Raw genomic sequence first — 891,517 nt, forward strand, 5'->3', positions numbered from 1 at the left:
TTGGCCACCACAGGATCAGACCGCTCACGCACATGATAAAGAAGATCAGCACGTTCGCCTTGATGATCGCATTCCCGAAATCGCCCATCAGCAGATGCGTATGCAGATCGAGCACGACACTGTAAAAGTCCCGGGTCTGCCGCTGTACGCCGATGATCCCCGACGTATAGGGATCGATCGAGACCGTGATATTCTTCCGGCTGATGAACAGCACCGCTGCATCCGCCTTTTCCTTCCAGCGGATATTCGTGATCTTGTCCTTGGGGAAATGAACCTTGAACGTATCCACCAGCTGTTTCACCGGCAGCCGCCGCGCACCGACCGTAGCGACATGGTAAAAATCGTGCTGAAAATAGTCCCGCCCCTCGTCCTCGAAGACCAGTATGGCTGCACAGACTGCTATCGTAAAAACGACCAGCCCGGACGTAAGTCCAAGCCAGAGGTGTAAGGTTCTGATAAGCTTTTTGAAACTCCCTTTCTTTGCCATTACCTTAGAATCTAAATGTTATATTAGCCGTTACCCTGGTTGGATTCTGCGGCGCCAGCCGGTATGACCAGTATTGTGCATTGGTCAGATTGTCCACCTTCACCCCTATACGATAAGACGGCTGGTCGTAAAAGACCGTCGCATCCAGCACCGTATAAGACGGAATCGTGAACGCAAAACTGGCGGTATTCGTCTGGAAAGACGCACTGCCATAATTGCCGCCAAAACCAAAGCCTAACCCCTTCGCTTTCCCACCGACGATCCGGTAACTCATCCAGAGATTGGCCAGACTGGCAGGCCCCGCCGTCGCCGGCCGCAACCCCTGTACCGACTTGTTGGCCTGGGTATATTTGCTGTCATTGTACGTGTACCCCGCAACGATATTAAAACCCGCAAAAGGATTCGCGATCACCTCACCTTCGAAACCACGGCTCAGCTGCGTGCCATCCTGTATCGAATAACCCGGATGGGCAAGGTCGTCCCTGGCGACATTTTTCACCCGGATATCGTAGTAGCTGAACGTAGCGCTTACCTTATGCCTTAAAACGTCGAACTTGACGCCACCCTCCCACTGATTGGCCTGCTGCGGCCTGAAGGTCCCGCCATTGAAGTCTGTACCGTTCACATTGGCGAACCCATTCATATAGTTCCCGAACAACGATACCTTGTCTTTTACCAGCTGATACACCGCCCCTAACTTCGGCGACAACGCATTCTGCGTATAGGAACCCGCCGTCGAATCCGCTCCGGGATAATAGGTCCCCTTGTTGTCGAACCGGTCGGCGCGAAGACTCACCATCACATTCAATTTTTCGGTAAGGTTCAGCACGTCCGAAAAATAGGCGCCGAATGTCGATTGATTTGTTCTATAGTTAACCCACGCACTACGCGCCGCCGCAGAGTCGACCTTCGTGGAATTAAAATTATTGTAGCCCGCTCCGGGATGCCGGAAATTGATCGCGGGCATATTGACAGTCGTATTCGTCCACTCACTCTTCTGGTTGTAGATGTCGACACCTGCCACCAGCCGGTTACGCAGGCGGCCCACAAAGAAATCACCCACGATATTCTGCTGGATATTCGTCCCGTAATAGGGAAAGTCCTCTTTCTGCGACTGCTGCGACAGCGTGCTGTCCGTCTTGCCGATCAGCTGGTTGACATAGCCCCTCGTCGTGGAGAAGGTTCGGGTATACAGCGTCTGCAGCTTCCACTGCGATGACAGCTGGTAGTTGATCTGCCCGAAAATATTGACCTGCCGCGTCGTATAGTCGAGCGTGTTATTGCCGAACGAACGCTTGTAGCCGATCCCCAGATTGCGGACATCATGGATCTTCCCGGTCGTGGACGGTGCAAAACGGACAGGAGAAGTGGCATTGAATGAAGTAGCCTCCACGTCCAGCAAAAAGCTCAGCTTGTCATTCGCCTTGTATACGAAACTCGGAGCGATCATATAGCTGCGCGTAAACCCTGCGTCCTGGAAGGACTGCTCCGTATGCAGCGCCCCGTTGACACGCATCAGCGCCGTCTTGTCGTTGTTCAGCGGCTGGTTGATATCCACCGTCAGCCTGTTCAGGTCATTACTGCCGCCGGAATAGCCGATCTCGCCGCGCCAACTGTCGAATGGGTGTTTGGTCACCCGGTTGAAAAGCCCGCCAAACGATATCATGCTGCTGTTGAACAGCGTACCTGAGGGGCCCTTTATCGCTTCCAGCCTTTCGAGATTGGCGGGATCGATATTCGTATATACAAATCCGCTGACGCTGTTCCGCACCAGATTCTCCGTAACAAAGCCCCTCGAATACAGAGCGCTCCGCCCCTGATTGTAGACTATTGGTACGCCCGCACCGGGGATCGACCGGAATACACTATTGTAGTCCGTGATCAGCTGCTCTTTCATGATCTCCTTTGTCACCACCGAATAGACCTGCGGATTTTCCATATTCTTCAACGGCAGCCTGGCAATATCATCGGTCTCCTTCTTGTTGAACTTATTGTATCCGTTGGTGACGGTCACCTGATCCAACTGCTGCTCGCTCACTTTCAACTGCAGACTCAGACGCACCGGCTTACCGCTCTCCACGGAGACGGTTTGATCGATCGGTTCATAGCCTACATAACTTATCTCTACGTCATAATTGCCGGGCGCCAGTCGCCGAAAACTGAACCGCCCGTCGTCATCCGTCAGTGTCGTCTTGTTTACCCCCTTAAGAGTCACCGTCACACCTCCGGCGGGCTTCCCGTCCGCGGTGGTCAACAGTCCGCTGAGAGTCCCCGTTCCATCCCCCACCCCACTCAGACGACTCTGCGCACCGACCTGAAATACAGCTACTAATAAAAATATCCCTGCTAATAGAACGCCTTTCATTAAATTCAGAATTTCCGCAAAATTCCCCATGGATATCCAGATATGTCCGCCGCATCGGGAAAACGGTTTACGCAACCCGGAATTTCCTCTAATTTTAAGCCATGATCAGGACCATAACTATCTATCTGATTTTTAGCCTCATTTTAGCCGCGCCCGCCTTCGCACAGTCCCCCGCTTTTACGGTTGTCCCTCTCGGTGTAAGAGGCGGGCTCGACGAGAGCAACCTGTCCGCTTATATGGTGGCCGCCCACGGGACCAGCGACTATATCTGCCTTGACGCCGGAACACTATTCTCGGGAATACAAATAGCGGTGGACAACGGCACATTACCACCGCCTGCCGGCAACATCCTGCGCAGCAGCATAAAAGCGTACTTCATTTCACACCCCCATTTGGACCACGTCGCAGGACTGATCATCAACTCCCCGACGACAGCGCCAAATCTATCTACGGACTCCCGTCCTGCCTCAATGTAATCAGAGATAAATACTTCTCCTGGCAGAGCTGGGCCAATTTCGGAGACGACGGAGAGAAACCCATGCTCAATAAATACCACTATTCCCCGATGCGACCCGGACTCGGGACCGCCATCCAGCGGACTTCGCTCACCGTCCAGGCCTGGCCCCTCAGCCACGGCGAACCCTATGAAAGCGCCGCGTTCCTGGTACGCAACGGCGACAACTATCTTCTCTATCTTGGAGATACCGGCGCCGACAGTCTGGAACACAGCGACCGCCTCCACACCCTGTGGCTGGTGGCCGGCCCCCTCCTGCGCGCGGGCCGACTAAAAGCGATTTTTATTGAAACCTCCTTCCCCAACGAGCAACCCGACCGCCTGCTGTTCGGCCATCTCACCCCCGCCTGCTGATGCAGGAAATGCAGGCGCTGGCAAACATCGCCGGGCTGCCTTCGCTGGACCGGCTAAACCTCGTCATCACTCACCGCAAACCCACCGGCAACAACGAAGAGACCATCCGCCGCCAATTGGAGTCCGGCAATCCGCTAAACGCAAGGCTCGTCTTCCCTGAACAGGGAAAAAGGCTTGATTTCTAATATATATCGTCCCGGCGGTACTCACGCTCCTCGTCTTCCCTGTCGACAGAGATTCCTTCCGCATCCCCAAAGGCGTTCGCACTGCCATTGTGTATGGGCTCGTCAGCCTCTCTATCCGCCTCTTTCTTCCCAACGGCGGGCTTCGTCCTCCCTGCGGTCTCTTTCGTTCGTTCAACCCGCTGAGCTCTCTTTTTTCACAATTAGACCCCCTATTCTCATCCCCGCAATTTCCGAACCCCTCCCTGCCCGGGTTAAAATACGGAGACACTTGGCTAAAATCCAGCCAACCGACGCCAAAAAACCCCGTTCTTTGAGGAAAGGGTCACTAACTTTAATCTTATCATCAGGCTTAGGAATTAATTAGTATGACCGGTCATTTAAGACGATCACTGGGCTAAAATTCGATGGCTAAACACGTAAGTTTGCAGATACATTCAACCACGACCCGATTCCGAGATCTACTACAAAAACACTGAGGATATGACAGAGAGAAAAACAAGCTCGACCAACTATCGCAACCAGTCCTTTCTGGAAGAAAAATGCAGCCTGAATGAACTACTCGATCTCGTAAGTAAAAGATGGTTCAGCGACGTCCTGTTCTGCATTCAGGAAGGCAACAACCGGTTCAAACTCATCAAGGATGACCTCAAGTACATCAGTGATACCATCCTCTCGGATCGTCTCAAGCTCCTTGAAAGATATGGTCTGATTACCCGCATAGACTATGACGAGATTCCGCCAAAGGTAGAGTACTCACTCACCGAAAAGGGAGACGAACTGGCCGCACTGCTGGAAAAAATGTGCGAGTTCAGCGACACCCTGATGGCCGAAGTGCTCACCCGCCGCGTCGGTTAGACACGAAGGAATATCTTCTTTTTATACAGGACATAAAGAAAGACCCACTTCACTGCGAGGAAACAAAACACCATCGCCAGCGCATTCCACGGTGCGGCGATGATTTGCCCTACCCAGAAGAAGAAGCCGTCCGTCATATACTTCCAGTTGATAAAATGGGGAGACAGATAGATGAGAATGGAATTCATGCCGATCACGGTGAAGAAGAACGCCCATTTCTTATACCCTCTCACGTCAATGATATAATAAAAGAGCGCCAGCAGCAGCAGGCTGATCCCACCCACGTTCAGGACAAAACTGCTGGTCCATAGATTTTTGTTGATGGGGAATACGGTGTTCCACAACAGCGCCAGCGCCAGCGATATAACTCCCGCCAAAGCCAGCCTCCCCGCCTTCGCCCCAGGCGACAACGGACTGTTCTTTAACAATTGCCCGGCCAGAATGCCAAGCAGCCCCGTCGAAATGGCCGGTATAGTGGACATAAGCCCCTCGGGATCGTGGATCCCCAGATAGAGCTTGCCCGGGATCACCGACCGATCGATATAGGAAGCGAAATTTCCCTGCATCGTAAGATCGCCCATATGATACCCCGGAGCCGAGGTAAAGCATAACAGCAGCCAGTAGCCGATCAAAAGTCCCGCAAACCAGATCCACTGTCCCAGCTGCTTCGTATAGAGATAGATGATATTCGCAAACATATAGGCCAGACCGATACGCCCGAGCACGCTGCAGAACCGGACCTCGGACAACGGATGTATCTTCAGACCATTGTTGTAGATGATGCCCAAAAGGACAAGCGTAAGCCCCCGTCTTATGACACGCAACAGCAGCCGTTGTTTCGGCGTGCCTTTCTCCAGCTCCCGCCCCACGGAATACGGCGTGGCGACCCCCGCAATGAAAAGGAACAACGGGAAGATCAGGTCATAAAAATGGAACCCGTTCCAATCCGGGTGCTCGAACTGGTCGGACAAGACCCTCCAGAATGGTGAATTGGTAGCTTTGGCCATCACATGAAAGATCTCTTCCCCACCCGCGATCCAGAACATGTCAAAACCCCTGAGAGCATCCAGCGAATAAAGTCGTTGAGAAGGCGTGGTTTGCGTCATAAGACTATGAATATAGCAAATTTGCAGCTTCCCTTTATTTTTTGTATATTTCGTAGTACCCAATCCCTGCCACTATGACGGAATCGCCGCTAACCAATGAAGAAGAATCCCTTCTCGAAAACCGGCTGGCCGACGCCGGTAAGAAGGCAAAGATCACCTGCCTGCTGGGCTGCATCATTTATTTCATCTTACTGGCCATCCCCCAAAATTCTACTCCGGCCCCGCCACGGATACAGGCGCCTACGGCTTCCCTGCAATCCACGACCCACGCGCCGCATACGTATTCCTCACCGTGACCACCTTCGGCGCCATCTTCCTGCTGGCGTATCTCTCGGACCTGCGCTATTTCGGCCTGAAAAAAGACGTCCGGGAAAAAATAAAGATCGCCGCCAGGGCCCGGATCACCCATATCATCCGCGCCGCCATCGACAACGACTACGAAGAGAAACGAACGGTCTTCCATGCCTCCATGAACGAAAAGACCTCTCAGAAACTATACTGGATGGAAGGCAGCATCCACGATTTCCACGAAGGTGATGTTGTAGATTTTGAATGTGGTAAGTTTTCCGGTATATTGTTGCGGATTTCTAAATCCTGATATTTTCACCCCTAACTAAACATTATGCAAATCAAAGGCATTGAAGACCTTAGTACCCAGGAGATCAACGACGAACTGAAGGCTGGCGCCCGCTTTGTCGTCTTTCGCTATTGCATCTCGCTCGTCGTCATTACATTCCGGCGCAACTCAGACGTCTATTTCATCCGCGCCGGCGAAAGCGCCGCCAAAAAAGGATGGCGCTACACGGGGCTGAGCATCTTATTAGGCTGGTGGGGCATCCCATGGGGCCCTATCTACACGATCGGCAGCCTTTCTACCAATTTCGGCGGCGGAAAAGACGTCACACAACAAATATTGTCTACGATAAATGCAAAGTGATTCTACGGAATCACTTACTTTTATTGGTATGGATAGAAAAGAATTTTTGTCAAAATCCTTTTTGGCAGGTGGCTCCATGCTAACGGGAACGACAAGGACATTTGGGGGCCCCCGGCCGGGGCCCCTTTTCATCTCAACTACGGCATCCACGACGGCATGTTCCGCAACCACGCGGGCCCCGAATTTACCGACCAGATCCGCTGGGCCCACGAACAGGGATTCAGGGCCATAGAGGACAACGGCATGATGGACCGGCCTGCGGAACAGCAGGCACTCATCGGCGATACCCTCCGGCAGCTCGGATGGTCCATGGGCGTATTCGTGCTCAACTTCGACCACTGGCCCGTCAGCACCTCCCTCTGCTCCGGCGACGCCGCATGGCGCGAGAAATTCCTCAAAGCCTGCCGCGAAGCCGTCGACACCGCCCGCCGCTGCAATGGGAAATACATTACCGTTGTCCCCGGCAACTACGACCACAAATTATCGATGGGCTACCAGACATCCAACGTCATAGAAACACTCCGGAGAGGATGCGATATCCTCGAACCGCACGGCCTCGTCATGGTCCTCGAGGCGCTCAGCGACACACCCGAACTGTTCCTCCGCCACCCCGACCAGACCTATATGGTCTGCGAAGCCGTCAACAGCCCCTCCTGCAAATACCTCTTCGACATGTACCACATGCAGCGCAACGACGGAGACCTGATCCCCAACATCGACCGGGCCTATAAACACATCGCCTATTTTCAGATCGGCGACAACCCCGGCCGCAAAGAGCCAGGCACCGGTGAGATGAACTATCGCAATATTTTTAAACATATCTACGAAAAAGGCTACAAAGGCGTCCTCGGAATGGAACACGGCATGGCCGGCACCGGTACCGAAGGAGAACTGGCCCTGATAAAAGCCTACCGCGAAGCCGATAATTTCCTATAACCATGAATAGCCCATCCCGCCTGGTCCTCATCACACTGTCCACCATTCTTTCGCTCACCCTCCACGCCCAGCAGTCCCTGTCCGACTCGATCAACGCCATCGGCGCCGCCGCCCAGGGCCATGTCGGCGTATTTATGCAGGACCTTGAATCCGGCGACAGCACGACCTTCAATGACCTGGACCACTATCCCATGCAGAGCGTATTCAAATTCCCCTCGCGCTCTGCGTCCTGGACCCAGGTCGACAAGGGCAGGCTTTCCCTCACAACGCCCATCGATATTCGAAAAAGCGAATGGGCCAGAATGTTCAGCCCCCTCCTCAACAAATACAAAAAGGAACACTTCACCCTGACGCTCGAAGAAGTGCTTGCCCCAACCGTCGGCTCCAGCGACAACGTCGGCTGCGACCTGCTGTTCCACCTCGTGGGCGGCCCCGAAGTCGTCAATACATATATCCACCAGCTGGGCGTCACAGACATCAGCATCGTTTACACCGAGATGGGCATGGCCGCCGACTGGAACAACCAGTACTCCAACTGGTGCCGCCCCTCCGCCATGGGCCGAGCTGCTCCGGCGCTTTTATAAAGGAGAATTGCTCAGCCCCGTCAGCACCCGCCTGCTGATGAAATGGATGACCGAATCCAATTCGCCCCACCGCATCGGTGGCATGCTCCCCAAAGGGACCGTCGTTGCCCACAAGACCGGCACTTCCAACACCAACGCAGCCGGCATCACCGCCGCTACCAACGACGCCGGGCATTATCACCCTCCCCAACGGACACCACCTCATCACCGTCGTCTGTATCACCGACGCCAAATCCAGCGACGATATCCGCCTCACAACCATTTCCCGGATCGGCCTCGCCGGCTATAACCACTACGACCGGCCATAACCCTCCTCTTCCAGGCGTCCCCCCGCCCCGGGTCCCCGCCCACGAATTATGATCATCCACCCGTCCACCCGTGACCACTTACACCTCACCCCGGCCCTCCACCCGCCGACCCTCACCGTCCACGACCTCCCTCCTCTTACTGACAGATTCCGCTGCCGTCGAGGGCTACTGCCATGCCGACACCATCCGCCTGCAGTCCGACCTGGGCTCGACGATCTTTCTCTCCGGTTCCCCCGTAAAAATGGTCAGGACCAAACTTAAGACACCCAGCCTATAGGGGAAGTCTGAAAAAAATATTGGTGAAAATTTGCGCAACTAAAAAGTTGCACATATATTTGCAACCGATGTGTTGCGCAAAAATACCTTAAAATAAAAAAACATGAAAGCAATTAATCCATGGATCAACTTTAATGGCAATGCCGAAGAAGCATTTACCTTTTACAAATCAGTTTTTGGCGGTGAGTTTGGAAAGATCGTCCGCTTCAGGGACCTTTCAAGCGCCGAATTCCCGGTACCGGAAAATGAAGCAAACAAGATCATGCGCATTGCTTTACCTATTGGCAAAAACAATCTGCTAGTGGCCAATGACGTTCCGGAATTTATGGGACGGGTAAGCGAAAACGAGAACAGGTCCAAAATATACGTTGTTACTGAAAGCCGTGCAGAGGCAGACAAAGTATTTAACGGATTATCGGCGGGCGGAGACGTAGAAGGGCCTATTGGTGACAGTCCCTGGGGCACATATGCCGGAATGTTCAGAGACAAATACGGCATCGAATGGATCGTGGAGTTCAACCCAAACAATAACTAGCCACCAGGACAAGGTTCTACGGCATACCCGGCCACTTAATGTTCGCGCCACGCATATCCGCCAGTATCTGCGCCTGCAGGGCCAGCCGCCGTTCGTAGAAACCATCGGGATCCGTCCACGCACAGGCAACGATATGATAGCCGTCCCCGTCAAATCCCCCAACACCGACATAAGGGGGCGGCTCCTTTTGCATATCGGTAGCACTTTCCAGCGTTTTCATAATACTTGCGATCGCCGTTTTCATCTCGATCGTATATGGCAGTTTAATATCCAGGTCCATCCTCCTGCGACCTTCGTTACTGATATTGATGATAAGATCGTTCGACAGCTTGCTGTTCGGTATGATGACGTCACGGTTATCATACGTGACGACAATGGTGTAAAAGATCTGGATACTCCTCACCACACCTTCCTGACCCTGCGCGACGATGATATCCCCCGCCTTGAATGGCTTCAGGAGCAGGATCAGGATCCCGCTCGTAAAATTCTGCAGCGTCCCCGAAAGAGCCAGCCCGGCGGCCACACCGATGCCACCTACCAGCGCGGCAAAAATGGTCATCTCAATACCCAGCACCTGCATCGTCGCGAGTATCGCCAGCACCTGTAAAATCGCAAACAGCAGACTGATCAGAAACGGCTGCAGCGATGTGTCGAACTCCCTTCGGTGCATAAACCCCCTCACCCAGCTTCTTCAATAGCCTGATCAGGACCTGCGCGACAGCAAAAACCACGATCGCCAGCAGTACCTTCGGCCCCACCCTCAATATCCAGTCATATAACTTGTCATAAAATTTTGAAGTGTCCATATCTTCCCCTCCTAAATTCCTGTACCACCATATTTTACCCGACCTCGTCCGGCCGGTGGCAAAAGTCCCCGCTACGTCCGGCTTTCCCCAAAATCCTCCGTTATCCGCCTCACTCCGGGCCCGAAAAAAAACCCCTCCCACCCCATTTTCCAAAAATATTTGGTAATTCACGAAAAGGGTGTAATTTTGCCTAACACTGTTACAAAATGTAACGGAGGTAGAAAATGGGAATTACAGATCGCAAACTAAGGCAAAAAGAAGAGGTCCGGGCCAGTATCCTCGGACACGGCCTGGGAAATGGTCGTCACCGAAGGGTGGCACTCTTTCTCAATCCGCAAGATTGCCGACGCCATCGAATACAGTGTCCCCGTCATCTACAGTCATTTTGAAAATAAAGACGCTATCCTGCTGGAATTCAATAAAAAAGGATTCCAACTGCTGGCCGAAGCACTCGCGGAAGCCCAAAAGGCCAGACCGATCCGGCCGAACAGATCCGCGCCATGGGCCGGGCCTACTGGGACTTCGCCTTCGCCAATAAAGAATACTACCAGCTGATGTTCGGCCTCGGTATCCCGACCTGTGAAACGGTCAGTAAAATACCCGCGATCGGTACCTTCAGCGAAGTCATCATCAGCAGCATCACCGCCATGGTCGAACCCGGCAAAAAACCGTCGTTCAACCCCTGGCTGAAATACCAGTCTTTCTGGTCGATGCTGCACGGTCTGGTGTCCATCAATAATGAACCGCCTGGGCGGCGACCCCGAAAAGGCCGACAGCCACGGTGGAGAACATCCCGACCTCCCCCTTCAGGTACTTGGAGACGTGATGTGCAGTTTCATCCGCGGCATCCAGGCCCAGGAGAACGAAAACGACCCCGCGGCGTGAACCGCGGAAACACAGGGATCACTCCCTTTTTTTAAACCTTACCCCTAACACCGTTATAATAAATACTAACCTTAGAATCCATAACACCATTGAACACAAACAAAATTAAATAGACAAGACAATGAATCTTTTAGAATCACTCAACTGGCGTTACGCCGTCAAAAGAATGACCGGCGACAAGCTTCCCCAACAGAAAGTAGACATCATTCTGGAAGCCGCCCGCACTGGCCCCTACGTCCAGCGGTATCCAACCATTCAGCATCATCCAGGTTAACCGACAGGAAGCTCATGGAAAAGATCCAGCCCATCGCCTACAACCAACCCCAGATAACCGAAGCCTCTCACCTCCTGATCTTCGCCGCCTGGGACGATATCACCGCAGCAGCCATCGACAAAGTATACGACCAGATCACGATCGAACGAAACCTGCCGGCCGACGCCCTGAAAAGCTACACCGACAACCTCAAAGCCTCCTACTCAGCGCTGACCAAAGAACAACGCTTCGAAAGAGCAGCCCGTCAGGCCTATATCGCCTTCGGAGTCGCCATCGCCGCAGCCGCCACCGAACAGGTCGATGCCACCCCGATGGAAGGCTTCAAGAACGCCGAACTCGACCAACTGCTCGGACTCCACGAAAAAGGCCTCCGCAGCACCACCATCCTCACCCTCGGCGTCCGCGATACTCGCCAACGACTGGCTCGCTAACCTCAAAAAGGTCCGCCGCCCCATCGAAGAACTCGTCATCGAATTGAATTAAATTTTTTGTCCATATTAATGTTCAAACAACAAATAATTTCTCAAAAACAAAACAAATGAAAAAGATCACCATCATCGCCGCAGCATCCATGCTCTTCGCCACCGCCTCTTTTGCACAGGACTGGAACTGGGATAAGGCCCACTCACAGCTGAACTTCTCCATCGTCCACATGGGGCATCAACGATATCGGCGGATCTTTCGGCTCCGTTACTGCAAAGCTGACTTCCACTAAAGAAGACTTCTCCGACGCAACAGTCGAACTGAGCGCCGACGTCAACACGATCAATACCGGCAACGAACAGCGCAATAACCACCTGAAAAGCGCCGACTTCTTCGACGCCGCACAGTTCGGTACGCTTTCCTTCAAGAGCACCTCTTTCAAAAAGTCAGCGGCAGCAACTACAAACTGACCGGCGACCTGACCCTGCACGGCGTGACCAAAACGGTCACACTCGACGTAGTCTACAACGGCACGATCACCAACCCCCAGAGCAAAAAGCCCACGGCTGGCTTCAAGGTAACTGGTAGCATCAAACGCACCGACTTCGGCATCGCTCCCTCCTTCCCCTCCGCCGCGGTCAGCGACGACGTGAAGCTGGTTGCCAACGCAGAAGTAGTGAAAGGCTAAAATATAGTATATGAACAAACTAATATATCCCATCGCTGCCGTGCTGATCCTGGCCGGCAGCGCTTTCACCTTCGTCACGGTCCCTAACTGGCAGATCGCCGAAGGTTATTCGATCGCCTTCTCAAGTGACGACGCGTCCGGCATCTTCAAAGGATTCAAAGGGAATATCGCTTTTGACGAACAGAATCCCGCAGCCTCGAAATTTGACGTGACCATCGACGTTGCGACGATCAACACCGGCAACGGCCTGCAGAACAAGCACGCCAAAAGTGACGAATGGTTCGATGTGGCAAAATATCCACAAATCCATTTCACTTCTCAAAAGGTCGTTAAAACGGGCGCCACCTTTCAGGTAACGGGCGACCTCGATATCCACGGCGTTAAAAAATCAACCACGATCCCCTTCACCTTCAAAGAGGCCGCCGGCGGTGGCACATTCACCGCCACCTTTACGGTCAACAGAAGCGATTTCAAAGTTGGCAAACCCGGAGGCGACGTAGGCGAACAAATAAAACTGGACGTCTCTGTACCCGTGACCAAATAATAGAACCGTTATGTTTAAAAAAGCACTACTACTCGGGATTATCTCCGGTCTGCTGGCAGGAATAGCCGGCGTCGTATACGCCCGGGTCTACCATTCATCGCTGGGCGCCGACTTTTCGAAAGTGGCCCCCACCGTCCGGATCATCGCATCCAGCCTGTTCGGCGGAGTACTTGCAGCCATCGGCTTCTTCCTGCTGGACCGGCTCCTGAGGGAAAAAGGAGAGATCGTTTTCAACCTCCTCTTCTCCATCATCAGCTTCGCAACCCTGCTGGCGCCCTTCGCTGTCAAGCTTCCGCTGGACCTCGAGGCTCCCGAACTCTTCCGGGCATGGTAATCCCCATGCACTTCTTCCCGGCACTGGCATGGTTTACACTGAAACCATTATTTATAAAGAAATAGCAAGGCATTTGTCCCCAACTGGCAATCACCAACACACGGCTCCGGACCCAAACTCCGGGCCGTGATCATATTTCGTCATCCGTTGCCCGCCTTTTCCTCATCCTTTGCCCGTATTTTAATTTGTGGCATAGAATTTTAAGAGGATATTTGTAATAACCCATCACAATGAATAAAAGAGTTTTGATACTCGACGATGACCCGGATATTCTTCAGATCTGCTCGATAGTCCTGAAGAAAAAAGGCTTTGACGTTTCAACCCTCAACACGTCCAGCCAGGTGATCGAACAGGTCAGATCCTACCACCCCGACGTTATCCTCATGGACAACTGGATCCCCGGTCCCGGCGGCATCGAAGCTACCCGTATGCTCAAACTCGCGCCCGAAACCCACGACATACCCGTCATCTTCTTCAGCGCGAACAGCAACGTCACCCAACTCGCCCGCGAAGCCCAGGCAGACTTCTTCCTCCAGAAACCATTCGACATCACCGAACTCGAGGCAATCGTTCAAATGGCTATCAATCAAAAAGTTAGCGCATAATCATCCCAAAAATCAACGCCCCGCGTACCGATCCCCGCGCAGGCCCCGTTCGGCAACTCTGGCGCACCGAACGGAAAAAACCACCACCGAACTGAATAAAATTCAGTCGATCGACGATTTTTTCGAATAAAATTCCCAACTTTACGGACGTAAACACCTAAAACTCGTCCGCCATGGCCAGCACTGCCACCTATACTGCACCATTGACCGCAACCAAAGTCAAAACCCGCCGGATCGAATCCATCGACCTGCTCCGCGGCACCGTCATGATCATCATGGCCCTCGACCACGCCCGAGACTATTTTCACGGCAACGCCTATATCAACGACCCCCTCGACCTCACAAAGACCACCGGCATCATCTTCTTCACCCGCTGGATCACCCACTACTGCGCCCCCATCTTCATGCTCCTCTCGGGTATATCCGCCCACCTCTACGGCCTCAGGGAAGGTAAGAAGCCCCTCGCCTTCTTTCTCCTCACCCGCGGCCTCTGGCTCATATTCGCCGAACTCTTCATCGTCAGCGTCGGCTGGACCTTCAACCTGCACGGCACTACCTATATACTCCAGGTCATCTGGGCCTTCGGCGTCAGCATGATCGTCCTCTCCGCCCTTATCGGACTCAACCGCAAACTGCTCCTCGCCATCGCCCTGATCCTGATAGCAGGACACAACGCACTCGACAAGATCCACGTCGCCGGCGACGGCGGCGCCGCCTTCTTCTGGGCCTTCCTCCACGAACAACGCCCCTTCTTCTTCGGCCCCGTCCTCATCTTCGTCGGCTACCCCATCCTGCCATGGATCGGCCTCATCACCCTCGGCTACTATCTCGGTGATCTATACGCCCCCAGCCAGGACCCCGCACGCCGCCACAGATCGCTACGCAATCTCGGCTGGCTGACCATCGGATTCTTCATCCTCCTCCGCGCCACCAACCTCTACGGCGACCCCCAGCCCTGGTCCGCGCAGCACAACGGATTCTTTACCTTCCTGTCCTTCCTCAACACCACCAAATACCCGCCCTCCCTGCTCTATATCTGCATGACCATCGGGCCCGCCTTCCTGTTTCTGGCCTACACGGAAAAGCCGCTGAACAAGCTCACCGGCAAACTCGCGGTGTTCGGACGGGTACCCATGTTCTATTATCTCATCCATATCTTTTTACTGCATGGTATCGCCGTCATCGCCGCCGTCCTGTCCGGACATCCCGCCTCCGATATGGTCAACCTTACCACCTGGGTAACAGCCAATGCAAAACTAAAGGGCTATGGCTTCGGCCTGCCCGTCGTATATCTCGTGTGGATGGGCACGATCATCTTCCTGTACCCGCTCTGCAAATGGTTCGACGGATACAAACGCAGCCATATAGCCCAACAAAAATGGCTCAGCTACCTGTAGGAAGCCAGGCCTCGTATAAAAATGGAGATCTCGTCAGCCGGAAGAATATGGTCCGGCTGCGTGGTTGAAATTGCGTGCTGCGGCATATAAGGTACATCGGCCGTCCTGGGATCCTGTACCACGGTCACTCCTCCCCGTTCTTTTACATAGGCCAGCCCCTCGGCCCCATCGGCATTCCCGCCCGATAGCAGCACTGCGATCGTCCCCGCCCCATAAACATCGGCCGCGGACTTCAGGCTAACATCGATACTCGGCCTGCTGAAATGTACCCGCTCGGAATAGTCGAGAGAAAAGCTATGGTCTTCCTCTATCAGGACATGATAGTCGGGCGGACAGAGATACACCGTCCCCGCCACGGGCCTCTCTTTCTCTTCCACTTCCTTCGTCACCATCGCCGTTTTCGAAAAGAAAAGCTCCTCCAGCGCCGAGTCGAAAGAGCTGTTACGATGCAGGATCACCAGCACCGGTATGGGAAAATCATTCCCTACCGCAGTCAGCACCGCGAGCATTACCTGGAGACTCCCCGCCGACCCTCCGATGAGCAATAGCTTATCCTGCTTCATGCGTCTTCCTCCATATTTTTTCTTTGCCGACCTGCTTGTACCGGCCGGCAATCGGTGAGAACCGCAACGATTCTTTCGATCCCAGCGCCAGAAAACCAAATTTCTCCAGACTGTAGTCGAACAGCTGAAAAACTTTTGACTGCAGATCCCGTTCGAAATAGATCAGCACGTTCCTGCAAAGGATCAATTGAAACTCATTGAAGGAAAAATCCGATACCAGATTGTGCGTCGAAAAGATCATCCTCCCCCTAGCGAACTGTCGAACTTGGCCAAATGATAGTTGGCCGTATAATAGGCCGAAAAATCCTTTACCCCTCCCGACTGAATATAGTTCTCGGAATATTTTTGCATCTGGCTCACCGGGAATATCCCCTTCCGCGCCTTCTCGATGACCAGTGGATTGATATCCGTCCCGTACAACAAAGACTTGTGCAGTAACCCGGCCTCCTTCAGCAGGATCGCCATCGAATACACCTCCTCCCCCGTTGCACACCCCGCATGCCAGATCCGGATAAAAGGATAGGTCGCCAGCACCGGCAGGATGCTCGTACGCAGGGTACGGTAAAAAGACGGATCGCGCAGCATTTCTGTTACATTCACCGTTATCTCCTCTACAAACCGCCGGAAATACTGCGGATCAGCCTGCAGCCGATACCGAAATTCTGCAAAACTCGGGAATTTGTCCAGCGTGAATAGCCGCTGTATCCGCCGCTGGAGACTGGCTTTGGAATACTCGCTGAAATCATAGCCATACTGCTTGTAGATGTCAGCCAGCAACAACTCAAGCTCCTCATATTGTATGGGGTTGAACTCCATTCCGCAAATTTACTTCTCGTAAAGCCATATCCGTAACAAAGATAGCAGCTGATCTATGTCCACCGGCTTCGAAATATAGTCCGAAGCCCCAGCCTGTATGCACTTTTCCCGGTCCCCCGTCATCGCCTTGGCCGTAACCGCAATAATGGGAAGGTGCTTCAGCTTCGGATTCCTCCGCATCCTGCTGATCGCCTCGAACCCATCCATCTCCGGCATCATCATGTCCATCAGGACGATATCCGGCAGCCCCTTCTCCGCCGTGTCCAGCGCCTCCTTCCCGTCCATCGCGGATAACACCTTCATCTTGTGCTGCTCCAGCGCCTTTGTCAGCGAAAAGATATTCCTTACGTCGTCGTCGGCCACCAGCACGATCTTGTCCTTCAGCACCTCTTCCAGCCCGCCGAGCCTGCCATAGCCGTTGCCCTCCCCTTTCCCCCCGGTTCTCGCTCACCACATGCAGGAACAACGACACTTCATCGAGCACCCGCTGGTAAGAATGCGCCGTCTTCACGACGATACTGTCCGCAAACTTCCGCAGCCTCGCCTCTTCCCCCTTCGATATATTCATTCCGGTAAAAACGATGATCGGCACGTTCTCCAGCGACTGATCCTTCCTGATCACCTCCAGCCCGTCCAGCTCTTCCTTCCCTAACGCCCTGCTAAGAATCACCCCATGCACAGACTCCTTCCCCAGCATGCCGATGCTCTCCTGGATGGTCGCCGCAATCTCCATATTCAGATGATGACTGCTCAGGAACCAGGCCAGCGCCTGCGCATGCCGGATATTGTCCTCCACGATCAGGACCTTTCTTGCATTGCGATTCAGCCAGTAGTCGATCTTTCCGAATGCTTCTTCCATATTCCCGAACAACGCCTGTTTGGACATAAAATCCACAGCCCCCTTCATCAGGCTCTCATTCCTCACTTCATAGGACGACATGATATGGACAGGGATTCCCCTCGTCTGCGGGTTCCGCTTCAGTTCGTCCATTACCTCCCAGCCATTTTTCACCGGTAACTGAATATCGAGCAGAATGCCCATCGGCCGGTAACGGCGCGCCATCTGGATGCCCGCATCCCCGCTGACCGCCACGATCCCCTTGTACCCTTTCTTCCGGGTGAAATCCAGCAAAGACTGCGCGAACAGTGTATCGTCTTCGACGATCAGGAGCACCTTGTCGTCGGGCTGCAGATAATTTCGGTCGTCGGGAATTTCCTCCGGCACATCCGATAGCGTGAACAGCGAACCCGGTTCCATCGGGAAAGCAGCCGACGGGAGAGACGGTTCGGCGACAGCCTTTCCCTGCGCCGGTTCCATCGGGAACAAAGGCAGGCTGACGGTAAACTCGGCCCCTTCCCCCGGATCGCTTTCCACACCGATCTCGCCACCCAGCAGCTTGCACAGCTCGCGGCAGATCGAAAGACCCAGTGCCCGTCCCCCCATACTTGCGGCGGGTAGACCCGTCCGCCTGCTGGAAAGCCTCGAATATCAACTTGTGTTTTTCCTCCGGAATACCGATGCCGGAATCCCGCACGGAGAATTTGATAAAGTTGGGCTGGTCGGGAGAAGGCGCGACCCGCAGCGTCACAAACCCGCGCTGGGTGAACTTGAAGGCATTGGCCATCAGGTTCTTTATTATCTGCTCCAGGCGAAGCCTGTCCGTCTCCAGCTGCGCCGGCGTCCCTTCTTCGGTGACGATATGCAGCTCCAAACCCCTTGTCCTTCGCGATTGGCCCGAACAGCTGCCGCATCTCTTCCAGTACGACGGCGACCGGCACGATGGCGTGCTCCAGCGGCAGCTTACCCGATTCTATCCTTGACAGGTCGAGTATCTCATCGATCAGCTGCAACAACCCCTGCCCGGAGTTCTGGATGACCCGGGCATATTCGATCTGGTCGCCGGAAAGATTCTGCGGGCCATTCTCCACCAGCAACCTCGACAGCAACAGAATGGAGTTTAATGGCGTCCGCAGCTCGTGCGACATATTGGCCAGAAAATCGGACTTGTACTTCGTGCTGAGCGCCAGCTCTTCGGCCTTTTTCTGAATATCGAGATTCCGCATCAGCACCAGCTGATTCTTCTCTTCCAGCGACCGGCTGCGCTCTTCCAGCTCCTGATTGGTCTGCATCAACTCTTCCTGCTGTACCTTCAGCTCCTCTTCCGAGACCTGCAGCTTTTCCGACTGCACTTCCAGCTCGAGATTGACGCTCTCCAGCTCGCTGTGCTGCGACTGCAGCTCCTCCGCCTGCGCCTGCGTTTCCTCCAGCAGCTCCTGCAGCCGCAGCCTCGACTCTATGCTATGAATGGCCGCACCGATATTATCGGCGACAGCCCTGAAGAATTCCCTGGTCCCGCTCCGTATAATATTCCAGCGAACCCAGCTCGATAACTCCCCGGAGCTTGCGCTCGTAAAAAAAGGAAAGGCAATGATCGTCCTGGGCCGGATATCCCCGCTGGTCAGATTAAGCACCCAGTCCCCGGACGAAACATCCTTCAGCAGCGTGGACTTTCCACTGGCCGCTACCTGCCCCACCAGCCCTTCCCCTGGTTTCACTTCCTTCCGGATCCCGCTGCCCAGCGCATAGCGCCCCTGCATGGTCAGTACGCGCGTCACCGGATCCTGCACATAGAACGCTCCCGTACTGCTCCGGCTATACTCCGTTATAAACGCGATGACGTTCGACACGAGACTGTGCATATCGGTTTCGCCGACCATCTCCTCATTGAGCCGGGCAATACCCGTCTGCAGCCACTCCTTATCCGACAAAAGCCCAAAGGAATATTCCAGCGTCGAAGCCATCTTGTTCAGCGAGCCGGCAAGCGTCCCCAGCGCACCCCTCTGATCCTCGGCTACCCTCGTCTGGTATTTCCCTTCCGATATAGCCTCCGCGATGCCGCCGATGATTTCGATACGCCGCGAAATATCCTCGTCCTTTTTCTGCAGCTTCCGAATACAGCTCACTCCGCTCATAATAGTCTCTGTGTATACGGGAATAAAAAAAGATGGTGATCAGTATTGCCAGCAGCGCCGCGACAACGATCATCATCGGGGTAAATACGGAGAACCGCCGCACCTTTTCGAGCCTCGTCTCCAGCAGCCGGTGCTCCTCCCCTGCATGCGCAGAATGACCGCTCTGGCCTGGTCCATATAACCGCGCCCCTTCCGGACATCCTCCAGACTGAAAATATTGTCGTTCTGCTTTTGCGTGATGATCTCCTGCAGCAGATTCAGCCGGTGCGCCACCACATCCCTGAGCTCCCTGAGATTCGACTGCTGCACCGGGTTGTCCATCGTCATCGTCTGTATCTTGTCGATTATGGCCACAGCCCGGTCATTCGCCCCGACATAAGGACGAAGAAAAGCCGTATCCGCCGTCAGCAAATACCCCCGCTGACCCGTTTCCGCATCCGTCAGCGTCGCAAGGGTCACGTTCAGCTCGTTGATCACGGAGTCGGTGTGATCCACCAGCCTGCTGCTGTCCATCAGGTTTCGGATACTGCTCCAGGAAGCAATGGAGGTAACGATGAGAATAAGAAGCGAAAGTCCAAACCCGATCTGCAGATTGCGCAATAATGCGGGCCGAGCTACTCTGATCATGGCGGGGTCCTGTATTTTTAATTGGTGTGATAAAGTACCGGCACCGAGAAGAAGAAGGTCGACCCTTCGCCCGGCTCGCTCTCGACGCCGTATTCTCCCTCGTGACGCCGGATGATCTCGGCGCAGATATAAAGCCCGATACCCAGGCCCTGGAATCGGTTGGCCGATTCTTCCACCCGGTAGAACTTGCTGAAAATATTGGACTGGTGGTCCTTCCGGATACCGATGCCGAAATCCCTCACCCTGACGTACAACCGATCGTCGTCATCGATATAGGCGTCGACGTGTATCTCCTTGTTGTCGGGCGAATACTTTACCGCGTTCGTGAGATAGTTGATGACGACCTGCTCGATCCGCATCTCGTCCCCGTAAAGTTCGATTCCGGCCTCTCCGTGCCGGACGATCTGGTAGTCGGGATAGGTCTGACGGATCATATCGATCGCATTGGACAACATCGCGTCCACCCGAAACAGCTTCTTGTTGAACTTCAGCTTCCCGCTCTCGATCTTCGAAAGGTCCAGCAGGTCCACGATCAGGTCGTCCAGTTTCTTCACCTGCAGCAGCGCCCTCGTGACATACAGTTTGTTCGGGTCCGGGTCTTCGATCTCCCGGTCGAGCAGCTGCACATAGGCCTTTATCGTCGTCAGCGGCGTCTTCAGCTCGTGACTGGCAATGCTGATGAACTCGTCCTTCTTGCGAACCGCCTGCTTCTGGTCCTCGATATCCGTAAACGTCCCTACCCATTTGGTGATCAGCCCCCTTCCCTGACAGGGATCACCCGCAACAAATGATAACGGTATTCCTCCGCGTCTATCCTTCGCACGCGAATCTCCATCTCGAGCGCTTTTCCTGAACTCACCGTTTTCTCCCCATTGCCGCGAAAGATCGGGATCGTCCGGATGCGTCAACGGAAATTCAGCCTTCGAAGGCGCGTATTTCAGCCACTTGCTCGTTGACAAATTCGATCCTGCCGTCGGCCCGCGTAGTAAACGCGATCTGGGGTATGGACTCCAGTATGGAATGCAGTTCGCCTGCCCTCTCCTGCAGTTCACCCTCTACCTTCTTCCGGAACTCGATCTCCGACCGCAGGCTGGCCTGTATACGGACCAGCTCCCTGTTCTGCTCGTACAGCCGGTAAAAGGTCTTCACCTTCAGCAAAAGAATATCCGGATCGATCGGCTTGGTGATATAATCCATCGCCCCCGAACTATACCCCTTCGTGATAAACTTCTTGTCGGTGCTGGCCGCCGAAAGGAATATGATAGGAATATCCCGCGCCTTGCTGTAGCCGCTGATTGCTTCCGCCACCTCGAAACCATCCATGCCCGGCATCTGCACGTCCAGAATGATCAGCGCATAGGAATTCCGGAGGATCTTTTTCAGAGCCTCCTCGCCGCTCAATGCCGTGTCAGTGGGAAACGAATGTAATTCCAGTATGGTTTTGAGCGAAAAGATATTCTCGGGCTTGTCATCCACGATCAGTATCATACAATGGTCAAATGTAAGCGATAAACAATTCAGAATTTAGATAGTACTGTGGATATATTTCTACGATTTTTAACAGCCCCAGGGCCATGCCAGATTCCCGCGCCAACTACGCGATCAGGCAAATTCCGCAGCCATAGCGGCTTTCCGGCCCTCAGCCGACCGGCCAACCGGCTACAAATGATCGAAAATAACACGCGGCGATGATCTGGATTGATAATTGAACTTGTCCCGTTATGCAGTCTTCTCTCAATAAAACCTTCTTCTACAACGCCGGCGATATGGTGGCGTTCATGGCGCGCTTCTTCAGGGAAGTGTTCAGGCCACCCTATGAGTTCCGCGAGATCCTTTATCAGTGCTATCTCGTAGGCTATAAATCTACCTTCCTCATCGGACTGACGGGCTTTATCATGGGCGCGGTCCTGGCCATCCAGACCAGACCATCGATGGCGGAGTTCGGCGCCATCTCGCTGATCCCCGGCATGGTTTCGGTCTCCGTCATCCGCGAGATAGGGCCCGTCATAACAGCCATCATATGCGCCGGCAAGATCGGCTCCAGGATGGGCGCCGAACTCGGCTCCATGCGCGTTACCGAACAGATCGACGCCATGGAGGTCTCCGCCATCAACCCCTACCGCTATCTCGTGGTCACCCGTACCCTCGCCACAACGCTGATGGTGCCCCTGCTCGCCATCTACGCAGACATCATCGCACTCTACGGCGGATATATCGCGATGAACATACACGACAAGACGTCCCTGCGGCATTTCTTCGTGGCAGCCATGCACCACCTTGAATTTATCGACGTCGTCCCCGCCATCGTAAAGACATTCTTCTTTGGCTGGGTCATCGGCATCATCGGCTGCTATAAAGGCTACAACGCCCGGCGGGGCACAGAGAGCGTCGGCATAGCCGCCAACTCCGCCGTAGTCGCCTCCTCCCTGGCCGTCTTCATCATCGACCTGATCGCGGCACAGATCACAGACCTTATCAGTTAAATATGAAAGAAGAGAACAACGATATCGATCCGAAAGAAACAGCTCCTGAGAAACCTACCCCGGAGGAGACCCCTCCCGCGACCACGCCGGACCCCAACCTCCAGCCCACCGAGCCGGAGCCGGTCGCCAGCGGAAAAGGCGAACCCGTCATTATCATAAAAGGGCTGCACAAATCCTTCAAAGACCACGACGTCCTGCGCGGCGTGGACTTGTACGTATACAAAGGAGAGAACCTCGTCATCCTCGGCAAATCCGGTTCGGGTAAATCCGTCCTGATCAAATGCATGGTCGCCCTCGAAACACCCGACGCCGGCACGATCGAGATCTTCGGCCAGGATATATCCCGGCTCAACTACGACGAACTCAACGCCCTGCGCCTCCGCATCGGCTTCCTTTTTCAGAACTCCGCCCTCTATGATTCCATGACGGTCCGCGAGAACCTCGCCTTCCCCCTGCGCCAGCACAAAAAAACGATGACCCGGGAAAAGACCGATTCCACGATCATGGAAATGCTCGACAACGTAGGCCTCGCGGATTCCATCGACCAGATGCCGTCCAAACTTTCCGGCGGGCAGAACAAACGCATCGGTCTCGCCCGCACGCTGATCCTCCGCCCGCAGATCATGCTCTACGACGAACCCACCACCGGCCTCGACACCGGCACCGCCCGCGAGATCAGCGACCTCATCTGCAAGATGAAGCACAAATACAAGATCTCATCGGTCACGATCACGCACGACATGCCCTGCGCAAAAGCCACAGCAGACCGCATCGTCATGATGCGCGACGGCGCGGTATACGCCGAGGGCAGCTATGACGAACTCGAACGATCGGAAGACGAATGGATCAAATCATTCTTTTACTAACCGGCCCCTGGCCACAAACGATAAGACATGCCAAAAGAAAAGAACTATAAATGGAAGCTGGGCGCCTTCTCCGTCGGAGCGCTGATCATCATCGTCGCCGCCATCTACTATATCGGACAGCAAAAGAACAAGTTCGGCTCCGTCCTCCACGTCTACGCCCTGTTCAACTCCGTCAGCGGCCTGAAGAATGGCGCGAACGTTCGCCTCGGAGGCATCGACGTCGGGACGGTCGACGCCATCAGCCTCGTCACAGACACCACGGTACAGGTAGACATGATCATTCAAAAGAAAGTACAGAAGTTCATCAAAAAGGACGCCCGCGCCAGCATCGGCTCGGAAGGGCTGATGGGCGACAAGGTCGTTACCATCACGGCGGGCACGCCGGGCCAGTCGGTCGTACAGAACGGCGACTCCCTGCGCTCGAGTGTCCCCATCGAAACGGACGCCATCATGGCCAGCCTCAAGACTTCCGCCGACAACGCCGCCATCATCACCGGCAACCTCGCGGACATCTCTACCCGTATCAACAGCGGCAAGGGCGCCCTGGGCAAGCTGCTCCACGACACCACACTCTCCTCGAATATCAGCAGCACGATGAAGAACCTGAAGAGCAGCAGCCACAAGCTGGACGAAAATATGGAAGCCGCCCAGCACAATTTCCTGCTGAGAGGCTTCTTCAGAAAGAAGGAAAAAAAGAGAAAAGAGGACTCGATCAGAAAGGCTAATCAACCTTGAGGCTCTCCACCGGATTGGCCAGCCCCGCCCTGACCGCCTGCCAGCTGACCGTAAACAAGGTGATGGCCAGCGTAGACAGGATAGTTATGAAAAACACCATCCAGCTGATCTCCGTCCGGTAGGCAAAATCCTGCAGCCATTTGTGCATGACCAGCCAGGCTACCGGACACGCGATCAGCATCGCCACACCCACCAGCTTGAGAAAATCTTTTGACAGCAGCAGCACAATCCCCGAGACACTCGCCCCCAGCACCTTCCGGATGCCGATCTCGCGGATCCGCTGCTCGGCGCTGAAGCTCGCCAGCCCAAACAACCCCAGACAGGATATGAGAATAGCCATCACCGTAAAATAACGGATCATCGTGGAAAGCCTTTCCTCCGACTCGTAGTTTCGCTGAAAATCCTCGCTAAGGAAGGAGTATTCGAACGGCTCGTTCGGATCGAGACGATGCCAGGCCGCTCCCATTGCCTTCAGCAGGGCACCCGGCTCACCCGCACGGGCGTGTACCACGATATAGCTGCTCGGGAATCTGGTCGTCATTATCGCGTAAGGCGTTATCGGCAGGTGCAGGTCCTCGAAATGAAAATCCTTTACCACTCCCACCAGCTTCCACCGTATAGGCATTCGCCTTGAAATCGTTGTGTACCTTCTTGCCGACAGCATCGGCCGGCGAGGCGAATCCCATCGCCTTCACCGCGCTTTCGTTCAGAATGATGCGGGTCGTATCGAGCGGGAAATCCTTGCTGAACAACCGCCCCGCCACCGCCTGCATACCCAGCGTCGGCAGATAGTCGAAATCGACATAGTTCATCCTCGTACGCCGGGCGTCCTGCGCCATCTGACCGTCCCTGTAGAGCAGATTATCCGACGGATTGACGATCCCCGGATAATAGGCCCCGGCCCCGGCGTTGATCACCTGCGGATTTCTCCGGAACTCGTTCTCCAGCGCACTGCACAGCTTTTTGGCCTCCGCGCTACGCAGCGGCACGACGATCTGCGCCTCCTTGTTAAAGCCCAGGTCCTTGTTCCGCATATACTGCATCTGGTCGTTGATCACCACCGTACTGACGATAAGGGTCACAGATATGATGAACTGGAACACGACCAGTCCCTTTCGCAGCGAAATAGCCGCCAGAGAATTGGTGAACTTCCCTTTCAGGACCTTTGCGGGCTGAAAAGAGGAAAGATAAAAAGCCGGATAGATCCCCGCCAGCAATCCGGAAAGGACAGCCAGCGCAAAAAATCCAACCAGCAGCGGAAGATGCTCCGGCAAGGACAGCGTCAGCGACCGGTTCGTGATCTCACTGAACATCGGCAGCAGCAGCACCGTAAGCCCCAGGCAAGAAAAAGGCGACACTGCTCATCAGTACGGACTCGCCCAGGAACTGCCCGATCAGCAATCCCTTCACCGCCCCCAGCACCTTACGCACGCCGACCTCCGCCGACCGCCTGGCGCTCCGCGCCGTAGCCAGATTCATAAAATTGATACACGCGATCAACAGCGTAAAGACCGCGATCGAAGCAAGTATATACAAATAGGATTTGCTGACAGGAGCCGTGACATTACCGGGCACGTCCGATCGCAGATGGATATCCCGCACCGGTATCAGGAACTGTCGCTTTTCGAATCCCATCTCCTTCATCGTCTTCCCGGCATACTTGTCGAGGAATGCAGGGAACTTTGCTTCTACAGCAGCAGGTTTGGTACCCGGCGCCAGCCGGAGATAGACGGTGAACATATTGTTGGTCGCAAAATCGTTCTCCTGCCTGCGCGTAAAATCTTCCATCCCCCGCCTCCAAAACTCAAAAAGAAGTTACCGTCCATATGCGACGGTTCACCCGTCGGACGGAAAACACCCTTTACTACAAGATCACGGTCGCCGTCCGTCCCACTGCTGATATGGACGATCTTACCAAGCGCCGGGGCAGCCCCAAACAATTTATGTGCGATCGTCTCGCTCACGACCATCGTATTGGGCGCGTCCAGCGAACTGGCCGCGTCTCCCTCTATAAAATGAAAGTTGAACATCCGGAAGAAAGACGAATCGGCCAGAAATCCCTTGCTTTCATAGAACGATACCGCTCGACCGCCCGTCGCCCTGTACTGCAGCATCGTCTTGTCCTCGAACGTAGCCAGCTGCATCAGCCGCGTATACTGCCGCACCTCCGGAAACTCCTTCTTCACCGTCGCGCCCATTGGAGCAGGCACATTCGCCAGCCTGAATTCCTTATGATTCATGATAAAAGTCGTCGCCATCTGGTAGAGGTTCTTCACGTCCGGCTGATTGCGGTCATAGCTGAACTCATGCAGAAGATATATCGAGATCAGCATACAACAGGTAAGCCCCGCAGCAAGACCGAAGATATTGATGAAAGAAAAGGTCTTGCTCTTTATCATATTGCGCCAGGCAATCTTGAAGTAGTTGAAAAGCATGTGGTTGAATTTTTAGCCGGTCACCACAAATCTCTAAAAAAATGCCAGCCGACTATCCGGCTGGCATTCAAACATTTAGAAAAACACTATAAAAATAGTGTTCAATTTCGATACACTTTCTGTCCGGCTTTTGCCTCCCCGCGGAGAAAAACCTGCCGTCAGCCGTGAACCCATCCCGCTGCCGGGCAGCCCCTTCGACTTAAGCGTTGACCAGATAGGAAACGGCACAAAGAGTGGCAAAAGCCAACACAGTGTACACAAAATTGCGACCGAAGCTTTTTGTCCTTTCGTCCAGCAATGGGGAGGAAAACTGATCCCCATTCGGAGCTAAGCAATTGTTGTTCAAGTTCATAATACTGTCTTTTTGAATTAATCCATTTAAATCTTTCAATATATCCTACCTATAAAAGGGCTTCGGAGCCCTAATGGAACACAAAGATACAAAACATTTAAATATTTCAATGCATAAATCTTCTTTTTTTCCTCCCTCCGCATTAACCCTTATCCGCGGTTCGCACTTCTGGGGCCTCTTCATTCCGCGGTTTACACTCCTGAGCCCCCTCCATCCCGCGGATTACACTCCTGGGCCCCCTCCATCCCGCCGTTCACACCCCCCGTCGTCCCCCCAGCGGGTCCCACTCCCAGACCCCATCCCGTGGTTCACACCGGGCAACCTACAATTTCTTCAACCCCTGCAAAAAACAGATATACTCATCGATCACCTCATTGTTCATCGTATACTTGATATTGCGGCCTTCCTTTTCGGGGAGAATGATCGAGGTCTCCGTCAGTTGCTTGAGATGATGACAGATCGAAGGCTGCGCAAGATTGATATTGTCATAAAGATCGACACAGTAAAGCCAGTCGTTCTTTTTTGATCTCGCTGAGGATTTTTAGCCTTGTTGGGTCGGAAAGAGCCTTGGAGATCTTTTCCGCCTGTTTAGCGTCCATCTGCGCCATATGACAATTTTTTTCTAAGTTACAATAATTTCCCCTCCCCTTCCTATCTTGCAAACATGAATTTCCATCTTTCCCAGATACCCGAGCGAACAGCAAGACCCCGCACCTTTGGCCTGACAATGGTCAACGACAAAGGCCTCAGCGTCGCTGAAGCCCGCCATCTGGTGTCCGGCGCGGGTCCGCACGTCGACCTCGTGAAACTGGCCTTTGGAACCCCCCTCGTCACCACCGGCCTCGACGAGAAAATTCGGATCTTCCAGGACGCTGGTATCCCCGTCTACTTCGGCGGCCTGCTCTTCGAAGCATTCGTCATACGCAACCAGTTTGACGACTTTCTCGCCCTCCTGAAAGAATACAATATCACCTATACAGAAGTCTCCGACGGGAGCATCGACATCACCCATTCCGAGAAATGCGGCTATATCGAAAAACTCGCGAAATACGGAACCGTCCTCAGCGAGATCGGCTCAAGGGACAAAGACCGCGAACATATCACCCCACCCTATCAGTGGATACAGCTAATGCAGGCCGAACTGACCGCCGGCTCTTCCTATATCGTCGCTGAAGCCCGGGAGACCGGTACCGTCGGCATCTACCGCGACTCCGGAGAAGTGCGCGAAGGCCTGGTACAGGAGATCCTGACAAAAGTACCCGCTGAAAAAATACTCTGGGAAGCTCCCCGCAAAGACCAGCAACTCTACTTCCTGCAGCTGGTTGGAGCAAACGCCAACCTCGGAAATATCACCCCTTCGGAAGTCATCGCACTGGAAGCCATGCGCATAGGCCTCCGCGGCGACACCTTTGACCTCTTCCTGAAGGACAGCTAAACTGCCCCGCGTCCTATCTAATAGCTTTTATTATAATATTATAACGACCCCGGCGTTATAGTTGGGAATTTCCTACCCTACACTTGACTGTCTGGATTTTATTAACTATTTTCAGCGCCGCTACTGACCATAGCGCCGTACGAAAAGACTTAGAACCCAATGAAATTCCTATCGCAAAAAACGCTGTGGCTACCCGGCCGTCTGAAAGCATTTGGCCTGGACGAAGAATGGCAGGACAAACTAAAAGCTCCTGCCTTCAATGCACAGCAATTTTTCGAGAGACTCAAGACCATCGGGTCGGAGTACACCTTGGACGAATACGATAAACGCAAGCTGGGTATCTTCAACCAGCTTAATTTTTTCAGCTGGTCACGGGCATCATCATCCCCATCGCGGGCAGCCTCAGCAACAAACACTTTCCCCTCATCGCATGGGTCATCGCCTGCCTCCCCGCTACCATCAGCATCCTCGTACTCACACTCACCCATCGCGGCCGCTATGACCTGGCGCAGATCGCCTACTTCGTACTATATCCCCTCGTCACCGGCATCGTCTATCTCTGGGGGATCAATATGGGCATCGAACTGTCATTCATCCTCTACGGTATCCTCTCCGTTTTCTTTATACAGGACATCAGCCAGATGCTCTTCGCCCTGGGCCTGACCATGGTAAGCTATTTCGTGCTCGCAGTCCTCTGCAAAGACTATCGCTACCAGCTGGCCACCGCCAACGTCTGGTTCTATTTTTTCAACCAGGCCCTCGCCATCGTCTTCATCTTCTACGGCCTGTTCCTGATAAAAAAGAGAACGCCGGCTACCAGCAAAGCATCCTGCAGCAGAAAGAGGAGATCGCCGCCAACGGCATCCTGCTCCAGCAGCAGACAGACCAGCTCGACCCGGCTCAACGGCTTCAAGAACCGGCTCTTCTCCATCATCGCTCACGACCTGAAATCGCCCATCTATGCCCTCCGCAACCTCTTCCGCAACATGCAGCAGTACGACCTGCCCGCCGAAGAGATCAAAGGCATGGTCCCCGAAGTGGTCAACGAACTCACGTATACGACAAGCCTCATGGAGAACCTCCTCACATGGGCCCGCAGCCAGATGCAGACCGACGCCGTCAAGCCGCAGATGATCGACGTCTTCGGCCTGATGGAAGACGTAAGCCGCCTCCTCCGCCTCCAGGCCGACGCAAAAAAGATAACCATGAAGCTCGAAGCCGGCGACGAGATCATCGCCTTCGCCGACAAAGACATGGTCCACCTCATCCTGCGCAACCTCCTCTCCAACGCTATCAAATACACGCCCGACGAAGGCTCCATCGACATCGGCGCCCGCATATCAGGCTCCTGGATCCACCTCCACGTAAAGGATACCGGCATGGGAATTCCCCCCGACGCCCTCGAAAAGATCCAGCTCAGCAATTTCTATACTACAAAAGGCACCGCCGGCGAATCCGGCACCGGCCTCGGACTCATGCTCTGCAAGGAGTTCATCAACCGCAACCACGGCACCCTGCAGATCGACAGTACACCCGGTAAAGGCAGCACTTTCACCGTCACCCTGCCCGCCGCTGAATAGTTGACGCAGACACCGTAAATTTGCGGGATGAAAATACAGCTCCTGTCTATCGGCAAGGACCACGAACCATACGTCAAACCCGGCGTTGAAGACTTTACACGCCGCATCTCCAGGTACTACCCCGTCGAATGGAGCCTCATCCCCACCGCCAAAAACGCGGCTACCCTCACCCAACCCGACCTCAAAAAAAGGAAGCAGAGATCATCCTCGGGATTCTCGCAAAAGACGACTTCCTCGTCGCCCTGGACGAACAGGGGAAAACAAATGACCTCAGAAGGCCTCGCCGCTTTCATCCAGAACCGCGCCAACGACAGCACAAAAAACTCGTTTTCCTCATCGGCGGCGTCTACGGCCTCGACGAATCCATCCTTAAACGCGCCGACTACCGATGGTCGCTCTCCCAGCTGACCCTTCCCCACCAGCTCGTACGCCTGCTGCTGGCAGAACAGCTGTACCGGGCATGCACCATCCTCCGCAATGAGAAATATCATCACGCTTAACGATCTATAGATTGGAGATTACCCCAGAAAAGGCTTATTTTGGGAAAAAATTCCAATGTTCTCAGTCACGCCGGTTATCGTAGTCCTTACCTGCCTCGTTTCCTTCGCCGCCTTTTCCAATTACCGTCTGAGAGAAATGCTCATTTTCTGGCCGCCGGCCGTAAGCATGCGCCACCAGTATTATCGTTTTATTACCTGCGGACTCATCCACTACGACTTTCTCCACCTCTTTATGAATATGTTCACCCTCTATTTCTTCGGCCGGGGCGCCGAACTGCTGTACAGGGGCGAGCTGGGTCTGAAACCCTTTTACTATCCGATACTCTATATCTCCGCACTCATCGTCTCCAATATCCCCTCCTACCTCCGCCACAGGGACGACTACAACTATCGCAGCCTCGGCGCGTCAGGGGCTGTATGCGCCGTTATGTTCGCCGTCATCCTCATCCGTCCCTGGGTAACACTGCAGGTATTCGCCTTCATCCCCATGTATTCCATCGTCTTCGCGCTGATCTTCTTAGGCTATTCCATCTATATGTCGCGCCGCGGCGGCGACAACGTCAACCACGACGCACACCTCTGGGGCTCCCTCTATGGCATCGTCTTCACCATCGCCGCACACCCCGACATCGTCAACACCTTTATCAACGAGATCAAACACCCGCCATTCATTTAGTCCCGGGCCGGCGGCTGCCACCCGATCCTCACCACTTCACTTGTCCCGGCGCCAATCCGGCAGCGGTCGTCGATCCGCATGCCCACCACCCACAATATTTTTTTGTTGGACTCGACTACCCATACCTTCTCCTTCTCAGTAAGCGGGAGCCTGGCGTCGATGAATAGCCGCGACAGCTTCTTCTTCTTGCGCATACCCAGCGGATAGAAATAGTCTCCCGTCCGCCATTTACGCAACAACAGCGGATAGACCACCTCGCGGGCATCCAGCCACGCAACGCTCGCGTCACTGATATCCGCCGGCAGATCTGCCACAGACATCCGCCGCTGCACCAGCCTGCCCCCCTCATAATCAATGGCTTCATCCTTCGCCTCCACCAGTATGTTCGACGCACCGGTGCCGGTATCCAGCGGCGAAATGATCAGCCAGGCACGATCCCGCAATACCCTATGCGTAGCCGAGCAAACATATTTCCCCGACCCACTGTCCAGCAACCCAACGACCGCGCCCACCTGCTGCGCGGAAAAGCCAAAAGGAACGATCATCTCATACACGATGGTCGCCAAAGGCCTGACCCCTTTCAGCTTCAGCACCGGCACCCATACCTCATTCCCACGCGATTCCTGCAACCACTTCAACTGCTGATCGATACCCTTCCTGTAAACTTCCTCTATCTCCCTGAACCGGCCGACATTCGCCCCCAGATTGTGTACCGCACCCGGATAGACTTCTTCGATCAGCGGGATCACGCGATGCCTGAGATAATTTCGGGTATATTTATCCGATTCATTCGAGCTGTCTTCCACCCACTCCAGACCTTCCGCCACCGCAAACGCACGTATCGCCTCCCGGCCCGCTGACAACAACGGCCTCACGACCCTCCCCTGCCGCGGCAACATCCCGCGGAGACCGGCAATGCCCGTTCCCTTAAAGAAATTCATCAGCACCGTCTCGATATTGTCGTCCTGGTGATGCGCCGTCACCACCGGACCAGGCGCCACCTCCGCAAACCAGGCATATCTCAGTTCACGCGCAGCCACCTGCACGGATACCCGCTGATTGCCGGCATAGGCCAGCGTATCAAAACGCTTCACCAGGACCTCACGACCATAACGCACTCCCAGCCCGCGGACGAAGCGTTCGTCCCGCTCGCTCTCCTCACCCCGCAACCCAAAATTGCAGTGCGCTATAATATAGTCAAACCCCGCCCGCTGCAACAGCTCGCACAGCACGACGGAATCAAGTCCCCCGCTGACAGCCGCAAGCAGCCGGTCACGCGGGGAAAATAGTTTTTCCCTTCTTATAAACTCCGTGAATTCGAAAAGCAGATCCATTCGTCAAAGTTTTCTAGTCCGCCAACTCGTCATAAGCCGACCGCAGCTCGTTGTACGCCCTCTTCTCCTCCGCCGCCCTCGCCGCCGCCATCCCCTTTTCATACCAGGAAAGCGCCAGCGCCGTCTCGCCCGTCCGTTCGAGCAATTTCCCCAGCTGATAGTAAGAACCCACCGCCGCCGGGTCGTGCGCAAGCACTTCCTCCAGCAGCCGCCTGGCCTCCACATCGTCTCCCTGTTTGCTGTATTCCAATGCCAAAGCATGCTTCGAAAAGGAATCATCGGGATCCGCCTTCAGGAACTCCTTCAATTTCTCGATCCGGTCCATTACCGTTAAATTTTTTAATAATTTATTCCCGAATTAACCGCTCAAACCTTATCTTTGTTTAGTTGCATAAACAACTTTCGTCACCCCCAGGGCGGCGATAAAACATTCCTTCACTTCAAAACGCGAGTGCCAATGAAGATCTTAGTTTGCATCAGCAAAACGCCGGATACAACGGCGAAGATAGCCTTCACCCAGAACAATACAAAGTTTGCCAGCGAGGGAGTCCAGTGGATCCTCAACCCCTATGATGAATGGTACGCCCTCGTACGGGCCATCGAACTCAAGGAAAAAGATCCTTCCTCAGTCGTTCACCTCGTTACGGTCGGCGCCGCCGATATGGAACCCATCATCCGCAAGGCGCTCGCCATCGGCGGAGACGAGGCGATCCGCGTCAATGCCGACAGCCACGACCCATTTTATATCGCTTCCCAGATCGCGGAAATCGCCCGCCAGGGAGCCTACGACCTCATATTTACAGGAAAAGAAACGATCGACTACAACGGCTCCGCCATCGGCGGCATGGTCGCCGAACTGCTCGACCTTCCCTATATTTCACTCGCGACAAAATTTGACCTGAGCGGCACCACGGCCACCGTTATCCGCGAGACAGAAGGCGGGGAAGAGACCGATGAGGTCAGCCTGCCCCTCGTGGTCAGCTGCCAGAAAGGAGTCGCCGAACAACGCATCCCCAACATGAAGGGCATCATGGGCGCCCGCACCAAGCCGCTGAAGGTCGTCGAACCCGCCGCGGCCGAGACGCTCACCACCATCGTCTCCTTCGAGCTGCCGCCGGCCAAAGCCGGTGTCAAACTCATTCCGGCCGATAACCCTGCCGAACTGATCCGCCTCCTCCACGAAGAAGCCCGGGTATTCTAGAACCCTTTAAAAAATTTGACTATGTCAGTCTTAATATTTATCGACCACTCGGAAGGACAGATAAAAAAGCATCCCTGGAGGCCCTCAGCTACGGCGCCGCCCTGGCCGCCTGGCTGGGCACGACCGCAGAAGGCATTCTCCTGGGGACCGTTGACTCAGACCTCAAAACCCTGGGCAAATACGGTATCAAAAAAGTCCACCAGGCCGCCGACAAAAACCTCGACGCCCTGGACGCTCAGGTATACGCAAAGATCATAGCCGATGCCGCCGCACAAACCGGCGCCACCGTCCTCGTCTTCTCCAACAACTTCAACGGCAAGGCCGTCGCCCCCGTGTAGCTGTCCGCCTGAAGGCGGGTCTGGTGACAGGCGCGGTAGCCCTCCCCGATACCTCCAACGGATTCGTCGTCAAAAAGAACGTTTTCTCGGGCAAGGCCTTCGCCCATATCGGTCTCAGCAGCCCTGTAAAAGTAATCGCCCTTAACCCCAATAGTTATCCCGTTAAGGAAGGGGAAGGCAGCGCAGAGATCGCCCCCTGTCCGCGACCGCCGGCACTCCGAAAATTAAAGTGACCGCCGCCACACAGGCTACCGGTGAGGTACCCCTGACAGAAGCCGAACTCGTCGTCAGCGGCGGCAGAGGCCTGAAAGGACCAGAGAACTGGGGCATGGTCGAAGAACTCGCAAAGGTCCTAGGCGCCGCCACCGCCTGCAGCCGCCCTGTCGCAGACGCCCACTGGCGCCCGCATCACGAACACGTCGGCCAGACCGGCATCGCCATCGCGCCCAATCTCTACATCGCCATCGGAATATCCGGCGCCATCCAGCACCTGGCCGGAGTGAACCGAAGCAAGGTCATCGTTGTTGTCAACAAAGACCCGGAAGCGCCCTTCTTCAAAGCTGCCGACTATGGCATTGTAGGCGACGCCTTCGAGGTAGTACCCAAAATGATCGAAGCCGTAAAGAAACTGAAAGGAATGGCATAAAAGATAGGTCCTCTGGGGGTAGACAACCCGTCTAAAGACGCCAGCCTCCGTAAAGACACTTATCCCGTCCTCTTAGAAGCAATTGACCCATAGGTTATTAAAATAGACCCCGCTCGATTTTTTTCATTCGAAGCGGGGTCTGTTTATTTAAAAAAATGCCTTAGTTTCGTGTATTATTTTATGAAGAAGATAGAACTGGAAATAGTCGCTTTGTCACATAGTATAACGCAAACTCATTCCTACGCGGTTGTACTGGGAGAAGTGAATGGCTTAAGACGCCTGCCCATCGTGATTGGGGGATTTGAGGCTCAGGCAATTGCCGTCGCCCTCGAAAAAATGCACCCAAGCCGTCCCCTGACGCACGATCTCATGAAGAATTTCATGAGCGCCTTCACCATCGACCTGCAGGAAATTATCATCTGCGACCTCCAGGAAGGTATCTTCTATTCGAAACTGGTATGCGTCAGCGAGCACGATACCGTCGAGATCGACTCCCGTACCTCCGACGCCCCGGCCCTCGCCGTCCGTTTTGGCTGCCCCATCTATACCTACGAACATATTCTCGATAGCGCCGGAATCCTCATGGAAGACAGCTCTTCCAAAAGAAGAAATCCACCGCAACGGCAACGGTTAGCACCACCGAAAGCAGCTCCCGGGAAGACCTGAAAGCCCTTTCGATGGACGACCTCACGTCCCTGCTCAACGAAGTGCTCGAACAGGAGGACTATATCCGTGCCATCGCCATCCGCGACGAGATCAACAGCCGGCGTAAAACCCGGTAAGATGATCCTCTTCCCCAATTGCAAAATAAACCTCGGGCTCCGCATCCTTCGCAAACGTGACGACGGTTATCACGACCTGGAGACGGTCTTCTATCCCCTCGCGATAAAGGACGTCCTCGGAGATCAACCGCAGTCCCGAACCGGGCTTCACGGCCTACGGCACCCCGATACCCGGCGATCCCCGGAACAATCTGTGCGGAAAGGCCTGGCAAATCCTGAAAAAGGACTTCCCTACCCTCCCCTTCGTCCACATCCATCTCTTTAAACAGATCCCCATCGGCGCCGGCCTCGGCGGCGGCTCCTCCGACGGCGCTTTCACCCTGCTGCTCCTCAATAAACAATTCAACCTCGGCCTGACCGATCCGCAGCTGCTCGACTACGCCGCCCAACTGGGCAGCGACTGCCCCTTTTTCATTTTGAACACGCCGAGCCTCGGGGGGGACGCGGCGAACAGCTGCAGCCCATCCCGGTCGACCTCAAAGGACACGAGATCCTCCTCGTCGATCCCAAAGTCCACGTCAGCACCGCTCAGGCCTTCTCCCTCTGCACACCCGGCGACAAAGGCCCCTCCATAAAAGATACCATTCGACAACCAGTGGAGACCTGGCGCGACCGCCTGACCAACGACTTCGAAGAACCCGTCTTCCGCCTGCACCCCCAACTCAGGGACATAAAGACCCTGCTCTACGACCGCAAAGCCGTTTACGCCTCCCTCACCGGCAGCGGCTCCGGCCTCTTCGGCATCTTCAAAATAGGCACGATGCCCACCCTCACCGCGGGCAGCCTCCCTTTCCATTTTGAAAAATTTGAACTATCTTGCTGAAAATTTTCAACCATCTTCCTGCATCCCTCCATATGCTTCCTGGGTCAAAACCTTGACTTCCTCGACCATCACTCATAACGATATCGCCCCCTGTCGTTCCCATTTTCGATCACCATTCACTTCCTCTATTATGCATACCGTTATGTCAACACCATTGACCGACTCGTCCCGTAACTACCTCGAGCTCGAAGAAAAATATGGCGCCCACAACTACCACCCCCTACCCGTCGTCCTCGACAGGGGAGCCGGCCCCTTCCTATGGGACGTAGACGGCAAAAGATACTATGATTGTCTCAGCGGCTATTCCGCGGTCAACCGGGGACACTGCCATCCCCGCATTGTCTCCGCCCTGACCAACCAGGCCAGCCGTCTCACCCTGACATCGCGCGCCTTTCACAGCGACCTGCTGGGAGAATATGCCCGCTATATCACGTCCTATTTCGGCTATGAAAAAGTATTGCCCATGAATACCGGCGTGGAGGCCGTCGAGACAGCCATCAAGCTCTGCCGCCGCTGGGGCTATCAGGTAAAGGGCATCCCGGAGAACAAGGCAAAAATTATCGTCTGCGCCGACAATTTCCACGGCCGCACGACCACGGTCATTTCCTTCAGCACCGACCCCGACAGCAACCGCCAGTTCGGTCCCTATACCCCCGGCTTCATCGTGATACCCTACAACGATATCCCCGCCCTTATCAAAGCCCTCGATGACAAAGACGTCGCAGGCTTCCTCGTCGAGCCCATCCAGGGCGAAGCAGGCGTCGTCGTCCCGGACGAAGGCTACCTGCAGAAAGCCAGACAAGCCTGCACAGCAGCCGGCGCCCTGTTCATCGCCGACGAGATCCAGACCGGCCTCGCCAGAACAGGAAAAATGCTCGCCTGCGACCACGAAGACGTGCGACCGGATATCCTTATACTCGGCAAGGCGCTCAGCGGCGGCATGCTCCCCGTCTCAGCAGTGCTGGCCGACGACGAGATCATGCTGACGATACGCCCGGGCGAACACGGCTCGACCTACGGCGGCAACCCGCTGGCATGCGCCGTAGCCATGGAAGCCCTCCAGGTGCTGAAAGACGAACGCCTCGCAGACAACGCCCGCGACCTCGGCGAACTCTTCCGAAAAGAAGTGGAAAACTTTGGTTCGCCCCAAATCCGCCTCGTACGCGGAAAAGGACTGCTGAACGCCATCGTCATCGACCACCCGCGCCCCGACGCCGCGTGGGACCTCTGCCTCGCACTCAAAGACAACGGCCTGCTCGCCAAACCCACACACGGCGACAAGATCCGCCTCGCACCACCTCTGGTCATCACCCGCGAACAGCTGCTCGAATGCATATCGATCGTAAAAGAAAGTTTAAAAGTGCTAGCTTTATAAAATGAGTACTCCTGACATAGCCGGACTTCAGCACGACCACCACCACGTCGAACACCATATGAGGAGCTCCGCCATCCTCACCGATATCGTCATCGGCATGTCCGACGGCCTGACCGTCCCCTTCGCCCTCGCTGCCGGCCTAAGCGGCGCCGTACCCCAGAGCCAGCACAGCCTCATCTGGATAGCGGGCCTCGCCGAGATCGCGGCCGGATCCATCGCCATGGGCCTCGGCGGCTACCTCGCGGGTAAGACCGAAGTAGACCACTATAACTCCGAACTAAGACGGGAATACGAAGAAGTCGATAATGTTCCCGAAAAGGAAAGAGACGAAGTCCGCGAGTTCTTCTCCGGACTGGGCCTCAGCAAAGACCTGCAGGAACAGGCTGTAGACGAAATGACCAAAGACAAAGACCGCTGGGTAGACTTCATGATGAAATACGAACTCGGTCTCGACAAACCCGACCCCCAACGGGCCCGCAAAAGCGCATTCAATATCGGATTCTCCTACGTCGTAGGGGACTCATCCCACTCAGTCCCTATTTCTTCATCAGCGACGGACTCGCCGGCCTGAAGATCTCCGCCATCATCACCCTTTGCTGCCTGTTCGTCTTCGGCTATTTTAAAAGCAAGCTCACCGGCGTTCATCCGCTGGGCGGCGCAATCCGCGTCATGGTCATCGGCGCGCTCGCCGCAGGCTGCGCCTTCGCCGTAGCAAAACTCATACAACAGTAAAAGACTATCCCTCCCCCTGATCCTGCTTCACCGGAAGATCGGGCAGGAACGTCATGACCAGCACAATAACCGACGCCCCCAGCATGATCCAGATGCCCGCCAGCTTCTCCGGGCAGATCCCGCCATAACACCCCGAATAAGAAATAAAAGACTTGATCGCCCACGCAATCGCAATCCCGGCGACCAATATATTCGCCCGCTTGGCCCAGACCTTCGGGATCAAAAAAGAAGAATGGATACAACACTAAAAAAAACGATTACCTTCCCCGGCTTGCCATAACGATTCAGCTCCGAGAAAAATCCGGTAAAGGACTTGTTCAGGTCGGGATAATACGCCCAGGGCATCCAACAGGCGCCGATCAGCACAAGCGCGGCCACTACACCGATCAATTGCGAATACTTCATAGCGCGAATATATCCAATAAAATTATACCCGCGACCGTCACCAGCGTCACCGCATGATTGATATACCGGACAAATGCAAATTCCCGGTGCCCGATCTCCCTCTCCCGCACGCCGATATGCGGCTTGACCACCGGCACCCCGCTATAACTGTTCGGCCCGCCGAACCGGCAGTGCATGATCCCCGCAAGCGCCGACTCGGGATAGCCCGAATTGGGACTGGAATGCGCGTGCCCATACCGGAAAATATATATTAGGCCACGCCAACTGCCCGTCACCAGCACCATCAGCAAACCCGTTACCCTGGCCGGAATAAAGTTGGCAACATCATCGAGCCGGGCCGCAAAACACCCAAACAGCCGGAAAGGCTCCCGCTTATATCCGATCATCGAATCCAGCGTATTCACCATCTTGTAGGCCAGCATCGCAGGCACACCCCCTATCGCATAGAACAGCAGCGGCGCAACCACGCCATCGCTCAGATTCTCCGACATCGACTCCAGCACCGCCAGCCTTATCTGCGCCGCCGACAACTTTCCCGTGTCCCTCCCTACGATCCAGGATAGACGACGCCGCCCCGACTCCAGCCCCTCCCCATTCAAAGCGTCGAATACCGCCTGCCCCTCGCTCAACAGCGTCCTGTTCGCCAGCGCAAAAAATACAGACACACTGTCAAATACATAAGCTCCCGGCATCCATACGCGACCCAAAAAACCGTCGACAAATAACCCCACCCCATAAACACTTCCGACAAGCACCACCGTCAGCAATATCCCCTTCATCAGCCGAAATCTTCCCCTGTTCAAAAATCGCTCCCCCTTCGCTATACACCATCCGAAAAATCTCACCGGATGCGGCCAGCCTCGCGGATCGCCCAGCAGAAGATCGGCCGCATACCCAACCAGCAGAGGGATTATCATAGACCAGTCCGGCTGCATTGTTGCAAGGCTTCGGTTAAGAGTTGATTGTCGCAAGGCGACTGACAGGCCACCCGGAAATGACGCGGGCTCAGCCCCTGAAATTCGACGCATCCCGGATCAGCAGCCCCCATCCCTCCACCAGTCGCTGCTTCAGCTGCGCCGCAGTAAATTCCTCCGGAGTCCTGATCAAAAAATAGTGCGTATCGCTGTCATATACCTCCCACTCCGTCGCCGCGCGCAGCTGCTCACGCCACAAGGCCGCCTCCTCCAACAGCCGGGACTTGGGCAGTACAAACCGGTCGGCATGTCGAAAAATATACCCCGCCGCCTCCAGCGCCAGCTGATTCACGGACCAGGGCATCTTCAGCCGCCGTAGCTGCCTCACCCTCCCAACCTGCCCCACCACAAACCCAACCCTCAAACCCGGTATCCGGCAGCTCTTGGTCAATGACCGCAAAAGCAGAACATTCACCGGCAGTCCCTGCACCAAACTTACCGCCCCCGCCAACAAACTCACCGCTCCCGCGGTAAATTCGATATAAGATTCATCTACCACAAACAACACACCCGGGTTCTCCTCCACCATCCGATGCAGCTCATCCAACGGCAACGCACAACCGGTCGGATTATTCGGATTACAAAGGAATACAATATCCGTCCCAAATCCCTCCTCCGCCGTCCCGGGCCAGGATGCGATCCTCACCTGCAACCCATGCATCCTGCACGCATCCTCATACTCCGCAAAGGCCGGCGCCAATATCGTCGCCGACCGGCCAGCAAAAAGCTGCGCCACCAGATAGATCGCCTCCGTCGCCCCATTCGTCACAAGCACCTGCTCCGGGTCAACCCCGAACGCGTAAGCCGCCAGCCCACGCACAGTCCGGCCGTCCGCCTCCGGATAGTGCGTCACCGAACCCAGCCGCAGACACAACTGCTCCCTCAACCCCTCGTCAAGCTCCCCATAAAATACATTCGAGCTGAAATTGGCTCTTACCGGCACTCCATATTTCCAGGCGTCATCGCCATGTCCATCAAGCATAGTCAACGTTTTTGCAGTCGCAAGTTCCGGTATATTCCTTCCATATTCACGTGAGACCGGATATGGTCGGCCAGCCGGTCATACTGTTCTTCCCTGAATTTTTTGTAGTCGAACCATTTTATCTCCAGCCCCGGCGCACCCGCGGCCGCCAGCAGCTCTTCCACAACCGCGCGGTTATCGAGTATCCCATGCATATAGGTCCCCCAGCACCCCGCGCCCGCCCGGTACCCGTCAAATCCTTCCCCCACATAATTCAAAGGCCGCTCGCCACCCACAGCCTCCGTCCTCCCCATATGGATCTCATAACCGGCGCACGCAGGCCCATCAGTAGCCCCGAAACGAAACCGCCGGACAACCGTCGTCTTCTCCTTCTCCAGCACCGTATGCACCGGCAAAATACCCAGCCCATCTACCGTCCTGACGGCGCCTTCTACTCCATACGGATCCGCGACAGTCAGCCCCATCATCTGATACCCCCCGCAGATCCCCACCACCGGTATACCGGCACGAGCCGCATCCACTACCACCCTGTCCAGACTACGCCCGCGGATATACAAAAGGTCATCGATCGTATTTTTGCTCCCCGGCAGAATGATCAGCTGCGCACCCGCCAGCTGCGCCGGATCATCGGTATAATAGACGTGCAGCGACCCCATCCGCTCGATCCACGAAAAATCGGTAAAATTCGACAGATGCGGCAGCGCCAGAACGGCAATATTAAAAGCCCCAGGCCGTGGGAAAACCACCCGCTGCGCCAGCGCCACCGAGTCCTCTTCCTCGATATGGATGTCTTTGAAATAAGGCAGCACGCCGATGACCGGCACCCCCGTCGAGCTTCCGCCAGCTGGCTCCTCCCCCTTCAAAAAGCCGCCCGTCGCCACGAAACTTATTCACCAGCACCCCGCGTATCAGCTCTTTCTCCTCCGGCGGCAACAGTGCCAGCGTCCCGTAAACGCTTCCAAAAACCCCACCCCTGTCGATATCCGCTATCAGATAAACATCCGCACGGGCGTGCAGCGCCATCCGCATATTGACGATATCCCGCTTCCACAGGTTCATCTCGGAGATCGAACCCGCCCCCTCCAGCACGACCGGGTCATGAGCCGAAGCCAGCCGGTCATACGCACCCCTCACCTCCCCCCACAACGCCTCCCGGTCACTGCCCATAAAATAGTCCCACGCCGACTGATTCCCCGCCGGCTTCCCGTGCAGCACCAGCTGCGACTGGGTGTCACCGGTAGGCTTCAGCAGCACGGGATTCATATCGCTATGACACGGAATCCCCGCAGCCTCGGCCTGGACGGCCTGCGCCCTCCCGATCTCCAGCCCGTCGGGAGTGACGTAACTATTAAGCGACATATTCTGCGCCTTGAAGGGCGCGGGACGATAGCCGTCCTGCAGGAGTATACGGCACATACCGGCAGCGATGACACTCTTGCCAACATCCGAAGCCGTACCAACAAACATAATGGAACCCATAGATCAGGAATGTCTATATTCTTCGAAATATACAGGGGTTTCAACAGCGGCCTCCAGCCTCGACCTCAGATCCGCGGCCCGCTCAGGCCTGGTCAGCAGACCCGCGATCGTTCCGCTGTGCGCGACCATCAGTCCCGACTCCGTCTCCTTCGCCAGCCCGAGCCACTCGCCAAATCGGGGTATCGCAATCTCCCGTTGATTATATTCCGCGCTATAGCTGACACAGTCGAACAGCCGTACATAGTCTCCCGCCTCCGTCGCCCCAAGGAACCGTTTGAGCAGCCAGCCAAAGAACGTCCCCACCCCATTTGAAAACTGCCGCCTCACATACATGGTCTCGATCTCCCGCGAAGGGTCCGTATCAAAATACAATACCGACATCGGCGGCAACGAAAGATAACGGTCAACGACCCCTAACCGTTGCCTGAAAAGCACGATATCCTCCGACAGACAGGGGTCGGTCGGCTCGATCGCCGCCGCGATCCGGTACATATCCTCCGGCCGGGCATGGGTCTGCAGATAGTCGTTAACGACATGCAACACGCTGAGGATATCCGCTGAGCTCGAAGAAAGCCCTTTCCCCGCCGGGATATTCGAAGTCAGCCGTATCGACAGCCCCGGCGTGATGACCGGGGCGAACTCCTGCAGGAACAGCGCAAGCGCCTTCCGCGCCTTCGGCGGTAAAGCCCCCTGACAGGTCTTCCCCTTCGGCACGACATTGGGCACGCCCCTCGGGTCAAGCACCGCCTCCGAAAAAAAGATCCGCGACGGCAGCCCGCTGACCAGAAAAGTAGAGGCATCGGGCAAAAAGCCCTGCATCAGCTCACCGATCCTCGAATATATTTTGACCGAGTATTCCATGTTTGTGGGTCCAAAAATAATAGTTATTACGTATTCCGTACCTTCCCGTCATGAATTCCCGGTTTCTTTTATCCGCCCCTCACAGCGGATCCGGCAAAACCACCGTAACCCTCGGACTACTGAGAGCCCTAAGCGACAGGGGTTGCAGGGTACAACCCTTCAAATGCGGGCCGGACTATATCGATCCCATCCACCACCGCACCGCCTCGGGAAAGGACAGCTACAACCTCGACCGGTTCATGATGAGCGACGAACACATCAGCCACCTTTTCAGACAGTACGGCGGCGACGCCGATATCAGCATCACCGAAGGCGTCATGGGACTGTTCGACGGAGCGGCAAAAGACCAGGGCAGCAGCGCCGACATAGCCCGCCTCCTCGACCTCCCCGTCATAATCGTCCTCGACGCAAAGGCCATGGCCTACACCGCCGCCGCCATCCTGTATGGACTAAAGAATTTCGATGCCCGCCTGAAGATAGCGGGGGTCATCTTCAATTTTGTGAACCACGGCGGACACTACCGCCTGCTCGTCGAAGCCTGCGAGGCCATCGGCATAAAACCGCTCGGCTATCTGCCCGCCAACCCCAGCCTGCACATCCCCGAACGCCACCTCGGACTGGATACCACCTCCAACGAACCCGTCATCGCCGCGGCCGCCGAACACGTCAGGAAATACATCGACCTCGATACCCTCTTAACCATCACACAGACTACACCATTCCTCCTCCCCCCAACAACAACTTCCCCCACTCCCCAAAAAGGATCCTCATCGCCCGCGACGAAGCCTTCCATTTCCTGTATGCCGAAAATATCCGCCGACTTGGCCAATGGGGACAGATCACCTGGTTCAGCCCCACAAACGACCGGACCCTGCCCTTCCGCCCCGACCTGCTCTACCTCCCAGGCGGCTATCCCGAACTATACCTGCAACAGCTATCCGAAAACAAAAATATGCTCCGGCAGATAGGCGACTATGCCGGCACCGGCGGAAGGATCATCGCCGAATGCGGAGGCATGATGTACCTCGGCCGGAGCATCGTGGACAACAAAGGAAGGGAATGGCCCATGGCCGGCGTTCTCGATATCGGCACCAGCATGGAGCACCCGCGGCTGACCATCGGCTACCGGACCTTCCGGCCCGGCAACGCAGAACTGAAAGGACACGAATTTCATTTTTCCCAGCCCCTCGGCGACTGGCCCCAAACCCCATTCTTCCACAACCCCAACCTCCTCGCCAGCTACGCACACTTCTACTGGGGCGAAGACACTACAGCCCTCAGTTCAGGTGTATTCCGGCAATAGCCTTTTCCAGCGCACCGTCCTTCAAGCCCGGAATGGCCAGCCCTTCCACGCGAATAGTCGTGATATCGGTCAGTCCGATAAATCCCAGGATATACCGCAGATACGGCTCGACAAAATCATGCTCCTTCATCGGTCCCTCCGAAAAGACACCCCCCGAAGCGATCACGAGATAAACCTTCTTCCCGTTGACCAGCGCCGCAACCCCCTTCTCCGAATAGCTGAAGGTCTTGCCCGCCCTCACGATATGGTCGATCCACGCCTTCAGCGCCGATGGCAAAGAGAAATTGTACATCGGCGCCCCGATGACCAGGATATCCGAATCAAAAACGTCCCGTATCGCTTCATCGGAGTGACGCACAGCCGCACGATGCTGTTCCGAATGCTGGTCGGGCGGCGTAAAAATCCGGCCAGCTGCGCCTCCTCCAGATGCGGGAACTGCTCCCGCACAAGGTCGACGGTCTTTACTGTACTGCCGGGATGCTCTGTCTTCAGTTTGCCGATCAGGGTCTCCGCCAGCTGTATACTGTACGACCCGGCGCCCCTGGGGCTCGAAATAATGTTTAATATCTTTTTCATATCGGCAAAGCTACCTACCTTCGCTATCCAAAGGATACTAGTATCCAAATGGATACCGGTATCATAAATGATACTGACAATGGCCAAAGCACCCGAAAAAGCGGAATGTCTCCAGTCGATCGCCGCCATCCGCGACACCCTATACGTCGTCGGCGGCAAATGGAAACTCCCCATACTCGTTGCCCTCTTCGACGGACCACTCCGGTTCAAAGAGCTCCAAAAAGCCTCGAAGGCATCACCCCAAAGATCCTTTCCAAAGAGCTGAAAGAACTCGAGCTGAACGAATTTGTTACCCGTACCGTCTATGCAACGTCTCCGGTATCCGTCGAATATGCGCTCACAGGTTACAGCTTCACACTGGACAAGGTCCTCACCGAACTAAGGAACTGGGGATTTCAGCACCGCAAACGCATAAAGGAATGCAGCAAGGCCCGCCGGGCCGCCGCCGAAAAAGAAAAAATTAATTTTACCCGGCCTGTCCTGATTTGGAAACCTTATTTGAAATACCTACCCGAAATACCCGACTACGGCACACCGATCCTCATGCGGCACCTCCACCACACCGGCGGACTCCGCGACTGGGGCGCAATAGCGCAGTCACCGGATTTACCATATCGGTATCCCGCGCCACCTGAGTAGTTTTTGTAAAAAGGAATCCTACACCCCAAAAATGACCCTGTCCAGATACTCATTCCTGAACTTTCCGGTCGGGTCATAGTGTCTCATCAGCTGCTGCAGCCGGTGCATATTCGGATATAGCGCAGCCAGCCGCTGGTGCGGCATCGTAAACAGCTTACCCCAGTGCGGTCGGGCATTATAAGGCGCCAGCTGCTGTTCGATCAGCGGCAGCAACCGTCTGACCTCCGGCCACTCCGGCTTCCAGGTAAAATGTATGGCCGTGGAAGGCTGATGATAACAGGGACTCATCGGCAGCTGGTCCGCCTCGATACAACGGATCTCGGAGATCAGCAAATGCGGAGTTATCTTCTCGTGCAGCTGCTCCACCGCCTTTATCGCAGCATAGGAGTGTTCGCGAGGGACAAAATATTCCGACTGCAACTCCTTTCCGCTGCTGGGCGTAAACCCCATCCGGAAATGCGGCAGCCGCTCGTGCCACGGGCCGGGGACACCCATCTGCTCGGTACAATTCTCCGCCCCCAGGTCCCTTATCGGGTGCAGGTTCTTCGTCGCTGCTTTCGCGCCGTAAAATGTCGGATGACTGCCGAAACCCGCATCCTTACTCTTGATCCAGACCTCGTTGACATTTTTATTTCGCCAGTCGGTGAAAAGGCTGACGCTGTAACCCGACCCCATGACCTCGTCAAAATGCGTTTCCAGCGCGGACATCGGCAGATTCTCGTATACATATTGCCGTATCTGGTAAGTCGGCTGTATCGCGAGCGTGACTTTGGTGACGGCGCCAAGCCCCCCAAGGTGAATGACCGCCAGGCCAAACCCCTCGCTGTGCTTCGACAGACTCACCGTCTCGCCCGCCGCAGTGATCAGCTCCATACCCGTCACCGCACCCGATAAATTTCCATTGTGTACTCCCGAACCATGCGTAGCGGTCGCACAGCCGCCTGCCACAGAGATATGCGGCAGCGAGGCCAGGTTGTGCAGCGCATACCCCTTGTCGTTCAACATGACCGCCAACTCCCCGTACTTCACCCCCGACTCGACCGTAACGGTGTGCCCGTCCATCGCCACCACCCTGTTCAGCCTCGCCAGCGAAAGGAAATGATCGTGGGAATCCGCAATATCGTTAAAGCAATGCCTCGTACCCAGCACTTTCAGCCGCCGATTTTTGACGATCAGTCCCCTGGCTTCTTCAACGCTGCCTGCATTAAATACCGAACTGGTGCCATAGGTGAAATTCCCAGCCCAGTTGGTTATCTTTTCGTTTTGAGCAAGCCCCGCCAGGGGCGACAATGCTGAACCAGCCATCATAAAGGAAGAAAGTTTTAGGAAAGTCCTCTTATCCATAAGGAAGCAATTCGTTTCCTAAATATACGTCATTTACCCTCTGCCGGCCTCACTGTCTTTAAATCGACCAAACTGTTCAGCCATATTTCGATATTGCTGTACCCTCCTCCATTGGCAGGTATCAAAACCGCATCCGCCGAACTATTGGGATTCAGCCCGTGTGCCTTCTCCCAGCTATCGGGTATACCATCCTTATCGGAATCCTTATACGGCGTCCCCTTGTACTCGGGATAACCGCCCACCTGGCTGATATCCGAGATGATCCCCTGCTTATAGGAGTCCACCGGCAACCTGCGCCTGATGAACTTCCCGCCCGTCGGAGCCTGCGCCTTTTCGCTATAACTGATCCTGCCGGTCCGTACATCCTCCACGATCCGCCGGTCCACCGGGTCACGCTTCGGCAGGATAGCGCCAACATTATCCAGTACGTAGTTATAGGCCTCTGACGCCGTCATCAGGGTGATCTTAGCCATCGGGAAAGGCGTGTTGCTCCGCACACTATCCGTGTATTTTCCGGCGTCCGGCATCTCCTGTATCTGCACGCCTCCGTTCCAGTTGTCTTTCGTAACGGCCTCATTGCCCTCCATGATATTGCCGTTCACATAGGCCTTGCCGTACTGATCCTTCGTACCCGGCGAACGGCCCGCCTCCGGCTTCAGGATGCGGTGCCCGATGGGCTTGTCCAGCGGTGTGATCGGTCCCGGCTTGTAGTAGTTGTTGATGAACTGAAAGAACGATTTATTGTCTCCTCCATCCGCCGAACGGTTCCACCAGTTGAAGATCACATTGTTGGCGAAGCCGAAATCGCCATCCATTCCAACCGACGGGTTGCGCGCGATATTATTGGCCCAGAGATTACGCATAAAAGTGCTGTTTCGCCCGCCGATGGTGCTGCCAAACGCGTGGTTATAGGTATCCAGCGCTTCCGAGAAAATAGAATTCTGAATCGTGATATTCACCGAAGGCAGCTTCTCCTGCTTCGAAGTCCCCCGATCGTAAACGTGCCGGTAGATAGACATGTTCTCGTCCAGACCCCAGCTCGCCGATACATGGTCGATGATGATATTGCCAACGGGATTACCACCCAGCGCGTCATCCCTTCGAAGAACGTCGGTCTCGCCGCGACGGAAACGCATATACCTGACCACGACGTCGTGCGTATCGATCCACACCGATTCTCCGGCAATACAGATGCCGTCACCCGGCGCCGACTGCCCTTCGATCGTAATATAAGGCGCACGGATACTGACCGGCGATTTCAGCCGGATGATCCCGGACACATTAAAAACTACCACCCGCGCTCCACCCTGCTCACATGCCTCGCGGAAACTGCCGGGGCCGCTGTCCGCCAGCGTAGTCACCACATATACCTTCCCCCACGCCCGCCAAAAGAATAAGCGCCGCCGCCTTCCGCGCCGGGAAAAGCGGGAATCGAAGCCTGCGGCAGATCACTCGCCTTCGACGCCCCGGGCACATAAGGCTTGCCGTTCTTTTGGTCCCTTTCGATCGCAGGAAGCGCCTTCTCCCAGGCCCGATCAGAGAGCTCTTTATATCCTTTCATGACGGAATCCCCTTTGGCCTCGAGATCGTGTGGAATATTGGGATACTGTGCGCGGGCCGACAGGGCAAGAGAAAGACTGCATATAGCAAATACCAATCGCTGATTCATATGTTTGAATTAGAATTGGATAAAGGTAAGCGCGCCCCCACGACAGGCAATGTCTGATTTTATTATTCGGATGGACTATCTTATCAACCCCTCCCCACGAATCATCCATTCTGCACCCGGTCTTTCTCATCACCGGCCCCATCCTGATGACGCGTGACCTTGAAGGATTTGCCAAAACGACAGGTAAAAGAAAGGGACAACACCCTGCTGTCTCTCTTCAATTTAAAATACTCCGTTGCATCCGGAAAAGAGGTCAGCCCCTCCATCGCCCCGGTATAAAAAATATCGCGATAGCTGAGCTTTACCGTTCCCTTCTTCTTCAGCACGGATTTTGAAAGCCCCACGTGCACCTGCCCCGCCGGATACAACAGCTCCTGCACGTCATTGCGTGCACGCGTAGTATAGAACCCCGACAGCTCGCCGACATACCCCTTCCCGAAGCTCAGCTGGTTGCTGAGATTGATATTCAGCTGGCTGATTGACGTCGTATAGCTATTTCCGTTGAATCCCCTCAGCTGCTTGTGATTGAATACAGCCGTCAGCTCGGACGACCACCATTTTAGCGGCGACAAACTCAGACTGACCGAAGCCCCGAAATTATTGACCCGGCCGACATTGCCCTGCGTATAATACAGGATCGTCTTCGACGTATCGGAAAGAAAGATCTGCGAAAAATAGTCCGTGATACGACTATAGGACAGACCCGTCGTCAGCAGGCTCCCGTACTGGTGACTGATCTCGAAGTTCCAGCTGTACTGCGGGAGAAGATAGGGATTCCCGGTCTGATAGGTATACTTGTTTATGATATACAGGAAAGGATTCAGGGTCTGGAATGGTGGCCGGTCCGTTCGCCGGCCAAACGTAAGCGTCAGACTATTCACCGAATCCACCCGATACGTCAGATAGCCGCTCGGAAACAGACTGCCGTATTTTCGCGACACGCTCGAGTCTTTCTGCTGGATATTCCCGAACTGGTGCGCCGTATAGCCGGTATACTCATATCGCATCCCGCCCTGATAGCTGAAGAACCGGAACTTCCCTTCCACCGACCCGTAAGCCGCCTGGATATTCTCCTGGTAGACAAAATGATTGCTCCGGGTCAGGTCTTCGACCCACTGCCGGTTCTCGAGGTTCTGATACGTGGCGGCATTCTCCGTGTGGCTGGACGACGATTTCAGACCGACGGCAACAACTGCTCCGGGCCCCGCCCTCAGCGTATAATCCAGCTTGCCCGATACGATGTCGATGGTGGTCGGGATATCGCTGCGGAATACTTCGTCATACCCTCCGGACGCCAGCAGCTGATTATTGAAATCCTGCTTCCCCTCCATTTGATAGTGTAAATAGTCGAAGTCGGCGCTCAGATCGGCATTCTTCGACAGCGCCTTCCTTCCGTTGACGTTGACAGCCCCATTCCTGAACCGGTTGACCGGCTTGCTCCTGGTCAATACCGACGAGTCGACCGACCCGTCCGGCTGCAGCCAGCTGGCGGTTGCCTCGTTATTGCCGTTGCGGTGGATATCCATCCCCGTTACAGCCACCCCCACGACCGTCGCTGGCGCGATCGAATAGTCCAGCCCCGCCTTGACCGTATTGTTTACCACGGTTCCGGTAAAATAGGCAGGCTGCTCCAAAATAGCCGTAACGTTCTTGTTGTCGTCGTAATATTTCCGGTAGGCATAGAGACTCGTCAGATATTTCGAGGCATTCACGCTGTAGTTGAGGAAGGCATTGACCCTACCGGCGCGATAGTTCAGCACCACACTGTTGTTGTTCTTCGGATACACCCCCTGACCGTAGGAGGTGGTCAGACTTCCGTTGAAGCCGTCGTTCCTGTTCTTCTTCGTCCGGATATTGATGATACCCGCATTGCCCGCCGCGTCATACTTCGCCGTCGGATTGGCGATCAGTTCGATCTGCGCCACCTGCGAGGAATTCATGCTGCTCAGCAGATTGTTGAGGTCGTCGCCGGAAAGATAGGTGGGCTTGTCGTCGATCATCACGAGCACCCCGGCCTTCCCGTTCAGCGCTATCCCCCGTTCCTGTCGACCGTCACTCCCGGCGACTTCTCCAGCACCTCCAGAACCGTCGACCCGGTATTGGTCACTGAGGCCTCCACATTGATGATCGTTTTTCCCTGCTTCCGCTCGACCGGCAGCTTCCGCCCCGCCACCGTCACGGCCGCAAGCGAATCGACCTTCGCCAGCGCCGAATCCACCTCTTTCCCTCTGGGCTGGCAGAATGCCCACACCGGGGCCAACAGGATCAATATAAGCGCAGAGTTTCTCATGGTCATCTACAAAGATCGACCACCACCCCCAATTTTCGCAGCCGCTGAACCCGCCCCGCCGCCGCTCAGCCCTTCCCCAGCCTCAGCTTTTGATCTGTACTACCTGATTTTTCCGATCTGTAGTACAACTCATCTTCCAACCAGTTATAATTTTGTGCACAACACCAAAAAACCATGAATTCCACCCATCAGATCCACAACAAAGGCCAGGCCCGCCTCTTCCAAAACCCCGTCCTCGAGGCACTCACAAAAACTCACCCCTCGTCATCTGGGGAATGTATATCCCCATCATGGGCGTCATGCTGTACTACGCGGCTACCGCTTTCGGCCACCCCGGATGGACCATCGTGGCACTGTTCTTCGCAGGCATGTTCTTCTGGACCTTTTTCGAATACATCATGCACCGATTCGTCTACCATTTCGTTTCGGAGAACAAATACGTCAAACGCTTCGTCTACATTTTTCACGCCAACCACCACGAATACCCCAGAGACACCGAACGCCTGTTCTTACCTCCGGTACCAAGCATCCTCATCGCCTCCATCCTCTTCACGGCAATGTACTACACGCTTCGACTCCTGCCACTGCCTGGCATAGTCTTCGCGTTCTATCCCGGCTTCCTGCTCGGCTACCTGTTCTACGCCAGCACGCACTACGCAATACACGCATGGAAACCGCCGTTTAAATGGATGAAACCGCTGTGGCGAAATCACCACCTGCACCACTACAAAGAACACGAAAAAGGATTTGGAGTAAGCTCTACTATGTGGGACCACGTCTTCGGCACCATGTTCGACACAACCGAAAAAGAAGAAACAAAATGAAAACCCGCATCGCTCTCGGACAGATCGTCCTCCGCATCGGTCTCGGCACAGGATTTCTCCTTCCCGTCATGGACCGCCTGGGCTGGCTGGGACCGCCAGGCTCCGGCGTTGCCTGGGGCAACTGGGCCAACTTCGTCACCTATACCAACAAGCTGATGCCCTTTCTTCCGGAAGCCGGGGCCAGCGGCATGGGCGCCATCGCCTCCATCGCCGAAGCGGTCTTCGGCATCTGCCTGATCATCGGGTATAAGACCTGGCAGGCAGCCCTGGGCTCGGCCATCCTTACTTTTGTCTTCGGCGTTTGCATGGCCATATTCCTGAACATCGCAGCCCCCTTTAAATACCCGGTATTCGTATTCACCGGCGGCGGCCTGCTGTTGTCCTGCCTCAACGAATATAAGTGGAGCATCGACGGACTAATCAAGCCCCATAGCCCTTCTTAGTATCCGGAAAACGCCGGCCATCTCCTGCGCATCCATCGAAGCGAAACCCATTCTCAGTCCATTCAGATTTTGGTCAGACGGGTTGTACGACAACCCGTCTGACATCCACAATCCGCCGGCAGCCGCCTTCGCCGCTATCTTCGGCAACTCATAGGGCCTGTTGAACGTCGTCCACACGGCCATCCCGCCATCCGGGATACGGTAACTAACAGCGCCGCCCAGCTGGCTCTTCAACAGGTCACAGAACAGGTCCCGCCGTTCCTCGTACAGCTTCAGCGACCGGCGGATATGCCGCTGCATCGTGCCGTTGTTGTACAGAACAGCAATCCCATTTTCCAGTAACAGATCGCCCCGCAGGTCGAAAAGCCGCTTGTAAGCCGCGCCGTCCCTGACGGTTTTAGCGGGCGCAATGAGATATCCCAGCCGCACCGAAGGCAGCAGGTTCTTGGTGATCGAACCCACATACCATACGTTACCGCCATGATCCGCGCTCGCCAGCGGAAGGATCGGCGCATGCTGATAGTGAAACTCATAGTCGTAGTCGTCTTCGATCACCGTGAGACGGTATTCCCGTATCAGCGATAACAGCTTCATTCTCCTCGCCGCACTCAGCGTGACCGTCGTCGGATGGTGATGATGCGGGATCACATATAATAATTTCGGCGGCTTTCGTCTGCAAACCCGCTCCACCAGGTCTACGTCGATGCCTTCCTCGTCTACGGGTATCCTGACCAGCCTGGCCCCCAGTTGCTCGAACACGTTGTTCATATGAAAATACCCCGGGTCTCCCACCATCACCTGGTCTCCCGGCCTGATCGACAGCGCCGCGGCAATATACATCGCCATCTGAGCGCCCCGCGTCAGCAGAATATTGTCATAGCCGGCGGGGATCCCCCTCGTCTCCCCCACGTATTTCGCCAGCGCAGTCCTCAGCGCCGGACTCCCGGCGCCGTCAATCACCATCGAGGCCTCCTCGGTATATCCGTCATAGAACCCGTCCCTGTACAGACGCAGCAACTGCGCCACCGGCGCCAGCCGGTAATCCGGGAATCCGTCGTTGATCACATACTTATACCGCGTCTCCTTCGCCGGAACCGCTTCTCCCCCATACCCCCTTCTTCATCTGCTGAAACGTCTTTGGCTTCAGCTCGGGCAATTCCTCCGATACGATCATCCCGGACCTCGGCTTACTGTATATCCAGTCCTGCGAAACCATCTCCTCAAAGGCCGCCACCACCGTCTTTGGATGAATTTCAAGCAACCCCGCCATCTCACGAACGGACGGCAGCTTCGTACCGGGCCTGAGCACACCGCTCCGGATCAACCGGATAAGACCATTCGCCAGCTGCACATAGACGGCCTGCGCAGACCCGGCGTCCAGTGACAGCAAACTTTTGAAAGGGATCATCGGCGTAATTTTTTTGTCTCCGAACGGCTCAATATCTGTTTTATCTTCTTCTCATAAGCGTCGGCATAAGCCATCATCCCGATATCGGTCGGATGGGTCCCCTCCACCGTACAGTTCTCGTCGAAATTGATCTCGTCTTCCGTCAGCAGGTAAAGCCCCTTATACCCCTGTCGACCAGCCCACGATAGACCGACCGCATGAGCAGACTCGCCATATGATACCTGTTCACCGCAGCCGTATCGGCATTGAAGGGCATATGCCCGTCAGCGTGCTCCACCAGCAGGATAGGAACTCCGGGATGCGCCGCCCTCAGCACCGACACGCCAGTATCGATACGCGCCCCGATCGTGTCGTCCTGCAGATGATTCCCGTAAGCCAGATTCGGCATACAGTCCAGAATATAGAGCGCCGCGTCCGCCTTTGCCATGACCTCGAAAATGGGCCGCTCAAATCTGCCGTTACCCGAGAAGCCCAGGTTGATCACCTCCCTGTTCAGACGCCGTTCCAATATATTCGTCCACGCCAAACCCGGCCGCGTTGCAACCGCGCCCTGCAGTATGGATGTCCCATAAGCCACTATCGGCGCACCCCGCAGCGGAGGCCCAAACGCAAAATCATCGGAAGACGCACAGCCTATCTCCAGTCTCTCGACCGTGTTGTACAACGGCAGATACAGATAAAAATCCGCCATACCATCCGGTTCGGCGTCCACACCCAGATGACTATACGTATAGGTGCAGGTGTCTCCAATCTTATACTTCGCCGCCGCCCAGTTCCACCTCCCATTACGATCAACCGCATAGAGATCCAACCCGCTGACCCCCATCTCGGGCATATGCGGAAAAGATCTCGGCCCGGGAGCCAACCAATACCGCACCATTAGGCTTCGAGCCGTCGTCCGGAAATGTATATATTCTCCCGCCGTGTTCAGCGAAAGATCCCAGACGTCACGACGCACCCGCCCCTGCATATCCGCGGGAAGACGACGATAGATATGCCCGCTGTCCCTGACACAAATTCCCTCCGCACGCGCAGGCGCCCACCAGCGGAGCTCCGGCTGAGCAAAGGCACTAAACCCGGCGACCAGCGCCGCAACGACGATAAATTTCTTGTCCATTGACCGCAAGATACAAGATAGACGCTGGCTACCCGCCCCGCATCGCTTATAGAAAATTTTCTATGGGTTTATAAATAATATTCTATATCTTTTACATATACAACACTGATAATGAATCGCTCTGATCGGTAGCTGCCTAAAGTCTGTTCAACTTTTTAAATGACTGATAAACAGCAACTAACGATCCTGATTACCGCTATCATCGCGACCGCGCTCCTGGGCCTGGCCTGGTTCATCATTTGGGCCCGCAAACGCCAAAACACTACAACGGCCAGGGACATCCTGGCCGGCGAAGACCGCATCGGACTCCTCGTTGACAGCATACAGGACTACGCCATTTTCCTGCTCGACGCCGGCGGAAGAGTCATGACCTGGAACAAAGGCGCAGAGTTCATCAAAGGCTACCGCGCCGAAGAAGTCATCGGCCAGCCGATCTCCATTTTCTATACCAGCGAAGACAACAAAAAAGGCGAACCTTCACTCAACCTCGAACAGGCAAGTGTCCACGGCCGCCATAGCACCGAAGGCTGGCGGGTGAGAAAGGACGGCGCGCTATTCTGGTCGGAGAGCCTGCTGACCGCCATTTATGACTCCCACCACCGCGTAAAAGGCTTCGTAAAAGTCACGCGTGATATTACCGAGCGCCGCAGGATCGAGGAACAGCTGTCCAGCGACATCACCCGCACCAACGAAGAGCTCCGCCAGCTGGCTTCACATTTGCAGAACGTACGGGAGGAAGAAAGGGCCTCCATCGCCCGGGAGATCCACGACGAACTGGGACAACAGCTAACCGGTATAAAAATGGACCTCTCCTGGATCTCGAGAAAATGGAACCAGCCGCCCGAAGACCCCCTCCAGCAAAAGATCACCGGCACGCTCGCGATGCTGGACAATACGATCCGGACAGTACGGCGCATAGCCACGCAGCTTCGCCCAAGCATTCTCGACGACCTCGGCCTCGTCGCCGCCATCGAATGGCAGAGCCAGGAATTTGCCGCGCGATCGGGTATCAGGACACAATTTCAGTCGACACTTCCCGAGCTCGACTTCGACCCTCGAGCCTCGATCGGCCTCTTCCGCATCTGCCAGGAATCCCTGACCAACGTAGCCCGGCACTCCGGAGCGAAAAATGTATGGATCAGCCTGGACTGTATCGGCGAAGACCTCCACCTTTCCGTCATGGATGACGGCAGAGGATTCAACAGGACCATCCGCACCAACACCCTCGGCCTGCTGGGAATGGAGGAAAGAGCTACCATGATGGGCGGCTCGCTGGAAATAAAGAACAGCCCCTACGGCGGAGTCGCCGTCGAAGCAACCATTCCTCTAACCAAAACGATCCACTGATCAAGTCACATGTTAAAGATCCTCATAGCCGACGACCACACCGTAGTTCGCAAAGGACTCAGACAGATACTGCTCGAAGAATTCCTTTCCGCCGAGATCGACGAAGCCGCCGACGCCGAAGAGCTCATGAAAAAAGTGATGAAGAAGGAATGGGACATCGTCGTATCCGATATCTCCATGCCAGGCAGAAGCGGCCTCGAAGTATTGCAGCAGATCAAACAGCACTATCCAAGGCTGCCCGTACTGATCCTCAGCATCCATCCAGAAGACCAGTACGCCGTCCGGGTGCTCAAAGCCGGCGCCTCCGGCTATTTGAATAAAGACTCCGCCCCGGACGAACTGGTAAAAGCCGTCCGCCAGGTCCTGCTGGGCAAAAAATACATCACCTCGTCTACCGCCGAACGCCTGGCTTCCCTCCTCGACCACGACCCCGGCAAACTGCCGCACGAACACCTTTCCGACCGCGAGTTCGAGGTCCTCAGACTCCTTTCCGCCGGCAGCCCCGTTTCCGAGATCGCCGAAAAACTCTCCCTCAGCGTCACCACGGTCAGCACCTACCGGGCCCGCATCCTCGCAAAAATGAACCTGAAGAGCAACGCCGACCTGACCCTCTACGCGATCAAGAACAACCTGCTGTAGTACTCCTACTACACCAAACAGGCTTTACCCTCTACCGCCGGCGGCGCAAAAGAATTTAATTTTGCGTCCTATGTCAGACAAGGGCAAAACACTGTTGATCATCGACGATTCCCCATTTATCATTACAGGACTTTTACACCAGCCGGAGGGCCTTCCCTCCCTCCAAAAGGTCTATACCGCAGAGAACTATGCCGACGCCCAGCCCATCCTGCAGTCATCGCGCCCTGACGTCCTCCTGCTCGACATACACCTCCCAGACGTCAACGGCATCGAGGTGCTCCGCCGCGTCAAACAGCTCTATCCATCAGTTGTCGTCATCATGATCAGCAACCAGGAAGGAGACGTCTACCGCACCCGCTGCAAGGCGCTCGGAGCCGCCCACTACATCGACAAATCCACCGAATTCCACCTGGTTTCCCAGATAGTCTCCTCCTTCCTCTAAAAAAACCCGCTAAGTACTGTAGAGCATCTACTACAAGTTTGCCTGCATTTCGAGGACGCGTTTTCTCTATGAAGCTCTATTGGCCCCCACCCGGCCGGGTCGTTACTTTGTAGCATAAACCCGAATCGGCTGCTCCATGCCTCATCGAAACCACCAATATCACATGAAACCGTCTCACGTCCTCTACGATGAGGCGTCCCCATTCCTCGACCCGTCTACCTCCGTCAAAACCTTCGCACAGCTGATAAAGAACCTCAACAACGGCATCCTCGTCGAAGACGCCAACCGCCGGATCGTCCTTGTCAACCACCTATTCTGTCAGATGATGAACCTCTCCCTCGACCCCGATCGTATGATCGGGATGGACTGCGGAGAAGCCGCGGACACACTCAAGGGACTATTCAGAGATTCCGATGCCATCCTGCAGCGCGTCGACGAGCTGATCGCAAAAAGAGAACTGGTCACGGGCGACGAGCTCTACATGCTCGACGGGAAAGTGCTGATCCGGGACTACATACCCATCTACGTCGAAAACGAATTCAAAGGCAACCTGTGGAAATTTCAGGACATCACCCTGATCAAACAGGAAGAACTCGCCCTGCACGAAGCCAAAGAACAGGCCGAAGAGTCCTCCCGCGCAAAGGAAATGTTCCTGGCGAATATGAGCCACGAGATCCGCACCCCCATGAACGCCATCATGGGAATGTGCCAGCAGCTCAAAAAACCCTGCTCGACAACCAGCAGCGCTCCTGGCTGGATACGATCGACTCCGCGGCGGAGAACCTACTCGTAGTCATCAACGATATTCTGGATATCACAAAGATCGAAGCAGGCAAGCTCGACATCGAAACCATCGGCTTTCGGATGAAAGACATTCTCAGCCGGGCGACAAAGGTCATGCAGCACAAGGCCGAAGAAAAAGGGATCAACCTCTCCTGGTCGCTGGACGCCAATATATCACCCGTGCTGATCGGTGATCCTTACCGGCTCAACCAGGTCCTTCTCAACCTTATCGGCAACGCGATCAAGTTTACGCCTAAAGGCTCCGTATCCATCAACTGCAGCGCCGGAGGCCCACTGAATATCGGCGAGATCCAGTGCGTCCGGATTACCGTCAAAGACACAGGCATCGGCATGGACGAGCCGTTCCTGAACAGGCTTTTCGACAAGTTCAGCCAGGAAGACCGAACGGTAACACGCAAATACGGCGGCACCGGCCTCGGCATGAGCATCAGCAAGCAGCTGGTCGGATTGATGAGCGGACATATCCACGTAAAAAGCCAAAAAGACAAAGGCACCGAAGTGATCCTCAACATCCCCTTCCTCCGCGGCCGCGAATGCGACCTTCGCCAGGAAGAGACGATAGCCAGAGACCCCGTAATATTCAAGGGAAAAAAATTTTGCTGGTCGAGGACAACGAGATGAACCGCCTTGTCGCCCGCACCGTCCTCAACAACTACGGCGCCGACATCCGCGAAGCCGTCAACGGGCTGGAAGGCGTGGAGACGCTTCGCAGAGAACACTTCGACCTGGTCCTGATGGACGTCCAGATGCCCGAAATGGACGGCCTGGAAGCTACGCGCAAGATCCGCCTGGAGATAGACGCCGCCATTCCCATTATCGCCTTCACCGCCAACGCGATCAAGGGCGACACGGACAAATGCCTCGCCGCCGGAATGAACGACTACGTATCCAAACCCTTCGAAGAAGCCAGACTGATCCGCACCATCGCCTGCTGGCTCGACACGCCCCCTTCATCCACCCCCTCTTCGACCTCTCCCGCCTCAACACGATCAGCAAAGGCAACCAGACCTTCGTCAACAAAATGATCAACCTCTTCCTCGAGGAAGTCCCCCACTATGCCGAAGAAATGCTCACCGCCTACACCAGCGGCAATTTCGAATTCATCAGGAAAACAGCCCACCGCATAAAACCCACCCTCGGCAACCTCGGCATCGTCACCCTCAAAGACGATATCCAGACCATCGAAGACCTCGCAGCCGGCCAAAACCCTTCCGACCGCCTCCTCGAACTGCTCCGGCGGACCAACGGCGTCGTCATCAACGTCGCTGGCGAACTAAAGACCTATCTGGCAAGCGCGGTGTGATCCCTGCTTCTACCTGAATTGTAAGTGCAGCGAAATGACATCGGAAACAAGATCGGTCGTTTGAGTATAATGACCATACCTTAGTTCAAGACTGCTCAGGTGCGTTCCAAACACGCCCTTAGGCGGAGCAACCCGAAACCCGCCGCCAAAAAAACTACTGTTGAAACGAGCCAGCGCATAATTGCTCGTATAGTAGTTGTCTGAATGGACATGGTCGCCATATGCCGCAAAATAGTTGGCCGCAGTTTGCGTATAATACCGGTACACCGGAGTGACAGAAAAGAATGGCGTTATCTTCACCGGTATTTCCAGACTCGCAGTATGCGCGCGAACACCCCAATTGTCCCAGTAATACCGGTAGTATCCCCGCAGGATCACCCTGTCACCCAAAAAATAATTCAACCGTAGGCCGATAGGCAGCTTGAACCGGCTTGAAGGCAGCCGCTCGACCGAATCGACGCCATCGGCAAAGAACACCCGGTGAAACGGTAGACCGAGATATCCGTGCTGCTCCACCAGATCCAGCAAAAGACTGGCCTGCATCCTGCTATTGATGACCTGTGAGAACGACAACGACGCCGTGTAGGTCTGACGCGGACTACTGCCATAGTCGGGATGCTCCCGTCCTCTGACACTGCCAAATCCCGCGGGCTCGAATTCCGAAGGATAGATCAGCTTCACCTGGTCGAAATATCCGCTCAGCTTTAACCCGAACTCACCATTCTTCCCTGGTCTTCTGGCTTATACCTGCACTCATCCCAACAGACTGATAGTTGAACTCGTTCGAGTAGTACCCTCCAAGACTTACCGAACTGCCTTTCTTTTCATTTTCACGGGTCCAGTCCAGTGAAGGATAGATACGAAGCCCGTCCGTGTGCCTCGACGCGCCCGTCTTGGAGATCCATGCCTGCGAGGCCGCAGTGTGGTGGTCGATGCCCAGCCCGGCAGTCAGCGTATTTTTCCTTCCCTTCGCGTCCCAGCCGATCCATTTCAGCTCGAGTCCGTTAGCCAGATCGGTCACCTTCTCCAGAACCGATCCCTCCCTGAATGGCCGAATGATCGCCATTCTGCGTATAATAACTGCTAACCAGATTGACTTCGTCCAGCTTCAGCTTCCGCGACCGGAACGACGTATCGGAAGCAACTTGTGAGAATGCATGCAGTAGCATAAAATACATGCCTACCACAGTCAGACAGATCCTTTTCATGAATAAGTTGAATTTTAGTTACAGCCGCACCCGCCGCCCGTCTTACCGCCATTTGCGCCGGAAGCGCCTTCCCGGTAAGACTGAAAATTAAGTTCATTCTTTTCCACCTTCCGGCTCGATAGACCCATCTCCGAATCGTTGAGTCTGTTCTTCTGGTATTCCTTTACAGGCGTACAGCCCGCCGCAAGGCCGGCCAGTCCAAAAGCCATCCCCGTACATAGTACGATCGTTCTTATCATTTGCAATTGTTTATTTGATATGGATCTTATCGGAAGTAAAAACCCTGTTCCCCTCGTCGATAAGTATCGCCTCGACGTCCCGCACCTTGATTGACCATATCCAGACCAGCCCCGACTCCCATGACCATCACCGGCGTGGCCATCGCATCAGCGATCTCGGCATTCGGACAAAAAATGGTCACGCTCCTGATTCCCGTAACAGGAAGCCCCGTCTTTGGGTTGATCGTATGCGAATACCTCTTTCCGTCGATGGTAATATACTTTTCGTAATTGCCGGAAGTAGCCAGCGCCATGTCGGTCACGCTTAACCAGGAGAATATTTGCCCCGCGGCACCGGGGTTGACAATTCCTACCGTCCAGGGTTTTCCGTCCGGCTGATAACCCCAGGCAGCAAGATCACCCGAAGCATTGACCACGCCGCTAGCTACACCCATACTCTTCATCACAGCTTTGGCCCGCTCAGCCGCGTACCCCTTCCCTATTCCGCCAAAACCGATACGCATCCCCTTCTCCTTTAAGAAAACCGTCATTCGGTCACCATCAAGAATTATGTTCTGATAATTGATAAGCCGGACCATTTTTCGGGCCGTCGCCCGGTCGGGGAGAGAAGTCATCGTCGTGTCGAAATTCCATAGACGCCGGTCTATCGAGCCATAGCTGATATCAAAGGCGCCCTGCGTGATCGCGGAGATGCGGTTCGCACGCCCGATCAGCTCAAAGACCTCCCGACTCACGGTGACAGGGCGAACACCGGCGTTCTCATTGATCCTGCTGGTCTCACTGTCGCCGGCATAGGTGGTCAGGAGCCGCTCGATCCTGCGTATCTCCTCCACTCCGGCTACAATTCTCTCATGCGCCCAGACGGGATCCTCAGCCACTACGCTCAGCTCAAAATGGTTCCCCATCAGCTTCATCGCCTCTTTATAAACCTGCATTACCATACACTCAGCGTACGCGGCTGCCTTCTATCGCACTCCTCACCTGCGCATCGAAAACCTCAGCCCTGATCGAAGGATTTCCCTCCCACTCCCTCACCACTTTTCCATTCGCATCCAACAGCAGGGTCAGCGGGAACTTTCCCTGCGAATTATATTGATCGGCCAACTGGTCGTTCAGCCGTTGCTGCTCCTTCGCGAGCTGGTTTTTCTTAATCCGCGGAAAATCCGCATTGACCAGCACCAGCGCAGAATCCGCATAGCCGGCAAACACCGGGTCATCGAATATTTCCTTGCGAAGCAGAATACAGGGTCCGCACCAGTCGCTCCCCGAGAAATTCAAAAGGATATACCGATGCTCCTTTTGCGCCATCTCCCCGGCTTCCTGCATATTGAGATGCCAGACGGGCGAAGGCCCACCACCAAAAATTAAAAAGAAACAGAGGTAAGCGACCATATTTCGTCAATGTTTAAACACAAAGTTCACTAATAACACGTCCCGTCCTGCTTTTGTTCTGTTAATTCCTGCGCTTCCCATGGATCATCCCCGACACCAGGCCCGGATACTCCCCGGCGTCCGCCACAATCACTCCTACAAGATGGAATAACACAAAAGCGTAAATGCCGTACTGCGTAAGACTGTGTATCTGCTTCAGCACCTTCCGCATATCCCTGAACAACGGAACATCCTCGAATGCCAGTCCAAGTCCCGTAATGGCCATTATCAGGATCAGCGCATAAAAGACCAGATACACCCTCTTGACCATCACATAGTGCCGCATCTCCTGCTGCCGCCGGGAATCCGCCATCCGGGCCTGCTTTAGTCTGTTGCGCAGCTTCTCCTCCTGCGGCTGGACCAACTCGAGGATCAGCCTGGCCAGCAAAAAAGCCGCAATAAAATACCCGATATAGGTATGCAGCTCCCATAGCTTGTCGCTGAACGCATGCGCCACAGCCCTCGACTGGTCCTTGTCCGCGACCAGCTGCTTTTTCTCCAGCTGCTGCCGAACCATCTCCGTATTATTCCCTGTCCTAAACGTCGTCGACGCCAGCAGCACAGTCACCATCGCGGCGGTGATCAGCAAAAAGAACAGCCAGTGCCAGATCCGTATCCCGGCGCTGTGCTTCTCATTAAAATCAGGCGTAGCAGGAGTGTTCAAGAGATTGTTTTTAAAAATTAATGAAATCTGTATCCAAGTATCACTTTAAAGATCGCATTGTCCGTACTCTGCGTAAACCCCCACCCATACCCAAAATTCAGCTCCCAGTCCGGCGACCAGTCCAGATCGACCGCGGCAAACAGCTGATGCTCCTGACTCTGATAAGGATAAAAATGATCCAGCGGCCCCAGCGCCCCATAGTATTCGAATCCTCCCGCAATGACCTTCGTCACATTATACGCCGCCTTGAAATTCGGCGAGAAAACATAACCCCCGTTCTTGTTGAGTCCGTGAAACGACTTGTCAAACGTGGGGTTCAGCGAGAGATACAGCTTCCCCAACTGCTTGTCCACGATCGGCCTGATCTCCAGACTCCAGTCGTCCTCGCTGTATTCCCGTTTCTGATAACCCGCTTCCAGTGAAAGGCTGACACCCACCGGCCAGTGCCATGACGAAGGGACCATCACCCGCGGACGGATATGACTACCTACGTAAGAGGTGCGGTGGTCGTTGCCAAGCTCGTTGAAAAAATAAAAGCCGGTCTCGAACCACGGCGTCCAGCCATGCGTGATCTCGATAGTCTCATGTAATACATGGCGCGTCGGCAAAACGCCGTTCTCGCCGTAGCGCTGCCCGTCGAACGTGTAGTTGCTATGCAGCTCCACCATCGTATTACCCTTTGCCACCGTTTGAGAACCGTATACCTGTATTTCGTAATTTTCCTGCGCCTGAACCCGGATTGATAAAAAACAGACCAAAACCAGGTAGTAAAAGAACATCCTTGTCATGGCCGCAAAATTAGACAGACCCCGCCCCCGCCCCCGTTAGAGGCCGATTATAAATTCCTTAGAAAAAAATTAGAACATTCTGTGCAAAAACTGGCTTAACCCTGCGGCAACTCCACAGTAAAGGTCGTTCCCTCACCAGCCCGCGACTCCACAACGATCTTCCCCTGATGCAGGGCCACGATCTTCTGCGTCAGCGACAGTCCAATCCCATTCCCCGGTGCATGCCTCTTATTCTGCCCCCTAAAGAACGGTGTAAAGACATAGTCGACGTCCGCCTCCGGGATCCCGATGCCATCATCCGCAAACCGCAGCACAGTCTTTCGGTCGCCGCTACGGATCGTGACCATACACCGGTGATCATCGGAGAACTTGCAGGCGTTCTCCATCAGATTCATAAACGCGACCTTCAGCAGGTATTCATTTCCCCGGACAACGATGCCCTCCCCATCCTCCGCCTCTGCCTCAAATCGGATGTCTACTCCATATACCGCATTCATTCTTAGTATACTCTGCCGTGCGTCCAGCAATACCTCATCGGGGCGAACAGGTCTGAAATGGATGCTTGACTGGTCGTAACTCGCCTTTGCAAGGTCGAGCAGGTCGTTCGATAGCCTGGACAACCGCTGCGCATCCTGCAGGATCAGCCGGATGGTCTCCCGGTACTCATCGACCGTCCGCCCCTTAAAGGCCGATATCTCCAGCTCGGCAATGATCGCGGCCAGCGGCGTCCGAAGCTCGTGGGATATATTTGAAACGAATTGTTTCTGCGCCTCGAAGGAACTCTCCAGCCGGCCAAGCATTTGGTTGAAGGTCGCCGCCAGCTCGGCTATCTCGTCCCTGCTCTTACCCGTATCGATCCGCAGGTCGAGCCGGTTCGCCGAGATTGCCCCTACCTTTTCCACCATCTTTGAGACAGGAGCCGAGGGCCTTTCTCGAAAACAGGATCCCCGCCAGCAGCGTCAGCAGGATAGCCGCCGCAAACCCGATGACGAGGTTATTGCGGAGGTGACGCAGCTTACTGAGACCGGCATCGTCCTTAGCCGCCGCCGTGATCGCATAGATCTTCCCCCCAAAAGGGTATACAAAACCGATAGCCTGCAGATCGTCTACATAGAAATGGATTTCCTTCAGCGCGATGATACTGTCGATCATCCCCCGAGTCTCCTTTACCTTATCGATCTTCCCCGCGTCGTGGTACAGCAGGTTAAAGGCCGTGTCAAAGACAGCCACTTCTTCCGGGGCAGCGTATTCAGGGAGTTCTCATAGATCACCTGCAGCACGGCAGGCTGAACTTTTGCTTCCAGTAATAAATTCGTCTTGGTAATAGCCAGCTGCCGCAGCCGCTTGAAATATTCCTCTTCCCGCTGGCTAGCATTAGAGAAATAGATCACCAGCGAAAAAACAAGCAGCAGCGCGGCGAACAGTCCGGCAAACAGCAGGGTGAGCTTGAGTCTTATCTTCACGGCTGTTCTTTAAAGATGAACCCTATTCCCGGCCTGGTCTGGATCAGCTTAATTTCCTGATCCTTGTCGATCTTCTTCCGGAGGTAATTGATGTATACATCGATGAAATTCGTACCGGTGTCGAATGACGTCTCCCAAACTTTTTCCGCTATCTCCGCCCTCGACAATACCCGCCCCTGATTGGTCATCATATATTCGAGCAACCTGAACTCCTTGCGAGTAAGATTGATCTCCTTATTATTGCGGAGAACGATTCCCGTCTTCAAATTCATCTCCAGATCCCCCGCCCTCAATATCATCTTCCTCGCGGCCCCGCCCGGCGGCACCCGCTTCAGCAACTCCCGGATCCGCACATACAGCTCCCTGATATCGAAGGGCTTCACAAGATAATCGTTCGCCCCCGCGTCAAACCCCTCAACCTTGTCATCCGTCGTGCCCAGCGCCGTCAGCATAATGACAGGCAGGTCGGGCAACCCCTGCCGGATCTGCTTACAAACATCGATGCCGCTCATGTCCGGCAACAAAATATCCGTAATTATCAGATCGAAGGCCTCACTCACCGCCAGCAGCAGCCCCATCCTTCCCTCCCCCGCAACCGTCGCCGAAAAACCCATCTCCTCCAGCCCCTTCCGGATCAGGGAACCCACGCGTTCTTCGTCTTCGATGATCAATATCTTTGCCGCCATGCCTCAAATTTACAGAATCTCCGTCCCCGATCACCACCAGAATTCGATATCTTTAATCACATGAAAGACAACTTCTCCAACCGGTCGGACCAGTACGCGAAATTCCGCCCAACCTATCCCGGAGAACTTTATGACTATCTCCTGTCGCTAGTCCCCTCCACCGGCAGCGCCTGGGACTGCGGTACCGCCAACGGCCAGGTCGCCACCCAGTTGGCCCGCGCATTCACCACCGCCCACGCGACAGATATCAGCCGGCAACAAATCGACAAAGCCGAGCCCCAAAAACGAGCAAAAAATTTCGACCAACTCCATAAAATCTTCGCCCGAAAGCAAAAATCTTTGCCGAACCCGGCTACGGCGCCTCGATCGAAAAACGCGTATACTTCTCTTTCCGGTGGTACTCCGCCACGACGATATGGCCTTCTTTTCCGGGATAAACATCGGTCTTGACACTGCCGTCTTTATGCGGGATCGTCCTCATGACCTTTTTGCTGTTTACGTTATAGACATAGATATTGTCCGCATCGTCGATGATCATATAGTTGCTCCTGGTATCCTGGTTGACGACTTTATAAAAGTCTTTCTTGTCCAGATCGTTCAGCACCCCCGTCGGACCAAAACTCTTTGAATCGTCACAGGGCACATTGTTGTCAAGCACGATCCTGCCCGAAGCCTCCTGCCGCACAAAAACGCCGTCCGACAGTTTGAATTTGGCGCTTCCCACCAGCGACAGCGCCGTTCCGGCAAAGATCGTATTGCCGTTAAAATCTTTTGCCGCAGTGGCGTATTTGACATAGAACTCCTTGTCTGTAAAAAGCCCATCCGCCGAAAGTCCGGGAAATTTCCCGTCATCCCAATAGCTGCAGTTTGCTTTCATATCCCTGCCCGGCCCGCCAAGATCGATCGTGAACAGGCCGATATAAGGACCGTTGGAATAGTCGAATGCGGTACCAGACTGCTTCTCCATGGCCGGACTGATAATGCAGCCCGCCACAAACGCATCCCCCGTCACGGGGTCATTGTCGAAATTCAATACTTTTAGCCAGTTGTCTTTTGAATCCCTGAGATCGAAATCGATCACCGAACCGAGATCCTGGGGAGAATAGACACACAGCTTGTACCCGCCTTCCGGAACGCGCACGTCCTTTTTCTCCATAAGATAAACATAGGTAGCCGAAGCGTGCAGGTAATACCGGTCGGCGAGCTCGGGCACCGGGAGCTTGCGGATCACGGCGCCCTTCATATCGAACAGGATCAGGTCCTGCTTGAATCCATCCCCGAAGAACAGACAGAAGCCGACCTTAGGGACATTCCTTATCTGCATCCCGTATCTAAGGAGATTCACCACCTTAACCGCGGTCGCATAAGGGTTCCTGTTGGGGATCGCCGCGGTCGACAAGGCCGCTTCCTGGTAGAAGCTGTTGATGACCTTTCCGTTAAGGCTGATGAACTGTATCAGCAAATGGCTGGCCGCCGCCGCGTCCTCTACCTTTTTGTAACCCCGCATCGTCCTTATCTTTTGGGTACCCGACAAAGCGGTCTGGATATATCCCAGACAAAGCACATTCTGTTCGAATGCTACAGTCTCGAGCTCGAGGTTCTCCTCCCGGAAATTGACGGTCCCTATATCATTGAGATTCTCATCCATGATCGTCACCCGATAGTTGAACGAGTCCGCATCGGCCTTTTCCAGCCGCGTAAACGCCAGATATCCGACGAGCTCATTGTCCTGGGTAATGGGTTTGAACTGGGTCGCAATATCTTCGCCGACCTCTCTGAAAACTTTTGACTGAGCCTGCAGTGTGGTGGTAAATAGCACAAACAGCAGAGGAAAAACAAGTTTCTTCATGTAGACCATTTAGGGGTGCCGCAAGATACTCTTTTTCCCTCTTATCCATCCTTCCAGCCCCTTAGCCACCTTACTGCCCACAAACTCCACAATATCCACGCTCGCCAGTTTACCCTTCACAAATGGGTCCTGCTTCATCATCCGTTCCACCGCACCCCTGTCCTTCCCCCGCGCGATGATAATACCCCCTGTCCTGGGTACCTGCCTGCCCGATACCAAAAACTCCCCCGCGGCAAAATGTTTATCCAAAAAAGCTACATGCTTCTTCATCGAAGCGTCGATCTTCTCTAACGGCGCCAGATAGCGCAACGAAACCACAAACAACGACAACTGCGCCGCAGTCTCCTTCGGAACCGGACCCACCACTTCCTTCTTCTTCACCAGCTCCTTCTTCGGAATCAACACCTTCTTCGGAGTCAACCCCTTCTTCGGAGTCAACCCCTTCTTCGGAACCGGAGCCGCCTTCTTCTCCGCAACCACTACCTTTTTCGGAACCGGAACAACTACCTTTTTCGGAACCGGAACAACTACCTTCTTCACTCCCCGAACCTTCTTCCCCGTCTTCTTTTCCAATACCATCATCCTCTTCAACAATTTCTCCACCAGCGGGTCGTTCCCATACGCCGTCATACTCTCCCCTCCCAACGTCTTCAACACTTTCTTCCCCAGCTTCGCCGCACCCGGATGCGCCTTCAACCACTTCTCCCGGGCCGCTTTATCCCTCTCCTCCACAGCCCCCAGCGCCGCCTGGATCACCTTCAGCTCTCTTCGATAATCCTTCAGCCGGCGATATACCAGCAACAACCGCCCAACTGCCTCCTGGTCCCCCGGATCGGCATCCACCAGCCGCTGATAAGCCGTCGCCGCATCTTCCAGCTTCCCGGCCTTCTCTAACCTAAACCCCTCCTCAAACAATTTCTTATTCATAGTAGTCATCGATTTCGAAGCCAAAAACGCCGTGCCACCCAAATCCCGCAATACGCCCGGCACGAATATTGAACCGCGTTTGCAATGCTCGCCATAAAAACATCCCTCCTCGAAATATCTTTTCTGGACGAAGGCCCCCGCAACGGGCCGCCCGTCTTCCTTTTACACGGCTGGCCCGACGACATCCGGGCTTGGGGCCAGATCGCCCCCGCCCTCAACGCGGCAGGCTTCCGGACCATCATACCGTATCTGCGCGGCTTCGGCCCCACCCGATTTCTGGCAAAAGAGACCATACGCGACGGCCGCGGGGTCGCACTCGCCCAGGACACCATCGACCTCGCCGACGCCCTAAATATAAAAACCTTTTCGGTAGCAGGCCACGACTGGGGCGCCCGCGCCGCCTACCAGCTTCGCCGCGCTATTTCCCTCGAGGATCGCCAGGATCGCGACCATGGCCCTGGCCTTCCAGCCACGAGCCGAATTCCCCATACCCTCCTTCCCCCAGGCAAGGCTGTTCTGGTACCAGTGGTTCATGTGTACCGACGGCGGCGCCGCCGCTATAAAAAGAGACCCGGTCGGTTTTGCGAAGATACAATGGGATACCTGGAGCCCCGAAGGCTGGTATCAGGAAGAAGAATTCGAAAAGACCGCCGCCAGCTTTGCCAACCCCGACTGGGCGGCTATTACACTACACGGCTACCGCAGCCGCTTTCTGCCCGAACCCTTAGACCACCGCTACGACGAATTGCAGCACCGCCTCGGCGCCATCGCCCAGCTAAGGACACCCATCCTCGTTATCAGCGGCGAATCCGACACCTGCGATCCCCCCTCCTCCTTCGAAGAAATGGACCACAGCTTCACCGGCAGCTTCGAACTGCTAACCCTTAAAGACATTGGACATTTCCCCCACGCGAAGCCCCGCAGGAAGTGGCAAAGGCGCTCATCCGCCATTTTAAGATTTAAGTACCCTGTTCAGACTTCTCACCGTAACACCCAGATAGTCGGCCAGCTCCTGCTTGGTACAGGGCAGCTGCTCGTGCTCCAGCGCCTCCGTCAGCTGCGCCAGACTACGCTCCAGCGGATTCAACTGCTGTCTCGCCGACCGCTGCGCCGTGTCCGCCAGCCGTATGGCCATCAGCTCGAGGACAGCCTGGTTCAAACCCTCATCGCGACGCAGCAAATGCAAAAAACTCAGCTTGTCTAACATATACACCGACAGTTCGGTGATCGCCATCACGCCCGAAATAGCCGCGCCCCCCGATATCGCCTCGATCTCTCCGAGGATCTGCCCCTCACCCAAAAACTCGAGGATATATTCCTTGTCACCCTCCTCCGCAAACGAACACTTGACAATCCCCGACCGGATAAAGTAAACGCTGGCCACGTCACTCCCCTGACCGATCAGCAAATGCCCCTTCGGAAATTTCCGCATCAATATACCGGCCTGCCCGGCCGCCGCCAGTCCGTCGATTATCCCCAGAATAGTCAAATTCTTCCTGATCATACCGGGACAAATGTCCCAAATAAACCCAATCGGCAAATTAATTTTACGCATGACACCAAAAATCATCCTCCACCTTCTCCTCCTCACCCTGGCAGCAAAAACCCAGGCCCAAACCTCCACCGGCCAAAAGTCGAACTCCACCTCCACCTCGACTGCTCCCTCAGCTACACCGTCGTCCACCAACTCGACCCGAAGATCACACCCGAAGAATACAACCACCAGTTCATCGCTCCCCCGGTCTGCACCAACCTCGCTGACTACATCACCCGCGCGGACCGCTCCGTCGACCTCATGCAAACCCAAAAAGCCCTCCGCCTCGTCACCCTGGACCTCTTCAACCAGCTGAAAAAAGACCACGTCATCTACGCCGAAATGCGCTTCGCCCCGCTAAAACACCTCAATAAAGGCCTCACCGCCGAACAGGTCGTCGCCGCCGTCGACAGCGCCGTAGCCGAGGGCACAAGAAGAACGGGCATCCAGGCCGGCGTGATCCTCTGCACCCTCCGCCAGCTTTTACCAGCGAACAAAGCATGACAACCGTAAAACTCGTCGAAAAATTCCGCGGCAAAAACAGTCATATCGTCGGCTTCGACATCGCCGGCGACGAAGCGGGATATCCCATAACCAATCACGTCGCCGCATTCCAATACGCTCAAACCCACAACATCCCCTGCACCGCACACGCCGGCGAAGCCGCCGGGCCAAACAGCGTCTGGGAAACGCTGAACAATTTCCACCCTACCCGCATAGGCCATGGCGTCAGAAGCAGCGAGGACAGCACCCTTCTCCGCCATCTTCGCGAACAAAATATCCTGCTCGAAGTCTGCCCTACCAGCAACCTGCAAACAAATATGTACCCCGACCTAACGCACCACCCCGTCGATCGCCTCCACAAGGCTAAAGTCCCGCTGAACATCAATACGGACTGCCGCACGATATCCAACACAACGCTCAGCCACGAATACACAAGGCTGATTACCCAATTCCACTGGAAAAAAGAGGATTTCCTGAACGCCAACCTCGCAGCCGTCGACCACGCCTTCACCACCCCGACTATAAAACGGCGCCTAAAGAGCAGCCTCCGGTTCGCCTACACCGGCATGGTCGAACAGCGATTTGCACCGGGAGAAAGGCCCGGCGAAAAATAATAAAATGATCATTCCTATCAACACCGATCCGCCAAAACCCAAAAACAATACATTGTACGCAACGGCATAACCCGACACGGCCGATACCTTCTTCAAAACCACACCCGACAAGGACTGGAAAATGGCGCCCCCGATACCATTGCCGATACAGGCCAGTCCCCAAGCGGACGCGCAGGAAGAGGGAGGAACCACATCAGCCGTCAACGCCAGCGAATTGGCTGTATACGACGTATAGCCAAACCCCGCCAGCCCAAAAACGATCAGCGCAGACATTGGACTGCCGATCACCCACGGCCCAAGCACCAGCGGCATCACCATCAGCGCGCCGGCAATTACCAGCGAGATCCTCCTCGCCCTTGAAACAACAACTCCCCTTTTGATCATCACCTGGGTAAAATACCCCCGGCGATATTTCCGATGTCGGCCATGATGAACGGTATCATCGCATACCAGCCGATCTCCTTCAACTTCCAGTGGTGTACGTCAGCCAAATAACGGGCGATCCAAAACGTAACAAAATACCAGACCGGCTCGATAAAAACTTTAGCGAACAGCAATCCCGAAACATACTTATTCTTCAACAACGCGCCGGCAGACAAAACCCTCCCCTTGTCACCACCCGTCTGACGAGGTGTATAATAAATGAACCAAAATACAACCACCCACAAATATCCCAGTGCAGCAAGTATGATAAAGGAAGACCGCCACCCGTAACTGGCGGCGAGAAGAGCGATCATCGGCGGAACAACGACTGCCCCCAGCGCCGCGCCGCTATTAAATATCCCCGACGCAGTCGAGCGCTCATGCGGCCTGAACCATTCGCTCGTCAGCTTTAGCGCCGCCGGCCAGTTACCGGCTTCTCCGATACCCAGAAAGAACCGGCAAATACCAAACTGAAACGGCGTAGCCTAAACGCATGAAAAAGACCCGCTGTCGTCCAAAAGAACATACACAGACCATACCCCAGTCGCGTCCCCAGCCGGTCGATCACCAATCCGGACAACGAATTGGACAACATATAGGCTATAAAAAACGCCGCTCCGATATACCCGAACGCATCATCAGGGATCAGCTTCCTCAATTCCCCGTCCGCACTCAGATAATTGAAGGACAGGCGGTGAACATAGTTCAGCGTCGTCGCCAAAAAGCAAGGGTGATCATCACCCATTTCATAGTACCGCTTTCACTTTTATCAATATTTCCTCACCCTTCTCCGCAACGATCGGATTGACCAGCGCCCGCCCCATCCCCTTCCATTCAACCTTCATCTCATCACCATCCGACAACGAGACGCCCGCTCCGTAACTAAAAGCGTCCGCCCCAAAAAAATGAACATGCGCCTGTAAAGGCAGACGGTGCTCCCTATACTTAAAATGATGATGCTCGAGATTGGCAAGCGAATGCGCCATATTGTTCTCACCCGTATGTACCGGCGAGGACCAAAGCTCTTTCCCGCGGCGAAGAACACTAACCGTTCCCTCTATATCCGTAAAATCAATATCGATCAACAGCTCGGGACCGATCGAACAATTGCGCAATTTGGACGGAGCCAGATAGAGATAATTCTTCTTTTCCATCACGTGATCCGAGAATTCATTCGCTGGAGTAAAACCGATCCGAAAAGGCTGCCCGGAAGCATCGACGATATATACACCCGCCACCTCCGGCTCTTCCCCCCGTCGTCGCCATGGACAGGGACGGACAATGCCTCGCCGTGCGCCCTCAGCACATTCCCATTGCCCTTATAAAACCATTCCGGCTGCACGCCAACCGCTCCTTCCGCAGGTCGCCCCCCCTCGATCCCCCACTTGATAGATTCGCATGCTATCCGTAAGCGTTTCCTTCCCCGCCTGATGCATCACCCTGCCTGTTGAGCGCGCTGTTCTTATGCGTCAGCCCCGTTCCTGATACCAGACAATTGGATGGATTATCCGGGCAATCGAACGACGGAAGCATCCTCCATTCGGTTCGGCCATTATACACCAGATCATAATCGAGCTCGTCCTTACCCAAATGCATTTCAATGACCTCCCGAATACTTCTTTTCATATTCAACGCCTTTACCGCAAGCTCATATACAGAACTCAACCCCTCCAGAAAGACCAATGCCGGCTCTTTTACCAGCGCGACTTTCCTTCCGGCCGTCGAATGACTAATTTGTACCAATCGTATCATATGGATGTCAATTTAATTTATACAGCTACCCAGCCGCCATCAATCGATATACAGCTCCCCGTCATATAACTCGATGCCGGACTCGCCAGATACAACGCGATCCCCGCAATCTCGTGCAGATCGCCCCAGCGACCCATTGGCACCTTCGAGATAAATGCCTTGTATTTTTCAGGATCGTTCAACAATGGCAAATTGAGTTCGGTCGCAAATGGACCGGGCATCAGCGCATTTACGGTAATTCCGCTCTTCGCCAGCTCCATCGCCAGAGACCTCGTCAGCTGCAGAATAGCCCCCTTACTGGTCGCATACGGCGTTCTTTCGGGAATGGCCGTAACAGAAAGCATCGACCCGATATTGATGATCCTCCCATAACCATTTTTCTTCATGACAGGAACGACTTCGCGGCAAGCCAGCCAGCTACCGGTAACATTTACCTGCTGTACTTTATTGAAATCATCCAGGGAAAGTCCTTCGATGGCGCCCCGGATATTGATACCGGCAGAATTGATCAGTATATCGATCTTTCCAAACCGGTCAACGGTCGCCCGAACGGCATCTTTTACACTCTGTTCATCGGTAACGTCACAGTATAAGGGGATACAGTCCACGCCGGATTCCTCAGCGAGCTCACTGCAAGCCCGCGAACTCACCTCCGGATCGCGCGCGGCGATAGAAATAGACGCCCCTGCCTCGGCAAGCGCTTTAGCCATCGTCAGGCCCAGTCCGCGGTTTCCCCCAATGACCAGGGCCGCCTGACCATTCAGCCTGAACAGATCCAGTATTTTAGTGCTCATGCGTCACAATATTGAATTGGTCAAGATAGTCCTGCTTCAGCGTCAGCCCCATGCCCGGTAATTTGTCATCCAGTTGCAGCTGGCCCTCCACGGCAATTGCCTCCCCGTTGAAGATGTACCAGAACATTTCGTTCCCCACCTCTATTTCGGTCTGCGGGAAATATTCAGCCATCGGACAGGCGAATGAACTCATGACCACGTGGAGGTTATGCATCTGGCCGCCATGGGGGATCACTTCGACACCGTGTACCAGCGCCATATTGCAGATCTTCTGGGCTTCGGTAAAGCCGCCCACTCTGTTCGTATCGAATTGAAAAATATCCAGCGCCTTTGCCTGCAGCAGATCGTGAAAACCATACCGGGTATATTCATGTTCCCCGCCCGACAGCGGGATCGACGTGCCCTGTTTCAGTCTGGCGAAGTTGTGGATCTCATCGGGCAGCAGCAACTCCTCCGCCCACCGGAGATTATAAGGCTCCATCGCCTTCAGCAGCTGCCTGGCATAGGAAAAATTGAACCCCATATAGGCCTCGAGCATGATATCGACGTCGTCGCCCACCGTCTCCCGTACAACCCGTACCATTTCGACGTTCTTCTTCAAACCCTTCATCCCTTCCGTCATCGGGTAGCCGCACCTCATTTTCATTCCCGTAAAACCCTCTTTCTTGAATTGCGCCGCTTCCTGCTGCAGGGAGTCCAGGTCCCTCGTATACAACCGGCTGTAATAGGTGGGGATGCAGGGTTTGGTCCTTCCACCAAGCAGCACGAACACGGGCTGGTTCATCACCAACCCCTTGATATCCCATAAGGCAATATCGATGGCGCTGATAGCGGCCAGTACGGCACCCTTCCTTCCATAGGCAACGGTGGACCTGTACATTTTTTCGAAGAGATACTCGGTATTCAGGGGATTTTCGCCCAATAGCAGCGAAGCGAGCTTGGTGTCGACAATTTGCTGCGTAACGTCAGGACAAAGGCCGGCATTGCCATATCCAACATGACCTCCGTCCGTCTCTACTTCTACAACCAACCAGCTAAAAAATCGGAAGGGGGCCTGCGCGTCACTCTGAAATGGCAAAGCGCTCAGTGGCGTCGCGAAAATAGTGTCACTTGTCTTCACGGGCCCCTGCCACTGGTACAATTTGGTTCTGACCGATCGAATTTTCATGTCTAAATATATCCAAACGGTCCGAATAAGGCTAGCAATTTTTTACCCCTCCCTGGCCCTTTTTTAATCCCTCTACGGATAGGTCTTATATTTCGTATCAAACGTTCCATTGGTAACGGCAATACTGTCACCAGCCGTCAACGAAGCTATCTTACCCGAAAAACTGCCAGCTATCTTTCCCGCGGTCTTGTCCCAGGAGGTGATCGTTATGGAGGTGGACGGGACCTTACTATAATAAGAGGTGTAGTTGTCAGCCGTGTTCGTCCCAAATACTCCTTCCGAATCTAAAGGTTAACAATACCCTAATTATTTTTACCCTTAGCTTTGTACATGCCTAAACCCAACTCCCTGCTCCTGCTATACTTTACCTTTTTCCCTAATATAGTCTTTGCCCGAGGAGCCGGCGGTCGACCTTTTATCTGTAGACAGTTTTGTAACGACGGTTAAATACCGGAATGACCTCACCGCCCTGACCAAAGATCTGACCGACCCCTACCCCCAACAGCTATTGAAAGCAAGAGCGATCTTTAAGTGGATCACGGACAATATCGTATACGACCGCAGGGACTACAATAGACACGAACTGAAAGGAAAAGAGCGCAAATCCCTAAAGTGCCGCAACGACGAAGATTGCACTGCCAAAATGCAGGCATGGGAGACAAGATATATCGACAGGGTCCTAAGAAAGAAGAAAGCGATCTGCCAGGGCTATGCTATGCTGTTCAAAAGAATGTGCGATATTGCCGGACTGAGGGCCGAATTCGTGCCCGGGTATACAAGAACGGAATACTATCAGGTCGGCACCCCGGGTTCCCTCAACCATGCATGGAATGCCCTCTGGATCGACAGTACATATCATTTGCTCGACGCCACCTGGGCCGCAGGCGGCTGCGCCAAAGAGGAGGATGGGCGACTGGAAAAGTTTGCAAGGCATTTTAACAATTATTACTGGCTGACAACCCCGGAAGATTTTGCCAGAGACCATTTCCCCAAAGACAGCATATGGGTATTGATACCCCACTACTCGAAAGAAGACTTTTCTTCCAACCCTTATTACAAACCGGAAGTATTAAATGACACCAAACTCATTTCCCCCGCATCCGGCGTTATCAATGCAAAAAAAGGCGATACTCTTCATTTTAAAATAGAATGCGGCCTCATCTCCGACACGCTGCAGATCAACTCCAATTTCTTTCGAAATCCGGACATCTGGGTAGAGGACGAAAGCCTTCCGAAAAGGCGACGCACGAAAAAACTCGATACCCTGGCCCTAAAAAAACAACAATACATAAAATTCAACCGCTCCGGCGCCCTCTATACATTCGAATACGTCCTGCCGGACGACTCTATCTATTATTTAGACGTCCTTTTTGACAGATCCCGCATATTGCGGTTCAAAGTAAACCCAACTCACCCAACTCCTACCTCTTCTCAATAGGCTCCACCCCCACCACCTCGATCCCAAACCCGCTCAACCCCACCCGCTTCTTCGGATTATCCGTCAGCAGCCGCATCTGCGTGATCCCCAGCATCCGCAGGATCTGCGCCCCGATACCGTAATCTCTTTGATCCATCAGCTGCTTGCTGCACCCATACATCAACCTCGGTTCGGCGGCAAACATATACACCACCACGCCGCGACCTTCTTTCTCGATGATCTCCATCGACCGGTGCAGCAATTCGTGACAATTGCACAGCGACGAACCAAAAATATCCCCGGCGCCGCAGGCCCGATGCACCCGCACCAATACCGGCTCGCCCTCCGCCCACTCACCCTTGATCAGCGCCACATGCTGCGCCCCGTTGTCCGGCTGCGTGAACGTCGTCAGCTTAAACCCACCCCATTTAGTGGGCATATTCACCGTCACATCCTTTGTCACCAGCGATTCATTGCGGATCCTGTATTCGATGAGTTCCTTGATGGAAATGACCTTCAGCCCCAGGTCGGACGCAATCCGCAGTAAATCCGGCAACCGCGCCATCTCCCCGTCCTCCTTCATGATCTCCACGATCACGCCCGCAGGCTCCAGCCCGGCCATGACAGCCATATCTGTCGCCGCCTCGGTATGCCCGGCCCGCCGCAACACCCCTCCCGCCTTCGACCGCAGCGGAAAAATATGCCCCGGCCTCCCCAGGTCGGCGGCCGTCGTCGCTGGATCGATCAGCGCCTGCACCGTCTTCGACCGGTCTGCCGCCGAAATACCCGTCGTACAGCCCTTCCCGATCAAATCGACACTAACGGTAAAATTCGTCTCGTGCGTTGCCGTATTCGTCCCCACCATCAGCTCCAGCTGAAGCTCGTCGCACCGGGCCTCGGTCAACGGCACACAGATCAGCCCCCGCCCATGCGTCGCCATGAAATTGATCACCTCCGGGGTCGCAAACCTCGCCGCCACCATAAAATCCCCCTCATTTTCCCGGTCGTCATCGTCCACGATGATCAGCAGCTTACCCTGACGAACGTCTTCCAGAGCTTCGGATATACTATTTAATACGGTTGCCATGGCCGCGAAATTAATCCATTTAATGGAGACCATTAGGATTGGTCGCAGCCACACAACTCCACCGTATATCCCTTCTGATGCAGCCAACTCCCGATCGCCGTAATATTCGCATTCACCAACCGCCCCGTCGCCGGCTCCTCCCCGGGAATATGCTCCTGCTCGCTTCACGCCACAGACAAACACCCCTTCCCAACGGCCCTCTTTCACTCCCAGTGGTCTGAAAATTGCAGCCATTTTTATATGACGGACACCTTTCACCACCGGCAGATCGCATTGAACAACACGGACATCCACCTCGTCGAAGGCGGCCAGCCCGGCACCCCTCCAATCCTCTTCCTCCACGGCTATCCGGAATCGTGGATCGCATTTACAGACACCATGCTTCGCCTTAAAGAAAAATACCACGTCATGGCCATCGACCTGCCCGGGATCGGACTATCCCGGGGAGACGTTCCCGGTGACAAAACATCACTCGCCGCATTGATCGATTCCCTGCTGGAACAGCTGCAACTGGCGCCGGTTACCATCGTGGGCCACGACGTCGGAGGAATGATCGCCTACTCCGTCCTGCGTCATTTCCCACGTCACATTACCAGGGCAGTAGTGATCGGCACCGCGATTCCCGGCGTCGATCCATGGGAGGAAGTAAAAAGGAATCCCTATATCTGGCATTTTGCCTTCTATTCCATTCCCCATCTTCCCGAAACACTGGCTACCGGCCGGACAAGACCGCTCTTCGACTATTTCTTCGACACGCTCTGCTACAATAAGAACGCCATCGTAGAGTCCAGCCGTGATCACTACGTGAAGGCCTACAACCAACCCGGATCCCTGACCGTCGCCTTCAACTGGTACAGGGCCTTCCCTCAGGACGAACGGGACAACAACGGCCTCCCGCCTGCAACGATTCCTCTATTATATATTCGGGGAGAAAAAGATACCGGAAGGATCGAAGACTACGCAGCCGGTCTCAGGAAGAACGGCGTGTGCAACCTGTCCACAGCCCTGATATCGCGCAGCGGCCATTTTGTTCCCGAAGAAAATCCCGTCGAACTCGCCCAGGCGATCGACCAATTTATGGGATGACCTGGTTCGGAACCACCTGCGAAGCGTTATAGCCAAACTCCCGCTTAAACGCAACCGAAAAATGCGCCAGGTTCTCGAAACCGGCGTCGATATACACGTCGACAGGCTTTTGCTTTTGAACGGCAATCTGATAGTAAGCCCTCTCCAGCCGCTTTTTTGTCAGCCAGCGACCCGGCGTCGTATGAAACACAGCCTTAAAATCCTTCTTGAACGTAGTCAGACTCCTTCCAGTCAGATAACTAAATTTTTCCAGCGGCAGGTTGAACATAAAATTGCGTTCCATAAATCCCGCGAGATCGGCCTTTCCCGGCTCGTCCAGCGCCGCCAGTATTCGTCTGATGCGCGGATCGAACCGATCCAGCACAGTAAGACACTCGCTGATCTTGATCTCTGCAAGGTCTGGCGGCAGTTCGTCCTGCAGACTAAAATAGGGCGTCAGCGACCGAAAGAAACCTTCCACCAGCGGATGTCTGTTCACTTCCAGTACACCGTCCCACCTGGTCTCCGCGGGGTTCAACGGTCTCGATCCATAAAACCGCTGCAACAGGTCAGCCGGGAACAACAGCGAAACAGAACGGAAAGCCTCCCCGTCGGCAGGCAATTTCACCAACCTCCCCAGCTGATTGCGCGGAATGATCACCGCGGCGCCCGGCCCGAAAACAGCAGACTGATCCCCGTAGGCGATCCCTAGCGTCCCCGCGAATACATAGACCAGCGCATGCTGATCCAGCACCAGCTCGCGGCTATAGTGCTTCTCGCGCTTGCAGCTGACGAAGACCCTCCCCTTAGTCGTACCGCCTGATGGCATACTGTCCATGAATATCGCTTGATCTACAAAATTAAGCCAATCCAAGATCAACCAGACTCCGACCGCTGGCCAAAACGGCTTCTTTACCACTCCGGGGCTGCCAGCCGAGCATCCGGATCGCCTTTTCGGGGCTGGCTTCCTTCTCCATGCCGAGATGCGGCACAACAAGCCTGACCCTCGGATTGAAAAGGGCAATGACCCGGATCAGCCAGCTGGGCATTTCCTTTTGGGCACCTTCGCCGCCCTAGCGCCGAGACCGTCGCGCAGTATGTTCGCAATGTCCAGCATCGACAGAGCCCCGTCGGTCGTCGCCAGGAACCGCTCCCCATTGGCGGCCGGCAGCTCCATCGCCCTGAGGTGCAAGTCGGCGACGTCCCGCACATCCACATACGCAAACCGTATCTTTGGTACCGCTTTCATCGTTCCATCCAGCGACCGGTGGATCATCTGTATGGAATGCGAGTAGTCCGCACCCAATACCGGTCCCAGCACCGCCACCGGGTTGACCACGGCAAGTTCGAGCCCCTTCCCTTCTCCCCCGACATACTCCCAGGCCGCCTTTTCCGACAGCGTCTTCGATTTCTGATAGGCAGGCAGATCCTGCGACAGGTCAGACCAGTCCTCCTCCGTGTAGGGCCCTTTTTTATTCGTCCCCATCCCCACCGCGCCAAAAGCTGATGTTAGCACCACCCGTTTCACCCCCGCCGCCTTCGCCGCGCGCAACACAAACAATACCCCGTTGACCGCCGGCACAACGAACTCGTCCTCGTGTCTGGCCGCAGGATTCGGCGTCGGCGAGGCAGGATGGATAATATAGTCGCAACCGCTTACGGCCGCCGCCCATCCCCTCTCTTTCGAAAGGTCCGCCTCGACAAAACTCAGACCGTCAAAATTTCGGATACCCCCGACGGTCAGCATTTGTTTTACTTCAGCGACCCGGCCGAGCGACCTCAAACTTGCGCGGACAGCATATCCCTTGTTCAACAACGCAATCATGCAATAACTCGCGATAAAACCCGATCCACCGGTAACCAGCACAGTTGGCTTCATATCTTTTTTATGCAAATTTACCCCGAGGCTGACCGGCCAACTTTGCTGTAAAGTCGTTTCTACTTTGCTCAAAAGTCGCGCTTAATTTTTCTTCCCGTCCCAAATACCGTTAAAACACTAATGTCATTGACTTAAGGGTTTCACACGTCTTTGTAATTCATATGATACAGTCTTGGCGGTCGTCGCTTTCGGTTTTCATGCCTGCCAGGTCGAACGATTTCTGTGTTAGCGGCCACCTGTTTGTCGAAGACAGCAAGTGCTAATCTGATGGTCCTTTTAATGAACATGCCGATGAGGATACATTTGGTCGACCAATAAGCAAAGGTGCGGTTGATCTTTTTACGGTGCCTGATCTTGCCTTTCTGTTTATCTGCAGTGCTTTCTGCAATGACTTTTTCCTCTATAGGGAACGCCAGTGCTGCACATAAGGTCATCATCATCACCTTGGCATAAATATCCTGCTTAACGGCGGTAGCGGTCTTGCCGCTGAAGGCTTCCACCTGCACCCGGGCCTTGTACATCTTGTAACCTTCCTCCGCACCCCAGCGGATCTGATACAGTTCACCGAGTTCCGGCAGCTTGTATTTTACGGTATCTAATAACGAGGTGCCCAATATTTCCTCCTCTCCATTCTCCAGTGCTATCTTAACCAGCCTGCATTTGACTTCCCTTTTCATCGAGGGGAACTGTTCGGCAAAGCTATCATAGTATTTATCCGGCACGGTCAACGTTACTATCGTATCCCGCTTGCGGCTGGCTCTAAACTCCCTGACCGGCAACCAGTGCTCCCTCATCCGGACGATGAAGTGAATGCCCCTGGATTGCAAGCCGGCAAACAGCGCTGCGCCAGGATATCCGCGATCCAGCAGCAATATATCTCCCCGCTCCACCTTTGGCAGATGCTTCAATAACAGGTCTTGTTCGTTGCCATCCGTCGGACCGGTCTGCACATCCAACGTCAGATAGTTCACCGGATCATACAGCGCGGACAGCAGGCACATGCTCTTGGGCAGGTCTTTGTTCTTTCCCCTACCCATGCCTCTTCTGTCAAACTCCTCGTGGATGCTCGGATGGTTCGGCAGGTTCAGATAAGTGCCATCGACCGCCAACAGCTTCTGTCCATGATAACCGTAGTAATCGACTTCCTTATAGAAGTCCTTCCAGATAATATCGTTGAGCTCAAGGAACGCTTCGGGCGCCAACTTCCGTCTCGACCGGCTGAACCCACTCTTGGTGATCCTGCGGATGTTGAACTGCTCGTTCTCCGTCTCGCTTAAGAAGCGGTCCATCTCCCGTTGTAGTCCCGTCTTTCCCATTCTTAATATACTGATTATCAAATGACCAAACGGAAGCAGACGATTCCTGGTGAAGGCCCCTTCACGGCCGTGCGTGTGACGGCCTTTGAATGCTTCGCTGTCATTGATATGGTAGTTTAGTTTGTTGGTTACTTTGATCCGGTAATCTTTTTTTGGTTTTCGGCGATCACACCGCCCCTTCTTATATACTCATTACAAATTACTTCATTATCAATACCCACCCCACCGTGAAAACACCTTTTCTTGCTTAAGTCAACGACATTAGTTAAAACACCTTAAACCCGCAATCCCCGATTTCATAATTTAGAAGAAAACTTAGACTATGAGACCTTGGCAAGGCATTGTGGGTCAACACTTCACCCCTGCCCAATTCGACCAGTACGTCCAAACCCTCCACTGGATCACCCGGCGTCCTTCCTTTATAGTACTGCACAACACAGCGATACCCAAACTCGGAGACCTGCCCAACGGCTTTTCCAACGCGAGCATGCAGGGATTCGTCAACTATTACCGCGACGAGCAACACTGGAGCGCCGGTCCCCACCTCTTTGTCGACGACCACTTCATCTGGGCCTTTACCCCCATGACTACCCCCGGCGTACACTCCCCTTCCTGGAACAACCAGTCCATCGGTATCGAGATGCTCGGCAACTACCAGACCGACGACTTCAACACCGGCCGCGGCCTCGCCGTGCGAAAGAACGCGATGGCGGCCATCACCTCCATCTGCTCTGTCTTCGGCTGGACCTCCCAAAACATCCGGCTCCACCACGAAGACCCACTTACAGACCACAAAGACTGCCCCGGCAAATTCGTCATCAAAACCGCGGTACAGACCGACGTCGACGGCCTCCTCGCCATCGATCACCCAGGCGAGCACGACCCGACTACCGAAAGGCTTGCTTAAACCTATAAAATACAAAAAATGCAGGAATCAAAAATCCGTGTTTTTCTCCTTTTTTCGGCGGGCTTGACCTAATACCTTAGAGGTCGATGAGAACCGCACAGCTTGAATCCAGCCTGAATCCCAGATTCTATTCTGCCATCGCAGCAGGGGCACTAGGTTATTTCGTCGACGTCTACGACCTATCGGTCTTCAGCATAAGCCGGCAGCAAAGCCTCCTGGACCTCGGCGTGGCTAAGGATCTCTCCGCATCTGTCGGGACAAATCTATATTACTGGCAATTGATTGGTCTGGCCATCGGCGGGGTGTTATGGGGAGTTATGGGTGACAAAAAAGGCAGGATCCGAATCCTATATTACTCAATCATCTTCTATTCGGTCGCAACCCTGCTGAATGCATATATTCATACGATCGCACAATATCAATTATTACGATTCATCGCAGGGCTCGGGTTGGCCGGAGAGTTAGGCGCAGGAATAACGCTGATCAGCGAGGTGATGAGAAGAAACAGCAGAGGATATGGTGCAATGATCGTCGCGTCGTCAGGATGCCTGGGGGTCATACTTGCAGCAACCATCGAAGATAACTTTGGATGGCGCGCCTGTTACCAGATCGGTGGATACATGGGCTTATTCATCCTGCTTTTCAGAATACTGACCAGTGAAAGCGATATATACAGACAGATCCTGACGCATCCATCCAGACAAAAGGGCAATATTTTGTACCTAATTAAAAATCGACGCCTGCTATTCACCTGGTTGAGGTCAATCCTGATCGGAACGCCCATTTATTTTGTGCTTGGAGTATTGATCTTACTGGCGCCGGAATTTGGAAAAGTTCAAAACCTTACCATTAAAACTGCGACAGCCACAACATTCTTTTACATAGCCAATACCATTTCCGATCTGATTTGCCCCATTCTTAGTCAGTTTCTGGGCAGCAGGAAAAAAGCGATTGCCATTTTTCTCGGAATCGTTCTGGTCTCGTTTATTTTCTTTTTCTGGGGCCCCGCCGGCAGCAGCCTTGCTTTTTATTGGAAATATTCCGTGCTGGGCATCGGAATCGGCTACTGGGCGACCCTGCTTTCTTACGTATCTGAACAATTTGGCACCAACCTCAGAGCGACCGCGACTACCAGTGCCCCCAACTTTATCCGGGCTCTCGCAATCCCTCTTCTGATGACGTTTCAATTTCTAAAATCAACTTTTGCCATCCGGACTGCGGGTTTTCTTTTGGGCGCATTTACCGTCGGGATTGCCATAGTCGCCGTCCTACTTAGCAAAGAAACCTTTAACAACGACCTGAACTATCAGGAAACCATACCATAATCAAAGCCCCTGCATACATGCCCATTGAAGGAAAAGACAAATTTTGCGGCTTTATCATGCCAATATCGGGTAAAGGGAAATACCCCGTGGACCACTGGACCAAAATAAAGAATATCCTCACCGACATCGCACAGGCCGCAACGAAAAAGTTAAAACTGGCCGGCGAAGAACCGGAAGTCGTCAGCATAGATTTTGCAAATCCGGACATTAAAAGCGTCATTTTTAATAATCTCTTTTCTATTCCCATAGTAATCTGCGATGTCAGCGGCAACAACCCGAATGTCATTTACGAACTGGGCCTGCGCGTCGCATTCGATATGCCGGTGATCATAATAAAGGACAAGGATACAGAATTCAGTTTCGACATCAATTCATTACTTACCATAGAATATCCCAATAACCTCACCCAACTTGGCCCCACGGACCCGACCTATAAGGAATTCAGTTCAAAACTATATTCCCGGATCATTTATACCTACTACGAATTTGCGGCCGGATCCGTGAGCGTATCCCCCTTGGCCAAATACCTGCACCACGAACACTATCTACAGATCAAACGGGGTGTCCCGTTTGACCTCGCAGGACACTATGAATACATATGCTACCGCGAAGAGATCGGCTACTCCCACGGCGGCAAATGCGAGATTACCCTGAAACATTTCCGCGGAAGTATTATCGAATGGCAACTAAAAGGAGCAAGACACTGGAAGAAAGACGGTACCGAATACCCGGTCCAGGAGTTCATGGACCCCTATCGCTGGGAGACCAAAAAGCAATCTTGTTCGAAGACAAACAATATTTGGTCAGTTATGAGATCCGCACCCCCGCCGACCTGATAATAGGCATAATTCAAGGCTACATCGAGCTCGAACAAAGCGCCAGCAGAGTAAAAAAATTCGACGGCTACTACTATCAGGAAGGCAAAGAAGGACTGGTAAAAGGAAGATTTAAAATGCTGAGGCGGGCACAGAGCGGTGACGAGATGCCTTTTCAGTTCAAGCCCGGCAAATGACCGCGAATTCTTCGGCAAATTCACCAAACTCACGGCCTCCCGGTAACTTATCACCCTTGTACCCATCGAACAATCCTTGCCGGATCGCCCTGCCCGCATTGACGATCAGAGTCTCGGCACTATCGCGAGAGAATCCGTTTTGCAATAAACCCGCCAGCAAAGCATCATCAGGAAACTCCACCCAGTGAAGAGCCTTGCCGATCCCGCGACCCAGCTCCCCTGCTATTTCATTACCTGTCTTAACATCACTGACGACCGACCTGAAACTATGCCCTGAAAAAGAAAGCGAGTTTAGATAATCATACGCCATCTCTGCGATATCGCTCGGGTGGGTCATAAGTATCCCCGCCGTCCCGGGAATATTATGTCCGATGATCCCCTGGTCTTTCACCATACCCAGACTGCCATAAAAATTGGTGTAGAACATGCCCGGGCGTAAGTGAACAATATTCAGTCCTGACACTTCATTCAGACGCTTCTCCAGATCATAATATCTGGTCAGTGGTGATACACCCGCAAACGCAACGCCGATGCTGCTCAGATTGACGGCATACCGGACATTGTTTTGGACGATAGCGGCCGCATAATTTTGGTGTATCTTATCCGCAAATTCATAGTAATCCACGGCCGAAAACTCAGGCGGCACCATTGTATATACGCGATCGGCGTCGCTGAAAACCCGGGCCACAAATTCACCATCTGTTAAAGACCCGATACAGGGGACCGCACCAAGCGCTTCAATATCTCCCGCCCTTGCGGCGTTTGAGCTTACGACTTTCACCTGATGACCAGCAGCCGTCAGTTTTCCGACAAGAACCCGGCTTACATTTCCCAAAGAACCCGTTACTGTAATTTTCATCTTCTTTTGTTTTAATTTCCTGCCAAAACTAATTTTATACATACTTTCGAACAATAGCTTACCCTAAAGTATGTGTAGCCATGACATCGGTTAAGAAAACATCGACCATCCAGGAGAATAAGCAGACCTCATTTGCCGCGTGCCCCGTAACTTTCGTTATGGACAGGATCGGCGGTTACTGGAAGCCCATCATTTTATTCAGCCTGCTGACAGGAACCAAGCGGTACAGCGAGATCAAAAGATCCATTCCCCCGATCACCGAAAAAGTCCTCACAGAACAACTCAAACAGCTCGAGGCCGACGGACTCATCACAAGAAAGTCCAAACCCGTTGTTCCCCCTTACGTCACCTACCAACTCTCCAGACAGGGGAAAGCCCTGAGACCCGTCCTCTATGCAATGGCGGAATGGGCCGTAGCTCACGGCGGCCCCCAATCCAAACAATTTTCACGACAAATGGCCGAGTTCCCGGTCTAACCCGCCTAATCAGGCCGCCGACCTCAAGTCTTAGCAACTATTTCCGGACGGGCTGAAGGCCATAAAGGCCGCCATGGTCAATCCCTTGAAAAATTTAAGGTGTGAATGACCGACGCCTCCGATCCGAGAATCACAAAAAATTAATTACCAATTAATTAGGTCAACAATAAACCTCCCTTACAAAACAGAAAATAAACTACCTTTTTGTAGTTACAAAACTACACTCCGGACTTACTAATATATATAACACGATTTTTCAGGCTGTCTCAATCATAGGTTACAAATCTTGCACAGGTTTTTCTAAGGGTCAGGGCCATTCCCATCAGGAGTGGCCTTGTTTTTTTACCAACTTCCTCAAATTTCTGCTTTGAATGTCGTCCTCAACTCCTTATCCAGCCCCTGCTAGTGAACTCTCCCCGGCCGAACCTGCTGGTGTCGTATTTTACCTCAAAATTGTCGCACGGACGGCTTCCCCCGCTGACAGCGATCTCTTAATTTCGGGGAAGAAAATGAATTGCCAAATGCGAAAACTTATCTATGTGATCAACCTTAGCATCGATGGATGCCTCGACCATACCATCGGGGTCCCGGATGAGGAATTATTTGACTTTTATATCAACCTCGTCCGAAATGCCGGCCTGTTTGTTTATGGTCGCACCACTTACGAACTCATGGTTCCGTATTGGCCCGACATCGCGAAGAACCCAGCTCGGTTCAACAAAGGCAGACGTCGAATTTGCGGAGGCATTCGACGCCGTCGAAAAAGTCGTCTTTTCAAAATCGCTGGAGAAGGCCGAAGGTAAAAATTCGAGGATTGTTCGGACTCCCGCGGAGGACGAAATACAAAAACTGAAACAGCAGGAAGGCCCAAATATGTATGTGGGCGGCGTGGCGCTCCCCTCCTATCTCATCGGGCTTGGCCTGGTCGATGAATATATCTTTACCATTATACCGGTGATTGCAGGAAAAGGTCGACGGTTGATGGAGGACATTATCATGCAGGAAAAATTGGGGTTAAAACTCATTGACACAAAAATATCGGCATCGGGCAGCGTCATTCTCCACTACGTCAAAGCCTGACGGGTTATATTGCGGGAATTTGCTAATTTTCCGCGCCATATAGCATTTTAATAATGAATACAAAGGAATTTATTGAAGCTGCATTACTGGAAGATGTGGGAGCGGGCGACTATTCCACACTGGCCAGCATACCGGCAAGCGCCAGGGAAAAGCGACGTTGAAAATAAAGGAAGACGGTATTATTGCTGGTATTAGCCTCTCTAAAGAAATATTTTATCACATAGAGCCCAACGCGGTTTTTACCCCTCGCAAAAATGACGGCGATAAAGTCATCAATGGCGAAATAGCCTTTGAAGTAGCTGCCACCGTGCATACTATACTGAAGGCCGAACGATTGGTGCTTAACTGTATGCAGCGCATGAGCGGCATTGCTACGCTTACCCGGCAATATGTCAACGCGATAAAAGAATACCCGGCAAAAATATTGGACACCCGCAAGACCACGCCTTTGTTCAGGGCTTATGAAAAAGAGGCGGTGCGTACAGGCGGCGGAATGAACCTCCGCATGGGGCTGTATGACATGGTGATGCTGAAAGATAACCATATAGATTTTTGCGGCGGCATAGTGAAGGCGATAGAGCAAACCAATAGTTACCTGCGCACCAACAGACTTGACCTGAAAATAGAAGTGGAAACACGCAACATCGAAGATGTAAAGAAAGTGTTGGCTACCGGCAATATACATCGGATAATGCTGGACAACTATACTCCCGCACAGATTGAAGAAGCGGTAGCGTTAATAGGCGGCAGGTACGAAACAGAAGCTTCTGGCGGCATTACGCTTGATAACATCGTGAGTTATGCACGCACCGGAGTGGATTATATATCTGTTGGCGCCATCACTAACCGTGCTGTGAGCATGGATCTGAGCCTCAAGGCCAACATACTATGAGCAAGAAACACCTTGTCAACTTCAACGAATCCGAACCGCGTTATCATCCACAGAAATACCCGAGATTCAAGATTGTCTAAAAAGAAAAAACCGCCGTTCGGCGGTTTTTCGCAATGAGCTAAACGTCAAAATATAACCGCTATTTCACAAGCCCGGCATACCTGTCCTCGGATGGCAGATAACCTTTTTTCTGGAGAATAGCACCCAGCCGAACATAGAACTCCGGATCTTCGGGAGTAACACTTGCGAGACCGTCTACATAACGATTGTAGAGGCTAAAGAGCGCTGCAATGAGCACCGTATCGTGCAACTCCCGGTCAGTAGCGCCTTGTTGCCGCGCGGCGTCCACCATCTCAGGAGTTACCAGCCGCCCACTTCTCCCTACCGCTTTGGCGATGGTCAACAATGCCTTCATTTTTTCACTTACAGCGGCAAGTGGATATATCAGCTTTCACTTGTTCCGCTACCGATGGATCATGTAAGTAGGCATTAGCCGCCGCGGTATGGGCCGCCGTACAAAATCTACATTCATTACCATCGCTGACAACCGTGGCGATAAGTTCCCGTTCTCCCTCGGTGAGCGTCGATTCGCCGCGAAGCAGAATTTGGGTAAGATGGCGGATAGGCAGCGCAGTATCCAGGCGATAATCCAGCAGGCCGGTAACCCCCGGGAGATTCGGATTTAATGGAATGTGTGGCATTCGGGGTGGCTAAGATTGTTGGGTGATCTTGAACGGTTTGGTGAGGTAGCCTTCGCTGGCTCTTTGTTTGCCGATGGCATCATAAACTGCCGGATTATCCGGCGCCCAGGTCCCCAAACCATCAACATACCGGTTGAAAAGGCAGAAAGTGGCGGCAATCAGCACCGTGTCGTGAATCTCCTTGTCGGTAGCGCCTTCTTTTCGGGCTGCATCGATATCATCCGGCGTAACGCTCCTGCCGCTCTGTTGGACTTTGGCCGCGATAGTCATCAACGTTTTGAGTTTGGGGCTGATATCTGCGGTTGTGGGATCCTTCATCACGTCCCTTACCAACTCTCCATCCCCACCTAATTGATACTTCGCGATAGCGCCGTGTGTAGTGGCGCAGTATTTACATTCGTTGAGACTGGAAACATAGGCAGCGATCAATTCGCGTTCCCCAGGAGTAAGGGTTGACGTCGCAGGATCGTGCAGGATTGTTTGAACAAGGTCATTCAATGGTTTCGCAGTATCGGGACTGTACATGAACAAACTGCGTACACCCGGGAAACCTTCAGGCAAGGCAATATAAGGCATAGAACATTATTTGACCTTAAGATAAAGAAAACTCCTGACTCTCCTGCCCGCCCATTCGATAAACTTCGAATCCAGAATTCCACCTGAATATTGTTAATAGATGATTATTTGATCAGGCCAGTTGACTCAAGGGTTTTACGCGACGCAGGAAATTATGCAGCACTTTATTGAATTCCTCCGGCTTTTCCATATTCGGCAGATGGCCCGCGCCTGGTATAACGGCCAGTTGTGCGCCGGGGATGGCGTCGCTCATGAGTCGGGCGATGGGTTCGGGAGTGAAAAAATCTTCTTCGCCCACTACGACCAGAGTGGGGGTCTGTATACGGGGAAGGAAAGAGAGGTGATCCCTCCTTTCACCCCGCCCTTTGTGTGCCGCGGCGGCTCCTTCCGCCGAAGTGGCGCTCATCATTTCATATAAATGAGCATATACGGGCTCATTTCCCATGGATGCCGGGGCGATATATTGGTGAATGGTGTCGTCGGTATATTGCTTCATTCCTATCTCTTCGATCAGGGCCGCCTTTTGCATCCGCTGCCGGTAGCTTTCGGGCGTCTCTCCTCTTGCATCCGAATCCACTATGATCAGGGCCTCTACCATTTGCGGGAACAGCCGGTAGAAATCCAATACGATCTGCCCGCCCATGGAAAGGCCGCAGAAAACGGCCTCCTCGATCTGCAACGACTCCAGCAGATGGAGGATATCCAGCGCCATCTCATCGAGCAGCACTCTGCCGGGGGTTACTTCCGTCCGGCCATAGCCGCGCAGGTCAGGCATGATCAGCCGATATTCTTTTGCAAAATGCGACACCTGATACTGCCACATGGTATGATTGAAGGGATGTCCATGGACAAAAACAATTGGCTGACCGGAACCTTTGTCGTCGTAATAGAGACGGATGCCCCGTATGTTGAGCTGTGGCATTTTTTGAAGGCAAAGCTAATAAGAGGCATGGTAGTAAAACAGGGGCAGAATTGGGATTTTGGGATAGATCAGATAACCCGCCCGGGCAGTGCAAAACAGTCTCCAACCTTCACCGGCTGTACCACGAGGACGACGTCATCTACAGACCCCAGATCATTGGCGCCATCTATTATAGTTCCATTTTTACATCATAAATTATATGCAATCGGATAAAAAATAGGCTTTTTTCATATTTTATATGCAAATACATATAATAATTGTATATTTCCAATGATTATATCCCAAAGCATATAATGAAGACTATTGACCAGTTTCTAAAAGAAAAGCGAAAACAGACACGGCTGACTCAGCAAGAGCTTGCCCAAAAGTCCGGCGTGGCTTTAACCGTCATCCGGAAAATTGAACAGCGAAAAGGCAACCTGAACCTGGAGAAAGTAAACCAGGTCTTGAGAATGTTTGGCCATGTACTCGCCCCGGTCAGCATCAAAGCTCTGAAGGAGTTGGAGCACTAACACATCCGATGCCAGGCAAGCATTACATAAATTAAAAAACCGCCGTATGGCGGTTTTTTGGCAATGTGCCAAATCCTGAGGTTTCGAGCGGATTACCTACGCCGCTATCGCGGCTCCGGTGATCCGCCGTTGGGGGTGGTTCAAATGAATTGGGCACAAGCCGATCGGGCTTCGCCCGATCATTTTATTTGTCACTACGCGTCCGCGACCAAGCTCGCTTCCGCTTCTTTCCAAATAAAAAGCCGCCCGTTGGGCGGCTTGTGCCAGATTCATTTGGAGGTTTCGAGCGGATTCGAACCGCTGTAGAAGCTTTTGCAGAGCTCTGCCTAGCCACTCGGCCACGAAACCCTTTATTTCAGCGCCATCAAGTCTCCCCGACGAAGCCCGCCCCTTCAAAACTCACCCCGAAAAGGGCCGTATTTTTTGGGCAGGTGCAAATTTACGGTAATTTTGAAGAACTCGAAAAAAATTAGCGCAATTTATGCAAAGAATCGCTGAAAGTGAACTTATTATCAACAGCCGCGGAGCCATCTACCACCTCGACCTCCGCCCGGAAGAGCTAGCAAACACCGTCCTGACCGTAGGCGACCCCGATCGGGTCTCCATGGTATCTAAATATTTCGATAAGATCGAATACCAGGCACAACACCGCGAATTTGTTTCCCACACGGGCCATATCGGCAAAAAACGCCTTACCGTCGTCTCCACCGGCATCGGCACCGATAATATTGATATCGTCCTCAATGAACTCGACGCCCTCGTCAATATAGATTTCACAACCCGCACCATCAAGCCCCAGCTGACGCAGCTAACCATCATCCGCATGGGCACATCGGGGGCCTTACAGGCAGATATACCCGTGGACAGCTGGGTCGCCTCCACCCACGGCCTCGGCATCGACAACCTGCTGAATTTCTACCGCCACGAACACAACGACGAAGAAAATCAGCTGCTCCACGCCTTCTCCACCCAAACCCAACTGCACCAGCGCCTCGCCCAGCCCTATATCAGCGGCGCCAGCGCGGCGCTTCTCAAACGGTTCACCGAAGGTTTTCATCACGGGATCACCGTCACCTGCCCCGGATTTTACGGACCTCAGGGTCGCGTCCTGCGCCTGGGCCTCAGCCAGCCAGAACTCATCGACCGGCTCACCGGCTTTAGCTACGGCCCCCATCGCATCACCAATTTCGAGATGGAAACAGCAGGAATCTACGGACTCGGAAAGATGCTCGGCCATTCCTGCCTCAGCCTGAGCGCCATCGTCGCCAACCGGATGCAGAAACAGTTCTCCAAAGACGGCAACAAGGCAGTCGAAGGCCTCATCCAGGAAACCCTCCGCATCGTCGGTCAGACCACCTGACCATCTTTCGCGTGAACCACCACAGCCAACCCATCCGCGAGGACTACCCCCGATCAACCCGCAGGCCCAACACCCGCTGGACCGACTCACTTGCGCCAAACCATCCCCCCTCCGCGTGAACCGACCCGACAACCGCAGGCCCAACTCTCGCGCCAAACCATCACCCCCTTCCGCGTGAACCGTCCAAACACCCGCGGGACCCCCTGCACCCGGTCCCCACACCCGCGACCAACTCACCCGGGCCCCCGGCCCATTCCGCCCACCCCAATATCCCCAAACATTCGTAAATTCATAACCGTGAAAAAACATCTCGAGCTCCTCGATTCAGTCGAAAACCTCATCACCGGTGACCGCTTCCGCACCGAAGTCACCCGGCTTAGAGCCGAGGACCTCAAAACCATAACAAAGAAATCCGGCTGGACCTTCGACTGGAAAAAGAAACCAAAAACCCCGAACGCGAAGTCTTCAAACTAACGATCGAAAACAATTCCGCCATCATCCAGGGCCTCGTCAGCCTCTCCGTCGAACCCGACAACGTCACCCTCCACCAGGTCGAAAGCGCCCCCTTCAACCAGGGCAACAAAAAGGTATACGCCGGCGTCCCCGGCAACCTCGCCGCCTTCGCCACAAAACTATCCTACCAGCAGGGCAATAAGGGCTCCATCACCGTCACAGCAAAAAACATCTCCCCCGAAGACAAACGGACGATTAAAGCCTTCCTCCATTCCGACAACCCAAAAACTAAACGCTTCCAACCCGCCGCAGCCACCACCCGCCCCAAAAAGAAACTCCCCGCCAAACATCCCTTCTCCGAGGCCAAACTCTCCCCCGAACGCTGACAACGGTTCACGTCTCAACTTCGCCCCTCCCTCAAGAGCGGTTTACGTCCAAACATCCGTCGGTTCTCGCCGCTACACCCCCGCCCCTCCCAAAAAGAGGTTCACATCCCCCATATCTAACCGGTCCCCGCCCCCTAGGCCGTCTCCCCCGAATCATTTACTTTTGTCATTCATATGATCAAAATGAACTTCTTCAAATACCAGGGTACCGGCAACGACTTCATTATCCTGGATAATCGCAACTGGTCCTACACCTCCCTAACGACCGAGACGGTTCATAAGCTCTGCGACCGCCGCTTTGGCATCGGCGCCGACGGCCTCATGCTCCTCAACCCCAACCCCGCCTATGACTTCGAAATGAAATACTACAACTCCGACGGCCGCGAAAGCTCTATGTGCGGCAACGGAGGCCGCTGCCCGGTCAAATTCGCCTACGACCTCGGCATCCGCAAAAACGAATACAACTTCCTCGCCGTCGACGGCCCCCACCTCGCCGAAATCGACGTCGACGGAACCGTCAGCCTCAAAATGAAAGACGTATTAACGATAGACGACTACCACGGCGACTTCATCCTCGATACCGGCTCACCCCACTATATCAAAATGGTCACCGACGTCATGGACCTCGACGTCTTTCACAAAGGCATGGACATCCGCTACAGCAGCAACTTTGCCAAAGAAGGCATCAACGTCAACTTCGTCGAACAAAAACGACCGGACGAAATTATCGTCCGCACCTACGAGCGCGGCGTCGAAGACGAAACCCTCTCCTGCGGCACCGGCGTCACCGCCAGCGCCCTGGCCAGCTACCACAACGAAGTCGGCTACAACCACGTCAAGGTCATTACAAAAGGCGGCCAACTCGTCGTCCGCTTCGACCGCGTCGGCAATAACGCTTACAAGAACATCTGGCTCTGCGGACCCGCCATCCGGGTCTTCGAAGGAACCATCGACATATAGTCACTCCCCCACAACCCATGATCCAATTTTTTAAAAACATCAACCACCAGACCGTAGAGGTCGACCATCCCGATGACAGCGTCTGGGTGAACATCCTGCCCCCGTTGAAACAACTGGAGTTCACCAACCTCTCCGACCAGCTTCGCCATCCCTCTGGACTACCTTACCGACTCCCTCGACATCGACGAAAGAGCCCGGTTCGAAGAATACGACAACGTCAAGCTCATCGTCATCAAAACCCCGACGGAGAACAACTCCTTCAACGAAAGCGACGCGTACTACATCACCATCCCGATCTGTATCATCCTTACTCACAACCAGATCGTCACGGTCAACTCCTTCGAGAACGGCGCCATAAAAAAATTCCTCAACACCTTCCAGAACCGCCACCACGACAAAAAGAACATGATGGTCCTAAAGGTCTTCGAAAAGATCACCCAGACCTATATGGAGTACCTGAAGGAGATCAACCAGCGCCGCAATCTGATGGAGCAAAAGCTCTACGCCTCCAACCGCAACGAAGAACTCCTCGAGCTCATGCGCATCCAAAAAAGCATGGTCTATTTCGTCACAGCACTCCGATCCAACGAAATGCTGCTCCTCAAACTGGCGCGCACCAACTTTCTCGGACTAACAGACGAAGAAAAAGAATTCCTCGACGACCTCGCCGTAGACATGTCCCAGGCCCTCGAAATGGCGAATATCTATACGAACATCCTCAGCAGCACCCTCGACGCCTTCGCCAGCATCATCAACAACAACATGAACCTCGTTCTCAAACGGCTGACATCCATCACCATCATCCTTTCCCTCCCCGCCCTGGTCACTGGCATCTACGGCATGAACGTCCCCATCCCCTACGCGGACTCCCACTATGCGTTTTACATCCCGATCCTCCTGTCCATAGGGATCTCGATCATCATTGGCTGGTATTTCATGAAAAAGAAATGGTTCTAATGAGTTACCTGAAAAAATACGTCTAACTATGTTCAACCTCCGAGTCTACGGCCTCCTGATCAACGACAACAAACAGGTCCTCGTCTCCGACGAATTCATCCGCGGCGGCTACTACAGCAAATTCCCCGGCGGCGGCCTCGAGTTCGGCGAAGGCACCCGCGACTGCCTCAAACGCGAGTTCAAGGAGGAAATGGACCTCAACGTCGAAGTCACCGACCACCTCTACACGACCGACTTCTTCCAGATGTCCGCCTTCAACCCCGAACACCAGATCATCTCCATCTACTATTACGTCCGCGCACTCGAACCCATCAAAGTCCCCTCCGGTCCAAACCCTTCGATTTCGACGAACAACAACTAGCCATATACGCGGAGAAAAAAGAGATCGAAACATTCCGTTTCATCGACTGGACCGACTTCACCGCCGAGTCCGTCACCCTACCCATCGACAAAGTCGTGGCAAGCCTGGTAAAGAATAATTATTAAACCAACAGGAATACTACTATTAAACATCCGTTGCGACGCTCCGTTCAGCGGCATCAGGCCTATCCATCGATCACCCGAGGAGCCGAATTTACATCCTCCGCAGGTCATTCCACTCGTTTCGGCACAGGAACTCTCTCCGCCTCAGGGACCCTCCGCGCAGCCCGCGCAGAGATCAAACTCTGCAACACCACAGACGCCGCCACAAACACCAACCCGACGTAAAACGATAAATTGACCTCCTTCCCTTCCCCAAAGAACAAAAACGCCATCACGATCGCATATATCGGCTCCAGATTAAAACTCAAATTCACCGTAAACGCCGGAATCCGCTTCAACGACTCCGCAAACAAAATGTATAACCCCACGGTACAAAACAACGACAACAGCAGTAACCAAAGGATATCCCGAACACCCGGGATCAGCCGCGCGACCGGAAAGAACCAGAGATAGACCGGCATCAGCACCCCCAACCCCACCGTTCCTCCGACCATCTGGTAATAATTGATTGTCCTGCTGTCATACCTCCGCACCAACCGCTCGTTATAGACCGTATAAAGCGCCGCAAAAGCCGACGACACCACCCCCAGCACAATCCCCAACTGATACGAAGCATCAAAATGAAAGATCAGCGCAATCCCCAGCAAAGTCAACATACTCAAAAGGAACTGTCTGAGCACAAACCTTCGCTTATTGATCAATGGCTCAAAGATCGCCGTGTAAAAACTAGTCAGGCTATAACAAACTACCCCGACACTTACATTCGAATACTTAATGCTGCCATAAAAGAACACCCAGTGTATCGTGATCAGCATCCCCACCCTCGCAATCCTAAATTTCTCCCGAAATGCACCCGCACCCCTAACCCCCATCAACCGCACGATCAAAAACAACCACACCGCGGAAAAGAACACCCTATACCAAACCAGCAGCCCCTCGTTGAGCGAGATCAGCTTCCCGAATACCCCGGTAAACCCCGCAAGGATCACCGCAATATGTAATAACAGATATGATTTTTTCATAAAGATCGCCCACTAATTCACCGCTAAATTGCCCGCCCCACCATCCCGACTCGTTCGCCGTCACATTGATACAAAAATTTATTGCGCTGGGAAATCTTAGCGAGGAACTATCCAACAAATTCAGGGCCGCAGGCTATGAAGTATACGCAACCGTAAATAGAATCGAGCGTTAGGACCAACCACGCCGCACGGCCCTAACCATCCACCGGTCGCTCCGGCCCATCCAGCACCAACTCCAGAAACTTCCAGATCCAGCCAGCGGCCAAACTTAAATCCGACCTCCTTGAAATGCGCCACCTCTTTAAACCCGAACTGCTCGTGCAGCCGCACGCTCGCATCATTACTCGCATCGATGCCCGACACGATCGCATGCAACCCGCGCGACCGCGCCGAATCGATCACCGGCTGCATCAGCATCCGGCCAATCCCCTTCCCTCGCTGACCATCCGCCACATAAACGGAATTCTCGACCGTATATTTATACGCCGCCCAGGCCCTGAACGGCCCGTACGAACTGAACCCGACTACCTTCCCGTCTTCCTCCGCGACAAAAACAGGGTAACCGTCCTTCATCTTCGACTCATACCAGGCCCTCCGCATCTCCAGCGTCTGCGCCTCGTACTGATAGACCGCCGTAGTGTTTAAAATAACGTGATTGTAAATTTCCGAGAACGCAGGAATATCGCTCTCCCGTGCAGGACGAATAATAACCATTCTTAGTGTTTAACCTTTAGCTTTTCAATCATTTCCTCGCCAAGGCCCTCCGCCGATATACCAAAGCCGGTAACCAGCAGCCCCTTGTCGCCCTTCCCCGACTCGATCGCGTATACGATGGCCTCATCGGCCGGATCACTGTTCCCCTCGAAACGATAGAACTCCGTGATCTCAAAATCCGACGGCGACAGCTCCAGCGGCGTCTCCGTACAGCAAAGCCGATCCGCTTCCAGATTAAAATCGATGGTGTATCCTCTCTGTTTAAGGCCATTCACGGCCTCGGCTACAGTATCGTATGTATACATATCGCTAAGTTACGAATTACTCAGGATATCAGCTGGTGCGTCTGCTTCACAACACCCATCACGAACGTACTCTGCACATGCCCAATATTCTCCACCTGACCCAGCTTGTTGACATGAAAATCGTAGTACGCATCCATATTCTCCACCGCCACCTTCAGTAAAAAATCAAACTCCCCCGAAATAATAAAACACTCGGTGATCTCAGGGATCTCGTGTACCGTGCGGATGAACCTCGCCCCCGACTTTTTATTGTGCTCCTTCAGCGATACATAACAGATCGCCAGCAACCCCCTTTTTACCTTGGAATGATCCAACAGGGTCGCATACTGTCGGATAACACCCGTCTCTTCCAGCCTCCTGATCCGCTCGTGTACCGGCGTAGTGCTCAGATGGACCTGCGCCGCGATCTCCCGGACCGTGATCTTGGCATTCTCCTGCAAAAGACGCAGGATCGCCTTGTCCTTCTCGTCCAGCTCGACCGGCTCATTAGCCGGTTTTTCTTTTAGAGGGTCTTTTTCCATGACATACTTGCATTTTGTTCCATAAAAGTACGTTAAACTATACTTTTATTCCAAATTTACCGGAAGAACCTATAATTTTGTTCTACAGAATTACCTTTGCAAAAACCAATAAAAGAATTCCCAAATGGCAACAAAAACTCAGAGCATCGACCTGAAGCTCCCTTATAAAGTGAAAGACATGAGCCTGGCTGAGTGGGGCCGGAAAGAGATCCGTCTCGCAGAAGCCGAAATGCCCGGCCTCATGGCAATCCGTGAAGAATATGGCAAACAGCAGCCCCTGAAAGGCGCCCGCATCGCCGGCTGCCTGCACATGACCATCCAGACGGCCGTGCTGATCGAAACCCTCGTTGCCCTGGGCGCCGAAGTCCGCTGGAGCAGCTGTAACATCTTCTCCACCCAGGACCAGGCCGCTGCCGCAATCGCCGCAGCCGGCATCGGCGTATTTGCATGGAAAGGACAGACCCTCGAAGAGCCGACTGGTGTATCGAACAGACCCTGTTCTTCGGCAGCACCGACCGCCCCCTCAATATGATCCTCGACGACGGCGGCGACCTGACCAATATGGTCTTTGACAAGTATCCCGAGCTGGTACAGCATATCCGCGGCCTCAGCGAAGAGACCACCACCGGTGTTCACCGCCTGTACGAGAGAATGGAAAAAGGCACCCTGCCCATGCCCGCGATCAACGTCAACGACTCCGTTACTAAATCCAAATTCGACAACAAATACGGCTGTAAGGAATCTCTCGTAGACGCCATCCGCCGCGCCACCGACGTCATGATGGCCGGTAAGGTCGCCGTCGTAGGCAGCTACGGCGACGTAGGCAAAGGCTCCGCCGCCTCCCTCAAAGGCTCCGGCGCCCGCGTCATCGTCACCGAGATCGACCCCATCTGCGCTCTCCAGGCCGCAATGGACGGATACGAAGTAAAGAAAATGGTCGACGCCGTAAAAGAAGCCGACATCATCGTCACCGCTTCCGGCTGCCGCGACCTCATCACGGAAAAACACTTCCGCGCCATGAAGGACAAGGCCATCGTTTGTAACATCGGCCAGCTCGACATCGAGATCGACATGGCATGGCTGAACAAGAACTACGGCCACACCAAGGATACCATCAAGCCCCAGGTCGACGTCTACAACATCGACGGCAAGGAAGTGATCATCCTCGCCGAAGGCCGCACGGTCAACCTCGGCTGCGCAACCGGTCACCCCTCTTTTGTAATGAGCAACTCGTTCTCCAACCAGACCCTCGCTCAGATCGAACTGTGGACCAACTCCAGCAAATACGAGAACAAAGTATACGTCCTGCCCAAACACCTCGACGAGAAGGTAGCCCGCCTCCACCTCGCCAAGATCGGTGTCGAGCTCGACGAACTGACCCAGGAACAAGCCGAATACCTCGGCATACCCAAGGCCGGTCCGTTCAAACCCGAACACTACCGCTACTAGTAGTACATATAACGAAGAACCCCGGCCATGGCCGGGGTTCTTTATTTAGCCGAGGCTGATCACCGCCCACAACGCCGCCCCCGAGATCAACACCCACAACAACACCCCCTGCATCAGCGGCATCACCCCCGTATTTTTGAGCACCTGCCTCGACAACCCCGACCCGATCAGGAACAACGTCAGCGTCAACCCCGCATGCGCCGCCCCCACGATCGCGTGACTCACCACCGGCACCGGCATCCACGTATTCACCAGAATAGCCACCACAAATAACCCGATAAACCACGGTATCTTAACCTTACCCCCTTTCCCCCCAAAAACCAGCGCCGCCACCAGCGAGACCGGAATGATCCACAGCGCCCTTGCCAGCTTCACCGTCGTAGCGATCTGCAACGCCTCCGGGCCATACCTGCCCGCAGCCCCGACAACCGAAGACGTATCGTGTATGGCTATCGCACTCCACAGCCCAAACTGCATCTGCGACAACCCCAGCAAATGCCCCACCACCGGGAAAAGGAACAGCGCGACCGAATTCAGGATAAAAACCACCCCCAGCGCCACCGATACCTGCCTCTCCTCTGCCCTGATCACCGGCGACAGTGCCGCAATGGCACTCCCCGCAAATAGCCGTCCCACCCGAGATCAGCAGCGAAGTCTTCTTGTCGATGCGAAAAAAACGTCCCATCAGCAAACCCACCGCCAGCGTTCCCAAAATAGAAACCACCGTAAACAGAACCCCCTCCCGTCCCGCCTTCAGCGCCGTCGCCGCATTCATCCCAAACCCAAGCCCCACTACAGATACCTGCAGCAAAATATGCGTCGCCTTGTGATTCAGGTGCAAAAAAGGATGCCCGATAAAAAGAGCCACCACCAACCCCAGTACCAACGCCACCGGCGGCGTCACCAGAGGGTCAGACAAACCAAAACAGCAACCGCAAATAGCAACTGCCGCGTGCCCCCGTGCCGATCAAAAACTTTCGTTGTGTCCATAGTTCATCAATTTTTTCTATGACACAAAGTTCGATCACCCTCCGCTCCCGGAGAAATGGCCATTGGTAATGGCCTATAACCATATGTTATCAGAGAGTCTTCTTCCGATGCCGCTGCGAGGCGGACCTTCCCAGGGCAAATTTCATAAACAACTCCGGCAACGCCTGCGTATCCCCCTGCAGGCGCGCAAAATAAAAGCTCCGCCCGATATCCAACCCCTTCACATCCAGTATGACACACTCATTATTCTGCAGTTCCTTGGCAACCGCATGCACCGAAAGGAACGCCATTACCGGCGCGTGCAGCAGATACGACTTGATCACCTCCGTACTGTTCAGCTGCATCTCCTTCTGCAGCTGCGACAGCCTGATCCCCACCCCCTTCAGCGCGTGCGCCAGCACCTCCAGCGTCCCCGACCCCGGTTCCCGCAGCAGCAACGGTATACGCGTCAATTCATCCGGCCGGATTACAGACTTCCGGGCTAGCGGGTGCGCTGGATTGCTCACCAGCACGATCTCGTCCTTCATGAACTCGGTGTATTTTATAGCCGGATTGCGGGAATGCCCCTCCACGATCCCCAGATCGATCTGCTGCTCCTCGAGCGCCTGCTCTATTTGCTGGGTATTCCCCGTAGTGAGACTGACCTGTACGTCGGTATAACGGCTATGGAAATCCGCCAGTATGGGCGGGATGATATAGGGCGCCGTCGTCATGCTGCCGCCCAGAAACAGCCTGCCCTTATGCCCCTCCGTCAGGCTGCTCATATCGAATTCGAGGTTGCGGTAGACGGCAAAAAGCTCCTCCGTGTGCTGCAGCAGCCGCTGTCCTGCCGGCGTCAGCCGGATACGCGTGCCGTTCCGCTCAAAAAGCTTCACTTTGAAATGCTGCTCCAGCTCCTGGATATGCCGCGTCACCGCCGGCTGCGTGATAAACAGCTCCTCTGCGGCCCTCGTAAAGTTTAGCCGCTGAGCTACCGTATGGAACACCTGCAGACGAAAGTCAAAATTCATGGGCGATATATTCAGGGCAGCACCGCCGCCTTCAGACCCACAATATACCTTTCCCGTTCGAGTCCTGAATTATTTTTTATTTCCGCCCCTGCTCCGTCATACGCCGAATATACATCCGACGCCCCACCATATTTTATGACCTCCACGCTTCGCACCGCCGCAGGTATCCTCCCCCGAACCAGTGCGGATCATCCCGCTGCTCCCATGTCACCAGCGTCACCACCGCCCCGGCAGAATAGGGCTTACCGGCCCTTGCATCCTTTACGGCCACATCATTCCCGTACAAAGTGGACATGCTGCCTTCCCCTGGATGAGCCACCGTCGTGATCACCTTCCCCATCATCGGCCGCAGGCTATCGGCCGCGGCGACCACCAGCGTATCGGCGTTCGGAATAGTAAACGTCTGGTCGTTAGACGCCATCGGCTTATGACAGTTGATACACTCCATCGTAAAAGAAGCGTCATGACCATAAGGCTTCATTCCCAGCCCTCCGACCCAGCGGGCCCAGCCCCAGCCACCGGTAGTCGAATATTTCTGACCATCCCGGATCATGAACTCCACCTGTTTGAATGCGCCGGTACGTATCTCCCCGGCAGAATCCGGCAGCGTGGTCCCAGGCCACCTTGGCAAAAACGGCGCCCTTCGGCCAGGGATTCGTATGCCCCTCCCGGATAGCCCGTTCGACGACGGAATTTCCGAGGATCAGCCGCATCGTCCCATTGTCAAAACGCTCCGTCGTGCTCACCGCCGTCCAGTCCCTAAACCCGGCAAGATCCGCATAACCAACCCCATTATATTCATCTAAAATATCTCCGCGCTTACCTATCGCATCCACTATCCACTTCTCATACTGCTCCACGGAAGCCCGCTGCTTTACGGTGTCGGGTACAGCCCTGGGAGTAAGGCTCAGCAGATACTGCCTGAACAGGGCAACCTCCTCCGGCGACACCTTCCCTCCATGATGAAATGCTGTATACTGGGACAACGGCATTACGTTGTACTCTATCTGGTTCAGCGACTCATACAGCTTGCCCAGCTGCTGTCCCTTCGAAAGACTATCCCAGTTGGAAAAATTCAATACCATCCTCCCTTTTTCACGTGGTCGGCTACCAGCCAGTACGCAGGCGCCGGCAGGTCGAACCACGCCAGATGCGTCTCATTGGAATGACAGGCATAGCAGGCCCGCTGAATAACGGCCTTTACCTCCGCGGGAGCTTTAAAATCCCCGGTAACCGGCGGATTGTCCAACCGCGGACGAACGAACTGGATACACAAAAAAAGGATCAGAAGCACGACGACAACGGGACGAAATTTCTTCCATAAAGACCGGGCTGAAATCATATATGAGCTTTTAGATACCGCAAAATACCGGATGATCCCCTCAGGGCCAGGAAGTAAACGCCGGAACGGACAAAATAGTCGTTGAGCCCGGCAAAGCAGCCGGTGAACTCATCGCCGCAACACCTCAGGATTAATGACTGACGGCGGGTGTCCCGCCTGCGGACCCAACCCCAGCGCAGCGATCAGATTATCCGCCGCCAGAGCCGCGAGCCCGTGCTGTGCCTCCGCCGTACCCCCGGCGATGTGCGGGGTAAGGACCACGTTCGGCAGTCCCATCAGTCCGGGATGAATCGCCGGCTCCCCCTCGAACACGTCCAGTCCTGCCGCCGCAATCCGCCGCTCCCGCAGCGCCGCAGCCAGCGCCTCCTCGTCGATAAGCCCGCCGCGCGCAATATTGAAAAGCATCGCAGAAGGCTTCATCAGCCCCAGCTCATCCGCACCGATAAGATGATAGTTGTCCGGACTCATCGGCATCGCCAGCACGATAAAATCCGCCTCCCTCAAAAGCTCCTCCTTCGTCCGGTAACTCGCCCGGCACTCCTGCTCCAGCGCGGCGTCGAGCCTCCGCCTGTTGTGATACAGGACGGTCATCCTGAACCCGACGGCCCGGCGCGCAATGGCCTGGCCGATCCGCCCCATCCCGATAATCCCGATCGTCTTGTCGCAGACATTGGCGCCAAAGAACAGTCTGTTCGCCGTTCCCTTCCACTGCCCCTGCTCCACCCAGTGAGCCGCCTCGACCAGCCTGCGGGCCGTCGCGATCATCAACCCCAGGTAAAGTCTGCAACCGTCTCATCGGCAGGTCCCGGCGAATTGGTTCCGATGATACCCGCACGCGTTAGGGAAGCTACGTCCACATTATTATACCCCGCCGCGGAAACACAGATCGCTTTCAGTCCCGGCAACCCCGCCACCACACCGTCATTGATCTTCTCCCCGCCGGCCACGATCGCCCCCGCCTTGTCGCGCAACGCCTCCCGCAGCTGCTCTGAATTATAGCGGGGCCCCTCATTAACGGTAACGTCAAAATACTCCCGCAGTCTGTCGACTACATCGGGGAACAATGGCCGGGTGATCAGGATCTTTTGTTTCATGGTCTGTTAAAGGTATGCTAAAGGCCCCTTACCTGGCCGCTAATAAATCAAAAAGTAGCTTTATGATTTCTTTAATAAACCCACACAACCTTTCACGGTCTACTATACAAACACCAGAAACAAAAACATTAACCTTAAAATTTACAGTTATGAAATTGTTGATAATCCTTCTGATGCTGACCTCGATAGTAGTCAACGGTATGACCAGCTATCATTTGTTCAGGGCTTCTTCTTATGACCTTTCAAGCCTCCTGATCATCGCTTCGTATCTCTCTATCGTACTCGCCATCTTTGTGGTGACTATGCGCAAACCCAAAGCAGCGATCAATAAATAACCCCATTCAATATAATCCCCAAAGGCCGGCCCCAAAGCCGGCCTTTTATTTTTGATATCCTTTTCTTACCTTTCCACCGACCCGACCTGCCTCGCCCAAAACCTTCCATATGACGAGATCCATTTTCCGATGGTTCAGAGATATTTCCATTGCCAAAAAATTATACTTCACGGTCGGGATAATGGCCCTGCTCATTGCCGTTGAACTGGCTGTCCTGTTCTTCTCGATCAATACCCTATCCTCCGTCCGCGCCTACGTCGGCGGTGAAGGACTATGGTCCAAAGCCCAGAAGGACGCCCTCTACCAGCTGCTCAAATACGCCCGCACCCACGACGAAGCCGACTATACCAAATTTACCGGCTTTATGCTGGTCAACCAGGGCGACCACAAGACGCGGATGGAGCTGAGCAAACCCAACCCCAATCTCGACACCGCCCGCCAGGGCTTCATCGAAGGCCGCAACCATCCCGAAGACGTTGACAGAATGATCAACCTCTTCATGCGATTCCACAGCAATAAATACATTCACCGCGCTATAGTTGCATGGACGCAGGCAGACGAGGTCATCACCGGCTTCATGGCCATCGGCGATAGGCTCCACTCGGCCATCAACGCCAAACCCTATTCACAGGAGGAGGTCAACCGGCTGCTGGCAGCCATCGACCCGCTGAACGACCAGCTCACCCCGCTGGAAGACGAATTCTCCTACGCCCTCGGAGAAGGCTCCCGCTGGCTCGAAAGCGTCGTCCTGAAACTACTCCTCATCGTCGCCTTCTCCGTCGAATGCACCGGCCTTCTGCTGGCCATCACCGTTAGCCGGAGCATCCAGAAAGGACTGCGGGAGATACTGCTCTCCGCGAACGCCGTGGCCAAAGGCGACTTCAGCCGGAAGGCCAAATCCTTCGGGCGCGACGAGATCGGCACCCTGGCCAATAATTTCAACTCTATGGCCGACGACCTCAACCGCCTCGAACAGGAGAACAAAGAAGTCAACAATTTCCTCGAGAAAAAGGTACGGCAGCGCACCGCAGAAATAGAGAGTAAGAATAAAGAGCTCGAACAATTCGCCTACGTCGCCTCCCACGACTTGCAGGAACCGCTGCGAACCATCTCCGGATTCGTCGACCTGTTGCAAAAAGAATATCGGCCGGCGCTGACAAATGGCAACGGAGAAAAATACCTCGCCTACCTTTCACAGGCCTCCGACCGGATGAAGGTCCTCATAAAAGACCTGCTCGACTACTCCCGCATCGGCCGCGAAAAACAGGCAAAACCCATCGACTGCAACATGCTCATGGAAGAGGTCCTCGCCGACCTGGGCAAAAGCATCCGCGACAGCGGCGCCCGCATCCATACGGGCGACCTGCCCTCCCTCTATGCCTACCCTACCGAACTAAAACTGCTCTTCCAAAACCTCATCGCCAACGCCATCAAATTCCGGCACCCCGACCGCACACCCGAGATCACGATCACTGCGGGCCGGGACAACGGCTACTGGAAATTCGTCGTCAGCGACAATGGCATCGGCATCGAACGCCGCTTCCTCGACAGGATCTTCATCATCTTCCAGCGCCTGCACACCGGGGACCAGTACGAAGGCTCCGGCATCGGCCTGGCCCACTGCAAAAAGATCGTCGAACTGCACGAAGGGAATATATGGGCCGAATCCGACCCGGGAAAGGAAGCCGCTTCTATTTTACGATCAATGCCGATCTGTAGATCGCCTCTTTTTGACCGTATCCGGAATAGTCTTGTTCTTCGGCATGGTGTCGGTGATAGGCCGCGTCCTGTCCTTCTCATAGGCCGTGTCCGCCAACGAAGGATTATTGGCGCTGTTATTATCCGGCGCCGGACCGATCGGAATAGACGTGGTATCCGAAGCCGTTTTGACCTTATGACCCGAACCGCCGCATCTGGAAAGGGCAACGCCGCCCAGCACCAGAAGGGCGATAATGATAAGATAGATGCCGGAGCTTTTCATACGATCCGTTTCCCCAGCAGATAAAAAAACTATGCCATACCGGCCCTCCACACTTAACTTTGTAAAAAAAGGCCACCAAATGGATTTTATCGACTACTATAAAATACTGGGGGTAAATAAAACAGCCACCCAGGACGAGATCAAGTCGGCCTACAGGAAACTGGCCCGGAAACACCATCCAGACCTTAATCCCGACGACAAGGACGCGCACAAAAGGTTTCAGCAGATCAACGAGGCCAACGAGGTCCTCTCCGACCCGGACAAACGAAAAAAGTACGACCAGTACGGCAAGGACTGGCAGCACGCCGAAGCCTTCGAAAAAGCCCAGCAGGAAGCAGGCCGCAGCGGACAGCGCAGGGGCGGTAACTACCAGGACGGCGACTTCCAGGGCTTCGGCGGGGGCGGCTACGGCAGCGAAGACAGCGGCGAATTCTCCGACTTCTTCGAATCCCTGTTCGGCAACGCCGGGGCGCGCAGCGGTCGACGCACCAGCTTCCGCGGCCAGGACTACCAGGCCGAACTCCAGATCAGCCTCGCAGACGCAGCGACCACACACCAGCGCGTACTCACGGTGGACGGCAAAAATATCCGCATCACGATCCCGGCAGGAGTAGAGAACGGCCAGGTGATCAAACTCAAGGGATACGGTGCTCCGGGATCGAACAACGGCCCCGCGGGCGATCTCTATATCACGTTCACGGTCGCCGAAGACCCACGCTGGAATCGGGACGGCAATGACCTCCACGCCAAAGTACAGCTCGACCTCTACACGGCGATCCTCGGCGGTGAAACGACTGTCGACACACTCACCGGAAAAGTCAAGCTCAAGGTAAAACCAGAGACTAATCCCGGGACCACAACCCGTCTCAAAGGCAAGGGATTCCCCGTGTACAAGAAAGAAGGCAGCTTCGGCGACCTATACGTCACCTTCGGAATACAGCTGCCCAAAAACCTTTCCGACAAGGAAAAAGAACTGTTTAAGGAACTTCAGAAATTGAATCAGGCCAAACAATAACCTAATAAAACTATCATATGCAGCCGGAAGATCTCATCCCCGCGGGCGATTTCTGCACCTACCACCACGTCGAGCTGTCCTTCGTTCAGCACCTCCACGAATCAGGACTTATCGCCATGACCATCCGCGACGGCTCAGCCTACCTCCCGGCGGGCGAGCTCCCCAACCTGGAAAAATTTGCCCGCTGGTTCTACGATATGGATATCAATCCCCGGGGATCGAAGCCCTATCCCACGTCCTCGACAGGATGCACCAGATCCTGGAAGAGAACAGAACCCTCCGCAACCGGCTGCTCCGCTACGAGGACAACAACTCGCCCGAGCCCGAGGATATCTTCTAGCCCATCCGCTGGCCGCACCACCCCACGTGCCAACCGCCGGACGGAGGAAAACCCACTCTGGCACAGGACTTGCCCCTTCCCTGGAAAAACTTCCATGTACAACACGATTGTCACCAGCCAGGACCAGGCCCTCTGCCACCTCTTCTTTCACTGCTGCCTCGAAGACAACCAATTCAGCGAGCAGGAAATGAACGACCTCTCCGGCAAATTGGTAGCCCCGGGACTGCGCGACAAAGTCCACATAAAGGACGAACTCCTGTCCTACCGCAGCTATAAACCAGAAATAACGGACGAACAGGTCTATATCCACTGGCTACTCGGGCTGATCAAGCCTGTCAACGAACTCGCCCTGTATTCCTACTGCGTCGAACTCTGCATCGACGACCCAGTCATGGACGCCAAAGAAGAAGCCCTGCTCGTAAAGATCGCTTCCGAACTGGACATACCGATCCAGGATTCACTACTCATCAACCGCCTCGTGGCCCAGCGCAGAGCCGTCGAACTCCAGAAGATCTTCTAAGACGACGAGAAATACTCACTGAGGAATATTTTACCCGCACGCCGCCGCCGAACCTGGCATGATTTTACCATAAGATGATATAAAAGATTGAATATGCAAACTACAACCGATACCATCGAGGTGCTGAACGACCTCATCCAGATCAATAACGACCGTATCGCCGGCTACGAAAAGGCCATCAGGGAAACAAAGCCGGAAGACGACGATCTCAAGGTGCTGTTTGCTACCATGATAGCAGAGAGCCACAGGATCCGGATAGCACTCGCGACCGAGGTTCAGGCGCTCGGCGCCAACACCGAACAGGGTACCCACTGCGACAGGAAGGATCTATCGGGCATGGATGGACGTAAAAAGAGCGTTTGGCGGCAACGGCCGGCATTCGCTGCTGGCGAGTTGCGAATCGATCGAGGATTCGGCCCAAAAAGCCTACAAATCCGCCCTCAGCCACGACCTGCCCTCATTTATCCGCGACCTTCTGCTCCAGCAACAGGAAGCGCTCCACACTTCTCACGACGAAGTAAAAGCGCTGAGAACATACGCTTAACAACGCTTCCTCTGGCCACAAAACTTCCTCTGGACACAAAAATTACCCTCTGGACACCAGGTTAATTGCGGTAAAAAATTGAACTAAAAATAATTTTTTACCGCATTTCCTTTTGATGGTACACTTCGTGTACAAACTGGACCGTGTCCAGTTTAGGGCGCGACTATGACCGCGCTATTATTATTTCACCCCCTGCCACAATTACCTGAGAGCAATTATTTTCTCCGCCACCTCCTGCCCGCTCGTGAGCGCGGCCTCGATCGTCCCCGGCGCGATTCCCTCATACAACGCCTCCCCCGCAAACCAGATCGTTCCCTCCACCGACGCCGACAGCCGCGTCCGGGCATCCGCCGCCCCCACCGTGTCATAACTGTATCCGCCCCGGACAAATGGATGCTCCGCCCAGTCGATGATCCGCAAAGCGACCACCTCCTTCCTCAATTCGTCGGTGTCTGTCGAAAATATTCCCGCCAGCGATCGCAGACAGGCTTCGACCCGCTGTTCTTCTCCAAGTTGTAAAAACGCCTTCATCTTCCCCTCCCGCCAGCCATCCCGTCAGCAACCGCCCCCCATCCTCCGGCTGCGTCCACCACGTAGGTACTTCCTCCTCGCTGATGACAAATAGCGTCTGGTCCGAAGTCTCCCGCAGGGGCCTCTTCAACTCAACCAGTATCTTCACGACCGACCCGTAACCCAACTGAAGAGCCGCCTCCCGGTGCCCGGCGATATCCGGCGAAAAACGCAGCGAACCCGCCTGCAGAACTCCAAGAGACGCCGTCACTACCATCCCCCCGGCGACATAACGCTCACCGCCAGCCGTAACAGCCTCCGCCCGACCGGAACGCCACAAAACACTCTCCACCCGCGACGAAAAATAAAACCGGCAGCCCATCTTCTCACATTCGAGAACCAAAAAATCCACCAGCCCCTGATACCCTCCAACAAGCCGATACTCCTCATCCTCTCCTTCCCTCGCCCACTCGTTATACAGCGCCTTCGTACTCACCCTGCCGATATCCGCCAGATCATAGCCCTCGGCAAAACGGAACACTGACTCCCTCAGCGCCTGATACCGCTCCCCCACAAAATATTGGCCCATGAATTGGTCCACGGGCATATCCTGCTCCAACTCCTCCATCTTCTCCATTAGTTCACCCCAGTCACCTCCCAAAAACGTATTATCGCCACTATCGTTCAAATTCTTACCCTTCGGAAGACGAACCATATGCCCGTTGACAGGCCGCAGCGTGATACCCGCCTCTTTCGCCAGCCGCAGGCTGACGGGCAGCTCGCCGTGGATAAATTCTGCTCCCCTTCCACAGCGGAGGAGAAACCATCCGAAAATGTCATAACCCTCCCTCCCGGCCGGGCAGCCGCTTCGAGTACCGTCACGGTAAATCCGGCCTCGCTAAGTCTTCTGGCGGCCAGCAACCCGCTGACCCCAGCTCCGATGATGATGATCGATGATGCCATGCACCAAAATTAGCTCATGATGACTTATTTTTGCAGAGTATATGCCCCAACCGAAACGCAACTCCTTTTTCGTTATACTGATACTTGGACTACTCTCCGCTATCGGTCCATTTTCGATTGACATGTACCTGCCCGGCTTCCCGGACATCGCCCGGTCAATGTCGACGACCATCGCAAACGTGACCCTTTCCCTTTCCAGTTTCTTCATCGGGATCTCGGCAGGACAGTTCATCTACGGACCGCTGCTCGATCGTTTCGGGAGAAAGAATCCGCTCTATGCTGGCCTCTCGCTCTACCTGATCGCATCCGCCTGCTGCATATTCGCCGGCAACGTGCAAATGCTGATCGCGCTGCGCTTCCTCCAGAGCCGTCGGCGGCTGCGCCGGTATGGTAGCATCAAGAGCACTCGTCCGCGACCTGTTCGACGTCAGCGAGAACGCAAAGATCTTTTCCCTGCTCATGCTCGTCGTCGGCGTATCCCCCATTATCGCCCCGACACTTGGCGGAACGATCGCTTCGACACTCGGATGGAGATATATTTTCGCGGTGCTCACCGCGATCGCCGCCATCATCCTTATTGCAGTACACTTCGCACTGCCCGAAGGCCGTCAGCCGGTGAAAGACCTTTCCCTTAAACCCGGACCCATCATCTCCGGCTTCTGGGCCGTCGCGCGCGAACCCCAGTTCTATACCTACGCCCTGACAGGCGCCATCGCCTCCTCAGGGCTCTATGCATATATCGCCGGATCACCCTATGTATTCATGGAATTGTTTCACGTCACCGAACGACAGTATGGCTGGATCTTCGCCATCATCGCCATGGGACTCATCGGCAGCAGCCAGCTGAACAGCGTGCTCCTGCGAACGTACAAAAGCGAACAGATCATACGTATAGCGCTCTTCCTGCAGGTGGCCACCGGACTCGCCCTGCTCGCCGGCAATCTGCTCGGAGGACTGGGACTGTTCAGCACGATCTTCCTGATATTTTTATTCCTCTGCTGCCAGGGTTGCGTATTTCCCAATTCCTCGGCCCTCTCCCTCGCCCCCTTCTCCGCCAACGCAGGTACAGCCTCGGCCCTAATGGGCGGCATCCAGATGTGTATCGGCGCGCTTACTTCCGCGTCAGTAGGGTGGCTGAGCAACCAGACCGCCTTGCCGATGTCCGCGGTCATGGCCGCCTGTGCGGTAACCGCCCTATCCCTCCTCCTTCTGGGCAGAAAGATCATCCGCTATCAGACACAACAGGCTGTAGTCGAGCAGGAAAGCGTCGATGATGTCATGATGTCATGAGGCCCCCGGCCGGTTTGCCTTTAAAGGGCATTTTGGGGATCTTTTTTATCCAAAATGGGGACAAAAAAATTATTATTTTGTCTTCCCTTCGCGGCCTTTTTTATTATTTTTGTAGTCACCTGTCTATTCCCTGCGTAAAAAAATTCACTATTCTTTAGGAAGCCTGACCCAACCTGTAGCACAAGAATTGATCACTTAATTTCAAAGGCATCCTTATGCAAATACAATTTATCCGGAATATTCAATTCACCAAGCTGGTGAAAGCCGACGGCCGTCTGAGGGAATTCAATTTCCGTAAATCCAACGGGCTCCAGGAAGGCCTGTTCACCGTTGACGTCAGCGACGACCGCGGCAACCGGATCGTACTCAGAATGCAGCGCGAAGACGGCGTTTGGAAGATCGTGAAACAACAGCTGCCCGCATGGATATGGGAGAACGAAGCAACGTTTCACACGCTGATCGAAGAAGAACTGGGCGCCACAGGAATGGTGAAATAACAGCACGTTCCTTTTCCCCACTCGCTTTCAACCCGAAACCGGCCGTTATTCGCGGCCGTAAATTCCCGGCAAAGCAACATCCCCAGACCCGTGCCCTTTTCTTTTGCAGTACCATAACTGGTAAAACTTTCCCTGCGGCGGATCCGCTCAAGCGCTTCTTCCTTCATCCCGATACCATTGTCGGCAACGCGGATCTCGATCTCATCTCTCACATGACTGGAATAGATCGTAACACAATCTCCCGGACGGCAAAACTTGATAGCATTACTCACCAGATTGCGGATCACCACCTGCACCATATCCTTGTCCGCAAAGGCGTCGGGCGCTGAATCCATAACTTCCCTGAGCTCCACTTTCTTCTGAGCCGCCTGATGCGCAAACAGCGCCAGCGTATCATGCACCAGCGGCTGCAGCGGCATTACCACCGGCTTGACCACAATACCATCCAGCTGACTACTGGCCCAGAAGAGCAGATTGCCCACCAGTTCCGACGAAGAATCCACATTCCGCCTCAGCTCGGCCAGCATGCCGCTGATCTCCTGCTCCGACAACTGCTTCTCCTTGAGGAAATCCAGCAGCCCCTTCAGCGAATTCAATGGCCCCCGCAGATCGTGGGCGACGATCGAGAACAACTTGTCCTTTTGCTGATTGTTCAGCAGCAGCTGCACCGCCTGGTGTTCCAGCGCCTCCTTCTGCTCCTCGATCTTCTCGTTCTTCTCCCGCAGCAGCTGATTGTTCCGACGATTGACCATCCGGCTTCGCATGAGGATAAAGGCCAGCAGGCTAAGGAATACGATGACCCCAACGGTAATGGATATCTGCTGGGAATCCTTTCTCAGCGTACGCTGATACAGCGCCTCTTTTTTCGCGGCATCCTCCCTCAGATTGGATTCCTTTTTCTCGAAGTCATACCGGGCTGCCATCGCCACCACCTGCTTCCGGGACTGGTCATTGATCAGACTGTCGGAATAGTCCTTGTAGAGCTTATAATAGGTCAACGCACGGCGATCGTCGCCCTTGGCCTCATAGATGTCCGCCAGCACCTTCGCGGCCTCATGGATCTCCTGCTTGCGGTGCAGCTGCCGGGAAAGGTCCAGCGACTGTCCGGCATACCGCAGCGCCTCGGGATAGTCTTTTTGGGCCAGGTAGACCTGCGCGAGCAGATTGGTGGTGGAGGTCAGACCCAGTTTTTCGTCCGATTCCAGGTAAAAGGCAAGGGACCGCTGATAGTGCGAAAGCGCCGCGGAATAATTCCCCTGCGCAGCCAGTATTTTTCCGATCGCGTTGTTATAGGTGGCGATGGCCTGCTCGTCCTTTATCCGGGTGGCGGCTTCCAGCGCCTCCTCCCCCAGCCGCAGCGCCGGAACATACTGCCGGCGGCGATAGGCCAGGTCGGAAAGATCGGCAAGTACAAGATAAGACTGCGCGCTGTCCCCGCCTTTTTAAAGTTCTCCCGCACTTTCTCCATTATCTGCTGCGCCTCTTCATAGTCCCCTCCTGCTTGTAAAAAAGGGCTATATTGTAGTTGGCCTTGGCAATGAGACGGTTATCGCCGATACTGTCGGCAACCTTCAGCGACCGGTAATAACTATCCAGCATCCGGGCATAATCACCCCGCATCTCATAGGTGTTCCCCAGCATCCGGAACCCCTCCGACTCACCCCGGCCATAGCCCGTTTTTCCCGCAAAATTGATGGCATTCCGCGCATAAAAAAGGCGCTGTCTGCGTTAATGCCATAGTAGGCATGAGCCAGACTGTTGAGCGTATCGGCATAGGCCGTATCCGATATAAAATTGGAGTCATCCCCGGAAGACCTTAGCTGGGTGCGGAGCCGGGATATTGCACCGGCCTGAGCAAGCATTCTTCGGGGTAATGCGAGGCAGAGCAGCATTAACCAGGCTACAATACAGAAAAATTTCATTCTCAACTCACTGTTTAGATCAGCTTTGTGGTTCAGCCTTCAGCAGCGGCGGATTTACGAACAAAATCGTAAAGATGATTGTTATCAAGGTAGTAGAGCAAACATAGGAAAAAAATCGAAGGGATCAATATTCACACGCTGTTAATAAGAATTGTCTGGAAATCAGGTGGGTCTGGGTTATATTTGGTTAACAACACCAAGAATCCCTTTTCACCGCACAGTAACCCGGCTGTACGGCGTCAATTGCGAAGTGTAAACTTTTTTGTGCAACTCTAAAAGACTTGAATTTGACAGAAACTATCATCAACCTGGAAACCGTTAACCCCATTGAATTTTTCGGCGTAAATAACGGAAAGCTGGACATTTTAAAGAAAAAGTTTCCCCTGTTAAAAATATTATCAAGAGGTACCCAGATCAAGCTAAGCGGTTCGCCCGAACAGGTGGAGACAGCAAAAGAAAAAATCGATCTTCTGGTGCAATACCTTGAACGAAATGGACACGTAAGCGAGAATTACTTCGAGCAGATACTCGGCGGCGACGACGCCGAGACCGTGGACCATTTTGTCGACCGGCACCCCAACGACATACTCGTTTTTGGCCCCAACGGCAAACCGTACGGGCCCGGACGATCAACCAGAAAAAATGGTTGGAGCGGCCGAAAAGAACGACATCGTGTTCGCCATCGGACCGGCCGGTACAGGTAAAACATACACCGCGGTAGCGCTCGCAGTACGGGCGCTCAAAAACAAAATGGTCAAAAAGATCATCCTTACCAGACCCGCGGTAGAAGCCGGCGAAAGCCTCGGCTTCCTTCCGGTGACCTCAAGGAAAAGATCGACCCCTACCTGCGGCCGCTCTACGACGCACTGGACGATATGATACCCGCCGACAAACTGGGCTATTATATGAGCACCAGGACCATCGAGATCGCTCCGCTGGCCTACATGCGCGGCCGTACGCTCGACAACGCCTTCATCATCCTCGACGAGGCGCAGAACGCGACCGACCTGCAACTGAAAATGTTCCTCACCCGTATCGGCGCCAACGCCAAGGCCATCATCACCGGCGACCTCACCCAGGTCGACCTTCCCAAGAACCAGAAAAGCGGCCTGGCCAAAGCCCTCTACATCCTCAAGAACATCGATGGCATCGCCCATATCGAACTCGACGAAGAAGACGTCGTCCGCCACCGCCTCGTCAAAGCCATCATCAGAGCCTACGACAAGGACAAACAGGAACAGGACGAACGACTGGAAAACAACAACTTTCCAAGAAAATAACTTCCCAAAAAACTGGCCCATCAGGGCCGGTTTTTTTATGCCACTTTTGGAGCATGAAAAGATTCACTATCCCGGCCATCTCCTTCCTCCTGCTGTCATCCTGCTCACAATCCTTCAAACCAGCCGAAGACGCCCAGGACGCCGGCCGCGAATTCATCCGCGCCTCACTCGACGGCAACTACGAAAAAGCCAGCTTCTACCTCTACCCCGACTCCACCAACAACATGCTCTTCGATAAATGGAAGAAAGACCACGAACGCCTCGACCACGAAGAACAAAAAATACCGCGACGCCGACATCCTCCCCGTCGATATCAGAACCGTCAACGACTCCACCACCTCCTATACCTACGCCAACTCCTACAAAAAGGACACCACCACCATCCGTATCGTCCGCATCGAAGGCAAATGGCTGGTCGACCTCAAGGAAATACTCAACGGTAAGCAATAGCAGGCATGCGACTCAACCGAACGCCCGAACAAATCTTTGTCTTCAACCACCTAATTCGCTGGACAGCCCTCGTCATCCCGATATCCCTGTCCGTCGGCTCCCTCATAGCCCTCTTCCTCTGGCTGCTCGACAAATCCATCCATTTCCGCTGGGACCACCCCCTCGCTCCTCTTCCTGCTACCCCTCGCCGGCATCGGCATCTACTTCCTCTTTAAATACCTCGGCAAGAATTCCGACGCAGGCAACAACCTCATCATGGACGAGATCCATACCCCCGGCGGCGGAGTCCCCGCCCGTATGGCCCCATTGGTACTCGTCTCTACCATAGTCACACACCTCTTTGGCGGCTCGGCCGGACGCGAAGGCACCGCCGTCCAGATCGGCGGCTCCCCGGCACAGTGGTTCTCCCGCCGGATGCGGCTATCCCCGGCAGATACCCGCCTCCTCCTGATGACAGGCGTAGCTGCCGGCTTCGGCGCCGTATTTGGCACCCCGGTGACAGGAACCATCTTCGCCCTCGAAGTCCTCGCCATCGGACGCATCCAGTACGACGCCCTCCTGCCCTGCCTGATGGCAAGCGTCCTCGCCGACCTCACCTGCAGCGCCTGGGGCATCCATCATACACCTTATCACATCCAGCCCGTCGAATTCAGCTTCCTCCTGCTCGGCGAAGTGATCCTCGCCGGTCTGGCCTTCGGCCTCGCCAGCAACCTCTTCTCCACCCTGTCCCACGCCATAAAAACCTATAGCAAAAAATGGATCCGTCACGCATGGCTCATCCCCGTCGCCGGCGGCCTGCTCATCATCGGACTGACTTACCTCATCGGAAACCAGGACTACCTCAGCCTCGGCGTAACCGGGCAATACCCCAATTCCGTCTCCATCGTCAGCAGCTTTCACGCGGGCGGAGCGGGCGGACTCAGCTGGTGGTGGAAGCTCCTTTTCACGGCAGTGACACTGGGCACAGGCTTTAAAGGCGGAGAGGTCACTCCCCTCTTCTTCATCGGAGCCGCTCTCGGCAATACCCTCGCCACCCTCAGCGGCGCACCCATCGACCTGCTGGCCGGTCTCGGCTTCATCGCTGTATTCGCGGGCGCAACCAATACCCCCATTGCCTGCACCCTTATGGGCGTAGAACTGTTCGGCCCCACACCAGCCATTTACTATGCCGTCGCCTGCTTCACAGCCTACTATTTCAGCGGACGCTCAGGCATCTACTCCGCACAACGCACCGCAGTACCTAAATTCGTTCCTGTCAACGCGGAGTCTCAACCCACACCAAAAACCTCGCCCGCAGGCAACGATCCCACCCCTCCCGAGCAGGTCAAATGAAATTTTCGTTCCTCCCCCTGATGCAGTAGCTTTGCGCTACTTAATACCATTTCATAATTATGATGACAGTTTCACATCCCTGGCACGGAGTACCGGTGGGAAGCAATGTCCCAAGAGTCGTCAATGCGATCATCGAGATCCCACAGGGGTCCCGCTGTAAGTATGAGATCGACAAGGAAAGCGGCCTGCTCAAACTCGACAGGGTCATTTACTCCTCTTTCTACTACCCCGTGAACTATGGTTTCATCCTCTCAGACCTACGGAGACGACAAGGACCCACTCGGACATCCTGCGTGATCACCTCGCTCCCCGTACAGGCACTGACACTGATGGAAGCCAAGGTCATGGGCGTCATGCAAATGGTCGACAGCGGCGACGCAGACGACAAGATCATCGCCGTAGCCGCAAATGATCCGGGCGTCAACCACTACAACAACCTCGAAGAATTGCCCAAACACTTCTTTGAAGAACTCCGCCATTTCTTCGAAGAGTACAAAAAACTCGAGAACAAGACCGTAGTCGTGGAAGAATTCGGGGACAAGACCACCGCCCTGAAAGTCATTGAAGACGCTGTCCAGCTCTACAACGAGACCTTCCGCAAAAAAGCCTAAACGCGGCTTCCTCACAACATCGATGGTCCGTACCATCCGTTGCTAGAATCTCCACTTTCCTTTCAAACGATTGCTATACTGTTGCTGTAAGGCCTACTGGCCGGCATCTTGCGGGCTGGTAGGCCTCAGCGGCGGTGTGAATTTCTATTGCCCTGCCGGCAGCATCCTCCTGATCACTCTTAAATGATGAGTGCGCTGAAACGTCTCGGACTGCACGATCCCCTCATTGTCTATTTTGTCAACCCTCACCTTCCCCGATGCGTGAATAATTTCGTGCGGGTTCAGCAGGATACCGACATGCGTTATCTTCCCCTCGGCATTGTCGAAGAACGCGACGTCTCCCGTCTTAGTCTCTTCCAGAAAACCGACGGCCTCACCCTGCGAAGCCTGCTGGTACGCATCCCTCAGTAATGGCACATTCAGGAATTTATAGACTGTCTGCGTGAACCCGCTGCAGTCAAATCCAAAAACACTCTTCCCTCCCCAGAGATAGGGAATGTTCAGGAATTTATAGGTCAGCTGCCGGATAGACCTGGCATCCGTAAGCGCATCACCCGGCGCCACAGGCTTCCCCTTGTAGTGAACCTGATTCTTCCGCCAGTGCGCCCGTCCATTCTTCATCGCCGTCAGATGGCTTCCCATCGGGACCATCATCGGATGACCATTGTACTCGAGTGCAGTCACCCAGTCCGGCGTCAGCGCACACCCCTCCGATTCATATTCCTCTTCGTCAATCTCCACCAGATGGGACGTCGTACACCATCCCTCATAACCGTCATACTTAATCCGGATCCGCTGCCATTCTTTGGTCTGTTCCAGTATCTCACAACACTCGCCAAAGATCAGCTGACTTACCATTTCCGTCCGGTGAGAGGGCTCCGCCCGCAAAGGGCCTACAGGGACGCAACATATTGCTCTGATCATGTCGGAAAATTAAAGAATGCCGCGACCCTGGCAAAATTTTATGGAATATTTACCGTTTTGAGTCTCACTATTAATAAATAGTTATCTTAACCCCAGTGAAGAAATCACCTTATCAACATATCACCGACCAGGAACTGCTCGAACGCTGGTACTCCGACCACAACAACGAATGGCTGGGCGCCCTCCTCCAACGATATACCCTGCTCCTCCTCGGTGTGTGCATGAAATACATGAAGAGCGAAGAAGCCAGGGGACTGCGTCCAGCAGATCTTCGTCAAGGTCATCACTGAACTCGGAAAATACCGGGTCGAATTTTTCAAATCCTGGATCTATACCATCGCCCGCAACCACTTGCCTGATGCGCCTCAGAGACCAGCACGGCCATAGCACCGAACTTTCTGATTCCATGCTGGCGGCCTGGGACGAAGAACCCGGAATCAGCACCCACCAGAAAAAGGAACAGCTGCTCCAGTGGATGGGAGACAGCCTCGAAGAATTAGGAAAAGAGCAAAAACTCTGTGTAACTTTGTTCTACCTGGATAAAAGATCCTATCAGGAAATAGCTTCTACCACCGGCTTTACCCTGATGCAGGTCAAGAGTCATATACAGAACGGCAAGAGAAACCTGAAATTACTCATTCAAAAACGGGCCGGTGGAGAAAACGCTAAGTCATGAACAAAGACCTGTTGAAAATATTATCCGATAGCAACAAGGACATCGACAACCAGCAGTTGATGGACTACCCTCAGCGGCAAACTCTCCGGTGAACAGCTGCACGAGATCGAACGCTCCATGGCCGACAACGAATTCCTCAACGACGCCGTGGAAGGCCTCCAGCGCATCCGCGACAAAAAGGACATGCAGTCCTACGTCGACGACCTCAACGCGGCCATGCAGAAAAGCCTGGCAAAAAAGAAACAGCGCCGCCTGAAACGCCGACTTAAGGAAGAACCTGGAGCCTGCTGGCAGTCGTACTCATCATCCTGCTCTGTATCCTCGCCTGGTTCGTCATCCATAGGACCCTCGGGAAATAAAAACGCCGCTGCACTGGCAGCGGCGCAGATCATCTTAACAATAATGTTAAGCAGCGGAGAGCAGAATGATCACGAGCAGTACGCCACAACCGATCCAGGACCATTTTACACGGTTCGAATGCTTATCGTCATTGATCAGGTAAGCGATCAGCACCCCGATCAGACCCAGCAACAGACCGAGAGCAAAGCCGCCGATATGAAAACCGGTCTCTCCGCTCATATCCCCGCCCGCCATCGTCGCCAGCCTTTTATTGTTAAGCGTGCCGTCGGCGTTGATAGAATGGCGAAGCTTTCGCTGCGCAAGCTTGAATTCCATCCGGCGCATCCAGCCCATCTTCTTTCCGGTCATCTGTTCCAGGTCCGTCGTTCTCATCGTAGCGAGCTCCTGCAGGTTGACCGTCTTACCCGTATTGCCCAGCGGGATATTGACGTCGGCAGCTTTCAGCACCCTTGACTGTCCGACAGGCAGCGGAGCCACCGCATCGGGCGCAGGTGCTACTATTTCTTCCCTTGAGGTCGCTGTGGCAGGTACGACAGCAGAAGCGGCAAAACTTAGATTAACGGCCATAACAGCGGCCAGAGAGAGGGTAAAAACTCTTTTCATGCTGGAGGTTTAGATTTGGATATTAATTTATCTAACGGGCCCAATATATTCATTTTTTCCAGAGCTTCCTATTAAATTTGTCTATATTCGATTAATTATTAGACGCTTATATGGACTGCAAAAAGACCCTCCTCCTGTTAGTCTCCCTTGGCCTGACAACCACCTTTGCTCAACGGGTCAGCTATATCGTTTTCCTTTCCCAACCTCGCCCACCACGAGGCCAGGATCGAACTGGTCGTCAGCGACATCACTGCCCGGACGGCCACATTCCGGATGAGCCGCTCCTCGCCCGGCCGCTACGCCACCCACGAATTCGGCAAGAACGTGTATGACGTAAAGGCGTATGACCAGAATAGCAAGCCCCTCAACATCGTCCGCACCGACGGCGACGTGTACGAAGTTTCCCGCCACAGCGGCTATATCCGGGTTCAGTATACGCTATACGGCAACTACGCCGACGGCACCTATGTGGGACTCGACGCCGACGGCGCCCACCTCAATATGCCCGGCGCCTTTATGTGGCTGAAAGGAGTCGACAATACCCCCATTACCATCCAGCTTCAACGTCCCGCAAGAATGGCACTGGACAATAGCCACCCAGCTACAGACCACCGGCGACCCACTCGACCTTCCAGGCCCGCAACCTGCAATACTTTATGGACTGCCCGACCAAGATCGGACCGCTGCGCTACCGCAAATGGGAGGTCAAAAACCCCGACGGAAAGAGCTACGCCTTTAGCATCGCCCTCGACGGAGCCGGCGACGACACGACCTTCTCCGTCTTCAGCGAAAAAGTCCAGCGCATCGTCCGCCAGTGCGCAGGCCGTCTTTGGCGAAACACCCGCCTACGACTACGGTTCCTATACCTTTCTGGCCAGCATCAATCCGTATGTCCACGGCGACGGGATGGAACACCGCAACTCCACCATGATCTCCAACGCGGGCAATTTCAATGGCAACGAACGGATCCTGAATACCTTCGCGCACGAGTTCTTCCACTTGCTGGAATGTCAAACGGATCCGCCCCCGAACGCTCGAGCCGTTCAATTTCGAAAAAGAGCGATATGAGCCACGAACTATGGTTTGCCGAAGGCTTCACACAATACTACGGCGGACTCCTCGTACTGCGTTCCGGTATCGGCAAAGACACCGACTTCGTCAAGCAGTCACTGGCAGGCCTTATGAACCTTAAGATGAACACCCCCGGCGCCCGCCTCTACTCCCCCGTCGAAGCCAGCGAAGAGGCCGTATTCACCGACGCCGGCGTAGCGGTAGACAAAACTAATTTTCCGAATATCTTCAGCAGCTACTACCCCTATGGCGCCGCCATCGCGCTGGCGCTGGAACTCGAACTACGCACGCGTTATCACAAGACCCTCGACGACCTTATGCAGGCCGCCTGGAAGAAATTCGGCAAGCCCGAGATCCCCTACACCGTCGCCGGCCTTCAGGACGTACTCGCCGGCCTCACCGACAAGAAATTCGCAGAGAATTTCTTTAACAAGTATGTCACCGGACACGATCCCATCGACTATAACACCCTGCTCGAACCCGCCGGTTTCCTGCTGAAAAAGGCGGAAGAAGGCAAAGCCTGGATCGGCCCCACCCGCGGCATCGACGAAAAAGAAGGACTGATCTTCCAAACCAATACTCTCCGCGGCACCCCCATCTATGACGCCGGCCTTGACGTCGACGACAAACTCCTCGCGATAGACAATCAGGACACCCGCAGCCTCGCCGACCTCAGCGCTGTGCTGGCCAAACACAGACCCGGCGCCACAGTCGCCATCCGCTGGCTGCACCGCGGCGAAGAGAAAAAAGGCACGATCACGCTGGGCGAAAACCCCGCCGTTGCCGTCGAAACATTTGAACAGGCAGGACGACCGGTAACACCCGCGATCATTCGATTCAGAACCAGCTGGCTCGGACCAAAATGATCCGCCCCGCACGACATACCGACTGGCCAGCCATCAGCCGCCTCCTCGACCAGCTGGAATACCCGGACACCGCCGCCTTCCTGTCCGGCAGACTCCAGCGCATGCTCAGAGACCCGGCAGAAACAATTCTGGTTTGGGAATCCGGCGAGACGACGGGTTGCCAGTTCCCCGAGTCGATCCTCGGGCTTCCTCTCCCTACATTTCATCCCCCAGATCGCCCTTCCCGGCGACTTCGCCCGAATCAGCTACTTTGCCGTCGATTCGTCCACCCGTGGCAATGGCATCGGCAGGCAGATGGAAGAATACGCCACCCAACTGGCCCGCGAAAAAGGCTGCGAACTCATCGAGGTCCACTTGCCACTCCCGCCGCGTCCGCGCCCACGAATTCTACGCCCGTCAGGGCTACCGTGAGTCGCCTAAGTATTTGATTAAGAGGCTGAAATAAGGGAATAAAAAACCTAAAATGAAGGCACGGCAATTGCGGCGTTTCAGGTATTAAATTGACACTGTTATGCATACTTTACAACAAATCAGAACCTGGAGTGCGACGCACCATCCCCGGTGGCTGGTCATCGTACGTATCGCACTTGGCCTATTCCTCTTTTCCAAAGGCATTAATTTCATGAGAGATTCGCAATTGGTGGAAAGGCTGATCTATGGCGGGCAAAGCCTCAGCGAGAACAACACCCACTGGCTGCCCATCTTCATCACCTGGCTCAACCTGCTGGGAGGATTCTTTATCATGATCGGCCTGATGACGAGATTCATGGCCCTGATCCAGATACCCATACTTATCGGCGCGATCGTCTTTATCAACGGGCAAAAAGGAGGATTTGCCCCGGAATCCGAACTCGGGCTGGCCATCTTAACCCTCCTGCTGTTGGTCTTCTTTCTCATCGAGGGCAGCGGCCCTCTCTCCCTCGACGCCTATTTCCAGAGTAACCGTAACCGCGGCTCCAGGGCAGAAACCTGCCTTAACCGAGCTCCGGAGGCAAAACCCATTCTAAAAACTCACCCAAAAAAATCCCGCTGCCTGTTCAGACAGCGGGATTAAATTTTTTCATCCTCGGCTACGCCCCTCCGGGAGCTATACCCAGGCCATCGTTTCCTACTGATACTGTATATATATCGGACTCGGCTTCTGCGACAACACCTCCTTAGGCGTAAGCATGCGGCTCTTGGGTTTGCGGATATCGTTCTTGTAGAAGAGCTTGAAACCCGTAAACTGCACCGGCTCGTTCGAGATATACGCCTTATAGCTGTCGTATTTCAGCGTCGGCTCACCCCATCCATCCATATCCATCACGATCTGAACCTCGGGACGCGTCTTGATGCTCTTGTAGTTGGTGATCATCGGCCTTGTAAAACGATGTACGACCAGTATTTTCGGCGGCAGACCATTCGTCTTCGCCAGATTCGCCAGATAATTGGACACGAAGTTTACGTCCGAAGCGTCCATGGTTCCGATAACCGTTCCCGGGCGCTTACCCGTCTTCATCGAAAACTCAGGATCGATGCCCAAATGAACATTCGGCATCTTCAGGTATTTTTCCAGCAGGGGTATCTCGGCCTCTACATTGCTGAAACCTACCTGTACGTCGAGAAATACCAGCGCATTGATGCGCGCCGCGATATGCAGGATGGAATCGATCTGCTTGAAAGGCATCCTGAGGCGGTACTTTCCGTCTTTCCCGGGAGCACCCTGTGCCGTTACGGCGATATAATGGAGAGCGGGGATCACCGGCGTGGCGGTATCCGCCTCCTGCCAGCTTCTTCAACTCGACCTTCAGCCTGCGCAGCATTTCGTCGGGCGGAAACTCACCCAACACCCCCATATTCTTGGAATAAAGATTACCATAGTAGGCAACGATCCGGTTGAAAGGAAGAACAGCTCCCCCGTTCGGAAGGGCCGCCTTTGCCGGCCACCTGCCCGAAGAGTCGCCATTGGCCAGGAACGCCAGCTTCTTGTTGTAAGCAGCTGTGTCCAGCGGACCGCTGCTGATCACCGGCGCGGGAACAGAATCCTTCGGCGCCGCAGCCGGCCTGGCTGCCGCGGCAGAATCTCCTTTTTTGAATCCTGCGAGCTGCCGTTGTTACACGCGCTGATAACGACCAGACCACAGACACCCGCTACGCAGGCGCCCCTGAAGGCCTTGTAAGAACTACGAATACCAGATTTGATTAGGGAACTATCTTTCTGCACCATGTTAGATTTGCCGTGAGTTTTTTTAGGTTGGGCAAAGTTAACGGAAAACGAACCCATGCATTTTTTATTTTATAACAAAAACATAAAAAATGTGGATATCGCGCAGTCCTCCACTACATATAAACCCCCAAAAATAAAACTGCCTCTCGCACCAAACCTGCTCCCTGCCCGCTTTCCCCATCCTCACCACTTTTCCATCGAATATCTTACCACTTTCCTGCCGAATATCCCACCACTTTTCCGTCACATCTCCGGGCCTAAAGTTGTTCTCAAAAAATATTAGTCTACAAATTTGGTAGACTAATTAAACAGGCCTATTTTGCATCAGAATTCAACGCTAACCAATGATAATATTCCTACTGATCAAACTGATCCATACACTAAAAACCCGTCAACACGAGTTACGTGGCCGAGAGGACAGGCGGAGGTCCGCAAGACCTTTTACGAGGGTTCGACTCCTTCCGTAACTACTTTTCACTTAGTCACCCTTCCGCACTGCCATCCTATCCCCATTGTACATCCGCCTCACCGGCATCCGTTCTACCCTGCCCATTCCCGGAACCAGACACCCCATCCTGTCCGGCTTCATCACCCGAATCGAATCAAAACCAACCCTTTGCACCAAAACACCAACTCCCGGCCGCATCCCCACTCCTTCGATCCGCTCCCCTTCACCGGCCCTCCGGCCATCCAACCCCTGACCCTCACAAACGACAAACCCCGCCATCAGCAGGAAAAAACACAATACTTTCATACGCGTAGTTTCCCTGAAGATGCGGGGTCCGCCCGGATTACATAGAATCCTATCTCCAGTGCTTAAAAGCGTTGATCAACCCGTTCGTGGACGAATCATGCGATTTGATCTCATCATTATTCTGCAGCTCCGGCAATATCTTTCCCGCCAGCTGCTTGCCCAGCTCAACTCCCCACTGGTCGAACGTAAAGATATCCCAGATCACCCCCTGGACAAAGATCTTGTGCTCGTACAGCGCGATTAGCTGGCCAAGCGTAAAAGGCGTGATCTCCTGATCAGGAACGAATTCGTCGGCCTGTTCCCGCTGAACAGCTTATACGGGATCAGCGAGGTCGGAACATTCTCCGCCTCCAGCTCCTGCGCCGTCTTCCCATTCATCAGCGCCTCGGGTCTGGGCGAAGAAATTGGACAACAGCTTGACGTGATGGTCCCCTATCGGGTTATGGCTGATAGCCGGAGCGATAAAATCGCAGGGGATCAGCACGGTTCCCTGGTGGATCAGCTGATAGAAAGCATGCTGCCCGTTAGTACCCGGCTCACCCCAGACCACCGGACCCGTAGACCAGCTGACGGGATTGCCGCTGCGGTCCACGCTTTTCCCGTTGCTCTCCATATTCCCCTGCTGGAAATACGCGGCAAACCGGTGCATGTACTGGTCATAAGGCAAAATGGCTTCCGTCTGCGTACCGAAGAAATTGGTATACCAAAGCCCGACCAGCGCCATCGTGACGGGGATATTCCTGTCAAAAGGCGTCGTCCGGAAATGGACGTCCGTGCTGTGAGCGCCTTTCAGCAGCAGCTCAAAATTTTCATACCCGATGGTAAGCACGATCGAAAGACCGATTGCGCTCCACAGGGAATAACGGCCGCCGACCCAGTCCCAGAACTCGAACATATTCGCCTTGTCGATACCGAATTTGACCACTTCCTTCTCGTTGGTGGACAACGCCACGAAATGCTTCGCAACCTGGCTCTCATCCTTCGCGGATTCAAGGAACCAGCTGCGCGCCGTATGGGCGTTGGTCATCGTTTCCTGCGTGGTAAAGGTCTTGGAAGCCACCAGGAAAAGGGTTTCTTCAGGCGTCACCTTCTTTAGCGTCTCGGCGATATGCGTTCCGTCCACATTGCTCACAAAATACGCCTGCATTCCGGCTACCCAGTAGGGCCGCAGGGCCTCCGTCACCATCACCGGACCGAGATCGCTGCCGCCAATGCCGATATTGACGATATATTTTATCTTCTTTCCCGTATATCCCTTCCATTCTCCGCTGTGGACCCGGCCGGCGAACGCCTTCATCTGCGCGAGAACCCGGAGCACCTCCGGCATTACATCCTTTCCATCGGTATACACCGGAGTCCCCGACAGATTTCTCAGCGCCGTATGCAGCACGCTGCGGTTTTCCGTCTGGTTGATCTTCTCGCCGGTGAACATGGCCTCGATCGCCTCCTTTACCTTGCTCTCCTCCGCCAGTTGGCGCAGCAGACCCAGTGTCTTGTCGGATACCAGATTCTTGGAATAGTCGAAGAGGATCTCATCCAGTTGCAGCGAATACCGCGAGAACCGCTGCGCATCAGCCGCGAAAAGGGAGCGCATATGAGTTCCCTTTATCTCGGTATTATAGTGGTCTTGTAGTTGTTGCCAGGCTTTCGTTTCTTTTGGAGCTACTTTCGGGAACATAAAAGGAATGATTTTGGTTATTGAATTGCGGCAAAAAATTAAACAAAAAAATCAATTTTTTGCCGCAACACCGTTAATAATTGTCCACTCGGCCAGGCCTCGTGGACGGGCTGGACCGTGTCCAGCCAAAGTTAACTAAAGACTTTTGACTATTGTTGAGACCGACGATTACTTCGACCACTTGTCGATGATATCGACAACTTTATCCGCCATTTCTGAGGATATATCCAAATGGGTTACGAACCGGATCTGATTGGCCGAGATCGGGATAGCCAGAACGCCCTGATCCTTCAGATACCCGACCATCTCCTTAGTACACATATCCGCCTCCGTCCGGAAGATGATAATATTCGTTTCCACCGGCATTACACTATGCACAAAATCTTTCTTCTCCAGCGCCTCCGCGATCCTCCGGGCATGCCGGTGATCCTCCGCCAGCCTGTCGATATTGTTCTCCAGCGCATAGATCCCGGCCGCAGCCATAAAACCCGCCTGCCGCATCCCGCCCCCGAATACCTTTCTCACCCTCCCGGCCTTACGGATAAATGCAGCAGGCCCGATCAGGATACTCCCGATCGGGCAACCCATCCCTTTGTTTAAGCACACCGAAATACTGTCAAAGACCGACCCGAATTCAGCCGCCGTCCTTCCCGTAGCGACCAGCGCATTGAATAGCCGCGCCCCATCCAGATGAAGCTTCAGCTGGTTGTCGGAACATACCTGCCGGATCTTCTTTATCTCCTCCATATCGTAACAGCTGCCCCCGCCCCTGTTGCAGGTGTTTTCCAGCGCTACCAGAGAAGTACGCGCCCGGTGTACGTCGTCTGGATTGATCGCCATAGAGACCTGTTCCGCCGTGATACGGCCATGATCACCCTCCAGCGCCCTCACCTGGGCCCCCGAATTAAAGGCGATCCCGCCGCCTTCATAAATATAGACATGGGCATTCTTTTCACAGATCACCTCATCCCCGGGTTGCGTATGGCATTTTATAGCGATTTGATTGGACATGGTGCCGCTGGGACAATAAAGCGCGGCCTCCATCCCAAATAGCCGGGCCGCCAGGGCCTCGAGACGGTTGACGGAAGGATCTTCCCCGAAGACATCGTCCCCCACCGGCGCCTTCATCATGGCGTCCAGCATGGCGGGAGTGGGGCGGGTAACAGTATCGGAACGAAGGTCTATCAACATAATCGGAAATTGAGCTCGCAATTTAAGCATAAGCCCCCTATTCCCCCTCACACATAAAAAAAGAGGCGCCCTGACAAGGGTGCCTCCATCGGCTACGGCAGGCAAATTTCCATCAAGCCGAAACTCCGGCCTAGGACATCGCCTCTTCCCTAACGTGGTTGCCTTTCTGCTTGGCGGCTTTGATCAGGTCGAGGACGCGCTCGCGAACGTCGCCCCTCATCCCTTCAGCCTCCTTCTCGAAAATCTCTTTCAGCTCATCCAGCTCGTCCAGCGTCATTCCCCTCAGCCTCCTGAGTTTTCGTTTAAAGGAATCTGCCGTATCGGCAATGCGCTGACGGGTTTCCGCTCCCTCGGCAGGAGCAACGAGAACACCAAGTGCTACCCCGGCTGCCAGTCCGGCCAGCGTACCGATGAGAATATTCTTTACACTCATGACAATAAATTTTAAGTGAAAAAATCGTTGATGTAATCTAACCAATTTCAAGAACAATGCCGGAAAACGTTAAAGGAATCCTCTCGCCCAAAAGCTCCACCCAACCGCCATCCTGGGAAAATTCCTCTACAAAAGACCGTTCCCTCCGTCCTTAAATTCTCCACCGGGTTCACCTTCGCAGCCCGACAGGGAACAGATCCAGACAGACAATCACCACCGTTATGACCATAGATACATTAAACAATGCCGTCCGCCGGTCATATCTCAAACAACGATATGGTCATATAAAAAACAATCCCAATTGCCGGACAGGAGATATTCACAAGACTGTACAGCCGTTAATATAACTCCTTATGAATCAAACACTAGCCCCGTTATTTGCTCCTATAAACCGCGCGCTTACGATACAGCCGATGTCCGGTCGCGGCACACCAAAATGTCAAAACAAAGCCAAACACAGTGAATATCTGGCAGTTGCGACTCACCATTTTTTCGTAAATTTGCGCCCTATGACACAAGAACAGATTAAGTCTATGAGGGATCGCGTAGTCGTCCTGAGGAGGTTTCTTTGACGTCGACAACCGTCAATATAAGATCAATGAAGAAAAACAGCTGTCGCTGAGTCCCGGTTTCTGGGACGACAACAAAAGGGCGACAGAAATTCTCAAAAACATCAAGCTCAATGAGTACTGGGTCAAACTCTACGAATCTGTAGAGTCCGCCGTCGAGGACTTTGCCGTACTCTTCGACTTCTGGAAGGCCGGCGAAGCCTCCGAAGAGGAGACCCGCGAAGCCTACGAAAAAGCCCTCGGCCAGATCGAAGAAACGGAGTTCAAGAGTACCCTCAACCAGCCCGAAGACGAACTGCCCGCCGTTATGCAGATCAACTCCGGCGCCGGCGGTACCGAAAGCCAGGACTGGGCCGAAATGCTCCTCCGCATGTACCGCATGTACGGGGAAAAACAGGGCTGGTCCGTTACCGAACTCGACCTTCAGGACGGGGAAGGCGCCGGTATCAAAAGCGCCACGATCCAGTTCGACGGTCCGTTCTCCTACGGATTCCTGAAAGCAGAGAGCGGCGTTCACCGGCTGGTGCGCATCTCTCCCTTCGATTCCAACGCCCGCCGGCATACCTCCTTTGCCTCGGTATTCGTCTACCCCTGGTCGACGACAGCATCGAGATCGAAGTGAGCCCCGCCGATCTGGAATGGGAATTCTACCGCAGCGGTGGCAAGGGAGGACAGAACGTCAATAAGGTCGAGACCGCAGTCCGCCTCAAGCACATCCCCAGCGGCATCATCGTCGAATGCCAGCAGGCACGTACGCAGGGGGAGAATCGGGAAAAAGCCCTGAAAATGCTGAAAAGCCGGCTCTACGAAGAAGAGCTGAGAAAACGCGAAGAACTCAAGAACGCTACCAACTCGACCAAAAAGAAGATCGAATGGGGCTCCCAGATCCGGTCCTATGTCTTCCATCCGTATAAAATGATCAAGGACCACCGGACCGACTATGAAGTAGGCAACGTACAGCCCGTCATGGACGGCGAACTGGACGGCTTTATCAAGGCATATTTAATGAGCGAAAAAGAAACAACATAAACAATGAGTCTAGGATACTTCAACTACCCGGCGCCCGCCAACGAGCCGGTACTGAACTACGGCCCCGGCAGCAAAGAAAAAACGACGCTCAAGGCCGCGCTGAAAGAACTGAAAAGCGTTACCCACGATATCCCCATGTTCATCGGGGATAAAGAGGTCCGCACAGGCAAAAAGATAGCGCTCCGCCCGCCCCATGAAATAGCCCACACGCTTGGCCATTTCCACGAAGGCGACGAGACGCACGTACAACAGGCCATCGAAGCCGCACTAAAGGCCAAAGCGTCATGGGCCTCCCTTAGCTGGGAGAACCGCGCCGCCATCTTCCTGAAAGCAGCCGATCTCATCGCCACGAAATACCGGGCGTACATGAATGGCACCACGATGCTTGGCCAGAGCAAGAACGCCTACCAGGCCGAGATCGACAGCGCCTGCGAGATCATAGATTTTCTGCGCTGGAACGTCCATTTTCTCTCAGAGATCTACCGCCAGCAGCCCGTCAGCAGCCCAGGCGTCCACAACCGCCTCGAATACCGCCCGCTGGAGGGCTTTGTACTGGCCATCACGCCCTTCAACTTCACGGCCATCGGCGGCAACCTCCCGCTTCCGCGGCGCTCTGCGGCAATACGGTGATTTGGAAACCCGCCTATACCCAGGTCTTCTCCGCACAGATGTTTATGCGGATCCTGAAAGAAGCCGGCCTGCCCGACGGCGTCATCAACCTCATCTACGTCGACGGCCCCGTACTGGGAAAAATTTGTTTCAGTCACAAAGACTTCGCCGGGATACACTTCACCGGTAGCACCGCCGCCTTCAATCATATCTATAAGACCATCGGCGAGAACATCAGCAACTATCGCACGTACCCCCGCATCGTCGGTGAAACGGGGAGTAAGGATTTTGTCCTCGCCCACGAAAGCGCCGACCCCGACGTCGTCGCTACCGCCCTGCTCCGCGGCGCCTTTGAATACCAGGGACAAAAATGCTCAGCCGCCTCAAGGGCTTATATCCCCGCGAATCTGGCGGATACGGTCAAAACAAAACTCAGGGAAGGCGTAAAGAGCTTTAAAATGGGCTCCGTCGAAGACTTCTCCAATTTCATCAACGCCGTCATCGACGAAAGAAGCTTTACCAAGATCCAGTCCTATATCGACAAGGCTAAGCAGGACCCCAAAGCAGAGATCATCGCCGGAGGCAACTGCGACAAGACAAAGGGGTATTTTATCGAACCCACCATCATCGAAGCGAAGGATCCCAAATTCGTCACCATGTGCGAAGAGATCTTCGGGCCCGTGCTGACCATCTACGTATACCAGCCCGCCGAATTCGAAAAGACACTCGAACTGATCGACACGACCTCGCCCTACGCCCTCACCGGGTCTATCATCTCCCGGGACAGACAGGCCGTTGAACTGGCGACCGACAAACTCCGCAACGCGGCAGGCAATTTCTATATCAACGACAAACCCACAGGAGCCGTAGTTGGCCAGCAACCCTTCGGCGGTGCCCGGGCGTCCGGCACCAACGACAAGGCAGGCTCCATCCTGAACCTCTACCGATGGCTCAGCGCCCGGACAATAAAAGAAACATACGTTCCGCCAACAGACTACAGATATCCCTTCCTCGCGGAAGAATAAGAGAGTCCCGGCAAAGGCCGGGATTTTTTTATCCCCGGTTTTGTGTCGTTTGTCCATCCCGGTTAGCACACGAAACGCTTAACGTATTAAACAATTAACTTTGACCCAACTATTTGAAAATCACATATTGAATACCTCATTTGCGTACTTTTTTGGCACCCGCACAATAAAAATCCTGCACTTTCGTAGGGTACGATGTTTGCATATGCCTATTATATTTGCGGGCGAATTGTAACATTCAATCTACACAGTATGAAAAAGTTAGCACTGGTATTCCTGGCCGGCATTTCCTTCGCATCGGCAAAAGCACAATTTCAGTTTGGCGCCAAAGGCGGCCTCAACTTCGCTACGGTCTCCGGCTCTGACGCCGGCGATGTAAGCACCCGCGTCAATATCAACCTGGGCGTATACGCAAGACTCCCGCTGGCAGAAAAGGTCAGCCTCCAGCCCGAACTCGTCTACTCGAATCAGGGCGCCGGTTTCGACAAAGGCTCTATCGCCCTTAACTACCTGAACATTCCCATCCTCCTGCGATACTACGCAGGCTCCGGCTTCGCCATCTTCACGGGTCCGCAGGTTGGCTTCCTCCTCGGAGCACACTACAAATACAATGGTAACAGCCTAAACGCAAAAGATTCTTACAACTCCGGTGACTTCGCGTGGGCCGTCGGTCTCGCATATAAGATCCCGTCTACCAAACTCGGCATCGACGCACGCTACAACTTCGGCATCGCGAACGTCGAAGACAGAGCCCATACAGGTATGACTGGCTCGGTCCGCAACGACGTGTTCCAGCTCGGTGTAACATATACACTATTCAGCACCGGTAGATAATTTTTTCAGCGCAATCACGTTCTAGCAAAAATTACCACTCCGTGGTATTGTATAAACCCTAACAGGCGCATAGTTTTGCGCGCATTATCTCACAAAATCTCTTTTATGAAAAAACTTGCTATCGTCCTCACTGTTTTCGGCGCTTCAGTATTCACGACACAGGTTAAAGCTCAATCGAAAACCTCTTCCGGCGATTTCCATTTTGCCGCTGGCCTCGACCTTGGTCTGCCCGTTGGTGATGCTCACAACATCAGCAGCTTCGTTCTGGGAGGCCGGATCCAGGGCGAGTATAACTTCAACGAGAACGTCACCGGCGTTGGTTCTATCGCCTATGACCACTATTTCGGCAAAGACCTCGGCGGCATCAAATTCAACTACGGCGCCGTTCCCATTATGGTCGGCCCCCGCTTCTATCCCAGCGAGAATTTTTTCGTCGGCGCACAGGTCGGCGTTGGCTTCCTCACCGGCGACGCCAGCGGTAGCGGCTTTGCTTACGCTCCCCAGGTAGGCTACAACGCAGACAACTTCCAGGCTATCCTCGCTTATAACGCGATCAGCAAGAGCGGTACGATCGCCAACATCGGCCTGACCTTCCTCTACAAATTCGGCGGCGGTAAATAACCACCACCCCAACAATAAAAAAAATACGGCCTAACCGCCGTATTTTTTTTATCTATTTTTAGCACATGAAGACGATCCTGAACGAACAGCAGCTCGAGATCACGATACAGCGCCTCACCCACCAGTTGCTGGAGAACCACCTCAACCTGGAAAATACGGTCATCATCGGCATCCAGCCTCGGGGCATCTATTTTTCAGACCGCATCATCCAACAACTCAAGACCCAGGTAAACCCTTCCAGTATCCGCTACGGCAAGCTCGACATCACCTTCTACCGCGACGACGTACGCACCGGCCTGCACGAACTCAACCAGACGGATATACCCTTTTCCATCGAAAACAGCGAGGTCATCCTCGTTGACGACGTCCTCTGGACCGGCAGGACCATCCGCGCCGCCCTCGACGCCCTCCTCGACTTCGGCCGTCCCGCCAAGGTAGAGCTCTGCGTCCTCATCGACCGCCGGTTTAGCCGCCAACTGCCCATCCAGGCCGACTACATCGGCAAATCCATCGACTCCATCATTACCCAGAAGGTAAAAGTATACTGGAAAGAAAAAGACGGTAAGGACGAAGTCACTTTATTATAAAAAATACCCTAATTTCGCGTTCTAATGCAACTGAGTACCAAACATCTTCTAGGCATTAGAGATCTCCAACCGGGTGATATCCAACTCATTTTAGATACAGCCACACAGTTTAAGGAAGTTTTGCAGCGCCCCATCAAAAAGGTGCCTACGCTAAGGGACGTAACCATCGTCAACCTCTTCTACGAGAACTCCACAAGGACCCGCATCTCCTTCGAACTGGCCGAAAAAAGGCTTTCCGCAGACACGATCAACTTCACCGCCTCCGGCTCTTCCGCCGCAAAAGGAGAAACCCTGCTGGACACGGTCAATAATATCCTTTCAATGAAAGCTGGACATGGTGGTCATGCGGCACAGCGCCAGCGGAGCCCCCAGCTTCCTGTCCAAACACATCCCCGCCGCCATCGTCAACGCCGGCGACGGGATCAACGAACACCCGACCCAGGCCCTGCTCGACGCTTTCTCCATCCGCGAGAAGCTCGGCGGACTCACAGGGAAAAAGGTCGCCATCATCGGCGACATCATGCACAGCCGCGTAGCCCTGAGCAATATCTATCTCCTGAAGAAAATGGGCGCAGAAGTGACCGCTGGCAGGCCCCCTACCCTGATCCCCGTGCACATCCGAGAAGCATTCGACGTACGGGTGGAATACAACCTGCGAAAGGCCCTCGAATGGTGTGACGTCGCCAACGTACTCCGCATCCAGCTCGAAAGGCAGAACCAGCCCCTCTTCTCCTCGCTGAGAGAATACAGCCCTGGCCTACGGCATCAACAGACGCCTCCTCGACAGCCTCGGCAAAGAGATCGTCATCATGCACCCCGGCCCGATCAACCGCGGTGTTGAACTGGACAGCGACGCCGCAGACAGCAAACAATCCATCATCCTGCATCAGGTGGAGAACGGGGTCGCCGTGCGGATGGCCGTGCTCTACCTCCTCGCCGGAGGCGCCAGCAGATCCGCGCAATAACCCAGAAGGCGCCCTCCGGGGCAAGGTCCTATAACCACTTTTATCAATAAAACAGGTTCTTGTCTTATGCAACGTATCGGCCTATTTCCCGGCACCTTCGACCCGATAACCATCGGCCACCAGGACATCATCGACCGCTCGCTACCCCTCTTTGACAAGCTGATCATCGGCATCGGACGCAACATGAACAAAGAACCCATGTTCTCCGAGGAACAGCGCATCCAATGGATCAGGGAGATCTACAAGGACAACCCCAAGGTCGACGCCGTCCTCTATGAAGGTCTTACGGTACGCTGCTGCCAGCAGGTCGGCGCCAACTTCATCCTACGCGGGATCCGCTACGTCAACGACTTCGAATACGAAAAGGCGATAGCCGACATGAACAGGAGCCTCGACCCAAACATAGAAACGATATTTCTGACCTGTCTCCCCCAGTATACCTCGGTAGCATCCACCCTCGTCCGGGACGTACTGAAGAACGGCGGCGACGTACTGCAATTCCTCCCCGACGTCGTAGCCCGTGCACTCAACCAGCACGGCCACACCAAAAAACAACGCTAATATGCCCATCTGGTTCAAACCCGACAACAACCCGCAGGACCTCAACCGCCTGGGAAAAAATACCATGGGGGAATACATCGGCATCGAGGTCACCGAGATCGGCGACAACTACCTGAAAGCAAAAATGCCCGTCGACGACCGCACCCGCCAGCCCTACGGCATCCTGCACGGCGGCGCTTCGGCGGCCCTTGCCGAAACACTCGGCAGCGTCGCATCGGCCCTGGTCATCGACCAGTCCCAGTTTCGACTGCGTCGGCCTCGAGATCAACGCCAATCACATTCGCGCCGTAAGAGAAGGAACTGTTTATGGAACCGTGATCCCCCTCCATATCGGCAGGACGACACACGTGTGGGATATAAAGATCTACGACGACCGCGAGAAACTCGTCTGCGTCAGCAGGCTCACCGTGGCCATCATCAGAAAGCAGCGGTAATGACATCCACGATCGACGGGAATGTATTCTTCAGCAGCTCTCCCATTCCATCATGCGTCACCCATCGCAGCTCGGTGATCTGCTCTTCCTGCTGCGGAACGGCCTTTTGCCCGTCCGCCGCCTTCATGCGATACCAGTACGATTCTTTCAGGATATGATGACCGCTTTCGTCATAGGTGTGATACGTAGTTAACAACGGCGACTCCAGCCGCACCTGATGCAGGCCCGTCTCTTCCTTCACCTCCCGGACCGCACACTGCTCCAGCGTCTCGCCCGGGTCCAGCTTCCCCTTCGGCAGGTCCCATTTCCCCCGCCGGAATATGAACAGATACTCCTCCCTGTCGTTGGCGACAAGCCCCCGCCCGCCTGTATGATCAGGAACTTCTTCCAGAAAGCCTTCTTCAGCGCCGCAACATCGCTATGTATAAAGATCCCCGCATGCACCTTCGCCTGACGCATCTCGTGGACCATGGCATTCACCGCATGAGGCGAAAACTCGTCGATCAGCACGGCATCGTCGTGATGGGCATATACGCTGATCTCATCCGTCATCCGGTCACAGAGAAAAAGGGGTTTATCGTTGAAGTAGATCTTGATATACATACCTCAAAAATACCTACTTTCGCACCATGGCTGAGAAAATTATTACTACGAATGAGGCCGCAGTGGCCGAAAAGCTCCTGCAGGTGCAGGCCATCCGTCTTAACGCAAAAGAACCCTTTACCTGGTCATCCGGCTGGAAAAGCCCCATCTACTGCGACAACCGCAAAGTCCTCTCCTTCCCCTATATACGGGACTTCATCAAGTCCGAACTGTGCAACGTCATCTTCGCCCAGTACCCCGAGGCAGGCCTGCTCGCAGGCGTAGCCACCGCCGGTATCGCCTGGGGCGCCATGGCAGCCGACCAGCTCAAGCTGCCCTATGTCTACGTCCGCAGCAAACCCAAAGAACACGGCCTCGGCCAGCAGATCGAAGGATACTACCAGCAGGGCCAGCCCGTAGTCGTCATAGAGGACCTCATCTCCACCGGCAAGAGCTCCCTGCAGGTCGTCGACGTACTCCGCAGCGAAGGACTGGAAGTCATCGGCCTCGTGTCCATCTTCAACTACGGATTCGACGCCGCCCGCGAAGCTTTTGAAAAAGCCAAAGTCCCTTACGTGTCCCTCTCCAGCTACCCCACCCTTATCAGCCTGGCGGTTGAGAAAGGTCTGGTAAGCCCCGAAGAACAGCACGTCCTCCTGCAATGGAGCAGGGACCCGGCCAACTGGAAAGGCGTCTAACGTCCCGGCAAACCCGACAGCCTCCCGCGGCGGCCATCACCACCAGATCCTCCACCCGCGGCGCCCGGCTATCACCACCAGACCCGCCACGCCCGGCGGCCGGCCACACCCCCAACGGCCACCCACCGTTGGGAAACTCCCGCCCCGGATTTCCGATTTTTTTAATTAAATTGCCAAGGACAAAAATCATTTTCATATGAAAAAATTCAAATCCTTTTTTCCTGCTGATCGGCTTCGCAGGAGGCGCATTTGCCCAGACCAAACCCCAGCTGACAGCCGTCATCAAAACACCTACCGTTCAGTGTGAAGAATGCAAGGGCCGTATCGAAAAGTACATGTCCCACGAAGACGGCATCGTAAAGATCAACGTCGACTACAAGAAAAAGACCACTACCGTCACCTACCTGACCGACCGCACCAATATCGAGAATATCAAGGCGATGATCGCCAACGTAGGCTATGACGCCGACGACGTGACCGCCGAACCCGACGCTTACAAAAGGCTCCCCATCTGCTGCAAAAAGCCCGAAGACGGCGGCGGCAAAAAGAACTAAACAACTAAAGACAGCATAAAAAAACCGGCGCACTGCCGGTTTTTTTGTCCTCCTTCATGGGCATCCCATCACCTAAAGGCTGAAATCCAACGGAAAATCCACCTTCAGCGCCAGATTCCTTCCCATATTATGGATCCCATGCGCGGGATTCGTATCGTCCGCGCTATACAGGAAATACTTCAACCGGCTCATATGATCGAAATACGCCACGTCGAACAGATTATTCCCCATCACATAGATATTGCAGATCGTCCTCCCTTTTCCATTCGTGATCCCCGCGCCGACTCCCGCATTGAATAAAGCATACCCCGAAGTAGCCGACTCCGTATTATCCGCCAGATAGGCCCTGTTCTGACTCGCATACCAGGCCAGCTGCACCCTGACAAACCCATTCACAAGATGATGCGACCGGGAAGCCCAGTCCAGCCGCAGCTCGGACAATCCATGCACCGGCGGAATAAATGGAAGATACTTGTTGCTGTCCGTCCTCAGCTTGGGATCGATCCCCTTGTTCAACCCAAGTACCGCCGAAACGGTATTCTCAAAATGCAAACTCCGCAAAAAATGAATATCCAGACTGGCTTCCCCGCCATAAAGCTCCGCCTTACCCTGCTGGAATTTATAGACGGGCACACCGCCGATGGTGGAATCCCCGCCCGCAAGACCGGTCAGCCGCTGATTGAAGATATAGTTGGACAGCTGGTTGTTAAACACGCTCAACGATGCCCCGACAAACGGCGACGTATATTCGAGCCCCAGATCCTGCTGAAAACTGAACTCCGGCTTGAAATCCCCGCTGCCTATCTGGTAGATGCCCGTCCCCGGATGAACCCCATTGGCCCCGATCTCCGCTATATTCGGCGCCCTGAAACCACGCGCGACATTGGCCTTCACCGCCAGCCGCTCCGTAAAATTATACGTGGCGCCGATACTCCCCGTAAAACCAGAAAAGGTATGATTGTATGCAGCAAAATGAAAATCCGCCCCCGCAGTATCCGCCCCCGTCACCGGCCTATCAAAGCCCGTCACCGGATCAGGCCGGGAATAAAGCCCGAAATTCTTAAAACTACGACTGTCATACCTCGCGCCCCCCGCAATATCCAGCTTGCCAAAACTCTTCTTCAGCAGAGCAAAAGGCCCCACGTCGAACTGATGATAGGAAGGGATCACGAACTCCGTCCCGCTGGTGACATTGTTGCCCTGGTACATCCCATTCACACCCAGCGCCAGACTCCAGCCGTCCAATTCGGGCAGATAGTACTTGACATCGTAGGACCAGGTATTCAGCTTCAGATACAGCCCCGCCACTTCCTGATAAGGTATCTCCGGATGACTGTACTCCCGCCTGACGCTGCGCTGATAACCGATATTGACCGCCAGCCGGCTGTCTCCCAGCACAAAATTATTCGTCAGATAGGCGCGGTAGTGCTGTACGTGCTGGTGCAGCGGAGTCATGCTATAGGACTTCAGCGCCGCATCGGACGCTACCACATAGTCGCCGGCCTCCGTCACCTGCTGCATGAACTTCCCAGTCGCCGAATCCCTCGTACCATCCGGTATCTCCTGCAGATCGTCGAACAACGACAGGCTCAGGTGAGAATAACCCCACCCACGGTGCAGCCCCAGCGCCAGGTTGGCGTCGGTCTCGTTATATGCCGTGTTGAATACCCTGCCGTCGACTTTGTTCTGATAATTGGTCGCCTGCTTGTGCGAGAGCCGGGCCATCCACTCGAATCCGTTCTTTGTCGAAGCGATCATCTCCGATCCGCCATAAAGACCGTTATTGGTCTGATACTCCGCCTGCACATCCCCGATGATCTTTCCTTCCGGGGCCGCCGGAGTAGGTATCAGATTGACCACGCCCGCAAGCGCATCCGAACCATAGGTCAAGCTCGCCGGTCCCTTGATCACTTCTATTCTGTCGACCCCGTACTGGTCAACCTCGATGCCATGCTCATCGCCCCACTGCTGCCCCTCCTGCCGTACGCCGTCGTACAGCGTGAGGATTCGGTTATAACCCAGCCCGCGGATAAAAGGCTTCGAAACATTGGGCCCCGTAGTCAGCGCGCTTACCCCCGGTACCTTTGCAATGGCATCGATGATATTGGAGCTGAGATTGGTGGCGATGTATTCGTGATCGACGGCAACTATCGGCACCGGACTCCTCTTGATCTGCGTCGCCTTGGACAGCCCCGTCACCACCACCGGACTTTCCTCCACGAACTGGTCCGAAAGAACAAAATCCTGACTCACCGGACCACTGATCGTCAGCGTCCTCGTCAATAACTTATACCCGACAGAACGCACCTCGACCAGAAAACTGCCCGAAGGCAGATTACTGAACTTGTAATAACCCGAACTATCCGTTACCACACCCAGTCTAAGGTCAGGTATGTAGACGGTAACCCCCGGAAGACCGGCTCCTTTATCCTTATCAGTAACCCTGCCGGACAAAACACCACCAGCCGGCTCGGCAATAGCAGAAAAATAACTGCCTGCAAAAAGCAATAGACAATAGAAAGAATTCATGATTAATTTAATTCCTTTGATAAAATAGAAGACTAAGCGACGTATCTATCAAAGGAAGGCGGCCCACGAAGCCCGAAAATAAAAGGAGGGAAAAAATAATACTGGTCGTCCGCGCGCCTGTCATACTCTTCCCGATAAACACGCGGAGCCGGTAGAGCAAAACCGACCGGAATGACCAAATAGGAAAGCTCAACTACCAGATTGTCCACCCGACAAAAAAACCGGCCCGCGTAAGCAGGTCGGTCTTAAAAGTGCTCAGCGCCAGATGCCTGTCCGAGTGACGGGCAACCACGGCGTGGATCGCAATCCTGGGCGTCATACCCAGCGCAAACAGCGCGAGCATCACCACCGTCAGCAAATGTCGTATCGTGCGAAGTCGAATCAGGCAGTCATTTTTGAAACAATGTTGCAGACGCAACAGGGTTGCAAAATAAGGATTATTTCCGAAACCGGAAATATAAGATCAGCCCGATCCCCACCATTAACACCTGAATAACAGCCCAAAACATCGTACTGGCGTCCCGGACGGTCTTCCCGCCCCAGTCCATAAAATGGTGCTTGTGGAAGACCGAAAAGCTCCATCCCTCCGCATAGGCTCCGTCATCCATCCGCGCCGCCAGCTGCCCGCTGCAGGTCTCGACATACCAGCGTGGATGACCAGCGCCAGGATAGCTCGCCCGCCACACCGGTAGCCGCTTGTCCGTGAAGTTATACTCATCGTTGAATGCCACCACCTTCTTCATATCAGGAGGCGTCGGCTTCCCGCTAAGAACACCCGCCAAAAATGCACCATACCGCCGGTCTCCGTCGGGCAACACAGAATAATCGGCTGTACCCACATACACAACCTTCGGTCCGCTGGCCTTCCCGTCCTTCATCAGGTCCTTCACACCCACGGCCCGTTCCGGCATCAGACTCACCCGCCAGTAATTCCTCCCCTCCATCTTCACAAGCCTCAGATCACCCACCTGCCCCCCGACGGCCGAACCCAACCTGGAAAAATCAACCACCCCCTCATCCGCGCCAAACCGCTGCTCGACTCCTACCACCTTCTCCTCCGGCCCCGTCGCTTCCGATAACGCCTGCCACGCGCCGCTGAACGACCAGAACAATGTAAACAAAGCCGCCACAACCGCCGTATACCGGTGCAGCCTGCGAACACCCGCACGCGGCGTCCTCAGCCAAAAGAACAAGAACACCCCCAGCAGCACCGTACAAAACGCCAGCCCGGCCACCAGAAATATCACCACATCCTTCCACCTTCCCATCACATCGAGCCAGCCCCAGGTATGCAGCAGCCTGAATACTTCATCGAACACCGCCCGCCTGTTGTCCATCGCAAACGAGAACCGGTCCTGCGTCGTTTCCACATAGATCCTTATCCCATCCGCGCGCGCAAACGATACCCGATATACAGGCAACAGCCGGTTGATAGACTTATATTCCTTATCGTACGCCTTCACCGATGAAACATTAGCCACCTTCGCCCCACGACCTGGATTCAGCACACACTCGGTTGCGTCGCCACAACAATCCGGCGCCGAAGCATCCACCGCAGCTGCCGTCCTCACACCGGACCTCGAAACATCCCCCTCTAAAAAATACCGCGCTAAATACTGCGCATACAACCAGTCTCCTGCCGTCAAAACATTCCCGTTCGTACAGCTGAGATACACCGGCTCGCCGGCACGAACCTGCACCTGATAAAACCAGTTCGTATCGATATGTATCAGCCGCGCCGACAAAAAGCTATCCAGGCGATGCCGCCGCAACGCCTCCGGCAACGACACCCGCAACCGCAAAGGATCCACCGGCAATAAAGGCCAGCCCTGCGTCGCAACAGCCGGCCGGATATTGGTCATCAACGGATGCATAAATCCGCTGGAAGCCCACAACAGGACCGGAAATGCAATAATTATCGAAAGGCTGCGATGCAGCTTATATATTTTCTTCATTAGGATGCTACTTTAAGAAATGCCATAACAAACCCACAGTCACCTCCCGCGGGTCACCCAGATTGTAACTGTAGCCATACACAGACTTTGTCGCCAGCGCCGCATAGTATTTGTTGAAGGCATTCAGCGCATTCACCCATATTTCGAAAGCTCCCATCTGATACCCCGTGCGGAAATTGACGATATCAAAACCGCCGTACTGCCTCGTATTCGCGTCATCCATCCAGTACTTCCCCAAATGCTGCCACTCCACCCCCAACCGGAAACCCTTCAAAAAAGAAGGCCGCCAGGTCAGTTCGGAATTTCCGATAAAATGCGGAGCCGCTGCCATCTGCCTACCACTATAGTCCTGACCATTCTCATACTGCACGACAAACACGTGGTCCGCATTCGTCCCGCTGACCCGAAACGTCCACTCCTCCGAAGGCCTCAGCGTAAGTCCATACTCGACACCGGTATGTTTGGTCTTGCCGGAATTCTGGTTGATAAAGGTTCCGTCATTCTGCCGCACCGAAATGATCTGGTTCGTCCCGTCGAGGCGATAAACGCTCCAGTCGGCATAGACCAGGCCCTGCCACAACGAAAGCCACCCACCGGCCTCATAGTTGAAAAAGGTTTGCGGCTTCAGATAGGGCACCTTTACCCCGTTGTACAGGTCCGTCACCTGCGGCGGAACATAGCCCTGGCTGTAGTTGGTATAAAAGCCCACACCCCTGATATTATAGGTCGCACCTACCTTCGGCGTCACCCTGTTGAAATCATTTCGGGTATTGGACGAACCCGTCGACGCTGACGGCGGCAGAAAATTGCGGAAATTATAATGGAAGAAATCATACCTGACCGCAGCCACCAGCTTCAGCCCCTTCAAAGGACTCATCTCATAATTCAGATAGGATGCCGCATTGGTGATCCCCGTGGAATAGTTGCTCAGCAGCGAGTCGGTCGGCGTATAGCTGCCATAGTTACCCTTGTCGTCGCGCTGTATCCGGATATAGCGGGCGTAATAGCTGCTCGGGCTGATATCGGTGCTGAGCCCCGCGATCAGACGACTCCCCAGCCAGCGCCAGCGCTGCTGGTGCTGCAGTACCGCCAGCCAGCTGTGAAAACTGTTGTCGTTGATCTGTCCGTTCGCCAGCAGCGGATTGCTCCTGCTGTTGCTGATAAAGTACGACGGATTCTGTCCAACAGAATTACTTCGGTATGCGAACGCCAGCTGCGTCTCGGCCGCCTGTGCCCACCGGTAGACCAACTGCGACTTCGCCCGCCAGGCCTCCACCTTCCGGTAGGTAAAGGAATACGGCGTGTTGTAGTTGTGCCGGGCAAAATGCGCACTGTCCAGCGAACCATACATATCGCTGTAGTAGTTGATATAGGTAAGCGTATTGGTCCAGGTCAGTTTGTCATTTGCATGAAGATCGGACCGCAGGGTTATCGCCGTCTTGTGAAAGTCACTATACTGAATGGGGCCGTTGGTCCGGTTGGCATAGTACCCGCTGGCAATAAATCCCCATTTGCCCGCCGTTGTCCCCACCTGCGCGTCGGCCCGCCGGTAGCCGTTGTTATTCCCCTGGACGCTCACATACCCCTTCCAGTCCGCGGGCGGCGCCTGCGTAATGACATTGACCGCTCCCCCGATCGCTTCCGCGCCATACAGCGACGAGGCCGGGCCGCGGATCACCTCGATCTGCCGCGTGGCAGCCGAGTTCATCTCCAGCAATGCATTGTGATTGTATACCCCCGTAGTCCGAATGGGGATGCCGTCTTCCAGATACAAAAAAACACTGGCCGTACTCATCGGCTGACGAATACTCATCTCGTGCTGCTCATTGCCCAGATCGACCATAAAAACCCCGCTCACCTTATTGAGCAGCTGATCCAGCTGATTCGCCTTCGTATCGGCAATAGTCTTTGAATTAATGATCCCAATGGCGATAGGAGCCTCGGTTCGCTTTTGCGCCGTTCGGCTCGCCGTAACCACCATAAGGTCAAGCTGCGTGGTATCCTGCGCCAGGCAACACATCACGTGTGAAACCAGCACAGCCACCAGCCCATACTTATATGATCTAAACATGGTTGTTGGTTGAAGTTGGAAATAGGATCTGAAAAGAAACTAAGCCAACAACCAGTCAGGGGGATGGAAAATAGAAAGGGGGCGGTCCACCGGCCGGGAGCCGGCAATAATGGGATAATCCCGTTCGACAAATACTACACCGGGAATCACGAGACTCGGATAGAACGATTTCGAAGACAACACCTCGTTCCTGCCGTCCTGCCGCACCTCCTTATCTCCGTTGCTTCTTTCTTCCTGGAGGATACGCTTGTCCAACTGGCACCGGCCCTCGCAATGGACAGCCGTATTGAACCGGTTGATACAAAGGTTGCGCGCGATATAATCCCTGTTGGCGTAGAACTCCGCGACGACGATCATCTTGCTGAAGCACTGCAGCATCATCGCAAACAGCACAACGCTGATGACCAGTTGCCCAAAACGCAATATGGTTACAGGATATCTGAACACGCAGCGCAAAGCTACCTCTCCACCGTCCATCTACCAAATCCTATTTTTTCCCCTTCGCCCGGGTCCTTGCCGCCTTCTTCGCCGATTCACTGCGGGATGCCGCAGTCCTGTTCATAGCCGCCGAATGCGCCTGCCGCGAAATGGCCTTCGGCGAGGCCGCCTCCGTCCCCTCCTTCTTCATCGCCTTCGTACTCGCCCTCGACCTGGTCGGAGAAACCGGCTCATGCCGCTGCCCCTTCTTGTACGCACTCTTCTCACTCCTCCTCGTCTTTTCCGAAGTAGTCCCCTTCGCCTGCGGCTTCAGATCCACACCCGCGCGACGCGCCTCCGACGAGGCCGATCGCTACGGCCTGCTTAGCCGACACTGGCCCCGGTATCCCCTCTTCGGATCCTGTCCATCTCCGCCTTTACAAACTCCCCGGCCTGCGTGCCCGCAGACTTACCACTGGGCTTTATCCTGTTTCGCTTTTTCGATAGTCTTCTTATCTGGCATAACCGTAGTTTTTAAAAAGGGCAGCAATCCCTGTGCCCGCACCCAAACCATCCCTGTGCCCGCACCCAAACAATCCATGTTCCTTCACCGAACAACCCTTGTATCGAATCCGAACAACCCAACCTACCCAAAGAACCCCAACCACCTGAACCACAATTCCCAGTAAACTTGGTATCTCTTTTGTCACACCAACACCATGCTCAACAACTTCACCAGACTCGCCTGGCGCCGCCTGACCAGAAACAAGGCCTTCTCCCTGATAAATATCCTCGGCCTCTCAGTAGGGCTTAGCTGCTGTATGCTGATCACACTGTACATCTGGCACGAGAACAGCTACGACACCTACCATCCCAACATCGACCGGCTCTACCAGGTAGGGACGATCGACATCGCCCACGGAAAAGAGACCCGCTTTTATGGCTGTCCCGCACCGCTGGCCGGCCTGGTCCGCCAGACCTTTCCCCAGGTCGAAGCCACAGCCCGCATCTGTCGGCTCGTCGGTGAAGACGAGAACCTCATCCAGTATAGTAACCCCAAAGGCGAAACCCGTTCCTTCTACGAAGACAACGGCATGATGGCCGACTCCGGCTTCTTCCACCTCTTTCACTACGATTTTACCGAAGGCAACGCCTCCACGGCCGTCAGCGGCCCATATTCGATCGTCCTGTCCAAAGATATCGCCGACAAGCTGTTCAGCGGCCAGCCCGCAGTTGGCAAGACCGTCCACATCGTCAGCCAGCAGAACGGCGATCACGACTATACGGTGACCGCAGTCTTCCGGCCAATGGACAAACCCTCGCATATCAACGGCCGCTTCTTCGTATCCATGTATGGCGGGCGTATCGGCGACTACATCCGCCGCACCAACCTCAGCATGGCGATCAACTATTTCTTCGTTACCTATATCCGGCTCAAACCCGGCGCCGACCCCACACAGATCGACAAGGCCTTCCCCGCCTTCGTCGATACCTATGAAGGCGAAGACCTTAGACAAGGCGGCTTCGGCCGCCGGCAATTCCTGCTAAAGGTCCGCGACATCCACCTACACGCCAACATGCCCTACGGCGACGTCACCCCTGGCGGCAGCCTGACCTATCTCTACATCCTCTCCTCCATAGCCGTCTTTATCCTGCTGATCGCCTGTATCAACTTCATGAACCTCGCCACGGCCCGGTCGACCAGACAGTCTCTGGAAGTAGGCGTCAGAAAAACACTCGGCGCAGGACGTATCACCATAGTCAGACAATTCCTGGGCGAATCCCTCCTGATGGCCTTCCTCGCACTGGGCGCCGCTGTCCTGCTCGCTATCGGCCTGTTTCCAGCTTTCCAGGGGCTCGCCGACCGCACCATCCATATCCGCCCCGAAACGGTCGTTCTCCTCGGCGCCTGCTTCATCGCGCTGACCATACTCACCGGCCTTATCGCCGGCAGCTACCCCGCCCTGTACCTGTCCTCCTTTCAACCCGTCAAGGTCCTAAAAAGCCGCACGTCCACCTCCCTCGCCGTCAGATCCCTGCGCAAAGTCCTCGTCGTATTCCAGTTCAGCATCTCGATCATCCTCATCGTCGCTGCCATCATCATCGGCAAACAGATGCACTACCTCCGCACCACCGACATGGGGTTCAATAAGGACCAGCAACTGATCCTATCCCTTCGCGGCGACCTGCGCCAAAAATATACAACGGTAAAAAAGAAATAGACCGCATCCCGGGCGTGATCGCCAGCGCGGGCTGTACACAATTCCCCGGCATCTATTCGCCGGGCGACGACCTGCTCTACGCCGAAGGCCACTCAAAAACCGACAACCACCACGTATACATCAATTATGTCGACTTCGACTATATGAAGATGATGGGCTTCCGGATGATCTCGGGACACGCCTTCTCCTCCAACTTCCCCCGCGACAGCGTCGACGGTATCATTCTCAACGAAACCTCCGTCCGCGAACTGGGCTACGACCCCGCCACCTGCGTCGGCAAAAAAGCGTATTCCGCCCTGCCTTTTTCATCCGGCGTCCCCGTCCGCATCGTCGGCGTGATGAAAGACTTTCACTTCGAAGACCTCCACAACCCCATCACCGGCATCGGCCTCGAAATCTTCAGCGACCCCAAATACACCTATATTACGGCGCAGATAGACAAGAATCGCATCCGGCCGACTATCGCCGCTATACAGCAGGTCTGGCAGCAGATATTCCCCGACACACCATTCGACTATACCTTCCTCGACGAACGCTTTCAAAAGAACTACCAGGCAGACCAGCGGATGGCCGACCTCGTTGCCTGGGCCACCGGCATCGCAATATTCGTATCCTGCCTCGGCCTCTTCGGCCTGGCCGCATTCAGCGCAGAACAACGTACAAAGGAAATAGGCATCCGTAAAGTACTCGGCGCCAGCGAGGGCAGCATCGTCGCCCTACTCTCCCGCGACTTCCTCAGGCTCGTAGCCCTCGCGGTACTCATCGGCTCACCGGCAGGCTGGTACGTGATGCAAAAATGGTTACAGAGCTTCGCCTATCGCACCGGCATCGGATGGACGGTCTTCGCGCTCACCGCAGGGACAGCCCTCGTGATCGCCGTCATTACGATCAGCTCGCAGGCCATACGCGCCGCCCTGGCCAACCCGGTAAAAAGCCTGCGAACCGAATAATATCACCCCACCCGCCGCAATGAGCCCAAAACACTAAGATTCCGGGGGCCCTCCCCCGGGATCCTTTTTCTCTTTCACCCGCCCAGCCTCTTTCAGCGCATTATGCAGGATCCACTCTATCTGTCCATTGACACTGCGGAACTCATCGGCCGCCCATTTCTCGATGGCCTTCATCATCGCCGCATCTACCCGCAGCGCAAAAGACTTTTTCTCCGCCGCCATGCATTAATGATTTAGTGTCCCCGTATTCACCACCGGCTGCGACTCCCTGTCACCACAGAGAACCACCATCAGATTGCTGACCATCGCCGCCTTCTTTTCCTCGTCCAGCTCGATGATCTGCTTGGATGACAGAAGATTCAGCGCGCTCTCCACCATCCCTACCGCACCCTCCACGATCTTATGCCGCGCAGCCACCACCGCAGAAGCCTGCTGCCGCTTCAGCATAGAATGCGCGATCTCCGGCGCATAGGCCAGGTGCGTGATCCTCGCCTCCACTACCTCGATACCGGCAATCCCCAGCCGCTCGTCGATCTCCCTCTCCAGCGTATTGTTGACCTCGTCAAAATCAGTGCTCAGCGTGACGGTCGCCTTCTCATCCTCGAAATGGTCATAGGCATAGGTCGCCGCCAGCTTGCGGACGGCCGAATCGGTCTGCACCCGGATAAAATTGACGTAGTCGTCCACCTGAAAACAGGCCTTATAGGTGTCCTTGATCCGCCAGACCAGAATTACACTGATCATGACAGGATTACCCAGCCGGTCATTCACCTTCTCCTTCTCGCTCTCGAAATTGCGCGCCCGCACCGATACCGTCACCCGCTTGTAAAAAGGATTCACCCAGAAAAGACCGCTCTGCCGAACGCTGCCCTGATAGTCGCCAAACAACAGCATCAGCGCCGCCGAGTTGGGATTGATAACTATCAGCCCCTTGCCCAGATAGGCGATGACAGCCACTATCGCGATAAATATGCCCACGACCGGAGCCGTAGTGACCGACAGGAAAATGAGTAAAGCAAATAAGCCTATCATGACAACAACTACACTATACCCACTTGATAGGTTTGAGGATTACCTCCGATTTAGAAGTGTCCATAATTTTATGATATTAAAATGATATCATAAAGATATACCGCGCCGGAGCAAAATCCAAGCGGTTTGGGACGAACGGCAAAAAACATTTTACCGACCCCGCGTGTTACTTATCAACTATGCAAAAGAACCTTCGCCTCAGCGTACTCGACCAAACCCCCATCCGCAAAAACAGCGACGCTCCCGCTGCCCTTCAGGAATCGATCCGCCTGGCAAGACTGACCGACCGCCTCGGATATACCCGCTACTGGCTTTCCGAACACCATAATACCACCACCCGGCAGGGGCCGCCCCGAAATACTCATCGCCCGCCTGGCGGCAGAGACAAAAGGCATCCGCGTCGGCTCCGGCGGCATCATGCTGCCCAACCATTCGACACTAAAGGTGGCCGAGAACTTCCGCCTGCTCGAAGCCCTCTACCCCGGCCGTATCGACCTTGGCATCGGCCGCGCCCCCGGCGGAGACAGACTGACCGCCCAGCTGCTCAACCCCACCAATACATTCGACCCGCAGGAATATATCAAACAGATCAGGGATCTCCACGCCTTCCTCACCGATACCCCCACACCCGGCACCTTCGAAGGAAAGATCCGCGCCATACCAAAGATCGACACGGTCCCTTCACTCTGGATGCTGACCTCCAGCGGAGAAAGCGCATTTCTCGCCGCCCACTACGGCATGGCCCTTTGCTACGCCCAGTTCATCAACCCCTCCGGCGGCCCCTCGGCCGTACAGGCCTACCGCCACCGTTTCAAAGCCTCGGACGAACTCTCCGAACCCCAGGCCAGCGTAGGCATTTTTGCCTTCTGCTCCGACGACGAAGAAAAGGTACAGCAGACCCAGGCCCTCGTAGACTACCGCCTCCTCGGCTTCGAAAAAGGAAACTTCGACGAAATACCGACCTATGCCGCCGCCAGCGCCTATAACTATACGCCCGCCGAATGGCAGCGCGTGCTCTACAACCGCCAGCGCACCGCCATCGGCACCCCTGACAATATCCGCCAACAGCTGGAAAACCTCGCCGAAGAATTTGACGTCGATGAGATCGTCATCTCCACCTTCACAGAAAAGGCCGAAGACCGGCTCCGCTCGTACGAGCTGCTTGCCGAAATCTTCGACCTCCAGCCAAGGGCATATACCGCCGCGCCCGCAGTCGGACGATCCGGGCTGTAAAATATCCGTATTTTTAGGAAAATTTGCCGCATTGAAAATTACGACCTCCGCCTTCGTACTCGTGCTCCTTTCCGGGGCCACCATCAAAGCCCAAATCAAACCGACCCAAAACCAACCCAACATTATATTCATCCTCGCCGACGACCTCGGCTACGGCGACGTTGGCTATCAGGGTCAAACAAAGATCCAAACCCCCAACATCGACAACCTCGCCCGCCAGGGCATGCGCTTCACCCAGTTCTACGCCGGCTCCACCGTATGCGCCCCCTCGAGGGCCAGCCTGATGACCGGCAATCACACCGGCCACACCCCTATCCGCGGCAACCGCGGCTTCAAACCAGAAGGACAGTTCCCCCTGCCCGACTCCGCCACAACCATCGCCGCTATTCTCCAACAGCACGGCTACACTACCGGCATCTTCGGCAAATGGGGACTCGGCTACCCCGCTTCGGGCAGCACACCGACAACAAAAGGCTTTACAAATTTCTTTGGATACAATTGCCAGACCGAGGCCCACAACTACTACCCCGATCACCTCTGGGATAACGATAAACGACTCGACCTGCCGGACCACCCCTACTCCGCCGATCTTATCCACCAGCACGCGATGCAATTTCTAAAAGCGCAAAAAAACAACCCCTTCTTCCTCTTTCTCACCTATACCATTCCACACGCTAACCTCCAGGGCCCCCACGACAGCATCTATGACCACTACGCCGCGCAGTTCCACGAATCAGGCCCGGCGCCCCACACCAATTTTGCCAGCATGGTCTCCAGACTCGACCACTACGTCGGCGAGATCGTAGCCCAACTCAAAGCACAGGGCCTCGACAGGAATACCCTCATCCTCTTCTCCAGCGACAACGGCCCCCACCACGAAGGCGGCGGCGATCCCGATTTTTTAATAGCAGCGGCAACCTCCGCGGTATCAAACGCGACCTATACGAAGGCGGCATCCGCGTCCCCTTCATCGCAGTGTGGAAAGACAGGATCAAACCCGGCTCGGTCAACAACAACCCCACGCCCTTCTGGGACCTCTTCCCCACCTTTGAAGAACTCGCGGGCTCCGCCCCTACCCACAATATCGACGGGCTCTCCATCCTCCCCGCACTGGAAGGAAAGGACGCACAACGGCAACACCAATATTTATACTGGGAATTTCACGAATCAGGAGGTAGACAGGCCGTCCGCTGGGGCAAATGGAAGGGCGTCAGGCTCAACGTCAACACTGCCGACTACCCGACGCTGGAACTTTACGATCTGACTAACGATCCAAAAGAACAACACGACGTAGCCGCACAAAACCCCGCCGCGGTAAAACAAATAGAAAACTTCATGCGGGAAGCGCACAGATACAATAAAGACTGGCCACTATTAAAATCCGAAGGGCCACTCCCCACAAAGGAGTGATCACCCCTAACCCATCGTCGAATTCCTCACCTCCAGCCTCGCCGGCAACATCACCTGATCGTCCGGCACGACAATATACTTCTTCTCAAGCCGGCGAAATAACATCGTCGCCGCCTCCTTCCCCATATCATAAGCGGGTTGCGCTATCGTCGTCAACGACGGATTCAGCAGCGACGCCGTCACCAAATTCGAAAAACTGATCACCTTGACATCCTCCGGAATCCTCAGCCCCAGCTCGCGGCAGACATGATACGTCATCACCGCCAGCTTTCTCCACCGAAGCAAATACCCCGTCCGGACGCCGGTCGGATAAAAACAACTCCTTTATGCTCCGGTACGTCTCCTCCTCACTACCGTCACAGCGCACGACCATCCCCGGATCCTCCGGCAACTCCCACTGCCGCAGGGCATTAATATACCCCTCCTGACGCCTGTGCGAAATGCTCAGACTCATCGAGATCGTCAGATGCGCGATCCGGCGGCACCCAGCCTTCACCAGGTGCTCCGTCGCGACATAACCGCTCTCGCAGTCATTGGTCGTCACCTTCGGCGCGATAAAATTGTCGGCGACCCTGTCGAAGAATACCAGCGGAATATTGCGCTGCTGCAGGTCCAGCAAATGACGCGTATCCTTCGTCGACCCGCAAAGACTGACGATGACCCCGTCCACCCGCCCGTTCTGCAAACTGGACGCTACCGCCATTTCCTCGGCTACTTCCTCGTTGGTCAGGTAGATAAGGACATGATAGCCCTTCTCCCGGGCAACCGTCTCGATACCCTTTATGGCCAGGGCAAAGAAATTATTGGCTACCTCAGGGATAACGACAGCAATGGTTCGGCTGCGATGTTTACGAAGACTGCTGGCGTAAGGATTCGGCTGAAAATTCATTTTTCTGGCCAGATCGAAGACGCGCTGTTTGGTTGGAGTGCTGATTTCCCAGCTATCGCGCAACGCCCGGCTGACGGTGGAGACAGACAAATTGAGTTCCTGGGCTAATTGTTTTAAGTTAACCGCGTTCATAATGGCAAGCAGTATGTTTGATGCGTATACAAATTACACAATCAAAAAACTACAAATCATTTTATTTACGAAAACGTTGTAGTAACCACCCCGTTAACAACCTCCTGACCATCCATTCCTTCCCGCAACCGTTTCCGTAAATAAATCACCCCTCCACCGTCTCATTTGACTATAATTTTCACCAACTTGTCGATACCGATTGCCATTATGTAACCATAAACACACACTATGAGACCTCAATTGCTTAAAGTCTCCAGGGAACCCGGACATTCTTTTAGCGTGAGACGGGATCTAGTACCGTACATCAACAACCGCTGGCACTTTCACGCCGAAGTGGAATTGATACACTTCGAAAAAGGACGAGGAAGCCAGTTCGTCGGCGATAGCATGAAAAGATTCATGGCCGGCGACGTCGTCCTGGTCGGCGCCAACCTCCCCCACTACTGGCGCTTCGACGACCACCAGCTTCGACGACGAACCCGACACGCCAACGGACGTACGCGTCGCCCATTTCGGAGAGAACTTCTGGGGCGGATCATTCCTCGACCTCCCCGAGAACATCCAGCTCAAATCCCTTCTCGACAAGGCCAAAAGAGGCCTCCAGATAGAAGGAGAGGCAAAAATGAAGATCGCCTGCCTGCTCGAGCGCCTGCTCGAATCCGAAGGCATGCCCCGCCTCCTCCTGCTAATGGAAGCCCTCCACGTCCTCGCCAGCGCCGACGAAGCTGAACTCCTACCCCTCGCCTCCATCGGATTCAAACACCGCCTGCCCGAAGCCGAACACGAACGCGTCAACCTCATCTACGAGTACAGCATCCAGCACTTCAAACGCGCCATTCAGCTCGAAGAGATCGCAGCCGTTGCCAACATCAGCCCCAATTCCTTCTGCCGGTTCTTCAAGTCACGAACACGCAAGACCTACTCCCGTTTCCTCCTCGAGCTGCGCGTAGGACACGCCTGCCGCCTGCTGATCGAAAACAACCTCAGCATCAAACAACTCTGCTACGAAAGCGGATTTAATAATTTCACCAGTTTCTACAAATACTTTAAATTGATCACCGGTAAAAGCCCCCTGGAATACCAGAGGGAGTTCATGTCCAGTCCCGCGGAACGACGCAGAAAAAAATGCCGGGCCTGAGAACCAAAATCAACACAATGAAATACCTTGCCAGCCTCCTGCTCCTGTCCACTCCATTCTGCCTGAAAGCCCAACATTCCCTCCAAAAACTCTGGGAGACCGATACCATCGTAGCCGTGCCCGAATCCGTTCACCCCGTTCCCGGCCAGCCACAGCTGTACCTCTCCCTTATCGACGGCGGCGGATGGGACGACGACGCCAAAGGCGGCATAGGCCTCCTCGACACCGACGGTACACACTACAACGGCGCCTGGATCACCGGCCTCAGCGCCCCGAAGGGAATGGGCGTGTACGGCGACCGCCTCTACGTTGCAGACATCAACCGCGTCGTCGTCATCGACCGGACAAAAGGCCTGATCCTGAAAAAGATCCCCATCGAAGGCAGCGTCAACCTCAATGACATCAGTGTCGATCCCGCTAACGGTGACGTATATGTTTCCGACTCAAAGACCGGCAAACTCCACCGCATCAAGGGCGATATCCCATCCCTGTATATGCAGGACCTCCCCGGCATCAACGGGCTGAAAGTCTCGCAGAAAGGGTTGTATATCCTCGCCAGGAGGCAGGTGCTGCTCGCCGACGCCGCAAAGAACACCACAAAGATCACCGACCTGCCCAACGGCGGTGACGGCGTGGAAGAAGTGGGCAACGGTGACCTCATTGTCAGCGAGTGGCTCGGCAACGTATTCTACGTTCACGCCGACGGAGAAAAAGAACAACTGCTCGACAGAAAGGCCGAACACAAGAACACGGCCGATATCTGGTATACACAATCCACCCGAACACTCTACGTACCCGGATTCAACGGAAAGACAGTGACGGCCTACAGGCTGGTCACCGAAAAAAAAACTGAATCCAGCCCTCACCAGCTCCGTTCTAAAGTCCAATAACCCCACCCCCTCCGTATTGTCCTGGGACGGCCCCCGCCTCTACTCCTGGCGGGAAAAAGCCCTCGCAGGTGACACACTCGCCCGTAGACTCGTACAAGGGTTGCGCGTTCAGGCAGACAAGCTGCTCGAAATGCAGCCCTTATCCGTTATGGACAAGACCATCACCCCCATCAGCGGCAATAAACACGACTACATGAGCCAGGCCCCCTATTTCTGGTACGACAGCTCAAAACCCAACGGCCTGCCCTATCTCCGCCGCGACGGCGAACGCAACCCCGAGATCTATAAGATCCCCGACCACAGCAACCTCGCCGACCTCGGCGGCGCCCTCCAGCAGCTTCTCACTCTGCTGGTACCTGACCAGCGACACCAAATACTCCGACAAAGCCGCCCTCCTTCTACGCCACTTGGTTCATCGACACCGCCACAAAAATGAACCCACACCTCGACTACGGCCAGGCCATCCCCGGCGTCAACAACGGCCGCGGTATCGGCATCATCGAAACGATCCCCCTGATCGGCATCGCCGACGCCGCCCTCCTGCTCGAAAGCTCACCATCATGGCCAGCCGCCGACGCAAAAGCCCTGCACGACTGGTACGCCCAATACCTCCCACTGGATGCTCACCAGCAAGAACGGCAGCCAAGAACACGCCGCTGCCAACAACCACGGCACCTGGTACCTCGCACAGGCCACCGACTTCGCCCTCTTCACCGGCGACATCGTCACCGCCAGACAACTCGCTGAAGAAGGCAAGGGCAAGCTGGAACACCAGATCGCGGGCGACGGCAGAATGCAGGAAGAACTCGCACGCACCAACGGCCTCCACTACAGTACGTATAACCTCCAGGCCTTTTTCACCCTCGCCCGGCTCGCCGGTCGCGCCGGCGTTGATCTCTGGGGCTACACCAACAAGCAGAACGGCAGTATCCGCACAGCACTCGACTGGCTCCTGCCCTATGCCCTCGGCGAAAAGAAATGGACCTACGAACAGATCAGCGGCTACAACAAGGACGAGATCTACGGACTGGTCCTCCAGGCATCATCGGAATACAAAAACAAATCCTATCTCACAACAGCAAAACAGATCCACCCCGATCGCGGAAATGCAATGACCGAGCTGGCATGGGGAAATTGATACACACAAATTCCACAGGGCATTTGGGTATTAACTTGCAGGGCCGGAAATAAAATTCTGGCCCGCTTTTTTTGTAGTAAGTTGTAATCGCGACAAAACAACTATTTATGGAAATACTTCTACAGCGCTTTTCAGCAGTACTACTGCTGATTACCCTCTTTTGTGCCCACCCGTCAAACGCCCAGGTAAAAGGAGATCCCCATTCACCGGCACCCCCGGAACACAATCACCAAAAACGCCATCGAACCTCAGTCAGGACCTAAAAGACCTCTTCGCCAACCAGCAAAAGCCCCGCACCAAAATCGCACAGCCTTTTGCAAAGCCAACAAAGTCTACGGAGTACTTCAGCAAATTCATGCAGATAAAAGGCGACAAGGTCGTCGTCGACGTGACGGCTAAAGACGATATCGCCACTGCCAAAAAGAACTTCTGCAAGCCGGCGCCACCATCACCGCCGTCTACGGTCGTATGATCTCCGCTGTCGTCCCTATCGCCTCCCTCCCACAACTGGAAGGCAGCACCTCGATCAGATATACCCGACCGGCCTATCGCCCCCTCCATGAGATTAAGCCGGTACCCATGGTCATCAGCCAGGGTGACACCGCCCAACTCTCCTACCTGGCCCGCAAAAAGGCCATATCGAAGGAAAAGGCGTAAAAGTCGGCGTCCTCTCCGATAGCTATAACAACCTCGGCGGAGCCGCTGCCGGCGTAGCACACGGCGAACTCCCCGGCCCCGGCAATCCCCAGAACTACAAAACACCCGTCCAGGTCCTGTCTGACCTCGACTCCGGCGGCACCGACGAAGGCCGCGCCATGATGGAGATCGTCCACGACGTGGCACCCGCAGCCACTCTCGCTTTTCATACCGCCAACAACGGCCAGGCAGACTTTGCCAACGGTATCCTGAAACTCGCCAACTCAGGCTGTCAGGTCATCGCCGACGACGTTTTCTATTACGCCGAACCCTTCTTCCAGGACGGCATCATCGCCCAGGCCGTCGACCAGGCCAAACAACAGGGAGTAGCCTACTTCTCCGCCGCGGGCAACAATAGCATCCGCAGCTATACCGGCGACTACCGGCCGACAAATATATCCCCCTTCGGACCGACCGCCGGAACCGCGCATAACTTCGCCGCCCCCTCCGACCCTGTCCGAATCCTCCAGCCCATCTATATCCCGCCCGGAGGCACCATGATCTCCTCCTTCCAGTGGGACCAGTCCTCCTTCTCCGCCAGCGGCGTAGGCGCCCAGACCGATTTCGATATCTACCTGCTGAATTCTTCCGGCGAAATAATGGCCGTCGGCGGCTCGGACAATATCGCCAGCGGAGACCCCATCGAGGTTTTCGGCTTTACCAACAATACCGCCGACCCCACCTTCTATCTGGCGATCGTGAAATATAAAGGTCCCGACGTCTCGGTGCTGAAATACATCCTCTACGGCGACGCCCTCTTCTACCTCACCAATCCCGCGATACCCGGCATCCTCTCGCCAACCATCGTCGGACACACCAAGGCAGACGGCGCCATCTCGACCGGAGCAGCCTTCTGGCTGCAAACACCGGCCTACGGCGCCGATACACCCGTTGTGGAAAGCTTTTCTTCGGTTGGCGGCGTCCCCAACTACTTCGATACGCATGGCAATCGGATAGCACCCCTCGTCCGTAAAAAGCCCGAGATCGTAGCACCGGACGGCGGCAACACCTCCTTCTTCGACCCCTTCGGCAATGGCGACATCACGGAAGACAAGGACACCTTCCCCAATTTCTTCGGCACTTCCGCGGCAGCCCCCACGCGGCGGGCGTAGCAGCACTGATGATCGACGCGCAGAAAAAGAACACCCTCACGCCCTCTCAGATAAAAGGCATCCTGTCCATGAATACCGGGATATGGATGACCCCAATACACCCGGTTTCGACAAGGGCTTCGACTTCGCCACCGGCTACGGACTCATCAAGGCAACCGACGCCGTAGAACAGGTCAGATTCCCCAACTCATACGTAAAGGACCTTGACCTCAAACCGCTCTGCTCGCCCAACCCGCAGCTCGTCCGTAACTGGCAGATCAACAACCCCAATCCCTTCGAGGTCCCCGTCACCTGGCAGGTCAGCGGTACCAACCAGCAAAGCGCCCTCACCGCGCCTCCGGGCAAGAGTACCTTCTCTACCAGCCCTTCCTATGTCTATGGCATACCGCTACCGCAACTGGTACTGCTCACCTGGCAGGATAATTTCCTCTTCGACCATCTGGACCTCGCCTTCAGTACCACGGCGGTATGCGGCAAAGACGTCCCCTCCGCCGCCAACAGCGATCAGAACCTGACCGCCTCCGGCAAAACACTGCAGAACGGCAAGCCTGCCCTCACCGAAGTATATCCCAACCCGTCTGACGGCATGTTCAAATTATACCTGAGCTCCGACCAGCAGCAGGACGCGACCATGACCCTGTACAGCGCGGACGGCCGCCAGCTGATGACAAGACAGATTGCAGGCGCAACCAACGTCGTCGACATCGACGCCACCAGCTACAAACCCGGCATCTACTTCCTGAAACTCGTCCAGGGCAACCAGGTCAAAACAATAAAACTCGTAAGAAGATAATCAGACACGCAGAACCACCAAAGAAGGGACGTACGTTCAGTACGTCCCTTTTAATATATAGAAGTCGTTGAACCGGACATTCTCGTCCCGCAGATAGCTGGTATTGTTGAGACTCCGGTAGATCCCCCACTTCGGCCGGATAAAGGTCGTACCGTTCCTCCACATATCAATATTCGTATTGCTGTAGGATAGTAGCACCGAATCGTCCCGAAGCCTCGAGATCTTTATCGAATAGGACCCCGCCGTCTTATAGATGATATGTTCCTCTACCTTCACCCACGTTCCCCTGAACGGCGCCAGCGCCACCTGCAGCACCGTCCCCAGACTCGTACTGCTGCTCGATCCTGTATGGATGATCTGCATCTTGTCGGGACTACCGAACCGCGGCGTCAGCGTGATCAGCGGCGCCCCGTCGTCCCCGTCACCGGCCTTTATCTGGTGAATATGGCAGAAACTCGGAGAAGGCTGGAACCCGCTGTCCAGCTTGAACTTCCACATATGCGTGACCGTATCGTTCAGAAAGCCCTTCAGACTATCCGGCGAAGGCCCATAGGTCTTGATCTCGTTCCGCTGCCGGTCGAAAGCCACACAACGGTCGTTGTCGGGCGTCACGTGAATGGTAAAGACAAAAACATATCGGCGCAGGGTACTATCCCAGATCTCGCTGATATGCCGCCCAAAGTCTGGATGCGAACAATCCGGCACCTCTTCGGCATTGCCGCCAAGCACGCTGTCGATCAGTTCATAGGTGTTGCCAGGTCCATTGGCCGAGAGCAGGGCTCCGCGGGCCGGCTTGATGCCATGGTCGATGTCCCAGAAAAGTTTTTGACAGGAGAACAGGATGACGGCCAGCACGACCGGCGTCCCGAATAGGAAGGTCTTCTTCATATGCAAGGTTTAAATTGGTGACACTCTGTTGATCGTCTTGTCTTCAACATCTTTAAAAATAAACGCCGGCCGCGCATCGGGCATGAGCGTACTCACTTTCACATCATGCATGTCCAACCCCTTTATATGCCGCAGGAAAAATCCCCATGCCGGCATTTTTCCCCAGCGATAAGGCTCCGGATAGTCCTTTTCAAATTCCGGAACATCCCTCTTCGCCAGGTCCGCCGTCCCCCCACCTTTGAAATAGATCCGGATATTGCTCATCTGCAGGTCTTCGATCGGATGCCCCGGCAGACCGCTGATGATACAGCCATGACGCCAGTCCGCATTGTAGATGACGATATCGCTCAGGATGATCCTGCGGCATACGCCCACCGGGATACTGTCCGGTCCGCGCATACGCGCGCCAAGCCGGATAAATATAGGAGAGTTGACGATATCCCGCATCGTGATATTGGAGATCGTCACGTCCTCCAGAATGGCCCCGTCCACCGTCTCGAGCGCCAGCCCCCTCGAATAGTCGAATACACAGTTGCTGATCGTGACGTTCTTAAACCCGCCATTAGACTCCGTCCCCATCTTGATCCGTCCCGTCGTCGTGCTGTCGGAGTACTTGCGCCAGCTCCTCCTGAACGTCCCGTCCAGAAGACTCCCCTCATCATACCCGCTGACCTGGCAATTCGTGACGGTGACATTCTCGGTCGCCTTCGAATAACCCAGCCCAAACGAACTCTTCAGACAGATGCCGTCGTCGAAAGGAGAATTGACAGTACAGTTCGAGACCCGCACATTCTTACAGCAGTCGATATCGAATCCGTCCCGGTCGGTGTCCACCCGCATATTGTCGATGGTCAGATTGTCCACCCCCGTGGCCAAAATAGCAAAATGCCCCCCATGCAGCACCGATACGTCCCGGATGGTCACGTTATGGCACAGCTTCAGCGCGATGGTCTTGTTCCCCCCACCCTCGGGTACATTGGTGCTCCTCGTCAGCCCCTTGCCCCAGATGAGCCCCGGACCCATGATCGAAATATCATGAAGCCCCTCCCCATAGATCAGGCTGTTCTTCCAGTGGCTATGCCCAAAGTCCTGGTACTGATCGTACGGATTGGGCTCCGGCTTGTCATATCCGACCTTGTCGACCGGCGCCGCGGCCACCAGCGTCGCGCCCTGGTCGATATACAGCGAAATATTGCTCTTCAGCCTCACCGTATAGCTGGGATAGTTGCCGGCCGGAAAATAGACCGTACCCCCACCCGCGGCAGCCGCCGCGTCGATAGCCTTATTGATCGCATCGCCGTCGATGGTCGCGCCATCCCCCTTCGCGCCATAATCCCGTACACTGTACCACCCGGCATGGGAAGGGGGCTGGCGATGTGCCATTCTCATCACCAACCCGGCTTTCTTCCCATCATTCTGCAAAAACATACCGCTATGGCCTTGCAGATTTGTCCCGGTAATTGCCATATATGAACTCAAAAGGACAAACAAATTTTTCATACCCGCAAGCAACTACTATTTCCGCCCTCCCGAATTTGTAGTATTGGCAATCTATTCAACTATATTACCCCGGCCTTTCCTATGTATGAAAATTTTCGGAATATTAGGCCAAAAAACGATCTATTATGAATTGGCCATCCCGATTGCTCTTACTCGCGCTGCTCCTCGGAGGCGCAACTACCTTCGCCCAGGACAACAGCCCGGAAACCCTGGTCCGCAAAGTCGCCGACCATATCATCCAAACAACCAGCTTCCGCTTCACCAACACAAAGACGGGAGAGAAATACGAAAGCACCAAAGGCCTCGCCTCCTCACCTGACGTAAAAGCGGAAAGCAAATTCAACAAATGGATGTACGTCAACGGTGTCCTGGCCGTAGGCATGACACAGACCGCTGCCGTCCTCAAAGACGCCAGATATTCCGACTACGCCCGGAAGAACTATGACTTCATCTTCAGCAACCTCGACTATTTCAAAAAGATCTACGACGGCGGAACAACCTCCGTCGAATACCGCCCGGTCATGAAGATCGGCTCCCTCGACGACTGCGGCTCCATGGCCGCCGGCCTTCTCGACGTATACAGCTTTGACAAAAAGCCGGAATACCTCGACTACCTCCGCCGCGTAGGCGACTATATCATCAGCAAACAGGTGAAATTCCCCGACGGAACGCTCGCCCGCAACGGCCCCCGCAAAATGACCCTCTGGGCCGACGACCTCTACATGAGCGTCCCCTTCCTCGCCCGCATGGGAAAAATGACCGGCGATAACTCCTACCTCGACTTCGCCGTCCGCCAGGTCCTCAGCTTCAATCACTATATCTACGACAGCGCATCGGGCCTCTATTTCCACGTGTTCTACAACGACGAGAACACCAACGGCGTCGCGCACTGGGGCCGCTGCAACGGCTGGATAGCCCTCGCACAGTCGGCCCTCCTGGACCAACTGCCCGCCAATCACCCCCAGCGCGAACAACTAAGGAAAATGCTGCTCCGCCAGATCATCGGCTTCTCCCGCTATCAGGACACCTCCGGAATGTGGCACCAGCCTGCTCGACAAACCCGACTCCTATCTCGAGTCTTCCGTAACCGCCATGTTCATTTATACGGTAGCCCACGCCGTCAACAAAGGCTGGATCAGCCCCCACTACCTGTCCATCGCCCTCAATGGCTGGGAAGGCCTGGCGAAGAAGGTAACGGCGGACGGCGAACTCACCGACATCTGCATCGGCACCAACGTCGAAGAGAATATCCGATTCTATTACAACCGCCCCCGCGAAACCAACGATACCCACGGCCTCGGAGCCTTCCTCCTCGCCGGCACCGAACTGGTCCTCGCCAAAGACAAGACCTCGTCCAAATAAGACCAGACCAGCCTCATCCGCCGGCCTGACCGAAGTCATATTTTTTTGGAGGCTCACTGTATAGTATTGCAGTCCACGGGTCCACAACCCGCGGGATCGCTCCGGCCCGCACTATATAACCCTCCTTAAAAAAAATGACATGAAAAACAATTTACCCGCCCTCGTCGCCGGGCTCATCTTATTGGCCGCACCGGCCTGCAAAAAGAACGAAACCGTAAAGGACATCGCAGGGGCAAAATTCTGCCCCATCCTGCAATTGACATCGCTGGACACGGCAATGGGCGGCGGCCCGGCGGCCACCGTCGTCATTCACTATAATGCCGCAGGCAATCCGGTAGAAATGCTGGATTTGTCTCCGGTAAGCCCCAGCAGGGTAAAGGTCGACTGGCACTTCCGCTACGACCGGCACAACCGGTTGACAGACTACCTGATGAATCCGACCCCTTTACCCTCACCTTCGAATGGCACACCTATACCTACCCCTCGGCAAATATCATCGTGGATTCCATGTATGGCGAAAACAACGGCGCGCTGATCACCGACCCAAAACCCAATCCCGAAAGCTTTATGCGGGTAATCACCCACTTCCTGGACTATCAGGGCCGTATCGTAAGGGACGTAACCGATGAGTTCGAGACCGGCAGCATATATACTACCTACTATCAGTACGACGGCAGGGGCAACCTGTTCCGGAGCATCCCCGGATACGACAACGGGCTCAATCCATATCTGACGAATCCGGTCTGGAGATTCGTTTATAAAGACTACAGCATCAACAATCCGCTCAACGAATCAAATTTTCAGCCCCCGTCGTCATCACAAAATACAACGCCATCGGCCTTCCGCAGATCATCCAGAACGTGCACGCAGAAGCCGACCTGTTCACCTATACCTTTCCGGGCGGCGTGAACATCGTCTATGGATGCGACGCGCCGGTGCCGGGAAAACAGGCCTACTAATTCCATAGCGGATCACCCATCGGCCCATAAGCCGGCCCACTGGTCACCGACTGCATCTGCGCCTGCGGTATCGGCCTCAGCGTATCCCTCGGCACGATATTCGCCCGCCCGTCCGAATTGTGCGCCTTCACCCTGACCAGCAGCTGGTGCGTCCTCACCAGATCCCACCACCTCGTCATCTGCCCGCAGAGCTCACGGCTGCGCTCATCCAGTATGAAATCCTGTGAAAGGTTCGAAGCCTGTATATCCATCGCCGCTGCATTCCCCGTCGGATAGGCTGCCCTTTCCCGTACTACATTGATGTATTTCACCGCATCCGGGGCATCCCCCAGATAATACGCGGCCTCGGCAGCGATCAGATAGGTCTCCCCCAACGTCCAGACGATGACGGGGCGAACAGACGGTGCATTCATATCCGGACGACGCGTGTCGATATACTTCTTCATATACGGCCCCATCTGGATATTGTACTTCCTCGGCGGCATCAGCAGATAGCGCGTAGCCGCGATCTTCGCATCGGTAACATCCACCCCGGGCATATAACAGGCCGTATCCCCCAGCGTAAACTTCGGCTTGCCCGCCAGTGACGGATCGACCCCCGCCGGAACGGTCGCCGGCCATTTCGGGATCCCCCGCATTATTACAATACCATACGGTCTGAAAGGTCTTGCTATACCGCGTATCATTCGTCTTGTCGGCAAACACCGTATCCGTCAGCCACCTCGTCGGGATCGCCCGGATATAAGGCCTGCCGTCCAAAATATCCCGCTGCATGCCGGGCACATAGGTCTCGTACTTGGGCACCCACATATGCACCAGCACATTGTCCTGCCCGCTGCTGTTCTGGGTCGGCGAGCCATTGTAGGCAAGGCTGGTCGTATGCTGCACCGTCCAGAGCACTTCCTTATTCGATTCATTCCCCTCCTGGTTGACTGACGCAAAATCCGGCAGCAGCCCCAGTCCCAGCGTGGCGCTGTTATTGATCAGCCCCGTCGCCAGCGTATACGCATTCTGGTAGTCGTCAGACGCGGCGGCAGAAGACCCGCCGCGGGTCAGATAGACCTTCGCCAGCAAATGCGTCGCCGCGGCCGCGGTAGCCTTCCCTGGCAATATCCCGCCCTGCACCGGACTCGCCGGCAATCCCGCGATCGCATCCTTCAGGTCCTGTATGATGAAATTATAGACGTCGGCCTTCGGATCACGCTTGGCCGCCGTCGTCGCCACAGCCTGAAAATGCAGGTTCAGCGTAACATTTCCCCAGAATTGCACCAATACGAAATAATAGTTCGCACGAAGGAACTTCGCCTCCGCCACCATCTCCGCCTTCTGCGTGGCGCTGATACCCGTTATCGACGGGGCATTATCCACCAGCCCGTTGCAGGTGTTGATATATGTATAACAGGAGGTCCAGATCGCAGACACCTTGCCGTCCGCCGGCGTATAGCCGCTGCTGTAATAGTTGACCGCATTCCCCGTACCGTCATTCCCCGTCTGGAACTCGTCGGTCCCGATACAGGCCAGCGTAAATAGATTCTCCGTTCCCCAAAGACTCCGCATCCCGCCATAGGCCGCATCCAGCCCCGACTGAAAACCCTGCGACGTCGTAAAGAACTGCGGGGTCACCTGCGACTGCGGATTTTCGTTCAGCTGCTTACTGCAGGCAGCCAGAACAAGTAACAAAAAACAAAACCTGTATTTCATAAATAGTTTTTTTAAAATCCAATAGTAAGACCAAACAACATCGACCACGACGCCGGCGTATCCAGATTCAGCGTCCCCGCAGTCTCCGGATCGATCCCATGATATTTGTTGCGATAAGGCGAGAAGAAGATAAAGGGATCTTTGGCCGTAGCATAGAACCGTACGGACCGCAGCCCCATCGCCTTTACAAAGGACGCAGGCACCGTATACCCCAGCGTCATACTCCTGATCTTCAGGAAACTCCCGTCGAAATAGCCAAAGGTCGAGTGGTTGGGCGGATTGGTCTGGGCCGATGTCGCAGCCGACCACGCATTCGTAGGATTCTGCGTCGTCCAGTAGGCCACATTCACGTTGTTGTAGTTCCCCTGCATCGTGCTGGCAAACCCACCGCCGTACAAGGTCGAGGAGATCATCCCGCCGATCCTCGCAAAGGCCACCAGCGTAAAGTCGAAATTGCGGTACGCGATACGCTGCGTGGTACCGCCTTCCCACCTCGCCTGCGGAGTACCGACCACCATCATGTCGCCCGCGTCGATCACACCATTGTGGTTGCGGTCCGCGATCTTGGCCTGACCGATCACCGACTTCGTCCCCGTAATGGTCTGCCCCAGCGCCTTCGCGGCAGCCGAGTCCGCGGAAGTAGCCTGCCAGATCCCGGTACGCTGATAGTCATAGTAGGAGCCGATCGTTTTGCCTACAAACCATTTATCCGCAATATCCGCAGGCTTCCCGTCAAGCGTCGTCGTCAGCGTAGGCAGCAGCTGCGTGATCTGTCCCCTGTTGATAAAGAAATTGACGTCGGCCGACCACGACACCTCGTGACTGCTCTTCGCCTGAATGATATCGGCCGCTATATGGATCTCGAAACCCTTGTTCTCGCTCTTTCCCACATTGGTCAGTATCTGGTTCGGGATACCCGCCGTCGGCGGCAGCGTCACGGGCATGATCATGTCCTTGGTATAGGAATGATAAAATTCGACCGATCCCGTTAGCCTGTTTGCAAACAGTCCGAAGTCGACACCCGCATTCGCCGTAGCCGTATACTCCCAGCCCAGCCCCGGATTGGGCGCCGCATTGGGATAAAGTCCGGTTGTATTCGTCGACCCGTAGTTGTAGGTCTGCGTAGTCAGGCTCCCCAGCGTCTGATAGGGACTTATCGACGGATTGCCCACCTGTCCATAGCTCGCGCGAACCCGCAGACTGGACAGCTTGCCGGCGTTCTCCATAAACCGCTCCCGCGAGATATTCCACGCGGCCGCGGCGGAAGGAAAAAGATGATACTTGTTACCCGGAGCCAGCACAGACGATCCGTCCGAACGCACCGTCAGCGTCAGCAGGTATTTATCATTGAACGTATAGTTCAGCCGGCCCATATAGGAGATCAGCGCCCAGGGCCTGAGGCTGTTGTTGTCACTGCTGTTCGTCGCCTGGAAATTGAAACCCAGCGCCGGATTATAATACTGCGCCTGGTCCGACAGCACGCCGGAATAGCTGAAGGTAGTGTTCTGTGTACTATATTTCTGGTAGCTGTACAACCCCGTAAAATTGATCTTATGCTTCTCCGCAATGGTTTTGTCATAGATCAGCAGGTTCTCCAGCGTATAGCTCGTCGTCTCCGTAGTCGCATTCGTCGCAGTCGACTGAACACCCAGATTATTCGTCGTATTCTTCCCGTAGAAATTTCCATAGATATCCGACCTGATCTCCGCACCGCCGTTAAATCTGTATTTCAGACCCTTCCAAAGATTCGCCTCGATATAGATGCTATTGAAGGTACCCAGCCGGTGCCTCTTCTCCACGGACGCCCCCGGCAGAAAATCCGCCAGCGGATTCCACACCTGGTTGGCGCTTCCCGGCAAAAATCCGTTGATCAGCTTGCCCGTGGTGTCATAGGGCGATACCAGCGGACTAGCCCTCAGCGCCTGCCCCATCGGGTTCACGTTCTCCCCCTTCGTATTGGTAAACGTATTCAGCGAGCTCAGCCCCAGCCTGACAAAATTGCCCAGCTTCTGGTCAACACTCAGCTTTACGGTATACCGGTCAAAACCCTGCCCGGGATAAACACCCAGCTCGTGATAATAACCCGCGCCGATAGCATACTGGGTATTGTCCGTTCCACCCTGCAGCCCCACCTGATGATCGGTCATAATACCGGTGCGGTACACCAGCTTCTGCCAGTCGGTGCTGCGCCCCATCGCAATGCCCTGCCGCTCTTCCGGCGCCAGCGCGATAAAGGACCCGTTGATCAGGTTCGGATCGTCCGGCCCCGTGTAGACGCCAGGGTTGCCCATATAGGTCGCCCATTTCTTCAGCTCAAGATACTGCGGCCCGTTCATCATCGGGTATTCACCCAGCCACTCGTAAAGCCGGCATAGCCGCTATAGCTGACGGTCGGCTTCTGCCCCGTACGACCGCGTTTGGTGGTGACAAGGATGACGCCATTGGCGCCCCTCGACCCGTAGATCGCCGTGGACGAAGCGTCTTTCAGCACTTCGACCGAAGCCACATCGTCCTGGTTGATATCGTCGATGCTGCCCTGAAAAGGAATTCCGTCGACGACGATCAGCGGACCATTACCCGCCTTCACGCTACGGCTGCCCCGGATCAGGATGGACGGCGACTGGCCCGGATGGCTCCCGCCACCAGACTTCTGAATATCGATACCCGCCGCCTGCCCCTGCAGCGCACTGGGTCAAATTGGCGGAAGGCACATCCTGGATAGCCTTCGCACTCACCGAGACGATCGCACCCGTGACCTCCGACTTACGCCGGGTGCCATAACCGACGACGACGATCTCGTCGAGACTGCTCCGGCTCTCCGTTAACGAGAGGTTAACCGTCCTGTCCGAATTGCCGACTTTTATCTCCTGGACCTGATACCCTGTATGTGAAATAACAAGTACGCTGTTCCTGGCAACAGAAAGCCGGAAGCTACCATCCTCAGCAGTTGTCGTACCCTGTGTAGTCCCCTTGACTACGATCGACACCCCTGAAAGAGGCGAGCCCCCGGCCGTTATAATTCCATGAACAATGGCTCCCGGCGGAGCTGGGCGAGACAAGGCCTGCCCGATAAGCAGATAGACGGTCAGTATGCAGACATACCGCAGACTTTTCATACGTTCATTTTTAATTGAATAATAGCAATCCTTTAATCCTGCAACATCGCGAAATTTACGCACCTCGGATTTTGCAGAAATTGCATTTTATTCAACTTAATTGGCGTATGATAGTCTTCAAAACTACTTCACTTCAACTTTGATAACAGTAGCCAGCGCATCGGGCATCGTCGGCGGAACATGGATCACCAGCCCATCCGCGCCATTCTCGGTATCCAGCTTCTTGCCCCAGGTGATCAGCGTCGCGCGACGCACTTTGCCTTTGATACCCGGCACAGTCAGCTTGCCATCGACAGGCCATTCGAACACCGACAGATACAGTATCGTATTGCCGCCTTCCATCTTCTGTGTACAACGCCCCCACGCCAGCGGCAGCGGCGGACTCGCTTTCGTACCATAGATGGCCTCGCCATTCGTCTTCATCCAGCCCCCGATCGCCTTCAGCGCGTCAATGCTCGGCTGCGGGATCTCTCCTTCGGCCGTCGGCCCGACATTCAAAAGATAGTTGCCTCCCTTGGAAGCAATATCCACCAGATTGTGGATCAGCGTAGTGGGCGTCTTCCAGTTGTGATCGGATGCCTTGAAACCCCGGTGCCGTTCATCGTCATACAGGTCTCCCAGTCCTTGCCATCCAGCTCGCTGAGATTGGGGATCTTCTGCTCGGGCGTCTTGTAGTCCCCCGGAAAATTGGGACGCTTCAGCCGGTCATTGGTGATGATATTCGGCTGCAGCGCCAGCAACGCATTCAGTTTCGAAGCATACTCGTCGGTCATATCGGTCGGCGTATCCCACCAGAGCACGGCCACATCGCCATAGTTCGTCAGCAGTTCCTTCACCTGCGGCACCGCTACCTTGTCGATGTATTCACCCATCGTCTGCGTGGTCTGGGCAGGATCCCAGTGCCCCTTGTGTTCGGTCGTATAGGCGTCGATCCGCGCACTGTCGGGATTGGCCCATCCCTCCGACGTCACCTTCCGCGAAGCCGCGCCGCCCGGGTTATTCCAGTCCTGCGCCTGCGAATAATAAAAGCCCAGCTTCATCCCGTACTTGCGGCAGGCCTCGGCCAAAGGCTTCAGCAGATCGCGGCCATAAGGCGTCGCATCGACCACATTCCACCGGCTCGCCCTGCTGCCGAACAACGCAAAGCCATCGTGGTGCTTCGCCGTGATCACGATATACTTCATCCCCGCATCCTTCGCCATCTTCACCCACGCATCCGGATCATACTTAGTCGGATTAAATCTGTTGGCGACCTGGTGGTACTCCGCCACCGGTATCTTCCCCCTGTTCATGATCCACTCCGCCGCCTTCCCGATAGTGTGCCCGTCATACTCCCCGCAAGCTGGGCGTAAACGCCCCAGTGGATGAACATACCGAACCTTGCATCCCGCCACCACGCCATCCTCGAATCAGAATTTGCTTGTTGTGCCATCGCTCCACCCGAAGCCAGCAGCACGCATAAAAATAAGATCGTTAGTTTTTTCATATAATAACACCGTTATTTACTTGTTTTGTGAACGCTTCAGCGCTTCCAGATAATAATAGTCCGCATAGTTCAGCGGCACATCCACCTCCGAATTGCTCGGCTTGCCACCCGTACTGTGCAGCAATATAAACCCTTTATTGCTCCCGGCCGGCGCCCGGTAATGGTCCGTCAGGCTGACCAGCATGGCATCCGCCGCCGAACGATATTCCACTCCACGAACACTATACCCGCTCAGCTCATACAAGCCCGACGCCGCCACCGCAGCGGCCGATGCATCCCTGGGCTCGCCTGCCCGCGCCGCGCTATAGTCCCAGTACGGCACCCTGTCCTCCGGCAGGTGGGACAGAATAAAAGAAGCAATATGCTCCGCCTGAGCCAGATACCGCGGATCACGAGTATATCGGTAGCACATGGTATAGGCGTACAGACCCCAGGCCTGGCCGCGCGCCCACGCCGAAGAGTCATTCGCCCCCTGCCAGGTCATCCTTCGCCTGATCTGCCCCGTCACCGTGTCATAATCGACCACATGGAACGAACTGTAATCCGCCCGGAAATGATTCTTCATCGTCGTATTCGCGTGCGTCACCGCAATCTTATAGAACGAAGAATCCCCCGTCAGCCTCGTCGCCTCGAACAACAGCTCCAGATTCATCATATTGTCGATGATCACCGGATACATCCACAACTCCTTGTGATGATCCCAGCTCCGGATACAGCCGATCTTCGGATTGAACCGCGTCGACAAGGTCTTCGCCGATTCGATGATTATGTCGCGGTAGGCCGCATCCCGCGTCAGCCGCCAGCCCGTTCCATAGCTGCAGAAGATCTTGAAACCCATATCGTGCGTCCCGCCGTTGGTCTTCTCCACCTCCATCGGCGCCGTATAGCTCTTCGCCAGATCCTCCCACTCCTTCTTCCCCGTAAACCCATACAACATCCACAGCTCGCCCGGGAAAAACCCGCTCGTCCAGTCCTTCGATCCAACCGCTTTCAGCTGACCGTTCTCGATCGTACGCGGCGAGAAAGCCCCGCCATTACTGCCTTTACGCGCAGCCAGACTATCCAGCAGCACCCTGGTCTGCCCTTCCGCATCCGCCACCACCTTGCCGACGTCGACCGGCGACTTCCCAAACCAGACCAGCGGATGACGCACCGGCAGATTGCGGATCACCTCCGCGCCCGAAGGCTGATGATTCAGCCGCGCCCATAAATCCAGCCAGTCCTCACGCCCCAGCGCCACTCCGCCAAAGGCCAGCGCAGGCTGCGCCACCGGCCACTCGTCCCAGTGCATGACGTCCTGCTTAAAAGGCCATTTGTTCTTATCGGATATGTACGGATATAACCAGGCGATCCCCTTCCCGATATTTCTGCCATCCGGCGTCTGATAGTGCCACAGATCATTGCCGGGCCCCGACAACAACTGGCAAATGGTCGCCATCGCATCCAAATTGAACAGCGAATACCCGTAGGGCTTGGTCCGCCGCAGCTCCTGCGGGAAACTCCCGTCTGCCGCCATCTGGTTGGGCAGCAAAACATTCTTATACCGCTCGCGGCAAAACTCCATCAACTGCACATCCCCCGTGAATTTTGCAAACGCAGACACCTGCATCACCCAGCAGGTGCCATGGTTGTTTGCCGCATTCATCTCATCCCTTCCATACGGATGCGTCGTCAGCCAGATCAGATAGCGCGAAAACCAGGCCTTCACCTCCGCAATCAACCCGGCATCGACCGCCCCGCCCATCGTTTCCAGTCCCTCCACCACCTCCATCAACTGTATCGTATCGATGATGCCGATACCCCTTCCCGTCGCCCTGCCCTTAATGGCCTGAGCATACTCAAGACTCGGATTCATCATCGTCGCCGTATCGACGAACCAGGCCCGCACATGCTTCATCGCCTGCCTGGCGTACCGCGCATCGCCAGTTAGCCGGTAGGCGGACGCCAGCGCACCCACCACACGGCTCAGCCGGATCATCGCCTCGCGGTGAGCGGTAAAATTAGCCGGATTGGTCTCGCCGTCCCGCTGGATATAGGGGCTGTCGGCGGACACCGGATTTGGCCACCAGTAGTCCCCCTCCGAAAAGAAATCGTGCCGCGTCCCAGCGCTTCGCGGAGAATAGCTCGCCGTAACCGTGACGGGCGACTGCTTCATCGCCCAGCCGGCCTCGGCCATCACCGGCTTCTTCAGCGCGGCCAGTAATAAGATCGGTGTTATCGGGTCCATATTAAGAGTTCTGTTTTAATTCCTTCGCTTGCTGCACTGACGACAAAATGCTGCCCTTCCACATGGATGATCGCCACACCATTGAATGCCTGGACCTTCCGGCTGCCCGTCGAAGTTCCCAGATCATCGATCAGCCTTCCGTCCCCCGCCAGTCCCCAATGGATCCAGTTCGCCGCATCCAGACAACGCACACCCTTCCCGTCAAGCACCTCCACCCTCACCGTGCTGTCATCCATTTTCTCCAGCCGAAGCCTCGAAGGCTTACCCCATACCGCCGTTTGATAAACGAATCGGACAGTATCCTCTACCCGCGCATCTCCCTTCCGCGCCACCACCCGAACCCAATTCTCCCCCGGCTGAAACACCAGCTTCCACCGGAGACCGGCCGCAGGGAAGTCCTGTGAATTGCGATGCCTCACTCCGTAGCTCTTCCCATTCAGGAACAACTCGGCCTCGGGAGCATTCGAATAGACCTTCACCATTTTCTCCTCCCCTTCCTTACCCCACCGCACCGGCCAGCTATGTCCGTAAATATGCGCCATCAGCCTGGTCGTCCAGTAAGACTGAAATACAAAATACGCTTCCTTCTTCGTTCCATCCCTTTCGACTACCCCCTTCTGATTGACATACGGTACCGGATTTTCCGGCCGCAGCGGCGTCGAAAAATCCTTATACACCCACTGCGCCGCCCCCGTCAGCCAGGGCATCGTCTCCTGCTCCTTCAAATGCCAGTCGATCAGATTACAGATATAGGTCTCGCTCCAGTCCCCATCCTTCGACACCCGCGCAGCCCCGCCATACAATGACGCGTCTCCGGTGCGCTCATCCGTCCCCTGCCCCGTCCGCACACTCAGCAACGCCTTGTCGGGATTTTCTGAGTGCCGTCCCGCATGACTGTCCCCGCCCCACTCCATATGCAGAAAATGCGGCACCTTCTTAAATTCTTCTTCGGTCGAAGACTTGTACTCCGTATAGACTCCGCGGTACCACCCTGCCCATATTGACGGCGAATACACATCGGGAATATCGGCGCAGAAATCACAGCGCCGAATCGCCGTCTTACGCAAAGGGTCCAGCGCATGCGCCAGACTGTTCAGCCGCTTCATAAAATATCTGATCGAATCCTTACTGAACTCCGGAAAATCCCCCGGCCAGTCGTTCTCATTTCCCAATCCCCAGATGATCACCGCCGGATGATTATAGTGCTGATTGATCATATTGCTCATCATCCGCAACGCCTGCTGCTGATAGACCGGCCCGCCGAGACCTCCCCTGCACCAGGGTATCTCCTCCCACACCAGTATCCCCAGACTGTCACAAAGATTTAGAATGATACGCGACTGCTGATAGTGCGCAAGACGAATAAAATTTACCCCCATCTCCTTCATCTGTATCATCTCCGCCCGCATCAGCTCTTCCGTCATCGCGGCGCCCAGACCCGCATGGTCCTCGTGCCGGTGCGTGCCGCGGATCAGCAGACGCTGACCGTTGAGAAAGAACGGACCGTGGTCCTTAAATTCATAGTTCCGGAAACCAAAGGAAACCTTCTTCGTAAAATCTTTTAAACTTAGCTCCAAAGTATACAACACGGGATGATCCACCGACCATACCCGCGGTTCCCGTACGAGAAAACCAGCGTCCCCGTCAGCCACCTTCACCACCTTCCCCGACGGATCGATCAGCCTCACCTTCACCTGCTCAGCCACAGCCTGACTCAACAAACTCCTCACCCTCACCCTGCCCTCCCTGAGCGACGGCTCCAGCACGGCATTCACCAACACATTATCGATCCACACGGCAGGCACATACTCCAGATCCAAATACCGGTAGAGCCCCCCATACACCGTAAAATCTGACATCGAAGACGGTATGCGCTGAACATCCCTCGAATTATCACAACGAACCGACACCGGTACCCGCCCCCCGAACCGCCGAAACGCAGCAGTGTCTTTTTCGAAGGCAGCCACGGCATCCGTAATGTCCACCGTCCACTCATCGTACCCCCGACATGCGAACCCACCTTCGTAGTATAAACATAGACGTCCGTGCTCTGTCCCGCCCCCTCAAAATGCAACAGTGTATGTCCCCCCGCATAGGGATTCCTCAGCTCCAGCCGCGTCCGGTACCACGCCGGCCCCTGATAATAATTGACGTCCGGATCGACCCCGTCCCGCGCATTCATACAGTGCGGCAGACGCACCGGTTTCCAGACCGGCACCCCCCGGATCACCCGGCGCCGACGGCCGGACGGCCTCCCACACGCCGCCCAGATCGCTGCGAAGGAATTCCCATCCATCGTTCAGCCGAACAGACTGCTGGGCGCCGGCCCCCATAAAAAGAGTGGAAATCAGGACTAGACAGACAAGCTTTCGGAAACAGATCACCATGCGGAATATTAACCCGCAATAAAAGGAATATTCCCGAGATCGTACTATATCCTTTTGGCAATTCCCTCAGCTATTTTGGCATCTCCTTCCACCCGTTGGAATTTTTATTTATCTTACAACGCAGAACCAAAGCAACTGTCTTTGTCGCAGCAGGATACGACGCATAACGAACTTGCCCTGATTTCCTCCATCGCCGCAGGAGACCCCATGGCATTCGAACAGCTGTACCGCCTCTACAGCGGAAAAGTCTACAATTCGATAATGGTCTATATCAAAGACGAATCCGAAGCCGAAGAGCTCGTCCAGCAGGTCTTCGTCCGGCTCTGGGACCGCCGCTCCAACCTCACAGCAGTCCGGCAGTTCGACGACTATTTCTTCATCCTCATCCGCAATACCGTTTTCAACTACTTCGACCGCCACTCCAGACAGGCCCGGCAGGTCCACAGCCTTGAGACACAGTCCGACGAACTGGCCGACGACGACGCACCCGACCACCCGATCCAGGAAAAACAATACGAACAGCTGGTCCAAAAAGCCATCCACCTCCTGCCCGACCGCCAGCGACAGGTCTATCAGATGGTCAACGGCGAGGCGCTCGGCTACGACGACATCGCCCAACGCATGCAGATCTCCCGCCTTACCGCCAAGAAACATATGGAGCTGGCCCGAAAGGCGATCAGGGAATATATCAGCCGCCATTTAATTTTTTTATCCTCGCTTACGCCGCTGCGCTTTTATTGGGGTCTTTATAGGGTAACCCCCTTTTGAATGACGGAAAAATTCCAGGAACTACTAAGAAAAATGCGGGCGGCCTTCGACAGCGCCGACAAACATCCCTCGTGGAATACCGAAAAGGAAGACGCCGTATGGGAAAAGATCAGGGCGCAGACCGCCGGACCCGGACGTTCGCTCCGCTGGCTGCGCTGGACCGCAGCAGCAGCCATATTGATAATAGCCACCACAGTTTATTATAGGGCACAACATAACGATGCCCCGGCCGTTGCAAAAGCCAATCAACGCATTTCGCCCGGCGCCAACCGGGCCTACCTCGTACTCGCCACCGGCCAGCACATCGTGCTGGACGACGTAAAAAAGGCGCCGTCACCACACAGGGAGGCACCGACGTGGTCAAGCTGGACAGCGGCGTGCTCGCCTATCACCCAACCTCGCCCGACCCCGCCACCATGTATAACACCGTCGTCACGCCGCGCGGCGGCCAGTACCAGCTGATCCTCCCCGATGGCACAAAAGTCTGGCTCAACGCTTCCACCAGCCTTCGGTTCCCCACGGCATTCAGCGCCGGCAGACGGGAGGTCGAACTCACCGGAGAAGCATATTTCGAAGTACGACACCTTCCCGGCCGGCCCTTCACGGTACGAACGGCTCATCACACCATCGAAGACATCGGCACCGCCTTCAACATCAACGCCTACGACGACGAACCAGTCGCAAAGGTCACGCTGACGGAGGGCGAAGCCAGGGTCAACGGCCAGCGGTCGCTCACCCCTCCACCCCGGCCAGCAGGTACGCTGGCAGGCGGATGACCCCGAGACACTCGCGAAGGACGTGGACACAGAAGACGTGCTGGCCTGGAAGAACGGCCAGATCTCCTTTATGAATCCCGATTTCTCCTGCGTCATGCGACAGATCTCCCGATGGTACGACGTCGACATCCGCTATACAGGGGCCGTTCCAAAAGCCCGTTTCTTCGGCATAATCAGCCGCGGTGTTTATCTCTCGACCTTATTGGAATTCTTTGAGCACAACAATATCCATATCCGGCAGGACGGCCGGACATTGATCGTCGCTCCACAGTAAAAAACGATTGCTTAATCCAAAACCAGCCATTATGAAGTACGCTCTATCTCCACCATAACCTTTCCTACACAGGCGGACACAAAAAACCGGAAATGTCTTGTACACACTTCCGGCCATAAATTGGGTTCACCCTGCAAAACCGACATTCCTTTCAAAACGTGATCTCACACTAAAACCCAACTACACAAAAGTATGGAACTCCCTGTTCTGTGCCAAGGCCAATTGGAAAAAGGGACCTTGTGCCATTTGAAAAAAACGATGCTGATTATGAGGCTGACGGCTATTCTATTACTGGCCACTACATTACAAATATCCGCGCACGGCTACTCGCAGCAGCGCGTCACCCTGGTGTCAAAAGACATCAGCCTGGAAAAAGCCCTGCGATCGCTGCGCCAGCAAACCGGCTATTCCTTCCTCTGCAACCAGCAAATACTCGACCGGGTCGGACATATCCGCATCTCGATGAAGAACTCCACCCTGCAGGAAGCACTAACGGCCTGCCTCGACCACCTGCCCTTCGACTACTCCATCCGCGACGAAGAAAAAATCGTCTTCATCGAAGAGAAAAAAACGCCCGCCCCTCCCCGTGAGAGCCCCGGCCCCGGCGGCCCGCCCAAAGACGTTTTCGGTCGCGTCGTCAATGAGAAAGGCGACGGCATTGTCAATGCCTCCGTCATGCTGGCCAGCAGCAGCCGCGGCATCATCACCGACGAAAAAGGCTATTTCCGCATAAAGGCTACCGACAACGACACACTCGTATTCTCCTTCGTAGGCTACGAACCACAACGCCTCCGCGTCCCCCAAAAAAGCGACGTGATCGAGATCAACCTCAAACCCGTACAGGTGGCGATCTCAGAAGTCGTTGTCGTAGGCTATGGCAAACAAAAGAAAGCCAGCGTGGTCGGCGCCATCAGCACAGTAAAGGCCGAAGACCTGCAGATTCCCGGCAGTCAGCTGTCACAGGGCTTCGCCGGCCAGGTCGCAGGCATGGTCGCCGTACAGACCACCGGCGAACCGGGAAAGAACGCCGCCTCCTTCTGGATCCGCGGCGTGGCGACACCCGGAAATACCAACCCCCTCGTCTTCCTAGACGGCGTCGAAGATATCCATCGGCGACCTCAACAATATCGACCCTGTCAATATCGAGAATTTTTCGGTCCTTAAAGACGCCTCCGCCACCGCCCTCTACGGCGCACGCGGCGCCAACGGCGTCATACTCATCGCTACCAAAAGAGGCCGCAACCTCGCCAAACCCGTCATCACCACGATGGTAGAGAATTCCTTTGTCCAGCCGACCCAGCTGCCAAAATTCGCCGACGCCGTCACCTTTATGACCGACTACAACGAAGCCAAGTTCAACGACAATCCCAACCAGGCGCCGCAGTACACCCAGGACAAGATCAACGGTACCGCCAAACACCTTGACCCCATCGCCTATCCCGACGTCGACTGGTACAAGACGCTGTTCCGCAACTTCTCGCTCCGTCAGCACGCCAATGTCAACATCCGCGGAGGCAGCCGCAACGCGCGCTACTACATGGGCGTGTCCTACTACCGCGACGAAGGCATTTTGAAGAACCAGCCCAACAACGGTTTCAACAACAACATCAACGACCAGCGCTTCAATTTCATCAACAACCTGACCGTCGACGTGACAAAGACCACCGAAGCAGAACTAAGCATCAGCGCCGACTTCAACCCCTACACAGGTCCGTACACTTCCGCTTCCAGCGTCTTCGTGGAAGTGATGAACAGCAACCCGGTTCACTTCCCGGTGCTTTTCCCCGCACCCGACACGGCCGGCCACCTGTACTTTGGCAACGCCACCGGCGGTTTCTCCCAGGGCTTCCCCAACCCCTACGCCGACCTCGTAAAAGGCTACACCCAGACCTTCACCTCAACCGCACTTTCAACACTTAAGGTCAATCAAAAGCTGGACTTTTTCACAAAAGGTCTTTCCGCCAACCTGCTGGCTTCCTTTAAGAATTATACGTCAAGCACAATTCAGCGATATTATACACCCTACACCTATGTCCTCAATTCCTACAGCCTCGATCCCACCACCGGGAAATACAACTACAACATACAGCCCCACGACGCCAACGGACAAATGGCGCTCACACAAAAAGATGCCAATGACGGCAACCGGACCATCTATCTCCAGGGATTGATCAACTATGATCGCAACTTTGGTCCGCACGCGGTGACAGGCCTTGTCGTCTACCAGCAAAAAGAATATTCCCTCAATCAGGTGGGTACCGACATCGTCACCAATCTCCCGCACCGCAACCAGGGGTCAGCGGCCGCGTCACCTATGCCTACGATAGCCGCTATTTTGTCGAAGGTAACTTTGGATATACCGGCTCGGAGAATTTTGCTCCCGGCCATAAATACGGCTTCTTCCCGTCCGTCGGCATCGGCTATCTTATCTCCAACGAAGCATTCTTCGACCGCTTTCACAGCGTGATCACCAACCTCAAGTTCCGGGCTTCCAAAGGTCTGGCGGGTAACGACCAGATCTCCACCACCCGATTCCCCTATACCAGCGTGGTCAACATCAACAACGGGGGCAACTCCGGCAACGGATACACTTTCGGACAGAGCTTCAACAATACCCGCGGAGGCGTCCTCATCAGCCGCTACCCCAACCCCGCCATCACCTGGGAAAGATCCGACAAGACCAATATCGGCATGGACATCGAGCTCTGGCACCAGCTGACCCTGACCGTCGACGCCTTCAGGGAAGTACGGTCCAATATCTTCCAGCAACGCGTGGTCCCCTCCACCCTGGGCATCGGGTCTGCCGTCCCCTTCGCCAATATCGAAAAGGTAGAGAACAAAGGCATCGACCTGGCCATGGCCTATTCGTATCGCGTCAACAAGGACCTGCTCGTCACTGCCCGCGGGACCTTCACCTATGCCCGCAACAAGGTGCTATTCCTCGACGAACCCAAATACGCCTATCCCTACCTTTCAGCCATCGGACGACCACTCAACCGGCTGAAAGGCCTGATCGCCGAACACCTGTTCGCCGACTCGGCGGAAATCGCCAAGAGCCCCTCCCAGTACGGCACCGTCTTCCCGGGCGACATCAAATACAAAGACGTCTCCTCCGCCTACGACAAGAACTCGCTCATCGACGACAACGACAAGGTCCCGATGGGTCACCCAACCGTCCCCGAGATCACCTACGGCTTTGGCTTCAACATGGTCTACAAACACTGGGACCTCAAAACCTTCTTCCAGGGCATCGCCAACGTCTCCTTCTTTATGAACGGCTCCGTAGGCACCTCCTTTACCAGTACCAACAGCATCACCCCGTTCGGCACGCTGCAAAGCAACCTGCTGAAAGCCATCGCCGACAACCACGTGGTCTCAGAGCAACCGGAACCCCCACGCCTTTTTCCCGCGCCTGTCCGATCTGGCCGGCCCCAACGACTACCAGGGCTCGACCTCGGTGGCTGCGCAGCGGCGCCTTTCTGCGCCTGAAAAGCGCCGAGATCGGCTTTTCACCCAACGCCTTCACCCGCGTCTACCTCAACGGGTTCAACCTGCTGACCTTTACAAAATTCAAGCTGTGGGACCCCGAACTGTCTGCCAATGGCTCCAGCAATAACGGCCTTGACTACCCGCCACAACGGATCGTCAACATCGGTGTCCAGCTCACTTTAAAATAACGAAAGACATGAAAACAAAATATTTATCGCTCATATTCCTCCTCGCTACGGCCCTTGCTCCCTGCTGTAAAAAATACCTCAACGTGGTGCCGCCGGCAACGGCCACCCTCGAGAGCGCATTTACACAACTCCGGCGCGGCGCTGAACTTTTTCTATTCGCTGTACGACTATATTCCCCGCCTCGACAACGTAGGCGCCACTCCCGAATTAGAGACGACAGACGAGGTCTGCATCCCCAACTGGAACAACCACACCGCCAAAGGCTACGACCGCGGCCAGTTGAACTCCTCCTCCCCCTACTGGAACTACTGGGGCACCGCGGGCGGCAACCCCGGAGCCGGCATGTACGACGGCATCCGCCAGTGCTATACCTTTCTCGACAACATCGACAAAACACCCGATATAGCTCCCGCCGACCTGCAGCGCATGAAAGGCGAGGCCAGCTTTCCTGATCAGCTATTTCCATTTTGTGCTGCTCCGCGAATACGGCCCCGTCGTCACCATCCCCGACGCTGTCAACCTCGACGCCACAGGCAGCGCTTACTACCCCTCCCGCCAGCCCTATGACAGCTGCGTCCGCTTCATCGCGAACCTGATGGACAAAGCAGCAGCGATGCTGCCCGCCACCGTCTCCCCGACCGAACTGGGACGCGTCACCTCGGTCACCTGCAAGGCCATGAAAGCCCGGATGCTCCTGTACGCCGCCAGCCCGCTGTTCAACGGCAACACGGAATTCTACAGCAATTTCAAGAACAAGGACGGAAAGGCGCTGATAAACCTCACCTACGACGCCAACAAATGGAAACAGGCCGCGGACGCCAGCCTCGACGCCCTCAACTCGGCAGTGGCAGCCGGGGCCAAACTGTATACCAGCACCATCAACACGTCCGATCCCTTCCAGGCCGGCGTCAACAACTACCGGTATACGATGGTCGATCCATGGAACAGCGAGCTCCTCTGGGGATTTACCGACCCACAGACCAACTCCATCGACCTTTTCCACCTGACCACGCCAAGGATCCAGGGCAAGACCTACAACGGCGAGTGCCCGACCCTCTCCATGGTAGAGATCCTACTATACCAAAAACGGCCTGCCCATCGACGTCGACCCCTCCTTCGACTACACCAACCGCTATACCCTCAACGGCACGACCATCAAGCTGCACCAGAACAGGGAACCCCGATTCTACGCGTCCATCGGCTATGACCGCGGCAACTACGCAGTCAACAGCACCAATATCATGCTCCTGATGCGCAGTGGCGAGACCCACGGCTGGTCCCCTCACAGAGCGACTTCAGCCCGGGCGGATACCTCCAGCAGAAAGGCGTGCACCCCGCTTCGGTCCTCACCACATCCGCACAGACACCCGTGAAATACCCCGGCCCATCTTCCGCCTGGGCGAACTCTATCTCGACTACGCGGAAGCGCTCACACGAATACGCCCCCGACCAGCAGTCCACCGTCATCCAGTACCTCGACGCCATCCGCACCCGCTCGGGCATACCCGGCGTCCTCGGCCTCCTGGGCCCTGGTCGGCAAAAGCAGTTTTACGCAGGATGAAATGCGCACCCTCATCCGCCGTGAAAGGATGATCGAGCTGGCATTCGAAGGCCATCGCTTCTGGGACGTCCGTCGCTGGAAACTGGGAGCCCAGCTGTTCAACCAGCCGATCTATGGCATGAACATCAAGGGGACGACAGCCACCGACTTTTATCAGCCGACCCTCATCGAAAACCGCATCTTTAATACCCCATCCTATTACCTGATGCCCATCAGCGTCTCTGACTCTGGGCATCAATGCCAACCTGGTGCAAAACCCGGGGTGGTAGATATTCTTTCTATTCAACAATTTTGGCATTTTAAATAACCCTCTCTGAATTCTATTATTTTTAGACACAAAATCGATTGTCATGCTGATAAGACGACTACTACCAGTACTCTTCCTTGCACTAACCTTCCAATCCTACGCCCAGACCGACACCACCGCCGTTATCCTGACCCCGGATCCCGGCCCCGCGCCGCGCATCAACGGACCAAAGGTCTTCGGCGTAAGACCGGGGCACCCCATCATCTTTACCATCCCCGTCACCGGGACAAGACCCCTGCAGTTCTCGGCCGACCGGCTGCCAAAAGGCGTTGAGCTCGACAAGACCACCGGCCGCCTCACCGGCTCCGTCACCAAAGCAGGAGAATATACCATCCAGCTCCACGTCACCAATTCCGCGGGACGGGCCGACCGCGCCTTCCGCCTCGTCGTAGGCGAAAAGATCGCACTCACCCCCCCAATGGGCTGGAACAGCTGGAACATCTACGCCACAAAGATCTCCCGGGCGCTGGTCCAGGCGAATGCGCGAGCCATGGTCTCCAGCGGCCTCATCGACCACGGCTGGTCCTATATGAATATCGACGACTGCTGGCAGGGTGCCCGCGGCGGAGCCAACCACGCCATCCTCCCCGACTCCGCCATCTTTCCCGACATGCAGGCCCTCTGCAACGAAGTACACGGGATGGGCCTGAAGATCGGCATCTACTCCACGCCATGGGTGGAATCCTATGGACACCATATCGGCGGCTCGGCCATGAACGCCGACGGACAATTCGAAAAGACAAAGGAAAATATCCCCCGCAACAAAAAACAGCTGCCCTACGCCATCGGCACCTACTCTTTCCTGAGCAATGACGTGAAACAATTTACCACCTGGGGATTCGACTATTTGAAATACGACTGGAACCCGATAGAAGTGCCGGAAACAAAAGCGATGTATGAAGCGCTCCGCAACAGCGGCCGCGACGTGATCCTGAGCCTCTCCAACAGCGCCCCCTTCGCCGGAGCGGCCGACTGGGCCGTCTGGTCCAACGCATGGCGTACCGGAGGCGATATCCGTGACAACTGGAACAGTCTCAAAAGCCGGCTCTTTACACAAGATAAATGGGCGCCCTTCGGCGGCCCCGGCCACTGGAACGACCCCGATATGATGATCGTCGGCTACGTAGGCTGGGGCAAAGGCCCTAGACCCACCATGCTGACTCCCGATGAACAATATACGCATGTCAGCGCCTGGTGCCTGATGTCCGTCCCCCTTTTGCTGGGCAACGACCTGACCCGGCTGGACAAGTTCACGACCAGCCTGCTGTCCAACGACGAGGTACTCGCGCTCAACCAGGACCCGCTCGGCCGCCAGGCTACCGTTATCTCGCGCCAGGGGAAGCCGGCGTCATGGCGAAAGACCTCGAAGACGGGACAAAGGCCGCAGGCCTCTTTAACCCCGGCGACAGCCTCGCCACCCAAAAAGTGACGCTACGCTGGTCCGACCTCGGCATCAAAGGGAAATACATCGTCCGCGACCTCTGGCGCCAGAAAGACCTCGGCACCTTCGAAGGCGAATTCTCCGCCGACGTCCGCCGTCACGGCGTAGTGCTGATCACGCTCCGCACCGCTGGCAGTCCTTCCGCGGCAACCGAAAGAACTAAGTCCCCCGAAGTGGGCAAAGACTGAACGATCACCTGGCAGCGGCCGTTGAACAAATGCCGCTGCCATCCCCCACCCTCGAATTTGTCGGGCTCGTGGCTGCTGGGATCGCCATTGCCGACTCCAATGATCCTGCCTCCGCTCGCAGAAAAGTGTAACAATCCATTCGCATCCGGAACTTCCCGTCCCTGCTTGTCCACCACCGAGATATTAAACACGGCGGCATCCTTGCCATCCCCATTCACTGAAGTCCGCGAAGGACTGATCACCACCCGCGCCGGCTCACCCGTCGTCTCTACCGCCGCCGTCAGCTTCTTCCCTTTCTTATAAGCGACTGCTTCCAATTTACCGGGAGCATACGCCACCATCCACTCCAGATGACCATTGCGCGGCATATCCTTCCTGCCGAGAGAGCGACCATTCAGGAACAGCTCCACATTGTCGCCGTTCGTATTGACCCACACCGGAATTTGCTTCCCCTCTTTGCCCTTCCAGTTCCAGTGCGGCGCAATATGCAGCACGTCCTTATCCGTCCACCACGACTGATAATAGTAATAGACCGTCTTCGGGAACCCGCACATATCCATGATGCCGAAATGCGAATTGATATCGGGCCAGCGATACGGCGTCGGCTCACCCCGGTAGTCGAAACCCGTCCACGCAAAGCCCCCCATCATCCACTCCCTGCTGGCAGCGATCGTCCACCACTGCTCCGCCGTACTGGCCCATGGAGGATATACGCTGTCATAATCCGGCACATAGGCATTGACGGTATCCGTTTCATAGATCCCCCGCGTGCTGACCGTACTGGCGACCTCCGTCCCGATGATCGGCTGGTCCGGATGTTCTTTGCGGTATGGATCGAGTCCCTTCAGATTGTAATTGAATCCCCGCACCGGGATCACCTCGTTGACGCCGCGAAAGACATTCCCCACATTGGCGGCATAGGTAGAGGTCCTGGTCGGGTCCAGCTGCTGCTGCCGCTGTATCTGGTGCTGCGCGATCTGCTTGCCCGTAATGGATTGCTGGATCACCCACTCCTCATTACCGATGCTCCACATAAACACGCTGGCATGGTTCCGGTCCCGCAGGATCTGCCACTCGAGATCCGCCCCATACTCGGCGCCGCTGTTCAGCAGCCTCGTCTCATCGAGGACCAACATCCCCAGACTGTCGCAGGCATCCAGCAGCTCTGGCGTCGGCGGATTATGACTCGTACGATAGGCATTCACGCCCATCTCTTTTAACAGCCCTATCCGATAGTACTGAAGATAGTCCGGCAGCGCACTCCCCACACCCGCATGATCCTGATGACAGCAGACGCCCTGCACCTTGACAGGCTTCCCATTCAGAAAAAGCCCCCGGTCCTTGTCGATCGTGATCGTTCTGATGCCAAATCGGACCGTCTGACTGTCTACCACCTGCCCGCCAGACCGCACAACCACAACGGCACGGTACAGATACGGCGACTCGGGCGACCACAATTTCGGCTGCTGGATCACAAGCGAAGCCCCCGAGGCCACCCGCTTCCCCTCCCTGTCGGTAATATAGCTCTCGACACTCGCATCGGGCGCGCCCGGATGATAGTTGTCGACCTTCGTTTCCACGCTAACCGCAGCCTGATCCCCCTTCACCTCACTGTGCACAAACACCCCACCCAGCAGCGCCAGGTGCGTATTGTTCACGATATTCATCCACGCATGCCGGTAGATCCCGGCCCCCTCATAAAACCATCCCTCGTACTGGCTCGCATCGACCCTCACCACGACGGTGTTCCTCCCACCCCAGTGCAGGAAGTCGGTAATATCATAGGACGAACCGCTATAGCCGCTGAAATGTGCGCCGATATAACAGTTGTTGACCCATACCTTGCTGTCCCGGAATACGCCGTCGAACTGTAGGACGACCCGCTTTCCAGAATCGGCACGAGCGACCGCAAACGATTTGCGATACCATCCAATGGAATTCTCGGGGAACAGTGCGCCCACGGCATGGTACCCGTGCGCGTCGACATCATTGTTGGCCACCTGCTGAAAAGGAAGCCCCACCACCCAGTCATGCGGCAACTGTACAGCCTCCCAGGACCGGTCGTCGAAATCTGCCCGAATACAGGTATTGGCGGCGTCCCCTGTCTTGGCGAAAATATTCCCGATGCCGTAGTTGAAATCCCGGTGCGGGTCGGCCGCATTGCCGAGGTGGAATTTCCAGTCACTGTCAAAATTGAGACGCTGATGCACAGGCTGGCCCATGGCTGCTGCATACCAGCAACCGATAACGAATACTAAAAAGCTTTCTTCATGTATTGGAGATTTTCACGACGTATTGTAGGTAAAGAAACACTCCTTCACCGCATAACCCGGGTCGGGGTCGACGGTTAGCTTCGGCAGCAGGAATTCCCGCCCCGGCTGACTTTCTCAACCAGCTGCAGGATCAGCGACTCCCAGGCAGGCCCATACGACTGCGCCCGCAGTGCAAGACAACAGAGCACCGCGGCAGTCACAGCAAAACTCTTCTTCATCTCCTAGAACTTGATCGTAGCAGGCAGATACTTCGCCACCAGGCTCTCATAATAAGGCCTCAGCTCAGTCCAGTTGGGAGGCGTCGGGTTTTTGGAATAAAGATCGTAAGGATTGAACAGGTTCACCCACTTGAACATTTCACGATCGTGATCATCCATCAGATGGTCATACGCGTGCTCCCGGTGCGCCGCATAAAAGGAGTGATAACGCAGCATGTGCCAACGCCGGTTCCGGCAGATAGTCCTTCAGCATATGGTAGACATACTCGTCATGCCCCCACGACATATGTACATTGCGAAGACCGCAGCCGGCCGAATAGACACCGTTCGGCGTCTGATAACGGGCGTCACTGTAGTCGGGGTTATTTTTGAAGAATTCGGGATAAACGATCTTGTCGGAATATGCACAACCTACCGGGAAAGTATCGCCGACGACGGCCCACTGCGGCTCCCCGAAAAGACAAAGCGTCTTGCCCATATCGTGGAACAGACCGGCCAGCACCATCCAGTCCGGGTGACCATCGGCGCGAATCGCCTCCGAAGTCTGCAGCAGATGCTGAAACTGATCCAGATCGGTATCCGGGTCGGAATCGTCCACCAGCTCGTTCAGAAAATTGAACGCATCCCATACCGACATTTCCTTCTTGTCGAACTTCAGGTATTCAGCCCTCTTCTCCATTACAAAGTCATAGGTCTGATAGGTATGATTGAGGCGATAGAACTCGCGGACGGTGTCCCTGCCCGGAGTCTCATAATTGCGATATTCTTCGGTTGATTTTTCCTTTGCAATAGTCTCGGGGTCCGGATAACGTTCCAGAAGATCGTCCTCCCAAACATCCAGTGAAGACAAGGGATTCATCTCTGACGGCGACAGCGGCTGTGTAGGTTTTTCTTGCATCGTTAGTATATTAAAGATTTAAATTACATAAAAGCTTCCAGCTAAAAAACAGCCGGGTTTAGCACCGGCAACTCCGTCTGCGGGTCTCATCCCCAGCCACTTGCGGACCTTACCACTACCGGCCCGGCCGCCCCTAATTCTCCGCCCCATGATGCCTTAGCAGATCCCCGATCATGGCCTTCTTCGCGACGGGCAAATTCTGCCTGTCCAGCCAGCCGAGCGTCCCCGGCTCGATCCTGGCTCCCGCGCTCACCAGTGTCTCGATTACCATCACGTCGTCCGTGTCCTCCGGCCACCGGTTCACCTCATTCCCGTTGACCATCGCCCAGAAAGCCGAACCCAGAGCAGTTCCTCCAAATCGGTTGACCGTCTCCAGCGAGACATTCCGGCCGATCAGCAGCCTGATCGTATCCAGATGCCCCCCGATCGCGGCCCAGTGAACCCCATTCATGCCGTCCACCGGCTTCCCCGGATCGCCGCCCCTGTCGATCAGGAACTCGGCGACGGCCGTCTGCCCGTACGCACAGGCCCAGATGAGCCCCAGCTCCATCTCCTGCAGATTATCCGGATCTTTCAGACTCCCGTTGTCGCTAAAATAGCCTCTCACGATGTCCAGCCGCCCGACCCCCGCCGCCTCTTCCAGCCCCAGCTTCGCGCCGCGACGGGCAAGATAGTCCGCCGCCTCCGGCCGACCGTTGTACAGACAGCCCTTGACCACGCTATGGCCGTTACCCGCCGTTCCCTGCGCGTCCAGAGTAGCACCAGCGTCGAGCAGTGCACTCAACAAAGGTACCATCACGCCCGCCCGCACCGGATGTATGCTGGTCGCCACCAGTCCCAGCGTCGTCGAGCCGCCGCCATACATATCCGCACAGGCATCGACAACGGCCCCCGCATCCAGGAGTAACCTTAGCAGATCGGCCATATTCGGCGGGTACTGCCCACGATAATATTCTACGCCGTTCGCGCCGATATAGTGTAACAACGTCGCGTGATGCCTCCGCATCGAACGCATCTTCGTCAAACCCGGATTCTCCCGAAGTAAGGACTCCAGCCGCGCCGCATCACCCGTGAAGATCGCCTCCACCGCCGACTCGAACTGAAAGACCGGCGACTCTTTCTGCGTCACTTCCATTACCCACTCCACCATATGCATCCAGGTCTCGAAATAATACCAGTCCGCCATCGCCAGCTGGATATCGGCCGGCGTCACCGTCATATACGGACAATCTTCCTCCACCCATTTTCGAAGACGCGGATGATGCTCGCGGACAAACTCCACGACTGCTGCATCTTTCATTAAATAGGCTTCATAAAATCGGGCGGCCTGCCGCCTGTATAGTTCAACTCCGGCGCTGATGGGTAATAGGCTGATCTCCATAATGCCAAGTTACGAAATGTAGGGCGCAAATGCCGAACATAAAAAGCAGGATCACCGGCAGCACCTGATAGCGCAGCACCGTCGGTGACGCAAAAATGCAGAAGGCGGCATTGGCCAGCAGATAGGCTGCCGCGAGTCGATAACAAAGTACGAATTCCGGGAACTGCCGCCTCATCCCCCGCACCGGCAGCAACAGCAGCGCCGACAAAAGAAATCCGATGTTAAGAAAGATATACAGCACCGGTATCCACGCCAGCAGCCGCCCCTGCAGCTTCGAACTAACGACCTTCAGTCTGGTGTTCTTATAGCCGAACCATTTCACGGCCACGGAGTCCACATCCGTCCTGCCCTCGTTGTAGACGGCATAGACGTCCAGCGGCGTATTGAAATAGGTCTTCGCGCTCGGCCACAGATAATACCGCCCGAACGCCAGCGGATGCTCCCGCACGAGATGATAGCCGTACTCGGTAAATACGATCGCCACCCTGTTCCACACGATAAAATACGGCGCCGGATGCTGACGCCGATAGCCATCCATATACCGGTGCAACGGCAATCCCCTTTCCCACATATACGCAGTCGTCGCCCGCGACCCGCCTGCTAACACCGACGGACCAGCGCTGTCGAAATATCTCCCCACATAACCCGCAAGCACCCGGCTCTCCTCCGACGGAAGCCCCTCCGAATCGACCGGTATATGCGGATATAAATGCAGGGCGTTGCTGGCGATCTGCCAGCCGCTGAAGGCCGAAAAGATCGCAGCCCCCGTCTCGCGCTTCGTAATGGATTTGATCCAGCTGATGAAAACCACCACCACCGCGACGCTCGTCGCCACACCTACCAGCCTGAAGACGACGCCCCTCCTCATCAGAAAGAACGCAATGGCCGCCACCGCCGGATAGTATAGCGCGACATAACGGATATTGAATATCATCACCAGCAATACCAGTTGCACAAAAAGCCCGCTCCACTCCGGCCGGAGGATCAGCCCCATCAGCACATTCAGCCACAAAAAGACTCAGGGCAATGAACAGCGCATCACTGCTGACATAGTTGCACGTATAGGGCATCACCGGGTTCAATACAAGAAATAACAGGATGACCGATTGCGCCCACAACGAAAGCCGCGCGACCCTCCTTAACCGCATATACAAAACCAGACTCGCCGCCTGCACCATCCCGTATTGCAGCGTCACCAGAAGCGTATCGCTGGCCGACACCGCATGCACCAGCCGGAGAAAGATCGAATACCCGATAGGCCGGTACCCGATCGCGTCCCGGGACGCCGCGGCGTCGATATAGCTGTATGAATCGGTAAAATAGTCGGCGTAGGGATAAAATAGTTTGAAGACGACCCAGACGACAACCATTGCGACGCCTGTCATCCACAGCTGACGGGAAGTGTTGGCCGGAAACCACCAGGATAGGTTCATGTCTCAAAATTACTCCCTTTAACGAAGTTTTGGCTTTTCATTCATATTATCCCTACCGGCGCTGGCGTTTGATATACTCTCACTCTCCCAATCTCCCATGACGAGCCTTCTATAAAACAACTTTTATATGTCTACCACCACCGGCCGGAAAGGTTCTTTTCTGCTCGTGACCTTTCTGTTGCTGATCGCAATTTTATTGGAGCAATTTTGGCTTTCGCACTTTATCCCGGCATGGCTGGGCGAGTCCGGCCGCGTCCAACCCATGATCGTTTTTCTGGACATCCCCCTGCGCCCCCCGTGATCGACTGGATCCCCGTAGGCGCCCTCTTTATTATCCTGTATCTGGTGGCCGTCAGCCACGAAATTCCCCGCCCTCACCGCGGAACCATCCTCTGGAACAAGGGCTGGGCCCTCTTTGCAGGCTGGTGGATCCTGCTCCTCTGCATAGCGGCGGCCGGCGGACTATACTATATTATCGAAGACCAGCTGCCCCGTCAGGTTCGCAGCGGCATAGACTCTTTCGGCTTCCGGGCTGATATCGCCATCCCCTTCCGCGAAGACCAGATACACCTCCACGGCGGGATGATCATGCTGGTCGCCCTGCTCATCGGAGGAAGAGCCTTTCTCCTCTGCGCGCGTCTGCCAAAACCCGCACAGATCCCCGTCGACACATCCATACCAGAGACCATATCCTCAAAACAGCCGGCCGAATCCTTAAAACAAACAGTAAGGAGGACCGCGCAGGAGCCTGCACCCGCGCCTGCACCCGCAACGGTGCGGCCCTGCGTAGTCACTGGTATCGTCGAACCCCGGTCATCCTAATTCTCTATCTCTACCACTTCGTATGCCGCCTGTCCGTTGCTATCCTGTATCGGCTGATAGTAGTCACTATTGTATTGCAGATACGTTACCCCATCCGCATTCACCGTAGTCGCGCCATCCGGCAAATTATAGACGATAGCGCCAGGCGGCGCCTTCACCGCCTGATAACCGTTATCCGCCTGCACAAAGAACTGGCCTCCATAGTAGTAATAAGTGTCCTCCCCCACCTGCAGCGACACCGCATCCTGCGGCAGCGAAGGCACCACAGCCCCCGATGGCGGGGCCACCACCTTATACCCTCCATCCACCGGTTCATAGAACACACCCGCGTCATACCGGTAGTCGACATCGTTCAACGCCACCACCACCGCGCCCGCAGACACAGCCGCGATAAAAAAGCCTAACGGATGCCAGGGCCGGCCCGTAAACATACGGCCGGTAAGGATGATAATAGTACCCGTGATAGGTATAGTAGTTTCGACCATCCCAACGATGCGGCGGCCTCGTATACGGCGCACGCCCCGAAGACCACCCCTGCGGCCGGTGACTCGCTCGCGGATTTCCTCCCGCGGGCGGCCCCCCCACCAGGAGGCCGCGTATTCCCCACAGGCGGATTCCCGCCCGGAGGCCGCGTAACAGGCGGTGTCCCATTCCCCGGCGGCCGGTTATCCGGAGCTCTTACCTCTCCCGGAGGCCGCGTGACCGGCGGTCTCCCATTCCCCGGCGGCCGGCTATCCGGAGGTTTCACCTCTCCCGGTGGCCGCCCATTCTCCGGTGGCCTCGTCATAGGCCTCGCGGGCTGAACCGGCCTGTTTGGCTGCGCTGTCCTCGGCGGCGGAGCCGGGCGCCGCGGCATCGGATGCTGCGCAGGAGTCGTCCGCGGAGGCGGGGGAGGCGGGGGCGGATTCCTCCTCTCCTGCGCCACCACCCCCATACAACCAAACAACACCAAAAATGCGGCGATCTTATACATAGGTCGTTTATAGTTGTCCACACCAATACCATACCACCCCAAACGAGCACCCCCCGGGCCGGTTTTTTCACTACTTTTGCCTACCCATGTCACTCTACATCGCGTCTCTCAATTCCGGCAGCAACGGCAACTCCTATTACATCGGCAACGACCGGGAAGCCGTACTCATCGACGCAGGACTATCCTGCCGCGAGACCGAACGGCGCATGAGCAGGCTAGGTCTGCAAATCAGCCTCGTAAAGGCCATTTTTATCTCTCACGAACACGACGACCACATCCGCGGACTGGAAGTCCTGTCCAAACGCTATCAGATACCCGTCTATATCACCGGCGAGACGCTCGGCAACAGCCGCATTCAACTCGACGATCACCTCGTCCGGCCGCTGAGCCCCGCCGAAAATATACCCATCGGAGAACTAACCATACTGGCTTTTTCAAAGACCCACGACGCCATCGACCCACACAGCTTCGTCGTCTCCACAGAACGCGAAGACGGTTGCTCCATCCGCATCGGCGTCTTCACCGACATCGGGCACGTCTGTGACAACCTCACCCTGCACTTCCAGTCCTGCCACGCCGCATTCCCGGAATCCAACTACGACGAACTCCTGCTCGAGAACGGCCGCTACCCCTGGCCGTTGAAGAACCGTATCCGCGGCGGCAAAGGACACCTCTCCAACCATCAGGCGCTCGAACTATTCGTCCGCCACCGCCCCGCCTACATGAGCCACCTCCTGCTCGCCCACCTCTCGCAGGACAACAACCGCCCCGAACTGGTCCAGCGCCTCTTCGAAGACGCCTCCCACGGCACCTTCGTCGTCGTAGCCTCCCGCCACGGCGAATCAGAGGTCTATGCCATCGACGGGAAATACATCGGCCGGCCGGGCATCGGACCCGCCGCAGATTGGATCGGCAACCCCGCCAAACCCAGCAACCCCGGCAAATCAGCCAATCCCCCGAACCCCGGCATTCCCGGCAAACCAACCAATCCCCCGAACCCCGGCATCCCAACCACCCCCACACCGCAACCCTCCGGCATCGGTCACTCGAAGATCCGCCGCCGCAAGACAGCAATCCTCGACCGCCCCGGCCAACCCATTCAAACAAGCCTGTTTTAAAATGCTGACTACTAAGCTCGTCACGATAAAAGAAGAGCTCGAACAGATCGCCCGGCTCTCCGCAGCCAACCAGATCGCCAACATCTCCGCCGAGACCAAACAAAAGAAGGCTTCGTCTCCTGGATCTATTCAACGGAGATCCTTACCCGCCTCCACGCCATCGTCCCCTCCGTCATCACCATGGACGGGGACAAACTCGCGGGCTACGCCATCAGCCTCACAAAAGACTGCGCCGACGTCTACCCTTCCCTAAAGACAATGCTGGAATATACCCAATCGGTCATCTACAAAGGCCAACCCCTAGCCGAACAACGCTTCTATATCATGGGACAGATCTGCGTCGACATCTTCTACCGCGGCCAGGGCGTCGTACAACTGCTCTACGAATTTCATAAGAAACATTTCTCCTCCCAATACCCCCTCCTCGTCACCGAGATCTCCGTCAACAACCCCGCTCGCTCAAGGCCCATAAAAAAGTTGGATTCAGGATCATCGATACCCACACGGACCACGAAGGCCAATGGGACCTCGTAGCCCGGGACTGGTTCACGCCATTATTGCATTGACCAAATTCCCCCTTCAGCGCCACCGCACCCCTACCTCTCCCCGGCGGAAGCCCCAGCTACCTCCGGCAACGGACTCAACACCTTCCTCAAAATAGCCTGCGGAATCACCAACCTCCGCGGATCCTCCTTCATATACCGATTAAAAACTACCATCGCCCGCTGCACGATATAATACTGCAGCATCGTCTCGAAGTCCGCATCAACCGAAGGCATGATCGGCGACCCCAACATCTTCGATTTATACCCCTCTATAAAAAACCCACTGTTATAATATGCCCAAACCCCAGCCATCGGAATCAGCCTCCGTACATTCTCTTCATGCAGCTGCGTACTATGCCAAAATCCGTCGTAAGCCACCTCATAAAAAGATAGCACCATCGACGCAATATCCACAAAAGGCGACCGCCTCGGCCTCCGCTCGGAATAACTATACGAAGGATCGCCGCTAAAATCGTTGATCGCAAGGTCCTTCCCCGTCAGCAATACCTGCCCCAGATGATAGTTGCCATGAATACGGATCTTCAGCGCGTCCATCTTCTTCACATAGATCTTCTTCAGCGTAGCCAGCAGCTCCGGCCGATACGCCATGATCCTGTCGATCCGCTCCTGCATATCCGCGGGCAACACCTGCTTGTTCCTCGAAAGATTCTGATAGGTCTCCCGCACCAACGAGGTCATCGAAGAGAACAACGACCGCTGATAGTGCAGCGAAAAAGGCTCCGGTCTGAAATCCTTCAGTCCCACACCCTCCGCCAGCGCCAGATGCATCTCCGCCGTCCGGATCCCGATCAGCCTCGCCATCTCCGCCGAATGCGCACCAAGCAGCCCCTGCAATTCCGCCGGCAACCGGTCAAAAGCCATCGGGTCAGCCAGCGAACCCAAAGTCTCCGGCGCCACCAACCCCGGACCAGCCGCGGAAGCGCCCTTCTCCCCGCTAATATCCTTTCTATATAGTTGTTGATTCTCTCAAGGAAGTACCCGAATCCATCCCCATGATTCTCCACCATCTCCTGCATTACCCCCAGCACCAGTTCTCCCTGCTTGTCCTTCCATTCAACCGATCCGATATAAGCCGGCAAATACGGATAACCCAGATTCGACAGATACTTCGTAACCTCCAGGTCCGGTTGAACGCTCCTGTCCACCTTTCTGTACATCTTCAGGAACAACGCGGCATTGTACGCAATGGAAGTATTGTACAGGTCCGAGGCATGTATCTTAGCCACGACCTCTCTCCCCTCCGACAAAAATTTCTTCAGCCTCCCATTCCCCTCGAATTCGATATGCGCTGCCGCCCCATGCCCGTTCTTATGAACCGCCATCTTCTCCAGCAGCAGGTTCTGCCACTCAGGAGCAAAAAACGCATCCACCAGCACTCCCTCGCCTTCCTCAGACTTTATATTGGCGATTGCCGACTCCGGATACAGCTGCACCAGCTGTTTGGCCGCATCTGTCGGGATCAGCCACAGCGGCAGCTGATAGAGACCGGTTATCCCATCATCGCCAACGATCTCCAGCAGCAACCAATAGACCGACCGCTCACCCACCGGCACCCGGACAACCTCCTGGATCACCACCTGGTAAAGATTCCGCTCTTTCGAAATGAACCATTTCGCCTTCTGTAAATACCGGGGCAGGATATTGTTCTCCAGCTGCTTCTTCGAACCGCCGTCCAGCAGCCCCTCCCAGTTGCGTATCAGCAGCAGCGGCAGAGGGCTGGACTCATCCGTATCCGGATGCGCTTTCTCGAGTACAAACCACTGAAAGGAATGCGGAGCCAGCGTAAAGAAATACTGCCCGTCATCCCTTATCACCGGGAATCGGTTCTTGCTGAATACATCCACCGGCACAAAACCCTTATATGCCACCAGATCCACCTCCGCCGCCTGCGAGAACTTCGACAAATTAACGACGATGAGCAGGGTCTCTTCCTCATAAGTACGGGTAAAGGCCAACACCTTGTGATTCTCCACGCTCAGGAATTTAAGGTTGCCGCGGCCAAAAGTCCTGAACTTCTTCCGCACCGCGATGATCCGCTTCATGAACCAGAATAGCGAAGAGGTATTGCTCCGCTGCGTCTCCACATTGACCGACTCGTAGTGATATTCCGGATCGAGTATCAGCGGCAGATACAGCCGCTGCGGATTGGTAGCCGAAAAACCCGCATTCCTGTCCGGCGACCACTGCATCGGCGTCCTCACCCCGTCCCGATCACCCAGATAAAAATTATCCCCCATGCCGATCTCGTCGCCATAATAGATGACAGGCGTCCCCGGCAAGGAGAACAACAGCGAATTAAGCAGCTCTATCTTCGGCCTGCTGTTGTCCAGCAGCGGCGCCAGCCGGTGCCGGATACCCAGATTGATACGCGCCTTCGGATCACGCGCATATACCTTGTACATATAGTCCCGCTCCTCATCCGTCACCATCTCCAGCGTCAGCTCGTCGTGATTGCGCAAAAAGATCGCCCACTGGCAGTTGCCGGGTATCTCCGGCGTCTGATCGAATATATCGGTGATGGGATAGTGATCCTCCATCTGCAGCGCCATGAACATCCTCGGCATCACAGGGAAATGATAGTTCATATGACACTCGTCCCCCGCGCCGAAATAGGACGCCGAGTCCTCCGGCCACATATTGGCTTCCGCCAAAAACCCTCCCGGGGAAGTTCGAATCGATATGACTTCGCAGCTTCTTCAAAAATGCGTGCGTTTCGGGCAGGTTCTCGCCATTGGTACCCTCCCGCTCGAAAAGATACAGGGACTGCGTCCAGCCGAAACCCGTCCACCCCCATCTTGCACCAGAAATCGATGATCCGGAACACTTCCTCCTGTACCTTCGGATTGTCGTAGTTGAGGTCAGGCTGATGGAAAAAGAAGCGGTGCCAGTAGTATTGTTCCGCCACCGGATCCCAGGTCCAGTTGGACGCTTCGAAGTCCTGAAAAATGATCCGCACGTCCTTATACTGATCGGGATTGTCCGTCCACACATAAAAATTCCGCTCGTCCGACCCCTTTGGCGAACGACGCGCCCGCTGAAACCAGGCATGCTGGTCCGACGTATGATTGAGGACCAGCTCGGTGATCACCTTCAGATTGCGCCGGTGCGCCTCTTTTAACAAATGCTTGAACTGGGAGATATCTCCGTAAGATGAATTGATATTATAGTAGTCCGCGATATCATATCCGTCATCCTTCAGCGGCGAGGGATAAAAGGGCAATAGCCATATCGCCGTCACCCCAAGGTCCTGCAGATAGTCCAACTTCTGCAACAGCCCCTGAAAATCCCCTACCCCATCCCCGTCGCCATCGCAAAAGGCCTTGATATGCAGCTCATAAATAATCGCATCCTTGTACCAATGAAGATCGTCGTCCAATAGAGGTGGTGTATCCATAATAACGACCGGGTGCAATTCCTGTGCCCCTACTTCATGCTCCACTGCGCCCCCAGATAATACACCGCCCTGTCCACCTGTCTCATCACAGTGATCCGCTGACCCTGCAACAGGTCCACCGTCGTATTGGTACTAAAGAGATTGCCAACCTTCGCGAAAACCTTCACCCGATGCCCAATGCTCTTCTCCACCGAAGCATCCAGCACCGTATGCCCCCTCTGCCAGTACTCCAGCCCATACCAGCCCGACACCGAGTAGATCCGCCGCCCGGTATAGGTCGCGGATACCCTGCCGCTCCACCCGGACTGCTGATACAGCAGACTCAGACTCGCGAGATGCGGCGACTGCCCCTGCAACGGCCGAGACTCGCTGCGCGATACCGTGATAATATCACTCGACGGGTCGTTCGCGTCCTGCCGGGTCTTGAACTTTGCCGTCTGAATGATCCTCGAATAAGTATAGGTATAATTCGCCTGCACCCCCAGCCGCCCGAAATAGTGCGCAAGGGCGACCTCTGCCCCATAGGCACTGGCAGGACCCGCATTCCGCATCTGCGCGGTCAGCTCACCCGCCGGCGTGTAGGACAAACCCTGGCTGGGCAAAGGATACAGCTCGTCATTGGCATTCAGCAACGTTCTTTCATACGGGTCGGTGATATACTTGCAGAACACCCCGCCCTGCAACAGATCCAGGCCCCCCGGATACCACTCGTAGCGCAGGTCGAAATTGTCGGCGTGCGACCGCCGCAGAAAAGGGTTCCCCGCCTCCCGGTAGTCCTCATACTCGATGGAATAAAAGGTCACGTCGTACAACGCCGGCCTCGAAATACTGCGATACCACGAAGCCCGCAACAGCTGCTTCGGATCGACCCGATACTTCAACGATACCGAAGGCAAATAGTCATGATAGTGTATTCTTCCTTCCTTCCCGTAAGTCACCGTTGGGTCGACAGAAGAAACAAACCCCTGCCGCGTGTCTTCAAACCGGACACCCGCCATATACTCGGCCCGCCGCCCCTTCCAGGACGCCGATACGTAACCCGCACCAATATATTCGTGAGCCACATACGTATTCGGATTCGCCACTGAACCCAGCGGATTCAGCGGACCATCGCCGTTGGTCCACTCGGCGTGATCGATATCCGTAAACGGCTGCCCCTGATTGGTCGTGACCGCCGGCTGAAAATCATAGCTGTTATAAAAATTGTCCCTCCGCTTGTCCCTGTACAATCCGCCGAATGAGATAGACAACCGATGTCCCGACACCATCTGGTGATAGTCCCAGTCCCCATACACCGACCAGTCCCGCTCTCTGTTCGACAGCCAGGACCGCTCCATCCCATCCAGCAGCAACGGCGTCTGCGTGATCGCCCCGCCGGGGCCCTCCAGACGGGCCGTCCCTACCGACAACTCCGACCAGTCGGGATATGCCCCCTTCGCCACCGCCCAGGAACCTATCCAGCGAAAGGAAAACGCCGGCCCCACCTGATGCTCGCCCCGAAGGCTCGGTGCCATAGATATGCTGCAGATGTTCCCGCGATCGGTCCGACAGCGTTATCCTCCCGGTGCCCGGCACCGTTCGGCCCAGACTAAGACTGGTGTCGACCCGGCTGCGCGTCTCGATCTCCTGCTGGCTGACATAGAACGAATACCACCCGATGCTGTTCCTGGGATTGAACACATAATCGACCTTCCCATGCATTCCTTCCCTGATCAGCGTGCCGGAATAATTGTTCTGGTAAAGATCCGTCAGCCCAGGAGTATTATTCAACCCAGGCTCGTTATTCTGCGGAATAAAAAAGTTCGGCGTCCCCCTCTTGATATTCTGGTATTCATCCGCTACCAGCATCCCCAGCCGCTGCCCGAAAAATCGCCTCCCCCACACAACACTCCCCACCGCATCCGGCAGCGGCTTCGTCGAATGAAATGAAAGATTCGATCTCGGGAAATCGGCGCCCGAAGCATAATAACCCGCCCCGTGCAGCATCATAGGGACTCTTGCTGCGAACTCCGCCGCGGTCGAACGCCAGATAGGACTGATCGAAAAAAGTCTGATTGTATCCCCCGCTAAACCGTACTTTCAGAAGAGGCGACGAAGGAGCATTCCGCAATACCAGGTTCACCGCTCCACCGATAGCATCCCCCTCCATGGCCGGCGACAGGCTCTTATATACTTCCACCCGCTGCACCATATCGGCGGGAAAGATCGAAAGAGGTATATAACGGCTTCGGTCACTCGGACTCGGCAGCTTGATCCCGTCGATCAGCGTATAGTTGTACTTGGGGTCCATACCCCGTATGATCGTGCGACCGGACTGACCAAAATTATCCGTAGTAACGGAAAGCCCATTTATCCGTCGCGTGACATCTCCGATGCTCAGGTCAGTGCTGCGCTGAATCGACTCTTCGGGTACGATATCCACGATTAGTCCGGTGGCCTTCTGAAGACTGATGGCCCCCGACAGAGTACCCCCATCCCTGTAGCCCCTCACCGTCACCTCGGGCAACGAATCCCTCCGCACCGTATCCACCCGATGCAATAAAAGACCCGCAACGAACAACACCCCTATCATCGCTTAGTGTTTATTCCCGCTCCCATCCGTCTGGAACGCCCCCATATCCTTCCCCGGAGCCGTTACCTCCGTAACCCCATACACCGCGTCCTTCTTCACCACCGACGCAGCAGAAAAACCCGCATACCCCTTTCCGATAGCCGGTGAACCGCTTGACAAATGAAAGTCGAATGCACCCGCATAGTCAGCAGCGCTGAAATTAATCCCGGCCGCGGCAGGCAGCGGATAGTTCACGAATTTAGGATTGTTCGCACCCGGCACAGTCCCGTTTCCGCCGTTGATATCCGAAGCCTGCGCCACCGTAATAAACCCTACCGGCAGGAACTGCGTCGTAAAGTCCGTCAGGTCGCCGTAGTTGTAGGTATTGCCATACCGGATATTCGCCGTATCCGCGATAGGCACGCTCCCGCCGCCACCCCGGATCCCCAGCCCATAGGCGCAGTTGACGAGAATATTATTGTAAGCCAGCCCGCGCCCGGCCTGCTCGAAATCGATCGAACCGCCCTCGCCCGCCTTCGCCTGACGATAACCAGTCGTAATGACCGTATTGTTATAGCAGACCATGCTCGCCTGCGGACTGAGCCCCCCCGCATTGGCCGCCTTAAAGGCATTCCCCGTTCCACCCACCACAAGATTATAGCCGATGTCACCCACACTGCCGCTCTTCACATTCACACATTCTCCCGCCGTCAGGCCGATCTTCTCGAACGTATTGCGGAAGATCTCATGAGTTGCCGCCCGCGGGACGAACCACGTCATTCGCACAGCCATACAGCCAGGAGTCCTCCAGCACGAAATTCGAACCCGGCGACGTGACGAGGACGCCGTACCGGTTGCCCGACTTCGGAGCACCCGTGGGATATAAGCCTCCCGTATATTCAATATGCGTCCACTTGATGATGACGTCTCCCGCGCCATTGCCGCCCTGCAGACCACCCCAGTAACCCTTGAATGCGGGATCCGTCTTCGGGTCCTGCGGGTCCTTCGCAGGATCCGACTTCAGCGACTGATCGGCAACAGTGAACCAGTTGGGCTTGTCCTTCGTGCCAAGACAGTAAAAACTTCCATTGATAACGATACCAGGCGCGTGATCCTGCGTCCCGATCGCACCCGGTCCGCTTTTCGGCCCGACCACCAGCACCTTCACGTCATTCTGTATCGCGAGCGTATCGCCTTTGTTGATCGTAGCATCCGCATAAAGACTACACAGATAATAGGTCTGACCGGACTTCAGCGTCCCCTTGATAGCCCTCCCGTTCGAGCCGTTCTTGGAATTCAGCGTGTCCCCGTTCTGGATAAAGTCGCCAACCCGCAGTTGCTGATCGGAAATACTCACCTGCTGATCGGAATTCTTGGAGCAACCGGCTAAAAAAAGGGCTACTAACAACATACTAATGATCGCCTTCATGATGTTCCTGATTTTTTAAGAAGCCGTAAATTAGTCAAACCATCGGCTGGGAGTATTAAGTCCTGATTAATAAATTCAGAATTCATCCAGAAAGCGGGAAGAAACCCGCAACTATAAGATTCTTAATAATTTTATCCACATATCGAATTGCATATTTATATAATATTTTTATTATTGTCTACTAGGCCTCCATCATACTAAAGGAACACAGACCCTGGGGTCCAAATTCCTAATCTTGCGTATTTCTACCCTTTTAGGAGCAGTATTTTGTCGTATTTTGGACGGGATGTCTCCTGGATCACGATTAAGGCCTGCACGCTTGATAATTCTCGCATTTCTGGTTATTAGCACCTGCAGAGCCGAAACACTGCCACCCCCTACACCCTTATTATCCGGTCAGCAAGTATTGCTTAAACCGCATTTTCTTGCACTCGAGGACCGGACAGGCACGCTGTCGGCCACAGATGTATTAAGCCACCCGAACGCACTCGTTCCCCCTGGACAGGCTCCCGAAAGGGTCCCCCACCAGCTATTATTGGATGAAAACAACGCTGCAAACCAGCAAAATGGCCACCGATCCAGGCCAGGTCCTCTCCTTCAACAACCTTACCTACGTAGACGTCTACCTTTACCAGGGCGACACACTGATAGCCCACCAGCAAACCGGCGCTTTCCGTGCACGCAATTATATCGGCGAGTCCGACGGCCGCCTCTTCGCAACCCCTCCCGCTCGAACCGGGAAAGACCTATACGCTTCTCCTGCAGGTGCACCATACAAAACACTACCAACCCGTTTTTGACTTCACTCTGCAGACAAGACGCAGCTACTATCAAACCGTCCGGCTCAAAGAATCACTGAACTCCGCCCTCCAGGGCGCGGTCGGCATCTTTTTCGTCTATACCCTGCTCTCCTGGCTCGTCACCCGCTACAGACTATACCTGTGGCTGCTGGTCTTCGTCACCGGCGTTGGCCTCTACGCGATCAAGCTCTGCCGGCTATTTCATTGAATGGTTCTTCCCCGACGACCCCGCCACAGGCTGGCTGTTCAACAAACATTTCCTCGACCTCGGCATGCTGGGTCTGTTCTTCCTCGTCAGGGACTTCTGGCAGATAAGAAGCAACTACCCCCGATTTTATACCTGGATGAAATGGATGCCAGTCCTCATCATCGCCTCATCCGTAACATATATTACGATCGACTACTTCACCGGCAACTACAACCTGACCAATACGATCCAGCTATGGGAACACCCCTCTTTCTCGGGCTGGCCATCAGCGCGCTGTACACCTGCTGGAATGCCCTTAATCCGGCCCAGCGCTACCTCGCCTACGGGATCATCCTTATCGGCTGCACCGGGCTCTCCATTACGATCACCTCCATCTTCCTGCACGAACGCTCGCTGGCCATCGCCCCCATCTTCGGCGACATCGCCATCCTCTGCGTATTCCTTTTGTTCTCTACAGGACTCAAAGAGGAAATGCGCCAGCACGAAGTCGCCAAACAGGCCGTGCTGAAAGAGTTCAACGATCTTCAACAGCACCAGAATATCATCCTCGAAAAGAAAGTGGAAGAAAGGACCGAAGAACTAAAGGTCTCCAACAGGCGCCTGCAAAAGCAGAAATTCATGCTGGCCGAACGCAATACCAAGATCGAGACCCTGATCAACGAACTCAACCATCGCGTTAAAAACAATCTGCAGCTGCTCTACAGCCTACTCAGCCTCCAGCTGCCCATCGTCAAAGACGGCACATCCCGCGACATCCTGAAAGGGAACATCGGAAAAATACGGGCGATGATGCTCGTCAACCAAAAACTGTTCAACTACGAGAACGGGCACAACGTAAGCCTCTGCGAATTCGTCACCGAACTGGCGGTACACCTCCAGAAGATATACGACACAAAAGGTCAGACCCGTATCCAGCAAGTCATACCCGCCGGCATTCAACTAAGCGATAAACATACTTTGTCCTTTGGCCTGATCCTGTCAGAATTGTTCACGAATACGTTTAAGCACGCATTCCGCGACCACCCCGACCCTTGCATACGGGTGGAAGCAAACAATCTCAGCGACCACCTGCTGCAGTTCGTCTACACGGACAACGGCAACTGCCTGAACGAAATCGAAGACCCGGAGAAGTTTACCATGGGGATCCCCCTCATCAAAGACCTTACCCGGCAAATGAATGGACAGATGACCGTCTCCAAAGACATAGGATTATCCTATTCATTCACCATTCCCGTTTGATCCCATGATAAGAATCCTCATTGTAGAAGACGAAATTATCATAGCCCGTTTCATCGAACGGCAGCTCCAGTCCAACTTCGCCTGCACCACCCGTATCGCCGTGTCCTCCGCCGAGGCCCGAACGGCCATGGCCGAAATGCTGCCCCACCTCCTGCTCTGCGATATCCACCTGGAGGAAGAACTTACAGGCATTCATCTTGTCAGCGAACTCCGCCGCCGCTACGCTTTTGAGGTCATCTTCATCACCTCCTACCAGACCCGTACCATCATCGAACAGGCCGCCGCCGCCAACCCAGCCAACTACCTCATCAAACCCATCGACGAAATGCAGCTGTTCGCCGGCGTACAGCTCGTGATCAGCCGCATCCAGTCCAATAGCCAGACCGGCAAAGCCTTCCTGCAGCCCAATACCCTGTTCAGCGATACGGAACTCCGGATCCTCCAGCTCATAAGGGAAAAGAAAACGACTCAGGAGATCGCCGAGACCCTGCACCTTAGCCGCTACACCATCAAGAACCACCGCCACGCCATCTGCCGGAAGCTCGACCTGCGCGACGAGAACAACGCCCTGCTGAAATGGGTCGCAGAGAACGGCGCTTTCATCAAGTAGCACACTATTTTATTTAAACAACTTCGAAAAGAAATCTTCCATGGCCAGCCAGGAGGCCGTATCCGCCTTCGCATTATAAGCGATCGGCATCTTGAACTTCTTCCCGTTCTCCGTCGAAGCGGGATTCGTAAACGCATGCGTGGCCCCGTCATACCCGATAAATTGATAGTCGGCGCCGATAGAATCCATCTGCTTCTTAAATTTAGCGACGTCCTGCGCCGTCACGAACTTATCGTCATTCCCATGACAGACCAACATCTTCGTCCGCATCAGGTCCTTCCGCGCCGGCGTCCCCAACAGACTGCCATGAAAACTAACGATGCCCTTCAGGTCATCCCCCAGCCTCGCCGTATTGATCAGAATGCCCCCGCCAAAACAATAGCCGATCGCCCCGATCTTCGAACTATCCACGATATCATAGGTCCTGATCTTCGCAATGGCCGAATCGATCCGCCGCTTCGCCTTCTCCGGATGCATATAGAAAGGTCCGGCATACTTACTCGCACTGTCCGGATTATCCGCCACCTTCCCGTCGCCATATACGTCCAGCGCCATCGCAACATAACCCAACTTTGCCAGCTCACGCGCCCGCATCCTGGGATAGTCGTTCAATCCCCACCATTCCGGAATGACCAGCACCGCAGGGCGCCTGCCCTTGACCGAGTCATTATAGACTACGAATGCCCTGAGGTTCGCCGAATCCGAAGCGAAACTGATCGTCTCCTCCTTCATCGCCGCCATCGAATCCGCCACCGGCGCCGAAGATTCCTGTTGGGGAGCACTGTTGTTACACGCAGTCAGCAGGCCGGCCACTAAAAGGACGCCCGTTAGAGTTTTTAAGATTTTCATACACTAAATGTACCCATCTTTCACCAAATCCAAACAGGCATTCCACCCACCGGTCCGCCGCCCCAGGCTCCGTCAACCACCCACCGGTCCTCCGTCCGATACTCCGGCGGTCATCTAGCGCGGGTCCCTGATCACCGTGTGATTCTCCACGATCTCCACATGGTATACCCCGCCCTGCGTCGTCAACAGACTCCCGATCTCCTCCAGCTTTCTGAGGTGAATTGTCGGCCAGATAATACGAGGCCCTGATCTGCATAACATAGCCGACCAGATCCTCCCGCACATCCTTGGCCCTTCCCCGCCGCAGCATGTTCATAACCATCGCCCGGGTACCCGCATCATTCCGGCACTCGACCTCGATATTGACGCTGGTCTCCAGAGAACCCGAGCTCGTCGTGGGCTCCAAAGTCCCGCACGAACAAAATAAAAGAAGGAAAACAACGGTAAAAATAGGGGTGTGTTTCATGTCGCAGTGTTTTAACAGGCACCCTACAAGGCATGCCAATTTATCCCCAACTGAAAATCACACCGTTACATCAGACAAAAAATAACCACTGTCCGCTTATAGTACGAAAACGTTCGTATATGAACACTATTTTGGTGTCCGCTGCGCCACCCGGCAACGCAAACGCCACATACGAGTCCCCCGATTTCTTATGAAGTTTCCCCCCTCCACAGGCAATCACTACATACTCCCTTCCCCCGACCGAATAGACCGAAGGCGTCGCAAAACCCGCCGCCGGCAGATCGGACTCCCACAACAACTGCCCCGTCAGCTTGTTAAACGCCCTGATCTTCGCATCACTCGTAGCCGCAATAAACAATAGCCCCCCCCGCCGTCACCACCGGCCCTCCATAATTCTCCGTCCCCGTATGTATCCCCTTCGCGCTGAACTCCGGATTGTCCCCCAGCGTATCCCTCCAGACGATCACCCCACGGCCAAGATCGATTGCCGTCAGTGTCCCCCACGGCGGAGCGACAGCAGGGTAACCCTCCTTCGTCAGGAACTTATTATACCCCGTAGCCCCATACGGCAGCCGGTAATACGGGTCCACAGGCTTCTTCCCGACATTGACGAACGGCTTCTTCGCCGCCGCACTACGTTCCAGCACAAACGCCGCCAGCGCCTCCTTCTCTCCCTGACTCAGCTGTTTGAACGCCGGCATCATTCTCCTGCCCGAGGAGACCAGCGACACGAACTGCGAATCCGAATACTTCCTCCCCACCCCGATCAGCGAAGGAAAATTTCCCCCGCCCATCCGGCCCGCCCCGTGACAGACCATACAATTCGAAGCATACAGCACCTTCCCGGCCTCGCCGACCGTTGACGAAGCCGTCGGCGGAGCCTTGGCATCCACCATCGTCAGTATCCACGGCATTTCATTCGCATTGACATACAACAAACCCGTCTCCGGATCGAACGCAGGCCCGCCCCATTCGGCCGCCCCGTCAAAACCCGGAAAGATCACCGTCCCCTCCTTCGACGGAGGCGTAAACAAACTTCCCGTCCGATACCCCGCCAGCCGACCCTCTATATCCCTGAACGAACTGTCCGGCACCAGCCTGTTCAACCCCGCCTCTGCCAACGACTGCCGCGCAAACACAGGCAGGCCCACGGAATAAGGCTGTGTAGGCGACAGCTTCTCCCCGGGAGCGCACCCGTGTCCGGAACCTTCCGCTCCTCCACCGGATACAACGGTTGCCCCGTCTTCCGGTCCAGCAAAAAGATAAAACCCGTCTTAGTCGTCTGCACCACCGCCTCCACAGACACGCCATCCTTGCGAATAGTCACGGGTATCGGCGGCGTCGGCGGATCACGGTCCCAGATATCGTGGTGTACCGTCTGAAAATTCCAGATCCGCCTGCCCGTATTGGCATCCAGCGCCAGCATACAGTTGGCAAAAAGCCCGTTGCCCAGACGCTTACCGCCATAAAAATCAAAGCTCGCCGATCCCACCGGCGCAAACAATACCCCCCGGCCTTCGTCGAGACTAAAGCCGGACCAGCTGTTGGCCCCACCGATATGCTTATACGCTTCCTTGTCCTCCCAGCTCTCATAGCCCTCCTCACCCGGATAAGGAATGGTGTGAAATATCCAACGGAGCTTACCCGTATGCACGTCGTACGCACGGATATGACCCGGCGCCGCAGCCGCCTCCTCCGCAACCCGGCACCCCACGATGATCATGTCTTTATAAACTATCCCCGGAGTAGTGCCGGTGATATAGAGCTCCTTCACATCCCTGCCCAGATCGTCGTGCAGATCGATCCTTCCCCCGGCCCCAAATCCGCCGACCGGTCCGCCGGTCAACGCATCGATACAATAGAGGAACGAACCCGCCGAATAAAAAAGCCGCTGGTCTTCCGGCCCGCCACGGTAATATGCCACACCCCTGCACGCATTGATCGCGATCTTCGGCGTAACACCGTTGACAGGACGCGCCGGATCGAATACCCAGCGCTGCTTGCCCGTCTCCGCATTCAGCGCAAATAACCTGAGCCGCGGCGTCACCCCATACAACACCGAATCGATGATAATACTATTTACCTGTATCTGCGAAACACTGTCCCCATCCCCGGTATGATATTCCCAGACAGGCTTCAGATGAACCGCATTGGTCGTATCGATCTGCGTCAGCGAAGAGTAATGAATATTGTCCTTGCTGCCCCCATACACCGCCCAGGAACCATAAGGCCCCGAACGCTCAGAGTGACACGCAAACAAAAACAACACAATAGAAAGAAGGAAATACCGCGGGGATAACATATGGGCTTAGCTTTTACCCATGAATATACGATATCCTCCCATTCCCCGCGCGTGAACCACCACCACAGGAAACATCAAACCCCCGGCGGTACCAGCATCTGAAAATCGTATTCCTCACTCAGGAGCAAAATAGGCCCGATCTGCTCCGGCGACGGATACACAGGGCCCACATCATTCGGTCCCTTGATACGGATACCCGCCATCCGGACAAAAGGATCCAGCGTCCCCGGCGTATACCAGTGCATCACCCTCGCAGGCTTGCCCTTCCTGCTCCGCAGACGATGCGGCACATTCCGGGAAATAAAATGAGACACCCCCGCCCGCAGCACCAGCTCGCAGTCGCCGGCAAGCAGCTCCACCTCACCGTGCAGCACATATACACACTCGTCCTCATTGGCGTGCGAATGCAACCCGCTATCGCCATCTACTCCCATAAAACTTTCCATCAGGGAAAATTCATTACCAGTCTCGATGCCCGCCAGATGAAGCACCGTCGGAACGCCAAAGAACATATAGGTATCCTGTTCCCGCTTGTGTACCGGCCGCTTGTAAATGGGCGGCTTTCCCGTGAACACGGCCTCTCCTTCCCGATAAGGCGGCACAAGCACCAGCGACCCATACTGCTCCGCAAAAGCACATAGCTCCGCTATCTCCTCTTCGGTCATCCGCGCGGGTTGCTGCAACACGCCTTCCATTGGAACGCCCGCATCGCGCACCAGCCCGCTGAATACCCCCGGCAGATCCACCAGCATCGCCCTGGCCTCTACCATCCCGACATTACGCACCCGGTGCGGCACACTCCTCGGAATAAAATAACTCTCGCCCGGAAGCATGATCGTCTTCTGACTGCCTACCGTCACCTCAAGCTCGCCCGTTATCAGATAAATAGCCTCATCCTCGCTGATACGCACATGCAATCCACTGTCCCCGCCGGGCGGCATATAAGCCTCGATCAGACTCAGCTGGTCTTCCGCCTGCTCGCCCGCGATATGAACGACCATACGTACACCCCCGAATAAATAGCTCTTCGGGTTACCTGCCATTTTGACCTTCTTTACTGCATTCATACGCTGATGATTAATATTGCGAAACAAGAGTACAAACAAACTGCCAACCCGGTTCAGCATATCCAATGAAATGCAGAATTATTTGACAAACTGTACATTTCAGCGATGAATGGTAATCACCGATCAGGACAACCCTCCGTCACAACCGATGATCTTCCCTGTCATATAGCCATTGCCCGCCAGAAATGCAACCACGTCCGCAACTTCTTCCGGCCTCGACACCCTACCTGCCGGGATGCCCGAAGTCCATTGCTCAAACACCGCCGGCCGCTGCTCCTCCGGAATAAAATCCCACCACGCCGTATCCACAAGACCAGGACTAACGGCATTGACCCTTATCGTCTTCAGCTCCTGCGCCAGTACAGGCACCATCAGCTCTAACGCTCCGTTTATCGCCGCAAGCCCGGATATGCCCGGCTTCTTCAATACCGAAGCGCTGCCCGTGATCAGCGTGACACTCCCCCGCCGCCATCGACGGCAACGCCGCCTGCAGCGTCTCCAGCTGCGGCCAGAACTTCTCGGCGAACCCTTCACCCAACACTTCCAGCGACAGCCCCGCAAACTCTCCCATCCCCTTCGAACCACCGGCAGCAATTACGAGATGATCGACGCGGCCAAGTTCGGAAAAGAACGCGTCCAGCGCAACCCGATCCTTGCTGTCCACGTATACTGCCCTGATTCCTTCCTTCTCCGCTGCCCTGATCTTTTCCGGATTCCTGCCCGTCACAGTCACAACCGCCCCTTCTGCGGCCAGACGCTTCGCCGTAGCCAGTCCAATACCCGACGTCCCGCCGGCAACAACTACCTTTTGATTTTGAAAATGCATAACCATAGAATTTGATTGATGCCGCAAAGTTGGCTCAATCACCCCCGCGGAAATTGACCGCACCCTGCATTCTATTGTCTTACTTATATCTCTTCCGCCAGATCAGCGGTGTCGCATCCGCAGCCGCCCGGAAGAATCGGTTGAAGGAGGCAGGGTCACTAAAATCCATCTGATAAGCGATCTCCGAAACGGAACTATCCGTGTATCGCAGCAAAGACTTCGCCTCCTGCACCAGCATCTCCCGGATACACTCGGAAGCCGTCCTCCCCGTCACTTCCTTTACCATCCTGTTCAGATGATTCGCACTCACACCAAGCAGCCCCGCATATTCCGAAACATTCCTCTTCTTCAAATAATGAACGCCCACCAGTCTTAAATATCGGCTCACCAGCGAAGCCCCCGCCTGACCCGAACGCTGCCCGTCCAGGCCCTGCCGCTCATAACTCCGCCTGGCCTCCAGCAACAACAAATAGAGATACAGCTTCACCGCCTTCACCCGCCCCGTCCGGGACTGCTGAACCTCCTCGTCGATCTTCATCACCAGCCCGACTATACGCTGCAGCTCCTCCTCCGACACCTGGAATACCGGCATCCCCGGCAGACCAAAAAAGGAAACTCCCTCGCCAGCGCCACCGCCGGAAGCACGTCCTCCAGAAAACCGGTCTCAAACAACATGTAATAGCCAAATGCATCACTGCTGATATTGTTCTTCTGAAATATCTGGTGCGGAACCGTAAAGCTCATCGTGCGCGGCCGATGCTTATATTCTTCCAGCCCTATCTCCATATCCAGCGTCCCCGACACCGTAATACTGATGCGGTAAAAAGCCGAACGCAAAGGTCCCACCGACCCGATCAGCCCCACACTCGAATAGATCTCGAATCCTGGAATGACCTTCGAAGGATCCATATCGTTATAACCAAACGATGAGCCGGCCTGTTTCATCCGGTGAACCGACCTAAATCGGTCCAGGCTATAGGTAGGTATTTCGCTCTTCCTCTCGGGCATTACCAAAATTACCAATTCCTCCACTCATAAAATAAAAGACAATCTTGTCTTTTATTCAAAACCTCCGTATCTTTGCACCATGTCAACACATTCCGATATAGCAGGGCTCCAGGACATAAAGACGCTGGTCGACCGGTTCTACGACAAGGTCCGCAATGACGACCTCCTCGGCCCCGTTTTCGACGCCCGCATAAAAGACTGGCAGCCCCACCTCGATACCATGTACAATTTCTGGAACATGGCCCTTTTCGCAGAGACCGGCTACAAAGGACAGCCGTTTTCGAAACACGCAGACCTCCCCGTTGACTCAGCCCATTTCAATCGCTGGCTGCACCTCTTCATGACCACCCTCAACGAAAACTTCGAAGGACCCGTAGCCGGCGAAGCCATGCAGAAAGCCGGCGCCGTAGCCCGCACCTTCCTCAGCCGGATCACCCAAATTCGGGAAACAAAAGGCTGATCCTTCCCATCCGGGGACCGCCGGGGCCCGCCCGCGACACTACAACCCCCTACTAGCCACCCCATTGCATTTTTGGCAAACCCTTTGCCACTCCTCCCGCAACTCTCTCTTTTCATCCGCTATCCCCCCGAAAGATCATGCAATTCCTATGGGCCGTCCAAACCCTAAATCTGGAAACATGAACTCTTTCTACGCCCTATTGACTTTTGCCCTTTCCCTCCATAACCCCAACCCCAACTGGGAAAAACAACAGGACCACATCAACGGCCGCATAGCCCGCGCCACCCTCGATAAAATGAGATCCACGACAGAAAGCCTCGCCGGCTTCCTCCAGGACTCCGCCCTCTCGTTCGAACAATACAGCCCCGTATGGCACGGCGAATACTTCCCCGAAAAGTCAGGCGTCGCCTCCACCACCCGCTTTGGCCTCTCCTGCAGCTTCTATGGCACCGACGGCCGCAACAAGGCCGACCTCCTCATCATGGCCAACGACATCAGCCCAATGCTCGGCACCACCGTCGTCAACAACAAAAAATTCTCCAACATCAGGCTTTCCACCAACGAACCCACCCGCTTCTGGCTCGTGACCGCCGACAACGACCACCTCCCCTACACACCCATCAGCCGCAAGGAATATCTGCAGGAGGCGATCGCGGAACTGACAGCAACCAAAGAAGACCTCGTCAGCCGGCTGAAAACACAGATCCCCATCCGCAGCGCCGCCATACAGGAAGCCGAAAAGGCAAACGCCATCAACGAGATCAACAACACCTGGACCGGCACCGACCGCGAAGTACGCACGCGCATCTTCCTTAAGAACTACCGCAGCGACGAAGACTTCCTGAAGAACTCGATCCAAAAACATACCGCCGGCCTCGACAGCACCCTCCTCCTCATGCAGAGCCTCCTCCGCCGCCCCGCCGCTGAACTCACAAAGGCAGCCATCATCACCGGAGAAGCCGCCGGCTTCCGTGGATTCGAAGACGGCACCGCCGACGCCGCCATGCTGGTACGCCCCAACCCCGACTTTATCGACCACTCCCTCAGCTCCGAAAAGCCCCAGTTCTTCCTCGTCTGCTGGCGCTATAACCCCGAAGAGACCGGCGCACCCCAGCTGGACCAGCAGTTCACGCAGCAGCTGGACGTCAACAAACTCCGGGATTTCCTGGGGCGGTAAAAGCCGCGAATAAATACCACTATTTGGGGATTGTATATGTTTGGAATTACTTCTATATTTAAGTAATTCCTTTTTTTATGTCACACCCCCGCAGACTACCCGCTGGCTGCTACTGCTTGCACCGGCACTTTTGCTTTTTGCCAGTTGTTACAGCTACCGTATCGCCACCCACGCACAGCCCGGCACAGAATTCAATTCTGTCACCGCGCACTCCTTTTTCTGGGGCCTCGTACAAAACCCCAAAGAGATCGCCACCCCCCATCTGCGATTCGCTCAACACAAATGGCGTAGCCCTCGTCCAGGTAAAGACCAACCTCGGCTACTCGCTCATCACCGTGCTGACCCTGGGCATCTGGTGCCCGATGCAGCTCGAGTGGAAATGCAGCAAACCCTGTCAGGTCACCGGTCACCTCTAACCGATAAACCGCCCGTCATGAAGATCATCAAAACAGGTTTTACCAACTGGGAGAACAAGCACGAGACGTTTACACAGCCGATAAAAGACCTCTACGAGCTCGGCAACGACCCCATGCTCGGCCCGCTGGCCGCCTTTATGGATACCACAAAAGGGCTTCAGCAGATCATCGCCGACGCCATCGCCTCCAAAACCCCCATCCGCGCACTCGGCTCGGGCTGGTCATGGACAAAGATCGCCACCGCGGAGGCGGGCATCATGCTGGATACCAAACCGCTGAATATGATGTTCGAGATCTCCTCTCAAAGCATCGGCCCTGCATACAAAGGCGACCCTAAAAAACTCTTCCTCGCCCAGTGCGGCAACGGCGTATGGGAGCTCAGCCGCTTCCTCCAGCCCCGCTACCTCTCGCTAAAGACCTCCGGCGCCAGCAACGGCCAGACCATCGCAGGCGTGACAGCCACAGGCGCCCACGGCTCGGCCTTCGACACCGGCGCCGTCCAGGACTTCGTCACAGGTATGCACATCATCGTCAGCCCGACACGTCATATCTGGCTCGAACGGGCATCCAATCCCGTAGTGTCCCCCTCCTTCATCAAAAACCTCCAGACCGAACTGGTCCGCGACGACGCCATGTTCAACGCCGCCCTCGTCAGCTTTGGCAGCTTTGGCATCGTCCACGGGGTAATGATCGAAACAGAAGACATCTTCCTCCTCGAAGCCTATATGTCCCGCATGCCCTGGGACGACAACCTTCGCCAGCTCATGCAGACCCTCGACTTCAGCAAGATCACGTGGCTGCCCTGCGGCAACGAACGCCCCTACCAGCTTCGCCGTCCAGATCAACCCCTACGACATCGACAAGGGAGCCTATGTGACGACGATGTATAAACGACCCTACCACGCGGGCTACAAACCACCGGTGCGCAATTCCGGCGGCCTCGGACCCGGCGATGACGCCCCCTGCTTCATCGGCAGGATCACCGCAGCCCTGCCCGCACTGGTGCCCACCCTCGTCAACAAACTGCTCGCCGGCGCACTCATTCCCTACAGCAAACAGTTCGGCATCCTCAGCGAGATCTTCGACAACACTACGCTGCATGGCAAGCTGCTCAGCGCCGCCATCGGCATCCCCATCCAGCACATCGAAAAGACCACCCGGCTGCTGCTCGATCTCAACAAGACCGCCGGTCCCTTCGCCGGCCTCTTCGCGTATCGCTTCATAAAGAGATCAAACGCGACCCTCGCCTTCACCCGCTTCGAATACACCTGCGTCCTCGAACTCGACGGCGCCTTCTCCGACGCCACCTACGCCTTCTATACGGCCGCATGGAAAACGCTCGAAGACAACGGCATCCCCTTCACCTTCCACGTGGGGAAAGGTCAACGAACTCGACTTCGGACGAATAAAAAATATGTATGGCGCCGACGCGGACGCCTGGATAGCCGCCCGCAACCAGCTGCTCGACACCGATACCCGCAAGGTCTTTACCAACGCCACGCTTCAGAAATGGGGGCTGGACAAGTCACTATGAAAGTCATAGGCATATCCCTCCTTCTCCCCATCCTTGCTACGGCCCAGTCCCCCGACAGCCTCATACGGCAGCTAACCGCCATCCATACCGCCACGACAAAAAGCTCCTTCCCCATCTCGGAAAGAGCCATGAATATCTATCTCTCCAACAGGATCGGCTACTACCTCTCCGACCCCAACGACCTCACCCTCTATAAGAATTCCGTACTCACTGACGCAACCACCGGCCAGGTCGCCGTCAACCACAGCCTCTATCAACCAAAAGACGCCGACCAGCGGATCAGGAACTTCGCCACCATCGGCGTAAAGGCATACGCAAAAGACCCGTCTTATACCCGCCTGGGTTTCCTTTTCAAACAAACATGGATCACAGATGGGCGCATACGCTATAAAGACGCCGGACAAAAATCCACCATGGACGCGCTGACAGGCGGCATCCTCCAAACCCTGACCAATGAGATCAGGGACAAGATCCGCCGCCTTCGAAACCACCGATACCATCGTCCGGCAGCAATTCAACTCCGACCTCCACGACGAATACAGCTACGCCTTCGCGCTGCAGCAATCCGAAATGCTCGCCAAACGCGCCGCCTATTCCCTCATTACCCTCGACTGGACCAGCCTCGATCTCTATCTCCCCCTGATCACCGCAAACACAAAAGTCGCACCCACACCGGCATCACCGTTTACTACCAGGCACGGCTACCCCGCCCGCCTCGACCTCAGCCATACCCGGCTCTGGGAAAGCACCCCCTCCGGACGCTTTTATCTCACTGGGACAGGCAGCCTGCTCCTCGACAATTCCCGCGACGGGTACCAGCTGGACACCACCTCTTCCAAAAATTATTGGCTCGGCGACTACAGCAACTTCCTGACCCCGATAATAACAGCCGTCATCGCCTGGTTCCCGCCCACTTCCACGTCGGCTTCAGCCTCCACGCCGAACAGGACTTCGGCCCCTATCACGCCCTCAACGCCGGCATCGGCGTCCCCATCGTCCTGATCAACAAAAGGGCTGAACCCGCCTGCAACTTCGAGTTCCTCGTCCGCTTCTCCGACCTCGCCAATACACTGCCTCCAGGACGCGGCCTCCCCGGAAAAACATCCATCGGCCTGACGGCCGGTATCCCGTTCAGCAAGATTGCCTTCTAAATCGCTTATATTTACCGGAATAAACTTTCTGCATGCGAAAACTCCTCCTTTTCCTCGGCCTGTCCTTTACCCTGACATCTTTCGCCCAGGAACCCGTCAAAGTCACCGACCTTTTAAAAATACGATCCATCGGAGACATCCGGCTGAACAAGGACGGCTCGCAAGCAGTCTACACCGTTACCTCCATCGAACAGGAATCAGACACCAAAGCTTCGAAATGGGACTATAAATATTCGACCCAGATCTGGCTGACTCCCACCGACGGTTAGCACGAATCCCCCATCACCTATGCCGACAGGATCACGACCCCGCTGATCATCTTCCACGGAGAGAACGACCGCCGGACCGGCTTCGTGCAGGGCGAAATGCTCTTCCGCAGCCTCAAGGTACTCGGCAGACCGGTCGAATACGTCCGCCACCCCGGAGCCACGCACGAGATCACCCGAAGCGGCGATCCCCGCCAGCGCATAGACCAGATGCTCCGCACCTGGGAGTTCTTCCAGCGCTGGGTCGCCCAAAAACCGTAGCTTTGGATACAAATCCCCGTTAATGAAACGCGGCCTTTATTACCTGCTTACCTTTATCCTGCTTTCGGGTTGCTCAAAGAATGACACCCTGGCACCCAATCTGCCCCTCCCGTCACGATAAAGGATACCACCGGCACACTTTGGTTCAAAACGATCCCGCAGTCCGCAACCCAGGTGAGGCTATCCATCCTCTATGACGGCAATACCACCCCTGACAGCACATGGCTCCGCAAAGACGGCACAACCATCGGCGCATGGGCGTTCGCGAGAGACGTGCCCACCAACGCCTGGTCCGCGGTCATCAGCTATAATTTCGAAAAAGACGCTCATTACGACTTCATCGTAAGGAACAAAGCCGTCGGCAACACCGCCCTACGCTACACCCTGCCCGGCTACCGGCATATCTATACCGCTCCCTTCACCTACCAGCGCCTGCTGGCGTTCAACCAGAGCCTCGGGATGCAGTCCATCGACATCACCCCGTCACACAATTACATTTACTTCACCGACGATTCCGTCAATATCCTCACTACCAAAAACTCTCCCTGAAAGACGGCTCGGTGCAGGTCATACGACTCCCTGATACCCTCTCCCAGTTGAGAATAAGGGCCATCTCCGACGACGAACTCATCCTCATGGGCTTCACCAACAGCCAGCGCGGAAGGTATACGAACGACACGTCGATGCTGTTTCGCTACAATACCGCCACCGGAAAGAATGTCTTCCTCGACTACGTATCCTCCGACTATGGCCGGATCTCCCGCGTCGTCGCCAACCATCTCATCGCCACCAAACCCTATTTCTCTTCGGCCCATTCCACCCTGATCGATCTCGGCGACAATTCGACGCGCGACCTCGGACTTATCGACTTCCGCTACGTGGACGAGATCAGCTACGACCACCTCTACTACTACAACCAGCTCGTCGACCCCGCCACAGGCAATATTCAGCCCGTCGTCCCCGCCGCCGACAGCACCGCCGTTGAGTACCTCGACAACAGCACCAACTACACGATTGCCTCGCGCTACATTTTCCACCCCGACTCGGGCTTCTTCAGCAGACTGGTCGTTTATTCGGGCGGCGCTCCCTCTATCAGGGCGAATACGCCTATAATCGTACCGCATTCATGCCCCGGCTGACCCATATCACCGGCAACCGCCTGCTCTATTACCAGCACTATGGATACGACACCAAATTCAATACCGACGGATACTACACGCTGGACTTGAATACCCGTCAGGAACAACTGATCCACTGCGACAGCAACCCCTACAACGTCTGGGACTTCCAGCTCGACGCCCATACCACCATTTCGGTCCGGGCGGACGGCATTTACAGGATAACCACCCCCTAAACTCCGGAAATATAAATAATTAATTATCAATCATTTAAAAAATTATCCCGCAAAAGGACTGCACGGGTATTCAGGTATAAATCCATGGTATACAATTCAATCGTATATTTTTGCGTTTTGAGTAGATATTTACCATTAATGAACCTTAAAATGTAAATTTTTACCCGGATCGGTTACATTTCTTTTTGGAGGACCCACTAATACATGAAAGTCGCGGAAAAATATACCGATGCTGAGCTGATAGCAGCAATTACTAGTGGAAAGCACCTTGATCCGGCAATTCACTCCCTTTATCGGCAATTTTCCGAGGCGATCCGCTCTTTCATTATGAGTTATGGCGGCAACGAGCAGGACGCGGACGACGTCTTCCAGGAAACGGTGATAGCCTTTATCGACAGCGTCAAAAAAGGAAAATACCGGCAGGAATCAAGCGTCAAAACCTTCCTCGCATCCGTCGCCCGTCACATCTGGTTCAATGACCTTAAGAAAAAAGAACGCGCCGGCATCCGGGAAAAAAATACGAATCCACCCGGGACCAGCACGAGTCTGACATCAGCCACCAGATCGGAGATATCGAACAGAGGCGACAGCTGCGCGACCTGCTGACACAACTCGGCGAACCCTGCAACAAGCTGCTGCACCTGTTCTACTACGAAAACCTCCCGATGAAAGAGATAGTCGAACACCTGCCCTACGAGAATGAGCAGGTCGTCCGAAACAAAAAATACAAATGCCTCCAGCAGTTGACCGGTTTGTTAAAAGCTAATCCGGCACTCGCCGGACAGCTTAACGAACTAATTAAATAGTATCCCATGTCACTCCAAAAGACCAACGCGCTGATCGACCACCTGGACAAGGATTTTGAAGGTCGCAACGATCAGGTTTCGCCGTCAACTGCCGCCGCCACTGCACGCATGATCACCGAAAACGAAGAGGCTGCCAAAGAGTGGGCATATCTCAACCTGGCCGTGGACGCGGTACAGGAAGCCGGTCTCTACCAGCAGGTCGCGGCGGTAAGACAGACATGGGAAAGCCAGACCCTCTCCGAAGACCGTCGGGTCGATACCACCACCGAAGGACAAACTCAGGACCACCCTCCTGCCGAAAACACCTCCGGCGGCGTAGTACGCAACTTATACCGCAACATGATGCGGGCCGCGGCGGTCATCCTCGTGGTCATCGCAGGCGGGGCGATCTTCAAATACGTCAGACTCAGTTCGTCCAGCTTATATAGCGAGTACTATGCGTCATACGAGCTCAACACCAGCCGCGGCGCCGCAGGCCAGGATGCCATCGACCAGGCCTTTACAGCCCGCAACTGGACCGAAGTGCTTACCCTCTCGGCCGACGCGAAAACCAGCAGCAATAAATCGGAATTTCTGGCCGGTATGGCCGACCTGGAACTAAAAAAGTTCGACGATGCTATTGCCCATTTCGAGCAGGTCATCGCCTCCAACACCCACAGCGGGCAGGACTATTTTGAGGACGAGGCCGAATACTATCTCGCCATCAGCTGGCTGGCCAAACGCAAGGTCCAACGAAGCCATGCCCATCCTCGAAAAGATCCGGGCCAACAAAAGCCATCTCTACCACGACAAAGTCGAAAAAATGTCCTTTACAGACCTCCGCCTTGTGCAGTACAAGGAAAATAAATAAAAAACCGGTCCTCTGCGGTTACGTTTTCCTCAGCTTCCTTTACTAATATATATACGAGTTTAGTCCGTATCCTTTGAAAACACACCCGTTGATCTTGCCCCGTTTAATGAATCCAGACCTATCCTGAAGAATCCAGACCAGTCCTGAAAAAACCATCCGTGAAAAACCAGCCAACCCCTTGAAAAGCCAGCCACAAAAAAGTCGGCACACCCTGAAAAAACCTAAAAAGATTGTCTAAGCGAAGATCTCGCCGACTTTTTTCTTCTTACCACCACGACCACTCCCAATAATACCAGCACACCCGCTCCCCCCGGATCCACCAGTTCCCCCTCCTGTACAAAGGAGTTTCGTCCCCCATCAGCACCAGATGCGCCCAGTATGCAGGACTCTTATTGATCGCATCCCCCGAAAGATAGTCCAGCTTCGCCTCCTGCAACGCCTTCGCCTTGCTCATCCCGCTTTTCAGATGAACATAAAATTGCTTAAGTATAAACGCCGTCGCCCGGTCATCTGCCTTCCACAGGCTGTTGACCGTACTGGCGCACCCCGCATAGGCAAAGGCCCGCGAAAGACTGATCACCCCTCTTTACCAGCCAGCCTGCCCTGACCCGTTTCACAGGCGCTGATGATGACCAGCCTCGTGGCGCCGAGATTCAACCCGTACAATTCTTCCAGATAAAGATTGTTATCATCCGCCCTCGCATCCCCTGGGTAGAACGCAATAAAGGAACCCGAGGTCTTCGTCAGCGACGACACAGCATGCGTCGCCAGGTGGATGATCGGCCATTGATTGACGGTATGGAGGAAATTGCTCTTGGTGGCGCCGCTGTCGACGTACTGAGCACCCGGTAGCCCTGCCACGCTCGTCCCCACTCGGCAGGGAGCCTCGCAAATCCCGCCCCGCCCGCGCTATGCACGAAGGGGGCAAAAGACAATATCCCCGCGACCTTGCCGTCGCCTCCCGCTCCAGGCACGGACAACATCCGGCTCGACCAGCGGTAACTGACCGTCATCGTCCGCAATACATAGTCGTTATCTCCGCCGCCCGGCAGCGATTCGAACGGTAAATAATACAGAAATCCGTCCGGAACCACGATCCATTCATTCATTCCCGGCGCCGCATCCTGCACCGGCTTCACCAGCCGCCGGTAAAGCCTCGCACCGACCTCTCCAGGCCTGAAACGCCTTCCATTCTCCGTCACCTTCAGCATATCCAGCCAGGCCTCCACGTCGCCCTGGAGACTCGCGATGGAATCGTCGATGTTATGATGGATACTGTTATGCGTCAGCACAAAACTATGCAGAGAACCCTCTGCCGCATAATAGCTAACCAGCGCCTGATCCCCGCCCAGCTGCCGCTGCAAATCCTTAAGCCCCGGCCCCTCGTCCTTGTATTTCAATTTGTAATAGGCGTTGTTCTGCTCCAGCTGCTTCTGCAGCCTCGACAGCCGGATCTCGTATTCTCCCCGCTGCCGGTCGATACCCGCCATGCGCGCGCTGTCAGCGCCCTCTTCAGACTGGACGTTCAATCGGGCAATATTGTACTTGATGTTTCGCACTTCTTTCATCGCCTGTTCATCTGCCCCGGAGAGACCGGTCATAAAGGCATTCTCCTGCAGATTGGCGAAGATGATGGTGGCCTTACTCTTCTCGCTGATCAGAAAAGCCTGTTCCAGCCAGTCGCCGTCGGGATGCAGCCGGTGCAGCCGCAGACATACCGCCAGCGCGCCATCGTATACACCGGCACTCTTCATCTTCAGGAACAGCTTGGCCTCGTCAGAGTCATAGCTCTTCTCGATATAACGGAGTAGCGACAGGGCCGCGGTATACGCCTGCCAGGAAGCCTGCAGCCAGCTCTCTTTGGGATCGCTCTTATACAACAGTTGCAGCACCTGGGCCTTCTGCAGGAGAGCGTCGAAGAGGCGGAAATAGGCAAAGGCCCCGGTGAAATTGGAGGGGTTTGAAAGGACATCCGGATTGCCGAATCCCCGCGAGAAATGGATGATGGCCTGCTGCAGCTCGTTCAGAGCGGCAGGATAGCGCTGCTGGCCGGTAAGAATATCCGCCCGGTACTGATGGTTGATCCCGACGTCGAGAGGATTGACCTTCCCCTTCTCCTCCATCGCCCTAAATCTGTCCAGGTACCATACACCCGAATCCGTCCTGTGCAGCCGCCACTGCGCATAAGCCATTTCATTCAGCGCCGCGGGCACCTTGCTCACGTCTACCCGCCGGAAGGCGTTCAGCGCGTCAGGATATTGCTGCAGAGCGGTATAGGTCCTGCCCATATTCTGGTAGATGAAATTGGTGGAAAGACGGTAGCCGAGTATCTTTTTGTACAGCGCCAGCGCATCTCCGTACGATCCCAGCCGGTAAAAAGACGTGGCGATATTCGTTTGAAGATTGACGGCAGAGATCGTATCCAGCGGCTTTTTGCTTTCCAGCACGCGCAGCGCCCGGTTGAAATAGTTAACCCCCAGCTGGTAGTTACCGTTGTCGTGGTAAAGAACGCCTAATGTATTGTATAGCCGGACCTGGCTGTCGTCGTTGCGGTAGGCCGCGGGTATCCCGTCCGCTATCCGGAGGAAATAGACCGCCGAGTCGAAATTATTCAGGTTGTAATAGGCTCCCCCGGCAAAGACCATCGCTACAAAGGCCACCGAATCCTTCTGCGGGTGCAGGTCCATCATAGTTCTGTAGGCCGCGACCGCGCGGGAATAGTCTCCGTCTCCGTCGAGCAGGATCCCCTTATTCAGCCAGGAATGGATCAGAAGGGTGTCCTTCTCTTTGAAATCGGGCAGGGTGGGCAACAGTCGGATGACCGCATCATAATCTGCGATCGCCGCGCTGTCGGTGGCGGGAGTGTTGGTGGGGAGGCGGAAGCTCTGATCGGCGCGGCGATAAAGAGCGAGGACCCCGGCTACGGGCTCATCGGGATCGGCGAATGGAGTATATCCGCAGATCAGGGCGGCCAGCAGAAGTAGGATTTTAGGCATCATTATACCTAAAATTAGGCCATCGGCCCTTTCCACCCACCCAACCCCCAAAAAAATTTCGGGGAGGGTCTGCCCGGCACCCTACCAATAAAAAAAGCGGCGGAAGAATCCGCCGCTAACATTGCCTATATCCTTATTCTAAACGTCGAACAATAACGATGAGAGGTGGCCGCGGGTTGGCCTGATAGCTGATCATATGACCCGCGAGCAAATTATTCAGTTTGTTCACGACTCCCGAAAGCAAGCCGGGATTGCTGTTCTGTAACGCAGCCTTGGTATCGTAATATACCAGCTGCACGTCGATATGCTGTACCGCCAGATTACTGGGGTCGTTAACCTTATAATAGATGGTAGTCGTAACGCTCGATCCGTTGGTCGGCAGCAGACCGAAGGCGCCGCCCAGGCCGAGAAGAGTTCCGTTCAGCGTCTTCTGGAGGTCGATCACACCCGTTGTTTTGTTCACGATGACCTTGCTGCTGGCCGCCGTATTGTTGATGTCGAAGGCGCAACCATTACCGCTGGCGCAGGTATTGGTCAGGTATGGATCGGCCTCGAAATAGGGGATCGCCGTATTGGCGCCGTCGGCCAGTACATAAATACTATCCGCATATGAGGCGCCGCCGACGATCAGGGTCGAAAGACAGGTATCGGTACTTCCGTTCTTTACAAACCCGATCATATATTTCAGACCGGTCTCCGATTTCGAGAGATTGATGGCACCCGTATTCTGATCGATGGTCATCCCCACCGGCCAGGAGAAATATTTACCCTGACCCGATGCATTCACAGGGAAGACAATATAGTCGGAACCATTCGTAGGCTCAACATAAATGATGGAATCCCCATAGAGAGGTGAGAGCGCACAACTCGGAGCGGGAGCCTGTGCTGCGGCAGTTTGCTTCGGGAAGGGCACTAACGTCGTATCTGCCGGATTGGGCGAAGACACACGGCTAGTATCATGTGGCGGAGGGACAACGGGCGGGTTGGTCGACGTCTGCGTCTGCGTGTCGGGGTCGGACAAATTCTTGCGGCACGCGCAAAACAAGAATACAAGGATCAAACCAGCCAGCGATAGCTTTTTCATGGATCAGGAGGTTAAGTGTTAATGCTTACAAAATACTATATCTTTTTAAGTGCTCCAAGCCCCACCTGCACTGTTCACGATAATTAGTAAACCCCGGACCTTCCATTGTAACCACTTTGTTCAGGAAAAAGCTGACATTGATAATCAATAAATTGTGGAATTTTAACCTTCTGCGGTTACATTTTGACCCTAAGGATTTACCATTATCAGAGCTTTCCCATCCAATTTCCGATAAAAGACCTTCATCTTCCGGTATCCGACCTTTATCATCCTAAAAGACAATTTATGCCCATCGCAGACGCTATCCACGAAATGGAGGGCAAGATCTCCCTCCTGGACAACAAGAAATTTCTCTATTGCGCCGGCTTCGTCGCCGCCTACAACATCACCTTCCTGGCTTTTCTCACTCACCTGGTCCTCCACCTACGATAGTCTTTCAAATCTCCTGACTTTGCCGAACCTGTGTCAAATCCACCGGCGGCCGTCCCTGCCTCGCGGACAACCTCCTGGAGAAACTCGCCGGTATTCCCGTATGGTGCGGGGGAACTCTAACCCGCGGAGACGCCCCGCACTCCCTTCACTTTCGCCCTCTCTTCCGCCCAATGCAGAGCCCCGCGGTCCGTCATCCGCGTCATCACCTCATTTTCCCCTCTCCCCCGCAATATGGGCCGCGATCTTCACCGCGTCCATTCCAATTTCCCGTATCTGTCCCGTCGGGCTAACCCAATAACCACAAAAATATAGTCCATCCTTCCCAAAAATTCCTGTCGGTCCACCGGCCGCCGCAGGTCTTCAAACCTTTCCTTTCCCACATCCACGATCTCCGCATAGTCGCGCCAGTACCCGATACCCGCTACAATCACGTCAAAGCCTTCAGTCTTTCCGTCTGCGAAATGAACATTCTCCCCTTCTACCCGATCGATGCCTCCATAAATTTTTATCTGCCCCTTCCGGATCAGTCGGATAGTCCCGATGTCCAGCACCGGCGCCGCCGCTTCCCGCTGAATTTGCTCCAGCGGGCCATAGGGTTTCTTCATCAACCCAAGTGTCGTGATATCTCCCACGAGCAGATCTACCAGCGGCTTGCTGATCTTGTCGGCCAGCGCCGGCTTCAACCTTCGCAGCAAAAGACTGATCTCCAGAACGGGGATCCCCAGAATATCTCTCGGTATAACGTTGACAGGCGAACGAACTGACATCGCCGGATACAATCCTTTTTCGCAAAGATCGATCGCGATCTCGCAAGCCGAGTTGCCAAACCCGACTACCAGTACGCGCTTGCCGGGATAGTCGCCAGCCGATCGATAGTCCTGGCTGTGCAGCGCCACGCCGGTGAACGTCTCTATGCCGTTTACATCGATGGGTCTGGGCCGGCCGTAGGCCCCGGTGGCCATTACCAGATAGCGCGAGGAGAATAGTCCGTTGTTGGTCTCCGTCATCCATACATTTCCCTCTTTTCGGATCGACGTCGCGCGTGTATTCAGCAAAGGCTGTATGTTAAAGGCCTGCCGGTAGTCTTCCAGGTAGTCGATCACCTGCTGGCGGCTGGGATAGCGCGGTATTCCGTTTCCAAACTTCTTATAGGGGAGGTTCGAGTATTTCTTGCTGGTATGAAGGTGTAATCGTTCGTAGTGGTTGCGCCAGGGTTGCGCGATGGCGTTCTCTTTTTCGATGATCGTGAATTCGATCTCCTGCTTTTGTAAAGAGGCGGCCATGGCCAGTCCTGAGATGCTGGCCCCTACGACAAGCGTTTCTGTATGCGTTGCTGGCATGCGGCTAATATAGGCATAACTTGGACGACATATCCGTTCGCAGTATAAGCCGTTGATAGACAATCCTCCTCCACCGGTTCGCGCTTCTTTGGGATGATGAAAGCCGGGTATATCTGTCTATGTCCCGCCTTCGGCGCGTCGTATTTTTGTGGTGTTAAAACATTCAGACTATGAAACAGCTAATTAAACAGTTATTTTTCGACCGCGAACTGGTAGAATCGATCAAGGTTTCCAATCAGGAATTTCTCTATGTCCAGTTGATCAGCGGAAAGATCACGATGAAGGAATATATCGCCGCTACTAAGCACTAATCCGGTAGTGGGCGGTACCTCCCGGCCGTCACACCTCTCTGACTCGCCGATCATGGGCTTTCCCGATTCTGACGGGTCACTTATCCAGGAATTCCTTGACCAGGGCTACCGTTATCTCCGCCATCCGGCTCCCATTTACTCCATCTCCGAGCATCGAATCTCCCAGGTAGGACCCATGGGTTCCCGGCACAATCACCAGGTCCGCGTTACGTATCACTTTCGACATCCTCACGGCGTGTTCCGTGGTATTGACGTCGTGGTCGGCGGAGAAAACCAGTGTCTTTGCTTTGATCGAGGCCATCTCTTCGTCAGTCCAATCCGTAAAGGCGATCATCCTTTCGACGTCCCGGTTAAACATAACCAGCAGGCGTTCCGGGTCAGGGTCAGTTTTAAGATAGGCGGCCTTCAGTTCAGGCGGCATCATATCGACCGTCGCACCTGCAAACCCGTCCCAAAATCCGGCAAATGCTCCGTCCCTGCGATAGAACGCCGACGCGATCACCAGTCTATTCACGGCTTCCGGATGTCTTATCCCAATCTCTATCGTCGTGTGTCCCCGTTGCTGAATCCAAACACATCCGCCTTTCCGATCCCAAGATATTTCAAAAGTGCCGCCACATAATCGGCATCCTGCTTGAACGTAATCGGCTCACCCGTGTCCCTCGTCCTTCCGTGCGCCGGCATCTCCACCGCAATCACCATCCGGTCGCTGGCAAACATTTCCAGCGTAAACCCAAAACTCACCGGGATCGTCGACCCGCCCCCATGTATCAGCACCAGCGGCGTCCCCCCTTCTCCATGGATCTCATAATACATCTTCAATTTTCCCAGCTGCGCGTACCCACTCTTTCCCCCTTCTCTCATGTCCCCGCTTACCCCCGCCCCGCTCCGGCTCCGGCTGTCTCCCGCTCCACTCCGGGCCTGCCCGCTTTCAAAAGATAAATTTCCCATTGCTTAATGTTTTATACCCCAAATCTACCATCCATTTCCCCTCCAAAAACACCCGGTTCAGACAATTAAGGGGTTATTTGCGACACCCCTATTTTCATTGTCTCACTTCTTCATCCCACTGCGCCCGCGCTTCCCTTTCCCCGGCGCTCCATCCGGCGGCCCCGCTTCTCACATGGCAGCCTGGCTGCTCCCCCGAGCTCCAATGACTTCGGAAAGCGTAAGCTGTTTCAAACAATATCTGGACAGTCGGTGATACGCCATTACCCTGGCCGCAATATCGTCGTGCCCATAGGTGAACTGCGGCGCCCCGGCGTACACAGCATCTGTCTCCACGCCCGAGCCACCGCGAGCCGCGAACATTCCATTGCTTTCGGGCGCAAACAACCCTGCCTGCAATTTCTGCAAATCACTTTCCCAGTCTACTAACACGTGCCTGTACTTATCGCAATAGGCATGCAACATCAATATCTTATCTGTCCAGTAAACTTTGTGAGCAACCCCGTCCCGTTCTTCTGGCCGCCCCTTCCACCAGTTGAACACCTCCATATAGTAGATGCGACGCGAAGTCAGGTCCGGTTTTATTATTTTGAAGAAAAACAATTCCTCCGCCCTTGTCTCAAATCCATTCAGTCGAAAATATTCCCGAAAATCCACATAAAACTTCTTGATTATCCGCAGCGCCCTTATCGTCAGTTCATCGACCTCTACAACCTCCCTCTGAATTTCAACCAGATCATTTTGCAATTTTATAAAGCGATGAAACACATATGCAGTAGCCATAAAATAATTTTTTGTTGGTAAAAAATAAAGACAAAAATCTCCCACCCCGGTCCCTTCCCGGTTAAAAAACTCCCCTCCGGAGCACTCCAATTTAAAAATCCTGAAACCCCGACTTGTTCGTTATCGGCCCCCGCCTCGCCTCAATCTCCGTCCATGGCTTGTACGGCAGTCGGTATTTTTTAGAAAATAAATACTGCCCATAATCCCAGAAGTGAAATATGCTTTTTGGACATAGGCGGTATAGTGTGGTATCACCGAGATTGCGTTTTTTAAATTCTACAAACTTTGCATAACACTTCTTAAATCTGCGCTCTTTGAAAGTCAACTCCGAAAATGTAAACGAACCATCTCCGTTTGAAAAGTCACAATCATTTGCACCAAAAACGAATCGTATCGGGGCGATATTACAAATCGCAACCACAAGCAGAACACCTACAAATAATTTTAAAATCTTTTTCATGAAATCAATTGCACTCGCCATGACTAAATGGAGAATTTAAATTATGGGATAAATCCAATTGAATGTTTGAAGCCTCCGTGCCTCCACTCATTTTCAGATTTGCCAATTTATCATACAGCTTTTGAGGCGAATTAGCAATTGTCACTGTTATTGGTTCCGACGACAAACCGTTTGTCAGCACAATACCTGCTTGTCTTAAAACATAAGGATCCATGGTTAGCGGAGTAGTTCTAGCAACATTGAATACGCTCAAAGCGTAATCCGTGCAATTCGACTTATCTAATAAATAAGGCTTGGCGCTAAAATTAACCGCTGCTGACCGAACGGCGTTAAATTGATCGTTATTAATAGTCATTATTAAACTAGCATTAATTTCATCATTACCGTTGTCTCTAATAGCCGATGGAATCGGAGAAAAAGGATCCCAAGCCGAAGGGGCAGTCTGAGGATAATAACCGAATGACTGGCTAACATTCATACCGTTTCCAGATTTGGTCACTACCAAGAATGTATGGCCCGAACTAATTCCTCCAGAAAAATTCATTGACATATCTGGAGAACTATTCACTGGAATATCAACACACAACTCAATTGTATAGGAGGCTCCTTCCGATGGAATCTGATCAAAACAATTAAAATACTTTTGGACATCAACAACAGGTTTATTGTAAATATACTCCCCCTCCAACTCAATCTCCCCTCCCCCCAACACCCCGGGCCTCACAATCCCCGCACCCGTCGGCACGACCGGACTATACACCGTAGTCCCCCCGGAACCAGACCCACTACCAGACCCGCCCGAAGAACCCGAACCTCCCGACTCACCCACCACATCAGAGACACCCGACGATCCCCCCGAACCCGGTCCACCCGGTCCACCCGGTCCACCACCGGTCCCCCCGGCACCACCACCAGATGAACCCGACGCCCCCGGCGACCCCCCGGCCAGAATCCCCCCCACCGGGACTCCCCACCACCCCATCAAAAGCCATATACGGCGTCCCCGCCGCCCCTCCTCCATATCCCACCACCACAACTTCCGGCAACCAGTCCGCATCCGGCGCCGGCAACGTCGTCACCGTCTTTCCCTCCACAATCGTCCTCGATACCCCCTGCCGCGGTTGCAAAGCGCCAATCACCCCACTCTCGATCCCCGAACTCATCACCACCGCGCCCGAGAACGAACGCGTCTCGATACTCCCCGATAAAACGTCAAGACTCAAACGAACCATCCTCCCTCCCAACACATTCCCCGACGAATCCGTCCTCACCAACAAAAACTCAGAAGCAATCGCCTTCCCCCGATACCCGATCCTCAAAACATTCGGCCCGCCCGAATACACCAGCGACGTATCCAACAAATTAAACCCCGCCACACCGACACTGTCCCTCAGATGCCCCATCACCGACCGCAAATAGCCGTCAGGCGAACCCGCCGCCCCCGGTCCCGGCGTGACACGAACATCTTTCCGGCATGAACAAACGAAAAACAAAATTGCTGCAATAATTACTCTCTTCATACTATAAGGTTTTATTACAGCCAAATTAAATCCCTTCTGCAATAGGACAAACAATTCAACGAACAACCTAAAAACTAAATGACCTGGATCATTTAGTATACTTTTTCTCTCCCTCGAAAACGTCTCCGGCTCCATATTCAGATAAGAAGCCACGAATTTCTGCTGTACATGCACCAGCATATCCTGATTGTCTTTATACCAGTGCTCAAATCGTTCACTGACGCTTCGCATCCGCAAATTAAAAGCTGCATATTCCAGAAGATCAGGTACTCGATCGTCAGCAATCTCCCTACCCGCTCGAACTGCGGAAATCTTTCATAGATCCGCTCCAACTCGTCATGGGAGATATAATAGACTTCCGTATCCACCAACGCCTGAATGATCTCAAAGCTCGGCTCCTGCCTGTAAAAACTATTGACGGCAACAACCACATTCGGCTCCCGCAATATCCACGTAGTCACTTCCGTATCATCCTCCTGCCTGTAATAACACCGCAGGATCCCCCGCCGGATGAAATAGATATGCCGCGACAATTTGCCTTCCTCCAGCAGGTATCCAAGCTTTTTAACAGACTCTACGCGGATCGCCGAAAAGAGATGCGACCTCAGCTCCTCGGAAAACCCGGAAGAAGACAAAGAATCCAAATAGTTGATGAGATCAACGACAGACCCGATCGGTCCTCCGTTAAAAGGTAAAATAGGCGTGGCCATTGGTAAGTTTTTTCGATAAAAAATACAACTACCGGAGCCTTACCCTGACCCAACGAAGTAACCATTTTCCCGAATTTAAAAATTGAAATATTTGGATCACTAAAAGTAACCACTTATCCACAGCACACGTCAGCCCGCGGTAATTTGAAAATTTATCAATAAATTTATTTAGCGCTAGACTAACTATTGGCCATTAACCAAAACACCATCTGCAATGAGAAACTCTGCCTTATCGATCGGACGTGTACTGCTATTCTTTCTTTTTCTTCTCTCTTTCAATCAATTGTATAGCCAGGTTACAACCGCCACACTCAGCGGCCTCGTCAAGAACGCCAAAGGAGAACCCCTTGGCGGAGCAACGGTAACCGTCAGCTTCTCCGAAGCAGGGATCAGGCTTACCGTGGTGGCACGGCCGGACGGGCATTTTACAGTTCCCAACCTCCGCGTCGGCGGTCCCTACAGCGTCATCGCCTCCCACGTAAACCTCGAACCCGCCGGACCCAATAATATCTTCCTCGAGCTGGGTCAGAACAACTCCGTAGAGATCACGCTCGTCGAAAAGGCACAGGAACTCTCCGGCGTCACGGTCACCGCCAACGCCCGCGGTTTCGACAACAAGAAAACGGGCGCCTCCACCAATATCAGCGGCCGCCTTATCCGGGACCTCCCGACCATCGCGCGAAGCGCCGACGACTACCTGCGCCTCACCCCCTCCGCCTCACCTACGTATAATGGTATTTCATTCGCCGGCCGCAACGGTCAGTATAATAATTTCTCGCTCGACGGCGCCGTCTTCAACAACCCGTTTGGTCTCGACGCCCCCACTCCCGGCGGCCAGACCAACGCCCAGCCCATCTCCCTCGACGCCATCGACCAGATCCAGGTCAATATCGCCCCCTATGACGTGACGCAGGCTGGCTTCACCGGCGCTGGTGTCAACACCGTTACAAAATCGGGGACCAATAAATTTTATGGGACGATATTCGGATTTTACCGCAACCAGGACCTCACCGGCAGCAGCGTTTCGCATAGCAAGCTGGTTGTGCCATCCCTCAATCACCTGCAGACAGGCTTCGCCTTCGGCGGACCGCTCATCAAGGACAAACTCTTCTACTTCGTCAACTTCGAGACCGAACAGCGCAAGGACCAGGCCACCAGCTATGTTGCCCAGAACGCCAGCAATATCGGCCAATCCAACACCTCCCGCGTCCTCCAGTCCGATCTCGACGCGGTCAGCTCCATCCTCAAAAGCAAATTCAACTACGACCCAGGCCCCTATCAGGGATTTACGTTTAACCAGAAGAACTATAAGTGGCTGGCCAAGCTGGACTGGAACATCAACAACGTCCACAAGCTGACCTTTATATACAATGGCCTCGACGCAAGCCTCGACAAACCCGCCCACCCCAGCGCCATCGGTCGCCGCGGCCCCGATTATTATACGCTGCAGTTCCGCAACTCCGGCTATAAAATGGTCAACAAACTAGAGTCCTTCAACCTCGAACTCAAATCGAATTTCAACAGCAAATTCGCCAACAAGCTCCGCCTGGTCTACACCTCTTTCCGCGACCACCGCGAACCCTTCTCCGCCCCCTTCCCCGTCGTCAACATCGACAAGAACGGTCTTCGCTATATCATAGCCGGCGAAGAGCCCTTCTCCATCAACAACGTCCTCAACCAGGACGCCTTCCAGGCGACAGATAACTTCAACATATTCCTCAACAAACATACCCTGACCACTGGGAGCCTCCTTCGAATCGTTCAAATTCGCCAACTCCTTCAACCTGACCGGCTATGGACCGGCCATTTTCTCCGACGCCGATATCCAGACCTTTAAGGACAGCGTACCCGTGAGCGGCGCCTACGTGTTCGGAGCCTACCCCCTCGACGTCGACGTCAATTTTGCCCGCAACGTCGCAAAAGCGGGACAGTACACATGGTACTACCTCACTGTGGGGCAGATCGGCACGTATATACAGGACGAATGGCAGATCTCCAACCGTTTCCGCCTGACCTATGGACTGAGGATGGATATTCCGCAATACTACAACGCCAGTTACAAGACCCCCAACCAAAATCCCGACGGGACATACAAAGGATCCTATCTCACCGGCAGCCCCACCGTCGCCAACAACGATCCGCTGCAACTATACGACGAGAATGGCAAGTCGGTTACCAACGGCGTCGGCAAGGATCTCGACAATACCCGTTTTCCCAAGGCAACACCGCTGTTCTCGCCAAGGGTCGGCTTCAACTATGACGTCAATGGAGACAAAACGCTGATCATCCGCGGCGGATCGGGTCTCTTCACGGGCCGCTTCCCATTTGTCTGGGTCGGCAACCAGATCGGCAACCCGCTGTCAAGCTTCTATTGTGTCACAGCACGGGACTTCAAATGGCCGCAGGTCTGGCGCAGCAATATCGGCACGGACCTACGCTCTCCCTGGGGAACGCTTTTCACCGTCGACCTGGCCTATACAAAAGACGTCCATGCAATGATGGTTAGAAACTATCAGCTCGGGACGCCCTCGGGCACCCTCAGTTCGGGCACCGGCGACAATCGCGCCGTTTACAATACAAATGACAAGGGCGCCGCCTCGGCCTATGTCTTCACCAACACCAACCTCGGCCACAGCTTCAATGCCACCTTCCAGGCGCAGCATACCTTCCCCAAAGGATTTTACGCCATGTTCGGATACAACTACCTGGTGTCCAAAGAGGCAAGTTCGGTATCCGCCGAGATCTCCAGCGACGCCTTCGACCGCAACCAGGTCGTAGGCAACGCCAACAAGGCCGTCGTCTCCAACAGCCTCTACGGCAACACCCATCGTTTCCTCGTAGCCGGCACCAAACGCTTCGTCTACGGAGAACACAAAGAATGGGGAACGACCATCTCCCTCTTCGGCTCCTGGACCTCGGGCAACCGCTTCTCGTATACCTATAACGGTGACCTCAACAACGACGGCTCCACGCTCAACGACCTGCTCTACGTTCCTACGGACGCGGAAATAAATGCCATGACCTTCACGGGCTTTACCGACGCCAACGGCGTTTTCCAGTCCGGTGCCGCACAACAGGCCGCATTCAGGGCCTTCATCCAGCAGGACAAATACCTCAGCAGCCACCGGGGACAGTATACGGAAAAGAACGGCGGCGTGACCCCTCGGTTCAGCCAGATCGACATGCGTATCCTGCAGGACTATAAGATCAGGATCAGCAAGACAACCTACCATACGATCCAGTTGAGCTTCGATATCGTCAATCTCGGCAACCTCATCAACAGCAACTGGGGCGTCCGTAAGTACGCGTCCACGGCCAGCTATTTTCAGCCGCTGACCGTCGACTACCACAATAATAGTCCGCGGTATACATTCGACCCGGCCCAAAAAAGCACATTTATCAGCAGTCCGGAGCTGCCCAGCCGCTGGCAGATGCAATTCGGTTTGAGGTATATTTTCTAAGGCTGGATCCTTTGCTTGTCGCGAAACAGCCCGTAAGAATAGACGATGGGCACGATCGCGAGGAAAAGGCCACCCACAGGCAGAACAAGGCTTGCACTGACTTCAGGGAGGAACAAGGTCAGTGCAAGCATTATGATCCCACCGTAGAACCACAGCCTTGACCCCAAACGATGGGTCTTGCGCCAGTTGTCGTCATCCGACAGCGTCCAAGGCGTGCGAATGCCAAAAAAGAAATTAGGTTTGACATTGTTCATATAATTGCCAAGCACCGCAAATAACAGGCAGACCAGCGCCAGCACAATCTTCGAAAAATGATCGTTGTGCCCTTCGCGATAGTTCGCGATGGTATAAACCGTAAATATCCCCGCCCCCGTCATAACTACGTTAGCCGCCCACGACACCACCACCATTACTTTACCCAGCGGCTTGCCCCGTCGTTTCGGATCGATCTTATCAGTGTTCAGTACCAGCAGGGAGATCCCCACAGCCAATACCGCAAAAAGAACAACATAGCCGCAACGCTCCACTTGCTGCCATAGTCATTAGCCACCATTTGTGCATTAAAATGTATCGGCACCCGGTCGGGCAGGCTGTTCCAGATGATCCCCAGATAGATCAGCGGCGCGAGAGCCAGGACCGACTGAAGAAGAATAGTTCTCTGTTTCATATACTAAAAATTGAAATTCATTTTTTCCCCGAAGACGCCCCCAGCTGCATGGCCCATTTTATCATATCGTCCAGAACAGTCGTGTTCAGGCTATAGATGATATACTGTCCCTGCTTCTCCGCTTCGATCAGCCCCGCCCGCTTCAATAGCTCGAGATGATGCGATATGCTCGGCCCGCTGATGCTGAATCGTTCAGCGATCTCCCCCGCCGTCATCTCCTTCTTTCGAAGCAACTCCAGTATTTCCCTCCGCGTTTGATCGTTCAGCGCCTTGAAGACCAGGTTCAACGTCATTATTTAGATATTTAGACAAATGTCTAAATACTTTTTCAAAAAAACAACTCCTTTCCATGATCGGCGTCCCTCGCCCCACCACCGGTGCAAATAACCAATTAAAAATCAGAGAAATTATCCGGGCAGCTAGCTCAAATATGCGCCCATACGACGTAGCGCAGATCGTTCAAAGAAAGTATCTGACATGGTAATTAGTGCGTCTTAACGCGTCGGTTTTGCTCGACAGACTTGATCCCCTTGATCTTCAGCTCAGCCAGAGACAACGACCCGCTCGACCCGGAGATCGTCCCCGTGATCCGCATGATCCTTTTAACCCGAATACCCATCTTCACCAGAGACTGCGCAATCTCCTGGATATTCGGCTTCTGGTTATCCTCTACTCTGGCTATAAAATCCATGCAACAAATATACAAATTCCCCTGCTCTCCCGCCAGACCCAGTGCCGCTCACCTCACAAACACCAATCCCGCCCCAACATCCACCTTCGGCTGCCCGATCGGCTCCACTCCTTTGATCAGTTTTTCCCATATCTCACCTGCGCCGGCCTTCGGAAACTGTTCCCACAACAACGCAACGACCCCGGCAACGAATGGTGTTGCCATCGAAGTTCCCGACTCCTCATCATGCCCTCCACCCATGCTGGCGCTCATAATATTATCCCCCGGCGCCGCTATATTCACCTCCCCCAAACCACCACTAGCTCCACGCCCTCCCACACTCTTACCCGACAGCTTCTTCACCCCAGCACAGGAATAATTAGCCACCTTCAGGGACTCCGTCAGCGCCGCCACAGCCAGCACGGAAGGACAGTTCGCCGGATGGTTGATCAGGCCTACAATGCCTTCCTCACGGTCGCTCTCATTCCCCGTGGCCGCTATCAGCAGACAGTTATTGGCCATAGCCGTCCTGGCCACGTCTTCAAATATCTCGGAATACCCCTCCCCCGGCGTCACAGCCGCGCCAAAAGACATGGAAATCACCTGACACCCCTTCTCCAATGCCCATTCGATACCCGCCAGCGCCGTCGCATCCGAGCCCTCGCCGGCATCATCCAGGATCTTGCCCACAAACAACCGCGCCCCCGAAGCCACACCGTAACGGGGACCCGCCTTACCCTTCCTTCCCCCACCCGCGATCCCAACACAAAAAGTACCATGCCCCTCCCGGTCCTTGGCCTGTCTGCCTACAAAAGACTTGCGATGGATCACCCTTCCCGCGAAATCCGGATGCGTAAAATCAAAACCCGTATCGAGCACCGCCATCTTCACACCCTTTCCCGTATAGCGGCTGTTCCGCACATTGATCGCCTGGATCCCCAGGTCGCAGCCGCACTGTTCTTCAAAGACCGGGCCTGCTTATATAAATATCGCTCGGGCTCAGCAGAAACAAAAGGACTATCCCGCAGCGTCAGCAACCTCTTCACCTTCTCCGCCGCCCCCTCGTTGATAACCACAACCCCCAGTCTTTCGAATACCACCCCATCGGCTTTTTCCAGCCCCTTCAACACACCGGTCCCAATCTCCTGCGAAGAGACCAGTTTCAATGACCTTGTCTTAGCTTTCTCCCCGACAACCGCCATACTCACCCCCTGCTTCAGCCGGACCAATAGCCTTCCCGTGAACCGCCTCCGATTCCCGGCCGCCAGAAGCCACAGCATCCGCACCCCCGGCCAAACCCGGCTTTGCCCCGGCCCCGCGGGACTTCCCCACTTCGACTTTCACTTTGGAAAAATGACCAGCTACCGGCTTAACCGCGGAGCCCGCCACAGCAATCCTTGCGGTAACCGCCTTGCTCGTGGACTTTCTAGAAGACTTTTTGATGGCATTCGGCAAATATAGGCACACCGGCTAATCGATCAAAGCACCTTCACCCCCGCAACAAAACCCAACGCCCTATTCCTGATCCCCGGAGAGCCCGCCATACGGATAGACCGCCAGCTTACGGAGACGAATGACCGAATATCCGACAATCGCCTGCGACTGGCTTCCGGTTAAGGCCGGAATAGCTGGTGAAACATAGCCATAGTAATTGGTAACGCCGCAATACCTGGCACTCAGCCGCTGCTCCCGCACCGAGTCCGCCGCCCGGGCGGTGGCACTGCACCTGGCCGCCACGTGAGGGCAGGCAGGCCGACGAAAAGCATAGGCAATAAGGACCCCGATCCCATTGTTAATTTTAATTAACAACTCGCCTCAAAAAGAAAAAATCCCTTCGATTTTGTATCTTCAGGGGTATGAAATTTTCACCCGGTCAGCAGGTCATCGTACTGGATACTACCCACAAACCCGCGGGCTCCGCAACAATCGTAGTCTACCATCCGGAAACGCACCAGTACACCGTCCTCTACCAGTACCCGGGCAGCCCCGAACCCGAACCTATACCCCTCCCCGAATACCGCCTGGTCTCCATGCCAACGGCTACCCCCACTAAAATGATCGAACCATCACAGTATTTACTACCTTCACAAAAGCAAAAGCGTAATAAAATGAAACATTGTCTCACAGGCCTGTTACTGCTGTTCTCGGCATCCGTATTCGCACAACAGACGGTTTACGAAAAATTTCAGAAGATTACAACCATGGATCAGGCGCAACAATATATCGCCGCCAATCCCGCCCTCAAACCCATTATCTTCAACGTATCCTCCGGCAAAGACACGACAGTCATCGGCAAACGCCTCCTCCGCCAGAACAAGGGCGACGTCTTCTCCGTCGGATACGTCACCTATAAGGTCCTCGACGCAACAGAGACCCTGGCCTACCGCGCAAGCTATATCTTCCTCGACGGCTCTACCCTGTCCAACACCCAGATCGACAGCCTGAAGAAACTGATCGTACAAAAAGCCAACTCCGGTACCCCCCGGGACCAGCTCTCCGATCAGTATACCATGGACGGTAACACCACCCACGGCGATACCGGCTGGTTCTTCGGCGAAGAAATGATGCCCAAAGAATTTCAGGATAACGTAAAAAATAGAAAGACCGGAGAGATCTTCTTCGTAGACGTATCGGACAAACAGTGGCACTACATCGTCAAAAAGACCTATGACGACTCGGACAAAAAAGAAATGACCATCCTTCGCTCCAACGGAAGATAACCCCAAAGGACACCCGATATAAGAGCCCCACGAGGGCTCTTTTTTCACTGTAGCATCGCTGCGGTGAATTTCTGTATTTTTTTGGCATGAAACGACTCAAACTTATCCTCTCCTCTGTCGCCATCATCATCGCCGTCACAGGAGCCTTCGCACTCCGCGAACAGCAGCAATCCTGTCCGTGTCAACCGCAACTCACCGGTACCCCGCCGCCTGCAGCTCGAACAGCTCCGCATATCGATTCCCCGCCTCCAGCAGCTCTTCATGACTCCCAATCTCGGAGACCTGCCCATCGTTGATCACCGCTATCCTATCCGCTATCCGAACGGTCGAGAACCGGTGCGAGATCACGATCCCGATCCGCCCCTTGAGATTCTCTTTTAACTCCGCAAATATCGCAGCCTCGGCCTCGGGATCGAGAGCCGACGTAGGCTCGTCGAGGATCCAGATATCGGCATCCCGGTACATGATACGCGCCAGCGCCAGCCGCTGCCACTCCCCTCCCGACAGATCATGACCACCTTCAAACAGCCTGCCTACTTTTGAATCCAGGCCTTTCGGCATCTTCCGGATCAGCCACTCGCTGCGCGAATCCTTCAGCGCCTTGGCGATCCGCCCCTCTTCCACATCCCCATACGGCCAGCCCATCACAATATTTTCCTTTACAGATAATTCATAGGTCGCATAGTCCTGGAAAAGCACCCCGATACGACTACGCAGTTCCTCCGGGTCCATATCTTTCACATCCACTCCACCGACCCGGATAGCCCCCGCCTGTGCGTCATAAAATCGGAGTAACAGCTTAACCAGCGTACTCTTGCCCGCCCCATTCTCCCCCACCAGCGCGATCAGCTCGCCCTTCCGAATAGTAAGACTAAGGTCCCGAACTGCCGACCCGGTTCCCCCCGGATAGGAAAAACCGACATGGTCGAACACGATGCTGTCGATCGTTCCCGGAGGAACGACCTTCGGCTTCTCCGGAACAGGCAGCAACGGCCCTATCGCAAGAAAGGAAAAATAGTCATCTAAAAATGTAGTATGCTGGTCCACCGCCACAAAAGTGCTCGTGATCTGCCCCAGCGTCCCCGACACCGCGGTGAACGCCCCGATCACCAGCACTACCCCGCCCGGATCGATCAGTCCTGCTGCTCCCCGGTAGGCAACGAATACATAGGCCAGCCCCAGCACCGTCCCCGCTACGATCCCGCTCAGTACGGAAATACGCGTTCCGCTGCGATACATCAGCTCCCGCTGCCGGAAAAGATCCTCCGACAGTTTGCGATGCCGCCCCAGCAGATAGTCTCCGAGTACAAACGCCCGGATCTCCTTGATCGTCCGCGACTGCGTGAACATATCGCCGATATACTGCCGCTCCCGCTCCTCAGGCGTCTCCTTATAAAAGTATTTGTAGAGTTTGGACGTGACCCGGCTCTCGATGATCAGAGAGAACAGGCTGGCCGATAGCGCAAAAACAACCAGCAGATAGTGAAGACTCGCCAGCAGACCCGCCATCAGGACGATCGTCACGATATTACCCGACAGCCCCAGGACCGACCAGGTAAGGTCTCCCGGCCGCCACGAAACATCCCTCTTCGCACGCGCAAGCCGGTCATACCAGTCCGAGTTGTCAAAATGCCCCATATCGACCTTCGCCGCCTTGGCCAGCAGCTCGACGCTCCGCCTCCAGCTCGACCCGTCGCACATACAAGTTGCGACCGTAACCTATATACGCACCTGCCGACCGCTGCACGACGATCGTGACCCATAGTCCTATAATAATTGGAAGTATATCCTGGAAAGAAGTGGCGTGCAGCCGCGCGTCCGCTATCTTGTTGACAAGCTGAGCGCTCAAATACACGCTTATCGGCGGCATAACGGCATTGAACATCCCAAGCAACGTATACCTGATCAGCAGCCTCGGCGAAGCGTGCCAGGCCAGGGCCATCCCGAGCTTCAGATTTTTTACAACTCTGTTGATCCGGCCTCCCGGCTTAATTCCGCTGGTTTGCATCCCTACAAGTTAAGCGAAAAATACCGGATATCACACCCACCCATGACGCCGACATCATTTGCCATCCCCTGAACATTGACCAGCGCCCGCCGCTTCCATAGCTTTGCTATATCAAAAAAAACAACATTATGAGCACCATTCTTTCTCCAACAACTGCGGCCACTTCCGGCCTCACCGAAGAGAACTTCCGCAACGGCGTAATGCCGCGCGCCCAGCTCTCCATTCAGGCCAGCCAACTGGCCGTCGAAAAAGCGACCCAAAACAACGCAAAGGAATTCGCCGGCTTCGAACTGGAAGAGGCCATCGCCGTAGTCAACGTCCTGACTGACGCAGGCACCATAGCTCCCCCATCTCTGAAGAAGGCAAGGCCCTGATCGATCGGCTGAGAGCCGCATCCGGCAACGAATTCGACCAGCTCTATATGCACGCCCAGCTGACCAATCACGAATTCCTCCGCGACCTCGCCAAAACCTACCTGAAGGATGCAAGGGGCAAAACATCTCCGGAAGAAAGAGAAACACAACATCTCGCAACAATCGCCTTGTTCGCCTTCAACGAACACGTCGCGCTCAGTAAACGCATCTACGGCGAAGTCAGCAACTGACACGGTCATCACCAATTCCTTACCGGCCAACAGCTAACAAGGCCCGCATTTCCGCGGGCCTCACTTACTCCAGCACCAACTCCACATCGGTCTCTGCATACCCCACACAAGTCAGCACCAACCCCTCCGCCAGATCCTTTTCGGACAAAACCTCGTTAATCGTCATCCTAACCCTCCCGCTGACACAGCGCGCCGCACAAGTCCCGCACCTTCCCCCTTACAGCTATACGGAAGCGCGATACCCTTATCAAGCGCCGACTGCAGAATGGTCGACGGCCAGTGCGTGGCAAACTGGACATCGGCCCCCTCCACACGCAACACCACCGCCCTCGGACTCGTATCAGCCAGCACCGGCGGCGGCGGAACATACTCCACCACAAAATTCTCCCGCTTTATATCCCGATCCGCAACCCCCAGCAATCGCAGCGTAAAAACGGCCATCCGCATGAACCCCGGCGGCCCGCACAGATAAAAGAACGGCCTCCGCCTTCCACGATCCTCACCCCAGATCTTCATCGAATCCAGCAACTCCGTCAGCAACGCATTATTGAGCCGCGCAACCCTTCCCTCCAAACCCGAAGCCCCCGACCCCGAACCCGACCCACTCAACAAACTCATCCACCTGAACCGCCCCGGCAACTCCCCCGCCATATCCCGCAGCCTATCCCTAAAAAGTATACTATCCCAATCCCGGTTCTGCGTGATCAGCACCACGTTCTCCTCCGAACGCTTATACAACGCCTCCTGGATCAGACTAAACACCGGCGTCATCCCGCTGCCCGCCGCCACAAACACTTGCGTCCGCTCCTTCCCATCTTCCAGAACAAACTTCCCCGACGGAGGCAGACATTCAACCACATCCCCCACTTTCAAATGATCGATCAGATAACGCGACACCTCCCCGTTCGGCACCCGCTGGACAGTCACCGACGGCAGCCGGTCGATACCCGGCGTCGAAGAAAAGGAATAAGACCGCCGAACCTCACGGCCATTAAACACAAACAAAAAGGTAAGAAACTGTCCCGGCCGATATGCAAGAACAGTTCCATCAGCCGGCTCCACAACAATAGTCACCGCATCCGTCGCGGCAAAAAAGACGCTACTACCCGTAGCCGAATTACATTCATACCCGCTAAAATACGCCAATTTCCTCCGTCAACCAGGCCGGCCAAAAACTCAACTCATAAAAGATTTATCTCCACCTCCACATTCCCCTTTATCGCCTTCGAATAAGGACAGGTCTCCTCGCCCGCCTTTACCAGCGCCATCGCAGTCTCCCGGTCAACCCCCGGTATACTGATGTTGAGCCGCGCCGCAAGCGAATAACCGGAAGGACCAAAACGCAGGTCCACCTCTGCATCGATCGCCGTATCAGGCGAAAGCGTGACCCGTCTCTTCCGGGCCTCGATCTGCATCGCTCCCTCGAAACAGGCGGACCAGCCGGCCGCAAACAGCTGCTCGGGATTGGTTCCCGTACCATCCGTCCCCGGCGTCGAAAGCCTGAGATCCAGATGACCGTCCGAGCTGCGGGCTACGCCATGCTCCCGGCCACCAGTCGTGTGCGTCTTTGCTGTGTACAGCAATTTGTCTGTCATCGTTTCCATTTTTTTATAGATTGTTAGGATGAAAAATCTGCAAGAGACCCCAACGGGGCGTCAAGATCTGCACCGATCGTCAACTCCTTCCATTTCTCCAGCTCGGCCGACATCTCAGCCAGCTTCTTCGAAGCACGGCTATACGCATCGGCACCCAGGAACAAATGCAGAGGCGGATCAGCCCTCTGCGCAAGAGCGACGAAAATTTCAGCGGCCTTCTCCGGATCACCGGTCTGCCGCCCGTTCATAGCCAGATAGGTAACACGGATACCAGACTCCGCCACATCCAGCGCAAGTACCTCCGAAAAGGCAGCCAGCGCCGCCTTCGTGGCCGAATAAACAGGCCACCCCGGCGCACCCACAAATCCGGCCACACCACCGATATTGATAATGTATCCCTCTCCCTGCTTTCGCAGAACAGGCAAAACGGCCTTGACCACAGCAATGGCCGCGACCAGATTGACGTCGATAATATCCCTGATCTTCTGGTCTTCGGTCTCCTCCAGCTTACCCGCCATTCCATGCCCTGCATTGTTCACGACCACGTCTATCCGCCCAAACGCCTCGACGGTCTGCCGGACCGACTCTTCGATACAGTCGCCGTTGCCAGGGTCAACGCTGAGCGGCAACCACCGCTCGCTGTCTACCAGACCGACCGCATTCTTCAGCATCTGCGCATTCCGGGAAGTGGCTGCCACGCGATAACCCGCGGCGAGCAATTTCTTTACCAGCGTCAAGCCCAGTCCCTGGGAGGGCCCGGTAATATACCATACCTTTGAGGTGTTCATAACGACAGTTTTATTCGCTGACATCGCTGATCATCTTGTTCACGATCAGCCATTTTCCGTCGATCTTGTGGAAGGAAAGGAACTCCTCATAGTTGAAATCATACATCTTCACCCTGAGCGCCACCACCGCAATCGAATTGACTACACGGATATCCAGTATTTCCCCCTTAAAGGGCTTTCCGGAATCTTTGACGCTCTGACGATGCTCCACCCCATCCAGATACTGGTCCAGCGTCTTGGCATAGGGCTGCCCCTTCACGTCTCCGAACAGCAGCGTGCCGGGATGATAGATCTTGCGAAGCTTCACCACATCACCCACATAGATCCCTGGAAGATATTCGTTCTCCAATACCTGTGAAATAGCCAGCGAATCCTGTTGTTGCGTTTCCATAACTGTTTTGTTTTGGGCCCTGATGCCCATCCACAGGGAGGACATCAGGGTAATTAATAATAGAGCCTTCATTTTAATTGAGGTTATGACCGGCGCCCATGCCCCCATCTACGTTGACAATAGCACCGTTGATGAATTTACTTTTTGCGATCGTATAAACCATCTCAGCGATGTCTTCGACCTCGCCCACCCTTCTTTGCAGGTGCAGCCCCGCCATCTTATCACTATGATCCCCATGCATCGGCGTTCGGATCACACCCGGCGCCACCGTATTCACCCGAATATTTTGTTCCCCAAACTCCGCAGCCAGCTGCAGGGTCAGCGCATGGACCGCCCCCTTGCTCGAGATCGGCGCGCTCGACGGCGCACCGCCCAGCGCATGATAGACATTGGGCGTCCCAATATTGATCACCACGCCTCCCTGCTGCTTTAGCATTTGCGGTATCACCGCCTGGGTCGTAAAGAACGTCCCTTTCAAATTCGTATTCAGGAACCGGTCGAGATACGCCTCATCGACTTCCAAAAATGGCCTCGTCTCAAAAATACCGGCATTGTTCACCAGCACATCGGCGGAACCGAACCGGTCCAACGCCACTGCAACCAGTTTCTCCCCCGTCTCACGACGACTCACATCACCGGCCACCATCGCCAGTTGCGGCCCGCCGCCCAGTTCGGCATAGGCCTGTTCCAACTTCCCAACAGTAGTTGAGTTGATCACCACATTGTCACCCCTGTCCAGAAAATACTTCGCTACCGCCTTTCCAATACCGGACGAAGCCCCGGTCACTATAATAGTTTGCTTTTTCATATACTTATTTTTTATCTGCCGTGATCCCTTTTTCCCGCAATACGGACACTTGTTCTCCGGCTACTCCCCAGTTGTCCAGATCGACCTCGTCGATGATCACATGCGTAAGGTTAGGCTCCTTGTTCAATACACTGCTGATAAGATCGGTCGCCCCTTTTATCAACTGCTGCTTCTGTTCCCGCGTGACCCCCTCGCGGGTCAGCTCGATCGTGACGATTGGCATAAAATTGTCTTTTAAGCAAAGGCTATGCGACAGCCTTTGCAGTTACAGTGACATCCAGATTAAAATCATTGTAGATCAGCGTGTCTCCAAGATCCTTAAAGAAATTCCCGCTGCGGAACTTCATCTCATAGTCCGTACGGTCGATCACGATCTTCCCGGTTGCCTTCAGCACATCTCCTTCGACGCTCACGCTGGCATCAAAACCAACCGGTTTCGCGATCCCCTTGATCGTCAGTACTCCCTCTACATGGTTCTTAAGTACTTCTTTGATCTCAAAAATGGCCTCCGGATACTTTTCAGACGAAAAGAAATCATCCGAAGCCAGGTGCCCGGCAAACTGCGCATTGGTCGCAGGGTCGGTAACGTCGAGTATCCTGATGGAAGTCGTGTCGATCGTAAACTTCCCGGCCGTCAGCATCGACCATCCGTCAAAGTAAGCTCACCATCTTTAAGTGCGATCGTTCCGTTATGTGCACCTGTTACTTTCCGGCCCACCCAATCGATATTGCTCTGAGCAACTACGATATCAAATTTCTGCTGTTTCATATTTGTGTTTTTTGATACCACAAAGTAACAGCGGAATCCCGGGGTGATTGCGTGACCTATATCACATTCCAAAAACCACCCCAAAACCTACCAAAGACAGCACTCCAATTAATTATCGACAGCATCACCATCCGACAGCTGCTGAGCCAAGGAGAGATCATCACCATCCCGCCCCGGGGGAAACCACTTACCGCCACTACGTTTAAACTACTCGTAAACGTTTGCGTAAATAAATTCGCCCGTCTGGCACACCCGTGCAGTGGCAAATCCATTACCTTGATCAGGTAAACCTTTTTTAAATCCTCAATTGCTTTCACATGAAAAAACTTCGCACCTCTGTACTACTGCTCACCGGCCTCATCCTTTCCACCCTACTGCTGCTCCGTTGCACCCGGACCGGTCTTTCGTCTTCCAATCCCACCGCACCCGGCGCCAACGCGACAGCAGGTTCACTCGCCGCACAGATCACCTCCTTTGTCCACCCCGCCATCCTGAATACCCAGGCCAGCCTCGACCTCGTAGGCAGCCAGGTCAACGGCGGTGACCCCACCCGTTCAGCCTCCTATCAGAAAGTCCTCGACTGGATCAACGACCCCAACCACCCCATTCCCACCAGTTTCTATTCCACCGTCGTAGTAGGCTCCAATGGCGCCACCTCTCCGTCCAAAAGCCAGATTCGCAAGGACGCCGAGCTGGTCTATGCCCTCGCCCTCCGCTGGACCAAGACAGGCAACCAGACATACGCCAGCCAGGCCATCGGCATACTCAACGGCTGGTCATACACCTTTCAGAACTATGCCCTTCTCGACGCTTCGACCAACCCCAACCAGCCCGACCTCGAAGCCTCCTGGACCACACCCAGCTTCGTAGCCGCAGCAGAGATCATCCGCTACTACCAGGTCAACGGCGTCGGATCCGGATGGTCGTCCGCCGATATCAACCAGTTCAGCAACTTCCTCAATACCGTCAAGAACAATTACATCAACAACACCCCAGTCTATAACAACAACTGGAACGCCTCCGCCGGATACGCAAAAATGGCCATCGGCATCTTCCTCAACAGCACCACCGTCTACCAGAACGGCTACAATATGATCATGCAGTACCTGCCTGTCATCATCAATCAGTCCAACGGAACCATCCCGGAATACTGCGACCGCCAGGACTGCGTACATTTCCAGTACTCCCTCACCGCCTTCTCCTACGCAGCAGAGCTCGCCCGTCTCCAGGGCGACAACAGCATCTGGACCGCCCTCAGCAACCGCCTCAGCGCCGGCTACGACTACCAGTGGAAAGCCTTCAGCGGCGGAGTCACCTGCACCAGTTGCTCCTGCCAGCCCTGTTCCCTATCCAGCAACGTCTTCCCCGGCGTCGAGGTCGCATACAACTACTACAAGTCCGCGAATCTGGCCAACCTGCGCCAGCTGCAGGACCCGCTCGGCGTACCCAACGACAACACCTTCCTTGGTTTTACCACCTACACCCATTTCAACGTGTCGGGACTTTGACCTTTATTCAGCCGGACGGTACACAAAACCGGCCGGCATAGCAGGCCCCGGTATACCGGGGGTTTTTTGCTATCTTCGGACCTCTCCGGATGGAAAACTACCCAAAAGAAAACCCCAAACCATGACAGCACCCGAAACCAAAAAGCTCGGTCTCTGGACCGCCACCTCGCTCGTCGTAGGAAATATGATCGGCGCAGGCGTTTTCCTGATGCCCGCGGCCCTGGCCGCCTTCGGTAGCGTCAGCCTCCTCGGCTGGCTCTTCTCCGCCATCGGCTCATTCCTGCTGGCAAAGGTCTTCAGCAACCTCAGCAAACTACTGCCAAACGCCACCGGCGGCCCCTATGCCTATACCCGCCACGGCCTCGGAGAATTCCCCGCCTTCCTCGCGGGCTGGGGATACTATCTGGCCACATCCTGCGCCAATGCCGCGATTACTATTTCATTCGTCAGCGCTATGAGCACCTTCATTCCCGCCCTGTCAGCCAATCCCACCGCAGCCGCGGCTACAGGTCTGGGTACCGTGTGGCTGCTGACCGCCATCAATACCCGCGGCGTCGCGCTCTCCGGAAAGCTGCAACTGATCACGACGATCCTCAAACTACTTCCTCTTGCCATCATCTCGGTCGCCGGGTTATTTTTCATCCACGCAAATAACTTTCACCCCTTCAACGGCACCCACGATACGACCCTCGGCGCCATCACCACCACCGCAGCGATGACGATGTTCTCCTTTGTCGGTATCGAATCCGCCACCGTCCCCTCCGGCAGCGTCGCCGACCCCGCCCGCACCATCCCCCGCGCCACCCTGCTGGGACTGCTGATCGCAACCGCCGTATACATCCTGAGCAGTATCACCGTGATGGGCCTTATCCCCTCCGCCCAATTACAACATTCTCCTACCCCATTCGCCGACGCCGCCTCCACCATCTTCGGCCGCGGCTCCCGCTACTGGGTTAGCGCCGGCATCGCCATCGCCGCTTTCGGCGCACTCAACGGCTGGACCCTGGTCCAGAGCCAGATGCCCTACGCCATCGCCCGCGACGGCCTCTTCCCCCGTCTGTTCACCCGCACCAATAGCCGCGGCGTCCCCTACATCGGACTCCTCGTCAACAGCACCATCGTCTCCATCCTCATCGGCATGAACTACACCAGCGCCCTCGTCGAACAGTTCCGCTTCCTTCTCCTCCTCTCCGTCTTCGCCATGCTCGTCCCCTACCTCTTCACCACCGCAGCCTACGTGATCCTCCAAACCTCCCTGCCAAAAAAGGCCAAACCCACCGTCGCCATCCTCGGCCTCCTCGCCTTCTCCTACACCCTCTGGGAGATCATCGGCGCCGGCCCAACCGCCGTCTTCCACGGGTTCATCCTTCTCATGGCCGCCGTCCCCCTCTACGTCTGGACCCGCCGCGAATCTACAAAACCGTAACACCCCACCCAACCTCACCAGCCGCAAGCGCATGCGGCACAACACCAAGCCCCACCCGCGGATCGACATTCTCATATCCTCCCGACGGCATATCCCCGGCGCCACCGGTAGCAAAAATTATATTCCCCGACCAAACCCCTCCCGTAAAAGGCCCCGCGATACGAGCCGCCGGCCCCCCGCCCTCGATGATATTGTTAGCGATCTTGACAGAGGTCGCACCAAGGCCATTCACACGCCCCATCTGCACGATATTCGAAACATTATTCACCAGCGTATTACAGGCTATCACCACCCGATCCGGCCTGTCATGCGCCGTCAGCTGCGCGCCATCCGCCACTTCCCCATCCCCGTTCCCAACCATGATCGCGGGATCACAGTTCTCGAAATAATTGCTGAAAATAATATGGTCATCCCCGAAGATCCGCAGCCCCGGCGTATGGGTAAAATAATTGCCGTAGACGCTGCTCCTGTTCCCATGCCGCAAAGTCAGCTGTGCCGGACAATTCCTGATCGTATTATACCGTATCGTCAGCTGCGACGCCTTCACCGAGATCAGCTCGTTCTCCCCCGCACACTCCTCGAACACATTATACTCCACGATACTGTTGCTATTTGAGAGACTGAAGCCGCTAAGACCGAACTGCAGCGTCTCCGCCCCATTGCCCTTCTGCGGCTTCTGGTCAAAAAAGTAGTTATGGTGGATATGCAGGCGCTGCGCGATCTGCCTCCCCTCGCCGCGAACCGCAATAAATCGACCCATCGCATCCTTGTGCTCAAAACTATTATAGTCCACCTCGTGATCGCTACCGTTCAAAAGCAGGTCCTCACCATTCCCCGGCGTCTGAAAAAGATTATGCGTCCACCGGCAATGACTCGTTCCCGCCGCCATGACAGCCCGCGACGCACGATGCGTGAATTTGAATCCCTGGATGACAATATAAGACGCTGGGCTAAGAATGCTGAACCCCGCCTCACCTTTCATCTCCACCCCACCGATAGTCTGGGCCCGGATCACAATGGGCTGGGCCGCCGTCCCCTGCCGGCTTACCGTGATAGCGGCACCAGCCGTATACACGCCATCGGCCAGAATAACAACCGCTCCAGGCGCGGCCTTGTCGATGGCGGCCTGCAACGCAGAAAGCGACGACACCGTCTGCGCCCGGCCCGCCAAAACTCCAAAAAACAAAAAGAATAAAAGATTTTTCATCCCCTAAAATAAAACCATCACCCCAAAGTCCGATCACTCCAATTATCCGGATCATCAACTATTTTAGCGAAAAATCGATAGTTTTAGCATAAGAATCAGGCAAATGCGTTCCGCCATACAACTAACCGCCGTCATAGTCCTCCTGGCAATATCCGGGACAGCCCAGGATATTACTCAAAAAGACGCAGACTCACTGCTCCATGAAATAACCAGGGCAATCCCGGTAAAAGACCGCATCAGTGCACTACTCCAGTTGGCGGCATTCAACACCCACCAGCGAACTGCCACGGCAGAAACACTCGCCGGGGCGAGCGACTACCTGCGAGAAGCCGCACAGCTCAACAGGAAATCCCCATTTCCTTTCTTCAACGAACAGCGCCTGATCGTTCAGTCCAGCCTGTACAAGGCCCAACACAACGCTCCGGACGGAAAGAACGCGCTCGCCACGGCCATTGAGTTGCTCAAAAACTCCCCCAACAAGACGCTGCTCGGAAAAGCCTACTACGAGATGTCCGAATTCTATAGCGGGGACTTCCACCACGAGACAATGCTCACGCGAATCAAATACCTGCAGCTGGCAATCGCGGCATACGAAAAAACTGACCGCCTCGTCGACCTCGCCCGCTGCTACAGATTCCTTGCGGACCTCCACCAACTGCTCAACGACAACCGAAGCGCGTTTTCCGAGGTCAGGACCGCCCTGAAATACTACGACCAGGCCGAATATGCCGACAAGCAGGGAGCCGTAGCGCTGCTCGGACGAATCTACTACGAGGAAGGTGACTACCAGCACGCGCTCCAGAACGAGCTGCACGCACTAAGGATCGCGACCAACAGCAGCCAGGACAACGTCAGCCTGATATGCCAGATCAACAACAACATCGGATACACCTACCTGAAGCTCAACGACGCCGACAAAGCCCTGCAATACTTCCAGGATGCCCTGAAGATCGCCCAGCAGGAAAAAGACACTTCGACAGTCTACCTGCTCGCGGCCAACGTCGTCGACGCATATCTCGGCATGAACGATCCCGAAAAAGCCGCCCGATTTTTTCGGGATATCTCCCGCCAAATCCCACAACCCGCCTATATGAGATACGAAGGCGGAGACTACGGCATCAGCCACACCTGGCTAAAGATCTATATGGCCATGGGGCAGTACGACAAGGCCCGCGTCTACTGCGACTACCTGATCAGACAGGCCAGCAATCCCAATATCAATCTCTATACCCTGACGCTATACTACCAGCTCGATCGCCAAATTCTACATCGAGACCGCCGACCACGAAAAAGCCCTCTACTACCTTAACAAAGACAAAGACCTCGTCACCTCGCTAAAGAGCTTCTCGGGCATAGCCCATAACTACAGGTTAAGATTTTCCCTCGACTCGTCAGATAAGAAATACGAGGAAGCCATGGCCGACCTCATGAACGAGAACATAGCGAAGGACTCCATCCTCGACGAAGCCAAGACCAGACAGATCGCCCAGCTGGAGATAGAGTTCGAGACAGAAAAGAAGGAGAACGAGATCAGCCTCCTCAACCAGAAAGCCATGCTCGAGGAATCCAGACTGAAACAGGCCAACCTCGCCGGGAACGTGACGATCGGCGGCATCCTGCTGCTGCTGATCATAGCCACCCTCCTCTACAGACAGAGCAACCTGAGGAAAAAATACAATATCCTGACCACGCAAAAGAACGAACTCCTGCAAAACCTACTGAAAGAAAAAGAATGGCTGCTTAAAGAAGTCCACCACCGCGTCAAGAACAACCTCCACACCGTCATGGGTCTCCTGCGGTCCCGGGCCAGATTCCTCGAAAAAGACGCACTGGCAGCCATAGAAGCCAGTGAACACCGTATATACGCCATGTCCCTGATCCACCAGCGGCTCTATCAGACAGACAACATCGGAGACATCGATTCACCCGTCTACCTCAGGGAGCTCACATCTTATCTTTCGGAAAGCTTCGGCTCTCCCGCGAATATCCGCCTCCAGCTGTCGATAGACGACATCCGGCTCAAGCTGTCACAGGCCATCCCCCTCAGCCTCATCATCAACGAAGCCATCACCAACGCCTTCAAATACGCCTTCCCCAACAAACGCACCGGAAAGATCATGCTCGAACTCCGGCGCGCAGGCGAATCCATATCCGCCATCATCTCCGACGACGGCATCGGAATGCCCGCCGTCGACATCGCCCGCCCCTCAAAATCTCTCGGCCTCAGCCTGATGCGCGGCCTCACCGGCGACCTCGAAGGCGATATCCGTTTCGAGAACGACGCCGGCACGCGAATAACCGTCGTGTTCCCTGCCGCATAATGACGCCCATCCATTGAACCAACCCGACAATCCGTTGAAATCCCGCGGCCACGCCCATCCGTTTCCCGTATTTTGGCAAAAAACCACAATACCACCCCCATGCGCATCCTAATATTCCTCCTTGTCCTCACGCTCCCCCTAACAACCCTCGCCCAATCCCCCGTCGACACCTCCTCCAAACCCCAGATCTTCGCCCCCGGCGTAGTCTCCTCCCCTTCGAAGAGGTCGCCGCCACCTTCTCACCCGACGGCAACACCGTCTACTTCGCCCAGTGGCACCATCTCCATGGAGATCTGCTATTCCAAAAGGTCCGGCAACACCTGGTCAAAACCCCATATCATCTCCTTCTCCGGCCACTGGGGAGACTGGGATCCCTTCCTTTCCCCCGATGGTAACAGGATCTTTTTCGTCTCCAACCGGCCCCTCGACACAACAGGCAACAACAAATTCCAACGCCAACCCCATATCTGGTATAGCAACCATGGGATCAACGACCAATGGTCCGAACCTCAGTACATAAAAGATTCCTTCAACCTCGACGGCATCGGCAACTTTGCCCCCACCGTCAGCCGTTCGGGCGACCTGTTCTTCTATTCCCCCGCAGAGACCAGCAAGGCAAAGCCAGAAGCTTCTACGTCAGACCCCTGGGCGATCACTACGGCCAGCCACAACCGCTGCTGCTCAACGGCGACGAAGAGGTCAGCGACCCCTATATTTCCCCGGACGAAAGCTATATCATCTTCGTCGGCGGCAACGACCTCTTCATCAGCTACAGACACGACAACACCTGGACAAAAGGCCAGCCGCTCCACCTCCACAACAACGACGGCAGCTCGATCTACGACCCCACCGTCGCCCCCGACGGCAAAACGCTCTACTTCACCTCCAACCGGATCGCAGGCTACTACAAAAGGGACCCCAAATCTCTTCCTCTCGACTACGATGGCCTACTGAAAGAGATGAACGGCATCTTCAACGGCAAAGGCAACATCTTCATGGTTCCACTCCACATCCCTAACCCCGCTTCCTGACAGGCACCGGTCGCCATCGCCTGACCCTTGTCATAAACGGAATTGACCAACCTCATACAGGGAGTTCCGACGACCCGATACCTTGCCGGGAAATCAGAACTCCCATGGACCAATATATCAAGTCGTTCAGGGACATCCGCATAACAGATATCCCCGTGGTCGGCGGAAAGAACGCCTCCTTGGGTGAAATGTTTACTCAGCTGTCGGAAAAAGGCATTCGCGTGCCCGACGGCTTCGCCACCACGGCAGGCGCCTTCCGCCAATTCCTGAAAACAAACGACATTGCCGGCCGGCTCGAATCGATCATGGCAACCCTTGATCGCAAGGATTTTTCCAACCTGTCAGACGTCGGCCTCCAGTGCCCGAACCCTGATCCTGCAATCCTCCCTGCCCGAAGACCTGAAAGCAGGCATCCTCATAGCCTACCGGCAACTCGCCGCAACCACAAATCCCACTACCTACACAACCAGCGTCGCCGTGCGCAGCAGCGCCACAGCCGAAGACCTGCCCGACGCCAGCTTCGCCGGCCAGCACGAGTCTTATCTCAACATATCCGGCGAAAAAGAAGTCCTGAACGCCGTACACCGCTGCTTCGCTTCACTATACACAGACAGGGCCATAAAATACCGGGAAGACAACGGTTTCCCGCACAAAAACGTAGCCCTTTCAGCCGGCATCCAGATCATGGTGCGCGCCGACCTCGCCTGCTCCGGCGTCGGCTTTACGCTCGAACCGGAATCCGGCTTCCGCAACGTCATCCACCTCTCCGGTGTATGGGGACTTGGCGAGAATATCGTCCAGGGGACAATCCACTCCCGACGAGTTTCTCGTCTTTAAACCCACTTTAAAACAAGGCAAATACCCCATTCTCCAAAAACGACTCGGCGAAAAAGAAAAGACCATGGTTTACACCGCCGGCGGCACGATCAACCAGGACACACCCGCCGATAAACGCAGGGCCTTTATCCTCACCGACAATGAACTCATCCTCCTCGCTCAGTGGGCACTTGCGATAGAAGAACACTACAACCGGCCAATGGATATCGAATGGGCCAAAGACGGACCGACAGAAAAGCTATATATCGTTCAGGCCCGGCCAGAAACCGTCCAGTCGCGAAAAAACCCCTCGTCGCCAAAGAATACTCAATCGTAACCAAAGGCGAATGCCTCGCTACCGGTCAGGCCGTAGGCGAACGGATCGTTTCCGGCAGGGCAAGGGTCTTCGACAGCCCGCAGAACGCCGGCGATCTCCAGGAAACTGACATCATCGTCACCGATATAACCAGCCCGGACTGGGACCCGCTGCTGAAAAAGTGGCCGCCATCGTCACCAACAAGGGAGGACGCACCAGTCACGCCTCCATCGTCGCAAGAGAACTCGGCGTCCCAGCCATCGTCGGCGCAGGCTCAGCTACCACCAATATCAAAGACGGCCAACCCATCACCGTCTCCTGCTGCGAAGGGAAGACAGGATTTGTATACAGGGGTAAAGCCGAATGGAAAGAAAAGAACATCGACCTCGGCCAGATCCAGCTGCCCGGCCACACCCGGCCAATGCTCATCACGGCGGACCCCGCCAAAGCCTTCGAACTGTCCTTCTACCCCAACGCCGGCGTCGGCCTGCTGCGCATGGAGTTCATCATCACCCACCACGTCCGGATCCACCCAATGGCGCTCGTCATGTTCGACACACTGAAAGACGAAAGCACCCGAAATGAAATTCGACAACTTACGGACTGTTATACAGACAAGACCCGCTTCTTCGTAGACCGGCTCGCAGAAGGCATCGCAACTATCGCCGCCGCGTTTTACCCCAAAGACGTCATCCTCCGGACCAGCGACTTCAAGACCAACGAATACGCACACCTCATCGGCGGCAAGGCCTTCGAACCGAAAGAGGAAAACCCGATGCTGGGCTTCCGCGGAGCATCCCGCTACTACCATGAGCTCTATAAAGACGGATTCCGGCTGGAATGCGAAGCCATCCGAAAAGTCAGAAACGATATGGGCCTCACCAACGTCAAGGTCATGATCCCTTTCTGCAGAACCGTCGAAGAAGGCCAAAAAGTGCTCGACGAAATGAAAACCAACGGACTCTCCCAGCACGTCAACGGCCTGGAAGTATATGTTATGGCCGAAATACCCAGCAACGTCCTGCTGGCCGACGAGTTCGCTGCACTCTTCGACGGCTTTTCCATAGGCTCCAACGACCTGACCCAGCTGACCCTGGGCATCGACCGCGACTCCTCTCTCGTCGCCCCGCTCTTCAGCGAACAAAATAAAGCGGCAAAAAAATGATCGCATACATGATCGCCGCTGCAAAAGCCTCCGGCATTCATATCGGCCTCTGCGGCCAGGCGCCCAGCGACTATCCGGAATTCGCCTGCTTCCTGGTCGAACAAGGTATCGACAGCATCTCCTTCAACGAAGACGCCCTCCTGAAAGGCATCGACAACATCAATAAGGCAGAAAGGAGGCCGGCGATCCAGTCATCATGAACCAGCAGTCGATAAAAATGCGGCAATTCCTGACAGAAACAGGAGACCTCGCCCGTTTTACCTCCCGGTATTTCATACAGGGAGGAAGGCCAAGATTTGAAGTAAAAGAACTCATCCGCCAGTGCTACTACATCGGCGTTAACTCCTTTCCCCTCGTCGGCCTCACCGGCTTTATCATGGGCCTCGTCCTGACCATGCAGCTCCGCCCCTCCCTCGTCCAGTACGGCGTCGAATCCCAGCTGCCCGTCATGGTAGGCATCGCCATCGTCCGCGAGGTCGGTCCGGTGATCACCGCCCTGATCTTCGCAGGAAAGATCGCCAGCAGCATGGGCGCCGAACTCGGTTCCATGAAGGTTACCGAACAGATCGACGCCATGGAGGTCAGCGGCACCAACCCCTTTAAATACCTGGTCGTAACCCGGGTCACCGCCTCGACCCTCATGCTGCCGGTCCTCGTCATCCTCGGAGACGGTATCTCCCTGTTTGGTGCATTTATTGGCGTCAACATCCGTTCCACAACCAGCATCGACCTCTTCTTTCGCCAGATTATCGACAACTTCAGTTTCGGCGACGTCATCCCGGCGTTCATCAAAACATTTTTCTTCGGGTTCGCAGTCGGCGTCATCGGCAGCTACAAAGGCTACAATTCCAGCAAGGGCACCGAAGGCGTCGGCAGAGCGGCTAATTCGGCCGTAGTAATGGCCTCCATCCTCATCTTCATCATCGACCTGATCGTCGTTCAGATCACCGACCTGCTCGGCCTCAACTAACACCATGCTGCACAACCAACTATACGAGACCCTCACACAACACCCGCCGGCACCGGAAACCCCGCCCCCTCCTCCGATCCCGTCATCAGGATCGAACACGTCTCCAAACGATTCGGCGACAATATCGTACTCAATGATTTCAACCTTACCGTCGCCAGGGAAGAGAACGTAGTCATCCTCGGAAAATCCGGAGTAGGCAAATCCGTACTGATCAAATGCATCATAGGACTCCTCAGACCGGACAGCGGAAAAATAATAGTGCTTGGAAAGAACATCCCCGACCTGGACCACGACGAGCTGGACAGGATTCGCGCCAAAGTCGGATTTCTCTTTCAAAGCAACGCCCTTTATGACTCCATGACGGTCCGCGCCAACCTGGAATTCCCACTGCGCAGACACTGGATCGAAATGTCCCAGACGGAAATGGACGATCTCGTTATGGAAGTGCTCAACAACGTGGGTCTCGCCCACGCCGTCGACATGATGCCGGAAGAGCTCTCCGGCGGTATGCGCAAACGCATCGCCCTCGCCAGAACACTCATCCTGAAACCTGGCATCATCCTGTATGACGAACCCACCACCGGCCTCGACCCCGTTACAGGACGCGAGATCAGCGCCCTGATCGTCGATATCCAGCGCAAATACCACTCCGCCTCCATCATCATCTCGCACGACATGCACTGCGTAAAAAGAACTTCCGACAGAGTCGCCGTTCTAATCAACGGCAAATGCTACGCAGTAGATACCTATGAAACGCTAAGAAACTCCTCCGACCCTCAGATAAAACAATTTTTCGAATAAATGACCAGTTATGGCAACCCAAACCAACAGCAATACAAAACTCGGCCTCCTGGTACTGTCAGGTCTCTTCCTTTTTATACTAACCCTCTACATTATCGGAAAGAACCAGAACATGTTCGGCTCCAGTTACCGCCTGAAAGCCCGGTTTAGCGAAGTGAACGGCCTCATGAAAGGCAACAATATACGGTTCTCGGGCATCCAGGCAGGCACGGTAAAATCGATCCGGATCATCGACGACACCACTATCGAGGTCCTCATGCTGATCAACAACGACCTGCAGCCATTCATCCGCACAAATGCGTCGGCCGCTATCGGCACGGAAGGCCTCATCGGCAACAAGATCATCAATATCACCCCCGGCAAAGGCAACGCCCCCGTCGCCGAAGACGGCACCATGCTGAATACCCACCGCGTCGTCAATACCGACGACATGCTCCAAACACTGTCGAAAACCAACGAGAACATCGCAACCATCTCCGAAGGACTCAAACAGACCATCCGGAGGATCAATAGCAGCTCCGCCTTATGGCGCCTGCTCGACGACAGCAGCCTGCCCGCCAATACCCGCTCCGCACTCTCCCACATACGTCAGGCCAGCGCCAACGCCGACCGCCTCACCGGCGACCTGCAGGACCTCATCAGCGACGTGAAAAAGGAAAAGGCGCCGCTGGAATGCTGCTCGCCGACACCGCCTTCTCCAACAAACTCAACATCACCCTCGAAAACCTCCGGAAAGCCGGCGCACAGGCCGGCACGGCCGCCGAAGGCCTCAACGCAACCATAAAAGACGTTCACGAAACGGTAACCAACGGCAGCGGCACCGTAACCGCCCTGCTCAAAGACACAGCCCTGCTCAACCGCGTCAACACCAGCCTCGGCAATATCCAAAAAGGTACCGACGCCTTCAGCCAGGACATGGAAGCCCTGAAACACAATTTCCTCTTCCGGGGATATTTCCGAAAGCTCGAGAAGCAGCAAAAGAAAAAAATGGCCTATTGATCCGCCCCTTTTTATTGTCTAACCCAAAAACAACTCGTTATGCGTCAGTTACTCGTGCTGCTATGCTGGTCATGCCTGGCGACCACGGCGACAGCCCAGCACAAGATCATCGTCGCCATCGGCTCCTCCACTACCGCCGGACAAGGCGCTACGCCCAACCCCAATCCAATCAACCCCAATGACCCACCAGACAGTTGCTGGACCAGCATCCTCAAACGATACTACAAAGATCTGGGCCTTATCGATACCCTGATCAACCTCGGCCGCAGCGGCACAACCACCTACGACGGAATGCCCACCGGGACAGTAAGACCCGACGGGACCACCGTTGCCACGCAATTCAATGTAACCGCCGCTTTACAGGTCTACCACGCGGATATCGTTACGGTCAACTATCCTACCAATGACGTAGGTTCCGGCTATTCCCCTGCGCAAACGCTTTCCAATCTCCAAACCATCTACAACACCGTTGTCAATGCAGGCAAGATCTGCTTCATAACGACAACCCAACCCAGAACCTCCTTCACCACCGACCAAAAACAGCTGCTCAAAAGCGAGAGAAATATGATCCTCGACCGGTTCGGCCATCAGGCACTGAACTTCTACAACGGTATCGTCGCCGCCGATTCGCTGAACATCAATCCCGTCTATAACTACGATGGCACCCACGTCAACAACGCGGGTCATCGCGTGCTTTTCGGGGTCGCAAGAGACTCTAATGTTGTACTCACAATCCCCCTCCCCATCACCCTTATCGGGTTTACAGCCGTCAGGCAGCAGCAAAAAATCGTGCTGAACTGGACGGGAATGGACCAGACAGGCGACCCCGAATTTGTCATCCAGCGCAGCGCAGACGGAACGTCTTTTGAAGACCAGGTGCAGATACCGGCGACCGGCAGCGGAGTGGCTCAGAACTATTCCTGGACCGACCAGACACCCCTTGCAGGAAAGAGCTATTACCGGATCAAAGTCTCGGAAAATGGCCTCGCGGATCAATACTCGGCGATCGTCGCGGTCACCAATAGCCCCGGCAACTGGACGATCGGACGACTTTACCAGGCCACGGCATCGACCCGGAATATCGAGATCATGTCGGAGAAGACTACCCGCTTACAACTGCGTATAATCGATGCCGGGGGCAGGCATTTCATACAGCAATCCCTCACCGTCACTTCGTCCCCGCAGCTCGATCCCCCTGAACCTGGCCGGACTGTCCGGCGGTCAGTATTTTGTACAACTCGTTTCCGACCAGGGAGAGACACAGGTCCGGGCAATCCAAAAACAATAAAATCACCTCACGCCCTGATAATAGTCATATTTCGGCTATTCATCCCGGTCTACTTTTACATGGTCAATAAGATTTTAGCTTCTCAATAAAATTTTTCACCATGAAAGCCAGACTCAATCTGGCAGCAGGGAAAACATTTCTCCTCCTGCTGTCATACCAACTATTGTCCTTAATTTCATCAGCTCAGGTACACTATACCGGTAGCTCGGTCGACCTCGTCGTCAGCGGCACATCCACCCTTCACGACTGGACAATGAAGTCCGTCAAGGCAGACTGTAATGCCTTGTTCCTGCTCAACCCATCAGGTAGCGTCACCGGAGTCCAGACGATGACCTTCTCCACACCCGCCATCGGCCTGAAAAGCGATCACACCGGCATGGACAACAACGCCTATAAGGCGCTCAAGACGGACAAGAACCCGACGATCAGTTATACCCTGACGTCAGCAACCGTCGCCCCTGCTAACAACGGCCAAACCACGGTTAAATGCACCGGCAACCTCAGCATCGCCGGCACGACAAAAGAAGAAGAGATCGTAGCCACCTGCAAACCCAATTCAGACAATACGATCACCGTCACAGGAACCAGAAAGATCAGCATGCCCGAATTCAGCATCGTGCCGCCAACCTTCATGCTCGGCACGATCAAGACCGGCAGCGACGTCGTCATCACTTTCACCATGCTATTGAAAAGATCCTAAACTAAATAACACTAACAACCTTTCAATTTACATTTTATGAAACGTATCATCCAAAACATCGCTTATTCATTGCTTCTGACGGGTTTCGCGCCTATCGCCGTGCACGCCCAGACTTTGCAGGGCAGAATCCCGAATCTCCGGCCATACGACCAGTCCGGCATTAACTCCTTCGAAACAAAGAAAGACACGGCCGCCTTCGACGGTGCTAAGATCCGCATCGGCGCCGGGTTCACGCAGGAATTCCAGGGCCTCAAAGACCAGAACTATATGGGCAAATCCGGGTCCAATAACGGCCTTTATAAATTATCTCCAGGCTTCAACCAGGGCCATGGCCAACCTCTATACCGACTTCCTCCTGGCCGACGGTATACACCTTAACCTGAGCCTTTACCTGTCTACCCGCCACCACAACGAGACCTCGGGTGAGAGGCGGCTACCTCCAATTCGACAAGCTGCCATTCAAAGGACAGATCTGGCAGGACATTATGAAATACACTACGATCAGGGTCGGCCAGATGGAGATCAACTACGGTGACCAGCACTTCCGCAGAACCGACGGCGGACACGCCTTCTACAACCCCTTTATCGAGAACTATATCGTCGACGCCTTCGCGACCGAGATCGGCGGAGAAGTATACGTCCAGAACAAAGGCGTATTTGGAATGGTCGGCGTCACCAATGGGATGCTTAAAGCCAGCATCGACTCCGTCGCCCAGACTACCCAGAACGGGAATATTCGCAAGAACCCAGCCCTGTACGGAAAGATCGGCATCGACCGACAGGTCTCCCAACTGGTACGCCTCCGCGCATCGGCTTCGGTCTACCACATCAACAGTTCACCCAGCAACGACCTGTTCTTCGGGGACCGCGCCGGTTCCAGCTACTGGATGGTCATGGAAAAACCGTACGTAGTACCCGCCAGCGGAACAAGCGCATACGAAGGAGATGGATTCTCGGGCCGCCTCAACCCCGGCTTCGGGTATAAGGTCGACGCCCTTATGCTCAACGGCTTCGCCAAAATAGCCGGATTCGAACTGTTCGGAACCTTCGAACACGCCCAGGGCCGCAGCAGCACCGAAACAGCCGACCGACAGTTCAACCAGTATGCCGTCGACGGCGTATACCGCTTCGGACACAATGAAAATCTATTCCTGGGAGCCCGCTACAACGGCGTTACAGCCGAATTGAAAGGCATCAGCCAACCCGTTACCATCAACCGCTTCGCTGCGGCCGCAGGCTGGTTCCTCACCCGCAACGTGCTGCTGAAAGGCGAATGGGTCACCCAAAGCTATCTCGACTTCCCCACCGCAGACTATCGCAACTCCGGTAAATTCTACGGCTACGTGATCGCTGCGACAGTGGGCTTCTGATCAAATTAAATACCCGTGCTATGTCCAGCATAAACGCGCTGATATTAATGCTATCCTCCGGCTTTCTGCTCTCCGCCCACCCGGCAACCGCGCCGGCCAGGATCACCTGGATAGTCCAAAAAGCCAGCACCCTCAGCATCAACGGACATACCAATGTCAGCCGGTTCTCCTGCGGCATAGCACAGTACAGCGAACCGGATACCATTACTTTTCTCAACGAGGGATGCCGCAACAAGACAACCGGCGTCCCTCTTTTTGGAGTCCTGCGCATCAATATCCAGGACTTCGACTGCCGCAACCGCATTATGACCGGCGAGTTCAAAAAGACACTGCAATACAGACAATATCCTCAGCTGAAGATCACCTTCCTCAACCTCGAAAAAATGCCCGCCTTCGGCCAAAAACCCGAAACCCTTACCGGACAGGTGACCATTGAGCTGGCCGGCATCAGCCGCCAATTCGAAATGGAGTATACTTCGGCCCGCGAAGACGCCGAAACCATACAACTCCACCGGCAGCCGACGCCTCTGTTTTTCGGACTTCGGCCTCCAGCCCCCTCAGAAAATGGGCGGACTCATCCGCGTCGACCAATCCCTCGACGTCCAGTTCATCCTATGCCTGCGCCAGATCTGAGATGACGAAGATCATAACCTTGCCTGTCGGGCGTCATGCCCCCCGTATCAACACACAATAATTTTGCCATGGGAGCATACATTATGAAAGTTAACCATGAGATCCACCAGCAGCTGATCCAAAAGGTGCAGGAAGAATTTAGCCGTATCTACCCCTTTTTAAGAATAGAATTTGCAAAGACCAGCCGCAGGCCGGCAACTATTATCGATAGCCTGACCCTGGACACCGACGAACATACCCGCGACAGCGCAAAAACCCTTTTGGAAAAAGACATCGGCCTCTCCGACCAGCTTCACGGTCACCGACCTGGAATTAGCGCTCACCAGGATCTTCGGAACCTCCGCCCAGGTCTACCGGAAAAGCGGTAACTCATGGCTCGGCACCACCATGAGCAGAGACTGGACACTCAAACAACAAAATGACCACGCCAATGACATCGCATCCGAACTTCTCTAAATAAATCCCCATGCCTGCCATCCTTACCGTCACATTCAATCCCTGCATCGATATCTATACCTCGGTGCCCGCCCTCGAGACCTCATTGCAAGCTCAGGTGTTCCGATCCCCGGTTCGACCCCGGCGGAGGCGGCATCAACGTAGCCAGAGCCATCACCAGACTGGGAGGCGATACCATCGCCCTCTTTCCAGCCGGCGGCGCCACCGGTATACAGCTAAAAAAAATGCTTGCGTCCGAAGGCGTCAGGTCGGTAACAATACCCATCTCCGGCGAAACCCGCCGGAATACCATCGTCACCGACAACGCGACCGGCCTCCAGTACCAGCTGAATATGCCGGGGCCAACACTCGAAAAAAATGATATAGCAAACATACTCTCCATCATCGAAGACCAACCGAACCTCGAATACCTCATCGTCAGCGGCAGTCTCGCCCCAGGCTTAACAACCGACATCTTCGCAAAACTATCCGCCATCGCAGAAAAAAACACAGCAGACTTGTCGTCGACGTTCCCGGCGAAACACTGAAAGACGCCATTAAAAGCCCGGTATACCTTATCAAACCCAGCATTCACGAACTATTGACGATCGCCAAAAAGAGTGAAGACGAACGACTGATAAAAGACCTCGCCAAAGACCTGATCGCCAAAGGACGCTGCGAAGTAGTCGTCGTCTCTATGGGTCCCGCAGGCGCCCTCCTGGTGACAAAAGACAGCATCCGGCAACTGACCGCGCCGCCCGTCAACGTCCAGGGTACCGTCGGCGCTGGCGATAGTATGGTGGCTGGCATCGTGCTGGCGTTACACGATGGTAAAACCCTCGAACAAGCAGTAGACTTTGGCTGCATCTGCGGCGCCGCCGCAACCCTGCATCCCGGCACCTCCCTCTGCAGCAAAGAAGACGTCGAACTGCTCATGAAGCTCCGGCCGTCCCATCCATCGACATCGCTGACAAATCTCATCGCAGCCAATGACAAAGGTTAGTGTTCTCACGACCAGCCGGTCCTAGTTTTACACAAAACACCAGCAACCATGCGAACACCAACCGACACCGACATATCTATCGCCGCTGCAAGGATGCTTGCCCAGATCGCCGATACCGAAAGCCACCGGATAAAGATCAGGGTCGACCACGGTATCGTGACGATCGAAGGTACCGTCGGCACGAACCCCGAGCGGAAAAACATCGAAAACAACGTCAGGAATCTTACCGGCGTCCAGGGCATCGTCAATTGCCTATGTATCCACCAGACGCCGAAATGATCTTTACACACCAATTCAAACCCAATTAGCATGAAACAAATACTCGTGGTCTGTTCCGGCAATAGCTTCCCGCAAGGCGCGTTCAATTTCCTGAAAACACTTCAGCACGAAGAGCCCGTCAGCGCAACGGGACTGTTCTTCAGCCACGACAACGAAGATACCGCGGAAGGCAGGACCAGATTCTCCGAACAGTGCACCCACCACCATATTCTCCACAACATTCTTGACCACGAAGGCCCATGGAATAAAAATATCTTTGCAAAAGAAAGCCGCTTCTCCGACCTCGTCCTGCTCAGCAGCCAGTTATTTTACGCCGGCCTCCTGCAGCAGCAGCCAAATACCTTTCTCAGCGAAGCCATGCACTATACGGAATCCCCGGTACTGGTTATCCCTGAAGACTTCTCCCCTTCCAACCACCTCTTCATCGCCTACGACGGCACAAAGGAAAGCCTCTTCGCGATGAAGCAGTTTAGCTACCTTTTCCCCCACCTGACCGACCTTCCTACTGAAGTAGTCTACGTCAATGAAGAAACGACAAACGGCATCCCCGAACTGGATCACCTCCGGCGCTATTCAAGACTTCATTTCAGTTGTATGGGATTCAGCAAACTGCATTTCAAAGCAGCGGAATACTTCGCCACATGGATCGGCGAGCGGCAACACGTCATGCTGATATCCGGCTCCTACGGCAGATCCCCCTTCTCCTATGCAACAACCCCCAGCTTCGCCGAAGAGGTCATTCACGACCACAGGCTTCCCGTATTTATTGCTCATCCTTAATAGCCCTATCATGAGATCGATAGTCGTTCCCGTCAACTTCACCTCCAGCGCCGCAAATGCGGCCCGCTACGCCACCGACATGGCGCTGGCGCTGGGAATGGATGTCCACCTGGTCAACGTCCTCGAAATGTCCCCTGCCTCGTGTAATGAGCTGTCCGCGGGCATCCACGAAGAACTTATCAATAGCTGCCTCGAATCCCTGCAACAACTTTCCGAAGAACTCAACCGCCGCTGCCACGGGCTCGTCCGCATCGCCACCGACCTCGAAACCGGAGACATACAAAGACGGCTATCGGATTTCTGCAAGCCTATTGCACCTTTTGTCATCGTCTGCGGCTCGTCCGAAATCCTGGCCGGCAAAGTCCTCGAAGGCTCCCCCACGATCAACAGGATCCGCCACCTCCACTGGCCGTTGCTGATAGTCCCGAAAAATGCCAGCTTCCACAGCATCCGCAATATCCTCATCGCCTGCGACAATGAAGACATCCACAATGGCATCGTAAACGCAAAACCCTTACTGGAAACGATCAACCAGGCATTCTCACCCCGGTACGTGGCACTACACGTACTCGTCAATGACGAGGCCCTAACCGACCGGCTTTCGGCAGAATTTCAGTCCTGGAAGAACTTTCCCGGAACACTCAATCCCGCCATCACATTCATAAAACAACCCAACGTCGCAATGGGGATCGCCGAATACCTCGAGTCACACAATGCGGACCTGCTCCTCATCCTGCCCAAAAAACACGGCTGGTTCGACACCCGCAAATCCCATTCTAAGAATATCCTCTCAAAGATCGTCCCCATACTCAGCCTTAACAGAAAGAAATAAACCACTGCAGAACATCATTTGGGTCCCAATACCATCTCCAGGTCCTCCTTGAATACCACCTCCTTCTTCAGCAACAACTCCGCAAGCGCATCCAGCTGCACCCGGTGCGCCGCCAGGATCCCCGTCGCAATCGCATAAGCCTCACCAACCACCTGCCTCACCTCCTCATCGATCATTCGCCCGGTCTCCTCACTGTAAGGCTTCTGAAAAGGATTGTCCCGGCCCCCGGACGAATCGAAAAAACTCACATTTCCGATCTTCTTGTCGAAACCATAAAAAGCTACCATCCGGTAAGCCTCCTTCGTCACCTTTTCCAGATCGTCCAGCGCACCCGAAGATATCTCTTTGAACACGACATCCTCCGCAGCCCGCCCACCCAGCGCCGCGGAAAGGCCGTCCCTGAATGCAGCCGCCGTACGCAGCTGATGCTCCTCCGGAAGATACCAGGCCGCCCCCAGCGATTTACCCCTCGGAATGATCGATACCTTGATCAGGGGATCGACATTCTTCAGCATCCACCCAACCAGCGCATGCCCGGCCTCATGATAGGCGATCACCTTTTTCTCCTGCGGCGAAATGATCTTGCTCTTCTTTTCCAGCCCCGCCACGATCCTGTCGATCGCATCCAAAAATCCCGCTTCTCCACCGTATCGCTTTTCCGACGCGCAGCGAACAAAGCCGCTTCATTACATATATTCGCAATATCTGCCCCCGAAAAACCCGGAGTCTGAGCCGCAAGGAACGCCGGGTCCACAGCCCCCGACCCCAGCCGCAAAGGACGAAGATGTACCTTGAATATAGCCTCCCGTTCCTTCAATTCCGGCAATTCCAGATAGATATGCCTGTCGAACCTGCCCGGTCGCAGCAACGCCGGATCCAGCATATCGCCCCGGTTGGTCGCCGCCAGAACAATAACGCCGCTGTTCGTACCAAAACCGTCCATCTCGGTCAACAGCTGGTTCAGCGTACTCTCCCGTTCGTCATTGCTCCCCGAATAAAAAGCATTCCGCCCCCGCGACCTTCCGATCGCGTCGATCTCATCGATAAAGATTATAGACGGCGACTGCTCCTTCGCCTTCCTGAACAAGTCGCGCACCCTCGATGCGCCTACACCGACAAACATTTCGACAAACTCGGACCCCGACAAAGAAAAAAATGGAACACCGGCTTCACCCGCAACCGCCCTCGCAAGCAGCGTCTTACCCGTCCCCGGAGGCCCGACCAGGATCACACCCCGCGGTATCTTCGCCCCCAGACGCGTATAGGTTCCCGGACTCTTCAGAAAATCGACGATCTCGCCGACCTCCTGCCTCGCCTCCTCCAAACCGGCCACGTCCTTGGAAACTGACCGAACTCACCCCATCGTTCTTCTGCAGCACCGCCGTGGTCCGGCCGAAATTGAACGCTGCCCCCCGCCCCCATCGCCACCCCTCGTCATCAGTCGCATCGCCACCAAAAACACCACCACCGGAATGATCCATCCCCAAATGCCCGACAACGGCCCGGTCTTCTTCGTGAAATTCAAGCGGACACGCTGATCGGCAGCCACCCCCTGCTCCGTCTCGTCCAGTTTCTTCTGCAACTGTTCCACACTCCCGATATGAACCCTGAATTGCGCAACAGGAAAAGTTATCTTCTCTATATCCTTCATATCTCCCGCAAAATAAGGGTCCTTCGAAAAGCTCCTCTTTATATAGATATCCGCATCCTCATTATTGATCACGTCAATGCTGTCCACCGCGTGACGTAGGAGCATCCTGTTCTCGAATTCGCTCCAGCTGACAGACTTCGGACGCGGCCTGTCCAACCCGCCAAAAAGATAAAACAACACGAGAAGAACTACCGGCGTGGCAGTCCATACCAACGCCGGCGCCCACCCCTTCCTTCCTTCGGGATTATTCCCTTTTTTTTCGGTGACAAAGACTTACTCATAGATTTTTAAGATTTCTCATCCGCAACTCCACCCTTCTCCGGCATTCTTCCAGCCGGCTCAACGACGCCTGCATACGACCATCACCGGATCGTACAGCCCTCCATGCATTCCCTTCCCGGACAGACCACGATCCCCCGCCCTCATCACGGTATACATTCCCCAGACGGTCGGTGAAAATGGCTTCCGCAGTCGGCGGCGCATATACGTCCGGACGCAGGAGATAAATATTGTTATTGAAATCCCCACGCGCCGATTGCCGCGAATCGTGACGAAAAAGACCACCTCCGGCAAACCGGTGGCCGAAGAACGGTGGTCTGTAACCCAGCGCCCACCACCACCCACTCTTCCAGAACCCCTCGCCCCACGCGGCTCCCGGATTCAACCAGTCGGGACTATAGTCATAACCCCTCATCCAGCCCAGCCAGGGATTCAACCACATATTGAACCCCAGGTCAACGGACGCGGTAAAGAAACAGATCCCGTCCAGGACGGATAGTTATACCCTGTCCCATAGACTACCGTGCTGCCCTGAACATACGAACCCAGATAGCCAGGTGTATAACCGGTCATGATAAAATCCGGCGTGTCCCCATAGATGTAAACGAATTTGCAGTTATAGACCGGACAGTCCGGTGGGATCAATTCCATTTCCGCCGGTCGGGCCACAGCCGCCGTCCAGGGCCCCGCCGGCGTCGGCGCAACGAACCACACCGCCTTATCGATACAGTAGTACCGGCCATTCGATACGACTACCGGCACACTGCTGTTCACCGCATACTGAAGATGCGTCCCCCTTATCGCGGCATACTGGGGGACCCCGTCATAGCTCACATCCGCCTTCGCAGCCCGGCTCACCCTTGCCGTCTGTGGTATGCCGGCATCCAGCACTGCATCCCCGGCAGCCTCCGTTCCGGCCACGCAGGCAAGAACTCTGTCTTTGGGCGAACCCTCCTGAATTTCGGCAAACCCTTCCGGCAACGAGTCGGATGCGACAAAACCCCAATTCCCGTCAAGCCGGTCGCTACGGAACCAGCGACCCGACAGAAGGAGATAATATTTCCGTTCCAGCGTGTCCAAAAAGATATCGTTATCCGTATTCACAACATACTGAAGACCCGTGCCGGCTATCGGCCGGAATACAGGCGCCCCTGGGTCTGAATAAGCTCCGCGGCTGTCGTGCTGACGACTATATCCCTTATACCGGCATTTTCCTCCCGCATCGTATCGGCAAAAACCTCGTTTTCTCCGTTAAGATCATCGATATCCGCCTTCATCCACATCAGATCCCTCGGATAATAGCCGCTGTGCAGATACGGACCCGCCGGCATAGGAGCGACATACCACCGGTGCCTGCCATAAAGATAGTACCACCCGTCCGTCGACTCCGCAATGGCATAGGGACTATTGGCGACCACACGGATCCCCCAGTCTTTATTCAATCTTAACCTGGGAACACCATCTATCATGACCAGCATTGAAGGCCGCTGCGAAAAGATGATCCGCGGCGGAGTATTTTCCAGGCGCACCTGACCCGCCTTCACCACCGCCTTCCCCATACCGCCGGCCGGCCTGTCCATAAATGCGATCAGCCGGTCCAGCGAAATATCATATCCTATTCCCGGCAGACCGCATTCGATAGTCTCCTTAAGTGTTGCCAGACTATCCGCAGCCATCCACTCGGAAAAACGCAACGAAAGAACATTGCTGCTCAGCAACGACAGCGTTCGCTCATTCCTGTCGGTCTCCACTCCATTTAAAGCCACAAAAGAACCATAGCGCGGCTCAGTTTCCCCTCTCCGGACCACCGAAAATGCCGCCCTCAGCTTCAAAACATTTCCCGCTAACGAATCCGGCTGGGGATGATACACCCGGATGACCGCCCCATCAGCGCCGGCGATCTCCCGGGGCCAGTCGGTCTGTGCCGCAACCGCGAAAGGCAGTAATACGCACAAAAAAACAAGCTTTTCATAGTACCAAATATCAACCCCCACTACACCAAATGCCATGAGCCTTGTCATTATTCTCCCTGAGTATGGTCATTTTCTACGACCCGTCTCATGGGTACTTTTGTTCATGATCCTCATATATATCCTGGCGGGTATTTTTGGCCTGATATTCTGGCTACTTTTATCGACCATCGTCGTTAGACTGGACACGGACATTCCGCAGCTCGACTCTCGAATGGAAGACGATCGCAAAAATAAAGGCGACCTGGGAAGAACACACGATCGCACTGGAGTTAAGAACCGGCTTCCTTCACCGGAAATGGCGGCCCTTAAAGACCCAAAAGTCCAATCCCCGGCCTACTCCCAGGAGAACCACATCCGGCAAAAGACCGGACGCCTCACGGATCATCCGTACCCTGAAGAAATGCCATCTGGACAATTTCGACCTTGCCCTCGACGCCGGCAGCCCCATGATCAATGCCTGGCTCTACCCGCTGAACTTCATATCCCTGCCTGCACACCGAACGATCCGTATCAATTTTGAGAACAGCAATCGCCTGCGGATTCAGATCAGCGCCAAACCATGGCGCCTCCTCGCCGCATGGATAAAATGATTCTTCACTACTTAACACAACAAGTATGGCACTCAATTTTGACGAGACGGTCCAAAAGTTGACCGAATTTCTGCGTACCGAAGCAAAGACCGACACCGTCATCGGTCAGTCCTTTCAGCTTGGAGAATTTACCTGCATCCCCGTGATCAGATTTGGCATCGGCCTCGGCTACGGCGCCGGTGAAGGCAAAGGCGACCAGAACGGCAAGGCAAAAGGCGAAGGCACAGGCGGCGGCGCCGGCGGCGGACTTGGCATCGAACCCATCGGCTTCCTTGCCGCACGGCAGGACCAACTGAGCTTTATCCCGACAAGAAACACCAAAGGAATCTCCGCGATGTTCGAAAAACTCCCGGATCTCCTCGGAAAATTCATGGAACAAAAATCAAAAGAAAAGACAGCCGGTTAGGCTGTCTTTTCCCAGACCCCGCGCGCAATGCTTTCACAACCTCCACCCAACCCACCGAAACCACCGCTGCACCTAAAAAAATTAACACATCCCGGTAACCCAGCACCGTAAGGCCAAACAGTCCCCGGACCAACGGCAAAAAATTTATGACGACTATAAATCCGGCGGAAAGCAGCAGTACCGGCCATACCAGCGGATTCCGGACCCGCATCGCCGAAATGATCCCCGTAGTAGCCGATCTTCCCGAGAAAGTGAGCAGGATATTGTCGACGACCAGCGCGTTGAATACCACCGTCCTGGTGTATTCCAGCGAATAGCCCCGCCGCATAAAATAATAATAAAGAACCAGCAGGCCGATCGCGGCTATGCTGCCCTGTAAGATCGCCATCCCCGACTCTCTACGCGTAAGCAGACCCTGTGCCGCACCGCCGGCGGCCGGTCCATGATCCCGCTGTCCACGGGCTCCCGTTCATAAAAGACGGAACAGGTCGGTCCCATGATCAGCTCCAGAAAGATCAGGTGGATAGGCGAGAACACCGTAGAGAATTTCCACCCCAGCAATACCGGCAACGACGCAGTCGTCAGTATCGGTATATGTATCGTGATCAGATACCGGATAGCTTTTTAAGTTGGCATAGATCGTCCGGCCATGACGGATCGCCTCCGTGATCTTTTCCAGGTTGTCATCGGAAATGACCAGGTCCGCCGCCTGACGCGCAGTCTCCGTGCCCCTGGCGCCCATCGCGATCCCGATATTCGCGGCCTTCAGCGCCGGTCCGTCATTTACCCCGTCCCCGGTCATGCCTACGGTCTCGCCTGCAGACTTCAACGCCTCGACAACCCTCAGCTTCGCTTCCGGGAACATCCGGGCGAATACCACCGTATCCGCAACCCTTTTTCCCAGCTCTTCGGCCGAAAATGCCATCACCTGGTCGCCGGTAAGACACGCCCCCACTGACGCTACGCCCGCCGCCGCGGCAATATTTACTACCGTCTCCACATGATCTCCGGAAAGGATCCTTATCCGGATCCCCGCCCTCGTCCAGTCGGCCAGCACCGGCGCCAGATTCGCCTTCGGCGGATCATTGAAGGCAATCAGCCCCTCGAACCTCCAGTCGAATTCATCCTGCCGGAGCGGAAACCCATCCTGCACACAGACCGCAGAGGCAACACCGAGAACCCGGTAACCCCTGCCGGCCATATCCGCGGCCTTCCGCTCGATACTCAACCTTTCACCCATCGACAAACGCGAAATTTCCACCATCCGCTCCACCCCTCCCTTTGCAGCTGCCACACATCCCTGCCCGTTGCGGTAGACGTGGGTCATCATCGGCGGCTTGCCCTCAAGCGGATATTCATGTATAAATTCCAATTTCCCATACGCCTCACCAAACCCCATTTTCCCGAATACCGGCACGATCGCCAGTTCCATCGCGTCGAATGGCTCCGGCTCGCTCGCCAGTCTCGCAAACCAGACGACCATCGGCCGCCCGTCTCCAACACCGTCACCCTCCGTCCGCTTGTCATAGATATCTGCGACCGCCATCCTGTTTTCGGTCAGCGTGCCCGTCTTGTCCAGACAAATGACACTCACCGCGCCAAGGCTCTCGACGGTCAGCGGCTGACGAACCACGATACCCAAACGCGCCATCCGCCAGGCCCCCAACGCCATAAAGGACGAGAACGCAACCGGTATCTCCTCCGGGATCGCTGACATCGCCAGAGTCAGACTAAGCAGCAGACTCTGCGCCCAGTCCTCCGTCCGCAAATAGCCGAACACCAGAACGACGGCAAACGCAGCCGCCCCGAATACGGTCATCGACCTTACAAAACGCCCGATCTGCACCTGCAGCGGAGTCGGCGCCGGGACGATAGCCTCCGTCTGACGCCCTATCCGCCCCAGCAACGTATTTGCACCGGTCTGCGTGATCCTTATATAACACTTCCCGGAATTGATCATGGTTCCCTGATACAGCAAATTATTCCCTTCGGTACCATCCTTCACCACCGGAAAAGATTCACCTGTAACGATGGCCTCATTGACGGTAAGATCATTGGCGCGAAGCACAACCCCGTCGGCAGGAACAGAGCTACCCTCTTCCACAAGAACGATATCTCCGGGCACGAGGTCTTCTGACGGCAGCAAAACCAATTGCCCGTCCCGGACACACCCCAGCTTTCGGCTCCACATATTTTCTCAGCGCGGCCAGCGCCCTCGAACTCTTCCTCTCCTGATACACCGAGATAGCAGATACAAATACGGTTGCGGCCAGCATCAGCATCCCCTGCCGGGGCTCGTGCAGCAAGAAATAGATAAGACCGGCTACCAGCAGCAGCGCCGTCATTGGCTCCATGACCACGTCACGCGCAAGACGCAAAAACCCTTTGCTTCCCCTTCCTCCCATCCGGTTAGGCCCCGTAACCCGCCGCAATTCGTTCGCCTCGTTCGTCGTCAACCCGCCCGGAACCAGCACCCCCGTTTCTTCAATAGCCATGGCTTATCATTTGAACAGGTAAATTATCCCTATTCCACTATCGTCCCTCTGAGCTTTGTCATGACCGCGATTGAGACAGATCATTTCGGCTAAACCGCCGGGGCAATAGCTTTATGCAATAAATTTCCAGCCATGACAGCCTCTAAGAAAAAATCGGAAAGAATACGTATCCTGGTCCCCACCGACCTCTCCCCGGCATCCAGAGCAGGTGTCCGGTACGCCATCCAGTGGTCGCTGCACCAGCCTGCCGACCTCGTATTCTGCTACGTCGTCAATATCCTGAAACCGCCTTCCTGGAGCGACAACCGCTACAACGCCTACGCCAAAAGCATGCGCGCAAGGTATATGAGAGAGCTGCGGCGGTTCGTAACGCTTACCTCCAACAGAATGGGAGTGCACCCGCGAAACGCCTCCCACGTCCTGCTGGAATCTATCTCCGTCGACATCGCACTGGTCGACTATTGCCCGTCGTGACGGGCACTACGACTACATCTGCATGAGCACCAGCGGAGCAGGCCGGATGCGCCGCATATTCGGCACCCATACGGGGAACCTCATCACTCATTCCGAAGTGCCTGTACTGGCCGTTCCCGCCGGGTACCGCACCCGCCCTGTCAAACGACTCCTCTACGCCGGCGATATGGTCAACTACGAATACGAAATGAAAAAAGTAGTCGCCCGTCTCAAAACCCCTCAACGCTGCCGTACACCTCCTCCACTTACCGAAGGCGGAGAAATAACGACCGACGAATCGACTACCGAAAAGGTCTTTCGGCAACAGTTCGGCTACCCCGTCCGGGTGCACTTCCGCCCATTGGACCAGCTGCTCTCCTTCCAAAAGAACCTCGACAAACAGATCAACTCGTTAAGACCGTCCATCGTCGTCCTCTTTACCGATCAGCACCGCTCCCTGCTGGACTATTTCATCAGCCCAAGCCGGGCCGAGCGCGTCTCTTTCGCCCTTCGTACCCCTCTGCTCGTATTTCCTAAAAAATAAAAACCATTGGAAAATAAAACCCGGCAAAAGCCGGGTTTTCCTGTCAGGGAGATTCTCACCTCCGCTTGTATCGGGCCATCAACTGTCCAAAACCAATAATATGACCGCTCATCGCCTCCTCCAGATCCGCAGCCGTATGCCGCGACATGGCCAATAGCGAATCAAGAGCATATACTTTGAAAATATATCGATGCGTACCATAAGGCGGGCAGGGGCCCTTGTATTCACTCACGTGAAAATCGTTAAACCCCGGCGCCTCCATCTTCCGCGCTTCACAGATATGCCTCACCACGGGAATATTCCAGGCCACCCAGTGGACAAATACGTCCCCGGTTGCATCGAGGTCCTCCATAATGATGGCCAGACTCTTCGTGCCCGGCGGCACCGCCTCGATATCCAGCGCCGGATTAATATTGACCCCGTCACAGGTGTACTGCAGCGGGATCATCCCATTCTCCCGTATGACCGGACTAGTCACCCTCAACTGGGCGCAGAAAGTGGGAAAAAGACTGCTCATCAAGAACAGATCGGTTATTTGTGCTCATGACAAAAAGTTTATTGCAAGAAATAGATTTTGTTCTTACTGCGAAATTCCGCAACGCCCAACTCGGAAAAAATGAGGCCCGTCAACACCCGGGCTGAGTCTCCTCATGCGGAGACACCCCCTTCGCCTCCATTCAAGCTTCCGAGGATCGCTCCAAAGGCAATACACACCAGAATACCGTACAATAACCAGCCAAACAACGGAGTAGCCGCGATCAGTCGCAACAGTATCCAAATCCCCAGCGCCACAAGCACTGTTCGTACAGCCTTCCAGTCGCCCGCCGTCCTGTCCCTGAGCCAGAAGGCGGCAACCAACGCCGCCAGAACACCGCCCGATACTAACACGACAGCATATCCCAACAACAGCAACACACCCAGCGGAACACCCACGAATGTCACAAAACAAACGGCAGCTGCAACCGGCACTGCTACAATAAAAAGCATACCCCGCAATAACGACCGCCCTGGCCGATCGCCCGCCAGACGCCCCGCCGACCGCAGCACCACCGCAAACAAATAATGCAGCGCCACTATCATCACCAACGCCATCCCCAGATACCACAACATCCCCGCCACTCCTCCGGCCCCCCCATAGTACCAATGGCCTCCATTGATCGCAAGAGCCGGATCAAAAACCGGCTGCACCTTCTCAAGCCTGCCGCGCCCATTCAGCTTCCGGCCGGGGTTCCAATACCGCAGCTCATTGTAAAGAACCGCTCCATCGCCGATCGTTATATCACCCCTCGACGCCAGCCGGACCGGACCATCAGCCCTTCCTCCGAATTCGATCTCCCCCGCCTGGCAGTCCAGCGTCCCCCGGGTCGTTCCGTACTGGCTGAAAAAACCCACCCTCACCGTCGCATCACCCCTTACCTCCCCTCCCATCCTCAGCGTCCCTCCCGTTGCCAGCAGATCCCCCCGATCCTCCCCTTCGAACCAATATCGACCGTCCCTCCCGCAATCACCAGATCATGACCGATATCGGCATTCACCGTCAATTTCCCGCCCGCGCATCGGATGGTCCCACCCACATACCCGTCAAAACGAAGCTCTCCGCCTACCATCAGAATATCATTCATTACACTATCCCCAACGATCGCAGTCCCTCCCGCGACGATCAGACTTCCGTGGACAGGAGCCCCGATAATTATCGTTCCCCCCGTAATATAGATATCCCCCGATACGGCATGGTCGATCACCACCCTTTCTCCGGAAGTCACCACCAGTGCCGATGCCCGGCCTGCCGCCAGTATGCCCAGCAGCAATAACAAATACATTTTCATGGCCCTGTTTTTGAGTTGAATAAAATTATCGACGATCCCGCCAACTGGCTATGATCACGCTCAGAGACCTGCCTGAGAGGCGTCACGAACCCTAAATGGAACTACCTACTTTTGTAACCCATATTTTTCGCATTGCACGCATATTTCATAACTTTACAAGCGTCCAAGACAATAAAGTAATGTCCAATGCCTCATTTCAAGCGCACATTCATAGTATTGTTTTGCCTTGTTTTCAGCCTCATCATCCTGATGGCCGCCTTTCTGTGGCGCTTCAATGAGAGATATATCGCGAGCTTCTCCCTCGTCAGACACACCCTCCTGGTCATCAATGAAACCGAAGAGACCTCAGTCCTGCTCAAAGACCCGTCATGGCAGGCAAATTCAAAAGAGATACAGGCCCACCTCGAAAACCTCAGCTCCCTCACACGCGACAACCCCGTCCAGCAGAAAAAGATCGCCGTCCTCAATGATCTCTACGCAACTTCCGAACCCAACCATTCCCGACTGCTCGATCAGCTGTCCGCGATTCGCCAGGAAGAAAACCGCCTGCTGACATCGAGGGACAGCACCAACCTGATAGCCCAGCGGCAACTACGCAAGGTCACCCCATTCATACTTACGGGGATCGTCCTTATCCTCGCCATCTTCTTCTGGGTCATCCTCATCAATTTCAACCGCCGGAAAGTCGCCGAGGACGAACTCCAGAGCGCAGAGCAACGGTTCATCACTATCATAGAAAAGATCAAGGACTACTCGATCTTCATGACCGATGCGGACGGCAGGATCATGAGCTGGAACCAGGGCGCAGCCCAGCTAAAAGGCTATTCCGCCCGGGAAGCGATCGGCCAGCCCATCTCCATATTTTATACCCACGAAGATATCGCCGCCGGCGAACCCGCTAATAACCTCGCCACGGCCCTCCAGCGGGGACACTTCGAAACCCTCGGATGGCGCAGACGAAAAGACGACTCCCTTTTTTGGGCGGACGTCGTTATCACCCCTATTCGACGCGAAAGGACTGCTTGCCGGATTCATCAAAATAACAAAGGATATCACCCTCCAGCGGGAGACGGAAGAAGAAATGCGAAACAACCTCGCCCGGGAAAAAGAACTCAACGAAATGAAATCCCGCTTCGTCTCCTTTGCCTCCCACGAATTCAAAACACCCCTGAGCGTCATCCTCTCTTCCGTCAGCCTCATCGAAAGATACAGCGGCGCCGAAGAAGGCGAAAAAGAATAAAACATATCAACCGCATCAAGTCCAATGTCGACAGCCTCCGGCATATCCTGGACGACTTCCTTTCACTGGAAAAACTCGAGGAGGGCCTCACCAGAAACAATCCTGTCCCCACCGAGCTCGTCACCCTCACCCGCGATACGATCGTCGACCTCCAGCCCGGCTGCAAAGAATGCCAGACCATCGAAATCCTGCACACCGGCGCCCGCCGACTAGTAACGGTGGACCCCGAACTCCTCCGCAACGTACTCGTCAACCTCGTCTCCAACGCGATCAAATATTCCCCACCCTCATCTGCTATCCAAGTCCACCTTTCCTACATGGAGGATCTGGTGACCCTCGCCGTAAAAGACAACGGCATCGGCATCCCCCCGAAGAACAGCCCCGCCTCTTCCAACGATTCTTTCGCGGCGGCAACACCACCGGCATCTCAGGGACAGGCCTCGGCCTCAGCATCGTCCGCCGATACATCGATATCATGGGCGCAGCCATCAGCTTTCGCAGCGAACCCGGCGCCGGCACCGAGTTTACGATTACGCTCGAAACGATCCCCCAACATGCACCCGAACACCGCCTGCAACACACTTCCTAACCGAAATACAATAGCCGGTAATATTCTCCCGCCAGCCTGTTGCTGTCAAAGGCAGGCAGAATATCCGACATCCCGTTCTTCACGATCGACAACCACCGGGACGGATAGTCATAATACATCGGAATTATCTCATTTTCAAGGAGATCATACAGCGACGCAGCGTCTTTCCCGTCCAGTTCGTGCTCCGGAAGTTTCGGATCACCCGACGGGATGACAAAACTATTGACCCTGTCCCGCGCGAACTCTGGAAACCACCCGTCTGCCGTACTCGCATTGACCGCACCATTCATCGCCGCACTCATACCACTGGTGCCGGAAGCCTCATGCGTTAATCGTGGAGTATTCAGCCAAACATCAGCCCCTCCCTTCATCTGCTTCGAAAGACGTAACTCATAACCCACCAGCACCGAACAGTTGGAATACTCCCGGCATACATGAACCAACCTGTCAAATACACCAACGGCGGCATAGTCCATCGGATACGGCTTGCCCGCCCACACCAGTTGGACCGGCCTGTCCTTATTCGTTACCAACCGGTGATACCGCTCCATATCCGTCAACAATAGTTCGGCTCGCTTAAAACCCGTAAACCGCTTCGCAAACACGATCGTCAGCACACGGGGATCATAGATCTCCCCATTCTGGTCGGCGATCACTTCGAACAGACGCTGCTTGCAAACCGCCTTTCGAGCCAGCAACGCCCCATCATCCTTCTCCTCCAGCGCCCGATACATCGCCTTATCGGCCCAGTACCGGTAGCTCTGCGCATTCGTGATCGATATGACCGGACAGGCCTCCGGCTCCAACGCCCACAATCTTTTCATGGTGCCCACGTGCAGCCTGCTCACACCATTCGCCCTGCCGGCCATCCGAAGCGCCGTCTTCGTATGATCCAGCTGTTCCCCGGCTACCGCCGCAACCGACCGTACCTCCGTTATCGGAACGCCGCAGAAAAAACCCATTCTTTCCAGCAGCGACATCCCGGTTCTCGGGTTGCCCCCCTCCTCCGGGGTATGATTCGTAAATACCAGCCTCTTCTTCAACTCCCCCAAATCCCTGCAGCGCTGATACATATAGAAAGCCAACGGCAAAGCATGCGACTCATTAAGATGATAAACTTCCGGTTCCCAGCCAAGACATTCCAGCAGCCGGGCCCCTCCGGCGCCAAGTAGGATATCGCCGGCAATCCTCGTCTCCGGATTGAAATCGTACAATTTATGCGAAATGGTTCGCGACAGGTAGTCATTCTCCGGAAGATCCGTACTCAACAGGAACAATGGCGCCGTGCAAAACAACTCCGGCGGCAGATACCAGGCCCTGACCCAAACATCATGACCCGACACCTGGATCGTGAACCTGATCCCCGTGTCCTCCAAAAAACCGTAAACCTTCTCTTCAAAGAGGATGTCCATCGTCTGGTCGGCCTTCCGCACCTGCTCATAATAGCCATACTTCCACAACACCCCGATCCCCACCATGTTCTGCCTCAGATCGAACGCACTCATCAGATGCGAACCCGCCAGATACCCCAGACCGCCGGCATAGGTCTTCAGCGGCTGCGCCACCGCATATTCCATGCAGAAATAGGCCACCGGCCGCGCAAACCCCGGCGCAAACTCATATGGATGCCTGAACGAGAAAGCCATACCGCCAAATTACCGACAACGCCGGCCCACAACAATGACCGCGGACCCGCACGCCCCTGACCATACTCATCCGCCCCGCTGACGACCGTTCTTGACTCGCCAACCCTCCACCTGCTAATTTTGTAGAACAATTATTTTTATCATTTCAAACCAAAAGGAGGATTTATGTCCACAAAAGATCTGGTACGCAAAGGGGAATCGCTTCCCTCCATCTTCAACGACTTCTTCAGGCCACTGGGACTCACTCTTCGACATCAACGGCGGCGGCCTGATGAACAACTTCAACCTCAGACCGATCAGCATGCCCGCCGTCAACATCGTCGAACAAAAGGATAGCTACGAAGTCAGTCTGGCCGCCCCCGGGATGAAGAAAGACGACTTCAATATCGACGTGGAAGGAAATACCCTATACATCAGCGCCGAGAAAAAAGAAGAGAAGGAAGAAAAAGACGAAAAATACACGCGCAAAGAGTTCAATTACTCCTCCTTCTCCCGCAGCTTTACCCTCCCGGACTCCGTCATCAAAGACAAGATCGACGCCTCTTACGAGAATGGCCTCCTCCGCCTGGTACTGCCAAAGACCGACGAAGCCAGAAAAACGTCATCCAAGCATATTTCCGTTAAGTAAAGCTCAGGTTTAATGGTGTGACTGCCCCCCGTTTCGTCCGGGGGGGCTATTTTTCCTCCGGTCAGTTGATCATATCCCTCAATCCCTTTTCATCCAGCAGCACGATCCGACCATCTTCCACACTTATCAGCTTCTCTTTCCTGAAATCACCAAGCGTGCGCGTCAGCGACTCGGGCGCAGCGCCGACTATACCCGCCAGATTCTCTCGCGAGATCACGATCTCCGCTTTCCCTCCCGCCTCCCGATAGATACCCGCCAAATCGAGCAGCCCGTTCGCTACCCTCTTCCTGAGGGAATTATAAGAAAGATTCACCAACCCCTGATCCCTCTGCGCGGACCGGTGCGCCATCACCTGCAACAGCCACTGCGTCATTTGCGAATTCATCTGCAATGCTCCAAGAAATTCCTGACGCGGTATCGCAACAAGACCGGCATCCTCCAAAACCCGCGCGTTGTCCCTGTAGCATATGGATTCCACAACCTCGGGACACCCGATCAGATCGCCCGCACCATATATGCTGGTGATAAGCTCCTTCCCCTCCTCGTCTATCCGGTAGGTTTTTACCTTTCCACTTACGATCAGCCATACACACAACGCCCGCTGCCCCTCGACATAGATCAGTTGCTTTTTCCTGAATGCAACGATCTCCCTTTCACCATAAGTCTGCAATAATTCGCGGCGATCGAAAATCACCTCACCAGGCTTCTCCATTCTGTGACATATCCGTTCCTTCCTGCCAAGGCACGCCTCCACCGACCGCAGCAGGTCGATGGTCTCGAACGGCTCCGGCAGACAATCATCCGCGCCCGCCGTCATCACTTTCCTTACATCCCCTTTCCCGGAAAGATCACCGAAGACGATAACCGGCACGAAACTTGTCCTTCGCCGAAGCTCCTGAAGAAAGACAAGTACGCCCGGATCAGGCATAGCCGCATCACAGACGACCAGATCAGGAAGTTTTCCCTCCATCAGCCTAAGCGCCTGATCGCCTTCCGCCACGACCGATACTTCATAACCCGACAGCCGCAGCAGATCGGGAACGCTCCTTTGCAAATCTTCTTTTTTGCTCACCAGCAGGATCATTTCTTTCTAAATTTATTCACCGTTAAAATAGACCGCCCGCCCCGATGCATTTATGAAGTTTATCAGCCACAGGATTGATCCATATCATCCCTCCCACATCCGGCCACAACTATCTTTGAGATTATAAATACACCTGCTATGATTGGAAACCTGACAATGGCGGAAACTGACAAACTGCTGAAAAAAGAAGTGGTCGGTCGCCTAGCATGCGGAGAAGGGAGCAACATCTATGTAGTCCCCATCAGCTATGTATACGACGGAGAATACATCTATTGCCATACACACGAAGGCCTGAAAGTAGAGATCATGCGCAGACAGCCAAAAGTCTGCTTCGAGGTCGATCACCTCCGCGATATGGCCAACTGGCAAAGCGCAGTCGTCTTCGGTACGTTCGAAGAACTCGCCGACCCCGCCCCGCGAAGCCACGCCCTAAAAAGCTCCACGAACGCATCCTCCCGATGCCTTCCAGCGAAACGACCCACCTCTCGCCCGACTGGCCATTTCCTCCCGAAGAATTCAACAGGATAACAGGGGTCACTTTCCGCATCCGCGTAGAGAAAAAACCGGCCGCTTCGAAAAGACCTCGTCCGCACCCGTCACGTTCTTCAGCATCTAACCTACAGTCATGAAAAAGGTACTGCTGTTCACAATCGTACTGCTCACCGGAACAACCCAGGCCGCCGACTCAACCGCACAGCCCGGCAACACCCGGACCGGCATCACCGCCCTGATCAGCCGCACCCATACCACAGATCCCGCCCGTCCCCCCGACTCCATCCGGCTTTCCCTCTGGGACGCCCGGCAACTGGCCGTCAAACACTACCCCTCTTTCAGACAGTCGGCACTGATCCTCCAAACCATGGACTATACGCTCGACAACGTCTCGAAAGCCAGACTCCCACAGCTGTCCGTCGCCGGCCAGGCAACCATCCAGTCGGACGTAACCAGCTTCCCCATGAAACTCCCCGTATCGGGCCTCACCCTTCCCGCCTATAGCAAAGACCAGTACAAGGTCTATGCACAGGTCGACCAGCTTGTCTACGACGGAGGCTCGGTCCGCAACCAGATGGAAGCCGCCCGCGTCGAAGCCCAGATCCGGGAACAAGCGCTGGCCGTGGAACTCCATACCGTATTCGACAGGGTAAACCAGCTCTATTTCAGCATACTCCTGCTTCAGCAGCAACTGACCCTGAACGACCTGCTCAGACACAACGTTCAGAATGGCATCGACAAACTTCAGGCCATGCTCGACAATGGTCTGGCCTACAAGGCCGGCATCGACGAACTCTCCGCTCAACTGCTCCAGACCGGCCAGAGCAGGTCCGAACTAAGGGCTAACCTCCTGGCCTGTACCTCAATGCTGGGCCTGCTGACAGCGCTCGACCTCAACGAACAGACCATCCTCGAAGTACCCCCGGAGCCTTCCCTCCCCGCAGCCATCAGCCGGCCCGAGCTGCTCTGGTACGACTACCAAAAAGAAATTTCGACCTGCAGGACAAGATCGCCGACGCCCAACTGCGCCCAAGACTCAACCTCTTCCTCCAGGGCGGTTACGGCCGCCCGGGCCTCAATATGCTCAGCAATGATTTTGCTTTCTACTCCCTTGCCGGTATCCGCCTGACCTGGAATTTGAGCGCGCTATACACGATCCGACGGCAACGGCAGTTGTCCGACCTCGGCCGGAGAATTCTGGATTCCCAAAAAGAAACTTTTTACTCAACACCCGGATGCAACAACGGCAGAACCTGATGGAAGTCGCTAAATTCATGGCACTGACGCAGACGGACGCCGGCATCATCGTCCTGAGGACCTCCGTCACGAAAACGGCCCTCACCCAGCTGGAGAATGGCGTACTCAGCGCACACGACTATCTCACCCAGGTGATCGCCGAAGACCTGGCCCGGCAAAACTCACTGCTCCACCGCCTCCAGTTCCTTCAGGCAGAATACAACTATTCGACCGTTGTAGGTCACTAACACAATAACCCGCAAATATGACTACCAGATACCTTTATCCTGCCCTCGCCACCCTCCTCCTCGCCTCCTGCTCACCCGGAGACCGGAAATTCGACGCCGAAGGAGTCTTCGAAGCCGACGAAGTCATCGTCTCTTCGGAGGTGACAGGCAGACTCATCCAACTCACGCCCGAAGAAGGAGCACACCTCGCCAAAGACAGCATCGTCGCAGTCATCGACAGCGTCCCCCTTAAACTCCAAAAACAACAGATCGAAGCGACAATGGGAGCCCTGCGGGACAAGACTATGGACCCCCGGCCCACGGTCGAGTGGCTGCAGACCCAGATCGCCGCGCAAAAGATTCAACTCGATGACCTCCTCCGCGAAAAGGCGCGCACCGAAAGACTTATCGCCGCAGATGCAGCCACCACCAAACAACTCGATGACTACAATACCCAGATCGCCGTCCTCACCAGACAGATCGAAGCCAACCACCGCCAGATACGCGTGCAGCAGACCGCCATCGGAACACAGAACAGTTCGATCCTCAGCGAACTCAAACCGCTGCGTCGCTCCGTCGCCGCCATCGACGACCAACTGAGCCGCACACTCGTACACAACCCCGTCAGCGGGACGGTCCTCACCAAATATGCCATGGCCGGAGAAATTACCACCCCCGGCAAAGCACTCTACAAGATCGCCGACCTCTCCCTGATAACCCTCCGCATTTACCTTTCCAATACCCAGCTGTCCACGCTGAAACTCGGCCAGGAATTAACCGTATTTATCGACGACGGGCCGGTCAAATACAGAGAATATCCCGGCGTCGTCACCATGATCTCCGACAAGGCGGAGTTCACACCCAAAACGATCCAGACCAAAGAAGAAAGGGCCAACCTCGTCTACTCGGTAAAGGTCCACGTCAAAAATGACGGCTATCTCCGGATCGGCATGTATGCACAGGTAAAATTCAGGTCATGAATAGCCAGCCGGCCATCCTCGCCGAAAATATCACCAAACGGTATCCCGTCCGAAAAGGATTTACTACAGCCCTCGACCGACTCTCTCTTTCAGTCAGTAAGGGAGAAATATTCGGCCTCATCGGCTCCGACGGCGCCGGCAAAACCTCCCTCTTCCGTATCCTCACCACCGTACTTCTCTCTGACGAGGGGCAGGCCTCCGTCAACGGATGGGACGTCGTCAGGGACTATCGCCGCATCAGACAATGCGTCGGCTATATGCCCGGCCGCTTCTCCCTATACCAGGACCTATCCGTCGAAGAGAACCTAAAGTTCTTCGCCGCTATCTTCGATACAGACATCCACGCGAACCTTGACCTCATAAAAGACATCTATGCGCCACTCGAACCCTTCCGCACACGCCGCGCGGGCCAGCTGTCCGGAGGCATGAAACAAAAACTCGCCCTCAGCTGCGCCCTTGTCCACCGGCCGGAGATCCTCTTCCTCGACGAACCCACTACCGGCGTCGACGCTGTCTCCCGAAAAGAATTCTGGGAAATGCTCGGCAGACTTAAACGACAGGGCATCACGATCATGGTCTCGACCGCCTATATGGACGAGGCCGGCCTCTGCGACAGGGTTGCCCTTCTGCAGAACGGCAAACTCCTTTCTATCGACACCCCGGACCATATCACCCGAAAATTCGACAGACAGCTGTGGGCTATCAGAGCCGACGAAATGTACCGCCTCCTCACAATACTGAGAACCGACCCGGCCGTGGAATCCTGCTATCCATTCGGGCAGTATCACCACGTCATCCTCAACCACGGGGACCGCGAGCTGCTCGAAAACCTCATTACCAAATATGGCCTCACCGGCGCCACGGTCACTGCTATCCCCCCCAAATTCGAAGACTGTTTCATACGCCTAATGCAACCATGAACCACGAAACCGCCATAACAGCTGTTGCCCTCACAAAGCGATTCGGGAATTTCACCGCCGTCGACGCCATTTCGCTCGAAGTATACAAAGGAGAGATTTTTGGCTTCCTCGGCGCCAACGGCGCCGGCAAAACGACGGCCATGCGCATGTTCTGCGGCCTGTCGCTGCCGACCTCCGGACAGGCAACCGTCGCAGGCTACGACGTGTACACACAGACCGAAAAGATCAAACGCAGCATCGGATACATGAGCCAGCGCTTCTCTCTCTATGAGGACCTCTCCGTCGGCGAGAATATCGAATTCTACGCAGGGATCTATGGCCTCAGCAACGCCCGCATCAGAGAGAAGTCCGCACAACTGCTCAACAGCCTCAGAATGCAGGACCACGCAGCCAGCCTCGTCCGGACCCTGCCACTCGGCTGGCGGCAAAAACTGGCCTTTTCCATTGCCATCATCCACGACCCCGCCATCGTCTTCCTCGACGAACCGACCGGAGGCGTGGACCCCCTGATGCGCAAAGAATTCTGGAGCCTCATCTATGCCGCCGCAGACCGCGGCATCACCATTTTCGTGACCACCCACTATATGGACGAGGCCGAATACTGCGACCGTGTTTCTATCCTCGTCGACGGACGTATAAAAGCCCTCGACACCCCGGAAAGCCTCATGGAAACATGGAAGGCCGCCTCTATGGACGAAGTATTTCTTCACCTGGCCCGAATGGCCAAAAGAACAGAATGAGATGCGACAACTATTCATCTTTATCCGGAAAGAATTCTATCATATCTGGCGCGACAGCCGCACCCTCGCCATACTGATCGGCATGCCCATCATCCAAATCGTGCTCTACGGATTTGCCCTCACCAACGAAGTAAAGAACAGCAATATAGCAGTGCTCGACGCCGCAAGGGACGCCTCTTCCATCCAGCTCACCCGGAAGATTGCCGCAAGCAGATATTTTCACGTATATCAATTCCTCAGCTCTCCCCAGGAGATCGAACCTGCCTTCCGTAAAGGCAGAATCAGACTGGTGATCTTCATACCCCAAAACTTCAGGTCTGACCTCCTCCATACCAACCACGCACAAATACAGCTGCTTGCCGACGCCTCCGACCCCAATACCGCCAACACCCTTACCAACTACGCACTGGCGATCATACGCGACTACCAGTCCGCCCTTGGTAACGACCACCCTGTCCCCTATACCATTACACCCCGGCTGCGTATGCTCTACAACCCCGAACTCAAGGGAGCCTACAACTTCGTACCCGGCGTCATGGCAATGGTCCTTATGCTCGTATGTGCAATGATGACCTCTATTTCCATCGTCCGGGAAAAAGAAATGGGTAACATGGAAGTCATTCTGGTCTCCCCCTCAAACCCTTTCGCATCGTTATCGCCAAGACCGTCCCCTATCTGATCATCTCATTCATCAATATCGTCAGTATCCTCCTGCTCAGCGTTTACGCACTCGACGTCCCCATCGCAGGCAGCCTCGGCCTCCTCATCCTCGAAAGTATGCTCTTCACAGCCCTGTCCCTGTCTATCGGACTGCTGATATCCAATTCCACCCGCACCCAGCAGACCGCCATGTTCACCAGCATGATGAGCCTGTTCCTGCCTACACTTATCTTCAGCGGCTTCCTCTTTCCCGTGGAAAACATGCCCGTACCGCTGCAGGTCATCGCCAACCTCGTCCCCGCTAAATGGTATTTCATCATCGTAAAGAACGTCATGATCAAAGGCCTCGGCTTCTGGTCCGTCTGGCGACAAACCCTCGTACTGGTTGCAATGACCTCCATTCTCATTGGCATCTGCATCCGCAACTTTAAAATACGGCTGACATGAGAACGCTCCGATTCCTCCTGCAAAAAGAATTCCGGCAAATGCGCCGCGACCCCGCAATCTGGCGGATCCTCTTCCTTATGCCCGTCGTCCGAGCTGCTCATACTACCACTTGCCGCTGACTACGAAATAAAGAACATCAACCTCGCCGTCACCGACCACGACCAATCCAGGTATTCCCAATTGCTGATCAGAAAAGTTACCGCCTCGGGATATTTCCGCCTCACCGACTATGGCACCGCTTTCCATCAGGCTCAACGGGCGATCGAAAAAGACAGAGCCGACCTCATCCTTGAGATACCCTCCCGTTTCGACCACGACCTGGTCCATGACAACCAAACCACCGTATTCATCGCCGTCAACGCCATCAACGGCGTCAAAGCCGGCCTCGGCGCCGCTTACCTCCAAACTATTCTGCAGGACTATAACAACGAAATAAGGGCCGGATGGATAAACCCTTCATCTATACCCCCGCTTCCGGCCATCGACGTCCGGTACAGCGACTGGTACAACCCCCATATGAACTACCAGTTCTTCATGGTCCCCGGCATCCTCGTCATGCTCCTGACCATGATCGGCTCCTCCTTCGCGTCCAATAATATCGTCCGTGAGACGGAACTCGGCACGATCGAGCAGATCAACGTCAGCCCCATCCGTAAAACTCATTTCATCTTTGGTAAACTGATCCCCTTCTGGCTGCTCTCGATGATCATCCTCACCCTCGGCCTCGCCATCGCAAGATTCGTCTACGGTATCATCCCACTGGGACACTACCTCACTATATATGTTTTCGCCTCCGCCTACCTGCTCAGCGTACTCGGCACTGGGCCTCCTCATGTCAACCTACGCAAAGACACAGCAGCAGTCTATGCTGGTGTCCTTTTTCATAACCATGATATTCAATCTCATGAGTGGACTCTATACACCCGTCGAAAGCATGCCCGCATGGGGCCGGTGGATATCCAGCCTGACACCCGTCAGCTACTTTATCCAGGTCATCCGCATGGTCGTCCTCAAAGGCTCCGGCCTGAAGGACATCCTGCCCCAGACCATTTCCGTACTCGGCTTCGCCATCTTCTTCAACACCTGGGCAATCCTCAACTATAAAAAACGAAGCGCCTGAACGGAACAACAGTAAAGCCACCCATATCCGTCCCCCGGCCGCCAACTATTTCGTAACCACCCGCCCACTCAGCCGATAAATATCCCTGTACCACGCCAGCCTGCCTCCCCCGTCGACACCCGCCGTAAGATATACCACGAACACGGGCACGGGCCTCTCAAGCTGCACGGTCACCGGCAACTGCCCCCGCAGACACTGACGCAAATACCCGGTATCGAGTTTATTGTCCAGCAACAACATCCCCAACTCGAGCGGACGCTCCAGCCTGATGCAACCATGACTGAGAAAACGCCACGACGACGCAAACGCCCCCTTCAGATTAGTATCATGCATATATACATTGAAAGGATCGTCCAGGTCGAACTTGATCACCCCCAGCGCATTTTCGCAGCCCGGCGCCTGACGCAGCTTATAAGGAAAATTCGCCGCAGTGTACGACGACCACCTGATCGTTTCCAGATCAACCTTTCTCCCCTGGCGTCGGTCGCCTCGATATCCATCAGCGCAGCCGCCCACGGTGACTTTCTGAACAACGGCAGCATTTCCTTCGCCGTTATACTGCCCGGAATATTCCAGTACGGATACAACACGATCTGCGCACACGTCGCCGCGAACCGCGGCGTGCGCTTCGATACCTGCCCGACTACGACCCTCATCGACAAAGCCAGCGTATCTGCCGAAAAATAGGACAGCCTGGCCGAAGGGATATTGACAACTATGAACCGGTCGAAATGATAGTGATGTATCCGTCGAAAAACATTCAGCGTCACCGACAACTGACGGCGCTTTTTATTATCCGCCATTAATTCCCGCAAAGAGTCACTGAACATCCGATACACGGCCACCGAAGGCTCCAGCCCCCTCCCCCATTCCTTTAACCCCCTTGCATCCTCCACACCCGCCAGCCCGTCCACGAGCGCCTTTTCATCCTCCGCGAAGCGTTTCGCGGAAATAGCATCGTAACTCAGAAATGAATCCATCCCCCACCCCGCAACACGTCCCCGAAATAGTCGAACGCTGCAGCGGTGAACCGACGGTCCGCCGCCGCCATCCGGATACTGTCCCTCAACGCTTCCCCCTTCCTCAATCCCGGCATCCGCCCCCTGTCCTCCAATTCTTCCATCTTCCTCAGTTCCCCGGGACGATACCGCCCACTGTCCAGCCCAAGCCACGCCGCACTGTCGAGACATTCCAGCAACGCGCCGCGCAACGCCGCCGATCCTTCCCCATGACCAAACCAGAACAGAGCCTGATTTCGCTGCCGGTAGAATCTTTCCGTCAGCGAGCCATGCTGAATACCGGGATTACCCCCAGGGCAGTCCCCGACAACAGCGCCATTATCGGTATCCATATTATTCTTATCATAATATGGCTTCAAGTTATCAGCATTGCCACTCCTCCCGCCTGACCCGCCTCAGCCTGCCGACTGATCTTTGCCCGCTGACCGCAATCACCCGCAGACCTGATCCCACTCACCCATTACTCTACCCATCTCCCCTACCTTCATTCTCAAATCAACCAGTATGAGCATTTACGAGCCCCACGTTGTCGTGGTCCTGCCGCTGGACGGCAAAGACCCCCGCTCCGATATAAAGAACGCCATCGCAAAGGCGGAAAGCGTCCTGCTGAGCACCCATCGCATCGAAGACGCCACACCCGTGATCCGGCGCCTCCACCATCTCGCCCGCAATATCAATTTCCCGCCGCAAAGGTCGTCAGCCGCCCTCTTCGTCTCGGGAAAAGTGGAAAAGATCTGCTATATGGCCATGAAGGTCGAGCCACAGGTGATCATCGACGAACCATTCAGGGTCAGGGATCTGGCCCGCTGCAAAAGAAGGGACGCCGAATTCATCGCGCTCGTACTCAACGGCAAACAAGCTCAGATCTATCACGGATACAAACACCCGCTGAGACTTGCCCCCTCCACCGTCCGGAAAAACTCTACGCCTGGCTCAACGAGGTTCCCGAAAAAACCGGCAACTTTTCCGACCCTGACGACAGGCACGAGGTCATGCTCGACAAATTCCTGCGCCACACCGACGCAGACCTCCAGGATATACTCAACGCCTGGCCCCTCCCCGTATTTGTCATCGGCGCGGAACGCATTATCGGCCACTTTGCATCCCTCACCCACCACACCCGGAATATCGCAGCATATATCGCAAAAGACTTCGCCCCGGAAGCGCACCAGCAACTCCTGGACGCCCTGACCGACAGCCTGGGAGAACTCGAAACCACCATACAACGGATCACCCTCCGGCAAATAGAGTCGGCCGTCGACGCAGGCAGGCTGGAAGACGGCATCGATCAGGTAAGCGACGCCGCTGACAACAGGAACAGCCGCCTCCTCGTCTTCGAAAAAGACCAGCCCCGCAAGTTCTACAAGGAAGACAGCATCGACGATATCGTCGAAAAAGTCCTCAGCAACGGAGGAGATATAAAAGAAGTGGACAAGGGAGCACTCGATAAATTCCATCATATCGCCCTGGTCAGGTACTACTGACCACCGGTCAAATTAATTCCCCATGCGCACAGATTCCGACATCCAGAATGACGTGATCGCCGAGTTGGCTTTCGACCCGGCGATCAACAAGGCAGAACATAGGCGTATCGGTCAGGGATGGCGTCGTGACCCTGACCGGCCTGGTAGACAGCTACTACAAAAAGGTACAGGCGGAAATGACGGCGAAAAAAATTGCCGGAGTACGCGCCGTCGCCGAAGACATACAGGTCGGCTATTCCCCGGAGGGCAGAAAGACCGATACCGAGATTGCCATGGCCGTCGCGGGAACGCTGACCCACAACAGCGCCCTCGAAGGACTCCACATCGATATCAGGGTAGAACACGGCGATATCACCCTCCAGGGCAACGTCGAATGGTACTACCAGCGTAAGGCCGCCGCCGACGCCATCGCAGGCCTCACCGGCATCCACCGGATTTACAACTTCATTACCGTGACCCCAAAAACCTGGCCCACCGACCTGCGCCAGGATATCATCTCCGCCCTCCAAAGGAATTCCAGACTCGACCCCGCCAATATCTTCGTCGCGGCGCACAAAGGCAAAGTCACCCTCTGGGGTATGGTCCGGTCCGTTGCAGAACGCGATGAAGCCGAAGACGTATGCTGGCAGCACAACGGCGTAACCGAAGTCCAGAACGAACTTACCGTCAAAAGCGTCGAATTTGCCGACTGACATCCCGCCAGCCAAATCCTCCATATTTCCGGCCGGCGATCAACGGTGTGCAATAAATATAGGCAACCTCTGCTTCCTGATCAGACCGGATATAAAGCTCCCCGAGAAGAACCGCGACATATCCGACCGGCCAAATGACCCGCAGACCAGCCAGGGCCTGTCCTGCGCAGGTATCCACGTGTCGAAAAAGGCCTCCGGCCGCATATCCTGATCCATCACGCGGAGATTCGAAAAATACTGGGACGTCAGCTCTTCCATCAATTGCCGGTCCGGGAACGGATCGTCTTTCCGGTGAAGGAGATGTACCAATGTGGCCCTCGTCGACGCGAGCTTCGGAAAAAGGTAGGCGAACTGCTTGATCGCATAGACGGAAGCATCACTCCCGTCGTACATCAGAATGATATCTCCCGGCAAATACGACTGCTCGGGCACCAACATGACAGGACACTCGGCGCCATGCAGTATCTCTTTCATATACGCATTGGGCTGGCGCGCATTGATGACGTCAAAAAAATGAACGCCGCTGATTACCAGCATGTCCGCAAAACGCGCCTCCTTCCGGATAGCCGGCAACGCAAAATCGAACCGGTCCGAATGTATCCGAAGCCTGATCCCGTTAGCCGCGCAATATTTCTTCAATTTCTCGCTGTGTACCTCGATCACAGCATCTTCATCCTCCGCCGGCTCGACATATACCGACATGGCTACCCCACCCGACCCTGTCCACAACTGCGCATAATCTACTTCAGGAACGAAGGCGGCCGTCACCAGCACCGGGGACAAAATATTGAGGTCACGGGCAAAACTCAGCAACTCCCTGGAAAGCTGGCGCCCTCGAACGGTATCAGGATCTTTTTCATTGTCAGTAATTTTAGACCAAACTTCCTATTTCGACAACAGCCGCCGGCCCGCAGACCTCAGATAAGACCATAGCGTTTCCCGCGCCAGCAATACAGGGTCCAGCGTATACCGGATCTTGTCCAGATCACCCGTGATGATCTGCTCCAGCGCCCGCCTCCGGTCGCGAAGCTTCCTTCGCTGCCTGCGCAGCTGCGACATCGTTTCAATCTTCTTCATCTTCTTCGTTGTTTTCGTATAATTGAAAAATGATCTCATCCATTACCGGCTCGCAGATAAGCCGGCGTTTCGCCAGCGCTACCACGATTCCAGCCACCAGAAAAAACCCGGCGGCAACAAAGAACCCTCCCGCCTGGCTACCCATCCATCTGCCCAAAACAAACGCCCCGGCAGTGGCGGCAAACACGGCGCATACCACAAATAGCAATACGACGAACATCCTCGCCACCAACCCCGCCAGGACACCTGCCGCCTTATCTACGACATCCAGCCTGACCTCATCAATCCTGACCTGGGCGTACTCCCTGATATGCCCGGCCATATCCTCGACCTTTTTGATCTCTTCCATAAAAAATTGATTTTATTGATGCGCAATGAAAATGGGTAAATTGACACTTTTCATCACCAGACGCGCCTGACTCGGCTTGAAGAACCTCGAAAAGACCGTCCGACCATACGCACCCATGACTACGATCGCATTCTTCTTCCCGATCAGATAACCAAACAACTCGTCCGAAGGGCTCCCCCTGAGAACGACAAACCCCACATCGGGATAATGCGCCTTTAGCCATTCCTTTATCTTGAACTGCTGCTCGAGCGCCCCGCCCATATCACTGACACTGACGACGACGGCCCTCTTGTCCGAAAGCCCCGGGAACAAATGCGCGAACTGCTTGATCGCAAACACCGAAGACTCGGTCCCATCATAAGTAAGAATGACCTCGTCGATAGCATCGCAACTGTACGGCGCCACTAGAACGGGACACTCCGCCCCTTCGAGTACCTCCTTCACGAACCGGGAAGGAATATCGTGATCCGCCTTGCTGAAAGAGGTCGCAGGATCCAGAATGATCAGATCCGCAAACCGGCTCTCCTCCAAAACCTCATTCAAGGGCATTCCCCGGTCCCGATGGACCAGGTTGGATGTCTCCCTGCAGATACACGACTCCCTGAACTGTTCGATCGTCTTCATCACCTGCTGCTCGGTAAGGTCCTTTCCACCATCCTCATACGACGCGTCTCCCGAACCGGGAATATAGCCGTAGTCCTCGGGTGACACGCCCTCCAAAAATACTCCCGTCAGCTTCGACCGCGTAAGACGCGCTATATAACAGGCAAAGTCTACCGTACTCATATTCAATTGATGCGCATCCTGCGCAAGAATGATCTTTTCCATAGTACCATTTTTGTAAAATTACCCGCCGCACCATCCCGGTCCCATGAGGCCGGTCAGCACCATCCTTGATTATCATCAGCAGCGTGGGCCCGTTCCTACACCTGACCACGATCAACGCCACAGCTGATAATTCTCATGCTTAAACCCCAGCTAACCCGGTACTTTTGACTCAAACTCAGACAACTATGAGCCTCCTGCCAATCAGCGCCCAAAAGTCCCCTCTTGCTTCCGACTCCGGTGATCAGCACACCCTCCGCGGTCCTCGTCGCACCCTTTAATCCCAAAATGACTCCCCGTCAGGACCTGGAATCGACCGTAAAAAGCCTCCTCATCAAAGCCGAACGCCAGTTAATGGCAACCCACAGCGCCGAAGACGCCCTGCCCGTCGTCTCCAAACTCCGTCAACTGGTCCGGGGACTCGACTACTCCACCCACCGGAAAAGCATCGCCATATTTGCATCCCGGCAAACAGGAAATACCTGTTATATGGATACGGAGGTCGAACAGCAACTGGTGATCGACCAGCCCTTCCGGGTCCGTGACCTCGCAGAAACCGCGAAAAAAGTAAAAGAATACCTCGTCATGGTGCTTGACAGCCACCAGTCCCGCACCTGGCTCGGCCGCGACCAACACCTGAGACTGATCAAGAGCAATACGCCCCAATCCACTACATCGAACATTTTTATACACCAGATGGATCAGGGACTCGGCTCCGTGCTGAAAGTATATCCGCTCCCGGTGTTTATCGTCGGGCCAGCCCAGACAACGGATTTCTTCGCGCGCATAACGAACCACCACGAACATATCGCCGCCTACCTGCACAAGGCCCCTTCCGAAATAACAGAATCCCGCCTGCAGGATTGGCTGAGCCCCGAACTCGACGCATGGGATAGCCTCCAACAACGAATGATCCTCCAGCAGATCGGAAAAGCCCGAACCTCCGGAAAACTCGTCTGCGGAATGGACAACGTACGAAAGGCCGCCGGTAGTAAGAATAACCGCCTCCTCGTCATCCCCCGGGACAGCGAGCCGGGCTCCTTCTGCAAGGCAGGACCCATCGACGAAATTGCAGAAAAAGTATTGGCTAACGGCGGCGCTGTCGGCACCGTCGACCGAGCCCTCCTCGAAGAATTTGAAAATATCGTGCTTATACGCTATTGCTGAAAAATTGTAAATTGAGGGCCAACCCATAACACGGATCGGATGTACAAGGAAAATTCAATGCCCGTATTGCTGTTCTGCACCGTCGTCACCATCGCCTCGGCGGTGCTCCAATACCTCAACCCCTCATTCAGTTTCTTCGACGGCGGACTGATCACCGCCATACTCCTGACCATATTCCTGAAAAAGAATCACTATACCATCCTTTTCGGCACCATCAGCGCGACCCTCATCATTATCGCATCATTCTACGAGACCGACGGCGTCCCGCACGGACAGCTGATCCTGCAACACCTCTTTTCCCTGATCATCGTCATGATGGCCATCGTCTTTGTTCTCTACTTGAAGAAACTATACAGAAATATTGACGCCGACCAGCAACAACTCGCCGCCCTTTTCGCCCACGCCACCGAAGGCATCATCCTAACCAACGACAAAGGACAGATCGTCCTGCTCAACCCGGCCGCCTACCGCCTGTTCGAATACGAAAAAGACGAGCTACCCGGCCAGCCGATTGACATCCTGATCCCTCAACGCATCCGGCACAGCCACACCGAATACCGGGAAGGCTTCTATCGTCACCCAGGCAACCGCACCATGGGCCACGGCAGGGACCTGTTCGCCCGTAAAAAGAACGGCGAGGAATTTCCCGTCGAAGTAAGCCTCAGCTATTACCGGCAAAAAAATATCCTCTTTGTCATCGCCTTCGTAGTCGATATCACCCAGCGCAAAAAGGCGGAACAGGAACTCGTCACCCGCCAGCAGCAGCTGGAAAAGATCACCGAAGAGATCAGAAAAATGAATACCGGCCTCGAGACAAAAGTCGAACAACGCACACTGATCCTCCGGGAAGCGCTGCAGGAACTGGAAAAATCCCAGAAAGAACTCCACGAGGCCCTCGACAAGGAAAGAGAACTCAACGAGATAAAATCCCGCTTCGTCTCCATGGCATCCCACGAATTCCGGACGCCGCTGAGCACGGTCCTCAGCTCCGCGGCCCTGCTCGGCAGATACACGCAAACAGACGACCAGGAAAAAGGGACAAACACATCCGCCGCATCAAGGACTCCGTCAAACACCTCAACACCCTGCTCGACGACTTCCTCTCCCTCGGCAAACTCGAAGAAGGAAAGATAAAAGCCGAACCCGCCGAATTCGTCATAAGAGAGTTCCTCGACGAGGTAGTGGAAGAAATACGTCCCCTCGCCAAAGAGGGACAACACTTCACAGGCGACTTTTCCACCGACGGGAAAACATTCGTCAGTGACAAACGCCTCCTTAAGAATATTCTGATCAACCTCCTGAGTAACGCAGTAAAATTCTCGCCCGAAGGCGCCACCATCCGCGTCGACGCCACCCTCGCCGACAATAACACGCTCCACCTGGCAGTCCAGGACAGAGGCATAGGCATTTCTCAGGAAGACCAGCAGCATCTCTTCAGCAGCTTCTTCCGCGGCGCCAACGCTCTCAACATCGAAGGCACGGGCCTCGGTCTTCATATAGTCCGGCGCTACCTGGATCTTTTGCACGGTTCCATCCGCCTGCAAAGCGCCCTCAACGAAGGAACAACCGTCACCATCGAAGTCCCTGAAAGACCACCCTCCATCAATGACACAAAATAACGTCCCGGGGGCCTGCCGGAAGTACCGGACTCACAAAAGGGATCCCGATACCCAGTCCCCGCAGGATCAGCAGCACCCCCACGGAAGCCACCACCAGCGGAAAGACCTTTCTCATCCGTCCCCTCACCGAAACCCCGATATACCGCCCAAAATAACTTACCCCCAGCAACAACGGCAAAGTCCCCAACCCGTAAAATACCATAAACGCCACGGCATCCCAAACATCCGATAAACTCACAGCCGCCGCCAACGCCAGATAAACCATTCCGCAGGGCAGCAACCCATTGGCCATCCCCAAAACCAAAAATTTCACCGCCGACTCCCATCTCCAAAGCCTTGCGGCCAGTGAGAACAACCCAGGCATCCGCACGCCCTTCCTGCCAGCCGCCACGAACAATATTCCCACTCCGGCGAAGATCGACAACGCCTGCTGGAACCCCGCCAGCCTCACACTCCTACCCAGCAAACCCGCTGCCACTCCCATAACCCCATAAACGCCTATCCTTCCAAGATGATAACCAAACACAGCAGCACGCCGACGAATTCCGGAAAACCCCTGCAAAGGCAACGACAACACCAGCGGCCCGCACATACCCACACAGTGCATACTGCTTACCAAACCCAGCAAAAAAGCCGAAAGGACCCACATAACTACTGAATATTAATAGACTGTTCATTAAAATAGAGGACTCCCGCGCTCGTCCACCTCACCCTCACCGCATAACGCCCAGGCGAAATGCCACGCGCGTCTATATCCTGACGCCCCCCGTCAGCGCGATCCTCCTGTCCCTCGACACATCCGATGGGCAATAAAAAGACACGGTCCCCTGAACAGGTACACCCTGCATTTCCGCAGGCAACTCCAGACTGATCATCCCGCGCCCTTCCCGTACAACAACACCTCCCGACAATGAGTTCGCCCGCTTGATCGCGTCGATCACCTGCTGATAGATCAGCTCGTCCTTATAATAGTCGCTGGATACCAGATCGACAGGCGTCTTCATGCAACGGTACACCAAAAAGAAATACCGGCGGCAAACACCGCGAACACCAGCAATAATTTGTTTCCCCAATTCATATGCAAAGTTTTTAATTGTTTTCCGGCACCGGACCGAGAAAATTGGTGCTGACCTCATCGATCTTCTTATCCCCTTCGTAAAGGCCCAGACGCAGCCTGGTCTTCCTTGCAACGATCTCCCGCCGGGGCAGGATGATAAAGAAATTACCGGCGCTCTCCTCCTCCCTCTTGATGGCGATCGTCTCGCCTCCAACCGCCTGCACAGCCCCCGTCTGCCCCTCCAGCCGCAGCAGCAGCGGTATATTACGGAGCGTCTTATTCGCAACCTTTATCGTATATAGATTGGATACGCTGTCCTTACCCCGTTCCTGATAAAGCATCCCCGGAGTACGCATGACCGTCGCATCCACATCCTTTCTGCTGAGTAGCAGGAAACTCAATATCACAAGAAGTACCGCCGACAGACTGGTATACAGCTTCATCCGGAGAGTGTATCGCAGCGGCTCCTTATTGGCAATGCCATTCTCGGACGCATAACGGACAAGGTCCCTGGCACGACCAGTCTTCTCCATCATATGGTTGCACGCGTCGATACATGCCGTACAGCCGACACACTCCATCTGGGTTCCATTACGAATGTCTATTCCCGTGGGGCAAACCTTAACGCACTGCAAACAGTCGATACAGTCCCCGAGCGAGCTATCCCCCTTCTTGGTGAACTTCCCCGCGGCTCGCCCCGCTTGTAGTCATAAGCCACGATCATCGAATTGCGATCCAGCAGCACGCTCTGCAAACGCCCATACGGACATACCACCGTACAGGCCTGCTCCCGGAAAAAAGCATACACCGCATAAAATACGCCCGCGAAACCCAGTATCGACAATAACCCCGGAATATGCTCCGTCACAGGCCCGGTGACGATAGCGCGCAGCTGCCGGACACCGATGATATAGGCCAGAAATGTATTGGCGATGATAAAGGACACCAGATAGAATACGAAATGCTTGCCCCCCTCCTGACGATCTTCTGCGCCGTCCACGGAGCCTTTTTCAACAATCGCTGCTGCGCGGCATCCCCGTCGATAGCATACTCTATCTTCCGGAAAACCATCTCCATAAAGATCGTCTGGGGACAAACCCACCCGCAGAACAAACGCCCGAATGCCGCCGTGAACAGGATCACAAACACCACAAAAGTCACCATCGTCAGCCCGAAGATGAAAAATCCTGCGGCCAGAACACCTTCCCAAAAATGATAAAACGCGCCGCCGGAATGTTGAACAGGAACAATGGACGTCCGCCCACCGAGATAAAGGGCAGCGCAAAGAACAACACGAAAAAACCCCAGCTGATGACGGTCCGCCGGCGATACCACTTTCCTGAGGGCCGCTGGGCAAATACCCATTTCCGGCGCCCCGCCTCGTCCACAGTGGCCAGATGATCCCTGAAAGAAGACTCCATAACAAATTATTTATCCAGGCTGCCCTGCGGCGCCTTGGCATTATCAGGATGAGTGCCGCCAAGCGACTTGACATAACTCGCGAGCTGGGCGATCTGCGAAGGAGAATAGTCGTCCTTCCAGCTTTTCATTCCCTTTTCCGGCCAGCCATACTTGATGGTCTTGAAAACACTCTGAATAGAGCCCCCGTGCAGCCAGTAGTCATCGGTAAGATTGGGACCCACGCCCCCTCTCCGCGCTTACCATGACAGGCAAAACAGGTCGTCTCAAAGACCGTCTTACCCGCCGCCAGATCCCCTTCCCCGGTCAGTAGTTTCACAGTATTCTCGTCAACATTATTGGCCGATCTCTTCAAATACTCCTGCTTCTCCGCATCGGCCTTTCTCACCTCGATTGCATATTCCTCCAGACTCGACGGAGCCACATGCCCGATATGATACCGCCACAGATATACGCCCGCAAAAATGATAGTGCAGTAAAAACCATACAGCCACCAGGGCGGAAGACGGTTGTCCAGCTCCCGGATACCGTCATAGTCATGCCCCAGATCCAGATCCGCCTCCTCTCCGATAGGCCGGAGACGATTGACCCGGTCCCACCAGTGCGCCCGCGGCGCGGCCGAACCGGCCCTTGAAATACGCTCCTTACGCACAAATAACAATATCCGCACATTGTAAATAAGGGTTAGTATGATCAGCACCTCGAGGATAATGACGCTGAGCAAAATATAAAAGGCGGTATCCGATATCCCGTTGACAGCCGTAGCAGCAAACAAAAGCCCCGCGGCGTGCGTCCCGTCTGATTCCTTTTTCTCAGAGTCCTCTGCCTTCACCTGCGCTGCCCCCAGCAGCAGGTTGGCCAGCATAAGGATCGCCAAAGCAAGGATCAGAATGACGACGATCATAAACACCACGAACGGGTTATCGGTGGAAGAAGAAATTGGTGGCATATACAAGTAAATTTTAGTTGGTTTGATCGTCCAGCGGTATCTGACTGATCTCCTCGATCATGTTCCGGTCGGCCCTGAGAGCCCACACCAGCATGACTCCGAATATCAACCCGAACAACGCCAGGGAAAATATCCCATACACGCTGACACCGCTGACTCTTTCGATATAATGAATGAATTTCATAAAAAATAAGTTATTAGTTTCCCATCAACGCCCCTCCGTCCTTCATCGCCGTCTGTTCTTTTGGAGCCGCCTTGATGTCCTTACCCAAGCGCTGCAGATACGCGATGAGCGCAACGATCTCCTTGTTGCTACCCGTACTGATCTTGTCCCCCTTCAGCGAAGCCCTTATCGCAGCCTCCTGCGCCGACAGATCGTTGTTCGCCTCCGAAGCATACCCCGCGGGATATGGCACCCCCAGCCGTTGCATCGCACGGATCATGGAAGGAGTACGCAACGTATCCAGCTCGTTATCGAACAGCCACCCGTAGTTCGGCATGATCGAGCCCGGCGACATCGACGTCGGGTCCAGCAGGTGGTTATAATGCCAGCTGTCCGGATATTTCCCCCGACCCTCGCCAGATCGGGCCCCGTACGTTTGGACCCCCACTGGAACGGATGATCGTAGACGAACTCTCCCGCCTTCGAATACTCCCCATACCGGGCAACCTCGTCCCGGAAAGGACGTACCATCTGCGAATGACAGAGATAACAGCCCTCCCGCACATAGATATCCCGCCCGTGCAGCTCGAGCGGCGTATAAGGTTTCACGCTGCTGATGGTGGGTATATTCGACTTCACCAAAAATGTCGGGATCATCTCGATCATCCCGCCAATAGCCACAGCGACAAGACTGAATACCAGCATCTGCAACGGACGCCGCTCGATCCACCGGTGCCAGTAGGTGCGGCCATGCGTTTCCGCGACCGCAGGCAGCGCCGGAGCCTCGGCCAGCTCGTTCGCCGAAAAATGTCCCTGTTTGATCGTCTTCCGCAGATTGTATACCATGATCAGCGCGCCTATAATATAGAGCGTGCCCCCGATACTCCTCGTAATATACATGGGAAGGATATGCGTCACCGTCTCCAGGAACTGGAAGCGCAGCTGCCCCTCTTCGGTAAAATTCTTCCACATCATACTCTGCGTAAACCCGGCCCAGTACAGCGGGACAGCATACAAGACTATACCGATCGTCCCGATCCAGAAATGGGTCCCCGCCAGCTTCTTCGAATACAACGGTGTGTTCCACATCCGCGGGATCAGCCAGTACAATATCCCGAAGGTCAGAAACCCATTCCAGCCCAGCGCCCCGATATGCACGTGCGCAATCGTCCAGTCCGTGAAATGCGAGATCGCATTGACATTCTTCAGACTCAGCATCGGCCCCTCGAAAGTGGCCATTCCATAGCAGGTGATCGCGACCACCAGGAATTTCAGTACCGGATCTTCCCTGACCCTGTCCCAGGCCCCGCGCAGCGTGAAAAGACCGTTCAGCATACCACCCCGCGCGGGGGCTATCAGCATGATCGAAAAAACGACCCCCAGCGACTGCGCCCAGTCCGGCAACGCCGTATACAACAGATGGTGCGGACCGGCCCATATATAGATAAAGATCAACGCCCAGAAATGGATGATCGAAAGCCGGTACGAGTAAATAGGACGGTTGGCGGCCTTCGGCAGGAAATAATACATCAGCCCCAGATACGGCGTGGTCAGAAAAAGCCACGGCATTGTGACCATACCACCACTGCACCAGCGCATCCTGAACCCCCGCATACCAGCTATAACTCTTCCACATCGAGACCGGCAGCTCCACGGAATTGACGATATGGAGCATCGCAACGGTTACCCAGGTCGCGATGTAGAACCAGATGGCGACATAAATATGCTTCTCCCTCCTCTTCAGGATCGTACCGAACATATTGACGCCAAAAATGATCCAGACCACGGCAATGGCAATATCCAGCGGCCATTCCAGCTCCGCATACTCTTTGCCGCTCGTCTTGCCCGCCCACAGCGTGATGGCGCCGGCCACAATGATCAGTTGCCAGCCCCAGAAATGCAGACTGCTCAGCAGATTACTGTACATACGCGTTTTGCACAGACGCTGCAGCGAATAGTACACCCCCATAAATATACCGTTCCCCACAAAAGCAAAGATCACGGCATTGGTGTGCACCGGGCGCATCCGGCCAAAGCTGGTGGCCGGCAGGCCCAGATTGATAGAAGGATAAAAAGAGAGATCGAAGCCCAGAGACCTGCCAGCATGCCGACAATGCTCCAGAAAAGTACGGCGTAGGCGAACCGCTTGACGGTCTTGTTGTCATAATAGAATTGTTCAATTGGCATATGGGGTATTTCAGTTTTTTTCGTCGTCGAAAAGAATGCGGCGCGGCGGAGAGAACTCGTCGTCGTACTGTTTGTTCTTCACACTCCAGAGAAACAACCCCAGAAAGATCAGGGCTACAAAAAGGCTCGCGGCCAGCAGAAGAATTATAACACTCATAATATCACAAATGTATCCAGGGACTTACCCCCGCAACATGACAGCTGTCATCGACCGGCCTGATCTTTCTCAGCCGTCCGCCCCAACAAGAGCCGGGCCGCCAGGCCGCTGCTGCCATACGTAATTAGTACAATGCTCAGCGAACTGGCAGGCATCAGAACAGCCGCTACCAACGGTGACAAGACCCCGCGAACGGCAAAATATAGCCCGGCAACATTATAGACGACCGACAGCGCAAAGCTGCCAACGATGATCTTCTTTCCCGCCCGGCACAGCCGGATAAACCCCGGCACGCGCACAAGCCCATCCGCCCTCAGGATCGCATCGCTCGCCGGAGTAAAACCGCCACAGTCCGCCGAGACGGCGATCCCAACATCGCTCTGCGCCAGGGCGCCCGCGTCATTAAGACCGTCTCCGATCATCATTGTTTTCTTACCCTCCTCCTGCAGTCTACGGATACTTCGAACCTTACCCTCCGGCGACTGACCAAACCTGAATTCCGTCTCCGGTCCAAAAATTGCCTGAAGCCGAGCCCTTTCCCTGGCAGTATCACCCGAAACAACGGAAACCGATATCCCCGCGGGAAGCCGCCGCACCAGATCGAAGAGTCCTTCCCGATAGTGACCCGACAGCCGGAAAGACCCGATCCGCCTGCCGTCGATCATAACCCCCATCGAATCGATGACTACCCACCGCCCTTCCACATACCCTTCGATCCCTCGTCCTGGCGTCTCCTTGAAATCACTGATATAACAGGGCGCCTCTCCAAGATACCCAACGATCGCCCTGCTCACCGGATGCATGGACTGCGCCGCCAGCGTCGCAATAGCGCGGCGATCCTCAACACCTAACTCCTCCCCCTCGTAAAGAACGTCGTGATGCGATACATCCGTAAGCGTCCCCGTCTTGTCAAAAACGATATGCCCAATACCAGCTATCCGCTCAAGCACACCCGCATCGCGCAGATATAGCTGACGTCCCGCCAGTATTCGGATAAGATTCCCGTTGGTAAAACTGGCCGACAACAACAACGCGCATGGACAAGCTACGATCAGTACCGCCGTGACGGCATTCCAACACCTCCCCGGATCGGTAAGCCCCCAGTAAACGGCCGAAACACCGGCGATACCAAATACGATAAAGGCAAAATAACGGCTCAGCCGGTGTACGAACGACACACCCTCCTCCTTCTCTCCGCTTCGTTCCCACAACTTCGTCAGATAACTCTGCACAACCTCCTTCACCACCAATACCTCGACGGCCCCTCCCGTCTGACGCCCTCCGGCATACACGACCTCTCCGACTTTCTTCTCCACCGGTTCCGATTCGCCGGTGACATAGCTATAGTCGATCAACCCCAGCCCCTTCGTCAATATCCCATCCGCGGGAAGGATCTCCCCGCTGTGTATAAGCAAAGGTATCCCCCTTTCGCAGGTCGGGCAGCGGCTTCACCGACGCCGGAGTCCCCACAACCGTCACCGCCATCGGAAAATAAGAAGTATAGTCCCTGTCAAATGACAACCGCCGGTAGGTCCTGTCCTGCAACACCCGCCCCGCCAGCATAAAGAATACGATCCCCGTCAGCGAATCGAAATACCCAGAACCCATCCCGGACCACAACTCCCATACACTCCGGCCAAACGTGACAAAGATGGCCAGCACGATCGGCGCATCGATGTTCAGAAAATGGACCCGCAAACTCTTCCACGCAGAAATATAGAAAGGCCGGGCACTGTATAGCACCACCGGCAGCGAAAGCAAAAATTCAACACCCTGAATACCCTCCGGATCACAACCTCCGAAGCGTCAAGGCCCAGATATTCGGGAAAACTGAGAAGCATGATATTGGCAAAACAAAAACCCGCCACACCCAGCTGATATACCAGCGCCTTATCGGCCCGGGGCGAAGCCGCCCCCAACTCACGCAGGCTGATATGAGGCTCATACCCCAGCGACGTCAGCAATTCCGCCACCCCACGCAAAGACAGCCGGCGGTGGTCAAAGACAACCATGACCTCCCTCGCCGCAAAATCGATCCGCGACGAAACCACCCCCTCCTCCAGCCGGTGCAGGTTTTCGAGAAGATAAAGACACGAACTGCAATGGATTTGTGGCAGATACAGCCGGACGTGCGTCTCGGCCGCATTGGAGAAGCTGACTAGTCGGGCCGCCATGGCTTCGTCATCCAAAAAAACGAACTTGTCCTTCCGGACCGGCATCCGCTGGCTGACCCCGGGATGCTCGTTCATCCTGTAATAACCGCAAAGCCCATTGGTATCCAGCAGCCGATAGACCACCCTGCAGCCCTCGCAGCAAAAACGCTTGTCTTCGATTCTGATCCTGTCCGTCGGACAGACCTCCCCGCAATGACTGCAGACGGCGGGCGCGGACATCATTGTACCCATAATCCGCGCAAACTAATCCTGCCCCGCCGACCCGGTAATGACGCTTATCAACCCAAAAACTGACTTTAATCAGTTGCCGGACTGCCGCCAATTGCGTACTATTGTACACATATATAATCAAATTCCATGCGCCGACTCCTTGTTATTGACGACCACGATGACATTCGCGAAAATATCGCCGAGATCCTCACCCTCGCCGGATATGAGGTTACCACGGCCGGTGACGGCAAAAAGGCGTCGAGACCGCCCTCCGGGAAAAACCCGAACTGGTGATCTGCGACATCATGATGCCCGAACTGGACGGGTACGGCGTCCTCCACCTGCTCCGGAAGAACACGGCAACGGAAAACATCCCCTTTATCTTTCTTACCGCCAAAACAGAACGCACCGACTTCCGGAAAGGCATGGAAATGGGCGCCGACGACTATATTACAAAACCTTTCGACGACATCGAACTCCTCAACGCCATCGAGATCCGCCTGAAGAAATACGACGTCCTCCAGGGCAAATACTCACCGGACGAAAAAGGCGTCAGCGGCCTTATCACCGACCTCAACGCCTCCGGCATGATGCGCCTCGACCCGGACAACTACGAAACGACCGATCTTGCCAGGAAACTGACCGTCTACATGGAAGGCCGCCGGCCCAAATACCTCTACTACGTCAAAAAAGGCAAGGTCAAAGCATTCCGCGTCCACGAGGACGGAAAAGAATACATCACCAACCTCTTCTCCGCCGGCGACTATATCGGCTACCTTCCGCTGCTGGAGAACAAGGTATACGAAGACTCCGCCGTCGTTCTGGAAGACGCCGAACTGTCCCAGATCCCAAAAGACGAATTTCTGGATATGCTCTACAAGGACATCCATATCGCTACAAAATTCATCCGCCTGATCGCACAAAACGTCCAGGACAAGGAAGAACGGCTGCTCAGTCTGGCATACGGTTCACTTCGAAAACGCATCGCAAAGGCCCTGATAGATATCCATTCGAAATTTGGCGGCAACTCCACGGCCGGCGACCAACCATCCACCTCTCCCCCACTCGATATCTCCCGGGAAGACATCGCCCAATACGTAGGCACCGCCACCGAATCCCTCATCCGGACCCTCAGCGACTTCAAATCCGAAAAACTCGTGGACATCAAAGACGGCAAGATCAGGATCGCCGACCTGAAAAAGCTGCAAACGATGCTCTACTAAAGTACACCAGCCACCAGCGGGTCGGTTTCGGGAACGACAACAGTCAGCCTGTTATCCACGGAATCCACACCAGGGGCGGACCACGCAGCATGCTCCGCATCGTCCCTTTCTGCAAGCGAACGAACGGCTCCGCTAAGGATCACCCGGTTTCCCGACACCTCGACCCGGATCCTGTCCGCATCGATTACGGCATGACGCGTCAGCGACGCCGATATCTTCTCTTTCACATCGTCCGGCGCTATGACCGACCTTATGGTCATAAAATTATTGACCGACCGGACACCCGCCAGATTCTTTACCGCATTTACAGCCGCCTCCCGCTGAAAATTCCATTTTACCTCGCCCTCCAGCGAAACGACGCCCTTCTCGACCTTGATCTTCAACAGCTCCTCCGGCACCGCCGTATGCCATTTCAACACATTCAGGATCGCCTCCGCGATCTCCGTGTCCGTCCGGTCGAACAACGGCGAACTTCCCACCTGGATCTCTTCCGCCACGACCCGGACCCCGATGACCTTCCTCGCCGCCAGCTTCCGCGCCGATCTTCTTACTATAGCTGTCCACTATACCCGACAGCGTAACGATACCGTTCTTTACCGCAACCCCGATCTGCTCGGCGTTCAGGAACGGCTCCCATTTCAACTGGGCCATAACATCCTTCTGAATATCTGCATCTGTACGCATAACATATGGTTTAACTGTGAAACAATAGTCGCTACTTCTCATCCCTCCCGCCGGGCAACAGCAGCAGAGGCACCTTTGTCCTGAATATCATCGGCCAGGCGTGCCCCTTGATAAACCACCTCTCCGGCGCAAAATGCGCATGCGGGATCATGACGATCATCTGCACGGCATTCTTATCCGCAAACTCACCCAGCGCATGAACGACGTCCGGATCCACCGGATATTCGTATTTTACCCGAAGAGTCTCCCCGAGGCTTACCACCGCGTCCGGACGCTGCATGATCGCAAGAAATTCCTGAAGCTGTCTTTTTATCACCCTCGCCACATAAACCTTTGAATTAAACACGGACGCGATCTCCAGCAGCGTATCCAGCATATGTGCATCAGCGTCGGCCGCGATATCATCCCCCAGCAATATCCCCTGCGGAGGGCTATAGACCCAACTTTCCGGCACCACCATCACCGGAATACGCGACCTCCTGGTCAGCGCCGTCAGCGTATCCCCGAATAGCCGCCGGATTCCCTTTCCGCTCTCCTTTACGCCCGCAACGATCATATCCGCCCCCACCTCCTTCGCAGCTGCAAGAATGGAGTCGGTCACCCCCCTCTATCGCCATCGTATGAACAGGCACCCTCAGCCGGCCCAGGAACAGCGCAGCCTGTATCGCCAGCTGCTGCTCCGTGAACTGCTTTACTTCGGTCGTATACACCACCGGCACACCCTCCGCCACCGGCATCGGTATTTCCCTATATACGCTGACCAGCTCGACAGACGCGTCAAAAGCATCAGCCAGCTTTATTCCGTATTCCAACGCTCTCTCCGACGCCGGAGAGAAGTCCGTTGCCACGAGTATCCGTTTCATATCTGCTGCTTTTATTGTAACGTTGATAGAAGGCCCTGTCCAGCCACTCCCGATGGTCCGGATGCGCAATATTGACCAGCGACTGCGCCCTCTGTTTCATGTTCTTTCCAAAAAGGTCCACCTTCCCGTATTCCGTCACCACCCAGTGCACATGCCCCCGCGTCGTGACCACCCCCGCCCCTTCCTTCAGGAACGGAACGATCCGCGATACCCCCTTCGACGTCACCGAAGGCATCGCGATAATTGGGAGCCCATGCTCCGACAAGGCCGCCCCCTCATAAAATCCATCTGCCCTCCGATACCCGAATACTGATAGGTCCCCATCGAATCCGCACAGACCTGTCCCGTGAGATCGATCTCGATCGCGCTGTTGATAGCGGCCACCGCGGGATTTTGACGAATGATCTGCGTATCGTTGACATACCCGATATCCATCACCCTTATCTCCGGGTTGTCATCCACAAAATCGAACAGCCGCCTCGTTCCATTGATAAATGACGTCACGCTCTTTCCGCGGTTCAGCTTCTTCATCCGGTTGTTGATCACCCCCGTTTCAATCAGGTCGATCACCCCGTCGGACAGCATCTCCGTATGAAGCCCCAGGTTCTTGTGTCCAGCCAGATTCTTCAGCACCTGGTCCGGGATCGTCCCGATACCCAACTGCAGCGTCGCTCCATTCTCGATCAACGAAGCCACATTCCGTCCAATCTTTTCCACGACAGGACCCGCTTCGCCCGAATAGTTCACCTCCGGCAGCTCTGCTTCCCGGAATACGAACGCCCCGATCTCGCTGACGTGTATAAAACCGTCCCCATGCGTCCGCGGCATTCGGGGATTCACCTGAGCAATGATATGATGCGCCGTATCGACCACACTCCTCGCGATATCCACAGAGGTGCCCAGCGTACAATAGCCATGCTTGTCCGGAGGCGATACCTGGATCATAGCTACGTCGATCGGCAAAATATTCCTCCGGAACAACTGCGGTATCTCACTCAAAAATATCGGAACATAGTCCCCATTCACACTATTGGCAACCTCCCGCGTAGCCGCCGAGACAAATAACGAATTGACAAAGAATGACTCCCTCCATACCGGATTGTTGAGGTCCAGATCGCCCATCGTAGTGATACTGACCAGCTCCACATGATGAATTTCGCTATGCCGGGCCTGTAACGCCCTGACCAGATGCAGCGGCGTCGCCGCGCTGCCGTGGATGAACACCCTGTCACCCGACCGGACCACCCGGACCGCTTCCTCTGCGGTGATAAATTGGATCATAAATAAGGATTGCTTGTTTGATTCCCGTAAAATTAGCCGACACCCGACCGCCATCGGATGACGGATATCAGGCCACTGGCAGACATTGATCATACAGCCGTCCATGCCACCCAACTAGCTTAGCCTAAAACAATCAATTATGCGATCAATTGTGGTACCGGTCAATTTCACCGAAAACTCCAGCAACGCCGCCCGCTACGCCGCCGATATGGCGCTCGCCATCGACGGAGATATCCACCTTATTCATGTATTTCAGCTGCCGCTGACTACCGCGGAATTTCCGATCCCCGACATTACCATCGAAGAAATGCAGCGCAATGGCCTTAACCAACTCAACACGCTCATGGAAGAACTCAGGCAAAGAACACGCAATCAGATAACCATTACAAGCGAAATGACCTCAGGCAGTATCGAACACAACATCGAAGAATACTGCAAACGCCAAAAGCCATTCGTCGTCGTCATGGGCGCCTCCGGCCACTCCATCGAAAACGCACTCGCCGGCAGCAGCACCGTAAAAGCCATGCGCCACCTCCCCTGGCCCCTGCTCGTCATACCCGAAAACACCCCCTTTCACGCCATAAAGAAGATCGTCCTCGCCTGCGACCTCGACGATATCGGCGACGGCATCCCGGCCTCCTTCTCCTTTCTCAACGAACTTACCAGCCTCTTCAGCGCAAAACTCGATATCATCAACGTCGCAACCAACGCCGAACGCAGCGAAGGCCAGGCCGTCTTCCAGTTCGATTCATGGAAAGACAGACTGAAAGAGATTTACCCCGACCTCCAGCTTCATCTACACCAACGACATCGCCGCCGGGATCACCCAATATATCGGCGATCACAGCGCGGACTGGCTGATGGTATTCCCCAAAAAACACCGATTCTTCGAATTTCATTCGAGTAAAGCAAAACAATTCGTGAGCGACTGCCCCGTTCCCGTCATGAGCCTCCACGAATAACATCCGAACATTCACACACCCTCCCTAACCGGCAATGGTCGTGGAGCAACTCATCTTCATATGGGATGCGAACCAGGACCACGTCATTGCCATTACCTGCTCCATCCGCCCATCCCCGAAGGAAGAAAATGTTCCCTCAAGAACCGCCAACTGGCGCTCGGATCTTATTATCTTCATGGCTTCTTTATTCAATTGTAATCCCTGGTTGTCGAGACTGCCGACGATCAACAGTACCGGAGCTTCCACACACGCCAATACATCCCTTTGCGGAACAGGCCTGCCGCCACGGCATACGACTGTGTCGACCGCCTCCGGGAGGTACGCTGCCGCCTCCAGAGCAAATGCCGCACCGCTGCCACAGGCATAATACCCTATCCGGTAACGATGAAACCAATCCCTCTCCATTAACCATTCCGTGACGGACATCAGTCTGGCGGCCAGCAGATCGATACCCGGCACCCCGTCCTCGTCCGATTCTTCAGACGTTAGCAGCTCCGGCAATAACGTCCCAAACCCTCTCTTATTCAGATAACGGGCAGCCATACGGCAATTTGGACTATACCTGCTGTTGCCCTCTGCCTGACAGAAAATAATAATACCCTTTGCCCCTACCGGTATGGTCAGTTCGCAACTTATCTTCACGTTCCCCATGGGGACCTCCATTTCGTGCCTGTAATAGGTATACATAACTCTTTTTTTGTAAAACTATCGCCCGGATCGCTGCGGGAAAATGAGCACGATCACCGGCATTCCTGATTGGTATCATTCCAACTGGCTATCACGAAAGATACCTTTGTCAAAAAGAATGCTATGGAACCGAAAGATATACTGAGATCGTCCTATCTGGACATTATCTTCGACGGACGCAATAAGCAATATGGAGCATACGCGCTGCGCAAAAACCACAACGCACACCTCATCGAAGCGCTCGCCAGTGTGATCCTCCTGACAGGCTCTCTCGTCGGAATAAATGCTTTGTTCCACCACAAGTCCAGCGCCCCCGCACAAATCCTGTACGTCAGGGACGTCCAGCTTGAAGAGGTTAAGAATGACCAGCGGAATGAGCCGCCGCCTCCTCCGCCACCTCCTCCAAGAGCCGCGCCGCAAACGCTCGAAATGACAAAATTCACCCCTCCACGAATAGTAAAAGACAACGAAGTAAAAGCCCAGGATATGCCCCCCGAACAGGAAAAGCTGCAGGATACGCGGATCGGCACGATCAATCAGGAAGGCGCGAAGGACGAAGGCATCGTAGCTCCACCCGTCTCCGACGCAGGGAAGGGCGTGATCGAAGCACCCGCCGCAACAGCTACTGAAGACTATGACAAGACCTTTGTGAAAGTGGAAATTGAATCGGAATACCCCGGCGGCGCAGCAGCCGGCTCCGTTATCTGAACAAGAACTTCCGATACCCGGAAGACGGTCTCAACAACGAGATACAAGGTACTGTCACCGTCCAGTTTATCGTCGACAAAGACGGTAAGGTCAGCGAGGTCCGGGCACTCTCCGGTCCGGAGACCGGCGGCCTGCGGGATGAAGCCGTCAGGGTCATCCGCAACAGCGGCGACTGGATACCCGCCATACAGAACGGCCGCAAGGTAAAATCCTACAAAAGACAGCCGGTCATCTTCAGGATGATGCAGCAATAGACAATCCGCCCATGAATAAAAAAGCCTGCCAAACGGCAGGCTTAACTTTTTAACTTAAAGTACGTTGCAGTCCGTAATCGACCTGACGACGGGCCTCGCACGACGACGGCGAACCTCTGGCCGCTCCCCGCCCAATACCAGCAATCCATCGATGGCTGCTCTCAATTTCTGTTTCTCCTGTAGCCATTCCTGCAGTACTGCCTGCAAAAAGGGCTTCGCCTCCTGACCGGTCGCAAAAAGAAAATTAGGGTCCTGCAGCATATCCAGCTTCGACACCGCTTCCCGATAACTGCTTAACAGCCTCATTTGTGCAAATATCACCTGCCGATCTGCAAGACTAGCCGGGCGGATGAGACCCACCGCCTTCCTGTCGAGGAAAAGCCAGATATAAAATAGGTACTTCATCGCCTCCTCCCTTTCACGAAGTTGGCCATCCGTGAGGTCGCCGGCAGCGCCCCTGAAAAAGACAGCTTTCATTCTTTCCCTTACAAAGGCCTTCGACAGGCCCGAAAGGTCGGCCCGGTGCAGCGCAGGCCAGATCCCCGGCTCTCTAAGGTCGGGAGGGGCGTGTTCGAAGTCGATGGCAACAAGCCGGGAAGCGATCGACAATAGCCCGTCCATCACCGCCAAACAAGTCTCGGGAACCCTGACCTTTTTCTCCTTCGCATAGGTGATCACCCCCTTCTCAGCAACTGAAGATCACGGATGACACCCATCTTGCGATAGAACGCAAGCAATTCGACCGGGAACCCGAAATCATCCTTTTCTCCGATCAAACAAACAAGCGCTTTGAGCCGTTCGACCTCCTGCACGAATCCCTCGACACTCCCTTCATCGAAGCCGTCCAAAAAGATTTCCGAAAAACTATTGATATTGCTGTATCGCTGCCGGATAGATAATATTATTTCCTCCTGTTTCATACGGAATGTTTAAGAGATTTTCTGGTTAATTTGACGACAAGTTCATCTATCGATGCGCGAAAATAGGCCAGATCATCCTCCGAAATCCTCAATGACGCGCCCTTTCCCGAACCGGCCTTCCTTTCTTCCGGCAGCCAATCCCGCAAAGCCAGCTGCTTCACGAACAACGGTGGCTTTCCGGCAATCCGGGTTAGCTGCCGCTCTATTTTCTCCTGCTGCCCGTCCCGCCCACCACAGAGCGTTACACAGGCGTAAGCCGGGAATTTCCCTTTCATCCACGCGACAAAAGAGGCAACCGGAGCCGCGATCCTCGCATTCCATACAGGTCCGATCAATACAACCTGGTCATACCTGGTAGTCGAGATCTCCGGTGGGTTGATCCTGGGCTTTCTGCCCAGTAAAATATCCAGCAGAATAGTCACCTCATTTCTTCGGCCGGGTTCTGTGATCTCGAAAAAGATCAGCATCGAGCCTGCTTTTTAGAAAAGCAGCGAGAATGGCATTATTGCCGCTGAACGAATAATATGCGATTAAAGTCTTCATAAATGTTTTCTAATATTTGGTATAAATGTCGCCGGAGCCCCATTCAATCACTATGACCCCGCTCAGCAGATTCGCTGATTGCTATCACGAAATTTCTACCCGGCAATTTCTGATCGGCTTCCTTCACAACCTCGCCCCCCTCACACACCCGATCTCTCCCGCCCGCTCGCCCCGCAGCAAATGCAGGTCGAACGCCCTGCACACATGCCGCAGATAAGGAAACCCCTCCGCAGTAAGCCGCACACACGAGCCGTCCATCTCAACGATCCCATCCTCCTCAAGCTGCTGCAGGACAGGCCGGCTCCACTCGAGATAAACCTCCATCCAGCTCGGGTCCAGGAACGTATACCCCTTACACGCGATATCCAGTATATGACGCCGGAATACAACGTCCTCCCTGTTCAGAAAATAGCCCTTCCTCACAGGCAGCTGCCCTGAACGAATCCCCTTGTAATAGCCCCCAGGGTCTTGTCATTCTGCGCAAAAGCCGTCCCCGTATCACTGATGGCCGACATGCCCAGCCCGATCAGCATCCCGCTGTTCTGCGTCGTATAACCCATAAAATTGCGGTGCAGCGAATTGCCGCGCCAGGCCCTGTATAATTCGTCCATAGGCAGCGCGAAATGATCCATCCCGATATTGAAATAGCCGGCCGACGCCAGAAACTCCCTTCCAGGGAATACAATGCCAGCTTCTCGTCGGGATTCGGCAATAGCCGTTCGTCGATCAGCCGCTGCGAACAGCTGACCCACGGCGTATGGAGCATAGCTGTAAAAAGCCAGCCTGTCCGGCCTCAGACTCACGGACTGCAGCAGCGTCAGCCGCAAATGCTCCCGCGACTGCGCCGGCAGGCCATAGATGATATCGAAATTTACACCCGTAAATCCCGCCTCCCTCGCAGCCAGCGTTGCCTCCTGAAGTCGTTCGAAAGGCTGTATACGATGAATGATCCGCTGCACCTCCGGATTCAGATCCTGTACCCCATAGCTGATCCGGCGAAAACCCAGCCCAAACAGCGTTTCAAGATGTTCATACGTCGTGTTGTTTGGATGACCTTCAATGCTGAACGCATAATCTTCGTGTACCACCGCCCGCTCCAGCAGTCCCTTAACCAGCCGCTCCAGATTCGCCGGGCTAAAAAGTAGGCGTTCCCCCTCCAAGATGCAACTCACGGATCAGCGGGGGCTTTTCCATCAGATCCAGATACATATCCCACTCCTGAGCAGGGCTTCCAAATATTCCTCTTCCACCTTGTGGTTCGTCGTGATCTTCTTGTTACAACCGCAATAGATACAAAGCGACTCGCAAAAAGGCAGGTGCACATAGAGACTGATACCCTGAGCGTCATTACACTCGCGCATCCGCCCCGCAATGACACGCTCCCACTTTCGCAGGTCTCCTCCCTCTCTCCAGAATGGCGCCGTGGGATAGCTCGTGTACCGGGGCACCGGTACATTGTACCTCCCGGCCAGTGATGTAGTCGTCATGGAATAATTTTCGCCAAATCTATCTCCGCCCGCACAGTTCCACCGCTGACCACGGTCACCCCCTTCTCTGATTTATATCATCCGCCAGACCGGACAGACCCGCTATGTTAGCGAACAGAAATATGCCGGGAACCGCCACCATAAAAACACATGCTCAAAACCCCAATACGGAAATTCCGCTCAAAGAGCTGCAGGCCAGTCTCGGATTCCGCGACACCGGCCTGACTTCCGAAGAGGCGGAAGCAAGACTGAAAAAATACGGCTTCAACGAGATCGCAAGGCAAAAGCCACTTTCCGGCATCCGGCGACTCCTCAACCACCTCAAAAATCCACTCGTCATACTCCTCTCCAGTCCTGGCTGGAGTATCATGGCTCACTTCCGACAGCACCAGTGCCATCGTCATCCTTTCGATGGTCATCCTTGGCATCGTGCTCCGATATTTTCAGGAGACCCGCGCCGACCACGCGGCCGAAAAACTCAGGGCCATGGTCAGCACCCACGCCACCGTACTCAGGGACGGCCAGCCAGCCGAGCTGCCATTACAACTTATCGTACCCGGCGACATGGTTATCCTCAGCGCAGGCGACATGATACCCGCAGACATCCGCCTGCTATCCGCCAAAGACCTCTTCGTCAACCAGTCCGCACTCACCGGGGAAGCCCTCCCCGTCGAAAAAAAACCCTGCCCATAACCTCCGCCGATCCCCTCCTGCAACCCCATACCTGCTTCCTCGGGACCAACGTCGTCAGCGGTACAGCCACCGCCATGGTGGTCAGCACAGGCGAGCATACCAGTTCGGCGCCCTGGCGCATAGCATCACCGGCGACCGCGAACCCACCAGCTTTCGATAACGGAATCAACCGGTTCACATGGCTGATGATCCGCTTCATCTTCATCATGGTCCCCGCCGTCTTCCTCATCAACGGCCTCGCCCGCCACGACTGGCTCGAAGCTTTCCTGTTCGCAATGGCCGTAGCCGTCGGCCTCACCCCCGAAATGCTTCCCATGATCGTCGCCGTCAACCTGTCCCGGGGCGCCCTCGACATGTCCCGGAAAAAAGTCATCGTAAAACGCATCAACGCCATCCAGAATTTCGGTGCGATGGACGTGCTCTGCACCGACAAGACCGGTACGATCACCCGGGGAAAGATTGTCCTCGAACAACACATGGACATAAAAGGAAAGAACAGCCAGCGCGTACTCGACTACGGCTACCTCAACAGCTACTACCATACCGGCCTGAAGAACATGCTGGACGACGCCGTCCTCGAACACGAAGACCTCGAAAGTACACTGAAAATAAAAGAATCCTTTAAAAAAATAGACGAGATCCCATTCGACTTCGAACGGAAAAAAATGTCTGTCGTCATGGAAGACAACGAGGGCCGCCACATCCTGATCTGCAAAGGCGCAGTCGAAGGAATGCTGGACAGTTGCTCGCGGATGGACCTCGACGGCAACATCACCCCCTCCTGACCGACGCCAGAACAGCAGCTCTCAGCCTCGTCCACACACTCAACGATCAGGGCTTTCGCGTCGTTGCCCTGGCCTACCGGTTCCTCGAAGACCCGCCCGACCATGCCGCCTATACCGCCGCCGACGAATGCGGGCTCGTGCTGCTCGGATTCCTCTCGTTTTTCGATCCGCCGAAAGAGTCTGCAGCCCTGGCCCTGCAAAAACTCCGGCGACTGAACGTAAACGTCAAGATCCTGACCGGCGACAATGAAGCAGTGACCAGCTATATCTGCAAACAGGTCGGCATGCCGGCGGAAAGAATAATACTCGGACCGGATATCGAAAAAATGAACGACGACCAGCTGGCAGCGATCGCCAATGACAACGATATCTTCGCCAGACTCGCACCCGCCCACAAAAAAAGGATCATCCAGGCACTCCAGCATAACGGTCACGTCACAGGCTTCATGGGAGACGGCATTAACGACGCGCCCGCGCTCAAAACCGCCGACATCGGCATTTCCGTCGACAGCGCTGTCGACGTCGCGAAAGAATCCTCAGATATCATCCTCCTCGAGAACAGCCTCCTCGTCCTCGAACAAGGGGTTGCCGAAGGCCGCAGCGTCTTCGGGAATATAGTCAAATACGTCAAAATGGCCGCCAGCTCGAATTTTGGCAACATGTTCAGCGTGGTCGGCGCAAGCGCCTTCCTTCCCTTTCTACCCATGCTCCCCATACAGGTCATCACCAACAATCTCCTTTATGACTTCTCCCAAACCACCATCCCAACCGACAAAGTCGACGAAGACTGGCTCGTAAAACCCCGGAAATGGACGATCACCGAACTAATGCGGTTCATCCTGTTCGTCGGCCCCATCAGTTCACTCTTCGATTATATCACCTTTTTCATCCTTTGGTATGCCTTCCACGCCGGCAACAACCCGGCCCTGTTTCATACCGGATGGTTCATCGAATCGCTCTTCACACAAACCCTCATCATCCACGTCATCCGCACCAACAGGATCCCTTTCATACAAAGTCGACCCTCCCGGCAGTTGATGGCCAGTTCCACGACGATCGTATTCCTCGGCGCATGGCTTACCGTCTCTCCGCTGGCCCCAACACTGGGCTTTACACCTCTTCCCCTCCTGTTCTGGGGTTTCCTGGCGATCATTCTTCTCTCCTATGTCCTCCTCACCCAACTGGTAAAACGCTGGCTAATAAGAAATTAAATCAAAGTCTGCCCACGACCTGATTTTCATCAGCGCCACGGTTAACAAAAGATCATGCTCCTCTTTGACGAAAGTCCTTACACATGGCCTGTGGCTCACACTATCTTCATAAAAATTACACACCATGCAAACCGCCAGCATAGAATTTCTTCAACAATTCAGGGAAGAAACGATCAGGCTCCCCAGGAGTCAGCGCAGCCTGTTCTTCCGGCCGTTTCCCGGTATCAAAAAAGAAAAAATCCTCCTCGACAGACTGGTCGAAGAACGACTCACCCGAACCAGCCTGCTTCGGGAACTCATCGTAAAACTCATACAGCAGGACCAGGCAGTCGGCCGGCGGACATCGGAACATGCCAAAAAAATACTGGCAACCTTCTCTGCCATTGTTCGGATGGACCCGTCGTCCGCACAATATCTTATCCGACTCTCCAAAGAGATCCGCCAGCTCCTGGACTGGATAGTTTCCTACCAGGGCCAAACGGAAACAACCCTGCTGAACAGACTAAAATGCATCGCGTCCAAAAAAACTGCCACCATGAGATCCGGTTTTTCTGCCTGAAGGACATTGACAACACCGAAATGGCTATTCAATTATTCTCGGACGGGCTCTGCCGCTACTATGAGATCCTTTGCCACTATTTCGAGTTCGAAGCCGAATCCGGCGGCAGGACGATGGTCGTCTCGGACACCGGTCGGCGCCTCTACTGCCTCCTCGTACTCATGGGAAAACACATCGACGCCATCGCAACAACAGCCGCCCTGCTGAAAGAATGGAAAGTCCAGATCCGCAATATCGAAATTCAGGAGATCTATAACTGACCAGCACATGGCACCTTATCACTTCGGGAAAACTACTGCTCTGGCAATGATCTTCTGCTGCGGATGCCAGCAGAATCCCGTCATCCATGCCACGCGAAAACAAATGATCGAAACCGTATACGCCTCCGGTAAGATTACCCCGGTCCACGAATACAGCCAGTCTGCACTCTGTACCGGAACAATCGTCCGCAAACTTGTGAAAGACGGTGACACTATAAAAAAAGGGCAGCTCCTGTATCTCGTCAGCAATGACGGCGCCCTGGAAAAAGCAAACGCTACTTCAAAGAATTACGCCATCGCTGAAGAAGACCTATCCGCCCAAAGCCCACGCCTCGCAGACCTTTCCCTGGCCCTTCAAAACGCGCAGATCAAACTTACCGGTGATTCTCTCACCTATCACCGGTGGAAGACACTATGGGAAGAGAACATCGGCACCCGTAGCAACCTTGACAACTGCTACAACAACCTGCAGGTTTCACGAAACGAAAAGGAAATAGCCGAACAGCGCTATCTCTCCGCCAAAAAAGACCTGCAGATTTCCCGCAACAACGCAAGATCCCTGGCGGCCGAAGCGCAGAAATCCTTGAACGACTATTCTATCCGCAGCGACCGGGACGGCGTCGTCTATCAGACTTTTAAGGAATCGGGCGAGTCAGTTCGAAACAACGAAGTAGTAGCCCTCCTCGGCGAACAAGGCGCTCCCCTGATCCGCCTCGCAGTGGACCAGCAGGACATCGGAAAGATCAAACCCGGACAGTCCGTGCTCATTCAGGCCGACGCCACCGGCAATACCATCTACGAAGCCGCAGTCATTCGAATTTACCCGGTCATGAACGATCTGGACCAGACCTTTCGCGTCGACGCCCATTTTACTGCCTCAGCCATCCCCTCCTTTATCCACGGCTCCGCGGAAGCCAATATCGTCGTACAACAAAAACAGAACGTCCTCGTACTCCCCCATTCCGCACTCCTCAAAGGCGACAGCGTCACCATACTCGAAAAAAGAAAAAGAAGACAGGTTCAGGTAACGACCGGCATCAGAACTCCAGACGAGATTGAGATTATTTCCGGGATCACGGAGATGACAAACATCCTCCCCCAACCAAAGACCAACAGCCATGACCCTGCCTGTAAACTTCCGCATCGCGTACGTCCAGCTGATGTCCCGAAGACGCCAGTCCCTGGTGGCCATGCTCGGCGTCACCTTCGGTATCGCCATGTTTATCTTCATGGTCAGCTTTATGACCGGCGTGAACCGGATTCTCGAAGACATATTGCTTTCCGTAACACCGGATATCCACCTCTATAACGACCCGAATACCAACTATGCTTCTTCCATCGCCGGGCGCTATTACGGAAACGCACCGGACAAATGGATTATCGTCCGCCACCCCCGGCCCAAACAGACCAGGGTCGATCTTAAGAACTCGCCCGGCATTATTGCAGGCCTGCGCCGGTCGCAGGACGTCGCCTCCGTCTCCCCCTCGTCTCCATCCAGATAATTTTCAACTATGGTTCGGCCCAGCTCGGCGTCACAGCCGACGGAGTCGACATCACCGAAGAAGACCGCCTTTTTGGCCTCTCCGGCAAAATGACGACAGGCAGCCCCATGAACCTCCTGTCTACGCACAACGGTATCCTCCTCGGCAGCAAACTGGCCGGCAAACTTCACATGACCATTGGCGATATGGTTACCGCCACCGCCTCGTCCGGAGCACAGATGCGGTTTAGGGTGGCAGGGATCTATGAATTCGGACTGGCGCCGGTCGACGAGGGAAAAGTCTACATGAGCCTGTCGGCCATACAACAGCTGCTCGGCCGGGACAGAGACTATATCACAGATATTCGCATCAGACTGAAAGACCGCAACAAAGCCAGATCCCTCGCCGCGGCCCTCGGCAGGCAATACGGCTACCGCGCCGACGACTGGGCAACCGTAAACGCCCCGATCAAGGCCGGCAATCGCATACGCGATACCCTGACCTACGTGGTCAGCTTCACCATGCTGCTCGTCGCAGGCTTCGGCATTTACAATATCATGAACATGGTGATCCTGAACAAAATGAAAGACATCGCCATCCTGAAAGCACAGGGATTCGCCAGGAAGGACATCACGCAGATATTCCTTTCGCAGTCCCTCGCCATCGGAATATCGGGAGGCCTCCTCGGTTTGTTGATCGGTTTCATCCTTTCCTACGGACTGGCGCGGCTGCCTTTTCCCCATGACGACTACATGGTCATCAAATTCTATCCCGTGAGCTTCGAGATCAGACACTATCTTATTGGAGCCGTTTTCGGCCTGGCGACAACATTTCTGGCAGGCTGGTCCCCGGCAAGAAAAGCCGCCCGACAGGACCCTGTCACTATCCTGCGCGCCTAAACGACACCCATGCCAACCGAAATACTAAAAGCAGAACGACTGTCCAAATTCTTCTATGAACCCGGCAAATTCCAGGTGCTGCACGACGTCTCCCTGTCCGTGACAAAAGGCGAATTCCTCGCCATCATGGGCAAATCGGGCTGTGGCAAATCCACCCTGCTCTACCTGCTGTCCACACTGGACACCGACTACGAAGGAGATCTGTTCATCATGGGCAAAAAGATCAGCGGCATGGAAGAGGACAACCTGGCAAAATTCCGGAACGAGAACATCGGCTTCGTATTCCAGTTCCACTACCTGCTGCCCGAATTCAGCGCCCGGGAGAACGTCATGCTGCCGGCCCTCAAACTGGCCAGATGGGACAAAAAGACGATCGAAAAAAGGCTATGGAACGCCTCAGACAGATGGGAATGGAGGAATTCGCCGCAAAACCATCCGGAAAACTCTCAGGTGGCCAGCAGCAACGCGTCGCTATCGCGCGGGCGATGATCAACGACCCCGCCATCATACTCGCCGACGAACCGACGGGCAACCTCGATTCGGCCAACACCGCCAACGTACTGGCGATCTTCCGGCTGCTGGCTCAACAGGGAAATACGATAATCGTCGTTACCCACGACAAGGACCTCGCCGCCGGCTCAGACCGCATCGTCGAACTTTCCGACGGACGAATCGTCCACCCCTGACTATAGTCACCCTCCCCCTTATCCAGGTCATGATCATCCACCCCCCAAACGACTAGCTTCGTAGAAAATACCATCTATGCGATCGCTAATCGTTCCCGTCAACTTCTCCGAATGCGCCTCCTGCGCGGCCCGCTATGCATCCGACCTCGCCATGGCCATCGAAGGCGAACTCCACCTGATCAACGTGGTCGAATACCCCTTCACCTCCCCCGACCTCGTAATGTCGGAAGACGTCTACGGCGTAATGCTCGACTCGGCCAATATCTATCTGAAAGAAATGCAGACCGAACTGCAAAAACGCACCGCCAACAAAGTACCCGTCCACATATCGGTCGGCGTCGGCGACGTCTTCGCGCAGGTGGAACAGCTCTGTCAAACCGTGAAGCCCTATGCCATCGTCATCGGCTCCTCCGGACCCACATTCGAAAAATTCATTGCCGGCAGCCGCATAGGCGCTCTCCTCCGCCTTCCCTGGCCCGTACTGGTCATTCCCGAACGGGAAACATTCCACTACTTTAAAAATATAACACTCGCCTGCGACCCGACCGACCTCGATTCCGGCCTCCCCCACTCCCTTCCCCTTATCGAAGAACTGCACCAACGATTCAACGCAACCATTGACGTCGTGACCGTCGGCGCTAATGGAAACGCCACCGCCGGCCAATTCCACCTGCAATCCAAAGCCTGGCAGGACCGCCTCAGCCAGGTCCAACCCCGCCTGCACATGATCCACGGGAAAAACATCGAAGAAGGCCTCTTCCACTTTCTGGCGGACAACCCCGCCGACCTGGTCGTCGTCTTTCCCAAAAAACACAATTTCCTCGAATTTCATACCAGACAATCCAAAAAGATCGCCAAACACAGCTCCATCCCCGTGATGAGCCTGCACGAATAATCCATCACCAACAAAAGTATTTGCCATGAAAACCTCCCATATCGATCGCTCTCCTCCTGATAGCAGGATCCGTCTGGCTCCTCCCGGGCTCAACCGCCCTGATAAGCCCCTCCCTCACCTGGCTCGTCATCATCCGTTATTCCGGCCTCGCCCTCCTGCTCGACGGCCTCATATTGCTGATCCTTTCCATCCTCGACCGCAATACCCGGGAAAGGAACTGGCGCATCGCAGAGAGCATTACGGACCTCTGTTTCTGCAGCCTCCTGCTCCTCGACCCCGTCTTCACCCTTTTCGTTTTCCCTTTTATAATCATCCCCTGGATGGCCGTCAAAGGGATCATAAAGATCGTCGGCTCCCTAATACTCTCCCGCCACGCACGCCGCTGGCGCGGAGACCTCATCGGCGGAATACTCCTGCTTGCCTTCAGCATCTTCATTCCCCACGACCCGACCAACGCTGTCTACAGCGTCGAACGCCTCATCGGCATCCTCGGTCTCACCCTCGGTTTCCTGTATTGCTATGATTTTTTCCGCCTGGAGTCGGTTACATCACGCGCGGGCCGCACCGCTGACCGGAAACTCGCTAAGCCACGCGATTCGGTAACCCCTCCGCCTCACCAGGGCGACAAACGCCGCGAACGCTTCGCAAAACTCCGCACTCCCGAATTCCGCGTCATGAAAAAGGACCACGACATGCCCCCGCGCAAAACAAAGCCCCGCCGCCGCCAATCGCTCGATCCTTCCAAGCATCTCTTCTGCGCAAACAGCCGGCGCTCCCGTCACCGGATCGTTGCGCCACTCTATATCCCACCCAAAAACGCGGTAGCCGTCCGCCGAAACGCTGTCGCCCGCCGCGCCGCCTCCCGCAGGGTCATTCGCCATCCGTCTTCCGACACGCCAGCAATTACGGCCCGGCAGACGACCAATACCACTGGTTAGTCCCAGCAGATCTCTATTTTTCCTGAAATCTTCGCGCACGACTCCCGGCAGAATCATAATATTTCCTGTAATGCCCCGACGCATGCGTCCAGCTATGATTGCCCGTCAGGAACAGACTGTCATGGATTAACCGCATGAAAACCCCGACTGCGTTCGAATCCCGAAAGACGCGGCTTCCGACGACAAACACATTACACCGGATTTTCAGACTATCCACCACCCGGACCAATTGCTCACTCCCCGCCTCAGGACCATCATCGCTTGTAAGATAAATCATCAACGACGGGCCAGCCACACCCTGAGCGACAACCCCGTTGCCGGCCAGAATGCCGGCCAACCCCCATATCAGGAACCCGCAAACCCCGCATTTCCCAGCCATAATCTTTTTATACAAGGTCAAAAAACCGCCATCCCGGTTAACTGACCTTATTCAATTGCCGGGGTGATCTCCATCATAGAAAACACCCCACCCCCTTCGTAGCTTAGACAAAAATCGATAATCATGAGAACGCTCGTCGTCCCCGTAGATGGGTCGGAAAACTCCATCACCGCAGCACACTATGCAGCTGACCTGGCCCTCGCCATCGACGCCGATATTCATTTACTACACGTCGTCCAGATAGTCACCACTCCATCGATCATGCCCGCAGGCTATATGATCGAAGACATGGAAAAAGCCGGCGCGACATTGCTCGAACGGATCTCGGCCGACCTTAAAGAACGCACCCATGGTCAGGCGGACGTCAAAATCCTCCTCGAGGTTGGAAACATTGAATCCAAAATAACTGACACTTGCAGGCGCATCCGCCCATTTGCCGTAGTTATGGGCGCACCCGGCAACTCCTTCTCCGGAGTCCTGTCCGGAAGCCCCGCTGTCAACGCAGCACGCCGCCTCCCTCGGCCGGTACTGGTAATCCCCGGCGGAGCGGCATTCCGCCGCATCCGCACGGTTGTCCTCGCCTGCCAGGTGAAAGACATCGCCGGCGAAATACCGCTGACCGCAGCCTTTCTACTGCAACTAAAGGAACTCTTCGACTCCCGTTTTGACATCCTCCACGTCGAAACGGACACCGATACAAAAGAAGGACTACAGTCATTCGGCCTTTACCGCTGGCAACGGGCGCTCGAAGCGGCAAATCCCGCCCTGCATTTTGTACACAGCGCGAGCGTTTCCGAAGGAGTCGACAAATACCTCGCTGAAAATAATGCAGACTGGCTGATGCTCTTCCCGAAGAAACACAGCCTCCTCGAATTTCATAAAAGCCGGTCCAAACAGCTCATCCTCCACTTGTCCGATTCCCGTGATCAGCCTCTCCGAAGAAGCCCTCACCGGACTCGCGGAAGAAACACAGCCGGCCGCGCCCAATACCTCAACCATTTAAACGTCCCATATGGTCGTCATCGTTTTCGGTCTTCCCGGCAGCGGCAAGACCTGGTTCGCCAAAGCACTCGCCGCCCGCATAAAGGCCCTATACATCGGCTCCGATATGCTGCGCACATCGATGATCCGCGATATCGGATACACACCGGAAGAAAAACCGTCGTTTACTCGGAAATGCTCCGGAAGACCCTGGACGCGATCCACCGGGAAAATGCCGACGTCGTCCTCGACGGCACGTTCTATCAGACAGCGATCCGCCGGCGGTTCAAGGCAGGGCTGGAAGACGAAACACCCTTGTATTTCATCGAGATCACCGCCGACCAGGAACTCATCCGTCAGCGCCTCCAGCGCCCGCGCGAAGACAGCAGAGCGGATGCACGGGTGTATGAACAGCTCGCGGCAGGCTGGCAGCCGGAAGAAGAAGAGCACCTCATCCTCGAGTCCCGTCAGAATAACCTCGGGGACATGCTCCGCCAGGCCATGCACCATTTGAATATCGTTTTTGACCAAAAACAGAACCCATGCGAAAAATAATAGTGCCCGTCAGCTTCGGCGTCAACTCCGCCAATGCCGCAAGATACGCAGCAGCCATCGGCCCGGTTACAGGCTCTGAGATTCGGCTTGTTTACGTCTTACAGTCTCCCTCCGTTTTCTCCCACCACCCGATGCCCGGCTTTCTCTTCAACGAAATGCGCGACAGCGGATTCCGGCTCCTCGATACCCTACGGAACGATCTATCCGGACGCAGCGGAGGCAAAGTCAGAGTGACCACCGACATGGAGATCGGCGACATCGACCAACGGCTAAAGGCCTATTGCTCAAAACACCGGCCTTTCCTCATAGTGATGGGCACGTCAGAGTCGGCGCCCGAACGGGACTTCGGGGCAATCCATGCACTCGAAGCAATGAAGCGGCTCTCCTACCCCTTACTGATCATTCCACCCGGCGCCTCCTTCCACGGAGCCCCGAAAGTCGTTATCGCCTGCGACCGCGAAGACATCTTTACCGGGCTCACACCCATTATCCCCTTCCTGAAAGAGCTGCACGAACTACTCGGCACCCGATTCGAAATAGTCCATGTCCTCGCCGAAGGTGAAGGCCTCGAAGAGACTCAGCTCGAATACCAGGGTGGAAAAAAGAACTGGAAGCTTTTCAACCCGGGCTACAGCTGGTGCGCCGAACGCACGTCGACGAAGGAATAAACGACTACCTCGAACACCACGCCGCCGACTGGCTCCTCGTCCTTCCCAAACAACACTCATTACTCGAGTTCCACAAGAGCCGCGCTAAAGACATCATATTGCATTGCCCCGTCCCAGTCCTCTCCGTCCATGAATAACCTGCGCCTTTTCCTCAGCCTGATCCTGGCCTGCCTTACTCAGGCCAATGCTTCAGCCCGGATATCGCCACGCAACTGCATCATTCCGGGCAACCTCATCCGCATGTCCCCCGATACATCCCCCTTCCTCCGGTCCTCAGGCGAACTCCTTCTTGCAGGCCTCGCCCCTTTCCTCCTCGACCGCTATATAACACGGGAAGACTACGCCCGCATCTCATGGCAAACTGTCGGATACAACCTCAACCCGCGCCACTGGGAATGGGACTACGATGGATTCCAGACCAATCAGATCGGCCACCCCTTCCACGGCAGTCTCTTCTTCAATGCCTTCCGCTCCAACGGCTACAGCTTCTGGCAGTCCGTCCCGGCTGCCTTCGCCGGAAGCTACCTCTGGGAGACGTTTTCAGAGAACCAGCCACCCGCGCCAAACGACTTCGTCAATACCGGATTTGGAGGGATCATACTCGGCGAAACAGCCCACCGTCTCTCAGCCAGACTTCTCCGCAACGGAAGCCGTGGCTTGAAAAAACAAGCCGCTGAACTGCTGGCCCTCTTTATCGATCCGATGAACGGCTTTAACCGCATCCTCAATGGGCAATGGGGCAGGCCCACACTCTCCTCCCCTGCGGACAAGACCCCGCTGAAACTCGAATTCGACGCCGGACTGCGGCATTACGACGGCGTCAGCTCCAAATTGCTCCGCAACGGCCGTTTCGGCGTATACGGCCGGATCCGGCTTTTCTACGGCGACCCCGCCCTGGACCCCAAAACTCCCTTCAGCAACATATCCATGATCGTGGAAGGAGGACAGGACGACAGTTCTATGATCAACGTCGTCACCGTATACGGTTCCCTTACCGGCTGGATCCTGCATTCCGGCACAAACAGCCACGTCGCAGCCCTGTCGGCCAACTACGACTATATACACAACGTCGCGTTCCTCTACAGCGGTCAGAGCCTCCGGATGACCCTCTTCTCCCATTTTTCACTTGGAGGAAAAAATAGCCTTGCAACCTCCCTTGGCGCCGGCCCCGTCATCCTCGCGGCTGTCCCTAACAGCTACCTCTTCCATACAAGGAATTACGACTATGGCCCCGGATTTTCATTCAATGGCGCGGCAACCCTTCTCCTCGCAAACCGCCTGACCGGAACGATCAACTACCGCGGGGGATGGATGCGAACAGTCAACGGCAATGCGACCGCCTATTTCCTCCACGTCATCACCGCCGACGTGTCCATCCGCGTTGCGCCCCGGTTCGGGCTGGGCGGCGAAATAGGCTATTTCACACTCCACGGCACCTACCCCCATTTCGCGGCTATCGACCGCACCTACCCCTACCTCCGCATCTCCGTCCGCTACACGCTATGACACCACGTAATTCCACGGACGCGAGCCCGGCAGAACTATAAAAAAGCCCGGGCCGGCAACGGCGCCAATCGCCCGCTCCGAAACCCGGGCCCTACCCGCCGGTAACAGCCTAAGAGATCTCACCGTCTTCATTCACCTGTACCCGCACCTGCTTCGTACCATTCTGAAGTACCAGTTTGTACTTTTTCACCTTCGCTCCCCCGTCGTCAAAATAATTCACCAGATAAACATCTTTTGTAATACTCCAGTTCGGGAACTTCGTGATCACCGCTTTGCTAACCGCTGCCGGCAGCTTCACATTCTTGTACTTTTCAGCCGTTCGCAGCAGCTTGCCGTCTTTATCGTACGCCGCCAGGATCTCTCCTTCCGGAAGATAGAACGAAATAAAGTAAGTATCATAATCCTCTTCATAGATGTCCGAATTTCTGATATCATACGATGCCGCCATCCGCTGCAGACGCTTAACGGGCACGGCTACATCCTGCCCGTTTACGCTTTTAAGGTATTTGTAATTTGCGGCCGTAACGGTTACCTCCGGCAGCGTTTCCTGGCTAAATGCCGGCACAGCATGACATATGGCGAAGACTCCCGCCAGAACCATGAATTTACTTGGTCTCATACGTTTAAAATTTAAATTTGAAATAAATAGTCCCTTAAAGTTATATCGCCTAACCCTTGCCGCTGCTGACTCCTGTCACCGCTACCGCTGATTGCCGTCACGGATGACCCGACATTTTTAATTGGAAGTCGCCAGGACACCTTTGCCGATCATATCGTCCACTATGTTCTTCGCATACCGTCCAGCCATGGCCGGCGTTGGATCCCTGTAAAAAGCCCTCGACTGCCCCGTCCACAACAGCTCGCCTGTAGACGTACGGTAAAAATTGCTTTCCAGCAGAACTTCCACATCCGTCACGACATAACCGGGTTCATAATAATACCCGCCAAACCGGTAATAGTACCCATAAAAACCGTGATAATAGCCGCTCGGTCCATAGATCCCTGCGGTCGGGATCCACCGGTCACGCTCGTTGATACCCAATACCCTTATCGTCACGACACCGTCGAACTGCCTGTCGAGCAATACCTGCCTCATTACGCCGCTATCCGTTCTCGAAAAATCAGGCCCGAATTCGTCCAGGCTCGTAACGGCAACAATTCCACGACGCAGCAGCTCCGCCCGGATATGATCCTCTCCCAACCTTCGCTTCGAAAGGTCCTTCCCCAGCGACATAACGAAAACTTTGGAATACCGGGTCGGCAGAACATCCCGCTGAACCCACGACCCGCTCAGCCTCACCGCCGGCTCACACGATGAATAGACCAGCCCGAAACACAATAGCGTCGGCAGCAGCTGCCTCACGCCGGTGACATGCTTTATCATAAAAGATGAGTTTTAAACCAATCCTTCGCCAGCGCACATACCTGATCCAGCGCCCCAGGCTCTTCAAACAGATGCGTCGCGCCCTCCACAACCACAAGCCGCTTTTGACACGTCATTCGTCCATAGGCATCTCTGTTAAGTCCAAGCACGTCCGTATCCAGGCTGCCCACTATTAACAGAGTAGCTGCCTTAACTTCGTCCAGCACGTCCATTGCCAGATCCGGCCTCCCGCCACGGGATACGACAGCGCCGGTCCCCGGCAGCTCGCGCCGCCGCCTTCAGAGCAGCCGCGGCGCCCGTGCTCGCTCCAAAATATCCGATAGGACAACCCCTCGCCTCCGGCAGCGACTCCAGCCACCCCGTCGCCGCTATCAGTCTGTCGGACAGCAGGTCGATTGCGAACCGGTTGCTGAAAAGGGCATCCTCTGCAGGCGTCAGCAGATCGAACAGCAGCGTTCCAAAGCCGGCCCGCTGCAGCACCTGCGCCACCTTCCTGTTGCGCGGGCTCCTGTGACTACTCCCGCTACCATGCGAAAACACTACTATCGCAGTTGCGATGGCCGGAATGATCAGCTCACCCTGCAAAGCATTCCCTTCCAGCTTCTATCGTCACCACTCTTTCCGATCGTGTAGCGCCGATATCATTACTGTCTGTAAACATCGCTTCAAATTTTGTTCTGCTATGTTACACCTAAACAGCAACGACCATACTAATCAGGATCACAATGCGCCTTGATACTCGTCAGCCGCGACCCGAACAGCAACCCTATCTCCCGTGCCGCTGATAATAATCACCCGATCCGCTGAGCCCGGTCATTGGCTGCCCGCCGCCCCCATACTACCTTTCCCATAGACAAGCACTCAACCAGCTTTATGAAACATATTCTTATCGCCACCGATTTCTCACCGGCTTCCGAACAGGCCGTCGACTACGGAATACATATGGCTGCCGCGCTTGGCGCCGCCGTCACGATATTTTCGGCTTATCAGGAAATACCCGTCCCAGTCGCCGATACCATGTCGATGACCTTTATCGACACAGCCGCCGCAAGAGACAGCGTCGAACAGGGGCTTCGGCGCCTGCACCGGCAATTCCGGACCAGCGACGTCGCGATCGGCACCCTCGCCGTTAAAGGAGCGATAGTTCCCTCCATCCTCCACGCTGCGGACCGGCTGAAGGCGGACCTCATCGTCACCGGCATGAAAGGCAAAGGCAGACCGATACGCAGACTGCTCGGCAGCACAGCAACCACCCTCGCCCGTAAAACACCCGTCACCTCTTCTGGTGGTGCCAGAATCGGCAGATTTTCAGCCGCCGGCAAGCATCCTCTTTGCCAGCGATATCAGCGCGGATACGGATATCCACATCCTTGACCCGCTCAGACAAATGGTCCACGCCTTTCATTCGAAACTCTTTGTATTGCGTGTCATTCAAAAAGGCGCCGAAGAATTCGTGCAGGTTATCCAAAACCAAACCAACCTAAGACTTCTCGACAACACATGGGACGTCAAATACGAATACAAAATGGGTGACTACGTAGTCGACAGCATCAACGAATTCGCGCAAACCCAGGGCGTCCGGATGATCGCCATGGTCCCGCATCGGCATTCTCTTCCCGAAAGATGGTTCATGGGCAGCAATACCCGGGAAATGCTCTTCGAAGCAAACCTGCCCCTCCTCCTTTTGCCGGAACATACATAGGTCATCAAAAAAATAAATAGTTATGGGAACAACCCTCTATTGCCAGAGCTGCGGGATGCCGATCGACCACCCCGAAATGCGCGGCACGGAACAAAACGGCTCCAAAAGCCTGGAATACTGCGTCTATTGCTATGCCGACGGACACCTCATCAACCCCGACATGACACTCGGACAAATGACCGACCTCGTCCGGACCAAACTGAAAGAAATGAACATGCCACCCTCGTTCATCGATGGTGCAGTCACGAACCTGCCCCAACTCCGCCGCTGGACCCGCAAACCGACGCCCTGACGGCATTTTCCGGCGACTTTCTTTCAGCAACTCGGTCAGCAACCAACACCGCCCTATCTTACTACCCGATTTTCTCACACTTAAATTGCAATATATGAGATCCACAATGAAAGCACTCGTTTACGAAGGTCCGGGAAAGATCGAACTCAAAGAGGTCCCGGTCCCCAAAATAACCAAACCCACAGACGCACTCATCAGAGTGAGCCAAACGACCATCTGCGGCACCGACCTCGGAATCATCAAAGGGAAAGTACCCGACGTCAAACCCGGAACAACTCTCGGACACGAAGGCGTGGGAGTCGTCGAGGAAGTCGGCGCATCGGTTCGCAATTTTAAGAAAGGCGACCACGTACTGATATCCTGCATTACCTCGGACGGCACTTGCGAATACTGCAAAAAAGGCATCTACGCACACTGCGAGGACGGCGGATGGATACTGGGACACCTGATCAATGGCACCCAGGCAGAATATGTTTGCATCCCCCACGCCGACAACAGCCTCCACCATATTCCGGCCAACGCCGACGAAGAAGCCCTCGTTATGCTCAGCGATATCCTCCCCACCGGCTATGAGATCGGCGTGCTCAACGGACAGGTGAAACCCGGAGATACAGTTGCCATCGTAGGCTCGGGCCCCATCGGCATGTCCGCGCTGCTGACCGCACAATTCTATTCCCCCGCCCGCATCTACATGATCGACCTCGACGATAACCGCCTCGCTACCGCAAAAAAATTCGGCGCCACGGATATCATCAATTCACAAAAAGAAGACCCGGTCAAAAAAATAATGGCCGGGACAAAGGATGGTGTCGACGTCGCTATCGAAGCCGTCGGCGTACCCGCCAGCTTTCACGTCTGCCAGAATATCGTACGCCCCACCGGACATATTGCCGTCGTGGGCGTCCACGGCCACAGCGTGGACCTGCAGCTGGAAAAACTATGGAGCCAAAACATTACCCTGACTACCGGTCTCGTCAGTACCTTCACGACACCCATGCTGCTGAAAAATGTCATCAGCGGCAAACTGGAACCCAAACGACTGATCACCCACCGATTCGGTCTCGGCGATATTCTCGAAGCCTATAAAGTATTCGGAAACGCACAGGAAGAAAAGGCCATAAAAGTGATCATCACGGCAGAAAGCACCCCGGCACTGCTCGCCGCCACCAGCGAAAAAAGAAAGAAACTTCCGGCATAACACATCAGCCATACATCGGCCCACCCGCGCCCCCGGCCGCGGGTGGGTTTTACCTAAAAAGATCCGCCGTCATCAACCGATCCGGTGAATAATTGCCCATTTCCGGTATCGTCAACTCCGCGGGAAAATCAGGCATTTGCGATTAATAGCAGATCACCGACCTTAGCCCGCATGAATAACAATTTTCACATAACAACAGAGAGCAACCACCAGACGATCATCCAATTCCTCGAAGACAGACTCTATGAGTTCAACGGACCCCTGCTCAACAAATTCGATGGCCGCCTGTTTGCCTTCACGGCACGGGACGAAAATAACACCATCGTCGGCGGCATCGCCGGCTGGACCTGGGCAGGAATAGGCGAGATAACCCAACTCTGGGTAAACACACCGGTCAGAACGACCGGAATCGGAAAACTTTTACTGGAGAAAGCAATAGCGGAAGCCAACAACAGCAACTGCCAAAAAATAATGGTCAGAACCTTCAGTTTTCCAGGCCCCTAAATTTTACAGAAAATACGGTTTCGAAATAGTACATACGATCAACGATTTCCCCGCGGGATCTCAATACCACATCCTCACAAAACAGCTCTCCGGCTAAGCCACATATTTATCGGTAATAGTGAACAGATCCTCCGCCTGAAAGGGCTTTTGAAAATAACCATCCGCCCCTGCCTCTTTCGCGATCTTCGCCAGATCGCCGTGAACACTGAAATAGATCACAGGTATCGACCGATACACAGGGTGCGCTTTCAGCATCTTAATGGCATCGTAACCCGTCACCCCCGGCATGAAATGATCCATAAAGATCAACGCCGGTTTAAAACTATCGATGGCATCCGTCAAAGTCTTCAACGGACTACAACCCATCAGAGGCATAACATTATACCCCCGCCTTCTGAAAAGAATATTGCAAATCAATAAATGGTCCGGATCATCGTCCACAAGCAGAATATTTTTTTGGCTTTCCATTATCTTATGCTGTTGATAGAGGCTGTTTAAGGTTTCAAAAATGTACAAAACGCTGATTTGTCGCTCATTTATTTTTCACCGGCGCTTCTTTCTGCCAGACTCAGATGCCGGCTGATCGCCTCGCCGATAGTCCTGCTGATATTGCTTTCACTCCCGTTGTCACGATGGATCCACCTGCCATTACTTTTCACAAGCGCCATCTCCGGCAGTAGCGGCGACTCCTGCGAACCAACACGGCGAATCCCGCGGACCAGACAGCAATCATAAGCCATCATCTCTATTTCCGCGCTCAGATCGACCTGTAAAGAATCCGGCAGTATCTCGTAAACGAACAATATCGTGAAAACCAATTGAGCCATACTATATAACTATACAAACTTGCGTGCCAAACGATAAAATCCTCAAAATAACATCCACTTGCCCAGAATAATCCACAGCATCCCTCGCTGATATATACGCGCTGAAATTAATCTAAATTACTGATTCTTAAACCAAAAATTCGTCGGCAATCCGGATCAGGCTCTCCGCTTTCAGTGGCTTGGCAGGTGGCCATCCGCCTTTGCCAGTTTCGCAAGCTCGGCAATATCATCCCTGCCGGAAAAATACACAACAGGGATTGTCCTGTAAATTGGGTGAGATTTGAGCATTCGGGTAAGATCGGTACCACAGATTCCCCGCATATCGTGGTCCATGAATACCAGGTCAGGTTCGAACTCCTCCATGGCTTCCGCCAGGTCCTCCATCCGTTCGCATCCCGCCATGGTCAACACGTCGTATCCGCCTTTCCGCAATATTAAATTGCAGACAAGCAGATGATCGTGATCATCGTCAATCAGCAAAATTCGCTTTGGCCGCGATCGCATACCCATACGTTCAGCTATGCAAAAAGCCTTCCAGTCTTCGGGGAAATTTTTCCCCTGCCCCGGCCATCCCCTCGAACTAGCGGGTATAACTAGACCTTTCCGGGCTTACAAGTACTGATATGTAACAGACTGTATAACGGACAAATACCCGCCAGACTTGTAACAGTAAATATCCCCGCTACCGCCAGGAGCACGATTCCCCACATCCCGCCTATCACCCGCGCAAGGAACAGCGCACCCAGCACCGCCGCCGCCAGTATCCTCACCACGCGATCGGTTGTACCCATATTCTTTTTCATAATGCATATTTTTAATCATTAGTTAATGCTACTTCACCCGGATCTCCGGCCGGAATACGATCCTCGACCTGATCGAATTGGAGATAAGACAGGCCGCCTCCGATTTCTCCAGCACCTTCAACGCCTTTTCCCGCTCACTTTCGCTGCTGATCCGCAACCTGGGGGTCAAGCTCGATCTCAGTGATCATGTACTTTCCACCCACCTTCTCCAGTTTGCCCAAAGCCTTGCTTTCAAAGCTTACAAATTCGAGCCCCGAATTCTCGGCAATGGCAAGAAATGTCGTCATCAGACAACTATCCACAGCCGCTACCAGCAGATGCTCCGGAGACCATATACCCGCAATCCCCTTAGCAAATTCCGGCGGCGTGGCCACCTCGATCTGCTCATTCAGTACTGGAGAACTCACCCTCCCCCTGCGGCCCTCCGCCCATTCCAGAGATACTTCATAAAATGACATATTGTCCATGCTGTTCCTGTTTGATACACAAAGATCTCAACTGACGCGGGTCAAAACCGTGACATCCGTCACGACTCCGACTGAGAATGCTCATTCCCACCCGCCTTATCACCCTAATTGAACTTATAGGCGCTAACGACGAAAATTAACAGGAACAAAACTAACTGCAACAAATAAAATAGCATCAATCCCCGCTTCGTCGCCGCCATCGCCATAACATCCACCGGCCCCTGATCATCATACAACATCCGCCTCAGCCTCTGCCCCGCCGGCCTTTCCACCAGGACCATGTTCACGATCAGCAAAACCAATATTCCCATCTTGACCCTGAACCATACCTGATGCATAAAGGCCCCATGTACCGCTACCATCATCAGTATCCCGCCCAGCACGATAAATATCCCTCCCAAACCTCCCGCGATGCGGTAGCGCGCCGTCGCCCGCACGATCGTCAGCGCCCTGTCCCGATCATACGGCAAACACTTCCATAACTGCTGATTCGTCAGAAATCCGGCAAATATGGTCCCGACCATCATCGCGATACCCGATATATGAAGGACCAGCCCCAGCGGCAAAAAAGAGAATGTTGTCATAATTTAGTTTTTAGAACAATAGTTCATTATCGAACAAATGTTTACTTTTACAAAATAACACACACCGCCCCTTTCCCGCAAGGCACAAAAAGCCGCGAAAGTCCAATTCGGAACAAACCGGCAAAAAAGTTCAGTAAAATGAAATCAATCACCCCCGACCGCCGGACAAAAAGAACAAAAACGGCCCTCGCAGAAGCCCTCAAACACCTGATCCTCGAAAAAGGCTACGACGCCATCACCATCCAGGACATCATCGACAAAGCCAACACCGGCCGAAGCACCTTCTACGCCCACTATGAAGGAAAAGACCAGCTCCTCGTCGGGAACATCAACTTCCAGGAAGCCCTCGTCAACCCGCCCTCCAGCAAAGACGAACACCCCATGGGCATTAACATTGCTTATCTTTTTAACCATACACAGGAAAACCTTCCCCTCGTCCGCGCCCTCCACGGCTCCCGCGGCATGGACATTATCACCGGCCAGCTTCACCGAGCTCTGCGCCTCCCGGATCATCGAATACCATAAAGGAAAATTCCCCCGGTCAAAATCCGCCCAACACGTCTTCCGCTACAAGGCCGAAGCAGCCGCCGGCGGCGTTATTCGCATGCTCTTCAAATGGCTCGAAGACGGCACACCCATACCCGCAACAGAAATGATCACCCACGCTGCCGCCATCCTGACGGCCGTGGTCTCCCTCGAAACAACCGGGTAAAATCCAGCCATCAAAGGCTAATTTTTTGCTCCACCCGCAACCCAAAACGCAGTACCTTATCCGCCAAATGAAAAGACTACTCTCCATCTGCCTCGCCATGACCCTCCTCCATGCAGGCTTCGCTCAATCCAACTCCAAAAAATTCACCCTCGTCATCACCAACGCCAGCATCATTGATCCCGCAACAGGAAAGCTCGCCAAAAACCAACTGTTGGCCATTTCCGGCGATACCGTCAAGGTGGTAGACGATACAAAAGCGGCATCTAAATATAAAGCCGACCAATATTTCGACGCCAAAGGCAAATACGTCATGCCCGGCCTCTGGGACATGCACGTCCACTTCCGCGGCGGAGATTCCACCATCGAAGCCAACAAAGCCCTCCTCCCTCTTTTCCTCGCCTACGGCGTCACCACCGTGCGCGAATGCGGCGGCGATATTACCCCTTCCGTCATGGCCTGGAAAAAGCAAACAGCCAGCGGCCGGTTACCCGGCCCCAGAATATTCACCTCCGGCCCGAAACTCGACGGGCCAGGCGCAGTATGGGCGGGTTCCCTCCCCGTAGTAACTCCCGCCGACATAACCGCCGCCCTCGACTCCCTGCAACGGATTCCCTCCGACTTCGTAAAGATTTATGACAGTAAAATATCAGGAAACGCCTACCTCGGGATCATCCGCCAGGCAAAAAAACGCGGCATGAAAGTCACCGGCCACATGCCCTTCACCGTCGAACTGAAGGAAGCCGCCAGTCTCGGCATGGACGGATCGGAACACCTCTACTACGTCTTCAAAGCCTGCTCCTCCAAAGAAGACAGTATCACCACCGAGATCCGCAACAGCGAACACACCGATCACCCCATCGGCCTCTTCGGTGCGCTGCCCGCCCTCTTCAATACCTACGACAGCACAAAAGCCGAAAGCCTGTTCAAATACCTCGCGGCGAAACACTTCTCCATAACACCAACCCTTTTTATTTCAAAAACACTCTCCAGCATAAAAGAGACCGACCATACCAACGACAGCCTGCTCGCCTACATCGACCCAAAGATCCAGGCGACCTATAAGGGGAGGGTCAACGGCGCCAGAAGACAGTCCGAAGCCGCTACCAACTTCACCAAAAGATTCCAGGCCCTCTGCGCCTCCCTCGTCCCGAAGATGTATGCCGCGGGCGTCAACATCGTCGCCGGCTCCGACTGCGGATCATCCAATTCCTACATCTATCCGGGATCATCCATCCACGAGGAGATCAAGCTACTGGCCGCCTCCGGTCTCACCCCCGCCCAGGCCCTCAAAACAGCCACGGTAAATGGTTCTAAATTCTTCGGCGTGGAAGCCTTTTTCGGCAGCCTGCAGAAAGGAAAATGCTCGGACCTGATCGTCCTCGACAGCAACCCGCTCGAAGACATCGGCGCCATCGATCAGATCAACACAGTATTATCTCACGGAAAATTATACTCGAAGACCGACCTCAACGCCCTGCTGGCCTCGATCCGGCATTAATGCGTACCTTGCACCCATGCTACACCGCTTTCCACCACCTCCGGAAAAGGCGGACGCCTCCTTCATCACCGGCCGGTCGGAGACATTCGCCAAACTCAAAACCGAATCCGCACCCGGCCAGCGAACCGTGCTCATGACCGAACACACCCTGATCTTCGTACTCAAAGGCCAAAAACTCCTACACCTACCCGACACCACAATCACAGCCTCACCCGGCGAGGTCATCCTCCTCCGAAAAGGCATCTACGTCATGGCCGAATATATCCAGGACGGACTGGACTTCGAAGCCGTCATGCTCTTCCTGCCGGGCAAGCTCCTCCGGTCCGTGGCCATTTACCAGACCAGGGTCGGCGGCCGTATGACCGACCCCGGAATAACAAACAAGAAGACCACTTGCCTCGTCTTTCCCGCAACGCCCCTGATCAACAGCTTCAAGTCCCACTTCCGCCACTATTTCAACTCCCCCATCCCCCACGCCGAATCCCTTCTGCCCCTCAAACAGCAGGAGATCCTCTACCTCCTCCAATCCGGCATACACAGCGATCGGATTCAATCCTTCATCCTCTCCGCCGTCAGCGCCGAACCCACCGACATCGACTTCATCGTCAACAGCTACCTCCTCCAACCCGTCACCATCGAAGAACTCGCGGGCCTCGCCAACTGCAGCCTCGCAAAATTCAAACGCGATTTCCAAACCCGCTACCAGTGCTCCCCCGCGTATACATCAACAAACAACGCCTGGCCCACGCACGCATGCTCCTAAACAACACCGCAAAACAAATTGCAGAAATATCCCTCGAGTGCGGCTACGAAAACACCTCGTACTTCATCAGCCTCTTTAAAAAGAATACGGCCACACACCGGCAGCCGCAAGAGCCAAAATTACTATTTAAAGACCCAAATCAGCTACTACCAACCCCAGCCCCTGCCCGATCTTTGCTGAAAAAAATGAAAATTTTAATCATCGGAGCCACCGGCACCATTGGAAAGAAACTCACCACAACCTTCTCCTCCCGCGGCCACGAAATCATCACCGCCGGCCGCACCGCCGGCGCCATACAGGTAGACATCTCCTCCCCGGAATCCATAAATAAAATGTACACCGCCACTGGCAATATCGACGCCTGCATCTGCACCGCCGGCACCGGCTACTACGGCCCCTTCGATACGATGACATCCGAACAAATGGAACCCGGCCTGAAAGGCAAACTCCTCGGCCAGGTCAACCTCGTCCTCCTCGGCAAACAATACCTCAACGCCGGCGGCTCATTCACCCTTACCTCCGGGATCGCCGCGGAGCATCCCGCCCGCAATGGCACCTGCGTCGCCATGATCAACGGAGCCATCAACAGCTTTGTCCTCGGCGCCGCCCAGGAAATGAAGCAGGAACGACGCATCAACGCCGTAAGCCCCGGCCTCGTCGAAGACAGCAAAGACCGCTACGGGGCCTTCTTCCCCGGCTACAACCTCGTTCCTATGGACAAACTAGCCAACGCCTACATCCTCAGCGTCGAAGGCGCCGTCAACGGAAAGATCCTGAAAGTCTACTCCTGATGCCAACACCATGATCCCATCAGAAAAACCCGGGCACCCAACCCCATCCCAAACCCCACCCTACTCCAATAACCCCTCCGGCACCTTGCCTTCAATACCCGGCATATCCAACCTGAGCAACCGGCTGATTATCGCCGCCTGGTCCCGCTGATTCATCTCTCTGATAACCGCCCCCTTCCTCACCCCCGGACCATGAATGATATAACCCGTCTGTATATCCCCGAAATCCGGATAATACCCATGCGTCCCCCCATGACCCGGCTTCACCGCTTCCCCTTCATACTGCCGTTAAAAGAACCTCCGTTCTCCCCCGACAGCGCCATTACTGCCACCGGATTCGCACCCACGGCATCCATCTTCGCCCTGTCGATGACACGGAAATATTTCTTCTGATCCGCCGGCAAGCCGGCCAGCAACGCCCTCACCTTTTCCAGCGTCTCTTTATCATTAGGGTCCTTCAGATACAACCACGCACTCCCCCGACACAACAAAACTGCGCCTTCCAGTCGTCCGTCTTCACATCCTTTATCAACCCCGCATTGGACAGCCACACATTGGGACTCACGCTCGTAGTCACGTTCCCAAAACCATGATCTCCTGTAACAATAAGGTCCGTATTCTCCCAGATACCCGCCTTCTTCAGCGCATCGATGACAATCCCCACGCTGCTGTCCGCATCCCTCACCGCCGCCCTCACACTGTCGCCATCCCGGCCCTGCATATGCGAATAATGATCCACCGAAAAGAAATGGATCGTCATCAGATTGGGCCGGTCCTTCGCGATGACATACGCGGCGATCCGGGCAATATTATGATCCTTTCCCCACTCGATATGCGCTGCGGGCCCACCAAATACCTCCTTCCTGAGCTCGTCCACAAAACCAGCCGGCCTCGAATACTGCTCACGCACCGCCTCCCCCATGCTCCCGATGTCCGGGATATTATACTGCACCGGCGCATCCGCCGACACCGGCCACAGCAGGGCCGCCACCTTCATTCCCTTTTTCTCCGCCGCCGCCCAGACCGTAGTAGCATGGATCGAGCTGTCGTTCCAGTACATCTTTCCCGTCGGCCCGTTCGGCTCGAACAGATTATTGAAATAAACACCATGCCTGGCAGGCTGTACACCCGTGACGATAGTACTGTGCGACGGGTAAGTCATCGACGGAAACACGCTGTTCACCCCTTTGGCATAAGCCCCCTCCTTCATCAGCATTTGCAGATTCTTTGTCCCCCATGACGCATCCAGATACAGATTCGGGCGAAAACCGTCGATCGTGATCAGCACCACATGCCTCGAAGACTGGGCAAACCCCTGCCCCACCAGCACAACAGCCGCCGCAATTACCGCAATAATTTTCTTCATGACTTATTTTATATTTTCATACTATTGATCGGTCCACCCCGGATTTTGCGGTTTAAGATTCGGATTCAGCTGCATGTCATTATAAGGTATCGGATACAGGGCTCTCCATTCATCCCACACCCTGCCAGGATCGCCGTTGACCAGCCACAGGATATTGCCGTACGTGCCATGTTCCAGCGTCTGCGGATTGACCGTACTGCCGATCGACGGAGCCACATTCACATAGGTTACGCCCGACACATTACCCGGAGGCGTCCCCTGATAAAAACATACGTCCGGCTTCCCGTTCTGGTCCAGGTCCATCAACTGATTCAGCGCAGGCACATAAATGCCGTTCCAGGGCCGGAGAAGCAGCTTGCCCATCCCCCAGCGGAGCAGGTCGGCATAACGGAACCCCTCCAGGACCAGCTCGATCGTCCTTTCCCGGTAGATCTCCAGCAGGGTCGCATCGGAAACACCACCGCTCCAGCGCTGAAAATAATCCGCCAGATAAGGGTCCGCAACCGCAGGAGGCGCCGAGATCCCGCCCGTGATACCCGCCCGCGCACGCAGAGCGCCGATGGTCTTCGCCCAGTCCGCCGTCGTCAGCTGCCCCAGCTCCTGACGCGCCTCCGCATAGTTCAGCAATATCTCCGCATAACGCATCTGACAGACGGAATTGGTATTGAGCGTCCCGTTGTCATAGTACGTATCATCGAGACACCACTTGATCGGCTGATATCCCGTATACGAGTAGTTGAAGGCAGGAGGCCCCGCGACCACCGATCCGCTGCTGACCCGCGTATAACCCGGCGTTCGGATGGTCTGCGCCAGCCGCTTGTCCCTACCCTGCGTTTCATGCCAGAAAACCATCGTATCGTGACCAGGAATATCCGTAAACCGGCTTCCGTCCAGCATAAGATACATATTGATATAATCCCTCGTAAAATTCAGCCGCACACCATACGTGCTGCTCGTATAGTACCAGTTCGCGTCGTTCAGAACAGCCAGTGAACTGCTGGTCACACTCGACAACATTACCTCGTTGGCGACAGGCGCCGTACTGATGAACAGATTACGGTACGACAGATCGAGACCGTTCCCGGTGTTGAGACTAAAACCCGCACTGTCCATCACCGCCTTTGCCGCATTCACCGATTCCTGCAGCCACTGTCCCGCAGAGGACGCCGACGCAGTCGCACTGACCGCCTTGTCGTACTTCCGGTAAGTCCCTTCGAAGATACAGATCCGCGACTTCATGCCGTACGCTACCCACTTCGTGATCCTGCTCCGGGTCGGGTCCGTCCCCAGCGTTATATGGCCGATCGCATAGTTCAGGTCCGCCAGCACCGAATCCATCACCAAAGCACGCGGATCACGCTTTCCATACAGTATCGCCGTGTCGCTGACGGCCAATGGCTTGCCGACCCACGGTACATCCCCGAACTTCATCACCATATTGTAGTAGAATACGGCGCGAAAGAACCTCGCCAACCCGGTATAATTATCCCGTACACTCTGCGGCACAGCCGGATTAACATTGTAAGCGATAAAATAGTTCAGCGCCCTGAGATTCGTCCAGGTCCAGCCCGTACTCTGCCGCGAATTGTAGAACCCCTTCCGGATATAGTCCGGCACGGCATTCCTCGCTCCGTAATCGCTCATATTGGCGTCCGTCCGGAAGATATCGTTGATGCCCGGCAGTACGTCGTAGAACGAATTGGCGTACAGCGAGAGCCCGTCCTCACTGCTGAATACCACATTTCTGTCCGGACTCGACTGCGGCGTCTGATCCAGGTTCTTCGTGCATCCCGCGAATAGCCCCAGGATAGCACAACCCAGTATACATTTTCCGTATAATTTCTTTATAGATAGCATACTACTAAATTTAATCAGTCAATAATCAGTTAAAGAGTAACGCTCACCCCCACCGTCAGACTCTTGAGAATAGGATAGTTGTTTCCGTTACCGTTATTCTGTGGTAGCACCCGTCAGAATAATATCGGACTTACCGATATTCTCCGGGTCCAGATTCTTCGTCAATTTGAAGATCGGCGAATACGTCCAGAGATTTTCCCCGGAGACATATACCCGCACACCCGTCGAGCTTCAGGCGCTGCACCATCGCAGAAGGCAGATTATACCCCAGCTGCACGTTCTTCAGCCTTATATAGGCCACGTTCTGCAGATACTTCGTCTGCGGATTGTACAGTTCACCCTGACTGTTCTGCGCCGTATAGCCCCGATACCTCGGGAAATACGTATTGGGGTTTTCCGGGCTCCATATCTTGCCCTCCTGGTATTTGAACAGGAAATTATAGGGGCGGTTCAACTGTCCCCAGAAGGCATCCGCCTCACTACCCGGCCACCAGTCCTGCTTCCCTACCCCCTGGAAAAATGCGCCGAAAAAGAATCCCGCATAGTCCGCGCCCAGATTGACCCCATAACTATACCTCGGAGTGCTGTTGCCGATGATGCGCATATCCCCCGGATCATTCGCCGTATTGGCGCCGTTGTTGACCACATTGTCCTTGTTCAGGTCCTTGAACTTCAGATCGCCGGGCAGCCACTTGCCCGTATTCGACGCCTTAAATATTGGCTGCGTCTTCGGACCTTCGGTCTCCGGATGCTGATCCGCCGTCCAGAAGCCGTCATTCGCATATCCCCATATCTCACCCAGCCGCTCCCCCGAATAGTGGTCCGTCAGCAATTTGGTGGCATTATTATACCGGGTAATGGTCGAATGATTGTCCGACATCCAGACACCCACATTGTAATGGAAAGGCCTGCCCGCAACAGCGAACTGGTCCCTCCACGTGATGGACGCCTCCCAGCCTACCGTGCGCAGATCCGCATAGTTGCCCTTCGGCACCGTAGTCCCGAATATCGCAGGAAGGGTCTTTCCCACCGTGAACATATTCGTGGTGATCCTCGAATAGATATCCCCCGTAAAACTTAACCGGTTGTTGAGGGTCACAAGGTCCAGACCAAGGTCCTTCGTCGTAGCCTTTTCCCAGGTCAGTCCGTCAGGGATCACATTCGGCTGCGTGGTCGTCGGCGGACGGACCCCGTTGATCACACGGCCCGACTGCTGTATCTTGAACAGCTCCTCGGAAAGAATAGGACGCAATATTTCCATTCCCAAGCGAACCATAGGACCCCCTGATCTTCAGGTCGGATATCGCCATGGGATCCACATGCCAGAATGCTTCCTTCGCCAGCCGCCATCCCGCAGACACAGAAGGGAAGAATCCGTAGTGCTGATCGGCAGGAAACTTCGACGACCCGTCATACCGCGCATCCAGCTTCCAGCAGATAACGGTCCTTGAACGCATAGTTCAACCGGCCGAAACCTCCCAGTATCGCCCACTTGTCATAACCCCCGGCCGTGGTAATATTCTGCCCCACCGCCAGGTTGAGATCTGTCGCATTGCTGTACACAAGACCGTTACGCTGCGTGCTGAAATTATTGTACACCGACTGTTCATAGTTATACCCTACCAGCGCCTTGAAATAGTGGTTCTCGCCAAACATATTTTCATACTCGCCGTAGATATTGGTCGCGAGATACTGCGTTTTGGCCGAAGCCATCTGCAGATCGTTGGTCGTCGTTCCCACATACGCGATCACACCCGGCGTAACACTATACGGCACCTGTACCCTTATCTGTCTGGCCCCTGAATCGGTATTCTGATAAGTGAGATCGCCCTTGATACGAAGATGATTGTCCATGAACTTCGCGGCGAAACCCGTCGTATTGCGGAATACCTGGTTCTTCAGATTGATCCCGTTCTTTCCGTAGAAAAGATCGCCCACCGTATACGCCGCCGAAAAGGTCAGCGTTCCATCCGGATTCTGAAGCATCGACGACGGATGCGCCTCGTCCGCCATATTTCTCCAGATACCGCCACCCTCGCCCACGTTGAGAGGGTTATGATAATCCCTCGACGTATACTGCGTATAGTTGTATACCTGCAGCCACGGCAGCACCTCGATCGTCCCCTTGGCAGTCAGGTTGTACATATGATAGTCGTCCGAGTTATACCGGAAAATGCCGTCCTGCCCATAGTACCGGCCCGTTATATAAAAACTGGCCTTGCCGCTGCTCCCCGAGAGCGACAGGTTCTGGTCGATGGCCGCATTCCGCTTCTTATAAAGGAGAGCATACCAGTCCGTATTACCATAATACACATACTGACCGTTGGAACCTACATCCACCTTCGGCAGACTGGGATCCGCATTACGCTTCGCATACTCCGTCAGATAGGCCTGACTGAACGGCTGCGTCTTATTCACCCCCGCGGGTATCTGCGAATAGTCGTTCCACCCCGTCCACGCCGAGTCGAACATCTGCATATACTTATAGCCATTGGACTCGATCTTCGGAATATAGGTAGGCGCCTTGACAGAATAATTCGAAGAATAGTTGATCGACGTCTTGCCCTTGGCCGGAACCTTAGTCGTGATAAGCACCACCCCAAAAGCGGCCCTCGCTCCGTATATCGCCGCGGAAGCCGCATCCTTAAGCACCGTGACGCTCGCCACGTCGTTCGGATTCAGCAGACTCGGATCACCCTGTACCCCGTCGATCAGCACCAGCGCTTGCCCCACCCTGCCCGATCGATGTCGCCCCCCGAATATTATAGGTAGCGGACGATATAGGCTTGCCGTCCGCCGGCGTCAGATTCAGGTTGGGGATCAATCCCTGAAGCCCCTGCGTCATATTGGGCATACTCCGCCTGTCCAGCACATCGCCGCTGACCTGCGCAACAGCACCGGTCAGATTCGCCCTCTTCTGCGTACCATAGCCAACCACGACAACCTCACTTAGCGAGCCCGCCTGACTCTTCATCTTTACAATGATCGAAGTGGAAGCATCCGCTTTCAGCACATAACCCGACAATGTCTGCGGTTGAAAACTTACACCGCTGAAGGTAAAACTATACTTGCCTTTTACAGGAAGCCTTGCAAAATTGAACAGCCCCCGAATCAGTCTGTGTACCGGAAGAAAGTCCGGTCTCGTGATTGGTCGCCAGCACCGTGACACCGGCGATCGGGTCCCCCTGCTCATTTCGGACAATGCCGGTGACACTGCCCGTGCGATCCTGCGCCTGAACAGACCACCCAAGGCATAACAACAATAGCCATGTTAGTAGCTTTTTTCCCATAACGTAGTTTTTTCAGTGTTTAAGAAAAAGAATCCCTTCACCGCCCCGCGGTGCATTTTTTATCCCGTATGCAAAAGATTAAGGCTTCGGCCTTCCTGACAATATATTTGCCGTTCAGGCTGATCACGGATAAGTGGTTTAACAGCGCAATATCATGCAGGGTCTCACCCAGAGAATCCCTTCTTTCCAGTTTCCCAATGAAATATTTATGCCGTAACTCCTCAGGAGAATAATCGATATCTGTATTGTAGATCGCCGACAGCTGATCGAATACCTCCGCCAGCGTCTGATTATTGAACATATACCAGTTGGAGATCGAATCGGGATGCACCTGCCGCGCAGCCGCCACCCCATTCTCCGCCCGATGCCGGACAGGGCCGTTGATCGCCACACTGCGACTTTTCCTGCTAAAGACCAGCTCCTCACCCGGAGAGAGGGTGTACTCTCTCCCGCCTTCCCCGGCCGGCTCATCCGCCAGCGAAACAAGTACCTTCCCGGTAAATAACCGGACCTTTATCTTGTCACTGTGAGGACTGGCGCTGAGATCGAACGTCGTGCCGAGCACCTTCGTATCGAGACCATCGCTGTGAAGAATAAAAGGCCGCCGGTCGTTCTTCGCCACGTCAAAAAATGCCTTTCCGACCAGCCGCACATCCCGGTCCGCCGTAGAACCAAATCCCCTGAGATAGCTAAGCCGGGCCCCGGGCGAAAGCCGCACATTTGAACCGTCCGGCAGAGCCACCAGTTCATCCCGCTGCCCCTGGTTATCCCGGTCTATCCACGCCGTCTCCGCAACGACGCTAACACCCGGCGTCACAGGCACAGCCTCTTTCACCCCCTTTTCAACCACCCACAACCTGACGAGAAAGAAAACGACCGCCGCCGCAACGGCATATTTCAGCATCGGCAGAACCCTATGCCCTACCCCCACGCCATTACCTCCACTTGTCTTTTTTGTAATAAATGCCAGCATCTCTTCCCGGTAGCCCGGGGGAAGCTCTGATACACCATCGGCCTCCTCAAATTCCCGTTGCAGGAGAGGTTCATCCGGGTGATCCCGCAGATAGCCCCATACCAACGCGGCTTCCTCTTCGGTGCAGTTCCCACTTAAAAACTTCTCGATGAGCTCGTTCGATAGCTTCTGCATATAGATATGTACAGCTGAAGGGAAGGTTTACCCCTGCCCTGAAAAAAATTTTAGTGAAGATTTCCCAGCCAGAGCACCAGCACCGTTATACCGAGCTGCCGGATACGGCGAAAAGCTTTGCTTACATGATCTTCCACCGTCTTGACAGAAATCCGCATTTCAGAGGCGATCTCTTTATTGGAACAGCCATATATCGCTTTTAGCATAATGACCTTCCTTCGTACCGGAGGAAGACTCTCCAGCGCCGCACTCACTTCGTCCGTGACTTCCAGCCTGGCCGCAGGAGACTCGACCATGCCCGCCGCCAGCGCCTCCTCGGACGGCACTAGCAATTTCCGGCGCGTGGCCTCTTTCTTTAGATGATTGATTAGCAGAGTTCGGGCAATTATAAAGACCTGTTTATCGAGGGCATGTTCATCAGAGAGAGTCTGCCGGAATTGCCAGAGGCGGATAAAACACTGCTGAGTCAGATCTTTCGCAGTATCCAACAGATAAACCCGTCTCAAATAAAAGTGAAATACCCTGTTGTGCAGCAGATTGTAGGCCTCAAGGAAAGCGCTATGATCGCCACCCCTGATAACAGCCGGTTTTGGTAGGTCAGCAGTTGGAGAGAAATTCTTCATATCGGCAGCAAATTGCATAAAACAGCAGATCCGCAGCCTGAAGTTAATGAACTTAATCGAAAGATAACCCAGACAAATAGGACCCCCTGAACCGGTGACGTCATGGCACAACCATTGCAACACTATCTAAAATGAACAATTAACAATCTAACTATATGCCAGACAAGAACAAACCAAAAGAACCATCGGAGATCCCAACACCGGGCCAGACACCCGAGATTCGCCCTGACCCAATGCCGGAACCCCCAACCTATCCCGAGCCCACAACTCCCCCAGGTCAACCAAATCCCGGTCCAGGGGACCGTCCCACCCAGCCATCCCGACTATCCCCGGCCGGAGACAGAACCATCCACCGAACCGCGGAGCTAACCCCTTTCCGTCTGACTAAGAAAAGTACTCTCGAAGATCTTATCCGCATTCCCCGCCTCGAATCCTTCCCTCCGCTGCTCCCTCCCGATAGAACCCGCCGGCAAGCCCGCATATTGCGGCAACACCCGCCTTTCCGCAAACTCCACATACGACCCGGGTATCATCTTCTTCACCCCACCGGCAAATTCCGCCTCCACCAGGCCCGCCACCGTCGAACTCTGCAGCAGCAATCCGTCCGGACTCGTCTTGATCTTCCCGCCCGAATCATTCAGCCGGAACCCATGCCGCTCTAAAAATCATTGAACGACGCGACAGTATTATATCCCGCCGGCAGATTATGCACACTCACAGTAAAATGATTCAGATAATACCGGTTGTAGATCACCCACGCCGCATACTCACTCTCCACCTGCAACGCCTCATAGTCCCCAAGACCCGGCAACTCCCAGCTGCTGCTGTGTAAGAAACGATCGATCGCGGAAACATCATCCAAATCGACCGCATCCACCGGATCGGCAGTCAATCCACCCGTATACCGCCGGATCACCTCCTGCGTAGCCGATGAAAGATCACCAACCCGCAGCTCACTCAAAAATATCCTCGGATACTTCGGCTCCGGCGGAGCATACCAGTACGCATCCAGCTTCTTGGCCGGAAAATGATAAGCGTCCCGGCGAACCCAGCCCAGACGCAAAAACACCTTCTCCAGCGAAGCGATACCCAAAAACGGCACCCCAAGACTGCGGAAAGCGATATGGTCATTCTCGATGTCGCCTTCGCCAGCAATCAGTTTCTCTTCAATCATCGCGCGGACCACACCCGCGACTTCAGGCACCCGTTCCCGGTATCTCAGCATCAGTCCGTCCAATACTCCTTCCAATACGTTCTTCATATGCATTAATTTGCTTTTGATTCAGAATGCGTATATAGACTCCCGCTGGTAGTCCCCAGCAACGCCTCCAGCGGAATATCTTCCTGTTTTAGGAACCCCCGACCGATCAACCGGCCGGATGCCACCAGTTCAACCACAGCCGCCACCGAAGCCGCCGTCGTCCAGCTGATCGCCCTCCAGCGCTGCCCGCCGATCAGCAACGGATGATAGGCCTGATAGAACTCCTCCCTTTCGAGGCGTTCCTCCTTCCAGCCCTCCACCACCGCGTATACATAGACCACGTCCTCCGCCACCGGCGGTTTGGCCTCCGTCAGGATCTGCTCCACCAGCTCCCGCTTGTCCTTCAGCAACAACTCATACAGCAGGAACCGCATCAGCTTCGCATGACCCGGATAACGGATCGTCTTATAATTCAGCGTATCCACCCTCCCTTCCAGCGTCTCACACAACGTGCCAAGACCTCCGCTGGTAGTGAATGCCTCGAACTCCTGCCCTTCGATATTGATCTGCTCGATCCCGTCCAGCGAAGGTACCATCTTCCTCACCCCGTTGTGGATCATCTCCGCGTCATTTACATATTCGTTGATCACCCCCGCCGGACTCCAGGTGAAACTATACCCCATCTGCCCGTTCGGATGACTCGGCAATGCCCCTACCCGCAGCTCCACGTCCCGCAGCCGCGTAAACCGCCTGCATAGATCGGCGCCCACGATGCCGATAAAACCAGGCGCGAGACCACACTGCGGCGCCATCACACCCTTCGAAGTCTCGGCCATCTTCCGGATCGCCGCCGTCGTCGGCACGTCCTCCGTCAGATCGAAATAGTGTATACCCGCCCGGTGCGCTGCTTCCGCCACCGGCAGATTTGCATGATAAGGCAGACAGGACACCACAGCATCCTGCCCCGCAAGCAGCGAATCTAAAAATTGTCTGTCCTGCACACTACCCTTCACCACAGGAAAAGAAAAACCACTGGCCGGCGCATTGGCGTCCACACCAGTAACGGAAAATTGCCGGCCGAGCAACGTAGCCACTAAAGAGCCTACCTTACCCAGGCCAATCACCGCAACTTTTTGCATGATCGGAAAATTTTAAGAATAAAAAAAGAGGAAAACTTACCAGACCCGACCACGGGCCTTAGCCCTCCACTAGGGCACATTGGCGCACGCGCTCCTGAGAAAAGCGAGATATGCGCAAAAAATATTTAGCGAGACGTTCACGCTGTAAATATAGATAAAAAACCAAACAGCTCCTTCACCAGGACGATCGCCCCGATCCCTATCATAAACCACCCAAAAACGACCCTCAACCGCCCGCCTTCAACCCGCGACGAAATGGCGATCCCCAGTACTATTCCCGCAAGCGCGACCAACGTAACCCATCCCAAAAATGCCAGTCCACCGGCATATGCCGCAGATCCATCCCAAATCCAAGCAACGAATTGATCGCAATGATCAGCAGGGAAGTACCAATAGCTTCCTTCACGCGAAATTTCAACAGCAACACCAGCGACGGTATCAGAATAAAACCACCACCCGCCCCCAGCAAACCCGTCACTCCGCCAACTACGATCCCACTCCCAACCAGATGAAAAATATTCCCGTCCCCTCCAGCAGCCGCAACATCCTCACGCCGGCGGATCATTACCGCGGCCGACACAAAAAGCAGTATGGCGAATAACAACATACTCGCCAGCGACCAGGTCACAGGGACGCCCCTAACAACAAACAACCGGCTCGGTATCAGAGGCAGCAGCCACGACCGGATGACCAGCACGATCCCGGCCGAAACAAGACAAAAAAGTCCCGCTACTTTAATATTGGTATTGGACTGCCGGTAATTGGAAGCCGCACCGAGCAGGCTCGTCAGTCCCACGATAAAAAGAGAATAGGAAGTCGCCAGCACCACCGGCACATGGAACAGATACACCATCACCGGCACAGTCAGAATACCGCCTCCCGCACCGATGCTTCCAAGGGAAACACCGATCAGCAGACAGGCGATATATCCGAAGAGCTGCAATTATACGCCGACCCCAGCCTTTTCCGGGGAGAGTACAGACTGTAGGAAATTGACCGCGTATTCGATCTCTTTCGGCAGTATTGTATTTGCAGAAGGAAAAACGTACCGTCGTACAACCCTCTCTGTTAGCCAGAGCCCTGATCACATGCGAGCCGCCCGCCTCTCCGCTCGTGCAGGCGCTGCCGCCCGAGACACAGATCCCCGCCTGGTCCAGATCCATCAGCAAAGATTCCGACCGGGAAGATTTTGGAAAACAAACGCTCAGCACCGTATACAAACCCTGCTCCGGACCGTTGAACCGCACCCCCGGTAAATGCCGAACCAACAGCTCCCGCATCATCCCCCGCAGGCCGCCGATATGCGCGCGGTCCTGTTCATAAGCCGCCATCGCCAGCTCCAGCGCTTTGGCAAAGCCCACAATACCATATACGTTCTCCGTACCGGCGCGCATATTCCTCTCCTGGCTTCCGCCGTGTATCAGGGGGCTATCTCGAGAGAAGGATTCACATACAAAACACCCACACCCTTAGGTCCATGAAATTTATGGCCGGACGCGGAAATAAAATGGACAAAACTCTCCGACAGATTGATAGGATAGTGCGCGACCGCCTGAACACAGTCGGAATGGAAGATGGCCCCATACTCCCGGCACAGCAGCCCGACACGCTGGATGTCCAGCAGCGACCCGATCTCGTTGTTGGCATACATCAGGGACACCAGCGGCTTTTTGCCGCTTTCCTGATGCTGCTTTAATTTCTGCTCCAGATCGGCATAGTCCACAACCCCTTCCTCGTCCAGCGCGACCAGGTCCAGCGGCAGCCCATACTGCCGGCTATAGTGTTCGGCCGTATGAAGGACGGCGTGGTGTTCTATCGGAGAGGTGATAATGCTGGTGCATCCCAGATCCCTGATCGCCGAAAGGATCGCAGTGTTATTACTTTCCGTGCCGCCGCTCGTAAAGAACAGACTCATCGGCTTTACCCCGAGAATACGGGCTACCGTCTTCCTCGGCCATTTCGACCGCTACACGCGTCGACCGTCCAATGGAATAAATAGAGGAAGGATTACCAAAAGATTCCGTCAGAAAAGGCATCATGGCCTCAAGAGCCTCGGGGCTAAGCGCGGTCGTCGCCGCATTGTCCAGATAAATGGGATGTTTCATATGCATCGATGGATAATAGAGCCCAAAACTACCCTTACCCGTTGATTCGATCCAGACATCGCATTTTTTCCGGAAATTTTCCGGCTTTTTGCCTTTTTCCAGTGATATTTTCCGGCAGGCCATACCCAAACCTACCGCATATTTCCTTTTTTCCGGCGCTCCTCCACCCTTCGGCCCACTCCGTCATCCCTTCGGCTTCCCCCGCAACCTCCATCATCCTCCCTTACTCCCCGCTCCCCCTCCGCAATCCTTTATTTTCACACGATTATCAATTCCCATACCTTTGTCTCCATGCATGGACTTGACCCGACAGATCTCCAGATTTTACGCCTGCTGCAACAGGATGCTTCCCTGACCAACAAAGAAATAGCGTTCAAGCTACACAAGTCTGTAGCAACGATACACGAACGGATCAGACGTCTGAAGGAACAGGGCTATATCAAAAAGTAGTGGCGATCCTGGACGGAAGAAAACTCGAAAGAGGACTCATCGCTTTCAGCCACGTCCTGCTGACCGACCACACAAAAGAAACCCTCGACCAGTTCGAAAAGACCGTCACCTGCTTCCCCGAAGTAATGGAATGTTTTCAAATGACCGGCACCGTCGATTTTATCCTCCGCATCGCCACCGTAGACATGGAAGCCTACCGCGACTTCTACCGCAACAAACTCGCGACCCTCCCCAATATCTCCACCGTCCAGTCCTACTTCGTCCTGTCCGACGTCAAAGCGAAACCGCCTTCCCTATCTAACACCGGGCACGGAAATTCCACCGCGCAGCCATATCCATTCCTCCCTCCCGCGGCACGGCTTTTGCAACATGGCACAATAAAGTATAACCATGCATATTTCCTCCGACTCTGCAATCAGGGATGCCATCTCCAATACCCCCCGCCTTCAACACCGTCATCAACCAATTCCCCATCCGCATCCTGGTAAAAACGGCATCGTCACGCTGCAGGGCACCGCCCCCTCCAACTCCCACCGCCGCGCCGCCTTCGACGCCATCCGCCCCCTCACGGGCATCCAGGGGAATCAAAAACTGTATTTCCGTTTTTCCCGCCGAGTCCTGACAAGCGACTAACCGCCCTCCACCGCATCCGCTCCCGCCTGCGCCACCGCGTGGTCGTTTTCCACCGTACTCCCCGACGCCCCGATCGCCCCAACGACCTCTCCATTCTTATTCCGCAAAGGTATCCCGCCCGGAAAACTTACCAAGGCCACCATTCGATTGCTCGATCTGCCACGCCGGTCCCCCCGGCTGCGACAACTTCCCAATCTCCCCAGCTTTCCATATTGAAGTACCTCGCCGTCCTCGCCTTCTTCATCGCCAGATCGATCGCCCCAAGCCACGCATCATCCATCCTGACAAACGCCACCAGATTTACACCTGAATCAAAAACCGCAATATTCATCAGCAGATTCAACTGCTTCGCCTTTCTCCATTGCAGCGGCAATAGCCGCCTCGCCTGTCCCAGTGTCAACATTCATGATTTATGCTTTTATTTTATTTTCCCAACTGTCCGACACGATAGCCCAACCTCGTTTCCACGTCTCCCGCCTTGTGAAGGCCCCGCTCCAGCAGCAGTGCGATCCGCCGCTGCGCCTCCGGCCGCCCGATAGACGCATAACACACGATCATCTCCGCCCCGGCCTCATGGTCCAGTCGGTAGACTCGCCACATCCACAAAGCGCTTCGTCTCGCTCAGCGCCCGCTTGTCGAACCCCGCGATCCGGTAAGCAAGCCCGTCGACAAAAGCGTCCAGCTCCGCGTCCGGCAACGCCCTGTTCACATACCCATACCGCTCGCAAACATCCGCCGGGATATCATCCGCGCCCATAAATACTTCCATCGCGCGGCCCCGCCCGATCAGCCGCGGCAGCCTCGCCATCGGCCCACCCCCGGCACGATCCCAGCCCCCACTTCAAAATGGCCCATAACCGTCTTCTCCCGGCTGCAAAATCGCATGTCGCAGGCCAGCGCCAGTTCGCTCCCCACACCCGTCGCACGCCCTCTGATCTTCGCGATCGACACCACAGAGCGCGCGGCTCAGCCGAACCAGCATATCCGGTAAAGGCAGCAGACCCGTAGGCCCCGGCGGCAAACTGTTCGTCTCCTCCGCCGGAGATAAAAAATCATAATGTGTCAAAAAGAATCCCTCGACGGCGCTCTCGATGATCACCACCTTCAACTGCTCGTCCGATTCAATAGCAGTAATCACCTCATTCAGCTGCGGGATCGTCTTCGGACCAAAGATGTTGACGGGCGGATTATTCAGCGCCACCCGCCACAACGCAGGCGTCTCCTTCTTTAAAAGAATAAGTCTGTTACTCATAGCTTCATTTTTGACTCAATCGATGGGTAATTTTCATGCCATTTTTCAATAGGATAAAGATCAGCGACTTGATATATTCCATCCTGATCATGGCCACGAACCAGCGCAGTCCCCGTCGCAAATTTGCGACCCATCGCAACGCCCATATACCCATTTTCCTTTTTGGTGGTTCTCACCGTTTTAAGTACATTCGTCTGAACATAGATGACAACTACCCCGGACGTTCTTAGCGACTACGAACTGCTGGCCCAATTCAAAGAGGGTCAAAAAAGCGCCTATGAGGAAATTTACGATCGCTACTGGGCCCTGCTGTTCAACCACGCCAGGAAAATGGTCCAGAATGACGAAGACGCCAAAGACCTTGTACAGGATGTCTTCTCGGTCTTTTGGCTCGACGGTCCCACCCTTGAATTAAAGACTACACTCTCCGCTTATCTCTATGCTCTGGTCCGGTACAAGGTGTTTAATCTTATCGACCGGCAAAAGGTCAGAAGCGACTACCTGTCCTCTTTGGAAGACTTCATTAAGAAACATGACTACAGCGGCGAATACCGGATCAGGGAAAAACAAATGCAGGCGCTCATCGAGAAGGAGATCGCGGCTTTACCCCCAAAGATGCGCGAGGTCTTCGAACTGAGCCGAAAAGCTAACCTTAATTACCGCGAGATTGCTGACCGGCTGAATATCTCCGACAACACCGTAAAAAGCAAATGTCCAACGCTTTGAAAATTCTCCGTTCCCGCCTCGGTGTCGTATTCGACCTTTTTTTCTATTAGCAATCAACCCCTACAATTTTTTTTTAAATTTTTTTCCATCGGGCATTACACAACGTCCCGGGAAAACTTACTTATTACCATAACCAGGATAATTACGATTAATGGGAAACGAAAGAGCCGAACAATTGATAAAAAAGTATCTGGAAGGAAATGCTACACCGGAAGAAGAAGCATTGCTTGAAGCCTCGGTATATCGAGGCGGCAAAAGACCAACCGGACATGCCGGGCCAGCCGGACTATGACAAGATCAGGGAGGAAATTTTAAGGCCGCTACGGGAAGAACAGGAAGACCTCCCCGTGATCAAGTCCCCCGTCAGACTCTGGCCTCGTATAGCCGCGGCCGCCTCGATCTTAATTATTCTATCCATCGGAGCGTTCCTGGTCTTCCGCAAACGACCGACCCAAAAGCCGACGGAAAACCTTCCGCTGGCCGGCGATATTCTTCCGGCGGGCACAAAAGCAACCCTTACCCTGATCGACGGAAAAACGGTCCCACTCGACAGTACCGGCACCGACCAGCTGGTCAGACAGGACAACACCATCATCAGCGCACACAACGGCCTGCTCATCTACAGCAGCCATGACCAGCCACAAAGAACAAACCTCTTCAATACCCTGACGACAAGACCCGGCGAGCACTATGCGGTACAACTGCCCGACGGTACAAAGGCACTGGCTCAACGCAGCCTCTTCGATCACCTACCCCGTAGCATTCAACGCAACGGAAAGAAAGGTCACGGTGACCGGCGAGGTCTACCTCGAGATCGCCCACAACGCCAAACAACCCTTCCGCCTCACCGTCCGAAACCAGACTATCGAAGACATCGGCACCCAGTTCAACGTCAACGCCTATGAAGACGAACCCGCGATCAACACCACCCTCGTAGAAGGCAGCATACGCGTATCAAAGGGAAATACCTCAACCGTCCTTACCCCCGGCCAGCAGGCTTCCAGCAAACCCGATGACAGCACATTCAAAATTTCCCCGGTCAACACCGAAGAAGCCACGGCCTGGAAGAACGGATACTTTTATTTCGACCACGCGGACATAAAGACCGTCATGCGTGAACTCGCAAGATGGTACGACGTACAGATCATATATAAAGGAGAGATCACAAAAAGGACATTCAAAGGAAAAGTGTACCGGAATATCAATGCTTCAGAGGCATTGAACATACTTTCCTTTTTTGGCGCGCATTTTAGTATCGAAGGGAGGACGATAACCGTTAGCTCCTGACATAAAAACCTGGCTTATGAAATGGAGAACCCTGGTGCTATTCCTGGCTCTACTGCAAATAAGCGCCGACGGGTACGGACAGATCACCCTGAAGGAAAAGAATTCGCCGCCGGAAAAAGTGCTGGCTGCTATTGAAAAACAAACCAAATACGTATTCCTGTACGATCCCGACGCCCTGCGAAACATCACGATCACCATCGACGTCAGGAACGTCACGATACAGGAGACAATGAAAAAATGTTTCAAGGGAACATCGATAGAATTCAGCATCATCGGCAATAACGTAATGCTCAAAAAAACATCCGAAAAACGAAAATCTTACGACCATGCCCGATCACCAACAGCCTTCTGAGATTATCGGCAACAGTCCCGGAATGCAGGAGACCCTGCGACTGATCTCGATCGTAGCGCCGACCTATAGTACTGTACTGATACTGGGAGAGACGGGTACCGGAAAAGAACTCGTCGCCCGCGCCATCCACGACGGTTCCACACGCAAGGACAAACCAGCTGGTCAAAGTCAACTGCGCCGCAATTCCCGCCAACCTCGTCGAGTCCGAACTCTTCGGCCACGAACGCGGCGAGCTTCACCGGCGCCATGGACCGCCGCATCGGCAAATTCGAAATGGCCCACCACGGCACGCTCTTCCTCGACGAGATAGGCGAACTGCCGCTCGAACTGCAGGGCAAGCTGCTGCGTGCGCTCCAGGAAAAAGAGATCGAACGCATCGGCGGCCGCGGCACCATAAAAGTCGACGTACGCGTCATCGCCGCCACCAACCGCGACCTCGAAAAAGAGGTCGAAGAAGGAAAATTCAGACCCGACCTCTACTACCGGCTGAATATTTTCCCGATCAATCTCCCCGCGCTGCGCGAAAGACCCGAAGACATCCCCCTGCTCGCCAAACATTTTGTCCGGAAGATCGCCCAAAAAACAGGCAAGAAAATAGCATCCATCAGCAAATTCGTCCTCGACCAGATCATCAACTACGACTGGCCTGGCAATATCCGCGAACTGGAACACGCCATCGAACGCAGCATCATCATGACCGACGGCGAAACGCTCCAGCAGATCCTGCTCCCGACCAAACGCCTCATCACCACCAGCGGGCGTTCCGAAAACCAGTTCGTCATAAAGACCATCGAAGAGAACGAACGCGACCATATCCTCAATATGCTCCGGTACTGCAACGGCCGTGTCTCCGGCTACAAAGGCGCGGCCCAGTTCCTGGGCATACCTCCAAGTACCCTCGCGTCGAAGCTCAAACGACTGGGCATACAAAAACACGACTATGAATGCCGGAGATACGAAGGCCCCGCTGTCTAGAACTATTTCTTCGACCGCGGCGGCTGGTCCCACATTTATAGGAACGAAACAACCATAAAAAAGGGCCCCGCCTGCCGGGGCCCTACAATCCAAAACAACCTGCCAGAACTTATTTCATTCTTTCAAACACATCCGTTACCGTCTGCGCCGCCAGTACCGAACTCGCCGGATTCTGCCCAGTAATTAATTTGCCATCCCTCACCACAAAAGGCAGCCAGTTCTCCCCCTTCATGTAATTCGCTCCCCGCCCACGCAGCATGTCCTCCAACAGGAAGGGAACGACCCACGTCAACTCCGCTTCCGACTCTTCCCCATTCGTAAACGCCGTCACCCGCTTGCCCCGAATCAACCAGTCACCATCCACCCCCTTCACATTCTTCAGCGCCACAGGCGAATGACACATCAACGTCATGATCTTCCCCGCACGGTTAAAGGATTCCAGTATCCGGATCGACTCCTTGTCATCCGGCAGATCCCACATCGGCCCGTGACCGCCGGGATAAAAAACAGTGTCGAAATCCTTTTGATCCACGCTGCTCAGCTTCACCGTATTCGCCAGTCGTTTGATCGTGTCGGGATCCTTGTAGTAACGGACAGTCGCAGGCGTCTGGTTCTCCGGCTCATTGCTCTTGGGGTCTATGGGCGCCGGCCCTCCCTTCGGCGAGGCGATCGTGATCTCCTTGCCGGCATCCTTGAAAAAAAATACGGCGCCGCAAACTCCTCGATCCAAATGCCCGTCTTCCTCCCAGTGTTACCCATCGTGTCATGGCTCGTCACCACGAATAAAATTTTCTTGAATTCCATAGTTTTTTTTCTTTCTCCAAACCAATCACATGCCATCTCCTAAATCAATATCTACCAGTCAATTACCTCACAACACAAACAAAAAAAATTTCTCCCGTTCGAGGAATCACGAAATTTTTGCGAACCACGGCAAACCCCGAAAGCGTAAATGCCCCACCGCGACGCGCGCCCACACCCGCCGCCAACCTCACCACAGACACCAAACGACAAAACCCCGCCAAACGGCGGGGCAGTCTTATTCTTAGCTATAAGTATTAACAGAATTGCAGTTCCTCGATCAATACCTTGTCGATCTGCGCAACCATATCCTCCAGCTCGAACCGGCCGACAGGTCGCTGCACAACCCGCACACAGTCGGGATACACGACGGGCTCACTATCTGACCCCTGCATTACAACTATCTTAAGGTCTGAAAAACAAGGCTTTGATATAATGCGATCAACCACTGCCCGGGCCGAAAACCCATCGTCGGTATTGCTCAGAATAACCATGGCCGGGTACTCCGACCAACTGCAGTCCTCCAGGACATTCAACAATTCACTCTTGCTTTCGACCGGTTCAATCGCTGCATAGACAATATGTCTTTCAAGCTCCTGAACCAATGAGTTACGATCATTTTCGCTTTCTTCCGCGATCAGAATGTAAGGTAATTTCGATTTCAATTTGGTTAGGCTTTGGGTTAATAACGCTTTTTCGTCGATAAATGTATTATTTTATTATTAATTTTTTGTTACGCACTTATCCACTCTTGTTAACCAAAAGTCCAACAAATTGGTTTTTAAACAATTAACCTCCCTCGCTACCCTCCCTGGCATAGTTTTTTCTCCGCTAATTACCATGGAAAACGCACCAATCGAATCCCTCCACTCCATCCTCCTCACCTGCTGGAACCATGCAGATGCCCATGGCATGGCCTCCCTCTTCCTGCCCGACGGCAACACGATCGGCTTCGACGGCAGCCAGATGAACGGCGCCGCAGCAATCGAATCCGAACTCTCGCACGTCTTCGCCAACCATCAAACCGCAGCATATGTATGGAAAGTCGAGGAAGTACGCTTCCTCAGCAACGACTGCGCCCTCCTGCGGGCCATCGCCGGAATGATCCCCCCGGGAAAAGATACCATCAATCCCTCAGTGAATGCAATTCAGTCACTCATCGCCGTTAGAGAAAAAGGAGAATGGAAGATTGCGCTGTTTCAGAACACGCCCGCGCAATTCCACGGCAGGCCGCAACTAGTGGAGAATATAACCAGACAACTATCCCAGGTTATTGCCGAACGATCCGGTAAATATCCCCATCATCCGTGATCGCATAAAGTATATCATTGGCGTAGGCCACGTCCCTGAACCGCTGCTTCTTGTCAGTGAGAAGTCTCTCTTCCCCTACCACCCGGTCATTCCGGATGATCAATCGGTCCACATGCTGGCCGCTGAGACAGGCGACGAACAGATTGTTCTTCCACTCTGGAATAGCCGTCCCGTTATAGAAACAGATGCCACTCGGCGAGACGACCGGGTCCCAGTAATACACCGGCTGCTCCATACCCGCCTTCTGCTGAATACCATTCCCTACTTTGTCGTTGGAATACTCCAGACCATAGCTGATCACCGGCCAGCCATAGTTCTTCCCCTGCCGGATCAGATTGATTTCATCCCCACCGTGCGGTCCGAACTCGGATTCCCATAGCTCGCCGGTCGCCGGATTGATATCCAGGCCCTCAGGATTCCGATGCCCGTACGATACGATCTCCGGTTTCCCATCTTTCTTTATTTTGATGATCTTCCCAAGATACGAACTCAACGACTGCGCCTGTACACGGATCTCCGGCGCAAACTTCTCTCCCACGCTGACATAAAGCTCTCCCTTCTTGTCGAAGACCAGCCTCGAACCGAATTGCAGGTTGCCCTTCGTCGCCGGCGTCGCGCGGAAGATCACGCTGACATTGTCGACCTTACCCGCGATCTCGTTCAACTTCCCTTTCGCCACCGCGGTAACGACTCCACCTTCGTATTTCTCGGAATAACTCCAGTACATCAGCCGGTTGCTCGTAAAATTAGGATCGAACACGACGTCCAGCAATCCACCCTGTCCCGCATATACCACCTCCGGCAGATCGGTGATCTTCTTCACCAATCCCCCGTCCTTGTCACGGATTTCCATCGTACCCGATTTCAGGGTCACCATCAGCCTGCTATCGGGCATTACCACGATAGCAAAAGGATTCCCAAGCCCACTGGCAATTTTCTCCACCTTATAGGGCGTGACCGTTTTCGCTCCGGCAACCCTCGTCTGCCCCGCAAACGCAGGCTTATACCCGGCAAACCCCGGCTTCGTCTCTACCGGCGGCAGGCTATCCTTACCACCCCCGTTCTGATAGTTCGCCCACAGGGCCTCGTGCCCGCACAACAGCATCCCCGCCAGCAAAAGCAATCGCTGCATAAAATAGATTTTTATTCACCCGTAAAACTACTATTATACGCATCCCCCGTCAGAGCCCCTCCAATACCTCCCTCCGAAACATATTTCTTCAAAAACTCCTTCTTCGAATCCTTATACCACGCAACCATCCTCAGCCGACGCAACGAATAAATATACACCCACGCCAGGTCCAGCTGCCCGGGAAGAAACCCGCACCGTGCACTGCCCGGGAACAAATGGTGATTGTTATGCCACTCCCCCGCCAACAACCCGGGTCGGGACTGATTGATAGAAAGATTACTCCGGTCGAAATCGATCCCCTCCCGGTGCTTCTCCTTCCCTCCGCCATGCCCGGCATAGTTAAAGGCCCTGATGAACGTAAACCACAACATGGCCGCCGAGAACAAGGCGCAGGCCAGCGCGGGACCGCCGATCCAAGAAAAGATAAAATACCAGAAGCTCCAGTTTAAGATCCAGATCAGGATCGTATAACCTGGAGACGCGATAGAACCCCATTTTTTATACTGCTCGTAAGAATTCAGCTGAACACCCGTATGATCCATAAAACGCACCGCCTTTTTATAGGCGTCTTCGCTCAGATCGGGCGATATCCGCTGGTGATTGTATTCCGCCAGCATGCAGTACCAGAACCCCGCCTTCGCGTTATAGGGGTCACCGGGCTCATCCGATTTGCAGTGATGAACATGGTGCGAAACGACATAAATCTCTTCCGGTACCGTTTTTATCACAAGGTTTTGCGTGATGATACGCCACACCGGATGGCTGAAAGCATACGACTTATGCGTGCAGTACCGGTGAAACCAAATAGTACCGTGAGTACCCATGATCACCATGCTGTACACAACGATAGCAATGATCAGATACCAGGAAAAATACTTGGAAATGAACAGGACAAAGAAAGGAACCAGCCCCGCGAGCATCATCAGACTGACAAAAGATATCCAGTTCTTCTGCGTCCTGAAGATATTGATCCGGGAGAAGGCCTCAGCCCACAGCTGCTTTTTAGTAGGAATGACCAGGGCGTTATCCTGGTCTTTCCATCCGTAGGAGGGCTTGTAAAGAAGGTCGTCAATGAAATTGCCTTTAACCATATGGCTTGATTGATATTGGATTATTTTGATCAGATAAGGCCTCTTAACACCGGCTACTATGCTTTCTTCGCAACACCGACAGCATTGTACCCCTTCGGTCCCCGCTCTACAGTATAATTCACGACATCACCTTCCCTTACCGGATAGGTGGTTTGATTAATATGGAAAAAGATCTTTTCACCATCATTCTGGATGATGAACCCGAAACCTTTCGAACCATTAAAATAATCGATCTTACCCTCCTTCATGGGATCTTCATCGACCTCCCTGTGTTTGGGCACTCCTATTTCAATGTCTTCCGCATTGAAAACTTTCTTCTTTTCAGGGTCCGGCGGGGTGGACGTGATATTTCCATTCTCGTCGATATAAGCCATCATATCGTCTAAGGATTTTCCCTTAGTCTGACTGGCCCTGCGCTCTTCCATCTTTTCACGCTTCTCCTGCTTTTCTTTCTGACGCTGCTTTTCTTTCTCCCGCTTGTTGGACATCCCGTTAGATCTCGCCATAGATTATTATTTGTTTCAACGATGCCCGGAGTAGATGACTACCACCGGTTGTTTTTCTTGTATCCGCCGCCACCGCCGCTGTTACCGCCGCGGGAAGGCCTTTCTTCCTTTGGTCTGGCTTCAGTCACCCGAATATTACGGCCTTCAACAGTCGCATTATTCAGCTCTTCGATCGCCTTCCTGGCCGCGGCGTCATCATTCATCTCCACAAAACCAAATCCCCTCGACTGACCCGTCGCCTTGTCCATGATGATCCTGGCGGAAGTTACTTCCCCGTAAGGCGTGAAGAATTCCCTAAGATCTTCATCCTGAACATTAAAGGCTAAATTAGAAACATAAATATTCATACTACAATTATTTAATATATAACAAAGACACCTGAGAGAAGCAAAAAGTAAGAATGCCGTGCTGAAATTATTTCCGTACTATGTGCGAGGCTCAAATAGGCCCGGTGAAGATAGGCTTTAATAGAGAAAAAACAGCCAAGATTCCCTTAAAAACCCAAATTTTCCCCCTCCCGGGACTATCTCCTGTCTCTCCCTTTGGCCTCTCTGACATCGAGCCGCCACTCAATAAAATAATCAAGATTCAGACCACCCCATAAAAGGAGCACCAACAATGACTTCCACTCGATATCCGGCGTCGACCGTCCAAAAATTCGCATCGCCACGGTATTCGTCTCGGCATAAAGCTCGACCAGGTCAAAGGTCGCTGCAAAAAGAATCAATCCCGTCGTCAGCACAGCGACCCGGCGGTTGAAGCAGTAAAGAACCCCGTTTACCACCACCAGGGCAATCGCAACGTAATGCTTCCAGTTCGCGAGGTACTCGCCCTTCATGAACAAAATCGACGTGTAAACACAGACCGCCGCAACGATCAAAAAAGGAACCAGATAGACGAACTTCTTCATACAACAAAATTTTAACCCCTACAACGATTCCAACACCCCAATGATGGCATTAACCACTTCCTTATCAGGCGACTTCCCCACAAACCCTTCCGGCAGTATCGCCCTAAATTCCCCCGCATCATCCCGCTCAAGCACCACCTCCGTCCCGTCAATATCCACCAGTATCCTCAACCCATATCGCCAGGCCTGCACCCTGCCCGCAAAAGTCCGTTCTACACCCCGGACGGTCACCGGAATTTCAACAGTTTCTTCCATAACTTGCAATATACCCCCTATCCGGTTGCTATACACAAAATAAACTCCGCGCCGCTCGGCGCCGTTTCATCATACAAAGCCCGCAGTTGCTCATCGCTCGCGCCAGGCCCACTATCCGCTATCGAGCAAGAACCCTCGGCCATATCACCGCCCTACACACCGGCAGCAACTAGATCAGCACAGACATGACACCGCTGCCCACTGGAACATACTTTCTAAACCTCCAATGGAACAACGGTCAACAGACAAAAACGATAAAAATGGAAAACTCTTCCCCTAACCCTTCAACTCCGGACAATATCGATAAATCAACTCCTTTTCCTCATCCTTCAATTCCCTTAACTCCACCGGACTATCCTCCACCCTCAACCCCTTTTGATTGATCCGGTTGATCAAACTCCAGTCCTTGATCGGCTTATCCGGATACGCATCCCCCGGCTCACGCACCGCCAGATCATAACGGGTAAAGTCGATCACCCGCGGCACCGTCTTCCGATGCCAGTCATGCAACAACGCCAGCCGGAACGCCTTATTCATAAACCACCGGATCTCGAGATTATTATACGAATCCCCCAACCCACAGCCCCTCTCTACAAACCGGTAGTTCAACGAATCATTGCTCTTGTAATGCCTCCTCCAGATCTCTCCAAACTCCCCAAACGTTACAAACCGCGTGTCCGGCCACCGTTTCAGCGTATCCCCCACCCACATCTTCAAAGCACTGCATATAAACTCTCTCCCGAACTCAGCGACCAACTGCGCCTCCCAGATATTCGTGACCCACCCGAACCGATTCAGCTCAAACCCCTTATCAAAATGAATGGAAGTCGTATGCATCACCTCCCTGTTGCCAAGGTCCAGGCCCCAACCCGTATACGTCTCTATCGGCCCCACACCCCGGCGGCTATTGTACCCCGTGATCTCGTGCCCGTTCGACCCGCTCTGCCTCGCACAGATAAAGTCCACCGTCCAGCCGTCCAGATTCACGCAGTCGACAAGATCGGCGGCCCCCTGCCCCGGCTTCAAAAAATGCTCCTTCGACGGATAATAAGGATACGAAGGCGAACCATCCGCCCCACCCCCGTCGATATTGTGCTGACTCCAGATCACCGCCTGCGCCACATGGATCCCCTCCTTCTCCGCCAGATACCGGAGACTATCCGCGGGCAAAAATCCGCCGATCACCGACTGAGGCCGATACCCACCCCCGCAAAATGAGAGATGGTCTGGATCGCCTCCGTCATCTCTTTATTGATCCGCTCCCGCGGCAGATACATCGCCGGGAAATAACCGGGAAAATACGTCACCTCATCGCCATACTTCGCCTGACAGGACGCCGCATATTCCCTGATCTCTACATAATTCTTTCGCTTATCCTCCAGCGCATTCATCGTAAACCCCCAGGTCAGCCTCCCGCCCGGATTATTCAGCGCAAACGCGTCCCGCATCGCCGTCACGCCTTCCAGCGTATGCCAGTTGGCCTCATCCCTCGGATGCAGCTTCACATCCCTCGATACCTCCCACGGCGTTACCCGGATCATAATGCAGAACGTAACAAACCGTCGTCCCATCAATTCCACCGGCGCCGGCCCGAAATCCGGAACCCCTGTCACCAACCCTCCCAGCAACCCCGCCCCCGATAACTTTAAAAACGATCTTCTTTCCATAATTACTTCAGCTCATGATAATGTTTCAAAATGATCGCCCGATCCCCCGCAGGCAACTCACTCAACTCAACCGGCTTATCCTGCGGCCTGATCCCCTTCTGATTGATCTCTCCCAGCAAACTCCAGTTCCTCGTACTCCCCGACACCGGCTCCTTCGCCGGCAGATCATAGCGCGTAAGATCGATCACCTTCACGCTGTCCCCGTTGACAGAACCCAACAACGCCAGCCGGAAATCCTTATTCATAAACCACCGGATCCGCTTATCCTTATCCGACCCTCCGATCCCCGATCCCACCTCATCAAATCGGTAGTCCCAACTATTCGAAGAAAAATGCTTCCTCCAGACCATCCCAAACTCCCCCTGCGTAATACATTTCACCCCCGGCCAGCGCTTACGCACAGCCTCCAGCCACAGCGTGATATCCGAAGCATCATAAGGCAACGAAAGCTCCCAGCAGTTCGTCACCCACGCAAAACCATTCAGCTCATACCCCCTGTCGAAATGGATCGCCGTCGTATGCATCATCTCCTCCAACCCAACCTTCACCCCATACTTCCCCAGCGTCTCGATCGGCCCAACCCCCATCCGCGAATTGAACCCACCCGCAAAACCCGCACGCCGCCCCGCCAGAAAATCCACCGTCCACCCGTCCAGGTTTACACAGTCCACAAAGTCGGCAGCCCCCTGCGCCGGCTTGCAAAAATGCTCCAGCGACGGATAGAAAGGATAACTCACACTCCCATCCCCATCCTGGTTGTCTATCGAATACTGACTCCAGATATTCGCCTGACACACATGTATTCCCTCCACTTTCGCCAGATACTCCTGATTCTTCGCCGACAAAAATCCGGCAACGATACTCAGCGGCCGGTATCCATGCCCCACCATCTTCTCCACCGCGGCCAAACCCTCATGCAGATCCCTATTCACCTGCTCCGCGGAATTATACGCATTCGCGAAATAAGCCCCGGGAATAAAAGTCACCTCATCCCCATACTGATCATGATAACCCGCCACCAACCTTCTTATACCCACATAGTTCGCAGTACTATCGTGCAATGCCAGCCAGCTAAGGGCCCAGGTCATCTTCGCACCTGGGAACCCCTTCGCAACGGCCCGACGAAAATTTTCCACCCGCTGGGGCGTATGCAGACTCCGCTCATCCTCCCCCACATTCCTGTCCCTCGACACCTCTATCTGATTCACGCGAATGACACAATTGAACGTCAAAAACCGGTTCCCCATCAATCCACCCTCCGGACGCGTGTGAACCGCCGGACCCGCCTGCGCCGAAACAAACTCCACCGGGAAAAACACCAACAATAAATAAACACCAATCTTTATCATATTACCAGTTTGGATTCTGTTTCAAATTCGGATTCAGAGCCACCTGCTTCGTCGGTATCGGCAACAGATAGTTCTTGTTTACATTGAACGACCGCTGACTGCTCGGCTGCAACACCTTGTACCCGTTCTCCAGCTGACCCGCCGACAAGTTATAAAAAATGCTGTTGTAACTGCTGCCGTCCAGCGTTATCACCTTATCCGCCCACTGCGTCCCCGTCACCTTCACACTCAGTATGGAGCGAGGCAATACCGTCTCCGCCGTCTTCCACCTCCGCAGATCGTCCCAACGGAAACCCTCAAATGCCAGCTCGACCGTCCTTTCCCTCCGGATCTCGGTCTCCATATCCAGCCCGTTGCCCGCCACCAGGCCATTCGTCAGATGCGGCATCTTCACCCGGTCCCGTAAAACATTCACAGACAGATCCAGATCCGCATCGGAAATTGACCCATTCCTTTCAAAGACAGCCTCCGCATAGACCAGCAACACCTCCGCATAACGGATAACATTCCAGTCGAACGCACCGCCGCCGTCCCCAGGGGTCGGCTGCTCCGAAACAAATTTATAAAGCATATACCCCGAATTCGAGCTCCGGTTATTATCCATCCCAGGCCACTTGTGGCCGGTAGCTATCATACTGCGGCCTGATCACCTTCGTCGCCGGTATCAGCAGCGACTGCGCCATCCGCAGGTCCCGGTTATAGAACTCCGACCGGCACGAATCATAGCCCTTAAATAACGGCGACTTGTCAATCGGCAGTCCGTCATTGCACAGATACATATCCGCCGCCGCCTTCGTCGGATTCAGATTGCCCCAGGACACCCCATAGGCCCATCCGTTGACGTTGATATTCGTGCGGTATTTTTTCGAGATAATAGTCTCCGGATCATTCATGCTCGTATTATCGATGAACATATACCGGTAGCTCGCGTCCCCCTTACCCTGATACAACACATAGGACTTGCTGTCGATAACAGCCTTCGCCGCGGCTACAGCCTGATCCAATAAAACATTCGCATCCCCCGACGCATGGAATTTCCTCCACGTACCCTCGAACAGACAAACCCGCGCCTTAAAAGCCTGAGCCGCCTCCTTACAGATCCGACCCGTCTCCGCAACAGGCTTCGCCGGCAGGTCGGCGATCGCATTGTCCAGATCGCTCAATATGGAATCCATCACCACATCCCGCGAAGCCCTGGCAGTAAAGACCGCCGAATCCGTCGGCAACAACACCTTGTTGATGATGGGCACGCCCCCGTACAATTTCAACAAATTAAAATAGTCAAAGGCCCGGAAAAAATATCCCTCACCCAAAAAAGGCTGAACATCGGTCTTCAACGCAGAAGAAACCCCCTCGGCGATCAGTTTGTTCGCATTCCGGATCGAACTATACGCGCTATCCCAGTTGTCATCCTGCTCCGCCGGAACATAGGTCCCCGAACTCACCGGATCGATAGAACTCTGCCCAAAAGCTATATCCGACATATTGTCGTTATTATTCGTCCCATAATACCGGGGATCAGGCAGCGTCTGGTTGTAGAACCAGTTGGCCGCCAGTCGGAAATCATTTGCCGTCTGCCAGTAGGCCGGATCGGTAATTTCGGACTGAGGCGTCAGATCGAGATCCTTCTTACAACCCACCACCGAGATAAAAACCACTAGTATAAAAAAAGAAAATTTGATCATTTTCATCGCAATCTGTTTTAGAAGTTAACATTCACCCCAAACGAAAACGCACGGTACATAGGATAGTTTTGCTCGTAATACGCGGGATTGTTCGCATCCTCAGTAACGGTCGGAACATAGGTCTCTTCCGGATCATACATATGATCCCAGGTTCCCTTCGCAAACTCGAACAGGTCCTGTCCGCTCACATACACCCTCAGGCCATGAATTTTAAAATCCCTGATCTGCAGATTCGTGAACGTATACCCTACACTGATATTCTTCATTCTCAGATATCTCGTATTTTCCAGCCACTTCGAGGAGAACGCATAGTTATTCCCCTTGACGGTTCCATTATTGGAAAGACGGGGATACATAGCGTTGGGATTCGCCGAAGAAAACGTCTTGCCATAGAAATAATCCAGAGGCTGGAACCAGGACTGCCCCAGAGGAACACCAAAATTGCCATTACCCCTCCACACATATTTATTTCCCGTACCCTGCAGAATAAAGGAAAAGTCAAACCCCTTATAGCTCAACCCACCAGTCATGCTGTAAGTCAGCTTCGGGATCTGCGATCCGAGAAACACCGCATCTCCGTTATGCCCCTTCGTCTTATCCCCATAGGTAGTTATCTGACCGTCGCCGTCGATATCCTGATACATCATATCCCCGATTCCAAGACCGCCGTATCCATTGGGCTGCGTCGCGGGCACAATGCCCTTGCCTGCATATTTGGAAGCATACGCGTCCAGCTCAGCCTGATTCCGGATCACCGAAGCCTTGTATCCAAAATAGGAATTCAGCGGATACCCCTGCCTGGCCTGCGTCAGACCGAGGTTATAGTTATCCTGTCCCTGCAGATTGGTGATAGTATTCGTATTGTAGTTCAGGATCACACCGAGATTGTAACGAACCTGCCCGACCTTGTCGTTCCACTGACCATTGAATTCCCAGCCTTTATTCAACAGGGCTCCGGCATTGGCCGTCGGAGCAGCAGCGCCCAGGGTCGATGGATAGGTTATGCTGACCAGCATGTTGTTGTTATTCTTTCTATAGATATCGAAAGAAAGGTTCAGCCTCGAATGGGCCAGCGCGAGATCGAAACCCAGATTCTTCGTTTCGATCGTTTCCCACGTGCGATCCGGCGAAGCGATCCCCTTCAGCGAAGCCAGCTTGGATACCGTCGACCCGTCGATAGGATACTGTCCCCCTATATTGATCTGCTGGATATAGTCGAACAGACCCAGTGAAGGCAGGTCCTGGTTTCCGGTCTTGCCCCACGACGCCCGTATTTTAAACAAATTGACCACATCATTACTAAATATATTCCGGAAAAACTCTTCTCCGGAGACCTTCCACGCCGCCGAAATGCTCGGATAGATTTCGCTCCATCGTTTCTCCGGCGAGAATTTCGAACTCCCATCCTTCCGCAATGTCCCCTCCAGATAGTACTTGCCGTCATAGGAATAGGCCGCACGACCGAAAAAGGACTGCAGCGCCCACGGGTTATTGTCCCAGTAGTCCCCGGCCCGGAGGTTCGAAGGATCGGACAAGGGCAGCGTGAATACGGTATTGCTCGAGAAATCCGACCCCTGCATATATTCCGACTGCCGCGTGAACTTCTCGCTCGAAGCCCCCGCCATCAGCTTCACATCATGCCTGCCGAACTCCCTGCTGTAGTTGACGTACGTCGTATAATTCTTGTAGACAGAATTGAAATTGCTGTAGCTCGCCCTGTTCGGGTTGTTCCGGATCAGCGAGTTGGGCGTATTGTCCCAGTTGTGCTCGATATTGGTAGGGTAATTGGCATTGTCGTCATGCCGCTGAATATTGATCCCGACCTGACCCGTCCATACCAAACCCCTGACCGGCTCGAAGTCCAGCTTCACGTTGTTGCTCCAGCGGGAATCAGTCTTTGTCTCATTACCACCCATGGTCAGCTCCTGAAAAGGATTCTCATATCCCTGATAACCGTAATAATTCCCGGCAGGATTTCTCACGGGCAGATACGAGAACATCTTCAGTCCGTTGTCGATCGCATCGTTCAGCTCTGACGGCTGCTGCGTATTCATATAGTCATACGCCGTATTGAGATCCAGCTTGAGATTCTTCAGCAGATTGGTCTGCAGATCGATCCGCAGATTATCGCGTACCGCCCTGTTCGTTCCCGCGGAAATATTGCCATTGTCCCTCGTATCCCCAAACGATATGACGTAAGAGGAATTTTCGCCGCCACCCGAGATGCTCAGGTTGTGCGTAGGCCGGAAGGACGTTTTGAAAAGACTCCGGTACCAGTCCCTCGACTGATAGAACATCGGAAAGGACGTCACGCCCCAGTTTTCCCCCGGTCCTACACCAGGATCATTGGCCGCGATCTTCGCCAGCGTGCTATCGGAGAAGGTCTGCGGATCGCCGTCGTTCTTGTTCGCCTCATTGAACATCTTTACAAAATGATCCGTCGAAACCATCCTCCTCATCATACCCGGCTTCTTGACAGCCCCGTTGAAACTATACGCAATATTCGGTTTACTCGACTTCCTACCCCTCTTCGTAGTCACCAGCAGAACCCCATCCGCCGCACGCGCGCCATAAATAGCCGCCGTAGCATCCTTCAGAATGGTGATGTCCTGGATATCCTGCGGGTTGATCAGGCTAAGATCACTCGGGATCCCGTCGATCAGCACCAGCGGTACATTGCCGTTGATGGAGGACGCTCCCCTTATCGAAAGCTGATAACCCTGCCCTCCCGGCTGCCCGCTGTTACGCGTGACTGACGCGCCCGGGACAAGGCCCTGCAGGGCGTCGAGAGCGCCCGTCACAGGACGGGATTCCAGCTTCTCCCCTCCTATTCTCGCAACGGAACCCGTCAGATCGGTCTGCTTCAGTTTCGTACCATAACCCACGACAACCACCTCATTGAGGCCGTTCGGCGCGCCTTTCAGAACAATACGGACGGGCTGCGCGCTGGCACGCACCTGCTCGGGCTGATAGCCGATGCCGCTGATCTCCAGCACAGCATTCTCCGGCACTTCCAGCTCGAAATGACCATTGGCGTCCGTCGTCGTCCCGCCTCTTTTGCCCTGGATGCTAACGGAGATTCCCTGCAATGGCTTGCCCGTACTATCTGTCACATCCCCTTTTACCGGGACCGTCTGCATCATTTCACCGGCGGAGGTTACGGCAATCACCTTGTCATTGATGATCTTATAGATCAATCCATTGCCGCGGACCAGCCTGTCCAGCGCGTCCGTAATGGTTATCTTTTTCTCGTGCAGATCGACCCGCAGATTGTCGGGTACCGTATTGGAGTTGTACAGAAACCTGTACCGCGAATTTTTTTCGATGATCTCAAACGCCTTTTTCAGCTTGACATTCTTGAGATCGAGGCTAATCGTCAGATCGTTTTGGCCATATGCTTTAGCTGATACCTGGAGGCAGCCAGCCAATAATAAAACTACGGTTAGTTTCATAATAAGAAGCATTTTTTGGAGCCTTATAGGGCTGGCAACAAATGGAAATAATTTATTTTCCATACATTTACAACAAGTTTAATTGTTAGAAAAGACCCTCCCGTTTCAACGCTGGGTGAAGGTTTTTACAATTGAATCCGGGCGGGGAATGTAGGGCATTTCCCGCCTTTTTTTATGAGATGGTATGTGGGACTGTTGGGTTATGTCATAGCTGTAGTTTTGGTTGAATATAGATTAGTCAATATAGATCTCATTGCTGGTTCGTCTGTAAGTAAAAGGCGCGATCGCCTGCAGCTCCTTCAACGCCTCCTCGATATTCTCCTCTTCGAACCGCCCGGTAAACTTGAAATTCCTGGCCCTCTCGCTCCTGAAAATTATTTCCACATTATAGCGCCGCTGCATCTGCTCCGCAAGCTCATAAAAACTCTCTTCCGTAAAAAATAACTTGTTCACCATCCACGCCGTATCGGGCGCCAGGCTTATTTGGGGAGTGAGGAGAACAGCCTTGATGGGCTTGATGGTCGATTCGGCGACCAGCCTGTCCGGTTTGGAACTCACTACACTGCTTTTATTATCGTTCCGGACAATGATCCGCTGATTGGGTACCAGCGTGATTTTTTTCCCATTGTTTCCCTTCGTGGTCACTTCGATAGAACCACTGATCAGCGAAGCCTGCCCGCTCTTGTCCTCCGGATAGGCCGAGACATTGAACACCGTCCCCAGATCGGTCACGTCGAAGTTCCTCGTATGGACCAGGAACAAATGCAGCGAATCGTGCTTTACTTTGAATAGGGCTTCACCTACAAGGGAGACTTCCCTCCTCCCGCTATTAAAATCTGCTGTTGAATAGGTAAGAGTAGAAAAAGAATTGAGCCAGACCTCAGTGCCGTCCGGCAGCACAACGCTCGTCCGCGACCCCGCCGGGGTATATATCTTACTGATCGTCCTGGGATCTTCCGCTTTATTGACAGGGTGCCCGACTAAGAAGAATTTCCAGGCCAGGGCAATCACGGCGACCGCGCACAACGCCAGGGCCGCCCTTTTTATCCTCCTCACCACCGGCCGACGGGCCACCACAGGCCCCTCGTTTTGGAACATACCTCCCTGCTCGTCGATATGAACATCCGATACCACCTGCGAATCCAGCGAATTGTAGAACTTCCGCATATCGCTTCGGACAGCGTCATCGTTCTCATTTGCCTTCAACAGCTGCATAAGCTCCTCGAACTCACCCTCGGTACAGGTCCCCGCAGCAAACTTTTCCAGCAAATCGTAAATACGCGACATGCCCATAAGACGGCCGCCGGCCAAAAATGTACTACTGCTAAATAAAAAAATTAGTCCACGTTACTCCTTAGGTAGGAAACGATATTCTCGATCGCCTTCGCCAGCTGATTCCGCACGGTATTGGGAGAGATCTGCAGCAGGGAAGCTATTTCTTTACGCGGCCTGTCCTCCGCCCGGGACAGAAGATAGACAGCCCTGCGCTGGGGCGGCAGCTGTTCGATGGCCTGTTGTATAATGGCATGATACTCTTTCGATTCCACCCCGATACCCACGTGCTCTTCGCTGCTGAGACGAAGACGATGCCAGAGGTCCTGCTTTTTCTTCTGGTCGGCGGCGGAAGCCCGTAAAGAGTCGATTACCTTATTCTCGGTGAGCTTGTAAAGAAAAGAAGAGATGCTCTTGATCTCCGATATCTGATCGCGTATCAGCCACAACTTTAAAAAAACGTCCTGGATGATATCCTTCGCCGCCACATCGGATTTTAGCAACTTTAAAGCAAACAAATAAAGTGGCTGCTCGTACTCGCGGAACAGCTCGTTGAACAGGTGCTCCAGCATGTCTTTCTGACTATCGGGCGTAACACTATCGCAATCGTCGTGCAACATCTGGTTCGTCTTTGGCATCGCAAAATAATAATATTTCGGCATATTGCACTAAGTTTACCACCTCTCCGAATTATTACCATGGACAATTTTCAACGCAACACAACACTCATTTTACTGTTTCTTATATTCAACTGTTCCGGCCTGTTCGCACAAAAAGCCACCCTCCCCACACAGTGGACAAAGACAGCCCTCGCAGCCGAAACTCCCTTTCCCGAATACCCTCGCCCCCAACTACAGCGCTCCGCGTGGATGCCATTAAATGGTAAATGGGACTATCAGGGCGGCGCCGCCATCGCCGACGCACTCGATCCGGAAAAACCGATTGCATTCGATAAAACCGAACAGATCCTCGTCCCCTACTGCCCCGAGTCGGTCCTTTCCGGCATCCGGCGCAAACAGGAGATCAACATGTGGTACCGGCGCAAGCTGACAATTCCGGATACCTGGAAGAACAAACAGATCATCATCCAGCTCGAAGCCGTGGCCCACCATACCACCCTGTTCGTCAACGGCCGCAAGATCGGCTCCCACGCCGGCAGCTACGACGCATTCAGCTTCGACATCACAAAATATCTCACCAACGGAGACAACACCCTCATAGCCGCCGTCAAAGACGCCAACGACGGCCGTGTCCCTTCCGGCAAAAGCGGACCCCGCGGCGACTATACCTTCTGCTCCGGCATCTGGCAGTCGGTATGGCTCGAACCCGTCAGCAAAAACTACGTCGAAAACATCCGGCTATTACCCGACCTGACAAACAGTCGCCTGAAAGTATGGGTCAGCACGCCGGCCCCCGCAAAGCTTACAGCAACCGCTTTCGACGGAGACAAACCAGTGGCCACTACCGAATCAACGACCGGCACCTACTTTTATCTCCCCATTAAATCACCGAAGACCTGGTCACCCGACACGCCCTTCTTATATGACCTGAAGATCCGCCTCGAAGAAGGCGGAAAGACCATCGACGAGATCACCAGCTACTTCGGAATGCGCGACATCCGCCTCGGCAAACTCAACGGCACCATCCGTCCCATCATCAACGGAAAATTCACCATGCAGCTCGGCCTGCTCGACCAGGGCTACTGGCCCGACGGCATCCTGACCGCCCCCACCGAAGAGGCCATGAAATTCGACATGCAGTTCACGAAAAACGCCGGCTTCAATCTTATCCGAAAACACATGAAGACCGAGCCCCGGCGCTTCTATTACTGGGCCGACAAACTCGGACTATTCGTCTGGCAGGACATGCCCGCCATCTGGTACCAGAATGAAGACACCGCCCGCACCCGCACCGAATTCCGCAAAGAGCTGAAAGCCCTCATCGACCAGCACTACAATTCCCCCTCCATCATCACCTGGGTACCCTTCAACGAGAACTGGGGCGCCTTCGACGCAAAAGAAATTGCCGACTGGGTCAAACAATACGACCCCTCCCGTCTCGTCAACGGCAACTCTGGATTTAATAACAATCCCTCTTATCAAAAGGCATACGGTGACCCCGGCAACGGCGACTACGTCGACACCCATATCTACGTCGGTCCATACGGCGCTTCAAAACCCGACGACCACCGCGCCGCCTCCCTCGGCGAGTTCGGCGGAGTCGGCCTCTTCGTACGCGACCACATGTGGCCCGTCCACAACAACGCTTACGACTACGAACCCACGAGGTCAAGACTGACCGACCGATACGTCTTCCTCCTCGACGAGGTCGAACAGTTGATGAAGTACAAGGGCCTCAGCGTCGCCATCTATACCCAGACCACCGACGTCGAACACGAGATCAACGGCATCCTCACCTATGACCGCGCCGTCGAAAAAATGGAGACCGACCGCGTCCGGGCCGTCAACGAAGCCGTCATTCGGTCAGGCTATGCACTATCGCAACAGACAAACTTAACCTATTAATAATATTTCGTATATTTGCTAAAATACGCAAAGTACATGTGTAGAGCTTCTGTGAGGAATCTGGTCCTGATGATATCCCTGGTCCCGCTCCTTTCCTGTCATACCCTCAAATTTTACGGCGACGCCGGCAAACCCATCTTTACCTCCGTCCCCGGATCGACCGTCGCCACAGGACCGGCAGACTCCCTGAACGTAGTGACATTCAATATCAAAAAAGCCCGAAAGATACAATTGGCGATCACCGAAATGCAACGACTGCAATCGACAACGCCAGTCGATATCTATTTGTTACAGGAAATGAATGAAGAAGGAGTACAGGAAATTGCAGGCGGGTTAGGCCTGAATTACCTCTACATCCCATTTTCATATGACAAGGCGGACAAAAAGGATATTGGCAATGCAATCCTGACAAAGGGCGCGATACAACATTTCGGCAAGCTAATTCTGCCTCACGCCAAATGGCAGAACCGGCAACGGCGGGGTGTTACGGTTGGCGAAGTGACCATCCATGAAAAAGATCCTGGTGCTCAGCGTTCACACTGAGACAGTCGCCATGAGCCGGAAAATGAGAATGGACCAGGTCGATTCCGTCGCCCGTTATGGTTTTCAGGAGTCCTCCCATTATAAATATGTTTTGATCGGCGGCGACTTTAACACCGCCTTTCCAAAATATTCGCGATCGGTCGTGAAAGAGTTCAGCACAACCGGGTTCGACTGGCCGACTTCTAACGTCGGCAGCACCGCAAAGGCAATGATGGGACTGGTAACACCGACCAACGACTACTTATTTTCCAGAGGCTTTGCACCCGGGAATGCCTACGCCGTCCGCAGCTCGAAGTCGAGCGACCACTACCCCGTTTTTGCGACACTGCGGTTCTGAGACGACCCGGATCTTCCGCTCAACGCTCCGATCCTGAGCGCAGCTATTCCTTCCCTGCAACAATAGTTCCCGACCGAACCCCCTGAGCGCTAAAATACCCCAGACACCCCCGCTGATATTGCTGACAGGATTCGCAGGCGAAGCAGTCCCGCCGGACCCGTCGGCATCCTGCTGAAGGGCATACCAGTACTGGTAGACGGTGGAGTCCAGATTGATCATATCGACACGGATCGAATCTCCCGTCCTGACATCCCTGGTCGCGTCGTTCGTATCGTTGTTGAAATCCAGCTGCGTCCTGATCTTCAGCCCGTCCGTGAATTCATCATTGCCGAGAAAATTCGTCTTCTCTTTCCGGCCGTTGACATACTGCTCCCATCGATAATAATTGGGAGTGCCCGCAGGATCGGAATAGACAACCGTCGCATACCGCTTGTCCGTGAGCGTCCCGTTACTGACATAAATACTGTCGATGCCAACCACCGAATTGGGCATGGTCGAAATGGCCGTATAGACCGCTCCACTGAGCACGACCCTAAGACCATACGTGTTTCCCGGCACACCCGTGAGCGCGCTACTCGTATACACTCCCACGCTCGTTTCCGTCAGCGGGTAGACGGACCCGTTGTTCTCGATCGTGACGACAGCCCCGCTGACACCCGCAAACACGTTATTAGAACTAAAATCCTTCGTCTGACTGATAGAGACGCGGGAACCGCCCGGCCGGTCATTGACCACCCCTTCGATCACATATTTGGTGGCGCCGGAATTCAGGTGTACGCTGATCACCCGCTGACAGGCACACAACTGCAACGAGAAAACAAACACTAAAATGATGTTTTTTACGGGTCCCATAAAACCTAGAATTTAAAATTATAAGATATCGACGGTACGAAACTGAACAGCGAACTCTCCACAGCCTCCGTGATATTGGGATCGTTCTTCCCCTCCCGGAAATCGATCTGGTAAGCATTCTTCCGGCCATAGGCATTGTATACCCCAAACACCAGCTCGCTGGAAAACCGTTTTGTCTTCTTCAGCTGGTGGGTGAAGCTAAAGTCGAGCCGGTGGTAATTCGGCATCCGGTAGGCATTCCGGTTGGTGTAGTAGAAGTATACATCCCCGTTGACCTGATATTTACCATTTGGGAAGGTGACAGCATCACCCGTATAGAAAACCCAGTCCGCGGAGAAACTCCACTTCTTGTCGATCTCATACACGCCAACAACAGCGATATCATGGGTCCTGTCCTGCCGGGCATTATACCAGCGGTTATCATTGATACCATCGATCTTTAGCTCCGTCTTCGAGAGGGTATAGCTGACCCATCCCGTGAGCCGGCCGACCTTCTTCCTCAGCAACAGTTCCACCCCATACGCCCTGCCCCGGCCAAAAAGCAGTTCGGATTCGATGGGATGGTTGGTAAAGATATTCGCGCCGTTACGATAGTCTATCTGATTCTGCATGTTCTTATAGTAGGTCTCCACCGTCAGCTCGTATTTGTTTCCGGCCAGATTTTTATAGTACCCGACGGCCCACTGGTCGGCGATCCCGAAGCTTGATCACATTCGTATTCGCCACCCATTTATCCGTCGGCGAACTGGTAGTGCTATTGGAAATAAGGTGGAGGTTCTGGGTATTCCGGACATAGGACGCCTTGACAGATGTAGTGGGATTTAGCTGATAACTGGCCGCGATCCTGGGTTCGGGATTGACATAGGTCTTTACCACCTGGCCGCTCCGGTAATGCAGCGTATCGATGACCCGTCCGCCGGCATCGAAGTTATAGTAGTCCCCCTTGCCGAGCACCGAAAAGGCCGAGACCCTCAGGCCGTAGGTAAGACCAAACCGGTCGCTCGCCTTCCAGGTGTCGGTGACATACACGGCGTTTTCCAGTGAATACCGGCGCTGGAGCATAATAGAATTGATCCCCGGATCATTGCCCTGCGCCGTGATCTCCCCGGGCCGGATGGTGTGAAAAATGGCGTCGAGACCGACACTGACGGTATTCTTCTGACTCGCGTACCACTGCAGCGCCTCCTTCAGATTCCAGTCCCGTATCTGGGAAAAAATATCGAAATCGTTCCCGTCCTGGTTGATATGGATCTTGTAGTCATAATTGCTGTAGACAAGTGAGGTATTGGAGAACAGCCGCGTATTGAACAGGTGGTTCCACCGCAGCGTGGCCGTGGTATTGCCCCAGTTGATGCCAACCGTATTGGACTGGGCAAGAACATCCCTCCCAAAATAGCCCGAAAGATACAGCCGGTCCTTGTCCCCGAAAATGTAATTGGCCTTTGCGTTCAGGTCATAAAAATAGAGCCGGCTCTTGTTGACATTGGAGTCCGAAGAGAGCTTCAGGAAAAGATCGGCATAGGTCCGCCGGCCCGAGATGAGAAAGGAGGACTTGTCCTGCTGGATGGGGCCCTCCGCCGTCAGCCGCGAGGAAATGATCCCGATCCCCCCGTTGACGCTATAGTCTCTGTTGTTCCCGTCATTCATCTTTACGTCGACCACCGAAGAAAGCCTGCCGCCATACTGTGCCGGCATCCCGCCCTTATAGACATCGATATTCTTTATGGCGTCCGAATTGAAGGTGGAGAAGAAACCCAGCAGATGGGAAGGGTTGTATACAACGGCTTCGTCCAGAAGGATCAGGTTTTGATCGGCGGCCCCGCCCCGGACATAAAAACCGCTGTTGCCATCGCCGGCCGACTTGATCCCCGGTAACAGCTGGATGGTCTTGAGGATATCCTTTTCACCGAAAATTACCGGGATCTTGTTCGCCTCGCGGATGTTCAGCTTCTCAAGACCCATCTGGGGACTCTGCAGACTCCTGCCGCCGGAACTGGCCGTAACCGTCACCTGCTGAAGGTCCTTTACTTCTTCATCCATCCCGATATTCTCCACCCGATCGCCCGTCAGCTCAAACTCCACGCTTCGGGTCCTGAACCCCACGGCGCTTATCGTAATCCGGTAGGTTCCGCCGGATGGAAGGGTCAGCGAATAGAACCCATACTCGTTGGTCACCGTGCCGGTGGAAGGCTCTTCGATACGGACCGTCGCACTCAGGATAGTCTCGCCGGTCCCGGCCGCCCGGATAGTACCGCTGACAGTAAATTTCGCCGCCGCCTTATATTTCACTGGCACTAGTTCGCCGGCCAATAAATTATCAGCCGCACCCTTCTTCAGAATAATATTTACCCCCACCTGCCTGTACTGCAAATTCCTGCCTTTGAAAAGCAGCTGCAGGACCCTTGCGACGAGACTGATCTTTCACGGCAAGCGTGATGTCCCGCTGCTGTTCCACGTCTTCCGCCCGGGCCAGAAATTTAAAAGGGGTCCTCGACTCGATCTCATGCAGTGCGTCTTTCATAGGCACATGATTCAGTTGCAGAGAGACCTTTACATCCTCCAGTCGCTGGGCAAAAAGAGATACCGCCTGCGCTAGCGAGGCAAAATAGAACGATCGATACGCGCATAAAAATGGATTAATTGCAGCCCTTGCCGGAAATTGTAATTGTATGATGAATAGTGTCTTCCTGAAAGTTCAGCTCTGTCGCCTCTTTCAGCGCCGCCAGCAATTGCTGCAGAGAGATAGTATTGTCAAAATTGAGATAATACCGGCAACGGCCGATCGCCGGATCTGAAAGAACAAAGGGAACACTGTACCACCTGCCCAGACTGGCGGCGACCTCTTCCATCGTCTGACCAGAGTACTGCAGTTTGCCCTGCCGCCATCCGAGCACCTGACCGGTGTCTATCGTCACCGTCTTGAAACTTCCCGTCACGGCATCCACCTGCACCTGCACTGGCCGCCGTCAGCACATCGAGCACGCGCGCGCTGTCCCCCACCCTGACCTTGCCGCTGATGACGGCAACGGAGGCCAGCCGCTCTCCCGCAAAGACTTGACGTCGAAACGGGTACCCAGTACCGTTGTCTTCAGCGATCCGGCATTCACCACAAAAGAGTGGGCAGGGTCCCCGGCTACGTCGAAATAGCCTTCTCCCTCCAGCCATACTTCCCGGGCGTCCCTCCGCTTTACCAAACTCCGGCGAATACCGGATGGTGCTCGCCGCATTCAGCCACACTTCACTACCGTCCGGAAGACGAACATGCTGAACCTTACCCGAAGGATTCCGCACGGCAACCAGTGCCGGCCTCCCTTCATGACCCATATACTGCCGTACGATCCAGACAGACGCAACCACGATCGCCAGACAGGCCGCCGCCGCCTGCCACCCTCCGATCCGGAACAGCCGCTTCCGGGGCGCCGAACCAGCACCATCTGCCACCGCCGCCCTTATCTGCGTTTGCAGTCTCGATAACATCCTCTCCTGTAAATGATCCTTCTCCTCCACCTCCAGCGTCGGCCATTCAACCGTCAGCACCTCCGCGGAATGATACCAATCCATCAGCTCCCGCAATTCCTCCGGGCTGATCGTTCCAAAAGCATATTTATCGATGAGCTCGTCCAATCGCTCCTGGTTCATAGATAAGTCGTTTAGACATATAGTACACTTTGGAGCCGGTCGTCCCTAAATCAAAAAGGAAATATTTTTTCAGGAAAGAAAAGATTGGAAGAAAATACCCATTTTCCGGATGGATTCCCGGATGGCCTTTAACGCTTTGGTCATATGATATTCAACGGATTTGGGAGACAGATCCATTTTCCCGGCGATCTCTTTTATCGAAAGCTGTTCGTCCCTGCTGTAGACAAATACCAGGCGGGCCTTTTCGGGCAGTTCCTCCACGACGCCCCGCAGCCATTCATCCATAAAAAGCGCGTCCAGCCGCTGTTCGGTCTCATTATGCGCTACGTCATCATCCAACAACTCCCCTCCCATCATCTCCTTCCTTTTCTTACTCCGCGCCATCCCCTTAAAAACCGCAAACTTGACGGCCGTCCCCAGATAGGCAGGCAGCGAACTGATCTCCACAGTCCCGCGCCTTAACCACAACCCCCATCAGCACGTCATTGACAACCTCCTCCGCGGCCTCCTTCGACCGGGTATAATAATAACCAGTCGCAACCAGCCGTTCCCAGTATCTTTTATAAATTTCCGTAAACGCGTCTTCCCTGCCATCCCCGAGCAATTGGAGCAGATCGCTGTCATGTAAATTCGAAAGGATGGCCATTTTGCGGAATTATGCCGCAAAAGTACAAATTCCGGCCTTTCGTCTGCCAACCCCCGCCCACCGATCATCCATCTCCACCATCTTTACAGGACCCTCATTCCGAACGAAGACTCCTCACCGGGTTCTCCAGCGCGGCCTTTATACACTGAAAACTCACCGTGACCACTGTGATCACCAACGCCCCGGCGCCCGATGCAATAAACACCCACGCCGACAGCCCGGTCTTATAGTCGAACTGCTTTAGCCAGTCATTGGAATAATACCAGGCCAGCGGTATGGCTATGAAGCAGGAGATCACCACCAGCCACGTAAACTCCTTCGAGAGCATTTGCCATAGTCGGTATGTCGACGCACCCATTACCTTGCGCACCCCGATTTCCTTTCTGCGCTGTTCCGCAACAAAAGACGCAAGCCCAAACAATCCAAGACAGGAAATAATAACAGCTAACGCAGTGAAGAAAGCCGCCAGACGGCCAATACGCTCTTCATCAGCGAATTTCTGAGCATAATCTTCATCGTTGAACGTATAAACAAAAGGCAACGCGGGGTTGTATTTTTTGAACACCGCTTCGACCCTGGCCAGTGCATCTTTTACGGGCACACCGGTTTTCAAAGCCACGCACACGACACCGATATAGTCATGACTGAGCAGATATACCATCGGCGTAACCGGCTTGTAGGGCGATTCCTGCAAGATATTTTTCACGACACCGATGACACGATATTTCTTGCCATCGTACTGAATATTCTCTCCCACGATATCCTTATTCATGCCGATCTGCTGCACAGCCGCCTCATTCATGACCATGGCAACGCTATCCGTCGAAAATTCCCTCGAAAAATCCCTCCCCTTCCTTCAACTGCCAGCCGATCGATTGACCAAAATCTTCCGACATATACATAAACCCAAAAACTGGATTTGTATTTGGGTTTTTGCCCGCCCAGTTAAAACCGCTCCGCCAGGCGCCCAGATAGGTGGTAGCATCCGACGCCCCAGCCATATTAGCGACCGCACCGGTTGCCAGCAGGTCGTTTCTCATAGCATTGTAGTAGCCGGACAAACCCGGAGGTCCGGGATTGACGGTGATCAGCCCTTCCTTTCGGTAATTGATAGGCCTGTTTTTGGCAAATTGAATTTGCTTGTAGACAATTACCGTTCCAATGATCAATGCGATCGAAAACGTAAACTGCCCTACCACCAATACTTTGCGCGGCAGCGACGCGTACCGGCCCGCGCGGAAAGTCCCTTTCAATACTTTTATGGGATCGAACTTCGACAGATACAGGGCGGGGTAACTGCCGGAGATCAGCCCGGTAACAACCGTAAATGCCAGCGTGCAAAGCCAGAACACGGGACTACCCCACGGCAGAAGTATATGTTTGCCCGCTAGCGAATTAAAAAATGGCAGCAATACAATCACCAGGAAAACAGAAAAGATAAAGGACACGACGGCCACGATTACACTCTCGCTCAGGAACTGGCGTATCAGCTGGCTGCGCAACGAACCAACCGTTTTTCTTATGCCCACTTCTTTTGCACGCTTTTCGCTGCGCGCGGTACTCAGGTTCATGAAATTGATGCAGGCCAGCAGCAGCACAAATACGCCAATAATGAAAAACAGCCTTACCGACTCTATTGGCCCGCCCACGGGTCTGCCGTCTTTAAAATCACTGTACAAATGCCATTTATCCATGGGGTACAGATAAGTGCTCAGCAGGCCGTCCGCCTTCGTTCTATGCGCCATCACGACGTTCCGGACCTTCGTTGCTTCTTTATCCATATCGATATGATCGGCGAGCTGCGCGTAGCATACCCAGGAGCGGTTGTTCCAATCCATGGCGGCATCTTTCACCCGCTGGTCCATGGTGACATACCTGGTCCAGGGCAAAAAGTATTTTGTTTCATAATATCTTGAATCGCTAAAGGTGCTGTTAGCCGGAAAATCATGGAATACTCCGGCCACATGAAAATTGTCCTTGTTGTCCAGTCGGATGATCTTGCCGATGGGTTCAGCATCACCAAACAAGGTTTTCGCAAGGGAGGCAGTGATCAGAATGGAAGAGGGGTCGCTCAGGGCATTGATATTTCCCTTTACCATGTCAAGGGAGAACATCACCGGGAACTGCGGTTCCACCCATGGGCCGCGGGCGGTAAACGTTTTGTCCCCCACCGTTAACACATGGCTCCAGCACCATGTCGCCATGGAAAGATATTTAAAATCGTTTCCATATTTGCTCCGCAATTCCCCGGCAATTGGCCGGCATACGTTCGGTTCGGTGCCTGCCGTTCCATCGTCGCTAAAAGTGGTGGTCATTACCTGGGCCAGCTGAGCGTGGTTCGCAAACGAATGGTCGTAAGTCAGCTCATCCCATATCCATAATCCGATAAGCATGGCGACGGCCATACCCGCCGAAAGCCCCAGCACATTGATGGCCGAATAAAGTTTGGTCCTGACAAGGTTTCTCCACGCGATCTTTACGTAATTTCTAAACATATAACTGCGGTTTATTTTTTCAGGAACCCCTAATGGGGGGCCTCCTGACCGCAATATTACCGGTCGCATTCGGGACCAGGGTGCCAACTTATCAATTGGCACCTCATTTTTCAGGCTGTTTTTGTACTCCGCCGGAGTCTTGCCGGTCATTTCTTTGAAAACCCGGTTGAAAGTCGTTTTGGAATTGAAGCCCGACTCGTAGGCAATACCGATTATCGTGATCTGGCTAAAAGCCGGATCCAGCATCTTCCGGGCAATATCACGCACCCGGAATTCATTGATAAAATCGCTAAAATTCTTCCCCAGCCCTATATTCAATATCCGCGACAGTTCATGCGGATGGATCGCCAGTTTCTCCGCCAGCCCGGCCAGGGTCAGTTCGGCATCCTCATAAAGGCGCTTTGCCGCCACCGCCTCCTTTAACCTCCCGCCTTTCTCCCTGGCATCCCACGCCTCCGGTCTGTCCCTGATCGTCGGGGTCGCCTGATCCAACCCCAACACCCCCTCCACGGCCACTGGCCATAACGACAATTGCCAACCCAAAAAGAAACCATCATTAAATACCGCCAACCCGCAAAACAAAGCTACCAACCTTAGCACCCACTCCAGCCGCCGGAACGCAAACCGCGGCCTGTCCATCAATATCACCCTCTGTCGGGCATAATAATCCCCGATCAGCCGCTGCGACAGCCACAAATAAACGATGATAAATGTCGCAACGAGCCACTCCGGCCCCCAAACCCCCAGCAACAGCGGGCCCGCAAAATGCAGCCCATCCTTCTGGCCGGGCCGCCGCTCCGGGTAGATCAACTGTCGAACATATAAATAAAGTAGCGGCCCCAGCGCCGGCAAAAACAACGAAGATAAGCCCCCTGCCCTGAGCACAACAACGGTCAACGCAGCACTCAAAAGCAGGCTCGCCGTCTGCCCAGCTCTTTTCACAAACCCTAATAACAACGCAAGCGTCACCCCGGAGAACAAGGTCCCCAGACTGACGAGCTCATACAGGCTTATATGATTAAGATACAAGCGCAAATTTGACTATCATAAATTTATGGAAAATTCAGCCCTGACGCAGAGTTTTGAATGCCGCCCCGCTTTTGCCCAAAACGTTAGCTACCCCGACTTTTCATCTATTTGGACGGTCATTGTACCGAAACCGGGCATAGTTCAACAGGCAATTTAAAATACAAATTATTGTTGCCCAATAGCATGCAAAACAGGCACCGTTACTGCGGATCTAATAGCAAACCCCTTCTTCATGATCCTGACTTTCTTCAGAACTGCCTGCCGGAAGGCATTACCACTTTTAGTAATGGTTTGCATAGGTGGCTGTCATAACAGGCAACACTCGCAGTGGGATCTTGCTACCATTGACACGACTATCGCGGAAAATGTCGCCTACAGACAGTTGGACAGGGAAAAAGAGATCTTTTCGGTAGCGGAGGACGAAGACAGTTCGATAAAAAGGACTAGCGGGGTAGCCTACTTTACCAAAGGACATATAAATCTTACTGACAGCAATTCCGCCAGACTCAACAATTGCCGGGCCTGGTTTTTTCGCCATGACACGCTAACGATAAACATTGGGATTGGAAATGGCTTCGGTGGCTGGGGATTTGTTATCAGCTTCAAAAACAAAAGATTTCACACAGAACCCTACTTTGTCACCGATATTGGCATCCCCGACAAACCAGTTTATGACATCGTATACCAAAGTCTGACCCTGGATAAGCCGGTATATAAGCCAGGTGACAGTCTCTACGGAAAAATTGATTTCAAATGCTTTGAAGCCAATGGTTTCAGGCGCAGGATCGGGCATTCGGGCAAAGGATACTTTCGAACCAAAGTCAAATGAGCTTTTTCAACCTCACCACACGATCCGCAGCGTCTGCCGGTTGCCGGTTATCAGTATCTCCGCCGACACAAAACGCAGCTCACACACCCGCGTATGGTCGGAAAACACAACCTCCAGGATCGGCACCTTGTCAGCGTATTTTCCCCGCACGGGTACCTCCTCCAGCACGAACGGGCCGTTCCCCCGCGTCCTGTCCTGAACACCCATCCGCTGCGCATGCGCACGCGGACCGTAGTACAACGGCACCACAGCTCCCTTCTCCGTAACCGCGATCTGGTAAACCGCCGATCTCGTGACCAGATTCCAGCCAGTCGTCCGGCCATTCTGAACGATACTGTCTATCTGCGAAAAACAACTGCCAGGCCCCAGCCCCGCAATAACGGCTAAAAACCAGCCAACCCTGACGGATCTCACTATTTGATAAACTCCCAATTCCCGATATTGTATTTTTTACCTTTGTAATTTCCCTTCCTTGAAACGACGCCTCTCCCTTTGACAACGCTGAGTACTACGCTATTGTATACGCCCTTACGATAGTCATAGGTCAGTCCGTCGTCCTCGAACAGCGCGGCATCCGAGGCCCCGTCACCGAAGACGACACAGCGCACACTAAAAACGGTGTTCGCATCCACATGCTCCACCGGCTCCGCCACAGGGATAATGGAACCTGACCTCACCCACAACGGCAGCCTGTCAAGGGATATCTCCAGCAAATATGACTTTCCGCCCTCATACCTCTGGTGCGAATAATAGTCATACCATATACCCTCCGGAAAATAGACAGTTCTTGCCGCACTGTCCATCGTGGCCGGCGCCGCCATGATACTCGGGCCGATCATATACTGATTGGCGATCGGGCGCACCTTCCTGTCAGCAGGAAAATCCATCACCAGAGGCCGGAAAGGCGGTATTCCCTTATTGTAATAATCGGCAAAGGCCGAATATAGATAAGGTATCAGCGACATCCTCTCCCTGAACATCGACCCCACCAGCTTTCTCCAGCTCGTCAGCCCGTTCGTGCTTCACGTCCTGATTGTTGAGCGACCTGTTCAGCTGAAACCACGGAGCATTCTTCAGGAACCATGCATCCACCACGGACTGAGGCGCCAGCAGCATCGTCTGCAGCCTCCGGATAAAATCCGTTTCATTCTTCGAGTCACGCAGCTCCGGCGACCACAGCAGCCCTCCAAAACTCGCCGTAGAGATCATGCTGATATAATCGTCATGCCCGTAAATATCGCTGTAGAGCACCGCTGGCAATGAAGAATTGAAAAGATTCGAAGCCCGGTAGTCGAAATAAGTCCGCTGGTTCTTTCGCCGGTAGACATCGGCCAGCGTATTTGCGTATAAAGACCCGAACAACTGGTGCATCTGCTCCCCGTCTATCCCGGAAGGGAACCGCGTCATATCCGGGAACCCCCAGGTAGCTTTCCCGTCGACGATGTTGGAGTTATCGCACTCGTCCAGCTTGAAAGACGCAATTCCTTTATCGACAAGGTTTTTCCGATGATAATCCGCGAACACCGCCGCAGCCCTGGGATCGGCAAAATCAGGTACCAACCCGCGCCACACCAGAAAATCGCCGGACATTCGCTCCAGGTCTTTATAGAACGGCGCGGCGGGATTGACATAAGCATGCTCCCATAGGTTCAGCCGCAAATGCATCTTCCAAAGACTATCGATCATCTCCTGCGGCCTGGGAAACTTCTCCGACCACACATAGCTGCAGGAATACGAACGCGAATGCCAGCCTGGCTCCAGCCCCAGCACATCACACGGGATATGGCTGTTCCGGAAATAGTTCGCCATCCTCAGCACACCCGCCTCGTCGAAGTCTCCCTTCACCCGGTACTTTATCCCCAGGCCCCAGTACGGCGGAAGCACGCCACCCCCGGAGAACAAATTGTACCGCTGCACACTCTCCCGCAGCGTCGCCCCTGGAAGAGGAAGATCTCCACCCCTTCCGCCCCCGGAATATCGATCCACACCGCGGCCTTGCTCTGCGCCCGGTTGGCGTACAGCTCCTCCGTCGTGAACTTCATCCCTTCCCCCCTGCCCGCGGCCGTGTCCCGCAGATTCAGCTCCTGATTGGAGCCGCAGAGGAAGCTGATATAGCGCGAAGAATTGACCAGCACGCCATATCCAGCCGTCGAGACATAGAACGGCTCAGGCGCATGCGTATAACCGATATCCGAAACAGGCCGGTCATTCACGATAGGCCGCTTCCGCAACCCACGCTGCTCAAAACTGCCCACCTGCATCCCGAATCCATACAACTGCTCGTCGTCCCCCAGCGGAACGCGAACCTGCACGCCACGGCTGTTACGCACGAAACGGATAGACCTGACATCAAAAGGCAGCGGCGCATTGCTCAGCGCCCGCATCTCCTCCAACCGTGGCTTCTCCCTGCAAAACGAGTATGGCGAATACCTGTCCGGCGTCCCCACGGTAAGCCGGACCACCCCGAGCGCAATAATATCCACCTTTACATCCTGCTGCGCCATCACCGATATACCCCACAGCAAACAGACAAACAGACTGACAATTTTAATTCTCATCATAATTTTACTTATAGCGGATAAGGGTCATATGGAAAAATAGCCGACTCCGGAAATGCAGCGAACGACTCATTCAGCACCACCGTCGTAGCCGCCGTCGGCGACGCGTGATACCCCCACCCCACCAGCAATCCCTTGTCGACCGCGGCTTCGGTATACACGTCGCTCACCCGCCGGTCGGCATTCATGCTATTGTAATTGGCGGCCTTTGGCGAGATCACGGAGTCGTAGATGAAGTTCGCAAGTTCCGTCTCTTTGGTAACCGCATATCCAGCTCTATATAGGTAGCGGGCAGGGTTTCGTGTGATAGCTGCATTTCCGCCTGGCTAACAAAGGACATCCGCGAAAGGCTTTTCGACAACTTGTTTCGCAATGCCCTGAACAAATAAAATTTAGGCTGAACGATATCGGCAAGGGTCTGCCGGCTTTTACAAAGCTCTATAAAAAGATCCTGTATGCTGTCCTTGATGAGTTCGACGTCGGAAGTGATCTTCTGACCATAGCTGATCATCGATTGCACGTGCGCCCTGTAAAGATTTTCCAGCGCCTTTTTGTCGCCTCGCTTTAGGCTGCTCCAATCGTTATCATAATTGCATATGGCCATTCGTTTGCTGCTAATCGGCTGGAAGTTAGGAAAAATTTATTTACGGGTGATCAACATCATACAAATTCCTGTCGCTCGTCACCCTGCCCTCATCAAATTCCTGGTACCTTCATCAAGGTTTTTCACAGGATATTGGATTTTACCGGGGCGGGATTTCTATCCATGCCCCCTTTTAATTTACCACCAATTAAAATATCTTTTAATATCCATCGAATTACGCTAGATTCGTCATCATTTTGAATGCCTATGGACAAAACAGTCGATTTTACCTCTCAGGACTATTACCATGCCTTCTTTGAATATGCAAAGAAGAACTCCGTCCTCATCATTGATCCCAACGGTATCATCCTCGAAGCAAACCGCGCATTCCTGGCTTCTTTCGGTTATGACGAGTCGGATATTGTCGGCGAAAATTTCTCCATCCTTTTTACGGAATCCGATCAGAAAAAAGACCTTCCGCTCCGGGAATTGAGGACCGTCATCGACGAAGGCCAGTCTTTCGACAATAACTATCTGGTCAATAAAAATAAAACGCTGACCTGGGTCTCCGGCGAGTCCATTTTGTTGACTAACGACAGGCAGGAACGGCGTATCCTGAAAGTTATACAAAATATCCACGCCCAAAAAGAATCCGAATTCTCGATCATCCGGCTCAACAACTTCAATGAAAATATTCTGGGTACTATCGAAGACGGCGTCATTGTCCTGGATGAAAACCTAAAGATCCTGAAAGCCAATCATTCATTCACACAAATTTTCAATTTCGACAAAGACGTCTCCAAAATCGATTTCAAAGCCTTTATCGGATCTTTTGACATCAATTCCGAGCTATCCAATGCTATTCTGAATGTATTTCAATCCAAATCCAATATCGGCAGGATACAACTCGAAATGGATGCAGGGAGTTCGGAAAAGAAAACATTTGATATCAGCTGCACCCGGCTCGCGGAAGAAGGAGAACAAACCAAAATACTCCTCATATTCCATGATGTTACCGCGCAGAAACAATTTGAAAAACAACGCGAGGACATACTGAATTTTGTCGCCCACGAATTCAGGAACCCGCTTACGAATGTGATCCTGAACGTTGAGATGATCGATGAAATGCTCAAAGAAAAGAACCTGGGAGAATTTCGGGAATTCATGGATCGGGTGCGTACCAATTCTCAACGGCTAAAAAAGTTGATCAATGAATTATATAAAACTACCAGACTGATATCCGGCAACTTCGACCCGGATCGCTCGGTCTTTACGCTGGAAGAGGTCATCGACGAAGCCATCGAGTCCATTCGCCAGGTCAGCAAAGAAACATACGATCTCAAAGAAAGGCAATTCGCAGGTCTCCTTATTTGCCGACAGAGAAAAATTAATGCAGGTAATTACCAACTACCTCAGTAACGCCGTTAAATATTCCGAAGACAACTATGACATCGAGGTCTCCACAGTGGTGGAAGGAGATTCTGTCGTCGTCTCTGTCAAAGACTACGGAAAAGGAATTCCGGCAAGAGATATTCCTTATATCTTCAACAGGTTTTACCGCGCACAAAAAACAAAAAATCTCGAGGGCCTGGGCCTCGGGCTGTTTCTTTCAAAACAGATCGTTACGGCCCACGGCGGAAACGCATGGGTAGAAAGCGAAGAAGGAAAAGGCTCAACCTTCTATTTCTCCATTCTGTTACCCGTTGCCGAATAGGGCCGCTACTTTAAACCGCAATAATTTTCTAATGAGGGAAGCCGTTTTGCGCCGTATTGTAAGCTTTTCCGATAGTCAATAAGATCAGCCGGGTAAATTTGCCGGAAAGCAGGTAGACGATGCCGCCGGAGGATGCGATTTTGGCAAAATTCCACAAACAATCGCCGGTCATTCGCTGCGGAGGGATTTTATGGGATTAGCCAGGGCCGCGCGGATGGTCTGAATACTGACCGTCAACAGGGCAATGACGAGTGCGGCAGCGCCAGCCACGACGAAGACCCACCACCTGATCTCCGTACGATAGGCAAACGTTTCCAGCCATTTGGACATGGCCCACCACGCGGCGGGGAAGGCGATAAGCGCAGCGACCCCGACAAGCATCGTGAATTCCCTGCTGAGAAGGCCGACGATGCCGCCGACGCTGGCGCCGAGAACCTTTCGGATCCCGATCTCTTTGGTGCGTTGTTCGGCAGCATAGGTTACAAGGCCGAAGAGACCGAGACAGGCGATGAGGATGGCGAAGACAGCAAAGGTAATGAAGATCCGGCCGGTCTGCTGCTCGGTGTGATACAATTGATCAAAGTCGTTATCCATGAAGCTATAGCTGAAAGGCAGGCCTTGCTTTGCGGCATGGAACTTAGTTTCCACCTGCCGGACGAGAGAGAGGACATCATTCGTGCGGAAGCGGACCGCCATGCTGCTCCAGTTAGGCCTGTCGGCCACCATGATAAGGGGATGGATCTTGTCATGCAGGGAGTTATAGTTGAAATCCTTTACGACGCCGATGACATGATAAGTGATAGTCTTCATCAGATCATCGTGATTGTAGAGGATCAGACGGAGCGGGTCCTTCACGCCGAGCGTCGCTACGGCGGCTTCATTGAGGATGATGGCGGTGGAGTCGGTAGGAAATTGCGCTAGGTCCAGGTTGCGGCCTTTGATTATCTGCATGCCGAGGGTAGGAATATAATGGTCGTCGATCCTGAGCGTGGTCATAAGGATCGCCTTTCTGGCGTCGAGCGAGGCATCCGGCCACCAGCCTTCCTGCCAGTATTGGCCATCGATAGTGGGGACGTCCGTGGTGACGGTTGCGTCGGTGACCCCGGCAAGGGTGAGCAGGTTCTTGCGCAGATTGGTCATACCATCCTGGCCGAGCGACCAGGTGTCATGGATGACAAGCACCTGATCCCGGTTAAAGCCGACTTCCTTGTTTCGGATAAAGTGCAGCTCGGCGATAGATGATGAGGGTGCTGATGATGAGGCCAATGGAAATAAAAAATTGAAAGACCACCAGGCTGCTGCGGAGCCAGCTGCTCCTGAAGCCTGCGGCCATCTTCCCCTTTAATACATGGATCGGCTTAAAGGAAGAAAGGTAGAAGGCCGGATAGCTGCCCGCCAGACACCCGACCAGCAGCGCCAGGGCGATGAGGAATAGCAGGAACCGGCCGCTGAAGAGCACGTCGGGATGGAGCGATTTACCGGCGAGCTGATTGAACATAGGTAATAGCAGGACAGCAATGCCAAGGGCGAGGACCAGTGCAAAGAGACTGAGCAGGATGGACTCGGTGAGGAACTGGAGGATGAGGTGTCCTTTTGTTGAACCGGCAACCTTGCGGATGCCCAGCTTCCCTGGCGCGGTTGGCGCTGCGGGCGGTGCTGAGATTCATGAAATTGACGCAGGCGATCAGCAGGATGAGCACGGCGATGACGGAGAAGATGTATACATACTGGATATTGCCGTTGGCTTCGAGCTCACCGGACTTATTGGAATGGAGGTGCACGTCGGTGAGGGGGAAGATATGGCACCGGAAATGATTACCCGCTTTCTCGAGATCGGCGGCCGAAGTATGGAACATTCCCTGGAGGGCCGGGCTGATATGGAGGTTGACGACTTCGTCTACATCCTTCTGGACCTCGGCTCGCGTGGTGCCGGGTTGGGCAAGGATATAGGTATGATAAGGATTACTTACCCAGTTGTTGTCGCTGGGGTCATTAAAGCTCCAGGCTTCACGGATGGGGCGGATATAGCTGAAATGGAACTGGGACTGCTCCGGCATGTCCCGGATGACACCGGTGATCTTGAGAGGCGTATTGTCATTACCGACCTCCAGCGTGCGGCCGATGACATCGGTGCTGTTGAAATGGCGACGCGCAGCGCTTTCATCGATCACGATGGAATGAGGGTTATTCAGGGCGGTATTGGGGTCGCCGGCGATCATGGGCAGGGTGAAGACCTTGAAGATCGTCGAGTCGGCAAAGACGAAATGATGCTCAAGGATGAGGTCGTTGCCTTTCCTTACAAACTGGTCGCCCGGGTTGCGGAATCGGACCATCTGCTGGATCTTCGGATAGGAAGCGACGAGGGTGGGGCCGAAGAATTTGGAGGTGGTGACAGCGTCGTACCGGGTGTTATTGAAGTAGAGATCCTCGTCGATCCGATAGATGCGGTCGGCGTTGACGTTATAGCGGTCGTAACTGAGTTCATCGGTGACGTACAAAACGATCAGCAGGCAGACGCCAAGACCGGCAGCGAGGCCGATGATGTTGAGGGCGGTAAAGCCCTTGCTTTTCCTGAGCCTGCGGAAGGCAATCCTGAGATAGTTGCGGAACATGGAATGGACGGTTTTATGACGAGTAAGGCGGCCAAGTCGTTAGCAGGTCCCAAAAGAGTGCCGGGTTTCTAAAGCCATGAAGACCATTCTACTGTCAAAGCCTGCGAAAGACAAGATGTTCGGTTTCGATACAGTGATCGTGCAGGAACGAGCACCCCCTGACCGGCAGGCAGCTGTACCGAACCGAAAAACCCGCGCAGGGCGCGGGACTGCCGTACAAATTATTCGTCCAATCGTGACATCGTTTGTATCATTCGGGATCACCCTCGGTTAAGAGCGATGGTGGCTTTAACCACTGGTTTAGTCGGCAGCCGCTAACTGTCTTGCAAGATATTTTGCAATAGTATCATATGTTATGGCTCTTGGATGCCCATCATTCGGAAAATAAAATTTGGGGTTATTGACCTCCAGGATATCCGAAACCCTAATCACTTTGACGCCGTTTTTTCTGAGCTTTTCCACCATTTGCTACATGATTGGCCGATGGTAAGTATTGGGATCACTGGTGTTCGAATTATAAATATCCCAGAACAGCAATAGAAAGCTACCTCCGGATGTAATAGCATCATGGTTCATTTGCCTGATCATTAAATACACATTTCGATATTCCTCCGCTGGCATGTTCCGGTTTCTGTTGTTCATATCGATATTGATAAGCATATCATTTATGAAACTGTAACAGCCGAATAGCGATGAATAATGGGCGAAACGATAGTTTGGAATTGTTTGCACGCCGGAATATACAACCGAATCGCCTTTGATCTGAAAAGCAGGACCGGCAATATAGTCGTAAATGCCGCCGGACCTCGGGACATGATCGGGGATCATGGTATAAATGAAAAATTTTTTACCATTACTCTTGCCGGCAAACCTTTTTTGAAATAGCTGGTATACATTATTTGTGCCATAGCCCATTTGGCCTAAATTGACCGTAGAGACGTTTCGGAGAGCTCCTACCCGCCAGGCAAGTGTTTCGGAATCATTCACACCCTGACCAAACGTAAAGCTACACCCCCAAAAAAAGATCTTTGGGTCCGGTGCGCCAGGGGCAAGGTACCCAACGCGATGGTTCATGGGCAAAGGGTTCGGTGTGGAATCCGCAATAACTGTATATAGGGCATGATAGACCGTGTCGCCAGACCGCATTAGCCTCGTGCTGCCGTACTGCCCTGCCTGGGTCGGCTGAGCACCCAAAATGCTGTCTGGGCGAAAACCCAGGACTCGGTCATTTTTTGAGAAATAATCCCCTTTTTCTTTAACCACATCCCGATAGAAGGTTTCGATGATGGACAGTATAAGAAATGTTGAGGTACAAAATAAAACTATATTGTTGAGTCTTTTTCTTTTCCTGCTCCAATATGCGAAAGCGATGAGACATATGTTCCCGATGATAAAAAATAGCAGGTTTTTGCTCATTATCTAAAAAAACACTTTTTATCTTCAAAATATCTTCGGGCGTATATCGGTTTAATAACTTTGAAATAAGCCCATGTGGATTCTATCGAAGTATTCTTTCGAACATTATTCCAATAGCGGCACTTGATTCTGTAGGTACCGATTCCAAACGTATACTTACCATCGATATGAAAAAACAAACCGATGGAATCCTGTGGCTTAAGGGCCGTCCTGGCAATTTGTATTTGCCCATCGTGACCCGGATTGGATACTTTTCAAACCAATTAATAGGTGAATTTAGGGAAGTCCCGGGACTAAGTGCCTGATTTTCCGTAATTTGACAACATAGTACGGAAAGCGTTGTTTTACAATTTGTTAATGACCATAGGTTCTTCCTTTGAACTAGCAAATTTGGAATTTGAGCCAAAATTCTTAAATTTGTACTTAATTAAGTACCTAATATGCAAGTCGTCAATTATACTGAATTCCGAAACAACCTCGCCGAGAACCTTAATATGGTGAATGACAATGATGAGATCGTAGTTGTATCCAGAAGCAAGGGTAAGAATGTAGTGGTGATGTCACTCGAAGAATACAACTCTATCCAGGAGACACTCCAGCTTGGTGAGCAGCAGGACCAATCAGGAAAGACTGGATGAAGCCATCAAGGAAATGCGCTCAGGCAAATCGTCGAAGCACAAACTAATTGAAGACTAATGGAATTGGTTTGGCAAACCCATTCCTGGGAAGATTATCTATATTGGCAGGCAACGGACAAGAAGGTGCTTTTAAAGATCAACGAGCTGATAAAGGATTGCCTAAGAAATCCCTTTAAAGGCATTGGAAAGCCGGAACCTTTGAAAGGCCAGTACAAGGGACTTTGGAGCCGTCGAATTACGGATGAACACAGGTTGGTTTATGCAGTTAAAGACAAACAGCTCTATATCTTGCAGTGTCGATTCCATTATGATGCATAGCCGAAAATTCATTCCACTCTCAGCGTTCGGGCGATATAAGTGCTTATTATCCACCTATTTAATTGCAAGAAAAATTCCCCCTTTTTCGATAATTTGTTAAAAGACGTATCAATAGGTAATTGCCTTGGGGGCACAGTTTATATATCAGGCGGGCTGTCGCACCGCAGTTCCTTGGTTGTTGTCAATAATGTACCTCCAGAAGCCGTCTGCGCCACGGCGGACGATATCGCATGCCGAGCCTGCAAGGTGCACCTGGTTGCCATGCGGATCCATACCATCAATGGACCAGTCCACCACTATCTGGGCGATATCCTCCGCGATGAACACGTGACGCACGGTAGCTGCCAGCGGCAGGCCGAGCTTGACATCACGCTCGAGCCGGGCGGCGATCGCCGCTCGGTCAGTTAGGAGTTGGCCATTGTTTTCGACGAACACCGAATGCGGTTCGTGCAATTCCATCAGCGCGCTCGCGTCGCCGGAGTTAAATCGCTCAACAAGCGAGGAGATAACACCTTCGGGTTTAGTAGGCAGCGGAAAGGATTCAATCTCTGATTTCATCTGTTTGACTTTTATCATTATTTAATGTTAATTTAAGCATACCATTTATTCGATTGGTTTTCCTAAAGCTGTAGAGCCTGGATTCTTCTTTTCAAATTCACAGTAAGTTGTTTCGATCAACTTCACGAGTTTTTCGGTAGTAAGAGGTTTGGGGCAAAATCCGGCGCAGCAAGTCATTTTAGACAATCTCGCAACGTCTTGTTTGTCAGTTGTGGAAGACAGGATGAATGAACTGTACCGGTTCTGGACAGCGCAGCTGAGTTTAGCGAATTTGGCCAGAAACATGAATCCGTCAATGCCGGGCATATGTAGATCGCATAGGATCATACCAGGACCGTAAATGCCCCCTGTCGGGAATCCGTTTTCCTTCCGCAGGTATTTTAGGGCATCTGCTGCTGAGGAGAAGCTGATTGTCTGTCCCTCGGTAAAGATCCTTTTGACTATTTCCTCAGTTATTGCCATTGCAAAGGAATCATCGTCAATTATAATAATTTTAATGCTCTCCGTTTTCATAAGGGTCTTAATTAGAAACAACGTAGCCGATCACTTTTGGGCGGCCCGTAACCAGAGTTGCACATCACGCAACTATTGAGTTGAAGAAGGTTCATTCGGCAGACCAGCAAGATTAGTCTTGAATTTAAAATCAATTTCTTCCATTTCAATAGATTTTATGCGTGAAATCATGCATGAGAAGGTCAAAACCGATCAACCTCAACGAGCCCTTACGGACGAAGGCGGATGATCGTCTTCCCCTTGCGTCGCTCGGTCGAGTTGAGGGTGGCGACGGCTTCGTCAAAGAAGGCGGTAGTGCCAATATTTGTGCGTAATCGTCCGTCCCGCACGCGCTGCACAATCTCACTCAACTGGGCGCGATCGGCCTCGACAACGAAATCAACCGCCAGGGCCTGGGTGACCTGCACCTCGACCGGTCCAACCACAGACACCAGCGTTCCTCCGTGTTTGAGCAGGCGTGCGGAACGCTTCTGGACTTCGCCACCGATGACATCAAATACCAGATCGACTCTCTCTACGTTTTCCAGCGCCTCGTTCTCCAGGTCGACGAACTCGTGTGCACCGAAATGGAGCACTTTCTGGCGATCACTAGCTCGTCCAGTGCCGATAACGTAGGCGCCGGCCTCACGTGCAAGCTGCGTCACCATCGTCCCGACCGCACCGGCTGCACCATGGGCTAGAACTCTCTGTCCCGCCTGAAGGTGGCCGTGCTGGAAGAGTCCCTGCCAGGCGGTCAGACCTGAGATTGGCAAGGACGCGCCTATGGCAAATTCGACGTTGTCCGGCAAGGGTGCAAGGTTGCGCGCCTCGATCGCCACGTACTCCGCCAGACTACCGTCGCGATACCAGTCTGCTAGCCCAAATACCCGCTGTCCCACCGAGAGCCCCGTCGTTCCATAGCCGAGTGCAGCGACCACACCAGCCAGCTTCGTGGCCGGGGATTGACGGCGTCCGATTGCAGCCGGCGCGATCGGTCCATGTCGAGGGCCACTCCAGCTCCGTCGAGACCCATCCTGCCGCATGAATCTCGACGACGACGTCGTTGATTGCGGCCAGCGGTTCGGCCATTTCCACTCGCTTCAACCCGGATGCACCAGCAGCCTGATCCACTGCAACTATCGCTTTCATAATACACCTCCACTTTTGTCCATAAGTAAAACCTTCTACCATTTATCAAATACTGTGACAGGATAATACTGTCCTGAACGGAACAATTACCCCTTCGGACCTCTGAACTGCTAATTAACCTAGAAAATACTGTTCATCCACGATCTTTCCGTCTTTCCACACACGGCGCAAGATCTCATGCCATAAGACGTGGCTTCCGTCTTTCATGGCAAAGTCAAAAGTAAATTCGCTCATGCTTACATCATCTCCAACTCCTGAATGATGAAATTTGATGCTATTTACGTTGGCAATACCACCGAGAAAAGCTTCAATCTTGGCAAAGTGTCCCTTCTTAGAGCTGACCACCGTTCCATCGTGATCGGTAGTAACCACGCTGTCGGCAAAGAACTTGCTTATTGCAGCAAGTATTTCTCCTTTGGAAACAAGCGCATCTACCTCTGCGTTCAGTTTTTTGATGTCCATTTTCTTAATTTTTAAGTTGATAACACAAAGTTACTAACGCGACAGGCCCTTGTGCTTACAAAAAACGGACACAAAACTGTAAAAATAAAAATGGATAGTTTATTAACTAGCGCAGAGTGACCTACCGGTCATTTCCGTAAAAGTTGCGAGGGCGAAGTACCAGTGTGTTTTTTATAGAACATAGAGAAATGACTGGTTTCTCTAAAGCCCAGTTCAAAAGCAGTATCAGCAAGAGAAACGCCACTGCTTATTAATAGCCTTGCTTCTTTCAATTTTCTTTTATGCAGCAAGTCAATCAAAGAAGTACCAAGCCTTTCATGTAGCTTACGGGAAAGAGTTCTCTCTGACATCGCTAACTCACTTGCATAAAAAGCCACTTTAAGGGGCTCTCGAAAATTTCTTTCAATTAACCCCGAAATATCCTCTATAAAACTGTCATTGCTGTTAAAACTGAACCGTTCTTTAAATGACGAAGGTGTTTGATTGGTATGCTGTTTAAAAAATTTAAAGAAATAATCCGAATCCCTGAAACCAAGGCCATAGGCCACTTCTTTTACTGATAAATCAGTGAAAGCAATTTTCTTTTCCGCTTCAAGAAGTTTCTTTTTACGCGCCATCGTTGCTATTGTAAGGCGCAGTTTTTCTCTTAATACGTTTTGTACCCTCCAAGGCCTTTCTTGTACCTGTCTTGAAACATCCGCTAATGCGCACGGTTCAGCAAGGTGTTTGCCAATAATCTCTTCCACGTCAAAAAGCAAGTCGATCTCTTCTTGTGTTGCCCGAAAAGGATTGAGGGTAATCCAGTCTTCAATAGCGTGATGGAGTAGATTAATACTACCTTCTTCATCAAGGTTGAGCCGGGCGAATTGCTCCAGACGAAAAGGCCTTTTGAGATCAAGGTTAATATGACTAAGGCTTATCAGGTGTCTAAAAAGAAAACGTGATTTCCTCGCATCAGAGACAGTTTCGTTTGTAAATTCAAATTGTACAATAGAAAACTCTCCCGACAATAACCTGAAGTATTGCCCGGGAGATAAAAAGATCATTTTATTGTCATCAAAATCGTATTGCCTAAAGTCAACCTCGAAAATACCACTGCCTGATTTTATGAACAGAAGGCTATTCCGATCAAAAACATAGATTTTGTTTATTTGAGGTGTAAACTCTTTTCTCATTTCATAGTCACATTAAGTTAACCTTATCAATCACCACATGCAGGATGCTACATTATACTGTCTTGTGCAAAATTACTTAATACCAGCAATATCTGCCTGGGTGCTTTGTTTTAAATTGACATTTAAAGCATATCCATTCTTCTTTTCAGTTTCGTGTCTGTTTTTTGTAAGCACCAGGTCGCCAATCCCTCCATTTTGGACAGTTGGCCCGGGTTTTTGTTGGTATAAATGTCAAATGTCTCAATTTATTTTATAGGGTCGATAGCGAACTCGATTGTTACCCTACATCCCTTGCCGATACTGCTGTCAATTTGGACCTTCCCATTGTAAGTCTCGGACCTGCGTATGATGTTGGAGAGGCCGATACCTTTTGATTTTTGCGTGAGGTCGAATCCCTGGCCATCGTCACAAATGTCCAGCATCACCCGGTTGTCCACCTGGGTCAGTGAAATTTTGATCGTCTCCGCATGCGCGTATTTGATAATGTTATGGAACTGCTCCTGGATGATCCGGTATATATTGATCTTCAATCCCTCCGACAAAAGCCGTTCAGCAATGTCAATATTGAATTGCACCTTTGTATGGTTAAAAGCCATGTTGGGTACAATTTGCACAATGTTCTCCTTTAAACTGAGATCATTCAGCCTGGGGGGAACCAACGACCAGGATAACCTTCTCACTTCTTCAATGGCCTGGTTGATAATAGAGATACTCTTATTTAATAATTGCCTGCTTTCTTTGGACTCCGGTTCGATATGCTTAAGGTACAGGTTTGAGGCCGCAAGTAATTGGTTGACATTGTCGTGCAGTTCGGAGCCAATTTCTGCTCGATCCTTTTCCTGTGCTTCCATGGTCGCCTGGCTGATCTCCTTTTGACGGCTGACTCTTTCTTGCGTCAATGCTTCCTGCATCTGGATCTTTTCAGTCACATCGTTGAGGGTGATCAGGAGCGCATCTCTTCCTTTATAGTCGATTGGTACGATAGAAGGTTCGACCTGGATAAGGTCGCCATTCTTCTTTCTGTGATATCGAATACGTTTGTCCGATTCATAATTATTGCTATCCAATTGTTGTTTCACCATATCTTTTTCTCCGGGAAGCCTAAAGTCATAGATCGTAAGGTTCATGAATTCCTCCCTCGAATAGCCATAAAGCCGGATGGCAGCCTCATTCACTTCCAGGAACTTCAATGTTTTTTTGTCGATAATGCTGATAGGGAAAGGGCTGCTATTGAAAAGGCTTTTATACCGGCTTTCCGAGTCCTTCAGTATATTTTCCGTCTTTTTTCTCTCGGAGATGTCCTGGACGGTACCCACGGCGCTCACGAATGAATGGGATGGTCCTCTATCCAAAATGGCGTTTTCGCGGACCCATTTTTCCCCGCTTGAAGTAAATATCCTGTGCTCTATATCGTATTTTGCACCCGTCAGGGCGTCCGCCCAGGATCTATTGACAAATTCTCTGTCGTCGGGATGCACTCTTTCGAGAAAGGACTCGTAGGTCATCGGTCTTCCAAACGGGATGTCAAAGATCCGGTATGCCTCTTCAGTCCACTCCAGCGAATTGGCGGGGATGTCCAGGAACCAGCTCCCGGTCATGGCTACCCGTTGGGCTTCATTCATCTGCTGGTCCCTTTTCATCAGGTCTATCTGGCTCTTCCTTAATTGCGCCTCTGCCGATTTTTGAACGGTGATAAGATTGCGGATGGAGAGAAACTGGACAATGTTCCTATCCTCGTCGAACACCGGTGTAATAACCGTATCCACCCAATAAAAACTGCCATCCTTCGCCCGGTTCCTGATCTCTCCGCGCCAGGGCTTTCCGGCGGTGATCGTAGCCCACATAGTTTGAAAGAATTCCGGTGAATGGTATTCGCTGTTGACAATACGGTGGGTGTTGCCGAGAAGATCGCTGCGCTTGTATTGAGAAACTTTCACGAACCGGTCATTCACATACAGTATCTTGCCGGCAAGGTCGGTAATGGATACAATCGCCGCATGGTCTATCGCCGTCTGATAGGCTTGGAGCATTTTCGCCGGGTTATTGTTGTTGCTTGTTTCAAATCGTTTCATTTACAAGTATTTATTAGTCCAGCAAACATGGAATTCGATACTTTCGAGAAGATACTACCCGACATCTATAGTATATATGATAATTATCATATCAAAGCCAGACTTTTGTTTGATGAGACGAATATGGCAGCGAACTTGCCCTGTAAGACGACGGTAAACCGAGCGACTGTTTAAGACTGCCCGGTGAATCTTCCTGATAGCGAAGGAATTGTAAAGAAAATGAAACGCCACGGGCTAAGGTGATCAGGACGTTTTCATCCCAGCTTTAACTAACCATTTCTACTATTTGTTCTTTTTTGAGGGTCAGCCGTCTGTGTAGGTTGTCCCAGTATCTTATCGAATGCCACCCGCATAATCCAGGCTTTTTCAGTATCAGAATAATCGCCATGAGATTTATCAATAGCAGTCTTTAGCATCTTAGTAATTTCTAAACAGTCCTTTCCGTATTCATAAAGTATCTTATAAGAGGCCCATTCGTAAATCCGGTAGCAGGCCATATGCATCCCGGCATTGTAGGCCGGAGCACCGAGCGAAATAGCTTCACCGATGATCTTCTCGATTTCGTCATTCATGGGACATTTGCCGGGGATCGTATCAGATGGTGCACTGTTAAAAGATAGGCTGGCAGCCGGGGTTAGTTCGCCTCCAAGAGCTACTTTTTGAGAAAATATCAGAATGCAGGCAAGTATAATGAAAAAGCTAAAAGATGATTTGTATTTTGACATAGGCTTTTTGGTGGTTTAGATAGTTAATCGATAATTTTAATCATTTATTGTGTCGTATGGTTTTTGTATTTAACGACTGGTGTACCTCAGAGGATTATAGGCATATGATTTGAAGTAAATCTGTTATGACGCAGAGAATCAGCCATCCCGATGCGGGTTTCGTTACTGTAAAGGGCGGCCGTGAGCGCAATCTTAAGAACATCAGTCCTCGGATACCGAGGGATGCGATCGTCACTCGCGCGCGGGCGACTACCCGAAGGGGTAGCCCATCGTATATGCCGAATCTTTCTCTCCAATACACCTGAAGGCGCCTGCACTGCCTGTCACGGGTTGGGAAAAGTATATTCCGTGACCGAGGCGTCGATGGTGCCGGACGACTCTCTGACCATCCGGGAAAAGGCAATAGCAGCCTGGCCCGGGGCCCGGCAGGGACAAAACCTGCGGGACATTCTTACGACCTTGGGATACGACGTCGACATTCCATGGAAGGATATATCCCGAGGCCGGTTCGCCTACTGAGTCGCGGCTTATTCTTGGGCGGAAATTTGTTGTCTTGGAAATTCAGCGTAGGATGGGCTGACGGGAAGGCGGATCAATATCACCCGAGACCGCAATCAGGCCGCGGTAAGTCATCTTTTCTGCCCCCCGTGGAAACATTTAGTTCAAAGAAAAAAATCACTCATATGAAATAATTCATATCTTGGCTTTCATAGGATAAGGTTTAATGGTTAATGGTATTTGATTAGTGCAGCCCCGTTATTGCGGGGCTTTTTGCATAGTAAGTTCAGTTAGTAGCGTGACGGCTATTTCTTGGACTTCTTTCCACGACTTTTGTGTTGTCTTTCGAGGTGTATTATATAGTCTTGAATATCAGCATCGGTCACCTTATCGTAGTCGCTTTCATCACATTATTCGAATTCTCAATTTCATTTTGTGCCTGGAGATCTAATTCCCGTGGTCGCCCCCGTGCAGACGTATGTTGACATACTTTATCTGCAGAAGGCGGATCAACGGATAGTAACGGTTTATGCAGTAAAAGACAAACAGCTTCATATTTTGCAATGCCGATTCCATTATGATGCATAGACTAATATTATTGAGCCTAACTTCGTTGCTTGCAACAACGCAATGTCAATCCCAGTCTTACTCAATAACGACGACCATCTTCATCTTCTAAAAGCGCTTTACTTAAATCAAAATTAAGTATTCGGGTGTCTTTCGACTCTGTGCTGTTGGCGTATGCCTCCGGCAAAGTACCGTTATGGGATTGTTACTTTATTCTTTTGTGATCGAATTGCTTACGGTATCAGAAAGCATGGTGTGAATGGATATGTCGAACCACGGCTGGAACAATGGGTATGTCAATTAGGGAACATTTTGGGGTCGGTGTACCAGGCTGTAAAGTTCATTGAGGAAGATGCCTTCAAAGTTACTTTTCAGATATTTATCTATAGCTTTTTCGATGTCTGGAGCTTCTTCAAAGTCTGGGACCAGATAGGCGGGGCTGTCTTTGCTGATCTCTTCAAGTGTTGGATTATGTGAAGGATCGACTGAGCGTAGCGAATTTATGCACTATTCCGAAGGCGTTAACCTGACGCATTCAGCGCCGCTTTGGTGTCCGCAATAATATAGCCTTATTGTAAGCTTCCCTTAAAACTACGCCACCGTCACTTAGAGTTTTCGGTTTGTTTTTCAACCATTTTATCCACTAACCGGCTCTCTTCAATTGTGAAAGGATTTCCGTTCGCCGTTTGTGGATAAAGCTTCACCTGTAATACCTGGCGTTGGTAATACTGTTCAGCATATTTGACTGGTGATAAATACCCCAGTGATTTATGCGGGCGCTCAGTGTTATAATCCAGCTGCCATTCTTCAGCCATCATCCGGACTTCCGGCAGACTGTAAAACAAGTAGGCGTTCAACAGTCCACGGCGCATGGTTCCGTTTTTACGCTCTATGTAAGCGTTCTGGGTTGGCTTTCCCGGCTGGATATAGACTAGCCTGATTCCATTAGCCTCGCACCATTCCTGGAGCAAATGACTGATAAATTCTGGCCCGTTATCTGTCCGCAAGCAGGCCGGTTTGCCGCGGCGTGCGATGATCCTTTCCAACACCCGGATAACTCGTCGGCTTGGCAGGGAGGTATCTACCTCAATAGCCAATGATTCCCGGTTAAAATCGTCTATGATGTTCAATACCCGGAACTTTCGACCGTCTACCAGGGCATCGCTCATGAAGTCGATGCTCCAGACCTCGTTAGGCCCTTCCGGAAGGAATAACGCTTCCCGGATTCGGGCTGGTAGCCGCCTTTTAGCCCTTCTGCGGATATTCAGCCTCATCTCTGTATAAACCCTGTATATCCGCTTATGATTCCACATAAACCCTTTATTCCTTAATCGATGATAGGATTGCCAAAACCCAATGTCAACATGCTTTTCTGTCAACGCCGTTAGCGCCTCCTGGACCGGTACATCATCTTTGGGCATGGATTTATATTCGTAGGTGCTTCTGGGGATGGCTACGATCTTGCACGCCTTGCGAACACTCAGTTGCTCCTGTTCAACCAGGTAACCAACCGCGTCCCGTTTCTCCGCAGGCGTTATAGCTTTTTTTCGATTAGGTTTTTCATGGCCCGGTTCTCGATGCTAAGCTCGGCATACATCTTCTTCAACTCGGCATGCTCGGCCTCCAGTGTCCTTCAGCCGTTTAACATCAGAGACTTCCATGCCGCCGTACTTCGACTTCCAATTGTAAAAGGTAGCTTCGCTAATCCCCAGATCCCGGGCGATATCCTTCACGGAAATGCCCCCTTCCTGCTGCTTCAGGGCTGACACAATCTGACTTTCTGTAAATTGTTTGCGTTTCATAATTCAAGTTTAAAGTTAACAATTCATTCAATTGGTAACTCTAATTCTTGTGGCCGGAGTTCGGGGGAGCCGACATTATCTCTCTGTCCCGGATCTATTGCTAAGTTTTGTAAAATATTTTCTGCTTTTCCGTCTCCCAATGCCTTTGCCTGGTTTATAAGTTTAAAAGCAACTTCGTACTCGGTGGTTTCTGTTAAAAGTTTAACGCCATAGTCAAATATACTTTCTCTCGTTACCGGATGATAGGTGACGATTTCCGTTCCTATGTTGATGGAGAAGTAGTCTAGCGCCACTTTTTTCCTCCTATACGACTGGATGGCATTAATATGATAAACGTTAAGTGTCCGGTTATCCATCCATTGAATCCTATCAAATATTCCGAACTGAAATTCTCCAACAGCGATTGATTTTACAATTGTGCCGCCTCTGTCAAATACTGTAACTGAAAGCTGTCCCTCCTCCTCGGACAGATGAACTTTCATTTGAGCTATATGCATTTTGTCCGGACTAATTTTTCTTTCCTTGTAATAATCGCTGAATTCTACTTTGTCTGCAAGTAATTTGTGCGAGATGCTTTCAAATGGTTCAAATGGAGAGCAATGTACAGCGCAACATGATTGTATACCTTTTGATAACACCTCCGTTAGCATTCTCTTTTGGTCAATTCGTGCCAGATGCAACAAATGGTCAAAGTCATAAAAAATATAACTGGCCTGAACCAAGCCAACCTCCTCCGTTTTTCCATCCAAATTCTTATCTGATGTTAAATAGACTGTGAGGCGCCAAATATTATTGCCAATTTCAATTTTCTTCGGCAAGTAAAAATTGAACAGTGTCTCCACTAACTTGATTGACTTTATCAATTTTATCTGTCGTTCAAAAAGGGAGAGGTTCCTGTCAGCTACATGCAAACGATACATCACATCTTGTAAGTATTTTCCCATACGTTTATTCCCGCTTATATTGCAGCTTATAAATTTACATTAAATCCCCACTAGAACGCAAAGGGATTTGGGAGGAGACAGATATTCTCCAGCAAAAGTTTCACCGGAGCGATACAAACAGCTTTCACGTTGGTTGGGGGCCGCTTTCCTTGTGGCCGGATCAATCCTAATATTGCTGGCACAGAAAAATTAGCCCTCGCACGTTGAAAGGTTTTCCAACAATTCGGCCTAAACCTATAGACCAGCAAGACAGTACAGCAGACGCCGGTTCAGCTTTCCCTAAATTGCCGAGAAGCGTAAATATCCCCATAACAGTTATGGGCCAGCCTACCACATCCACAAAATTCACAGTAAAACGCCTCATCCAGCATCGGAACACGCACAAGAACAAATGCGGACGGGTCCCATTGCGAAACGGCGTTCACGTACAGAGATGACCGGCAGTAACCGGCGTCCCCGAATCTTTGAGGACTAATTGGAAGGATTTTCCTACCTGGCCTTACGTCGGCGGACTCAATTCAGCGGGTTTTGCTTCTTCATGCGTTGGGCATAAGTCGCCCAGAAGAATGCCACGGTCAGCTTCTGGCAGAGGAGGACTTCGTTCTCCCGGAGCAGGTGGTGGCCTACGGGTATGGAATGAATCCAGGTACCGATGGTGGGACGCTTCGCTACCCCGAGGGAGTGGAGATCATACTGACCCTGCACCACGTTCAATAGTCTGGGCGCATCGGTACCATCAAGGCAGAAGATGTTGATGTAAACGGGCAGGTCGCGCTTTTTGATTTCAAGGGTAGTCCCGTCCCCCATGACGTTCAGTTTTAGCCAAAGTGCGGTGCCGGGCACATGAGCCCCCTGACGGTCTACGCCTTTGAGGGAACCACCCAGGCGCATCATCGCTTCGTCAAAACTACCATTGGCCCTGGGAAAACCATCGGGTACATGGTATTGCAGCTCACGTATTTCAATTGCCTTATGCGCTTGAGGATATTGTACTGAATATGCTTTAAGGGAAATGAATCAAATTCACTATTTTCAAAAACGATGTACAGTTGATCTAACATAAGTTCCGTATATCAAAATGGCAATTTTTGCTCAGTTGGAGATTGACCACCATTTCGCAATTTATACAATCCAACCATTCCAGTTTCAAACGCTTGTGCTGAAGGTTTATATGTGAAATACGTCAGGGTAAGCCGTCTTACCATAATCATGGGGTATCTTGCCCTCATATACTCCAATTGGCTATCGGGTCTTCTATCACCCTCCCCCAAATGTATCATATGTCATACTCGCTACGCCGTATTTTAAGGTCTGCCAGCTTCATTTTAGTTAAATCCCAGCCCCCATTTTCATACACATTATGCGTAAGGGTAGGCAATGTTTTGGTTGGAGTTTGAGATTTGGTGCCGCCAGAAGTCAACGGTGCTGCAATTGCAATCGGAGCCTTCAAACCAATTGTGATATCTCCTGCCGAGTTATAAACAGGGGTAATCGTGGCGCATCAATATCGACGGACTTTTTATCCGATTTTTCTGGAAAATGAACTCAGGGCATATTATCTGCGAAGGCTACAGAGCTGACGCGTTATTTTAAGCACTAAAGCTGCGGGGCGTCTATTATTTCCAAAAAATACTCCTTAAGTAGCAATCCATAACTATAAAACTGCTCATACCGAAGCTCAATATCTGTTCTCAAACTAACAATATCGAGCTCTCCCAATTTCAATTCTTTTCGAACCGCCCACTAAACAAGCTGTTCCCGAGGATCACGTCTATAAGCCTCCAGTAGCAATCCAGTTCCATCTTGCTCGTTTAACAAAGGATCCAAATACCAGGATGCAATGTTTGTCATCCACCCAATGATAAAGCTAAAATCCGCATCCTCGCTAAAAGAGCCTTGATAAATTCCAACATTCCTCGTCAGTAAGTTCTGCAAATCTATCTCGTTAAATTCGTTGCAAGGCATGTCTTCGACCAACGCATACCACAATATAAAGCTTTCTTCTATCAATAAACCCTTGTCGGATTTATTCTTGCCAAGCTTTGCTTCAAGATCAATGATTAAATCGTCAAAATCAAGTTTCAATTTCTATTCTCTTTTAGGGTATGCAGGCCGTGACCCCTTGAAATATAGCCCCTGGAGAATATCGATGCCTCCCGAGCACCAGCCTTCCTGTTCGGTGAGCCTTCTGAAAACGGCTCGTCACTGGGAGATCACCAATATTCCCAAATTGCTATGTTGGCCGGACAATACCGTTGTTCGTCAAAAAAGTGATAAAATTCGATGTTCCACCACCACTTAAAAACTATGCGCATTCTCCCATTTTATAGTCGCAAATTTGCATGAGTCATCGGCGACCGAGGACTGATTAGCCTGCTACGGCAGCCTTTTACCTGAAAGATACAACCATTATTTATTCTCTCCTGCAGATTTAGTTTCGTCATTAATTCTCGTAAATTTCCCAGAAAGAATATCCGATATTTCATTATTAAGAACACTAAATAATTCGCCCATGTCCTTCTGATAAAAATTTGCTATTTCAACAGTTTTGGATTTACCCTTAACAGTAAACACCACCCTTTTTCGATCTCCGTCATCAACCATCGGATTGCTATATTTAACCTTAAAGCGCTCGACATTGTGTGATGAAAGAAAATTCAAAACCATTTTGCACTCACTCTCCTTTAGGAGTCTTTGCATTAAAACACTATCTTTCTCATTCTCAATCCCACTAATATACTTGACAGTTACACTGTTAGCATCAATTTTGTAAAAAGTGGTGTACGCCATAGGATATTCGTAGCCCCATACTTTTGATGGAATACTGCTCTTTGCAATTATCATTTCTAAAGGAGGCGAATAGAGTGCCTATAGTCGGATGCCTGGCAACAAATTCCTGCAGCGCTGCGTCAAAGCACTATCATCCTTCGCCACCTTCCTGCACCGGTAGACCGACCTGTAACGGACATCGTAGAACCCCTGGGAAACATTTCACAATTTATGAATTACGCGATGCATTCGCAGTTCGTCTAATTTTATAACTTCATCGAGAAAAAATTACTCTTATCTCTTATATACCAGTTCCCATTGATAAAATAGTATTTTTCTTTTTCGATTTCAACAACGGGAATTTTGCTTTTTATATACTTCTTCAATTTTATTTTTTCCTTCAAGTCACAAAACGTATAATCGCCTGTCAGTTGTTCATACCCACTATAAAAGGCCTTAGATTGTTTATCAAACAACAGGAACTTAGTTCGGTCGTACTTGTAATTTGCCTTGGATTTCAAGTGACCAGAGTATTCATTATGAATATTCAATTTAAGCTTATACGAATCAGAATTATTGCCCGACAACGTCACCCCCAATTTGAAGAGCAAATACTCGCTAGCGTTTTTTAGTTGATACGCATTTCTATTGTCCCAATTCGTATACGAATCCACATGTAGCGCCGGACAAAGCTTACCTTCGGATACACATAGCAATAACTGTTTGCTAAATCCCTCATTAGAACCACCCCTTCTTGCGTATTCAATATCTAGAAAGGCCTCATTCAGTAACTTCACAGTGTCGATAGCAAGGTAATCGTATAGATAAAGTGTGTCCTTCAAAAAATTAATGAAGAACGATCCGTCACTTGAATCCGTTGCCGGAATATAGTGAAAATTTATTGTCGCTGGCCGCCCCTCAAGAGACTTAATATTATAGGATTGTCCTTTTACCAAAGTACTCGCCGCAAAAATGTTAATTATCACCAGTAATATTCCGCGATAACGCATATCATGAAAATTTAATACTTTTTGTACATAAAAAAGGTGGTATTTCCTGCCTACAGGCGGGCGCCGGCGATCACCGGTAGAACATAAACCAACTGCAACAACGCCGTTGCCAGAGCCGGCAGAAGGTATAAAAGCACGGCAGTCCCCAGGATCACCGTTCAACTGTAGAACAGGCTTTTTATACCTTCCGCCCGCTTGCTGTTTGTCCTCCTTGCCCGCTAATAAAAAAATCCCCTACGCAGGGGATTCAGCAAAGAACAGACAGAGCTTATTAGCGCCGTTTTACGGCCTTATGGCAACAGGAGGGACAATCACTCCGGCTGCTGCTATAAAAGCCCCATAGAGACCTTATAATCGTCAGACTGCAGCCCGGCTTTTATGGCGGGCGGACGGAGTAGCGAACGGCGTTACTATGGCTCGGATTTATCCCGCTGCCCATCGCCGGCGGCCGCTTGTTCCTGGGCCTTCCCGCCACCGCCCGCCATGCGGCCGGACGTGGGACACGGAGGAAGTCCGACGGAAGGAGGACGCCGGGTCCCTACCCGCGGTAGACCTTGGTGTTAGGCCGGAGTGGTAACGGAGGCCGGGTTATTAGTTAAGCGGCCGGCCGCCGGCAGGTGGCGGACAAAAATGGAGGAGCGGCGCTGACGGACCTAGCCGGCAGAGGAAGCCGCGGAGGGCGATCTTCGCAGCAGCAGGGGTAAAACCATGACAGGTACGGTAGCGTGGGGTTCGGGGATGGCGCCTCGGCGGGGTTTTAGAGGACAGGGGCGAAGACTGCCCACCTCTTTTCCTGCTTACCAGTATGGGCTTTCCTGGTGGTTATTCTCCGGTCTGGATCGCTTCAATAAAATGTAGTAATCGTTCTTCCAGCTCTTTGGGAGAAGGCAGGTATTTCTTCATATCCCTCGGGCAGAGATTTGTCACTTCATAAGAGGCTACCCCTATCGGACTGTTTACTGTTCGTAGCGTATACTCCACCAGCATTCTGTCTTTTGTCCTGTAAATGATGATCCCGATAGAAGGGTTCTCATCTTCATGTTTTACCTTATCGTCCAGCACCGACAAGTAAAACTGCATTTTACCGGCATACTCCGGCTTGAACCTTCCGGCTTTTAATTCCAGAGCCACCAACGATTTTAATTTCCGGTGATAAAGCAGTATGTCAATAAAAACTCTTCTCCATTCACCTCTACCCGATATTGATTGGCTATAAATGTAAAGTCTCCGCCCATTTCCAGTAAAAAGCGGCGGATATTTTTTACCAGCGCCAACTCCAGCTCCCGCTCTTTATATTCTTCTCCTAATTCCAAAAAATCGAACTGATATTCATCCTTCACAGACAACAACGCCCTTTTTTGCTTCTCTTCCGGTAACAACGCCTTAAAATTGGTCTGATTCATGGCATACTTTTTATGCAGCTCTGTATCGATGTGATGAACTAGTAGGTCTCTTGTCCATCCGTAATGCCTGCACATGGCTACGTAAAAATGCCGTACTATTTCCTGCTTTACTTTCTCAAAGATCGCCACATTATGCCCCCAACCTATTTCTCGCACGAGTCGTGCGAGTTTTGCATCATCCCGGTAGGTAAGGTAAAATTTGCGCATCCGCCACAAATTTGCCACCGACCACCCCTGCATGCCGGGGAACTCGTGTTGTAAGTCCACCGCCAGCTTTTCTACAACCGATTTTCCCCATTTATACCGCTGCTACTTTTCAGCAATATCCTGCCCTATCTGCCAATACAAGCCGATCAATGCACTGTTGACCTGCCGCATAGCCTGATGCTGTGACTGGTGAACCTTTTGCTTTATCCCAGCAAAAAAAGACTGGTATGCCTTACTGATTTCCTGCTTTGCCATACGTATAAAATTATCGATTTCGTCATTCACAATGGGTGGAACTTTTGTACATCCCCTTGCAGCTCATCCAGCAACTGTTGCTTGTAATCCTCCGTCGAGCTAACATACCGGTGACCGGCCATGTACTGGGCTTTTCGCAGGTCATATGTCCTTACCCAATGGGTAATAACAGAGCCCCTGATCTGATCCAAATTCTTCACCGCACCGTTGATCTTTCGCAGGTGCTTTAGCAACGTGGCCGTGACCCCGTAAAAATTGGCAGCCTTATGGTGCTGTAAAAAAAGCACATCCGATGTTTCTCCATAGCCCTGCAACAATTTCTTACGGGTAACCGCCAAGTAATCCATCAGTTCATAGACCTGCCCGGCTTCCAGCTCCAATACCCGCTCTGCGGTCCTCCGCTGGCTGTGAACCATTATACGCCCCTCCCGCAGCAGCCAGTTCATCTCCTCCCGGGTGAGCCACTCCCGGTTGGTTTTTTCATACGAACACTGAAAGCCCTCAAAAATATTCGCCGGCATCCCCCCATTGGCGACTGCCCGGGTCATGATGTCTTTAAACGTGGACGTGTACTTGCTGGCCGTATTCTGGACCATCTGGTGTCTGGTCATGCAGTGCGTTTCCAGCAGTTCAATAAACCGGTATTCCAGGCCGGCCAGCGGCAGGTCGTCCTGCCTGTACCGGTCCGTGATAAATTCCACCAGCCGGCCTTTACGGCCCAGCATTTTCTCCAGGGTGGTAAAGCTGCGATGGCCGGCTTTGACCAGCTTCATAAAATGCAGCAGGTGTTCGTCCATGGCCAGGACAACCGTTTTGGTCCGGGCCTTGTCGTCAAAAAGGGGATGGCCTTCTTTATCCAGCTGATCGATCCGACGGTTCAGGGCCTCTTCCGTTTCTTCGAACTGAGCAGTCCGAAGGGGAGGCAATTCGGGGGTAAACTCATAGGCTTTGGCCTTTCGCTTCCGGAAGACGACGTATTCTTTCACCGGTTGGTCCAGCCGGAGGGAGAAGTCGAGATTGACTTTCTTTTCAAGCTGGGTCTTACTGGGTACTTCCCGCGGGGCTTCCAGCAGTGCCCATGCCGCATCGGGAGTAGCGGTACCGGCCCGGGCCTGCACCAGATCGATCGCCCGGAAGACATCCGTCAGGACCGTCGCCAGTTTTTTGTTGGAAGCTTTGGCTTTCGGGGAATCGGCAGTAACCTGCTTGGCCTCTGTGTTCCAGTGTTCCGGCAGTACCCGGACATCCTTAACCGCGCGGTCCGCCGTCTGACCATCGATCATCAGACGGGCATAAATGGGCACCATACCCGTCCGCCGGTTGATCTCGTTGCGTTTCGGAAAGAAAAGAAGAGAGCAGGATTGCTGAACATACATACTGAAAGATTTTAAGGATAAAAATCTTCCCTGTGCGAACTGTTGGATTCAAACATTTTTAGTGGCCCTTAAGTGGCCCTCACAATTAGGGCACCGAAAAGGCCACTGAATCGGCCACCGGATGAGTTGAAGTGAATTGTACTGAGTTGAGGCTAAAAAGTTCATTTTCAAGGATGATTCACAATCGAATCATTCATCAAAAAAGAACAGACACTCTTTGGGAGTGCCTGTTGTGACCCGGGCGGGATTCAAACCCACGACCGCCTGCTTAGAAGGCAGGAGCTCTATTCAGCTGAGCTACCGGGTCATATGCTTCACGACGGTGGCGGCTTCGCCTCCGAAACGGCGGCAAAAATAAAAAAATCCCCCAACCCCCAAACCCTTTTACGCTCAACGCTTTTAATTATCTTCGGCCCCCACAACCACCGCCCCGCGGCGCGGTAAAACCACTATCTATGGACGTAAAGATCGAAGACAGTTGGAAAGCGGCACTGAAACAGGAGTTCAACAAACCCTACTTTCTCCAAATAGCCACCCATCTAAAAACGGAAAAGATCAGCGGTCAGACCATCTACCCCCCGGCGGGCTGATCTTTAACGCATTTAATACCACTGCCTTCGAAGACGTCAAGATCGTTATCCTGGGACAGGACCCCTACCATGGCCCGGGACAGGCCCACGGCCTCAGCTTCTCCGTCCAGAAAGGCATCCCCCCTCCCCCTCCTGATCAATATATTTAAGGAGCTCCACAACGACGTCGGCATGGCGATCCCCAAACACGGCGACCTCACCCACTGGGCAGAACAGGGCGTCCTCCTGCTCAACGCCTCGCTGACCGTTCGCGCCAATGAACCCATGAGCCACGCCAAAATTGGCTGGGCAGAGTTCACCGACGCCGTAATCTCCAAAGTTTCGGCCCTCAAAGAGAACGTAGTATTCCTGCTCTGGGGTAAATTTGCGCAGGAAAAACAAGTCCTGGTCGACGCCACCAAACACCTGGTCCTGAAAGCCGCCCACCCCTCTCCCTTCTCCGCCGACAAGGGATTCTTCGGGTGCAAGCACTTTTCCAAAGCCAACACCTGGCTGATGAGCAACGGCATCGACCCCATCGACTGGGCGCTATAACAGGCCCCAGGCCCAAATCCGGAAACAAACAACTACCATGTCATCCATCAAAAATACCTTCTGGAACATCTTCGCCCGCATCTGGGCCGTCTGGGTCATCCTGATCTTCATCACCACCATGCTGATCTTCATGATCCCCTTCCTCCTGTTCGCCTATCCCCAACCCGATCCTAAGAAAACCATCCGGTTCACGTCCCTCGCGCGGGTATGGATGGCCGTATTCCTGCCCCTGGCCGGAACCCCACTGCGCATAAAAGGAAAGGAAAAAATTCGTCAAAGGCCAGCCCTACATCGTCGTATGCAACCACAACGCACTCATCGACGTCCCCATCACAACACCGGGAATACCGGGCCCCGGCAACAAAACCATCGCGAAGATCGAGATGGCAAAGATCCCCGTCTTCGGCACCTTCTACCGCACCGGCAGCGTCCTCGTCGACCGCAGCAGCGAAGCCAGCCGCCGCGAGAGCTTTGCAAAAATGAAAGAGGCCCTCGATATGGGCCTTCATATGTGCATCTACCCCGAAGGCACCCGCAACAAAACTTCCGAACCGCTCAAATCCTTCCACGACGGCGCCTTCCGCCTCGCCCTCAATACCGGCAAGCCCATCATGCCCGGCGTCATCTTCAACAGCCGCAAGATCATGCCCCCCGGCAAAACATTCTACTTCCGTCCCCACCCCCCGGCAATGCACTTCCTCGACCCGATCACCCCACAGCCAAACGACACCGTCGAAACCCTAAAACAACGGGTATTCGTAATCATGCGCGACTACTATTCCGCCAACGCCTAACCCCATATCCCCCGGGGCCACCCCACTCGACCGCCGGCAACGATTGCGCAAATAAATCCCAGCCCCAGCCCATCTTTTCGTAGCATTGACCTATGAGATCACGCCGTCCTCTGCTAAAAGCAGCCTGCTTGCTTGCCCTGCTCCCCCTCACACTTGCCGCCCAAAAGCAGCCCCGCATCGATCCCCAACCCTTCGCCGACAACGCCGGCCACTGGTATGCCATCTTCGACAAACACAATATCATCAACGCGCTGCCCGACAGGCCCAGATACCAGCCGACCGACATCAAAAATATCGGCGACAACATCCTCCTGTTCCAAAAATACAATGGCGGCTGGCCAAAGAACTACGACATCTTCGCCATACTGACCGAAGCCCAGAAAGACAGCGTCGCCGCAGCAAAAGCTGCCACCAATACCACCTACGACAACGGCAGCACCTATACCCAGATCGCGGCCCGGCCACCATCTACGCCGCTACAAAGGAGAACAAATACAGGATAGCCGCGGAAAAAGGCCTCGATTTCATCGTCAAATCCCAGTACAGCAACGGAGGCTGGCCCCAGTACTATCCGCTGGAAGAAGGCTACAGCCGTCACATCACATTCAACGACGGCGTCTTCGAGGGCATCATGCACCTGCTGAAAGATATAAAGGACAAAAAACCCGAATACGATTTTGTCAGCGAAGAAAAAGACAACAGCTGGCAACCGCCTACGCAAAAGGCCTCGACTGCATCCTCAAATCGCAGATCGTCGACGACGGCAAGCCTACCGCCTGGTGCCAGCAGCACGATGAGGTGACCCTCGAGCCTGCCTGGGCCCGAAAATTCGAGCCGCCTTCCATCTGCAACGGCGAGAGTGCCGGCATCGTCATCTTCCTGATGGACATCGACCATCCCGACAAAAAGATCATAGCCGCCATAGAAAATGCGGTCGTCTGGTTCCGCGACTCCCGCATCTACAATACCCGCATCCAGCGCATATCCGCACCCAAAATGGTCACGCCCTTCCGCGTGTCCACCTCGGACCGGATCGTAGTCGTCGATTCCGCCGCTCCACCCATCTGGACAAGATATTACGAACTAAAGACCCACAGACCCCTCTTCTGCAACCGGGACAGCAAAGTGGTCTACTCCCTGGCAGAGGTCGACCGGGAAAGACGCGATGGCTATGGATGGTATACCTATGCGCCCCAGCGCGTACTGGACATCTACCCCGAATGGCAGCGCAAATGGGCGCCTGCCCCGTAGGCATCCGTTCCCCCATAAACACGCACTTCCCCGACCAACAGGCCCGGGACCTCAAAAAAACCAATAAAACTCGGAAAATTACTCAGGAAGAGGAGTCTTCAACTTCCTCAGAAGCTTATTGGCATCCGCCAATTTTTTCGGCGCCAAAACCTTTCCACTCAGCTTATTGAGCTTCTCGCTGACGGTAAAATTAACCTCCGCGCCCGTCAATTCACTCTTATGTTTGATAACCTTTTTCACTACCGTAAATTTATGAAACTTTTCTCTTAATAAGAAACGCCTTGATTTCCATATTTTTAACAAACATCACCAGTTGGTCATGCCTATAGGCCCAAATCTCATACAAAGTTGACAACTCCTCCAGATGTATACTCACCGCCATTCGATACAACCGGGTTCTTTCTTCCGTACTCCCCCTGAAAAATATCCATCGCACTGGGAAATCTCTTAGTATACGCTTCAACAATAGTCGCAATAGTAGCAAGAACTTTATTCCGATCGCCATTGTCGGTAACAGCATAGTCATCCATCTCGTCGTCTTCATCAACATCACCAAATGCAAGGTTATGCACCTCCTCTCTCTCGGTTTTGCTGAAAGCCACCCTCTTTAAAATTTTCCCCTTTTTTCCAAAGCTAATAAAATTGAAGATATTGAAATCAAAGCTAACCTCAATCTCCGTGTACACCTCGTATTTCATAGAGCAACCAATTATTCTACCCAAAACTACAAAACCTTTCAAGGTCTCCCCCAATATTCATTAGTCCGAAAAGCATGTGAATCGCGGCTACACGCACGCGTGAACCATCACTACACTTTAAGCACGCGCCCCCCCCAATAAAATCTATTGATTATAAAAATACTTCGTCCTGTTAATCCTCAAATCCTGCAATATCCCACTCTTCGGACTGATCGTAAAATTGAAAAAATGCGTATACCCCACCGGCGTCACATTGATCGACATCTGCCAGCAATGCAAATCCCGGGAAATCGACGCAGTCAACGACTGCATCTTCTGCATCTTCAAATCATAAAACCCATTCAACCCAATCTTCCACTTCTCCGTTAAATTGAAATCCCCACTCCAGTTCACCGACGACGTCACCGTTGTCGCAAACCCCGTATAGTCCGCCTTCTCCGCATTCGTGAACTGAAACGCCAGCGCCAGATTCAACGACCACGGAATATTGAAGTCCGCAAACTGCCCCGGATTATTCCGGATATAGTTCAGCTGAGCCTGCTGCTCCTCCATCGTCAGCGGTATCTGATTCTGCTGGTTCTGCGACTTCTGCTGCGCCAGCTTCTCGTCCTTCGGCTTGCTCTTGAAACTCGTCGAAATTGCCAGATTCCCCTGCGAGATCCGCCCCAGCGAGAACTTCTTCCCCGCCCACGCATACTTGTCGATATTGAACCCAAAACTATCCACCTGATACGGGTTCAGCGTCGCCCCACCCGTAATATTGATGTTCTGGAACAGCGTACTTCGGAAATAGAACGTTATCGGCGATAGTTTGAAGGAATCAGCCAGATAGTTATAGCTGCCATTAAAACCAAATCCGTCGATGATCGTTATCTTCTTGACCCCCGCCGCCGAAGTATCCGTCTTCGACCGGACCTTGATCTCGAGATGGTTGTCCAGCCCGAACGACATCCCGCCAAACGTCCCCTCGCCAAAAGCCCCATAGGTCGTTCCGTCGAAATAGGAAACCCGCTGCGTTCTCAGCGCCCCCGATTTGTCGGCCGAATCGTGCGGCAGCCTCAAAGAATAATAGTAAGATTTCGCCAGATCCGGCTTATAGCTGATACTGATCGTTGGCCGGATAACATGTCGGATACCCATCAGCGTGCTGTTCCGCCCAAAACCCTGGAAAGTACCGAAAATGGCCGACGCAAGACTCAAACTGAAAGACATATCCTCCGCCGTCCACAGACCTTTCTGGATCCCTACAGTATCGATCCTGTTCCTGACCAGATTGTAGCTTCTGAACAGCTTCTGCGAATAGGTCCTCGCCTGAAAACTCACACCCGGCGTCACCTGTAGCGGCCCCAGCGCCGGCAGCGCCAGCGTTATCGGAATGCTGTGCTGCGACCCCCACTGGAAGGTATCCACGATCCGCTTAAAGCTGAACAGGCTGTCATAAAAATTGGCTCCCCCGACACGGTACTGCTCAAACCCACGCCGAATTTCTCATACCATTTCGGCGTCCCGGCGAACTCCTTCGGCTGGAAGGGATAGATCGTCGGCGCGGAAAACGTCAGATTGGGCAGACTCACGGTGACGATCCGGCTCTGGTTGTTCTGGCTGTGGTTCGCGCCCACCGTCAGGTTGTACTTGCCGTCCCATGTCTTCGAATAAGCGATCGACGAGCTCAGCTGGTTGGTATAGTTGGCCGTCGGGTTGTTCAGCAGGTACTGGTTGTACTTGGTGGAGGCGATATTGACATTGGCCGAAAAGGTCTGCCCCGGATGGGCCTTGGTGTCGACCGTATGGCTCCAGTTGAAACTAAACGTCCTCGACTTGGTATAGGCGTCCTTCCCCACATCGCTCAGTAGCCTGGTATTCTGCAGCGCAAAGTTCAGCTGGCCGCTGTACCGGTACCGGACCCGGTACGTCGGGGTCACATAAAGGTTATACCCCCCATAGGAATAGATATTGGTCCGGAGCGTCACATCGAAATACTCATTCAGCACCTGATAGTACCCAAGACCCTCGAGACCCAGACCGGCCTGGTCATTCGCCGTGAACTGTGGTGGAAGCAGCCCCGAGTGCCTCCCGTTAATGAGAGGAAAAATACCGAACGGAAGATAGACAGGGATCGGCACCCCCTCGAACTCGGGGTGGATCGGACCCGTGATCGCAAACTTCTTATTAATGATCTTCATCTTCTTGGTCCGGAAGGCAAAATGGGGCGTATCCAGGTTACACGTGGTAAAAACTCCCCGATATCCAAAATATTCGTCGGGGGTGATCTTCTTCATTTTCTCCGCGGCGACATACATCTCTCCGGACTGCGTCGTGAGTCGACATAGTAAGCCCCTTCTGGGACTTGATATTATAGACAATGGAGTCCGACTTCATCGTATTGTCCTGCTGGACCATCTTTGGCTGGGCGATGATATTCCCCGCCGAATCGCGGGTAGGGGAAGCTGTGACCACATTACGGTCCTGGTCATAGATGATCTTGTCCGCCGTCAGATCGGCATCCTTATACTTGGCATTGGCTTTGGAATAAAGTGTAATATTCCGGGAAGGGATGATGAAAACGATCGAGTCCGACGCCTTATAGTCGATGGCCGCCTCCAGCGTATCCTTCGAGATCTTGAATGCTGTCGTGTCGAACGTCGGAGCCGTCTGCTGTCTTATCAGCGCAAACCTGGCAGTGTCCGCCGAAGCCGAATGCCTGTAGGGCGTATCCAGCCTGGGCAACCCTACCCGGCGACCAGGCACAACAGTATCCGCCGCTACCCGGGCCGCCCCCGAATCCGCGCCGCCCCCAGTTGTTAGGATTTTGGTAAAACGGCCGAATGCTCTATAATTTGCAGGGCTATTGAGCGTTACTGAGAAGAATAACGCAGTAAAAATCAATGCCGGAAAATATTTTGAGCTAGATTTGCGTCCGTTATTGTTCATAAATTATAAAAAGACAAATAGATACGGGCTGATGCGTGGTGGCAAAAATAGCCATTACTCCATTATGATGGTGTAAGATAATGTGAAGATTGACGGATTTGGCAAAATATAAGGACTATGATGAAAAAGACCTCCACCTTGTTAGCCTTATGCGTAATAACAATGGGGTCTTCGTCGTTCTCACCCCCACCAAAGTCCCAGATCCGTACCGTTATTATAGACCCCGGCCACGGCGGCTTCGACCCCGGAACCCATGGGTTGATCTCCAAAGAAAAGAATGTGGCCCTGAGCATCTCACTCCGACTCGGCAAAGCACTGCAGGAAGCATTCCCGGATTTGAAGATCGTCTATACGCGGACTACCGATATCATGCCTGGTAACAAACCGACCCTCCCGGAAGGCATTCGCTACCGGGCCGAACTGGCCAACAAGGCACACGGCGACCTTTTCCTATGCATCCACTGCAATTCAGATGGACACGACCCCGGTAAATATGCAGTCAGGCGCCTCGTACGTTATAAGACCGTTGGCAGAGGAAGACGAAAGAGACAGATTCCGGTATACGCCACCACCTGGGTCAAAAATACGACTGTAGGTACGGCCACCTATATCTGGAAAGCCGACCGAAACCTGCCCAAAGGTGACGCCATCAACCAGCGGCAGGGCCTGGGAGAGAACGCAAGCGCCGACAACGCGGCCTTCGACATGACCTCGCCCGAAGCAAAGATGCGGGCACAGCTCTATGAGAAAAATATTTTGCCAACAGCGCATTATTAGGGACATTGGTACAGAATGAATTCACCCGTTCCGGCAGACGCAGCGAAGGCGTCGTGCAACGTCAGGTCGGAATCGGCGTCCTTCAGGCAACGGGAATGCCCAGCGTCCTGATAGAGACCGGATACCTGACCAACAAGGAAGAAAGAACTCTACCTGAACAGCAAAAAAGGCCAGAACGAAATAGTCAAAGACATCGTCAACGGCTTCAGACTATACAGGACGAAACTGGACGGCGGCAAACAAAACAGAGGTAAAAAACACTAAATACTTGAAATAGGGAAGAGAATGAAAATGAGAACACAAAATTTAGTTACAGCCATGGGCGGGCTTCTCCTCGCCTTCAACTCTTTTGCAGTAGGCACGCCATCCCATCCGGGTACCGGCGACCCTTCTCCCAAAGGCCCCCGTCCCCACCAGAAGAACGCCATCCGCACCGTCATCATCGACCCCGGCCACGGCGGCTTCGACACCGGCACAAAAGGACTCTATTCAAAGGAAGCAGCCGTAGCCCTCGCCGTTTCCATCAAGCTCGGCAAAGCCCTGGAAGAAGAATATCCCGATATCAAACAGGTCTTCACCCGGACGACAGACGTCATGCCAGGCGGAGGCTCCACCATCGCCTCGGGACTCAACTACCGCGCCGAACTGGCCAACAAATCCAAAGGCGACCTCTTCATAGCCATACACTGCAACAACGACGGCCACCCCGCCGGCCCCTTCTATATCCATCGCATTATCGGCCATAAATACGTCGGAAAAGGCAAAGAAGACGCCGCGTCCCCATCTACGAGACCATCCGCGGCAGCCACGCCCGCAAAGGCACCGAATCATACATCTGGAAGGCCGACCGTGGCGGCTTCAAAGGTACCGCCATCAACCAGCGCGGAGAAGGCGAAGGCGAGATCTCCGACAGCTCGGGCGAAGCCAACGCCGACAGCACGGCCTTCGATATGATCTCCCCCGAGGCCATGATGCGCGCCGCCCTCTACGAAAAAGATATTTCGCCAACAGCGCCCTCTTCGCCTCCCTCGTCGAAGAACAGTTCGCCAGCTCCGGCCGCAACAGCGAAGGGGTCAAACAAAGAGATGAAGGTATCCGCGTCCTCCAGGCTACCGGCATGCCCAGCGTCCTCGTCGAGATCGGATTCCTCTCCAACGTCGAAGAAGAGAACTACCTCAACAGCGAAGAAGGCCAGAACGAAGTGGTAAAAAACATAATGGACGCCTTCCGCCGGTATAAATCCACCCTCGAAGGCCACCCGATCCCCGCACCTGAACCGGCAGGCCCCCCCAGCAAAGTCTCCAATAGCTCTAATCAATAACAACACCCATAAATAACCGCCCAAAAGGCCTACCAGGAAAAGTTAAAGCGAGTCACACCAAACTTGCTTTAACTTTTTGTCTATTAGTATTTAGGCAGCAATTTTCCTACATTTGCGATGTTCAAACGGACATAAAATACTCCTGATGAAAATATCTAATGAACTGAAGATCGGTGTCATGGCAGTCGTCGCCCTAGCGGCACTTATCCTTGGCTTTAATTATCTGAAAGGCAGCGCCCTCTTCCAACATACCAAAAAACTCTACGCCGTTTTCGACAACGTCGACGGCGTCGAAGTCTCCAATAACGTGCAAATCAATGGTCTAACGATCGGTAGCGTCACCGCCATCAACGAATCCGACGTCGACCTCGCCCGCGGCATCGTCGTGACCATCACCCTCAAAAAAGACGTCCACATCCCCAAAAACTCGGTCGCCATGATCAACTCCGGGTTCATCTCGTCCGCCACCATAACCATTGCAAAAGGCGACGACCCCCAGTTCCTTGTCGCCGGCGATACCCTTCAGACCAAAAAGAAAGCAAATCTCATCTCACAGGTACAGGAAAGCGTCAACCCCATCATCCTCAAACTCGGCGGCACCCTCCAGTCCCTCGACTCCCTCATCCAGGCAGTGGGGACCATGTTCGACCCCCGTTTTAAGAACAATGTGGGTTCCGTTATGGCCAACCTCGCCAAATCCTCCGCCCAGCTCGAGATTCTGCTCAACGCACAGACCGGCGCCATGGCCCAGTCACTCAGGAACGTCAACACCTTTACCGCCAACCTGGCAAAAAATAACGACCACATCACCCGCACACTCGAAAACGTCGAAACGACCACGTCCAAACTGTCGCAGGCTAAGATCCCCGAGACAGTAGATGCACTCAAAGCCTCCGTCACCGAGCTCAACAGCCTTCTGGCAAAGCTCAACAGTACCAACGGCACCGTGGGGATGCTGATGAACGATAAGCGACTCTACCAGAACCTCGAAGCCTCCACCCGCAGCCTCAACATCCTGCTGGACGACTTCCGGGTCCACCCCAAACGCTACATCAACGTCTCTGTATTTGGCCGGAAGGATAAAAGCGGTCCGCTGACGGCCCCTCTTACAGACTCCGCGTCAAAACCCGTTAACAAATAAAGTCGAAGATGAGACCCAGGCTACTGGCCAGTGCGATAGGACTATTCGTCTTTACTTTCCTGCTCTCTTTTCAGGCCCGGTCCCAGAACAGCATCCAGTTCAGGACCCCAGGCAACGACTCCATCAAGGTCGTCGAGATCCTCAACTCCGAAAGCTACCGTTTTCAGAAACTCAACGATACCACGGAGCTCACCACCCTCATCGGAAACGTAAAGATCAGACAGGAGAAGACCCTCATTTACTGCGACAGCCTCGTCATGAACCCCCACGCCAACTACATCGAATGTTTTGGCCACGCCCATATCAACGACAACGACTCGGTCAATATATTCTCCGACTACCTGAAATACGAGGTGGACAAGAAGCTCGTCCAGCTTCCAGAAACACGTCATCCTCACCGACGGCAAAGGAACCCTCACCACCGAAGAGCTCCAGTACGACCTCGGCAGCAAGATCGGTACCTACGACCACGGTGGAAAGATCGTCAACAAGGAGACCGTCCTCACCAGCGACCAGGCCGTCTATTTCGAGAACTCGAAAGACGTTCATTTTAAACAGAACGTCATCATGCGCGATCCGCAGTACGACCTCTCCGCCGACAGCCTGCTCTACAACACCCAGACCCAGATCTCCACGTTCATAACCGAAACCTTCATCCAGTTCAAGGACAGCACCCACCGGACGGTCCGGACAAAAGAAGGCTTCTATGACCTGCGTACCAAAAGGGCTCAATTCGGCAAACGTCCAAGACTTACTGACGGTGCCAAACAGCTGACGGGCGACGACGTACAGGTAGACGACAGCACCGGCATCAGCGTAGCGCGCGGCCACGCCGTCCTCATCGACACCGCCGAAGGTCTCCGCCTCCTCGCCGACACGATGGTCAACAGAAAGAAGGACAACCGGTTCTTTGCCACCGGGCGACCCCTCATGGCCCTAAAACAAGACAAGGACTCCATCTACGTAACCGCCGACACCCTCGCCGCCGGCCGCCTCGTCGACTTCGAGATCGACCAGCGCCGCATCGCCCACGACGACAGCCTCCACCGCAAATATGTCGACAGCATTGAAAAAAGCAGGCCGACAGCCTTCACCTGCTGACCATCCAGAGAAGAGCCGCGGACTCCTCCAGAGCTATCAGGGATAGCATCGAGAACACAAGATCGAAAGACAAAAGCGACAGCCTCGAAGGCCCCGCCGACAGCACCAACAAAAAGGCGCTCGACAGCCTCTATCACGCAAGAGATACCATCTACAACAAGGCCGCCGACAGCCTCGGCCACCACAAGCTATCCGACTCCGCCCAAAAGGCAAAAGACAGCGCCGCGGCCAAACCCCTCACAAAAAAAGACCAAAAGAAACTCGAACGCCTCGCAAAGGAAAAGGAGGAGGCCCGCATCAAAGCTATAAAAGACAGTATTGACGACGCCAAATACGAGGTCAAAATGAAGCAGCGCGCCCTCAAAGACAGCATCCGTCAGGCAAAAGAGGACGAAAAGTTAAGACAACAGGAAAAAGGCGACAGCATCCGGCGAGCCACCACCATCGCCAATTTCCGCGCGAGAAACAGAGCCGCCGACAGTCTCAAACGACTGGCGTACATCGACAGCCTGAGAAAATCGGGCATGGCCGACAGCGCCATCAACTATATTCTGGACAGCGCCAACCGAAAGCGACGGGAGGACAGCATCTCGCTCGCCAACCGGCGGGCCCTCTTCGCCGCCGCTGACTCCCTCCGAAAGGACAGCTCCAGAAGACCGCCGCCATTGACATACGAAGACTCCCTTGCCCTGATCCCCACTAAAGATACCAGCCTGCGCTATATCGTCGGCTACCACCACGTGCGGATCTTCTCCGACTCCCTCCAGGCAGTCGCCGACAGCCTTTACTATTCCACAAAGGACAGCCTCTTCCGGCTGTTCAATAACCCCATCGCCTGGGGCAGCGGCAACTACCAGATAACGGGTGATACCATGTTCGTATACACGAAGAACAAAAAGGCCAACCGGCTATACGTCTTTGAGAACGCACTCGCCGTCAACAAGGAGGCCAGCAATTTCTACAACCAGCTGAAAGGCACCACCATCAACTGCTATTTCAAGGACGGAGACATCGACTTCATCCGCGCCAAAGGCAACGCCGAGACCATATATTATATAAAGGACGACAACAAAGCCTACACCGGCACCAACAAGGCCCACGCCGACATCATCGATATGGTCTTCGCACCCAAACTCGACTCCCTCGGAAAACCCGAACTCGACTCCGCCGGCAAGTCCAAAGGCAAAGAACTCAACCGCGTCGTTCTCCGCAGCGACGCCGAAGGCAGCGTCATACCCATCAAACACGTCAACCCCGACGATATGCGCCTCCGTGGCTTCAAATGGCAGGAAGAACGCCGCCCCAAATCCAAAGAAGAACTCTTCGAGGCCATCAAAAAGCCAAGATCATACGAAGACGAAGAACAACCCGCCTTCGACACCCAACCCCACAACGGAATGCCCGAGGATCAACCTGACACCGAAGAACGTCAGGGAGACCCAGCAGGCCCTTCAGCGCCAACAGGCCGTCCGGCAGGCACAGCAAAACCCGCAGGACCAGACGCCCCCTCCCCCAACAACGACCCCGAAAAAAACCAAAAAGAAATCTTAAAATAACGGCCCCGCCAGTGCCGTTTCAAACATCCCAAGCTTTAAGAAAGTCCTAACAAGGCAAACCCAATAGTGCGCTAACCCGATGCGTTAACAAAAAAATTCCAACATGAAATTCATCACCCTCAGCCTGGTGCTGCTGATCCTCAGCGGCCTGTACGATCATGTGTCTGCGCAGGACTACAAGCTGGCGATGGGCCTCCGCCTCAGCACCTCCCCTCCTACCCTCAGCAACTCCGTTAGCATAAAATACTTCCTCGACGAAACCAACGCCGTCGAGGGCCTCATCGGCTGGGGCACCCGCTTCGGCCTGGGCGCACTGTACGAAAGACACCAGCTTATCGGCGCTACTCCCTCCCTCAACTGGTTCTACGGCGGCGGCGGCTGCGTCGGCTTCCAGGACGGCAAGACCTGGCTGGGCCCTACCGGCATCGTCGGCATGGACTACAAATTCCCAAACGCCCCCGTCAACCTCTCCCTCGACTGGAAACCCGAACTCGACATCCTCCCCGACATTAATTTCGTCCCCGGCGCTTTCGCCGTCTCCATCCGCTACACATTCGGCCGCACCCCGGTCAAATAAACCCGCACAAACCAGCACCACACCCCTCACATCTGCATTTTTTTGCTTTTTTCAGCCATAGTTTGCGTTTTTTTGCAGTTATTTAACTTAAATTGGCGGTCGTTAGCCAAAACGTCCAGTCATCCCTGCAAAAAACCGCACTGAATCCTGTTTTATACCGATTCACCATAAAAACTCTTGGCTGGAAAAACAAAAATTGACAAGTTATGAGAAATCCTAAAGTTCTTCTCCTGTCCGGACTATTGTGCTGGCTCACCAGCACTTCTTTCCGGACAGCTCATCAAAGGCGAGGTGCACGACAAAACCAACCACGCCCCCCTCGGCGGCGCCAGCATCTCCCTTCCCAACAGCCGCAAAGGCACAACAACCGACCTCACCGGCGCCTTCTCCCTCCAATCCAACGGAGCCAAATCTTTCACCATTTCCGCTGTCGGCTACAAACCCCAAACAATAGCCGTCACCGACGCCGTGATCTATCAGGTAGAACTGGAAACATCCGATAAAGCCCTCGACCAGGTCGTCGTAGTCGGCTACGGTACACAGAAAAAAGCCGACCTCACCGGCGCCGTCGCTACCGTCGACGTCACAAAGACCTTCGGCAGCAAGCCGATCAACGATCCCACAAAGGCCCTCCAGGGCATCGTCCCCGGTCTCACCATCCAGTACGGTAGCGGCAGCCTCACCGCAGCCGCCGACATCAAGATCCGCGGCATCGGCTCCATCAACGGCGCCAGCCGCCCGCTGATCATCGTCGACAACGTACAGACCGACGACCTCTCCATCATTAACCCCAACGACATCGAATCCGTCTCCGTCCTGAAAGACGCCGCATCGGCTTCCATCTACGGCGCCCGCGCCGCATTCGGCGTCGTACTCATCAAGACAAAGACAGGCCGCAAAAACCAAAAGCCCGTTATCACCTATAGCGACTACTTCTCCGGCAATACCCCCACCGTACTCGCCGACTTCGCCGATCCCGTAGACGAACTCGCAGGCCTCAACAAGGCCGGCGTCCGCAGCGGAACGCCCAACCCGAATACCTTCGGCATGGACATGCTCACCCTCCGCCAGGGCATCATCAACTGGAAGAACACCTATGCCAAGACCAACACCGGCCACGAGATGATCAAAGGCCGAGGACTGGGACCAGGTAGGCGGCACCGTCTATTTCTATAAGGTATGGGACCCCAAAAAGGAAATGCTGAACAACTACACCTTCTCCCAGCAACACAACCTCAGCGTATCCGGCGGCAGCGACAAGATCAATTACTACGTCTCCGGCGGCTACAGCTATGACGGCGGCATCTTCAAGCTCAACCCCGACGACGTAAAAAAATACAATATAACGGCATCGGTCAACGCCAACGTCACTCCCTGGCTCGACCTCAACGTCAAGACCATGTTCCGCAATTTCCAGTACGACTACCCCTACCAATACCAGGACTACTGGGTACTACTTCTGGCGCTGGGGCTCCTACTTCCCCTATGGCACCTATCAGGGCAAATACTTCCGCACCAACTCAGCCTATCTCTCACAGGCGAGCAAATCCAACCTCTCCAGCAACTACTCCAGGGTCGACCTCGGCGCTACCGTCAAGATCCTGAAAAACCTCAGCTTCCGCGCCGACTACACCATCGGTCGCGACAACCTCCTCCGTCACGAAGGCGGCGGACCAGTGCAGGCACTGGGATTTCTGGACCCCGGCCCCGTGCAGCTGGCCAATATTGCTTCTACATCCGCGGATTTTGTTCAATATACTTCCGGCAGAAACCTGGTCGATGCCTTCAACGGCTATTTTACCTATACCCCGAGCCTCTTTCAGGATCACCATCTGAAATTCATCGCAGGCGTCAATGCAGAAAAAGACGAGAACGTCGAATTCTATGCGAACAAGCTGAGCCTGCTCGACCCCACACAACCCGAACTGGGTCTCGCTACCGGCACGCAAACCGGCGGCTCTACCTCCTCGGGCGTGCCCAACGGCGGAAGCAACTTCGGCCATGGCAAAAGAGCGTTTGCTGGCTATTTCGGAAGGATCAACTACGACTACAAGGATAAATACCTCCTCGAGCTAAACGGCCGCTATGACGGCAGCAACCTTTTTCCACAGGAAGACCGCTGGGCCTTCTTCGGCTCGCTGTCGGCAGGTTACCGCATCAGCGAGGAAGACTTCATGCAGCGCTTCAAGCCCGTCCTCTCCGACCTAAAGGTCCGCGGTTCCTACGGCGAACTCGGCAACCAGGACGTCAATACCAACGGCTCGAACATGTACCTGCCGATCATGAACGGCGTTCCCGCCACCTGGGTGACCAGCAGCGGCACGCAGGCGCAGAGTATCCTGCAACCCGGGTCGATCGCCAATTCCCTCCAATGGGAGAGAATATCTACCCTCGACTTCGGTGTCGACGGCCGACTCTTCGACAACCATATCGGCTTCAACTTTGACTGGTACCAGCGCGACAACAAAGGCATGATCCAGCCAACTACCGTGCCTGCCACCTACGGCGTGACCGGTCCCTTTATCAACGCCGGCAACATGCGCACCCGCGGCTATGAGATCAGCATCGACGCCAACTATCGCGTCGGAAAAGACCTGATGCTTTATGGCTCCATCGGCCTCGCCGACTATAAGGCGATCTTCACCAAATGGAGCAACCCCAATATGGCGATCGACTACAAACAGAACTACCAGGGCAAGACCTACGGAGAAATATGGGGCTTCGAAACCCAGGGCTACTTCGCCGATAGCACCGATGTACGCTCCCAGGACCAGTCGGCCCTCGCGCCCACAGGCAACTTCCACTACGGCCCCGGTGACGTCAAATACAAAGACCTCAACCACGACGGCAAGATCAACGGCGGCAAGGCTACGGTCTCCGACCACGGCGATCTCAAGATCATTGGCAACAACCAGCCACGCTATACTTACAACTTTCGCCTGGGAGCCAGCTGGAAAGGCATCGACATCGACGCCTTCTTCCAGGGTGTTGGCAAACGCGACTGGTGGGGATCGGGCCAGACCGTCTATCCCCTGTGGCAGAGTATCGACGTCCTCTACAAGAACCAGCTTGACTACTGGACGCCCACTCATACCAATGCAAAATACCCCAACCCCTACCCCGGCAACACGGGCGGCAGCGTCGCGGGTCTCTATGCAGGCTCCAACAATTTCTACCCCCAGACAAAATACCTGTTGAATATGGCCTACCTCCGCCTCAAAACCTGACCGTCGGCTACTCGGTAACCAACAGAAGGCTCGAACAGGCAGGCATCACAAAGCTGCGCTTCTACTTCAGCGGTCAGAACATCTGGACCTCCTCCCATGTCGGCGCGCCGATAGATCCCGAGCTGACTGACGCATCGGTGTCAGGCGCAGCAACAGGCCGCGTGTATCCTTTCGACAAAAGCTACTCTTTCGGCATGCAGCTGTCCTTCTAAGTCACTAACTACAAACTCAAACAAATGAAACGCATAACAAGATATCTGCCGGCCGCCCTCATACTGCTCACCATGGGCACGGCATGCAAGAAATACATCGACGTCAATAACCCCGACACGCTCTCGGACCCGACTTTCTGGAAGACCGAGAACAGCGTCCGCACCTACAACTGGGAATTCTACAATGAGTTCCCCGGCTACGGCAATGGCTCAGGCACCAACGGCGATTTCTATTACCCTACGCTCAGCGACGACCAGACACCGTCGGGTTTCACTACGTTCCCCGCAACCGCGCCGGCCAACTCCACCGACTGGACATTCAATACCACCGTACTTTCATCGTCCAACGTACCGACGTACACGCTACTTTCTTTCGGGTACATCCGTAAGGCCAACATCATGCTCGACAGGGTCGACCTCGCGACCATGGATGCCGCCGCCAAAGCCCACTGGAAAGGCATTGCGCACTTCTTCCGCGCATATACCTATTTCAAGCTCGTACAGGAATACGGCGGCGTTCCCTTCTATGGACATGGCATCGAGATCAGCGATAGCATTAATGTCTATAAACCCCGCGACACCCACCAACTGGTCATGGACAGCGTCCCGGCCGACCTCAACTTCGCCGTAGCTAACCTTCGCGCCGTCGACCAGCCCAATACGGTCAACCGCGACGTCGCCCTCGCCCTCAAAGCCCGCGTCTGCCTCTGGGAAGGCACGTACCGGAAGTACCACACCGAACTGAACATGCCCAACGCCGACCAGTACCTGCAGGCCGCAAAAGACGCCGCTAACACTCTGATCACTGCTGGTACCTATACCCTCGCCCCCAGCTACCAGACCGCCTACAATAGCGAAGACCTGGGCGCCGACAAGTCGGAGATGCTGCTGTACAAACGCTATGACGCCGGCGTCCTCATGCACAGCTTGATCGCCTACCTCTACAGCACCTCTATCATCAACGGCCCTTCGAAGTCCGCCGTTGAATCGTACCTGTGTACCGACGGTAAACCCATCACGCTGTCTGCTCTCTATCAGGGCGACGCTACCCTCAGCAACGTAAAGAGCAACCGCGACCTCCGGATGGGCATCACGATCGATACAAACCACTACGCCTACGCCGGCGCGGCTTACAACTCCTTGTCATCCAGCACCGGCTACCGCCCCATCAAATTCCTGCCAGATACCAACAAGATCAAGAGTTATCCCACACAGATTAACACGAACACCTCCGATGCCCCCCTGTTCTGGCTGGCAGAAGTGTATCTCAACTATGCCGAGGCCGCAGCCGAACTCCAGGACATGGGCAAATACACGCTGACCCAGGCCGACCTCGACGCCACCATTAACAAGCTGCGCGCACGCGGCAAAGTCGCCCCGCTCACCATCGCATACCTGCGGGATCCCACCAACGCCGACCCCAAAAAAGACGCCGACGTATCATCGACGATTTGGGAGATCCGGCGCGAAAGACGAGTCGAGCTGATGATGGACGGCTTCCGCTACCAGGACCTGATGCGCTGGAAGAAAGGCTCGTACTTTAGCAGCACTGCAAACCCCGATTCCTGGCTCGGCGCAAAAGTTCCCGGCAATCCGAAGGTGCTCCTCAACTCCGCTGGCTATATTACGCCCTACGCAGCAGCCACGGTCCGCAACTTCGTTGACCCAAAGAACTACCTGTCACCGATACCAACAAACCAGATCTTGCTGTATCCTGGCAGTATCCAGACCACCATGCAAAATCCCGGCTGGTAATAGATGCGGGGGACGCGCCTTTCGTTAAATATGGCGCGTCCCCGGCAAAACGCTAACCAATATTGGTCCTTTTTACTATTTTGGGACCGCAAGCAACGAGAAATCGCTTATGTTAAAACAGGAAAGACAGGCATATATCCTTCACCAGGTCAACCTTCACAACCAGGTACTCTCTGCTAACCTCAGCACAGACCTCAGCGTATCGGAAGACACGGTAAGACGGGATTTGCAGGAACTGGCAGACGGCGGGAAGATCATCAAAGTACACGGGGGAGCCCTCTCCCTGTCATTCAATGACTTTCACGCCCCTTCCAGGAACGTCTATGCTCACGCGCAGAAAAAAGCTCATCGCCAGGAAAGCCATCCCGCTGATCCAGCAGGACATGTTCGTCACGACCACCGGCGGCACCACCCTGATCGAACTGGCCAAAGCCCTGCCCGCAGCGCTAAAGGCCACCTTCATCTCCGGCAGCATCCCCGTGATAATGGAATACACCTATCACCCCAATATCGACGTCATCGTCATCGGGGACAAGGTCTCCAAAAACTCGAAAATCACCGTCGGAGGCGACGCGATCACCAAGATCAGACAGATAAAATCCGACCTCTGCTTCCTCGGCGTCAACGCCATCGATGCCGAACACGGTATCACCGACAACGACTGGGACGTCGTACAGGTCAAGCGCGCAATGATCGAATCTGCCCAAAAGGTCGTCTGCCTTTCCATCGCAGAAAAGATCAACACCTGCCAACCCTTCCACGTCTTCCCCGTCGAAGAGATCGACATCCTGATCACCGAACTCGACCCGGACGACCCGCTCCTGGAACCCTACCGCAAAAAAGGTATCCAGGTTATATAACCAAAAGGCCCCGCCAAACCGCGGGGCTTTTTCCATGCATTTTTTCGAATATTTGCGTTTTTTTGCAGTTTTTAGCTACTTTCGACCTGGTTAAGGATTCTATGAGTTCACATGAGGAAAGGCCCCGCTCCGGCGGGGCTTTCGTTTATGCCTAGCCGAAAACTGGGTTAATTTTTAATTAACCCGCAGGGATATACGTTATTTGAGTTATCTTCCGAATACATTTTGGCGCAAGCCAGCTCACCATTAAACTTCTATCATGAAAAAACGATTACTTCTGATCGCAGGCCTTTTTTTGGCCAGACTGACCGTATTTGCCAACGCCGAAAAACTCGCCGTCCTCCGATCCGGCGGCTCCGGTGACTACTGGGAAGACACCCCCGGCAATATCCTTCCCTCCAATCCCTGTACAGGTTTCGAATTTCGCATCACCTTTACCTTCCCTTCCGGATATACCGGTGTCAAGGAATTCGACTGGTACGCGAACAACACCCTTGTAAAAACTACAACGCAGGTTTCCTACGACGCAGGCAGTAACCCATACGGTGAAACGCCAATGCTGGTCACCGCAGAAAACACAAAGATCGTCTGCAAAGTCATCTACAAGAACGCCAGGCGGCGGTACGTCGTCTCCCTACGCCTCAGGCGAATTCCTCCTTCTGGGCAAACCCCTGAACCTCCTGATCAACGGCCCCGCCGTCGTCGACGCGCTGGCCCGCGACGCTTCCTGGTCAGTTGCCACCGGCTCATCGAATAACTTTCTGTATACTCCGGCTCCCAACACCTATACTACCACCTGGCAGCCCCCATCGGGCTGGACACAAACTGCCATTTCAAATAATGGCAATAACGTGACCTTTCACCTGGACGACTATACTGCAGGGAACTCTCTACGCTACTTCATCAGTAACGGCGTGCGGCTTTTCAACATCCTACTATATCGGAGTCTCGCGTTCCCACCCTGCTCCGTCATTCTCAGACCCCTCCGGTGGCTTTACCCAGGTATGCCAGTATTCCAACAGCACGCCCGCCAGCCGGACGTTCACCATCAACCCCGTCCCCGGCGCTGTCAACTATACGTACAAACTGATCTCCTATCCCCTCGGAACCCCCTTTGACGGAGTGGGATTTGACGCCGCAGGTGGCGCCTCTACTCTAACGACCACCAGCACTACCGTCGCCGTTACATTCAATAATCCTAATAATCTTACGCTGGACGTGGACGCAACGGCAAATTATCCCGACGGTGGCGCCGGAACCGGCGCAACCAGGGTTACCCTAACTACCATGACATGGGGCTCCCCATTCTCCTGGAATCCCTCATGCTACACCTATGAAGGCTCTACAGGCACCGGCATGAATGTCACCGCCCCCTTTATACAGGGCGCCACTTACTATTGGTACTTGGACGGCTTCCTGGCAGACGTGGAATCTACCAATACCGGAACTTTATGGTGGACCGGGGAATCCCGGTCTCCGTAAAAGCGGTATCCCCATGCGGGGAAAGTGATCTGTACAGCGAATACGTCCCAGGCTGTTTTGCGCCTTCCAGCGCGGCGGCCGCCAGCAACCTCAACATTTATCCAAACCCCTCTCCCGGCCAGGTCAGGATCGATCTGAAACAGATCAACAAAAAAGCATCCCCAACCAGCCAGATCAAAGAGATCCGCGAGATCCGGATCGTGGATAAAATGGGAGCAGTCAAGAAAGTGCTTCAGTACCCGGCCGGGACCCAATCCGCGTCCATCAATATCGGCAACCTCCCCAACGACATTTATACCCTGCACATCTCTGACGGAATCAACCGGATCAGCAAGCAATTGAACAAGATCAACTAACTGAACCGGCGACGACCGTTCCAGTGCCCGCTCCGGCGGGGCTTTTCATTTCTGGAGGTACCAATAAATCACCGGGTGGCCCCAAAAAACAAATAGCAGAGAAAGATCGAGCTGAGCAAACTCACCAGATCCGCCAGCAACATCGCCCCAATTGCATACCGGGTATTACGTATCCCCACAGCCCCAAAATATACCGCCACAATATAAAAAGTAGAATCGGACGCCCCCTGCATGATCCCCGAAAGCCGGGCCGCAAAAGACGCAGGACCGTGCACCGACATCGTGCTCACCAGCATACCCCTCGCCCCCGCCGCCGTCAGCGGCTTGATCAGCGCCGTCGGCAACCCGTCCACGAATCGGGTATCCGCACCCATCGCCGTAAAAATATACCGGATCCCCTCCATGATCGCCCCAAACGTCCCGCTCGTCCTCAGCAGACTTATCGCCGCCAGCATCCCCACCAGGTAGGGAATGATACGTACCGCCGTCTCGAACCCGCCCTTCGCCCCCTGCACAAACGCATCGAATATATTCACCTTCCGCGCCAGCGCCACCCCCACGATGATAAAAAAGATCAGCAGGATCAGCCCCCCGCTCAACGCCCTCGAAAAAGCCTGCACATGCTCCGAACTCAGACTATGCAGATAGACCACCAGCCCCGCGATCACCAGCGAGATCCCTCCCACCCACACAAACACAGCCGGCTGAAAAAGATTGATCCGCTGCCAGGCCGCCACGATACTCATCGAAGCCACCGTCGTTATAAAAGTGGCGATCACGATCGGCACAAAAATATCCGTCGGATCGGCCGCACCCATCGTCGCCCGCAGCGCAATCACGCTGATCGGTATCACCTGCAGACCCGAGGCATGCAGACAAAGGAACATGATCTGACTGTTCGAAGCCTTCGTCTTGTCGGGATTGATCTCCTGCAGACTCTCCATCGCCTTCAGCGCAAACGGCGTCGCCGCATTGTCCAGCCCCAGCAGATTCGCCGAAAAATTCATCACCATATGCCCCATCGCCGGATGCCCCTTCGGCACCTCGGGAAATAGCTTACTGAAAAAAGGCCCCGTCACCCTCGCGAGCCACCGCATACCCCCGGCCGCTTCCGCAATACTCACCAAACCCATAAACAGCGCCATCACCCCAACCAACCCCAGCGAAAGGGTCACCGCCGTCGAAGCCGTACCCAGCAACCCATCCGCCTCCTGCTTCACCACCACGGGCTTTACTCCCACCACCGGCATCACAACCCCTACCGAGTCCCCCGCCTTCCCCGTCACCATCTGCGCAAAAATTTCCCTATCCGCCGGAATAAAAGCATACTTGACCCCCGCTACCGCAATGGAAATCAATATAAAAGCCGCCCAGATCCTACTTAAAGCCATAGTCTATATTTACACCCCGGAAATTAGCGATAATTGCCTAATTTTGCCGCCTCAAAATGTGCCGGGAATGGGCTTTTTCAAAAATCTGGCCCATTCCCGGCAAAACATTAATTAACTGTCCTTCGGACAAGCCGCCTGTGGCGGCTTAAAAATTATTCTCATGGCTTTACAAGCAGGCATCGTAGGTCTCCCCAACGTCGGAAAATCCACCCTATTCAATGCCGTCAGCAATAGCGCCAAGGCCCAGGCCAGCAACTACCGTTTCTGTACCATCGAACCCAACACCGGGCTCGTCGACGTACCCGACGAAAGACTGGACAAACTCGCGACCCTGGTCAAACCCGAACGCATCGTCCCCACCCAGGTAGGCATCGTAGACATCGCCGGCCTCGTAAAAGGCGCCAGCAAAGGCGAAGGCCTCGGCAATAAATTCCTCGCCAACATCCGCGAGGTCGACGCCATCGTCCACGTTATCCGCTGCTTCGAAGACGAGAACATCCTCCGCGACGAAGGCGCCATCAACCCCGTCGGCGACAAGGAGATCATCGATACCGAACTCCAGCTGAAAGACCTCGAAAGCGTCGAGAAGAAATTCAGCCGCACCGAAAAAATGCTGAAAACCGCCGACCCTAAAGTAAAGGCCGAATACGAAGTACTCAAAAGGTGCAAAGACCACCTCGAACAGGGTAAAAGCATCCGCGAACTCAACCTCTCCAAAGAAGAACGCACGGCCGTCGCCGACCTCTTCCTCCTCACAGAGAAACCCGTCCTCTACGTCGCCAACGTCGACGAAGCCTCCATGCACACCGGAAATAAATACTCCGAAGCCCTCAAGGCCGCCGTCGCCGGCGAGAACGCACAGGTCATCGTCATGAACAACTCGATCGAGGCCCAGATCTCCGAAATGGAAGACCCCGCCGACCGCGAACTCTTCATGGAAGAATACAAAATGACCGAACCAGCCCTGAACAAGCTGATTCGCGCCGTCTACAAACTACTCAACCTGACCACCTATTTCACAGCCGGCGTACAGGAAGTCCGCGCATGGACCATCCAGGACGGCTGGAAAGCCCCACAGGCCGCCAGCGTCATCCACACCGATTTTGAAAAAGGCTTCATCAAAGCCGAAGTCATCGCCTACAAAGACTATGTCCAGTTCGGCTCCGAAGCCGCCGCCCGCGATGCCGGCAAACTCCGCATCGAAGGCAAGGAATACCTCGTCAAAGACGGCGACGTCATGCACTTCCGCTTCAACGTTTAACATAAAAAAACCCCGCCGGCCGGCGGGGTTTTTTCATCCCTATTTCTTAAGGTACCCATTATACTCATCATCCGTTGCACAATCCCACCACACCGGCATACTCCAGATATTCACATCCGTAGCATGCGGATTCAACGCAAGTGTATTCACGGAATTATAATTGATCTCATAGGTCGGAGGCAGCGCATAGCGGCGGATCCAATACCTGGGGTCCGTCGCGGTAGCACCCGTCGAGCTGTGCCTGACCCGTAAACAACGGACCACGCTTATACCCCGGATATACCGTACCATAACCACTTACATTCCCTGCACTGAAATTAAAACGGCGCATATCGTTCCAGTTTTCCGAGGCTGCAACCCATGGCAATATATTTCTGCAGCATGATATCCGACATGGTCAGCGCACCCGCACCCTGCGCAACGGCGCCACTGGCCAGATACGCAGTGATATCGCTCTGATTCATAGGGGCCATATCCGGATTGGTAGCCGTATAATTCGCGGCCTTCCACTGGGTCAGCTTCGCCTGCATCATATCCAGGTGCGCCTGGATAGCCGCCAGATACGCTGTGTAAGCATTTGCCTGATCCCCCTTTCTCATATACACTTCCGCCTTTATGAAATTCATCTCGTGGTAGGTCAGTATCTCCTGATCCGAAACAGGTCGCACCTGATACGAACCGGTCGAAGCCACCGCACCGGCATTAAAAGCTGCCGTCGAAGGGTACCAGCTGACATCCGTCGCCCCCTGCGCCAATATACCGGAAGTGGCAATCGCACTGCTGCGCATATTGACATACGCGGTATCTCCGGCGTACACATAGTTGGTACTGTTGATAAAGATCGAACCAGCATTATAGGTGACCGTTACATCATTCCCGCTGGTCGTAAACGTCCGCCCGGACGCAGTCACGGCAGCAATGAAATTGGCACGGTCCGTCGCATCGGCAATAGTATACTTGATATTGGTATTCGTGGTGGCATAGGTCGGCGTTTGAATAGAAGTAGGCCCCCCTTTCAACAGCCTGGCCGATGCGCCATACTGATCCACCCCCTGCGAACGAAGCCAGGTAAACGACGACACTTTACCATTGCCATCCAGCTTGATCCCGGACATATAGGATGGTACGATCTTGGACATGCGGGGATCCACCACGCCGGCGCCGCGCATATTGGTCAGCAGGTTATAGTAGTACTGGGAAATACGGACGGAATTGCCATAACCTACATAGTCGAAATTGCCGTTGGTCACGACCGGGTCTCCAAGCAGGTAGTCGGTGACGGTGCTGTTGTTGAAACCCGGACCGACGATATTGTCGGCATTCGACTGCGGGCCTTTCGACAGGCAGTACAGGATAGAGTCTGCATTATACAGATCTGATTTTTTCGACAGCTTCAGCATGTAGCGGGCCTTCAATCCCCAGCACATTTTTATCCATTTGTTGAGATCACCGCCGCTCCAAAGATCCCCGGCTGCAAAAGTAGGCGCCGTGCTTGCCTGTGCCTGACCGAACAATCCGATGGCCTCATTCAGTTTTGCCATACACCCGTTGAAAATAGTCTTGCCGTCATCGGGCTTGGGACTCGGATTACCGGTTCCCGCCTGCGTGAAAGGCATTTCACCATACAGATCCAGCATTTCCATATATCCCAGCGCCGTAAATACATCGGCCGCCGCCATATAATGATAGGCCCCCTGCTGTTTGGCTGTATTGTACATATCCACCAGGTTCGAAGAGACTTCCACAAAAAAGGTCTGGTAGGAAGTAGTCGAATTGGCGTTAGTACACTGCCACGTCGTGCTGAACGTGTTGGGGTTGGTTGAGTTGGTGTAGTAAACGCCGGCTATACAGGCAGTGCGATAATTGGTCACGCCGGCTGTGTACTGGTAAAAATGCTCTATCCACGGCAGCCGGTTTTGAAGCTGTACGCTCTGGTTGTTTGGATTATCCGGGTCCGTATTGACATTCAGCCACTTTTTACACGAGGCGGACCCCATCACCAGCACCGCGCCCAAAATGATATATTTTAAATTTTTCATTATTTACGTTTTTCCGTTGATTAAAAAGAAGCACTGATCCCAAATGTGAACGTCCTGACCGCGGGTACGCCCAGGTAATCGATACCCTGCGAGCCCGAACCTCCCGTTCCACCCGCGGCGCTTACCTCGGGATCCATTCCTTTGTAATTTGTCCAGGTCAGCAAATTGGTGCCCACCGCCGTTGCCGTCAGGCCTTTGATGACTTTTTGACCCCTCAGGATGCCGGAGAAATCATAAGACAAAGACACCGAACGCAGCTTCAGCCAGTTCACATTGGTAATGAAATTATATGAGTTGGCCGCCTGATTTGCCCAGTACTGCTGGATCAAATACGCACCGGAATACGTCGTGCTGCCGATGGTATAGTTCTGGTTGGCGTTATAGGTTTGATTGAAATCGGCCCCCGTCACACTGTTGACCCCGGTCACAGTCACTGACTGGCGATCGTTCAGCAGAGTCCTCTTGCTCAGGCCGTTTAAGACCAGGGCATACTCCGTACCATTGTATACGGCCCCGCCTTTGCGGATATCCAGAAGGAAGGACAGTGAAACGCGCTTATAACGGAAGGTATTGTTAAATCCGCCGATGGCATCCGGCTCACGATTACCCACAACCGCGGTACCCGTCGTATTGACTTTATACAACCCGGTCGTAGGATCCACCTGGTAGCGCCCATGAGGTATCTCTACGCCTTTCGCATCGAACTGACGGTAAAAAGGCGTACCGGTCATCCCAAGGAAATAACCTCCGTTGGGAATTGACGCCGCTTTTATCGTTCCGAACTGGGCGTCTGTCGGGTAAAAATAGGCTACACCCGGAATAAACGCCCCCAGCCTGCCCTTGTTGTAAGAATAATTCACCATCACATCCCAGCTGAAATCCCTTGTTGCCACCGCCTTACCGGACAGCGATACCTCGATCCCCTTATTGATGACCGAGCCGGAATTGAGCGTGCTGAAAATAAACCCGCCGGACTGCGCCAGTCGCGGTTGCCCGATCTGATTATTCGTCTGGCTGCGATAGTAAGTGAAGTCCAGATCGATACGGCCATTCAGGAATCGCATCTCCGTTCCTACTTCCCATGAATTCTGGATCTCAGGCTTCAGATTAGGATTACCGGAATAGTACTGGTTGCCGATCCCGATAAAATTGCCGATGGTAATAGGCGGATTTTCGTAAGTATTCGTTGCATACGGGTTACCGTCTTTACCGACCACTGGCCCAGCTGCCCCGGACCTTACCGAAAGAAAGGATCCTGCTCGGAGGCAGCAATTCCGTAAAGACGAACGAACCGCTTACGGAAGGATAAAAATAGGAGTTGTTCTGTATCGCCAGTGTCGATGACTGGTCATTACGCCCGGTTACCGTAAGGAACGCAATGCTCTTATAGTTGACGCCGGCTTCTCCGTAAACTCCCACCAGACGCTTTCTGGTCGTATTGTCGGTAAATTGTTTGTTGGTCGATGAGATAGTATTGAGGCTGATGGTACCAGGCGATGTAAAGCCATATCCCCAAAGGTTCTGACTCACAATAGTCGTGTTCTCTGTCGTATTGCCCATCATCAGGTGCGCGTCGAAGTCCTTGAAGAACGTCTTGTGAAAAGTCGTCATCACCGTGGTCGTCGTATACGCATAGCTATAAAGATCCTTGCTCAAACGCCCGTTCTGGTATAGCGGTGCCAGAGCCCCCCGGTGCAATATAGGTATAGTCGTTGGTGGAATACTGATCATAACCCAGCCTTGCCACGACATCCCACCAGTCGGTCAGTTTATAGGTCGCGTTAATGCCCCCGGTGAAACGCTTGGTCTCCGAAGTCAGCTTGTTTTTATTCACGATCCAGTAGGGGTTGTCGTTATCGCTTTCCAGCGGTGTCGTACCGGCGTATATCCGGTGCTGCGACCCGTCGGGATTGAGGTAGTTCTTGGCATTGTAGGTCGTCGGGAATGTATACAGCGACTGCATGGCTGCCAACGCCGCTTCCATAAAGTCCGGCGGTCGTTAAGGTCCTGTCGATGTCCGCAATGGAATAGGCAACATTCGCACCCACCGTCAGACGGCCATAACGCTGCTCGCCGTTAAATCGGAATGTCGTCTTCTCATAATCCGTTTTCGGAACGATACCATCCTGTTTGTAGTTGGAACCGGACAGAAAAAGCTACCGTTCTTGTTTCCCCCGGATACATTCACGTTGTTATCATATACGATACTATGCCGGAAGAAATTACCGATATTGTCGTATTTCGTACTATCCGCGGGGATCTTCGGACCCCATGAGTTATAAGACGCCGTATTCAGTACCCCATTGGCGGAAAGCGATCCGGGACCAAACACGGTCTGCACCTCGGGCAGTTTATTGGCGGAGGAAGTACTGACCTTGCTGGCAACACCCACCGTCAGGGCGCCGTCTGCCCCCTTTTTGGTAGTGATGATGACCACACCGTCCGCCGCCCTCGAACCATACAGGGCCGCCGCCGCAGCGCTCTTTCAATACCGACATCGACGCAACGTCTTCCGGATTGATATCCATCACACGGTTCGAGAACGTCGTATTGCTGCGCGACAAACCATCGGTACCCGTATTCCCCGTCACCGCGGTCGTGTTGTCGTAAATAACGCCATCCACAACGAACAACGGCTGGTTTTGCCTGCCTTCCGACGTAGAGTTACCGCCGCGGATAGTGATCGACGCACCCGCGCCCGCCGAGCCGCTGAACTGCGTGATATTTACGCCCGGGACCTTACCCGCCAGAGAATTGATAACATTGGTGTTTTTGTTTTTCATCAGCTCATCGGCTTTCAGTTCGGTGACCGAATAGCCCAATGCCTTCCGATCCTTCCTGATGCCCATGGCCGTAACGACAACGTCGCTCATCTGCCCGCCATCCGCTTTCGCCAGCTGGATCCGCATGCCGGCACCCGCCTTCAACACCTGTCTGGCATAGCCGATAAAACTGAATTCCAGCATCGCGCCCTCTTTGGCGCTGACGGTGAACTTTCCGTCATTATCCGTAACAGCAGCTCGCTTCGTACCCCTCACACTAACCGTAACACCCGCCAGCGGCGTGCCATCGTCTGAAAGCACCGTTCCGCTGATGGGAACTTCCTGGGCCCTCAGGTTGGTGACCATGCCGAGTAAAACAAGCATGATCCAACTAAAAAGTCTCCATTTTCTCATAATGTAGTTTTTGGTTTTTTATAAAAATCTACGGTCCTTATACAAAATTTTTCACGCCCCCCCGGCGCCCAAAACACCCCTTCCTCACAATATCTGTATCCCAGCCTCACCTGCTATGGCCCTAGCACCTCATCCCCAGGCCCGAGCTCCGTCACCAGCACATCGATCCCCTGCACCGGACACACCTGTATCGGCTGAAAAGTCTCGATCTTCTCGGATATAGTCATACATATGGTCTTCTGCGAACTCTCGATCATCGCCTTCTTCACCTGCACGATATCCCAGTCGTCGTCGGTAATCCCATTCTTCAGGCTGATAGCGTTCACACCCAGCAGACAGAGATCCGCCCTCAACTGCCTGATCTTCTGAATGGCGTCCCCGCCCACCGTGATCTTCGAATTCTTCGACACCTTGTCCCCGATCAGGATCACGTCGATATTTGGGTGGTGAACATATTCCATGACGACAGGAAGGCTTCCGGAAATAAAAAGTCGCCTTCAGCTGCGGCGGCAGTATCCGCGCCAGCTCGATCATCGTAGTGCCGCCCGTGGTCAGGACAAACATGCCGTCCTTTATCAGCGGCATCACCTTCTGCGCGATAATTCTTTTATTGGTATGGGAATAGACCTTGGAAGAGGGGTAGTTGATATAATTGAACGACTGCGAAAGGGCTCCGCCATGCACCTTTATGACCTTCCCCTCATCAGCCAGCTCCTGAAGATCCCGCCGTATCGTATCCTCCGACACGCTGATCTCCTCGCTCAGGCTGGAGGATAGCACCTTATTGTGAAGGTTCACCTGGTGCAGGATATAAGCCTGCCTTTCTCTTTTAAGCATTGTGTAGTTCTGGTACGACTAAATTAACGGAAAACCAGCACAAACCCGCAAATACTTGCGGGTTTTTCCTAAAAAAGCCCCCCGAGGGAGCTTTCTGCGGTATTTCACCGCTCATCAGCGATAGTCATCATTCTTCCCGTTTTATCGCCAAAATAGTCTCCATCATCACTGAAAACCAGTAAAAAAAAGCCGCCTGCGGAAGCAGGCGGCTCAATTCACTCACAAAAACCTAAAAAACATTATAAGCATAGCTTATGTAATAAACGCCGCCAATAGCCGGATTACCATACTGGCTTATATAATAGTGGTTAGTCAGATTTGTCGCGCCCAGCTTGATCATCGAATGAATATCCAGCAGCTTATAGCTAACCTGCGCGTCTAAAGTCCCGAACGCACCCACAGGCCCCTGCCGGAAATCGCTCTCCGTATTATATGAGTTCTGCCAGCGGAACTGCACGCCGAAACCCCAGCGCTTCCCACCGCCAAACCCGCTGTTCGTCAGCCCAACATTGAACCGGAAATTGGGCGTATTGAAATAGGTAGTAAAAGTCGAATCCGGATTGTGGATATGGTCCGATGAAGCATTCACATCCAGCGAGAAATTGTTCGGCAGCAAAAACTCCAGACTCGCCCCAAAACCATACGTGCTCACCTTATTAGTACTGTTCGTACTCACCGAGTAACCCTGATAGCTGCTCGGGTCAGCCGGGTTGATCGTCGCAGGATTCCCCGACTTCGACTGGATCACACTCACCCTCCCGATAAAGTCGTTGTACCGGGAATAATAGCCATATACATCCAGCAACACCTTCTTATTGTAAAGACCCTTATAACCCAGCTCGTACGCATTCACCGTTTCCGGCTTGTACTCGCCAAAGGTTTGCGGCCTGCCCGTATTCGCGTTGATCACCGGATTGGTGTCGAAATGATAGTACTGCCTCGAGCTAGGGCAAACCACCGATCAGGATCCCGCTGCCGATATTCAGGTTGATCCGCTTGATTCTGATTCGTTGGGAATCGATAGGCGTTCTGATATGATGCGCGGATAAAATTATCCGGCGCCACCGTTATCACCGCCGAAACACGCGGCGTAAACTTCCCCTTGAAATTCTCATTCTTGTCATACCTTCCCGAAGCGGTCAACTTCAGTTTGTCGTCAAACAATTTCTTCGACAATTGCACATACCCGCCATACTCATTCGTATTGATACGACCCGCGCTATCCGCAAACAAGGTCCCCTGCGAGTTCAGCGTATAAAGCCTCCAGTTGCCGCCGACGATGACATCCAGCACCTTCACATAGTCTGATAAGTTATACTGACCCTCCGCCTGATACAAATTGGTCCGGTCTACAAAAAGTCCCCCTCTGGGGATCGGCAGCGAACGCACCTGGTCGAAAATGGTCTTGAACGCGGACGTGCCCGGCGCCGGCGCCCCGTTGTCCGCCGCCCCGCGCGCAGCAGCATTGGCAGTAGCAGCATTGGCTCCCTGCAGCCTCGCCAGCAGATAAGCCCCCGCATACTGCGGATACCAGCTGGCCGCCGGATTGGCCGGATTATAGCTCGGCTTGATGGCCTCATTCACCAGCTGCGAGGTCACCGTCGCATTGAAGGCCTGACCCGAATTCTCCTGCGTCGTATACGCCCGCAGGAACCAGCGGTCCGCGCGCAACTCCACCTTGTACTGCCCGATCTTCAGGTCCTTCAGCGAATACCGGTCACTGCCCGTATATACCGTATTCCCCGTTCCGTAATTCCCCGTCACACTCAATTCCAGATTGGGCTTGAACTTAAAATACAGGCCCCCCGACAGCTTCAGGATCTCGGTGACAGGATCGATCACGTCTATTTCTTTAAAACCCGTACGCGACACAAGAAAAGACCCCTGCCCGTCCGAAGCAATCAGCGCTCCCAGCGCCGGCGCTGCCGCAGGATTCTGGAGCGCAATCGCCTGCGCCGCCCCCTTCAAAAAGGCGTATTGGCGCTGTTCAGGTCCAGCGACGTCTCATCGCCATACACGTTCACCCCATTATAATTAGGATCGGACTGCCTCGTTCCGGGTATCGGGTGATTCTTTGAACCCGTGCCCGTACCCGTATAATTGGAATAATTCGTGCCCGCCCAGTCCTTGGCGTTGACATACTGTACCCCGATCTTAAAAGCGAAATTATCACTTACCTTCTGCCCCCAGCGGATAGCCGCATTATAATAAGCCGAGCCGCCCACCGGATCCTTGTCCTTCGACCCAAGGTGCATACCCCCGACCTTGACCTCCGCACTCACACCCTGGTACTTGAAGGGGTCCTTGCTCGTGATCAGCAGGGTCCCGTTCATCCCGCCCGAACCATACAACGCGGACGAAGCGCCGGGAAGCAGCTCCATATTGTCTACATCCAGGGACGAAAGTCCCACGATGGAACCAACCGAGAAATTCAAACCCGGCGCCTGGTTGTCCATCCCATCCACATACTGGTTGAACCGCGCATTCCCGCTGCCGTTAAACCCCCGGGTGGTAATGGACGTGAAAGTAAGACTGGAAGACGTCACATCCACGCCCTTCAGCTCGGCGGATGACATCATAATAGTCAGGCGCCGGAGAGGTCCGGATAGCGCCCTGCCCCACCCGTTCTACAGACACGGGCGACTCCATGATCCGCTCCGGAACACGGCTGGCCGCAACGACGACCTCCGTACCCAGCGTGGAAGTAGGCTTTAAAACAATATGTAATGGCTGGGAAGCGCTGGAAACAGACACTTCCTGCAACTCGAACCCTATCGAAGAGAACACCAGCACCAGCGGCAGCGACTGCGTTGTCGTAAGCCTGAAATTGCCCCTGTCATCGGTAAAAGTGCCGGCGGACGAACCCTTGATCGTCACACTGACGGCCGGAACCCGATCGTTTCCGTTCGAGTTGCTGACATTACCGGTAATTGTTACGGAGGATTGAGGGGAGGCGGACAAAGAAAAAAGCACGAACAGGACGGACAACAGCGGCGCTACTGCCCCGATTGAATTTTTTCTCATTGCGCAAGTTTTCGTTGATAAGCGTGTTACGGGCCAGAGATGGAACCTCCGGCTTTACTAAAATACACATTGTAATGTTGTCCTCATAATTTAATTTTGCGAAATGAAGACTCTCCAGTTTCCCCATCAAACAAATTTCTACCGCGGTAAGGTCAGAGACGTTTATACCATCTCCGACAAATGGCTCGTGATGATCGCATCCGACCGTATCTCGGCCTTCGACGTCATCCTGCCGCGCCCGATCCCCTACAAGGGCCAGGTCCTGAACCAGATCGCCGCCTATATGCTCAAGGCTACCCGCGACATCTGCCCCAACTGGCTGGCCGAAACACCCGCCCCCAACGTCGCCATCGGACAGAAATGTATCCCTTTTCGGGTAGAGATGGTGGTAAGAGGCAACCTGACCGGCCACGCCTGGCGCACCTATAATTCGGGGAAACGCGAACTCTGCGGCGTAGCCCTCCCCGAGGGCATGAAGGAGAACGACTACTTCCCCTCCCCCATCATCACCCCCTCCACCAAGGCGGAAGTGGGACACGACGAGGACATCTCCCGCGAAGAGATCATCCGCCGCGGCCTCGTGGGCGCCGACGACTATGCGCAACTGGAGAAATACACCCTCGCCCTCTTCGAAAGGGGACGCGAACTCGCCGCCAAACGCGGCCTGATACTCGTAGATACCAAATATGAGTTCGGAAAGATAGGGGATACCATTTATCTCATGGACGAGATCCACACCCCCGACTCCTCCCGCTACTTCTACGCCAACGGCTTCGAAGACCGGCAGGCCAAAGGAGAAAAACAACAGCAACTCAGCAAAGAGTTCGTACGGGAATGGCTGATCGCCAACAATTTTATGGGAAAAGAAGGACAGACCGTCCCGGAAATGTCCGACGGCTGGATCGAAACCATCAGCGGTCGCTATATCGAACTGTACGAGCAGGTCATCGGCGAAAAATTCAAACCCCAACCCCTCAGCGACGAAGAAACTTATCAGAGAATACTATACGCCCTCGGCAACCTTGGACTAACCCAGGTTGTCATCTCCCGGCGGCAGCTACCCCAGGTTGCCCCCTTCGGGAGCGTAAACGCAAACGTGCTCCCCTTCCCCGGCTCACTTTCTATCCTCATCCTCCCCCGTTCCGGGACAGGAACTCCTTACAAAGCATCAGCCCCAACCCCGTCCCGGCCTCCCCGAGAGTCCCACGGGTCGAATAATAGCTTTCACCCATTAGTCTCTGAACCCCCTCCTGGCTGATACCCATTCCATTGTCCTGCACCAGCACCTCGATATGCGAACGCTCCTCCCTCGCCTCCACAAAGATCAACCCCTCCTCGGGCGTGAACTTGATCGCATTCGACAACAGATTCCTCAGAACCAGATTGATCATGTCCTTGTCGGCATACACGAACACCGGCCGCTCGATCTTGCTCTGAATATAAATATGCTTGGCCTCCGCCTGCAGCCGCAGCAACTGCAGCACCTCCTGCGTGATCCGCGATATATCCAGCAGCTGCGGTTTGATCGACTCCGCCTGCATCTGGCTCTTGGCCCGCTGAAGCAGGTTCTCCATCAACCCCGTCGTATAGGTCAGCTCACTCACGACCTCGGGTATCAGCAGTTTGATCTCATCCCCCGGCAGGTCATACAGCTGCACATTCCGGAAAAGATTGCGCAGCGCATACAACGGCGCCTTCAGGTCATGCGCGATCACGGAAAATAGCTTGTTCTTCAGCGTATTCAGCTCGGTCAGCTGGTGCGTCTGCTCCTCCAGCAGCGCCGCCTTGCCAGAAATATCCGCCTTCTGCCGCAGGATCTTCAGATTGCTCCGGCGCAACTGCCAGTTCTTGTCCCTCGTCTGCTCCTGATACCGCGTATTCTCGTTCTTTATCAGCAGAAGCCCGTAAAAAATAAAGAACACCGCCACCAGATGATTAAAAACGTAAAAATAGATATTGTTCCTCTCCAGACTGAAATCATAGTTCTTCCACACCGTACAGACCATGAAATAACAGGTCATCGACAACAGGAATGACACGATGATATTGACGATATTGTTCAGGAAGAACACCGACAACACTCCGTACAACAGGAAAAAGATCTCCACCCCAGCGTCCACCCGAAGGGCATAGATGGCCACAGTAACCGCAGGATACAGGATGAAAAAATATCCTTGCCAGCTCATACCGCTGCCAGGTATTGATCAAAAAGACAAGAAGACTGATAATTGCGGGAGAACAGGCGACCAGCCAGGCGATGGGAGGGAAAGAAAGATGGCTCAACAAGCCCGCGACCGGAACGATAATACCCGTCAGCACCCCCAAAAAGTTCATCGCGTTGAAAATCCCCAGCTTACGCTTCTCATAGTTGCCCAATGAGGGCTTGTACCCGATATTCCAGATATAACTACGGAAACGGAAAACACCTTTCACAGCCTTATTCATGGTCCGAGCCTGGTTTAGTTTTTAAGGGGTTCAGCTGGTACGGTCGAAACGATGAAACGTTTTAGCTACTAATTAAAAAGTGTTAAACGTACGTTATACACTTTTTGTTGGATTCAAATATATCAGGATTTTTCTGAAATAAAAATTCATACACATGCTTTCTATTCATCATGTGTTCCGCCGCCGCGGGACATCATCCGACCCTCATGGCCTCATTCCCCCAACGGTGGTCGCAGGCGGGCCCGCGATTTATTGAAAACTTTCACCCCTTTCTCTACCCCCTTCCTCAACACCAGCTGCTCCTCCTCCGGTAAATGGATCGTCTCCTGACAGGCCGGACTGCAGCAACCCTCATATTTGGACGAACAGGCTTCACACTGGATGAACAAAAGATGACACCCCTCATTCCGGCAGTTGGTATGCGTATCCGCCGGCTTCCCGCACTGGTGACAGTGCGCGATGATCTCTCCCCCGATCCGCTCTCCCAGACGATCGTCGAAAACGAAGTTCTTTCCGAGGAATTTATTCTCCAACCCTTTCTCTCTGACTACATTAGCATAGTTGATGATCCCCCTTCCAGGTGGAATACATTCGAAAAACCCTGGTGCAGCAGATAGGCACTCGCCTTCTCGCACCGGATCCCCCCGTACAATACATGATGATATTGGCGTCCTTCTTGTCCTTCAGCAGATCGGCAGACATCGGCAGCTGCTCCCGGAAGGTATCCGAAGGCACCTCCAGGGCATTTTCGAAATGACCCACCTCATACTCATAGTGATTTCGCATATCCACCACGATGGTCGCCGGGTCATTCGTCAGCCGGTTGAAATCCTCCGCATCCACATACTTTCCCTTCCGCCCCATGTCGAAGGACGGGTCATCGATGCCATCCGCCACGATCTTGGCCCTGATCTTGACCTTCAGGACGAAGAAGCTCTTCCCGTCATCCTCCACCGCCACATTCAACCGAAGCTCCTCCATCCCGGGAATCCCCCGCAGATAGCCCGCCAGCGCCTCGAACTTCGAAGCCGGTACGCTGACCTGCGCATTGATCCCCTCTGCGGCTATATAGACCCGCCCGAATACATTTAGCTCGGAAAGACCCACATACAGCCGGTCGCGGAATGCGGCCACATCCGCAATCGCCAGATAACGGTAAAATGAAATGGTAGTCCGGGGCTCGGTCTCCTGCAGTAAACGTTCTTTCAACTCCTTCCTCGAAACTCGGTTGTGTAAGACGGCCATAATCGCGCAAAATTACAAAAATTCGTCATCTTCCCCCACTCACCTGCTTCCAGCTCAGCAATCCCCCCAGCCCGAGCCGCACTCCCGTCTGATAATAATGTCCCGCCATCCACGAGCTCACCACGTCCACCCGGAATACCTTCAGGATATTCTCCAGGCCCCCGAATACCTCCACGTAATTATTCGAGGAATTCACATAGAACGCATTCGCCCCACCCACCAAAAAGATATTCAGCTGCCTGAAAGGCGGGATCTTATTGGTCAGAAATCCGTTGAAATGGTGCTCCGCATGCCCCGTCGCATAAAAGGAGGCCGTCGTGCTGTTCGCATAATAGGGCGCCAGCTGAAAGCTGTTCAGGTATTCACTCGCCAGGAACAGCTGATTCCCGTTGAAATGCTGATAGTCCTGTATCGGCACCGAATTAGTATTTAAAAAGCCCCCTATTCCCAGCCGGTAGCTGAGCCTGCCCGCCAGCCGGAAATTCATATCGTCGCTCACCGAGAACCGCCACTTGTCGAAATTCACGTCACTCCCCAACACCCCACTCCAACCCTTCTGATAACTCAGCGAGAACACCGGATACCTCGACCCGATAGCTACCTTCCGCTCAGGAAATTCGACGTACCGCTGCCCCGGCTGCCATGTTATTCCGACATTGGTGACCACCGCCCGGTGCCGGAGGAAATTTGAGCCCAGCTTCTCCACCGGATAGTTTGGTGTGAACTTCGTATTGCTGGACTTCGCCCAGGTATAGTCGGTCGTATTGTCCAGCGGCAGCCTGTCCTCATACAGACCGCTCACCCTTAGCCGCAACCCGTTATCCAGCACCTTCGCCCATCCCAGCTGTCCAAAATAGTTCTGGTAGATCTTCATATAGTTCCTTCCCCACAGCAGCGTATAGATGCTGTTCCAGGTCTCCCGGATAGGATTCTCCGGATTGAACTGGCTGATCCGCTTGCCACCCGATACCCACCAGTCCTTCCAGCTCAGCGTCCCCCAGACATTCAGCCGGGTATTATGAAACCCATACCGCACATGCGGCTCCAGTCGCAGCACGGAACCTCCCACCCTCTTGCGGAAGGTACCCCAAACATTCACGTCGATGCCTTCCACCGTGTTATACCCCGCCATCTCCCACCACGGACCATGCGTAAACCGCCACCGGCCCTCGACCTTTTTCACCGAATCCTTCGTAGCGGCATAAATGCTGTCCCGGATAATATAGTTGACCTTCTCCTCCGGCTCCAGCGGCACCGGACGGATAGAATCCCAATACGCTTTTGTTTTCTTATTCACCGCCGTATCATACTTCATCAGCACCCGGTCAAAAAACTTCTTCCTCCAGCTTCGGCGCCACGTCATAGTTGTTATATACATCCACAAAATTCCCCACCGCGTCGATCCCAAAAAGATTGAACGTAAAATACACCACCTGGTTCTTCACCTGCCAGGCGCCGCTCCCCCGACCAGAGCCTCCACCCCCATCCTTCGCGGACCTATCCCCTCCCCGGCCGGCGACACTCCCCCCATCCCCCGCGGAACCCACCGGCGCGTGTATCTGCTTTATCTGCAGCGTATCCATCAACTCCAGCTGCGACTCCCTTACCAATAGCAGATCCAGCCCGTGTATCCTCCAGTCCCCATCCGTGATCTCGATCGTTCCCGAGAACAGCGGTTCATACTTCCTCTTCGGCATCACCTGAATTCTGTTCACCTCCTTCCCGTCCTCGAAGAACGAACCCTGATACTTATATCGGTAATAGTTCAACGCCCCATCGGCGATCGGCGAAACAAATCCCCTCGGATTCAGCCGGTCCGACAGGACAGTCACATTATTCTTGTAGAAATTGATAAAGATGGGAAACGAAAAACCGTACCCGTTGGAACCGCTCTCTCTCCCGGACAACACCTCCAGCTTCAGTCGGTCAGGCCGCTTGTATGCCACCTTCGTTAGGTTCTCCGACAGATAGATGATGCCCTTCCCGTTCGAGTCTACCCCCATCTCCCGCTTGTCCTTCTCCTCGATCTTCTGCCCGAGCAATCGCTTGGGCAGCTTGCGCAGCTTGATCAGCGTCTTGATATAGGCCTCGACGGTAAAGGAGTCCAGCGGATCCGCATAGTCTTTCCGGCGACGGATCGCCTGCCGGATGATCGCATAGGCCGGGTCCTCACCCCCCGGTCGCACCACCACCTCGGCCATGGACAGCTGCTGCGGACTAAGCCCGAAATCCACCGTCAACGCCCCGGCCCCAACGACGACAGTCACCTCCTGCCGCCCATACCCCACATACTGACAGACCAGCACATGACTACCCGGACTAAGATCGATGGAATAACGCCCCGCGGAATTGGCTGTGACGCCGCGCGTCCCTCCCTTCACCCAAACCGACGCATAGGGCAACGGGTTCCCCTTGTCGTCTTTCACCACCCCCGTCACCGGAGTCGCGCGGACACCAACCCATACAAAACAACCCACCAATAATAGGATAGCAAACCTTGACATGGAAAAAGATTATTCGGGCCGCACAGGCTTCAGAAAGGCCCCCGTAATCGCCGCTCCCCCACCAACCAGCGCACCCACAAACCCTGTCACAAAGATCAGCAGATACGTCGATCCACCCAACGGAAGGATAGCCGCAACTTTCGCCGACAGAATACTCTGATTCGGCAGATCGATAGCCACCGCCAGACCGCCCCACAACAGCAGCAAAGCGATAAATCCGGAAAAGAACGCGAACAACGGCCGCTGCGGGATCAGCAGAGCCACTACAAACGCGGCAAGCGCAAAACTCCACCAGGGAAGGAAAAGCCCGCAGACAAAGGACAGCAGGGCTGTCAGAAGAATCGAGACGATCAGTTTCGCCATAATATTTTTATTTATTCAAAATGCATGACCCATTTTACCCGCTGGTCCCTCACCTCCTCCGGCCCCATCACCCAAAGAGGATAGTACCGCCCCGTCGCCCAGTAGTCGACAAAATTATCGTAGTACGGACTGCCCGGATTGCCGCTCTGGCCCCCCGGATAGACGCCATAAGCCTCCGTCTTGTTCGTCAGATGCACGATCATACGCCAGCTAGGCCCGTGAAACTGTTTCGCCGCATTGATACACCTCGCCCCCGCCGATCGGCAGATGCTCGCGGCTCAGCTGCGGGATCCGCAGCAGATGCCTGACCCAGGTATCCTTGTTCTTCGCCCAGGTGATCCGGTCGTTCTGCTCGTCCTGCCGCAATTGCGGGATGATCTTTAGAAAAGCATCCGTCACCTCCTGCGTCAGCCCCTCCTTCTGCGGCGTATTCACATTGTCCACAAAGGACCAGGCGGAATCTTTGATCAGCGCCTCCACTACCGTACTCTCCTGCGGACGCGTCATCGATACCGAAGCCTTCGAAAATTCGTCGTCCAGAATATTTTTATAGAGCTGGTTCCACCAGTAATTGAAAATGACCGGCCCTTCCTCCAGCGGATTGTTATAAAGATTCCACTGCCGCACCGTATTCAGATAACCCGTCGCCTTGTCATTCAGCTGCCCCCGGTCGATATACTTCAGCAGCAACGGCCTCGCCATCTCCGCAAAGACATCGTAGGTATTCGTCTGCATCTTCATCATATCCGCCGGCGTGATCGAATTCATATTGTTCAGCAGCCGGTTGATGATCAGCCCCCGGTAGATCGGAAAATCGCTTCCCAGATAGTAGGGATAGGTGGAATCCACCGGCTCCTGGTTGGCGCTGCTGACAAAACCCCGGTTGGCCGAGTCGGCGAACATATACGGATTCTCCTCCCTAGGGATACTCCGCTGCCACAGATAACTGCTGTCCTCGCCAGGCATCACATACAGCCCCTGTCCCTTCCAGCTGGCCGGGAACTCCCCTTCCTGCCTCATCGCCACCACACCCGACTTATCCGCAAAAACAAAATTCTGACCCGGACACTTGAAGGTCAGAAGCGCCTGCTTATAGTCGTCGTAGTTGCGGATCGACTGGAATCTGCTGAATGTAGCCATCTCGTTGGACGGATCGGCCGCCTTCCATCGCACCGCATAGCTACGGCTGCTCGCGACATCAGAAAAGCCCGTGAAACTCTCGTCAAACATCACCGGACCGAACACCGTCGTCATCACCGTATCGTAATAAGGCTGCTTTCCCCTTATCAGGATCGTATCGACACGCATCTCCGCCGCCTTCCACTCCTTGTTGAACCAGTACTCCCTGCGCGTCTCGTCCTTGAACCGTATGCTGTAATAATCCCGCACGTCCCGGCCCGCATTGGTGATACCCCACGCACAGTCGTCATTAAATCCGATGATGACAAACGGCGCCCCGGGAAAACTTACCCCGTATACATTATAGCCCGGCGTATGTATCTGCATCTGATACCAGATCGATGGCATCGTGGTGTTGAGGTGCGGATCGTTACAGAGTATCGGCGCATGGCTGATCGTCTTCGTCCCGCTGACTGCCCAGTTATTGCTGCCGTTGCTCTTCTCCGACCCCATCTCCCTGTCCGTGACCGTCACCGGATTGTTGAAATACAATGAGTCGGCGCCCGCCGGAGCCTTCGGCAAAAAAGAAGGGGTGAGGAATTTCGTCCCTTTCGGGATGATAGGATCCAGGCTGTCCTGGATGGACGGATACAGCTTGGCCATATCCTCCCTGCTGAAATAGCTCTTGGCGTTCGTCATCTCGAAATCATTGTCACCACCCGCCAGCTTCATAGGCCATATCCTTTATAAAAAGCGCGATCTTGAGATTGTTCCAGGGCTCGGGCTTATAGTTGAGCAGCTTGTACTCCAGCGGCAGGTCACCTTCCTTCAGCTGACCGATCCAGGCATTCACCCCGGCTGTATACGCGTCACAATCTTTTTTGGATACGCTGTCCTTTTCGATCTCCGCCAGCTCGGCCTTCGCCGCTTCCACCATCCCAAGCCTCCGCATCGACCGGTCGTATTTGATATAGACTTCGTCCTTTCCCGCACCCAGCACCTCACTCAACCTTCCCGCCGCGGCAAAGGTCTGGAACTCCATCTGCCATAGCCTGAACTTCGCGTGCAGATAGCCCTGTATATAACAAGCATCTGCCTCGCTTTTGGCATAAACATGCGGCACCAGGTATTCATCGAAATAGACCTCCCCCTTGCCCTCCAGCCCCGGCAAATGCACCGTCCCGTTAAAATCACTCCCCACGGGCTCCGCATTCTGCCAGAACCCATGCTGGGGACTGAGAAAGCTCCCCAGAACAGGAGTCTTCTTATCGTTACCCAGATCCCATTGGCGGTTGAGACAAAAGATAAGTCCGGCAGTCAGAAAGAGAGAGATAAGAAAAGGAACTATTCTCATACCGGTCGTTTCGACCAAATGTACTAAAATTTACCATTCTCTCCCCCGCTCCGGGATTTACCACCTTTCTCCTCCAAAATTTACCACAAAATGGTATTGTCCGGGAACCCCTGGCTCCGGACCTTTGTACCGTTATACAACATACCCTTGTAGTCGTACTCTTTCAACCTGGTTAAATCTTGTTTAATGTTAGTTCAGGTGGTTCAGGTAGATGATAGGCCGGTCTCAGTGATGAGCCGGCTTATTTTATTGATCTCCTCCTCCGTATTGAACGCGTGGAGCACGATCCTCAGCCGCTCGCTCCCCGCAGGCACAGTTGGCGACAGTATCGGCCGCACATCCAGTCCGGCCACCTGCAACACCCCCGCAACCCGCTTCACGGCGTCATTCCCCGGAATGATCACCAGCTTGTATCGGCGTTACACTGTCTACCCTCCCGTAAGGCAGAGACGCGGACCTGAACCGCTCCACCAGCCCCTGCAGCCGCTCCCGCTGCACATCCATACGGGGAAGCAGCCCATAAGCCACCGCGATTGCCCTCGCCGCAACAGGCGGCAATGCCGTAGTATAAATAAAGGACCGCGAAAAATTCACCAGATAACTCTTCAGCCGCTCACTCCCAAGCACCACCGCGCCATGACAACCTACCGCCTTTCCAAAGGTATGGACCCGCGCAAAACAATCCGCCTCAAGCCCCAGTTCCTGCACCAGCCCCGCACCCGCCGGCCCCACAACCCCCGTCGCATGCGCCTCGTCCACGATCAGGTGCGCCCCATATTGCCGGCAAAGCGCCACGATCTCAGCCAGCGGCGCCATATCCCCGTCCATCGAGAACACCGACTCCGTCACGACAAACACCGTCCCACCATCCACCCCGCGAAGTCTACGCTCCAGGTCACTAATATCATTATGCGCAAAGCCGAACGCCCTCGCAAAAGAAAGCCTCATCCCGTCCCTTATCGAAGCATGACTCAGCTCGTCGTATAATATAGTATCGCCCCGCTGCGGCACACTACTCAATATCCCCAGATTGGCGTCATACCCCGAATTGAAAAGAAGCCCCGCCGTCGCCGCATGGAACTCGGCCAGCATCCCTTCCACCTCCTCCGCCAGCGGGTAATTCCCCGCCAGCAGCCTCGACCCCATACTCCCATGCGCCCATACTCCCTCCCCCAATTTTTCTCGATCCATCCGTTAGTGGCCATCCCCAGATAGTCATTGGAACAAAGATCCACCATCCCCTCCGGCAGCCGCAACCGCCGAAGCGCATTATTCGCGCGACGCTCCTCCAACTTCCTGTCCAAAAATCCTCCATGTCCCTAATTTTCCGTCAAACCTACACAATTCCTACCTTTGCCCCATGGATACAGCGGAAGAACAAAAAAACATCCTCGGCCTCCAGCTCCCCACCGACCCGCGCTGGGTCGACCTGGCCACCATATCCCTCGAAGCCATCCTCACCGACCACGCCTGGTGCGAACAAAAAGCCGCCACCAGCTGCATCTCCCTGATCCAGCGCTACAGCGCAAAAGAACGACTCGTCATGGAACTATCCCCCATCGTAACCGAAGAATGGGGTCACTTCCGCCTTGTACTGGCGGAACTCAATAAACGCGGGCTCAAACTCGGCCCGCAACGAAAAGACATCTACGTCAACCGCCTCCTCGAATTCCAGGAGAAAGGCGGCAACCCCGACCAACGGTTCCTCGACAAACTGCTCATCTTCGCCCTCATCGAAGCCCGCAGCTGCGAACGCTTCAAACGCCTCAGCGAAGGCCTCCAGGACCCCTACCTCCGCAACTTCTACCGCCGCTTCATGGAAAGCGAAGCCGGACACTACCACCTCTTCATCGAACTCGCCGAACACTATATCGACAAACCCACAGTCCGCCAGCGATGGAAAGAATGGCTCGACTTCGAATTCCAACTCATGGCCTCCACCGAAGTCCGCGGCGACCGGATCCACTAGCCGCCGCACAAAAGCTCACCACTAAACCCGCGAAAGCCGCTCCAAATACAAATCCACATACTCGCCCACCCGTGGACGACGATACTGCATCACCCACCTCGGATGCGGCAACGGTATGATCTCCTTAAAAAACCCGTGCTGCTCATTCACCTTGCTGAAAAACTTATAATTCGTCCCCTCCCCCAAACAAAAACACGTAGAATACGTCGGCATCGTCTCCAGCTGCTTCCGAATACACTTCAGCATAAAAGGCTCAAAATCGCGCATCAGCGCCTTATCATCATAATAATTCAAATTCTTCCCATGCTTCGTAAACCCCAGCGGCGACATCGAAGTAAAAAAATACTTCCCATAGAACGTACGAACCCCGCCATACCCATGTATCATCTTATAAATAAACTCCCCCGACAACTCCGTCTTCTTCTTCATATCATTCGCGATCCCACACTCCCTCTCCAATAGCAACGGATCGGTGAACGGCACCCCGGTCACCCCCGCACCATGCCTCCCCGGATTAATGCCAAAAATGAACACCCGCGGCTTGTCATCCCCATAAAATTTTTCGTAGAACTGCGACGCCAGCTTCCACGTCGCCGGCACCACAAAAGGATTCATGATCTCAATTCCCTCCCCAACGGCAAAATCCGGCTTCAACCCCTTATAAAAACTCAGTATCGCAGCAGCCTGCGTATCATATTTTCGCGAACCCATAGGCAATAATTGCCCGCAAATTTAGATCATTTATCCCAGGCCACCCCCTTGCTCCCCCGGAAAAACCCCGCCCTCCTCGGCGCCGGCGCCTCATCTCCCTCCCCCTTCACGAACTTCCACAACATCGCATTCATCACAGCATCCGGCTGGTCATCCGCATGCGAAAAATCCAGCCCCTGGCCATCGCAGCCAGTTTCCCGCGCGATGGGTTCAACTCCCCAGGTCAACCCTCGCAGACCGGAAGTCAAACCCCTTCCCATCCACGGATGAGGCAAAACACCGCCACATCGGCGTCGCCGCGGCATCGAACTGCGTCATCGGCGGCATCCCCAGGATCAGCTCCATCGTCCTCAGCGCCGAAGACGTAGAATACATCGTATGGTCCACAAAACCCCTCTTCACCATGCCCCCCGCCAGATACGCCGTACTGCGGTGCGCATCCACATGATCCGGACCGTTCTGCGCGTCATCCTCCAGAATAAAAACCACCGTCTCCTTCCATACCGCGCTCTTCGACAAATGCGCGATCAGCATCCCCACCGCCAGATCATTGTCCGCCACATGCGCAAAAGGCGTAGGCCGCCCGGCAGCCGTACCCTCCGTATGATCGTTCGACAACCGCATCGTCATCAGCTGCGGCAGGGCCCCCGCCGCTACCAGCGAATCGAAATCCCGCTCCCACTGCCTTTCTCTCAGCGTATCGAACACATGCATATCCATACTGTGAAAACCCGTCGCAAAATGATCCCTCAGCACCGGTATATTCGCACGCCCATTGTCCGCAAACTCGCCATAGGTCCGGTAGCTCACCCCCGCCCGCTTCGCCTGATCCCAGATATATCCACCCTTGTTATCCCCCGTCTTCCGGTAACCGGACGATATCTCCGCCCCACCCCGACGCCCATACGAGGTCGGCCACCCCTTCTCCAGAAAATCCGTAGCATAGGCGCCCATGCTCCAGTTATGCCCGTCCGAACTGACCTCCCCGTCGACATAAAAATTGTCCAGCAGCACAAACTCCCTCGCCAGCGCATGCTGGTTGGGCGTGATCCGCTCACCAAACAACACCAGACTCGTGTCCCCGTTGCCCTGCGCCATATCCCCCAGCACCTGGTCATAGGTCCTGTTCTCCTTCAAAATATAAAGAACATGCTTTATCGGCGAAACATCCCCCACCCTCCGCGGCACCGGATTCCCCGCCTCACCGTCTGCCACCAGCTCCCCGCCTTCGTATACGGAGTATTGCGATAGACAGCCTTCGTATATTCCGCCAGCTCCGCATCCGAAGGTTCGCTAATAATACTCATGGTCCCCATCATCAATCCACCCCCGATATACTGAACCTTACTCACCGGCTGACTATCCCCCTGATGCAGCAACACCTTCTGCCCCGTTCCATACGGATTCGGACCATGGGGATTCGGATACGAACTAAACCCCTTTCCATTGGCCACATACAGCTTCCCGCCCACACACTTTACACTCGTCGGATACCAGCCCACCGGAATAAATCCCCGCGAAACACTCGCCCCCACGCGGCTAACGTCAAAGACCGCCAGACAGTTATTGTCCGCATTGGCGATATATAACTTCTTACCATCCCGGCTCAACGCCAGCCCGTTGGTCGTCGACCCGCTGGGCGCATCCGGATACAAAGCCGCATTCAGCACCTCCACCACCTTCCTCCCACGTACATCGATAACCGACACACTGTTATCATTCGCATTCGCGACATACAAATACTTCCCGTTCCCTGCAAGACACAATTCATTCGGATTATCCCCCACCGCAATACTGTCCGTAAACACCCCCGACCCGGTATTATACACCATCACCTTATCCCCACCCCACACGCTCACATACAACTCCTCCCCCGAAGGCGCCAGCGAGACAGGTATAGCCCTCCCCGCTCATCGGCAGCCGCCTCGCCACCCCATGATTCACCATATCCAGCACATAGAGACCGTTATCCTCCTTCGTCACCACATACAACAACCCCCTCCGCTCATCCACCGCCAGACCCGCCGGCGAGATCTTCACAGGCCAGGGCGCCCCCAGCCGGAAACTATCCGCCAGCGCCAACCTCCCCCACCCACACCATATTTCCAGATCACGTTGTCATTCCCACCCGATGCATACAGCGAACGCCCATCCCTTCCAAAGGCCAACCCATACCAGGACTTCGGAATAACCACACTATCCAGCTGACGCCCCGCGCGAACATCGAACAACTGTATCGTCTGTGTGCTCTGCCCATTATTGGTCACCGCCAGATACTTCCCGCTGCCGCTCACAGCAATATTCAACGGCAGATCGCCCAGCGGCAAACTCTTCCCCGCCGGCGATAGCGACCACCCATTCGGCAACTTCACCCTTTCGCCCTGTCCCTCACCAGGCCCCCCTCGTCTCCCCCGCCCCTGTAATAAACCATTTTCCCCCTGCCCCCAACAAAAAAAGGCAACAGTAAGACTACTGTCGCCAATGTTAAAAACGAACTGCTATTCTTATTCATAACAAGGAACCTATGACTTTTTCTTTATCAAAAAAACAGACGGCACCGGCCGCTCCCCCGTCTTGTCCGAAGGCTTGATCGTCTCCTTCCCATTGACCAGCATACAACTGCTCCCTCCTCCGTCCAGATTCAACGCCTCATAACACCCCAGATCCAGTAGCACCTTCGCCTCTTCGGCCAGCGTCACCCCCGTAGCCACACCCGGCGTACGCCCCTGCACAGCCAGCACGATCACCCGGCCATCCTTCGTATACCCGATCGCCGATCGCGGATGGATATCCTTCTCCCCGCGGAGGAACAACCCCTCCTCCTCATTCGTCACCCTGATCTTGCCTCCATACACCAGCACCGGCCCGCCGCCGACAACCGTCTCCATCTTCCACTTCTTCCAGTGCCGGTCCCCCAGCCCGGCCAGCGTCGGCACCGAATCCCGGCCATGCGCCACCACCGGCCCATCCTCGAACGCATAAGGCAGCGGCTGCGTCGTATCCGTGAACACCCACGCCACATCCGCCCTCCCCGACCTGTCGAAACCCATCGCGCTCCGCGTCGTATAAGTGAACAACGAATCCCCCTTTGGATGCCTCGACGGCTGATTCCACCCCACCAGCTTCCCATCCTTCACCACCACATTCAGATTGCCGTTAGTCCTGAAGGAAAAAAAGAAGTATTGATCACCACCAACGGCTCGCCCTCCTGCTTATAATACTCCATAGGCGTCAGCCGCTTCCCATACCCCACCTGCGTAGTAAACGCCAAACCCTCACTTTTCAACGGCGCTTCGACATAATACGCCACCGACAACCTGCCCTCCATCTTATCCTCCGTCCTGTACACATGTACTCCGGCAGGCAGCACCCCGAACGCCGAATCCACATTCGTCCAGGTCCACGCCGGCCCCCTCGGCACATTGCCGCTGCCCTTCTCCACTTTCACCAAATTGTCCGGATCCTGCGCCCCGCGAACCTGCGAGCGGGCGCCAATAGCCAAACCAACGGCTATTACCAATAAACCATATTTTACCATCCTGTATTTTGTTTAAGATTAGGATTCAACACTATCTCGCTGCCCGGTATCGGATCGTAATACATTTTATCATCCCATACCCTCGGTATATTCGCCAACCAGACGATATTTCCATAATTCCCCTGCGTCAGCTTCACCGTCTTATTGTCGATCACATAATAATACACCCCTTTGATCGTCGTTGCCGGCGTCGACGTAACGAACGACACATTCAACACCCCGTCCCCATTCATCGCAAAGGGTGTATTCATAGCAGGCACATACACCCCATTATACGGCATATTCATCAGCAGCCCCATCTTCCAGCGCCGGATATCATCCCACCGGAAACCCTCCAGCATCAGCTCCACACCCCGCTCGCGCCTGATCTCTAAAAGTACGGCATCGGAAATTGTATTCAAAAAATACTGCTGCAGATAAGGGTCGGCGGTAGCCGGCATCGCTGTATTCGTGATCCCCGCACGGCTGCGGAGAGCCCCGATCGTATTATTCCAGTCCGCCCCCGTCAGCGTCCCCAGCTCTTCCTTCGCCTCCGCCAGATTCAGCAGCACCTCGGCATAACGGAAGATAGCAACGGAATTGCTGTTGTGCGAATTGGTGTTGACCGCAGGATCGTCGACATTGAACTTCAGCGGCTGATAACCCGTGAACGTAAAGCTGTAATCGGGTGGCGCAGATACACCCGTCGAATACTTGTACCTGTTACAACGGATCGACTGCTGCAGCCGCAGGTCCCGGTTCGCCGTCTCGTTCGGGAACGAAATGGTATCGAAATTCGGCGCATCGGTGAACCGCGAACCGTCCCTGTTCAGATAGGTATCGATGAACGCCTTCACCGGACTCGTCCTGTTCCCCAGCGTCGCACTGGTAAAATAAGCGTTCGCGTTATGCCACAGCTTCAGACCGTCACTGTATACAAAGGCGAGAATGACTTCATCCGACAACGGACCCGTCGTCGTCGTAAAGACCGCCCGGTAGTCCAGTGAAGGGCTGCCCGTCGAATGCAGCTTGTAGTTGCCGGACGCCATCAGCGCCGTAGCCGCATCCACCGAATTCTGAAACCAAATAGCCGCCGAACCCGTCAACCCCAGTTCCGTATGATATTTCCGGAAGCTGCCTTCGAATAACCCCACCCTCGATTTCAGCGCCAGCGCCGTCCATTTGGTGATGGTCGAACACCCCCATCCTTGGCCGCAGGCGCATGCGCGATCGCATAGTCCAGATCCGCCTCGACGGAATCCATGACCAGGGTCCTTGGATCACGCGGCTTATACATCGAGGAATCGGTCGTACCCAGCGCCGTCCCCACCCAGGGAACATCCCCGAACTCTTTTACCATATTGTAATACCACCACGCCCTGAAGAACCGCGCAATACCCGAATACATATTCCGAACACTGTCCGAAATGGCCGGATTGACATTGTTCTGCAGAAAATAGTTGATATTTCGCAGCTCCGGCCAGGAACCCGTCGCGGCCGGAGCCCTCGACCACGCATTGGCGTTTAAAGGATTATTGGCATTCACCTGCGCCGTCATGATCGCCGGCACATTATTCCCCGAAATATAATCCGACGTGTTGTCCGCCGTGAACATCGTGTTTGCGCTCGGCATCTGGTAGACATAAAAGGAATTGGTGTACAACTGCAGATCACTCACCGTCTTGAAGGCCGAACCCGGATTCAGACTGGTGAACGGTTCCTTGTCAAGGTATTTCCTGCATCCTGGCAGCGCACCCGCAACAACCAGCAATATGATGATCGGTTTAATGAATTTCATATATCGTTTTTAAAAAGTTAAATTGATCCCCGCCGTGAACGTCTTCAGCATGGGATAAGAGTATCCGTTACCACTGCCCGAGTTGACCTCGGGATCAGACCCGTTGATGACCTCCGGATCATAGTTCGCAGCATACCGGTGCAGCGGCGTAAAGGTGAACATATTCTGCCCCGTGAAATAAACCTTCGCACCCGCCAGACCCGCCTTCGTGCACCAGGCCTTCGGCAGGCTGTAGGAAACATTCAGATTCTTCAGCCGCACATACGCCGCATTCTGCAGATACCTGCTCTGCACCACGGCCAGCTCGCGCGTGCCGCTCAGCGCCACATAACCGCGGTACCTCGGATAGTAGGCATTCGGCTTCTCCGGCGACCAGACATCCTTCATCATATAGGCCGGCATCCACTCGTAAGGACGATTATACTGCCCCCAGAAACCGCCAGCTCTCGATACCAGGCCACCAGTCCTGCTTTCCTACGCCACTGGAAGAACGCGGCGATCGAAATACCCTTCCACGTCGCGCCCAGATTGAAGCCGAAAAGATACCGCGGCGTCGAATTCCCGATGATCGTCAGATCCCCGTGATCCGCAAGCGTACCCCTTGCCATTGTTGATCACACCCTTATTGTTGATATCCCTGAACTTGATATCCCCCGGAAGGATAACATTCGAATTGCTCACCGTGAAATAGGACTGGTTGGCGTGACTGTTGATATCCTGCTGGTCCCTGAACAGCCCCTCCGTCACGAAGCCCCAGATCTCACCCGGATGCATCCCCTTGTAATAGGTAGCCGGCGTCAGGGAATAGGGAACTGAATACGGTATGATACCGCTCGGGTTGTAGAACTTCGTGATCTCCGACGTATTATCCGAAAGCACCAGCCCCACCGAGAAGCTCAGGTCCTTCGTGATATTGCTATGCCATGAAGGCGAGAACTCCCAGCCCGACGTCCTCAGATTGGCATTGTTCCCGTTCGGCACCGCAGCGCCAAACACCGCCGGCAGCGGCTGTCCCGCCGTGAAATTCCCCGTCGAATACCGGACATAGTAGTCAAAACTGATGCGAAGCCTGTTCTGAAGAAAGCTCGCATCCACCCCTTCATCCACCGTAGTGGACTTCTCCCAGGTCAAACCCGTCGGGATGACATTCGGAGCCGACGTATACGTCGGGAAGCCGCCATTGATCGAGATACCGCCCGACTGACGCACGCTCATGATAGGATTGAACAGATAAGGGTTGATCTGGCCGTTCCCAAGACTTCCGACCGAAGCCCGCAGCTTCAGGTTGTTCAGCCATCCGGCCGTCCCGTCCATAAAATTCTCCTTCGAAATAACCCAACCCGCGGAAATCGACGGGAAGAAACCAAACCTCGAATAGGAGGGGAACTTCGACGACCCGTCATACCTGCCGTTGATCTCCACCAGATACTTGTCCTTATAAGCATAATTGCCCCGAAAAAAGATACCGAAGATCGACCACTCGTTGCCCGCCGCCGTCAGCACATAGTTCGTTCCGTTCAGCAAACTCAGGTTCGGCTGCGTGGGATCGATGATACCGTCCCGCTGGATATACGTACTGTCGAACCGCTGGTCCTCCACATTCAGACCCGCCAGCAGTTGCACGGCATGATCGCCGAAATTCTTGTGCGCCGACGCATAGAGGTTCGCCGCATAATACTGCGTCACCGCCGTCGCCCTGGTCAGCATATTGTTGGTATTCGTAGCGGTCATCCCAGGCCCCTGACTAGTAGGTCACCGGACGGTAGACGCCGTCTACCGTGTTGTTCGTATTGGCATAGGTAAAATCCCCCTTCAGGCTCAGCAGATTCTTCACGATATCCGCGCTGAAGGAGGCGGTGTTGCGAAAATAGATCTGGTTCGTGACAGTATTGTTGAGACCCGTATAAAAATCCCCCACCGAAGAATAGGACTGCGGGGTCAGCGTGCCGTCCGGGTTCAGCAGAATAGCCAGTGGATTGGTGGCTACCGCGAAATTGGCCCAGACCGGCGTCTTGTTGTTGTTGACGGGATAGAAATAGTTGTAGTTGTTGAAGTCGATATTATCACTCAGCGTCAGCCAGGGACGAACGACAATATCACCCTTCGCACGCAGGTTGATCCGCTTGAAATGATCCGGGCTATAGCGGAATACCCGCCCTGGTCATAATACCGGCCGGAGATATAAAAATCGGCATTCTGACTGCTCCCCGGAAATACTCAGCGAATTGTCCGTCGCAGGCGTATTTTGACGATACAGCTGGCTGATCCAGTCGGTGCTTCCATAATACAGGTATTTCCCCGTCGCAGGATCCACCACCGCCTGAGGCAGCGACGGATTGTTCTTCCTTGCCAGCAGGGAGTCGAAACCCGCATCCGTATTCGGGAAATAGCCGTTCACCGTGCTGGGAGGCGTCTTGTAGTCATACCAGGTGCATTGTACGCGTCGACATAGGCCTTACCCCAGGCATAGCCGTCATTCACCAGCTTCGGCGTCACCGTCTTCTGGTTGATGGAATAGCTGCTGTTGAAATTCATCGTCACCTTTCCCCTCTTCGGACTCTTCGTATTGATCAGCACTACGCCGAACGCTCCGCGCGCGCCATAGATCGCCGCCGAAGCGGCGTCTTTCAGCACAGTGACGCTCTCGATATCGTCGGGGTTCAGCAGACTCGGATCACCCGATACGCCGTCGATCAATACCAATGCGGATGCCTGACCGCCCGCGCCGATAGACGTAAGACCGCGGATATTATAGGTGGGGTTCCGCGTCGGCTTGCCATCCGACATGAAGATATTGAGGTTGGGAACGACGCCCTGCAACCCCCGGCTGACATTCGGAGACGGCCTGTCCTGAAAGACCTCGCCACCCACCTGCGTAACCGCCCCCGTAAGATCACCCTTCCGCTGACTGCCATACCCCACGACCACAAATTGGTCGAGGTCATTAGCCCCTTCGGAAAGCCGCACCAGCAGCGTATTGTTCTCATTGGGCTTGACAAGAAAACCCCTGACGGTCTTCGACGTATACCCTATATGGGTAACCGTAAAATTATAGGTCTTACCCGCGGTAAGCGCGCGGAAAACGAATACCCCCCGATCATTGGACTGGATTGTAAAATTCTCCGGAGAATGCCCGTCGCTCGCCCTGATACTGGCGCCGGGCAGCGGCTCTCCCTTATCTGTCGCAATGGTACCGGTAACTACTCCGGTGAGCGACTGAGCCGCAACGCCCACCCTCAGCAACACGAAGAATAGCAGCGAACTGAATGTGTAAAAGACTTTCATTGTTTACTTGTTTTAAGGCAAAAGATTATCCTTTCGCGTCCCCGCGTTAAAAATTTTAAAGTCGTTTGGAAAAGGTTGTGGCTAATTACCGCGCCGGACCACCCGATACCCGCCCGGCTGTTCGACAATATCGAGGTTATTCATCCCCGCGAGCAATCGAAGGAATACATCTAAAGAATCTGTATTCTCCACCGCACCGGTAAAATTAAGACCGGCCAGATCGGATGCCCGGTAACTAAATTTTGTATTATATCTCGCCCCCAGCTTCCGGAAAACAGCCGTCAGCGGGCTGTTATTGAAAGCTAAAGCCGCCTTATCGGCGATCACCTCCTTCCCGCCCTTCAACACCGGCTTCCCGAACCGGCTCACCCTGGCTACCATCCGCCTGCTGTCATAGTCTATCTGCTCCCCCGGAACCAAATAAACGTCCTTGTTCAAACCCATCACCACGACCTTTCCGGAATACAGCTTCACCGTCTCATTGCCGCGCGTGTTCACCGAGAACACCGTACCCAGCGCCGTAGTAGCCAACCAGCGGCCATGCACCGTAAAAGGATGGACCCGGTCTTTCACAACGTCGAATTCCGCCGATCCGACCAGCCAGCTATCCCGGCCCGCCGCCCCGAAAGAATCGGCATAACGCAGAGCTGAATGCGCATACAGCTTCACGCGTGAACCGTCGGGCAGTACGGCAGCCGACACGCTGTCCGTTTCATTCGTCCTGTACACCCAGCTCACAGCTCCCTGCTCACCCGCCGCTACAGCGACACTTCCCGCCGGCCCGCTCTTACTCCAAAAACCCATCCGCTCACAACCAGAAGAACGACCGCCGCCGCCACCGCCGGCCAGTACATCCTCCGCACCGGCCTCGGGAACAGCTGCCCCCTCAGCTCCCGCAGCACATCCTCCTGGTGGAAGCACCGGCCCCACCGACGCAGGCTCCACAGCCTCCCATTCACCGAGACCCACCTCCTCCGGATGCTGCTGCAGATAATCCAGCACGGCGACAGATTCCTGCTCGTCACATTCGCTGGCAAAAACTTCCGGATCAGACTTTTGGTAACTTCCATGCAGTAGGTAGATTGTGCTCCTACCAATGTATACGTTTGTGGGAAAGGGTTACCACTGCCGGTAACATTAAGTTAATATAGACCGCGGATATGACGCAGGGCCTTCGTCATATGGTCTTCTACCGTCTTGAGCGAGATGGATAGCAGCTCCGCTATCTCTTTGTAGGAATGGCCCTGTACGCGGCTGAGCAAAAAACGCGCTTACGCACAGGCGGGAGACTGCGCGTAAGCGATAACAAATGATCCGAAGCCTCCAGGAGCCCATCGGGCGCCGCTTCGGCTGCGGGCTGAGCCTCTCTGTGTTCGAGCACTTTCCTCCGCTGAACACCCTCCCTCCTCAAATAATCGATAAACACCCCCGCAGCAATATGGAACAACTGAGTATCCAGTGAGATAGTATCGGTAAGAGTATGGCGAAACTCCCACAGCTTGATAAAAGCCAGCTGCGCCACCTCCCGGGCCACAGCCGCGGACCGGGTCCGCTTCAGGAAATGATGATATACCTTGGGATAATACAGGTTAAAAGCCGCCGTGAAGGTCTCCCTCAGTCATCATCCCGATCCCCTCCTTTGACCGACTTGACCTCAGACTTCACAAAAGCCGCCCTTACCGGCGCCGGAACCACCGCATTCTCTCCCTTCACCGCCTTCCACAACATCGCATTCATCACCCAGTCGGGCTGCGCATCCTCATGCGAGAAATCCAGCCCCTTCGCCATCGCCGCCAGCTTGCCCCTGCTGGGATTGATGTCCAGCAGATTGATGCTCTCCTGCTTCGCAACAAAAGGCGTCAGATCGGCCTGTCCCATAAAGCTCCTCCACATCGGCACCGCCGCCGCATCGTACTGCGTCATCGGCTGCAGCCCCAGGATCAGCTCCATCGTATGCAGCACCGACGAGGTCGTATACATGGTATGATCGACATAACGACGTTTGACAAATCCACCGGCCATATAGGCAGGGCTACGGTGCGCGTCCACATGATCCGGACCGTTCTGCGCGTCGTCCTCCAGGACAAATACCACACTTTCTTTCCAGATAGGACTCTTCGACAAATGCTCCACGAACAAACCCACCGCAAGATCATTGTCCGCGACATGGGCAAACGGCGTCGGCCTACCCGGCGTCGTACCCTCCGTATGGTCGTTGCCGAACCTGACGACCTGGAAAGCCGGTACCGCATTCACCGCCACCAGCGAATCGAACTCCTGCATCCATTTATAGGCCCTCGCCGTGTCGAAGATATGCTGGTCCATATTCTTGAAATAAGGACAGAAATGCCCTTCCAGCACAGGTATCGCCGGCTTGTCATGACCATTCTTGTCCTTATTGATGAACTCCCCATAGGTCCGGTAGCTCACCCCCGCCTTCGCGCACTGGTCCCAGATATAAGACCTGTCCAGCACCGTCGGCGTACTATAATTGCCCCCGCGATGACCATAAGCCGAAGGCCAGATCTTCTCCATATAGTCCGTTGCATAGGCGCCCATGCTCCACTGATGCCCGTCCGCGCTGACCTCGCCGTCCACATAGAAATTGTCCAGCAGCACGAACTCCTTCGCCAGCGCGTGCTGGTTCGGCGTGACCTTCTCCCCGAACAACACCAGACTCGTATCCCCGTTGCCCTCCGTTATATCCCCCAGCACCTGGTCATAGGTCCTGTTCTCTTTAATAATATAAAAGACATGCTTGATCGGCGATACATCCCCGACCCTGCCCGGTACAGGATTCCCTGCCTCACCACCCACATTCACCAGCTCGGTCTCCTTCTTATAAGGAGTGTTCTTATATACGGCCTGCGTATACACCTTCAGCTGCTCGTCCGAAGGCGCTGGGATCATGCTCAGCGACCCCATCAGCAGACCGCCGCCGATATACTGCTCGCGGATCTTCTTGTTCCTGACCGAATCCCCCTGATGAAGAAAGACGCGCTGACGCACATCCACCGGATTGGGCCCGTGCGGATTCGGCAGGGAAGAAAACCCTTTGCCATTGGCCACGAACACCTGCTTGCCGATCACCCTGACACAGCTGGGATACCAGCCCGTGGGAATAAACCCGAGCGACGCACTCGCCCCCGGCTTACGCACGTCGAAAACAGCCAGACAGTTATTGTCCGCATCCGCCACATACAGCGTCTTCCCGTCCGCGCTCAGCGCCACGCCATTGGTCGTACTGCCGACCCCTGGACTCCGGATACAACGCCGCATTCAGCGTCTCCAGCACCTTACGGCCCTTGATATCTACCACCGACACGCTGTTGTCGAGCGCATTGGCCACATATAAATACTGCCCGTTCTCGGAAAGACAAAGATCATTCGGATGATCTCCCACGGCCACACTATCCGTAAATACATTCGATTCGGTATTATATACCGCGATCATCCTGCTCCCCCACTCGGAGACATATAATTCTTTTTTGTCCGGCGACAGCAGACAGGTATACCCTTCGCTGCTCAGCGGCAGCTGGCGTACCACCTTGCCATCGCGAAGACCAATAACATACAGGCTATTATTCTCCTTTGTAACGACATACAGCAGCTGACGCCGGTCATCGATCGCAATCCCCGTCGGCGATACCTTACCCGACATCCGCTCACCCATACGGATGGTGTCGTCATTCACCAGCTTGCCATTCTTGATGGAGTATTTGATGATCCAGTTGTCATTCCCGCCCGAGACGTATAAAGATTTTTCGTCAGCGGTAAAGGCGATCCCGCCCCACGCAATCCCGATCTCGACGCTGTCCAGCTGCCGACCGGCCCTGGTGTCCATCAGCTGAATAGACTGAACGCTCTGGCCATTATTGGTGATCGCCGCATACTTCCCCGTCCGGCTCACCGCGATATTCAGCGGCAGATCGCCCAGCGGAAGGCTGGTGCCGACCGGCGTCAGCGACCACCCATTGGGCAGCTGAACCCTTCGGGCTTCCAGTGTAGGCAGATCGATAATTCCAGGAGAAACAGGACGTTTGGGCTGGGCATTTGCCGAAATAAGGGATACCGGGGTAAGGACCCCGACCAGAGCTTTTTTCATGGAAAAACATTGAGTAACGCAAAGCTACTCACAGCCCGTCGGAAAAATTGTGGGCTTATATTAAGCCTGTATTAACACTAAAATATTCCAGCTCTTCTTTCAGGTCAAGATAAGGATACTGCCGGGCCAGCTCGGCAGTCTTCTCCCTAAAATTTGCTAAAAACTGTCTGTGAGCATTCGTCTCCGGCTGAAACGCCCGATGCTTCCTCGCTATCACGATCTTCTTCACCTCCTCCATCAACCGCTGCGACTCCTCGCCGATACAAGCCGCCGCAAACCTCTCCAGCACAAACTGCGTCGCCGGATAGTTCGGGTGTACCATATCGATATCATAAAAACGGTAGTCCCTCAGCACGTCGATCACCAGCTCATATGCAGGAAAATAATAAAGTCGGTCGAACTTGCCCACCAGATGATGCACCGCCTCCAGCAGCCGCGCCATTGCTGCGGTTATTCTCCACCACCCCATCCCGGATATGACGCACCGGACTAACGGTAAAGATTACCCTCAGGTCTGGTTTGAAATACCGTAGCTTGTACAGACAGCCGTCCAGCGCCTCATTGATCTCCTCGATCGTCATCAGGTGCTTGGTGAACGTCTGCGCCGGAGCCCGGTGACAGTTGGCGACAGGCAGCCCGTCCTTCAGCCGGTACGAGAAAGCACTCCCCAGCGTAATCACCAGCCAGTCTGTCTTCTTCAGGAACTCGTGCGCCCTCTGCTGCGAAGCGTTGATCCCCCTTAAACATTCTTCCTTGTCGATATTCGAAAACCGGCTATGGTGCTGCCAGCTCTGCCACAGCTCGTTGAAATAGACCAGGTCCTCCTCTTTATACAGCTTCGGCTCGATATAGCTGACCAGACTCGACGCCACACTCGCCGCGTCGAAAAGGATCCCGTTCGGGTTCTGCAGCAGGTCGAACTTCCAGTCCTTCAGGCTGTTGCCGATATGCTCCGTAAAACACGAACCCGTCAGCAGCAGCCTTTCCCCATAGCTGATCGGCTGAGGCAGCGCCGGAATAGTTATCGGTACCTGAAACTCCATCTTTATACAAAAATTTCGCCCGCGAGACGCAGACTTTCCTTTAACGCAGCGCTATCCAGAGAAGGTAACAAGTTCTTCTCCCCGAAATGCCGGATCATCCATTCCGTATCCATATTTCCTACCAGATCGTTCCCCGCCATCGGACAACCGCCGATACCCTTCAGCGCGCCGTCAAATCGAAGACAACCCGCCTCCAGCGCCGCGTCGATCTTCGCCTTCCTGCCGTGCGGTGTGGAATGAAGATGCACGCCAATGGTGCACTGCGGCAGCTCCTTTATCAGATAGCTCGTCACCGAGAATACCTGCTCCGGTGTCGCCAGGCCTACCGTGTCCGCGACAGACAGCGTTTTTACCCCCAATTTAGCCAGCGCCGCCGCCCATTCATACACGATCTCCTCCGACCAGGGTCCCCGTAAGGATTCCCAAACCCCATCGACAGATACACGACCAGCTCCTTCTCCCTCATCGCGCAGAGCTCCTGCATCTCCTCTACCGTCGCGAACGAACCCTCGATAGTCTTATTCGTATTGCGCAGCTGAAAGGTCTCCGAGACCGAGAAGGGAAATCCAAGATAAGCAACGGAGTCATACCCCGCCGCCATATCCGCTCCCCTGAAATTCGCCACGATAGCCAGTAGACGGGTTCGGCTATTGCGCATATCCAGTCCCCTCAGCACCTCCGCCGTATCCGCCATCTGCGGGATCGCACGCGGCGAAACAAAACTTCCGAAATCCAGCACGTCAAACCCCACCCGCAACAACGAATTCAGATATTCTATCTTCTTCGCCGTCGGTATAATATGCGGCCAGCCCTGCATAGCATCCCGCGGACACTCAACCAGGTTTACCATATAAACGATTTTTCATTGCTTCATACAAAATGATACCCGCCGCCACGCTAACATTCAGCGAATCGAAATCCCCGGCCATGGGTATCGTAAAATGCTCGTCCGCCGCTTTTCTGATATACGCCTGAACCCCGTGGCCCTCGCTCCCCATCACTATACAACAGGGCTCCCCCAGCGGAAGTTCGAAAACACGCGTCGGCGCCTTCATCTCGCTCGTAAATACCTTTATCCCGTTCAGATGCAACTCGTCCACCGCCTTCAGCAGACTGGACACCCTGCACACCTGTATCCTTTCGAGTGCGCCCGCCGAAGACTTCATCGCCTCCTCGTTCAGCGCCCCCGTCCCCTTGTCCGGGATGATCAGCGCCTGCGCGCCGCACACCAAAGCGCTCCTGGCGATCGCCCCGATATTCCGCACATCCGTCACCCCGTCCAGCATGACGAACAACGGCACGCTTCCCGATCCCACCACATGGTCGATCACCTGCTGCAGATCCATATACTGCACCAGCCCCGCAAACGCCACTACCCCTGGTGATTGGCCTTCGTCAGCGAGTTCAGTTTCTCCCCGGGCACCACCTGCACCGGGATATTGAATCCGCGCGCCAGCTGCCGGATATCGGCAACCGCATCACCGCTGGTATTTCGTTGTAACAGGATCTTGTCGACAGCCCTGCCCGACCGGATCGCTTCGATCACCGGCTGACGACCAATTATAAGTTGACTTTTCTTCATCCGATCGATAATTTACCTCCCAGTACTAACAACTTCACCCGCTGAATACCCGCAACAGACATCGAGTCCGTTATCTCTCCCCTCTCTACCATCTGCCAGGCCTCCTCGAAATGCACCCGTTTCACAACCAGCTGCTCCGTCTCCTCAGGCATCGCCTCCCGCTGCTCCAGCCCCCGCGCCAGATAGACCATGGCCTTCTCGTCACTGACGGAATTGGACAGATGCATATCCAGCAGATGCGTCCACTCCTTCGCCACCAGCCCCGTCTCCTCCCGCAGCTCGCGCTTCGCCGACTCCACCGGCGGCTCATCCGGATTTCCCCCTCCTTCGGGTATCTCCCAGCTATACTGGTCGAGTGTGAACCGGTACTGTCCCACCAGCCACGTATACCCTTCCTCGTCCAGCGGCAGGACCCCGATGGCGAGTCCCTTGAAATGAACCTTGCCATAGATACCCTTGCCTCCGCTGGGATTCACCACATCGTATTCCGTGACGCGGATCCACTTGTTGTCGTATACAGCCCGCTCACCAAGTATCGTCCATGGATTTTCGTTCATTCCCCAAAAATAAAAAAATCGACCGCGTCTGGACAGAAAGTACGCGGTCGATTTTTTCACAATGTCCGGCAAAAATTTTGCCGGGGGCCTCCCGACAGGGAAGCTTTTAATATAGTAGCCGTAACACTATTTAAGGTTAAACGCCTTCTTCACCTTAGGCACATAGTCCAGCTTCTCCCAGGTGAAAAGCTCGACCTTCTTCCTGAGCTCCTTTCCACCAGGCGCGATGAACACCTTCTCGATCACCTGCGGCTGACGGCCCATACTGACCATAAGCAGCGGTTTCGCTGTAGATAGGATTGCGCAGCTTCAGGCGTTGCTCGATAAAATAAGGACGCATATCGAACAGTTCCATGACCTTCTTCGCGATCTGACCATCGGTCAGCTTCACCTTCGCCGTACCATAGGTATTGACGTTGATGCTGGTAGGCTGAGCCACGCCGATAGCATAGGACACCTGGACCAGAACTTCGTCGGCTACACCCGCAGCAACCAGGTTCTTGGCGATATGACGCGTAGCGTAAGCAGCAGAACGGTCTACCTTGGAAGGATCTTTACCGGAGAACGCACCACCACCGTGAGCGCCCTTGCCACCATACGTATCTACGATGATCTTACGGCCGGTCAGACCCGTGTCGCCATGAGGACCACCGATCACGAATTTACCCGTGGGGTTGATATGATACTTGATCTTATCGTTGAACAGTTTGGCGTATTTCTTATACTTGGACTTCACGCGGGGGATCAGGATATTGATGATATCTTCCTTGATCTTGGCCTGCATCTTCGACTCCGTATCGAAATCGTCGTGCTGCGTGCTGACAACGATCGCGTCGATACGAACCGGCTTGTTATGGTCGTCGTATTCCAGCGTCACCTGGCTCTTGGCGTCAGGACGCAGATACTTGATCGCCTTGTTCTCGCGACGCAGCGCCGCCAGTTCCAGCAGGATCTTGTGAGCCAGATCCAGCGCCAGAGGCATATAGTCTTCGGTTTCGTTGCTCGCATAGCCGAACATCATCCCCTGATCACCAGCGCCCTGCTCTTCTTTCTTCTTCTTGTCGACGCCCTGGTTGATATCGGAAGACTGTTCGTGAATAGCAGAAAAGATCCCGCAGGAATTAGCCTCGAACATATATTCGCTCTTCGTATAGCCGATCTTACGGATAACCTCACGGGCAATATCCTGTACGTCCAGATAAGCCTTCGACTTTACTTCGCCGGCCAGAACGACCTGCCCCGTGGTCACGAGCGTCTCACAGGCAACTTTGGACTGAGGGTCAAATGCAAGGAAATGATCGATCAACGCATCCGATATCTGGTCTGCGACTTTATCCGGATGTCCTTCAGAAACGCTTTCGCTCGTGAATAAATAAGGCATTGTGTTTTAAAGATTTAATTAATGTAATGGGTTGGCGACGCATTCTTGGCTGATCGCAACGCAAAGATTCGCCGCAAATATAAATCATTTACTCAGATCAGTATACAACTGCAAATAATCTGTTAAATCCGACTCCGCGTTGAAGGAAAGCACCTTCTTGCCCCTGATCTTTCCGAACTCTTCAACCAGTTTCTTATCGACCTTTTCGGCGCCAAAGGTGATCGCATCGGCATAAGTGGCTCCGCCGCGGAACAGGGCGCTGTTGCTGGCGTCCTTATAAGGCTCGAGATCCTTATCCTTCATAGTGGCGTGAATATTGGCCGTCTTCAGAAAATCCGGCCCCAGCTTTTCCTTGAATGTATTCTGCCCGATCGTGAACACACACTTGCTGTGAGCAAACACCGGCTCCTTCTTATATACAGTCTTAAGATATAAAGGGATCAGCCCCGTCATCCAGCCGCTGCAATGGATAACGTCCGGGGGCCAGCCGAACTTCTTCACCGTCTCCAACGCCCCTTTGCAATAAAAAACAGTTCTTAAACCATTGTCTTCGAACCACTTATCACCTTCGTCGTGAAAAATGAACTTGCGCTTGAAGAGGTCCTCGTTGTCCAGAAAATATACCTGAAGACGCGCATTGGGGAGAGATGCTACTTTGATCTGTAATGGATAATCATCGTTGTCAACCGAGACGTTGATACCCGAAAGCCGAACCACCTCGTGAAGACGATGCCTCCTCTCATTCACCACACCAAACCGGGGCATAATACAACGCACTTCAAAACCATTGTCATTTGATTTAATTGCCAGCTTATTAACGATCTCTGCAAATTCCGTCAGCTCTAAATAGGGCGACATTTCGTTGGCAATAAATAAAATTCGCTTTTTTTGTAGCATTATTTTACAATAATTGTTGAGACCAGACCTTAAAGAAACTCAATGAAATAGTTTGCAAAGGTACAATTTTTATTGTAAAATCGGCGCTGTAGGCCGTTTTGGACGCTTAAATCCCTAAAAAAATGATTTTATTTAAAAAAACCGGTGACCTGCACCGGTGGTTGGACCAGACAAGGAATTCGAATGACACTATCGGTTTCGTACCCACTATGGGAGCCCTCCACGAGGGTCATATATCACTTATAGATATATCAAAAAGATCGGCCGGAATCACCGTTTGTTCCGTCTTCGTCAACCCAACTCAGTTCAACGACCCGAAGGACTATCAAAAATATCCGATCACCATCGAAAAAGATATCGCCCTGCTCGAAGCCGCCGGCGTCGACGCCCTTTTCCTTCCCGAGGTCGGCGAGATGTATCCCAACGGCACCACCAACCTCGAAAGGTATGACCTCGGCCGCCTCGAAACCATCCTCGAAGGCAAATACCGCCCCGGCCACTTCCGGGGCGTCTGCCGGGTCATGCGCCGCCTTCTCGACCTCGTCCGCCCCGACGACCTCTTCATGGGCTCCAAAGACTACCAGCAATGTATGATCGTCCAGCGCCTTATTCAATTGATGGATTGGTCTGTCCGCCTCCACCGCTGCCCAATCGTCCGCGAACCCGACGGCCTTGCGATGAGCAGCCGCAACGCCCGCCTCTCCCCCGACGAACGCCAGCGCGCCACGGCCATTTACCAGGCCCTTCTTGCCCTCAGATCCGGCGCCCCCCTCTCCACCGCCGAAGAGATCCTCGCCGCTTCCCGGTTCCGAACCGACTACATCTCCATCTGCGACCCCGAAACCCTCGAACCCGTCCCACCCTCTCCCAACACCGTCGCCCTCATCGCCGCCTTCCAGGGCGAAGTCCGCCTCATCGACAATATGATTCTATGAGACCTGGCCCCGGTGGCGAGGAGCCCAACGTCAGTTGGGCGACGAGCCCGCAAACATTTTTGTCCTAACTTTGTGCCCTCAAAAAATAAACCATGGACATCGAAATCCTCAAATCCAAAGTCCACCGTGCCACCATCACTGAAGCCAACCTCAACTACGTCGGTAGCCTCACCCTCGACGAAGACCTGATGGACGCTGCGAACATGATCGAAAACGAAAAAGTCCAGGTCGTCAACGTCAACAACGGCTCCCGCATCGAAACCTATCTTATAAAAGGCAAACGCGGCTCAGGCACCTGCTGCCTCAACGGCCCCGCTGCAAGGCAGGGTGCAGTGGGCGATATCGTCATCATCATCTCCTACGCACACATGGAATTCGAAAAAGCAAAGACCTTCAAGCCCTGGATCGTTTTTCCGAAAGAAGGAAATAAGCTGTAACTTGTACCAGTTATGAAGAAAAAATTCTGGTCCTGTTACAATATCTCTTTTTCGCTGCTCTCGCAGCGTTTTTTGTGTGGCTCAGCCTCAAAGGCATGACCAGGGATGACCGTACCCGCCTCGAAGACGCCCTGCACCGCGCCAACTACTGGCTCCTGATCCCCGTGCTCGGCTTCCTCCTCCTCAGTCATTGGATCCGCGCGCTTCGCTGGCGCCAGCTTCATCGAACCCATGGGCTACAAACCCTCCCGGCTCAACTGCTTCCTCGCCGTGATGATCGGCTACCTCGTCAACATCGGCGCCCGGCTCGGCGAGGTTGTAAAATGCACCGTCATCGCCCGCTATGAAAAGGTGCCCGCAGACAAACTCGTCGGCACCGTCGTAGCCGAACGCGCCTTCGACCTCGTCAGCCTCGCCCTCGTCTTCGGCCTGACCCTGATCTTCCAGTTCGACATCATCCACCAGATGACCGCCGGCAAGCTCGAGGGCCTCTTCCGCAACTCCCAGGGCCAGACATCCTATATAAAGATCATCGTCCTGGTCGCCATCGTCGTCGCTCTCTTCCTCATCGGCAAATGGCTCCTCAACCGCTTCAGCCATATCAGCATCGCACAAAAGATTAAGAACATCATCGTCAACATCTGGCACGGCCTGACCAGCGTAAAAGACCTGAAGAACAAACCCCTCTTCTTCTTCTACAGCATCGCCATCTGGGGCCTCTACCTTCTAAGCACCTGGTTCGGCTTCTTCGCCATCAGCGCCACCAGCCACCTCGGCATCGTCGACGCACTGAGCGTACTCGCCATGGGCAGCGTCGGCATGATCATCTCCCCCGGCGGCATCGGCGCCTACGCCCTCCTCGTCGCACAAACCGTCGCCTTCTACGGCATTCCCGAAACACCCTACGGCCAGGCCCTCGGCTGGCTCCTCTGGTTCGGCCAGTTCCTCAGCTTTATACTCTTTGGCTCCGTTAGCTTTATCCTGCTGCCACGGATCAACAAAAAACGTATCACAATAGAGCCCGTATATGAGAATAATACCGCAAAAAATATATGACCTCCCAGGCCTGCAGCACCAGATCCGGCGCTGGCGCCTTCTTAGTAAGACCATCGCATTCACCAACGGGTGTTTCGACATCCTGCACCAGGGTCATATCGCCTCCCTCTCCGACGCCGCCCGCGAAGCCGACTTCCTCATCGTCGGCCTCAACTCGGACGCCTCCACCCGTCGCCTGAAAGGCCCCCAGCGACCCATCAATAACGAACAGGCCCGCGCCACCGTCATGGCTTCGCTGCTGATGGTCGACGCCGTCATCCTCTTCGAAGAAGATACCCCCCTCAATCTTATAACGACTGTATCACCGGACGTCCTCGTAAAAGGCGGCGACTATACCATCGACCAGATCGTCGGTGCAAAAGAGGTCATAGCCGCCGGCGGCCGCGTAGTGATCAATCCTATCGTTCCCGGATTCTCTACCACCGGCCTCATAGACAAAATATGCAGCCTCTAGCACGCATACTCATCGTGGAAGACGAGCCGGCCGTTGCTTCCGTTATTCAAAAAGCGCTGATGGAAGACCGGTATGAGCCCTCCGTCGCCATGGACGGAGAATCGGCCTGGGACCATATCCAGCGTTTCGAATACGAACTGATCGTCATGGACGTCATGATCCCGGGCGCCAGCGGTATCGAACTCACCCGCAAGCTCCGGAAAGCCGGCATGAACACCCCCGTGCTGATGCTTACCGCCCTCGGCTCTACAGACAATATCGTCAGCGGACTCGACGCCGGCGCGGACGACTACCTCACCAAACCCTTCAAGATAGCCGAACTCCTCGCACGCGTCCGCTCGCTGCTCAGACGCCATATCCCCTCATCCAACTCCGGTCCCGCTACCCTCACCTTCTTCGATATCACCCTCAACCTGGACGAAAAGAATGCCCGTCGCAACGACCAGATTGTCGAGCTGACCGCAACCGAATTCCGCCTCCTCGAATACCTCATGCGCAACCCGCGCAGGGTGCTCTCCCGCATGGACATCCTCGAAAAGGTCTGGGGCTATGACTTCCAGCTGAATACCAAGACCGTCGACGTCTATATCAACTACCTCCGCAAAAGCTCGAAAGCCCCGGTACCGCGCGCGTCATACACACCGTCGTCGGAATGGGCTATATCTTAAAAGAGGAGTCCGCATGAAGATCCAGCTCAAGATCACCCTGCTGTTCACCGGGCTGTGCCTCGCCGTCATCATCCTGCTCAGCACCGCCGTCTGGTACTTCGCCAACGAAAAAGCATTCGAAGACTTCTATACCCGTCTCACGCTAAGGGCCGTGGTTGCCTCCCGCGCCAATTTCGACGCCAGCGACCAGAACCAGCAGGTCTACGAGACCCTCCGCCGCGAGCACCTCCAGCGCCTGCCCGAGGAAGAAGAATACATCATCCGCACCGATACCCTCGACCGGATTCGATCCACCCCATTATACGAAACCATCGGCGCATCTTTTTTCGACGACGTCCGCCAGAATGGCAAGGCCTCAGGGCGCCACAAATTCCAGTTCTACGCCGGCATCATCCACAAGGCGCCGCAGGGCGAATACCTCATCATCATCACCGCCGTCCACAGCTACGCCCAGCACTTCCTCGCCGACCTGAAAAATATTCTCACCACCGGCGGTATCATCTCCGTGCTGGTCCTCATCACCATCGGCCTCCTCTTCTCGCGTCAGGTACTATATCCCATACGCAACATCGCCAGACGGGTCAACACCATCAGCATCACTTCCCTCCACGAACGGCTCGACGTAAAAGGGAAGGACGAGGTCTCTGTCCTGGCGACAACCTTTAACGACATGCTCTCCCGCCTCGAGACGGCATTCGAGACCCAGAACAATTTTGTCAGCAACGCCTCCCACGAGCTCAACACCCCCTCACGGCGATCATCGGCGAGGCCGACCTCGCCCTCACCCGGCAACGCTCACCCGAAGAATACCAGTGCAGCCCTCGCCATCATCATGGCCGAGGCGGAAAAGCTCCGGTCCATTACCCGTGGGCTGCTCGAACTGGCCCAGTCCAGTTTCCACGGGAACCTCGTCTACGAACCGGTGGACGTCGACGAGCTCGTCTACAACAGCCTCGGCGTAGCCCACAACGTCTACCCCCAGGCCGAGATCCGCCTAGACAAGAGCCTCCACCCCCGATGCCGCCCGACTCACCGGTGCGGGCCACAAACTCACTCTCCACGGAAATGCCCAGCTCTTCGAACTCGCGATCTCCAATATCCTCCTCAACGCATGCAAGTACAGCTCGGGCAATCCCATCACCTTCGCAATCGCCGCCAGCAGCACAAACATCATTTTTATCATCACCGACCACGGCATCGGCATCCCCGAAGGCCAGATCAAACACGTCTTCGACCCCTTCTTCCGCGCCTCCAACGTCAAAAAAACACTCGGCTACGGCATCGGCCTCCCCTTGCCCAGAATATCATACGCCTCTATAAAGGCAGCATAACCGTCAGCTCTAAAGAGAACGTCGGAACCGAAGTGATCGTCAAATTCCCGCTCTAACCGCCCAGGTCACCCTTCGGCCACCTCCCTCCCCTAAACCACCCTCAAATTCCACCCTCCCCGGGGTTCTTTCCACTTTCTTACCGAATTTTTACTTCCCTCCAATCTCCCTCTTACCGCTTTCTTACCCCGGTGCTCCATCTTGCACTAAAACCAAAAGACATGAAAAACATTTTATTACCAACCGATCTCACCCTGGCATCATTGTATCCCATACACGAGATCTGCCGCAAAAATATGGGACACCCCATCAATATCTATGTCGTCCACACCCTCCACATGCCCACCGGAATCGCCGACCTCCTGTTCATCCAGCAGCGCAAACCCTACGAAATGGTGTCGGGCCAGTTCACCGAAGCCCTCGAGATGCTGCGGAGAAAATACGCCCCCGGCCTGCAGCCGCTGTCCTTCGAATTTCTATGGAGCAACACCCGCCTCTACCTCCGCCACTATATGGAGTCCCGCGGCATCGGATCGATCTATATGCTCGAAGACCATCCCTACCGCCACCGCCTTCCACAATCCACGCCGTTGCTACCTATCCTGCATAAATGCCACACGCCGATCATATCCGTCGAGAAGCCCAGCACACCGGAGTTCGGAACACTGACCACCTTATTGTACAAAACAAAAATGCCTGCCTGATTATCGGCCCAAAATGCCTGCCCGGTTATCCGGCTCAAATAGCCTCCTGATCATTCACCGCAAAATGTCCACCTGATATGCTGTTAAAGAAAAATATCCCGTTCAAATATATCATTGGTAAGATCAAGACCGAGCTCATCCTCGTCAGCGCCTATACCATCGGGGTAGCCGTGCTCTACAAGGTCTTTCATTTTACTCATCTGGCCATTCCGCTGGCCATACCCATGATCATGGGCACCGTTATCTCCCTTCTGCTGGCCTTCCGCTCCAACCAGGCCTACGACCGCTGGTGGGAAGCCCGCACCATCTGGGGCGCCATCGTCAACGACAGCCGCTCGCTGGCCCGCCAGATCAATACATTTATCCAGTCCCCCGACCGCGACGACCATGAATCCAACTACGGTTCAACCCATGGTCCGGACCACGGTCCCAACTCCCCTCACCAGGAGCAGACCCACTTCTTCCGTTCCCGCTTTATCCGCCGCCAGATAGCCTGGTGCTACAGCCTGAGCCGCAGCCTTCGCGGACAGGACAGCGGCTACGGCATCGAAAAATTCGTCAGCCGCGGCGACACCCAGTTCATAAAGAACTTCAACAACTCCCCCATGGCCTTCCTCGAGCTCCACGCCCACGACCTCCAAAAGGCCGTCAACAACGGCCTCATCAATACTTACCAGCAGGTGGAGCTCGACCGTACCCTCTCCAAACTCTGCGACTCCATGGGCAAATGCGAGCGGATCAAGAACACGATATTCCCGGCCACCTATAGCCTGTATATCCATTTCTCCCTTCTGTTCTTCTTCCTCCTCCTCCCCTTCGCCGTCGTCGACTTCTTCGGCTTCATGTCCGTTCCCGTCGTCATCGCGATCTCCGCCGTCTTCTTCCTGATCGAAAAGATGGCCATCCACCTCCAGGACCCCTTCGAAAACAAACCCACCGATACCCCCATGACGGCCATCTGCTTCACCATCGAGCGCGACCTCAAACAAATGATCAGCGAGACCCCCCTCCACACCGAAGCAAAGTCCACCGCCAAAAAATATTATATCCTGTAGGAAAACCCGGCTATGTGAAACCCCTAACCCTCTTCACCCACCCGCCTAAACCCACCATCCTCAAACCCGGATCCTACTTAATTCCTGGATTAAGGAGCCACTTTTCAGTGGCTTTTTCTTTTGCGGAATTCTCCGCGCTGCAACCGCGGTTCCCATGGTTCACACACCCATCCACCCGGGGAACACTCCCCGCGGCGCCCCTAACCATGATACATCCTCTCCACCTCCTCCACAATCACCTCGATCGCCTGATCATCACCCTTCGGGTCATAAGGCTGCTTGAGACTGCTGCTGAAGAAGAAAGCCACAGTCTGGTAAAACCTGGCGGTAAACCCACCCTTATACTCTTTGATGATATTGTAACAGTTATTCCCCGTCTGCCGGTTGATCAGCTTCATCAGGATCTTCCCCTGATAGATCGACAACTGCTCCAGCGGCGCCGTAAACTCTTTCTTCAACTCCTTCTCCCGGCTCTGTATATACGCTTTTCGATCCCCATCCGAATTCAGCAACGCCAGCTTCGAATTGATATCGTTCACGATGATCCCCGCCTTCCTCGCATACGGATAACAGACATACACCGCATTACGCAGCCTCGTCCACTCCTCATACCGACGCCGCATAGCGGGCGGCATCGGCGCATGTACCCAGGTATACTCTTCCGTATGAGCAGGCACCAGTTCCCCATTATAGACCTTCGCAGGCACCGGGATCGTATCGTTCGGCCCCAGCTCCGGCCGCGGAATATTATCGGGAATGGCAGACGTGTCCGCCACCTGCGCGTATGCCCCAACGCACAGACAAGATAACACAATGACAGTCAAATATTTACGTAAAAATAAGGGCATACGGTCTACAAGGTAAAAAAACCTTTCTAATTAATACAGCCCCCGGGTTGAGGTAACCCAGTTTTAACAAATTTCCACTCCCCGCGTCGGGACCAGGAAAAGGCCTAACCCTCACGGAGTCAGGCTCCTACGCGGCCACCGCCGCGGCGCGGCCAAACGCCCGCCCCAAAACACTACCGGGATCACCCGCCCCTACGCAGCCTTATTCAACTTCCCCTGCCTCCTCCTCCACACCATACTCATCAAAAATCCAATGATCATGATGATCGTCCCGATCCACAACACGTTGATATGCGGAAACTCCACCACCTTCAAAGCTATAAAAGGCACCATATTCGACGACTCCTTCACCCCCAGCTCGATCTTCCGGTCCGCCGCCACACGATTGAACCGGAACGCCAGGTCCTGCAGAAAAACGGTATCGTTCAAATACTGCGGGGCACTATTCTTCAGATAAAACACCGGATACGCCACATGCCGCGTACTGTCCTGCGATATCACCACCACCTTCGCCATCAGCGCCGTATCCCCAGGCCCGAAATGATACTTCCCGTTATTCGGATTGACAACGATCGAGTCCAGTATCGCAAAACCCTTGGAATAAAAGACCGTATCCTTAAGCGCCATCACCGTCGGCCTGAACGCCGCCGTATCCGCAATATCATCCCGGCTGTACGCATTGATATAAGTAAAAACATCCCTGTTCCAGTAGTGCTTGTTGTCCGGATTCGGCGAGCCACCCTCCATTCCCTTGGTGTTCCTGATAAAATAAGGATACAGATCGAACTGCTCCGAACTGTCTTTCTTCTCGAAATGCACCTGGTAATAGGTATTCTGGTTGCGGTTGCCGACAGAGTCATTCCGCACATAGGTCGCCCAGTATTTGCCCATATCCGTCCGCATGCCCTTCAGCAGCGTCAGGTTCTCCATCGGATCCTGCTTCGTCTCGGGGGCAAAAGGAATATTAATGCCAGTCGTATTGATCGACAATACCTGCTTCTTCGCGGAGGAAAGCAAAATTCCCACCAAAACCAGCCCGAAACCTACATGCGCCACAGCCGAACCCGCCGCCTTCAGCTTGCCGTGAAAGCCGGTCCAGATATAGGCCGCATTGGCCACGACCGCATATACGCCGGCAAACATCGCCAGATGTATCGCAGCCAGAAAACCAGCGCCATATTTGTCGTAGTGGATCCCGCCAAATACACTGATCAGGACCGAAACCACCAGCGCCACCGCCGTAGGCAGACCGATCTTCCGAAGGAAATGATCCCGCGTCGTACCCCTTGTATTTCAGGAACTGAGCAAAAGCGGTAAATATCCCCAGCAGTATCGCGATAAATATCTCTATCCGGTTGTAAGCGAACGTAGGGTCATCCCCCGTGCTCACCTTTTTGCTCATCAGCAGATTGTAGATCGGCAGCGAAGTCGAAATGATGATGAACATCGCCGACAGGAACAAAACCAGCGACCCGATGAACATCCAGAACTCACGGCTATCCGTAGACTCCTCCTTGACGATAGCCGGTATTTTTTTATACCTCGAGATAAACAGCCCATAAGCGGGAAACAGGAACACCAGCACGAACAACCCCAGCTGCACATTCATCCCCGATTCCACAAAAGCGTGTACCGAAAGGTCCCCAAGTATACCGCTCCTCGTCAGGAAGGTCTCGTACAGCACCAGCATGAACTGCGTTATAAAAAAGAAATGAGTGGCCCTCAGCGAATGCCCTGTAGCATTATAGACTACCTGCGTATGCAGACCCGCCACCAGCACCAGCCACGGCACCAGCGACGCATTCTCCACCGGGTCCCAGTTCCAGTAGCCGCTAAAGCTCAGCGCCTCATAGGCCCAGGCCGCCCCCATCATGATGCCGGTCCCCAGCACGCAGGCGGAGAAAAGGGTCCAGGGGCAGCGCCACACGCGTCCAGTCGCCATATTGTTTCTTCCACAACCCAGCGATCGAATAGGCAAAAGGCACCACCGTCGACGAAAAGCCAAGGAACAGTATCGGCGGATGGATCACCATCCAGTAGTTCTGCAACAGCGCATTCAGCCCCTGACCGTCCTGCATCTGCGGGAAGCTCAGGTAATCCGGACGGCTGAATATCGGCGCCCGCATACCCATCTCCGTTTGACGAACAAGAATAAAGGGATTAAAACCCACCTTATTCCCGAACATATACAATCCCATGAACATCGTCGCAATACACAGCTGCGTAAAGCTCATAACGGTCATCACCGGGTTCTCCCACTTGCCGGCCTTCCGCATCAGGATCAGCCCGAGAACACATACCCACAGATTCCACAGCAAAAAACTTCCCTCCTGGGCCTCCCAGATACAGGCCAGCAGGTATTGAGCGGAAAGCGCCTTGCTCGAATGCTCCCACGCAAAATTATATTCAAAAAGACGGGCCCTGATGATATAGATAATGGTCGCCAGTACTGCATAGGCCGCCAGAACGTCAATGCCAAAAGCTATCCTTGCCATCCTCCTCCAGCTCTTTTCTTCCTCGATCGACGCCGCATTGGTGGCCTTGAAATAAGAGATGGTGGCTACCAGAGCGGCTGTAAAAGAAAGTAAAGCAAAGAAATGCCCTATATGCCCGGGCAAAAGGTGTTCACCTACGTATTCCATGTCAGGATATTAATTTTGGCTCAGAGCCTGTGCAGCGGCCTTGGGATCGTCTTTATACTTGGACGGACATTTAAGGAGAATGCCGTCCTTCCGGGAGATTTCGAACACGTCACCCGACATCTTCCCCTTCAGTGTGATACGCTCGGCCTTCTCCAGGTCGTAAGGCTTCTCGAAATGGTATACCAGCTTTGGCCTTGTTCCCCAGCGTGTCGCTGATATGAAAACTAACAAAGTTGGGATCCTTCGCCGGATTGTATTCGATCGGCTGGCTATTGTCCAGATGGGCGATGATGGTAACGGTCTTCCCGCTCTTCTGACGCGCGGAAGCGATCGTCTCGTACGTGGTCAGATCAGTCATGAAACTGATCAGCACGGCTATTGAGATCGCAATGGCTACTAATATGACGATTTGGAGCTTTTTCATAACAGAAGGCAAAGTTAGGCCAAAAACCCACACAAGCTCCATAGATTTGCGCGCACGGCCGATAAATAAAACCTATCGGCCTGCGCAAATTCTCTAATATATTGGAACTTCGGCGGGCGTCGTCCCTTGCCCACCTTGTTCGTAACCTTCGCTCAAGCTCGGTTACGGCCGCCGGACCCGTGGTCCGGGCCTGATCAATTACACCAACGGTGTCCGTCTATATTTTTTTGAACAGAACTATCCCATTATGGCCCCCGAACCCAAAGGTATTACTCATCGCCACCTTCACCTGCTTATTCTCCGCAGTCCCCAGCAGGATCTGCAACCCCCGGGAATAACCGGGTCCAGATTTACTGTGTTGATCGTCGGCGGAATAACCCCTTCGGTGATAGCCTTCAGACAGGCGATCGCCTCGATAGCCCCGGCCGCGCCCAGCAAATGCCCCGTCATGGACTTGGTCGCACTGATCGTCAGGTTCTTCGGAGCGTCCCCGAACAGCCTCACGACGGCATTGACCTCGCTGATATCCCCCACCGGCGTCGAGGTGGCGTGTACATTCAGATAGTCCACGTCCTCTTTATTCAGGCCCGCGTCCTTCAGCGTATCCTGCATGGCGCGCAACGCCCCCGCCCCTTCCGGATGCGTCGAGGTCATATGATAGGCATCTGCCGTCATCGCAGCCCCCGCAAACTCGGCGTAGATCCGCGCCCCACGTGCCTTCGCGTGCTCGTATTCTTCCAGGATCAGCGCCCCGGCGCCTTCACCCATCACAAATCCGTCCCTGTCCACGTCAAAAGGCCTCGAAGCATGCTTCGGGTCGTCATTCCGCGTCGACATCGCCTTCATCGACGTAAATCCACCCACCGATGCAGCGGTAATAGGCGCTTCAGAGCCACCCGCCACGATCACCTTCGCCTTACCCAGCCGGATATAGTTGAGGGCGTCCATAAACGCCGTATTCGAGGTCGAACAGGCAGAAACCGTCGTATAATTGATCCCCATCAAGCCATATTTGATCGAGATCATCCCCGAAGCCATATTCGCAATCAGCTTGGGCACAAAGAACGGACTAAATCTGGGGGTGCCGTCCCCGTTCGCATACTCCTTCACCTGCTCCTCGAAGGTCTCCATCCCACCCTGCCCCGATCCCCAGATCACACCGGTATCGAACGGATCCATTTTAGAGAAGTCCAGACCGGCATCCTTTATCGCCTGGTCCGCCGCAACCAGCGCATACTGCGTGAACAGATCGGTGCGCTTCATCTCGCTGCGGTCGAGCACCGCCGTAGCATCGAAGCCCTTCACCTCACAGGCGAACCGGACCTTAAAAGCCGTAGCGTCAAAATGCGTGATCGGCCCCGCCCCGCTGGTGCCAGCCACCAGCTGCGACCAAAAGGATACCGGATCATTTCCCAGCGGCGTAATAGCGCCCATACCTGTAACAACTACTTTCTTCATAATTTGATATCTTTTACTTGCCAGTCTGCCCGCATATCCCGCAACAACTGATCCAGCATTTGTTCAAATATATTCGCGCCCAATACCCGCGAAAGCAATAACGACGACAACAAGGTCGAGACCACCAGCAGTGCCCTGTCCCCCGCGGAACCTTCGAACTGCAGCCCCCCTTCCTCCCTCGCCCGCTCAAGCGCCTCCCCCAGCCAGTCGAGGATGCCCGTGCACATTTCCTTCACCTTTTGCCGCATCGGCTCCTCAAAGGTATCATAATCCGGTGTAAGTGAGCCCATCAGACAGATAAGCCTGAGTTTATTGTTCCGGCGGAACACACCCACCAGCAGCTTTGGCTGCTCCTCCCCGCCAAGACGCTCCGACTTCCGCCGGTATTCGTCAACCCTCTGCAGCTCCTGGTCGATAACCGCCTCCCCAAGATCGCTCTTGGAGGGGAAATAGTAGTGGATGGCGGCATTCCGGACGGCCAAAGGACCAGCTATATCGCTATAACTGAAGGCGTTAAATCCTCTTTTGCGGATCAGCTCGTCCGCCAGCTCAATAATATGTTCTTTCGTTTCTTTCAAGACTTGTCCCGACCCTAAACCCCGAAGCGGGCCAAAGGAAGGGGCAAATATACTTACTAACTAGTTAGTATAAAAATTTCAGCGTTGAAACACCCAATTTCCCCGGAATTTATTCTCCTATTTTGCCATATGTGCATACTACACTAACTTGCGCTCCGTTCCAAAATGAGGAGACTCCCACGAAATGACAGATCTATCGAAATTTGACTCCAACGGACCAAGCAATCCAAAGAACAATATCTTCGGCCTACCCTTTACAGAAGACGACGCAAGGCTCGTCATTCTGCCCATACCATGGGAAGTCACGGTCAGCTATGGCGCCGGAACATCGCGCAGCTGCGAACACGTATTCCATGCCAGCATGCAGGTGGACCTCCACGACGGCGAGACCGACAACGCCTGGAGACAGGGCCTGTACATGCGGACCCCCGATAAAAAGATCCTGATGAAGAGCGACTACCTCCGCAAAGAGGCCGAACTCTACATCAACTTCACCTCCAAAGGCGAAGTTCTCGAGAAGAACAGCTTCATGTGCAAATCCCTCAAGGAGATCAACGAAGGCAGCGCCAACACTCAATAAATGGGTATACGAACAGACCAAAAGCCTGCTCGACAACGGCAAGCTCGTCGGCCTCCTCGGCGGGGACCACAGCACGCCCCTGGGCTTCTACAAGGCCATCGCCGAAAAACACGGCGACTTCGGCATCCTCCAGATCGACGCCCACTGCGACCTGCGCAAATCCTACGAGAGCTTTGTGTACAGCCACGCCAGCGTCATGTACAACGCCCTGCAGGAGATCCCCCAGCTGAAAAGACTGGTACAGGTCGGCGTCCGCGACTATTCCGACTCGGAATGGGAATACATCGAGAACAGCAACTACCGAGGTCATCACCTACTTCGACAAGGACATAAAAGAGCGCAGCTACGAAGGCCAGAGCTGGCGCCAGATCGCCGAAGAGATCGTCAGCCACCTCCCCGAAAAGGTCTACATCAGCTTCGACATCGACGGCCTCGATCCCAAACTCTGTCCGCACACCGGCACCCCGGTCCCCGGCGGCTTCGAGACCGAACAGATCTTCTACCTCATCCGCCGCATCGTCCAGAGCGGCCGCAAATTCATCGGCTTCGACCTCGTCGAGATCGGCGTCGGCGACACCGAATGGGACGCCAACGTCGGCGCCCGCATTCTGTGGAAATTGAGTAATTTGCTGGTAGCAAGTAATTCCTGATGAACACCATACGCTACAAGTACGTTGTCATTCTAAAAAAGAACAACGAAAGGACCACAGACCTCCTCAGCGTCCTCTTATGTTTCTTTTCCGCCCTGACCTTTGTCTATATCCAGCTCCGTAGCCCCCATTCCAACTATCTGCTGCTGATCGTCGCCCTCGCGATCCTTGCCGGCCTCACCGCCAACCTCATCCTTAGCCGAAGAAAGAACAGCCGGGTCCGGTATCGCATATGGCTCCTCGTATCCGCCATCGGCTGGATCGGCCTTACCCCTGTCCCCTGGGTAGCCGTCATCTTCACGGCCCTGGCCTTCCTCGAATCCCAAACCAAACGCCCCCTCGAGATCGGCTTCGACCCCGACCACATCGTTATCAATACCCTCATCTCCCGCCGCTTCGTCTGGTCGGACTTCAACAATATCATCCTCAAGGACGGACTCCTTACTCTCGACTTCAAAAGCAATCGCCTCCTGCAGCGTGAAGTCGTCGACGATGAGGATGAAGACGATGCAGATGAAGAAGAATTTAATATGTTCTGCCGCGAACAGCTCGCAGCATCCTCTTCCAGTCAATCTGTTAAAATTTTTTAAGGTCTTTATGGATTACGGGAGCGGTTGTATCTTAGGTAAAACTGCTTCTTATGGATTCCATATCTCTACCCGTAGTCGCACCCTCTTTCGAACGGCTCAAGCGTAGCGGTGCCGCACTTCATATCACCGCAGGCCTCCTCATCCTCACCCACGCCATCAGCCAGCTTCCGCAGCGAAGAGACGCATAACCTGTATTTCTGGTGCCAGCTGATGATCTCCCTCGACATCTTCCTCCTCGTCCTCGCCGGCAAAGACGCCCTCCGACAGATGCCCCGCGTCAACCTCTTCTTCCGTATCGTAGAGATCATCTTCTTCCTCGGGATCGGCACCATCATGCTCATGCAGGGCCATATCGGCATCGCCATAGTCCACCACTCCCTCGCCATCGCCTATAGCTATCTTTTCTACTGCGAACGACGCCTCCGCGCAGACGAACTCCTCTCCTTCCACCATACCGGCATCACCATCCCCGGCCTCCCCGAAAGCCGCTTCCTCCTCTGGTCCCATATCAACGACGTCGAAACCTCCCTGGAACTCCATCCGCATCTCCAGCTTCCGAAAGCGAAAGTCTCAGCTTCGACCTCCGCAACAACCTCGAATTCGGCCAAATGGAAGACATCCACCAGTTCTGCCGCTTCTACACTGGGAAAGTAGTACCTTTGCGGATGCTCAAGGAATCTCCATTCATCCTCTACTCCGACGGTAAAGGGAACATTTTCGAAGACACATCCCTCTACACCACCGGCCGCAGCGGCTGGGACGCCCTCCCCGTACCCACAGAAGACTGGATCGAACTCCCCGACGGTGGCTCCCTCTACGAACTCCCCGGCAGAAGAGGCATCGGCATCGACGTCCTCACCGGCGAAATGCGCCTCTGCGAAAAAGGCTGGGCCGTCGCCGCCTTCATCCCCCCGGCCCACACCGGCCTCTACCTCGCAGCCTACGAGACTACCCCCGACGCACCCACCCTCCCCTGTTCTGCTACACCGCGGCAGGCTGGCACGACGGCAAATTCTTCGTTCCCGCCGTCCGCATCGAACAGGACATCCGCCGAGGACTGCGCCGGCTACGACTGGGACACCATCAACCAGGGCGTCGACACTATCCTCAAAGCATACCCGCAGAACCGCCTGGTCAAACACCTCGCCGACAACTGCTGCCTGACATACCACTTGCCCCGCCGCCCGCAACTACTTCATGGGCCGCTGGGAATGCCCCATACCTTCCTCCCCCGCCTGCAACGCGAACTGCATCGGCTGTATATCGTTCCAGCCACAGGAAGAGACAATCCCCTCCACCCAGGACCGGCTTACGTTCAAGCCCACCCCGGAAGAGATCGTCGAATTCACCGTCCCCCACCTCCAGTCGGCCCCCTTCCCCATCGTCAGCTTCGGACAGGGATGCGAAGGCGAACCCCTGCTGATGTGGGAGACCATCCGCGAGTCCATCATCGAAATGCGCAAACACACCGGTCGCGGCAGCATTAACATCAATACCAACGGCAGCAAACCCGCCGCCGTACGCGCCCTCTGCGAAGCGAGCCTCGACAGCATCCGCGTCAGCATGAACTCCGCAAGAGCCCATATCTACGAGGCCTACTACAGGCCCAACAACTATCGCTTCGAAGACATCGTCGAAAGCCTCAAAGTCGTCCGCAGCTCTGGCGGATGGTCCAGCATCAATTATTTCGTCTTCCCCGGCACTGACCGACAGCGTCGAAGAATACGAGGCCCTGCGGACCCTCATCCGCGAGACCGGACTTTCCATGATCCAGTGGAGGAATTTCAACATCGACCCCGACTGGTACCTCGGCAAGATCAATGCCGGCGAGACCGGCGAGTTCATGGGCATCCGCCAGCTGATGGATCTGCTGCAGGACGAATTCCCCGACCTCCGGTACGGCTACTTCAACCCGCCGATGGAACGCATCCGCGGGCGCTACGGGAATGATTTCGCCCACCACTAATGGCCGCCCACGATTGAAGAAGGTCATCATCATAGGAGCCACCAGCGGCATCGGACGCGAACTCGCCAGACTCTACGCCGAAAGAGGCGATCTCGTCGGCGCCACCGGCCGTCGTAACGACCTGCTATATACGCTCCGCCTCGAGTTCCCCAACCACATCGTCACCGAATGCTATGACGCAACCGCACCCGACGCCACCGACCACCTCGAATCCCCGGTCAAAAAACTCGGCGGCCTCGATATCCTCATCTACAACGCCGGCTGGGGCGAACTCACCGACACACTCGACTACAAGATTGATAAAGACACCGTCGACATCAACGTAAACGGCTTCCTCGAAGCCATCCACTTCGGCTGGCGCTATTTCTCCACACAGGGCCATGGACATTTGGCCACAACATCCTCGGTAGCAGCCAACCGCGGCAACCGCCACTCCCCGCCTACAGCGCGTCCAAGGCCTTCCAGAGCACCTGGTTCGAAGGCCTCCACCTAAAGACCCTCCGCATGGGCATCCCCCTATATGTCACCGATATCCAGCCCGGCTTCGTCGACACCAAAATGGCCAAAGGCCCAGGATTCTGGGTCTCCTCCCCACAAAAGCCGCCCGCCAAATCATCCACGCCCTCGACCGGCGCCGCTGGCGCGTCTATATCACCCGCCGCTGGTGGCTGATCGCAAAAGTTTTTAAATGGCTTCCCGACTGGATTTACCGCCGGCTGGGGTAGCAATCCGAATTTTTTGGCACTTGGATTGTAATTACTTATAGAAAATAAGGATACGTCATGAAAAAATCAGAAGTCATCGCCCTGACAACCCTCGCAACTGCAGCCGCCGCCATAACTGCGATCTACCTGCTCAGAAAAAGAAAACACCACAGGAGAATGGTAGCCGTTTCCAACGCAGGCTACGAAATGGCCTATGATATCCACTACCCCATCAAATACAAAACCGCCAGATAAACCTTAACTCCTCTTTATCAACCTGATTATTAATATTTCCCATTATTTTAATAACTTGCGGATAGAGAACCTTTAGGCTATGGCAGATGAATTTGAGTCCCAAAAGAACTTAAAAGCTACCGGCTACACAGCAGGCGTGCTCGCCGTGCTGGTATTCCTGTTTTTCTTCATCAGCTGGGTCCAGCCCGTCGAGCCCCAAACACCCGTGGAAGAAGGCATCGAGGTCAACCTGGGCAACAGCGACAAAGGCCTTGGCGACAACCAGCCCTACCTCCCCGGCAAACCCTCCGCAGAAGACAAGGAGAAATATACCCCTCCAAAAGTAGCCGCGGTTGAAAAAGAGCCGGTCAAGGACGTCGAAACCGACGACAACAACAAAGAAGAAGCCCCCGTCGTCAAAAAAGCCATCGCCCCCAGGCCAAACGCCACAAAGATCCCCGACAAGGAAGTCATAAAAAAGCCGGTTGCAAAGCCGGTCAAACAGCCGGAAACCACCCCCACGCCACCCAAGCCACGCCCGAAAGCCGTCTTCCACGGCGTCAACGGCACTGGCACCGGCGGCAATGACGCCGACGACTTCAAACCCGGCGGCAACCAGGGCATAGCAGGCGGACGCGGCGACCGGGGTGCCCCCGGCGGCAATCCCAATTCCAACAACTACACCGGCGGCGGACACGGCAACGGTGGAGTAGCCATATCCCGCGGCCTCAACGGACGACATATCACCGGCGTCCCCTCTTTCACCGACGACTTCAACGAAAACGCCAAGGTCGCCGTCGATATCCACGTCGACGCCGGCGGCAACGTAACCGACGCCACCTACCAGCCCCGCGGCTCCACCACCTCCGAGTCCTCCATGAAAGCCATCGCCATCCGCAAGGCAAGACAGGTCAAATTCAACCCGGGAGGCGACGAATCCGTCGGAACCATCATTTTCAATTTCAAGATCCACAACTAGCTGTTGCAAGCACAGGCGTTTGTATCTTTGCCCTCCCATGGACTATACACAAACGCTCGAATACCTCTTCGAAAAGCTCCCGATGTACAGCCGCATCGGCGCCGCCGCCTATAGAACGGACCTCACCAACACCATACAACTCAGCGACGCACTCGGCAACCCCGAGCGAAAGCTAAAAACCGTCCATGTCGCCGGCACCAACGGCAAAGGCTCCACCAGCCACATGCTCGCCGCCATCTTCCAGGAAGCAGGCTACAAAACTGGTCTCTACACTTCCCCCACCTCAAGGACTTCCGCGAACGCATCCGCATCAACGGCGAAATGATCCCCGAGGAGGCCGTCGTCAACTTCGTGCAAAAGATCCGCCCCATCTCCGAACAGATGGACCCGTCGTTCTTCGAGATCACCGTCGTAATGGCCTTCGACTATTTCGTACAGGAAAAAGTCGATATCGCCATCATTGAAGTAGGCCTCGGCGGACGACTAGACAGCACCAATATCATCACCCCCGACCTCTCCGTCATTACCAATATCAGCTACGACCATATGAACCTGCTCGGCGATACCCTCCCGGCCATCGCCTTCGAAAAAGCGGGCATCATCAAAAAAGGCGTCCCCGTGATCATCGGAGAAACGCACCCCGAGACATCCGGTATCTTCCGGCAACGCGCATCCGAAGAAGAAGCACCCATCACATTCGCCGACAAACAACGCTACGTCTCCGACTGGCAGTACAAACGGCACACCCTCGTCGCCGAGATAGCCACCTCCCCGTCGCCGACGACAAGGAATACTACACCCTCGACCTCGCCGGCGTCTATCAGACAAAGAACCTGGTCACGGTCCTCGCCGCCATACACGCCCTCCGCCATATCGGCTGGAACCTCCCCACCGCAGCCGTACAAAAGCCCTGAAGAACGTCAAACGCCTCACCGGCCTGCACGGCCGCTGGGAGCTCGTCCACGAACACCCCGACACGATCCTCGACGTGGCCCACAACGAAGACGGCGTCCGCCAACTCGTCCGCCAGATAGAGCTCACCGACCACGAAAACCTCCATATCGTATTGGGGATGGTAAAAGACAAAGCCATCGGCAAGGTGCTCGGGCTCCTTCCGCCGCAAGCAGCCTACTATTTTACAAAGGCCAATATACCCCGCGCACTGCCCGAGACCGAACTCGCACAGCAGGCCTTCGCCGCCGGCCTCAAAGGCCACGCCTACCCGTCAGTAGCCGAAGCCCTTGAAGCAGCAAGGTCCCACGCACGTGCGCAGGACCTCATTGTCGTATGCGGCAGCGTCTTCGTCGTTGCCGAAGTATAATTATTCCGACCGCAAATTCCCCACGGGGTTGGCCCTCGCTGCCCTCGCAGCCTGGATCCCAATGGTAACAAATGAGATCACCAACGCCGCGCCGGCCGTCCCCGCAAACACCACCCATCCGATATCGATCCGATAAGCAAAATCGCGAAGCCACCTGTTCATCACCAGCCACGTCATCGGCGACGCGATCAGCACCGACATTACCACCAGCCTGAGAAAACCGAAAGAGAGCAATCGCACGATCTCCATCGTCGACGCGCCCAGGACTTTCCTGATCCCTATCTCCTTCACCCTGTTCACCGCCGCCAGCGCAGCCAGCCCGAAAAGCCCCAGACAGGCGAGAAAGATCGAGATCCCGCCCGCACAGGCGACAATAGCGCCCCAGCGCGCTTCCGACTTGTAAAATCGGTCGAGATTCTCATCCAAAAGCTATACCGCAGCGGTATCTCCGGCGCAATCTGTTTCCACGCCGCGCCGATAGCCGCCAGCGCCGGGCCCGGATCCCCCGCCTTCACCCGTACAAAATACTTGCTCGGCGGCCACTGCGCGTTCATCACAAAAGCCTGCGCCCTCACCTTCCGGTTCAACGGTTCGAAATTCATGTCTTTCGTAACCCCAATGATCACACGCTGACGCCCCTTCTTCCCTTCCCTGGCCACCATACCGATAGCCTCGGCGGGCGTCACTCCCAGCACATCCCGGACCATCGTCTCGTTCACGATCACCGAGCTGGCCGTATCCGCCGTGATACTCGGGTCAAAATCCCGACCCGCCAGCAGCTTCACACCCATCAGGCTGACAAAATTCGACTGCACCGGATACACGATCACCCCCGACTCATTATCTCCAAAATCCAGAAGGAAGTTCATCTCCCCGAATCCCTCGCCCAACCCTACGAACGAAGCAGTCACGCCCCCGACCAGCGGACTGGACTGCAGCGACTGCCTGAACAATTCATATCCCTGCTGGGTTTTCACATCCCCCGCATCCACAACGATCGTATTTTCTTTTATCAACCCAAGGTCCTTGTGTCGCATATAACTGACCTGTCGCAGAATGATCACGGTTCCGATGATCAGCCCTATCGACAGCACGAACTGCAACGTCACCAACCCCCGCGTGAACAGATTGGAGCCCCCCAGTCTGATCTTCGTCTTGAGCACCTCCACCGGGTTAAAGCCCGAAAGGACCAGCGCCGGATAAGATCCCGCCAAAAGACCTACCAGCAGCGTAAGCCCAACGAGCATCCAACTCAGCTCCGGCCATCGACTGAACGAGAATTGCAGCTTTCTCCCGGCCAGCTCGCTAAACCACGGCACCAGCAAATAGGCCAGGAGACAGCCGATCACCGCCGCAATACAGCTCAACACCACCGATTCGGTAAGGAACTGAAGAATAAGCTGCCTCCTCAGGCCACCCACGACCCGGCGCACGCCCACTTCCCTCGCCCTGCCAGCGCTGCGTGCAACGGCCAGCGTCGTAAAATTGATGGAAGCGATCAGCACAATACCCCCGGCGATCGCCAGTAATATCCAGATATTCTTCGGATCGGTAGTGCTGCCGGGAGAGCCATCCGAAACATTCGCCAGCGTATGCAGCTCCCGCAGCGGATGCAGCTCAAATGCGGCAGCCGCCACTTTCTTCTTTCCCTTTTGATCCTTCGCCGCCACGGCTTCTTCGGGAAAATGCCGCAGCCGGAATGCCGCGAGCCTCTTCGGTTCATTCATCAGCCGGCTATCGGGTCGCAGCCGCACATAAGTCTTATCCCCAAACATCCTATGCCAGTTATTCGCAGCCTCCTGGCGATCGGGGTTCTTCATCAGGAATTCATAGCTGCCTAAAATATCAAATGAAACATTGGTATTCGCCGGAATATCCTCCGCAACTGCCGCCACCCTGAACAGTTCATAAGTGGTGTCGATCATCACCGTCAGCGTCTTGCCCACCGCATCCCATGTACCGAACAGCTGCATGGCCCGCTCACGCGTGAGTACAACATGGTGCGGGTCCTTCAGGGCGTCATCTCCCCGGCTACCATCGGAAAGGAGAGGACGGACAGCGCATTCCTGTCCGCAAACCTTACCGGGATCCGGAAGACCCGACCCTCAGCCTTCACGATACGCGGTTGCTCCGACGAAAATCGGACAGCCTCCTCCACATCCGGAAACTCCTTCTTCATGGCCGGCGCCACCGTCATGGTACCATCGGCATCTCCCCCTGCGAGCCATCACCCCGCGTCCATACTTCGTCGACGCGATAGATACGATCCGCATGAGCCCGCCAGCGATCATAGCTAAATTCATTTACCGTAAATAACAGGATGAGAATAAAACAGGCGAGACCCAGTGAAAGCCCGGAAATATTGATAAAGGTCAGGGCCTTCTGCCGGGCCAGGTTGCGGACGGCAATACGTAGGTAATGCTTCAGCATGGAAGTTAGTTTGCAGGAAAATACACAGAGGCAATGCCGGTTTTCTACCCCACTGACAATCAGGGACAACCGCACCACTCCACTACAGACATTGTCCGCTTACGATACAACAAGTGTACGAAAGTATTCGTATTAAAACTTCATATATCCAAGACGTTGCAGCGCATAGAACAGCGCCGTCACATGCATACTCTGGATCAGTCCATTTTCCTTTAATAATTCCTTCAACTCATCCAAAGTATAAAGATATACCTCGATCTCCTCATTATGATCCAGATGCTGCTTCTGAACGAGCCTCCCTCCGGTAGCAAGAAAGAAATGGGCCAAATTACTATTCGTAGAGGGATTCGCCGACGTCTTACCCAGGTACTCCACCGCATCAAAACTATACCCGGTCTCCTCCAGTAACTCCCTCCTCACCGCATCCTCCAGCGAGGCGTCCGTGTCATCGACACATCCTCCGGGCAGCTCGTAGTCCGTCACCCCCAGCGCATGCCGGTACTGCCGCTCCAGAATAAACTTTCCGTCCTCCGTCAGCGCGACGGCGATCACCCATGTAGGAAATTCGTATACATAATAAGGTGAGATGATCTTCCCCTCATGGGTCTCACAAGTGTCCGCCCGCAACGTAAACCAGGTATCTTTAAACAGGTATTTGGAAGACACCGTCTTCCAGCTAAGGTCTTTCATGATATCTTACCAGTTATTTCTTTCTCTCAATCCCGTAATATGCGCTACATGATGCCGTCCGTGCCACGAGTAACTCCCCAGCAAATACCAAAGTGTCATATCCTTCTTTGACTCCGGATGAAACACCTGCCGTTCCCACGCTTTCAACGGCAGATCGGCAATCGCCGAATACCACCTCGTATGCAACGCATACAAAAGAGTAATGGACACATTTACCGGAATAGCCTGCACGTCATTCAAAAGCGCCCAGTCCTTCTCCTCATACGGCCTGATCGCCGGATGCTCCTCCGTCAACCCCAGCTTGAACCTGCAATAGGCATTTATATGGCTGTCCGCCACATGGTGCACCACCTGCTGCACCGTCCATCCCCCATCCCGGTAAGGCGTCTGAAACTGAGCCTCATCCAGATTGACAATGGCGTTCTCCAGCAACTGCGGAAGGAACTTGATATCATTCAGCCACTCCTGCTTCTGATGCTCCGAATACGGCTGCGGCTGATAATGTCCGATGGGATAACGCAGATCAACAGGCGTAGTGCTCATATAGTTCGATTATAGGTTATAAATTAATTCAATGCTCCTCCCTCAACGCGTGCCCCGTCAAATGAATAAATACATCCTCCAGATTCGCCTTCTTCACTTCCTTCGGCCGCTCAAATCCGCTGGCTACCAAATTATCTATCAACCGGTCCGGCGTCTCCAGCGCGATGATCTTCCCCGAGTCCACGATCGCCACCCGGTCACACAAAACCTCCGCCTCATCCATATAGTGCGTAGTGATAATGACTGTCGTCCCCTTCTTCCTGATCTCCTTGATCAGCTCCCAAAGGTTCCGCCGGGCCTGTGGGTCAAGCCCCGTCGTCGGCTCATCCAAAAAATTATTCTCGGCTGATTGATCAGCGTGGTAGCGATCGAAAACCGTTGTTTCTGCCCCCCGCTCAACTCCTTGAACTTCGCCTTAGCCTTATCCCGCAAATTGACGGTATCCAGCAACTCCAGCGGCCGGACGTCGCGGTTATACAATCCGCCAAACAGGTCTATCAATTCGGTAAGATTAAGCCCCGGATAATACCCCGAGGTCTGCAGTTGTACGCCAATGATCTTCTTTATCTCTCCCGGATCCTTGTCTAGGTTGAACCCGTCTACTATGACTTCGCCGCTGGTCTTCTCCCGCAGCGTCTCGATGATCTCCAGCGTCGTGGACTTCCCCGCACCATTTGGCCCCAGCAGACCAAAGATCTCTCTTTCCTTCACTTCAAAACTGATCCCCTTTACCGCCTCAAAATCGCCATATTTCTTTTTCAGGTCCCGGACCGAAATGATCATTTGCATGCTTCAAAAATACGCCATTTTGTGATGCGCCCGGCACCGGCTCATCGCGCAAATATCTGAGTAAAATAGATCATCCCCCTCCTGCCAAAAGCGAGTCCGATGCCCGTCAGCCTGAAATCACCCTCGATATTCCTCCGGTGCCCCGGGCTATGCAGCCAACCATCCACCACCTCCTTTGCGCTCATCGGCCCCGACGCCACATTCTCCGCCGCCACATGCACCGGCCCCAACCTCTTCCGGATCCGCTCGATGCGCTCGTGAAAACCTTCATGGCCAAAAGGCGTCCGCCCATCCAGCATATCCCTGCTGTGCTGCAGCGCCACCGAAGAAATATAGGAGTTGGCCTGCAGCGGCTTCAACCCCTTCCTATGCCGGTACTCGTTCACATATCTCAGTATATCCGCCGACATGCTGGTCCCCGATATCCCCGTTCCCGCCGACATGCTGGTCCCCGATATCCCCGTTCCCGCCAACCTCGCCCCTCCCGCCGACATGCCGGTCACAGCCGCCACCCTGCCATCCTCCGGCATCCCCACCACCGCCGGCCTTCCGAACCGCGTTGGTCCAGATTTAGCACCTACCCACATCGGTAGAACAAGGACTAATCCAAATACCAATTTTAACATATTCATTATTCGATCGATAATTTCCCCGTAACTTGGCAAATATGGAGCCAATGTTAGACAACCCCGCCTGGTCCTCCCTTACCACCGCTCAGGCCGATTTCGGCGAGGGTAACGACCTTGCCAAACGCTACAAGAAAGGAATTCTCCCCTTTATAGCGTGCAAGATCGATCGCCACGGAATACCCTCCGACGCCCTCAGCGAACTCGATGCCTTGATGGAACCAGGAGAGTTGTTTTATTACATTGGACGGCTCCCTGTGCTGCCCGCCGGATGGACGGCGGAATTCGAGCTGCCCTGCGCCCAGATGATCCTTTCGGCGCCCATTCCAACTCCGATAGGGACCCCCGCCATCGAGGAGCTCGGCCCAGCCAACGCCGACGAAATGTACGACCTGATCCACCGCGTTCAGCCGGGCTATTACCACAAGGACACCCACCTCCTCGGCAACTATTTTGGTATCCGCCTGCAGGGCCGCCTCGTCGCCGTCGCCGGCGAACGCATGCGCCACGCTACCCACGGCAAGCCCCTCGAACCGGCTACAACGAACTCAGCGCCATCTGCACCGACCCGGCATATACCAGTCGGGGCTATGCGCATTCGCTGATCGCCCACCCTCTCCCAGATACACGCGAGAGCCGGCGTCACCACCTACCTCCACGTCGCCCTCACCAACAAACGCGCCATCCGCCTCTATGAACACCTCGGCTTCCGCCACCGCCGGGAGATCTCCTTCTGGCGCTGCCGAAAACACTGAGGCTCCCCAAACACTGAGGCTCCCCAAACACTGAGGCCCCCCAAACACCGGGGCGCCCAGACACCGTAGCCTCAACATGAGCTCCACAACAAAAAATATGAGCTTTTCAACAAACCAGCCAGCCCGCTTCCCGCCGTAATTTTGAGTCATCAAAAATTCAAAAACATGGCAAAGATTTGGTTTATCACAGGCAGTTCGAGAGGCCTCGGACGCAGCCTCACAGAAGCAGTCCTCGCAACAGGCGACAAGGTCGCCGCTACCGCGCGCAACCCGCAGCAGCTCGACGACCTCAAAACAAAGTACCCCGACACCCTTTATTCTATAAAACTCGACGTCACCGACCACGACCAGGTCGTAACCGCAGTATCCGACGCGGTCCGGCACTTCGGCCGCATCGACGTCCTCGTCAACAACGCCGGCTTCGGCATCACCGGCGCAGCCGAAGCATACACCCAGGAGCAGGTCAACAGCCAGCTCGCTACCAATCTTTTCGCGCCCATCGACATCACCCGCACCGTACTCCCCTACATGCGCAAACAACGCTCGGGCTTTATCATGGAGGTCAGTTCCCTCGGGGGCCGTGTCGGTACCTCAGGCCTGACGATCTATCAGGCATCCAAATGGGGCCTCAGCGGATTCAGCGAAGCCCTCGCCGAGGAAGTGGCGCCGCTCGGCATCAAAGTCACCTGCGTCGAACCCGGCGGCTTCCGCACCAACTGGGCCGGCGACTCCATGGAATACGCCGCAGACGTGGAAGGATATGAAGCAACGGTTGGGAAAAGAAGCGAATACTTTCGCAGCGGCAAATGGGTACCCCTCGGCGACCCCGACAAAGCGGCACAGGTCATGGTAAAGCTCGCGGACGAGCCCAATCCTCCCGTCCACCTCGTCCTCGGCAGCGAGGCCATAGCCATCCTCGGAAACGTCAACACCCGGCGCGAAGAAGAAATGAAAAAATGGCTGCCGGTCAGCCTGTCCACAGACGCCGACGACGCCGACAAGGAACAATTCCTTTCAACAGAATTCGCAAAACGATTCAAATAATTTCGGAAATCGGTTCACGCGGTTCACACCCCGGCGGTTCACACCCCGGCGGTTCACATCCCGGCGGTTCACAGCACCCCAAGGTTCACGTCAACCCCGCGTTCACCGCAGATACCCCTCCAACTCCTCCATCATCAGCCTGCTACCGGCAAACAGCGGCGAACGTTGATGCAGTTCAGTCGGGACCACGTCCAGGATACGCTGCTTCCCGTCCGTCGCTTTCCCGCCGGCCACCTCGATGATAAACGCAAAAGGATTACACTCATACATCAACCGCAACTTCCCCTTCGGCTTGCCAAAGGTCCCCGGATACATAAAGATCCCACCCTTGATCAGGTTGCGGTGCAGGTCGGAGACCATACTGCCGATATATCTTTGCGTATACGGCCCCCGTTATCCCTTCGTCTTCTTCTGACAGGCGTCGATATAGGCCTTCACCTTATCCTCGTACTGAAAAAAATTACCGTGATTGACCGAATAGATCTTCCCCGCCTCCGGACACTGGATATTCGGATGGCTCAGCGTAAACTCGCCAATCGAAGGATCGAGGGTAAAACCATTCGCGCCCCGCCGGGTCGCATATACCATCATCGTCGACGAACCGTAAACGATATACCCCGCCGCCACCTGATTCCGCCCCGGCTGCAAAAATCGGCCGCCGTACACGGCTTCCCCCGCTCACTCACCCGGCGGTAGACACCGAAAATGGTGCCGATGCTCACATTCACGTCGATATTCCCGCTGCCGTCCAGCGGATCGAACATACACACATATTTGGAGTTGTTGGAGATCTCGTCATTGAATACCACATAGTCGTCAAGTTCCTCACTGCCGATACCCGCACAGCTGATCCCATGCCGCAAAACGCCCATGAACTGCTCGTTGGCAAACACGTCCAGCTTCTTCACGTCCTCCCCCTGGACATTCACCGACCCCGCATCCCCCAGAATATCCACCAATCCCGCTTTATTTACCTCCACATTGATCCGCTTGGCAGCAAGACCGATATCCCGGAGTAGATTGCTCAGCTCGCCCGTAGCGTTAGGAATGTTCCGCAGCTGTTGTAGAGTAAACTCGTCGAGGGTGAGAACTTTTCTATTGACATTCATAAAACAAATGTAAGGGGATTCCCCAATTTTTAGCTCAGCTTTAGCAATTTTGATAAGACTTACCTTTCCCAGTATATTTGCGCCATGAACATTTTCAAATTTGGCGGGGCCAGCGTCAACAGCGTAGAGCGTATCCAACAATTAGTGTCAATTCTACACGTATACAAAGGCGGGAAATTGCTCATCGTCGTCTCCGCCATGGGCAAGACCACCAACGCGCTCGAAAAGGTTGCCGAAGCCTTCTACGGCGGCCACAAAGACGAGGCGCTAACCCTCTTCCAGCAAATAAAAGACACCCACCTCACTACCGCCAAATACCTCCTCGTCAAAAACTACCTCGCGGCCGAAGCCCAGCTAAAAGACTTCTTCACCGAAGTCGAATGGCTCCTCCACGACCGCCCCGTCCGCGACTATGACTACTACTATGACCAGATCGTCTGCGTGGGCGAGCTGCTCTCGACCTCTATCATCAGCGCCTATCTGGCCGAGTCCGGCATCGACAATCAGTGGATCGACGTCCGCGACATCATCCGCACCGACGCCAATTTCCGCGACGCCGCCATCGACTTGACATTCACCCAGCAAAAGGTCAGCAAAGAGATACTGCCCCTCTTCGACGAAAGCCCGATCGTCCTCACCCAGGGCTTTATCGGATCCACTTCCGACAACGAAAGCACCACCCTTGGCCGCGAAGGCAGCGACTACACCGCCGCCGTATTCGCCAATATGCTCGACGCGGAAAGCCAAACCATCTGGAAAGACGTCGAAGGCGTCATGAACGCCGACCCCAAACTCTTCCCCGAGGCAAAGATCATCCGCGAACTCAACTACGACGAGGTCATCGAAATGGCCTACTACGGCGCCCAGGTCATCCACCCCAAGACCATCAAGCCGCTCCAGAACAAAGGCATCCCCCTGTACGTCAAATGCTTCCTCGACGCGACCCTCCCCGGCACCGTCATTCATAACTCGGCCATAAAAGGCCTGCCCCCCATCATCGTACTCAAACAAGATCAGGCCCTCATCCACCTCCATTCAAAAGACTTCTCCTTCGTCGGAGAGACCGGCGTCGAACGACTTTACAATTTATTCGGTGCCATCCGCATCAAGCCAAACCTCCTCCAAACCGGCGCCGTCAGCCTCCGGGTCTGCCTGGACGACCGCTCCGGCAAAATAGAAAAGCTGGCCCTCTCGGCCGCCAGCCTATTCGATGTTCAGGTGGAAAAAGGACTTACCCTGCTGACGATCCGCCACTACGACGCAGACGTCCTCGCCCGCCATACAGCAGGCCGGCAGGAAGTATTGAGACAACAAACAAAGGAAACTGTACAAATCCTGATGAAGTAAAACTAACTTAATTGTCCCCGATCATAACCGTCTGCTTCAATCTTATCGGGACATGGGCCCCGGTCCTGTCCGCGGGTGCCCACTGGGCATCCCCATAAAAGCATCCTCGATCTTTTCATTCATCACGTCATTACCACCCCGCGTCACCCGGGCATACACCGGGCTTCCCGTCGAATCAATGATATATTCCACCATGACAAATGCCTTGGTCTGACCCTGATCGAGATCCTTCACACTCTCCTTACTCAGCTTGTTCAGGAACTCCTGGAAAGCGTCATTGCCGCCCGGATACATGGGCAGCTTGTCCACCACCTTGGCCAGATCATCCTCTTTGATCGGACTCACCCGTTCCGGCCGCACATGCACAGGCTTCTTCCTGGCCTCCGCCACCGGCGTAACATTGGCAACCTTTACCAAAGCCTCGGCCGGCGCTACCTCTTCCGTGACATACTCTCCTTTCCCGTTCACCATTACAAATGGCACGTCCCGGTATTTCTCGAAATAATAAAAAGCGCTCCGCATGCTCTTGGCAAACGGAGTGTATTCTGAAAAGGTCTGTAAGTATTTGTTGAGATAGCTGACGCTCCTCGCGTTGTTGAAATTTACCGGGAAGATATGCACCGGAATAAAATCCTCTCCCATGTCCTTGGCGTGCGCCGCAAGGATATAGAGCTCCTCGATCTGCTGATCCGTTATAGGGATACATCCCGTGGTCACACAACTGCCGTGGATATAGATGTCTCCGCCCGGCTGCGTCGAATCGCTGAGTATCCTGTCCGAAGCGTTCGGATAGTTGAGCCCCAGCGAAAGATGATATTCACTGCGCGGATTGAACTCGTTGATATAATAAAAACCCTCCGGCACCTGGTAGTCCCCCGCCATCCTTTTCGGCCCCAGCGTACCCGCCAACGCACAAACTTTATACGTCTTGAACAGCTTGTACTTCTCCTCCTTCGTATTCTTCACCCACACCTCCAGCTGACTATCGTATTTAAAACTACGTATGTACAGGTACCTCGCCGGATAAGTCAGCCCCTTTTCCCGGAACTGCTTCATCAGCGTATCCTCCTTCCGGCGCAACATATCGCTCACCTTTGGGATAGATCGTTGATAGTCAATAAAATGAATAGTGGAAATAGAAGTTTGCGCAGATAGGCGATCAATGGAAAATACCCCAGCGATGGACAGTTGAATGAGAACGATCAGGTATTGTTTGAAGGACTTACGCATAGGGCATAACACGAACGCCAAAATAACAAAAAACCTGCCATATTCAAAATACGGGCAGGTTTTATAACTAAAAATTGAACGTTCATCCTCAATGCTTCACGGTTAGCCCACGGTTGGTTACGGCTGGTTACGGTTGGTTCACGTCCCAAACCCACGCTCCACCCCCGATCAAAGATTCCCCCTCGCCGACTGCTCCCTCTCTATCGCCTCAAACAACGCCTTAAAATTCCCCTTCCCAAAACTCTGCGCCCCCTTTCTCTGGATAATTTCAAAAAACACCGTCGGCCGATCCTCCACCGGCTTCGTAAAGATCTGAAGCAAATACCCCTCGTCATCCCTATCCACCAATATTCCCAACTCCCGCAGCGGAGCAATGTCCTCATCGATCTTCCCCACCCTCTCCAGTAACTCGTCATAATAGGAAGAAGGCACCTGCAGGAATTCAACGCCCCTATCCCGCAGTTGTGTAACAGTCTCCACAATATTCGCCGTAGCCATCGCCACATGCTGAACCCCTTCCCCCTTATAAAATTCAAGATACTCCTCCACCTGCGACTTCTTCTTTCCCTCCGCCGGCTCATTTATCGGGAACTTGACATACCCGTTGCCATTACTCATCACCTTACTCATCAGCGCCGAATACTCCGTTGAAATATCCTTGTCGTCAAAACTCAAAATGTTCCGGAACCCCATCACCCGCTCATAGAACTCCACCCTCGGGTTCATCTGGTTCCAGTCCACATTGCCCACACAGTGGTCCACATACAGCAGTCCCGAAGACGGAGGATTATACACCGACTTCCATTCCCTGAAACCGGGCATGAACGAGCCCTGATAGTTCTTCCGCTCTACAAAAAGATGAACGGTCTCGCCATAAGTATGGATGCCGCTCAGGACTACCTCGCCATGTTTATCAGCCAGCGTCGTCGGCTCCATATAACTCTTCCCTCCCCGCGCCGTCGTCTCCTTCCACGCCCTCGTGGCGTCATCCACCCGCAGCGCCAGCACCTTCACCCCATCCCCATGCAGATGCGCATGCTCGGCGATCGGATGGTCCGGCCTCAACGCCGTCGTAAGCACGAACGTCAGCTTGTTCTGCCGGATTACATAACTAACCCGATCCTTGACACCAGTCTCCGGCCCGCTATAGGCCACAGACTGAAAACCAAAAGCGGTCTTATAAAAATGCGCAGCCTGCTTGGCATTACCAACATAGAACTCTACATAGTCCGTTCCCTGCAGTGGCAAAAAATCGGTATCGACGCCCGACGATTTACGGGACTCTGTAACAGGAGCAATAGACATATTAAAAAAATTTAAACAATTAAGAATGAGGCATGAGCCGCTAACTACATTGCGGCATGAGCCGCCAACTACGGAATACAGCGGATAGGGGTTACAGTCGGCACGGAGAAACCGCTTCCCGGACGAGTGCCTTTCGGAGAAAGAAATGATACAATCGCTTGTCGTCGAAAATTTTATGAGAGTAATCCGGACGCATAGTTCCAGCACTAAAGATAATTAGAAATTCTTCAATTGTCAACGGGCCTCGTATTTTTACTAGTTTTCTCTATCTTCGGCCAAATTATCGGATCATGATGAAAGTCGGCATACTAGGCGGAGGTCAATTAGGGCGAATGCTGCTACAGGCAGCAGCCAACTATCCAGTGGAAACATACCTGCTGGAAAACGACCCCAACGCACCCGCCGCCCACCTATGCCATCATTTCGTCCAGGGAGATATCCGGAATTTTGACGACGTCTACAACTTCGGAAAAGGCCTGCAGGCGCTCACCATCGAGATCGAGTCGGTCAACGAAGACGCTCTCGAAAAACTCGAGGCCGAAGGCGTGCAGATCTTCCCAAAACCCGCCGCGCTGCGGACCATCAAGAACAAGATCACCCAAAAGAAATTCTACACCGAACACAGCATCCCGACGGCCGAATACCAGATCACACAATCGCTGGCCGAACTCCGCGGCAAGACCGACTTCCTCCCCGCCGTCCACAAGATCGGCCAGGGCGGCTACGACGGAAAAGGCGTACAGATGATCCGGCACCGGGATGATATCGAAAAAGGCTTCGACGCCCCCAGCGTGCTGGAAAAAATGATCGAGATCGACAAGGAGATCGCCCAGATCATCGCCGTCAACGCCAAAGGAGAGACAGCCATCTACCCCCCGGTAGACATGGTCTTCGACAACAGACTCAACCTCCTCGACTACCAGATCAGCCCCGCCGACCTGATGCAAAGCATCCTCTGGAAGGTGGAAGCCATCTCCCTCCGCGTGGTCAAGGACCTGAAAAGCCCCGGCATCTTCGCCGTCGAACTCCTCGTCGCCAAGACCGGCGAAGTCTACGTCAACGAGACCGCACCCCGCGTTCATAACAGCGGCCATCACACGATAGAAGCCAACTACAGCTCGCAGTTCGACATGCTCTGGCGCGTCATTCTCGGCTATCCCCTCGGCAACACCGACCCCATCCTCCCCGGTGCCATCGTCAACCTCGTTGGCGCCGAAGGCTGCAACGGCGAAGCCCACTACGAAGGCCTCGACGAAGTCCTCCAGATGGACAACGTCTTCGTACATATCTATGGCAAAAAGGACACAAAGGCCGGCAGAAAAATGGGACACGTCACCATCATCAGCCGCGAAAAGCAGGACCTCGTATATAAAGCGCACAAAATCAAGAACACCCTGAAAGTCATCAGCAAATGAGCTCACCCCTGGTAGGAATTATAATGGGCAGCGACAGTGACCTCACCGTCATGAAAGCCGCCGCCGACATGCTGGAAGAATTTGGTATTCCCTACGAACTGACCGTCGTCTCGGCCCACCGCACCCCCAGGAGGATGGTCGAATACGCTACCACAGCCGCCGGCCGCGGCCTCAAGGTTATCATCGCCGGCGCGGGCGGAGCAGCCCACCTCCCCGGCATGGTCGCCTCCCTCACCGCCCTCCCCGTCATCGGCGTCCCCGTTAAATCCTCCAACTCCATCGACGGCTGGGACTCCATCCTGTCCATCCTCCAGATGCCCGGCGGCATACCCGTCGCCACCGTCGCCCTCAACGGCTCAAAGAACGCAGGCATCCTCGCAGGCTCCATCATCGGCGCCTTCGACACCTCCGTCCAAAAACGCGTCGCCAGCTACAAATCCAAACTCGAAGAAGAAGTCCTCTCCAAAGTCGACCGCCTTAAGAACGAAGGCTGGACCAACGAGTTCGACAAATAACCCCGCCATGCGCCAACACCTAACCCTAACCCTCATCCTCCTCTCCACCGCCCTCCTGGCCCACGCCCAACAACAAAAACTTATCTACCTCGACGACAACGGCAAGTCCGTCTCCGAGAAAAAGCGGTCACCCTCGAACAACACGTAAAGGTCAACGACACCCTCTACGAGACCAACACCTACGCTGTCAACGGCCCCCGCAGTACCTCCGTTCAGTCCAGTGACTCAAAAGGCGAAATCCTCAACGGCCGTTATATGACCTACGACCGGAAAGGCAACCTCAACTTACTCGCCCGATATGCCCACGGACAAAAAGACGGTACCTGGTACTATCATACATCTGCACATCGCGTCCTCCGCGTCGAGATCTACCGGAACGGCAAACTCATCGCCAAAAAGGACTCCACCCAGCTCAACCAGGAGTCGGAAAAATGGCTCGACTCTACCAAAAACCGACCCATCACGGTAGAGATCGAATCCCAATTCCCCGGTGGCCCCGCCGCCTGGGGCCAATACCTCAACCAAAACATGCGCTACCCCGACCACGCCGTCAAAGCAACCATCCAGGGCTCACCCATCGTCGCCTTCGTCGTCGGAAAAGACGGCAAAGTAGAACAGGACCAGATCTACCTCGACAAGTCCGCCGAATACTACCTGGACGAGGAAGCCCTCCGGGTCATCAGGATCAGCCCAGACTGGATCCCGGCCACACAAGGCGGAAAACAGGTCCGCTCGTGGAAAAAACAACCCATCGACTTTAAACTGGAAATTCAAAAGCCAGCAGAACAACCACCAAAACACTAATTATCAATTCAATACATTATTTTCGGTAATTTTGCCGCCCTCAACAGGAATTTTTTCCCTTTTTCTCCTTACCTTTAACCCCACACACCCTACCCACCAACACCCAAAAGCTTCAAACATGGAGAAGGCCATCAAACAATCCCTATACGCAGTCCGCTCCGACAAAGAGCTAAAAGACCTCAACGACGTCAACGTCCTCGTATACATGGACAACAACTCCATCGATGCAGGCTACCTGAAGGCTATCAAAAAGCTTACCCGCTTCACGGACGACAACATCGCCCGCTGGCTGCATATCAGCCCCCGCACTCTCCGCAACTACAAGCCGGAAAAAGTACTGGACAAGAAATTGAGCGAGCAGGTCATCATGCTCAGGACCGTATTCGAAAAAGGCAGAGCCGTTCTTGGCAACGCCGAAGCCTTCGACAAATGGCTCGGGACGCCGAACTATTTTTTCGACCGGAAAGAACCCCTCGACTTTCTCGACACTACCAGCGGAATGCGATACCTCTTCGATCGCCTGACGGCCATGGAGTACGGCGACAACGTATAAGCAATGGAGCTATTTCGGATCTCCCTGGACACATATGCAGCAGCACTCACCGCTTCCGGCGCCGCCAACAGATGGAATGTAGCAGGACAATACGTACTGTACACAGGATCGTCGAGATCCCTGTCCACCCTCGAACTGGTCGTCCATCGCGGATCGATCGAACCCACGAAAGACTATCGTATGATGGTCATTTCAGTCGCCGACGAAGACCACCTGGTACAACAGATTCACCTTAGCGACCTGCCAAAGGACTGGCGTACGATGGCAGCCTATCCCGTTCTCCAGCAGACCGGCGCAGCCTGGTACGCCAAAGAAGAATCCCTGCTATTAAAGATCCCTTCGGCGATCATCACCCAGGAGTACAACTATCTCATCAATACTACCCACCCCGACTTCGGGAAAAAGTCAAACTCGTCCGTACCGAAGACTACTTCTGGGACGGACGCCTACTCTAAGCTATACCTCCCCACTAATATTTGGATTAGTTAAAACCCTTATACTAAATTTACAACACGGAACTCGGTACCCGATTCCAACTTAATCTGACAAACATGATCCAAGCTAAAGCATACGCGGCGCAAAGCGCGACCACACCCCTCGGCCCCTGGTCTTTTGACCGCCGCGAACCCGGCGAACACGACGTAGTCATCGACATCCTCTACTGCGGCGTATGCCACTCGGATATCCATCAGGTCCGCGACGAATGGGGCGGCTCAATTTACCCAATGGTCCCCGGCCACGAGATCGTCGGCCGCATCACCCGCGTAGGCAGCCACGTAAAAGATTTCAAGGTCGGCGACCTCGCCGGCATCGGCTGCTTCGTCGATTCCTGCCGCGTCTGCGAGAGCTGCAGGGACGGACTGGAACAATACTGCGAAACCTTTCTCAGCGGCACCTACAACGGCTACGAACAGGACAGGAAGACGCCCACCTATGGCGGCTATTCCACCCAGATCACGGTCGACGAAAAATACACGCTTAAAGTATCTCCCCAACTCCCGCTGCAAGGCGTAGCGCCCCTCCTCTGCGCAGGGATAACGACCTGGTCACCCCTCCGCGAATGGAAGGTGGGCAAGGGACACAAACTCGGCGTCCTCGGCCTGGGCGGCCTCGGACATATGGCCGTCAAACTTGGTGTCGCCCTCGGCGCCGAAGTCACCATGCTAAGCTCCTCCCCTCGAAAGAAAAGGACGCCAAAAAACTCGGCGCCCACAAATTCGCCCTTACGTCGGACGCAAATGCGCTAAAACAATACACAGGCTATTTCGACTTTATCATCGATACCGTTTCCGCACAGCACGACTTCAACACCTATCTCAACCTGCTGAAAAGAGACGGCACTCTGATCCTCGTCGGCGCTCCTCCGAAACCCATCGATTTTCCGGCCTTCGGCATCATCGCCAAACGCAAGCGTATCGCAGGCTCCATGATCGGCGGCATCCGCGAGACGCAGGAAATGCTCGACTTCTGTGCCGAACACAATATCGTCTCGGACGTCGAGGTCATCGACATCAAAGACATCAACACGGCTTATGAAAGAATGATCAAAGGTGACGTCAGATACCGGTTTGTTATCGATATTGCATCCCTAAAATAAAAAAGACGGCCGACACACCCGCCGGCCGCCGAAAACCAAAGATATCATCCGTCAATGACGGGTCTTCAAAATGGGCGATCCGGGAATACCGGGTCGCTTGTTGTTTTAAATCCTCCTACTGCAAAATATCGAGAATAGGCTTATCTACTCCCCGCAGCTCCTGCTGCCCGGTTTTTATCAGTTCCAGTACCACCACCTCATTGTCACCCTTCTTCAGCCACTCCGCGGGCAGATAGACCGTTTGCTGCGGCCCTATCGACCAGTAACGACCCAGGTTATGCCCATTCACCCACACCACTCCCTTACCCCACCTACGCATATCCAGATAGGTATCCGCCACCTGCGACAAGCGCCAATGCCCCCTCCGCAATACCGGCTGATCCCCCGGCACATCCGCCGCTCCCATCCCACGACCAACACTTTTCATCGGCAACCCAAAATGCTCCCACCCCTTCAACTCCACCCCGTCAAATCTTACATCGCCCAATATCCCTTTCTTATTCTCCAACAGATACCGCCCAAAATCTATCCTTCCCATGTTCTCCACCAAAATATCCAGCCTGACCTCCCCGGCAGGCAGATCCACCACGAGACTGTCCTGACCCAACCTCCTGTCGATCATGCCTACCCGCTTACCGTCGATATACACCAGCGCATAGTCCCGAACCGACCCAACCCTCAATACACCCCTCCGTCCCCCTGCCACACGCGACCGGTAAAGCACAAACCCATAGTCCTGATGCAGGTCTTCAAAAGTTAAAGGCCCATCCGCCCTGACCGCACCCGGCAAATCCTGAAAAAGACCGCCTGCTTCCGTAAGCCGCACCACCGGCAATCCCATCGACGGCTTCGCCTTCGGCACTTCCGGCAATCGGACACCCGCTGGCAAATGCTTTTCGATCGCCCTGCGGAAGGCCATAAACTTCGGCGTCGCATTCCCCGCCTCATCCAGCGGCGCGTCATAGTCATAACTGCTGGTCTGCGGCTCGAAGGGCGTATTGCCCTTATAGTTCGACCCATTCATAAATCCCCTCGTCGTCCCGCCGTGAAACATATACATGTTGATACTGATGCCTGCTCCCAGCACCGTGTCCAGCCTGCCCGCATATCCTGCGGCAGGGACAGTATGGTGCGGGGCCCCCCACCAGTCGAACCACGCAGGGTACCATTCGGCAATATAGAAAGGACCCTTCCCATCATGGTTCTCCCTGATCTTACGCCTCACGATCTCCGGCTCGTCGACACCGTTGATCGCCGGCAATAGCCCCGGCAGATGACCCTTATTGATGTCCGGCGCCGGGTCACAGGTATACAACAATCCGTCAAAGCCCGCCTCCGTAAAAAATTTCCTGTTTATTTCCAGATACTCCTTATCACTCCCATACGATCCATACTCATTCTCGATCTGGACCATCAGGATATTCCCGCCATGCTCCACCAGCAACGGCGACAGCTGGCGCCCCAACTCATGGATATACTGCTCATACTCGTGCAAATACCCCGGCTCCTTACTTCTCACCACCAACCCCTTTTCATTCTGCAGCCAGTAGGGATACCCACCGAACTCCCATTCCGCGCATACATACGGACTCGGGCGAAGCGTAACCCAAAGCCCTTCCTCCTGCGCCATCTGCACAAACGCCTTTATGTCGTTGTTGCCGGAAAAATCGAATACCCCCTTCTCCGGCTCGTGAACATTCCAAAAAACATAGGTCCCGATGGTATTCAGACCCATCGCCCTGGCCATCTTCATACGCGCCCGCCAGGCCTCACGCGGTATCCGGGGATAGTGCATCTCCCCCGAGATCAACTGAAATGGCTTCCCGTCCAGCAGGAACGCCGAATCACCCAATTCGAACTTATGCGTCTGCCCCTCCGCCTTCATCAACAAACAAACAAAAAACAAGATCAAACCAAATCTGGATACCTGTAGTCTCATAGTTCCGCTTAAAAAATTATCTAAAAATTTGCCGTCAGTGTGCATATGCTTCTTCCCATCACCGTCACCTTGCCACCCCTTACCCCCCTCTTCCGAAGATTATCATCCTCACTCGTCACATAACTACACCACTTGCGCCCTCCAACCTTCTCCAGCGACACCTCCCGGGCCTGTCCCGAAATATTGATCATCACCACCACCAACGTCCTCCTGGACACATCCCTGAACGCCGACACAAGCAATCCCTCATCAAATCCCCCGACTCCGATCCTCTGCATCCCCGGCCGCACAAACCGGCTAAAATTCCCCAGCGCCCACAACTTCTTACTATCCCAAAACTTTCCATCCTTTTCCGATTTGTCGACATAGATCAGTCCGTCTTTATAATCATACGGCGAAATAGCCAGCCACCACTGCCAGGCCGCCGCCTGCGCATATACAAGATCATTATGGATCACCCGCGCCATATACAACGCCGCAGTCATCCCCGTATCCCGACGATCCCCCTGATCTCATGAGCATCATCGCCCAGGATACAGAACTCCGACTGCCAATACCTCAACCTGCGTGAACCGTCACTACAAAGGCTAATCAAACTATCTACCCTCCTCCTCCACTCTATCCCCCTCTCCCAGGGCGCCGTCGAAAAATAACTATGCGCCGCCACAACCCCTCCAACCCGCGACAACTCTCCAATATAATTCGGAGACCCAACTCCAAAAAGACCCTCTATCTGTCTTCCCCTCCCCGGCTTATCCCCATCTTCAAATAAATATTTGATCGACCCCGCCTCAGGCAAAAGAATCCGGGTCTTCAGCCCCGCCGAGTCCAACGCACGGTTCAACACCCTCACCAACCCCGCCGCCTCTGCATTCGAATAAGGACAACCCTCCTGCCCGCCATCACTCCAGTCCCACTGCGGCTCATTCACCGGACTCACCCAATCGACACCCAAATATTTCACCCGCTCTACCATCCACCCGGCAAACGCCCCAAACTTCCCCGAATCGATATTACAAATTCCCCCGTGGCAAACCCCTTCCCATTCTTCGTCAACCACACCGGCGGACTATTCAAAAAACCCAACACCTGCTTCACACCCCGCTCGCGGAGCCGCCTTCAGGAACCACCCCTGCCCTACCCGGCCCGAAGCCCCCGTCCTTCTCCACACATCTCTTATTCTACTACTATCCCCCTGCTCCGCCGTCCCCGCTCCAATATTGAACCGCCACATCGTCAACCCGATCCCCTTCGGCGAACCATCCTTCATCGTATCCACACTAAACAACCAGTCGGCCATCTGATTCTTCTTCACATCCGGCCACCTTCCCACGAACTGACACGACCACGCATCCGACGCGGCAAAATTCTCCATCACCTGAAATCTCCGCGACGAATCCACGATCAACACATCTTGTCCATAAACCTCCCCCAACAAAAAAATACTCACCAAAAGGGCGCGCGCGACCAGCGCGCGCCCCCAAAAAACTTATCATTCATCATTCTAATAATTCGGATTCTGCTGCAACTGATTATTCGACGCCTGTATCTCAGCCCTCGGTATCGGCAGCCAGTAGTGCTGCGTCAGGAACAACCTCCCGCTCAACGCCACCTTCCTCGTATAACCATATCCCCCGGGGTTCGCCGGGACCACCGCCACATCCACACCATATGCCGGAACATTCTCCGTCACACTCGCGATCTTCCACCGCCGGACATCATAAAAACGATGCTCCTCAAATGCCAGCTCCACCTGCCGCTCCCGCCGTATCGCCGTCCGCATATCCGTCTGCGACAGCCCCGGCGTGATATCCGGCATCCCCGCCCGCTGACGTACCTGATGCAGCGCGGAATACACAGTCGCGTCCGGCCCTACCGCCTCATTCTGCGCCTCCGCATAGTTCAGCAACACCTCCGCATAACGGAAATAGATCCACGGCTGAAGCCCCGCCACATTCCACGGATTGTCTATCGGGAACGCATCGTTCATATACTTCTTAAGATAATAACCCGTCTTTGTCGTATTCCAGTTCGAAGGGCCGTCCTTGCTATCCTTCCCCCAGGAGTATAGATCTGCACCGTATTCCCCCGATAGCTCGCGCCATTGTACAACACCGTCTGATAAAACCGGGGATCCCTGTTCACATACGGATTCTGGTCGCTATACCCCGACGTCGGATCGGCAATATCCTTCCCATCCTTCGTCTCATACGAGTCCACAAAATTCTGCAGCGGCGTATTCCCGGCCCATCCGCCATAGCCGTTCGGGCCATTCGAGATCTCCATACACACATGCCTTGCACCGATGGTATAGAGCCGCTCGAAAATGATCTCCTTGCTCGCGGAATTGTTGAACAACGACCCATAGTCAGCCTCCAGCGAATAGATCCCCAGATTGATGACGTCCTGCGCCGCGGAAGCCGCAGCCTGCCAGGTCCCGGTATTGTACAACGGGCTCGCCGCATACAACAGCAGACGCGCCTTCAGCGCCAGCGCCGCTCCCTTCGTGGCCCGGCCCAATACCCAGTTGCCGTCATTGGCCAACGGCAACTTCGCAGCCGCCGCATCCAGTTCGCCTACAGCATAGTTGATACAATCCTTTATCGACGAGCGCGTAAACAACGCCGGATTGGTCATGCTATCCTGCAGAGTCGCGACCTTATCCCCCATCAGCACAACACCGCCATAGTTGCGGATCAGGTCCTGATACCGGAACGCACGGATAAACTTCAGCTCCGCCGTCAGCACATCCTTTTTCGCCTGGCTCATCGCAACGGCAGCAATATTCGCCAGAGCAAAATTGCACTCCCGGATGCTCCGGTAGCTCCTGCCCCAGATCGTCCCCGCCATTCCCAGATTCTCGGGAGCAAGCTGCCCCCGCTGGATCGTCCAGGTATTGTCGTCATTGTTATAGATGGATTCGTCCGTCACGGAACTCCACATACTGTATTCAAATCCGCGGCCGAATCCCGGCGGCGTACCCTCCGCTTCCTTATCCTGTAGCTTAACGCCCAGATAGCGGTTGATGACATAGTCCTCGAACAACAGGGAATCCCCCAGCACCGCCTCCGTAGACACCCGGTCCGTCGGCGTAATATCCAGAAAATTTTTCTTACACGAACTCGCGGTAACGACCGCCATGACCAATATTAAATAGACAAACTTCTTTTTCATTGCAAGGATTTTTTAGAATCTAACGTTTACACCTACGTTCACGATCCGCTGCTGCGGGTAGAACTGACCGCTCGCACTATACAGACTGGCCCCCGAATTGACCGTACCCTCCGGATCATAGTCCTTGACCTTCGTGATCGTGAACAGGTTGAAGGCATTCGCATACACCCGGACGGACGAAATACGCAGCTTCGTCAGCACCGGCGCACCCAGCGTATAGCCCACCTCGAGATTCTTCAGCCGAAGGAACGACGCATTGTTCAGCCAGAACGAGTTATTATAAAGTCCGCCGTTGACGGAAGACGAAGCCCGGTCGTCGACCCTCGGATAGCTTCCGTTGGTATTGCTCGGGCTGTATCTGTTATCCGCCCAGCTGCTGTAAAAATTACCGATGGTTCCCGACTCCGGCAGCACATACTGGCTCACGTGCGTCTGCCCCGCAAATACCGCGGACAAGTCGAAATTCCTGAACGACGCATTCAGCAGTACGCCATACGTGATCTCCGGAATATTTCCATACTTCGACCTCGACTGGTCATCCGCCGTGATCTTGCCGTCACCGTTCACGTCCTGATAGATCAGATCTCCCGCCTGCGCATTCGCCAGATGCGGATACTTCGCCAGGTCCGCAGCCGACCTGAAGATCCCGACTGTATTATATAACAGATAAGTATTGATGGGCCTGCCCGTCTGTTTCTGATAGGAAAGCACCGCGGGCGCCTCGTCGATAAAGACGATCTTGCTCTTCGCATAGGTCAGATTACCGGAAATGCCATAGTGGAACCCGCCCGAAGTCGAATTCGAATACCCCAGCGTAGCCTCGAATCCGTTGCTGTTCACCTTTCCGATATTCTCCGACGGCACCAGCGCGTCCGACCCGTAAGGATTCACGATACCCGTCAGCTGCGGAATAGACGCGTTACGCGGAGTAAGGATATCCGACCGCTTCTGCTGGAAATAGATGAACTCCAGCGTGAAATGATCCAGGAACACCGCATTCAGACCGAGGTCCAGCTTCTTCGCCACCTCCCAGGTAATATTGGGATTGGCCAGCTTGATCAGGTCCACACCCGGATGGATGCTTCCGCCAAGGACATACATATTGTTGAACGAATAGTTGTCGAAGGACTGGAACAGTCCCACATTGTCGTTCCCCAGCGTACCATACGAACCCCTTATCTTGAGGTCGTTGATAGCCGCAACATCCTTCCACCAGTCTTCCTTCGATATCCGCCATCCCGCCGACACCGACGGGAAATGCCCGTACTGCTTGCCCGCCGGGAAGGTCGACGACCCATCGATACGCATCTGCGCTTCCAGCAGATACTTCTCTTTATAGTCATACGCCAGCCGGCCGATATAGCTCTTGCGCGTGAAATGATAGCTGCTCCCTGCCGTACCGTCATCCGTCGCGGCAGACCCACCCTGCGACAACTCCGGCGTCAGCTGCGTCGGGAAATTCAGCCGGAAAGCCGCAAGGCTATCCTGCTTCGTCTCCGCCTGTTCATAAGCTACAAAAGCATTGATATGATGATCCCCGAATCCGCGGACAAAATTCAGCTTGATATTCTCCGTCAGCAACGACCTGTTCAGCTGCGTCTCATACAACGTCGCCAGCCCCGAAGAACCGCCTACCACTACCGGCGAATACACCCCGGTTGAAGCAGTGTACTGGTATACTACATAAGGTTTGCTGAACGCCTTGTTAAAGCTCCACGACTTGTCCATCGCCACAAACCCGTCCAGAGACAGCCCACGAACACCCGGGATGCTGTAAGACGCCTTTAATATTCCGTTGAATACCTGCGTGGGATTCCGCGTGGTGCCGCCGATATCCGTCGCCTGCAGCACCGGGTTATTACCCTCGATACCATAGGTCGGCTTCCCGTTGGGGAAATACGCGGAGACAGTCGGATAGGCCCGGTAGATCGAACGGAACAAATTCGGCGCACTCGTCGACGGATAAAGCCTGTCTTCCTCCCTTCCGGAAAGATAGAGGCTCACCTTCAGCCGGTCCGTCACATTCGCGTCGATATTCGACCGGAAATTGTACTGGTCATAGTGGGTTACACCATTCTTATAGAGGCCGTCCTGTCCCAGCAGACCCAGCGACACATAATATTTGACATTTTCCGATCCGCCGTTCACCGAAAGACTGTGCTGATTCTGCAGCGCCGTTTTCTTCAGCGCCAGCTTCGGCCAGTCGGTATTGGGATAGTTCAGCGGGTCCGACCCGTCCCTGAACTTCTGCACCTGCGCATCGGTGTAGATCTGGCTCATCCCCCGGCAGGGTTGTCATAATACTGAATCTCGTTCTGGATCGCCGCATAGGTCGGCGCGTCCGCCATCTTCGGCAGCCGCGTCGGCGACGCAAAACCCTGGTTGAAGGAATAGTTGATCGTCGGCTTTCCCGTCTTTCCCCGCCTGGTCGTGATCAGGATAACGCCATTGGCGGCCCTGCTCCCATATACCGCGGCGCTGGCATCCTTCAGAATGGTCATGCTCTCGATATCATTCGGGTCCAGTCGCTCCAGCCCCCCGACCTGACCGGGAACACCGTCGACCACCACCAGGACATCGTTACTTCCCGTCGTGGCCAACCCGCGGATAAAAAAGTCGACCCGTCGTACCCCGGCTCACCCGTCCGGTTGTTGGCGACAAGCCCCGAAAACCTGCCCGCCATCGAGTTGGACAGATTGGGCTGGGGACTCTTGACAAGATCCTCTCCTTTTACAACGGCGACCGACCCCGTCAGCGTGGCCTTCTTCTGGGTACCGTAACCCACAACTACAACATCCCCGAGACTCGCATTCAGTGGCTCCAGATCTACAGACAGCTCCGCCTGGCCGTTCACCGGCACCTCTTTGACAGCAAAACTGACGTGGGAGAAGATAAGGACCGAATTCGCAGCCGCCTGGATCGAGAATCGGCCATCCTTGTCCGTCTGTCCGGCAGCCCGGCTTCCCCTGACCTTAACGGTGACACCAGCAAGGGGCCCATCGGGAGACTTGACCACCCCGGTGACAGCCTGCTGGGCAAACAGCGAAAAATTGAGTAAAATGAGCAGACCCAGGAGAAAAGGTCTTTTGCAGCGACGTTTTGGAGTTCGTCTCATAATGACAAGCTAGTTTAATTGTTAATTGAATCCGCTTGCAAAATAGACCCGTCCGTCACCACATTTGGGGGGTAAAAAGCTAAAAGAAGGGGGGTAAACTGCTAATAAATGCTCCTAAAAGCCACAATCTACCCCTTAATGATATTCAATTCACCGTTAAAGGCAGGGCGATATTTCTTAATATATTCCGAGGGCGTCATCCCAAACAGCTTTACAAACTGTTCTCTGAAATACCTCGCGTCCCCAATCCCCACCTGGAAAGCCGCCTGGTTGACATTCATATTGTCCTTTAACATCAGCACCGCCGCCCTCCTCAGCCGGATACTCCGGATAAAGGCATTCAGCGACTGCCCCGAGATAGACTTTACTTTCTGGTACAGCCCGCTCCGGCTAATACCCATCGCCTGGGCAAATTTCCGGGTCGTGAACTCCTCGGTATCCAGATTTCCCTCCACCACCTCGATACAGCGGCGAAGGAACTCCTGATATTCCGCCGGCACCTTTATCGCGGTCTCCTTCAAGGTAATACTGTCAAAGAAGAACCGCCGCAGCTGGTCCCGGTTCCGCAGCACCGTCTCGACCTTCGCCCGCAGGAGATCCTTGTCGAACGGCTTGGTAATATAGTCGTCCGCGCCGCCTTCGATTCCCCTCAGCCGGGCCTCCGTCGCCGTCTCCCCCGTCAGCAGGATCACCGGGATATGCCCCAGTGCCTCAGAACGCTTGATCTTATTACACAGCTCCACCCCATCCATCCCCTGCATCCTGACATCACTGATCACCAGGTCTGGCATTACCTGCTGCGCCAGCTTCCACCCGTCCTCCCCGTTGCTCGCGCGGTACAACAGATACCTATCCCTGAACAGATGGTCAAGATACCGCCCGATCTCTTCTTCATCGTCGATCAGCAGCAACGACTTTTTACCCGTAATGACCTCGTCGGCCGTTTTCCCGTCCTCCGTCAGAACTATCGCCACCTCCTCTTTCTCACCCGCCTCGGCCCCATCAACCAGCTCTCCCAGCAGACCATGATCCGCCGGACTGGCCCCATCCCTCACCGGCACCGCATCCGCAGGCAAATGCGACACCCCCTTTTTCAGCACGATCGTAAACCGCGTGCCCTTCCCCAGCTCGCTCTGACAATACACCCTGCCCCGATGGCTCTCCACAAAATGCTTCACCAGATAAAGGCCGATCCCAAACCCCTTCTGCGCGATCCCCCTGAACTTCCCAAATACGCCTTCAATATCCTCCGGCCCGATCCCACACCCGCTATCCTCGACGCTCACGCTCACCTCGCCGCTGTTCTCTCCCAGCACCACACCGATCCTCCCCCATCCGGTGTGAATTTGTAGGCATTGGACAGCAGATTGAACAGCGCGATCTCGATCTTCTCCCTGTCCGCATACACCACCGGATCCGAAAGCTCGCCCGTAAACCCATAATCGATCCCCTTTACCTTCGCCTGCTGGATAAAACAAAGCCACACCTCCCTCGTGATCTCCGAAATATCCAGCGCGCCGATCTTCAGCACGTCCGCCCCGCTATCCGCCTTTCTGAACAACAACAATTGATCCACCAGACTCAGCAGCCGCCGGGCATTGCGATACGCCGTCGTCAGCTCTTTGTCTTTTTCACGCGCTTCTTTCAGCGGATTGATGATCAGCGACAGCGGCGTCCTGAATTCATGCGAGATATTCGTAAAGAACGACAGCTTTTTCTCATTGAGCTCCTTGTCTTTTTCATTCTCGAGATGCGCCAGCTTGATCTCATATCTCAGCCGCTCCTGCTTCCGCGTATACCGAACATAAAGGAAAATACCCCCGCCAAACAAAGCCCATAGATCAAATACGCCCACCAGGTCCGGTACCACGGCGGCAGCACGCGAACGAACAACACTTTCTTCTCCTTACCCCAACGCCCCAGCGCATCCGTCGCTCTCAAAAAGAACGTATAGCTCCCCTCCCGCAGCCGGCTATAGTGCGCCGTCCGCACCATATTATTGAAGTTCCACCGGCTATCCCACCCCTCGAGATAGTAAGCATACTGTATCTTATCCGGGGCGCTGTATTCCGGCGAGACAAAATCGAAGGACAGATTCGCGGCCTCATACGGCACCTCGATCGCCCGTATATCCTCCAGCTGCCGCTCCACCACATACCGGCTCGCCGGACTAAGCGCCCTGTCCTCCACCCGTATCGACGTGAGGTAGATCGCCGGCTTCGAAGCCTGCCCATAGATACTGTCCGGATAGAACAAATTAAACCCCTTGATCCCCCCGAACAGGAATTCCCCCGACTTCAGCGCCACCGCGGCATTGAAACTGAACTGGTCGCTCTGTAACCCATCCGACTGCAGAAACGACCTGAAACTCCGCTCGCGCGAGTCAAACCTTATCAACCCGTTAAACGTGCTCATCCACAAATTCCCTCCCGCATCCTCGAGTATCCTTAAGATGGTATTACTTCTTAGGCCATTGTTCTCATCGAACCGTTTATAGCCACCCGTTTTCCGGTCAAACAACAGCAACCCTCCCCCCTGGGTCCCCACCCAAAAATTTCCCGACCTGTCTTCATGGATACAGCGGACCGTATACCCCAGCTCGTATTTGCGGTGGTGCTTCTGCTCGCGGTCGATCCGGATCAGCGAAGAATAATTTCCGCCCCAGAGACTGCCGGCGCTGTCCTCCGCAAGACACTGGATATTGACGATCGTGGTATCGAATAGCTCCCACCGGTCGGACGCTCTGTTCAGTGTGTATAGAGTGCCGTCATTGCTGGTGCTCGCCCACAACCGTTTTTGCCTGTCCTCATAGATGAGCCAGACCTTATTCTCCTCCAGACCCGTATAGGGATTCACACAGGCATAGTGTACAAAATTTCCGCCCGCCCGCTTGTACCGGCTGATCCCTCCATACCACGACGAGACCCAGATCTCATTCTGCTCGTCGCGGACGATACCCGTAATAAAATTTCCCCCGACAGTTCTTGGATCACCGGGCTCATGCGTAAACACCTTGTACTCGTCCTTCTCCCGGTTCCAGCACCGCAACCCGCCACCATCTGTCCCGATCCACACACGATGGTCCTGATCCTCGCAAAAAGAAAGTATAAAATTGTTGTTGGGGTTTGTATTTCTTTCTGGGTTGTAAACGACTGTGCGCATCGGATTGGGCCTGGCCTCGATGATATTCACGCCCCCGCGAAGCGTGGCGATCCACTTGCGCCCCTGCTCGTCTTCATATACAGAATAGACCGCGCTGCTATTGACTACCGCCTTACCGCCCCGGCCGACAAAAGGCCTCGCCTTCGTGTCATCCTGACCCTTAACCAGCAACCCCTCCCGTCCGAAGCGATCCACAACAAACCCTGCCTGTCGATACAAAGCCCGCTGACGCGGAAAACCCCGTCTACATAACTGGCCGAATACGCATCGTCAGCCATCGAATACCGGAAAAGGCCGTTGTCGTTGCCGAACCACAGGTGCCCGCCGCCGTCGGCCCTCAGACAGTTGCCCTGCTTTTTGCTATTATTGACAACCTTTATCTCCCGTTCCTTCCACAAGTAATGACAAAGTCCCACATTCTCCACGATCAGCCGAGGTCGTGCCATCGCTGCTATCCTGACAGACCGCCGATACCTTATAGTTCACGGGCCCGCTCGCCAGCTTCACCTGCCTCCCCACGCTGTCGCCTTTCGCAAACACCAGCAGCCCCGTTCCCCCGTCGCCACAAAGCATATCCCCGCGCCCGTCCCTGTCGACATTCACCACTTCGGACGATACCGGTCGCGGAACTCCTCCTGCCGGCGGAGCATACGAAGGGACAGAAAATGCACCCCTGTCCGGATGATAAACACTCAATCCGTTGCGGCCCCCGACCCAGAGATTATGCCACAGGTCGTCGGCGATGCAATAGACCTCATTGCCTTTTAATGAACTGCTGTCTCCTATCCTGTTGCGGAATATAGTGAACGACCGCCCGTCATACCGGTTCAGTCCGTCGTAGGTGGTAAACCACATAAAACCCTTGTAGTCCTGATAGACCCCGGTCACCGCGTTGTTCGACAACCCGTCCTCGATACCTACATACCTGACGGACGGGACAGGCCGCTCCTGCCCCCGGGCAGACATCGCACCAACCACCATCAAAGCAGCAAAGCCCATCTCCTTGACAAAGCGAAGCATCAGTTCTGGTTTAATACTAAAGATACCCACCCCATTCATTTTCACAAAAATCCACTAAATTGTCGACCAATTCAATCACACGACTATGCAGTATCGGACCACATTGCTTTCCACCATTGTACTCCTGGCAGCCTCCACCATCACACATGCCCAGACCGAGACAGACACGATCAAGGACCACCGGACCACCGAGATCTACGAACCCGTGCCTCCCGTCGTAACTCCGGCCGCAAAATTCGGCGAAGCTCCTTCAGACCGCCGTCATTCTCTTCAACGGCAAGAACCTCGACCAATGGGAAAAAGTTTCCGACGGCACTCCCGCCGACTGGATCGTTTCCGGCGGCATCCTGACCGTTAATAAAAAGTCAGGCAATATCCAGACCAAACAATCATTTATCAACTACCAGCTCCACCTGGAATACCGTATCCCCGCCAATATTACCGGCGAAGACCAGGCCCGCGGCAACAGCGGTCTCTTCCTGGCCTCCACGGGCAAAGGCGACGCCGGCTACGAGCTCCAGATCCTCGACAACTATAACAACAAGACCTATACCAACGGCCAGGTAGGCAGCATCTACAAACAAAGCGTTCCCCTCGCCAATCCCTGCCGCAAGCCGGGCGAATGGCAGACCTACGACGTCGCATGGGTTGCCCCGACCTTCAACGAAGACGGCACCATGAAATCTCCCGCCCGCGTCACCGCCTTCCTGAACGGCGTTCTGGTGCAGGACAACTTCATCCTGAAGGGCGAAACCCGCTACATCGGCAAACCGTACTACAAGTCCCACGGTCCCTCTCCGATCAAGCTACAGGCACACGGCGATAAGAGCGAACCCATCAGCTTCCGCAACATCTGGGTCCGTCCTTCACCATACTAAATAACTAAAGCCCCCGATAAGGGGCTTTTTAATTCAATGCTTTCCCACACCACCTTCTTTCATCCAACACCATGGAAAAGATAAAAGGCCTCATCTTCGACCTCGACGGCACCATCGGCAATACCCTGCCCCTCTGTATCCAGGCCTTCCGCCAGTCGATCGAACCGCTCGCACTCAAACAACTCTCCGACCAGGACATCATCGCCACCTTCGGCCCCTCCGAAGAAGGCACGATCCAAACCCTGATCCCCAACCACTACGAAGAAGGCATCGTCAACTATTTGCAATTCTACGAGGACCTCCACGACATCTGCCCCGATCCCTTCCCCGGCATCACCAGCCTGCTCGACCACCTGCGGTCAAAAGGCATCCGCATCGCGATGGTCACCGGCAAGGGCGAACACAGCACCGTCATCACACTGAAAAAATTTGGCCTCGACTCCTATTTCCAACACATCGAAACCGGGTCCCCCGAAGGCCCCGTAAAAGAGAAAGGCATCGCCGCGGTCATCCGCCAGTGGCCCGACCTCGACAAGAGCTCCATCGTCTACGTCGGTGACGCCCCCAGCGATATCACCGCCAGCCGCAAAGCCGGCATACCCGTCGTCGCCGCAGCCTGGGCCGAAACAGCCGAACCCGAAAAACTCCTGGCCAACCAACCCGACAAGATCTTCTATTCGATCAGCGGGTTCACCGACTGGCTGCTGCCACTGGTCTAACCCTGGCCACCCATCCCCCGCCTTCAGACAATCTGATATCCCCACCATTTCTCCATTGACCAAAACCCACCTCATTTCACTCCAAAACCGGTCAATACAGCGCAACCACCCCCAAAAATCACCCCCCTCCAAAAAAACACATATCCTCCCTGCAATTTTCCCCCGCCGGGCGAAAATCCGTCCGAAAATCAGCAAAATTCCCCCTCCGCAGAACGGTAAAATATTGGCCAAACATTCAAAAAATTTGTAAATTGGGTAAAGCGATTCCTCACCAACCAAAAACAGGCTGTATGAAAAAGTAAGCGACATTCTTACACACAAGGGCGCCCGCATCACATCCGTAACGCCCCAAACCACCGTTCTGGAGGCCCTTCGCATCATGGCCGACCAGAATATCGGGTCTGTACTCGTGCTGGAGGGGAACGAATATCAGGGCATCATGACCGAACGCGACTATTCAAGAAAGGTCATCCTGAAAGGCAAATCCTCCACCGACACTCCCGTAGCGGAGATCATGTCAAAAGACTTCCCCACGGTCACCCCGCAGGATACCGTCGAGTTCTGCATGCAACTGATGTCGGAAAAAAACATCCGCTATCTCCCCGTATTCGAAAGTGGAATACTCGCGGGGATCGTGTCGATCAACGACGTCGTGCGGGAAACCATCCTCACCCAGGAAGAGACGATCACTCACCTAAAAGACTATTTACATTCCGGCCGCTAACCACGGCCCCCTCCGCGTGTGCAAAGGGCAGATCACCCCATTCTCCGCGTGAACCACGCCTCCACCCGCTGCCCCAGAACCCCGGCACCCGCGGACCCACAACCCCGGCACCCACGGACCCATAACCCAACCACCCGCGGACCCACAACCCCGCGTGAACCGTCGTCCACATAACCAGCGGCGTGCCCCGCGTCCCCCTATTCCCCAAAATATCTGTCCAGCAGCATCCGCAACCGCTCCTGGCTCAACGGCTTATTCTCAAACCCCGACACCTCGGGGATCGTCTTCGTTCTGACTTCATCGTCCGGATTCAACGACGTAGTCAGCATGATCAGGACAATATCCGCCTTATGCCCGTCCGGCAACAGCTTGTACTTCTCTAAAAACTCCCAGCCATCCATAGCCGGCATATTAATATCCAGGAAAATAAGATCAGGCCTGGGCGAGTCCCCCTGCCCGCAATCCTCCAAATAATTCAACGCCTCCTGGCCGCCCTGAGCGATCCGGATATAGCTCGCACATCCGCTCTGCTCAAGCGTCATCTTGTTCAGGAAATTTGTCGGTTCATCGTCATCGATGAGAAGAATACAGTTCAGTTTCGGGTTCATGTTTTCGAGAGTATTGAATGAGAAAAACTCGGTTTTACAACCGGGAAACCATGAACTACTGAGCTTAACCAGGACGGCCGTTTAAGGGTTTTTACTAACTGTCAACAAATGTATAAATTGATTTCGGCAAAAAATAACCCTCAAATTAATTTTTTGCCTCAACACCATTATGTCTGTACACTCGGCTTCAGCCTCGTGTACGGACTGTACTCCGTCCAGTCGGGTCATCCACAGATACAACATTCACGAACGATTAACCGAAAATGGAGAGGAAAATTGTAAATTTGATTTTTATTCGCAACAGTATAAAAGACTATGGCAGAAACACTTCAAAGGGACGAAATTGTTGTTCGGGAGATCCTCGACACGGCAAGAGCCCTGTTTCGCCAGTCCGGGTTCAAGAAAACAACCATGGGCGACATTGCCCGGGGTCTCGGCAAAGCCAAAAGCTCCCTTTACTACTACTACCCCAGTAAGGAAGACATCTTCGAAGCCGTCCTCTACGCCGAAATGGGCGAACTCCTCGCCCAGATCAACCAGAGCTATCGGCCAGGCCCGCTCCTCCAAAGAAAAGCTGATCGCCTACTGCCGCTGCCGCCTCAATAAGTTAAAGGAACTCTGCAACCTCAGCGACGCCTTAAAGAGCGAAATAGCTGAACTACATTGTATTATGACTGATTTGAAAAACAAGTTCGACACCACCCACGTCGAGCTGGTAAAAGCCATCCTGACGGAAGGCGTCCACAACGGAGAATTCAAACAGGTCAGCGAAGACAATATCGAACTCATCGCCTACCTCATGGTCAGCAGCTTCCGCGGCCTCGCCGTCCCCCTCATGGTCGGCCAGCACCGCAGCCCCAAACTCGACCTCCAGATCGACTCGATCGTCGACATCATGGTCGAAGGGATAGGTCGCTGCTCCTAACCGTCAGGAACCAAACGCCGCAGGCTCTACTCACTCACTAATTCCGCTGATCCACCCCCTCACAACGCGGTTCACCACCCCAACCCTCTCAAACAAATAATTGAACAAAAATATCCCCGTCAACCCACACCCGATCCCCGCCAGCACATCCAGCACATAGTGATGACTACTATACACCGCCGTAAACCATATCCCCACCATGATCAACCCAAAGACCCAATTCACCCACCGGCATTTATACCTGATCCCATAAAAAAGCACCGTCAACGGATACGCCGCATGCAAAGACGGCATCGCCGCAAACACATTCGAACTCTTCGCATACAACCCCGAAAATACCGAAACATGAAAATAGGCATCCCATCTCCCCAATCCAGCCGTATTCCCCGGCGTATGCGGGTCAAACCCAAAACCATGCAGCTCCACATACCAAGGCGGCGCCGCCGGACAGGCATAATACACAACAAAACCCACCAGATTCACCACCAGAAAACTCAGCACGAACCGAAAAAATGCCTCCTTGTTCTTATAGAACAAATACCCCGCAAACCCCAGCGGCAGCGGCATCCAGCAGAGATAAAAGAAGCCGCAGGCAACATCCAGAAAAGTCTGCTTGTGTATCAGCCACCACTCATTCGGCGTAAGCACCGCCCCCGTCATATCCTTTATTCCAAATAGCCGCTTCTCCAGATTGTAGATGCTTTCGATATGCACCGTATTGTACCGGTAATTCGGGAAAGCCTTCATCAGATCGAAGATGATCCAAAAAACGATAAAAACGCTAAAGCCGAGGATAAACCTACGCGTGGGAGATGATAAATAAAACAACACGTTGAACAGCCCCACAAGAAACAGCTGCTCCGTTTTAAAACCAATAAGTATTGCAGAAACGATCAGATATAGTGCCGAGACGGCAGTGGCGACCAGCGCATTCTTCCAGGTCAGCGAAGTCCCTGTCCGCGCCGCAGCCTCCTTTCCTCCTCCAACTCCCTCCATCACCGGGACTGCCCCCCCTGTTTCCCCACCAGTAGTATCCATTTAAACTTTTATTCGTTGAACCAATTCCTTTCCGGTCTGCGTATCCGTCCCCTTCAACTCCAGCCAGCTCACATTCGGAGCCCAGAAAGTTCCACCCGGATCGATCCGGATATACACCCGGCTCAGCAAGGCCTGCTTCCCCGAGATGGTAACATAAACATGATGCTTATTGTCGATCGGCGACCTCTTCAGGTACATCGGTAATTTCTTATACGATACGAACCGCAGCTCCCACGAGTCATTACCAATATCCTCCGTTTTCAGACCATAGGCAAAATGCCGCTGTATCCAGTTCAATTCCTGCCGCTGTCCCTGCTCGGTATAACGAACCCACAGCACATGCGCCGGCTCCTCCTTGTCGACTACCCCTCCCTTCTCATTCAACTCCACAATGATCGTATTCGAATTAGGCGTACGCTGCAGATAGAACAAGGAATGCGAGTTGTTCGGCGGCACCGGAAACGTCTCCACCGTATCCTTCGGTTCAGCCGGCACCCCGTGCCCGCCGCTGTTACCAGCCCCGCCAGACCTAAGCCCGGTCGTATTTCCCGCGACACCCGATCCTCCCGCGCTGCCCGATCCTCCGGGACCACCGGAACCTCCTGGACCACCCGATGACTGCGCCACACCCGGCAACGCCGACATAGCCGCCAGCAGCACAACCACGATCGCCACATGCGTCGTCGACGACTTCTTCTCTATCCCTCCGGTCGTTTTTGCGGCCGCCTCTTTCGCAATCCCGGCCCTCGCCTCCAGCGTCTTCTTCGCATCCCTCAGCCTCCCGATCGCCGTCCAGTTAGCTAAAAAAGCCATGATCGTCAACGGTATCGTAAAAATCGAAATAGTCTCGAACATTGGAAAATTGCTCCCCGGCCAGGCGATCTTATAGTCCCCGCCCATCCAGTGCGAAGCGATCCCGCAGCCCAGCGCCGAAACGCCGATGATGATCACCCGCTCCGGCCGCTGCATCAGCCCGTCCTTGCACTCGATACCCAACCCCTCCGCACGGGCCCGCGTATAACTCACCATCATACTCCCGATCAACCCTATGAACGCAAACAACGAACTCAGAAAATAGTGGTGCGATACCAGATAATAACATATGCCGAGGAATAACACCAGCTCACTATACCTGTCCAGCACCGAATCATACAACGCCCCAAAAGGGGAGCTCATATTTCCCAGCCTCGCCACCTGCCCGTCCAGCATATCGAAAAGCCCGGCAAACAGGATCAACGCCCCCGCCCAGCCCACATAGGAAAGATCACCCCGGCGCCCTTCCTCAGCCCCGCAAATGAAGATGATCGCCACACCTATATTTAGCAGCAGCCCGATGGTCGTCACCATATTCGGTGTCAACCCCATCCTGATCAATAACTTGACCACCGGATTGATCACCTTATAAATTCCTAACTGTAGTTGTTTTCTTGTACTCATAGGTCACATTCACCTTCTTTAGACAATCTCCAAAGATACTATGTTCATTCTGAATTAGTCTTCCTTGTATCCCATTTTAATCCCCGCAAAAAACCCAGGCCCCCGGGCTCTAAAAATCAAACTTCGCCCTCGCCCTGATCCCCCACTTCGAGATCTCCGGGTGATCCGTATACGTAAACCGCTGTATATAATCCACCCGTATCACCTTGAAAATATTCATGATACCAAAACCTCCCTCGATGTAAGGCACCCGGTCGATCGAAAACGTCTCCGTCTTCCCATTCGTCAGCGGATACTTCATCACATCCGGCGACTTCAACGGATTATTCTCATCCCTGACCCCTCCATAAAGGATTTTCGCCTCGATCACCTCCCTCCACTTCAACTCCTTCAGAAAAGGTATCTTATTGAAAAAGAAGCCGTTAAAATAATGATCCACATACGCACTCGCATAGTGGTCGCTCACAAACTCCAAAAAGTTCATCAGGTTATACGACTGCAGCTGCAGCGCAAAGGTCTGGTTGGCATGGTGTATATCCAGCAGCGGAAAAGGTACCTTCCCGATCAGATACCCCATATCCGTCGTGATATCCGTATACCCCAGCGGCCCCTCATAGAATCGCTTGAAGAACAGGAACTGAAGATTATGATAGTTGTATTCCCCGCCAAACGGCCCCTTCACACCAGCCGTATACAGCAGCGAAAAAATAGGATATTTGTTGTAGATCGGCACCCGGTAGAGCTTCCCGATATAGAACTGCTCATGCGGCGCATACCGCAGCTCCACCGAACCCTCCGTCGTCGTGATCGACTTTATCGAATCCGGACCGTTACCCCCGGGCTTCACGTAGGCGATAGTCCCCGCAGGCGACTGCTTCCACCACTTGAAATTGAAATCATACGAGAAATGGCTCTTGAACTCTTTCAAATATTCCAACCTGAAAATATTATTGTACAGCCACTTGTCGTTATTCCCGCGTTTGAAGGACAAAGGAAGTTATCCTCCTGCACGAACTGCAGGTCCTGCCCCGGGATCTTGGTATCCTTCTGATATGACGCCCGCACAAAATTCTGCGGGAACCCATAGACCGACTTGTTATTGATCGAATACGTCCCGCTCAAAAAATACTTCCATTTCTGATCTTTAAAACCATACGCGACATACGCCTCCGAATAAAATCTCGTACTGAAATGCGTCGTCGTCCTGCCGCCAAACCTCAGCCGGAAACCTTCCACCGGATTAAAACTATAAAAAGTACTCACCGGCCCTATCTCCGCCCAGTTCGCCTGCTTATACCCCGCCATCAGCAGCGTACTCCAGTCCACCAGCCGCTTGAACGACTTCATATTCTTCAGGCTGTCCACATTCGCATAGGTCTTCGACTCCGCCCCCGTCAGCGTATCGGCACGGGAATTCACCCAGAAACTATCGGGCCGGGTCGACGCGCTGTCCAGTTCCACCGTCGGCGGTCCCTTGAAAAGACTATCCGGTAAAGGCTGATTCGTTTTGAAATCGAGATACGTGACCACCCTTTCCCCAAAAAGCCCGGTCCCCTTCTTATTGATCCCGAAATCACCCAGCACATCGCTCTTCGTCAGCAGATACCTCCCATCATCCCGCCTGGTAAAATCCTGGTTGATCCACATCTCGCGGACAAAATTGAAATTGATGCTCTTGCTCACCAGCAGCCGCAGCTTCTGGATAGCATAGTTGCCGTCCAGCGTGATCCACATCGTTCCCCTGAACAGCAGGTCGTTCGGGTTACGCGGACGGAAGGACAGACGGATCAGCTTCGTCCCATCCACCACCGTCGTATCCTCGATAAAATACATGTAGAATGTCGGCGCGAGATCCGCGATCGGACTCAGGAACAAATTGGTGAAGACCGAAATATTGTTGTCGTAAACGTTGAAGTCCTGGTATAGCCGGTTCAGATAAGCGCTGATCCCCTGCATATCGATCAGCTCCCCATAGTCTACCCGCTTCTTGCCGGTAATAACCGACTTGCTCTTCTCCGGACGCTGCCGGTAATAGTTGTCGGAGTAAGTTTCCTCCAGATACACCGGAGACAACCGCCTTCCCTCCAGCTTCGTGGTATCGCTGTTCTCCACCAAAAAATGGTAGGGCCTCAGCAGCCTGTTACCCTTGATGGCGTCCTCTATCTTATTCAGCTTGTCGACATAAACAACCAGCTTTTCATACTTGCCATACTGCGCGTAGGTATAGGCCTCCATCCGGTTCTGATCCTTGTGATCTATTACCTGGCGGATCAGCTCGACCGCCGGATTTCCCTTGTTTCGGTACTTCTGCCGCTTGTTCTTCACAAGCGCCCCCTCCAGTTCCTTGAACTTTCGGCCCAGCCTAAAAACAACTTCCTGGGATGGGATAGAATCCAGATGAAGCGTTACGGAATTATACCCGACACTCGAGACGACCACATCGATAGCCCGCTGCCCCGTGGTCATGCGAAAACGCCCGTCGTTGTTCGACCGCGCCCCGCCCCGAAGCCCCTTGATAGTGATGCTGGCATTATGAATGGGCGTCTGAGACGCAGAGTCGTTCACGACCCCGCGGAACACCACGTCCTGAGCCTGGCTGCGCCAACTGACAGCCATTGCGATAAATAATAAAGTCCAGCCCTTCCAAATAAATCCTGTCTGTGTCATTGTCCGATTCAATTTTTAAAAACAAATCTTTTCTGTAGTATATAGTTGTAGCCTACCGCTACCAGTATAGCCGTTATCGCCTTGCAGGCCATCGGGGCCAGCGCAGTATAACGCGTCAGTAGCCAGAGTCCTGTCGTATTTAGTACCAAATTACCGATCCATACCAGCACATATCGGTTCAGCTGCCCGGTCCATTTCTTCTCCTGCGCATTGAACACCCAGGTGCGGCTGATCATAAAATGCGTCACACCACCGAGTAACGTACCCGTGGCGCCCGCAGCCACCGGCGGAGCCCCCGCCAGATTCAACAACAACCACATCACGCCAAAATCCACTACCGTCGCGAGCAGCGATATCAGCTGAGCCTTTGTAAAAGTAATCATATTCGTTCCTACCAGGGCTTTATCCATACCACGATCTGCAAGATTAAGTTAGCATACAATCCGGCAAGCACGTCGTCCATCATGACCCCCCAACCCCCGCCGATACGTTCCATTCGACGGATATACAATGGTTTGGCTATGTCGAAGTACCGAAATAGCACCAGCCCGACCGCCACATAGGGCCACCGGACGGGCACAAACAATAAAGTGATACACATCCCCGCCACCTCGTCGATCACGATCCGGTAGCTGTCCTCCCCCAGTACGGCTCCATCTTCCCCGCACTGTAAACACCCGCAAACAGGATCGCAACAGTCACAAGGACCTGCCATCCCCAGAAATGACTATTTCCACCTGCCCAGGCAAAATACCATGCTATACAACAGACGACAGCGGCAACAGTACCCCTGCCCTTTGGAGTATAGCCGATTCCCAGACAGGTGGAAATGAGTCTATGGATCAGCACCATCAGGCCGTGATTTCCTCCTCGGCAAAGGTTAAACCTTCCGGATTAACCAGCTCTTCACCCATCAGCTTCCTCAGCGTATTCTGCAACACTGTCAATTGCTTGAAAATGTCGTGCTCTGTACGCTGACCCGCACGCGTCTGAGGAGATTTGAAATAAAATGACAGCCATTCCTGGATACCGCTCAGCCCCGCCCGCTTGGCCAGATCGCCAAACAACGCCAGGTCCAGCACCAGTGGCGCAGCCAGTATCGAATCCCGGCAAAGGAAATTGATCTTGATCTGCATGGAGTAACCCAGCCAGCCGAAAATGTCGATATTATCCCAGCTCTCCTTATTGTCTCCATGGGGAGGATAATAGTTGATCCGGATCTTGTGATACAGCTCGCTGTACAGCTCGGGAGCCGGTCCGGACGCAGGATATCTTCCAGTACACTCAGCTTGCTCACTTCCTTCGTACGGAAATTGTCCGGCTCATCCAGCACATAGCCGTCCCTGTTACCCAATATATTCGTCGAGAACCAACCCTTGACACCCAGCGCGCGGGCCTGCAGACCGGGAGCGATGATCGTCTTCATCAGCGTCTGCCCCGTCTTGAAATCCTTACCGCCGACCGGCGTCTCCGTCTGCTTCGCCAGCTCCAGCAACGCAGGGATGTCCACCGTCAAATTCGGGGCGCCGTTGAGGAAGGGAACGCCCAGCCTGAGCGCCGCATACGCGTAGATCATGCTCGGCGCGATCCGGGGATCATTGTCCTTTAACCCCTTCTCAAACGCTGCGAGGCTCTCGTGTACCTCGGAAGGCTCGATATATTTCTCCGTGGAGCCGCACCAGACGATCACCAGACGGTCACAGCCACGGGTATCCTGAAACTTGGCGATGTCTTCCATCAGCATCTCAGCCAGAACCATCTTGTTGGCGCCTTCTTTAATATGGGTACCGTCGAGGTTCTTGATGTAATTCTTGTCAAAAACAGCCTTCATGGGTTTCAAAGCTTCCAGCTCGAGGCGCAGCTGCTCCAGCGTATGCTGCTCCAGGACCTTCGCCCTGCTGGCAGCGACATAGACGTTGTCCTCATATACGTCCCAGCCGCCAAAAACGATGTCTTGCAGGTTAGCCAAAGGAACAAACTCCTTGATCTTCAGAACTTCGATCTTGCCACTGGCAAGATCTCGTTCGGAACCTTCGCTACGCTCGGCTCGGTTCCCTTCCTTTCGGTTCAAATGAATATTTCCCATCTGTGTCAGAGACCCGATGGGCTGCGCAATCCCCTTCTTGACGGCTTCTACCCCGGCTATCAGAGTAGTTGCAACCGCGCCTAATCCGGGGATAAGCACACCCAGCCTGCCAGTCGCTTCTTTTACTTCCATGTTCGAATTGGTTTTATTATGACGTCGGGGATGGGTTTATCCCGCAAATTAAACCCATCCCCCGACGCACTGGATTATGATGGGCCTATCGGCGGGCGGGCCTACGGGCCCGCCATGCAGAGTTGATCGGCAAAATTATCGAAATAATCAATTTTCGAACAAAATTGTTTTTTGGTCGAAAGAATTGACAACCCTATGACGCTCACCATGAAAATGTCCAACGCAGGGTAGCTAAAACTAGCGGCTAAAATAGCGATCCATTCCCGGGAAAAATAGTTAAAGTCGGTAAGCCGCCGGATTTTCCGGATGAAGTGACAGTTCAGCAGGGTGAAAAGCTGCCTATAAAGAAAGATATCTGTCCCGCGCGGAATTCCTTATCTGCCCGCTGAGCTTCCCCCTTCCACGGTAAACGCCCGCTCATACAGGGCTACAGTGGGACAAATATGGAAAGGAATACCATAAAATATATCTCCAATCTTATATCCATGCCCCGCACCCGCCTCCACGACCAGATGCTCTTCGCTCTGACCCACCGGCTTCAGCTGCGGCGCATTCAAAAATAAACCCTCCGCCCGATCTCATTCTCCGGGGCTATCGACTTATGCCCCAGATCCAGACAAAGGCGGCTATCCCCCTCAGCGATATGACCCGCGTGACCACCAGCGCCGCCGGCGAGAAGGGCTGATCCGGAAAACCATCCCCATACCCCTTGTCCCAGTAGACAAAGGTCCCAGGACTACACTCTATGCCCACCCGCTTCGCATGAACGGGAAAGGTCGGCGAGCCCCCGCAATGATACGCAGCTCCCCGCCAAGGCTATCCCGCAGGGCGACCACCTTCGCATAGCCTTCATCACACAGCCTCGTCCGCTCGGCCAGATCCATCGCCCGGATATGCCCGTCATAGGCGTGCAGCCCTATCACCCTCAAACCCGGAAGCCCCGACACCACTTTATATAGTTCAATCGCCTCCGGCCCCGGGTTGATACCCGTCCTGTCCATCCCCACATTCAGATCGATCCATACATCTGCCTCCAATCCCGCACTCACCAGTCCCTTCGCAACATCGGCATCATCCACCAGACAACCCCACCTCACACCCGGATACTTCTTCACCAGCGCCGCAAACCTCGCCGCCTTCGGCCCCACCGGCTGGTACGCCAGCAGCACATCCGGCGCCCCGGCCTGGGCCAGCATCTCCGCCTCCGCAATGGTTGCACACTTAAATCGGGAAATCCCCGCATCCAGCATCATCCGCGAGACCTCCGGCGACTTATGCGTCTTCACGTGCGGCCGCAGCCGCTCCACATCCCCCACCATCGCCACCGCCTGCCGTATATTTTCCCTTACCCGGTCCGGGTAGACAACCAGCGCCGGAGTGTCCAGCCGTTCAGCATCCGATATGCTATACCATTCCATGTATCTGCAATTTTTGGCTAATATAATTCAAACAACGCCTCTATCTCCACCGGTATATTCCCCGGCAACGAACCCATCCCCACCGCACTGCGAACGCCCACCCCATTGTCATCCCCCCAGACCGCCGCAAACAGCTCGCTGCAGCCATTGATCACATAAGGATGCCGCTCGAACTCCGGCTCACACCCCCACCATGCCCAGCACCTTGATGACCCTCTTCACTTTGTCGAAACTCCCCACATTCGCCTTTATCGTCGCCAGCATGGCAAGCCCCACCTGACGCGCGGCCACCTTGCCGCCCTCGATATCCAGGTCCCTGCCGACACGCCCCACGATCAGCGTGCCGTCCTCACGGAGAGGCCCATGGCCGGACAAATACAGATATTTACCATCGATAAGACAAGGCTTGTACACGCCCATAGGAACCGGAGCCTGGGGAAGTTTCAATCCCAGCGCCGCGAAATTTTGATCAGCTGTGTTACTCATGAAAACTTTTTAGCGCGCCGAAGTTACTAAAAAAGGTTTTTTTTACTCTACCACTCAAAAAAGCCCCGGGCAGTCGCCCGGGGCTTTATCGTTATTCAACTATTTTAGTGCCTCTCTCCCTCTCCCCAGTGCCTGTCTCCCTCCGGCCTGTGCCTCCACTCCTCATTCGCCTCGTGTTGGTCATGCCAGTGGTCCCTGTACCGGTCCTCACGGCTGTCCCGGATAAACACCTGACCATGCGGGTCCCCGCGGAAATGATCGAATGCCGCCCTGTGCTCGTCGAAATGCAGATAAGCCTGAGGCTCGTTGATCACCTCTTTATGGCTATGGTAAAGATCGAAATTGCGGTAGCGCGAAGGCAGATCATGCGAGAAGGTCCAGTGCCCCCGGTTCAGGTAGACGAACTGATGGTCGGGAACATAATAATAAGCCTGAATATCCGGTATATAATAATACTCCACATGATCATATCCGACAGGGCCCCAGGACGGCTGCTGCCCGATATTGATCGAAATACTTACCTGCGCCTTCGCCTCACCGGCTAACAAAGAGCCGGCTGCAACCGCAGCGGCCAACAATAGTTTTTTCATGCGTTAGAGATTTGCGACCAAAGATATACAGCCTCCGCCTTTCCTCCCACATTCCCGGCCGTTAACTCTTCAATAACAAAGTGGCACACAATATCTTACCCCACTCCACCCCGAGCCCGCTAACCCGCCGATTCCTCCTGAGGCTTATCCTGCACCACCGTCAGATCACCCACATCCACAGTAATAGGTATCAACCCCACCTGCACGATTGCCTTCTTCCCCCGGATCTCCTTCACCGTCCCCACCTGGTGATTCTTCTTCATCACAACCTTGTTGCCGATCTGCACATCCCCGCCCACCTCGGTATATTTCGCATCTAACTTCTTCCTCACCTTTTCATTCACCTGCTTCTCCTTCTGCTTGAACAACAAAGCCTGCATCTGCCGGATCACCTCATTCTTGTCCTCCGCCTTCCGCCAGTCAAAAACTATCTGCCGCAGCTTCCGTTCCATCTCCTTCAAATAACCTATCCGCTCCTCCGTGATCTTGTTCTGGTGCTTCAGCAGCTCCACCTGCTGGTCATGCCGCTCCCGATGGATCAGCGCCTCCATCTCCTTCTTCAGCTTCTCGTTCTCCTTCATCAGCCTGTTCAGCTCCTTCTCCCGCTTCTCCAGCTCACGCAGATCCTGCTCCGTCCGGTTCAGCAACTTGTCCAGCCGGAAATGCTCCTCATCCACCAGCGTCCGCGCCCGCTGTATCAGCCGCGGCTCCAGACCGATCCGTTCCGCTATACTGAACGTATACGAACTCCCCGGCTTGCCGATGATTAATTTATACAATGGCTGAAGATTGGTCTCGTCAAAAGCCATAGCGCCGTTGACAATCCCCGCCGTCTTATTCGCCATCACCTTCAGGTTCAGATAGTGCGTGGTCACGATACCGAAAGAATGCTTCCGCACCAGCTCCTCCAGGATCACCTCGGCAAACGCGCCTCCAAGATTGGGATCGCTGCCGCTACCCAGCTCGTCGATAAAGAACAGCGTCCGCCCATTTGCGTTCTCCATGAAATACTTCATATTCTTCAGGTGCGAACTATAGGTACTCAGCTCGAACTCCAGACTCTGCGTATCCCCGATATGGATCATCAGCTGTTTGAAGATTCCCATCTCCGAATCGGGATGCACTGGTATCAGCAATCCAGCTTTGTATCATCAGCTGCAGCAGCCCGACGGTCTTCATCGTCACCGTCTTACCACCGGCATTGGGGCCGGAGATCACCAGCAGGCGGTCCTTTTCATTGAGCGTTATATTCGTCGGCACGGTCGTCTTACCCGCTCTCCGATTATACAGATACAACAGCGGGTGGTAAGCCTGCCTTAATACGATATGCGACTTGTCCATCAGCAACGGATAGTTGCCGTTCATATCATTCGCCAGCCTCGCCTTAGCCCGGATAAAATCATACTCCCCAAGAATATCATGCCACACCTGCAGCAGTCCCGCATGCACAGACAGCTTTGCCGTCAGCTCGCGCAGGATGCGGTTGACCTCCTTGCTCTCGGAATGCTCCAGCGAGAACACGTCGTTGTTCAATTCGATCGTTTCCTCCGGTTCGATAAAGGACGTCCTCCTCGTATCGCTCTCGCCGTGCAGGATCCCCTTCACCTGCCGTTTGTGCTCGGCAAAGATCGCCACCACGCGCCGGCCGTTGAGGAATGACTCCTCGATATCGGCTACATATCCGGCCTTAGCCAGCTTCGACAGGATCCGGTCGAACATACGCCGCAGCTCGTTGCGCTTGCGGTACAGGCTCATCCGGATATTCGCCAGCTCTTCCGACGCATTGTCCCTCACCACACCCGACTCATCCAGCACCTCGTCGATCGACGCCACAATGCTCTTCTCGTAGTGCGTATGCTCGATGACCTTCACCAATGCGGGATAGGCCGTCCGCCGCTCAGGATCGAACCAACGGAATACACTGTTCATACCCTCGGCCAGCCGCCGGATCTGCATGAACTGCTCGCCCGACAGCGTCGCACCCGGTATCCCCAGCAGCTTCAGCTCGCGCGAAAGATTGAAAGTATGGTCATTGGGGAAATACTGTCCGTTTTGGGAAAGCAGCTTGAACTCATTGGTCTGCCTCAGCTCAAGTTCTATAAATTCACGGCGCGTATGGATCCGCAGATCCATCGCCTTTTCATGAGCATACTCCGTCTCACAAAAGCCTGCCAGCAAGGTCTTGATCTTGTCAAACTCCAGCTGTACCAGCGCCGATTCAGGAAAAATCTTCATAAGAGGTGCAAAGCTACGAATTTTTAGTCCCCCACCCCACCTCGGGACATCCCCATCTACCCTGTATCCTAAGCGCGGCTGACCTTAACCATTTCACCCTCGACCACCCCCTCATCCCGCTGGACCTTCACATTCAGGTAAGACTTCCAGAAAACCGCCACCACCACCAACGCCGCAATCCCCTCACTCAACACCGTCGCCGGCGCACTGACATACTGCGACACCGTACCCACCAGCAGACTCCCGACCGGCATCATCCCAAAATAAGACATCGCAAAATAGCTGATCACCCGCCCCCGCATCTCAGGCGCTACCGTCGTCTGGATGATCGTATTGGTCATCGTCGTCTGCGCCATCATTCCAAAACCCGAAATGATCGCAAACACCATCGCAACAGGGAACGAGGTCATATACGAAAACCCGATCAGCCCCAGGCCAAAAATGATCGTATTGTTCCGCAGTATCTTCTTCCGGCTAGCATCCGTCCCCCCAACCCTCGTCGCAAGGAACAACGCCCCGCTGATCGCACCCACGCCAATAAAACTGTCGATCAGACCGAACGTCGACGCATTCCCGTGAAAGATCACCTTCGCATATATCGGCAGCAGGGTATTATAAGGTATCACCAGCAGACTCATCGCCGCCAGCATCAATATCGGCCTGGCTATCGACGGATTATTCCGCAGATAAACCCATCCTTCCTTCCACTCACCCAGCGCATTCTTGGCACGCTCCGTCTTCACATAAGGCGGCAGCTTCATCTGCAGCAACGACCCGATCACCGCCAGAAAGCTCACCGAGTTCAGCAGGAAGCAAATATGCGCCCCCAGCTTGTGCAGCACCACACCCGCGATCGCCGGACCGATAAGCCTCGCCAGATTCACCATCGAACTGTTCAGCGCAAGCGCATTCGAGAGATTCTCCTTATTGTCGATCATCTCATAAACGAGCGCCTGCCGCGCCGGAACGTCGAACGCATTGATCGACCCCAGCACCAGCCCAAGCCCCAGTATCTCCCACACATTATAGTGGTCCGTCCAGACCAGGATCATCATCAGCACCGACTGAACCAGCGAGGCCGCCTGCGTGAACAACAACACCTTCCATCGCCAATAACGATCGGAGACCACCCCACCCAGCGTCGAAAACAAAAAGAAGGGAATTGCGTCGCGAACAGCGACAGCCCCAGCATAAACGGCGACTTCGTCAGCGTATATACCACCCAGCTCACCGCCGTCCGCTGCATCCAGGTCCCGATCAGCGACACCGACTGCCCGTAGAAATAAAGCCGGTAATTCCGACTCTGCAACGCTCTGAAAACAGGAAACTTCGACATCTTACAACTCCTTTTTTCGTCCATCAATTTTTCCAGCACTACAAGGGCCCTCATCACGAGCTCCCTCTCCTCCGGACTGGCCTTTTCGTGCAACGCCTTCGCCAGCCACTCCTCCTTGTTATGCCTTCTCTCTTCTACCGAAACCCTCCCGGAAGGGGTCAGCGACAACAACACCTTTCTTTTGTCCTCCACCGACGGGTTCTTATAAATAAATCCTACTTCAAATAAATGATTGACTATCTGTGACATAGACTGAGTCGTCACCTTCTCCATCCGGGCTATATCCGATGGCAGCAGCTCCCCGTGCTGGTACAACAACGCCATCGTCGACCGCTCCGTCAGCGACAGCTGCGCCTCATCCTTCGCCTCCTTTCTCAATAACTTGATGAGTCGGGTCATCACCGTCCTCAATACCCCCGCTATCTCGATATCCCGGACCTCAGGCCCTTCTGTTTTTGACATCATCCCACAAAGGTAAGCAAACTTGTAAGTTTACTTTATAAATATGGATGGAAAACGTGAAAACGTTTTGTTAATTACCATTTCATGTCATCCAGCCAACCATTTCCCGAACAGGCCGTTTGTAAATTGCGGATTACCGAATAAAACATGAATCGAATCGCAGCCATCTTATCTTTAGCGGCCGCCGCAGCGTTTACTACCGCCAGCGCAGCCGTCAAACAATTAAAACACAGCAGAATGAACGAAAAAACGATCCCCACCGGGATAGATAATATCCCTGCTGGGGCTAAGACCGACACCGCTACCTTTGGAACCGGATGCTTCTGGTGTACAGAAGCCGTCTTTCAGGAACTGAAAGGCGTCATAAAAGTAACATCGGGGTATATGGGCGGCCACGTCGCCAACCCCAGCTATGAAGAGGTCTGCACCGGCACCACCGGCCACGCCGAATGCCTGCAGGTAGTCTACGACCCCGGCGTCATCAGTTTTGACGAGCTGCTGGAAGTCTTCTGGGAATCCCACGACCCGACCCAGCTCAACCGCCAGGGCAACGACGTCGGCACCCAGTACCGCAGCGCCATCTTCTACCATACCCCCGAACAAAAGGAGAAAGCAGAACACTATAAAACCCGGCTCAACCAGGAAGGCGCCTATCCCAAACCGATAGTCACGGAGGTCACCCCCGCCAGCGCCTTCTACGCCGCCGAAGACTATCACCAGAACTACTACAACAGCCACGGCTCACAGCCCTACTGTTATCTGGTGATCCGTCCCAAAGTTGAAAAATTCGAAAAAGTGTTCAAAGACAAGCTCAAAAAGAACGCAAAAACCGGCCACTAGGCCGGTTTTTTTATTTCCTCACCCGCCTCAGCTCCAGCAAATTCAACGCATTCGGCTCCAACCCGACCACCCTGGGATTGATCAGATGCACCACCTCGTCATACCACAATGGCGCCACTGGCGACGCATCCATCACCCGCTGATCCATCTCCCTGTACAACCCATATCGCACCGAATCATTCTCCTCTTCCAGTGACCGCTCATAGAGCTTATCAAAAACCGGATCGCTAAACCTCGTATAATTCGGCGGCGACGGATTCTTCGAATAGAACACACTCAAATAATTCTCCGCATCCGGATAGTCGGCCAGCCAGCTACCCCGGAAGAATAAGGCCCGCGACTGCGCCGTCTCCTCCAGCAAAAGACTCTTCTGCACCACCTCTATCTGAACATGAAATCCCACATCCTCCAGCTGACGCGCTATAAAACTGGCAAAATCGGCATAGTTGGGTATCGTCATCAGCTTTATCGGCGGCACGGCCCTTCCATCCCCATACCCCGCCTCAGCCAGCAGCGCCCGGGCCCTGCCCGGATCATACCGATATCCCCGCACCTTCGTCGAATCAAAGGAAGGCAGCCCCGCGGGCACAAACCCACTCTCCGCCGGCAGTCCCAGCGAGTTCTTTAAATACAACATCATCTTCCTCCGGTCAAACCCGCAGTTGATCGCCTGCCGCACCAGTCTGCTCTTCAGCGGCGAAGCTTTTACCAGCGCACTGGCAGTATCCACCAGTATCCCCAGATACTCCGTATTCAACTGCGGATACACCGAAAGGTTGATCCTATCCTTCCATTCCTTCTTCAGCTCACCCTTTTTACTCAATACCTCATCCTTATAGGAGGCGTCGATCTCATTTACAAAATCCAGCTGCCCCTGTCGGAACAACAGGAACTCGATCGCCTTCTCGTCCGTAAACGAGATCTTCACCGCGTCCAGATACGGCAGCGCCCTACCCGTACTATCTTTTTCGAAAAAGCGTCCATTCTTCAACAGGATCAGATCCTGGTTCTCCTCCCAGGAACCAAACCGAAACGGCCCCGTACCACAAGGATGACTGCGAAAATCCTTTCCGTACCGGGTCACCAGCTTCCCGCGGCACCACCGAACAATAACCCATACTCAGCAACCCAAGTATCGGATGAAAAGGCCGCGATAGCCTCAACACAAACGTACTGTCATCCGGGGCCGAAAAAGCGCCGGGGCCACCCTCATCGATCCGCCCATGAAATATCCACGCCCCACTACTCGCCGTCGACGGATCCAGCAGGCGGTTAAAAGAATAAACAACGTCGCCAGCCACCATCTTCCTCCCCCTGCCCCCCGGGAACGCCGCGTCGTCGTGAAATACCACATCCCTTCGCAAATGAAAGGTCCAAACCTTCCGGTCAGCCGATACCTCCCAGCTGCGGGCCACCCCTGGAACGATCCTCAGCTGATTGTCCGTCTCCACCAGCGTACTATACAACTGATGCACGGCCCAGATGATCGACCTGTTCTTTGCAAAAGCGGGGTCAAGCGTCGCAATCCCATCCGACTCATTATAATAGAACACCGTCTTCCCCGAATCCTTCCCTCCTCCGCAACCCGTCAGCAGCAAACCCGGCATGAGCAACAGGCCACCGCCTATCCAACCACTCGTCCAAATTCCCAATCCCAATAAGAAATGATTAATTACCTTCATAAACATAAAATAAAGATAACCAATGAGTCGTATTCTCCCGCTCATAATCGTTCTTTCTCTTTTCCTGACCACCTGGTCTCGCGCCCAACTCCTCACACCCGAAAAGGCCGTCTATACCCACACCGACAGCCTGCGCGGCAGCATCACGCCCGAACGCGCCTGGTGGGACCTGCTGAAATACGACCTCACCGTTATCCCCTCCTTTAACGAAAAATCGCTCAGCGGAGACAACGGCATCACCTTCAAAGCCCTCTCCGACGGCCAGACCATGCAGATCGACCTGCAGGAGCCGATGAACATAAAAGCCATCACCTGGGGCAAAAAATCGCTCACATTCACTCGCGAAGGCAACGCCTTCCACGTCAAATTCCCAAAAATAATAAAAGCCGGTTCCACTGAAACCATCCGGATCAGCTGGTCCGGTATTCCGAAGGTAGCAGTACGTCCCCCATGGGGAGGCGGCTGGATCTGGAATCTCGACGAAAAAGGTCGTCCATGGATGACCGTAGCCTGCGAAGGCCTCGGCGCCAGCGCACTGGTTCCCCTGCAAGGACCACCTCAGCGACGAACCCGACTCCGGCGTCACCATGCACATCGTCGCACCCGACACCCTGGTCGCGATCGGCAACGGCCGCCTCAAAGACAAAAAACTCAACGGCAACGGCACCACCACCTGGACCTGGTCCGTCACCAGCCCGATCAATTCATATGACATCATTCCCTATATCGGCAAATACACCAACTGGACTACCGTCTTCAAAGGCGAGAAAGGCAACCTCGACTGCAGCTTCTGGGTCCTCGATTACCATCTGGAAAAGGCCAAACCCCAGTTCATGCAGGCCGACACCATGCTCCGCGCCTTCGAATACTGGATGGGGCCCTATCCCTTCTACGAGGACGGTTATAAGTTAGTAGAAGCCCCCCACCTCGGCATGGAGCACCAGTCCAACGTCGCCTACGGCAACCACTTCGCCAACGGCTACCTCGGCCGCGACCTCTCCACCACTGGATGGGGCCTGAAATGGGACTTCATCATCGTACACGAGAGCGGCCACGAATGGTTCGGGAACAATATAACGGACAAGGACGCCGCGGATATGTGGATACACGAAGGCTTCACCAACTACACCGAAACCCTCTACACCACCTATCTCTACGGCGTCGAAGCTGGAAATGACTACGTCATCGGCACCCGCAAGAACATCCGCAACGACAAACCCATCATCGGCGTATACGGCGTCAACAAGGAAGGCTCGGGCGATATGTACTATAAGGGAGGAAATATGCTGCACATCATCCGCCAGATCGTCGGCGACTCCGCCTTTCGCGGCATGCTGCGCGGTCTCCAAAAGACCTTCTACCACCAGACCGTCACCACCCAGCAGGTCGAAGAGTACATGAGTAACTACGCCCACAAGGACTTCTCTAAGATCTTCGACCAATATCTGCGGTCGACCAGGATCCCCGTACTCTCCTACCAGTCCAGCGGCGACATCATCTCCTACCGCTGGTCCAATTGCGTCAAAGGCTTTAACATGCCCGTGAAGGTCTTCATCGGCGGCGCCCGCGAACAGTGGATCACCCCGACAGACGAATGGCAAACCATTCCCGCCTCCAACGGCGGTCAACTGATCCTCGGCAGCAGCGGCGGCAACGACCCGGCCCATATGGCAGTCGGCGACACCGGCAACGGAATGGCCGGCGACGGCAATTTCTCCGTCGACCGGAATTTCTATATCCTGGTCAGAAAACAGGGCTGATGAATCTTCTCGCGGTCGGCATACTGGTCTGGAATCTCCTCCACTACGAGATTTCCATCACCCCATCTTTCACCACCAAATCCCTGAAGGGCGAGAACCGCATCACCTTCATCACGCTGTCCGCAGGTCAGGACCTCACCCTCGACCTCATCCAACCCATGCGTATCACCGCCGCCGCCGAAGGCGATCACCCCCTCACCTTCAAAAGAGACGGCGACCACTATATCATCCATTTCCCACAATCCCTCCCCAAAAACTACAGGACAACAATAACTATCCGGTTCGAGGGAACGCCGCTGGAAGCCAGCCCCACAAATGCCCCCTTCGAAAGCGGCTGGATCTGGACACGCGACTCCCTCGGCCGCACCTGGACAGGCGTCGCCTGCGAAGGCACCGGCGCCTCTGTCTGGCTGCCCTGCAAACGCCAGCTCTACGACAAACCCGACAGCGGCATAGTCTTCCATATCACGGCTCCGGACACCCTAACCGCCATCGGCAACGGCCGCCTCACAGACAAGCGGCCCAACGGCAACGGCGCCACTACCTGGACCTGGACAACCCACAGTCCGATCAGCGACTATAACATAATACCATATATCGGAAAATATACACACTGGGAAAAGACCTTCCCAGGCGAAAAAGGCCCCTCGACTGCAGCTACTGGGTCCTCGACTACAACCTCCAAAAAGCAAAACTAAAATTTCAGGAGGTCGATACGATGCTCCACGCCTTCGAGTACTGGATGGGCCCCTACCCATTCTACCGGGATGGCTACCAACTTGTCGAAGCCCCCATGTACGGCGGTATGGAACACCAGAGCAATATTGCCTACGGAAACAAGTTCAAACAGGGCCTCGAAGGCAAGGACCTCTCCGGCACAGGCATCGGTCTCAAATGGGACTTCATCATCGTCCACGAAAGCGGCCACGAATGGTTCGGAAATAATATCACCGGCCGCAGCGACAGCACGGACGATTCCCTGGATCCACGAAGGTTTTACAAAATATACCGAAGTCCTCTACACCGAGTACGTCCACGGCCCCGACGCCGCCGAGACCTACTACCAGGGCCTCCTCCACCGTATAAAAAACGATCGCCCTGCGATGCAGGGCGGAAATGACAAATACTACAAAGGCGCCGCCTTCCTCCACGCCGTCCGCCACACAACCGGCACCCCCACCTTCCGCGCCCTCCTCCATTCTCTCAACTCCACCTTCTACCACCAGTCCGTCTCCACCTCCCAAATTCTCACCTTCATCAACTCCTTCACCCACCACAACTTCACTCCCCTCTTCGACCAGTATATGCGTACCACCCAGTGGCCAATCGATTAATTTCTTATTCTCCCCCGCTCAAAACCCGGCTATCCCCGGAACCCGCCTTCGCGGCCCCATCCAAAATCCTCCCCGCCCCCACAAAATGCCTGTCATAATACCCGTCATTCATGTCGCTGATCATCACCCCCGACACAGAAGCATGCACAAACTTATTATTCCTCAGATAAACCCCCACATGCGTCACCACCCCTCTTCTTTCCCAGCGTATGAAAAAACACCAGATCCCCCTCCTGCAATTCGTCCCTCCGGATATGATGACTGCTCTCATACTGCTCCTTTGACGTCCTCGGTAGTGACGAAACCCCATACACCGACGACATCAGCATAAAAGCAAACGCCGAACAGTCGATCCCGTCCCTGGTATTCCCGCCGTAATGATAGGGCGTGCCATACCAATAGTCCATAAAACTCAACAATTTGGGATTATCCAACTCCTCGACCGAGGCATTTTCCAGAATGGCGAATTTGAACTGCAGCGCCGAATAATTCTCGATGGCGCTGGAACCAAAAGAAGAAGAAGAACTCTTCTTCACCGCAGCTATCGAACTCCGCGAATCATCCCGACGGGAATCAGGATTAACAGAAATATTGCTGATGAACTCCACCGACCCATCCTTCGTGGTCGCAGACTGCTGCGAAGGACGCGGTTTCGACGCACCCGAAGCCGGCCTCACCGTACTACAGCTCGTCAAAACGAAAATCAACAACGCTATGGGTATGATAGTTTTCAACATATTTCGCACTTACATGGATATTGGCATCAAGAAATATATTACAAATATAGCAAAGTTTCTGCCAAAAAGTCGCAATAATATTGATACCCAATTAATTGCTTCAAATCTGAACACCCACCGTACGAATCCGTACATATCCCCACCTACCGCCCCCACGCAACCCGCTGAGCTCCAATGCTGCCAACTTCTGGCACCCGATTGGAAGAAAATCACTAATGGCGGGAGATCCAATCCCCCAAACATCAAAACCAACGGGAAATGCTGACCAACTATTTCAAAGTCGCCTGGCGCAACCTCGTCAAAAACAAGGTCTACTCCTCCATCAATATACTCGGTCTGGCCGCCGGCCTGACCATCACGATCCTCATCGGCCTCTGGATCACCGACGAAACCAGCTTCGACCGCAACTTCGCCAACTACAACCGCATCGTTCGCGTCCTGGAGAACAGCACCCACTCCGGCTCCACCCAATCCCTTCGCTCCATCCCCATCCCGCTGGGCCCCGAACTAAGGACAAAATACGGCTCCGACTTCAAAAGGGTAGCCCTCGCTTCCTGGCTTCAGCCCAATATCCTCGCCAACGGCGACAAAAAGATCAGCCGCGACGGTATGTTCGCCGAACCCGACTTCCCCGCCATCTTCTCCCTGAAAATGATCAAAGGCAACTGGCACTGCATCGACGACCCCAGCTCCATCGTCCTCAGCCGATCCACAGCCACCACCCTCTTCGGAGACGCCGACCCCGTGAATAAAACGATAAAATTCAACAACAAGAGCGTGCTCAAAGTCAGCGGCGTATACGAAGACCTCCCCTACAACTGCGAATTCAGGGACCTCGGCTTCCTCACCCCATGGGCCTTCTATGTAGCCGACCGCGACTGGGTGAAAAATTCCGCCAACAACTGGGACAATAACTCCTTTCAACTCTACGCTCAGCTGGCAGACAACGCCGGCATCGAACAGGTGAACGCCAAAATAAAAGGCGGCCTCGAAGGGCACGACAGAAAAGACAAGCCCGAAGTCCTCCTCCACGCCATGCCCAAATGGCACCTCTACGGCGAATTCAAGGACGGCAGGAACACCGGCGGCAGCATCCAGTTCGTCTGGATGTTCGGCCTGATCGGTGGCTTCGTCCTCCTTCTCGCCTGCATCAACTTTATGAACCTCAGCACCGCACGCAGCGAACGACGGGCAAGAGAAGTCGGTATCCGCAAAGCCGTCGGCAGCCTGAGAACCCAGCTCATTATCCAGTTCCTCTGCGAGTCGGTCATGATCGCGGCAATCGCGCTCTGCCTCGCGATACTGCTCACCGAGCTGGCCCTCCCCTGGTTCAACCAGCTAGCCGACAAAAAGATCATCCTCCCCTGGAGTAATCCGATCTTCTGGCTGGCAACACTATGTTTTACATTATTCACCGGCCTCATTTCCGGCAGCTACCCGGCCCTCTACCTCTCTTCCTTCAGTTCCATCAAAGTTCTCAAAGGCAGCTTCAGGACCGGCCGCTTCGCTTCCATACCGCGCAAAGCCCTGGTGGTCCTCCAGTTCACCGTCTCGGTATCCCTGATCATCGGCACCATCGTCGTCTACACCCAGATCCAGTATGCGAAGGACCGACCCGTCAACTATGCCCGGGCCGGCCTGATCAGGATCGACATGAACACCCCGGACCTCTACGGCCACTACCAGGCCATGCGCGACGACCTGCTCCGGACCGGCGCTGTAACCGATATGGCCGAGTCATCCAGCCCCACCACCAGCGTATGGAGCAACCAAAGCTCCTTCGACTGGCGCGGCAAGCCCCCCGGCCTGTTCCCCAGCTTTGGCGTCATCGGCATCACCCACGACTTCGGCCGGACCATCGGCTGGAAGTTCGCGCAGGGCCGCGACTTCTCGAGGGACTTCCCTTCCGACAGCAACGGCATCATCCTCAACGAGGCCGCAGCGAAATTCATGGGCTTCACAGACCCCCTCAAAGAAACGGTCCGGTACTTCGATAACTCGCCCGAAAAACACCTCCGCGTCCTCGGCGTAGTAAAGGATATGGTCATGGAATCCCCTTTCGAACCCATCAAACCAACCGTCTTCCTCATCGACTACAACTGGGGCAATGTCATCCTGGTCAAGCTCGATCCGAAACAAAGCCCCCACGAGACCCTGCCCAGGGTCGAGGCCGTCTTCAAAAAATACAACCCCGGCGCGCCCTTCGAATATAAATTCGAGGACACCGAATACGCCACCAAATTCGGCGACGAAGAACGCATCAGCAGCCTGGCCACCTTCTTCGCCGCCTTCGCCATCTTCATCAGCTGCCTCGGCCTCTTCGGCCTGGCCGCCTTCACCGCCGAACAACGCACCAAGGAAATTGGTGTCCGAAAGGTCCTCGGCGCCTCTACATTCAACCTCTGGGGACTGCTCAGCAGGGACTTCGTGGGCCTCGTAGCCCTCTCCTTCCTGATCGCGATCCCGCTGGCCTGTTACGCGATGAATAAATGGCTGGAAAACTATTCCTACCATACCCAGATCTCGGCTGTGACGATCATCATGACCGCAGCGGGCGCACTGCTGATCACGCTGGCCACCGTCAGCTTCCAGACCATCCGGGCAGCCCTCAGCAACCCGGTGAAAAGCCTGCGATCGGAATAGCGCCCCGGCGAAGAAACAACGATGTGGAAAATATGTGCGGACCATACCCCGCAAACGAACTAATAATATCCAACTTTGTTAGTTAATTGCAGGTCCATACCACAGATACACATGCCGAAATTCTCACATCTACATACCCATACCCAGTACTCACTCCTCGACGGAGCCGCCTCCATCCAAAGCCTCTACAAAAAGGCGATCAGGGACGGCATGCCCGCCCCGGCCATCACCGACCACGGCAACATGTTCGGCGCCTTCGAATTCGTAGCCGAAGCCTATAAGCACAAGAATGACGACGGAACCCTCAAGGTCAAGCCCGTCGTAGGCTGCGAGTTCTACGTCGTCGAGGACCGTAGCAGAAAAACATTTACAAAAGAACAGCGCGACGAACGCTACCACCAGATCCTCCCGGCCAAGAACAAACAGGGCTATCAGAACCTGATCAAACTGACCTCCCTCGGCTATACCGAGGGCCTCTACAGCAAATACCCCCGCATCGACAAGGAACTCATCCTCAAATATCACGAAGGGCTCATCGCCACCACCTGCTGCATCGGGGCCTATGTCCCCCAGACCATCCTCCACGACGGGGAGGAAAAGGCGGAAAAAGAATTCAAATGGTGGCTCGACCTCTTCGGCGAAGACTACTTCATCGAACTCCAGCGCCACGCGATCAAGGAACAGGAGATCATCAACGAAACCCTGCTCAGATTCGCAAAAAAATACAACGTCCCGGTCATCGCCACCAACGACAGCCACTACACCGACCGCGACGACGCAAACGCCCACGACATCCTGCTCTGCATCAACACCGGCGAGAAGCAGGCGACACCGAGCTACGACGACATCGTCAACGACGACCTCAACACAAAGAACAGACGCTTCAAATTCCCCAACGACCAGTTCTATTTCAAGACCACGGAGGAAATGAGCACCCTGTTCAGAGACATCCCCGAGTCGATCGACAACACCAACATGATCGTCGACCGCATCGAAGTCCTCAATCTGAAAAAGGATATCCTCCTCCCCGCCTTCCCCATCCCGAAGGAATTTCAGATCCACAACGACAGCAACCTCGACCAGTGGGAATACCTGAAATACCTCACCTATGAAGGCGCCAAACTCAGATACAGCGACCTCACACCGGATATAACGGAACGCCTCGACTTCGAGCTCTTTACCATCAAGACCATGGGCTTCGCCGGCTACTTCCTCATCGTATCCGACTTCATCAAGGCCGGACGCGACATGGGCGTATTCATCGGCCCCGGTCGTGGCTCCGCGGCAGGCAGCGTCGTCGCCTACTGCATCGGCATCACCAATATCGACCCGATAAAGTACAACCTCCTGTTCGAACGCTTTCTCAACCCCGACCGTAAGTCCATGCCGGATATCGACACGGACTTCGATGACGTCGGCAGACAGCGCGTGATCGAATACGTAGCAGGCAAATACGGCAAGAACCGAGGTGGCCCAGATCGTTACCTATGGTACCATGGCCGCCAAGATGAGCATCAAGGACGTTGCCCGCGCCCTCGACCTGCCCCTGACCGAATCCAACGCCCTCGCCAAGCTCGTGCCCGAACGACCCGGCATCGAACTGAAAAGGGTCCTCCACGCCCCGCTCACGGCCAGGGAAGGCGAAAAATCCCTCGAAGAAAAAGACGGCGTAGGCCCCGACGACCTCATCAACGTCAAACTACTCCGGGATATCTATAAAGGAGACGACATGCGAAGCCGCGTCCTCCACGAGGCGGAAAGACTCGAAGGCTCCGTCCGCAACACCGGCCTCCACGCAGCAGGTATCATCATCGCTCCGGAAGACCTCATGAACATCCTCCCCGTCTGCACGGCCAAAGACTCTGACCTCCTCGTTACACAGATCGAAGGCAGCGTTATCGAAGAAGCAGGCGTTATCAAAATGGACTTCCTCGGTCTGAGGACACTCAACATCCTCAAAACCGCTCTCGAACTAATAAAAGAGAACCACGGCGTCGAGATCGTCATCGACGACATCCCGCTCGACGACGGGAAAACATTCGAACTCTACCAGCGCGCGGAAACCATCGGAACATTCCAGTTTGAAAGTCCCGGTATGCAGAAATACCTCAAGGACCTCAAACCCGACAAGTTCAGCGACCTCATCGCCATGAACGCCCTGTACCGGCCCGGCCCAATCGCCTATATCCCCAACTATATCGACCGCAAACACGGCCGCGAACCCATCGTCTTCGACCTCGCAGAAATGGAAGAATACCTCGGCGATACCTATGGGATCACGGTGTATCAGGAACAGGTAATGCTCCTCGCCCAAAAGATCGCCGGCTTTAGCAAGGGCGACGCCGACGTCCTGCGTAAGGCCATGGGTAAGAAACAAAAGTCCATCCTGGACAAGATGAAGACCCAGTTCATCAAGGGCGCCACCGCAAAAGGCTTCGACGAAAAGATCCTCGACAAGATCTGGACCGACTGGGAAGCATTCGCCCAGTACGCCTTCAATAAATCACACTCCACCTGCTACGCCTTCGTCGCGTACCAGACCGCCTACCTCAAAGCCCACTACCCGTCGGAATATATGGCCGCCGTTCTCAACCACGCCGGCAGCATCGAAAAGATCACCTTCTTCATGGAAGAGTGCAAACGGATGGGCCTCAAAGTACTCGGCCCCGACGTCAACGAATCCCGCAAAGGTTTTGCAGTCAACCAGAACGGCGATATCCGCGTCGGCCTCGGCGGCCTCAAAGGCGTCGGCGAAGCCGCCGTCGAAAGCATCATCGAAGAACGCCACAAGGAGGGCAACTTCAAGTCCATGTTCGACCTCATCAAACGCGTCAACCAGCGCGCCGTCAACAAAAAAACGCTGGAAAGCCTGGCCTACGCAGGCTCCTTCGACTGCTTCACCGAATTCCACCGCGCACAGTACTTCTTCATGCCCCCGGAGACACCTCCACAGGCCTCGAAAAGATCATCAAATTCGGCAACGTCTACCAGACCAACTCCCAGCAGACCAGCAACAGCCTCTTCGGCGACCTGACCATGCCCGAGATCGCCACACCCGAGGATCCCCACCTGCGAACCACGGACCCTGACCGAACTGCTGGACCACGAAAAAGACGTGACTGGGATGTTCATGAGCGGACACCCACTCGATCACTTCAAATTCGAGATCTCCCACTACGGCATCACACAGCTGGGAGAATACAACGAAATAAAAGACGCCCTCGGCCTCCAGAGCAACCCGGGAAAAACCCTTCGCCTGGCCGGCCTGGTCGTAGACGCGCAACACCGCGTCAGCAAAACAGGCAAACAGTTCGGAGCACTCACCATCGAAGACTATACCGGCAAGGCCGAATTCATGCTCTGGAGCGAAGACTACGCCCGCTATTCCAATTACCTGGAAAAAGGCAAGAACCTCTTCCTCATGGGCAACTTCAAACAACGGTTCAATACCAACCAGTTCGAGTTCAAGATCGACCGTATGATGCTCCTTGAAAGCATCAAACCCATCCTTACCAAACAGGTGATCATGGACGTGGAAGCACGCTTTATCAACCAGGAAATGGTCGACTTCATAGAAAAGAATGTCAAGAAGTATCCCGGCAAATCAGGCCTGAAATTCAATATCGTAGAGTCCAAAAGCCATTCGCGGGTAAGTTTGTACACAATGGGGACAGGCTTCGAAATGAATGACGAAATGTCTGCTTTCCTCGAAACTAAGCCCGAACTGGAAGTTCAGGTCGTCACTACCTGACCGCCGAACTGTCAGAATCAACCACCTGGAACGAAATTGGAATAAATAGTCCGGAAATGATCGACCACCCGCCACGGAGCCCCCGGGACCCACTTGTCGGGAAAACGACGAAAAAGTTCACAAAATTGGTTGACATTTGTATCGTAAAACAAACACATCACATAAAAAACACTAATTATGGCTTTAGAATTAACTGACACCAACTTCCAGGGAAAAAGTCATCTCTTCCGATAAATTGACCGTCGTAGACTTTTGGGCTGAATGGTGCGGACCCTGTCGCGCAATCGGACCCGTCATCGAGGAATTGTCCAAAGAATACGCCGACAAGATCAACGTAGGCAAAGTAAACGTGGACAACAATCCCCAGCTTTCCGTTAACTATGGCATCACCAGCATCCCCGCCATCCTCTTCATCAAGGACGGTAAAGTGGTGGACAAGCTCGTAGGTGCTCAGCCGAAAGCCAACTTCGTTAAGAAGATCGAATCACATATCTAATATATTATTCCGCTTTTTTCATAACAAAGGCCGCCTATAGAAATAGGCGGCCTTTCTAATTAAGTCACATTTCCTATCATTGCTTGTTGATAACCGACGCAATCTACTCCCCAAATCCAAACACAAAATTCGATTCTTCCCAACGGTCACGCCACCTTGCTCATCGGCAAAAAGATCTCCCAATAAAAAAGCCCGTCGTTCAGACGGGCTCTCTCAATTCTAGTGGTGATGTTCTTTCCAGTGATGTTCCTTCTCGTAACGGTCATGGTCAAAATCCCTGCCATGAAAATAAGGCTTGTGCTCCTTCTCGAAACGAGCATGATAATGGTCATAGTACACCTTATCATGATAATGCCCATGCCATTTCGGGTACTCATAATAGGTGGCCCCGGGATACTGTTTTTCAAAGTTAACTTCCACCCTGACCTGCGCAGAAACCGAATTTGCAACAAGGCTTCCACCAACGATCATGGCGAGAATAAGTAGCTTCTTCATACGTTGATTTTTTTGTTAGGAGATTTATATCCTACTTGATTAGAACGCAGGCGATCCGGAAAAATTAATCGGACCTCGTTAAAACCGCATTAAAACAATTGGCCTACCTGATTCACCCTCAACCTTTTGCAATTCACCGACCATACCCTTTCCAAATCCACGGTCATACGTACCTGGTATAAGAATTGAGTACACGTTATTAAAATAATACCCATGAGAAATTCCGAACCATTTGTTCTAAAGTCAGACAACGGTATTCAGATCATCTCCTGGCTCGACAAGGAGACCTTCGAAAGACTGGCCCAACACCACGACGGTCCCTGCGTCACCATATATTTACCTACACACAACTCAGGAGTGGAAGTCAACGGACAGGAAGACAAAAAAGCATTCAAATCCGTGCTGCAAAAAGTGCAGCAGTCCCTGATACAACAAAAATTCGACGCCTCCCTTGCCGGACAACTGCTGATACCCGGACTGCAGCTGCTCAGACAACGACGAGTTCTGGCACAACCAATCCCCCGGCCTCGCCGTCTTCCCTCGCCCGGATACAGCGCCTGCTGCCGGCTGCCCACAAGCCCCGATGAAAAGACCCACATCAACTCTGGCTTCCAGCTCACGCCGCTCGCATCGATCCTGACGGACACCGACTACGCGTACCTCCTCGTACTCAGCAAACACGCCGCACGCCTCTACCGCGCCGACCGCTTCACACTCGCACGCATAGACGTCCCCGAAATGCCCATCGGTATGGACGACGTCATCCAGCTTCGAAGAAAAGGACAAAAGCGGCCATATCCCCGGAACCGGCTCCAACTACCGCAGCACAAACGAAAAAGATAATATCCCCATCTATCTTAAAGAGGTCGATAAAACCCTCAAATCCGTTCTCGGCAACGGCAACATCCCCCTGTTCCTCGCTGGCGTGGAATACCTCCTGCCCATCTACCGCAACGTCTCTGCCTATAAGAACATCGCCGGCCGTTCCCTCACCGGCAACTACGACCGCGTCGACGACCATACCCTCTACCAGCACCTCCTGCCCATACTCGAAACCTACTTCGACAAACAACAGCAGGAGACCATGGCCAACCTCATCGACCACACATCCCGCGTCAATAGCTTCCCCAGGAAGTCATCCGCGCCGCATTCGAAGGCCGCATAGCCGAACTATATATCATGAAAGGGACAGAGGTTTGGGGACACTACGAACCCTCCGTCAACGAACCCATCCTCCACGAACGCGAAGAGACCGGCGACGAAAACCTCGCCGACCAGGCCGTCATCCAGACCGTCCTGCACGGCGGCAAAGCACACCTGGTGGAAAATATGCCCATAGCAGCCAAACTAGCCGCCGTCATGCGCTACTAACGGGCCTTTCGATCATACTTCATGGCCCCCTCCTTATTCCCCATTAGCTGATACGCACGGGCAATAGAATCAATAACCCCGGGGTTCGCAGGATCCCGGGCCAACTCCTTTTTCAACCGCATCACCTCCTCCACCCCCGCCTTCACCGGCCTCAAATTCATCCCCTGCGCATTATTCGCAATAGCATAGTCAAGATAAGGCGCCGCATCCGCCGGCCTGTCCTGCTGCAAACACAATACAAAAAGATACCGCGCCCTGTCAAAACTCGGCTGCCGCCGGAAAGCCTGCCCAAAATAAAAGATCGCCTTATCATACTCCCCCGACTTACCGCAAAGCATCGCCACCCGTTCCAGATACTCCCCCTCCTCCGGATGCTCCAGCATCAACCCCTCCATCACCACCCTGGCCCTCTCCCGAGGCCCCCCTCCGACTATAGTCGGCATACAGCCGGTCCATCGCCTCCTCCCAACCCAAATGCTCGAACGCAAGACTATACGCGATCTGCTCCTCCGGTCCGGCAACACTCAATTCCTCCCTCGAAGGCACGGCCGCAACCCCATGCGCCGAATCCGCAAAAGGCCAGGACCGCTTCAAATGCGCTATCCGATACTCCCCGTTCAGCGAATCCACCACCGTAACAGGCATATCGGAATAATGGATCCGCTCCTTTCCTCCCATCGCCAAATAGAACGCATCCGCCAGCAACGCATACCCCCGCAGGTTAGGATGCACATGATCCAGCACCAGCGAATCCCCCACTATCCCATGCGCGGAAGCCGCCGCAAAAGCCGCCCTCGCATCCACCAGATGCGCCACAGAATATTTTTTGACCAACTCCCTGATCACCCCATTGATACTATCCGGCGCCCGAAAACGTAACGCGTCCAGTTCCTTCGCGCTCTCAAAATACCTCCCCGCCAACCCGAACTCCTCCCGCTCATACGCCAGCTTCCCCAGATAGTACCGGCACAACGCATACCCGCTGTCCACACTATCCGCCGCCAGCAGCGCATTCCACGCCGCCAAAGAATCCCCCGCTCCCAGTGCCTGCACACCCCGCACCAGCTGCTGCTGAAACACAGGAGTCAGCCGCTGCACCTCCGGCCAGCTCATCATCGGCCTCAGATCCTTCTCATTACAAACCAGATTACTCCAGTACACCGGCACCCCGGCACTCTGCAACACACCAAGCGCCGCGTCCATATTCTGCCTGAACTGCAAAATCCCTTTATAATACTCCTTAGAACCAAACGCTATTTGCTGATCTCCAGCCATCACCTCCATCCTCGTCCTCCCGGCGCGCGATCCACCAACCCGGGAACCAAACCATCCCATCACCTTCCCCATCAGCTGCACCACCCGCGACCGCCGGGTCCACAACAGGAGCCGCACCATCCCCGGACTACTCCCCAACCGCTCCGTCGACCCCACCCCCAAGGCGCCATAATATTCATTATGCCCCGTATAGATCAACACAGCATCCGGCTGAAACTCCACCACCTCGCGGGCAAACCCCGCCACCGTATACGAATTCACCGCCGTCAGCGACACATTCACCATCTCGATCTTCTTATCCGGATGGTCGTGCATCAGCCGCCACTGCAACATCCGGTGAAAGGACCCGTTATGAAAATAAGGGTACCCGATCGTCGTCGATTCCCCCAGCACAAAGATCCGCATCGTCCCCGCCTCCTTCTCCTTCCGGAATGGCTCCTGGTTCCCCGTCGTCGCATTCAGCTGATCGGAAAAATACAGCCGCGAAGCATTCGGGTTCATCACCCAATAGTCACTGTTCCCCGGATACTCGATAAACAACGAAGGATCATAACCAAAATGAAAAAGCCGCAGCACCCCCTCCAGCACCAGCAACAGTACCAGCGGTAGCGCAACGGCAATTATCCTGAAAAGCAATCGTCTCCTCATGCCCTTAAATTTTTATTTCACCCACAGACTTTCCGTCAATCGGATCTCATCCGACCCCCGCCAACCATGATCTTAAATTCTCCCGGTTCCACCACCCGCTTCATCTCTCTATTCCACAACGCCAGCTGCGAAGGCCCCACCACAAACCTCACCACCTTACTCTCCCCAGGCCGCAGCTCCACCCTCCCAAATCCCTTCAGCCCGATCTCCGGCGTCGTCACACTACTCACAACATCCCGCACATACAGCTGCGCCACCTCGACACCCGCAACGGCTCCCTTATTCGTCACCGTTACTTCCACTACGGCCGTATCTCCCACACCGATCGCCGAAGGCGAAACCTTCAACCCTGAATACTCAAACCTCGTATAACTCAACCCATGCCCAAAAGCAAACAGCGGAGTACTCTTCTCATCCACGTATCGATGTCCCGACGTAGGCTTGTGATTATAATACCATGGTATCTGCCCCTCCGACCGGGGGAAACTCATCGGCAGCTTACCCGAAGGATTCACCTTCCCCAGCAGTACATCCGCAACCGCCAGTCCCCCTTCTCCCCCGAAAACCAGCACTCCACGATCGCGGGTATATGTTCGGCAACCCAGTTAAAACAAACCGGCCTCCCGTTTGACAACAGCGCCACCACCGGCTTCCCCGTAGCATAAACTTTCTTCACCAACTCCATCTGCCGCTCACTCAGCTGCAGATGCGCCCTGTCCTTCCCCTCACCCACCGATTCCGGCTCCTCGCCAAGCGTCACCACCACCGCATCCGCCCCCGAAACGACATCCACCGAATCCCATTTATCATACCGGATCTCCATCGAACCACCAGCCCGCTGCTTCAACCCATCCAATATAGAAACAGCCCTCCCCTCCGTATTCGAGTACCCACCCAGATAGGCACTCGTAGCCAGCGGCCCCACCACGGCCAATACCCGCGGAGCACGCAGCGGCAACACCCCACCGGCATTCTTCAGCAAACAAATACTTTCCTGAGCCGCCCGAAGAGCCAGGTCCTGATGAGCCGCCGTATGAAACACCGCAGCCTTCCGACCCACATCCGTATACGGATGGTCAAAAAGCCCCAGTAAAAATTTAACCCTCAGCACATCGCGAACCGCACTATCCAGCCGGCCGGCCGACAACTCCCCGCGGGACAACGCCGCAGAAACCGCAGCAACAAAATTCTCATGCCCAAAATCGTAAAACTGCATATTCAGCCCCGCCTTCAGCGTCTGCGCCAGAGCATCCGCGGTATCGGAAGCCACACGATGATTCACCAGCGACATCCTGATAGCCCCAAGGTCCGACAACACAAACCCCCTGAACCCCCACTCTCCCCGCAACACATCCGTCAGTAACCATTTATTGTCGACACAGGGTATCCCATCCAGCTCACTATAAGCCGCCATCATCGACAAAGCCCCACCCTCACGAACCGCCGCCTCGAACACAGGCAGGAACGAAGACCTTACCTCCCGCTCCCCCATATTCACCGGAGCCGTATTGCTCCCCGCCTCCGGTATCCCATGCACCGCAAAATGCTTCGGCTCAGCCACCACCGCGTCCGGCCGGTCCACACCCTGCCCCTGAAAACCCCGAACCATCGCAACCCCCATCCTCGAATCCAGCCACGTATCCTCCCCATAGGTCTCCTCTACCCTGCCCCACCGCGGATCACGCGGCAGACAAAGCACAGGACCTAATAACATGTCAACGCCATGTGCCCGGGTCTCCGTAGCAATAGCCCTTCCAATCTCATAGGTAAGCACCGTATCGAAAGCCCCCGCTATCTGCAGCGGGATAGGAAATGACGTGCTCCCAAACCCACTATACCCATGCAGCCCCTCTTCTATAAACAGCACCGGTATACCCAGCCTCGTCTTCTCCACCGCATAACGCTGTATACTATTCGCAATATCCGCCGTCAGCGGATACAGATCATGTACCGACCCGATACCCTCCGTCCCCATCGCCTCCGCCGTCTTCACAGGCGACCAGGCCGCGGCCTCATGCCCCTTCATATCGGCGACCTCCCGGCCCCAGTACATATCCAATTGCCTGATCTTCTCTACCGTATTCATCTTCCCCAATAAATCAACCACCCGCTGCTCGATCCAGATCATCCGTATCTCCTCCTCGTCACCGAGCCCCTGCGGCACAGCCGGACTCGGGTTGTTCGCATAATACCACCGCCGGCCATCCAGCGGCGAGCTCTCCGTCCTTCCCCCGGCATCTCCAGATGCGCATTGCTGTCGACCTCCCTCACCCACCGCCACGCATACCATAACCAGTCCTTTCGGTACTGCAACGGCTGATGCGCAAACCAACTGATCTCGTCATACCCCCAGATCCAGTCAAAACCTCCATGCCCCTGCCCCGGCTGACCCGGAGCCTTGCTCACCCCATAGTTATCGAACTCCACCAGATACGGCAGATGCTCACAACTCCACCCGCTCGGCGTTATCCCGCCCTTGCTCCGGCGATACAACCCATCCGAAAAACCCAATTCAAGCACCGCATTCTGCGGCCGGGACGTGTCTTCTTTTATTCGTAAAGGAAACGCATGAAAGTCCAGCAACAGCCTGCCATCCTTCACAAACCCTCCCCCGGGCGTATGCGCATCACACAACAAAATATGCCTCCGCGCATGCTTCCGGCCATAAGCCCGCGCCATCTCAAACACCTGCGCCCAGTAATCCAAACCCGGATCATTATGATTCATCAACTCCACCTGCCCATAGTGTATCGCCTCAAATCCCAGGTCGATATACGATGCCGCTAAAAAATAAAACCACAGCCTCGTCTCCATACGACTCACATCCGGTACCGACCCGCTATGCCCCCACTGCCCCACATGCCTCCCGTCCGCATAGATCATCGAATCATACCTGAAATTCCTCTTCTCCACCCGAAGCCCCATCGCCTTAAAAGCCCATCCCGGCACCGGTACCGAATCCACCTGCTTCGTCACGATCTCGAATATACAGGCCTCCAGTATCCTGTCCGGATCGCCCGCCAGCACGCGCGGCACCTGCACACGCGCCCGCGCAAAATTCGCCAGCAACTGTCCCTCCCTTCCCCACAAACAAATACTCCTTCCAATAAACTTTGCCCCCACATGATCCAGCATCCGGATATTATCCTCCAGATCACCACGGCCATTCAACAACCCCTCGATAGATATGCTACGATTTAAATAATTATCCAGCACCTCCCGCGAGATCTTCCCATCAAACCGATAGTCCGGTCCCGGCGCTCCGATCGAGCGCACCGCAACCAACAAAAAAATTATTCCGCAGACGGCGCGGCGCCATTGACTCCCCATTGTTTATTTGGTTTAGCCCCCATTTCTAATTCCAATATCCCCCATCCATCAGCTGCTTATGCGTAAACCACGGCTGATTCAGCACCACCCCATTCATCTTAGCACTCTGAATATACTTGTTTACAACCGAACTGTTATGCGCCACCAGCGTAAAAGTCCTCCCGTTCTCCAGCGCGATCGAAACTTTACTGAACAACGGACTCCCGATAGTATACACCGGCATCCCCGGCGTCACCGGATAAAATCCCATCGACGAAAACACTACAAATGCCGACATCCCTCCTCCATCCTCATCGCCCGGTATCCCAAACACATTGTCCTTGAACCACGTCGCCAGCAAAAACCGCACAGCCTGCTGCGTCTTCCACGGCACACCCGCATAATTGTACAAATATGGTATATGAAAACACGGCTCATTCGCCATCGAATACTGCCCCACCATCCCCGTCATATCCGGGAACTTCGACCAGAGATCCTGCTTCGAACGCCCCAGCTCCTCCCTGAACAGCTGATCCAGCCTTTCCTCCGTCGCCTTCTTCCCACCCATCAGACCGATCAGGTCGGGAATATTCTCCTGCACCTGCCACATATACGTCCAGCCATTGTCCTCGTCATAATAATCCCGTCCACCCGGACCGCCGTCAAACACCGGGTCTATAGCAATCCAGCTCCCCTTATCGTCCTTCGGCATAAAGAACCGCCGCGAACTATCCCAAAGATTTCTGTAATTCAGACCCCGGCGACCGAACTGTTCATAGTCTTCCTTCTTCCCAAGCTCCTTCGCCAGCTGCGACACCGCCCAGTCATCATATGAAGCCCCCAGCGTCACCGCCACCGCCTGCCGCCGCTCGAAAGGATGTACCTCGGATACGGTCTCTTTCTCCCCGGATGCAGGGCCGGAAAATACCCGTGCTCATGAAAAAACTCATCCAGCGAAGTCTTCGGACCATTCCTCCACGGCAACAAAGTCGCATCCGTCGAATTCTTGCGCATACCCTCATACGCACCCGCCACATCGAAATTTCTCAACCCCTTCCTCCATGCATCCAGAAACATCACCGAAGAATGAAATCCGTTCATGCACGCATAGTCGCCCCACAACACCGGAAACGTAGGCATCCACCCGCTCTGCTGATACATCCTTACATACGACTGCAGCATGTCCTCCTCCTGTTTCGGATGCAGGATCGTCCGCAGCGGATGCAGCGCCAGATAGGTATCCCATGCCCAGTCGTCCACATAAAAAGGCCGCTTATCCGTATTCACCCGCTTGTTATACCCGCTATAGTAAGACTGCCCCTCCGAAATATCCACCATCCGCTCCTGACATCGGTACAACGCCGAATAAAACGACCTCCGCTGAGCCTCCGTCGCCCCCTCCACTTTGATCTGACCCACCACCTTCTGCCATGCCTCCTCCGCGTGCTGCCGCACCGCCGCAAACGCGCGACCCTCGACCTCCCGCTTATAATTCGCCTTCGCCTGCTCCGCACTTACAAAGCTGATCGCGTACCTCAGCTCAACCGCCCCACTCCCCGAAGGGAAACTCCACATACGTCCGCGAAACAGCCCCAGCCACAGCAGCAGCCTCCGGCTTCCCCTCAACACTAAACACCCCATACATATATATCTTTACATCCCCATGCCAGGTCTCCGTCCCCGTAACCTCGCGACCCGACAAAAAATGCCACGAAGACCCACCACCATTATATACATTTAACAACAAAGCCCTCCGCCCGGAAGACCCAAAGGCGTATCGATATATGCCCGTCTTCTCCCCGGAGCAAACTCCACCGTAATATTGTCGTTCTCCAGCCAGGTGGAATAATACCAGGGCCTCGTCACTTCCAGGTCATGATCGTAAGGCATCCTCCGCTTCCACGCATCGTCTCCGGTCAAAGGCAGCTCTCCAACATATGGCTTTATAGAAAAAGCTTCTCCCAGGCGATGCGACACCATCGTCAGGGGAAAGCTCGAAATACAATTATCCATATAGTCCTTCCTCACCGGATACATCCTTATCACCTGATTAGGCAAAGACACCGTCGGCCGCGTAGGCTCCAGCAAAGCCCCCACATTCCCGATCGTCGGATCGATATAGCCCACCTGCCCATACGCCCCAACAAAACAAAAAAATAGCAGAGGTAAAACAAGTCTCTTCATAACAATTAAAAAATGGCCGTGCCCGCAGGCACGGCCTAATAAAATAATAATATCAATACCCATCATTCTGCTTCCAGGCGGCATTCAGCGTCATCTCCGCCAGCGGTATCGGCGCCCAGTACTTCTGCGCATAATTCACACCCGCAGGTATCGGATTCTCGGTCGCATCCCTCGCCGCGGATATCTGCGGCAACAACTGCAGCCGAACGATATCGAACCAGCGCACGCCGAACTCCTCCGCAAACTCATAAGACCTTTCATACACCACCGAATCCCTGAACGCCGTCTGCGAAAGCCCCGGCGTCAGATCGGGCAGCCCGGCGCGGGCCCGCACCTGATTGATCGCCGCATAACTCGCCGCCGACGGACCACTTGCCCGCCATATCGGAAGCCTCGGCATAGTCCAGCAGCACACCCGCATACCGGCTGATCACCGTTTCCATATTGGTGGAAGGCTGTATCGTGAACAGATGCGTAGCGTCTTCATTGACACCATCCCCTATTCCGTTCGTTACCAGACCGGCCCTGTACTTCCTGTAGTAAGGATGCTGCGCGTGCGTCGCCGGAGAATTCCACGGCACCAGGGTAAACGTCTGCTTGTCCGGATTCCGCAGCTTGATCGTATCGTAGAAGGTCATACTGCTCCGCTGACAGATCGGCCTGTTCTTGTAGAAATTGATCTCCGGATAAACATCATCCCATCCGCTGCTTCCATCCACAGCCACCTCATCCAGCGGCACATTCGAAGAGCCATACCGGCGGTTGGGCAGGTTGCCCGCCACACTGTACTGCAGCGCGAAGATCGTCTCGGGACCATTCCGCGTCTTGAACACCTGGTCGTAGGGGATATTCATATTGAACACGTTCGAAGACATGACGATATTCGCCTCATCCGCAGCCGCCTGATACTTCGTCGCATCATTCACCGGCCATCCCGCCATTGTCAGATAGGCATCGGCAAGAACAGCGCTCGCGGAATAGATGCTGGGATGCCCCTGCACCTTCGTCTTGCCCAGCATCGCCTTGGCCATACCAAGATCACTGATGATCTGCTTGTAAACATCCGCCACCGCACTCCTCGGAACACGCGTCGTCGCGTCGATCGGCGCCGTCACTATCGGCAGCGGGCCGAACGTGCGAACCAGATAATAATAACACAGACCCCGCAGGAAATACGCCTCACCCGCCGACTTGTTCCTCGTCACGGTATCCGTGGTCGAGATCTTGGAATAATTCTGCAGGATAAAGTTCGCATTGTAGATCGTCTGCCAGGGGACCATTCCACTCCGCGGGCAGCGAAGAGTTGGTGGAGCTGCCCTGCAGCCTGTCGAACTCGCGCTGGTCGCCCTTGTTCAGACCCGGGTCCGTCGTCAGGTCGTCCGACCCGAAATAGGAGGTCTCCTTGCTCGTGAAACCCCACGCGCCGTCACGCGCCAGCTGGATATACATACCGGCAACCGCCGCATCCAGATCGCTCTGCGTCTTATAATAACTGTCCGGCGTGATATTGCCTTTCGGATTCTCTGTCAGCTTCTGACATCCGGAAAATACTGCCGCCGCTGCACCCGCCACAAGCAGCCCGGTCGCCCAAATATAAAATCTTGAATATTTCATATGGAAATACATTTATGATTATAATGAAAGTCTGAAACCCATCGTATACGACTTGGGGTTGGGGATAACACCGAACTCCTGTCCCTGCGAGATTGCATTACCCGTCGGTTGCTGGTCGATCTCCGGATCATACCCCTTGTACGGAGTGATGGTCCACAGGTTCTGACCGCTGACATATACCTCGAGACTGTTCAGCTTCATGCGATGCGTCACCGCGGAAGGCAGACGATAGGTCAGCGAAAGGTTCTTCAGCTTCGCATAGCTCGAATTGTATACATAACGGCTGCTGCCATTGTAGTTATGCCCCGTGCTGCTCCACGCGGGATTATTGCTGTTCGGGTTCTTGTCCGACCACAGATTCTCCGGCACGGCCTGTGTGGTCGTAGCATTCTTCATGTCCCCAAGACCGCCCCAGAGATAGGCCAGCGTCTGCGAGAACACCTGACTGCCCTGTACGCCCTGGAACATAAAGCTCAGCGTAAAATCATGATAGCTGAAGTCATTGATAAACCCATAAGTGTACTTCGGCGTCGCATTTCCGAGCAGCTCGATAGTCGGCCGCCGTGAAGGCATGGTCACCGTTTACGTCCAGATACTTGGCGTCACCAGGCTTATTGCCATACAGCGCAGCCTGCGTAGCCTCGCCGCTCTTCCACGTGCCGAGGAACTGGTAGCCCGCAAACTCACCCAGCGGCTGCCCTACTTTCAGCACCGCGTTATACGTATTGTTACCGCCGATCGCATACAAATTGTCCAGACCGCCGAGGTCAAGCACCTTGTTCCGGTTCATGGACACCGTTAAATTCACGTTCCAGCTTGAACTCCCTCGTGGAGATCGGCGAACCACCCACCATGAATTCCAAACCCTTGTTCGAAACGCTCCCGATATTGGTCTGGTAGTTCAGACCACCGCCGCCATACTGGGTAGAAGGGATATTGTACAGGAGGTTCCTGATCTTCCCCGTATAGGCATCGATCGTAAAGAACAACCGGTTGTTCAAAAAGCCATATCGATACCGGCATCATAAGTGCTTTTGATCTCCCACTTGAGCAACTTCGACACGGGCGCGCCGGCAGAAGTGGCTACGCTCGCATTACCCGACTGACCGGGGCTGCCGCCGCCGAAATAATAGTTGTTCTGGTTGTTGCCGCCGCCGGAATTGATCCGCTGTATCGTCGAATACGCCGGCACCGCCTGATTGCCCGTCTGGCCATACGAAGCGCGGACCTTGAAATCGGAGAACACATTCGAATTCTCCATGAACTTCTCCTTCTTCATATTCCAGTTGACACCCACCGACGGGAAACTGCTCCACTTGTTGGTCAGGTGCGAGCTCCCGTCCTCACGGATGCTGGCCGACAACGTATACTTGTCCTTGTAGGTATAGTACACACGACCCAGCCAGGAGACAAGCGCGTCTGCCGAATAAGAGGTCGATACCGCCTGCGTTGCGCCCAGACCGAGGTTGTAATAGCCCTGTCCGTAGGAGATCAGGTTACGCGCCGTCGCAAGTGGTCGACATATTCTGACCATTCTGCAGTTCATACAGCGCAGTAGCCGTGATCGCATGATCCCCGAACTTGTGCTTATAGGTCAGATAGTTGCTGCTCAGAAATCCCCTGTTCTTGGCGCTGACGGTAAATGCATTGTCTGAATGATTGTCATAAGCTGCCGTATTAGGTCCATCCAAGGACTGTCCATATCCATAAAATAGATTGTACACGTTCGTCGACGTGAACGTCAGGTCCTTCCAGATCCGGTAGGTGACGATCGCCGACCCGCTGTAGTTGTCCGTCAGCGCACCGCCGCCGGCCATATTATCATGGCTGATGCTAAGCGCCTGCGCGATCGGGTTGAACTGTATCGAGGCAAAACTCGAATGTTTGACAAAATTGCCGTTCCCGTCCCGGATCGGCGAAGTAGGATCCCACTCCACGGCCTGATTGAACGGATCACCCAAACCTCCGCCATAGTTCGTGTTGTGGTTGCGGGGATGATACCCGTCACGATGAACTTCACGTTGATCTTATTGTTCACCCTAACATCCACATTACCCCTGAACGTGGTCTTCCGGTACCACTGGTTCAGGATGATACCCGGCTGACTCAGATAACCGCCGGAGAAATAGTACCGGACATTGTCCGACCCGCCGCTCAGGCTGGCCTGATAGTTCTGTACCCAGGGCTCCGTATGCAGCGCCCGCTGCCAGTCCGTACCCTTTACCGCTCCCGACTTGAAGTCGGACAGCTGCTGGGCCGAGAAAGGCTGCGATGCCGCCGATCCCCCCTGCGCCACGAACTGCGCATTCACCGACCGCGCAAAATCGTAGGCCTGCATCAGATCCAGCTCGCGCGGGATCTTGTTCTTCTGCGCCCACGCATTCACCGTCAGTTTGGGCGAGCCGACGCCACCCGACTTGGTAGTGATCAGAACCACGCCGTTCGAAGCCCTGGACCCGTAGATCGCGGTCGAAGCAGCGTCCTTTAATACCTCGAGCGACTCGATATCCGCCGGATTCACGTCCGTCCCGTTACCGATATTGCCGTCGATCACATACAAAGGCTCAGTACCACCCGTAATGGAGTTCGCGCCCCTGATCTTGACCCTTAGCCCCTGCCCCGGCTGACCGTTGGGACTGAGTACCGCGACACCGGCCGTAGTTCCCTGCAGGGCCTGCTCCATCCGTACCAGCGGACGCTTGGCGATCTCCGCCGCCTTTACGCTGCTGCTGGCGCCGGTGATATCGCTCTTCTTTTTGCGTACCATAGCCCACCACGACCACGTCGCCGAGAGTGTTGGGGTCCTGCTGAAGACTAATGTTCAGCTCGGTCCGCCCCTTCACCGGATACTCCGCATGGAGATACCCGACATAACTGATCACCAGCACGGGCGCCACCTCGGCTGCCGGTGCTGATCTGATAATTACCCGAAAGATCCGTAGAAGTCGAGACGGTAGTGCCCTTAAGTGTGACCGTGGCTCCCGGAAAGCGGACGATTGTTCTCGTCCATCACCCTTCCCCGAACCACCTGTCCCTGAGCTTCGGCCTTAACGAGGCCGACGACTACCAAAAGCAGTGTCAGTAATTTTTTCATACACAAGCAATTGATTTTTATGAGATGAATAGGATACAAATTTGGCCGGACCACATTAACAGGACCTCCAATTTTTCCTTAATTAGTGCCTTAACTAAGTTTTTTTTTAGTTTCACCCCCTGCACTGCCACTGCAGTCCCCTTCGGCTCCCTCCGGTGCCACCAGGTAGCGAGCGACGAACCCGTAATATTCATCATCGGACCAAATACCGCTGGAGCGAGACCCACCGTCGCCAGCTTCCCCATCGCCAGCGCAATCCCCGAAGCAAGCCCCCCATTCTGCATCCCCACCTCCAGCGAGATCGTCCGGCAATCCTTCTCTTCCATCCCCAGCACTCTCCCCGACCAGTACCCCAGAGTGTAACCTCGCCACATTTTGCAGCAGCGTAGCCGCGATCAGCAGCAACCCCACCTCGAGCAGACTATCCCTCCCCGCCGCCGTGATCACCACGATGATCGCCGCGATCCCGGTCATCGATACCAGCGGCATCGCCCGGTCCAGCCACCCGATCCGGCCTTTCAGCAAATAATTAAAAAGTAGACCCGCTACTATCGGTAGTATCACGATCTGCGTAATATCCCAGACCATCGCCCAAAAATGCACCTCCACCAGCTGACCCGCCAGCAGACGCATCAGCAGCGGCGTCAGAAAAGGCGCCACCAACGTCGAAACAGTCGTCACGCTCACAGATAGCGCCAGATTCGCCCTGGCAAGAAAAGACATCACATTCGACGCCAGCCCGCTGGGACAACACCCCACCAGGACGACCCCCGCCGCGATCTCCGGCGGAAACGAAAAGGCATGGATCAGCGAAAAACTCACCAGCGGCATGATGGTATAGTGACAAACCACCCCGATAAAGATCCCCTTCGGCATCCGCAGCACGTCCCTGAACTCCTTCAGACTAAGCTCCGTCCCCATGCCGAACATTATGACCTGCAGCAAAGGCAGGATCAGCCGCGATAATTTGAAATCCCCGACTTTTATAAAATACTGCGGATAATACATCGCCAGACTCACCGCCGCGAAGATGATGACCGTAAAAGAAAACCCCTTCAGCAACTTCGACCTCCGGAACAACAGCGCTACCACAACAAAGAACGCCATCAACCCCCAGCCGCTCCACCCCGCCTGACTCCCGGACTCAAGAGCAAAAGCGATATACTCGCCCCCGTTTTCAGTCCCCTGCCCCCTCCGGCCGCGATCACCACATACTGTTTTCCATCGATGCTATAGGTTATAGGTGTAGCAAACCCGCCCGCGGGCAGCTGATAATCCCAAAGGACCTTTCCGTCTTTCTGATCGAAGGCCCGGATCTTCTCGTCCCTCGTCCCCGCGATAAAGACCAGCCCACCCGCCGTCGCCAGCGGTCCCCCATAACTCTCCGTCCCCGTCGCCGGCACACCCTTCTTCGCCAGCTCCGGATATTCACCCAGCGGCACCTTCCATTTATACTCACCCGTATTCAGGTCGATCGCGTTCAGCGTCCCCCACGGCGGTTTGATACCGGGATAGCCGTTCGAATCCTCTACCTTCTCCCAGACCTTACTGATATAAGGTGGTTCATACGGGAAATCCGAATGTTTTCCCCTCGCCGTATCCCTCGCATCATTGTGCTCACCCCCTACCCGGCGCCCGCCCCATCCGCTCACCAAAAATTCGACGATCGCTTTCCGATCATCCTCCGACAGCTGATTCTGGAACGATGGCATCCGCCCCTGCCCAACCGCCACGATATGCGCGATCTCTTCCTTCTTAAATTTCTTTCCGACGGCCTGCAGACCCGGGACCTCCAGACCATTCCCCTTCCGGTCCGCCCCATGACAGGGACTGCAGCTCGTCACATACAAACCCTGCCCTTTCGACAGCGCCGCGATCTCTTTTTTCGTTCAGCCATCGAGACCATCTGCAACAACCAGGGCGCATTATTCGAATTCTGATAAAAGACACCATTGGTATCAACTGCATTCCCGCCCCACTCCGCTCCCCCGCTATACCCCACCAACACCGTTCCCTTCTCACCCGGAGGCAGATAGTTCGCGCTATCCGATATAAATGGACCACACAACGGCTCGGGCTTCACCGGAACCGGCTGCGTCGGCCACGGCTTTTCCCCCGGCAATCCTACTATCGGTACCGGCCGTTCCTCCACCGGAAAAACAGACTTCCCGCTATCCCTGTCCAGCACAAACACATTCCCTCCCTTCGTCACCTGCACTACAACATCGATCAGCTTGCCATCCCGGCGTATCGTCGTCAGATTCGGCGGACAAGGGATATCCCTGTCCCACAGATCATGATGCGTCGTCTGATAATACCATTTCAGTCTCCCGCTCCCCGCATCCAGCGCGAGCACACAGTCCGAGAATAAATTCTTCCCCTCCCTGTCTCCTCCATAAAAATCCGATGACGGCGAACCCGTTCCAAAATACACCATCCCCCTTCTTTCATCCAGCGACATCCCGCCCCAGTTATTGGTTCCACCCGCCCACTTATACGCGTCCTTCGGCCAGGTCTCATAACCCGGTTCCCCCGGCTGCGGTATCGTATGGAAGGTCCAGACGAGCTGCCCCGTTTGCGCGTCGAATCCCCGAACATAACCCGGCGCCGCATTCCCAGCCTCCGACACAGCGCTTCCATAAATAAGGATATTCTTATAGACGATCCCCGGAGAGGTCGCCGTCACATACAAATGCTTCACGTCATGGTTGATATCCAATCCGGTCGTAAACGCCACCTTCCCACTCTCCCCAAATCCCTCCACCGGCTCCCCCGTCTGCGCATTTACCGCAAACAACTCCGCACCCGCCACATAAAATATTCGGTTATTCCAGTACGTCACACCCCGACACTCATTCAGCCTCGGCTCTTTTCCTTCGAAAGGGTCGAACTGCCACAGCTGCCGGCCACTCGCCGCATCCAGCGCAAACAGCTTCAGCTTCGGGCCGACCCCGTACAAAACCTTACCGACAACAATAGGCTGACACTGTATATCATGCCGCGCCGCTCCCGGAATTATAGGTCCACGCCACTTTCAGGTCCTTCACATTCCCAACATTGATCTGCGTCAAAGATGAATATCTGTTATTCTCTTTATTCCCCCCATAATTCGGCCAGTCGCCCGAAGAACCACCCGGATGCCCGCAACCCCAAAAACCAAAAACGACAAGCAAGAAAAACCCCGTGAATTTCATTTCAAATAAAATTGATAGTCAATCGTCCAGGAAAATGTTTGACCGGGCGGCACCCGTATATGCAAATAAGGCTCGGGACAAAGTATAGTTGGCGATCCCCAGTAGACCAGCTTCGACAGCGGCTGGTCACATCGGATATATATTCCCGTTGAACCATTCTCAAGCCGGATCTCATACTCCTCCTTGCCGTGCAACTGCCCATATACCTTCGTTATCGGTTCGTTCAGAACCACCGAGTCCCCCGGTACATCGATCCGGAATCCGGCCCCCGTCATCGTACTGTCCATCCGGAAGAAATTATGATCGAATACATCCGTCTCGATCACCTCAGACCCCGTATTTTTCAGATGGTGTACCAGTCGAAAACCAGCCCCATCCAGCACAACGGCCTTCTCGTAGACATACGGCTTCAACCGCTGCACAAACACAACACTCCTCTTTTTCTTCTTTACCACCCACTCCCCCGCATCCACGATCGGGTAATACCGGAATGAATTATACCTCATCGTATCCGGCCGCTCCAACTCTCCCACCCCGATCTGAAAGAACGTCTTCCCTTCCCCAAACCCCAACGGCGAGAACGACTCGACCGGCCCTACGATCGCGTCGTGTATCCTCGGCCCGTACTTCGGGAACCATCGCGTCACAAACCGATGACCCTTATATTCCACCACCGGCATCACCCCCGACCAATCAAATCGGGTAGCGCGATAGTATCCCTTCGCCGTATCCGGCAGATACAACCCAACACGCACCATACCATTACTGATCTCTGTATATGGCGCGTCCTGTCCCCGGACCACCACCCCGAGCACTACCAAAGCCGCCACCAACCCAGCTTTTATCATATATCCATCCATTTACGGCCGGATGATCGTCCCATCCCGCTTACGGATAGTCCAGCTTCCCGGCCTTGTTATTAATAGGATACTTCGCGGCCAGCTTCTCATTCACATCCACCCCAATGCCCGGCGCCTCGTTCACATACAGATAGCCCTTCTTCAATTCGGGGCTGCCCGGAAAAACTTCCCTCAGCTGATCCGAGAAGAACACCGACTCCTGGATGCCAAAATTCCAGATCGCCAGATCGATATGACAGTGCGCTGCATGTCCCACGGGCGAGACGTCTCCCGGTCCATGCCAGGCCGTCTTCACATTACAGAACTCACCCAGCCGCGCCACCTTCATCGCCGGCGTGATACCGCCGATCTGCGAGACATGGCACCGGATATAGTCCATATAGTGGTTCTTCATCGCCCCCACGAACTCATTGGTATTATTGAACAGTTCCCCCATCGCAAACGGGACCGTCGTGCTCTCCCGCAGCTGCTTGAACCACTCCATGTTCTCCGGCGACACGGGGTCTTCGATAAAGAAGGGATTGTATTCCTCCAGCCGCTTGCACATATTGATCATATCGACGGGCTGTATCCGTTCGTGCGTATCGTGCAGCAGATCGATCTCCTCCCCACAGCGCTTGCGCACTTCCCGGAACAACTTCGGCACCGCCTGCACATAGGCCACCGGATCCATAAAGTCGTCGGTTGCCTTGCCAAAACCTGCATCCCGAAAATCCGGCTGCTGCGCCAGATACAGACTGCCATACCCGCCCTGCTGTATCCGGATATAGCGGAATCCATCGTCCATATACTTCTTCACCTGCTCGGCACACTCCTCCGGCGTCTTCCCGTCCGCGTGCGCATAGGCGTCGACTGCAAATCTGGCCTTGCCACCCAGCAGCGCGATACACCGGCATCCCAGCCCGCTTACCCTTGATATCCCACAGCGCCTGGTCCAGACCGCTGAGCGCATTGTTCAGCACCGGCCCGTTGCGCCAGTACGAGCTGACAAAGCACGCCTGCCACATGTCTTCGATATTGTCGGCGTTGCGGCCGACGCAGAAATCGTTCAGGTAATTGTTGATGGCCGTGACCACCAGCTTCGGCGCGCTGGGTGAACGTCGCGCAGCCGATCCCGTAAAGACCCGGCTCCGATGTCTCCACCTTTACCATTACCAGATTGGCCCCCTGCGGAGCCGTCGCGATAGCCTTGACCGACCGTATCGTTACGGGCGGCATACCGGCCGCATAGCGCGGCGTCCCGGCCTCGGCCTTTACTCCACCAACAAGGACCCCGGCGGAACCAAGCCCCGCCATCTTGAGAAGATCACGTCTATTCATATGTAAGCTGATTTATTTTCACGTCGCTTGCCCGTTCGGCCGGGGTCACCACCGGGCCCGTAACTTTCCCGTTCACGATCTTGCCTTCCACGGTCGTATTATAGGGCGCATGCAGTCTGAATTCTCCATCCCATCCCTTCGGCCACGCCGGCAACAAATAGATATTTTTCCCCTCCGTCTGCATCAGCATCTTCTGCAATCCGTTCTCTCCATTTCCCCCATTGTCCTCATCGGGCTCATAGTCATGGCCTCTGACCCAGAAGGCCGGGAACTTCAGCTTCGGGTCCTTCCTCGTCAGCGCATAGTGTACATAGTCCTTCGCCACACCCGCCTCACCCAGATAGGCTGCCTGTATAGGGTCCTGGTTCCAGCAACCCTTCTCGCGGAACTTCCGCAGCTCGAACGTATGCCTGGCTAATAAAAAATCCGGCTTCCCCAGACCATACAACCGGAAAGGATAGATCGCGTACAACTCGGGATTCTCCAGATTGCGCCCCTTTGCCGTTTGCGGACCCGTATACGGCAACAACCGCCGCGCAGAATCATCCACCGGCAGCGGAGGCACCACTCCCAGCAACCGCCTCCAGTTCTCTTTCATTCCCGCACCAACCACTCCATCCGGCAATTCCAGCATCCTCGGTATCACCGCACGCAAACCCGCAATATCCGGTGCCGGATTATGCACCTTCCAAAACATCTCGATAGAATTATCCGGGTCCAGCAATAGCTTACCATGTGTGTCCCGCCCAAAATGTTCATCGAAAAATAGCAAACCGGCCGAAGCTACCGGTACCAGATACTCCCTGGCAAAACCCGCATCCTGCGTATACTCATAATAGTCGAGCATCATCATGCTCAACTCGAGGATCGGCGTAAAATAATGTCCCGTCCAGTTTTCCTTTACCTCGGGTCCCATATACGGCACCCCGCCCCAGAAAGGCGTCGTCTCCTGAAAATACGCGCCGCCATGGCCGTAATATTGATGCACCTGCGCCGCATTCCCAGGCAGCATTTTCAAATACATCCTAAACAGCGGCAGCATCATATCATAGTCCCCAGCCATCAACCGCGGCCAGTACATCGGCCTCGTATTCTGAAACCAGTACATCCCCCCATCCGCGATAGTCGGGATTCTTCTCGCCTATGGTAAATATCGAACCATTGAACTTTATCGGGTAAGCTCCGCGACCCGCGCATGCCGTAACAAATCTTTGTAAAATATACCCCCTCGTCGTCTGGGCCGCCGCAGAATCCCCGTCGCCACGATCCAGCTGCGATCCCAGAACCGCACCCACCACTTCCGATGCGCCGCACGCGCGGCCTCAATATCCGCCTTGACAGCCACCTGCCTCTTCAAAAGCGACCCCCACTCATCCCCCTTCGCCGTCAGCACATTGATCGTCGCTACACTCCCCTTCACGGCAATATTTCCCCCAAAACAAATATCCCGCAGCGCCGAATCGATTCCCTCGCTCCGATTTCGATGAAACCACACTGTCTCACCCTTTCTCTCCAAAACACTATCCCCCTTCCTCCAGTCCTCAAGGCTCACCGTTAACTTCCTGCTCCCTTCCACCCTGATCACCGGATGATTCGCATCTACCCATACGCGATAGCTGGCGTCCCCTTCGGTCACCTCGATCTCCCCCTCGCGAAGCCTCAACACCTGCCGAAAATTCCTCATATCACCCCCCGCCTTCACCCTGATCCGTCCAACCTTCGACAAGATTCCCCCCTGCTTCATCCAGCCGTCCATACCCGGTTCGACCTGGTCCCCCAGGCGTCCGTCTTGCTGATATAGAACACGAGGTCTCCCCCGGGCTCAACCCAAAGGTTCAGACCGATATCCCCGTTCCCCAGCGGCATCGACTCCGCGGGACCCGGTCCGGGTTCCGTCCATACAACATTAAATGAATCAAGTCCGGGCTGCGCAACACCCCAAAAAGGCGAGCCTGTCAAAAAAGCGCAAAACAAAAGCAACAGCGTCGGTCGGGTTGTATTCACTGGCATGATCGTTAATCCAGCCAGCAAATAAGCGTTTGGACCTTAACAGGACGGCTAATTAATGCTTAATTGCCAAAGAATCCGGAGATTTTTCGTGTTTATACTTGAACACCAGCGGAAAAACGATCCCCAGCACCAGCGCGTACCCCGCAAAAGTAAACCAGATACTGTGCCAGTCCTTTACCCCGTTGACCGTAAAATGATCTACTACCCATCCGCTGCACTTGGTGCCGAACCAGGCCCCAAATCCATTGGTCATGATCATGAAAAGTCCCTGCGCGCTCGCCCGCATGGTGATCGGCGCCTCCTTTTCGATAAAGAGGGCCCCGGATATATTAAAGAAGTCGAAAGCCATGCCATAGACGATCATCGAAAGCACCAGAAATAACAGCCCGCTGCCAGGGTTGCCGATGCCAAAAAAACCAAAGCGGAAGACCCATGCAAAAATGCTGATCATCATCACCGTTTTGATGCCAAATCGTCGAAGGAAGAAAGGAATGGCCAGAATGAACAGGGTTTCCGACACCTGTGAGATAGAGGCCAGAATATTGGGATGCACCACGGCAAATGTCTGCGCATAGGAAGGATCATTGGCAAAATCGCCCAGGAACGCCAGTCCAAAGGCATTCGTGATCTGTAAAGCAGCCCCCAGGAACATCGAAAAAAGAAAGAATACCGCGATCTTGCTGTTCCTGAACAGGACAAAGGCGTCAACCCCAGCGAAGAGACGAGACTTTTCTTTCTCCCCGTACGGACAGGCGTACAGGATGGCATCGTAAAAGCATAAATGCCGAGGACCAGCGCCGCCCCGGCGCTGATATATAATTGCATCGCGTTGGCCGTCCAGTGCAGAAGATCGACTACCCACATGGCGCAGATAAATCCTATCGTTCCCCATACCCGAACCGGAGGAAACTCCTTTACGACATTAAACCCCTTTTTCTCCATGACGATAAAGGACACCGTATTATTCAGGGCGATCGTCGGCATATAGACCATCGAATTCAGGAGCATGATCATATACAGCATCGAATAGCTGGTCACCGTAGAAGCCCATACCAGCAGCACCGCCCCGATCAGATGACAGAGCCCTAAAACCCTTTCCGCATTCAGCCACCGGTCCGCAACGATACCCAGCAAACCAGGCATAAACAGCGAGGCAACCCCCATGGTTCCATAAACGCCGCCGATCTGGCTGCCCGTAAAATGAAGCGTAGCCCCCATATACCTCCCCATGGAGATGAGCCAGGCGCCCCAAACAAAAAACTCCAGGAAATTCATCACAACCAGTCGGAACTTGATACTCACTACGGTTACGTTTTAATGACGGAAGATAATAATTAATGGTTAATTTTGCTGAATAATTCAATAGCAATGGACACTACCGCCATCACTACCCTTTTGGCAACCACCAGCCCGGATATACGATCGATCGGAGAGAAAGTCATCAGGCAGGAAAGGATCACACCCGCAGAAGGCATCCTGCTGTTCGAAAAAGCCAGCCTTCCCCTCCTCGGCGCACTCGCCAACTTCGTCCGCGAGCGGAAACACGGCAACAAGACCTATTTCAACCGAAATTTTCATATCGAGCCGACCAACGTCTGCGTCTTCACCTGTAATTTCTGTTCCTACTCCCGCGTCTATGCGCACCGCGACGAGGGTTGGGAGCTGTCTCAGCAGCAGATGCTGGATATCGTAAAATCCTACGACGGCAAACCCGTCACCGAGGTCCATATCGTCGGCGGCGTCCATCCCAAAATGAATCTCGAGTTCTTCGCCGAGCTGCTTAGAAAGATAAAGGCCCACCGCCCCGACCTGCACATCAAAGGCTTCACGGCCGTCGAACTGGACTATATGTTCCGCAAGGCCAAACTCACAGTCGAAGAGGGCATGAAGACCCTCCATGCTGCGGGCCTCGACTCCATGCCCGGCGGCGGCGCCGAGATCTTCCACCCCGAGGTCCGGACAGTCATCTGTCCCGACAAGGTCGACGCCGACGGCTGGCTCAGTATCCACGAGACCGCCCATCGCGAGGGCATGCACACCAATGCCACGATGCTGTACGGCCACATCGAGACCTATGCGCACCGGATAGACCATATGAATAGGCTGCGCGAGCTGCAGGATCGCACCGGCGGCTTCAACACTTTCATCCCCCTGAAATTTCGGAACAAAGACAACGATATGAGTAATGTCCCCGAACTCTCCGTGGTCGAGGACATGAAGTTGTACGCGGTAGCACGTCTGTTCATGGACAATTTCCCTCACATCAAGGCCTACTGGCCGATGCTGGGTCGCAAGAACGCGCAGCTGACCCTATCTTTCGGCGTCAACGACCTCGACGGCACCATCGACGATACCACGAAGATCTATTCGATGGCGGGCAGCGAAGAACAAACCCCCAGTCTGTCAACAGCCCAACTCGTCGGGCTGATCAAACAGGTAGGCCGCGAACCCGTCGAACGCGACACCCTCTACAATGAAATAAGGAATTTTAAGGACGTGGACCTTGCCACCATGGAGCTCGACCCGACCCTTAACTAGGTCAGTCGTTTCCCTACGCAGGCTTCCGCCCAACTTGGGGTAACCTTTCAAACGAGGCTCTCCCTCATCGCCACCGACAGGCTCCCTCACGGGGTCCTAACGGTCATTCCGGTCATTCCCTTCCTCGGGCTTGGGGCGCCGGTCCTTGGCTTCTTTGATGTTCAGCGGGCTGTGGGCCAGCATCTTTCCCTGAAGGGCGGCCATAGCCTGTTTGGCATGATCGTCTCTCATCTCGACGATCCCTCTTCCCCGGCTTAGTCCGGATATCGGATCAATCACGATCTTAGTATACTCCACCCAGCCATAGGGGTTAAACAGTCGTTGCAGGTCAAACTTGTCGAACTCTCTGGGGAGTCCCGAAATAGTCATTCGCATTGCGCAAATATATACCGTTTCCCCCTCATATCATAATTCCACCACCCTCCACCCTTCCCTTCGTCCCATCCAGGTCCCCCAATACCCTCCCCGAGCCCTGCCGTCCCTCACTTTTGCCCCTTCCCCTCCCAAAAAACCACCAATTTTGTCCCCTGTCCAAAATCGACCACAATCAACCATCAAACCACCAGTCTACCCATCCCCCAAACAACCGTCCGCTAACCACCCATCTACCAAACACCATCCCCATGCCGATCCTCCCATCCACCCCCGCCGACATCCCCCAGATCCACGAGATCATCAACGACGCCGCCACCGCCTACAAAGGAATCATTCCCCCCGACCGCTGGCACGAACCCTATATGTCCCTCCCCGAGCTCCACTCCCAAATCGCCGACGGCGTCAATTCTACGTCCACGTCGAAAACACTACCCCTGTCACCTCCCCACCGGCGGCACCGTCACCCCCAACCTCACCCCCAGTTCCCCCACATAATGGGCGTCATGGGCATCCAGCACAAATCCGACGTCACCCTCATCCGCCACGCCTACGTCCGCACCGTCCATCGCAACAAAGGCATCGGCTCCCTCCTCCTCACCCACCTCACCACCCTAACCACCAAACCCATCCTCATCGGCACCTGGGCCGCCGCCACGCAGGCCATCGACTTCTACAAAAAACACGGCTTCCACCTCGTCACCCCCCACCAAAAAGAACTCCTCCTCCGTAAATACTGGTCCATCCCCCTCCGCCAGATCGAAACCTCCGTCGTCCTCTCCAATCAACCCTAACGCGGCTCCCCGCTTCCACGTAACGCGGATTTTTAGTAAATTAACTCCCTGGCAAGAGCAAAGAACATTTAAAGATCAGTACTTTAAATCCAAATAAAATGGGATACATTAAGGAACCAAAGGGTGTAGATTTCGTAGTAGAACCACATGTGGTAACGAACGAAGACAAGAAAATAATCAGCGATGCCATTGCACACTACAAGGCTACGGGAAAATTCAAAAGAGTGCCCAAGCCTAAAAAGGCGCGGCAGACGACGAAGAAAAAGGTTAAAAAGTAATGGGCAATGTTGTCTGGCGCTGTCCTTGTCAACGACAATCCACTCATTCCTTTCTTTCTCAAACCAAATAACAACCCTATTCCTGCCTTCCTTCAAACTTGTTTCTCCGACACCACGCTCCGCAAACATTCATTCAACTCCGATATATTCCTGCAATGACCCTGGCATGGCTATGGCCATTTTCGGATTCCCAACCTACAAATACTTTCGTGTCCTTCTCCACCGATCGAGACTAATAACCTCTCCCGATTCAGTATCTAAAAATTTCACAACCAACCCAGCCTTATACACTAGAAATTATAATACGTTTCAAATCTAAGTTCGCTATCATATCCCGCCTTCACCCAATAGTACGGCCGTTTCGCACGCGGCCGCTCAACTATCATCAATGATATCCCATGCTTATGTTTGTGAAATCGAATCAATAAATCTCCCCTTTGCCTGGACTTCCGGCAGGCGATAAACCTTATCCAAAACCCGACTCTCTATTGGTGTATCTCCCCCATCAAAATAGCGCCCGTCATTTACTCGAAAATTGTCAAAAGTCGCCGCCCCTCCACAATAATGGAAACTTTGAAAAATACAAAGCATGGCAAACATTCGGCAAAACATAAAATTATAGGTTTCACATAAGACCAAAATAATCTACCCAGCCACCAACATAGATGAGGTTTATCATCCAACCCTATGCCGGCACCCTCGTCGGAAACTCGAATTTCCACGGCAACACCGCCCCTAATTACATTTATTCCCAACACCCCTGCGTCCTTTATTAAACTATCCCCGGGCAGCACATATTTCCAAACCCCGTTTTCGGGTGGAGTACAATAATAGATATTTCTAAGCGTATCAACTCCTCCGGCCTGCTTGAATATGATAAAGCCAAAACATCCAGTCTGCTCTTTCGATTTGCTTACAACAACCCCTCTGATTTTCCGTGGCTTCAGCTCAGAATTTACATAGTCGGAATAATTTGGCAAAAGAAAGCATCCCGTCATCAATATAATCTGCGGCCACCATAGCAAAAGCAGTGGGCGTTTCGCACTTCTGTAAAACCTTAACAATCCTTCTTTGAACATACAGAACTCATTCAATTTTCTTAAAAATGGTTCACAACACACTACTCCCCTTGTCCGACCTATAATAAATCTACTACTATTCCCGCCAAAACAAAAGGAACCCATTTCTCGAGTTCGCTTAATTCCGTTATCCATAACCGTAAAACCAAAATCTAACGTGTCTTATTAACCATTTCCCTCGCCGCCCCAACCGGATCCTCAAACGGCGGCCCCGCCGCCGCACCCCCTCTTCATCACCTATTTCAATATAACTTCCACCACCGGGATCGCGATATTCGGCTTCCGCTCCGGCAGCAACAGCGTGACATCGTTTCCATCCAGCTTCGTCTTGATCTCCGAAGCATCATGCGGGAACTGCACATACCGTATCTTATCACCATACCCGGACAACACCAGCTGATGCCCGTCCGGATATTCCATTAAATGCACGTAAAGCCGGTGAGTCGCCTTATTATAGGTCAAACGCGTATTCTCCGGCGCCTTGAACTCCTCCGGCGCATAAGTACAATTATAAATAGCCTTGCTGTTGGCATGCATCCACAAGGAAAGACTGTCCAGCGCACTCTTCGCCCGGTAGTCAAATTCCCCGCGAGGCAGTCGGCCCCTACATTCAGGATCAGATTGCCCCCGTTGGCAGTAGAAGTGATCAGCAGGTCCAGCAGCTTGTGATCGGTCTTCCAGCTATTCTCATCCCGGTAGTATCCCCACGAGCCCGAAAACGTCTGACAGGTCTCCAGGTCTTCCCCCTGTACTTGACCAGCTCGGCAGGCGATACCTGCTCCGGCGTCACAAAATCGCCCCCGTCGGCATAGTCATCCAGCCCCAGACGATTATTGATCAGGATCCCCGGCTGCAGCTTACGAACCAGCTTCACCAGCTCTTCAGCCCCCCAGTCCTCCGCGTGCTTGCCGCGTTTGGATTCTTTTCCCCAGGTCCAGTCCAGCCAGAGCACGTCGATCTTGCCATAATTGGTCAGCAGCTCGGTTATCTGGTCGCGCAGATATTGGCGGTATTTGGCCATGTTCCGGCCCTTGTTCAGCCGGTCATAGTTCGCCTGGCTGGTATCCACCTGCGTCAGCGGATGAACATCGTCCATCGTATAGTCCGGGTGATGCCAGTCCAGCAGCGAGTAATAAAACCCTACCTTCATCCCCTGCGCCCGGAAGGCATTCACATATTCCCTCACCAGGTCGCGATGAGCCGGCGTATTCGTCGCCTTATAGTCCGTATATTTCGAGTCGAACAGACAGAATCCGTCATGGTGCTTCGTCGTAAGAACGGCGTACTTCATTCCCGCCGCCTTCGCCTGCTTCGCCCAGGCCGTCGGATCCCACTGGTCCGGGTTAAAAAGTCAAAATACTTCTGATACTCCTCATTGGTCATATGCTCATTGTGCTTCACCCACTCATGCCGCGCCGCCATCGAATAAATACCCCAGTGGATGAACATGCCAAACCGGTCATTCGACCACCAGGCCATGCGCTGCTCTTTCGCCGCCGCACTCTCGGAAAACAATCTTTTGGTTGGAATCGTGGCGTCGTTGTTCTGGGCCTGCCCCTGCGAAACAGTCACCGATAACGCGATCAATAATATCCCTATCTTATTCATATGTACAACTTTCCATAAACTTCCGGATCGGCGTCCACTATTTCTGCTTTGCAATTACCTTTTTTCTTCAATTTTACCTAAATTGCCATATGAGAGTCGTACGCACCGAGACTACGCTTCTGCACAATAGCAGACTGTCCGTCATCGACAGGGACGAAGACTCCTTCAACCCCGCCTTTCATTTCCACCCCGAACTCGAACTGGTGCTCATAAAGGAAGGCAGCGGCCGGCGCATCATCGGCAACAGGGTCGACCGGTTCGAAAACGGCGATATGGTCTTTATTGGAGCCAACCTCCCCCATATCTGGCTGAACGACGACACCACGAGCGAGCGAAGAGCCCGCTCCACAACCGTCCAGCTTCCGGAAAGAAATATTTAGCGGTGAGTTTTATGACCTGAAAGAATCGAGAGACCTGGCCCGCTTCTTCGCGCTGGCTGCCAGAGGCATACAGGTGACAGGCGCCACCCGCGACAAGATCAGCCGCAAACTGGACATACTGGTCACCCGCCGTGGATTCCGCCGGATCCTCCTGCTGCTCGAGATCCTGCACATCCTCTCCACCTCCCCCGACTGCCGCTGCATCACCGACGAGGTCTATACCCCCGACAACCCCACGGACGCCAAAGACAGGCTAAGCGAGATTTACAGGTATACACAAACCAACTACCACAGGGACATTTTCCTGAAAGACATCGCCCGGATAGCAGGACTCACGCCCCAGAGCTTCTGCCGGTGGTTCAAAAAAGCACGAACAAACATTTCTTCGACTACCTCAACGAAGTGCGCATCTTCAACGCCTGCGAAATGCTCATATCGCTTCCGACGCCCCCGTCGCCGAAGTCGCGTACAACTGCGGCTACAACACCGTATCCAACTTCAACAAACTATTTAAGGAGGCCACCGGCCTCACCCCCGGCCAGTTCCGGAAAAATTCAGTCGCCGGAAAAATCCTCGTTCAGGGGATTGAGCCATGCGAACCGCAAGGGCATCTCCGGATAAGTTTCAGTAAAATATCCGATATTTTACCTTGTTTTCCGTAAAATTATCTGGATTTTTTTACAAGAATCCCGAAAAATTATCAACTAATTCAAATTCCTGTATTCACTCGGCGACTTCCCCGTCTTGGCCTTGAATATCTTGGTAAAATGCGAAGGATGCTCGAACCCCAGTTCATACGCGATCTCGCTGATCGACTCCTCCGTCCCCCACAACAGCGACTTAGCCCTCTCCACCAATTCGAGATGGATATGCTCCATCGTACTCTTCCCCCGTCGACTTCTGCAGCAGGTCCGAAAGATAATTCGCCGACAGATTCAGCTTCGACGCAAAATACGCGACGGAAGGCAGCCCGGCTTCTATCAGGCTGCCCAGCCCGAAATAGTCCTTCAATAGCACTTCGAACCGTTGCACCACATCCGAGTTCACCTTCGCGCGGGTATAGAATTGCCGGTCATAGAACCGGTTGCAATAGTTCAGCAGCAACTCGATATTGCTCACGATCAGCCCCTGAGTATGCTTGTCGATCCCATGATTGTACTCCCCGGCGATATTAGCCACACAGTCTTTGATGATCTGATCCTCCTCTTCCGAAATATGCAGCGCCTCGTTCACCTCATAGTGAAAGAACGAATACTGATGCATCTTCGCGCCCAGCGCTGTGCCGTGCAGCAGATCCGGATGAATAAACACAGCCCAACCCTCGTCCACCCTGCAGTCCGGCCCCTTCCCGATCACCTGTCCCGGCGCCGTGAACATCAGAGAGCCTTCCCGAAAATCGTACTGGCTCTTCCCATAGTGCAGCAGACCCTCGAACTTCTTACAGGAGATCGTATAGAACCCGAACCGGTAGAGCGCTGCTTCCGCCGGCCTCTCGACATAAAAATCATTATGATCGATCACGCTGATGAGTGGATGCCGCGGCGGCGGACGCTTTACCAGCGCGTGCAGATCACCGATCGACTCGATCTCCGTAATGGATTGGGCTGTTTTCTTCATACTCTTATAAATTTAGATCCCCCGTCTGACCGATCATCATCTTCTTGAATTCTACGTCGTCCATCTGCTTCCGGGCTTCCAGCATCGGCAACGCGTCATGTCCCACAGGATAACGCAGCTTCTCCGTCCCGTCCGTAGCGGCCTCAAAGATAACATCCGCCACCTCTCCAATGTTCTCCGACATCGGCCATTGTTCCAGCAGCCGGATCATACCATCGAACGGCCCCTGGTAGTCTGCCAGCCCCCAACCCCATACAGTGCCATCGACCGGCCGGCAAAATTGGTCTTATAACCGCCCGGCTCGACGATCTTCAGCCGTATACCCAACGGATTCAGCTCATACTGAAGCGATTCCGTCAATCCCTCGACCGCAAATTTGGTGGCATGGTACAGCGAGCTAAAGGGGAACGTCAGCCTTCCACCGATAGAAGAAACATTGATGATGACCCCGCTCTTCCGCGCCCGCATCCCGGGCAGAACCGCCTTCGTCACCTCGATCAGTCCAAAAAGATTGACATCCATCTGCTGACGGATTACTTCCTCCGGAGCCGCCTCGAGCGCGCCGAAGGCGCCATAGCCGGCATTATTGACCAGCACGTCGATCCCCCCGAACTCACGCACACCCGCGTCGATCGCCGCCCGGACGCTCGTCTTATCCGTAACATCCAGCCGGACCACTTTTACCCCTTCCAGCCCCGAAAGCTCCGTTTCCTTCTCCGGCGAACGCATGGTAGCGATGACATTCCAACCTTTATTCGCAAAAAGCCTGACAGTCTCCCGGCCAAAACCCGAAGACGCCCCTGTGACTAATACTGTCTTTTTCATAATGTGTTATTCTTTTATAACACAAAGCTCGTCCAACCCAGCCCCACCGGCTTATACCTTTCTTCGGAAGCCTTGAACATTTCTCGGATCGATTTTCGGCCATTAGTTCCAAATTACCCCCCGTTAACCCCCCTCCTTCTAGCTTCGTCCCCATTAACATTAAACCAAAGCAAATGAAAAAATTTACGATTGGCCTGCTCCTCTTCGCACAGCAAACCCACGCCCAGTGCCCCGTAAGTCCCCAACCTGTCTCCTTTATATACAATGGTGTGACCTACATGGGCAACAACGTCTCCTGCAACAGCAACCCCGACAACACCTGGGACGGCTGGTTCGCCACCCACTCCAGTACCGCATTCCGGGTCGACGGCGGCGTCGACAACGGCGTCTATAACTGCCATTCCTTTGCATGGGCCAACAGGACCGACGAATGGATCAGCACCCAGGCCATCGGCGGGAGCCCCAACGTCGCTCCCCAGATCTACTGGATGTCCGGCAAATACATCAAGACCACCGACATCAACGACGCAGAGATCGCGGTATACGGCAACGGCGCCGACCTCTCCAGCATCTACCCCACCCACTCGGCGATCCATCTCACCAACACCACCAATTCCACCAACGCATTCGCCGTGCAGTACCTGCGCCAGAACCCCCAGTACGCTGGCTGGTGGATCTCGAAATGGGACGGCGGCCCGCTGGCCATTCACCAGCTGACCAGCTGTCCCTACTATTCCGCCGGACTGCAGATCACCTATTTCAAAAAAGCGGGCGAGACGGGCACCAACTATATCCAGCAGGTCCAGTACCGGGCCTCCGACTATTCCGTCTCTGGTCCAAAACTCGTCTGCTCGTCCGGCTCACAATTTCTGCTCACCAATGCCACCACCGGCGTTATCAACACCCTCCAGCCCGGCTACACCGTCACCTGGTCCGGAAGTGCTCACATCAGTTTTTCACCCAACGCAAGCGCCTATCCCGTCACCGTTAGTTCCGGCTACAACGGCTCCGGCGAATGGGTCAAAGCCCATATTACCTTCCCCGACGGCAGCTCCGGCGACGTAGCACAGGACAACGTCTGGTCCGGCACCCCTGACTATATCCCCTCCATCTCCAGCTTCTCAATATCAACCCGGAGGCCCCGGCTATATCACCATCCAGGTCCCCCAGTCCAACACCGAGCTCTACGCGTACCCCTTCAACAACGCCGACCTCTTTCCCCCCAACGGCGTCGATACCCACGGGGCAAGCAGCTACTGGTGGACCTGTCAGTACAACACCTACAACCAAAACCCCGTCGTCCAGGGCGTCCGCTACACCCAGGGCGGCTTCTCCAGCACCGGCCAGGCCATACTCACCATCCACGCCTCCAACGCCTGCGGCACCACCACCCAGTTCCAAAGCCTCAGCGTCGTCCCCGGCGGCTACCGCTACTCCATGTCCCCCAACCCGGCCTCAAGCCAGCTAAACGTCAACATCACAAAAACCACCCTCGAAAAAACCTCCGCCGGGACCACCACCTACACCGTCCGTATCGTCGACGCCACCGGCCTCGAACACCACAGGTCCAAACAAACCTCCCAGTCCTTCACCATCCCCGTCTGCAACCTCAAAAACGGCAACTACATCCTCGAGATCACCGACGGCAAAACCATCTCCTCCAAACCCCTCATCATCTCTCACTAAAAAACAAAAAACCCGCGGTACATGCCGCGGGTTCTCTTCCCCGATCAACCCTCCACCACCAATCTACTCCTTCACACTAAACACAAACCCTACCCCATAAACATTGTCAATACGAATACACCCCGAATCACCCAAATACTTTCGCAGCCTCGAAATAAAAACATCAAGACTACGTCCAAGGAAAGGGTCATTCCTCCCCCACAGCTGAAAAAGGATATCGTCGCGCCTGAGTATCCTGTTGGCATGGTCGAAAAGATAGGCCAGCAGCTTCCGCCTCCCGCGGCGTGAGAACGATATCCGCCTGATCCCTTATCGACAACCTGAGCGTATCCCTGTTGAACCGAACGTCTCCGCGTACAACCACCGCCTGCCGCACGGCCTCACTAGTGGCACTACGCCTGATGATATTCCTCATCCGAAGTACCAATTCATCCACGTCGAACGGCTTGGAGATATAATCATCGGCGCCGATCCTCAGACCATAGAGCCGGTCGGCTCGTTCATTGCGCGCCGTCAGAAAAAGAAACGGCAACTCCAGGTCGATTCCCACGATCCGGTGAGCCAGCTCGAAACCGTCCATTTCCGGCATCGCAACGTCGAGAATCGCCAGCTGATAACCGGCCTCCGGCTGCACTCAGTCGCTCCAGCGCAGCCTTCCCGCTATTGGCCCATACCACATCGAAACCAACGATCTCAAGGTACTGCTCTGACCACATCGGCCAGATCGGCCTCATCTTCCACCAGTAATATTCTGGAGCTCATAGATTGGTGTTTTTCAAATTAGCCATCTCCCATCAACGGCCGCAGCCCCCGGAGGCGCGCCCTCCAAAAACCTCAAAAAGGTATACTAATAGTAAACACACTCCCCCTGCCCACAACACTATTAAGATCGATCTTCCAGTTATGCGACTCTATCGCCTGCTTCACATAGAACAACCCAAGTCCCAACCCCTTCACCCCACCCCCAACACCTACCCTGCCGCGATAAAACTTCTCGAACATATACCGCTGAACATCCCTCGGAATACCGATACCATTGTCTTCGATCGCTATATGCAACGCCCTCCGGTCGCTGAAAGTCGTGACAACGATCTCCTTACTCTCTTTGTCATTGTACTTGACCGCATTGTCGATTAAATTCAAAATTATCGTGGCAAACCAAAAGGGATCCACCAAAACCTCATCTTTCAGGGCCTTTTCATACAAGGTCAGCGTTATAGCCCCTTCCGTCGTTTGCAGCCTGTAATCCAGCAACAATTCATCCAGCAAATGGTTGACAGAAAGCAGCTCAAGGTTCAGGGTCAGCTTGTTCATCGTAGTTATCCGCAGCGCCTGACCGATAAGGGTTTTCAGCCGTTCTGCCTGCCGCTGTACGACTTCGGTTAAAGACAGCAGACTGTCCCTGCTGGCAAGTACCTTTTCGTTCTGCATCGTCCTGTTAGCCACGATGATGGCAGACAGCGGAGTATGAAATTCATGGGAAATGCTGTTGATGAAATCCGACTTCATCTCCGACAATTTCTTCTGCCGCTGCCAGTTACGGAACGTGATGAAATAGAGGAGGACGACCGACGCGACCGACAGGAAAGAGAGCAGAAAGGCCGGCATCATCAGCCGCAGTATCCTGCTCTTCCGGTCAAACGAGTCGACATAAAGGCTAAAGGAGATGAGATAGCTATGATCCACGCTGCTGCTGACGGTTATGTTCTTAGCCAGATTATTCACACGCAGCCCCTCCAGCGTGCCCCCTAGCCTTATCCCGTCCTTTGTCTGCAGCGCGCTGTCGATCAGCGGATAATTCCCACCCTCCTGATACATCGGAATATACTGGTCTCGCTGAAACGCGATCTGAAGGCTTTCAATCGTACTCGCATACCTGATCTTAGGGTCCAGATGGTGCCGGCTGACAATGGCCCCCAAAAGACTGTCGATATTGTACGCCCTCTTCAGATCCCTGAACACACTGTCGCAAACCAGCTGGCTAAGCCTCCCGAATTCCCTTCCGCCGCGCCCATCCACCCGCTCACCCCCGTCCACGCGGTCACGCCCATCCACGCAGTCACGCCCATACGCCGCCTCCAGTGCTGCCATGTTCGCCATCATATACCTGTCCACAATCTCCCCCCCGCCCGGCATCACCTTGTCATTCTTGATGGCCGCAATATAGTCCGCTGTTATGATCCCCTTTTCAGCCAAATAATAATGGTCATTCTTCAGCTCATAGGTGTTATACAGCAGAAAGAATTGTACACAGGACAGCGTGAGGAGACTGACCACCGCAATAACTTTATGGGCAGAGACCGAATACTTCATTATATCGGGTCCCTCGTCACACCCGGCACATGTATCGTTACAAGATAGGTCCCATCCTGCCAGAGCCGGAAGGTGAACCGCGGGTTGACACTGTAGATCCGGTCATTCGTCGGCGCCAGACCCGCATCAATATGCCCGATATTGCTCGGAATACGGTAATAGATGGTATATCCCTGCGCACCCTGAATGATCGGGAAAGGCGTCAGCTCGAAATCGCAGATCAGCGCCGTATCGGTCACCGTCAGCGGGTGGAACCTGGCAAACGTCTGGAAACTGCTTCGGTCTCCCCGTGGAATATATTCATTTTTCGATGGGTTGAACGGCGTCCCGTTCTTGTCCACGATCTTCAGGATCACCCGGTCCCCGTTGGTAGACAGCCGATCGACCGTCATATTCGGCGTAGGCAGCGTCCCGTTGGCAGTCGTACCGTCCGTAAACCATGCACTGGCCGCCCCGTCGTTCTCATATGGCAGGCCGTCAAACAGCGTAAACGTCGCGACATTTTTATAGAACTTCGTGCCATTCTCATTCGTCGCCTTGATATCATAGACGTAGGTGCCCGCCGGAACGCTGTCCGTCGTATTATAAAAAGTGAACGCACCCGTATGAACATTAAAATCGAAACACGGCGAGTCGATCAGCTTACGGGTGGAGTTCAGCAGCGCCACCGTACTGTCGATGGCGGGGTCGAACTGACTAATGAACACATACCGCTGGTGATTCGCGAATACCGCATCGGCGTGCTTGCCCGTCGCAGAGTCCCGGATATCCACCAGTTCATAGACCACGGGGGCGCTCGATCCATCCGCATCCACGGGACTGGTCTGGGTCACGATACCCCTCGGTATCTGCATGGGATTGTCCGGGTAGCGTATCTGCGCGCTGAGATAACCCTGGGAGACTTTGCTGCACGAGCCAATGGCAATGCCCGCCACAAGCACGAGAGCAATATATTGATAAAAGGACTTCATGATTGATGATTTGATGATGGTTAATTTCGGTCGCCGTAATAATTGAACGTATGCGTGCTCGCCAGTACATGCAGAACGCCCGTCGTGGTGAGGATCCCCGTCGTCTGGCAGAGCGTCTGCAGCTTCTGCGACGGGTCCACCGAGATCAACTGCGTCGAATCCGACGGAACAGGAAATCCGGGTTTGGCAATGACCTTGGTCAGATAGATATACTTCGGATCGGTCGTGAACACGTTCTGATTGGTATAGTCGGTGGTGGGGATCAGCTCGACCAGCCTCGCATCGCCCTCCGCGGAATGCCGCCACAGACCGATCTGGGTGATATTATCACGCGTGATCCGGTCGGAAAAGATATAGGTCCGTAGCGTGTCCTTCAGCGAAGGAAGATCCAGCGAGTCGAAGGTATATTTCAGGTTCTCGTCGTTGCGGCTGACCTGCAGGTCGGCCTGCCCGGCCAGCACGAAATTGCGGATCGAGTAGTTCGTAACGGCAAAGAACGTCCCCGCCTTGTTGACCTCATCCTTCAGCCCCATTTTGTCGATCATGATCACGAGCGTATCGAAGAGATGATTGGTCTTGAGATAGTCATAGGTCGTAACATTCACCTGTGCTACGAACGTGCTGCCGCCGATCGTATAACTTTTCTTGCAGGAACTGGCCAGACAAAGGACCACTGCCGCCGTCGCTATCGGTATAAGAAATTTCATTGTTAACAGTTTTTTGGTTAAAGTTTTCCGCGCCAGTAGGGCGTCTGTACGAGTGTAAAATCATCCTTGAACATCGACGGATCGATCGGCCAGAGCCAGCCACCGTGCTGGTACTGATCGGGGTTGAAGCTCTTGTTGTAGTTCAGCAGCTGTCCGGTCCGCAGCAGGTCATAATACGCCTGACCTTCGAAGAACAACTCGCGCAGACGCTCTTCCAGTATCTCCTTTGCCAGATCGTCCCCGCCGGGACCGCTGTAGTCCGCAATACCGGCTCTTTCCTTGACAGCATTCAGCAGGGGGATCGCATCCGCCTCGCGACCCAGCTTCTGCAGCGCCTCGGCTCTCAGCAGCATGATATCCGGAAGACGGAAGATGTTCAGGTTATTGGAAAGCCGCGGATCATTCTTCGCCGAACCATCCGCATAGCTGATATTAGAGTACTTGATGGTCTGCTGATCATTATAAAAGTATAGGTTATACCGGATGTCTGCCGGGTCGGTAAAGATCATACCGACGTACTCATTGTTGATCGGCCAGTTGACCCTGGTCTGACCCGCGATAAAAGGCTGGGCCAGCGTGGGAAGATACCCGCCGTCGCCGCTGCCGTCGTCGTTATTCAGCGCTACCCCCTCGCTCTGGCCGTAATTGATATTGACTTCGAAGATCCCTTCGGTACTCCGGCCCACGAATACATCGGAATAGTGCGCCGAGTCCACCAGGCTGTAACCGCCGTTGACGATGACTTCATTCGCCGTCTTCTCGCACGAAGCATAGTCCTTCTTCCACGCCTGTATATGAGCCTTCAGCGCAAGCACGCTGCCCTTGTTCGCCCTCACGACGGCCATGGTCTGGTCCGTGTACCCGAAAACAAGACGATTGGCCGCCGAATCACAGTCGGCCAGACACTGCGCAAGAACGGTAGCCGCAGGAGTACGCGGAATATTCAGCGCCTGGCTCACGTCAAGGTCCGGCTGCAGTTTCAGAGGAACATCACCCCAGATACGACTCATATAAAAATAGGTGTATGCCCGAAGAAAAAAGGCCTCACCGACGATCTGCGTCTTCAGGTCGGGATTGGCGAAAGTGGACAGCGGCACCCCAGGCACCTTGTTGATGACCAGATTGATCTGCTGGATCAGCTGATAATAGTTCTGCCAGTTCCACTCCCGGGGCCCCACATTGAGCCCGGTGAACTGCCCGTTGCAAATGGGCGAATTGAAGGCGTCGAGCCCTCCGTCGACAGCATATTCTCCCGAAGGCAGGTCCCCATAAACATGCCAGGAATAGTGGTTCATCAGGACGTTTCGCAGAAGGGCGTAAGCGCCGGCTATGGCCGTATTGGCATCCTGCCCGGTCTGGAAATAGGCCTGTGTGAACGTAGAGTTGTGTGGTTCGAGGTCCAGTACCTTCTTGCACGAGATGCCCGACACCAGAAGAAAGAACAGGGCGGCCGCCGAATATCTTTTTATCGTTTTTGATTGCATTGTCGTTGATTTGATGGTTGATCTTAGAAGCTCACATCGAGGCCAAGGGTGAATTTTTTGGGTATCGGATAGCCATTGCCATTATAGATACCGAAGGGATCCACCTGCTCCGCATCCGGCACCAGCGCCTTCTGGAAGATATGGAGGTTGTCCACCATCCCATAGACCCTCAGCCTGCTCATCCTTAACCGCTGCAGCGACGCCGGATTGAAGGAATAGGAAAGCGTGACCGTCTTGATACGCATATAGTCGCCGTTCTCCACCCACTGGTTGCTCACCGCCGCATACTTATACCGGGTGCCGAGGAATGAGCTCAGCGAAGGATACTGCGCGTTGTCCCCCGGATTCTGCCAGTAGTTGATCTCACTCAGATCCGGCAGGGCGTTGTGCGAAATGGCGTGCAGCGGATTCGCGTCGCCATCGTCCGTGGGGACCAGCCCCGACAACTTCCCGACGAGGTAGTCGTTATAGATCTGTCTGCCCAGCGTATAGGTGCAAAAGACCGCCAGACTGAAATTGCGGTAGGTGAATATCTGGTTGAAACCGCCCGTGACACGCGGGTTCGGGTCGCCCGAAGGCGCATAGTCATTCTGGTCGAGGACTCCGTCGCCGTTGAGGTCCTTCCAGATCGGGTCGCCGCCCCTGAACTGGTAGCCGTAGAAATTCAGGACGCTGCCCGTTACGGGATTGAAGGGGACGTCCTTGTCCGATTTATAGACGCCTGTCGCCTGGAACAGAAAGAACTCGTCGATGGGGTGACCGCGCCTGAGCAGGTAGTTCGTCGAACCCTGATTGATGACGATATCCCTTCCGCCATTCGGCAGAGATGTGATGACGTTTTTGTTATAGGCGATGTTGAAATCGGTCTCCCCACTGGAACTTGTTCGACGGCTTGAGCCAGTGCGCGATCAGCTGCGCCTCGATCCCCGAGTTCCGGGTCCCGATGGCGTTGGTGGTGATCGTCGAGAACCCGCTGGTTATCGGCAGCAGCAGTGAGAAGATGCCCTGGCTGGTATTGCGTACATAGATATCCGATACCAGGTTGAACCGCCCGTTGAGGATCGTCAGGTCCACGCCGATATTGGCCTCTTTGGAATGCTCCCAGGTCAGGTTCTTGTTGGCCAGACCGGCCGCAAAATTCGGCGAGATCGCCGGTACGCCATTATAGGTCAGGGAAAGATTCTGCAGGGTCTGAGGACTGTTGCTCCCCGCAAACCCGCCGGCGCCAATGCTGTAGGTATTAAAAGACAGATAATTGTTGCCGTCGTCAGGCTGTCTTCCGGTAATGCCATAGCTGCCACGGATCTTCAACATCGTCAGCCAGTCGGAAGCGCCCTTCATGAACCGCTCATCACTGATAATCCATCCCGCCGATACGGACGGGAAATAACCCCACCTGTTGTTGCTGCCGAATTTCGAGGAGGCATCCGCATTGAACACCGCCGACAGCAGATACCGGCCCTTGTAGTCGTAGTTGGCCCGGAAAAAACCCGACTGAATACCGCTCTCGATAATATCGGAATAGGTCTTCGAATTCAGCTTGTTCAGCACATTGACCACCGATATCTGGTCGTTGGGTATGCCGTCCGCCTCCGCATCTGTTGCCCGGTACTGATGGTATTCCGTATTCTGCCCCAGCAGCAGATTCAGGTGCTGCTCGGCCCCAATCCCGGTCGTATACTGTAGCGTATTGCTCATCAGATAATCCGACGAATTGTCTGCAAAGCTGATGGCGTAGCCAAGGCCGCTCTGTCTGTACTTCCCAGGCGTATACGTATCCCTGCGGGTGTTACTGTTCCCGTAGGAGATCACCGTATTAAAGGTCAGCTTGCTGGATATCTTCCAGTCGATCGTCGGACTGATGGTAAGACTGTTGTTCACGTTGTCATCGGTCTGGTTGGTGGAATTACCGAAGATGAACTGCTGGCTGGCGGGGCTCATATACAGCGTGGAGGGCGGCAGACGGCTCGAAGCATAGTAACCCCCGTTGAAAGGCCCATACCCTCCCGTAATGTCGTTCAGCGACCGGGGCCGGTTGAGGCGGTAATAGCGGATCTGCGTGCTTATATTCAGACGGTTCGAGAGCTTGACACCCATATTGGTGTTGAAGCTGTAGCGCTGCAGCCCCGATTTTTTCAGGATGCCATTCTCATTATAATAGTTGAGACCGTAACGATACGTCACTGCTTCGCTGCCGCCCGTGACGGACAGATCGACATTGTCCACCAGCCCGTTCTGGAACATACCGCCGCGATAGTCGTTGGCATTGTTGAACGCCGGATTCAGCGTATCCGTTAGTATCTGCGGCAGGTTGTCAAGACTGTTATAGGGACCATAATGATTGATCAGCGCTAGCTTGGCGCGCGTCTCCTCCGCCCCGATAAGCACTTTGTCCAGGGTAGGCCTTTCGGTGAAACCATGATAGGTGCTGAAGTTGACCCGCGTCCTTCCGGCAACACCCTTCTTCGTCTTGATGATGATAACGCCATTGGCACCCCGCGATCCGTAGATCGCCGAAGCCGACGCATCCTTGAGGATAGAAATAGCTTCGATGTCATTGATGGGAATGCCCGCCAGCACATCCGTATTCGTTCCATTTCCATAGTTGATAGCGGCAATATCGTCCGTCGACTGCGGAACCCCGTCGATAACGAAGAGAGGGCCGCTGACGGCGCGCGCGAGACTGGCCTTGCCCGCCGCGCTGCTCGGGTCGTTGTTGATGGCCCGGCTGACAGACGTGTTACCCCTGAGTACCACCGTGCTCCTTACCCCTGGTTCCCCGGAGAAATTCTGTACGTTGAGACCCGCAACCCGGCCCTGCAAAAGCCCGTCGAGCGTCGGCGTGGGGACATCCGCAATAGTCTTGGGATCGATCGACGTCACGGCAGCAGTGACATTGCGGCGCGCCAGACTCTGATAACCGATGATGACGGCGTCCGTAAGCCCTTTGGGATCCTGCTTCAGCAGTATCGAGACACCGGACGCCTGCCCGGTAACCTTATATTCTTTGGGTAGATAACCGACCATCCGGAAGACAAGCGTTTCCCCGGGGGCCGCGCGCACCAGGAATCGGCCATCGTCATTGGAAATAGTTCCGTGTTTGGTCCCGGAAACCTCGATCGAAACGCTGGCCGGGGGTTTCCCGTCGCCCGCATCCTTTACGATCCCCGAGACAGGAATACCGCCCGGGGCGCCGCCCGCCGGCGCTCCGCCCTGGGAAAATCCGCGGACAATTCCGCAAAACAGCAAGATGATTGCAAGCAGCAATGGCAGGAAATAGCCAGACCTGCGGAGCAGTGTGGGTCCATTCATAGCAGAAGTTTTTGGTGAGAATGTTAAACTTTGTCTAAATTAATCACCTTTACTTCCGACACTTGTCAATGGACATCAAACAGATTGTTAACGGAAACTTAATGAGCTATGAGCTCCCAAACAAACAACCTCATCACGCCGCCGGACAATTCACCATCCAGCTCACTCGAACCTATCCACGCAGGACCCAAAACACGCTGGAAACCCACCATCCCCCGCGGCCAAACACCGCGGGTTTTCAACCTCCCGATTTCACTATCTTTGGGAGGAATGAAACCTCCTATGAACCGGACAACCTTTTTATCACTCGTTATCGTCCTGCTTTTACCGGGCGCCTGCCACAGCGCGCAAAAGACCGATACTTCTACCATCGTGGGCGTGATCGACAATTTTCAGCAACGCCTGGAGGCTGAACATCTGAAAGACACGACCGGGAGTCTGTCCGCGATCGTCTTCATCGGAAATAAGATCGTCTGGTCCCACGCCTTTGGGAAGGCAGACAACGAAAAGGGGATCGACGCCGGCGAACACACCGTCTACCGGATAGGCTCGATTTCCAAGACCTTCACCGCCTATCTCATGCTATTGCTGGTACAGGACGGAACCATCCGGCTGGATGACCCCATATCAAAATATCTCCCGGAGATAAAACAGCTGAAAAGAAAAGAAAGAGATACCGCCGAAATTACATTTCGCGAGCTGGCCAGTCATACGGCAGGTCTTGAGAGAGAGCCAGGTCTTCCCAATGCAGCGGCCGGACCGATCGGCACCTGGGAAATGAAAGTGCTGAACTCCATTCCCACCACCGACGTCGACTTCCCCCGGGAAAAAATTTTCCTATAGCAATATCGGTTATGGCATCCTTGGACTGGCACTGTCGAGGGCTGCCCATCAGCCCTATATGCAGATGGTGGAGAACAGGATCTTTAAACCCCTGGGCATGACCCGTAGTTTCTACATCATCCCTGCCGGCTATGGCGATAGCGTAGCGGTAGGTTATCACCGGAATAGCCGTGCTCAGAGACCCGACGGTGCAATGGCTGCAGCCGAATTCGCCGGCAGAGGGTATAAGGTCCCGAATGGAGGCATCTTTACGACTGCGGGTGATCTTGCCCGTTTTGTTATGGCGCAATACAGCGATTCCACCAGCCTGTCAAAAAATTACCGGGAGCTGATGCAAACGATCCAGACTCCCGAGAGCGGAAAGGCAGGATACGGATTCGGGCTGTCCGTCGTAAATCCCGGCAATGACTCCAAAATCGTCGGGCACGACGGCGCCGTCGCCGGATACACAGCCTTCATGCTCTTCAGCCCTGGAACAAAGGTCGGGGCCATCGTCCTTCGAAACTGCGACTATGACGTGCAACCCATCCCCCTTGCAGTGCGGGACGTCGTCCAGGACCTGGCCAGACTAGCACCCAAACCGTAGGCAACCTCCCGCCCGCCCCAAAGCGGCATTATTCTGACCTCAACCCCTTCACGGGATTCGCCACCGCCGCCTTCACAGCCTGCCAGCTGATCGTCACGAGCGCAATCACAATAGCCGCAACCCCCGCCAGCCCAAACATCCACCACCGGATCTCCACCTTATAAACAAATTCCTGCAACCACCGGTGCATCACCCACCACGCTACCGGCGTAGCCAGAACAAAAGCAACAAACACCAACTTTACAAAATCCCCCGATAACAACCGGAAGATGCCAGCACTGCTCGCCCCCAACACCTTCCGGATCCCAATCTCTTTACTCCTTTTCTCCGCACTGAACGCGGCTAACCCAAACAACCCCAGACAGGAAATAACGATCGCCATTCCGGTAAAAGCATTGATGATATGCGACATCGTCACCTCCGACTGATATTGCCTCTGCACTTTCTCATCCAGAAAGACATAATCAAAAGGAGTACCCGGCACATCGTGACGCCACAACGCCTCCATCTCGCTCAGCATGGCACCATAGTTACCACTACGCGTATGCACGATCAAATGGTTCACATCGCCCCCCTGGGATCATACAGGATCATAAAGGGATTCACCCGGTCCCGAAGCGAAGTGTAATTGATGTCTTTCATGACACCCGAGATCACCCATTTCCTGTCGTTCCCGGCAAACAATCTTGTTCCGACCGCGGAGGAAGGCGTCAGCCCCAGTCGCTTTACCAGCGTTTCATTGACAATGACAGAACCCGAGTCCTGCGCCCTGAAATCCCTCCCGGCAATCAACCGGATACCCATAACAGTTACAAAATGCTCATCCGTAGCCAGGTTCTGCTGATCGGTCGATCCTGCGGGATTTCCTCCCTCCAGCCACACACCCCAGTCATGGTAGGTCGGAGCCCCCGGATAATTATTGGCCATGCTCACCCCCTCCACTCCCGAAAGCTTCCTGAGCCCTTCGGCAAAAGCCGGCATCTTACTCCTCGTATCATCCGTGTGAAAAGTAAAAATGAGCTGCTGGTCCTTATTAAAACCCAGATCCTTGTTCTTTATATAATTCAACTGGGAATAAATGACCACAATACAGGCAATGAGCAGGATCGACAAAGCAAACTGAAAAACCACAAGACTGCGACGTATACCCGCGGCAGACACATGGCTGGTAAAATTACCCTTAATCACTTTGATAGCCCTGAACGCGGACAAGTAGAACGCAGGATAACTCCCGGCCAGCAACCCGGTGACTACCACAATCCCCCCAGTATCAGCCATACGCTATAATCCGCGAGCATGGACAGGGACATATCCGCCTGCGTGATCCGGTTCAGATAAGGAAACGCAAATACCAGCATCGGCACGGCGATCATCACCCCCACCAGCGCGAGCAGAACAGGATTCCGCGAGGAACTGAACCACCAGGCTATTCCTCCCGGCCCCCACCACCTTCCGGATCCCCACTTCCTTCGCCCTGCCGGACGCCCTGGCAGTAGAAAGATTCATGAAATTGATACACGCAATCACCTGGATCAGCAGAGCGATCAGTATCAAAATATTCAGGAACGAACTACTGACCGTATGACCCGTTTCCGCGTCATAACCTGCCGACGTATGGATGGAAGCAATAGGCTGCAACCGCAGCACTTTCGTCATGCCGTCTTCCTCTAACTGTTGCTGCCCATGCTTATCCAAAAACGCAGGCAGTTGCTTCTCCAGCGCTTCCGGCGACGCCCCGGGCGCCAGCTTCACATAGGACCAGGCAAAATTATTACCCGTCCAGGTATTGTTCTCCAGCAACGAACCGCCAAACCCATGGGGGTTCATCCTGATGAACATATTGGCATGAATGCTGGACTTGCCCAAACTTTCATCCACCACCCCCGTGACCGTAAAAATATTTTTCCCCCACGCATCATTCATAGTGATCGTTTTCCCGATAGGGCTCTCATCGGCAAACAACCTGTCAGCTACCGGCCGGGACAACACGATCGAATTCGGCGCTGACAATACGTGGTCCGAACTCCCGGAAGAAAAATGAAAATTAAAAACATCGAAAAAGGTGGAGTCCACGAGATAGGCTTCCTTTTCATAAAACGACTTTTCCTTATACACCAGCAGATGCTCATCCGCACCCAGCGTAGGGATAAATCTGGTGAACTGCAGCACCTGCGGGAAATCGCTCTTCATCGCTGGCGCGATGGGCGGTGACGCAGTCGCCATCCTGTGCCGGTCTCCCACAAGCTCCATACTGGTAGTGACCCGGTAAATATCAGCCGCATGATCGAACCCTCGATCATAGCTGTACTGGTCCTTTACATACAATACGATGTAAAGACAACACAGCGTACCCAGGGCAAGACCGGCAAGGTTGATCACGCTGAACGTCCTGTTTTTGCGGAGGAACCGCAGCGCAGTTTTGATATAGCTTCTAAACATGGAAAATGTCGTTTGTACCCATGACGGCACGAAAGATAATGCCAATTCTCCAATCACCTAAAAACCAATCGCCTACAGCAATACAAAGACCCCGATCGTCCGCTTTCGATACTGACTGCTGTCCGGTTTCCATTGGACGTCACCACCTTCTGCCCCTTCCACCCCAAATCCCGGGGAAAACCAGTATTGACCGATACTCTACCATCATGTTTCTGGGCCTTTCCTCTGGATCCAGGGTAACACCACCATACATATTAAAAAAACAAATTAAATATTAAACAGACTACTCGGTTTTTTGGTCCGAAAACCCCTTATCTTTACAACGTAAAATGACACCACGGTACTAACAAAACACCGGACCCGAATTCAAACAGACTTGTCTGTTGCTCTTTTTTCCTCTAATTTCGTACTATGCGTAACGAGAGAAAGAATGGCATTCGTCAAACGATCATAGATACCGCCGGCCGGTTATTCTACCAGCAAGGATACGTAAATACCGGGATCAACCAGATCCTCGAAGAGTCAGGAGTAGTGAAATCGTCACTCTATGTAACCTTCAGATCGAAAGAGGAAATACTGATGGAGTATCTTGTCTCCGCAGGCGCCGGGACGGACAAGGCCCTGTATGACGCCGCCCACCAGTTCACCGATCCGAAAGAACAGGTGCTGGCCGTTTTTGACTACCTCCTGAAGATCGTCCAGGAAAGCGACTACTTCGGATGCTCCTTCCTGAACATCATTTCGGAGGTCCCCAGGGCCCCGAAAAAGTGGTCAACCAGATCAGAATGCAGAAGAACGGAGTCAGAAAACTCTTTTCCACTCTGCTCGCGCCAATCGGAAAAGAAGCCCTGGCAGACCAGATCTATATTCTATTCGACGGAGCCCTGATTACCAACAAGGTACACGGTGACATATGGCCGGTACTTGCCGCCCGTAAGACAGTCGAAAGACTCCTGAACGAGTAGACCGGCCGCCCGGCAAGCCGCTCTAAACAGGCAGCCCGACTAACCAGCTAACCCAACTCAAAAGACGACGCTACACCTCCAATCAGGCGGTGATCGTTCAACAAACTTAAATCAAGTGTAAAACCGAGTAGTCTGTTTTAATGCAACACCAGCAACCAAGTCCATGGGAACCCCTGGCCGGCCACCAGAGCAAAAAGCATCATCAAAAAGATTCTCTGAACAACTATATCACACACCAATTCATACAAAATGGCAAACCAATCAGTCAGTTTCAGGACAGTAACGATCGACGGCATCAATATTTTCTACCGGGCAGCCGGCGACCCCAATCAACAGGCCATCGTCTTCCTCAATGGCGTGCCCAACGCATCCGCAGCATTCCAGGAGATCATCGAAGACCTGAAAGACAACTACTACCTCATCGCCCCGGATTTTCCAGGCTTCGGTCATAGCGGAGTCCCCGATCCAAACGACTACAGTTACACCTTCGACAACATCTCAAAAACGATCGAAAAATTTATAGACACCATCGGCCTGAAGAACCCCAGCGTATACGCCCTGGGCTACGGCGGCCCCATCACCTTCCGCATCGCCACCCGCCGGCCCACCCTGTTCAGAAGCTATATCCTGCAGAACTCCAACGTTTACGAAGAAGGCCTCGGCCCCGCTATGACCGACGCCGCCCCCTACCTGGCCAACCGCAACGAAGAAACCACCCGCCTCGTCAAACCCCTCTTTACCATCGATGGCATCAAACTCTTCTTCCTGCACGGCGCCAAAGACAGCTCAACGATCAACCCCGACCACTATATCACCGCCCTGCACCACCTCAACCGCCCGGGCCAGGAATCGATCCAGCTCGACCTCCTCTACAACTACGCTACTAACATAGCCGAATACCCGAAATGGCAAAAATGGCTCAAAGATACCCAGCCCAAAATGCTCCTTGTCTGGGGTAAGAACGACCCCTTCTTCCCCCTTGCCGCCGCCGAAGCCATAAAAAAAGACGTCCCCTCGGCCACACTCGTCGCCTACGACACCAGCCACCTCGCCCTCGAAGAACACCACCGCGAGATCGCAAAAGACATCATCGCCTTCCTGAGTAAATAAAATTCGAAACCCCTCACGGCAACGCCGAAACGCCTGCCGTCGAAATGGTTCGTCGATTCTATTTGGAAAGCCATCTAAAACCAGTCACCATGAACAACAGAATTGCAATCGTCACCGGCGCCAGCGCCGGCATCGGACGAGCCACATCGCTTCGCCTCGCCAAAGACTTCGCTGGCATCGTCCTCGTCGCCCGCCGGCAGGAAGAACTCGAAAAGACAGCAGCCAACATCAAAGCCCTCGGCGCCGAGCCCCTTGTCTTGCCCGCCGACCTTCGGCAGCCGGAGGCCGTCTCTGAAATCATCGCCAGCACAAAGTCTAAATTCGGCCGCCTCGACGCCGTCGTCAACATCGCCGGCGCAGTGCCCCAGATCCACCTCTTCCAAATGACCGACCAGCAGTGGAACGACGGCGCAGAAATGAAGCTGCACGGCGCACGCCGCCTGGCCATCAAAGCATGGCCCCTCCTCAAAGAATCCAGAGGCTCGGTCGTCTTCATGTCCGGCAACTCCGCCGAAAGCCCCAAACCCGGATTCGCAGCCGTCGCCGCCATCAACGCCGCTATCGTAGCCATGGCCAAAGCATTCGCCGAACAAGGCATCATCGACGGCGTACAGGTCAACAGCATCCTCCCCGGCCCCGTCATGAGCAACCGCCGCATCGGTTTTCTCGACAAATGGTCCGCGGATCACCAACTGTCCATCGACGACGCCAAAGAAAAATTCCTGCAGGAGGCACACATCGAACGCTACGGCAAACCCGAAGAGGTCGCCGAACTGATCGCCTTCATCCTTTCACCAGGCGCCCGATGGCTGATCGGCACCGCAATCCGCATCGACGGCGGCGAGATCAGGGAATATAGCTTCCCGCATGGAATGCGATCGGATCACCGGCGTCGCCGACTTCCTCCTCAAGGTTTCCATCCCCGGCCATCCCGGCCCCTACCCCCCCAAAAATGCCCCGGTCGACGACCGGGGCCTTACATACTTCGAAACCACCTCACACCTTCTTTATCATATCGATCATCATCGACAACTCATCCACCGCCTCCTCATCACTCCCCTCAAAACCCGTCAGATGAAACCGGATATTCCCCTTCGGATCGATGATGAACTTCGCAGGTATCCCATTCACCCCATAACTGCTCACCACCTTGTTCTCCTTCGTCTCCTGATCCTTCAGATCCATCAACACCTCAAAATCGAAATGGTGCTCCTGCATATAAGCCTTCGCCTCATCCGCTGCATGCTCACTCTTCTCCCAGGTATGAATAAAAAGGAATTGGACATCGGTATCGTTCTTATACTTATTCTTCGCCATCTCCATCGCGGGGAACGACCGCTTGCAGGGCCCGCACCACGTCGCCCAGAAATCCAGCACCACCGTCTTCCCCCGATACTCTTCCAGCGTCACCCGTTTTCCGTCCAGGTCGGTCAGCGTGAATAACGGAGCCGGCTTATCCATGATCTCCCGCTGCAGCTTCTTCTTCAGGTTCTCCATCACCGCAGTTCTGATAGACGCCATATACTCGTCATAACCCGCATCGCTTCCTTTGACTTTGACATAGAGGTTCCTGAACTGCCTGCGCACCTCCGGCTCCGCCTTCCCCGTTCGCATCAGCTCATCCATTTTGGCATAGGCCTCCTGGTCGCGGTGCTCGGCCAGCAATAGTTTTGCATAAATATAATTGGTCCTCGGATCCACCTCCTTATTGCCCTTGTACAGCGCGTCCACCACCTCCAGCGCCCGGTCATACTTCTTTTCCTGATACAGGATGTCCACATAGGTATTGCTGAGCCCGACATAGCCGCTTGCCGCAAATCTTCCCGCATTATCCGTCGCATTCAGGAAGCTCCCGGCGCTCTCCATCGCCTTCCTGGCATAGATCTCCGCATGCACCAGATCGCTGTCCTTCCGGAACCGCTCGGACAGCCCGCCATAACCATTCCCCTTCCAGAACTCCTCTTCCAGCAGATTGATATACTGCTCCGCCTTGGCGACATTCCTCTTCCCCGCGTACAGCTGGGCAATATGAGACCGCAAATAGTCATAAGCGACATGGTCGTGGTTCTCATTCGGAAATCGGGAAGGCGGAAATTTCGCCACCCAGCTTTTTATACAACTTCTCCGCCTCTACCGGATCCTTCGATTCAAAAATAGGCCCCTGAGCCATCGACCGCGCCAGGACGCCGGCGGGAAATTTCGCAAGCGCCGCCTTGTCCAACGAATCCGCCATCCGGACCCTCTTCGTCCGGGCATAAAGATTGATGGCTATCATGACATCCTTTTCCTTACTGCTCGAGGCCAGCTGCTGCAGCTCCTTGTTGAGCGCTATACTGTCATTCGGGTCTTTGGATGCCGCCAGTCGGCTCAGATGCTGAAAGGTCGTGTCCCCTGGGCCATTATAGTCCCTGCCGCGAACAGTGCGGCGAATACAACAAACAGTTTTTTCATGGAAAATATTTTAATTGATTAATAACCTGAATTTTGCCTGAGCGCCGGATTGGCAACGATCTGCGCCGCCGGTATCGGATAGAGGACGGCATCGTGCTTCCAGGCCGGCTTCAGACCGCCGCCCAGCACTTCGTCTGCCCTCGTCGCCCCGCCCAGCACGCCGGGCGTCCGCTTGAGATCCAGCCAGCGGTTACCCCATTCGCCAAAAAGCTCCATCTTCCGTTCCTGCTCGACGGCCGCCAGAACATCGGCCTTCGAAAGACCGGTACTCAGCGAAGACAACCCCGCCCTCGTCCTGATAACATTCACATCGCCGACAGCACCGGACAAATTGCCCTGCTGCGCCCGCGCCTCCGCCCTTATCATGTACTGCTCGGCCAGCCGCAGAACCACATTGTATTCATTACCCGTTCCCGACCGCACCTTATCCTTATAGTCATAATAATAAGGCGTTCCCCCAAGCGTATCACTCGTTGTCCAGTACTTTTTTCGAAGATCACCCGGCTCGAACGATCGGTACAGCGTATCATACAACACATAGGTCGGCAATACCCCCTTCGGCGCGAGGAAATTACCACCAAATGAAGAAACACCCGTAGTCGTCGCGATCTGCCAGATCACCTCGTTGCTTGTATTCACAAAAACAGAATTAAGATCACTCCCAAGACTGAATACACCCGATCCGATCACGCCGCTGGACATCTGCTCCGCGTCCTTCCAGTCCTGAGTATACAAATACGCCTTCGCCAGCAGCGCCATCGCGGCATACTGGTTGATCCGCGCCCGCTTGCCCGTGGCATCAGCTGTTGACAGGAGGCCGACCGCACCCTGAAGATCGGCGATGACCTGCGCCCATACTGAGGAAGCCGCCGTCCTCGCCATCATCCCGTTGGTGGCGACATCCGTGGCCAGTTCCAGCGGCACATCGCCATATAAATTCACCAGATAAAAGTACATGAAGGCACGCCAGGTCCTGGCCTCGCCGAGCAGCTGATTCTTCACCGCCGGCGAAATGGTCGTCGCGGCGTTCAGATTCCCGATCGCCAGATTCGACTGCAGGATCTCCGAATAACTGTCCGCCCAAAGCCCGGGCACGAGCGTGTTACTGGACAACAGGGCATTGCTGGCGAACTGCCCATAGTTAGGATCGTTGACGGCATAGCGGATATCGTCCGCCGAAGAACCGCAAAGCCCGGTGTAGTTGATCGTCAGATTGGCGGCAAAGCCGGTGCTGTACAGTCCGATGATCGCACTGGTAGCCGAAGACTCGGACTGAAAAGCTTGCTGCACCCCGATCTGTGTAGCAGGAGCGCCGATATCGACAAATTTCTTACACGAACCCATAGCCAACGATCCGGCCGCGAAACAACAAAAAAGTATTTTATTAGCAGATAACATGACGCCAGATTTTAAAATGAAAGATTAAGACCCACAACAATGGTTCGCAACGGCGGAACCGCGGGATAGCGGCCGTTTCCGAGACCCGAAGGCCCGCCCGGGACGGTCGTCGTCGGGTCCAGCTGATACTTGTTCTTGTTCAGCAGCAAAAGGTTCTGCCCCTGCACATAAAAACGTAGCATACCCAGCCCCATACGCTTCACGGACTTTTCGCCGAAACTATAGGCCAGGGACGCATTTGACAGCTTCAGCCACGATGCGTCACCCCAGAACGCGTCTGAGCTCCCATAGTAATAGCTATATGCATTGTAGATCGGCGCGCCGGGTGTAGCCGAGGCTCCAGGGAACAGCTTATTCGCGTCTCCCGCCTGCTGCCACCTGTTCAGCACCGAGATATTCAGGTTGGCCATGCTGGACCCGATCGCCGAATTGTAGCTGCCGTTCGTATAGCCCTTCTGGTGATACCACTGTATAAAGAAACCCAGCGTCCACCGTTTGTACGTGAAGTCATTGCTCATCCCCCCGAAATACGGTGTCCCGACCGGCGCGACGATCCGGTCCGTGTTATAGTCGGGAACACCGCTTCCACTCTTCGTCGCGAAGGTCGGCGCCCCGGTCTGGGGATTGATGCCCGTATAATGATACAGTCGGGTCAGATTGACCGGCTGGCCGACGATATAGGTGCTGGCATAAAAGGACTGAGCCAGATTGGGATAGCTGATCAGTCTGTTGGACGGGAGGGTGATATTGAACGAAGTCGTCCACTGAAAATCCCGGTGAACGATATTCTTCGATTCGATGGCCAGTTCAACGCCGGTATTCTGAATTACCGCGGGAATATTCGCCTGGTAGGCATTGAAACCCGTCTGCGTCGGAAGACTCATATAGCTCAGCTGGTTACCGCTGCGGTTTCGGTAGTAATTCGCGGTCAGCATGATCCGGTCTTTCAGAAAGCCCAGTTCCAGCCCGAACTCCAGCTTGCGGTCCGTCTCCCACTGAATATCGGGGTTGGGGGTGCTCACCTGATACAGACCCGCCTGATTCAGGTAGGGATTTCTGAGCACTGAATAGAGGGATAGATAGAGATAGTCGGGTATCTGGTCATTCCCGGTAAGGCCATAGCTGCCACGCAGCTTGCCCAAACTCATCCACGAAAGATTATTCTTTACAAAAGACTCTTCGGAGAATACCCACGCGCCGCCCACTGCCCAGAAATTGCCCCATCTGTTGTTCGCTCCGAACCTCGAGGAGCCATCCCTGCGGAACGTCGCGTTGAGGACATACTTGTTGGCCCAGCTGTAGTTGAACCGGCCGTACACCGAACTAAAATTATACTGGGCGTAGTTCGGGAAATAGCTCGTGATCAGTCCAGCACCTACCAGCGATCCCAGCAGCTGATCACTGCTGTAGTTGGTCCCCTTCGTCGAAGTCGTTTGCGAAATATTTTGTTGAAATGTGCCCCCGGCCAGGAGACTCATCCTGCCCTCCCCCATTTTCAGGTTGTAGCTAACGGTCGGTTCTACGATCCAATTCTGCGCCTTATTGGTGGAAAAATACGCCGAGCTCACCGGGTTGGACGAGGGGTTCAGCGCCGTGGCCGGCACCGCCGCCTTCGTATCCAGAAGTACGTTGGTATACCCGCTGCTGAGTTTCAGGTCGAGCCCGGGCAACACCGTATAGTGGATGGAAAAATTCCCCATGAGATTGGTCGTTATCGCGCTATAGGGCTGCTGCAGATTTGACAACGGATTAGTAAATCCGGGGTACCAGACCAGCCGGCCCGTGCTATCTTTCAGTTTCGAGGGGTAATTCGGCGGCAGGGTGTAGGACCCGGAAATATCCTTGTAGGGAAGCCTCGTATTCTCATAGGCGAAACTGGTAGAGAAAGAAAATCCAAACCGGCCGTCCGCCGAATGATGGTCCAGACTGTATCTCGTGGTAGCGCGGTTGTCCCGCCAGTCTCCCGGATATACCGTACCGTCATGCCTGAACGCCCCGCTAAGACGATAAAAGTATTCGCGTTGCCTCCGGACCAGGCAACCTCCGCATTCGACGAGTGGGCCGAACCCCCGATCAGGAATTTCTGCCAGTTAGTATACGCATTTTGATCCCAGTCCAGCAGATCGTAGGGCCTCGAAGGAGCGGTCGCCGGATTTACCCCGTCGTTTTTGAAGGCCTCCCTTCTCAAGGAGAGATACTGCTGCGTATTCAGCATCGGTATCCAGTGCGCTACTTTTCCTATTCCCGAATAGACATTGACGCTGACCTTCGATCCACCCACACCTCCTTTCTTCGTGGTGATCAGCACAACGCCATTGGCGCCCCGGCCCCATAGATAGCCGTGGCATCCGCGTCCTTTAAGATGGTAATGCTCTGGATATCGCTGGGATTGATCGAACTGAAGGGGCTCGTGCCGCCGTTGGCGCCCGAGATCCCCCAGGCGTCGAGGTTGTCTTGCGGTGGCTGGCCCCCGTTGAAATTGGTATAGGGAACGCCGTCTATAACATACAGAGGGATCGTCCCCGAATTCAACGACCCCTGCCCGCGTATCTGCATTTGTGTATTGCTGCCGGGCACGCCGTTGTTCTGCGCGACCTGCACACCCGAAACCCGGCCTTCCAGCGCAACCATCACGTTTTGTACCGGCTGCTTCTCGATCACGTCGGCGCTCACCGAGACGACAGACCCGGTATTCAGGCGCCGCGTCGTCTTCCCATAGGCGATGATAACCATTTCATCCAGCTTGTCCTGAATGGGCAGCAGGACGATACTGATCTCCTGACGACCGTTGATATGCACCCGTTGCTCCGCAAATCCGACATACGAAAAGACAAGATCCGCATTCTCGGGCGCCGATCTTATGACATACTCTCCCTTTGCATTGGTCATGGTGCCCAGCGGCGTGCCGGGTATCACTACGGAAACCGAAGGCATCGGGTAGCCATCCCTGTCAGCAACATGGCCATGGACGGTAAGGGAGGTCGGCGTCGGCGGCAGAACCCCGGCAGGGGCATTGACCATTACTTTCGCAGCGACGATGATCTGCCGGTCGGTGATCTTGAAGGAGAGGGGCTGGTTCTCGAAGATAGCCTTCAGCACGGCCTCCAGTGGCGCATTGTCAAGGCTGACACTCACCGGGGACGCCGTCGACAATAATTTCTTGCCGTAGATGAAACTGTAATGGGTCTGGTTTTCAATTTCGGCGAACACCTTTTCTATCGGGCTCGCCCTGACATGCAGGGAGATGGTCTGGGCAACTACACCTTCTGCACTTACCCTCAACAGGGCTACAAGGAGAAAGATTGCTGTCAATTTCATGATGATCAGCAGTTTAAATTTTGGGAACGGCACGACTTTGCCGTCTGCAGTTTTCTGCATAGCTTTAGTTAGTTTAGGTTAATAATAGAAAGCCCTCTTTTTGTTATTTCCTCCAGCCGTCAGGTGCTCGTAACACTTGCCGGCTTTTTTATTCATAAGCAGGTTATCTCATAACTGTAATGACATTTCCATCGATAGCGAACTTCACCTGCCCCGTCGCCTCCAGGTATTTCAACACCTTCGAGATCGGTACATTCCTCGGGATTTTCGCCACAAACTCCTCCCTGATATCGTCCTTATACCGAACCTCCGCTCCATACCACCGCGCCAGCTGATCCATGATAACGGCGATCGAAGCGCCGTTGAACCGGAACTCCCCGTTCTTCCACGCCAACACTTCTTCCAGATCGACCCCGTTCTTCACTATCCCTCCCTCAGTCTGCTGACCCGGCTCCAGCTTCACCTCCGCGGAACCCGAACTCACTAACACACTACCCTGTTCCAGCGTGGTCTTCGCCGCAGCCGCACCATAAGCATTCACATTGAAATGCGTTCCCAACACCCGGATGGTCTGGTCCTTCGCGTGAACGATAAAGGGCTGACGGGCATTCGCCGCTACTTCGAAATACGCCTGACCCGTGATCGTCACCTCCCTGTTCCCCGAAGGGAATGCCGTCGGATAATGGATGCTCGACCCCGCATCCAGCCAGACCTTCGTCCCATCAGCCAGCACGACTTTTATCTGCGCTCCCACCGGCGTATAGAGATCATTATAGTGCGCCTCGCCCGAGGCCGAGTACTTCAGCCACCCGTTGTCTTCGGTGATAGCCGCTCCGTCCTGGTTGGCGATGCCGCCCGATACCGTCCCGTTCAGCTCCACCTCCCTCCCGTCCGAAAGCTTCAGCACCGCCTTATCCCGTCCCGGAACCAGATCGTTCTTATACCTCCCCGCCACCAGGCCCGCCTCCTTACCCGGCCGCAGCAAAAGATACCCCCCACTATACCGATCAGCACCGCCGCCGCAACACCCCACCACCAGTTGCGCATCGTCCGCACCGGCGCGAGGGCCGGGGTCGGGGCAACCACCCGCTCGTCGAGCCACTGGTCCAAAGCCGCTTTCACCTCGAGTCCCCCCGACACCGGCTCCTCTTCCACCCTCCTCTCCATGATATTCTTAATCAGTTCCTCTCCCTCTGGCGAGTCGAGTCCGCGCGTCAATTCGTCCCTGTCCTCGGCCCTGAGCTCTCCGCTCAAAAAAGCCTCCAACAACTGGCGCAATCTTGTCTCCTGTTCTGATATGAGTTTTTCAGACATAACGGTATATACTATAAGACGCCCTTATGGGGCGCCTGGATAGGTCAGTTTTAAAAAAATTAAAGATTTTTTCACGGGCGGTCCTGGGGCCCTTTCTCACTGGCGGTCCCTGGGCCGCCAAAAACATCCGGAGGGTATTCAGTCCGGCCACAATATGCCACTTCACCGCCGAAAGACTCAAACCCGTCCGCTCAGCGATCTCATTATTCGTCAGCCCTTCGATCCGGCTCATCCGGAACACCTGCTGCTGCTTCGCCGGCATCGCCTCGATAGCCCTCAGCACCGTCTGCCAGGTCTCTTTATATTCCAGCGACAGTTCGGGTAAATGATTCGTCTCTGCCAGGTCCTCCGGCAAAAAGGCTCGGTCCCAACGATCTTCTTCTTCATCGCCGACAACACCTGATTCCTTCCCACCACATACACAAAGCTCATAAAATCCCTCACCTCCGCCAGCTGCTCCCGCTTCTCCCATAGTTTTAAAAAATGTCCTGCGTCAACTCCTCCGCCGTCACCGTATTCCTCGTCAATGTAAGTACATTATAATACACCGGCCACCAATAGTGGTCCACCAGTTCCCGGAAAGCCCTAACCTCTCCCCGGGACACCTCCAATAACAAAACGCGTTCAGCATCGGCATCCAGGCGCATAGAACCCCTAAAAATAATGCAAAAAAAGGGCGCGCCGATATCCACGCGCCGGAAAATATCTCGATCAAAGAGGCAAAACCCGAATATTTTACGGAAAAAACGCCACGCCTCGGTCATACCGCCCACTACGCCTACATTTGGTAACATGGCCCCGACAACGATTGCCTTCACATCTGTCAAACTGAAGTGTTACTCCAACACCATGCTGACATCCTTCGAGAAGAAAGTCATCCACTTTCCCGAGGTCATGGAATGCTATCGGATCACCGGCGTCGCCGACTTCCTCCTCAAAATATCCATCCGCGACATCGAAGCCTACGACGCCTTCCTCAACACCCGCCTCTCCGCCCTCCCCAACATCGCCAGCGTCATCACTACCTTCGTCCTCGGCGAGTCCCGCCGGCCTTAACCCAGGTCCCGCCGGCCTTACCCCAATTCCCGCTGCCCCCGGCCCCGGGAGCACCCGTCCTGCTATTGTGATCCAGGTCACACAATCCTCACAAAACCCCGCCGTAACTTAGCCAAAAATAAATTACATGAAACGCTTCATAGCCGTCGTCAAAAGAACCCCCGGGATTACCGACGATATCGTCGCCCCTTACGCCTCCCAGGAATCCGAACGCTTCAAACAACTCTTCGAATCCGGCCTCATCTATCAATACTACAAACAACTCGACGCCGGCAATTTCTGGCTGATCATCCACAGCCCCTCCCAGGAAGAAGCCCTTACCCAGCTCCAAACATTTCCCTACTTCGGCCTGGGCTATATCTCGATCAACCTCACCGAACTCGACGAAAACAAGTTCACCCGATAAAGCACAAACAACCATCCATCCCTTTACGATTTACTCAAAAGCCATATAAGGTAATATCGAGGTCGATTATAACGTCCTCCAGGAAGGGACATTACCCTTTACCGGGGCCGTCACCCAAAGTGATGGCCCTTTCCCACAAAATAGTGATCCAGGTCACGCAATCCCCTGCCGCCCCGTCGTAGCTCGTGCACCTCCCTCACTCGACATAAACCATTCTAAATGATAAACACCATGGCCACACTGCAAAAGGCATTCGCCTCCACAGCACTCTTCCTAACCACCGCAGCAGCACAGACCCAAACCATCCAACCATTTCACGTCCAGGTCCCCACATCAGAACTAAAAGACCTCAAACAACGGATAACTACAACCCGATGGCCGGACAAAGAGACCGTACAGGATTTTTCCCAGGGCGTAAAACTCGACCGGCTCCAGGCCCTCGCCAAATATTGGGGCACCACCTACGACTGGCGCAAAGCCGAGGCAAAACTCAACGCGTGGCCCCAGTTCACGACCAGTATCGACGGGATAGACATCTACTTCATCCACGTCCGTTCGAAAGAAAAGAATGCCATGCCCCTGATCATCACACACGGCTGGCCCGGCTCGGTATTCGAGATGCTGCGAACCATCGCCCCCCTCACTGACCCGGTGGCCTATGGCGGAAAGGCCGAAGACGCCTTCGACGTCGTCCTCCCCGCTCTCCCCGGCTACGGCTTCTCCGGAAAAGCAACTACCACCGGATGGGACTCCGACCGCATCGCGATGGCACTGGGGACGCTCATGACCCGCCTCGGCTATACCAGCTACGTCGCCCAGGGCGGCGACTGGGGCTCCGCGGTAACCAACTCCATGGGACGACTGGCGCCCGCCGGCCTCAAAGCCATCCACATTAGTCTACCCGCAGCCCTCCCCCGGACGTAGAGGCAACCATCGGCAAAGGAGTACCCGCGCCTGCGGAATATTCCGAAAAAGAAAAGGCTACCTATGACGCCCTCATCGCCTACAAAAAAAGCGGCGCATCCTCCTATTTCGTGATGCTCTCGGCAAGGCCGCAGGGCGAAGGCTACGGCCTCGACGACTCCCCGGTGGGCCTCGCCGGCTTCCTCCTTTTACGCCCCGGCTTCTCGGCCTTGTCCTACGGCGACAACCCGCAGCAGCTGCCGACAAAGGACGACGTCCTCGACGACTTCACGTTGTACTGGCTCACCGGGAGCGGCACCTCGGCCGCCCGCCTCTACTGGGAGAACAAAGGCAGAAGCGTCCTCAGCTCGGCAGCCGAAAGAACCACAGAGATAAAGATCCCCGTCGCCATCACCGTCTTCCCCGAAGACGTCTACCGCGCTCCGGAGTCCTGGGCCCGCCGATGCTACCCCAGCCTCATCTACTTCCACGAAGTCGACAAAGGCGGCCACTTCGCAGCACTGGGAACAACCCCAATTGTTCACAGAAGAAATGCGCGCAGCCTTCCGGCCCCTGCGATAATTTATCTAATTTCGCGTATGAAAAAGGCGATACCAGCGGAGCCGGAAACACCCGCCCTGTCCAGGGCCACACTTCGAACAGGAACAAAAGATGCTCCTGGACCTCGGCAACGACATCACCAGCGTCCGCGACAAAGACGACCTCCTCGCTCTCTTCTCCCAGCGGATCAAAAGCCTTTTCTATTTCACACACTCCATCATCACCCTTATCGACAAAAAAGACGAGACCTATTTCGCATTCCTGCTGGACCACCAAAACTCGCCGATCCGGGAGCACGCCATCTACAACGACCTGGTAAGATCTCATTTCACTTTAAATGAACCATTCATCCAGGCAGTATTGCAGTCGGACGCCCCCATCTCCTTCGAGCTGGCGGACATAATGGCCGGCCCCCAAAGTCCCCCTTCCTGAAAGCCAACTATGAAATGGGGACCAGGGAGATCCTGATGACAAGGCTGATGAGAGAGGACCAGCCGCTAGGATTTATCCATCTCCACACCGACCGGCCCGGTAGTTTCACGCCGGAGTTCAGGAATGTGATGCAGCGTATCGCACCACAGCTCTCCGGCGCCGTATGCAATATCCTCATGAACGAAGAGATCCTCAGCAAAGAGAAGGAGAAATCCTTCCTGCTCGATCTCAGCAGCGATATCGCCAAAGTGAGGACAAAGGACGACCTGGCCGAAGCCATCCGGAGGTCACTGACCAGAATGAACGCCATCAAGGGTTATGTCATCCGGAGGATCAATGAGGACGGCGCAACCCACAGTGCCTATATCTGGCAGCCTGGCGCCAGTAAAATGGACAAAAAGACCTGGAACACCTCATAAAGACCAGCTTCCCCATCGATGACGGCGTCCACCGCCGCGTACTCGACAGCAATATCCCCATGTTCATCGATATCGACAGAGAGGTTCGGCGCGGCAACTATGCCTATCTGCAATACTGGCAGCGGGCAGGACAAAAAACTTTGGTAGGCGTACGCCTGCGGAATGGCGAGACTAATCTGGGCGTCCTGTGGCTGGGACTGGAGGAAGTCAACGTCCCCCTGCTACAGGGCATTTGCAGTCAGATCTCGATGGCCATGGCAAACATTATCGCTAACGAACAGATAAGCCAAAAACAAGAGGAGCAGGCCGTCCTGCTCGACTTCAGCTACGACATCACACAGGTCCGCACAAAAGCCGAACTACAGGAGGCGATCTTCCGCGTGATCGACAAGATCATGCATACGAAACTGGCCATGATCCGGGTGATCGACGAGGACGGCATTCATCTGTCGCCCTATATGTTTGACAGGACCCTGTTCAGGATTCCGCCGGCCGCCTATGATAAAATGTCGGCAGCCCGAATCACCGTCGAAGAACACTATACCTCCCGGGTACTGGCCAGTAAGGACGGACTGGTGTTCAACGTCGACGAAGAGATAAGGGGCGGCAACGAATACGCCCGCCTCTGGAAGGCCGCCGGACTAAAGAATATGTATAGCCTGCCCCTACGCGCCGGCAACAGGAATATCGGCACTATCTGGATCCTGGCCGACCGGCTAAGTCGCCTGATGACAAAAGGCATCTGCGCCCAGATCGCCATCGCCATTGCCAATATTCAGGCGAACGAAAAACTGCTGGCCTATAAGAAACAGCTGGAAGACGAGAACGTCTATCTCAAAGAACAGATCAGGACCGTCAATAATTTTTCCGAGATCATCGGCAACAGCCCGGTCATGCAGGACGTCTATCACCTCGTCTCCGTCGTGGCCGCCACCAATTCCACCGTGCTGGTACTCGGCGAGACCGGCACCGGAAAAGAACTGATCGCCCGCGCCATCCACAACGCCTCATCGCGGAAGGACAAATTGATGGTAAAGGTCAACTGCGCGGCGCTCCCCGCCAACCTCATCGAAAGCGAACTGTTCGGTCACGAAAAAGGCGCCTTCACCGGCGCCATCGACCGGCGCATCGGAAAATTCGAACTGGCCGACCACAGCACGCTGTTCCTCGACGAGATCGGCGAAATGCCGCTCGAGGCGCAGGTCAAACTACTCCGGGTCCTCCAGGAGCGCGAACTCGAACGCCTCGGCGGCAAACAGACGATCAAAGTCAACGTCAGGCTGATCGCCGCGACCAACCGCAACCTCGAAAATGCCGTCAGCGAGGGAAAATTCAGGGAAGACCTCTACTATCGCCTCAACGTATTCCCCATCTCCCTCCCTCCCCTGCGCGAACGGCCCGAAGACATCGAACCCCTCGCCAATTTTTTCGTCGAAAAGTTCGGCCGCAACACCGGCAGAAGTATCAAACGCATCTCGCCGAAGGCGATCCAGCAGCTTCCGCAGCTATACCCGGCCGGGAAATGTGCGCGAAATGGAGCACCTGATAGAACGCAGCGTCCTGCTCGCGACCGGCGACACCCTGCAGGAAGTACAGATCCCAAGGTCGGGAGCGATGGCAGACAAACAAAACCCGGCCCAGCTGGCAAACCGCTCACTCGAAGAAATGGAACGATCCTATATCATCGAAGTACTGCAGCGCTGCGCGGGCAAAGTTTCCGGCGCCGGCGGCGCGGCAGAGATCCTCCAAATCCCTGGAAATACCCTCCATTCAAAAATGAAAAAACTCGGTATCGGAAAGGCCGATTACTTTTCTGTCCGGTAGTCACTGATTCCCCTGTATTTGGGAAACTTGTTCGGACTTTCACTAAATATCGTTAGATATTTTTCACCACGACTACACGAAATAACTGATCCTCAACAAATTGATTTTTTGGCATCGCCCTGGTCTATATCAGCGTAATCAAAATTCAAATCATGAAGATCGTAGTCATCGGAGGTTCCGGCCTCATCGGCTCAAGGGTGGTCGCCAAATTACGCAGCCGCGGTCACAATGTCATCGCAGCCTCTCCAAATACCGGTATCAACACACTCACGGGCGAAGGACTGGCCGGCGCCTTGCGTGACGCGGACACCGTCATCGACCTGGCCAACTCTCCCTCCTTTGAGGACAAGGCCGTCCTGGAATTTTTCCAGACCGCAGGCCACAATCTGCTGTCCGCGGAGACCAGCGCCGGAGTGAAGCACCACGTGGCTCTTTCTATCGTCGGAGTTCTTTCGATGCAGGACAGCGGGTACATGCGGGCAAAAAAGGCACAGGAAGACCTGATCGTCCAATCCGGCGTGCCCTACACCATTCTCCGCAGCACCCAGTTCTTCGAGTTTATCAAAGGCATCGCCGACCAGGCCACCGAAGGCAATATCGTCCACGCCTCCAACGTCCAGTTCCAGCCGATCGCCGCGGAGGACGTCGCTTCCTTCGTCACCGAAGCCGCCCTCGCGCCCCCCATCAACGGCATTTTCGAAATAGCGGGTCCCGAAAAATTCACCATGCCCCAACCGATCACACGATTCCTCGAAGCCACCGGCGACAAACGCGAAGTAGTACCCAACGACCACGCCCGCTACTATGGCGCGCAGATCACCGATACCGCGCTCGTACCGGCGGGGCCGGCAAGACTCGGAACCATCGATTTCGAAAAATGGCTGGACTATCAGAAACAGCATGCTTAACGAACTACGGTCTGCCAGCTGTTGCGACGAAGATGACGGGTGTCAGTTTGTCGAGGCGGTTGTAACGGGAGTGCACTTTCCATCCGTTCGTGCATATGGATATCCCCACGCCGGCGCACCATCCAGGCGAAAACCGGTCAACAACACGACAAGGCAACAGCCGGCAGACCTTTTAAAAATAACCTCATAATCACCTCAAATGTCGTTATCATGAACTCATGGCCGGAACTGGACTACCACCAGCTAAAACTGACACTGGAAACGATGCAATTATGGACGCAGATCGTCGGCAAGATCCAGCTTCGGCAAATGCCCTGGATCAACCACTCATGGCACGTGACGCTGTACGTCAGTGCCACCGGCCTGAGCACCGGCAGCGTTCCCTATCCGCGCGGAATATTCCAGATCGATATCGATATCATTCGGAACCGCCTGATGATAGCAACCAGCGAGGGCCAAACCGCGACCGTCGACCTCTATCCGCGGTCGATTGCCTCCTTCTATGACGAGCTGATGCTAAAGTTCGGGCAACTGGACATTCCGGTCGTGATATACCCAAAGCCAAATGAGATTGCCGATACGACCGCTTTCGGCGAAGATCATGCGCAGCGGGTGTATGATTCCGGTCAAATGTTGAACTATTGGCAGGCGCTGAGTTTTCTGCAGTCGACTTTTGACGCTGCCGCCAGAGTAAGCCACTTGGCAGCGGGATCTCGAATGTAACCTTACCCGTTTTCAGTATAATTCTTAAATAAAAAAATACAAAAAATGAAAAATTATCGCATCCAAAGATCCGGGGCCTTATTTGTCTCCCTCTGCCTTGCATTCGCACTCAACGCAAACGCACAGGGATCCGGCAAGCCATCCGATGAAAAAACACCTCCCCGCCTCATTCTCAAACAACTCATCGAGTCCTCCGGCGCCAAAGAACAGGAAGTAAAGATCGTAATCGTCAATTTCGCGCCCGGCGAGGTTTCCGAACCACACCGGCACCCGATCCCAACCTTCGGTTATGTCCTCGAAGGCGAATTGGAATCTACTTTCGACGGCAAAGTATATCACTACAAAGCAGGCGACGCTTTCTTCGAAAAACCCAACGGCCTGCACGCCGGGACGAGAAATATGAGCAAGGACAAACCCGCCAAACTGGTGGCCTTTTTTGTCGGTGACATAGGAAAACCTTTTCTGGTACCCGAGCACCACTTGATGATCTATGAAAAAGACAGCCATGATATTTTTCTGCCTCGCGCCTTTTATGGGGCAGGCCCAGAGGGCGGAGACCCAGCTCGATAGATGCCAGCACAGCGCGGTACAGCACTTTCCCATGGTAAAAGAGAAAGAGCTCCTGCAATACATCGAGTCCGACCGGCTAAAGAACATCGGCACCGCGCGCCTGCCGCAGAACGACATCCTGGCACAGGCCACCTACCAGTCGGCCGTCCCCACGCTGCCGGTAAAGATTCCCGGAGCTTCCGTGACCCCGGTCGACAAGGATCAGTTCAGAGTGGCGGACGAGACGAGCATACTACTCTATGACGGGGGCAAGACATCCGCGCAAAAAGCGCTGGTCAGGGCTGTATCCCTGGTGGAACAACAAAAAGTCGAAGTAGATCTGTACGGAATTACACTGGAGGTTACCCGGCTATACGCAAGCATCGTTGAAATGGATACCAGACTGGAATTACTCCAATTGCTGAAACAGAACGTAGAAGACAGGATCGTAAAGGTAAAAGCCGGAGTGGAAGCCGGCACCGTGCTGGCTTCCAATCTCCTTGTTCTGCAGGCCGAAACACTCGGTGTTACCCAGCGCATCGACGAACAAGCATCGACGCGTAAAGGACTCATTGCGGTGATGAACATCTATACCGGTGACACGCTCGCGGCAACCACCCGTTTCCGGATGCCGCCCGCCGCGACCGCGCTGAACGACAGCATCACGCGGCCCGAGATCAGCCTCTTCAACTACCTGTCGTCTTCATTCATAGCCCAGCAAAAACTCCTCGGGACGGCCACCCGCCCCCAGTTCAAAGCCATTTTTCATGGCGGTATCGGCAGACCCGGTCTGAATATCCTCGACAACAGTATCAAAGGCTATTATGTCACCGGCGTCAGGATGACCTGGTCGCTGGGTTCATTTTATACCATCAAACGCGACAGAGCCGTGCTGCGTCGCCAGCAGGAGATAGTCGATGCTCAGAAGGAAACCTTCCGGCTCCGCGTCAACGCGCAACTCGCCGAACAGCAGGAAGAGATAGCGAAGATCCAACACCTGCTGCAGCAGGACAACGACATCATCTCGCTCCGCACCCAGGTCCGCGATATCTCCGCTGGTCAGCTGGACGCGGGCGTCACTACCTCCAGCGACTACCTCATCGAACTGAATGCCCACAACCAGGCGCTGACCAATCAAAAGCTGCACCGGGTGCAGCTGGTCTTTGCGTATATAGAATACAATCTCATTTCCGGCTAAACATACAGAATATGAAAAAGATCATCATTTATTCGGTAGTGGCGGGAGTGCTCGCCTGGTTTGGTGTGCAATTCTATCACATCCTTACTTACGAAGAGACGGACAACGCCCAGATCGAAGGGGATATCATCCCGATCCGTACCAGCGTGTCTGGCTATATCGCCACCATAAACTTTCTTGACAACCAGAAGGTCCGTAAAGGCCAGGTGCTGCTACAGATCGACCCCCGCGACCTCCAGGCAAGAGTGCTGCAGGCGGAAGCCGCACTCGAGAATGCCAAAGCCGCGCGCCTCCAGACAGGCAGGAATCTGGCCGCTTCCACCACAGGCGTCAACGCCACCCAGTTCTCCGCCGACGCGATGCAGCAGAACATAGAGGTGGCCAGGGCAAGGCTTTGGAAGGCGGACGCCGACCACGCCAGAGTCAGCAAGCTAGTTTCCCTGCAGGGGGCAACGCCGCAGCAGATGGACGCGGCGGAAGCCGAAAGGCGCGTGGCGCAGTCCCTGCTGGAGCTGGCTGAAAAGCAATACCAGTCTTCGAAAAACAAACCAGCATTTCCTCTTTCCAGGCGCAAAGCGTACAGGTCCAGCAAATGATCGCCGACGCCGTCATCCGGCAAAAAGAGGCCGAACTGGCACTGGCTAAGTCCCAGCTCGAATACGCGACGATCACGGCGCCATACAACGGCGTCGTCTCGAAGAAGAGCGTCGAGCCCGGGCAATTCCTCCAGCCCGGGCAGCTCACCTGCTCCATCATCGGCAGCGACAGCGTCTGGCTGGTGGCCAATTTCAAGGAGACCCAGATCCACAATATGAAGATCGGGCAGCAGGCCAGTGTCAAAGCTGGACGCATGGCCGGGCAAACAATTCACCGGGACGATCTCTTCCTTCAGCGGCGGCACGGGAGCGAAATTTTCCTTGCTGCCTCCCGACAATGCCACCGGCAATTTCGTAAAGGTCACACAGCGCATCCCCGTGAGGATCCTGCTGGACTCCTCCACGGCCGCGGGCTACTACCTGGCGCCGGGGATGAACGTCACCGTTACCGTCAGAAAAATATAAAGCCCTCATGTCAGAGAATATCATATACCCCCAGGGCTCCACCCGGTGGATCATCGTTGTCACCGTCATCACAGCGGCGATCCTCGAATTGCTGAATACCTCGATCGTGAACGTCGCGCTGAAAGACATCAGCGGCAATCTGGGCGCCGCATCGGACGAAGTGGCCTGGGTGATCACCGCCTATGCGATCGCCAACGTCATTATCATCCCGCTGTCCGGATTTCTGGCCGATCTGTTTGGGCGTAGGAACTACTTTACCGCCTCCATAGCCGTTTTCACGCTGGCCTCTTTTATGTGCGGCAACTCCCATAGTATCGGCGAGCTGATCTTTTGGCGGGTGCTGCAGGGGCTGGGCGGCGGCGCGCTCCTCCCCACCTCTCAAACCCTCCTCGTAGAGACGTTTCCACCGGAGCAACTCGCCACGGCAAATGCCGTCTTCGGCCTCGGGATAGTGCTGGGACCCGCTTTTGGCCCCACCCTTGGCGGCTACCTCACCGACGCCATTTCCTGGCGCTGGGTTTTTTTATCAATGTTCCTATCGGCGTTACCGCCTGCATCCTGTCCTCCATTTATGTATTCAACAGCAGAACGGTCCACGTGAAAAAGGCCATCGACTGGATGGGGATCTTCCTGCTCGTCGTCGGCATCGGCGCCCTGCAATACGTGCTGGAAGAAGGCCAGATGGACGACTGGTTCGAAAGCGACAGTATTCGCCTCTTCACCGCGCTGACCATCATCGGATGTAGCCTGTTCATCTGGTGGGAACTAAGGATCAAAGACCCGGTGGTGAATCTGCGGGTGCTGCGACACCGGTCCGTGGCGCTCGGCTCCGCGCTCAACCTCGTCTTCGGCATCGGCATATATGCCCCACTATTCCTTTTCCCGCTGTACGCCCAGACGATCCTGGGCTGGAGTGCCTCTCAGACGGGCCTCATGCTATTGCCAGGCGCGATTCTCGGCGCCGTCTGCATCGCCCTGTCCGGCAAACTCATGAACAAGGGCGTGCCGCCCAAACTCTTCATCACCCTCGGCTTCTGTTCTTTCATCGTATTCAGCGGGATCATGTACTTCTCTACCAGCGATTCCGGCTTCCGTAATTTCGACGTCCCACACCTCTTCCGCGGCGCGACCAACGGTCTGATCCTTACCCCCATCGCCGTCCTGTCGCTTGCAGGCCTCAAAGGCGGCGACATCGCCCAGTCCGCCGGCCTCACCAATATGATCCGCCAGTTGGGCGGAGCCGTCGGCGTCGCCGTCGCCAATATCCTGCTGGCCCAAAAGAACCCATTGCACCGCCTCGACCTTGTTGGAAACATCAGCGAATACAACACCGCCGTCCAGGACCGCGCAGCCGCGATCACCCAAAGGCTCATAAGCAGCGGCTTTTCCGTCGACGATGCCCACGATGCCACACTAAAAGCCCTTGACATCACCCTCAACCGCCAGTCGGCCGTCCTCAGTTTCAACGAGGCATTTCTCATCTTCGGCCTCGTCTTCCTCGCCGCGATGCCGCTTATCTTTTTCGTTAGATCCCCCAAAGGTCTAGTGGATATCGCCGCCCACTAACCCCCCCCGAATTCACCGGAACCCGTCGCCAAAACAAAAGGGGTGTTTTTCCCGGTACCCCGTAGTTTGGCGATAAATTATTTTGTGCGGAAAATACACCGTAATGAAACATCTCTTTTACAAGACAACCCTGACACTCTCCATCCTCCTGTTTTCAAAAATCGTATGGGCTCAATGCCCCACCTGCGACGCCGCACTTGCCCGGGACACCAGGGATTATTATCACACCACACTCCATACAGATTTTAAGGACGTCCTGACGGAGATCTTTAGCCACGATTTTACCTACTATAAGAGCGGCGCCTGGAAAAGCAATACCAATTTCCAGTCCGGCGGTTCTTACGGAGTGATCAAGTGGTTTCTTAGACGGCAGTAAAACGGACGAACAGAACGAGACAACTTTTAACAACGAAAAATCCTCGTTTAGTCTAAACCATGACATTTCTCAGGCGATATACCTGGACGTCTCTCAGGCGATTCAGTCTCCGGTCATTTATCAGGCCTGGCTGACCTGCGTCCAGACGACTTGCCAGGGCAAAAACACGCCCTATCTCGACAAGGTAGTCGCCGGAAACGACCTGACGATAACGCTCTACTGGCCCAATCACAATTCTACGGACAAGGAGACCGTCACCGGCATAACCTATGGAAATCTGACGCCCGAACCCGGCGGCACCCTGGCAAAAAACAAACAAATCACAGGACTCAGTTCCTATCAAAAGAAATTCAAAATTATCGACATCAACGCCCCTTCCTATGTTTCGGTAACCATATCGGAGTTCGCGCCCATTCTAAAAGTCATCGAAGGAGTACAAAAAGAAAATCTCGCGAGCAACTATCCGGTTGGAACGATCATAACAAGTGTACTGGACTGGGCCCGGTTCTGCCGGCTGAACGGCCAATCCACCGTTTTAAATTACGCCGACAGGTCTCATTGTAAATGGGCGCCTGCCGACGGCAGAAGCGTCGTTGGCTCGGCGTATGGAGAGGTCGAAAACCTTGTGCCCGACCTAAGGGGCGTCTTCCTCCGCGCCGTCAACGATTTCGGCGTCCCGGGAGTACAACCAGTCCTGATCAACCAGGCCGAAACCGATAAAAATAACAATAGGATCAACAGAGCGTCCAACAGTTTCGAAGGAGACGAGTTCAGAATACACAACCACTCCATCCCCGGCCCCGCAGCAGTGGGCAATATCATCAACAACAACACCAACTTCTTCAACGAACCGGTAGGCCGCCAATCCGCAATTCTCACCAACAACGCCGGCGGCGACGAAACAAGACCCAAAAACGTCTCCGTCTACTACTACATAAAAATCAATTAAGACGTCGCCCCGCGCCGGCAAGATAATAAACCCGCCGGCCCGAAAACTACAATTTTAAGCAGTTCCATGTATCAGGGCATCCCAAATTTCCTTATATCCATAAAAAGAAGCACTCCCCTTAAGTTTTCCTCCTTACTATAGCCGTTGCTCATAAATAGTTAAACATGAAAACGGCAATCTTCTCTTACCAGAACCGCCAGTGGCGGGGAATGACCATAATCATATACTCGACCAGCCAAAAGTAAGCCTGGTCATGGCTTTCGGCGATAAATCCCAGCTTCAGCCGGCCGGCATCTACGACCGCCTTCGCTCCAACTATCCAAACGCCGAGATCGTCCTTTGCTCCACCGCGGGCGAGATCTTCGACGACAGCGTCTACGAAGGCTCGGTTTCCGTCACAGCCGTCGAATTCGCCAACACACCCGTCAGGTCGGCAATGGTCAACATCGCGGATTTTGACGGCTCCAGTTATAACGCGGGAATAGCCCTGGTAAAGGACCTGATGAACACAAACGGCCTGGCCTATGTGCTCGTCCTTTCAGACGGAAGCAAGGTCAATGGCAGCGAACTCGTAAAAGGGATCAATAGTCAGATCGAAGAAAGCATCCCCGTCACCGGCGGCCTGGCAGGCGACGGAATAGCCTTCAAAAGCACCCTCGTCGGACTCAACTCCAATCCGACCGAGGGCCAGATCGTCGCAATCGGCCTATACGGTAGCCATCTACAGGTATCGCACGGCTCCAGGGGTGGCTGGGAATCCTTCGGCCCCGAAAGAACCATCACCAAAAGCAAAGGCAACCAGCTGTATATGATCGACGACGAGTCCGCCCTCGACCTCTACAAAAATACCTCGGCCCATACGCCGACGAACTGCCTGGATCGGCCCTGCTGTTCCCGCTGCTGGTAAGGCTTTCCAATGAAGAAGAACCGGTAGTCCGGACCATTCTCTCCATCGACGAGGAGTCCAGAAGCATGCTCTTCGCAGGCGACGTCCCCGAAGGCGCCAGCGTCCGGTTCATGAAAGCGAATTTCGACCGGCTGGTGGATGCCGCGAGCTCGGCAGCCACGCAAACACTACAACACAACGAACGCGGCCAGTCCTCCTTTTCAATTCTTATCAGCTGCGTCGGAAGGAAGATCATCCTCGGCAACAGGATCACCGAAGAAGTGGAGGCCGTAAAAGAAGTATTCGGCAACAACTCCTTCGTAACAGGCTTCTATTCCTATGGAGAGATCGCCCCTTCCCGGCCACAGGCGCTCTGCCAATTGCACAATCAGACGATGACCGTCACCAATATTTCCGAACGATGATCGCCGCCACGAACGACTATAATAAATTGCTCGCCAGACAGGTCAAAAAATACCTGCCCGAAGAGCTCTGGGAAGACGAAAGACTACAGCCCTTTATCCAGTCTGTCAATGAATCCTACAACGGTTTTGAAAAGGACAAAGCACTTTCCGATCACGCCTTCCAGCTGAACGAAGAAGAGTATATCCGGATCAATGAGCGGCTGCAATCCGAAGTCCAGGTCCGCCGACAGGCCATAAAAACCCTGAAAGACGCGATCGCCCGGATCTCCGACCATGGTAACAATGAGGCCATACAAGGAGAAGACAGCCTCGGCGCCACCCTCTCCTACCTCGAAGAACAACTGGCACACCACAGGCAAATGGAGGCCGACCTCAAAAGGCTGTCGCTGGTGGCCAGCGCGAATGAGAACGGAGTCGTATTCGTCGAGCCTACCGGCGCCATTTTCTGGGTCAACGAAGGATTCTGCAGGATGACGGGCTATAAAGCCGCCGAGATCATCGGCAAAACACCCATCGAGCTTTGCAAAGGCCCGCTCTCCGACCGGAATGTCCTTCGCCAGATGGTGGAGAATTTCAGCCAGGGAAAGACCTTTAGCTCCGAAGTCATCCACTACCGGAAAGACGGCAGCTGGTTCTGGGGAAGAGCCAAGGGCCAGGCCATATTCGATGATGCTGGAGAAATGATCCAGCAATTTGCGCTGATCGAAGACATCACCAAAGAAAAACTCGCTCAGGAAAAGATCAATGAGTTCGAACGCAAACTGAGGATCACATTCGAGACCATCGGCGACAACTGCTGGGAATTCGATCTGCTCACAGGCAGAACCTCTCTTCCGACAGCGCAGGCTAACGACAACGGAGACACGGCCAAAGACCTGGAAGATTCGCCCGCCGAATGGTGGGACAGGGTGCTTCCCGACGACCGCTGGATCCTCGAAGAAAGACGCAGAAGATACGAAGACCGCGAGGTCGATCATGACGCCATCGAATACCGGGTCCACGCCAATGGCGGAGAACCCAAATGGATCCTCGACCGCAGCGTCGTCATCGAACGTACAGAGAGCGGCCAGCCCATGAAGATCATCGGCACCCATACGGATATTTCCCATATCAAGCATACAGAACTCGAGCTGGAACAACGGGTAAAACAATTTCAAAGCCTCTCGGAAAATACTCCCGGGGTAATCTTTGAATACGAATTTCGGGAAGATGGTTCCGAAGGATATCGCTATATCAGCCCCGCCATGGAGAAGATCTTCGGCATCAAACCCGCGGATTTCCATTCCATTGCTCACTATATGCATCCCGACGAGAGACCCCGGTTCAACCGGCTGAATGAAGAATCGCGAAATGCCCTCGTGCCGTTCTATATCGAATCGAGGATGATTGTCCCGGGGAAATGCACCTACTGGTGCGCAGTCTCTTCATCTTTTTCCTATTTTTCCAACAAAGGCGCCAGTGTCTTCACGGGCATCATGATAGACATTACGGCCAGAAAACAACTCGAAAGCGAACTTATCGTAGCCCGGGAACAGGCCGAACAGTTTGCCAGATCCAAGGATAATTTCCTGGCCAATATGAGTCACGAGATCCGCACCCCGATGAATGCGGTCCTGGGAATGGCCGGGCAACTGGCCAAAACCAACCTGGACGACAAACAGCGGTTTTACCTCGACACCATCTACTCCGCCTCGGAGAATCTGCTCGTGATCCTCAACGATATCCTCGATCTGACCAAGATCAGGGCGGGAAAAATGGGACTGGAAAAGATAGGGTTTCAGCCCATCGACGTCCTCAACAGAGCCCTGCAGGTCATGATGCACAAGGCGGAAGAAAAGGGACTGCTGCTGAGCGTTAGCTTCTGCGACCCCGCCCTTTCTCTGGTACTGATCGGCGACCCCTACCGGCTCAACCAGATCCTGCTCAACCTCTTGAGCAATGCGATCAAGTTCACATCGGAAGGCAGCGTCAGCCTCTCCTGCAAGGTACTGTCGGACGATATCAGCCATCAAAAGATCGCCGTCGAAGTAGCCGACACCGGCGTAGGAATGGAGGAAAGCTTTATTCAGACCCTCTTCGACAAATTCACCCAGGAATACGATTCCGTGACCCGCCAGTTCGGCGGTACGGGATTGGGTATGAGCATTTGCAAGGAACTGGCTACACTCATGGGCGGCGAGATCCGGGTCGCCAGCCAGAAAGGGGTAGGGACAAGCGTGTCCCTGCTGATCGACCTGCCAAAAGGCAGCGGCAACGACCTGTCGTCGCGCGACAACACGCCCGTCAACACGGAGAACCTGAAAAACAAAAAGATCCTCGTCGTCGACGACAACGACATGAACAGGCTGGTGGCTACCACTATCCTCGACAACTATGGAACGATCGTGTACGAAGCCGCCAATGGCCGGGAAGCGGTCGACTTTCTGCGTGAGCACCGCGTGGACATCGTCCTGATGGACATCCAAATGCCGGTCATGAGCGGCCCGGAAGCATCCAGAGCCATCCGCCGCGAGATCGACCCTGACCTGCCGATCATCGCACTGACAGCGAATGCGATTCGCGGGGAGAACGAAAAATGCCTCGCCTCCGGCATGAACGACTACCTCTCAAAACCCTTTCACGAGAATACCTTTATTAAAATGATCTCCGACTGGCTCATCCGCAGGCCCGGACAACCAGAAGAACCCGCCGAAAACACGACCCCGGCGGAACCGCAAAAGAAACCCCTCTACGACTTCCATCGTCTCGAGGCCGTCAGCCACGGCAACGAGGTCTTTGTAAAGAAAATGATCCGCCTTTTTATCAATCAGGCTCCCGCCGCAATTTCAGAGCTAAAGACGGCCTCCGCCAATCAGGACTTCCAGGCGGTGTACCAGAAAGCACATTTCCTAAAGCCCGTCCTCCACAATTTCAGCATCGATTCCCTCCAGGATGAAATAAAAGAACTCGAAAGCCTGGCGCTTACCAAAAGACCGTCCGCCCGGATCGATGAGATTGTGCAAATCCTGTCGACAGTGATCACCGACGTGGTGGCCGCCCTTTCGGAACTTCAGCAATAAAATCCTTCTTAATACCCAGGCGCCTGATCTTGCCGTTCAAAGTGGTGGACGGCAAATTCAAAAGTTCGGCGGCACCACCCGGACCGGCAACCCTGCCTTTACATTTTCTCAGGATAGCGAGTATATGATCGCGTTCAACCTCTTCGAGAGTTCTGAGGCGAAATGATTCTTTGAGCGTACTATCCTTACCGTCCCCAGACGGCAGATCTATTTTCGAGATCACCTGCCCTTCCGAGAGCAAAATGCTTCGTTCGATATGATGTTCGAGTTCCCTGATATTGCCCGGCCAGTGATAAGCCATCAAAGCCTCCAGCGCACTGCCCGACAGATCACTCACATTTCGCCCCGTCTTGCGGACGTATTTATCCAAAAATAAGCAGCCAGCGCAGGAATATCTTCCTTTCTTTCTCTGAGCGGCGGCAAAAGAAGGGGCAGCACATTCAGACGATAATACAGATCGCTCCGGAATCTGCCCGCCTGCATTTCCTTTCGAAGACAGCGATTGGTGGCCGCAATGATCCGGACGTCAGTAGGGATCACCGTTTTGCCACCCACCCGCTCGATCTCCTTCTCCTGGAGAACGCGCAATAATTTAACCTGCAGATCCAGGGGCAGTTCGCCCACTTCATCGAGAAACAACGTTCCCTTATCAGCCATTTCGAACTTTCCGATCTTCCGGTCGATGGCATCCGTAAAACTTCCTTTTTCATGACCGAACAATTCACTCTCGATCAGACTGGCGGGGAGGGCCGCGCAATTGACCTTCACCATCGGATGATGCCTTCGGGTGGAATTTTCGTGGATGGCTTTCGCAACCAGCTCTTTCCCCGTCCCCGTTTCACCCAATATCAGTATCGTACTGTCTGAGGGCGCAGCCCGCGAGATGAGCAGTCTGACATTCTTCATGGCCGGTGAAGAACCAATCATTCCGGAGGCAGCCTCCGGAGTCGTACCCGCAGCCCCGCCCGGCACGCGAACGGAAACTCCTTCACGAGCCAGCACGTTGACAATAGTCATGGACAAGTGGATGGAAGCAGCCTGCAGGGATATCGTCTGGCGAGCTACCAGCCGCTGATGGCGATCGCACAGGACGAATAATGCCCCAATGGTGGCCTGCGCCGATCTCAGGGCTACACCAGCGATCTCCCGGATTCCGTTGTCGAAAAGATATCGGATATAAGCCGGTACCCTTCTTTGCCGGATCAGCTCCTCCATGTTGAATACACGCACATTTTGTGCTACCAGCATCTGCTTATAAAATCCATCGTCTATCGGATAATCGGCGGCTAATATAGAAGAATGACCAGGCCACCTGTCCTTCTCCGGCAAAAAAAGAAAGACAGAATGCGTCTGTTTCTCCTGATTGGTGATACAGATAAAGATGTCTCCCGAGGGAAAAAGCCGCCTGAACGGCCCATGCATTATATCAGTCAGCCCTTTCTTGTCTTTCACCGTCGTCAATGCACCACCCAGCGCAAGCAGACGTTTTCTTTCTTCTTCCATACGGCGCCTTTCCTCGCCTGCCGCCTGTAGTCTCATGGCCATCGACAAATGACCGGCGACGACGACGAAAGGCGATAGATCCCATCCGGAGTAACGATGCCCCGGCCCGCCATGCAGGGTAAGAGTTCCTATCGGCAATTTCTTATCAAAAAGGGGAAGCTGTAGTTGCTGACGGTAGAGGGTGAAAAAATACAACGGCGCATCGACTTTATACAATCGGCCCCGGGATTCGGGCGCCATCGTTACGGAAGGCCCAACCAGCGCCGTCAGGCCCGCCGCCTCCTCACCCGAAATGGAGAGCCCCCCGGCAGGAAGCTCACGAAAACTCGTCCTTTTGCAATTCCGTGAATCCGCCACCATGAGTTCAGTGACGCGCACCCCATCCTCGTCATAGATCAGCAGGCTGATGGCATCCGCCACCTGGATGGATAATAATTGCCGGGCTACGGCACGGAATAGGGACTCTATTGATGTCGCATTGTTCGCTGACTGACTGATTACATCCAAAATTCTTGTATGCGCCATGTGTTGCTGCTGCAGCAAAGTAAACAAGATAATCCCGTAAGAGTTTCATTTTTTCAGAGAAATCAACAAGATTCACTGGCATTCACGATACATCGTAGGCGAACCGTCTTATTTACTTTATATCGTAAGCCTCGCCTGGGACAGTTTAAACTAAACACATATTATTCAAATAGTTGAATTTGATGGCATCGTTTTGGCAAACCCGCGCCTAAACAACTCGTCAAAGATGAAAATGCAATTCAAACAAAACCTCGGGCAGACAACAAAAAGGTATCGATTGATGCTGACCTGTACACTTATTCTCGGCATAGGAATGTTTTCCTGTAAAAAGGACAGCTCCAATTCAGCCCCCCACACCTTTGTCCTGGTGCACGGCGCATGGCAGGCCCCTTTCGTCTGGGACAGCGTAAAGGCTCAACTATCCCGGGCAGGCCAGAACGTGATTGTAGTGCAATTGCCCGGTCACGGCACCGACACGACCAATCCCGGGATGATCACGATGAACAGCTATCGGGACCAGATCGTCTCGGCCATCAATGGCGTCAACGGAAAAGTCATTTTGGTTGGCCACAGCCTGTCGGGTTTTGCCATCACAGCCGTGGAAGAGGCTATTCCCAACCGGATCGACAAGCTGGTTTTCCTGGCCTGTTTCATACCTTCCGGACAGTCTCCATTAAATCTGTCCACGACGGATCAGCAGACCCACGTCAGGCCGCCGGCTCTGGTCATCAACCCGCCCGTTCTGGATTTTGCAAGGGATAGCATTGCGCCCATTTTTTGCGCGGATGCCCCCGCCGCCATCCAGGCAAAGCTGGTAGCCACCTTCAGGCCGGACCCCATTTTTCCCTTCATGGATTCGGTACCCACAACGGCCGCTAATTTTGGACACGCCGATAAATACTATATCCATACAATTCAGGACGAAGTCATCGGCATCGATCTGCAAAACAAGATGGTGCAGACCGCCGGTATCACCAAAGTATTTTCTCTGAATACAAGTCACAGCCCATTCTTATCCAAACCCGATTCGGTAACGGCGATCCTGCTGACCATTTCCGGCGTTCAACACTAGACGGATCAATCATCTATATTCATTCGGCCGGGGCAGTCAGCTGTCCCGGCCTTTTCTGCAACAAATCATCTACTTTTGTTATATATGGGACAGCAGCACGAAGAATTGAGTAAAATGATAGCGGCGATCCGCGACAAACGCGAACTGCAGCAATTGATCGACGAGATCAAAAAATCCGCACCCGAACTGGTGCAGGGAGTTTACATGCAGCTGTCCGTCGCTATGGCCAATATCCTCGCCGCCGAGCAGATCGCGGAAAAGACAGGGATCAGTCCATGTTACTGTCCGTTAGCAACGAAATTGCTTCGACACGCGATAAAAAGGACCTGCTGCAGGTACTACATGGACAACTTAGAAAGCTATTCTCCTTTACCCACACCGTGATCTGCATCCTCAACGACGACAAAAAGACCGTAAGAACATTTATACTGGACCCCCATTCTCCCAATCAAAAACACGCGAACTATCCCCGGCTGACGCAAGGAATTTTTCCCATCGACGACAGTCTGCTGAATGTCGCCTTACACGCGGACAGCCCGGTATTATTTGACGCCGAAATGCTGGTCAAAGAAAGCAAGGGCTCACTATGCGTCCAGATCAACTATGAATGCGGGACCAGAGAGTTCCTTTTCGTATCCCTTCGTAACGGGCAGGACCGGATGGGCTTCCTGATGATGTGTTCGAAGGCGCCGAATGACATCGATCGTCAAAAATTGCACATCATCCAGGGAATTGCGTCGCAATTATCGGTCGCCGTCGCCAATATTCTGGCAAATGAAGAGCTCGAAAAGAAGATAAAGACGATCCAGTCGTATAAGCAGCAGCTCGAAAAGGAAAAATCATATTTGCAGGAAGAGATCAACGACGCCAACAACTACCAGGAGATCATTGGCGCCGGCCCCGCCATACAACAGGTCTTACTGCGCGTCACCCAGGTAGCAAAGTCCGACAGTTCCGTACTGATCCTCGGTGAGACGGGTACGGGAAAAGAACTCATCGCCAGAGCCATCCACAACCAGTCCCATCGTAAGCACCAGTTGATGGTAAAGGTCAACTGCGCCGCGCTATCACCCCATCTCATAGAGAGCGAGCTGTTCGGCCATGAAAAAGGTAGCTTTACCGGCGCCACGGACCGCCGCATCGGCAAATTTGAACTGGCCGCTGGTGGGACTTTATTCCTGGACGAGGTCGGAGAAATGCCCCTGGACCTTCAGGTGAAACTACTGCGCGTCCTGCAGGAGAAAGAGATCGAACGGGTAGGTGGCAAAACGGTGATCCCCACCGACGTCCGGATTATTGCAGCCACGAATCGTCAACTCTGGCAGGAAGTGCAGGCAGGAAAGTTTCGTAGTGATCTGTATTACCGCCTGAACGTGTTTCCGATCGTCATCCCGCCCCTGCGGGACCGCCGGGAAGATCTCCCCGCACTGGTCGACAACTTTATTGCCAGATACGCACGGAAGATGGGAAAAAAAATAACCGGAATTTCAGAGCATGCCTTATCCGGGCTAAAAGCATATTCCTGGCCGGGCAATATCCGGGAGCTGGAGCACCTGATAGAGCGAACCGTATTACTGAGCCACGAACCGTTCATCCGGCATATCGACACGCCCGCAGCCGATCTGCCCCAGGATCAAGAACCCGACAACCTCGTTTTGCCGGACGACGATCGTATCAAGACCATCGACGAGATCGAAAGAGAACATATCGTGCTGGTATTGAAAAAATGCCACGGCAAAGTCTCGGGCGCAGGTGGCGCCGCACAGCTATTACAAATCCCTTCCACAACCCTCGCCTCTAAAATGAAACGCTTCAATATTCAGCGCGACGAATTCGAATAGCACTTTACTTTTTATCGTAAGTGCCTCGGTAAAATTATCAAATAAAGTAAACGTTTTAAACCCATTTTTTCATATCTGGGTGGTATTTAACCACTTGCATTCAATGGCATGTCTTTGGATTTATCCGATACTCAAAATCTAAAAACATGAACACGGTTATCGCATCGATTTTAATTGCTGCCAGCCTTAAGATCACCCCTCCCCAGACCTACGTATTGGTCCATGGTGCATGGTCATCAGCAGCAGGCTTCGAACAGGTAAAAGAGCGCCTGGAAAAAGCGGGACAGAAAGTGATACTGGTATCCCTGCCGGGACATGGTGACGACAAAACACCACCGAACACGCTAACCATGGATGTCTATCGGGACAAGACCATCGGGGCGATCAATGCCGTACAAGGGAAGGTCATTCTGGTTGGACACAGCATGGCGGGCCTCGTTATCTCTGCGGTAGCGGAGAAAATACCCAATCGCATTGACAAACTGGTCTATCTCGCCGCCTTTTTACCGGCTAATGGACAGTCCCTGCTGGATCTGGCGACCACCGACAAAGAATCCTACCTCGGCCATGCGTTGATGCCTTCGGAGGACAAACTGACCATTGGAATCAAACAGGACGTGATCGCCGCGGCCTTCTGCCAGGACGCGCCCGATGTAGTAAAGAACATAGTGGTATCGACCTTCCGCGCCGAGCCCGCCATTCCCTTGACGAATAAGGTGACACTGACAGAGGCAAATTTTGGACACGTGCCGAAATACTACATTCACACACTACAGGATCACGCGGTTTCGCCGGAATTGCAGCATCGGATGGTAGCCGCAGCTCCCAATGTCAAAAAGAATATTCAATCAATAGCAGCCATACCCCATTCCTGTCCATGCCGGACCAGCTGGTGGATTTGTTATTGGAGATCGGAAAATAATTTAAACCTCATGTCAAACACCACGATCGACGACTGGGACCCGCGGCTGACCAATAGCCTCGCGCAACATTTCAAAATAGTCTTACTGGACAACAAGGGCATCGGCGCTCGGACGGACAAACATTCTCGCTCGAGGAGGCCCCTAAGGGTCTCCTCTTATCCCCAACGCCCGGGCATACCTTTTGATACAAAGCTATTATATGGCAAATTCCCAAAAAACACCCAGAAGATAGCCGCCTTCCTCGGCGAACTGATTTCTTTTCGCAATTCCCTGAAACTGATACACTGGTCCATCACCGGCAAAGGCAGTTACGAGGCCCATATCTCGCTTGACCAGGCCATTGATTCCCCTGGTCGAAATTACAGACCGGCTGGTAGAAACCACATTTTCGCTGGAAGGCACTCTCGATATTACCATTCCTGAAACATCCCGGCCCAAAGCTTTTTTAGACCATATAGAGAAATTTTACAAGCATGTAGAGGACAACCGAAAGTCCTTGTTCCCCGAGTCGTTCTCACAAGCCATAATAGACGACGGCCAGGAGGCGATTCAGCAATTGCTTTTTAGACTGAAGAGACTGGAATAATAATGATAGCATCTTCCCTGCGTTCCATTCTTACAACCTCTTTCAACACCTGCCAATTGGCAGGCTAAGCCTGTACCTCACTAACCTTTAAACCCACGTTTTTGCATTTTTTCGCCGGACGGCAAGCCCCTCTACCCGCGTGGTTGGCGGCAATGATAAAGCCTCCGCATTCATCGATCGGGTAAAAACAGCCATGCAGCCCGACAATCAATACTATACCCTTCTGGAACAATACGAAAAAGGCCGGCATGACACGGTATTTCTCCGGAAGATGAGCATGGCCGCCGTAGACGCCTTCGACAAGCCGACCTCAGGCAGCGCCGCCAGCGACTATCTCCGGCAGCAAAAAGACCTGCTCAGCGCCCCCAACCTCCATTTCATCGACAACACAACCGCCAGTTCCGCCGACATAGGCTTCGCCGTCCTGCGGAAACACCCCGCTCGACTGGAGCAAGCGCAGCCTCCGCAAGAATCCCAACGCCAATTACATGGATACCTATGCGGGCATCCTTTACAAACTCGGCCGCAAAGACGAAGCCATCGCCGCCGAACAAAAAGCATCGATCTCGGCAGCGAGGAAGAAAAGATCGCCTTCCGCCAGACACTCGAAAAATGCAAAAAGGAGAAAAAGACCTGGGATTAGCGCCGCCTACCCCTATCGGACAGCCTCCGCCGCCGCCCCCAGAAAAATATAATTCGCACAGATCCCCACCGTCACCTCATTCTCCCCCCAGAAGAACGGCCAGTCCTCTTTATTCTCCGGAAAATCCGGCTTCAGGATCAGGATCCCCGGCACCACCCCACCCGCTATGAAGCTAAAATCCGCCCTGTTATTCCCATACGTGATCCTCTTCGAATGCGTCCCCACCGCCGAAACAAACGACACATTCGAATACGGATGACACCCGAAAAGATAGTCCATGCCCCTATATACGTACTCCGCACCCATCACGTCCGGAAACACCTGATGCACATAGTAATTCGTAATAGCCCAGTTGACTATCCCGCCATTACCACCCCAGCCACCCATCGCCATCGGCACTCCATACGGGTTCTGCCGAACCAGCGCATCACAGGTGCCCTTATACTTCACGACATATTCTTTCAACCGCTGCTTATACGCCTCATCCATATACGAACAGGCCTGCAGCGCCGCCGTCAGACCAAAGCCCACCGACCGGTCCAGTGTCCCCCAGATAACGTCCTTAAAGGCCTTCCCATACTCCTCCTCCTTCGTCGAAATATACAACTGCAGTGCGGCCGTCAACTTAAGATTCCTCCGGAACTGAGCGCCAAAACGCGAAGTATCCGAGCGCGAAATGCTGTCATCCTCCCTCCACAACTGCCGGGCATAATACAGACTCTGCTCAGCCAGCGTGTCATCAAAACCCTTCAGCGTCCCTGCTCGCCGCCGCCAGCGCCGCCGCCGTATAATAATCGAGAAAAACATTCCTTTCAGTAAACGCCCAGCGGTCATCCATCGTACCACTCGATTTCCCGTCCGTCTCATAAGGCCGCAACGAAGCATTATAGGGCAGATTATCCGTCTCATTCACCGCATCCCCCAAATGATGATACTGATGCAGATTGGGAACAACGATACCCCGCACCGGATGGCCGATGTTTTTTACCTGAGCCACCATATTCAGCGTCCCGTGCTTGATCTGCTGCAAAAGATCGGGCATTCCATCCGGCCGATGGATGTCGACATAGTGCGTCGGATAGTCCACAAAGGTCTCGTCCCGCCGCAATCCGAACTTCTCCCAGGCATCCACCATCGCCAGTACCGCGTCACAATGCGACCCCGTCTGAATATCAAAATCACCCGCGTCGAACCACCCACCCGTGGCGAGACCCGGGATCCGCTCCAACGGCTTGTACTTCGTCTGCGTAGACGCCCCCATGCTATACCCGTCAAAATGCTGGTGATTCACCGGCGCCTGCAGCGCATCATCCATAAAAGGAACGCCATGCCAAACCCGGTAGGCCTCATTCACTTCCATATGATCCATCTGCACCGGGAACCAGATATCAAGGGTCGGGTGCCAGATCCCGGCATACACATCCGCACCAATGCTAAAGGAATTTGTCCGCTGCCCACCGTATTCTATATAATACACCCCCGGCTCCTTCACCGAAGAAAAATCAAACTTCGCATAGTTATACCGCAGCCACCGGCCCCAGGACCGAACATCACCCTTCAGAGCCACGACATCCTTCCCCTCCGGCGTCACCCGATGCAGCGATGCACCGCCCACAGCTACATCCGCCTTATCCAGCTCGATCACCGCCACCTTTTCCTGCTGTGGCCTGTACCCCACCTGGGAAAATTGTATCACAGGCTTACGACGCCACCCCGCCACCGCATTCGGCTCCAGATACCAGCTGAGCACTTTCCCCGTCTTTCCTGTGGGCAGCAGGCTGCGCACGATAAACCACCCGTTCTGCCCAAGGTTACGCCCGTCGAACAATTGCAGCTCCGCATCCGCACACCGGATACTCACCTCCCGCTCCGGGTCCTCCGGCGCCAGCACCATCGAATGCCCTGCTGCCAGCGGACCAGGCACGATGAACTCCTTCCTCCCCCGATCGTCGAAAGTCGTATGCCCTCCAAACTGCGGTATCTTCCGCGATGCCGGCGCGATCTGCGTCGGACTCGAAGGATACAAAGGGAACACACCCGGCTTCCCGTCAGCATAATAGCTTTTCTCAAAATACGCCGAAGGCAGGAACTCGAGGTTGAACCCCGCATTCCCCGCCAACTTCTCCGGAACAGGCTGGTCCAGATACACATTTATCTCCACTCCCTTATCCTTCGCCGTTACCACCACCCTCGACACAAAATCATACGCCGTATATTTCAGCACCGCCTCGATACTCCCGTTTGGTTTGTCCACCTTCCTGCTGACCAGCACCGGTATCAGATCCCACTTGCTCCGGCGTATTCTGCAGCCTGACCGCGCCGCCCGTACAGGTCCTCACGCCGTGATGGATCAGCTCGATGCCCGCCGTCTTCTCGTCGAAGAACATCCCATTGTACTGACTGCTAAATACCATGACGTTAACGCCAGGCTTTTCAAAATATCCCGAATCATTGACGACCAGCGGCTGCCCGTAAGAAACAAAACAAAGCAAAAGGCAGCAGACACCCAGGCCGGCATTTAGCCAGCCCTGTCTGTGAAGACAGTTCGAACGCATATGTATTTTGTTTAAAGGTGGATTCCCATTAATGAAAGCATCTCCTTGCCGTACCTCGTCCCCAATTCCCTGTACCCCGCCGCATCGAAATGCAGATGATCCGGCCCCGCCGAACAGCCTTCCGAAGAAATAACATGCGCAGTCGGTATCGTCTGCGGCAGCGTCGCAATGATGCGGTTCATGCTGGCGCACTTACCCTGCTGATCCGCCCCCACGACCTCTCCCGCCAGCAGCGGCACCGAAGCCGCATTCAGATGCAGATCGGCCAATAGCCGATCATACACTACCTTCACCTTCGCCGGCCATAGGCTGTCACCCGTATTCGATTCCCCCTGATGCAGCAAGATTCCCTTGATCACCCCTTCTGCTGCGCCAGCTTCGCCATTTCCAACAGCCGTCCATACGGATCATCATCGTACTGTTTTACCGTATTCTTCATCCACGACGGCGCCGATGAAATATAGGAGGCATACTTTTCCGTATCGAATAACTCTATTTTACATCCACCAACCGCCACATTGATCACCCCCACCCGCACATTTGCCGGAAGATGCGCGACAAGCGTCCTCCCAAAATAGTCCGCCGGCGTCAGCCCCGTCCTGCAGCGACACAGCGGCGGAACAGCAGTATACCAGGACCCCTTTACCCTCCCCAGATCAGAACAGTCGACCGCCGCAAGCACCTGAAACCGCTTGTCAACCAACGTATCCTGCGCCTCGAACCGCGCATTCCCTTCCATATTCGATTGCCCCAGACAGAGGTAGACGTAAAAATTGCTATCCTGCGAGAAACCCGCCATTGAAAAGAAAAAAGGCAGAAAAACAGCAAGCACCTTTTCATAAATCTAATTTATTTATATTTTTTTAAACCGATTGCAGCGTCCCCTCTTTTATTTTCTTAGCAGCCTCACCTCATAGATCCCCGGTACCGCAGACCCATCCGCCGCCCGAAAAACAACAGTAAGTTCCGTCGCAGACTTCAGTCCCTCCGGAAGCCCGATCTCATAGTCTTTAAATTCCTTTTCCCCGCCCGCCGTCAGTTCAACACGGGCCACGCTTTGCCCATTCACCAGCACCTCAAACCGCTTCGGACCATCCGTCCCGTAATAAGTAAATCCGATCGCCGCCCCCTGTCCGACCGCATTGGCCAGTCGATAGCTGAACCAGCCCTTCGCCGACCGGTAATGCCGCTCCCGGAAAAACCCCGTAACGGTATTCTCGCCCTTCCATCCATGATCAGACTCAGGCTGCTGCTCTCCCGGATATACCATATCGACTGTCGCCGCCTCCTTACGAAGTTTCTCCTGCTCTCTTTTCTTCAGCGCAGCCTCGATCTTCGGGATGTCCGCCTTCCGGGCATACGGCCAGTACATAATATAGCGCGATTCATGGATCTGAAAAAGGGCACTACCCCGGCCGGCGGCTTCGCCGTGGAGAGATCGTCTATCGCCAGCATCGGCGCCTGATCCAGCGGCATCAACTTTCCCCGTGCGATATGCCCCCACCTGCTGCTGTCTGCCCACAACCCCGCCATATCTTCCGTACCGGTTGGCGCAGCAAGGACGATCGGCCCCCCTCAAAAAGGCCACCCAATGACTACCGTCAGGCAGCCCCTCCGCCATGGTCCGCATCGGCAGGCTCACCTCCACCTCATCCTTATTCTTCCATACCCTGTCGACCGCCAGATACCCGTCATTCCCAACCACAGCCTTTACCGGCTTTCCATTAACGGCAACAATTTCCTCTCCCCCAGCCACGAAGGCCGGCGCAATTTCACGACCAACCGCCGGGCCCCCTTCACCGAAACTTCCAGCTTCGTCCGCTCTGCAAACGGAAACGAAGTCCTCTGCGTCAACACCACTCCCTTCTCCCGCCAGTTGACCACCGACGGAATAAATAAATTCACATACAGCGCATCGCCACTATGCGCATAGATCAGCTCCCCATACTTTCCATGATTTTCCATTCCCGTACCCACACAGCACCAGAAAGATTCCTGCGCCGTTGAGTACACCCGGTAATGATTCGGACGGATCGGCGTAAAATAGACGAACCCTCCTTTCGGGTCCTGCGAAGAAAAGAATATGATTGTATAAAGTACGTTCATAATAATCCATATAACCGCTGCGCGCGTCAGACAGGAACAACAGCCTTGTAAGCTTCAGCATATTATAGCTGTTGCAGGTCTCCGGTCCCTCCCTCGACTCCAGCATAGGACTGAAATCGTCCACCGGATTGAAATGCTCTCTTACACTGTTCCCGCCGAAGACCACCGAGCGCCGCTCTGTCACCTCCGTCCAAAAGAACCTCGGCGGCCCGCTCCCAGCTTGCTGTCCCCCGAGATCATCCCGATCCGCATAAATCCGGTAACCTTGGGTATCTGCGTATTGGCATGCAGCCCGGTCAGTGAATCCACCCCACGCTCCAACGGCATTAGGATCGCCTGATGAGAGAACCGCCGCGCAAGCGCCAGATACTTTTTATCGCCGGTGATCACCGACAAGTTCGCAAATACCTCATTCATCCCCCCATGCTCATTACCCAGCATCTGCTGCATCTGAGCATCACTCAACCCGGACACCAGCCCCTCACACCAGTCCGCCAGCCTAATAAAGATCCGCCTCGCCTGCTCGTTACCGGTAAGCAACCACGCATCTGCCAGTCCCGAATACAGCTTGTGCAAATCGTACCAGGGAGCCCACCGGCTCCAGATCGCGCTGACTTTTCCCGCCGCAATAGCCGCCCACAAAGCCTTGCCATCAGGAATGCCGCCCACATAGCCGTTACCATTCCTGTCCTGACATTTTTCCAGCCAACCCAGCATGTACTCGAGACGGTCCCTGAATACCGTATCCCCCGTCGCCGCATACAGCTGGGCGACAGCACTCAAATAATGCCCCGCGATATGACCATCCAGCCCCTGACTTTCCCAGTTGCCATAGTTTGGTGCCAGCGGAGTCAACCCCGCATCCTTCAGAAAAGGAGCCAGCAGACGATCCTCATTCAGCGAGAGGATATATTTCGCATCCGTCTCCTGCGCCCGCAAAAAAGGACTCTCCAGCAGCCGCACTTCCGAAAGAGCAAAAGATTCCACCGCCTGGCCACGCACACAACAGGCGACCAGAAAACAAGCAATTGTAGTTAATATGTTCTTCATTTTCCCGATTGGATTACCGCATAAAACGCGGGTTTCGCTTGCAGCAGCCTGTCAAAGAGAAGAGGATAGTTAGTCCTTCCGCGCACAGGGAATCCATTCAACCAGGACTGACCATCATCCACGCCCCAAAAGGTAACCCGCCCGATCTTGTCGTGGTATTTCATGAACAATTGGAACAACTTCGAGTAACTATCAGCCAGCAGCGTCTGCACCGAGTCCGGCAACCCACCCACATACGGATTCAGCTGGTCCGCATATTCCGCACGCTGGTTCACGTCAGCCGTATTGTGCCCCCGGGACTCGGCAGCACGGAGAGGTCCAGCTCGGTAAACATCACCTTCACACCCAGCGCCGAGAACTCGAGAATACTTTTTTCGATATCCTCCATCGGCACATGCCCCGCGCTCCAGTGGCCCTGTATCCCTATCCCATCGATTCGAACCCCGCCGCCTGTATCTTCTTCACCAGCGCCACCACCCCTTCCCGCTTTTTCTCATGCTCGATGTTATAGTCGTTATAGTACAACTGGGTATGAGGCGCCGCCTTCTGCGCCAGACGGAATGCCTCTACGATATAGTCGTCCCCCAGCTTTTGCTGGAATACCGACCTGCGCAAGGTTCCATCCTCGTTCAGTGCTTCGTTAACCACATCCCACGAATAGACCTTTCCGTCATACCTTCCCGCGACGGTCGCGATATGATCGGTAAAATATTTACGGACACTATCCGCATCCTGCATCCCACGCATGAACGCCGGCAGCTGACTGTGCCAGATCAGACAATGCGCATTCACCTTCATGTGGTGTTTCGAGGCGAAACTGACGATCTCGTCCGCCTGCTCAAAATTGTACCGGTCCCACCCCGGATGGATCAACGCCGCCTTCATATTGTTCTCCGGCGTGAATGTACTGAACTGACGGTCGATCAACTCCGTCATTGATGAATTCCGCTCCTCCACCTGCGCCATATTCAGCGCGGCGCCGATCAGAAAATCGTCTTTGAAAACTGTTTTTAAAGAAGGGAGGCCCGTTAACTGGCATACCGCCCGCGGGGAGTACATAAACGTTGCAACAGCAACCATCAGAATAGTGTAGAATCGGCTTTTCATTTTTTTGTATTTGTCATAGACAAAACTATCCCCGCGACCATCGCAAAGCCTCTCCAATTAGCGATATTTATAGTACAAATGTTTAAATTCTCACTTGCCCACCCTGAACCAGTCAAAATCCACATACCCACCAGCCTCCTTCGTGGCATAATCAAACAACCCAAACCGATACCCCATAAAATGCGGCAGCGTATACGCCATCTGCAACACCGTCCCGATAGACACCCAACTCTTCCCATCCAGGCTATAATAAAACTTCGCCTTATCCTTTTTGTCAGAGAAATCACAATCCGCCTTGAAATACACCAAACGCTGACCCAACGGCACGGTCGCCGCCTCCACGCCCTCATTGACCATGACGATCGACCGAACCCCACCCACCATTTTCACACCCACCCAGCCATACCGCCGCTGCAGCAGGATCAACCCCGCAAAATCCCCATCCTTCATATGCGAAACATCGATAGCGGTCGAACCCGAACACTCCGGCCCAAAAGTCCGCTGCGTCAGCATATTCCTCGCAAACAACACACTCGTATCCACCCGCCCCGTCATCAGCCGCAGCCAGCCGCGACGCGCAGACACCGACCAATGCTTATCATCCGGATTATGATTCCGCTGCCACACCAGCGGCAGCGCCGGCTCACCCGCGCGACGGTCAAACTCATCCGAAGCCACAATCCCCGGATCGAGTCCCAGACTGCCCGGCAACTCCAGCGAATCCGGCACCTTACCATCGACGCCCAGCACCGGCCACCCATCCCTCCAGCTCACCGGCACCAGGTAAGGTACACGGCCCACCGACCCATAATCCCTGAAAAGATAAGCATACCACTCGCCGGAAGGCGTATTCACCAATCCTCCCTGCGCAACCCCCTTATCCTGCAGCGCAACCCTCCCTTCCCGGGGCCCGGTCAGCCTGTCCGCCCGGTGGACGATCACCGTACGCATCCCTCCCTTCGGCCAGGAGATATTAAACAGATAATACTTCTCATTGATCTTGAACAGCTGTGACCCCTCTGCCGGAAGACCGATATTCGGCCCGGCAACGGCGCTGGCGTTTTCGATGATCGGCTGCGGGGACGTCCCAGGACGGATCCCCGACAGATCGTTGTTCAGCTCCGTCAGCATAATGCGTCCGCTTCCGTTGACCAGATAAGCCTTTCCGTCGTCATCGAAAAACAACGAGTGATCGTGAAAAGAAGGTTTGAAAGACACCCCCTTCCACGGCCCTTTCTCGATATCTCCCGTAGTATAGATATAAGTCTTCCCCGTCGTCCCGGAAAAAGTACTCACATAATACTGTCCATTGTGATACCGAAGGCTACTGGCCCACGAACCACGCCCATAGTCACTCTTTCCATTGTTCAGATTCAACCGGTCGTCATCGTCGAGCACGTCATAGGCATAGCTGACCAATTTCCAGTTGACCATGTCCGTCGACTTCATGATCGGCACACCCGGGTTCATATGCATGGTCGTGCTGCTCATGTAATAGACATCACCCACACGGATAATCGACATATCCGGTACATCGGCATCGATAATAGGGTTCCGCGCCACATGGCTATCCACTTGTCGAATCGAACCGTATCCAGTCGACCTGCAACCCCGCTGCCTTCCCAACCACCAACAAATTCTTAACCCCCGAAACCTTCCCCTTCAACGGAACACTAACCACCCGCCACCCGCCACCGGCAGGCACATCCACTTCGCCGATCACCGAAGCCCCGGCACGCACCTCCAAAACCCCACCCGAAGATGACGCTACCTTCGCCGTCAGCGATTTCCACGGCGTCTTTCCAAAATCGACACTATTGTACTGCACAGAAGAACCCGGCGCATCGAATACGACCTTCCATCCCTTAATCCGCTCCAACGAGTCTAAAAAAACACTCCTCGCCCCATCGATCCTCGTATACCTGTCCAATTGGATCGGGCCACCCGCCGGCGTCAGTCCAATTCCCCTCAACGTCGGCACAACCTTTCTGATACTCCCATCCGCCTCAAAAACAGACTATCCGCCCGAATACTCCTGTTCTTGTCAAAATCTGGTGAAAGATCATTATGATGATAGAATAAATACCACTGCCCCTTAAAAGAAACCACAGAATGATGATTGGTCCAGCATCCCGTCGGCGACTCGTCCATGATCACGCCTTTAAATTGGAAAGGCCCCAGCGGATTGTCGCCAACAGCATACTCCAGGCGCTCCGTCTTAGCGGCCACATGAGGATAGGTCAGATAATAAACACCCTTGCGTTCAAATACCCACGGCCCCTCTTTCAATCCTTTTGCAGGCAGCTGAGAAAGCACCACCGGCTCAGACGCCAGCCCCAGCATATCCTCCCGAAGCCTGGCTGCATAAAGATTCCCCTCGGCCCAGTATAGATAAGCCTGCCCGTTCTTGTCGATAAAAACATTCGGATCGATGCCCGCTACGCCCCTGATCGGTTCCGCCTGGGGAACAAAAGGCCCTCCGGGATGATCGCCAATCGCCACACCGATCCCAAAATGTTTCCCGGCAGACGTGTCCTTTGGCCGGGAAGGAAAATAAAGATAGTATTTGCCATTCCTGAACACACAATCCGGAGCCCACATGCTATAGCTGCTGCTGTCCACCCAGGGTACGGTCTTCTGACTGATCACCATACCGTGATCTGTCCACGCCACCCCATCCGGCGAAGAAAAGACATGGTAGTCTTCCATGTTAAACCAATTCGGACGCCCCACGCCGGGCGCCCAGTGAATATCATGGGACGGATACACATAAATGCTATCGCCAAATACCCGGGCCGAAGGATCGGCCGTATACTGGTCATGGATCAGCGGATTCTGAGCACGAACATACCCGCAGCAAAACACAGCCGCCGCAACCAAAGCAGACAACTTCTTCATCAAAATAAATTTAAATTACTGCACCAATACAAATCCTCCATTCGGCTGGACATCCACCGGAACCTCTCCCGACCCCTTCACCGCCAGTTCCTTTTTTACGGCCACACCGTTTACGTCATCCCCATACAGCCACATTTTCTTACCAGCCACCATGGGCAGCTGCAGCCGAAGCCTCAAAGGCTCCTTCATGGCATTCACCCCCGCCACATACCACCTGTCACCATGACGACGGGCAATCACACTATATTTTCCGGGATATCCGTCGATAAAGACAGTTTCATCCCATGTTGTCGGAACCTCCTTCATAAAATCGATCTCAAAACCCGGCACGTCCGTCAGATTATTGGGTGTAAGACCGAACATTTGTACAGGATTCTGATACAATACCGAAGTAGCCAGCTCGAAGCCATCGGTCGTGAGCCGCTTGTTGCGCCCTTCATTACTCCTGACCAAATATTTGTTCAGCAGGACCCCGCCGAACTCCATACTTCCCACCGAATTACGGATAAAAGGATGCAGCGTGGCATTATATGCTTCCTTTTCCCTCACCCCCTGCGAAAAGATCAGCATCTCAGAAGCGACCACCGCCTCACTCCCGACATAATTGGGATACATCCGCTCCCACCCGCGCGGCAAAGTCGCACCATGAAAATCGATCATCAGACCATAGTCATTGGCATCGGACAAGATCTCCTCGTACAACCGCATCGTTTCCTGCTTGTCCCCGCCAAAAAAATCCACCTTCAACCCTTGCACTCCCACACTCTTCAACCATTTCATTTCCTTCTTCCGCTCGATAGCCGTATACATCTTATTTCTCGGCCCTGCGGCGCGTCGTTCTCCGGCCCGTTGGAATTATACCATAAGAACACACCCACCTTTTTCGAACCCGCATATTTCACCAGCTCAGCCATCCTGGACTTCCCAATATTCGTATCCCAAAACGCATCCATCAGAATATATTCATAACCCATGGCCGCCGCCAGATCGATATATTTCACCTGGTCCTCATAATTCATGCTCGCGTCCTGCCAGACGATCCAGCTCCATGTCGCCCGTCCGTAGGTAAAAACTTTCGAAGCCGCATACAACGGCTCGACTACGTCAAAAGGAATAGTAGTTTCCACAATTGGTTTCAGCGTCTCCCCTACAGTGATCGTTCGCCACGGCGTCACCCCGGGCAGGGCAATCGCCGCCCCCGTGCCTCCAAATCCATTATTCTGTCGGCTATCCGGATAATCGACCGTATAAGTCCGGCCATTCCGGCAATCACCAAGATGCGAGGCGCAGTAGAGACTGCTCACCCCCGTTTCCGACAGCAATACCCAACCAGACGAACCAACGCGGAACAACCCCGGAAATACAAAACCCCCATCCTTGAAATTTGCCGTATCCATCGGGAGATCCGCGCCATACAGACTTTCATAGCTCGGCGCCGTTCGCGCAAACCCCGTCATTGGATTCATCATCGGCGAAAGAAAAGTCGTTGTACCCGCAGGAAATCTAAAACCAGTAGCCTCTTTCCCGACCACACAGGCCATTCGCTGTCCCCATACCGGCAGTTCATACCGGAAGGCGATGTCATTATTGCTGACCTGAAAGACAATATCGAACCTTCTTTTCTGAGCATTTTCGAAACTACAGCTCAGCCTGTTCGCCGAATAATGCACCTGGGAACGCTTGATCTTCTCCTGCGTATAATCCTTATCAATAGTACTCGCTGAGTCTCCCAACATTCGAACGCCCGTCGTAAAATCCCCCTCATTCGATTCAAATCCCAGCGGCGAATTTTCAAGCATCACCTTATCCTTATAACTAACCGAGTAATACGGCCTGTCGTCAACAACGCTTATCGCAACTTTCAGCTGTTTGTCGGGGCTGGATACAACCGCCAGTACTCCCACAATATATTTCAATATCATTTTCGGGTATATTGATTAGGTTCACCAGGCGTCGGAACATTGCTGGCGATAGGTGCACCACCCGCATGAGCACGGGTTAAAGGCGCGGCGAAAGTTACACCACCCCCTGACACCTCCGTTCCCGCAGCATGCGCCTGTTTCAGTGGTTCGGTCACTACAATCGAATCCGCCTGGGGACCACGGTTCCCGCCGCCCCGGCGTCTCACCACAACAGACGCCACCACAACAGTTTCCCCGCCGACAGAGATCTTCTCTCCAGCCTCGAACCCAGCCGCACTTCCAACGGGAATAACCGTTACACCGGCGTCTATACCCCCTTCCATCGTCGTACCACCGGCCCCGCCAATAACCGCGATTGTCGCCGTCTCGGCATTCGCACCCGATCCAATTATACAAGGCTGTCCAATAGAGAAATTCGTCACACTGGTGACCTTTACATTATTCACCCCCGCTGCAGAAGCCAGGGCGAGCGCCATCGTATGCTGCACAAAAATCATGTCCGTTGTCATCGTTGTCGACCCCATCCGGGAAACGCCCGGCACTCCTGTCCGCCTGCTCTCCCGAAAAACCTCCCGGCCTGAACCCTCTCCCCATACCGGGCGAAGGCGCATAACTCCCATTCGCTCCAGTTCCCGAAACAGCCTGATAACCTTCGGCCATCCAGGGATCCACGAGCCCTCCGTAGTTCAGCCCATCGACAATATTCCCCTGAGCATCCCTCAGCATCATACAGCCCGCACCCGCCGCCAGTGCCGGACCTCCAAACCACTGATCAGGCTTCCTTACACCCTGATACCCCGCGTTCTTCACCTTCTCATCCCGCACCGATTCGTCAATCCCCCAGTCACTCGCCAAAGGACGATCAACCGTAATACTGAACACCAGCGGCAATACAGGCTCATTACTCGAGTGCGCAAAGGCCGTCGCCGGCTCAAAGTCTATACCGGTTCCCCTCACACTAAAAGGAATATTCGCCGAATGATCGAACTTCAGCGGCGCCGCAAGCTCAAGCCCAGTCCCCACATCCTCACCGGCCGCAAACGGGCCCCGCCCCGGTCCACGCGAGGAGGCCGTCCCGACCTTCGTCACCGTCACCGTCTCTATTCCGTGGCCCTTACTGTCGATATCAAGTCTGATTTTATCCCCCACGGAAATATTAGCCACCGAAGAGACCTTGATATTGGTGGCGCCGGCCTTTGCATCCGCGGACAGATAAGCCTGCGTACCCGGCTTACCCACAGCCTTGATCGTAACCACCTCATATTTCTCAATCCCAAGACCAACCGCCGGATATTTTGCTCCGTAACCAATAGCCATCTTATCACCAACCTTAAACCCTTCTATGCTTGCAACAGGAATATTGGTAGCTCCCGCCGCAATCGTAATGACCGGCCCATCCGGCACCGGCTGCCACACCGTAGTAGGACTACCTGGCACGAATGGACGTCCGAAACTTCCCGGAGCCGCCCCGGGCTGAACAGGCGAAGCACTCACACTCACGATCCGGCGGCTCTCCGCAGCCAAACCCGTCCCGATCCTGACCTCATCACCAGCCGACATCCCGCTGATATTCCGCACAAATACAGTAGTCGACCCCTTCTTCGCCGGCACCACCAATCCGGAATTCGCCAGACCCAGCAAATAATAACTATGAGCCGCAAGCTTCGTCCCCACAGCCATCTTCAAAGATGAGAATACCGGCATCTGCGTAGCATGCTGCAAAAAGCTCCAGTTCGAAAGATCAACTTCTTTCTCTCCGGCATTATACAATTCAACAAAAGAATTACTCTGATTCTCTACAGACCCGTCACTAATGCGAAACTCGTTGATCTTAACCGGGCTCACATTCCGGACCTTTTCTACAGTCGTTTCCGAAACGACTGCCCCACCGGCCTTCCACGTCACAGAACCAGTCAGATCTCCGTTATAAGCCTCCATCCCTGAACTCACCTTAAAGGTTGCACTCACCGTTGCCCCCGGCGCGATCTCTTCCGCAAACTTCTTCGACCCCACACCGGAATTCAATACCTCCGATCTCCAGCCCCTGGGAGCAACCACGCTTAGCGTCACATCCCTTACCGGGCCACCGGTAGTATTGACAAACGTCACCGTACAGTTCTGCGCGGAACCCGGCGAAAAAGTCTGCAGTCCCGGCGGCATATTTACCGCACTGGCCGGAGTCAGACTCAGACGCTGCACATCATACCTGGCAGCCACCACATTCGCCTGTATCTTCTGATTGACCTCCTTCGTCGGGAAGGTGCCGGCCGCAGTCATAGCCCCTTCATAAAAGGTCCCCTGCGAGCCGTTACTGTTGTCTCCCCCGTTGCCCAGCAGGATCGCACCCTGCTTGCGCATCGGGTCATAGCTGTTTCGGTCATTGGTCACGCGGGAACCATCGTACATGATCTCGAGCGCACCGCGCTGGGCGTCTCCACCCATCGACCTCCAGTGATGCGGCTCACCATCCGCCGTAGCCGTCACGAACCGCCAGGGCACGCTCGGCAACATCGGGCAGAATTTATCATTCGGAGAAGGGTTGACACAACCCACCAGATTATTTTCCTGATCTGTCATCACCCAGGGTCCATTCCCCTGCCCGTGATACCAGGGCGTAGTATTGCCAAAAAAGTCGTCTCCATCGTACCGTCACCGTCATCCCGGCTATCGGTCTCCGCGTTCCCGTAATCATAGCAGCATCCATTATTGAAATGGTGGCCATTGATGACCCAGTACTGCCCTTCCGCCTGATCGTCCACCGCGGTCCCTTTGGCGTCATTCTGCCGGAGACCCATACCCGGTGCGATAAATACGCCATAGACCTTATGCCCCATCAGCGTAACCGGAGCCATAGTCGCAACCGGCAGATTGTTGAACCCACCCATCGCCGGCCCGCTGAAACCTCCATGAGGCGGCTGCACCAGATGGTTGCCGTGACCCGACTGGTCATACAATACCGTGATCCAGCAGGCAGTATTCGCGCAAAACGCATCCTGGGCCGCCGCATCGGCATACCCCGGGATCGCCGGCGCTGGCCTTTACCACACCGATATCCAGCGTTTTTCCATCCGACTGCCGGAGTACCTGATACAACGGCCCGTTATACGAAGCATACAACGCCCTGGTACTGCTATGCGCAACGACGCAGGGACTGCCGCCCTCAGCATAAATATCACAGGGGCCCTGGGGCCTGGCCGCAACCAAATTCGAACCCGGACCGGCGGCAACACCGGTCAGCAAAACAACGTTAACAACGAACAATATACTTTTCATGAAAATGTATTCTTATTTAAAAAGCAGGCTTGCATATTGTCTCAGTGATCTGCGCCAGGTCTGCCATTCGTGAGCCGTCCGCGGCGATTCATAGTAAACATGCCGGATGCCCGCCTGCTGCAGCGCTTCATGCAGTCCCCTGATCCCCGTCAGCATCCTCGCCGGCTCGGCCGTCCCTACACTAAGATAAAGTACTTTCACCTTCTGCGCGAACCCAGCCGGATCCGCCCAGGCCCCACTATAAAGCCCGGTAACAGGAGTTCCCGCCTGCAGAAATGTCGCCCCGCTAAAACCGCCGATATAGGCAAACTTATCAAGATTGGTCATCGTCGTCTGGAAAGTCTGGAACCCGCCCATCGAAAGCCCCGCCATCGCGCGATGGTCTTTGTCCGCGATCGTCCGGAACGCACTGTCGATCATCGGTACAATTTCCCTGACCAATACCTCCGGAAAAATATTATTGTTGCTGCCTGGCAACCCGCCCGGTGCAGCCTTCACCCGCCCGCTCGGATCGGTAGCATAGCCCCTGTCCATCACGACCAGCATCGGGACAGCCTTACCCTCGGCAATCAGATTGTCAAGAATAAAATCCATCTTCCCCTGCGTGCTCCATCCCGTCTCGTCTTCCCCCGCCCCATGCTGCAGGTAAAGCACCGGATACCTTTTGTCGGGACTCTCGTCGTATCCCGGAGGTGTATAAACGAACGCCCTCCTCCAGGCCCTGGTGATCGGAGAATAATAATGGACCGACCTCACCTGCCCGTGCGGCACCGGCCAGGCCTCATAAAACGCACCGTCCCTGTCCGGAATATCGATCCCGCTCGCCATACGCCCCATGCCATAAAAGGTCTGGCTGGAAACATCGATCCCAGGCACCCCGTCGATCAGCACCGAATAATAATGAAACCCTTCGACAACCGGATCGGTATTAACGACCCAGTACCCGCCGGTGTCTTTAGCCATATCGTATTTGCGCACCAGGTCGATCTGCACCCGCTGCGCTTCAGGAGCCTTTACCCGAAAGAACACACTGTTGTCCGGCAATACCTGCGGATATGGCACACCCGGGATATTCGTCGTCGCCGGCTGACCGACCGAAGCCTTTAGCCAGGCAGGAAACCTTGCCGTATCGACCGGCCTGAACAGCAGCTGCGAGTACAGATACAAGCCATCTTTCCACACCTTGAAATCATGCACTCCCGGCTCGATATAATAAATATGCGGAACACCCTTTTCCACCAGATAATCGTGCGTCCTGCGACTGAACGTAATAAGTCCATCGGAAGCCCCGCAGGAGATCCACAGCAGCTTCAGCTGCCGGCGGGCCGCAGCCGGATCCGGCACCAGCTCCTCCGGCCTCTTCGTATTCGGCGCCGCCGAGAACGCTCCCACCCACGCAAACTTGTCCAGATGGCCAAGCCCGAAATTCAGCGATTGCCCCCCGCCCATCGACAAGCCGGCGATCGCCCGGTGATCCGCATCGGTAAGCACCGGCCATTTCTTTTCGATATAAGGGATCAGATCGTTCAGCAGGTCCTGCTCAAAAGTCGCAAAAGCCCTGACCTTCGCCGTATCCATAATATTTCCGACGGCCCGGTCGTCCTTCATCGCCCTGCCGTTCGGCAGCACCACGATCATCGGCTCGATCTTCCCCTCCGCATAAAGATTATCCAGTATCACCTGCGGCTTTCCCCCGTTCAGCCACTCTTTCTCATCCCCGCCGATACCATGCAGCAGATACAACACCGGATACTTTTTCTTCTTCGAATACCCCGGCGGCGTATACACCAGCGCCCTCCGGTTCGTCCCTACCGTCTTTGAGGGATAGGTGATTGTATCGATCCGCCCGTGATCGATACCCGAACGCAAAGAATCAAAACCCACAGGCCCATGCTTTTCAATAGACTGGGCCTGGACGAGTCCTGTCAGGATCAACAGGACCAGCCCAAAAAAGAGTTGCTTTTTCATTGGTGCTCTATTTCTTTTTGGTAAAAACGATATGCTTTAAAAAGATCGTCTGCTTCATTCCCGCAGGCCACCTGACAAAAACATCATGACTGCCAGACACCGGCTTCAGCAATGCAGCCGTCGCCGTTTCCTCCCCATCGCTCGTCCGGCCCTTCAAATTCACAGTGGCGACCTTTCGGCCGTTTTCCAGGTCGTCGATCCATACCTCGAGCTTACCCCCATGGGCCGCAACAGCATCAACCGACACCCCCGACGCCCCGCCCAGGTAAACGCCCGAGATCATCAGCCAGCCCCCGTTGACAGAAGTATTCGTCACCGCTTTATCCACCGTCTCGACCCCAAAGTAATTGGAGTACCCCATCGCCGGCAGAGGCGAAAACCCGTCCTTGCAGACAAAACGATCAAAATCCGCAGCCCGACCCTCCGCAAACAACCCGACGCTGGTTCCTACCCAGGAGTTGAACCCCGGCTGCGCCTTGTCGAGGGCTACCGCGCTCACCGGCTCGCCAACCGCCTTCCAGGCCTTTCCATCCCCACTGCAATAACCCATAAGCTCGTGCCCGTTCCTCACCAGCTTTAGCCAAACCTCCCGACCCATATCATTCTGCCACGCTTCGCTCCTGTCCATCTATCTTTAAAATGATCTTCTTCCCATCATCGAATCCCGTATACAGGCGGACGATCTCATGCTGATTGCCATTGGTCAGCAATATCCCCGCCTTATCCGCAGTATCCACCGCATCCGCCTCCACCCTCGTCACCGCGGCATAATAATGATCCGTCTCCTTCTGTACAACATGTGCCCGGTCGCCCGAAGGCGTCAGCCGGATCCAGCCCTTCCGGGCGCTCAGCGAATACTCCTGCGCCGCGATCCTGTTGAGGAAATGCCACCAAAGTCCAAGACTATCGGAATCGAACTCGTCGCCCTGGACACTCCGCCACGAAATGCGCGAATTCGACAACCGCGGCAATCCGATCGGCGTCGTCACAGGAGCCATGCCCCACGGACGGTCACCCTCCCAGACCACCGGGAACAAAGAAGTCTGCCGGCCCGTGCCCGACCAGTCATCGTCCGGATATTTTTCGTAGCTCTGCCCGATCGTCCACCAGGTTCCGTCAGCGAGCTCCAGCGGAGCCGCAATATGATTCGGCCGCCTGAAACCTACCTTCGAATCGGTCACCGGCTTAAAGAAATCCCCCAGCCGCTCCCATTTGGTCGAATCGCTGGTCAGCTCCCTCGTTCGCAACACATACTGCCCCCCGGAAACATCCCCGGCAGGGAAATAATAATAATACCCGTTCCTTTTACACATCACCGGCCCCTCCGCCCAGCTATACTGCAAGCCGGCATTTATCCAGTCCAGGTTGATAACGGTATCCGTCAGCCGACCATCCTGACCCAATGCCTGCAGCCTGTTGACCTTCTGCATGTTCTTGATCACCATATACGGCTTGCCGTTATCATCCACAAAGATCGAATTGTCATATCCCAGATTGCCCGTGGCGGAATTCGTCTTTACCTTCACCGCCTCGCTCCACGGTCCATACGGCGAGGATGCCTTGCTGAACCACTGCCCGCCGGCCGAGAAATACACCCAGTAGGAGCCGTAGAAGTAGGTTATCGCCCCCTGCCAGATACCCGCCGAAGGCCTGTCCGTTACAAAGCTCGCCCTCGAAGACGGCACCACCCTGCTGATCACCTCCCAGTGAACCAGATCCGTGCTATGATATACGGGCAGATACGGATTGAAATGAAAACTCGATCCGCAATGATAAAAATCCTTCCCCACCCTGATCAGCGTGGGATCGGGGTGATCCCCCGGCAATACCGGATTCGCATAGGTCATCACCCTGCTATAGAACAAAGACGAATCTTCCGCCCCCTGCTGGGCACGCAGCATAGAACCGGCCATCAACAGACAGGCCAGTCCAAAGCCCCTGAGAATAAATTGTCGCATATAGTTGAATATTCACAGCCTTAATATCCAGGATTCTGATACGCCTTCTTCGCCGCGTCACTTGTAGCCATGGCATCGATCTGCCCCTGCGGGATCGGCTGCAGATACAGCTGAGGCGTGATCGTCCGGGTGTTCGTGATCGGCGTATGGTTGCCATAGGCAATACCGCCGATCGTATACGTCGCGTAATTATAGCCTTCCTGATTATCCTGCCCGAACCGCTGCGTCCTCACCAGGTCGTAAAAACGATACCCTTCTCCATAGTACTCCCTTGAGCGCTCAGCAAGGATATACCCCACCGTGATCGTCGCCGGCGTTGCCGCAACCATCGCCGCGCTGTAGTCGGCCACCATAGCCGCCCTGTTCGCATTGCTGTACTTCCACTTACCGGCCCGCGCACGGATCACATTGATCAGCGACCTCGCGTCAAACCCGGACTGCGTCGCCGCACCCTTCACAGCCGCTTCGGCCGCAATAAAATAAAGCTCCGAGAACTTGACGCCCGTATATGGACGCGTGCTGCCCGCATTCGGATTCCCTAATCCGCCATTATTGTCTGTACGATAAGGACCCAGCTTCCAAAGTCCGGGATACACAATTCTGTTATATGCGCTCGGCGAGATGACAAAGTCAGCCCGGCCGGACAATACCCCGGCCCCTACACTGCTCTTATACGTACCATTTGAATAGTCGATCCCGGGTACGTCGTCATTCAAAAAGGTCAGCACGGGACTCCCTTCCTGGATCGGCATATTGTTGGCATTATACAAAGTCGTATAAGGCAAACCCGCCTCCACCATATTGCAACGGTACACCGTCGTAAAAGTGCCGTCATACCGCGCGTCATTCGTCTTGTCGGCAAAGGTCTTCGTAAACACCTCGATCGTCGGCGCATTCCTCACCCACGGACGCCCACCCCACTGCTCGGAAGCACGCTGCACGGAATATACAGAGCTCCAGGAAGAAGACGAACTCGAACTCGTGATCGAAGGATAAGACCAGGTCTGGAACCAGCCGGACCAGTTGTCAGGAGTACCGCCGGCCCCATAGCTAAGACTGCTCACATTGTATTGCGTATTCTGCTGCGTATGGTCGGAATACAACATACACTCATTATTGTAGTCGTTCGTGGCCACATTGACGTCATAGAATGTCGGCTGCAATCCGTAAACACCCGGGTTCTGGATCGCATTAACCGCAATATTGTACGCCTGCTGATAGTACCACGCCGGATCGTGCCCGTCCGGATCCTTCCTCGGACTCCCCGTCTCCACCGGATACGAAGGGATACTGTTGGGATTCTCCAGCCACCATCCATAAGTAAGATAGGCTTTGGCCAGGAAAAGTTGGGCCACCTGCTTGGTCACCGCTCCCATCACCCTCCGCGTGGAAGGCAGCGCAGCAACCGCCGCGTTGAGATCCGGGAATATCGCCTTTGTATACACGATGGATACCGAATCACGGGCCGAAGTCCTTATGGTTGAGGTATTGAACTGCAGCCTGCCCGATCCGAGATCCAGCGGGACGCCGCCAAAGGTCTGCACCAGCAGGAAATAGTCGAAGGCCCGGAAGAACTGCGCTTCCGCAATATAAGAAGGCGCAACTCCCGCCGCGGTCCCGTATTGAATAACACCGCTGGCCGTATTGATATAGGGGAAGGTATTCCCCCACAGCTGTCCGGCATCGCTCAGGGTCGGAGTCGGATGAACACCCGGCACAGAATAGTCCTGCGCCTGGAAATTACTCCCGCTGCCGCCACTCTGTCCCCAGGTCGTCTCATCCGTTCCACACTGGCACATATTCCAGTAATAAGCGTTACCATAAATATTCCGCAAATGCGCATACAGCGCCGTTATCCCCCCAAGGGCGCCATTCTGGGTCTGGAAATACTGCGGGGTGAACGAAGCCCGCGGAGTTTCATTCAAAACTTTTTTACATCCCGACGCGAGGACCAGGGCCGACAGGGCCGCTCCTCCGAATATATTGGAAAGTCTGCGTTTCATATTGATCGTTTTTAGAACGTTACATTTAAGCCTAACAGATAGTTACGGGTCGAAGGCGTATTGGTGCCGATCGTAAGGATCCGGTGAGGAACCACCGACGTCACAGCCGAATTCTGGTCACCATAGGAGTTGGTCTCCGGATCCATATGCGACATCTTCTCATAAGGAGAGAAGAATACAAACGGATTCTCCAGCGTACAATAGATACGCATCCGCTCGATGCCGGCAGCCTTCATCCATTTCTGGTCGAAATTATACCCCAGGGTCACCGTGCGGATCTTCAGGTAGGAGGCGCTGAAATAGCCGAGCGTGCTGCCATACGCGGGGTTATCGCCGCCTACGCCACCCGGCCGGGGGCAAACGTGTTGAAATCATTCGCATGACTGTTCGTCGGCGTCCAATAGTCGACCCTTACGTTGTTCCCCGACCTCGAATTCAGGTTATTCAAATACCCCGCTGCAGAGTATAGGGAACTGACGAGCAGTCCGCCGCTCTTGAAGATACCCGTAATGCCCAGCTCGAACCCCTTATAGGCCACCCGGGTATTGAAGCCCCTTCAAAGTCAGGCTGCACATCATATATCTGGCGATCGTCGTTGTTCAAAGCCGTCCCCGCCTGGTTCTTCCTGTTCGGAACGCCATTGGTAAAATGCAGGGACGTATCATTCTTGTTGTACGCTACCTTGATCATTCCGACATTCCCGCCCGGATAGGCCGCCTGCATATATCCGCTCGCGCTGTCCGCATAGCTGATCAGGCCGGTTTTCTTATAATCATAAATGACGTCGATCGGGTGCCCGGGGAACCACATATTTCCCTTATCATACGGCTGCCCCGAATAAAGGCTCACCAGCTTGTTCCTGTTGCGCGAGACGTTGACGCCGACATCCCAGGTCCATCCATTGTAATTGTCCAGGATGGTGCCATTCAACGAAAGCTCTATACCCTTGTTCTGCGTAGCGCCGATATTCGCAGTATAACTGCTCACCCCCGAAGTCGTCGGAAGACCCACGCTCAGCAGTACATTGCTCGTATTGACCGTATAATAGTCGATAGTACCGCTGAGGCGATTTTTCAGCAGCGTGAAATCGGCTCCATAGTTCCAGGTCTTGGAGAATTCCCATCCGAGCGCCGGATTAGGCAGCTGGGTAACATAATACCCCATCGCATAACCGGACGGACCGAAATTATAGGGACTCGTCTTTAACGCGCCCAGGGTCTGATAGGGATTGATCGCCTGGTTCGACGTCTCCCCATAACCGACCCGCAGCTTCAGCGCGTCGACAAAGGAGACATTGCTCAAAAAGTTCTCGTTCTTCATATTCCATCCGACAGAGATCGCCGGATAAGAATGATACTGATGCCCGGGTGCCAGCACGGACGAAGCATCCGACCGGAAGGCCGCCGACAGAATATACCGGTCATTGTAGGAGTAAATAAGACGACCCATATACGACAACAGTCCATACTGCGCATAAGTGCCGTTGCCGACCGTGGCGATCCCGCTCTGATCCGCCAGAACATATGAAAGATTATAGAACTGGAAGGCATCGGACGGCAAATGGGAGGCCGATGCACTCGAAGTCCATTTCGTATTTTGTTCCACGGAATACAACCCCACCGCACTGATCCTGTGTTTGCCAAAGGTCCGGTCATAGCTCAGCATATGCTCGATCGTATAGTCGACCTGTTTCATATTGGAGTCCGAGGCGCTCGACGCAGCCGTCGGCGTCCCGCTGAATACCCCCGTTCCTGTATACGTACCATAGTCGTCCTGGTGAAAATACAGCCCGAGATTTATCCGGTACTTTAGCCCCTCTACCCCGGGGATCCTTATCTCTCCATAGACCGAGTTATTCGTCGTGTAGGCCCTGTCAAGGTCGATGTATTTATCCCCCAACCCTTTCAGCGCATGCGCCGTGTACGCCCAATTGGGTCCCGTAGTGTTCATATTGACTATAGACTTCCAGCTCCCGTCCGGGTTGCGCGGATTGATGATCGGCGTCAGATTCAGCGTAGCATAGGGCCCGAGGTTCTGGTCATGGCTATTCACATAATAATTATTGGTGGTCAACCCGACACGGAAGAACTTGCCGATCCGCTGCTCCAGGGAAGTACGCACGCTATACCGCTCGTAATACTGCATCGGTATTACCGCCTGATCTTTGAAATAATTGAACCCGACACTATAGTTGCCCTTCTCGGAACCACCCGTGATCCCAAGGTCCTGATTAGTTACATAGCCGTTCTGGAACAACAACTTCTGCCAGTCGGTGTTTACACTGTCATTCTCATCCAGCGTATTTAAATGAATGGATGCACCAGGAGTGGCATTATTCGCCTTTCGCAGCGCCACATATTCCGGTCCGTTCATCATCGGGTACTCACCCCATATCTTTTTCAGCCCCGCATACCCATTGTAGGATACACGAGCCTTTTGCCCCGCCACACCCTTATTCGTCGTCACCAGAATGACGCCATTCGCACCCCGCGAACCATAAATGGCCGTCGCAGACGCGTCCTTTAAAATATCTACGCTCCTGATCTCGCTGGGACTGATGTCATTGAGCGTCCCGATAAATGGAATACCATCGAGCACGATCAGCGGATCGTTCGTGGCATTCAGCGACCGCGTACCCCGGATACGGATCTGCATCCCGGCCCCCGGCTTCGACGAGGTCTGCGTCATCTGTACCCCGGCGATCCGCCCCTGCAGCGCCCGCGAGATATCAACCGCCGGCACCTCATTCATCTTGTCGCCGCTGATCGTCGCAACCGCCGCGGTCACGTCCTTCTTCCGCTGCGTACCATAGCCGATGACAACGACATCATTGACCGTACTCGACGCCACCTTCAGCGTCAGCGTCAGATCAGTGCGGTTTTTCACAGGGATCTCCGTCGGCGCATAACCCACGGACGAAACAACCCAGCACCCCATTGGAAGGGGCTGAAATAACAAAATTGCCTTCCTCGTCACAGGCAACACCCATCTTTTGGCCTTTTACCGTAACGGAGGCCTTTGGAACAGATTTACCATCCTCGTTTACTACGTGCCCCTTAACGCGTAAGGTGTTTTGTGCGAAGACGGGAATTGATAAGAAGGAGAGCACGACCATTAACCAAATGGCGGTGCTTCTTTTCGATGACAGCAGTCGATCCTGGTAAAATTGCATAAAAGTGTGTTTTAGAGTCGGTATATTTCATTCGATTGCAACAAATAAGGGGTTTTTAGCAAAAAATAAAGATTTAAACCCCAATGCGTAGCCGTGAAACAGTAATAGTTGAATGGACTTGCCTGAAATGGCGGAGAAAGAAAAGAGAACGAATGAAAAAATATTAGACAATGATTTATAAATATTTATAATCATATTTTCTCCCATATCGCAAGCAACATCCGATAGCCGACAGCCGCCGAACGGCATTAATTGTCAAACCAACATTTCAAATGTAAAACTTTTATTGAAAATTTCAACCGATTGAAATAAATTAATTTTAGCTTTGGGAATTCATTCCGGAATTTGAATACGATGCGAAAGGACTTTACCGCCTATAATATTGTAAACCAGCTGAATCTATCAACCGCGACCGCCAGCTTCTTTTTAGCCTGCCTTCTTATCCTCTCATTCAGACTGTCAGCCCAGGACGGATACCGCCTCCGGCAGCGCCGCGACACCCTCATCCTGCCACGCCTCATCCGCGACAGCATGGTCCTCCAGCGGGACACACGCATCTCCATCTGGGGCTGGGCCCCGAAAGGTCAGACCGTTCGGATAAAATTCAACAACCACCGCTACCGCACAACCGCAGCCACAGACGGAAAATGGAGTATTCAACTCCAGCCAACCCCGCCGGCGGCCCCTTCACCATGGAGATCGAAGGCAAGACCGAGGATCGTCCTCCACGACATCCTTGCCGGCGACGTCTGGCTCTGCAGCGGCCAGTCCAATATGGTCCACCAGATGGCCCTGCATAGCGTCCGCTATGCCAGCGAAGTCTCCCAGGCGGACAACCCGCAGATCAGACAATTCTGGGTACCCAACGAACCCAGCCTGAAAGGCCCCGCAGCCGACCTCAGCTCCGGATACTGGAAATCCGCAGACCGTCAGAACATCGGCGAATTTTCCGCCGTCGCCTGGTTCTTCGCCCGCGAGATCTACCGGCAACAACATATCCCGATCGGCATCATCAACGCCAGCGTTGGCGGCTCCCCGATCGAAGCCTGGATCAGCGAAGAAGCCCTGAAAGCTTTTCCCAACTTCGACAGCATTATCAAACGCAACAACGAAAGCGCATACACTAAACGGGCCGCCCCACTCACCCGCATCTCCCGGCCATCACCACCCGACGCCGGCCTCTCCGGCCCCCATCCCCGGTACGACACAGCCTACACCCCTGTCGGCTGGCGGATCATCGGCATCCCCGGCTACTGGGAAGACCAGGGCGTCAACGGACTCGACGGAGTGGTCTGGTACCGCCGCGAGATCGACATACCCGCCAGAATGCTGCAATCTGCGGCCAGAGTCTTCCTCGGTCGCATCGTAGACGCCGACCAGCTTTACGTCAACGGCAGACTGGTAGGGAACACCACCTACATGTATCCGCAAAGACGCTACTCCATTCCACCAGGTCTCCTCCACGCCGGCAAAAACCTTTTTGTCATACGCGTGACCAATAATTCAGGTAAAGGTGGCTTCGTACCCGACAAACCCTATTGCCTGTTCGCCGGCGATGACACCGTCGACCTGAAAGGCTACTGGCAATACAAGGTCGGACAAGTATTCTCCCCCCGAAAATTCCCGGGAACCACCGTCAACTCCACCAGCACCAATCCCGGCTTTTCTCCCCAAAACCAACCCGCCGCGCTGTTCAACGGCATGCTTGCCCCTATCATCCCCTACACGGTCAAAGGCTTCCTCTGGTACCAGGGCGAAAGCAACACCGGACACGCCGCCCAATACGCCCGCCTCCAGCCGGCAATGATCGCCGACTGGCGCCAAAAATGGCACGAAGGCGCCCTTCCCTTCCTCTTCGTCCAGTTGCCCGGATTCGGCGACTACCACTATACTCCGACAGAAAGCCAGTGGGCCGAACTCCGCGAAGCCCAGGCCCGGTCTCTCTCGGTCCCCAACACAGCAATGGCCGTCGCCATCGACCTCGGCGAATGGAACGACATTCACCCCGACCGGAAAAAGAAGTGGGCACACGCCTGGCGCTCGCAGCACTAGACCTCGCCTACGGAGAAAATATCGTTTCCACGGGCCCCCTGTTTCAAAGAGCATCCCCCGAGGGCGACAGCATCCGCATCGCCTTCGACCATACCGGCTCAGGCCTCGTCACCAACGACGGGGAAAGACCGGACGGCTTTGAGATCGCCGGCAAGGACAAAAGATTTGTACGCGCAACGGCCATCATCGAGGGAAATAATATAGTCGTGTGGAGCAACGAAGTCCAGCAGCCGGCCTATGTCCGGTATGCCTGGGCAGATGACCCCGTCAACCCCAATCTATATAATAAGGAAGGTCTTCCTGCCGCGCCATTCAGGACGGAATAGTCGCCCTCCTGCCGCCGCGCAACGAAGAATCGCGAACGATCAGCCCGGCAGGTATCACCGACGTCCGGCCGCTATGACCGGGCTCCCCGCCAGTCAGCTGATTGAGCAGGCTCACAGCCGCTACTTTCCCGACCTCGAACCCATTGTAGTCGATCGTCGTCAGCTTCGGCGTGATCAGCCTGCCCACCGGATCGTTATTGAATCCGACAACAGCAATGTCCTCAGGCACCCGAACACCCGCCTCCTGCAGCGTACGTATGCAAACGGCCGCGACCAGATCGCTGGTAATGAAAAGGCCATCCGGTAAGGGATCCATTCTAAGTATCCGCATCGCGGCCTCGACGCCGCCTTCGCTGTCGATATCACCAATGATCATCAGATCGTGAGAGAATGGAATATTATACTGGCGCAGGGCAGACCTGAAGCCTGTGAAACGTTGAGCGTATACACTCCTCTCCAGACTGGAAGTCACGATCGCAATACGTCTGCAACCCTGCCGGATAAGATGTTCTGTCGCCAGATATCCGCAGTGTGAATTATCGATGACCACAACATCGCCCCTGTTCGTTTGGGCAACGCGGTCAAAGAACACGACCGGGACGCCCTGCGCCGCGAACGCATCAAAATGTTTCAGGCTCTCTGTCTGGCTCGAAAGCGATGCAATGATGCCGTCGACGCCACGATTTAACAACAGCCCGGCATTCGCAACCTCGATAACGCTGTCCTCCTGTGAATGGGTGATGACAGTTTCGTATCCATGCGACGCGGTGACGCTTTCGATGCCCTGCAACGCGGAAGTAGTGAAATGGCTGTCCAGACGGTGCACAATCACACCGATCGTCTTAATTCGTCTGCAAACAAGCATATACTCCATTTTTATTACAGACAAATTACCCGATTAGCCGCAGAGCGCAGCCAGGGCAGGAGAAATTGAGACAATAATGGCCAATATTGAGACGATTGAGACAACCAACTCACCCCTTCTTCACCGACGACTGCCGGACGATCAGGTCCGCCCGGATGGTCAGCCTGCTGATACTCCCGATCTTGCCGGTTCCTTTCAGATGGTCGACAAGCATGCCCGCCGCCGCAGCACCCATTTCCCTTGCCGGATAGTTTACCGTCGTAAGACTGGGCGTTATCAATTTTCCGACCACTTCGTTATTGAACCCAACAACAGCAATATCCTGAGGGACCCTCACTCCCCGCTCCTGAAAGGTCCGGATACAGACGGCAGCAGCCATATCACTGCCGGCAAATACCCCGTCCGGCATCGGCTTCATCGAAAGTATTTTTTTGCCGCCTTTTCACTCGCCTCCTCACTGCCCCCCGCAACAACAAGCAAGCCATCTTCAAAGACAATGTTCTGTTCCTCCAACGCCTCCCGATAACCCTTGTACCGCTGGCCATAAATACTTTGCTGATGATCCGGAGTCAAATGAACGATGCGGCGACAGCCCTGCCCGAGCAAATGCCGGGTCACCATCAGGCCGCACTGAAAATTGTCGATCATGACCGACATGCTCTCGGGAAAGGGAGCCTCCGTGTCCAGAAAGATCATCGGAATTCTCCTCTCGATAAATGGTCGGAAATGCTCGAACGAATCCGTTTCAGGCGCCAGCACCACGATCATCCCGTCCACACGCCGCTGAAAAAGGTTCTGTGCGTTGGCCGCCTCCTTCTGTGAACTCCGCGAAGAGTCGGTTAGGATGATCCCATAGCCCGCTTCATTCGCAACCGTTTCGATACCGGAGAGCATCGGCGTCGTGAAACTGCTGTTCAGCTCATAGGCGATCACCCCGATAGTCAGCGAGTTCTGCTGCCGCAGGTTCCTCGCAAAAAGATTCGAACGGTAGCCCATTTCAGCAGCCGTCTCCAGTATCCTCTTCTTCGTCTTCTTGCTGATGGCGGGATCCCCGCTCAGCGCCTTGCTCACCGTCGAGGGATGAAGCTCAAGACTCCTTGCTATATCATAAATAGTGATCTCTTTGGAATTTTCCATACGACGGTCGCTGGACGGGTTAATTATTAAAAGGATTAGTTACCATCATTTTGCCCTTGTTTACGGTATTGTTGCGCGTATTCCGAGGGAAGCATCTTGTATTTTGCTTTGAAAGCACGGGCAAAATAATTGGGGCTGGAAAAACCTACTTTATAAGCGATCTCGGAAATCGTCAGGTCTTTCTGCCGCAACAGGACGCTTGCCTTCTCCAACTTGACACCGCGAATATACTCCACAGGGGTTTCTCCCGTCAGTTCAAGCATTTTACTATACAGCGTTGTCCTGCTCATCACCAGTTGCTTGCTCAGGAACTCGACAGACAGCTCCGGATTATCCAGATTGGCCTCGATACAGGCCACCGCGTCCCGCATCAGCTTCTCATCCGGGGATTCCGTCCCGGTTTCTCCACCGGAGGCCGGGCTGACACTGATCTGTTTCGTATACGTCGTTCTCATCGTCTGGCTCAGACCCAGCAAATTCCGGATCTTCGCCAGTAACAGTTCGAAATCAAAAGGCTTGGTGATATAGTCGATTGCACCAGTTTCCAATCCCGCCAGCTGTTGCCCCTGCTCCGTCAGCGCCGTCAGCAGGATCACCGGAATATGCGCCGTCCGCTTGTCCGCCTTTAGCCGCCGGGTAAAGGTGATACCATCCATATAGGGCATGCTCACATCGCTCACGATCAGGTTGGGGTGACTGGCCAGAGCTTTTTCCACCCCTCATTCCCATTCGCCGCTTCGATCACCGTATAACTAGCCTTCAGGTTGTCCTTCAGATAAAACCTGAAATCCTCATTGTCCTCCACCAGCAATACCGTCGCCTTCCCCAACGCGCCCTTCTTTGGAAGGCCTTCCACTGCCGCCTCTTCCCCGGATATACCCGAACGCTCCGCCGCCAGCGGCCCCTCCACCACCGGCGTCCCCTCCTCTCCACCGGCAGGCGCCAGCGGCAGCCGAACCGTAAACACACTCCCCTTATCAATTTCGCTTTCTACCGAGATCATACCCCCATGAAGCATCACAAACTCTCTGGTGATGGAAAGCCCAATGCCCGTACCCGCATTGACGATAGAACCCGGCGTTGCATTTTGAAAAAATCGTTGAAAGATCAGCTCTTTCTTGTCTGCGGGAATACCGATACCCGTATCCCCCACCCTGATTTCTATCCATTCTCCATCCTCCACCCTGTCGAGAACCACGCTTATCGTTCCACCCTCCGGCGTGAATTTGAACGCATTCGACAGTAAATTAAAAAGTATTCGCTCCACCTTATCTTTATCAAACTTCACAAAAAGCCGGTCAATTGTTGTTTCCACTTTCAGGCGAATACTTTTCCGTTCCGAAAGATCGCCAAACGACTGACAGATCTCCCTGAAAAACCCGACAAACTCCCCTGCGGAAACCTGCAGCTTCAACTCGTGCTCCTCCATCTTCCGGAAGTCCAGCAACTGATTCACCAGATTCAACAGCCTCCTGCTATTTCTCCTGATCAGCTGCAGCTTGTCGTTCGAATTCCCATCTTTCTGACCGCTCAGCAACTGATCGACCGGCCCCATGATCAGGGATATCGGCGTCCTGAACTCATGACTCAAATTCGTAAGGAACTTCAGCTTCAGCTTGTCCAGCTCCTGCACCCTCAGCGCTTCCTGCTTCTCCTGCTCCAACGCAAATTTCCGCCTTACCCTGGCGAGCCCCGTCGCCGGCTATAGAACAACAACCCTCCGGCAGCCAAAACATACAAAATATATGCATACACCGTTCTCCAGACAGGCGGCCTTACAAATATCCGGACCTGGCTGTCGGTCGTACTCCACACGCCATCATTATTGCTGGCTTTCACCCGGAAGACATATTCGCCCGGGTCCAGATTGGTATAGTATGCCGTATTCTGTGTCCCGACATAGTTCCAGTCCCTGTCAAAACCTTCCAGCTTATAGGCATAGCGGTTCTCTTTCGGAAGTGTATAGTCCAGCGCTCCATAACTCAGCGCGAAATTCTGCCCGAAGTTCAAATGGATATCGCGGGCCGTCGAAATTTGTTCGGTAATAGGCGCACCTTTTCCCGGGACCACCGACCGGTTAGCCACCTTCAGATCGGTCAGTACCACGGGCGGCACATTCCTGTTGGTCGTAAGACCCGCGGGATAAAAATAATTGAAGCCCTGCTGGCCACCGAAAAAGAGCTCCCCGTCCGATGTACGTATACCCGACTGATGGACAAAATTGTTATTCTGCAGCCCGTTGGACGGAGTAAAATTGCGAAAAACACCCGTCGCAGGGTCCAGACTGCTGACGCCGGTATTCGTCGTCACCCAGATAAGTCCAGCCTTGTCCTCAACGATCTGATACACATTCGTATTCTGAAGACCATCCTTTTCGTCATAGACGATACATCTGTCCTTTGCCTTGTCATACCGTACCAGCCCCCCTCCATAGGTGCCGATCCATAAACGCCCCCTGCTGTCCAGTAACATCGACTGCACCTTATTGCTTGGCAACGCGCCGTCATCCTGATCGTATATCTTAAAACGATTCCCCTCTTTTTCATAAACCGCAATCCCCCGCCATGCGTACCTATCCACATCCTCCTGTCCGCATCTTCTGCCATCGCCCGGATAAACCCGTTGATTGGCAGTCGCACATCACCCGCGGCCACAGGATTGGGAACCAGACGGGCCACGACCTTTCCACCCTTTAAAATATTGATACCCGACCCATTTGTCCCCGCCCAGATCCTTCCCTCCCCGTCCTCCGACAGACAAAAGATATCATTGGCGCTCAGACCACCCGAACCATCACCTTTCAACACCTGCCGGGTCTTCCCCGTTGCCAGATCCTCCACGACCAGACCATTCCCCCAGGTGCCGATATATAATTTATTGTCTGCCGCCTTTTTCAACGCCAGCACAGCGAGCTGGCTGGTTGGTTTTCCATTGATGACCACCGGCACCCGCGTTAGCCGGTCGGCCTTCCGGTCGTAGCTATAAAGGCCTCCCCCATCCGTACCCAACCAAAGGTTCCCATCCGGGCGCTCCTCAAATGAGTTGACAACGGTGGTCTCGGTACCGTACTCCCGGAAAGCATCGCCCAACTTGGCGTTAAAAAGATTTAAGTTCTTATCGTACTTGCTGACCCCGGTCCGGAATGTGCCGAACCAGTAGATCCCCTGATTATCAATGAAGACACACCGGATAGCCCGGCTCCCGATGCTGTGAATATTATCCTTTTCCGGACGGTATACCGTCGTTCTGCCGGTTCGCGGGTCAAGAACATGCAGCCCCTGCATCGTGCCAACCCAAAGAAGCCCCTCCCTGTCCGCAGCAATTGCGTTGATCGCCCCTCCGCCAAGTACCGCATCGCCAGCTCCCGGCCCGGTAGCGGTTAAACCCGCTCCCATCGTCCCGCAGCCGGCAAAGCCCCGAATCGGTGCCGACCCAGAGATTCCCCATCCTGTCTTCCGCGAGAGCCTGTGCAGCGTCCCCGGCAAGGCTGCTGGGGTCGGACGAAACGTGCCTGAACTGCCGGAACCCACGCCCATCTCCCCGATACAGGAAAAGACCATGGTCCGTACCAACCCACATCCGACGCTTGCTGTCGCCAAATACGCAATAAAGACTGACCTTTTCCGACGGACTGGCCGAAAAGCCCGACAAATCGAGCCGTTCAATATGACCCGTTTCCGGATCCAGTACATACGGCGCCTCATACTGCGCTATCCAAATTCTTCCGCTGTTGTCGCTGGAAATACTTCTTACTAAAGCACTGGGCAAAAAAGCATTCGCACCCCCTGTAGAAGGAAAATTGATAAAAGCATCCCGCTTTCGGTCATAAAGGCTCAGCGCACCACCGCTGGTACCTACCCAAAGATTCCCCGCCCGGTCTTCATAAAGGGCAAGTATCTCATTCGCCCGAAGACTGGTGCTGTCCCCAGCCTTATGCCTGTATACAGTAAAATTGGTTCCGTCGAACCGGTTGAGCCCGTCATTCGTGGCAAACCACATCCAGCCATACCGGTCCTTAAGAATGGCATTGACCGAATTGGCCGAAAGACCGTCCCTTGTTCCAAGGGACGTAAATTTTACCGGTGCCGACTGTCCGACAGCAACCCCTCCCACCCCCGAGACAAGCAGGTATACTATTACGATCTTAGGCCACATTTGACAAAGTAGTGACCCAAATTACTCGAAAAAAGGCCAAATCTGAACATTTGTGCTATAAATATTATCAAAATGGACCCTTTTAATTTGTTGAGCCCTATACATTTGTATCGACCGGTAGAAGCCGGCTCAACTTGCTTCGCCAATGATTGCCATCCAGCCACTCCGCCTCCAGCCCACCCCGTCTGCCGGCCGCCCACCGCAGCAAGCTTCCAGTATAATGGCTGCTGTCCGCAACCCAGGCGAACAACAACGGCTGGCCAGCTACCTCAAGGGCACTTTTTCCGCCTACCTGGTCCCCAGCATCCCACATATCTATAAGGTTCTCGAAATGCAGCAGACCGGGGCGATCATCATCGACATCGAATCTTTCCCCGGAGAAGCGACCCTTCTCTGCTCCCAATTAAAAGCCTCCAGACAATTCGGGCATATTCCGGTCATCCTCCTTTTTTCAGCGTCCAACATCCGGCTCCGGATCCAATGCCTCGACGCAGGCGCAGATGCCCTCCTCGAGAAACCCTATTCGAGGACCCATTTGCTGGCACAACTCAGAAATCTCGACCGCAACCGGGCGCTGATCAAAGAATATCTGACCCAGCCCCTCCCCGACCCAACCCCTGCCACCGACCCGGCCGCAGACGCGTCCTTTTCACACCGGCTCGATCACCTGATCTCGGAAAACCTCTATAATGCGGATCTTAACATCGACCTCCTCGCCCGGCTCATGAACATGAGCCGCCCCACCTTTACCGGAAGCTAAAAGCAATGTCCACCGCCTCCCCCCTCGAGCTCATCAATACCGCCCGCATCAAAAAAGCCGCCGAAATGATCACCCGCACCGACCGCACCATCGCCGAAGTAGCCGCAATGGTCGGTTTTCACTCCCGCAGCAATTTCGGAAAAGCCTTCTACAAACAATTCCACCTCTCCCCAACCGCTTACAGATATAATAACAAACAAATTTCCTGATCTTCTCCCTGAACACTACGGCTTTCCCGTAACACCCCTCGTCTCCCGATAACAGCAAGGCCGTCCTGCAAAAGGACGGCCTTGCTAACAACACTATTTTTCCGCAAACCGGTCAATCCGGTCAGTTCACCGCCGGCGTGAACGTCTCGAACTTGATCCCACGATCCCGCATGACCAGCGTATCCGTAAAGCTATGCTTCGACGTTCCGAAATCCACCGTGTACTTCAAATGCAGAACATCCCTTTTCTGACCACCCCACGAATCACCGCCCTTCACAAAAGCACCGCCGCCGCTAACAGTGTAGGACGCGGACGCAGGCCCGTTCACAGTACAATTGCCGCTCCCGTCAAAAGACATCAGCAACTGAAAAGGCATATCCACATTCGCCCTCGTCTTCCCGTTCAGCAGCAACGAATCCAGCGTCAGCGACAACGTGCCCGTACTGACCACCTGATCGGTCTCGACATACGAAGTATGATAAATGATCGTCGTATCACCCGCATTATCCTTTATCGCCTCCGCACCCCTTCTCAGATAATTGCCATGCCACGGATTGATATACTTCACCGCATAAAGCGTATAATTCTTCGGAACGACATTCCAGTTGCCCGCAACCCGGGGATCGGCCGACGCATTATCGCCCTTGCCGCTCAGGATCGAATCGGCATTTTTTACAGAGTTCATCCGCAACGGGATCACAAAAGTATTCGTGATCGACCTGGGGTCGGCAAAAAATGCATCCGTCAGCTGAACACTGATCCCTCCCATCACGCTCCCCGCAGGGATAGTGACCGACATATCCTTCGGGAACGTATAATAACCCGCAGGCATAAGTACCGCCTTCTTCCCCGTCTCGCCAAAACTTAGATTGCTGCAAAGAGACGTGTCCACCGATACGCCGATCGTAACATCCTTTTTGTTTTCGTACACCCCGCCCATCGTGGCCTCGATAGTGAACATATGCTTATTGTCCAGACTGTTATCGACGATATCGTCTCCGAGGTCCAGCGTCCTCACCGGCGACTGATACGGGAAATAGACCGTGGTGTATTTATAGTCGGGAAAACTCAGCGTCTTGTTGGAACAGGACGCCCCAAACAACAAAATACCCGCTGCACCAAACATCAATTTTTTCATTCTTTTCATTTTACGTTGTAAACAATTACTACCAGCCCTTATTCTGCACAAGGTTCTCCTTCAGCACATCGTTATAAGGCAGCGGACCATAATTCATGTAGTCTGCATACTGCCTCGGCTCTACCAGACCAAAGGTATAAGCGCCACCGCTGATCACCACGCCATTCGCCGGCACGGTAATGGACGCATTCCATCTCCGCAGATCCCAGAACCGGAACCCTTCGAAACACAGCTCCAGCCGCCTTTCATTGTGGATCAGCGCCCGCATGTCATCCTTGCTGCTCACCGACGCAAGGAAATTGTCCGGCTGGGCGATACCCGCACGCTTCCGCAGGGCCGCGACGATCTGACGCGCGGAATAAGCATGCGAACCCATCCCATCAGGTCCCCAGGCCTCATTGGCGGCCTCGGCATAGGCAAGGAACAGCTCGGTATAACGGATATAGGGAACATAGTGCCGCTGCGTATTAATATTCGCCGGATTGAGATTGACATCCTCCCGCAGCAGCTTCCGCAGGTAATATCCCGTCCTTGTCGACGTGGAGATAGCATTCAGCCCGTCATTGGTCGATCCGGGCTGCGTCAGAATGGTCGCGCCCGACGGCCCCATCTTACTGCTGTTCGTGACGATATACAACGCCAGCCGGGGGTCGCGGTTCGTATAGGGATGAGTCGGATCATACCCGCTGGACGGGTCGGTGATCGGATAACCGTTGGCCATCGGAAAGGCATCCACCAGATTCTGCGTCGGGTTGACTCGTCCGTTGCCGTACAGCGTAGGCGGATAATTATCCTTCTCCAGATTGTTGCCGTCGCCCACATTAGCCCTCCAGAGTATCTCTTTGGGATTGACACCCGAAGACACCGCATTGATCTCCCCTGAATTCTTGCTCGCATACCAGTAATCCCCATTGGACGCCATACCCGATACCCCTCCGATAAGATCCAGCACCGATGCGGCGTCATCCGCAGCCTTATCCCAGGTAACGCCCGAACCCTGGCCGAAAGCCGGACTCGCAGCAAGCAGCGACACCTTGGCCCGAATGCCCTTTACGATACGCGCGGTCACCCGCTGCCGGTCATACGCACCGAATACCCGGTTGTAGTCGGCCACCGTCGTCTTATTCGCATATTTCGCGGGGATATCCGTCGGCTGCGCAATGTTCTCAAAATCCAGCGGCAGCAGCAGCGCCGCGGAATCCAGATCATGGTAGATCTGCTTTATACAATCGGCAAAACTGTTCCTCGGTATCTTGAAATCCGAACTACCGTCCTGCGCGACGGTCAGGATGGGAACCCCCAGCAGCTTGCCGTCCGGCGACCATCCGCCATGGGCCTGCAGCAGATAATACATGAACAGTCCCCTCAGCCCATAAGCCTCGCCCATCATACGGTCCCTGAACATCTCATTGGTGTACTGGCCCGTGGTCGCCCAGACCACCTTATTGGCCTGCGCCAAAAGGATATTCAGATACTGAATGGCGGCAAACCCACCCGTATACTGGTCGACAGGATTGTTGATGGAAGACCATTTCCCAGTCGCCATCTGCCGGTAACCATTATTCGGATCGTTCGAAACCGCATCATCGGTCGCGACGTCATTCATCGTATAACTGCCCAGCGGCAGCCGCACATATCCGTTGAGGACAAGCCCCTCCGCAAACGCGGCATTATTATAGATATCACTCAGACCCCGGTTATTCTCATCGGCAGGAGACAATATTTTCCTGCATCCGGAAAATACAACCAGCGCCGCAATGATATAAATTAAACCTCTTTTCATATTAAGCATTATTGTGTTGGTTCACGTTAAAAATCCCCCTTGATACCCAGGTTATAAAATCTCACCTGCGGAACGGTGCCGATATTCAGCTCCATCAGATCCCTGTTCTTTGCGATCGTTAGCAGATCATTGCCACTGACATAGATATTCAGCCCCTTCACAAAAGACTTCTCAAGGAATTTTCCGGTAAACGAATAGGTCAGCTGCACCTTGCTCAGGTTGACACGATTCGTGCTGTAGGTCCAGTAATCCGAACTCCGGTAGTTATTCACGCCGCCCGAGGTCGTCAGCCGCGGATACCTCGCCGTGGCCTTCGTATTCTCCGTCCAGCTGTTGCGCACCATCGAAGAATATTTCTCCGATCCCGCTACCCAGTAATAGCTGCCCGACTTCATGCCCGTTCCCCCAAAAGACGCCGTACTCAGCACGAACAGCGAAAAACCCTTCCACTGCGCCGTGATATTGACACCACCGGTCAGCGGACTGCTCATCTGACCCAACTTCACCTCGTCCCGCTCATCGATCACGCCGTCACCATTCTGGTCCTTGTATTTGATGTCCCCGGGCCGCACGATCCCGAACTTTTGCGCCGCATGCTTATCGATATCATTCTGATCGGCGAACAACCCCTGACTCTGCAGACCGAACACCGCATCCACCGGTTTACCCGCTCTGTTCCGGTAACTATCCGCAAAGAGTTCGTCGCGCTTCAGCGCCAGCGTACGTACATAGGTCACCGCCGCACCTATCTTCAGGGCGACACGACCCAGATCCTGATGAAAATTCACCTGCAGGTCGAACCCGCTGTAACGGTTCGCCTGGAAATTACTGTACGGGACGAACGAAGTCGGCGGATACCCGGTGAAGAAATATCCCGGATACTGACTGTACACCTGCACCGGCATGCCATCCTTTTTGATATAGAACACCGTACCCAGCAGATCGACTTTCTTTTTAAAGAAAGACCCTTCAATGCTTAACTCGGCCTCACGACGCTTCGCATAGGTCAGGTTCGGGTTCGCGCCGCGCGAGATCGTAGTCGCCTGGTTGACAAAAGTGCCGTCCGACCACGAATAATACGCCGTAGGAGAATACACCGCAGCGTACATATAATAGCTGCCAAAATCCAGGTCGGTATTCACTATCCCGCCGGACGCAGTCGGCTTCAGCCGGTCCACCCAGCTCACAGATTTAAGGAAGTCCTCCTCGCTGAGCACCCAGCCCAGACTGGCCGTGGGAGAAAATCCCACACGGGTACTGGCAGGCAGTTTGGTCGAATTGACCAGCGCGCCGCTGAAATCGGCATAATACCGGTGATCATAGTTATATCCCAGCTGCAAACCCAGATTCGCATTCGTCCTGTACTGAAAATCCCTCGACTGGCGGGCGCGGAGCGCGTCCACTACCAGCATCGCCGAAACATTATGCTTCTCCTGATAACTCCTGGCATAATCGAAATGCCCGCTGAAGTCGATCACCTGGCTGCTGAAAGTATTGCCCAGATTTTGAGTACCCGGCTTGCTGTCCTTGTTATACTTGTTCAGCTTGACTATAGAGTCCCCAGTCGGACCACCCCACACCGGTTCATAAACTGCATACGCGTTGTTAACCGACTCATCGTAGTTATTGGAATAGTCGACGGTCATCTGCCCGTGAAAGGTCAGACCACTCAAGAGATTCCGGAGATCGACGTCCAGCCCGTTCGTATACTGGAACTGACGGCTGGTGAAATTATCATATCCCGCTGCATATACGTCCGCGATGGGATTGGTCAGATACTGCTGCGTTCCGCCCAGCAGATACCTCCCCCGATGATATTGCGGCCCCCATCAGCCGTCGCCTTCGCGGCCGAGCCCGGAGAAACCAGACCGATCGGGATCAGCGGAGAATACCGCTGCGGCTGCAGACTGTCTGCCATCGTCCAGTAACTTCCCAGCACATGACGGTTATTCGAGAACACCGTCGACACGTTCACATACGTACTGATATAATTGTTCAGCTTCAGGTCGATATTGCCGCGAAGATTCAGCCGGTTGCTGTGCTCACCGCTGCCCGTGCCAAAATTCAGGAGGGAATTCTGGCTCTGAAAGCCGGCAAGCGCATAAAAGCGCGCCCGCTCCGTTCCGCTGGTAAACTCCGCATTGGCAGAATAGGTCTTGAACAGCTTTCGCAAATAGTCCGACGAAAAATAGTTGACATCCGGATAACGGTACGGATTCGAATGCGCCGCAAAATGCCTGATCGTCGAATCCGCATAAGGAGCCGGTAGCCCATCGTTCAGACTCGCCTGGTTATACCAGGACATATAATCGGCCGCATTCAGGTACGACGGATACGACTTGGGCACACTGATACCGGAATTGACACGCACACTGCTCCCATGGACGCCTGCCCTTCCCCGCTTGGTAGTGATCAGGATCACCCCGTTCGCCGCACGCGCGCCATACAACACAACCGCATTGGCGCCCTTAAGAAAACTGATCTGCTCGATCTCATTCGTCGTCACATCGTTCAGCGAACGCGGCTCTCCGTCCACCAGCACCAGCCCCCTCCGACATTCCACAAATTATTACCTGCAACCAGCGCATCGATCCCCTCCAGCGCATTCGTACCATAATTCCTGTCCAAATATTGCGGCGGGTTCAGCACGGACACGCCCCCCGGCAGATCTTTCAATCTGGCCTCCCGGTACGCCAGATGTACGACGGAATCCGCGCCCAAATTCGTGGCGCCTCTGTAAGGCAGGGTCTGCGCGGCCGTTATCAGCACAGCCATAAGCCCCGACCCCAGAAAAAATAATTTTAACAACAATATATTGCTCTTCATTTTTCTCATTTTGCAAGTTTAATAACCTGGATTTTGCGGAAACGACACATACAAGTTCACATCGCTCACCTTCAGCGGCAGCCAGTAATTCTTGTCGTCGAACTTCCTCGTTATGAGCAACTGCTCCCTGATATTGATCGGCTTTCCAGACCCATCGCGGTCGAAATCGATGGCCGTCTTCTCCCTGTACTGCGTCTGCGAAGCCAGCAGCCAGCGACGCAGATCGTTATACCGGAACTCCTCCTCGAAACCCAGCTCCACGGCACGCTCCCGGATGATCTCACCCATGAACTTATCCTTGTCGCCGACATATGCCGCACCGACATCCCCGGCTCCGGCCCTTTCGCGGATCTTATTCACGGCAGCCACCGGGGTCATATAATTGGGCCCGTTGCTCGTCGCCGATCCATACCCCTGCAATACCGCTTCCGCATACATCAGATACACATCCGCCAGCCGCATATACGACAAGTGCATATAGTTGTTCGGGTAATTGTCGATATTATTCGCCGTCATCGGCGTCAGCTTGCGCAACAAATACCCGGTACGGCCGATAGACGTGTTATCCCGGCTATACCCCGTGTTGGACAAATTCGCATAGCGGTATTTCTCCTTGTCCGCAGGCGCAGAACCCTTGATGATCTGGTCCTTGTCGATGACGATATCATGGTAGAACCTCGGATCCCGCCCAACCCAGGGATTGGCAGGATCATATCCCGACGCAGCATCGGTGATCGGAAGACCATTGGCCATCCCGTAATTCTGCACGAACCGCGCATTCGGAGACGCATAACCGGCGCCGACATTCTCCTCGCCGAAGATGGAACTCGGCCCCCGGGGACAACCCTGGAACCACGAGCTGTATACCGGATTCTCGAAGATCGATTCGGGATAACCAGGGATAAAACTGCCCCCGTTGGAATAGAACAGATCACTATAATGAGAGAAGTCAACCAGCCTGACCCACGTCTGTTTGCTGTCGACCAGCTGCAATAGCTCGGCAAACGCGTCCGCCGCCTTTTTACAATAATTGGCATCGAAAGTAGTATTGCCCGTCGAACTGCGGTTCCACAGCGGACTACCCGCATACAGATAGTCTTTACCCAGATAGCCCAGCGCCGTGACTTTCGTGATCCTCAGCTGGTTCTTTCCGAGCGTCGTCTTGCCCGCATCGGTATTGTCCCAATCCACAGGCAGCAGGTCCGCAGCCTCCCGGAGGTCCTTACCGATCTTGTCCGCCATTGCCTGCGCCGACAGACGCGGCAGCGTCAGCTTACCGGACGACGACAACACCGTATCGATATAAGGAAGACCTCCCCAGTACGTCATCAGCTCGAAATGATACCAGTGCCCGGAAGAAAAGCAGCTGCCCCTTGATCAGGTCTTTTTCCTCCTGCGTGCCGTTCAGCTTATCCATATTCGCAAGACCCAGATTCGCCTTATGGATCCCATACCACGCGTTCGGCCACAATCCCTTGCCAAAGGCCGTCGTAGGATCCGTGACATAGCCCTGACCGTCCAGCCATGAGATCCATTCGGCCGTCGTCCACGACCAGCTGTCCCCGTTATCGAACTGTTCATTCAGCCAGGTGACACCCGTTTTGTGAATGATCTCATCCCCCAGTATCCAGTCACAGGCCCAGGTCTTGCTCGTATATTCCGGTTCGGCGCTATACAGCTCCTCCGTAAATCCCTGAAAATTGGTAAAATTGATAAAGGCATCGGTAGGCGAAACGTCGGCGCCCGGAGCCCTGTTAAGATATTTCTTGCACCCGGTCAGCCCCGCGATCGAACATACAGCCAGGCCGACTACGATGATATTTGCATACAATTTCATATGGCTTACTTTAAAAGGTTATATTACAACCAAGGTTGACACGTCTGATAGTAGGATATGCCGTGGCCGCCCCCTGACTCACTTCACGGTCATCGGGCATCTTCGTCCACAGCAAAAGATTGTCGCCGTTCAGGTATACCCTTAATCCATTGATCCCGACCCTGCGCACTCGGGCCGCATTGAAGGTGTAGGCGAACTCGGCGTTCTTCAGCCGGATATAGGAGCCGTCATACAAATAAGTAGTGCCGTAATAAGGCATCACACTCGCATAACGCGGTACCGGCACCGCGGCGTTCGTATTCTGCGGAGACCAGTATGCCCCCTGCTTGTAAACGTTGTCGTAATGATACTGGCCGCCAAAACTGACCAGTTGCAGATACCTGTTCGCGTTGCTGACACCGTAGAACTGCACGAAAAGGCTAAACCCTTTCCATTCCGCGCCGATCGTGGCGTTATAGGTATTCTGCGGACGCTCCGGATAGCCGGCCGGCACTACGTCTTTGTTATCCACCACACCGTCCCCATTGTAGTCGATCATATTCAGATTGCCCGGCAGTTTCTGATTGTCGTACGTGTTCAGCTGCGTGCTCCCGTATACCTGGTCCCACGTATTATAATACCCGCTGCTCACATAGGAATAGGCCTGACCGATCTGCTTTCCGGCTTTCTTGAGGTAATCGTCTAGCAACTGCGGATCATCCGCATCGACGATCTTATCTTTCGAGTGCGACATGTTCACATTCGCCCACACACGCAAATTCTTCGACACCCGCTTGTTGAGACGGAGCTCTACCTCATACCCCTTATTCCGCACCTTCCCCAGATTGGCCGTGGCAGGCTGCACCCCAAAATAAGAAGGCACCGCACGACTCGCTCCATTCAGTAAAATATCGGTCCGGTAGTCGCTGAACACGTCGGCCGTTCCCGACACCAACCCATTCAGCAACGTAAAGTCGAGCCCCAGGTCCTTCTTGGTCACGGTCTCCCAGTGAATATCCGGATTACCCACATTGGTATGCGCTTCCGACCACCACGTATACGGACTGTTCTGTCCCGAAGAAGCGCCCAGCGGAGTGTTCCCGCCGTACGTCCAGGTCGTCATATACAGCCACCGGTTCGTGATATTGTCATTACCTACCTTTCCATAGGAACCCCGCAGCTTCAGCACATTCACAAAAGTCACATCCTTCATGAAATTCTCATTGCTGATCAGCCAGCCCGCAGCGGCCGATGGAAAAAGGCAAACCGGTAGTTGGGCCCGAACTTCTCCGAACCATTATACGCGCCGTTGAACTCGGCGAAATATCGCTGATCATAATTATAGGTAACCCTGCTCACCCAGTCCTCCCGGAAATGCTCGAACTCACTGCCCGTCGCATACCGGTCCCGGCTGAACAGCCCCATCGCAGTCAGATCGTGCTTGCCGAACTTCCTCGCATAGTCCACCTGCACCTGGTAGAACATCTTGCGATAGGTCGATCCGTTCTGCACCGTATCCGGCGTAGGCGTCCACCTGTAGGGTATCCAGTTGAACTGGTTCGTCCCCAGGTATTGACTGTAGGTCGTATCCCCCGTAACAGGATCGATATACTCCTGCTGGATGTTCCCGTTGTCATAGATCCCCCTGCGTTACAAAGGCATTGTCGAAAGACAGCGTGGCCTTTGCCGCCAGTCCTTTGAGAATAGCGCCGAGGTCCTGCCTAAGCGTAAAATCCGTGTTGATTCTCGTCGTAGTCGTCTTCCGGACCCCGTTATTACCCATCGTCGCGGCAGAGTTGATCGTGGATACCTGCTCGGCCGGGAAATATCCCCACCCCCCATCGTCATAACGCGGATAATAAATATCGGGCGCATTGCTATAAATGCTCTGCCAGATCCTGTATTCCCAGCTGTCCTGACCCCACGCATCCTGCTTCACACCGTATGAGCCCGAAAGGTTAGTCGTAAGGGTAGTCGATTTGGTAAGGGTAAAATCCAGATTCGTCCCGGCATTGATCCGGTCAAATCCATATCCCGGCTTATAGGACTTGTTGTTATCGATCTTCTTGATGATATCTCCCTCATGTAAAAAATCCACCGAAGAAAAATACTTGACGAACTTATTGCCTCCGGAAATATTCAGATTGGCATTGTACGACATCGTGAATTTCTTCACTATCTGGTCCTGCCAGTCGACATTGGGATACCTCTCGGCCTCCGCCTGATTGGCGGGATGACGATACTTTTCCAGTTCGGCAAAAGGAACATATTTGCCCCATGACGACGGCGATACCCCCAGCTCGTTCTCGATAGCCATATCCCTTACCCGCAGCGCATCATAGGAATCGTACTTGCTCTCCAGCTTTGAAGGCAGCTTCATCGTCGAATTGGCCGTCAGCCGGATATCGGCCTTCCCCTCTTTACCCCGTTTGGTAGTGATCAGGATGACGCCGTTCGCACCCTTTACACCGAACACCGCCGTAGCAGAGGCGTCTTTCAATACCGAGATATTCTCCACCGAACCGATATCCACGCTGCTCATCGGTCGCTCGATACCATCCACCAGAACCAACGGATCGCTGTTATTCCATGTACTCTGGCCCCGGATGTAGATTTTCGGGTCCTCCGCGCCGGGCGTACCCTGTGTCGCTACCGTAATAACTCCCGGCAAATTCCCCGTCAGAGCAGCACCCAGACTCGACACGCCACCCGTTTTTCCAGCACGTCACCCTTCACCTGCGCTATTGCACCCACAACACTCTCCTTCTTCTGCCGGCCATATCCTACAATGACCACATCATCCAGCGTAGCGGTACTGTCTTTCATCGAGACGGATATATACCCGTCCTTATGAACACTGACCTCCTGAATAGCCTTTCCAATATGGCTGATGACAAGAATATGTTTGTCCGCCGGCACCAGAATGGAGAACCGCCCGGTCCCATCCGTCCGCGTCGCGGTCGTCGTCGCCTTCACCATGACCGACGCCCCCTCAACCGGGTTTTTCTGCGAATCGAACACAATTCCCCGCACCGTATGCGGCGCCTGGGCAAAAGCGCCGTAGCCTGCCAGGACAGCTGAAAGCACGATGATCCCGGCAAGACAACTATGTAGGTGCCTTAAAGCACTGCTCATATTAATTTTTTAATTACTTGAATAATGGAGTGTAGGACAGAAAAATAATGTCAGATTGACATTTTTAAAAAAGGCAAAGCGCCTGGCGGAGCAAAGATTCTTTTCATACATGGCAAACTAATTTTGGTAATTAATAAGCCACGAATCTATATGCTGTCCCTCAGAACCAATCGCAGAAATGTTGAAAGGATTCAGACAAATGTTGAAAATAGCATTGAAGATCAGTCTTTAACCCGCCCGGCGCGTAATATATGCCGTCAGTCACCCGCACAGCTGCCATCAGTCACCCATCCAGCCGCCGCCTGGCCCATCCGGCCGCCAACCCAAAGCCGCCGGCCGCGGTCCGACCGCATCCCGGCCCGCACCGACACGTCACGTCACCGACAGGATGACCGCTCAACACGCGGCGCCTACTTCTCCCGGCTCCGGCCGCATACTCGGAAGGCAACACCTTCATACTTCTCCTTGAATGCCCGCGTGAAATAGGTCGGCGAAGTAAATCCTACTTCATATGCGATCTGTGAAATGGACAGCCCTCCTCTGTCCAGCAATTGAAGCGCCTTTTGCAGCCTGAATGAGCGAATGAATTCCACCGGCGTCTCTCCCGTCAGTTCCAGCAGCTTGCCGTACAACGAACTTCGGCTCATTCCCAGCTCCCTGCTCAGGAATTCGACCGATAACTGTGCATCCTGCAAATGTTCCTCCAGACAACCCACTATCCTGTGCATTAGCTTTTCGTTCCCCGACTCCCCTCCAACAGCCGGAACCACCACCTTCAGCTGCTTCGTATACGTAGACCTCAGCTTGCTGTTCCAGTCGAGCAACGTCCTCATTCGGGCATTCAGCAGCTCGAAGTTGAAGGGCTTGGTGATATAATCATTGGCGCCCGTGTCCAATCCCGCCAACTGCTGCGCATCCTCCGTGAGCGCAGTTAGAAGGATCACAGGAATATGGCCGGTACGCTTGTCCGCCTTTAGCTTCCTGGTCAGCTCGATGCCGTCCATTTGCGGCATGCTGATATCGCTCACGATCAGTTCGGGATGGGCGGACAGCGCAAGCTGCCACCCCTCCTTCCCATCTTCCGCTTCCAATACATCATAATACCTCCGCAGGTTGTCCTTCAGATAGAAACGAAAGTCCTCATTATCCTCCACCAACAAAACCCTGCGCTTCACGCGCCCGCCATCCGCCCCCCCGCTTTCCGTTTCACCCCCATCCCCCTCACCCTGGCCTGTCGCCGCATCACTCTGACCCTGGCCTGTCGCCACATCACCCTCACCCTGGCCTGCTAACACATCACTCTCTGCCGGACTCCCTGCCACTACTCTGTCCTCCGCCGCACCTCCATCGGCCGCCACTCCGGTCGCCTCGCCGGCCACAGCCAGCAACAGCGTCACAGTAAATATACTTCCAAGCCCCGGCTCACTTTCCACCCGAATGCCCCCTCCATGCATCATCACAAACTCTCTGGCTATCGACAGACCAATACCCGTTCCCTGATTTAAGATAGCCCCTGTCGCCGAATGCTGAAAGAACCGGTCGAATATCCTCTCCCGTCCAGCCTCAGGAATGCCAATCCCAGTATCTTCAACGCGGATCGTCACCGGCTGACGCCCATCCGCCCCGGCAACGCCGGCTTCCAGCGACAACCCGATCCTGCCCCCTCCGGCGTGAATTTAAAGGCATTCGACAACAGATTGAATAATATCCGCTCGGTCTTGTCCCGGTCAAAAAATACAGACAGACCGGCTACATTCGTTGCAAACGCAAAATCGATCTTCTTCTTTTGCCCGAGATCGTCAAAAGAATTACCCAGCTTCACGCACGAACGCCACCAGGTCACCCGGCGACGGCTGCAACTTCAACTCCTGCTCCTCCATCTTCCTGAAGTCCAGCAACTGGTTGACCAGATTCAATAACCGCCTGCCGTTGCGCCTCACCATCACGAGCCTGTCCTCGGACCTCGTGCCCTTTAATTCCAGCAACAACTGCTCGACCGGCCCCATGATCAACGCGATAGGGGTCCGGAACTCGTGACTGAGATTCGTAAGGAACTTCAGCTTCAGCCGGTCCAGTTCCAGCGCACGACGGTTCTCCCTCCTCTCCTCTTCGATCGCAAATTTCCGGCGTACCCGCGCCAGACCCATATGACGACTGTAAAGGAGCAATCCCGCTATGACCAGCACATAAAAAATATACGCATACACGGTCCGCCAGATAGGAGGCCGCACATGGATGCGTATCGACGTGTCCCCCCTGCTCCATACTCCATCGTTATTACTCGCCTTGACCCGAAATACATAATCTCCCGGATCCAGGTTGGTGTAATACGCCGTATTCTGACTGCCTGAGCCAATCCAGTCCTTATCGAAACCATCCAGCCTGTATGCGTAACGGTTCTGGTCAGGTAAGGTATAGTTCAGCGCAACAAATGAGAGTGCAAAGTTTTGCCCAAATGCAAGATCCACCTTCCTGGCGACAGCGATCTGCTCCTCCAGAGGTGATCCGGCCCCGGGCACCACCGACTTGTTCGCCACCCGCAGATCCGTCAGCACGACCGCCGGCACATTTCTGTTCGTCGTAAGAGCCGAAGGATACAAATAGTTGAAACCCTGCTGACCTCCGAAAAACAGTTCTCCATCCGAGGTCCGCAAGGCAGAGGCATGGCAAAAATTGTTGTTTTGAAGCCCGTTGTGCGGGGTAAAATTCCGGAACACATTCGTCTCCACGTCCAGGCTGCTGATACCGCTGTTGGTGCTCACCCAGATGCGCCCACCGGCATCCTCGAGTATCGAATAGACATTCGTGTTTTGCAGCCCGTCCTTCTCCGAATAGACGACAAATTTGTCCTTCCCTTTATCATAAACACAAAGCCCCCCGCCGTACGTGCCCATCCACATCCTTCCTTTGCTGTCTGAAAAAAGGACCTGGACCTTGTCGCTCGGTAGCGCACCGGTCTCCTGGCTATATACTCTAAAATGACCCGTATGCGGATCATAGACCGCGACGCCGTCTCCATGCGAGCCGATCCATATCTTCCCTTCCGCATCCTCCGCAATATCGCGGATGAATCCGTTGACCGGCAGCCGGATATCGGAAGGCCTGACCGGATTTGGAAGCATCCGGAAGCGCAGCTTCCCATCCTTCAGTACACTGATGCCGGCGCCATTGGTGCCCACCCAAACCTTCCCTTCCCTATCCTCCCTGATACAATAAACAGAATTGATACCGGCCCCTCGTCCCGATCACTCAGAGAAACCTTCCGAGCCCGGCCGGTCGGTGGATCATATAACAGCAGCCCTTTATTGAAAGCCCCCACATACAGCTGATTGCCACGGGTACGATGCAGGGCAAGCACCAGCAGCGGCGATGAAGTCCCCCCTTCAACCACCAACGGCAGCCGCTGAAGCCGGTCATTCTTCCTGTCGTAACTGTATACTCCCCCTCCGTCGGTGCTGACCCATAAATTGCCGTCCGGCTGCTCCGCAAACGCAGTAACGATACTGCTGCGCACCCCCCATCCCGGAACGCCTCATCCATCTTCCCATCGAAAAGATTGAGATTCTTGTCATACTTATTTAAGCCGCCCCTGAAAGTACCGACCCAGTAAATTCCGTCAGGATCGATATAGATACTGGTGACCCCCTCGCTCGTCAGACTGTGCAAATTGCCTTCAGCGGGCCTGTACGTCACCGAACCACCCGATCGCGGATCGATGATCATCAGACCATCGCTGCAGCCCACCCACACATAACCGTCACTGTCTACATTGATGGCGTTGATCGTCCCCTTCGCGGCAGACTCCCCTTCGGCGACTTCTCCCTGAAAGGGATAAAACGATCTTCCCCGCCGGCAGCCGGCACAGGCCCTTCTCCGTACCGATCCAAAGGTCGCCCGACTTGTCCTCGCAGATCACACGGACACCATTGTCCCTGAGACTGCTGCTGTCACCTTCCCTGTGCAGGTATTGCCGGAAAGAGTTGGTAGCGGGCAAATACCTGAACAGACCATAATCCGTAGCCACCCAGATCCGCCCCTCATGGTCCGCATATATATTAAGGAGAGAGAACGACCGCGACCGGTCAGCCGCATACCGGTGCAGGTTTAGCCGGTCCAGCCGGCCCGACCTCGGGGTCCAGGACACACGGAGCCCCATATTCCGCCAGCCACAGCCTGCCCTGCCTGTCGTGGCATAGACCCCTGATCAACGCAAGTGGGTCCCATTACCATGGTTTGATTGCTCAGACCCTTTCGCGGGAAATTGATAAAGCAGTCCCGCTTTCGGTCATATTCACTGAACGACCCACCACCCGTTCCGACCCATAGACTGCCGGCCGCATCTTCGTGCAGCGCCAGTATCTCGTTCGACTTAAGGCTGGTACTGTCAGCGGGATTGTGCCGGTAGACGACAAAGTTCTTCCCGTCGAACTTGTTCAGCCCATCATTGGTCGCGAACCACATGAACCCATAACGGTCCTTCAGAATGGCGGTGACCGAATTCGAGAGCAGCCCATCCCTCGTGCCCAATGACGTAAAATTGAGACGTTCCGGCTGGGCCACTGCGCCACACATCCATCCGAAACCTAAGAGCAGCAAAAAAATAGGACGTAGCATACGGTATGGGTTCACTCCGGAAAGTTAATTATTTTCCACAGTCTCCCTACCCGTTCACCACACACCTCGCGCTGATCCAAAAAAATGAGACAAAATGAGCCAGGTTTGAGACGATTGAGACAAATCACCGTCCAATTATCTTATACTATTACCCTCCAATTATCTTATACTTCTTTCCAGCAATGACCTTTAATACCCTCAGCTTCTCTTTGATCCTCAACCGGCAGGTCTGCGTCACATCTGAAACCAGCGTTGCCTCTATCAACCGCCCGTTATCCCACCGAATGTCGATGGTATACCCCCCGCGTCCCCTCAATCCCGTAACGCTCCCTTTTGGCCATTCAGCCGGCAGAGCAGGCAGTAACGAAATTTCTCCCGAGTGACTCTGCATCAGCATTTCGGCAATTCCGGCAGTAACGCCCTGTATCCCCTGATTACCCTCAAAGGACGGAGTGACCCTGCTGTCCTCCGCGCGGGGATGAATGCTGACATCGGTAAGCATCGGCACCAGAATTTTATACGCAGCCTCAGCCTCCTCCAGCCTCGCATGCTGATTGATCTTCCAGGCGCCCGACCAACCCCTGTTGATATCCCCCTCCGCTGCAATACCACCCTCACCGCCTGCGCCAGTTCCGGAGTTCCGCGAAGAGTGATTGCGTCATCAGGATACGAAGCGAACAGATGCGATATATGACGATGACCCGTATCGCTCTCTTTGACATCCTCCATCCACTCCTGCAGCTGTCCGAATCTCCCGATCTTGAAAGGCGGCAATTTTTTTCGCGCACTCTCCAGTTCGGCACATAACTCCTCATCTTCCCCCAAAATCCTCGCAGCGCTGATCGTGTGACCAAATAAATTCCTCAGCAGTTCATTATCCATCGTCGACCCCATGGTAACAGCAGCCGGCTTCCCGTCGTCCGTTAACCAACTGTTTTCCGGACTCGTGGACGGACAGGTCACCAGATCACCTGTGGCCGGATCGGTGATCAAATAGTCCAGAAAGAACTCGGCTGCCCCCTTTAGCAAAGGATAGATCCGCCGAAGATATTTTTTATCGGGGTTATACTGATAATGGTCATACAACTGCTGCATCAGCCACGCGCCCCCATCGGCCAGATCGTAGCCTCATGGTTTCGGTCGGTCGGCGCGGTATTGAACCATACATCCGTACCGTGATGAGCCACCCAGCCCCGGCAATTATAAAGTTCCCTCGCAGTTCGCCTTCCCGCCTGCGCCAGCTCCTCCGTGAACAGCAGCAGCGACTCGTTCAGCCGCGCAAGACCGGTGCTTTCCACCGGCCAGTAACACTCCTGCAAATTAATATTCAGCGTCCACCTTCCCTGCCAGCGTCCCTCCATATTATTCAGCCACATATTGTGGTTGTTGAATGCCAGGGTTCCCTCACGGGCGCCGGCCAGCATCAGATACCTGCCGTACTGAAAATACTGCGCAACATACAGCGCATCCGGCGTACCGGCCCTGATCTTCTCCATCCGGTCGGTAGTACTCAACAACCCGGCAGCCCCGCCGCCAAGATCCAGCCCGCAGCTTGCAAACAACGGCATATAATCTTCCAAATGCCTCCGTTTCAGCTCACGATAGCTATGGACCGCGGCTTTCATAATGTAACCATCACAACGCCCCCTTTCGTCCCCCGAGACATCATTCCAGCTTTTCCAGCTGGTAGCACCCGCCAGCAGCAGCGTTACCGAGTTAGCCTTATTTACTCTTATAAGATCGCTCCGGTAACTGACAGTTCCGCCATCGATCACCGGCCTGAGACGCGCCGACCATTTCAGCGCTGCCGGGACAGGACAAACCGCATAGTCGCCGCCCGTCAACCCGGTATTCCTCCCATCCATCACCAGATCGCCCCCTGCTATTTTCGCTTGAGCCGAGGGCTGCAGACTGCCGAATCCCGCCTCTATATCGATACTGCCAGGCCTGTCCGCCGTAAGGCGTATGACGATCACCTGGTCGGGATAACTCGCAAAGATCTCCCGTCTATAATTAACCCCGGCTTTCCTGTAGGTAATTGTCACCACCGCACTATCCATACTCAGCTTTCTCCTATAATTTTCAACCGGCCCGCGACCACCGCCGTCAAAAAAAGAGTAAGCACACCCATGGGTTGATAGTGCTGCACGCTGGTCGGCATACTGTTCAATTGCATGGCCTCCTCGCTTGCGCTCACGTAATCTTTCCCAAGGATAAGTTTCCGCACGTTTGCCAGGATCCGCGGTCCGTTTGAATTATTCGGATCATAGGGACCGCCGGACCACAACGTCTCGTCATTGAAAACAATATCCTCTTCCCCGGTCTTCCCGCCGATCATCGCAGCGAACCTGCCTGTCGCAATCGGCAAACCCTCCCAGTATTTAGTAGCAGGCCTGTCATACCACCAGCACATTTCGTTCCTGTTCAGTTTCCCACCCTGCCCATAAGACAATACCGCATAGGCGACAAAAACCCCCATAAAAAAGCTTCTTCATAACGCGGCCAGGTTATGATCCAGTTTAATGGTACTCCCCGGTTGGATGACGAACTTTGCCGTCCTGTCCCCATACCGAACCCTGAAAGCCCTTCCGTTAAGGCTATGTATCTCCGCCGACTGCAACCGGCCCTCCTTCCATTCCATGCTCACCTCGTATCCGCCCCGCGCACAAAGACCCGAGACGGAACCGTCCTTCCATTCTGAGGACAAGGCAGGCAACAGACTTATCTCCTCGTCATGGCTTTGCAGTAACGACTCCGCAACCGCGGCCGTAAGACCGAAATTGGCATCTGACTGATTCGACCTTTTATTATGCAGATTGGGCCCCAGATAATTGCTGCTAAGAAACCTCCGGATCTCCTCGCCGACCTTGTCGCCCCGTTCCAAACGCGCCCACACGGCTATATCCCACGCCATCGGAAATCCACCAGGTGCCGGATGTACGTCCATCCATTTGCGAATTGCCCCCGCCAGGGAAGAGTCCCGGCGCAGCCTGATGGAACGACCCGGGTAGAAGGTAAAGAGCGGCGATACATTATGCCCCGCCGGCGCCTGCTTCCAGTCCTCGATCCACTCCTGTAAAAATCCGGAACTGCCTGTCTGGTAGGGCGGAAGCTTTGTGAGCGCCGCCTCCAGTCTCTTGCGAAAGTCTTCGTCTATCCCCAGTTCCTTACCCGCCGCTATACAATGCGGGAACAGCTCCCGGATAATGGCGATATCCATTGTCGGAGACGGGGATAAAAAAGCCAATTTTCCGCTGCTGTCATAGTATCCATGTTCCGGCGACATGGACAACGGAGTGACCAGCCAGCCATGTTTCGGATCGACAATCATTAATTCCAGAAGGAATCGGGCCGCCCCCCGCAGTATAGGATAATATTTTTTTAAAAAAGCCTTGTCCCCCGTAAAAGCGTAGTGCTCCCACAGATCCTGACAAAGCCAGGCGCCGCCCATCGGCCACATACCAAAACGGGCGGCATCGACCGGAGCCGTACCGAGCCACAGGTCGGTATTGTGATGCGCGACCCAGCCATGGAGATTGTAGTATTTTTGGCCGTCTCAGCGCCATTTACGGAAAGCCCCTCCAGCAGGTCAAACAATGGCTGATGGCACTCCCGCAGATTACATACCTCGACGGGCCAGTAATTCATCTCTAAATTGATATTGATAGTGTACTTGCTGCCCCAGTTCGGGTACACTTCCTCATCCCATATTCCCTGAAGATTGGCCGGCTGTCCGCCCGCCCGGCTGCTCGATGCCAGAATATAGCGCCCGAACTGAAAGGTCAGCGCTTCCAGGTTGGGGTCCGCTGCGGGCGCCCGCATGCTGTCTACAGCCGACAGCGCCGCATAGTCCTTATCGGGCGACCTTCGTACTGCCGCAAGGCGCTCGTCCGTCGGCCTGCTGTTTAAAGAATTGTCCCCGACATTCAGATGCACCCGTCCCATCAGTCCGCGAAAATCAGCAATATGCCTCTGGCGCAACACCGCGTAGCTTTTACCCGATACAGCCCCCAATATTCCTGCACATTTAGCGCCGGGGTCACCGTCGATGTTCTTATGACTGACATAACTGGTTGCGATCGCCAGCACAAAGGTGACTTCATCGGCCCCCCTGATCAGCAGAGTCGAATCGCCCGCGATAGTTTTTCCCCCGGCTGCCCGGCATTGCAATGCGGATCGAAAACGCATCCCCGGACCACTGACATCCGCAATAAGCCAGTTCTTTTTATTTCCGGACTTCCATACCCCATCCATTGCCAATGCAGCAGATGTTGCGGTAATCCTGCCCATATAGGGACTCCTGAAACCCGCCCCTCACCGAGATACTGCCCGGCCTGCTCGCCGTGAGATGAACCACCATGACGTGGTCCGGATACGACATAAATACCTCCCGCGAAAAAACTACCTCCCCGATGCGGTATTTTATTTTGACAACGCCCGTTTCCATATCCAACTCCCGCCGGTAGTCTTCCACCTTTTCGGCGCCATCGAACGACAAGCCGAGATCGCCGATCGGCTGATAAGCCTGCTGCGCACCCGGAATCCCCAGGAAATGCTCATCGACCAATTTCTCGGCATCCTGAAATTTTCCGTCAGCGACCAGCCGCCGGATCTGCGGGAAATAGTTCACCGCATTGGGGTCATTATAATCATGCGGACGCCCCGACCAGAACGTGGATTCATTTAACGCAATTCTTTCCTCTGCCGTACCGCCAAAAACCATCGCACCCATATATCCATTCCCGACAGGCATCGCCTCCAGCCACTTTTCCGCAGGCCGGCGATACCACATCACCATGCCGTCGTCCCGCTTGTCTGATGCGGCCACCCTCATCTCCTTTCCGGCATACCGCACCGTACGCGTCTCCTCCCCTCTCCCTCCTATCCAAACCACCCGTAATACGCGTTCCTTCAACGCCCCCGCAAAACTCCCCGTCGCAGCCCCGATAAGAAGCACACGCCGGCGATCATCCCACCGGAAGGGTATCTCCTGGTGTTCTCCTTTCTCGTACCCATATCCATCCCCTTTGTCGGAATACAAAGTAAATGAACCGTCCGCCCCGGTGTAAACTCTGATCTCCAGACTGTCTCCCTTCGCCTCCGCCGTCGACTGCAATACCGGCCCGATCGGCAGTATCGAGCCCGCCCTCGCAAATATGGGCATTCGCTCCGCCGGCGCCTCCGCATCCACCCAGCCCCCGCCAACAGGCTTACCCGACCAGAAGTCATACCAACCCGCACTGCCGGGCAGGTATACCCTCTCCCGCCGCACCCCTGGCTCCGTCACCGGCGCGGCCAGCAACGCCTTGCCAAACAGGAATTCATACCGCTGCCCGCAGGCAACAGAGTCGGCTCCGAAATCCATCACCAGCGGCCGCATCATCGTCGACCCATGCCGGGATACCTGCCACGCCGTACTGTAGATATACGGCATCAGTCTATATCTCAGGTCCAGCACCGTCCGCATATTCTCCATAACCGTATCGCCGTAGTTCCAGGGTTCCGTCTCCGTCTGGTAGCCATGTATCCTGAAGACAGGATTCAAAGCCCCCCACTGGAACCACCGGGTCAGCAGCTCCCGGTACGCCGGGTCCGTGTATTGCCCCTTCCCGGGCCTGAAAAAACCGCCGATATCCGTTGTCCACCAGGGCATCCCCGTCATCATATAATCCAACCCTGCCACTATCTGCCGGCGGTAAGCATCCCACGTCGCTCCGATATCCCCCGACCAGTTGATCGTCCCGTATCGCTGCTGACCGGCAAACGCCGATCGCGTAAGGATACAAACCCGCTTCGAAGGATCCGCCGCCCGCTGGCCTTCATACACAGCCCTGCTTACGAACAATGGATAGCTCAGCCGGTAAAATTCGCCCGGCCCGAGGTACGTTGCCTTCCCCTTTAAGGCGTCGTTCTCCGGCTCCGTCGCATCCATCCACCACCCATCGACCCCATGCCGGAATAAATTTTCGTTCAGCGCCGCCCAGTGCGTCGCCCGCGTCTCAGGATTGAAAATATCGATCCATGGACTGTTAGGCAGATACAGGTTCTTCGCTATATAAGGCCTTGCGACCTCCGATTTCTTGTCCAGGTTCTCCCATACCGAGACCACAAAATGTGCATTCAGCCCATGCAATTGCCCGATAAAATGATCCGGATCGGGATAGTGGTCCTCATCGAATTTGGGAACACCCCAGCCATACTTGCCCCAATACTGCCAGTCCTGCACGATCACGTCCACGGGTAACCGCCTTTTTCGGAACTCCTCTACCGTCCTCACCAGATGCTCTCCCGAAGTATATCGCTCCCGGCACTGCCAGAATCCAAACGCCCACAGTGGCAGCAATGGAACATTTCCCGACAAATTCCGGTATTCCGCGATCACCCCGTCCGCATCACCACCGGCAAAAACGACATAATCCAGACAGCGCGCATTGGGCGACCTGAAACTCGTTTCATCTCCAGCCGCCCGCCAGGACAGCTTCGGTATATTCCCGGCACGGCAAACCACCTGAACAGTATGCTCACCCGCCGCCAGACGCACAGTCTTTCCCACCGCGGGCGGCAGCCAAAGATTCGATTCATCGACCACCGCTACACCGTCGATGATCAGCAGGTGCCGGTTATCCATATTGCCCAGATCCAGCATCATACCGTATTCACCCGCCTTATTCAATGAAAAACGCCCGCTATACAGCGCCTGCCGCTGTGATATCCGCTGCGTGCCGGACGTCGTGGTCACCTCTGCTTCACGCCCCGATCCGGATACAGAATCCTGTTTAACCAGTCGCACCACACTGTCCGCCGGATTGAATTCCGTCTTTCCATACTGATGCCACAATAATCCGTACCCCTTGCTGGAATAGACCAACGGTATGGCGATCTGCGTATTCACCTGTATCAGCTGGCGACTCACATTCCTCAGGTTGAAATTCCCATCCTGGAATTGCCCCAGCCCAAAAAGATACTCGTCCGCCGGCGACTCAAAACCCTGCTCAGCCACATAACAGCGCTGCCCCATTACCGTGTCCGCCGACAACCGGCGGCTTCCCCCCTTTTCCCTTAAAAAGACCCGGCCGTCTAAAGACCGGTATTCAATGGCTCCGGATCCTTTATCATAATCTATCGTCAACGAATCCGTGCTCAGCCGCAACACGGCGCTCGTCTCCCTAAAACCAAAAGCCGGCGCCGCCGGACGATGAATAAAGATCAGGTCGGAATCGGGCCGCGGGGCACCCCTTCATCCACGTCACACGGATAGCCTTCGCCGTCAACGGCTGAATATCGAGCAGCCCCTGATCCAGCCGGATCTCCAGCCTGTCCTTTTTGACCGAATACCCACTCGTAACGCTGCCCCATCCCCACACACGGCAGCAGCCCGAATAGCCAAATGATCCATCTTCTATTTTTCATAACTATTATTCATTATTTTATCCCCCTTACGGCTTCAGCACCACCGGCTCCAGCTCCGCCGCAAACCCACCCCGCCTAAGCAGCCTCACCTCTACCTTACTCGTACGATCCACCACCTGCCAGCTCGTCACCAGCGCCTTGTCATGCTCCCCATCCGCGATCAGCGTCAGCCTGTACGACATCCCGGCGGGAAGAAAATCAAAGGTCAATTTCTTAGTTTTCTCGCGCAGCGTCCCATTCAACCCGCCCAGCCACCAGCCATCTCCCTTGCGGCGGGCAAGGACGATATCCTGCCCCGGATACCCGTCGACCAGCCGGATATCATCCCACGCGTTCGGCACCTTCATCAGGAACTGCTTCGCCGCATCCGGCAAGCCGTCATATCCCTCCGGCCGGTCCGCAAAATGCTGCAGCCCTGACTCGAAAACCACACTCAGCGCCAGCTCATGACCATAAGACGTAACATGCGGAAACTGCGAATTCGTAAACGTCACCGGCGTATAATCCATCGGACCGACAACATTTCGGGTAAAAGGCAGCGTACAATTGTGCTCCGGCGCGGCCAGCGTAAAATCCGGACCGTTGTTATACCACTCCGCCCCCCTCACCGCCTCGCAGGTCATCAGGTTCGGATAGGTCCGCGACCATCCCCTCGGCACCAGACAGCCATGGAAATAGACCATCATCTCCGCCTTCGCCGCGTCATCCAGAATATCGAGGTAATACCGGATCATATCCTGCTTCTCACTCTCGAAAAATCCACCTTCACCCCCGCAAAACCCAGCTGCTTCAACTTCCGGAACTCTTCCACACGATTTTCATGCGTCAGCATCCGGTCCCGCGGCGTGGCCGTTACATATGTATGCGGCCCGCCTGAATTATACCAGATCAACGGCCGAACCCCTTTTGACAACGCATACCGCGCCGCATCCTCCATACTACCGCCATTGCCCATCGCATCCCATTCCCAGTCGAACAGCGTATACGGCCAGTTCATCCGCGCCGCCAGATCCGTGAATTCACGCACTACCTTATAGTCCTTCGTACCATGATTATGCGACCAGTAATTCCACGAGGCCACCCCCGGCCGCACCCAGTCTGTCTTCGCCAACACCGACGGCGGCGAAACATCCTCCACCAGCGTCGACGCCACGATATCCCCGAGCCCACCGGCAATGACTACCCGCCACGGCGACTGCCACGGCAGCCGGATGGTCGGCGCCGAAGCCCCGAGCCCCCTGCCATCCCACTGGTCCGGGTAACTGATTTTATACACACTCCCATCCGCAATATTGCTCAGCTTCGAACCACAATAGCCGCCGTCCAAACCAGCCTCGTGTATCAAAAACCATTTATCACTGCCCGGAATGTTGAACAGCGCCGGGATCCCCCACTGCTGCCGGACACTGTCGTCCTTCATTCCCCTGTACAATCCCTCGTTCGCAGGATTCCACTTCTCCAGCCAGCGGGCAGTACCCGGAGCGATCGTATAGGCCGTCATCTCTTCTTTGACGACAAGAGAATCCTTCCCGTCCGGGAATCGGTACCGGAAAGCCAGCCCGTCGTCATAGGCCCGTACAACCAGCTCCATCCGCGAATGCTGCCCGTTCTCGAAAAGTACGACAACTTCATTCCCTCTGTTACTGCAATGCGTTCGCTTCCCGTGTACCACCGTGTATTGCTCCGCGATCGGCAAAGACTTCCCCGCCCTGACAAACCGCAGATCCTTCCAGAACTCCTGGTCGCTGCGCACCAGCCCCGGGGAGATCCGCGGGATCAGCCCCGGCATTTCCAGCCACCACTCCCCCCGGTCCCCACTCCCCGCACAATACAACCCCGCTACGATCCGCTGATTCGGCGATTCCACCCGCACTTTCTGGCCAAAAACAAAATAACCGGTCAGCAAAAGACAACAGCCAAATACAAATCTCGATTTCATAACAACGATTACTTGGATAAAAATGTGTAGGTCACGCCCGCCTTCGTAGAAATATCATAGACCAGCGTCGCCCTCATCTCCGGGGCGGTCAGCTTCGCTTCACCCGCGATAACTGGCGCAGGCGTCGCCTCCGTCCGATAAAATGGATTGGGATTCTCCCCCGAAGCCGGCTTCAGCACGCTCCCACTCAGCTCAAGCGCATTCGGCACACGCAGCCTTAAATTCCCTCCAAGTCTGGACATAACAACTACCTTAACCAGTCGTCCCTCCTTCCATTCCATATCCGTGACCTCGAATCCCCCACGGGCCCTCAGACCGCGGATACTCCCCGCCGGCCAGGCGTCCGGCAAGGCAGGCAACAGCGACAGCGCCCCATCCGCGCTCTGCATGAACATCTCCGTGATCCCGGATGTACAGCCAAAATTGCCGTCGATCTGGAATGGCGGGTGCGCGTCGAACAGGTTGGTATACGTACCCCCGCCCTCGGGATTTACCCCCAACGGCGACAGCTGCGTCTGTATCAGTTTATACGCGTGGTTCCCGTCCAGCATCCGCGCCCACCAGTTCACCTTCCAACCCATGCTCCAGCCCGTGGAGACGTCACCGCGCTGCAACAGCGTATTCTTCGCAGCCGCATACAGCTCGGGCGTCCGGTATGGAGATATCTGATTGGAAGGGAACAATCCATACAAATGAGAGATATGCCGGTGATGGTCGTTCGGATCATCCACATCCTCCAGCCATTCCTGCAGCTGACCATGCCTGCCGATATGCATCGGCGGCAACTTGTCGCGGAGCATTCCCAGCGTATCGATAAAGGCGTCGTGACGGTGCAGAATATCCGCCGCGCGGATCACCGTACTGAATATATCGAATACCATCTGGTTGTCCATCGTCGTTCCCGCATCGAGAGAAGAACCGCCGTGCGCCCGCGGAGCATTCTCCGGCGAAGTACCCGGATTGATCACCTTCCAGTGGTTCCTCGGGTCCTCGACGAGATCGTCCACATAGAACATCGCCGCACCCCGCATGACCGGGAATACCGAGGCCAGATAAGCCTTATCCCCATTATAGAGATAGTGCTCCCACAAATGCTGGCTCGTCCAGGCGCCGCCATCGCTCCAGATCCCCCAGAAGACCCCATCCACCGGACCCGTACTCCGCCAGATATCCGTATTGTGGTGCGCCATCCAGCCACGCGCTCCGTACATAACCCTTGCCGTTTGCTCTCCGGTCACCGAAAGTTCCTTCACCATCTGAAGAAAAGGCTCGTGTATCTCCGCAAGATTGGTCTTCTCGGCAGGCCAGTAGTTCATCTCGGCGTTGATGTTCAACGTATACTTGCTATCCCACGGCGGAAACAACTTGTCATTCCAGATCCCCTGCAGGTTCGCCGGCTGTCCGCCCGGCTGGGAGGAAGAGATCAGCAGATAGCGGCCGTATTGATAATACAGCGTCGCGAAAGAAGGATCGTTCACATTCCTGAAATTCCGAAGCCGCTCGTCCGTAGGCAGGCTGTCGTTCTCCGAAGAACCCAGGTCCAGCTGCACCCGGTCGAAATACTTGCGGAAAGCGGCCTCATGCGACTTTTCAATACCGGCCCATTCTTTCGGCCAGGCCCTGGCGAGAAACCCCTCCGCCCCGACATGCGCGTCCCCGCCCAGCTCGTGATAGTTGATAAAATTCGTGGCGATCGAAATATAGATCGTCGCGGCCCGCGCGCCGCTCACCACAAGCGACGTATCCGTACTCGTCACAGTTCCCCCTTCGGCTCGTATCTTCGTTATTCCCTCGTATTTCACCATCCCCTTAACGGTCTCATGGTCCATCGTCGTCCCCGCGATCACCAGTTCTTTAGCGCCATTGGTCGACCGCGACGCATTCTTCTCCGGTGTCGTGTAGAACGCACTGAAAGAAAGCGCCCCCGGCCGGCTCGCCGTGAGCCGCACAACAACCACCCGGTCCGGCAAAGACGCCAGCACCTGACGGGTATACCGCACCCCGCCAACCATATACGAAGTAGTGGCGACCCCGCGGCGAATATCCAGTTCCCGACGGTAGTCGCTAAACTGCTCGTGTCCATCGAACGCCAGCCGCAGGCTGCCCACCGGCTCGAACATCTGCCCGCTGGACTTGCTGAACTTTACCGTCTGCTCCAGATACTTCTGGGCTTCGGCCTGCTTGCCCTCAAAGATCAGCCGCCTCGCCTCCGGCAGCGCCGTCAGCATCTCCGGATAATCATTCCTGTTCGGACTACCGCTCCAGACCGTCCCTTCATTGAGCTGGATATTCTCCAGTTCCACATTTCCATAGACCATCGCACCGAGCCGGCCATTGCCGACCGGCAGCGCATTCTCCCAGCGGCTTCCCGCGGGCTGTCGGTACCAGAGCTTAAGTTCCTTTTCCTGTTGAGCATTGGCAATCGTTGTCATGCCCAGCAATGCCGCGCATAAGATCTCTTTCATTGATATTTAATAATAGTTATTGAATCGTATATATCCCGGTCTCCCGACTGCCATAGGATCGAAATTGATCAGGTCCCGCTCTCGCAGCGCCTGCCAGAACTCCCACGGCAACTGCATCGCCGCCATGTCCAGATTCTCCTTTACCCTGTCCGGATTCGACGACTGCAGCGCAATGCTGCATACGCCGGGTACATACAGCGCGAACTGGACACAGGCCGCCGCGGGCATCACACCGAACTCGTCACAAACTGCGAAGAACTCATCCCGCCAGCGAAACAGCCGGTCGGCCACAGGATCGCCCCGGCGCATCAGTTTGTAATCAAAATAATCCGATCCGACCAGAAACCCCGAATTGAACACCGCCGAATTGATCACCCTGACGCCCCTGTCGGCAAGCTCTTTTATCAGATAAGCCAGCTCCCAGGGATGGCTTTTCAGCGTCATACTGTTGGCGAACATCACCCAGTCCAATGGAACATCCCGCACAAGACGTTTGATCACCCTCCAGTCCTTCGCCCCGACGCCGATAGCCGCGACCCTTCCCTGCCGTTTCAGATCGAACAACGCCTCATATGCGTCGAGTATATCCTCATATCGCCTGGTCTGCTCCTCACCGTTGTCTCCCGCCGCTGCCAGATATTCATCCGGGTCGTGTACCGACACCATCTGCGGAATATACCCCCCAATAGCTCATTCCCCTGTTCGAAACACTCCATCATTCCGTCATACCCGATCTTCTGGACCGCGTCGTACTTCAGGTCCTTCCAGACCCCCGGCTCGAACGTCGGCTCCTTTCCGGCCAGAGGAATACGCAGCCACCCGAGCTTGTTGCTGATCACGACATTACCGGGCGCGATACCGAGCTTTTTCAATGCACGCCCAAGCGACTCCAGCGCCAGCCCGGCCCCATATTTCCCGGCCGAGTCAAAAATTACCCGCTCTTCCGATTGCCGGATACAGGCTTCCACGATCCTCGTTTTGACGTCCTCATCAAGGGCGACATATAAATTTCCAAGTCCGCTGGTCCCAAATACTACTGGCGGTAATTTTAATTCCATAGTCTCTGTACTTACGTTTATTCAATTGAATCAATACTGTCAACATTTTTTATGTACTTTCAACATTATTTCAATGTTGAAAACGTCACGATGAAAAGCCAGAAACGAGCGACAATCTACGACCTCGCCAAAGAACTTGGGATCTCGCCTTCCTATGTTTCTAAAGCCCTCAATAACCACCCGTCCGTCAGCGACGCCATGTGCCGGAAAGTAAAAGAAAAGGCAGTCCAGCTAAATTATAAACACAATTCTCGCGCGGCAAACCTTCGCCGCGGCCAGTCGAAGACCATCGGCGTCGTCGTACCCCATATCAACCAAAGCTTCTTCTCGGATGCCATTTCCGGCATTGAAGAGGTCTGCGTCGCCTATGACCACAGCCTCGTCATCTGCCAGTCCCACGAATCCTTTGACAAAGAAGGCAGAGCCATCGAGACCCTCATACACCAGAACGTCGACTGCATTCTCATTTCCAATGCCGAAGAGACGACCAGTCCCGACCACCTCAATCAGATCCGAAAGAACCATATTCCCGTTATCCAGTTCGACCGCTGCCTCGACGGTTTCGATAGCTTTAAGGTCGTCAACGACAACCGGGCAGTCACCAGCGAAGCCGTCAAAACCCTCATCAGCGAAGGATACCGCAATATCGCCTTCCTTGGCGGCCCCTCAAGGGTCACAACCTTCCTCGAAAGAAAAGAAGGCTTCGTCGCCGCCATCACCGAGGCCAACCTGCCAATCCCCTACAATTTTATCGTCGACAACGTCCTTAGTCGCGAACGGGCCAAACAGGCCGCGCTTCCACTCCTCAAACTCCCCCACCGCCCGGACGCTATATTTACCGTCTCCGACTACCAGTCCCTCGGCGTCATGGACGCCGCTGCCATGCTCGGCATCAGCATTCCGTCCGAACTCGGCGTCTTCGGATTTGCCGACGAGACTTTTTCTCAGCTCGTATCCCCCTCTCTGTCGACCATCGACCAGCACAGTATCCAGCTTGGACGAAAAGCCGCCGAACTCTATTTCCAGCGCATCTGGCAACAGGAAGCAACTCCATCTACAGAGACCATCGTCATCGCCTCCGATATCCGCATCCGGCAAAGCTCGCGCCGGCACTAGCCATCCAACGATGCAAATAACGGCAAAACAAAGAGGAAAGGCCAATGGAAATTGGCCTACACTTTATTCGACTGCTAGTATATGACACACTTTAACTGCATATACCCAAATTATTGCCAACCCGGCGACTGCGAAACATCCTTGTCCCTCTTGATCTCCGCCCGCTCGACCGGCAGCAGATTCATCGCACTGGTATAAGGTATCTTCTGCAGCCAGGTCACCGGAGTATACGTCGTCACACCCGTCTGAAGGTTCTTGATGATCTTCATACCCCGCAATGGCCGGTTCTCGATATCCCCCGCGATCATCCAGCGCCGTTCGTCGAAGAACCGATGGCCTTCGAAAGCCAGCTCGATCCTCCGCTCGTTATACAGCCGGTCCCTCAGCGCCGCACCCGTATAACTGACGGGAATAGGCGGCATCCCTACCCGCGCCCGCACCATTCCGATATACTGCCGGCAGACATCCTCATGCCCCAGATTGAACTGCGCCTCCGCATAATTCAGGTATATTTCGGCAAGGCGGAAGTACGGCCAGGGGTCGTATAAAAGGTCGACCAGTTCAACGGCCCATTGTCCGGCATGAACTTCTTAAGTATGTAACCACCCTCCGGATTGTCACTGCTCTGTTTGTAAGAATCGAACCCCCAGCTGTTGCCGTCCGATGCGATCCACTGGAAACAGGTATCCCCATGATAAACGCCCGAATCACAAAGAACCGTCGCCATGAATCGCGGATCCCTGTTCCAATAGGGATGCTGCGGGTCATAACCCGAGGCGGGATTCGCCTGCTGCGTCGCCGCCGCCATCGCCCCGGGACCACCGCCCGTCCACTTGAAAGGAGGCTCACCCGTCGTCGCCATATCGTAGTCGTCGACCAGATTCTGCGAAGGCCCATTGCTGGCCCACCACCCGCCATAGGCGCCATACCGGCGCCCTAAATTGTGCATCGGGTACTGGGTGCCGGTAGCCGTTGAGAACTGGCGTGAAAAAATATATTCGTTCTCCGGGCTGCCGCTCGGCTGGTTGAACAGCGTTCGGTAGTCCGAATACAGCGAATAACCCCTGTTCAGCAGCGAATCCGCCGCATCGGACGCTGCCTGCCATTTCGCCATATCATTGTTCGTGTTGAACAACGGCGAAGCCGCATACAAGGTCACCCTCGACCACAGCGCCAGACAGGCGTCCTGCGTCGCACGGCCGAAATTCGGGTCCGTCGCATTATACCGCTGCGGTAACAGACTCTTCGCCTGGTCCAGGTCCTTTTTGATAAAAGCTACGCATTCGTCGAAAGTACTCCGCTTGAAATCGGCGCTATCGCCCAGTGTATAGGACTTATCCACCAGCGGCACGCCGCCGTATCGCTCGATCAGATTGAAATACATAAAGGCTCTCAGGAAATGCACCTCTCCGGTCAGCTGCTGCTTGTTGGCAAAACTGATAGAACCCGTCGCCGCCATCTTTTCGAGGAAAAGGTTCGCCTCCCGGATAAATTGATATCCCTGCGTCCAGTAATACATATAACCTCCCCAGAAATCGCCGCTGTTCGCCTGGGTGATATTGTCCGGGTTATAGGTATTCTGCGCGAAGATATTCGCGCCGCAGCAAGGCGCCGTATTGATCGCCTCGTCGGCATACTTCGAATACATATGCAGGTAAAACCCGTGCGGAACCCCATTGTATAGATTGTTCTCATACGCGGCAACGAGGTTCGGGTCCGTCCACACGGCATTCTCCGATATCCTGTCCTGCGGCGGTATATCCAGTACATTCCTCCGGCACCCCATCAGGCCGCCGGTAATGATCACTATGGCAAATAATTTTTTCATAATGCTTGAGATTTTTAGAACTTGACAGTACATCCGAAATTGATGATCCGCTGTGGCGGATAGGCAGTTGAATTGCCGCTCAGCTCAGGATCCTCCCAGCTTGATGGACTTTGCCCAGGTGAGGATATTGAAACCGCTCACATAGAACCTTACGTCGCTGAAGGTCCTGGTACGGGCGACCACATTTCGCGGAAGGCTGTAGCCGATCTCCGCCGTCTTCAGCCGGATGAAGGTGGCATCCTTCATGTAGAAACTCGTCACCCCGGAGTCCATTCGCCCGAACGGGGAAGATTTCCGTTCGGATTGCTCACCGACCAGCGGCCATCCGCCCTGGCGACCATCGCATTGGAAAAATCGGTGTTTCCAAGGTTCGCATATACCTGATCGTAATTATACACCTTCGTCTGCCCATAGAAGAAAATATTCAGGTCCCACGACTTATAGCGCATAATATAGGTGAGGCCAAAAGTCTCCATCGGAACATTCGAATAGTCGAACCTGAACTGGTCATTCGCCGTTATCTGCTGGCCCCCGCTAAGATTCGCGAGCTTCTGATCCCCCACCTGCGAGCCGCTGCCCGCCTGATTCGCATTCTTCGTCAGGTCGGCCTGGTCCTTGAATATCCCGGCACTCTTATAGATCAGCTGCGATCCGATCGGGTGGCCCGTAGCATTCTGCCAGGGCTCTGACTGCGGCACCTCATCCATATAGACGATCTTGCTCCTCGCATAGTTGAAGTTCGCCGAGACGGTGTAGGACCAGTCCCTGAACGTCTGCCGGTGTGTCAGCGCCAGCTCGTAACCTCCGACGTTGACCTTCCCGATATTCTCGGTGGGCAGACTGGGATAGCCATAGATATTGCTGACGGAAAGATTAGGCTTCACCAGTATCCTTGACCGGTGCTCCAGGAAATAGGTCGCGTCGATCCCCAGCAACCCGTTCCACAAATTGGCCACAAGACCGAAATCGGTCTTCTTGCTCACCTCCCAGGTGATATCCGCATTGGGTACAGTGTTCGGATAGATACCCGAGACATCGTTCTGCCCGAACACATAGTTACTGCCAAAAGAATACGCCTGCAGGAACTGGTAAGGCGCCACCCGGTCATTTCCCAGCTCGCCGTGCGACGCGCGCAGCTTCAGATAGCTCACCCACGGAAGGTTATGCATGAACTTCTCCTCCGACATCACCCATCCGGCGGAACCACCCGGGAAAAAGCCAAAACGCTTGCCGGCCGGGAATATCTGAGAGCCATTGTCCCTGAACGAGAACTCCAGCAGATACTTTCCCCCGAAATCATAGTTCAGACGACCGAAATAATTATTGTATGCCGCCGTAGAATCGACGCCGCCGACCATCTGGTCGGCCGCAGCCGTGCTGCCCACGTTCAACTCCGGAAGAGCCGTACTCACAAAATTCTTTCTGCCGGCCATGGCATACGACTTGGTGACATACTGCTGCTCAGCACCGACCAGGGCCGTAACATGGTGACCGCCAAAGCTCCGGTCATAGGTCAGCCGGGCATTCTGACAACTGGTTCGTCCACTTGGTATAGGTGTCATTCAGCTGGATAGCCGTGTTCTGCAGCAGCTTGTCGTATCCACCCGTATTCACGTTGTACGAATAAAAATACGCCGGTATCTGCCACAGCTTCTCGAACTGATTGGCGAAATCATAGTTATAGGACACATCCACCCGCAACCCCTTCACGAACGGCACGCGATAGGTCCCGGTAAACGTAGAGTAAATGCTGCTGTTGCTGATCTTGTCGAAACCCTGCTGGTCCAGCAGCAGCGGATTCTGATTCAGACGGCCCGGCGCTATCAGGCCATTGGGATATACCGCGGCCAGCGTCGGGTTGGCCTGCAGGATATTGACAAAGGTGACGCCCGAGCCCGAAGTGCCCGTTATGGACGAATACCTGCCATCCGTAAAAATGCCGGAAATATTCGCACCCACCGTCAGGTTCTTCGTCAGATCCGCATCCAGCTTGATCCGCACATTATACTGGTGATAGTCGTCCGGATTATGCCGGAAGTCTCCATCCTGCGTCGTCGAACCGAAGGACAGCAGGTACCGGACCGCATCCGACCCGCCGCTCGCCTGCAGTCCGATCTTCTGGACGTGCGAAGACTTAAGCACCCTTTTCACCCAGTCCGTATTGGGATAGTTGATAGGATCGGAACCATTTTTGAATTTCTGTATCGCCGAATCCGAATAAAAAGGCGTGAAATTCGCAGGCCGGCCCTCCCGGTAGAACAGACCTTCATTGTATACCTGCGCATACGTAGCCGCATCCAGCATCTTCGGGATCTTCGTCACATTTTGAATGCCATAGTTATAGCTGAAATTAAAAACCGTTTTCCCCTTCTTCCCCGATTTCGTCGTCACCAGAATGACCCCATTGGCCGCCCGCGCCCCATAGATGGCCGCAGACGCATCCTTCAGCACCGAAATGGTCTCGATATCGTCCGGATCGAGACGGGTCATCTGGCTGCGCTCCACGCCGTCGATAATGATCAGCGGGGACGCATTCCCCAGCGTGGCCAGACCACGGACAAGAATGCTCGGATCGTCCTTGCCCGGTTCACCAATGCTCTGGGTCACCACCAGCCCCGGCAGCTTGCCCGCCAGCGAAGCGCCGACATTGGGAGAAGGGCTCACGGCCACCTCCGACCCCGCTACCTGCGAGATAGACCCGGTCAGCGTAGCCCTCTTCTGCACGCCATATCCCACCACAATGACCTCACCGCCTAGCCGGGCAGCCTGCTTCAAATTCACAACCATGAATTTCGAATCGGCGCGAATCTCCTCGGCCCCATAGCCCACAAAACTCACCACCAGCGTCGCCCCCTTCGGAACATTGATCGAGAAGCGGCCCTCCGGACCACTCTGGACAGCATCCCGCCCCCCTTCACCTGCACGGTGGCCCCAACGATCGCCGAGTCGCCGGCAATCACCTTCCCGGTCACCGTCATCCGATCCTGCGCATGACCAGCCACCGAAAAAAAGACCAGCATTGCAATAAAAAAGGAAATTTTGCGAAATAAGGAAATTGAGCGCAGCTTCTGCCACCACGGGTGGCGCTGCGGGGAATTGAAGATATTCCCCAATGGCAAAAATCGTTTCATTAAGCAGCTTTTTTTAGTGTGAGATGAAATTTAATTCCACAACAAAAAAGAATGAAAAGCGCAATCGTCACCTCCGGCCGGCCTGACGCGTCAACCATCAGCATCCATCCACCGTTTGTAGAAATTTCAATCGATTGAATTTCGCAAGCCAAAAACACCCCTTCCAGAGGTCGGCGACGACCAATGGCCACATAATTTATTAAACATTGTAACAACCGGAGGGGCGGATCCAGCTAAATCGCGCGAGATTCTGAATTGTCGACTCTACAATATCAAATGTAAAAGGTTTTTTTTTAAAATTCAATCGATTGCAAAAAATATTTTTAAAACGACTCCGCAGCTATTTCGCAGTTCGTAGTTTTTTGTTCGGCCCAATTTTCCTAATTATGCCACCGAAACATTCAATCGGTTTCGCATAGCAAAGCATACAAACATGAACGCCGGAATATATTCGATCGCCATCCTCGCCACCGCCTGCGTCATCATCCGCCCCTTCAGGCTGCCCGAAGCCGTCTTCGCCGTTGCCGGGGCCCCGGCCCTCGTCGTCTTTCATTTTATTTCTCCCGGCACCGCCTGGAAAGGAGTACTCAAAGGCGCGGACGTCTATCTTTTTCTGACAGGCATGATGCTCCTCGCCGAAACCGCCCGCGAAGAAAAGGTCTTCGACTGGCTCGCAGCCCACGCCACCCGCTATGCCGCCGGATCACCCCGCCGGCTATTCGGCCTCGTATACACCGTTGGCATCATCGTCACCGCCTTCCTCTCCAACGACGCCACCGCCGTCGTCCTCACTCCCGCCGTCGCCGCCGCCGCCGCAACCGCCCGGATCAAACAACCCCTCCCTTTTCTCTTCATCTGCGCCTTCATCGCCAACGCCGCGTCTTTCCTGTTGCCCATCTCCAATCCCGCAAACCTGGTGTTCTACAGTAGCCACATGCCCCCGCTGCTCCACTGGCTTTCCCTCTACCTGCTTCCATCCCCCGGTCTCGATCGCACTTACCTACCTCGCCCTCTATCTCACCCAGAAAAAACACCTGCGGCAAACCATGGCCACCGATATCGACCTGCCGGCCCTAACCCCGGCCGGACGCCTCACCATCAGGGGCCTCCTCGCCACCACCCTGGTCCTGCTCGCGGCATCCGCCCCGGACCAGCCCCTCGGACTACCCACCGCTGTCGCCGGCATCCTTACCACCGCACTCATTCTGATCAGGGAAAAACGAACACCACGGGTCATCCTCCGCCAGGTCAGCTGGTCCGTGCTGCCCCTCGTCGCCGGACTATTCGTTATCGTCGAAGCCCTCAACCAGGCCGGCGTAATCACCATACTCAGCGACCTGCTCCAGTCCGGCTCACAAACATCCACAACGACAACAGCATGGGCGGCAGGCGCGGGTATCGCAATACTCAGCAACCTCGCCAATAACCTCCCCGTCGGCCTCGTCGCAGCCGGCGCCGTCCACAACGCCCCACTACTGACCGAACTGGTCAGGGGAAGCCTCCTCATCGGAGTCGACCTCGGCCCCAATCTTTCCATTACCGGCTCTCTGGCGACCATCCTCTGGCTCACTTCCCTCCGCCGGGAAGGCATCACCGTAAACGCATGGCAATTCCTCAAACTAGGCGCAATCGTCATGTTCCCCGCCCTGATAGCATCCCTGCTCCGCACTCCTACTCTGCACCTGGCTTTAACCCATACGCAGGCCACCAAAGCTCCAGCGCAACCGACCCGCCCCGTCAAAGAAATATATTCGGCAACCGATTGCATAATGCCCGATCTCTCCTATATTTGAATTGTTTATTTGACATTTAATCCCACGCTTCCATCATGAAAAATTTACTTTCCATAGCCGCCATCCTCTGCTTCACCGCCTCCAACGCCCAGACCTCACACCCCCATACCCCACGGCCTGCGCACCACCTCGGACGGGATCACGACCGAGATCACCTGCTACGGCCCCGCCACCATCCGGGTCCTGAAATTTCCCGAAGGCGACACCGCACGCAGACAAAGCCTCTCCGTCATCGAACAACCCTCCGGCCCCGAACCCGCCATCAGATCCGCCAACGGACACCTCATCCTTCAAACACCCGGGATCACCGTCGACCTCGACAACGCGACCGGCAGGCTCCAATTCACAGACCCAACGACCAATACCATACTATTCCGGGAAAAAGAAGAAGGCGCGCAATTCACCGCCAACGAAGACGCCGGCAAACCCAACTATATCGTCCGCCAGGCCTTCCGCCTCGACACCGCCGAAGCCATCTACGGCCTCGGACAGCAACAGAACGGCCATCTGAACCAACGCTTCCAGCGCAACCTCCTCGTCCAGGGCAACACCAAAGTATCTATCCCCTATTTCATGTCCGTCAAAGGCTATGCGCTGTTTTGGGATAACTACTCCCCCACACTGTTCACCGACAACCGCCAGGAGACCTCCTTCGAATCCCAGGTCGGCCGCTGCATAGACTATTATTTCATGCGCGGCGGCAACGCAGACAGCGTCCTCGCCCAAATGCGCGCCCTCACTGGCCAGGCCCCCATGATGCCCCTCTGGACATTCGGATACAACCAGTCCAAAGAACGCTACAAGACCCAGTTCGAACTGCTGGAGGTCGTTAAAAAATATCGCGCACTGAAGATCCCCTCGACGGCATCGTCCAGGACTGGCAGTACTGGGGAAAAGACAGCAACTGGAACGCAATGGCCTTCGACCCCGCCACCTATCCGCGCCCAAAAGAAATGATCGACAGCATTCACAATATGAATGCCCACCTGTTCATCGTAGCCTGGCCCGGCTTCGGCCCCCAAACCCCTCAATACGCCGAGCTCGACGCCAAACACATGCTCCTGCACTTCGCCACATGGCCACCCCGCAGCGGCACCCATCCCTACGACGTTTACAGCCCCACCGCGCGGGACATCTACTGGCGCTATCTTAATAAAGGCATCTTCTCACTCGGCTCCGACGCCTGGTGGCTCGACTCCTCGGAACCCGACCACCTCGACGAAAAGGAAAGCGACTTCGACCTCCCCACCCACCTCGGTTCCTACCGCAGCGTCCGCAACGCCTTCCCCCTCGAACATATCCGCGGCGTCTATGAACACCAGCGCGCCACCACCAACGCCAAACGAGTCTCCATCCTCACCCGCTCGGCCTTCGCCGGTCAGCAGCGCTACGGCGCCAATACATGGAGCGGCGATATCCAGTCCAGCTGGTCCTCCTTCCGCCGGCAGATCCCCGCGGGACTAAATTTTTCCCTCACAGGCATTCCCTACTGGAACACCGACATCGGCGGCTTCTTCGCAGGAGCCTTCACCCACAAAGGCGCCATCGATAACCCCGAATTCCGCGAACTCTACTGCAGATGGCTCGAATTCGGCGCCTTCATGCCCCTCATGCGCTCACACGGCACCGATATACCGCGCGAGATCTATAATTTCGGAAGACCCGGCGACACCGCCTTCGACGCCATCGCCCGCTTCATCCGCCTCCGCTACAGTCTCCTTCCCTATAACTATTCCGTCGCCCACAACGTCACCGCGCACGCGGGCTCCATCATGCGCGCCCTGGTCATGGACTTCCCCACCGATCACAACACGTGGAACAAAGGCGACGAATTCCTCTCCGGCCCCTCCCTCCTGATTACCCCGGTCACATCGATGAGCCAGCGCTCCACCACCGTCTACCTTCCCGCCGGCGCCGCCTGGTACGACCTCTGGTCAGGCACAAAACATCCCGGCGGCAGCAACACAGACATCACCACCCCCTCGATAAAATACCGGTCTTTGTAAAAGCCGGCTCGATAATCCCCGGGGTCCCGCCGTCCAATACGCCGCAGAAAAAAATGGGACGACCTCGAACTCCGCATTTATCCCGGAGCCGACGCCCACTTCACACTGTACGAAGATGAAGGAGACGGCTACAACTATGAAAGCGGCGCATCCACCGAGATCGAACTCACCTGGCACGACGCCACACGCACACTCGACATCAGCGACCGCAAAGGGCTCTTTCCAGGAATGCCGGCCACCCGAAAATTTCGCATAGTCATGGTAGATACAAAAAAGGAGTCGGCGATACCCCATCCACAAGCCCGGACAGGACGATCTCCTACAAAGGCCGATCGATGACGGTTCGCCTGTGATCACAAAGCCTGCGCCCGCGAAAAATAGCTGTTCTGCCGGAAAGTCCTCAACTGGTCCAGCCTGTCCTGCACGTGTGCCGGTCAGGCCTTTTCTTTCATCCCTTTCGCGATCAGCTTTATCAGCCTGCTCCACATCCACTTTTCCAACAATTTTGAATTTCTTTCCTTCCAGCTTGTTGTATTCCTTAAAAAGGCCTCCAGTTCCTCGAAGATATTTTCCGGGATATCCCTGATCGAGCGAAACTTACCAAAGATCGTCGAACACTTGGGCACGGCCAGAAACCGGTCATTCCGAACCATCTTGCCCCCTTTCCATCTGATTGCTCCGCGCAGATCCCTCCGAGTACCCGGCACTTCATCATGATCCCCGGCAGACTATGAAACTCCGAGATCACGATAACATCCAGCGGGTCCCCGTCTTCCCCCTCCGTATTGGGAATAAAACCGAAGTCGTAAGGGAAAACCATTCCTGAAGGCAGGATCTTCTTCAATTTGAAAAATCGCTCCCCCGGCTCGAAGTCATACTTCTGTGCGCTGCCCTTCGGCGTTTCGATCACAACATTTATGTTACTCATTTTTCATAATTTAGTTAGCTCATAAATAATCCCAATGGATATACTTACCACCCTCTTCGGCCACGGCAAAGACCTCAACAGTCTCCAGATGGTTTGCCGGGCCATCGTCACCTTCCTGATGACACTCGTCTTCCTTCGCATCGCCGGCGTCCGGACCTTCGGGAAAAGATCAGCCTTCGACAACGTCATTATCATCATGCTCGGTTCCGTCTTCAGCCGCGTCGTCGTAGGTGCATCTCCCGTCATTCCCACGACCCTCGCCTGTCTGGCTTTCGTTCTTGTTCATTCTCTCCTGGGCCTGGTGGGATATTATAACGACGGGATCGGCCGGCTAATCAAAGGGGAAAAGAAGCTCCTTTATGCCGGCGACAAAGAACAGCAGCGCAATATGCGCATCGCCCAAATCTCCCGGAAAGACCTGCTCGAAGCCGTTAGGCGGGAGCTCCATACAACCGACCTTGCCGGAGTCTCCGAAATCTATCTGGAGCGCTCCGGAGAACTCAGCATCATCAAAAAGTCGTAAAAAGCACAGTCGTCACCTTCGCGTCTGCAAATTGTATTCCAGCCACATCGGAAACTATAGCATGGCTTCAATCGAAGGCGATAACGTCGGGCTACCCGGAACGTTTGGGAATGTGGAAAAACCGCTACGTATTACGTTCGATTCATGGTCAGATCGGCAGCTCTACCGGGTGGCATGCTTTTGTTGATCACCTTAAATAAAGAACTCATCAACCAACCGAATACTTATTCATCTATAAATTTAAATTGTATGCAAAAGACACATACCACAACCAAACAAGCCACGGGCATCCGCCATTCCGGAAAGGCGCGCGCCAACGCCCCCATTCAGGATTCACAACTCAAAGAGTTCTTCGTCGATGAATTGAAAGATATCTATTGGGCCGAGCAAAAACTGGTAAAAACTCTACCCAAATTGCAAAAAGCAGCCACTTCTGAAGAATTGCAGACAGCCTTCGAAAGTCACCTCGAAGAAACAAAAACCCATGTACAGCGCCTGGAACAAGCATTCCAGCTTATCGGTGAAAAGGCAGTTGCCAAAAATGCGACGCGATGGAAGGAATTACGGAAGAAGGCAGCTCTGTGATCGGGGACACCGAAGAAGGCACAGCTACCCGTGACGTGGGACTTGTTATGGCAGGTCAAAAAGCAGAACACTACGAAATCGCTACCTACGGAGGGCTCATCCAGATCGCTTATACACTGGGCCACGACGATATCGCAGAATTACTGGAGCAGACACTGGAAGAAGAAAAGGCGGCCGATCAAAAATTGACAGAGATCGCCGAAACTGGCATCAACTTCCAGGCATCCGGAGAATCCAGAAATGAATAGTATCACCTGCAAACTGAAAGATCGTCACAAGGGACCATTTGGTCCCTTTCTTCATCCGTGCCAGGTATGATTTTTTAAGTATATGGAATTACATCAAACTCTTAACTATGTTCTATCACGTAAAAGATTTACAGTTCAACGCACGGGTTTCCCGTCCCGATCCGGCTTTTGCAACCTTATTGCTCGAACAGTTCGGGGGAGCGAACGGAGAATTAGCCGCCGCTCTGCGCTATTTCGGACAAGCATTTGGCGCTAAACAACCCTTCCCAGACAAATATGACCTGCTGATGGACATCGCCACCGAAGAATTTAGTCACCTTGAAATTGTCGGCGCTACCATTCAGATGCTGTTAAAAGGAATAAACGGCGATCTCAAGAATGCTGCAGACAACTCGGAGATCATGAAACTCCTGAATGGGAAAGCCGGCAAGGAAGAGGTTATCCACCAGGGCATGACCGCGCCACAGTTTTTAGTGGGCAGCGCCGGCGGACCCGCCTACACCAATAGTCAGGGCGTTCCCTGGACCGCGGCCTATATCAATGGCGACTGTCAGGGTGATCTCAGTGCCGACCTGCGAAGCGACATTGCCGCGGAGACCCGCGCCAAGATGACCTATGAATACCTACTGCAGTTTACAGACGATCCCTATGTCAAAGAAACGCTTCGTTTTTTAATGACGCGTGAGGTCGCCCACTATCAAATGTTTGAAGCCGCCCTATCCACTATACAACCCAACTTCCCGCCGGGCGTCCTGCAGGCCGATCCACGTTTCAGCAATGTCTACTTCAACATGAGCAGCGGGAACGACTTTTCCGGACCATGGAATGAAGGGAAATCGACCCAGCTGGGGAGGAATTTCAATATATTGAAGATCCTATTGAATACATCATGCAAACCAACGGGCTCCTTGAACATGAGGTAGCAGGTACGGACCGGACCGTAGAGGCTGTCGCACAGATAGACCGGCAGGTAAGCAAGATCAAAAGCAGTGAAATCGCTAACGCCTTCCAGGACGGGCCCCAGCAATGGAGCGAAACTGCCGCAAAGGCCAAAAAAGGGGAAGAGACGGAAAAAAGATCGAATGGAAGAAAAAAACCAGCCGGACCAGCCGCAAGTAAAGTTTTGACAGCCGGTGCAGCCGGTTGGGAGATAACAGTCTATACCGATCCGCTTTGCTGTTGGACATGGGCTATGCGAACTGCCTGGCAGACTTTCCTGCAACAGTATGCGATACAAAACGTCCGCTATAAAATGGCCGGCCTTCTGCCTTCCTGGCGTCATTTCTCGGACCATCGGAACGCTATATCCCGGCCCATACAAATGGGACCCGAATGGATGCACGCCCGTGTCTTATCAGGTGCTGTCCTTGATGATACGATATGGATAAATGATCCGCCGGCATCTTCCTATCCGGCCTGTATTGCGGTAAAAGCAGCGGGCCTGCAGGGGGCAGCCTGTGCGGACGAATATTTCTTTCTCGCTCAGCAAGCCGTTATGACCAGCCGCCGGAACATCGCCCGGATGCCCGTTCTACTGGCTCTGGGGAAAAAACTGTCGGCCTCCAATAATGCATTCAGTCTGAATACATTTGCCGCTGACCTGACAGGCAGCAGGGCAAAAGAACTTTTTCGGAAAGATATGACGGACTGGAGGTCCGCCGGACTCAACCGGCTTCCCGCCATTGTCTTTCGAAATTCCAACGGTAAGGCCTACAGTCTGACAGGGTTTCAGACACTCGGGAGTCTACACCAATTCGCCTGTTTAACTGGAAGCCAGCAGGCAGACCCGCCGTGACATATGTTCGTACCACTAGTCAGCAACTATCCTTCCTTCAACTTTAACTTCCGCCAGCCTCACACCCACAGGAGTCCCCCACCGCACCCTCACCTCCTTGCCCACAACACCCGCCATCTCCGATCACCTTGCTCTTCTCCTCCCCGCTTCCCTCAAACACCTTTCTCCAACCCTCCTTGCCACCCACCTCGACGACATACCCCGCACCACCCGCAGTAGAAAATTCGATGTAAATACGATTTACTTTCACCTGCTTTTCCATATCCACCGACCACCAAACGACGCTGTCCCCGCCCGACGGCTGCCAATAGCTGCGAACATCCCCGTCAGCCGCAAGCCCCGAAGAATGGCCTTCCGCCGCACTGCTCGAAAAAGTCGGATTGTTCCGGCCAAAAGTCCTCAGGACAGTATCCGCCTGCGCAGCCACATACCGGACATATGGTCTCCCCGCCGCCAAAGGCGTTACCCCGGCTACATAGGCCACAGGCCCCACAAAATCGACATCTAAAAACCCCGGCCGAAGCCCCGGACTACTCACCCGGATTCGCGACCTGCCGGAATACCAGGCCCGGCACTCGATCGCCGCCTGCCCGTCCAGTATCGAAATATCGCTCCCCGGCGCAAACTCTATACTGCGCCCCGTCGGCAGCTCGCCCGGCCCCGACTCGACCTCCATCCGCACCGGCGGACTGTTGCTGATAGCCACGCCCCGTGCATCCACCACGGTCACCACCAGCCGAATATCATCTGTTCCGTCAGCGAAAGCCCGGGACTTGTCCGCAGTCAGCCGCAGCCCCGACGCAACCCCCGCCACCGGCCAGACAGGCGGCGGTATATGCCTGTAGTGATCCCTATACCAGTACCACGATCGCTTGGGCAGCCGGAAATAATCGACAAGCCCCATCTCCCCCATCTGCGGACCGGCTATCGACCCATGATCGAAACCACACCAGATCGCCTGACCAGCCCTCCAGGGATATACTTCCCTGCCGCTGTCACGCGCCAGATCGCCCCAGTTCGGAACATACTCTCCCGGCCGCTTCGTCACCAGGTTGCCATATTCCGTCACGACATTCGGAACACCCGGATTATGGAACAACGGGATCGCACTGCCGTCACCGTTATATCCGGCCATATCACCCAAAAGATCGATTCGATTGCTGTCCAGCGGACGCTGAGCGCCTCCGATCGCCGCAGGCCGCGTAGGATCACACCCATGCGCAATCCCCACCAGTTTCTTCAACAGCTCCCTCGTTTGACGGATCGTCGACCAGGCCGTAAAGAACGGCTCATTGGACATGCTCCACACGATCACACACGGATGGTTCCGCTGAATACGGATCATCTCCCGCAGCTCGCGCCCTACACACTCCTCGAAAGGCGCCCGATCCGCCTCGACCGTAGGATACGCACTGGCGGTCCAGTAGCCCTCAGGCGTGTTGTCGGCTGCCCCGATGCCCCAAAAAGTATTCTCCGACCAGACAACCATTCCCAGACTGTCGCACGCATCATAAAAAGCCGGATCATGCGGATAGTGGGAACCCCGGATAAAATTGAAACCAGCCTCCTTCATCATCCGCACATCCCGGTAAAACCCCGCATTCGTGACAGCATCTCCCCACCCCGCATGATCCTGGTGCACGTTCGCGCCAAGCAGATAAAAATGCTTTCCGTTCAGAAAGAACCCGCTGTCCGCCGTCCACCGGATCGACCGGATACCAAATGCTGTAGTATATTCGTCAACCTTCCTGCCCCCGACCCACAGCTCCGTAGTGGCGCGGTAACGATAAGGACGATCCGGCGACCACAAACGCGGCGCCCCCTGCAACGCACCCGACTGATCGATCGCTCCCGTCTCACCCCGCCCAAACCGCCGCGAACCGTCCCACCGGGCAACAACAGCGCCCCGCGCATCCCGCACCATCGTACGGGCCTCCACACTGCAGGCGGAATCCAGCCCGTTGATCACCTGCGTTTGAACCGCCACGACAGCACGCTCCGCCGAGACCTCCGGCGTGGTGACAAAGCTGCCGCACCAGTCGACATGAACAGGCGCCGTAGCCACGAGGTATACATCTCTGTAAATGCCACCCGAAAAAACATGCTCACCGGCCCTCGGCGCAATACGAGGATTCCAAAAATTGTTCAGCCGGACCGCCACCACATTGTCACCAGATCTTATCACTCCCGTAATATCCAGCGAAAAACCCGTATACCCTCCCTGATGCCGCCCCACCGATATCCCATTTACAAACACCTCCGCATCCTGGAATGCCGCCTCGAACTCAAGACTCCACAACCTTCCACGCCAGTCCGCCGGGATAGCAAAATGCTTTCTGTACCATCCCCAGCCCGTATAGAACTGCGAAGCCGCGAAATATGGCGTGCTGAACGAGTGCGGCAACCCGACCCGCTCCCATCCCCCATCGTCATAGCCCGCCACCTCAGCGCCGCGTTGATCCCCCAGCCGGAACCTCCAGTACTTGTTGAAATTCATTCGCTGCCGCAGCGACTGCCCCTGACCATACAGCCCGCCGAAAAAAACAATGCGATAGCCATTCCCAGCCAGCGACCCGAATGCTTCATTTTACCAAAATTTTTACTTTCTGAAAAATAGTACGGGACGAATTGCCCAGCTGCAGAATGTATTCACCCGCCTCCGCATTCCACGCCTTTCTCGAATCATCATAAAAAGCCAGATCAGCGACTTTCACCCGAACCTCAACCGTCTTCGTCTCCCCAGGCTGCAAGAACACCTTTTCAAAAGCCTTCAGCTCCTTTTCCGGACGCAACACAGAACATACCGGATCGCTCGCATACAGCTGCACCACTTCCCCGCCATATACTTCACCCGTATTTTTGACGTCGAACCGCGCCCGGATAGTCTCATCCTTTCCATAGCTGGATTTATCCGTGGAAAACCGACTGACAGCGAACCGAGTGTATGACAACCCATAACCAAAGGGGAATTGCGGCTGAATCTTCTTCGTATCGAACCACCTGTACCCCACCAAAATATCTTCTTCATAGTTCACTTTCAAACCCCTTCCCGGATAATTACCCAACGCATGCGCAGGCGATTGCGCCAGCGATACCGGCAGCGTAAAGGGCAGCTTACCCGATGGATTTACCTTGCCGCTCAGCAGATCCGCCACCGCATTCCCCGCTTCCATGCCCCCATACCATGCCCATAAAATGGACGGCGCCCGGTCAACGATACCGGCCAGTTCCACCGGCGATCCCGCAACAATAACCACTACCGTATTGGGATTCGCTTTGGCGACCTCCTGGATCAGCACCTGCTGCCCATAGGGTAATGCCATATCCCGCTTATCCGAAGACTCCGTGTCGAAATCATGGTTCAATCCCCCGAAAACAATAGCTACGTCGGCCTGTTTCGCCGCGTTCACCGCCTCATCGATCAGCTTCCAGTCCAGCCGCTTTTCATAACCCTGCGCGTAACTGATTTTTACCCTGTCACCCCACTTCTGTCGCAGCGCCTCCAACGGCGTTATCTCATACAAGGCCTTGATCTCCGAACTAAGCCCGCCGCCGCAATGCCTGCGCGTGGCATTGTCTCCGATGACCGCGACCCGTCTTATCTTATCCAAATGCAGCGGCAGCAGGTTCCCATTATTTTGCAACAGCACAGCCGCTTCCGCAGCCGAGTTATACGCAGCCCGCTGATGCTCCGGCGTATTCATCTTTCCTTTTACCCGCTGGCCTTCCCCCAGCACCTTTGTCTGAAACATTACCCGCAGGACATTCGCCACCTTTTCGTCGACCGCCGGTACCGGCACCTTCCCCTCTTCCACCGCCCTGACCAACGGATTGGCGAAATACCATTCGTTATAATCTTTTATATCCGTACCCATTTCCAGGTCGAGGCCGGCCAAAGCCGCCTTCACCGTCGAATGCGCAGCGCCCCAGTCGGTCATCAGCACACCTTTGAAACCAAATTCCTTGCGAAGTATCTGCCGGCCAAGCCAGTCATTCTCGGAACACCAGTCGCCCCGGTATCGGTTGTACGCAGCCATCACCGTATACGCGCCGCCTTCCATCACGGCAGCCTTGAATCCCGGCAGGTAGATCTCCCGCAACGCCCTCTCGCTCATGTACACGTCAATAGAATCCCGATGCTCCTCCTGGTTGTTGGCCAGCCAGTGCTTCACGCTGACGGCCACATCTTTGGACTGCAACGCCCTGATATACGGAACGGCCATCTTTGAGATCAGCAACGGGTCCTCGCTCAGATACTCAAAATTTCGTCCGCACAGCGGCGAACGGATAATATTGATTCCGGGTCCCAGCAAAACATCCTTGTTGCGGCACCGGGCCTCTTCACCCAGTACAAGCCCCCGCTCGTAAGCCAGACGGGGATTCCACGTAGCCGCAAGCGCCGTACCCGGCGGGAAACAGGTCGCCGAATCATTTGTCCATCCGGCATATCCCCAGTCGTCCCGGTCGATCTCCGCCCGAACCCCATGCGGCCCGTCACTCAGCGCCCACTCCGGAATACCCAGCCGCTTGATCCCGCCTACATAGAATTTGGAATTGGCATGCAGCAGGCTCACTTTTTCCTGCAGCGTCATCTTCCCGACCAACGCACGGATCCTTTCTTCCCGGCTATCGACCCCTGTTACATTTTGCGCATTGACCACACCCGCCGTCATCAGCAGGAAGAACAATATAAACTGGTTTTTCATTTTTCTGATTTTTTATTCGCTCCAAACCAACACCCCGGCTGGCTTCAGCGTCTTCTCTCCAATTAAGATCTTTCCCTGCTCGGGAACCTTCATCGTATAATTTTCCGACGAATAATTAACGGCCACAAAAAATCCATCCCGCCAGTAGACATATACCCCCTTCGGGTACTCCTCCGTCGCAGCCCCGGCTTTGTCATATATTTTTCGCAGGATATCTTTTTCCAGACGGGCGTCATCCGTATTCACGCCGATATACGTAACAGAACCCTTACCGGTCTTTCGCGTTACCACAGCAGGCGTGCCGCTATAGAACTGGTTGCTATACGTCGCCAGCACCTCCGTATTCTTCTCCGGCGCCAGCAGATCGCCCCAGGTATTCCAGCCGTATCTGGTTGATCCCATCAAAACCTCGCCTTTAGCGCTGTTCGTAGGCATATCGGTTGCTTTGACATGCGCCCCGATCAGCCCGGAGATAGGCGCCGCTATTTCCGCCTCGGGAAAATGTCCCATACGATCCTTCGTCGCCGTCCGGCAGGTGACGACCAGATGCCCTCCGGCCGCGGCGTAGTCGCTCCATTTCTGCACCAGCGCCGCATCGGCCATCTCATATGCCGGAACGATCACGACTTTATATTTCGACAGATCGGCCGTTTCCGGGACCACATCCACCGGTGCCCCGAATGATCTGCCTATTTCAAGGAATTTTACCGGGTAGTTCCACACATCCCACTGCTGGTTGTTCTTCTGCCTGTCGATGGTCCAGTAATTTTCGAGGTTCCAAACGATCGCAGTCGACCGCGCAGTCAGCTGTTCCGGCATCCTGGCGCCCGGCTTATACTGCCGGCGCAGCTCCTTTATTTCCTTTATGAATTGCATATACTCCTCGCCGCCCTGCGAAGGCGTCACACCGTCTGTTCGTATTACACCCGAATGATACTGTTCGGCGCCGTAAAGGATCTGCCTGAACCGGTACGAACAGGCAAGCCTGCCGCCCGCTCCCAGGTTGTGATACAGCCACATTCGCAGCGCCCCGGGCAACAGAAGTGGGCTCGAGCTGCCCCAATTCACCTGACCCGGCTGAATTTCCATTACCCCGGTGGCGCCTCCGACAGACTTATAATATTCGGATGCAAAAAGGATAAGCCTGCTATTGCCAAGCCGGAGTCCGGGTTCGCCCAGATTATCTCCCCCTCCATTGGGATAGGCGGTATACGTCGCAAAATCCAGCTTCTTTGCCCGCCTCGGATCGGCGCCCGTAGACACCGCCAAATAATTCGTGGTGATATACTGAGCCTTCGATATGCTGTTCCGCAGAATACCCGCCTCGAAGTCCAAAAATTCTGCCTGCGCATCGGCGGAATATCTTTTAAAGTCGAGCAGCGCATGAGGATTATTCCCCCACCAGTTCACGAGGTTCGTGTTGGGAATAATGACCTGGTCGAAATTACTGTACCACTGGCTCCAGAATGCCGTCCCCCAGGCCACATTCAGGGTATCGATGGTCTTGTATTTGTTTTTTAACCATTGCCTGAAGGCCTCCTGAGAAGACGGGCTGTAATCCGGCTTGGCATCGGGCTCGTTGTCGAGCTGCCATCCGATCACATTCCTATCCTGCCCGTAACGCCTGGCCATTTCGCTCACGATCCTTTCCACAAATCTCCGGTAGACCGGATTGACGATCGACCCCAGCCCGCGCGTCCCATGCTCGCCGCGAACATAATGACCATCCATTATAAACGTCTCGGGATAGTTAGTCCGCATCCACGCAGGGGTGGTGGCCGACGGCGTACACAAAAGCACCTTCACCTTATACTTCGCACACAGGCCCACCAGCTTTGTCGAGCCATGTAAAATCGAACCTCCCCTCTTCGGGCTCCATCCTGAACCAGGCAAATTCTGCAAGATGCACGAACTCAAAGCCCATGTCCGCAATCTTTTTTATATCCCGCTCCCACTGACTTTCACGCCAGTGCTCAGGATAATAATAGATGCCCGTCGTCACCAGATCCCTATCCGGAAAATAGTTCCTGATATCCTGAGCTTTCGCGGATAGTCCTAAAATTACCAGTAAAGACAGGGCTGCCAACTTTCTTATTCTGATCTTTGCCATATCGAAATCATTTCTTTTTTAGCCCATCTCCCGTGACCGACAGCGTAATTTTGCCGGTCCCACGCGTGCTCCGGATCACCGCCAGCGCCCTCCCATGCCAGGCCTTCCGCGTGTTGCCAACATAGCTGTCCGTGTCCCGGGGATCACCGTTACCAACACCCGCCAGCACCGCCGGCCCCTCTATACTGAACACAAGCCGTCTGTCCGCATTGGGATCGGTCACCCCATCCTTATCCACGATTTCAACGGCGACATACGACAGATCCTGGCCATCCGCAGCCAGCATCTTCCGGTCCGCGGACAACCTGATCGCCACCGGATCACCCGCGGTCTTTAACACCGCTGAATCGCCCGAACCCACACCTACCGCTTTCAGCTCACCCGGGACATATGGCAGCGTGAATGTTGCCTTAAATTCCTCCGCCTCCGTACAGCTCTTTTCCCCCACGATCGTACCATTCAAATACAGCCTCACCTTCGGACACCTCGAATAGACCTCCACCTCAATCGCCTTCCCCTTCCTCCCCGGCCAGGTCCAGCTCTCCCATGTCGGCCATACCGACCACAACGTCTCCTGTATGGTCCCCGTGTCGGGCCTGGGCTCCCGCACAGCCATATAAATTTTCTCCCGCCCATTACCGGATCCGTCCCCGTTGCCGCCGCCATTGTTCAATATATTCCGGTAGTGAGACACCGGCTTCCGCCATCCCGTGATATCCAGGTCCCCGCAATAGGCTCCATGCCACGGATACGGCTCCGACTGCCAGAATTCCCCCTGGCCTCGCCGGGATAGTTGTTTTTCCTATAGCCGCCTCGCCCAAATAGTCCATCGCCGTCCACACAAAATCGCCGATCACGTAGGAATTATCCCGAAGGATCTTCCAGTTCGCAAACGCATCCCTCGGATAAGACTCCGTCTGCACAATGATCCGCGAAGGCACCCTCGCATGGTCTGACGCCGCCCTGAACAGCTGGTAATTATACCCGCCGATATCCTGTACCGCAAACAGCGGATCATACATTTCCCATTCCTTATCCCATGTCGTCATTGCTGAGGTCACCGGCCGCGTCATATCATATCGGTGAACCCCGGCAACCAGCTTCGCCCGCCGTCCTGATCGCGCCCGGCGACTTCCGCTCGAGTATCTCATTTCCCACACTCCAGATGACCACAGAAGGATGGTTCCGGTCCCGCAGCACCATCGACTCCAGGTCCCGCCTCCACCAGGCATCAAAATACCGCGTATAGTCATTGGCGTTCTTCGCCTCTCTCCATCCATCGAAAGCCTCGTCGATCACCAGCATCCCCAGCCTGTCACAGGCATCCAGCAACGCCGGTGACGGCGGATTATGCGAGGTCCTCAGCGCATTGAAGCCGGCCGCCTTCAGCAACTCCACCTTCCGCTCTTCCGCCCTGTCAAAGGCAGCCGCGCCAAGACACCCATTATCATGGTGAATACATCCTCCATACAGCTTCATCGTCTTTCCGTTCAACCGAAACCCCTTTTCGACCGAAAACCCGATCGTACGAATTCCAAACCCGCTCACATACTCGTCCTTCCGCCGCCCGCCCCTGCTCAATACCAATTTCACCTTGTACAGCCAGGGACTATCCACCGACCACAGCAGCGGCCTGTCGACAACCAGCTGCCGTGCAACCGTCGTGTCCCCCGCCAGCCGGATCAGCACGCTGTCACGGGCAACCACCTTCCCCTTGCCATCTACGATGACCGTAGACAATACCGCATTCCCCGAAAGCCCCGAATCATTCTTCACGACAGCCCCCACCTCCACCTGTGCCCTGGCCGAACTGACTTCCGGCGTGGTGACCACTACCCCCCATGGATCGATATGCAACGGATCCCTGACAGCGATCCGCACATGACGATAGATCCCCGACCCACTATACCACCGGCAGTTCACCTGCTGCGAATTATCCACCCGAACCGCGACCACATTATCCTTACCCCAGTCTAAAAATCGTGAGATGTCATACCAAAAACTAGAATACCCGTAGGGATGGACACCCAGCGACCGCCCATTGACAAAGACCTCGGCGTTCATATACACACCCTCGAAAAGAAGACTGACTTCCTTCCTCTTCCAGGCTACAGGCGCCATAAACACCTTCCTGTACCATCCCACACCGGTAGGAAAATATCCGCCCGCGCCCTTCGAAGGGTTTGACCGTTCCGGCGCCCCTTCAATGCTCCAGTCATGCGGCAGCTCGACGCCACGCCAGCCCCGGTCGTCAAATCCGACCCCGGCAGCGGCCCGGTCATCCCCCGGCGAGAACTTCCAGTGGTCGTCGAACAATTCACCCCACTGCTGCGCGCCGGCGGAAAAACAAAGAAATAACAGAACAAACGTTAATGTCTTATGTCGATTCATCATCCAATAAAGATAAAAATTAAAGCACAACATCGTCTCAGCTCCGCGGTTTCAGCCTCGCCACAAATCCGCCCCTTGGCAGACAGTCCACGCTGACACGGCTATCTTTACGCACCCTCAGCATCTTCCTCGAAAACCGCTTGTCCATTTCTCCATCCGCGATCAGTTCGAGTTCATAATCCCCGCCACCAAGGAATCCGAAGCTAAGTTCCATCACCTGTCCACGGTCTTCCCCATTCAGCCCGCCGATATACCAGCTGCGCCCGCTGCGCCGCGCGATCACTGCACGCTTACCAGGGTAGCCATCGATCAGCCGCGTGTCGTCCCAGGCAACCGGCACGGTCATCAGGAACCGCTGCTCCTCGGGCGGCAGCGTATAAAAAGCCTCGGGCTTGTCCGCAAAATGCTGCAGTCCCGATTCGAAAACCACCGACAACGCCAGCTCATGCGCATAACTGGTCGTATGCGGGAACAAAATATTGGAAAAAGTCACCGGCGTGTAGTCCATCGGCCCGATCACATTCCGGGTAAAAGGCAGCGTCGCATTGTGGCTCGCCCCCATATTCGTCAGCAAAGGCGAATAACCATACCACTCCGCGCCATACACCGCCTCCACCGTCATCAGGTTCGGATAAGTGCGGTCCCAGCCCCGCGGAACCGTCGCCCCATGAAAATCCACCATCAGGTGATAGCGGGCGGCGTCCTCCAGTATATCGATGCAATACGCCATCTCCTTCTGACGGTCATCCTCGAAAAAATCCACCTTGACACCGTATACCCCTATCCGGTTCAGCCATTCAAATTCTTTGCTCCTGGCGGCAGGCGTCTGCAGCCTGCCATAGGGGTCCAACCCAACGGCGGAACTCGCCGAATCCTTCGAATTATACCACATCAGCGGCCTGATGCCCTTGCTCCGCGCATAGGCGACCGCGTCTTCGATCGTCCCGCCATTCCCCATCCGGTCCCACTCCCAGTCGATCAGGACATAGGGCCAGTGCATCTTATTGGCCAGATCCACATATTCCACCACCTTCCGGTAGTCCTTCGACCCGTGATTGTACGCCCAGTATACCCAGGCCGCAGTGCCGGGCCGGATCCACTCCGTCGTATCCAGCTTCGAAGGCTCGCTTACATCCGCCACCAGCGTCGACTCCACAATATCCGACAGAGCGCCGACCATCACCACCCGCCAGGCCGACTTCCACGGCAGAACTCCCGACACTTCCTTTTCCGGCATGGCAATGGTATAAACATTCTCATCTTCCTGATTCTTCAGCCGCGATGCGCAGTTGGCCCTCGTCACATCAGCCTCGGTAACCAGTACCCATACCGGCTTGTTCTTTACCTTATACAAGGCCGGAAACCCCCATTCCCGCTGATCCGGCTTGTCTCCTCTACCGTTCGTACGCAGCGGATACAATCCCTCATACGCACTCGTATACTGCTGCATCCACCGCTCCGTCCCCGCCGGTATCGCAAAACTCGTCCGCTCACCCGTCACCCGAATACTCTTCCCCTCCTCGGGAAAAACATATCTGAATGCCACGCCATTATCATAAGCCCGGAAGACCACATCCACCATCTGGCCGCCCCTGTTCCTGAACCGGAACACCTTCTCCTTCGCCTCATTCCTGCAATACCCCCGCTTACCATGCAGCATCCGGTATTCATCCACCACTTTCCGCTCGCTCACCAAACCCGCATATTCGAGTCCTGTGGAGAGATCGGCGTCCTCCCTCGTGATCCCCAGCGCCGACCGCGGCACCGCAGCGGCTGTCTCGCCGCCCCTGACATAGTTCACCTGGTAGAACAACGCTCCCTCACCATCCAGCCCCAGCTCAACTTTTATCGCCCCATTGGGCGATACCACCCGCAGACCCGCAGCCGCCGGCGGCGCCGCCTGCGCATGCAAAAAACCCGTTCGTAAAACACTTCCGGTAACCCAGAGCATCAACCTGAAAATTCGCTGTCCCATAGTAGTAATTGCTAGCCGCCGGCCCTGATTTTACAGCCGGCGAAGATTGATAAAATAGACGTCGTTTTCCCTGAGCGGCAACACCTGCGAAAAATTCCCGCTGCCGCCTACCTCCACCGTTCGCTCCATCACCGGCGCGTCATTGTTCTTCCTCCTGATCTCCCCCACCTGCTCCCTCGTCAGCTGCGACGGAGCGCCAAGCTCCAGATAGGTATCGTAGGCATCATTGGCCCGGTATCCCGTCAGATACAAAGACATTTTATACTTTCCCGGCCGCAGATGCGCAACGACCGCTTTCACCCGGCCTTTCGCTTTCGCAGGCAGTTCCCGCTTGTAGTACACCTGATCATTCAGACTGTCTCCGGCCGGGCTGTTATTTGTAAAATCCCAGAACAACAGCTGTATATCCCCCGCTGGTCCTTGCACGCCCAGCTCGCCTCATCGTTCACCGACAGTTCCGTCCCGCCCAGCCGGTTCAAATACTTGTAAGAATAGTACGCCGGCTTGGCGATGTCTTCATAGTTGACCAGCCCGAAGCCGCCATGGAAAGGCGTCATCCTCGGCCCGGCCTCCTCGAAAATGTCAGTGAACGTCCAGTACGACATCGAATTGGCCGCACCACCCGTCTTTCTTAATTTATCAAGGACATACGCCGCTTCCTGGTAATTGTCGTGCAACGGATCGCTCGGCGTATACGACGAGCTCCATTCCGTATAGTGCAGTTCGAGACCCGGCAGCGCCGAAACATCGATCTGCCTCCTGCTGCGCCGCACGTCCCCGAAGATCGCACTGTCATTCCTGCTCAGCACCGTCCCCCTGTTGCCACGCTCATCCAGAAATCCCACATCCACCCCGTAGGTATGCGTGCTGACAAAATCCACGGGCACACCCCCACGCGCACAATAGTCGATGAACTCCGGGATCCACGCATTCCCGGCCGTCGCCGGCCCTCCCACTCTGAAACGAGGCCCGACCGCCTTTATAGCGCGCGCCGTCACCGAATACAGTTTGAAATATTCCGCCTCGTCGCCCGTCCAGAAACCATCCCTGAGATTGGGCTCGTTCCAGACCTCGAAATACCACTGCGCGACCTCATCTGCACCATACCGCTCTACCCAATGCCGCACAAGCGCCCCGATCGAGCTGTCCCCATTTTTCATAGTCCTTTGGCGGCGTGACATTACCCCGCCACCAGAAGATCGTCTTCCCCCCGCTGGCCAGCGCCCCGGGCATAAAACCCAACTCCACGAACGGCCGTACATGTATACTTTCCAAAAATCATACAGCTCGTCGATATACTGCCAGTTATATACGACACGACCCGAATCATTATAACCGCACACGCCCATGTCGTCGGACAACAGCCCGTGCATACGGATATACCGGAAACCCAGCTGTTCCTTCACTACCCGCAGCTGCCGCTGCCAGTCCGCCCTGAGGCCTTCATTCGCCCGGCCGGCGCCCACACATTCGTTGAACATCCGGTTCAGCGGCCCCTTCACAATCGCCGCATCCACGACCACCCTGCGCAGTCCAACCCGCTGAGTGATACCCTTCCAGTCGTCGGTCCTGAACGGTACGGCCGGTAACCCTTCCCCATTGATCAGGTTACAATCGGGGTTATCCGCCCACGCATACCGCACCGCCACAGGCTTCGCTACCTGGTCGGAATGGACAACAACGTCATCTCCGTCTGCCGCAGCCTCCGCCCAATAGAACCGCCTATCGGCGCCGGCAAGCGCAAAGCCCGCGATCGGCTTTCCATCTCTCGTTTTAAGCCCCGAACCCACACTGGAAAACCGGATCACCATCCTGTCCCCGTTGATGCGGCTACTTTTATACACAGGCCCCGAAGCAACACCATGCCGCCCATACACCAGGTTCTCCGCTCCCAGCGCGAGACGCAACCCCACGTCCTGCTTGTTCGTGGGATGAATGCTTGCTCCGTCGCCGATATCGATCGTGCATGCCATCGCCGTACGAGGCTGTGACAAAGTCATCGACTGCGCCTCCCGAAGCTCGGCCCAATCGCTCTCCGATGGCGCCGGCTTTCTCGCCATGAAGTTGGCGAGCTGCGCGAAAAGAAAAGGCAGGTCGCCCGCTTTCCACCTTTGCCGCCAGTCGGCGATCATCATAGGAAAAAGCGTTCGATAATCGTAAGCCTCTCCTGCATTCGCTTCCCCCGGTACCAGATAAACCCCTTGATACCGTATGGGATCAGGGGATTCACCATGGCATTGAACAATACACTCGGATAATACTGATAATTACGGATGGGCGCCGCAGGCTCGAGGTCCTTATTATATCGCCATTCACCGGCTAACGATACCCTGGCATCGCCCTTACCGATGAATAAGCCGTCAGCCGGCGGCTTCAGTCCCCCCTCCCCACAGCATAGCCATCCGGATCGCAACGGTATTTTCCCCCTTCATCACCAGATTCGAAGGAATCGCATAAGAGTGACTGGGACTCGCATTCCAGACATTTTTACAGATCTCAACGCCATTAAAATAAAGTGAATAGGCCATCTCCGGATGCCCCAGGTCGAGCACCAAAGCCTTCCCGGCAAATCCATCCGGTAACACGACCTTCTTCCGCAGCCACATGATCCCCTCATACCTGCCGATCCCGAAATGATCCAGCGTCCGCGGCATTTCCACCCTCGCCCATCCCGAGTCGTTATAAGCAGGCATCGGAATGACCTTGTCGGCACTATTCTGCGGATGATTGATAACATCCCAGAAATGACCGGTGTTTATGCTGTCCTGCAGGAACTCGCCCCCGCTCAGCGTATCGATGGCCCGTAGACCGTCCCTCGTGAGCGGCGACGCAAACAGCTTCTCCCTGCTCGTCCAGGCCTGTATAGGAGTTCCGCCCCATGTAGTCTGTATAATACCGATGGGCACATGCTCGTCAACGTGGATCTTCCTGGAGAAAAAATAGGCGACGGCAGAGAGCCTCTTTACACTGCTGGTATCGCAGGCCTCCCAGCCCTTTGTCCTGATATCCGTTTGCGGAGCAACTCCTTTTATCCTGTTCCACTATCAGAAAACGAATGTCGGGATAGACGGCCTGCGCAATCTCCCGCCCCGCATTATTCGCCTGCTGCACGGGCCACTCCATATTCGATTGGCCCGAAGCCACCCACACATCCCCGATCAGGATATTTTTAAATTCAATGCGGCTCCCCGGCTTTCCCGCTCTGCGACGTAAAGTACATACGGCCCCCCTGCCGCCATCTTAGGAAAATGCAACACCCACTTCCCTGACCATCGGCTTTCGCCGTCACTTCCCCGGTACCCAGTTTTCCAACGACCTCCGCTCCGGGATTCGCCCGGCCCCAGACAGGGATCACCATCCCCCTCTGCAAAACCATATTATCACCAAATACCCTGGGCAGGCTGATGGTCTGGCGACCTGCGCTATCTCCTTGCGACCAGGCACGAACCGCCATAACGCATACAGCCGCGCCAATTAAAAGTGTACGAATATTCATTCCTTAAAAAATTACTTTGCTCCATTCTTTACGGCATCGACCGTCCGCTGATCGATCACCACATTATTTACCCGATCAAAAACACCACCCGTCTCCCAGATAAAAGGCTTCGCGCCGATCGCCAGACACTGCTTCGTCAGATAGCTATACCACGCATCCACGGAGTTATCATGTTTCGGCATATCCAGCGGTATATGCGTCTCCCACGGATGCGGGATACTCCGGCGGCTCGTGCTGTATTCACCCATCACCAATGGAATACCCTTGTCGATATAGTTCGCTTTTAATTTGGTGTAGTAAGCCAGCTCGATCAGCCTCTTCGCCATACGTGGCATTCCGGTAAGACGAGTCGATCGTGGAATGATTCCCCGCCCCCCAGTAATAGAAAATATACCCCCAGCCCCCTTCCAAAGGATCCTGGTCCAGTATCGCGAAATTGCTCGGCGTATAGTTATGGAACTCGAACGCCAGACGATTAGGCGTAGCGTCCGTAGGGAAATAAGCCCCCGGCTTTATATAGGCGTCCGGTCCCTGAATGGCGATGGTCCGATAGGTGTTACGTCCGCCCGTCGAACGAACGGCATCGATACACGCCTGGTGATAGGAAACAAGGTTTTTGGCAGTCTCCCCATCACTGACATTGAACGGCTCATTGGCGCTCGCGAAGAGCAAATGCTCGTCGAAATCACGCATTGCAGTTGCAATCTGCTCCCAATATGCTTTCTGACGCGCCTGGACAGAATCCTTTCTTGAAGAAGCAGCATTTCCCGGTCCCTCTAACCAGCCGCCATCCCAGTGAATATTCAGCATCACATACATGTCGTTGCTCACACACCACTGCACCACCTGCTTCACCGAATCCATCCACGCCTTCGGGATCCTGGCCGTAGGATTGTTCCCCCCATGCAAATACCAGCCGCAAGGCAGCCGAACCGCATTAAAGCCGGTTTGCTTCAAAAATTGAATATATGCCAGCGTAGGATACGGCTCGATATTATTCAGCTCGAGCGTATTGCCGATATTCGTCCCAAGATTCATCTTCGCGATCAGCTGAGCCGAGGTGCTGCCCATACCCGAAGCATCCGGCGCAATAGGCGACACATTGTATGTCGGATAGATCAGTGCATACTGATACACGGTTATTCGCCTCCCCTGCCCGCTGGACGAACCGACATACAACAGTCTTGACCGCGCCGCGCCCGAGGCATTGGTGTCCGCAACGGTGATCTGAATCGCGGCGTTTCCGCTGCTGCCCGATACCGGGCTTATTTTCACCCAACCCAAACCGGACGTATCGATGGACCACGCGCCGTCGCTCGTAAAATTGATCGTTTTCGTACCACCCGTTGCCGCAATGGTATCGGTATGATTGGTCAGCGAAAGCAAAGGCGTCGAACCCGCCTTTTTGCAGGCAGGGATCGCAGCCACAGCGACATAAGCCGCCAACAGCGTTAAAAAGAATTTACTTGTCATTTTTTTGGTTAAGATTTTTTTTGAGGGTACTTATTAATTTTGCAATTCAATGAACTCCGGCTCATATGGCGGTATTACGAAGCCGTCCGTATAATCCTTACCCGAGAGAATGCCCCTGGCAGCCCGGTCGAGCTTTATCTCTTTCGGATCACCGGTGATATTCAAATAAAGCACATGATCCTTATCGATCAGCCTGGCCATGACGCCGGCCGGCGCCTCAGGCCCCCTTCGCAGCGAAAGCTCATCGACCAATTCGTCGACGACCGGTCCCAGGACATCCCCCCGGGCAGAAAGCCCCATATAGATGGCCCTGCCCTTGCCATACCGGTTGGCCGTTATGACAGGATAGTCCCTGTCCAGGCCGCTAAGGCGCCCCAGCACCTCCGCGCCCGCAGGCTCGATAACCTCGAATTGGGCCGATTCCGTGGCGATGCGTTTACTCTTATAAAGACATTCCAGTTTTTTCCCCGTCATCCGCGTTCCCGAAACCTCATTCATAACCGCCGTCTCTTCATAGCCCGCTACCCGGATGCCGAATACTTCGCTCAGGAGTCCCGGATGCCGTGACGCAAAAACCTTCCCGGTTCCGTCTACTACCGCCGAATTACCCGTCATCACCACGGTCCCCCCAGCCTTCACATACTCCCGGACCCGCGAAGCAGTCGCTTCGTCCACAACGGACACACCGGGCAGGAACAGCAGCTTGTAATTCAACGGGCTCCTCGCCACGTCGATCACACGCGCATCCATATTCCTGTTAGCGAATACATCGAAACAGGACTCCAGCTGCTGCTGATGCGACTCGGGAAAATAGCCGCCCGCAATTACCGAGGGAAAGGAGAATGCCAGCCCCACCTCCGCCTCCTGCCTGTAGGGGAAATATTTTTCGATCTTCCTGAACTCGGAGGCGATCCTTTTATATTCCTCATATTTCCGGTTGGGCGTCCCATCCCAATCCAGCATCCCCTCCAGATACTGCTCCTCTCCCCATGCATGCTCTGCCAGGTCCACCCGCAGACCATTTGATTTCCATATAACAGCGAAGCATAAGCCGATTTGCGGATAGAGCCCGGAACCGCCGTCATCGTCGTAAACTCGGTACACCAAAATGGCGTAACGCTTTCCATCTGTATCCTGGCAATCCCGAACAACGCGTCCATAATACCAAAGTTGGTCGTGAGGGAATTCCCGGGATAGAATCCGCAACCCTCGCGCGTCATCTTCCCCGAATAGGCGATCGGCGCATAGTCGAAGAATTTCATGGGACTGTAATACCACGCATTGGTATTGACAAAAGCATGCGGCGCATTGATGTTCACTTCGCCGATCACCTTCAGCAGAAAACCTCCGACCTCATCGGATATGAACCTCCGGAAATCCAGCATTCGCTCGGGAGCGCCATTCACACTCCCTGATACCGGTAGCCCGACCTCCGCGAAATCACCTATCTTCCTCGACCATCGCTGTCCCGCCCAGGCGGAATTCAGGCTGTCGACTCCCGGATACTTTCGTTTCAACCACGTTATGAACCGCTGCCTGACCGACTCCGAATACGATATCGGGCCGTCCCCGGACTCATTATCGATGCCGAAAGCCAGCAGAGCCGGATGACGCCCATAGTGCCGCGTCATCGAATCCGCATACCTCAAGGCATACCGCTGATAGTTAGGGTCGCCCACATCCTCCATATACCGGTGATTCGGATAGAGCCTGTTCCCCTCCGCATCGCTGACATCAACGGAAGGAAATTTACGATGCAGCCAGAGCGGCGCCGGGCGCACTGCGATATCCAGGATCACTTTAATACCTGCCTTATCCATCATGTCCATCACCCTGTCGAACCACGCAAAATCAAAAATTCCTTCTTTGGGCTCATAGCTATCCCACGCAAGATGCCCCATCCGGACAACCCTGAAACCCGCTTCCTTCATGAGCCGGATATCGCGTGCGATCTTCTCCGTGTTCTTGTCATCGTGCGGATGATAGTTCGTCCCGACGTATAAGTTCTGAGACCGGACATCCACGGCGGCCAGCAAGATCAACCCCGCCACCAATCCAACGATCCTAACTCGTTTTTCCATCCGATTTATCTATTTGATTTGTACAACTCTTAAATTATCAAAAGCCGCGTAAAAACCCGTCGCCGTAGACGCGCTGCCATAGTTATGGATATACATCGTACACGCACTGTTCCCCGACGCACCCAGCAGATCCGCAAAAGATGCCATGGAAACTCCTTTCCCATCCCCCAGCGTCGCATCCTTTGTCCTGAACATAGTGAATGGTATGGTTACCGTCGTCCACCCATGTGTAGAATACGCCGCTGTTTTGGTAGAAGATACCTGCCAGGGCTCCCACCTGGCCACATATGTCCCCAATGAACTCTGGATATCGATCGAGCCGCCATTCCAGCCGGTCGGGATGCTTACCTCGAACTTAAAGGCCCAATTGGCCACGGGGTCGCTGAGATGACCCGCCGGCACCCACTGCGCCGCATTCAAAAGAATGGCATAGCTCGAATACGTATTCCCCTCGCCGCCGGAAAGGATCCCCGTCTTCAGCACCATATACTGACTGGAATTGCCCGGAAAATCAGGATTACCGCTGGTCAGCGAAGCGCCGCCCCACCACTGCCAGTTGAAAACACCACCCCACTCCCAGTTCGATAACGCCCCCGTCGCAATATCATTCACATTATAGAAAGTGGCTGTCGTACCGAACTTCGTTACCACCGACACCGGTCCACTCCCGCTCAACGCCGGCACCACAAATCCCACCCAACTCCCATCACCGGCCGATACAAATGAAGGAACATCGGCGCCCGCAAAAGACAGCGTCTGAATATTCTTTAGATAAGTTCCAAACACATACACCGAATCGCCCACATTCGCGTTCTCGTTCGAAACACCCGTAATAGTCGGCGTAGCCTCTATTTTAAAGTTGACCGTACCGCTTCGCGTGGTCACCACCACCTGGTCGCCGGGTACCTGCGCCGGCATGACAAAACCAAGAGAAGTTCCATCGGCGCTCGAATGGAAAGATGTTATTGCCGTCCCCGCATACGAGAACTGCTGAACCAGCACCAGATTCGTACCGGTTATAAACACCGAATCGCCCGGGTTCGCAAATACGTTGGATATCGCCGCGATAGTCGGAGCCGCCGGCCCCAACTTGAACGGAAAGGTCGTCGACCCCGCCGCCGTCGTATATCGGACAGTATACAGCTTTGTCGTATCTACCGAAGCGAACAGGATAGCAGGGATCTGCACCACAGCACTGCCCGGAGCGACCAGCGCGGCATTGAAACCCGCCACAACGCCGTCGAACTCTATCCGCAGCGGGTTCTGCAGGTTCTGTCCCGTCAGGACCACCCACTGGCCATTGGCCACAAGGCTCGTGAATACCGTGTCATTCGGAGAAGCAACATAGTTCCGGACAGCCGTGACCACAGGAGGACTTCCAGCATTTTTCTTACAGGCCGGCAACAGCCCCGCCACCAATAGCACCGTAATGATCGGGCGGCAACAAAATATATTTTTCATACAGCTTTATTTTTTAAGTATTGCAATTAATAATAGGGCACGGGCGGCTGAGCCAGCTTCGGATCCGACGTCAGCTCGGACGACGGGATTTGCAGCGTAAAGGCACTGATCGTTGCCGGGACAACACTCGGAGCAGCCGTAGAATCCTTCGTGGCTATTCCCGTAGTCGGATCATAAGAGAAAGTCATTCGGTACTGACTATTGATCATGCTGACCGCCTTTTGCGGATTATAATAAGAAAGCCTCACAAGGTCCAGCCAGTACTGCCCCTCAAAGGCAAATTCAATTCTTCTTTCCGTAAGGATCGTATCCGCATCCAGCATCGGTGCAGGATCCACGCCCGCCCGCGCCCGCACTTTGTTGAAATAGAGCAGCGCATCGGGATCCGTCGTACTGGCATTGTTCCCAAGGATCGCATCGGCGTAAACGAGGTACACGTCCGACAGCCGGAGAATGGAATTGTGCTCCACAGACGACCAGATATCCATCGTCGGCGCATTGTTGTCCTTTTCGTTGCCGATAATATGCTTTTTCATGCCCGCCCCGGTCGCCTTGTATCCGCCGCCCGCGGCATTAAGCTCGGGATAAAAATCGCCATTGAGCATGAACGACGCTTTCCGCCTGACCGAATCCTTCCAGCCATAGTTCTTATAAAGATCCCAGGTCGGCGCCAGCGGCACCCACGCGCCCGACTTCTGCGGGTTGATATCGCTGCTCGGAGAAAAGGTCAGCCAGTCGTTGCCATTGCCATAACCCACGCCCGCAGTCCACTGCAGAGCAAATAGGGATTCGGGATTATCGTTGTACTGCGCCCTGAAAAGATTATAATAGCTGGCGAACAGCGACAATCCGCTGTTCCTGCACACATTGCCCGCATATTTCGCTGCGCTGTCCAGGAAGGCCTGGTTGCGAACGCCACCGTTCTGTCCCAGCCCCGCCGCCGTCAGATACACCTTACCCAGCATCCCCTGCGCCGACCAGGTAGTTACCCGCCCCGCCGCGTCCGTGCCGGGAAGATTCTGCGCCGCAAAACCGAGGTCATTGATAGCGAATTTGTAAACATCCGCCAACGTATTCCTGTTCAGCAGCGGCTGCTTGATCAGCCTGGTATTGTCCTCGATGATCGGCACGGCGCCCCACAAAACAGCCAGATGGTAGTAGGCTACCCCACGGATGAACCGCGCTTCTCCGATAGCCGCGTTCTTGTCTGCCGCGGAAATAGTCGGGGCAGACTGCTGCTGGACGGCATTGATCACCGTATTACACTGCGCTATCACATTGTACAGACCCGTCCAGCCACTCGCCAGTATCCCATTCTGCCCCGTGGTCGTACGCGTATACAGCTGCACCAGGTCCCCATTATATCCGAAATAGGCATTCCCGCTCATCACGTCCCCCAACTGCAGCAAAGCCCCGTTATGGAATTGCCACCACGGCGAACCGCCGTAAAGGCTCGCTGTAGCCAGCCGCAGATCGGACGTAGACTGGTAAAAAGTAGTCGAACTGATCTGAGAGTTCGATGGACGCTCCAGAAAACTCCTTTTACATCCGGCGACCGCCCCCACAAGCGCCAGAACCACAATTATTTTATTCGTTGATAACATAATAATACTCTTGATTGGTGATTGCTATTTAGCAAATGTGATATTCGCACCGATAGTGAAGGTCCTCGACTGTGGATAATACCCCTGGTCCCAACCCGCCTGCAAAGGGTTCCATGAACCGATCTCCGGATCCATTCCCGAATAGTTGGTGATGATAAAAGCGTTCGTCACCGTAGCATATACCCGGAACGACTGCAGGTGGACCCTCGACAGGATACTCTCCGGCAACCGATATCCCAGCGTAATATTTTTACACCGGACAAAAGACCCATCCTCGATAAAAAGATTCGAAGGACGGTTATTTCCATTCGTATTGTCATTCCTCAATCCTACCACATGCGTATTCGCATTGGTGACATAGACATTGTTGACATCGGACGCAGAGCCATTGGGGTCCACCAGCGCGGTTCTCGCATAGTTCAATACCGACGAAAAGAAATTGGTATTGTTCTGGGCATTGGTCTGCGCAACCGCCAGCTCATTGAATACCTTATTACCGACACTGCCGCTGAAGAAAATATTCAGGTCGAAATTTTTATAGCTGAACGTATTATTGATGCCAAACTGGAATTTCGGGATCGGCGAACCCAAAAAGGTCTGGTCCTTTGTATCGATAACTCCATCCCCGTTCAAATCCTTGAATTTCCGGTCGCCATACCAGATCCCGCCGCCCGACGGAGATATCGGATAGGCGTTTCCGCTCTGGTCCACCGGCAGGGCGTGCTTTTGAAAATCCGAAGGCTTTGCAAATATGCCGTCGAAGATATAACCATAGAACTCGCCGATGGGCTGACCCACGACCGTCTTCTCGATGATATCGTTGATCACATACGACTTCTGACTCAAATTAGCCTGATCTCCCGCACCTAAAGACACTACCCTATTGACATTGCGGGATACCACGACATCGGTTTTCCATGAAAAATTCCGATAGTTCAAATTGGTGGAACTGACCCTGAAGTCAAACCCTTTATTGGTGACAGCACCCACATTGACATACGGCGCCGCCATCGATCCGGGCGAATAGCCGGCGGTAGTACCCGAGTACAGCGGCAAAGGAACTTTCAGCAAAAGCCCATCCGTCTTACGGTAGTACGCGTCGAATGAGAAGCTGATCCGATTATTGAGGAATGACCCATCCACGCCCGCGTTATAATAATTCGTCTTCTCCCACGTCACATTAGGGTTGGCAAGGTTGCTCTGGAATTGAGCGATACCCGACAACCCATTCGCCACCGTCGAAAGCTGCGTGACAAAAGTATTGCCCGGTATGCCCTGGTTATTGGTAAGCCCATACCCAAGTCGCAGCTTCAATTCATTGATGACGTTCACCGTCTTGAGGAACTCCTCGTTGTTGACCTTCCACGCAAACGCCCCCGAATAAGTAGTAACCCATCGGTTGTACGCCGGGAAATTGGATGATCCGTCATCCCGGATATTGCCGGTCAGAAGATATTTGTCGTTCCAGGAAAAATTGATCCGGCCAAACCAGGACTCCTGCGAAGAACCGAGACCATTGTCACCCGAGTTTTTAGCCGTGGTAGCGTCGCCCGCGTTGAGCGCCTGTACATTGTTTGCCGGGAAATTCGACCTGCTGCCGGATATATTTTCGTAATTGGACGACTGCGCTTCATGTCCCGCCACGGCATTAAGACCAAAATGTTCGAAATTATGATTATACGTCAGGTAATTGCGCAGTACCGCATAAATGTTCTGGCTGTAATTCGAAGACCCGCTGTTCGTTCCGTTCACCAGCTTTCCAAAGGTATAGGTAGGCGTAAAATTATCCAGCGTACTAAAATCGAAATTGCCCGACACCTCATTTCGCAGCGCCAGGTCTTTGGCGAATTGGATCTCGGCATACGCGTTGCCGAACAGCTGATTTCTCTTTCGCTGGTTCTTGATCAGCCGAGCTATCGCCACGGGATTGACGACCGGAGTCACCCATCCGTTGGTATTCGTAACACCGCCCCAGGTGCCGTCGGGATTCTTTACCGGAACATCCGGCGTAAGATTCAACGCAGAGTTGATCACGCTCGACGTAGTCGCATTTACATTTTCAAAAATATGCGCCATCTGAAGGCTCGTACCCACCTTCAGCCAGTTGGTAGTCTTGTTGTCCAGGTTTAGCCTCACGGAGTACCGCTGAAAATCCGAGCCGATCGCCATCCCCTGCTGCTGGAAATAAGAACCCGACAGCAAATACTGGGTCCTGGCATCACCGCCGCTGACGGTAACCGTATGGTTCATCTCCGGGGCTTCCGGAATAACTCCTTTTGCCAGTCCGTCCCTGAACCCAGGTATTTCGGATTCGCAAATTCCGGCCTCACATCGAAACCCCATACCTGCGCCCTGGCATTGATAAAGGTTGCAAACTGCTGCAGGTTCATCGTCGGCAGCCTTTTCGGTAGCTCCTGGATCCCGGCATACGCGTCGTAGCTGACCGCGGGCGCTCCCGCCCTGCCCCTTTTCGTTGTAATAACGACGACCCCATTGGTCGCCTGCGAACCATAGATGGCGGTTGCAGAAGCATCCTTCAGCACGTCTATCGTTTCTATTTCGGAAGGATTGATCGAACTCAGCGGGTTCGAGCCGTTGCCCGGATCGTTGACAGGAGGAATGATGACACCGTCGATCACATACAGCGGGGAATTCGTTCCGCTGATCGAGGACACCCCGCGGATCTGGATCGATACCCCGCCCCCGGGCTGCCCCGATACCTGCTGTACCACAACACCCGCGACCTTTCCCTGCAGCGCCTGGTCAAAAGTCGTCGGCTGCGTCTTCATCAGCTCGGTCCCGGAAATAGAGGAAATTGACCCGGTTACATCCGGCCGGCGCACCTTGCCATAGCCGATTACGACTACATCATTCAGCTTGCTCCGGTCTTCGACGTCCAGACGGATGTTGACCACCTGCCGGCCCCCCACCCTGACTTCGCGGGAAGAATACCCGACATAACTGATAATTAAGACATCGCCGCTTTTTGCAGTCAGACTGAACACGCCGTCCTTGTCCGTCTGAACCCCGCCGCTTCGGCCTTTTACCGTCACACTGGCCCCCTCGAGAGGCCTGTCGCCTGGGCCGACCGTCACTTTTCCGGAGATTTTTTGGGAAGGCGGCGGATTTTGAGCATATCCGCCGGAAGAGAAGAGAAGAAGGCTGAGCAAGACCATAAACAGGCAGGTCACCCCTCGTTTGAGATTTCGCTTTTTCATATGCAATCGTCTTGGTTTTAACGTTTAAGATCGATCCGCGGAATACCCGTCGATAATCCGCTTTCCATCCAAAAATAATTGCGTATGTCGAAACCTGGGGAATGCAGCCGGCATATCTGCGTGCGGAAATGTTCACCACAGGGGTACAATTCCGGTATTTCTGGGGTATCATCCGTTAACTCCCGATTACCATCCCCAAAAGACACCGGAAATGAAATGGATTACTACAAATCAACAAATCTATTCACTGAATATGCTCTTTCAGGAATAAACTCAGATTTTTCAGGTCAGGATCCCTCTCAACGATCTTACCCTGGCTATCCAGCAAAAACTTTGTAGGAAGAAGCTTTACAAAATACCCCGACGCCGCCCCCCAGGTCAAGATACTGGGGCCGGGGAAGTTGTTGCTCCCGGATCACTCTTTTCCAACTCTTTATATACTTCTTATCATCGATCGAGACGGCAACTATCGCAAACCCATACGGTCCATTCTCCTGATAGATCTTCTTTAACTCCCCGAACTCAACTATACAAGGACCACAGTGACTATCCCAGAAATCAACTAAAACATATTTGTCGCGCCGGGAAGCAGCAACAATTTTCACCTTGTTCAAATTCGTATCCAAAAGCGCCAATTCAGGAAAAGCCCTTCCCACCGCCAGGGCCCGCATGATCGCCATTTTCTGTGCAAATACCTTCCCCGCAAAACTGTTCCTTACAGGACCGGAAAGAGAATGATACGCAGAATCCAATACCGGTTCATAACCTCTGCCGGTCAGCTCGCCGATCAGTCCCCACAACACAATAAAAGACCCCGGATGTGCCCTGGCATAACTTAATAAAAACCGGCCCCTTCCGGTGTCGGACGCTTCTTTCGCCGTTTCGAAATTCTTGAACTCGCCCATGTACTTGTTCTCAATTCCTCGGATCTCTCTTATAGAGTCGACGTTACAAGTGATTTCCTGCACCCCGGAATTGACGATAAAATAATCCGATACATACTTTCCAACGGAATCGACATCAACACGAAGCATGAACATGGACGGTTGAAGACAGGGACCCGGGATCACAAATTTCCCCTTGCTGATAGTCGCCCTGCGAAACGCCGTCCCTGCCGGATAATAAGAACTTTCGGCACTTACAGGCATCAGATACACTTCCCCCGTATCGATATTTATCTTTCCATGTAAAACAAACCGCCCGCCAGGCGACTGCCCGAAAACAGACATACTAAAAAGAACAGATGTCACAAAAACGAAGGAAAGGTTAGCTTTTGCTAACCTTTCCAAATATTGGTACGCCGACATTATTTGTTGATCTTTATGACCTTGAAGGTTTTAACACCACTGCCCCGGTACACGTTGACGATATACTCGCCCACACCCAGCCCGGCCCCGATCAGCATCGACTTCGACGGCCTCGTGATCCGCTGCACGGTCCTCCCCGAAAGATCGACAATGACGATCTCTTTCACCTGAGCGGCATCATCCAGCGTCAAATAAAAAGCCGACGTAAAAGGATTCGGATACGCACGCAGCCCGCTGGCCGTCAGATCGCCGGAAAGCGCAGCCGCGGTATTCCCAACTATCCCGCGTTGAACAGCCGCCGACTGAACATGGCCGACCGTACCGATCGTCCACTGCTGCGCCGTGCTGCCGCTATAGCTCCACTGACCCAGGTTGGCGCCGTTGGTATAGTTGTAGATCCCGTCGATATACATCCCCGTCGCCTTGTTCGACAGCGTGAAATATCCGCCTGCCGGCTGTATCAGCCACAGCTGCGCATCGCTGCCGCTATATCCCCACTGCCCGCAGGCCGACCCGTTCGTCGTATTCGACAGACCATCGAGATACAGGCCCGTCGCCTTATTGACCAGACTTACATACCTGCCCGCCGGTACGACCTGCCATTTCTGCGCGTCACTGCCGCTATTGCTCCACTGCCCGCAGGCCGATCCGTTGGTGGCCCGGTACATGCCGTCGGCCAGCTGCGCGCTCGCACGGTTGGTCACCGTCACATACGCATTCCCCGCTCCCTGGTTCATGGCATCGATGATGCCCTGATCCAATACGGCGGCCGTGCCACGGTTATACATGGCCATATTGATATCCCAAACATACGGAATGATACCCTTGCTCCGGGCCGAGCTGACCACATACCGGTACCAATACCGGCGCGAAGCATCGGCCAGCGTCTGGTCCGATGGCGGACTCAACGTCCTGCTGGGCGCACCAAATTCCCCGATGATCACCGGAATACCCTTGTCTACAAACTTCGTCTTCATAAGATTGAAATTCGAATCCAGATAGCTCTCTTCCCCATAGGTGGCATTCCGCGTCGCATCCGTCGTCGAATGGTAGCCCGTACCCCAGTAATAGAACATCTTACCCCAGCTCGCGTCCTGGGTAAGGATACAGAACTGTGGGGGATCATAATAGTGCACCTCCACCATCATCCTGCCCCCGATCGGATCCGAAGGCAGCGTATTCATCAGGGTATTGGTCAACCCCATATTGGTATTAGGTCCCTGTACGATCAGTGTACGCGACGCGTTGTTCCCCCCCGTCGCCCTCACCGCATTGACAAAGGTCTGGTGGTAGGACAACAGCACCGACATCCCCGTCGCATCCGACGCATTCGGCTCGTTGGCGCTCGCGAACAACAGGTGCTCATCATAATTCTTGAAATAGTTCGCGATCTGCGTCCAGTAGTTCTTCTGTTTGGCATTCACCGAAGCCTGCGCGGCCGTGGTCACGTTATTCTCCAGCCAGCCGTCGTCCCAGTGAATGTTGATGATCACATAAAGACCGTTGTTGACACAAAGATCCACCGCCTGCTTCACCGTGCCCATCCAGCCCGCGTCGATGACGCCGTTCGTAGCATGACAGTCCCACGCACAGGGCAGCCTCACAGTGTTGAAGCCCGAAGCCTTTACCTGGTCGATCATTTGCTGAGTCAGGGCCACGCCTCCCCAGGCGGTTACGCTGCACTGCGCTTCCAGTGTGTTACCCAGGTTCCAGCCGACCTTCAATTTCGAGGCGATCGTTTGCGCCGTCGGTAGCTGCGCCCTTATACCCATGGACACAAGGACGCCGATCATCAGATAGACGATTTTCTTTTTCATATGGATCGTTTTGTTGGTTTCTAGTGCGTATTCCAGTAGTCCAGGCTAACATAGTTGTAAATACACCACGCGCCCGGGCCCGTTACAGCGATAACCTCCAGGCCATCTGCAGTCAGCGATTTTACAGACATTTTTGCGTACCAGTTGAGAACGTTCGCGCCCTGGCTCGGATCGTGCAGCAACTGCGCCCCGATAGTCGACAACTCCTTCGTGCCCGTATAGAGCATGAACTTTCCGCTGGCCTGTCCCAGCGCCGGCAGCATTTTATTATTCGAGCTGAAATTCGCATTCCCGATCAGGTCAAAGGTCATAGTTCCATAATCACCCAGCGGACAGATCCACGAGGCCCAGCCGGCATCCCATTCCCAGCCCGTCCCACCAAAATAGATGGGCCCGTTGAACAACTTACTCCCGCCCGTAGGCGTAATGTCCAGCACCCACGTCTTTGACTTGCCATACCCCCCCGTAAGATTGGTCCACTCAGGCGTGCTTACAGCCACCGAGTCCAGCGTATTGATCGTTACAATGGTCGTATCGGCCAGCACATATCCGCCGGCGCTTTCCACACCATATACAAATTTATACTGCCCCGGAAAAGGTACATTGACCGTGTCCTTTACCCGCTGCGACTGTCCGAAAGGCGTCACCCATACCGGCGTAAGACCCGGCGTATTGCTCGTCAGAACGATATTATTGGGATTAGTCGACGAAGGCGCGATAGTAAAAGACAATGTCTTTTTATCGGCCAGCGGCCCCAGTGAGAATTTCTGCTTCATGCACGAGGCCAGCAGCACCACGCATCCCACCGCCACACAAACGCTATTTATGATATTTTTCATGACTTTTTACTTTTACTTGTTTAGATGATGACTACCACCCGGCGTTTTGTTTCAACATCCCGGATGACAACGTGATCTGATCGGAAGGTATCTGCTGGAATCCACGCGTGGCGGTAATGTTCGCCTGTAAGGCAGAGGCGCTCGGCTGCGTGCCCGTGCCATCGTTGATCAGCGACAGCGTGGTATTCGCGGCAATGGTCGCCGCAGCCGTCGCAATCCCCTGACGCAAAAGATCCCAGTACCGGATCCCCTCTCCTACGAATTCAAGCCGGCGTTCCGCGAGGATATCCGCCTTGGTAACAGCAGTAACCGGCGCAGCCGAAGGGATCGCCCGCTGGTGCACCTGGTTGAAATAGCTCACCGCATTCGGACTTCCCAGCTCAGCCGCCATCAGCAGTACATCCGAATATCGGATGGCGAAATAGTCCCTGGCTCTGCGCGACCTGGTAATTGTTGACAGGAAGAGGGTTGTTGTTGACGTCACAGATCGGGCTGTATTTCTTCATATAATAACCCGTGTACTCACGGTTGGCCGCCGCCTTGGAGAACGCCAGGTTCTCGCCTGCGATCGAGGTGATCGAAGCAAAATACCGGCTGTCGTTGGTCTGGTCGAACAGCGCCACCAGTTTTGGGTCCACGGTACACCCTCCCCAACCAAACCCGTATGGATAAACGCTCTGTTCGCGCATACCCGTCATGATCATCCATCCGTTGCCGGTAATATTTCCGTTGTAGTCGCCCGCAGACGAATACTTGATGGAAAAACCACCTCTTTATTGTCCTCTCCCGCATAGGTGACCTTTTTGGCCAGCGACGCGGCGGGCCACAACGTCGTAAAGTCGGTCACCAGCCCGTGTCCGCTATGCGCGATCACATCTTCGACCGCAGCCAGAGCCGTAGCCGCCGTTTCCTTCCCGATCGAACTCTTTCCGTAGTACCCCGAGTAGAACATATACACCCTTGCCAGTAAAGATTCCGCCGCCCATTTGGTTACCCGCCCGTTCGGAACGCTGGTATACGAGGCAGAAGGAAGGTTGTCTGCCGCATATCGCAGATCTTCCATGATCTGTCCATACGTCGAGTCGGGAGAGGCCTGAGGCACATTCGCAAGATTAGGGACCGTCAGCAAGGGGACTTTTTCAAACAACCGCACCAGGTCGAAATAACAAAAAGCACGGATAAAACGGACCTCTCCCGTGTACTGCGTTTTCAACGCCGTACTGTCGCCCCACGCGACATTGTCCATATGCTGCAGCAGGACATTGCACCGATAGATGGCCTGATAATACTTTTGCCACCCGGCACTATGAATGGCCACGTCCGATGGTGATATGGCCTTGTTGAACTCATCCATCATCTCCCATCCATAACCGTCCGATGCGCCCGTCGCGCCAAAACAATTGTCCGAAAAACCTCCATGATCGGCGGGATCGCCTCTCCGTTCCATATCAGGTTCAATCCGTTGTAACACCCTACCATGGACGTGAAAGCATCGGAAGGCGTTTTATAATAGGAGACGTCGGTCTGCTTGGGGTCCGTGAGGGTCGTGGTCAGGAACTTTTTACACGAACCTAGCGTCAGCACCCCCAAAAAACCAATTATTATTATTTTATGACTTTTCATGTTTGTCTTTTTACCGATTAGAAAATAATACTCACCCCAACCATCATTTTTCTTGGGCGGGGATAATAGCCCAGGTCCACACCCTGCCCGAAGGAATATACCCCGGTAGCATCGTATGAAGAATATCCGATCTCCGGGTCCATCCCACTATATTTCGTGAACGTGAACAGGTTCTCGCCAGCCACATACAGACGAAATTGGCTGAGGCTTTTCCATTTCACCAGTTTTGCAAGATCATATCCCAGGGTAATATTCGAAATTCTCCAATAGCTGCCGTCATGAATATAGAGGTCGGAAAAATCCGTCCAGTTGACATTGTTCTGCGTCACCCGGGGCATAGAATTGGAAGTGCCCTGACCGTGCCAGCGGCTCAAAATATCGGTCGTCCAGTTCCCATAATAGCTCGGCGCATCCCTGTACGACTGAACGATCTTATTTCCCGCAACGCCATTTGTTGTTACGGAAAGATCGAAATTCTTGTACCTGCCGGAAACTCTAAAACCAAAAACATGATGAGGATTGGGATCGCCGATATTCACTTTGTCATCGGCAGTAAGCACGCCGTCCCCGTTCATGTCCACGAATTTCACGTCACCTGGATGGGCCGAGGGCTGCAACGGCGCGCCGGACTTGCCTTTCCAGGACTGCACATCTGCTTCCGTCTGAAAGATCCCCGCCGTTTTATATCCCCAGAAATAGCCGATCGGGTTTCCGGACGATGCGCGGAAAAATTCAGGAGCATTCACAAACAGGCTGTTCGAGCCGCCGTGTATGATCCCGTCGGCAGTCGGAATATTATTCACCTTGTTCTGGTTATAAGCGTAGGACCCGGATACCGAATAAGAAAAATCTTTTCCGATATTATTATTGTAAGCCAGTTGAAGTTCTACACCCCTGTTGGTGACGTTGCCGCCATTGATGTAGGGATTGGTCGAAACACCCGCCGTCGCCAGCAAAGGCGCCGCTACCAGCCAGTCCTTTGTCAGCTTGTTATAGAGATCGATGCTTACGCTTAGCTTACTGTCCAGCAAGCTGGGCGTCGATCCCGATATTGGTCTGCCGGGAGGTTTCCCACTTGGTCTTCTCGACGCCGATCGAAGAAGGATAGGAACCCGCCGTAAGCGCACTATTGGTATTCCCGAAATTATACTGCGCATTCGCCAGGCTGATCAACGACAGGTAATTGAAGGGAGTAATGCCGTCATTGCCATTAGACCCCCAGCTCGCCCTTAGTTTCAGAAAATTCAACCACGTCCTTGCCGCCGTCATGAACGACTCCTCACTGGCTACCCAGCCCACAGACAGCGACGGGAAATACCCCCACTGACGATCTTTGGCAAACATGGTAGAACCATCGGCACGAAAGACGGCGGAAGCCAAATATTTATCCTTGTACGAATAATTGATCCTTCCAAAAAGGAAGCCTGGGCATAGATAGCCCGGGCATTGCCGGAAAGCGACAGGGAATTAGTGACCGTTTGCCTGTTGGCCGTTGTGGTGTCCGGACTCATCTGTATAGAAGTGACATTGACCGTGCTCAGATAGCCGCGGTCAAAACTGGCGAACAAGGTAGACCCGGTATTAAACCCGCCCAGATAAGATCCCTGGTACTTACGAACCGCACTTCCCGCCAGAATATCAAATTTGTGCTCCTTGATCCTCAGCAGGTAGTTCGCCGTATTGTCCCAGCTCAGAGTATAGTCCTGCGAGCTGTTCTGACCAGTCCCTTCATACCGGTTGTACGAGTATACAGACAGGTTATCGTAGATCGGCAAATAGCTGTGGTATGCCGAAGCAGCGTAATTGAAGCCGAAAGTGGATTTGAGCTTTAAATTCTTCACCGGCTGCAACTCCGCAAAGACGTCCCCAAATAATTTCTGGGTCTTGGTGTCTTTTTGATTATTATAGACCATCAGCGCATAGGGGTTCGCTTCACCGGTGTTCCATGGTCCGCCATTATAAACTTTTGATTTGAGGCTGCTCAGGAAGTTCCCGGCCGAGTCATACATAGCCAGCAGCGGACTGGTCTGAAAGGCGCTCCGAAGAGAGTTTCCATATATTCCCCCGTCTGAGATACCATATTGATCGATAAAAGAGAAAGTCAGATGCTCCCCGATCCGTAATGCGCCATCGTACAATTTACGCTCGGAATTGGTACGGAAATTATACCGCTGATAATTGGAAAGCTTCTGGCCGCCGACGATACCGCCCTGCTGCGTATAAGACAGCCCCAATGAATAGGACGAAACATCAGACCCTCCGGTAGCGGATAGATTGTAGTTCTGCACCGGCACATTGGAGGATATCATCTCATCCAGCCAGTTGGTGCCCTTACCAAGTGAATTGATCTGCGACTGAGTAAAAAGAGCCGGCAGACCCGAATTTAGCGCCGCCTCGTTCTGCATCACGGCATATTGCTTCGCATTCAGAAGGCTGGTTTTAGGAGGAGAGTTCTGCCAGCCATAATAGGCGTCGAACGACACCTGTCCGGCATTTTTTGCCCCCATCTTTCCGCTTTTGGTCGTGATCAGCACAACCCCGTTCGCCCCGTTGATACCGTAAATGGCGCTCGACGCCGCATCTTTTAAGATATCCACCGAGGCGATGTCCGCAGGATTCAAATAGGTAATATCACTGTTGATCACACCGTCAACCACGTACAACGGATTTGCATTTCCGATCGTACCCGCTCCACGGATATTGACCTTGAAACCGCCGCCCGGCTGTCCCGACGTGGAAGTAATATTCACCCCGGCCGCCTGACCCTGCAGCGCCTGCAGCGTATTGGTGGTATTCAGCTTGGCAAGGTCCTCCCCTTTGACATGGGCCGTGGCGCCCGTCACCGCCTTCGACTTCTGCACCCCATAACCAACGACGACGACATCGTCCAGCTTCGCATAGGTTTCAGCGAGCTGGATATCCAGACTGCTCGTCCCTGCATCTATTTTAACGGTTTTCGACCCATGCCCCACCGCAGTGATCTCCATCGTCTCACCCGTCCTGACCGTGACAACAAATACCCCATCATTATTGGAAGCAACTGTATTTTTTTCTCCCTTTAACGGCAATCGTGGCATTGGCCACCGGCTGCCCGGTCACCGCATCGGTGACCTTTCCTGATATTTTTCGTTCATCTCCCTGCGAAAAGGCATAGACGCTCAGGAGCAGAAGGGTCAGGACCGCCAGATTGGCTTTGACCTCCTCCGTAAAATTTTCATTTCTGGCATAACAGCAATTTTTGGTTAATAAAAAAACTATGGTTTGTAGATCGTTTTCGTCCTTCCATCATAGGTGACCGTCACCGCCGCCCCCTTCGCGGCATCGATGCCCTGCCCAACCCACTCTATCCTGAACACCCGCTTAAGCAGCATCCCCCCGAACCGCCCCTCCCGCGGACCGATCGTCAGCCTGCCGTTCGCCTCCTCATAACGCATCGGTATGATCGCATAAGCACCCTTCTCGTAGTTGTAATTCGTTCCTTCGTCCTCATAAAGGCTGAAGACCGCATCCCTGCCGGCATAGACCCGCAGCGTGACGGTGTCCGCCGGACGCTGCCCCGTATACTGCAGATCCGGCCCCATCGCCGGATCGACCCCTCTCTCACATACACGGGCATACGCTCGTAGGGTGCCTCCGCGGAGATCCGCTGGCCCCCGTTCACCAACTTCCCCGAATACAGATCATACCAGCCCTGCCCGCCAGGAAGATAGACTTCCCTGGAACGCGCTTTGTACGCAGTGACAGGCGCCGCCAGCAGCGACGGCCCCAGCAGGAACTCATCCGCCACACCAAGCGCCGCCGTGTCGGTCGAAAAATCCATCGCCAACCCCCTCATCATCGTATAGTCGTCCTTCCAAACCCGCCCGCACAGCGAATAGAGATAAGGCATCAGCCGGTACCGCAGCTTATCATAATAGAGCATGCTCCGGTACGCCGGATGGTCCTCCGGCGCTACATTGTATATCTCCCGGTAAGGAAATTGACCATGCACGCGGAACAAAGGACAGAAAGCCCCGAACTGATACCACCTCGTCATCTGCTCTCTCCATTCCTCCAGGTCCTCCCCTCTTCGCATCCTCAAAGCGCCGCTCTACAGCAAAGCCGCCGATATCCATCGTCCAGTAAGGAATACCGGAAAGTGAAAAATTGATCCCGGCCGCTATCTGGTTTTTCATATCCGACCACCGCGCAGCGATATCCCCGCTCCAGATGGCTGCCCCATATCGCTGGGAACCCGCAAAACCGCTGCGCGTAAGAATGAACACGCGTCGCGAACTGTCGGCGGAACGCTGCCCCTCATAGATGCCACGCGCATTCTCCAGCGGATAGGCATTCAGCCATTCAGCCGAAGGCCCCAGCGCCGTGGGCGTCATCTGTTCTTTTCTTTTTCTGCGGAGATACATTGGAAAGGATATCCGGCTCGCTGGCGTGTCCATCCACCAGGCATCGATCCCTTTGCGGTACAACTTTGCGGTCAAGCAATTCCCAAAAGCCCGCCGCGCCGCCGGATTGAAAGCATCGTAAAATGTAGAGACGTACCCGTTCCCGATCCAGTCCCGCTGACCATCCGCCACATTCCTTTTATAGAGCCATCCATTCCGGTCAAATTCCTTATACACAGGAATACCCCGGTAAAATTTCGGCCAGACCGAGATCATAAAATGCGTATGATAATCCCGGTGAAGCGCCTGTATCATGCTGTCCGGCGAAGGAAACCGGGCCCCATCGAAATCCTGGCTCCCCCACTCCTCCTGGCGCCAGTAACTCCAGTCAAGCACAATATTGTCCAGCGGTATTCCACGCTTCCGGAACTCTTTCACCGTCTGCAGGACCTCGCCTTCGGTCTTATACCGCTCCCTGCTCTGCCACAATCCCATCGCCCACCGGGGGACCATCGTAGCCTTACCCGTAAGACGCCGGTAGCCCGCCACCACCTCGTCGGCATTCCTCCCATAGACAAAATAATAGTCCAGCTGCCCTCCCGCTTCCGACGCAAGACTGAACTCATCCTCCTGCCCGGCCGGCAGCGGACCCTGCCATTTGATCGACAGGTAGGATTCCCCGCCATCCGGTATCCATTCGATCCTGACCTTTACCTTTTTCCTTTCTCCAGCGGCACACGCACCAGCGCCGTACCCGGATTCCACGCCTGCCGCCAGCGGTCCACCATTAGCTGTCCGTCCAGATACACCTTCAAATAGCCTGCATACTTCAGCCTGAAGACATGAAGGCCGGTCACCCCGGACGCAAGCGCCCCCTCCCATACAACCGACCCTTTCGCAGCATCAAAAGCGGCCGGCAACAACCTTTTTGAATCTCCCAGCCATTCGTAATCTATATCTGAAGCCGGCTGGCTAACTTCGCCAACGCCATTGCTTTTGTAAGTAGCCGTCAACCAACCCTCTTCTCCCTTATCGGAGAACAGCCGCAGCGAAGACAACGGCTGATAAGGGCGCACATCCCCGGCAGCGCCGATAGAATAGTTATCCCAAAGGATCCCATAGTTCCTGCTGGAGACCAGAAAAGGAACAGCCACCTCCGTATTGTTCTGGAAAAGATCCACCCGGTAGCCCTTGTAATTGACCAGGCCGTCCTGATGCTGCCCCAGGCCATAAATCGCCTCGCCGCGCATGGTGCTGAACGTCTGCCGGATCCGCCAAAGGGGCTTACCTTCGAAAACCGCCGGCTCAAAACTCCGACCCCCGATCGACTTTTCCGCGGCGATCAGCCTGCCCGACAGATCGGCAAACCGTACCGCCCCCGTGGAAAGCCGCACCGTTGCCGCCAGCAAACGCGTTTTCAGGACCACCTCGCTGTCGTTTTGCGAGATCTGCCACTTGCAGGGAAGAATCTGTCTTGTAGGTAGTAATAAGGCTCTCCGTTTGCCGGGAAGGCTCACCTTCCGGACAGGACAGCACTCTGATGATATTGTCCGCCACGACTAAAAGCCGGACGGCCGCCGCATGGCCGGAATAACGAAGATCCGGGTAGACAACGACACCGTCCGCCATGCGGACTATGGGATAAGCCTTAACAAAGGGAGAAATACGACCGGCAATGCAGACGCCGGTAGTCAGAATAAATAACGATACAGTCAATAGGCAATGCAACCTTCGGTCAGACATAGCAAGCAGTTATTTGCTGACCAAAACTAGTTTGCTACAACCACAGGAAGGGTACCCTAACTCGCAAATGACGGTATCGAATTGTTTTCAGCAGGGGCATAATTCTGTTATTTTCTGGTATCCAACGGTTCACTTTTTCCTTCTCTCCGCCTGATACACACTCGGCAGCACCCCATATACCTCCTTGAAATAGCGGGCAAAATATTTCGGATTATTAAATCCCACCATATAGGCCACCTCCGCCACATTATGCCGACCCTTCTCCAGCAGCTGTGCAGCCCGCTGCATTCTATAGCTACGGATGAACCCTATCGGCGTCTTTCCCGTACAGGAAATTATCTTTTTATACATCGAGGTACGGCTCAGCCCCATTTCCCTCGCCCACTCGTCAACCGAAAATTCCGCGTTGGCAATATTCTTTTCCAGCACAACCACCGCCTCCCGCACAAAATCTTCCTCCGTCTTCTCCGGCTCCAATTCCACTTCCGCCGGCTCTACTACAACCCTTCTTTTTCAGCGTCTCCTCGACGGAGCCCCTGAAATCCAATAAATTCCGGATCCGCGAGATAAGTATCTCCACATTAAATGGTTTCGAAAGATAGTCATTGACCCCCATTCCCAGCGCCTTCAGCTGCTCCTGCTCACCCGAAAGCGCCGTCAGCAGAACGACAGGAATATGCCGCACCCGCTCGTCAGCTTTTATTTTCCTGGAAAGTTCCAGGCCGTCCATCAACGGCATATTCACGTCACTGATGACCAGGTCCGGCTGCGCGGACAGCGTCTTCTGCCATCCCTCCCTGCCGTTGGCAGCCTCCAGCACCGTGAACAGCGGCGCAAGATTATCCTTTAAATAGAACCGGAAATCCTCATCATCTTCCACCAGCAGCACCTTGAACCGCCGTCCCGGCGTACCGGTTCCTCCCACCTTCACCTCTTTCCCCCTTTCCGGCTCGGCTGGTCCATCCAACATATCCTGTCCCCTTTCCGCCATGCCCGGTCCGCCCGCCAACTCCTGCTCCCTTCGCGCGGCAACACCCCCGGACCACTTCTCCCGCCACACGCGTTTCCCTGCCGCCGGCCACCACCGTCACCGGCAACAGCACCGTAAAACAGCTTCCTTCATCCGGCTCACTCTCCACCTTGATCGTACCCCCGTGCATCTCCACGAACTCCCGCGTGATGGCCAGCCCGATCCCCGTGCCCTGGTTCCGGATATGCCCGGGAGAATCTCCCTGGAAAAAGACTCGAATATCCTCCCCTGCAGCTCCGCGGGGATTCCAATACCGGTATCGCTCACCCTAATCTCCAGCAACGCGCCCTTATCATCCTGTTCGAGCACAGCCAGCCGAACCCCGATCGACCCGCCCGTCGGCGTGAACTTGAACGCGTTCGACAACAGATTGAATAAGATCCGCTCCACCTTGTCCCTGTCAAATAGCGCAGACAACTGCTCCATCTCCGTATCATAACACAGCTTTATACCCCGCTCATCGGCCAGATCCATAAACGAATTCGCCGTCGCCCTGATAAAACCGGCGATATCACCCCTGCTCATATTCAGCTTCAACTCATTGACCTCCATCTTTCGCATGTCCAGCAGCTGGTTCACCAGATGCAGCAGCCACTTCGCATTCCGCTCGATCGTCATCGCCAGCTGCCTCCTTCCCGGATCATCGGCTCCCCGGATCAACCGGTCCACCGGCGACAGGATCAGCGACAAAGGCGTCCTGAACTCATGACTCAGATTCGTAAAGAACTTTATCTTCATCCGGTCCAGCTCATGCACCCGCATCGCCTCACGACGCTCCTCCGCCAGCGCAAACCGCGCCCTCGCACGCCGGATGATCCGCATACGCGCAAGATACAGGACCAGCAGCACCGCGATAACATACGCGGCATACGCAAACCCCGTCTTCCACCACGGCGGCCTCACGACCACCCTTAGCGCAATCCCACGGTCATTCCATACCCCGTCGCTGTTGGACGCCTTTACCCGGAAGATATACTCGCCGGGATCTATATTCGTATACACCGCCTTCCGGCTCCTCCCATCCGTCGTCATCCAGTCCTTGTCAAATGGCTCCAGCCGGTAAGCATACCGGTCCTTTCGGGCATTGATATAGCTCAGCGCCGCAAACTCCAGCGTAAAATTATTCTGGTCGTACGACAACGTCAGCTCCCCGTCCTTCCCGACAGAAGACGGCAGCGACACTCTCTTTATTATAAAGCTGCAAACCCGTCAGCACCACCGGCGGCGGCCGATCATCAAGCCCGATCGACTCCGGCCTGAACAGATTAAAACCCTCGGCCCCCCGAAAGCCAGCTCCCCTTCCCTGGTGCGAAAGCCCGAGGCCACGTTGAACTCCCTGCCCTGCAGACCGTCATACTCCGTCAAAATTCAAACACTTGATCTTTACCCGCTGACTATCCTGCCCGACTTCTATCTTCGACAGACCGCCCGAACTGCTCACCCAAAGGTTGCCGCCCCGGTCCTCCTGCACACTCGCGATCGTATTGCCCGGAAGACCGTCCTTTACCGTAAACACCTCGGAAACTGTCGCTACCCGGCCGCATAACGCTCAACCCCATTCGTGTCCCCACCCACATATTGCCGCGGCGGTCACTGCAGAGCGAAAAGACAATATTGTCGCTGAGCTTGCTGTTTTCGGTCGTATAATAAATGAATTGCCCCGTGCTTCGCGTCAGCACACTGACCCCATAGGACGTCCCTACCCATAGATTGGTCGCCCTGTCCTCGGCAAGCACGGGGACATAGTTCGAGTGTATCGAATGCTGCATAGCGACCGTATTGTGATAGAACCTGCCCTTCGCCACATCCATCCTGTCGAGCCCGCCCCTCATCGTTCCCACCCACATGCCGCCTTCCGCATCCTCCAAAGAGAATACACCCCGTCATCTGCCAGACTCCCGGAGTCCTGATCCCTATGCCTGAAATGAGTGAACACACGGCCGTCGTACCGGTCCAGTCCCCCTGATACATGCCCACCCACAGCGCACCCCGCCGATCTACAAGCAGCGATATGATGACGTCCCCCGCAATGCTATTGGGGTCGTCCATCTCACTGACGGTATTGCAGCCATCTGTTGCCCGCCCTGTCGAAATAGATCAGGCCTCCCCCGTCCGTACCGATCCATAAATTTCCCTTTCCATCCTCCGCAAAGCAGTTGACGTCATTGTAGGGCAGACTCTCCGCCCGCCCCGTCTGGTGCCGGTATAGGGGAACCGCAATACGTTCTGCTGGTAATACGCAACTCCCTTCTTCAGCGTCCCAACCCACACGCCGCCGGTATTATCGCAAAAAAGTGAAGTGATCGTATTCTCCGGCAGGCTTCGCTCCTCATCCGAATGCTGCAGATAACGAACCGTCATCTTTCCCTTATCGAGAAGATCGATACCACCCTTATCCGTCGCTATCCAGATAAGCCCCTTGTCGTCCTGCACCACGTCGCTGATATTGTTGTTGCTCAGCCTCGCCGTGCCGGAATCCCTTGAAAAATGCCTGACCCCTCCCGTATGAGGATCGTATTCCCATAACCCCGAAAGGTTGTCCATCGCATACAGCCACAACTGCTCCTGACCGTCAATATACAGCTTGTAGCCGTAAGGCGACCGCTGTGCCCGGCGTTTTAATACGTCCGTCTGCAGCGTGACGGTCCCCCGCCCGGGGTCCAGCCGCTCCAGCAGACCATCATAATACGACAGCCAAAATGCCCCGGAACCATCGGTCACGGCATCCGCCACAGGGTTCTCCGCAATACCGGACCTTATCCGAACGGCTCCCCGCACCGGATCATACCGGTAAACACCCGAATCGCTGTAAACGAAGTAATAGTTGAGGTCCTTCCCCTTTAAAATGGCAACAAGATTATACGCCGGGATATGATTTGCCGTCAACCAGGCCGTTCGATGCGGTTCGAATCCCCCGGTGACCGGATCGTAAATGTTAAGGCCGCCCGTCCCCGTACTGATGAATAGCTTATTGCCAGGCCCTTCGAAGATACCCCCCACATGGTCGTCCGTAAGAGAGGCCGGATCCTGATCATCGTGCCTGAAAACCTTGAATGTATAGCCGTCGTACCTGTTCAGACCGGAATTGGTACCTATCCAGACAAATCCCTGTTTGTCCTTGAAAATGACATTTATATGATTATTCGAAAGACCATCCTGGCCTGCAAGCCTCGTAAAAGGATAGTCCCTGGACTGACTAAATCCCCACGACCCGGCCGCCAGCAAACATGCAAGCAACAACCATCTCCTGATCATACCCTAAATATACACATCTCCTTCGATCTTAAGCACGGGGGCGAACGATGAAGCAACCCCGGCCGGTATCATCACCCTCAACCCATCCTCCGCATTTTTCCAGTCCGGATCGCCGGCATGTCCGATTACCTGCACCTTCCTGACAGTCCTACCCTTCAACGTCCTCACCAGCACTTCCCCTCCTGGCTCACCCATAACGATCGCATACAGCGTATCGCCCTTTCTTGTAAATCGTATATCCTCGGCTGTGAACGGCTTCCCCTTCCCCTCATTGAACCCCGGCCCGTTCAGCGCAGCCGCATGCTCCGTCGAAGGACCTTCCCCATACACCGAATAAGGCCGCGTATCATAGATGCATTCACTGTTGACCTTCATCCATTCCCCAACCCCCTTCACGATCCCGCGTTCATCATTGTCGATCGTGCCGTCAGCCCGCACCGGAATGCTGAGCAGCAGATTGCCGTTCTTGCTCACTACATCGGCCAGCGTATGGATCACCGTCTTCGCCGTCTTGTACTCGTGCCGCTCCAGTATCCTTCTGTCGTAATGCCAGCCCCCGATACAAGTATCGGTCTGCCAGGTATAAGGCATGATCTCGTTGCTCTGCCCCCGCTCGATATCCCAGACCAAACACTTCCGCTGCTCTTCGTTTAATATCTTTCCGTTCACCACTGCTTCCAACGACCCATGCCGCTTGATGCTGCTGTTATAATGGTGGGCTACAATACGCAATCCAACATCACTGACCGGCCACAAGGGAAGCACCGTATCGTCAAAATACAACAGGTCGGGATGATATTTGTCGATCAGTTCGACCGTTCGTTTATAAAATTTTTCGCAATAGCGGCTCGAAGGCGGAGTAGCGCCATTCCCCCAGCCCCACTGCCCGAAAAGCGCGCTGTCATTCAGACTGTCCTTGCTCAGCGGATGGTCCTGTTCATACAAATCCTGCGGATCGTAACCTTCCCACCACATCCCCTTTCCCGCCGCCTTCCCGGTCTTTCCATCATACGGCACTCCCTGCATCGCACCCTTCAGGTCATGCCGCTGCGCCACCTCATACCAGCTCCACGCGTGTGCCGCATGTATACTGACACCGAAATGGAGCCCCTCGGTTCCTCGCCGCCTTCGCCCAACCCGCGATCAGGTCTTTTTTCGGCCCCATCCTCACCGAATTCCACGGCTGATGCGAGCTGTCATAATTGTCAAAATTATCGTGATGGTTCGCAAGAGCGACAAAATACTTCGCCCCGGCATCCTTATACAATGCCAGCAACTCCTCCGGGTCCCAGTTCTCCGCCTTCCATTCATGGATCACGTCCTTAAACCCGAATTTGGAAGGATGCCCATAATTTTTGACATGATAATTATAATCGTCGCTGCCCTCCTGGTACATGCTTCTCGCATACCAGTCGCCATGTTCCGGCTGACACTGCGGCCCCCAGTGCGCCCACAGACCGAATTTTGCGTTCTTATACCACTCCGGGACCTGGTAGCCCGACAGCGAAGCCCAGTCCGGCCTGAACGGCCCCTGATGAACGCTGGCCAGCCTGGCGGAGGCCATCATCAAATCTTGCTTCTTTAATAATAACCCAGGCAATAGTGCAATCGAATTTCTTAAAAGCTCTCTTCTTTTCATACCCGGTAAAAGTAAAAGAATCGGAATCTATTAATTTTATATATATTCGACTTTGTTTTATACAAATCCGACATTACCGTGATCCGAAGAGTGCTAAAGGAATCATTTGTATTGCTCCACGTCGACCACGTCACGCTCGACGACAAATGGAACTACAGGAATGTGCTCAGCCCCTACTACCGAATGTACTATATCGATTCCGGAGAGGGCCTGATCTATCATAAAAAACAGACCTGGACGCTGGAGCCCGGCTTCATGTACCTTATCCCCGGATTTACCCTCTGCAACCTGAAATGTTCGGGTCACCTGAGCCAGTATTTTATCCATTTCTTCGAGGACGCGGTCGACGGCATTTCACTCTTTCATAATCACCAGGCCGTCTTTAAGATACGGGCCTCACCAACCGATATCGATAATTTCAAAAGGCTGCTCCATATCAACCCGGGCAGAAAGATCAACCGCAGCGACAACCCGCAGGTATACGAAAAACACATTTATTATAAGGAATACGAAGAATTGAACAATAACCAAAGCGATCACCTCTTCCTCGAAACCCAGGGTATCCTTCTCCAGCTGATATCGAAATTCGTTCAGCTCAAGTCCGCCGGACAGCCTGACGCCGCGAGCATTCCATCCAAAGTACTCGAACTCCCCGGCTTTATCCAGCTCAACCTCGGAAACCCTTTGACAGTACACGATCTCGCCAGAATGGTCAACCTCCATCCCGACTACCTTTCAAGGCTATTCGTAAAGCTCACCGGCCAGCGCCCCTGGCCTATATCCACAACAAACGCATCGAAAGAGCCCAGCACCTCATCGTCACGACCAGCATGTCGCTCGCCCAGATCTCGGAGACCATGGGCTTCGACAACGTACAACACTTCTCGAAAGTCTTCAAAAAGATCACCAGTCTCACTCCCGGCCGCTACCGCGACCAACACCACACCCCCGCGTAGCACCATCCACCTTCGTCCCGCGTCCATCCGCCGCAAATTGTCTATCTCCCTTTTTCGATCCAGACCGAGACCGACCCCGCCGAAACATGAAATTCACCCCAGCCGTCTTCGTTGACCACGACCTCGGCCGGATGCTTCCCAAGACAGTCCACAAAAGTCTTACCGGAAAACCTCTTCCCTATTTCCATGGACTTGAACCCTTCGTCACCGTTCGATAGCATCACAGCGCAGCCCGACCCTTCGATATCATCCACGCCCGCCCGCGTCCAGCCGATACAATTGCCATGATCGAAATAATCCCGCTGCTCGCCATACGAATACTTCTTCCGGGCAGTCAGCAGCTGCTCGATATGCTCACATTTTTCCAGCCATATCTCGTGGTCCTCCCCGTCACTCCCCTTGTCGACATAGTGCGCGCCATACAGGTCGGGATAAAATACGCAGGGATAACCGCCCTCTCTCAGCAGGGTCAGCGCATACGCCAGCGGCTTGAACCAGGCCTCCACCGGCGCCTCCAGCGCCTGCAGCGGCTGGGTATCGTGATTGTCGACCACCGTCACCGCCAGCGCAGGATTCACCGTAACAAGACAGTCGTCAAGGATCGATCGGAGGTCATAGTCCTTACCCCCTTTTGACGCATGGTGCAGATTGTGGTGCAGGCTGCTGTCGAACAGCGACATCCGCCCCTGCGTGGCATCGATATACCGAATGAGCAGTTGCAATTCGCCGGGAGCCCAGTACTCCCCCACCGCAAAAAGGTCCGGCTTCAGGGTACGCATATAGTCCAGCCACTCGTTGTAGAACCGCACCGGCATATGCTTGACCGCATCCAGCCTCACCCCATCCATCCCGGTGGTCTCCAGATACCATTTCCCCCAGCGGTTCAGCTCCTCCCTGACAGCAGGGTTCCGAAACTCGATATCACAGTACATCAGAAAATCATAATTCCCCTTCTCCGTATCGATTACCTCCTCCCAGTCGCTCCCGTATTCATTTAGGATAGTGAATATGGCGGTCTCCTTAAGGTCGGCCGCGTAATCCACACCCGTAAAACACCTGAAGTCCCAGATGAAATCAGAATACTTTTTATTCCGGCCCGGAAAAGTAAATTTGGTGTACGCCTCAATTTCAAAAGGTTCGCTGGTGAATTCATTCCGGTTCTCCGGATTGACTCTAATGACTTTTATCTTTTCGACCTCGTCGCCCCCACCCTTATGGTTGAGAACGATGTCAGGGTAAGCCTGTATCTTGTGCTCGTGCAACACCTGTATAGCCTTTAAATATTCTTCCTTTGTCCCGTACTTTCGTGCGCACCGACCCTTTCTGGTCGAACTCCCCAAGATCATAGATATCATACACATCATAGCCCTGACTAAATCCACCTACCGTGCCCTTATAGGCCGGCGGCAGCCAGACGGAATTGATCCCCAACTCTGCCCAGTGTTGCACATTTTCCCCAATCCGGTTCCAAAATTTTCCGTCTCCTTCACTATACCAGTGAAACGACTGCAGCATTGTTCCGTTTTCCATATATAGGTCCAGTGGTTTTGCCAACGAAAAGACAAATCGCGTTCCAATCTTAATCGCCCGCCACCCGAACAACTGAACTGACTTCACCACACTTTCATTTACGAGATTCCCCGGTTCGATCCAGCCTTTCAATTTCTTCCCCCAATCCTCTCAACTTCTTCCGTCAATCTTTTTCAACTTCTTCCCGCAATCCACTCAACTTCTTCCGTCAAATGAATTTTTGACAGTCCCACACGAATTTTTTCAGACCAGGAGCCAGTTTTTCAGCATCAAACCCATTGGCATACCCCTTGATCACCCAAAATCGAATCCAAAAAAGGAGGAATTATGAACAACATCATCAAAAAGACGGACAATCGCCCGACAACGTTTGCTACTGTTGTAGACGAACTCTTCCAGAACCCCCTGAATCGATTCTTCGACGACCGCTCATGGGGTTTCAACGGCCTGCCATCGGACAGCCGCGTCCCAGTGAACATCCTCGAATCCGACACCAGCTACGAGGTAGAGGTCATTGCGCCGGGTCTGAAAAAGAAGATTTTCAGCTCTCCTACACCGGCGACACCCTGACGGTCGCCTTCGAAAAGCACGAAGAAAAGACCGCCGGCAATGAGCAAAAATGGCTGCGCCGCGAATACCGCTCCGGCGCATTCTCCCGCAGCTTCACAGTAGACCGCACCGTAGACGTCGAAAAGGCCGCGGCCCGTTACGACAACGGTATACTGACGCTTACGCTACCAAAAAGAAGACGCAAAGCGCAGCTTCCGGAAGATCGACGTGCAATAACCACCCGCGTACCGAACAACCACGGCGGTACACCGAACAACTACAGCGGTACACCGGGCAACTACACCCGTACACCGGGCAACTATTCAATCAGGCGGACCTCGCGTGTCCGCCTTTTTTCAAACCTTTCGACATATGGGAAACACACTGGCGCGCTTGAGTGCACTCTGCGTGGTCATCCTGCTATTGATCATTTTGCTGCGACGCTGGCGTCAGCCCTATCCTGGTAGCCTATATCCTCGCGGGCATCGTTCTCGGCCCCGGAATGGCAGGGCTTTTTGTCCCGGACAAAGGACCGGCCGAACTGGGAGAATTCGGCATACTGCTCCTGATGTTCTTCCTCGGGCTGGAGATCGAGATCCCGGCAAAAGGCACGCTTCTGTGGCGGCCCATGGCGGGGCAGGTGATAAAGATGCTGCTCGCGCTCACGGTCGCCTGGCTCGCCGGCGCCTGGCTCGCATGGGGATGGCACAACAGACTGCTCCTGTCTGTCCTGCTGACCTTCAATAGTACCGCCGTAGTCAGCGAATATATGCGGCAGACAGGCGAACTGGACACAAATACCGGCAAACTCGTATTGAATATGTTGCTGTTGCAGGACGTTCTCGTAGCGCCCGTATTCGCCTTTTTCCAATGGATGGGCAGACCGGCCACGCAATGGCCCACTCTTCTGGCTTCTGCCGCCATCGCCATCATACTGATCTTCCTTCTGCAGAAAGTACGCAACAGGGATATTTGGTCCTGGAGAGGCTGGCAACTGCTGGAGTCGGACCATGACATGCAGGTATTTCTTGCAGCGTCCTGCTGCCTCTGCTGTGCGCTGTTGTCGTCCATGGCCGGTCTCTCCGGCCCCATCGGCAGCTTCGCCGCAGGCATGTGGCTGGGCCGGGCACGGGGCTTCGAATGGCTTAGCAGGGTGTTGAAACCATTCAAGGTATTCTTTGTCGCCCTGTATTTCGTATCTGTCGGTTTACTGATTGATCTCCATTTCATAGCCTCCCACTGGCTATCGATCCTTGTGATAACATCCGCCGTACTTCTCACTAATAGCCTCCTTTCCGCTGTAGCATTCCGACTGCTCGGCATTCCATGGAAGGATAGCTGGTGGGCCGGCGCGCTATTGTCTCAGACCGGAGAACTGGGACTACTCGCCTGCTCCATGGCGGCGGACTCCGGAATGATCGATGCCGGAATGTATAAGTTGAGCGTCGCTGTCACCGGCCTGGCTTTATTTCTTTCCACGGCCTGGACCTCCGGCCTTCGGACAATCCTCAACACCAACCGATCCGCATCATAGCGGCGGAATACCCAGATTTATTTTCTTGAAAAGCTCGCGGGCAAGATACTTCATATTCGCCCCAAGTTCCTCCGCTGTACAGCCGATCACCTGCACATTCATTGGCAGACCATTCCGTTTCTCCACGAGATCCATATGAAGGACCCCGGTCTCACCAACAGCGGGACGACCTTCCAGACCGGCAAATAACCCAACGGAAAATTCGCGGTCCGACCCCAGCTCGAAACACCCGAAACGCTCAAATCCGTCTACGGTTTTCATATTCAATTCGATATAGTATTTGCTGTCCATTTCGTGATAGATTAAACACGGATATATAACCGCCCTCAACGGTCATGCCAATATGCACGCATCCCAGGGCTCATGGCGCGACAGGCCCCGATACCACGGGGGACCGTCGGACAGACCCGAAATTTTGACACCGTCCTGTGACAAAATTTACTGAAAAATTTTCATTTTTCCCGATTGGCATCCTGCTTGTTGTGCCAAAAACAAGACACGCAGCCATATAAGTAATTAGCGTAGTTAGTGACTTTGTCTTAAAAACTCAAATTCATAAATTATGTCAAGTACACTGCAGATTACTCCACTACACGACCGGGTCATCGTCAGACCGGCACCCGCCGAAGAAAAGTCCGCCGGCGGCATTATCATCCCTGACACAGCAAAGGAAAAACCCCAGCGCGGAATCGTCATTGCGGCCGGCCCCGGCAAAAAGACGAGGCGGTCACCGTCAAAAAAGGCGACCAGGTGCTCTACGGTAAATATTCCGGAACAGAGATCAAAATTGAAGGACAGGATCTGCTGATCCTGCGGGAATCCGACATCCTGGCCATCATATGACCTGGCGCTGAATCCTATTCATTAACCAAATTTTTTCACTGGAAATCATTTTATTATGGCAAAGCAACTTTTCTTCGACACAGACGCAAGAACCCGAATGAAAAAAGGCATTGACACACTGGCCAACGCTGTCAGGGTTACACTCGGGCCCCAGGGACGCAACGTGATCCTGGAGAAAAGTTCGGCGCGTCGGCAATCACAAAAGACGGCGTTAGCGTAGCCAAAGAGATAGAACTGGAAGACCCCATCGAAAATATGGGCGCCCAGATGGTCAAAGAAGTCGCCTCCAGGACCGCCGACGCCGCCGGTGACGGAACCACCACCGCTACCGTACTGGCACAGGCGATAATTTCCGAAGGACTAAAGAACGTCGCCGCCGGAGCCAATCCCATGGACCTCAAAAAAGGGATAGATAAGGCCACCCGGGCCGTGGTTGAAAGCCTGCGCCGGCAGTCGCAGACAGTAGGAAATGACGACGACAAGATCCGCCAGGTCGCAACAGTATCCGCCAATAATGATGACAATATCGGCCGGCTGATCGCCGAAGCCTTTACAAAGGTAGGCAAGGAAGGGGTCATCACCGTCGAGGAGGCCAAAGGCACCGCCACGACCGTAGAAGTAGTGGAAGGCATGCAATTCGACCGGGGCTACGTTTCCCCCTATTTCGTGACCAATACGGAAAAAATGGAGGCCGAACTGCAAAATCCCTACGTACTGATCTACGATAAGAAGATCAGCACAATGAAAGATATACTGCCATTGCTGGAAAAAACAGCGCAAAGCGGCCGCCCCCTTCTCATCATCGCCGAAGACCTCGACGGCGAAGCCCTGGCGACGCTCGTCGTCAACAAAATTCGCGGAACGCTGAAGATCGCTGCCGTAAAGGCCCCCGGCTTCGGCGACCGGCGGAAGGAAATGCTCGAAGATATTGCTGTCCTGACGGGAGGCATCGTCATCAGCGAAGACCGCGGCTACAAATTGGAGAACGCAGACATGACCTATCTGGGCACAGCCGACTCCGTAACGATCGACAAGGACAATACCACTATTGTCGGCGGCAAAGGAAAGAAAGAAGACATTCAGACCCGCGTCTCCCAAATCAAGTCGCAGATCGCCGCAAGCACTTCCGACTACGACAAGGAAAAGCTCCAGGAACGACTGGCCAAACTCAGCGGAGGCGTTGCCGTTCTGTACGTCGGCGCCGCCACGGAAGTCGAAATGAAGGAAAAGAAAGACCGCGTCGACGACGCCCTCCATGCCACCCGCGCGGCGATCGAAGAAGGCATAGTCCCAGGCGGCGGCGTAGCCTACATCCGCGCCATCGATTCTCTCAACGGACTCTCCGGCTACAACGCCGACGAAAACACCGGCATCGCCATTATCCGCAGGGCCATCGAAGAACCCCTGCGGCAGATCGTCCAGAACTGCGGACTCGAAGGCAGCATCATCGTCCAGGAGGTCCGCCGGCATGACAACGACTACGGATTCAATGCCCGCACCGAGAAATACGAACCGCTCCTGACCGCAGGAGTGATCGACCCGACCAAGGTGTCCCGCATCGCCCTCGAAAATGCCGCCTCCATCGCCAGTCTGCTCCTGACGACAGAATGCGTCGTTTCCGATAAACCCAAAAAGAGAACGCCGCCATTCCCGCACCCACCGGAATGGGAATGGACTACTAAAGAACCCAGGTATTAAAGGAACCCAAAGGCTACGCACAGCAAAGCCAGCCTTTCATTAAGCGAATCCCGTTGCCCGGGCAGTGTCCCAGGGTATACGGGATTCCACTATTAATACTCCCTCACCCCCAAACGCCGCACCGTTCTTATCGATGAACTCAACCAAATCCGAAAAAATTCAATCGATTGCAATTTTCCCAAAAATCCCTACTTTTAAAAACCAAAACCATCCCTTTCAAAAAAACACAAGATGAAAAAGAGATTCCTTGCCACTATAGGCCTATGCTGCGCATTCGCCGCCACCAACGCCCAGAACCCCATCATTAAAGACATTTTCACGGCCGACCCCGCCCCCATCGTCTACCACGACACCGTATTCCTCTACACCGGCCACGACACCGCATCCGAAAAAGCAACCAACTACAAAATGCCGGACTGGCACGTCTTTTCCTCCACCGATATGGTGCACTGGCACGACTATGGAGCCCTGCTGTCTCCGGCCACCTTCTCCTGGGCTACAGGCGATGCCTATGCCGCACAATGCATTGAAAGAAATGGCAAATTCTACTGGTTCGTCGCAACATTCCATAAAAAAGACAGCATCAGCAACGGCGGCGCCGCTATTGGCGTGGCCGTATCCGACAGGCCAACCGGCCCGTTCAAAGACGCCATCGGCAAAGCCCTTGTCATAAACGAAATGACCACCGACATGAAATACGGCTGGGACGACATAGACCCTACCGTCTTTATCGACGACGACGGTCAGGCCTACCTGTTCTGGGGCAATGGCAGCTGCAAATGGGTGCGGCTGAAAGAGAATATGATCGAAATGGACGGCGGAATAACCACCTTTAAACCCTTGCACTACATCGAAGGCCCCTGGGTGTACAAACGCAATGGGCTCTATTACCTCGTCTATGCCAGCGCCGGAACCAGGCCGGAAATGATAGAATACTGCACCGCGCCGAACCCCACAGGCCCATGGACCTACCAGGGCATCATCCAGGAAAACGTCCCCAACAGCTTTACCACGCATCCCGGAATAATTGACTACAAGGGAAGATCCTACTTCTTTTATCACAACGGCTCCCTCCCCACCGGCGGCAGTTACCGGCGCTCGATCTGCGTGGACTATATGTACTACAACGCAGACGGCACCATCCAAAAAATAATACAGACGACGACCGGCGTTCAGCCGGCAGCGGACGCACACCCGGCTGTCGCCGAACCCCACAATACCGCGTCTCCCAAAACCGAATCCACCCAGGCCTTCCCCGAACCCCCGGCCGGATTCGACTCGGCGCGCAAAAAATACCGCACGGACGCCTGACCACCGTTCAATATCGTTCCACAACCCTCGGGCAACTCCGCCAAATGAACGTATATACGCCCCCCGGCTATTCCCCTGACAGGAAATATCCCGTACTATATCTGCTCCACGGCCTGGGAGAAGACGGCCGTCAATGGACCGAATGGTGCCAGGCCGATAACATCGCCGACAACGGGATCGCCGAAGGTAAAATTCGACCCATGATCATGGTCTTCCCCAACTGCGACGCCAGACTGACGGTGACAGACACGGCAAAAGCCTCCCGTTCAGGCAGCAGCGATCACTATGAGGGATATAGAAAACCATTCGAAGACGACCTGCTGAAAGACATCATCCCCTATATCGACTCACACTATTCCACCTACAAAGACCGCGAACACCGCGCTATTGCGGGACTGTCCATGGGAGGCGGACAATCGTTGAATATCGGTTTGTCCCACCTGGCAACCTTTTCCTGCATCGGAGGATTCTCTTCGGCGCCAAATACCAACCAGTTCGGTGCTATATATAAAGACGTGCCGCTCGTTCCGGATCCCCAGGCGGCCAAAAAACAACTCCGGCTGCTATGGATAGCATGCGGCAGTAAAGACGGGCTTTTATCGGTTAGCCAGCGCACCCACGAGTTCCTCAAAGAACAGGCTATCCCTCACGTCTGGAACCTCGACAACCACGCGCATGACAACATAGAATGGGACAACAACCTCTATTGGTTCACCCAGCATATTTTTTAGCCTGACCTCCCTCCCATCTCCACTCCAAAAAAAGAATAAAAAATTTCAATCGGTTGCAATTTCGATAATAATCCCTATTTTAGCTTTACAGCCTGCCGGCTCGCCACCCTGCTGACGGTGATCCCGACGCGCTCTATTTCAATCGGTATAGTAACTAACCAGATATGAAACCAACGATTCTTGCCTGCTGCTTCATAGCAATATTCCCCCTCGGCGGCTTCGCCCAAACCCAAACCCAGACGCGAACCGCAACCATCAAGATCGACGTCGACCGCGTGATCTCGGACATAGACCCCAATATCTACGGCGTATTCATGGAGCCGATCCATTTCAACGGCAGACGAATGGGCCTGCCCGATTCCGTGGAATTCAACACCCTGTACGGCACACTGTACGACCCAAAGTCCCCGCTCGCGGACGCGAATGGCTTCAGAAAAGACTATATCGACGCAATGCGCGAACTAAAGATCACCAACATGAGGTGGCCCGGCGGCAACTTCCTGATGGGCTATGACTGGAAAGACGGCATCGGCCCAAAAGATCAACGCCCCACACGCATCAATCTCGCCTGGAGCGGACCCGAAACCAACCAGGTCGGCACCGACGAATGGATGGCCCTGAATAAGTCCATCGGCAGCGAGAATATAGTCTGCGTAAACCTCGGCCTCGGATCCATCCTCGACGCAGCCTACTGGGTCGAATACTGCAACTATAACAAAGGAACCTGGTATTCCGACCTGCGCGCAAAATACGGCCACCGCGATCCCTATAAGGTAAAGATCTGGGACCTCGGCAACGAAGTGGACGGCCTTCCCTGGGAACTCGGCCACAAGAATGCGGAAGACTATGTAGAGACGGCAAGAGAAGCCGCAAAAGCAATGCGGTCGGTCGATCCGGCCATTAAGCTCGTCGGGTCCGGCTCGTCTTATTATGAGCCAACCAATAAATGGTTCGACTGGAATCGGAAGGTACTCGAAGGCATCGGCGACAAGATCGACTACCTTTCCATTCACCGCTACTGGGAAGGAGGCCCCCCGGATAATTATTATCACTACATGGGCGACGGCGCTATGGATTTTGACGGGAAGATCAGCCTGGTGGCCGACCAGATCCGTCAGGCAAGGGAAAAAATGTCGCTGAAAAAACCCATCTACCTTTCCGTCGATGAGTGGGGCGCCTTCGCCAGGAACTTCATGTCCGTCCTGCCGGTCGCAGAATGCCTCAATTCATTCATCCGGCACGCCGACGTGGTAAAGATGGCCAACTTCACGATGCTCACCTCATTGCTATCCAACGATCCCAAAAACGGCACGTTCAAATCACCCGTCTTTCATACGTTCAAATTATTCTCCAACAACTGCCTCGGCTCATCCGTAGACACATACGTAGCATGCGATACCTTTGGTACGGAAAAATACAGGGGCATTCCCTACCTCGACGTGACCGCCGTATACGCCCCGGCCGGCGTGGTCTATATCAACGTGATCAACCGCCACCAGTCCGCTTCCATCGCTACGGAAATTATAACCGCTTCCGGCGAATTCACAGGCAAGGCAGAAGTAAGCCTCATCAACAGCGACGACCTCAAGGCGCCTTTTAGCTATGACAGACGATCGCAGTACCAGCCGGTTCCGGCATCCGTGACAACGAATGGCCGCCAGCTGCAGTACGCCTTCCCCCGCACTCATTCACCCAGATAAAAGTTCAGCTGAACAAAACCGCACGACACAACTAACTTAAATATACCAACCATGCAGCTCAAACAAATATTCCTCTTCGCTTTGGCCGCCCTGGCAGGCACAATCGTCACGGCCCAGGACATAAAGGACGACTTCAAGCCTTCGTCCCTCAACCAGCCCGGACAACAATATCCGCAGGTCAACTCGCAGGGCTATGCGCGGTTCCGCATATTCGCGCCAAAGGCCGACAGCGTCAGAGTGAGCCTTGGACTCGGCGGCAGAGGCGGAACGGTGCTCGCAAAAGGAGCGGACGGATATTTTACCGGCACCACCGAAGGACCGATGGATGAAGGCTTTCACTACTACCATATCACCATCGACGGCGGCACATTCAACGACCCCGGCACGCTCAACTACTATGGCTCGACCCGCTGGGAGAGCGGAATCGAAATACCCGCCCACGACCAGGATTTCTATGCGCTGAAAGACGTAGAGCACGGCAACGTCGTCCAGGTCCTTTTTCCATCCAAAAGCACAAATACAGCCCGCAGGGCGTTCGTATACACACCGCCGGGCTACAGCAAAGACGCTAACCGCCGCTATCCCGTCCTATACCTGCAGCACGGCTGGGGCGAGGACGAGACCGCATGGTCCAACCAGGGCCACGCAAACCTGATCATGGACAATCTCATCGCCGACGGCAAGGCCAAACCCTTCATCATCGTCATGACCTACGGCATAACCAACCAGCTCAGATTTGGCCACATGCGCGAATTTAAGATCGATACCTTTCAGACCGTCCTGACCGAAGAACTGATCCCCTACATCGACGCCCATTTCCGCACCCTTGCCAACCGCGAGAACAGGGCCATGGCAGGACTCTCGATGGGGGGCATGGAGACGCACACGATAACACTGAACAAGCCGGAGGTCTTCTCCCGCTATGCCCTCCTCAGCGGTGGAGTTTACTCGCCCGGAGAGCTGAAAGACAAGTCCAAACCCGGACTGATCTTTATCAGCTGCGGCAGCCGCGAGAACCCCGCCCGCGTCCAACAGGCGGCAGACTCCCTGAAACAGGCAGGCTACAACGCAGTCTCCTTTGTGTCCGAGAACACGGCCCACGAGTTCCTCACCTGGAGACGCAGCCTCTACCAGCTGGCGCCCCTGCTATTCCAAAACAAATAGTATCGGCGCAGCGGCTACAGATTCGCCAACGCCTCGAAATCGCCCGCCAGTTTCCCTGTCAGGCTTTCAAAAACCGAAAAATACCCCGCATAGACCTTACTGTCGCGGGCACTGGGCTTGTATGTCTCAGTCAGCGAGACCGACCTGGACGCTTCCTCTATATTCTTATACAGCCCGATATCCGTTGCCGCCAACAGATAGGCGCCCATGCTGACGCTGCTTTTGTTGGCGCTGACACGGACCGGTAAATTAAAAATATCCGCGATCAGCTGGGTGCAGAACGGGATCGTGGCGAAACTCCCGTTGACCGAGATCTCCTTAATATTTCGGTGCTCCAGCAGCATCCTTTCGATACTGTACATCTCGTACAAGATCCCTTCGATCACCGCCCTGGCAAAATGCTTCCTTTCATGGTTGATATTCACCCCAAAGAATACCCCCTCGCCTGCGCATTCCAGATCGGCGCCCGTTCCCCCAGCAGATAAGGCAAAAATAGCAGCCTCTCCGCACCGGGGTCAGCCGCGGACGCCTCCTTGATAAGGTCCTCCATGCACGTCTCCAGATCAAAAGCGTTCCTGAAATCCCCGAACTGTTTGGCGAACCACTCGAAGACAACACCCCCGCTGTTCGACGGACCACCGGACACGTAATGCCCGTCGTCCAGCACATAGTTGAACAACCGGCGCCTGTCATCGGACAGCACCTCCCTGCCGATAACCCGCACGGCCGCACTATCCTCGATCGTGATCGTCGCCTTGTGCTGGTCCCACACCCCGGCGCCCAACGTTGCAAAACAACCGTCGCTGGAGCCGACAAGTATTTTCATCGCCGCCGGCACTCCCAGCGAGACCCGATACTGATTCAACAGTTTTCCCGGACAATAATTGATGGGCGCCGGTGCCGGCAGCTCGGTCCGCCCTGATGCCCGCATACGCCAGAGCAACCGGGTCCCACTCTTTTTTATAAATATTCATCAGGCCCGTCGCCGAAGCGAGGCTGTGGTCAAGTATAACCTGACCGGTCAGCTGCTGGATGATATAGCTCTTGAGCGACATGAACTTCGCCGTCTGCGCGAACACATCAGGCCGTTGGTTCTTCATCCAAACGATCTTCACCAGCGGCGACATCGGATGGATCGGAGTTCCGGTCGCCTTATAGATCTCTTCTGCCATGGACGACCCCTGCAAAGCGCCGGCTTCCTTCTGCCCTCTGTTATCCGCCCAGGTGATGAGATTGCCCAGAGGAGCCCCTCCTTTATCGACAGCGAGAAGACTGTGCATGGAAGCACTGAAACACATCGATACAACCTTGTGCTTTTTTGAGTGGATCTTCTCATTGAGCAAATTCTTCAGCACATACAGCATGGTGATAAAGATCTGCTCAGGGTCCTGTTCGCTGTAGTCGGGGTACGGATGAAAGGTAGGATAAGTACCTTTTGCGAATCCGATGATCTGCCCCTGAAGGTCAAAAGCATAGACCCGCACCGCATTTGTACCTAACTCAATACTGATAATACAGTCCATAACATTATTTTTAGCTGTCACCCGTTTTTCGTCTTCTAAATTCACTGGGAGTATAGCCAGTCAGCTTTTTAAAGGTAGTCGAGAAATGCTGGGACGAACAAAACCCCGTATCCAGGGCAATATCCGTCAGATTCAGATCTTCCTTCCTCAGCAGCTTGATAGCCTCCGCAATACGCAAATTGATCAAATAATTCGTAGGGGTGAATCCGGTGTACGACTTCACCCGCACATTGAAAAGCGTCGTGCCCATACCAACCGTGGCCGCCATTTCCTCTACCGACCATTGCCTCGCCAGATTGTCCCGGAGCTTCTGCTCCAGCTGGAAAAATATCTTTGAAAAGTCCCTCCCCGGATTAGCTTCTTTTGCCAGCTCACGCGTTATGGCTACGAGGAGTTCATCCATCAGCTGGTTTACTCTTGTATTAAAGGCTATTCCCTGACTCAGCAACTCATTTTGCAACGACGCCAGGATCCGGCTGGCCTCGCAGGTCTTTGACGGAGCGACGGTCCTGTTCAGCAGCAATATATTCCCCATCGTATAACACTCGCTCTCATTAAGGCTGCTCCATTTCCCCGGAACAAATCTCTCATGGTCGAGACGATCGATGGTAAAATGGAGCCACCCAAGCGCACCGATCTCCAGAAACCCCTTCGGACTGCCGAGCTTCCTGCCCGGCAGGACCAGCACCGTATCCCCAGGGTATAGCTGAAAACGCTCATCGTCTATTCGCCATTCATATTTGCCGTCGATAATATTGTAGATACGAAAGTAGTCAGCGACCGTTTCCCTGAAAGACTCCAGGTGAATGGCACTGTTTTTCCTGCACCCGGTGCTTATAATATGCGGGAACAATTGCAGCTCCCTGGAACTTCCCTGCTGAAGTTCGAATAAATTCATAAGCCCTTGATTTTACATGGTCCCGGCCTTACTGTCAAGATACTAAAGAAATGCATTTTACCCGAATAATCCGTATAAAAATCAACGCTGTTATAAAATGGAAGTTTTCGCTGGGCTATATCACTAAATTGCCGTTTGGATTACCATGCAAGGACGGAAGTTCAACTGTCGCAGGCCCAAAAAAGCAACATGAAATCAAACAACAGGAAATTACGAAGTCAGGAATGGTTCGGAGGAAAGGACAAAATGGGTTTTGTACACCGGTCATGGTTCCGTAACCAGGGATACCCCAACGACTACTTCCAGGGCAGACCCATCATCGGGATCTGCAATACCTGGAGCGAACTGACCCCTTGCAACGGTCACCTCCGGGAATTCGCAGAAATTGTAAAACGCGGAGTACTGGAAGCCGGCGGCGTCCCCTTCGAATTTCCCGTCTCCTCTCTCGGAGAGACCGTCATGCGCCCGACAACCATGCTGTTCCGCAACCTCGCAAGCATGGACGTCGAAGAGAATATCCGCGCCAACCCACTGGACGGCATCGTCCTGCTGACGGGGTGTGACAAAACCACCCCCTCCACCGTCATGGGCGCCTGCAGCGTAGACCTCCCGACCATCGTCGTTCCAGGCGGCCCCATGCTGAATGGCCGGTTCAGGGGCGAATGCCTGGGCAGCGGGTCCTTCAACTGGATGGTAAAGGAAAAAATGCTGGTGGAGAAATATACCGAAGAAGACATCCTCGAAGCCGAAATAGGCGTCGCCAGAAGCGCAGGCCACTGCATGACAATGGGTACCGCCTCTACGATGGCCTGTATGGTCGAAGCCCTCGGCTTAACCCTGCCGGGAGCAGCGGCAATCCCCGCCGTCGACTCCAGAAAAAAGTCATGGCCCAGCTCAGCGGACGAAGGATCGTCGAAATGGTGAAGGAAAACCAACGACTGTCAACCATCCTTACCCGGCAGGCCTTCGAAAACGCCATCGTCGTCAACGCGGCCGTCGGCGGCTCGACCAACTTCATCCTTCATATGCTCGCAATAGCAGGCCGCATCGGCGTCCCGCTCAACCTGGAAGACTTCGATACCATCGGTGGAAAAATACCGCTGCTGGTGAACCTGAAACCTTCGGGAAAATACCTGATGGAAGATTTTTACTACGCAGGCGGACTCCCCGTCGTCATCAGGGAATTAAGCAACCACCTTCACAACGATGCCATCACGGCAAACGGAAGATCCATCGGCGAGAACAACAAAGATCCCGCCTGTTACAACCACGACGTCATCGCCACAATCGACAACCCCTTACAACACGCAGCGGGTATCGCCGTACTCAAGGGAAACCTCTGCGAGAACGGCGCTATCATAAAACCCTCCGCCGCCACAAAAGCCCTGATGAAACACCGCGGAAAGGCAGTCGTATTCGAATCGATCGAAGACTACCACGCCCGCATCGACAACGAAGACCTCGATATCGACGAGAACTCCGTCATCGTGCTGAAAGGCGCCGGCCCCGTCGGCTATCCCGGGATGCCCGAAGTCGGCAATGTCGACCTGCCGGAAAAACTCCTCCGTAAAGGTGTCAAAGACATGATCCGTATCTCGGACGGCAGAATGAGCGGCACCGCCGCCGGCACCGTAATCCTCCACGTAGCCCCCGAATCCGCCATCGGAGGCATGCTCGCCCTGGTCCAGGACGGCGACATGATCGAACTGGACGTCGACAACAGAAGGCTGCACCTCGACATCACCGACGCCGAAGCCGCCCGAAGAAGAGCCGCATGGACCAAACCCGCGCCGATGGCGACAAGAGGCTATGTCAGATTCTATATCGAACACGTCCAGCAGGCCAACCTCGGAGCCGACCTCGACCTGCTGCAGGGCGGCTCGGGCAGCGAAGTCACCCGCAACCTGCACTGAACAAACAAGACTAACCACGGCTATATGAAAGCAATACTCGCCACGATCACTGCCCTCCAATTTATTTTACCCGTAAGAACTTTGGCCCAGACAGGCTACCCCTTTCAGGACCCCACCCTCCCGTTTGAACAACGGGTACACGACCTGGTCTCCCGGCTGACCCTCGAGGAAAAGGTCGGCCAGATGCTGAATTCCGCACCCGCGATCCCGAGGCTGGACATCCCGGCCTACGACTGGTGGAACGAAGTCCTGCACGGCGTCGCGCGAACTCCCTACAACGTGACCGTATACCCTCAGGCCATCGCCATGGCCGCCACATTCGACACGACATCACTCAAAATAATGGCCGACTATTCCGCAACAGAAGGAAGAGCCATCTACAACAAGGCAGTCGCCCAGGGAAAGGCCGGCCAGCGATACGTCGGCCTCACCTACTGGACACCCAATATCAATATCTTCCGCGATCCCCGCTGGGGAAGAGGCCGGGAGACCTATGGAGAAGACCCCTTCCTGACGGCCATGATGGGCAGATCCTTTGTCCATGGCCTGCAGGGCGACGATCCCAAATACCTGCACGCCGCCGCATGCGCCAAACACTATGCCGTGCACAGCGGTCCCGAACCGTCGCGGCACGTATTCGACGTCGATCCCACCGACGAGGACCTGTGGAATACCTATCTGCCTGCGTTTAAAGAACTCGTGACCAGCGCCCATGTCGCCGGCGTCATGTGTGCATACAACGCCTTCAGATCACAACCCTGCTGCGGCAGCGACCCGCTCATGGTGGATATCCTTCGCAGACAGTGGAAATTCTCCGGCTATGTCACCTCCGACTGCTGGGGCATCGACGACTTTTTCAAAAACCACAAGACCCACCCCAATGCCGAAGCCGCCTCAGCCGACGCCGTCCTCCACGGCACCGACGTGGAATGCGGAACCGACACTTATACATCGCTGGTGCAGGCGGTAAAGGACGGAAAAATACCGCAAAGCCAGATCGACACCTCCGTGTCCCGCCTGTTTATGATCCGGTTCAGACTCGGTCTTTTCGATCCCGTCTCCATGGTAAAATATGCACAGACATCCGCCGCCGAACTGGAAAGCAAAGAGCACCGGGACCACGCGCTGAAAATGGCCAGACAATCCATCGTTCTCTTAAAGAACGAAGCCCACCTCCTGCCGCTAAGCAAACACATTAAAAAAATTGCGGTAATCGGCCCCAACGCCGATAACAAGATTTCTATCCTCGGCAATTACAACGGGACACCTTCCACCGCCATCACCCTCCTTCAGGGCATACACCAAAAATTGGGAAAAGACGTCGACATCGTTTACGAAAAGGCAGTCAATTTTACCAACGATACCCTGTTCCAGCCATCCACCCTGAACAACCAATTCACCTGGCAGGGCAAAAAAGGCTTTTCAGCGGAATATTTCAGCAGCAGAGACCTCTCCGGCGCCCCCGTCGCAACAAGGCTCGAACCTCGCCTGGACAACAACTGGCAGGAAGGCCAGATCGTAGTCGACACACTCAAAGCCTACGACTTCTCAGCGCGGTACACCACGGATTTCACCGCACCCGAATCCGGACCCGTCAGCTTCGAGCTCGACGCCGACGACGGCTATCGCTTCCTCATCGACGGAAAAGAAGTCCTGAACGCCTGGACCCGCAACCGCTGGGGCGCAAAAATATACCAGCTGACGGCAGAGAAAGGACACAGCTATCGCCTCGTCGTGGAATACTACCAGACCGGCGGCAAGGCCTCCGTAAGACTCACTGCCGGACACCTTCAAAAGACCGATTTTACAAAGCTCGCCGCCCGCCTCAAAGACGCAGACGCCATTATCTTCGCCGGCGGCATTTCTCCCCAGCTGGAAGGCGAAGAGATGCCAGTCAACTATCCCGGATTCCGCGGCGGAGACCGCACATCGATTTTGCTGCCCGCAATCCAAACCGATCTTCTGCAAGCTCTGAAAGCTACCGGCAAACCCATCGTCTTTGTCATGATGACCGGCAGCGCCATCGCCATACCCTGGGAAGCGGAAAATATTCCCGCCATCGTCAACGCCTGGTACGGCGGGCAATCCGCAGGAAACGCTATCGCGGATGTACTATGGGGCGACTACAACCCCGCCGGACGCCTACCCGTCACATTCTACAAGTCCGACGCCGACCTTCCCGATTTCAACGACTACAGCATGAACAACCGAACCTACCGGTATTTCAGAGGGGCTCCACTGTACCCGTTCGGATATGGACTCAGCTACACCAGCTTCAAATACGATCATCTCTCGATAAAAAGAACAGACAACACAATTACGGCATCCGCCGATATCACCAACTCCGGACCAATGGACGGAGAAGAAGTCGTCCAGCTCTATGTGACTTTAAAAGGCAAATCCCTGCCGGTCCGCTCGCTCAAAGGATTCCGCCGCATCCTTCTGAAAAAAGGCGAAACAACAAGACTACCTTTCCAACTCACGAAAGACGATCTATCCTACCTCGACAACAACGGCAATCCAATAACACCCCGCGGCCCCGTATCCATTTCCATCGGCGGATCGCAACCCGACACCACAGCCACAAAGAACCGAACGACCGTCGAAGGATCGTTCGATCCCTCCAGTCATTGAGATCATTCAAAAAGGGGATCCCGGGCGTCGCATACTTCTTCAACCCTTCCAGATTCAGCTCGACCCCGATACCCGGCTTATCCGATACCACCAGAAATCCCTTTTCAATAAAAGGCTTGTCATACGTTACGATCTCCTTCCATTTCGGCTCGGTATCGCTCAACGTCTGCCATTCGAGGATATGAAAATTCGGGACGGACGCGCAGACATGGGCAGTCGCCATCGCGCCAAGAAATGACCCCACCATATGCGGCGAAAACGGCGTATAGTACAAATTGGCCAGATTGGCGATGCGCTGCCCCTCACCCAGCCCCCCGCATTTCTGCAGGTCCGGCATGATGATATCGATCGCGGCCTGCTCCAGTATACGCGTGTACCCATAGCCGAGATAAAAATTTTCACCGCCGCAGATAGGCGTACTGGTCTCCTGCGTGATCGTCTTGTACACATCGATATTATCCGCGGGCACCGGCTCCTCCAGCCACATAAGATTCAGCGGCTCCATCATCTTCGCTACCTTCCTTCCCGTCGGCGCATCGTACCGGCCGTGCATGTCCACGCAAATATCGATATGCGGCCCTACCGCCTTGCGAACCGCGGCGATCGCGTCGAACATCCGCTCCAGCTCGGCATTGCTGGCCGTCCAGTTGTACCGGTCGAACTTATTTGGATCCGTCGCCGAATCGATATCGAACTTGACCGCAGTATATCCACTGGCGACCGCCTGCATCCCCGCGTTGGCATAATCCTCCGGCCTGGGGTTCCTGACCGCATATAATTCCGTGTCACAATATACCCTCACCCTGTCGCGGAACTTCCCTCCCAACAACTGGTGTACCGGCAATCCCAGCGCCTTTCCACACAGATCCCATAACGCGGCATCAAAGGCGCTCAGCACGGCCACATACACACCCGACTGCGCGCCGCCAAAGAATGCACCCTTACGGAACTCCTCAAAGATCCGGTTGGGAGTCAGCGGACTTCTCCCTTTCAGTCTCCGGCCCAGCTGCTGAACCAGAAAATAGGTTCCACCCACTGCATCTACTGCCTCCCCGGAACCCCAGATATCCTGGTTGGTAAAAATCTTTACAAATAACCCTCCTCCCGAATATCCACACTTGACGTCTGTAATTTTCAGGTCGGAAGGACTGGAATGCCGGGGCGTCCTTTCGAGCGAACGTTCAAGCCCCTGACCAAAACTGCTGCTTATTGCAGCGAACGGTGATATGGCAGCCGCAATCGCAGCTTTACTTAGGAAAGATCTTCTTGTACTGGACATCTGATTGACTATTTTTTTATGGTTAAGGCGCTAAATCGTTTTTACCAGGTCCTCTCCTTGAGGTATTCCCTGATTTCTTCTTTACCTACCGGCAGCTCATTGATATGGTCGTTCAACCACCTCGAAAAATCTTTTTCGATCTCGTCCGACCAACGGGCATCGATCTGGCCGGCCGTGTACTTACCTTCCCTCAGACGAAGGTGGCCGAACTGATCCCGCAATCTCACGATCTCCGAGGTCTTCACCACCCGTTCCGCCAGCTGAGGAGGAATAAAAACCACCACTCCCGTCTTGCCCAGCACGACATCACCCGGCATAACGGTCACCGCCCGTATCCGCGTTGGGTGATTGATCCCCACGATCATCGTCGTCAGATCCTGATTTCTTCCCGCACCGGGGTTATGATAAGACGGATCATAACTGGTATAATACGAAGTAAACCCGCCGATCTCCTTCAGACCCTCCAGGTCTCTGATCGCTCCGTCATACACGATACCGTTGCCCGTCCTGGCATAGATCGCATTACCGACATTGTCACCGATCGTCGGCCCATTCCTTTTCGCACCGAACTGGTCGGCCACATAAACATCCCCCTTCACCAGCATTTCCACCGCCCAGACATTCTGCGCTCTCCGACCCTGCTTCTTACCCAGCGAATCGATCGCCTTCCAGACATCCGGACGCCCAGGCATAAAGGTTGCAGTCACAGCGCGTCCTACCAATACGCTGTCGGGATTGATGACCTGCCAGTCCTCCGCCACCTGATAGCCGTAACCCGCATTCTTCATGGTGGCCCAGGCCTCTTCTACACTGACCGCCTTCATCCTGCGGATAATATCGTCGCTGACTTTCGGCCTCCCGTCGGCAAATCGCTCCCCGGTCCATTCCGGCGTGAGCGCGATCAATTCATCCTTACTGATCTGCACCTGCTGGGCCCTGGAAGACAGAAAGACACACAAAGCAATCGCAAGCGCGAAAGAATAGTTGATCATGATATGTTAGATTATTAGAGTTCCCGGAAGAGAGTGACCGGCGTCTATAAAGGAAGGGAATTTATTCCAGAAACATTTACACTATTCAACAAAGTTCCATAGTGGAAGTTTTTTGTCTGAATGACACTTATTTTGCACCATCGCATAACTCCAGTGGACCCCAACTAGTCCCGCGAATCTGTTTATACAAAACGACTTGCATTATGAAAAAACATCGCCAACTGACCTGCCAACGGTATCTGATCAGCTATTTATTGTCCTTCCTTCTCCTCTGCATCACCGCCAGAGCGCAAGCCCAGACACTCACGGGAACCGTCCTGAACGACGAAAAAAACCTGTCGCCGGCGCAACCGTGACCATCAAAGGTACCTCCAGGTCTACCATCACCAACAATGCGGGGCATTTCAGCATCCAGGGCGCAGCCAATGACATCGTCGTCGTCAGCCATATCGGTTTTGCGACAATAGAGACCGGCGTTGAAGGAAGAACCAACATTACCATTGACCTGGCGAGAGGCAGCCGGAAAGAGCTCGACGTCATCATCGTCACCGCACTCGGCATAAAAAAACAGGAAAGAAAACTCGGCTATGCCGCCACCTCGGTAAAAACAGACGAACTCGTCACCAACAGGACAACGAATATCGGAGAATCCCTCGAAGGCAGAGTGGCAGGCCTGAATATCACGCCCCCGCCGCAGGCGCCGGCTCCAGTACACAGATCCGCCTGCGCGGACAGGTGGGATTCTCCGGATCGACCAACTCACCCCTTCTCGTAGTCAACGGACTTCCCATGGACCAGGGCGCCAGAGGCGCCGACGGCGGCGGCAACCAGCGCGACCAGGGCGACAATCTCCAGACCATCAACCCCGACGATATCGAAAGCATGACCGTACTGAAAGGATCGACCGCATCCGCATTATACGGATCACGGGCGGCGGCAGGCGCCATCATCATCACGACAAAGTCCGGTTCTAAAAATTCAGGTATAGGCGTCGAATATACCTCCAGCTATACCCTGCAAAGGGCCCTGAATTACATGGACCAGTTCCAGACCGTATACGGGGAAGGCACGGGAGGACAAAGACCAACCTCACAGGCATCCGCCGCCGGCAACGGCCAGTTCGGATGGGGGGCGAAGCTGGATGGCGCACCGACACCGATCTTCGACGGCAGCCTCCAGCCCTATTCCGCCTACCAGAACAGACTTTTCGACTACTTTCAGACAGGAGCCAATTTTACCAATACGGTCGCCCTTTCCGGAGGCGGACCAAAAGGCAGCTTCCGCGTCTCGCTGGCCAATTCGGACGCAAAAGGCATCGAACCAAGAGACGAATACAAAAAGAAGATCTTCAATCTGGGTATCAACCAGAACATCACCGACAAACTCAAACTTGCCCTCAATATCAACTGGGCCAACGAGATCCAGAGCAATCCGCCGCAGGTCGGCACACAGGGAGCCGGTTCCGTCAACTTCTTTACCCGCCTCGCCCTCTCGACCCCTACATCGGCCCTCAAAAATAGCGCCGTCAACCCCGCCAACGGCACGGAAATGCAGACCTCGGGATTCCAGGGAACCGTCCTCAATCCCTACTACGCCAATCAGGCCGGCCAGAACTGGGTCAACAACAGAGACCGGATCCTCGGTACCGCCACCCTTCGGTATGACTTCACCGACTGGTTATTCCTTCAGGGCAGATACAACTACAACTATTCGGTCAACAACAACGAATTTCATGTACCATACGGCGTCGGCACCAGCGTACCCACCAACGCGGACGGCACCTATAAAGGCTCCTACAGTATATCTGAGGCCAAAAGCACCGAAGTCAACGCGGACTTCCTCGTAGGCGCCAGCAAAGAGTATAAGAATTTCTCCTTCGACGTCAGCGCCGGCGGCAATACCTTCACCTCCGAAGGCAATAACCTCACCGGCACCTCCGCCAATTTCGTCGTCAAAGACCTCTATTCGCTCGCCAATGGCAACGTCAAGACCCAGACCTATACCTACGGCAAAAGCCGGGTCAACTCCCTCTATGGCCTGGCCGAAGTTGGGTTCAAACGTCTTCTATACATCAACGTCACAGGCAGGGAAGACTGGTTCTCCGTCTATAATCCCCGCAACAACCACGTCTTTTACCCATCGGTATCCGGTAGTTTCATCTTCTCTCAGTTATTGCCAAACATCACATGGCTGAACTTTGGCAAACTCAGAGTTGCCGGCTCGAAGACCGGCAGCGCCAACGGCGTCAGCAACTACGAAGGCCTGCTGAACTATACCATCGCCCCGAATCCCTTCAACGGGCAGACCACGGCGACGATCACCGGATCGAACGCGCCGAATGCCTCCCTAACGCCATTCAGAACAGACGAAAAAGAAATAGGCCTCGAACTGCGGATGTTCAACAACCGCCTGCACCTCGACGTATCGGCATTCAGAAAAGTAACCACCGACCAGGTATTGCCCGTCACGCTTTCCAACACCTCAGGCTATACCAACTCCAAGGCCAACCTGGCCTCGCTGAGGAACAGCGGTCTCGAGACCCTGCTCGAATTCACCCTGGTCAGGACCACCCGATTCAGCTGGACCAGCTCATGGAACAACTCCTACCTCTCCACAAAAGTGCTGGCTATTTCACCGGGCGTCAACGACTTCCTCCTGCTCTATTTCAATGGTACCGGCAACGAGTTCCTCGGACAGATCCACTATACCACAGGGTTGCCCATGAACCAGCTCTACACAAGAACCTACCTCAGGGATGACAAGAACAATATCCTGGTCAGTCCCGCCGGCCGTCTTCTCGCAACCGCCGACTACCGGCCCGTTGGCAGCGCCATCCCCAAATTTACCGGCGGATGGACCAACTACTTCACCTACAGGAACCTCAGCCTCGGGGTTTTCATAGACTACAAATTCGGCGGAAAAGTAATGTCTTCCACCGCCCTCAACACCCTGAGACAGGGGCTGTCAAAAGCTTCACTGGTAGGTCGCCGTGACGGGGAGAACGGAATTATATTTCCGGGCATCAATCAGGGCACGGGCCAGCCAAACACAGTCGCAGTCACCGACCTGCAGGGCTTCTACGCCGACTACCGCAATCTTCAGATCGGCGACCCCTTCGTCTTCAAATCCGATTTCGTCAAGCTCAGAAGCATTTCCATCAGCTATAATTTCACCGATCTCGTGAAGAAAGCCAGCTACCTCAAGTTCTTCAAGGGTCTTAGCCTGTCCGGCGCGGTACGCAACGTGGCGATACTTCACAAGGACCTTCCCGGTCTCGACCCCGAAGCAGTCCAGTCCTCCGGCGACATCAGAACAGGCTATGAGAATTCCTCTCTGCCGACGACACGCAGTTTCAACCTCAGCTTAAACGTAAAGTTCTAACCATGACAAAAACATTCAGCATATCCATCTTCATAGGCGCCATCCTCCTTTCCACCGGATGCGACAAGAATTTCCAAAAGATCAACACGGACCCATACGCCGTAACGACCATCGATCCGGCGCTGCTGTTTGCAGGTGCGGAACGCACCTTCACCGGGGCAGGCTGGGAGACCGAGAATACCATCGTCCAGCAGTTTGTCAATCCCTTCAACGCCGGCGCAACCCTCGGCCCAAATTTCAATGCGGACATCGACAACTTCAACAACGGTAGATGGGACGCCTCCTACACCGGCTCGGCGCCGCTCAACAACCCCGTGACCGGCGGGATCAAAAGCCTGGTCCAGGCAATGGCGATTCTGAAAGGAACCACGACCTCGGTCAATCTGCTGAGCATGATCCGCATCTGGAAGGCCCAGGCCTTCATGGGACTCGTGGACGAATACGGCAATGTTCCCTACTTCGACGCCGGAAAGGCGTACACGGATAATATTTTTTACCCGAAATATGACGACGCCGCGGCCATCTACGCCGACCTCGAGAAAGAGATCAGGGAGGCCACCAACGCCCTGAATCCCGGGGGCGACTATGTCTCCGCCGACCTCTTCTTCGGAAAAAATGCAGCCGTTCCGATCACCTCCGCCGCTACGCAAGTCGCAAAATGGAAAAAACTCGGCTTCTCCCTGCTGCTACGGCTAGGCATGCGCTATTCGAAAACCAATGCCGCAAAAGCCCAGTCGCTCGCGGCCGAAGCTTTTACCGGAGGGGTAATGGCTTCCAATGCCGACAATGTATACGTAAAATATGACGGCACCATCGCAACCAATGTCCTGAACGTCGGTTTGGTCAATAACAATCCCCGTTTTTACTATGCTGCTGAACCATTCGTTAACCAGCTGAAGTCGACCAACGACCCCCGCAGCCCCTTCATCCTTGCCAAATTCGCAGACCCGAACAACCCGCTCGCCGACCCCAATCCCGACCTTCTCGCCGCCGACCAGTACGGTGTACCCGTAGGCGTGATCAGCGACGCGTTGGCCAATCCGCCCTATCGCGGCACCAGGGGCGGCGGCTACAACTACTCACAGCTCAACGTCAAATGCGTCGCGTCCCAAACCGCCCCCACCTTCTGGGTCACCTATGCCCAGACCTCCCTGCTGCTGGCCGAAGCCGCCAAAAGAGGTTGGATAGCAGGCGGCGACGCGGCGGCGCAAACTTATTATGAAAGCGGGATCACGGCGGACATGGACACCTATGCGATCTATCCCGGCGGAGGCACAGTATCCGCCCCCGCAAAAACCACCTATCTTACCGATCCCGCCGTGGCCTACAACGCAGCCAATGCCCTGCAACAAATTAACACCCAATACTGGATCGCCAGCCTCACCAACGGCACGGAAGCATGGTGTAATTTCCGGCGGTCCGGCTACCCCGCCCTGAGCCCCAATCTCGCCAACAACAACCTCGGCGGCGGATTCATTCATAGGCTGTCCTATCCCGACTACGAGCTGTCCAATAACAAGACCAATTACCTCGCCGCCGTTCAGGCGATGGGTGGACAGGACAACCTGACAGCAAGAGTATTCTGGGACAAGTAGCAGATATGTTCATTGCAGCTTTTCGTGCGCAGGAAACCCGTAACTTCTGTTACGGGTTTATCATTTTATCGAGGTACTCCGTCAATTGCGATGCCACCCCGTCAATCTCTGGACACAGCTTCGTATATTCATGCTGTAAAAATAAACCCTTGAAAAAAACATTCCTCGGTCTGTTGCTGACGGCAGCCAATTTCGGCGCCATAGCACAGCCAACGATCGTTAAATATTTAAGCGGCACGGATAAAGACCACACGGTAGCCTGGGACTTCTATTGCACAGGAGGAAGGAACAGCGGCAAATGGACAAAGATCCCGGTTCCTTCCAATTGGGAACTGCAGGGCTTCGGCGAATACAACTACGGACACGACAAGTCCAAGTCCAACGAACAGGGAATTTACAGGCATAATTTCATTTCCGGCAACTGGAAAGGAAAACGCATCTTCATCGTCTTCGAAGGGTCCATGACCGATACAAAGGTCATGCTCAATGGTTCGCAGGCAGGCCCCGTACACCAGGGCAGCTTCTACCGGTTCAAATATGATATAACAGACCTGGTAAAACCAAAAGGAACAAACCTGCTGGAAGTGACAGTCGACAAAACGTCCGCCAACGAATCCGTAAACGACGCGGAAAGACGCAACAGTGATTTCTGGGTCTTTGGCGGCATTTTTCGTCCGGTGTATTTAGAGATCGTACCGGAAACTTTCATAGACAGACTGGCTATCGATGCAAAAGCCGACGGCTCCTTCGCCATGAACGTATATCCGCAACACCTGCAAGGCGGAGAAACGATCGAGGCACAGGTACAGACGCCCGGCGGTATCAGCATAGGCAGGGTTTTCACCGCAGCAGCCGACTCGGGCAGACTGAATGCCCGGTTCGTCTACCCTTTATTGTGGAATGCCGAGTCCCCACATCTATACCAGGTACTCGTGAGCCTCAAACGAAAAGGCCAGGTAATCCACCAGATCCGGCAACGATTTGGCTTTCGGACGGTCGAGTTCCGCCAACACGACGGCATCTATGTCAATGGCGCAAAAATTATACTAAAAGGCTGCGACCGTCATAGCTTCTGGCCCGAGACCGGCCGTACACTCAGCAGGGACGTTCACCTGACGGACGTAAAGTTGATGAAAGAAATGAACATGAATGCCGTTCGCATGTCCCACTACCCTCCCGATCAGGCCTTCCTCGATATATGCGATTCTCTGGGCCTGTATGTACTGGACGAATTGACCGGCTGGCAGGCAAAATACGACACGATCGTCGGGCGTCGGCTGGTTAAGGAATTGGTAATAAGGGATGTCAACCACCCGTCGGTCGTGGCCTGGGACAACGGCAATGAAGGCGGCTGGAACAGAGCGCTGGACCAGGACTATGCACTGTATGATCCCCAGGATCGCATAGTCCTGCATCCATGGGAAAAATTCAACGGTACCGATACCAAACACTATCCCGACTATAATTACGTCTCCAAAGTCGTCGCCACCGGACAGGACATCTTTTTCCCCACCGAATTCATGCACGGATTGTACGACGGCGGCGCGGGCGCGGCACTGGACGACTTCTGGAGCCTGATGATGCAGTACCCCCATGCCGGAGGCGGCTTTATATGGGCTCTGCTCGATGAGGCCGTCATCCGAACGGATAAGAACAACAGCTACGACGCGGACGGCAACCACGGGCCGGATGGCATAGTCGGACCGCACAGGGAAAAAGAAGCCAGTTTTTACACCATCAAAGAGATCTGGAGTCCCGTACAGATCCTGCTGGACGCCATAGAGCCGGGATTCACGGGCCAGATACCCGTCGGGAACCGCTACGCCTTTACAAATCTCAGCCAGTGCACTTTTAAATGGCAGCTGGTAAAATTTCCCGGCCCCAGGCTATCGGATCCGAACCCCATCGTCACATCGGGTGGCATCCTGAAAACCGTCGACATCAAACCTTCGGAAAAAGGCTTGCTGAACATACCATTGCCCGGGTCCTGGAGAAACAATGACGCACTGTATTTGACGGCATACGGACCGGACAAAAAGAGATCTTTACCTGGAGCTGGAAGACCCCGGGTCAACCCGCCGGGCTCCCCACAACAACAACCATCGGGCCCCCGGCAACAGCAAAAGGCGCGATCACAACCGGAGAAGACGCATCCTCACTACGGATCCAATGCGATCACATCGTATACCATTTCAGTAAAACCACCGGCTATTTACAAAAGATTGTAAAGGCGGGAGGAACCATTTCATTGTCCGGCGGACCCGCACTGGCGGGAGGCAAAGACAGTCTGGCGAACTTCAGTCACAGGGGCGGCGGCGAAGGAACACAGTTCGTCGAAGCAGACTATCGGGGAGCCGCGTCTTTCCATGTAAAATGGACGTTCCGGCCCGGCCGTCCCGTCGAACTGGCCTGGCAGTATACCCAAACAGAGCCCGCGGACTTTATGGGCATCACATTCGACTATCCCGAAGACAAGATCACCGGTATGAAATGGCTGGGGCGCGGACCATACCGTGTCTGGAAAAACAGGCTGAAAGGACAAAAACTCGGCGTCTGGTACAAAGCGTACAATAACTCGGTCACAGGCGAGACCTGGAACTATCCCGAATTCAAAGGCTATCATGCGGAGGTCTACTGGGTCACGATCGGAAATAAAGAATCACCATTCACCATCTACATGGAAGATGCTCCCAAATATTTCCAGATGCTGCGCCCCGCCAGGGAAAAAGCCGCATTGTCAAATAACAACGTAGAGCCGGCCTTCCCCGAAGGCTCCATCGGCATCCTGGACGGCATCAGCGCCATCGGCACCAAATTCCAGCGCGCCGGGGTCATGGGCCCGCAAAGCCAGAAAAACCAACCGTCCGGCAAGCCCATCACAGGAAAAATTTGGTTTAATTTCAGTCAATAGAGGCGATTGACGCCCGGTACGGACGTACCGATGCTAAAAGAACACCCCCACCTTTACCTTCGCAAACAAGGGCACACCCGGCGTGAAGCTGATCCCATCCACCGGCGCTGCCTCTCCCCGCATCCGAGAATTTGTTTCAAACTGCGCCTCCCTCCATTTCCTATTCAGCAAATTCTGCACCTCCAGCCCCACCTCCCATTTCGACCGGGAATAGTTAGCGGTAAGATCAGTAACAAAATATCCCTGCGCCGTCAGCGAATTGTCCGCACTGGCCGGCCGGTCTTTCATATAACGATAGCTCAGCCCTCCGCTGATCCCATTGCGCAGCCGGAAGTCCAGACCACCTGTGCTGGACAAAGGCACCGCCAGCGGAAGATAGTCCTGCCCTTTCACCGCATCCCGGTCCCTCGCCCGGCAATAGTTGACGTCGAAATTCGCAAATAGCCATGGCGTCAGCTCGATAGCGCAGGGAAAGATCGACGCCCTGACGTCGCGTCCTGTCGCCAGGCTCCGTCGTCCCCTCGTCCGCATCATACACAAATTCCTGTTGCAGATACAGCGTCCAGACAGCCGCATTCACGATCAATCCGGACATAGGCTTCCAATTCAATCCCAGATCCGCCCCATACGCAGCAGGCACCACATCCAACCCACGGTTGACTACCACCACCCTCGCATCGTTGGAATGAAAACCTTTTCCCATTTTCATATACAGCTGTAGCGACTGGCTGTAGGTGTACGAAACATTCAGCTTCGGGCTCACAACTACCTTTTCCCTTGCAGGCGCCCCCAAACCCGTCAACTCCCTATAGCCAAATCGGAGCCAGTCCACCCGGCCTCCCACATTCACCAGCCACCTGTCCCAATGATAATTCTCGTCCAGCCACGCATTCAACGCATACTCCCGTGGCTTCCCCGCCTGCAGCGTGTCCAGCACATCGTCCTGCCTAACAGTATGACTCAGATCGCTAAGCGCGAACCAGTTGCCCTGACCGCCGACGCCGGCGGAAGACAGCAGGTCCCCGCCCGCGGCAAAATAGTCATGCCGCATAATCCTCCCCGTATAGCCCGCCAGATCGCGCCTTTCCCGCTGCCTCAGCTGATCCCCGTTGATACTATCCTCTGCAAAAAACGTCGGATCATAATGCAGGCCAAAATAATAGTGGGAATACCAGGCCCGGTTCTCCAGCAGCCAGCCCCCGCCCAACTCCGTCTTCAGTCGTAAAATACCCGAAGTACGCCCCGTGCTGCCGCCACTGGGCGCTGTCGATATAACCAAACCGTCCGATCATCCCCGCATCCACCGCGCGCTCCGGGATCTCCCCCGACGACCGCCACCGGCTTTCGAAAGTCGAAACCGTCGCCGTCAGCTTCGTCCGCGCCGAAAGACTAAAACTATATTTCCCAAAAAGATTCAGCCTCCGCATATGCTGCGCCCGGTCAAAAGGCCCGTCCGTATAAAGGCTTCACCCGCCACATAACCCCCATCGAGCCTCACCTTCGCCAGCACACGGCCCGTATTGAATTGCCCGCCCTCTAATTTCACCTCACTTTTGTCCAGGACATCATAGGTCCTGAACCCCACATAACCCGCCGTAGTGAAATCGCCATATTCCGCATAATAAGGCCCCTTGCCATAGTCATATTTAGCCACCAGCTCGGGTATCAGAAAATGCAGGTCGGCAAAACCCTGTCCGTGGATATGCGAAACCAGATTGACCGGCATCCCATCCACCGACACGTTCACATCCGTGCCGTGGTCCGCGTCAAATCCCCGGTAAAAAATATGCTCCGCCAGGCCGCCCCCCTGGTGCTGCCCAAGAAAAAGACCCGGCACCAGCCGCATCAGGTCCTGCGCCGAATTTACCGGCCGCAGATACAGATCCACCTGACTGATCGTATGAAATGAGGCATTAGGTGCAGGGACGATAGTCACCGACTTCAGATCCAATCCCTGCCGCCCAAGCGCCAGTTCCATACCATGCTGGCAGACCCCACCGCGACAACAGGCCGGATCGTCACAACACTCCGCCACACAGACACAAACCGCGCGATACCCGACATAAGAGACCTCCAGAGAATCACCACTCCCATGCACCGGCAGCGGAAACCGCCCATCCCGGTCCGTCAGAGCGCTTCCTCCCGTCCGATCCCTCACCTCCGCAAATTCCAGCGGCTCCTTCGTATCCCTGTCTACTACCCGCCCATGAACCATCGTCTGCGCACTCGATAACAGGCACCCGACGGTCAGCAAAACCGTAATAAAAAGATATTTCATGGTTTTGATTATTACTGACCGGCACCCTTTGCCACCAGGGAAAGCGCCACTGGGGAAAAGAATATTGTTCTCGAGATGAATATGCTGCTGCAGGCTCAGGTCGAACTCTTTCAGCTTCGCGTAGAGAAAACAATAAGAATTGCAGGCGTCCTGCGGCGGAGTGTAATTATTGGTCAGCTGACGGAAAAGCCCCAGTGCTTTGCCCGACCCCGTATGCTCCTCCTCTAATTGCTCTATGGCATGCCTTACAAAATTAAGATTGACATCGCTCGCACCGCCACCCGCATCCGTCAGCCGCCTGATCCCTGGGAACAATACCCCCTCTTCCTTATCCAGATGCTCCAGCAGATCCTGCGCCTCGCTCCTGATGGCCATATCCAATTGCCGCAGTTCCGGGTGTACATCCCCATGATGCCCCGCTATCTTCCGGCCATACGCCAACAGCACCGGCAGGACCTCCCGGACATAACGATGATGGGTGTCCACTATCTCGTCGATCAGTCGGTCCGTCGTCCATCGTGAAAGATCAGGCAAAGATGAAGCCCCCTCCAATTCCGCCGCCTCAAGCGCCGACCGCAGCTCTCCCTCGGAGATGCCCGCCAGTCGCGCTGCTTCGGCCAACGTCTGACCACCTCCACAGCAAAAATCGATACCGTATTTCTGAAATACATCCGCCTTGCGGTAGTCCTGTGCGGCCAGTTCACCGACCAGACAGGTTTCATTCCCGTTGCTCATATTGATTTTGTTTAAAGATCCTTGTGATTGAAACGCCTCACCGCAAGCCACAAAGGCATACCCATCCACACCAGCAGGATGCCAAATCCGATCAGCATCCCGCCCCCGCTCCCAAAAAACGACTTGAAAACTGCTCCCGTGTACCCCATCATCGCCGAACTGTCCATCCGAAGCAACAGGATGATACGGCCCAGGTCTATCGGATTCAGCGCCCCAAGGACGATCGCCGGCTTCTCCAGCGGATAGTCGCTCAACTGAAACAGCAAAAAGAGGACTAGCCCGTCGTACAGCAGCGAAAAATAGAACCAGGCCAGAATAGCAACTCCTATTCCCCTTGCCTTGTCCCGCATCAGCACCGACCCCAGCACGGCCAGCGCCGAAAAGATCACCGTCAGCGCCGCCCCCACCAGCACCAGCAGCAACGCCGTCACCGACCGGTAGAAAACCAGCAGCGGCAGCCCCACCCCCAGCCCGAACGCGATCAGCAACGAACAGGCCAGCCCGGTATAAATACTCAGCAGAATGCGGTTCCGCTTTAGCGGCTGACAAACCAGCAGCTCTACGAACTCCGCCGAATTGTAATAGTAGATCGTCGAAAAAATGATGCTCACCAGCGGCAACACGATCAGAATGATATTCAGCAGACTCAGCAGCGCCTTCGTGCTGTTGTCTTCGAGACACAGCAGCGTCAACGATATCGCGAGCAGAAGTACAGTATAACTGACCAGTATCCTGTTCCGCAGGATATCCAGCACGACATATTTGATAATTTTTTTCATACCACCATTGAATTTTCCATGAAGACAGCGATCGCCCTCACCAATTTCTGTTCCCCCGTGTCTTTCTGCAACTGGGCAAGGCTCTTGTGAAAACGAACCCTCCCATCCTGCAGATAGACCACCTCCCCGACAAGATCATCCAGCTCTGACAGGATATGGGAAGTGATCAGCACCAGCTTGCCCCTGGCGGTCTCCGCGGCAATTTTATTCTTCAGTATCCCCGAAGCCACCGGATCCAGCCCGGCAGTCGGCTCGTCAAGGACCAGCACGGAAGGATTGAATAAAAAGGCCAGACAGGCGCTCACCTTCTGCCGCGTCCCGCCGGACAAAGTCCGCATCCGCTTATCGGATATCCGCCGCAGACCGAATGCATCGACAAGCTCTTCGTCGACGGCCTCACCGCCGCCGCGGATATCCTTCATCATCGAGAACACCTGCGCTATCGTCATATTTTCGGGATATCGTCCTATCTGCGGCATATAGCCTATATCGGCACGATACGTCCAGTCCCGGACTATCTTCTTTCCCCGGAATAATATATCCCCGCTGTCCGGCACCACCATACCAAGCAGACACTTGATCAGCGTCGTCTTTCCGCTGCCGTTCGGGCCGATCAGCGCAACGCTCGTCCCTTCCTGGAAATGCAGGTTTACACGGTCAAGGGCCTGCAGCCGGCCGAACCGTTTATCTATATCTTCAAACTGTATCATAAAGACAATGGTTTCATACATGGTGAATGGTCCACGAGGTCTGCCGGCGTGATACCCGGCACGACTTTTTCCGTCCGGTCCAGCAGGCTTACTATGAAGCTGTGGTAGAGCATCATCACCGCCGGGTTCTTTTCCGCTACCATCGCGTAGAGGCTTACGGGATGATAAGGCACGTCCCCATATCCGTCCCTGTTCAGGTCATATCCCTCGTACTTATCCCAGTAGTTGCGGTCGAACACATTCAATACCAGCGATCCATTGGTTGCTATGTCGAAAGTATTACCCTGAAAATTATTCCGCGTGATCGTATCGGCCGAACAGCTGGCCTGTACCTTCAGCGCCCAGCCATTCCCCGAAAAAATATTCCGCACCACCTGCACCCGTGTCGTCCCCTCCATGTAAATGGCGATAGTATTATGAACGAACCGGCTGGACTCGATCCGGCTGTCCGTGATCTCCTTGAGCAGGATGCCATAGGCGCCGCCGCCCTGATTGTCGGCAAACAGATTTCCCCTCATATTAACCCCATGCGAGAACATCACCGACACCCCTGCCTCATTGTGCTCGAACGCATTGTTCTCATACCGGTCATTATGCGAGAACATGAAATGCAGACCATACCGTACATTGTAACAGCTGTGATTTCCGCTGATCAGCGAATTGGTCACGAACTCGAAATAGATGCCGTCCCGGTGCCGCGTGACCGTATTGTTGATCAGGTGCATGGCGTTACAGTGCCAGCAATGGATACCATTCCCAGACTGTACCTGGTCCCCGGCCCTTGACCGGAGCATATTCCCTTCCAGCACACAACTGTCCGAATTCTGACAGTACAATCCGAAAAAAGTATCTTCAAGCACATTGCCACGGATCGTGACATGCTTCACCGACACAAGACGAATACCGGCCAGGTCGTTCCAGTCGGAATAGCCCGAGTGGCGGACCACAAACCCTTCTATCGTCACCCCGTTGGCATTTATCGTCACCAGCTTCATACCGGCGCTCTCCATCGAGAACCGGTCGCCCGATCCCCTTCAGATAGATCGCCTTGCCGATGACCAGCCCCTTTTCAAAATAAACTCCGGCATCCACCTCTACAGTATCCCCCGGGAAGCCAGCCCCACGGCCTGCCCCACCGAGACCAGCGGTCCGCCGGGACGCACTCGCCAGGTCCTGGGAAAACACATCGCCGGCAGCAGCACGAGTAACACTATTGATAAATATCTTTCCATATCAGCAGTTTTCCATTGAATTTCCCCTGATTCATCCGCAGGCTCGCACTATCCGGGAAGGCCGCAATATCGCTGCCCATCGGCGTGTGCAACGCCGGGCTGAACAGCAGATAGGCATCATCGGCCCTGATCCACGCCCCCCAGGTAACTGACGAAATAGACCGCGCCGACATCGCCTTTCGAAGGCAAACCCGCCTTCATCGACTCCACCAGACAGTGCAGGTCATCGAACTTATATACCTTTCCCTTCTTCGTACAGACTTCCCCGCCAAAACGCTTGTCGGTAAAAGACATCTTACAAAAGGAGCAGTCATCCTGTCCGTAGAGGATCGGCTCCGGTCCGGTCTGGCAGCCCTGCAAAAGCAGCACGACCCCAACCAGCGCTACACCCGGAATGACCCTGCCCACTCTTCCCCACCTCTTACGAAGATCAACCACCGCCAGCACCGCCAGCGCCACCCCCACGCCCACAAAGATCCATCCCCCGGTATCCGGAATGGAATATGCCCCGAAATTCAACAGCTGCTTATACCCCAGCAACGGCGGCTGATACGCCATCCCAGGCACCTGTATCGGCGCCTCCGGATTCAGATTATGACCGTAGTTATATTCCCACCGGTAAAAGTCGATCATGGACGTAAACGCGATCAGTACAAATAGTCCCGCCCATCCATAAAAGGCAGCCCGCCGGTTGACCAGCGCCACCAGGAACCCCAGCAGCGCAAATCCGCCGATGATAAAAGGCAATACGACAAATTCCACGAAATCGCGCGTATGCAGCGTGTGCATGCCGATATAGTGGTTCAGACCATTCACGACATCGACATCCCCGCCTATCCGGTTAGCATAGATCTGCAGATTCAGCCCCTCGGGATACTGCGGGGCGGAAAGCTCTATCTTCCAGATCGGAAGATAGAGCACCGCAACCATCGCCAGCGACAGCAGAAAAATTACTCCGCGAAAGGAGGAAGACAATCGCCTTTTCATAACGTTCGGTTTAATTTTTTACGACCGCAGAATCGGCCAGATTCGTACTGAATATCAGGGGCGTATTAGACCCGGCTTTCGACACCCGCACATACCCCTGCATCTCCTGGTGCAGCGCACTGCAAAAATCCGTACAGTATATCGGGAAGACGCCAGGCTCCGTGGGGGTCCACTTCAGCGTGCAGGTCTCCCCGGGCATGATCAGTATCTCCGCATTGGCGGCCCCTTTCACGGCAAATCCATGCGGGATATCCCAGTCCTGTTCGAGATTGGTCACGTGAAAATAGACCTCATCGCCAACCCTGACCCCCTCGATATTATCCGGAACAAAATGCGACCGGATAGCCGTGATATAGACATGCACCTTGTTGCCTTCCCGCACTACCTTCGCCTGTTTCTCACCCTTGCTCGAATAAGGGTTGTCGTTCTCTTCGATCTTATAATATTTCACCGAATTCTTCGAGATCAGATCCGCCGGCAATGCCTGCGCATAGTGGGGCTCTCCCACCGTCGGAAAATCCAGGATCATCTCCATTTTATCCCCCGAAATATCATACAGCTGCGCACTTTGAGCCAATTCCGGACCAGTCGGCAAATACCGGTCCTTCGTTATCTTGTTATACGCGATCAGGTATTTCCCATACGGATGCTTCGAATCACCACCGGGGATACAAAGATGCCCCACCGAATAAAAGGTAGGCTTCCGGTCGATTACTTTCAAATCCTTGATATTCCATTTGACCACTTCCGACGAGACGAAGAAAGATGTATACGCATTTCCTTTACCGTCGAATTCGGTGTGCAACGGACCAAGACCAGGCTTCTGCACTTCTCCGTACAGCGCAGCCTCATACCTGATCACGGGTATCCCGCCATACTCTCCGTCAAACTGCCTGTCCCCGATCGCCTTCTGTATTTTGGTGAAGGAGAACACCGGGATCAATGCCGCTAACTTGCCGCTTCCGACGATATATTCGCCCGAAGGATCCACGTCGCAGCCATGCGGCGACTTGGGGCAGGGGATGAAGTAGACAAAATCCTTCAGCTGCGCGGGATCCAGCACCATCACCTGGTTCTCGGTCGTCGTCTGGGCTGTCTGGGTCTTCTCATTGTAGATATTGTGAATATAGGGCGCCTTACTCGCCGTTCCCTTATGGTCGCGGACATATTCTTCCGCTTTCCTCCAGTTCACGGCCATGATAAAATCTTTATCCCGCTGCGACGCATTCACCTCCAGCAGCGTATGCGCCTGCTCGGTATTATAGCAAGAGAAAAAGAACCAGTCACGACTCGCTCCCTTTCCCGCATGGCTCAGGTCGAAATTTACCCCCGGCAGCAACAACTGGAATGCCAGCGAAAGCCGGCCACTGACCGAATCGACTTTGATGAAACTCACCGTGCCGTGGAAATTCTTCTTATAGGAATTGATTGGCACGTCCTGGTTGTCACCCACCGGAACACTGAACCTCGTGCCCGCAACGATATACTCGGTATTTTCCGTACAGAACGGCGAAGAGTGATTGCCCGCGCTGTTGGGCAGCTCCAGTATCTCTTCCGTTTTGAACGTGGTCAGACTGATACGCGCTACCCGCGGCGTGTTGTTCGCATTCGCAAACAGCCAGCGACCGTCCGGGCTGCCATCCTTCTGGGACAGCTCCAGGTGGTGCTGGTCATCCCATGGTACAAACCCGTGCGAAGTGTTTAGCATCGCCTTCGTCTCCTCACTGTACCCGTATCCGTTCTCGGGGAATACCGAGAATACCGGCACGATCTTGAGCAGACGCCCCGAAGGCAGGCCGTACACCGAAACCTGTCCGTTAAATCCACCCGATACAAAATTGTAGAACTCGTCGTACTTGCCGGGCGCGACATAAGTCTTTTCAGCCGCCCCGGAGGATATCACGTTGGTTTCGTTCTTCGGCTTACAGGATGGGATCGCCATCGATATTCCCCAAAACCCCGCAACCAGCAGAGCCAGTTTTTGATTATACATATTTTTTGATTTAGGAAATAAAAGAATCATTTCGACTGATCGTTTTTGCGCATAAATTCGAGGACATTCCGGGCGTCCTCATCGCTCAGATGCTGGTTGGGCATCCTGACCAGACATTCCTGCAACAGTGCCTGGGCATGCGGGTCCTTGTCGATCATCTCGTCCGTATTCGTAACGAAGTTCATGATCCACTCCGGCTTCCGCCTTTCCGTTACCCCAAGCCAACCCGGTCCGACAAGCTTTTCCGAATTCAGCTTGTGACAAGCCGAACACTTCAGCTCGTAGACCGCCTTCCCGCCCGCGGCAAGCTTGTCATCGGCCTTAGCGGAAAGATCGATATGAGCGAACTTTCCCGCTCCTTTCAGCGAATCATAGCCGGCAGCCGCGCTACCGCCTGCCCCCGCCGCGGGTGAGTTGCCATCCGCCGGCGTAGTAGTCCCCGCCCCCTTTTCTCCACTGTTATTAGAGCAGGCCCAGGTCAGTCCCAGCAGCGCTGCTACCAAAAGGTATCTTCTCATTTTTAAAAATTTTTGATGTTATATCAGGCACAAGATTACGATCGGCACAGAGGGAAAAATATGATCAGGATCATAAAAAAGCCCTGAATGATCACAATCATCCAACGCCTCTGTTGACCTCATTCCGCGACCTGATCTTTCTCAGGCATAAGGGTGACGGAGATCATACGCCAGCCTACGCCCGCTGTATAGTTTTGAGAATCAACAAATCAGATCAAATGTTCATGGCCATCGACCCCGACTTGCTGCGCCAAAAGGGCGCCATCCGCAAAAAGGCTGAAAAAGACAGGGTTATTTTTTACGAAGGGGACGAAGCCCATTTCTACTATCAGATAGTATCCGGTCGCGTCCGGATGGTCAATACCAGCGATACAGGAAAGGAATTCATTCAGGGGCTCTTTGGCCCGGGCGACTCGTTTGGCGAACCGGCGCTCCTGGCCGTCCAGCCCTATCCCGCAGCGGCAATAGCCGATGAAGACACCACCCTGCTTCGTCTCCCCGGAGCACCCTTCGTCCAACTGCTAAAAGAAAACCCGGAAATACACTTCTCCCTTACCTGCCGGCTGGCCGGTCGTCTTAGACAAAAATCGATCTTATCCAAAGAGATGTGCTGCAGCGAGCCCGCCGCCCTCATCGGAGGAGTACTGCGCCAGCACGCAGCAGGCTGCCCGCCGTCCGTCAACGGACGAATAAAGGTGATCCTCACCCGCCAGCAGATAGCCAACCTGACCGGCCTCCGTGTCGAGACCGTCATCCGCACCATCCGCAGCATGTATAGAAAAGGCGACGTCGTGCTGGAAAAAGGAAAAGTATATGTCTAAATACGCGAGACTATCCCTGCTCAACCTCTTCATCGTTTCCGCCCTGGGCGCCACCCTTCGCTATAAAGCGCTTTTTTCCCTGCCGTTTATAGACTACAAAAATTTGCTCAACGCCCATTCGCATTTCGCCTTCTCCGGATGGGTGACGTCAGCCCTTTTTGCGGGATTCATTCATATACTTTCGGCATCCGGCAAAAACCCCGCGGGCGTATATCGCTATCAATTCCGGCTCAACCAGATCGCCAGCTTCGGAATGCTCATCAGCTTTACCCTGCAGGGTTACGGCCCGGTATCGATCCTCTTCTCCGGCCTTTCCGTCGTATTCTCCTGGTGGTTTGCCATCCAATACCTCCGCGACTGCCGACATACGGACTGGCCTCCTGTAGTACGGAACGCCATCCGGCTATCATTCATATTTTTGATCCTTTCCACCGCAGGCCCGTTCCTCCTCGCATGGAGCAAGACCCATCCCGGCGGCGGCGCTGTCTTCTATTACAACGCCATCTATCTCTACCTCCACTTCCAGTACAATGGCTGGTTCACCTTCGGCGTCATCGCGCTCTACTTTTGGTCGGTACGTCACCGGCTAGAACCCCGGCAACAGCGACTCGCCGCCAGATTCCTCCAGCTCATGGGACTCGCCTGCATCCCCGCCTACTGCCTCTCCCTGTTGTGGATGACCCCACCGGACTGGGTCCGCCAGATTGCCGGCAGCGCCGCTCTGGTGCAGCTCGTAGCACTGTCATTTCTCTACTTCATCTCCTCCTCTCCAAAAGGCTTATGGCTATTCTCTTTTATCGCATTCTCCATCAAGTTGGTCCTCCAGGCAGCCTCCTCGATACCCGTCCTCGGTAATTTCGCCTTCGGTTACCGTCCCCTGGTCATCGCCTATCTCCACCTCGTCGTTCTCGGCTGTATCACTTTCGCGCTGCTAGCCTTCTTTCTCACCAACGGCCTGCTGCAGACATCATCAAAAATAGCCAGGACCAGCCTGACCACCTTTATCGCCGGCGTCATCGCCAACGAGATCATCCTTTTTCTCAAAGCCTCCTCGCATTCTCCGCAATAGCGTGGCCCGCGGCCCCTGGTTTTTGCTTGGCGCCGCAACACTAATGTCCGGCGGACTGATCCTGCTCGTCTGGAGCCATATCGGCGTACAGCTGCCCGGAAAATCATTGAGCCACGCGATCCGGTAACCCCGCCGTCCTATCAGACCGACAAATTCGCAAAACGCGCCGCGAAACTCCGCATTCCCAAACTCCACGTCATGAAAAAGCACTACGATATGCCCAGCCTCATAAGAGACCTGAGTATTCTCAACTCAAATAACCCCTTTAAGATCAAGATGGAGGATCTCGATAAAATTCTTATCCATCCGAACCTGCCCCCTGTCGGCCAGTTTTTTGAGCAGCCTCGAAACGACTTCCCTCGATGAATTCAGATCAGTGGCAATTTCGGTTATAGTCACCGGCAGCCGCCGTGTCTTTAAGGTATCCTGCTGTTTTTGCAGATAGAATAGGAGCCGCTCATCCATATGCCGGAAGGCAATATGATCGACCGTGACGAGCATTTCCTCGAACCGGGACCGGTATGACTCCAGCACGAAATGGTACCAGCCCTTATATTCCGTCATCCACTTGTCCATATATTCGAGGGGAACGCTGATGATTTCCGTATCTGTCATGGCCCGCGCCATGATCTGGCTGGTCTCCTGTTTGGTCGCGCAGATCATCGACAATGCGCAGGCCTGGCCAGGTCCCAGATAGTACATAAAGAACTCGCCCCCTCCTCGTCCTCCCGGAATATTTTCACCAACCCCTTGGTTACAATCGTCGTAGATCGGATGTTTTGACCGGTTTTCAGCAGCAATTCGCCGGAGGGGATCTCCCGTATCTCCGCCTTTTCGGCCATTTGCTTTACCAGAGGCTGCTCGAAGGAAGGGAAGAGCGTTGTCAATTGTTGTTCGTCGATCATGATCGGGTGGCTTACTTCTGACAAATGTAAGCACAACCGGAGCTAATACGAAAAAAGACAGCGCCTCCTGAAAGCTCAAACGAGCCTCACCCCGATGCGTGACTAAAGTCACGGCAATCCTCCTCCCCTCAAAATAACTTTGCGATCAAATGGAAAGAATGATAGTAATAACCAGAAAGGTGCTAACACGGATCTTGCACCCGGCAATTTTCGTTCTGTCCTTATCGTCATCGACAACGGCCCAGACTGCACCGGCGCCCCTGACGATAGGCGAAGCCGTTTCCGCCGCGCTATCCAATAACTCAACGCTGAAGATCGCTTCCCTCGAAGAGCAAGCTGCCGCCTCACGGTATAAAGAGACAGAGGCGGTACTCCTTCCGCAAGTGGGAATTTCCTATTCAGCCATGACGACAAACAATCCCCTAAACGCCTTTGGCTTCAAACTTCAGCAAAAGACGATAGAACAGGCGGATTTCGACCCCGCAAAACTCGATCATCCCGGTGCAACCCCGGATTTTATGACCTCACTGGACATCCGGCAGCCACTGCTCAATATGGATCGTCTATACCAGCGCAAAGGGGCGTACGCAGAAATGGAAGTCTATCGTCTCAGAACCCGGCGAACCAGTGAGGAGGTCGTATTCCAAACCCGCAAAGCCTACCTGCAATTGCAGCTGGCCAATCGCTCGCAAAAGGTAATGGAAGATGCACTCTTCACGGCATTGGCCCTTTATCACTATACCACCGATCGCGTCGGGCAGGGGATGCTCAGCCGATCCGACGCCCTGAATGTCCAGGTACAGGTGTCAGCGATGGAAAGTCGTCTCGCGGACACAAGGTCTCAGGTCCGGGACGCATCTGATTACCTTGGATTATTGATGGGCTGGCCCTCCGGGCTGATCTATTCCATTGACAGCAGCTCCGGCGACAACGGCATAGCTGACGTTAATCCAGCCACCGTTACCGCGTCCGGAGAGGTCCTGATTCCCGGAAACCGCGCAGACCTCGCCGCGATGCGCAAAGCCGTTGAAGGCTCCGACTGGATGCTCAGGTCCTCGAAGATGAGTGCGCTTCCCCGTGTCAACGCCTTCGGATCATACCAGTTCAACGATAGCCGCTTCCCCGGCTTCGGAACGGGCGCCTGGCTGGCGGGCATACGCCTCTCCTGGGACCTGTTCAAAGGTAATAGTGTCCGCAACCGGAATACAACCCTGTCACTGGAAAAGCAACGACTGAGTGAAGAATACGCCCTCTACAAAAAGCAAAGCATCATAGAGCTGAATTCCACCCTGCGGAAATTGACAGATGCGCAATTCAGGATCGGCCAGCAGCGAGCCGCCGTAGCCGCGGCAAAGGAATCCTACCGCATCCTTCATGACCGCTATGAACAAGGGCTCTCCGGCAGCACGGATATCCTGCTGGCACAAACGCAACTGTCGCAACAACAGCTGGCACTTTCCCAGGCGGTCTTCGATCAGGAGGTCACCCGGGCCTATCTCGATTATTTAACCTCAACATCAGCAAAATAAATTCGATCAGATGAGCAACTTATCTATTCCTCTTTTAGCAGTCATTGCATCTTCGCTTCTGCTGATCGCCGGTTGTTCGGGTAAAGAACCAGCAGGCGGAGAGAAGAAGGACAATCCTGTTACCGTGACCATTGCCCGGCCGTCTCAAAACAGCCCGGCGGGAATCACCGCCAGCGGACAGGTGGAAGCGGTTAATACCGCGTCGATCAGCACCCGTCTGCTGGGTACGATCACGCACATATACGTAAAGGTCGGCGATAAGGTCCGGCAGGGGCAGTTGCTTGCTACCATCAGCAGCGACGATATCGCAGCAAAAAAGGCGCAGGCAGACGCCCAGATCACCGCAGCAGAGGCTGACCTGGAAAACGCCCAAAAGGACCTGGGTCGGTACAAGGCCCTCTATAGCAGGCAAAGCGCAACCCAAAGTGAGCTGGACAATGTCACCCTCCGATATCAGTCCGCTCAATCCCGGCTGGAAGTTGCCCGGCAAGTGCGCAGGGAGGTCGACGCATCCGGGGCATATTCACGGCTGACGGCGCCTTTCGGAGGTGTCGTAACACAACAGCTGGCGGACGAAGGCAGTCTTGCAACACCCGGTATGCCGATCGTCACCCTGGAGCAGAACGACGGGCTTAGGGTGAATGCGACAATCGCAGAGTCGGACATTTTCCGCATCAGATCAGGCGATAAAGCAGAAATAAATATAAGATCAACCGGCCTTACAACGACGGGTTCGGTGTCCCAGATCAGTGTCTCCTCACTCGCAACCGGCGGACAATACATAGTGAAGATCGCTCTGCCGCGAGAGGCGCAAAAAACCTCTATTCCGGCATGTATGCCAATATCTTCATCCCTTTAAAACGGCCGGGCACCGGCGGGGCGGCAACCGGCGCCGCCAATGAGGGCGTCTGGGTGCCGGCAGCTGCGCTTGTCGGAGAGGATCAGCTTACGGGGATCTACACCGTCAGCAATATGCACACGGCACTCCTTCGATGGGTCCGCACCGGTAAAGGGCCGGAGACCTCGTGGAAATACTCTCCGGCCTCGGCGCAGACGAATCCTTTATCACCAGCTCATCCGGCAAATTATACAACGGTGTCCCGGTAATAGAAAAATAACGCTTACAAACGCACAATAAAATTCAAACACATGCAAGAAGGCATAGCCGGCAAAGTTGCAAAGGCGTTCGTTCAGTCGAAGTTGACGATCCTGCTCATGATCGCCTTTCTGCTCATCGGCGGATACAGTACCCTCCTTATTCCCCGCGAGGAAGAGCCCCAGATCCAGGTGCCTATCGCCGATATATTCGTCGGCTATCCAGGCGCCACTCCCCAGGAGGTGGAAAGCCGTATCAGCCAGCCCCTGGAAAAAATGGTCGCCAACATCAAAGGCGTCGAATATGTCTACTCCACTTCCATGCGCGGTCAGTCTATGCTGGTCGTCCAGTTCTATGTCGGTGAAGACGTCGAACGGAGTATGGTGAAGCTCTACAACGAACTGATGAAGAATATGGACAGGATGCCGCAGGGCGTTACCCTACCCCTCGTGAAGACCCGCGCCATCGATGATGTTCCGGCCCTGAGCCTTACGCTATGGAGCGAAAAGCAGAACGATTTCGACCTCAGGCAACTCGCCGAGGTAGTCACCAACGAAATAAAAAGATCCCCGACGTCGCCGAAGTCAATGTGATCGGCGGAAGGGGCCGTCAGGTCCGTGTCCTTTTGGACAAGTATAAAATGGCCGAATATCATCTCGATTTTGCCGGCATCGCCCGGCAGATCGCCGGCGCCAACGCCCAGCTGGAAGCCGGTGCGTTATTAGCGCAGGATACCGCTTTCCTTGTAGAAGCCGGAGACTTCCTCAAAGACGCGGGCGAGGTCGGCGGCCTGGTGGTGGGAATCAACAAACAGCAGCCCGTCTATCTCCGCCAGATCGCCCGCATACTCGACGGACCGGGCATCCCCTCCCAATATGCCTTCTTTGGTTATGGTAATTCGGACACACTCATTAACAGATGGCACTCCCTCTATCCGGCAGTAACCCTGGCCATTGCCAAGCGTAAAGGGGCCGACGCCATGCAGCTTTCCCAGCAGATCCTGCGCAAAACGGAGTATCTCAAAAGGCAGCTGATCCCCTCTGACGTCCAGCTCACCGCCACCCGCAACTATGGAGAAACGGCCTCGGAGAAGGTATCGGAACTGCTCTTCCACCTCTTCATCGCCGTTGTGGCCGTCACTGCCTTTGTCATGCTGGCCATGGGTTGGCGAGGGGGCTTGTCGTCTTCCTCAGCGTACCTGTGACATTCGCCCTTACTCTGTTCAGCTACTACCTCTTGCATTATACGCTGAACAGGATCACGCTTTTCGCCCTCGTCTTTATCACAGGTATAGTCGTCGACGATTCCATCATTATCGCGGAAAATATGCACCGGCATTTCAGGCTGAAGCGACTACCACCCCTGCAGGCCGCGATCTATGCCATCAATGAGGTCGGCAATCCCACCATCCTGGCCACATTTACCGTCATCGCGGCCGTACTGCCGATGGCATTTGTCTCCGGCCTGATGGGACCATACATGAGCCCGATGCCGATCGGCGCCTCCATCGCTATGCTTCTTTCACTGATCGTCGCCCTTACACTCACCCCCTATCTCGGCTATATTTTCCTAAGGGAAAAAGAAAAAAACATGCTCCTGAAGGTAAAAAGGCAACAGTGCCGGGAGAAACCCGGATTTACAGGATATACCGGTCGTTTATTGGTCCGTTACTCGACAGGCGCTGGAAGAGATACGCCTTCATGTTGAGTACCGCCCTGCTCCTGCTCGGCTCCCTCAGCCTGTTCTATACAAAGTCCGTTGCCGTGAAGATGCTGCCTTTTGATAATAAAAATGAGTTCCAGGTAGTCATCGATATGCCTGAAGGAACGACGCTGGAAAAGACCGCTGCCGTGACCCGGGACATCGCCACCTACATCGCCGGGCAGCCTCTTGTCACCAATTACCAGGGTACATCGGCACCTCCGGACCGATCAGCTTTAATGGTCTGGTAAGACACTATGACCTCCGCCGGGGAGACAATGTCGCCGATATCCAGATCAACCTGGTCGGGAAGGGCGACCGGAAGCAACAAAGTCACCAGATAGCAAAAGAGATGCGTCCGGGCATTCAGGCGATCGCCGCCCGGTACAATGCAAATGTCAAGGTCGTCGAAGTCCCTCCCGGCCCACCCGTCCTATCGACCCTCGTAGCGGAGATCTATGGGCCGGACTACAACCAACAAATAGAGGTCGCCCGCCAGGTGAAAACGCTCATGGCCAAAACCCCCGACGTAGTGGACGTCGATTGGATGGTGGAGGATGACCAGCCTGACTACCGGTTCACCGTTGACCGTGAAAAGGCCATCCGCTATGGCGTGGCGCCGGCCCAGGTCGTCGCCGCGGTCCGGGGAGCCTTGTCGGGCATGCCGGCCGGCACGCTGCATGTACCCGCCTCCTTCCAGCCTGTAAGCATCGAACTGCAGCTCGCCGATGCGGACAAAGCCTCTATAGCCGACCTTGGCAATCTGACGGTCATCAACCAACAGGGCAATCCGGTTCGGGTGGGCGATGTCGTCGCCATCAGCCGGGGAATCGCGCCCAAAGCCATTTATCGAAAGAATCAAAAAAGAGTCGTCTATGTGCTGGCTGATATGGCGGGCCGGCTGGAAAGCCCTTCCTATGCCATGATGAGCATCTCGGACAGCCTGAGATCCGTACGGCTACCCGCGGGCTATGCCCTGAAGGAAGAATACACCCGCCAGCCGGAATACGAAGATAATTTCTCGCTGAAATGGGATGGTGAATGGCAGATCACATTCGAAGTATTCCGCGATCTGGGCATTGCTTTTGCCGTAGTGCTGATCGTCATCTACATGCTTATCGTTGGCTGGTTCCAGAACTTCATCGTGCCCCTGGTTATGCTGGCCGCAATACCGCTTTCACTTATCGGCATCGTTGTCGGTCACTGGATGCTTGGCGCCTTCTTTACCGCCACGTCCATGATCGGCTTTATTGCGCTGGCGGGTGTCATGGTCCGCAACTCGGTACTGCTTATAGATTTTATCGACATTCGGCTAAAAGACGGCATTCCCCTCAACCAGGCGATCATTGAGGCCGGGGCCGTTCGCACCACGCCGATCCTGCTGACCGCAGGCGCCGTTGTGCTGGGCGCTGTTATCATCCTCTTCGACCCCATCTTCCAGGGCCTTGCCATCGCGCTCATGGGCGGCACCATCACCTCCACGTTCCTGACCTTGCTGGTAGTCCCCCTATTGTATCATAAAATGTTGAAGAAAAAATATGCCCAAAAAGCAAACCCGCAAACATGAAATTATTACCCGTCGAATCAACAAATCAAATAACAAATATAAATAGCCATGAAAGAGATAATCGTCCGGGCTGTCGCCGGCAGCCTTATACTAATCAGCCTGCTGCTTGCCATCTATGTTAGTCCAAAATGGCTGTGGCTCACCGGCTTTGTCGGCCTTAACCTGCTGCAATCATCGTTCACCCGTTTCTGCCCGCTGGAGAAGATACTGGAACGCTTAAGGATAGGAAGTCCTGCCGGCGATCAGCCTGCTGGCAAAGCCACATTTATGAAATACTATTTTAATAAAAAAATAACCGGCAGTTTTGAAGAAGCCGTGCAGAAAGTCACTGAAGGTCTGAGTAGGGAAGGGTTTGGTGTGCTGACTGAAATTGACATCAAAGCGACTATGAAGAAGAAACTTGGGGAGGATTTCTACAATTATAAAATATTGGGCGCCTGCAATCCTCCCTATGCGCACAAGGCGCTATTGGCGGAAGACAAGATCGGCACAATGTTACCTTGCAATGTGATCGTCCAGGAAAAAGAATCCGGGAAGGTGGAGGTGTCGGCGATCAATCCGATGGCTTCCATGCAATCCGTCCCAAACGACGCGCTGCAACCAATCGCGAAGGAAATTTCGAATAGACTGAAAAAGGTAATAGACGAGTTATAGGATATCGCCGATACTCCATTCAACCCGGCGGTCAGAATGTACGCCAAAGGCCCTTGCTTCCTGGCCGGATCGCACATCCGCCTATCCAGTCCCTGCAGCCCGAGGTTATTTGGAACTTGACCGCAGACGGGGAAGAAGTCGACTTGGCTTTAAGAGTTCATCTGCCGATCTACATTGAAGGGCTTATTGATACCAGAGATCCCCTCACCCATAAAACTCCCCAATATACCCCCCAATTTCCCCCACCAGTCCCTTCGGCTGCCCTTCCCCATCCCTCTCCTTCCATCCATTATCGCCGCAACACAAATACGCAAAAAACTTCCCGTCCAGCACGACCCGGAAAAAGATCGGCATTCCATTCTTCCCCTTTTCCTCCGAAGGCGTAATCTCGCCCTCATAATGTTTCCCCTCAAAGTCCATTGACAGCCTAAACGTATTTTCACTATCCATATAAAAGTTTTAATGATCCCGCAAACCCTTCTTACCCTTGCCCTTCTTCGCAAACAACTCCCTCGCCCTCTTCAAACCCGTCGCAATCGCCACCCCCTCCGGCGCACCATGCAGCAATAACTCATTGGCGATCTCCGTCGCCTTATTCCTCAGTTCCACCGGCTGATTCTTATACGACGGCGGATAGTCTCCATTATACCAGGGCATAACACTATGGTTTACCATAAATCTTAAAACATCGTGCCACGACACCAAAACTTCCCGATCTCTTAGCAATTTTGGAAAAACCCAACACCATACAACACCCCGGGCAACAATTTCAGAAGATTTTCACTCGCCCTGGATTCTCATTATTATATCAGCACCTATCTTTGTGGTTCATCCCATTGATCAAACATCGAATGCGCCCGACCATCAAAAGACTGCGGTTAACAACTTCGGTGTCGATCCTGACGCTGGCAGCCTTTTTGCTCCTCGGTTTCTGTCCCCTGCGCAATGCATTGGTCCGGCAATTCGGTGGCTCGCCCGAAAAAGCCGGCAAGCCGCTACCTGAGTACCGGAAAATAACCTCTGCCAGTCAATGCGAGCCCCCTTGCTTCCTGAAATCGATTCCATCGACCGAACGGGTGGACCATTTGCCATCCTTCCCCCTACGGGCAGCGTTGGCTCTTCACCTGCAATCCCTACCCCACGCGTATCCTTTAGCTTCGCATACCCCATACATTCCGGACGCAGACAGGCCCGGGTCCCCCTTTATCTCCGCAACCGCGTGCTCAGGATATGATTCTGTCTTCACCCACCGGTTGAACGCCGGTCACCACCGTGACCGGGAATTTTTATCTAAAAGACAGATGACAATGAACACATTATTCTCTATTGCCGGAAAAAATTGCCGGCAGCTCGCTCCTTTATTGCTGCGCCTGGCAATGGGCTTCGGATTTATGGCTCATGGCTGGGCCAAACTCAGCAGAGGCCCGGAAAGCTTCGCCAAATTATTATCTCTGTTGCACGTCCCGGCGCCCCACCTCATGGCATGGCTTACCACCGCGACCGAACTGCTAGGCGGATTCGCACTGCTGATCGGCGCGTTTGTGGGAATTACCGCCATTCCACTGATCGCGACGATGCTGGTCGCTATGTTCACGATCCATATTCATTTTGGGTATAGTACCATAAGAACCATCGGCCTGACTCCGGAAGGACCGGTATTTGGCCCGCCCGGCTATGAGATCAACCTGCTCTACATCGCGGGTCTACTCTCTCTGATCCTGACAGGGGCAGGCAGGTTTTCCGTGGACGGCCTGCTCGGAAAGAACAGACGAATTTGAGCCTTCTGTAAAACGCTGCTCTTCTAAGGTGCCCCCGGAAAGAAAGACGGTTTTGGGGGCATTTTTTTGCCCACGACATCAATTACTATAACGTCACATTCTTTACCATGAATCTCCGCTTAGTCGATCGGCCCGATGGTTGGACCTGGACTGCCAGCATAAATAGTAAAATAGAATGAACTGCCCTTCCCCGCAACGGATTCGACCCAGATAGTACCGCCATGGATTTCTACTATTTTTTTGCAATGCGCAAGGCCGATACCGGAACCCTGGTAAACCGATCTGGGATGTAATCGCCTGAATATGTCGAATATCCTTTCAAAGTCTTTTTCCTCGATCCCGATACCGTTATCCTCAAAACAGAACTGCCAGAACGGATCCTTCTGTACGGCGGTGATCTTTATCTCCGGCAAAACATCTTTTTTTACGAATTTCAGGGAATTGCTGATCAGATTCTGGAACAGCAATTTTAGTTCCGTAGGATAGCCGGAAACCATCGGGAGATCATCATACGAAATGGTTGCCTTTGACTCTGCGATCACTTGTCCAAGATCGGTCAGCACATGCCTGAGAAGGGTGTCGCAGTCGGCGTTTTGCACCTGGCGGCTTTTTCCTATCCTCGAATATTCAAGAAGGTCTCTTACCCGGACCCTCATCCTTTCGGAGGACTCAAACACCAGGTCCAATGCTCTGTTGGCCCTGTCATCCAATTTCCCCTCGTTATGTCCTTTAAGGAATTGTATGAACCCCGAAATGGTTCTAAGGGGCTCCTGAAGGTCATGAGAAACCAAAAAGCAAATTGCTCCAGTTCCATATTCGACGCAGTGAGGGCCGCTGCCTGTTCTTTGAGCGTCAGGTTTAGTTCCTGCAGCCCGGCCTCCGCTTTTTTTCGGCGGGTGATATCCCTGATAAACGCGCAAAAGAACTTCTCTTCGTTCTGGATAAGAGAGGCCACCGTCATTTCTATCGGGAAATTAGAGCCGTCCCGGCTTAGCGCGGAGGTCTCGAAGAACTTCCCCAGTATGGGCCCATTGCCGGTCAGCATAAATTGCCTCATGCCTTCCAAATGCAGCGGCCGGTAGGGTTCCGGAATGATGAGGTCCGTAATAGCCCTGCCCATAGCCTCGGTCTTCGTCCAGCCGAATATCCTCTCAGCCTGCGGGTTCCACTCCGTTATTCGGCTTTGGTCGTCAATGCAGATGATCGCATCGAGCGCCGCATCGATGATCAGCTGCGTTTTCTCATAGCTGTTTTTCAGCGCCTGCTCATTCTTCTTCTGCTGGGTGATCTCGTTGAAAAAGACAGAAATGCCATCGGGAGAAGGATAGATATCGCTTTCGAACCATCGATTGGAGTACGCCGAATAGTCTACAGAATGCACATAACGCTGTTCGGCAAGAGCTCTATGGTAAACATTGTACAGGGCGCTCTCTCCCTGAGGAAATTCCTCCCATACATTTCGGCCCGTCAGTCGTTCCGTCGATGTGTTCAGGACTGTTGCTGCTCTGTTATTTATATAAGTGCATCGCCATTCCCTGTCGAGAGCTATGAATGGCACCGTTACCCGTTCGAAGACCTTCGCCAGTTCGGCCGTCTTTCGCCTTACCTGCTCCTCCAGGTCTTCAGTAAGCGCTTTGAGGCGGCTTTCGGCCTTTTTTGCTCGGTGACGTCCCGCGCAATGGCAAAGATCCTTTCCACGCCTAGTGTCTTGTCGGAATAAAAACTCGCATTCAGCAGAACATCGATGTCTCCACCCCGACAATGACGGAGTTTTAAAGGATAATTCCGGACCGGGCCTTCGTTTATCACATGGCTACGAATTTCATCTGCCTTTTCCGGTTCGGAAAAATAATTCCGGAAATCAGTACCGACCAGACGGCTTATGGGAAGTCCCGTGATCTCTCCAAGTGCCGCATTGGCATCGGTGATCCAGCCATTCCTGTCGATGGTAAAAAAGGGGTCGACACTCGCCTCGAATAAATTGCGCGTAAAGGACAGGAACGCCTCGTAGTTGGTCAGGGCTTTTGAAAATAATAGATAAACACGGTGATAACCCCCAGCGCTGCAAAATAACTGATCACTTCAACCACCGAATAGGGTTGACGAACAAGGTGGACTGTATGTAGCAGAACGACCAGTATCGAGGCAGAATAAAGATAAATTATCCAGCGCAACGCGTTGCCCTCTGAAATAAAGAAGACAAAAACAAGATATACCAATGGCCAGAGGTACCCCGTGTTTTGCCATCCGCCCGTGGCAAATAGCCCCATGACGACGCCAAGCCCCGCGCCAAGAAAGATGCTTGTCGCCCGGTCAAAATTTCCGGTTCGCGCGAGATAAAAATAATTGCTGAGAAACACCAAAAACGCCGCTAAGTGCAGGAGGCTAAGAAAAACACTGGGAGAGACGGAATGGAAGATCCATGTAAAGGCTGTACAATAGATGAGTCCAACCAGGGTGTAAGTATTGAATACGATTCGGTTAGGCCGGACACCAAAATTCCCCTGCATGAACGATTGCTTCATTGTCAAAACTTGTTAATAGGATGTGAAGCGCAGGTTGCAAGGGGGACACGGAAAGAACATTTTCTAACGGTACGTTGGATAGGCAAAATAAAGCTAAGGTTATTTTCGGGGATATTCAAATTTCGGGATCGGCCCGCCGGATCAGCGGCAATTTACCGTCAGTTCACCGCAACGTTATTGCAGCGAAGGCGGCGTGACATTTTTCCTGCGCATCCCCGATCCTCCCCCTCCCGCTCATTCAAGGATATTCCGCAAATGAAAACGCACGAAATGCTCCATCGAATCCGTCCGGTTATAGCCGCTCCCATATCCCATCGGCTTGATCAGATACCCCGATACGCCGAGCCTGTCCGTAGCATCCCGATCCCACTTTTCCCCCGAGGTCGTCATCACAACGACCCGGATATCCTTCAGCCGGTCCTCACCGCGCATTGCCGACAAGAATTCCAACCCATTCATCCGCGGCATATTAAGGTCCAGCAGAACAACATCGGGCAGCTGTTTCATTGCCGCCTTCTCGCCGTTCCCCCGCAGAATATCCAGCGCTTCGACGCCGTTGAACGCCGTATACAACTCATAAGGCATCCCAAGTTTCCCCAGCGACCGCCGCACGCTCATTACATCCAGCTCGTCGTCCTCCACCAGTAAAATTCTTTTGCTTTCCATTACATATTTTTTGGCCACGTAAAAACAAACTTTGCCCCTTCCCCGGCTGTTGAGACTACCCAAATCCGCCCACCCCGCTCCTCCACGATCTTTTTGACGATCGAAAGACCGATCCCCGTACTTTCCTTGTCCTCCTTTTCCCGCAGCGTCTGGAACAACCCGAATATACGCTCTTGAAACTCCACGGGGATCCCCGGGCCATTGTCGCTTACCGAAAATTCATAATGGTCGCCCCGGTCCGATCCGCCGACAACGATCTCCGTCGTACCCGCCGGCCCATATTTCACGGCATTGCCGATCAGGTTGCTCAACACCCGGTGCAGCGCAAGCCTTTCGGTAAGAATGACCGGCAGCCTGTCGATCCGGACCATAGATCCGGCAGTCACGATAAGATCAGTTATCTCGCCCACGAGAGCAGCGACATCCACAGCTTCTTTTGCCGCACCCCCCGGCCGGCCCTGGCATACTCCAGCATCCCATCGATCAGCGCTACCATTCGGTTCACCCTGTCGGGAATAAAGTCGAGGTATTTTCGCACGGTGGGACTCATCTCCGCCGAGTGATCCTCTTCGATCCACTGGACAACATTGGAGATTCCCCGCACCGGCGCTTTCAGATCGTGCGAGACCACATAGGCGAACTGATTTAGCTCCTGGTTCTTCTTCTCCAACTCGCCGATCGTATGACTCAGCTTGTCCGACATTACATTCAAAGACTCGGCCAGGCTGCTCAGTTCATCCCGCTTCACGTCGCTGACCCGGCCAAAATCTCCCCGCGAGATCCGCTCTGCCAGGCTGACCAGCGGACCGATCCGTTTTGAGATATTCCTGACGAGGACCATCGCAATGCCGATACCCACAAACACAAGCAACAGACTAAACAGCAGCGAATAGCGGTCCGTTCGCTCAATCGCCTCCGACTGCTCCTTCCTGCGCAGATCCCGTTGCCGGTATTCGGCCACATTAAAAGACCGGAACAGCGCGGAGACTTGACGGTTATACTCCCGGTCAGGCAACATCCGCCCGACCGAAATACCCGACCTCCGCATTTTTATAACGCTGTCCGCATAGGCCGCCCAGCGCCCGTGCACCAAAAGGATCGAATCCAACACCCCCGCTGATAGGGCAACGATACCATCGCCCGAACCCCTTCCACCCGCCGCGGGATAGCGCTGCGCCCCTCGTTAAATGGCTTCAGCAATTCCCGGTCGCCCGTCAATAGAAAACCGCGAAAGGAGCTTTCCATTTCAATCATCCCTTTGTTCACATCGTCGGATTGACGAATAACCAGCTCCGACCGGTTCAGGAATTCCGAGACGGTCTTTACCCTCAACGTCAGCATATAATTCGCAACGGAATCGAGCAGATCGATCGATATAGCGATCAGAAATCCCAAAAAGATTTGCGTGGCCAATTTCATGCCCGGAATATACGGCTTCTCACAAATCCGGCGGAACCTCCGGACCTTAAACCCCCTCATTCTAATCCGATTTTAACCGTCTTCTAATGTGATTCCTTCTTTTATCTATCAGACCTCAAAACAATTCCATCTGCCCTCCCCCCACTCCCTCCGCCGGCAACCCCGCCGCTCCCTCAAAATTACTCACCGTGATCCCCAGCAGCCGCACCTTCTTATCCTCCAACCCCGACCCCACCAATAGCTCTATCGACGTCAGCAGGATCACCTCCAACTCATCCGTCCCCCGGGCAAAAGACTTACTCCTCGTAATCTGTCTAAAATCCGCATATTTGATCTTCACCGTGATCGTTCTCCCCTTTAATTTATTCCTCACCAACCGCCCCACCACCGTCCCCGCGATCTTTTCCAACGCCGGCCTCATTTCCTCCAAAGTAGTAAGATCAAAAGGAAACGTATCCTCCGCCGCCAGCGACTTGATCTCCCGATCCGGCTGCACCGGCCGCTCGTCGATCCCCTCGCGATCTGATAATAAAAATGACCCACCTTCCCAAAATGCCGCACCAGCTCCGCCTCCTCCTTCTTCTTCAGATCCGCCCCAGTCAGTAGACCCAGACTCCTCATCTTCGCCGCCGTCACCTTTCCAACCCCAAAGAACTTCTCCACCGGCAACGCCTCCATAAACGCCTCAACACGCGAAGGCCCGATGAACGTCTGCCCATCCGGCTTATTCATATCACTCGCGATCTTCGCCAGAAATTTATTGATGGATATCCCCGCCGAAGCCGTCAACCCTAACTCCTCGCGGATCGCCCCCGTATCGCCGTCGCTATATCGATCGCCGACCCGATCCCGAGCTTATCGAAACTAACATCCAAAAACGCCTCATCCAGCGACAAAGGCTCGATCAGATCGGTATAGCGGGAAAAGATCGCCCTGATCTGCCCCGACACCTGCTTATACACATCGAACCTCGGATATATAAAGATCACCTGCGGACACAGCTCCAACGCCTTCTTCGACGTCATGGCGCTGCGAACCCCGAATTTCCTCGCCTCATAACTCGCCGTAGCCACCACACCACCGCGGCCCTCCGGCGATCCACCGACAACGATAGGCTTCCCCCGGTACTCCGGATGATCCCGCTGCTCGATCGACGCATAAAAGGCATCCATATCGATATGAATGATCTTCCGCTGCATGCGCGGCAAATCTACCTATTATTAACCCATTACCATCTCCTCCGCTTCTCTGCACACGGCAAACCACGCCGGCAAAAAAGAAATTCCCTGCAGTATAACGACATCGGCACTTCACAACTTATTTCCAACCAACTCATTGCCAATTTCCTCATCCTCAAGCCTTCGACGACGACCGACCAAAATGAACGCACTTGCATGATATTTGCTGCATTTACCTGCCATCCCGGCCACGGCGAAACACTACCTATCCCTTCTTTTATGCACGACCTGCTCGAGGCATATACGTCGGTGCGGCGACAGCCAAATAACCTCCATCTGGAAGATATATCGCTGTTTGCTCATGAATTCTCCAAAGAGATCCCGGATTCGCACTTCAAGGAAATCGATAACGCCTTTGTACTGGGCGATACGGTGTTGACAATTCGGCCCTTTAAGTTTTACGAGCAGGATACGCAAATGGCCAAACGCAAGGCCCGCAAATACCTGAAACAACTCCCGCTGCTATTCACCCGCCCACTCCGGATTAAAAAGGCCTTGTGGATTACAGACGACAAGTCGGACAACTATTTCCACTGGCTGACGGATTGCCTCACCCGGCTGCTGGCAATGGAGCCATTCCTGACTCCTGACACCGTGCTGCTACTCCCGGGCAAACTGGAAAGACTCTCCTTTGTGGGGGACTCCCTTTCAGCATTCGGCATTTCGGTGGTATACTACGACCCCGCTCGTGCTGTATTGGTGGACACCCTGATCCTGCCGACCCACATCGCGCCCGCCGGCAATTACCACTCCGGTATCATCGGTCAGGTTCGGGAGCGCCTGAGCCGGCCCGCCATACCCGCTGGCAGGAACATCTATGTAAGCCGCAGGAACGCGGCACGCCGGACGATCAGCAACGAGGAGGAGGTTCGCCAAACAATGGAGGCAAACGGCTTCGAGACTCACTATTTCGAGAATTACAGCTTTGGCGACCAGACCAGCATCATGTCGCAAACCCGCCATCTGGCAGGACTACATGGCGCAGGCCTTGCCAATATGATCTTTATGCCGCCAGGCGGCGCAGTACTGGAGTTGCGCATCCGGAATGACCACCGCAACAATTGTTATTTTTCACTGGCTTCCGAAATGGGGCATGACTATTATTACCTGCTCAATAACGCCGAAGGGCAGCGCACCCTCACATCGATCGTCACCGTCGACGTGCAACAGCTAAAAGAAACCCTCATTTCAATAACGACCCGATGAGGGCAACACCCATCGACCGCACTAAAAAGGATCTCCCAATGGTCATCCGGACCCCTAACAATATTTCACTTTTTGCGGAGATCCGGAGCCCTGTCAAAATTGGCCAGACAACTATCCAGCGGCTGCCCCTTCTCATAGATGCAGTCGCAGAACGCCTGACACGCCGCCGGATTCTTGCTGGAAGCGCACTGATTCCTGCACTCCGCCTCTTCATTTCCCGGCACCAGCTCAAACAGGTAGAACGTCCCAAAGATGATAATGGCCACCACCGCAAATACACCGCCAAAAAACACAAGACGAAGACGCCTGCCCAAAGGCCTGGACACCACAGCTGCCGTCGCCTTCGGTCGTTTAAAAGACAATACAGGCTTCAGACGATCATAGTCCCACACCAAAAGGAATAAACACGCCAGCCAGGCCATCGTGTTCATCCGCGTGCCGTCAAATCTGACGGCGTAAGTCAGGACGCAAATATTGGTAATGATCGGAAAATATAGCAGCGCACCCAGCAGCGCAGTACGCGGGATCAGCAACAAAATAGCCGTAACGACCTGCACCCACCCAAGAAAATTATAGTAGTACCCCGTCAGCAGCAGTGCGTCGAAATAATGCCCAAGCGGATTGTTATGCGGCAACCCCTCGGCAAACCGCTGGCTCAAAATTTTTACGATCCCCGTCGGGATAAAACTGACCGCAAGCGCGATACGGCAAAAGACGGCAAATCCTTTGAACCATTTGTCGGACTTTGCCTCGTGATAGATTTCTTCGAATTTGCTCATATGCTCTGGGTAAAAATTGGGATACGAGCAAAGATAATCCAACAACTTTGTATTTCAAAGTACTTTTTAATTTCTAAAAAAACCTAAAGATCCAGCTGTATCTCACTCCGCGGCACCGAACAACAGATCAATATATTCCCTCCCGCGGGCCGGTCCAGCGGCGGCGTAACATATTCTGTCTCCCCCCGAGAACAACGTCGTCTCACAACGATGACAAACCCCCACCCGGCACGACCAGCTGACCGGCACATCACAGGCCTCCGCCGCCTCCAGCAACGAACCCCACCGCGAATCCCACGGACAACTGATCCCGCTTTTAGCGAACACGACCATCGGCCCACTCCCGCTGCCAGCCACATGCGGAGCCCCCTGACACCGGCAGACCCATCCGCACCAAACGCCTCCTGCCGGATCGCAGCCTCCGCCACCCCCAGCGACAACAAAGCCGCCCGACACCCCGCCATAAACCCCGACGGCCCGCACAAATAATAATCCCCATCCACCGGCAGACCCAGCTGCCGCAACCCTTCAAGCGTCGGTCTCCCCGCACCGTTATAATCCAACCCAACCACATCCCCTGGCTGCGGCCTCGTAAAAAGCGTATATTCAAAAAAATGCCCCAGCCCTTCCGACAACCTTCGAACCTCGGCCCGGAATGGATAATGCTCCTTATCCTGCGTCGTGTAAACCCACCACACCACCCGATCCTTAGCCGCGGCATACAACATCGCCAGCAATGGAGTAATCCCAATACCCGCTCCCATCAGTACCAGCGGCCGGTCCCCCGACACAAGCATAAATCCACCTCTCGGCGCCGACACCTCCAGCACACCACCCACCACAAGCCGGTGCAGATAACCACTCCCCACCCCGTCTACTTCCTCCTTCACCGCAATCCTATAGTATTTCCCACCGACCGGCCCGCACAACGAATACATCCGGACAGCCCCCACACCCCCGTCTGGGATCCGCACCACAATATGCTGTCCCGCTACATAGGCCGGCAAATCCCCACCGTCGGCAGAACGCAGCGTAAAAGCCAACACACCGGCACTCTCCACACTAACCGCATCTACCACGAACCGCCGAAACCCCTGCCACGCCACAACTATCGCCGAAGGCTCCAACCCCGCATTCCCCGATACCACACCCGACACCGCCGCATCATACAAAGCCTGCAGCGACCCCCTCCACCCCGCACTCAACACCCCCACATCCAGCGCCACCCGCAGCCGGTCCGCCGGATGTGCATTCGAATACAACAGCCCATCCACCTCCGCAACGGTCATCTGACCATTTCCGCCCGCCACCTTGACGATCTCATCCCCCACCCCGATCTCGCCCTCAACGATCACCCGGAAATAAAAACCCGGCCGCTTATGACTCACCAGCAACGACGGCATCTCCCGCACACCCGTACTCAACGCCACCTTATAACAGGTCACCCGCGGCTGCGTCACCTCGAACACCACCGTCCCGATCTGATACCGGTCCCCAATACACACTTCTGCATCCGCCAACCCCTCCACCGTCAGGTTCTCCCCGAACTGGCCATAATGAAGATCGCTCCGCCCAAGCACCGTCGACCAGTACTCATAAGACTCCTTCTGATACACAAACACCGCCCGGTGCTCACCCCCATGCGCCATCAGGTCGGACTGGCCGTCCCCATCGATATTCAGCCTCGCCACACGCCGCCTCCCCGCCACAGGCTCCTTGAAGATGGACGTCAATACCCTGCGACCCTGCCAGTCGACCTCCTTCGGTAACGATACATTGATGGAAAGGACTTTCATATAAAAACCACGAACAATAAGCGTACCCACCCTAAAACATTGAAGATCATCAACAGGCCACCGTTCACCCCCACGAGATCACGATAAATCACGAAATTGCCTGCGACCGGCCGCGATTCCTCGCCATCGAAGACTGGGCGTAACGACTAATCATCGTCATAAATATCCCGCGCCTGCGCTACCTGCAACCGGTACCGCTCGAAGATCCGCGCCTTGGATATAAATCCGGCAAACCTCGCGTCTTCGTCCGTCACCGGCAGATAGTCGGCCCTGGTCCGATCGAACTGCTCCAGCACCGCCTTCATCGGCGTTCCGACCCGCAGCACCGCAGAAGGCTGCCGCATGATATCTTTCAGTAACGTCTTATCGTGCAGCTCATGCTCGAACAACATCCCGCGTATATCGTTCAGGGCGATAACCCCGGCAAGGCGATGCCCCGCATCCACCACCGCAAACACGGGTTTGTCCACCAGGGCGATATGCCGGACCAGGTCCTTCAGCGAATCCGCCGGTTGAAACACCTCATGGTCCCGCTCCGTAAGGTTGTCCAGACTCAGCATCGAAAGGATATTCTGCTCCCGGCGATGCGTGAAGATCTCCCCCGACAACGCCAGCTGTTTCGTCTCCATATAATAAGGCTCGAAACCCTTCACGATAAAATAGGCGATCGACGCAACGATCATCAGCGGCACGATCAACCCATACCCGTTCGTGATCTCCGCGATCAGAAAGATCGCCGTCAGCGGACAATACATCACCCCGCTCAATATCCCAGCCATACCCACCAGCGTAAAATTACTCTCGGGAAGATGCAGCCAACCGGTCGCATTGCCAAGCCGGGAAAAAAGAAACCCCAGTACCCCCGACAAATACCGACGGCGCAAAATTACCCCCGTTTCCCCCGCGCCGATCGTGATCGCCGCCGTCACCGGTTTTAGAAAAAGGATACAACCCGTAAACACCAACAACGGTAAATTGGGCGGCAGATTCCGAAGCCAGTCCGCGGCAGGAAGGATGCGCCCTGCCTTATCCTCCGCCAGCAGCTTCACACTCTCATATCCCTCTCCATATAGCGGCGCAAAAAGAAGAAAGAACCCCGCCAGCAGCAGCCCCCCGCCAGAGCCCGCATATAAGGACTGACCTTCCAGTGATGCAGCCGCCTGTCAACCCCCCGGAACGCCTTCGCATAATACAGCGACAAAAACCCCGCTCCCACTCCCATCAGCACATACATCGGTACATTCTTATAATCGAAGTTCTCCTTCAGCGCAAAATTGAACAAACTCGACTCCCCCAGAAAGACCTTTGAACACAACACCCCCACCACCGCCGCGATGATCAGCGGCACAAAATAGCTCACCACCGTTTCCGCCAGCAGCACCTCGATCGCAAACATCACTCCCGCAATAGGAGCACTATATACCGCCGCGATACCCGCAGCCGCTCCGCACGCGATCATCAGCGTCCGCTCCGAATAACTCAGCAACCCCAGCTTGGCAACCGTCGACCCCAGCGAAGACCCGGTAGCCACGATCGGCGACTCCAGCCCTGCGGACCCGCCGGAACCCACGGTCAGCGCACTCGTAATAAAATGGATATAATTGTTCCTCGGCGGGATGAACGAAGACTTCCCCGCGATCGACTTCAGCACCATCGCGATCCCCTTGTCGATATGCCCCCGGAAGAACCGCTGGATGATCCAGGTCGTCAGCAGCAACCCCGCCGCCGGGCACAGCAGAAACAGATACTCCCTGCCGCTGAAATGCTGAACCAGTTTCTCCACCTGCTGCACCGAACGCTTCAGCAGGACGGCCATCAGCCCGGACACCAGCCCCGTCAGAGCCGCCGTAATGACGATATACTGAACTTTGGAAATACGGGTCCTGAGGAAATGGACCCCATTGTGATAACCCCGGACGATCTGTCGTTTTAAAAGCCTGATCCACTGGCGCATGTGCAAATATACCAAAAGATACCGGCAGGCCGGCCCGAAATCCGCCCCATAACCCCGCCCCCGGACATTAGAATAGCATTAGAGATCTACCGCCTCACTTCCAATCCCGCCACCCCGCGGTCAACCCAATCACCCCGGCCAACCCAGTCTCCCCGCGGTCAACCCAACCTCACCCACCGGCCTTCTCCAAAAACAACACCGACAAATACCCCACGATCGCCTCCAGCTGTACCACATCGGTCGGCTTGACCAAATACTTCTTCGCCCCATTCTTCATACACTCATCCGCATGAGCCGGATTCCCCGAAGTAGACAACACTACCTTCGAAATAACATCATACCTCGCGTCACGGTGCAGCAGCTCCAGGAACTGCGCCCCGTTCAAAGTCGGCAGTTGATAGTCCGTGACCAGCAATACGGGCATATCCTTCGCATCGCGCGACTCCAAAAACCCGAAAGCCTCCTGGCTATCGAAAAAAGAATGAATAGGCACTTCCAAATGCCTCTGACGAAACATCTCCGCAAGCATTTCAGCATCATCAGGGTCGTCGTCAACAACAACAACATAAGGTTTCATGGTCATGAACACTTTATAATTTCCTCTCACGAATATTTCGCTACCTCGATCAACCGCCGGACATCGTTCACGATGATCTTTCGCCCCCTCGTCGCCAGGATCCCCTCCTCCTTGAATTCCGATATGATCCGGACCACATTCTCCCTCGCCGTACCCACCAGACTGGCCAGATCGTCACGGCTCATATTGATCTCCACCGGATCATCAGGCCCCCGTCCTTCTTATATTTCTCCCGCACGACGATCAGCTGCAGCGCCAGCCTCTCCCGGACAGGCCTGCGCGCACACAAGGTAAGACTGTTCGCCAATACACAGAACTCATGACTCAGCGTTTTCAGCAATCTCCTGCTCAGCAACGCCGAATGCTCCAGCGTATTCATAAAATCATCCCTCGGAATAAAGGAGATGACGCTATCCTCCAGCACCGCCGCCGAATCCATATAATGGTCCCCCGACAACACCGCGTGGAAACCCAGCAAGTCGCCCGAGTTAGCCACATAAATGATCTGCTCGCCCCCGTCCAGGTCGACCTTGTACTTCTTCACCTTCCCGCTCACCACATAGTAAATCCCCGCCGCATACGCCTCCTCCCTGAATATAACCTCCCCCTTCTTATAGTGGCTCGTCTTCTTCCGCTGCATCAGCATCGCCAGATCGCCTTCAGGCAGATCGGCAAGGATCGACTCGCTCTCAAAATCCCATTTGTTGATGGGAAACAGACCTTTTATACTCATCCTTCCTGGTTCAAGTTTACAAAATTGACTTTTATCACTTTTTACAGTGACAAGGATCACCGTCTGTAGTGCTAATCCTACCTAAATTTAAACATATTCCTTAATGCACAAACCGTACCGCACAAACATACACCATGGCTAAGAGTAAATCGCCAGTCCGGCTCACCCCACAGATTCTTCACGACCTGAAGCGCAATGGCTACCAGTACGTCCTCATCAAAGGCTATACCCCCGACCGCCGCTCCGACTATATTCAACTGACAAACTTCACCCTCGTACCGGTCCGCCAATTACCCGAAGGACCAGGCGAAAAAGAGATCTACGCCCCCATCGACAGCGAGATCATCGAAGAATGGGCCAACTCATCCGACCCCGCACTCACCGCCTGGATCGATCATTCTCCAACCAAATCATGATTTTTTTAAAATAAAACGATAAAAATTATTTGTTTTATTTAAATATACACCTAGCTTTACCGAAAAATCGTCCATGCGCAAATCCAACCGCGGAAGCCTTCTCATCGGCATCATCGCCACAGCGACCGTACTGCTCTCACTCCAGGCCATCGTCTACTATATAAGATGGTTCATACCCTTCCTCGGCAGCCATCATTCTTATATAGCCCCACCCGACAAGATCGCCGCTGTATGGTTCATCGTAAAGATCATCAGCAACGCCATCTTCCTTGCCGCCGGCGTCTTCCTCTTCAGACTGTTCTGGCGATTCCGCGCACTCGGCTACTTCACCAGGGACAGCCTTCATGTGCTCGACTTCTTCATCGGCTGCTGCATCACCCTCGCACTGCTCGGCCTCTTCGAGACCATCTGCGACAATTTCTCCGAACTGCATTCCGGCGAATGGTCCTCCGCCTGGGACATAATCAACCGCATATACCGCTTTGGGACACACGAACTCATCCTTCGCGAGCCACAGACGATGTTCGTCCTGCTCGCCGCCGTCCTCTGGGCCATCCGCCAATTCGTCACAGTAGCACTGACAGTAAAAAAAGAAAACGAATCATTCATATAACCATGCCAATAGTCGTCAATCTCGATGTAATGATGGCCCGGCGAAAAATGTCCCTCAACGAGCTCGCCCGCCTCGTCGGCGTCACCAACGTCAACCTTTCGATTCTAAAAACTGGAAAAGCAAAAGGCGTCCGCTTCGACACCCTCGACGCCATCTGCAAGGCACTGGATTGCCAGCCCGGCGACATACTCGAATATACAAAGGAGTGACCGGCGACCCTATTTGATCACAAACACCGCCGACGGAAATTGCTTATCATCATAAACTTCCTTCAACCTCACCACCGACTCCACACGATCAAACACCATCACCCGCGGATCCCCCACACGATACCCCGGCCAGGCCATCAACCCTCTCCCATTCGGATCACCCGAGCGAATAAAATTCACCCACGCCCCATGCAACCCATTCGCCAACCTCACCTGCACCGAATCCATACTGTTCATCCGCACCTTCGCCGCATCCCAGATATACCTCAACTCATCCCCATGCCGCGCCCCAAGCTCCTGTCCATTCTCAAAAGCATATCTATAAACATACACCGGCACACCCGCCCCGCTCAACGCCCCCGCCAGCCGGTATGAATGCAGCTGATACATGTACTGCGTCAGCGTCCGTACCATCGCCGCATAAGGACTATCCGTCCGCAGCCGCGCCCGATAATACGCATGGGCATACTCCGCATTATCCCTGAACAACGGCCCAAACACTTCCTCACCGGCATCCTTCCCCACAAACGCCGCCCCCCTCATCTTCATTCGTCCCGATGATAACCCGGATCCCCCCAACTTCGCCGAAGCCGAAGCCAAAGACGAAGCCGCATACGCATACCCATCCTCCGGTATCGTCACCCCATCATATACAGGCCCAAAAAGAATTCCCCCGATCCCGTCACACACCTTCCGCTGCGCCCGCATCAACTCCTCACCCGACAAATTCACCAGCTCCCGCGGATCGCTCACCCCCAGCTCTGCCATCAGCAACCCCCTCGCCCGCTTCGCCGTCCCGCTATCCCGGATACACTGCACCGCCCCACTCTCCAGTATCGCCTGCCGAAACAAACCCTTCGAGACCGGCGATACCATCACCGCACTCAGCAACTTCGCCCCCGCCGACTCACCCATCACCGTTACCCTCCCCGGATCTCCCCCAAACGCCGCAATATTGTCATGGACCCACCGCAGCGCCGCCACCACATCCAACAGTCCAAGATTTCCCGACTGACGATAACCCACATCATCCATATACAGGAACCCCAACGCCCCCAGTCTATAATTAATAGTCACCGTCACGATCCCATCCCCATCCGCAAACGCATGCCCGTTCATTCCCTTCCCACTCCCATTGGTCATACTCCCCCCATGTACCCACACCACCACCGGCCGAGCACGCCCCGACAAACCCGGCGTATATAAATTCAGATAAAGACAGTCCTCCGACCCCGACACACCCGCACTACCACCAGGCTGCAAAGCCACCGACCCAAACCCCACCGCCGCCAGCGTATCCTTCCAGACAGCATGCGCGACCGGCGGCTTCCACCGCACACACACTCACCGGCGGCTGCGCATAAGGGATCCCCCTGAACACATCCACCCCATCCTCCTTCACCCCACGAACCCAACCCGCACGCGTCTTCACCACCGGCGGAACCCGCTGCGCCGCGGCGGCAAACACCATCAAAAAACATAAGGAAAAAATGACCGGCTTTATTTGATATACTCGCATCCCGGAAGTTACCACTTTTGCACAATTTTATTTATTGGTCTTCTTCGCCCTATACAGGAAACTACCTATCTTCATCCCGCTAACTGATAGTTTCACACTCCTAACAAAAACGCTATGTCAGAACCAAAATTCGCGACACGGGCAGTCTATTGGCTGTTCCTGCTCCCACTGCTTACGCTACAGACAGCTTTCGCTTTCACCCCAAACAATCATCTAAACAAAAATCATTTCTCCCCCTTCCAGACCGGCATCAGAATCGCCGGTAAGGTAACCCAGTCCGGCGGAGCACCCCTCGCAGGAGCCACCGTCGCCGTCAAGAACGGCCGCCAGTCCGCCACCACCGGCAAAGACGGCGACTTCACCATCACTGTCCCCGACGCCAACGCCATCCTCGTCATCTCCTATGTCGGCTTCACCACCAGTGAGATCACCGTCGGAGACAAGACCCGGTTAGACCTGATCCTCCAGTCCAACGCCGCCGAACTAACGAATGTCGTAGTCATGGGATACGGCACCCAGACTAAACGCGACGTCACCGGCGCCGTAAAATCCCTCAAGACCGAGGACTTCAACCGGGGCGTCGTCACCTCCCCGAACAACTCATCCGAGGGCAAGGCCGCCGGCGTCAACGTCACTTCCTTCAGCGGCGAACCCGGCGCTCCCATGAGCATCTCCATCCGCGGCCCCGGCGGCATCCGCACCGGCAACACCCCACTGTTCGTCGTCGACGGACTCCCGCTCGATAACTCCACCACCGGCGGCGCATCCGACCCCCTCAGCTTTATCAACGCCGCCGACATCGTTTCCATGGACGTACTCAAGGACGCCTCCGCCACCGCCATCTACGGCTCCCGCGGCGCCAACGGCGTGATCATCATCACGACAAAAAAAGGGCGCGCCGGTACCTCCCTCCTTACCCTCTCCGCCAGCCTCGGCACATCGAAAATGGCCCGCGCACTCCCCGTCTATAAGGCCGACGAATTCAGAAAGATCGTCCCCGAGATCGGCGGTACTCTCGACGACAAAGGCGGCAACACCGACTGGCAGAAACTCATCACGAGGAACGCCCTCACCCAGAACTACAACATGGGCCTCAGCGGCGGCTCCGACAAACTCACCTACTACGCCTCCTTCAGCGCCCAAAAACAAGAGGGCATCATCAAAAACAACACGCTCGACAGATACACGGGCCGGTTCAACGCCACACAAAAATTCCTCGATGACCGCGTCACCATCGACGCCGTCCTCAACTACTCCGCCACCAACAACGTCCGCCCACCCTTCGGTATCGGCGAAGCCTGACCAACAACCCTACCTACCCGGCCTACGACGCCAGTGGCAATCCGGCCGTATACAACAACATCAGCAACCCATTGATCTATTTCAAACTGGACAAGGACGTCGCTACCATCAACCGCCTCATCGGCAGCATCTCCCCATCCGTAAAGATCGTAAAGGGCCTGATCTACAAGGTCAATTTCGGCATCGACTATTCCACCGGCACCCGCAATCTCCAAAGCCTCGCCAGCGCCACACCCGCCCGGCTCGGAAGCACTGGAGACGATCTATAATACCAACAGGAATACGCTCATCGAAAACTACCTCACCTGGACATTCACCAAAGGAGAACACAACCTCTCGGTCCTCGGCGGCTATTCCTACCAGAAATTCTTCATCCAGACAAGGGACTACCTGACCCAGAACTATCCCGTAGGCAATATCCAGCCGATCTACGACCCCAGCACCGGACAGCCGGCCCTGTCCACCAACAACACCGACAAAGGCACCGCCGTCATCAACGAACAGCAGTCCTTCTTCGGCAGGATCACCTACCAGTACGCCAATAAATACCTGGCGACCGCCAACTTCAGGGCCGACGGCTCCACCAAATTCGGCAGCAACAACAGATACGGCTACTTCCCGTCCTTCTCGCTCGGATGGATCATCAGCGAAGAGGACTTTATAAAGAACGGCTCCTCCCCGATCAGCAATCTAAAGTTAAGAGCCGGCTGGGGCCGGACGGGCAACCAGGAGATCCCCGCCAAAAAACACAGCCCCTGTTCACCGCTTCCGGCGGCACCTATCCGCTCTATGAATCCGGCACCTACCCCACCGGCTACACCTACGTCAGACCCGCCAACCCCGACCTGCAATGGGAGGTATCCAACCAGACCGACATCGGCCTCGAGTTCGGCCTCTTCGGCGGAGCCCTCACAGGAACCGTCGACTATTTCCGGAAAACCTCCAACCACATCCTGCTGAAGGGCTTTCCCGCCGACCCCGTCCAGCCCGCACAGGAGTACTGGTCCAACATCAAGAACATGACGGTCGACAACAACGGCCTCGAAGCCGAGCTCAACTTTTCGAAAAAGATCGGCAAAGACATGAACTTCTCCATCGGCGGCAATATCACCAGCATCCACAACGAGGTGAAGAACTCCCCGTACACCGTCATTACCACAGGCTCCGCACAAGGCTCCGGACTGACATCCGCCACCATCAATGGCTACGTCAACGGCAACCCCATCGGCTCCTTCTACCTGCTCAAATACATCGGCATCGGCGACAACGGCCTGAGCAAATACGAAGACCGCGACCACGACAATATCATTTCCGACAAGGACAGACAGGTCCTCGGAACCGCCCTTCCCAACCTGCTCTACGGCGTATACGGCAATTTTGGCTTCAAAGGCTTCAGCCTCCGGGCCAACTTCAACGGCATCTCCGGCAACAAGCTCTATGACAACACAGCCAATACCAACTTCTACAAGGCAAGACTGGCAAAAAGCGTCAATACCAGCTCCGCCGCAGCCGCCGAACCAAAAGAAAGCATCAACAACGCCGCCCCCGTCAGCAGCCGCTACGCTCAAGAGCGGCGCCTACTTCCGCCTGAACAATCTTTCCCTGGCCTACGAATTCGACACCAAAAAATGGAACATCGACAAATGGGCAAAGGCCATTCGCATCTCCGTCACCGGTCAGAACCTGTTCGTCATTACCAAATACGACGGCTATGACCCCGAGGTCAACACCGACAGAAGTGACGACGGCGTCTCCTCCTATGGCATCGACTACAACAGCTACCCGAAGGCAAGAACCATTCTTGTCGGCATCAATGTTTCACTCTAAAACGCTCAGAAAATGACAAACAAATCCATAAGATATTTGATTTGCCTCATAGGAATCAGCCTGTTCAGCTGTACTAAGCTAAATGAGCAGGTCCTCGACGAATCTTCCGTCACGGGGCTCAACGACAAACAGCTCGGCGAAGGCCTCCTGGCCCCCACCTACAACGTACTGCCCGATATATTCCTGCACACCCGCTACTTCACCCTGCAGGAGATCTCCACCGACGAAGCCATCCTTCCCTACCGGGGCGGCACCGACTGGGGCGACAACGGCATCTACCTTTCCATGCACCGCCACGAGACGGTCAGCACCGACCCCAACGTACAGGCCACCTGGACCGCCATCGTCACCGGCCTCTCCCGCTCCGTCACCGCCATCATGGCGCTGAAGACCAACAAAGACGCCAACGCCCCCTCTTCCTCGCCGAAGCAAGAGGCATGCGCGCCTACTACTCCCTCCTGACCCTCGACCTCTTCGGAATAGTATTCATAAAAGAAGACCCCAATTCCACCTCGAAGATCGTACGGGGCGACGAGGCGGTCAGGTACATCGAATCCGAACTGCTGGCCGTCGAGCCGACCCCGGTCAACACCACCGGACCTGGACGCATCACAAAGGCCGCCGTCTGGGGCCTGCTCGCCCGACTCTACCTCAACGCGGCGGTCTACCGAGACCGTTATGCCGCGTCCTTCAACTTCAACGCCGACGACATGAACAAGGTCATCGACTACTGCGGCAGGATCATCGGCGCCGGCCAGTACGCCCTCGCCAGCGAATACTTCTCCATCTTCGGCAACAACAACCACACCAACAAAGAGCTCGTCTTCGCCGTCGACCAGCGCCCCGACATGAGCAACAGCCACAACCGCATGGCCTATTTCTCCCTGTCCGGCGACCAGTTCCCCCTACCCGCCTTCCCCACCGCCAACGGTACCGACGGCCCCGCCATCACCCCGGACTTCTATCACACTGGGTCGACGCCAACGCCCCCGCCGATCCCGCAGCAGCCGACCCCGCTTCTATAAAGAGAACCTTCCACAGGCAGACGGCTGCGTCGACGCCGCCACCTTCAACATCAACCGCGGCATCCTCAGAGGACAGCAATACGGCCTGACAAAAGACGCCAGCGGCGCCTTCGTTACCTGCCCCGACGGCAAACTAAAAGTCAGCATGCTCTTCAACGCCACCCGCAGCAAACCCACCCTGCCCGTCAACTTCACCGAACAGGTGGATTTCACCACGGCAGGCAGCAACTACAGCACCGGCTACAGAGTCGAGAAATACGAGTTCAGCAAAAGCTCCAACTCGGGCAGAAATAAAGGCGAGGCCGACATCGTCATCCTCCGCCTCGCCGACGCATATCTGATGCGGGCCGAAGCCAAACTGCGCGGACCCAAAGACGCCGCCGGCGCCCTCGCGGACGTCAACATCGTCAGAGCCGCCCGCACCGCCACCACCCCCGCAGCGCCGCTGACCACCATGAACCTCGACCTCCTCTTCAGAGAGCGCGGATTCGAGTTCTACTGGGAAATGGTCCGCCGCTCGGACATGGTCCGCTTCGGCAAATACGAAGGCACATGGACGGAAAAATCCAGCACCGACACGAAAAAAGGATCTTCCCCATCCCCCAGACCGCCATCGACGCCGCATCCAATATACCCGGCTATCTCAAACAGAACGACGGCTACTGATCGTCACACCATAGTACTCCCAACACAAAACTGCGCCGCATGGCGCAGCTTTCTTTCCCCCTCCCCGCACGCACCACCCCCTCCCCCACAAAAAATTCTAAAATTGTACAAATGACATTTAAAAATTGTACTATTGTAGTAAAGCATTGCGTATGAAAAAACTCCTGCTACTCCTCTCAGGACTCCTCCCTGCGGCGATAGCCAAGTCACAATCGGCTGACTATCAAATCCGTCCCGTCAACTTTACCCAGGTACAGCTCACCGATTCCTTCTGGAATCCCCGCATCGAACGCAATCGCACCGTCACCATCCCCGCATCCTTCCAGCGCTGCGAGAACACCGGAAGGGTTCGGAACTTCGTGATGGCCGCACAGAAAAAGGGAAAATTCGGCACAAAATTCCCATTCGACGATACAGACATCTACAAAACCCTCGAAGGCGCCTCCTACTCGCTCGCCGTACACCCCGACCCGGAACTTAGCAGATATGTCGACGCCCTCATCGACACGGTCGCGGCAGCGCAGGAGCCCGACGGATACCTATATACCGCGAGAACGATCGACTCCCTGCACCCCCACGAATGGTCCGGCAACGACAGATGGGTAAAGGAACACGAACTCAGCCACGAACTCTACAACAGCGGCCATCTGTTCGAAGCCGCCGCCGCCCACTACCTCGCCACCGGTCGTCGCAACCTGCTGGACATCGCACTGAAGAACGCCGACCTCCTCGTACGCACATTCGGCCCCGGAAAAGAGAAGTAGCACCCGGCCACGAGATCGTGGAAATGGGCCCGGTGAAACTCTACCGCATCACCGGCAAGACCGACTACCTCCAACTCGCGAAATTCTTCGTCGAAGCCCGCGGTAAACGCACCTACGACAAGAACTCCACCGACGAGTGGAAGAACGGAAAATACTGGCAGGACGACACCCCGTCGTCGACCAGAACGACGTCGAAGGACACGCCGTGCGCGCCATGTATCTCTATTCCGGCGTCACCGACATAGCAGCCCTCACCGGCGACCGGCAATATACCGCCGCAGTCGACCGCCTCTGGGATAATATGGTGGCCAAAAAGATCTACGTCCAGGGAGGCATCGGCTCAGTGCCCGCCGGCGAACGCTTCGGCGAAGACACGAACTGCCCAACGCAACCGCCTACAATGAGACCTGCGCCGCCATCGGGGACGTCTACTGGAACCAGCGCATGTTCCTCCTCCACGGCGAGTCCAAATACATCGACCTGATGGAAAAAGTCCTCTACAACGGAATGCTGTCAGGCGTCGGACTCGACGGAAAATCCTTCTTCTACACGAACGCCATGCAGGTCACCGATAACTTTACCCACGACGCCCTCGAGCGCCACCGCTCCGGCTGGTTCGAATGCTCCTGCTGTCCCACGAATATCCTGCGCCTGCTGCCCTCCCTGCCGGGCTACGTCTACGCACAAAAAGACCCGAGGACCTCTATATCAACCTCTTCGTCAGCAGCAGAGGCCACCATGAAAATGGCCGCCGGCCCCATCGAGATCGTACAGGAGAACAACTACCCCTGGGACGGACACCTGCGCTTCACGCTGGACCCGGCCTTGGCACAGTCCCTCACAGTTCGCATCAGGATCCCCGGCTGGGCCCGCGACCAGGCCATACCCTCCCCGCTGTATTCATTCACCGCTATATCAGGCCACACACCCCGATCGCTATCAACGGCCAACCCACGCCATATAAAATAGAGAATGGCTACGCGGTCATCCGGCGCACATGGAAAAAGGCGACAAGATCGAAATGACGCTGGACATGCCCGTGCGCGGAGTCCAGGCCAGCAGCCGCCTCCAGGAAGACTCCGGCAAGGTCGCCATCCAGCGCGGCCCGCTGATGTACTGTCTCGAATGGAAAGACAATAGCAAAAAACCCAGCGATATCGCACTCCCCGCCAACTCAAATCTGCAGCCCAGAAACGCGCAACGACGAACTCGGCAGGATCACCGTCCTGAAAACCGCAGATATCACAACTGATCCCCTACTACGCATGGGCCAACCGCGGCGACGGCGAAATGGAAGTCTGGGTAAAAAAACAACCGGCAGTCCAATCCACCAAACCCCCAACCCAACACCCCTCAAAACAACGCCATTCCGGACCCACAGCCATCAGCCCCGACCTCTTCGGAATCTTCTTTGAAGACATCAGCTACGCCGCCGACGGCGGCCTCTACGGCGAACTCGTCCAGAACAGAAGCTTCGAATACGGCCCCGCCGACAGAAAGGACTGGACACCCTTCACCGCATGGCAATACCAGACCGAAGGCTTCGGCTACGGCAACCTCACCGTCGAAACCGCCGAACCGATCAACAAAAACAACCCCCACTATGTAGTACTCACCATCGAAGACCCAGGCCAGCAAGGCATCGGCCTCTCCAACGGAGGATACGACGCCATGGCATTCCAACAAGGCGAAGGCTACAACTTCTCCGCATGGATAAGACAGCTGTCCGGCGAAGCGGTCCCCCTCGAGATCCAGCTGCGCGGCAAAAAGGCGCACCTCCTCGGCAAAGCCGAACTCCAGTACCACAATCCCGCGGCTGGCAGGAATACCGCCATACAACCATCCGCGCCACCGCCCGGGAAGACAGCGGCTACCTCGTGATCCTCCGCCAAAACAAAGGGCCGGCTGGCGCTAGACCAGATCTCCCTCTTCCCCGAACAGACCTTTCAAACACCGCCCCAACGGAATGCGCGACGACCTCGCACAGGCCATCGCCGGCCTGCACCCGAAATTCATGCGATTCCCCGGAGGATGCCTCGTCCACGGCGACGGGCTCGGAAATATCTACCGCTGGAAGAACACCATCGGCCCGGCCGAACAACGGATCGAACAAAAAAATATCTGGAACTACCACCAATCCACCGGACTCGGATTCTTCGAATATTTTCAGTTCTGCGAGGACATCGGCGCCACACCAGTTCCGATCGTTGCAGCCGGAGTCAGCTGCCAGAACTCCGGCGGCACCGGCGTATCGGCAGCACAGGACAAAAGGACTTCCCATGGACGAAATGCAGTCCTGGATCGAGGACGTGCTCGACCTGATAGGAATACGCCAACGGCCCCGAATCCTCCACATGGGGCGCGAAACGCGCCGCCGCCAGCCACCCCGCACCCTTCCATCTAAAATACATCGGCATAGGCAACGAAGACCGGCAGACGGAGGACTTTCGCCAGCGTTTCAAAATGATCTACGCGGCCGTCCACGCCAGCCACCCCGAAATCACCGTCATCGGCACCGTCGGCCCCTCTCCGGCTGGCGAAGACTACGACCTCGGCTGGAAATTTGCCGACAGCCTCTCCCGTTCCCATGGTCGACGAACACTACTACGAAAAACCCGAATGGTTCCTTTCCCACGGACAGCGCTACGACAAATACGACAGAGCCAGATCGAAAGTATACGTAGGCGAATACGCCTCCTGGGGAAATACGCTGTACAACGCCACTGGCCGAAGGCGCATACATGACCTCCCTCGAACGCAACGGCGACGTCGTCCGCATGGCCTCCTACGCCCCCCTCCTCGCCAACACACGCCATACCTCCTGGAACCCTAACCTCATCTATTTTTCAAACACCGCCGTCCTCAGAACCGCCAACTATTATGTACAACAGCTATTCGCGGCCAACGCAGGCGACATCTTCTACCCCGGCGTCATCTACCATCCCACCCGGCGACACCGCCGTCGCCACCAGACTGCGCTAAAGGACAGCCGCACCGGCGACCTTATCCTCAAGATCATCCATACCGGCCCCGGAACACTACAGGCAAACATAAACCTGACCACAACCGGACAACCCCAATTCCCGGCAAAAGGCACAAAAACCCCTTCTCACCGGCTCCCCCGAATCCAAAAACACCGAAGCCGCCCCACAAACGATCGTCCCCACGGAAACCACCATACCCATCAGCAAGAAGTTCAGCCTCGGCCTGCCACCCTATTCCATGCAGGTCATCCGCATCGGAAAAGGCAAATAACAGACATGGAGAAAAGACAACTCATATCGGAACTGCAACGACAGATCGCCCTCTGCGACGACATGGCAGCATATCGGCAACTATACGATATGCTGCACAAAAAGCTGTTCTATTTCTCATATTCCATCATCAAATCCAGAGAGACCGCCGAAGAGATCGTTTCCGACGTCTTTATCCGCCTATGGCGCATCCGCGACCAACTGCTGACCATCGACAACCTCACCGTATTCCTCTATACCATCGCAAAAAACCTCTCCATCAACCATATTACCCGCAACTATAAATATCCAAATATCAGCCTCGACACCATCGAGGTCAACAATATCTCCTCTTTCGGCAACGGCGAGGAACTCTTCATTTCCGCCAAGAAATGACCAGACGCGTCCAACAGGCCATCGACGGCCTGCCCTCCCAGTGCAAACTGATCTTCCAGCTCGTCCGCGAACACGACCTCAAATACAAGGAAGTGGCGAGACATCCTCAACATCTCGGTCCTCACCGTCCGCAACCAACTCGTCATCGCCGCCAAAAAGATCGCCTCCGCCGCCCAACTCGACATCCCCACCCCCCGACCAAAACCAAAATCCACCTGACTCCACTACACCCCCCACCACCCACGCCCCCCATAAAATTTTTTCCCACCACCGGTACATCCCCCATTTTCCGTGTCCTATTTACAATGGACCACGAAAAAATATGGCACCTGCTCATCGGCAAACTCTCGGGCGAAGCCACCGCCGAGGAACTCGCGCAACTCGACCAGCTGCTCCAACAGCACCCGCACATCGCCGCGCAGGCCGCATCCGTCGAAGCCCTCTGGAAAGCAAAAGGCTCCGCCGGCCAGGAGAGCACTGACCTGCTCTTCAACAAACACCTCCAGCGCCTCAGCGATGACACCGTCCAAAATACCCCATTCTACCACCGGCCGGAAAAAAACGCCGCCCGGCCATTATAAAAGGACTGCTCGCCGCAACCGCAACAGCCGCCTGTCTCACATTTTTCTTCATAAAAACCAGTCCCGTCGCCCCCGCGACAGGCAACTTCGTCTCCACCCGCAACGGCTCCAAATCAAAACTCCAGCTCCCCGACGGCACCCAGGTCTGGCTCAACTCCGGCAGCAATATCTCCTACGACAACGATTTCAACGGAACCTCCCGCCAGGTGCGACTCACCGGTGAAGCCTTCTTCGACGTGGTCAAAGACAACGCCCGACCCTTCATCATCCACACCGCTACCGTGGACGTCACCGTACTCGGCACGGCCTTCAACGTCCGCTCCTACCCCGAAGAGAAAGTCACGGAGACTTCCCTCATCCGGGGCGCGGTCGAAGTCACACTAAAAACCAACGCCGGAAAAAAAGTCCTGCTAAAACCCAACGAGAAACTGATCGTCAGCAACGACAGCGCAACCATCAAACACGACAGCGCAAAAGACACGCGTAAAAGACCCGCCACAATGACCCTGACACAGGTCCACCACCTCGACCGGGACAGCGTCGCTGCCGAGGTCCTGTGGACAAAGAACAAACTCGTCTTCGACGGCGAGACCCTCGGCCAGGTCGCCCGGCGACTCGAACGCTGGTACGGCGTAACCGTCACCATCCAGGGCGACGAACTGAAAAATATAGAATTCACCGGAGTGTTCGACGACGACAATCTGACGGAAGTACTCTATGCCCTGCAACTATCGGGCAACTTCAAATATGAGATAAAAAAGAACGAGGTCATCATAATTCCCTAACGATTGGGCCCTATTGCCATCAACCAAAAACTGCTGCATATGAAATCAACTACTTAAAAAAAACAACGGAGAATGCTGCAAACATTCTCCGTATTCGTCAACGACAGTAAACAGCCGTGCGAGGCTATTCACCTAACATTTAACTCTTGCAAAAGTATGAAAAAAACAAGACATGGCTCGTCGTGCCCGGCAGCCAGGTTAACGCTCAAATATTTCCTGATGACGAAGCTTGCCATTATTCTTATCGTCTGCTTTACCCTCCCCGCCGCCGCCAGCAGCTATGGCCAGGGACAAATAAGCCTGAGACTCGATAATGTGACAATAAAAGACGTGCTCAGGGCCATCGAAGACCAGGGATCGTTCAGATTCGTATACAAGACCAGCGTCCTGTCCAAAGGCCAGCAGCGAACATCCGTCACAGTCGACCACGCTCCCCTGACCGAAGTCCTCGCGTTGATCCTGAAGAATAGCCCGCTCACCTGGCGAAAGATCAACGACCGGCTCTACGTCATCATGGACTCCGTTGCAACCCAAAAACAAGCCATTCCCCCCATCACGGGCAAAATAACGGACGGCAACGGCAACGCCCTTTCCGGCGTCACCATCCGAGGAAAAAGGCTCCGGCAACGCCACCAGCTCGAGAGACGACGGCAGCTTCACGCTGACCACCACAAAAGAGGACCCCATACTCGAATTCAGTCTCATCGGCTACGCACCCCAGGAACTCCGCGTCAACGGCAACAGGACAGTCTCCGTCTCCATGCAACTCCTCAATAAGGAGCTGCAGCAAATCGTCGTCATCGGCTATGGCACCCAGCGCAAAGGCGACCTCACCAGCGCCATCGCCACCGTAAAAGCCGAAAACTTCATAAAAGGCTCCGTCACCGACGCCGGCCAGCTGATCCAGGGCAAAGTCGCAGGACTGACCGTCATCTCCCCCAACGGCGACCCCACCGGCAACACCCAGATCCTCCTGCGCGGACAGACTACCCTGATGGGCGCCAACCAGAACCCGCTCGTCCTCATCGACGGGATCCCCGGTGACCTGCGCACCGTAGCGCCCCGAGGACATCGAGTCCATGGACGTCCTCAAAGACGGGTCCGCCGCCGCCATCTACGGCACACGCGGTACCAACGGCGTGATCCTCATCACCACCCGGCGCGCCAGCGGCAACGACCGCAGCGACGTCGAATACAACGGATACGCCAGCACACAGACCCTCGCCCGCAAACTCAATCTTTCCACCGCGGCAGACTTCCGCGACCAGATCAGAGCCGGTCTCCGCAAGACCGAAATGGCGGACAACGGCGCCAGCACCGACTGGGTAAAAGCCATCACCCGCACACCCGTCATCCAGTCCCATAACCTGACCTTCCGCGGCGGTACCTCCACCACCAACTACCTCATCAACGGCAACTACAACAACTCTCCGGGTATCTTCAAAAAATCCTTCAACCAGATCTTCAGCGGCCACGCGGACTTCAACCACAATATGTTCAACAACAAGCTCCGCATCAACCTCAACCTCTTCAGCTCGTCCCGGAAATGGAATGGCTTCAACTCCAATATCTACCGCCAGGCCACCATGCAGAACCCCACCTCGCCGCTGAAGAACGCAGACGGCACCTGGTTCCAGGAGCTCACGAAATTCGACTACGAGAGTCCCGTGTCCGACCTGATGGAGAGCGACGGCCAATACAACGAAACAAACGCCCGCTACAAGGCGGCCGTCGTCTTCACCCCCATTTCGGGACTCAGGCTTTCCAGCATATTTTCCTACGGCAAAAAAATGAGCGACTCCGGATACATGGAGACCAAACAACACGTGTCCACCCTCCGCGACGGAAAGAATGGATACGCCAGGGTCGGCAGCAGCGAGTCCATCGACCGCCTCGTCGAACTCACCGCCGAATACTCCCGCAATTTCGACCGGCACCACCTCGTACTGCTCGGCGGATACAGCTACCGAGGAGAACACCTACTCCAGCAACTATATGGAGAACTGGGACTTTCCCACGGATCGATTCGGCTTCAACGATATCGGCCTCGGCCGCGCCATCAGCAGCGGCAACTACCAGGGCCTCATCAACAGCTACCGCAGCGAGACCAACCTCGTTGGCTTCTTCCGGACGGCTCACCTACAACTACGACGAACGCTATCTGCTGATGGCCAGCGTCCGAAGGGAAGAAGCCAGCCAGCTATGGGGTACGAAGAACCCCTGGGGCACCTTCCCGCCGCATCCGCCGGATGGAGGATCTCCAGAGAATCGTTCATGAGCAAACAGCACCTGTTCGACGACCTCAAACTCCGCGCCGGCTACGGCATCACCGGCTCGCAGCCCTCCGACCTCTTCCGCGGCGTCGGCGTCATCGGCTACGGCGGATTCGTCAACTCCAACGGACAGTGGATACAGACACTCATACCCACCCAGAACGCCAACCCCAACCTGAAATGGGAGGAAAAACGCGAGACCAATATCGGCCTCGACTTCAGCATTCTGAAGAACCGCATCAGCGGCAGCATCGACTACTACAACCGCCAGATCCACAACCTGCTGTTCTGGTACGACGTTCCGAGTCCCCCCAATCTCTACAACCAGACCCTCGCCAACGTAGGCGTCCTGGAAAATAAAGGAGTCGAGGTCTCGGTCAATTTCGTACCCGTAAAAACAAAAGACTTCGAATGGAACTCCGGCGTCAACTATTCCACCAATTCGAACCAGCTGAAAAGCCTGTCGAATGATATATACAAGACTTCCACCGACTACCTGCAGGTGGGCGCCATCTTCCCGCCCATCCAGACCTTCTCGCACCTGCTGAAGGTCGGAGGCCCCGTCGGTAATTTCTATGGCTTCAAGGTCGTGGACATCGGCAACGACCCCTCGGACGTAGCCAACTACGGCCAATGGGTATACGAAGGCGCCGACGGCAAACCCGTCAAATATTCCAGCTTCACCCATTCCTTCGGCGACAAGCGCGTGCTCGGCAATGGCCTCCCCAAATTCTACCTCGGATGGAACAACAATTTCCGGTACAGGAACTGGGACCTCGGCATCACCCAGCGCGGAGCCTTCAAATTCCAGGTGGCCAACCTCCAGCGAATGATGCTCGAGAACCCCACCCAGGCGCAGTACAATCTACTGAAGAACGCATACGACAAAGTCTTCGGCAAGACCCAGCTGAAATCACCCGTGGAATTCAACAGCTACTACATCGAGAACGGCGACTACTGGAAGATCGACAACATCACGCTGGGATACAATTTCACACACACGGGCATGCGCTATATCCAGTCGGCAAGACTCTACGCGGCCGTCCTGAACGCGCTGATCATCACGGGCTATAAAGGAATCGACCCCGAAGTGAGCCTGCGCAACGGCATCTCGACGGCGCAGTCCGGGGTTAACCAGACGCCAACATCCGGCCTCGACCCCGGCATGGACAGCCCCTATAAATACCCCACTACCCGCACATTCACGATCGGCCTGAATGTGACCTTCTAAAACTTCCAAAAAGTCTTTATGAACACAACGAAAATCAACAAAAATATATACTGGGCCCTGCTCATAGCAGTCGTCGCAATAGGACCGGCCTGTACCCGCCTAAAGAACAATTCCTACAACCAGATCATCGGCAGCACCTTCGTCCCCGCCCCCTCCGACCTGTCGGCACTCTCGGGAGCGGCCTATGTGGACTGGCGCGGCTTACTCCTCCAGTGGAATACCCTCTACCGGGCCCGAGGAAGTATCCGGCGACGAAATGCTCACCCCAGCCCGCCCCAACGGCTGGGTCGACGGCGGCGTCTACCGCAGGATCCACGAACACAAATGGACAACCGACGACGATATCGTGATCAACGTCTGGACCCGCGCCTATCAGGGCATCACCAACTGCAATCGGATCATCTACCAGGTACGCTCCGGAGCGATCCCCGTAGCCGCAAAGACACCGGCTCACTCGTCGCCGAGATCAGGCTCCTGCGCGCCTCTTACTACTGGGTGCTCTGCGACATGTACGGCAACGTGCCCATCGTCGACCGCTTCGACGTTCCGGACGGCTTCCTTCCCAAACAAAGCGCGAGAAAGGACGTATACAATTTCATCGTGAACGAACTGCTGACCAATATCCCCCTCGTAAGCGCCGACAACAACACCGCCACCTACGGCAAGTTCAACAAATGGGCCGGCCTCGCCCTGCTGGCCAAAATGTACCTGAATGCGGAAGTCTACTCCGGCACCCCCGCCTACGACAAATGCATCGCCGTATGCGACACCATCATCAACGGCAACAAGTTCGTCCTCGAGTCGAACCAGAAAAGCGTATTCGTCACCGAGAACGAGAACTCAAAGGAGATCATCTTCGCCCTGCCCTTCGACTCCAAATACGTGAACGACTGGAACTCCTTCGACGTACACATGCAGACCCTCGAACCGGAGAACCAGGCCACCTACAAACTGCAGTCCTCCCCTGGGGCGGCGTCTGCGCGATACCCCAGTTCATCAACACCTATGACACCGACGACAGCAGATACCAGGACAACTATATCAAGGGTCAGCAGTACACGGCTGAAGGCGACTCCATCTACGGCACCATGGGCGACTTCACCGGCAAGCCCCTGTCCTACAGGAACTACCTCCCCGGCGTCGACATATCGGACGAGGTCGACGGCTTCCGCCTCGGCAAATTCGAGATCGCCATGGGCGCCACCAACCGGCTGAGCAACGACTGGCCCCTCTTCCGCTACGCCGACATACTCCTGATGAAAGCAGAATCCCTGCTCCGCACAGGCCACGCCGACGACGCTGCCGTCATCGTAACACAGGTCCGCCAGCGCGACTTCAAGACCAACCCGGCAAAAGCCACCGTCACCGGCGCACAACTCCTCGGCGGCAGCAGCTACGACTACGGCCTGAGAAACCACCTCACCACCACGACAGAGGGCGGCGGCGACGTACAATACGGCAGAATGCTGGACGAACTGGGCTGGGAATTTTGCCAGGAAGCCCGCCGGCGTACTGACATGGTCCGTTTTGGCGTATTCACCAAAAATCCTGGCTCTCCCACTCCCCCAACGGCGACTACCGGGCCCTATATCCCATACCCCGCACCGAGATCGCCAAAAACGCGAACCTCACCCAAAACCCCGGCTACCCCAACTAATTCCATCCACCAAAAAACTACCATCTAACCCCACCCCCAAAAAAAGGCCCGGTCGACAGACCGGGCCTCCTCTCATTACTTCACAATCTTATTCCCCAACGGCTTCCTATACCTCCTGATATACTCCGACGGCGTCATCCCAAAAAGCTTGCTGAACTGCTCCCTGAAATACTTCAAATCATTAAACCCCGTGGCATAAGTCACCTCCACCACCGTATTCCCCGTATTGATCAGCAGCTCCGCCGCCTTCCTCAGCCTCAGATACCGAATAAAAACGTTTACCGTCAACCCCGAGATCGCCTTGATCCGCTTGTACAAAGTCGGATGACTCATCCCTATTTCCTGACAGAACAGCTGCACGCTGAACTCCGGATTATCCATATACTGATCCACGATCCGGATACACCGCTCCAGAAATTCCTTATGATCGGCCTCGATACTCGAAGTCGGCTTCAGCGTGATCGTATTGAAAAAATACTGCTGCAGCCTGTTCCGGGACCTTAAGATATTCTGAACCCGCGCCACGATCAGGTCCTTGCTGAAAGGCTTGCTCACATAGTCCTCCGCCCCGCACTCCAGCCCCACCAGCCTCGACTGCTCGGACGCGCTCCCCGTCAACAAAATTATCGGAATATGCGCAAGATGCGCATTCTCCTTCAGCCTCCTGCAAAGCCCGATGCCATCCATCTTACCCATCACGACATCACTGACCACGATATCCGGCAGCAACTTGCCGATCAGCTCAAAAGCCGACGCCCCATCCTCCGTTTCGTAGATATTGAACTGCTCCATAAAGATCTCCTTCACATAACCCCTCATCTCCGCATCGTCATCCACAACCACCATCGTCGGCAATCCCGAAATGATCTTATCGATCACCCTTGACTTATTGTCCCCAACCCGCTCCTCCTCACCCGGCCCCTCCTCCACCAGCTCGTGGATAATACTCGGACGATCGCTGCCCCCGCATTCCTTCGGGCTCAGTTGATTCTTCGGCAGCACCAGCGTAAAAATACTCCCCAGCCCCTCCGTACTCACATAGCTCAACTCCCCGCCATGCGCCACCGCAAGCCTCCGCGAGACGTAAAGCCCGATCCCGAATCCGGTCTGCGATGCCTTCTCCGTATTGTCCGCCTGATAGAACGCATCGAACAGCCGGCTGCTGATATCGCCGGCAATGCCACAACCCGTATCCCGCACCACTATCCGCACCTGCCCTCCCTCATCCGCCAGCGACAGTCCGACCCTTCCGCCCGAAGGCGTATACTTCAGCGCATTCGACAGCAGATTGAACAAAATGATCTCGATCTTTTCCTTATCCCCGCAATACCCCACTTCCCCCAGCGGCTTCTCAAAAGAAAAAGCAACATTCTTCGACGCCGCCCGCTGTACAAAACTCAAAAACACCTCGTTACACGCCTCGTTCATGTCGAAACCGGACACACTCAGCTGCTGCTCGACGGACTCCACCTTGCGGAACAGCAACAGCTGATCCACCAGACTCAGCAGCCGCCGGGCATTTCGGTGAACGGTTGACAATTTCTTCTGTATAGGGCCGTCGCTCGTCTCCGCCATGATATCCTTCAGCGGACTCACGATCAGCGTCAGCGGCGTCCTGAACTCATGCGATATATCCGTGAAGAACGAGATCTTCCGCTCCGTCAGCTCCTTTTCCTTTTCCTTCTCGATCACAGCCAGCCTGACCTCATACCGCAACCGCTCCTGACGCTTGTAATAATAAAGGAAAGCATAGAACACACCGATGGCGCCGGCAGCATACAACAAATACGCCCACCAGGTCCGGTACCAGGGCGGCAGCACGCACACGGACAACAGCCGCGCCTCCCCGTTCCAAACCCCATCCGCATTCAGCACCCGGACAAAGAATTCATAGCAGCCCTCGTGCAAATGGCTGTAATTGGCCGTTCGTAAAGCGCTCGCAGCGCTCCAGTCCTTGTCCCAGCCCTTCAGAAAATAGGCATAGTTGAGATTGTCCGCATTCGAATACTGCAGCGCGGTAAAGTCGAACGAAAGTATCGCCTTGTCAAAGGCCACCGTTATACCGGTAACGATATCCTTGTTGCGGCTGCTGACAAATTCCGAATCGGCCTCGACCAGCGAGTTATCGACCTTGATACCGGTAAGGAACAGCCGCGGAACCACACTCCTGTCGTAAACACTATCCGGCCAAAAACTATTAAAGCCCTTGATCCCCCCAAACAAAAATTCCCCGTTCCTCGCCACCATCGCCGCGTTAAAACTGAACTGGTTGCTCTGCAGACCGTCCGCCTGCGTAAAATTCCGGCACGTCTTCGTCACCGGATTATAACGGCACAGACCATAATAGGTACTCAGCCAAAGGTTACCCCTCCCGTCTTCCAGAATTCGCAATATCCCATTGTTGGGTAACCCATCCTTGGTCGTTATTTGTCGAAAAACCCCCTTTTCCCGGTCCAGCAACAACAGTCCCCCTCCCTCCGTACCCACCCATAGGCTATGATGGCTATCCTCGTGAATACTCCGCACCGGATAGCCGACAAAAATTCGTTCATGCTTCTTCTTCTGCGGATCGATCCTTACCAGGGAATTATAATTCCCTCCCCATAAATTACCACTCCTGTCTTCCGCCAGCACCTGCATATCGATCAGCGCGGTATCGAATAGCTCAAACCGGTCAGCCGGCCTGTTGTACAGATAAAGATGGCCCCTGTTGCTCGACGACGCCCACAGCCTTCGCTTGCAGTCCTCATAGACCTGCCAGACATTCCGCTCATCGGTCTTTAGAAATGGATTATAACAGCTGTAGTGGCTGAACATCCCGGTAGCCTTATTCAACTTATCGATCCCGCCAAACCACGCCGAGATCCAGATATCGTTCTTGAAGTCCCGGGTGATATAGGTCACGAAATTGCTGCTGATCGAGCCGGGAGCCTCCGAATGTTCATACTTCTTAAAAACGTTTTTCTGCCTGTCCCAGTACCGCAAACCCGCCCCATCGGTACCGATCCACAAATTCGACCGGTCGTCCTCGCAGAAGGAAAGGATAAAATCATTCACGTCCTCCGTCCTGCCCTTATGATACGAGATCGTCCGGAACAGGCTGGAATTCTTTTCCAGAATATTCACCCCACCCCGCAGCGTCCCCACCCACTGCCGCCCCTCCGGATCGATAAAATCATTATAGACCGCATTGCTGTTGAGCACCGGCCCCGTCGAAGACAGCGCCACGCACTTGCCGCCACCCGGCGGCAAATGCCACAACCCGTTGCCGTCCGTAGCTACCCATAACCCGCCCTCCGGGTCCTCCGCAATATCCCGGATGATCATTTCAGGGACCGGATCGAACCGCTTAAATACCGCGCCTTTCACCTGGAACACCCCCGACTCATTCCCCACAAACACCTCCCCGTCGGACCGCGCAAACACGACACTGCACTGCGCCAGCCCCGTAGCTACCCGCGCCAACCGCCCCGTTTCGACCTCATACCGGAACAGGCCCACATCCGTTACAAAGATCCACGCCACACGCCGCACCGAATCATAGTCCATCGCCGGAACATTATACGCCGCATCCTTCTCTCCCGGGATCACGACGGGCCTTCCCACCGCCCTGCTGCCGGAATACACGACCAGCCCGCTATGGGCAGTACCAACCAGCAGCGCCCCGCCGGTATTCCTCATGCACAATACAGCGTCGGTGAGTGGCAGGACCTTCGAAGCCCCAACCCTGGCAAACCGCGGAGTAAAAAAGTAGACCTGCACGGGTCATAGACACTCGCACCCTTTCCCCCGCCCACCCAGATCTTATTCTCGTTGTCCGAGTTGATGCAAAAAATATGATTGTCTAAAAGAGAGTGGAATCACCGATCTTATTACGGAAAACACGGAAGGAATACCCGTCGTACCGGTTCAGCCCGTCATAGGTCCCGAACCACATATACCCATTGTGGTCCCTGTAGATGCAGGTCACCGCATTATTCGAAAGACCCTGGTCGATACCAAGATATCGCACAGACAAAGTATCGCAGGCAAAACAATCTCCCACCCACAGCAGGAAACAGAAGATAATGGCAAATCTCATGCGCAGTAGTGTAGCTTCCTTAAATATAGCTATTTTAATATATACATGTAAGATTTACCCTTATTATTTTTGATCGTCACAGACTCCACACTACTATCAGCCAAAATAAATCTCGAAGACTGCGACAAAAAAGAATTTCCATAATACAACTCCTCTTTACGACTGCTCTTATTTTTATAGTTCACCACCGCGCTGATAGCATCCTGCCCCAACCTCACCCCTTTCACCGCCCTTTTCAACTGATACAACTTCAACACATCCTGATGCTGACTCGCAGCCACCAGATAATCCCCCGACGCACCCATCAACTTCACAAGCGCCTTACCATTTCCAGGGATATAGATCCCACTTTGGGCGATAGACTGAGGCAAAAACCCGCCCCTCCCGTCTCCCCTCAGCAACAGGCCATTAAGAGCATCATACCGCCCGGTGGAAACCTCCGTCCCGAAATCATTGCCATTGATCAGCACGTCCAGATTCCCATCCCCGTCAAAATCGTCGGGCACCATCCCGTTCACCACCGATACCTGCGCCTCCCGCGGCAACGGGATCAGCGTGAATTTACCCGCGCCATCGTTGCGCATAAAACACGACCGCAGCTCATTAGCCCGCAACCGCACCGCGCCTTCCCGTTGCTCCGGTGTGAGGATCTCGTCCATCGTCGCCAGCGCAAAAGGCCGGTAGGTCGCATACCTTTTCTTGATTCCCGGCATCTGCACTGGCAATATCATCCCTTCCAAAAGCCGGGTATTCCTTTTTCTGACCATCCTGATCCGGAAGGAACAGCGACGTGATCGCCACAAAAGCCCCGCTATGCTCAAAATCCTTCGCCACGATACCCACCGGGAACCGCTCGCCCCCCTGATAGTAACTATTCAACCCCACATTCCCGATAATATAATCCGTCCTCCCCGTGTGCCTGAAATCCCCTGCAACAATGCTGTTCCACCAACCCGTTTTATCACCAACTCCCGATGAGCCGCTGACATTCACCAGTCGCCCACCCATATTCTTAAAAAACCCCACCGGCATCCATTCCCCTACAACGATCAGATCGGTCTGCCCATCCCCGTCAAAATCCGTAAACAGCCCATCGCAGACCATCCCGATATCCCTCAGCCCCGGCGCTGCCTCCGCCGTCACATCCGCAAACTTCACCCGCCCATCCCGCGAGTCATTTCGAAAAATATAACTGCTCACCGCCTTCGGGTACTGCCCCGGCGCTACCCGCCCCGAGACAAACAAGTCCAGCCTTCCATCACCATCGAGATCCGCAGCCCTGACACATAACTTGCTGGTATGATTCACCGGCAATGCACCCACGGCCTCAGAAAAATTCCCCCTACCATCGTTCAAATACAACTTGTCTTCATAACCCACACTGTCGAAAGCAGGCCCATACCCGCCCTTCGACACATACAGATCCGGCCGGCCATCACCGTTCGCGTCAAAGATCAAGATCCCTTCGTCCTTCCCCGCACCACCCAATCCCGCCAACAACTCTCTCCCAACAAACATCCCACTCTTCTGCTGAAAGAAAACCCTCGCGGGATTCATCGCATTCCCGCCCACAACAAGATCATCCAGCCCATCCCCATTAAGATCCCCCGCCGCCAACGCCGGACTATACTCCGACAATTTATGAGGCAACAACGCCTGAATATTAAAATCCATAAACGGCACTTCACTATGTTTATACTCAACCCCAAGCCCCACTTCCCTAAACAACGAATTGCGGTCCACCACCTCCCGCTCATCAGACCAGGGATCTTTGGCATCCCTGATATCCACCACGATCGTCTGATCTGCCTTCACATCGTCAAGAGTCTGTTTCTTCCCGTTATTCCACCTCACCACAACAGAATCGACCCTCCCCACGGTTCCCAATCCAAAATGCCCCATACACTCCACCGACCCCAGATACCCACGATACGGAGAATTCTCATACACCTGCCGCCTGCCATGGTCATAATAAATACTAGCCTCAGCCCCGATACCATTCACATTCTGGCTCCCACCCCTGAACCGGATATTCAGATACCGCGCGGACACCGGGTCCCCATTCCTCGAAGTATTCCTGTACACCAGCGCCTCGTCGTCGATATTATTGACCACCAGGTCCATCGCCCCATCATTGTCCAGATCGGCATACGCCGCACCATTCCGAAAAGGTCGGCAGTCCCAACCCCCACGCCGCACTCACGTCATCAAAACCCACCCCGCCATTATTCTTAAAAGCATAATTGTGCAGCTTCACCTGCGGGATCGCCCCAAGCAACTGCATATTCGTCACCGCACCACCCGACTGCTGCCGGTACGCAATAAAGTCGTGATCCGACCAGTCGCGCGGGAATCCGTTCGTGACCACCAGATCCCTCCACCCATCATTATCAAAATCCACCACCAGCGGATCCCAGCTCCAGTCCGTATGCGACACCCCACTCATCCATCCGACCTCGCTAAACACCGGAGCACCCAACGAGTCGCCCCTCCCCACCCTCGGCCCCTGATTCAGCTGCAGGGTATTCCGCACATACTGATACTGGTAGCCGTAGTTCTCGAAATTTTGATAAGTATTGGTATTGTTGGCATTCGACATCATTTTCCTGCGGTAGTTGTCTTCCGCGCTCATATCGAGCTCCACCACGTCGGGGAGCCCGTCATTATTGATGTCCACCACGTCCTGACCCATGCTGTTGTATGACGTGTGCTTGAAATATTCTTTGGTCCTGTTTGTATAACTGCCGTCGCGGTTGTTGATATAGAGAATATCATTGGAGATAAAATCATCCGACACATAGATGTCCTTCCACCCGTCGCCATCGATATCGCAGATACTCGCCGCATGACCATACCCCTCGTATAAAACCCCCGCCCGCTCCGAAACATCGTGATAGACAGGATGCCCCAGTTGAGCATCCGGATCATTCCGATACAATCTTCCATGGTTCGGCCCTCCGCCCGGCCGGTCCTGCCCGATGAACACCGACGACTCATAACCACCCGAAGCCTCATTCACCGTCAGATACATATCCAGGTCTCCATCATTGTCATAGTCGAAAAAACTCGCCATCGTAGACTGAACCCCGATATCCAGACCATATTCCGCCGCCATATCCCTGAAACGAGGCACCCCATCTTTGTCGGGCCCCTGATTAACATACAGGATATTCCTCCTCCGCAGAGGGTCTTTATACAGCGTATTGCAGATATAGAGGTCCATCAACCCGTCATTATTGATATCGACCACCGCCACACCCCTCGCCCACCTGCCCATCCCCCCGACCCCCGCCTTTTCAGTCACATCCCCGAATCTAAAATTTCCCCTGTTCAAATACAGCCTGCTGGACACCATCCCGCCCGTCAGATAAATATCGGGCAGACCATCGTTATTGAAATCCCCGATCCCCACACCACCCCCGCTATAGATATTCACCACCGAGAGGGGATTTATCGAGTCGTTCTCCACGATCGTATTGGTAAAGGAAATGCCGGAATGCGCCGGCCGCACCCGCTCGAACAGCAGAGGCCTCCGGTTACACCCCGGCATCGCAAGGACCAGCCAGCCGCACACGGCCAGCCTGATCAGTACCTTCCATTTCCCCATGATAGTAATGGCTTGTCAATCCCCCTTAATACATCCCGCTGCGGCTTCACCAGCTCGAGCACCACAATTTCATTATTACCCGGCTTCAGCCACTCACCCGGAACATAGATCGTCTGCTGCGGACCCACACTCCAGTAGCGCCCGAGATTATGCCCGTTCACCCACACAACCCCTTTCCCCCAGTCGCTCATGTCCAGATAGGCATCGCCCAGTTCCCTCAAATAAAAGATTCCCCTCCGGATCACGGGCGCGTCGCTATACCTCCCCCGCCCGCGGTCTTCCGCACAGCACCGATATCGCTGAAAGGAAGGGAGTACATCTGCCAGCCCCTTCAGCTCCTGACCGTCAAACAACACTCCCTGCGTGATACCTTTCTTATTTTCCAATAAATAAGGACCGAAATTGATCCGTCCCAGATTCTCAACCAAAATATCCAGCACAACCTTCCCCCCGGCATTTCCACAGAAACACTGCTGTCCCCGTGCCGCCTGTCTAAAATACAAGCCCGCCTGCCATTGACGAACACCAGCGCATAATCCCGAAGCCCTTTCACCACCAGCTCACCCTTCTTACCACCCGTCAGCGTAGTCCTGTACAACACGAACCCATACGCCTGATGCAGCTCCTCGAAGGTCATCGGCCGCGGGCTCACTACCGGTGCCGGCAAAACGCTGAAAATACTCGTGGACTGGAGGAACTGCACCTCGTCGATCGCCACCACCGGCTTGACCGCCGGCACCTCCGGCAACACTTCCCCCGGCCGCAGATGCTTTTGAATGACCGCCCGGAACGCCATGAATTTGGCCGTCGGATTGCCCGCCTCGTCCAGCGGCGCATCATAGTCATAGCTGCTGACCTGCGGCTCGTAAGGACTCTTGTCATTATAATTCGCCCCGTTCATAAAAGCCCTCGTAGTGCCGCCATGGAACATATACATATTCACGGAGATCCCGCCGGACAACAGACTATCCAGCGCCGCGGTATACTTCTCCGGCGGAATGACACGGTGGGGCGCCCCCACCAGTCAAACCACGCAGGATACCATTCGGCGACATAATAGGGCCCCCTGCCATTATTGTATTTTCTGACCAGCTGCTTGATCCGCTGCGGATTGTCAAGCCCGTTCACCGCCGGCAGCAAACCCGGCAAATACCCCTTCGACAGATCATTCGCCGGATCACACGTGTACAACAATCCATCAAAACCCGCCTCCCGGAAGATCCTCCGGTTGACGGCCAGATATTCCTTATTGTCGCCGTACGACCCGTACTCATTCTCCACCTGGACCATCAGAATATTCCCCCCATGATTGATCTGCAGCGGCGCCAGCTGCCTGCCCAGCGCCAGCAGATAGCGCCGGTATTCCTCCAGATACCTGCTTTCCCTGCTGCGGACCACCAACCCCTTCTCATTCTGCAGCCAGTACGGATACCCGCCGAATTCCCACTCCGCACAGACATACGGCGAAGGCCGCAGCACCACCCACAGTCCCTCTTCCCTCGCAGCCCGCACAAACGCCGCTATATCGTTATTCCCCGAAAAGTCGAACTTCCCCTTCTCCGGCTCCTGCACATTCCAGAACACATAGGTGCCGATCGTATTCAGCCCCATCGCCCTGGCCATCCGCATCCGCTGCCGCCACGCCTCACGGGGAATACGCGAATAATGCATCTCTCCGCTGATCATCTGAAAAGGCTTGTTGTCGAGCAAAAGACAGAATCGCCCAGGCTAAAACTATGTCGCTTCTGCCCGTACCCTCCCAGACAACCCGCCAAAAACAAAAGAATGGCGCATACTCTTTTCATAAGCACTTCTAATAAAAAGGATTCTGTACCAGCTTCAGATTCTTATTCATTTCATCATAAGCGATCGGCAAAAAATAAGACCTGGGATTCCACGCCCTGCCCCCGGAATAGTCCAGATTGGCATAGTTCCCCGCCCCGCTGACATTCGCCACCGGCGTATACACCGGCGTACTCGAACCATAGTTCGTCGAACCATTATACGGATAAAAGATATGGATGCTCCACACATTGCTGAAACCGGCCTTCTGTCCATACACGGCCGGGTCGCAGATCATCCAGCGGCGGATATCGAAATACCGCAGTTCCTCGAACGCCAGTTCTATCTTCCGCTCGTGCTGCAGCTTCGCCATCGTGGCCGTCGCGATCCCAGGCATACCCGCCCTCGTCCGGATCATATTGATATAAGTCGTCGCCGTCGTCGCATCATTCAGACCCAGACAGGCCTCGGCATAGTTCAGCAGGACCTCGGTATAGCGAATATACCGCCAGGGCGTCGACTGCAGCGTCTTCAGCGGATCAATAGTCGCATCGCTCCATTTTCTCAGATAATAGCCCGTAGGTGACCAGTTCCAGATATTGGCGCCCGTGGGCGGATTATGCGTATCGAAACCACCCGTCTCATACTGGATATCGTCCACATTCGGACTCGAAGACGAGATATTCTGATAGCCCGTCTGCACCTTACCCGTCGCTTCATGCGGCAATATATCCGATGTCCGCTGACGCCACGGAGCCCCGTCGTACAACACCGTCGCGTAAAATCGGGGGTCGCGGTTCTTATACGGCGCCGCGGCCTCCGCCGCATTGCCCCAGCTAAACGCGCTCGCATCGTTCATCTCATACTCATCCACGAACTGCTGCGTCGGCGCATCCACACCCCAGCCCCAAAAACCATTGGGGTTATGATACAGCCCCGGACCATACGTCTTTCCATAGTCGTTCCAGTTGGCCACCGTATTCGTCGAAAAATACTTGACAAAAATATCCTCCGAAGTATTCATCTGAATAAAGAGATTGCCATAATTCGTAGCCGCCTCCGCCTGCGACGCCGGGGTCGGCATATACAGCGAATACTGCCCCAGATTGATCACCGCCAGCGCCGCGTCCTTCGCCTTCTGCCACCGCGCCTGCCTGTCCGCCCCCGAGAACGTCGTGTACCGAACCAGCTCGGGATGCGCGTAACCCCCAAAAGGATCCGGCACCGTCGCGTTTCCGCCATTATACAGATCGCTCGCCGCAAACAACAAAACCCTCGATTTTAAGGCAAGCGCCGCACCCTTCGTCGCCCTGCCACCCTGCGCCTGCTGCAGCGGCAAAAACATCGCCGCACTGTCGCACTGGTCGGATATGAATTGTATACAGTCGGCATAGGTATTCCTCGCCACGCTAAAACTGTCCGTCAGCGAGTACGCCTTCGTAATGAGCGGCACACCCCCATAAAAGGACACCAGATTCTGATACAGATAAGCCCTCAGGAAATAGACCTCTCCCATCAGCGCGTGCTTCGTAGCCGTATCCACCGGCGAAGCATTGATCTTCGAAAAGAACAGATTCGTCGACCGGATGAACGAATACTCATTCGTCCACGCAAAATGCTGAAGTTCCGGACAGTTGCCATTGTTGAATGGTCCAAGATTACTCGGCGTCATCTGGCTCAGCATCGCCATCTGCTGACCCGCCCAGGTACAGGCCTGCGTCAGCGCCTCGTCCGTCAGCGAAGCCAGCATCGACCAGTCGAAACCATGCGGCAACCCCTGATAGATGTTGTTGACAAACGCCGTCAATAGCCCCGGATCGGTAGAATTGAATACGGCGTCATCCGAAACCGCGCTGACCGGCGTCTGGTCCAGCACTTTTTTATTACACGATGGTCCCACAAGGAACACCGATAAAAGGAGCAAGCAAATAATATTTTTTTCATGATGTTTTGTTTAGTCTTCAGGATAATTAAAATGTCATGGTCAGTCCCATCGTCACCACACGCGACAACGGATAACTTCCGCCCGAATTACTCGGTATGGCATTCTTCAGATCGGATGGAGTGGCATTGGCCCCCGCTTCCGGATCAAAGTCCTTCAGACCGGGACACCAGGTCCACAAATTCTGCCCGCTGGCAAAAACCCGGAAATTTCGGATCCCCGTTTTCTGAAGACCCTTCGCATCGATCGTATAGCCCAGCTGGAAGGTCTTCAGACGAACATAGTCCGTCTTATGCAGGAAGAAAGTATTGCTGGTATTGTCCCAGTAGTAATTGCCGCGGTTGGGCGTCCTCGGTATATTCCCCTCCTGATTGGTCGGAGACCAGCGGCCATCCAGCAGGCTCTTCCGGAAATTGGTGAACGTTCCCCCATCGGAATTGACATACATGATCGCTCCCGTCGCCCCCTGGAACAGAACGGAGAGGTCGAAATTCTTATACCCCAGATTGATATAGGACCCAAAAGTAAAAGTGGGGATACTGCTCTTGTAGATCCTCGTTCTGCTGCCGCGAATCCATCGTATCGTTCTTCCCGATATCCGTATACTTGATGTCCCCGGGCGCCGGAGTCGTACTGAGCCCCCACGACTTGAAACCGCTGGCATAGTCCGCGGAGTCCTTCGAATTATGGATCAACCCAGCCGCCTGATAATACAGGCCCGATCCCATCGGATGCCCCGTCGTTTGCTGCCAGACCGGCGCGCCCGGCGCCTCACCCCACTGCAGCACCTTGTTCTGCGCATAGCTTCCGTTGAACGAGATGGAATAGCTGAACTTACTCCTCGTCACATTGCTATACGCGACGCTGAAATCGAAACCCTGATTCTGCACCTTCCCATAGTTGACACTCGGCAGGGTCAACCCCGCCGAAGCAGGCACAGTCGCATTCTGAGGCCACAGGATATTACTTCGCTTATAATAGAAATAGTCGCCCTCCACCGACAACTTGTTGTCCAGGAAATTGGCGTTAAATCCGACATCCGTCTGGTTTGCGACCTCCCACGTGATATTCGGGTTCGCAATCACGCTCTCATACACCGTCTGCAGCTCGACCTGCGATCCGTTGGAGTTCGTCACATACGGATAGTACTGCCCCGTAGTATTATAATAGCCGCTCCCGAACAAATAAGAGGTCAGATACTGAAATCCCGCCACCCGGTCATTACCCGTTCGCCCCCACGATCCCCGCAATTTAAAATAGTCCATGAACCGCACATTCTCCTTCCAGAATTTTTCCTCCGAAGCCACCCAGCCCGCCGTAACACCCGGGAAAAAGCCAAACCGGTGGTTCGGCGCGAATATGTACGAGCCGTCGTACCTTCCTACGAACTCGATCAGATACTTATTGGCGTACGCATAATTGACCCTTCCGAAATAGCTCAGCCTCGCATTCACATTACCCGTACCACCCGTCGCCTGATTGGCCGTCGCACCCGCGAACATCTCCTGCACCGCCGTCGAAGCGAACAGATCGCGGTAAGCATTCACGCTTTCCGTATCCCCCTTCGACACCTGCGCCCCAAGCATGACCTTCAATGTCTGGTCGTCGGCGATATTCGTCGAATAGTTCAGCAGGCCGTAAGCCAGTTTATTATAATCGCTCCGGAAATACTCGTATAAGGTGGGCGAATTGTTCGTCCCAGCGCCAAAAACATTGGAAGTAAGCACCGGCTGACCCTTGGTGTCGACCGTTGTCCCGTCCCAGGAATACAGTTGCCAGGGCTTAAAGAAATTCTTGGTGAAATCGAAACCCTGGTCGTACGACAGATTGCCGTTGAACGTCAACCCTTTTATCCAGGGAATATCGATATCCAGCTTCATATTCGAGTTGAGGACATAGTATTTGTCGTTATTATACCCCGTCGCGCCCGTCGAGATCACCACAGGATTTTCGCCGTGCTCGCGCGCGGGACCGGGATCGCCGTTGGGCCACCACGCGACCGAGGTCGGATAGGCCGACACCAGGTCGTTGAAAATGGTGCCCGCCGACTTCTGAGGATAGTGCTTATCCTGCAAACGCCCCGTCAGATCCACAGCTACATGGATATACTTGCTGATCCTGCCGTCGATATTGGACGTAAACCCATACTGGTTGTAATAAGTCGCGCTGTTCCGGTACTGCCCGTCCTGGTGCTTATAGTCCAGACTGACAAAATACCGCATATTCTCCGTCCCCCCGAAATAGCTACATTGGCATTGGCCTGGGCCGACCTCGGCTTTAGCACCGTTTTGAACCAGTCCGTATTCGGATATCGCAACGGGTCCGACCCATCCCTGAACTTCTGTATCTGCGCCGCACTATAGGTCTGATTCAACCCGCCGGAAGGGTTATTGTAATAGGCGATCTCGTTCAGCGCCGTAGCATACAGCGGCGCATCCGCCATTTTCGGCACCTTCGTAGGCTGATTATAGCCATAATTGCCATTCACCGTGATCTCGGGCTTCCCCGACTTCCCCTTTTGGTCGTCACCAGGATAACGCCATTGGCCGCCCTCGAACCATAAATAGCAGCAGAGGCATCCTTCAGCACGGTAATGCTCTCGATACTATAGGGGTCGATACGCTCCAGACTCCGGTCCGGCACCCCGTCGATCACCACCAGGACGCTGTTGTCATTAAAGGTGTTGCTGCCCCGGATCCGCAGATTACTGGCGTCCGAGCCAGGCTCGCTGCTGCTGGTGACCGCCACCAGACCCGGCAGCCGTCCCGCCAGACCGTTGGTCACATTGGTCACCGGAGACTCCACCACCTCTTTGGCCTTGATGGAAGCGACCGAGCCGGTCAGCGTAGCCTTTTTGGCCGTTCCATAACCGACGACGACCACATCGTTCAGCTGCTTGTTCTCCGTATGCAGCCGGACGACGAGATTTTCCCCCTGCGCGGGGACGTCAAGCGCAGTGTACCCTACTCCGCTCACAGACAATACAACTTTGGAAAGACTGGAAGGGACCTCGACCCTGAATACCCCCTTGTCATCAGCGGAGGTTCCGATCTTCGAGTTCAGGACCTTAATGGTGGCCCCGGAAATGGGTTCCCCGGTTTTGGAATCCGTAACCTTGCCGGTAATCACCCTCGACTGGGCCGATACCGCCATGTTTAAGAATAGCAGGGACCATACTAGAAGCAGTAGTTTGATTTGTTTCATACAGCGGCAGCTATTTATTGTTAAATAAATGCAAATATGCCGTGTAACCCCCTTTCCATAGGGGGACAAAATGATAAAATAGGGGGTACATCTGAAACCACCCACCTATCCCCTCCCCAAAACAAAAGCCCCCGGCGACTGACCGGAGGCTTTCAGGTATTATATATATAATATTATCTCCCCAATAAATTTCCAGGCACCCTCAACCCCTCCTCACTCGCCAGCACCTTCTTCATCACCTTCTGAAGCCCCGCGGGGATCAACCCCACCTCCTTCTCACCCAACGGCTGCGACAGTTCGATAAATTCATCGTCCTGATCGTAATACCCGAACTGAAGAACCCACTGATCCCCCGCCTGCAGCCGGATCGCCATTTCCTCGTCCTCATCCTCCCGGTATACCTTGACCATCGCCCATTCCATATCGTCATCTTCCTCGAATTGAACATCCACCGCCTTCATACCCACCAGCTTCTTTCACGATTTCGGACACAACAGACCCAGGATTGCTTTTCACCAGTTCTTCGTAGTTCTTTTTGTTTGCCATAGCTGCCGCAAATATACATCTTCTACATCTTCCCCCAGCGCCGGAACCCCGGCTACATCTTCCTTACTAACGATCCGATATACAACCCCGCCAGCACGATCCCCGCTCCCACCCCAACTACCACCCCCTGACCATGGGCAATTACACCTAGTACCAGTATCCCCACCCCCGTAAACCCGATCGCCCACGCGATCACCGAAACGCCAAACCGGTTCTGCCGTCTCGACTCCTCATGACTCCCAATCACCACCGGAGTCTCTCCCTTATCCATCGCCACCGCCGGCACCCCATCCGCAGCCCTAAAAGCATACCACAACTCAAACCCCACCAATATCAGCAACGGCAACCCTACCCCCGACACCGTCTCCTGCGTCCGGCTCAACCGCACCCCCAGCACAAAAGGCGCAAAAAACTTAAAGAACAAATTTACCCCCAGCGACACCGCCGTCGCCACTACCACCGAAGTCGCCGTCTGCCGCCGCGAATACAACGACCAGATGATCGGCGCAAACAACGCACTCCCCGCGATCGAAGCGATACTCAGCACCACCTCCACCACCCCTCCCGCCGCAGGTATCCAGATCGCCACCAGTATCGTCCCCGCCCCAAACAACAGCGTAAAAAGCCTCCCCACCAGGATCTGCTCCTTTTCCGGCGCCCCCGGCCGCACCAGCCGGAAATAAATATCCTTCGCAAACACGGTCGCCGCCAGATTGATCGTCGTATTCGCCTTACTCGACGTCGCCGAGATCATCCCCGACAACACCAGCCCGATCAGCCCCGCCGGCAACACCCGCTCGCACAGCAGCATATACGCATTCTCCGCCCCCAGCCCATGCAGATTCGGATCGATCACCCGATAGATCATCGGCGGCAGCATCCAGATCAGCGGACTCACCAGATACAGCCCCGAGAACAACCACGCTACCTTCCGCGCATTCCGCTCGTTCGAAACACTCGTATACCGCTGAACATAACTCCAGTTGCCGCCGATGTATAGCGTCTGATACCCTATAAATGCCAACATAAAACCCAGCGTATAGTCCTGGGAAAAGAAAGAAAAGAACCCCTTCGGCGCCCCGCCGGCAAACCCCTTGAACCCGTGCACCTCCTTCAGCGCCGCCGGCACCACGATCAGCACCGCCGCCAGCAGCACCACGAACTGCACCACATCCGTCACCAGCACCGCCCAGAGCCCGCCCGCCGCAGTATAAAGGATAATGATCAGTCCTATTATAATGATACACGCATTCTGCGAAAGAGGACTGGCCACGCTTGCCATCTTTCCCACCGGATACAACACCGTCCCCGTATTGAATAGAGAAAGCAACAGGATCAGATAGGTATAGAACTGCTGCGTGCCCGTATTGAAACGCCTTCCGATAAATTCAGCCGCCGTCCTCGCCCCCGTCCTCCGCCACTTTCCCGCGATCAGCAGCGCCGTGATCGCCCCGCTCACCGCCATCGTCAGCTGTATCGAGTTCGCCACCAGCCCCTGCTTATACGCGATCGAACCCCAGACCACAAAAGTCCCGGCGGAAAAATAGCTGATGAACAGCGACAACCCGTTGATCCACCACGGCGTCTCACCCCCGCCTCGAAAAAAGCCTGCCCGCTCCGGCTCCCCACCCGCGTAAATACAAGCCCGATCACGAATATCATGATGGCAAAAACGATCATTACAAAAAGTCCAGCTGCGCCATAATTACTTCTTAATTGGAACAATAACGGGAATAACCTCTATACCATAAGGCCCGAGACGAACAGTCCTGTCCAAACCCTCCACCCTGTAACCGGTCTCCACCCCCCTTCCCAATATCATTCAAAAACACCAAAAAAGCCTTCTCCCGTCCACAGACCTCGCCGTCACTACCTCCACATCCGGATCATCCACCTCCACCAGCCCCGCCTCCATCACCAGTCTCGCCGCTACCCCGTCGACCACACCCGGCGCAAAACCCACCGACTCGTGCGGCCCCACCTTCGGCGTCATGAACCCGCGCGGAAACCGCACCCGCCCTCCCGACCTCAACTCCGCCTCCGCCAGCAGATAATCCGTGATCCACCCGATCTGCCACCACGCATGATGCGGATAAGGCCCCGCCCCCTGTTCATCGTATTCCAGTAATACGAAGCCACACTCGTCGCCGAATCCACAAACCCGTCCCTCCCGATCGCCGCCGCCCGCGCCATCTCCGCGAACAAATCATCATGCGTCAGCCCCGCCAGCCGGATAAACAACCCCGCATGACTGCACAACGCGATCGGCCCGTTCACATTCGCCGAACCCAGCACCCCCCATGCTCGAAACCCAGCCCCGACTGACTGATCTCCCAGTCCTCCCTCGCCCGGCCACTCACCGACTTTACCACCCGCGAAGCCACCGGCTGCGTATAGACCGAACCCATATACATTTTCCCCGCCCGGACGGCGGCGTCCAGATATGCACGCTCTTGCGTCAGATCATAAAGATCCAGCAAAGCCTGCGAAGTCTGCGCCGTAGCAAAATCAGGCACATAACGCGAGTCCCCGCATACACCCAGGAACCGCCCCGAATCCACACTATGCTTCACCAGCCAGCGCGCGCCCTTCTCCGCCCCCACCTTGTATTTCTCGTCGCCCAACAGCCGCCAGGCGACCAGCAACCCGTAAAAGGTCGGACGCAGATCCTCCAGATCCGTAAACAACGGCTGATGCGAACGCCGGTCATAAGCCACCGCCCAGCTGCCATCCGCCCGCTGCCATCGCAACAAAAGATCGGCCCCCAGCCGCAGCCGCTCCCGCAGCCGCCGATCCCCAGGCTCGAACAACAGGATATTCCCGATATCCACCAGCGTATAATAAGTAAGACTGATCGGCTCTATAAAATCCCCCACTCTTCGACAAAACTCTTTTGCTTCGCCAGATAATACTGCCCCATCGCCGCGCCCCGGAAAAACCCGGGCGAACGCTGTTGCTGCTGCAGCTTAAAATTCAATGCGTACGGCAACACGCTATCCCGAAACCACCGCCTCCCGCTAACGTTCGCCACCATCCACATCGCCCCATAGTCCGAGTTCTTCATCGCATCCCCATGCGAACCCACCACCCCGCCGAGATAAGACTGCGCGCCAATCGACACGCCATGGTCATCCTCCACATGCCACATCGCCGTACGTGTATCGGATAAATAATCCATCATCCGCTGCACCCGCCTCGTCAGGGACTGCCGGTTGCGCCGCAGCGACAACGAATCCCCAAAATGATAGACCCCCTCGATCGCGTGCCGCAAAACGCCGCTCCACGGCTCCCCGGCTATACAATACCGGTAGCCCCACACCATCTCCTCGCCCACCCGCGCCAACGACCCCCTTTCCCCCAGCACCGGATGATACACCGTCGGCGCCAGTTCATTCTTCCGGTCCCGAACCGACAACCCCACCTGCCAGTCCTGGTGTGTATTCGAATCGACCCGCCACGGATCTCTCCCAACACCCGGCTCCGGCATCACCCCCATCGAAATACCATCTCTGTCTGTAACGATCGGACACAAGGTCGACGCACAGCGGTCCCGAAACACCACCGGCCTGTCCGGTATACCCTGCCCATACCCGTACGCCGTCACCAGATCGTGATTGACCGCATTCCCCTGACAATACCCCGGCACCACCGCCCACGAAAAACCCGACTCCGGAACAACCGCCAGACTCGGACTCGCCATCGAAAAATATCCTTCCTTGCGCGGAACAAGCCGCTCGGTAACCAAAATATCATCTCCGCTCAACCTCCACTCCGTAACAACACTCGCCACCGCCGTCTCCGCTACGAACCTAACCCCCGCACCCTCGGCACTACCCTTCTGCGGATAAAAATAAACCGCCTCCCCCGCCACATTCATCGCCACCGGACCGATCGCCTGCTCCCGGTCTTCGTCTGATATTTGTACACCGGCTCGGGAAAAACCACACCCGTATTCGTCCTAACCACCTCCCCCGCCCCCACAGAAGGCTTCTCCGCCGAATACAGCAGCGTATACTCTCCCGAAGCCCGGCCAAAACTCCTCCACCGTCCATCCACCTTCACCTGCACCCGCCCAAGCATCCACCCACCCGCCACCTGCTTCCAAACCACCCGCACACGCTCATTCCCCAACTCCAGACTATCCGCCGCCCTGGCCCCGCAAACCACCAGCAGACCCAGCACCAACCCAAAAAGAATTCTATTCATAACAAAGTATTTCAAACACGGCCGCAGGCGTCTCCGCCGAAGGATGCTCAACAGCAATGGTCAGTCGCCGCGTCGTGACAGGTTTTTCAAATTCGATAACATTAATGGTCTGATAATTCCCCTCCTTCCGGTACAACTCCTTTCCCTCTTCGTCCAGTATCCGGTAATTGCGTACACAGAACGGCATCACATATTCCGGATGCGTCATCAGCACCGACTCCATCGGATGATCCAGATCGGTATCGAACTTGATCACCAGCTTCCGGATCGCCCGCGGACCATCCCATTCGATCCGCAGCCACGGCGCCGCATCGGCCAGATCCGCTACCCACGCATTCGGCGCAACCGTCGGACGCGCAATCCCATTCCTAATATTCTCAACCCCAAAACACCGCAGCCCCGGCACCAGAGAAAAAGCCAGATTCTGCCCCTCCGGCCGCCGCTGCGGACACCAGAACTCCGAACTCATCGACCCCGATATCTTCCGGCGGCGTCTGCTTCCCATAATTGCTCACCGCCTCATTCACCAGATTGAACACACTCAAAATACCTGTTATCCGCTGCGGGGAATAGTACAACTGTACCGCCTCATTCTTATAGATGCAAAAGAACCCATATCCCGCCTCAGCCATTTCCACACCAAAATCCAGCTCGAGTTCATTGTGCCCCGCCCTCAACCCCACCCGCTGACGCCCCAACGAAACATCAGGCGTAAAATTTCCCGCCCTGCCGCTCGTCCTCAGCTCCACCTCCAGCTCCGTGTCCTCCGCCGCAACGGCCGAACACCGGAACACCGGCACCCGCCCCGACCCCAGCGGCAACAGCTGCGCCAGCGACAACACCATCGGCCGCAGGATCTCCCCCGCAGCCCTTCCAGCACCAGCTCACTACTCGCCTCCAGCCGCGCAGACGAAACCATATCCTCCGGGTCCTTCAACACAAACCCCGGAATATACTGCCCCACCCGCTGCAACTCCCGCTGCAACACAGTCATCTTTCCACTATCGCAAAGCGCCCGCGGCAGGACCCCAAACCGGCTACAAATCACCGCCGCCATACCCGCCGCCTGCCCCACATATGCACCCGTCCCCATCACCCGCGTCGACGCAAACGCCACATGAGAAACACTGATCGGCCGGCCCGCGAAAAAGATTTGAAACACTCCTGCTATAAAGACTCCGGTAAGGTATCGGATAGACCCCCTTGCTATGCCACTGATTACACCCAGGCTTCTCGCTGAACACGCCGTCCGACGGATGCAGGTCGATCGACCAGCCTCCAAACGCCACCGCATCCTCAAAATGCCGCTGCTCCACAATATCCTGCTGCCGCATGATATAATCGCCCTCGAACCGCCGGCTCTCCCGCTTCCCCGGGATCATCCCCACCCATTCCAGCGTCAGATTCTCCGCCTCCGGAAATTCTCCCGAATTCTTGATATGATTCCATACGCCATAAACGATCTTCCACAACTCCCACTTGATCTTCTCCGTATCACGCACCGTATCCAGCCGCCCGCCATACTCGATCCACCACAGCCGGCACCCGTATTCCTTCGAATTGAAACTCCGCCACCGCGGGATCTTCGTAATATCCTCCAGCGCAAAAGCCGGCGGCACGAAGCGAACCGGCCTCCCCGCATCCTTCGAATAGAAATACAGCGAATGCCCCAGCAACTCTCCATAGTCCGCAGAAGGCGCGAACTTTTCCCCAAACTCATCGATCGACTCCGCCCCCATCCGAAACGGCGACCCCGACAAAAATCCTACTACGCCATCCCCCGACGCATCACAATACAGCGGCGCCCGCAGCAAATACTCCATCTGGTTCTGCGGACAGAACGCCTTCAGCGACCGGATCGCATCTCCCTCCTTCTCCACCTCATAGACCGCCGTATTCAGCAACAGCCGGATCTTAGGTTCCGCCGCCACCTTGTCCAGCAAGATCATATCATACACGATCGGATTACCTTCCGGATTCCGGTACGTATTCTCCACCAGGATCTCATCGATCACACCCCCTCGCGCGCCCACCGGTTATTATTACCCATATGCGAAGTCGCCCCCAGCACCCAAAGTCTTACCTCGCTCGATGAATTTCCCCCCAGCACACTCCGGTCCTGCACCAGCACGACATTCAGCCCTTGCCGCGCCGCCGTGATCGCACAACACACGCCGGAAAGACCGCCGCCCGTGACCACCAGCCCCGCCGATATTATCTCCTGCCCGAAGCCCCGGGCCCCTTTTTCGGATTCTCTGATCATGTTTTCCGGTTAACGATGAATAATTTTTTCAGGATGACAAACCCTCCGGGCTTCACCAGATCGACCTCCCCGCCCGACGGCAGCGCGATCTCCTTCGATTCCCCAGGCTTCAACACCGGCACCGGCACAACCGCCCCGCCGCAACGAAGACTATAATCCCGCAACACATACGACGGAAAGTCTTTCCTCGCCGTCACCCGCACCTTCCCACCATCCACCGGCTCCAGTGTCGCCGGCGCGAACTCCTCCTGCCACGCGATATACATCCCCCGCGGCTCCCTGTCCGGCCCCACCAGCCCCCACGGACGATAGCCATTGGGGTTAGTCCCTGGAAAACGACTCAGATAGTCGTTAAACGTCCACACACTAGCCCCGATGACAAACTCCGAACACTGCCGGAAGGCAGCCATCGCCTCCCGCAGATGCGCCACCCGCCCGCTCTCATCCTTCACCCCATCCGTCCGGATGCCAAACTCGCTCACAAATACAGGCTTGTCCGGATACACCGAATGAATATGCTGCAGCCGCTTCAGATAGTCCCCATACATATTCGAACTGATAAAATCCACATACTGCGAAGCCTCGTCCTCCGGCTTCTTTATAATATCCCTCGCCACCATCATGCTCGCAAACGTGATCAGCCTCGTCGTATCCATAGTCTTTACATACCGGCTCATATCCTCCACCCAGCTTCTTCCCCTCCTCCGTCTGCGACTGGAATTCATTCCCCACACTCCACGCCACCACACAGGGATGATTCCAGTCCCTCTCCACCATCTCCCTCATCTGCGACTCGAATTTCTTCCGCATCACAGGGTCGGACAACTGCTTCGGCGTCATCTGCCAGTTACCCGCCTCCTCGATGATCATCAGCCCGTGACGATCCGCCCAGTCCAAAAATTCGTCGCTGACAGGATAGTGTATGATCCGCGACAACTCCATCCCACCGCTCTTCATCAACCCAAGATCCTTCTCGATCACCTCCGGCGGATCCATCGACCCAAACCCCGGATAGTCGATCGGTCGATTCGCACCCCCAAATCGAACCGCCTCTCCATTCAGCAGCAGCTTCGTCCCCTGCACCCGCATCTGGCGGATGCCAAACGCCGCCGACAACGTGTCGGCTCCCAACTGAACTACGACTCTATACATATTTGGATGGTCCTGATCCCAGAACCGGCAGTCCTTCGCCGCGACAGTAAAATCGAAACCATTCGCACCCGCCACAGCCCCCTTCTTCGACACACAACCCACCGCCTGCGCCTGCCCTTCCCTGAACACACACGCATTCACCACGGCGCCCGCACCCGACAACAAAGCCAAAACCCGAACCCTCGCACTCCTCCGAACAAGATCCGGCTCCGCCACCACCTTTATCCGCTGCACATACACCTCCGGCCTGCTGACCAGCCGCACATGCCGCGTAATACCACCATAATTGATCCACGGAAAAAGAAACCCATATTATCCCCCTGATACGCCACCCGCGTCTTCGCTCCCGGCAGCGTAGTCGTGTCCCAGCTATTGTCCACCTCCACCGCCAGCCAGTTCTCACCCTTTACCTTCCCCGTCACCTCCACCTCGAAAGGCGTATAGCCCCCTCGTGCTCCCCAACCAGCTCTCCATTAAGAAACACTCTGGAACGATAATAAACAGCATCGAAATGCAACCACTGACGCGCACCGCCTACACCAGTGAATTTTCTGAAATACCACGCCGTCCCCGTATACAACTCATACCTCGGGTCCACCGAAAAACAATGCGGCACCTTTACTTTATCAAAATGCTCATACGGCGCCCCAGCCTTCGGCCACTGCATATCCTCCCCCTGCTTCATCGGGTCCATCGCAAACGTCCAGTCCCCATCCAGCGAAATAGCCGGCTGCGCGAAAGAAAACACCGGCAACAACAAAACAAAAACCAATAATTTATACATCAGCGTGATTGATTAGGTGTATATAGATTCAAGAAAGGAAATGACTTTTTGCTGGCTGCTGCTATCCGAAAACGCAGGCCCCCCATGCCCCGCCCCCGCCAGGACCACCAGCTCCGACCGCACACCCGCCTCCCGCAGCACACCGTAAAACAACTGATCCAGAAACAACGGAACGATCGGGTCCCTGTCCCCATGCAATATCAGCACCGGCGGATCACCCGCATCCACATAGCTAACAGGACTCGCATACTTCGCCCACTTCGGCCGGCCCAGCGCCGGTCCCCCCAATAACAGCGACACCGATGACGTCGGCGAATCCACCTTATAACCCGTCTCGTCTCCATGAAAAGCATAAAAATCCGCCGGCCCGTAAAAATTGATCACCCCCCTGAATGATACCGGATGATCCGATAATGGCCACGCATCGAAATCCTGGATCTGATTATTATTGCTCATAGCGATCAGACTCGCCAGATGACCGCCCGCCGAAGCCCCCGCCAGCACAAACCGCGAAGTATCCAGCCGCCACTTCGCCGCATTTCTCCAGATCATCCGGATCGCCGCATTACAGTCCCGCACCTGCGCCGGGAACACCGAATCACGGCTGAACCGATAGCCAATACTCGCGATCGCCCACCCGCGCGCCGCCAGATACGCCACCTCCATCTCATTCTTCCGCCCCATCCCCCATCCCCCGCCGTGGATCCAGATCATCAGCGGCGCCCGGCCCTTACCCACCTTCGCCGGCAGATACAGATCGAAACTCTGCTTCACATCCACACTCCCATACCGGATCTCCGCCATTACCTTCATCCCCGGCAGACTCAGCGTATCCTGCGCCGATACCCGAATGAAAACACCCAAAAAAAACAAAAAAATTATCCTTCTCATTGCCAGCCGTCGTTTTGTGTCAGTTTCGGATTAGCATTGATCTCATCCTGCGGTATCGGAAAATACCGGTGCTTCGCCGCAGGCGCCCTCGCCGGATACACGTCATTCACCGCCGCAGGGATCACCTGCATATAAGTATTCGTACGCGTAAGATCATACCACCGGTCCCCCTCGCCAAATAACTCCCAGCTCCGCTCCTGCAGCACCGAATCCACAAACGCATCCTTCCCCAGACCCGCCGTCAGCACCGCCAGACCCGCACGCGCACGAACCGTATTGATATAACCATACGCCGTAGCCGTAGCCCCATTCTGACGCGCCTCCGCCTCCGCCGCGATCAGATACACATCCGCCAGCCGCAGTATCGGAATATTACACGCACTCGCGCCCCCGATCGAATTGGGATCCATATACTTCTTCACCAGCACGCCATTCGGCGTTATCGGCGTGATATTTTTCTGAATAACCACCTGCCCCGAGTTATTGACATACTGCGTATCCAGCAGCTGCCTCCGCTTGTCAGTCGCACCGAACGACGCAAAGAACCCCGGGTACGCAAAAATGCTCCCGAACGTCTGCTTCCCGTACGCCGGACCATCGCTGTTCTTCGGCCCGTACAACCCCATGATCTGACCGCTCCGCCCCGGCGTCGTCCTGTCCGACTCGAAAGCCCACATATTCTCCGCCCGCGCAGCGTCCTTCTTGCTCACGTCATAGACATCCAGCACATTCGCCATCAGCGAATATTTCCCCGAACCCAGCACCGCCTGCGCCATAGCCAGCGCAGTCGCCCAGTCCCCGTTATAAAGCGCCGCCTTCGCATACAACGCCTGCGCCACCTGCTTCGAAGGCCGCCCCTTGACGATCGTCGTACTATAGTCCGGCAACCCCGCGATCGCCTTGTCCAGATCGCTATAGACTTGTTTATACACATCCGCCGCAGGGCTCTTCCCCACGAACGCCACGCTAAGATCCGTACTCGGCGCCGTCTTCACCACCACCTGATTGAAATTCTTCGTCAGGAACCAGTGATAGAACGCCCGCAGAAAATACGCCTCCGCCAATATCTGCCCCTTCCTTCCCGCATCCATAGTCGTACTCGGTACCTTCAATATGACCCAGTTGGCGTTCTCGATCCCGGAATAACAGGAGATCCAGATCTGCTGCGGCGACTCGAACAACCTCGAGTAACTCTTCTGCGTCGTATAGTTCGGGTCATAGTTGAACAGCGTCAGCGTATTCCGCCCTACCACCGGACGAGGATATACCTGGTCCGCACTGAAATCGCCGCACAGCGTCAGCGCTGGGCCGCTGCCCAGATCCGCCAGCGGGCTGTAAGCCGATACCAGCGCCGCCTCCGCATCGGAAGCCGTTTTATAGAAATTGTCCGTATAGATCGACGAATAGGGCGTCTCCTTCAGTTTGCTGCACCCCACCGCAGATAACAGCAACAACACGAATGGATATATACTATATTTTTTCATTGAGCTTGTTTTGATTTGATCCTAAAAATTTACCTGTAACCCGCCGAGGAAAGACCGCGCAGCCGGATACACGAGATTATCAATACCGATCTGCGTATTGGAGTTCCCATAGCTGTTCACCTCGGGATCGAACCCGCTATACTTCGTAATCACAAAAACATTGTTCACACTCGCATACAGCCGGATACTATGGATCCCCTTTATCGCCGGCAGCGTATACCCCACCGTGATATTCTTACACCGGATATAACTGCCGTCCTCGACAAAACGGTCCGACACCGGCAACCGGCCGCCCTGCAGCGGAATGATATAGGAATTGCTCGGATTCGTCGGCGACCACCGGTTTACAAGCGCCGCAAATACATTCCTGTGCCCCAGCGGGTTCTCGAACGTATACCGGCTCAGATTGTAGATCTTGTTTCCCTGCGAACCCGCAAAGAACACACCCAGATCGAATTTCTTATACTTCAGATTCGTCGCAAATCCGAAGATATAAGACGGATTGGGATTGCCCGTTATCTGCTGGTCCGCCGCCGTGATCTGCCCGTCATGGTTCAGGTCCGCCACCTTCACGCCACCCGTCTGACTCCCCGAACCCGGCAACACCGTCTCCCCCGTCTGATAAAGCCCGTTAAAGACATAGGTCTTGAACACACCCAGCGGCTGCCCTACCTTCAGCAGCGAATAACTGTTGACAAAGGTTTCAGAGGTAATGCCGTCCAGCGCCAGCACCTTGTTGCGATTCCAGCTGATATTCGCCGAGACATCCCAGTTCACGGGCCCCTCGAGGATCTTCACATTCGTTGCCAGCTCCAGACCCTTATTCTCCAGACTCGCAAAATTCCCCGTGATGGTCGTATACCCCGACGAGATCGGCATCGCCTTTACATAGAGAAGATTCTTCGTCTTCTTGTGATACACGTCCGCCACAAGACTGACCCGGTTATTGAACAGCCCAACGTCCAGACCGATATCCGCCTGCAGCGAGCTCTCCCATTTCAGCGAAGGATTGGAGATCCCGTTCGGACTGATACCCGTAGTGTACGTGGTATTGAACTCATAGCTCCCGTTCGAACCCACCGTTGCCAGCGAATAATAGGGGCTGATAGCACCCGCATTACCCGTCAGCCCATAGCTGCCCCTCAGCTTCAGATCACTCAAAAAATCCACCCCTTTCATAAAACCCTCTTCGATGATCCTCCACGCAGCCGAAGCAGCCGGAAAAAAACCATACTTGTGATCCGTACCGAACTTACTGTCCCCATCCACACGCGCTACCACATCCAGAAAATACTTGTCCCTGAAACCATAGTTGACCCTGCCCATATACGAGTCCAGCCGCTCCTTGCTCCTGCTGCTCGACGCATGGAAATTCTGCGCCAGCTGCAGCGCCTCGTTCCGCGTCGCATCGTTGGGAAATCCCTGCGCCGTGATCGAATTCGAATTCTGCAGCACGTCCTGCGTCGCAAACACCCCCGTCAGCTTCAGCGAGTGCTCGTTGAATTTCCGCGAATACGTCACCTGACTCTCGTGCAGCAGCAAAGTATAATTGGTATTCGTCTTCGTGGCCGACCCCGACGTCGCATTCACATCACTGCTGTTCAGAATAGAAATAGGCGAATACGAGTCGAACAGCGTAGCCTGCTGGTCGATGCTAAACGACGCCCGGTAGGTCAGCCCCTTCGCCAGCGTCGCTTCGCCGTACACATTCGCCAGCATCCGCTTCAGCGCCGTCTGATTCAGCACCCTCGACAGACCGATGGGATTCACTTCTTCCCTGTACACCCCGTTGAACTGGTCGCCGAACGGATACACCGACCCGTCGCTCTTATAGGGCGCCAGCGTCGGCGGCGCACCAAGCGCCGCGCCCAGGATACTCTGCGTCACGACACCCGCATCCATACTGGTATTACCCGTTGGAATGGCATTGTTGATATTGTATACCCCGAAAATGGTCGCGCCTGTCTTGATCCGGTCATTCACGCGGTGATCGATATTCGCATGCAGCGAATACCGCTTGAAATTATTGCTGATGATCACCCCGTCCTGGTTGAAATAATTAAAGGAGATCGCCATCTGCGTCTTCTCCGAACCACCCGACACGGAAAGATTGTGACTCTGCATCGGCGCCTGCCGGAAGATCAGCTTCTGCCAGTCCGTCCCCTTACCCAGACTCGCCGGGTCGGGGAAAAGATGATTATTATAGGTCTGGTTCTCCAGGTCTGCGAACTGCGCCGCATTCATCATACCGATCGTCTTCGTGACCTTCTGCTGCCCATAATAGCCATTATACGCCACCCGGCTCTCACCGTTGCGACCCCTCTTCGTCGTAATGAGCACTACCCCATTTGACCCCCGCGCCCCATAAATAGCCGTCGCACTCGCGTCCTTCAGTATATCCACCGACTCGATATCCTCCGGGTTGATCGAAGCCAGCGGACTGACGTCGTTGACGCCCCCGCCGTTCGAGATCTGAAGACCGTCCACTACGTACAACGGCTCGGACGTCCCGTTGATCGAGTTGATCCCGCGGATCCGGACGCTGATATTGCCGCCCGGGGCCGCCGAGTTTTGCGTCACCTGTACGCCAGATACCCGCGCCTGAATGCCCTGCGCGACATTGGTCACCGGCGTCTGAGTGATCTCGCCCGGCTTGACCGACGCGATCGAACCCGTCGTGGCGACCCTCCGCTGGGTGCCATATCCGACGATCACCACATCATCCAGCTGACGCGACCCCGTCTCCAGCGCGATCTCCACCGACCCGCGCCCCTGCACGTCGACCGTCGCTGTTTTATAGCCCTGAAAGGAAATGACCAGTACGGCGTTGGACCTCAGATTTTTTATGGTAAATTCACCTTTGCTATCGGTCGATGCCCCGTTACCGGTGCCCCTGACCGTCACGCTGGCGCCGTTCAGCGGACTACCATGGTCGTCGGTGACCCTACCGTGGAGGGTGAGCGCCCGGTCCTGTGAAAAGGACCGCAGCGCGGAGAGAAGGAATAGCAGCAGAGCGATAGCCAGCAATCTTTTACTCATACAGCAAGCTAGTTTTGATTTTGATTAATGAAATTGCAACCGTGCGTTATACAGATGTAATTTTAGGGCATTCATGGTACATCCCGAACAGCGCAACTGATTTTTAATCAAGCAAATCTACCGGGAACGATACCGCAATCGTTCCCGATAGGTGATCCCTGAAATTTGACCCGTATGATCCGATGTATTAAGTGTGGAGAAGTGCACGCGATCACCAAGTCCGGTGTCGTGCACGGCAAACAGCGATACTATTGCAAGGACTGCCGCATCTATTTTTCATTGCCTTCCGAACAGGAAAGCGACACCCCCGTGGGCGCGACGTCCCACCACAGCGCGACCATCCTCGACATCGCCCGCGCGCTCAACATCTCCAAGTCCACCGTATCGCGGGCACTCCAGGGCCACAAGGATATAAGAGAAGAGACCCGCGCCGCCGTCCTCGAAATGGCCAGCCGGCTCGACTACCAGCCCAACCTTCTCGCAAAATCCCTCGTCCGCAGCAAGACCTTTACCATCGGCATTATCGTTCCCGAATTCATGAACTCCTTCTTCCCCACCGTGATCATCGGTGCCCGAGGAGATCGCCTCCGCGGCCGGTTATACCGTCATGATCTGCCAGTCGCAGGAATCCGTCGATACCGAGATCGCCAATACCCGCGCACTACTCGCCAGCCGCGTCGACGGCGTCCTCATCTCCATGACACGCGAGACCGAAGACTTCGACCAGCTTCCGCGTATTCGGCCGCCACGGCATACCCGTCGTTTTCTTCAACCGGGTCTGTACAGCGATCGACACCTCACGCGTCTACGTAAACGACTACGAAGGCGCATTCTCCGCCGTCGAACACCTCATCGAAAAAGGCTACCGCCGCATCGCCCACATCGGCGGCCCGCCCAACCTCCGCCCTCAGCCAGAACCGCCTCAACGGCTACCGCGACGCACTCCGGCGCCACGGCCTTCCAGTCCTCGAAGAACTCATCGTACCCTACGACCTGCAGCCCTTCAACGCACGCAACAGCGCCGCACAACTCTTCGACCTCCCCGAACGCCCCGACGCCATCTTCTGCCTCAACGACCCCGCCGCCATACAGGTGCTCCTCTACGCAAGGGAAAGAGACATCCGCGTCCCCACCGAACTCGGCCTCGTCGGATTCAGCGACGACCCCATCTCTTCCATCATCGACCCGCAACTCACAACAGTCAAACAGCCCGTCGGCGAAATGGGACGGATCGCCATGCAGATGCTCCTCGAACAGGTAGAAAAAGGACCAGGCAACTACACTACCGAGGAAAGGACACTGACGACACGGCTGATCGTTCGCGGTAGTTCCGGAGGACCCTCCACCCGCTGATACATTTTTATCTTCCGCACATACATTTTTATCCTTTAATTGTACTTTTTTGCAAATTTTAGCAACCCCAAAAGGACGAATCTTCTTCTTAATCGGTTGTTAACCAATAATTAACAAAACCGCGTCTCATGCCCCCACGGGATACTTTAAGCCTGCCGGAGCGACAAATTGCAATCGGTTGAATTGATATTTTTTTATATTCATGCAAGAATTTAACCGATTTCAACCGATTTCATTTTCAACTAATCACTAATTGTTTGTCTATGAGAAATTTCCAACAAGGCCTCGCCCGACGAGCAAAGGGCTGCCTATTCCTTCTCGTTTGCCTGCTATTTTCATCCGCCTTACTAGCCCAGACCACCTTCAAAGGCAAGGTCTCTGACGCCAACGGCGCACCTCTCAGCGGAGCATCCGTGACCATTAAAGGCGCGTCACGCGGAGCCTCCACCAACGCACAGGGAGAATTCTCGATCTCCGCAAAAGCAGGCGACGTCCTCGAGATCTCCATGGTAGGTTTCCAGTCGATCTCACAGAAACTCGCTTCAGCCGACACCTATCTCAACCTCCAGCTCCAGCAGCATCTGAGCACGGTAGAAGAGGTCATCGTCATCGGCTACGGTACACAGAAACGCGCCAACGTGACCGGCGCCATCTCCAGCGTCAACAGCAAGACGGTCCGCGAACTACCTGTTGCCAGCATTTCCCAGGCCCTCCAGGGACGCGTCCCCGGCCTGCAGGTGACCAACAACGGTAGCCCCGGCACCGACCCCATCGTCCGCATCCGGGGCGTAAGCTCTATTTCCTATTCCGCAAATCCCCTGTATGTCATAGACGGCCTACCGACCGGTGACCTTTCCACCATCGACACCCGGGACATCGAGAACGTCGACGTCCTAAAAGACGCCTCCGCAGCAGCTATCTACGGCTCGAGAGCCACCAACGGTGTCATCATAATCACCACCAAAAAAGGCACAAGGGGTGGCAAGATGAGAGTCACCATCGACTCCTATGTCGGCATCCAGAACGTAACCAAAAGACTCAGCCTCCTCAACACCGCACAGTTCCAGCAGTATGCAATCGCCTATAGAGGCAGCAACGTCGATAGGCTGCTCCCCCCTGGGTCAACACCCCCATATACAAAGGCGCGACGCAGACCTACGGTCAGACCAATACCAACTGGCAGGACGCCTATTTTAAGACTGGCGTCATGACCCAGCACAACATCGGCCTCAGCGGCGGCAACGATATGTCCCGATTCTACGCGTCCTTCGGCTACTTCGACCAGACCGGGACATCCCCGACCGTAGCCTACAAACGCTTTAATTTCCGGCTCAACTCCGAACACAACATCTCCAAAGCATTCAGCTTCGGCGAGAACCTCTACATCGCCAACGGCGACCAGGACTACGACAACAACGAGGCCGGCTCCCGGACCAACCTGGTCAACGTCATCCGCATGATGCCCCACATGCCCGTCTATGATCCCACTACCTCCGACGGCTATAGAGGCGTGAACACGGTGCTCGACGGGGGAGACCCGACCAACCCGATCGAAAACGCCAAAGTAAATAACCCGGGTAACAGGAATACACTCAAGATCCTCGGCACGGCCTACGCCGAGGTCGCCTTTACACGGTGGCTGAAGTACCGCTCCACCGTGGGCATCGACTACGCCAACGGCCTCGACTACCGCTTCTTTCCCATCTTCAACGACAGCGGCACCGTCGCCGGCAGCAGCGCGATCCTGGCCAAGATCACCAACAACCGCACCGTCAATACCGTCCAGGTGTATACCCAACAGCTGACATTCGACAAGACCTTCGGCGACCACCACATCAACGTCGTCGGCGTCTACGAATACCTCCAGCAAAAGACGCGCAATGAGAACGCCAGCGGTTACCAGGCCTCCAACAACCTCAAAACACTCAACAACGCGTCCAACGTCTCCGTTCAAACGCTAAAGAACGAGGGTAACCTTATCTCCTACGTCGGCCGCCTCAACTACGACTATAAAGGCAAATATCTCCTCAGCGGCGCTATCCGCAGGGACGGCCTCTCCATCTGGGCGCCCAATAAGAGATGGGCGACCTTCCCCTCCGCAAGCGTCGGCTGGCGCATCGACCAGGAGAAGTTCATGCAGTCGCAACCGACCGTCTCCGAGTTGAAGCTGCGCGCAGGATACGGCCTCACCGGTCTCAACGGCTTCCTGATCACCTCGGTCCCTCCCAACTCGTACACCCCTGGCAGCAAGTCGTCAACGCGAGCAGCGCCTATTACCCCTTCGGGAACGTATTCACCAGCGGCCCCGCCTCATCGATCCAGGCGCTCGCCAACCCCAACATCGAATGGGAAACCACCAAGCAGCTGAACTTCGGGGTCGACCTCGGCCTGCTCGGCAACTCGGTCACGGTCTCCGCCGAATACTTCCGGCGCAAGACGGACAACCTGATCCTCCGGCTTTCCGCTGCCCCCCTCACTCGGCTTCCTGACCAGCAACGTACCGGTCAACGTAGGTTCCATGAGCAACAACGGCTTCGAGCTCCAGGCAGGTTATAACAAAAGGACCGGCGACTTCAAATGGAACGCCAGCGCCAATATCACCTTTATCACCAACAAGGTCACCCGGCTGGCCGGCTCCGTCCCCAACATCGAGGCGGGCGACGACGCAGACCTCAGCGAAGGCTACAAGGTCACCAACACCGCCGTGGGCCACCCCATACAATCCTTCTTCGGCTGGCAGACGGAAGGCATCTTCCAGAGCGCCGCCGACGTGCAGAAAACACGCCAAACAAGCCTCTGCCGCCCCCGGCGACATTAAATTCAAGGACATCAACGGCGACGACACGATCACCAACGACGACCGCGTCTTTTTGGGATCATTTATCCCCAAATTCACGTACGCCTTCAACCTCGGCGCCAACTATAAGGGCTTCGACGCCTCGGTCTTCTTCCAGGGCGTACAGGGTAACAAGATCTACAACGCCACCCGTACGATCTCCGAAGGCATGGTCCGCTTCTTCAACGCGAGCACAAGAGTGCTGGACGCCTGGCGCCCCGACCATACTAATACCGACGTTCCCCGCGCCATATCCTCCGACCCCAACCAGAACGCACGCCCCTCCAACCGCTTCCTGGAAGACGGTTCCTACCTCCGCCTGAAAAACGTCATGATCGGTTATACCGTTCCGGATAAATGGCTCCAGACAACGGCGAAGGGCGTAATCAGAGGCGTCAGACTATACGTCTCGGCACAAAACGTCCTGACCTTTACCAAATACACAGGATACGACCCCGAAGTCGGCAACCGGACCATCAATACGTCCTCACTGACCAACGGTATCGACGCAGCCGTCTATCCGCAACCAAAAGCCTACCAGGTAGGTATCCAGGCGAACTTTTAATAAACTTTAAAAAGCAACAAGTATGAGGCGAAATATCAATATAGCGATCGCGGTAATCATCACCGGCACAGCCGTCGTGATCGCCTGTAATAAACGATTGAACACATTCGACCAGAATAACCCGACTACCGACAGCTATTTCAAGACGGCCGCCGAGCTCCGCAACGGGGTGAACGCCGCCTATTCCAGCATGCGCGCAGGAAATTTGGGCGGTCGCGAGTGGTTCTTTACCCACGACATGCGCGGCGGTGAGACTGCCCCTGGCGGCGCCCAGCTCGAAGCGCCCCGCGCAGAGCTGCTGAAACAACCCTCACCCGCACCGTCCAATTCCGTCATGTCCAGTGTCTGGTCCGGCACCTACCAGATGATCAGCAGGGCCAACCTCGTCATTTCAAGAGGTCCCGCCGTCAACGATGACCCGGCCGCGAGGGATGTCATCGTCGGTGAAGCCAAGTTCCTCAGAGCGTGGGCCTATTTCGAGCTCGTATCAATGTGGGGCGACGTCCCGCTCTACACCGCCCCCGACACGACGACCGACGGCTTCAAGGCCAAATCGCCGGCCGCCGACGTCTACACCCAGATCATCGCCGACCTCACCGACGCCGCCGCCAAACTACCCACCGGCCACTCCAAGGACGGCCGCGCCACCAGCGACGCTGCCAACTTCCTGCTCGGCAAAGTAAACATGCAAAAAGGCGACTACGCAGCCGCAAAGACAGCCCTGCTCAATCTCTACGGCAAATACACGCTGGTCGACAACTTTCTCGATAACTTTGACGGCGACGTTAAATTAGGGGACAAGGTCTTTACCAGCGGACACGAATTCAACCCCGAAACCATCTTCGAGATCGTATTCGTCGACAAAGGCGACAACGATTTCAACTGGGGCTACACCGGCGAAGGCGCCACGGCCGAAGGTAGCACCATGCGCAGCCAGGAATACGGCATCGTCTGGGGTAACGTCGTCCCGTCCGACGCTATCCTCAACGAGTTCGAGCCCGGCGACCCCCGATACAAATTCACCTTCTACGAATCCGGCGACAGCATCATGACCGCCCGCAGCACCCAGGTAGGCAAGGTGCTGACCGAAAAAGGAATGAACGTCGCCCAGAGCACCCACAACGGCGTCAAACAAAAACGTGTCTACCGCAAATATTCCATCCTCGACTGGACAGACGACGGCTTCCACCCCGACGGCATCAACCAACGCATCATGCGCTATGACGAAGTCCTACTTATGCTCGCCGAATGCGAAGCCGAGGTCGGTACCCCAGCCAAGGCAGCCAGCTATATCAACGAAGTACGCACCACCCGCGCAAGCGTCCAAATGCCGCCCGTAGCGCCGGCCAACCACGACGACGCCATCAAAGCCGTCATGCACGAAAGAGCCGTCGAACTGGCCGGAGAAGAGGTCAACAATATCGACATCCTAAGATGGAGGAAAAAGGGCTACTATCCCTCCCTCAGACCGGATCCGAAACCAGGACAGATCGCTTTCTTTCCCGTCCCTGCCGGCGAAACATCCGCCAACCCGCTGATCAAATAAATTCAATCAACTACCGGAAAAAAGAGGCTACACTTAGCCTCTTTTTTCTATCTTGCCCATGCAATTATGCAATTAAGCGCTTGTCCATATGCCCGCCTATGCATGCTACTCCTCTTTCTCGCAGCCTGCAACCGCCAACAGAAGAACACTCTCTTTACAAAATTGCAGCCCGACGAATCGGGCATCCATTTCCGCAACGACCTCAACGAGACCGACTCCTCCGCCTCCTTCATCAACGAATTCGGCTATATGGGAGGCGGCGTCGGCATCGGCGACTTCAACAACGATGGACTAAAAGACATCTTCTTCACCGCCAACCAGTCCACCTGCCGCCTCTATATCAACAAAGGCGACAACAAATTCGACGACATCACGGAAAAAGCAGGTATCACGACCAGCGTCTGGGCCACCGGCGTCAGCATCGTCGACATCAACAACGACGGCTATGACGACATCTACGTCTGCGTCCTCGGCAAAGACACTGGCCCACCCCGCCAAAAACCTCCTCTTCATCAACCAGCACGACCTCACCTTCAAAGAGGAAGCCGAAGACTACGGACTCGCCTTCTCCGGATACTCCACCCAGGCCAGCTTCCTCGACTACGACAAGGACGGCGACCTCGACATGTACCTCACCACCTACCTCATCGGCACACACACCAACTCCGTCATCCCCCGCAACCGCAGCGGCAGCTCGCCGGCCAACGACCGCCTCTACCGCAACGACGGCTACTCGGCATCGAAAGGCCACCCCATATTCACCGACGTTACCATACAGGCCGGCATAAAAGAAGACGGCTACGGCCTCGGCACCACCGTAAGCGACTTCAACAACGACGGCTGGCCCGACATCTACGTCGCCAACGACTTCCTCTCCAACGACGACCTCTGGCTCAACTGCAAGAACGGCACCTTCACCAACTGCATCAGCCGCTCGCTGCGCCACCAGTCTTACTCCAGCATGGGCTCCGACGCCGCCGATATCGACAACGACGGCCGCCCGGATATCATCACCCTCGACATGCTGCCCGAATACAACCGGCGCCGGAAAGAATCCTTCTTCTTCATGAACTACGACCGCTACCAGGCCGAACGCGACATGGGCTACGAACCCGAGTTCATGCGAAACATGCTCCAGCTCAACAACGGCTGCATCAGGTCCGGCGACACCAGCATCCCCTGCTTCAGCGAGATCGGACAGGTCGCGGGCATCCAGGCCACCGACTGGTCATGGAGCGTACTCATCGCCGACCTCGACAACGACGGCTATAAAGACATCCACGTTACCAACGGCATCGGCCGCGACTTCATCAACGCCGACTTCCTCGAGTTCAGCAGCAAAATTTTCGGCAGCAACAAGATACGCGCGGAACAGGAGTCCCTCATCCGCAAACGGCTCGCCGAACTCAACCACGTCAACCTCCCCAACTACCTCTACCTCAACCACGGCAACTATTCCTTTACCGACGCATCCGCCGAATCCGGCATCGACGAACCGGCCATGTCCAACGGCGCCGCCTACGCCGACCTCGACAACGACGGCGACCTCGACCTTATCGTCAACAACATCGACAAGGAAGCCTTCGTCTTTATCAACAATACTCTCACAAAAGGAAAACCCACGGACCACCACTACCTGCGCCTGCAACTAAAAGGCGACAACGCCAACAACCACGGCTTCGGCGCGAAGGTTGGCATCTACACCGACGGGCACCTGCAAATGCAGGAGCAGAACCCCGTCCGCGGCTACTTCTCCTGCGTCGACCAGCAACTCCTCTTCGGCCTCGGCAACAGCAACCGCGTCGACTCCCTCACCATCACCTGGCCCGACAACAAAACACAGACCCTCACCAATATCCCCGCCGATACCCTCCTCACACTTTCCTGGCAAAACGCCGCTACCCCGCAGCCCAGGGCCGTCCCCGACACCCCGCGCCTTTTCTCCGAAGTCACCACCGAAAAAGCCCTCGCCTGGCGACACCACGAGAACTCCATCAACGACTTTGCGCTCCAGCGCCTCCTGCCCCATAAGTACTCCCAGCTCGGCCCCTTCATCACTACCGGCGATATCGACAACGACGGTCTCACCGACTTCTTCGTCGGCGGAGCCTTCAATTTCTCCGGCCAGCTCTTCTCCCAGCAAAAAGACCAGGCCTTCAAATCCAGACCCCTCGTCGATAGTATAAAGTTGGAAGAGGACATGAACTCCATCTTATTCGACGCCGACGGCGACGGCGACTCCGACCTGCTCGTCACCGGCGGCGGCTACCAGTACGACGACGGCTCCCCCTACTATCAACCACGCCTCTACATCAACGACGGCAAGGGCCAGCTTCACCCGCAGCGTCGACGCCATACCCGACGCCATAAGAACCATCGCCGGCTGCATTGCAGTCGCCGACATCGACGGCGACTGCGACCCCGACCTCTTCATCGGAGGCCGCGTATCTCGACAATATCCACTCCCTCCCCGTAGCTATATTCTCCGCAACGACCACGGCCACTTCACAGACATCACGGCACAGTCCTGCCCCGCCCTCGAAAAACCCGGCATGCTGACCGCGGCCGTCTGGACCGATTTCAACAACGACAAACAACCCGACCTCGTCATCGCCGGCGAATGGATGCCCATACGATTCTTCCTCAACGACCACGGCCAGCTCCACGAAGTCACCGACTCCACAAGCCCGCCCAATATGCACGGCATGTGGCGAAGCCTGATCGCCGCGGACGTCGACGGCGACGGCGACCCCGACCTCGTGGCCGGCAACCTTGGTATCAACTGCGACTACCATACCACCCCATCCACACCGATGGAACTATTCGCCGCCGACATCGACGGCAACGGCATCATCGACCCCGTCATGTTCTACTATATAAAGGACCAGGACGGCTCCAGAAGATCTTATCCTGCCTACAGCCGCAGCCAGCTGGCAGGTCAGGTTCCGGCGGTTAAGAAGAGATTCCTTTTATACGAAGACTACGCAAAGGCCGGCTTTGCCGATATCTTCCCCGGCAAATCCAAATCCAGCACCGCCAACTTCTACTGTGACGAGACCAGCAGCTGCTGGCTCGAAAACACCGGCAACGGCAAATTCATCAAACATCCCCTCCCCGTCCAGGCCCAGTTCGCTCCCGTCAACGCCATCATCTGCGACGACATCGACGGCGACGGATCCAAAGACCTCCTTTTGGCAGGCAACGACTACCAGACCGACCCCATCACCGGCCGGTACGATGCCTCCTACGGCTGCTTCCTCCACGGCGGCCCCGGCAAACAATTCGTCTACGCATCCCCGACCACCACCGGATTCCTGCTCCACGGCGACATAAAAGACCTGGCGCTGATCCGGCTGGCCAAAGGCGAAAAGATCATCCTCGCCGCAGCCAACGACGACAGCCTGCGCGCATTCCGCATCAACCCTCCAAAACAAAAACACTAACATGCGCCCCGTCTTTCTATATATTATGCTCCTCCTCGCCGCCTGTAAAAGCAAACCCCTTCCCAATCAGGACATGATCGACCTGCTGAAGACGGCCGCCGCCTTCGACCACAACCACGACAACCCCTTCTCCCCAGACGCGATGATCGAATACTGCGACTCCATCATAAAAAACACCTCCAATCCCTATACCCTCACACCCGCCCTCATTCGCAAAGCCAACGCCTTCCAGCAGCTGGGACAGGAACAAAAAGCCATCGACATCTACAAGGACCTGCTCGGCAAACTTCCCCTCGCCGAATCCGAACAAAGACAACGGATCACGAAAGACCTCGCCCTCGCCTGGCTCCGCCCGGGCGACCGCACCAACTGCATCAACAACCACGCGGCCGAATCCTGCATCTACCCCATTTCCGGCACCGGCGTCCACCGCGACAAGACCGGCGCCGAAAAAGCCATCGAACTCTACAAGGCCATACTGACAAACAACCCTTCCGACCTCGAATCCCGATGGCTCCTCAACGTCGCCTATATGAGCACGGCAGGCTATCCCTCCGAAGTCCCGCCCCAGCTCCTTTTAAAGGTCAGGGACGAAGACACCGCCCACCTCGTACACCCCTTTGTCAACGTGGCCATGAACATCGGCGTCAACTACAAATGCATCGCCGGCGGAACCATCGTCGACGACTTCAACAACGACGGTTACCCCGATATCGTCATGAGCAGCTGGTCCCTTACCGAACCCATGCGCTACTACCGCAACAACAGGGACGGCAGCTTCACCGACGTCTCGGATTCTTCCGGCCTCGGCTACCTCACCGGCGGGCTCCACATCGAACAGACGGACTACAACAATGACGGCTATAAGGACATCTTCGTCCTGAGAGGAGGATGGAAAGGAAAATTTGGAAAGAACCCCAACTCGCTGCTACGCAACAACGGCGACGGCACGTTCACCGACGTGACCAGACAAAGCGGATTGCTTTCTTTTCATCCCTCGCAGACCGCCGCCTGGGCCGACTTCAACAACGACGGCTGGCTCGACGTCTTCATCGGCAACGAGACCACTCCCGGCGAAGAACCCCATCCCTGCCAGCTGTTCATCAACAATAAGAACGGCACCTTCACCGAAACCGCCGCGTCGGCCGGCTGCAACATCGTCAAATTCGTAAAGGGAGTCACCTCCGCCGACTATGACAACGACGGCCGAACGGATATCTTTCTTTCGACCCTCAACGGCAACAAGATCCTCCTCAGGAACCTCACTCCCAAAGGGGGCCCCGTCAAATTCCAGGACGTCAGCGAATCCGCCGGCCTGACCCACAACACGACCCGAACCTTCCCCACCTGGTTCTGGGACTACGACAACGACGGCTGGCCCGACATCCTCGTATGCGGCTACGCGTTCACCCAGTCCCTTTCCTATTATGCTGCCGCCGAAGCCATACAGCAGCCCATCGGCAACGCAGGAAAGATCTTCTTATTCCGGAACAAACACGACGGCACCTTCGAAGACGTCAGCTCCAGCGCAGGCCTCAACAGCATCGCCTTCGCCATGGGCTCCAACTTCGGCGACATCGACAACGACGGCTATCTGGACTTCTACCTCGGCACCGGAAACCCCCAGCTCTCCTCCGCCGTCCCCAACAAATTATTCAGTAACATCGGCGGCACACGCTTCATCGACGCCACCACCGCCGCCCGCGTCGGCAACCTCCAGAAAGGCCACGGCGTCTCCTTCGCCGACCTCGACAACGACGGCAACGAAGATATCTACATCAAGATGGGCGGCGCCTACACCGGCGACGCCTTCGAGAATTCCCTCTACCTCAACCTCGGACAAAACAAAAATCACTGGATAAACCTTACCCTCACCGGCACCACTTCCAACAAGGCCGCCATCGGCGCGCGGATCAAACTCACCTTCCCCGAAAACAATAGCACCCGCTCCGTCTACCGCGACGTCAACTCCGGCGGCAGCTTCGGCTCCAACCCCCTCTCCCAGCACATCGGCGTCGGCGCCGCCACCACCATCACCACGGCCGAGATCACCTGGCCCGCCACCGGCCAAACCCAAACCTTCCACAACCTCCCCACCAACACCAACATCAAAATCACCGAAGGCTCCCCCACCTTTACCACCTACACCCTCACCCGCTTCGACTTCCGCTCCGGCGTTCGCAAACTCCTCAGCTGCAGTCCCCGCTAGCCCCACCTTCCGAATATCCCTTCCGTCCTCTCTCCCTTACGTCTCCCACCCCATCCCGTGTCCATCCCGTCTCCCCATCCCTCTCCCATCCCCATCCCGTGTCCATCCCGTCTCCATCCCGTCTCCCCTTCCCGTCCTCCCATCCCTTGTCCATCCCGTCTCCCCATCCCCTCTCCCCACTGGGGCAACTCCACCACACCCCACTTGTCAATCTTTCCTGACAATACCCAACTGGCACAACGTTTGATAATCGGTTTTTGTAGAAAAAACCCGTAAAATGATCACCGCCAATTTCCAGATCCGGTTCGATTTCCTGGTCGATACCGAGCGGCTGAACATCACCCTCGATGCCGACGTCCAGGAACACCATTCCGAGACGTATTATATTATTGGGAATTTCCGAATTCCCGGACACAACAACCAGGCGATCCTCCCCGGAATCTCCATCCGAAAGGAAAAAGGCGTCTGGGTCCACACCGACAGCCACAAGCCGTCCGAGCTCAGCAAGGCCGCAGGCGCAGCCATCGACCTGCAACACCCCGATGCTGGAAAAGAGATTCCGCACCCTCACGAATAAAGGCCGGCACCACACCGCCATGAGAGACCGGCGACGCATGACCGGCCTCCAGCGCCAACGCCTTCCGCGCATTCATCCGCCCGGCAAACCAGAGCTCCGTCTCCTGCTGGATCATCCTGTCCCTCAGCGACACCTGATGCCAGCTCGGCTTATGCTTTCACGCCAGCTCCCCCGCCCGGTCCCCAAACGCCTTCCCGCTGACCTTCTGGTCGACCACCAACACGATCTTCCCGCCAACTTTCCGCTCATCCATCAGCCGCAGCGCCTCCGCCGCGCGCTCCAGCGGCAACACCTTCCCTATCCGCACTTTCATCACTCCCTTCACCGCCCAATCCAACACTGTTTCCATAATACTCCGATCCAGATCCGTCGACGCGAACGACGCCTTGATTCCTGCTGCCGCAGCCTTCTCCTCCGAAGGAGGATGCACCGTAGACAACAACAGTCCACCCTTCTTCACAACACCCATCAATGCCTCCTGCGCCCGACCTCCCACAAAATCGAGCGCCAGATCAACAGCTCCAACCCCATCCAGATAACCGGCAACGCTATAATCCACCACCTCATCGATCCCCAAACCCCTCAACGCGTCTATATCTTCTCCCGTAGCCGAACCGATCACCGTCACTCCAAGTTTCTTTGCCATCTGCACAGCATACCAGCCGATCGATCCGCCGGCTCCCAGCAAAAACAACCGGTCTCCAGCCTTCACCGAACCCAAAACATATAACAAGGTATACGCCGCTCCCGCCACGATAGGCAGCGAAGCCGCTTCAACAAACCCCAGCCCCGATGGCTTCTTCACCACCTCTCCTTCTCCCGCGATCATAAACTCCGCATACCCGCCACCACGCTGAAAAGGCACACGCGTAACGACTTCATCTCCGGCGGAAAAACCGCTCAGCCGACTCTGCACAATGATCCCCGAGGCCTCCCATCCCGGCACCAGCGGCAGTGGCAGCGGTATGATGTCCTTTAAATAACCATTCCTGATCTTACTGTCCACCGGATTCAGCGCTGCCGCCTTCACCTGTATAAGAACTTCTCCGTCCTTTGGCGCCGGCCGTTCGATTTCGACCAGGCGCAACACTTCCACCCCGCCAAAGGCGGGAATTTGAATTGCTTTCATTTGACTATCATTTTATGAAGGCAAAACTACCTCAACATATGGCGTAAGGAATTGTACATAGCGGCTGTTCTTGAGCACTTCTTTGGCCGGGACCCCAAAAGTCCGCCTGAATATCCGCGTAAAATGCGCCTGATCCGTAAACCCGCTCTGCACCGAGGCCGCCGACATCGGCAAACCCTTCTGCAGCACCTGATAGATAACATTCTTCATCCGCTTCCATAACACATACTGCGAAAAAGCTACCCCCACCTCCTGCACGAACAAATGCCGGAGCCGCTCACTGGACAAAAACACCTTCCCCGCCACTTCCTCCAGCTCAAGCGACTGGTCCAGTCGGTCATCAATATACGCCAGCGCCTCCGCAACGCGCTCATCCATAACCCGCTTCCCCCCATTCCGCCCATCCATAGCCCCCTCTCCCCCAGACCCCCGCAACACCCTCTCCAGCACGGCAGATGAAAACCGAACCATATCCTCATCCTCCACCCCCGGAATAAAATCGATCGGCACGAACGCCCTCCCGTCCAATAGCTGCTTCAGCTGCCACCCCTGATAACTCTCCGCATCGATAAAATACACCAGTGCCGGACTATCCTCTGCCCGGCAGGAATGATGGATATACTGGTTCACAATAAACCCGCACAACCCCCGACGGAGCACACCATCTATCACACTGTCGACAGGATTCTTCAGACTCACAACGATCTGAAAACACTGATGATAGTGGACATCCACCGCGGCATGACGCGCAAGAAATGAGATCATCCCCTAAAGATAGTGCCTTGGGGCACACGATGGACCCTTCACCTTCCCTTTCCCCTTCACCTTCACCTTCACCTTCCACTTCCCCTTCACCTTCACCTTCCACTTCCCCTTTCCTCCCTGGTTCACGCCTGCAAACAACCACATCCTGTTTTATTCACCAGAAATAAATCGTAAATTTATGACTCGAACTGACGAAATCTTCGAAAAAACGAACACGATGGGGTATTTTGAACAACTAGCCGATATTAAATACCAGGAGGGCGTCCAGATAGGTAAGGAAGAAGGTATCCAGGAAGGTAAGATAGAAGGCATTCAGGAAGGTCGGGAGCAAGTCGCAAGATCCCTGGTTTCCAACACCGATTTCGCGGCCAAAAAAATTGCCGGGCTAGCTGGCGTTCCCCTCTCCTTTGTGCGCAAACTCAAAGCCGGGTCTGGTAAAAAATAATTAATGTCCACCTACACCATCCAACCGATCGGCTTCGTCCAATCCCCCATAAAACAACGCGAACAAGCCGCCAAACAAGGCTACGAAGGAGCTCCCGACACCTGGATCACCATCAACCCCAACTTCGCCCCAGCACTCGACGGCACCCAAAAAGGCGACGAGATCATCCTCATCACCTGGTTCCACCTTTCCAGTCGCGACACCCTCGCCGTTCACCCCCGCGGCGATAAGAACAACCCCATCACCGGCGTCTTCGCCACCCGCAGCCCCGACCGCCCCAACCCCCTCGGCCTCCATCGCGTCACCGTCCTCGAGATCAACGGCACTTCCCTCAAAGTCGGCCCCCTCGAAGCCATCGACGGCACCCCCATCATCGACATCAAACCCGTCCTCCAAAACTCCGAAGAAGCCTGATCCCCATCCTGCCTCGTCCCCGCTTTACATTTTATAATCAGCCAAATCTCCCTCCATAACCTCACATTTGGCCAACGATGCTCCGATAATCCTGATCGTCTGCGGTTCGGCAGCTTCCTGGATGATCAACAAGCTCATACATAACAAGGGAGGACTATATAACAGGGTAACCCACCGAATAAAGCTCGAACCCTTCACCTTGCATGAATGCGAGGAGTATTTCAAAAACCGTTCGGCCTCTTTCACAGATAGGTATCAATTGATTCAGCTTTACATGGTAATGGGCGGCATACCGTTCTACCTTAAACAGGTGGATACGTCGATGAGTGCTGCCCAAAATATCAACAAACTATGTTTTCAATCTGGGGGAATACTCTCTAATGAATTTGAAGCCCTATACAAATCACTATTTGACAAATCAGAACACCATATAGCCATCATAGAAGCGCTCAGCAAAAAGGCTAAAGGGTTAACACGGGATGAGTTGATCGCCGCGGTAAAAACATCGACTGGAGGCACCATTACAAAAATACTGACTGAACTCGAAGAAAGTAATTTCATCAGAAAATACAACTCCTACGGCAAAAAAGAGAAAACAGCCTATATCAGCTTATAGATTTCTATTCGCTGTTTTATTTGAAGTTCATTAAACCGAAAGAAATACTGGATGAAAATCACTGGCTTGCCGGACTAAGATCACCAAAGCAACATGCCTGGGCCGGGTATGCATTCGAACAAGTATGCCTTGCCCATTTGCAACAGATAAAAAAGGGATTGGGAATAGACGGCATTCAATCGACGGCTTCATCCTGGGTCGGGACCGGGGTGCAGGGAGGCTCACAAATCGATCTGGTGCTCGACCGAAGTGACAGGATCATCAACTTGTTTGAGATGAAATTCTCTGTTGATACATTCACCATTGACAAAAAATACGCAGACGTGCTCAAACAAAAAATCATTGTTTTCCGAGACCAAACCAAAACCCGAAAGGCAACCTTCCTTACTATGTTCACCACCTTTGGCCTAACCAAAAATACATACGCCCTCTCTTTAGTCCAGAACCACCTGACCATGGACATTCTATTTGAACCATAAGATCATTTCCCCAACAACAACCCAAAATCATCCGGATCATTAATAATCACATTATGCTCCCGCAAGCTATGCACAAACAACACCCTATTCTTTTTAACCACATCTCCATCTACCGTCCCTTCCTCCACCAACCCATAATCTACCCCATCCTTCCTTAACCTTTCCATCATCGTATCACTCACCTTGTCCGGACCATAACCGGTATTCGTAAACCAATGCACAAAATGATGCTTCCCATCCTCCGCCCATCGGGTAAACCCATCCAACCTCCCGTACAAGGCATCGAATAAAAACACCTCACTCACCTCCCTGCCCCCATGCTCCAGAATATCGTCGATCACCGAATAAGCCCCACTATGCCCCGCCAGCACAATACGCCCCGCCACAGCATCTGAACCCACCACACCGGCACTCCTTAATTCCTTCATCACATCTCCAACCAGCAACCCAAACATCCCCTCCTGCCTCATTTTACCCCATAACTATCCGCCGCATTCTTAGCCGCCTCCGCCAGCACCAGCACCCCATTCCGCCCCGAGGCGGCAAACTGCCTCGCAAGCCCATAGAACTGCAATGCCGTATCGATGCTATTATGCCACCCATGATACCAGAACACCAGTTCCACAGCCTTCCCCGGCCGAAACCCGGCCGGCACCACCGCCAGCAACGAGCTATCGTCATAATGGCCCTCCCGCGGAAGATTCTTCCCGTCGCCATCCACATGCCCCCGATCCCTGGCCGTATCCGGAAAACAATTATGCGCCGACGTGAACCGAAGGACCCTGTACGCCCCCTGCGCCGCCACGCCCAAAGCAAAGACAACAAAACAACACGTAAACAAAAATTTCATATCCTTGAAAGGTACAAAATCTTCCAAAACCACCGTGAGCCGCAGATAACCAAAAACTTTTCACTATTTCCTCCACCCCATCACCTCCCCGACGGCCGCCCTCACAAACGGCCCCTTCGGCAACGAACCCATGATCTTCAGATCCTGCCACAGCGTACTCGCATTATCCAGGAACGCAAACACATCCGCAAGCCCGGCACCCGAAAACAACGCGGAAAACACCTCCTCCCCGTCAGCTTCCCCGTCGCCAGCACATTCAGCAGTATCCGGTCGTACCACCTGAACCTCCCGCTCACCACCGGCCGCGCAGGAATCCCATCCTGCACCAACGACGCCACGATCGACGCCGAGTCCTCCTGGATGAATTGCCAGGTATAACCGCTCGACGGCTTCGTCAAACCCGCCGCGGCGCCAATATGAAAAACGGCGCCCTCCTCCTTCGGACGCGAAGCTGTCGTCATCGGTATCACCCCGTTCTCAGATTCGAGAATAACAAAGTCCCGAATTTTCAATACGCCGCTTATATACCCTACGAGCAGCCGGTCATACTCCGCCTCCGGCAGCTCTTCCTTCGAAAAATACGTACACTCCACCAGCGCCCTGTCCGCGCCTACCGGCAGGACATAAAAAAACACGCCCCCGCATCCTGCGACGTCCTGAAATCCATGATCGTCGCCTCTCCCGCATCAAACACTGTCTCGAGACTCCGGATCATCCACCCCTTAAAATGCTGCAAAAGCCGCCAGTCACGGGGACTCGCCGGAGCCCCTCCAAAAGGAATACTGTTGAAGATCCGACCCGCCGTTATCGTCCGGCCATCCACCACGGCAAATGCATCACCGCCGTCAGCGCCAACACGCTCCACCCGGCCCGACCTCACGGTGACATTGTCGAATCCAAGTATCCTGTCAAAACAAAAATTGTAAAAATCGATCCCACGGATCATCTTATACACGAACGGCGCCGTCTCCATCCTCCGCGACCGCTCACGCCCATGGAACCACAACGTCGACCACCGCTGAAAAACGATCTGCTCGAAAAAACCTTCCCCCTTCTCCCAAAAACACCAGGTCCTGTCATTGGCCGACTTATCATCGCGCTCGATCAGCAATATCTTCTTTTGCTGAAACGAAGGCACAGCCAGCAGACGAACCAGCAGACTGAGCCCCGCGCAGCCCGCCCCGGTAATGCAATAGTCGTACTCAGGCATGCTCACGGTTTTTCTTTATCTTCTTCCGATATTTTCGGGCGACGAACAACAGGCCAAACGCCTCGCCATCCTCCTTTCCCAAATGCTTGTGATGCATTTTATGCGCAAGACGTATCGCCCGTACATATCCGTTATCCGACCTGGAGAACCAGTTGAACCTCCGATGAATGACGACATCATGCACAAGAAAATACGCCATTCCATAGGCCATGATGCCAAACCCCGCCGCCTGCAGCGCAAAATGCCTCCCAAGCGTCCCCCAAAGGATCGCCAGAAAACTCGGAACGGCAAAGACTAGAAAGAACAGATCGTTCTTTTCGAAAAAACCCTTTCCAGGCCGGTGATGATCTTCATGAAGCACCCACAAAAAACCATGCATCACAAATTTATGCGTGCACCATGTGACACCCTCCATCGCCACGAACACGAGTACCAGAACAACGGTATATCCAAAAGCATTCATATCACAACAACTTATTTCTGTATCGGAAACCGGCTGCAACAAGGATCAGCCACTTCCTGTAATTGGGAATTCTTATTCTCACCTCCGGTATTTTGGCAGGTTCGATCGTCTGTATCTTTTTAAAGAGAGAAACATAATACTTGTAGGCAACATAGACCCCAAGCCGGGCCTTATGGGGAAGCCGCACTATCCCCTCCTCCGCATGCCGGAAATCAGCCAGTATATCGGCTTCGATAGCCCGCTTTTCGATCTCCGACAGGCGCCCTCCGCCGGTTCCCGGAAAATAGCTTCGCTCCAGTCTGCGATAGTCGGCTCCCAGGTCGCGAAGAAAATTCACCTTCTGAAAGGCAGCCCCCAGACTCCGGGCGTATGGCTCCAGCTGCGCATAAACACCCTCATCCCCTCGCAAAATACCCGCAGACACATCAGTCCGACAGCTTCGGCACTGCCCGATATGTATTTGAAATACGCGGCGGAGTCATAATTTTTTTCGTAAAGATCCATTTCCATACTGTCGAAAAAAGCCTCGATCAGATCGACACCTATCCGGTAATGCCTCACCGTCAGCTGAAAGCCGTGAAGAACTGGATTGAGACTGATCCCATCCGAGATCGCCGCGTAGGTATCCCTCCTGAACGCGCAAAGCATTTCCTTCTTATCATGTTCATGAAAAGTATCCACGATCTCGTCCGCCACCCGAACCAGACCATAAATGGTATACACCGCCTCCCTCAGGTCCCGGTGCAAAAGACGTACGGAACTAGCGAAAGAAGTACTGTAACATTCCGTAACGATACGTCCGCAGCGCCGGCTCATACTGTCGAACAAATTCATCATCCCATAATTTATCGGCTTTCCTCCTTTACCCGCGAACTTGTTCAACTTTGTCCGCCGCCCCGCCAAAATAACTTTAACAGTCGATCACATTTACAGCCAACTCCGGTATCTTCCATGGCAATGACTAAGCGCAAAAAGATAGCCGTCATCGGCGCCGGTTTCTCCGGCCTTAGCGCGGCAGCCTATCTCGCCAATGCCGGTTTCGAAGTGGACGTTTTTGAGCAACACGCCGCGCCGGGAGGCAGGGCAAGACAGTTCTCCGAAGCGGGATACATATTTGATACGGGACCTTCATGGTACTGGATGCCCGACGTATTCGACCGGTTCTTCGAAGACCTGGGCTCGGTCACATCCGAATGGTATCAGCTAAGACTGCTCGACCCCGCATTTGAGATCGTATTCGGACCCCGGCAAAACCTCATCATCCCCGACGACTTCAACGCGCTCCGCGCGCTGTTTGAGAACACCGAACCCGGTGCGGGCCGGCGACTCGCCAGGTTCATGGAACAGGCGCAGTTCAAGTACGAACGCGCTATGGCCGATATCATCTATTCACCGGGCATCAGTTTCACCGAATTGCTTCGCCCGCCAGTAATGAGGGCCGCAGCAGGTTTTCAACTCTTCTCCACCATCCGGCGCCAGGTGAGGAAAAACTTCTCACATCCCCACCTAACCGCACTCATGGAATTCCCCGTCCTCTTCCTCGGCGCATCTGCGGCAAATACTCCAGCACTATATACACTGATGAATTATGCCGGTCTCAGACTGGGCACCTGGTATCCGCAGGGCGGATTCGGCGCCGTAGCCGGAGGCATCGCCCGGCTGGCAGAACAAAAAGGGGCGCGGATCCACTATACCAGCGAAGTAAACTCCATCCTGATCACCAACGGCCGCGTCTCCGGGGTCCAAACACATAACGGGGCCTTCCCCTGCGACGGCCTGGTCGCCGCAGGCGACTACCGGCATACAGAACAGACGCTGCTGCCCGAACCATACCGCAACTACAAAACAACCTGGTGGGACAAAAAGACCTTCGCTCCCTCCTGCCTCGTCTTCTACCTCGGCCTGCGTAAACAATTTCCACTCCTCCACCATACCCTTTTCTTTAACGGGGACCTCGAAGAACACGTCTCCGAAATTTACAAATCCCCAGTGTGGCCCGCCAACCCCAATTTCTATGTATGCCGCACCAGCGCCTCAGACCCCACCGCGGCCCCGCCGGGTCACGACAACCTCTTCCTGCTCATGCCCATCGCCCCAGGCCTTCCAGACACCCCCGGGACCCGCGAAAAATACTTTCTGATAATGGCCGACCGGATACAATCCAAACTCGGCGAAGACATCCGTCCCCATATCGACTACCAACGAAGCTATTGCATCAGCGACTTCACAAAAGACTACGGGGCTTTTAAAGGCAATGCCTATGGCCTCGCAAATACGCTTCGCCAGACCGCCTTTCTCAAACCAAAGATCCACAACAGAAAATTACCCAATCTTGTATATGCTGGCCAGCTGACGGTTCCAGGACCCGGAGTTCCCCCGCCCTCATCTCCGGAAAGATCGCCGCCACAGCGCTGGCGAAATATTTCAACGTTCGGATTCCGTAAGCACCGTGGTTAGCTCCTCGACCGTCCCCAACCACTGCGTCCTCCGCCAGCCATAACCACCCGCCTTCCCCAAACCACCCGGTTTCTCCGCCCCACCACTATTCTCCCCACCACCCAGCCTCACCGACCTACCCGCAACATAGATTTTTTCCCCGGAAACCCCAGATCCATATCCTTCAGGAACCCAACCAGAGGCCTCGGCAACTCCGCATTCACCGTAAACAACAACAGACGATCAGGCTGGATCTGCTTAATGGCGGCCGGCAGCGAAGAAAAAGGAACATTACACCCAAGATACACGGCCTGATGCCCGGATATCCGAACCAGACAGTACGCCAGTAAAAGTCCCATCTCATGAAACTCGTTCTCCGGCAGGAACAACAGCCAGCGTTCGGCCCCCGGCTCCGCAACGGCAACCCTGTCCACCGCCCCAAACAATTTCTGCCTCAGCAGGTTGCTCACAAAATGCTCCTGCGCCGGTGAAGCCTTCTCACACCGCCATAATAGTCCGATCCGCTCCAGCATCGGCAACAGGATATAGGCATAAGTATTTTTTAGCCGGTAGCGAGCCAAACAATGCGAAAAGACCTGCTCGAAACGAGCCTGATCATACGTCAGCCCCGCCGCGATCAGCTGGGAAATAAAATAGTCTACCGTAGCGCTATGACGACTCTCCGCCACAGATTCCAGCAGCTGATGAAGCCTCTCATCCGTTAGCCGGCCCACCTCCGATGGCAGATAGCCCGCATTGACAAGTGTGGCCAGATTCAGCAAGCGCTTCATCTGCCCGCTGTCATAATATCGGGTGTTTCCCTGCGAACGCGCCGGCGTCAACGCCTTGTACCTCGCCTCCCAGGCCCTGATCGTATGAGGCTTCAAACCCGAGAACCGACCCAGCTCCGAAATAGAGAACAAACTCATTTTGTTTAATTATTACCCAAAAATACTTAAACAAAACAAATGCCGGAAAATCGTTTCAGCCCGGTAAATCCTTCACCCCCGAAGCCCGCTTCACCCCCGGCAAATCCCCTTCACCCTCAACCGGGAAAATCATCTCCCATCCCGGAAAAACCACCCTGACGGAGTCCCCCACTGCTTTCCCGTGGCAGACATATTGCATACCTATTACGGAAGACAAGTAATTGCTAACGATAAAACCATATAAACATGCAATCAAATCAACCACCCAAAAACAACCCCGGCCAGAGCAGCCAGACGGATGACAAACAGAATCAAAAAATGAACAAATCCGGATCCGGCAACGATCAGAACTCCGATATGGCAAATGACCGATCCGGCAAAACCAGCCAGCACGAAGGCATGGATGTCGACGAAAGAACCGATGCCAGCCAGCGCGGCGGCGACTTCAATACCAACCAACGCGATGCCACTGGCCAAAATCAGGCCACCGGTCAAAATCAGGCCACGAGCCAAAACCAACCCACCAATCAAAACCAGCAGGACCAGTCAAAGTCCCGCGACACAAAATCCTCACCCACCAACCAACAGCAACAGTCCGACAACGACCAGGACATCGCCTCGGACAGAAATATGAGATCCGGCCGTACCGACGACACATCCAAAAAATCCCAATCAGACAGCAACCGCGACTCCAGCGGCAACCGTCCGTCCGAGAACAAAAAATAAACCATCCAAATAAGTCCTATGTTTTACCACACCGGGCAGCTGGCCAGCCGGTCAGCTACCCTTTTTTATTCCCACCTACTTCACCGCAACAACAGTACCCCTCTCTACCCTCACCTGCTGCCCGGCAAATTGATACTCGCAAACCCACACAAACACCCCCGCCGCCGTCTCCCCCGACCCAAGCCTTCCATCCCAACCCTGCCCCTGAGCAACCGTCTCGAACACCTTCACCCCCCAACGGTCATATACGGAAAACTTCATCCTTTCCACCCTTCCCGCCAGCTTCGGCCGCAAAATATCATTGTGCCCATCCCCGTTCGGCGTGAACGCAGACGGCATAAAAAATCCTTCCGGGCACTTCTTCAGATCCACCTGTATCGAATCCCGGCCGGTACAACTATTCTTGTCCGTTACCTGCAGCCAGTACAATCCCGGCTTGTCGACAACTATCGAAGACGCCGTGGCCCCGGTACTCCATTTATAACTGGTGAAGACCCCATTCGCGGGCAACGGCAGGACATCATACGAACAAATGGTAGTATCGTCCGCCAGCAGCCGCGACGGCAAAGGCGGCGCATCCACCACCGTCACATCCCGATGCAGCGAAGTCCCGCAGCCCGTGACCACATCCACCCCAAATACACCCGGCTTGCCGACCGAAGCAACAGAGTCCGCCGACCCGTCCTGCCACAAATACGCGGAATAGCCGCTATGCGCATTCAGCACGACGGTACCGCCAGGACACAACGGCGCATTGCCGTCCACAACAAGGCTCTCCTTCGCCACCGTCAGCGGCAAGGAGCCCTCCGCCGTCCAGCAGCCATCATCCGTCACGGTCAGCTTCACCGTCATATCCGCCGAAGGAGAAAGGACGATGCCCGCTCCCGTCTCCCCATCCGACCAATTATACTGATAAGGCGGCTTGCCTCCACTGGCGACGGCGCTCAGCCGCGCAGACGCTCCGGGACAGATACCAGCCGTATTAGTCCCCGTCAGATCGACCGTCATCTTGCCATAGACGGTAATATCGCCCCCGTTATCAGGACTCGTCCTCACAGGAGAAGAAGAGACTATCCGTATCCGGTACTGCGTGCCTCCCGAAGTCCCGGGAGGAATGATCACCCCCATCACACCCCCGGCGCCGCTCTTCATCGTCCCGATATTCACCGGCGAACCGAATGACCCCGAACCATCACTCAGCTCCGCCGTAAAAACATTATCCGCTGCATAGCTTCCGCTGGACGTGTAACTGATTTGCAATCCCCCGCCGGCGCAAGCGGCCGTCGCAGACACCTGCGTGATCGTGATAGCCGTCGGCAGCGCATATTTCCAGAGATCGTCGTCGCCTCCCACACTGTTCGTTTCCAGATAACCACTGCCGCCAAACACCCACAGCTGGCCGCTGGCATCAGTCCATCCCGCCGACCAGATCCGTCCCCCGGGTTTATTCGTAGGCGCGGATACTCCCTTGGTACCGTATTTGGCAAGCCCCACCGGCGCAAGATCACCCGACATCCAGGTCCACTGACCGGCTGCCGGATCATATTTCCAGAGATCGTTAAGGTCATCGAGCGAGCTGACCACAGGATTATTACCCATCCCATAGCCGCCAAACAGCCAGAGATTACCCCCCGCATCCGTCATGCCTATGGACCCATACCTGCAGCTGGGCACATTGCCCGGGGCAGCCACGCCCTTCGTACCACCGACGGAAAGCCCGAACTGACCGCTCTGCCCGCTCATCCAGGTCCACTGGTCGAGAACAGGATCATACTTCCACAGATCATTCCATAAATTGATACCGGGACCCGCGCCGAACAACCACAAATTATTGGCCGGGTCCACCCACGTCGCACAGTCGATCCTCGCACCCGGAGAATTGGACGGAGAAGGTATCCTCATCGTCCCCCATGACGCCTCGAAATCGGGGAACACCAATGTCGGTTTATGAATACCCCTCACCCAGGTCCACTGATTATTCGAAGGGTTATACTTCCACAGATCGTCGACGACACCCGACACACTGGACGTACCGCCATATAACCAGAACATACCATTGTGGTCCGTCCAGCCCATAGCCCTGAAAAGACCGGGCGGGAAATTCGAGGATGAAGGCGTTCCCCTGGTGCCATATACCGCCGGCTGGTTGGGCGTACTGCTGCCGCCAACCCAGGTCCACTGACTCGTGGAAGGATCGAACTTCCACAGATCGCTCATATACGAAGTGTAAGTACCACCATCGTGCATCCCGCCGAACAGCCAGAGATTGCCGTCCTTGTCGGTCCATCCGACACTGCGCGACCTCGCTCCGGGTTTATTGCCCGCAGACGCAACACCCATTGTCCCATATACACCCGGCTGATTAAAGGTAAGATCGCCGCTCACCCATGTCCACTGATTGGTAGAAGGACTATATTCCCACAGATCGTTGAGGTCCCCTCCGCCCACAAAAGGCGTGAACCATCCCCCCGATCCTCCGAAGACCCAGAAATTTCCGGCCTTGTCCATCCAGCTCGCCGCAGGCTCCCGGAGACCGGGCACATTGGACGGATCTGCCACGCCCCTGCCGACGGCTACATTGCCCTGAACATGACCGTTGGTTCCGGACACCCAGGTCCATTCATAATTTTGTCCAAAGGAAAACTCGCACCAGGATAGTACGAAATACAGCAGGATAGGTCGTTTCACGGGCTTAGAGAGTTGTGGGTTGGCGCCAAGATAATACAATTGGCCAGCTTTTCCTATGCCTATTTCGACCCCACGACATCCCACAGGTCCGCAGGCGGAAGATAAAATTCCCGCCTCCGCCCCTCATACAGACGGCGGTAGACCTCATTCTTCTTATGAAGAAAGGTCGAGACGACCCCGCTGACCTGCGTCTTTATCCAGTAGTTGAAAACAAATTTCTCCTGGTCCCGCTCGAAGTAGATCAGCGAACCCTTACGGTTATGCCCAGGCAGTATCAGATTGGCCGCAAACGTTTCAAGAGACGGCACAAGCCCCGTCCGGGTACTGTCCTTTTTATTGAGCACCTTCACCTGCAGATCGCGATAACGGAGATTCATCAGCCCGTAAGCCGCATACCGGTTGCCGCGCCAGACCGCCCAGGCCGTATCGACATGCCCCCCGTTATCATCACGGCGCCCGCAGGCGCGGACATATCGGAAAGACGCGTCAGATCCAGCGGGGAAAAACTCACCCTCGCCTCAAAGCCGGAGTTCGGGTCCGCATACGACTCACGATAATGGAATCGCCGGACATGCCCGTCAAAAAGGACGGCAGACGCATCCACCGCGAGCGTGTCCCCCTTTCCGCTCCTGCTGACCAGCGGGCCGACAACCGCATTCAACTGCCCCAGAATCACCCGCCCCCACCGGCCCGTAACGGCCGATCGCTCGTGATAGCTGACTTTACTATCGTCAATGAATAACTGGTGAATCCGGACATCCGCCGGGATGCTAGCCAGCAGCCTGGTCGGCATCGGCTTTTGGATGCCATGATGGAACGGCATATTCTTGTCCCTCGACGCATCCAGGGACGCACCCTCCACCCGCACCCGCCGGATCTCGACCGAAGGCTTCTTCGCCTCGCCCTTTAGCATCACGCCATGAAGCACCAGCGCGGCAGCCGACCCGGCGAGATAATCGCCCTGCCAGGCCGATCGGCGAAATACACTGTCACGACTCAGCAATGGCCGAACATCCAGCCGGCTCATCCGCAGTTCGCGCTCCGCCGGGTCCCACGCAACATCCCCCACATCCACGCTCCACTGCGGCATTTTACACCGTACACGGGCCTTTCCCAGACTAGTAAAATCCAGCCAGTCCCTCCAGTCTTTATGGATACTATCCGTATGCAGACGCCCCGCGGCGCCGTCAACTTCAATTTCCCTTGTCACTCCCTTTAACCGCGCCCAGGCCTCCTTCCAACTACATTCCAGCGAATACAGCCGCATACTTTTCCCTGGAATAACCCCCGCACTCACCTCAACCACCGCACCGGCAGCCAGCGAATCCCGCTCATACGTCACCGTCGCCTGGGGAACACGCAGAACCGCCCTGTCCGGGACCGCAGCCGCAAGGAAGGACACGTCGATATCCGCCTGCGGCGCCGACACATCCACCCGCCCCTTACCAGCCATCAACTGCGCCTCCACACCATAAACCCTGACACCCGTCCTGCTGTCCAGCCACATCTTCGCCGCCGAAACACGGGCATTGTCCTTCCGCCAGTGCAAACTATCTATGCTCGCGCTCGCCTGCTCCCAACAGAACAGATTATCCATAGTTCGCATACCCGTCACAGCGAGCCCCGCAACCCTAAACCGAACCTCCTGCTTTTCATCCCCTCGCGAAAAGAATAGACTGTCGACCGCAAGAGCCCCGATCTCCAGTTGCGGGATTCCCACCCCCGGCGTCCCTACACCGCCAGCCGCACCAACTCTTTGCCTCAAATCAACCCCTCCGATATGCAGCGTATCAACTCTAATTACCCCGCTCCGCTGAAATCCATCCCAGTCAAGACTCCCCCATTCCACTCGCCGCAGCGCCACGCTCGATCCATTCCCCAGAACAACCCGCACCTCCTTGTCTTCACTATGCCTCCGCATACCCCAAAATTTATACCGCCTGATCTCCAATTCCTGCCCGCCGGCAGTCGCATGCAGTCTCCCGAGTTCAGCGGCCGGGATCGCCCGCTTGATATCCAGCAGATCATCGCTGCCAAGCACGGCGTTCAACAAAATATGCGCACTAAACCCGCTCGCAATGGCGTCAACAGGGACAGCCCCGCTACGGCAATACCGGATCTCCCCATCGGAAATATCCAGCGCTCCCGCGTCGACGATCTCCCTCAGGTCATGCATAGTACGATAGACCAGGGCCATCCCCGGCCCGGCCTGTTTATTCATCCCGTCCAATTTTTTCATGACAACCCTCGGAGAACTCAGCACAGCGCCGTCAGCATGAAGTCGCCCTTCCAGCAGCCGGTCGATCGCAATATTCCGCAACCTCAGCTCGGGCGCCGTAAACACCGTACTACTCTCACCATTTTCCTTCACCGGTCCAAAGGATACTCCATGAAAGACGGCATCACCGCCCTCCAGCCCAAGCCCCGCGACCGCCAGCGCATAACGCCCATCCTTAGTCCTGAACACCAGCTGGTCGAGACTGAAACGGACACTATCTGTATTAATGGGAAATTTCCGCGACCCGTCGATCGACAATCCGTAGATGCGGCAGTTCGCCCTCCGCGTAGAAAGACTGGAAGCAGCAACACCCTTATTACCCCCCAACCTCACCTGTCCGTCGATAACGGCGACGTACTTAACGAAGACAGACACAGACGAAGCCGCCGTATCCCCGGCCCCACCCCGCCCCGCCCCAACACCAACCGCCACAGGCGCCCCCACTCCCATCGGCTCCTCCAGCACCGGATTCACACAAACTATCGTATCGAGAACAAATCGCTTGCTCGACAATGCCTCAATCAGATCAGCCGACTTGAAATAACAGCGATCCGCAATGAAGCGATAGGGCCTACCCCCCACCGCCACCTGCCTGAATGACACCGAGTCCGCTTCACATCTGCGGCTGCGGCTATCAAAGCTCAACCTCCCCAGCGTCAACCGCTGCCCCCTATCCGCCGCCTCCCAGTTCAATCCGGACAACGCCAGCGAAAACAAATGCGTGGACACAAAGCCCACCGCCCTGCCCCCACCCCGCACAAAATCTTTCATCGCAACACGGATCCCCCCGCCACCAGCCGGCGCGAGCCGCCGTCAGCCAACCGAAGACTGTCAACCCGCAGCGAGAACGAATGCACATTCATCCGGCCGAGAGCCGTTTCCAGGGCATTCCTCGCATCCTCCACCTGCCAGGCCCGCCGGGCGCTACCGGTATCGGGCCTCCCCGAACGTATCCACACCGAAGAAGCCCGTATGGCAAGACTATCGACCAGCAACTTCTTATCCCTCACAAGCGCCATCCACGAAGCCAGCGACAAAAAGACCTCCGGAATACGGACATCGTACGCCGTGCTCCACAGCGCCGTATCGGTCGTATAAAGACGAACCTCCCGGAGATGAAGACTCCCCCGGGTAAAAGAAACACCGGCCTCCCCCACCTCCAGCGCCAACTGCCCCTTCGACTCTTCCGCAACCAGGAGGCGCAGACTTTGCCGCAGCCGGTAATGCACCGTCCACCACGCCAACCCTGCAACCAATAATAAAAGGATAAACACAACGGCGAGAAGCCGTCGGATACGCTTGCGGATATAGGCGAATTGACGCATGGTGTGGTCACCAAAGCTATCGGATTCCCACGACCCTGCCAACCCCTACTTAGGCCTCTTCCCCTCGCGGTACTCCGTAGGCGTTATCGAAAACTTCGACTTGAATACCGTCGAAAAATACGCCTCGCGACGAAAACCCCACCAGCGAAGCCACCTCCGAAATACTATACTGTAAGTCGGCCAGCAGGAACTTCGCCTTTTGCAGCCGCACCGTCGAAATATAGTCATTCACATTATACCCTATCAGCGCCTTCACCTTCCGGTACAGCTGGACCCTCGAGATCCCGATCTCCCGGCAAATATCCTCCACCGAAAAATCTTCATTCGGAATATTGTTCTCCACGATCGCGATAAATTCATTGATGAACTTCCTCGTCACCTTCGTCGCCGCACCCGGCCTCACCTCTACCGGCAGCTCGCTGGTATAGTGCTCCCGCAAAACCGACCGGTTGTTCAGCAGACCCTTGATCGTCTCCTCCAGATACTCCAGATTGAAGGGCTTCACGATAAACGCATCCGCCTTCAGTTTGATACCCTTGATCTGATCCTCTATCGACCCCTTCGCCGTCAGCAATACGATCGGAATATGAGAGGTCCGCAGGTCCTGCTTCAGCAGCTCCGTTACATGCAGCCCATCCTCACCGGGAAGGATGATATCGGAAATGATGAGATCCGGCACCAGATCATAAGCCTTGGCAATCCCCGTCGCCGCATCTTCGGCCTCGTGCAGCTCATAATTATTCCCCAGCCGCCTCTTCAGAAACACACGCAGGTCGTCATTGTCCTCGATCACCAGTAACGAATGCTCCTTTTGCCGGGAAGGCTGGGCCGGCTCATCGCCAAAATAAACAGGCTGGATATCGGAAGTATAGATACTGATATCCTCCGTACTGGGCTGCGACACGGGCTTCTCCGTCGCGGTCTCCGTTTCGCCCAGCTGTTCCCTGCGCAGCGGCAGGCTCACCGTGAACGTCGACCCCTTCCATTTCGAACTCTGTATCTGGATCGTCCCGTGATGCAGAAGGATCATTTCCTTCGTCAGCGACAGCCCCAGACCCGTGCCCTTGAACGCCCGCTTGTTCCCCTGATAGAACAGGTCGAAAGCATGGTCGACCTCCTCCGGCGTCATCCCTACCCCGGAATCCTGCACCGCGATCAGCACTTTCTCCCGCGCCGCATCCATCGCCAGCGAAATACTGATACTGCCGTTTTCGTTGGTGAACTTAAATGCGTTGGACAGCAGGTTGAACAACACCTTGTCCAGAATATTCACGTCAAACCACACCCTGAGATCACGCACCTCGCTGACCGTGGTGAAACTTATCGATTTTCGCCTCGCGATCTCATGAAAGGACGACGCGATCTCCGCCACAAAATCGGTGATATTGTTCTCCGACACCACCAACTTCATCTTATTCTCTTCGATCTTCCGGAAATCCATCAGCTGGTTGATCAGCCGCATCAGCCGGAAAGCATTCTTTTGCACCAGCTGCAGATTATGCTTCACCGTAAAATGCAGCTTCGGCGACGCCAGCACATCCTCCAGCGGACCCAGTATCAGGGTCAGCGGGGTCCTCAACTCATGGGAGATATTCGTAAAGAAATTGAACTTCGCTTCCGTCGCCTCCTTCGCCTTCGCCGTCATCTCGATCAACTGGTTCCGCTGTAATAATATTTCCTCATTCTGCCCCGCCAGCCGCCGGTTGATCCGCCGGTTGTTTCGCAACGCATAAAAGGCGATACCTCCCAGTATCCCGACCAGCACCAGCGCCGTGATCGCGAAATACAAAAGATTGCGCTGGTTCTTATAGATCCGCTGCTGCTCCTTTAATAAAGCGTACTGCTTCTCGATATCACTGGCCTGTTCGTTGATCCGGTCGTTCTGCTGTTTCATGACCCGCACATTCGTCGAGTCGATGACAACCGTCGGCATGATCGTCTCCTTATGATACGGTTGCTTTTCGAGTATCGCGAAGGCGGTCTTGATCGCCTCCTCGCCGCCTGTCGGCGTAAGAAATGTCGCCTGCAGCACCCGGTTCGCCACCGCCTGGATCCCGCCCCCGGCCCGGAAAGCCCATCGATTCCAAAGAACCGCGCCGACCGCTCCATCCCAACACTCTTATAGACTTCATATGCCCCCAGCGCCATCGGATCGTTCTGAGCAAATACCACATCACCCGGCGCTAACTGATCCCTGATCGCCGGAACGCCGCCGTGGCCTTGTCCTCCAGCCAGCTGCCATACACCCGCGCCTTGATACGCATCATCGGCCACCTACGGATCCCGTCTTCAAAGCCCCGCTGCCTGTCCCCCGCGGACGTCGACCCCTGCAGCCCGATAGCCTCGACGATATTCGCGCTGTCATGGACAATATGCGCCACATAGTCGGCAGCCATCTTGCCTAACTCATAATTATTAATGCCGATAAAACTGGTGTATAGATCCGATTCCGTTTTGCGATCGATTACAACGACCGGTATCCCCCGGTTATAAGCCTCCTCAACCACCGAGGTCAGCG

1064 protein-coding genes, 3 tRNA genes and 109 pseudogenes (2 of these 1176 only partly in view) are annotated in these 891,517 nt (G+C 54.5%); 469 read left to right on the plus strand and 707 right to left on the minus strand.

All coding sequences use genetic code 11. The features are described from left to right. Positions 1–487, minus strand: partial view of a PepSY-associated TM helix domain-containing protein gene (locus tag ACQ86N_RS23575; protein ID WP_431217248.1) — the 5' end (the start) only. The gene continues 689 nt to the left of window position 1, outside the view; 487 of the gene's 1,176 nt are visible here — the first part of the coding sequence; its start codon is at positions 485–487; its stop codon lies beyond the left edge, outside the window. A gap of 4 nt (positions 488–491) precedes the next feature. Continuing rightward, positions 492–2,852, minus strand: a complete 2,361-nt coding sequence (locus ACQ86N_RS23580; protein WP_431217249.1) for a TonB-dependent receptor domain-containing protein — start codon at positions 2,850–2,852, stop codon at positions 492–494. Between the two features lie 236 nt (positions 2,853–3,088). On the opposite strand from ACQ86N_RS23580, the pseudogene ACQ86N_RS23585 reads away from it, so the two are divergent. From ACQ86N_RS23585 to ACQ86N_RS23595, 3 genes and pseudogenes are all read left to right on the plus strand, one after another. After that, positions 3,089–3,720 (plus strand): annotated as a pseudogene (locus ACQ86N_RS23585) (MBL fold metallo-hydrolase). Positions 3,721–3,728: 8 nt separating this feature from the next. Further along, a complete protein-coding gene (locus tag ACQ86N_RS23590; protein WP_431217250.1) occupies positions 3,729–3,905 on the plus strand; it encodes a hypothetical protein in 177 nt (58 codons plus the stop codon). Positions 3,906–4,385: 480 nt separating this feature from the next. Then, entirely contained in the window at positions 4,386–4,760 is a 375-nt protein-coding gene (locus ACQ86N_RS23595) for a winged helix-turn-helix transcriptional regulator (RefSeq protein WP_431217251.1), read from the plus strand. Here ACQ86N_RS23595 and ACQ86N_RS23600 read toward each other — a convergent pair. After that, positions 4,757–5,866 carry an acyltransferase family protein gene (locus tag ACQ86N_RS23600; RefSeq protein WP_431217252.1) on the minus strand — a complete coding sequence of 370 codons (1,110 nt, stop codon included), beginning with the start codon at positions 5,864–5,866 and terminating at the stop codon, positions 4,757–4,759. The two genes, ACQ86N_RS23595 and ACQ86N_RS23600, sit on opposite strands and share 4 nt — an antisense overlap. A gap of 74 nt (positions 5,867–5,940) precedes the next feature. Between ACQ86N_RS23600 and ACQ86N_RS23605 the strand changes: the two genes are divergently transcribed. The 8 genes from ACQ86N_RS23605 to ACQ86N_RS23640 all read left to right on the plus strand — a co-directional run bounded on the left by ACQ86N_RS23605 (position 5,941) and on the right by ACQ86N_RS23640 (position 9,442). Beyond that, complete coding sequence (locus ACQ86N_RS23605; RefSeq protein WP_431217253.1) at positions 5,941–6,162, plus strand: hypothetical protein; 222 nt, start codon at positions 5,941–5,943, stop codon at positions 6,160–6,162. After that, positions 6,159–6,464: a hypothetical protein gene (locus ACQ86N_RS23610; protein WP_431217254.1), complete on the plus strand. Its 306-nt coding sequence runs from the start codon at positions 6,159–6,161 to the stop codon at positions 6,462–6,464. Before ACQ86N_RS23605 ends, ACQ86N_RS23610 begins: the two co-directional genes overlap by 4 nt. Positions 6,465–6,488: 24 nt before the next feature. Then, entirely contained in the window at positions 6,489–6,803 is a 315-nt protein-coding gene (locus tag ACQ86N_RS23615) for a hypothetical protein (protein WP_431217255.1), read from the plus strand. A 156-nt stretch (positions 6,804–6,959) separates the two neighbouring features. Continuing rightward, positions 6,960–7,739 (plus strand): hydroxypyruvate isomerase family protein, encoded by a 780-nt coding sequence (locus ACQ86N_RS23620; protein WP_431217256.1) that lies wholly within the window; start codon positions 6,960–6,962, stop codon positions 7,737–7,739. A gap of 2 nt (positions 7,740–7,741) precedes the next feature. Then, positions 7,742–8,323 carry a serine hydrolase gene (locus ACQ86N_RS23625; protein ID WP_431217257.1) on the plus strand — a complete coding sequence of 194 codons (582 nt, stop codon included), beginning with the start codon at positions 7,742–7,744 and terminating at the stop codon, positions 8,321–8,323. A gap of 7 nt (positions 8,324–8,330) precedes the next feature. Then, positions 8,331–8,612 carry a serine hydrolase gene (locus ACQ86N_RS23630; RefSeq protein ID WP_431217258.1) on the plus strand — a complete coding sequence of 94 codons (282 nt, stop codon included), beginning with the start codon at positions 8,331–8,333 and terminating at the stop codon, positions 8,610–8,612. A gap of 89 nt (positions 8,613–8,701) precedes the next feature. Next, positions 8,702–8,908 carry a hypothetical protein gene (locus tag ACQ86N_RS23635; RefSeq protein WP_431217259.1) on the plus strand — a complete coding sequence of 69 codons (207 nt, stop codon included), beginning with the start codon at positions 8,702–8,704 and terminating at the stop codon, positions 8,906–8,908. 102 nt (positions 8,909–9,010) lie between these two features. Next, positions 9,011–9,442, plus strand: a complete 432-nt coding sequence (locus ACQ86N_RS23640) for a VOC family protein (protein ID WP_431217260.1) — start codon at positions 9,011–9,013, stop codon at positions 9,440–9,442. A 16-nt stretch (positions 9,443–9,458) separates the two neighbouring features. Here the strand turns inward: ACQ86N_RS23640 and ACQ86N_RS23645 are convergent, their stop codons facing one another. After that, positions 9,459–10,112 carry a mechanosensitive ion channel family protein gene (locus ACQ86N_RS23645; protein ID WP_431217261.1) on the minus strand — a complete coding sequence of 218 codons (654 nt, stop codon included), beginning with the start codon at positions 10,110–10,112 and terminating at the stop codon, positions 9,459–9,461. Between the two features lie 430 nt (positions 10,113–10,542). Between ACQ86N_RS23645 and ACQ86N_RS23650 the strand changes: the two are divergent. The 11 genes and pseudogenes from ACQ86N_RS23650 to ACQ86N_RS23700 all read left to right on the plus strand — a co-directional run. Continuing rightward, positions 10,543–10,803 (plus strand): annotated as a pseudogene (locus tag ACQ86N_RS23650) (TetR/AcrR family transcriptional regulator); the annotation flags it as partial. Beyond that, positions 10,749–10,922 (plus strand): annotated as a pseudogene (locus tag ACQ86N_RS23655) (TetR-like C-terminal domain-containing protein); the annotation flags it as partial. The pseudogenes ACQ86N_RS23650 and ACQ86N_RS23655, both read left to right, overlap by 55 nt. A 64-nt stretch (positions 10,923–10,986) precedes the next feature. Next, entirely contained in the window at positions 10,987–11,133 is a 147-nt protein-coding gene (locus ACQ86N_RS23660; RefSeq protein ID WP_431218097.1) for a hypothetical protein, read from the plus strand. 121 nt (positions 11,134–11,254) lie between these two features. Beyond that, positions 11,255–11,407, plus strand: coding sequence for a hypothetical protein (locus ACQ86N_RS23665; protein ID WP_431217262.1), 153 nt, complete (start codon positions 11,255–11,257; stop codon positions 11,405–11,407). Positions 11,408–11,421: 14 nt separating this feature from the next. Beyond that, a complete protein-coding gene (locus ACQ86N_RS23670; RefSeq protein WP_431217263.1) occupies positions 11,422–11,838 on the plus strand; it encodes a nitroreductase family protein in 417 nt (138 codons plus the stop codon). 107 nt (positions 11,839–11,945) lie between these two features. Beyond that, positions 11,946–12,122 (plus strand): hypothetical protein, encoded by a 177-nt coding sequence (locus ACQ86N_RS23675; RefSeq protein ID WP_431217264.1) that lies wholly within the window; start codon positions 11,946–11,948, stop codon positions 12,120–12,122. Next, positions 12,109–12,518, plus strand: a pseudogene (locus tag ACQ86N_RS23680) (YceI family protein). The gene ACQ86N_RS23675 and the pseudogene ACQ86N_RS23680 overlap by 14 nt, the downstream one beginning before the upstream one ends. Before the next feature lie 10 nt (positions 12,519–12,528). Beyond that, complete coding sequence (locus ACQ86N_RS23685) at positions 12,529–13,062, plus strand: YceI family protein (RefSeq protein WP_431217265.1); 534 nt, start codon at positions 12,529–12,531, stop codon at positions 13,060–13,062. A 10-nt stretch (positions 13,063–13,072) separates the two neighbouring features. Next, the gene (locus ACQ86N_RS23690; protein WP_431217266.1) at positions 13,073–13,396 is read left to right on the plus strand and encodes a hypothetical protein; all 324 of its coding nucleotides are present in this window, start codon (positions 13,073–13,075) and stop codon (positions 13,394–13,396) included. Between the two features lie 230 nt (positions 13,397–13,626). Next, positions 13,627–14,001, plus strand: coding sequence for a response regulator (locus ACQ86N_RS23695; RefSeq protein WP_431217267.1), 375 nt, complete (start codon positions 13,627–13,629; stop codon positions 13,999–14,001). Between the two features lie 173 nt (positions 14,002–14,174). Continuing rightward, a complete protein-coding gene (locus ACQ86N_RS23700) occupies positions 14,175–15,398 on the plus strand; it encodes a DUF1624 domain-containing protein (RefSeq protein WP_431217268.1) in 1,224 nt (407 codons plus the stop codon). Here the strand turns inward: ACQ86N_RS23700 and ACQ86N_RS23705 are convergent. From ACQ86N_RS23705 to ACQ86N_RS23750, 10 genes and pseudogenes are all read right to left on the minus strand, one after another. Beyond that, on the minus strand, positions 15,389–15,961 hold the full coding sequence (locus ACQ86N_RS23705; protein ID WP_431217269.1) for a chemotaxis protein CheB: 573 nt from the start codon (positions 15,959–15,961) through the stop codon (positions 15,389–15,391). The two genes, ACQ86N_RS23700 and ACQ86N_RS23705, sit on opposite strands and share 10 nt — an antisense overlap. Next, the gene (locus ACQ86N_RS23710) at positions 15,948–16,202 is read right to left on the minus strand and encodes a CheR family methyltransferase (protein ID WP_431217270.1); all 255 of its coding nucleotides are present in this window, start codon (positions 16,200–16,202) and stop codon (positions 15,948–15,950) included. The genes ACQ86N_RS23705 and ACQ86N_RS23710 overlap by 14 nt, the downstream gene beginning before the upstream one ends. Further along, positions 16,199–16,777 (minus strand): CheR family methyltransferase, encoded by a 579-nt coding sequence (locus ACQ86N_RS23715; protein ID WP_431217271.1) that lies wholly within the window; start codon positions 16,775–16,777, stop codon positions 16,199–16,201. Before ACQ86N_RS23715 ends, ACQ86N_RS23710 begins: the two co-directional genes overlap by 4 nt. Beyond that, positions 16,752–18,035 carry a response regulator gene (locus ACQ86N_RS23720; RefSeq protein ID WP_431217569.1) on the minus strand — a complete coding sequence of 428 codons (1,284 nt, stop codon included), beginning with the start codon at positions 18,033–18,035 and terminating at the stop codon, positions 16,752–16,754. The genes ACQ86N_RS23715 and ACQ86N_RS23720 overlap by 26 nt, the downstream gene beginning before the upstream one ends. 102 nt (positions 18,036–18,137) lie before the next feature. Next, positions 18,138–18,221: pseudogene (locus tag ACQ86N_RS23725) on the minus strand (hypothetical protein); the annotation flags it as partial. Between the two features lie 22 nt (positions 18,222–18,243). Continuing rightward, positions 18,244–18,402: pseudogene (locus tag ACQ86N_RS23730) on the minus strand (ATP-binding protein); the annotation flags it as partial. 190 nt (positions 18,403–18,592) lie between these two features. Further along, positions 18,593–19,750, minus strand: a pseudogene (locus tag ACQ86N_RS23735) (histidine kinase dimerization/phospho-acceptor domain-containing protein); the annotation flags it as partial. 72 nt (positions 19,751–19,822) lie between these two features. Next, entirely contained in the window at positions 19,823–20,377 is a 555-nt protein-coding gene (locus tag ACQ86N_RS23740) for a CHASE3 domain-containing protein (RefSeq protein ID WP_431217272.1), read from the minus strand. A 17-nt stretch (positions 20,378–20,394) separates the two neighbouring features. Continuing rightward, positions 20,395–21,336, minus strand: coding sequence for a sensor histidine kinase (locus ACQ86N_RS23745; protein WP_431217273.1), 942 nt, complete (start codon positions 21,334–21,336; stop codon positions 20,395–20,397). Further along, on the minus strand, positions 21,293–21,865 hold the full coding sequence (locus tag ACQ86N_RS23750) for a response regulator (protein WP_431217274.1): 573 nt from the start codon (positions 21,863–21,865) through the stop codon (positions 21,293–21,295). The genes ACQ86N_RS23745 and ACQ86N_RS23750 overlap by 44 nt, the downstream gene beginning before the upstream one ends. Positions 21,866–22,098: 233 nt before the next feature. Between ACQ86N_RS23750 and ACQ86N_RS23755 the strand changes: the two genes are divergently transcribed. Genes ACQ86N_RS23755 through ACQ86N_RS23765 form a run of 3 tightly spaced genes read left to right on the plus strand, consistent with a single transcriptional unit; the run spans position 22,099 to position 24,461 of the window. Next, on the plus strand, positions 22,099–22,860 hold the full coding sequence (locus tag ACQ86N_RS23755) for an MlaE family ABC transporter permease (RefSeq protein ID WP_431217275.1): 762 nt from the start codon (positions 22,099–22,101) through the stop codon (positions 22,858–22,860). A 2-nt stretch (positions 22,861–22,862) separates the two neighbouring features. Next, positions 22,863–23,726, plus strand: a complete 864-nt coding sequence (locus ACQ86N_RS23760) for an ABC transporter ATP-binding protein (RefSeq protein WP_431217276.1) — start codon at positions 22,863–22,865, stop codon at positions 23,724–23,726. Between the two features lie 27 nt (positions 23,727–23,753). Then, complete coding sequence (locus ACQ86N_RS23765) at positions 23,754–24,461, plus strand: MlaD family protein (protein WP_431217277.1); 708 nt, start codon at positions 23,754–23,756, stop codon at positions 24,459–24,461. On the opposite strand, the gene ACQ86N_RS23770 is transcribed toward ACQ86N_RS23765, so the two are convergent. From ACQ86N_RS23770 to ACQ86N_RS23790, 5 genes are all read right to left on the minus strand, one after another. Further along, the gene (locus tag ACQ86N_RS23770; RefSeq protein WP_431217278.1) at positions 24,448–25,002 is read right to left on the minus strand and encodes an ABC transporter permease; all 555 of its coding nucleotides are present in this window, start codon (positions 25,000–25,002) and stop codon (positions 24,448–24,450) included. The two genes, ACQ86N_RS23765 and ACQ86N_RS23770, sit on opposite strands and share 14 nt — an antisense overlap. Next, positions 24,950–25,819 carry a hypothetical protein gene (locus ACQ86N_RS23775; protein WP_431217279.1) on the minus strand — a complete coding sequence of 290 codons (870 nt, stop codon included), beginning with the start codon at positions 25,817–25,819 and terminating at the stop codon, positions 24,950–24,952. Before ACQ86N_RS23775 ends, ACQ86N_RS23770 begins: the two co-directional genes overlap by 53 nt. Then, positions 25,764–26,201: an ABC transporter permease gene (locus tag ACQ86N_RS23780; protein ID WP_431217280.1), complete on the minus strand. Its 438-nt coding sequence runs from the start codon at positions 26,199–26,201 to the stop codon at positions 25,764–25,766. Before ACQ86N_RS23780 ends, ACQ86N_RS23775 begins: the two co-directional genes overlap by 56 nt. Beyond that, on the minus strand, positions 26,150–26,896 hold the full coding sequence (locus ACQ86N_RS23785; protein WP_431217281.1) for an ABC transporter permease: 747 nt from the start codon (positions 26,894–26,896) through the stop codon (positions 26,150–26,152). The genes ACQ86N_RS23780 and ACQ86N_RS23785 overlap by 52 nt, the downstream gene beginning before the upstream one ends. Before the next feature lie 837 nt (positions 26,897–27,733). Further along, positions 27,734–27,856 carry a hypothetical protein gene (locus tag ACQ86N_RS23790; protein ID WP_431217282.1) on the minus strand — a complete coding sequence of 41 codons (123 nt, stop codon included), beginning with the start codon at positions 27,854–27,856 and terminating at the stop codon, positions 27,734–27,736. Between the two features lie 56 nt (positions 27,857–27,912). On the opposite strand from ACQ86N_RS23790, the gene ACQ86N_RS23795 reads away from it, so the two are divergent. The 5 genes and pseudogenes from ACQ86N_RS23795 (at position 27,913) to ACQ86N_RS23815 (ending at position 31,439) form a co-directional block, all read left to right on the plus strand. Continuing rightward, entirely contained in the window at positions 27,913–28,683 is a 771-nt protein-coding gene (locus ACQ86N_RS23795) for a phosphosulfolactate synthase (protein WP_431217283.1), read from the plus strand. A 572-nt stretch (positions 28,684–29,255) separates the two neighbouring features. Next, the gene (locus tag ACQ86N_RS23800; RefSeq protein WP_431209223.1) at positions 29,256–30,263 is read left to right on the plus strand and encodes a sensor histidine kinase; all 1,008 of its coding nucleotides are present in this window, start codon (positions 29,256–29,258) and stop codon (positions 30,261–30,263) included. A gap of 27 nt (positions 30,264–30,290) precedes the next feature. Continuing rightward, a pseudogene (locus ACQ86N_RS23805) lies at positions 30,291–30,370 on the plus strand (23S rRNA (pseudouridine(1915)-N(3))-methyltransferase RlmH); the annotation flags it as partial. A 21-nt stretch (positions 30,371–30,391) separates the two neighbouring features. Beyond that, entirely contained in the window at positions 30,392–30,763 is a 372-nt protein-coding gene (locus ACQ86N_RS23810; RefSeq protein ID WP_431209224.1) for a 23S rRNA (pseudouridine(1915)-N(3))-methyltransferase RlmH, read from the plus strand. A gap of 55 nt (positions 30,764–30,818) precedes the next feature. Continuing rightward, complete coding sequence (locus ACQ86N_RS23815; RefSeq protein WP_431209225.1) at positions 30,819–31,439, plus strand: rhomboid family intramembrane serine protease; 621 nt, start codon at positions 30,819–30,821, stop codon at positions 31,437–31,439. Here the strand turns inward: ACQ86N_RS23815 and tilS are convergent. Then, a complete protein-coding gene (gene tilS / locus ACQ86N_RS23820) occupies positions 31,436–32,773 on the minus strand; it encodes a tRNA lysidine(34) synthetase TilS (protein WP_431209226.1) in 1,338 nt (445 codons plus the stop codon). The two genes, ACQ86N_RS23815 and tilS, sit on opposite strands and share 4 nt — an antisense overlap. 13 nt (positions 32,774–32,786) lie before the next feature. After that, positions 32,787–33,098, minus strand: coding sequence for a tetratricopeptide repeat protein (locus ACQ86N_RS23825; RefSeq protein ID WP_431209227.1), 312 nt, complete (start codon positions 33,096–33,098; stop codon positions 32,787–32,789). Between the two features lie 132 nt (positions 33,099–33,230). Between ACQ86N_RS23825 and ACQ86N_RS23830 the strand changes: the two genes are divergently transcribed. The 9 genes and pseudogenes from ACQ86N_RS23830 (at position 33,231) to ACQ86N_RS23870 (ending at position 38,670) form a co-directional block, all read left to right on the plus strand. Continuing rightward, positions 33,231–33,974, plus strand: coding sequence for an electron transfer flavoprotein subunit beta/FixA family protein (locus ACQ86N_RS23830; RefSeq protein ID WP_431209228.1), 744 nt, complete (start codon positions 33,231–33,233; stop codon positions 33,972–33,974). A gap of 113 nt (positions 33,975–34,087) precedes the next feature. Beyond that, positions 34,088–34,545: pseudogene (locus tag ACQ86N_RS23835) on the plus strand (hypothetical protein). Then, positions 34,542–34,958, plus strand: a complete 417-nt coding sequence (locus ACQ86N_RS23840; protein WP_431209229.1) for an electron transfer flavoprotein subunit alpha/FixB family protein — start codon at positions 34,542–34,544, stop codon at positions 34,956–34,958. Before ACQ86N_RS23835 ends, ACQ86N_RS23840 begins: the two are co-directional and overlap by 4 nt. A gap of 261 nt (positions 34,959–35,219) precedes the next feature. Then, positions 35,220–35,624, plus strand: a complete 405-nt coding sequence (locus ACQ86N_RS23845) for a bifunctional nuclease family protein (protein WP_431209230.1) — start codon at positions 35,220–35,222, stop codon at positions 35,622–35,624. A gap of 117 nt (positions 35,625–35,741) precedes the next feature. Continuing rightward, positions 35,742–36,005, plus strand: a complete 264-nt coding sequence (locus tag ACQ86N_RS23850; RefSeq protein WP_431209231.1) for a hypothetical protein — start codon at positions 35,742–35,744, stop codon at positions 36,003–36,005. Next, positions 35,956–36,315, plus strand: coding sequence for a hypothetical protein (locus ACQ86N_RS23855; protein ID WP_431217570.1), 360 nt, complete (start codon positions 35,956–35,958; stop codon positions 36,313–36,315). The genes ACQ86N_RS23850 and ACQ86N_RS23855 overlap by 50 nt, the downstream gene beginning before the upstream one ends. A 20-nt stretch (positions 36,316–36,335) precedes the next feature. Then, positions 36,336–36,563, plus strand: a complete 228-nt coding sequence (locus ACQ86N_RS23860) for a hypothetical protein (protein ID WP_431209232.1) — start codon at positions 36,336–36,338, stop codon at positions 36,561–36,563. A gap of 142 nt (positions 36,564–36,705) precedes the next feature. Then, positions 36,706–37,938: an ornithine--oxo-acid transaminase gene (gene rocD / locus ACQ86N_RS23865; RefSeq protein WP_431209233.1), complete on the plus strand. Its 1,233-nt coding sequence runs from the start codon at positions 36,706–36,708 to the stop codon at positions 37,936–37,938. Positions 37,939–38,035: 97 nt separating this feature from the next. Beyond that, positions 38,036–38,670 (plus strand): annotated as a pseudogene (locus tag ACQ86N_RS23870) (VIT1/CCC1 transporter family protein). 4 nt (positions 38,671–38,674) lie between these two features. Here the strand turns inward: ACQ86N_RS23870 and ACQ86N_RS23875 are convergent. The 7 genes from ACQ86N_RS23875 to ACQ86N_RS23905 all read right to left on the minus strand — a co-directional run bounded on the left by ACQ86N_RS23875 (position 38,675) and on the right by ACQ86N_RS23905 (position 43,371). Further along, positions 38,675–38,893 (minus strand): hypothetical protein, encoded by a 219-nt coding sequence (locus ACQ86N_RS23875; protein ID WP_431209234.1) that lies wholly within the window; start codon positions 38,891–38,893, stop codon positions 38,675–38,677. Then, positions 38,890–39,075: a hypothetical protein gene (locus ACQ86N_RS23880; protein ID WP_431209235.1), complete on the minus strand. Its 186-nt coding sequence runs from the start codon at positions 39,073–39,075 to the stop codon at positions 38,890–38,892. The genes ACQ86N_RS23875 and ACQ86N_RS23880 overlap by 4 nt, the downstream gene beginning before the upstream one ends. Further along, entirely contained in the window at positions 39,072–39,992 is a 921-nt protein-coding gene (gene cbiB, locus ACQ86N_RS23885) for an adenosylcobinamide-phosphate synthase CbiB (RefSeq protein WP_431209236.1), read from the minus strand. The genes ACQ86N_RS23880 and cbiB overlap by 4 nt, the downstream gene beginning before the upstream one ends. Positions 39,993–40,080: 88 nt before the next feature. Then, on the minus strand, positions 40,081–41,031 hold the full coding sequence (locus ACQ86N_RS23890; protein WP_431209237.1) for a pyridoxal phosphate-dependent aminotransferase: 951 nt from the start codon (positions 41,029–41,031) through the stop codon (positions 40,081–40,083). Positions 41,032–41,033: 2 nt separating this feature from the next. Continuing rightward, the gene (locus tag ACQ86N_RS23895) at positions 41,034–41,855 is read right to left on the minus strand and encodes a hypothetical protein (RefSeq protein ID WP_431209238.1); all 822 of its coding nucleotides are present in this window, start codon (positions 41,853–41,855) and stop codon (positions 41,034–41,036) included. Beyond that, positions 41,749–42,510, minus strand: a complete 762-nt coding sequence (locus ACQ86N_RS23900) for a cobyric acid synthase (RefSeq protein ID WP_431209239.1) — start codon at positions 42,508–42,510, stop codon at positions 41,749–41,751. The genes ACQ86N_RS23895 and ACQ86N_RS23900 overlap by 107 nt, the downstream gene beginning before the upstream one ends. 3 nt (positions 42,511–42,513) lie before the next feature. Next, positions 42,514–43,371: a hypothetical protein gene (locus ACQ86N_RS23905; RefSeq protein WP_431209240.1), complete on the minus strand. Its 858-nt coding sequence runs from the start codon at positions 43,369–43,371 to the stop codon at positions 42,514–42,516. Positions 43,372–43,421: 50 nt separating this feature from the next. Between ACQ86N_RS23905 and ACQ86N_RS23910 the strand changes: the two are divergent. Next, positions 43,422–44,027: pseudogene (locus ACQ86N_RS23910) on the plus strand (cobyrinate a,c-diamide synthase); the annotation flags it as partial. 155 nt (positions 44,028–44,182) lie between these two features. Beyond that, on the plus strand, positions 44,183–44,674 hold the full coding sequence (locus tag ACQ86N_RS23915; protein ID WP_431217571.1) for a hypothetical protein: 492 nt from the start codon (positions 44,183–44,185) through the stop codon (positions 44,672–44,674). On the opposite strand, the gene ACQ86N_RS23920 is transcribed toward ACQ86N_RS23915, so the two are convergent. Together ACQ86N_RS23920 and ACQ86N_RS23925 are read right to left on the minus strand one after the other, a co-directional pair. Then, a complete protein-coding gene (locus ACQ86N_RS23920; protein WP_431209241.1) occupies positions 44,649–45,032 on the minus strand; it encodes an FMN-dependent NADH-azoreductase in 384 nt (127 codons plus the stop codon). The genes ACQ86N_RS23915 and ACQ86N_RS23920 overlap by 26 nt on opposite strands. Next, positions 44,936–45,250 carry an NAD(P)H-dependent oxidoreductase gene (locus ACQ86N_RS23925; protein WP_431209242.1) on the minus strand — a complete coding sequence of 105 codons (315 nt, stop codon included), beginning with the start codon at positions 45,248–45,250 and terminating at the stop codon, positions 44,936–44,938. The genes ACQ86N_RS23920 and ACQ86N_RS23925 overlap by 97 nt, the downstream gene beginning before the upstream one ends. 79 nt (positions 45,251–45,329) lie before the next feature. On the opposite strand from ACQ86N_RS23925, the pseudogene ACQ86N_RS23930 reads away from it, so the two are divergent. Next, positions 45,330–45,889: pseudogene (locus tag ACQ86N_RS23930) on the plus strand (winged helix-turn-helix transcriptional regulator). 18 nt (positions 45,890–45,907) lie between these two features. Here the strand turns inward: ACQ86N_RS23930 and ACQ86N_RS23935 are convergent. From ACQ86N_RS23935 to ACQ86N_RS23955, 5 genes are all read right to left on the minus strand, one after another. Next, entirely contained in the window at positions 45,908–47,233 is a 1,326-nt protein-coding gene (locus tag ACQ86N_RS23935) for a D-arabinono-1,4-lactone oxidase (RefSeq protein WP_431209243.1), read from the minus strand. Between the two features lie 29 nt (positions 47,234–47,262). After that, positions 47,263–48,597 carry a pectate lyase family protein gene (locus ACQ86N_RS23940; RefSeq protein ID WP_431209244.1) on the minus strand — a complete coding sequence of 445 codons (1,335 nt, stop codon included), beginning with the start codon at positions 48,595–48,597 and terminating at the stop codon, positions 47,263–47,265. Then, positions 48,591–48,902 (minus strand): hypothetical protein, encoded by a 312-nt coding sequence (locus ACQ86N_RS23945; protein WP_431209245.1) that lies wholly within the window; start codon positions 48,900–48,902, stop codon positions 48,591–48,593. Before ACQ86N_RS23945 ends, ACQ86N_RS23940 begins: the two co-directional genes overlap by 7 nt. A 101-nt stretch (positions 48,903–49,003) precedes the next feature. Beyond that, positions 49,004–50,902, minus strand: coding sequence for an outer membrane beta-barrel protein (locus ACQ86N_RS23950; RefSeq protein WP_431217572.1), 1,899 nt, complete (start codon positions 50,900–50,902; stop codon positions 49,004–49,006). Positions 50,903–50,931: 29 nt separating this feature from the next. Next, positions 50,932–51,171, minus strand: a complete 240-nt coding sequence (locus tag ACQ86N_RS23955) for a hypothetical protein (protein WP_431209246.1) — start codon at positions 51,169–51,171, stop codon at positions 50,932–50,934. Between the two features lie 296 nt (positions 51,172–51,467). Between ACQ86N_RS23955 and ACQ86N_RS23960 the strand changes: the two genes are divergently transcribed. Together ACQ86N_RS23960 and ACQ86N_RS23965 are read left to right on the plus strand one after the other, a co-directional pair. After that, on the plus strand, positions 51,468–52,016 hold the full coding sequence (locus tag ACQ86N_RS23960; protein ID WP_431209247.1) for a sterol desaturase family protein: 549 nt from the start codon (positions 51,468–51,470) through the stop codon (positions 52,014–52,016). Then, the gene (locus tag ACQ86N_RS23965; protein WP_431209248.1) at positions 52,013–52,459 is read left to right on the plus strand and encodes a hypothetical protein; all 447 of its coding nucleotides are present in this window, start codon (positions 52,013–52,015) and stop codon (positions 52,457–52,459) included. Before ACQ86N_RS23960 ends, ACQ86N_RS23965 begins: the two co-directional genes overlap by 4 nt. On the opposite strand, the gene ACQ86N_RS23970 is transcribed toward ACQ86N_RS23965, so the two are convergent. From ACQ86N_RS23970 to ACQ86N_RS23980, 3 genes and pseudogenes are all read right to left on the minus strand, one after another. Beyond that, positions 52,433–53,524 (minus strand): PLP-dependent aminotransferase family protein, encoded by a 1,092-nt coding sequence (locus ACQ86N_RS23970; protein WP_431209249.1) that lies wholly within the window; start codon positions 53,522–53,524, stop codon positions 52,433–52,435. The two genes, ACQ86N_RS23965 and ACQ86N_RS23970, sit on opposite strands and share 27 nt — an antisense overlap. A gap of 4 nt (positions 53,525–53,528) precedes the next feature. Then, positions 53,529–53,867, minus strand: coding sequence for a GntR family transcriptional regulator (locus ACQ86N_RS23975; RefSeq protein ID WP_431209250.1), 339 nt, complete (start codon positions 53,865–53,867; stop codon positions 53,529–53,531). Further along, positions 53,864–54,984: pseudogene (locus tag ACQ86N_RS23980) on the minus strand (SGNH/GDSL hydrolase family protein). Before ACQ86N_RS23980 ends, ACQ86N_RS23975 begins: the two are co-directional and overlap by 4 nt. A gap of 159 nt (positions 54,985–55,143) precedes the next feature. Here ACQ86N_RS23980 and ACQ86N_RS23985 point away from each other — a divergent pair. From ACQ86N_RS23985 to ACQ86N_RS24015, 7 genes are all read left to right on the plus strand, one after another. Further along, positions 55,144–56,331, plus strand: coding sequence for a PAS domain-containing sensor histidine kinase (locus ACQ86N_RS23985; RefSeq protein ID WP_431209251.1), 1,188 nt, complete (start codon positions 55,144–55,146; stop codon positions 56,329–56,331). A 9-nt stretch (positions 56,332–56,340) separates the two neighbouring features. Continuing rightward, positions 56,341–56,970 (plus strand): response regulator, encoded by a 630-nt coding sequence (locus ACQ86N_RS23990; RefSeq protein ID WP_431209252.1) that lies wholly within the window; start codon positions 56,341–56,343, stop codon positions 56,968–56,970. A 70-nt stretch (positions 56,971–57,040) separates the two neighbouring features. Beyond that, a complete protein-coding gene (locus tag ACQ86N_RS23995) occupies positions 57,041–57,412 on the plus strand; it encodes a response regulator (protein ID WP_431209253.1) in 372 nt (123 codons plus the stop codon). A 163-nt stretch (positions 57,413–57,575) separates the two neighbouring features. After that, on the plus strand, positions 57,576–58,205 hold the full coding sequence (locus tag ACQ86N_RS24000) for a histidine kinase dimerization/phospho-acceptor domain-containing protein (protein WP_431209254.1): 630 nt from the start codon (positions 57,576–57,578) through the stop codon (positions 58,203–58,205). After that, positions 58,118–58,837 (plus strand): sensor histidine kinase, encoded by a 720-nt coding sequence (locus ACQ86N_RS24005; protein WP_431209255.1) that lies wholly within the window; start codon positions 58,118–58,120, stop codon positions 58,835–58,837. The genes ACQ86N_RS24000 and ACQ86N_RS24005 overlap by 88 nt, the downstream gene beginning before the upstream one ends. Then, on the plus strand, positions 58,813–59,241 hold the full coding sequence (locus tag ACQ86N_RS24010; RefSeq protein WP_431209256.1) for a response regulator: 429 nt from the start codon (positions 58,813–58,815) through the stop codon (positions 59,239–59,241). Before ACQ86N_RS24005 ends, ACQ86N_RS24010 begins: the two co-directional genes overlap by 25 nt. Next, positions 59,238–59,519, plus strand: coding sequence for an Hpt domain-containing protein (locus tag ACQ86N_RS24015; RefSeq protein WP_431209257.1), 282 nt, complete (start codon positions 59,238–59,240; stop codon positions 59,517–59,519). The genes ACQ86N_RS24010 and ACQ86N_RS24015 overlap by 4 nt, the downstream gene beginning before the upstream one ends. 9 nt (positions 59,520–59,528) lie before the next feature. Here the strand turns inward: ACQ86N_RS24015 and ACQ86N_RS24020 are convergent, their stop codons facing one another. The 14 genes from ACQ86N_RS24020 to ACQ86N_RS24085 form a co-directional block, all read right to left on the minus strand. After that, the gene (locus ACQ86N_RS24020) at positions 59,529–60,200 is read right to left on the minus strand and encodes a DUF3570 domain-containing protein (RefSeq protein ID WP_431209258.1); all 672 of its coding nucleotides are present in this window, start codon (positions 60,198–60,200) and stop codon (positions 59,529–59,531) included. Between the two features lie 34 nt (positions 60,201–60,234). Continuing rightward, the gene (locus ACQ86N_RS24025; RefSeq protein ID WP_431209259.1) at positions 60,235–60,540 is read right to left on the minus strand and encodes a hypothetical protein; all 306 of its coding nucleotides are present in this window, start codon (positions 60,538–60,540) and stop codon (positions 60,235–60,237) included. After that, positions 60,524–60,727 (minus strand): hypothetical protein, encoded by a 204-nt coding sequence (locus ACQ86N_RS24030; RefSeq protein ID WP_431209260.1) that lies wholly within the window; start codon positions 60,725–60,727, stop codon positions 60,524–60,526. Before ACQ86N_RS24030 ends, ACQ86N_RS24025 begins: the two co-directional genes overlap by 17 nt. Before the next feature lie 14 nt (positions 60,728–60,741). Continuing rightward, complete coding sequence (locus ACQ86N_RS24035; protein ID WP_431209261.1) at positions 60,742–60,966, minus strand: DUF4266 domain-containing protein; 225 nt, start codon at positions 60,964–60,966, stop codon at positions 60,742–60,744. A gap of 26 nt (positions 60,967–60,992) precedes the next feature. Further along, positions 60,993–61,907, minus strand: a complete 915-nt coding sequence (locus ACQ86N_RS24040) for an FAD:protein FMN transferase (protein WP_431209262.1) — start codon at positions 61,905–61,907, stop codon at positions 60,993–60,995. A 4-nt stretch (positions 61,908–61,911) separates the two neighbouring features. After that, positions 61,912–62,358: a thioredoxin family protein gene (locus ACQ86N_RS24045; protein WP_431209263.1), complete on the minus strand. Its 447-nt coding sequence runs from the start codon at positions 62,356–62,358 to the stop codon at positions 61,912–61,914. Positions 62,359–62,419: 61 nt separating this feature from the next. Then, entirely contained in the window at positions 62,420–63,061 is a 642-nt protein-coding gene (locus ACQ86N_RS24050; RefSeq protein ID WP_431209264.1) for a cytochrome b/b6 domain-containing protein, read from the minus strand. Positions 63,062–63,078: 17 nt separating this feature from the next. Next, the gene (locus tag ACQ86N_RS24055) at positions 63,079–63,747 is read right to left on the minus strand and encodes a hypothetical protein (RefSeq protein WP_431209265.1); all 669 of its coding nucleotides are present in this window, start codon (positions 63,745–63,747) and stop codon (positions 63,079–63,081) included. Positions 63,748–63,944: 197 nt separating this feature from the next. Then, positions 63,945–64,754 carry a HAMP domain-containing sensor histidine kinase gene (locus ACQ86N_RS24060; protein WP_431209266.1) on the minus strand — a complete coding sequence of 270 codons (810 nt, stop codon included), beginning with the start codon at positions 64,752–64,754 and terminating at the stop codon, positions 63,945–63,947. Then, positions 64,693–65,079 (minus strand): hypothetical protein, encoded by a 387-nt coding sequence (locus tag ACQ86N_RS24065; RefSeq protein WP_431209267.1) that lies wholly within the window; start codon positions 65,077–65,079, stop codon positions 64,693–64,695. Before ACQ86N_RS24065 ends, ACQ86N_RS24060 begins: the two co-directional genes overlap by 62 nt. Next, entirely contained in the window at positions 65,016–65,312 is a 297-nt protein-coding gene (locus ACQ86N_RS24070) for a hypothetical protein (RefSeq protein ID WP_431209268.1), read from the minus strand. Before ACQ86N_RS24070 ends, ACQ86N_RS24065 begins: the two co-directional genes overlap by 64 nt. Beyond that, positions 65,309–65,998, minus strand: coding sequence for a response regulator transcription factor (locus ACQ86N_RS24075; protein ID WP_431209269.1), 690 nt, complete (start codon positions 65,996–65,998; stop codon positions 65,309–65,311). The genes ACQ86N_RS24070 and ACQ86N_RS24075 overlap by 4 nt, the downstream gene beginning before the upstream one ends. 352 nt (positions 65,999–66,350) lie before the next feature. Continuing rightward, positions 66,351–67,847, minus strand: a complete 1,497-nt coding sequence (locus tag ACQ86N_RS24080; protein WP_431209270.1) for a DUF6770 family protein — start codon at positions 67,845–67,847, stop codon at positions 66,351–66,353. 9 nt (positions 67,848–67,856) lie between these two features. Continuing rightward, positions 67,857–68,774: a YciI family protein gene (locus tag ACQ86N_RS24085; RefSeq protein WP_431209271.1), complete on the minus strand. Its 918-nt coding sequence runs from the start codon at positions 68,772–68,774 to the stop codon at positions 67,857–67,859. Positions 68,775–68,858: 84 nt separating this feature from the next. Here ACQ86N_RS24085 and ACQ86N_RS24090 point away from each other — a divergent pair. Beyond that, positions 68,859–69,473 (plus strand): annotated as a pseudogene (locus ACQ86N_RS24090) (alpha/beta fold hydrolase); the annotation flags it as partial. A gap of 36 nt (positions 69,474–69,509) precedes the next feature. On the opposite strand, the gene ACQ86N_RS24095 reads toward ACQ86N_RS24090, so the two are convergent. Together ACQ86N_RS24095 and ACQ86N_RS24100 are read right to left on the minus strand one after the other, a co-directional pair. After that, positions 69,510–69,668, minus strand: coding sequence for a hypothetical protein (locus tag ACQ86N_RS24095; RefSeq protein WP_431218002.1), 159 nt, complete (start codon positions 69,666–69,668; stop codon positions 69,510–69,512). A 58-nt stretch (positions 69,669–69,726) separates the two neighbouring features. After that, positions 69,727–70,206 (minus strand): Crp/Fnr family transcriptional regulator, encoded by a 480-nt coding sequence (locus tag ACQ86N_RS24100; RefSeq protein ID WP_431209272.1) that lies wholly within the window; start codon positions 70,204–70,206, stop codon positions 69,727–69,729. On the opposite strand from ACQ86N_RS24100, the gene ACQ86N_RS24105 reads away from it, so the two are divergent. Then, complete coding sequence (locus tag ACQ86N_RS24105) at positions 70,183–70,812, plus strand: hypothetical protein (protein WP_431209273.1); 630 nt, start codon at positions 70,183–70,185, stop codon at positions 70,810–70,812. The two genes, ACQ86N_RS24100 and ACQ86N_RS24105, sit on opposite strands and share 24 nt — an antisense overlap. Then, positions 70,809–71,426 (plus strand): adenosine deaminase family protein, encoded by a 618-nt coding sequence (locus ACQ86N_RS24110; RefSeq protein WP_431209274.1) that lies wholly within the window; start codon positions 70,809–70,811, stop codon positions 71,424–71,426. Before ACQ86N_RS24105 ends, ACQ86N_RS24110 begins: the two co-directional genes overlap by 4 nt. Here the strand turns inward: ACQ86N_RS24110 and ACQ86N_RS24115 are convergent. From ACQ86N_RS24115 to ACQ86N_RS24145, 7 genes are all read right to left on the minus strand, one after another. Further along, positions 71,346–71,813 (minus strand): hypothetical protein, encoded by a 468-nt coding sequence (locus tag ACQ86N_RS24115; RefSeq protein ID WP_431209275.1) that lies wholly within the window; start codon positions 71,811–71,813, stop codon positions 71,346–71,348. The genes ACQ86N_RS24110 and ACQ86N_RS24115 overlap by 81 nt on opposite strands. Beyond that, the gene (locus tag ACQ86N_RS24120; protein ID WP_431217573.1) at positions 71,810–72,313 is read right to left on the minus strand and encodes an MFS transporter; all 504 of its coding nucleotides are present in this window, start codon (positions 72,311–72,313) and stop codon (positions 71,810–71,812) included. The genes ACQ86N_RS24115 and ACQ86N_RS24120 overlap by 4 nt, the downstream gene beginning before the upstream one ends. Next, positions 72,259–72,570 (minus strand): hypothetical protein, encoded by a 312-nt coding sequence (locus ACQ86N_RS24125; protein WP_431209276.1) that lies wholly within the window; start codon positions 72,568–72,570, stop codon positions 72,259–72,261. The genes ACQ86N_RS24120 and ACQ86N_RS24125 overlap by 55 nt, the downstream gene beginning before the upstream one ends. Positions 72,571–72,595: 25 nt before the next feature. After that, positions 72,596–73,087, minus strand: coding sequence for a hypothetical protein (locus ACQ86N_RS24130; RefSeq protein ID WP_431209277.1), 492 nt, complete (start codon positions 73,085–73,087; stop codon positions 72,596–72,598). A gap of 163 nt (positions 73,088–73,250) precedes the next feature. After that, entirely contained in the window at positions 73,251–73,601 is a 351-nt protein-coding gene (locus ACQ86N_RS24135; protein ID WP_431209278.1) for a hypothetical protein, read from the minus strand. Between the two features lie 17 nt (positions 73,602–73,618). Next, positions 73,619–74,395: an SDR family NAD(P)-dependent oxidoreductase gene (locus tag ACQ86N_RS24140; RefSeq protein ID WP_431209279.1), complete on the minus strand. Its 777-nt coding sequence runs from the start codon at positions 74,393–74,395 to the stop codon at positions 73,619–73,621. Further along, positions 74,385–75,515, minus strand: a complete 1,131-nt coding sequence (locus ACQ86N_RS24145; RefSeq protein ID WP_431209280.1) for an enolase C-terminal domain-like protein — start codon at positions 75,513–75,515, stop codon at positions 74,385–74,387. Before ACQ86N_RS24145 ends, ACQ86N_RS24140 begins: the two co-directional genes overlap by 11 nt. 436 nt (positions 75,516–75,951) lie before the next feature. On the opposite strand from ACQ86N_RS24145, the gene ACQ86N_RS24150 reads away from it, so the two are divergent. Then, positions 75,952–77,001, plus strand: a complete 1,050-nt coding sequence (locus ACQ86N_RS24150) for a transglutaminase domain-containing protein (protein ID WP_431209281.1) — start codon at positions 75,952–75,954, stop codon at positions 76,999–77,001. On the opposite strand, the gene ribB is transcribed toward ACQ86N_RS24150, so the two are convergent. Continuing rightward, positions 76,985–78,067, minus strand: coding sequence for a 3,4-dihydroxy-2-butanone-4-phosphate synthase (ribB, locus tag ACQ86N_RS24155; RefSeq protein WP_431209282.1), 1,083 nt, complete (start codon positions 78,065–78,067; stop codon positions 76,985–76,987). The genes ACQ86N_RS24150 and ribB overlap by 17 nt on opposite strands. 240 nt (positions 78,068–78,307) lie before the next feature. Here ribB and ACQ86N_RS24160 point away from each other — a divergent pair, with 240 nt between their 5' ends. Then, the gene (locus tag ACQ86N_RS24160; RefSeq protein WP_431209283.1) at positions 78,308–79,153 is read left to right on the plus strand and encodes an alpha/beta fold hydrolase; all 846 of its coding nucleotides are present in this window, start codon (positions 78,308–78,310) and stop codon (positions 79,151–79,153) included. Here ACQ86N_RS24160 and ACQ86N_RS24165 read toward each other — a convergent pair. The 4 genes from ACQ86N_RS24165 to ACQ86N_RS24180 all read right to left on the minus strand — a co-directional run bounded on the left by ACQ86N_RS24165 (position 79,143) and on the right by ACQ86N_RS24180 (position 82,465). After that, positions 79,143–79,961: a helix-turn-helix domain-containing protein gene (locus tag ACQ86N_RS24165; RefSeq protein ID WP_431209284.1), complete on the minus strand. Its 819-nt coding sequence runs from the start codon at positions 79,959–79,961 to the stop codon at positions 79,143–79,145. The two genes, ACQ86N_RS24160 and ACQ86N_RS24165, sit on opposite strands and share 11 nt — an antisense overlap. Positions 79,962–79,992: 31 nt before the next feature. Next, positions 79,993–80,181: a hypothetical protein gene (locus tag ACQ86N_RS24170; protein WP_431209285.1), complete on the minus strand. Its 189-nt coding sequence runs from the start codon at positions 80,179–80,181 to the stop codon at positions 79,993–79,995. Beyond that, a complete protein-coding gene (locus tag ACQ86N_RS24175; protein WP_431209286.1) occupies positions 80,166–81,011 on the minus strand; it encodes an SDR family oxidoreductase in 846 nt (281 codons plus the stop codon). The genes ACQ86N_RS24170 and ACQ86N_RS24175 overlap by 16 nt, the downstream gene beginning before the upstream one ends. Before the next feature lie 140 nt (positions 81,012–81,151). Further along, positions 81,152–82,465, minus strand: coding sequence for an IS4 family transposase (locus ACQ86N_RS24180; RefSeq protein ID WP_431217574.1), 1,314 nt, complete (start codon positions 82,463–82,465; stop codon positions 81,152–81,154). 184 nt (positions 82,466–82,649) lie between these two features. Here ACQ86N_RS24180 and ACQ86N_RS24185 point away from each other — a divergent pair, with 184 nt between their 5' ends. From ACQ86N_RS24185 to ACQ86N_RS24200, 4 genes are all read left to right on the plus strand, one after another. After that, a complete protein-coding gene (locus ACQ86N_RS24185) occupies positions 82,650–83,234 on the plus strand; it encodes an N-acetylmuramoyl-L-alanine amidase (RefSeq protein WP_431209287.1) in 585 nt (194 codons plus the stop codon). Positions 83,235–83,320: 86 nt separating this feature from the next. Next, the gene (locus ACQ86N_RS24190; protein ID WP_431209288.1) at positions 83,321–84,559 is read left to right on the plus strand and encodes an MFS transporter; all 1,239 of its coding nucleotides are present in this window, start codon (positions 83,321–83,323) and stop codon (positions 84,557–84,559) included. 56 nt (positions 84,560–84,615) lie between these two features. Continuing rightward, positions 84,616–85,395, plus strand: coding sequence for a hypothetical protein (locus ACQ86N_RS24195; RefSeq protein ID WP_431209289.1), 780 nt, complete (start codon positions 84,616–84,618; stop codon positions 85,393–85,395). Further along, a complete protein-coding gene (locus tag ACQ86N_RS24200; RefSeq protein ID WP_431209290.1) occupies positions 85,359–85,571 on the plus strand; it encodes a hypothetical protein in 213 nt (70 codons plus the stop codon). The genes ACQ86N_RS24195 and ACQ86N_RS24200 overlap by 37 nt, the downstream gene beginning before the upstream one ends. On the opposite strand, the gene ACQ86N_RS24205 is transcribed toward ACQ86N_RS24200, so the two are convergent. After that, entirely contained in the window at positions 85,555–86,430 is an 876-nt protein-coding gene (locus tag ACQ86N_RS24205; protein ID WP_431209291.1) for an NAD(P)H-binding protein, read from the minus strand. The two genes, ACQ86N_RS24200 and ACQ86N_RS24205, sit on opposite strands and share 17 nt — an antisense overlap. An 80-nt stretch (positions 86,431–86,510) precedes the next feature. Between ACQ86N_RS24205 and ACQ86N_RS24210 the strand changes: the two genes are divergently transcribed. The 3 genes from ACQ86N_RS24210 (at position 86,511) to nadC (ending at position 88,878) form a co-directional block, all read left to right on the plus strand. Beyond that, a complete protein-coding gene (locus ACQ86N_RS24210; RefSeq protein WP_431209292.1) occupies positions 86,511–86,906 on the plus strand; it encodes a winged helix-turn-helix transcriptional regulator in 396 nt (131 codons plus the stop codon). A 630-nt stretch (positions 86,907–87,536) separates the two neighbouring features. Beyond that, entirely contained in the window at positions 87,537–87,986 is a 450-nt protein-coding gene (locus ACQ86N_RS24215; protein ID WP_431209293.1) for a dihydrofolate reductase family protein, read from the plus strand. 157 nt (positions 87,987–88,143) lie between these two features. Beyond that, a complete protein-coding gene (gene nadC, locus ACQ86N_RS24220; protein ID WP_431209294.1) occupies positions 88,144–88,878 on the plus strand; it encodes a carboxylating nicotinate-nucleotide diphosphorylase in 735 nt (244 codons plus the stop codon). Positions 88,879–89,017: 139 nt separating this feature from the next. Here the strand turns inward: nadC and ACQ86N_RS24225 are convergent, their stop codons facing one another. From ACQ86N_RS24225 to ACQ86N_RS24240, 4 genes are all read right to left on the minus strand, one after another. Continuing rightward, a complete protein-coding gene (locus ACQ86N_RS24225; RefSeq protein ID WP_431209295.1) occupies positions 89,018–89,293 on the minus strand; it encodes a hypothetical protein in 276 nt (91 codons plus the stop codon). A 4-nt stretch (positions 89,294–89,297) separates the two neighbouring features. Further along, positions 89,298–89,579, minus strand: a complete 282-nt coding sequence (locus ACQ86N_RS24230) for a carboxymuconolactone decarboxylase family protein (RefSeq protein WP_431209296.1) — start codon at positions 89,577–89,579, stop codon at positions 89,298–89,300. A 9-nt stretch (positions 89,580–89,588) separates the two neighbouring features. Continuing rightward, a complete protein-coding gene (locus ACQ86N_RS24235; protein ID WP_431209297.1) occupies positions 89,589–90,155 on the minus strand; it encodes a carboxymuconolactone decarboxylase family protein in 567 nt (188 codons plus the stop codon). A gap of 112 nt (positions 90,156–90,267) precedes the next feature. Next, positions 90,268–91,077: an alpha/beta fold hydrolase gene (locus tag ACQ86N_RS24240; RefSeq protein WP_431209298.1), complete on the minus strand. Its 810-nt coding sequence runs from the start codon at positions 91,075–91,077 to the stop codon at positions 90,268–90,270. 293 nt (positions 91,078–91,370) lie between these two features. Between ACQ86N_RS24240 and ACQ86N_RS24245 the strand changes: the two genes are divergently transcribed. After that, entirely contained in the window at positions 91,371–91,589 is a 219-nt protein-coding gene (locus ACQ86N_RS24245) for a helix-turn-helix domain-containing protein (RefSeq protein ID WP_431209299.1), read from the plus strand. A 274-nt stretch (positions 91,590–91,863) separates the two neighbouring features. Here ACQ86N_RS24245 and ACQ86N_RS24250 read toward each other — a convergent pair. Further along, positions 91,864–91,937 (minus strand) — tRNA-Cys (locus ACQ86N_RS24250). 133 nt (positions 91,938–92,070) lie between these two features. On the opposite strand from ACQ86N_RS24250, the gene ACQ86N_RS24255 reads away from it, so the two are divergent. Both ACQ86N_RS24255 and ACQ86N_RS24260 read left to right on the plus strand, forming a co-directional pair. After that, positions 92,071–92,949 carry a nucleoside phosphorylase gene (locus ACQ86N_RS24255; RefSeq protein ID WP_431209300.1) on the plus strand — a complete coding sequence of 293 codons (879 nt, stop codon included), beginning with the start codon at positions 92,071–92,073 and terminating at the stop codon, positions 92,947–92,949. Positions 92,950–93,246: 297 nt separating this feature from the next. Continuing rightward, positions 93,247–93,423, plus strand: coding sequence for a hypothetical protein (locus ACQ86N_RS24260; protein ID WP_431209301.1), 177 nt, complete (start codon positions 93,247–93,249; stop codon positions 93,421–93,423). A 158-nt stretch (positions 93,424–93,581) separates the two neighbouring features. Here the strand turns inward: ACQ86N_RS24260 and ACQ86N_RS24265 are convergent, their stop codons facing one another. Next, a complete protein-coding gene (locus ACQ86N_RS24265) occupies positions 93,582–93,806 on the minus strand; it encodes a hypothetical protein (RefSeq protein WP_431209302.1) in 225 nt (74 codons plus the stop codon). Positions 93,807–93,962: 156 nt separating this feature from the next. Between ACQ86N_RS24265 and dapF the strand changes: the two genes are divergently transcribed. The 3 genes from dapF to ACQ86N_RS24280 all read left to right on the plus strand — a co-directional run bounded on the left by dapF (position 93,963) and on the right by ACQ86N_RS24280 (position 96,066). After that, entirely contained in the window at positions 93,963–94,748 is a 786-nt protein-coding gene (gene dapF, locus ACQ86N_RS24270) for a diaminopimelate epimerase (RefSeq protein ID WP_431209303.1), read from the plus strand. A gap of 180 nt (positions 94,749–94,928) precedes the next feature. Then, positions 94,929–95,705: a magnesium transporter CorA family protein gene (locus tag ACQ86N_RS24275; protein WP_431217575.1), complete on the plus strand. Its 777-nt coding sequence runs from the start codon at positions 94,929–94,931 to the stop codon at positions 95,703–95,705. Between the two features lie 28 nt (positions 95,706–95,733). After that, entirely contained in the window at positions 95,734–96,066 is a 333-nt protein-coding gene (locus tag ACQ86N_RS24280; RefSeq protein WP_431209304.1) for an NUDIX domain-containing protein, read from the plus strand. Positions 96,067–96,295: 229 nt separating this feature from the next. On the opposite strand, the gene ACQ86N_RS24285 is transcribed toward ACQ86N_RS24280, so the two are convergent. From ACQ86N_RS24285 to ACQ86N_RS24300, 4 genes are all read right to left on the minus strand, one after another. Continuing rightward, complete coding sequence (locus ACQ86N_RS24285; protein WP_431209305.1) at positions 96,296–97,210, minus strand: DMT family transporter; 915 nt, start codon at positions 97,208–97,210, stop codon at positions 96,296–96,298. Between the two features lie 120 nt (positions 97,211–97,330). Then, the gene (locus tag ACQ86N_RS24290; RefSeq protein WP_431209306.1) at positions 97,331–97,924 is read right to left on the minus strand and encodes a GNAT family N-acetyltransferase; all 594 of its coding nucleotides are present in this window, start codon (positions 97,922–97,924) and stop codon (positions 97,331–97,333) included. 2 nt (positions 97,925–97,926) lie between these two features. Then, positions 97,927–98,229 carry a hypothetical protein gene (locus ACQ86N_RS24295; RefSeq protein WP_431209307.1) on the minus strand — a complete coding sequence of 101 codons (303 nt, stop codon included), beginning with the start codon at positions 98,227–98,229 and terminating at the stop codon, positions 97,927–97,929. A 20-nt stretch (positions 98,230–98,249) separates the two neighbouring features. Next, the gene (locus ACQ86N_RS24300; protein WP_431209308.1) at positions 98,250–98,750 is read right to left on the minus strand and encodes an Lrp/AsnC family transcriptional regulator; all 501 of its coding nucleotides are present in this window, start codon (positions 98,748–98,750) and stop codon (positions 98,250–98,252) included. A gap of 124 nt (positions 98,751–98,874) precedes the next feature. Here ACQ86N_RS24300 and ACQ86N_RS24305 point away from each other — a divergent pair, with 124 nt between their 5' ends. Both ACQ86N_RS24305 and ACQ86N_RS24310 read left to right on the plus strand, forming a co-directional pair. Then, positions 98,875–99,282: an adenosylhomocysteinase gene (locus ACQ86N_RS24305; protein WP_431209309.1), complete on the plus strand. Its 408-nt coding sequence runs from the start codon at positions 98,875–98,877 to the stop codon at positions 99,280–99,282. Then, positions 99,198–100,199: an adenosylhomocysteinase gene (locus ACQ86N_RS24310; protein ID WP_431209310.1), complete on the plus strand. Its 1,002-nt coding sequence runs from the start codon at positions 99,198–99,200 to the stop codon at positions 100,197–100,199. Before ACQ86N_RS24305 ends, ACQ86N_RS24310 begins: the two co-directional genes overlap by 85 nt. A 45-nt stretch (positions 100,200–100,244) precedes the next feature. Here the strand turns inward: ACQ86N_RS24310 and ACQ86N_RS24315 are convergent. The 8 genes and pseudogenes from ACQ86N_RS24315 to ACQ86N_RS24350 all read right to left on the minus strand — a co-directional run bounded on the left by ACQ86N_RS24315 (position 100,245) and on the right by ACQ86N_RS24350 (position 104,635). Next, positions 100,245–101,103 (minus strand): annotated as a pseudogene (locus ACQ86N_RS24315) (YeiH family protein). Positions 101,104–101,278: 175 nt separating this feature from the next. Further along, a complete protein-coding gene (locus ACQ86N_RS24320; RefSeq protein ID WP_431209311.1) occupies positions 101,279–102,199 on the minus strand; it encodes a LysR family transcriptional regulator in 921 nt (306 codons plus the stop codon). 11 nt (positions 102,200–102,210) lie between these two features. Beyond that, on the minus strand, positions 102,211–102,345 hold the full coding sequence (locus tag ACQ86N_RS24325; RefSeq protein ID WP_431209312.1) for a hypothetical protein: 135 nt from the start codon (positions 102,343–102,345) through the stop codon (positions 102,211–102,213). Then, positions 102,333–102,752, minus strand: coding sequence for a cytochrome P460 family protein (locus ACQ86N_RS24330; protein ID WP_431209313.1), 420 nt, complete (start codon positions 102,750–102,752; stop codon positions 102,333–102,335). Before ACQ86N_RS24330 ends, ACQ86N_RS24325 begins: the two co-directional genes overlap by 13 nt. Further along, entirely contained in the window at positions 102,661–103,191 is a 531-nt protein-coding gene (locus ACQ86N_RS24335) for a cytochrome P460 family protein (protein WP_431217576.1), read from the minus strand. The genes ACQ86N_RS24330 and ACQ86N_RS24335 overlap by 92 nt, the downstream gene beginning before the upstream one ends. Continuing rightward, positions 103,171–103,541: pseudogene (locus ACQ86N_RS24340) on the minus strand (heme-binding domain-containing protein); the annotation flags it as partial. The pseudogene ACQ86N_RS24340 and the gene ACQ86N_RS24335, both read right to left, overlap by 21 nt. Positions 103,542–103,649: 108 nt before the next feature. Further along, positions 103,650–104,306: an NAD(P)-dependent oxidoreductase gene (locus ACQ86N_RS24345; protein WP_431209314.1), complete on the minus strand. Its 657-nt coding sequence runs from the start codon at positions 104,304–104,306 to the stop codon at positions 103,650–103,652. Then, complete coding sequence (locus ACQ86N_RS24350) at positions 104,306–104,635, minus strand: hypothetical protein (protein WP_431209315.1); 330 nt, start codon at positions 104,633–104,635, stop codon at positions 104,306–104,308. Before ACQ86N_RS24350 ends, ACQ86N_RS24345 begins: the two co-directional genes overlap by 1 nt. A gap of 149 nt (positions 104,636–104,784) precedes the next feature. Here ACQ86N_RS24350 and ACQ86N_RS24355 point away from each other — a divergent pair, with 149 nt between their 5' ends. The 6 genes and pseudogenes from ACQ86N_RS24355 to ACQ86N_RS24380 all read left to right on the plus strand — a co-directional run bounded on the left by ACQ86N_RS24355 (position 104,785) and on the right by ACQ86N_RS24380 (position 109,370). Beyond that, positions 104,785–104,970 (plus strand): hypothetical protein, encoded by a 186-nt coding sequence (locus tag ACQ86N_RS24355; protein WP_431209316.1) that lies wholly within the window; start codon positions 104,785–104,787, stop codon positions 104,968–104,970. A gap of 109 nt (positions 104,971–105,079) precedes the next feature. Next, on the plus strand, positions 105,080–106,975 hold the full coding sequence (locus tag ACQ86N_RS24360; RefSeq protein WP_431209317.1) for a sensor histidine kinase: 1,896 nt from the start codon (positions 105,080–105,082) through the stop codon (positions 106,973–106,975). 55 nt (positions 106,976–107,030) lie between these two features. Then, the gene (locus tag ACQ86N_RS24365) at positions 107,031–107,966 is read left to right on the plus strand and encodes a DnaJ C-terminal domain-containing protein (protein WP_431209318.1); all 936 of its coding nucleotides are present in this window, start codon (positions 107,031–107,033) and stop codon (positions 107,964–107,966) included. A gap of 17 nt (positions 107,967–107,983) precedes the next feature. After that, complete coding sequence (locus ACQ86N_RS24370; RefSeq protein ID WP_431209319.1) at positions 107,984–108,826, plus strand: chaperone modulator CbpM; 843 nt, start codon at positions 107,984–107,986, stop codon at positions 108,824–108,826. A 93-nt stretch (positions 108,827–108,919) separates the two neighbouring features. Next, positions 108,920–109,057: pseudogene (locus ACQ86N_RS24375) on the plus strand (aldehyde dehydrogenase); the annotation flags it as partial. A gap of 109 nt (positions 109,058–109,166) precedes the next feature. Beyond that, positions 109,167–109,370, plus strand: coding sequence for a hypothetical protein (locus ACQ86N_RS24380; protein ID WP_431209320.1), 204 nt, complete (start codon positions 109,167–109,169; stop codon positions 109,368–109,370). Between the two features lie 201 nt (positions 109,371–109,571). On the opposite strand, the gene ACQ86N_RS24385 is transcribed toward ACQ86N_RS24380, so the two are convergent. From ACQ86N_RS24385 to ACQ86N_RS24395, 3 genes are read right to left on the minus strand one after another with little or no spacing between them, the layout of a single operon-like run. Next, the gene (locus ACQ86N_RS24385) at positions 109,572–109,853 is read right to left on the minus strand and encodes an FAD-dependent oxidoreductase (protein WP_431217577.1); all 282 of its coding nucleotides are present in this window, start codon (positions 109,851–109,853) and stop codon (positions 109,572–109,574) included. Further along, positions 109,735–110,595 (minus strand): FAD-dependent oxidoreductase, encoded by an 861-nt coding sequence (locus ACQ86N_RS24390; protein ID WP_431209321.1) that lies wholly within the window; start codon positions 110,593–110,595, stop codon positions 109,735–109,737. Before ACQ86N_RS24390 ends, ACQ86N_RS24385 begins: the two co-directional genes overlap by 119 nt. Next, positions 110,565–110,843 (minus strand): FAD-dependent oxidoreductase, encoded by a 279-nt coding sequence (locus tag ACQ86N_RS24395; protein ID WP_431209322.1) that lies wholly within the window; start codon positions 110,841–110,843, stop codon positions 110,565–110,567. The genes ACQ86N_RS24390 and ACQ86N_RS24395 overlap by 31 nt, the downstream gene beginning before the upstream one ends. Positions 110,844–110,965: 122 nt before the next feature. On the opposite strand from ACQ86N_RS24395, the pseudogene ACQ86N_RS24400 reads away from it, so the two are divergent. From ACQ86N_RS24400 to ACQ86N_RS24410, 3 genes and pseudogenes are all read left to right on the plus strand, one after another. Then, positions 110,966–111,148: pseudogene (locus ACQ86N_RS24400) on the plus strand (MFS transporter); the annotation flags it as partial. Between the two features lie 82 nt (positions 111,149–111,230). Then, entirely contained in the window at positions 111,231–112,133 is a 903-nt protein-coding gene (locus ACQ86N_RS24405) for an MFS transporter (protein WP_431209323.1), read from the plus strand. A 215-nt stretch (positions 112,134–112,348) separates the two neighbouring features. Then, positions 112,349–112,630 carry a hypothetical protein gene (locus ACQ86N_RS24410; RefSeq protein ID WP_431209324.1) on the plus strand — a complete coding sequence of 94 codons (282 nt, stop codon included), beginning with the start codon at positions 112,349–112,351 and terminating at the stop codon, positions 112,628–112,630. Here ACQ86N_RS24410 and ACQ86N_RS24415 read toward each other — a convergent pair. The 4 genes and pseudogenes from ACQ86N_RS24415 to ACQ86N_RS24430 form a co-directional block, all read right to left on the minus strand. Beyond that, positions 112,582–113,673, minus strand: a complete 1,092-nt coding sequence (locus ACQ86N_RS24415; RefSeq protein WP_431209325.1) for a sensor histidine kinase — start codon at positions 113,671–113,673, stop codon at positions 112,582–112,584. The genes ACQ86N_RS24410 and ACQ86N_RS24415 overlap by 49 nt on opposite strands. After that, positions 113,674–114,021 (minus strand): annotated as a pseudogene (locus ACQ86N_RS24420) (tetratricopeptide repeat protein); the annotation flags it as partial. A gap of 76 nt (positions 114,022–114,097) precedes the next feature. Beyond that, complete coding sequence (locus ACQ86N_RS24425; RefSeq protein ID WP_431209326.1) at positions 114,098–114,271, minus strand: hypothetical protein; 174 nt, start codon at positions 114,269–114,271, stop codon at positions 114,098–114,100. A gap of 700 nt (positions 114,272–114,971) precedes the next feature. Next, entirely contained in the window at positions 114,972–115,127 is a 156-nt protein-coding gene (locus ACQ86N_RS24430; RefSeq protein ID WP_431209327.1) for a hypothetical protein, read from the minus strand. A 67-nt stretch (positions 115,128–115,194) separates the two neighbouring features. On the opposite strand from ACQ86N_RS24430, the pseudogene ACQ86N_RS24435 reads away from it, so the two are divergent. The 5 genes and pseudogenes from ACQ86N_RS24435 to ACQ86N_RS24455 all read left to right on the plus strand — a co-directional run bounded on the left by ACQ86N_RS24435 (position 115,195) and on the right by ACQ86N_RS24455 (position 118,225). After that, positions 115,195–115,832, plus strand: a pseudogene (locus ACQ86N_RS24435) (PhoH family protein). A gap of 53 nt (positions 115,833–115,885) precedes the next feature. Further along, entirely contained in the window at positions 115,886–116,275 is a 390-nt protein-coding gene (locus ACQ86N_RS24440) for a hypothetical protein (RefSeq protein WP_431209328.1), read from the plus strand. 12 nt (positions 116,276–116,287) lie between these two features. Then, on the plus strand, positions 116,288–116,497 hold the full coding sequence (locus tag ACQ86N_RS24445; RefSeq protein WP_431209329.1) for a hypothetical protein: 210 nt from the start codon (positions 116,288–116,290) through the stop codon (positions 116,495–116,497). 37 nt (positions 116,498–116,534) lie between these two features. Continuing rightward, on the plus strand, positions 116,535–117,614 hold the full coding sequence (locus ACQ86N_RS24450; RefSeq protein WP_431217578.1) for a chloride channel protein: 1,080 nt from the start codon (positions 116,535–116,537) through the stop codon (positions 117,612–117,614). Positions 117,615–117,673: 59 nt separating this feature from the next. Further along, the gene (locus tag ACQ86N_RS24455; RefSeq protein WP_431209330.1) at positions 117,674–118,225 is read left to right on the plus strand and encodes an inorganic diphosphatase; all 552 of its coding nucleotides are present in this window, start codon (positions 117,674–117,676) and stop codon (positions 118,223–118,225) included. A gap of 144 nt (positions 118,226–118,369) precedes the next feature. Here the strand turns inward: ACQ86N_RS24455 and ACQ86N_RS24460 are convergent, their stop codons facing one another. Then, entirely contained in the window at positions 118,370–119,149 is a 780-nt protein-coding gene (locus tag ACQ86N_RS24460) for an NlpC/P60 family protein (protein ID WP_431209331.1), read from the minus strand. A 95-nt stretch (positions 119,150–119,244) separates the two neighbouring features. Here ACQ86N_RS24460 and ACQ86N_RS24465 point away from each other — a divergent pair, with 95 nt between their 5' ends. From ACQ86N_RS24465 to ACQ86N_RS24475, 3 genes are read left to right on the plus strand one after another with little or no spacing between them, the layout of a single operon-like run. Then, positions 119,245–119,439 carry a hypothetical protein gene (locus ACQ86N_RS24465; protein ID WP_431209332.1) on the plus strand — a complete coding sequence of 65 codons (195 nt, stop codon included), beginning with the start codon at positions 119,245–119,247 and terminating at the stop codon, positions 119,437–119,439. Next, complete coding sequence (locus tag ACQ86N_RS24470) at positions 119,432–119,536, plus strand: hypothetical protein (protein WP_431217579.1); 105 nt, start codon at positions 119,432–119,434, stop codon at positions 119,534–119,536. Before ACQ86N_RS24465 ends, ACQ86N_RS24470 begins: the two co-directional genes overlap by 8 nt. Beyond that, positions 119,508–119,825, plus strand: coding sequence for a sigma-70 family RNA polymerase sigma factor (locus ACQ86N_RS24475; RefSeq protein ID WP_431209333.1), 318 nt, complete (start codon positions 119,508–119,510; stop codon positions 119,823–119,825). The genes ACQ86N_RS24470 and ACQ86N_RS24475 overlap by 29 nt, the downstream gene beginning before the upstream one ends. Positions 119,826–120,230: 405 nt before the next feature. On the opposite strand, the gene ACQ86N_RS24480 is transcribed toward ACQ86N_RS24475, so the two are convergent. Continuing rightward, a complete protein-coding gene (locus ACQ86N_RS24480) occupies positions 120,231–120,788 on the minus strand; it encodes a hypothetical protein (protein WP_431209334.1) in 558 nt (185 codons plus the stop codon). A gap of 165 nt (positions 120,789–120,953) precedes the next feature. Here ACQ86N_RS24480 and ACQ86N_RS24485 point away from each other — a divergent pair, with 165 nt between their 5' ends. From ACQ86N_RS24485 to ACQ86N_RS24505, 5 genes and pseudogenes are all read left to right on the plus strand, one after another. Further along, positions 120,954–121,856, plus strand: coding sequence for a hypothetical protein (locus ACQ86N_RS24485; protein ID WP_431209335.1), 903 nt, complete (start codon positions 120,954–120,956; stop codon positions 121,854–121,856). Continuing rightward, positions 121,807–121,980 (plus strand): hypothetical protein, encoded by a 174-nt coding sequence (locus ACQ86N_RS24490; protein ID WP_431217580.1) that lies wholly within the window; start codon positions 121,807–121,809, stop codon positions 121,978–121,980. The genes ACQ86N_RS24485 and ACQ86N_RS24490 overlap by 50 nt, the downstream gene beginning before the upstream one ends. Further along, positions 121,904–122,725, plus strand: a pseudogene (locus ACQ86N_RS24495) (PDZ domain-containing protein); the annotation flags it as partial. The gene ACQ86N_RS24490 and the pseudogene ACQ86N_RS24495, both read left to right, overlap by 77 nt. Before the next feature lie 15 nt (positions 122,726–122,740). After that, positions 122,741–123,136, plus strand: coding sequence for a GNAT family N-acetyltransferase (locus tag ACQ86N_RS24500; protein WP_431217581.1), 396 nt, complete (start codon positions 122,741–122,743; stop codon positions 123,134–123,136). A 100-nt stretch (positions 123,137–123,236) separates the two neighbouring features. After that, positions 123,237–123,779, plus strand: a complete 543-nt coding sequence (locus ACQ86N_RS24505) for a DoxX family protein (protein WP_431209336.1) — start codon at positions 123,237–123,239, stop codon at positions 123,777–123,779. A gap of 54 nt (positions 123,780–123,833) precedes the next feature. Here the strand turns inward: ACQ86N_RS24505 and ACQ86N_RS24510 are convergent, their stop codons facing one another. Then, a complete protein-coding gene (locus tag ACQ86N_RS24510; RefSeq protein WP_431209337.1) occupies positions 123,834–124,466 on the minus strand; it encodes a hypothetical protein in 633 nt (210 codons plus the stop codon). An 864-nt stretch (positions 124,467–125,330) separates the two neighbouring features. On the opposite strand from ACQ86N_RS24510, the gene ACQ86N_RS24515 reads away from it, so the two are divergent. Continuing rightward, positions 125,331–125,401 (plus strand) — tRNA-Cys (locus ACQ86N_RS24515). Between the two features lie 8 nt (positions 125,402–125,409). Here ACQ86N_RS24515 and ACQ86N_RS24520 read toward each other — a convergent pair. The 5 genes and pseudogenes from ACQ86N_RS24520 to ACQ86N_RS24540 all read right to left on the minus strand — a co-directional run bounded on the left by ACQ86N_RS24520 (position 125,410) and on the right by ACQ86N_RS24540 (position 128,987). Then, a complete protein-coding gene (locus ACQ86N_RS24520) occupies positions 125,410–125,685 on the minus strand; it encodes a hypothetical protein (protein ID WP_431209338.1) in 276 nt (91 codons plus the stop codon). Between the two features lie 49 nt (positions 125,686–125,734). Further along, positions 125,735–126,063 (minus strand): annotated as a pseudogene (locus ACQ86N_RS24525) (hypothetical protein). Beyond that, complete coding sequence (gene pgi / locus ACQ86N_RS24530; RefSeq protein ID WP_431209339.1) at positions 125,999–127,363, minus strand: glucose-6-phosphate isomerase; 1,365 nt, start codon at positions 127,361–127,363, stop codon at positions 125,999–126,001. Before pgi ends, ACQ86N_RS24525 begins: the two are co-directional and overlap by 65 nt. 168 nt (positions 127,364–127,531) lie before the next feature. Beyond that, positions 127,532–128,554, minus strand: a complete 1,023-nt coding sequence (gene ltaE / locus ACQ86N_RS24535; RefSeq protein ID WP_431209340.1) for a low-specificity L-threonine aldolase — start codon at positions 128,552–128,554, stop codon at positions 127,532–127,534. Between the two features lie 130 nt (positions 128,555–128,684). Further along, positions 128,685–128,987: a YtxH domain-containing protein gene (locus ACQ86N_RS24540; protein ID WP_431209341.1), complete on the minus strand. Its 303-nt coding sequence runs from the start codon at positions 128,985–128,987 to the stop codon at positions 128,685–128,687. A 509-nt stretch (positions 128,988–129,496) separates the two neighbouring features. Here ACQ86N_RS24540 and prfB point away from each other — a divergent pair. The 12 genes and pseudogenes from prfB (at position 129,497) to ACQ86N_RS24600 (ending at position 136,221) form a co-directional block, all read left to right on the plus strand. After that, positions 129,497–130,585 (plus strand): annotated as a pseudogene (gene prfB, locus ACQ86N_RS24545) (peptide chain release factor 2). Positions 130,586–130,588: 3 nt separating this feature from the next. Then, complete coding sequence (locus ACQ86N_RS24550; protein WP_431209342.1) at positions 130,589–131,215, plus strand: aldehyde dehydrogenase family protein; 627 nt, start codon at positions 130,589–130,591, stop codon at positions 131,213–131,215. After that, positions 131,212–132,219 (plus strand): aldehyde dehydrogenase family protein, encoded by a 1,008-nt coding sequence (locus tag ACQ86N_RS24555; RefSeq protein ID WP_431209343.1) that lies wholly within the window; start codon positions 131,212–131,214, stop codon positions 132,217–132,219. The genes ACQ86N_RS24550 and ACQ86N_RS24555 overlap by 4 nt, the downstream gene beginning before the upstream one ends. Positions 132,220–132,471: 252 nt before the next feature. Further along, entirely contained in the window at positions 132,472–133,053 is a 582-nt protein-coding gene (locus tag ACQ86N_RS24560; protein WP_431209344.1) for a porin family protein, read from the plus strand. Between the two features lie 105 nt (positions 133,054–133,158). Beyond that, positions 133,159–133,674, plus strand: a complete 516-nt coding sequence (locus ACQ86N_RS24565; RefSeq protein ID WP_431209345.1) for a hypothetical protein — start codon at positions 133,159–133,161, stop codon at positions 133,672–133,674. A 65-nt stretch (positions 133,675–133,739) separates the two neighbouring features. Further along, entirely contained in the window at positions 133,740–134,261 is a 522-nt protein-coding gene (gene pyrR, locus ACQ86N_RS24570) for a bifunctional pyr operon transcriptional regulator/uracil phosphoribosyltransferase PyrR (RefSeq protein ID WP_431209346.1), read from the plus strand. Between the two features lie 24 nt (positions 134,262–134,285). Then, positions 134,286–134,528 (plus strand): annotated as a pseudogene (locus ACQ86N_RS24575) (aspartate carbamoyltransferase catalytic subunit); the annotation flags it as partial. 76 nt (positions 134,529–134,604) lie between these two features. Then, complete coding sequence (locus tag ACQ86N_RS24580; RefSeq protein ID WP_431209347.1) at positions 134,605–135,102, plus strand: hypothetical protein; 498 nt, start codon at positions 134,605–134,607, stop codon at positions 135,100–135,102. Next, positions 135,071–135,226, plus strand: a complete 156-nt coding sequence (locus tag ACQ86N_RS24585) for a hypothetical protein (RefSeq protein WP_431209348.1) — start codon at positions 135,071–135,073, stop codon at positions 135,224–135,226. The genes ACQ86N_RS24580 and ACQ86N_RS24585 overlap by 32 nt, the downstream gene beginning before the upstream one ends. Before the next feature lie 66 nt (positions 135,227–135,292). Further along, positions 135,293–135,787: a pantetheine-phosphate adenylyltransferase gene (gene coaD / locus ACQ86N_RS24590; protein ID WP_431209349.1), complete on the plus strand. Its 495-nt coding sequence runs from the start codon at positions 135,293–135,295 to the stop codon at positions 135,785–135,787. Positions 135,788–135,911: 124 nt separating this feature from the next. After that, positions 135,912–135,968 (plus strand): annotated as a pseudogene (locus tag ACQ86N_RS24595) (esterase); the annotation flags it as partial. 7 nt (positions 135,969–135,975) lie between these two features. Next, the gene (locus ACQ86N_RS24600) at positions 135,976–136,221 is read left to right on the plus strand and encodes a hotdog fold thioesterase (RefSeq protein WP_431209350.1); all 246 of its coding nucleotides are present in this window, start codon (positions 135,976–135,978) and stop codon (positions 136,219–136,221) included. Here the strand turns inward: ACQ86N_RS24600 and ACQ86N_RS24605 are convergent. Both ACQ86N_RS24605 and ACQ86N_RS24610 read right to left on the minus strand, forming a co-directional pair. Continuing rightward, the gene (locus ACQ86N_RS24605) at positions 136,205–136,549 is read right to left on the minus strand and encodes an NUDIX hydrolase (protein ID WP_431217582.1); all 345 of its coding nucleotides are present in this window, start codon (positions 136,547–136,549) and stop codon (positions 136,205–136,207) included. The genes ACQ86N_RS24600 and ACQ86N_RS24605 overlap by 17 nt on opposite strands. Beyond that, positions 136,459–136,824 carry a hypothetical protein gene (locus tag ACQ86N_RS24610; protein ID WP_431209351.1) on the minus strand — a complete coding sequence of 122 codons (366 nt, stop codon included), beginning with the start codon at positions 136,822–136,824 and terminating at the stop codon, positions 136,459–136,461. The genes ACQ86N_RS24605 and ACQ86N_RS24610 overlap by 91 nt, the downstream gene beginning before the upstream one ends. A gap of 26 nt (positions 136,825–136,850) precedes the next feature. On the opposite strand from ACQ86N_RS24610, the gene pyrE reads away from it, so the two are divergent. Then, positions 136,851–137,501: an orotate phosphoribosyltransferase gene (pyrE, locus tag ACQ86N_RS24615; protein ID WP_431209352.1), complete on the plus strand. Its 651-nt coding sequence runs from the start codon at positions 136,851–136,853 to the stop codon at positions 137,499–137,501. Between the two features lie 281 nt (positions 137,502–137,782). Then, on the plus strand, positions 137,783–138,055 hold the full coding sequence (locus tag ACQ86N_RS24620; RefSeq protein WP_431217583.1) for a heavy-metal-associated domain-containing protein: 273 nt from the start codon (positions 137,783–137,785) through the stop codon (positions 138,053–138,055). 72 nt (positions 138,056–138,127) lie between these two features. On the opposite strand, the gene ACQ86N_RS24625 is transcribed toward ACQ86N_RS24620, so the two are convergent. The 6 genes from ACQ86N_RS24625 to ACQ86N_RS24650 form a co-directional block, all read right to left on the minus strand. Further along, positions 138,128–140,584 (minus strand): TonB-dependent receptor, encoded by a 2,457-nt coding sequence (locus ACQ86N_RS24625; protein WP_431209353.1) that lies wholly within the window; start codon positions 140,582–140,584, stop codon positions 138,128–138,130. A 193-nt stretch (positions 140,585–140,777) separates the two neighbouring features. Further along, entirely contained in the window at positions 140,778–140,942 is a 165-nt protein-coding gene (locus tag ACQ86N_RS24630) for a hypothetical protein (RefSeq protein WP_431209354.1), read from the minus strand. 79 nt (positions 140,943–141,021) lie between these two features. Continuing rightward, on the minus strand, positions 141,022–142,539 hold the full coding sequence (locus tag ACQ86N_RS24635) for a hypothetical protein (RefSeq protein ID WP_431209355.1): 1,518 nt from the start codon (positions 142,537–142,539) through the stop codon (positions 141,022–141,024). 7 nt (positions 142,540–142,546) lie between these two features. Then, positions 142,547–144,610, minus strand: coding sequence for a TonB-dependent receptor family protein (locus ACQ86N_RS24640; RefSeq protein WP_431209356.1), 2,064 nt, complete (start codon positions 144,608–144,610; stop codon positions 142,547–142,549). Between the two features lie 39 nt (positions 144,611–144,649). Then, positions 144,650–145,057, minus strand: coding sequence for a hypothetical protein (locus tag ACQ86N_RS24645; protein WP_431209357.1), 408 nt, complete (start codon positions 145,055–145,057; stop codon positions 144,650–144,652). A 40-nt stretch (positions 145,058–145,097) separates the two neighbouring features. Next, entirely contained in the window at positions 145,098–145,367 is a 270-nt protein-coding gene (locus ACQ86N_RS24650; protein ID WP_431209358.1) for a hypothetical protein, read from the minus strand. A gap of 379 nt (positions 145,368–145,746) precedes the next feature. Here ACQ86N_RS24650 and ACQ86N_RS24655 point away from each other — a divergent pair, with 379 nt between their 5' ends. Continuing rightward, positions 145,747–147,249, plus strand: coding sequence for an ABC transporter permease (locus ACQ86N_RS24655; RefSeq protein ID WP_431209359.1), 1,503 nt, complete (start codon positions 145,747–145,749; stop codon positions 147,247–147,249). Between the two features lie 14 nt (positions 147,250–147,263). Then, complete coding sequence (locus tag ACQ86N_RS24660) at positions 147,264–148,199, plus strand: ABC transporter permease (protein WP_431209360.1); 936 nt, start codon at positions 147,264–147,266, stop codon at positions 148,197–148,199. A 33-nt stretch (positions 148,200–148,232) separates the two neighbouring features. On the opposite strand, the gene ACQ86N_RS24665 is transcribed toward ACQ86N_RS24660, so the two are convergent. Both ACQ86N_RS24665 and ACQ86N_RS24670 read right to left on the minus strand, forming a co-directional pair. Next, positions 148,233–148,421 carry an Arc family DNA-binding protein gene (locus ACQ86N_RS24665; RefSeq protein WP_431209361.1) on the minus strand — a complete coding sequence of 63 codons (189 nt, stop codon included), beginning with the start codon at positions 148,419–148,421 and terminating at the stop codon, positions 148,233–148,235. Between the two features lie 3 nt (positions 148,422–148,424). Continuing rightward, positions 148,425–149,231: an SPFH domain-containing protein gene (locus tag ACQ86N_RS24670; protein WP_431209362.1), complete on the minus strand. Its 807-nt coding sequence runs from the start codon at positions 149,229–149,231 to the stop codon at positions 148,425–148,427. A 393-nt stretch (positions 149,232–149,624) separates the two neighbouring features. Here ACQ86N_RS24670 and ACQ86N_RS24675 point away from each other — a divergent pair, with 393 nt between their 5' ends. The 3 genes and pseudogenes from ACQ86N_RS24675 (at position 149,625) to ACQ86N_RS24685 (ending at position 151,874) form a co-directional block, all read left to right on the plus strand. Continuing rightward, complete coding sequence (locus ACQ86N_RS24675) at positions 149,625–150,464, plus strand: MsnO8 family LLM class oxidoreductase (protein ID WP_431217584.1); 840 nt, start codon at positions 149,625–149,627, stop codon at positions 150,462–150,464. 61 nt (positions 150,465–150,525) lie between these two features. Continuing rightward, positions 150,526–151,302 (plus strand): annotated as a pseudogene (locus ACQ86N_RS24680) (sulfatase-like hydrolase/transferase); the annotation flags it as partial. 137 nt (positions 151,303–151,439) lie between these two features. After that, positions 151,440–151,874 carry a sulfatase/phosphatase domain-containing protein gene (locus ACQ86N_RS24685; protein ID WP_431209363.1) on the plus strand — a complete coding sequence of 145 codons (435 nt, stop codon included), beginning with the start codon at positions 151,440–151,442 and terminating at the stop codon, positions 151,872–151,874. A 6-nt stretch (positions 151,875–151,880) separates the two neighbouring features. On the opposite strand, the gene ACQ86N_RS24690 is transcribed toward ACQ86N_RS24685, so the two are convergent. The 3 genes from ACQ86N_RS24690 to ACQ86N_RS24700 all read right to left on the minus strand — a co-directional run bounded on the left by ACQ86N_RS24690 (position 151,881) and on the right by ACQ86N_RS24700 (position 153,465). Further along, positions 151,881–152,078 carry a substrate-binding domain-containing protein gene (locus ACQ86N_RS24690; RefSeq protein WP_431209364.1) on the minus strand — a complete coding sequence of 66 codons (198 nt, stop codon included), beginning with the start codon at positions 152,076–152,078 and terminating at the stop codon, positions 151,881–151,883. Further along, entirely contained in the window at positions 152,002–152,895 is an 894-nt protein-coding gene (locus tag ACQ86N_RS24695; RefSeq protein ID WP_431209365.1) for a LacI family DNA-binding transcriptional regulator, read from the minus strand. Before ACQ86N_RS24695 ends, ACQ86N_RS24690 begins: the two co-directional genes overlap by 77 nt. A 291-nt stretch (positions 152,896–153,186) precedes the next feature. Further along, positions 153,187–153,465, minus strand: a complete 279-nt coding sequence (locus tag ACQ86N_RS24700) for a hypothetical protein (protein ID WP_431209366.1) — start codon at positions 153,463–153,465, stop codon at positions 153,187–153,189. 52 nt (positions 153,466–153,517) lie between these two features. Here ACQ86N_RS24700 and ACQ86N_RS24705 point away from each other — a divergent pair, with 52 nt between their 5' ends. The 6 genes and pseudogenes from ACQ86N_RS24705 to ACQ86N_RS24730 all read left to right on the plus strand — a co-directional run bounded on the left by ACQ86N_RS24705 (position 153,518) and on the right by ACQ86N_RS24730 (position 156,533). After that, a complete protein-coding gene (locus ACQ86N_RS24705; protein WP_431209367.1) occupies positions 153,518–154,033 on the plus strand; it encodes a helix-turn-helix domain-containing protein in 516 nt (171 codons plus the stop codon). A 17-nt stretch (positions 154,034–154,050) separates the two neighbouring features. Further along, on the plus strand, positions 154,051–154,923 hold the full coding sequence (locus ACQ86N_RS24710) for a YncE family protein (protein WP_431209368.1): 873 nt from the start codon (positions 154,051–154,053) through the stop codon (positions 154,921–154,923). 16 nt (positions 154,924–154,939) lie between these two features. Next, positions 154,940–155,359 carry an alginate lyase family protein gene (locus tag ACQ86N_RS24715; protein ID WP_431209369.1) on the plus strand — a complete coding sequence of 140 codons (420 nt, stop codon included), beginning with the start codon at positions 154,940–154,942 and terminating at the stop codon, positions 155,357–155,359. Next, positions 155,356–155,469 (plus strand): annotated as a pseudogene (locus tag ACQ86N_RS24720) (alginate lyase family protein); the annotation flags it as partial. The gene ACQ86N_RS24715 and the pseudogene ACQ86N_RS24720, both read left to right, overlap by 4 nt. Before the next feature lie 73 nt (positions 155,470–155,542). Then, positions 155,543–156,061, plus strand: a complete 519-nt coding sequence (locus tag ACQ86N_RS24725) for an alginate lyase family protein (RefSeq protein WP_431209370.1) — start codon at positions 155,543–155,545, stop codon at positions 156,059–156,061. A gap of 160 nt (positions 156,062–156,221) precedes the next feature. Further along, entirely contained in the window at positions 156,222–156,533 is a 312-nt protein-coding gene (locus tag ACQ86N_RS24730) for a hypothetical protein (protein ID WP_431209371.1), read from the plus strand. Positions 156,534–156,675: 142 nt separating this feature from the next. Here the strand turns inward: ACQ86N_RS24730 and ACQ86N_RS24735 are convergent, their stop codons facing one another. After that, positions 156,676–156,894 carry a hypothetical protein gene (locus tag ACQ86N_RS24735; RefSeq protein ID WP_431209372.1) on the minus strand — a complete coding sequence of 73 codons (219 nt, stop codon included), beginning with the start codon at positions 156,892–156,894 and terminating at the stop codon, positions 156,676–156,678. On the opposite strand from ACQ86N_RS24735, the gene ACQ86N_RS24740 reads away from it, so the two are divergent. Both ACQ86N_RS24740 and ACQ86N_RS24745 read left to right on the plus strand, forming a co-directional pair. After that, positions 156,877–157,869, plus strand: a complete 993-nt coding sequence (locus ACQ86N_RS24740; protein WP_431209373.1) for a hypothetical protein — start codon at positions 156,877–156,879, stop codon at positions 157,867–157,869. The two genes, ACQ86N_RS24735 and ACQ86N_RS24740, sit on opposite strands and share 18 nt — an antisense overlap. A gap of 82 nt (positions 157,870–157,951) precedes the next feature. Beyond that, positions 157,952–158,662 carry a T9SS type A sorting domain-containing protein gene (locus tag ACQ86N_RS24745; protein WP_431209374.1) on the plus strand — a complete coding sequence of 237 codons (711 nt, stop codon included), beginning with the start codon at positions 157,952–157,954 and terminating at the stop codon, positions 158,660–158,662. Between the two features lie 36 nt (positions 158,663–158,698). On the opposite strand, the gene ACQ86N_RS24750 is transcribed toward ACQ86N_RS24745, so the two are convergent. Together ACQ86N_RS24750 and ACQ86N_RS24755 are read right to left on the minus strand one after the other, a co-directional pair. Beyond that, complete coding sequence (locus ACQ86N_RS24750) at positions 158,699–159,550, minus strand: hypothetical protein (protein ID WP_431209375.1); 852 nt, start codon at positions 159,548–159,550, stop codon at positions 158,699–158,701. Positions 159,551–159,559: 9 nt separating this feature from the next. Further along, a complete protein-coding gene (locus tag ACQ86N_RS24755; protein ID WP_431209376.1) occupies positions 159,560–160,978 on the minus strand; it encodes a rhamnogalacturonidase in 1,419 nt (472 codons plus the stop codon). A 197-nt stretch (positions 160,979–161,175) separates the two neighbouring features. On the opposite strand from ACQ86N_RS24755, the gene ACQ86N_RS24760 reads away from it, so the two are divergent. From ACQ86N_RS24760 to ACQ86N_RS24770, 3 genes are all read left to right on the plus strand, one after another. Continuing rightward, positions 161,176–162,441, plus strand: a complete 1,266-nt coding sequence (locus ACQ86N_RS24760; RefSeq protein WP_431209377.1) for a glycoside hydrolase family 88/105 protein — start codon at positions 161,176–161,178, stop codon at positions 162,439–162,441. Between the two features lie 110 nt (positions 162,442–162,551). Further along, positions 162,552–162,947, plus strand: coding sequence for a hypothetical protein (locus tag ACQ86N_RS24765; protein WP_431209378.1), 396 nt, complete (start codon positions 162,552–162,554; stop codon positions 162,945–162,947). After that, positions 162,920–163,321 carry a hypothetical protein gene (locus tag ACQ86N_RS24770; RefSeq protein ID WP_431209379.1) on the plus strand — a complete coding sequence of 134 codons (402 nt, stop codon included), beginning with the start codon at positions 162,920–162,922 and terminating at the stop codon, positions 163,319–163,321. Before ACQ86N_RS24765 ends, ACQ86N_RS24770 begins: the two co-directional genes overlap by 28 nt. A 46-nt stretch (positions 163,322–163,367) precedes the next feature. Here ACQ86N_RS24770 and ACQ86N_RS24775 read toward each other — a convergent pair whose 3' ends face one another. From ACQ86N_RS24775 to ACQ86N_RS24820, 10 genes and pseudogenes are all read right to left on the minus strand, one after another. Beyond that, the gene (locus ACQ86N_RS24775; protein WP_431217585.1) at positions 163,368–164,057 is read right to left on the minus strand and encodes a RagB/SusD family nutrient uptake outer membrane protein; all 690 of its coding nucleotides are present in this window, start codon (positions 164,055–164,057) and stop codon (positions 163,368–163,370) included. 427 nt (positions 164,058–164,484) lie between these two features. Then, a pseudogene (locus ACQ86N_RS24780) lies at positions 164,485–165,072 on the minus strand (RagB/SusD family nutrient uptake outer membrane protein); the annotation flags it as partial. Positions 165,073–165,083: 11 nt separating this feature from the next. Continuing rightward, positions 165,084–167,411, minus strand: coding sequence for a SusC/RagA family TonB-linked outer membrane protein (locus tag ACQ86N_RS24785; RefSeq protein ID WP_431209380.1), 2,328 nt, complete (start codon positions 167,409–167,411; stop codon positions 165,084–165,086). Next, on the minus strand, positions 167,408–167,755 hold the full coding sequence (locus ACQ86N_RS24790; RefSeq protein ID WP_431217586.1) for a TonB-dependent receptor plug domain-containing protein: 348 nt from the start codon (positions 167,753–167,755) through the stop codon (positions 167,408–167,410). Before ACQ86N_RS24790 ends, ACQ86N_RS24785 begins: the two co-directional genes overlap by 4 nt. Beyond that, positions 167,661–168,188 carry a carboxypeptidase-like regulatory domain-containing protein gene (locus tag ACQ86N_RS24795; protein ID WP_431209381.1) on the minus strand — a complete coding sequence of 176 codons (528 nt, stop codon included), beginning with the start codon at positions 168,186–168,188 and terminating at the stop codon, positions 167,661–167,663. The genes ACQ86N_RS24790 and ACQ86N_RS24795 overlap by 95 nt, the downstream gene beginning before the upstream one ends. 123 nt (positions 168,189–168,311) lie before the next feature. Next, complete coding sequence (locus ACQ86N_RS24800) at positions 168,312–168,719, minus strand: alpha-L-fucosidase (RefSeq protein ID WP_431209382.1); 408 nt, start codon at positions 168,717–168,719, stop codon at positions 168,312–168,314. An 11-nt stretch (positions 168,720–168,730) separates the two neighbouring features. Beyond that, positions 168,731–169,480, minus strand: a complete 750-nt coding sequence (locus ACQ86N_RS24805; protein WP_431209383.1) for an alpha-L-fucosidase — start codon at positions 169,478–169,480, stop codon at positions 168,731–168,733. Continuing rightward, a complete protein-coding gene (locus ACQ86N_RS24810) occupies positions 169,477–169,674 on the minus strand; it encodes an alpha-L-fucosidase (protein WP_431209384.1) in 198 nt (65 codons plus the stop codon). Before ACQ86N_RS24810 ends, ACQ86N_RS24805 begins: the two co-directional genes overlap by 4 nt. 16 nt (positions 169,675–169,690) lie before the next feature. Continuing rightward, positions 169,691–171,901, minus strand: a complete 2,211-nt coding sequence (locus tag ACQ86N_RS24815) for an alginate lyase family protein (protein WP_431209385.1) — start codon at positions 171,899–171,901, stop codon at positions 169,691–169,693. Further along, on the minus strand, positions 171,889–173,886 hold the full coding sequence (locus tag ACQ86N_RS24820; protein WP_431209386.1) for a glycoside hydrolase family 2 TIM barrel-domain containing protein: 1,998 nt from the start codon (positions 173,884–173,886) through the stop codon (positions 171,889–171,891). Before ACQ86N_RS24820 ends, ACQ86N_RS24815 begins: the two co-directional genes overlap by 13 nt. A 543-nt stretch (positions 173,887–174,429) precedes the next feature. Between ACQ86N_RS24820 and ACQ86N_RS24825 the strand changes: the two genes are divergently transcribed. The 14 genes and pseudogenes from ACQ86N_RS24825 to ACQ86N_RS24890 all read left to right on the plus strand — a co-directional run bounded on the left by ACQ86N_RS24825 (position 174,430) and on the right by ACQ86N_RS24890 (position 183,280). Further along, positions 174,430–175,056 (plus strand): RNA polymerase sigma factor, encoded by a 627-nt coding sequence (locus ACQ86N_RS24825; protein ID WP_431209387.1) that lies wholly within the window; start codon positions 174,430–174,432, stop codon positions 175,054–175,056. Continuing rightward, positions 175,057–175,518, plus strand: a complete 462-nt coding sequence (locus tag ACQ86N_RS24830; protein WP_431209388.1) for a hypothetical protein — start codon at positions 175,057–175,059, stop codon at positions 175,516–175,518. Further along, positions 175,473–175,832, plus strand: coding sequence for a FecR family protein (locus ACQ86N_RS24835; protein ID WP_431209389.1), 360 nt, complete (start codon positions 175,473–175,475; stop codon positions 175,830–175,832). Before ACQ86N_RS24830 ends, ACQ86N_RS24835 begins: the two co-directional genes overlap by 46 nt. Positions 175,833–175,854: 22 nt before the next feature. Then, on the plus strand, positions 175,855–176,106 hold the full coding sequence (locus tag ACQ86N_RS24840) for a FecR domain-containing protein (RefSeq protein WP_431209390.1): 252 nt from the start codon (positions 175,855–175,857) through the stop codon (positions 176,104–176,106). 258 nt (positions 176,107–176,364) lie between these two features. Continuing rightward, positions 176,365–177,270 carry a carboxypeptidase-like regulatory domain-containing protein gene (locus ACQ86N_RS24845; protein WP_431209391.1) on the plus strand — a complete coding sequence of 302 codons (906 nt, stop codon included), beginning with the start codon at positions 176,365–176,367 and terminating at the stop codon, positions 177,268–177,270. Then, positions 177,248–177,295: pseudogene (locus ACQ86N_RS24850) on the plus strand (hypothetical protein); the annotation flags it as partial. The gene ACQ86N_RS24845 and the pseudogene ACQ86N_RS24850, both read left to right, overlap by 23 nt. A gap of 1,046 nt (positions 177,296–178,341) precedes the next feature. Next, positions 178,342–179,595, plus strand: a complete 1,254-nt coding sequence (locus ACQ86N_RS24855; RefSeq protein WP_431217587.1) for a TonB-dependent receptor domain-containing protein — start codon at positions 178,342–178,344, stop codon at positions 179,593–179,595. Positions 179,596–179,837: 242 nt separating this feature from the next. Further along, positions 179,838–180,350 carry a hypothetical protein gene (locus tag ACQ86N_RS24860; RefSeq protein WP_431209392.1) on the plus strand — a complete coding sequence of 171 codons (513 nt, stop codon included), beginning with the start codon at positions 179,838–179,840 and terminating at the stop codon, positions 180,348–180,350. Continuing rightward, the gene (locus ACQ86N_RS24865) at positions 180,253–180,990 is read left to right on the plus strand and encodes a hypothetical protein (RefSeq protein ID WP_431209393.1); all 738 of its coding nucleotides are present in this window, start codon (positions 180,253–180,255) and stop codon (positions 180,988–180,990) included. Before ACQ86N_RS24860 ends, ACQ86N_RS24865 begins: the two co-directional genes overlap by 98 nt. Further along, positions 180,881–181,156, plus strand: a complete 276-nt coding sequence (locus ACQ86N_RS24870) for a hypothetical protein (RefSeq protein ID WP_431217588.1) — start codon at positions 180,881–180,883, stop codon at positions 181,154–181,156. The genes ACQ86N_RS24865 and ACQ86N_RS24870 overlap by 110 nt, the downstream gene beginning before the upstream one ends. Continuing rightward, positions 181,111–181,344: a hypothetical protein gene (locus tag ACQ86N_RS24875; protein ID WP_431209394.1), complete on the plus strand. Its 234-nt coding sequence runs from the start codon at positions 181,111–181,113 to the stop codon at positions 181,342–181,344. The genes ACQ86N_RS24870 and ACQ86N_RS24875 overlap by 46 nt, the downstream gene beginning before the upstream one ends. Before the next feature lies 1 nt (position 181,345). Beyond that, entirely contained in the window at positions 181,346–181,651 is a 306-nt protein-coding gene (locus ACQ86N_RS24880) for a RagB/SusD family nutrient uptake outer membrane protein (protein WP_431209395.1), read from the plus strand. Between the two features lie 43 nt (positions 181,652–181,694). Then, entirely contained in the window at positions 181,695–183,080 is a 1,386-nt protein-coding gene (locus ACQ86N_RS24885) for a putative Ig domain-containing protein (protein WP_431209396.1), read from the plus strand. Next, positions 183,002–183,280, plus strand: coding sequence for a hypothetical protein (locus ACQ86N_RS24890; RefSeq protein WP_431209397.1), 279 nt, complete (start codon positions 183,002–183,004; stop codon positions 183,278–183,280). Before ACQ86N_RS24885 ends, ACQ86N_RS24890 begins: the two co-directional genes overlap by 79 nt. Here ACQ86N_RS24890 and galA read toward each other — a convergent pair. From galA to ACQ86N_RS24920, 6 genes are all read right to left on the minus strand, one after another. After that, positions 183,190–185,502 (minus strand): beta-galactosidase GalA, encoded by a 2,313-nt coding sequence (gene galA / locus ACQ86N_RS24895; RefSeq protein WP_431209398.1) that lies wholly within the window; start codon positions 185,500–185,502, stop codon positions 183,190–183,192. The genes ACQ86N_RS24890 and galA overlap by 91 nt on opposite strands. Before the next feature lie 125 nt (positions 185,503–185,627). Further along, a complete protein-coding gene (locus ACQ86N_RS24900) occupies positions 185,628–185,771 on the minus strand; it encodes a hypothetical protein (RefSeq protein WP_431209399.1) in 144 nt (47 codons plus the stop codon). A 3-nt stretch (positions 185,772–185,774) separates the two neighbouring features. Next, entirely contained in the window at positions 185,775–185,987 is a 213-nt protein-coding gene (locus ACQ86N_RS24905; protein ID WP_431209400.1) for an inositol oxygenase family protein, read from the minus strand. Beyond that, positions 185,938–186,669 carry an inositol oxygenase family protein gene (locus ACQ86N_RS24910; protein ID WP_431209401.1) on the minus strand — a complete coding sequence of 244 codons (732 nt, stop codon included), beginning with the start codon at positions 186,667–186,669 and terminating at the stop codon, positions 185,938–185,940. The genes ACQ86N_RS24905 and ACQ86N_RS24910 overlap by 50 nt, the downstream gene beginning before the upstream one ends. A gap of 133 nt (positions 186,670–186,802) precedes the next feature. Continuing rightward, positions 186,803–188,050: an ankyrin repeat domain-containing protein gene (locus tag ACQ86N_RS24915; protein ID WP_431209402.1), complete on the minus strand. Its 1,248-nt coding sequence runs from the start codon at positions 188,048–188,050 to the stop codon at positions 186,803–186,805. Further along, a complete protein-coding gene (locus tag ACQ86N_RS24920; protein ID WP_431209403.1) occupies positions 188,013–189,062 on the minus strand; it encodes a hypothetical protein in 1,050 nt (349 codons plus the stop codon). The genes ACQ86N_RS24915 and ACQ86N_RS24920 overlap by 38 nt, the downstream gene beginning before the upstream one ends. Positions 189,063–189,148: 86 nt before the next feature. Between ACQ86N_RS24920 and ACQ86N_RS24925 the strand changes: the two genes are divergently transcribed. The 3 genes from ACQ86N_RS24925 to ACQ86N_RS24935 all read left to right on the plus strand — a co-directional run bounded on the left by ACQ86N_RS24925 (position 189,149) and on the right by ACQ86N_RS24935 (position 190,305). Beyond that, positions 189,149–189,352 (plus strand): hypothetical protein, encoded by a 204-nt coding sequence (locus ACQ86N_RS24925; RefSeq protein ID WP_431209404.1) that lies wholly within the window; start codon positions 189,149–189,151, stop codon positions 189,350–189,352. A 258-nt stretch (positions 189,353–189,610) separates the two neighbouring features. Then, a complete protein-coding gene (locus tag ACQ86N_RS24930) occupies positions 189,611–189,784 on the plus strand; it encodes a hypothetical protein (protein WP_431209405.1) in 174 nt (57 codons plus the stop codon). After that, positions 189,781–190,305 carry a hypothetical protein gene (locus tag ACQ86N_RS24935; RefSeq protein WP_431209406.1) on the plus strand — a complete coding sequence of 175 codons (525 nt, stop codon included), beginning with the start codon at positions 189,781–189,783 and terminating at the stop codon, positions 190,303–190,305. The genes ACQ86N_RS24930 and ACQ86N_RS24935 overlap by 4 nt, the downstream gene beginning before the upstream one ends. Here the strand turns inward: ACQ86N_RS24935 and ACQ86N_RS24940 are convergent. The 3 genes from ACQ86N_RS24940 to ACQ86N_RS24950 form a co-directional block, all read right to left on the minus strand. Next, positions 190,302–190,736: a DUF6515 family protein gene (locus tag ACQ86N_RS24940; protein WP_431209407.1), complete on the minus strand. Its 435-nt coding sequence runs from the start codon at positions 190,734–190,736 to the stop codon at positions 190,302–190,304. The two genes, ACQ86N_RS24935 and ACQ86N_RS24940, sit on opposite strands and share 4 nt — an antisense overlap. Beyond that, a complete protein-coding gene (locus tag ACQ86N_RS24945; RefSeq protein ID WP_431209408.1) occupies positions 190,636–190,956 on the minus strand; it encodes a DUF6515 family protein in 321 nt (106 codons plus the stop codon). Before ACQ86N_RS24945 ends, ACQ86N_RS24940 begins: the two co-directional genes overlap by 101 nt. 80 nt (positions 190,957–191,036) lie before the next feature. After that, a complete protein-coding gene (locus tag ACQ86N_RS24950; RefSeq protein WP_431209409.1) occupies positions 191,037–191,243 on the minus strand; it encodes a hypothetical protein in 207 nt (68 codons plus the stop codon). Positions 191,244–191,364: 121 nt separating this feature from the next. On the opposite strand from ACQ86N_RS24950, the gene ACQ86N_RS24955 reads away from it, so the two are divergent. From ACQ86N_RS24955 to ACQ86N_RS24965, 3 genes are read left to right on the plus strand one after another with little or no spacing between them, the layout of a single operon-like run. Further along, positions 191,365–192,396 carry an MBL fold metallo-hydrolase gene (locus ACQ86N_RS24955; protein WP_431209410.1) on the plus strand — a complete coding sequence of 344 codons (1,032 nt, stop codon included), beginning with the start codon at positions 191,365–191,367 and terminating at the stop codon, positions 192,394–192,396. A gap of 1 nt (position 192,397) precedes the next feature. Beyond that, positions 192,398–192,649 (plus strand): hypothetical protein, encoded by a 252-nt coding sequence (locus ACQ86N_RS24960; protein ID WP_431209411.1) that lies wholly within the window; start codon positions 192,398–192,400, stop codon positions 192,647–192,649. 5 nt (positions 192,650–192,654) lie between these two features. Continuing rightward, complete coding sequence (locus ACQ86N_RS24965) at positions 192,655–192,930, plus strand: hypothetical protein (RefSeq protein WP_431209412.1); 276 nt, start codon at positions 192,655–192,657, stop codon at positions 192,928–192,930. A gap of 62 nt (positions 192,931–192,992) precedes the next feature. On the opposite strand, the gene ACQ86N_RS24970 is transcribed toward ACQ86N_RS24965, so the two are convergent. The 7 genes from ACQ86N_RS24970 to ACQ86N_RS25000 form a co-directional block, all read right to left on the minus strand. Next, positions 192,993–193,796: a hypothetical protein gene (locus ACQ86N_RS24970; protein ID WP_431209413.1), complete on the minus strand. Its 804-nt coding sequence runs from the start codon at positions 193,794–193,796 to the stop codon at positions 192,993–192,995. Next, positions 193,751–195,598 (minus strand): alpha-glucosidase C-terminal domain-containing protein, encoded by a 1,848-nt coding sequence (locus ACQ86N_RS24975; protein WP_431209414.1) that lies wholly within the window; start codon positions 195,596–195,598, stop codon positions 193,751–193,753. The genes ACQ86N_RS24970 and ACQ86N_RS24975 overlap by 46 nt, the downstream gene beginning before the upstream one ends. Then, the gene (locus ACQ86N_RS24980; RefSeq protein ID WP_431209415.1) at positions 195,544–196,401 is read right to left on the minus strand and encodes an alpha-amylase family glycosyl hydrolase; all 858 of its coding nucleotides are present in this window, start codon (positions 196,399–196,401) and stop codon (positions 195,544–195,546) included. The genes ACQ86N_RS24975 and ACQ86N_RS24980 overlap by 55 nt, the downstream gene beginning before the upstream one ends. Next, a complete protein-coding gene (locus ACQ86N_RS24985) occupies positions 196,386–197,870 on the minus strand; it encodes a TonB-dependent receptor domain-containing protein (protein ID WP_431209416.1) in 1,485 nt (494 codons plus the stop codon). Before ACQ86N_RS24985 ends, ACQ86N_RS24980 begins: the two co-directional genes overlap by 16 nt. Before the next feature lie 317 nt (positions 197,871–198,187). Beyond that, complete coding sequence (locus ACQ86N_RS24990) at positions 198,188–198,928, minus strand: TonB-dependent receptor plug domain-containing protein (RefSeq protein WP_431209417.1); 741 nt, start codon at positions 198,926–198,928, stop codon at positions 198,188–198,190. Between the two features lie 3 nt (positions 198,929–198,931). Beyond that, entirely contained in the window at positions 198,932–199,699 is a 768-nt protein-coding gene (locus ACQ86N_RS24995) for a hypothetical protein (RefSeq protein WP_431209418.1), read from the minus strand. After that, complete coding sequence (locus tag ACQ86N_RS25000; protein ID WP_431209419.1) at positions 199,653–200,336, minus strand: hypothetical protein; 684 nt, start codon at positions 200,334–200,336, stop codon at positions 199,653–199,655. The genes ACQ86N_RS24995 and ACQ86N_RS25000 overlap by 47 nt, the downstream gene beginning before the upstream one ends. A 539-nt stretch (positions 200,337–200,875) precedes the next feature. On the opposite strand from ACQ86N_RS25000, the gene ACQ86N_RS25005 reads away from it, so the two are divergent. The 4 genes from ACQ86N_RS25005 to ACQ86N_RS25020 all read left to right on the plus strand — a co-directional run bounded on the left by ACQ86N_RS25005 (position 200,876) and on the right by ACQ86N_RS25020 (position 203,193). Next, entirely contained in the window at positions 200,876–201,136 is a 261-nt protein-coding gene (locus ACQ86N_RS25005; RefSeq protein ID WP_431209420.1) for a hypothetical protein, read from the plus strand. Beyond that, positions 201,102–201,344 carry a hypothetical protein gene (locus tag ACQ86N_RS25010; protein ID WP_431209421.1) on the plus strand — a complete coding sequence of 81 codons (243 nt, stop codon included), beginning with the start codon at positions 201,102–201,104 and terminating at the stop codon, positions 201,342–201,344. The genes ACQ86N_RS25005 and ACQ86N_RS25010 overlap by 35 nt, the downstream gene beginning before the upstream one ends. A 234-nt stretch (positions 201,345–201,578) precedes the next feature. Continuing rightward, positions 201,579–202,583 (plus strand): sensor histidine kinase, encoded by a 1,005-nt coding sequence (locus ACQ86N_RS25015; RefSeq protein ID WP_431209422.1) that lies wholly within the window; start codon positions 201,579–201,581, stop codon positions 202,581–202,583. Positions 202,584–202,587: 4 nt separating this feature from the next. After that, the gene (locus ACQ86N_RS25020) at positions 202,588–203,193 is read left to right on the plus strand and encodes a response regulator transcription factor (RefSeq protein ID WP_431209423.1); all 606 of its coding nucleotides are present in this window, start codon (positions 202,588–202,590) and stop codon (positions 203,191–203,193) included. A 9-nt stretch (positions 203,194–203,202) separates the two neighbouring features. Here the strand turns inward: ACQ86N_RS25020 and ACQ86N_RS25025 are convergent, their stop codons facing one another. The 9 genes and pseudogenes from ACQ86N_RS25025 to ACQ86N_RS25065 form a co-directional block, all read right to left on the minus strand. After that, a complete protein-coding gene (locus ACQ86N_RS25025; protein WP_431209424.1) occupies positions 203,203–204,042 on the minus strand; it encodes a dienelactone hydrolase family protein in 840 nt (279 codons plus the stop codon). Next, positions 203,981–204,508, minus strand: a complete 528-nt coding sequence (locus tag ACQ86N_RS25030; RefSeq protein WP_431209425.1) for a hypothetical protein — start codon at positions 204,506–204,508, stop codon at positions 203,981–203,983. Before ACQ86N_RS25030 ends, ACQ86N_RS25025 begins: the two co-directional genes overlap by 62 nt. 70 nt (positions 204,509–204,578) lie before the next feature. Then, a complete protein-coding gene (locus ACQ86N_RS25035) occupies positions 204,579–204,866 on the minus strand; it encodes a hypothetical protein (protein ID WP_431209426.1) in 288 nt (95 codons plus the stop codon). Continuing rightward, a complete protein-coding gene (locus ACQ86N_RS25040; RefSeq protein WP_431209427.1) occupies positions 204,844–205,659 on the minus strand; it encodes a c-type cytochrome in 816 nt (271 codons plus the stop codon). Before ACQ86N_RS25040 ends, ACQ86N_RS25035 begins: the two co-directional genes overlap by 23 nt. Beyond that, positions 205,611–206,810 carry a hypothetical protein gene (locus tag ACQ86N_RS25045; protein WP_431209428.1) on the minus strand — a complete coding sequence of 400 codons (1,200 nt, stop codon included), beginning with the start codon at positions 206,808–206,810 and terminating at the stop codon, positions 205,611–205,613. The genes ACQ86N_RS25040 and ACQ86N_RS25045 overlap by 49 nt, the downstream gene beginning before the upstream one ends. A 74-nt stretch (positions 206,811–206,884) precedes the next feature. Then, positions 206,885–207,877: a cupin domain-containing protein gene (locus ACQ86N_RS25050; RefSeq protein ID WP_431209429.1), complete on the minus strand. Its 993-nt coding sequence runs from the start codon at positions 207,875–207,877 to the stop codon at positions 206,885–206,887. A gap of 123 nt (positions 207,878–208,000) precedes the next feature. Next, positions 208,001–208,709 (minus strand): annotated as a pseudogene (locus ACQ86N_RS25055) (SDR family oxidoreductase). A gap of 73 nt (positions 208,710–208,782) precedes the next feature. Then, a complete protein-coding gene (locus ACQ86N_RS25060) occupies positions 208,783–209,295 on the minus strand; it encodes a helix-turn-helix domain-containing protein (RefSeq protein WP_431209430.1) in 513 nt (170 codons plus the stop codon). Further along, positions 209,253–209,711 carry a hypothetical protein gene (locus ACQ86N_RS25065; RefSeq protein ID WP_431209431.1) on the minus strand — a complete coding sequence of 153 codons (459 nt, stop codon included), beginning with the start codon at positions 209,709–209,711 and terminating at the stop codon, positions 209,253–209,255. The genes ACQ86N_RS25060 and ACQ86N_RS25065 overlap by 43 nt, the downstream gene beginning before the upstream one ends. 79 nt (positions 209,712–209,790) lie before the next feature. On the opposite strand from ACQ86N_RS25065, the gene ACQ86N_RS25070 reads away from it, so the two are divergent. The 13 genes from ACQ86N_RS25070 to ACQ86N_RS25130 all read left to right on the plus strand — a co-directional run bounded on the left by ACQ86N_RS25070 (position 209,791) and on the right by ACQ86N_RS25130 (position 217,982). Then, positions 209,791–210,171 carry a group III truncated hemoglobin gene (locus tag ACQ86N_RS25070; protein WP_431209432.1) on the plus strand — a complete coding sequence of 127 codons (381 nt, stop codon included), beginning with the start codon at positions 209,791–209,793 and terminating at the stop codon, positions 210,169–210,171. A gap of 178 nt (positions 210,172–210,349) precedes the next feature. Then, positions 210,350–211,348, plus strand: coding sequence for a hypothetical protein (locus ACQ86N_RS25075; protein ID WP_431209433.1), 999 nt, complete (start codon positions 210,350–210,352; stop codon positions 211,346–211,348). 137 nt (positions 211,349–211,485) lie between these two features. Then, on the plus strand, positions 211,486–211,764 hold the full coding sequence (locus ACQ86N_RS25080) for a hypothetical protein (protein WP_431209434.1): 279 nt from the start codon (positions 211,486–211,488) through the stop codon (positions 211,762–211,764). Between the two features lie 17 nt (positions 211,765–211,781). Beyond that, positions 211,782–212,654 (plus strand): FAD-binding protein, encoded by an 873-nt coding sequence (locus ACQ86N_RS25085; protein ID WP_431209435.1) that lies wholly within the window; start codon positions 211,782–211,784, stop codon positions 212,652–212,654. Continuing rightward, entirely contained in the window at positions 212,638–214,449 is a 1,812-nt protein-coding gene (locus ACQ86N_RS25090) for a hypothetical protein (RefSeq protein WP_431209436.1), read from the plus strand. Before ACQ86N_RS25085 ends, ACQ86N_RS25090 begins: the two co-directional genes overlap by 17 nt. 32 nt (positions 214,450–214,481) lie before the next feature. Next, positions 214,482–214,718, plus strand: coding sequence for a hypothetical protein (locus tag ACQ86N_RS25095; protein ID WP_431209437.1), 237 nt, complete (start codon positions 214,482–214,484; stop codon positions 214,716–214,718). A 12-nt stretch (positions 214,719–214,730) separates the two neighbouring features. After that, positions 214,731–214,976, plus strand: a complete 246-nt coding sequence (locus ACQ86N_RS25100) for an alpha/beta hydrolase family protein (protein ID WP_431217589.1) — start codon at positions 214,731–214,733, stop codon at positions 214,974–214,976. A 174-nt stretch (positions 214,977–215,150) separates the two neighbouring features. Next, positions 215,151–215,525, plus strand: a complete 375-nt coding sequence (locus tag ACQ86N_RS25105; protein WP_431209438.1) for a hypothetical protein — start codon at positions 215,151–215,153, stop codon at positions 215,523–215,525. Between the two features lie 11 nt (positions 215,526–215,536). Then, positions 215,537–216,115, plus strand: a complete 579-nt coding sequence (locus ACQ86N_RS25110) for a hypothetical protein (protein ID WP_431209439.1) — start codon at positions 215,537–215,539, stop codon at positions 216,113–216,115. Continuing rightward, positions 216,103–216,330 (plus strand): hypothetical protein, encoded by a 228-nt coding sequence (locus ACQ86N_RS25115; RefSeq protein WP_431209440.1) that lies wholly within the window; start codon positions 216,103–216,105, stop codon positions 216,328–216,330. Before ACQ86N_RS25110 ends, ACQ86N_RS25115 begins: the two co-directional genes overlap by 13 nt. Before the next feature lie 204 nt (positions 216,331–216,534). Continuing rightward, complete coding sequence (locus tag ACQ86N_RS25120) at positions 216,535–216,936, plus strand: RNA polymerase sigma factor (protein ID WP_431209441.1); 402 nt, start codon at positions 216,535–216,537, stop codon at positions 216,934–216,936. A gap of 59 nt (positions 216,937–216,995) precedes the next feature. Continuing rightward, positions 216,996–217,136 carry a hypothetical protein gene (locus ACQ86N_RS25125; RefSeq protein WP_431209442.1) on the plus strand — a complete coding sequence of 47 codons (141 nt, stop codon included), beginning with the start codon at positions 216,996–216,998 and terminating at the stop codon, positions 217,134–217,136. A 6-nt stretch (positions 217,137–217,142) separates the two neighbouring features. Then, on the plus strand, positions 217,143–217,982 hold the full coding sequence (locus ACQ86N_RS25130; protein ID WP_431209443.1) for a hypothetical protein: 840 nt from the start codon (positions 217,143–217,145) through the stop codon (positions 217,980–217,982). 269 nt (positions 217,983–218,251) lie between these two features. Here ACQ86N_RS25130 and ACQ86N_RS25135 read toward each other — a convergent pair whose 3' ends face one another. The 4 genes from ACQ86N_RS25135 to ACQ86N_RS25150 form a co-directional block, all read right to left on the minus strand. Then, entirely contained in the window at positions 218,252–218,566 is a 315-nt protein-coding gene (locus tag ACQ86N_RS25135) for a CHAT domain-containing protein (protein WP_431209444.1), read from the minus strand. Next, positions 218,563–218,847, minus strand: a complete 285-nt coding sequence (locus tag ACQ86N_RS25140) for a CHAT domain-containing protein (protein ID WP_431209445.1) — start codon at positions 218,845–218,847, stop codon at positions 218,563–218,565. Before ACQ86N_RS25140 ends, ACQ86N_RS25135 begins: the two co-directional genes overlap by 4 nt. Then, positions 218,730–220,985 (minus strand): CHAT domain-containing protein, encoded by a 2,256-nt coding sequence (locus tag ACQ86N_RS25145; protein WP_431209446.1) that lies wholly within the window; start codon positions 220,983–220,985, stop codon positions 218,730–218,732. The genes ACQ86N_RS25140 and ACQ86N_RS25145 overlap by 118 nt, the downstream gene beginning before the upstream one ends. 130 nt (positions 220,986–221,115) lie before the next feature. Then, a complete protein-coding gene (locus tag ACQ86N_RS25150) occupies positions 221,116–222,066 on the minus strand; it encodes a hypothetical protein (protein WP_431209447.1) in 951 nt (316 codons plus the stop codon). Positions 222,067–222,351: 285 nt separating this feature from the next. Between ACQ86N_RS25150 and ACQ86N_RS25155 the strand changes: the two genes are divergently transcribed. Next, positions 222,352–222,498 (plus strand): hypothetical protein, encoded by a 147-nt coding sequence (locus tag ACQ86N_RS25155; protein ID WP_431209448.1) that lies wholly within the window; start codon positions 222,352–222,354, stop codon positions 222,496–222,498. 245 nt (positions 222,499–222,743) lie between these two features. Here ACQ86N_RS25155 and ACQ86N_RS25160 read toward each other — a convergent pair whose 3' ends face one another. Then, positions 222,744–223,838 (minus strand): flavin-containing monooxygenase, encoded by a 1,095-nt coding sequence (locus ACQ86N_RS25160; protein WP_431209449.1) that lies wholly within the window; start codon positions 223,836–223,838, stop codon positions 222,744–222,746. A 170-nt stretch (positions 223,839–224,008) separates the two neighbouring features. On the opposite strand from ACQ86N_RS25160, the gene ACQ86N_RS25165 reads away from it, so the two are divergent. After that, positions 224,009–224,149 (plus strand): hypothetical protein, encoded by a 141-nt coding sequence (locus ACQ86N_RS25165; RefSeq protein ID WP_431209450.1) that lies wholly within the window; start codon positions 224,009–224,011, stop codon positions 224,147–224,149. Between the two features lie 76 nt (positions 224,150–224,225). Here ACQ86N_RS25165 and ACQ86N_RS25170 read toward each other — a convergent pair whose 3' ends face one another. The 6 genes from ACQ86N_RS25170 to ACQ86N_RS25195 form a co-directional block, all read right to left on the minus strand. Further along, positions 224,226–224,663 carry an alpha/beta fold hydrolase gene (locus ACQ86N_RS25170; protein WP_431209451.1) on the minus strand — a complete coding sequence of 146 codons (438 nt, stop codon included), beginning with the start codon at positions 224,661–224,663 and terminating at the stop codon, positions 224,226–224,228. A gap of 26 nt (positions 224,664–224,689) precedes the next feature. Then, positions 224,690–225,100, minus strand: coding sequence for an alpha/beta fold hydrolase (locus tag ACQ86N_RS25175; protein WP_431209452.1), 411 nt, complete (start codon positions 225,098–225,100; stop codon positions 224,690–224,692). 168 nt (positions 225,101–225,268) lie between these two features. Then, positions 225,269–225,925: an RteC domain-containing protein gene (locus ACQ86N_RS25180; protein WP_431209453.1), complete on the minus strand. Its 657-nt coding sequence runs from the start codon at positions 225,923–225,925 to the stop codon at positions 225,269–225,271. 419 nt (positions 225,926–226,344) lie between these two features. Then, positions 226,345–227,028, minus strand: coding sequence for a hypothetical protein (locus ACQ86N_RS25185; protein ID WP_431209454.1), 684 nt, complete (start codon positions 227,026–227,028; stop codon positions 226,345–226,347). A gap of 145 nt (positions 227,029–227,173) precedes the next feature. Further along, positions 227,174–227,860: a hypothetical protein gene (locus ACQ86N_RS25190; protein ID WP_431209455.1), complete on the minus strand. Its 687-nt coding sequence runs from the start codon at positions 227,858–227,860 to the stop codon at positions 227,174–227,176. 137 nt (positions 227,861–227,997) lie between these two features. Then, a complete protein-coding gene (locus ACQ86N_RS25195) occupies positions 227,998–228,570 on the minus strand; it encodes a Crp/Fnr family transcriptional regulator (protein WP_431209456.1) in 573 nt (190 codons plus the stop codon). A 214-nt stretch (positions 228,571–228,784) separates the two neighbouring features. On the opposite strand from ACQ86N_RS25195, the gene ACQ86N_RS25200 reads away from it, so the two are divergent. Together ACQ86N_RS25200 and ACQ86N_RS25205 are read left to right on the plus strand one after the other, a co-directional pair. Beyond that, on the plus strand, positions 228,785–230,407 hold the full coding sequence (locus tag ACQ86N_RS25200; protein ID WP_431209457.1) for a carboxypeptidase regulatory-like domain-containing protein: 1,623 nt from the start codon (positions 228,785–228,787) through the stop codon (positions 230,405–230,407). A gap of 13 nt (positions 230,408–230,420) precedes the next feature. Next, positions 230,421–232,031: a hypothetical protein gene (locus tag ACQ86N_RS25205; protein ID WP_431209458.1), complete on the plus strand. Its 1,611-nt coding sequence runs from the start codon at positions 230,421–230,423 to the stop codon at positions 232,029–232,031. Here the strand turns inward: ACQ86N_RS25205 and ACQ86N_RS25210 are convergent. The 7 genes from ACQ86N_RS25210 to ACQ86N_RS25240 form a co-directional block, all read right to left on the minus strand. Next, positions 232,028–232,516 (minus strand): SdpI family protein, encoded by a 489-nt coding sequence (locus tag ACQ86N_RS25210; protein ID WP_431209459.1) that lies wholly within the window; start codon positions 232,514–232,516, stop codon positions 232,028–232,030. The genes ACQ86N_RS25205 and ACQ86N_RS25210 overlap by 4 nt on opposite strands. After that, a complete protein-coding gene (locus ACQ86N_RS25215; protein ID WP_431209460.1) occupies positions 232,492–232,698 on the minus strand; it encodes a DUF1648 domain-containing protein in 207 nt (68 codons plus the stop codon). The genes ACQ86N_RS25210 and ACQ86N_RS25215 overlap by 25 nt, the downstream gene beginning before the upstream one ends. Positions 232,699–232,715: 17 nt before the next feature. Next, entirely contained in the window at positions 232,716–232,991 is a 276-nt protein-coding gene (locus ACQ86N_RS25220) for an autorepressor SdpR family transcription factor (RefSeq protein WP_431209461.1), read from the minus strand. A 191-nt stretch (positions 232,992–233,182) separates the two neighbouring features. Next, positions 233,183–233,389 (minus strand): hypothetical protein, encoded by a 207-nt coding sequence (locus tag ACQ86N_RS25225; protein ID WP_431209462.1) that lies wholly within the window; start codon positions 233,387–233,389, stop codon positions 233,183–233,185. A gap of 48 nt (positions 233,390–233,437) precedes the next feature. After that, a complete protein-coding gene (locus ACQ86N_RS25230; RefSeq protein ID WP_431209463.1) occupies positions 233,438–234,289 on the minus strand; it encodes a S8 family peptidase in 852 nt (283 codons plus the stop codon). Then, the gene (locus tag ACQ86N_RS25235) at positions 234,256–234,648 is read right to left on the minus strand and encodes a hypothetical protein (protein WP_431209464.1); all 393 of its coding nucleotides are present in this window, start codon (positions 234,646–234,648) and stop codon (positions 234,256–234,258) included. Before ACQ86N_RS25235 ends, ACQ86N_RS25230 begins: the two co-directional genes overlap by 34 nt. A 235-nt stretch (positions 234,649–234,883) precedes the next feature. Further along, the gene (locus ACQ86N_RS25240) at positions 234,884–235,177 is read right to left on the minus strand and encodes a hypothetical protein (protein WP_431209465.1); all 294 of its coding nucleotides are present in this window, start codon (positions 235,175–235,177) and stop codon (positions 234,884–234,886) included. Positions 235,178–235,224: 47 nt separating this feature from the next. Between ACQ86N_RS25240 and ACQ86N_RS25245 the strand changes: the two genes are divergently transcribed. Beyond that, positions 235,225–236,088: a peptidylprolyl isomerase gene (locus tag ACQ86N_RS25245; RefSeq protein ID WP_431209466.1), complete on the plus strand. Its 864-nt coding sequence runs from the start codon at positions 235,225–235,227 to the stop codon at positions 236,086–236,088. A gap of 192 nt (positions 236,089–236,280) precedes the next feature. On the opposite strand, the gene ACQ86N_RS25250 is transcribed toward ACQ86N_RS25245, so the two are convergent. Both ACQ86N_RS25250 and ACQ86N_RS25255 read right to left on the minus strand, forming a co-directional pair. After that, positions 236,281–237,789, minus strand: a complete 1,509-nt coding sequence (locus tag ACQ86N_RS25250) for an ABC transporter ATP-binding protein (RefSeq protein WP_431209467.1) — start codon at positions 237,787–237,789, stop codon at positions 236,281–236,283. Continuing rightward, positions 237,713–238,096 (minus strand): hypothetical protein, encoded by a 384-nt coding sequence (locus ACQ86N_RS25255; protein WP_431209468.1) that lies wholly within the window; start codon positions 238,094–238,096, stop codon positions 237,713–237,715. Before ACQ86N_RS25255 ends, ACQ86N_RS25250 begins: the two co-directional genes overlap by 77 nt. A gap of 128 nt (positions 238,097–238,224) precedes the next feature. On the opposite strand from ACQ86N_RS25255, the gene ACQ86N_RS25260 reads away from it, so the two are divergent. Then, a complete protein-coding gene (locus ACQ86N_RS25260) occupies positions 238,225–238,470 on the plus strand; it encodes a hypothetical protein (RefSeq protein ID WP_431209469.1) in 246 nt (81 codons plus the stop codon). A gap of 8 nt (positions 238,471–238,478) precedes the next feature. After that, entirely contained in the window at positions 238,479–238,700 is a 222-nt protein-coding gene (locus tag ACQ86N_RS25265) for a hypothetical protein (protein ID WP_431217590.1), read from the plus strand. 64 nt (positions 238,701–238,764) lie between these two features. Here ACQ86N_RS25265 and ACQ86N_RS25270 read toward each other — a convergent pair whose 3' ends face one another. From ACQ86N_RS25270 to ACQ86N_RS25310, 9 genes are all read right to left on the minus strand, one after another. Continuing rightward, positions 238,765–238,866, minus strand: a complete 102-nt coding sequence (locus ACQ86N_RS25270) for a hypothetical protein (protein WP_431209470.1) — start codon at positions 238,864–238,866, stop codon at positions 238,765–238,767. Next, positions 238,863–239,846: an FAD-binding oxidoreductase gene (locus ACQ86N_RS25275; protein ID WP_431209471.1), complete on the minus strand. Its 984-nt coding sequence runs from the start codon at positions 239,844–239,846 to the stop codon at positions 238,863–238,865. Before ACQ86N_RS25275 ends, ACQ86N_RS25270 begins: the two co-directional genes overlap by 4 nt. A 35-nt stretch (positions 239,847–239,881) precedes the next feature. Then, on the minus strand, positions 239,882–240,295 hold the full coding sequence (locus ACQ86N_RS25280) for an organic hydroperoxide resistance protein (RefSeq protein WP_431209472.1): 414 nt from the start codon (positions 240,293–240,295) through the stop codon (positions 239,882–239,884). Between the two features lie 23 nt (positions 240,296–240,318). Further along, positions 240,319–241,083, minus strand: a complete 765-nt coding sequence (locus tag ACQ86N_RS25285; RefSeq protein ID WP_431209473.1) for an SDR family NAD(P)-dependent oxidoreductase — start codon at positions 241,081–241,083, stop codon at positions 240,319–240,321. Positions 241,084–241,093: 10 nt separating this feature from the next. After that, positions 241,094–241,474, minus strand: a complete 381-nt coding sequence (locus ACQ86N_RS25290) for a nuclear transport factor 2 family protein (RefSeq protein ID WP_431209474.1) — start codon at positions 241,472–241,474, stop codon at positions 241,094–241,096. A 73-nt stretch (positions 241,475–241,547) separates the two neighbouring features. Next, the gene (locus tag ACQ86N_RS25295; RefSeq protein ID WP_431209475.1) at positions 241,548–242,282 is read right to left on the minus strand and encodes an SDR family NAD(P)-dependent oxidoreductase; all 735 of its coding nucleotides are present in this window, start codon (positions 242,280–242,282) and stop codon (positions 241,548–241,550) included. A gap of 4 nt (positions 242,283–242,286) precedes the next feature. Beyond that, positions 242,287–242,505 carry a tautomerase family protein gene (locus tag ACQ86N_RS25300; RefSeq protein WP_431209476.1) on the minus strand — a complete coding sequence of 73 codons (219 nt, stop codon included), beginning with the start codon at positions 242,503–242,505 and terminating at the stop codon, positions 242,287–242,289. A gap of 22 nt (positions 242,506–242,527) precedes the next feature. Next, positions 242,528–242,923, minus strand: coding sequence for a YceI family protein (locus tag ACQ86N_RS25305; RefSeq protein WP_431209477.1), 396 nt, complete (start codon positions 242,921–242,923; stop codon positions 242,528–242,530). Then, on the minus strand, positions 242,917–243,051 hold the full coding sequence (locus ACQ86N_RS25310; protein ID WP_431209478.1) for a hypothetical protein: 135 nt from the start codon (positions 243,049–243,051) through the stop codon (positions 242,917–242,919). The genes ACQ86N_RS25305 and ACQ86N_RS25310 overlap by 7 nt, the downstream gene beginning before the upstream one ends. A gap of 317 nt (positions 243,052–243,368) precedes the next feature. Here ACQ86N_RS25310 and ACQ86N_RS25315 point away from each other — a divergent pair, with 317 nt between their 5' ends. Further along, on the plus strand, positions 243,369–244,559 hold the full coding sequence (locus tag ACQ86N_RS25315) for an alginate lyase family protein (RefSeq protein ID WP_431209479.1): 1,191 nt from the start codon (positions 243,369–243,371) through the stop codon (positions 244,557–244,559). Positions 244,560–244,680: 121 nt separating this feature from the next. Next, positions 244,681–245,985 carry an amino acid permease gene (locus ACQ86N_RS25320; RefSeq protein WP_431209480.1) on the plus strand — a complete coding sequence of 435 codons (1,305 nt, stop codon included), beginning with the start codon at positions 244,681–244,683 and terminating at the stop codon, positions 245,983–245,985. Here the strand turns inward: ACQ86N_RS25320 and ACQ86N_RS25325 are convergent. Continuing rightward, positions 245,972–247,192 (minus strand): polysaccharide lyase 6 family protein, encoded by a 1,221-nt coding sequence (locus tag ACQ86N_RS25325; RefSeq protein ID WP_431209481.1) that lies wholly within the window; start codon positions 247,190–247,192, stop codon positions 245,972–245,974. The genes ACQ86N_RS25320 and ACQ86N_RS25325 overlap by 14 nt on opposite strands. Positions 247,193–247,295: 103 nt before the next feature. Here ACQ86N_RS25325 and ACQ86N_RS25330 point away from each other — a divergent pair, with 103 nt between their 5' ends. The 8 genes and pseudogenes from ACQ86N_RS25330 to ACQ86N_RS25365 all read left to right on the plus strand — a co-directional run bounded on the left by ACQ86N_RS25330 (position 247,296) and on the right by ACQ86N_RS25365 (position 253,811). Further along, positions 247,296–248,501: a tetratricopeptide repeat protein gene (locus tag ACQ86N_RS25330; protein ID WP_431209482.1), complete on the plus strand. Its 1,206-nt coding sequence runs from the start codon at positions 247,296–247,298 to the stop codon at positions 248,499–248,501. A gap of 106 nt (positions 248,502–248,607) precedes the next feature. Further along, positions 248,608–249,513 (plus strand): sensor histidine kinase, encoded by a 906-nt coding sequence (locus ACQ86N_RS25335; RefSeq protein ID WP_431209483.1) that lies wholly within the window; start codon positions 248,608–248,610, stop codon positions 249,511–249,513. A gap of 497 nt (positions 249,514–250,010) precedes the next feature. After that, positions 250,011–250,544, plus strand: coding sequence for a TolB family protein (locus ACQ86N_RS25340; protein WP_431209484.1), 534 nt, complete (start codon positions 250,011–250,013; stop codon positions 250,542–250,544). 188 nt (positions 250,545–250,732) lie between these two features. Beyond that, a pseudogene (locus ACQ86N_RS25345) lies at positions 250,733–250,825 on the plus strand (hypothetical protein); the annotation flags it as partial. A gap of 34 nt (positions 250,826–250,859) precedes the next feature. Next, positions 250,860–251,381: a PEP/pyruvate-binding domain-containing protein gene (locus ACQ86N_RS25350; protein WP_431209485.1), complete on the plus strand. Its 522-nt coding sequence runs from the start codon at positions 250,860–250,862 to the stop codon at positions 251,379–251,381. Further along, a complete protein-coding gene (locus ACQ86N_RS25355; protein ID WP_431209486.1) occupies positions 251,314–251,697 on the plus strand; it encodes a PEP/pyruvate-binding domain-containing protein in 384 nt (127 codons plus the stop codon). Before ACQ86N_RS25350 ends, ACQ86N_RS25355 begins: the two co-directional genes overlap by 68 nt. A gap of 160 nt (positions 251,698–251,857) precedes the next feature. Next, positions 251,858–253,041, plus strand: a pseudogene (locus ACQ86N_RS25360) (putative PEP-binding protein). After that, positions 253,038–253,811 carry an MlaE family ABC transporter permease gene (locus tag ACQ86N_RS25365; RefSeq protein ID WP_431209487.1) on the plus strand — a complete coding sequence of 258 codons (774 nt, stop codon included), beginning with the start codon at positions 253,038–253,040 and terminating at the stop codon, positions 253,809–253,811. The pseudogene ACQ86N_RS25360 and the gene ACQ86N_RS25365 overlap by 4 nt, the downstream one beginning before the upstream one ends. Before the next feature lie 32 nt (positions 253,812–253,843). Here ACQ86N_RS25365 and ACQ86N_RS25370 read toward each other — a convergent pair whose 3' ends face one another. After that, complete coding sequence (locus ACQ86N_RS25370) at positions 253,844–254,035, minus strand: hypothetical protein (RefSeq protein ID WP_431209488.1); 192 nt, start codon at positions 254,033–254,035, stop codon at positions 253,844–253,846. Here ACQ86N_RS25370 and ACQ86N_RS25375 point away from each other — a divergent pair. From ACQ86N_RS25375 to ACQ86N_RS25435, 13 genes and pseudogenes are all read left to right on the plus strand, one after another. Further along, entirely contained in the window at positions 253,986–254,612 is a 627-nt protein-coding gene (locus ACQ86N_RS25375) for an ABC transporter ATP-binding protein (RefSeq protein ID WP_431217591.1), read from the plus strand. The two genes, ACQ86N_RS25370 and ACQ86N_RS25375, sit on opposite strands and share 50 nt — an antisense overlap. Positions 254,613–254,622: 10 nt before the next feature. Further along, positions 254,623–255,396: an MlaD family protein gene (locus tag ACQ86N_RS25380; protein WP_431209489.1), complete on the plus strand. Its 774-nt coding sequence runs from the start codon at positions 254,623–254,625 to the stop codon at positions 255,394–255,396. Further along, complete coding sequence (locus ACQ86N_RS25385) at positions 255,285–255,611, plus strand: hypothetical protein (RefSeq protein ID WP_431209490.1); 327 nt, start codon at positions 255,285–255,287, stop codon at positions 255,609–255,611. Before ACQ86N_RS25380 ends, ACQ86N_RS25385 begins: the two co-directional genes overlap by 112 nt. 39 nt (positions 255,612–255,650) lie before the next feature. Continuing rightward, positions 255,651–256,988 carry an SGNH/GDSL hydrolase family protein gene (locus tag ACQ86N_RS25390; RefSeq protein WP_431209491.1) on the plus strand — a complete coding sequence of 446 codons (1,338 nt, stop codon included), beginning with the start codon at positions 255,651–255,653 and terminating at the stop codon, positions 256,986–256,988. An 11-nt stretch (positions 256,989–256,999) separates the two neighbouring features. After that, a complete protein-coding gene (locus ACQ86N_RS25395) occupies positions 257,000–257,599 on the plus strand; it encodes a YceI family protein (RefSeq protein WP_431209492.1) in 600 nt (199 codons plus the stop codon). Between the two features lie 36 nt (positions 257,600–257,635). Continuing rightward, a complete protein-coding gene (locus ACQ86N_RS25400) occupies positions 257,636–257,977 on the plus strand; it encodes a hypothetical protein (protein WP_431209493.1) in 342 nt (113 codons plus the stop codon). Positions 257,978–258,021: 44 nt separating this feature from the next. Beyond that, complete coding sequence (locus ACQ86N_RS25405; protein WP_431209494.1) at positions 258,022–258,969, plus strand: hypothetical protein; 948 nt, start codon at positions 258,022–258,024, stop codon at positions 258,967–258,969. A gap of 20 nt (positions 258,970–258,989) precedes the next feature. After that, positions 258,990–259,607, plus strand: coding sequence for a hypothetical protein (locus ACQ86N_RS25410; RefSeq protein ID WP_431209495.1), 618 nt, complete (start codon positions 258,990–258,992; stop codon positions 259,605–259,607). A 78-nt stretch (positions 259,608–259,685) separates the two neighbouring features. Next, the gene (locus ACQ86N_RS25415; protein ID WP_431209496.1) at positions 259,686–259,970 is read left to right on the plus strand and encodes a hypothetical protein; all 285 of its coding nucleotides are present in this window, start codon (positions 259,686–259,688) and stop codon (positions 259,968–259,970) included. A gap of 222 nt (positions 259,971–260,192) precedes the next feature. Then, positions 260,193–261,040 (plus strand): annotated as a pseudogene (locus ACQ86N_RS25420) (1-phosphofructokinase family hexose kinase). A 48-nt stretch (positions 261,041–261,088) separates the two neighbouring features. Beyond that, on the plus strand, positions 261,089–261,319 hold the full coding sequence (locus tag ACQ86N_RS25425) for a BON domain-containing protein (protein WP_431209497.1): 231 nt from the start codon (positions 261,089–261,091) through the stop codon (positions 261,317–261,319). A gap of 30 nt (positions 261,320–261,349) precedes the next feature. Continuing rightward, entirely contained in the window at positions 261,350–262,099 is a 750-nt protein-coding gene (locus ACQ86N_RS25430) for a hypothetical protein (RefSeq protein WP_431209498.1), read from the plus strand. Positions 262,100–262,109: 10 nt separating this feature from the next. Continuing rightward, the gene (locus tag ACQ86N_RS25435; protein WP_431209499.1) at positions 262,110–262,931 is read left to right on the plus strand and encodes a universal stress protein; all 822 of its coding nucleotides are present in this window, start codon (positions 262,110–262,112) and stop codon (positions 262,929–262,931) included. A gap of 14 nt (positions 262,932–262,945) precedes the next feature. Here the strand turns inward: ACQ86N_RS25435 and ACQ86N_RS25440 are convergent, their stop codons facing one another. From ACQ86N_RS25440 to ACQ86N_RS25465, 6 genes are all read right to left on the minus strand, one after another. Further along, entirely contained in the window at positions 262,946–263,560 is a 615-nt protein-coding gene (locus ACQ86N_RS25440; RefSeq protein WP_431209500.1) for a hypothetical protein, read from the minus strand. Beyond that, on the minus strand, positions 263,485–264,264 hold the full coding sequence (locus tag ACQ86N_RS25445) for an AAA family ATPase (protein WP_431209501.1): 780 nt from the start codon (positions 264,262–264,264) through the stop codon (positions 263,485–263,487). Before ACQ86N_RS25445 ends, ACQ86N_RS25440 begins: the two co-directional genes overlap by 76 nt. A 21-nt stretch (positions 264,265–264,285) precedes the next feature. Further along, on the minus strand, positions 264,286–264,795 hold the full coding sequence (locus ACQ86N_RS25450) for an ATP-dependent metallopeptidase FtsH/Yme1/Tma family protein (protein WP_431209502.1): 510 nt from the start codon (positions 264,793–264,795) through the stop codon (positions 264,286–264,288). 64 nt (positions 264,796–264,859) lie between these two features. Beyond that, a complete protein-coding gene (locus ACQ86N_RS25455; protein WP_431209503.1) occupies positions 264,860–265,297 on the minus strand; it encodes a hypothetical protein in 438 nt (145 codons plus the stop codon). Further along, a complete protein-coding gene (locus tag ACQ86N_RS25460; protein WP_431209504.1) occupies positions 265,294–265,965 on the minus strand; it encodes a hypothetical protein in 672 nt (223 codons plus the stop codon). Before ACQ86N_RS25460 ends, ACQ86N_RS25455 begins: the two co-directional genes overlap by 4 nt. Positions 265,966–265,988: 23 nt before the next feature. Continuing rightward, entirely contained in the window at positions 265,989–266,816 is an 828-nt protein-coding gene (locus ACQ86N_RS25465; RefSeq protein ID WP_431209505.1) for a hypothetical protein, read from the minus strand. Between the two features lie 464 nt (positions 266,817–267,280). Between ACQ86N_RS25465 and ACQ86N_RS25470 the strand changes: the two genes are divergently transcribed. Next, complete coding sequence (locus tag ACQ86N_RS25470; protein WP_431209506.1) at positions 267,281–267,424, plus strand: hypothetical protein; 144 nt, start codon at positions 267,281–267,283, stop codon at positions 267,422–267,424. A 25-nt stretch (positions 267,425–267,449) separates the two neighbouring features. Beyond that, positions 267,450–267,830, plus strand: coding sequence for a GerW family sporulation protein (locus ACQ86N_RS25475; protein WP_431209507.1), 381 nt, complete (start codon positions 267,450–267,452; stop codon positions 267,828–267,830). On the opposite strand, the gene ACQ86N_RS25480 is transcribed toward ACQ86N_RS25475, so the two are convergent. The 4 genes from ACQ86N_RS25480 to ACQ86N_RS25495 are packed head-to-tail and all read right to left on the minus strand — an operon-like array spanning position 267,793 to position 270,325. Further along, entirely contained in the window at positions 267,793–268,242 is a 450-nt protein-coding gene (locus tag ACQ86N_RS25480) for a cation transporting ATPase C-terminal domain-containing protein (protein WP_431217592.1), read from the minus strand. The two genes, ACQ86N_RS25475 and ACQ86N_RS25480, sit on opposite strands and share 38 nt — an antisense overlap. Continuing rightward, positions 268,194–268,328 carry a hypothetical protein gene (locus ACQ86N_RS25485; RefSeq protein WP_431209508.1) on the minus strand — a complete coding sequence of 45 codons (135 nt, stop codon included), beginning with the start codon at positions 268,326–268,328 and terminating at the stop codon, positions 268,194–268,196. Before ACQ86N_RS25485 ends, ACQ86N_RS25480 begins: the two co-directional genes overlap by 49 nt. Next, positions 268,300–269,976: a cation-translocating P-type ATPase gene (locus tag ACQ86N_RS25490; RefSeq protein WP_431209509.1), complete on the minus strand. Its 1,677-nt coding sequence runs from the start codon at positions 269,974–269,976 to the stop codon at positions 268,300–268,302. Before ACQ86N_RS25490 ends, ACQ86N_RS25485 begins: the two co-directional genes overlap by 29 nt. Continuing rightward, entirely contained in the window at positions 269,921–270,325 is a 405-nt protein-coding gene (locus ACQ86N_RS25495; RefSeq protein ID WP_431209510.1) for a cation-transporting P-type ATPase, read from the minus strand. The genes ACQ86N_RS25490 and ACQ86N_RS25495 overlap by 56 nt, the downstream gene beginning before the upstream one ends. Positions 270,326–270,457: 132 nt before the next feature. On the opposite strand from ACQ86N_RS25495, the gene ACQ86N_RS25500 reads away from it, so the two are divergent. Then, positions 270,458–270,799: a universal stress protein gene (locus ACQ86N_RS25500; RefSeq protein WP_431209511.1), complete on the plus strand. Its 342-nt coding sequence runs from the start codon at positions 270,458–270,460 to the stop codon at positions 270,797–270,799. A 22-nt stretch (positions 270,800–270,821) separates the two neighbouring features. Continuing rightward, positions 270,822–271,322, plus strand: a complete 501-nt coding sequence (locus ACQ86N_RS25505; RefSeq protein WP_431209512.1) for a hypothetical protein — start codon at positions 270,822–270,824, stop codon at positions 271,320–271,322. A 55-nt stretch (positions 271,323–271,377) separates the two neighbouring features. On the opposite strand, the gene ACQ86N_RS25510 is transcribed toward ACQ86N_RS25505, so the two are convergent. The 3 genes from ACQ86N_RS25510 to ACQ86N_RS25520 all read right to left on the minus strand — a co-directional run bounded on the left by ACQ86N_RS25510 (position 271,378) and on the right by ACQ86N_RS25520 (position 273,148). Further along, positions 271,378–271,839, minus strand: a complete 462-nt coding sequence (locus ACQ86N_RS25510; protein ID WP_431209513.1) for a YbhB/YbcL family Raf kinase inhibitor-like protein — start codon at positions 271,837–271,839, stop codon at positions 271,378–271,380. 131 nt (positions 271,840–271,970) lie between these two features. Further along, the gene (locus ACQ86N_RS25515; protein ID WP_431209514.1) at positions 271,971–272,750 is read right to left on the minus strand and encodes a hypothetical protein; all 780 of its coding nucleotides are present in this window, start codon (positions 272,748–272,750) and stop codon (positions 271,971–271,973) included. Between the two features lie 2 nt (positions 272,751–272,752). Further along, a complete protein-coding gene (locus tag ACQ86N_RS25520) occupies positions 272,753–273,148 on the minus strand; it encodes a hypothetical protein (RefSeq protein WP_431209515.1) in 396 nt (131 codons plus the stop codon). Positions 273,149–273,397: 249 nt separating this feature from the next. On the opposite strand from ACQ86N_RS25520, the pseudogene ACQ86N_RS25525 reads away from it, so the two are divergent. After that, positions 273,398–274,977, plus strand: a pseudogene (locus tag ACQ86N_RS25525) (ATP-binding protein). Here the strand turns inward: ACQ86N_RS25525 and glgP are convergent. Beyond that, complete coding sequence (gene glgP, locus ACQ86N_RS25530; protein WP_431209516.1) at positions 274,974–276,623, minus strand: alpha-glucan family phosphorylase; 1,650 nt, start codon at positions 276,621–276,623, stop codon at positions 274,974–274,976. The pseudogene ACQ86N_RS25525 and the gene glgP overlap by 4 nt on opposite strands. A 271-nt stretch (positions 276,624–276,894) precedes the next feature. Here glgP and ACQ86N_RS25535 point away from each other — a divergent pair, with 271 nt between their 5' ends. After that, positions 276,895–277,251, plus strand: a complete 357-nt coding sequence (locus ACQ86N_RS25535; protein ID WP_431209517.1) for an Hsp20/alpha crystallin family protein — start codon at positions 276,895–276,897, stop codon at positions 277,249–277,251. 61 nt (positions 277,252–277,312) lie between these two features. Here the strand turns inward: ACQ86N_RS25535 and ACQ86N_RS25540 are convergent, their stop codons facing one another. Then, complete coding sequence (locus ACQ86N_RS25540; protein WP_431209518.1) at positions 277,313–278,335, minus strand: cyclic nucleotide-binding domain-containing protein; 1,023 nt, start codon at positions 278,333–278,335, stop codon at positions 277,313–277,315. A 156-nt stretch (positions 278,336–278,491) separates the two neighbouring features. On the opposite strand from ACQ86N_RS25540, the gene ACQ86N_RS25545 reads away from it, so the two are divergent. The 10 genes and pseudogenes from ACQ86N_RS25545 (at position 278,492) to ACQ86N_RS25590 (ending at position 285,157) form a co-directional block, all read left to right on the plus strand. Then, entirely contained in the window at positions 278,492–278,863 is a 372-nt protein-coding gene (locus ACQ86N_RS25545) for a pyridoxamine 5'-phosphate oxidase family protein (protein ID WP_431209519.1), read from the plus strand. A gap of 97 nt (positions 278,864–278,960) precedes the next feature. After that, entirely contained in the window at positions 278,961–279,956 is a 996-nt protein-coding gene (locus ACQ86N_RS25550) for a TolC family protein (protein ID WP_431209520.1), read from the plus strand. A 106-nt stretch (positions 279,957–280,062) separates the two neighbouring features. Then, the gene (locus tag ACQ86N_RS25555; RefSeq protein ID WP_431209521.1) at positions 280,063–280,311 is read left to right on the plus strand and encodes a hypothetical protein; all 249 of its coding nucleotides are present in this window, start codon (positions 280,063–280,065) and stop codon (positions 280,309–280,311) included. A gap of 17 nt (positions 280,312–280,328) precedes the next feature. Further along, positions 280,329–281,270, plus strand: coding sequence for an HlyD family secretion protein (locus ACQ86N_RS25560; protein WP_431209522.1), 942 nt, complete (start codon positions 280,329–280,331; stop codon positions 281,268–281,270). Beyond that, positions 281,267–282,190: an ABC transporter ATP-binding protein gene (locus ACQ86N_RS25565; RefSeq protein ID WP_431209523.1), complete on the plus strand. Its 924-nt coding sequence runs from the start codon at positions 281,267–281,269 to the stop codon at positions 282,188–282,190. Before ACQ86N_RS25560 ends, ACQ86N_RS25565 begins: the two co-directional genes overlap by 4 nt. Next, on the plus strand, positions 282,187–282,930 hold the full coding sequence (locus tag ACQ86N_RS25570; protein ID WP_431209524.1) for an ABC transporter ATP-binding protein: 744 nt from the start codon (positions 282,187–282,189) through the stop codon (positions 282,928–282,930). Before ACQ86N_RS25565 ends, ACQ86N_RS25570 begins: the two co-directional genes overlap by 4 nt. An 82-nt stretch (positions 282,931–283,012) precedes the next feature. Further along, positions 283,013–284,037: pseudogene (locus tag ACQ86N_RS25575) on the plus strand (ABC transporter permease). Beyond that, entirely contained in the window at positions 284,034–284,156 is a 123-nt protein-coding gene (locus tag ACQ86N_RS25580) for a hypothetical protein (RefSeq protein ID WP_431218003.1), read from the plus strand. Before ACQ86N_RS25575 ends, ACQ86N_RS25580 begins: the two are co-directional and overlap by 4 nt. A 16-nt stretch (positions 284,157–284,172) precedes the next feature. Further along, positions 284,173–284,790 (plus strand): annotated as a pseudogene (locus ACQ86N_RS25585) (ABC transporter permease); the annotation flags it as partial. A gap of 79 nt (positions 284,791–284,869) precedes the next feature. Further along, positions 284,870–285,157: an ABC transporter permease gene (locus tag ACQ86N_RS25590; protein ID WP_431217593.1), complete on the plus strand. Its 288-nt coding sequence runs from the start codon at positions 284,870–284,872 to the stop codon at positions 285,155–285,157. A gap of 45 nt (positions 285,158–285,202) precedes the next feature. Here the strand turns inward: ACQ86N_RS25590 and ACQ86N_RS25595 are convergent, their stop codons facing one another. The 4 genes from ACQ86N_RS25595 to ACQ86N_RS25610 form a co-directional block, all read right to left on the minus strand. After that, positions 285,203–285,616, minus strand: coding sequence for a L,D-transpeptidase family protein (locus ACQ86N_RS25595; protein WP_431217594.1), 414 nt, complete (start codon positions 285,614–285,616; stop codon positions 285,203–285,205). Then, positions 285,526–286,137: a L,D-transpeptidase family protein gene (locus tag ACQ86N_RS25600; RefSeq protein ID WP_431209525.1), complete on the minus strand. Its 612-nt coding sequence runs from the start codon at positions 286,135–286,137 to the stop codon at positions 285,526–285,528. The genes ACQ86N_RS25595 and ACQ86N_RS25600 overlap by 91 nt, the downstream gene beginning before the upstream one ends. Further along, positions 286,122–286,535, minus strand: a complete 414-nt coding sequence (locus tag ACQ86N_RS25605; protein WP_431209526.1) for a hypothetical protein — start codon at positions 286,533–286,535, stop codon at positions 286,122–286,124. Before ACQ86N_RS25605 ends, ACQ86N_RS25600 begins: the two co-directional genes overlap by 16 nt. A 136-nt stretch (positions 286,536–286,671) precedes the next feature. After that, the gene (locus tag ACQ86N_RS25610; protein ID WP_431209527.1) at positions 286,672–286,866 is read right to left on the minus strand and encodes a hypothetical protein; all 195 of its coding nucleotides are present in this window, start codon (positions 286,864–286,866) and stop codon (positions 286,672–286,674) included. Positions 286,867–287,051: 185 nt separating this feature from the next. Between ACQ86N_RS25610 and ACQ86N_RS25615 the strand changes: the two genes are divergently transcribed. Further along, entirely contained in the window at positions 287,052–287,660 is a 609-nt protein-coding gene (locus tag ACQ86N_RS25615) for a hypothetical protein (protein WP_431217595.1), read from the plus strand. Positions 287,661–287,758: 98 nt separating this feature from the next. Then, positions 287,759–288,352 (plus strand): BON domain-containing protein, encoded by a 594-nt coding sequence (locus ACQ86N_RS25620; RefSeq protein ID WP_431217596.1) that lies wholly within the window; start codon positions 287,759–287,761, stop codon positions 288,350–288,352. 39 nt (positions 288,353–288,391) lie between these two features. On the opposite strand, the gene ACQ86N_RS25625 is transcribed toward ACQ86N_RS25620, so the two are convergent. The 4 genes from ACQ86N_RS25625 to ACQ86N_RS25640 form a co-directional block, all read right to left on the minus strand. Next, a complete protein-coding gene (locus ACQ86N_RS25625; RefSeq protein ID WP_431209528.1) occupies positions 288,392–289,165 on the minus strand; it encodes a hypothetical protein in 774 nt (257 codons plus the stop codon). A gap of 72 nt (positions 289,166–289,237) precedes the next feature. Further along, complete coding sequence (locus ACQ86N_RS25630) at positions 289,238–289,429, minus strand: hypothetical protein (protein WP_431209529.1); 192 nt, start codon at positions 289,427–289,429, stop codon at positions 289,238–289,240. Then, the gene (locus ACQ86N_RS25635; RefSeq protein WP_431209530.1) at positions 289,416–289,778 is read right to left on the minus strand and encodes a phage holin family protein; all 363 of its coding nucleotides are present in this window, start codon (positions 289,776–289,778) and stop codon (positions 289,416–289,418) included. The genes ACQ86N_RS25630 and ACQ86N_RS25635 overlap by 14 nt, the downstream gene beginning before the upstream one ends. Positions 289,779–289,790: 12 nt before the next feature. Next, positions 289,791–290,606, minus strand: coding sequence for a hypothetical protein (locus tag ACQ86N_RS25640; protein WP_431209531.1), 816 nt, complete (start codon positions 290,604–290,606; stop codon positions 289,791–289,793). 222 nt (positions 290,607–290,828) lie between these two features. On the opposite strand from ACQ86N_RS25640, the gene ACQ86N_RS25645 reads away from it, so the two are divergent. The 3 genes from ACQ86N_RS25645 to ACQ86N_RS25655 are packed head-to-tail and all read left to right on the plus strand — an operon-like array spanning position 290,829 to position 293,389. Continuing rightward, positions 290,829–291,770, plus strand: a complete 942-nt coding sequence (locus ACQ86N_RS25645) for a hypothetical protein (RefSeq protein ID WP_431209532.1) — start codon at positions 290,829–290,831, stop codon at positions 291,768–291,770. A 39-nt stretch (positions 291,771–291,809) separates the two neighbouring features. Then, positions 291,810–292,904 (plus strand): PAS domain S-box protein, encoded by a 1,095-nt coding sequence (locus ACQ86N_RS25650; RefSeq protein ID WP_431209533.1) that lies wholly within the window; start codon positions 291,810–291,812, stop codon positions 292,902–292,904. Positions 292,905–292,951: 47 nt separating this feature from the next. Continuing rightward, positions 292,952–293,389, plus strand: coding sequence for a sensor histidine kinase (locus tag ACQ86N_RS25655; RefSeq protein ID WP_431209534.1), 438 nt, complete (start codon positions 292,952–292,954; stop codon positions 293,387–293,389). On the opposite strand, the gene ACQ86N_RS25660 is transcribed toward ACQ86N_RS25655, so the two are convergent. From ACQ86N_RS25660 to ACQ86N_RS25730, 15 genes and pseudogenes are all read right to left on the minus strand, one after another. Beyond that, positions 293,373–294,038 (minus strand): sulfite exporter TauE/SafE family protein, encoded by a 666-nt coding sequence (locus ACQ86N_RS25660; RefSeq protein ID WP_431209535.1) that lies wholly within the window; start codon positions 294,036–294,038, stop codon positions 293,373–293,375. The genes ACQ86N_RS25655 and ACQ86N_RS25660 overlap by 17 nt on opposite strands. 100 nt (positions 294,039–294,138) lie before the next feature. Next, a complete protein-coding gene (locus tag ACQ86N_RS25665) occupies positions 294,139–294,525 on the minus strand; it encodes a FixH family protein (RefSeq protein ID WP_431209536.1) in 387 nt (128 codons plus the stop codon). Next, positions 294,479–295,081 (minus strand): 4Fe-4S dicluster domain-containing protein, encoded by a 603-nt coding sequence (locus ACQ86N_RS25670; protein ID WP_431209537.1) that lies wholly within the window; start codon positions 295,079–295,081, stop codon positions 294,479–294,481. The genes ACQ86N_RS25665 and ACQ86N_RS25670 overlap by 47 nt, the downstream gene beginning before the upstream one ends. Next, entirely contained in the window at positions 295,048–295,446 is a 399-nt protein-coding gene (locus ACQ86N_RS25675) for a 4Fe-4S binding protein (RefSeq protein ID WP_431209538.1), read from the minus strand. The genes ACQ86N_RS25670 and ACQ86N_RS25675 overlap by 34 nt, the downstream gene beginning before the upstream one ends. Before the next feature lie 110 nt (positions 295,447–295,556). Next, a pseudogene (locus tag ACQ86N_RS25680) lies at positions 295,557–295,610 on the minus strand (hypothetical protein); the annotation flags it as partial. Positions 295,611–295,612: 2 nt separating this feature from the next. Then, the gene (locus ACQ86N_RS25685; protein ID WP_431209539.1) at positions 295,613–295,867 is read right to left on the minus strand and encodes a hypothetical protein; all 255 of its coding nucleotides are present in this window, start codon (positions 295,865–295,867) and stop codon (positions 295,613–295,615) included. A gap of 6 nt (positions 295,868–295,873) precedes the next feature. After that, positions 295,874–295,996 carry a hypothetical protein gene (locus ACQ86N_RS25690; protein WP_431209540.1) on the minus strand — a complete coding sequence of 41 codons (123 nt, stop codon included), beginning with the start codon at positions 295,994–295,996 and terminating at the stop codon, positions 295,874–295,876. Further along, complete coding sequence (locus ACQ86N_RS25695) at positions 295,993–296,814, minus strand: cbb3-type cytochrome c oxidase N-terminal domain-containing protein (protein WP_431209541.1); 822 nt, start codon at positions 296,812–296,814, stop codon at positions 295,993–295,995. Before ACQ86N_RS25695 ends, ACQ86N_RS25690 begins: the two co-directional genes overlap by 4 nt. A 13-nt stretch (positions 296,815–296,827) precedes the next feature. Further along, the gene (locus ACQ86N_RS25700; protein WP_431209542.1) at positions 296,828–296,998 is read right to left on the minus strand and encodes a CcoQ/FixQ family Cbb3-type cytochrome c oxidase assembly chaperone; all 171 of its coding nucleotides are present in this window, start codon (positions 296,996–296,998) and stop codon (positions 296,828–296,830) included. Positions 296,999–297,011: 13 nt separating this feature from the next. Further along, a pseudogene (gene ccoO / locus ACQ86N_RS25705) lies at positions 297,012–298,591 on the minus strand (cytochrome-c oxidase, cbb3-type subunit II). 1 nt (position 298,592) lies between these two features. Continuing rightward, a pseudogene (locus tag ACQ86N_RS25710) lies at positions 298,593–299,003 on the minus strand (cbb3-type cytochrome c oxidase subunit I); the annotation flags it as partial. A gap of 171 nt (positions 299,004–299,174) precedes the next feature. Continuing rightward, on the minus strand, positions 299,175–299,321 hold the full coding sequence (gene ccoS, locus ACQ86N_RS25715; protein ID WP_431209543.1) for a cbb3-type cytochrome oxidase assembly protein CcoS: 147 nt from the start codon (positions 299,319–299,321) through the stop codon (positions 299,175–299,177). A gap of 47 nt (positions 299,322–299,368) precedes the next feature. Then, the gene (locus ACQ86N_RS25720) at positions 299,369–300,736 is read right to left on the minus strand and encodes a heavy metal translocating P-type ATPase (RefSeq protein ID WP_431209544.1); all 1,368 of its coding nucleotides are present in this window, start codon (positions 300,734–300,736) and stop codon (positions 299,369–299,371) included. Beyond that, on the minus strand, positions 300,663–301,019 hold the full coding sequence (locus ACQ86N_RS25725) for a hypothetical protein (RefSeq protein ID WP_431209545.1): 357 nt from the start codon (positions 301,017–301,019) through the stop codon (positions 300,663–300,665). Before ACQ86N_RS25725 ends, ACQ86N_RS25720 begins: the two co-directional genes overlap by 74 nt. Next, on the minus strand, positions 301,001–301,726 hold the full coding sequence (locus tag ACQ86N_RS25730; RefSeq protein ID WP_431209546.1) for a heavy metal translocating P-type ATPase metal-binding domain-containing protein: 726 nt from the start codon (positions 301,724–301,726) through the stop codon (positions 301,001–301,003). The genes ACQ86N_RS25725 and ACQ86N_RS25730 overlap by 19 nt, the downstream gene beginning before the upstream one ends. 126 nt (positions 301,727–301,852) lie before the next feature. Here ACQ86N_RS25730 and ACQ86N_RS25735 point away from each other — a divergent pair, with 126 nt between their 5' ends. Beyond that, positions 301,853–301,999: a hypothetical protein gene (locus ACQ86N_RS25735; protein WP_431209547.1), complete on the plus strand. Its 147-nt coding sequence runs from the start codon at positions 301,853–301,855 to the stop codon at positions 301,997–301,999. Next, the gene (locus ACQ86N_RS25740) at positions 301,996–302,928 is read left to right on the plus strand and encodes a cyclic nucleotide-binding domain-containing protein (protein ID WP_431209548.1); all 933 of its coding nucleotides are present in this window, start codon (positions 301,996–301,998) and stop codon (positions 302,926–302,928) included. The genes ACQ86N_RS25735 and ACQ86N_RS25740 overlap by 4 nt, the downstream gene beginning before the upstream one ends. On the opposite strand, the gene ACQ86N_RS25745 is transcribed toward ACQ86N_RS25740, so the two are convergent. The 5 genes and pseudogenes from ACQ86N_RS25745 to ACQ86N_RS25765 form a co-directional block, all read right to left on the minus strand. Beyond that, the gene (locus ACQ86N_RS25745; RefSeq protein ID WP_431209549.1) at positions 302,925–303,425 is read right to left on the minus strand and encodes a BON domain-containing protein; all 501 of its coding nucleotides are present in this window, start codon (positions 303,423–303,425) and stop codon (positions 302,925–302,927) included. The two genes, ACQ86N_RS25740 and ACQ86N_RS25745, sit on opposite strands and share 4 nt — an antisense overlap. Positions 303,426–303,519: 94 nt before the next feature. Beyond that, positions 303,520–303,654: pseudogene (locus tag ACQ86N_RS25750) on the minus strand (hypothetical protein); the annotation flags it as partial. Then, positions 303,644–304,168 (minus strand): hypothetical protein, encoded by a 525-nt coding sequence (locus tag ACQ86N_RS25755; RefSeq protein ID WP_431209550.1) that lies wholly within the window; start codon positions 304,166–304,168, stop codon positions 303,644–303,646. The gene ACQ86N_RS25755 and the pseudogene ACQ86N_RS25750, both read right to left, overlap by 11 nt. 100 nt (positions 304,169–304,268) lie before the next feature. Beyond that, positions 304,269–304,475 (minus strand): annotated as a pseudogene (locus ACQ86N_RS25760) (universal stress protein); the annotation flags it as partial. Next, a pseudogene (locus ACQ86N_RS25765) lies at positions 304,399–305,861 on the minus strand (acetyl-CoA hydrolase/transferase family protein). The pseudogenes ACQ86N_RS25760 and ACQ86N_RS25765, both read right to left, overlap by 77 nt. Positions 305,862–305,895: 34 nt before the next feature. On the opposite strand from ACQ86N_RS25765, the gene ACQ86N_RS25770 reads away from it, so the two are divergent. Continuing rightward, a complete protein-coding gene (locus ACQ86N_RS25770; RefSeq protein ID WP_431209551.1) occupies positions 305,896–306,663 on the plus strand; it encodes a universal stress protein in 768 nt (255 codons plus the stop codon). 79 nt (positions 306,664–306,742) lie between these two features. Here the strand turns inward: ACQ86N_RS25770 and ACQ86N_RS25775 are convergent, their stop codons facing one another. Then, positions 306,743–307,405, minus strand: coding sequence for a hypothetical protein (locus ACQ86N_RS25775; protein WP_431209552.1), 663 nt, complete (start codon positions 307,403–307,405; stop codon positions 306,743–306,745). A gap of 123 nt (positions 307,406–307,528) precedes the next feature. Between ACQ86N_RS25775 and ACQ86N_RS25780 the strand changes: the two genes are divergently transcribed. Both ACQ86N_RS25780 and ACQ86N_RS25785 read left to right on the plus strand, forming a co-directional pair. Beyond that, positions 307,529–308,113 (plus strand): hypothetical protein, encoded by a 585-nt coding sequence (locus ACQ86N_RS25780; protein ID WP_431209553.1) that lies wholly within the window; start codon positions 307,529–307,531, stop codon positions 308,111–308,113. Between the two features lie 41 nt (positions 308,114–308,154). Next, on the plus strand, positions 308,155–308,367 hold the full coding sequence (locus ACQ86N_RS25785) for an energy transducer TonB (protein ID WP_431217597.1): 213 nt from the start codon (positions 308,155–308,157) through the stop codon (positions 308,365–308,367). A gap of 54 nt (positions 308,368–308,421) precedes the next feature. On the opposite strand, the gene ACQ86N_RS25790 is transcribed toward ACQ86N_RS25785, so the two are convergent. From ACQ86N_RS25790 to ACQ86N_RS25815, 6 genes are all read right to left on the minus strand, one after another. Beyond that, positions 308,422–309,045 (minus strand): hypothetical protein, encoded by a 624-nt coding sequence (locus ACQ86N_RS25790; protein ID WP_431209554.1) that lies wholly within the window; start codon positions 309,043–309,045, stop codon positions 308,422–308,424. Beyond that, entirely contained in the window at positions 309,042–309,287 is a 246-nt protein-coding gene (locus ACQ86N_RS25795) for a hypothetical protein (RefSeq protein WP_431209555.1), read from the minus strand. The genes ACQ86N_RS25790 and ACQ86N_RS25795 overlap by 4 nt, the downstream gene beginning before the upstream one ends. Next, positions 309,284–309,754: a hypothetical protein gene (locus ACQ86N_RS25800; RefSeq protein WP_431209556.1), complete on the minus strand. Its 471-nt coding sequence runs from the start codon at positions 309,752–309,754 to the stop codon at positions 309,284–309,286. Before ACQ86N_RS25800 ends, ACQ86N_RS25795 begins: the two co-directional genes overlap by 4 nt. A 199-nt stretch (positions 309,755–309,953) precedes the next feature. Next, entirely contained in the window at positions 309,954–310,253 is a 300-nt protein-coding gene (locus tag ACQ86N_RS25805; protein WP_431209557.1) for a hypothetical protein, read from the minus strand. Continuing rightward, positions 310,250–311,002 carry a radical SAM protein gene (locus ACQ86N_RS25810; protein ID WP_431209558.1) on the minus strand — a complete coding sequence of 251 codons (753 nt, stop codon included), beginning with the start codon at positions 311,000–311,002 and terminating at the stop codon, positions 310,250–310,252. Before ACQ86N_RS25810 ends, ACQ86N_RS25805 begins: the two co-directional genes overlap by 4 nt. Positions 311,003–311,023: 21 nt before the next feature. Next, positions 311,024–311,317, minus strand: a complete 294-nt coding sequence (locus ACQ86N_RS25815) for a hypothetical protein (RefSeq protein WP_431209559.1) — start codon at positions 311,315–311,317, stop codon at positions 311,024–311,026. A 122-nt stretch (positions 311,318–311,439) separates the two neighbouring features. Here ACQ86N_RS25815 and ACQ86N_RS25820 point away from each other — a divergent pair. From ACQ86N_RS25820 to ACQ86N_RS25885, 14 genes and pseudogenes are all read left to right on the plus strand, one after another. Continuing rightward, a pseudogene (locus ACQ86N_RS25820) lies at positions 311,440–311,604 on the plus strand (cation-transporting P-type ATPase); the annotation flags it as partial. Positions 311,605–311,746: 142 nt separating this feature from the next. Continuing rightward, a complete protein-coding gene (locus ACQ86N_RS25825) occupies positions 311,747–312,010 on the plus strand; it encodes a hypothetical protein (RefSeq protein ID WP_431217598.1) in 264 nt (87 codons plus the stop codon). Positions 312,011–312,048: 38 nt separating this feature from the next. Next, positions 312,049–312,507 (plus strand): annotated as a pseudogene (locus ACQ86N_RS25830) (HAD-IC family P-type ATPase); the annotation flags it as partial. A gap of 60 nt (positions 312,508–312,567) precedes the next feature. Continuing rightward, a complete protein-coding gene (locus ACQ86N_RS25835) occupies positions 312,568–312,795 on the plus strand; it encodes a hypothetical protein (protein WP_431217599.1) in 228 nt (75 codons plus the stop codon). Beyond that, the gene (locus ACQ86N_RS25840) at positions 312,753–314,006 is read left to right on the plus strand and encodes an HAD-IC family P-type ATPase (RefSeq protein ID WP_431209560.1); all 1,254 of its coding nucleotides are present in this window, start codon (positions 312,753–312,755) and stop codon (positions 314,004–314,006) included. The genes ACQ86N_RS25835 and ACQ86N_RS25840 overlap by 43 nt, the downstream gene beginning before the upstream one ends. Before the next feature lie 124 nt (positions 314,007–314,130). Then, positions 314,131–314,565: a hypothetical protein gene (locus ACQ86N_RS25845; RefSeq protein ID WP_431209561.1), complete on the plus strand. Its 435-nt coding sequence runs from the start codon at positions 314,131–314,133 to the stop codon at positions 314,563–314,565. A gap of 20 nt (positions 314,566–314,585) precedes the next feature. Further along, on the plus strand, positions 314,586–314,825 hold the full coding sequence (locus tag ACQ86N_RS25850; RefSeq protein WP_431209562.1) for a hypothetical protein: 240 nt from the start codon (positions 314,586–314,588) through the stop codon (positions 314,823–314,825). Positions 314,826–314,832: 7 nt separating this feature from the next. Beyond that, complete coding sequence (locus tag ACQ86N_RS25855; RefSeq protein WP_431209563.1) at positions 314,833–316,134, plus strand: efflux RND transporter periplasmic adaptor subunit; 1,302 nt, start codon at positions 314,833–314,835, stop codon at positions 316,132–316,134. After that, positions 316,100–316,327 carry a hypothetical protein gene (locus ACQ86N_RS25860; RefSeq protein ID WP_431209564.1) on the plus strand — a complete coding sequence of 76 codons (228 nt, stop codon included), beginning with the start codon at positions 316,100–316,102 and terminating at the stop codon, positions 316,325–316,327. The genes ACQ86N_RS25855 and ACQ86N_RS25860 overlap by 35 nt, the downstream gene beginning before the upstream one ends. A gap of 50 nt (positions 316,328–316,377) precedes the next feature. Further along, the gene (locus ACQ86N_RS25865; RefSeq protein ID WP_431217600.1) at positions 316,378–317,205 is read left to right on the plus strand and encodes an ABC transporter permease; all 828 of its coding nucleotides are present in this window, start codon (positions 316,378–316,380) and stop codon (positions 317,203–317,205) included. A 9-nt stretch (positions 317,206–317,214) separates the two neighbouring features. Further along, positions 317,215–317,694 (plus strand): ATP-binding cassette domain-containing protein, encoded by a 480-nt coding sequence (locus ACQ86N_RS25870; protein WP_431209565.1) that lies wholly within the window; start codon positions 317,215–317,217, stop codon positions 317,692–317,694. Then, on the plus strand, positions 317,592–317,891 hold the full coding sequence (locus tag ACQ86N_RS25875; protein WP_431209566.1) for an ATP-binding cassette domain-containing protein: 300 nt from the start codon (positions 317,592–317,594) through the stop codon (positions 317,889–317,891). The genes ACQ86N_RS25870 and ACQ86N_RS25875 overlap by 103 nt, the downstream gene beginning before the upstream one ends. Before the next feature lie 76 nt (positions 317,892–317,967). After that, entirely contained in the window at positions 317,968–318,786 is an 819-nt protein-coding gene (locus ACQ86N_RS25880; RefSeq protein ID WP_431209567.1) for a universal stress protein, read from the plus strand. Positions 318,787–318,845: 59 nt separating this feature from the next. Next, positions 318,846–319,724 (plus strand): HdeD family acid-resistance protein, encoded by an 879-nt coding sequence (locus tag ACQ86N_RS25885; protein ID WP_431217601.1) that lies wholly within the window; start codon positions 318,846–318,848, stop codon positions 319,722–319,724. A gap of 13 nt (positions 319,725–319,737) precedes the next feature. On the opposite strand, the gene ACQ86N_RS25890 is transcribed toward ACQ86N_RS25885, so the two are convergent. After that, complete coding sequence (locus tag ACQ86N_RS25890; protein WP_431209568.1) at positions 319,738–320,103, minus strand: polysaccharide deacetylase family protein; 366 nt, start codon at positions 320,101–320,103, stop codon at positions 319,738–319,740. A gap of 123 nt (positions 320,104–320,226) precedes the next feature. Here ACQ86N_RS25890 and ACQ86N_RS25895 point away from each other — a divergent pair, with 123 nt between their 5' ends. From ACQ86N_RS25895 to ACQ86N_RS25905, 3 genes are all read left to right on the plus strand, one after another. Further along, positions 320,227–321,639 carry a universal stress protein gene (locus tag ACQ86N_RS25895; RefSeq protein WP_431209569.1) on the plus strand — a complete coding sequence of 471 codons (1,413 nt, stop codon included), beginning with the start codon at positions 320,227–320,229 and terminating at the stop codon, positions 321,637–321,639. Then, positions 321,627–322,307 (plus strand): universal stress protein, encoded by a 681-nt coding sequence (locus ACQ86N_RS25900; RefSeq protein ID WP_431209570.1) that lies wholly within the window; start codon positions 321,627–321,629, stop codon positions 322,305–322,307. The genes ACQ86N_RS25895 and ACQ86N_RS25900 overlap by 13 nt, the downstream gene beginning before the upstream one ends. Positions 322,308–322,436: 129 nt before the next feature. Next, entirely contained in the window at positions 322,437–323,813 is a 1,377-nt protein-coding gene (locus tag ACQ86N_RS25905; protein WP_431209571.1) for a DUF3943 domain-containing protein, read from the plus strand. 109 nt (positions 323,814–323,922) lie between these two features. On the opposite strand, the gene ACQ86N_RS25910 is transcribed toward ACQ86N_RS25905, so the two are convergent. The 4 genes from ACQ86N_RS25910 to ACQ86N_RS25925 form a co-directional block, all read right to left on the minus strand. Next, complete coding sequence (locus tag ACQ86N_RS25910; RefSeq protein WP_431209572.1) at positions 323,923–324,432, minus strand: nicotinate-nucleotide adenylyltransferase; 510 nt, start codon at positions 324,430–324,432, stop codon at positions 323,923–323,925. Between the two features lie 117 nt (positions 324,433–324,549). Continuing rightward, positions 324,550–325,197 carry a hypothetical protein gene (locus ACQ86N_RS25915; RefSeq protein ID WP_431209573.1) on the minus strand — a complete coding sequence of 216 codons (648 nt, stop codon included), beginning with the start codon at positions 325,195–325,197 and terminating at the stop codon, positions 324,550–324,552. Then, positions 325,194–325,409, minus strand: a complete 216-nt coding sequence (locus tag ACQ86N_RS25920) for a hypothetical protein (RefSeq protein WP_431209574.1) — start codon at positions 325,407–325,409, stop codon at positions 325,194–325,196. Before ACQ86N_RS25920 ends, ACQ86N_RS25915 begins: the two co-directional genes overlap by 4 nt. Next, complete coding sequence (locus tag ACQ86N_RS25925) at positions 325,387–325,782, minus strand: hypothetical protein (protein ID WP_431209575.1); 396 nt, start codon at positions 325,780–325,782, stop codon at positions 325,387–325,389. Before ACQ86N_RS25925 ends, ACQ86N_RS25920 begins: the two co-directional genes overlap by 23 nt. Positions 325,783–326,070: 288 nt before the next feature. Here ACQ86N_RS25925 and ACQ86N_RS25930 point away from each other — a divergent pair, with 288 nt between their 5' ends. From ACQ86N_RS25930 to ACQ86N_RS25950, 5 genes are all read left to right on the plus strand, one after another. Then, complete coding sequence (locus tag ACQ86N_RS25930; protein WP_431209576.1) at positions 326,071–326,571, plus strand: universal stress protein; 501 nt, start codon at positions 326,071–326,073, stop codon at positions 326,569–326,571. Between the two features lie 13 nt (positions 326,572–326,584). Continuing rightward, positions 326,585–326,899, plus strand: coding sequence for a hypothetical protein (locus ACQ86N_RS25935; RefSeq protein ID WP_431209577.1), 315 nt, complete (start codon positions 326,585–326,587; stop codon positions 326,897–326,899). 22 nt (positions 326,900–326,921) lie between these two features. Further along, positions 326,922–327,191 carry a zinc ribbon domain-containing protein gene (locus tag ACQ86N_RS25940; RefSeq protein ID WP_431209578.1) on the plus strand — a complete coding sequence of 90 codons (270 nt, stop codon included), beginning with the start codon at positions 326,922–326,924 and terminating at the stop codon, positions 327,189–327,191. Positions 327,192–327,285: 94 nt separating this feature from the next. Then, the gene (locus tag ACQ86N_RS25945; protein WP_431209579.1) at positions 327,286–328,389 is read left to right on the plus strand and encodes a zinc-dependent alcohol dehydrogenase family protein; all 1,104 of its coding nucleotides are present in this window, start codon (positions 327,286–327,288) and stop codon (positions 328,387–328,389) included. 171 nt (positions 328,390–328,560) lie between these two features. Further along, positions 328,561–328,893 carry a GNAT family N-acetyltransferase gene (locus tag ACQ86N_RS25950; RefSeq protein ID WP_431209580.1) on the plus strand — a complete coding sequence of 111 codons (333 nt, stop codon included), beginning with the start codon at positions 328,561–328,563 and terminating at the stop codon, positions 328,891–328,893. 93 nt (positions 328,894–328,986) lie between these two features. Here ACQ86N_RS25950 and ACQ86N_RS25955 read toward each other — a convergent pair whose 3' ends face one another. The 6 genes from ACQ86N_RS25955 to ACQ86N_RS25980 all read right to left on the minus strand — a co-directional run bounded on the left by ACQ86N_RS25955 (position 328,987) and on the right by ACQ86N_RS25980 (position 331,574). After that, on the minus strand, positions 328,987–329,361 hold the full coding sequence (locus ACQ86N_RS25955; RefSeq protein WP_431209581.1) for a response regulator: 375 nt from the start codon (positions 329,359–329,361) through the stop codon (positions 328,987–328,989). Between the two features lie 68 nt (positions 329,362–329,429). Then, positions 329,430–329,720, minus strand: a complete 291-nt coding sequence (locus tag ACQ86N_RS25960; protein WP_431209582.1) for a hypothetical protein — start codon at positions 329,718–329,720, stop codon at positions 329,430–329,432. A gap of 171 nt (positions 329,721–329,891) precedes the next feature. Next, on the minus strand, positions 329,892–330,200 hold the full coding sequence (locus ACQ86N_RS25965) for a response regulator (protein WP_431209583.1): 309 nt from the start codon (positions 330,198–330,200) through the stop codon (positions 329,892–329,894). A 113-nt stretch (positions 330,201–330,313) separates the two neighbouring features. Next, a complete protein-coding gene (locus tag ACQ86N_RS25970) occupies positions 330,314–330,523 on the minus strand; it encodes a YgaP family membrane protein (protein WP_431209584.1) in 210 nt (69 codons plus the stop codon). A 134-nt stretch (positions 330,524–330,657) separates the two neighbouring features. Further along, positions 330,658–330,990: an OsmC family protein gene (locus ACQ86N_RS25975; RefSeq protein ID WP_431209585.1), complete on the minus strand. Its 333-nt coding sequence runs from the start codon at positions 330,988–330,990 to the stop codon at positions 330,658–330,660. Positions 330,991–331,094: 104 nt separating this feature from the next. After that, positions 331,095–331,574 (minus strand): hypothetical protein, encoded by a 480-nt coding sequence (locus ACQ86N_RS25980; protein WP_431209586.1) that lies wholly within the window; start codon positions 331,572–331,574, stop codon positions 331,095–331,097. A gap of 138 nt (positions 331,575–331,712) precedes the next feature. Between ACQ86N_RS25980 and ACQ86N_RS25985 the strand changes: the two genes are divergently transcribed. From ACQ86N_RS25985 to ACQ86N_RS26000, 4 genes are all read left to right on the plus strand, one after another. Beyond that, entirely contained in the window at positions 331,713–332,099 is a 387-nt protein-coding gene (locus tag ACQ86N_RS25985) for a TetR/AcrR family transcriptional regulator (RefSeq protein ID WP_431209587.1), read from the plus strand. 254 nt (positions 332,100–332,353) lie between these two features. Beyond that, positions 332,354–333,784 (plus strand): amidohydrolase family protein, encoded by a 1,431-nt coding sequence (locus tag ACQ86N_RS25990; protein WP_431209588.1) that lies wholly within the window; start codon positions 332,354–332,356, stop codon positions 333,782–333,784. 16 nt (positions 333,785–333,800) lie between these two features. Then, complete coding sequence (locus ACQ86N_RS25995; protein WP_431209589.1) at positions 333,801–334,547, plus strand: AraC family transcriptional regulator N-terminal domain-containing protein; 747 nt, start codon at positions 333,801–333,803, stop codon at positions 334,545–334,547. Next, positions 334,490–335,338, plus strand: coding sequence for a short chain dehydrogenase (locus ACQ86N_RS26000; protein ID WP_431209590.1), 849 nt, complete (start codon positions 334,490–334,492; stop codon positions 335,336–335,338). Before ACQ86N_RS25995 ends, ACQ86N_RS26000 begins: the two co-directional genes overlap by 58 nt. A 60-nt stretch (positions 335,339–335,398) precedes the next feature. On the opposite strand, the gene ACQ86N_RS26005 is transcribed toward ACQ86N_RS26000, so the two are convergent. The 16 genes and pseudogenes from ACQ86N_RS26005 to ACQ86N_RS26080 form a co-directional block, all read right to left on the minus strand. Next, on the minus strand, positions 335,399–335,605 hold the full coding sequence (locus ACQ86N_RS26005) for a hypothetical protein (RefSeq protein WP_431209591.1): 207 nt from the start codon (positions 335,603–335,605) through the stop codon (positions 335,399–335,401). Further along, the gene (locus tag ACQ86N_RS26010; RefSeq protein ID WP_431209592.1) at positions 335,602–335,805 is read right to left on the minus strand and encodes a hypothetical protein; all 204 of its coding nucleotides are present in this window, start codon (positions 335,803–335,805) and stop codon (positions 335,602–335,604) included. Before ACQ86N_RS26010 ends, ACQ86N_RS26005 begins: the two co-directional genes overlap by 4 nt. Beyond that, positions 335,796–336,704: an alkaline phosphatase family protein gene (locus ACQ86N_RS26015; RefSeq protein WP_431209593.1), complete on the minus strand. Its 909-nt coding sequence runs from the start codon at positions 336,702–336,704 to the stop codon at positions 335,796–335,798. Before ACQ86N_RS26015 ends, ACQ86N_RS26010 begins: the two co-directional genes overlap by 10 nt. A 21-nt stretch (positions 336,705–336,725) precedes the next feature. Then, on the minus strand, positions 336,726–338,561 hold the full coding sequence (locus ACQ86N_RS26020; RefSeq protein ID WP_431209594.1) for a RagB/SusD family nutrient uptake outer membrane protein: 1,836 nt from the start codon (positions 338,559–338,561) through the stop codon (positions 336,726–336,728). A gap of 130 nt (positions 338,562–338,691) precedes the next feature. Then, entirely contained in the window at positions 338,692–339,837 is a 1,146-nt protein-coding gene (locus tag ACQ86N_RS26025; RefSeq protein WP_431209595.1) for a hypothetical protein, read from the minus strand. A gap of 134 nt (positions 339,838–339,971) precedes the next feature. After that, complete coding sequence (locus ACQ86N_RS26030) at positions 339,972–341,294, minus strand: TonB-dependent receptor plug domain-containing protein (RefSeq protein ID WP_431209596.1); 1,323 nt, start codon at positions 341,292–341,294, stop codon at positions 339,972–339,974. Further along, on the minus strand, positions 341,254–341,754 hold the full coding sequence (locus ACQ86N_RS26035; RefSeq protein ID WP_431209597.1) for a hypothetical protein: 501 nt from the start codon (positions 341,752–341,754) through the stop codon (positions 341,254–341,256). The genes ACQ86N_RS26030 and ACQ86N_RS26035 overlap by 41 nt, the downstream gene beginning before the upstream one ends. A 134-nt stretch (positions 341,755–341,888) precedes the next feature. Next, positions 341,889–342,998 carry a FecR family protein gene (locus tag ACQ86N_RS26040; RefSeq protein WP_431209598.1) on the minus strand — a complete coding sequence of 370 codons (1,110 nt, stop codon included), beginning with the start codon at positions 342,996–342,998 and terminating at the stop codon, positions 341,889–341,891. A 50-nt stretch (positions 342,999–343,048) separates the two neighbouring features. After that, complete coding sequence (locus ACQ86N_RS26045) at positions 343,049–343,639, minus strand: RNA polymerase sigma factor (protein WP_431209599.1); 591 nt, start codon at positions 343,637–343,639, stop codon at positions 343,049–343,051. 347 nt (positions 343,640–343,986) lie between these two features. Continuing rightward, positions 343,987–344,262 (minus strand): 2-oxoadipate dioxygenase/decarboxylase family protein, encoded by a 276-nt coding sequence (locus ACQ86N_RS26050; protein WP_431217602.1) that lies wholly within the window; start codon positions 344,260–344,262, stop codon positions 343,987–343,989. Between the two features lie 17 nt (positions 344,263–344,279). Next, entirely contained in the window at positions 344,280–344,882 is a 603-nt protein-coding gene (locus ACQ86N_RS26055) for a DUF1338 domain-containing protein (RefSeq protein WP_431209600.1), read from the minus strand. Positions 344,883–344,887: 5 nt separating this feature from the next. After that, positions 344,888–345,961 (minus strand): saccharopine dehydrogenase C-terminal domain-containing protein, encoded by a 1,074-nt coding sequence (locus ACQ86N_RS26060; RefSeq protein WP_431209601.1) that lies wholly within the window; start codon positions 345,959–345,961, stop codon positions 344,888–344,890. 271 nt (positions 345,962–346,232) lie between these two features. Continuing rightward, positions 346,233–346,904 (minus strand): sulfite exporter TauE/SafE family protein, encoded by a 672-nt coding sequence (locus ACQ86N_RS26065; RefSeq protein ID WP_431209602.1) that lies wholly within the window; start codon positions 346,902–346,904, stop codon positions 346,233–346,235. 130 nt (positions 346,905–347,034) lie between these two features. Next, a pseudogene (locus ACQ86N_RS26070) lies at positions 347,035–347,355 on the minus strand (aminotransferase class V-fold PLP-dependent enzyme); the annotation flags it as partial. Between the two features lie 26 nt (positions 347,356–347,381). After that, a complete protein-coding gene (locus ACQ86N_RS26075; RefSeq protein WP_431209603.1) occupies positions 347,382–347,876 on the minus strand; it encodes a cysteine desulfurase family protein in 495 nt (164 codons plus the stop codon). Continuing rightward, on the minus strand, positions 347,839–348,066 hold the full coding sequence (locus ACQ86N_RS26080) for an aminotransferase class V-fold PLP-dependent enzyme (protein WP_431209604.1): 228 nt from the start codon (positions 348,064–348,066) through the stop codon (positions 347,839–347,841). Before ACQ86N_RS26080 ends, ACQ86N_RS26075 begins: the two co-directional genes overlap by 38 nt. 291 nt (positions 348,067–348,357) lie before the next feature. On the opposite strand from ACQ86N_RS26080, the gene ACQ86N_RS26085 reads away from it, so the two are divergent. Together ACQ86N_RS26085 and ACQ86N_RS26090 are read left to right on the plus strand one after the other, a co-directional pair. Then, a complete protein-coding gene (locus ACQ86N_RS26085) occupies positions 348,358–348,516 on the plus strand; it encodes an Lrp/AsnC family transcriptional regulator (RefSeq protein ID WP_431209605.1) in 159 nt (52 codons plus the stop codon). Continuing rightward, complete coding sequence (locus ACQ86N_RS26090) at positions 348,516–349,004, plus strand: Lrp/AsnC family transcriptional regulator (protein WP_431209606.1); 489 nt, start codon at positions 348,516–348,518, stop codon at positions 349,002–349,004. The genes ACQ86N_RS26085 and ACQ86N_RS26090 overlap by 1 nt, the downstream gene beginning before the upstream one ends. Before the next feature lie 141 nt (positions 349,005–349,145). Here the strand turns inward: ACQ86N_RS26090 and ACQ86N_RS26095 are convergent, their stop codons facing one another. The 6 genes from ACQ86N_RS26095 to ACQ86N_RS26120 form a co-directional block, all read right to left on the minus strand. Beyond that, the gene (locus ACQ86N_RS26095; RefSeq protein ID WP_431209607.1) at positions 349,146–349,292 is read right to left on the minus strand and encodes a heme-binding protein; all 147 of its coding nucleotides are present in this window, start codon (positions 349,290–349,292) and stop codon (positions 349,146–349,148) included. Continuing rightward, a complete protein-coding gene (locus ACQ86N_RS26100) occupies positions 349,277–349,552 on the minus strand; it encodes a GlcG/HbpS family heme-binding protein (RefSeq protein ID WP_431209608.1) in 276 nt (91 codons plus the stop codon). The genes ACQ86N_RS26095 and ACQ86N_RS26100 overlap by 16 nt, the downstream gene beginning before the upstream one ends. Positions 349,553–349,572: 20 nt before the next feature. After that, a complete protein-coding gene (locus ACQ86N_RS26105) occupies positions 349,573–349,749 on the minus strand; it encodes a hypothetical protein (RefSeq protein WP_431209609.1) in 177 nt (58 codons plus the stop codon). Next, entirely contained in the window at positions 349,721–349,957 is a 237-nt protein-coding gene (locus ACQ86N_RS26110; RefSeq protein ID WP_431209610.1) for a hypothetical protein, read from the minus strand. The genes ACQ86N_RS26105 and ACQ86N_RS26110 overlap by 29 nt, the downstream gene beginning before the upstream one ends. Further along, positions 349,936–350,103 carry an enoyl-CoA hydratase-related protein gene (locus ACQ86N_RS26115; protein WP_431209611.1) on the minus strand — a complete coding sequence of 56 codons (168 nt, stop codon included), beginning with the start codon at positions 350,101–350,103 and terminating at the stop codon, positions 349,936–349,938. Before ACQ86N_RS26115 ends, ACQ86N_RS26110 begins: the two co-directional genes overlap by 22 nt. A 294-nt stretch (positions 350,104–350,397) precedes the next feature. Continuing rightward, positions 350,398–350,577: a hypothetical protein gene (locus tag ACQ86N_RS26120; RefSeq protein ID WP_431209612.1), complete on the minus strand. Its 180-nt coding sequence runs from the start codon at positions 350,575–350,577 to the stop codon at positions 350,398–350,400. A 28-nt stretch (positions 350,578–350,605) separates the two neighbouring features. On the opposite strand from ACQ86N_RS26120, the gene ACQ86N_RS26125 reads away from it, so the two are divergent. Next, positions 350,606–351,127: an RNA polymerase sigma factor gene (locus ACQ86N_RS26125; RefSeq protein ID WP_431209613.1), complete on the plus strand. Its 522-nt coding sequence runs from the start codon at positions 350,606–350,608 to the stop codon at positions 351,125–351,127. 410 nt (positions 351,128–351,537) lie between these two features. On the opposite strand, the gene ACQ86N_RS26130 is transcribed toward ACQ86N_RS26125, so the two are convergent. Further along, the gene (locus ACQ86N_RS26130) at positions 351,538–351,816 is read right to left on the minus strand and encodes a hypothetical protein (protein WP_431209614.1); all 279 of its coding nucleotides are present in this window, start codon (positions 351,814–351,816) and stop codon (positions 351,538–351,540) included. 1 nt (position 351,817) lies between these two features. Between ACQ86N_RS26130 and ACQ86N_RS26135 the strand changes: the two genes are divergently transcribed. From ACQ86N_RS26135 to ACQ86N_RS26150, 4 genes and pseudogenes are all read left to right on the plus strand, one after another. Beyond that, on the plus strand, positions 351,818–352,414 hold the full coding sequence (locus ACQ86N_RS26135) for a FecR family protein (RefSeq protein WP_431209615.1): 597 nt from the start codon (positions 351,818–351,820) through the stop codon (positions 352,412–352,414). 16 nt (positions 352,415–352,430) lie between these two features. After that, the gene (locus ACQ86N_RS26140; RefSeq protein WP_431209616.1) at positions 352,431–352,766 is read left to right on the plus strand and encodes an STN domain-containing protein; all 336 of its coding nucleotides are present in this window, start codon (positions 352,431–352,433) and stop codon (positions 352,764–352,766) included. 22 nt (positions 352,767–352,788) lie between these two features. After that, positions 352,789–352,878 (plus strand): annotated as a pseudogene (locus tag ACQ86N_RS26145) (sigma 54-interacting transcriptional regulator); the annotation flags it as partial. A gap of 134 nt (positions 352,879–353,012) precedes the next feature. Further along, complete coding sequence (locus tag ACQ86N_RS26150) at positions 353,013–353,741, plus strand: sigma 54-interacting transcriptional regulator (RefSeq protein ID WP_431209617.1); 729 nt, start codon at positions 353,013–353,015, stop codon at positions 353,739–353,741. Between the two features lie 109 nt (positions 353,742–353,850). On the opposite strand, the gene ACQ86N_RS26155 is transcribed toward ACQ86N_RS26150, so the two are convergent. Further along, on the minus strand, positions 353,851–354,471 hold the full coding sequence (locus ACQ86N_RS26155) for a type 1 glutamine amidotransferase domain-containing protein (protein WP_431209618.1): 621 nt from the start codon (positions 354,469–354,471) through the stop codon (positions 353,851–353,853). Between the two features lie 328 nt (positions 354,472–354,799). Further along, positions 354,800–355,207, minus strand: a complete 408-nt coding sequence (locus tag ACQ86N_RS26160; RefSeq protein WP_431209619.1) for a hypothetical protein — start codon at positions 355,205–355,207, stop codon at positions 354,800–354,802. Positions 355,208–355,382: 175 nt separating this feature from the next. On the opposite strand from ACQ86N_RS26160, the gene ACQ86N_RS26165 reads away from it, so the two are divergent. Beyond that, positions 355,383–355,853, plus strand: coding sequence for an SgcJ/EcaC family oxidoreductase (locus tag ACQ86N_RS26165; protein WP_431209620.1), 471 nt, complete (start codon positions 355,383–355,385; stop codon positions 355,851–355,853). On the opposite strand, the gene ACQ86N_RS26170 is transcribed toward ACQ86N_RS26165, so the two are convergent. The 14 genes and pseudogenes from ACQ86N_RS26170 to ACQ86N_RS26235 form a co-directional block, all read right to left on the minus strand. After that, a complete protein-coding gene (locus ACQ86N_RS26170; RefSeq protein ID WP_431209621.1) occupies positions 355,813–356,985 on the minus strand; it encodes a PQQ-dependent sugar dehydrogenase in 1,173 nt (390 codons plus the stop codon). The genes ACQ86N_RS26165 and ACQ86N_RS26170 overlap by 41 nt on opposite strands. Positions 356,986–356,996: 11 nt before the next feature. Continuing rightward, positions 356,997–358,076, minus strand: a complete 1,080-nt coding sequence (locus ACQ86N_RS26175) for a fatty acid desaturase (protein ID WP_431209622.1) — start codon at positions 358,074–358,076, stop codon at positions 356,997–356,999. A gap of 56 nt (positions 358,077–358,132) precedes the next feature. After that, a complete protein-coding gene (locus ACQ86N_RS26180; RefSeq protein WP_431209623.1) occupies positions 358,133–358,582 on the minus strand; it encodes a cold-shock protein in 450 nt (149 codons plus the stop codon). Between the two features lie 38 nt (positions 358,583–358,620). Then, positions 358,621–358,929: an RNA recognition motif domain-containing protein gene (locus tag ACQ86N_RS26185; RefSeq protein ID WP_431209624.1), complete on the minus strand. Its 309-nt coding sequence runs from the start codon at positions 358,927–358,929 to the stop codon at positions 358,621–358,623. Positions 358,930–359,105: 176 nt separating this feature from the next. Further along, positions 359,106–359,492, minus strand: coding sequence for a hypothetical protein (locus ACQ86N_RS26190; RefSeq protein ID WP_431209625.1), 387 nt, complete (start codon positions 359,490–359,492; stop codon positions 359,106–359,108). An 18-nt stretch (positions 359,493–359,510) separates the two neighbouring features. Then, positions 359,511–359,747 carry a hypothetical protein gene (locus ACQ86N_RS26195; protein WP_431209626.1) on the minus strand — a complete coding sequence of 79 codons (237 nt, stop codon included), beginning with the start codon at positions 359,745–359,747 and terminating at the stop codon, positions 359,511–359,513. A 276-nt stretch (positions 359,748–360,023) separates the two neighbouring features. Further along, on the minus strand, positions 360,024–360,284 hold the full coding sequence (locus tag ACQ86N_RS26200) for a DUF3864 domain-containing protein (RefSeq protein ID WP_431217603.1): 261 nt from the start codon (positions 360,282–360,284) through the stop codon (positions 360,024–360,026). A 57-nt stretch (positions 360,285–360,341) separates the two neighbouring features. Further along, a pseudogene (locus ACQ86N_RS26205) lies at positions 360,342–361,414 on the minus strand (DUF3863 domain-containing protein); the annotation flags it as partial. A gap of 2 nt (positions 361,415–361,416) precedes the next feature. Then, positions 361,417–362,763, minus strand: coding sequence for a DUF3863 domain-containing protein (locus ACQ86N_RS26210; RefSeq protein WP_431209627.1), 1,347 nt, complete (start codon positions 362,761–362,763; stop codon positions 361,417–361,419). A 1-nt stretch (position 362,764) separates the two neighbouring features. After that, on the minus strand, positions 362,765–363,397 hold the full coding sequence (locus ACQ86N_RS26215) for a RagB/SusD family nutrient uptake outer membrane protein (protein WP_431209628.1): 633 nt from the start codon (positions 363,395–363,397) through the stop codon (positions 362,765–362,767). Beyond that, positions 363,360–364,454, minus strand: coding sequence for a RagB/SusD family nutrient uptake outer membrane protein (locus ACQ86N_RS26220; RefSeq protein ID WP_431209629.1), 1,095 nt, complete (start codon positions 364,452–364,454; stop codon positions 363,360–363,362). The genes ACQ86N_RS26215 and ACQ86N_RS26220 overlap by 38 nt, the downstream gene beginning before the upstream one ends. Positions 364,455–364,465: 11 nt before the next feature. Beyond that, the gene (locus tag ACQ86N_RS26225) at positions 364,466–367,900 is read right to left on the minus strand and encodes a SusC/RagA family TonB-linked outer membrane protein (RefSeq protein ID WP_431209630.1); all 3,435 of its coding nucleotides are present in this window, start codon (positions 367,898–367,900) and stop codon (positions 364,466–364,468) included. 234 nt (positions 367,901–368,134) lie between these two features. Next, positions 368,135–369,187 carry a FecR family protein gene (locus ACQ86N_RS26230; protein WP_431209631.1) on the minus strand — a complete coding sequence of 351 codons (1,053 nt, stop codon included), beginning with the start codon at positions 369,185–369,187 and terminating at the stop codon, positions 368,135–368,137. A 50-nt stretch (positions 369,188–369,237) separates the two neighbouring features. Then, complete coding sequence (locus ACQ86N_RS26235) at positions 369,238–369,834, minus strand: RNA polymerase sigma-70 factor (protein ID WP_431209632.1); 597 nt, start codon at positions 369,832–369,834, stop codon at positions 369,238–369,240. Between the two features lie 36 nt (positions 369,835–369,870). On the opposite strand from ACQ86N_RS26235, the gene ACQ86N_RS26240 reads away from it, so the two are divergent. Further along, complete coding sequence (locus tag ACQ86N_RS26240; RefSeq protein ID WP_431209633.1) at positions 369,871–371,697, plus strand: glycoside hydrolase family 2 protein; 1,827 nt, start codon at positions 369,871–369,873, stop codon at positions 371,695–371,697. 69 nt (positions 371,698–371,766) lie between these two features. Beyond that, the gene (locus ACQ86N_RS26245) at positions 371,767–372,240 is read left to right on the plus strand and encodes an endonuclease/exonuclease/phosphatase family protein (protein WP_431209634.1); all 474 of its coding nucleotides are present in this window, start codon (positions 371,767–371,769) and stop codon (positions 372,238–372,240) included. A 78-nt stretch (positions 372,241–372,318) separates the two neighbouring features. Here ACQ86N_RS26245 and ACQ86N_RS26250 read toward each other — a convergent pair whose 3' ends face one another. From ACQ86N_RS26250 to ACQ86N_RS26335, 18 genes are all read right to left on the minus strand, one after another. Next, positions 372,319–372,474, minus strand: a complete 156-nt coding sequence (locus ACQ86N_RS26250; RefSeq protein WP_431209635.1) for a hypothetical protein — start codon at positions 372,472–372,474, stop codon at positions 372,319–372,321. Between the two features lie 7 nt (positions 372,475–372,481). Then, positions 372,482–373,429 carry a DUF4249 domain-containing protein gene (locus ACQ86N_RS26255; RefSeq protein WP_431209636.1) on the minus strand — a complete coding sequence of 316 codons (948 nt, stop codon included), beginning with the start codon at positions 373,427–373,429 and terminating at the stop codon, positions 372,482–372,484. Positions 373,430–373,434: 5 nt separating this feature from the next. Continuing rightward, a complete protein-coding gene (locus tag ACQ86N_RS26260; protein ID WP_431209637.1) occupies positions 373,435–374,061 on the minus strand; it encodes a hypothetical protein in 627 nt (208 codons plus the stop codon). Between the two features lie 31 nt (positions 374,062–374,092). Then, positions 374,093–375,718, minus strand: coding sequence for a TonB-dependent receptor (locus tag ACQ86N_RS26265; protein WP_431209638.1), 1,626 nt, complete (start codon positions 375,716–375,718; stop codon positions 374,093–374,095). Between the two features lie 28 nt (positions 375,719–375,746). Continuing rightward, positions 375,747–375,950 carry a hypothetical protein gene (locus tag ACQ86N_RS26270; protein WP_431209639.1) on the minus strand — a complete coding sequence of 68 codons (204 nt, stop codon included), beginning with the start codon at positions 375,948–375,950 and terminating at the stop codon, positions 375,747–375,749. A 115-nt stretch (positions 375,951–376,065) separates the two neighbouring features. After that, complete coding sequence (locus tag ACQ86N_RS26275) at positions 376,066–376,278, minus strand: DUF4974 domain-containing protein (protein WP_431217604.1); 213 nt, start codon at positions 376,276–376,278, stop codon at positions 376,066–376,068. Next, positions 376,181–377,068 carry a hypothetical protein gene (locus ACQ86N_RS26280; RefSeq protein WP_431218004.1) on the minus strand — a complete coding sequence of 296 codons (888 nt, stop codon included), beginning with the start codon at positions 377,066–377,068 and terminating at the stop codon, positions 376,181–376,183. Before ACQ86N_RS26280 ends, ACQ86N_RS26275 begins: the two co-directional genes overlap by 98 nt. A 69-nt stretch (positions 377,069–377,137) precedes the next feature. Continuing rightward, entirely contained in the window at positions 377,138–377,515 is a 378-nt protein-coding gene (locus tag ACQ86N_RS26285; protein WP_431209640.1) for a sigma factor-like helix-turn-helix DNA-binding protein, read from the minus strand. After that, entirely contained in the window at positions 377,457–377,714 is a 258-nt protein-coding gene (locus ACQ86N_RS26290; protein ID WP_431209641.1) for an RNA polymerase sigma factor, read from the minus strand. The genes ACQ86N_RS26285 and ACQ86N_RS26290 overlap by 59 nt, the downstream gene beginning before the upstream one ends. A 94-nt stretch (positions 377,715–377,808) precedes the next feature. After that, positions 377,809–378,522, minus strand: a complete 714-nt coding sequence (locus ACQ86N_RS26295) for an ABC transporter permease (protein WP_431209642.1) — start codon at positions 378,520–378,522, stop codon at positions 377,809–377,811. Positions 378,523–378,529: 7 nt separating this feature from the next. Beyond that, positions 378,530–381,238 carry an ABC transporter permease gene (locus tag ACQ86N_RS26300; RefSeq protein ID WP_431209643.1) on the minus strand — a complete coding sequence of 903 codons (2,709 nt, stop codon included), beginning with the start codon at positions 381,236–381,238 and terminating at the stop codon, positions 378,530–378,532. Positions 381,239–381,782: 544 nt separating this feature from the next. Next, positions 381,783–382,031 carry a hypothetical protein gene (locus tag ACQ86N_RS26305; protein ID WP_431209644.1) on the minus strand — a complete coding sequence of 83 codons (249 nt, stop codon included), beginning with the start codon at positions 382,029–382,031 and terminating at the stop codon, positions 381,783–381,785. Positions 382,032–382,079: 48 nt separating this feature from the next. Next, positions 382,080–382,481 (minus strand): hypothetical protein, encoded by a 402-nt coding sequence (locus ACQ86N_RS26310; RefSeq protein WP_431209645.1) that lies wholly within the window; start codon positions 382,479–382,481, stop codon positions 382,080–382,082. After that, positions 382,481–383,032, minus strand: a complete 552-nt coding sequence (locus ACQ86N_RS26315) for a DUF5110 domain-containing protein (protein WP_431209646.1) — start codon at positions 383,030–383,032, stop codon at positions 382,481–382,483. The genes ACQ86N_RS26310 and ACQ86N_RS26315 overlap by 1 nt, the downstream gene beginning before the upstream one ends. Then, positions 382,983–383,984, minus strand: coding sequence for a TIM-barrel domain-containing protein (locus ACQ86N_RS26320; RefSeq protein WP_431209647.1), 1,002 nt, complete (start codon positions 383,982–383,984; stop codon positions 382,983–382,985). Before ACQ86N_RS26320 ends, ACQ86N_RS26315 begins: the two co-directional genes overlap by 50 nt. Continuing rightward, positions 383,921–384,628, minus strand: coding sequence for a hypothetical protein (locus ACQ86N_RS26325; protein ID WP_431209648.1), 708 nt, complete (start codon positions 384,626–384,628; stop codon positions 383,921–383,923). The genes ACQ86N_RS26320 and ACQ86N_RS26325 overlap by 64 nt, the downstream gene beginning before the upstream one ends. 8 nt (positions 384,629–384,636) lie before the next feature. After that, positions 384,637–384,846, minus strand: coding sequence for a hypothetical protein (locus ACQ86N_RS26330; protein ID WP_431209649.1), 210 nt, complete (start codon positions 384,844–384,846; stop codon positions 384,637–384,639). Next, the gene (locus ACQ86N_RS26335; protein WP_431209650.1) at positions 384,843–385,229 is read right to left on the minus strand and encodes an RNA polymerase sigma factor; all 387 of its coding nucleotides are present in this window, start codon (positions 385,227–385,229) and stop codon (positions 384,843–384,845) included. The genes ACQ86N_RS26330 and ACQ86N_RS26335 overlap by 4 nt, the downstream gene beginning before the upstream one ends. A gap of 246 nt (positions 385,230–385,475) precedes the next feature. Between ACQ86N_RS26335 and ACQ86N_RS26340 the strand changes: the two genes are divergently transcribed. Then, positions 385,476–386,627 carry a PAS domain-containing protein gene (locus ACQ86N_RS26340; protein ID WP_431209651.1) on the plus strand — a complete coding sequence of 384 codons (1,152 nt, stop codon included), beginning with the start codon at positions 385,476–385,478 and terminating at the stop codon, positions 386,625–386,627. Further along, positions 386,599–386,922, plus strand: a complete 324-nt coding sequence (locus ACQ86N_RS26345) for a sensor histidine kinase (RefSeq protein ID WP_431209652.1) — start codon at positions 386,599–386,601, stop codon at positions 386,920–386,922. Before ACQ86N_RS26340 ends, ACQ86N_RS26345 begins: the two co-directional genes overlap by 29 nt. A 168-nt stretch (positions 386,923–387,090) precedes the next feature. Here the strand turns inward: ACQ86N_RS26345 and ACQ86N_RS26350 are convergent, their stop codons facing one another. The 4 genes from ACQ86N_RS26350 to ACQ86N_RS26365 all read right to left on the minus strand — a co-directional run bounded on the left by ACQ86N_RS26350 (position 387,091) and on the right by ACQ86N_RS26365 (position 390,950). Further along, positions 387,091–388,104 carry an ABC transporter permease gene (locus tag ACQ86N_RS26350; protein ID WP_431209653.1) on the minus strand — a complete coding sequence of 338 codons (1,014 nt, stop codon included), beginning with the start codon at positions 388,102–388,104 and terminating at the stop codon, positions 387,091–387,093. Positions 388,105–388,114: 10 nt separating this feature from the next. After that, a complete protein-coding gene (locus ACQ86N_RS26355) occupies positions 388,115–388,504 on the minus strand; it encodes an ABC transporter permease (protein ID WP_431217605.1) in 390 nt (129 codons plus the stop codon). Beyond that, entirely contained in the window at positions 388,398–389,534 is a 1,137-nt protein-coding gene (locus tag ACQ86N_RS26360) for an ABC transporter permease (protein WP_431209654.1), read from the minus strand. The genes ACQ86N_RS26355 and ACQ86N_RS26360 overlap by 107 nt, the downstream gene beginning before the upstream one ends. Before the next feature lie 468 nt (positions 389,535–390,002). After that, positions 390,003–390,950, minus strand: a complete 948-nt coding sequence (locus ACQ86N_RS26365; RefSeq protein ID WP_431209655.1) for a hypothetical protein — start codon at positions 390,948–390,950, stop codon at positions 390,003–390,005. Between the two features lie 440 nt (positions 390,951–391,390). Here ACQ86N_RS26365 and ACQ86N_RS26370 point away from each other — a divergent pair, with 440 nt between their 5' ends. Both ACQ86N_RS26370 and ACQ86N_RS26375 read left to right on the plus strand, forming a co-directional pair. After that, the gene (locus ACQ86N_RS26370; RefSeq protein WP_431209656.1) at positions 391,391–391,588 is read left to right on the plus strand and encodes a type II toxin-antitoxin system Phd/YefM family antitoxin; all 198 of its coding nucleotides are present in this window, start codon (positions 391,391–391,393) and stop codon (positions 391,586–391,588) included. 57 nt (positions 391,589–391,645) lie between these two features. Continuing rightward, on the plus strand, positions 391,646–391,906 hold the full coding sequence (locus ACQ86N_RS26375; protein WP_431209657.1) for a Txe/YoeB family addiction module toxin: 261 nt from the start codon (positions 391,646–391,648) through the stop codon (positions 391,904–391,906). Between the two features lie 144 nt (positions 391,907–392,050). On the opposite strand, the gene ACQ86N_RS26380 is transcribed toward ACQ86N_RS26375, so the two are convergent. The 7 genes from ACQ86N_RS26380 to ACQ86N_RS26410 all read right to left on the minus strand — a co-directional run bounded on the left by ACQ86N_RS26380 (position 392,051) and on the right by ACQ86N_RS26410 (position 398,539). Continuing rightward, positions 392,051–392,464, minus strand: coding sequence for a YybH family protein (locus ACQ86N_RS26380; protein WP_431209658.1), 414 nt, complete (start codon positions 392,462–392,464; stop codon positions 392,051–392,053). Between the two features lie 45 nt (positions 392,465–392,509). Then, on the minus strand, positions 392,510–392,977 hold the full coding sequence (locus ACQ86N_RS26385; RefSeq protein WP_431209659.1) for a response regulator: 468 nt from the start codon (positions 392,975–392,977) through the stop codon (positions 392,510–392,512). 209 nt (positions 392,978–393,186) lie between these two features. Next, positions 393,187–393,894 carry an NADP-dependent oxidoreductase gene (locus ACQ86N_RS26390; RefSeq protein ID WP_431209660.1) on the minus strand — a complete coding sequence of 236 codons (708 nt, stop codon included), beginning with the start codon at positions 393,892–393,894 and terminating at the stop codon, positions 393,187–393,189. A gap of 325 nt (positions 393,895–394,219) precedes the next feature. After that, complete coding sequence (locus tag ACQ86N_RS26395; protein ID WP_431209661.1) at positions 394,220–394,567, minus strand: hypothetical protein; 348 nt, start codon at positions 394,565–394,567, stop codon at positions 394,220–394,222. A gap of 128 nt (positions 394,568–394,695) precedes the next feature. Next, positions 394,696–395,742, minus strand: a complete 1,047-nt coding sequence (locus ACQ86N_RS26400) for a helix-turn-helix domain-containing protein (protein ID WP_431209662.1) — start codon at positions 395,740–395,742, stop codon at positions 394,696–394,698. A 245-nt stretch (positions 395,743–395,987) separates the two neighbouring features. Further along, positions 395,988–397,814 (minus strand): PAS domain S-box protein, encoded by a 1,827-nt coding sequence (locus ACQ86N_RS26405; RefSeq protein WP_431209663.1) that lies wholly within the window; start codon positions 397,812–397,814, stop codon positions 395,988–395,990. 269 nt (positions 397,815–398,083) lie between these two features. Then, positions 398,084–398,539, minus strand: coding sequence for a hypothetical protein (locus ACQ86N_RS26410; RefSeq protein ID WP_431209664.1), 456 nt, complete (start codon positions 398,537–398,539; stop codon positions 398,084–398,086). A 125-nt stretch (positions 398,540–398,664) separates the two neighbouring features. On the opposite strand from ACQ86N_RS26410, the gene ACQ86N_RS26415 reads away from it, so the two are divergent. Both ACQ86N_RS26415 and ACQ86N_RS26420 read left to right on the plus strand, forming a co-directional pair. Then, positions 398,665–398,844, plus strand: a complete 180-nt coding sequence (locus ACQ86N_RS26415) for a hypothetical protein (protein WP_431209665.1) — start codon at positions 398,665–398,667, stop codon at positions 398,842–398,844. A gap of 43 nt (positions 398,845–398,887) precedes the next feature. After that, on the plus strand, positions 398,888–399,058 hold the full coding sequence (locus ACQ86N_RS26420; protein WP_431209666.1) for a hypothetical protein: 171 nt from the start codon (positions 398,888–398,890) through the stop codon (positions 399,056–399,058). Between the two features lie 1,274 nt (positions 399,059–400,332). Here ACQ86N_RS26420 and ACQ86N_RS26425 read toward each other — a convergent pair. From ACQ86N_RS26425 to ACQ86N_RS26470, 10 genes and pseudogenes are all read right to left on the minus strand, one after another. Further along, positions 400,333–401,406: pseudogene (locus ACQ86N_RS26425) on the minus strand (IS3 family transposase); the annotation flags it as partial. A gap of 23 nt (positions 401,407–401,429) precedes the next feature. Further along, entirely contained in the window at positions 401,430–402,350 is a 921-nt protein-coding gene (locus tag ACQ86N_RS26430; RefSeq protein WP_431209667.1) for a hypothetical protein, read from the minus strand. Between the two features lie 513 nt (positions 402,351–402,863). Further along, the gene (locus ACQ86N_RS26435) at positions 402,864–403,244 is read right to left on the minus strand and encodes a hypothetical protein (RefSeq protein ID WP_431209668.1); all 381 of its coding nucleotides are present in this window, start codon (positions 403,242–403,244) and stop codon (positions 402,864–402,866) included. Between the two features lie 849 nt (positions 403,245–404,093). Further along, complete coding sequence (locus tag ACQ86N_RS26440; RefSeq protein WP_431209669.1) at positions 404,094–404,435, minus strand: hypothetical protein; 342 nt, start codon at positions 404,433–404,435, stop codon at positions 404,094–404,096. A 324-nt stretch (positions 404,436–404,759) separates the two neighbouring features. After that, entirely contained in the window at positions 404,760–405,194 is a 435-nt protein-coding gene (locus ACQ86N_RS26445) for a hypothetical protein (RefSeq protein ID WP_431209670.1), read from the minus strand. A 191-nt stretch (positions 405,195–405,385) separates the two neighbouring features. Further along, positions 405,386–406,291: a hypothetical protein gene (locus ACQ86N_RS26450; RefSeq protein ID WP_431209671.1), complete on the minus strand. Its 906-nt coding sequence runs from the start codon at positions 406,289–406,291 to the stop codon at positions 405,386–405,388. 660 nt (positions 406,292–406,951) lie between these two features. Further along, positions 406,952–407,826 (minus strand): annotated as a pseudogene (locus ACQ86N_RS26455) (PDDEXK nuclease domain-containing protein); the annotation flags it as partial. A gap of 15 nt (positions 407,827–407,841) precedes the next feature. Continuing rightward, positions 407,842–407,994, minus strand: coding sequence for a DUF1016 N-terminal domain-containing protein (locus ACQ86N_RS26460; protein ID WP_431209672.1), 153 nt, complete (start codon positions 407,992–407,994; stop codon positions 407,842–407,844). A 26-nt stretch (positions 407,995–408,020) separates the two neighbouring features. Continuing rightward, a complete protein-coding gene (locus ACQ86N_RS26465) occupies positions 408,021–409,370 on the minus strand; it encodes a phage integrase SAM-like domain-containing protein (RefSeq protein ID WP_431209673.1) in 1,350 nt (449 codons plus the stop codon). Between the two features lie 233 nt (positions 409,371–409,603). Then, a tRNA-Arg gene (locus ACQ86N_RS26470) sits at positions 409,604–409,677 on the minus strand. A gap of 148 nt (positions 409,678–409,825) precedes the next feature. Between ACQ86N_RS26470 and ACQ86N_RS26475 the strand changes: the two genes are divergently transcribed. Then, positions 409,826–409,960 (plus strand): hypothetical protein, encoded by a 135-nt coding sequence (locus ACQ86N_RS26475; protein ID WP_431209674.1) that lies wholly within the window; start codon positions 409,826–409,828, stop codon positions 409,958–409,960. Between the two features lie 69 nt (positions 409,961–410,029). Next, positions 410,030–410,494 carry a uracil-DNA glycosylase gene (locus ACQ86N_RS26480; protein WP_431209675.1) on the plus strand — a complete coding sequence of 155 codons (465 nt, stop codon included), beginning with the start codon at positions 410,030–410,032 and terminating at the stop codon, positions 410,492–410,494. A 40-nt stretch (positions 410,495–410,534) separates the two neighbouring features. On the opposite strand, the gene ACQ86N_RS26485 is transcribed toward ACQ86N_RS26480, so the two are convergent. Beyond that, the gene (locus tag ACQ86N_RS26485) at positions 410,535–410,771 is read right to left on the minus strand and encodes a hypothetical protein (protein WP_431209676.1); all 237 of its coding nucleotides are present in this window, start codon (positions 410,769–410,771) and stop codon (positions 410,535–410,537) included. Positions 410,772–410,811: 40 nt separating this feature from the next. Between ACQ86N_RS26485 and ACQ86N_RS26490 the strand changes: the two genes are divergently transcribed. The 3 genes and pseudogenes from ACQ86N_RS26490 (at position 410,812) to pelA (ending at position 412,539) form a co-directional block, all read left to right on the plus strand. Beyond that, positions 410,812–411,288, plus strand: a complete 477-nt coding sequence (locus ACQ86N_RS26490; RefSeq protein ID WP_431217606.1) for a lysophospholipid acyltransferase family protein — start codon at positions 410,812–410,814, stop codon at positions 411,286–411,288. 128 nt (positions 411,289–411,416) lie between these two features. Continuing rightward, positions 411,417–411,791 carry a pectate lyase gene (locus ACQ86N_RS26495; RefSeq protein WP_431217607.1) on the plus strand — a complete coding sequence of 125 codons (375 nt, stop codon included), beginning with the start codon at positions 411,417–411,419 and terminating at the stop codon, positions 411,789–411,791. Continuing rightward, positions 411,788–412,539 (plus strand): annotated as a pseudogene (pelA, locus tag ACQ86N_RS26500) (pectate lyase). Before ACQ86N_RS26495 ends, pelA begins: the two are co-directional and overlap by 4 nt. A gap of 78 nt (positions 412,540–412,617) precedes the next feature. Here the strand turns inward: pelA and ACQ86N_RS26505 are convergent. The 6 genes from ACQ86N_RS26505 to ACQ86N_RS26530 all read right to left on the minus strand — a co-directional run bounded on the left by ACQ86N_RS26505 (position 412,618) and on the right by ACQ86N_RS26530 (position 415,985). Then, positions 412,618–412,779: a hypothetical protein gene (locus ACQ86N_RS26505; protein ID WP_431209677.1), complete on the minus strand. Its 162-nt coding sequence runs from the start codon at positions 412,777–412,779 to the stop codon at positions 412,618–412,620. Between the two features lie 10 nt (positions 412,780–412,789). Further along, positions 412,790–412,921: a hypothetical protein gene (locus ACQ86N_RS26510; RefSeq protein ID WP_431209678.1), complete on the minus strand. Its 132-nt coding sequence runs from the start codon at positions 412,919–412,921 to the stop codon at positions 412,790–412,792. Further along, positions 412,878–413,237 (minus strand): DUF6934 family protein, encoded by a 360-nt coding sequence (locus tag ACQ86N_RS26515; protein WP_431209679.1) that lies wholly within the window; start codon positions 413,235–413,237, stop codon positions 412,878–412,880. The genes ACQ86N_RS26510 and ACQ86N_RS26515 overlap by 44 nt, the downstream gene beginning before the upstream one ends. Before the next feature lie 144 nt (positions 413,238–413,381). Beyond that, positions 413,382–414,647, minus strand: coding sequence for a putative LPS assembly protein LptD (locus tag ACQ86N_RS26520; protein WP_431209680.1), 1,266 nt, complete (start codon positions 414,645–414,647; stop codon positions 413,382–413,384). After that, positions 414,605–415,516 (minus strand): putative LPS assembly protein LptD, encoded by a 912-nt coding sequence (locus tag ACQ86N_RS26525; protein WP_431209681.1) that lies wholly within the window; start codon positions 415,514–415,516, stop codon positions 414,605–414,607. Before ACQ86N_RS26525 ends, ACQ86N_RS26520 begins: the two co-directional genes overlap by 43 nt. Further along, a complete protein-coding gene (locus tag ACQ86N_RS26530; RefSeq protein ID WP_431209682.1) occupies positions 415,458–415,985 on the minus strand; it encodes a hypothetical protein in 528 nt (175 codons plus the stop codon). Before ACQ86N_RS26530 ends, ACQ86N_RS26525 begins: the two co-directional genes overlap by 59 nt. A 300-nt stretch (positions 415,986–416,285) precedes the next feature. Here ACQ86N_RS26530 and ACQ86N_RS26535 point away from each other — a divergent pair, with 300 nt between their 5' ends. The 11 genes and pseudogenes from ACQ86N_RS26535 (at position 416,286) to ACQ86N_RS26585 (ending at position 423,817) form a co-directional block, all read left to right on the plus strand. After that, complete coding sequence (locus ACQ86N_RS26535) at positions 416,286–416,945, plus strand: N-acetylmuramoyl-L-alanine amidase family protein (RefSeq protein ID WP_431209683.1); 660 nt, start codon at positions 416,286–416,288, stop codon at positions 416,943–416,945. 5 nt (positions 416,946–416,950) lie between these two features. After that, positions 416,951–417,199 carry an N-acetylmuramoyl-L-alanine amidase gene (locus ACQ86N_RS26540; protein ID WP_431209684.1) on the plus strand — a complete coding sequence of 83 codons (249 nt, stop codon included), beginning with the start codon at positions 416,951–416,953 and terminating at the stop codon, positions 417,197–417,199. 37 nt (positions 417,200–417,236) lie between these two features. Continuing rightward, complete coding sequence (locus ACQ86N_RS26545) at positions 417,237–417,899, plus strand: N-acetylmuramoyl-L-alanine amidase (RefSeq protein ID WP_431209685.1); 663 nt, start codon at positions 417,237–417,239, stop codon at positions 417,897–417,899. After that, positions 417,781–418,266: an N-acetylmuramoyl-L-alanine amidase family protein gene (locus ACQ86N_RS26550; protein WP_431217608.1), complete on the plus strand. Its 486-nt coding sequence runs from the start codon at positions 417,781–417,783 to the stop codon at positions 418,264–418,266. Before ACQ86N_RS26545 ends, ACQ86N_RS26550 begins: the two co-directional genes overlap by 119 nt. A gap of 145 nt (positions 418,267–418,411) precedes the next feature. Next, positions 418,412–419,407 carry an MlaD family protein gene (locus tag ACQ86N_RS26555; RefSeq protein ID WP_431209686.1) on the plus strand — a complete coding sequence of 332 codons (996 nt, stop codon included), beginning with the start codon at positions 418,412–418,414 and terminating at the stop codon, positions 419,405–419,407. Between the two features lie 8 nt (positions 419,408–419,415). Beyond that, positions 419,416–419,769 (plus strand): annotated as a pseudogene (locus tag ACQ86N_RS26560) (OstA-like protein); the annotation flags it as partial. Positions 419,770–419,797: 28 nt separating this feature from the next. Further along, positions 419,798–419,947 (plus strand): annotated as a pseudogene (locus tag ACQ86N_RS26565) (OstA-like protein); the annotation flags it as partial. A gap of 27 nt (positions 419,948–419,974) precedes the next feature. Continuing rightward, positions 419,975–420,508 carry a hypothetical protein gene (locus ACQ86N_RS26570; protein ID WP_431209687.1) on the plus strand — a complete coding sequence of 178 codons (534 nt, stop codon included), beginning with the start codon at positions 419,975–419,977 and terminating at the stop codon, positions 420,506–420,508. Positions 420,509–420,852: 344 nt separating this feature from the next. Further along, positions 420,853–422,064, plus strand: a complete 1,212-nt coding sequence (locus tag ACQ86N_RS26575; RefSeq protein ID WP_431209688.1) for a hypothetical protein — start codon at positions 420,853–420,855, stop codon at positions 422,062–422,064. A gap of 103 nt (positions 422,065–422,167) precedes the next feature. Next, positions 422,168–422,641, plus strand: coding sequence for a hypothetical protein (locus ACQ86N_RS26580; protein ID WP_431209689.1), 474 nt, complete (start codon positions 422,168–422,170; stop codon positions 422,639–422,641). 291 nt (positions 422,642–422,932) lie between these two features. Further along, complete coding sequence (locus ACQ86N_RS26585; protein WP_431209690.1) at positions 422,933–423,817, plus strand: TonB-dependent receptor plug domain-containing protein; 885 nt, start codon at positions 422,933–422,935, stop codon at positions 423,815–423,817. Here ACQ86N_RS26585 and ACQ86N_RS26590 read toward each other — a convergent pair. Next, positions 423,768–424,076 carry a hypothetical protein gene (locus ACQ86N_RS26590; RefSeq protein WP_431209691.1) on the minus strand — a complete coding sequence of 103 codons (309 nt, stop codon included), beginning with the start codon at positions 424,074–424,076 and terminating at the stop codon, positions 423,768–423,770. The two genes, ACQ86N_RS26585 and ACQ86N_RS26590, sit on opposite strands and share 50 nt — an antisense overlap. Between ACQ86N_RS26590 and ACQ86N_RS26595 the strand changes: the two genes are divergently transcribed. The 7 genes and pseudogenes from ACQ86N_RS26595 to ACQ86N_RS26625 all read left to right on the plus strand — a co-directional run bounded on the left by ACQ86N_RS26595 (position 424,051) and on the right by ACQ86N_RS26625 (position 430,533). After that, the gene (locus tag ACQ86N_RS26595; protein WP_431217609.1) at positions 424,051–425,868 is read left to right on the plus strand and encodes a TonB-dependent receptor domain-containing protein; all 1,818 of its coding nucleotides are present in this window, start codon (positions 424,051–424,053) and stop codon (positions 425,866–425,868) included. The two genes, ACQ86N_RS26590 and ACQ86N_RS26595, sit on opposite strands and share 26 nt — an antisense overlap. A 236-nt stretch (positions 425,869–426,104) precedes the next feature. Beyond that, the gene (locus ACQ86N_RS26600; protein WP_431209692.1) at positions 426,105–427,835 is read left to right on the plus strand and encodes a RagB/SusD family nutrient uptake outer membrane protein; all 1,731 of its coding nucleotides are present in this window, start codon (positions 426,105–426,107) and stop codon (positions 427,833–427,835) included. Positions 427,836–427,944: 109 nt separating this feature from the next. After that, a pseudogene (locus ACQ86N_RS26605) lies at positions 427,945–428,061 on the plus strand (DeoR family transcriptional regulator); the annotation flags it as partial. A 97-nt stretch (positions 428,062–428,158) separates the two neighbouring features. Continuing rightward, positions 428,159–428,695 (plus strand): DeoR/GlpR family DNA-binding transcription regulator, encoded by a 537-nt coding sequence (locus ACQ86N_RS26610; protein ID WP_431209693.1) that lies wholly within the window; start codon positions 428,159–428,161, stop codon positions 428,693–428,695. Positions 428,696–428,954: 259 nt separating this feature from the next. Beyond that, positions 428,955–429,452: a hypothetical protein gene (locus ACQ86N_RS26615; protein ID WP_431209694.1), complete on the plus strand. Its 498-nt coding sequence runs from the start codon at positions 428,955–428,957 to the stop codon at positions 429,450–429,452. 365 nt (positions 429,453–429,817) lie between these two features. Next, positions 429,818–430,177 carry a hypothetical protein gene (locus ACQ86N_RS26620; RefSeq protein ID WP_431209695.1) on the plus strand — a complete coding sequence of 120 codons (360 nt, stop codon included), beginning with the start codon at positions 429,818–429,820 and terminating at the stop codon, positions 430,175–430,177. Further along, positions 430,147–430,533 (plus strand): T9SS type A sorting domain-containing protein, encoded by a 387-nt coding sequence (locus ACQ86N_RS26625; protein ID WP_431209696.1) that lies wholly within the window; start codon positions 430,147–430,149, stop codon positions 430,531–430,533. Before ACQ86N_RS26620 ends, ACQ86N_RS26625 begins: the two co-directional genes overlap by 31 nt. Before the next feature lie 68 nt (positions 430,534–430,601). Here ACQ86N_RS26625 and ACQ86N_RS26630 read toward each other — a convergent pair whose 3' ends face one another. Continuing rightward, positions 430,602–431,924 (minus strand): nucleoside recognition domain-containing protein, encoded by a 1,323-nt coding sequence (locus ACQ86N_RS26630; protein ID WP_431209697.1) that lies wholly within the window; start codon positions 431,922–431,924, stop codon positions 430,602–430,604. A 160-nt stretch (positions 431,925–432,084) separates the two neighbouring features. Between ACQ86N_RS26630 and ychF the strand changes: the two genes are divergently transcribed. Further along, complete coding sequence (ychF, locus tag ACQ86N_RS26635; RefSeq protein ID WP_431209698.1) at positions 432,085–433,185, plus strand: redox-regulated ATPase YchF; 1,101 nt, start codon at positions 432,085–432,087, stop codon at positions 433,183–433,185. A 39-nt stretch (positions 433,186–433,224) separates the two neighbouring features. Here the strand turns inward: ychF and ACQ86N_RS26640 are convergent, their stop codons facing one another. From ACQ86N_RS26640 to ACQ86N_RS26675, 8 genes are all read right to left on the minus strand, one after another. Further along, positions 433,225–433,476 (minus strand): hypothetical protein, encoded by a 252-nt coding sequence (locus ACQ86N_RS26640; protein WP_431209699.1) that lies wholly within the window; start codon positions 433,474–433,476, stop codon positions 433,225–433,227. A 26-nt stretch (positions 433,477–433,502) separates the two neighbouring features. Beyond that, positions 433,503–435,224 carry a SusD/RagB family nutrient-binding outer membrane lipoprotein gene (locus ACQ86N_RS26645; protein WP_431209700.1) on the minus strand — a complete coding sequence of 574 codons (1,722 nt, stop codon included), beginning with the start codon at positions 435,222–435,224 and terminating at the stop codon, positions 433,503–433,505. 20 nt (positions 435,225–435,244) lie between these two features. Further along, positions 435,245–436,441, minus strand: coding sequence for a TonB-dependent receptor domain-containing protein (locus ACQ86N_RS26650; RefSeq protein ID WP_431209701.1), 1,197 nt, complete (start codon positions 436,439–436,441; stop codon positions 435,245–435,247). Next, complete coding sequence (locus ACQ86N_RS26655; protein WP_431209702.1) at positions 436,431–436,880, minus strand: hypothetical protein; 450 nt, start codon at positions 436,878–436,880, stop codon at positions 436,431–436,433. Before ACQ86N_RS26655 ends, ACQ86N_RS26650 begins: the two co-directional genes overlap by 11 nt. Beyond that, the gene (locus ACQ86N_RS26660) at positions 436,861–437,208 is read right to left on the minus strand and encodes a hypothetical protein (protein ID WP_431209703.1); all 348 of its coding nucleotides are present in this window, start codon (positions 437,206–437,208) and stop codon (positions 436,861–436,863) included. The genes ACQ86N_RS26655 and ACQ86N_RS26660 overlap by 20 nt, the downstream gene beginning before the upstream one ends. Before the next feature lie 66 nt (positions 437,209–437,274). Continuing rightward, on the minus strand, positions 437,275–437,661 hold the full coding sequence (locus ACQ86N_RS26665) for a hypothetical protein (RefSeq protein WP_431218005.1): 387 nt from the start codon (positions 437,659–437,661) through the stop codon (positions 437,275–437,277). Continuing rightward, positions 437,576–438,400, minus strand: a complete 825-nt coding sequence (locus tag ACQ86N_RS26670) for a carboxypeptidase-like regulatory domain-containing protein (protein WP_431209704.1) — start codon at positions 438,398–438,400, stop codon at positions 437,576–437,578. Before ACQ86N_RS26670 ends, ACQ86N_RS26665 begins: the two co-directional genes overlap by 86 nt. Positions 438,401–438,513: 113 nt before the next feature. Next, positions 438,514–438,861 carry a hypothetical protein gene (locus ACQ86N_RS26675; protein ID WP_431209705.1) on the minus strand — a complete coding sequence of 116 codons (348 nt, stop codon included), beginning with the start codon at positions 438,859–438,861 and terminating at the stop codon, positions 438,514–438,516. On the opposite strand from ACQ86N_RS26675, the gene ACQ86N_RS26680 reads away from it, so the two are divergent. Further along, positions 438,860–439,177 carry a hypothetical protein gene (locus tag ACQ86N_RS26680; RefSeq protein ID WP_431209706.1) on the plus strand — a complete coding sequence of 106 codons (318 nt, stop codon included), beginning with the start codon at positions 438,860–438,862 and terminating at the stop codon, positions 439,175–439,177. The genes ACQ86N_RS26675 and ACQ86N_RS26680 overlap by 2 nt on opposite strands. On the opposite strand, the pseudogene ACQ86N_RS26685 reads toward ACQ86N_RS26680, so the two are convergent. The 5 genes and pseudogenes from ACQ86N_RS26685 to ACQ86N_RS26705 all read right to left on the minus strand — a co-directional run. Continuing rightward, a pseudogene (locus tag ACQ86N_RS26685) lies at positions 439,121–439,237 on the minus strand (DeoR family transcriptional regulator); the annotation flags it as partial. The gene ACQ86N_RS26680 and the pseudogene ACQ86N_RS26685 sit on opposite strands and share 57 nt — an antisense overlap. Before the next feature lie 229 nt (positions 439,238–439,466). Further along, positions 439,467–440,147 carry a TonB-dependent receptor domain-containing protein gene (locus ACQ86N_RS26690; RefSeq protein WP_431209707.1) on the minus strand — a complete coding sequence of 227 codons (681 nt, stop codon included), beginning with the start codon at positions 440,145–440,147 and terminating at the stop codon, positions 439,467–439,469. Further along, positions 440,144–441,205, minus strand: a complete 1,062-nt coding sequence (locus ACQ86N_RS26695; protein WP_431209708.1) for a TonB-dependent receptor domain-containing protein — start codon at positions 441,203–441,205, stop codon at positions 440,144–440,146. Before ACQ86N_RS26695 ends, ACQ86N_RS26690 begins: the two co-directional genes overlap by 4 nt. Next, complete coding sequence (locus tag ACQ86N_RS26700) at positions 441,202–441,816, minus strand: TonB-dependent receptor plug domain-containing protein (RefSeq protein ID WP_431209709.1); 615 nt, start codon at positions 441,814–441,816, stop codon at positions 441,202–441,204. The genes ACQ86N_RS26695 and ACQ86N_RS26700 overlap by 4 nt, the downstream gene beginning before the upstream one ends. Further along, positions 441,734–442,261 (minus strand): carboxypeptidase-like regulatory domain-containing protein, encoded by a 528-nt coding sequence (locus ACQ86N_RS26705; RefSeq protein ID WP_431209710.1) that lies wholly within the window; start codon positions 442,259–442,261, stop codon positions 441,734–441,736. Before ACQ86N_RS26705 ends, ACQ86N_RS26700 begins: the two co-directional genes overlap by 83 nt. 103 nt (positions 442,262–442,364) lie before the next feature. Between ACQ86N_RS26705 and ACQ86N_RS26710 the strand changes: the two are divergent. Further along, positions 442,365–443,261: pseudogene (locus ACQ86N_RS26710) on the plus strand (phosphoribosylaminoimidazolesuccinocarboxamide synthase); the annotation flags it as partial. A gap of 127 nt (positions 443,262–443,388) precedes the next feature. Here the strand turns inward: ACQ86N_RS26710 and ACQ86N_RS26715 are convergent. The 11 genes from ACQ86N_RS26715 to ACQ86N_RS26765 form a co-directional block, all read right to left on the minus strand. Continuing rightward, positions 443,389–444,447: a sensor histidine kinase gene (locus tag ACQ86N_RS26715; protein ID WP_431209711.1), complete on the minus strand. Its 1,059-nt coding sequence runs from the start codon at positions 444,445–444,447 to the stop codon at positions 443,389–443,391. Positions 444,448–444,918: 471 nt separating this feature from the next. Further along, entirely contained in the window at positions 444,919–445,239 is a 321-nt protein-coding gene (locus ACQ86N_RS26720) for a hypothetical protein (RefSeq protein ID WP_431209712.1), read from the minus strand. Positions 445,240–445,258: 19 nt separating this feature from the next. Next, positions 445,259–445,915, minus strand: coding sequence for a rhodanese-related sulfurtransferase (locus tag ACQ86N_RS26725; protein ID WP_431209713.1), 657 nt, complete (start codon positions 445,913–445,915; stop codon positions 445,259–445,261). Between the two features lie 61 nt (positions 445,916–445,976). Further along, positions 445,977–447,329, minus strand: coding sequence for a DUF5686 family protein (locus tag ACQ86N_RS26730; protein WP_431209714.1), 1,353 nt, complete (start codon positions 447,327–447,329; stop codon positions 445,977–445,979). Continuing rightward, positions 447,277–448,455, minus strand: coding sequence for a DUF5686 family protein (locus ACQ86N_RS26735; RefSeq protein ID WP_431209715.1), 1,179 nt, complete (start codon positions 448,453–448,455; stop codon positions 447,277–447,279). Before ACQ86N_RS26735 ends, ACQ86N_RS26730 begins: the two co-directional genes overlap by 53 nt. 9 nt (positions 448,456–448,464) lie before the next feature. Continuing rightward, positions 448,465–448,818 (minus strand): hypothetical protein, encoded by a 354-nt coding sequence (locus ACQ86N_RS26740; RefSeq protein WP_431209716.1) that lies wholly within the window; start codon positions 448,816–448,818, stop codon positions 448,465–448,467. A gap of 11 nt (positions 448,819–448,829) precedes the next feature. After that, positions 448,830–449,021: a penicillin acylase family protein gene (locus ACQ86N_RS26745; RefSeq protein WP_431209717.1), complete on the minus strand. Its 192-nt coding sequence runs from the start codon at positions 449,019–449,021 to the stop codon at positions 448,830–448,832. A gap of 7 nt (positions 449,022–449,028) precedes the next feature. Beyond that, positions 449,029–450,669 (minus strand): penicillin acylase family protein, encoded by a 1,641-nt coding sequence (locus ACQ86N_RS26750; protein WP_431209718.1) that lies wholly within the window; start codon positions 450,667–450,669, stop codon positions 449,029–449,031. Then, positions 450,650–451,291 (minus strand): penicillin acylase family protein, encoded by a 642-nt coding sequence (locus ACQ86N_RS26755; protein WP_431209719.1) that lies wholly within the window; start codon positions 451,289–451,291, stop codon positions 450,650–450,652. The genes ACQ86N_RS26750 and ACQ86N_RS26755 overlap by 20 nt, the downstream gene beginning before the upstream one ends. Before the next feature lie 203 nt (positions 451,292–451,494). Next, on the minus strand, positions 451,495–451,695 hold the full coding sequence (locus ACQ86N_RS26760; protein WP_431209720.1) for a hypothetical protein: 201 nt from the start codon (positions 451,693–451,695) through the stop codon (positions 451,495–451,497). Beyond that, a complete protein-coding gene (locus tag ACQ86N_RS26765; protein WP_431209721.1) occupies positions 451,676–452,482 on the minus strand; it encodes an aminotransferase class I/II-fold pyridoxal phosphate-dependent enzyme in 807 nt (268 codons plus the stop codon). The genes ACQ86N_RS26760 and ACQ86N_RS26765 overlap by 20 nt, the downstream gene beginning before the upstream one ends. 169 nt (positions 452,483–452,651) lie before the next feature. Between ACQ86N_RS26765 and ACQ86N_RS26770 the strand changes: the two genes are divergently transcribed. Further along, the gene (locus ACQ86N_RS26770) at positions 452,652–453,260 is read left to right on the plus strand and encodes a tRNA-(ms[2]io[6]A)-hydroxylase (protein WP_431209722.1); all 609 of its coding nucleotides are present in this window, start codon (positions 452,652–452,654) and stop codon (positions 453,258–453,260) included. 21 nt (positions 453,261–453,281) lie between these two features. Here the strand turns inward: ACQ86N_RS26770 and ACQ86N_RS26775 are convergent, their stop codons facing one another. The 29 genes from ACQ86N_RS26775 to ACQ86N_RS26915 all read right to left on the minus strand — a co-directional run bounded on the left by ACQ86N_RS26775 (position 453,282) and on the right by ACQ86N_RS26915 (position 472,136). Further along, positions 453,282–453,971 carry a uracil-DNA glycosylase family protein gene (locus ACQ86N_RS26775; RefSeq protein WP_431209723.1) on the minus strand — a complete coding sequence of 230 codons (690 nt, stop codon included), beginning with the start codon at positions 453,969–453,971 and terminating at the stop codon, positions 453,282–453,284. Between the two features lie 26 nt (positions 453,972–453,997). After that, positions 453,998–454,198 (minus strand): hypothetical protein, encoded by a 201-nt coding sequence (locus ACQ86N_RS26780; protein WP_431209724.1) that lies wholly within the window; start codon positions 454,196–454,198, stop codon positions 453,998–454,000. After that, positions 454,182–455,186 (minus strand): alkaline phosphatase family protein, encoded by a 1,005-nt coding sequence (locus tag ACQ86N_RS26785; protein ID WP_431209725.1) that lies wholly within the window; start codon positions 455,184–455,186, stop codon positions 454,182–454,184. The genes ACQ86N_RS26780 and ACQ86N_RS26785 overlap by 17 nt, the downstream gene beginning before the upstream one ends. Further along, positions 455,126–455,830 (minus strand): YncE family protein, encoded by a 705-nt coding sequence (locus tag ACQ86N_RS26790; RefSeq protein ID WP_431209726.1) that lies wholly within the window; start codon positions 455,828–455,830, stop codon positions 455,126–455,128. The genes ACQ86N_RS26785 and ACQ86N_RS26790 overlap by 61 nt, the downstream gene beginning before the upstream one ends. Further along, entirely contained in the window at positions 455,808–456,011 is a 204-nt protein-coding gene (locus ACQ86N_RS26795; RefSeq protein ID WP_431209727.1) for a hypothetical protein, read from the minus strand. Before ACQ86N_RS26795 ends, ACQ86N_RS26790 begins: the two co-directional genes overlap by 23 nt. Further along, the gene (locus ACQ86N_RS26800) at positions 456,008–456,343 is read right to left on the minus strand and encodes a YncE family protein (protein ID WP_431209728.1); all 336 of its coding nucleotides are present in this window, start codon (positions 456,341–456,343) and stop codon (positions 456,008–456,010) included. Before ACQ86N_RS26800 ends, ACQ86N_RS26795 begins: the two co-directional genes overlap by 4 nt. Before the next feature lie 150 nt (positions 456,344–456,493). Then, positions 456,494–457,114: a phosphodiester glycosidase family protein gene (locus ACQ86N_RS26805; protein WP_431209729.1), complete on the minus strand. Its 621-nt coding sequence runs from the start codon at positions 457,112–457,114 to the stop codon at positions 456,494–456,496. 2 nt (positions 457,115–457,116) lie between these two features. Then, positions 457,117–457,509: a hypothetical protein gene (locus ACQ86N_RS26810; protein WP_431209730.1), complete on the minus strand. Its 393-nt coding sequence runs from the start codon at positions 457,507–457,509 to the stop codon at positions 457,117–457,119. Next, on the minus strand, positions 457,503–458,642 hold the full coding sequence (locus ACQ86N_RS26815; protein ID WP_431209731.1) for a RagB/SusD family nutrient uptake outer membrane protein: 1,140 nt from the start codon (positions 458,640–458,642) through the stop codon (positions 457,503–457,505). The genes ACQ86N_RS26810 and ACQ86N_RS26815 overlap by 7 nt, the downstream gene beginning before the upstream one ends. An 8-nt stretch (positions 458,643–458,650) precedes the next feature. Next, entirely contained in the window at positions 458,651–459,286 is a 636-nt protein-coding gene (locus ACQ86N_RS26820) for a RagB/SusD family nutrient uptake outer membrane protein (protein WP_431209732.1), read from the minus strand. 9 nt (positions 459,287–459,295) lie between these two features. Continuing rightward, on the minus strand, positions 459,296–459,688 hold the full coding sequence (locus tag ACQ86N_RS26825) for a hypothetical protein (protein ID WP_431209733.1): 393 nt from the start codon (positions 459,686–459,688) through the stop codon (positions 459,296–459,298). A gap of 72 nt (positions 459,689–459,760) precedes the next feature. Beyond that, positions 459,761–461,017, minus strand: coding sequence for a hypothetical protein (locus ACQ86N_RS26830; protein WP_431209734.1), 1,257 nt, complete (start codon positions 461,015–461,017; stop codon positions 459,761–459,763). 13 nt (positions 461,018–461,030) lie between these two features. Further along, positions 461,031–461,204 carry a hypothetical protein gene (locus tag ACQ86N_RS26835; RefSeq protein ID WP_431209735.1) on the minus strand — a complete coding sequence of 58 codons (174 nt, stop codon included), beginning with the start codon at positions 461,202–461,204 and terminating at the stop codon, positions 461,031–461,033. A gap of 243 nt (positions 461,205–461,447) precedes the next feature. Then, positions 461,448–461,684 (minus strand): hypothetical protein, encoded by a 237-nt coding sequence (locus ACQ86N_RS26840; protein ID WP_431209736.1) that lies wholly within the window; start codon positions 461,682–461,684, stop codon positions 461,448–461,450. Continuing rightward, positions 461,681–462,571, minus strand: coding sequence for a TonB-dependent receptor plug domain-containing protein (locus tag ACQ86N_RS26845; RefSeq protein ID WP_431209737.1), 891 nt, complete (start codon positions 462,569–462,571; stop codon positions 461,681–461,683). Before ACQ86N_RS26845 ends, ACQ86N_RS26840 begins: the two co-directional genes overlap by 4 nt. A gap of 81 nt (positions 462,572–462,652) precedes the next feature. Next, a complete protein-coding gene (locus tag ACQ86N_RS26850; protein ID WP_431209738.1) occupies positions 462,653–463,573 on the minus strand; it encodes a FecR family protein in 921 nt (306 codons plus the stop codon). A 140-nt stretch (positions 463,574–463,713) separates the two neighbouring features. After that, positions 463,714–463,833, minus strand: a complete 120-nt coding sequence (locus tag ACQ86N_RS26855; RefSeq protein WP_431209739.1) for a sigma factor-like helix-turn-helix DNA-binding protein — start codon at positions 463,831–463,833, stop codon at positions 463,714–463,716. After that, positions 463,794–464,105 (minus strand): RNA polymerase sigma factor, encoded by a 312-nt coding sequence (locus ACQ86N_RS26860; protein ID WP_431209740.1) that lies wholly within the window; start codon positions 464,103–464,105, stop codon positions 463,794–463,796. The genes ACQ86N_RS26855 and ACQ86N_RS26860 overlap by 40 nt, the downstream gene beginning before the upstream one ends. A gap of 80 nt (positions 464,106–464,185) precedes the next feature. Next, on the minus strand, positions 464,186–465,802 hold the full coding sequence (locus tag ACQ86N_RS26865; RefSeq protein ID WP_431209741.1) for a bifunctional YncE family protein/alkaline phosphatase family protein: 1,617 nt from the start codon (positions 465,800–465,802) through the stop codon (positions 464,186–464,188). Continuing rightward, entirely contained in the window at positions 465,750–466,676 is a 927-nt protein-coding gene (locus ACQ86N_RS26870) for a YncE family protein (protein WP_431209742.1), read from the minus strand. Before ACQ86N_RS26870 ends, ACQ86N_RS26865 begins: the two co-directional genes overlap by 53 nt. Positions 466,677–466,731: 55 nt before the next feature. Next, on the minus strand, positions 466,732–467,085 hold the full coding sequence (locus ACQ86N_RS26875) for a GSCFA domain-containing protein (RefSeq protein WP_431209743.1): 354 nt from the start codon (positions 467,083–467,085) through the stop codon (positions 466,732–466,734). Beyond that, entirely contained in the window at positions 467,045–467,719 is a 675-nt protein-coding gene (locus ACQ86N_RS26880; protein ID WP_431209744.1) for a GSCFA domain-containing protein, read from the minus strand. Before ACQ86N_RS26880 ends, ACQ86N_RS26875 begins: the two co-directional genes overlap by 41 nt. Before the next feature lie 2 nt (positions 467,720–467,721). Continuing rightward, a complete protein-coding gene (locus ACQ86N_RS26885) occupies positions 467,722–468,108 on the minus strand; it encodes a hypothetical protein (protein WP_431209745.1) in 387 nt (128 codons plus the stop codon). Continuing rightward, positions 468,069–468,569, minus strand: coding sequence for a hypothetical protein (locus ACQ86N_RS26890; protein WP_431209746.1), 501 nt, complete (start codon positions 468,567–468,569; stop codon positions 468,069–468,071). Before ACQ86N_RS26890 ends, ACQ86N_RS26885 begins: the two co-directional genes overlap by 40 nt. Then, positions 468,553–469,092, minus strand: a complete 540-nt coding sequence (locus ACQ86N_RS26895; protein WP_431209747.1) for a TrmH family RNA methyltransferase — start codon at positions 469,090–469,092, stop codon at positions 468,553–468,555. Before ACQ86N_RS26895 ends, ACQ86N_RS26890 begins: the two co-directional genes overlap by 17 nt. Further along, positions 469,092–469,301: an RNA methyltransferase substrate-binding domain-containing protein gene (locus tag ACQ86N_RS26900; RefSeq protein WP_431209748.1), complete on the minus strand. Its 210-nt coding sequence runs from the start codon at positions 469,299–469,301 to the stop codon at positions 469,092–469,094. Before ACQ86N_RS26900 ends, ACQ86N_RS26895 begins: the two co-directional genes overlap by 1 nt. Further along, positions 469,298–469,858: an NUDIX domain-containing protein gene (locus ACQ86N_RS26905; RefSeq protein ID WP_431209749.1), complete on the minus strand. Its 561-nt coding sequence runs from the start codon at positions 469,856–469,858 to the stop codon at positions 469,298–469,300. Before ACQ86N_RS26905 ends, ACQ86N_RS26900 begins: the two co-directional genes overlap by 4 nt. A gap of 154 nt (positions 469,859–470,012) precedes the next feature. After that, positions 470,013–471,239, minus strand: coding sequence for a methionine adenosyltransferase (gene metK / locus ACQ86N_RS26910; protein ID WP_431209750.1), 1,227 nt, complete (start codon positions 471,237–471,239; stop codon positions 470,013–470,015). Positions 471,240–471,323: 84 nt separating this feature from the next. Next, positions 471,324–472,136, minus strand: coding sequence for a glycogen/starch synthase (locus tag ACQ86N_RS26915; RefSeq protein ID WP_431209751.1), 813 nt, complete (start codon positions 472,134–472,136; stop codon positions 471,324–471,326). 122 nt (positions 472,137–472,258) lie between these two features. On the opposite strand from ACQ86N_RS26915, the gene panC reads away from it, so the two are divergent. Beyond that, positions 472,259–473,071 (plus strand): pantoate--beta-alanine ligase, encoded by an 813-nt coding sequence (gene panC / locus ACQ86N_RS26920; protein WP_431209752.1) that lies wholly within the window; start codon positions 472,259–472,261, stop codon positions 473,069–473,071. 92 nt (positions 473,072–473,163) lie between these two features. Further along, positions 473,164–473,508, plus strand: a complete 345-nt coding sequence (panD, locus tag ACQ86N_RS26925; RefSeq protein WP_431209753.1) for an aspartate 1-decarboxylase — start codon at positions 473,164–473,166, stop codon at positions 473,506–473,508. A gap of 35 nt (positions 473,509–473,543) precedes the next feature. Here the strand turns inward: panD and ACQ86N_RS26930 are convergent, their stop codons facing one another. Further along, positions 473,544–473,699 carry a hypothetical protein gene (locus tag ACQ86N_RS26930; protein WP_431209754.1) on the minus strand — a complete coding sequence of 52 codons (156 nt, stop codon included), beginning with the start codon at positions 473,697–473,699 and terminating at the stop codon, positions 473,544–473,546. Positions 473,700–473,739: 40 nt separating this feature from the next. On the opposite strand from ACQ86N_RS26930, the gene ACQ86N_RS26935 reads away from it, so the two are divergent. From ACQ86N_RS26935 to ACQ86N_RS26960, 6 genes are all read left to right on the plus strand, one after another. Beyond that, positions 473,740–474,564, plus strand: coding sequence for a lysylphosphatidylglycerol synthase transmembrane domain-containing protein (locus ACQ86N_RS26935; RefSeq protein WP_431209755.1), 825 nt, complete (start codon positions 473,740–473,742; stop codon positions 474,562–474,564). After that, on the plus strand, positions 474,536–475,018 hold the full coding sequence (gene rfaE2, locus ACQ86N_RS26940; RefSeq protein WP_431209756.1) for a D-glycero-beta-D-manno-heptose 1-phosphate adenylyltransferase: 483 nt from the start codon (positions 474,536–474,538) through the stop codon (positions 475,016–475,018). Before ACQ86N_RS26935 ends, rfaE2 begins: the two co-directional genes overlap by 29 nt. Beyond that, entirely contained in the window at positions 475,006–475,686 is a 681-nt protein-coding gene (locus ACQ86N_RS26945) for a response regulator transcription factor (protein WP_431209757.1), read from the plus strand. The genes rfaE2 and ACQ86N_RS26945 overlap by 13 nt, the downstream gene beginning before the upstream one ends. Positions 475,687–475,699: 13 nt before the next feature. Beyond that, the gene (locus ACQ86N_RS26950) at positions 475,700–477,073 is read left to right on the plus strand and encodes a HAMP domain-containing protein (protein ID WP_431209758.1); all 1,374 of its coding nucleotides are present in this window, start codon (positions 475,700–475,702) and stop codon (positions 477,071–477,073) included. A 162-nt stretch (positions 477,074–477,235) separates the two neighbouring features. Next, positions 477,236–477,718, plus strand: coding sequence for a hypothetical protein (locus ACQ86N_RS26955; protein ID WP_431209759.1), 483 nt, complete (start codon positions 477,236–477,238; stop codon positions 477,716–477,718). A 77-nt stretch (positions 477,719–477,795) separates the two neighbouring features. Then, the gene (locus tag ACQ86N_RS26960) at positions 477,796–478,773 is read left to right on the plus strand and encodes a bestrophin family protein (protein WP_431209760.1); all 978 of its coding nucleotides are present in this window, start codon (positions 477,796–477,798) and stop codon (positions 478,771–478,773) included. 200 nt (positions 478,774–478,973) lie between these two features. Here the strand turns inward: ACQ86N_RS26960 and ACQ86N_RS26965 are convergent, their stop codons facing one another. The 6 genes from ACQ86N_RS26965 to ACQ86N_RS26990 form a co-directional block, all read right to left on the minus strand. Beyond that, complete coding sequence (locus ACQ86N_RS26965; protein ID WP_431209761.1) at positions 478,974–479,549, minus strand: DUF4294 domain-containing protein; 576 nt, start codon at positions 479,547–479,549, stop codon at positions 478,974–478,976. Between the two features lie 1,036 nt (positions 479,550–480,585). Continuing rightward, a complete protein-coding gene (gene ccsA / locus ACQ86N_RS26970; protein WP_431209762.1) occupies positions 480,586–481,494 on the minus strand; it encodes a cytochrome c biogenesis protein CcsA in 909 nt (302 codons plus the stop codon). Continuing rightward, positions 481,469–482,263, minus strand: coding sequence for a cytochrome c biogenesis protein CcsA (ccsA, locus tag ACQ86N_RS26975; protein ID WP_431209763.1), 795 nt, complete (start codon positions 482,261–482,263; stop codon positions 481,469–481,471). Before ccsA (ACQ86N_RS26975) ends, ccsA (ACQ86N_RS26970) begins: the two co-directional genes overlap by 26 nt. Positions 482,264–482,372: 109 nt before the next feature. Next, entirely contained in the window at positions 482,373–482,687 is a 315-nt protein-coding gene (locus ACQ86N_RS26980; protein WP_431209764.1) for a hypothetical protein, read from the minus strand. Between the two features lie 285 nt (positions 482,688–482,972). Beyond that, on the minus strand, positions 482,973–484,145 hold the full coding sequence (gene fabF / locus ACQ86N_RS26985) for a beta-ketoacyl-ACP synthase II (RefSeq protein ID WP_431209765.1): 1,173 nt from the start codon (positions 484,143–484,145) through the stop codon (positions 482,973–482,975). Then, positions 484,142–484,723 carry a TetR/AcrR family transcriptional regulator gene (locus tag ACQ86N_RS26990; RefSeq protein ID WP_431209766.1) on the minus strand — a complete coding sequence of 194 codons (582 nt, stop codon included), beginning with the start codon at positions 484,721–484,723 and terminating at the stop codon, positions 484,142–484,144. Before ACQ86N_RS26990 ends, fabF begins: the two co-directional genes overlap by 4 nt. Before the next feature lie 184 nt (positions 484,724–484,907). Here ACQ86N_RS26990 and ACQ86N_RS26995 point away from each other — a divergent pair, with 184 nt between their 5' ends. The 14 genes and pseudogenes from ACQ86N_RS26995 (at position 484,908) to ACQ86N_RS27060 (ending at position 491,747) form a co-directional block, all read left to right on the plus strand. Continuing rightward, a complete protein-coding gene (locus ACQ86N_RS26995) occupies positions 484,908–485,303 on the plus strand; it encodes a hypothetical protein (protein ID WP_431209767.1) in 396 nt (131 codons plus the stop codon). 25 nt (positions 485,304–485,328) lie between these two features. Then, positions 485,329–485,544, plus strand: a pseudogene (locus ACQ86N_RS27000) (arginase family protein); the annotation flags it as partial. 139 nt (positions 485,545–485,683) lie between these two features. Continuing rightward, positions 485,684–485,953, plus strand: coding sequence for an arginase family protein (locus ACQ86N_RS27005; protein ID WP_431217610.1), 270 nt, complete (start codon positions 485,684–485,686; stop codon positions 485,951–485,953). Then, positions 485,953–486,543, plus strand: coding sequence for a hypothetical protein (locus ACQ86N_RS27010; protein WP_431209768.1), 591 nt, complete (start codon positions 485,953–485,955; stop codon positions 486,541–486,543). The genes ACQ86N_RS27005 and ACQ86N_RS27010 overlap by 1 nt, the downstream gene beginning before the upstream one ends. A gap of 108 nt (positions 486,544–486,651) precedes the next feature. Further along, complete coding sequence (locus tag ACQ86N_RS27015) at positions 486,652–487,197, plus strand: hypothetical protein (RefSeq protein ID WP_431209769.1); 546 nt, start codon at positions 486,652–486,654, stop codon at positions 487,195–487,197. Positions 487,198–487,740: 543 nt separating this feature from the next. Continuing rightward, positions 487,741–488,196: pseudogene (locus tag ACQ86N_RS27020) on the plus strand (radical SAM protein); the annotation flags it as partial. Between the two features lie 112 nt (positions 488,197–488,308). After that, on the plus strand, positions 488,309–488,509 hold the full coding sequence (locus ACQ86N_RS27025) for a hypothetical protein (RefSeq protein ID WP_431218006.1): 201 nt from the start codon (positions 488,309–488,311) through the stop codon (positions 488,507–488,509). Positions 488,510–488,522: 13 nt separating this feature from the next. Continuing rightward, positions 488,523–489,002, plus strand: coding sequence for an SDR family NAD(P)-dependent oxidoreductase (locus ACQ86N_RS27030; RefSeq protein ID WP_431209770.1), 480 nt, complete (start codon positions 488,523–488,525; stop codon positions 489,000–489,002). A gap of 11 nt (positions 489,003–489,013) precedes the next feature. Then, a complete protein-coding gene (locus tag ACQ86N_RS27035) occupies positions 489,014–489,181 on the plus strand; it encodes a hypothetical protein (protein ID WP_431209771.1) in 168 nt (55 codons plus the stop codon). Between the two features lie 110 nt (positions 489,182–489,291). Continuing rightward, a complete protein-coding gene (locus tag ACQ86N_RS27040; protein WP_431209772.1) occupies positions 489,292–489,468 on the plus strand; it encodes a hypothetical protein in 177 nt (58 codons plus the stop codon). A 79-nt stretch (positions 489,469–489,547) separates the two neighbouring features. Further along, positions 489,548–490,426 carry a hypothetical protein gene (locus tag ACQ86N_RS27045; RefSeq protein ID WP_431209773.1) on the plus strand — a complete coding sequence of 293 codons (879 nt, stop codon included), beginning with the start codon at positions 489,548–489,550 and terminating at the stop codon, positions 490,424–490,426. Positions 490,427–490,463: 37 nt separating this feature from the next. Next, positions 490,464–490,751, plus strand: coding sequence for a hypothetical protein (locus ACQ86N_RS27050; protein WP_431209774.1), 288 nt, complete (start codon positions 490,464–490,466; stop codon positions 490,749–490,751). Further along, positions 490,748–491,083, plus strand: a pseudogene (locus tag ACQ86N_RS27055) (Mur ligase family protein); the annotation flags it as partial. The gene ACQ86N_RS27050 and the pseudogene ACQ86N_RS27055, both read left to right, overlap by 4 nt. A gap of 331 nt (positions 491,084–491,414) precedes the next feature. Beyond that, positions 491,415–491,747 (plus strand): glutamate ligase domain-containing protein, encoded by a 333-nt coding sequence (locus tag ACQ86N_RS27060; protein WP_431209775.1) that lies wholly within the window; start codon positions 491,415–491,417, stop codon positions 491,745–491,747. Here ACQ86N_RS27060 and ACQ86N_RS27065 read toward each other — a convergent pair whose 3' ends face one another. The 9 genes from ACQ86N_RS27065 to ACQ86N_RS27105 all read right to left on the minus strand — a co-directional run bounded on the left by ACQ86N_RS27065 (position 491,748) and on the right by ACQ86N_RS27105 (position 496,786). Beyond that, on the minus strand, positions 491,748–492,122 hold the full coding sequence (locus ACQ86N_RS27065; protein WP_431217611.1) for an ABC transporter permease: 375 nt from the start codon (positions 492,120–492,122) through the stop codon (positions 491,748–491,750). Next, positions 492,044–493,720, minus strand: coding sequence for an FtsX-like permease family protein (locus tag ACQ86N_RS27070; protein ID WP_431209776.1), 1,677 nt, complete (start codon positions 493,718–493,720; stop codon positions 492,044–492,046). The genes ACQ86N_RS27065 and ACQ86N_RS27070 overlap by 79 nt, the downstream gene beginning before the upstream one ends. Before the next feature lie 38 nt (positions 493,721–493,758). Then, complete coding sequence (locus ACQ86N_RS27075; protein WP_431209777.1) at positions 493,759–493,944, minus strand: hypothetical protein; 186 nt, start codon at positions 493,942–493,944, stop codon at positions 493,759–493,761. Beyond that, on the minus strand, positions 493,941–494,177 hold the full coding sequence (locus ACQ86N_RS27080; RefSeq protein ID WP_431209778.1) for a hypothetical protein: 237 nt from the start codon (positions 494,175–494,177) through the stop codon (positions 493,941–493,943). Before ACQ86N_RS27080 ends, ACQ86N_RS27075 begins: the two co-directional genes overlap by 4 nt. Before the next feature lie 132 nt (positions 494,178–494,309). Further along, entirely contained in the window at positions 494,310–494,867 is a 558-nt protein-coding gene (locus tag ACQ86N_RS27085) for an NUDIX hydrolase (RefSeq protein WP_431209779.1), read from the minus strand. A 6-nt stretch (positions 494,868–494,873) separates the two neighbouring features. Beyond that, positions 494,874–495,410, minus strand: coding sequence for a YfiT family bacillithiol transferase (locus ACQ86N_RS27090; RefSeq protein ID WP_431209780.1), 537 nt, complete (start codon positions 495,408–495,410; stop codon positions 494,874–494,876). 28 nt (positions 495,411–495,438) lie between these two features. Then, the gene (locus ACQ86N_RS27095) at positions 495,439–495,741 is read right to left on the minus strand and encodes an AAA family ATPase (RefSeq protein ID WP_431209781.1); all 303 of its coding nucleotides are present in this window, start codon (positions 495,739–495,741) and stop codon (positions 495,439–495,441) included. Continuing rightward, complete coding sequence (locus ACQ86N_RS27100; RefSeq protein ID WP_431209782.1) at positions 495,684–496,199, minus strand: ABC transporter ATP-binding protein; 516 nt, start codon at positions 496,197–496,199, stop codon at positions 495,684–495,686. Before ACQ86N_RS27100 ends, ACQ86N_RS27095 begins: the two co-directional genes overlap by 58 nt. A 41-nt stretch (positions 496,200–496,240) precedes the next feature. Next, positions 496,241–496,786, minus strand: coding sequence for a CAP domain-containing protein (locus ACQ86N_RS27105; protein ID WP_431209783.1), 546 nt, complete (start codon positions 496,784–496,786; stop codon positions 496,241–496,243). A gap of 80 nt (positions 496,787–496,866) precedes the next feature. On the opposite strand from ACQ86N_RS27105, the gene ACQ86N_RS27110 reads away from it, so the two are divergent. The 3 genes from ACQ86N_RS27110 to ACQ86N_RS27120 all read left to right on the plus strand — a co-directional run bounded on the left by ACQ86N_RS27110 (position 496,867) and on the right by ACQ86N_RS27120 (position 498,624). Beyond that, positions 496,867–497,430: a hypothetical protein gene (locus tag ACQ86N_RS27110; protein ID WP_431209784.1), complete on the plus strand. Its 564-nt coding sequence runs from the start codon at positions 496,867–496,869 to the stop codon at positions 497,428–497,430. Positions 497,431–497,448: 18 nt separating this feature from the next. Beyond that, positions 497,449–497,580 (plus strand): GNAT family N-acetyltransferase, encoded by a 132-nt coding sequence (locus ACQ86N_RS27115; RefSeq protein ID WP_431217612.1) that lies wholly within the window; start codon positions 497,449–497,451, stop codon positions 497,578–497,580. A 165-nt stretch (positions 497,581–497,745) separates the two neighbouring features. Then, entirely contained in the window at positions 497,746–498,624 is an 879-nt protein-coding gene (locus ACQ86N_RS27120) for an oxidoreductase (protein WP_431209785.1), read from the plus strand. A 102-nt stretch (positions 498,625–498,726) separates the two neighbouring features. Here the strand turns inward: ACQ86N_RS27120 and ACQ86N_RS27125 are convergent, their stop codons facing one another. Together ACQ86N_RS27125 and ACQ86N_RS27130 are read right to left on the minus strand one after the other, a co-directional pair. Next, the gene (locus tag ACQ86N_RS27125; RefSeq protein ID WP_431209786.1) at positions 498,727–498,984 is read right to left on the minus strand and encodes a hypothetical protein; all 258 of its coding nucleotides are present in this window, start codon (positions 498,982–498,984) and stop codon (positions 498,727–498,729) included. Positions 498,985–499,017: 33 nt separating this feature from the next. After that, positions 499,018–499,733 (minus strand): annotated as a pseudogene (locus ACQ86N_RS27130) (class 1 fructose-bisphosphatase). A gap of 84 nt (positions 499,734–499,817) precedes the next feature. Here ACQ86N_RS27130 and ACQ86N_RS27135 point away from each other — a divergent pair. Next, positions 499,818–501,080, plus strand: a complete 1,263-nt coding sequence (locus tag ACQ86N_RS27135) for an aspartate kinase (protein WP_431209787.1) — start codon at positions 499,818–499,820, stop codon at positions 501,078–501,080. Between the two features lie 42 nt (positions 501,081–501,122). Here ACQ86N_RS27135 and ACQ86N_RS27140 read toward each other — a convergent pair whose 3' ends face one another. Both ACQ86N_RS27140 and hppD read right to left on the minus strand, forming a co-directional pair. After that, complete coding sequence (locus tag ACQ86N_RS27140; RefSeq protein WP_431209788.1) at positions 501,123–502,310, minus strand: L,D-transpeptidase family protein; 1,188 nt, start codon at positions 502,308–502,310, stop codon at positions 501,123–501,125. Between the two features lie 168 nt (positions 502,311–502,478). Beyond that, on the minus strand, positions 502,479–503,615 hold the full coding sequence (gene hppD, locus ACQ86N_RS27145; RefSeq protein ID WP_431209789.1) for a 4-hydroxyphenylpyruvate dioxygenase: 1,137 nt from the start codon (positions 503,613–503,615) through the stop codon (positions 502,479–502,481). A gap of 293 nt (positions 503,616–503,908) precedes the next feature. Between hppD and ACQ86N_RS27150 the strand changes: the two genes are divergently transcribed. From ACQ86N_RS27150 to ACQ86N_RS27190, 9 genes and pseudogenes are all read left to right on the plus strand, one after another. Beyond that, the gene (locus ACQ86N_RS27150) at positions 503,909–505,030 is read left to right on the plus strand and encodes a 5-(carboxyamino)imidazole ribonucleotide synthase (protein ID WP_431217613.1); all 1,122 of its coding nucleotides are present in this window, start codon (positions 503,909–503,911) and stop codon (positions 505,028–505,030) included. Further along, complete coding sequence (gene purE, locus ACQ86N_RS27155) at positions 505,027–505,545, plus strand: 5-(carboxyamino)imidazole ribonucleotide mutase (RefSeq protein WP_431209790.1); 519 nt, start codon at positions 505,027–505,029, stop codon at positions 505,543–505,545. Before ACQ86N_RS27150 ends, purE begins: the two co-directional genes overlap by 4 nt. A gap of 7 nt (positions 505,546–505,552) precedes the next feature. Next, the gene (locus tag ACQ86N_RS27160) at positions 505,553–505,693 is read left to right on the plus strand and encodes a hypothetical protein (RefSeq protein ID WP_431209791.1); all 141 of its coding nucleotides are present in this window, start codon (positions 505,553–505,555) and stop codon (positions 505,691–505,693) included. A gap of 107 nt (positions 505,694–505,800) precedes the next feature. Next, entirely contained in the window at positions 505,801–506,349 is a 549-nt protein-coding gene (locus ACQ86N_RS27165; RefSeq protein ID WP_431209792.1) for a TonB family protein, read from the plus strand. A gap of 118 nt (positions 506,350–506,467) precedes the next feature. Further along, a complete protein-coding gene (locus ACQ86N_RS27170) occupies positions 506,468–506,902 on the plus strand; it encodes an antitoxin Xre/MbcA/ParS toxin-binding domain-containing protein (protein WP_431209793.1) in 435 nt (144 codons plus the stop codon). Positions 506,903–506,905: 3 nt separating this feature from the next. Continuing rightward, positions 506,906–507,391, plus strand: a complete 486-nt coding sequence (locus ACQ86N_RS27175; protein WP_431209794.1) for an RES family NAD+ phosphorylase — start codon at positions 506,906–506,908, stop codon at positions 507,389–507,391. A gap of 62 nt (positions 507,392–507,453) precedes the next feature. Further along, positions 507,454–508,149 carry an NAD(P)-dependent alcohol dehydrogenase gene (locus ACQ86N_RS27180; protein ID WP_431209795.1) on the plus strand — a complete coding sequence of 232 codons (696 nt, stop codon included), beginning with the start codon at positions 507,454–507,456 and terminating at the stop codon, positions 508,147–508,149. After that, positions 508,137–508,316: pseudogene (locus tag ACQ86N_RS27185) on the plus strand (zinc-binding dehydrogenase); the annotation flags it as partial. The gene ACQ86N_RS27180 and the pseudogene ACQ86N_RS27185, both read left to right, overlap by 13 nt. Before the next feature lie 12 nt (positions 508,317–508,328). Beyond that, positions 508,329–508,499, plus strand: coding sequence for a hypothetical protein (locus ACQ86N_RS27190; protein WP_431218007.1), 171 nt, complete (start codon positions 508,329–508,331; stop codon positions 508,497–508,499). Positions 508,500–508,614: 115 nt separating this feature from the next. Here ACQ86N_RS27190 and ACQ86N_RS27195 read toward each other — a convergent pair whose 3' ends face one another. The 11 genes and pseudogenes from ACQ86N_RS27195 to ACQ86N_RS27245 all read right to left on the minus strand — a co-directional run bounded on the left by ACQ86N_RS27195 (position 508,615) and on the right by ACQ86N_RS27245 (position 520,909). Continuing rightward, positions 508,615–510,438, minus strand: coding sequence for a glycoside hydrolase family 35 protein (locus ACQ86N_RS27195; protein WP_431209796.1), 1,824 nt, complete (start codon positions 510,436–510,438; stop codon positions 508,615–508,617). 20 nt (positions 510,439–510,458) lie between these two features. After that, positions 510,459–511,813: pseudogene (locus ACQ86N_RS27200) on the minus strand (glycoside hydrolase). Between the two features lie 129 nt (positions 511,814–511,942). Further along, positions 511,943–513,612: pseudogene (locus ACQ86N_RS27205) on the minus strand (RagB/SusD family nutrient uptake outer membrane protein). A gap of 12 nt (positions 513,613–513,624) precedes the next feature. Continuing rightward, positions 513,625–515,892 (minus strand): SusC/RagA family TonB-linked outer membrane protein, encoded by a 2,268-nt coding sequence (locus ACQ86N_RS27210; RefSeq protein ID WP_431209797.1) that lies wholly within the window; start codon positions 515,890–515,892, stop codon positions 513,625–513,627. Next, positions 515,889–516,182 (minus strand): TonB-dependent receptor plug domain-containing protein, encoded by a 294-nt coding sequence (locus tag ACQ86N_RS27215; RefSeq protein WP_431209798.1) that lies wholly within the window; start codon positions 516,180–516,182, stop codon positions 515,889–515,891. Before ACQ86N_RS27215 ends, ACQ86N_RS27210 begins: the two co-directional genes overlap by 4 nt. Then, complete coding sequence (locus ACQ86N_RS27220; RefSeq protein WP_431209799.1) at positions 516,110–516,727, minus strand: carboxypeptidase-like regulatory domain-containing protein; 618 nt, start codon at positions 516,725–516,727, stop codon at positions 516,110–516,112. Before ACQ86N_RS27220 ends, ACQ86N_RS27215 begins: the two co-directional genes overlap by 73 nt. Positions 516,728–516,855: 128 nt before the next feature. Beyond that, positions 516,856–518,046, minus strand: coding sequence for a response regulator (locus ACQ86N_RS27225; RefSeq protein ID WP_431209800.1), 1,191 nt, complete (start codon positions 518,044–518,046; stop codon positions 516,856–516,858). After that, positions 518,016–518,558 carry a sensor histidine kinase gene (locus ACQ86N_RS27230; protein ID WP_431209801.1) on the minus strand — a complete coding sequence of 181 codons (543 nt, stop codon included), beginning with the start codon at positions 518,556–518,558 and terminating at the stop codon, positions 518,016–518,018. The genes ACQ86N_RS27225 and ACQ86N_RS27230 overlap by 31 nt, the downstream gene beginning before the upstream one ends. Further along, entirely contained in the window at positions 518,501–520,060 is a 1,560-nt protein-coding gene (locus tag ACQ86N_RS27235) for a ligand-binding sensor domain-containing protein (protein WP_431209802.1), read from the minus strand. Before ACQ86N_RS27235 ends, ACQ86N_RS27230 begins: the two co-directional genes overlap by 58 nt. Beyond that, positions 519,994–520,287 (minus strand): two-component regulator propeller domain-containing protein, encoded by a 294-nt coding sequence (locus tag ACQ86N_RS27240; RefSeq protein WP_431209803.1) that lies wholly within the window; start codon positions 520,285–520,287, stop codon positions 519,994–519,996. The genes ACQ86N_RS27235 and ACQ86N_RS27240 overlap by 67 nt, the downstream gene beginning before the upstream one ends. Beyond that, positions 520,253–520,909, minus strand: coding sequence for a ligand-binding sensor domain-containing protein (locus ACQ86N_RS27245; protein ID WP_431209804.1), 657 nt, complete (start codon positions 520,907–520,909; stop codon positions 520,253–520,255). Before ACQ86N_RS27245 ends, ACQ86N_RS27240 begins: the two co-directional genes overlap by 35 nt. A gap of 85 nt (positions 520,910–520,994) precedes the next feature. Here ACQ86N_RS27245 and ACQ86N_RS27250 point away from each other — a divergent pair, with 85 nt between their 5' ends. The 4 genes from ACQ86N_RS27250 to ACQ86N_RS27265 all read left to right on the plus strand — a co-directional run bounded on the left by ACQ86N_RS27250 (position 520,995) and on the right by ACQ86N_RS27265 (position 523,230). After that, positions 520,995–521,267 (plus strand): hypothetical protein, encoded by a 273-nt coding sequence (locus ACQ86N_RS27250; protein WP_431209805.1) that lies wholly within the window; start codon positions 520,995–520,997, stop codon positions 521,265–521,267. Then, entirely contained in the window at positions 521,173–521,787 is a 615-nt protein-coding gene (locus ACQ86N_RS27255; protein ID WP_431217614.1) for a 3-keto-disaccharide hydrolase, read from the plus strand. Before ACQ86N_RS27250 ends, ACQ86N_RS27255 begins: the two co-directional genes overlap by 95 nt. 71 nt (positions 521,788–521,858) lie before the next feature. Beyond that, on the plus strand, positions 521,859–522,506 hold the full coding sequence (locus ACQ86N_RS27260; RefSeq protein ID WP_431209806.1) for an HAD family hydrolase: 648 nt from the start codon (positions 521,859–521,861) through the stop codon (positions 522,504–522,506). 307 nt (positions 522,507–522,813) lie between these two features. Next, positions 522,814–523,230 carry a CBS domain-containing protein gene (locus ACQ86N_RS27265; protein WP_431217615.1) on the plus strand — a complete coding sequence of 139 codons (417 nt, stop codon included), beginning with the start codon at positions 522,814–522,816 and terminating at the stop codon, positions 523,228–523,230. Positions 523,231–523,427: 197 nt separating this feature from the next. Here ACQ86N_RS27265 and ACQ86N_RS27270 read toward each other — a convergent pair whose 3' ends face one another. Beyond that, a complete protein-coding gene (locus ACQ86N_RS27270) occupies positions 523,428–523,838 on the minus strand; it encodes a response regulator (RefSeq protein WP_431209807.1) in 411 nt (136 codons plus the stop codon). Positions 523,839–524,153: 315 nt separating this feature from the next. On the opposite strand from ACQ86N_RS27270, the gene ACQ86N_RS27275 reads away from it, so the two are divergent. Then, positions 524,154–524,444: a TetR/AcrR family transcriptional regulator gene (locus ACQ86N_RS27275; RefSeq protein ID WP_431209808.1), complete on the plus strand. Its 291-nt coding sequence runs from the start codon at positions 524,154–524,156 to the stop codon at positions 524,442–524,444. Between the two features lie 64 nt (positions 524,445–524,508). Further along, positions 524,509–524,763 (plus strand): hypothetical protein, encoded by a 255-nt coding sequence (locus tag ACQ86N_RS27280; RefSeq protein WP_431209809.1) that lies wholly within the window; start codon positions 524,509–524,511, stop codon positions 524,761–524,763. A 30-nt stretch (positions 524,764–524,793) separates the two neighbouring features. Here ACQ86N_RS27280 and ACQ86N_RS27285 read toward each other — a convergent pair whose 3' ends face one another. The 18 genes and pseudogenes from ACQ86N_RS27285 to ACQ86N_RS27370 all read right to left on the minus strand — a co-directional run bounded on the left by ACQ86N_RS27285 (position 524,794) and on the right by ACQ86N_RS27370 (position 538,653). Beyond that, positions 524,794–525,759 carry a phosphatase PAP2 family protein gene (locus tag ACQ86N_RS27285; RefSeq protein WP_431217616.1) on the minus strand — a complete coding sequence of 322 codons (966 nt, stop codon included), beginning with the start codon at positions 525,757–525,759 and terminating at the stop codon, positions 524,794–524,796. Positions 525,760–525,801: 42 nt separating this feature from the next. Then, positions 525,802–527,238 carry a DUF4833 domain-containing protein gene (locus tag ACQ86N_RS27290; RefSeq protein ID WP_431209810.1) on the minus strand — a complete coding sequence of 479 codons (1,437 nt, stop codon included), beginning with the start codon at positions 527,236–527,238 and terminating at the stop codon, positions 525,802–525,804. Positions 527,239–527,347: 109 nt separating this feature from the next. Continuing rightward, positions 527,348–528,166 carry a DUF5686 family protein gene (locus ACQ86N_RS27295; RefSeq protein WP_431209811.1) on the minus strand — a complete coding sequence of 273 codons (819 nt, stop codon included), beginning with the start codon at positions 528,164–528,166 and terminating at the stop codon, positions 527,348–527,350. After that, the gene (locus ACQ86N_RS27300; protein ID WP_431209812.1) at positions 528,163–529,905 is read right to left on the minus strand and encodes a DUF5686 family protein; all 1,743 of its coding nucleotides are present in this window, start codon (positions 529,903–529,905) and stop codon (positions 528,163–528,165) included. Before ACQ86N_RS27300 ends, ACQ86N_RS27295 begins: the two co-directional genes overlap by 4 nt. An 8-nt stretch (positions 529,906–529,913) precedes the next feature. After that, positions 529,914–530,315 (minus strand): GtrA family protein, encoded by a 402-nt coding sequence (locus ACQ86N_RS27305; protein ID WP_431209813.1) that lies wholly within the window; start codon positions 530,313–530,315, stop codon positions 529,914–529,916. Continuing rightward, positions 530,297–530,757: pseudogene (locus ACQ86N_RS27310) on the minus strand (phosphatidylglycerophosphatase A family protein). The gene ACQ86N_RS27305 and the pseudogene ACQ86N_RS27310 overlap by 19 nt, the downstream one beginning before the upstream one ends. After that, on the minus strand, positions 530,757–530,987 hold the full coding sequence (locus ACQ86N_RS27315) for an inositol-3-phosphate synthase (protein ID WP_431209814.1): 231 nt from the start codon (positions 530,985–530,987) through the stop codon (positions 530,757–530,759). The pseudogene ACQ86N_RS27310 and the gene ACQ86N_RS27315 overlap by 1 nt, the downstream one beginning before the upstream one ends. A gap of 78 nt (positions 530,988–531,065) precedes the next feature. Next, positions 531,066–531,149, minus strand: a pseudogene (locus ACQ86N_RS27320) (hypothetical protein); the annotation flags it as partial. A 65-nt stretch (positions 531,150–531,214) separates the two neighbouring features. After that, positions 531,215–532,123 (minus strand): annotated as a pseudogene (locus tag ACQ86N_RS27325) (inositol-3-phosphate synthase); the annotation flags it as partial. Positions 532,124–532,497: 374 nt separating this feature from the next. Further along, a complete protein-coding gene (locus ACQ86N_RS27330) occupies positions 532,498–532,680 on the minus strand; it encodes a hypothetical protein (protein WP_431209815.1) in 183 nt (60 codons plus the stop codon). Between the two features lie 34 nt (positions 532,681–532,714). Continuing rightward, the gene (locus ACQ86N_RS27335) at positions 532,715–532,876 is read right to left on the minus strand and encodes a hypothetical protein (RefSeq protein ID WP_431209816.1); all 162 of its coding nucleotides are present in this window, start codon (positions 532,874–532,876) and stop codon (positions 532,715–532,717) included. Next, positions 532,867–533,541 (minus strand): alanine racemase, encoded by a 675-nt coding sequence (locus tag ACQ86N_RS27340; RefSeq protein ID WP_431209817.1) that lies wholly within the window; start codon positions 533,539–533,541, stop codon positions 532,867–532,869. The genes ACQ86N_RS27335 and ACQ86N_RS27340 overlap by 10 nt, the downstream gene beginning before the upstream one ends. A gap of 17 nt (positions 533,542–533,558) precedes the next feature. After that, positions 533,559–533,696 carry a hypothetical protein gene (locus ACQ86N_RS27345; protein WP_431209818.1) on the minus strand — a complete coding sequence of 46 codons (138 nt, stop codon included), beginning with the start codon at positions 533,694–533,696 and terminating at the stop codon, positions 533,559–533,561. Between the two features lie 25 nt (positions 533,697–533,721). Then, positions 533,722–534,027: a RidA family protein gene (locus ACQ86N_RS27350; RefSeq protein ID WP_431209819.1), complete on the minus strand. Its 306-nt coding sequence runs from the start codon at positions 534,025–534,027 to the stop codon at positions 533,722–533,724. A gap of 104 nt (positions 534,028–534,131) precedes the next feature. Further along, on the minus strand, positions 534,132–534,617 hold the full coding sequence (locus ACQ86N_RS27355; protein WP_431209820.1) for a hypothetical protein: 486 nt from the start codon (positions 534,615–534,617) through the stop codon (positions 534,132–534,134). A gap of 119 nt (positions 534,618–534,736) precedes the next feature. Further along, positions 534,737–536,852, minus strand: a pseudogene (locus tag ACQ86N_RS27360) (endonuclease MutS2). 68 nt (positions 536,853–536,920) lie between these two features. Further along, positions 536,921–538,003 carry an MFS transporter gene (locus ACQ86N_RS27365; protein ID WP_431209821.1) on the minus strand — a complete coding sequence of 361 codons (1,083 nt, stop codon included), beginning with the start codon at positions 538,001–538,003 and terminating at the stop codon, positions 536,921–536,923. Next, on the minus strand, positions 537,907–538,653 hold the full coding sequence (locus ACQ86N_RS27370; protein WP_431209822.1) for a MarR family transcriptional regulator: 747 nt from the start codon (positions 538,651–538,653) through the stop codon (positions 537,907–537,909). Before ACQ86N_RS27370 ends, ACQ86N_RS27365 begins: the two co-directional genes overlap by 97 nt. Positions 538,654–538,797: 144 nt before the next feature. On the opposite strand from ACQ86N_RS27370, the gene msrA reads away from it, so the two are divergent. Continuing rightward, positions 538,798–539,490, plus strand: coding sequence for a peptide-methionine (S)-S-oxide reductase MsrA (msrA, locus tag ACQ86N_RS27375; RefSeq protein WP_431209823.1), 693 nt, complete (start codon positions 538,798–538,800; stop codon positions 539,488–539,490). A 10-nt stretch (positions 539,491–539,500) separates the two neighbouring features. Here the strand turns inward: msrA and ACQ86N_RS27380 are convergent, their stop codons facing one another. Next, on the minus strand, positions 539,501–540,574 hold the full coding sequence (locus ACQ86N_RS27380) for an ABC transporter substrate-binding protein (RefSeq protein WP_431209824.1): 1,074 nt from the start codon (positions 540,572–540,574) through the stop codon (positions 539,501–539,503). 73 nt (positions 540,575–540,647) lie between these two features. Next, positions 540,648–541,217, minus strand: a pseudogene (locus tag ACQ86N_RS27385) (ABC transporter substrate-binding protein); the annotation flags it as partial. Between ACQ86N_RS27385 and ACQ86N_RS27390 the strand changes: the two are divergent. From ACQ86N_RS27390 to ACQ86N_RS27405, 4 genes are all read left to right on the plus strand, one after another. After that, the gene (locus ACQ86N_RS27390) at positions 541,195–541,884 is read left to right on the plus strand and encodes a hypothetical protein (RefSeq protein WP_431209825.1); all 690 of its coding nucleotides are present in this window, start codon (positions 541,195–541,197) and stop codon (positions 541,882–541,884) included. The pseudogene ACQ86N_RS27385 and the gene ACQ86N_RS27390 sit on opposite strands and share 23 nt — an antisense overlap. Continuing rightward, on the plus strand, positions 541,766–542,932 hold the full coding sequence (locus tag ACQ86N_RS27395) for a M1 family aminopeptidase (RefSeq protein ID WP_431217617.1): 1,167 nt from the start codon (positions 541,766–541,768) through the stop codon (positions 542,930–542,932). Before ACQ86N_RS27390 ends, ACQ86N_RS27395 begins: the two co-directional genes overlap by 119 nt. Continuing rightward, the gene (locus ACQ86N_RS27400; protein ID WP_431209826.1) at positions 542,932–543,630 is read left to right on the plus strand and encodes a hypothetical protein; all 699 of its coding nucleotides are present in this window, start codon (positions 542,932–542,934) and stop codon (positions 543,628–543,630) included. The genes ACQ86N_RS27395 and ACQ86N_RS27400 overlap by 1 nt, the downstream gene beginning before the upstream one ends. A 126-nt stretch (positions 543,631–543,756) precedes the next feature. After that, entirely contained in the window at positions 543,757–544,266 is a 510-nt protein-coding gene (locus tag ACQ86N_RS27405; RefSeq protein ID WP_431209827.1) for a hypothetical protein, read from the plus strand. Positions 544,267–544,270: 4 nt separating this feature from the next. On the opposite strand, the pseudogene ACQ86N_RS27410 reads toward ACQ86N_RS27405, so the two are convergent. Then, positions 544,271–545,003: pseudogene (locus tag ACQ86N_RS27410) on the minus strand (C40 family peptidase). 258 nt (positions 545,004–545,261) lie between these two features. Between ACQ86N_RS27410 and ACQ86N_RS27415 the strand changes: the two are divergent. The 5 genes and pseudogenes from ACQ86N_RS27415 to trxA all read left to right on the plus strand — a co-directional run bounded on the left by ACQ86N_RS27415 (position 545,262) and on the right by trxA (position 551,893). Beyond that, positions 545,262–547,646 (plus strand): ABC transporter permease, encoded by a 2,385-nt coding sequence (locus ACQ86N_RS27415; RefSeq protein ID WP_431209828.1) that lies wholly within the window; start codon positions 545,262–545,264, stop codon positions 547,644–547,646. 111 nt (positions 547,647–547,757) lie between these two features. Further along, a pseudogene (dnaE, locus tag ACQ86N_RS27420) lies at positions 547,758–549,044 on the plus strand (DNA polymerase III subunit alpha); the annotation flags it as partial. Positions 549,045–549,153: 109 nt separating this feature from the next. Continuing rightward, entirely contained in the window at positions 549,154–550,680 is a 1,527-nt protein-coding gene (dnaE, locus tag ACQ86N_RS27425; RefSeq protein ID WP_431209829.1) for a DNA polymerase III subunit alpha, read from the plus strand. 90 nt (positions 550,681–550,770) lie between these two features. Continuing rightward, the gene (locus tag ACQ86N_RS27430) at positions 550,771–551,397 is read left to right on the plus strand and encodes an OB-fold nucleic acid binding domain-containing protein (RefSeq protein WP_431209830.1); all 627 of its coding nucleotides are present in this window, start codon (positions 550,771–550,773) and stop codon (positions 551,395–551,397) included. A 235-nt stretch (positions 551,398–551,632) separates the two neighbouring features. Further along, positions 551,633–551,893, plus strand: coding sequence for a thioredoxin (gene trxA, locus ACQ86N_RS27435; RefSeq protein ID WP_431209831.1), 261 nt, complete (start codon positions 551,633–551,635; stop codon positions 551,891–551,893). Positions 551,894–552,112: 219 nt separating this feature from the next. On the opposite strand, the gene ACQ86N_RS27440 is transcribed toward trxA, so the two are convergent. Then, positions 552,113–552,388 (minus strand): hypothetical protein, encoded by a 276-nt coding sequence (locus ACQ86N_RS27440; protein WP_431209832.1) that lies wholly within the window; start codon positions 552,386–552,388, stop codon positions 552,113–552,115. Between the two features lie 213 nt (positions 552,389–552,601). Here ACQ86N_RS27440 and ACQ86N_RS27445 point away from each other — a divergent pair, with 213 nt between their 5' ends. From ACQ86N_RS27445 to ACQ86N_RS27455, 3 genes are read left to right on the plus strand one after another with little or no spacing between them, the layout of a single operon-like run. Continuing rightward, positions 552,602–553,231 carry a hypothetical protein gene (locus ACQ86N_RS27445; protein WP_431209833.1) on the plus strand — a complete coding sequence of 210 codons (630 nt, stop codon included), beginning with the start codon at positions 552,602–552,604 and terminating at the stop codon, positions 553,229–553,231. After that, complete coding sequence (locus ACQ86N_RS27450) at positions 553,185–553,553, plus strand: hypothetical protein (protein WP_431217618.1); 369 nt, start codon at positions 553,185–553,187, stop codon at positions 553,551–553,553. Before ACQ86N_RS27445 ends, ACQ86N_RS27450 begins: the two co-directional genes overlap by 47 nt. Positions 553,554–553,567: 14 nt before the next feature. After that, positions 553,568–553,759 carry a hypothetical protein gene (locus tag ACQ86N_RS27455; protein ID WP_431209834.1) on the plus strand — a complete coding sequence of 64 codons (192 nt, stop codon included), beginning with the start codon at positions 553,568–553,570 and terminating at the stop codon, positions 553,757–553,759. Here ACQ86N_RS27455 and ACQ86N_RS27460 read toward each other — a convergent pair. The 29 genes and pseudogenes from ACQ86N_RS27460 to ACQ86N_RS27600 form a co-directional block, all read right to left on the minus strand. Further along, positions 553,756–554,142 carry a tetratricopeptide repeat protein gene (locus ACQ86N_RS27460; RefSeq protein WP_431209835.1) on the minus strand — a complete coding sequence of 129 codons (387 nt, stop codon included), beginning with the start codon at positions 554,140–554,142 and terminating at the stop codon, positions 553,756–553,758. The two genes, ACQ86N_RS27455 and ACQ86N_RS27460, sit on opposite strands and share 4 nt — an antisense overlap. Continuing rightward, positions 554,084–555,682 (minus strand): hypothetical protein, encoded by a 1,599-nt coding sequence (locus ACQ86N_RS27465; protein WP_431209836.1) that lies wholly within the window; start codon positions 555,680–555,682, stop codon positions 554,084–554,086. The genes ACQ86N_RS27460 and ACQ86N_RS27465 overlap by 59 nt, the downstream gene beginning before the upstream one ends. Before the next feature lie 35 nt (positions 555,683–555,717). Further along, positions 555,718–556,101 (minus strand): fibronectin type III-like domain-contianing protein, encoded by a 384-nt coding sequence (locus tag ACQ86N_RS27470; protein WP_431217619.1) that lies wholly within the window; start codon positions 556,099–556,101, stop codon positions 555,718–555,720. Between the two features lie 9 nt (positions 556,102–556,110). Next, positions 556,111–557,810, minus strand: a pseudogene (locus ACQ86N_RS27475) (glycoside hydrolase family 3 N-terminal domain-containing protein); the annotation flags it as partial. Further along, positions 557,807–558,958 carry a hypothetical protein gene (locus ACQ86N_RS27480; RefSeq protein WP_431209837.1) on the minus strand — a complete coding sequence of 384 codons (1,152 nt, stop codon included), beginning with the start codon at positions 558,956–558,958 and terminating at the stop codon, positions 557,807–557,809. The gene ACQ86N_RS27480 and the pseudogene ACQ86N_RS27475, both read right to left, overlap by 4 nt. Positions 558,959–559,037: 79 nt before the next feature. Continuing rightward, positions 559,038–559,847, minus strand: coding sequence for a glycoside hydrolase family 92 protein (locus ACQ86N_RS27485; RefSeq protein ID WP_431209838.1), 810 nt, complete (start codon positions 559,845–559,847; stop codon positions 559,038–559,040). Continuing rightward, positions 559,838–560,632 carry a glycoside hydrolase domain-containing protein gene (locus tag ACQ86N_RS27490; protein ID WP_431209839.1) on the minus strand — a complete coding sequence of 265 codons (795 nt, stop codon included), beginning with the start codon at positions 560,630–560,632 and terminating at the stop codon, positions 559,838–559,840. Before ACQ86N_RS27490 ends, ACQ86N_RS27485 begins: the two co-directional genes overlap by 10 nt. Positions 560,633–560,728: 96 nt before the next feature. Next, positions 560,729–561,175 (minus strand): hypothetical protein, encoded by a 447-nt coding sequence (locus ACQ86N_RS27495; protein ID WP_431209840.1) that lies wholly within the window; start codon positions 561,173–561,175, stop codon positions 560,729–560,731. A 52-nt stretch (positions 561,176–561,227) separates the two neighbouring features. Beyond that, entirely contained in the window at positions 561,228–561,509 is a 282-nt protein-coding gene (locus tag ACQ86N_RS27500; RefSeq protein WP_431209841.1) for a RagB/SusD family nutrient uptake outer membrane protein, read from the minus strand. Next, positions 561,433–562,455, minus strand: coding sequence for a RagB/SusD family nutrient uptake outer membrane protein (locus tag ACQ86N_RS27505; protein ID WP_431209842.1), 1,023 nt, complete (start codon positions 562,453–562,455; stop codon positions 561,433–561,435). The genes ACQ86N_RS27500 and ACQ86N_RS27505 overlap by 77 nt, the downstream gene beginning before the upstream one ends. After that, entirely contained in the window at positions 562,355–562,789 is a 435-nt protein-coding gene (locus ACQ86N_RS27510) for a hypothetical protein (RefSeq protein WP_431209843.1), read from the minus strand. The genes ACQ86N_RS27505 and ACQ86N_RS27510 overlap by 101 nt, the downstream gene beginning before the upstream one ends. A gap of 18 nt (positions 562,790–562,807) precedes the next feature. After that, complete coding sequence (locus ACQ86N_RS27515; protein WP_431209844.1) at positions 562,808–563,362, minus strand: hypothetical protein; 555 nt, start codon at positions 563,360–563,362, stop codon at positions 562,808–562,810. Continuing rightward, positions 563,289–563,579: a hypothetical protein gene (locus ACQ86N_RS27520; protein WP_431209845.1), complete on the minus strand. Its 291-nt coding sequence runs from the start codon at positions 563,577–563,579 to the stop codon at positions 563,289–563,291. Before ACQ86N_RS27520 ends, ACQ86N_RS27515 begins: the two co-directional genes overlap by 74 nt. After that, on the minus strand, positions 563,557–563,790 hold the full coding sequence (locus ACQ86N_RS27525; protein ID WP_431209846.1) for a TonB-dependent receptor domain-containing protein: 234 nt from the start codon (positions 563,788–563,790) through the stop codon (positions 563,557–563,559). Before ACQ86N_RS27525 ends, ACQ86N_RS27520 begins: the two co-directional genes overlap by 23 nt. Further along, the gene (locus tag ACQ86N_RS27530; protein WP_431209847.1) at positions 563,787–564,335 is read right to left on the minus strand and encodes a hypothetical protein; all 549 of its coding nucleotides are present in this window, start codon (positions 564,333–564,335) and stop codon (positions 563,787–563,789) included. Before ACQ86N_RS27530 ends, ACQ86N_RS27525 begins: the two co-directional genes overlap by 4 nt. Continuing rightward, positions 564,286–564,606 carry a hypothetical protein gene (locus ACQ86N_RS27535; RefSeq protein WP_431209848.1) on the minus strand — a complete coding sequence of 107 codons (321 nt, stop codon included), beginning with the start codon at positions 564,604–564,606 and terminating at the stop codon, positions 564,286–564,288. Before ACQ86N_RS27535 ends, ACQ86N_RS27530 begins: the two co-directional genes overlap by 50 nt. Continuing rightward, positions 564,585–565,556, minus strand: a complete 972-nt coding sequence (locus tag ACQ86N_RS27540; protein ID WP_431209849.1) for a TonB-dependent receptor plug domain-containing protein — start codon at positions 565,554–565,556, stop codon at positions 564,585–564,587. Before ACQ86N_RS27540 ends, ACQ86N_RS27535 begins: the two co-directional genes overlap by 22 nt. Positions 565,557–565,751: 195 nt before the next feature. Further along, positions 565,752–565,883, minus strand: coding sequence for a hypothetical protein (locus tag ACQ86N_RS27545; RefSeq protein ID WP_431209850.1), 132 nt, complete (start codon positions 565,881–565,883; stop codon positions 565,752–565,754). Positions 565,884–565,973: 90 nt separating this feature from the next. Beyond that, entirely contained in the window at positions 565,974–566,990 is a 1,017-nt protein-coding gene (locus ACQ86N_RS27550; protein WP_431209851.1) for a bile acid:sodium symporter family protein, read from the minus strand. Continuing rightward, entirely contained in the window at positions 566,990–567,727 is a 738-nt protein-coding gene (locus ACQ86N_RS27555) for a c-type cytochrome (RefSeq protein ID WP_431209852.1), read from the minus strand. The genes ACQ86N_RS27550 and ACQ86N_RS27555 overlap by 1 nt, the downstream gene beginning before the upstream one ends. Beyond that, on the minus strand, positions 567,724–568,842 hold the full coding sequence (locus tag ACQ86N_RS27560; protein WP_431209853.1) for a PQQ-binding-like beta-propeller repeat protein: 1,119 nt from the start codon (positions 568,840–568,842) through the stop codon (positions 567,724–567,726). The genes ACQ86N_RS27555 and ACQ86N_RS27560 overlap by 4 nt, the downstream gene beginning before the upstream one ends. Before the next feature lie 34 nt (positions 568,843–568,876). Then, a complete protein-coding gene (locus ACQ86N_RS27565) occupies positions 568,877–569,077 on the minus strand; it encodes a hypothetical protein (RefSeq protein WP_431209854.1) in 201 nt (66 codons plus the stop codon). Continuing rightward, positions 569,074–569,925 (minus strand): hypothetical protein, encoded by an 852-nt coding sequence (locus ACQ86N_RS27570; protein WP_431209855.1) that lies wholly within the window; start codon positions 569,923–569,925, stop codon positions 569,074–569,076. Before ACQ86N_RS27570 ends, ACQ86N_RS27565 begins: the two co-directional genes overlap by 4 nt. Positions 569,926–569,965: 40 nt before the next feature. Continuing rightward, the gene (locus ACQ86N_RS27575) at positions 569,966–570,889 is read right to left on the minus strand and encodes an enolase C-terminal domain-like protein (RefSeq protein ID WP_431209856.1); all 924 of its coding nucleotides are present in this window, start codon (positions 570,887–570,889) and stop codon (positions 569,966–569,968) included. Continuing rightward, positions 570,882–571,013: pseudogene (locus tag ACQ86N_RS27580) on the minus strand (bifunctional D-altronate/D-mannonate dehydratase); the annotation flags it as partial. The gene ACQ86N_RS27575 and the pseudogene ACQ86N_RS27580, both read right to left, overlap by 8 nt. A gap of 236 nt (positions 571,014–571,249) precedes the next feature. Beyond that, positions 571,250–572,365, minus strand: coding sequence for a glycosyl hydrolase family 95 catalytic domain-containing protein (locus tag ACQ86N_RS27585; protein WP_431209857.1), 1,116 nt, complete (start codon positions 572,363–572,365; stop codon positions 571,250–571,252). 60 nt (positions 572,366–572,425) lie between these two features. Next, complete coding sequence (locus ACQ86N_RS27590; protein ID WP_431209858.1) at positions 572,426–573,001, minus strand: DUF5703 domain-containing protein; 576 nt, start codon at positions 572,999–573,001, stop codon at positions 572,426–572,428. Continuing rightward, on the minus strand, positions 572,998–573,267 hold the full coding sequence (locus tag ACQ86N_RS27595) for a DUF5703 domain-containing protein (protein ID WP_431209859.1): 270 nt from the start codon (positions 573,265–573,267) through the stop codon (positions 572,998–573,000). Before ACQ86N_RS27595 ends, ACQ86N_RS27590 begins: the two co-directional genes overlap by 4 nt. Before the next feature lie 52 nt (positions 573,268–573,319). Next, positions 573,320–574,542: pseudogene (locus ACQ86N_RS27600) on the minus strand (nucleoside permease). A 93-nt stretch (positions 574,543–574,635) separates the two neighbouring features. On the opposite strand from ACQ86N_RS27600, the gene mqnE reads away from it, so the two are divergent. After that, positions 574,636–575,805, plus strand: coding sequence for an aminofutalosine synthase MqnE (mqnE, locus tag ACQ86N_RS27605; protein WP_431209860.1), 1,170 nt, complete (start codon positions 574,636–574,638; stop codon positions 575,803–575,805). 96 nt (positions 575,806–575,901) lie between these two features. Here mqnE and ACQ86N_RS27610 read toward each other — a convergent pair whose 3' ends face one another. Next, on the minus strand, positions 575,902–576,180 hold the full coding sequence (locus ACQ86N_RS27610; protein WP_431209861.1) for an RNA recognition motif domain-containing protein: 279 nt from the start codon (positions 576,178–576,180) through the stop codon (positions 575,902–575,904). A 248-nt stretch (positions 576,181–576,428) separates the two neighbouring features. On the opposite strand from ACQ86N_RS27610, the gene ACQ86N_RS27615 reads away from it, so the two are divergent. Further along, complete coding sequence (locus tag ACQ86N_RS27615) at positions 576,429–576,971, plus strand: GNAT family N-acetyltransferase (protein ID WP_431209862.1); 543 nt, start codon at positions 576,429–576,431, stop codon at positions 576,969–576,971. Between the two features lie 98 nt (positions 576,972–577,069). After that, on the plus strand, positions 577,070–577,249 hold the full coding sequence (locus tag ACQ86N_RS27620) for a hypothetical protein (RefSeq protein WP_431209863.1): 180 nt from the start codon (positions 577,070–577,072) through the stop codon (positions 577,247–577,249). 524 nt (positions 577,250–577,773) lie between these two features. Here ACQ86N_RS27620 and ACQ86N_RS27625 read toward each other — a convergent pair. From ACQ86N_RS27625 to ACQ86N_RS27645, 5 genes are all read right to left on the minus strand, one after another. After that, positions 577,774–578,328 carry a hypothetical protein gene (locus ACQ86N_RS27625; RefSeq protein ID WP_431209864.1) on the minus strand — a complete coding sequence of 185 codons (555 nt, stop codon included), beginning with the start codon at positions 578,326–578,328 and terminating at the stop codon, positions 577,774–577,776. A 237-nt stretch (positions 578,329–578,565) separates the two neighbouring features. Continuing rightward, positions 578,566–578,865 (minus strand): hypothetical protein, encoded by a 300-nt coding sequence (locus ACQ86N_RS27630; RefSeq protein WP_431209865.1) that lies wholly within the window; start codon positions 578,863–578,865, stop codon positions 578,566–578,568. Continuing rightward, positions 578,787–579,065, minus strand: coding sequence for an alpha-L-fucosidase (locus ACQ86N_RS27635; protein WP_431217620.1), 279 nt, complete (start codon positions 579,063–579,065; stop codon positions 578,787–578,789). The genes ACQ86N_RS27630 and ACQ86N_RS27635 overlap by 79 nt, the downstream gene beginning before the upstream one ends. Next, complete coding sequence (locus ACQ86N_RS27640) at positions 578,975–579,619, minus strand: alpha-L-fucosidase (RefSeq protein WP_431209866.1); 645 nt, start codon at positions 579,617–579,619, stop codon at positions 578,975–578,977. The genes ACQ86N_RS27635 and ACQ86N_RS27640 overlap by 91 nt, the downstream gene beginning before the upstream one ends. Continuing rightward, positions 579,616–579,936: an alpha-L-fucosidase gene (locus tag ACQ86N_RS27645; RefSeq protein WP_431209867.1), complete on the minus strand. Its 321-nt coding sequence runs from the start codon at positions 579,934–579,936 to the stop codon at positions 579,616–579,618. The genes ACQ86N_RS27640 and ACQ86N_RS27645 overlap by 4 nt, the downstream gene beginning before the upstream one ends. Positions 579,937–580,025: 89 nt before the next feature. On the opposite strand from ACQ86N_RS27645, the gene ACQ86N_RS27650 reads away from it, so the two are divergent. The 3 genes from ACQ86N_RS27650 to ACQ86N_RS27660 all read left to right on the plus strand — a co-directional run bounded on the left by ACQ86N_RS27650 (position 580,026) and on the right by ACQ86N_RS27660 (position 580,978). Next, positions 580,026–580,316: a cupin domain-containing protein gene (locus tag ACQ86N_RS27650; RefSeq protein ID WP_431209868.1), complete on the plus strand. Its 291-nt coding sequence runs from the start codon at positions 580,026–580,028 to the stop codon at positions 580,314–580,316. Positions 580,317–580,389: 73 nt separating this feature from the next. Then, a complete protein-coding gene (locus ACQ86N_RS27655) occupies positions 580,390–580,830 on the plus strand; it encodes a hypothetical protein (RefSeq protein WP_431209869.1) in 441 nt (146 codons plus the stop codon). Further along, complete coding sequence (locus ACQ86N_RS27660; protein ID WP_431217621.1) at positions 580,751–580,978, plus strand: helix-turn-helix domain-containing protein; 228 nt, start codon at positions 580,751–580,753, stop codon at positions 580,976–580,978. The genes ACQ86N_RS27655 and ACQ86N_RS27660 overlap by 80 nt, the downstream gene beginning before the upstream one ends. Before the next feature lie 42 nt (positions 580,979–581,020). Here ACQ86N_RS27660 and ACQ86N_RS27665 read toward each other — a convergent pair whose 3' ends face one another. From ACQ86N_RS27665 to ACQ86N_RS27685, 5 genes are all read right to left on the minus strand, one after another. Continuing rightward, positions 581,021–581,194 carry a helix-turn-helix domain-containing protein gene (locus ACQ86N_RS27665; protein ID WP_431209870.1) on the minus strand — a complete coding sequence of 58 codons (174 nt, stop codon included), beginning with the start codon at positions 581,192–581,194 and terminating at the stop codon, positions 581,021–581,023. After that, complete coding sequence (locus ACQ86N_RS27670; protein ID WP_431209871.1) at positions 581,157–581,933, minus strand: AraC family transcriptional regulator; 777 nt, start codon at positions 581,931–581,933, stop codon at positions 581,157–581,159. The genes ACQ86N_RS27665 and ACQ86N_RS27670 overlap by 38 nt, the downstream gene beginning before the upstream one ends. Positions 581,934–581,937: 4 nt before the next feature. Continuing rightward, positions 581,938–582,144, minus strand: coding sequence for a hypothetical protein (locus tag ACQ86N_RS27675; protein ID WP_431209872.1), 207 nt, complete (start codon positions 582,142–582,144; stop codon positions 581,938–581,940). Next, positions 582,141–582,758, minus strand: coding sequence for an SDR family oxidoreductase (locus ACQ86N_RS27680; protein ID WP_431209873.1), 618 nt, complete (start codon positions 582,756–582,758; stop codon positions 582,141–582,143). The genes ACQ86N_RS27675 and ACQ86N_RS27680 overlap by 4 nt, the downstream gene beginning before the upstream one ends. Positions 582,759–583,329: 571 nt before the next feature. Then, positions 583,330–583,464 (minus strand): hypothetical protein, encoded by a 135-nt coding sequence (locus ACQ86N_RS27685; protein WP_431209874.1) that lies wholly within the window; start codon positions 583,462–583,464, stop codon positions 583,330–583,332. 731 nt (positions 583,465–584,195) lie between these two features. On the opposite strand from ACQ86N_RS27685, the gene ACQ86N_RS27690 reads away from it, so the two are divergent. After that, positions 584,196–584,444, plus strand: coding sequence for a T9SS type A sorting domain-containing protein (locus ACQ86N_RS27690; protein WP_431209875.1), 249 nt, complete (start codon positions 584,196–584,198; stop codon positions 584,442–584,444). Between the two features lie 63 nt (positions 584,445–584,507). Here ACQ86N_RS27690 and ACQ86N_RS27695 read toward each other — a convergent pair whose 3' ends face one another. The 8 genes from ACQ86N_RS27695 to ACQ86N_RS27730 all read right to left on the minus strand — a co-directional run bounded on the left by ACQ86N_RS27695 (position 584,508) and on the right by ACQ86N_RS27730 (position 593,231). Beyond that, positions 584,508–584,750 (minus strand): helix-turn-helix domain-containing protein, encoded by a 243-nt coding sequence (locus tag ACQ86N_RS27695; protein ID WP_431217622.1) that lies wholly within the window; start codon positions 584,748–584,750, stop codon positions 584,508–584,510. After that, positions 584,632–585,078 carry a response regulator transcription factor gene (locus ACQ86N_RS27700; RefSeq protein ID WP_431209876.1) on the minus strand — a complete coding sequence of 149 codons (447 nt, stop codon included), beginning with the start codon at positions 585,076–585,078 and terminating at the stop codon, positions 584,632–584,634. The genes ACQ86N_RS27695 and ACQ86N_RS27700 overlap by 119 nt, the downstream gene beginning before the upstream one ends. 200 nt (positions 585,079–585,278) lie before the next feature. Then, on the minus strand, positions 585,279–586,757 hold the full coding sequence (locus ACQ86N_RS27705; protein ID WP_431209877.1) for a sensor histidine kinase: 1,479 nt from the start codon (positions 586,755–586,757) through the stop codon (positions 585,279–585,281). Then, positions 586,757–587,728 carry a DUF5007 domain-containing protein gene (locus tag ACQ86N_RS27710; RefSeq protein ID WP_431209878.1) on the minus strand — a complete coding sequence of 324 codons (972 nt, stop codon included), beginning with the start codon at positions 587,726–587,728 and terminating at the stop codon, positions 586,757–586,759. The genes ACQ86N_RS27705 and ACQ86N_RS27710 overlap by 1 nt, the downstream gene beginning before the upstream one ends. 20 nt (positions 587,729–587,748) lie before the next feature. Next, complete coding sequence (locus ACQ86N_RS27715; RefSeq protein WP_431209879.1) at positions 587,749–588,435, minus strand: hypothetical protein; 687 nt, start codon at positions 588,433–588,435, stop codon at positions 587,749–587,751. Between the two features lie 17 nt (positions 588,436–588,452). After that, positions 588,453–589,919: a RagB/SusD family nutrient uptake outer membrane protein gene (locus tag ACQ86N_RS27720; protein WP_431209880.1), complete on the minus strand. Its 1,467-nt coding sequence runs from the start codon at positions 589,917–589,919 to the stop codon at positions 588,453–588,455. A 23-nt stretch (positions 589,920–589,942) separates the two neighbouring features. Then, entirely contained in the window at positions 589,943–590,365 is a 423-nt protein-coding gene (locus ACQ86N_RS27725; RefSeq protein WP_431209881.1) for a hypothetical protein, read from the minus strand. A 397-nt stretch (positions 590,366–590,762) separates the two neighbouring features. Beyond that, positions 590,763–593,231: a SusC/RagA family TonB-linked outer membrane protein gene (locus tag ACQ86N_RS27730; RefSeq protein WP_431209882.1), complete on the minus strand. Its 2,469-nt coding sequence runs from the start codon at positions 593,229–593,231 to the stop codon at positions 590,763–590,765. Positions 593,232–593,339: 108 nt separating this feature from the next. Here ACQ86N_RS27730 and ACQ86N_RS27735 point away from each other — a divergent pair, with 108 nt between their 5' ends. Then, positions 593,340–594,074, plus strand: coding sequence for a serine hydrolase domain-containing protein (locus tag ACQ86N_RS27735; RefSeq protein WP_431209883.1), 735 nt, complete (start codon positions 593,340–593,342; stop codon positions 594,072–594,074). 31 nt (positions 594,075–594,105) lie between these two features. After that, positions 594,106–594,660 (plus strand): serine hydrolase domain-containing protein, encoded by a 555-nt coding sequence (locus ACQ86N_RS27740; protein ID WP_431217623.1) that lies wholly within the window; start codon positions 594,106–594,108, stop codon positions 594,658–594,660. A gap of 28 nt (positions 594,661–594,688) precedes the next feature. Here the strand turns inward: ACQ86N_RS27740 and ACQ86N_RS27745 are convergent, their stop codons facing one another. The 3 genes from ACQ86N_RS27745 to ACQ86N_RS27755 are packed head-to-tail and all read right to left on the minus strand — an operon-like array spanning position 594,689 to position 597,099. Further along, positions 594,689–595,225: an ABC transporter permease gene (locus tag ACQ86N_RS27745; protein WP_431209884.1), complete on the minus strand. Its 537-nt coding sequence runs from the start codon at positions 595,223–595,225 to the stop codon at positions 594,689–594,691. Next, the gene (locus tag ACQ86N_RS27750; RefSeq protein WP_431209885.1) at positions 595,222–595,938 is read right to left on the minus strand and encodes an ABC transporter permease; all 717 of its coding nucleotides are present in this window, start codon (positions 595,936–595,938) and stop codon (positions 595,222–595,224) included. The genes ACQ86N_RS27745 and ACQ86N_RS27750 overlap by 4 nt, the downstream gene beginning before the upstream one ends. Before the next feature lie 3 nt (positions 595,939–595,941). After that, positions 595,942–597,099 (minus strand): ABC transporter permease, encoded by a 1,158-nt coding sequence (locus ACQ86N_RS27755; RefSeq protein WP_431209886.1) that lies wholly within the window; start codon positions 597,097–597,099, stop codon positions 595,942–595,944. Positions 597,100–597,510: 411 nt separating this feature from the next. Between ACQ86N_RS27755 and ACQ86N_RS27760 the strand changes: the two genes are divergently transcribed. The 3 genes from ACQ86N_RS27760 to ACQ86N_RS27770 all read left to right on the plus strand — a co-directional run bounded on the left by ACQ86N_RS27760 (position 597,511) and on the right by ACQ86N_RS27770 (position 600,280). Beyond that, positions 597,511–597,987: a TetR/AcrR family transcriptional regulator gene (locus tag ACQ86N_RS27760; RefSeq protein ID WP_431209887.1), complete on the plus strand. Its 477-nt coding sequence runs from the start codon at positions 597,511–597,513 to the stop codon at positions 597,985–597,987. Positions 597,988–598,313: 326 nt separating this feature from the next. Next, positions 598,314–599,174 (plus strand): alpha/beta fold hydrolase, encoded by an 861-nt coding sequence (locus ACQ86N_RS27765; RefSeq protein WP_431209888.1) that lies wholly within the window; start codon positions 598,314–598,316, stop codon positions 599,172–599,174. Positions 599,175–599,263: 89 nt separating this feature from the next. Beyond that, on the plus strand, positions 599,264–600,280 hold the full coding sequence (locus ACQ86N_RS27770; RefSeq protein WP_431209889.1) for an SDR family oxidoreductase: 1,017 nt from the start codon (positions 599,264–599,266) through the stop codon (positions 600,278–600,280). Here ACQ86N_RS27770 and ACQ86N_RS27775 read toward each other — a convergent pair. The 10 genes from ACQ86N_RS27775 to ACQ86N_RS27820 form a co-directional block, all read right to left on the minus strand. Continuing rightward, positions 600,171–601,277 carry a redoxin domain-containing protein gene (locus ACQ86N_RS27775; RefSeq protein WP_431209890.1) on the minus strand — a complete coding sequence of 369 codons (1,107 nt, stop codon included), beginning with the start codon at positions 601,275–601,277 and terminating at the stop codon, positions 600,171–600,173. The genes ACQ86N_RS27770 and ACQ86N_RS27775 overlap by 110 nt on opposite strands. Then, entirely contained in the window at positions 601,243–601,449 is a 207-nt protein-coding gene (locus tag ACQ86N_RS27780) for a hypothetical protein (RefSeq protein WP_431209891.1), read from the minus strand. Before ACQ86N_RS27780 ends, ACQ86N_RS27775 begins: the two co-directional genes overlap by 35 nt. A gap of 194 nt (positions 601,450–601,643) precedes the next feature. After that, the gene (locus ACQ86N_RS27785; RefSeq protein WP_431209892.1) at positions 601,644–603,023 is read right to left on the minus strand and encodes a RagB/SusD family nutrient uptake outer membrane protein; all 1,380 of its coding nucleotides are present in this window, start codon (positions 603,021–603,023) and stop codon (positions 601,644–601,646) included. Between the two features lie 11 nt (positions 603,024–603,034). Then, the gene (locus ACQ86N_RS27790) at positions 603,035–604,768 is read right to left on the minus strand and encodes a TonB-dependent receptor domain-containing protein (RefSeq protein ID WP_431209893.1); all 1,734 of its coding nucleotides are present in this window, start codon (positions 604,766–604,768) and stop codon (positions 603,035–603,037) included. Positions 604,769–604,815: 47 nt separating this feature from the next. Continuing rightward, entirely contained in the window at positions 604,816–605,331 is a 516-nt protein-coding gene (locus ACQ86N_RS27795; protein ID WP_431209894.1) for a hypothetical protein, read from the minus strand. Next, positions 605,325–606,401 (minus strand): TonB-dependent receptor plug domain-containing protein, encoded by a 1,077-nt coding sequence (locus ACQ86N_RS27800; RefSeq protein WP_431209895.1) that lies wholly within the window; start codon positions 606,399–606,401, stop codon positions 605,325–605,327. Before ACQ86N_RS27800 ends, ACQ86N_RS27795 begins: the two co-directional genes overlap by 7 nt. A gap of 103 nt (positions 606,402–606,504) precedes the next feature. Next, on the minus strand, positions 606,505–607,296 hold the full coding sequence (locus ACQ86N_RS27805) for a FecR family protein (protein ID WP_431209896.1): 792 nt from the start codon (positions 607,294–607,296) through the stop codon (positions 606,505–606,507). Then, entirely contained in the window at positions 607,242–607,655 is a 414-nt protein-coding gene (locus tag ACQ86N_RS27810) for a hypothetical protein (protein ID WP_431209897.1), read from the minus strand. The genes ACQ86N_RS27805 and ACQ86N_RS27810 overlap by 55 nt, the downstream gene beginning before the upstream one ends. Further along, on the minus strand, positions 607,648–608,127 hold the full coding sequence (locus ACQ86N_RS27815) for an RNA polymerase sigma factor (protein ID WP_431209898.1): 480 nt from the start codon (positions 608,125–608,127) through the stop codon (positions 607,648–607,650). Before ACQ86N_RS27815 ends, ACQ86N_RS27810 begins: the two co-directional genes overlap by 8 nt. 4 nt (positions 608,128–608,131) lie before the next feature. Next, on the minus strand, positions 608,132–608,302 hold the full coding sequence (locus ACQ86N_RS27820) for a hypothetical protein (protein WP_431209899.1): 171 nt from the start codon (positions 608,300–608,302) through the stop codon (positions 608,132–608,134). 145 nt (positions 608,303–608,447) lie between these two features. On the opposite strand from ACQ86N_RS27820, the gene ACQ86N_RS27825 reads away from it, so the two are divergent. The 3 genes from ACQ86N_RS27825 (at position 608,448) to ACQ86N_RS27835 (ending at position 610,041) form a co-directional block, all read left to right on the plus strand. Then, positions 608,448–608,711, plus strand: a complete 264-nt coding sequence (locus ACQ86N_RS27825) for an Lrp/AsnC ligand binding domain-containing protein (RefSeq protein WP_431209900.1) — start codon at positions 608,448–608,450, stop codon at positions 608,709–608,711. Between the two features lie 127 nt (positions 608,712–608,838). Then, positions 608,839–609,117: a hypothetical protein gene (locus ACQ86N_RS27830; protein WP_431209901.1), complete on the plus strand. Its 279-nt coding sequence runs from the start codon at positions 608,839–608,841 to the stop codon at positions 609,115–609,117. Between the two features lie 219 nt (positions 609,118–609,336). Beyond that, positions 609,337–610,041: an epoxide hydrolase family protein gene (locus ACQ86N_RS27835; RefSeq protein WP_431209902.1), complete on the plus strand. Its 705-nt coding sequence runs from the start codon at positions 609,337–609,339 to the stop codon at positions 610,039–610,041. Positions 610,042–610,229: 188 nt separating this feature from the next. Here the strand turns inward: ACQ86N_RS27835 and ACQ86N_RS27840 are convergent, their stop codons facing one another. Beyond that, positions 610,230–610,532, minus strand: a complete 303-nt coding sequence (locus tag ACQ86N_RS27840; protein WP_431209903.1) for a hypothetical protein — start codon at positions 610,530–610,532, stop codon at positions 610,230–610,232. Positions 610,533–610,692: 160 nt separating this feature from the next. Here ACQ86N_RS27840 and ACQ86N_RS27845 point away from each other — a divergent pair, with 160 nt between their 5' ends. The 18 genes and pseudogenes from ACQ86N_RS27845 (at position 610,693) to ACQ86N_RS27930 (ending at position 624,956) form a co-directional block, all read left to right on the plus strand. Then, positions 610,693–611,013 (plus strand): hypothetical protein, encoded by a 321-nt coding sequence (locus ACQ86N_RS27845; protein WP_431209904.1) that lies wholly within the window; start codon positions 610,693–610,695, stop codon positions 611,011–611,013. Positions 611,014–611,027: 14 nt separating this feature from the next. After that, on the plus strand, positions 611,028–611,432 hold the full coding sequence (locus ACQ86N_RS27850; protein ID WP_431209905.1) for a hypothetical protein: 405 nt from the start codon (positions 611,028–611,030) through the stop codon (positions 611,430–611,432). Positions 611,433–612,325: 893 nt separating this feature from the next. After that, positions 612,326–612,760, plus strand: a pseudogene (locus ACQ86N_RS27855) (sigma-54 factor interaction domain-containing protein); the annotation flags it as partial. A gap of 337 nt (positions 612,761–613,097) precedes the next feature. Beyond that, positions 613,098–613,256 carry a helix-turn-helix domain-containing protein gene (locus ACQ86N_RS27860; RefSeq protein WP_431217624.1) on the plus strand — a complete coding sequence of 53 codons (159 nt, stop codon included), beginning with the start codon at positions 613,098–613,100 and terminating at the stop codon, positions 613,254–613,256. Positions 613,257–613,408: 152 nt separating this feature from the next. Then, the gene (locus ACQ86N_RS27865; protein ID WP_431209906.1) at positions 613,409–614,164 is read left to right on the plus strand and encodes an SDR family oxidoreductase; all 756 of its coding nucleotides are present in this window, start codon (positions 613,409–613,411) and stop codon (positions 614,162–614,164) included. Between the two features lie 210 nt (positions 614,165–614,374). Then, positions 614,375–614,887 carry a DUF5996 family protein gene (locus ACQ86N_RS27870; RefSeq protein WP_431209907.1) on the plus strand — a complete coding sequence of 171 codons (513 nt, stop codon included), beginning with the start codon at positions 614,375–614,377 and terminating at the stop codon, positions 614,885–614,887. A 45-nt stretch (positions 614,888–614,932) separates the two neighbouring features. After that, positions 614,933–615,457, plus strand: a complete 525-nt coding sequence (locus ACQ86N_RS27875; protein ID WP_431209908.1) for a cupin domain-containing protein — start codon at positions 614,933–614,935, stop codon at positions 615,455–615,457. Beyond that, the gene (locus ACQ86N_RS27880) at positions 615,393–616,634 is read left to right on the plus strand and encodes a TolC family protein (RefSeq protein WP_431209909.1); all 1,242 of its coding nucleotides are present in this window, start codon (positions 615,393–615,395) and stop codon (positions 616,632–616,634) included. The genes ACQ86N_RS27875 and ACQ86N_RS27880 overlap by 65 nt, the downstream gene beginning before the upstream one ends. 11 nt (positions 616,635–616,645) lie before the next feature. Then, positions 616,646–617,230, plus strand: a complete 585-nt coding sequence (locus tag ACQ86N_RS27885) for an HlyD family secretion protein (protein WP_431209910.1) — start codon at positions 616,646–616,648, stop codon at positions 617,228–617,230. Next, positions 617,227–617,442 (plus strand): annotated as a pseudogene (locus ACQ86N_RS27890) (efflux RND transporter periplasmic adaptor subunit); the annotation flags it as partial. The gene ACQ86N_RS27885 and the pseudogene ACQ86N_RS27890, both read left to right, overlap by 4 nt. 25 nt (positions 617,443–617,467) lie before the next feature. Beyond that, positions 617,468–617,695, plus strand: coding sequence for a hypothetical protein (locus ACQ86N_RS27895; protein WP_431218008.1), 228 nt, complete (start codon positions 617,468–617,470; stop codon positions 617,693–617,695). Positions 617,696–617,702: 7 nt separating this feature from the next. Further along, entirely contained in the window at positions 617,703–618,296 is a 594-nt protein-coding gene (locus ACQ86N_RS27900; RefSeq protein ID WP_431209911.1) for an MFS transporter, read from the plus strand. After that, complete coding sequence (locus ACQ86N_RS27905; RefSeq protein ID WP_431209912.1) at positions 618,293–619,261, plus strand: MFS transporter; 969 nt, start codon at positions 618,293–618,295, stop codon at positions 619,259–619,261. The genes ACQ86N_RS27900 and ACQ86N_RS27905 overlap by 4 nt, the downstream gene beginning before the upstream one ends. Before the next feature lie 103 nt (positions 619,262–619,364). Next, positions 619,365–619,637: a hypothetical protein gene (locus ACQ86N_RS27910; RefSeq protein ID WP_431209913.1), complete on the plus strand. Its 273-nt coding sequence runs from the start codon at positions 619,365–619,367 to the stop codon at positions 619,635–619,637. A 625-nt stretch (positions 619,638–620,262) separates the two neighbouring features. Beyond that, on the plus strand, positions 620,263–620,586 hold the full coding sequence (locus ACQ86N_RS27915; protein WP_431209914.1) for a hypothetical protein: 324 nt from the start codon (positions 620,263–620,265) through the stop codon (positions 620,584–620,586). A 199-nt stretch (positions 620,587–620,785) separates the two neighbouring features. Further along, a complete protein-coding gene (locus tag ACQ86N_RS27920; RefSeq protein WP_431209915.1) occupies positions 620,786–621,493 on the plus strand; it encodes an FIST signal transduction protein in 708 nt (235 codons plus the stop codon). Beyond that, a complete protein-coding gene (locus ACQ86N_RS27925; protein ID WP_431217625.1) occupies positions 621,484–621,897 on the plus strand; it encodes an FIST C-terminal domain-containing protein in 414 nt (137 codons plus the stop codon). Before ACQ86N_RS27920 ends, ACQ86N_RS27925 begins: the two co-directional genes overlap by 10 nt. Further along, entirely contained in the window at positions 621,894–624,956 is a 3,063-nt protein-coding gene (locus ACQ86N_RS27930; protein WP_431209916.1) for a PAS domain S-box protein, read from the plus strand. The genes ACQ86N_RS27925 and ACQ86N_RS27930 overlap by 4 nt, the downstream gene beginning before the upstream one ends. On the opposite strand, the gene ACQ86N_RS27935 is transcribed toward ACQ86N_RS27930, so the two are convergent. Beyond that, positions 624,916–625,293, minus strand: a complete 378-nt coding sequence (locus ACQ86N_RS27935) for a helix-turn-helix domain-containing protein (protein ID WP_431209917.1) — start codon at positions 625,291–625,293, stop codon at positions 624,916–624,918. The genes ACQ86N_RS27930 and ACQ86N_RS27935 overlap by 41 nt on opposite strands. Then, on the minus strand, positions 625,290–627,011 hold the full coding sequence (locus ACQ86N_RS27940; RefSeq protein WP_431209918.1) for a sigma 54-interacting transcriptional regulator: 1,722 nt from the start codon (positions 627,009–627,011) through the stop codon (positions 625,290–625,292). Before ACQ86N_RS27940 ends, ACQ86N_RS27935 begins: the two co-directional genes overlap by 4 nt. Before the next feature lie 199 nt (positions 627,012–627,210). Between ACQ86N_RS27940 and ACQ86N_RS27945 the strand changes: the two genes are divergently transcribed. The 5 genes from ACQ86N_RS27945 to ACQ86N_RS27965 all read left to right on the plus strand — a co-directional run bounded on the left by ACQ86N_RS27945 (position 627,211) and on the right by ACQ86N_RS27965 (position 632,049). After that, positions 627,211–628,056, plus strand: a complete 846-nt coding sequence (locus tag ACQ86N_RS27945) for an alpha/beta fold hydrolase (protein ID WP_431209919.1) — start codon at positions 627,211–627,213, stop codon at positions 628,054–628,056. 84 nt (positions 628,057–628,140) lie between these two features. Further along, positions 628,141–628,440 carry a hypothetical protein gene (locus ACQ86N_RS27950; RefSeq protein ID WP_431209920.1) on the plus strand — a complete coding sequence of 100 codons (300 nt, stop codon included), beginning with the start codon at positions 628,141–628,143 and terminating at the stop codon, positions 628,438–628,440. Next, positions 628,437–629,897: a sigma-54 interaction domain-containing protein gene (locus tag ACQ86N_RS27955; protein ID WP_431209921.1), complete on the plus strand. Its 1,461-nt coding sequence runs from the start codon at positions 628,437–628,439 to the stop codon at positions 629,895–629,897. Before ACQ86N_RS27950 ends, ACQ86N_RS27955 begins: the two co-directional genes overlap by 4 nt. A gap of 146 nt (positions 629,898–630,043) precedes the next feature. Then, positions 630,044–631,243, plus strand: coding sequence for an alpha/beta fold hydrolase (locus tag ACQ86N_RS27960; protein ID WP_431209922.1), 1,200 nt, complete (start codon positions 630,044–630,046; stop codon positions 631,241–631,243). Positions 631,244–631,545: 302 nt separating this feature from the next. Beyond that, the gene (locus ACQ86N_RS27965) at positions 631,546–632,049 is read left to right on the plus strand and encodes a hypothetical protein (RefSeq protein ID WP_431209923.1); all 504 of its coding nucleotides are present in this window, start codon (positions 631,546–631,548) and stop codon (positions 632,047–632,049) included. A 12-nt stretch (positions 632,050–632,061) separates the two neighbouring features. On the opposite strand, the gene ACQ86N_RS27970 is transcribed toward ACQ86N_RS27965, so the two are convergent. The 27 genes and pseudogenes from ACQ86N_RS27970 to ACQ86N_RS28100 all read right to left on the minus strand — a co-directional run bounded on the left by ACQ86N_RS27970 (position 632,062) and on the right by ACQ86N_RS28100 (position 656,061). Continuing rightward, positions 632,062–632,856: a glycoside hydrolase family 9 protein gene (locus ACQ86N_RS27970; protein ID WP_431209924.1), complete on the minus strand. Its 795-nt coding sequence runs from the start codon at positions 632,854–632,856 to the stop codon at positions 632,062–632,064. Next, entirely contained in the window at positions 632,789–634,303 is a 1,515-nt protein-coding gene (locus ACQ86N_RS27975) for a cellulase N-terminal Ig-like domain-containing protein (protein WP_431209925.1), read from the minus strand. The genes ACQ86N_RS27970 and ACQ86N_RS27975 overlap by 68 nt, the downstream gene beginning before the upstream one ends. Further along, positions 634,251–634,604 carry a hypothetical protein gene (locus tag ACQ86N_RS27980; RefSeq protein WP_431209926.1) on the minus strand — a complete coding sequence of 118 codons (354 nt, stop codon included), beginning with the start codon at positions 634,602–634,604 and terminating at the stop codon, positions 634,251–634,253. The genes ACQ86N_RS27975 and ACQ86N_RS27980 overlap by 53 nt, the downstream gene beginning before the upstream one ends. A gap of 11 nt (positions 634,605–634,615) precedes the next feature. Continuing rightward, complete coding sequence (locus ACQ86N_RS27985) at positions 634,616–634,963, minus strand: sialate O-acetylesterase (protein ID WP_431209927.1); 348 nt, start codon at positions 634,961–634,963, stop codon at positions 634,616–634,618. Beyond that, positions 634,960–635,436, minus strand: a complete 477-nt coding sequence (locus ACQ86N_RS27990; protein ID WP_431209928.1) for a sialate O-acetylesterase — start codon at positions 635,434–635,436, stop codon at positions 634,960–634,962. The genes ACQ86N_RS27985 and ACQ86N_RS27990 overlap by 4 nt, the downstream gene beginning before the upstream one ends. Before the next feature lie 57 nt (positions 635,437–635,493). Continuing rightward, positions 635,494–636,360, minus strand: a complete 867-nt coding sequence (locus tag ACQ86N_RS27995) for a DUF6805 domain-containing protein (RefSeq protein ID WP_431209929.1) — start codon at positions 636,358–636,360, stop codon at positions 635,494–635,496. Then, the gene (locus ACQ86N_RS28000) at positions 636,315–636,569 is read right to left on the minus strand and encodes a hypothetical protein (RefSeq protein ID WP_431217626.1); all 255 of its coding nucleotides are present in this window, start codon (positions 636,567–636,569) and stop codon (positions 636,315–636,317) included. Before ACQ86N_RS28000 ends, ACQ86N_RS27995 begins: the two co-directional genes overlap by 46 nt. A gap of 33 nt (positions 636,570–636,602) precedes the next feature. Further along, positions 636,603–636,894, minus strand: a pseudogene (locus ACQ86N_RS28005) (beta-L-arabinofuranosidase domain-containing protein); the annotation flags it as partial. Next, positions 636,891–637,760 (minus strand): beta-L-arabinofuranosidase domain-containing protein, encoded by an 870-nt coding sequence (locus tag ACQ86N_RS28010; protein WP_431209930.1) that lies wholly within the window; start codon positions 637,758–637,760, stop codon positions 636,891–636,893. The gene ACQ86N_RS28010 and the pseudogene ACQ86N_RS28005, both read right to left, overlap by 4 nt. Then, positions 637,757–638,035 (minus strand): endo-1,4-beta-xylanase, encoded by a 279-nt coding sequence (locus ACQ86N_RS28015; protein ID WP_431209931.1) that lies wholly within the window; start codon positions 638,033–638,035, stop codon positions 637,757–637,759. Before ACQ86N_RS28015 ends, ACQ86N_RS28010 begins: the two co-directional genes overlap by 4 nt. Next, a pseudogene (locus tag ACQ86N_RS28020) lies at positions 638,032–638,867 on the minus strand (endo-1,4-beta-xylanase). Before ACQ86N_RS28020 ends, ACQ86N_RS28015 begins: the two are co-directional and overlap by 4 nt. Positions 638,868–638,957: 90 nt before the next feature. Next, positions 638,958–640,493, minus strand: coding sequence for a glycoside hydrolase family 43 protein (locus ACQ86N_RS28025; RefSeq protein ID WP_431209932.1), 1,536 nt, complete (start codon positions 640,491–640,493; stop codon positions 638,958–638,960). Continuing rightward, positions 640,435–640,848 carry a carbohydrate-binding protein gene (locus tag ACQ86N_RS28030; RefSeq protein WP_431209933.1) on the minus strand — a complete coding sequence of 138 codons (414 nt, stop codon included), beginning with the start codon at positions 640,846–640,848 and terminating at the stop codon, positions 640,435–640,437. The genes ACQ86N_RS28025 and ACQ86N_RS28030 overlap by 59 nt, the downstream gene beginning before the upstream one ends. Beyond that, positions 640,836–641,765, minus strand: coding sequence for a family 43 glycosylhydrolase (locus ACQ86N_RS28035; RefSeq protein ID WP_431209934.1), 930 nt, complete (start codon positions 641,763–641,765; stop codon positions 640,836–640,838). Before ACQ86N_RS28035 ends, ACQ86N_RS28030 begins: the two co-directional genes overlap by 13 nt. A gap of 15 nt (positions 641,766–641,780) precedes the next feature. Further along, positions 641,781–642,575 carry a glycoside hydrolase family 97 catalytic domain-containing protein gene (locus ACQ86N_RS28040; RefSeq protein ID WP_431209935.1) on the minus strand — a complete coding sequence of 265 codons (795 nt, stop codon included), beginning with the start codon at positions 642,573–642,575 and terminating at the stop codon, positions 641,781–641,783. Beyond that, on the minus strand, positions 642,542–643,687 hold the full coding sequence (locus tag ACQ86N_RS28045) for a glycoside hydrolase family 97 N-terminal domain-containing protein (protein WP_431209936.1): 1,146 nt from the start codon (positions 643,685–643,687) through the stop codon (positions 642,542–642,544). The genes ACQ86N_RS28040 and ACQ86N_RS28045 overlap by 34 nt, the downstream gene beginning before the upstream one ends. After that, on the minus strand, positions 643,684–644,175 hold the full coding sequence (locus ACQ86N_RS28050) for a hypothetical protein (protein ID WP_431209937.1): 492 nt from the start codon (positions 644,173–644,175) through the stop codon (positions 643,684–643,686). Before ACQ86N_RS28050 ends, ACQ86N_RS28045 begins: the two co-directional genes overlap by 4 nt. Then, on the minus strand, positions 644,126–645,964 hold the full coding sequence (locus tag ACQ86N_RS28055) for a lamin tail domain-containing protein (protein ID WP_431217627.1): 1,839 nt from the start codon (positions 645,962–645,964) through the stop codon (positions 644,126–644,128). Before ACQ86N_RS28055 ends, ACQ86N_RS28050 begins: the two co-directional genes overlap by 50 nt. Then, positions 645,950–646,710, minus strand: a pseudogene (locus ACQ86N_RS28060) (arabinofuranosidase catalytic domain-containing protein); the annotation flags it as partial. The gene ACQ86N_RS28055 and the pseudogene ACQ86N_RS28060, both read right to left, overlap by 15 nt. Then, entirely contained in the window at positions 646,634–646,960 is a 327-nt protein-coding gene (locus ACQ86N_RS28065; protein ID WP_431209938.1) for an arabinofuranosidase catalytic domain-containing protein, read from the minus strand. The gene ACQ86N_RS28065 and the pseudogene ACQ86N_RS28060, both read right to left, overlap by 77 nt. A gap of 12 nt (positions 646,961–646,972) precedes the next feature. Continuing rightward, entirely contained in the window at positions 646,973–648,928 is a 1,956-nt protein-coding gene (locus tag ACQ86N_RS28070; RefSeq protein WP_431209939.1) for an alpha/beta hydrolase-fold protein, read from the minus strand. Between the two features lie 7 nt (positions 648,929–648,935). Further along, positions 648,936–649,556, minus strand: a complete 621-nt coding sequence (locus ACQ86N_RS28075) for a hypothetical protein (RefSeq protein ID WP_431209940.1) — start codon at positions 649,554–649,556, stop codon at positions 648,936–648,938. Next, entirely contained in the window at positions 649,528–650,886 is a 1,359-nt protein-coding gene (locus ACQ86N_RS28080) for a family 43 glycosylhydrolase (RefSeq protein ID WP_431209941.1), read from the minus strand. Before ACQ86N_RS28080 ends, ACQ86N_RS28075 begins: the two co-directional genes overlap by 29 nt. A gap of 20 nt (positions 650,887–650,906) precedes the next feature. After that, the gene (locus ACQ86N_RS28085) at positions 650,907–652,889 is read right to left on the minus strand and encodes a RagB/SusD family nutrient uptake outer membrane protein (RefSeq protein WP_431209942.1); all 1,983 of its coding nucleotides are present in this window, start codon (positions 652,887–652,889) and stop codon (positions 650,907–650,909) included. 11 nt (positions 652,890–652,900) lie between these two features. Next, the gene (locus ACQ86N_RS28090) at positions 652,901–653,158 is read right to left on the minus strand and encodes a hypothetical protein (protein ID WP_431209943.1); all 258 of its coding nucleotides are present in this window, start codon (positions 653,156–653,158) and stop codon (positions 652,901–652,903) included. 175 nt (positions 653,159–653,333) lie between these two features. Beyond that, complete coding sequence (locus ACQ86N_RS28095; protein WP_431209944.1) at positions 653,334–655,775, minus strand: SusC/RagA family TonB-linked outer membrane protein; 2,442 nt, start codon at positions 655,773–655,775, stop codon at positions 653,334–653,336. Beyond that, positions 655,759–656,061, minus strand: coding sequence for a carboxypeptidase-like regulatory domain-containing protein (locus ACQ86N_RS28100; protein WP_431209945.1), 303 nt, complete (start codon positions 656,059–656,061; stop codon positions 655,759–655,761). Before ACQ86N_RS28100 ends, ACQ86N_RS28095 begins: the two co-directional genes overlap by 17 nt. Before the next feature lie 354 nt (positions 656,062–656,415). Between ACQ86N_RS28100 and ACQ86N_RS28105 the strand changes: the two genes are divergently transcribed. Then, positions 656,416–658,113, plus strand: a complete 1,698-nt coding sequence (locus ACQ86N_RS28105) for a sialate O-acetylesterase (protein WP_431209946.1) — start codon at positions 656,416–656,418, stop codon at positions 658,111–658,113. Continuing rightward, entirely contained in the window at positions 658,083–658,439 is a 357-nt protein-coding gene (locus tag ACQ86N_RS28110; RefSeq protein ID WP_431209947.1) for a hypothetical protein, read from the plus strand. The genes ACQ86N_RS28105 and ACQ86N_RS28110 overlap by 31 nt, the downstream gene beginning before the upstream one ends. Here ACQ86N_RS28110 and ACQ86N_RS28115 read toward each other — a convergent pair. The 8 genes and pseudogenes from ACQ86N_RS28115 to ACQ86N_RS28150 form a co-directional block, all read right to left on the minus strand. After that, positions 658,426–659,304 (minus strand): LacI family DNA-binding transcriptional regulator, encoded by an 879-nt coding sequence (locus ACQ86N_RS28115; protein ID WP_431209948.1) that lies wholly within the window; start codon positions 659,302–659,304, stop codon positions 658,426–658,428. The genes ACQ86N_RS28110 and ACQ86N_RS28115 overlap by 14 nt on opposite strands. A gap of 109 nt (positions 659,305–659,413) precedes the next feature. Next, complete coding sequence (locus ACQ86N_RS28120) at positions 659,414–659,722, minus strand: substrate-binding domain-containing protein (RefSeq protein ID WP_431209949.1); 309 nt, start codon at positions 659,720–659,722, stop codon at positions 659,414–659,416. After that, positions 659,719–660,441: a LacI family DNA-binding transcriptional regulator gene (locus ACQ86N_RS28125; RefSeq protein ID WP_431209950.1), complete on the minus strand. Its 723-nt coding sequence runs from the start codon at positions 660,439–660,441 to the stop codon at positions 659,719–659,721. The genes ACQ86N_RS28120 and ACQ86N_RS28125 overlap by 4 nt, the downstream gene beginning before the upstream one ends. 35 nt (positions 660,442–660,476) lie before the next feature. Next, positions 660,477–661,157, minus strand: coding sequence for a helix-turn-helix domain-containing protein (locus tag ACQ86N_RS28130; RefSeq protein ID WP_431209951.1), 681 nt, complete (start codon positions 661,155–661,157; stop codon positions 660,477–660,479). Beyond that, positions 661,124–662,104, minus strand: a complete 981-nt coding sequence (locus ACQ86N_RS28135; RefSeq protein WP_431209952.1) for an ATP-binding protein — start codon at positions 662,102–662,104, stop codon at positions 661,124–661,126. The genes ACQ86N_RS28130 and ACQ86N_RS28135 overlap by 34 nt, the downstream gene beginning before the upstream one ends. A 14-nt stretch (positions 662,105–662,118) precedes the next feature. Continuing rightward, the gene (locus ACQ86N_RS28140) at positions 662,119–662,790 is read right to left on the minus strand and encodes a triple tyrosine motif-containing protein (RefSeq protein ID WP_431217628.1); all 672 of its coding nucleotides are present in this window, start codon (positions 662,788–662,790) and stop codon (positions 662,119–662,121) included. A 215-nt stretch (positions 662,791–663,005) separates the two neighbouring features. Then, a pseudogene (locus ACQ86N_RS28145) lies at positions 663,006–663,773 on the minus strand (ligand-binding sensor domain-containing protein); the annotation flags it as partial. Then, on the minus strand, positions 663,703–664,596 hold the full coding sequence (locus ACQ86N_RS28150; RefSeq protein ID WP_431209953.1) for a ligand-binding sensor domain-containing protein: 894 nt from the start codon (positions 664,594–664,596) through the stop codon (positions 663,703–663,705). The gene ACQ86N_RS28150 and the pseudogene ACQ86N_RS28145, both read right to left, overlap by 71 nt. Positions 664,597–664,741: 145 nt before the next feature. Between ACQ86N_RS28150 and ACQ86N_RS28155 the strand changes: the two genes are divergently transcribed. Further along, positions 664,742–665,356 (plus strand): hypothetical protein, encoded by a 615-nt coding sequence (locus ACQ86N_RS28155; protein WP_431209954.1) that lies wholly within the window; start codon positions 664,742–664,744, stop codon positions 665,354–665,356. 5 nt (positions 665,357–665,361) lie between these two features. Further along, positions 665,362–665,565, plus strand: coding sequence for a helix-turn-helix domain-containing protein (locus ACQ86N_RS28160; RefSeq protein WP_431209955.1), 204 nt, complete (start codon positions 665,362–665,364; stop codon positions 665,563–665,565). Between the two features lie 121 nt (positions 665,566–665,686). On the opposite strand, the gene ACQ86N_RS28165 is transcribed toward ACQ86N_RS28160, so the two are convergent. From ACQ86N_RS28165 to ACQ86N_RS28310, 30 genes and pseudogenes are all read right to left on the minus strand, one after another. Next, a complete protein-coding gene (locus tag ACQ86N_RS28165; protein WP_431209956.1) occupies positions 665,687–666,703 on the minus strand; it encodes a DUF5627 domain-containing protein in 1,017 nt (338 codons plus the stop codon). Positions 666,704–666,731: 28 nt separating this feature from the next. After that, positions 666,732–668,486, minus strand: a complete 1,755-nt coding sequence (locus tag ACQ86N_RS28170) for a RagB/SusD family nutrient uptake outer membrane protein (protein ID WP_431209957.1) — start codon at positions 668,484–668,486, stop codon at positions 666,732–666,734. Between the two features lie 26 nt (positions 668,487–668,512). Then, positions 668,513–670,132: a hypothetical protein gene (locus ACQ86N_RS28175; RefSeq protein WP_431209958.1), complete on the minus strand. Its 1,620-nt coding sequence runs from the start codon at positions 670,130–670,132 to the stop codon at positions 668,513–668,515. A gap of 125 nt (positions 670,133–670,257) precedes the next feature. After that, entirely contained in the window at positions 670,258–671,049 is a 792-nt protein-coding gene (locus tag ACQ86N_RS28180) for a TonB-dependent receptor plug domain-containing protein (protein WP_431209959.1), read from the minus strand. Continuing rightward, entirely contained in the window at positions 670,998–671,312 is a 315-nt protein-coding gene (locus ACQ86N_RS28185) for a hypothetical protein (protein WP_431209960.1), read from the minus strand. Before ACQ86N_RS28185 ends, ACQ86N_RS28180 begins: the two co-directional genes overlap by 52 nt. An 18-nt stretch (positions 671,313–671,330) precedes the next feature. Next, entirely contained in the window at positions 671,331–672,641 is a 1,311-nt protein-coding gene (locus ACQ86N_RS28190; protein WP_431209961.1) for a RagB/SusD family nutrient uptake outer membrane protein, read from the minus strand. After that, positions 672,586–673,149, minus strand: coding sequence for a hypothetical protein (locus tag ACQ86N_RS28195; RefSeq protein ID WP_431209962.1), 564 nt, complete (start codon positions 673,147–673,149; stop codon positions 672,586–672,588). The genes ACQ86N_RS28190 and ACQ86N_RS28195 overlap by 56 nt, the downstream gene beginning before the upstream one ends. Before the next feature lie 10 nt (positions 673,150–673,159). Then, positions 673,160–674,341: a hypothetical protein gene (locus ACQ86N_RS28200; protein WP_431209963.1), complete on the minus strand. Its 1,182-nt coding sequence runs from the start codon at positions 674,339–674,341 to the stop codon at positions 673,160–673,162. A 17-nt stretch (positions 674,342–674,358) separates the two neighbouring features. After that, complete coding sequence (locus ACQ86N_RS28205) at positions 674,359–674,640, minus strand: hypothetical protein (protein ID WP_431209964.1); 282 nt, start codon at positions 674,638–674,640, stop codon at positions 674,359–674,361. A 121-nt stretch (positions 674,641–674,761) separates the two neighbouring features. Further along, complete coding sequence (locus ACQ86N_RS28210; protein WP_431209965.1) at positions 674,762–675,832, minus strand: TonB-dependent receptor plug domain-containing protein; 1,071 nt, start codon at positions 675,830–675,832, stop codon at positions 674,762–674,764. Further along, the gene (locus ACQ86N_RS28215; protein WP_431209966.1) at positions 675,808–676,263 is read right to left on the minus strand and encodes a carboxypeptidase-like regulatory domain-containing protein; all 456 of its coding nucleotides are present in this window, start codon (positions 676,261–676,263) and stop codon (positions 675,808–675,810) included. Before ACQ86N_RS28215 ends, ACQ86N_RS28210 begins: the two co-directional genes overlap by 25 nt. Before the next feature lie 410 nt (positions 676,264–676,673). Continuing rightward, positions 676,674–677,912 (minus strand): hybrid sensor histidine kinase/response regulator transcription factor, encoded by a 1,239-nt coding sequence (locus tag ACQ86N_RS28220; RefSeq protein WP_431209967.1) that lies wholly within the window; start codon positions 677,910–677,912, stop codon positions 676,674–676,676. Beyond that, positions 677,864–678,085 carry a hypothetical protein gene (locus tag ACQ86N_RS28225; RefSeq protein ID WP_431209968.1) on the minus strand — a complete coding sequence of 74 codons (222 nt, stop codon included), beginning with the start codon at positions 678,083–678,085 and terminating at the stop codon, positions 677,864–677,866. The genes ACQ86N_RS28220 and ACQ86N_RS28225 overlap by 49 nt, the downstream gene beginning before the upstream one ends. Then, positions 678,072–679,490 (minus strand): ligand-binding sensor domain-containing protein, encoded by a 1,419-nt coding sequence (locus tag ACQ86N_RS28230; RefSeq protein ID WP_431217629.1) that lies wholly within the window; start codon positions 679,488–679,490, stop codon positions 678,072–678,074. Before ACQ86N_RS28230 ends, ACQ86N_RS28225 begins: the two co-directional genes overlap by 14 nt. Continuing rightward, positions 679,409–679,777 (minus strand): two-component regulator propeller domain-containing protein, encoded by a 369-nt coding sequence (locus tag ACQ86N_RS28235; RefSeq protein WP_431209969.1) that lies wholly within the window; start codon positions 679,775–679,777, stop codon positions 679,409–679,411. Before ACQ86N_RS28235 ends, ACQ86N_RS28230 begins: the two co-directional genes overlap by 82 nt. A gap of 83 nt (positions 679,778–679,860) precedes the next feature. After that, positions 679,861–680,046, minus strand: a pseudogene (locus ACQ86N_RS28240) (two-component regulator propeller domain-containing protein); the annotation flags it as partial. Further along, positions 680,021–680,407 carry a two-component regulator propeller domain-containing protein gene (locus tag ACQ86N_RS28245; RefSeq protein WP_431209970.1) on the minus strand — a complete coding sequence of 129 codons (387 nt, stop codon included), beginning with the start codon at positions 680,405–680,407 and terminating at the stop codon, positions 680,021–680,023. The gene ACQ86N_RS28245 and the pseudogene ACQ86N_RS28240, both read right to left, overlap by 26 nt. Then, entirely contained in the window at positions 680,368–680,877 is a 510-nt protein-coding gene (locus ACQ86N_RS28250; protein ID WP_431209971.1) for a ligand-binding sensor domain-containing protein, read from the minus strand. Before ACQ86N_RS28250 ends, ACQ86N_RS28245 begins: the two co-directional genes overlap by 40 nt. A gap of 148 nt (positions 680,878–681,025) precedes the next feature. Further along, positions 681,026–681,274 (minus strand): glycoside hydrolase family 95-like protein, encoded by a 249-nt coding sequence (locus ACQ86N_RS28255; RefSeq protein ID WP_431217630.1) that lies wholly within the window; start codon positions 681,272–681,274, stop codon positions 681,026–681,028. A gap of 54 nt (positions 681,275–681,328) precedes the next feature. Continuing rightward, positions 681,329–682,937, minus strand: a pseudogene (locus tag ACQ86N_RS28260) (glycosyl hydrolase family 95 catalytic domain-containing protein); the annotation flags it as partial. 2 nt (positions 682,938–682,939) lie between these two features. Beyond that, positions 682,940–683,356: a glycoside hydrolase N-terminal domain-containing protein gene (locus ACQ86N_RS28265; protein WP_431209972.1), complete on the minus strand. Its 417-nt coding sequence runs from the start codon at positions 683,354–683,356 to the stop codon at positions 682,940–682,942. Between the two features lie 12 nt (positions 683,357–683,368). Continuing rightward, a complete protein-coding gene (locus tag ACQ86N_RS28270; protein WP_431217631.1) occupies positions 683,369–683,704 on the minus strand; it encodes a glycoside hydrolase family 95-like protein in 336 nt (111 codons plus the stop codon). Next, a pseudogene (locus ACQ86N_RS28275) lies at positions 683,684–685,167 on the minus strand (glycosyl hydrolase family 95 catalytic domain-containing protein); the annotation flags it as partial. The pseudogene ACQ86N_RS28275 and the gene ACQ86N_RS28270, both read right to left, overlap by 21 nt. Next, entirely contained in the window at positions 685,103–688,030 is a 2,928-nt protein-coding gene (locus ACQ86N_RS28280) for a TIM-barrel domain-containing protein (protein ID WP_431209973.1), read from the minus strand. The gene ACQ86N_RS28280 and the pseudogene ACQ86N_RS28275, both read right to left, overlap by 65 nt. Before the next feature lie 13 nt (positions 688,031–688,043). Further along, the gene (locus ACQ86N_RS28285) at positions 688,044–688,241 is read right to left on the minus strand and encodes a hypothetical protein (RefSeq protein WP_431209974.1); all 198 of its coding nucleotides are present in this window, start codon (positions 688,239–688,241) and stop codon (positions 688,044–688,046) included. Positions 688,242–688,313: 72 nt separating this feature from the next. Next, positions 688,314–688,634 carry a glycoside hydrolase family 97 C-terminal domain-containing protein gene (locus tag ACQ86N_RS28290; protein ID WP_431217632.1) on the minus strand — a complete coding sequence of 107 codons (321 nt, stop codon included), beginning with the start codon at positions 688,632–688,634 and terminating at the stop codon, positions 688,314–688,316. Positions 688,635–688,682: 48 nt separating this feature from the next. Then, positions 688,683–690,226: pseudogene (locus ACQ86N_RS28295) on the minus strand (glycoside hydrolase family 97 catalytic domain-containing protein); the annotation flags it as partial. Between the two features lie 8 nt (positions 690,227–690,234). Further along, positions 690,235–692,691: a glycoside hydrolase family 95 protein gene (locus tag ACQ86N_RS28300; protein ID WP_431209975.1), complete on the minus strand. Its 2,457-nt coding sequence runs from the start codon at positions 692,689–692,691 to the stop codon at positions 690,235–690,237. Between the two features lie 6 nt (positions 692,692–692,697). Further along, entirely contained in the window at positions 692,698–693,357 is a 660-nt protein-coding gene (locus tag ACQ86N_RS28305; protein WP_431209976.1) for an aldo/keto reductase, read from the minus strand. Continuing rightward, entirely contained in the window at positions 693,243–693,749 is a 507-nt protein-coding gene (locus ACQ86N_RS28310; RefSeq protein WP_431209977.1) for an aldo/keto reductase, read from the minus strand. Before ACQ86N_RS28310 ends, ACQ86N_RS28305 begins: the two co-directional genes overlap by 115 nt. A gap of 90 nt (positions 693,750–693,839) precedes the next feature. Here ACQ86N_RS28310 and ACQ86N_RS28315 point away from each other — a divergent pair, with 90 nt between their 5' ends. Beyond that, positions 693,840–694,865 (plus strand): LacI family DNA-binding transcriptional regulator, encoded by a 1,026-nt coding sequence (locus ACQ86N_RS28315; RefSeq protein ID WP_431209978.1) that lies wholly within the window; start codon positions 693,840–693,842, stop codon positions 694,863–694,865. 110 nt (positions 694,866–694,975) lie between these two features. Here ACQ86N_RS28315 and ACQ86N_RS28320 read toward each other — a convergent pair whose 3' ends face one another. From ACQ86N_RS28320 to ACQ86N_RS28345, 6 genes are all read right to left on the minus strand, one after another. Continuing rightward, a complete protein-coding gene (locus ACQ86N_RS28320) occupies positions 694,976–695,425 on the minus strand; it encodes a RagB/SusD family nutrient uptake outer membrane protein (RefSeq protein WP_431217633.1) in 450 nt (149 codons plus the stop codon). Then, positions 695,368–696,693: a RagB/SusD family nutrient uptake outer membrane protein gene (locus ACQ86N_RS28325; RefSeq protein WP_431209979.1), complete on the minus strand. Its 1,326-nt coding sequence runs from the start codon at positions 696,691–696,693 to the stop codon at positions 695,368–695,370. The genes ACQ86N_RS28320 and ACQ86N_RS28325 overlap by 58 nt, the downstream gene beginning before the upstream one ends. Before the next feature lie 84 nt (positions 696,694–696,777). Continuing rightward, a complete protein-coding gene (locus ACQ86N_RS28330) occupies positions 696,778–696,954 on the minus strand; it encodes a hypothetical protein (RefSeq protein ID WP_431209980.1) in 177 nt (58 codons plus the stop codon). Continuing rightward, on the minus strand, positions 696,951–698,255 hold the full coding sequence (locus ACQ86N_RS28335; RefSeq protein ID WP_431209981.1) for a hypothetical protein: 1,305 nt from the start codon (positions 698,253–698,255) through the stop codon (positions 696,951–696,953). Before ACQ86N_RS28335 ends, ACQ86N_RS28330 begins: the two co-directional genes overlap by 4 nt. After that, entirely contained in the window at positions 698,200–699,534 is a 1,335-nt protein-coding gene (locus tag ACQ86N_RS28340; protein ID WP_431209982.1) for a TonB-dependent receptor plug domain-containing protein, read from the minus strand. The genes ACQ86N_RS28335 and ACQ86N_RS28340 overlap by 56 nt, the downstream gene beginning before the upstream one ends. After that, positions 699,528–699,713, minus strand: a complete 186-nt coding sequence (locus ACQ86N_RS28345) for a hypothetical protein (protein WP_431209983.1) — start codon at positions 699,711–699,713, stop codon at positions 699,528–699,530. Before ACQ86N_RS28345 ends, ACQ86N_RS28340 begins: the two co-directional genes overlap by 7 nt. Before the next feature lie 544 nt (positions 699,714–700,257). Here ACQ86N_RS28345 and ACQ86N_RS28350 point away from each other — a divergent pair. From ACQ86N_RS28350 to ACQ86N_RS28370, 5 genes and pseudogenes are all read left to right on the plus strand, one after another. Next, positions 700,258–700,722, plus strand: a pseudogene (locus ACQ86N_RS28350) (SLC13 family permease); the annotation flags it as partial. A 148-nt stretch (positions 700,723–700,870) separates the two neighbouring features. Continuing rightward, positions 700,871–701,617, plus strand: coding sequence for an ArsB/NhaD family transporter (locus tag ACQ86N_RS28355; protein ID WP_431209984.1), 747 nt, complete (start codon positions 700,871–700,873; stop codon positions 701,615–701,617). Positions 701,618–701,800: 183 nt separating this feature from the next. Further along, positions 701,801–703,293 (plus strand): annotated as a pseudogene (locus ACQ86N_RS28360) (glycoside hydrolase family 31 protein); the annotation flags it as partial. A 96-nt stretch (positions 703,294–703,389) separates the two neighbouring features. Continuing rightward, positions 703,390–703,623 carry a hypothetical protein gene (locus tag ACQ86N_RS28365; RefSeq protein WP_431217634.1) on the plus strand — a complete coding sequence of 78 codons (234 nt, stop codon included), beginning with the start codon at positions 703,390–703,392 and terminating at the stop codon, positions 703,621–703,623. Between the two features lie 75 nt (positions 703,624–703,698). Next, positions 703,699–703,962 carry a DUF5110 domain-containing protein gene (locus ACQ86N_RS28370; protein WP_431217635.1) on the plus strand — a complete coding sequence of 88 codons (264 nt, stop codon included), beginning with the start codon at positions 703,699–703,701 and terminating at the stop codon, positions 703,960–703,962. Between the two features lie 199 nt (positions 703,963–704,161). On the opposite strand, the gene ACQ86N_RS28375 is transcribed toward ACQ86N_RS28370, so the two are convergent. Further along, positions 704,162–704,551: an inorganic diphosphatase gene (locus tag ACQ86N_RS28375; RefSeq protein ID WP_431209985.1), complete on the minus strand. Its 390-nt coding sequence runs from the start codon at positions 704,549–704,551 to the stop codon at positions 704,162–704,164. A 34-nt stretch (positions 704,552–704,585) separates the two neighbouring features. Here ACQ86N_RS28375 and ACQ86N_RS28380 point away from each other — a divergent pair, with 34 nt between their 5' ends. The 4 genes and pseudogenes from ACQ86N_RS28380 (at position 704,586) to ACQ86N_RS28395 (ending at position 707,702) form a co-directional block, all read left to right on the plus strand. Then, positions 704,586–705,074 carry a DUF421 domain-containing protein gene (locus ACQ86N_RS28380; RefSeq protein WP_431209986.1) on the plus strand — a complete coding sequence of 163 codons (489 nt, stop codon included), beginning with the start codon at positions 704,586–704,588 and terminating at the stop codon, positions 705,072–705,074. A gap of 249 nt (positions 705,075–705,323) precedes the next feature. After that, a pseudogene (locus ACQ86N_RS28385) lies at positions 705,324–705,907 on the plus strand (ferritin-like domain-containing protein). Positions 705,908–706,014: 107 nt separating this feature from the next. Continuing rightward, positions 706,015–706,830: a manganese catalase family protein gene (locus ACQ86N_RS28390; RefSeq protein WP_431209987.1), complete on the plus strand. Its 816-nt coding sequence runs from the start codon at positions 706,015–706,017 to the stop codon at positions 706,828–706,830. Further along, the gene (locus tag ACQ86N_RS28395; protein ID WP_431209988.1) at positions 706,797–707,702 is read left to right on the plus strand and encodes a DsbA family oxidoreductase; all 906 of its coding nucleotides are present in this window, start codon (positions 706,797–706,799) and stop codon (positions 707,700–707,702) included. The genes ACQ86N_RS28390 and ACQ86N_RS28395 overlap by 34 nt, the downstream gene beginning before the upstream one ends. A gap of 43 nt (positions 707,703–707,745) precedes the next feature. Here ACQ86N_RS28395 and ACQ86N_RS28400 read toward each other — a convergent pair whose 3' ends face one another. The 33 genes and pseudogenes from ACQ86N_RS28400 to ACQ86N_RS28560 all read right to left on the minus strand — a co-directional run bounded on the left by ACQ86N_RS28400 (position 707,746) and on the right by ACQ86N_RS28560 (position 743,612). After that, a complete protein-coding gene (locus ACQ86N_RS28400; RefSeq protein ID WP_431209989.1) occupies positions 707,746–710,199 on the minus strand; it encodes a glycoside hydrolase family 2 TIM barrel-domain containing protein in 2,454 nt (817 codons plus the stop codon). Between the two features lie 85 nt (positions 710,200–710,284). Continuing rightward, positions 710,285–712,408: a glycoside hydrolase family 3 C-terminal domain-containing protein gene (locus ACQ86N_RS28405; protein WP_431209990.1), complete on the minus strand. Its 2,124-nt coding sequence runs from the start codon at positions 712,406–712,408 to the stop codon at positions 710,285–710,287. 12 nt (positions 712,409–712,420) lie between these two features. Then, a complete protein-coding gene (locus tag ACQ86N_RS28410) occupies positions 712,421–714,238 on the minus strand; it encodes a beta-galactosidase (protein WP_431209991.1) in 1,818 nt (605 codons plus the stop codon). Beyond that, positions 714,216–714,518: a beta-galactosidase gene (locus ACQ86N_RS28415; protein WP_431209992.1), complete on the minus strand. Its 303-nt coding sequence runs from the start codon at positions 714,516–714,518 to the stop codon at positions 714,216–714,218. Before ACQ86N_RS28415 ends, ACQ86N_RS28410 begins: the two co-directional genes overlap by 23 nt. Positions 714,519–714,525: 7 nt before the next feature. Continuing rightward, positions 714,526–715,134, minus strand: a complete 609-nt coding sequence (locus tag ACQ86N_RS28420; RefSeq protein ID WP_431209993.1) for a DUF4982 domain-containing protein — start codon at positions 715,132–715,134, stop codon at positions 714,526–714,528. Between the two features lie 19 nt (positions 715,135–715,153). Further along, complete coding sequence (locus ACQ86N_RS28425) at positions 715,154–715,591, minus strand: hypothetical protein (RefSeq protein ID WP_431209994.1); 438 nt, start codon at positions 715,589–715,591, stop codon at positions 715,154–715,156. A gap of 1 nt (position 715,592) precedes the next feature. Continuing rightward, a complete protein-coding gene (locus ACQ86N_RS28430; protein WP_431209995.1) occupies positions 715,593–716,912 on the minus strand; it encodes a sugar-binding domain-containing protein in 1,320 nt (439 codons plus the stop codon). Positions 716,913–716,946: 34 nt separating this feature from the next. After that, on the minus strand, positions 716,947–718,860 hold the full coding sequence (locus ACQ86N_RS28435) for a glycoside hydrolase family 97 catalytic domain-containing protein (protein ID WP_431209996.1): 1,914 nt from the start codon (positions 718,858–718,860) through the stop codon (positions 716,947–716,949). A 54-nt stretch (positions 718,861–718,914) separates the two neighbouring features. Further along, on the minus strand, positions 718,915–719,280 hold the full coding sequence (locus tag ACQ86N_RS28440) for a hypothetical protein (protein WP_431209997.1): 366 nt from the start codon (positions 719,278–719,280) through the stop codon (positions 718,915–718,917). Then, complete coding sequence (locus ACQ86N_RS28445) at positions 719,235–721,019, minus strand: GH39 family glycosyl hydrolase (protein WP_431209998.1); 1,785 nt, start codon at positions 721,017–721,019, stop codon at positions 719,235–719,237. Before ACQ86N_RS28445 ends, ACQ86N_RS28440 begins: the two co-directional genes overlap by 46 nt. A gap of 225 nt (positions 721,020–721,244) precedes the next feature. Then, complete coding sequence (locus tag ACQ86N_RS28450; RefSeq protein WP_431209999.1) at positions 721,245–721,790, minus strand: hypothetical protein; 546 nt, start codon at positions 721,788–721,790, stop codon at positions 721,245–721,247. 7 nt (positions 721,791–721,797) lie between these two features. Then, a complete protein-coding gene (locus tag ACQ86N_RS28455; protein ID WP_431210000.1) occupies positions 721,798–722,028 on the minus strand; it encodes a hypothetical protein in 231 nt (76 codons plus the stop codon). A 363-nt stretch (positions 722,029–722,391) separates the two neighbouring features. Next, on the minus strand, positions 722,392–722,706 hold the full coding sequence (locus tag ACQ86N_RS28460; RefSeq protein ID WP_431210001.1) for a hypothetical protein: 315 nt from the start codon (positions 722,704–722,706) through the stop codon (positions 722,392–722,394). Further along, a complete protein-coding gene (locus tag ACQ86N_RS28465; protein WP_431210002.1) occupies positions 722,621–723,853 on the minus strand; it encodes a cellulase family glycosylhydrolase in 1,233 nt (410 codons plus the stop codon). The genes ACQ86N_RS28460 and ACQ86N_RS28465 overlap by 86 nt, the downstream gene beginning before the upstream one ends. Positions 723,854–723,886: 33 nt before the next feature. Further along, positions 723,887–724,708 (minus strand): beta-galactosidase trimerization domain-containing protein, encoded by an 822-nt coding sequence (locus tag ACQ86N_RS28470; RefSeq protein ID WP_431210003.1) that lies wholly within the window; start codon positions 724,706–724,708, stop codon positions 723,887–723,889. After that, positions 724,678–725,934, minus strand: coding sequence for a beta-galactosidase (locus ACQ86N_RS28475; RefSeq protein WP_431210004.1), 1,257 nt, complete (start codon positions 725,932–725,934; stop codon positions 724,678–724,680). The genes ACQ86N_RS28470 and ACQ86N_RS28475 overlap by 31 nt, the downstream gene beginning before the upstream one ends. 9 nt (positions 725,935–725,943) lie before the next feature. Next, positions 725,944–727,395 carry a glycan-binding surface protein gene (locus ACQ86N_RS28480; RefSeq protein WP_431210005.1) on the minus strand — a complete coding sequence of 484 codons (1,452 nt, stop codon included), beginning with the start codon at positions 727,393–727,395 and terminating at the stop codon, positions 725,944–725,946. Between the two features lie 26 nt (positions 727,396–727,421). Next, positions 727,422–728,975, minus strand: coding sequence for a RagB/SusD family nutrient uptake outer membrane protein (locus tag ACQ86N_RS28485; protein ID WP_431210006.1), 1,554 nt, complete (start codon positions 728,973–728,975; stop codon positions 727,422–727,424). 48 nt (positions 728,976–729,023) lie between these two features. After that, positions 729,024–731,249: a SusC/RagA family TonB-linked outer membrane protein gene (locus tag ACQ86N_RS28490; protein ID WP_431210007.1), complete on the minus strand. Its 2,226-nt coding sequence runs from the start codon at positions 731,247–731,249 to the stop codon at positions 729,024–729,026. Next, positions 731,246–732,217, minus strand: coding sequence for a TonB-dependent receptor plug domain-containing protein (locus ACQ86N_RS28495; protein ID WP_431210008.1), 972 nt, complete (start codon positions 732,215–732,217; stop codon positions 731,246–731,248). Before ACQ86N_RS28495 ends, ACQ86N_RS28490 begins: the two co-directional genes overlap by 4 nt. 317 nt (positions 732,218–732,534) lie before the next feature. Beyond that, positions 732,535–733,365, minus strand: coding sequence for a TlpA family protein disulfide reductase (locus tag ACQ86N_RS28500; RefSeq protein ID WP_431210009.1), 831 nt, complete (start codon positions 733,363–733,365; stop codon positions 732,535–732,537). A gap of 158 nt (positions 733,366–733,523) precedes the next feature. Beyond that, complete coding sequence (locus ACQ86N_RS28505) at positions 733,524–735,341, minus strand: cellulase family glycosylhydrolase (protein ID WP_431210010.1); 1,818 nt, start codon at positions 735,339–735,341, stop codon at positions 733,524–733,526. 20 nt (positions 735,342–735,361) lie between these two features. Continuing rightward, positions 735,362–736,180: a hypothetical protein gene (locus tag ACQ86N_RS28510; protein WP_431210011.1), complete on the minus strand. Its 819-nt coding sequence runs from the start codon at positions 736,178–736,180 to the stop codon at positions 735,362–735,364. Positions 736,181–736,211: 31 nt separating this feature from the next. Continuing rightward, positions 736,212–736,571, minus strand: a complete 360-nt coding sequence (locus ACQ86N_RS28515; protein WP_431210012.1) for a RagB/SusD family nutrient uptake outer membrane protein — start codon at positions 736,569–736,571, stop codon at positions 736,212–736,214. Further along, positions 736,561–736,884, minus strand: a complete 324-nt coding sequence (locus tag ACQ86N_RS28520; protein WP_431210013.1) for a hypothetical protein — start codon at positions 736,882–736,884, stop codon at positions 736,561–736,563. The genes ACQ86N_RS28515 and ACQ86N_RS28520 overlap by 11 nt, the downstream gene beginning before the upstream one ends. Next, on the minus strand, positions 736,881–737,627 hold the full coding sequence (locus tag ACQ86N_RS28525; RefSeq protein WP_431210014.1) for a RagB/SusD family nutrient uptake outer membrane protein: 747 nt from the start codon (positions 737,625–737,627) through the stop codon (positions 736,881–736,883). The genes ACQ86N_RS28520 and ACQ86N_RS28525 overlap by 4 nt, the downstream gene beginning before the upstream one ends. A 193-nt stretch (positions 737,628–737,820) precedes the next feature. After that, positions 737,821–738,834, minus strand: a complete 1,014-nt coding sequence (locus ACQ86N_RS28530; RefSeq protein ID WP_431210015.1) for a hypothetical protein — start codon at positions 738,832–738,834, stop codon at positions 737,821–737,823. Next, positions 738,821–739,147 carry a hypothetical protein gene (locus ACQ86N_RS28535; protein WP_431210016.1) on the minus strand — a complete coding sequence of 109 codons (327 nt, stop codon included), beginning with the start codon at positions 739,145–739,147 and terminating at the stop codon, positions 738,821–738,823. The genes ACQ86N_RS28530 and ACQ86N_RS28535 overlap by 14 nt, the downstream gene beginning before the upstream one ends. Further along, positions 739,090–740,880 (minus strand): SusC/RagA family TonB-linked outer membrane protein, encoded by a 1,791-nt coding sequence (locus ACQ86N_RS28540; protein ID WP_431210017.1) that lies wholly within the window; start codon positions 740,878–740,880, stop codon positions 739,090–739,092. The genes ACQ86N_RS28535 and ACQ86N_RS28540 overlap by 58 nt, the downstream gene beginning before the upstream one ends. Positions 740,881–741,057: 177 nt before the next feature. Continuing rightward, positions 741,058–741,384: a DUF5110 domain-containing protein gene (locus tag ACQ86N_RS28545; RefSeq protein ID WP_431210018.1), complete on the minus strand. Its 327-nt coding sequence runs from the start codon at positions 741,382–741,384 to the stop codon at positions 741,058–741,060. Between the two features lie 65 nt (positions 741,385–741,449). After that, a pseudogene (locus ACQ86N_RS28550) lies at positions 741,450–741,794 on the minus strand (alpha-xylosidase); the annotation flags it as partial. Further along, positions 741,712–742,950: a TIM-barrel domain-containing protein gene (locus tag ACQ86N_RS28555; RefSeq protein ID WP_431210019.1), complete on the minus strand. Its 1,239-nt coding sequence runs from the start codon at positions 742,948–742,950 to the stop codon at positions 741,712–741,714. The gene ACQ86N_RS28555 and the pseudogene ACQ86N_RS28550, both read right to left, overlap by 83 nt. Then, the gene (locus ACQ86N_RS28560) at positions 742,896–743,612 is read right to left on the minus strand and encodes a hypothetical protein (RefSeq protein ID WP_431210020.1); all 717 of its coding nucleotides are present in this window, start codon (positions 743,610–743,612) and stop codon (positions 742,896–742,898) included. The genes ACQ86N_RS28555 and ACQ86N_RS28560 overlap by 55 nt, the downstream gene beginning before the upstream one ends. Positions 743,613–743,766: 154 nt before the next feature. Here ACQ86N_RS28560 and ACQ86N_RS28565 point away from each other — a divergent pair, with 154 nt between their 5' ends. Next, positions 743,767–743,889, plus strand: a complete 123-nt coding sequence (locus tag ACQ86N_RS28565; protein WP_431210021.1) for a hypothetical protein — start codon at positions 743,767–743,769, stop codon at positions 743,887–743,889. 168 nt (positions 743,890–744,057) lie between these two features. On the opposite strand, the gene ACQ86N_RS28570 is transcribed toward ACQ86N_RS28565, so the two are convergent. The 9 genes and pseudogenes from ACQ86N_RS28570 to ACQ86N_RS28610 form a co-directional block, all read right to left on the minus strand. Next, a complete protein-coding gene (locus tag ACQ86N_RS28570; RefSeq protein WP_431210022.1) occupies positions 744,058–744,357 on the minus strand; it encodes a helix-turn-helix domain-containing protein in 300 nt (99 codons plus the stop codon). After that, positions 744,317–744,988: a response regulator gene (locus tag ACQ86N_RS28575; protein ID WP_431210023.1), complete on the minus strand. Its 672-nt coding sequence runs from the start codon at positions 744,986–744,988 to the stop codon at positions 744,317–744,319. The genes ACQ86N_RS28570 and ACQ86N_RS28575 overlap by 41 nt, the downstream gene beginning before the upstream one ends. Before the next feature lie 85 nt (positions 744,989–745,073). After that, positions 745,074–746,140 (minus strand): annotated as a pseudogene (locus tag ACQ86N_RS28580) (ATP-binding protein); the annotation flags it as partial. A 169-nt stretch (positions 746,141–746,309) separates the two neighbouring features. Next, positions 746,310–746,474: a two-component regulator propeller domain-containing protein gene (locus tag ACQ86N_RS28585; protein WP_431210024.1), complete on the minus strand. Its 165-nt coding sequence runs from the start codon at positions 746,472–746,474 to the stop codon at positions 746,310–746,312. Positions 746,475–746,523: 49 nt separating this feature from the next. Beyond that, positions 746,524–746,805, minus strand: a pseudogene (locus tag ACQ86N_RS28590) (two-component regulator propeller domain-containing protein); the annotation flags it as partial. Between the two features lie 203 nt (positions 746,806–747,008). Then, entirely contained in the window at positions 747,009–747,227 is a 219-nt protein-coding gene (locus ACQ86N_RS28595) for a two-component regulator propeller domain-containing protein (protein WP_431210025.1), read from the minus strand. Further along, positions 747,221–748,213, minus strand: a pseudogene (locus tag ACQ86N_RS28600) (ligand-binding sensor domain-containing protein); the annotation flags it as partial. The gene ACQ86N_RS28595 and the pseudogene ACQ86N_RS28600, both read right to left, overlap by 7 nt. A 3-nt stretch (positions 748,214–748,216) precedes the next feature. Then, positions 748,217–749,269 carry an alpha-L-fucosidase gene (locus tag ACQ86N_RS28605; protein WP_431210026.1) on the minus strand — a complete coding sequence of 351 codons (1,053 nt, stop codon included), beginning with the start codon at positions 749,267–749,269 and terminating at the stop codon, positions 748,217–748,219. Position 749,270: 1 nt separating this feature from the next. After that, positions 749,271–749,780 carry an alpha-L-fucosidase gene (locus ACQ86N_RS28610; RefSeq protein ID WP_431210027.1) on the minus strand — a complete coding sequence of 170 codons (510 nt, stop codon included), beginning with the start codon at positions 749,778–749,780 and terminating at the stop codon, positions 749,271–749,273. A 150-nt stretch (positions 749,781–749,930) separates the two neighbouring features. Between ACQ86N_RS28610 and ACQ86N_RS28615 the strand changes: the two genes are divergently transcribed. Beyond that, a complete protein-coding gene (locus tag ACQ86N_RS28615; protein WP_431210028.1) occupies positions 749,931–750,923 on the plus strand; it encodes a helix-turn-helix domain-containing protein in 993 nt (330 codons plus the stop codon). On the opposite strand, the gene ACQ86N_RS28620 is transcribed toward ACQ86N_RS28615, so the two are convergent. Both ACQ86N_RS28620 and ACQ86N_RS28625 read right to left on the minus strand, forming a co-directional pair. Beyond that, positions 750,850–752,154 carry an alpha-amylase gene (locus ACQ86N_RS28620; RefSeq protein ID WP_431217636.1) on the minus strand — a complete coding sequence of 435 codons (1,305 nt, stop codon included), beginning with the start codon at positions 752,152–752,154 and terminating at the stop codon, positions 750,850–750,852. The two genes, ACQ86N_RS28615 and ACQ86N_RS28620, sit on opposite strands and share 74 nt — an antisense overlap. After that, positions 752,039–752,470, minus strand: coding sequence for a hypothetical protein (locus ACQ86N_RS28625; protein WP_431210029.1), 432 nt, complete (start codon positions 752,468–752,470; stop codon positions 752,039–752,041). The genes ACQ86N_RS28620 and ACQ86N_RS28625 overlap by 116 nt, the downstream gene beginning before the upstream one ends. A gap of 195 nt (positions 752,471–752,665) precedes the next feature. On the opposite strand from ACQ86N_RS28625, the gene ACQ86N_RS28630 reads away from it, so the two are divergent. The 3 genes from ACQ86N_RS28630 to ACQ86N_RS28640 are packed head-to-tail and all read left to right on the plus strand — an operon-like array spanning position 752,666 to position 754,421. Continuing rightward, complete coding sequence (locus ACQ86N_RS28630; protein ID WP_431218009.1) at positions 752,666–752,908, plus strand: hypothetical protein; 243 nt, start codon at positions 752,666–752,668, stop codon at positions 752,906–752,908. Further along, entirely contained in the window at positions 752,905–753,354 is a 450-nt protein-coding gene (locus tag ACQ86N_RS28635; protein WP_431217637.1) for an Hsp20/alpha crystallin family protein, read from the plus strand. Before ACQ86N_RS28630 ends, ACQ86N_RS28635 begins: the two co-directional genes overlap by 4 nt. Beyond that, a complete protein-coding gene (locus ACQ86N_RS28640; protein WP_431217638.1) occupies positions 753,348–754,421 on the plus strand; it encodes a cation:proton antiporter in 1,074 nt (357 codons plus the stop codon). The genes ACQ86N_RS28635 and ACQ86N_RS28640 overlap by 7 nt, the downstream gene beginning before the upstream one ends. On the opposite strand, the gene ACQ86N_RS28645 is transcribed toward ACQ86N_RS28640, so the two are convergent. After that, positions 754,416–754,712 (minus strand): hypothetical protein, encoded by a 297-nt coding sequence (locus ACQ86N_RS28645; protein WP_431210030.1) that lies wholly within the window; start codon positions 754,710–754,712, stop codon positions 754,416–754,418. The two genes, ACQ86N_RS28640 and ACQ86N_RS28645, sit on opposite strands and share 6 nt — an antisense overlap. Before the next feature lie 271 nt (positions 754,713–754,983). Between ACQ86N_RS28645 and ACQ86N_RS28650 the strand changes: the two are divergent. The 7 genes and pseudogenes from ACQ86N_RS28650 (at position 754,984) to ACQ86N_RS28680 (ending at position 761,868) form a co-directional block, all read left to right on the plus strand. After that, positions 754,984–755,264 (plus strand): annotated as a pseudogene (locus tag ACQ86N_RS28650) (co-chaperone GroES). 55 nt (positions 755,265–755,319) lie between these two features. Further along, the gene (locus ACQ86N_RS28655; protein ID WP_431210031.1) at positions 755,320–755,484 is read left to right on the plus strand and encodes a hypothetical protein; all 165 of its coding nucleotides are present in this window, start codon (positions 755,320–755,322) and stop codon (positions 755,482–755,484) included. A gap of 14 nt (positions 755,485–755,498) precedes the next feature. Next, positions 755,499–756,962, plus strand: a complete 1,464-nt coding sequence (gene groL / locus ACQ86N_RS28660) for a chaperonin GroEL (RefSeq protein ID WP_431217639.1) — start codon at positions 755,499–755,501, stop codon at positions 756,960–756,962. A gap of 231 nt (positions 756,963–757,193) precedes the next feature. Next, positions 757,194–758,273: a glycoside hydrolase family 43 protein gene (locus tag ACQ86N_RS28665; protein ID WP_431210032.1), complete on the plus strand. Its 1,080-nt coding sequence runs from the start codon at positions 757,194–757,196 to the stop codon at positions 758,271–758,273. Then, positions 758,270–759,004: an alpha/beta hydrolase gene (locus ACQ86N_RS28670; RefSeq protein ID WP_431217640.1), complete on the plus strand. Its 735-nt coding sequence runs from the start codon at positions 758,270–758,272 to the stop codon at positions 759,002–759,004. The genes ACQ86N_RS28665 and ACQ86N_RS28670 overlap by 4 nt, the downstream gene beginning before the upstream one ends. A 164-nt stretch (positions 759,005–759,168) precedes the next feature. Further along, positions 759,169–760,704, plus strand: a complete 1,536-nt coding sequence (locus ACQ86N_RS28675; protein WP_431210033.1) for an alpha-L-arabinofuranosidase C-terminal domain-containing protein — start codon at positions 759,169–759,171, stop codon at positions 760,702–760,704. A 51-nt stretch (positions 760,705–760,755) separates the two neighbouring features. Then, positions 760,756–761,868: an alpha/beta hydrolase-fold protein gene (locus ACQ86N_RS28680; RefSeq protein WP_431210034.1), complete on the plus strand. Its 1,113-nt coding sequence runs from the start codon at positions 760,756–760,758 to the stop codon at positions 761,866–761,868. A gap of 14 nt (positions 761,869–761,882) precedes the next feature. On the opposite strand, the gene ACQ86N_RS28685 is transcribed toward ACQ86N_RS28680, so the two are convergent. From ACQ86N_RS28685 to ACQ86N_RS28700, 4 genes are read right to left on the minus strand one after another with little or no spacing between them, the layout of a single operon-like run. Beyond that, positions 761,883–762,293, minus strand: coding sequence for an FGGY-family carbohydrate kinase (locus tag ACQ86N_RS28685; RefSeq protein WP_431210035.1), 411 nt, complete (start codon positions 762,291–762,293; stop codon positions 761,883–761,885). Beyond that, positions 762,290–762,640, minus strand: coding sequence for an FGGY-family carbohydrate kinase (locus tag ACQ86N_RS28690; protein WP_431210036.1), 351 nt, complete (start codon positions 762,638–762,640; stop codon positions 762,290–762,292). Before ACQ86N_RS28690 ends, ACQ86N_RS28685 begins: the two co-directional genes overlap by 4 nt. Then, complete coding sequence (locus ACQ86N_RS28695; RefSeq protein WP_431210037.1) at positions 762,600–763,391, minus strand: FGGY family carbohydrate kinase; 792 nt, start codon at positions 763,389–763,391, stop codon at positions 762,600–762,602. The genes ACQ86N_RS28690 and ACQ86N_RS28695 overlap by 41 nt, the downstream gene beginning before the upstream one ends. A 10-nt stretch (positions 763,392–763,401) precedes the next feature. Further along, positions 763,402–764,289: a helix-turn-helix domain-containing protein gene (locus tag ACQ86N_RS28700; RefSeq protein WP_431210038.1), complete on the minus strand. Its 888-nt coding sequence runs from the start codon at positions 764,287–764,289 to the stop codon at positions 763,402–763,404. Positions 764,290–764,535: 246 nt separating this feature from the next. Here ACQ86N_RS28700 and ACQ86N_RS28705 point away from each other — a divergent pair. Together ACQ86N_RS28705 and ACQ86N_RS28710 are read left to right on the plus strand one after the other, a co-directional pair. Next, a pseudogene (locus ACQ86N_RS28705) lies at positions 764,536–766,202 on the plus strand (IlvD/Edd family dehydratase). A 24-nt stretch (positions 766,203–766,226) separates the two neighbouring features. Further along, on the plus strand, positions 766,227–768,836 hold the full coding sequence (locus tag ACQ86N_RS28710) for a glycoside hydrolase family 3 C-terminal domain-containing protein (protein ID WP_431210039.1): 2,610 nt from the start codon (positions 766,227–766,229) through the stop codon (positions 768,834–768,836). Positions 768,837–768,900: 64 nt separating this feature from the next. Here the strand turns inward: ACQ86N_RS28710 and ACQ86N_RS28715 are convergent. Next, positions 768,901–770,115: pseudogene (locus tag ACQ86N_RS28715) on the minus strand (mandelate racemase/muconate lactonizing enzyme family protein); the annotation flags it as partial. Positions 770,116–770,156: 41 nt separating this feature from the next. Next, complete coding sequence (locus ACQ86N_RS28720; protein ID WP_431210040.1) at positions 770,157–771,107, minus strand: RraA family protein; 951 nt, start codon at positions 771,105–771,107, stop codon at positions 770,157–770,159. Between the two features lie 203 nt (positions 771,108–771,310). On the opposite strand from ACQ86N_RS28720, the gene ACQ86N_RS28725 reads away from it, so the two are divergent. From ACQ86N_RS28725 to ACQ86N_RS28750, 6 genes are all read left to right on the plus strand, one after another. Next, a complete protein-coding gene (locus ACQ86N_RS28725) occupies positions 771,311–771,463 on the plus strand; it encodes a hypothetical protein (RefSeq protein ID WP_431210041.1) in 153 nt (50 codons plus the stop codon). Further along, a complete protein-coding gene (locus tag ACQ86N_RS28730) occupies positions 771,460–771,882 on the plus strand; it encodes a hypothetical protein (RefSeq protein ID WP_431210042.1) in 423 nt (140 codons plus the stop codon). Before ACQ86N_RS28725 ends, ACQ86N_RS28730 begins: the two co-directional genes overlap by 4 nt. Beyond that, positions 771,843–774,488: a SusC/RagA family TonB-linked outer membrane protein gene (locus ACQ86N_RS28735; RefSeq protein WP_431210043.1), complete on the plus strand. Its 2,646-nt coding sequence runs from the start codon at positions 771,843–771,845 to the stop codon at positions 774,486–774,488. Before ACQ86N_RS28730 ends, ACQ86N_RS28735 begins: the two co-directional genes overlap by 40 nt. 2 nt (positions 774,489–774,490) lie before the next feature. Then, the gene (locus tag ACQ86N_RS28740) at positions 774,491–776,083 is read left to right on the plus strand and encodes a SusD/RagB family nutrient-binding outer membrane lipoprotein (RefSeq protein ID WP_431210044.1); all 1,593 of its coding nucleotides are present in this window, start codon (positions 774,491–774,493) and stop codon (positions 776,081–776,083) included. 149 nt (positions 776,084–776,232) lie between these two features. Continuing rightward, complete coding sequence (locus tag ACQ86N_RS28745; protein ID WP_431210045.1) at positions 776,233–778,311, plus strand: glycoside hydrolase family 2 TIM barrel-domain containing protein; 2,079 nt, start codon at positions 776,233–776,235, stop codon at positions 778,309–778,311. Between the two features lie 20 nt (positions 778,312–778,331). Continuing rightward, positions 778,332–778,994, plus strand: coding sequence for a hypothetical protein (locus ACQ86N_RS28750; RefSeq protein ID WP_431210046.1), 663 nt, complete (start codon positions 778,332–778,334; stop codon positions 778,992–778,994). Positions 778,995–779,027: 33 nt separating this feature from the next. Here the strand turns inward: ACQ86N_RS28750 and ACQ86N_RS28755 are convergent, their stop codons facing one another. The 10 genes and pseudogenes from ACQ86N_RS28755 to ACQ86N_RS28800 all read right to left on the minus strand — a co-directional run bounded on the left by ACQ86N_RS28755 (position 779,028) and on the right by ACQ86N_RS28800 (position 788,226). Next, positions 779,028–779,570 (minus strand): TonB-dependent receptor domain-containing protein, encoded by a 543-nt coding sequence (locus tag ACQ86N_RS28755; protein WP_431210047.1) that lies wholly within the window; start codon positions 779,568–779,570, stop codon positions 779,028–779,030. Next, positions 779,512–780,273: pseudogene (locus ACQ86N_RS28760) on the minus strand (TonB-dependent receptor domain-containing protein); the annotation flags it as partial. The gene ACQ86N_RS28755 and the pseudogene ACQ86N_RS28760, both read right to left, overlap by 59 nt. Before the next feature lie 135 nt (positions 780,274–780,408). Continuing rightward, positions 780,409–782,007 carry an iron-sulfur cluster repair di-iron protein gene (gene ric, locus ACQ86N_RS28765; protein WP_431210048.1) on the minus strand — a complete coding sequence of 533 codons (1,599 nt, stop codon included), beginning with the start codon at positions 782,005–782,007 and terminating at the stop codon, positions 780,409–780,411. An 11-nt stretch (positions 782,008–782,018) separates the two neighbouring features. Continuing rightward, the gene (locus tag ACQ86N_RS28770; protein WP_431210049.1) at positions 782,019–782,786 is read right to left on the minus strand and encodes an ABC transporter permease; all 768 of its coding nucleotides are present in this window, start codon (positions 782,784–782,786) and stop codon (positions 782,019–782,021) included. After that, positions 782,783–783,496 carry an ABC transporter ATP-binding protein gene (locus ACQ86N_RS28775; RefSeq protein ID WP_431210050.1) on the minus strand — a complete coding sequence of 238 codons (714 nt, stop codon included), beginning with the start codon at positions 783,494–783,496 and terminating at the stop codon, positions 782,783–782,785. The genes ACQ86N_RS28770 and ACQ86N_RS28775 overlap by 4 nt, the downstream gene beginning before the upstream one ends. Further along, a complete protein-coding gene (nosD, locus tag ACQ86N_RS28780) occupies positions 783,493–784,506 on the minus strand; it encodes a nitrous oxide reductase family maturation protein NosD (protein WP_431210051.1) in 1,014 nt (337 codons plus the stop codon). The genes ACQ86N_RS28775 and nosD overlap by 4 nt, the downstream gene beginning before the upstream one ends. An 84-nt stretch (positions 784,507–784,590) precedes the next feature. Continuing rightward, entirely contained in the window at positions 784,591–784,728 is a 138-nt protein-coding gene (locus ACQ86N_RS28785; protein ID WP_431210052.1) for a hypothetical protein, read from the minus strand. Positions 784,729–784,845: 117 nt separating this feature from the next. Beyond that, complete coding sequence (locus ACQ86N_RS28790) at positions 784,846–785,715, minus strand: nitrous oxide reductase accessory protein NosL (protein ID WP_431210053.1); 870 nt, start codon at positions 785,713–785,715, stop codon at positions 784,846–784,848. Between the two features lie 10 nt (positions 785,716–785,725). Then, complete coding sequence (gene nosZ / locus ACQ86N_RS28795; RefSeq protein ID WP_431210054.1) at positions 785,726–787,708, minus strand: Sec-dependent nitrous-oxide reductase; 1,983 nt, start codon at positions 787,706–787,708, stop codon at positions 785,726–785,728. 26 nt (positions 787,709–787,734) lie between these two features. Then, positions 787,735–788,226 carry a c-type cytochrome gene (locus ACQ86N_RS28800; RefSeq protein WP_431210055.1) on the minus strand — a complete coding sequence of 164 codons (492 nt, stop codon included), beginning with the start codon at positions 788,224–788,226 and terminating at the stop codon, positions 787,735–787,737. Positions 788,227–788,444: 218 nt separating this feature from the next. On the opposite strand from ACQ86N_RS28800, the gene ACQ86N_RS28805 reads away from it, so the two are divergent. Both ACQ86N_RS28805 and ACQ86N_RS28810 read left to right on the plus strand, forming a co-directional pair. Beyond that, positions 788,445–789,047 carry a Crp/Fnr family transcriptional regulator gene (locus ACQ86N_RS28805; RefSeq protein ID WP_431210056.1) on the plus strand — a complete coding sequence of 201 codons (603 nt, stop codon included), beginning with the start codon at positions 788,445–788,447 and terminating at the stop codon, positions 789,045–789,047. Next, on the plus strand, positions 789,040–790,116 hold the full coding sequence (locus ACQ86N_RS28810) for a hypothetical protein (RefSeq protein ID WP_431210057.1): 1,077 nt from the start codon (positions 789,040–789,042) through the stop codon (positions 790,114–790,116). Before ACQ86N_RS28805 ends, ACQ86N_RS28810 begins: the two co-directional genes overlap by 8 nt. Positions 790,117–790,368: 252 nt before the next feature. Here ACQ86N_RS28810 and ACQ86N_RS28815 read toward each other — a convergent pair whose 3' ends face one another. Next, entirely contained in the window at positions 790,369–790,818 is a 450-nt protein-coding gene (locus ACQ86N_RS28815; protein ID WP_431210058.1) for a Crp/Fnr family transcriptional regulator, read from the minus strand. Further along, on the minus strand, positions 790,776–791,021 hold the full coding sequence (locus ACQ86N_RS28820; protein WP_431210059.1) for a hypothetical protein: 246 nt from the start codon (positions 791,019–791,021) through the stop codon (positions 790,776–790,778). Before ACQ86N_RS28820 ends, ACQ86N_RS28815 begins: the two co-directional genes overlap by 43 nt. Before the next feature lie 179 nt (positions 791,022–791,200). Here ACQ86N_RS28820 and ACQ86N_RS28825 point away from each other — a divergent pair, with 179 nt between their 5' ends. The 8 genes and pseudogenes from ACQ86N_RS28825 to ACQ86N_RS28860 all read left to right on the plus strand — a co-directional run bounded on the left by ACQ86N_RS28825 (position 791,201) and on the right by ACQ86N_RS28860 (position 797,568). Continuing rightward, positions 791,201–792,550: a TolC family protein gene (locus ACQ86N_RS28825; RefSeq protein WP_431210060.1), complete on the plus strand. Its 1,350-nt coding sequence runs from the start codon at positions 791,201–791,203 to the stop codon at positions 792,548–792,550. Between the two features lie 10 nt (positions 792,551–792,560). Further along, complete coding sequence (locus ACQ86N_RS28830; RefSeq protein ID WP_431210061.1) at positions 792,561–793,409, plus strand: efflux RND transporter periplasmic adaptor subunit; 849 nt, start codon at positions 792,561–792,563, stop codon at positions 793,407–793,409. Further along, complete coding sequence (locus ACQ86N_RS28835; protein ID WP_431210062.1) at positions 793,382–793,657, plus strand: hypothetical protein; 276 nt, start codon at positions 793,382–793,384, stop codon at positions 793,655–793,657. The genes ACQ86N_RS28830 and ACQ86N_RS28835 overlap by 28 nt, the downstream gene beginning before the upstream one ends. Positions 793,658–793,765: 108 nt before the next feature. After that, positions 793,766–794,850 (plus strand): annotated as a pseudogene (locus ACQ86N_RS28840) (efflux RND transporter permease subunit). Then, entirely contained in the window at positions 794,847–795,353 is a 507-nt protein-coding gene (locus tag ACQ86N_RS28845) for an efflux RND transporter permease subunit (RefSeq protein ID WP_431210063.1), read from the plus strand. The pseudogene ACQ86N_RS28840 and the gene ACQ86N_RS28845 overlap by 4 nt, the downstream one beginning before the upstream one ends. Continuing rightward, a complete protein-coding gene (locus ACQ86N_RS28850) occupies positions 795,347–795,598 on the plus strand; it encodes a hypothetical protein (protein ID WP_431210064.1) in 252 nt (83 codons plus the stop codon). Before ACQ86N_RS28845 ends, ACQ86N_RS28850 begins: the two co-directional genes overlap by 7 nt. Before the next feature lie 50 nt (positions 795,599–795,648). Then, the gene (locus tag ACQ86N_RS28855; protein ID WP_431217641.1) at positions 795,649–796,914 is read left to right on the plus strand and encodes an efflux RND transporter permease subunit; all 1,266 of its coding nucleotides are present in this window, start codon (positions 795,649–795,651) and stop codon (positions 796,912–796,914) included. A gap of 48 nt (positions 796,915–796,962) precedes the next feature. Next, the gene (locus ACQ86N_RS28860; RefSeq protein ID WP_431210065.1) at positions 796,963–797,568 is read left to right on the plus strand and encodes a DUF302 domain-containing protein; all 606 of its coding nucleotides are present in this window, start codon (positions 796,963–796,965) and stop codon (positions 797,566–797,568) included. 204 nt (positions 797,569–797,772) lie between these two features. On the opposite strand, the gene ACQ86N_RS28865 is transcribed toward ACQ86N_RS28860, so the two are convergent. Further along, the gene (locus ACQ86N_RS28865; protein WP_431210066.1) at positions 797,773–797,988 is read right to left on the minus strand and encodes a hypothetical protein; all 216 of its coding nucleotides are present in this window, start codon (positions 797,986–797,988) and stop codon (positions 797,773–797,775) included. A 39-nt stretch (positions 797,989–798,027) separates the two neighbouring features. After that, a complete protein-coding gene (locus tag ACQ86N_RS28870) occupies positions 798,028–798,225 on the minus strand; it encodes a hypothetical protein (RefSeq protein ID WP_431210067.1) in 198 nt (65 codons plus the stop codon). 650 nt (positions 798,226–798,875) lie between these two features. On the opposite strand from ACQ86N_RS28870, the gene ACQ86N_RS28875 reads away from it, so the two are divergent. Beyond that, on the plus strand, positions 798,876–799,346 hold the full coding sequence (locus ACQ86N_RS28875; RefSeq protein ID WP_431210068.1) for a DoxX family protein: 471 nt from the start codon (positions 798,876–798,878) through the stop codon (positions 799,344–799,346). A gap of 119 nt (positions 799,347–799,465) precedes the next feature. On the opposite strand, the gene ACQ86N_RS28880 is transcribed toward ACQ86N_RS28875, so the two are convergent. The 12 genes and pseudogenes from ACQ86N_RS28880 to ACQ86N_RS28935 all read right to left on the minus strand — a co-directional run bounded on the left by ACQ86N_RS28880 (position 799,466) and on the right by ACQ86N_RS28935 (position 805,155). Continuing rightward, positions 799,466–799,945, minus strand: coding sequence for a sensor histidine kinase (locus tag ACQ86N_RS28880; protein ID WP_431217642.1), 480 nt, complete (start codon positions 799,943–799,945; stop codon positions 799,466–799,468). A 72-nt stretch (positions 799,946–800,017) separates the two neighbouring features. Continuing rightward, positions 800,018–800,266, minus strand: a pseudogene (locus ACQ86N_RS28885) (hypothetical protein); the annotation flags it as partial. Next, positions 800,233–800,964, minus strand: a pseudogene (locus ACQ86N_RS28890) (PAS domain-containing protein); the annotation flags it as partial. The pseudogenes ACQ86N_RS28890 and ACQ86N_RS28885, both read right to left, overlap by 34 nt. Further along, entirely contained in the window at positions 800,949–801,365 is a 417-nt protein-coding gene (locus ACQ86N_RS28895) for a PAS domain S-box protein (protein ID WP_431217643.1), read from the minus strand. The pseudogene ACQ86N_RS28890 and the gene ACQ86N_RS28895, both read right to left, overlap by 16 nt. After that, positions 801,362–801,871 carry a hypothetical protein gene (locus tag ACQ86N_RS28900; protein ID WP_431210069.1) on the minus strand — a complete coding sequence of 170 codons (510 nt, stop codon included), beginning with the start codon at positions 801,869–801,871 and terminating at the stop codon, positions 801,362–801,364. Before ACQ86N_RS28900 ends, ACQ86N_RS28895 begins: the two co-directional genes overlap by 4 nt. 234 nt (positions 801,872–802,105) lie before the next feature. Then, entirely contained in the window at positions 802,106–802,537 is a 432-nt protein-coding gene (locus ACQ86N_RS28905) for a response regulator (RefSeq protein ID WP_431210070.1), read from the minus strand. After that, positions 802,537–802,965, minus strand: a complete 429-nt coding sequence (locus tag ACQ86N_RS28910; RefSeq protein ID WP_431210071.1) for a sensor histidine kinase — start codon at positions 802,963–802,965, stop codon at positions 802,537–802,539. The genes ACQ86N_RS28905 and ACQ86N_RS28910 overlap by 1 nt, the downstream gene beginning before the upstream one ends. Then, on the minus strand, positions 802,935–803,645 hold the full coding sequence (locus tag ACQ86N_RS28915) for a histidine kinase dimerization/phospho-acceptor domain-containing protein (protein ID WP_431210072.1): 711 nt from the start codon (positions 803,643–803,645) through the stop codon (positions 802,935–802,937). Before ACQ86N_RS28915 ends, ACQ86N_RS28910 begins: the two co-directional genes overlap by 31 nt. Continuing rightward, positions 803,588–804,016, minus strand: coding sequence for a CHASE3 domain-containing protein (locus ACQ86N_RS28920; protein ID WP_431210073.1), 429 nt, complete (start codon positions 804,014–804,016; stop codon positions 803,588–803,590). Before ACQ86N_RS28920 ends, ACQ86N_RS28915 begins: the two co-directional genes overlap by 58 nt. A gap of 55 nt (positions 804,017–804,071) precedes the next feature. Beyond that, on the minus strand, positions 804,072–804,377 hold the full coding sequence (locus ACQ86N_RS28925; RefSeq protein WP_431210074.1) for a hypothetical protein: 306 nt from the start codon (positions 804,375–804,377) through the stop codon (positions 804,072–804,074). Then, positions 804,374–804,745 (minus strand): hypothetical protein, encoded by a 372-nt coding sequence (locus tag ACQ86N_RS28930; protein ID WP_431210075.1) that lies wholly within the window; start codon positions 804,743–804,745, stop codon positions 804,374–804,376. The genes ACQ86N_RS28925 and ACQ86N_RS28930 overlap by 4 nt, the downstream gene beginning before the upstream one ends. 2 nt (positions 804,746–804,747) lie before the next feature. Next, positions 804,748–805,155, minus strand: coding sequence for a hypothetical protein (locus ACQ86N_RS28935; protein ID WP_431210076.1), 408 nt, complete (start codon positions 805,153–805,155; stop codon positions 804,748–804,750). Here ACQ86N_RS28935 and ACQ86N_RS28940 point away from each other — a divergent pair. Further along, positions 805,135–806,400 (plus strand): glycosyltransferase family 61 protein, encoded by a 1,266-nt coding sequence (locus ACQ86N_RS28940; RefSeq protein WP_431210077.1) that lies wholly within the window; start codon positions 805,135–805,137, stop codon positions 806,398–806,400. The genes ACQ86N_RS28935 and ACQ86N_RS28940 overlap by 21 nt on opposite strands. A 65-nt stretch (positions 806,401–806,465) precedes the next feature. Here ACQ86N_RS28940 and ACQ86N_RS28945 read toward each other — a convergent pair whose 3' ends face one another. The 7 genes and pseudogenes from ACQ86N_RS28945 to ACQ86N_RS28975 all read right to left on the minus strand — a co-directional run bounded on the left by ACQ86N_RS28945 (position 806,466) and on the right by ACQ86N_RS28975 (position 812,239). Continuing rightward, the gene (locus ACQ86N_RS28945) at positions 806,466–807,179 is read right to left on the minus strand and encodes a hypothetical protein (RefSeq protein ID WP_431210078.1); all 714 of its coding nucleotides are present in this window, start codon (positions 807,177–807,179) and stop codon (positions 806,466–806,468) included. 83 nt (positions 807,180–807,262) lie between these two features. After that, positions 807,263–809,005: an MOSC domain-containing protein gene (locus tag ACQ86N_RS28950; protein WP_431210079.1), complete on the minus strand. Its 1,743-nt coding sequence runs from the start codon at positions 809,003–809,005 to the stop codon at positions 807,263–807,265. 116 nt (positions 809,006–809,121) lie between these two features. Continuing rightward, positions 809,122–809,658, minus strand: coding sequence for a CBS domain-containing protein (locus ACQ86N_RS28955; RefSeq protein ID WP_431217644.1), 537 nt, complete (start codon positions 809,656–809,658; stop codon positions 809,122–809,124). Positions 809,659–809,685: 27 nt separating this feature from the next. Then, positions 809,686–810,929 (minus strand): annotated as a pseudogene (locus tag ACQ86N_RS28960) (chloride channel protein); the annotation flags it as partial. Positions 810,930–811,098: 169 nt separating this feature from the next. Continuing rightward, on the minus strand, positions 811,099–811,506 hold the full coding sequence (locus ACQ86N_RS28965; protein ID WP_431210080.1) for a response regulator: 408 nt from the start codon (positions 811,504–811,506) through the stop codon (positions 811,099–811,101). 26 nt (positions 811,507–811,532) lie between these two features. Next, entirely contained in the window at positions 811,533–811,691 is a 159-nt protein-coding gene (locus ACQ86N_RS28970; protein WP_431210081.1) for a helix-turn-helix domain-containing protein, read from the minus strand. Beyond that, positions 811,688–812,239 carry a Crp/Fnr family transcriptional regulator gene (locus tag ACQ86N_RS28975; protein WP_431210082.1) on the minus strand — a complete coding sequence of 184 codons (552 nt, stop codon included), beginning with the start codon at positions 812,237–812,239 and terminating at the stop codon, positions 811,688–811,690. Before ACQ86N_RS28975 ends, ACQ86N_RS28970 begins: the two co-directional genes overlap by 4 nt. 134 nt (positions 812,240–812,373) lie before the next feature. Between ACQ86N_RS28975 and ACQ86N_RS28980 the strand changes: the two genes are divergently transcribed. The 3 genes from ACQ86N_RS28980 to ACQ86N_RS28990 all read left to right on the plus strand — a co-directional run bounded on the left by ACQ86N_RS28980 (position 812,374) and on the right by ACQ86N_RS28990 (position 813,477). Next, a complete protein-coding gene (locus ACQ86N_RS28980; protein ID WP_431210083.1) occupies positions 812,374–812,655 on the plus strand; it encodes a hypothetical protein in 282 nt (93 codons plus the stop codon). A gap of 73 nt (positions 812,656–812,728) precedes the next feature. Beyond that, on the plus strand, positions 812,729–813,268 hold the full coding sequence (locus ACQ86N_RS28985) for a hypothetical protein (RefSeq protein ID WP_431210084.1): 540 nt from the start codon (positions 812,729–812,731) through the stop codon (positions 813,266–813,268). 2 nt (positions 813,269–813,270) lie between these two features. Then, positions 813,271–813,477: a helix-turn-helix domain-containing protein gene (locus ACQ86N_RS28990; protein ID WP_431210085.1), complete on the plus strand. Its 207-nt coding sequence runs from the start codon at positions 813,271–813,273 to the stop codon at positions 813,475–813,477. A gap of 9 nt (positions 813,478–813,486) precedes the next feature. On the opposite strand, the gene ACQ86N_RS28995 is transcribed toward ACQ86N_RS28990, so the two are convergent. Then, positions 813,487–814,815: a carboxylesterase/lipase family protein gene (locus ACQ86N_RS28995; RefSeq protein WP_431210086.1), complete on the minus strand. Its 1,329-nt coding sequence runs from the start codon at positions 814,813–814,815 to the stop codon at positions 813,487–813,489. Then, positions 814,724–814,996 carry a hypothetical protein gene (locus ACQ86N_RS29000; RefSeq protein ID WP_431210087.1) on the minus strand — a complete coding sequence of 91 codons (273 nt, stop codon included), beginning with the start codon at positions 814,994–814,996 and terminating at the stop codon, positions 814,724–814,726. The genes ACQ86N_RS28995 and ACQ86N_RS29000 overlap by 92 nt, the downstream gene beginning before the upstream one ends. A 114-nt stretch (positions 814,997–815,110) precedes the next feature. Here ACQ86N_RS29000 and ACQ86N_RS29005 point away from each other — a divergent pair, with 114 nt between their 5' ends. From ACQ86N_RS29005 to ACQ86N_RS29115, 23 genes and pseudogenes are all read left to right on the plus strand, one after another. Beyond that, positions 815,111–816,298 carry a TonB-dependent receptor plug domain-containing protein gene (locus tag ACQ86N_RS29005; RefSeq protein ID WP_431210088.1) on the plus strand — a complete coding sequence of 396 codons (1,188 nt, stop codon included), beginning with the start codon at positions 815,111–815,113 and terminating at the stop codon, positions 816,296–816,298. Between the two features lie 71 nt (positions 816,299–816,369). Continuing rightward, complete coding sequence (locus tag ACQ86N_RS29010) at positions 816,370–816,567, plus strand: hypothetical protein (protein WP_431210089.1); 198 nt, start codon at positions 816,370–816,372, stop codon at positions 816,565–816,567. Positions 816,568–816,933: 366 nt separating this feature from the next. After that, entirely contained in the window at positions 816,934–818,013 is a 1,080-nt protein-coding gene (locus ACQ86N_RS29015) for a TonB-dependent receptor domain-containing protein (RefSeq protein WP_431210090.1), read from the plus strand. 148 nt (positions 818,014–818,161) lie between these two features. Beyond that, on the plus strand, positions 818,162–818,587 hold the full coding sequence (locus tag ACQ86N_RS29020; RefSeq protein WP_431210091.1) for a hypothetical protein: 426 nt from the start codon (positions 818,162–818,164) through the stop codon (positions 818,585–818,587). Beyond that, complete coding sequence (locus ACQ86N_RS29025) at positions 818,563–819,150, plus strand: hypothetical protein (protein WP_431210092.1); 588 nt, start codon at positions 818,563–818,565, stop codon at positions 819,148–819,150. The genes ACQ86N_RS29020 and ACQ86N_RS29025 overlap by 25 nt, the downstream gene beginning before the upstream one ends. Before the next feature lie 145 nt (positions 819,151–819,295). Beyond that, complete coding sequence (locus tag ACQ86N_RS29030) at positions 819,296–819,931, plus strand: RagB/SusD family nutrient uptake outer membrane protein (RefSeq protein WP_431210093.1); 636 nt, start codon at positions 819,296–819,298, stop codon at positions 819,929–819,931. 37 nt (positions 819,932–819,968) lie between these two features. Next, positions 819,969–820,825, plus strand: a pseudogene (locus tag ACQ86N_RS29035) (beta-L-arabinofuranosidase domain-containing protein). After that, positions 820,795–821,189: pseudogene (locus tag ACQ86N_RS29040) on the plus strand (beta-L-arabinofuranosidase domain-containing protein); the annotation flags it as partial. The pseudogenes ACQ86N_RS29035 and ACQ86N_RS29040, both read left to right, overlap by 31 nt. Positions 821,190–821,324: 135 nt before the next feature. Then, positions 821,325–821,549, plus strand: a complete 225-nt coding sequence (locus ACQ86N_RS29045; protein WP_431217645.1) for a hypothetical protein — start codon at positions 821,325–821,327, stop codon at positions 821,547–821,549. A gap of 28 nt (positions 821,550–821,577) precedes the next feature. After that, a complete protein-coding gene (locus ACQ86N_RS29050; protein WP_431210094.1) occupies positions 821,578–821,832 on the plus strand; it encodes a hypothetical protein in 255 nt (84 codons plus the stop codon). Positions 821,833–821,870: 38 nt separating this feature from the next. After that, positions 821,871–822,461 (plus strand): hypothetical protein, encoded by a 591-nt coding sequence (locus ACQ86N_RS29055; protein ID WP_431210095.1) that lies wholly within the window; start codon positions 821,871–821,873, stop codon positions 822,459–822,461. Between the two features lie 133 nt (positions 822,462–822,594). Beyond that, positions 822,595–822,984, plus strand: coding sequence for a hypothetical protein (locus ACQ86N_RS29060; protein ID WP_431217646.1), 390 nt, complete (start codon positions 822,595–822,597; stop codon positions 822,982–822,984). Further along, positions 822,966–823,097: pseudogene (locus ACQ86N_RS29065) on the plus strand (hypothetical protein); the annotation flags it as partial. The gene ACQ86N_RS29060 and the pseudogene ACQ86N_RS29065, both read left to right, overlap by 19 nt. Before the next feature lie 70 nt (positions 823,098–823,167). Next, the gene (locus ACQ86N_RS29070; RefSeq protein WP_431210096.1) at positions 823,168–823,413 is read left to right on the plus strand and encodes a hypothetical protein; all 246 of its coding nucleotides are present in this window, start codon (positions 823,168–823,170) and stop codon (positions 823,411–823,413) included. Next, positions 823,322–824,209 carry an alpha-L-arabinofuranosidase C-terminal domain-containing protein gene (locus ACQ86N_RS29075; protein WP_431210097.1) on the plus strand — a complete coding sequence of 296 codons (888 nt, stop codon included), beginning with the start codon at positions 823,322–823,324 and terminating at the stop codon, positions 824,207–824,209. The genes ACQ86N_RS29070 and ACQ86N_RS29075 overlap by 92 nt, the downstream gene beginning before the upstream one ends. Further along, positions 824,206–824,790 (plus strand): hypothetical protein, encoded by a 585-nt coding sequence (locus tag ACQ86N_RS29080; RefSeq protein ID WP_431210098.1) that lies wholly within the window; start codon positions 824,206–824,208, stop codon positions 824,788–824,790. The genes ACQ86N_RS29075 and ACQ86N_RS29080 overlap by 4 nt, the downstream gene beginning before the upstream one ends. Positions 824,791–824,840: 50 nt before the next feature. After that, the gene (locus ACQ86N_RS29085; protein ID WP_431217647.1) at positions 824,841–825,575 is read left to right on the plus strand and encodes a FecR family protein; all 735 of its coding nucleotides are present in this window, start codon (positions 824,841–824,843) and stop codon (positions 825,573–825,575) included. Positions 825,576–825,794: 219 nt separating this feature from the next. Continuing rightward, positions 825,795–826,352, plus strand: a complete 558-nt coding sequence (locus ACQ86N_RS29090; RefSeq protein ID WP_431210099.1) for an STN domain-containing protein — start codon at positions 825,795–825,797, stop codon at positions 826,350–826,352. Further along, a pseudogene (locus ACQ86N_RS29095) lies at positions 826,336–826,554 on the plus strand (hypothetical protein); the annotation flags it as partial. The gene ACQ86N_RS29090 and the pseudogene ACQ86N_RS29095, both read left to right, overlap by 17 nt. A 100-nt stretch (positions 826,555–826,654) precedes the next feature. Beyond that, positions 826,655–826,723: pseudogene (locus ACQ86N_RS29100) on the plus strand (hypothetical protein); the annotation flags it as partial. Between the two features lie 847 nt (positions 826,724–827,570). After that, positions 827,571–829,079, plus strand: a complete 1,509-nt coding sequence (locus ACQ86N_RS29105) for a TonB-dependent receptor domain-containing protein (protein WP_431210100.1) — start codon at positions 827,571–827,573, stop codon at positions 829,077–829,079. A gap of 324 nt (positions 829,080–829,403) precedes the next feature. Next, positions 829,404–829,859: pseudogene (locus ACQ86N_RS29110) on the plus strand (RagB/SusD family nutrient uptake outer membrane protein); the annotation flags it as partial. Continuing rightward, positions 829,841–830,764 carry a RagB/SusD family nutrient uptake outer membrane protein gene (locus ACQ86N_RS29115; protein WP_431210101.1) on the plus strand — a complete coding sequence of 308 codons (924 nt, stop codon included), beginning with the start codon at positions 829,841–829,843 and terminating at the stop codon, positions 830,762–830,764. The pseudogene ACQ86N_RS29110 and the gene ACQ86N_RS29115, both read left to right, overlap by 19 nt. Positions 830,765–830,811: 47 nt before the next feature. On the opposite strand, the gene ACQ86N_RS29120 is transcribed toward ACQ86N_RS29115, so the two are convergent. The 30 genes and pseudogenes from ACQ86N_RS29120 to ACQ86N_RS29265 all read right to left on the minus strand — a co-directional run bounded on the left by ACQ86N_RS29120 (position 830,812) and on the right by ACQ86N_RS29265 (position 859,717). Beyond that, the gene (locus ACQ86N_RS29120; RefSeq protein ID WP_431210102.1) at positions 830,812–834,498 is read right to left on the minus strand and encodes an ATP-binding protein; all 3,687 of its coding nucleotides are present in this window, start codon (positions 834,496–834,498) and stop codon (positions 830,812–830,814) included. Between the two features lie 82 nt (positions 834,499–834,580). Continuing rightward, positions 834,581–834,817, minus strand: a complete 237-nt coding sequence (locus tag ACQ86N_RS29125; RefSeq protein ID WP_431210103.1) for a two-component regulator propeller domain-containing protein — start codon at positions 834,815–834,817, stop codon at positions 834,581–834,583. Between the two features lie 29 nt (positions 834,818–834,846). Beyond that, positions 834,847–835,476, minus strand: a complete 630-nt coding sequence (locus tag ACQ86N_RS29130; protein WP_431210104.1) for an FG-GAP repeat domain-containing protein — start codon at positions 835,474–835,476, stop codon at positions 834,847–834,849. Continuing rightward, a complete protein-coding gene (locus ACQ86N_RS29135; RefSeq protein WP_431210105.1) occupies positions 835,421–837,016 on the minus strand; it encodes an FG-GAP-like repeat-containing protein in 1,596 nt (531 codons plus the stop codon). Before ACQ86N_RS29135 ends, ACQ86N_RS29130 begins: the two co-directional genes overlap by 56 nt. After that, complete coding sequence (locus ACQ86N_RS29140; protein WP_431210106.1) at positions 836,949–838,424, minus strand: FG-GAP repeat domain-containing protein; 1,476 nt, start codon at positions 838,422–838,424, stop codon at positions 836,949–836,951. The genes ACQ86N_RS29135 and ACQ86N_RS29140 overlap by 68 nt, the downstream gene beginning before the upstream one ends. Beyond that, positions 838,403–838,864: a hypothetical protein gene (locus tag ACQ86N_RS29145; RefSeq protein ID WP_431210107.1), complete on the minus strand. Its 462-nt coding sequence runs from the start codon at positions 838,862–838,864 to the stop codon at positions 838,403–838,405. The genes ACQ86N_RS29140 and ACQ86N_RS29145 overlap by 22 nt, the downstream gene beginning before the upstream one ends. After that, positions 838,756–839,220, minus strand: coding sequence for a hypothetical protein (locus ACQ86N_RS29150; protein ID WP_431217648.1), 465 nt, complete (start codon positions 839,218–839,220; stop codon positions 838,756–838,758). Before ACQ86N_RS29150 ends, ACQ86N_RS29145 begins: the two co-directional genes overlap by 109 nt. A 33-nt stretch (positions 839,221–839,253) precedes the next feature. Next, positions 839,254–840,110: pseudogene (locus ACQ86N_RS29155) on the minus strand (beta-galactosidase); the annotation flags it as partial. A 127-nt stretch (positions 840,111–840,237) separates the two neighbouring features. Beyond that, a complete protein-coding gene (locus tag ACQ86N_RS29160; RefSeq protein ID WP_431210108.1) occupies positions 840,238–842,130 on the minus strand; it encodes a RagB/SusD family nutrient uptake outer membrane protein in 1,893 nt (630 codons plus the stop codon). A 46-nt stretch (positions 842,131–842,176) separates the two neighbouring features. After that, the gene (locus tag ACQ86N_RS29165; RefSeq protein WP_431210109.1) at positions 842,177–842,596 is read right to left on the minus strand and encodes a hypothetical protein; all 420 of its coding nucleotides are present in this window, start codon (positions 842,594–842,596) and stop codon (positions 842,177–842,179) included. 46 nt (positions 842,597–842,642) lie between these two features. Further along, positions 842,643–844,370 (minus strand): hypothetical protein, encoded by a 1,728-nt coding sequence (locus tag ACQ86N_RS29170; protein ID WP_431210110.1) that lies wholly within the window; start codon positions 844,368–844,370, stop codon positions 842,643–842,645. Between the two features lie 262 nt (positions 844,371–844,632). After that, the gene (locus ACQ86N_RS29175) at positions 844,633–845,301 is read right to left on the minus strand and encodes a TonB-dependent receptor plug domain-containing protein (protein ID WP_431210111.1); all 669 of its coding nucleotides are present in this window, start codon (positions 845,299–845,301) and stop codon (positions 844,633–844,635) included. 224 nt (positions 845,302–845,525) lie between these two features. Beyond that, a complete protein-coding gene (locus ACQ86N_RS29180; protein WP_431210112.1) occupies positions 845,526–845,813 on the minus strand; it encodes a hypothetical protein in 288 nt (95 codons plus the stop codon). 137 nt (positions 845,814–845,950) lie between these two features. Beyond that, positions 845,951–847,462 carry a sodium:solute symporter family transporter gene (locus tag ACQ86N_RS29185; RefSeq protein ID WP_431210113.1) on the minus strand — a complete coding sequence of 504 codons (1,512 nt, stop codon included), beginning with the start codon at positions 847,460–847,462 and terminating at the stop codon, positions 845,951–845,953. A 258-nt stretch (positions 847,463–847,720) separates the two neighbouring features. After that, on the minus strand, positions 847,721–847,891 hold the full coding sequence (locus tag ACQ86N_RS29190; protein ID WP_431210114.1) for a hypothetical protein: 171 nt from the start codon (positions 847,889–847,891) through the stop codon (positions 847,721–847,723). 35 nt (positions 847,892–847,926) lie between these two features. Beyond that, complete coding sequence (locus ACQ86N_RS29195) at positions 847,927–848,175, minus strand: hypothetical protein (RefSeq protein ID WP_431210115.1); 249 nt, start codon at positions 848,173–848,175, stop codon at positions 847,927–847,929. After that, positions 848,172–848,774, minus strand: coding sequence for a hypothetical protein (locus ACQ86N_RS29200; RefSeq protein WP_431210116.1), 603 nt, complete (start codon positions 848,772–848,774; stop codon positions 848,172–848,174). Before ACQ86N_RS29200 ends, ACQ86N_RS29195 begins: the two co-directional genes overlap by 4 nt. Beyond that, positions 848,759–849,781 carry a hypothetical protein gene (locus ACQ86N_RS29205; protein ID WP_431210117.1) on the minus strand — a complete coding sequence of 341 codons (1,023 nt, stop codon included), beginning with the start codon at positions 849,779–849,781 and terminating at the stop codon, positions 848,759–848,761. Before ACQ86N_RS29205 ends, ACQ86N_RS29200 begins: the two co-directional genes overlap by 16 nt. Next, complete coding sequence (locus ACQ86N_RS29210; protein ID WP_431210118.1) at positions 849,772–850,104, minus strand: hypothetical protein; 333 nt, start codon at positions 850,102–850,104, stop codon at positions 849,772–849,774. Before ACQ86N_RS29210 ends, ACQ86N_RS29205 begins: the two co-directional genes overlap by 10 nt. Further along, entirely contained in the window at positions 850,097–850,573 is a 477-nt protein-coding gene (locus ACQ86N_RS29215; RefSeq protein WP_431210119.1) for a hypothetical protein, read from the minus strand. Before ACQ86N_RS29215 ends, ACQ86N_RS29210 begins: the two co-directional genes overlap by 8 nt. After that, positions 850,482–850,949, minus strand: a complete 468-nt coding sequence (locus tag ACQ86N_RS29220; RefSeq protein ID WP_431218010.1) for a hypothetical protein — start codon at positions 850,947–850,949, stop codon at positions 850,482–850,484. The genes ACQ86N_RS29215 and ACQ86N_RS29220 overlap by 92 nt, the downstream gene beginning before the upstream one ends. Next, positions 850,844–852,053: pseudogene (locus ACQ86N_RS29225) on the minus strand (FAD-dependent oxidoreductase). The gene ACQ86N_RS29220 and the pseudogene ACQ86N_RS29225 overlap by 106 nt, the downstream one beginning before the upstream one ends. Before the next feature lie 62 nt (positions 852,054–852,115). Then, on the minus strand, positions 852,116–852,367 hold the full coding sequence (locus ACQ86N_RS29230; protein ID WP_431210120.1) for an FAD-dependent oxidoreductase: 252 nt from the start codon (positions 852,365–852,367) through the stop codon (positions 852,116–852,118). Continuing rightward, positions 852,364–852,849: a hypothetical protein gene (locus tag ACQ86N_RS29235; protein WP_431210121.1), complete on the minus strand. Its 486-nt coding sequence runs from the start codon at positions 852,847–852,849 to the stop codon at positions 852,364–852,366. The genes ACQ86N_RS29230 and ACQ86N_RS29235 overlap by 4 nt, the downstream gene beginning before the upstream one ends. Beyond that, positions 852,809–853,783, minus strand: coding sequence for a glycoside hydrolase family 2 TIM barrel-domain containing protein (locus tag ACQ86N_RS29240; RefSeq protein ID WP_431210122.1), 975 nt, complete (start codon positions 853,781–853,783; stop codon positions 852,809–852,811). The genes ACQ86N_RS29235 and ACQ86N_RS29240 overlap by 41 nt, the downstream gene beginning before the upstream one ends. Further along, positions 853,741–853,941, minus strand: coding sequence for a hypothetical protein (locus ACQ86N_RS29245; RefSeq protein ID WP_431210123.1), 201 nt, complete (start codon positions 853,939–853,941; stop codon positions 853,741–853,743). Before ACQ86N_RS29245 ends, ACQ86N_RS29240 begins: the two co-directional genes overlap by 43 nt. Further along, positions 853,938–854,303 (minus strand): sugar-binding domain-containing protein, encoded by a 366-nt coding sequence (locus ACQ86N_RS29250; protein WP_431210124.1) that lies wholly within the window; start codon positions 854,301–854,303, stop codon positions 853,938–853,940. The genes ACQ86N_RS29245 and ACQ86N_RS29250 overlap by 4 nt, the downstream gene beginning before the upstream one ends. Before the next feature lie 12 nt (positions 854,304–854,315). Beyond that, the gene (locus ACQ86N_RS29255) at positions 854,316–855,194 is read right to left on the minus strand and encodes an alpha/beta hydrolase fold domain-containing protein (protein WP_431210125.1); all 879 of its coding nucleotides are present in this window, start codon (positions 855,192–855,194) and stop codon (positions 854,316–854,318) included. Continuing rightward, positions 855,191–856,678 (minus strand): RagB/SusD family nutrient uptake outer membrane protein, encoded by a 1,488-nt coding sequence (locus ACQ86N_RS29260; RefSeq protein WP_431210126.1) that lies wholly within the window; start codon positions 856,676–856,678, stop codon positions 855,191–855,193. Before ACQ86N_RS29260 ends, ACQ86N_RS29255 begins: the two co-directional genes overlap by 4 nt. Before the next feature lie 21 nt (positions 856,679–856,699). Beyond that, positions 856,700–859,717, minus strand: coding sequence for a SusC/RagA family TonB-linked outer membrane protein (locus ACQ86N_RS29265; RefSeq protein ID WP_431210127.1), 3,018 nt, complete (start codon positions 859,715–859,717; stop codon positions 856,700–856,702). Positions 859,718–859,891: 174 nt separating this feature from the next. Here ACQ86N_RS29265 and ACQ86N_RS29270 point away from each other — a divergent pair, with 174 nt between their 5' ends. Beyond that, positions 859,892–860,530, plus strand: a complete 639-nt coding sequence (locus tag ACQ86N_RS29270; RefSeq protein WP_431210128.1) for a LacI family DNA-binding transcriptional regulator — start codon at positions 859,892–859,894, stop codon at positions 860,528–860,530. Here the strand turns inward: ACQ86N_RS29270 and ACQ86N_RS29275 are convergent. Next, a complete protein-coding gene (locus ACQ86N_RS29275; protein ID WP_431210129.1) occupies positions 860,515–860,643 on the minus strand; it encodes a hypothetical protein in 129 nt (42 codons plus the stop codon). The genes ACQ86N_RS29270 and ACQ86N_RS29275 overlap by 16 nt on opposite strands. A 28-nt stretch (positions 860,644–860,671) precedes the next feature. Between ACQ86N_RS29275 and ACQ86N_RS29280 the strand changes: the two are divergent. The 11 genes and pseudogenes from ACQ86N_RS29280 to ACQ86N_RS29330 form a co-directional block, all read left to right on the plus strand. Further along, positions 860,672–861,070, plus strand: a pseudogene (locus ACQ86N_RS29280) (substrate-binding domain-containing protein); the annotation flags it as partial. Positions 861,071–861,333: 263 nt separating this feature from the next. Beyond that, complete coding sequence (locus ACQ86N_RS29285) at positions 861,334–862,281, plus strand: TonB-dependent receptor plug domain-containing protein (RefSeq protein ID WP_431210130.1); 948 nt, start codon at positions 861,334–861,336, stop codon at positions 862,279–862,281. 868 nt (positions 862,282–863,149) lie between these two features. After that, on the plus strand, positions 863,150–863,626 hold the full coding sequence (locus ACQ86N_RS29290) for a TonB-dependent receptor domain-containing protein (RefSeq protein ID WP_431210131.1): 477 nt from the start codon (positions 863,150–863,152) through the stop codon (positions 863,624–863,626). Further along, a complete protein-coding gene (locus ACQ86N_RS29295; protein ID WP_431210132.1) occupies positions 863,589–863,888 on the plus strand; it encodes a hypothetical protein in 300 nt (99 codons plus the stop codon). Before ACQ86N_RS29290 ends, ACQ86N_RS29295 begins: the two co-directional genes overlap by 38 nt. A 52-nt stretch (positions 863,889–863,940) precedes the next feature. Further along, positions 863,941–864,471, plus strand: a complete 531-nt coding sequence (locus ACQ86N_RS29300) for a hypothetical protein (protein WP_431210133.1) — start codon at positions 863,941–863,943, stop codon at positions 864,469–864,471. A gap of 22 nt (positions 864,472–864,493) precedes the next feature. After that, positions 864,494–866,017, plus strand: coding sequence for a RagB/SusD family nutrient uptake outer membrane protein (locus ACQ86N_RS29305; protein ID WP_431210134.1), 1,524 nt, complete (start codon positions 864,494–864,496; stop codon positions 866,015–866,017). A 249-nt stretch (positions 866,018–866,266) separates the two neighbouring features. Further along, positions 866,267–866,419 (plus strand): annotated as a pseudogene (locus ACQ86N_RS29310) (FG-GAP repeat domain-containing protein); the annotation flags it as partial. Positions 866,420–866,462: 43 nt separating this feature from the next. Then, positions 866,463–868,493, plus strand: a complete 2,031-nt coding sequence (locus ACQ86N_RS29315; RefSeq protein ID WP_431210135.1) for a VCBS repeat-containing protein — start codon at positions 866,463–866,465, stop codon at positions 868,491–868,493. Continuing rightward, a pseudogene (locus ACQ86N_RS29320) lies at positions 868,450–868,569 on the plus strand (hypothetical protein); the annotation flags it as partial. The gene ACQ86N_RS29315 and the pseudogene ACQ86N_RS29320, both read left to right, overlap by 44 nt. Next, positions 868,570–869,460, plus strand: coding sequence for an FG-GAP repeat domain-containing protein (locus ACQ86N_RS29325; RefSeq protein ID WP_431210136.1), 891 nt, complete (start codon positions 868,570–868,572; stop codon positions 869,458–869,460). 1 nt (position 869,461) lies between these two features. Continuing rightward, positions 869,462–871,669: a CRTAC1 family protein gene (locus ACQ86N_RS29330; RefSeq protein WP_431210137.1), complete on the plus strand. Its 2,208-nt coding sequence runs from the start codon at positions 869,462–869,464 to the stop codon at positions 871,667–871,669. On the opposite strand, the gene ACQ86N_RS29335 is transcribed toward ACQ86N_RS29330, so the two are convergent. Continuing rightward, positions 871,666–871,893 carry a hypothetical protein gene (locus ACQ86N_RS29335; protein ID WP_431210138.1) on the minus strand — a complete coding sequence of 76 codons (228 nt, stop codon included), beginning with the start codon at positions 871,891–871,893 and terminating at the stop codon, positions 871,666–871,668. The two genes, ACQ86N_RS29330 and ACQ86N_RS29335, sit on opposite strands and share 4 nt — an antisense overlap. Positions 871,894–871,946: 53 nt before the next feature. On the opposite strand from ACQ86N_RS29335, the gene ACQ86N_RS29340 reads away from it, so the two are divergent. Continuing rightward, a complete protein-coding gene (locus ACQ86N_RS29340; protein ID WP_431210139.1) occupies positions 871,947–872,246 on the plus strand; it encodes a hypothetical protein in 300 nt (99 codons plus the stop codon). A 157-nt stretch (positions 872,247–872,403) separates the two neighbouring features. Here ACQ86N_RS29340 and ACQ86N_RS29345 read toward each other — a convergent pair whose 3' ends face one another. Genes ACQ86N_RS29345 through ACQ86N_RS29355 form a run of 3 tightly spaced genes read right to left on the minus strand, consistent with a single transcriptional unit; the run spans position 872,404 to position 874,278 of the window. Next, positions 872,404–873,375: an NADP-dependent oxidoreductase gene (locus ACQ86N_RS29345; protein WP_431210140.1), complete on the minus strand. Its 972-nt coding sequence runs from the start codon at positions 873,373–873,375 to the stop codon at positions 872,404–872,406. A 12-nt stretch (positions 873,376–873,387) separates the two neighbouring features. Continuing rightward, positions 873,388–874,140 carry a helix-turn-helix domain-containing protein gene (locus ACQ86N_RS29350; protein WP_431210141.1) on the minus strand — a complete coding sequence of 251 codons (753 nt, stop codon included), beginning with the start codon at positions 874,138–874,140 and terminating at the stop codon, positions 873,388–873,390. 3 nt (positions 874,141–874,143) lie between these two features. Further along, positions 874,144–874,278 carry a hypothetical protein gene (locus tag ACQ86N_RS29355; RefSeq protein WP_431210142.1) on the minus strand — a complete coding sequence of 45 codons (135 nt, stop codon included), beginning with the start codon at positions 874,276–874,278 and terminating at the stop codon, positions 874,144–874,146. Between the two features lie 40 nt (positions 874,279–874,318). Between ACQ86N_RS29355 and ACQ86N_RS29360 the strand changes: the two genes are divergently transcribed. The 4 genes from ACQ86N_RS29360 to ACQ86N_RS29375 all read left to right on the plus strand — a co-directional run bounded on the left by ACQ86N_RS29360 (position 874,319) and on the right by ACQ86N_RS29375 (position 876,094). Continuing rightward, positions 874,319–874,585: a hypothetical protein gene (locus ACQ86N_RS29360; protein ID WP_431210143.1), complete on the plus strand. Its 267-nt coding sequence runs from the start codon at positions 874,319–874,321 to the stop codon at positions 874,583–874,585. Between the two features lie 3 nt (positions 874,586–874,588). Next, positions 874,589–874,999 (plus strand): tRNA (N6-threonylcarbamoyladenosine(37)-N6)-methyltransferase TrmO, encoded by a 411-nt coding sequence (gene tsaA / locus ACQ86N_RS29365; RefSeq protein ID WP_431210144.1) that lies wholly within the window; start codon positions 874,589–874,591, stop codon positions 874,997–874,999. Between the two features lie 67 nt (positions 875,000–875,066). Then, complete coding sequence (locus tag ACQ86N_RS29370) at positions 875,067–875,615, plus strand: AAA family ATPase (RefSeq protein WP_431210145.1); 549 nt, start codon at positions 875,067–875,069, stop codon at positions 875,613–875,615. Positions 875,616–875,635: 20 nt separating this feature from the next. Next, positions 875,636–876,094 (plus strand): hypothetical protein, encoded by a 459-nt coding sequence (locus ACQ86N_RS29375; protein ID WP_431210146.1) that lies wholly within the window; start codon positions 875,636–875,638, stop codon positions 876,092–876,094. A 2-nt stretch (positions 876,095–876,096) separates the two neighbouring features. Here ACQ86N_RS29375 and ACQ86N_RS29380 read toward each other — a convergent pair whose 3' ends face one another. From ACQ86N_RS29380 to ACQ86N_RS29405, 6 genes and pseudogenes are all read right to left on the minus strand, one after another. After that, positions 876,097–876,564, minus strand: coding sequence for a hypothetical protein (locus ACQ86N_RS29380; RefSeq protein ID WP_431210147.1), 468 nt, complete (start codon positions 876,562–876,564; stop codon positions 876,097–876,099). After that, entirely contained in the window at positions 876,561–876,944 is a 384-nt protein-coding gene (locus tag ACQ86N_RS29385) for a hypothetical protein (protein ID WP_431210148.1), read from the minus strand. The genes ACQ86N_RS29380 and ACQ86N_RS29385 overlap by 4 nt, the downstream gene beginning before the upstream one ends. A gap of 137 nt (positions 876,945–877,081) precedes the next feature. Further along, positions 877,082–878,154: pseudogene (locus tag ACQ86N_RS29390) on the minus strand (lycopene cyclase family protein). Next, the gene (locus ACQ86N_RS29395) at positions 878,147–878,617 is read right to left on the minus strand and encodes a beta-carotene hydroxylase (RefSeq protein WP_431210149.1); all 471 of its coding nucleotides are present in this window, start codon (positions 878,615–878,617) and stop codon (positions 878,147–878,149) included. Before ACQ86N_RS29395 ends, ACQ86N_RS29390 begins: the two are co-directional and overlap by 8 nt. 1 nt (position 878,618) lies before the next feature. Next, entirely contained in the window at positions 878,619–878,954 is a 336-nt protein-coding gene (locus ACQ86N_RS29400) for a hypothetical protein (protein WP_431210150.1), read from the minus strand. Continuing rightward, complete coding sequence (locus ACQ86N_RS29405) at positions 878,951–879,454, minus strand: phytoene/squalene synthase family protein (protein WP_431210151.1); 504 nt, start codon at positions 879,452–879,454, stop codon at positions 878,951–878,953. Before ACQ86N_RS29405 ends, ACQ86N_RS29400 begins: the two co-directional genes overlap by 4 nt. Before the next feature lie 114 nt (positions 879,455–879,568). On the opposite strand from ACQ86N_RS29405, the gene ACQ86N_RS29410 reads away from it, so the two are divergent. Beyond that, positions 879,569–881,074, plus strand: coding sequence for a phytoene desaturase family protein (locus tag ACQ86N_RS29410; RefSeq protein ID WP_431210152.1), 1,506 nt, complete (start codon positions 879,569–879,571; stop codon positions 881,072–881,074). A 107-nt stretch (positions 881,075–881,181) separates the two neighbouring features. Here the strand turns inward: ACQ86N_RS29410 and ACQ86N_RS29415 are convergent, their stop codons facing one another. After that, positions 881,182–881,976 carry a MerR family transcriptional regulator gene (locus tag ACQ86N_RS29415; RefSeq protein WP_431210153.1) on the minus strand — a complete coding sequence of 265 codons (795 nt, stop codon included), beginning with the start codon at positions 881,974–881,976 and terminating at the stop codon, positions 881,182–881,184. Between the two features lie 252 nt (positions 881,977–882,228). On the opposite strand from ACQ86N_RS29415, the gene ACQ86N_RS29420 reads away from it, so the two are divergent. Continuing rightward, complete coding sequence (locus ACQ86N_RS29420; RefSeq protein WP_431210154.1) at positions 882,229–882,708, plus strand: hypothetical protein; 480 nt, start codon at positions 882,229–882,231, stop codon at positions 882,706–882,708. 75 nt (positions 882,709–882,783) lie between these two features. On the opposite strand, the gene ACQ86N_RS29425 is transcribed toward ACQ86N_RS29420, so the two are convergent. The 6 genes from ACQ86N_RS29425 to ACQ86N_RS29450 all read right to left on the minus strand — a co-directional run. Then, a complete protein-coding gene (locus ACQ86N_RS29425; RefSeq protein ID WP_431210155.1) occupies positions 882,784–885,396 on the minus strand; it encodes a kelch repeat-containing protein in 2,613 nt (870 codons plus the stop codon). 59 nt (positions 885,397–885,455) lie between these two features. Continuing rightward, positions 885,456–885,773 (minus strand): hypothetical protein, encoded by a 318-nt coding sequence (locus tag ACQ86N_RS29430; RefSeq protein ID WP_431210156.1) that lies wholly within the window; start codon positions 885,771–885,773, stop codon positions 885,456–885,458. After that, positions 885,773–888,445 (minus strand): hypothetical protein, encoded by a 2,673-nt coding sequence (locus ACQ86N_RS29435; protein ID WP_431210157.1) that lies wholly within the window; start codon positions 888,443–888,445, stop codon positions 885,773–885,775. The genes ACQ86N_RS29430 and ACQ86N_RS29435 overlap by 1 nt, the downstream gene beginning before the upstream one ends. Further along, entirely contained in the window at positions 888,442–888,999 is a 558-nt protein-coding gene (locus tag ACQ86N_RS29440) for a hypothetical protein (RefSeq protein WP_431210158.1), read from the minus strand. Before ACQ86N_RS29440 ends, ACQ86N_RS29435 begins: the two co-directional genes overlap by 4 nt. A 49-nt stretch (positions 889,000–889,048) precedes the next feature. After that, on the minus strand, positions 889,049–891,043 hold the full coding sequence (locus ACQ86N_RS29445; protein ID WP_431210159.1) for an ATP-binding protein: 1,995 nt from the start codon (positions 891,041–891,043) through the stop codon (positions 889,049–889,051). 139 nt (positions 891,044–891,182) lie between these two features. Further along, positions 891,183–891,517, minus strand: partial view of a substrate-binding domain-containing protein gene (locus ACQ86N_RS29450; RefSeq protein ID WP_431210160.1) — the 3' portion only. It continues 322 nt past the right edge of the window; the window shows 335 of its 657 coding nt (coding positions 323–657); the start codon falls outside the window, past its right edge — the gene reads right to left on this strand; it ends in the stop codon at positions 891,183–891,185.

Source organism: Puia sp. P3 (assembly GCF_050632245.1).
Lineage (GTDB): Bacteria > Bacteroidota > Bacteroidia > Chitinophagales > Chitinophagaceae > Puia.

Bases quoted from the DNA above. Each gene is read 5' to 3' on its own strand.
- ACQ86N_RS26110 (WP_431209610.1), bottom strand. From the start codon at position 349,957: ATGGCGAGGCTGCCGCGGCTGATCGGGCGGGGCCGCGCGATGGAAGTA.
- ACQ86N_RS25485 (WP_431209508.1), bottom strand. From the start codon at position 268,328: ATGGGACCGACCTGTTCCGTCTTTTATGAACGGGAGCCCGTGGACAGC.
- ACQ86N_RS26930 (WP_431209754.1), bottom strand. From the start codon at position 473,699: ATGACTGAGGAGGAGGAAGCCGAGCACGGGGATCAGGAGCCAGTAGTT.
- ACQ86N_RS29260 (WP_431210126.1), bottom strand. From the start codon at position 856,678: ATGAAAAAATATAGTATATATCCATTCGTGTTGTTGCTGTTATCTGCG.
- ACQ86N_RS24665 (WP_431209361.1), bottom strand. From the start codon at position 148,421: ATGGCGGCGGAGAAAAAGTCTTTTGCGCTGCGGGTAGATGCGGCGATG.
- ACQ86N_RS28400 (WP_431209989.1), bottom strand. From the start codon at position 710,199: ATGAATTTCAACAAGTACTGGAGGTTCCGGCTGGGGGATCAACGCGGC.
- ACQ86N_RS27860 (WP_431217624.1), top strand. From the start codon at position 613,098: ATGGAACGATCCTATATCATCGAAGTACTGCAGCGCTGCGCGGGCAAA.
- ACQ86N_RS27575 (WP_431209856.1), bottom strand. From the start codon at position 570,889: ATGCGCTCAGCGGTCTGGACCAGGCGCTGTGGGATATCAAGGGTAAGC.
- ACQ86N_RS28935 (WP_431210076.1), bottom strand. From the start codon at position 805,155: ATGCAGCGGAAGATCATTCATATCGATATGGATGCCTTTTATGCGTCG.
- ACQ86N_RS23975 (WP_431209250.1), bottom strand. From the start codon at position 53,867: ATGATCCCTTTCAAAAGTTTGCTGTCACTGGACGCCGGGTCTGCGCAG.
- ACQ86N_RS25850 (WP_431209562.1), top strand. From the start codon at position 314,586: ATGGCTATTCAATTATTCTCGGACGGGCTCTGCCGCTACTATGAGATC.
- ACQ86N_RS28085 (WP_431209942.1), bottom strand. From the start codon at position 652,889: ATGAAACGCAGACTTTCCAATATATTCGGAGGAGCGGCCCTGTCGGCC.
- ACQ86N_RS24060 (WP_431209266.1), bottom strand. From the start codon at position 64,754: ATGGTGGAAAAGGTAGGGGCAATCTCGGCGAACCGGCTCGACCTGCGG.
- ACQ86N_RS28540 (WP_431210017.1), bottom strand. From the start codon at position 740,880: ATGCCACGATTGCCGTTAAAGGGAGAAAAAAATACAGTTGCTTCCAAT.
- ACQ86N_RS29380 (WP_431210147.1), bottom strand. From the start codon at position 876,564: ATGAGGCAGGAGGGGATGTTTGGGTTGCTGGTTGGAGATGTGATGAAG.
- nosZ (WP_431210054.1), bottom strand. From the start codon at position 787,708: ATGTATAATCAAAAACTGGCTCTGCTGGTTGCGGGGTTTTGGGGAATA.
- ACQ86N_RS24945 (WP_431209408.1), bottom strand. From the start codon at position 190,956: ATGGGACACCGCCTGTTACGCGGCCTCCGGGCGGGAATCCGCCTGTGG.
- ACQ86N_RS27370 (WP_431209822.1), bottom strand. From the start codon at position 538,653: ATGATGTCAAAAACAGAAGGGCCTGAGGTCCGGGATATCGAGATAGCG.
- ACQ86N_RS28080 (WP_431209941.1), bottom strand. From the start codon at position 650,886: ATGCGACAATTTATTCTCAGGGGCTTTGGACTGGCCTGTCTGTTGATG.
- ACQ86N_RS24995 (WP_431209418.1), bottom strand. From the start codon at position 199,699: ATGGCTGTGCGAATGACGTGGTTCGTCCCGCGGGCGGCAACTCATGAG.
- ACQ86N_RS27715 (WP_431209879.1), bottom strand. From the start codon at position 588,435: ATGAAATTTCTTATACCGATAGCGACGGCGGCAGTGGTCCTTTGTCTG.
- ACQ86N_RS25560 (WP_431209522.1), top strand. From the start codon at position 280,329: ATGACTACCAGATACCTTTATCCTGCCCTCGCCACCCTCCTCCTCGCC.
- ACQ86N_RS24765 (WP_431209378.1), top strand. From the start codon at position 162,552: ATGAAAAACAATTTACCCGCCCTCGTCGCCGGGCTCATCTTATTGGCC.
- ACQ86N_RS23595 (WP_431217251.1), top strand. From the start codon at position 4,386: ATGACAGAGAGAAAAACAAGCTCGACCAACTATCGCAACCAGTCCTTT.
- ACQ86N_RS27100 (WP_431209782.1), bottom strand. From the start codon at position 496,199: ATGCAAATGATCATTTCGGTCCGGGACCTGAAAAAGAAATATGGCGAT.
- ACQ86N_RS26475 (WP_431209674.1), top strand. From the start codon at position 409,826: ATGGACGTAAAGATCGAAGACAGTTGGAAAGCGGCACTGAAACAGGAG.
- ACQ86N_RS23625 (WP_431217257.1), top strand. From the start codon at position 7,742: ATGAATAGCCCATCCCGCCTGGTCCTCATCACACTGTCCACCATTCTT.
- ACQ86N_RS23765 (WP_431217277.1), top strand. From the start codon at position 23,754: ATGCCAAAAGAAAAGAACTATAAATGGAAGCTGGGCGCCTTCTCCGTC.
- ACQ86N_RS25250 (WP_431209467.1), bottom strand. From the start codon at position 237,789: ATGTGCGACGGGTCGAGCTGGAGGCGGAGCGTCGAGCTGCTGGCCAAG.
- metK (WP_431209750.1), bottom strand. From the start codon at position 471,239: ATGCCTTATTTATTCACGAGCGAAAGCGTTTCTGAAGGACATCCGGAT.
- ACQ86N_RS28720 (WP_431210040.1), bottom strand. From the start codon at position 771,107: ATGATCAACTATTCTTTCGCGCTTGCGATTGCTTTGTGTGTCTTTCTG.
- ACQ86N_RS25495 (WP_431209510.1), bottom strand. From the start codon at position 270,325: ATGGCTATTGAAGAAACGGGGGTGCTGGTTCCGGGCGGGTTGACGACG.
- ACQ86N_RS29130 (WP_431210104.1), bottom strand. From the start codon at position 835,476: ATGGACGAGATCCTCACACCGGAGCAACGGGAAGGCGCGGTGCGGTTG.
- ACQ86N_RS25190 (WP_431209455.1), bottom strand. From the start codon at position 227,860: ATGAAGAGAGTAATTATTGCAGCAATTTTGTTTTTCGTTTGTTCATGC.
- ACQ86N_RS28255 (WP_431217630.1), bottom strand. From the start codon at position 681,274: ATGCTGATGCAGAGTCACTCGGGAGAAATTTCGTTACTGCCTGCTCTG.
- ACQ86N_RS24940 (WP_431209407.1), bottom strand. From the start codon at position 190,736: ATGTTTACGGGCCGGCCCTGGCATCCGTTAGGCTTTTTTATCGCGGCT.
- ACQ86N_RS24880 (WP_431209395.1), top strand. From the start codon at position 181,346: ATGCGCACCCTCATCCGCCGTGAAAGGATGATCGAGCTGGCATTCGAA.
- ACQ86N_RS29005 (WP_431210088.1), top strand. From the start codon at position 815,111: ATGTCAGAACCAAAATTCGCGACACGGGCAGTCTATTGGCTGTTCCTG.
- ACQ86N_RS25050 (WP_431209429.1), bottom strand. From the start codon at position 207,877: ATGAATGCAGTAAAGAAGGTCAAAATGGCAGGTAACCCGAAGAGCTAT.
- ACQ86N_RS23985 (WP_431209251.1), top strand. From the start codon at position 55,144: ATGACTGATAAACAGCAACTAACGATCCTGATTACCGCTATCATCGCG.
- ACQ86N_RS24550 (WP_431209342.1), top strand. From the start codon at position 130,589: ATGAGTCTAGGATACTTCAACTACCCGGCGCCCGCCAACGAGCCGGTA.
- ACQ86N_RS24310 (WP_431209310.1), top strand. From the start codon at position 99,198: ATGGAAAGGACAGACCCTCGAAGAGCCGACTGGTGTATCGAACAGACC.
- ACQ86N_RS28835 (WP_431210062.1), top strand. From the start codon at position 793,382: ATGTATGCCAATATCTTCATCCCTTTAAAACGGCCGGGCACCGGCGGG.
- ACQ86N_RS29315 (WP_431210135.1), top strand. From the start codon at position 866,463: ATGACGACATCTACGTCTGCGTCCTCGGCAAAGACACTGGCCCACCCC.
- ACQ86N_RS25435 (WP_431209499.1), top strand. From the start codon at position 262,110: ATGAGATCGATAGTCGTTCCCGTCAACTTCACCTCCAGCGCCGCAAAT.
- ACQ86N_RS25975 (WP_431209585.1), bottom strand. From the start codon at position 330,990: ATGGACAATATGTCATTTTATGAAGTATCTCTGGAATGGGCGGAGGGC.
- ACQ86N_RS28290 (WP_431217632.1), bottom strand. From the start codon at position 688,634: ATGAAGGTGCCGAACGCGTGGGATGATATCCGGCTGGTCGACGGGTAT.
- ACQ86N_RS28380 (WP_431209986.1), top strand. From the start codon at position 704,586: ATGGATATACTTACCACCCTCTTCGGCCACGGCAAAGACCTCAACAGT.
- ACQ86N_RS24425 (WP_431209326.1), bottom strand. From the start codon at position 114,271: ATGCTGGGGAACACCTATGAGATGCGGGGTGATTATGCCCGGATGCTG.
- ACQ86N_RS24740 (WP_431209373.1), top strand. From the start codon at position 156,877: ATGATGGAGATCGTCCACGACGTGGCACCCGCAGCCACTCTCGCTTTT.
- ACQ86N_RS25085 (WP_431209435.1), top strand. From the start codon at position 211,782: ATGAAGATCATCAAAACAGGTTTTACCAACTGGGAGAACAAGCACGAG.
- ACQ86N_RS24210 (WP_431209292.1), top strand. From the start codon at position 86,511: ATGACATCGGTTAAGAAAACATCGACCATCCAGGAGAATAAGCAGACC.
- ACQ86N_RS24140 (WP_431209279.1), bottom strand. From the start codon at position 74,395: ATGAGCACTAAAATACTGGATCTGTTCAGGCTGAATGGTCAGGCGGCC.
- ACQ86N_RS26630 (WP_431209697.1), bottom strand. From the start codon at position 431,924: ATGGCTTTAAGTAGGATCTGGGCGGCTTTTATATTGATTTCCATTGCG.
- ACQ86N_RS27125 (WP_431209786.1), bottom strand. From the start codon at position 498,984: ATGGTCTCCGACCTGCACCGCAACCTGATCAAGGGTGGGATCTTTATG.
- ccsA (WP_431209763.1), bottom strand. From the start codon at position 482,263: ATGGAATACGTAGGTGAACACCTTTTGCCCGGGCATATAGGGCATTTC.
- ACQ86N_RS26765 (WP_431209721.1), bottom strand. From the start codon at position 452,482: ATGGATCGAGAAAAATTGGGGGAGGGAGTATGGGCGCATGGGAGTATG.
- ACQ86N_RS24965 (WP_431209412.1), top strand. From the start codon at position 192,655: ATGCTGGAATATACCCAATCGGTCATCTACAAAGGCCAACCCCTAGCC.
- ACQ86N_RS26125 (WP_431209613.1), top strand. From the start codon at position 350,606: ATGACAACTACCCCGGACGTTCTTAGCGACTACGAACTGCTGGCCCAA.
- ACQ86N_RS24195 (WP_431209289.1), top strand. From the start codon at position 84,616: ATGCCAATATCGGGTAAAGGGAAATACCCCGTGGACCACTGGACCAAA.
- ACQ86N_RS25095 (WP_431209437.1), top strand. From the start codon at position 214,482: ATGCGAAAACTCCTCCTTTTCCTCGGCCTGTCCTTTACCCTGACATCT.
- ACQ86N_RS23685 (WP_431217265.1), top strand. From the start codon at position 12,529: ATGAACAAACTAATATATCCCATCGCTGCCGTGCTGATCCTGGCCGGC.
- ACQ86N_RS28300 (WP_431209975.1), bottom strand. From the start codon at position 692,691: ATGAAAGAGATCTTATGCGCGGCATTGCTGGGCATGACAACGATTGCC.
- ACQ86N_RS28250 (WP_431209971.1), bottom strand. From the start codon at position 680,877: ATGCTACGTCCTATTTTTTTGCTGCTCTTAGGTTTCGGATGGATGTGT.
- ACQ86N_RS27050 (WP_431209774.1), top strand. From the start codon at position 490,464: ATGGACTATACACAAACGCTCGAATACCTCTTCGAAAAGCTCCCGATG.
- ACQ86N_RS24305 (WP_431209309.1), top strand. From the start codon at position 98,875: ATGGCAACAAAAACTCAGAGCATCGACCTGAAGCTCCCTTATAAAGTG.
- ACQ86N_RS24355 (WP_431209316.1), top strand. From the start codon at position 104,785: ATGAAATTGTTGATAATCCTTCTGATGCTGACCTCGATAGTAGTCAAC.
- ACQ86N_RS27950 (WP_431209920.1), top strand. From the start codon at position 628,141: ATGGGACAGCAGCACGAAGAATTGAGTAAAATGATAGCGGCGATCCGC.
- ACQ86N_RS24985 (WP_431209416.1), bottom strand. From the start codon at position 197,870: ATGGCACCGAGCCTTCGGGGCGAGCATCAGGTGGGGCCGGCGTTTTCC.
- ACQ86N_RS24085 (WP_431209271.1), bottom strand. From the start codon at position 68,774: ATGAATAAGAAATTGTTTGAGGAGGGGTTTAGGTTAGAGAAGGCCGGG.
- ACQ86N_RS26225 (WP_431209630.1), bottom strand. From the start codon at position 367,900: ATGAAACTAACCGTAGTTTTATTATTGGCTGGCTGCCTCCAGGTATCA.
- ACQ86N_RS26900 (WP_431209748.1), bottom strand. From the start codon at position 469,301: ATGAAGAAAAGTCAACTTATAATTGGTCGTCAGCCGGTGATCGAAGCG.
- ACQ86N_RS28430 (WP_431209995.1), bottom strand. From the start codon at position 716,912: ATGATGAATCGACATAAGACATTAACGTTTGTTCTGTTATTTCTTTGT.
- ACQ86N_RS29420 (WP_431210154.1), top strand. From the start codon at position 882,229: ATGCAATCAAATCAACCACCCAAAAACAACCCCGGCCAGAGCAGCCAG.
- ACQ86N_RS25070 (WP_431209432.1), top strand. From the start codon at position 209,791: ATGTCAACACATTCCGATATAGCAGGGCTCCAGGACATAAAGACGCTG.
- ACQ86N_RS26460 (WP_431209672.1), bottom strand. From the start codon at position 407,994: ATGGCAAAGCAGGAAATCAGTAAGGCATACCAGTCTTTTTTTGCTGGG.
- ACQ86N_RS24410 (WP_431209324.1), top strand. From the start codon at position 112,349: ATGCAAATACAATTTATCCGGAATATTCAATTCACCAAGCTGGTGAAA.
- ACQ86N_RS23790 (WP_431217282.1), bottom strand. From the start codon at position 27,856: ATGGCGCAGATGGACGCTAAACAGGCGGAAAAGATCTCCAAGGCTCTT.
- ACQ86N_RS24705 (WP_431209367.1), top strand. From the start codon at position 153,518: ATGAAGATCGCCTGCCTGCTCGAGCGCCTGCTCGAATCCGAAGGCATG.
- ACQ86N_RS24175 (WP_431209286.1), bottom strand. From the start codon at position 81,011: ATGAAGCCAACTGTGCTGGTTACCGGTGGATCGGGTTTTATCGCGAGT.
- ACQ86N_RS24075 (WP_431209269.1), bottom strand. From the start codon at position 65,998: ATGGCGGCAAAGATATTGATCATCGAAGACGAAGAACGCGTGGGTTCC.
- ACQ86N_RS26140 (WP_431209616.1), top strand. From the start codon at position 352,431: ATGAAATGGAGAACCCTGGTGCTATTCCTGGCTCTACTGCAAATAAGC.
- rocD (WP_431209233.1), top strand. From the start codon at position 36,706: ATGTCAACACCATTGACCGACTCGTCCCGTAACTACCTCGAGCTCGAA.
- ACQ86N_RS27075 (WP_431209777.1), bottom strand. From the start codon at position 493,944: ATGACGGTGGCGCCGGCCATGAAGAAGGAGTTTCCGGATGTGGAGGAG.
- ACQ86N_RS28310 (WP_431209977.1), bottom strand. From the start codon at position 693,749: ATGGAATTAAAATTACCGCCAGTAGTATTTGGGACCAGCGGACTTGGA.
- ACQ86N_RS25870 (WP_431209565.1), top strand. From the start codon at position 317,215: ATGCCAACCGAAATACTAAAAGCAGAACGACTGTCCAAATTCTTCTAT.
- ACQ86N_RS27465 (WP_431209836.1), bottom strand. From the start codon at position 555,682: ATGAGGAGACGATTGCTTTTCAGGATAATTGCCGTTGCGCTACCGCTG.
- ACQ86N_RS25855 (WP_431209563.1), top strand. From the start codon at position 314,833: ATGGCACCTTATCACTTCGGGAAAACTACTGCTCTGGCAATGATCTTC.
- ACQ86N_RS29060 (WP_431217646.1), top strand. From the start codon at position 822,595: ATGCGATTCCCCGGAGGATGCCTCGTCCACGGCGACGGGCTCGGAAAT.
- ACQ86N_RS26960 (WP_431209760.1), top strand. From the start codon at position 477,796: ATGCTGTTAAAGAAAAATATCCCGTTCAAATATATCATTGGTAAGATC.
- ACQ86N_RS27275 (WP_431209808.1), top strand. From the start codon at position 524,154: ATGGCAGAAACACTTCAAAGGGACGAAATTGTTGTTCGGGAGATCCTC.
- ACQ86N_RS24095 (WP_431218002.1), bottom strand. From the start codon at position 69,668: ATGTCTTTAAGGGTTAGCAGTTCGAAGCTGCCGGTGAAGCTGTGGTCC.
- ACQ86N_RS25660 (WP_431209535.1), bottom strand. From the start codon at position 294,038: ATGTGGGTCCTTTCGGCTTTTTTGCTGGGTTTGGTAAGCAGTATGCAC.
- ACQ86N_RS29075 (WP_431210097.1), top strand. From the start codon at position 823,322: ATGACCTCCCTCGAACGCAACGGCGACGTCGTCCGCATGGCCTCCTAC.
- ACQ86N_RS25955 (WP_431209581.1), bottom strand. From the start codon at position 329,361: ATGGAAAGCCAAAAAAATATTCTGCTTGTGGACGATGATCCGGACCAT.
- ACQ86N_RS27245 (WP_431209804.1), bottom strand. From the start codon at position 520,909: ATGCTTCGCTTTGTCAAGGAGATGGGCTTTGCTGCTTTGATGGTGGTT.
- ACQ86N_RS26165 (WP_431209620.1), top strand. From the start codon at position 355,383: ATGGAAAACGCACCAATCGAATCCCTCCACTCCATCCTCCTCACCTGC.
- ACQ86N_RS24910 (WP_431209401.1), bottom strand. From the start codon at position 186,669: ATGCAAGAAAAACCTACACAGCCGCTGTCGCCGTCAGAGATGAATCCC.
- ACQ86N_RS23620 (WP_431217256.1), top strand. From the start codon at position 6,960: ATGTTCCGCAACCACGCGGGCCCCGAATTTACCGACCAGATCCGCTGG.
- ACQ86N_RS28445 (WP_431209998.1), bottom strand. From the start codon at position 721,019: ATGATGATCGCCGACTGGCGGCAAAGGTGGAAAGCGGGCGACCTGCCT.
- ACQ86N_RS26410 (WP_431209664.1), bottom strand. From the start codon at position 398,539: ATGTCAAAATACAAATCATCTTTTAGCTTTTTCATTATACTTGCCTGC.
- ACQ86N_RS27550 (WP_431209851.1), bottom strand. From the start codon at position 566,990: ATGGCGTTCTTTGTTGTGGTAGCGCTGTTGTTCCGGAGGTCGAAGTTG.
- ACQ86N_RS24930 (WP_431209405.1), top strand. From the start codon at position 189,611: ATGTCTACCACCACCGGCCGGAAAGGTTCTTTTCTGCTCGTGACCTTT.
- tsaA (WP_431210144.1), top strand. From the start codon at position 874,589: ATGTCCACCTACACCATCCAACCGATCGGCTTCGTCCAATCCCCCATA.
- ACQ86N_RS28970 (WP_431210081.1), bottom strand. From the start codon at position 811,691: ATGAGCCGTGACGATCTGGCCAGTCTGGTGGGTACGGCGAGGGAGAAT.
- ACQ86N_RS28695 (WP_431210037.1), bottom strand. From the start codon at position 763,391: ATGGACTGTATTATCAGTATTGAGTTAGGTACAAATGCGGTGCGGGTC.
- ACQ86N_RS28740 (WP_431210044.1), top strand. From the start codon at position 774,491: ATGACAAAAACATTCAGCATATCCATCTTCATAGGCGCCATCCTCCTT.
- ACQ86N_RS27630 (WP_431209865.1), bottom strand. From the start codon at position 578,865: ATGCATGCCAACAGCAAGGCTATTTATAATTGTACTTATGCGCCGGAG.
- ric (WP_431210048.1), bottom strand. From the start codon at position 782,007: ATGAGCAACGGGAATGAAACCTGTCTGGTCGGTGAACTGGCCGCACAG.
- ACQ86N_RS27960 (WP_431209922.1), top strand. From the start codon at position 630,044: ATGAACACGGTTATCGCATCGATTTTAATTGCTGCCAGCCTTAAGATC.
- ACQ86N_RS26335 (WP_431209650.1), bottom strand. From the start codon at position 385,229: ATGGCCATATGCAATTATGATAACGATTGGAGCAGCCTAAAGCGAGGC.
- ACQ86N_RS25120 (WP_431209441.1), top strand. From the start codon at position 216,535: ATGAAAGTCGCGGAAAAATATACCGATGCTGAGCTGATAGCAGCAATT.
- ACQ86N_RS29305 (WP_431210134.1), top strand. From the start codon at position 864,494: ATGAGGCGAAATATCAATATAGCGATCGCGGTAATCATCACCGGCACA.
- ACQ86N_RS28830 (WP_431210061.1), top strand. From the start codon at position 792,561: ATGAGCAACTTATCTATTCCTCTTTTAGCAGTCATTGCATCTTCGCTT.
- ACQ86N_RS29250 (WP_431210124.1), bottom strand. From the start codon at position 854,303: ATGTATAAATTATTGGTTTTTGTTTTGTTGTTGCCGGTGTTTTCTTTC.
- ACQ86N_RS26325 (WP_431209648.1), bottom strand. From the start codon at position 384,628: ATGATGAGAATTAAAATTGTCAGTCTGTTTGTCTGTTTGCTGTGGGGT.
- ACQ86N_RS24045 (WP_431209263.1), bottom strand. From the start codon at position 62,358: ATGGTCGCTTACCTCTGTTTCTTTTTAATTTTTGGTGGTGGGCCTTCG.
- ACQ86N_RS27495 (WP_431209840.1), bottom strand. From the start codon at position 561,175: ATGAAGAGACTTGTTTTACCTCTGCTATTTTTTTGTTTTGTTGGGGCG.
- ACQ86N_RS27780 (WP_431209891.1), bottom strand. From the start codon at position 601,449: ATGATAGCCATCAATCTTTATGCCCGGACGAAGAGGGTCCGGATGGCG.
- ACQ86N_RS26100 (WP_431209608.1), bottom strand. From the start codon at position 349,552: ATGTTGACACTGGGACAGGCGAGGCGGCTATTGCCGCTGCAATGGAGA.
- ACQ86N_RS23900 (WP_431209239.1), bottom strand. From the start codon at position 42,510: ATGGGTTCCATTATGTTTGTTGGTACGGCTTCGGATGTTGGCAAGAGT.
- ACQ86N_RS23960 (WP_431209247.1), top strand. From the start codon at position 51,468: ATGTATATCCCCATCATGGGCGTCATGCTGTACTACGCGGCTACCGCT.
- ACQ86N_RS24080 (WP_431209270.1), bottom strand. From the start codon at position 67,847: ATGAAGAAACTTGTTTTTCCTCTGCTGTTTGTGCTATTTACCACCACA.
- ACQ86N_RS27460 (WP_431209835.1), bottom strand. From the start codon at position 554,142: ATGCTGGAGCATCCGGAGGAGGGGGAGTATCTGGAACGGGTGGCGATG.
- ACQ86N_RS25165 (WP_431209450.1), top strand. From the start codon at position 224,009: ATGAAACAGCTAATTAAACAGTTATTTTTCGACCGCGAACTGGTAGAA.
- ACQ86N_RS24640 (WP_431209356.1), bottom strand. From the start codon at position 144,610: ATGTTTAGATCATATAAGTATGGGCTGGTGGCTGTGCTGGTTTCACAC.
- ACQ86N_RS23605 (WP_431217253.1), top strand. From the start codon at position 5,941: ATGACGGAATCGCCGCTAACCAATGAAGAAGAATCCCTTCTCGAAAAC.
- ACQ86N_RS26745 (WP_431209717.1), bottom strand. From the start codon at position 449,021: ATGATCGTGCATCTGACGAACAAGACGGAGGCTTATGGCGTCTATCCG.
- ACQ86N_RS29045 (WP_431217645.1), top strand. From the start codon at position 821,325: ATGGCCGCCGGCCCCATCGAGATCGTACAGGAGAACAACTACCCCTGG.
- ACQ86N_RS25875 (WP_431209566.1), top strand. From the start codon at position 317,592: ATGGAACGCCTCAGACAGATGGGAATGGAGGAATTCGCCGCAAAACCA.
- ACQ86N_RS26375 (WP_431209657.1), top strand. From the start codon at position 391,646: ATGGAATTGGTTTGGCAAACCCATTCCTGGGAAGATTATCTATATTGG.
- pgi (WP_431209339.1), bottom strand. From the start codon at position 127,363: ATGTTCCCGAAAGTAGCTCCAAAAGAAACGAAAGCCTGGCAACAACTA.
- ACQ86N_RS26135 (WP_431209615.1), top strand. From the start codon at position 351,818: ATGCGGTACAACTGCCCGACGGTACAAAGGCACTGGCTCAACGCAGCC.
- ACQ86N_RS27340 (WP_431209817.1), bottom strand. From the start codon at position 533,541: ATGGAATGGTATAGCATATCGGATGCTGAACGGCTGGACACTCCGGCG.
- ACQ86N_RS29175 (WP_431210111.1), bottom strand. From the start codon at position 845,301: ATGGCGGTATCGGCCCAGTCGAGGGTGATTACCGGCAAGGTTACGGAT.
- ACQ86N_RS25920 (WP_431209574.1), bottom strand. From the start codon at position 325,409: ATGGACGTGCTGGACGAAGTTAAGGCAGCTACTCTGTTAATAGTGGGC.
- ACQ86N_RS27160 (WP_431209791.1), top strand. From the start codon at position 505,553: ATGCGCCAACACCTAACCCTAACCCTCATCCTCCTCTCCACCGCCCTC.
- ACQ86N_RS26175 (WP_431209622.1), bottom strand. From the start codon at position 358,076: ATGGTTAAAGGCAATTTCATTGACGACCTTCTTTACAAGCCCTCCTAC.
- ACQ86N_RS26600 (WP_431209692.1), top strand. From the start codon at position 426,105: ATGAAACGCATAACAAGATATCTGCCGGCCGCCCTCATACTGCTCACC.
- ACQ86N_RS26465 (WP_431209673.1), bottom strand. From the start codon at position 409,370: ATGTATGTTCAGCAATCCTGCTCTCTTCTTTTCTTTCCGAAACGCAAC.
- ACQ86N_RS24655 (WP_431209359.1), top strand. From the start codon at position 145,747: ATGCTCAACAACTTCACCAGACTCGCCTGGCGCCGCCTGACCAGAAAC.
- ACQ86N_RS26525 (WP_431209681.1), bottom strand. From the start codon at position 415,516: ATGAAGAAGATCACCCCCGACGAATATTTTGGATATCGGGGAGTTTTT.
- ACQ86N_RS24015 (WP_431209257.1), top strand. From the start codon at position 59,238: ATGATCAACCTCTTCCTCGAGGAAGTCCCCCACTATGCCGAAGAAATG.
- ACQ86N_RS24635 (WP_431209355.1), bottom strand. From the start codon at position 142,539: ATGAAGAAAATATATAAGCTGCATCGCAGCCTTTCGATAATTATTGCA.
- ACQ86N_RS24760 (WP_431209377.1), top strand. From the start codon at position 161,176: ATGAATTGGCCATCCCGATTGCTCTTACTCGCGCTGCTCCTCGGAGGC.
- ACQ86N_RS25270 (WP_431209470.1), bottom strand. From the start codon at position 238,866: ATGACGATTAACGAGGTTTTGTCCGAAAAGGATCTGGCGGAGGGGTTG.
- ACQ86N_RS27825 (WP_431209900.1), top strand. From the start codon at position 608,448: ATGGCCCCGACAACGATTGCCTTCACATCTGTCAAACTGAAGTGTTAC.
- ACQ86N_RS27180 (WP_431209795.1), top strand. From the start codon at position 507,454: ATGATCCAAGCTAAAGCATACGCGGCGCAAAGCGCGACCACACCCCTC.
- ACQ86N_RS27305 (WP_431209813.1), bottom strand. From the start codon at position 530,315: ATGGATAAAGCCCTGGTAGGAACGAATATGATTACTTTTACAAAGGCT.
- ACQ86N_RS29000 (WP_431210087.1), bottom strand. From the start codon at position 814,996: ATGCGAGTATATCAAATAAAGCCGGTCATTTTTTCCTTATGTTTTTTG.
- ACQ86N_RS28175 (WP_431209958.1), bottom strand. From the start codon at position 670,132: ATGACCGTCGACTATTCCAATAACTACGATGAGTCGGTTAACAACGCG.
- ACQ86N_RS26340 (WP_431209651.1), top strand. From the start codon at position 385,476: ATGGACAAAACAGTCGATTTTACCTCTCAGGACTATTACCATGCCTTC.
- ACQ86N_RS27845 (WP_431209904.1), top strand. From the start codon at position 610,693: ATGCTCCTGGACCTCGGCAACGACATCACCAGCGTCCGCGACAAAGAC.
- ACQ86N_RS24585 (WP_431209348.1), top strand. From the start codon at position 135,071: ATGCACCCCGGCCCGATCAACCGCGGTGTTGAACTGGACAGCGACGCC.
- ACQ86N_RS27175 (WP_431209794.1), top strand. From the start codon at position 506,906: ATGGAGCTATTTCGGATCTCCCTGGACACATATGCAGCAGCACTCACC.
- ACQ86N_RS27640 (WP_431209866.1), bottom strand. From the start codon at position 579,619: ATGAAGTACGCCGTTCTTACGACGAAGCACCATGACGGATTCTGTCTG.
- ACQ86N_RS27190 (WP_431218007.1), top strand. From the start codon at position 508,329: ATGATCGGCGGCATCCGCGAGACGCAGGAAATGCTCGACTTCTGTGCC.
- ltaE (WP_431209340.1), bottom strand. From the start codon at position 128,554: ATGTTGATAGACCTTCGTTCCGATACTGTTACCCGCCCCACTCCCGCC.
- ACQ86N_RS24160 (WP_431209283.1), top strand. From the start codon at position 78,308: ATGACGGACACCTTTCACCACCGGCAGATCGCATTGAACAACACGGAC.
- ACQ86N_RS26235 (WP_431209632.1), bottom strand. From the start codon at position 369,834: ATGCCGAAATATTATTATTTTGCGATGCCAAAGACGAACCAGATGTTG.
- ACQ86N_RS27650 (WP_431209868.1), top strand. From the start codon at position 580,026: ATGAGAGTCGTACGCACCGAGACTACGCTTCTGCACAATAGCAGACTG.
- ACQ86N_RS26040 (WP_431209598.1), bottom strand. From the start codon at position 342,998: ATGCAGAAGCTATCGAACGAGCTCATCGAGAAGTTTTTAAGTGGGAAC.
- ACQ86N_RS25755 (WP_431209550.1), bottom strand. From the start codon at position 304,168: ATGATCGTTGCGGGCGTAAAGGAGAGCGGAAAGGGAATCCGGCGGCTA.
- ACQ86N_RS28790 (WP_431210053.1), bottom strand. From the start codon at position 785,715: ATGAAAAGGCGATTGTCTTCCTCCTTTCGCGGAGTAATTTTTCTGCTG.
- ACQ86N_RS27445 (WP_431209833.1), top strand. From the start codon at position 552,602: ATGAGAAATTCCGAACCATTTGTTCTAAAGTCAGACAACGGTATTCAG.
- ACQ86N_RS24805 (WP_431209383.1), bottom strand. From the start codon at position 169,480: ATGAACAGGGGGAAGATACCGGTGGCGGAGTACCACCAGGTCGCCAAC.
- ACQ86N_RS28215 (WP_431209966.1), bottom strand. From the start codon at position 676,263: ATGAGCAGTGCTTTAAGGCACCTACATAGTTGTCTTGCCGGGATCATC.
- ACQ86N_RS25890 (WP_431209568.1), bottom strand. From the start codon at position 320,103: ATGGCTGGGAAATGCGGGGTTTGCGGGTTCCTGATATGGGGGTTGGCC.
- ACQ86N_RS24610 (WP_431209351.1), bottom strand. From the start codon at position 136,824: ATGTATATCAAGATCTACTTCAACGATAAACCCCTTTTTCTCTGTGAC.
- ACQ86N_RS27615 (WP_431209862.1), top strand. From the start codon at position 576,429: ATGCCGATCCTCCCATCCACCCCCGCCGACATCCCCCAGATCCACGAG.
- ACQ86N_RS24395 (WP_431209322.1), bottom strand. From the start codon at position 110,843: ATGGCATCATCGATCATCATCATCGGAGCTGGGGTCAGCGGGTTGCTG.
- ACQ86N_RS24475 (WP_431209333.1), top strand. From the start codon at position 119,508: ATGCGCCTCAGAGACCAGCACGGCCATAGCACCGAACTTTCTGATTCC.
- ACQ86N_RS28905 (WP_431210070.1), bottom strand. From the start codon at position 802,537: ATGGAAAGCAAAAGAATTTTACTGGTGGAGGACGACGAGCTGGATGTA.
- ACQ86N_RS28375 (WP_431209985.1), bottom strand. From the start codon at position 704,551: ATGAGTAACATAAATGTTGTGATCGAAACGCCGAAGGGCAGCGCACAG.
- ACQ86N_RS24810 (WP_431209384.1), bottom strand. From the start codon at position 169,674: ATGAAAAAACTAACGATCTTATTTTTATGCGTGCTGCTGGCTTCGGGT.
- ACQ86N_RS25935 (WP_431209577.1), top strand. From the start codon at position 326,585: ATGGTCCACGCCTTTCATTCGAAACTCTTTGTATTGCGTGTCATTCAA.
- ACQ86N_RS28535 (WP_431210016.1), bottom strand. From the start codon at position 739,147: ATGTTTGCCAAAGATCGTCAGTGGGGGTATTTCCCGTCGCTGTCTGTG.
- coaD (WP_431209349.1), top strand. From the start codon at position 135,293: ATGCAACGTATCGGCCTATTTCCCGGCACCTTCGACCCGATAACCATC.
- ACQ86N_RS24245 (WP_431209299.1), top strand. From the start codon at position 91,371: ATGAAGACTATTGACCAGTTTCTAAAAGAAAAGCGAAAACAGACACGG.
- rfaE2 (WP_431209756.1), top strand. From the start codon at position 474,536: ATGAGAATAATACCGCAAAAAATATATGACCTCCCAGGCCTGCAGCAC.
- ACQ86N_RS24815 (WP_431209385.1), bottom strand. From the start codon at position 171,901: ATGGACCCGATAACACCGATCTTATTACTGGCCGCGCTGAAGAAGCCG.
- ACQ86N_RS28725 (WP_431210041.1), top strand. From the start codon at position 771,311: ATGAAAAAACATCGCCAACTGACCTGCCAACGGTATCTGATCAGCTAT.
- ACQ86N_RS28490 (WP_431210007.1), bottom strand. From the start codon at position 731,249: ATGAACCATACGGTTACCGTCAGCGGCGGTGATGCCAGGACCCAGTAT.
- purE (WP_431209790.1), top strand. From the start codon at position 505,027: ATGAGCTCACCCCTGGTAGGAATTATAATGGGCAGCGACAGTGACCTC.
- ACQ86N_RS23740 (WP_431217272.1), bottom strand. From the start codon at position 20,377: ATGATCAGAGTAGCTCGGCCCGCATTATTGCGCAATCTGCAGATCGGG.
- ACQ86N_RS24695 (WP_431209365.1), bottom strand. From the start codon at position 152,895: ATGAACGCGGTTAACTTAAAACAATTAGCCCAGGAACTCAATTTGTCT.
- ACQ86N_RS23705 (WP_431217269.1), bottom strand. From the start codon at position 15,961: ATGAAGCAGGATAAGCTATTGCTCATCGGAGGGTCGGCGGGGAGTCTC.
- ACQ86N_RS29410 (WP_431210152.1), top strand. From the start codon at position 879,569: ATGGCAATGACTAAGCGCAAAAAGATAGCCGTCATCGGCGCCGGTTTC.
- ACQ86N_RS24350 (WP_431209315.1), bottom strand. From the start codon at position 104,635: ATGAAACAAAAGATCCTGATCACCCGGCCATTGTTCCCCGATGTAGTC.
- ACQ86N_RS28480 (WP_431210005.1), bottom strand. From the start codon at position 727,395: ATGAAAAATATATTTTGTTGCCGCCCGATCATTACGGTGCTATTGGTG.
- ACQ86N_RS26730 (WP_431209714.1), bottom strand. From the start codon at position 447,329: ATGTATATAACAACTATGACGTGGCGCCGAAGCTGGAGGAAGAAGTTT.
- ACQ86N_RS24030 (WP_431209260.1), bottom strand. From the start codon at position 60,727: ATGAAAAGGATCTGTCTGACTGTGGTAGGCATGTATTTTATGCTACTG.
- ACQ86N_RS27690 (WP_431209875.1), top strand. From the start codon at position 584,196: ATGTCCCCCAACCCGGCCTCAAGCCAGCTAAACGTCAACATCACAAAA.
- ACQ86N_RS24785 (WP_431209380.1), bottom strand. From the start codon at position 167,411: ATGATGAACGGGCCGCAGTATCTTGAGCTGAAGAAATGGGCGACCTAT.
- ACQ86N_RS23770 (WP_431217278.1), bottom strand. From the start codon at position 25,002: ATGACGACCAGATTCCCGAGCAGCTATATCGTGGTACACGCCCGTGCG.
- ACQ86N_RS27675 (WP_431209872.1), bottom strand. From the start codon at position 582,144: ATGATCCGGCTGCTGGAACAATGGCCGATGTCGGAGAACATTGGAGAG.
- ACQ86N_RS26935 (WP_431209755.1), top strand. From the start codon at position 473,740: ATGGGCTACAAACCCTCCCGGCTCAACTGCTTCCTCGCCGTGATGATC.
- ACQ86N_RS25995 (WP_431209589.1), top strand. From the start codon at position 333,801: ATGCTACACCGCTTTCCACCACCTCCGGAAAAGGCGGACGCCTCCTTC.
- ACQ86N_RS28520 (WP_431210013.1), bottom strand. From the start codon at position 736,884: ATGATCATGACGGGTATGCGCGAACAGAGCGTTTATCCATACGGGTTT.
- ACQ86N_RS27455 (WP_431209834.1), top strand. From the start codon at position 553,568: ATGAAAGGGACAGAGGTTTGGGGACACTACGAACCCTCCGTCAACGAA.
- ACQ86N_RS26825 (WP_431209733.1), bottom strand. From the start codon at position 459,688: ATGCCGGCCTATATGATGAAGGATGTCTGGTCGCCGGAGAAGCCGAAT.
- ACQ86N_RS23780 (WP_431217280.1), bottom strand. From the start codon at position 26,201: ATGTTCACCGTCTATCTCCGGCTGGCGCCGGGTACCAAACCTGCTGCT.
- ACQ86N_RS24165 (WP_431209284.1), bottom strand. From the start codon at position 79,961: ATGCCATCAGGCGGTACGACTAAGGGGAGGGTCTTCGTCAGCTGCAAG.
- ACQ86N_RS25985 (WP_431209587.1), top strand. From the start codon at position 331,713: ATGAAATCAATCACCCCCGACCGCCGGACAAAAAGAACAAAAACGGCC.
- ACQ86N_RS28200 (WP_431209963.1), bottom strand. From the start codon at position 674,341: ATGAAGGATGTGACTTTTGTGAATGTGCTGAAGCTGCGGGGTTCCTAT.
- ACQ86N_RS24110 (WP_431209274.1), top strand. From the start codon at position 70,809: ATGACAACCGTAAAACTCGTCGAAAAATTCCGCGGCAAAAACAGTCAT.
- ACQ86N_RS26915 (WP_431209751.1), bottom strand. From the start codon at position 472,136: ATGCTACAAAAAAAGCGAATTTTATTTATTGCCAACGAAATGTCGCCC.
- ACQ86N_RS26270 (WP_431209639.1), bottom strand. From the start codon at position 375,950: ATGAAAGACGCACTGCATGAGATCGAGTCGAGGACCCCTTTTAAATTT.
- ACQ86N_RS28620 (WP_431217636.1), bottom strand. From the start codon at position 752,154: ATGATCTTGGGGAGTTCGACCAGAAAGGGTCGGTGCGCACGAAAGTAC.
- ACQ86N_RS27730 (WP_431209882.1), bottom strand. From the start codon at position 593,231: ATGAATGGACCCACACTGCTCCGCAGGTCTGGCTATTTCCTGCCATTG.
- ACQ86N_RS27720 (WP_431209880.1), bottom strand. From the start codon at position 589,919: ATGCAATCAAAAACGATAAAAAGATATTCGGCGGCCGCCCTGTTCTTT.
- ACQ86N_RS26545 (WP_431209685.1), top strand. From the start codon at position 417,237: ATGAGAACACAAAATTTAGTTACAGCCATGGGCGGGCTTCTCCTCGCC.
- ACQ86N_RS25365 (WP_431209487.1), top strand. From the start codon at position 253,038: ATGAACCAGCAGTCGATAAAAATGCGGCAATTCCTGACAGAAACAGGA.
- ACQ86N_RS26575 (WP_431209688.1), top strand. From the start codon at position 420,853: ATGAAGCAGCGCGCCCTCAAAGACAGCATCCGTCAGGCAAAAGAGGAC.
- ACQ86N_RS25685 (WP_431209539.1), bottom strand. From the start codon at position 295,867: ATGGAGTCTTCTTTCAGGGATCATCTGGCCACTGTGGACGAGGCGGGG.
- ACQ86N_RS25565 (WP_431209523.1), top strand. From the start codon at position 281,267: ATGAATAGCCAGCCGGCCATCCTCGCCGAAAATATCACCAAACGGTAT.
- ACQ86N_RS25535 (WP_431209517.1), top strand. From the start codon at position 276,895: ATGAACAACTTCAACCTCAGACCGATCAGCATGCCCGCCGTCAACATC.
- ACQ86N_RS24185 (WP_431209287.1), top strand. From the start codon at position 82,650: ATGAGACCTTGGCAAGGCATTGTGGGTCAACACTTCACCCCTGCCCAA.
- cbiB (WP_431209236.1), bottom strand. From the start codon at position 39,992: ATGATAATCCCTCTGCTGGTTGGGTATGCGGCCGATCTTCTGCTGGGC.
- ACQ86N_RS25895 (WP_431209569.1), top strand. From the start codon at position 320,227: ATGAGAACGCTCGTCGTCCCCGTAGATGGGTCGGAAAACTCCATCACC.
- ACQ86N_RS26810 (WP_431209730.1), bottom strand. From the start codon at position 457,509: ATGGTAAAATATGGTTTATTGGTAATAGCCGTTGGTTTGGCTATTGGC.
- ACQ86N_RS24560 (WP_431209344.1), top strand. From the start codon at position 132,472: ATGAAAAAGTTAGCACTGGTATTCCTGGCCGGCATTTCCTTCGCATCG.
- ACQ86N_RS27045 (WP_431209773.1), top strand. From the start codon at position 489,548: ATGGCAGATGAATTTGAGTCCCAAAAGAACTTAAAAGCTACCGGCTAC.
- ACQ86N_RS25305 (WP_431209477.1), bottom strand. From the start codon at position 242,923: ATGCTGACGGCCGGGAAGTTTACGATCGACACGACTTCCATCAGGATA.
- ACQ86N_RS24915 (WP_431209402.1), bottom strand. From the start codon at position 188,050: ATGGAGATCAGCCTATTACCCATCAGCGCCGGAGTTGAACTATACAGG.
- ribB (WP_431209282.1), bottom strand. From the start codon at position 78,067: ATGGCAACCGTATTAAATAGTATATCCGAAGCTCTGGAAGACGTTCGT.
- ACQ86N_RS25470 (WP_431209506.1), top strand. From the start codon at position 267,281: ATGATCAATGCCTGGCTCTACCCGCTGAACTTCATATCCCTGCCTGCA.
- ACQ86N_RS25310 (WP_431209478.1), bottom strand. From the start codon at position 243,051: ATGAAACAGCAGAAATTTGATATCGTAGTTGCTCAGAGCAATATCGAT.
- ACQ86N_RS25005 (WP_431209420.1), top strand. From the start codon at position 200,876: ATGAAAACAACGCTGCAAACCAGCAAAATGGCCACCGATCCAGGCCAG.
- ACQ86N_RS27300 (WP_431209812.1), bottom strand. From the start codon at position 529,905: ATGACACAGACAGGATTTATTTGGAAGGGCTGGACTTTATTATTTATC.
- ACQ86N_RS25290 (WP_431209474.1), bottom strand. From the start codon at position 241,474: ATGGAAACGCAACAACAGGATTCGCTGGCTATTTCACAGGTATTGGAG.
- ACQ86N_RS27040 (WP_431209772.1), top strand. From the start codon at position 489,292: ATGAAAAAATCAGAAGTCATCGCCCTGACAACCCTCGCAACTGCAGCC.
- ACQ86N_RS24745 (WP_431209374.1), top strand. From the start codon at position 157,952: ATGGATGACCCCAATACACCCGGTTTCGACAAGGGCTTCGACTTCGCC.
- pyrE (WP_431209352.1), top strand. From the start codon at position 136,851: ATGGCTGAGAAAATTATTACTACGAATGAGGCCGCAGTGGCCGAAAAG.
- ACQ86N_RS25220 (WP_431209461.1), bottom strand. From the start codon at position 232,991: ATGACGTTGAACCTGGTCTTCAAGGCGCTGAACGATCAAACGCGGAGG.
- ACQ86N_RS28980 (WP_431210083.1), top strand. From the start codon at position 812,374: ATGGCTAAGAGTAAATCGCCAGTCCGGCTCACCCCACAGATTCTTCAC.
- ACQ86N_RS29025 (WP_431210092.1), top strand. From the start codon at position 818,563: ATGCGCGCCTACTACTCCCTCCTGACCCTCGACCTCTTCGGAATAGTA.
- ACQ86N_RS29220 (WP_431218010.1), bottom strand. From the start codon at position 850,949: ATGGTGTTGTCGCTGGCGCAGCTGTTGCCGCTGGGGTCGGGGCGGGTG.
- ACQ86N_RS26820 (WP_431209732.1), bottom strand. From the start codon at position 459,286: ATGAAATTCATTAAACCGATCATCATATTGCTGGTTGTTGCGGGTGCG.
- ACQ86N_RS28325 (WP_431209979.1), bottom strand. From the start codon at position 696,693: ATGAAAAAATTATTTGCCATAGTGATCATTACCGGCGGCCTGATGGGG.
- ACQ86N_RS25915 (WP_431209573.1), bottom strand. From the start codon at position 325,197: ATGATAAAGCATGTCACCGGCGTGAGGCAGCTGCTGCCGACGCTATTG.
- ACQ86N_RS26755 (WP_431209719.1), bottom strand. From the start codon at position 451,291: ATGAGAATAGTTCCTTTTCTTATCTCTCTCTTTCTGACTGCCGGACTT.
- ACQ86N_RS25580 (WP_431218003.1), top strand. From the start codon at position 284,034: ATGAGAACGCTCCGATTCCTCCTGCAAAAAGAATTCCGGCAAATGCGC.
- ACQ86N_RS23830 (WP_431209228.1), top strand. From the start codon at position 33,231: ATGAAGATCTTAGTTTGCATCAGCAAAACGCCGGATACAACGGCGAAG.
- ACQ86N_RS26150 (WP_431209617.1), top strand. From the start codon at position 353,013: ATGGACCGCCGCATCGGCAAATTCGAAATGGCCCACCACGGCACGCTC.
- ACQ86N_RS23640 (WP_431217260.1), top strand. From the start codon at position 9,011: ATGAAAGCAATTAATCCATGGATCAACTTTAATGGCAATGCCGAAGAA.
- ACQ86N_RS23825 (WP_431209227.1), bottom strand. From the start codon at position 33,098: ATGGACCGGATCGAGAAATTGAAGGAGTTCCTGAAGGCGGATCCCGAT.
- ACQ86N_RS27910 (WP_431209913.1), top strand. From the start codon at position 619,365: ATGAAACATCTCTTTTACAAGACAACCCTGACACTCTCCATCCTCCTG.
- ACQ86N_RS28800 (WP_431210055.1), bottom strand. From the start codon at position 788,226: ATGAGAAGATACCTTTTGGTAGCAGCGCTGCTGGGACTGACCTGGGCC.
- ACQ86N_RS26210 (WP_431209627.1), bottom strand. From the start codon at position 362,763: ATGATAAAGATTGGTGTTTATTTATTGTTGGTGTTTTTCCCGGTGGAG.
- ACQ86N_RS25115 (WP_431209440.1), top strand. From the start codon at position 216,103: ATGCCCCGGCTGACCCATATCACCGGCAACCGCCTGCTCTATTACCAG.
- ACQ86N_RS28170 (WP_431209957.1), bottom strand. From the start codon at position 668,486: ATGAAAAGAGGTTTAATTTATATCATTGCGGCGCTGGTTGTATTTTCC.
- ACQ86N_RS28390 (WP_431209987.1), top strand. From the start codon at position 706,015: ATGTTCTATCACGTAAAAGATTTACAGTTCAACGCACGGGTTTCCCGT.
- ACQ86N_RS25640 (WP_431209531.1), bottom strand. From the start codon at position 290,606: ATGGAAAAGATCATTCTTGCGCAGGATGCGCATCAATTGAATATGAGT.
- ACQ86N_RS24670 (WP_431209362.1), bottom strand. From the start codon at position 149,231: ATGATAGGCTTATTTGCTTTACTCATTTTCCTGTCGGTCACTACGGCT.
- ACQ86N_RS28975 (WP_431210082.1), bottom strand. From the start codon at position 812,239: ATGAGTATAAAAGGTCTGTTTCCCATCAACAAATGGGATTTTGAGAGC.
- ACQ86N_RS26625 (WP_431209696.1), top strand. From the start codon at position 430,147: ATGGTGGACCGGGGAATCCCGGTCTCCGTAAAAGCGGTATCCCCATGC.
- glgP (WP_431209516.1), bottom strand. From the start codon at position 276,623: ATGGCTTTCTCGTTCAGGCATCCATATGAGTTTGCGCCGGGGTTTGCG.
- ACQ86N_RS25430 (WP_431209498.1), top strand. From the start codon at position 261,350: ATGAAACAAATACTCGTGGTCTGTTCCGGCAATAGCTTCCCGCAAGGC.
- ACQ86N_RS27415 (WP_431209828.1), top strand. From the start codon at position 545,262: ATGCTGACCAACTATTTCAAAGTCGCCTGGCGCAACCTCGTCAAAAAC.
- ACQ86N_RS25590 (WP_431217593.1), top strand. From the start codon at position 284,870: ATGTCAACCTACGCAAAGACACAGCAGCAGTCTATGCTGGTGTCCTTT.
- ACQ86N_RS24445 (WP_431209329.1), top strand. From the start codon at position 116,288: ATGCGACTCAACCGAACGCCCGAACAAATCTTTGTCTTCAACCACCTA.
- ACQ86N_RS28815 (WP_431210058.1), bottom strand. From the start codon at position 790,818: ATGTACTATCTGGGACCTGGCCAGGCCTGCGCATTGTCGATGATCTGC.
- ACQ86N_RS27625 (WP_431209864.1), bottom strand. From the start codon at position 578,328: ATGTTCAAAGAAGGATTGTTAAGGTTTTACAGAAGTGCGAAACGCCCA.
- ACQ86N_RS26645 (WP_431209700.1), bottom strand. From the start codon at position 435,224: ATGAAAAATTTAAAATATATCATTTTGGGCGCGGTGCTGGTGATGGGG.
- ACQ86N_RS26830 (WP_431209734.1), bottom strand. From the start codon at position 461,017: ATGACCGCTACGAATACCAACAATATGCTGACCAGGGCGACGGCGGTG.
- ACQ86N_RS24035 (WP_431209261.1), bottom strand. From the start codon at position 60,966: ATGATAAGAACGATCGTACTATGTACGGGGATGGCTTTTGGACTGGCC.
- ACQ86N_RS23690 (WP_431217266.1), top strand. From the start codon at position 13,073: ATGTTTAAAAAAGCACTACTACTCGGGATTATCTCCGGTCTGCTGGCA.
- ACQ86N_RS24480 (WP_431209334.1), bottom strand. From the start codon at position 120,788: ATGAAAAGAGTTTTTACCCTCTCTCTGGCCGCTGTTATGGCCGTTAAT.
- ACQ86N_RS28150 (WP_431209953.1), bottom strand. From the start codon at position 664,596: ATGTGGCCTAAGATCGTAATAGTATACCTGCTTGTCTCGGGGGTGGGA.
- ACQ86N_RS25650 (WP_431209533.1), top strand. From the start codon at position 291,810: ATGTACAAGGAAAATTCAATGCCCGTATTGCTGTTCTGCACCGTCGTC.
- ACQ86N_RS26980 (WP_431209764.1), bottom strand. From the start codon at position 482,687: ATGAAAAAGCTCCAAATCGTCATATTAGTAGCCATTGCGATCTCAATA.
- ACQ86N_RS28100 (WP_431209945.1), bottom strand. From the start codon at position 656,061: ATGCAATTTTACCAGGATCGACTGCTGTCATCGAAAAGAAGCACCGCC.
- ACQ86N_RS25325 (WP_431209481.1), bottom strand. From the start codon at position 247,192: ATGAAAAATCTTTTATTCTTTTTGTTTTTTGGAGTTTTGGCGGGCCGG.
- ACQ86N_RS26435 (WP_431209668.1), bottom strand. From the start codon at position 403,244: ATGATGCGCCTGGGTGGTTCCCTCAAAGGCGTAGACCGTCAGGGGGCT.
- ACQ86N_RS24770 (WP_431209379.1), top strand. From the start codon at position 162,920: ATGTATGGCGAAAACAACGGCGCGCTGATCACCGACCCAAAACCCAAT.
- ACQ86N_RS26025 (WP_431209595.1), bottom strand. From the start codon at position 339,837: ATGGTTCGCTTGGGAATGGAAATATTGCGTCCTATTCTTTCCGAGGAG.
- ACQ86N_RS25845 (WP_431209561.1), top strand. From the start codon at position 314,131: ATGCAAACCGCCAGCATAGAATTTCTTCAACAATTCAGGGAAGAAACG.
- ACQ86N_RS28510 (WP_431210011.1), bottom strand. From the start codon at position 736,180: ATGAAAAATATCATAAATAGCGTTTGTGTGGCGGTGGGATGCGTGGTG.
- ACQ86N_RS26275 (WP_431217604.1), bottom strand. From the start codon at position 376,278: ATGGAAGAGGTCGCCGCCAGTCTGGGCAGGTGGTACAGTGTTCCCTTT.
- ACQ86N_RS25060 (WP_431209430.1), bottom strand. From the start codon at position 209,295: ATGCCGGTATTCCAGGTGTCGGAGGAGGAGCTGCAGCGTATAGTCGGG.
- ACQ86N_RS24455 (WP_431209330.1), top strand. From the start codon at position 117,674: ATGATGACAGTTTCACATCCCTGGCACGGAGTACCGGTGGGAAGCAAT.
- ACQ86N_RS26535 (WP_431209683.1), top strand. From the start codon at position 416,286: ATGATGAAAAAGACCTCCACCTTGTTAGCCTTATGCGTAATAACAATG.
- ACQ86N_RS29055 (WP_431210095.1), top strand. From the start codon at position 821,871: ATGGAAGTCTGGGTAAAAAAACAACCGGCAGTCCAATCCACCAAACCC.
- ACQ86N_RS27285 (WP_431217616.1), bottom strand. From the start codon at position 525,759: ATGGAGGGAGTTGGAGGAGGAAAGGAGGCTGCGGCGCGGACAGGGACT.
- ACQ86N_RS24890 (WP_431209397.1), top strand. From the start codon at position 183,002: ATGGCGAAAGACCTCGAAGACGGGACAAAGGCCGCAGGCCTCTTTAAC.
- ACQ86N_RS26075 (WP_431209603.1), bottom strand. From the start codon at position 347,876: ATGAGTCTGTTCTTTACGAGCGGCGGCACGGAAAGTAATAACACTGCG.
- ACQ86N_RS27665 (WP_431209870.1), bottom strand. From the start codon at position 581,194: ATGGAGCATATCCATCTCGAATTGGTGGAGAGGGCTAAGTCGCTGTTG.
- ACQ86N_RS29115 (WP_431210101.1), top strand. From the start codon at position 829,841: ATGCGACACCATCATCAACGGCAACAAGTTCGTCCTCGAGTCGAACCA.
- mqnE (WP_431209860.1), top strand. From the start codon at position 574,636: ATGGACACTACCGCCATCACTACCCTTTTGGCAACCACCAGCCCGGAT.
- ACQ86N_RS25540 (WP_431209518.1), bottom strand. From the start codon at position 278,335: ATGATCCTGCTGGTGAGCAAAAAAGAAGATTTGCAAAGGAGCGTTCCC.
- ACQ86N_RS29265 (WP_431210127.1), bottom strand. From the start codon at position 859,717: ATGAGTAAAAGATTGCTGGCTATCGCTCTGCTGCTATTCCTTCTCTCC.
- ACQ86N_RS27685 (WP_431209874.1), bottom strand. From the start codon at position 583,464: ATGGCCAGCGGGCCGCCGTCCCATTTCGAGATCCACCAGCCAGCGTAC.
- ACQ86N_RS25880 (WP_431209567.1), top strand. From the start codon at position 317,968: ATGCGATCGCTAATCGTTCCCGTCAACTTCTCCGAATGCGCCTCCTGC.
- ACQ86N_RS23665 (WP_431217262.1), top strand. From the start codon at position 11,255: ATGAATCTTTTAGAATCACTCAACTGGCGTTACGCCGTCAAAAGAATG.
- ACQ86N_RS24135 (WP_431209278.1), bottom strand. From the start codon at position 73,601: ATGATACGATTGGTACAAATTAGTCATTCGACGGCCGGAAGGAAAGTC.
- ACQ86N_RS28185 (WP_431209960.1), bottom strand. From the start codon at position 671,312: ATGAAGAGCAATATATTGTTGTTAAAATTATTTTTTCTGGGGTCGGGG.
- ACQ86N_RS27930 (WP_431209916.1), top strand. From the start codon at position 621,894: ATGATCGCCGCCACGAACGACTATAATAAATTGCTCGCCAGACAGGTC.
- ACQ86N_RS23670 (WP_431217263.1), top strand. From the start codon at position 11,422: ATGGAAAAGATCCAGCCCATCGCCTACAACCAACCCCAGATAACCGAA.
- ACQ86N_RS27735 (WP_431209883.1), top strand. From the start codon at position 593,340: ATGAGCTCCCAAACAAACAACCTCATCACGCCGCCGGACAATTCACCA.
- ACQ86N_RS24520 (WP_431209338.1), bottom strand. From the start codon at position 125,685: ATGAAAGTATTGTGTTTTTTCCTGCTGATGGCGGGGTTTGTCGTTTGT.
- ACQ86N_RS25330 (WP_431209482.1), top strand. From the start codon at position 247,296: ATGCGTTCCGCCATACAACTAACCGCCGTCATAGTCCTCCTGGCAATA.
- ACQ86N_RS28900 (WP_431210069.1), bottom strand. From the start codon at position 801,871: ATGAAGCAATCGTTCATGCAGGGGAATTTTGGTGTCCGGCCTAACCGA.
- ACQ86N_RS27290 (WP_431209810.1), bottom strand. From the start codon at position 527,238: ATGAGTACAAGAAAACAACTACAGTTAGGAATTTATAAGGTGATCAAT.
- ACQ86N_RS24365 (WP_431209318.1), top strand. From the start codon at position 107,031: ATGGATTTTATCGACTACTATAAAATACTGGGGGTAAATAAAACAGCC.
- ACQ86N_RS26360 (WP_431209654.1), bottom strand. From the start codon at position 389,534: ATGTTCCGCAACTATCTCAGGATTGCCTTCCGCAGGCTCAGGAAAAGC.
- ACQ86N_RS26255 (WP_431209636.1), bottom strand. From the start codon at position 373,429: ATGGGACCCGTAAAAAACATCATTTTAGTGTTTGTTTTCTCGTTGCAG.
- ACQ86N_RS27870 (WP_431209907.1), top strand. From the start codon at position 614,375: ATGAACTCATGGCCGGAACTGGACTACCACCAGCTAAAACTGACACTG.
- ACQ86N_RS25400 (WP_431209493.1), top strand. From the start codon at position 257,636: ATGAAACGTATCATCCAAAACATCGCTTATTCATTGCTTCTGACGGGT.
- ACQ86N_RS24320 (WP_431209311.1), bottom strand. From the start codon at position 102,199: ATGAATTTTGACTTTCGTCTGCAGGTGTTCCATACGGTAGCTCAGCGG.
- ACQ86N_RS28630 (WP_431218009.1), top strand. From the start codon at position 752,666: ATGAACAACATCATCAAAAAGACGGACAATCGCCCGACAACGTTTGCT.
- ACQ86N_RS24230 (WP_431209296.1), bottom strand. From the start codon at position 89,579: ATGCCACACATTCCATTAAATCCGAATCTCCCGGGGGTTACCGGCCTG.
- ACQ86N_RS26400 (WP_431209662.1), bottom strand. From the start codon at position 395,742: ATGAGAAAAGAGTTTACACCTCAAATAAACAAAATCTATGTTTTTGAT.
- ACQ86N_RS23750 (WP_431217274.1), bottom strand. From the start codon at position 21,865: ATGATACTGATCGTGGATGACAAGCCCGAGAATATCTTTTCGCTCAAA.
- ACQ86N_RS25730 (WP_431209546.1), bottom strand. From the start codon at position 301,726: ATGGGTACAATGATGTCCGCGCCCGCCGTCTGCAGTCATTGCGGGGAG.
- ACQ86N_RS28870 (WP_431210067.1), bottom strand. From the start codon at position 798,225: ATGCCCTGGTATAATGGAGACTATCCGCCGTCGTATAAGAATCAGCCG.
- ACQ86N_RS26080 (WP_431209604.1), bottom strand. From the start codon at position 348,066: ATGAAACATCCCATTTATCTGGACAATGCGGCGACGACCGCGCTTAGC.
- ACQ86N_RS26705 (WP_431209710.1), bottom strand. From the start codon at position 442,261: ATGAGAAAAAATTCAATCGGGGCAGTAGCGCCGCTGTTGTCCGTCCTG.
- ACQ86N_RS27520 (WP_431209845.1), bottom strand. From the start codon at position 563,579: ATGAACCGGAACAAGGTGCTTGACCTCGGCGGTCTGGACAATTTGTAT.
- ACQ86N_RS23800 (WP_431209223.1), top strand. From the start codon at position 29,256: ATGGGCATCGAACTGTCATTCATCCTCTACGGTATCCTCTCCGTTTTC.
- ACQ86N_RS25735 (WP_431209547.1), top strand. From the start codon at position 301,853: ATGCGCCGACTCCTTGTTATTGACGACCACGATGACATTCGCGAAAAT.
- ACQ86N_RS27350 (WP_431209819.1), bottom strand. From the start codon at position 534,027: ATGAGTAACACAGCTGATCAAAATTTCGCGGCGCTGGGATTGAAACTT.
- ACQ86N_RS26200 (WP_431217603.1), bottom strand. From the start codon at position 360,284: ATGAATAAGGCGTTCCGGCTGGCGTTGTTGCATGACTGGCATCGGAAG.
- ACQ86N_RS28345 (WP_431209983.1), bottom strand. From the start codon at position 699,713: ATGCTGGTCTTTTTTTCGGTGGCTGGTCATGCGCAGGATCGGATGACG.
- ACQ86N_RS26395 (WP_431209661.1), bottom strand. From the start codon at position 394,567: ATGGACATCAAAAAACTGAACGCAGAGGTAGATGCGCTTGTTTCCAAA.
- ACQ86N_RS24755 (WP_431209376.1), bottom strand. From the start codon at position 160,978: ATGTTTTTGCAGAATGATGGGAAGAAAGCCGGGTTGGTGATGAGAATG.
- ACQ86N_RS25395 (WP_431209492.1), top strand. From the start codon at position 257,000: ATGAAAGCCAGACTCAATCTGGCAGCAGGGAAAACATTTCTCCTCCTG.
- ACQ86N_RS27090 (WP_431209780.1), bottom strand. From the start codon at position 495,410: ATGAGCACTACGCCTGTTGATCTGCGTTATCCCATCGGACATTATCAG.
- ACQ86N_RS27220 (WP_431209799.1), bottom strand. From the start codon at position 516,727: ATGAGACGAACTCCAAAACGTCGCTGCAAAAGACCTTTTCTCCTGGGT.
- ACQ86N_RS28785 (WP_431210052.1), bottom strand. From the start codon at position 784,728: ATGGAAAGATATTTATCAATAGTGTTACTCGTGCTGCTGCCGGCGATG.
- ACQ86N_RS24295 (WP_431209307.1), bottom strand. From the start codon at position 98,229: ATGTATACATACGATACTGTAGCCGAGGCCGTGAATGGCCTTAAACAG.
- ACQ86N_RS26015 (WP_431209593.1), bottom strand. From the start codon at position 336,704: ATGAAGAAAATTATTGCGGTAATTGCGGCGGCTGTTGTGCTGGTGGGG.
- ACQ86N_RS25130 (WP_431209443.1), top strand. From the start codon at position 217,143: ATGTCACTCCAAAAGACCAACGCGCTGATCGACCACCTGGACAAGGAT.
- ACQ86N_RS23815 (WP_431209225.1), top strand. From the start codon at position 30,819: ATGTTCTCAGTCACGCCGGTTATCGTAGTCCTTACCTGCCTCGTTTCC.
- ACQ86N_RS26995 (WP_431209767.1), top strand. From the start codon at position 484,908: ATGACAGATCTATCGAAATTTGACTCCAACGGACCAAGCAATCCAAAG.
- ACQ86N_RS26610 (WP_431209693.1), top strand. From the start codon at position 428,159: ATGCTCACGCGCAGAAAAAAGCTCATCGCCAGGAAAGCCATCCCGCTG.
- ACQ86N_RS24330 (WP_431209313.1), bottom strand. From the start codon at position 102,752: ATGATCCGGGATGGTCAGAAATATTCGACTACCGGTGGCTGGGGCTGG.
- ACQ86N_RS29215 (WP_431210119.1), bottom strand. From the start codon at position 850,573: ATGAGTTCGGAGTTCTGGTGTCCGCAGCGGCGGCCGGAGGGGCAGAAT.
- ACQ86N_RS24105 (WP_431209273.1), top strand. From the start codon at position 70,183: ATGCCCCTTCGGAAATTTCCGCATCAATATACCGGCCTGCCCGGCCGC.
- ACQ86N_RS25665 (WP_431209536.1), bottom strand. From the start codon at position 294,525: ATGAGGTCAGCACCAATTTTCTCGGTCCGGTGCCGGAAAACAATTAAA.
- ACQ86N_RS24540 (WP_431209341.1), bottom strand. From the start codon at position 128,987: ATGAGTGTAAAGAATATTCTCATCGGTACGCTGGCCGGACTGGCAGCC.
- ACQ86N_RS25145 (WP_431209446.1), bottom strand. From the start codon at position 220,985: ATGATGCCTAAAATCCTACTTCTGCTGGCCGCCCTGATCTGCGGATAT.
- ACQ86N_RS25195 (WP_431209456.1), bottom strand. From the start codon at position 228,570: ATGGCCACGCCTATTTTACCTTTTAACGGAGGACCGATCGGGTCTGTC.
- ACQ86N_RS26570 (WP_431209687.1), top strand. From the start codon at position 419,975: ATGCGCGATCCGCAGTACGACCTCTCCGCCGACAGCCTGCTCTACAAC.
- ACQ86N_RS27070 (WP_431209776.1), bottom strand. From the start codon at position 493,720: ATGCAGCTGTTCGGTACATGGGATGCGGTGGGCAAGACGCTGACGGTG.
- ACQ86N_RS27980 (WP_431209926.1), bottom strand. From the start codon at position 634,604: ATGCGTTCGAACTGTCTTCACAGACAGGGCTGGCTAAATGCCGGCCTG.
- ACQ86N_RS29105 (WP_431210100.1), top strand. From the start codon at position 827,571: ATGGAGAACTGGGACTTTCCCACGGATCGATTCGGCTTCAACGATATC.
- ACQ86N_RS26715 (WP_431209711.1), bottom strand. From the start codon at position 444,447: ATGAGCTGGCAAGGATATTTTTTCATCCTGTATCCTGCGGTTACTGTG.
- ACQ86N_RS25020 (WP_431209423.1), top strand. From the start codon at position 202,588: ATGATAAGAATCCTCATTGTAGAAGACGAAATTATCATAGCCCGTTTC.
- ACQ86N_RS26060 (WP_431209601.1), bottom strand. From the start codon at position 345,961: ATGCAAAAAGTTGCGGTGATTGGCCTGGGTAAGGTAGGCTCTTTAGTG.
- ACQ86N_RS28925 (WP_431210074.1), bottom strand. From the start codon at position 804,377: ATGAGGCCGGCGTTGGAAAAGATCGCGGGGACGGTGGTGGGGCGGTTG.
- ACQ86N_RS27430 (WP_431209830.1), top strand. From the start codon at position 550,771: ATGTTCATGAGCGGACACCCACTCGATCACTTCAAATTCGAGATCTCC.
- ACQ86N_RS23755 (WP_431217275.1), top strand. From the start codon at position 22,099: ATGCAGTCTTCTCTCAATAAAACCTTCTTCTACAACGCCGGCGATATG.
- ACQ86N_RS27570 (WP_431209855.1), bottom strand. From the start codon at position 569,925: ATGATAAAAGCTGGGTTGGTGGCGGCTTTGGTAGTGCTCGGGGTGGTG.
- ACQ86N_RS25520 (WP_431209515.1), bottom strand. From the start codon at position 273,148: ATGAAAATGTATTTGTTATTGCTGCTGGGCATACTGGCGGCAGGCCGG.
- ACQ86N_RS27885 (WP_431209910.1), top strand. From the start codon at position 616,646: ATGAAAAAGATCATCATTTATTCGGTAGTGGCGGGAGTGCTCGCCTGG.
- ACQ86N_RS23995 (WP_431209253.1), top strand. From the start codon at position 57,041: ATGTCAGACAAGGGCAAAACACTGTTGATCATCGACGATTCCCCATTT.
- ACQ86N_RS23700 (WP_431217268.1), top strand. From the start codon at position 14,175: ATGGCCAGCACTGCCACCTATACTGCACCATTGACCGCAACCAAAGTC.
- ACQ86N_RS25245 (WP_431209466.1), top strand. From the start codon at position 235,225: ATGAAATTTTCACCCGGTCAGCAGGTCATCGTACTGGATACTACCCAC.
- ACQ86N_RS23785 (WP_431217281.1), bottom strand. From the start codon at position 26,896: ATGCTTTTCAACTACTTCAAGATTGCCTGGCGCAATATGATAAAGAGC.
- ACQ86N_RS27120 (WP_431209785.1), top strand. From the start codon at position 497,746: ATGGCAAAGATTTGGTTTATCACAGGCAGTTCGAGAGGCCTCGGACGC.
- ACQ86N_RS28420 (WP_431209993.1), bottom strand. From the start codon at position 715,134: ATGGCTGTGCGGGAGCCCAGGCCCGACACGGGGACCATACAGGAGACG.
- fabF (WP_431209765.1), bottom strand. From the start codon at position 484,145: ATGAAGAAAGTAGTTGTTACAGGTATGGGCGCTATTACGCCGCTGGGA.
- ACQ86N_RS29290 (WP_431210131.1), top strand. From the start codon at position 863,150: ATGGGCGACCTTCCCCTCCGCAAGCGTCGGCTGGCGCATCGACCAGGA.
- ACQ86N_RS26750 (WP_431209718.1), bottom strand. From the start codon at position 450,669: ATGAAGCTGGCGGGTGGTGACAATGATTTCGAGATGACGAACGCCAAG.
- ACQ86N_RS27565 (WP_431209854.1), bottom strand. From the start codon at position 569,077: ATGAAATTCACGGGGTTTTTCTTGCTTGTCGTTTTTGGTTTTTGGGGT.
- ACQ86N_RS23905 (WP_431209240.1), bottom strand. From the start codon at position 43,371: ATGGAATACTCGGTCAAAATATATTCGAGGATCGGTGAGCTGATGCAG.
- ACQ86N_RS26775 (WP_431209723.1), bottom strand. From the start codon at position 453,971: ATGGGTTCGCGAAAATATGATACGCAGGCTGCTGCGATACTGAGTTTT.
- ACQ86N_RS25075 (WP_431209433.1), top strand. From the start codon at position 210,350: ATGAACTCTTTCTACGCCCTATTGACTTTTGCCCTTTCCCTCCATAAC.
- ACQ86N_RS26890 (WP_431209746.1), bottom strand. From the start codon at position 468,569: ATGGTAAACCTGGTTGAGTGTCCGCGGGATGCTATGCAGGGCTGGCCG.
- ACQ86N_RS28495 (WP_431210008.1), bottom strand. From the start codon at position 732,217: ATGAAAAAGCGAAATCTCAAACGAGGGGTGACCTGCCTGTTTATGGTC.
- ACQ86N_RS23580 (WP_431217249.1), bottom strand. From the start codon at position 2,852: ATGAAAGGCGTTCTATTAGCAGGGATATTTTTATTAGTAGCTGTATTT.
- ACQ86N_RS25960 (WP_431209582.1), bottom strand. From the start codon at position 329,720: ATGGCTCAATTGGTTTTCACGATATTGTTCGTTTACGAGATACTGCCG.
- ACQ86N_RS26315 (WP_431209646.1), bottom strand. From the start codon at position 383,032: ATGTCGCTGATACCTTATCTATATTCGGCCTTTGCCGATTATTACAAT.
- ACQ86N_RS26020 (WP_431209594.1), bottom strand. From the start codon at position 338,561: ATGCTATCTATAAAGAAATTATACGGAAAATGTATACTGGGTTGTGCT.
- ACQ86N_RS25515 (WP_431209514.1), bottom strand. From the start codon at position 272,750: ATGGGAGGGGAGGTAAGGGGTGATGCGACGGTGAGGGTGGGTTTTTTC.
- ACQ86N_RS26290 (WP_431209641.1), bottom strand. From the start codon at position 377,714: ATGGCCATCCTTTCGAATTTACATGACAGCGATCTGCTCCAATTGCTC.
- ACQ86N_RS24990 (WP_431209417.1), bottom strand. From the start codon at position 198,928: ATGATAGGGGTGTTGTTCGTTGCGGGTCTTTTATTGCATCGGGTGGAT.
- ACQ86N_RS25815 (WP_431209559.1), bottom strand. From the start codon at position 311,317: ATGACGACTACATCACTGGCCGGGAGGTACAATGTACCGGTGCCCCGG.
- ACQ86N_RS28460 (WP_431210001.1), bottom strand. From the start codon at position 722,706: ATGGCGAAGAGGCTGATCGAGCTGGCTTACTACACCAAATTAAAAGCG.
- ACQ86N_RS23710 (WP_431217270.1), bottom strand. From the start codon at position 16,202: ATGATCTTTTCGACGCACAATCTGGTATCGGATTTTTCCTTCAATGAG.
- ACQ86N_RS25475 (WP_431209507.1), top strand. From the start codon at position 267,450: ATGGCACTCAATTTTGACGAGACGGTCCAAAAGTTGACCGAATTTCTG.
- ACQ86N_RS28945 (WP_431210078.1), bottom strand. From the start codon at position 807,179: ATGAGCAAATTCGAAGAAATCTATCACGAGGCAAAGTCCGACAAATGG.
- ACQ86N_RS25930 (WP_431209576.1), top strand. From the start codon at position 326,071: ATGAAACATATTCTTATCGCCACCGATTTCTCACCGGCTTCCGAACAG.
- ACQ86N_RS25415 (WP_431209496.1), top strand. From the start codon at position 259,686: ATGAAAGTTAACCATGAGATCCACCAGCAGCTGATCCAAAAGGTGCAG.
- ACQ86N_RS29050 (WP_431210094.1), top strand. From the start codon at position 821,578: ATGGAAAAAGGCGACAAGATCGAAATGACGCTGGACATGCCCGTGCGC.
- ACQ86N_RS25025 (WP_431209424.1), bottom strand. From the start codon at position 204,042: ATGAAAATCTTAAAAACTCTAACGGGCGTCCTTTTAGTGGCCGGCCTG.
- ACQ86N_RS26380 (WP_431209658.1), bottom strand. From the start codon at position 392,464: ATGAAATCAGAGATTGAATCCTTTCCGCTGCCTACTAAACCCGAAGGT.
- ACQ86N_RS27545 (WP_431209850.1), bottom strand. From the start codon at position 565,883: ATGAAAAAATTACTGACACTGCTTTTGGTAGTCGTCGGCCTCGTTAAG.
- ACQ86N_RS29325 (WP_431210136.1), top strand. From the start codon at position 868,570: ATGCTGACCGCGGCCGTCTGGACCGATTTCAACAACGACAAACAACCC.
- ACQ86N_RS28315 (WP_431209978.1), top strand. From the start codon at position 693,840: ATGAAAAGCCAGAAACGAGCGACAATCTACGACCTCGCCAAAGAACTT.
- ACQ86N_RS24460 (WP_431209331.1), bottom strand. From the start codon at position 119,149: ATGATCAGAGCAATATGTTGCGTCCCTGTAGGCCCTTTGCGGGCGGAG.
- ACQ86N_RS25125 (WP_431209442.1), top strand. From the start codon at position 216,996: ATGAAAGAGATAGTCGAACACCTGCCCTACGAGAATGAGCAGGTCGTC.
- ACQ86N_RS23795 (WP_431217283.1), top strand. From the start codon at position 27,913: ATGAATTTCCATCTTTCCCAGATACCCGAGCGAACAGCAAGACCCCGC.
- ACQ86N_RS26415 (WP_431209665.1), top strand. From the start codon at position 398,665: ATGACGCAGAGAATCAGCCATCCCGATGCGGGTTTCGTTACTGTAAAG.
- ACQ86N_RS29210 (WP_431210118.1), bottom strand. From the start codon at position 850,104: ATGAATAGAATTCTTTTTGGGTTGGTGCTGGGTCTGCTGGTGGTTTGC.
- ACQ86N_RS27505 (WP_431209842.1), bottom strand. From the start codon at position 562,455: ATGGTCCCCTGGCAGACGATCTACAATGCGAACTTTATCCTGCAGAAT.
- ACQ86N_RS27490 (WP_431209839.1), bottom strand. From the start codon at position 560,632: ATGGGGTGTTTAGTGTTGAGGGGAAGCCGGAGGCTGCTGCTGTGGCTG.
- tilS (WP_431209226.1), bottom strand. From the start codon at position 32,773: ATGGATCTGCTTTTCGAATTCACGGAGTTTATAAGAAGGGAAAAACTA.
- ACQ86N_RS26950 (WP_431209758.1), top strand. From the start codon at position 475,700: ATGAAGATCCAGCTCAAGATCACCCTGCTGTTCACCGGGCTGTGCCTC.
- ACQ86N_RS24205 (WP_431209291.1), bottom strand. From the start codon at position 86,430: ATGAAAATTACAGTAACGGGTTCTTTGGGAAATGTAAGCCGGGTTCTT.
- ACQ86N_RS23965 (WP_431209248.1), top strand. From the start codon at position 52,013: ATGAAAACCCGCATCGCTCTCGGACAGATCGTCCTCCGCATCGGTCTC.
- ACQ86N_RS23615 (WP_431217255.1), top strand. From the start codon at position 6,489: ATGCAAATCAAAGGCATTGAAGACCTTAGTACCCAGGAGATCAACGAC.
- ACQ86N_RS24370 (WP_431209319.1), top strand. From the start codon at position 107,984: ATGCAGCCGGAAGATCTCATCCCCGCGGGCGATTTCTGCACCTACCAC.
- ACQ86N_RS24215 (WP_431209293.1), top strand. From the start codon at position 87,537: ATGCCGGCCTGTTTGTTTATGGTCGCACCACTTACGAACTCATGGTTC.
- ACQ86N_RS24795 (WP_431209381.1), bottom strand. From the start codon at position 168,188: ATGAAAAGTCTGCGGTATGTCTGCATACTGACCGTCTATCTGCTTATC.
- ACQ86N_RS24625 (WP_431209353.1), bottom strand. From the start codon at position 140,584: ATGAATTCTTTCTATTGTCTATTGCTTTTTGCAGGCAGTTATTTTTCT.
- ACQ86N_RS24835 (WP_431209389.1), top strand. From the start codon at position 175,473: ATGTATAACACCGTCGTCACGCCGCGCGGCGGCCAGTACCAGCTGATC.
- ACQ86N_RS27270 (WP_431209807.1), bottom strand. From the start codon at position 523,838: ATGAACCCGAAACTGAACTGTATTCTTCTCATCGATGACGATGAACCG.
- ACQ86N_RS28365 (WP_431217634.1), top strand. From the start codon at position 703,390: ATGCGCGCCCTGGTCATGGACTTCCCCACCGATCACAACACGTGGAAC.
- ACQ86N_RS27755 (WP_431209886.1), bottom strand. From the start codon at position 597,099: ATGTTTAGAAGCTATATCAAAACTGCGCTGCGGTTCCTCCGCAAAAAC.
- ACQ86N_RS24335 (WP_431217576.1), bottom strand. From the start codon at position 103,191: ATGCCGTTGTCCCAGTATACAGCATTTCATCATGGAGGGAAGGTGTCG.
- ACQ86N_RS25775 (WP_431209552.1), bottom strand. From the start codon at position 307,405: ATGTATACCTATTACAGGCACGAAATGGAGGTCCCCATGGGGAACGTG.
- ACQ86N_RS25315 (WP_431209479.1), top strand. From the start codon at position 243,369: ATGAAAAAACTTCGCACCTCTGTACTACTGCTCACCGGCCTCATCCTT.
- nosD (WP_431210051.1), bottom strand. From the start codon at position 784,506: ATGGAGAGCGCCGGTATGAAGCTGGTGACGATAAATGCCAACGGGGTG.
- ACQ86N_RS26245 (WP_431209634.1), top strand. From the start codon at position 371,767: ATGATATCCCTGGTCCCGCTCCTTTCCTGTCATACCCTCAAATTTTAC.
- ACQ86N_RS26845 (WP_431209737.1), bottom strand. From the start codon at position 462,571: ATGAAAGTCTTTTACACATTCAGTTCGCTGCTATTCTTCGTGTTGCTG.
- ACQ86N_RS27835 (WP_431209902.1), top strand. From the start codon at position 609,337: ATGATAAACACCATGGCCACACTGCAAAAGGCATTCGCCTCCACAGCA.
- ACQ86N_RS28425 (WP_431209994.1), bottom strand. From the start codon at position 715,591: ATGACGCGGCCGGTGACCTCAGCAATGACGACATGGGATAAGGAATGG.
- ACQ86N_RS26615 (WP_431209694.1), top strand. From the start codon at position 428,955: ATGAAAAAACGATTACTTCTGATCGCAGGCCTTTTTTTGGCCAGACTG.
- dapF (WP_431209303.1), top strand. From the start codon at position 93,963: ATGATCAAAATGAACTTCTTCAAATACCAGGGTACCGGCAACGACTTC.
- ACQ86N_RS24100 (WP_431209272.1), bottom strand. From the start codon at position 70,206: ATGCGGAAATTTCCGAAGGGGCATTTGCTGATCGGTCAGGGGAGTGAC.
- ACQ86N_RS24580 (WP_431209347.1), top strand. From the start codon at position 134,605: ATGCGGCACAGCGCCAGCGGAGCCCCCAGCTTCCTGTCCAAACACATC.
- ACQ86N_RS23925 (WP_431209242.1), bottom strand. From the start codon at position 45,250: ATGAAAAAGATATTAAACATTATTTCGAGCCCCAGGGGCGCCGGGTCG.
- ACQ86N_RS26880 (WP_431209744.1), bottom strand. From the start codon at position 467,719: ATGGAGTTTCAGGTACCGATAACTATTCCGGCGCTGCCTCAGCCGATC.
- ACQ86N_RS28115 (WP_431209948.1), bottom strand. From the start codon at position 659,304: ATGCTTGTTTGCAGACGAATTAAGACGATCGGTGTGATTGTGCACCGT.
- ACQ86N_RS24170 (WP_431209285.1), bottom strand. From the start codon at position 80,181: ATGCCCAGCTGGCTGATCCGGGTCATTGCCCTTTTCAATCCGAGGGTC.
- ACQ86N_RS24225 (WP_431209295.1), bottom strand. From the start codon at position 89,293: ATGAAGGCATTGTTGACCATCGCCAAAGCGGTAGGGAGAAGTGGGCGG.
- galA (WP_431209398.1), bottom strand. From the start codon at position 185,502: ATGGGCCAGCCTGTGCATCAGCGTCTCAATTTTGACAGTGACTGGAAA.
- ACQ86N_RS26955 (WP_431209759.1), top strand. From the start codon at position 477,236: ATGAAAAACATTTTATTACCAACCGATCTCACCCTGGCATCATTGTAT.
- ACQ86N_RS26240 (WP_431209633.1), top strand. From the start codon at position 369,871: ATGGACAATTTTCAACGCAACACAACACTCATTTTACTGTTTCTTATA.
- ACQ86N_RS26405 (WP_431209663.1), bottom strand. From the start codon at position 397,814: ATGAAACGATTTGAAACAAGCAACAACAATAACCCGGCGAAAATGCTC.
- ACQ86N_RS25340 (WP_431209484.1), top strand. From the start codon at position 250,011: ATGGTCCGAACCTCAGTACATAAAAGATTCCTTCAACCTCGACGGCAT.
- ACQ86N_RS26640 (WP_431209699.1), bottom strand. From the start codon at position 433,476: ATGGTACGGTATATCCGGGGTATAAGCGTGGTCCGTTGTTTACGGGTC.
- hppD (WP_431209789.1), bottom strand. From the start codon at position 503,615: ATGTCTATTGCTCCTGTTACAGAGTCCCGTAAATCGTCGGGCGTCGAT.
- ACQ86N_RS24285 (WP_431209305.1), bottom strand. From the start codon at position 97,210: ATGAAAAAATCATATCTGTTATTACATATTGCGGTGATCCTTGCGGGG.
- ACQ86N_RS27585 (WP_431209857.1), bottom strand. From the start codon at position 572,365: ATGTACTGGTTTCAGAATACGAGGCCGATGTACTGGCCGCGGTTGATG.
- ACQ86N_RS25700 (WP_431209542.1), bottom strand. From the start codon at position 296,998: ATGAAATTCATTCATTATATCGAAAGAGTCAGCGGTGTCAGCGTGTAT.
- ACQ86N_RS28665 (WP_431210032.1), top strand. From the start codon at position 757,194: ATGAAAAAGAGATTCCTTGCCACTATAGGCCTATGCTGCGCATTCGCC.
- ACQ86N_RS27355 (WP_431209820.1), bottom strand. From the start codon at position 534,617: ATGAAAAAACTATTGTTGGCCGCTGCGGTTGCAGCCGGCTCTTTGTTA.
- ACQ86N_RS28040 (WP_431209935.1), bottom strand. From the start codon at position 642,575: ATGTATACGGCTATCGAGCGGAAGAAGGAAATGAAATGGTTGAAGAGT.
- ACQ86N_RS24955 (WP_431209410.1), top strand. From the start codon at position 191,365: ATGTCACTCTACATCGCGTCTCTCAATTCCGGCAGCAACGGCAACTCC.
- ACQ86N_RS24040 (WP_431209262.1), bottom strand. From the start codon at position 61,907: ATGGTAATGCAGGTTTATAAAGAGGCGATGAAGCTGATGGGGAACCAT.
- ACQ86N_RS28475 (WP_431210004.1), bottom strand. From the start codon at position 725,934: ATGGAAAAACGAGTTAGGATCGTTGGATTGGTGGCGGGGTTGATCTTG.
- ACQ86N_RS26220 (WP_431209629.1), bottom strand. From the start codon at position 364,454: ATGAAAATGATCAAATTTTCTTTTTTTATACTAGTGGTTTTTATCTCG.
- ACQ86N_RS29255 (WP_431210125.1), bottom strand. From the start codon at position 855,194: ATGAGAAGGATAATTTTTTTGTTTTTTTTGGGTGTTTTCATTCGGGTA.
- ACQ86N_RS26445 (WP_431209670.1), bottom strand. From the start codon at position 405,194: ATGATAATTGCAAAGAGCAGTATTCCATCAAAAGTATGGGGCTACGAA.
- ACQ86N_RS27850 (WP_431209905.1), top strand. From the start codon at position 611,028: ATGGGGACCAGGGAGATCCTGATGACAAGGCTGATGAGAGAGGACCAG.
- ACQ86N_RS28120 (WP_431209949.1), bottom strand. From the start codon at position 659,722: ATGAAGCCGATGCCGGACGGGGTATTTGCCGGCAGTGATATGGCTGCT.
- ACQ86N_RS25905 (WP_431209571.1), top strand. From the start codon at position 322,437: ATGAATAACCTGCGCCTTTTCCTCAGCCTGATCCTGGCCTGCCTTACT.
- ACQ86N_RS27140 (WP_431209788.1), bottom strand. From the start codon at position 502,310: ATGCGTAAGTCCTTCAAACAATACCTGATCGTTCTCATTCAACTGTCC.
- ACQ86N_RS25320 (WP_431209480.1), top strand. From the start codon at position 244,681: ATGACAGCACCCGAAACCAAAAAGCTCGGTCTCTGGACCGCCACCTCG.
- ACQ86N_RS28435 (WP_431209996.1), bottom strand. From the start codon at position 718,860: ATGCTCTGGGTTACCGGAAGTGTTTTACGAACGGGTTTTTTGCATGCG.
- ACQ86N_RS25300 (WP_431209476.1), bottom strand. From the start codon at position 242,505: ATGCCAATCGTCACGATCGAGCTGACCCGCGAGGGGGTCACGCGGGAA.
- ychF (WP_431209698.1), top strand. From the start codon at position 432,085: ATGGCTTTACAAGCAGGCATCGTAGGTCTCCCCAACGTCGGAAAATCC.
- ACQ86N_RS27010 (WP_431209768.1), top strand. From the start codon at position 485,953: ATGAACACCATACGCTACAAGTACGTTGTCATTCTAAAAAAGAACAAC.
- ACQ86N_RS24255 (WP_431209300.1), top strand. From the start codon at position 92,071: ATGCAAAGAATCGCTGAAAGTGAACTTATTATCAACAGCCGCGGAGCC.
- ACQ86N_RS27760 (WP_431209887.1), top strand. From the start codon at position 597,511: ATGCGTAACGAGAGAAAGAATGGCATTCGTCAAACGATCATAGATACC.
- ACQ86N_RS27865 (WP_431209906.1), top strand. From the start codon at position 613,409: ATGAAGATCGTAGTCATCGGAGGTTCCGGCCTCATCGGCTCAAGGGTG.
- ACQ86N_RS28500 (WP_431210009.1), bottom strand. From the start codon at position 733,365: ATGCCTGTAAGTGCCGAAAGTTCTTATTATCCGGCAGGGACGGCGTTT.
- ACQ86N_RS28195 (WP_431209962.1), bottom strand. From the start codon at position 673,149: ATGAAATTGTATGCAAATATCATCGTAGTCGGCCTGGCTGTATGTTCG.
- ACQ86N_RS24960 (WP_431209411.1), top strand. From the start codon at position 192,398: ATGCTGACTACTAAGCTCGTCACGATAAAAGAAGAGCTCGAACAGATC.
- ACQ86N_RS23760 (WP_431217276.1), top strand. From the start codon at position 22,863: ATGAAAGAAGAGAACAACGATATCGATCCGAAAGAAACAGCTCCTGAG.
- ACQ86N_RS26660 (WP_431209703.1), bottom strand. From the start codon at position 437,208: ATGGAAGCGGCGTTGGCAGCCATGCAGTCGCTGTATACATTCCCGACG.
- ACQ86N_RS24280 (WP_431209304.1), top strand. From the start codon at position 95,734: ATGTTCAACCTCCGAGTCTACGGCCTCCTGATCAACGACAACAAACAG.
- ACQ86N_RS28775 (WP_431210050.1), bottom strand. From the start codon at position 783,496: ATGATACAGTTTGAAGATATAGATAAACGGTTCGGCCGGCTGCAGGCC.
- ACQ86N_RS24000 (WP_431209254.1), top strand. From the start codon at position 57,576: ATGAAACCGTCTCACGTCCTCTACGATGAGGCGTCCCCATTCCTCGAC.
- ACQ86N_RS25695 (WP_431209541.1), bottom strand. From the start codon at position 296,814: ATGCCACCAATTTCTTCTTCCACCGATAACCCGTTCGTGGTGTTTATG.
- ACQ86N_RS27815 (WP_431209898.1), bottom strand. From the start codon at position 608,127: ATGGGAGAAGCGGGAGCAGCTGGCGGAGGTGAGGGATTTTATGAGCTT.
- dnaE (WP_431209829.1), top strand. From the start codon at position 549,154: ATGAGCATCAAGGACGTTGCCCGCGCCCTCGACCTGCCCCTGACCGAA.
- ACQ86N_RS28920 (WP_431210073.1), bottom strand. From the start codon at position 804,016: ATGAGGGGGTTTAAGGTCCGGAGGTTCCGCCGGATTTGTGAGAAGCCG.
- ACQ86N_RS25970 (WP_431209584.1), bottom strand. From the start codon at position 330,523: ATGAAAAAGAATATGGGTACAACCGATCGCGTGGTGAGGATACTGGCG.
- ACQ86N_RS25900 (WP_431209570.1), top strand. From the start codon at position 321,627: ATGCGAAAAATAATAGTGCCCGTCAGCTTCGGCGTCAACTCCGCCAAT.
- ACQ86N_RS25200 (WP_431209457.1), top strand. From the start codon at position 228,785: ATGAGAAACTCTGCCTTATCGATCGGACGTGTACTGCTATTCTTTCTT.
- ACQ86N_RS29285 (WP_431210130.1), top strand. From the start codon at position 861,334: ATGAGAAATTTCCAACAAGGCCTCGCCCGACGAGCAAAGGGCTGCCTA.
- ACQ86N_RS27150 (WP_431217613.1), top strand. From the start codon at position 503,909: ATGAAAGTCGGCATACTAGGCGGAGGTCAATTAGGGCGAATGCTGCTA.
- ACQ86N_RS25285 (WP_431209473.1), bottom strand. From the start codon at position 241,083: ATGAACACCTCAAAGGTATGGTATATTACCGGGCCCTCCCAGGGACTG.
- ACQ86N_RS27085 (WP_431209779.1), bottom strand. From the start codon at position 494,867: ATGAAAGACCTTAGCTGGAAGACGGTGTCTTCCAAATACCTGTTTAAA.
- ACQ86N_RS27705 (WP_431209877.1), bottom strand. From the start codon at position 586,757: ATGAAGTATTCGGTCTCTGCCCATAAAGTTATTGCGGTGGTCAGTCTC.
- ACQ86N_RS24390 (WP_431209321.1), bottom strand. From the start codon at position 110,595: ATGGTTCGTCTTCCGAAGGGTAAGAATTTGAACGATAGTGGCGATAAT.
- ACQ86N_RS25570 (WP_431209524.1), top strand. From the start codon at position 282,187: ATGAACCACGAAACCGCCATAACAGCTGTTGCCCTCACAAAGCGATTC.
- ACQ86N_RS28700 (WP_431210038.1), bottom strand. From the start codon at position 764,289: ATGAATTTATTCGAACTTCAGCAGGGAAGTTCCAGGGAGCTGCAATTG.
- ACQ86N_RS24830 (WP_431209388.1), top strand. From the start codon at position 175,057: ATGACGGAAAAATTCCAGGAACTACTAAGAAAAATGCGGGCGGCCTTC.
- ACQ86N_RS24235 (WP_431209297.1), bottom strand. From the start codon at position 90,155: ATGCCTTATATTGCCTTGCCTGAAGGTTTCCCGGGTGTACGCAGTTTG.
- ACQ86N_RS23945 (WP_431209245.1), bottom strand. From the start codon at position 48,902: ATGAATCAGCGATTGGTATTTGCTATATGCAGTCTTTCTCTTGCCCTG.
- ACQ86N_RS27105 (WP_431209783.1), bottom strand. From the start codon at position 496,786: ATGTGGGTAGGTGCTAAATCTGGACCAACGCGGTTCGGAAGGCCGGCG.
- ACQ86N_RS25990 (WP_431209588.1), top strand. From the start codon at position 332,354: ATGAAAAGACTACTCTCCATCTGCCTCGCCATGACCCTCCTCCATGCA.
- ACQ86N_RS27250 (WP_431209805.1), top strand. From the start codon at position 520,995: ATGCAGTATCGGACCACATTGCTTTCCACCATTGTACTCCTGGCAGCC.
- ACQ86N_RS24775 (WP_431217585.1), bottom strand. From the start codon at position 164,057: ATGATACGCGGTATAGCAAGACCTTTCAGACCGTATGGTATTGTAATA.
- panD (WP_431209753.1), top strand. From the start codon at position 473,164: ATGGACATCGAAATCCTCAAATCCAAAGTCCACCGTGCCACCATCACT.
- ACQ86N_RS23890 (WP_431209237.1), bottom strand. From the start codon at position 41,031: ATGCTTGATGGACATGGCGATGACGCCTGGAAATATGGAGTGCCGGTA.
- ACQ86N_RS24345 (WP_431209314.1), bottom strand. From the start codon at position 104,306: ATGATCGCGACGGCCCGCAGGCTGGTCGAGGCGGCTCACTGGGTGGAG.
- ACQ86N_RS27170 (WP_431209793.1), top strand. From the start codon at position 506,468: ATGGAGAAGGCCATCAAACAATCCCTATACGCAGTCCGCTCCGACAAA.
- ACQ86N_RS27195 (WP_431209796.1), bottom strand. From the start codon at position 510,438: ATGAGACTACAGGTATCCAGATTTGGTTTGATCTTGTTTTTTGTTTGT.
- ACQ86N_RS27390 (WP_431209825.1), top strand. From the start codon at position 541,195: ATGAGTCGTATTCTCCCGCTCATAATCGTTCTTTCTCTTTTCCTGACC.
- ACQ86N_RS28265 (WP_431209972.1), bottom strand. From the start codon at position 683,356: ATGGGGGTTTTTGTCGCCTATGCGGTATTGTCTTATGGGCAGGGTGGG.
- ACQ86N_RS25555 (WP_431209521.1), top strand. From the start codon at position 280,063: ATGCAACAACGGCAGAACCTGATGGAAGTCGCTAAATTCATGGCACTG.
- ACQ86N_RS26095 (WP_431209607.1), bottom strand. From the start codon at position 349,292: ATGGTGGCCTTGGTAAGTTTTCCGGGCGGGATACCTTTGCGGAATAAG.
- ACQ86N_RS29440 (WP_431210158.1), bottom strand. From the start codon at position 888,999: ATGCGTCAATTCGCCTATATCCGCAAGCGTATCCGACGGCTTCTCGCC.
- ACQ86N_RS28655 (WP_431210031.1), top strand. From the start codon at position 755,320: ATGGCAAAGCAACTTTTCTTCGACACAGACGCAAGAACCCGAATGAAA.
- ACQ86N_RS28710 (WP_431210039.1), top strand. From the start codon at position 766,227: ATGAAAGCAATACTCGCCACGATCACTGCCCTCCAATTTATTTTACCC.
- ACQ86N_RS26045 (WP_431209599.1), bottom strand. From the start codon at position 343,639: ATGCAATTTGCTGCCGATATGAAGAATTTCTCTCCAACTGCTGACCTA.
- ACQ86N_RS25945 (WP_431209579.1), top strand. From the start codon at position 327,286: ATGAGATCCACAATGAAAGCACTCGTTTACGAAGGTCCGGGAAAGATC.
- ACQ86N_RS29125 (WP_431210103.1), bottom strand. From the start codon at position 834,817: ATGAGATTTGCCATTATCTTCTGTTTCCTGCTGTGGGTGGGAGATTGT.
- ACQ86N_RS27135 (WP_431209787.1), top strand. From the start codon at position 499,818: ATGAACATTTTCAAATTTGGCGGGGCCAGCGTCAACAGCGTAGAGCGT.
- ACQ86N_RS28415 (WP_431209992.1), bottom strand. From the start codon at position 714,518: ATGGCAAAGATCAGAATAAGAAAGTTGGCAGCCCTGTCTTTACTGGTA.
- ACQ86N_RS25335 (WP_431209483.1), top strand. From the start codon at position 248,608: ATGGCCGACCTCATGAACGAGAACATAGCGAAGGACTCCATCCTCGAC.
- ACQ86N_RS26385 (WP_431209659.1), bottom strand. From the start codon at position 392,977: ATGAAAACGGAGAGCATTAAAATTATTATAATTGACGATGATTCCTTT.
- ACQ86N_RS28045 (WP_431209936.1), bottom strand. From the start codon at position 643,687: ATGATATTGAAATATATTGTGGGAGTACTGGCGGTTGTATCCAGCCCC.
- ACQ86N_RS27765 (WP_431209888.1), top strand. From the start codon at position 598,314: ATGGCAAACCAATCAGTCAGTTTCAGGACAGTAACGATCGACGGCATC.
- ACQ86N_RS26740 (WP_431209716.1), bottom strand. From the start codon at position 448,818: ATGGCGAAACTGATCGTCTCGATTCTTCTGACAGCCCTGCTGTCCTTT.
- ACQ86N_RS29405 (WP_431210151.1), bottom strand. From the start codon at position 879,454: ATGATGAATTTGTTCGACAGTATGAGCCGGCGCTGCGGACGTATCGTT.
- ACQ86N_RS27210 (WP_431209797.1), bottom strand. From the start codon at position 515,892: ATGAGCCAGATCTACACCGATGCGCAGGTGCAGAAGTTCAGGGACGGG.
- ACQ86N_RS24725 (WP_431209370.1), top strand. From the start codon at position 155,543: ATGCTCACCAGCAAGAACGGCAGCCAAGAACACGCCGCTGCCAACAAC.
- ACQ86N_RS29170 (WP_431210110.1), bottom strand. From the start codon at position 844,370: ATGCGGTATTTTGTCAGTCTGGACTATAAGCACCAGGACGGGCAGTAC.
- ACQ86N_RS23950 (WP_431217572.1), bottom strand. From the start codon at position 50,902: ATGATCGACGACAAGCCCACCTATCTTTCCGGCGACGACCTCAACAAT.
- ACQ86N_RS28860 (WP_431210065.1), top strand. From the start codon at position 796,963: ATGAAAGAGATAATCGTCCGGGCTGTCGCCGGCAGCCTTATACTAATC.
- ACQ86N_RS28955 (WP_431217644.1), bottom strand. From the start codon at position 809,658: ATGATCGTTGCGTCGATCGCCTATTTTATCGTGAAGGGTTTCGAGCCT.
- ACQ86N_RS24900 (WP_431209399.1), bottom strand. From the start codon at position 185,771: ATGAAGAAGAGTTTTGCTGTGACTGCCGCGGTGCTCTGTTGTCTTGCA.
- ACQ86N_RS28035 (WP_431209934.1), bottom strand. From the start codon at position 641,765: ATGAAGAAGTTGTCTGCTTTGGTTGCGGCGGCTGTGTTTTGCTGCGGG.
- ACQ86N_RS23695 (WP_431217267.1), top strand. From the start codon at position 13,627: ATGAATAAAAGAGTTTTGATACTCGACGATGACCCGGATATTCTTCAG.
- ACQ86N_RS26190 (WP_431209625.1), bottom strand. From the start codon at position 359,492: ATGAAGAAGTTCGTCTATCTGGTTCCTTTTTTGATCGTTGCGGCGGTC.
- ACQ86N_RS26055 (WP_431209600.1), bottom strand. From the start codon at position 344,882: ATGAAGAACGTATTGGAAGGAGTATTGGACGGACTGATGCTGAGATAC.
- ACQ86N_RS25600 (WP_431209525.1), bottom strand. From the start codon at position 286,137: ATGGATTCATTTCTGAGTTACGATGCTATTTCCGCGAAACGCTTCGCG.
- ACQ86N_RS29395 (WP_431210149.1), bottom strand. From the start codon at position 878,617: ATGAATGCTTTTGGATATACCGTTGTTCTGGTACTCGTGTTCGTGGCG.
- ACQ86N_RS26680 (WP_431209706.1), top strand. From the start codon at position 438,860: ATGACGACAGGAAGGCTTCCGGAAATAAAAAGTCGCCTTCAGCTGCGG.
- ACQ86N_RS26195 (WP_431209626.1), bottom strand. From the start codon at position 359,747: ATGGAAGAAACTGTTGAAATTCCGGTGACCGTCCGGGGTGTAGAACGG.
- ACQ86N_RS27645 (WP_431209867.1), bottom strand. From the start codon at position 579,936: ATGAATAAGATAGGGATATTATTGATCGCGTTATCGGTGACTGTTTCG.
- ACQ86N_RS28190 (WP_431209961.1), bottom strand. From the start codon at position 672,641: ATGACGTACTGGGGAGGTCTTCCTTATATCGATACGGTGTTGTCGTCG.
- ACQ86N_RS26675 (WP_431209705.1), bottom strand. From the start codon at position 438,861: ATGGAATATGTTCACCACCCAAATATCGACGTGATCCTGATCGGGGAC.
- ACQ86N_RS29430 (WP_431210156.1), bottom strand. From the start codon at position 885,773: ATGAATCTCCGTTATCGCGATCTGCAGGTGAAGGTGCTCAATAAAAAG.
- ACQ86N_RS26305 (WP_431209644.1), bottom strand. From the start codon at position 382,031: ATGCCCGATCCTGCGCCTGAAACCATTGGCTTCAAAGCATTTGAAATC.
- ACQ86N_RS29140 (WP_431210106.1), bottom strand. From the start codon at position 838,424: ATGGGGAAATGGAAGGTACTGATCAGGCTGGCCGTGTGCGGCTGGCTG.
- ACQ86N_RS25045 (WP_431209428.1), bottom strand. From the start codon at position 206,810: ATGTTATCCCCGCGGTATTTCCTTCTTTCTATTGTGTTGTTTTTGTTT.
- ACQ86N_RS25065 (WP_431209431.1), bottom strand. From the start codon at position 209,711: ATGCCCGAGAGGAAGAGCGAAATACCTACCTATAGCCTGGACCGATTT.
- ACQ86N_RS27680 (WP_431209873.1), bottom strand. From the start codon at position 582,758: ATGAAAAAGACAGTATTAGTCACAGGGGCGTCTTCGGGTTTTGGCCGG.
- ACQ86N_RS24360 (WP_431209317.1), top strand. From the start codon at position 105,080: ATGACGAGATCCATTTTCCGATGGTTCAGAGATATTTCCATTGCCAAA.
- ACQ86N_RS24405 (WP_431209323.1), top strand. From the start codon at position 111,231: ATGGTAGCATCAAGAGCACTCGTCCGCGACCTGTTCGACGTCAGCGAG.
- ACQ86N_RS25030 (WP_431209425.1), bottom strand. From the start codon at position 204,508: ATGAAACACACCCCTATTTTTACCGTTGTTTTCCTTCTTTTATTTTGT.
- ACQ86N_RS23660 (WP_431218097.1), top strand. From the start codon at position 10,987: ATGAACCGCCTGGGCGGCGACCCCGAAAAGGCCGACAGCCACGGTGGA.
- ACQ86N_RS24440 (WP_431209328.1), top strand. From the start codon at position 115,886: ATGAAAAGATTCACTATCCCGGCCATCTCCTTCCTCCTGCTGTCATCC.
- msrA (WP_431209823.1), top strand. From the start codon at position 538,798: ATGAATCGAATCGCAGCCATCTTATCTTTAGCGGCCGCCGCAGCGTTT.
- ACQ86N_RS24845 (WP_431209391.1), top strand. From the start codon at position 176,365: ATGCTGATTATGAGGCTGACGGCTATTCTATTACTGGCCACTACATTA.
- ACQ86N_RS23880 (WP_431209235.1), bottom strand. From the start codon at position 39,075: ATGAAGTATTCGCAATTGATCGGTGTAGTGGCCGCGCTTGTGCTGATC.
- ACQ86N_RS25800 (WP_431209556.1), bottom strand. From the start codon at position 309,754: ATGCTGATCTTTTTCGAGATCACAGAACCCGGCCGAAGAAATGAGGTG.
- ACQ86N_RS26295 (WP_431209642.1), bottom strand. From the start codon at position 378,522: ATGGTCATGAATGAGGCGGCTGTGCAGCAGATCGGCATGAATAAGGAT.
- ACQ86N_RS29350 (WP_431210141.1), bottom strand. From the start codon at position 874,140: ATGATCTCATTTCTTGCGCGTCATGCCGCGGTGGATGTCCACTATCAT.
- ACQ86N_RS26905 (WP_431209749.1), bottom strand. From the start codon at position 469,858: ATGAACGAAAATCCATGGACGATACTTGGTGAGCGGGCTGTATACGAC.
- ACQ86N_RS27970 (WP_431209924.1), bottom strand. From the start codon at position 632,856: ATGTTTTTCTCGATTATTATACGGCGGCGGCGCTGGCGGCGGCGAGCA.
- ACQ86N_RS25635 (WP_431209530.1), bottom strand. From the start codon at position 289,778: ATGGAAGAGATCAAAAAGGTCGAGGATATGGCCGGGCATATCAGGGAG.
- ACQ86N_RS28545 (WP_431210018.1), bottom strand. From the start codon at position 741,384: ATGGGGCCGGATCTGCAGTATACGGGGCAGCGTCCGGCGGACACCGTC.
- ACQ86N_RS25795 (WP_431209555.1), bottom strand. From the start codon at position 309,287: ATGAAACAGGAGGAAATAATATTATCTATCCGGCAGCGATACAGCAAT.
- ACQ86N_RS27670 (WP_431209871.1), bottom strand. From the start codon at position 581,933: ATGAAGAAAACAGCCCAATCCATTACGGAGATCGAGTCGATCGGTGAT.
- ACQ86N_RS26180 (WP_431209623.1), bottom strand. From the start codon at position 358,582: ATGGCGAGATCTAACGGGATGTCCAACAAGCGGGAGAAAGAAAAGCAG.
- ACQ86N_RS26185 (WP_431209624.1), bottom strand. From the start codon at position 358,929: ATGAATATTTATGTTTCTAATTTAGCCTTTAATGTTCAGGATGAAGAT.
- ACQ86N_RS23675 (WP_431217264.1), top strand. From the start codon at position 11,946: ATGAAAAAGATCACCATCATCGCCGCAGCATCCATGCTCTTCGCCACC.
- ACQ86N_RS25780 (WP_431209553.1), top strand. From the start codon at position 307,529: ATGGAACCGAAAGATATACTGAGATCGTCCTATCTGGACATTATCTTC.
- ACQ86N_RS26345 (WP_431209652.1), top strand. From the start codon at position 386,599: ATGCAGGTAATTACCAACTACCTCAGTAACGCCGTTAAATATTCCGAA.
- ACQ86N_RS27595 (WP_431209859.1), bottom strand. From the start codon at position 573,267: ATGCCAGTGAATACAACCCGACCGACGCTGTTGCTTTTGTTTTGCGCT.
- ACQ86N_RS26430 (WP_431209667.1), bottom strand. From the start codon at position 402,350: ATGGGAAAATACTTACAAGATGTGATGTATCGTTTGCATGTAGCTGAC.
- ACQ86N_RS28055 (WP_431217627.1), bottom strand. From the start codon at position 645,964: ATGACTGCGGCCGGCACCTTCCCGACGAAGGAGGTCAATCAGAAGATA.
- ACQ86N_RS27400 (WP_431209826.1), top strand. From the start codon at position 542,932: ATGAATCTTCTCGCGGTCGGCATACTGGTCTGGAATCTCCTCCACTAC.
- ACQ86N_RS27785 (WP_431209892.1), bottom strand. From the start codon at position 603,023: ATGTTATCTGCTAATAAAATACTTTTTTGTTGTTTCGCGGCCGGATCG.
- ACQ86N_RS23850 (WP_431209231.1), top strand. From the start codon at position 35,742: ATGATCCTCTTCCCCAATTGCAAAATAAACCTCGGGCTCCGCATCCTT.
- ACQ86N_RS29080 (WP_431210098.1), top strand. From the start codon at position 824,206: ATGACCAGACGCGTCCAACAGGCCATCGACGGCCTGCCCTCCCAGTGC.
- ACQ86N_RS26735 (WP_431209715.1), bottom strand. From the start codon at position 448,455: ATGTCAAGGTTTGCTATCCTATTATTGGTGGGTTGTTTTGTATGGGTT.
- ACQ86N_RS25260 (WP_431209469.1), top strand. From the start codon at position 238,225: ATGAGCACCATTCTTTCTCCAACAACTGCGGCCACTTCCGGCCTCACC.
- ACQ86N_RS25545 (WP_431209519.1), top strand. From the start codon at position 278,492: ATGGCGGAAACTGACAAACTGCTGAAAAAAGAAGTGGTCGGTCGCCTA.
- ACQ86N_RS28010 (WP_431209930.1), bottom strand. From the start codon at position 637,760: ATGAAGAACATATTAACTACAATTGCTTGTTTTCTGGTCGCCTGTTGT.
- ACQ86N_RS28675 (WP_431210033.1), top strand. From the start codon at position 759,169: ATGAAACCAACGATTCTTGCCTGCTGCTTCATAGCAATATTCCCCCTC.
- ACQ86N_RS26480 (WP_431209675.1), top strand. From the start codon at position 410,030: ATGGCCCGGGACAGGCCCACGGCCTCAGCTTCTCCGTCCAGAAAGGCA.
- ACQ86N_RS29150 (WP_431217648.1), bottom strand. From the start codon at position 839,220: ATGGCGTTCCGGGCGGTCATTCAAAAGCATCTGCGGCCGGGGGAAGTG.
- ACQ86N_RS27440 (WP_431209832.1), bottom strand. From the start codon at position 552,388: ATGAAGAAGCTACTTATTCTCGCCATGATCGTTGGTGGAAGCCTTGTT.
- ACQ86N_RS25410 (WP_431209495.1), top strand. From the start codon at position 258,990: ATGTCCAGCATAAACGCGCTGATATTAATGCTATCCTCCGGCTTTCTG.
- ACQ86N_RS27875 (WP_431209908.1), top strand. From the start codon at position 614,933: ATGAAAAATTATCGCATCCAAAGATCCGGGGCCTTATTTGTCTCCCTC.
- ACQ86N_RS27880 (WP_431209909.1), top strand. From the start codon at position 615,393: ATGATATTTTTCTGCCTCGCGCCTTTTATGGGGCAGGCCCAGAGGGCG.
- ACQ86N_RS26945 (WP_431209757.1), top strand. From the start codon at position 475,006: ATGCAGCCTCTAGCACGCATACTCATCGTGGAAGACGAGCCGGCCGTT.
- ACQ86N_RS26170 (WP_431209621.1), bottom strand. From the start codon at position 356,985: ATGCAGCGATTGCTTTTGCTGGCGGGGATGCTGTTGTGCGGGCACGAG.
- ACQ86N_RS26555 (WP_431209686.1), top strand. From the start codon at position 418,412: ATGAAAATATCTAATGAACTGAAGATCGGTGTCATGGCAGTCGTCGCC.
- ACQ86N_RS23935 (WP_431209243.1), bottom strand. From the start codon at position 47,233: ATGGATAAGAGGACTTTCCTAAAACTTTCTTCCTTTATGATGGCTGGT.
- ACQ86N_RS25255 (WP_431209468.1), bottom strand. From the start codon at position 238,096: ATGCAAACCAGCGGAATTAAGCCGGGAGGCCGGATCAACAGAGTTGTA.
- ACQ86N_RS24380 (WP_431209320.1), top strand. From the start codon at position 109,167: ATGGACGTAAAAAGAGCGTTTGGCGGCAACGGCCGGCATTCGCTGCTG.
- ACQ86N_RS27710 (WP_431209878.1), bottom strand. From the start codon at position 587,728: ATGAAGTCCTTTTATCAATATATTGCTCTCGTGCTTGTGGCGGGCATT.
- ACQ86N_RS24885 (WP_431209396.1), top strand. From the start codon at position 181,695: ATGCTGATAAGACGACTACTACCAGTACTCTTCCTTGCACTAACCTTC.
- ACQ86N_RS25380 (WP_431209489.1), top strand. From the start codon at position 254,623: ATGGCAACCCAAACCAACAGCAATACAAAACTCGGCCTCCTGGTACTG.
- ACQ86N_RS28680 (WP_431210034.1), top strand. From the start codon at position 760,756: ATGCAGCTCAAACAAATATTCCTCTTCGCTTTGGCCGCCCTGGCAGGC.
- ACQ86N_RS28465 (WP_431210002.1), bottom strand. From the start codon at position 723,853: ATGACAAGTAAATTCTTTTTAACGCTGTTGGCGGCTTATGTCGCTGTG.
- ACQ86N_RS27535 (WP_431209848.1), bottom strand. From the start codon at position 564,606: ATGGCCGGCGGCGGTGCGCTGACGGACAACTACAGCGGGTCGGCGATC.
- ACQ86N_RS27080 (WP_431209778.1), bottom strand. From the start codon at position 494,177: ATGCTGAAGCATTACCTACGTATTGCCGTCCGCAACCTGGCCCGGCAG.
- ACQ86N_RS25770 (WP_431209551.1), top strand. From the start codon at position 305,896: ATGCGATCAATTGTGGTACCGGTCAATTTCACCGAAAACTCCAGCAAC.
- ACQ86N_RS24240 (WP_431209298.1), bottom strand. From the start codon at position 91,077: ATGCCACAGCTCAACATACGGGGCATCCGTCTCTATTACGACGACAAA.
- ACQ86N_RS29015 (WP_431210090.1), top strand. From the start codon at position 816,934: ATGGATCATCAGCGAAGAGGACTTTATAAAGAACGGCTCCTCCCCGAT.
- ACQ86N_RS25015 (WP_431209422.1), top strand. From the start codon at position 201,579: ATGGGAACACCCCTCTTTCTCGGGCTGGCCATCAGCGCGCTGTACACC.
- ACQ86N_RS26365 (WP_431209655.1), bottom strand. From the start codon at position 390,950: ATGAGCAAAAACCTGCTATTTTTTATCATCGGGAACATATGTCTCATC.
- ACQ86N_RS27820 (WP_431209899.1), bottom strand. From the start codon at position 608,302: ATGCGCCTGGATGCCGATGCTGAACGCGTTTTGTTATTGGAGGTGTCC.
- ACQ86N_RS29180 (WP_431210112.1), bottom strand. From the start codon at position 845,813: ATGAAGGCGGTGGATGTTCAATTCGAGGAAGATGACGATATGGAATGG.
- ACQ86N_RS28940 (WP_431210077.1), top strand. From the start codon at position 805,135: ATGAATGATCTTCCGCTGCATGCGCGGCAAATCTACCTATTATTAACC.
- ACQ86N_RS27280 (WP_431209809.1), top strand. From the start codon at position 524,509: ATGACTGATTTGAAAAACAAGTTCGACACCACCCACGTCGAGCTGGTA.
- ACQ86N_RS24975 (WP_431209414.1), bottom strand. From the start codon at position 195,598: ATGTGGCCGGAGGACTCGGCGTCCTATTTCGGCGCGGGGGACGAGTGT.
- ACQ86N_RS28125 (WP_431209950.1), bottom strand. From the start codon at position 660,441: ATGGAAAATTCCAAAGAGATCACTATTTATGATATAGCAAGGAGTCTT.
- ACQ86N_RS26280 (WP_431218004.1), bottom strand. From the start codon at position 377,068: ATGAACCAGGAGCGATTGGACGAGCTCATCGATAAATATGCTTTTGGA.
- ACQ86N_RS28155 (WP_431209954.1), top strand. From the start codon at position 664,742: ATGATTGCCATCCAGCCACTCCGCCTCCAGCCCACCCCGTCTGCCGGC.
- ACQ86N_RS24505 (WP_431209336.1), top strand. From the start codon at position 123,237: ATGCATACTTTACAACAAATCAGAACCTGGAGTGCGACGCACCATCCC.
- ACQ86N_RS28965 (WP_431210080.1), bottom strand. From the start codon at position 811,506: ATGAAACCTTATGTTGTTGTTGTTGACGACGACCCTGATGATGCTGAA.
- ACQ86N_RS26515 (WP_431209679.1), bottom strand. From the start codon at position 413,237: ATGAAATACGAGGTGTACACGGAGATTGAGGTTAGCTTTGATTTCAAT.
- ACQ86N_RS26580 (WP_431209689.1), top strand. From the start codon at position 422,168: ATGAAATTCATCACCCTCAGCCTGGTGCTGCTGATCCTCAGCGGCCTG.
- ACQ86N_RS26670 (WP_431209704.1), bottom strand. From the start codon at position 438,400: ATGAGAAAATGGAGACTTTTTAGTTGGATCATGCTTGTTTTACTCGGC.
- ACQ86N_RS23590 (WP_431217250.1), top strand. From the start codon at position 3,729: ATGCAGGCGCTGGCAAACATCGCCGGGCTGCCTTCGCTGGACCGGCTA.
- ACQ86N_RS25390 (WP_431209491.1), top strand. From the start codon at position 255,651: ATGCGTCAGTTACTCGTGCTGCTATGCTGGTCATGCCTGGCGACCACG.
- ACQ86N_RS29360 (WP_431210143.1), top strand. From the start codon at position 874,319: ATGACTCGAACTGACGAAATCTTCGAAAAAACGAACACGATGGGGTAT.
- ACQ86N_RS29345 (WP_431210140.1), bottom strand. From the start codon at position 873,375: ATGAAAGCAATTCAAATTCCCGCCTTTGGCGGGGTGGAAGTGTTGCGC.
- ACQ86N_RS28850 (WP_431210064.1), top strand. From the start codon at position 795,347: ATGTTGAGTACCGCCCTGCTCCTGCTCGGCTCCCTCAGCCTGTTCTAT.
- ACQ86N_RS29385 (WP_431210148.1), bottom strand. From the start codon at position 876,944: ATGAAATTTTTGTTTACGTGTTGTTTTGTTGTCTTTGCTTTGGGCGTG.
- ACQ86N_RS27540 (WP_431209849.1), bottom strand. From the start codon at position 565,556: ATGGTACGCAAAAAGAAGAGCGATATCACCGGCGCCAGCAGCAGCGTA.
- ACQ86N_RS27610 (WP_431209861.1), bottom strand. From the start codon at position 576,180: ATGCGAATGACTATTTCGGGACTCCCCAGAGAGTTCGACAAGTTTGAC.
- ACQ86N_RS25510 (WP_431209513.1), bottom strand. From the start codon at position 271,839: ATGAGCAGTCTTTTTCCCACTTTCTGCGCCCAGTTGAGGGTGACTAGT.
- ACQ86N_RS27510 (WP_431209843.1), bottom strand. From the start codon at position 562,789: ATGAAATATTCAAGATTTTATATTTGGGCGACCGGGCTGCTTGTGGCG.
- ACQ86N_RS29330 (WP_431210137.1), top strand. From the start codon at position 869,462: ATGCGCCCCGTCTTTCTATATATTATGCTCCTCCTCGCCGCCTGTAAA.
- ACQ86N_RS25550 (WP_431209520.1), top strand. From the start codon at position 278,961: ATGAAAAAGGTACTGCTGTTCACAATCGTACTGCTCACCGGAACAACC.
- ACQ86N_RS23645 (WP_431217261.1), bottom strand. From the start codon at position 10,112: ATGCACCGAAGGGAGTTCGACACATCGCTGCAGCCGTTTCTGATCAGT.
- ACQ86N_RS28000 (WP_431217626.1), bottom strand. From the start codon at position 636,569: ATGGAAAATCATGGAAAGTATGGGGAGCTGATCTATGCGCATAGTGGC.
- ACQ86N_RS25150 (WP_431209447.1), bottom strand. From the start codon at position 222,066: ATGAAAAAGCTATCGCTGGCTGGTTTGATCCTTGTATTCTTGTTTTGC.
- ACQ86N_RS25500 (WP_431209511.1), top strand. From the start codon at position 270,458: ATGACAGCCTCTAAGAAAAAATCGGAAAGAATACGTATCCTGGTCCCC.
- ACQ86N_RS26230 (WP_431209631.1), bottom strand. From the start codon at position 369,187: ATGTCGCGTATTTACGATTTGCTGGAAAAGTTTGCTGCGGGGACCTGT.
- ACQ86N_RS27025 (WP_431218006.1), top strand. From the start codon at position 488,309: ATGATCCAGTGGAGGAATTTCAACATCGACCCCGACTGGTACCTCGGC.
- ACQ86N_RS28990 (WP_431210085.1), top strand. From the start codon at position 813,271: ATGCCAATAGTCGTCAATCTCGATGTAATGATGGCCCGGCGAAAAATG.
- ACQ86N_RS25505 (WP_431209512.1), top strand. From the start codon at position 270,822: ATGAGCACCAGCGGAGCAGGCCGGATGCGCCGCATATTCGGCACCCAT.
- ACQ86N_RS28070 (WP_431209939.1), bottom strand. From the start codon at position 648,928: ATGAAAAAGCAACTCTTTTTTGGGCTGGTCCTGTTGATCCTGACAGGA.
- ACQ86N_RS28810 (WP_431210057.1), top strand. From the start codon at position 789,040: ATGTCTAAATACGCGAGACTATCCCTGCTCAACCTCTTCATCGTTTCC.
- ACQ86N_RS23600 (WP_431217252.1), bottom strand. From the start codon at position 5,866: ATGACGCAAACCACGCCTTCTCAACGACTTTATTCGCTGGATGCTCTC.
- ACQ86N_RS29270 (WP_431210128.1), top strand. From the start codon at position 859,892: ATGATCCGATGTATTAAGTGTGGAGAAGTGCACGCGATCACCAAGTCC.
- ACQ86N_RS29165 (WP_431210109.1), bottom strand. From the start codon at position 842,596: ATGTATGTCAATTCCGATGGGGGAACGTTCACCAATTTCCGGAAGAGC.
- ACQ86N_RS28505 (WP_431210010.1), bottom strand. From the start codon at position 735,341: ATGAAAAAGAAAATCGTCTATCTGATGATCGGCGTCCTTGTGTCCATG.
- ACQ86N_RS25225 (WP_431209462.1), bottom strand. From the start codon at position 233,389: ATGGATTTTATAGCCAGAGTAGAGGATAACCAGAAGCCGAATATCCAG.
- ACQ86N_RS28755 (WP_431210047.1), bottom strand. From the start codon at position 779,570: ATGCGGCTGTCTGGACGCTGTATCTGCAACAGGAATTTGTGTATGATG.
- ccoS (WP_431209543.1), bottom strand. From the start codon at position 299,321: ATGAGTGTTATAATTCTTCTGCTGGCCGCGAGCCTTTTTGTAGCCCTG.
- ACQ86N_RS28985 (WP_431210084.1), top strand. From the start codon at position 812,729: ATGCGCAAATCCAACCGCGGAAGCCTTCTCATCGGCATCATCGCCACA.
- ACQ86N_RS25280 (WP_431209472.1), bottom strand. From the start codon at position 240,295: ATGACAGACAAATTGCTGTACACAGCAAAGACGCACACGACTGGTGGC.
- ACQ86N_RS28335 (WP_431209981.1), bottom strand. From the start codon at position 698,255: ATGACACCTATACCAAGTGGACGAACCAGTTGTCAGAATGCCCGGCTG.
- ACQ86N_RS25950 (WP_431209580.1), top strand. From the start codon at position 328,561: ATGAATAACAATTTTCACATAACAACAGAGAGCAACCACCAGACGATC.
- ACQ86N_RS27830 (WP_431209901.1), top strand. From the start codon at position 608,839: ATGAAACGCTTCATAGCCGTCGTCAAAAGAACCCCCGGGATTACCGAC.
- ACQ86N_RS28105 (WP_431209946.1), top strand. From the start codon at position 656,416: ATGCGAAAGGACTTTACCGCCTATAATATTGTAAACCAGCTGAATCTA.
- ACQ86N_RS28645 (WP_431210030.1), bottom strand. From the start codon at position 754,712: ATGGACAGCAAATACTATATCGAATTGAATATGAAAACCGTAGACGGA.
- ACQ86N_RS29190 (WP_431210114.1), bottom strand. From the start codon at position 847,891: ATGACGCCGAAGGTGGGGCCGCACGAGTCGGTGGGTTTTGCGCCGGGT.
- ACQ86N_RS29070 (WP_431210096.1), top strand. From the start codon at position 823,168: ATGGTCGACGAACACTACTACGAAAAACCCGAATGGTTCCTTTCCCAC.
- ACQ86N_RS25235 (WP_431209464.1), bottom strand. From the start codon at position 234,648: ATGCTGTGGCTTCTGGCGGCCGGGAATCGGAGGCGGTTCACGGGAAGG.
- ACQ86N_RS24190 (WP_431209288.1), top strand. From the start codon at position 83,321: ATGAGAACCGCACAGCTTGAATCCAGCCTGAATCCCAGATTCTATTCT.
- ACQ86N_RS25295 (WP_431209475.1), bottom strand. From the start codon at position 242,282: ATGAAAAAGCAAACTATTATAGTGACCGGGGCTTCGTCCGGTATTGGA.
- ccsA (WP_431209762.1), bottom strand. From the start codon at position 481,494: ATGATGGGGGCGGCCTGGGCCTATGAGGCGCTGAGCTTTAGCGGCTAC.
- ACQ86N_RS28305 (WP_431209976.1), bottom strand. From the start codon at position 693,357: ATGGTGTCGGTACACGACCCGGATGAATATCTGGCAGCGGCGGGAGAC.
- ACQ86N_RS23990 (WP_431209252.1), top strand. From the start codon at position 56,341: ATGTTAAAGATCCTCATAGCCGACGACCACACCGTAGTTCGCAAAGGA.
- ACQ86N_RS24300 (WP_431209308.1), bottom strand. From the start codon at position 98,750: ATGGAAAAAGACCCTCTAAAAGAAAAACCGGCTAATGAGCCGGTCGAG.
- panC (WP_431209752.1), top strand. From the start codon at position 472,259: ATGATTTTATTTAAAAAAACCGGTGACCTGCACCGGTGGTTGGACCAG.
- ACQ86N_RS25370 (WP_431209488.1), bottom strand. From the start codon at position 254,035: ATGATGCATTTGATCAGTACGGATTTGCCTACTCCGGATTTTCCGAGG.
- ACQ86N_RS28525 (WP_431210014.1), bottom strand. From the start codon at position 737,627: ATGGAACGGAGAGGCGATCCCGCCGATCATGGAGGTTTTTCGGACAAT.
- ACQ86N_RS26770 (WP_431209722.1), top strand. From the start codon at position 452,652: ATGGATACAGCGGAAGAACAAAAAAACATCCTCGGCCTCCAGCTCCCC.
- ACQ86N_RS28515 (WP_431210012.1), bottom strand. From the start codon at position 736,571: ATGGCGGCTGAGCTGGGAAGTCCGAATGCGGTGAGCTATTTCAACCAG.
- ACQ86N_RS25835 (WP_431217599.1), top strand. From the start codon at position 312,568: ATGCTGGACGACGCCGTCCTCGAACACGAAGACCTCGAAAGTACACTG.
- ACQ86N_RS28395 (WP_431209988.1), top strand. From the start codon at position 706,797: ATGCAAACCAACGGGCTCCTTGAACATGAGGTAGCAGGTACGGACCGG.
- ACQ86N_RS25940 (WP_431209578.1), top strand. From the start codon at position 326,922: ATGGGAACAACCCTCTATTGCCAGAGCTGCGGGATGCCGATCGACCAC.
- ACQ86N_RS24565 (WP_431209345.1), top strand. From the start codon at position 133,159: ATGAAAAAACTTGCTATCGTCCTCACTGTTTTCGGCGCTTCAGTATTC.
- ACQ86N_RS29230 (WP_431210120.1), bottom strand. From the start codon at position 852,367: ATGATCAGAGAATCCGAAAAAGGGGCCCGGGGCTTCGGGCAGGAGATA.
- ACQ86N_RS24925 (WP_431209404.1), top strand. From the start codon at position 189,149: ATGACCGATTGCGCCCACAACGAAAGCCGCGCGACCCTCCTTAACCGC.
- ACQ86N_RS25160 (WP_431209449.1), bottom strand. From the start codon at position 223,838: ATGCCAGCAACGCATACAGAAACGCTTGTCGTAGGGGCCAGCATCTCA.
- ACQ86N_RS27515 (WP_431209844.1), bottom strand. From the start codon at position 563,362: ATGCCTTCACGGCGGCCGACTATCGAGCTGCTCGGAAATGCGACGCCG.
- ACQ86N_RS29295 (WP_431210132.1), top strand. From the start codon at position 863,589: ATGAGCAACAACGGCTTCGAGCTCCAGGCAGGTTATAACAAAAGGACC.
- ACQ86N_RS27770 (WP_431209889.1), top strand. From the start codon at position 599,264: ATGAACAACAGAATTGCAATCGTCACCGGCGCCAGCGCCGGCATCGGA.
- ACQ86N_RS27810 (WP_431209897.1), bottom strand. From the start codon at position 607,655: ATGTCTGAAAAACTCATATCAGAACAGGAGACAAGATTGCGCCAGTTG.
- ACQ86N_RS27165 (WP_431209792.1), top strand. From the start codon at position 505,801: ATGACCTACGACCGGAAAGGCAACCTCAACTTACTCGCCCGATATGCC.
- ACQ86N_RS29090 (WP_431210099.1), top strand. From the start codon at position 825,795: ATGACGAAGCTTGCCATTATTCTTATCGTCTGCTTTACCCTCCCCGCC.
- ACQ86N_RS25385 (WP_431209490.1), top strand. From the start codon at position 255,285: ATGCTGCTCGCCGACACCGCCTTCTCCAACAAACTCAACATCACCCTC.
- ACQ86N_RS23715 (WP_431217271.1), bottom strand. From the start codon at position 16,777: ATGGAGTTCAACCCCATACAATATGAGGAGCTTGAGTTGTTGCTGGCT.
- ACQ86N_RS28065 (WP_431209938.1), bottom strand. From the start codon at position 646,960: ATGAAAAGTATATTGTTCGTTGTTAACGTTGTTTTGCTGACCGGTGTT.
- ACQ86N_RS29435 (WP_431210157.1), bottom strand. From the start codon at position 888,445: ATGAAAGATTTTGTGCGGGGTGGGGGCAGGGCGGTGGGCTTTGTGTCC.
- ACQ86N_RS23810 (WP_431209224.1), top strand. From the start codon at position 30,392: ATGGAGCCTCATCCCCACCGCCAAAAACGCGGCTACCCTCACCCAACC.
- ACQ86N_RS27945 (WP_431209919.1), top strand. From the start codon at position 627,211: ATGAAAATGCAATTCAAACAAAACCTCGGGCAGACAACAAAAAGGTAT.
- ACQ86N_RS25215 (WP_431209460.1), bottom strand. From the start codon at position 232,698: ATGAAACAGAGAACTATTCTTCTTCAGTCGGTCCTGGCTCTCGCGCCG.
- ACQ86N_RS25425 (WP_431209497.1), top strand. From the start codon at position 261,089: ATGCGAACACCAACCGACACCGACATATCTATCGCCGCTGCAAGGATG.
- ACQ86N_RS26370 (WP_431209656.1), top strand. From the start codon at position 391,391: ATGCAAGTCGTCAATTATACTGAATTCCGAAACAACCTCGCCGAGAAC.
- ACQ86N_RS26700 (WP_431209709.1), bottom strand. From the start codon at position 441,816: ATGATGTCATCCGCCGAGCTGAAGGGCGTGGATGTGACGTCTTCCAGT.
- ACQ86N_RS25000 (WP_431209419.1), bottom strand. From the start codon at position 200,336: ATGAAGGCGATCATTAGTATGTTGTTAGTAGCCCTTTTTTTAGCCGGT.
- ACQ86N_RS25630 (WP_431209529.1), bottom strand. From the start codon at position 289,429: ATGAAGAAGATTGAAACGATGTCGCAGCTGCGCAGGCAGCGAAGGAAG.
- ACQ86N_RS25910 (WP_431209572.1), bottom strand. From the start codon at position 324,432: ATGAGACCAAGTAAATTCATGGTTCTGGCGGGAGTCTTCGCCATATGT.
- ACQ86N_RS26870 (WP_431209742.1), bottom strand. From the start codon at position 466,676: ATGAAAAAAGCTCTGGTCGGGGTCCTTACCCCGGTATCCCTTATTTCG.
- ACQ86N_RS26510 (WP_431209678.1), bottom strand. From the start codon at position 412,921: ATGGCGGTGAGTATACATCTGGAGGAGTTGTCAACTTTGTATGAGATT.
- ACQ86N_RS26105 (WP_431209609.1), bottom strand. From the start codon at position 349,749: ATGTGGCGAGTCTACCGACTGGACCATGAGGCCGGGGCGGAGATGATC.
- ACQ86N_RS28565 (WP_431210021.1), top strand. From the start codon at position 743,767: ATGGCCGGAATAACGAAGATCCGGGTAGACAACGACACCGTCCGCCAT.
- ACQ86N_RS28610 (WP_431210027.1), bottom strand. From the start codon at position 749,780: ATGATGGCCTCCGCCAGGCTGGCCAGCGTTCATCAGGGGCCGTTCAGG.
- ACQ86N_RS27530 (WP_431209847.1), bottom strand. From the start codon at position 564,335: ATGAACTGCAGAATGGTCAGAATATGTCGACCACTTGCGACGGCGCGT.
- ACQ86N_RS23720 (WP_431217569.1), bottom strand. From the start codon at position 18,035: ATGGAACCGGGTTCGCTGTTCACGCTATCGGATGTGCCGGAGGAAATT.
- ACQ86N_RS24710 (WP_431209368.1), top strand. From the start codon at position 154,051: ATGAAATACCTTGCCAGCCTCCTGCTCCTGTCCACTCCATTCTGCCTG.
- ACQ86N_RS27620 (WP_431209863.1), top strand. From the start codon at position 577,070: ATGGGATACATTAAGGAACCAAAGGGTGTAGATTTCGTAGTAGAACCA.
- ACQ86N_RS25175 (WP_431209452.1), bottom strand. From the start codon at position 225,100: ATGGGAAATTTATCTTTTGAAAGCGGGCAGGCCCGGAGTGGAGCGGGA.
- ACQ86N_RS27035 (WP_431209771.1), top strand. From the start codon at position 489,014: ATGGGCATCCCCCTATATGTCACCGATATCCAGCCCGGCTTCGTCGAC.
- ACQ86N_RS29030 (WP_431210093.1), top strand. From the start codon at position 819,296: ATGCTCTTCAACGCCACCCGCAGCAAACCCACCCTGCCCGTCAACTTC.
- ACQ86N_RS24905 (WP_431209400.1), bottom strand. From the start codon at position 185,987: ATGCTGCGTTATCACTCCTTTTATGCGGCGCACCGGGAGCACGCGTAT.
- ACQ86N_RS28165 (WP_431209956.1), bottom strand. From the start codon at position 666,703: ATGAAAAAATTGATGTTTGGTGCAGCGGGTATTTTGTTGTTTGGGGCG.
- ACQ86N_RS28805 (WP_431210056.1), top strand. From the start codon at position 788,445: ATGTTCATGGCCATCGACCCCGACTTGCTGCGCCAAAAGGGCGCCATC.
- ACQ86N_RS28875 (WP_431210068.1), top strand. From the start codon at position 798,876: ATGAACACATTATTCTCTATTGCCGGAAAAAATTGCCGGCAGCTCGCT.
- ACQ86N_RS27900 (WP_431209911.1), top strand. From the start codon at position 617,703: ATGTCAGAGAATATCATATACCCCCAGGGCTCCACCCGGTGGATCATC.
- ACQ86N_RS27750 (WP_431209885.1), bottom strand. From the start codon at position 595,938: ATGGCTGATACTGGGGGGATTGTGGTAGTCACCGGGTTGCTGGCCGGG.
- ACQ86N_RS28770 (WP_431210049.1), bottom strand. From the start codon at position 782,786: ATGAAAAAAATTATCAAATATGTCGTGCTGGATATCCTGCGGAACAGG.
- ACQ86N_RS28865 (WP_431210066.1), bottom strand. From the start codon at position 797,988: ATGGACTTTGAGGGGAAACATTATGAGGGCGAGATTACGCCTTCGGAG.
- ACQ86N_RS28160 (WP_431209955.1), top strand. From the start codon at position 665,362: ATGTCCACCGCCTCCCCCCTCGAGCTCATCAATACCGCCCGCATCAAA.
- ACQ86N_RS28075 (WP_431209940.1), bottom strand. From the start codon at position 649,556: ATGGACAGGAGCGAAGCGTGGCAGAATGATATGGGTCGGGAGGTTTGG.
- ACQ86N_RS25155 (WP_431209448.1), top strand. From the start codon at position 222,352: ATGCCCATCGCAGACGCTATCCACGAAATGGAGGGCAAGATCTCCCTC.
- ACQ86N_RS27800 (WP_431209895.1), bottom strand. From the start codon at position 606,401: ATGCAGAAAACTGCAGACGGCAAAGTCGTGCCGTTCCCAAAATTTAAA.
- ACQ86N_RS28355 (WP_431209984.1), top strand. From the start codon at position 700,871: ATGGCCACCGATATCGACCTGCCGGCCCTAACCCCGGCCGGACGCCTC.
- ACQ86N_RS26035 (WP_431209597.1), bottom strand. From the start codon at position 341,754: ATGAGCAGGGGGACCCGATCGCCGGTGTCACGGTGCTGGCGACCAATC.
- ACQ86N_RS27590 (WP_431209858.1), bottom strand. From the start codon at position 573,001: ATGAAGCAGGGGGGAATCTTGTCGAAGGTTGGACGGATCAGGGTGAAG.
- ACQ86N_RS29340 (WP_431210139.1), top strand. From the start codon at position 871,947: ATGATCACCGCCAATTTCCAGATCCGGTTCGATTTCCTGGTCGATACC.
- ACQ86N_RS26215 (WP_431209628.1), bottom strand. From the start codon at position 363,397: ATGATAGCTACCGGCCACAAGTGGCCTGGGATGGATAATAACCGGAGC.
- ACQ86N_RS28820 (WP_431210059.1), bottom strand. From the start codon at position 791,021: ATGATCGACGAACAACAATTGACAACGCTCTTCCCTTCCTTCGAGCAG.
- ACQ86N_RS27110 (WP_431209784.1), top strand. From the start codon at position 496,867: ATGGAGCCAATGTTAGACAACCCCGCCTGGTCCTCCCTTACCACCGCT.
- ACQ86N_RS27260 (WP_431209806.1), top strand. From the start codon at position 521,859: ATGGAAAAGATAAAAGGCCTCATCTTCGACCTCGACGGCACCATCGGC.
- ACQ86N_RS25690 (WP_431209540.1), bottom strand. From the start codon at position 295,996: ATGAAAAGCTGGAAGGACGACTATTCTCCTTCGCAGATCGCCCAGCTC.
- ACQ86N_RS28405 (WP_431209990.1), bottom strand. From the start codon at position 712,408: ATGAAAAACCAGTTTATATTGTTCTTCCTGCTGATGACGGCGGGTGTG.
- ACQ86N_RS25980 (WP_431209586.1), bottom strand. From the start codon at position 331,574: ATGACAACATTCTCTTTTTTGCCGCTGGGGCTGGTCCTTCATATATCG.
- ACQ86N_RS24290 (WP_431209306.1), bottom strand. From the start codon at position 97,924: ATGGTTATTATTCGTCCTGCACGGGAGAGCGATATTCCTGCGTTCTCG.
- ACQ86N_RS24750 (WP_431209375.1), bottom strand. From the start codon at position 159,550: ATGAAGAAGACCTTCCTATTCGGGACGCCGGTCGTGCTGGCCGTCATC.
- ACQ86N_RS26085 (WP_431209605.1), top strand. From the start codon at position 348,358: ATGCATGGACTTGACCCGACAGATCTCCAGATTTTACGCCTGCTGCAA.
- pyrR (WP_431209346.1), top strand. From the start codon at position 133,740: ATGAAGACGATCCTGAACGAACAGCAGCTCGAGATCACGATACAGCGC.